Annotated in this window: 681 protein-coding genes, 11 tRNA genes, 1 other RNA gene, 1 pseudogene and 1 riboswitch; of the genes and pseudogenes, 320 read left to right on the top strand and 374 right to left on the bottom strand. The window is 58.8% G+C overall.

Annotated features, from left to right (window positions below):
• Positions 1 to 171: 171 nt before the first annotated feature.
• Entirely contained in the window at positions 172 to 1173 is a 1002-nt protein-coding gene (locus tag GOV80_RS11050; RefSeq protein ID WP_170784662.1) for a molybdopterin-binding protein, read from the bottom strand.
• Entirely contained in the window at positions 1170 to 2138 is a 969-nt protein-coding gene (locus tag GOV80_RS11045; protein ID WP_170353104.1) for an XdhC family protein, read from the bottom strand. Before GOV80_RS11045 ends, GOV80_RS11050 begins: the two co-directional genes overlap by 4 nt.
• A 224-nt stretch (positions 2139 to 2362) precedes the next feature.
• Between GOV80_RS11045 and GOV80_RS11040 the strand changes: the two genes are divergently transcribed.
• Entirely contained in the window at positions 2363 to 2863 is a 501-nt protein-coding gene (locus GOV80_RS11040) for a hypothetical protein (protein WP_170353103.1), read from the top strand.
• A gap of 2 nt (positions 2864 to 2865) precedes the next feature.
• Here GOV80_RS11040 and GOV80_RS11035 read toward each other — a convergent pair whose 3' ends face one another.
• The 3 genes from GOV80_RS11035 to GOV80_RS11025 are packed head-to-tail and all read right to left on the bottom strand — an operon-like array spanning position 2866 to position 5478.
• On the bottom strand, positions 2866 to 4122 hold the full coding sequence (locus GOV80_RS11035; RefSeq protein WP_170784660.1) for a vWA domain-containing protein: 1257 nt from the start codon (positions 4120 to 4122) through the stop codon (positions 2866 to 2868).
• Positions 4123 to 4180: 58 nt separating this feature from the next.
• Positions 4181 to 4573, bottom strand: coding sequence for an ADP-ribosylation/crystallin J1 (locus GOV80_RS11030; protein ID WP_170784658.1), 393 nt, complete (start codon positions 4571 to 4573; stop codon positions 4181 to 4183).
• Positions 4570 to 5478: an AAA family ATPase gene (locus GOV80_RS11025; protein WP_170784656.1), complete on the bottom strand. Its 909-nt coding sequence runs from the start codon at positions 5476 to 5478 to the stop codon at positions 4570 to 4572. Before GOV80_RS11025 ends, GOV80_RS11030 begins: the two co-directional genes overlap by 4 nt.
• A gap of 152 nt (positions 5479 to 5630) precedes the next feature.
• Between GOV80_RS11025 and pyrC the strand changes: the two genes are divergently transcribed.
• On the top strand, positions 5631 to 6668 hold the full coding sequence (gene pyrC / locus GOV80_RS11020) for a dihydroorotase (RefSeq protein WP_170784654.1): 1038 nt from the start codon (positions 5631 to 5633) through the stop codon (positions 6666 to 6668).
• Here the strand turns inward: pyrC and GOV80_RS11015 are convergent.
• A complete protein-coding gene (locus GOV80_RS11015; RefSeq protein WP_170784652.1) occupies positions 6665 to 7960 on the bottom strand; it encodes an MmgE/PrpD family protein in 1296 nt (431 codons plus the stop codon). The two genes, pyrC and GOV80_RS11015, sit on opposite strands and share 4 nt — an antisense overlap.
• 38 nt (positions 7961 to 7998) lie before the next feature.
• A complete protein-coding gene (locus GOV80_RS11010) occupies positions 7999 to 8445 on the bottom strand; it encodes a type II toxin-antitoxin system RatA family toxin (protein WP_170784650.1) in 447 nt (148 codons plus the stop codon).
• A gap of 73 nt (positions 8446 to 8518) precedes the next feature.
• Here GOV80_RS11010 and hpt point away from each other — a divergent pair, with 73 nt between their 5' ends.
• Positions 8519 to 9061, top strand: coding sequence for a hypoxanthine phosphoribosyltransferase (gene hpt, locus GOV80_RS11005; RefSeq protein ID WP_170784648.1), 543 nt, complete (start codon positions 8519 to 8521; stop codon positions 9059 to 9061).
• Positions 9062 to 9194: 133 nt separating this feature from the next.
• Positions 9195 to 9554 carry a hypothetical protein gene (locus GOV80_RS11000; protein WP_170769592.1) on the top strand — a complete coding sequence of 120 codons (360 nt, stop codon included), beginning with the start codon at positions 9195 to 9197 and terminating at the stop codon, positions 9552 to 9554.
• Here GOV80_RS11000 and GOV80_RS10995 read toward each other — a convergent pair.
• The gene (locus GOV80_RS10995; RefSeq protein WP_170784646.1) at positions 9535 to 10701 is read right to left on the bottom strand and encodes an amidohydrolase; all 1167 of its coding nucleotides are present in this window, start codon (positions 10699 to 10701) and stop codon (positions 9535 to 9537) included. The genes GOV80_RS11000 and GOV80_RS10995 overlap by 20 nt on opposite strands.
• Positions 10698 to 11648 carry a lipoyl synthase gene (lipA, locus tag GOV80_RS10990; RefSeq protein ID WP_170784644.1) on the bottom strand — a complete coding sequence of 317 codons (951 nt, stop codon included), beginning with the start codon at positions 11646 to 11648 and terminating at the stop codon, positions 10698 to 10700. Before lipA ends, GOV80_RS10995 begins: the two co-directional genes overlap by 4 nt.
• Before the next feature lie 261 nt (positions 11649 to 11909).
• Here lipA and GOV80_RS10985 point away from each other — a divergent pair, with 261 nt between their 5' ends.
• Positions 11910 to 12458 carry a peroxiredoxin gene (locus GOV80_RS10985; protein WP_170784642.1) on the top strand — a complete coding sequence of 183 codons (549 nt, stop codon included), beginning with the start codon at positions 11910 to 11912 and terminating at the stop codon, positions 12456 to 12458.
• Positions 12459 to 12531: 73 nt separating this feature from the next.
• On the opposite strand, the gene GOV80_RS10980 is transcribed toward GOV80_RS10985, so the two are convergent.
• Entirely contained in the window at positions 12532 to 13455 is a 924-nt protein-coding gene (locus GOV80_RS10980) for a hydrogen peroxide-inducible genes activator (protein ID WP_170784640.1), read from the bottom strand.
• A gap of 49 nt (positions 13456 to 13504) precedes the next feature.
• Complete coding sequence (locus tag GOV80_RS10975) at positions 13505 to 14602, bottom strand: DUF6456 domain-containing protein (protein ID WP_170784638.1); 1098 nt, start codon at positions 14600 to 14602, stop codon at positions 13505 to 13507.
• A 242-nt stretch (positions 14603 to 14844) separates the two neighbouring features.
• Here GOV80_RS10975 and GOV80_RS10970 point away from each other — a divergent pair, with 242 nt between their 5' ends.
• A complete protein-coding gene (locus GOV80_RS10970; RefSeq protein WP_170769586.1) occupies positions 14845 to 15144 on the top strand; it encodes a DUF6477 family protein in 300 nt (99 codons plus the stop codon).
• Here the strand turns inward: GOV80_RS10970 and GOV80_RS10965 are convergent, their stop codons facing one another.
• Positions 15145 to 16689 carry a trimethylamine methyltransferase family protein gene (locus tag GOV80_RS10965; RefSeq protein WP_170769585.1) on the bottom strand — a complete coding sequence of 515 codons (1545 nt, stop codon included), beginning with the start codon at positions 16687 to 16689 and terminating at the stop codon, positions 15145 to 15147.
• A 129-nt stretch (positions 16690 to 16818) separates the two neighbouring features.
• A complete protein-coding gene (locus GOV80_RS10960) occupies positions 16819 to 17262 on the bottom strand; it encodes a GNAT family N-acetyltransferase (protein ID WP_170769584.1) in 444 nt (147 codons plus the stop codon).
• Between the two features lie 82 nt (positions 17263 to 17344).
• On the opposite strand from GOV80_RS10960, the gene guaA reads away from it, so the two are divergent.
• From guaA to GOV80_RS10915, 9 genes are all read left to right on the top strand, one after another.
• Entirely contained in the window at positions 17345 to 18904 is a 1560-nt protein-coding gene (gene guaA / locus GOV80_RS10955; protein ID WP_170784636.1) for a glutamine-hydrolyzing GMP synthase, read from the top strand.
• A gap of 96 nt (positions 18905 to 19000) precedes the next feature.
• Entirely contained in the window at positions 19001 to 19906 is a 906-nt protein-coding gene (locus GOV80_RS10950; RefSeq protein ID WP_170784634.1) for a DMT family transporter, read from the top strand.
• Positions 19907 to 20030: 124 nt separating this feature from the next.
• Positions 20031 to 21179, top strand: a complete 1149-nt coding sequence (locus tag GOV80_RS10945) for an OmpP1/FadL family transporter (RefSeq protein ID WP_170784632.1) — start codon at positions 20031 to 20033, stop codon at positions 21177 to 21179.
• A gap of 98 nt (positions 21180 to 21277) precedes the next feature.
• Positions 21278 to 22174 carry a DMT family transporter gene (locus tag GOV80_RS10940; RefSeq protein WP_170784630.1) on the top strand — a complete coding sequence of 299 codons (897 nt, stop codon included), beginning with the start codon at positions 21278 to 21280 and terminating at the stop codon, positions 22172 to 22174.
• A 49-nt stretch (positions 22175 to 22223) separates the two neighbouring features.
• Positions 22224 to 23096 (top strand): ATPase, encoded by an 873-nt coding sequence (locus GOV80_RS10935; RefSeq protein ID WP_170769579.1) that lies wholly within the window; start codon positions 22224 to 22226, stop codon positions 23094 to 23096.
• Positions 23097 to 23135: 39 nt separating this feature from the next.
• Positions 23136 to 24053 carry a homoserine O-acetyltransferase MetA gene (metA, locus tag GOV80_RS10930; protein WP_170769578.1) on the top strand — a complete coding sequence of 306 codons (918 nt, stop codon included), beginning with the start codon at positions 23136 to 23138 and terminating at the stop codon, positions 24051 to 24053.
• The gene (locus GOV80_RS10925; protein WP_237215757.1) at positions 24043 to 24996 is read left to right on the top strand and encodes an alpha/beta fold hydrolase; all 954 of its coding nucleotides are present in this window, start codon (positions 24043 to 24045) and stop codon (positions 24994 to 24996) included. Before metA ends, GOV80_RS10925 begins: the two co-directional genes overlap by 11 nt.
• A 49-nt stretch (positions 24997 to 25045) precedes the next feature.
• Complete coding sequence (ppk2, locus tag GOV80_RS10920) at positions 25046 to 25915, top strand: polyphosphate kinase 2 (RefSeq protein WP_170769576.1); 870 nt, start codon at positions 25046 to 25048, stop codon at positions 25913 to 25915.
• A 95-nt stretch (positions 25916 to 26010) separates the two neighbouring features.
• Positions 26011 to 26625 carry a TetR/AcrR family transcriptional regulator gene (locus GOV80_RS10915; RefSeq protein ID WP_170769575.1) on the top strand — a complete coding sequence of 205 codons (615 nt, stop codon included), beginning with the start codon at positions 26011 to 26013 and terminating at the stop codon, positions 26623 to 26625.
• Here the strand turns inward: GOV80_RS10915 and GOV80_RS10910 are convergent, their stop codons facing one another.
• From GOV80_RS10910 to GOV80_RS10900, 3 genes are all read right to left on the bottom strand, one after another.
• Positions 26626 to 27684 (bottom strand): adenylate/guanylate cyclase domain-containing protein, encoded by a 1059-nt coding sequence (locus GOV80_RS10910; RefSeq protein ID WP_170784626.1) that lies wholly within the window; start codon positions 27682 to 27684, stop codon positions 26626 to 26628.
• The gene (locus GOV80_RS10905) at positions 27681 to 28049 is read right to left on the bottom strand and encodes a group I truncated hemoglobin (protein WP_170769573.1); all 369 of its coding nucleotides are present in this window, start codon (positions 28047 to 28049) and stop codon (positions 27681 to 27683) included. The genes GOV80_RS10910 and GOV80_RS10905 overlap by 4 nt, the downstream gene beginning before the upstream one ends.
• Before the next feature lie 123 nt (positions 28050 to 28172).
• A complete protein-coding gene (locus GOV80_RS10900) occupies positions 28173 to 29015 on the bottom strand; it encodes a glycosyltransferase family 25 protein (protein ID WP_170784624.1) in 843 nt (280 codons plus the stop codon).
• Between the two features lie 140 nt (positions 29016 to 29155).
• Here GOV80_RS10900 and speB point away from each other — a divergent pair, with 140 nt between their 5' ends.
• A complete protein-coding gene (gene speB / locus GOV80_RS10895; RefSeq protein WP_170784622.1) occupies positions 29156 to 30130 on the top strand; it encodes an agmatinase in 975 nt (324 codons plus the stop codon).
• Positions 30131 to 30151: 21 nt separating this feature from the next.
• Here the strand turns inward: speB and GOV80_RS10890 are convergent, their stop codons facing one another.
• The 8 genes from GOV80_RS10890 to GOV80_RS10855 all read right to left on the bottom strand — a co-directional run bounded on the left by GOV80_RS10890 (position 30152) and on the right by GOV80_RS10855 (position 39405).
• A complete protein-coding gene (locus GOV80_RS10890) occupies positions 30152 to 31369 on the bottom strand; it encodes an aminopeptidase P family protein (RefSeq protein ID WP_170784620.1) in 1218 nt (405 codons plus the stop codon).
• Between the two features lie 162 nt (positions 31370 to 31531).
• The gene (locus GOV80_RS10885) at positions 31532 to 32743 is read right to left on the bottom strand and encodes an ABC transporter permease (protein WP_170784618.1); all 1212 of its coding nucleotides are present in this window, start codon (positions 32741 to 32743) and stop codon (positions 31532 to 31534) included.
• A gap of 5 nt (positions 32744 to 32748) precedes the next feature.
• Positions 32749 to 34020 carry an ABC transporter permease gene (locus GOV80_RS10880; protein WP_170769568.1) on the bottom strand — a complete coding sequence of 424 codons (1272 nt, stop codon included), beginning with the start codon at positions 34018 to 34020 and terminating at the stop codon, positions 32749 to 32751.
• Positions 34021 to 34088: 68 nt separating this feature from the next.
• On the bottom strand, positions 34089 to 35177 hold the full coding sequence (locus GOV80_RS10875) for an extracellular solute-binding protein (RefSeq protein ID WP_170769567.1): 1089 nt from the start codon (positions 35175 to 35177) through the stop codon (positions 34089 to 34091).
• Positions 35178 to 35275: 98 nt separating this feature from the next.
• Positions 35276 to 36367, bottom strand: a complete 1092-nt coding sequence (locus GOV80_RS10870) for an ABC transporter ATP-binding protein (RefSeq protein ID WP_170784616.1) — start codon at positions 36365 to 36367, stop codon at positions 35276 to 35278.
• A 148-nt stretch (positions 36368 to 36515) separates the two neighbouring features.
• Positions 36516 to 37223 (bottom strand): maleate cis-trans isomerase family protein, encoded by a 708-nt coding sequence (locus tag GOV80_RS10865; protein ID WP_170784614.1) that lies wholly within the window; start codon positions 37221 to 37223, stop codon positions 36516 to 36518.
• Positions 37220 to 38365, bottom strand: a complete 1146-nt coding sequence (locus GOV80_RS10860) for a M24 family metallopeptidase (RefSeq protein WP_170784611.1) — start codon at positions 38363 to 38365, stop codon at positions 37220 to 37222. The genes GOV80_RS10865 and GOV80_RS10860 overlap by 4 nt, the downstream gene beginning before the upstream one ends.
• Positions 38362 to 39405 carry a pyridoxal-phosphate dependent enzyme gene (locus GOV80_RS10855; RefSeq protein WP_336510151.1) on the bottom strand — a complete coding sequence of 348 codons (1044 nt, stop codon included), beginning with the start codon at positions 39403 to 39405 and terminating at the stop codon, positions 38362 to 38364. The genes GOV80_RS10860 and GOV80_RS10855 overlap by 4 nt, the downstream gene beginning before the upstream one ends.
• A gap of 86 nt (positions 39406 to 39491) precedes the next feature.
• Here GOV80_RS10855 and GOV80_RS10850 point away from each other — a divergent pair, with 86 nt between their 5' ends.
• Positions 39492 to 40676 (top strand): M24 family metallopeptidase, encoded by a 1185-nt coding sequence (locus GOV80_RS10850; protein ID WP_170784607.1) that lies wholly within the window; start codon positions 39492 to 39494, stop codon positions 40674 to 40676.
• Positions 40634 to 41830 (top strand): acetylornithine deacetylase, encoded by a 1197-nt coding sequence (gene argE / locus GOV80_RS10845; protein ID WP_419555629.1) that lies wholly within the window; start codon positions 40634 to 40636, stop codon positions 41828 to 41830. The genes GOV80_RS10850 and argE overlap by 43 nt, the downstream gene beginning before the upstream one ends.
• Here the strand turns inward: argE and GOV80_RS10840 are convergent.
• Positions 41827 to 42693 carry an urea carboxylase-associated family protein gene (locus GOV80_RS10840; protein ID WP_170784605.1) on the bottom strand — a complete coding sequence of 289 codons (867 nt, stop codon included), beginning with the start codon at positions 42691 to 42693 and terminating at the stop codon, positions 41827 to 41829. The genes argE and GOV80_RS10840 overlap by 4 nt on opposite strands.
• Positions 42694 to 42946: 253 nt before the next feature.
• Here GOV80_RS10840 and GOV80_RS10835 point away from each other — a divergent pair, with 253 nt between their 5' ends.
• Genes GOV80_RS10835 through GOV80_RS10820 form a run of 4 tightly spaced genes read left to right on the top strand, consistent with a single transcriptional unit; the run spans position 42947 to position 47991 of the window.
• On the top strand, positions 42947 to 44197 hold the full coding sequence (locus tag GOV80_RS10835) for a sarcosine oxidase subunit beta family protein (RefSeq protein ID WP_170784603.1): 1251 nt from the start codon (positions 42947 to 42949) through the stop codon (positions 44195 to 44197).
• Between the two features lie 14 nt (positions 44198 to 44211).
• A complete protein-coding gene (locus GOV80_RS10830; RefSeq protein ID WP_170784601.1) occupies positions 44212 to 44499 on the top strand; it encodes a sarcosine oxidase subunit delta in 288 nt (95 codons plus the stop codon).
• On the top strand, positions 44496 to 47438 hold the full coding sequence (locus GOV80_RS10825; RefSeq protein ID WP_170784599.1) for a sarcosine oxidase subunit alpha family protein: 2943 nt from the start codon (positions 44496 to 44498) through the stop codon (positions 47436 to 47438). Before GOV80_RS10830 ends, GOV80_RS10825 begins: the two co-directional genes overlap by 4 nt.
• Entirely contained in the window at positions 47431 to 47991 is a 561-nt protein-coding gene (locus tag GOV80_RS10820; protein ID WP_170784597.1) for a sarcosine oxidase subunit gamma, read from the top strand. The genes GOV80_RS10825 and GOV80_RS10820 overlap by 8 nt, the downstream gene beginning before the upstream one ends.
• Positions 47992 to 47996: 5 nt before the next feature.
• Here the strand turns inward: GOV80_RS10820 and GOV80_RS10815 are convergent, their stop codons facing one another.
• From GOV80_RS10815 to pyrH, 15 genes are all read right to left on the bottom strand, one after another.
• Entirely contained in the window at positions 47997 to 49001 is a 1005-nt protein-coding gene (locus GOV80_RS10815) for a GlxA family transcriptional regulator (RefSeq protein ID WP_170769556.1), read from the bottom strand.
• 26 nt (positions 49002 to 49027) lie between these two features.
• Complete coding sequence (locus GOV80_RS10810; protein ID WP_170784595.1) at positions 49028 to 49636, bottom strand: YrbL family protein; 609 nt, start codon at positions 49634 to 49636, stop codon at positions 49028 to 49030.
• A 175-nt stretch (positions 49637 to 49811) separates the two neighbouring features.
• Positions 49812 to 51221, bottom strand: a complete 1410-nt coding sequence (locus GOV80_RS10805) for a hypothetical protein (protein WP_170784593.1) — start codon at positions 51219 to 51221, stop codon at positions 49812 to 49814.
• Complete coding sequence (locus GOV80_RS10800; RefSeq protein ID WP_170784592.1) at positions 51221 to 51967, bottom strand: methyltransferase domain-containing protein; 747 nt, start codon at positions 51965 to 51967, stop codon at positions 51221 to 51223. Before GOV80_RS10800 ends, GOV80_RS10805 begins: the two co-directional genes overlap by 1 nt.
• A gap of 10 nt (positions 51968 to 51977) precedes the next feature.
• Positions 51978 to 52364 carry a GtrA family protein gene (locus GOV80_RS10795; protein ID WP_170769552.1) on the bottom strand — a complete coding sequence of 129 codons (387 nt, stop codon included), beginning with the start codon at positions 52362 to 52364 and terminating at the stop codon, positions 51978 to 51980.
• Positions 52361 to 53320 carry a glycosyltransferase family 2 protein gene (locus tag GOV80_RS10790; protein ID WP_170769551.1) on the bottom strand — a complete coding sequence of 320 codons (960 nt, stop codon included), beginning with the start codon at positions 53318 to 53320 and terminating at the stop codon, positions 52361 to 52363. Before GOV80_RS10790 ends, GOV80_RS10795 begins: the two co-directional genes overlap by 4 nt.
• 383 nt (positions 53321 to 53703) lie before the next feature.
• Positions 53704 to 53793: transfer RNA gene (locus tag GOV80_RS10785), tRNA-Ser, on the bottom strand.
• An 89-nt stretch (positions 53794 to 53882) separates the two neighbouring features.
• Entirely contained in the window at positions 53883 to 56300 is a 2418-nt protein-coding gene (locus GOV80_RS10780; protein WP_170784591.1) for a DUF3772 domain-containing protein, read from the bottom strand.
• Complete coding sequence (locus tag GOV80_RS10775; protein WP_170769549.1) at positions 56300 to 57334, bottom strand: cysteine synthase A; 1035 nt, start codon at positions 57332 to 57334, stop codon at positions 56300 to 56302. The genes GOV80_RS10780 and GOV80_RS10775 overlap by 1 nt, the downstream gene beginning before the upstream one ends.
• Before the next feature lie 69 nt (positions 57335 to 57403).
• Entirely contained in the window at positions 57404 to 58519 is a 1116-nt protein-coding gene (locus GOV80_RS10770; protein ID WP_170784589.1) for an NUDIX domain-containing protein, read from the bottom strand.
• 27 nt (positions 58520 to 58546) lie between these two features.
• Positions 58547 to 58987 carry a TrgA family protein gene (locus tag GOV80_RS10765; RefSeq protein ID WP_170769547.1) on the bottom strand — a complete coding sequence of 147 codons (441 nt, stop codon included), beginning with the start codon at positions 58985 to 58987 and terminating at the stop codon, positions 58547 to 58549.
• A 16-nt stretch (positions 58988 to 59003) separates the two neighbouring features.
• Complete coding sequence (locus tag GOV80_RS10760) at positions 59004 to 60212, bottom strand: SAM-dependent methyltransferase (RefSeq protein ID WP_170769546.1); 1209 nt, start codon at positions 60210 to 60212, stop codon at positions 59004 to 59006.
• A gap of 69 nt (positions 60213 to 60281) precedes the next feature.
• A complete protein-coding gene (locus GOV80_RS10755; protein WP_170784587.1) occupies positions 60282 to 61703 on the bottom strand; it encodes a cryptochrome/photolyase family protein in 1422 nt (473 codons plus the stop codon).
• A gap of 48 nt (positions 61704 to 61751) precedes the next feature.
• The gene (locus GOV80_RS10750; protein WP_170784585.1) at positions 61752 to 62978 is read right to left on the bottom strand and encodes an aminotransferase class V-fold PLP-dependent enzyme; all 1227 of its coding nucleotides are present in this window, start codon (positions 62976 to 62978) and stop codon (positions 61752 to 61754) included.
• A gap of 228 nt (positions 62979 to 63206) precedes the next feature.
• Positions 63207 to 63950, bottom strand: a complete 744-nt coding sequence (pyrH, locus tag GOV80_RS10745; protein ID WP_170769543.1) for a UMP kinase — start codon at positions 63948 to 63950, stop codon at positions 63207 to 63209.
• Between the two features lie 95 nt (positions 63951 to 64045).
• Here pyrH and miaA point away from each other — a divergent pair, with 95 nt between their 5' ends.
• From miaA to GOV80_RS10720, 5 genes are all read left to right on the top strand, one after another.
• On the top strand, positions 64046 to 64939 hold the full coding sequence (gene miaA / locus GOV80_RS10740; RefSeq protein ID WP_170769542.1) for a tRNA (adenosine(37)-N6)-dimethylallyltransferase MiaA: 894 nt from the start codon (positions 64046 to 64048) through the stop codon (positions 64937 to 64939).
• Positions 64940 to 65264: 325 nt separating this feature from the next.
• Positions 65265 to 66935, top strand: a complete 1671-nt coding sequence (locus tag GOV80_RS10735; RefSeq protein WP_170769541.1) for an ABC transporter substrate-binding protein — start codon at positions 65265 to 65267, stop codon at positions 66933 to 66935.
• A gap of 119 nt (positions 66936 to 67054) precedes the next feature.
• Positions 67055 to 68101: an ABC transporter permease gene (locus tag GOV80_RS10730; protein WP_170769540.1), complete on the top strand. Its 1047-nt coding sequence runs from the start codon at positions 67055 to 67057 to the stop codon at positions 68099 to 68101.
• Between the two features lie 14 nt (positions 68102 to 68115).
• Positions 68116 to 69579 (top strand): ABC transporter permease, encoded by a 1464-nt coding sequence (locus GOV80_RS10725; protein WP_170784583.1) that lies wholly within the window; start codon positions 68116 to 68118, stop codon positions 69577 to 69579.
• Positions 69580 to 69673: 94 nt separating this feature from the next.
• Positions 69674 to 71761, top strand: a complete 2088-nt coding sequence (locus tag GOV80_RS10720) for a dipeptide ABC transporter ATP-binding protein (protein WP_170784581.1) — start codon at positions 69674 to 69676, stop codon at positions 71759 to 71761.
• 56 nt (positions 71762 to 71817) lie between these two features.
• Here the strand turns inward: GOV80_RS10720 and GOV80_RS10715 are convergent, their stop codons facing one another.
• The gene (locus GOV80_RS10715; RefSeq protein WP_170784579.1) at positions 71818 to 72396 is read right to left on the bottom strand and encodes a lytic transglycosylase domain-containing protein; all 579 of its coding nucleotides are present in this window, start codon (positions 72394 to 72396) and stop codon (positions 71818 to 71820) included.
• A 206-nt stretch (positions 72397 to 72602) separates the two neighbouring features.
• Between GOV80_RS10715 and ssb the strand changes: the two genes are divergently transcribed.
• Both ssb and GOV80_RS10705 read left to right on the top strand, forming a co-directional pair.
• Positions 72603 to 73109, top strand: coding sequence for a single-stranded DNA-binding protein (gene ssb, locus GOV80_RS10710; RefSeq protein ID WP_170769536.1), 507 nt, complete (start codon positions 72603 to 72605; stop codon positions 73107 to 73109).
• Between the two features lie 18 nt (positions 73110 to 73127).
• Entirely contained in the window at positions 73128 to 74198 is a 1071-nt protein-coding gene (locus tag GOV80_RS10705) for a site-2 protease family protein (protein WP_170784577.1), read from the top strand.
• Here the strand turns inward: GOV80_RS10705 and aroB are convergent, their stop codons facing one another.
• Entirely contained in the window at positions 74199 to 75311 is a 1113-nt protein-coding gene (gene aroB, locus GOV80_RS10700; RefSeq protein ID WP_170784575.1) for a 3-dehydroquinate synthase, read from the bottom strand. It lies immediately after the preceding gene.
• On the bottom strand, positions 75312 to 75899 hold the full coding sequence (locus tag GOV80_RS10695; protein ID WP_170769533.1) for a shikimate kinase: 588 nt from the start codon (positions 75897 to 75899) through the stop codon (positions 75312 to 75314).
• Positions 75900 to 75978: 79 nt separating this feature from the next.
• Here GOV80_RS10695 and GOV80_RS10690 point away from each other — a divergent pair, with 79 nt between their 5' ends.
• The 9 genes from GOV80_RS10690 (at position 75979) to GOV80_RS10650 (ending at position 87536) form a co-directional block, all read left to right on the top strand.
• Positions 75979 to 76128 carry a hypothetical protein gene (locus GOV80_RS10690; protein ID WP_170769532.1) on the top strand — a complete coding sequence of 50 codons (150 nt, stop codon included), beginning with the start codon at positions 75979 to 75981 and terminating at the stop codon, positions 76126 to 76128.
• Complete coding sequence (locus GOV80_RS10685) at positions 76118 to 77641, top strand: hypothetical protein (protein WP_170784573.1); 1524 nt, start codon at positions 76118 to 76120, stop codon at positions 77639 to 77641. The genes GOV80_RS10690 and GOV80_RS10685 overlap by 11 nt, the downstream gene beginning before the upstream one ends.
• A gap of 2 nt (positions 77642 to 77643) precedes the next feature.
• Positions 77644 to 78597, top strand: a complete 954-nt coding sequence (locus GOV80_RS10680; RefSeq protein ID WP_170784571.1) for a site-specific tyrosine recombinase XerD — start codon at positions 77644 to 77646, stop codon at positions 78595 to 78597.
• A 63-nt stretch (positions 78598 to 78660) separates the two neighbouring features.
• Positions 78661 to 79968: an HlyC/CorC family transporter gene (locus GOV80_RS10675; protein ID WP_170784569.1), complete on the top strand. Its 1308-nt coding sequence runs from the start codon at positions 78661 to 78663 to the stop codon at positions 79966 to 79968.
• Between the two features lie 93 nt (positions 79969 to 80061).
• Positions 80062 to 82479: a GcvT family protein gene (locus GOV80_RS10670; protein ID WP_170784567.1), complete on the top strand. Its 2418-nt coding sequence runs from the start codon at positions 80062 to 80064 to the stop codon at positions 82477 to 82479.
• Positions 82480 to 82510: 31 nt separating this feature from the next.
• The gene (locus GOV80_RS10665; protein ID WP_170784564.1) at positions 82511 to 83110 is read left to right on the top strand and encodes a nucleotidyltransferase family protein; all 600 of its coding nucleotides are present in this window, start codon (positions 82511 to 82513) and stop codon (positions 83108 to 83110) included.
• A 766-nt stretch (positions 83111 to 83876) separates the two neighbouring features.
• A complete protein-coding gene (locus GOV80_RS10660; protein WP_170784562.1) occupies positions 83877 to 85313 on the top strand; it encodes a DegQ family serine endoprotease in 1437 nt (478 codons plus the stop codon).
• 182 nt (positions 85314 to 85495) lie between these two features.
• Positions 85496 to 86176 carry a response regulator transcription factor gene (locus GOV80_RS10655; protein WP_170769525.1) on the top strand — a complete coding sequence of 227 codons (681 nt, stop codon included), beginning with the start codon at positions 85496 to 85498 and terminating at the stop codon, positions 86174 to 86176.
• Complete coding sequence (locus GOV80_RS10650) at positions 86169 to 87536, top strand: sensor histidine kinase (protein WP_170784560.1); 1368 nt, start codon at positions 86169 to 86171, stop codon at positions 87534 to 87536. The genes GOV80_RS10655 and GOV80_RS10650 overlap by 8 nt, the downstream gene beginning before the upstream one ends.
• On the opposite strand, the gene GOV80_RS10645 is transcribed toward GOV80_RS10650, so the two are convergent.
• Together GOV80_RS10645 and GOV80_RS10640 are read right to left on the bottom strand one after the other, a co-directional pair.
• On the bottom strand, positions 87517 to 87984 hold the full coding sequence (locus GOV80_RS10645) for a CYTH domain-containing protein (protein WP_170784558.1): 468 nt from the start codon (positions 87982 to 87984) through the stop codon (positions 87517 to 87519). The two genes, GOV80_RS10650 and GOV80_RS10645, sit on opposite strands and share 20 nt — an antisense overlap.
• Before the next feature lie 103 nt (positions 87985 to 88087).
• Positions 88088 to 89587: a CHAD domain-containing protein gene (locus GOV80_RS10640; RefSeq protein ID WP_170784556.1), complete on the bottom strand. Its 1500-nt coding sequence runs from the start codon at positions 89585 to 89587 to the stop codon at positions 88088 to 88090.
• A gap of 213 nt (positions 89588 to 89800) precedes the next feature.
• On the opposite strand from GOV80_RS10640, the gene GOV80_RS10635 reads away from it, so the two are divergent.
• Positions 89801 to 90148, top strand: a complete 348-nt coding sequence (locus GOV80_RS10635; protein ID WP_170784554.1) for a TfoX/Sxy family protein — start codon at positions 89801 to 89803, stop codon at positions 90146 to 90148.
• Between the two features lie 53 nt (positions 90149 to 90201).
• Here GOV80_RS10635 and ndk read toward each other — a convergent pair whose 3' ends face one another.
• Together ndk and GOV80_RS10625 are read right to left on the bottom strand one after the other, a co-directional pair.
• The gene (ndk, locus tag GOV80_RS10630) at positions 90202 to 90624 is read right to left on the bottom strand and encodes a nucleoside-diphosphate kinase (RefSeq protein WP_170352964.1); all 423 of its coding nucleotides are present in this window, start codon (positions 90622 to 90624) and stop codon (positions 90202 to 90204) included.
• Positions 90625 to 90722: 98 nt separating this feature from the next.
• Positions 90723 to 91925: a Bcr/CflA family efflux MFS transporter gene (locus GOV80_RS10625; RefSeq protein WP_170784552.1), complete on the bottom strand. Its 1203-nt coding sequence runs from the start codon at positions 91923 to 91925 to the stop codon at positions 90723 to 90725.
• A 104-nt stretch (positions 91926 to 92029) separates the two neighbouring features.
• On the opposite strand from GOV80_RS10625, the gene GOV80_RS10620 reads away from it, so the two are divergent.
• The 8 genes from GOV80_RS10620 to GOV80_RS10585 all read left to right on the top strand — a co-directional run bounded on the left by GOV80_RS10620 (position 92030) and on the right by GOV80_RS10585 (position 99342).
• Positions 92030 to 93880 carry an ABC-F family ATP-binding cassette domain-containing protein gene (locus GOV80_RS10620; protein WP_170784550.1) on the top strand — a complete coding sequence of 617 codons (1851 nt, stop codon included), beginning with the start codon at positions 92030 to 92032 and terminating at the stop codon, positions 93878 to 93880.
• Positions 93877 to 94269: an ACT domain-containing protein gene (locus GOV80_RS10615; RefSeq protein ID WP_170784548.1), complete on the top strand. Its 393-nt coding sequence runs from the start codon at positions 93877 to 93879 to the stop codon at positions 94267 to 94269. Before GOV80_RS10620 ends, GOV80_RS10615 begins: the two co-directional genes overlap by 4 nt.
• On the top strand, positions 94266 to 94886 hold the full coding sequence (locus tag GOV80_RS10610) for a MarC family protein (protein WP_170769517.1): 621 nt from the start codon (positions 94266 to 94268) through the stop codon (positions 94884 to 94886). The genes GOV80_RS10615 and GOV80_RS10610 overlap by 4 nt, the downstream gene beginning before the upstream one ends.
• Positions 94887 to 94927: 41 nt before the next feature.
• Positions 94928 to 95509, top strand: coding sequence for a retropepsin-like aspartic protease family protein (locus GOV80_RS10605; protein WP_170784546.1), 582 nt, complete (start codon positions 94928 to 94930; stop codon positions 95507 to 95509).
• A gap of 48 nt (positions 95510 to 95557) precedes the next feature.
• Positions 95558 to 96178 (top strand): ImuA family protein, encoded by a 621-nt coding sequence (locus GOV80_RS10600; protein WP_170784544.1) that lies wholly within the window; start codon positions 95558 to 95560, stop codon positions 96176 to 96178.
• 65 nt (positions 96179 to 96243) lie between these two features.
• Positions 96244 to 97458 carry an MFS transporter gene (locus GOV80_RS10595; RefSeq protein ID WP_170769514.1) on the top strand — a complete coding sequence of 405 codons (1215 nt, stop codon included), beginning with the start codon at positions 96244 to 96246 and terminating at the stop codon, positions 97456 to 97458.
• Positions 97455 to 98051, top strand: coding sequence for a YceI family protein (locus GOV80_RS10590; protein WP_170769513.1), 597 nt, complete (start codon positions 97455 to 97457; stop codon positions 98049 to 98051). Before GOV80_RS10595 ends, GOV80_RS10590 begins: the two co-directional genes overlap by 4 nt.
• 70 nt (positions 98052 to 98121) lie before the next feature.
• Entirely contained in the window at positions 98122 to 99342 is a 1221-nt protein-coding gene (locus tag GOV80_RS10585) for an MFS transporter (protein ID WP_170784542.1), read from the top strand.
• Between the two features lie 30 nt (positions 99343 to 99372).
• Here GOV80_RS10585 and GOV80_RS10580 read toward each other — a convergent pair whose 3' ends face one another.
• Together GOV80_RS10580 and GOV80_RS10575 are read right to left on the bottom strand one after the other, a co-directional pair.
• On the bottom strand, positions 99373 to 101034 hold the full coding sequence (locus tag GOV80_RS10580) for a flotillin family protein (RefSeq protein ID WP_170769511.1): 1662 nt from the start codon (positions 101032 to 101034) through the stop codon (positions 99373 to 99375).
• Between the two features lie 33 nt (positions 101035 to 101067).
• A complete protein-coding gene (locus GOV80_RS10575; RefSeq protein ID WP_170784693.1) occupies positions 101068 to 101784 on the bottom strand; it encodes an OB-fold-containig protein in 717 nt (238 codons plus the stop codon).
• A 257-nt stretch (positions 101785 to 102041) separates the two neighbouring features.
• On the opposite strand from GOV80_RS10575, the gene metG reads away from it, so the two are divergent.
• The 3 genes from metG (at position 102042) to GOV80_RS10560 (ending at position 108354) form a co-directional block, all read left to right on the top strand.
• Positions 102042 to 103760 (top strand): methionine--tRNA ligase, encoded by a 1719-nt coding sequence (metG, locus tag GOV80_RS10570; protein ID WP_170784540.1) that lies wholly within the window; start codon positions 102042 to 102044, stop codon positions 103758 to 103760.
• 274 nt (positions 103761 to 104034) lie between these two features.
• Positions 104035 to 105213, top strand: a complete 1179-nt coding sequence (locus GOV80_RS10565) for an efflux RND transporter periplasmic adaptor subunit (RefSeq protein ID WP_170784537.1) — start codon at positions 104035 to 104037, stop codon at positions 105211 to 105213.
• Positions 105214 to 105216: 3 nt separating this feature from the next.
• A complete protein-coding gene (locus GOV80_RS10560) occupies positions 105217 to 108354 on the top strand; it encodes an efflux RND transporter permease subunit (RefSeq protein WP_170769508.1) in 3138 nt (1045 codons plus the stop codon).
• A 50-nt stretch (positions 108355 to 108404) separates the two neighbouring features.
• Here GOV80_RS10560 and glpD read toward each other — a convergent pair whose 3' ends face one another.
• Positions 108405 to 109979: a glycerol-3-phosphate dehydrogenase gene (glpD, locus tag GOV80_RS10555; protein WP_170784535.1), complete on the bottom strand. Its 1575-nt coding sequence runs from the start codon at positions 109977 to 109979 to the stop codon at positions 108405 to 108407.
• 198 nt (positions 109980 to 110177) lie between these two features.
• Between glpD and GOV80_RS10550 the strand changes: the two genes are divergently transcribed.
• From GOV80_RS10550 to GOV80_RS10535, 4 genes are all read left to right on the top strand, one after another.
• Positions 110178 to 110957: a DeoR/GlpR family DNA-binding transcription regulator gene (locus tag GOV80_RS10550; protein ID WP_170784533.1), complete on the top strand. Its 780-nt coding sequence runs from the start codon at positions 110178 to 110180 to the stop codon at positions 110955 to 110957.
• A 65-nt stretch (positions 110958 to 111022) separates the two neighbouring features.
• On the top strand, positions 111023 to 111385 hold the full coding sequence (locus GOV80_RS10545) for a DUF3302 domain-containing protein (protein ID WP_170784531.1): 363 nt from the start codon (positions 111023 to 111025) through the stop codon (positions 111383 to 111385).
• Positions 111386 to 111406: 21 nt separating this feature from the next.
• Positions 111407 to 112552 (top strand): HlyD family secretion protein, encoded by a 1146-nt coding sequence (locus tag GOV80_RS10540; protein WP_170784529.1) that lies wholly within the window; start codon positions 111407 to 111409, stop codon positions 112550 to 112552.
• 11 nt (positions 112553 to 112563) lie between these two features.
• A complete protein-coding gene (locus tag GOV80_RS10535) occupies positions 112564 to 114126 on the top strand; it encodes an efflux transporter outer membrane subunit (RefSeq protein WP_170784527.1) in 1563 nt (520 codons plus the stop codon).
• 3 nt (positions 114127 to 114129) lie between these two features.
• On the opposite strand, the gene mprF is transcribed toward GOV80_RS10535, so the two are convergent.
• Both mprF and GOV80_RS10525 read right to left on the bottom strand, forming a co-directional pair.
• Positions 114130 to 116739: a bifunctional lysylphosphatidylglycerol flippase/synthetase MprF gene (gene mprF, locus GOV80_RS10530; protein ID WP_170784525.1), complete on the bottom strand. Its 2610-nt coding sequence runs from the start codon at positions 116737 to 116739 to the stop codon at positions 114130 to 114132.
• Between the two features lie 102 nt (positions 116740 to 116841).
• Positions 116842 to 117270: an Lrp/AsnC family transcriptional regulator gene (locus GOV80_RS10525; RefSeq protein WP_170769501.1), complete on the bottom strand. Its 429-nt coding sequence runs from the start codon at positions 117268 to 117270 to the stop codon at positions 116842 to 116844.
• Positions 117271 to 117356: 86 nt separating this feature from the next.
• Here GOV80_RS10525 and rocF point away from each other — a divergent pair, with 86 nt between their 5' ends.
• Entirely contained in the window at positions 117357 to 118277 is a 921-nt protein-coding gene (gene rocF / locus GOV80_RS10520) for an arginase (protein ID WP_170784524.1), read from the top strand.
• The gene (locus tag GOV80_RS10515; RefSeq protein ID WP_170784522.1) at positions 118277 to 119320 is read left to right on the top strand and encodes an ornithine cyclodeaminase; all 1044 of its coding nucleotides are present in this window, start codon (positions 118277 to 118279) and stop codon (positions 119318 to 119320) included. The genes rocF and GOV80_RS10515 overlap by 1 nt, the downstream gene beginning before the upstream one ends.
• 131 nt (positions 119321 to 119451) lie before the next feature.
• Here GOV80_RS10515 and GOV80_RS10510 read toward each other — a convergent pair whose 3' ends face one another.
• From GOV80_RS10510 to GOV80_RS10500, 3 genes are all read right to left on the bottom strand, one after another.
• Positions 119452 to 120855, bottom strand: a complete 1404-nt coding sequence (locus GOV80_RS10510; protein WP_170784520.1) for a TRAP transporter large permease — start codon at positions 120853 to 120855, stop codon at positions 119452 to 119454.
• Positions 120856 to 121485, bottom strand: coding sequence for a TRAP transporter small permease subunit (locus GOV80_RS10505; RefSeq protein ID WP_170784517.1), 630 nt, complete (start codon positions 121483 to 121485; stop codon positions 120856 to 120858).
• Positions 121486 to 121548: 63 nt separating this feature from the next.
• Positions 121549 to 122565 (bottom strand): C4-dicarboxylate TRAP transporter substrate-binding protein, encoded by a 1017-nt coding sequence (locus tag GOV80_RS10500; protein ID WP_170784515.1) that lies wholly within the window; start codon positions 122563 to 122565, stop codon positions 121549 to 121551.
• A 429-nt stretch (positions 122566 to 122994) separates the two neighbouring features.
• Here GOV80_RS10500 and acs point away from each other — a divergent pair, with 429 nt between their 5' ends.
• The 9 genes from acs (at position 122995) to GOV80_RS10455 (ending at position 133168) form a co-directional block, all read left to right on the top strand.
• The gene (gene acs, locus GOV80_RS10495) at positions 122995 to 124959 is read left to right on the top strand and encodes an acetate--CoA ligase (protein WP_170784513.1); all 1965 of its coding nucleotides are present in this window, start codon (positions 122995 to 122997) and stop codon (positions 124957 to 124959) included.
• A gap of 7 nt (positions 124960 to 124966) precedes the next feature.
• Positions 124967 to 125650, top strand: coding sequence for an adenylate kinase (locus GOV80_RS10490; RefSeq protein ID WP_170784511.1), 684 nt, complete (start codon positions 124967 to 124969; stop codon positions 125648 to 125650).
• Positions 125651 to 125835: 185 nt separating this feature from the next.
• Positions 125836 to 126120 (top strand): DUF4212 domain-containing protein, encoded by a 285-nt coding sequence (locus GOV80_RS10485; protein WP_170769493.1) that lies wholly within the window; start codon positions 125836 to 125838, stop codon positions 126118 to 126120.
• Between the two features lie 15 nt (positions 126121 to 126135).
• Positions 126136 to 127920, top strand: coding sequence for a sodium:solute symporter family protein (locus GOV80_RS10480; protein ID WP_170769492.1), 1785 nt, complete (start codon positions 126136 to 126138; stop codon positions 127918 to 127920).
• A gap of 111 nt (positions 127921 to 128031) precedes the next feature.
• Positions 128032 to 129855: a DUF294 nucleotidyltransferase-like domain-containing protein gene (locus GOV80_RS10475; RefSeq protein WP_170784509.1), complete on the top strand. Its 1824-nt coding sequence runs from the start codon at positions 128032 to 128034 to the stop codon at positions 129853 to 129855.
• Between the two features lie 25 nt (positions 129856 to 129880).
• Positions 129881 to 130399, top strand: a complete 519-nt coding sequence (locus GOV80_RS10470; RefSeq protein WP_170784507.1) for a hypothetical protein — start codon at positions 129881 to 129883, stop codon at positions 130397 to 130399.
• Between the two features lies 1 nt (position 130400).
• Positions 130401 to 131813 (top strand): 3'-5' exonuclease, encoded by a 1413-nt coding sequence (locus tag GOV80_RS10465; protein WP_170784505.1) that lies wholly within the window; start codon positions 130401 to 130403, stop codon positions 131811 to 131813.
• Between the two features lie 89 nt (positions 131814 to 131902).
• On the top strand, positions 131903 to 132403 hold the full coding sequence (locus tag GOV80_RS10460; RefSeq protein WP_170784503.1) for a flavin reductase family protein: 501 nt from the start codon (positions 131903 to 131905) through the stop codon (positions 132401 to 132403).
• 51 nt (positions 132404 to 132454) lie between these two features.
• Complete coding sequence (locus GOV80_RS10455; protein ID WP_170784501.1) at positions 132455 to 133168, top strand: sulfotransferase family 2 domain-containing protein; 714 nt, start codon at positions 132455 to 132457, stop codon at positions 133166 to 133168.
• Here the strand turns inward: GOV80_RS10455 and GOV80_RS10450 are convergent.
• From GOV80_RS10450 to GOV80_RS10440, 3 genes are read right to left on the bottom strand one after another with little or no spacing between them, the layout of a single operon-like run.
• Complete coding sequence (locus GOV80_RS10450) at positions 133157 to 133636, bottom strand: DUF6505 family protein (protein ID WP_170769486.1); 480 nt, start codon at positions 133634 to 133636, stop codon at positions 133157 to 133159. The two genes, GOV80_RS10455 and GOV80_RS10450, sit on opposite strands and share 12 nt — an antisense overlap.
• Before the next feature lie 2 nt (positions 133637 to 133638).
• Positions 133639 to 134328: a biotin/lipoate--protein ligase family protein gene (locus GOV80_RS10445; RefSeq protein WP_170784498.1), complete on the bottom strand. Its 690-nt coding sequence runs from the start codon at positions 134326 to 134328 to the stop codon at positions 133639 to 133641.
• Entirely contained in the window at positions 134325 to 135386 is a 1062-nt protein-coding gene (locus GOV80_RS10440) for an Mrp/NBP35 family ATP-binding protein (RefSeq protein WP_170784497.1), read from the bottom strand. Before GOV80_RS10440 ends, GOV80_RS10445 begins: the two co-directional genes overlap by 4 nt.
• Before the next feature lie 109 nt (positions 135387 to 135495).
• On the opposite strand from GOV80_RS10440, the gene GOV80_RS10435 reads away from it, so the two are divergent.
• Positions 135496 to 136224 (top strand): c-type cytochrome, encoded by a 729-nt coding sequence (locus tag GOV80_RS10435; protein ID WP_170784495.1) that lies wholly within the window; start codon positions 135496 to 135498, stop codon positions 136222 to 136224.
• On the opposite strand, the gene GOV80_RS10430 is transcribed toward GOV80_RS10435, so the two are convergent.
• On the bottom strand, positions 136218 to 138170 hold the full coding sequence (locus tag GOV80_RS10430; RefSeq protein ID WP_170784493.1) for a 4Fe-4S binding protein: 1953 nt from the start codon (positions 138168 to 138170) through the stop codon (positions 136218 to 136220). The genes GOV80_RS10435 and GOV80_RS10430 overlap by 7 nt on opposite strands.
• A 263-nt stretch (positions 138171 to 138433) precedes the next feature.
• On the opposite strand from GOV80_RS10430, the gene GOV80_RS10425 reads away from it, so the two are divergent.
• From GOV80_RS10425 to GOV80_RS10380, 11 genes and pseudogenes are all read left to right on the top strand, one after another.
• Positions 138434 to 138988 (top strand): DUF3305 domain-containing protein, encoded by a 555-nt coding sequence (locus GOV80_RS10425; RefSeq protein WP_170784491.1) that lies wholly within the window; start codon positions 138434 to 138436, stop codon positions 138986 to 138988.
• A pseudogene (locus GOV80_RS10420) lies at positions 138976 to 139569 on the top strand (DUF3306 domain-containing protein); the annotation flags it as partial. The gene GOV80_RS10425 and the pseudogene GOV80_RS10420, both read left to right, overlap by 13 nt.
• Before the next feature lie 4 nt (positions 139570 to 139573).
• The gene (locus GOV80_RS10415; protein ID WP_170784487.1) at positions 139574 to 140185 is read left to right on the top strand and encodes a TorD/DmsD family molecular chaperone; all 612 of its coding nucleotides are present in this window, start codon (positions 139574 to 139576) and stop codon (positions 140183 to 140185) included.
• 63 nt (positions 140186 to 140248) lie between these two features.
• On the top strand, positions 140249 to 140437 hold the full coding sequence (locus tag GOV80_RS10410) for a ubiquinol-cytochrome c reductase iron-sulfur subunit N-terminal domain-containing protein (protein WP_170352882.1): 189 nt from the start codon (positions 140249 to 140251) through the stop codon (positions 140435 to 140437).
• A gap of 106 nt (positions 140438 to 140543) precedes the next feature.
• Positions 140544 to 143438: a formate dehydrogenase subunit alpha gene (locus GOV80_RS10405; RefSeq protein WP_170769478.1), complete on the top strand. Its 2895-nt coding sequence runs from the start codon at positions 140544 to 140546 to the stop codon at positions 143436 to 143438.
• A 12-nt stretch (positions 143439 to 143450) separates the two neighbouring features.
• Positions 143451 to 144044 carry a formate dehydrogenase FDH3 subunit beta gene (fdh3B, locus tag GOV80_RS10400; RefSeq protein ID WP_037307340.1) on the top strand — a complete coding sequence of 198 codons (594 nt, stop codon included), beginning with the start codon at positions 143451 to 143453 and terminating at the stop codon, positions 144042 to 144044.
• Between the two features lie 106 nt (positions 144045 to 144150).
• Positions 144151 to 144501, top strand: coding sequence for a putative quinol monooxygenase (locus tag GOV80_RS10395; protein WP_170784485.1), 351 nt, complete (start codon positions 144151 to 144153; stop codon positions 144499 to 144501).
• Between the two features lie 26 nt (positions 144502 to 144527).
• On the top strand, positions 144528 to 145724 hold the full coding sequence (locus tag GOV80_RS10390) for a formate dehydrogenase subunit gamma (protein WP_170784483.1): 1197 nt from the start codon (positions 144528 to 144530) through the stop codon (positions 145722 to 145724).
• Positions 145725 to 146984, top strand: a complete 1260-nt coding sequence (locus GOV80_RS10385) for a c-type cytochrome (RefSeq protein WP_170784481.1) — start codon at positions 145725 to 145727, stop codon at positions 146982 to 146984.
• A gap of 14 nt (positions 146985 to 146998) precedes the next feature.
• Entirely contained in the window at positions 146999 to 147124 is a 126-nt protein-coding gene (locus tag GOV80_RS22545) for a hypothetical protein (RefSeq protein WP_269149758.1), read from the top strand.
• On the top strand, positions 147125 to 147997 hold the full coding sequence (locus GOV80_RS10380; RefSeq protein ID WP_170769474.1) for a helix-turn-helix transcriptional regulator: 873 nt from the start codon (positions 147125 to 147127) through the stop codon (positions 147995 to 147997).
• On the opposite strand, the gene GOV80_RS10375 is transcribed toward GOV80_RS10380, so the two are convergent.
• From GOV80_RS10375 to GOV80_RS10335, 9 genes are all read right to left on the bottom strand, one after another.
• Entirely contained in the window at positions 147994 to 148812 is an 819-nt protein-coding gene (locus GOV80_RS10375; RefSeq protein WP_170784479.1) for an ABC transporter substrate-binding protein, read from the bottom strand. The two genes, GOV80_RS10380 and GOV80_RS10375, sit on opposite strands and share 4 nt — an antisense overlap.
• A gap of 20 nt (positions 148813 to 148832) precedes the next feature.
• Entirely contained in the window at positions 148833 to 149567 is a 735-nt protein-coding gene (locus tag GOV80_RS10370) for an ATP-binding cassette domain-containing protein (RefSeq protein WP_170784477.1), read from the bottom strand.
• Positions 149560 to 150273, bottom strand: a complete 714-nt coding sequence (locus tag GOV80_RS10365; protein ID WP_170784475.1) for an ABC transporter permease — start codon at positions 150271 to 150273, stop codon at positions 149560 to 149562. The genes GOV80_RS10370 and GOV80_RS10365 overlap by 8 nt, the downstream gene beginning before the upstream one ends.
• A 152-nt stretch (positions 150274 to 150425) precedes the next feature.
• Positions 150426 to 151415: an ABC transporter substrate-binding protein gene (locus GOV80_RS10360; protein ID WP_170784473.1), complete on the bottom strand. Its 990-nt coding sequence runs from the start codon at positions 151413 to 151415 to the stop codon at positions 150426 to 150428.
• Between the two features lie 53 nt (positions 151416 to 151468).
• Positions 151469 to 152314, bottom strand: a complete 846-nt coding sequence (locus GOV80_RS10355; RefSeq protein WP_170769469.1) for an ABC transporter permease — start codon at positions 152312 to 152314, stop codon at positions 151469 to 151471.
• A complete protein-coding gene (locus tag GOV80_RS10350; protein ID WP_170784471.1) occupies positions 152311 to 153243 on the bottom strand; it encodes an ABC transporter permease in 933 nt (310 codons plus the stop codon). Before GOV80_RS10350 ends, GOV80_RS10355 begins: the two co-directional genes overlap by 4 nt.
• A gap of 24 nt (positions 153244 to 153267) precedes the next feature.
• Positions 153268 to 154065, bottom strand: coding sequence for an ABC transporter ATP-binding protein (locus GOV80_RS10345; RefSeq protein WP_170784469.1), 798 nt, complete (start codon positions 154063 to 154065; stop codon positions 153268 to 153270).
• A gap of 54 nt (positions 154066 to 154119) precedes the next feature.
• Positions 154120 to 155574, bottom strand: a complete 1455-nt coding sequence (gene hydA, locus GOV80_RS10340; RefSeq protein WP_170784466.1) for a dihydropyrimidinase — start codon at positions 155572 to 155574, stop codon at positions 154120 to 154122.
• Between the two features lie 92 nt (positions 155575 to 155666).
• Positions 155667 to 156917, bottom strand: a complete 1251-nt coding sequence (locus tag GOV80_RS10335; RefSeq protein ID WP_170784464.1) for a Zn-dependent hydrolase — start codon at positions 156915 to 156917, stop codon at positions 155667 to 155669.
• Between the two features lie 171 nt (positions 156918 to 157088).
• Here GOV80_RS10335 and GOV80_RS10330 point away from each other — a divergent pair, with 171 nt between their 5' ends.
• Both GOV80_RS10330 and GOV80_RS10325 read left to right on the top strand, forming a co-directional pair.
• A complete protein-coding gene (locus GOV80_RS10330) occupies positions 157089 to 157697 on the top strand; it encodes a TetR family transcriptional regulator C-terminal domain-containing protein (protein ID WP_170784462.1) in 609 nt (202 codons plus the stop codon).
• 34 nt (positions 157698 to 157731) lie between these two features.
• Positions 157732 to 157956, top strand: a complete 225-nt coding sequence (locus GOV80_RS10325) for an N-(5'-phosphoribosyl)anthranilate isomerase (protein WP_237215754.1) — start codon at positions 157732 to 157734, stop codon at positions 157954 to 157956.
• Positions 157957 to 158004: 48 nt separating this feature from the next.
• On the opposite strand, the gene preA is transcribed toward GOV80_RS10325, so the two are convergent.
• The 3 genes from preA to GOV80_RS10310 form a co-directional block, all read right to left on the bottom strand.
• Entirely contained in the window at positions 158005 to 159309 is a 1305-nt protein-coding gene (gene preA, locus GOV80_RS10320; protein ID WP_170784458.1) for an NAD-dependent dihydropyrimidine dehydrogenase subunit PreA, read from the bottom strand.
• Between the two features lie 44 nt (positions 159310 to 159353).
• Positions 159354 to 160688 (bottom strand): NAD(P)-dependent oxidoreductase, encoded by a 1335-nt coding sequence (locus GOV80_RS10315; RefSeq protein ID WP_170784456.1) that lies wholly within the window; start codon positions 160686 to 160688, stop codon positions 159354 to 159356.
• Positions 160689 to 160848: 160 nt separating this feature from the next.
• Positions 160849 to 161481 (bottom strand): cupin domain-containing protein, encoded by a 633-nt coding sequence (locus tag GOV80_RS10310; RefSeq protein WP_170784454.1) that lies wholly within the window; start codon positions 161479 to 161481, stop codon positions 160849 to 160851.
• A gap of 157 nt (positions 161482 to 161638) precedes the next feature.
• Between GOV80_RS10310 and GOV80_RS10305 the strand changes: the two genes are divergently transcribed.
• The 3 genes from GOV80_RS10305 (at position 161639) to GOV80_RS10295 (ending at position 164713) form a co-directional block, all read left to right on the top strand.
• Positions 161639 to 162634 (top strand): hypothetical protein, encoded by a 996-nt coding sequence (locus GOV80_RS10305; RefSeq protein ID WP_170784691.1) that lies wholly within the window; start codon positions 161639 to 161641, stop codon positions 162632 to 162634.
• Between the two features lie 72 nt (positions 162635 to 162706).
• On the top strand, positions 162707 to 163999 hold the full coding sequence (locus GOV80_RS10300; RefSeq protein ID WP_170784452.1) for an O-acetylhomoserine aminocarboxypropyltransferase/cysteine synthase family protein: 1293 nt from the start codon (positions 162707 to 162709) through the stop codon (positions 163997 to 163999).
• Between the two features lie 3 nt (positions 164000 to 164002).
• Positions 164003 to 164713, top strand: coding sequence for a GNAT family N-acetyltransferase (locus tag GOV80_RS10295; protein ID WP_170784689.1), 711 nt, complete (start codon positions 164003 to 164005; stop codon positions 164711 to 164713).
• A gap of 2 nt (positions 164714 to 164715) precedes the next feature.
• Here GOV80_RS10295 and GOV80_RS10290 read toward each other — a convergent pair whose 3' ends face one another.
• Positions 164716 to 165411, bottom strand: coding sequence for an SIMPL domain-containing protein (locus GOV80_RS10290; RefSeq protein ID WP_170784450.1), 696 nt, complete (start codon positions 165409 to 165411; stop codon positions 164716 to 164718).
• Between the two features lie 258 nt (positions 165412 to 165669).
• Here GOV80_RS10290 and GOV80_RS10285 point away from each other — a divergent pair, with 258 nt between their 5' ends.
• Entirely contained in the window at positions 165670 to 167475 is a 1806-nt protein-coding gene (locus tag GOV80_RS10285; RefSeq protein ID WP_336510149.1) for a hypothetical protein, read from the top strand.
• Positions 167476 to 167521: 46 nt separating this feature from the next.
• On the opposite strand, the gene hppD is transcribed toward GOV80_RS10285, so the two are convergent.
• Positions 167522 to 168619, bottom strand: a complete 1098-nt coding sequence (gene hppD, locus GOV80_RS10280) for a 4-hydroxyphenylpyruvate dioxygenase (protein ID WP_170769455.1) — start codon at positions 168617 to 168619, stop codon at positions 167522 to 167524.
• Between the two features lie 146 nt (positions 168620 to 168765).
• On the opposite strand from hppD, the gene GOV80_RS10275 reads away from it, so the two are divergent.
• Positions 168766 to 169221, top strand: coding sequence for an Lrp/AsnC family transcriptional regulator (locus GOV80_RS10275; protein WP_170769454.1), 456 nt, complete (start codon positions 168766 to 168768; stop codon positions 169219 to 169221).
• A gap of 14 nt (positions 169222 to 169235) precedes the next feature.
• Positions 169236 to 171116: a monovalent cation:proton antiporter-2 (CPA2) family protein gene (locus tag GOV80_RS10270; RefSeq protein ID WP_170784446.1), complete on the top strand. Its 1881-nt coding sequence runs from the start codon at positions 169236 to 169238 to the stop codon at positions 171114 to 171116.
• A gap of 25 nt (positions 171117 to 171141) precedes the next feature.
• On the opposite strand, the gene cobT (GOV80_RS10265) is transcribed toward GOV80_RS10270, so the two are convergent.
• On the bottom strand, positions 171142 to 172155 hold the full coding sequence (gene cobT, locus GOV80_RS10265) for a nicotinate-nucleotide--dimethylbenzimidazole phosphoribosyltransferase (protein WP_170784444.1): 1014 nt from the start codon (positions 172153 to 172155) through the stop codon (positions 171142 to 171144).
• A gap of 79 nt (positions 172156 to 172234) precedes the next feature.
• Here cobT (GOV80_RS10265) and cobS (GOV80_RS10260) point away from each other — a divergent pair, with 79 nt between their 5' ends.
• Complete coding sequence (gene cobS / locus GOV80_RS10260) at positions 172235 to 172999, top strand: adenosylcobinamide-GDP ribazoletransferase (protein WP_170784442.1); 765 nt, start codon at positions 172235 to 172237, stop codon at positions 172997 to 172999.
• On the opposite strand, the gene GOV80_RS10255 is transcribed toward cobS (GOV80_RS10260), so the two are convergent.
• The 6 genes from GOV80_RS10255 to GOV80_RS10230 all read right to left on the bottom strand — a co-directional run bounded on the left by GOV80_RS10255 (position 172996) and on the right by GOV80_RS10230 (position 178881).
• Positions 172996 to 173766, bottom strand: coding sequence for a potassium channel family protein (locus tag GOV80_RS10255; protein WP_170769450.1), 771 nt, complete (start codon positions 173764 to 173766; stop codon positions 172996 to 172998). The two genes, cobS (GOV80_RS10260) and GOV80_RS10255, sit on opposite strands and share 4 nt — an antisense overlap.
• Before the next feature lie 103 nt (positions 173767 to 173869).
• Entirely contained in the window at positions 173870 to 174379 is a 510-nt protein-coding gene (locus tag GOV80_RS10250; protein ID WP_170381457.1) for a CarD family transcriptional regulator, read from the bottom strand.
• A gap of 286 nt (positions 174380 to 174665) precedes the next feature.
• Positions 174666 to 175004 (bottom strand): ferredoxin FdxA, encoded by a 339-nt coding sequence (fdxA, locus tag GOV80_RS10245; protein ID WP_170769449.1) that lies wholly within the window; start codon positions 175002 to 175004, stop codon positions 174666 to 174668.
• A 66-nt stretch (positions 175005 to 175070) separates the two neighbouring features.
• Positions 175071 to 175436, bottom strand: a complete 366-nt coding sequence (locus GOV80_RS10240; protein WP_170769448.1) for an RNA-binding S4 domain-containing protein — start codon at positions 175434 to 175436, stop codon at positions 175071 to 175073.
• 6 nt (positions 175437 to 175442) lie between these two features.
• Positions 175443 to 178256, bottom strand: a complete 2814-nt coding sequence (locus GOV80_RS10235) for a helicase-related protein (protein WP_170784440.1) — start codon at positions 178254 to 178256, stop codon at positions 175443 to 175445.
• Between the two features lie 16 nt (positions 178257 to 178272).
• The gene (locus tag GOV80_RS10230; RefSeq protein WP_170784438.1) at positions 178273 to 178881 is read right to left on the bottom strand and encodes a tetratricopeptide repeat protein; all 609 of its coding nucleotides are present in this window, start codon (positions 178879 to 178881) and stop codon (positions 178273 to 178275) included.
• 31 nt (positions 178882 to 178912) lie between these two features.
• On the opposite strand from GOV80_RS10230, the gene GOV80_RS10225 reads away from it, so the two are divergent.
• The 3 genes from GOV80_RS10225 (at position 178913) to GOV80_RS10215 (ending at position 182056) form a co-directional block, all read left to right on the top strand.
• Positions 178913 to 179203 (top strand): SCP2 sterol-binding domain-containing protein, encoded by a 291-nt coding sequence (locus GOV80_RS10225; protein ID WP_170784436.1) that lies wholly within the window; start codon positions 178913 to 178915, stop codon positions 179201 to 179203.
• Positions 179203 to 180168: an alpha/beta fold hydrolase gene (locus GOV80_RS10220; RefSeq protein WP_170784434.1), complete on the top strand. Its 966-nt coding sequence runs from the start codon at positions 179203 to 179205 to the stop codon at positions 180166 to 180168. Before GOV80_RS10225 ends, GOV80_RS10220 begins: the two co-directional genes overlap by 1 nt.
• Positions 180169 to 180235: 67 nt before the next feature.
• Positions 180236 to 182056 (top strand): M3 family oligoendopeptidase, encoded by a 1821-nt coding sequence (locus GOV80_RS10215; RefSeq protein WP_170784432.1) that lies wholly within the window; start codon positions 180236 to 180238, stop codon positions 182054 to 182056.
• Here the strand turns inward: GOV80_RS10215 and GOV80_RS10210 are convergent, their stop codons facing one another.
• The 5 genes from GOV80_RS10210 to GOV80_RS10190 all read right to left on the bottom strand — a co-directional run bounded on the left by GOV80_RS10210 (position 182057) and on the right by GOV80_RS10190 (position 186525).
• The gene (locus GOV80_RS10210; protein ID WP_214647992.1) at positions 182057 to 182932 is read right to left on the bottom strand and encodes a DMT family transporter; all 876 of its coding nucleotides are present in this window, start codon (positions 182930 to 182932) and stop codon (positions 182057 to 182059) included.
• Between the two features lie 15 nt (positions 182933 to 182947).
• Positions 182948 to 183217, bottom strand: a complete 270-nt coding sequence (locus GOV80_RS10205) for a DksA/TraR family C4-type zinc finger protein (protein ID WP_170784428.1) — start codon at positions 183215 to 183217, stop codon at positions 182948 to 182950.
• Positions 183218 to 183274: 57 nt separating this feature from the next.
• Positions 183275 to 184249, bottom strand: a complete 975-nt coding sequence (locus GOV80_RS10200) for a Gfo/Idh/MocA family protein (protein WP_170784426.1) — start codon at positions 184247 to 184249, stop codon at positions 183275 to 183277.
• A gap of 198 nt (positions 184250 to 184447) precedes the next feature.
• Positions 184448 to 185344, bottom strand: a complete 897-nt coding sequence (gene rpoH / locus GOV80_RS10195) for an RNA polymerase sigma factor RpoH (protein WP_170750687.1) — start codon at positions 185342 to 185344, stop codon at positions 184448 to 184450.
• A gap of 146 nt (positions 185345 to 185490) precedes the next feature.
• On the bottom strand, positions 185491 to 186525 hold the full coding sequence (locus tag GOV80_RS10190; protein WP_170784424.1) for an RluA family pseudouridine synthase: 1035 nt from the start codon (positions 186523 to 186525) through the stop codon (positions 185491 to 185493).
• Between GOV80_RS10190 and GOV80_RS10185 the strand changes: the two genes are divergently transcribed.
• Positions 186524 to 186826 carry a DUF6476 family protein gene (locus GOV80_RS10185; RefSeq protein ID WP_170784422.1) on the top strand — a complete coding sequence of 101 codons (303 nt, stop codon included), beginning with the start codon at positions 186524 to 186526 and terminating at the stop codon, positions 186824 to 186826. The genes GOV80_RS10190 and GOV80_RS10185 overlap by 2 nt on opposite strands.
• Before the next feature lie 2 nt (positions 186827 to 186828).
• On the opposite strand, the gene GOV80_RS10180 is transcribed toward GOV80_RS10185, so the two are convergent.
• Complete coding sequence (locus tag GOV80_RS10180) at positions 186829 to 188301, bottom strand: hypothetical protein (protein ID WP_170784420.1); 1473 nt, start codon at positions 188299 to 188301, stop codon at positions 186829 to 186831.
• 180 nt (positions 188302 to 188481) lie between these two features.
• On the opposite strand from GOV80_RS10180, the gene GOV80_RS10175 reads away from it, so the two are divergent.
• Positions 188482 to 189369 (top strand): haloalkane dehalogenase, encoded by an 888-nt coding sequence (locus tag GOV80_RS10175; protein ID WP_170784418.1) that lies wholly within the window; start codon positions 188482 to 188484, stop codon positions 189367 to 189369.
• On the opposite strand, the gene GOV80_RS10170 is transcribed toward GOV80_RS10175, so the two are convergent.
• The 6 genes from GOV80_RS10170 to GOV80_RS10145 all read right to left on the bottom strand — a co-directional run bounded on the left by GOV80_RS10170 (position 189366) and on the right by GOV80_RS10145 (position 195673).
• Positions 189366 to 190355, bottom strand: a complete 990-nt coding sequence (locus tag GOV80_RS10170) for a hypothetical protein (protein WP_170784416.1) — start codon at positions 190353 to 190355, stop codon at positions 189366 to 189368. The genes GOV80_RS10175 and GOV80_RS10170 overlap by 4 nt on opposite strands.
• 34 nt (positions 190356 to 190389) lie before the next feature.
• Positions 190390 to 191385: a glycosyltransferase family 2 protein gene (locus tag GOV80_RS10165; protein ID WP_170784414.1), complete on the bottom strand. Its 996-nt coding sequence runs from the start codon at positions 191383 to 191385 to the stop codon at positions 190390 to 190392.
• Between the two features lie 105 nt (positions 191386 to 191490).
• Entirely contained in the window at positions 191491 to 193512 is a 2022-nt protein-coding gene (locus GOV80_RS10160; RefSeq protein ID WP_170784412.1) for a tetratricopeptide repeat protein, read from the bottom strand.
• A complete protein-coding gene (locus tag GOV80_RS10155) occupies positions 193509 to 194450 on the bottom strand; it encodes a hypothetical protein (protein ID WP_170784410.1) in 942 nt (313 codons plus the stop codon). Before GOV80_RS10155 ends, GOV80_RS10160 begins: the two co-directional genes overlap by 4 nt.
• Positions 194451 to 194455: 5 nt before the next feature.
• On the bottom strand, positions 194456 to 195439 hold the full coding sequence (locus GOV80_RS10150; protein WP_170784408.1) for a glycosyltransferase family 2 protein: 984 nt from the start codon (positions 195437 to 195439) through the stop codon (positions 194456 to 194458).
• Between the two features lie 147 nt (positions 195440 to 195586).
• Positions 195587 to 195673: transfer RNA gene (locus GOV80_RS10145), tRNA-Leu, on the bottom strand.
• A gap of 141 nt (positions 195674 to 195814) precedes the next feature.
• On the opposite strand from GOV80_RS10145, the gene GOV80_RS10140 reads away from it, so the two are divergent.
• Entirely contained in the window at positions 195815 to 196474 is a 660-nt protein-coding gene (locus tag GOV80_RS10140; RefSeq protein ID WP_170784406.1) for a DsbA family oxidoreductase, read from the top strand.
• A 38-nt stretch (positions 196475 to 196512) separates the two neighbouring features.
• Positions 196513 to 197169, top strand: coding sequence for a lipoyl(octanoyl) transferase LipB (lipB, locus tag GOV80_RS10135; protein ID WP_170784404.1), 657 nt, complete (start codon positions 196513 to 196515; stop codon positions 197167 to 197169).
• 309 nt (positions 197170 to 197478) lie between these two features.
• Here lipB and GOV80_RS10130 read toward each other — a convergent pair whose 3' ends face one another.
• A complete protein-coding gene (locus tag GOV80_RS10130; protein ID WP_170784402.1) occupies positions 197479 to 197898 on the bottom strand; it encodes an HIT family protein in 420 nt (139 codons plus the stop codon).
• A 288-nt stretch (positions 197899 to 198186) separates the two neighbouring features.
• On the opposite strand from GOV80_RS10130, the gene ctaD reads away from it, so the two are divergent.
• Positions 198187 to 199845 (top strand): cytochrome c oxidase subunit I, encoded by a 1659-nt coding sequence (gene ctaD, locus GOV80_RS10125; RefSeq protein WP_170784400.1) that lies wholly within the window; start codon positions 198187 to 198189, stop codon positions 199843 to 199845.
• 117 nt (positions 199846 to 199962) lie between these two features.
• Positions 199963 to 200454 carry a DUF2244 domain-containing protein gene (locus tag GOV80_RS10120; RefSeq protein ID WP_170784398.1) on the top strand — a complete coding sequence of 164 codons (492 nt, stop codon included), beginning with the start codon at positions 199963 to 199965 and terminating at the stop codon, positions 200452 to 200454.
• Between the two features lie 25 nt (positions 200455 to 200479).
• Here GOV80_RS10120 and GOV80_RS10115 read toward each other — a convergent pair whose 3' ends face one another.
• Positions 200480 to 200965 (bottom strand): GatB/YqeY domain-containing protein, encoded by a 486-nt coding sequence (locus GOV80_RS10115; protein ID WP_170784396.1) that lies wholly within the window; start codon positions 200963 to 200965, stop codon positions 200480 to 200482.
• A gap of 184 nt (positions 200966 to 201149) precedes the next feature.
• Here GOV80_RS10115 and carA point away from each other — a divergent pair, with 184 nt between their 5' ends.
• Both carA and GOV80_RS10105 read left to right on the top strand, forming a co-directional pair.
• A complete protein-coding gene (carA, locus tag GOV80_RS10110) occupies positions 201150 to 202316 on the top strand; it encodes a glutamine-hydrolyzing carbamoyl-phosphate synthase small subunit (protein WP_170784394.1) in 1167 nt (388 codons plus the stop codon).
• A gap of 79 nt (positions 202317 to 202395) precedes the next feature.
• Positions 202396 to 204261, top strand: coding sequence for a glycosyltransferase (locus GOV80_RS10105; protein ID WP_336510148.1), 1866 nt, complete (start codon positions 202396 to 202398; stop codon positions 204259 to 204261).
• Here the strand turns inward: GOV80_RS10105 and GOV80_RS10100 are convergent, their stop codons facing one another.
• Positions 204262 to 204909: a GntR family transcriptional regulator gene (locus GOV80_RS10100; RefSeq protein ID WP_170769421.1), complete on the bottom strand. Its 648-nt coding sequence runs from the start codon at positions 204907 to 204909 to the stop codon at positions 204262 to 204264.
• 100 nt (positions 204910 to 205009) lie between these two features.
• On the opposite strand from GOV80_RS10100, the gene GOV80_RS10095 reads away from it, so the two are divergent.
• From GOV80_RS10095 to GOV80_RS10085, 3 genes are all read left to right on the top strand, one after another.
• Positions 205010 to 205654: a pyrimidine 5'-nucleotidase gene (locus tag GOV80_RS10095; protein WP_170769420.1), complete on the top strand. Its 645-nt coding sequence runs from the start codon at positions 205010 to 205012 to the stop codon at positions 205652 to 205654.
• 87 nt (positions 205655 to 205741) lie between these two features.
• Complete coding sequence (locus GOV80_RS10090; protein ID WP_170769419.1) at positions 205742 to 205990, top strand: hypothetical protein; 249 nt, start codon at positions 205742 to 205744, stop codon at positions 205988 to 205990.
• A gap of 73 nt (positions 205991 to 206063) precedes the next feature.
• Positions 206064 to 207260: a UbiH/UbiF family hydroxylase gene (locus tag GOV80_RS10085; protein WP_170784389.1), complete on the top strand. Its 1197-nt coding sequence runs from the start codon at positions 206064 to 206066 to the stop codon at positions 207258 to 207260.
• Positions 207261 to 207267: 7 nt separating this feature from the next.
• On the opposite strand, the gene GOV80_RS10080 is transcribed toward GOV80_RS10085, so the two are convergent.
• On the bottom strand, positions 207268 to 208395 hold the full coding sequence (locus tag GOV80_RS10080; protein WP_170784387.1) for an aminotransferase class V-fold PLP-dependent enzyme: 1128 nt from the start codon (positions 208393 to 208395) through the stop codon (positions 207268 to 207270).
• Positions 208396 to 208600: 205 nt separating this feature from the next.
• On the opposite strand from GOV80_RS10080, the gene GOV80_RS10075 reads away from it, so the two are divergent.
• Complete coding sequence (locus GOV80_RS10075) at positions 208601 to 209302, top strand: GntR family transcriptional regulator (RefSeq protein ID WP_170769416.1); 702 nt, start codon at positions 208601 to 208603, stop codon at positions 209300 to 209302.
• On the opposite strand, the gene GOV80_RS10070 is transcribed toward GOV80_RS10075, so the two are convergent.
• Together GOV80_RS10070 and GOV80_RS10065 are read right to left on the bottom strand one after the other, a co-directional pair.
• Entirely contained in the window at positions 209299 to 209757 is a 459-nt protein-coding gene (locus GOV80_RS10070) for an Lrp/AsnC family transcriptional regulator (RefSeq protein WP_170784385.1), read from the bottom strand. The genes GOV80_RS10075 and GOV80_RS10070 overlap by 4 nt on opposite strands.
• The gene (locus tag GOV80_RS10065; RefSeq protein WP_170769414.1) at positions 209754 to 210209 is read right to left on the bottom strand and encodes an Lrp/AsnC family transcriptional regulator; all 456 of its coding nucleotides are present in this window, start codon (positions 210207 to 210209) and stop codon (positions 209754 to 209756) included. The genes GOV80_RS10070 and GOV80_RS10065 overlap by 4 nt, the downstream gene beginning before the upstream one ends.
• 133 nt (positions 210210 to 210342) lie before the next feature.
• Between GOV80_RS10065 and ilvC the strand changes: the two genes are divergently transcribed.
• Positions 210343 to 211365: a ketol-acid reductoisomerase gene (gene ilvC, locus GOV80_RS10060; protein ID WP_170784383.1), complete on the top strand. Its 1023-nt coding sequence runs from the start codon at positions 210343 to 210345 to the stop codon at positions 211363 to 211365.
• 66 nt (positions 211366 to 211431) lie between these two features.
• Positions 211432 to 212334 carry a DMT family transporter gene (locus GOV80_RS10055; protein ID WP_170769412.1) on the top strand — a complete coding sequence of 301 codons (903 nt, stop codon included), beginning with the start codon at positions 211432 to 211434 and terminating at the stop codon, positions 212332 to 212334.
• Here GOV80_RS10055 and glmM read toward each other — a convergent pair.
• The 9 genes from glmM to GOV80_RS10010 all read right to left on the bottom strand — a co-directional run bounded on the left by glmM (position 212331) and on the right by GOV80_RS10010 (position 224552).
• Positions 212331 to 213674 carry a phosphoglucosamine mutase gene (gene glmM / locus GOV80_RS10050; protein ID WP_170784381.1) on the bottom strand — a complete coding sequence of 448 codons (1344 nt, stop codon included), beginning with the start codon at positions 213672 to 213674 and terminating at the stop codon, positions 212331 to 212333. The genes GOV80_RS10055 and glmM overlap by 4 nt on opposite strands.
• 35 nt (positions 213675 to 213709) lie before the next feature.
• Positions 213710 to 214708, bottom strand: coding sequence for a dihydropteroate synthase (gene folP / locus GOV80_RS10045; RefSeq protein ID WP_170784380.1), 999 nt, complete (start codon positions 214706 to 214708; stop codon positions 213710 to 213712).
• Complete coding sequence (locus GOV80_RS10040; RefSeq protein ID WP_170769409.1) at positions 214705 to 215625, bottom strand: dihydroneopterin aldolase; 921 nt, start codon at positions 215623 to 215625, stop codon at positions 214705 to 214707. Before GOV80_RS10040 ends, folP begins: the two co-directional genes overlap by 4 nt.
• 101 nt (positions 215626 to 215726) lie before the next feature.
• A complete protein-coding gene (locus GOV80_RS10035) occupies positions 215727 to 217097 on the bottom strand; it encodes a multicopper oxidase family protein (protein ID WP_170784378.1) in 1371 nt (456 codons plus the stop codon).
• 73 nt (positions 217098 to 217170) lie between these two features.
• Complete coding sequence (locus tag GOV80_RS10030) at positions 217171 to 217812, bottom strand: cell wall hydrolase (RefSeq protein ID WP_170769407.1); 642 nt, start codon at positions 217810 to 217812, stop codon at positions 217171 to 217173.
• A 187-nt stretch (positions 217813 to 217999) separates the two neighbouring features.
• A complete protein-coding gene (locus tag GOV80_RS10025; protein ID WP_331252071.1) occupies positions 218000 to 220495 on the bottom strand; it encodes a putative PEP-binding protein in 2496 nt (831 codons plus the stop codon).
• Between the two features lie 108 nt (positions 220496 to 220603).
• The gene (gene glyS, locus GOV80_RS10020) at positions 220604 to 222802 is read right to left on the bottom strand and encodes a glycine--tRNA ligase subunit beta (protein ID WP_170784376.1); all 2199 of its coding nucleotides are present in this window, start codon (positions 222800 to 222802) and stop codon (positions 220604 to 220606) included.
• Between the two features lie 9 nt (positions 222803 to 222811).
• Positions 222812 to 224026: a sodium/glutamate symporter gene (gltS, locus tag GOV80_RS10015; protein WP_174819315.1), complete on the bottom strand. Its 1215-nt coding sequence runs from the start codon at positions 224024 to 224026 to the stop codon at positions 222812 to 222814.
• A 4-nt stretch (positions 224027 to 224030) separates the two neighbouring features.
• Positions 224031 to 224552, bottom strand: coding sequence for a DUF6446 family protein (locus tag GOV80_RS10010; RefSeq protein ID WP_170769404.1), 522 nt, complete (start codon positions 224550 to 224552; stop codon positions 224031 to 224033).
• A gap of 78 nt (positions 224553 to 224630) precedes the next feature.
• Between GOV80_RS10010 and GOV80_RS10005 the strand changes: the two genes are divergently transcribed.
• Positions 224631 to 225263: a MarC family protein gene (locus GOV80_RS10005; protein ID WP_170769403.1), complete on the top strand. Its 633-nt coding sequence runs from the start codon at positions 224631 to 224633 to the stop codon at positions 225261 to 225263.
• Positions 225264 to 225271: 8 nt separating this feature from the next.
• Here the strand turns inward: GOV80_RS10005 and GOV80_RS10000 are convergent, their stop codons facing one another.
• Positions 225272 to 226201 (bottom strand): glycine--tRNA ligase subunit alpha, encoded by a 930-nt coding sequence (locus GOV80_RS10000; RefSeq protein WP_170769402.1) that lies wholly within the window; start codon positions 226199 to 226201, stop codon positions 225272 to 225274.
• A 203-nt stretch (positions 226202 to 226404) separates the two neighbouring features.
• On the opposite strand from GOV80_RS10000, the gene GOV80_RS09995 reads away from it, so the two are divergent.
• On the top strand, positions 226405 to 228138 hold the full coding sequence (locus GOV80_RS09995; RefSeq protein ID WP_170784374.1) for a serine protease: 1734 nt from the start codon (positions 226405 to 226407) through the stop codon (positions 228136 to 228138).
• 51 nt (positions 228139 to 228189) lie between these two features.
• On the opposite strand, the gene GOV80_RS09990 is transcribed toward GOV80_RS09995, so the two are convergent.
• Entirely contained in the window at positions 228190 to 229767 is a 1578-nt protein-coding gene (locus GOV80_RS09990) for a thiamine pyrophosphate-binding protein (RefSeq protein ID WP_170784372.1), read from the bottom strand.
• A complete protein-coding gene (locus GOV80_RS09985; RefSeq protein WP_170784370.1) occupies positions 229767 to 231215 on the bottom strand; it encodes a TrkH family potassium uptake protein in 1449 nt (482 codons plus the stop codon). The genes GOV80_RS09990 and GOV80_RS09985 overlap by 1 nt, the downstream gene beginning before the upstream one ends.
• Here GOV80_RS09985 and GOV80_RS09980 point away from each other — a divergent pair.
• On the top strand, positions 231214 to 231999 hold the full coding sequence (locus GOV80_RS09980; protein ID WP_170784368.1) for a hypothetical protein: 786 nt from the start codon (positions 231214 to 231216) through the stop codon (positions 231997 to 231999). The two genes, GOV80_RS09985 and GOV80_RS09980, sit on opposite strands and share 2 nt — an antisense overlap.
• Positions 232000 to 232386: 387 nt before the next feature.
• On the opposite strand, the gene folE2 is transcribed toward GOV80_RS09980, so the two are convergent.
• Both folE2 and metZ read right to left on the bottom strand, forming a co-directional pair.
• Positions 232387 to 233490: a GTP cyclohydrolase FolE2 gene (gene folE2, locus GOV80_RS09975; RefSeq protein ID WP_170784365.1), complete on the bottom strand. Its 1104-nt coding sequence runs from the start codon at positions 233488 to 233490 to the stop codon at positions 232387 to 232389.
• 173 nt (positions 233491 to 233663) lie between these two features.
• On the bottom strand, positions 233664 to 234854 hold the full coding sequence (gene metZ, locus GOV80_RS09970) for an O-succinylhomoserine sulfhydrylase (RefSeq protein ID WP_170784364.1): 1191 nt from the start codon (positions 234852 to 234854) through the stop codon (positions 233664 to 233666).
• A 62-nt stretch (positions 234855 to 234916) separates the two neighbouring features.
• A riboswitch (SAM riboswitch) is annotated at positions 234917 to 234994 on the bottom strand.
• Positions 234995 to 235124: 130 nt separating this feature from the next.
• Between metZ and GOV80_RS09965 the strand changes: the two genes are divergently transcribed.
• Entirely contained in the window at positions 235125 to 235814 is a 690-nt protein-coding gene (locus GOV80_RS09965) for a glutathione S-transferase N-terminal domain-containing protein (RefSeq protein ID WP_170784363.1), read from the top strand.
• A 44-nt stretch (positions 235815 to 235858) separates the two neighbouring features.
• On the opposite strand, the gene GOV80_RS09960 is transcribed toward GOV80_RS09965, so the two are convergent.
• The 3 genes from GOV80_RS09960 to GOV80_RS09950 all read right to left on the bottom strand — a co-directional run bounded on the left by GOV80_RS09960 (position 235859) and on the right by GOV80_RS09950 (position 238268).
• Positions 235859 to 236677, bottom strand: coding sequence for a DUF2189 domain-containing protein (locus GOV80_RS09960; RefSeq protein ID WP_170769394.1), 819 nt, complete (start codon positions 236675 to 236677; stop codon positions 235859 to 235861).
• Positions 236678 to 236852: 175 nt separating this feature from the next.
• The gene (locus GOV80_RS09955; RefSeq protein ID WP_170784362.1) at positions 236853 to 237803 is read right to left on the bottom strand and encodes a hypothetical protein; all 951 of its coding nucleotides are present in this window, start codon (positions 237801 to 237803) and stop codon (positions 236853 to 236855) included.
• A 75-nt stretch (positions 237804 to 237878) separates the two neighbouring features.
• Complete coding sequence (locus GOV80_RS09950) at positions 237879 to 238268, bottom strand: OB-fold nucleic acid binding domain-containing protein (RefSeq protein WP_237215751.1); 390 nt, start codon at positions 238266 to 238268, stop codon at positions 237879 to 237881.
• Positions 238269 to 238395: 127 nt separating this feature from the next.
• On the opposite strand from GOV80_RS09950, the gene GOV80_RS09945 reads away from it, so the two are divergent.
• Together GOV80_RS09945 and GOV80_RS09940 are read left to right on the top strand one after the other, a co-directional pair.
• Complete coding sequence (locus GOV80_RS09945) at positions 238396 to 238719, top strand: 2Fe-2S iron-sulfur cluster-binding protein (protein ID WP_170769391.1); 324 nt, start codon at positions 238396 to 238398, stop codon at positions 238717 to 238719.
• 62 nt (positions 238720 to 238781) lie between these two features.
• On the top strand, positions 238782 to 239501 hold the full coding sequence (locus tag GOV80_RS09940; RefSeq protein ID WP_237215749.1) for an FG-GAP repeat domain-containing protein: 720 nt from the start codon (positions 238782 to 238784) through the stop codon (positions 239499 to 239501).
• A 93-nt stretch (positions 239502 to 239594) separates the two neighbouring features.
• Here the strand turns inward: GOV80_RS09940 and purD are convergent, their stop codons facing one another.
• Entirely contained in the window at positions 239595 to 240857 is a 1263-nt protein-coding gene (purD, locus tag GOV80_RS09935) for a phosphoribosylamine--glycine ligase (RefSeq protein WP_170784361.1), read from the bottom strand.
• Positions 240858 to 240932: 75 nt separating this feature from the next.
• Here purD and xseA point away from each other — a divergent pair, with 75 nt between their 5' ends.
• A complete protein-coding gene (gene xseA / locus GOV80_RS09930; RefSeq protein ID WP_170784360.1) occupies positions 240933 to 242426 on the top strand; it encodes an exodeoxyribonuclease VII large subunit in 1494 nt (497 codons plus the stop codon).
• A gap of 7 nt (positions 242427 to 242433) precedes the next feature.
• On the opposite strand, the gene GOV80_RS09925 is transcribed toward xseA, so the two are convergent.
• Positions 242434 to 242829, bottom strand: a complete 396-nt coding sequence (locus tag GOV80_RS09925; RefSeq protein ID WP_237215748.1) for a hypothetical protein — start codon at positions 242827 to 242829, stop codon at positions 242434 to 242436.
• 127 nt (positions 242830 to 242956) lie between these two features.
• Here GOV80_RS09925 and GOV80_RS09920 point away from each other — a divergent pair, with 127 nt between their 5' ends.
• The 5 genes from GOV80_RS09920 to GOV80_RS09900 all read left to right on the top strand — a co-directional run bounded on the left by GOV80_RS09920 (position 242957) and on the right by GOV80_RS09900 (position 247163).
• Positions 242957 to 243595, top strand: coding sequence for a lysoplasmalogenase family protein (locus tag GOV80_RS09920; RefSeq protein WP_170769387.1), 639 nt, complete (start codon positions 242957 to 242959; stop codon positions 243593 to 243595).
• 58 nt (positions 243596 to 243653) lie between these two features.
• Positions 243654 to 244781 (top strand): signal recognition particle-docking protein FtsY, encoded by a 1128-nt coding sequence (gene ftsY / locus GOV80_RS09915; RefSeq protein ID WP_170784359.1) that lies wholly within the window; start codon positions 243654 to 243656, stop codon positions 244779 to 244781.
• A gap of 87 nt (positions 244782 to 244868) precedes the next feature.
• The gene (locus GOV80_RS09910; RefSeq protein WP_170769385.1) at positions 244869 to 245771 is read left to right on the top strand and encodes an EamA family transporter; all 903 of its coding nucleotides are present in this window, start codon (positions 244869 to 244871) and stop codon (positions 245769 to 245771) included.
• A 16-nt stretch (positions 245772 to 245787) separates the two neighbouring features.
• A complete protein-coding gene (locus GOV80_RS09905) occupies positions 245788 to 246393 on the top strand; it encodes an inner membrane-spanning protein YciB (protein WP_170769384.1) in 606 nt (201 codons plus the stop codon).
• Between the two features lie 101 nt (positions 246394 to 246494).
• Complete coding sequence (locus tag GOV80_RS09900; RefSeq protein WP_170784358.1) at positions 246495 to 247163, top strand: Crp/Fnr family transcriptional regulator; 669 nt, start codon at positions 246495 to 246497, stop codon at positions 247161 to 247163.
• 219 nt (positions 247164 to 247382) lie between these two features.
• On the opposite strand, the gene GOV80_RS09895 is transcribed toward GOV80_RS09900, so the two are convergent.
• The 6 genes from GOV80_RS09895 to rpiA all read right to left on the bottom strand — a co-directional run bounded on the left by GOV80_RS09895 (position 247383) and on the right by rpiA (position 253541).
• Positions 247383 to 248822: a Do family serine endopeptidase gene (locus GOV80_RS09895; protein WP_214648000.1), complete on the bottom strand. Its 1440-nt coding sequence runs from the start codon at positions 248820 to 248822 to the stop codon at positions 247383 to 247385.
• 185 nt (positions 248823 to 249007) lie between these two features.
• Complete coding sequence (locus GOV80_RS09890; protein ID WP_170784355.1) at positions 249008 to 249202, bottom strand: DUF2065 domain-containing protein; 195 nt, start codon at positions 249200 to 249202, stop codon at positions 249008 to 249010.
• Positions 249202 to 250080, bottom strand: coding sequence for a protease modulator HflC (gene hflC / locus GOV80_RS09885; RefSeq protein WP_170784354.1), 879 nt, complete (start codon positions 250078 to 250080; stop codon positions 249202 to 249204). Before hflC ends, GOV80_RS09890 begins: the two co-directional genes overlap by 1 nt.
• Entirely contained in the window at positions 250080 to 251222 is a 1143-nt protein-coding gene (gene hflK, locus GOV80_RS09880; protein ID WP_170769380.1) for an FtsH protease activity modulator HflK, read from the bottom strand. The genes hflC and hflK overlap by 1 nt, the downstream gene beginning before the upstream one ends.
• Before the next feature lie 72 nt (positions 251223 to 251294).
• Entirely contained in the window at positions 251295 to 252653 is a 1359-nt protein-coding gene (gene gor / locus GOV80_RS09875; protein WP_170784353.1) for a glutathione-disulfide reductase, read from the bottom strand.
• A 102-nt stretch (positions 252654 to 252755) separates the two neighbouring features.
• The gene (gene rpiA, locus GOV80_RS09870) at positions 252756 to 253541 is read right to left on the bottom strand and encodes a ribose-5-phosphate isomerase RpiA (protein WP_170784352.1); all 786 of its coding nucleotides are present in this window, start codon (positions 253539 to 253541) and stop codon (positions 252756 to 252758) included.
• Positions 253542 to 253709: 168 nt separating this feature from the next.
• On the opposite strand from rpiA, the gene GOV80_RS09865 reads away from it, so the two are divergent.
• The 3 genes from GOV80_RS09865 to GOV80_RS09855 are packed head-to-tail and all read left to right on the top strand — an operon-like array spanning position 253710 to position 256746.
• Positions 253710 to 254411: a glutathione S-transferase family protein gene (locus tag GOV80_RS09865; RefSeq protein ID WP_170784351.1), complete on the top strand. Its 702-nt coding sequence runs from the start codon at positions 253710 to 253712 to the stop codon at positions 254409 to 254411.
• A gap of 1 nt (position 254412) precedes the next feature.
• Entirely contained in the window at positions 254413 to 255786 is a 1374-nt protein-coding gene (locus GOV80_RS09860; RefSeq protein ID WP_170784350.1) for an L-serine ammonia-lyase, read from the top strand.
• A 45-nt stretch (positions 255787 to 255831) separates the two neighbouring features.
• Positions 255832 to 256746 (top strand): DMT family transporter, encoded by a 915-nt coding sequence (locus GOV80_RS09855; RefSeq protein ID WP_170769375.1) that lies wholly within the window; start codon positions 255832 to 255834, stop codon positions 256744 to 256746.
• Here GOV80_RS09855 and GOV80_RS09850 read toward each other — a convergent pair.
• Positions 256691 to 257398 (bottom strand): thiamine diphosphokinase, encoded by a 708-nt coding sequence (locus tag GOV80_RS09850; RefSeq protein ID WP_170784349.1) that lies wholly within the window; start codon positions 257396 to 257398, stop codon positions 256691 to 256693. The two genes, GOV80_RS09855 and GOV80_RS09850, sit on opposite strands and share 56 nt — an antisense overlap.
• Before the next feature lie 123 nt (positions 257399 to 257521).
• Here GOV80_RS09850 and GOV80_RS09845 point away from each other — a divergent pair, with 123 nt between their 5' ends.
• Together GOV80_RS09845 and GOV80_RS09840 are read left to right on the top strand one after the other, a co-directional pair.
• Positions 257522 to 259195, top strand: coding sequence for a hypothetical protein (locus tag GOV80_RS09845; protein ID WP_170784348.1), 1674 nt, complete (start codon positions 257522 to 257524; stop codon positions 259193 to 259195).
• 167 nt (positions 259196 to 259362) lie between these two features.
• Positions 259363 to 259908, top strand: a complete 546-nt coding sequence (locus tag GOV80_RS09840) for a GNAT family N-acetyltransferase (RefSeq protein WP_170784347.1) — start codon at positions 259363 to 259365, stop codon at positions 259906 to 259908.
• Between the two features lie 15 nt (positions 259909 to 259923).
• Here GOV80_RS09840 and GOV80_RS09835 read toward each other — a convergent pair whose 3' ends face one another.
• From GOV80_RS09835 to nthA, 5 genes are all read right to left on the bottom strand, one after another.
• Positions 259924 to 260166 carry a DUF2842 domain-containing protein gene (locus tag GOV80_RS09835; protein WP_170784346.1) on the bottom strand — a complete coding sequence of 81 codons (243 nt, stop codon included), beginning with the start codon at positions 260164 to 260166 and terminating at the stop codon, positions 259924 to 259926.
• A complete protein-coding gene (locus GOV80_RS09830; RefSeq protein ID WP_170784345.1) occupies positions 260166 to 261461 on the bottom strand; it encodes an adenylosuccinate synthase in 1296 nt (431 codons plus the stop codon). The genes GOV80_RS09835 and GOV80_RS09830 overlap by 1 nt, the downstream gene beginning before the upstream one ends.
• 213 nt (positions 261462 to 261674) lie before the next feature.
• On the bottom strand, positions 261675 to 262010 hold the full coding sequence (locus GOV80_RS09825; protein WP_237215747.1) for a nitrile hydratase accessory protein: 336 nt from the start codon (positions 262008 to 262010) through the stop codon (positions 261675 to 261677).
• Positions 262007 to 262684: a nitrile hydratase subunit beta gene (gene nthB, locus GOV80_RS09820; RefSeq protein WP_170784344.1), complete on the bottom strand. Its 678-nt coding sequence runs from the start codon at positions 262682 to 262684 to the stop codon at positions 262007 to 262009. The genes GOV80_RS09825 and nthB overlap by 4 nt, the downstream gene beginning before the upstream one ends.
• A complete protein-coding gene (gene nthA, locus GOV80_RS09815; RefSeq protein WP_170784685.1) occupies positions 262681 to 263295 on the bottom strand; it encodes a nitrile hydratase subunit alpha in 615 nt (204 codons plus the stop codon). The genes nthB and nthA overlap by 4 nt, the downstream gene beginning before the upstream one ends.
• Positions 263296 to 263445: 150 nt before the next feature.
• Between nthA and secG the strand changes: the two genes are divergently transcribed.
• The 11 genes from secG to GOV80_RS09760 all read left to right on the top strand — a co-directional run bounded on the left by secG (position 263446) and on the right by GOV80_RS09760 (position 272159).
• Complete coding sequence (secG, locus tag GOV80_RS09810) at positions 263446 to 263814, top strand: preprotein translocase subunit SecG (protein WP_170784343.1); 369 nt, start codon at positions 263446 to 263448, stop codon at positions 263812 to 263814.
• A gap of 161 nt (positions 263815 to 263975) precedes the next feature.
• Positions 263976 to 265619 carry a CTP synthase gene (locus GOV80_RS09805; RefSeq protein ID WP_170769366.1) on the top strand — a complete coding sequence of 548 codons (1644 nt, stop codon included), beginning with the start codon at positions 263976 to 263978 and terminating at the stop codon, positions 265617 to 265619.
• Between the two features lie 94 nt (positions 265620 to 265713).
• Positions 265714 to 266481 (top strand): isocitrate lyase/PEP mutase family protein, encoded by a 768-nt coding sequence (locus GOV80_RS09800; RefSeq protein ID WP_170784342.1) that lies wholly within the window; start codon positions 265714 to 265716, stop codon positions 266479 to 266481.
• Between the two features lie 103 nt (positions 266482 to 266584).
• Positions 266585 to 267034 (top strand): tellurite resistance TerB family protein, encoded by a 450-nt coding sequence (locus tag GOV80_RS09795; protein WP_170769836.1) that lies wholly within the window; start codon positions 266585 to 266587, stop codon positions 267032 to 267034.
• Between the two features lie 20 nt (positions 267035 to 267054).
• Positions 267055 to 267492 carry a tellurite resistance TerB family protein gene (locus tag GOV80_RS09790; RefSeq protein ID WP_170784341.1) on the top strand — a complete coding sequence of 146 codons (438 nt, stop codon included), beginning with the start codon at positions 267055 to 267057 and terminating at the stop codon, positions 267490 to 267492.
• A gap of 5 nt (positions 267493 to 267497) precedes the next feature.
• A complete protein-coding gene (locus GOV80_RS09785; protein ID WP_170784683.1) occupies positions 267498 to 268241 on the top strand; it encodes a phosphate/phosphite/phosphonate ABC transporter substrate-binding protein in 744 nt (247 codons plus the stop codon).
• A gap of 125 nt (positions 268242 to 268366) precedes the next feature.
• Positions 268367 to 269143: an ABC transporter ATP-binding protein gene (locus tag GOV80_RS09780; protein WP_170769362.1), complete on the top strand. Its 777-nt coding sequence runs from the start codon at positions 268367 to 268369 to the stop codon at positions 269141 to 269143.
• Between the two features lie 32 nt (positions 269144 to 269175).
• Entirely contained in the window at positions 269176 to 269889 is a 714-nt protein-coding gene (locus tag GOV80_RS09775) for a transporter substrate-binding domain-containing protein (protein ID WP_170769361.1), read from the top strand.
• Between the two features lie 68 nt (positions 269890 to 269957).
• The gene (locus GOV80_RS09770) at positions 269958 to 270845 is read left to right on the top strand and encodes an ABC transporter permease (RefSeq protein WP_170769835.1); all 888 of its coding nucleotides are present in this window, start codon (positions 269958 to 269960) and stop codon (positions 270843 to 270845) included.
• Complete coding sequence (locus tag GOV80_RS09765; RefSeq protein WP_170784340.1) at positions 270842 to 271648, top strand: ABC transporter permease; 807 nt, start codon at positions 270842 to 270844, stop codon at positions 271646 to 271648. The genes GOV80_RS09770 and GOV80_RS09765 overlap by 4 nt, the downstream gene beginning before the upstream one ends.
• A 112-nt stretch (positions 271649 to 271760) precedes the next feature.
• On the top strand, positions 271761 to 272159 hold the full coding sequence (locus GOV80_RS09760) for a hypothetical protein (RefSeq protein ID WP_170784339.1): 399 nt from the start codon (positions 271761 to 271763) through the stop codon (positions 272157 to 272159).
• A gap of 85 nt (positions 272160 to 272244) precedes the next feature.
• On the opposite strand, the gene GOV80_RS09755 is transcribed toward GOV80_RS09760, so the two are convergent.
• Positions 272245 to 272321: transfer RNA gene (locus GOV80_RS09755), tRNA-His, on the bottom strand.
• Positions 272322 to 272368: 47 nt separating this feature from the next.
• Positions 272369 to 272851 (bottom strand): GNAT family N-acetyltransferase, encoded by a 483-nt coding sequence (locus tag GOV80_RS09750; protein ID WP_170784337.1) that lies wholly within the window; start codon positions 272849 to 272851, stop codon positions 272369 to 272371.
• 77 nt (positions 272852 to 272928) lie between these two features.
• Between GOV80_RS09750 and GOV80_RS09745 the strand changes: the two genes are divergently transcribed.
• Positions 272929 to 273117, top strand: coding sequence for a DUF6324 family protein (locus GOV80_RS09745; RefSeq protein ID WP_170769357.1), 189 nt, complete (start codon positions 272929 to 272931; stop codon positions 273115 to 273117).
• Between the two features lie 4 nt (positions 273118 to 273121).
• On the opposite strand, the gene GOV80_RS09740 is transcribed toward GOV80_RS09745, so the two are convergent.
• Positions 273122 to 273553 (bottom strand): MmcB family DNA repair protein, encoded by a 432-nt coding sequence (locus GOV80_RS09740; RefSeq protein WP_170784335.1) that lies wholly within the window; start codon positions 273551 to 273553, stop codon positions 273122 to 273124.
• 114 nt (positions 273554 to 273667) lie between these two features.
• On the opposite strand from GOV80_RS09740, the gene GOV80_RS09735 reads away from it, so the two are divergent.
• Complete coding sequence (locus GOV80_RS09735) at positions 273668 to 273988, top strand: ArsR/SmtB family transcription factor (protein WP_170784333.1); 321 nt, start codon at positions 273668 to 273670, stop codon at positions 273986 to 273988.
• Positions 273985 to 274410 carry an SRPBCC family protein gene (locus GOV80_RS09730; protein ID WP_170784331.1) on the top strand — a complete coding sequence of 142 codons (426 nt, stop codon included), beginning with the start codon at positions 273985 to 273987 and terminating at the stop codon, positions 274408 to 274410. Before GOV80_RS09735 ends, GOV80_RS09730 begins: the two co-directional genes overlap by 4 nt.
• Before the next feature lie 214 nt (positions 274411 to 274624).
• Here the strand turns inward: GOV80_RS09730 and GOV80_RS09725 are convergent, their stop codons facing one another.
• From GOV80_RS09725 to GOV80_RS09705, 5 genes are all read right to left on the bottom strand, one after another.
• Positions 274625 to 274930, bottom strand: coding sequence for a hypothetical protein (locus GOV80_RS09725; RefSeq protein WP_170352750.1), 306 nt, complete (start codon positions 274928 to 274930; stop codon positions 274625 to 274627).
• A 56-nt stretch (positions 274931 to 274986) separates the two neighbouring features.
• On the bottom strand, positions 274987 to 275469 hold the full coding sequence (gene nusB, locus GOV80_RS09720) for a transcription antitermination factor NusB (RefSeq protein WP_170784329.1): 483 nt from the start codon (positions 275467 to 275469) through the stop codon (positions 274987 to 274989).
• The gene (locus GOV80_RS09715) at positions 275466 to 276017 is read right to left on the bottom strand and encodes a 6,7-dimethyl-8-ribityllumazine synthase (RefSeq protein ID WP_170769351.1); all 552 of its coding nucleotides are present in this window, start codon (positions 276015 to 276017) and stop codon (positions 275466 to 275468) included. Before GOV80_RS09715 ends, nusB begins: the two co-directional genes overlap by 4 nt.
• A 2-nt stretch (positions 276018 to 276019) precedes the next feature.
• Entirely contained in the window at positions 276020 to 277141 is a 1122-nt protein-coding gene (ribB, locus tag GOV80_RS09710) for a 3,4-dihydroxy-2-butanone-4-phosphate synthase (protein ID WP_170769350.1), read from the bottom strand.
• 103 nt (positions 277142 to 277244) lie between these two features.
• Positions 277245 to 277832 (bottom strand): riboflavin synthase, encoded by a 588-nt coding sequence (locus tag GOV80_RS09705; protein ID WP_170769349.1) that lies wholly within the window; start codon positions 277830 to 277832, stop codon positions 277245 to 277247.
• Between the two features lie 141 nt (positions 277833 to 277973).
• On the opposite strand from GOV80_RS09705, the gene GOV80_RS09700 reads away from it, so the two are divergent.
• Genes GOV80_RS09700 through GOV80_RS09690 form a run of 3 tightly spaced genes read left to right on the top strand, consistent with a single transcriptional unit; the run spans position 277974 to position 282473 of the window.
• A complete protein-coding gene (locus GOV80_RS09700) occupies positions 277974 to 279314 on the top strand; it encodes a capsule biosynthesis protein (RefSeq protein ID WP_170784325.1) in 1341 nt (446 codons plus the stop codon).
• Between the two features lie 31 nt (positions 279315 to 279345).
• Positions 279346 to 280479, top strand: coding sequence for a polysaccharide biosynthesis/export family protein (locus GOV80_RS09695; protein WP_170784323.1), 1134 nt, complete (start codon positions 279346 to 279348; stop codon positions 280477 to 280479).
• Positions 280479 to 282473, top strand: a complete 1995-nt coding sequence (locus tag GOV80_RS09690) for a capsular polysaccharide biosynthesis protein (RefSeq protein ID WP_170784321.1) — start codon at positions 280479 to 280481, stop codon at positions 282471 to 282473. Before GOV80_RS09695 ends, GOV80_RS09690 begins: the two co-directional genes overlap by 1 nt.
• Here the strand turns inward: GOV80_RS09690 and ribD are convergent.
• The 6 genes from ribD to GOV80_RS09660 form a co-directional block, all read right to left on the bottom strand.
• Positions 282470 to 283570: a bifunctional diaminohydroxyphosphoribosylaminopyrimidine deaminase/5-amino-6-(5-phosphoribosylamino)uracil reductase RibD gene (ribD, locus tag GOV80_RS09685; protein ID WP_336510145.1), complete on the bottom strand. Its 1101-nt coding sequence runs from the start codon at positions 283568 to 283570 to the stop codon at positions 282470 to 282472. The genes GOV80_RS09690 and ribD overlap by 4 nt on opposite strands.
• On the bottom strand, positions 283567 to 284037 hold the full coding sequence (gene nrdR / locus GOV80_RS09680; RefSeq protein WP_008756450.1) for a transcriptional regulator NrdR: 471 nt from the start codon (positions 284035 to 284037) through the stop codon (positions 283567 to 283569). The genes ribD and nrdR overlap by 4 nt, the downstream gene beginning before the upstream one ends.
• A gap of 120 nt (positions 284038 to 284157) precedes the next feature.
• A complete protein-coding gene (locus GOV80_RS09675) occupies positions 284158 to 284571 on the bottom strand; it encodes a secondary thiamine-phosphate synthase enzyme YjbQ (RefSeq protein WP_170784319.1) in 414 nt (137 codons plus the stop codon).
• A gap of 17 nt (positions 284572 to 284588) precedes the next feature.
• Positions 284589 to 284993: a hypothetical protein gene (locus GOV80_RS09670; RefSeq protein WP_170784317.1), complete on the bottom strand. Its 405-nt coding sequence runs from the start codon at positions 284991 to 284993 to the stop codon at positions 284589 to 284591.
• An 84-nt stretch (positions 284994 to 285077) separates the two neighbouring features.
• The gene (locus GOV80_RS09665; RefSeq protein ID WP_237215785.1) at positions 285078 to 285575 is read right to left on the bottom strand and encodes a DUF4166 domain-containing protein; all 498 of its coding nucleotides are present in this window, start codon (positions 285573 to 285575) and stop codon (positions 285078 to 285080) included.
• Between the two features lie 39 nt (positions 285576 to 285614).
• Positions 285615 to 286052: a thiol-disulfide oxidoreductase DCC family protein gene (locus GOV80_RS09660; protein WP_170784313.1), complete on the bottom strand. Its 438-nt coding sequence runs from the start codon at positions 286050 to 286052 to the stop codon at positions 285615 to 285617.
• Positions 286053 to 286324: 272 nt separating this feature from the next.
• On the opposite strand from GOV80_RS09660, the gene GOV80_RS09655 reads away from it, so the two are divergent.
• Positions 286325 to 287344: a helix-turn-helix domain-containing protein gene (locus tag GOV80_RS09655; protein WP_170784311.1), complete on the top strand. Its 1020-nt coding sequence runs from the start codon at positions 286325 to 286327 to the stop codon at positions 287342 to 287344.
• Between the two features lie 164 nt (positions 287345 to 287508).
• Here GOV80_RS09655 and rpoD read toward each other — a convergent pair whose 3' ends face one another.
• From rpoD to GOV80_RS09635, 4 genes are all read right to left on the bottom strand, one after another.
• Positions 287509 to 289500 carry an RNA polymerase sigma factor RpoD gene (gene rpoD, locus GOV80_RS09650; RefSeq protein ID WP_170769341.1) on the bottom strand — a complete coding sequence of 664 codons (1992 nt, stop codon included), beginning with the start codon at positions 289498 to 289500 and terminating at the stop codon, positions 287509 to 287511.
• A 114-nt stretch (positions 289501 to 289614) separates the two neighbouring features.
• Entirely contained in the window at positions 289615 to 291561 is a 1947-nt protein-coding gene (gene dnaG, locus GOV80_RS09645) for a DNA primase (RefSeq protein ID WP_170769340.1), read from the bottom strand.
• 80 nt (positions 291562 to 291641) lie between these two features.
• Complete coding sequence (locus tag GOV80_RS09640) at positions 291642 to 291938, bottom strand: hypothetical protein (protein WP_170769339.1); 297 nt, start codon at positions 291936 to 291938, stop codon at positions 291642 to 291644.
• Positions 291939 to 292064: 126 nt separating this feature from the next.
• A complete protein-coding gene (locus GOV80_RS09635) occupies positions 292065 to 293495 on the bottom strand; it encodes a Glu/Leu/Phe/Val family dehydrogenase (protein WP_170769338.1) in 1431 nt (476 codons plus the stop codon).
• Between the two features lie 328 nt (positions 293496 to 293823).
• On the opposite strand from GOV80_RS09635, the gene GOV80_RS09630 reads away from it, so the two are divergent.
• The 3 genes from GOV80_RS09630 to GOV80_RS09620 are packed head-to-tail and all read left to right on the top strand — an operon-like array spanning position 293824 to position 296586.
• Entirely contained in the window at positions 293824 to 295455 is a 1632-nt protein-coding gene (locus GOV80_RS09630) for a TadE/TadG family type IV pilus assembly protein (RefSeq protein WP_170769337.1), read from the top strand.
• Positions 295452 to 295982, top strand: a complete 531-nt coding sequence (locus GOV80_RS09625; protein ID WP_170769336.1) for a TadE/TadG family type IV pilus assembly protein — start codon at positions 295452 to 295454, stop codon at positions 295980 to 295982. Before GOV80_RS09630 ends, GOV80_RS09625 begins: the two co-directional genes overlap by 4 nt.
• Positions 295983 to 295989: 7 nt before the next feature.
• On the top strand, positions 295990 to 296586 hold the full coding sequence (locus GOV80_RS09620) for a TadE/TadG family type IV pilus assembly protein (RefSeq protein ID WP_170784309.1): 597 nt from the start codon (positions 295990 to 295992) through the stop codon (positions 296584 to 296586).
• Here the strand turns inward: GOV80_RS09620 and GOV80_RS09615 are convergent.
• On the bottom strand, positions 296546 to 297109 hold the full coding sequence (locus tag GOV80_RS09615) for a hypothetical protein (protein WP_336510144.1): 564 nt from the start codon (positions 297107 to 297109) through the stop codon (positions 296546 to 296548). The two genes, GOV80_RS09620 and GOV80_RS09615, sit on opposite strands and share 41 nt — an antisense overlap.
• A gap of 91 nt (positions 297110 to 297200) precedes the next feature.
• On the opposite strand from GOV80_RS09615, the gene GOV80_RS09610 reads away from it, so the two are divergent.
• Positions 297201 to 298112, top strand: coding sequence for a pirin family protein (locus GOV80_RS09610; RefSeq protein ID WP_170784306.1), 912 nt, complete (start codon positions 297201 to 297203; stop codon positions 298110 to 298112).
• Here GOV80_RS09610 and GOV80_RS09605 read toward each other — a convergent pair.
• Positions 298093 to 298689: a TetR/AcrR family transcriptional regulator gene (locus GOV80_RS09605; RefSeq protein ID WP_170784304.1), complete on the bottom strand. Its 597-nt coding sequence runs from the start codon at positions 298687 to 298689 to the stop codon at positions 298093 to 298095. The genes GOV80_RS09610 and GOV80_RS09605 overlap by 20 nt on opposite strands.
• A 99-nt stretch (positions 298690 to 298788) precedes the next feature.
• On the opposite strand from GOV80_RS09605, the gene GOV80_RS09600 reads away from it, so the two are divergent.
• The 14 genes from GOV80_RS09600 (at position 298789) to GOV80_RS09535 (ending at position 311436) form a co-directional block, all read left to right on the top strand.
• The gene (locus GOV80_RS09600; protein ID WP_170784302.1) at positions 298789 to 299037 is read left to right on the top strand and encodes a hypothetical protein; all 249 of its coding nucleotides are present in this window, start codon (positions 298789 to 298791) and stop codon (positions 299035 to 299037) included.
• 125 nt (positions 299038 to 299162) lie between these two features.
• The gene (locus GOV80_RS09595; protein WP_170784300.1) at positions 299163 to 300449 is read left to right on the top strand and encodes a homoserine dehydrogenase; all 1287 of its coding nucleotides are present in this window, start codon (positions 299163 to 299165) and stop codon (positions 300447 to 300449) included.
• A 69-nt stretch (positions 300450 to 300518) separates the two neighbouring features.
• Positions 300519 to 301499 (top strand): class II fructose-bisphosphatase, encoded by a 981-nt coding sequence (glpX, locus tag GOV80_RS09590; protein WP_170352726.1) that lies wholly within the window; start codon positions 300519 to 300521, stop codon positions 301497 to 301499.
• 93 nt (positions 301500 to 301592) lie between these two features.
• On the top strand, positions 301593 to 303335 hold the full coding sequence (gene recJ / locus GOV80_RS09585; protein WP_170784298.1) for a single-stranded-DNA-specific exonuclease RecJ: 1743 nt from the start codon (positions 301593 to 301595) through the stop codon (positions 303333 to 303335).
• A gap of 98 nt (positions 303336 to 303433) precedes the next feature.
• Positions 303434 to 303508 (top strand) — tRNA-Glu (locus GOV80_RS09580).
• 22 nt (positions 303509 to 303530) lie between these two features.
• Positions 303531 to 303605: transfer RNA gene (locus tag GOV80_RS09575), tRNA-Glu, on the top strand.
• Between the two features lie 282 nt (positions 303606 to 303887).
• A complete protein-coding gene (locus GOV80_RS09570; protein WP_170769328.1) occupies positions 303888 to 305627 on the top strand; it encodes an ABC transporter substrate-binding protein in 1740 nt (579 codons plus the stop codon).
• Between the two features lie 81 nt (positions 305628 to 305708).
• The gene (locus tag GOV80_RS09565; RefSeq protein WP_170784295.1) at positions 305709 to 306758 is read left to right on the top strand and encodes an ABC transporter ATP-binding protein; all 1050 of its coding nucleotides are present in this window, start codon (positions 305709 to 305711) and stop codon (positions 306756 to 306758) included.
• 1 nt (position 306759) lies between these two features.
• On the top strand, positions 306760 to 307833 hold the full coding sequence (locus tag GOV80_RS09560) for an ABC transporter ATP-binding protein (RefSeq protein ID WP_170784294.1): 1074 nt from the start codon (positions 306760 to 306762) through the stop codon (positions 307831 to 307833).
• Positions 307833 to 308696, top strand: coding sequence for a carbohydrate ABC transporter permease (locus tag GOV80_RS09555; protein WP_085807799.1), 864 nt, complete (start codon positions 307833 to 307835; stop codon positions 308694 to 308696). The genes GOV80_RS09560 and GOV80_RS09555 overlap by 1 nt, the downstream gene beginning before the upstream one ends.
• A complete protein-coding gene (locus tag GOV80_RS09550) occupies positions 308693 to 309490 on the top strand; it encodes a carbohydrate ABC transporter permease (protein WP_085807800.1) in 798 nt (265 codons plus the stop codon). The genes GOV80_RS09555 and GOV80_RS09550 overlap by 4 nt, the downstream gene beginning before the upstream one ends.
• 8 nt (positions 309491 to 309498) lie before the next feature.
• Positions 309499 to 309900 carry a DUF2160 domain-containing protein gene (locus GOV80_RS09545; protein ID WP_170769323.1) on the top strand — a complete coding sequence of 134 codons (402 nt, stop codon included), beginning with the start codon at positions 309499 to 309501 and terminating at the stop codon, positions 309898 to 309900.
• A 65-nt stretch (positions 309901 to 309965) separates the two neighbouring features.
• Complete coding sequence (locus GOV80_RS09540; RefSeq protein ID WP_170769322.1) at positions 309966 to 310361, top strand: BlaI/MecI/CopY family transcriptional regulator; 396 nt, start codon at positions 309966 to 309968, stop codon at positions 310359 to 310361.
• On the top strand, positions 310348 to 311436 hold the full coding sequence (locus GOV80_RS09535) for a M56 family metallopeptidase (protein WP_170784292.1): 1089 nt from the start codon (positions 310348 to 310350) through the stop codon (positions 311434 to 311436). Before GOV80_RS09540 ends, GOV80_RS09535 begins: the two co-directional genes overlap by 14 nt.
• A gap of 6 nt (positions 311437 to 311442) precedes the next feature.
• On the opposite strand, the gene GOV80_RS09530 is transcribed toward GOV80_RS09535, so the two are convergent.
• From GOV80_RS09530 to GOV80_RS09520, 3 genes are all read right to left on the bottom strand, one after another.
• Positions 311443 to 312846: an MATE family efflux transporter gene (locus tag GOV80_RS09530; protein ID WP_237215746.1), complete on the bottom strand. Its 1404-nt coding sequence runs from the start codon at positions 312844 to 312846 to the stop codon at positions 311443 to 311445.
• A gap of 66 nt (positions 312847 to 312912) precedes the next feature.
• Complete coding sequence (locus GOV80_RS09525) at positions 312913 to 314409, bottom strand: GMC oxidoreductase (RefSeq protein ID WP_170784290.1); 1497 nt, start codon at positions 314407 to 314409, stop codon at positions 312913 to 312915.
• On the bottom strand, positions 314406 to 314597 hold the full coding sequence (locus tag GOV80_RS09520; protein ID WP_170784288.1) for a hypothetical protein: 192 nt from the start codon (positions 314595 to 314597) through the stop codon (positions 314406 to 314408). The genes GOV80_RS09525 and GOV80_RS09520 overlap by 4 nt, the downstream gene beginning before the upstream one ends.
• A 200-nt stretch (positions 314598 to 314797) precedes the next feature.
• On the opposite strand from GOV80_RS09520, the gene GOV80_RS09515 reads away from it, so the two are divergent.
• From GOV80_RS09515 to GOV80_RS09505, 3 genes are all read left to right on the top strand, one after another.
• Positions 314798 to 316210 (top strand): GMC oxidoreductase, encoded by a 1413-nt coding sequence (locus GOV80_RS09515; RefSeq protein WP_170784286.1) that lies wholly within the window; start codon positions 314798 to 314800, stop codon positions 316208 to 316210.
• A complete protein-coding gene (locus GOV80_RS09510) occupies positions 316207 to 316632 on the top strand; it encodes a hypothetical protein (RefSeq protein ID WP_170784284.1) in 426 nt (141 codons plus the stop codon). Before GOV80_RS09515 ends, GOV80_RS09510 begins: the two co-directional genes overlap by 4 nt.
• Positions 316633 to 316702: 70 nt before the next feature.
• The gene (locus GOV80_RS09505; protein WP_170784282.1) at positions 316703 to 317458 is read left to right on the top strand and encodes a DUF3299 domain-containing protein; all 756 of its coding nucleotides are present in this window, start codon (positions 316703 to 316705) and stop codon (positions 317456 to 317458) included.
• A 55-nt stretch (positions 317459 to 317513) separates the two neighbouring features.
• On the opposite strand, the gene GOV80_RS09500 is transcribed toward GOV80_RS09505, so the two are convergent.
• From GOV80_RS09500 to GOV80_RS09490, 3 genes are all read right to left on the bottom strand, one after another.
• On the bottom strand, positions 317514 to 318761 hold the full coding sequence (locus GOV80_RS09500) for an HlyD family type I secretion periplasmic adaptor subunit (protein WP_170784281.1): 1248 nt from the start codon (positions 318759 to 318761) through the stop codon (positions 317514 to 317516).
• 82 nt (positions 318762 to 318843) lie between these two features.
• Positions 318844 to 320919: an ABC transporter transmembrane domain-containing protein gene (locus tag GOV80_RS09495; RefSeq protein WP_214647991.1), complete on the bottom strand. Its 2076-nt coding sequence runs from the start codon at positions 320917 to 320919 to the stop codon at positions 318844 to 318846.
• Complete coding sequence (locus tag GOV80_RS09490; RefSeq protein ID WP_170784277.1) at positions 320916 to 322589, bottom strand: ABC transporter transmembrane domain-containing protein; 1674 nt, start codon at positions 322587 to 322589, stop codon at positions 320916 to 320918. The genes GOV80_RS09495 and GOV80_RS09490 overlap by 4 nt, the downstream gene beginning before the upstream one ends.
• Before the next feature lie 213 nt (positions 322590 to 322802).
• Between GOV80_RS09490 and GOV80_RS09485 the strand changes: the two genes are divergently transcribed.
• Positions 322803 to 325304 (top strand): cadherin repeat domain-containing protein, encoded by a 2502-nt coding sequence (locus tag GOV80_RS09485; RefSeq protein WP_170784275.1) that lies wholly within the window; start codon positions 322803 to 322805, stop codon positions 325302 to 325304.
• Between the two features lie 36 nt (positions 325305 to 325340).
• Here the strand turns inward: GOV80_RS09485 and GOV80_RS09480 are convergent, their stop codons facing one another.
• Complete coding sequence (locus tag GOV80_RS09480) at positions 325341 to 326768, bottom strand: sensor histidine kinase (protein ID WP_170769311.1); 1428 nt, start codon at positions 326766 to 326768, stop codon at positions 325341 to 325343.
• Between the two features lie 271 nt (positions 326769 to 327039).
• On the opposite strand from GOV80_RS09480, the gene GOV80_RS09475 reads away from it, so the two are divergent.
• Positions 327040 to 328398 carry a cytochrome P450 gene (locus tag GOV80_RS09475; RefSeq protein WP_170784273.1) on the top strand — a complete coding sequence of 453 codons (1359 nt, stop codon included), beginning with the start codon at positions 327040 to 327042 and terminating at the stop codon, positions 328396 to 328398.
• 10 nt (positions 328399 to 328408) lie between these two features.
• Here GOV80_RS09475 and GOV80_RS09470 read toward each other — a convergent pair whose 3' ends face one another.
• The gene (locus GOV80_RS09470) at positions 328409 to 329542 is read right to left on the bottom strand and encodes a response regulator (protein WP_170784271.1); all 1134 of its coding nucleotides are present in this window, start codon (positions 329540 to 329542) and stop codon (positions 328409 to 328411) included.
• Between the two features lie 209 nt (positions 329543 to 329751).
• Complete coding sequence (locus GOV80_RS09465; protein ID WP_170769308.1) at positions 329752 to 330501, bottom strand: acyl-homoserine-lactone synthase; 750 nt, start codon at positions 330499 to 330501, stop codon at positions 329752 to 329754.
• Between the two features lie 559 nt (positions 330502 to 331060).
• Between GOV80_RS09465 and GOV80_RS09460 the strand changes: the two genes are divergently transcribed.
• A complete protein-coding gene (locus GOV80_RS09460) occupies positions 331061 to 332002 on the top strand; it encodes a response regulator (RefSeq protein ID WP_170784269.1) in 942 nt (313 codons plus the stop codon).
• Positions 332003 to 332098: 96 nt separating this feature from the next.
• On the opposite strand, the gene GOV80_RS09455 is transcribed toward GOV80_RS09460, so the two are convergent.
• Positions 332099 to 332188: transfer RNA gene (locus tag GOV80_RS09455), tRNA-Ser, on the bottom strand.
• 204 nt (positions 332189 to 332392) lie between these two features.
• On the opposite strand from GOV80_RS09455, the gene GOV80_RS09450 reads away from it, so the two are divergent.
• From GOV80_RS09450 to GOV80_RS09415, 8 genes are all read left to right on the top strand, one after another.
• A complete protein-coding gene (locus GOV80_RS09450; RefSeq protein WP_170784267.1) occupies positions 332393 to 333565 on the top strand; it encodes an SPOR domain-containing protein in 1173 nt (390 codons plus the stop codon).
• Between the two features lie 20 nt (positions 333566 to 333585).
• On the top strand, positions 333586 to 334752 hold the full coding sequence (locus GOV80_RS09445; protein WP_170769305.1) for a D-alanyl-D-alanine carboxypeptidase family protein: 1167 nt from the start codon (positions 333586 to 333588) through the stop codon (positions 334750 to 334752).
• A 12-nt stretch (positions 334753 to 334764) separates the two neighbouring features.
• Positions 334765 to 335373 (top strand): dTMP kinase, encoded by a 609-nt coding sequence (gene tmk, locus GOV80_RS09440; RefSeq protein WP_170784265.1) that lies wholly within the window; start codon positions 334765 to 334767, stop codon positions 335371 to 335373.
• 10 nt (positions 335374 to 335383) lie between these two features.
• Positions 335384 to 336505: a DNA polymerase III subunit delta' gene (locus GOV80_RS09435; RefSeq protein ID WP_170784263.1), complete on the top strand. Its 1122-nt coding sequence runs from the start codon at positions 335384 to 335386 to the stop codon at positions 336503 to 336505.
• Positions 336502 to 337308: a TatD family hydrolase gene (locus tag GOV80_RS09430; protein WP_170784261.1), complete on the top strand. Its 807-nt coding sequence runs from the start codon at positions 336502 to 336504 to the stop codon at positions 337306 to 337308. Before GOV80_RS09435 ends, GOV80_RS09430 begins: the two co-directional genes overlap by 4 nt.
• Positions 337305 to 338102, top strand: coding sequence for an MBL fold metallo-hydrolase (locus tag GOV80_RS09425; RefSeq protein WP_170784259.1), 798 nt, complete (start codon positions 337305 to 337307; stop codon positions 338100 to 338102). The genes GOV80_RS09430 and GOV80_RS09425 overlap by 4 nt, the downstream gene beginning before the upstream one ends.
• A 42-nt stretch (positions 338103 to 338144) precedes the next feature.
• Entirely contained in the window at positions 338145 to 339077 is a 933-nt protein-coding gene (locus GOV80_RS09420) for an AEC family transporter (RefSeq protein WP_170784257.1), read from the top strand.
• 71 nt (positions 339078 to 339148) lie between these two features.
• Positions 339149 to 339847, top strand: a complete 699-nt coding sequence (locus GOV80_RS09415; RefSeq protein ID WP_170784255.1) for a CbiX/SirB N-terminal domain-containing protein — start codon at positions 339149 to 339151, stop codon at positions 339845 to 339847.
• Positions 339848 to 339853: 6 nt separating this feature from the next.
• Here GOV80_RS09415 and GOV80_RS09410 read toward each other — a convergent pair whose 3' ends face one another.
• The 5 genes from GOV80_RS09410 to GOV80_RS09390 form a co-directional block, all read right to left on the bottom strand.
• A complete protein-coding gene (locus tag GOV80_RS09410) occupies positions 339854 to 340855 on the bottom strand; it encodes a GGDEF domain-containing protein (protein WP_170784253.1) in 1002 nt (333 codons plus the stop codon).
• On the bottom strand, positions 340852 to 341439 hold the full coding sequence (locus tag GOV80_RS09405; protein WP_170784251.1) for a heme NO-binding domain-containing protein: 588 nt from the start codon (positions 341437 to 341439) through the stop codon (positions 340852 to 340854). The genes GOV80_RS09410 and GOV80_RS09405 overlap by 4 nt, the downstream gene beginning before the upstream one ends.
• A 122-nt stretch (positions 341440 to 341561) precedes the next feature.
• Positions 341562 to 343121 carry a trimethylamine methyltransferase family protein gene (locus GOV80_RS09400; protein WP_170769296.1) on the bottom strand — a complete coding sequence of 520 codons (1560 nt, stop codon included), beginning with the start codon at positions 343119 to 343121 and terminating at the stop codon, positions 341562 to 341564.
• 123 nt (positions 343122 to 343244) lie between these two features.
• Positions 343245 to 343937 (bottom strand): HAD family hydrolase, encoded by a 693-nt coding sequence (locus tag GOV80_RS09395; RefSeq protein ID WP_170784249.1) that lies wholly within the window; start codon positions 343935 to 343937, stop codon positions 343245 to 343247.
• 18 nt (positions 343938 to 343955) lie between these two features.
• The gene (locus tag GOV80_RS09390; protein WP_170784247.1) at positions 343956 to 344240 is read right to left on the bottom strand and encodes a DUF3572 domain-containing protein; all 285 of its coding nucleotides are present in this window, start codon (positions 344238 to 344240) and stop codon (positions 343956 to 343958) included.
• Positions 344241 to 344327: 87 nt separating this feature from the next.
• Here GOV80_RS09390 and GOV80_RS09385 point away from each other — a divergent pair, with 87 nt between their 5' ends.
• Positions 344328 to 345713 carry a diguanylate cyclase gene (locus tag GOV80_RS09385; RefSeq protein ID WP_170784245.1) on the top strand — a complete coding sequence of 462 codons (1386 nt, stop codon included), beginning with the start codon at positions 344328 to 344330 and terminating at the stop codon, positions 345711 to 345713.
• A 4-nt stretch (positions 345714 to 345717) separates the two neighbouring features.
• Here the strand turns inward: GOV80_RS09385 and GOV80_RS09380 are convergent, their stop codons facing one another.
• From GOV80_RS09380 to GOV80_RS09365, 4 genes are read right to left on the bottom strand one after another with little or no spacing between them, the layout of a single operon-like run.
• Complete coding sequence (locus tag GOV80_RS09380) at positions 345718 to 346191, bottom strand: periplasmic heavy metal sensor (protein ID WP_170784243.1); 474 nt, start codon at positions 346189 to 346191, stop codon at positions 345718 to 345720.
• Positions 346188 to 346535 (bottom strand): hypothetical protein, encoded by a 348-nt coding sequence (locus GOV80_RS09375; RefSeq protein WP_170784241.1) that lies wholly within the window; start codon positions 346533 to 346535, stop codon positions 346188 to 346190. Before GOV80_RS09375 ends, GOV80_RS09380 begins: the two co-directional genes overlap by 4 nt.
• A complete protein-coding gene (locus GOV80_RS09370; protein ID WP_170784239.1) occupies positions 346528 to 347142 on the bottom strand; it encodes an RNA polymerase sigma factor in 615 nt (204 codons plus the stop codon). Before GOV80_RS09370 ends, GOV80_RS09375 begins: the two co-directional genes overlap by 8 nt.
• A 6-nt stretch (positions 347143 to 347148) precedes the next feature.
• On the bottom strand, positions 347149 to 347616 hold the full coding sequence (locus GOV80_RS09365) for an EF-hand domain-containing protein (protein ID WP_170784237.1): 468 nt from the start codon (positions 347614 to 347616) through the stop codon (positions 347149 to 347151).
• A 190-nt stretch (positions 347617 to 347806) separates the two neighbouring features.
• Between GOV80_RS09365 and GOV80_RS09360 the strand changes: the two genes are divergently transcribed.
• Complete coding sequence (locus GOV80_RS09360; RefSeq protein ID WP_170769288.1) at positions 347807 to 348202, top strand: DUF983 domain-containing protein; 396 nt, start codon at positions 347807 to 347809, stop codon at positions 348200 to 348202.
• 28 nt (positions 348203 to 348230) lie between these two features.
• Positions 348231 to 348932 (top strand): NUDIX hydrolase, encoded by a 702-nt coding sequence (locus GOV80_RS09355; protein WP_170784235.1) that lies wholly within the window; start codon positions 348231 to 348233, stop codon positions 348930 to 348932.
• Positions 348933 to 348940: 8 nt separating this feature from the next.
• On the opposite strand, the gene GOV80_RS09350 is transcribed toward GOV80_RS09355, so the two are convergent.
• From GOV80_RS09350 to GOV80_RS09195, 33 genes are all read right to left on the bottom strand, one after another.
• Positions 348941 to 350608 carry a ribonuclease J gene (locus GOV80_RS09350; protein WP_170784233.1) on the bottom strand — a complete coding sequence of 556 codons (1668 nt, stop codon included), beginning with the start codon at positions 350606 to 350608 and terminating at the stop codon, positions 348941 to 348943.
• The gene (locus GOV80_RS09345) at positions 350605 to 351384 is read right to left on the bottom strand and encodes a type III pantothenate kinase (RefSeq protein ID WP_170784231.1); all 780 of its coding nucleotides are present in this window, start codon (positions 351382 to 351384) and stop codon (positions 350605 to 350607) included. The genes GOV80_RS09350 and GOV80_RS09345 overlap by 4 nt, the downstream gene beginning before the upstream one ends.
• Before the next feature lie 11 nt (positions 351385 to 351395).
• Complete coding sequence (locus GOV80_RS09340; protein ID WP_170784229.1) at positions 351396 to 352145, bottom strand: biotin--[acetyl-CoA-carboxylase] ligase; 750 nt, start codon at positions 352143 to 352145, stop codon at positions 351396 to 351398.
• A 54-nt stretch (positions 352146 to 352199) separates the two neighbouring features.
• Positions 352200 to 353642 carry an NADH-quinone oxidoreductase subunit NuoN gene (nuoN, locus tag GOV80_RS09335; protein WP_170784226.1) on the bottom strand — a complete coding sequence of 481 codons (1443 nt, stop codon included), beginning with the start codon at positions 353640 to 353642 and terminating at the stop codon, positions 352200 to 352202.
• A 13-nt stretch (positions 353643 to 353655) separates the two neighbouring features.
• Entirely contained in the window at positions 353656 to 355200 is a 1545-nt protein-coding gene (locus GOV80_RS09330) for an NADH-quinone oxidoreductase subunit M (RefSeq protein WP_170784224.1), read from the bottom strand.
• On the bottom strand, positions 355200 to 357341 hold the full coding sequence (nuoL, locus tag GOV80_RS09325; RefSeq protein ID WP_170784222.1) for an NADH-quinone oxidoreductase subunit L: 2142 nt from the start codon (positions 357339 to 357341) through the stop codon (positions 355200 to 355202). Before nuoL ends, GOV80_RS09330 begins: the two co-directional genes overlap by 1 nt.
• Before the next feature lie 7 nt (positions 357342 to 357348).
• Positions 357349 to 357654 (bottom strand): NADH-quinone oxidoreductase subunit NuoK, encoded by a 306-nt coding sequence (nuoK, locus tag GOV80_RS09320; RefSeq protein WP_170467875.1) that lies wholly within the window; start codon positions 357652 to 357654, stop codon positions 357349 to 357351.
• A gap of 123 nt (positions 357655 to 357777) precedes the next feature.
• Positions 357778 to 358380, bottom strand: coding sequence for an NADH-quinone oxidoreductase subunit J (locus GOV80_RS09315; RefSeq protein WP_170784220.1), 603 nt, complete (start codon positions 358378 to 358380; stop codon positions 357778 to 357780).
• The gene (locus GOV80_RS09310) at positions 358377 to 358787 is read right to left on the bottom strand and encodes a carboxymuconolactone decarboxylase family protein (RefSeq protein ID WP_170769279.1); all 411 of its coding nucleotides are present in this window, start codon (positions 358785 to 358787) and stop codon (positions 358377 to 358379) included. Before GOV80_RS09310 ends, GOV80_RS09315 begins: the two co-directional genes overlap by 4 nt.
• Entirely contained in the window at positions 358784 to 359278 is a 495-nt protein-coding gene (nuoI, locus tag GOV80_RS09305) for an NADH-quinone oxidoreductase subunit NuoI (protein ID WP_170769278.1), read from the bottom strand. The genes GOV80_RS09310 and nuoI overlap by 4 nt, the downstream gene beginning before the upstream one ends.
• Before the next feature lies 1 nt (position 359279).
• On the bottom strand, positions 359280 to 360317 hold the full coding sequence (nuoH, locus tag GOV80_RS09300) for an NADH-quinone oxidoreductase subunit NuoH (RefSeq protein ID WP_170769277.1): 1038 nt from the start codon (positions 360315 to 360317) through the stop codon (positions 359280 to 359282).
• Positions 360310 to 360525: a hypothetical protein gene (locus GOV80_RS09295; protein WP_170769276.1), complete on the bottom strand. Its 216-nt coding sequence runs from the start codon at positions 360523 to 360525 to the stop codon at positions 360310 to 360312. Before GOV80_RS09295 ends, nuoH begins: the two co-directional genes overlap by 8 nt.
• Positions 360522 to 362543 carry an NADH-quinone oxidoreductase subunit NuoG gene (gene nuoG, locus GOV80_RS09290; protein WP_170784218.1) on the bottom strand — a complete coding sequence of 674 codons (2022 nt, stop codon included), beginning with the start codon at positions 362541 to 362543 and terminating at the stop codon, positions 360522 to 360524. The genes GOV80_RS09295 and nuoG overlap by 4 nt, the downstream gene beginning before the upstream one ends.
• 3 nt (positions 362544 to 362546) lie before the next feature.
• The gene (locus GOV80_RS09285; RefSeq protein ID WP_170769274.1) at positions 362547 to 362951 is read right to left on the bottom strand and encodes a DUF5333 domain-containing protein; all 405 of its coding nucleotides are present in this window, start codon (positions 362949 to 362951) and stop codon (positions 362547 to 362549) included.
• A 98-nt stretch (positions 362952 to 363049) separates the two neighbouring features.
• Entirely contained in the window at positions 363050 to 363433 is a 384-nt protein-coding gene (locus GOV80_RS09280; protein ID WP_170784216.1) for a hypothetical protein, read from the bottom strand.
• Positions 363433 to 363849 (bottom strand): MAPEG family protein, encoded by a 417-nt coding sequence (locus tag GOV80_RS09275; protein ID WP_170769272.1) that lies wholly within the window; start codon positions 363847 to 363849, stop codon positions 363433 to 363435. Before GOV80_RS09275 ends, GOV80_RS09280 begins: the two co-directional genes overlap by 1 nt.
• 2 nt (positions 363850 to 363851) lie before the next feature.
• Entirely contained in the window at positions 363852 to 365150 is a 1299-nt protein-coding gene (gene nuoF, locus GOV80_RS09270) for an NADH-quinone oxidoreductase subunit NuoF (RefSeq protein WP_170784214.1), read from the bottom strand.
• Between the two features lie 12 nt (positions 365151 to 365162).
• Entirely contained in the window at positions 365163 to 365381 is a 219-nt protein-coding gene (locus tag GOV80_RS09265; RefSeq protein WP_170784212.1) for a DUF5337 domain-containing protein, read from the bottom strand.
• 30 nt (positions 365382 to 365411) lie between these two features.
• The gene (gene nuoE, locus GOV80_RS09260; protein WP_170784210.1) at positions 365412 to 366518 is read right to left on the bottom strand and encodes an NADH-quinone oxidoreductase subunit NuoE; all 1107 of its coding nucleotides are present in this window, start codon (positions 366516 to 366518) and stop codon (positions 365412 to 365414) included.
• Positions 366518 to 367741, bottom strand: a complete 1224-nt coding sequence (locus GOV80_RS09255) for an NADH-quinone oxidoreductase subunit D (RefSeq protein ID WP_170784208.1) — start codon at positions 367739 to 367741, stop codon at positions 366518 to 366520. The genes nuoE and GOV80_RS09255 overlap by 1 nt, the downstream gene beginning before the upstream one ends.
• The gene (locus GOV80_RS22540) at positions 367741 to 367863 is read right to left on the bottom strand and encodes a hypothetical protein (RefSeq protein ID WP_257599041.1); all 123 of its coding nucleotides are present in this window, start codon (positions 367861 to 367863) and stop codon (positions 367741 to 367743) included. Before GOV80_RS22540 ends, GOV80_RS09255 begins: the two co-directional genes overlap by 1 nt.
• 1 nt (position 367864) lies before the next feature.
• Positions 367865 to 368041, bottom strand: coding sequence for a hypothetical protein (locus GOV80_RS09250; RefSeq protein ID WP_170784206.1), 177 nt, complete (start codon positions 368039 to 368041; stop codon positions 367865 to 367867).
• A gap of 5 nt (positions 368042 to 368046) precedes the next feature.
• Positions 368047 to 368646 (bottom strand): NADH-quinone oxidoreductase subunit C, encoded by a 600-nt coding sequence (locus tag GOV80_RS09245; RefSeq protein WP_170769267.1) that lies wholly within the window; start codon positions 368644 to 368646, stop codon positions 368047 to 368049.
• Positions 368639 to 368965 (bottom strand): antibiotic biosynthesis monooxygenase, encoded by a 327-nt coding sequence (locus GOV80_RS09240; protein ID WP_170769266.1) that lies wholly within the window; start codon positions 368963 to 368965, stop codon positions 368639 to 368641. Before GOV80_RS09240 ends, GOV80_RS09245 begins: the two co-directional genes overlap by 8 nt.
• Complete coding sequence (locus tag GOV80_RS09235) at positions 368962 to 369495, bottom strand: NuoB/complex I 20 kDa subunit family protein (RefSeq protein ID WP_037307875.1); 534 nt, start codon at positions 369493 to 369495, stop codon at positions 368962 to 368964. Before GOV80_RS09235 ends, GOV80_RS09240 begins: the two co-directional genes overlap by 4 nt.
• Positions 369486 to 369851: an NADH-quinone oxidoreductase subunit A gene (locus tag GOV80_RS09230; RefSeq protein ID WP_050602775.1), complete on the bottom strand. Its 366-nt coding sequence runs from the start codon at positions 369849 to 369851 to the stop codon at positions 369486 to 369488. The genes GOV80_RS09235 and GOV80_RS09230 overlap by 10 nt, the downstream gene beginning before the upstream one ends.
• Positions 369852 to 370039: 188 nt before the next feature.
• Positions 370040 to 370828 carry a crotonase/enoyl-CoA hydratase family protein gene (locus tag GOV80_RS09225; RefSeq protein WP_170784204.1) on the bottom strand — a complete coding sequence of 263 codons (789 nt, stop codon included), beginning with the start codon at positions 370826 to 370828 and terminating at the stop codon, positions 370040 to 370042.
• A gap of 3 nt (positions 370829 to 370831) precedes the next feature.
• Positions 370832 to 371686: a hydroxymethylglutaryl-CoA lyase gene (locus GOV80_RS09220; protein WP_170784202.1), complete on the bottom strand. Its 855-nt coding sequence runs from the start codon at positions 371684 to 371686 to the stop codon at positions 370832 to 370834.
• A 59-nt stretch (positions 371687 to 371745) separates the two neighbouring features.
• Entirely contained in the window at positions 371746 to 373674 is a 1929-nt protein-coding gene (locus GOV80_RS09215; protein WP_170784200.1) for an acetyl/propionyl/methylcrotonyl-CoA carboxylase subunit alpha, read from the bottom strand.
• Between the two features lie 3 nt (positions 373675 to 373677).
• Complete coding sequence (locus GOV80_RS09210) at positions 373678 to 374100, bottom strand: ASCH domain-containing protein (RefSeq protein ID WP_170784198.1); 423 nt, start codon at positions 374098 to 374100, stop codon at positions 373678 to 373680.
• Between the two features lies 1 nt (position 374101).
• The gene (locus GOV80_RS09205) at positions 374102 to 375706 is read right to left on the bottom strand and encodes a carboxyl transferase domain-containing protein (RefSeq protein ID WP_170784196.1); all 1605 of its coding nucleotides are present in this window, start codon (positions 375704 to 375706) and stop codon (positions 374102 to 374104) included.
• A 14-nt stretch (positions 375707 to 375720) separates the two neighbouring features.
• The gene (locus tag GOV80_RS09200) at positions 375721 to 376227 is read right to left on the bottom strand and encodes a hypothetical protein (protein ID WP_170769260.1); all 507 of its coding nucleotides are present in this window, start codon (positions 376225 to 376227) and stop codon (positions 375721 to 375723) included.
• Positions 376224 to 377750: an AMP-binding protein gene (locus GOV80_RS09195; RefSeq protein ID WP_170769259.1), complete on the bottom strand. Its 1527-nt coding sequence runs from the start codon at positions 377748 to 377750 to the stop codon at positions 376224 to 376226. Before GOV80_RS09195 ends, GOV80_RS09200 begins: the two co-directional genes overlap by 4 nt.
• A gap of 136 nt (positions 377751 to 377886) precedes the next feature.
• Between GOV80_RS09195 and GOV80_RS09190 the strand changes: the two genes are divergently transcribed.
• A complete protein-coding gene (locus tag GOV80_RS09190) occupies positions 377887 to 378492 on the top strand; it encodes an OmpW/AlkL family protein (protein ID WP_170769258.1) in 606 nt (201 codons plus the stop codon).
• Positions 378493 to 378536: 44 nt separating this feature from the next.
• On the opposite strand, the gene GOV80_RS09185 is transcribed toward GOV80_RS09190, so the two are convergent.
• The gene (locus GOV80_RS09185) at positions 378537 to 379700 is read right to left on the bottom strand and encodes an isovaleryl-CoA dehydrogenase (protein WP_170784194.1); all 1164 of its coding nucleotides are present in this window, start codon (positions 379698 to 379700) and stop codon (positions 378537 to 378539) included.
• A 207-nt stretch (positions 379701 to 379907) separates the two neighbouring features.
• Here GOV80_RS09185 and GOV80_RS09180 point away from each other — a divergent pair, with 207 nt between their 5' ends.
• On the top strand, positions 379908 to 380975 hold the full coding sequence (locus GOV80_RS09180; RefSeq protein ID WP_170784192.1) for a Hint domain-containing protein: 1068 nt from the start codon (positions 379908 to 379910) through the stop codon (positions 380973 to 380975).
• 6 nt (positions 380976 to 380981) lie between these two features.
• Here the strand turns inward: GOV80_RS09180 and GOV80_RS09175 are convergent, their stop codons facing one another.
• Both GOV80_RS09175 and GOV80_RS09170 read right to left on the bottom strand, forming a co-directional pair.
• Entirely contained in the window at positions 380982 to 382172 is a 1191-nt protein-coding gene (locus GOV80_RS09175) for a DegT/DnrJ/EryC1/StrS family aminotransferase (protein ID WP_170784190.1), read from the bottom strand.
• Between the two features lie 39 nt (positions 382173 to 382211).
• Complete coding sequence (locus GOV80_RS09170) at positions 382212 to 382883, bottom strand: HAD-IA family hydrolase (RefSeq protein WP_170784188.1); 672 nt, start codon at positions 382881 to 382883, stop codon at positions 382212 to 382214.
• Positions 382884 to 383017: 134 nt separating this feature from the next.
• Here GOV80_RS09170 and glmU point away from each other — a divergent pair, with 134 nt between their 5' ends.
• The 3 genes from glmU to GOV80_RS09155 are packed head-to-tail and all read left to right on the top strand — an operon-like array spanning position 383018 to position 386883.
• Positions 383018 to 384370 carry a bifunctional UDP-N-acetylglucosamine diphosphorylase/glucosamine-1-phosphate N-acetyltransferase GlmU gene (gene glmU, locus GOV80_RS09165; protein ID WP_170784186.1) on the top strand — a complete coding sequence of 451 codons (1353 nt, stop codon included), beginning with the start codon at positions 383018 to 383020 and terminating at the stop codon, positions 384368 to 384370.
• A 3-nt stretch (positions 384371 to 384373) separates the two neighbouring features.
• The gene (gene glmS / locus GOV80_RS09160) at positions 384374 to 386194 is read left to right on the top strand and encodes a glutamine--fructose-6-phosphate transaminase (isomerizing) (protein WP_170784184.1); all 1821 of its coding nucleotides are present in this window, start codon (positions 384374 to 384376) and stop codon (positions 386192 to 386194) included.
• Positions 386194 to 386883, top strand: coding sequence for a DNA alkylation repair protein (locus GOV80_RS09155; protein ID WP_170784676.1), 690 nt, complete (start codon positions 386194 to 386196; stop codon positions 386881 to 386883). The genes glmS and GOV80_RS09155 overlap by 1 nt, the downstream gene beginning before the upstream one ends.
• On the opposite strand, the gene GOV80_RS09150 is transcribed toward GOV80_RS09155, so the two are convergent.
• Positions 386871 to 387287: a hypothetical protein gene (locus GOV80_RS09150; protein ID WP_170784182.1), complete on the bottom strand. Its 417-nt coding sequence runs from the start codon at positions 387285 to 387287 to the stop codon at positions 386871 to 386873. The two genes, GOV80_RS09155 and GOV80_RS09150, sit on opposite strands and share 13 nt — an antisense overlap.
• Before the next feature lie 90 nt (positions 387288 to 387377).
• On the opposite strand from GOV80_RS09150, the gene moaA reads away from it, so the two are divergent.
• Positions 387378 to 388385, top strand: coding sequence for a GTP 3',8-cyclase MoaA (gene moaA, locus GOV80_RS09145; protein ID WP_170784180.1), 1008 nt, complete (start codon positions 387378 to 387380; stop codon positions 388383 to 388385).
• Between the two features lies 1 nt (position 388386).
• Complete coding sequence (locus GOV80_RS09140) at positions 388387 to 389709, top strand: 3-deoxy-D-manno-octulosonic acid transferase (RefSeq protein ID WP_170784178.1); 1323 nt, start codon at positions 388387 to 388389, stop codon at positions 389707 to 389709.
• Between the two features lie 46 nt (positions 389710 to 389755).
• On the opposite strand, the gene GOV80_RS09135 is transcribed toward GOV80_RS09140, so the two are convergent.
• The 6 genes from GOV80_RS09135 to GOV80_RS09110 all read right to left on the bottom strand — a co-directional run bounded on the left by GOV80_RS09135 (position 389756) and on the right by GOV80_RS09110 (position 397319).
• Complete coding sequence (locus GOV80_RS09135) at positions 389756 to 390919, bottom strand: M20 aminoacylase family protein (protein WP_170784176.1); 1164 nt, start codon at positions 390917 to 390919, stop codon at positions 389756 to 389758.
• A gap of 15 nt (positions 390920 to 390934) precedes the next feature.
• Entirely contained in the window at positions 390935 to 392071 is a 1137-nt protein-coding gene (locus GOV80_RS09130; protein WP_331252254.1) for an MFS transporter, read from the bottom strand.
• 68 nt (positions 392072 to 392139) lie between these two features.
• Positions 392140 to 393417 carry a DUF3422 family protein gene (locus tag GOV80_RS09125; RefSeq protein ID WP_170784174.1) on the bottom strand — a complete coding sequence of 426 codons (1278 nt, stop codon included), beginning with the start codon at positions 393415 to 393417 and terminating at the stop codon, positions 392140 to 392142.
• Positions 393418 to 393700: 283 nt separating this feature from the next.
• Positions 393701 to 395152: an NAD(P)(+) transhydrogenase (Re/Si-specific) subunit beta gene (locus GOV80_RS09120; protein ID WP_170352592.1), complete on the bottom strand. Its 1452-nt coding sequence runs from the start codon at positions 395150 to 395152 to the stop codon at positions 393701 to 393703.
• A gap of 13 nt (positions 395153 to 395165) precedes the next feature.
• A complete protein-coding gene (locus tag GOV80_RS09115; RefSeq protein WP_170769245.1) occupies positions 395166 to 396737 on the bottom strand; it encodes a Re/Si-specific NAD(P)(+) transhydrogenase subunit alpha in 1572 nt (523 codons plus the stop codon).
• 132 nt (positions 396738 to 396869) lie between these two features.
• On the bottom strand, positions 396870 to 397319 hold the full coding sequence (locus tag GOV80_RS09110; RefSeq protein ID WP_170784172.1) for a methyltransferase family protein: 450 nt from the start codon (positions 397317 to 397319) through the stop codon (positions 396870 to 396872).
• Between the two features lie 204 nt (positions 397320 to 397523).
• Between GOV80_RS09110 and kynU the strand changes: the two genes are divergently transcribed.
• Positions 397524 to 398717, top strand: coding sequence for a kynureninase (gene kynU, locus GOV80_RS09105; RefSeq protein WP_170784170.1), 1194 nt, complete (start codon positions 397524 to 397526; stop codon positions 398715 to 398717).
• Here kynU and GOV80_RS09100 read toward each other — a convergent pair.
• Positions 398710 to 399303, bottom strand: a complete 594-nt coding sequence (locus GOV80_RS09100; protein ID WP_170784168.1) for a TetR/AcrR family transcriptional regulator — start codon at positions 399301 to 399303, stop codon at positions 398710 to 398712. The two genes, kynU and GOV80_RS09100, sit on opposite strands and share 8 nt — an antisense overlap.
• 88 nt (positions 399304 to 399391) lie before the next feature.
• On the opposite strand from GOV80_RS09100, the gene GOV80_RS09095 reads away from it, so the two are divergent.
• Together GOV80_RS09095 and GOV80_RS09090 are read left to right on the top strand one after the other, a co-directional pair.
• Positions 399392 to 399856, top strand: a complete 465-nt coding sequence (locus tag GOV80_RS09095; RefSeq protein ID WP_170784166.1) for a (2Fe-2S)-binding protein — start codon at positions 399392 to 399394, stop codon at positions 399854 to 399856.
• Positions 399857 to 399859: 3 nt separating this feature from the next.
• Positions 399860 to 402100 carry a xanthine dehydrogenase family protein molybdopterin-binding subunit gene (locus GOV80_RS09090; protein ID WP_170784164.1) on the top strand — a complete coding sequence of 747 codons (2241 nt, stop codon included), beginning with the start codon at positions 399860 to 399862 and terminating at the stop codon, positions 402098 to 402100.
• A gap of 46 nt (positions 402101 to 402146) precedes the next feature.
• Here GOV80_RS09090 and GOV80_RS09085 read toward each other — a convergent pair whose 3' ends face one another.
• The 3 genes from GOV80_RS09085 to GOV80_RS09075 form a co-directional block, all read right to left on the bottom strand.
• A complete protein-coding gene (locus tag GOV80_RS09085; protein WP_170769239.1) occupies positions 402147 to 402926 on the bottom strand; it encodes a gamma-glutamyl-gamma-aminobutyrate hydrolase family protein in 780 nt (259 codons plus the stop codon).
• A gap of 199 nt (positions 402927 to 403125) precedes the next feature.
• Entirely contained in the window at positions 403126 to 403551 is a 426-nt protein-coding gene (locus GOV80_RS09080) for a GlcG/HbpS family heme-binding protein (RefSeq protein ID WP_170410912.1), read from the bottom strand.
• A gap of 82 nt (positions 403552 to 403633) precedes the next feature.
• On the bottom strand, positions 403634 to 405769 hold the full coding sequence (locus GOV80_RS09075) for a malate synthase G (protein WP_170784162.1): 2136 nt from the start codon (positions 405767 to 405769) through the stop codon (positions 403634 to 403636).
• A 205-nt stretch (positions 405770 to 405974) separates the two neighbouring features.
• Here GOV80_RS09075 and pepN point away from each other — a divergent pair, with 205 nt between their 5' ends.
• The 5 genes from pepN to GOV80_RS09050 all read left to right on the top strand — a co-directional run bounded on the left by pepN (position 405975) and on the right by GOV80_RS09050 (position 412483).
• On the top strand, positions 405975 to 408527 hold the full coding sequence (gene pepN, locus GOV80_RS09070) for an aminopeptidase N (RefSeq protein ID WP_170784160.1): 2553 nt from the start codon (positions 405975 to 405977) through the stop codon (positions 408525 to 408527).
• Positions 408524 to 408952 carry a hypothetical protein gene (locus GOV80_RS09065; RefSeq protein ID WP_170784158.1) on the top strand — a complete coding sequence of 143 codons (429 nt, stop codon included), beginning with the start codon at positions 408524 to 408526 and terminating at the stop codon, positions 408950 to 408952. Before pepN ends, GOV80_RS09065 begins: the two co-directional genes overlap by 4 nt.
• A gap of 128 nt (positions 408953 to 409080) precedes the next feature.
• Complete coding sequence (locus tag GOV80_RS09060) at positions 409081 to 410331, top strand: hypothetical protein (RefSeq protein ID WP_237215745.1); 1251 nt, start codon at positions 409081 to 409083, stop codon at positions 410329 to 410331.
• A 71-nt stretch (positions 410332 to 410402) separates the two neighbouring features.
• Positions 410403 to 411914, top strand: coding sequence for an Asp-tRNA(Asn)/Glu-tRNA(Gln) amidotransferase subunit GatB (gatB, locus tag GOV80_RS09055; RefSeq protein ID WP_170784156.1), 1512 nt, complete (start codon positions 410403 to 410405; stop codon positions 411912 to 411914).
• Positions 411915 to 412072: 158 nt separating this feature from the next.
• Positions 412073 to 412483 (top strand): DUF4177 domain-containing protein, encoded by a 411-nt coding sequence (locus tag GOV80_RS09050; protein ID WP_170784154.1) that lies wholly within the window; start codon positions 412073 to 412075, stop codon positions 412481 to 412483.
• Positions 412484 to 412490: 7 nt separating this feature from the next.
• Here GOV80_RS09050 and GOV80_RS22370 read toward each other — a convergent pair whose 3' ends face one another.
• A complete protein-coding gene (locus tag GOV80_RS22370; RefSeq protein WP_214646773.1) occupies positions 412491 to 412715 on the bottom strand; it encodes a GDCCVxC domain-containing (seleno)protein in 225 nt (74 codons plus the stop codon).
• Positions 412716 to 412746: 31 nt separating this feature from the next.
• Positions 412747 to 413001 (bottom strand): BolA family protein, encoded by a 255-nt coding sequence (locus tag GOV80_RS09045; protein WP_170753030.1) that lies wholly within the window; start codon positions 412999 to 413001, stop codon positions 412747 to 412749.
• 108 nt (positions 413002 to 413109) lie between these two features.
• Between GOV80_RS09045 and GOV80_RS09040 the strand changes: the two genes are divergently transcribed.
• Positions 413110 to 413736 (top strand): J domain-containing protein, encoded by a 627-nt coding sequence (locus GOV80_RS09040; protein ID WP_170769233.1) that lies wholly within the window; start codon positions 413110 to 413112, stop codon positions 413734 to 413736.
• 5 nt (positions 413737 to 413741) lie between these two features.
• Here the strand turns inward: GOV80_RS09040 and GOV80_RS09035 are convergent, their stop codons facing one another.
• The gene (locus tag GOV80_RS09035) at positions 413742 to 414512 is read right to left on the bottom strand and encodes a Hint domain-containing protein (protein ID WP_170784152.1); all 771 of its coding nucleotides are present in this window, start codon (positions 414510 to 414512) and stop codon (positions 413742 to 413744) included.
• 478 nt (positions 414513 to 414990) lie between these two features.
• On the opposite strand from GOV80_RS09035, the gene cobS (GOV80_RS09030) reads away from it, so the two are divergent.
• The 4 genes from cobS (GOV80_RS09030) (at position 414991) to GOV80_RS09015 (ending at position 420226) form a co-directional block, all read left to right on the top strand.
• Entirely contained in the window at positions 414991 to 415974 is a 984-nt protein-coding gene (gene cobS, locus GOV80_RS09030) for a cobaltochelatase subunit CobS (protein ID WP_170769231.1), read from the top strand.
• Between the two features lie 121 nt (positions 415975 to 416095).
• A complete protein-coding gene (cobT, locus tag GOV80_RS09025) occupies positions 416096 to 417973 on the top strand; it encodes a cobaltochelatase subunit CobT (RefSeq protein ID WP_170784149.1) in 1878 nt (625 codons plus the stop codon).
• Positions 417974 to 418037: 64 nt separating this feature from the next.
• The gene (locus GOV80_RS09020; RefSeq protein ID WP_170784147.1) at positions 418038 to 419819 is read left to right on the top strand and encodes an aminopeptidase P family protein; all 1782 of its coding nucleotides are present in this window, start codon (positions 418038 to 418040) and stop codon (positions 419817 to 419819) included.
• Between the two features lie 65 nt (positions 419820 to 419884).
• Positions 419885 to 420226, top strand: coding sequence for a DUF427 domain-containing protein (locus GOV80_RS09015; RefSeq protein ID WP_170784145.1), 342 nt, complete (start codon positions 419885 to 419887; stop codon positions 420224 to 420226).
• Positions 420227 to 420236: 10 nt separating this feature from the next.
• Here the strand turns inward: GOV80_RS09015 and GOV80_RS09010 are convergent, their stop codons facing one another.
• Positions 420237 to 421562: a hypothetical protein gene (locus GOV80_RS09010; RefSeq protein WP_170784143.1), complete on the bottom strand. Its 1326-nt coding sequence runs from the start codon at positions 421560 to 421562 to the stop codon at positions 420237 to 420239.
• Between the two features lie 501 nt (positions 421563 to 422063).
• Between GOV80_RS09010 and GOV80_RS09005 the strand changes: the two genes are divergently transcribed.
• Entirely contained in the window at positions 422064 to 423431 is a 1368-nt protein-coding gene (locus tag GOV80_RS09005) for a DUF3179 domain-containing protein (protein WP_170784142.1), read from the top strand.
• Here the strand turns inward: GOV80_RS09005 and GOV80_RS09000 are convergent.
• The 16 genes from GOV80_RS09000 to GOV80_RS22535 all read right to left on the bottom strand — a co-directional run bounded on the left by GOV80_RS09000 (position 423428) and on the right by GOV80_RS22535 (position 440533).
• The gene (locus GOV80_RS09000) at positions 423428 to 425113 is read right to left on the bottom strand and encodes a chloride channel protein (RefSeq protein WP_170784140.1); all 1686 of its coding nucleotides are present in this window, start codon (positions 425111 to 425113) and stop codon (positions 423428 to 423430) included. The genes GOV80_RS09005 and GOV80_RS09000 overlap by 4 nt on opposite strands.
• Positions 425114 to 425194: 81 nt before the next feature.
• Positions 425195 to 426844 carry a DNA repair protein RecN gene (gene recN, locus GOV80_RS08995; protein ID WP_170784138.1) on the bottom strand — a complete coding sequence of 550 codons (1650 nt, stop codon included), beginning with the start codon at positions 426842 to 426844 and terminating at the stop codon, positions 425195 to 425197.
• Between the two features lie 35 nt (positions 426845 to 426879).
• On the bottom strand, positions 426880 to 427722 hold the full coding sequence (locus tag GOV80_RS08990; RefSeq protein WP_170769223.1) for an outer membrane protein assembly factor BamD: 843 nt from the start codon (positions 427720 to 427722) through the stop codon (positions 426880 to 426882).
• 127 nt (positions 427723 to 427849) lie between these two features.
• A complete protein-coding gene (gene lpxC, locus GOV80_RS08985; protein WP_170784136.1) occupies positions 427850 to 428770 on the bottom strand; it encodes a UDP-3-O-acyl-N-acetylglucosamine deacetylase in 921 nt (306 codons plus the stop codon).
• 213 nt (positions 428771 to 428983) lie between these two features.
• Positions 428984 to 430582: a cell division protein FtsZ gene (ftsZ, locus tag GOV80_RS08980; protein WP_170784134.1), complete on the bottom strand. Its 1599-nt coding sequence runs from the start codon at positions 430580 to 430582 to the stop codon at positions 428984 to 428986.
• A gap of 748 nt (positions 430583 to 431330) precedes the next feature.
• Positions 431331 to 432665, bottom strand: coding sequence for a cell division protein FtsA (ftsA, locus tag GOV80_RS08975; RefSeq protein WP_170784672.1), 1335 nt, complete (start codon positions 432663 to 432665; stop codon positions 431331 to 431333).
• 8 nt (positions 432666 to 432673) lie between these two features.
• Positions 432674 to 433675 carry a cell division protein FtsQ/DivIB gene (locus GOV80_RS08970; protein ID WP_170784132.1) on the bottom strand — a complete coding sequence of 334 codons (1002 nt, stop codon included), beginning with the start codon at positions 433673 to 433675 and terminating at the stop codon, positions 432674 to 432676.
• Positions 433663 to 434586: a D-alanine--D-alanine ligase gene (locus tag GOV80_RS08965; protein WP_170784130.1), complete on the bottom strand. Its 924-nt coding sequence runs from the start codon at positions 434584 to 434586 to the stop codon at positions 433663 to 433665. The genes GOV80_RS08970 and GOV80_RS08965 overlap by 13 nt, the downstream gene beginning before the upstream one ends.
• Before the next feature lie 102 nt (positions 434587 to 434688).
• Entirely contained in the window at positions 434689 to 435615 is a 927-nt protein-coding gene (murB, locus tag GOV80_RS08960; protein WP_170784128.1) for a UDP-N-acetylmuramate dehydrogenase, read from the bottom strand.
• 45 nt (positions 435616 to 435660) lie between these two features.
• Positions 435661 to 435915 carry a DUF2484 family protein gene (locus GOV80_RS08955; RefSeq protein ID WP_170784125.1) on the bottom strand — a complete coding sequence of 85 codons (255 nt, stop codon included), beginning with the start codon at positions 435913 to 435915 and terminating at the stop codon, positions 435661 to 435663.
• Positions 435912 to 436160 (bottom strand): DUF2484 family protein, encoded by a 249-nt coding sequence (locus GOV80_RS08950; protein ID WP_170769215.1) that lies wholly within the window; start codon positions 436158 to 436160, stop codon positions 435912 to 435914. The genes GOV80_RS08955 and GOV80_RS08950 overlap by 4 nt, the downstream gene beginning before the upstream one ends.
• Before the next feature lie 72 nt (positions 436161 to 436232).
• Positions 436233 to 437642, bottom strand: coding sequence for a UDP-N-acetylmuramate--L-alanine ligase (gene murC / locus GOV80_RS08945; protein ID WP_170784123.1), 1410 nt, complete (start codon positions 437640 to 437642; stop codon positions 436233 to 436235).
• Positions 437639 to 438730: a UDP-N-acetylglucosamine--N-acetylmuramyl-(pentapeptide) pyrophosphoryl-undecaprenol N-acetylglucosamine transferase gene (locus GOV80_RS08940; RefSeq protein ID WP_170784121.1), complete on the bottom strand. Its 1092-nt coding sequence runs from the start codon at positions 438728 to 438730 to the stop codon at positions 437639 to 437641. The genes murC and GOV80_RS08940 overlap by 4 nt, the downstream gene beginning before the upstream one ends.
• Positions 438730 to 439893 carry a putative lipid II flippase FtsW gene (ftsW, locus tag GOV80_RS08935; protein WP_170769212.1) on the bottom strand — a complete coding sequence of 388 codons (1164 nt, stop codon included), beginning with the start codon at positions 439891 to 439893 and terminating at the stop codon, positions 438730 to 438732. Before ftsW ends, GOV80_RS08940 begins: the two co-directional genes overlap by 1 nt.
• A 155-nt stretch (positions 439894 to 440048) precedes the next feature.
• Positions 440049 to 440405 carry a cupin domain-containing protein gene (locus GOV80_RS08930; RefSeq protein WP_170784119.1) on the bottom strand — a complete coding sequence of 119 codons (357 nt, stop codon included), beginning with the start codon at positions 440403 to 440405 and terminating at the stop codon, positions 440049 to 440051.
• Positions 440402 to 440533 (bottom strand): hypothetical protein, encoded by a 132-nt coding sequence (locus GOV80_RS22535; protein WP_272871033.1) that lies wholly within the window; start codon positions 440531 to 440533, stop codon positions 440402 to 440404. Before GOV80_RS22535 ends, GOV80_RS08930 begins: the two co-directional genes overlap by 4 nt.
• 9 nt (positions 440534 to 440542) lie before the next feature.
• Between GOV80_RS22535 and GOV80_RS08925 the strand changes: the two genes are divergently transcribed.
• Positions 440543 to 441721, top strand: a complete 1179-nt coding sequence (locus GOV80_RS08925; protein ID WP_170784116.1) for a BaiN/RdsA family NAD(P)/FAD-dependent oxidoreductase — start codon at positions 440543 to 440545, stop codon at positions 441719 to 441721.
• Positions 441722 to 441744: 23 nt separating this feature from the next.
• Here the strand turns inward: GOV80_RS08925 and GOV80_RS08920 are convergent, their stop codons facing one another.
• The 9 genes from GOV80_RS08920 to mraZ form a co-directional block, all read right to left on the bottom strand.
• Positions 441745 to 442119 (bottom strand): glycine zipper family protein, encoded by a 375-nt coding sequence (locus GOV80_RS08920; protein ID WP_170769209.1) that lies wholly within the window; start codon positions 442117 to 442119, stop codon positions 441745 to 441747.
• A 105-nt stretch (positions 442120 to 442224) separates the two neighbouring features.
• Complete coding sequence (murD, locus tag GOV80_RS08915; protein ID WP_170784114.1) at positions 442225 to 443625, bottom strand: UDP-N-acetylmuramoyl-L-alanine--D-glutamate ligase; 1401 nt, start codon at positions 443623 to 443625, stop codon at positions 442225 to 442227.
• 150 nt (positions 443626 to 443775) lie between these two features.
• Positions 443776 to 444858, bottom strand: a complete 1083-nt coding sequence (mraY, locus tag GOV80_RS08910) for a phospho-N-acetylmuramoyl-pentapeptide-transferase (RefSeq protein WP_170784112.1) — start codon at positions 444856 to 444858, stop codon at positions 443776 to 443778.
• A 24-nt stretch (positions 444859 to 444882) separates the two neighbouring features.
• Positions 444883 to 446277, bottom strand: coding sequence for a UDP-N-acetylmuramoyl-tripeptide--D-alanyl-D-alanine ligase (locus GOV80_RS08905; RefSeq protein ID WP_170784110.1), 1395 nt, complete (start codon positions 446275 to 446277; stop codon positions 444883 to 444885).
• Complete coding sequence (locus GOV80_RS08900; RefSeq protein WP_170784108.1) at positions 446274 to 447755, bottom strand: UDP-N-acetylmuramoyl-L-alanyl-D-glutamate--2,6-diaminopimelate ligase; 1482 nt, start codon at positions 447753 to 447755, stop codon at positions 446274 to 446276. The genes GOV80_RS08905 and GOV80_RS08900 overlap by 4 nt, the downstream gene beginning before the upstream one ends.
• 22 nt (positions 447756 to 447777) lie before the next feature.
• Positions 447778 to 449565 (bottom strand): peptidoglycan D,D-transpeptidase FtsI family protein, encoded by a 1788-nt coding sequence (locus tag GOV80_RS08895; protein WP_170784106.1) that lies wholly within the window; start codon positions 449563 to 449565, stop codon positions 447778 to 447780.
• Positions 449562 to 449930, bottom strand: coding sequence for a cell division protein FtsL (ftsL, locus tag GOV80_RS08890; RefSeq protein ID WP_170769203.1), 369 nt, complete (start codon positions 449928 to 449930; stop codon positions 449562 to 449564). The genes GOV80_RS08895 and ftsL overlap by 4 nt, the downstream gene beginning before the upstream one ends.
• On the bottom strand, positions 449927 to 450919 hold the full coding sequence (gene rsmH, locus GOV80_RS08885) for a 16S rRNA (cytosine(1402)-N(4))-methyltransferase RsmH (protein WP_170784104.1): 993 nt from the start codon (positions 450917 to 450919) through the stop codon (positions 449927 to 449929). Before rsmH ends, ftsL begins: the two co-directional genes overlap by 4 nt.
• 4 nt (positions 450920 to 450923) lie before the next feature.
• A complete protein-coding gene (gene mraZ, locus GOV80_RS08880; protein ID WP_170769201.1) occupies positions 450924 to 451427 on the bottom strand; it encodes a division/cell wall cluster transcriptional repressor MraZ in 504 nt (167 codons plus the stop codon).
• A gap of 270 nt (positions 451428 to 451697) precedes the next feature.
• Between mraZ and GOV80_RS08875 the strand changes: the two genes are divergently transcribed.
• The 3 genes from GOV80_RS08875 (at position 451698) to GOV80_RS08865 (ending at position 453343) form a co-directional block, all read left to right on the top strand.
• Positions 451698 to 452033: a hypothetical protein gene (locus GOV80_RS08875; protein ID WP_170784102.1), complete on the top strand. Its 336-nt coding sequence runs from the start codon at positions 451698 to 451700 to the stop codon at positions 452031 to 452033.
• A gap of 304 nt (positions 452034 to 452337) precedes the next feature.
• A complete protein-coding gene (locus GOV80_RS08870; RefSeq protein WP_170769200.1) occupies positions 452338 to 452565 on the top strand; it encodes a DUF1127 domain-containing protein in 228 nt (75 codons plus the stop codon).
• A 487-nt stretch (positions 452566 to 453052) separates the two neighbouring features.
• Positions 453053 to 453343 carry a DUF1330 domain-containing protein gene (locus GOV80_RS08865; RefSeq protein ID WP_170784100.1) on the top strand — a complete coding sequence of 97 codons (291 nt, stop codon included), beginning with the start codon at positions 453053 to 453055 and terminating at the stop codon, positions 453341 to 453343.
• A gap of 3 nt (positions 453344 to 453346) precedes the next feature.
• Here GOV80_RS08865 and GOV80_RS08860 read toward each other — a convergent pair whose 3' ends face one another.
• Entirely contained in the window at positions 453347 to 455872 is a 2526-nt protein-coding gene (locus GOV80_RS08860; protein WP_170784098.1) for an ATP-dependent helicase, read from the bottom strand.
• Positions 455873 to 456052: 180 nt separating this feature from the next.
• On the opposite strand from GOV80_RS08860, the gene GOV80_RS08855 reads away from it, so the two are divergent.
• The 4 genes from GOV80_RS08855 to GOV80_RS08840 all read left to right on the top strand — a co-directional run bounded on the left by GOV80_RS08855 (position 456053) and on the right by GOV80_RS08840 (position 463048).
• The gene (locus GOV80_RS08855) at positions 456053 to 457828 is read left to right on the top strand and encodes a sensor domain-containing diguanylate cyclase (RefSeq protein WP_170784096.1); all 1776 of its coding nucleotides are present in this window, start codon (positions 456053 to 456055) and stop codon (positions 457826 to 457828) included.
• 39 nt (positions 457829 to 457867) lie between these two features.
• Positions 457868 to 459004, top strand: coding sequence for an alpha-hydroxy acid oxidase (locus GOV80_RS08850; protein ID WP_170784094.1), 1137 nt, complete (start codon positions 457868 to 457870; stop codon positions 459002 to 459004).
• A 146-nt stretch (positions 459005 to 459150) separates the two neighbouring features.
• Positions 459151 to 462588 carry a pyruvate carboxylase gene (locus tag GOV80_RS08845; protein ID WP_170784092.1) on the top strand — a complete coding sequence of 1146 codons (3438 nt, stop codon included), beginning with the start codon at positions 459151 to 459153 and terminating at the stop codon, positions 462586 to 462588.
• A 76-nt stretch (positions 462589 to 462664) separates the two neighbouring features.
• The gene (locus tag GOV80_RS08840; RefSeq protein ID WP_170784090.1) at positions 462665 to 463048 is read left to right on the top strand and encodes an MAPEG family protein; all 384 of its coding nucleotides are present in this window, start codon (positions 462665 to 462667) and stop codon (positions 463046 to 463048) included.
• Between the two features lie 15 nt (positions 463049 to 463063).
• Here the strand turns inward: GOV80_RS08840 and GOV80_RS08835 are convergent, their stop codons facing one another.
• Entirely contained in the window at positions 463064 to 463345 is a 282-nt protein-coding gene (locus tag GOV80_RS08835; RefSeq protein ID WP_170784088.1) for a hypothetical protein, read from the bottom strand.
• A gap of 18 nt (positions 463346 to 463363) precedes the next feature.
• Between GOV80_RS08835 and GOV80_RS08830 the strand changes: the two genes are divergently transcribed.
• The 3 genes from GOV80_RS08830 to GOV80_RS08820 all read left to right on the top strand — a co-directional run bounded on the left by GOV80_RS08830 (position 463364) and on the right by GOV80_RS08820 (position 464499).
• Positions 463364 to 463438: transfer RNA gene (locus GOV80_RS08830), tRNA-Gly, on the top strand.
• Positions 463439 to 463474: 36 nt separating this feature from the next.
• Positions 463475 to 463549, top strand: a tRNA-Gly gene (locus tag GOV80_RS08825).
• Between the two features lie 83 nt (positions 463550 to 463632).
• Entirely contained in the window at positions 463633 to 464499 is an 867-nt protein-coding gene (locus GOV80_RS08820; RefSeq protein ID WP_170784086.1) for a GNAT family N-acetyltransferase, read from the top strand.
• On the opposite strand, the gene GOV80_RS08815 is transcribed toward GOV80_RS08820, so the two are convergent.
• Positions 464496 to 464735 carry an Lrp/AsnC family transcriptional regulator gene (locus tag GOV80_RS08815; RefSeq protein WP_170769191.1) on the bottom strand — a complete coding sequence of 80 codons (240 nt, stop codon included), beginning with the start codon at positions 464733 to 464735 and terminating at the stop codon, positions 464496 to 464498. The two genes, GOV80_RS08820 and GOV80_RS08815, sit on opposite strands and share 4 nt — an antisense overlap.
• A 155-nt stretch (positions 464736 to 464890) precedes the next feature.
• Here GOV80_RS08815 and hisB point away from each other — a divergent pair, with 155 nt between their 5' ends.
• Both hisB and hisH read left to right on the top strand, forming a co-directional pair.
• Positions 464891 to 465478, top strand: a complete 588-nt coding sequence (gene hisB, locus GOV80_RS08810) for an imidazoleglycerol-phosphate dehydratase HisB (protein WP_170769190.1) — start codon at positions 464891 to 464893, stop codon at positions 465476 to 465478.
• On the top strand, positions 465479 to 466117 hold the full coding sequence (gene hisH / locus GOV80_RS08805) for an imidazole glycerol phosphate synthase subunit HisH (RefSeq protein ID WP_170784084.1): 639 nt from the start codon (positions 465479 to 465481) through the stop codon (positions 466115 to 466117).
• Between the two features lie 4 nt (positions 466118 to 466121).
• Here the strand turns inward: hisH and GOV80_RS08800 are convergent, their stop codons facing one another.
• Positions 466122 to 466520, bottom strand: coding sequence for a DUF2147 domain-containing protein (locus GOV80_RS08800; protein ID WP_170784082.1), 399 nt, complete (start codon positions 466518 to 466520; stop codon positions 466122 to 466124).
• Positions 466521 to 466652: 132 nt separating this feature from the next.
• Between GOV80_RS08800 and hisA the strand changes: the two genes are divergently transcribed.
• Positions 466653 to 467372: a 1-(5-phosphoribosyl)-5-[(5-phosphoribosylamino)methylideneamino]imidazole-4-carboxamide isomerase gene (hisA, locus tag GOV80_RS08795; protein ID WP_170784080.1), complete on the top strand. Its 720-nt coding sequence runs from the start codon at positions 466653 to 466655 to the stop codon at positions 467370 to 467372.
• 1 nt (position 467373) lies between these two features.
• On the opposite strand, the gene GOV80_RS08790 is transcribed toward hisA, so the two are convergent.
• Complete coding sequence (locus tag GOV80_RS08790) at positions 467374 to 467766, bottom strand: DUF302 domain-containing protein (protein ID WP_170769827.1); 393 nt, start codon at positions 467764 to 467766, stop codon at positions 467374 to 467376.
• A 174-nt stretch (positions 467767 to 467940) separates the two neighbouring features.
• Here GOV80_RS08790 and hisF point away from each other — a divergent pair, with 174 nt between their 5' ends.
• Genes hisF through GOV80_RS08775 form a run of 3 tightly spaced genes read left to right on the top strand, consistent with a single transcriptional unit; the run spans position 467941 to position 469643 of the window.
• Positions 467941 to 468702: an imidazole glycerol phosphate synthase subunit HisF gene (hisF, locus tag GOV80_RS08785; RefSeq protein ID WP_170784078.1), complete on the top strand. Its 762-nt coding sequence runs from the start codon at positions 467941 to 467943 to the stop codon at positions 468700 to 468702.
• Entirely contained in the window at positions 468699 to 469016 is a 318-nt protein-coding gene (locus GOV80_RS08780) for a phosphoribosyl-ATP diphosphatase (RefSeq protein ID WP_170784076.1), read from the top strand. Before hisF ends, GOV80_RS08780 begins: the two co-directional genes overlap by 4 nt.
• A 33-nt stretch (positions 469017 to 469049) precedes the next feature.
• Positions 469050 to 469643, top strand: a complete 594-nt coding sequence (locus GOV80_RS08775) for a hypothetical protein (protein ID WP_419555625.1) — start codon at positions 469050 to 469052, stop codon at positions 469641 to 469643.
• 1 nt (position 469644) lies between these two features.
• Here the strand turns inward: GOV80_RS08775 and GOV80_RS08770 are convergent, their stop codons facing one another.
• The 4 genes from GOV80_RS08770 to rlmB form a co-directional block, all read right to left on the bottom strand.
• Positions 469645 to 470115 carry a CoA-binding protein gene (locus GOV80_RS08770; RefSeq protein ID WP_170784074.1) on the bottom strand — a complete coding sequence of 157 codons (471 nt, stop codon included), beginning with the start codon at positions 470113 to 470115 and terminating at the stop codon, positions 469645 to 469647.
• A gap of 199 nt (positions 470116 to 470314) precedes the next feature.
• Positions 470315 to 470689, bottom strand: a complete 375-nt coding sequence (locus GOV80_RS08765; RefSeq protein ID WP_336510143.1) for a YHS domain-containing (seleno)protein — start codon at positions 470687 to 470689, stop codon at positions 470315 to 470317.
• Between the two features lie 182 nt (positions 470690 to 470871).
• Positions 470872 to 471027, bottom strand: a complete 156-nt coding sequence (locus GOV80_RS22660) for a hypothetical protein (protein ID WP_336510142.1) — start codon at positions 471025 to 471027, stop codon at positions 470872 to 470874.
• 124 nt (positions 471028 to 471151) lie between these two features.
• The gene (gene rlmB, locus GOV80_RS08755) at positions 471152 to 471925 is read right to left on the bottom strand and encodes a 23S rRNA (guanosine(2251)-2'-O)-methyltransferase RlmB (RefSeq protein ID WP_170784069.1); all 774 of its coding nucleotides are present in this window, start codon (positions 471923 to 471925) and stop codon (positions 471152 to 471154) included.
• A 116-nt stretch (positions 471926 to 472041) separates the two neighbouring features.
• On the opposite strand from rlmB, the gene GOV80_RS08750 reads away from it, so the two are divergent.
• Positions 472042 to 472125, top strand: a tRNA-Tyr gene (locus tag GOV80_RS08750).
• Positions 472126 to 472262: 137 nt separating this feature from the next.
• Here the strand turns inward: GOV80_RS08750 and GOV80_RS08745 are convergent.
• The 5 genes from GOV80_RS08745 to GOV80_RS08725 form a co-directional block, all read right to left on the bottom strand.
• A complete protein-coding gene (locus tag GOV80_RS08745; RefSeq protein WP_170784067.1) occupies positions 472263 to 472784 on the bottom strand; it encodes a DUF2478 domain-containing protein in 522 nt (173 codons plus the stop codon).
• Between the two features lie 71 nt (positions 472785 to 472855).
• Positions 472856 to 473521, bottom strand: coding sequence for an NnrU family protein (locus GOV80_RS08740; RefSeq protein ID WP_170784065.1), 666 nt, complete (start codon positions 473519 to 473521; stop codon positions 472856 to 472858).
• 105 nt (positions 473522 to 473626) lie between these two features.
• Positions 473627 to 475687, bottom strand: coding sequence for an ABC transporter permease (locus GOV80_RS08735; protein WP_170784063.1), 2061 nt, complete (start codon positions 475685 to 475687; stop codon positions 473627 to 473629).
• A complete protein-coding gene (locus tag GOV80_RS08730) occupies positions 475684 to 476733 on the bottom strand; it encodes a betaine/proline/choline family ABC transporter ATP-binding protein (RefSeq protein WP_170784061.1) in 1050 nt (349 codons plus the stop codon). The genes GOV80_RS08735 and GOV80_RS08730 overlap by 4 nt, the downstream gene beginning before the upstream one ends.
• Before the next feature lie 10 nt (positions 476734 to 476743).
• A complete protein-coding gene (locus GOV80_RS08725; protein ID WP_170784059.1) occupies positions 476744 to 477694 on the bottom strand; it encodes an ABC transporter substrate-binding protein in 951 nt (316 codons plus the stop codon).
• Positions 477695 to 478082: 388 nt separating this feature from the next.
• On the opposite strand from GOV80_RS08725, the gene GOV80_RS08720 reads away from it, so the two are divergent.
• Positions 478083 to 478745 (top strand): DNA-3-methyladenine glycosylase I, encoded by a 663-nt coding sequence (locus tag GOV80_RS08720; RefSeq protein ID WP_170784057.1) that lies wholly within the window; start codon positions 478083 to 478085, stop codon positions 478743 to 478745.
• Positions 478746 to 478786: 41 nt separating this feature from the next.
• Complete coding sequence (locus GOV80_RS08715) at positions 478787 to 479473, top strand: hypothetical protein (protein ID WP_170784055.1); 687 nt, start codon at positions 478787 to 478789, stop codon at positions 479471 to 479473.
• A gap of 2 nt (positions 479474 to 479475) precedes the next feature.
• On the opposite strand, the gene GOV80_RS08710 is transcribed toward GOV80_RS08715, so the two are convergent.
• Complete coding sequence (locus tag GOV80_RS08710; RefSeq protein WP_170784053.1) at positions 479476 to 479880, bottom strand: c-type cytochrome; 405 nt, start codon at positions 479878 to 479880, stop codon at positions 479476 to 479478.
• A 92-nt stretch (positions 479881 to 479972) separates the two neighbouring features.
• Here GOV80_RS08710 and GOV80_RS08705 point away from each other — a divergent pair, with 92 nt between their 5' ends.
• Entirely contained in the window at positions 479973 to 480410 is a 438-nt protein-coding gene (locus tag GOV80_RS08705; protein WP_170784051.1) for a DMT family transporter, read from the top strand.
• Here GOV80_RS08705 and GOV80_RS08700 read toward each other — a convergent pair.
• The 3 genes from GOV80_RS08700 to GOV80_RS08690 all read right to left on the bottom strand — a co-directional run bounded on the left by GOV80_RS08700 (position 480394) and on the right by GOV80_RS08690 (position 483420).
• Entirely contained in the window at positions 480394 to 481080 is a 687-nt protein-coding gene (locus GOV80_RS08700; protein ID WP_170784049.1) for an ABC transporter ATP-binding protein, read from the bottom strand. The two genes, GOV80_RS08705 and GOV80_RS08700, sit on opposite strands and share 17 nt — an antisense overlap.
• A complete protein-coding gene (locus tag GOV80_RS08695; protein ID WP_170784047.1) occupies positions 481073 to 482368 on the bottom strand; it encodes a lipoprotein-releasing ABC transporter permease subunit in 1296 nt (431 codons plus the stop codon). The genes GOV80_RS08700 and GOV80_RS08695 overlap by 8 nt, the downstream gene beginning before the upstream one ends.
• A gap of 65 nt (positions 482369 to 482433) precedes the next feature.
• Positions 482434 to 483420 (bottom strand): DUF6492 family protein, encoded by a 987-nt coding sequence (locus tag GOV80_RS08690; protein WP_170784045.1) that lies wholly within the window; start codon positions 483418 to 483420, stop codon positions 482434 to 482436.
• 324 nt (positions 483421 to 483744) lie between these two features.
• On the opposite strand from GOV80_RS08690, the gene GOV80_RS08685 reads away from it, so the two are divergent.
• On the top strand, positions 483745 to 484101 hold the full coding sequence (locus tag GOV80_RS08685) for a hypothetical protein (protein WP_170769168.1): 357 nt from the start codon (positions 483745 to 483747) through the stop codon (positions 484099 to 484101).
• Here GOV80_RS08685 and GOV80_RS08680 read toward each other — a convergent pair.
• Both GOV80_RS08680 and proS read right to left on the bottom strand, forming a co-directional pair.
• Entirely contained in the window at positions 484098 to 484988 is an 891-nt protein-coding gene (locus GOV80_RS08680; RefSeq protein WP_170784043.1) for a glycosyltransferase family 2 protein, read from the bottom strand. The two genes, GOV80_RS08685 and GOV80_RS08680, sit on opposite strands and share 4 nt — an antisense overlap.
• On the bottom strand, positions 484972 to 486312 hold the full coding sequence (gene proS, locus GOV80_RS08675) for a proline--tRNA ligase (protein ID WP_170769166.1): 1341 nt from the start codon (positions 486310 to 486312) through the stop codon (positions 484972 to 484974). Before proS ends, GOV80_RS08680 begins: the two co-directional genes overlap by 17 nt.
• 167 nt (positions 486313 to 486479) lie before the next feature.
• On the opposite strand from proS, the gene GOV80_RS08670 reads away from it, so the two are divergent.
• The 5 genes from GOV80_RS08670 to GOV80_RS08650 all read left to right on the top strand — a co-directional run bounded on the left by GOV80_RS08670 (position 486480) and on the right by GOV80_RS08650 (position 492266).
• Positions 486480 to 487844, top strand: coding sequence for an FAD-dependent oxidoreductase (locus GOV80_RS08670; RefSeq protein WP_170784041.1), 1365 nt, complete (start codon positions 486480 to 486482; stop codon positions 487842 to 487844).
• Positions 487844 to 488818, top strand: a complete 975-nt coding sequence (locus GOV80_RS08665) for an isopenicillin N synthase family dioxygenase (protein WP_170784039.1) — start codon at positions 487844 to 487846, stop codon at positions 488816 to 488818. The genes GOV80_RS08670 and GOV80_RS08665 overlap by 1 nt, the downstream gene beginning before the upstream one ends.
• Before the next feature lie 90 nt (positions 488819 to 488908).
• A complete protein-coding gene (locus tag GOV80_RS08660) occupies positions 488909 to 489982 on the top strand; it encodes an AI-2E family transporter (protein ID WP_170769163.1) in 1074 nt (357 codons plus the stop codon).
• Positions 489983 to 490672 (top strand): P-loop NTPase family protein, encoded by a 690-nt coding sequence (locus GOV80_RS08655; RefSeq protein WP_170784037.1) that lies wholly within the window; start codon positions 489983 to 489985, stop codon positions 490670 to 490672. It begins immediately after the preceding gene.
• A gap of 49 nt (positions 490673 to 490721) precedes the next feature.
• Positions 490722 to 492266 carry a Ppx/GppA family phosphatase gene (locus GOV80_RS08650; RefSeq protein WP_170784035.1) on the top strand — a complete coding sequence of 515 codons (1545 nt, stop codon included), beginning with the start codon at positions 490722 to 490724 and terminating at the stop codon, positions 492264 to 492266.
• 3 nt (positions 492267 to 492269) lie between these two features.
• Here GOV80_RS08650 and GOV80_RS08645 read toward each other — a convergent pair whose 3' ends face one another.
• From GOV80_RS08645 to scpA, 6 genes are all read right to left on the bottom strand, one after another.
• Complete coding sequence (locus GOV80_RS08645) at positions 492270 to 492641, bottom strand: hypothetical protein (protein WP_170784032.1); 372 nt, start codon at positions 492639 to 492641, stop codon at positions 492270 to 492272.
• A 37-nt stretch (positions 492642 to 492678) separates the two neighbouring features.
• Positions 492679 to 493668, bottom strand: a complete 990-nt coding sequence (locus GOV80_RS08640; protein WP_170784030.1) for an endonuclease/exonuclease/phosphatase family protein — start codon at positions 493666 to 493668, stop codon at positions 492679 to 492681.
• A 5-nt stretch (positions 493669 to 493673) separates the two neighbouring features.
• Complete coding sequence (locus GOV80_RS08635; RefSeq protein WP_170769158.1) at positions 493674 to 494354, bottom strand: molecular chaperone DjiA; 681 nt, start codon at positions 494352 to 494354, stop codon at positions 493674 to 493676.
• Positions 494355 to 494399: 45 nt separating this feature from the next.
• On the bottom strand, positions 494400 to 494888 hold the full coding sequence (locus tag GOV80_RS08630) for a GNAT family N-acetyltransferase (RefSeq protein ID WP_170769157.1): 489 nt from the start codon (positions 494886 to 494888) through the stop codon (positions 494400 to 494402).
• Positions 494885 to 495487: a VOC family protein gene (locus GOV80_RS08625; protein WP_170784028.1), complete on the bottom strand. Its 603-nt coding sequence runs from the start codon at positions 495485 to 495487 to the stop codon at positions 494885 to 494887. The genes GOV80_RS08630 and GOV80_RS08625 overlap by 4 nt, the downstream gene beginning before the upstream one ends.
• A 70-nt stretch (positions 495488 to 495557) precedes the next feature.
• Positions 495558 to 497684 carry a methylmalonyl-CoA mutase gene (gene scpA, locus GOV80_RS08620; RefSeq protein ID WP_170784026.1) on the bottom strand — a complete coding sequence of 709 codons (2127 nt, stop codon included), beginning with the start codon at positions 497682 to 497684 and terminating at the stop codon, positions 495558 to 495560.
• Positions 497685 to 497852: 168 nt separating this feature from the next.
• Between scpA and GOV80_RS08615 the strand changes: the two genes are divergently transcribed.
• On the top strand, positions 497853 to 498299 hold the full coding sequence (locus GOV80_RS08615; RefSeq protein WP_170784024.1) for a DUF4174 domain-containing protein: 447 nt from the start codon (positions 497853 to 497855) through the stop codon (positions 498297 to 498299).
• 76 nt (positions 498300 to 498375) lie between these two features.
• On the opposite strand, the gene GOV80_RS08610 is transcribed toward GOV80_RS08615, so the two are convergent.
• Positions 498376 to 500421, bottom strand: coding sequence for an acetyl-CoA carboxylase biotin carboxylase subunit (locus GOV80_RS08610; RefSeq protein ID WP_170784022.1), 2046 nt, complete (start codon positions 500419 to 500421; stop codon positions 498376 to 498378).
• A gap of 114 nt (positions 500422 to 500535) precedes the next feature.
• Positions 500536 to 500739 (bottom strand): hypothetical protein, encoded by a 204-nt coding sequence (locus tag GOV80_RS08605; RefSeq protein ID WP_170769152.1) that lies wholly within the window; start codon positions 500737 to 500739, stop codon positions 500536 to 500538.
• A gap of 650 nt (positions 500740 to 501389) precedes the next feature.
• Here GOV80_RS08605 and GOV80_RS08600 point away from each other — a divergent pair.
• Positions 501390 to 502547, top strand: coding sequence for a DcaP family trimeric outer membrane transporter (locus tag GOV80_RS08600; RefSeq protein ID WP_170769151.1), 1158 nt, complete (start codon positions 501390 to 501392; stop codon positions 502545 to 502547).
• An 89-nt stretch (positions 502548 to 502636) separates the two neighbouring features.
• Here GOV80_RS08600 and GOV80_RS08595 read toward each other — a convergent pair whose 3' ends face one another.
• From GOV80_RS08595 to GOV80_RS08585, 3 genes are all read right to left on the bottom strand, one after another.
• Positions 502637 to 502990: a hypothetical protein gene (locus tag GOV80_RS08595; RefSeq protein WP_170769150.1), complete on the bottom strand. Its 354-nt coding sequence runs from the start codon at positions 502988 to 502990 to the stop codon at positions 502637 to 502639.
• A 136-nt stretch (positions 502991 to 503126) separates the two neighbouring features.
• Positions 503127 to 503486: a DUF6497 family protein gene (locus tag GOV80_RS08590; RefSeq protein WP_174819314.1), complete on the bottom strand. Its 360-nt coding sequence runs from the start codon at positions 503484 to 503486 to the stop codon at positions 503127 to 503129.
• Between the two features lie 238 nt (positions 503487 to 503724).
• A complete protein-coding gene (locus tag GOV80_RS08585) occupies positions 503725 to 505257 on the bottom strand; it encodes an acyl-CoA carboxylase subunit beta (RefSeq protein ID WP_170784020.1) in 1533 nt (510 codons plus the stop codon).
• A 183-nt stretch (positions 505258 to 505440) separates the two neighbouring features.
• Here GOV80_RS08585 and GOV80_RS08580 point away from each other — a divergent pair, with 183 nt between their 5' ends.
• A complete protein-coding gene (locus tag GOV80_RS08580) occupies positions 505441 to 506646 on the top strand; it encodes a multidrug effflux MFS transporter (protein WP_170784018.1) in 1206 nt (401 codons plus the stop codon).
• 65 nt (positions 506647 to 506711) lie between these two features.
• Positions 506712 to 508112 carry a helix-turn-helix domain-containing protein gene (locus GOV80_RS08575; RefSeq protein WP_170769147.1) on the top strand — a complete coding sequence of 467 codons (1401 nt, stop codon included), beginning with the start codon at positions 506712 to 506714 and terminating at the stop codon, positions 508110 to 508112.
• A 70-nt stretch (positions 508113 to 508182) separates the two neighbouring features.
• Here GOV80_RS08575 and GOV80_RS08570 read toward each other — a convergent pair whose 3' ends face one another.
• From GOV80_RS08570 to GOV80_RS08545, 6 genes are all read right to left on the bottom strand, one after another.
• Positions 508183 to 508422 (bottom strand): HP1242/YdcH family protein, encoded by a 240-nt coding sequence (locus GOV80_RS08570; RefSeq protein ID WP_170769146.1) that lies wholly within the window; start codon positions 508420 to 508422, stop codon positions 508183 to 508185.
• Positions 508423 to 508500: 78 nt separating this feature from the next.
• Positions 508501 to 510159, bottom strand: a complete 1659-nt coding sequence (gene betA / locus GOV80_RS08565; protein ID WP_170784015.1) for a choline dehydrogenase — start codon at positions 510157 to 510159, stop codon at positions 508501 to 508503.
• An 88-nt stretch (positions 510160 to 510247) separates the two neighbouring features.
• Positions 510248 to 511756 (bottom strand): choline-sulfatase, encoded by a 1509-nt coding sequence (betC, locus tag GOV80_RS08560; protein ID WP_170784013.1) that lies wholly within the window; start codon positions 511754 to 511756, stop codon positions 510248 to 510250.
• On the bottom strand, positions 511753 to 512325 hold the full coding sequence (gene betI, locus GOV80_RS08555; protein ID WP_170784011.1) for a choline-binding transcriptional repressor BetI: 573 nt from the start codon (positions 512323 to 512325) through the stop codon (positions 511753 to 511755). Before betI ends, betC begins: the two co-directional genes overlap by 4 nt.
• A gap of 90 nt (positions 512326 to 512415) precedes the next feature.
• On the bottom strand, positions 512416 to 513324 hold the full coding sequence (locus GOV80_RS08550; protein WP_170784009.1) for a DMT family transporter: 909 nt from the start codon (positions 513322 to 513324) through the stop codon (positions 512416 to 512418).
• A 41-nt stretch (positions 513325 to 513365) separates the two neighbouring features.
• A complete protein-coding gene (locus GOV80_RS08545; protein WP_170784007.1) occupies positions 513366 to 513965 on the bottom strand; it encodes a LysE/ArgO family amino acid transporter in 600 nt (199 codons plus the stop codon).
• An 87-nt stretch (positions 513966 to 514052) separates the two neighbouring features.
• Here GOV80_RS08545 and GOV80_RS08540 point away from each other — a divergent pair, with 87 nt between their 5' ends.
• Positions 514053 to 514937, top strand: coding sequence for a LysR family transcriptional regulator ArgP (locus GOV80_RS08540; protein ID WP_170784005.1), 885 nt, complete (start codon positions 514053 to 514055; stop codon positions 514935 to 514937).
• Position 514938: 1 nt separating this feature from the next.
• Here GOV80_RS08540 and GOV80_RS08535 read toward each other — a convergent pair whose 3' ends face one another.
• Both GOV80_RS08535 and GOV80_RS08530 read right to left on the bottom strand, forming a co-directional pair.
• Positions 514939 to 516213: an MFS transporter gene (locus GOV80_RS08535; protein ID WP_170784003.1), complete on the bottom strand. Its 1275-nt coding sequence runs from the start codon at positions 516211 to 516213 to the stop codon at positions 514939 to 514941.
• A gap of 120 nt (positions 516214 to 516333) precedes the next feature.
• On the bottom strand, positions 516334 to 517074 hold the full coding sequence (locus tag GOV80_RS08530) for a YebC/PmpR family DNA-binding transcriptional regulator (RefSeq protein ID WP_170352472.1): 741 nt from the start codon (positions 517072 to 517074) through the stop codon (positions 516334 to 516336).
• Between the two features lie 110 nt (positions 517075 to 517184).
• Here GOV80_RS08530 and GOV80_RS08525 point away from each other — a divergent pair, with 110 nt between their 5' ends.
• The 4 genes from GOV80_RS08525 (at position 517185) to GOV80_RS08510 (ending at position 522311) form a co-directional block, all read left to right on the top strand.
• Positions 517185 to 518957, top strand: a complete 1773-nt coding sequence (locus tag GOV80_RS08525; protein WP_170769137.1) for an SLC13 family permease — start codon at positions 517185 to 517187, stop codon at positions 518955 to 518957.
• A 16-nt stretch (positions 518958 to 518973) separates the two neighbouring features.
• Complete coding sequence (locus GOV80_RS08520) at positions 518974 to 519708, top strand: glutamine amidotransferase (protein WP_170784001.1); 735 nt, start codon at positions 518974 to 518976, stop codon at positions 519706 to 519708.
• Positions 519709 to 519780: 72 nt separating this feature from the next.
• Complete coding sequence (locus GOV80_RS08515) at positions 519781 to 520638, top strand: bile acid:sodium symporter family protein (protein WP_170783999.1); 858 nt, start codon at positions 519781 to 519783, stop codon at positions 520636 to 520638.
• Between the two features lie 11 nt (positions 520639 to 520649).
• On the top strand, positions 520650 to 522311 hold the full coding sequence (locus tag GOV80_RS08510; RefSeq protein ID WP_170783997.1) for an FAD-binding dehydrogenase: 1662 nt from the start codon (positions 520650 to 520652) through the stop codon (positions 522309 to 522311).
• Here the strand turns inward: GOV80_RS08510 and GOV80_RS08505 are convergent, their stop codons facing one another.
• The 3 genes from GOV80_RS08505 to GOV80_RS08495 form a co-directional block, all read right to left on the bottom strand.
• On the bottom strand, positions 522312 to 523058 hold the full coding sequence (locus GOV80_RS08505; RefSeq protein WP_170783995.1) for a YbaY family lipoprotein: 747 nt from the start codon (positions 523056 to 523058) through the stop codon (positions 522312 to 522314). It abuts the gene before it with no gap.
• A 96-nt stretch (positions 523059 to 523154) separates the two neighbouring features.
• Positions 523155 to 524933, bottom strand: coding sequence for an SLC13 family permease (locus GOV80_RS08500; protein WP_170783993.1), 1779 nt, complete (start codon positions 524931 to 524933; stop codon positions 523155 to 523157).
• Positions 524934 to 525012: 79 nt separating this feature from the next.
• The gene (locus GOV80_RS08495) at positions 525013 to 525828 is read right to left on the bottom strand and encodes a TIGR00282 family metallophosphoesterase (RefSeq protein WP_170783991.1); all 816 of its coding nucleotides are present in this window, start codon (positions 525826 to 525828) and stop codon (positions 525013 to 525015) included.
• Positions 525829 to 525914: 86 nt separating this feature from the next.
• On the opposite strand from GOV80_RS08495, the gene GOV80_RS08490 reads away from it, so the two are divergent.
• Positions 525915 to 526142: a putative hemolysin gene (locus GOV80_RS08490; RefSeq protein WP_170783989.1), complete on the top strand. Its 228-nt coding sequence runs from the start codon at positions 525915 to 525917 to the stop codon at positions 526140 to 526142.
• A gap of 6 nt (positions 526143 to 526148) precedes the next feature.
• Here the strand turns inward: GOV80_RS08490 and GOV80_RS08485 are convergent, their stop codons facing one another.
• Together GOV80_RS08485 and mgtE are read right to left on the bottom strand one after the other, a co-directional pair.
• Positions 526149 to 526706 carry a 5-formyltetrahydrofolate cyclo-ligase gene (locus GOV80_RS08485; protein ID WP_170783987.1) on the bottom strand — a complete coding sequence of 186 codons (558 nt, stop codon included), beginning with the start codon at positions 526704 to 526706 and terminating at the stop codon, positions 526149 to 526151.
• Entirely contained in the window at positions 526703 to 528097 is a 1395-nt protein-coding gene (mgtE, locus tag GOV80_RS08480; RefSeq protein WP_170783985.1) for a magnesium transporter, read from the bottom strand. The genes GOV80_RS08485 and mgtE overlap by 4 nt, the downstream gene beginning before the upstream one ends.
• Before the next feature lie 141 nt (positions 528098 to 528238).
• Here mgtE and guaD point away from each other — a divergent pair, with 141 nt between their 5' ends.
• Positions 528239 to 529525: a guanine deaminase gene (gene guaD / locus GOV80_RS08475; protein WP_170783983.1), complete on the top strand. Its 1287-nt coding sequence runs from the start codon at positions 528239 to 528241 to the stop codon at positions 529523 to 529525.
• 59 nt (positions 529526 to 529584) lie between these two features.
• Here guaD and GOV80_RS08470 read toward each other — a convergent pair whose 3' ends face one another.
• The 3 genes from GOV80_RS08470 to GOV80_RS08460 form a co-directional block, all read right to left on the bottom strand.
• Positions 529585 to 530919, bottom strand: a complete 1335-nt coding sequence (locus GOV80_RS08470; RefSeq protein ID WP_170783981.1) for an 8-oxoguanine deaminase — start codon at positions 530917 to 530919, stop codon at positions 529585 to 529587.
• Positions 530920 to 531036: 117 nt separating this feature from the next.
• On the bottom strand, positions 531037 to 531828 hold the full coding sequence (hisN, locus tag GOV80_RS08465; RefSeq protein WP_170783979.1) for a histidinol-phosphatase: 792 nt from the start codon (positions 531826 to 531828) through the stop codon (positions 531037 to 531039).
• A gap of 44 nt (positions 531829 to 531872) precedes the next feature.
• Positions 531873 to 532244 carry a helix-turn-helix domain-containing protein gene (locus GOV80_RS08460; RefSeq protein ID WP_170769125.1) on the bottom strand — a complete coding sequence of 124 codons (372 nt, stop codon included), beginning with the start codon at positions 532242 to 532244 and terminating at the stop codon, positions 531873 to 531875.
• 334 nt (positions 532245 to 532578) lie between these two features.
• Between GOV80_RS08460 and GOV80_RS08455 the strand changes: the two genes are divergently transcribed.
• A complete protein-coding gene (locus tag GOV80_RS08455; RefSeq protein WP_170783976.1) occupies positions 532579 to 533535 on the top strand; it encodes an NADPH:quinone oxidoreductase family protein in 957 nt (318 codons plus the stop codon).
• Here GOV80_RS08455 and GOV80_RS08450 read toward each other — a convergent pair.
• Entirely contained in the window at positions 533532 to 534413 is an 882-nt protein-coding gene (locus tag GOV80_RS08450) for a LysR family transcriptional regulator (protein ID WP_170769123.1), read from the bottom strand. The two genes, GOV80_RS08455 and GOV80_RS08450, sit on opposite strands and share 4 nt — an antisense overlap.
• Before the next feature lie 127 nt (positions 534414 to 534540).
• On the opposite strand from GOV80_RS08450, the gene GOV80_RS08445 reads away from it, so the two are divergent.
• Together GOV80_RS08445 and GOV80_RS08440 are read left to right on the top strand one after the other, a co-directional pair.
• The gene (locus tag GOV80_RS08445; protein ID WP_170783974.1) at positions 534541 to 534750 is read left to right on the top strand and encodes a DUF1127 domain-containing protein; all 210 of its coding nucleotides are present in this window, start codon (positions 534541 to 534543) and stop codon (positions 534748 to 534750) included.
• 181 nt (positions 534751 to 534931) lie between these two features.
• On the top strand, positions 534932 to 535702 hold the full coding sequence (locus GOV80_RS08440; RefSeq protein WP_170769121.1) for a Bax inhibitor-1/YccA family protein: 771 nt from the start codon (positions 534932 to 534934) through the stop codon (positions 535700 to 535702).
• Positions 535703 to 535841: 139 nt separating this feature from the next.
• Here GOV80_RS08440 and GOV80_RS08435 read toward each other — a convergent pair whose 3' ends face one another.
• Both GOV80_RS08435 and rpmG read right to left on the bottom strand, forming a co-directional pair.
• Positions 535842 to 536348 carry a hypothetical protein gene (locus GOV80_RS08435; protein WP_170769120.1) on the bottom strand — a complete coding sequence of 169 codons (507 nt, stop codon included), beginning with the start codon at positions 536346 to 536348 and terminating at the stop codon, positions 535842 to 535844.
• Positions 536349 to 536554: 206 nt separating this feature from the next.
• Positions 536555 to 536722 carry a 50S ribosomal protein L33 gene (gene rpmG, locus GOV80_RS08430; RefSeq protein WP_010441901.1) on the bottom strand — a complete coding sequence of 56 codons (168 nt, stop codon included), beginning with the start codon at positions 536720 to 536722 and terminating at the stop codon, positions 536555 to 536557.
• A 293-nt stretch (positions 536723 to 537015) separates the two neighbouring features.
• On the opposite strand from rpmG, the gene GOV80_RS08425 reads away from it, so the two are divergent.
• Positions 537016 to 537651: a DUF1326 domain-containing protein gene (locus GOV80_RS08425; protein ID WP_170783973.1), complete on the top strand. Its 636-nt coding sequence runs from the start codon at positions 537016 to 537018 to the stop codon at positions 537649 to 537651.
• Complete coding sequence (locus GOV80_RS08420; RefSeq protein ID WP_170783971.1) at positions 537652 to 538494, top strand: DUF2182 domain-containing protein; 843 nt, start codon at positions 537652 to 537654, stop codon at positions 538492 to 538494.
• 8 nt (positions 538495 to 538502) lie between these two features.
• On the opposite strand, the gene rnpB is transcribed toward GOV80_RS08420, so the two are convergent.
• The 5 genes from rnpB to gatC form a co-directional block, all read right to left on the bottom strand.
• Positions 538503 to 538896: RNase P RNA component class A (gene rnpB / locus GOV80_RS08415), an RNA gene on the bottom strand.
• A 126-nt stretch (positions 538897 to 539022) separates the two neighbouring features.
• Positions 539023 to 539739, bottom strand: coding sequence for an N-acetylmuramoyl-L-alanine amidase (locus tag GOV80_RS08410; RefSeq protein ID WP_170783969.1), 717 nt, complete (start codon positions 539737 to 539739; stop codon positions 539023 to 539025).
• Positions 539690 to 540418: a hypothetical protein gene (locus GOV80_RS08405; protein ID WP_170783967.1), complete on the bottom strand. Its 729-nt coding sequence runs from the start codon at positions 540416 to 540418 to the stop codon at positions 539690 to 539692. Before GOV80_RS08405 ends, GOV80_RS08410 begins: the two co-directional genes overlap by 50 nt.
• 40 nt (positions 540419 to 540458) lie before the next feature.
• Entirely contained in the window at positions 540459 to 541946 is a 1488-nt protein-coding gene (gatA, locus tag GOV80_RS08400; RefSeq protein ID WP_170783965.1) for an Asp-tRNA(Asn)/Glu-tRNA(Gln) amidotransferase subunit GatA, read from the bottom strand.
• Positions 541947 to 541949: 3 nt separating this feature from the next.
• A complete protein-coding gene (gene gatC / locus GOV80_RS08395; protein ID WP_170325838.1) occupies positions 541950 to 542237 on the bottom strand; it encodes an Asp-tRNA(Asn)/Glu-tRNA(Gln) amidotransferase subunit GatC in 288 nt (95 codons plus the stop codon).
• A 226-nt stretch (positions 542238 to 542463) separates the two neighbouring features.
• Between gatC and GOV80_RS08390 the strand changes: the two genes are divergently transcribed.
• Positions 542464 to 542622 (top strand): hypothetical protein, encoded by a 159-nt coding sequence (locus GOV80_RS08390; protein WP_170769114.1) that lies wholly within the window; start codon positions 542464 to 542466, stop codon positions 542620 to 542622.
• 123 nt (positions 542623 to 542745) lie between these two features.
• Positions 542746 to 543309: a DUF4202 domain-containing protein gene (locus GOV80_RS08385; protein WP_170783963.1), complete on the top strand. Its 564-nt coding sequence runs from the start codon at positions 542746 to 542748 to the stop codon at positions 543307 to 543309.
• On the opposite strand, the gene GOV80_RS08380 is transcribed toward GOV80_RS08385, so the two are convergent.
• Positions 543306 to 543956: a ceramidase domain-containing protein gene (locus tag GOV80_RS08380; protein WP_170783961.1), complete on the bottom strand. Its 651-nt coding sequence runs from the start codon at positions 543954 to 543956 to the stop codon at positions 543306 to 543308. The two genes, GOV80_RS08385 and GOV80_RS08380, sit on opposite strands and share 4 nt — an antisense overlap.
• A 59-nt stretch (positions 543957 to 544015) precedes the next feature.
• Here GOV80_RS08380 and GOV80_RS08375 point away from each other — a divergent pair, with 59 nt between their 5' ends.
• The gene (locus GOV80_RS08375; protein WP_170783959.1) at positions 544016 to 544708 is read left to right on the top strand and encodes a metal-dependent hydrolase; all 693 of its coding nucleotides are present in this window, start codon (positions 544016 to 544018) and stop codon (positions 544706 to 544708) included.
• Here GOV80_RS08375 and GOV80_RS08370 read toward each other — a convergent pair.
• Positions 544698 to 545156, bottom strand: coding sequence for a nucleoside deaminase (locus GOV80_RS08370; RefSeq protein WP_170783957.1), 459 nt, complete (start codon positions 545154 to 545156; stop codon positions 544698 to 544700). The two genes, GOV80_RS08375 and GOV80_RS08370, sit on opposite strands and share 11 nt — an antisense overlap.
• On the opposite strand from GOV80_RS08370, the gene GOV80_RS08365 reads away from it, so the two are divergent.
• The 15 genes from GOV80_RS08365 (at position 545155) to GOV80_RS08295 (ending at position 562044) form a co-directional block, all read left to right on the top strand.
• Positions 545155 to 546027 carry a pseudouridine synthase gene (locus GOV80_RS08365; protein WP_170783955.1) on the top strand — a complete coding sequence of 291 codons (873 nt, stop codon included), beginning with the start codon at positions 545155 to 545157 and terminating at the stop codon, positions 546025 to 546027. The genes GOV80_RS08370 and GOV80_RS08365 overlap by 2 nt on opposite strands.
• 174 nt (positions 546028 to 546201) lie before the next feature.
• Positions 546202 to 547110, top strand: coding sequence for a 5-bromo-4-chloroindolyl phosphate hydrolysis family protein (locus GOV80_RS08360; RefSeq protein WP_170783953.1), 909 nt, complete (start codon positions 546202 to 546204; stop codon positions 547108 to 547110).
• Positions 547111 to 547140: 30 nt separating this feature from the next.
• Complete coding sequence (locus GOV80_RS08355; protein ID WP_170783951.1) at positions 547141 to 548331, top strand: toxic anion resistance protein; 1191 nt, start codon at positions 547141 to 547143, stop codon at positions 548329 to 548331.
• Positions 548331 to 549293 carry a DUF2927 domain-containing protein gene (locus tag GOV80_RS08350; RefSeq protein ID WP_408015510.1) on the top strand — a complete coding sequence of 321 codons (963 nt, stop codon included), beginning with the start codon at positions 548331 to 548333 and terminating at the stop codon, positions 549291 to 549293. The genes GOV80_RS08355 and GOV80_RS08350 overlap by 1 nt, the downstream gene beginning before the upstream one ends.
• Before the next feature lie 21 nt (positions 549294 to 549314).
• Positions 549315 to 550463, top strand: a complete 1149-nt coding sequence (locus GOV80_RS08345; RefSeq protein WP_170783949.1) for an SPFH domain-containing protein — start codon at positions 549315 to 549317, stop codon at positions 550461 to 550463.
• Between the two features lie 20 nt (positions 550464 to 550483).
• A complete protein-coding gene (locus GOV80_RS08340) occupies positions 550484 to 551572 on the top strand; it encodes a TFIIB-type zinc finger domain-containing protein (RefSeq protein WP_170783947.1) in 1089 nt (362 codons plus the stop codon).
• Between the two features lie 88 nt (positions 551573 to 551660).
• Positions 551661 to 552329 carry a nitroreductase family protein gene (locus GOV80_RS08335; protein ID WP_170783945.1) on the top strand — a complete coding sequence of 223 codons (669 nt, stop codon included), beginning with the start codon at positions 551661 to 551663 and terminating at the stop codon, positions 552327 to 552329.
• Between the two features lie 30 nt (positions 552330 to 552359).
• On the top strand, positions 552360 to 552797 hold the full coding sequence (dtd, locus tag GOV80_RS08330) for a D-aminoacyl-tRNA deacylase (protein WP_170783943.1): 438 nt from the start codon (positions 552360 to 552362) through the stop codon (positions 552795 to 552797).
• Entirely contained in the window at positions 552797 to 553900 is a 1104-nt protein-coding gene (locus GOV80_RS08325; RefSeq protein WP_170783941.1) for a glycerate kinase type-2 family protein, read from the top strand. Before dtd ends, GOV80_RS08325 begins: the two co-directional genes overlap by 1 nt.
• 51 nt (positions 553901 to 553951) lie before the next feature.
• On the top strand, positions 553952 to 555943 hold the full coding sequence (locus GOV80_RS08320) for a CocE/NonD family hydrolase (RefSeq protein ID WP_170783938.1): 1992 nt from the start codon (positions 553952 to 553954) through the stop codon (positions 555941 to 555943).
• A 118-nt stretch (positions 555944 to 556061) separates the two neighbouring features.
• Positions 556062 to 557648: an ABC transporter substrate-binding protein gene (locus tag GOV80_RS08315; RefSeq protein ID WP_170769100.1), complete on the top strand. Its 1587-nt coding sequence runs from the start codon at positions 556062 to 556064 to the stop codon at positions 557646 to 557648.
• A 15-nt stretch (positions 557649 to 557663) separates the two neighbouring features.
• Positions 557664 to 558620: an ABC transporter permease gene (locus tag GOV80_RS08310; protein ID WP_170769099.1), complete on the top strand. Its 957-nt coding sequence runs from the start codon at positions 557664 to 557666 to the stop codon at positions 558618 to 558620.
• Positions 558620 to 559435, top strand: coding sequence for an ABC transporter permease (locus GOV80_RS08305; protein ID WP_170784664.1), 816 nt, complete (start codon positions 558620 to 558622; stop codon positions 559433 to 559435). Before GOV80_RS08310 ends, GOV80_RS08305 begins: the two co-directional genes overlap by 1 nt.
• On the top strand, positions 559432 to 561069 hold the full coding sequence (locus tag GOV80_RS08300; protein WP_170783936.1) for an ABC transporter ATP-binding protein: 1638 nt from the start codon (positions 559432 to 559434) through the stop codon (positions 561067 to 561069). The genes GOV80_RS08305 and GOV80_RS08300 overlap by 4 nt, the downstream gene beginning before the upstream one ends.
• A 138-nt stretch (positions 561070 to 561207) precedes the next feature.
• Complete coding sequence (locus GOV80_RS08295) at positions 561208 to 562044, top strand: alkaline phosphatase family protein (RefSeq protein ID WP_170783934.1); 837 nt, start codon at positions 561208 to 561210, stop codon at positions 562042 to 562044.
• On the opposite strand, the gene GOV80_RS08290 is transcribed toward GOV80_RS08295, so the two are convergent.
• The 8 genes from GOV80_RS08290 to GOV80_RS08255 all read right to left on the bottom strand — a co-directional run bounded on the left by GOV80_RS08290 (position 562045) and on the right by GOV80_RS08255 (position 570944).
• A complete protein-coding gene (locus tag GOV80_RS08290; protein ID WP_170783932.1) occupies positions 562045 to 562968 on the bottom strand; it encodes an alpha/beta hydrolase in 924 nt (307 codons plus the stop codon).
• Positions 562969 to 562981: 13 nt separating this feature from the next.
• Positions 562982 to 564871: an acyl-CoA synthetase gene (locus tag GOV80_RS08285; RefSeq protein WP_170783930.1), complete on the bottom strand. Its 1890-nt coding sequence runs from the start codon at positions 564869 to 564871 to the stop codon at positions 562982 to 562984.
• 151 nt (positions 564872 to 565022) lie between these two features.
• Positions 565023 to 566843: an ABC transporter transmembrane domain-containing protein gene (locus GOV80_RS08280; RefSeq protein WP_170783928.1), complete on the bottom strand. Its 1821-nt coding sequence runs from the start codon at positions 566841 to 566843 to the stop codon at positions 565023 to 565025.
• Positions 566844 to 566970: 127 nt separating this feature from the next.
• Positions 566971 to 567045: transfer RNA gene (locus GOV80_RS08275), tRNA-Gly, on the bottom strand.
• Between the two features lie 121 nt (positions 567046 to 567166).
• The gene (gene nagA / locus GOV80_RS08270; protein ID WP_170783926.1) at positions 567167 to 568288 is read right to left on the bottom strand and encodes an N-acetylglucosamine-6-phosphate deacetylase; all 1122 of its coding nucleotides are present in this window, start codon (positions 568286 to 568288) and stop codon (positions 567167 to 567169) included.
• Positions 568285 to 569313, bottom strand: coding sequence for an SIS domain-containing protein (locus GOV80_RS08265; protein WP_170783924.1), 1029 nt, complete (start codon positions 569311 to 569313; stop codon positions 568285 to 568287). Before GOV80_RS08265 ends, nagA begins: the two co-directional genes overlap by 4 nt.
• Before the next feature lie 19 nt (positions 569314 to 569332).
• Positions 569333 to 570082, bottom strand: a complete 750-nt coding sequence (locus GOV80_RS08260; RefSeq protein ID WP_170769091.1) for a GntR family transcriptional regulator — start codon at positions 570080 to 570082, stop codon at positions 569333 to 569335.
• Entirely contained in the window at positions 570069 to 570944 is an 876-nt protein-coding gene (locus GOV80_RS08255; protein ID WP_170769090.1) for a glucosamine kinase nucleotide-binding domain-containing protein, read from the bottom strand. The genes GOV80_RS08260 and GOV80_RS08255 overlap by 14 nt, the downstream gene beginning before the upstream one ends.
• 167 nt (positions 570945 to 571111) lie before the next feature.
• On the opposite strand from GOV80_RS08255, the gene GOV80_RS08250 reads away from it, so the two are divergent.
• The 7 genes from GOV80_RS08250 (at position 571112) to GOV80_RS08220 (ending at position 579223) form a co-directional block, all read left to right on the top strand.
• Positions 571112 to 572005 carry an N-acetylmuramic acid 6-phosphate etherase gene (locus GOV80_RS08250; RefSeq protein ID WP_170783922.1) on the top strand — a complete coding sequence of 298 codons (894 nt, stop codon included), beginning with the start codon at positions 571112 to 571114 and terminating at the stop codon, positions 572003 to 572005.
• 17 nt (positions 572006 to 572022) lie between these two features.
• Complete coding sequence (locus GOV80_RS08245; protein WP_170783921.1) at positions 572023 to 573276, top strand: ABC transporter substrate-binding protein; 1254 nt, start codon at positions 572023 to 572025, stop codon at positions 573274 to 573276.
• 66 nt (positions 573277 to 573342) lie between these two features.
• Complete coding sequence (locus GOV80_RS08240) at positions 573343 to 574257, top strand: carbohydrate ABC transporter permease (RefSeq protein ID WP_170352415.1); 915 nt, start codon at positions 573343 to 573345, stop codon at positions 574255 to 574257.
• 10 nt (positions 574258 to 574267) lie between these two features.
• Complete coding sequence (locus GOV80_RS08235) at positions 574268 to 575107, top strand: carbohydrate ABC transporter permease (protein WP_170753275.1); 840 nt, start codon at positions 574268 to 574270, stop codon at positions 575105 to 575107.
• The gene (locus GOV80_RS08230; protein ID WP_170783919.1) at positions 575104 to 576138 is read left to right on the top strand and encodes a Gfo/Idh/MocA family protein; all 1035 of its coding nucleotides are present in this window, start codon (positions 575104 to 575106) and stop codon (positions 576136 to 576138) included. The genes GOV80_RS08235 and GOV80_RS08230 overlap by 4 nt, the downstream gene beginning before the upstream one ends.
• Positions 576135 to 577127, top strand: a complete 993-nt coding sequence (locus GOV80_RS08225; protein ID WP_170783917.1) for an ABC transporter ATP-binding protein — start codon at positions 576135 to 576137, stop codon at positions 577125 to 577127. Before GOV80_RS08230 ends, GOV80_RS08225 begins: the two co-directional genes overlap by 4 nt.
• Positions 577128 to 577333: 206 nt before the next feature.
• Entirely contained in the window at positions 577334 to 579223 is a 1890-nt protein-coding gene (locus GOV80_RS08220) for a PhoX family protein (RefSeq protein ID WP_170783915.1), read from the top strand.
• 48 nt (positions 579224 to 579271) lie between these two features.
• Here GOV80_RS08220 and GOV80_RS08215 read toward each other — a convergent pair whose 3' ends face one another.
• Positions 579272 to 579838: a tetratricopeptide repeat protein gene (locus tag GOV80_RS08215; protein WP_170783913.1), complete on the bottom strand. Its 567-nt coding sequence runs from the start codon at positions 579836 to 579838 to the stop codon at positions 579272 to 579274.
• Positions 579839 to 579973: 135 nt separating this feature from the next.
• Between GOV80_RS08215 and GOV80_RS08210 the strand changes: the two genes are divergently transcribed.
• Positions 579974 to 580717: a rhomboid family intramembrane serine protease gene (locus GOV80_RS08210; protein ID WP_170783911.1), complete on the top strand. Its 744-nt coding sequence runs from the start codon at positions 579974 to 579976 to the stop codon at positions 580715 to 580717.
• Positions 580718 to 580822: 105 nt separating this feature from the next.
• Here GOV80_RS08210 and GOV80_RS08205 read toward each other — a convergent pair whose 3' ends face one another.
• Together GOV80_RS08205 and GOV80_RS08200 are read right to left on the bottom strand one after the other, a co-directional pair.
• Entirely contained in the window at positions 580823 to 581608 is a 786-nt protein-coding gene (locus tag GOV80_RS08205) for an inositol monophosphatase family protein (protein ID WP_170769082.1), read from the bottom strand.
• A gap of 96 nt (positions 581609 to 581704) precedes the next feature.
• Positions 581705 to 582610: a LysR family transcriptional regulator gene (locus GOV80_RS08200; protein WP_170783909.1), complete on the bottom strand. Its 906-nt coding sequence runs from the start codon at positions 582608 to 582610 to the stop codon at positions 581705 to 581707.
• 93 nt (positions 582611 to 582703) lie between these two features.
• Here GOV80_RS08200 and metF point away from each other — a divergent pair, with 93 nt between their 5' ends.
• Together metF and GOV80_RS08190 are read left to right on the top strand one after the other, a co-directional pair.
• The gene (metF, locus tag GOV80_RS08195; RefSeq protein WP_170769821.1) at positions 582704 to 583570 is read left to right on the top strand and encodes a methylenetetrahydrofolate reductase [NAD(P)H]; all 867 of its coding nucleotides are present in this window, start codon (positions 582704 to 582706) and stop codon (positions 583568 to 583570) included.
• 156 nt (positions 583571 to 583726) lie between these two features.
• Complete coding sequence (locus GOV80_RS08190) at positions 583727 to 584380, top strand: J domain-containing protein (protein WP_170783906.1); 654 nt, start codon at positions 583727 to 583729, stop codon at positions 584378 to 584380.
• Between the two features lie 55 nt (positions 584381 to 584435).
• Here GOV80_RS08190 and GOV80_RS08185 read toward each other — a convergent pair whose 3' ends face one another.
• Positions 584436 to 584954, bottom strand: coding sequence for a YHS domain-containing (seleno)protein (locus GOV80_RS08185; protein WP_170783904.1), 519 nt, complete (start codon positions 584952 to 584954; stop codon positions 584436 to 584438).
• A 247-nt stretch (positions 584955 to 585201) separates the two neighbouring features.
• Between GOV80_RS08185 and yghU the strand changes: the two genes are divergently transcribed.
• Positions 585202 to 586080: a glutathione-dependent disulfide-bond oxidoreductase gene (yghU, locus tag GOV80_RS08180; protein ID WP_170769078.1), complete on the top strand. Its 879-nt coding sequence runs from the start codon at positions 585202 to 585204 to the stop codon at positions 586078 to 586080.
• Between the two features lie 37 nt (positions 586081 to 586117).
• Here yghU and GOV80_RS08175 read toward each other — a convergent pair whose 3' ends face one another.
• Both GOV80_RS08175 and GOV80_RS08170 read right to left on the bottom strand, forming a co-directional pair.
• Entirely contained in the window at positions 586118 to 586906 is a 789-nt protein-coding gene (locus GOV80_RS08175) for an SseB family protein (protein WP_170783902.1), read from the bottom strand.
• Positions 586899 to 587486, bottom strand: a complete 588-nt coding sequence (locus tag GOV80_RS08170) for a uracil-DNA glycosylase family protein (protein WP_170783900.1) — start codon at positions 587484 to 587486, stop codon at positions 586899 to 586901. Before GOV80_RS08170 ends, GOV80_RS08175 begins: the two co-directional genes overlap by 8 nt.
• Before the next feature lie 225 nt (positions 587487 to 587711).
• Here GOV80_RS08170 and GOV80_RS08165 point away from each other — a divergent pair, with 225 nt between their 5' ends.
• Genes GOV80_RS08165 through GOV80_RS08150 form a run of 4 tightly spaced genes read left to right on the top strand, consistent with a single transcriptional unit; the run spans position 587712 to position 592271 of the window.
• Entirely contained in the window at positions 587712 to 588371 is a 660-nt protein-coding gene (locus GOV80_RS08165; RefSeq protein ID WP_170783898.1) for an ABC transporter ATP-binding protein, read from the top strand.
• Positions 588349 to 589920, top strand: coding sequence for a KpsE/RkpR family capsule polysaccharide export protein (locus GOV80_RS08160; protein ID WP_170783895.1), 1572 nt, complete (start codon positions 588349 to 588351; stop codon positions 589918 to 589920). The genes GOV80_RS08165 and GOV80_RS08160 overlap by 23 nt, the downstream gene beginning before the upstream one ends.
• A 5-nt stretch (positions 589921 to 589925) precedes the next feature.
• Positions 589926 to 590759 carry a 3-deoxy-8-phosphooctulonate synthase gene (gene kdsA, locus GOV80_RS08155; protein WP_170783893.1) on the top strand — a complete coding sequence of 278 codons (834 nt, stop codon included), beginning with the start codon at positions 589926 to 589928 and terminating at the stop codon, positions 590757 to 590759.
• A gap of 15 nt (positions 590760 to 590774) precedes the next feature.
• Complete coding sequence (locus tag GOV80_RS08150) at positions 590775 to 592271, top strand: phosphomannomutase/phosphoglucomutase (RefSeq protein ID WP_170783891.1); 1497 nt, start codon at positions 590775 to 590777, stop codon at positions 592269 to 592271.
• Between the two features lie 42 nt (positions 592272 to 592313).
• On the opposite strand, the gene GOV80_RS08145 is transcribed toward GOV80_RS08150, so the two are convergent.
• Positions 592314 to 594272 (bottom strand): AsmA family protein, encoded by a 1959-nt coding sequence (locus GOV80_RS08145; RefSeq protein WP_170783889.1) that lies wholly within the window; start codon positions 594270 to 594272, stop codon positions 592314 to 592316.
• 95 nt (positions 594273 to 594367) lie between these two features.
• Between GOV80_RS08145 and rimO the strand changes: the two genes are divergently transcribed.
• Both rimO and GOV80_RS08135 read left to right on the top strand, forming a co-directional pair.
• Entirely contained in the window at positions 594368 to 595756 is a 1389-nt protein-coding gene (rimO, locus tag GOV80_RS08140) for a 30S ribosomal protein S12 methylthiotransferase RimO (RefSeq protein ID WP_170783887.1), read from the top strand.
• A gap of 109 nt (positions 595757 to 595865) precedes the next feature.
• The gene (locus GOV80_RS08135; RefSeq protein WP_170783885.1) at positions 595866 to 596270 is read left to right on the top strand and encodes a hypothetical protein; all 405 of its coding nucleotides are present in this window, start codon (positions 595866 to 595868) and stop codon (positions 596268 to 596270) included.
• Positions 596271 to 596279: 9 nt separating this feature from the next.
• On the opposite strand, the gene GOV80_RS08130 is transcribed toward GOV80_RS08135, so the two are convergent.
• Positions 596280 to 596636: a diacylglycerol kinase gene (locus tag GOV80_RS08130; protein WP_170769068.1), complete on the bottom strand. Its 357-nt coding sequence runs from the start codon at positions 596634 to 596636 to the stop codon at positions 596280 to 596282.
• A 126-nt stretch (positions 596637 to 596762) separates the two neighbouring features.
• Positions 596763 to 596951, bottom strand: a complete 189-nt coding sequence (locus GOV80_RS08125; protein ID WP_170769067.1) for a hypothetical protein — start codon at positions 596949 to 596951, stop codon at positions 596763 to 596765.
• 198 nt (positions 596952 to 597149) lie between these two features.
• Between GOV80_RS08125 and GOV80_RS08120 the strand changes: the two genes are divergently transcribed.
• Positions 597150 to 597392 (top strand): CDGSH iron-sulfur domain-containing protein, encoded by a 243-nt coding sequence (locus GOV80_RS08120; RefSeq protein WP_170783883.1) that lies wholly within the window; start codon positions 597150 to 597152, stop codon positions 597390 to 597392.
• Here the strand turns inward: GOV80_RS08120 and GOV80_RS08115 are convergent.
• The 5 genes from GOV80_RS08115 to GOV80_RS08100 form a co-directional block, all read right to left on the bottom strand.
• Complete coding sequence (locus tag GOV80_RS08115; RefSeq protein ID WP_170783881.1) at positions 597389 to 597646, bottom strand: DUF6455 family protein; 258 nt, start codon at positions 597644 to 597646, stop codon at positions 597389 to 597391. The two genes, GOV80_RS08120 and GOV80_RS08115, sit on opposite strands and share 4 nt — an antisense overlap.
• A gap of 2 nt (positions 597647 to 597648) precedes the next feature.
• Positions 597649 to 597918, bottom strand: a complete 270-nt coding sequence (locus GOV80_RS22365) for a DUF6455 family protein (protein WP_269149751.1) — start codon at positions 597916 to 597918, stop codon at positions 597649 to 597651.
• The gene (locus GOV80_RS08110; protein ID WP_170769064.1) at positions 597918 to 598181 is read right to left on the bottom strand and encodes a DUF6455 family protein; all 264 of its coding nucleotides are present in this window, start codon (positions 598179 to 598181) and stop codon (positions 597918 to 597920) included. Before GOV80_RS08110 ends, GOV80_RS22365 begins: the two co-directional genes overlap by 1 nt.
• Positions 598182 to 598249: 68 nt before the next feature.
• Positions 598250 to 598618: a YigZ family protein gene (locus GOV80_RS08105; protein WP_170783879.1), complete on the bottom strand. Its 369-nt coding sequence runs from the start codon at positions 598616 to 598618 to the stop codon at positions 598250 to 598252.
• Positions 598615 to 599322: a M48 family metallopeptidase gene (locus GOV80_RS08100; RefSeq protein WP_170783877.1), complete on the bottom strand. Its 708-nt coding sequence runs from the start codon at positions 599320 to 599322 to the stop codon at positions 598615 to 598617. The genes GOV80_RS08105 and GOV80_RS08100 overlap by 4 nt, the downstream gene beginning before the upstream one ends.
• A gap of 122 nt (positions 599323 to 599444) precedes the next feature.
• Here GOV80_RS08100 and GOV80_RS08095 point away from each other — a divergent pair, with 122 nt between their 5' ends.
• A complete protein-coding gene (locus GOV80_RS08095; protein WP_170769820.1) occupies positions 599445 to 599684 on the top strand; it encodes a hypothetical protein in 240 nt (79 codons plus the stop codon).
• Here the strand turns inward: GOV80_RS08095 and GOV80_RS08090 are convergent.
• On the bottom strand, positions 599681 to 599956 hold the full coding sequence (locus tag GOV80_RS08090; protein WP_170783875.1) for a DUF167 domain-containing protein: 276 nt from the start codon (positions 599954 to 599956) through the stop codon (positions 599681 to 599683). The genes GOV80_RS08095 and GOV80_RS08090 overlap by 4 nt on opposite strands.
• Before the next feature lie 136 nt (positions 599957 to 600092).
• Between GOV80_RS08090 and GOV80_RS08085 the strand changes: the two genes are divergently transcribed.
• Positions 600093 to 600671, top strand: a complete 579-nt coding sequence (locus GOV80_RS08085; protein ID WP_170783873.1) for a nitroreductase family protein — start codon at positions 600093 to 600095, stop codon at positions 600669 to 600671.
• A complete protein-coding gene (locus GOV80_RS08080; protein ID WP_170783871.1) occupies positions 600668 to 601357 on the top strand; it encodes an EI24 domain-containing protein in 690 nt (229 codons plus the stop codon). The genes GOV80_RS08085 and GOV80_RS08080 overlap by 4 nt, the downstream gene beginning before the upstream one ends.
• Positions 601358 to 601360: 3 nt before the next feature.
• On the opposite strand, the gene GOV80_RS08075 is transcribed toward GOV80_RS08080, so the two are convergent.
• Positions 601361 to 601636, bottom strand: a complete 276-nt coding sequence (locus tag GOV80_RS08075; protein ID WP_170783869.1) for a DUF1467 family protein — start codon at positions 601634 to 601636, stop codon at positions 601361 to 601363.
• Between the two features lie 16 nt (positions 601637 to 601652).
• Positions 601653 to 602057: a methylmalonyl-CoA epimerase gene (gene mce, locus GOV80_RS08070; RefSeq protein ID WP_170352375.1), complete on the bottom strand. Its 405-nt coding sequence runs from the start codon at positions 602055 to 602057 to the stop codon at positions 601653 to 601655.
• 134 nt (positions 602058 to 602191) lie between these two features.
• On the opposite strand from mce, the gene GOV80_RS08065 reads away from it, so the two are divergent.
• A complete protein-coding gene (locus GOV80_RS08065) occupies positions 602192 to 602908 on the top strand; it encodes a response regulator (protein WP_170783867.1) in 717 nt (238 codons plus the stop codon).
• 1 nt (position 602909) lies between these two features.
• On the top strand, positions 602910 to 603044 hold the full coding sequence (locus GOV80_RS22530; protein WP_269149750.1) for a hypothetical protein: 135 nt from the start codon (positions 602910 to 602912) through the stop codon (positions 603042 to 603044).
• A 63-nt stretch (positions 603045 to 603107) separates the two neighbouring features.
• Here GOV80_RS22530 and aspS read toward each other — a convergent pair whose 3' ends face one another.
• The 4 genes from aspS to GOV80_RS08045 all read right to left on the bottom strand — a co-directional run bounded on the left by aspS (position 603108) and on the right by GOV80_RS08045 (position 607360).
• Positions 603108 to 604883, bottom strand: a complete 1776-nt coding sequence (aspS, locus tag GOV80_RS08060) for an aspartate--tRNA ligase (RefSeq protein WP_170783865.1) — start codon at positions 604881 to 604883, stop codon at positions 603108 to 603110.
• Positions 604884 to 604962: 79 nt separating this feature from the next.
• Positions 604963 to 605634 carry a CPBP family glutamic-type intramembrane protease gene (locus tag GOV80_RS08055; protein WP_170783863.1) on the bottom strand — a complete coding sequence of 224 codons (672 nt, stop codon included), beginning with the start codon at positions 605632 to 605634 and terminating at the stop codon, positions 604963 to 604965.
• Entirely contained in the window at positions 605631 to 606278 is a 648-nt protein-coding gene (locus GOV80_RS08050) for an aminotransferase class IV family protein (RefSeq protein WP_170783861.1), read from the bottom strand. Before GOV80_RS08050 ends, GOV80_RS08055 begins: the two co-directional genes overlap by 4 nt.
• On the bottom strand, positions 606233 to 607360 hold the full coding sequence (locus tag GOV80_RS08045; RefSeq protein WP_170783859.1) for an aminodeoxychorismate synthase component I: 1128 nt from the start codon (positions 607358 to 607360) through the stop codon (positions 606233 to 606235). Before GOV80_RS08045 ends, GOV80_RS08050 begins: the two co-directional genes overlap by 46 nt.
• A gap of 176 nt (positions 607361 to 607536) precedes the next feature.
• On the opposite strand from GOV80_RS08045, the gene carB reads away from it, so the two are divergent.
• On the top strand, positions 607537 to 610881 hold the full coding sequence (gene carB / locus GOV80_RS08040) for a carbamoyl-phosphate synthase large subunit (RefSeq protein ID WP_170783856.1): 3345 nt from the start codon (positions 607537 to 607539) through the stop codon (positions 610879 to 610881).
• A 60-nt stretch (positions 610882 to 610941) separates the two neighbouring features.
• Here the strand turns inward: carB and GOV80_RS08035 are convergent, their stop codons facing one another.
• From GOV80_RS08035 to GOV80_RS08025, 3 genes are read right to left on the bottom strand one after another with little or no spacing between them, the layout of a single operon-like run.
• Positions 610942 to 613992, bottom strand: coding sequence for an efflux RND transporter permease subunit (locus GOV80_RS08035; protein ID WP_170783854.1), 3051 nt, complete (start codon positions 613990 to 613992; stop codon positions 610942 to 610944).
• Positions 613993 to 614005: 13 nt separating this feature from the next.
• On the bottom strand, positions 614006 to 615043 hold the full coding sequence (locus tag GOV80_RS08030; protein ID WP_170783852.1) for an efflux RND transporter periplasmic adaptor subunit: 1038 nt from the start codon (positions 615041 to 615043) through the stop codon (positions 614006 to 614008).
• Positions 615040 to 615507 (bottom strand): MarR family winged helix-turn-helix transcriptional regulator, encoded by a 468-nt coding sequence (locus tag GOV80_RS08025; RefSeq protein WP_170783850.1) that lies wholly within the window; start codon positions 615505 to 615507, stop codon positions 615040 to 615042. The genes GOV80_RS08030 and GOV80_RS08025 overlap by 4 nt, the downstream gene beginning before the upstream one ends.
• Positions 615508 to 615676: 169 nt before the next feature.
• Between GOV80_RS08025 and GOV80_RS08020 the strand changes: the two genes are divergently transcribed.
• Positions 615677 to 616801, top strand: a complete 1125-nt coding sequence (locus GOV80_RS08020) for a beta-ketoacyl-ACP synthase III (RefSeq protein ID WP_170783848.1) — start codon at positions 615677 to 615679, stop codon at positions 616799 to 616801.
• A 121-nt stretch (positions 616802 to 616922) separates the two neighbouring features.
• Positions 616923 to 617573, top strand: a complete 651-nt coding sequence (locus GOV80_RS08015; protein WP_170783846.1) for an immunity protein Imm33 domain-containing protein — start codon at positions 616923 to 616925, stop codon at positions 617571 to 617573.
• A gap of 71 nt (positions 617574 to 617644) precedes the next feature.
• Here the strand turns inward: GOV80_RS08015 and GOV80_RS08010 are convergent, their stop codons facing one another.
• Positions 617645 to 618106: a hypothetical protein gene (locus GOV80_RS08010; protein ID WP_170769047.1), complete on the bottom strand. Its 462-nt coding sequence runs from the start codon at positions 618104 to 618106 to the stop codon at positions 617645 to 617647.
• Positions 618107 to 618463: 357 nt separating this feature from the next.
• On the opposite strand from GOV80_RS08010, the gene GOV80_RS08005 reads away from it, so the two are divergent.
• Positions 618464 to 619042, top strand: coding sequence for a thymidine kinase (locus GOV80_RS08005; protein WP_170783844.1), 579 nt, complete (start codon positions 618464 to 618466; stop codon positions 619040 to 619042).
• Here the strand turns inward: GOV80_RS08005 and GOV80_RS08000 are convergent.
• The 5 genes from GOV80_RS08000 to GOV80_RS07980 form a co-directional block, all read right to left on the bottom strand.
• Positions 619039 to 619989 carry a 2-hydroxyacid dehydrogenase gene (locus tag GOV80_RS08000; protein ID WP_170783842.1) on the bottom strand — a complete coding sequence of 317 codons (951 nt, stop codon included), beginning with the start codon at positions 619987 to 619989 and terminating at the stop codon, positions 619039 to 619041. The two genes, GOV80_RS08005 and GOV80_RS08000, sit on opposite strands and share 4 nt — an antisense overlap.
• The gene (locus tag GOV80_RS07995; protein ID WP_170769045.1) at positions 619989 to 620327 is read right to left on the bottom strand and encodes a tRNA-binding protein; all 339 of its coding nucleotides are present in this window, start codon (positions 620325 to 620327) and stop codon (positions 619989 to 619991) included. The genes GOV80_RS08000 and GOV80_RS07995 overlap by 1 nt, the downstream gene beginning before the upstream one ends.
• Positions 620320 to 621135 (bottom strand): pyrroline-5-carboxylate reductase, encoded by an 816-nt coding sequence (gene proC / locus GOV80_RS07990; protein ID WP_170783840.1) that lies wholly within the window; start codon positions 621133 to 621135, stop codon positions 620320 to 620322. Before proC ends, GOV80_RS07995 begins: the two co-directional genes overlap by 8 nt.
• A 37-nt stretch (positions 621136 to 621172) precedes the next feature.
• Entirely contained in the window at positions 621173 to 621673 is a 501-nt protein-coding gene (locus tag GOV80_RS07985) for a type III secretion system chaperone family protein (RefSeq protein WP_170783838.1), read from the bottom strand.
• A gap of 310 nt (positions 621674 to 621983) precedes the next feature.
• Positions 621984 to 622232 carry an accessory factor UbiK family protein gene (locus tag GOV80_RS07980; protein WP_170352360.1) on the bottom strand — a complete coding sequence of 83 codons (249 nt, stop codon included), beginning with the start codon at positions 622230 to 622232 and terminating at the stop codon, positions 621984 to 621986.
• Positions 622233 to 622329: 97 nt separating this feature from the next.
• Here GOV80_RS07980 and lgt point away from each other — a divergent pair, with 97 nt between their 5' ends.
• The 5 genes from lgt (at position 622330) to GOV80_RS07960 (ending at position 626550) form a co-directional block, all read left to right on the top strand.
• Complete coding sequence (gene lgt / locus GOV80_RS07975) at positions 622330 to 623217, top strand: prolipoprotein diacylglyceryl transferase (RefSeq protein ID WP_170783836.1); 888 nt, start codon at positions 622330 to 622332, stop codon at positions 623215 to 623217.
• A complete protein-coding gene (locus GOV80_RS07970) occupies positions 623214 to 624281 on the top strand; it encodes a class I SAM-dependent methyltransferase (RefSeq protein WP_170783834.1) in 1068 nt (355 codons plus the stop codon). The genes lgt and GOV80_RS07970 overlap by 4 nt, the downstream gene beginning before the upstream one ends.
• Entirely contained in the window at positions 624278 to 625042 is a 765-nt protein-coding gene (pgeF, locus tag GOV80_RS07965) for a peptidoglycan editing factor PgeF (protein WP_170783831.1), read from the top strand. The genes GOV80_RS07970 and pgeF overlap by 4 nt, the downstream gene beginning before the upstream one ends.
• 263 nt (positions 625043 to 625305) lie before the next feature.
• Entirely contained in the window at positions 625306 to 625434 is a 129-nt protein-coding gene (locus GOV80_RS22525) for a hypothetical protein (protein ID WP_269149749.1), read from the top strand.
• 333 nt (positions 625435 to 625767) lie between these two features.
• Entirely contained in the window at positions 625768 to 626550 is a 783-nt protein-coding gene (locus GOV80_RS07960; RefSeq protein ID WP_170783829.1) for a Hint domain-containing protein, read from the top strand.
• A gap of 116 nt (positions 626551 to 626666) precedes the next feature.
• Here GOV80_RS07960 and GOV80_RS07955 read toward each other — a convergent pair whose 3' ends face one another.
• A complete protein-coding gene (locus GOV80_RS07955) occupies positions 626667 to 627167 on the bottom strand; it encodes an Lrp/AsnC family transcriptional regulator (RefSeq protein WP_170783827.1) in 501 nt (166 codons plus the stop codon).
• A 213-nt stretch (positions 627168 to 627380) separates the two neighbouring features.
• On the opposite strand from GOV80_RS07955, the gene trxB reads away from it, so the two are divergent.
• From trxB to GOV80_RS07935, 4 genes are all read left to right on the top strand, one after another.
• Positions 627381 to 628322 (top strand): thioredoxin-disulfide reductase, encoded by a 942-nt coding sequence (gene trxB / locus GOV80_RS07950; protein ID WP_170769038.1) that lies wholly within the window; start codon positions 627381 to 627383, stop codon positions 628320 to 628322.
• A gap of 4 nt (positions 628323 to 628326) precedes the next feature.
• A complete protein-coding gene (locus GOV80_RS07945; protein ID WP_170783825.1) occupies positions 628327 to 628776 on the top strand; it encodes an RES family NAD+ phosphorylase in 450 nt (149 codons plus the stop codon).
• 58 nt (positions 628777 to 628834) lie between these two features.
• The gene (locus GOV80_RS07940; RefSeq protein ID WP_170783823.1) at positions 628835 to 630505 is read left to right on the top strand and encodes an adenylate/guanylate cyclase domain-containing protein; all 1671 of its coding nucleotides are present in this window, start codon (positions 628835 to 628837) and stop codon (positions 630503 to 630505) included.
• A 217-nt stretch (positions 630506 to 630722) separates the two neighbouring features.
• On the top strand, positions 630723 to 632441 hold the full coding sequence (locus GOV80_RS07935) for a bifunctional sulfate adenylyltransferase/adenylylsulfate kinase (RefSeq protein WP_170783821.1): 1719 nt from the start codon (positions 630723 to 630725) through the stop codon (positions 632439 to 632441).
• A 46-nt stretch (positions 632442 to 632487) separates the two neighbouring features.
• On the opposite strand, the gene GOV80_RS07930 is transcribed toward GOV80_RS07935, so the two are convergent.
• From GOV80_RS07930 to GOV80_RS07915, 4 genes are all read right to left on the bottom strand, one after another.
• Positions 632488 to 633354 (bottom strand): glycosyltransferase family 10 fucosyltransferase, encoded by an 867-nt coding sequence (locus tag GOV80_RS07930; protein ID WP_170783819.1) that lies wholly within the window; start codon positions 633352 to 633354, stop codon positions 632488 to 632490.
• Positions 633354 to 634238 carry a PhzF family phenazine biosynthesis protein gene (locus GOV80_RS07925; protein WP_170783817.1) on the bottom strand — a complete coding sequence of 295 codons (885 nt, stop codon included), beginning with the start codon at positions 634236 to 634238 and terminating at the stop codon, positions 633354 to 633356. Before GOV80_RS07925 ends, GOV80_RS07930 begins: the two co-directional genes overlap by 1 nt.
• Positions 634239 to 634320: 82 nt before the next feature.
• Positions 634321 to 634545, bottom strand: a complete 225-nt coding sequence (locus GOV80_RS07920; RefSeq protein WP_170769032.1) for a DUF1150 family protein — start codon at positions 634543 to 634545, stop codon at positions 634321 to 634323.
• Positions 634546 to 634550: 5 nt separating this feature from the next.
• Entirely contained in the window at positions 634551 to 634964 is a 414-nt protein-coding gene (locus tag GOV80_RS07915; RefSeq protein ID WP_170769031.1) for an Hsp20 family protein, read from the bottom strand.
• Positions 634965 to 635128: 164 nt separating this feature from the next.
• Between GOV80_RS07915 and GOV80_RS07910 the strand changes: the two genes are divergently transcribed.
• From GOV80_RS07910 to GOV80_RS07895, 4 genes are all read left to right on the top strand, one after another.
• Positions 635129 to 635353: a YdcH family protein gene (locus GOV80_RS07910; RefSeq protein WP_170352346.1), complete on the top strand. Its 225-nt coding sequence runs from the start codon at positions 635129 to 635131 to the stop codon at positions 635351 to 635353.
• A 65-nt stretch (positions 635354 to 635418) separates the two neighbouring features.
• The gene (purE, locus tag GOV80_RS07905; protein ID WP_170783814.1) at positions 635419 to 635904 is read left to right on the top strand and encodes a 5-(carboxyamino)imidazole ribonucleotide mutase; all 486 of its coding nucleotides are present in this window, start codon (positions 635419 to 635421) and stop codon (positions 635902 to 635904) included.
• Complete coding sequence (locus tag GOV80_RS07900) at positions 635901 to 636656, top strand: NAD(P)-binding domain-containing protein (RefSeq protein WP_170783812.1); 756 nt, start codon at positions 635901 to 635903, stop codon at positions 636654 to 636656. The genes purE and GOV80_RS07900 overlap by 4 nt, the downstream gene beginning before the upstream one ends.
• Positions 636657 to 636659: 3 nt before the next feature.
• Positions 636660 to 637727, top strand: coding sequence for a 5-(carboxyamino)imidazole ribonucleotide synthase (locus tag GOV80_RS07895; RefSeq protein ID WP_170783810.1), 1068 nt, complete (start codon positions 636660 to 636662; stop codon positions 637725 to 637727).
• Between the two features lie 62 nt (positions 637728 to 637789).
• Here the strand turns inward: GOV80_RS07895 and GOV80_RS07890 are convergent, their stop codons facing one another.
• From GOV80_RS07890 to GOV80_RS07865, 6 genes are all read right to left on the bottom strand, one after another.
• Positions 637790 to 638941 carry an alpha-D-ribose 1-methylphosphonate 5-triphosphate diphosphatase gene (locus tag GOV80_RS07890; protein ID WP_170783808.1) on the bottom strand — a complete coding sequence of 384 codons (1152 nt, stop codon included), beginning with the start codon at positions 638939 to 638941 and terminating at the stop codon, positions 637790 to 637792.
• Positions 638938 to 639711 carry an alpha/beta fold hydrolase gene (locus tag GOV80_RS07885; protein ID WP_170769026.1) on the bottom strand — a complete coding sequence of 258 codons (774 nt, stop codon included), beginning with the start codon at positions 639709 to 639711 and terminating at the stop codon, positions 638938 to 638940. Before GOV80_RS07885 ends, GOV80_RS07890 begins: the two co-directional genes overlap by 4 nt.
• Positions 639712 to 639749: 38 nt before the next feature.
• Positions 639750 to 640592 carry a DMT family transporter gene (locus tag GOV80_RS07880; protein WP_170783806.1) on the bottom strand — a complete coding sequence of 281 codons (843 nt, stop codon included), beginning with the start codon at positions 640590 to 640592 and terminating at the stop codon, positions 639750 to 639752.
• Positions 640593 to 640842: 250 nt separating this feature from the next.
• The gene (gene groL / locus GOV80_RS07875; protein ID WP_170440794.1) at positions 640843 to 642483 is read right to left on the bottom strand and encodes a chaperonin GroEL; all 1641 of its coding nucleotides are present in this window, start codon (positions 642481 to 642483) and stop codon (positions 640843 to 640845) included.
• A 55-nt stretch (positions 642484 to 642538) separates the two neighbouring features.
• Positions 642539 to 642826 (bottom strand): co-chaperone GroES, encoded by a 288-nt coding sequence (groES, locus tag GOV80_RS07870; protein WP_170352338.1) that lies wholly within the window; start codon positions 642824 to 642826, stop codon positions 642539 to 642541.
• Between the two features lie 152 nt (positions 642827 to 642978).
• Positions 642979 to 643653, bottom strand: a complete 675-nt coding sequence (locus GOV80_RS07865; RefSeq protein WP_170783804.1) for a DUF2161 domain-containing phosphodiesterase — start codon at positions 643651 to 643653, stop codon at positions 642979 to 642981.
• Positions 643654 to 643792: 139 nt separating this feature from the next.
• Here GOV80_RS07865 and GOV80_RS07860 point away from each other — a divergent pair, with 139 nt between their 5' ends.
• The 8 genes from GOV80_RS07860 (at position 643793) to GOV80_RS07825 (ending at position 651010) form a co-directional block, all read left to right on the top strand.
• A complete protein-coding gene (locus GOV80_RS07860; protein WP_170783802.1) occupies positions 643793 to 644773 on the top strand; it encodes a TraB/GumN family protein in 981 nt (326 codons plus the stop codon).
• A gap of 99 nt (positions 644774 to 644872) precedes the next feature.
• A complete protein-coding gene (locus GOV80_RS07855) occupies positions 644873 to 645793 on the top strand; it encodes a manganese-dependent inorganic pyrophosphatase (RefSeq protein WP_170783800.1) in 921 nt (306 codons plus the stop codon).
• A gap of 130 nt (positions 645794 to 645923) precedes the next feature.
• Positions 645924 to 647000: a DUF389 domain-containing protein gene (locus GOV80_RS07850; RefSeq protein ID WP_170783798.1), complete on the top strand. Its 1077-nt coding sequence runs from the start codon at positions 645924 to 645926 to the stop codon at positions 646998 to 647000.
• 106 nt (positions 647001 to 647106) lie between these two features.
• Positions 647107 to 647982, top strand: a complete 876-nt coding sequence (locus GOV80_RS07845) for a TIGR01459 family HAD-type hydrolase (protein ID WP_170783796.1) — start codon at positions 647107 to 647109, stop codon at positions 647980 to 647982.
• 100 nt (positions 647983 to 648082) lie between these two features.
• Positions 648083 to 648526 (top strand): MaoC family dehydratase, encoded by a 444-nt coding sequence (locus GOV80_RS07840; RefSeq protein ID WP_170352332.1) that lies wholly within the window; start codon positions 648083 to 648085, stop codon positions 648524 to 648526.
• Positions 648527 to 648573: 47 nt separating this feature from the next.
• Positions 648574 to 649506 (top strand): bifunctional riboflavin kinase/FAD synthetase, encoded by a 933-nt coding sequence (locus tag GOV80_RS07835; protein ID WP_170783793.1) that lies wholly within the window; start codon positions 648574 to 648576, stop codon positions 649504 to 649506.
• Positions 649503 to 649976 carry a YcgN family cysteine cluster protein gene (locus tag GOV80_RS07830; RefSeq protein WP_170783791.1) on the top strand — a complete coding sequence of 158 codons (474 nt, stop codon included), beginning with the start codon at positions 649503 to 649505 and terminating at the stop codon, positions 649974 to 649976. The genes GOV80_RS07835 and GOV80_RS07830 overlap by 4 nt, the downstream gene beginning before the upstream one ends.
• Entirely contained in the window at positions 649976 to 651010 is a 1035-nt protein-coding gene (locus tag GOV80_RS07825; RefSeq protein WP_170783789.1) for a threonine aldolase family protein, read from the top strand. The genes GOV80_RS07830 and GOV80_RS07825 overlap by 1 nt, the downstream gene beginning before the upstream one ends.
• Positions 651011 to 651050: 40 nt before the next feature.
• Here GOV80_RS07825 and GOV80_RS07820 read toward each other — a convergent pair whose 3' ends face one another.
• Entirely contained in the window at positions 651051 to 651863 is an 813-nt protein-coding gene (locus GOV80_RS07820; protein ID WP_336510141.1) for an alpha/beta fold hydrolase, read from the bottom strand.
• A gap of 8 nt (positions 651864 to 651871) precedes the next feature.
• Positions 651872 to 652474 carry a 2-hydroxychromene-2-carboxylate isomerase gene (locus GOV80_RS07815; protein WP_170783783.1) on the bottom strand — a complete coding sequence of 201 codons (603 nt, stop codon included), beginning with the start codon at positions 652472 to 652474 and terminating at the stop codon, positions 651872 to 651874.
• A 108-nt stretch (positions 652475 to 652582) separates the two neighbouring features.
• On the opposite strand from GOV80_RS07815, the gene GOV80_RS07810 reads away from it, so the two are divergent.
• Both GOV80_RS07810 and rpiB read left to right on the top strand, forming a co-directional pair.
• A complete protein-coding gene (locus GOV80_RS07810; RefSeq protein WP_170753405.1) occupies positions 652583 to 653602 on the top strand; it encodes a ribose-phosphate pyrophosphokinase in 1020 nt (339 codons plus the stop codon).
• A 60-nt stretch (positions 653603 to 653662) separates the two neighbouring features.
• The gene (gene rpiB, locus GOV80_RS07805) at positions 653663 to 654103 is read left to right on the top strand and encodes a ribose 5-phosphate isomerase B (protein ID WP_170769000.1); all 441 of its coding nucleotides are present in this window, start codon (positions 653663 to 653665) and stop codon (positions 654101 to 654103) included.
• A gap of 12 nt (positions 654104 to 654115) precedes the next feature.
• On the opposite strand, the gene GOV80_RS07800 is transcribed toward rpiB, so the two are convergent.
• The 7 genes from GOV80_RS07800 to GOV80_RS07770 all read right to left on the bottom strand — a co-directional run bounded on the left by GOV80_RS07800 (position 654116) and on the right by GOV80_RS07770 (position 660488).
• A complete protein-coding gene (locus GOV80_RS07800) occupies positions 654116 to 654466 on the bottom strand; it encodes an H-type lectin domain-containing protein (protein ID WP_170768999.1) in 351 nt (116 codons plus the stop codon).
• A gap of 117 nt (positions 654467 to 654583) precedes the next feature.
• Complete coding sequence (locus GOV80_RS07795; protein WP_170783781.1) at positions 654584 to 654994, bottom strand: F0F1 ATP synthase subunit epsilon; 411 nt, start codon at positions 654992 to 654994, stop codon at positions 654584 to 654586.
• Positions 654995 to 655006: 12 nt separating this feature from the next.
• Positions 655007 to 656431: a F0F1 ATP synthase subunit beta gene (atpD, locus tag GOV80_RS07790; protein ID WP_170783779.1), complete on the bottom strand. Its 1425-nt coding sequence runs from the start codon at positions 656429 to 656431 to the stop codon at positions 655007 to 655009.
• Between the two features lie 20 nt (positions 656432 to 656451).
• Positions 656452 to 657330, bottom strand: coding sequence for a F0F1 ATP synthase subunit gamma (locus GOV80_RS07785; protein ID WP_170768996.1), 879 nt, complete (start codon positions 657328 to 657330; stop codon positions 656452 to 656454).
• Positions 657331 to 657342: 12 nt separating this feature from the next.
• Positions 657343 to 658881, bottom strand: a complete 1539-nt coding sequence (gene atpA, locus GOV80_RS07780) for a F0F1 ATP synthase subunit alpha (RefSeq protein ID WP_170352321.1) — start codon at positions 658879 to 658881, stop codon at positions 657343 to 657345.
• Positions 658882 to 659442 (bottom strand): F0F1 ATP synthase subunit delta, encoded by a 561-nt coding sequence (locus tag GOV80_RS07775; protein WP_170352320.1) that lies wholly within the window; start codon positions 659440 to 659442, stop codon positions 658882 to 658884.
• A 311-nt stretch (positions 659443 to 659753) separates the two neighbouring features.
• Positions 659754 to 660488, bottom strand: a complete 735-nt coding sequence (locus GOV80_RS07770; RefSeq protein WP_170768995.1) for a class I SAM-dependent methyltransferase — start codon at positions 660486 to 660488, stop codon at positions 659754 to 659756.
• A 62-nt stretch (positions 660489 to 660550) separates the two neighbouring features.
• On the opposite strand from GOV80_RS07770, the gene gloB reads away from it, so the two are divergent.
• The 3 genes from gloB to GOV80_RS07755 all read left to right on the top strand — a co-directional run bounded on the left by gloB (position 660551) and on the right by GOV80_RS07755 (position 664864).
• Positions 660551 to 661318, top strand: a complete 768-nt coding sequence (gene gloB, locus GOV80_RS07765) for a hydroxyacylglutathione hydrolase (RefSeq protein ID WP_170783777.1) — start codon at positions 660551 to 660553, stop codon at positions 661316 to 661318.
• A gap of 175 nt (positions 661319 to 661493) precedes the next feature.
• Positions 661494 to 663818 carry an ATP-dependent Clp protease ATP-binding subunit ClpA gene (clpA, locus tag GOV80_RS07760; RefSeq protein WP_170783775.1) on the top strand — a complete coding sequence of 775 codons (2325 nt, stop codon included), beginning with the start codon at positions 661494 to 661496 and terminating at the stop codon, positions 663816 to 663818.
• A 158-nt stretch (positions 663819 to 663976) separates the two neighbouring features.
• On the top strand, positions 663977 to 664864 hold the full coding sequence (locus tag GOV80_RS07755) for a YHYH protein (protein ID WP_170783773.1): 888 nt from the start codon (positions 663977 to 663979) through the stop codon (positions 664862 to 664864).
• Between the two features lie 19 nt (positions 664865 to 664883).
• Here the strand turns inward: GOV80_RS07755 and GOV80_RS07750 are convergent, their stop codons facing one another.
• From GOV80_RS07750 to GOV80_RS07740, 3 genes are all read right to left on the bottom strand, one after another.
• Positions 664884 to 666605 (bottom strand): peptidoglycan -binding protein, encoded by a 1722-nt coding sequence (locus GOV80_RS07750; RefSeq protein WP_170783771.1) that lies wholly within the window; start codon positions 666603 to 666605, stop codon positions 664884 to 664886.
• Between the two features lie 3 nt (positions 666606 to 666608).
• On the bottom strand, positions 666609 to 667790 hold the full coding sequence (locus GOV80_RS07745) for a biopolymer transporter ExbB (RefSeq protein ID WP_170768990.1): 1182 nt from the start codon (positions 667788 to 667790) through the stop codon (positions 666609 to 666611).
• 70 nt (positions 667791 to 667860) lie between these two features.
• Positions 667861 to 668391: a gamma-glutamylcyclotransferase gene (locus GOV80_RS07740; protein ID WP_170783769.1), complete on the bottom strand. Its 531-nt coding sequence runs from the start codon at positions 668389 to 668391 to the stop codon at positions 667861 to 667863.
• A 67-nt stretch (positions 668392 to 668458) separates the two neighbouring features.
• Here GOV80_RS07740 and GOV80_RS07735 point away from each other — a divergent pair, with 67 nt between their 5' ends.
• The gene (locus GOV80_RS07735) at positions 668459 to 669460 is read left to right on the top strand and encodes a DUF2125 domain-containing protein (protein ID WP_170783767.1); all 1002 of its coding nucleotides are present in this window, start codon (positions 668459 to 668461) and stop codon (positions 669458 to 669460) included.
• Here the strand turns inward: GOV80_RS07735 and GOV80_RS07730 are convergent.
• From GOV80_RS07730 to GOV80_RS07715, 4 genes are all read right to left on the bottom strand, one after another.
• Positions 669457 to 670266, bottom strand: a complete 810-nt coding sequence (locus GOV80_RS07730) for an extensin-like domain-containing protein (protein ID WP_170783765.1) — start codon at positions 670264 to 670266, stop codon at positions 669457 to 669459. The genes GOV80_RS07735 and GOV80_RS07730 overlap by 4 nt on opposite strands.
• A gap of 2 nt (positions 670267 to 670268) precedes the next feature.
• The gene (locus GOV80_RS07725) at positions 670269 to 671183 is read right to left on the bottom strand and encodes a prephenate/arogenate dehydrogenase family protein (protein WP_170783763.1); all 915 of its coding nucleotides are present in this window, start codon (positions 671181 to 671183) and stop codon (positions 670269 to 670271) included.
• A complete protein-coding gene (gene hisC, locus GOV80_RS07720) occupies positions 671180 to 672265 on the bottom strand; it encodes a histidinol-phosphate transaminase (RefSeq protein WP_170783760.1) in 1086 nt (361 codons plus the stop codon). The genes GOV80_RS07725 and hisC overlap by 4 nt, the downstream gene beginning before the upstream one ends.
• A 65-nt stretch (positions 672266 to 672330) precedes the next feature.
• Positions 672331 to 673746, bottom strand: a complete 1416-nt coding sequence (locus tag GOV80_RS07715) for an aminotransferase class V-fold PLP-dependent enzyme (RefSeq protein WP_170783758.1) — start codon at positions 673744 to 673746, stop codon at positions 672331 to 672333.
• Between the two features lie 102 nt (positions 673747 to 673848).
• Between GOV80_RS07715 and GOV80_RS07710 the strand changes: the two genes are divergently transcribed.
• On the top strand, positions 673849 to 674310 hold the full coding sequence (locus GOV80_RS07710) for an Lrp/AsnC family transcriptional regulator (RefSeq protein WP_170783756.1): 462 nt from the start codon (positions 673849 to 673851) through the stop codon (positions 674308 to 674310).
• 5 nt (positions 674311 to 674315) lie between these two features.
• Here GOV80_RS07710 and GOV80_RS07705 read toward each other — a convergent pair whose 3' ends face one another.
• The 7 genes from GOV80_RS07705 to GOV80_RS07675 form a co-directional block, all read right to left on the bottom strand.
• The gene (locus GOV80_RS07705; protein ID WP_170783754.1) at positions 674316 to 674804 is read right to left on the bottom strand and encodes a hypothetical protein; all 489 of its coding nucleotides are present in this window, start codon (positions 674802 to 674804) and stop codon (positions 674316 to 674318) included.
• Between the two features lie 146 nt (positions 674805 to 674950).
• On the bottom strand, positions 674951 to 675571 hold the full coding sequence (gene rpsD / locus GOV80_RS07700; protein WP_170325974.1) for a 30S ribosomal protein S4: 621 nt from the start codon (positions 675569 to 675571) through the stop codon (positions 674951 to 674953).
• Positions 675572 to 675771: 200 nt separating this feature from the next.
• Positions 675772 to 676266: a hypothetical protein gene (locus tag GOV80_RS07695; protein WP_170768981.1), complete on the bottom strand. Its 495-nt coding sequence runs from the start codon at positions 676264 to 676266 to the stop codon at positions 675772 to 675774.
• A 353-nt stretch (positions 676267 to 676619) separates the two neighbouring features.
• A complete protein-coding gene (locus tag GOV80_RS07690; RefSeq protein WP_170783752.1) occupies positions 676620 to 678455 on the bottom strand; it encodes a TniQ family protein in 1836 nt (611 codons plus the stop codon).
• Between the two features lie 4 nt (positions 678456 to 678459).
• Entirely contained in the window at positions 678460 to 679461 is a 1002-nt protein-coding gene (locus GOV80_RS07685; RefSeq protein ID WP_170783750.1) for a TniB family NTP-binding protein, read from the bottom strand.
• Positions 679458 to 681665 (bottom strand): Mu transposase C-terminal domain-containing protein, encoded by a 2208-nt coding sequence (locus GOV80_RS07680; RefSeq protein ID WP_170783748.1) that lies wholly within the window; start codon positions 681663 to 681665, stop codon positions 679458 to 679460. Before GOV80_RS07680 ends, GOV80_RS07685 begins: the two co-directional genes overlap by 4 nt.
• A complete protein-coding gene (locus GOV80_RS07675; protein WP_170783746.1) occupies positions 681662 to 682342 on the bottom strand; it encodes a hypothetical protein in 681 nt (226 codons plus the stop codon). Before GOV80_RS07675 ends, GOV80_RS07680 begins: the two co-directional genes overlap by 4 nt.
• Here GOV80_RS07675 and GOV80_RS07670 point away from each other — a divergent pair.
• From GOV80_RS07670 to GOV80_RS07625, 10 genes are all read left to right on the top strand, one after another.
• Complete coding sequence (locus GOV80_RS07670) at positions 682334 to 682789, top strand: hypothetical protein (protein ID WP_170783744.1); 456 nt, start codon at positions 682334 to 682336, stop codon at positions 682787 to 682789. The genes GOV80_RS07675 and GOV80_RS07670 overlap by 9 nt on opposite strands.
• Positions 682790 to 684260: 1471 nt before the next feature.
• Positions 684261 to 684491 (top strand): DUF1192 family protein, encoded by a 231-nt coding sequence (locus GOV80_RS07665; RefSeq protein ID WP_170783742.1) that lies wholly within the window; start codon positions 684261 to 684263, stop codon positions 684489 to 684491.
• 211 nt (positions 684492 to 684702) lie between these two features.
• A complete protein-coding gene (locus GOV80_RS07660; protein WP_170783740.1) occupies positions 684703 to 685218 on the top strand; it encodes a hypothetical protein in 516 nt (171 codons plus the stop codon).
• 391 nt (positions 685219 to 685609) lie between these two features.
• Positions 685610 to 685703: transfer RNA gene (locus GOV80_RS07655), tRNA-Ile, on the top strand.
• Between the two features lie 17 nt (positions 685704 to 685720).
• On the top strand, positions 685721 to 686143 hold the full coding sequence (locus GOV80_RS07650) for a hypothetical protein (protein ID WP_170783738.1): 423 nt from the start codon (positions 685721 to 685723) through the stop codon (positions 686141 to 686143).
• Positions 686109 to 686633 (top strand): hypothetical protein, encoded by a 525-nt coding sequence (locus GOV80_RS07645; RefSeq protein ID WP_170783736.1) that lies wholly within the window; start codon positions 686109 to 686111, stop codon positions 686631 to 686633. The genes GOV80_RS07650 and GOV80_RS07645 overlap by 35 nt, the downstream gene beginning before the upstream one ends.
• A gap of 4 nt (positions 686634 to 686637) precedes the next feature.
• On the top strand, positions 686638 to 687927 hold the full coding sequence (locus GOV80_RS07640) for an AAA family ATPase (protein WP_170783734.1): 1290 nt from the start codon (positions 686638 to 686640) through the stop codon (positions 687925 to 687927).
• Between the two features lie 53 nt (positions 687928 to 687980).
• Positions 687981 to 688274 (top strand): hypothetical protein, encoded by a 294-nt coding sequence (locus GOV80_RS07635; protein WP_170783732.1) that lies wholly within the window; start codon positions 687981 to 687983, stop codon positions 688272 to 688274.
• 194 nt (positions 688275 to 688468) lie between these two features.
• Entirely contained in the window at positions 688469 to 688645 is a 177-nt protein-coding gene (locus GOV80_RS07630) for a hypothetical protein (protein ID WP_170783730.1), read from the top strand.
• A 240-nt stretch (positions 688646 to 688885) separates the two neighbouring features.
• Entirely contained in the window at positions 688886 to 689296 is a 411-nt protein-coding gene (locus GOV80_RS07625; RefSeq protein WP_170783728.1) for a PaaI family thioesterase, read from the top strand.
• Positions 689297 to 689346: 50 nt separating this feature from the next.
• On the opposite strand, the gene GOV80_RS07620 is transcribed toward GOV80_RS07625, so the two are convergent.
• Positions 689347 to 690741 (bottom strand): pyridoxal phosphate-dependent decarboxylase family protein, encoded by a 1395-nt coding sequence (locus GOV80_RS07620; protein ID WP_170783726.1) that lies wholly within the window; start codon positions 690739 to 690741, stop codon positions 689347 to 689349.
• Between the last annotated feature and the right edge of the window lie 231 nt (positions 690742 to 690972).

Genomic DNA, 690972 nt, shown 5'->3' with positions numbered 1-690972 from the left:
GTCCGACCCTCAACATCACCGCTCACAGCTACGCCGTTCACAGTCATCGAAATCTGTGCCATGAAATCCTCCCGTTTCGTGTTGTTCCTCGGGGCGAGTTAAACACGCGGGTTTTCATTTGAGAACAAAAATCTGAGACGGTTCAGAGGATTGTCGGGCAAGCCCACCACATCAGGGCTTTCGCGAAGACCTGGGCTGCGGGCGCGTCGGGATCTCTTTCAGCAACCCACCAACACCCATTCCGGCGATGTCGAGTCCCGTGGTTTCGATCCCGCAGGCCACACGGGACAAAACCCAATCGGCCCCGTTCAGTGCAGGTGAACGCGCGCAGCCCGGCAGACCAATCACCGGTCGGTCGCCAAGCGCTCCGAGAAATAGAAGGTTGCCCGGATCGACCGGCATTCCGAACCGGTCCACTTGCCCTCCGGCGGCGCGTACCGCCTCGGGTGCCACGTCGTACACGTCAGACGTGGCAGAGCCGGTCAAGATCATGACGATATCCCCCTCAGCGTCGGACACAGCCAATGACAAAGGTTCCGCCTGATGCGGGACGATCCGAACGTCTGACAGTTCCATCCCCAGGGCTTCGACACGGCCGCGGATCGCTGCGATCCCCTTTTCGTTCGACGGGCCACCGGGAATATCAGTCACCACCAGACCCGCCGTTTTGTGAACCGGCGAGACCATACGGATGGATGCCTGTGCCAGACGTGCTGCGTGCATCACATCGCCTCCGGGCACGGCATAAGAGATAACCTTGATCGTAGCCACCATGCCGCCTTCGCCCATCTGCTGGTATTGCGGAACAGTCGCGACGGTGATCATCGGGTTGACGCGATTGAACGCTTCCAACGCCTCGACATCCAGCACGGCGACGCCCGGTCCATCCGCCAGCAGATTCACGCGACCGGTAAAAGGTTGGGTCACGCGTAAACCCGCCTCGGTTGGGTTCGGAGCTAGAGCGGCGGCCAGCATCCGGGCGGCCTCATCCTCGTGACAGTCACCGGGTTCCAGTTGCGCGACAGTGACGGAGCCAAGGCCAGCCTCGGTCAGGTCTTCGATGTGGTCTGCCGTCAGCGCGATGCCTTTACGCAGCTTACGGTCACCGACCTTGATCGAATGGGCAAGGATCGTGCCTACGGCCTCGGCAACGGGGACAGGACCGAACTTCACGCTTTGCCCCGTAGCACGGCGGTCATCTGTGCCAGTATGGCGACTGCGATTTCTGATGGGTCAGCGGCGCCTATATCAAGGCCGACAGGCCCATGTATGCGCGCGATCTGATCTTCGGTAAACCCGGCCTCGGTCATACGAGCCACGCGTTTGGCATGGGTCCGGGTCGAGCCCAGAGCACCGATGTAAAACACCCCGGCGGCCAACGCTGATTCCAGCGCCGGGTCGTCCAGCTTGGGGTCGTGGGTCAACAGCACCACAGCGGTGCGCGAATCCAGACCCAGCTTGGCAACAGCCTCATCCGGCCAATCGGTCAGTATGTTTTCACCCGGAAAACGGGCGCTGGATGCAAAAGCATCCCGTGGGTCGATAATCGCGGGGTCATACCCTGCAATCCGTGCCATCGGCACCAGCGCCTGCGCAATATGAACCGCACCCACGACAATCAGGCGCAAAGGTGGGTTGTGAACAGCCACAAAGGTCTTGCCGTCCTCTTCGAACCCCGAGCGATCCATACGCAGCCGGTCGGCATAAGCATTGCGACGCAGCGCGCGGTGGCCGGTCTCGACATTGACCTCATAGGCGAGTGGTACTCGCGCGGCCCGCGCCTCGACCAGATCACGAAGCATGGGTTCGGGCAGAACGCTTCCGATGGGCTCGACCAACACCCGGATCGTCCCTCCACAGGCCAGACCAACAGCGAACGCATCTTCGTCGCTGACACCAAATTCCAACAGACGTGCTTCGCCTTCATCTATGGCCTCAAGCGCTTCGACGATCACAGCGCCTTCGACACAGCCGCCCGAAACTGAGCCTTCGATCCGACCATCGCCGCCAATGACCAACTGCGCGCCCACACGGCGCGGGGCGCTTCCCCAAGTCTCAACCACGGTGGCGAGCGCGGCCTTTTTGCCATTGCTGAACCAGCGCAGCGCAGTTTCTGGGCTGTTGTCGAATCTGTCCATTGCGCCCTCCCATAGTGCTTTGACCCAACATAGGCAGGTTTGGCCAGATGAAAAGGAACCCCGACTTTAAGGTCAGACGCCGCAGTCAGGCTTCGGCGCGAATTGGCTGAGTTTTTACCATTTTCTGCAAAGCATTGATTGTCTACAGAGCAGATTCTAGCCTACACATACATCTGCTGCATTCCAATATGCGCATATTTAATTTTCACAAGGGAGACAAAGAGTTGAAACGCATTTTTGCACTCGGAACAGCAATCGGACTTTTGGCATCCACGGCAGTCAGTGCAGATACATTCCTGCGCTATGGCGAGGTCGAGGGCTGGAAGGTATTCATTGATCAGGACAAGAAATCCTGCCTGATTGAGGCTATCGATGACTCCGAGAACGTGGTTCAGATGGGGCTAACCGAAGATCGCGGCGTTGGCTATGTGGGCGTCTTCACCAAAGAAAAAACCGACATCAAGCGCGGCGATACCGAGGCTGTGGCAATTCTGCTGGGCGACAACCTCTATATCGGTGAAGCCACCGGCATGAAGGGTAACATCACCAAGGGGTATTCGGGCGGTTACGTTCTGTCCAATGATCCCCAATTCGCTGAAGACATTGCCAAGCAAAAGGTGATGCTTGTCTTCCCCGAGAAGGAATTTGCCTTCACCGTGGATCTGACTGGCACCTACAAGGCCATGGAAATGGCCCGCAAGTGCAATGAAGAACAGCTGAGTTAACCCTAACTCGAAAGCGCGGTCATCAGCCGCGCTTTCTCACCCATGTCATCGGGTTTCGAGATGACTTCGGCCAGCTCCTCGAGCGAGGCAATCGAATGCCCGGCCCGAAAGCTGTCCACATGCGGCAACATCGCGGCCACGCCCTGCGCCTTAGGTGCAAACCCGTCCCAGCGCAGCAGTGGGTTCAGCCAGATCAGACGGCGGGCGGAAAGGTGCAGACGCTCCATCTCTTTTCCCAGCGCTTGCGGTTCGCCCCGGTCCAATCCGTCCGAGATTAGCAGAACCACCGCACCCTGCCCCATGACGCGCCGCGACCAGTCGCGGTTGAACGCGTGCAGGCATTCGCCGATGCGGGTGCCGCCCTCCCAATCCTGCGCTTCCGCCCCAGCGGCGGCCAAAGCGGCGTCCACGTCGCGCTGATGCAGGTGGCGGGTGATATTGGTCAGCCGCGTCCCGAAAGTGAACGCGTGAACCTTGGCCCATCCAGCGCCTTTCGCGTTCGAGACCGAGTGCAGAAAATGCAGGATAATGCGGCTGTATTGGCTCATCGACCCCGAGATATCACACAGCACCACCAGATTTGGCCAGCGGGTTCGGGGTTTCTGACGGGCGATTTCGTGCAACTCTCCGCCCTGGCGCATGGCGGCGCGCAAGGTGCGGGCGCGGTCGATCCTTTGCCCTACATGGCTGGCTTGACCGCGCCGGGATTCGATTGGTTTTACGGGTAGCGTCATACGGGCCAATATGCGCTTGGCTTGAGCGATCTCGGCGGTGCTCATCTGTTCAAAGTCAAGACTGCGCAAGCGTTCCTCGGTCGAGGCGGTTTGAGAAGCGTCGATCTCAAGCTCAGTTTCTTCGCCCGTGTCTTGCGTCTCTGGCTGATCGCGTTCTACACCGTCCAACAGCGCCTCGGCCGCGCGCTTTTCGCCCGCGTCGGCCTTGCGGTCTTCCTGAACACCACGGATCGCAGGCAGCATCATGGCCATCATATGCTCCATATACCGCGGGTCGCGCCAATACATGCGAAAGACCTGCGCGAACACTGTGCGATGTTCGGGACGGTTCACGAAACAGGCGTGCAGGGTCCAGTAAAAGTCCCGTTTTTCAGAAAATCCCGCCGCCTGTACGGCACGGATCGCATCGACCACACGACCTGTACCGATGGGCAGCCCGGCTTTACGCAACGCCCTCGCGAAATGGGTGATGTTCTGCGCCAGTTTCGGGTTGTCGGGGATGTCCAGCGGAAGCTCTTCGGCCATTACTCTACATGGGGGCTCTGCCCCCATACCCCCGAGGTATTTTTGAACAGAAGAAGCATCAGGCGAATCCCAAAGTGAGTGGGTGATCAGACAAGGTCACTGCGTGTCCGTTCCGATATCCAGCCACAACGCAGATCTTGCCAAGTATTTGGCCATTAAACCAAGTCAGATCATCAGCTGGAATCCACAGTTCTGTATGTGCTTTGCCTCCAGCATCTTGCACTGTGTATTTCTTCTCTGCTTCGTGTGTGATTTCGAACTTGGTAACGAAACCGCAATTGTCAGGCGCGGGCAAAACCGAATTCCAATCTCGCGCTATCTTTTCTGCATATTCGAAGGTTGTAACCGGATAGAAAATTGGCTGGTCAGCTAGTCTAGGCGGCCAAACTTTCCATCCGCTTTCCTTGACCAATTCAAGCTCCTTCGCTCCTGTCGGTCTAAATAGGATCATGCGGCATCCAATCCGGCTTTGGCTTCGTCCAGAATACGTTTTGCCTCAGAACCCTGCAGTTTCTGGATGTCGTCCTGGTATTTCAGGATCGCGCCCAGCGTGTCGCCGATCACTTCGGGGCTGAGGTTGATGACATCCAGTGCCAGCAAGCATTTGGCCCAATCGATCGTCTCGGCCACGCCAGGTTTCTTGAACAGGTCTTCGGTGCGCAGGTGCTGGACGAAGGCCACCACCTCGCGACTGAGCTCCTGTGCCGCTTCGGGTGCGCGGGCGTGAAGGATTTCGATCTCGCGCTCGAAATCGGGGTAGTCGACCCAATGATAGAGGCAGCGGCGCTTCAGGGCGTCATGCACCTCGCGCGTGCGGTTCGAGGTAACGATGACGATGGGCGGTTCCGGTGCTTTGACGGTGCCCAGTTCGGGGATCGTCACCTGAAAATCGCTGAGCGCCTCCAGCAGGAACGCCTCGAACGGTTCATCCGTGCGGTCAAGTTCGTCGATCAGCAGGACCGGCGCGCCGTGTTCATCTGGGCGCATAGCCTGCAACAGCGGGCGTTCGATCAGGTAGTCGTCCGAAAACAGCTCGGATTGCAGGGCACCCCGGTCGGCACCGCCCGAGGCTTCGGCGGTGCGGATTGCCACCATTTGCGCCGGGAAGTTCCATTCGTAGACAGCCGAAGAGGCATCCAGCCCCTCGTAACATTGCAGTCGGATCAGACGGCGGTTCAGCCCGGCGGCCAGCGCCTTGGCGATCTCAGTCTTGCCGACCCCGGCCTCACCCTCCAGAAACAACGGGCGGCCCAGTTTCAGCGATAGGAAGACGACCGTGGCCAAGGCCCGCCCGCAGACATAGCCCTGATCGCCCAGCATAGTCTGAACGGCATCGATGGAATTTGGCTGCGTCATGGCGATCTCCCTCGGGGCACAAGAGGTCACGACGGCGGGCGCGCGTCAAGACCAGGGCTTTGCAAGGAGTTACGACGTTCGGGCATATTGACAAGGGGCAGCCGTGCATTCGGGGCCTTTCACGGCTGCGCGCACTGTGCTAGCCGGGGGCCATGACCGATACCCTGACGATCCGCCGCCCCGACGACTGGCATCTGCATCTGCGCGATGGCGCGATGCTGGAAGCTGTCCTGCCCGAAACCGCGCGTCATTTCGCCCGCGCGATCATCATGCCGAACCTCGTGCCGCCCGTGGTGCGCGGCGATCAGGCCGCCGCCTATCGCGACCGCATTCTGGCCGCCTTGCCCGACGGGATGAGCTTCGAACCGTTGATGACCCTCTACCTCACCGAGGACACGGATGCCGAGGATGTCGCCGCGGCCCATGCCAGCGGGCTGATCAAGGCGTGCAAGCTTTACCCGGCGGGGGCCACGACCAATTCGGCCTCGGGCGTGCGGGATTTCGACAAGATACGTCCGGTGCTGGAAAAAATGGCCGAGATTGGCCTACCCATGTGTGTGCATGGCGAGGTTACGGATGCGGAGATCGACATTTTCGACCGCGAGGCCGTGTTCATCGACCGTGTTCTGGACCCGATCCGTAAGTCGACCCCCGGCTTGCGCGTGGTGATGGAGCATATCACCACCGCGACCGGCGTGGACTATGTCAAAGCCAATGACACTGATCTGGGCGCGACGATCACGGCGCATCACCTGATCATCAACCGCAACCATATTCTGGTTGGCGGGATCAAGCCACATTACTACTGCCTGCCCGTCGCCAAGCGCGAGGAACACCGGCTGGCGCTGTTGGCCGCCGCGACCTCGGGCGATGCGCGGTTCTTCCTTGGTACTGACAGTGCACCGCATACGGATGCGAACAAGGAAATGGCCTGCGGCTGTGCCGGGTGCTTCACCGCGACGAACACGATGTCACTAGTGGCCGAGATGTTCGACCGTGAAGGGGCGTTGGACAAGCTGGAAGGGTTTACCTCGCTCAATGGCCCCGGTTTCTATGGCCTGCCGGTGAATGAGGACACGATCACACTGACCAAGGGCGAACCGGTCGTTTATCCCGAAAAGATCGACTCTGGTGACGGGCCTGTCACGGTGTTCGACCCAGGATTCCCGCTGCATTGGCGCGTGGTCTAATCCGCAAGCAATGCCGCCAGATCGCGGGCGCGGCCTCCGGTGCGCAGCATCGACCAGATCGAGTCCGCCTCGTCACCTCCGATCAGTTTGGCAGCCTTGCCGCGCACCCGATCTTCTCGCTCAGATAAGGGCATCGGGGTCAGAAGATCATGGCTGGCCTCTTTGCGCGCACCATCACGGCGCAGCAGGATCAGGTGGGCTTGCGTCTCGGACAGCGTTTCATCCGCTTCGACCGTAACGCGATCGCGCAGCGAGATCAGGCGCGGATCGGCGCAGGTTTTCTCGGAATAGCTGTCGGGCAAGGCGGTGTCATATCCCAGAGCCTGCATCGCAATCACCGTCTGATATGAGAACTTTGCGCCCAGCCCAGTTGTCGGAGAAATCTGGTTGCACACGCTCATCCATCGCGGATGGGTCTTGACCGTGATCTCGGCCACTTCGGGTTCGGCGATATCCAACGTGCGTGCGGCCTCCAGCGCTGCGTGCAGCCCGTGGCAACAAGCGTGGAACTTGTGGCTGACGGATTCGAACAACCAATCCTCGCCCAACCGGTCCAGCGCGGTTTGCGTATCGTTTTGCCCCTGATGGGTTGCGCCGAACCCATAAGGGCCTTCCATAGCCTCGACATTTGGATCAAAACCTTTGGCGATCAGCAAAGCCGCCTCGACGCCAGCCGAGGCCGCAAGCCCCGCGTTATAGGGCTTACCCATAGTTCCAAACTGCGCTTTGAGCCCCGCCGCGCGGGTCGCCGACAGACCCAGAACTTTGCGCATCTGATCCACATCGAACCGCAGAACACGGCCCGCAGCCACGGCCGCCCCAAACGCGCCGGCTGTAGCCGTCTGATGAAACCCGGCCTGATAATGGTCGCGCCCCAACCACAGCCCCACGCGGATCGAGACCTCCATCCCCACCAAAGCGGCCTCAAGAACATCCACAAGAATGCGGTCGTCCCATTCACCAAGCGCAAGCGCCACAGGTAGAATGGCCACCGACGGATGGCCGATATGGGCGAAATGCGTGTCGTCATAATCGAGCGCATGCGACACCGTCCCGTTAACCAGAGCCGCCCCGCGTAAGGGCGCGGCCCCACCGCCGAATAGATGGGCCTGCATGGTGCCGCCCTCATCAAGAACCAAGGCGCGCACGGTCTGCGAAACGGGTTCGTCTACCCCAGCCCGCCCCACCGCCAGCCAATCCAAAACGGACAAAGACGTCACGATGCGGGCTTGTCGCGACGTGGAAACGGGGCCAGCAGCAAACCCGGCCAAGGTATTGGTAAAATCACTCATGCGGCGCAGTCTAGCGTGCGCCGGGGTCGGGTAAAGCCTTAGCCGTACAAATCTGCGGCGCGGGCCTCGAAGGCTTTGACCACACGTTGCATGGCTTCGTTAAAGACGACGCCGATGATGCCCTGCAGGATGGCGTTCTTGAACTCGAAATCCACATGAAACGAGATGTTGCAGCCCCCTTCAGGCGCGTCCGCGAACTGCCAATCGGATTTCATGTACTTGAACGGCCCGTCCAGATACTCGGTGTCGATCCGGCGATCCTCGGCGTGTAGCGTCACACGGCTGCCGAACCGTTCGCGGAACACTTTGAAGGAAATCACAAGATCGGCCTCTAGCACCTGGGCCTCGCCCGCCGCATAAGTGCGCCTGATCCGGGCCGCCGCGCACCACGGCAAAAACTGCGGATACTTCGCCACATCCGCGACAAGGTCATACATCTGCTGGGCGGTATACGGCAGGTGACGTGTCTCGGAATGGGTCGGCATGGCGGTCCGCTATTTGCAGGTGACAATGGCGCGTCATGTCGTATGTTGCGCGCCAAAGATCAAGGGGGCAGTGATGACAGACCGCGCATATGTGATAGATGAGATGATCTCGGCCAAGGCCATCGCCGCCCGGATCGAGGAGTTGTGCCGCGAGATCACAGCCGAGTTTGGCGCAACCGACAAGCTGGTTGTCGTTGGTCTTTTGCGCGGCAGTTTTGTTTTTATCGCTGATCTGGTGCGCGAGTTGGACCTGCCTATCGAAGTGGATTTTCTCGAGGCGTCCTCTTATGGAGATTCCATGGAGAGCAGCCGTGAAGTACGTATTCTCAAGGACTTGCGCGGCGCAATTGAAGGACGCGATGTGTTGGTGGTTGAAGATATTGTCGATACCGGCCACACGCTGAACCACGTTACCAAACTGCTGCAAAGCCGCAAGCCTGCGCGGCTGAAATCCATTGCGTTGCTGGACAAACCCAGCCGCCGCGAGGTCGACTTCCGCTCGGACTGGATCGGGTTTGAAATCCCTGATGAGTTTGTCGTGGGCTACGGCATCGATTACGCGCAACGCAATCGCAACCTGCCCTTTATTGGCAAGGTGCGATTTGTCAAAGACTGAGCGGCCCTCTGACCTATCCAGTTTGTGCAAGTAGCAGTGGTTAAGTTTCCTAAAAATTCTCCTATTTGAATATTATTGGACATTCCTCCCAGCAAGAGACTACCATTTGAGTACTTTGGGAGGTTTTTTACGTATGAAAACACTGTCTATTGGACTTATGGCGGCTTGCGCGGTAGCCGCAACAGTTGGAATTGCGGATGCAAAGGACAACAAGGGCAAAGGTAAAGGCCCCGACAAGTCGAAAATTGAAAAGTCGGTAAAAACAAATAAAGGCGTCGGTGTACCGCCCGGACAGATCAAGCGTTACACGCGAGGTCAGAAAATCCCTAATGACTTGGATTTTGACTATCTTGACGACCTCGATGGCTGGAAGTTGAAACCCCTGCCCGCCGGTCAGCGGTATATCCGCGTAGATGACGAAATCCTGTCGATATCCGATGACACAAAAACAGTTATTGATGCCGTTGGAATTGTCAGTGATCTCGTAAACTGAGGGCTCGGCCTACAAGAGATCGAATTACTGCACTGAAAACATCTACCCCTACAGGGATCAGCGCGTCCGGAAAATCATAGTCCGGGTTGTGCAGTTGCGGGTGCGCTTGTCCGGCACCCAGCCAAAACATCGCCGCCGCGGCGCTTTTGCCAAACTGGCCGAAATCCTCGGAAAACTTTTGAGGCTCATTCGTGAAAGTGCAAGGCACGCCCTCCGTGACACAAGCCTCGGCAACCGCAGCCACTGCTTGCGCATTGTTTGTGCAGGCCTCAAACACATCCTCATAAGTGATCTTGACCGCCAATCCCTGGGCTTCTGCTGTTTGGGTGACAAGATCTTCGGCTTCGGCGATCAAGCATTTCATACGGGTGTCAGACACGGTGCGCAGCGTCACCCACAGTTCGGCCGCTCCGGGGGCGACGCCGAATGTGGGTTCGCCCAGCCGCGCATGGGTCACGGTCGTCAGGGCGAAATCGGCATTCAATGCACCGCCCGTTCCTAGATCCGCAAGCTCCGGCATCAAAGACGCGAGCGCTCCAGCCGGCGAAATTCCATCCTGCGGTTCCGCCGCGTGAGAGGTCTTGCCACCAAGCATCACCCGCATCCCGCGTGACGCGCAGTTGGCGGGGCCCTCACACAGCAGCACCTCACCTAGCGCAAGGCCCGGCAGGTTGTGCAGCGAAAATACGAAGTCCGGCGCGATTGGCGCAAACTGAGGATCAGCTATATATGATACTGCCCCCTGCCCGGTCTCCTCGGCGGGTTGAAAGATCAACACCACACGGCCCTTTTGCGGAGGGGCCTGGGCCAGATGATCAGCTACGCCCAGCACCATGACCATATGGCCATCATGCCCGCACAGATGCCCTTTGCCGGGGATCTGCGAACTGTAAGGCAAATCCCCCAGTTCTTGAATCGGCAGACCATCCAACTCACACCGAATGGCGACGGTGGGTCCAGGTGCCGCGCCATCGAATACTGCGGCCACTCCATGACCGCCGATACCGGTCAGGACTTCGTCAGCGCCCAAATCGGTCAGCAGACCGGCCACACGCGCAGCTGTGTTATTCTCTTGCCCTGACAGTTCGGGAAACCGGTGCAGGTCATGGCGCAGAGCGGTTAGTCGCGCCAGCGTCTCGGGACTCACCCCTGATCCAACATTTTCTGCCGTGCGGCGCGCAGGCGGGCAAAGTCATCGCCCGCATGATAAGACGACCGGGTCAGCGGCGTGGCCGAAACCATCAGGAAACCTTTGCCATAGGCCGCTTTTTCGTACGACGCGAATTCCTCCGGCGTCACGAACCGATCCACCGCATGGTGTTTCGGCGTCGGTTGCAAGTACTGACCAATAGTCAGAAAATCGATATCGGCAGCGCGCATATCATCCATCACCTGCCGCACTTCTTGTTCCTGCTCACCAAGCCCAACCATGATGCCGGATTTGGTAAAGATCGACGGATCGAGTTCCTTGACCCGCTGCAACAATCGCAAAGAATGGAAATACCGGGCACCGGGGCGCACCTCAGGGTAGAGACCCGGCACAGTTTCAAGATTGTGGTTGAACACATCCGGCTTCGCCTCGACCACAGCTTCCAGAACCGATGGCTCGCATTTCAGAAAGTCCGGGGTCAGAATCTCGATCGTCGTCTTGGGCGAGCGGTGCCGCACCGCACGAATGGTCTGGGCAAAGTGGTCTGCCCCACCGTCGGCCAGATCGTCGCGATCCACCGAGGTGATCACCACGTGGTTCAGCCCCAGCTTTTCAACCGCATGGGCCACACGGCCCGGTTCGAACACATCTAGCGCATCCGGTCGGCCAGTAGCGATGTTGCAGAAGGTACAACCTCGAGTACAAATTTCGCCCATGATCATCATGGTGGCGTGGCCTTGGCTCCAGCATTCACCAACATTGGGGCAACCTGCCTCTTCGCAGACGGTGACTAGGTTGTTGTCCCGCATGATCCGCCGCGTATCCGCATAACCTTTGCCGCCCGGCGCTTTGACCCGAATCCAGCTTGGTTTCTTGGGCTGAGCATTATCGGGCTTATGGGCCTTTTCAGGGTGACGTTGTTCGGGGATCTTCAGATCACGCACGGCTGGCTTTCCTGACTTTGGGTCAATTTGCTGTCGTCTAACATAGTCTGACGATCCGCACCATGCCACTGGGACATATCCGCCATGCGTTGGTGTTTTTGCGACGCAGCATTCAACAGTTGCGACACGCGATTGGGTACGAACCACCGCACGATTTCAGCAGATTAGGCAAATTCGCACTTGCAGCAAAAGGCCGATTGAAGCGGGGTTGGAACTCTTTTAAAGAGCCGAAAAATCATCAATGAATCACAGGAGATGAATATGAAATCCGGTGCCAAACTGCCTGAGGTCACGTTCCACACCCGCGTCCGCGATGACGCCGTCGAAGGCCCCAACCCCTTCCGTTGGGAAGACAAGACCACCGCAGATTACTTTGCAGGCAAACGGGTCATCCTGTTCTCGCTGCCCGGTGCGTTCACGCCCACATGCTCGACCTACCAACTGCCCGGGTTCGAAAACGGCTACGCCGATTTCATCGCCAAAGGGATCGACGAGATCTACTGCATGTCGGTCAATGACAGCTTTGTCATGAACAAATGGGCCCAGGATCAGGGGTTGAAGAACGTCAAAGTCATCCCAGACGGCTCGGGCGAGTTTACCCGCAAGATGGGGATGCTGGTCGACAAGGACAATCTGGGGTTCGGAATGCGCTCGTGGCGCTATGCGGCCATCGTCAATGATGGCGTGGTCGACGCATGGTTCGAAGAGCCCGGCCTGATGGATAACTGCCCTGAGGACCCATATGGCGTATCCTCGCCGGAAGCGCTGATGCAGCATCTGGAAGACGCAAAAGAACCTGCGCTGGCCTGAGCGTCCATCTTTTGAAGTCGGAACGACCCGCCCTTTTGGCGGGTCTTTTTTGTGTACGCGTGACCGACAGGATTTATATACGCGTAATCGACACGATGTCTTCGCCGACCACACGGATCACATCGGCTAGACTGTCAAACCAATCCTCGGCACGGGTAGACCTGCGCCGGACCAATCCCACGGTTCTAAAGGGCTGCGGTTTGCCGAACCGTTGTAGCTTTAACCCCGGCACCGCCCCGGTTTCGGCCTTCGCTGCCAGTTCCGGCATCAACGTCAAACCGAATCCCTCGGCTACAAGCCTTGACAGAGTCGCCAACGAAGACGCGCCCATATTGATCAACCCACTGCTGCGATCCTGCCCGCAGACCTCAAGCGCCTGATCCGTCAGGCAATGGCCATCATCCAGAAGCATTAACTGCGTGGTTTGCAAATCGACGGGGCGCAGCGCCTCGGGGTCCTGCCTCATGGTCTGCAAACGACCCGCGCTGCCTGCCAGCAAGAAGCGGTCTTCAAACAAGGGCAGTTCGAACAGCTCATTGCCGCCAGACGGCAGCGCCATGACGCCTGCGTCGATCTCTCCAGCGCGCAGCATGGCCAACAGACGGTCCGTGCGCGCCTCGCGAATCTGCACCCGTAGCGAGACATCTGAGGCGCGAAGCCCTGCCAGAACTCCCGGCAGGATATAGGGCGCGATGGTGGGAATAATCCCGATAGACAAAGACCTGTGCCCGCCTGAATGGTCGCGCGCGAACTGGTCAAGCCGGTCCGCTGCGCCCAGCACCTGCTGCGCATAGTCCAGAACGTCCCGCCCTAGCGGCGTCAGCAGAATATCGCGAGCCTGCCGTTCGAACAGCGGGCCGCCCAGCGTTTCCTCCAGCGCCTTGATCTGCACCGACAGGGCGGGTTGCGAGACGTTGCACATCTGCGCCGCCCGGCCAAAATTGCGCTGATCGGCCACGGCATTGAAATATTGAAGTTGTCTGAGCGTGAAATTCATAACCTTTGATTATCTCAACACCGCCCAACCGCAAGGGCAAATTATTACCCTAGCCGATCATTCGGTTCTTTTCCGCCTGATCCTCGTAGTGGCGCTTTAGGCGCTGAAGCGCGATCCGCAGGACGATTTTTCCTGACCTCGCCGACCAGCCCATACGCTTTTCGGCAAGTTCGAGTCCCTCAAGATAACAGCAACACCGCAGCGCTACGTCGCTTAGACCTGGCCCCAAATCGGACAAGGCGCATTCGACCCGATCCCGCGCATCGGAAGAACCGCGTCCATCTTTCATACCTGCACCAAAGCTGCCACGCCCACCCGCGGTCAGGAAATGATCCCAGTTCTGCGTCACTTGTGGGCCGATCTGGGCCAGTTCGAAATCTTCGCGTAACCGCTCTCCTGCTCGGACAAGGGTTTCATCCAGAAAGGGTTTCCCATCCCGGTCCCGGCGGCGCGCCAGGGCGATCAGTGGGCTCTCGGCCGCGCTATAGCGCATCCGACGGCGTCCTTCCGTTTTGGCCGCTCCGACCTGCGCCAGCGACGACGCCGTTTGAAACGGAGCCTGCGCCTCGGCCATTCCAAAGTCGTTGCGGCTGCGCGCCTTGTTCTCGGCCTCGGCGACCAACTGACTGAGCGCGGTGCGCCCAGACGATGAAATCCGGTAGCGGGAAATGCGACCGGGATTGTCGCAGGCGATCCAATCCTTCAACGCCAGCGCCTGCGCCAACTTGCAGTCCACAACCGCCGTTCGGGTCGCGCTATTGTCGCCACTGTCGCGCACCACAACCGCTTTATCCATTTCCTCGGCTACGGCCAGCAGCGCCCCGGATTCGCATAACCGCCTAAGAACCCGCAGCGCCTCGCGCGAGAATTCTTCTTCGGCCGCAGCAACCCGATCTTCATGCACGGCTGGGAACTTCTCGGAGGTGTCCGAGAAATGCGTCTCGGCCAAGGATTGCAGGGCAGCATCCACCAGCGGGTCATCGCGCCGCATTTCAACGCGGCGTATTTGCCGAAGTATGGTCGACGCATGGCACCCCGCGGACCGCGCAATGTCGCGGATCGACTGACCGGTCTCGGTATGCGCCAGATATCTCTGCGCCCCCTCAGGTACCCAGGCCGGAATGGTGAAAGCCACGTTATTTTCCATAGTTACTTGCCCTCGTCGACAATCCAATTCTGATTCCAATCGCCCCCGATGAATGTGTTAACCAATTCTAACTAGAGCCGCTTTCGTTACTCGTTCGTTAACCAACGGGGGTAAAAACCAGATTTGATTCAAAATCATAAACAGTCATGAAACCATCGTTCGGAGGGAAAGCAATTAAAGCAACACCCGCTTAAGTTGTGTGACAAAGACGGAGACTTTTACTCAGACAAAGGACCCCTTCCATGCAAGATCTGATGACCATGATTACCGCTTTACGCCGCCCTCGCCTGTTAGCACGGGCGGCAAAACACGGCGCGCAGGACTATGACCGGGATCGGCACTTGCAGCGCATTCTGGGCTACGGATCCCTGCCCGGAACAGGCGCGGCGCTGATCCGGCTGATGGATATGGAGAGAGAGGTCAACGCGCAGCGAGTTGCCGAAGATGCGGCCTATTCCTTGGTCCGTCATCTGGACCTGCTGATCGCGCTACTGGGCGAGGCGCAGCTGTACAAGGCCAGCCGCGCCGCGCAATATCAGTAATCAAGCAAAGGCGTCCGGCATGGAGGCCTTTTTCTTCTCGATATATTCATTCAGGGCCGCGTGGATCCCGGGGTCCAGCTGCGGCTGCTGGTAGTTGGCCAGCAGATGCTCAACCCGCGACGACGCCAACTGGCGCGTGTCGCGGCCACCTTCGTCTTCCCAAGTTTCGAACGGTTTGTAGTCCAGCAGATCAGACTTCCAGAACGCCTCCTTGAAGTTCGCCTGTGTGTGGGCACAGCCAAGGTAGTGACCGCCGGGGCCAACTTCGCGGATCGCATCCATTGCCTGTGCGTTATCGTCATAGGCAACGCCCTTGGCCAACCCGTGCAGAACACCCAACTGATCGGCATCCATGACGAACTTTTCAAAGTCGGCAACCAAACCGCCTTCTAGCCAGCCACAGGAATGCAGCATGAAGTTCACACCGGCCATCAGGCCCATGTTCAACGAGTTCGCGGTCTCATACGCGGCCTGTGCGTCAGGCAGTTTCGAGCCGCAGAATGACCCGGCCGAGCGGAACGGCAGTCCCAGACGACGAGCCAGCTGACCTGCGCCATAGGTGACCATCGACGCCTCAGGCGTACCAAAGGTCGGCGCGCCCGAGTTCATGTCGATCGACGACACGAAGGCACCAAAAATAGCCGGAGCACCGGGACGGATGATCTGGCTATAGGCAACACCAGCCATCACTTCGGCCAGAACCTGCGTCAGCGTACCAGCCACCGAGACCGGCGCCATCGCACCGCCTACGATAAACGGCGAGATGATGCAGGCTTGGTTATTGGCCGCGTAAACTTCCAACGAACCCATCATCACATCGTCGAAGGTCATCGGCGAGTTGATGTTGGTCAGCGAGGTCATGACCGTGTTTTCCTGAACGAATTCTTTGCCGAACAGGATCTCGCACATCTCGATCGAATCCTGCGCGCGGCTGGGATCGGTGACCGAGCCCATGAACGGCTTGTCCGAAAGGGTCATATGCGCCATCAACATGTCCAGATGACGCTTGTTCACCGGGATGTCCGTGGGTTCACAGACCGTACCGCCCGAGTGGTGCAGCCATTTGGACATGTAGGCCAATTTCACGAACTTGTTGAAATCATCCATGGTCGCATAGCGACGGCCACCCTGCGCGTCGCGCACAAACGGAGGGCCATAGACCGGGGCCAGAACCAGATTGCGACCGCCGATAACCACCGATTTCTCGGGGTTGCGGGCGTGCTGGGTGAATTCGCTGGGAGCGGTTTTGATCAGCTCACGCGCCAGACCACGCGGGATGCGGACCCGCTCACCGTCAACATCGGCACCGGCGTTCTTCCAACGCTCAAGCGCGGCGGGGTTGTCGACAAAGTTGACACCGACCTCGGCCAGAATGGTTTCGGCGTTGGTTTCGATGATCTGCAACGCTTCTTCGTTCAGAACTTCGAAGTTCGGAATGTTGCGTTCGATATACTTTGCTGTTTCGATACGTACCGCGGTGCGCTCGGCCCGGCGAGCGGCGCCACCGCCACCTCGTGCCCGACGCCGGGTGTTTGCCTCAGCCATGTGAAGATCCCGTCTGTTGGTTGGTTTGATTATTTTGGTACAGCAGCTAAAGCGGGAAAAGCATATGGATTACGGCGCTATCGGGGGAAAAGCGACATCTGCTTTGCGCCAACGCGGTGGACCCGGTTGCTATTCTGTCAGCGTTTTTTCCATCAGAACACTGTTTCCACTCACCTTTTGCTGCACCCAACCCAGATGAAGATACAGAGATACAGTCTGCTTCATCAAACGATGAGTTCGCAGCCTGAGTTTCTTCAACCCACTGACACGAGCGGAGGTTTCGGCGACACCTAGCAAGCGCTTTGCCAGCCCTTTACCCTGGGCGCTTGGTGAAACCGCAAGGTTATAGATCATCACCGCGCAATCAACCTGACCAAATACGATGAAGCCCATGACATCCCCGCCCTGCACGGCCACCCATGCCGTTTGGTTTGCGATATCCTCGGCCACACCATCGGTCACATCCGGCAAGTCCGGAAAGTCGCGCAAGGCCGTGGCATATGCAGCCGCGATGCAGTCTGTGACCGCTTGAGTGTCATCCACAGTCGCTGGGCGCAGTTCGATTTCAGACATTTGCGACCTTTTCCGTTGCCATGCCTGCATTATTGGCGTCATTGCGCTTGCACATGCAAGGCTTGCGACCTAATAGCCAACCATGACCCAGGACACCCATGACCGCCTTCTGATCATCGACTTCGGCAGCCAGGTAACGCAGCTTATCGCGCGCCGCCTGCGCGAACTGAACGTCTATTGCGAAATCCACCCTTATCAGAACGTCACAATGGACTTCGTGCGTCAGATGGCGCCCAAGGCCGTGATTTTCTCAGGCGGGCCGGACAGCGTGACGCGCGAGGGTTCTCCGCGCGCGCCGCAAGAGATTTTCGACTATGGCGTACCAATTCTGGGCATCTGCTATGGTCAGCAGGTGATGATGCATCAACTTGGTGGCAAGGTCGAAAGCGGCCACGGCACTGCCGAGTTCGGACGTGCGTTCGTGACGCCTCAGAACCGTCTCGATATTCTCGAAGACTGGTTCGCCGAGGGTGACGAGCAGGTCTGGATGAGCCACGGCGACCACGTCAGCGAAATCGCACCAGGGTTCGAAGTTTTCGGCACCTCGCCTAACGCGCCTTTCGCGATCACTGCTGATGCAAGCCGTCACTTCTATGCGGTTCAGTTTCATCCCGAGGTGCATCATACGCCGAAAGGCGCGAAGCTGTACGAGAATTTCGTGAAGCTCGCCGGGTTCAAGGGCGACTGGACCATGGGCGCCTACCGCGAACAAATGATAGATAAAATCCGCGAACAGGTGGGCGACAAGAAGGTCATCTGCGGTCTGTCCGGCGGCGTCGACAGCTCGGTCGCGGCGATCCTGATTCATGAGGCGATCGGCGACCAGCTGACCTGTGTGTTCGTCGACCACGGGCTGCTGCGCAAGAACGAGGCCGAGGAAGTCGTCGGCATGTTCCGCGACAACTACAACATCCAACTCATCCACGCGGACGAAAGCGACCTGTTTCTCGGCGAACTCGAAGGCCAGTCCGACCCTGAGACCAAGCGCAAGATCATCGGCAAGCTGTTCATCGACGTGTTCCAGAAACACGCCGACACTATCGACGGGGCCGAGTTCCTGGCTCAGGGCACTTTGTACCCCGACGTCATTGAATCGGTGTCCTTTTCGGGCGGCCCCTCGGTCACGATCAAGTCGCACCACAATGTCGGCGGCCTGCCCGAGAAAATGGGCCTGAAACTAGTTGAACCCCTGCGCGAACTGTTCAAGGACGAGGTCCGTGCCTTGGGCCGTGAACTTGGCCTGCCCGCCAGCTTCATCGGCCGTCACCCCTTCCCCGGCCCCGGTCTGGCAATCCGTTGCCCCGGTGAAATCACCCGCGAAAAGTTGGAGATTCTGCGCGAGGCGGATGCCGTCTATATCGACCAGATTCGCAAACATGGTCTCTATGATGAGATCTGGCAGGCCTTCGTGGCCATCCTGCCCGTACGCACCGTGGGCGTGATGGGCGATGGGCGCACTTATGACTATGCCTGCGCCCTGCGCGCGGTGACTTCGGTCGATGGTATGACTGCCGACTATTACCCCTTCACCCATGAATTCCTAGGCGAGACCGCCACGCGGATTATCAACGAGGTCAAGGGCATCAACCGCTGTACTTATGACATCACCTCAAAGCCTCCGGGCACGATCGAATGGGAGTGATAAATTGCCGGGCTTCTGCCCGGCTTTTTTGTTTCTGGTCGGTCGATTTGCCGTTACTTATCAAGACAACAAATTCCAGAACAGACAGGGCTTTTCATGGACAGTTCCAGACCGCAAATCGGCAAGGCCGCGCTCTGGATGCTGGGGGCGATTGCGTCGTTTTCCTCGATGGCCGTGGCCGGGCGCGAACTCAGCGTCACGCATGATACATTCGAGATCATGTTCTACCGCAGCATTGTGGGCATCTGCGTGGTAAGCCTTGTTCTCACAGTGACAGGCAAATGGCATCAGATTTCGGTGCATCGTCTGGGGCTGCACAGTCTGCGTAACGTGATGCACTTTACCGGACAGAACCTTTGGTTCTACGCGGTGTCGGTCGTGCCTCTGGCGCAGGTTTTTGCACTTGAGTTTACTCAGCCCATCTGGGTGATCCTGCTGTCACCGCTTCTATTGGGCGAGCGTTTGACCACTATACGCATCCTGTCGGCGCTGATCGGGTTTGCTGGTATCCTGATCGTGGCACGCCCTGGCGCGGTGCCGTTAAGTGCAGGAGTGATCGCCGCAGCTCTCTCTGCCATCTTTTTCGCACTGACGACGATTTCAACGAAGAAACTCACTAAATTCGCCAGTATCGGCTGCATCATGTTCTGGCTGACGGTCATTCAAACCGGGCTGGGTTTTGCCGCCTCAGTCGTTGACGGTCAGATGGATCTGCCGACCTTATCGACCGCCCCGTTCTTATTGTTGGTGGGGTTCGCAGGGCTTTTGGCGCATTTCTGCATTACCAACGCGCTGGCGATCGCGCCCGCTACAGTTGTTGTTCCTTTTGACTTCGCCAGGCTCCCCACAATTGCCATTGTGGGGGTGATTCTTTACCACGAACCGCTGGATCACTGGACGCTGCTAGGTGCCGTTGTGATCTTTTCAGGTATCTTTCTGAACGTTCGGGCAGAGAATCGTAACAGTTTGGCAACAGATTTCCCTAACACTCGTCACAAGTAACGCACGGTCACTAGTTGACGCTAAAATGACCCCTGAGTGAATATCGAGCATCCAAGCAACCACACTGCGCGCACTCACACACGATCCCCGCGCAGATGTCAGGAGAGTATTAGGGAGGAATTCTATGAAAAAGGCGCTTCTGCAGGCGTGCGCTTTGTGCGTTGGTGCGACCGGCGTTCACGCTGCGGGTCTGGACCGCAGCGGTCAGGGCATCAACTTGATCTTCGAAGAAGGCTCGGTAGTTCAGGCACGTCTTGGCTACGCTGACCCCGATATCAGTGGCTCACAGTTTGCACCCGGGCTGGGGGACGTCGACTCCGGAGACATCGCCGAGGACTTTTTCTCACCGGGATTGGGTTACAAACGGGCAATCAACGAAACATTGGATTTTGCCCTGATCTATGATCAACCTTTCGGTGCGGACGTTAGCTACCCTGCAAATTATCCCCTATCACTGAATCCAACAGTTCTTGCGGGTTTGGGCGGGCGAACCGACGTATTAAGAGCCGACGCAGATTTTGACGCTATCACTGCACTGCTGCGTTACAAGTTCAGCGGAGGCTTTAGTGCCATCGGCGGCGTCCGCGCTCAGCGCGTCGAAGCCAATGTCGCAGTTCCGGCTGTCCTAGGCTATGAAGTCGACTTCAGCGACGAAATTGACTTTGGCTACGTGGTCGGCGTGGCGTGGGAACGCCCTGAAATCGCGGCACGTGTGTCGCTGGTTTACAGTTCGAAAATCACCCACGATGTATCGTCTACTGAATCGTTCAACGCACTGGCTCCCGGCGCACCTTTGATAACCCAGGACACCGAAACCGAGATCGTCTCGCCTCAGTCTGTCAACTTGGACTTCCAGACCGGAGTTGCGCCCAAGACTCTGGTGTTCGGTTCGATTCGTTGGGTCGACTGGCCGCAGTCTGACGTTTCACCGCCGGTCTTTACCGGCCTACCGCCCAACAGCGATCCACTTGTAAGCTTCGCGGATGACACCTTCACCTACGCTCTGGGTGTCGGCTACCAGTTCTCCGAAGACTTCTCGGGCGCCCTGTCCTTCGGTTATGAGAAGGACACAGGCTCCGAAGTGTCGAACCTCGGCCCAACCAATGGCTTCTGGAGCGTTGGCGTAGGTGGCACCTACTCGATTGAGAAAGCTCAGATCTCGGGCGGCATTCGCTATACAGACATCGGCGACGCCACCACCACCACTGGTGGTGAATTCAGCGGCAACTCGGCTTGGAGTGCCGGTCTGCAGCTGACTTACGCGCTGGACTGATCCATTCAGTGATTACTTGAAAGGCTCTGCCTGATCGGCGGGGCCTTTTTCGCATCTTTCGGGTCGCCTTGGATCATCGCAGCGTGCGAAATACCGGCATGATGGATCAAAAACACCTTTCAGGCCGTGCATGGGCTGAACTTTTACTGTTGGGCGTAATCTGGGGCGCGTCCTTCGTGTCGATTCGTATTGCATTGGATACGGTACCGGTCATGACCTCGGTGTTGCACCGGGTTTTCTGGGCGATGTTAGCTTTATGGCTGGTCGTTTGGATCAAGGGGTCGAAAATCCCGACAAACCGCCGCGTTTGGGGAGCCTTTCTGGTTATGGGCCTTTTGAACAATGCGATCCCGTTCTCTCTCATGGCGTGGGCTCAGTTGCATATCGAAACGGGGCTGACCTCGATTCTGAACGCAGCGACTGCAATTTTCGGCGTACTGGTCGCTGCGGTGTTCTTTCGGGACGAACGCTTGACGCTGACCCGCGCGGTTGGGGTTGGGTTGGGCTTTACCGGGGTGACGATCGCCATCGGTTGGCAGAATTTAATCACCTTCGACCTGCGCAATCTGGCGCAGTTGGCCATCGTCGCAGGCACCCTGTCCTATGCCCTCGCCGGAGCATGGGCTCGCGCGACCCTCGCCGATCTTTCGCCAATCGTTGCCGCTGCGGGGATGCTGACGGGATCAACGATGATGATATTGCCGCTCTCCCTAATGACAGACGGGATGCCGTCATTTGCCCTGCCCGCCGAAACGTGGCTGGCAATCGCCTACTACGCGCTCATCGCCACCGCCGGTGCATACCTGCTGTACTACCGCGTTCTCGCCATGGCGGGTGCCGGAAATCTGATGCTGGTCACGCTTGTCATTCCACCTGTAGCGATCCTTTTAGGCAGCCTGTTGCGGGATGAAGCCCTGCCGCCACAAGCCTATTTGGGCTTTGCGGTTCTGGCGGCCGGGCTCTTGACCCTTAACCGCTCGGCCAGACGTGATTGACGCCGCCGCTGCCCCGAATTAGCAAGGTTGGAAAAAGGGATAGCGGTCGATGATCTACAACTCGGCAAAAGACTGGCAGGGCGCGGCACGGAAGAAAGTGCTTTTCTTCGGCATGTCGGGGCTGGGCAAAACCTATGTGTCGAATGTGTTGCGGGATTCGGGCGACTGGTTCCACTACTCGATCGATTACCGCATTGGTACCCGCTATATGGGCGAATACATCACCGACAACGCCAAGGCCGAAGCGATGAAGGTCCCGTTCCTGCGTGATCTTCTTCTAACGGATTCGATCTATATCGGCTCGAATATCTCGTTCGAAAACCTGACCCCCGTCGCCGCCTATCTCGGCAAACCCGGCAACCCGGCATTGGGCGGATTGGAGCTGTCGGAATACCGCCGCAGGCAGGAACAGTTCCGCCTGGCCGAGATCCACGCCCTGCTGGACACCGAATACTTTATCGACCGCGCGCAGCGCCTTTACCAATATCCGCATTTTATCTGCGATACTGGCGGCTCTATCTGTGAATGGGTCGACCCAAATGATCCGCGCGATCAGGTTCTGTCGGAACTGTCGCGCCAGACCCTGATGATCTGGCTCAAGGGGGACGAAGACCACACTGCCGAGCTGATCCGCCGTTTCGACAAGGCCCCCAAACCGATGTCCTACCAGCCCGAATTCCTGACGCGGGTCTGGGAGGAGTATCTGATCGAACAAGGCTGCACCGCCGCCGAGGTCGACCCAGACGCCTTTGTCCGCTGGACCTATGCCCGCGCGTTGGCCCATCGCCAACCGCGTTATCAGGCCATGGCCGAAAACTGGGGCGTGGCAGTAACCGCAAACGACATGCACAATGTGCGTGACGCCGCGGATTTCGATGAGTTGATCGAACGCACCCTTGAGACCCGCGCCAACCGCGCTTAATTACCGCCTCTGTACTGAAACACCAAAGGCTTGCACCTGATGCCTATCAAGATCCCCGCTGACCTGCCCGCATTTGACGTACTCTCGCAAGAGGGCGTCATGGTCATGGCCGAGGATCAGGCTATGCGTCAGGACATCCGTCCATTGCGGATCGGGTTGCTGAATCTGATGCCCAAGAAGATTCAGACCGAAAACCAGTTCGCCCGCCTGATCGGCGCGACGCCGCTACAAATCGACCTTTCGCTGATCCGCATGACGGAACATCGCACAAAGAACACCGCAGCCGCCCACATGGCCGAGTTCTATCGCCCGTTCCAGGAGGTCAAGGACCAGAAGTTTGACGGGCTCATCATCACCGGCGCGCCGATCGAACATCTGGAATTCGATGACGTCACCTATTGGGAGGAGATCAGCGAGGTCTTCGACTGGACCCAGACCAACGTGCACTCGACCTTCGGCGTGTGCTGGGGTGGGATGGCGATGATCAATCACTTCCACGGCGTTCGCAAACATATGCTGGACGCGAAGGCATTCGGCTGTTTCCGACAACGCAATCTCGTGCCCTCTTCGCCGTTTTTGCGTGGGTTTTCGGACGAATGCGTGATCCCTGTCAGCCGCTGGACCGAGATGAAACAACCCGAGATCGACGGCGCCGCAGGCTTGACGACTCTTTTGGGCAGCGACGAGGTCGGCCCCTGTCTGGTTGAGGACCCCGAACATCGGGCGATCTATATCTTCAATCATTTCGAATATGACAGCGACACGCTGAAACAAGAATATGATCGCGATATCGCCAATGGCACGCCAATCAATGTGCCGATGAATTATTACCCTGATGACGACCCGAGCCAGCCGCCGCAGAACAGATGGCGCAGCCATGCGCACCTGCTCTATGGCAACTGGATTAATCAGATTTACCAAACCACACCGTTCGAGATGGATCAAATTGGCCGTTAAAACGCTTGTCACTCTGGGTCTGCTTGTTGCCGGGCTGACCATAACCACCACCTGGCGTGCAGCGCAGAATGAGGCGCGATCCGAAGCTGCCTTTCCACCCGAAGGTCAGATTGTTGACGTAGACGGCGTTTCTGTCCACGCGGTTGTCATGGGTGAAGGGCCGGACGTGGTGTTGATCCATGGCTCCAGCGGGAACACGCGCGACATGACCTTTGCGTTGGCCCCAATCCTGGCCGAGCATTTTCGTGTCATCGTCTTTGATCGCCCTGGCCTGGGGTACAGCTCCAGCTTTAACCCCGGTGGCGAAACTATTGTCGAGCAAGCGGAAATCTTGCAAGAAGCCGCCGCGCGCCTTGGGGCGGACAAGCCTATCGTCGCCGGACAAAGCTATGGCGGATCGGTGTCATTGGCCTGGGCTGTGACACGCCCCGAAAACATTTCGGCGCTAGTGTTGATCGCTCCGGCTGCCATTCCTTGGGAGACCCCATTAGACGGGTTCAACAGGATGGCAGCGACCCCAGCCGGAAACGCGCTGGCCCTTCCCCTGATCAGCGCCTTTATCCCCGAATGGTATGTCGAAAAGGCACTGGACCGTGTTTTCTCCCCACAAACCGCGCCCGAAGGTTATTCAGACCACTTCGGTCCCGGCCTGACCATCCGAAGCGCCTCGATGCATGCCAATGCAAAACAGCGCGCCAACCTGTTAGAAGAGGTTCGCGCACTGCAACCGCGCTATAAGGATATCGATGTCCCCACCGAGATCGTGCATGGCACCGCCGACACCACGGTCGGGTTGGGCTGGCATTCCCACCGGTTGATAGAACAGATCCCCGGCGCGGAACTGATCGAACTGCCGGGGATCGGCCATATGCCGCAGGTCGTCGCTGCACCCGAGGTGGCCGCTGCCATCGACCGCGCGGCCCAAAGGGCGGGTTTGCGTTAAGCCTTGCGCTAATCCATAGTAGGATATGGATTTTATCGAGAGGTAGCTAATGGCCCGATCCTCAAAAGGCTCCATTGAAAAATATTTTCGAAATGATGCGCCCAAAGACGTTCGCTCTGCGATCGAAAAGGCGGACAAGGACGATATTCTGAACTCCAGCTATCCTTACGAAGAACGGATGAAGCGTAAGGACTACGAAAAGCAGATGGAGGCATTGCAGATCGAACTGGTCAAGATGCAGTCTTGGGTCAAGGAAACCGAAAGCCGTATCGCAATCATCTTCGAAGGCCGAGATGCCGCAGGAAAAGGCGGCACAATCAAGCGCTTTCGCGAAAACCTTAATCCACGTGGGGCGCGCAATGTCGCGCTGAGCAAGCCTTCGGATCAAGAGCGCAGCCAATGGTATTTCCAGCGTTACATCCCGCACCTGCCCTCGGCCGGTGAGATCGTGTTCTTCGACCGCAGCTGGTACAATCGCGGTGTGGTCGAGAACGTGTTCGGTTTTTGCGAACCGGAAGAGCGCGAGCGGTTCTTTCGCCAAGTCCTGCCGCTTGAAACCGGTTTGGTCAATGACGGAATCCAGCTTTTCAAATTTTGGCTGAATGTTGGACGGGCCGAACAGCTTAATCGCTTTCTAGCGCGTGAAACCGACCCTCTGAAACAGTGGAAACTCAGCCCAATTGACGTTGCTGGGTTGAGTAAATGGGAGGAATATTCACAGTCCATAGCCGAGACGCTGACCCGCAGCCACTCGGATACCTGCCCGTGGACGATTGTCCGGTCCGACGACAAGAAACGCGCTCGACTTGCCGCAATCAGGACCGTGCTGCACGCAGTGGATTATGACGAAAAAGACGCGGATGCCATTGGCGCAAACGATCCGAAAATTTGCGGGGGCCCGGATATCTGGGATGCGTAGGCCGCCCCCGACGGATGATCGGTTGGACGTACCGACATCTCAGCATTATGTCATAAGATCAACGAGCCAAAACAAAAAAGGCGCTTAACACAGGCATGAGCAAACGCGGCTATCATCACGGAAATCTGAAACAGGCGCTGATCGAGGCGGCGCTATCGTTGATCGAGGCAAAAGGCCCAACCGGGTTTACCCTGTCCGAAGCTGCCAAGACCGCAGGCGTGACGCCTGCCGCCGTCTATCGCCACTATCAGGGCCGCGAGGACCTGATCGCCGAAGCCGCCCGTCAGGGGTTTGAGATGTTCGCGGATCTGATGCAGTTCGCCTATGACAAAGGCCAACCCTCGGCCCTTGCCGCGTTCGAAGCGACCGGACGCGCGTACTTGGCTTTCGCCCGCAAACATCCTGGCCACTATATCGCGATGTTCGAAAGCGGTATCTCGATCAACCGCACACCAGAATTGGCCCTTGCCGCCAACCGAGCAAAAGCGGTTTTGGAAAAGGCTGCATCCGATCTGTCACAGCATATTCCGCCCGAAAAGCGGCCTCCGGCATCCATGTTCAGCGCGCATATATGGGCCATGAGCCACGGTGTGGTGGAGCTGTTCGCCCGCAACACCGGAGCCAGTTCGCCTTTCCCGCCCGAGGATCTTCTGGAGTCCGGGATCGGTATCTATTTGCGGGGGCTGGGGCTTGTGCCGCAGGATGACTGATCAAAAAACGGTTTTGGGCTTCGGCATGCTCAAGCCAGACGTGACATTGATCAAGTCCATCTCACCCATGCCTTTGACGTCGACGCGACCGATATCGGAAACCTGAAACGCGTCGATCAGCGCATATTTCATCTCATCCGGCGCCACGATATGCATCGGGTTAGCAAAAACCTGAAGGCGCGAGGCCAGGTTCACCGCCGGGCCAAATACGTCATAGACGTATTTCTGTATACCAACTACCGACCCGACTGCGGGCCCCATACCCAACCCGACACGGGCCTGCCATTTGTGGGGGTGGCTTTCATTGCGCCGCTCCAGATACCGCAGGAACCGGACCGCACAATGCGCAACGGCGGTTGCGTGATCCGGGGTTGGATCGGGCATTCCTGATACCGCAAGATAAGCATCTCCGATGGTCTTGATCCGCTCACAGCCAAACTGTTCGACGATGCGATCAAAGGCGGTGAAAATGTCATTCAACTCGCTCAGGGTCACGGTCGGGTCCGTCTTGGCGGCAAAGTCCGTGAAGCCGACAAAGTCCAGCATCACGACCGAGACCTCATCATAAAGCTGCGGCGTCACCACGCCAAATGTCTTGAACTCTTCATACACCGCGCGCGGCATCAGGTTCAGCAGCAGACGTTCGACACGCTCTTTCTCGCGCTCTAACTCACGCGTGTTCCGCTCAACCATTGAGGAATAGCTGTCGATCATGCTTTCCAATTCGCGGATGCGGGTGATGTTCTGGCATTCGACCACGAGAAGCTGCTCGTCCAGCCCACTTGCCAAAGACACGGCGACCGCAAAAACCAACGTCCGGCGCTTGGGCTTGATCTGCAATTCCACGGAATAGCGCAGGCCCGATTGCTTGACGTCCTCCAATTCGTGCGCGTCCAGATCGGGGAACAGATCCAGCAGCGTTTGTCCTTTTTCAGGCGTCCCAAACCATTCTATGAACGGACCGTTCTGAAAAACGAAGCTCAGATCCGCGGCACGCACGACCGCAACACCAACGCCAATTGCCCGCAGCAACTGTTCGTTGATGGCCTGAATACTCATGCCGCCGAGCGCGCAACGATGATTGCGCGTTTGGATTCAATGGCTCCCAAGGCGATCTTGATATGCGCGTCTTCCATGCCGTGCTGGGCAAGAGCTTCGCCGAACAAATCGGCCATCTCGTCGAAATCTTCATGCGTGATGTTCAGATGCCGATGCACTGCCTCGATCCGGTCATCACTGAACGAGGCAGGTCCACCAACCAGAGAAGACACAAACTTGGTTTGGTGATCAATCAGACGCGGCATGTCGATATCTTCGAAATGACCGCCGATCTGATCAGAATCCAGCGCCATTTCATAGAAGGTCATCACGATCCGACTGATCGTTTTGAAGCCCCCATAGCGGTCGTAAATTGACTGACTCATCCCCCAGACCCTTGTCTAACCGTAAACAACACTGGAAGATTATATCAAACTGACAGTTTTGTTAACGCTTATACCTTTGGATTGCTAAACGCAGGGCTTCGAAAGGTTAAAATCCCGGCGCACCTAAACGCTCAGATCATCGGCACATGGGATGAAACCGACATATCCCCCTTGCTTCAAAAGCCGCGTTTGGCCCCCCATGCGCCAGCGCAACTTACGCCCGGCCGCCAGCAATTCACGTCGCAACCGGAACCATGTCGGCCCCTTGTCCAACCCGCTATTGGTTTTCTGATCCTGCGAGCGTTCGCTGACCTTCACCTCGTCAACAGTTTCTGCCTGCTGCTTAGACCAGATCACCTGCACACCGACAGCCGGAAAGCACTGAAACATCCGCCAATCCGTACGCGGGATCGAGACAAAATCGTCCAGATGGTCGGAATAGGCCGCGGACCATGCCAGCAACTTGCGACAGGCCGCATGCGACACCACATACGCCGCCGCGCTTGGTGCCATTTCCAGCATGGGGCGAACTTTCACCTGCCCCAAATCCCGCTCTGCCCCAAATCGCAAGGACCTGGGCGAATAGTCCAGCTTAACGAAATCATACTCGGTCGAATGGTTCAGTACATCCACAATGACGCGGCCCGCATCTGTGGACATCTCGACATCGTCCTCAAAGATCGCCACGGCGGTCAGGTTTTGGTCGACGGCGGCCTGCCAGACGGCCCGGTGGCTTTCGAAACAGGCGATCTCGCTTTGTTTTAAGCCCCAGCGGCTGCCTGAACCGGGAAGATAGCCGTTCTGGTTCAACGCTCCGGGTTGCTGCCCGTCAACCGCACTGAACCGGGTGGCACCTGATAGTCCAGCGTGATCGAACTGCGATTCCATAAAATCTCGACGGGCGGGGACGCGGTCCAGATTGATATAGAACACACCTGTTTCGGGTGGCAGTTCGTGCTGTCCCACGGCAATTCCTTTCAGACCTTTCGCTCAGATAGACACCCTTGGCGGGCGACATTCAACCCATCCACCCCTCAAAGAAACCTATCCTGCTTAAGACAAGGCTTCTAAGCTACAACGGACAAACAAGAAACGGGAATCGCGCTATGTCGTCTCATCGGTATGCAAGTGGCCGTCTGAACCTGCCATTCGTCGGTATTTCGACCTTTGGCAAATCGCCATATGTCGAGGATTGGGACCAGATCGACGCGGATGTGGCGATCATGGGCGCACCCTTCGATTTCGGCACACAATGGAGATCCGGCGCTCGGTTCGGGCCACGTGCGGTGCGTGAGGCGTCGACACTGTTCAGCTTTGGCCATGCCGGGGCGTATGATCACGAGGATGACGCAACCTATCTGGATAGCTCGGTCCGCATGGTCGATATCGGGGACGCCGATATCATCCACACCAAGACCGACGAAAGCCACGCCAATATCCAGTTCGGGGTCGAGAAAATCCTGAACGCCGGTGCCCTGCCCGTGACGATCGGCGGGGATCACTCAATCAACATCCCCTGCATAAACGCCTTTGCCGAGGATTGCGCCGAGAATGGTCCGATCCATGTGGTGCAAATCGACGCCCATCTTGATTTCGTTGACGAACGCCACGGCGTCACCGCTGGTCACGGCAACCCGATGCGGCGCGCGATTGAGAAAAACTATGTCTCGGGCATGACCCAGCTGGGCATCCGCAATGTGTCATCGACCGCGAAGGAAGGGTATGAGGACGCCCGCGCGCGGGGGTCGGATATCCTGTCGGTGCGACAGGTCCGCAAACTGGGAACCGAGGGCATCCTGGCCCGCATCCCCGAAGGCGCGCGGTATTATGTGACGATTGATATTGACGCTTTTTGCCCATCGATTGCGTCAGGCACCGGCACGCCCAGCCACGGGGGGTTTCTGTACTATGACGTGCTGGAGATCCTGCAGGGGTTGGCGCAGCGCGGAGATGTGGTCGGCATTGATCTGGTCGAGGTCGCGCCGAACTATGATCCCACCGAAAGCACGCAAATTCTAGCCGCGCAGGTGCTGCTGAATTTCATCGGCTTCATTTTCCACGAACGTGGAAAGAGGGGCTAAGCGCCCCTCTCGCCTATCCGGTCAGACAATCGTGTTATGCTCAGGCCCATAGGGGAACCCGGTGATATTCTCGGCCCCATCATCGCCGACAACCAGAATGTCATGCTCGCGATAGCCACCCGCACCGGGCTGGCCTTCGGGAATCCACAGCATCGGCTCAATTGACACGACCATGCCGGGTTCCAACACCGTATCGATATCTTCACGCAGTTCCAGCCCTGCTTCGCGGCCATAGTAATGGCTGAGGACTCCGAACGAATGGCCGTACCCAAACGAGCGATATTGCAGCAGCCCCTCATCTGCGAAGAACCGATTGATCTCGGCGGTGATGCCCGAGCAAGTCGCGCCGGGTTTGATCAGGCTCAGCCCCAGTTCATGCGCGGCCACGTTGGCCTTCCAGATTCGCAGGCTGTCCGCGTCGGGTTCGCCCAGAAACAGGGTGCGCTCCAACGCCGTGTAATAGCCCGAGATCATCGGGAAGGTGTTCAGCGACAGAATATCCCCCTTTTGCAACGCCCGTTTGGTCACCGGGTTATGCGCGCCGTCTGTGTTCAGGCCGGACTGAAACCAGACCCAGGTATCGCGGTATTCGGCATCCGGGTATGCGCGCGCAATCTCAGCCTCCATAGCGTCGCGCCCGGCCATGGCAATCTCGATCTCGGTCGCGCCTTCACGGATCGCGGCGTGAATGGCCGCACCACCCACATCTGCGGTGCGGGCACCGCCTTTGATCAGTTCGATCTCTTCCGTCGATTTCACCATGCGGGCGGCCATCGTATCAGCGGCCACATCCACCAGGTCCGGCTGACCCAGCATCGCCAGCGCTGTATCACGCGCGGCCAGCGTCATGTGATCGCCTTCGATCCCGATCCGTTTCGCGCCTCCGATCAGGCTGGCCACCGCGCGCCAGTAATTGTCGCGTTTCCAGTCGGTGTAGATCACGTTTTCCTCGACCGAGCGTCGCCACGGCTGGCCTGCGTCGATATTCGCCGACACCGTCGTACACGCGCCCTGCGTCACCACGCAGCCATAAGGACGGCCAAAGGCGCAATACAGAAAGCCCGAGTAATAGGCGATATTGTGCATCGAAGTCAGCAGCACCGCCGGAATATCCCGCGCAGCCATCATGGCACGCAGGCCCGACAGGCGGCGGTCATATTCGGCCTTGCTGAACGGCAACGGGGCCTTGTCGCCATTGTGGCTGGTGAAGAACTCGGGGCGGTTTGTCAGGTCTGTCATCATGCTCTCTCCTGCAATGCCGGACGAAAAGTGCCCGGCCACAAGTCCCGGCGTTCAGGACAAGCGGCCTCGGGAACCGAGAGCCATGCGCCCGCAGAGATGTCACGACGCCATCGTGACCGGGCTGCATATCGCAATGGCTAAATCACGCCGCGGGGCGCGTCAAGCGGGGGAAAGACCCCGCAGACGCTCGGACCGGCGGCGCAGTAATTCAACCGTGGTCAGCAAAGCGATTGAGATCACGACCAAGATCGTAGCCACCGCCAGAATGGTCGGGCTGATCTGTTCGCGTAGACCTGTGAACATCTGCCACGGCAGCGTTTTCTGGCTGGCCGAACCGACGAACAGCACCACGACCACCTCGTCAAACGAAGTGATAAAGGCGAACAAACCACCCGAGATTACACCCGGCAGGATCAACGGCATCTGGATCTTGAAGAAGGTCCGCACCGGCCCTGCCCCCATATTCGCAGAGGCCCGCGTCAGCGACTGGTCGAAACCCACCAGCGTCGCGGTCACGGTGATGATTACGAACGGGATACCCAGAACCGCATGTGCAAGGATCACTTTCACATAGCCAACAAAGTTCTTGTCCATGCCCAGCGTGCCCTCAAGGAAGCGCCCGATATCGCTGTAGAAAAAGAACATCCCGGTGGCCGAGATGATCAGCGGCACAATCATCGGCGAGATCAGGATCCCCATGATCGCCCGTTTCCCCGGAACGTGGCTCTGGCTCAGGCCGATGGCCGCCAGAGTCCCCAGCGAGACCGAGATGATCGTAGCAATCGGTGCAATGATCAGCGAGTTCTTGAAGCTGCGCTGCCATTCATTGTTGGTGAAGAAGTCGCGGTAGTGTTTCAGCGAATAGCCTTCGGGGTCCAACCGCAGCATCTCGGGCGTAAAGGTAAAGAAATCCTGCGCGTTGAACGACAGCGGCAGAACCACAAGGATCGGAGTGATCAGGAATACGAAGATCGCGCCGCAGATCACTCGGAACGCATAGTGCCAGAAAACCTGCTGGCCTGTCATATAGGGCAGCAGCTTTTGGCGGTAGCGCCCCTCGTAAAGCCAGAAGATGAAGAAGGCAAAGAACCAACCAGCCAGCAAACCAACGATCAGGCCGGTCACGCCAGCAAACAGCAAACCAAGCGCGCCCAGTCCGAGGATTGTGATCCAGCGGGCCATACGTTCATTGTCCAGAACGTTAACATAGACCCAGGCCAGCCCCGCCATAAGAGCCGCGCCGATCACAATGCCCAGCAAGACACTGCCCTGCCCGGCCCCGACGAACATGCCCAGGAACCCTCCGGCAATAGCCACTGCGGGCAGGACAACCGACATGGGTTTGCGGGATATAGGTGTAAGTGCTGCCATCGTCTTTATCCCAGCTTCACGTTGTCGATGCCCACAATCTTGTCATAGCACCAGTAGAGTAACAGAACGACCGCCAGCAGGATCGTGCCAAGCGCTGCCGCCAATCCCCAGTTCAGCGAGGATGAAATATGGTACGCAATCCGGTTCGAGATGAAGACACCCTTGGTCCCGCCAACGATTTCCGGCGTGATGTAGTAGCCGATGGCAAGGATGAACACGAGGATCGACCCCGCTCCGATGCCGGGAATGGATTGCGGGAAATAGATACGCCAGAAGGTCGTCCAGTTCGTCGCGCCCATGGATTTCGCGGCGCGGGTGTAGGATGGCGGAATGGTCTGCATGACCGAATACATCGGAAGGATCATGAACGGCAGCAGGATATGCGTCATCGCAATGATCGTGCCGAATTGGTTATTGATGATCACCAACCGAGCGTCATCGGCCACTAACCCAAGCCACACTAAAGTTTCGTTGATAACACCTTGCTGCTGCAACATAACCTTCCAAGCCGAAGTTCGCACCAGCAGTGACGTCCAGAATGGTAGTAATACTAGGATCATAAGCAGGTTCGACACGCGCATCGGCAGCGTCGCCAGCAAATACGACACAGGATAGGCCAGCAGGATACAGGATGCCGTGATTATCAGCGACATCATCAAAGTGCGCCCAAACAGCTTGATCAGAATTTGTTTGTCTTCAGGCTGCGCCTGCGCGCCTTCGGGCGTGCGGCGCATGTCGATGGCGTTCAGGAAATATCCGTTGGTGATCGGAACAGCGTGGGTCTTGATGGTACGCCAGGTTTCGATATCCCCCCAACCGTCGTGAATGTCGATCAGCTTGTCTTTGAACGGGCCATCGGTTTCCGGGTCCAGTTTTTTAATCTGACGACCCGAGCGACGGAACATCGAGGACATACCCGTCTGCTCATAGTTCAGGCGCGAACCAAGCCGGGTGTGTGTCTTCTCGTCAATGGCAACGACCATATCTTTGGTGAACGCGGCGTAAAGTGCTTCATCCGGTAGTTCGCCGCTTTCCGCATCCCAGTTTTTCAACTCGACCACGGTCAATGGCAGGGTCTCGGCCACAATGCCGTTTTCAACCGATCGGAACAGCATCGAAACGATCGGGATCACGAAAGAGAGCAGAACGAACAATAGCAGCGGTGCAATCAGGGCCAGCGCCCGCAACTTGCGGCGGCGCAATGATCGCGCCAGAGATTTCTTCAGCGGCGTACCATCTGCAGCCAGCATCGGACCGGATTGAGTTGCGTCAGTCATCTGCGTCCCTTGGTCTTTTTTGGTGGGTCGGGGCCAATTGCGGCCCCGACCGATGACTTAAAACAGGCTTATTGAGCCAACCATGCCTGGAATTTAGCGTCGATGTCGTCGCGGTAGTCTGCCCAGAACTCGTAGTTATACAGGAACGTGTTCTTGGCGTTTTCCGGGTCAGTCGGCATATGCGGCGCCATGTCGATACCCAGGTCGGCGTGCTGACCAACCAGCGGAGCCGACGAGGCACGGGCCGGACCATACGAGATGTACTTGGCCTGATCCGCCAGACGCTGCGTGTCGGTCGCAAACATGATGTAGTCCAGCGCACGCTGCGTGCGTTCTTCACTCAGACCTGCCGGAATGATCCAGCCGTCCAGATCGAACACCTGCGCGTCCCAAAGCATGGCGACGGGCTGTTTCTGCTCTTCGATCACGCTGAACAGACGACCGTTATAGGTCGAACCCATGATGACCTCACCATCGGCCAGAAGCTGCGGTGTGTCAGCACCGGCAGACCACCAGACGACGCTGTCTTTGATCGTGTCCAGCTTGGCCAGCGCCTGATCTTGGCCTTCAGCCGTCGCCAGAACATCATAGACATCGTCTTTGGCAACGCCGTCACAGATCAATGCCCATTCCATGTTGTTGATCGGACGCTTTTCCAACGAACGCTTGCCTGGATAAGCTTCCAGATCGAACACGGCGCATACATCGGTCGGCGGTGTGTCGCCCACCAGATCGGTGCGATAGCCAAATGTGGTCGAATACACGATCTGCGGGATAAAGCAGTCACTGACCAGCAGATCACCGAAGTCATCCGCCGCCGAAGTCCCGTCGGGCGCCGCGGCCAGATGCACGTCGGGGTCGATCTCCATCGCCAGACCTTCGTCGCACAGACGGATCGCGTCCGCAGCCACAACGTCGACCACATCCCAGGTAATGTTGCCCGCTTCATTCATGGCGCGCAGCTTGGCAACTGCTTCGGCGGAGCTGTCATCGTTCAGGATGGTGACGCCCGTTTTTTCCGAATAGGGCTCGTGATACGCCTTGAGCTGCGATTTGGAATAGGCGCCGCCCCAGGACACGATGGTCATCTCTTCGGCCATCGCGCCACCAGCAACGGCAGCAATAGCACTTGCCATCAGAGTGGTTTTAACTTTCATGATTAACTCCCTGTTATTCCCGTTGATTTTGCATTTCAGAACCGGATCACGGGGCAATCCGGCTGTTCTTTTCCCCGATGGTGCGGGGTCTTCATGCCTTAGGCGTCCAACGCCCGGCAGTCATGAGCCAGCCAGCCAATCTCGACTTCCTGGCCGGGTGACAGGCGAACCGCATCCGGTGCGTTCCGGGTTTTGATGATAAAGTCATCATTCCCCGCAACTGACAGGCGGAATCGGAACACGTCACCCATATAGATGAATTCCTTCACAGTGGCCTTCAACGTATGCGCATCCGCGTGCAAACGGTCCTTATTGAATTCCACCCGCTCGGGTCGGATCGAGACTTTGGTCCGCTCGCCCGCAGCGCTGACATTCACCGGCTTGGCGTCAATCTCTGATCCGTCATCCAGCGTCACGACGCAAGAGTCGCCGTCAATCGATTTAACAACGCCCTCCAATGTGTTGTTTTCACCAATGAATTGCGCCACAAAACTGTTTTCGGGTTCTTCATACAGAAGATCAGGTGGGGCAAGCTGCTGAATGCGCCCGTCATCAAACACGGCGACACGATCTGACATCGTCAACGCTTCGGTCTGGTCGTGGGTCACGTAAACCGTGGTAATACCCAGCTCATGCGCCAGACGCGTTATTTCGAATTGCATATGCTCGCGCAGCTGCTTGTCCAGCGCGCCCAGCGGTTCATCCATCAAAACCAACTCGGGCTCGAACACCAGCGCGCGCGCCAAGGCGATCCGCTGCTGCTGACCACCGGACAATTGCGCAGGGCGGCGGCTGCCAAAGGCCCCCATCTGCACCATATCCAGCGCCCGTTTGACTTTCTCTTCGCGCTCAGACTTGCCGATCTTGCGAACTTCCAGCGGGAAGGACAAATTCTCGGCCACAGTCATGTGCGGAAACAGTGCGTAGTTCTGGAACACCATCCCAATGCCCCGCTTATGCGGCGGGATATTGTTGATAGGACGCCCGTCCAACATGATTTCGCCATGTGTGGCCGTCTCGAACCCGGCGAGCATCATCAGACACGTGGTCTTGCCCGAGCCCGACGGGCCAAGCATCGTCAGAAACTCACCTTTTGGAAGTGAAAGGTTCAGATCCTTTACGACAAGGATCTCGCCGTCATAAGATTTCTGGACACGTTGAAACTCGACGAACGCTGCGTCATTTGACATTACCAACTTGGCTCCCCTGTCTGTCCTTGCTTGCCCGGTTTATCCGGATCTCAAAGACCTTTCGCGAACCATTTAAGGACAAGCAGGACAGGTCGCGCAACCAAAATATGTCAGCAGTATGTCAATGACGCCGCCAGCCGCCTGAAATTCAGGCTGAATTCAGGTGCCGCATATGCCACGCAAGGCTTTGATTGCTGGACAGAACAGGTTTTCCCAGCCGATTTTCGATCTCAGGTATCGCATCGAAAGTTCTTAGATTCGTACAGCTTAGGAACACAGCCTCAACTGCCGAATCAGCTCCCAACCGCACGGCGGCCTCGACCACGGACTCGCGTGAGATTCGGACGACCTTGCTTTCCTCGGCTTCTCCGAACGAGCCGAAAACACCCATCTCAATCCCGTTTTCAGCAAAGGCTTTGCGTAACGGTTCGTTCACTTCTTCGATATACGGGGACAACAGCGCAAACTTGGACACACCTCTGTCCGCAGCGCAAGCAGACGCCGCGCGCAGCGGATTCGTAACCCTCGCTGCAGCACAGGTTTTCTGCACCATTCTCTCAACGGCAGCCGAGCCAATCACGGAACTAGCCGAGGTGCACCCATAGCCAACCACTTTGTAGGGCCTCGCCTTCGGCAACAGATCCGCCGCTGCGGGCAATGCGGCCTCCATTTGCGACAGGGTGTCGGTTGTCACCTCGTGACCGCTGGGAATTCTGGACACGTAAATCGGCGCGCGACGGTCCGAGAAATAGGCGTTGAACTCGGGTTCGATCGTTTCATCCGTTTGCAGAACGATCAGACCCATCGGTGTGACCTGTGGATCGTCTGGTTCCAGTTCGTAAGGTAAGTAACTCATATCACAGGCAACTCCGGCCCAACGCGTGGACTGAGGAAGCGCGGCGCACCGTCATTGATGACGATGTTTTCCTCATGCACTAGGATTTTGCCGCCAACCGCAATGCCCGGTTCAAGCGTCAGTACCATGCCGGGTTCAAGCACCGTGTGATCAGACGGGATCAATGACGGCCATTCGGTCAGCGACATCCCCAGCCCGTGCCCCAGCCTTCCGGCCCCGGTATCGGCGTTGTGGCGGGACAGAACGTCATTCATAGCATGAAACAGGTCCGACGCAGTGGCCCCCGGGCGCGCGATTTGAAATGCGTTGTCCGAGGCGTCGATTAGCGCCGCATAGGCCCTGCGCACCGCGTCCGTGGGCGCGCCGACCGCCCAGTTGCGGTCGTAGTCGCAGAAATACCCATCCCACACCAAACCGGTATCCAGCATGAGAACATCGCCATCACTCATCTCGCTTTCCGGAGCGGGTGAAATGACGTCGATATAGCCACCCTGCTCGGCCCCGCCCGCAAGGTAAGGTACCCAGTCCGCGCCTTCCTCAAGGCACAGCATCTGAAACTGGCGAAAGACCTGATCAATCGAGACCCCGCGCCCGGCAATCTTGGGCACGCGCTGAAATGCGCGCCCGGCTATGGCACAGGCGGTTTCGATCTTGGATATCTCGGCTTCGGATTTAATCATGCGCAGGGTTCGCAGAATCCCAGCATCGCCCGAGACTTTCCGCGACCCCAATTGCGTCTGAAGCCGCAGCAAGTCCGCCATAGGCATCCGGACATGAGTTTCATGTCCATCCGGCACGCCGATTGTCGCGTCAGCCGGAGTGACCTCACTCAAAGTCTCGGCCAACAGGCTGACCCCGTCATCCGACAGGTCCGGCGCGCTCCAGCTACGGATATCTTCGACCCAGGTTTGGCCCATCAAAGCAGCCCCGATCGAGGGGATGACCGCGATAGGTTTCCCGCTGGCCGGGACGATCAGAAACCAAGGCCGCGTCGGGCTTTCCCAGAACCGGGTCAGGTAGCCGGTGAAATAACGAATCTCGGGCTCAGTGGTCAGCAGCAAGGCAGACAGGCCCGCTTCGGCCATCCTGTCTTGCGCGCGCGTCAGCCGCGCTTGAAACTCGGCGGAGTCAAACCCCCTCATTCCGCGACCTCGGACAAAAAACACAAGACCCGTGCGTCGGGACCGATACCCAGTTCGGCGCGAACGTGCGGGTTCATGACGGCGGCCACGCCTGCGCCGCCAGATGCCGTTGTGGCCACACCGGCCTCCGACATCGCGGGCAGGTGTTGCGCGACCTCATCATCCGTCAAAGTCAGGAACACATCGGCGTCCCGCGCCAATCCGTTCAAAGCAATCAGCGAAGGCTCTTTGCAATCCAATCGCCCCATGATGCTGTCCGGGCCGTCGGCAAAGACGCAAGCTCCGGCCTCGATACTGGCTTGCAGGGCGGGCGCGGCGTCGGGTTCGACGACGATGATCCGGGGCGCATCGCCCCAGACATGCCGGGCATAGGCCGCGACCGCCCCGGCCAAACCGCCAACACCGGCTTGCAGCATGATATGCGTCGGCACCTCGGGGCATTGACGCACGGCCTCGGCCGCCATTTGAAGATAGCCTTCCATCAGAGTGTGGGGCAGTTCAAAATACCCCTCCCAAGAGCTGTCGGACAGCAAAGTCCAGCCGTTATCCTGCGCGGCCTGACTAGCAGCTTGCATGCTGGCGGCATAGTCCACGCCGTGTCGCACGACCGTTGCGTTTTGCGCCCTCAGGCGGTCAGCAAAGCCTTCGGGCACGGTCTCGGCGATATAGACGACCGCATCCGCGCCGAATATCCGCGCCCCGGCGGCGACGCTCATCCCGTGGTTTCCGGCGCTGGCGGTGACATAGGTCCGGCCGCTAAGCGTTGTTTCGGCAGGCAAATCCGACACATCCGCAGCATGTCGTGCAATCACATAGGCCGCGCCAAGGGCCTTGAACGACCCAAGATTCATGCGTCCGCGCTCGTCCTTGATCCACAGATTCGCCACATCGGCCAGCCCCTTGGCATCGACCAAAGCGGTTTCCCCCGCCGCCGGACATTGCGCCAGAAGATCCGCTACACGAGCAGCATTTATAGAAGGGTACGGAGCAGAGCCGGCGAGTTTCTGCCCGCCGCGATGGGGATTGAGGGTGATCTTCACTGGGGTATCTTTCCTGAGTTGCCCATTGACGTGACTGCATTCGTCCCGTTCTGTCAACGGAAACTCCATCGCGATAGGAGCGCCTCATGCCCCATGCCAATCCGGCCTTCACCCGCGCCGAATACGATCGCAGGCTTGCCAAGACACGTACGGCCATGGCTGACGCCGGATTGGACGCGCTGTTCATACAGGACCCGTCAAACATTACGTGGCTGACCGGGTATGAGGGCTGGTCCTTTTACGTGCATCAGGGCGTCGTCGTCCTACACGATACTGATCCAATCTGGTGGGGCCGCAATCAGGACGCCAACGGCGCGCGGCGCACGGTCTGGATGAGCGATGACCGCATTCACAACTATGCGGATGGCTATGTTCAATCAACAGAGCGGCACCCGATGCAAGACCTCGCTCAGTTGCTGGTTGAGAGTGGCCTTGGGCAGGCGCGTATCGGGGTTGAGTTGGACAATTACTATTACTCGGCCAAGGCGCATCTGACATTGGCAGCCGAATTGCCTCAGGCCACGTTGGTCGATGGCAACGCTTTGGTGAACTGGCAGCGTGCCGTGAAATCCGGTGAAGAGATCGCCCTGATGCGCAAAGCTGCGCGGATTTCGGAACATGTGATTGATGGCGTGATTGAACGGATCGAACCCGGCTTGCGCAAGAACGAACTGGTGGCGCAGATTTACCATGATGCGATCTCGGGCGTGGGTGAGGATTGGGGGGACTTTGCCGCGATCGTGCCCCTGCTGCCTTCAGGGTCCGATGCCGCCGCGCCGCATCTGACATGGGACGGCGCGCCCTTTAAATCCGGCGAATGCACGTTTTTCGAACTGTCCGGCTGCTATCGCCGTTATCACGCGCCCTTCTGCCGGTCGGTCTTTCTGGGCCAGCCCCCAGACCACCTGCAACGGGCCGAAGCCGCGCTGGTGGAGGGACTTGAGGCAGGTTTGAATGCCGCCCGTGCGGGCAATAAGGCCCGCGACATCGCCCTTGCGCTGGCCGCTCCGCTGGAACGCGCCGGAATCGAGCGCGGTGCGCGCTGCGGCTATCCGGTGGGCCTCAGCTATCCGCCCGATTGGGGGGAACGCACCATATCGTTGCGCGCGGAAGACGAAACCGTGCTGGAACCCGGCATGACGTTCCACTTTATGCCGGGTCTTTGGATGGACGACTGGGGACTTGAGATCACTGAGACCATCCTGATCACCGAAACCGGACCCGCCGAATGTCTCTGCAACCGTCCAAGAAAGCTGTTCGTGAAACCATGACCCTTAAACGAACCAAAGACATTCTAGCCGATCTGATCGCGTTTGAGACGGTCTCGGCCGACAGCAATCTTGAGATTATCCGCTATCTGACCGACCGGCTTGAGGCTCTGGGTGCGCGCTGTATCGAAACGCGCGATGCGACGGGCAAGAAGGCCAACGTCTTTGCAACACTCGGGCCTGACATACCCGGAGGTATCCTGCTGTCTGGTCATACGGATGTGGTGCCGGTGGCCGATCAGGACTGGACCTCGGACCCGTTCGAAATGGTCGAGCGTGATGGCCGCCTGTATGGGCGCGGCTCCTGCGATATGAAAGGGTTCATCGCCGCGACTCTGGCCTTTGCCGAAGGGTTGGACGCCGGCAAACTGACCCAACCGCTGCATTTCGCCTTTACCTATGACGAGGAAACCGGGTGTCTGGGCGCGCAGAATCTGGTCAATGACCTGTCCCATCGTGGCATCGTGCCCGACATTGCCATCATCGGCGAACCGACCGAAATGCGGGTGATCGAAGGCCATAAGGGTTGCTTTGAATACACCACGCGCTTTACCGGGCTGGAAGGTCACAGCTCGGCCCCGGATGACGGCGTGAATGCCGCTGAATACGCCGCGCGTTATGTGGGCAAGTTGCTTGAACTGCGCCATATTTTGAAATCGCGCGCACCGGCGGGCAGCGCGTTTGAACCCCCATGGACCACGATCAATGTCGGGTTCTTCAATAGCGGCGTCGCGCATAATGTGATCGCCAGCAAGGCCGAGATCGGCTGGGAAATGCGCCCGGTTCAGGCCAGCGACGCCGATCTCGTTAACCAGACGCTCAGCGACTACATTAACTACACGCTACTACCCGAAATGCAGGCCGTTCACCCCGAAGCCAGCATCACGCAGGACGTCGTCGCCGAAGTTCAGGGGTTGGAGCCGATGGAGGACAACGCTGCCCGCAAATTGGTGGCCGAACTGACCGGCGCCAACGGCACAGGCACTGTAGCCTTCGCCACCGAGGCCGGTCTGTTCCAGCAGCTTGGCGTTCACGCCATCGTCTGTGGGCCGGGCTCAATCACCCAAGCGCACAAGGCCGACGAATATGTCGAGATCGAGCAGCTGGACCTGTGTTGCCGGATGCTGGACCGTCTGGGCCGCCGCCTGACCGCCTAGCCCGTGCCGTGCGTCCGATCATAGGCGGACCGCGCGGGCTGAACATGGGCCGCGCGGACATCCTCGCCGGGATCATAGACCTCCATCACCAGCGGATAGCAGGCGGCCACGTCTGACGAATGCTCGGATGAACAATCGCCGCCGGGACAGGCCGATAGACCCACGATCAGGTCAATCTCGGCGTAGAATTCCAGATAGTCGCCGGGGCGCACCGGGCTGGCCTTCATGAAATACTGCCCTGTGTCGCGGGTAAAGCCGGTACACATGAAGACATTCAGCACATCATGCACATGCATCTCGGCCTCGTGCAGCGGCAGGTCGCAATGATCGGCCAAGGCGCGGGTCAGGTTCGAATGGCAGCAATAGTGATAGTCGTCCCCCGACAGCAACCGTCCCGTATAAGGATCACAGCGCGTCCCGATCACGTCATGGACCGATCCTCCGTAGGCATCGAACCCATACCAGTCCAGCGTGTCTCCGACGATGGTCGCCATCGGGCGCATGTTGGGAAAGCTAGACCACATACGGTCGCCGGTGGACAAATGCGTACCGTGCAAAGCGCGGGTTTTACCCGAATAAAACCGCTCGGTCAGGTCATGTTTGTTCCACATGTTCAGATCGCCCACCTGTGGGCCATCCACCGAAAGCACGCGCAGAAAGGCCCCTGCGGGCACCTCGACACAAACTGCATCGCGCGGGGCCGCCGTCGCCTCGGCCGTTTTCTTCGCCCCCTGTCGAAGAGCATTCAGCCCGGCGATGTCGGGTTGCGGCAAACTATCCGGCGGGTAGCAGATGACCGGAGGCAGGCTCTGACGGACGACCGCATCTACCGGTGCTGTGAAATTCGGCGCCTTCAGTTTCATGCCTGCTCTCCCTGTGTTTCCACAGGTTTAGCGCATCATCAACAGCTGCGCTATCTGCACTTATGTTATGATTGCTGTCGAAGTAGGTCGGAGAGTTTGGCGAGGCCGCAAACAACCTTAGGCAACCTGAGTGTTACCCCCCACCATCGGTTCATCATTCAGATACTTGGGTCTGATTCAGACAGACCGATGTCGCATCTGAGGATACCCAACCGCACCAAAATAATGAATTCTGTAAAAAAAGGTCCGATTCATGCGATATTCCGGCTTTCGAGTCATCAAAGAGGCACTGACCGGCCATAAGGGCTGGAAACCGGTCTGGCGCGAGCCTGACCCAAAACCTCATTACGACGTCATCATCATTGGCGGCGGCGGTCACGGTCTGGCAACGGCACATTACCTGTCCAAGGTCTACGGCCAGCGCAATGTGGCAGTGGTCGAGAAAGGCTGGATCGGGGGCGGCAATGTTGGGCGCAACACGACGATTGTGCGCTCGAACTACATGCTGGACGGGAATGAGCCCTTCTACGAATTCTCGCTGAAACTGTGGGAGGGGCTGGAGCAGGACGTCAACTATAACGCTATGATGAGCCAGCGCGGGATCATCAACCTGTTCCACACGGACGGCCAGCGCGACGCCTATACGCGGCGCGGCAATGCGATGATCCTGAACGGTGCGGATGCGGAACTGCTGGACGCCGATCAGGTACGGGCCGAACATCCCTATCTGAATTTTGACGACGCCCGCTTTCCCATCAAAGGCGGTTTGGTCCAGCGCCGCGCGGGCACGGCCCGCCATGACGCGGTGGCTTGGGGTTATGCGCGGTCGGCGGATTTGCACGGGGTCGACATAATCCAGAATTGCGAGGTCACGGGCCTGCGGATTGAAAATGGCACCTGCCTGGGCGTCGAAACCTCAAAAGGCTTTATCGGAGCCAGCAAAGTGGGCTGTGCGGTCGCTGGAAACTCGGGCCGCGTGATGGGCATGGCCGGGATGCGTTTGCCCATTGAAAGCCATGTGTTGCAGGCGTTTGTGTCCGAGGGGTTGAAGCCCGTTCTGCCCAGCGTCATCACCTTTGGTGCGGGGCATTTCTACGTCAGCCAATCCGACAAGGGCGGTCTGGTCTTTGGCGGCGATATCGACGGCTATAACACCTATGCCCAACGCGGCAACCTACCCGTGGTCGAGGATGTGTGCGAGGGCGGCATGGCGCTGATGCCCATGATCGGCCGCGCGCGCTTGCTGCGGATGTGGGGCGGTGTGATGGACATGTCGATGGATGGCTCACCTATCATCGACCGCACCCCGGTTCAGGGGCTCTATTTCAATGGCGGCTGGTGCTACGGCGGGTTCAAGGCCACGCCTGCCTCGGGCTATTGCTTTGCGCATTTGCTGGCGAAAGATGAACCGCACCCCGTTGCCACCGCCTATCGTCTGGACCGGTTCCGCACCGGTCGGATGATCGACGAAAAAGGCGCGGGCAACCAGCCCAACCTGCACTAGAGGGGACCACGGATATGATCATCAATCACCCTCTGCTTGGGCCTCGCGATGCCTCAGAGTTCACCTATCTGGGCGATGCATCCCTGATCGACCGGCCCGACGGGACGGCCGAGAATGCCGCCGACGCGTTTTATGACTATGCCTATCTGCGCGACAATCCCGCCGGTGAGCATCGCGAGCTTTGGTATCACGAGGCCGGGGATCGCTCGTGGCTGGTCGTGACCCGCAATACTCTGACCCATGAGATTTCCAAGGTGGAACTGGCCCGCGATGTGGCCCGCACGCGGGGGCGTTCGAAATGACACAAGTGAACCGACTTACCGGCGGGCAAATCGACCGCGATACAACCCTGAAATTCTACTTCGACGGGCGCAGCTTTACCGCGCATCCCGGCGACACTTTGGCCTCGGCGCTGCTGGCTAATAATGTACGACTGATAGGGCGGTCCTTCAAATACCACCGGCCTCGCGGATTGCTGACGGCGGGGTCCGAGGAACCCAACGGCATGGTGGAACTGCGCGCAGGCGCCCGCAAGGAACCCAACACCCGCGCCACGACGATCGAGATGTACGACGGGTTGATCGCAAACTCGCAAAACCGTTGGCCCAGTCTGCGGTTCGACGCGCTGGCGGTGAATGACTTGTTTTCCAACTTCTTGTCGGCGGGGTTCTACTACAAAACCTTCATGTGGCCCGCTGCGTTTTGGGAGAAGCTGTACGAGCCTATCATACGCCGCGCCGCTGGCCTTGGCTCACTGTCGATGCAGGCGGACCCGGATGAATACGACAAGGGGTTTCGTCACTGCGATCTGCTGATCATCGGTGCCGGACCTGCGGGCCTGATGGCAGCGTTGACCGCCGGGCGTGCGGGCGCAGATGTCATACTGGCAGACGAGGATTTCACGCTGGGCGGACGCCTGAACAGCGAGACCTTCTCGGTCGGCGACCACAGCGCCCCCGACTGGACGGCACAAACCGTGGCCGAACTGTTGGCAATGCCGAACGTCCGGCTGATGCCGCGCACCACGGTGATCGGAGCGTTTGACCATGGAATCTATGGGGCGGTCGAGCGGACGGGTGATCATCTGCCCTCGCTGCCTGCTGGCAAACCGCGCCAGATCCTGTGGCGCATCTATACCCAAAAGGCCCTGCTGTGTGCCGGAGCAACCGAGCGTCCCATTGCATTTGAAAACAATGACCGCCCCGGCATCATGACCGCCAGCGCGCTGCGGACTTATGCCAATCGCTTTGCGGTGACAGCTTCGCCGCGGGTTGCGATCTTTACCAGCAATGATGACGGCCACCGCACGGCCGATGACCTACACGCCAAGGGCGTTAAAATCGCCGCCGTGGTCGATGTGCGCGAAGATGCCCCCCTCAGCTATGACTATGAGGTGCTAAAAGGCGCGCAGGTCATAAACACCAGGGGCCGTCTGGGCTTGAGCTTTGTCGAGGTCGCCTTGCCCGATGGTTCGACCCGGACACTGGATTGTGGCGCGCTGGGCGTGTCGGGCGGCTGGAACCCGAATGTCCACCTGACCTGCCACCAACGCGGACGCCCTGTTTGGAACGAAGCCCTTGCTGCTTTCGTTCCGGGAGAAAACCTACCGGTTGGCATGTCCGTCGCGGGTTCTGCCAATGGCGTCATGTCAACCCATGGCGCACTGCGCTCGGGAGCCGAAGCGGCCGCTGCCGCGCTGGACCTGACCACCCAGCCCGACCTGCCAGAAGCCGAGGACGCGCCCATGGCGCTAAAGCCGTTCTGGTATGTGCAAGGCTGCAAACGCGCATGGGTCGATCAGCAGAACGACGTGACGGTCAAAGATGTGAAGCTCAGCTATCAGGAAGGCTTCCGCTCGGTCGAGCATCTGAAACGCTATACCACGCTGGGCATGGCCACCGATCAGGGCAAGACCTCGAACATCACGGGCCTTGCGATCATGGCCGAGGTTGCGGGCAAGTCGATCCCCGAAACCGGCACAACCATTTTCCGCCCGCCCTATACACCGGTGCCCATCGGTGCCTTCGCGGGCCGAATGACGGGCAAGGACTTCCACCCGACCCGCCTGACCCCATCGCACCATTGGGCCAAGGAGCGCGGGGCGGTGTTTGTCGAGGCTGGGAACTGGCTGCGTGCGCAGTGGTTTCCCCTGCCCGGTGAGACGCATTGGCGCGACTCCGTCGACCGTGAGGTGCGCCAAACCCGCGCCTCGGTCGGGGTGTGCGATTGCACCACGCTGGGCAAGATCGACGTGCAGGGCACGGATGCTGCCGAGTTCCTCAACCGCGTCTACGCCAACGGCTTTGCCAAGCTTGCAGTGGGCAAAACGCGCTATGGGCTGATGCTGCGCGAGGATGGGATGGTCATGGATGACGGCACCGCCGCACGGCTGGCCGAGGATCATTTCGTTGTCACCACCACCACGGCGAATGCTGTAAGTGTTTATCGTCACATGGAATTCGTGCGCCAGTGCCTGTTCCCGGACATGGATGTTCAGCTGATTTCGACCACCGATGGTTGGGCGCAATACGCGGTTGCGGGACCAAATTCGCGCAAGCTGCTGCAAAAGATCGTGGACCCCGAATTCGATATCTCGAACGAGGCGTTCCCCTTCATGGCCTGCGGCAAGATCACCGTCTGCGGCGGGCTGAGGGCGCGGCTGTTCCGTATCTCATTCTCGGGCGAATTGGCGTTCGAGATCGCCGTCCCGTCGCGCTATGGCGACGCACTAATGCGGCGGTTGATGACCGAAGGCAAAGAGTTCGACGTCACCCCTTATGGTACCGAAGCGCTGAGCGTGATGCGTATCGAAAAGGGCCACCCGGTCGGCAATGAGTTGAACGGCACCACTACAGCGCTGAACCTTGGTCTGGGCAAGATGGTGTCAAAGAAGAAAGACAGCGTTGGCTCTGTTCTGTCCGAGCGTGAAGCGTTGACCGCACCGGATGTACTGAAACTGGTCGGGCTGAAACCGGTCAACCCCGAGGAAAAGATCACCGCCGGGGGCCATTTGATGAATATAGATGGCCCGGTCGATGCGACACATGATCAGGGCTATGTTACCTCGGCGGCCTATTCGCCCAATCTGAACAGTCATATCGGGCTGGGCCTGCTGAAACGCGGCGACGCGCGGATGGGCGAGAAGATGCGCCTTGTGTCACCCCTGACCGAATTGAATGTCGAAGTCGAAATTGTCTCGGCTCATTTCGTTGACCCCGAAGGAGAACGCCTGCGTGCATGATCTTGTTGCATTAACCGCCCTCGGCGGCACCACGCCACGCGTGGATACGGTCGGTCCGGTCACATGTTCTGAAGTCCCAGATGTGGCGTTGGCCTCAGTCACTGCCCGGTTGGGGCACGAGGCTGCAACGCAGGATGAATTGGCGCGGCTTATCGGAACCGCAACGCCGACCGCGCAGCGTTTCGCCGGAGACCCTGTGACCGCCTTCTGGTCCGGCCCGGACCAATGGATGATCGAAGCCCCCATTGCCACCCACGAAGACCTTGCCGCCCACGTCAAGACCGCCGTTGGAACCGTCGCTTCTGTCACTGAGCAGACGGATGCTTGGGCGCGGTTCGACTTGCGGGGCGACGGGGTCAACGCGGTTCTGGAATTGCTATGCCAACTGGACCTACGTCAGTTTCAGTCCGGTCACGTCGCGCGGGGCGCAGTTCATCACATCGGGTGTTTCATCCTGTGCCGCAGCGCCGACCATGTCAGCCTTTATGGTCCCAGATCATCGGCCGGATCGCTGCACCATGCGGTTCTGGCGGCCATGCGTTCGGCCCATTAAGACAATCAGATCGAAGGCAGCGGCGCGTTGTCCTCGACCCGGAACCGGTTGATCCGGCGACGGTCCTCTGCCGGGCTGAGCCCAAAGGCCGCTTTGTAGTGCGATACCAACGGCGTGACTGAGCTGTACCCGACTGCAGCGGCAATCTGTGCAATCGGGTCTTTCGTATACATAACCATCTGGCGCGCGGCTTTCATGCGCATAGACCGATAGTAGTGGCTTGGGCTTTGACCCGTCGCCTGTTTGAAAGCTCGCTCGATCTGGCGGGGCGTGACCCTCATCTGCCCGGCAACTTCTGCAATCGAGATCGGTTCGCTCAGATGGCCGGCAAATAGCTCAACGCTACGCGCAACCAACGGGGGCAGTTGATCACCTGAACCAGGTGCAGTTGTGTCGGGAACTTTTTGACGCACCCCTGCGCCTCGCATCATCGGGTGCTGAAACCAGCAGGCGACCTCATGCGCGATCTCGCTGCCAAGACGATCTGAAATCAAGTGCAACGCCAGATCAAATCCAGCGGCCGCGCCCGCGGCGGTCCAGCGCGTATCGGTGCGCACAATCACTTCACTGCGCGCGTCTATGTCGGGAAACTCAGCCTCGAACGCCGCTTCATAACACCAATGAACCGAGACCGGCTGATCCACCATCGCGCCCGAGCGAACAAGGGGGAATACGCCTCCGCTAATGCCGCCGAGGACAGTGCCGTGCCGACCAAATCCACGTAACGCGCCGTTTCCAGTGCGCGGATCGGCAAACCCGGATGTCGGACTGCTGAGCAGAAACAGGATGTCGATATCCTTGCACCCTGTCAGGGCTAGCGCGGCTTCAAACCCCACACCCGCACTGGATTGAACCTTTTGCCCACGCTCGGACACAAGCACCCATCCAAAGGCTTGCTTCCCGGCGATTTCATTGGCCGCCCGAAGCGGTTCGATGACGGAGGTAAGGCAGGCCATCGGAAAGCCGTCAAACAGCAGAAATCCGATCGTGATCCTGTTTTCCTCATGCATCCGGGGATCCTAGCAGAAATGCAGCCCTAAGAGCGAATTCCAAACATGCTGCCCATCCGTTCCCGACGACGCTGCATGGACTTGCGAAATGCCCAGTCGCTGAACAAGGCCAGCGGAAACAAGACACGTTCGCCCAAACCATCAATCACCACCAATTTGCCGCCGCGTTCTTCGGCCCGCACAATGTTTTCGTGGCTCATGTCGCCGACGATGATCCGCCCCCGTTCCAGGTCGTCCAGCAACTCCATGAACTCTTCCCCAAGGCGTTTGCGTCCAGCGGGATCCTCTTTGAGCGACATCCATTCCTTGTAGACTGTCGGCGCCAGATCTCCATCTGGTCCCGTCATTTTCTCGACAACAAGCGCTGGCCCCAATGAGGTCGGTGCATACCCCATGAAATGGGCCAGACGTTCAATCTCGGGGCAGCCGCGATGCAGCGCGGCCAGGTATTCGTTGGCTTCGCGGTTCCATTGGCGCAGGTTACCATAGCGCCATTCCGCATAGCGCGGAATCCGGTGATCGCGCACCGGGACATCCGCGCGCACTTTCAGCAAGGCATCCTGCCGATCGGGGTGCTGAAAGATCAGGTAATTTCGGCTTTTGCGCAATGGGGTGTGGTCAGTCAGGTCAATCATTTGGATCCGATACCTAAAGGGGGCGCGCCATGGCCGACGGCCGCATAAACTGGCACCTTGCGTCAGGGTCATAAATCCTTCGCCCTGTGGTTACAAATGTGTTTTTTACCGTCGACAGGACAGAGACAGAGATTCAGCGCAACGTAATCTCGAACCTGCCTAAACCACGCTCAGACTATGGCCCGACCGGCGGGCTCGGCAGCAGGACAAATGCCACGGTGCCATCCGTTTCGACTAAAGATGTATGCGTCCAGCCCAGCGGATCAAATGGCGGGGTCGCATCCGTACATTCGTCTGGTGTCGTGTCGCACGATACAACCTCTGCCCCAGTCAGATATTCCAACCGCAGACGCAATCCGCGATCAAACTGAATGAACGTCTCGCGCGCGCCTTCCAATCCGTAGTAGCTACCATAAAGCTGCACACGGTTCATCCCGTCTGGGATCTCATCCGCCAAAGCCCGCGTTGTTTTTTGCCAAAGAGGAAAGGTGCCGTAGGTGATGCGTCCGAATTGGATTGTTGCGATCAACAGAACACACATGATCACAATGCGCGCGACGCTGGCCAACCGGGTGGATGTGCTCGTAAGAATAAACACCGACATTGTCAGGGTGTAACCGAACAAAATCCAGTTCCAACCAAGTGCCCGAAACGGAACCTTAAGACCTGATGTCAGCGTTTTGGCGAACAAAGGGCCACAACCGGCGAGAACCGCGACCAGTACAATCGTTGCCACATAACGCTGACGCCGAAACAGGTAAAGCCACGAGACCGCGAAGAGCGATACCAAAAACACCCCGTTGGACAAAGACCCGCTGCCGACGCGATGCAAGTTTTCGTACAGGTGCAGTTTAAGCTTTTGATAGTTCAATGCCAGATCGCTTATCGACTTGACCTCGGTCGGGTCGCGCCATTCGGCCACCGGAATGTCGAACACTCCGTGATGCAGGAAATTCAACGAGTAGACCACACCGAAGGCCAATGCGAGGCTCGCAAAAAAAACCACCAGTGTTACGCCCGCACTGACATAGGTTTGCGGCGCCTTTCGGGACAGCAAAACAAGGCTCAACATCATGAACGGGTACGTGGTGTAAGCCATAAACGACAATGGCACCGCCACGATCAGCAACAGAACTGACGCCCGATGGGACAGAAAAACTACGGCCAGTGAAAACAGCGCTAGTACCCAGATACCGGGCAGCAAAGTGTTGAACCAGAACGATATCAGAAAAGCCGGCCGCGACAACGCGACGAACAATGCCATGACGCACAGGAACCACGCAGGCATGGAGCGCCCCAGGACTATGATCGCGGTGCATGCAGAAAAGATCGACCAACCCAGAAGGTACAATGCAAAATTGACCGGTGCAGGCCAGAGGAACGGTCGAAACTGCCACCAGAAATTTAGCCAGCGCCCCTCATCTAGCGCCTTGCTATAAGCCATGTCGAAATGGCCCAGCAAGGCGGGAAAGTCGTCATGACGGACGAATGGATCGCTCAGAAATGGCCCATAGGTCGCCATCAGAGTTCCGAGGCAAAGCAGCGTCAGCCAGAAAACCAGCGTTATATCCGAACGCGCGGTCATCAGTTGCTCCGATGAGACCGTGCGACAATTGAAGCGCGGGCTTGCGCGATTGCGGTGACCGTACGCAATGGCAGTCGCCGGACAATCATCTTTCGCAAGTTCCAACCGAAGGTTCCAACCTCACGCAGCGCTCCGGGTGCAACCTTTGTTGCCAAAACCTCAGGCGGTAAGGACGCTGCTGCAGCCGCATTGGCGTAAAGCACACTGTTGTAGCGGTACCAGGGCTCGATTGCCCCGTCGGAAAACAGTTTTGGGCGCAGGCAATCGTAGGCCGTGTACCCCTGCGCTTCGAACAGCCCTTGCCAGAACGATAAAGGTTGCTCGTTGATATGGAACTCTCCGCCCTGCCCCGGGACCGCCGCCGAGAACAACACAAGGTCGCTATGGGCTGTCAGGCTTTGCACAAGACTGGACGAGGCCTCATGCGGCAGATGCTCACCGACTTCTAAAGATTGGGCCAGACCAAAACGCCGCCCAAGATCGACGGGCTGAGTTAGGTCTTTTCCAAAAAAAGCATCCGGTGAAATGGCCAGACGCTCACGATCAACATAGTCTCCGTCTACACCGGCGATATCCGGGCATCCCGCCGCAGACCATTCCGACAGCCAGACACCTCGGCCACAGCCGAAATCGACAACACTGTCTGGCTTGACCCATGTCTGAAGACAACGGATCAGCCGGACAGCGGATTCGCGGGCTCCGCGGTCGATATAATCAAAGAATTCGTTCGAATAGATGTGAGACATAGCTACTCTTTCAAAGTGACTTTTCTTCGCGGTAGACCCAAAGCCGCAGGATCACAAAATTTATGACAGGCAGGACGATGACTACTAGTCCGGCGGTGACGGGCTGAGACAGTCCAAACCGAGGCCCCAAAACACCTGTAATGGTTGATGAAACGACAAGTCCGATGCCGATCATGCACAAGAACCGACCAAACTGAGCCGGCGCCATGACGGGCTTGCCGAAGGTCCAGACAGACTGACCTATATACTGGATCAAGATCGCGGTTCCAAAAGCCAGCGCATTGGCAATCCAAGGTGAGCCGACAAGCCGCAACAACCCCAGATATGTCAGGAAATAGTAGACAGCCACGCCTGTACCAACGACCGCAAAGCGGAATATGCGACGTGTATCGGTCATGCCTGCTTTGATACGTCCTTAACCGAGACATCCGTGGATTGCCCGACATGTTCATCGACAAAATACAACGGGCGGCCCTTGGCCTCGACATAAAGGCGACCAAGATACTCGCCGATGATGCCGAGCGTCAGCAGTTGAATGCCCGAGAAGAAGCTGATCACCAGAACGGTCGAGGCCCAACCAGCCACAGTGCTATAAAGGATTAGGGACCAGAACACATAAACGGCCATCAAGGCCGCAATGATCAGGGTCAGAAACGCAAGGCGCGTGGCGATTTGCAGGGGCTTAATCGAAAAGCTGGACAGAGCGTCAAAGGCCAGCCTAATCATTTTGGACATCGGATATTTAGTCTCACCGGCCACGCGGGGGTCGCGGATGTATTCAATGCCAATCTGGCGAAACCCGACCCAGGCAAACATGCCGCGAATGAACCGAGATCGCTCGGGCATGTTCAAAACCGCATCCAGCGCGCGGCGACTGACCAGCCGGAAATCGCCCGTATCATTCGGGATCGGAACATCGGACAGGCGATTCAGTAAGCGGTAAAACCCGTGCGCGGTCATCTTCTTGAACCAGCTTTCGCCCTTGCGCTCACTACGCCGACCATAGACCACATCATACCCACGATCCATCATCGCCATCATATCCGACAGCAATTCCGGCGGATCCTGCAAGTCCGCGTCCAGCATGAAAATCCGCTCGCCTTTGGCTGCCATCAGACCTGCGGTCAGTGCTACCTGATGTCCGCGATTGGTCGACAACTTCAAGCCGCGCACACATGAATGTCGATCCGCCTGTGCGCAAATGCCGTCCCAGGTCTTGTCCGTTGAGCCGTCATCAACCAGCACGATCTCAACCTCCGAGGCCCAGGCCCTGGTCGCAGCGATCAGACGGTCCACCAACATGGGAAGAGAGTCCTCTTCGTTCATGCAAGGGACAACAACAGACAATAACATCTAACCTCCGCAGGCAAATTGCCCTACTCGTTTTAGGCACATCCCAACCCCGCCATGCGAGGCCGGTCAACTCCTAGTTTTCGGGTCCTTACCCTTGATATCTCAAGCCGAAACGGCCGCTAATGCAAACACGCCAGATTTCAGCCTGTAGTTACCGATCTGTCACATTGCCGTTTCGGACTACACAACGATGTCCCGATGCCCGACTGATATGGCAGCATTGCGCCCAACTTGCCACAAAAGCGGTTATTTATCTGAAGCGGTCAAACTATGCGACGTTCAGACAACAAACCAGCAGGCAAGCGACCTAAGGTCCAAGGAGAAATTCGCCTCGGGCCAAAACAGTCTGGGGGTATATCTGAGGTTCGAGAATTGAGGGATTGTGGCGGAGAGACAGGGATTCGAACCCTGGAGACGGTTTCCCGCCTACACACTTTCCAGGCGTGCGCCTTCGACCACTCGGCCACCTCTCCGTGCGGGCGATATTTGGACTATCGCTTGGGGATTTGCAAGGCCCGATTAGAGCGTTTTTTTCGCTTTGCGGAAAGGGTCGCGAAACCCGTCAAGGCTCGTCCCCGTCCCCGCCTGACAGGTCAACCTCGGTCATCTCGATCGGCGTGGATGCGGGCGCAGACGCCTGTGCCGCGCTGTCCTGGGCGGGATCCGCCACACGCAAGGTTTCGGGATTGCGCAGCCAGACGTCGCGTTGGGCAAACGGGATTTCGATACCTTCTTCGACAAACCGGCGGTTGATTTCGTGGTTCATGTCCGACTTCACGGACAGCATCCAGTTGACGTCTCGAAGGATAGCCCGGATTTCAAAATCCAGCGAGTCTGCGCCAAACCCCTGAAACACCACATTGGGGGCCGGATTAGCCAAAACCATGGGATGCGCATTGGCAATCTCGCCCAGGATCGCCTCGACCCGGCGGGTATCGGTGCCATAAGCGACCCCGACCGGCACGATCACTCGCCCGACCGTGTTGCCGCGCGTATAGTTCGTCACCACACCGCTGATCAGGTCCGAGTTCGGCACAATCACATCGGATCGGTCGAACGTCTCGATCCGTGTCGAACGGACCGAGATATCGCGCACATAGCCCATCATCCCGTTAACATCGATCCAGTCGCCTTTCGAGATCGGACGCTCGACAAGCAGGATGATACCCGAGACAAAGTTAGACACGATGGTCTGCAAGCCAAAGCCGATACCGACCGACAGCGCACCAGCAACAATCGCCAGCGAGGACAAGTCGAACCCAGCCACCATAATGGCGCAGAGCGCCGCCAGGAAAATTCCGACATAGCCTGTCCCGGCGACGATCGCGTTCTGGCCACCGGGGTCAATCTTGGTCTTGGGCAGCAGGGAACTGCGTAGCCCCCCTTGCAGCATTCGGGTCAGGCCAAAGCCCATCAGGAAGACGATCAGGAAGGTAAAGAAATTCTTCGGTGAAATCGTCACGCCACCGATGTCAAAACCCAGCAGGATGCGGGACCAGACCTCGAGTAAGTCGGTTTCGCGCGCGCCCCAGTAGATCGCCAGAACTGGCAACGCAAAGATCGCCATCGCGAACCCGATCAAGACCGCAAAAAGCGAATCTTTCGCCGCCTCGCCCTGCCCCGAAATCCAGCCATAAACGGCCGTCAGGAAACGTTGGAAGATGACCAGTGCCCCAATCAGGACCAGTGATTTGACCGCAGGATAGACAATCGCTTCGGCGGCATTCGTATAGCCGATGACAGCCAGAATTGGGCTGGCTATACCCAACAGGAACAATGCCCGGCGGAGAAACTCGATCAACTGGGTCAAACCCGTACCCCGAGCCAGCGACCCATCATCAGCATCCAGCGGGGCTTCGGTGCTTCGGATCTGTCGCACGCGTAACAGGACCAGTGCGGTCACAATGGTGACGGGGAACCCGACAACAGCGCGCGTCGCATCCGAGATATTCTCGATCTGCTCGAATAGGTCGACCAGCTCATGCAGGATCAAAAGCACGGCCAGAACGTCCAGATAGACCCGCAACTCAGCCACGCGCTTGGCGGTCAAACGTTTAAACCCCTGTGCTTCTTGCAGCACATAGACTTGCCGCCCGATCCAGTCGAAATAGAAAATGATCGCAGCCCAATATGGCACGTTTTGCAGCAGCAATGTGCCGCGAAAGCCGGGAAGTCCGGACATGACAATGGCCTTGACGACCAGCCAGACCCCCAGCCAGGGTAAAAGAATGCGCAGCAGCGATGTCAGAAAGGTCCACACCCCACTGCCCTGCCCGCCGAATTGCCGCATGTAGTTTCCGGCCACCTCGGACCAGTGCTTGCCGAAGAACAGCAAAACCCCGGCAACTGCCACCAGAAGGGCGATACCCAGCCCCTGATCGCGCAGATTTTCATGCACGACATCCGTGCCAAAGTTTCGACGCGCCTCGTTAAAGAGGCTTTGACCTGCTTCGCGAAGATCGGTCCATGCCGGCCCCCAATACACGGGATTGACCGGCGACGGTCCCCGCTCCAACAGCTCTTTGGTCTGCCGGGTCCGCAAGAGCTGGTCGATTTCGGTGATCAGGCCATTGGCGCGGCTGAACGCCTCTTCCGAAATGATCTGCGGGACCTGAAGCGTATTCAGCTGTTCTTCCAAATGGGCCCGCAGAGCGGCAATGTCTTCGGGCTCGGTCGCGTCACCTTCGGGTTTGGGACCCAGCGCCTTGATTTGCGCATCAAGCGTCTGGATACGCTCGGTATTCGCGCCGCGTGCTCGGTTGAAGTCATCGCGGTACGTATGAATTTCCGCACGCAGATTCTCGAGCGCTGCGTTCGAGGCGCGATCCGCTTCGATCACGGTCTCGGCTCGGTCCGCTGTTTTGACCCAGCCCTGATAATACTCGCTCTGTCTGTCCGAAAGCTGCGCGACCGCTGGGCCACACAGAACCGCTATACAAACCGAGACAAGCGCCAGGAACAGGCGGACCTGTCGCAACATCACACGTCCTCGAACACGCCGGGAATGCTGCGTGGGGCTTCGGTCATCCAATCGGGTACCGGCAGTTCTTTTTCGCGCAGGAATTCCGGGTTGAACAGTTTGGACTGATAGCGTGTGCCGTAGTCGCACAAGATCGTCACGATCGTATGGCCCGGCCCAAGGTCCTTGGCCAGACGCACTGCACCTGCCATGTTAATCGCGGTCGAACCGCCCATAACCAGTCCTTCTTCGCGCAGCAGATCGAAGATGAGTGGCAACGCCTCATTATCGGTCATCTGATAGGCGTAATCGGGCTTGAACCCTTCGAGGTTCTTGGTGATGCGCACCTGACCGATGCCTTCGGCGATCGAGCTGCCCTCCATCGCGATCTCACCGGTGGTGTAGTAGGAATAAAGCCCCGCACCCATCGGATCGACGAGGCCAATTTTAACGCCCTTTGGCTGCAATGCATCGGCGACACCGGCCAGCGTTCCTCCGGAGCCCACGGCGCAGACAAAGCCATCGACTTTACCGCCGGTCTGTTCCCAGATCTCAGGCCCGGTGGTTTCCACATGCGCCTGACGGTTGGCCACGTTGTCAAACTGATTGGCCCAGATGGCGCCATTGGGTTCGGTCTGCGACAGCTCTTCGGCCAGACGGCGCGAGTAATGCACGAAGTTATTGGGGTTCCGATAGGGCGCGGCAGGCACCTGCACCAGTTGCGCACCGGCCAGACGCAGCATGTCCTTTTTCTCTTCGGACTGGGTTTCCGGGATCACGATTACAGTCTTGAACCCCATCGAGGCCCCGACCAGCGCCAGACCGATCCCGGTGTTCCCGGCGGTGCCTTCGACGATCGTGCCGCCGGGCTTCAACTCACCCCGTGCGATGGCGTCCCGAATGATATAGAGCGCGGCGCGGTCTTTGACCGACTGGCCGGGGTTCATGAACTCGGCCTTCCCCAGAATTTCGCACCCGGTTTCCTCGCTGATGCGCTTCAATCGGATAAGTGGTGTTTTTCCGACTGCGTCGGCAAGGTCTTTCGCAATGCGCATGGCGCCCTCATTTCATTACGGATCAAGGCAGATTTACAGTTGCCGCGCGCCAACCACAAGCGGCGATCCTCAGGCGCGCAAACGGTTTCGGTGCCGCGCAAGCCAATGGGCCAGCGCCAGCAAAGGCAAATCCTTAAACCCATGCGCATCGACACGATCCATGAAATCGACAAATGGCAGGATTTGGCTTCGGATATCTTCTCCTTCCGAGGCCAGCCCACCGCCTTGAACTGTCAGCTCCAGATCCGCCAGACCCACGTAAAGGTGAATGTATTCGGTCGATGACCCGCTCGAGGAATAGGCCCCGCCCGCATATTCCAGCGACTGCAGGACCACGCCCGCTTCCTCTTGCGCTTCGCGGCGGGCGGCGTGTTCGGACGTTTCACCGGGGTCGATCATCCCTGCGACGGGTTCCCACATCCAGGGCTCGGGATCGTCGATCATGAAAACCGGCGGGCGAAATTGTTCAACCAACAAGACCACATCTCGCGCCGAGTCATAGGGCAGAACCACAACGGCGCTGCCTTGCATCAGGCTGCTGCGCTGTAGAACCGGCCCCAACGTGCCGTCATGTTGCCTGTGTTGCAGCGCGACCTCTTCCATTCCGAAGTAGTTCACATGAGCATACCGGTGGTTATGCAAGACCACATCCTTGGTAACATCACGCAGGTCCCCTGTCCCGCGCTGACGCGCTGCGATTTTTGCCCATGCCCGTGTTCGAAGTGCCGGAAAGTTTCTGGCCAGCGTGGCCCCGTCGATCTTGCCGAAATAGCCCATCACCTCATGTGCGGCGGTTACGGATATATCGCCCCAACGATCGACCCAATCTCGCAATTCCCAACGCTCCGTCGGGGTCCAGATACCCGGATCGGGGAAGTACACATCCGCCTGCACGCTGGCACCCTCCATCGTCTCAACCCAAAGGGGGCGCAGTTCGTAGTCAAACCCACCCTCATAAAAATTGAGCCGCTCAAGGTCGTTCTGAGACAGATTCTGAACCAACAATCCTTCCGCATACGAGCCCTTTTCTGACAGGACCATCGGAAACGCCTGATCTTTGACCCCATAAACCGCGTGGTCCCGCAGTCTGGCCTCGGACAGTTTCATTTCAGATGCGGGGCGATCCAGCACAAGCTCGAGCAAAGGCAGGTGTTGCAGCGTGCCGTAGAAAAACAGGTCAGTCACGGATCAAATCTCGTATTCGGTCGAGAATTACCGCCAGCGACGGCTGGCTTCTTCTGTGGCAAGACCCGCGACCAACGCACCGATCGCCAACGTCCACAGTATTTCTGGGGCCAGCAACTGCTGCCCAAATTCGACACTGATCTGAAAAATGGCCAGCAAAGCCTCGAACGGGCCATCATAGCGGTGACGCATGGCCAGCCGGATCATTTCATTGCAGCCCTGAACAAACAGGCCCCAGAACACCAGAGCCGCCATCCCGGTCAGGCCGTTGTTCACACCGGCTGTCCACCCGCGGCCCGCACGTTTGCCCATGACTTTCCAGCCACAGATGACCCCAAGCAACATGTTGACATAGGTGAACCAGCCGTAGTCCTTCCCCTCTTCGCCGTTCTCGATCACCATGCTGGAGACGAGAAAAGCCACAACCAATAAGCAGGTTGCAGCGACAAGACGAGACGCGGTGGGCATTGTAAGGGTCCGTTGTTTAACTCGGTTTTGCTATTGTGATCTGTGTCACATCGCAATTACCCGTGTCAAAGGCCGCGCCACATGCGGTCAAATAATAATTCCACATGCGGCGAAAACGCTCATCAAAACCCATCTGAGCGATATCGTCCCATTTATCGTTGAACGTGTCATACCAACGTCGCAGTGTCAGATCGTAACTTTTGCCAAATTCCCTTGATTTGACCACGGTCAAACCCGCTTGAGTCACCTGATCCTTTAGCACGGACGGCGCGGGCAGCATCCCACCCGGGAAGATATATTTTTGAATGAAATCAACACCATTGCGGTAGACGTCCCAGCGATGGTCGGCGACAGTGATGATCTGCAATGTGGCCTGCGCGCCTGGTTTGAGCCTTTCGCGGACGGTTTCAAAATAAATCGGCCAGTATTTCTCACCCACCGCTTCGAACATCTCGATCGAGGCGATGCCATCATACTGCCCACGCTCGTCTCGGTAGTCCTGCAACTTGAATTCAACAAGATCAGAAAGACCTGCTTTCTCAATACGCTCTTGCGCAAACTTCAACTGCTCTTGGCTGATGGTCAGCCCTGTGACCCGCAAGCCACGCTCTTTCGCGGCATATTCAGCAAAGCCACCCCAGCCACATCCGATTTCAAGGATATGATCGCCGGGTTTTGCGCCCATCTCGTCGACAAGGCTGGCATATTTTGCCGTCTGCGCCTTCTCCAGACTTTCCTGCCCGGTTTCGAACAAAGCGCTGGAATAAGTCATCGTGTCGTCCAGCCATGCGGAGTAAAAATCATTACCCAAATCATAGTGATACGAGATGTTCTTCTTGGCCTGCTTGCGGCTGTTTCCGTTTAGCCAGAACCGCAAACGCTCATAAGCCTGCACCAGAAACTTGCCGGTGAAATCGTCGTAAACCGTTTCGGTGCCCAGATGCACCAGGTCCATAAAAGAGCGCAGGTCTGGCGTGCTCCAGTCACCTTCCAGATAGGCGTCCGAGAACCCAAGCTCACCTTCACGCACTAGTCGGGCAAAAACGTCGGGGTTATGGATATCTACCTGCGCGATTGGTCCGGGCTTGGCCCCTTCGGTGCGAAACACGCGGCCATCAGGCAGCACAATGTCCAGGCGACCGGACTCCATCTTTCGCAACATCTTCGTCACTTGCGTGAAGTATCGTGGCAGGTTTTCTTGCCCATCTGTCGTTGTAAGGATCATCCGCTCTCCCCTATGCGGTTGTTGGCGTAGGCTAGGCCGAGTTTGTGTTTCTGGCAAGTTTTCAGTTCCTTACTGGTTCTTGTAGTGTTCATAGGCCGCCAGCGCGCGCCTGCGCCCGTCGGCCAATTCGACAACGGATTGAGGGTAGCCGTCATCTGGGGCCAGCCCCCAAGCGCGCGGGATGGCCTCAAAATAGGCAAGCGCGGTGTCGGGCGGATTGGCTTGTCCTTCAGCGATCCACCGCCGGACATATTCGCCGTCTGGGTCAAACTTTTCTTGCTGCGTGACCGGGTTGAACACTCTAAAGAACGGAGACGCATCCGGCCCCGATCCGGCCACCCACTGCCAGCCCATCGCATTGGCGGCGATGTCCCAGTCAATCAGGCAATCCTCGAACCACCGCATCCCGATTTTCCAATGTGTCATCAGATGCTTGGTCAGGTAGCTTGCCACGATCATACGCGCGCGGTTGTGCATCCGTCCCGTCACATACATCTCACGCAGACCGGCATCCACCACTGGTATACCTGTTCGGGCCCGCGTCCAGGCCAGAACCTCGGGTTGATCAGTGCGCGTTTGCCATGGAAACTGATCCCATTCGGGCTTCCAGTTCTGATATGTGATATGCGGCCAGTGAAACATCAGGTGATAGGCGAACTCGCGCCAGACTAGCTGACGCAGATAGGCATCCGAGCCCGACACCCCGTTCAGGGCAGCATTCTGTACCGCGTGCCAAATACGCCGAGGGCTGATCTCTCCCAGCGACAGGTATTCGGACAGGGTTGAGGTCCCCTCGGACGCCAGCAGGTCGCGGTTTCGGGAATAGTCAGGCAGACGATTCAAGAACCCTTGCAATACGACCAGTGCCGCAGTTTCGCCCGGCTGTACGAAGGGTTTTACGACCTGCGCGCCCCGGTTCATCACAGCACCCAAACGCCATGAGGACAGATCTTCGGACTCGGGCCAGTGCACCGGAGGCGTCAATCGAGTCGGCGCGGCCAACGGTTGTGGAACCGCCCGACCCTGAACAGCCCGCCACATTGGAGTAAACACGCGAAACGGCTGACCCGTTTTGGTGGCCACGTTCCAAGGCTCGAACAACAAAGGGCCAGGGAAGGATTTGGCTTCAACCCCTTGGTCTTTAAGGGCAGATTTTAGCTGGGTATCGCGCGAAATGGCATCCAGGTCATAGGCGCGCGACCAATAGACGGCCGAAGCCCCAGTTTCGGCGACAACGTCTTGCAATACTTGCAACGCGATGCCCTTGCGCAGGATCAGACGGCTTCCGGCCTTGCCGAGGGCGCTCTGAAAAGCCTCAATCCCCAGACCCAGCCGCCATTTCGGCGCAGCGCCCAATTTGTCCGTCAGATCATCACAGATGAACAGCGGGATGACGGGCCGACCGGTGGCGGCGGCCGCGCTTAGCGCTGGGTGATCTGACAGGCGCAAGTCCCGCCGGAACCACATGATGATCGCAGATTGCTGTTCCATAACCGCCCAGATGTTTTTCCCATTTTACGGGAGTGGACGGGAACTGGATCACAAAACGGCGTCAAGTGCATTCAATAATTGATCAATTTCCTGTTGCGATGTGTAGTGCGTAAAGCTGACTCGCAACACGCCCTGCGCCGGATCGACCCCCATCGCCTGCAACGGACGCCCGGCGTAGAAATCGCCTCCACCCGCCATAATCCCGTGTGTGGCCAATTCACCCGCCACCTCTTCCGCATTTCGGTTCAACGCCAAAGCAACCGTGGGTGCGCGCTTTTCTGCATCAGCGGTGCCAATCAAGCGCACAGCATTGCGGTTTGACACCGCATCCAGCAACGGCTGCAGCAATGACACCTCGTGCTCACGCATCAGATCATGCACGAACGCTCCACGCTGAGTGTCGGACCCGTCGGGACCACCGTGATGAACGCTGAGTGCGGCGATATAATCCGCCATGCCAGCACTGGCCGCGATCTGCGCATGATCTGGTCCGGCAGGCGTGAACCGCTTATACAGCACATCGCCGTTGAAAAAATGCGCCTGGTTGGGCAGCGTCTGCCCCAATTTTCGCCGGACCACCATACATCCTTGATGCGGACCATAAGTTTTATAGGCTGAAAACAGATAGATATCCGCCCCCAGCTCATCCACATTCGGAAGGCCGTGCGGCGCGTAGGACACCCCATCAACACAGACAAACGCACCCGCTGCATGCGCAATAGCGGTGATCTCGGCCACCGGATTGATCTCACCAACTACGTTCGAGCAATGGGGGAAACAGACCAGACGCACCTTGTCGTCCAGCAGGTTTGCCAGATCCTGCGGGTCAAGCGAGCCGGTCTCGGGGTCGATTTGCCACTCCCTGACCTCAATCCCATCCTCGGCCAAGCGCCGCCACGGGCCGGAATTGGCCTCATGGTCCTGATTGGTGACGATGATCGCTTCACCCGGCTGCATCCACTGCCGAAATGCCTGCGCCATGACATAAGTGTTCTGCGTGGTCGAAGGGCCAAAGCTTAACTCATCGGTGTCGACGCCCAGAATAGCCGCCAAGCGCCGACGCGCCTCGTCCATCTCGGCGCCCGCTAGACGACTGGCCTCATAGGGCGCATAGGGTTGTACTTTGCGTTCGGTATAGTAGCGAAACAGCCGGTCCAGCACGGGCTTGCATGTGTAAGACCCACCGGCGTTTTCGAAAAAGGCCTGGCCTTGCAGAGATGGTTCGGAAAAGGCGGGAAACTGCGCGCGGACAAAGTCTATATCCAAAGTGCTCATGGCACGGAACTCCTTGATCATGCAGGTCAATCTTTTAAGGGACCGGGCATGATTCCGGCCTCTTCGGACATCATGGCAGGTCTTCCAGCCGAGCCGCCGCAGCCGCGACGACAGCCCCAGCACAGGCAAGGACGCGGCCAAACTGCCCAGACCGACCAATCCCGTCAAGCGCCCGAACAAAAAAAGCCGGGCGCGATGGCCCGGCTTTTGTCACATATGGGTGAAGGCTTAGCCCTGAACCTTGGTATAAGTCCCTTCACCGGCAAGGATTCCCCGGAAGCCGCCTGGTTCGTCCAGACCAAACACGATGAGCGGCAGGTTGTTGTCTCGCGCCAACGCAATGGCCGAGGCGTCCATAACCCGCAACCGTTTTGCCAGCACGTCATCGTAGGTGACTGTGTCATAGCGCACCGCGTCCGCATGTTCTTTGGGGTCTTTGTCATAGACACCGTCCACGCCGTTCTTTCCCATGAAGATCGCCTCGCAAGCCATTTCATTTGCACGCAAAGTGGCCGCAGTGTCGGTGGTGAAATAAGGGTTCCCGGTCCCGGCGGCAAAGATGCAGACCCGCTTTTTCTCAAGGTGCCGTACAGCACGGCGACGGATATAAGGCTCGCACACCTCGTCCATGCGAATGGCCGAGATCACACGGGTGAACACCCCGATTTCTTCCAACGCGGATTGCATCCCCAGCGCGTTCATCACCGTGGCCAGCATCCCCATATAGTCCGCCGTCGTCCGCTCCATCCCCTGCGCCGAGCCGCTGAGACCCCGGAAAATATTGCCACCGCCGATCACCATGCAGATCTCGACACCCAGATCATGCACCGATTTGACCTCTTGCGCGATACGCTGGACGGTCGGCGGATGCAGGCCAAACCCCTGGTCGCCCATCAGCGCCTCGCCAGAGATCTTCAGCATCACGCGACTGTATTTGGTTTTCGGGGTGTCGATGTCTGGGGAAAGGGTCATGTTGCGCTCCGGGCTGGCACGGGTTTAATTCCGGCGCAAAATGAAGCAAAACCGCGACAGGTTCAATGCGGATCATGAGGAACAAGGCAGCCCCGATGGCCAAAACAGATACATCGCCAATTTGGGACCGCCTGCCCCCTATCCCAGACGACAAACCCGTACTGATTGCGGGGCCGACAGCGTCAGGTAAATCCGAACTTGCACTTCGGATCGCCGAAGAATTCGGCGGCATCATCGTCAATGCAGATGCCAGTCAGGTGTATGACTGCTGGCAGGTGATCTCGGCCCGCCCCTCGACTGGGGATGAGGCCCGCGCACCGCATCTGCTCTATGGTCATGTCGCGTATGATCAGGATTATTCGACCGGCCATTGGCTGCGCGAGGTCACACCCTTGCTGACCGGCCCACAACGCCCGATTATTGTTGGGGGCACGGGGCTGTATTTCTCGGCCTTGACCGAGGGCATGGCCGAAATACCCGCTACTCCGCCAGAAATACGTGCCGAGGGCGACCAGCTTGACCTGCAAACGCTGAGCAAGGGTGTGGATGCCGAAACTCTGGCCCGGTTGGACCGGCAAAACCGCGCCCGCGTCCAGCGCGCTTGGGAAGTGCAGCGCGCCACCGGACGCAGCCTGCGGGACTGGCAAGCTGATACTCCGCCGCCTATTCTGAGCCCGGACGACACGGTGCCGATCGTATTTGACGTGGACAAACAATGGCTTCTGGATAGGATCAATCGCCGTTTCGATCTGATGCTAGATACAGGCGCTTTGAATGAAGTCGAGGCGATGCGATCCCTCTACGACCCCTCTCTTCCCGCCTTCAAGGCCATCGGTGTCCCCGAGCTTATGTCATATCTTGACGGCCAGCTTTCCCTGGATGCCGCCCGAGATCGCGCCACGATCTCGACCCGCCAGTTCGCCAAACGACAACGCACCTGGTTTCGAGCACGGATGAAAAACTGGATTCACGTTGATTTCTCAAAGTGATACTAGCGCAACTTGCCACTGCGATAGACAGCAAGAATTACGCGCCATCGATGATCCGAATCCCTTGTGTTAATGGGAACCCGCCAGGCTTCTTGAGCCAGGACACGATCCCGTATTTCCAGGCTGCGATCCTCCACAATGTCGCTTTTGTCTCCTGAATGACGATTTCGAACGTTGACCTAACAGAATTTCTGGTGCCGAATGAAGGCATGGGGATGTTCAGTATCACAGCAACGAATACCCGCGGACTCGCTGCACGCTTCTTTCGGCGTTGAGCGGTTCCACTCACAAATCACAAAAATTGATGTCACAGGGAGAGACATAAATGACAAAGCAAACCTTGACCGGAGCACCGATGCACTGGGCGGCGGAGATGCACGCACAGGAATATCGTGACGGCAAGCTCAGCCGGCGCGAGTTCATGGCCCGCGCCACCGCGTTGGGCGTTGCCGTGCCCGCCGCTTATGGCATGATCGGACTGAATTCACCCGCAGCCGCGCAAGAACCGCAGCGTGGCGGCACCATCCGTTATCAGATGGAAGTGCGCGCGCTGAAGGATCCGCGCACCTATGACTGGACCCAAATCGCCACTTACACCGCTGGCTGGCTGGAATATCTGGTCGAATACAACAATGACGGCTCGTTCAAACCCATGCTGCTGGAAAGCTGGGAGGCCAATGACGACGCGACAGAATACACTCTGAACGTCCGCAAAGGCGTCAAGTGGAACAACGGCGACGACTTCACCGCCGAAGACGTGGCACGCAACATCACCGGCTGGTGTGATGCGGGGCTAGAGGGCAACTCGATGGCATCCCGCATGGCATCACTGATTGACGAGGCCACGCAAAAGGCCGCGGACGGTGCAATTACGGTTGTGGATTCCCATACCGTCAAACTGACGTGTAACGCGCCCGACATCACCATCATTCCCGGCATGGCGGACTATCCGGCCGCCATCGTACACAGTAGCTTTGATGCCAATAACATGCTGGCCAACCCGGTCGGCACCGGCTTTATGATCCCCGAAAGCCACGAGGTCGGCGTCAAAGGTGTGCTCGTGCGCAACGAAGGCTTTGACTGGTGGGGCTATGAGGCCGGCAAAGGCGGCTATATCGACCGGATCGAGTTTATCGACTACGGCACCGACCCGGCAGCCTTCCTGGCCGCCTACGAGGCCGAAGAGATCGACATGAACTGGGAATCGGTCGGCGAATTTGTTGACATCTTCGACGGCATCGGCCTGACCCGTTCGGAAATCCCCTCGGGCTTTACCATCGTCATTCGTCCGAACCAGTTGGCCGAAGACGCCAATGGCAATAAGATCTATGGCGACAAACGTGTGCGTCAGGCGCTGGCCATGGCCGTGGACAACAATGTCTGCCTCGAGCTTGGCATGTCCGGCTACGGCATCCCTGCCGAGAACTGCCATGTAGGTCCGATGCACCCCGAATATGACTCGGCGGTGACCCGTATTCCCTATGATCCGGCAGGTGCCAAGGCCCTGATGGAAGAAGCGGGCATGGCAGACTTCGAGCACGAAGTTCAGTCGATCGACGATGACTGGCGTCGCAATACCACCGCTGCTGTGGTTGCGCAGTTGAACGACGCGGGCATCAAGGCCAAACACACGGTTCTGCCCGGCTCGACCTTCTGGAACGACTGGACGAAATACGCCTTTTCCTCGACCAACTGGAACCACCGCCCGCTGGGCACGCAGGTTCTGGCCTTGGCGTATAAGTCAGGCGTGGCGTGGAACGAGTCCGGCTTTGCCAATGCCGAGTTCGATGCGCTTCTGGCCGAAGCGAACTCGATCGCCGATGTGGACAAGCGCCGCGAGGTGATGGCCAAGCTGCAAACGATCATGATCGAAGAGGGTGTGACCATCCAGCCTTATTGGCGGACAGCAATGCGTCACCACCGTGACAACATGGTTGGTGTTGAAAAGCACATCGCGGACCTGCCGCAGCTATATAAGTTCGGCATCGTCTCTTAAGCCGACACCTACAGGGCCGCGCCGTAAGGGCGCGGCCTTTTCGTCGGCGCTGACCCGGCGAAAAATACTATCGACGCGCACGGCCTGAAACCAGCGCCAGCCGACCAACAGGGGCTATCATGGGACTATTCATTCTAAGGCGGGTCGGGATCATGCTGTTGACAGCATTGTGCCTGACATTCCTGGTCTTTTTCCTCACCAACCTGTATCCGAACCTCGAAAAGCTTGCCAAAACGCAGGGCAACTTTCGGATGTCGGATGAACAGGTCGAGAGTTTCCTGGAAAAAGGCGGCTATCTTCAGTCAACGCCCATAAAATATGGCGAATGGCTGGGTGTTCTGCCATCGTACCGGCACACCAACGAAGACGGAACCGTTCAGGGTAGATGCATTCTGCCTGGTAAAACCGCCGAGGAATCGCCCAATTTCTGCGGTATTTTGCAGGGGTATTGGGGCTATTCCACAGTCTTCAAAGAAGAGGTCGGAACAGTTGTCGGCACACGTCTCGCTCTAACCGGTCGGCTGATGTTCTGGGTGATGCTGCTGATGGTCCCTTCGGCACTGATCCTTGGCGTTCTGGCGGGCATGAAAGAAGGCTCGGCCACCGATCGCACCCTGTCCACCTTTGCCATCACCACAACAGCGACACCGGAATATGTGTCAGGCGTGATCTTCATCGCCATTTTCACCTCATCCGCCGTTGGATTGAAGTGGTTCAAGGGCACGGCCACGCAGGCTATGGAGAACCCGACATTCGAGAATTTCTTCCTGCCCGTGCTGACGATTGCGCTTTACGGGATGGGTTATATCGCCCGGATGACCCGCGCCTCAATGACCGAGGTGATGACGGCGCAATATATCCGTACCGCGCGGCTGAAAGGCGTGTCCTTTTCGAACATCGTCATGAAACACGCGCTGCGCAACGCGCTGATCGCCCCCTTTACCGTCATCATGTTGCAGTTCCCATGGCTGCTGAATGGTGTGGTAATCGTCGAGACCCTTTTCAACTACAAGGGCTTTGGTTGGGCGCTGGTGCAGGCGGCGGGGAATAACGACATCCAGCTCTTGTTGGCGATTTCGGTCGTGTCGGTCTTTGTGGTGCTGGTGACGCAGCTGATCTCGGATATCGGCTATGTCTACCTCAACCCGCGTATTCGCATTTCTTAAGGGAGGGTCAGATCATGGAACCACTTACCTGGACCGGCTCTATCGCCTTCCTCAACCCGCTGATCGCCTTGGCGCTGGCGCTGATGGCGCTGTCCATTGTTGCCTGGATGCTGGCGAGCATCATCCTGCCCGAGGATCAGATGACCGTGAACCCGGACGGCACGCTCACGTCCAGTTCGGGGCTGCGAAATATGATCCAAGCCGCGATGCGATACAGTTTTCTGGCCAGTGTCGGCCTTGCGGTTGCCTATATCGTCCTTGGCATCCTGATGGGCACAAACGCCGGGATCATCGGCGCCATGTCCCAGCAGTTTCTGCCGGTTTGGATGTCGCTGATCCTGCTTTACGCCATGTCGATCGCGTTCAAGCGCAAGCTGGGTCTGTATGGCAAGCTGTTCGACAGCCCCATCGGCATGATCGGGTTCGGCCTTGTGATGTTCTGGGTGTTTACCGGAATTTTTGGGGCGATGGATCTGATCGTCACCCATGACCCGCTGGACCAGATTTCGGGCATGAAGAACAAAGTACCAGGAACGCCTTTGTCCAGTTTGGAAGAGGGTCAATACGCCTGGTATCTGCTGGGCGGAGACAACTTGGCCCGCGACGTGTTCAGCCGCATGGTCAAAGGGGCCTGGATCGTGGTGCAGATCGCCCCGCTGGCAACGATGTTCGCCTTCATGGTCGGGATCACGCTAGGCTTGCCTGCCGGATACTATGGCGGTCGTTTGGACACACTGCTGTCCTTCCTGGCCAACCTGATCCTGGCTTTCCCGGTGATCCTGTTGTTCTATCTGCTGGTCACGCCCGAGATCGTGGCGACAGGGGTGCCGAACTATATGGCCGCTGTCCTGTTTGTCTTTCCGATCATCTTTTTGGGGGTGTTGCTGAACTCTCGCTACTACACGCGCCCGAATTTCCGCACGCCGCTGCTGATTGGTGTGCTTGGGGTGGCTTTGTGGCTGTATCTGTCGCTGATCTCGACCGGCGGGTACATTGTCAGCACCGACAGCTATAGCATCTGGGGTCTTCCAACCTATCTGGACCTGTTCGACATCCCTGGCGGCATCCTGGTGGTGTTTGTTTCGGTGGTCTTTGTGAACTCGCCCACTGTGTTCCGTATCGTTCGCGGGCTGGCGCTGGATATCAAAACCCGCGACTATGTAGCGGCGGCGCAAACGCGAGGCGAAGGCCCCTGGTACATCATGCTGTGGGAGATTCTGCCCAATGCGCGTGGTCCGCTGATCGTCGATTTCTGTTTGCGGATTGGCTACACGACCATTCTTTTGGGGACCTTGGGTTTCTTTGGATTGGGTCTGCCACCGGAAAGCCCGGACTGGGGTTCAACGATTAACGAGGGGCGTAAGCTGCTGTCGATCTATCTACACCCTGCCCTTCCGCCTGCTTTGGCCCTCTTGTCACTGGTTCTGGGTTTGAACCTGCTGGCCGACGGTCTGCGCGAAGAAAGTCTGAAGGACTGATTGTGATCGAGGCCGGGGGGCCAGCCCCCCGGACCCCCCGGGATATTTTTAGCCAGATGAAGGGATCCCCCTGACTCTCGCGAGGAGTAACAAGATGAACAAACTGGCGGATTATGACGGGCCAATCCTTGAGATCGACAAGCTTTCGATCTCGTTTTTTACCCGGTTGAGGGAAATTCCCGCCGTTATGGATTTCTCGGTCAGCGTGCAACCTGGTGAGGCTGTGGGGCTGGTTGGTGAGTCTGGCTGTGGCAAGTCCACGGTTGCGTTGGGTGTCATGCAGGATTTGGGCAAGAACGGGCGCATCGTTGGCGGCTCGATCAAGTTCAAAGGGCGTGATCTGGGTGAGATGACCACCGAGGAGTTGCGCGACATTCGCGGCAACGAGATCGCGATGATCTATCAGGAACCGATGGCATCGCTGAACCCAGCGATGAAGATCGGTAAGCAGTTGATGGAAGTGCCGATGATCCACGAAGGCGTCGGCGCGGAAGAGGCTTATGCCCGCGCGTTGGAGGTTGTCACCGATGTGCGCCTGCCCGACCCCGAGCGAATGCTGAATTCTTTCCCGCATCAGCTCTCTGGCGGACAACAGCAGCGCATCGTGATCGCCATGGCATTGATGTCGAAACCGGCGCTTTTGATTCTGGATGAGCCAACGACCGCGCTGGACGTGACGGTTGAAGCGGCTGTGGTCGAACTGGTCAAGGATTTGGGCAAGAAATACGGCACCTCAATGCTGTTTATCTCGCACAATCTGGGGCTGGTGTTGGAAACCTGCGACCGGCTTTGCGTGATGTATTCGGGTGAGGCGGTCGAGCGCGGCTCGATCAAGGATGTGTTTGACGAAATGCAGCACCCCTATACACAGGCGCTATTCCGCTCGATCCCTTTGCCTGGGGCCGACAAGAACACGCGCCCGCTGGTGGCCATTCCGGGGAACTTCCCCCTGCCCCATGAGCGCCCGCCGGGCTGTAACTTTGGGCCGCGCTGTGACTATTTCGAAGAAGGGCGTTGTGATGCTCAGGATATCCTGATGCAGGCTGTGCCCGGAAATGACCGACACCATACGCGCTGTCTGAAATTCCAGGAGATTGACTGGAACGCACCGATCACCGTTGGGGAACAAAAGGAAAAGGCTGCGATTGGCCGCACAGTTCTGAAGATGGACAATCTGAAGAAATACTATGAGGTCGCGGCGAATGCGCTGTTTGGCGGCGGCGAGACTAAGGTGGTGAAGGCCAACGAAACGCTCAGCTTTGAGGCGCATGAATCCGAGACATTGGCCATTGTGGGCGAATCCGGCTGTGGCAAGTCTACGTTTGCCAAGGTGTTGATGGGGCTGGAAACGGCGACGGATGGGCAAATCCTTCTGGACAATCGCAACATCGAGGCCGTGCCGATTGAAGAGCGGGACGCCAAGACGGTGGGCGAAGTTCAGATGGTATTCCAGAACCCGTTTGACACGTTGAACCCGTCGATGACCGTTGGCCGCCAGATCATCCGCGCGCTTGAGATTTTCGGTGTCGGCAACTCGGAAGCCGAGCGGAAGAAGCGGATGCTGGAGCTGCTTGATCTGGTGAAGCTGCCGCGCGCCTTTGCCGATCGGATGCCTCGCCAGCTGTCTGGCGGTCAGAAACAGCGTGTGGGCATTGCCCGTGCGTTTGCCGGGGACGCGCGGATCGTGGTGGCGGATGAGCCGGTCTCGGCACTGGATGTGTCCGTGCAGGCGGCCGTGACGGACTTGTTGATGGAGATCCAGCGTGAACACAAAACGACTCTGTTGTTCATCAGCCATGACCTGTCGATTGTACGCTATCTCAGCGACCGGGTGATGGTCATGTATCTGGGCCATGTGGTCGAGTTGGGCACCACCGATCAGGTCTTTGCCCCGCCTTATCATCCCTATACCGAAGCGTTGCTGAGCGCGGTGCCCATCGCTGATACGTCAATCGAGAAACAGCATATCGTGCTAGAAGGCGATATTCCTTCTGCGATGAACCCGCCTCCGGGCTGTCCGTTCCAGACGCGGTGCCGCTGGAAGTCCGAGGTGCCGGGTGGCTTGTGCGAACAGCGCGTTCCGCCGGTGAAAACTCTGGCCGAGGGACATCAGGTCAAATGTCATTTGGCCGAGGATGTCCTGGAACGTATGGAGCCGGTCATCAAGATTGCAGCCGAATAAAACACAAAGGCCAGCCGCAGGGTTGGCCTTTTACCTATTGGGACGGGAAGCGGAGTTTAACCGCCCCAGATCACCCTGACGTAATTCTGCGTTTCCTTATACGGTGGAACGCCACCATGTTTTTCCACCGCGCCCGGACCAGCATTATATGCCGCCAGCGCCAGACGCCAGGATTTGAACTTGCGGTATTGAGCGGACAGATAGCGCGCGCCACCTTCCAGATTTTCCCGTGGGTCCAGCGGGTTGACGCCAAGCGTTCTTGCTGTCGCAGGCATAAGCTGTGCCAAACCTAGTGCTCCCTTATGCGAGACAGCATTGGGGTTCCAGCCGCTTTCCTGCTGCACCAACCGCAAGAACAAGTCTTCGGGGACGTTATGCTTACGCGCCGCTTGCCGCGCGATGGTCAGATACTGGCCTTTGTATTTCCCATTATAACGCTGGCTGAACTGACGCCTCGGCGTCTTTGGCTTATAGCGCTCGGAATTGCGGTATTGTGTGGCCGCGCGCGAATCCAACACCTTGGATTGCTTGAGGAAAATGTCCTTGCGGCTTTTCGTCGACAAGGTATCCGCCACAGTCGGGGCTGAGACCAGTGCACAGCATAGCACCGAAAAACTCGCTAACAACAACCGCATAAATGCCGATCCCGATCTCTACGAACCTGAACGAGTATAGATATTTCAGCAAAGAATGAAAGCTTGGTGAATCATGCCTAAAGAATTAGCGCGCTCATTTTCGCGTCATCAACCATGTTTCAACCAAAGCGCAGGCCGTATAGGGTCGCAGAAATAACAGGTGCCAGATTCGGGCACTGCTCAGTCAGAAAAGAACGAGGGAATATATGGCGGGTTCAGTCAACAAAGTCATTCTGATCGGAAATCTCGGTGCCGACCCTGAGGTTCGGTCGTTCCAGAATGGTGGAAAGGTTTGCAACCTGCGCATCGCCACGTCTGAGACATGGAAAGACCGCAATACCGGCGAACGCCGGGACCGGACGCAATGGCATACGGTCGCCATCTTCTCGGAGCCCTTGGTGCGTGTGGCCGAGCAGTATCTGCGCAAAGGCAGCAAGGTTTACATCGAAGGCCAGCTTGAGACCCGCAAATGGCAGGATCAGTCCGGACAGGATCGATATTCGACCGAAGTGGTTCTGCGCCCTTACCGCAGTGAACTGACCATGCTGGACGCGCGCGGTGAAGGTGGCGGCGGTGGTGGGTATGGCGGCGGCCAATCCGGTGGCGGCTATGGCGGTCAGGCCGGTGGCGGCTATGGGGATCCTTATGGTGGGCCGTCCGGCTCTCCGGCCCCTGCATCCGGCGGTATCGACGACGACGAGATTCCGTTCTAACCAAGACGGAGAAATATCATGACATGGTCCTTCTCACTCGGCCGGATATTGGGGTCGGAACTGAGGGTCCATGTCACCTTTTTCCTGTTGCTGGCCTGGGTCGGGTTTGCCGCCTATTCCAGCGGAGGTCTGGCGGCCGCGGTTGAAAACCTGATCTTCGTGCTGGCGCTATTTGCCTGTGTGGTCGCCCATGAATTTGGCCATGCGCTGATGGCCCGGCGCTATGGGATCAAAACGCCTGACATTACCCTATTGCCAATCGGCGGGCTGGCTCGGCTCGAGCGGATGCCGGAAAACCCCATGCAAGAGGTTTGGGTGGCGCTGGCAGGCCCTGCGGTCAATGTTGCAATCTGGGTCTTGCTGGTTCTTCTGGGCGCGGGAATGCCTCTTGAAACCATGGCTCAGATCGACAGCACCGCCCCCGGCCTGCTGAACCGTCTGGCTTATGTGAACCTGCTGTTGGCCGCGTTCAACATGATCCCCGCCTTTCCGATGGATGGCGGGCGTGTGTTCCGTGCCCTGCTTTGTCTGAAAATGGATCGCGTCAAAGCCACACGGGTCGCCGCGCTGGCGGGACAGGCGGTGGCGGTCGGGTTCGGGTTCCTTGGGCTCAGCACCGGGAATGCGCTGTTGGTGCTGATCGCGGTATTCGTCTTCGTAGCAGCAAATGCCGAAAGTCAGGACGTGACCATGCGCTCGGTCGCGCGGCGCGTGCTGGCGCGCGATGCGATGATCACCGAATTTCACGCTCTTTCCCCCGACGACACGCTGGCAACCGCCGCGCAGGCCGTCATCCATACCACGCAGCATGAGTTTCCGGTGCTGTCCCCCGATGGCAAGCTGCAAGGCTTTGTCACGCGCAATCGTCTGTTCGCGGCCCTTGCCGATGAAACACCCCGGTCCAATCCGGCCACTTCGATCATGGAACCGGACATTCCAAAAGTTCGCTTGACCGACGGGTTGGAGGCCGTGCTGGACGGGCTGCATAAAGGCGCCCCGGCCATTGCGGTTTGCACTGCTTCGGGGGCGATGGTGGGCTATATCACACGCGAGAATATCGGCGAGTTGATGGTGCTCAACGGGCGTTGATCAGGTAGTGGCCAGCGCGTCCTGAAGCACCGACAGTACTGCATCACGCGGTACGTCAGAGGTGACGAATGCCTGGCCGATTCCGCGCGCCAGAATGAACCGCAACTGACCGTCGATCACCTTCTTGTCCTGCGCCATCAGATCAACCAGAGCCTCAGCGCCTGGAAGTTCTCCGGGAATGTCCGCCAAATCGGTCTTCATGCCCATCGTACGCAAATGCGCACGCACGCGGCTGGGGTCTTCCTGAGGACACAGACCAAGACGCGAGGACAGCTCGAACGCCAGCGCGCAGCCGATGGCCACGCCTTCACCATGCAGCAGCCGGTCGGAATAACCCGTTGCAGCCTCAAACGCGTGACAGAAGGTGTGGCCGAGGTTCAGCAACGCACGGTCGCCCTGCTCGGTCTCATCCCGTGCCACGATATCGGCCTTCATCTGCACCGAGCGGGTCACGGCCCGTACCCGCGCCGCCATATTGCCCCCCGCCACATCGGTTCCGTTGTCTTCGAGCCATTCAAAGAAGTCGGCGTCCCCCAGCAGGCCATATTTGACGACTTCGCCATAGCCGGACAGGAAATCCCGATCCGTCATCGTACCCAGCACCGAAGTATCGGCCAGCACCAACGAGGGCTGATGGAAGGCTCCGATCAAGTTCTTGCCCTGTGGTGCATTGATGCCGGTCTTGCCCCCGACGGAACTGTCCACCTGTGCCAACAGCGAGGTCGGGATTTGCACGAACCGAACACCGCGCCGCAAAACGGCTGCAGCAAAGCCTGCAAGGTCGCCGATTACGCCACCGCCCAACGCGATAACAACATCCCGGCGCTCGACCTTCTCGGCCAGCAACCATTCGACCGCACGTTCGAAATGAGGCCAGCTCTTGGTCGCCTCACCCGCAGGCAAAGCCAGTGACGACATCTCGATCCCGGCTGTGAACAACCCGTCGCGCAGCCCATCCAGATGCAGCGCGGCCACGTTCTCATCCGTCAGGACGGCGACCTTGGGTCGGTGCAACAAAGGCGCGATCCGTGCCCCGGACTGCCCCAGCAGGTCTGGCCCGATCTCGACATCATACGCGCGTTCGCCCAGCTCAACATGTACGGTTTGGTGCATTTATTTTTGTTCCAGAACATCAGGCCGCTTGAGCAAAGCTTCGACAACGCGGCCAACCATATTGTCGATCGAAATCTCACCGTCCGAGGTCACAGTCAAATCGGCCTGCTGGTAAACCGGCACGCGCGCCTCATATATCCCGCGCAATGTCGCATAAGGGTCGTCGGTGCGCAGTAAGGGTCGGGTATCCTTGTGCTTGACCCTGTTCCACAACACGTTCAGATCAGCATTCAACCAGACGGATACACCGCGTTCGGTGATCATCCTGCGGTTTTGCTCGGACAGAAACGCGCCGCCGCCGGTAGACAGAATGCCCTTTTCCTCATCCAGCAGCCGCCCGATGACCTGACTTTCCTTGGCGCGAAAGAACGGCTCGCCGTCGCGTTCGAAAATCTCGGGGATGGTCATGTTTGCTGCCGATTCGATCTCGGCATCACTGTCAAGGAACGGGACACCCAGACGTAGGGCCAATGCACGGCCCACTGCGGTCTTTCCAGCCCCCATCATCCCCACCAGAACTACGGTTTTGTGCAACACAAGGTGCTGGACTGGGGCAACCGTGTCAGTGTTTTGCTTTATTTCGCTCATTTCACCGTGAATGACGTGATCTTAAGAAAAATGCCAGCTATAACTGGGACAAAAGAAAAAATTGAGGCGACGTTGAGCAATGGGCCGTCTGATCAAACTGCTGATATATCTGGTTTGCCTGTGTTTTATCGGGCTGGTGGGCTATGCCTATCTTGGCCCGTTCTTCGGGGTGGATTTCTCGGCCCCGCAGGATGAAGTCCGCGAACCGGTCATCCTGAATGTGGAGTAGGAGCGCAGTTGCCGCGCTTTTCCTGGCCGGAGCCGCACAGGCGCAGCAGGAACCCCTGTCTGCGATCGAATGGCTGACCCAACCTCCGGAAAACTTGCCCGGCACCGTTTTGCTGGAACCGCCCGTGTCACAGACCGGCCTGCAGCCGGGGGTCGAGGTCACAGCGCTTGAGGCTTTGTTGCCGCCCTTGGGGTTGGTGTCGTCCTCGGTGACAGGCCTGCCGGTCGATATGTGGAAAAACAGCGACCCAGGCAGGCTGGCCGAGCTGATCGCCGATGTACCCGTAAGGTATAATCCGGCAATGCAGCGCCTGCTGTTCACCTTGCTGCTGTCCGAGGCGCGTGCGCCATCCGGCCCCAATGCCCAAGAGATATTGCTGCTGGCGCGACTGGATCGGTTGATGCAACTGGGCGCGGCCGATCCTGCGCAATCGCTGGTGCAACTGGCTGGTCCGACCGACAGCCGCGACCGGTTTCAACGTTGGTTTGACGCGACGCTTCTGACGGGCGACGAAGATCGCAGTTGCACCGCACTGATCGCGCAACCGCACCTGTCACAGGATTACGCGGCGCAGATTTTCTGCAAAGCGCGACGCGGCGACTGGGCCTCAGCAGCGCTGACGCTTGAGGCGGCCCATGCGCTGCAAGTGCTGCCCGATGAGGATTTGGCCGTTCTGGACCGCTTCCTCAGCCCCGAACTATTCGAAGACGCCGAATACCTGCCGCAACCTGATGACCCTGATCCGCTGACCTTCCGCCTTTATGAGGCGATTGGCGAGCGTTTGCCCTCGGCCCCATTGCCGCGGGCCTTTGCCAATGCCGACCTACGGGATGTGGCGGGCTGGAAAGCCCAGATCGAGGCGGCCGAGCGGTTGACCCGTGTGGGTGCGCTGACGCCGAACCAGTTGTTGGGGCTTTATACTGAACGTTCGCCTGCCGCTTCAGGTGCGGTTTGGGATCGCGTCGCGGCGGTACAGCGGTTCGAAACCGCGCTGGATTCCGGCAAGCCCGAGGCCATATCACCCGCCCTTCTCGATGTCTGGACCCAAATGCGCAGCGTCGGGCTTGAGGTCCCGTTTGCCGAACTTTTCGCAGACCGGCTGTCGCAGGTTTCACTGACGGATGCCGAAGCCGAGACCTTGCGGTGGCGTATCCTGCTGCTCTCGGACCTTTATGAAAGCGCCGCCCTATCCGTCCCGGACAAAGGCGAGGAGAACCAGTTTTTGGCCGCACTAGCCCAAGGGGATCCGGGGCGCGCGCGCTCGCCATCGCCATTAGCCGATGCGGTTGCACAAGGCTTTGCCTGGGCCGCACCTGTGCCGTCAGATATCGAAACGCTACTAAACAACAGCCAGCTGGGTGAGGCGATTTTGGAAGCGATGAACCTGTTTGCTCATGGCTCTCGCGGGAACCTCGTGGACCTGACTGCTGCCATCGCCACCCTGCGCCGCGTCGGGCTTGAGGATACCGCCCGCCGCGCTGCACTGAACCTGCTGATCCTGCAAGGCACCTGATCATGGCCGCCCCTGCCTCCGCCGAGATTTGGATTTCGACCTTTCTGGAAGCTCAGGCTGCCGAGCTAGGTGCGGCCAATAACACCCTTTTGGCCTACGGCAACGACCTGAAGGATTTTGCCGCCTGGCTGAAACGCCGCAAGATGGGATTTACCGAAGCAGACCGCGACCTGATCGAGCGCTATCTGATCGATTGCGTCGCGCAGGGCCTGTCCCAGTCGACCCGCGCCCGCCGCTTGTCTGCGATCAAGCAGATATACCGGTTCGCGTTTGAAGAAGGGTGGCGCGACACCAATCCGGCAATCCAGATCAAGGGGCCAGGCCGTCAGAAACGCCTACCCAAGACGCTGGATGTACCCGAGGTCGATCGCTTGCTGCAAGCCGCGCGCGAAACCGGCCGCTCAAAGGCCGACCGCATCCGCAACACCTGCCTGATGGAGCTGCTTTATGCCACTGGCATGCGTGTGACCGAACTGGTGTCACTGCCGGTCTCGTCGGCGCGGGGCGATCCCCGAATGCTGCTGGTTTTGGGTAAAGGCGGCAAGGAACGCATGGTCCCCCTCTCCCCTCCGGCCCGCGACGCGTTGGCGCTGTGGTTAGAAACCCGAGACGCGGCTGAAGACGAGGCTGTGGCCAATGGCGGCCAACGCTCGCGCTACCTGTTTCCTTCGCGCGGCAAGTCCGGGCATCTGACCCGGCACATGTTCTTCCACCTGATTAAAGACCTCGCTGTGCATGGTGGCGTATCGCCTGAAAAGGTGACGCCCCACACACTACGCCATGCTTTTGCGACTCACCTATTGGCAAACGGGGCCGACCTACGCTCGATCCAGACACTGCTGGGTCACGCCGATGTCGCCACGACGGAAATCTACACCCATGTGCTAGACGAACGCCTTGCTGAGTTGGTGCTCGAGCATCACCCGCTGGCGAAAGACCCCGGTGTTAAGGGCTAACCCCTTGATCCGCAGGGGTCGCACCCCCATAACGAAGACAACAACCCAAACAACCAAGGACCTATGGAACCCTCAGCTTCTATGATCGACGGCGCATTCTGGTTTACGACCGGCGCCATTTTGCTTTTGCTTGTCCTGTCAGGATTTTTCTCGGGTTCCGAAACAGCATTGACCGCCTCGTCGCGCGGCAAGTTGCGGGCGCAGGCCGACAAAGGCTCGCGCGGGGCGCAGAAGGCGCTCGATATCACCGATGACAATGAACGTCTGATCGGCTCGGTCCTGCTGGGCAATAACCTCGTGAACATCCTCGCGGCCTCGCTGGCAACGGCGCTGTTCACCAAGCTGTTTGGTGAAAGCGGCGTGGCGCTGGCGACACTGGTGATGACCTTGCTGGTGCTTATCTTCGCCGAGGTACTGCCAAAAACCTATGCCATCACCAATGCCGAGAAAGCCGCCGCGCTGGTCGCCCCGATCATCAGCGTAGTGGTGACCGTCTTTTCCCCGGTCGTGGCCGCCGTCCGACTTTTGGTGCGGGGTGTTCTGCGGCTATTTGGGGTACAGATCGACCCAGACAGCAACATCCTTGCCGTGCGGGAAGAGATCGCCGGTGCGCTGCAACTGGGTCATTCGGAAGGCGTGGTAGAAAAGGAAGACCGCGATCGTATTCTGGGCGCGCTGGATCTGGCGGACCGTGCAGTCGAGGAAATCATGCTGCACCGTTCGAATATCGAGATGATCGACGCCGACGACGCGCCCGAGGCAATCTTGCAGCAGTGTCTGAAAAGCCCTCATACCCGCCTGCCCGTCTTTCGGGACGAGCCCGAGAACATCGTGGGTGTCGTTCATGCCAAAGACCTGTTCCGCGCCATGTACGCACATGCCGGCGACAGTGAAAGCGAAGCCAACCGGCTGGAAAGCTTCGATATCTCGAAGGTGGCCAATGATCCGTATTTCGTGCCAGAAACCACCACTCTGGACGATCAAATGCGGGAATTCCTGCGGATGCACAGTCATTTTGCGTTGGTGGTGGACGAATATGGCTCGCTGCGGGGGTTGATCACTCTGGAAGATATTCTTGAGGAGATCGTGGGCGAGATCGCCGATGAGTTCGACATTGATGAGGACGTCCCCGTCACCCGAACCGAAGATGGTCAGTACCTTGTTGAAGGAGCGATGACGATCCGGGATGTGAACCGCGCGATGGAATGGACCCTGCCTGACGACGAGGCCAATACCGTGGCTGGTCTGGTCATCCACGAGGCGCAGATGATCCCCATAGTGGGTCAAGTATTCTCGTTCCACGGTTTCCGGTTCGAAGTTACCGCCCGTGAAGGTAACCGCATCACTGAGTTGAAAATCCGTCCGCTGTAAAACGTCTCGTGCGACATGTCGCGTCGGAAACGGAACAGTCAGCCCCGGTCTGCCCTTGCACGCTTTGGCCAGATACAAAGCGGAGGCACGGGCATGAAATCGACAACGCGGGTGGCAGTGATTGGTGGCGGTGTTGTCGGATGTTCGGTTCTATACCACCTGACCAAGCTGGGTTGGTCAGACGTGGTGCTGCTGGAACGTTCTGAGCTGACCAGCGGGTCCACCTGGCACGCGGCGGGCGGGTTTCACACGCTGAACGGCGACACCAACATGGCCGCTTTGCAGGGCTATACGATCCGCCTTTACAAGGAACTGGAAGAGATCACCGGCATGTCCTGCGGGTTGCACCATGTGGGCGGGGTAACGCTGGCCGACAATCAGGACCGGTTCGACATGCTGTTGGCCGAGCGCGCCAAGCACCGGTTCATGGGGCTAGAGACAGAGATCATTGGCCCTAACGAGATCAAGAAAATCGCACCCATCACCAATACCGATGGCATCCTTGGCGCGCTCTATGATCCGCTGGATGGACACTTGGACCCATCGGGCACCACCCATGCCTATGCCAAGGCGGCCCGGATGGGCGGGGCCGCGATCGAAACACATTGCATGGTGCGCGAGACCAACCAGCGCCCCGACGGCACTTGGGATGTGGTGACGGACAAGGGCACCATCCACGCCGAACACGTGGTCAACGCAGGTGGCCTATGGGCGCGTGAGGTCGGCGCGATGGCGGGGGTCTATTTCCCGCTGCACCCGATGGAGCATCAGTATCTGGTGACCGACTCGATCCCTCAGATCGAAGCTATCATTGATGCGGGTGGAGAACATCCGCATGTGATGGACCCCGCAGGCGAAAGCTATCTGCGGCAGGAAGGCCGGGGCTTGTGCATCGGCTTTTACGAACAGCCCTGCAAGCCCTGGGCCGTGGACGGAACCCCGTGGGAGTTCGGGCACGAGTTGCTGCCCGACGACTATGACAAGATCACCGACAGTATTGAATTCGCCTATCGCCGCTTTCCGGTTCTGGCCGAAGCCGGAGTGAAATCGGTGATCCATGGTCCGTTCACTTTTGCGCCGGATGGGAACCCTCTGGTCGGGCCAGTGCCGGGGCTGCGCAACTATTGGTCGGCCTGCGGAGTGATGGCCGGGTTCAGCCAAGGTGGTGGCGTTGGCCTGACGCTGGCTCAATGGATGATTGAAGGCGAGCCTGAGCGAGACGTCTTTGCTATGGATGTGGCCCGCTTTGGCGACTGGATCAGTCCCGGTTACACCCGCCCCAAGGTGATCGAGAATTACCAAAAACGCTTCAGCGTCGCCTATCCGAACGAAGAACTGCCCGCCGCCCGCCCCAACCGAACCACCCCGATGTATGACATCTTCACCGATCTGGGCGCTGTCTGGGGCCAGCAATACGGGCTGGAGGTCCCCAATTACTTCGCTCAGGGCGATGAACCAGACTATGAGACGCCCTCATTCCGCCGGTCCGATGCCTTCAAGGCCACCGGGCGCGAGGTTCGTGCTGTGCGCACTGCCGTGGGCATCAACGAAGTCCACAATTTCGGTAAGTACCGCATCACAGGTCCCAATGCGCGGGCTTGGCTGGATCGGATCTTGGCCGGGCGCATCCCTCAACCGGGTCGCCTGTCGCTGACGCCGATGCTGTCGCCCAAGGGTAAGTTGATCGGGGATTTCACGGTCTCATGCTTGGACGAGACCGAGTTCCGCCTGACTGCTTCATACGGGGCGCAGGCGTTCCATATGCGGTGGTTCCTGCAACATAGCGAAGACGGCTTGCAGATCGAAAATATCAGCGACCGGCTGAATGGATTCCAGATCGCAGGCCCGAAGGCAGCAGAGGTACTGGCCGCCTGCACCCGCGATGATGTCTCGGCGCTGCGCTTCATGGATGTGCGCCGCATGACCGTGGGCATGACCGACTGCATCGTCCAACGCGTCAGCTATACCGGTGACCTGGGGTACGAGATCTATTGTGATCCGATGGCGCAGCGGCAGCTGTGGTGGACGCTGTGGCAAGCCGGAGAGCCGATGGGCCTGACCCCCTTCGGCATGCGCGCCATGATGAGCCTACGTCTGGACAAGTTCTTTGGATCATGGATGCGGGAGTATTCTCCCGACTACACACCGGCTGAAACCGGGTTGGATCGGTTCATATCCTTCGCAAAACCCGTCGATTTCATAGGGCGTGCGGCGGTCGAACGTGAAGCGCAAAACGGCCCCTCCCGAAGGCTTGTCGCATTCCAGGTCGATGCCGAGGACGCCGACGTCAACGCCTATGAGCCGATCTGGTTGAACGGCAAGGTGGTCGGGTTCTGCACATCGGGCGGCTATTCCCATTTTGCGGAAAAATCGATTGCCATGGGGTTCCTGCCCTTCGAACACGCGATAGACGGTCAGGACGTCGAGATCGAGATACTGGGGCAACGCCGCCGCGCGCGGATGATTTCGACCCCACTTTTTGATGCGGATGGCGCGCGAATGCGGGGATGACAGCGGGGCGGAACGCGGCCATCTTAAATCAATGAGTCTCATCCCGATCATCCTTTTGGCCGCCGGGCAATCCAGCCGTATGCGCGGCACGGATAAGCTGATGCAAAACGTCGGAGATACTCCTCTTCTGCGCCGCTCAGCCATGACGGCCCGGCAGGTTGGGCCGGTGATCGTCGCCCTGCCCCCGCTCCCTCATCCGCGCTATCAAGCGCTGGACGGGCTAGACCTGACACTGGTCGAGATCCCGGACGCCGCCGAAGGTATGAATGCCAGCCTACGGGGTGCCATGACCCATCTGCCGGCCGAAGCAACAGCCGCAATGGTCCTGCTTTCGGACCTTCCCGACATCACGGCCGAGGATTTAAACAGTGTGGTCAGCTCGGTTACAGAACACCCGAAAAAGTTGATATGGCGCGGCGCAACTAAGGATGGAAAACCCGGTCACCCGGTTATTTTTGACAAATCTCTGTTCGCGGAGCTGCGCCGCCTGACCGGCGATGAAGGTGCGCAAACTGTTGTGCGCGCGCATTCCGACAAGGTGCATCTTCACCCCTTGCCCAATCGGAACGCTCTGCTGGACTTGGATACGCCCGAAGATTGGGCGACATGGCGGGCGCGGCACAGCTTGTAAGGCAGGTCCGTAAAACAAACACGGCCCGGTCTTTGCAGACCGGGCCGGTGCCCAAAACAGGACTACCACTTTTCATCAACCCTGAAAGCGCGGCCAAAGCTGCCTATAAGGCACCTCGGCTATCCGCTGCCGAACCTAAACAAGACCCCCTCGTTAACATGCCGCTCAGCGCTTCCAGTGATCGTGACGAACCTTCGGCACCCCCTAGTGCCGTCGGCTTCCCCTCGCTTGGGCCTGATCATCGTCACCGATTGGTTGAGGGCAAACAACGTAAATTTGGAAAGATCGGGTCATTTAGGATGTATCGGAATGGTTTTTCAGCAACATCTCTGAATATTGACTTCTCTCTTAGGTTGCATTCTGCTATTGAAATTTAAGGAAAATAGCAGGTTAAACATGCACATTTGACATGTATACCCACCGAAAATCTACGATTATACCTGCGCGACCAATATGTTTTGACACATCTCCACAACCAATGGTCGAACCCTAAGCCAACACCACCTTGGCTTGATCATTTGTTCATCAAATTGAATCAATTCGCGTCTTTTGGAGGATTGGACCGGCAATAGAGGACAATCTCTCGATTCGAGCCACGCGATTCGCTCCGTTGACCCGAGTCGTATGACCGACCGGTCGTCATACCACCGTGTCTTTATGGCAAAATTAAGATTTCTTAACCTTTGGCACAGGAAAAGATCAGACTGGTGCGCCACCTCCTGACTTAACGCGCGAACGGAACCGCGCGATAAAACAGGAGACCAAAATGAGCATCCGTAAATCCTCTCTTCTCGTGCCGCGCACGTCCGGCTGGATCGGCGTCAGCGCCCTGAGCGCCGCGCTGCTGGCCACCACCGCCCTGCCCTCGAAAGCGGACGAAGCCCTGGCTGACCTGGTTGAGAGCGTGTCACCCTCGGTTGTGACCATTATCGCGGAACAAGAGGCAAAGCCGACACCGGCACAGGGTCAGAACTTTGATTTTGAGGCCCACCCGTTTGGCGAATTCTTCAAACGTTTCGGCACGCCCGAGGGCTTCAACACACCACAGCGCGGACCGGCACAAGGTCTGGGATCCGGTTTCGTGCTGGACAAGGCAGGCTACATCATCACCAATCACCACGTCGTCGATAACGCTACGACCGTCACCGTTCGCCTGTATGACGACCGCACATTCGATGCTGAAATCATCGGCACCGACCCGTTGACAGACATCGCCGTGTTGAAGATTGACGCCGACGCCGGATTGCAGGCCGTTGAACTGGGTGACAGCGACGTGATCCGCGTTGGCGAGGACGTGGTGGCCATCGGCAACCCGTTCGGGCTTAGCTCGACCGTGACCACAGGGATTGTCTCGGCCAAGGGGCGCAACATCTCGCAAGGGCCCTATGCCGAGTTTATCCAGACGGATGCGGCGATTAACAAGGGCAACTCTGGCGGGCCGCTGTTCAACATGGACGGCGAAGTGGTTGGCGTGAACTCGGCCATCTATTCGCCAAGCGGAGGGTCTGTGGGTCTGGGCTTTGCGGTAACCTCGAACATCGTCGAGCATATTGCCGCCGACCTGCGCGACGACGGTCAGGTCAGCCGTGGATGGCTGGGTGTCTCGATCCAGAATGTCAGCCCCGAGATTGCCGCCGCCATGGGCATTGACACCTCAACCGGCGCGTTGGTGTCGGATGTGGTCGATGGCAGCCCCGCCGAAGGCGTCTTGCAACAGGGCGATATCATCCTGACCTTCAATGACGAGGCCGTGGACTCCAGCAGTGACCTGCCGCTTCTGGTGGGCACTACCAAGGTTGGCACCGAAAGCACCCTGACGGTGCTGCGGGACGGGACCGAACAGCAGCTGGAACTGACCATCGGCCAGCACCAAAGCGCGGCACTGGACGTTGAAGACCCGGTGGCCGAGGCGACCTCGGGCACCGCACTGGGTGTGACCGTCGCCCCGCTGACCGAAACCACCCGCTCCGAGATCGGTGTGTCCGACTCTGTCAACGGTGTGATCGTGACCGACCTCAAGCCCGACAGCCCTGCGGCAAAAGCGGGCCTGCAACGCGGTGATGTCATCGTCAAACTGGGCAGCCAGGAGACCGACACGCCCGACGCGCTGAAAGCCGCGCTGGACAGCGAAAAGACCGATCCCGCGCTGGTGCTGATCAACCGGGCCGGAAACCAGATCTTCGTGGCGGTGGAAATCGCCTGATCTGAGACCCGCGCGCGCCACGTGATGGGGAATATCTGGCGTGCGCCTCCCCGGCGGTTTGTTTTGTCCGCTCTCTGCCGGGACTGCCGGGTGCGCCGCAACGCACCCGGCACGTATCCCATCAAACCCGGTGCCTTACCCGGAAATTTGTGTTTAAATCCCGCTGGAAAGGAGGTCCGATCATGAGCCGCCGTCTGCTGATCGTCGAAGATGACCAAGATACGCGCGACTTCATCGCCAAAGGTTTTGGCGAAGAAGGCTACGTGGTCGAACAAGCTGCTGATGGCCGCGAGGGGCTATACCATGCCACCGATGGCGGGTTTGATGCCATTGTGCTGGACCGAATGCTGCCGGGGCTGGACGGGTTGTCCCTGATCAGGTCCTTGCGGGCCGCGGGGCTGAAGACACCGGTCCTGATGCTGACCGCCATGAGCGCGGTGGACGAACGCGTCAAAGGTTTGCGTTCGGGGGCGGATGATTACCTGGTAAAACCGTTTTCCTTTCAGGAGTTACATGCCCGTATTGAAGCACTTCTGCGGCGTCCGCAGGAATCCGAGGAAAGCGCCATCCTGACCTGCCGCGATCTTGAAATGGATTTGCTGACTCGCAAGGTCACACGCGATGGGCACGAAGTTACTCTGACCCCGCGCGAATTCCAGATTTTGGAATATTTCCTGCGCCGCAAGAACCGCGTGGTCTCTCGCACCATGTTGCTTGAAGGGGTGTGGGACTATCATTTCGACCCAAATACGAATGTCGTCGATGTCCATATCTCGAAGCTGCGGCGTCAGCTGGACGAAGGCGGTGGGCCGCCGCTGATTGAAACCGTTCGCGGTGCGGGTTACATGATATCTGATGGATAACATACGGCTGTCGTTCAATAATTCACGCACGCGCCTGATATTGGCCAGCATGGTGCTCAGCACATTGTTGACCGCGACGGTTCTGGCATTGGTCTACGTCACCGCCAATCGAAGCATCGAGGGCGAGACGCGTTCGGTCGTATCGGCCGAACTCACCGGATTGGCGGATGAATATGAACGACGCGGGCTGATCGGGCTGCTAACAGCGATTGAACGCCGCCTGCCATCCGCCGCCGAGCGGGATGCGATGTACCTGCTGACAGATCGCTTTGGGGCGACACTAGCCGGAAACCTCAAGCAATGGCCAGCAGACATCGCGGCTGGCAGCGGTTGGGTCGATCTGGAACTGCGCCGTGCGGACAATGACCAACTTGTACCCATCTCAGCGGCCTCAATCCGTCTACCCGGCGGTGAGCGCCTGTTGGTCGGGCGAGACGCGCTGGCGCGACAGCAGTTTGACCGGGTCCTTTTGCGCACCGTTGGGATCGTCTTGGTCATTGCCTTGGCACTCAGCATCTTGACCGGGTGGCTGTTCACGCGTCTGGTCTTTTCCCGCCTGTCCGACATCGCAAACACCGCCGAGGATATCGTTTCCGGGGATCTGTCTCGCCGAATGCCAATGCGTGGAACCGGGGATGAGTTCGATCAGGTCGCCGGCACGCTGAACTCGATGCTGGACCGGATCGAAGAGTTGATCAGCAACCTGCGCACCACCTCCAACTCAATCGCCCATGACCTCCGATCCCCACTGTCCCGTCTAAAGCAACGCGTCGAAGCGCTATCGGATCCCACCAAAACCGACCAAGACCGCGATATCGACGTAGCCCGCGCAACAACCGAGATCGACCATGTACTGCGCGTTCTGGGCCAATTGACCGAGATTTCCCGCGCCGAAGCCGGCGTGGGGCGGGAACAGTTCGAAACAGTTGAACTTGAACAACTGGTACGAGATGTGGTCGATCTTTACGATCCCGTCGCCGCAGAAGAGAACATTCGTCTGGTAATTGAAGGAACCGCCGCACCGCTGAGCGGGCATAAACCCCTGCTGTCCCAGGCCCTGTCGAACCTGCTTGAAAACGCCTTGCGCTACGCACCGGAACATACTGAAATCACAATCACTTTGACCGATGATGGTAAGGAGACATACCTAAGCGTCCGCGATCGCGGGCCGGGCGTTGCGCCCGAGGATCTTTCACGCCTTCAAGTGCCCTTTGTGACCCTCGATCCAGCCCGGACCGAACGCAATGCAGGACTTGGTCTGGCGCTGGTATCGGCCATCGCGCATATGCACGGTGGAGAATTCCTGCCGCAGGACGCGGCTCCCGGTCTGAAAGCGACGATCAAACTGGCACACCTTTGATCGCCAAGGTCTTGTTCTTATAGCGTTTATCCTCTGTGACTTCCGCGCCGAACCATTCGGGCGGAACAAAGGAATTGGCGTCTGCCTCGGTCTCAAACTCAACCTCGACCATGTGCAACGGCGTCAGGCCACCCTGAAAAACATCCAACTCAAAAACGCGCCCATCGGACAGCGTTCCAGTGTAACGTTCCTTCTCGACCCGCCGTTCCGTGGTCTCGGGCCAGAAGGTTTCGAACTGCTCGCCCGAGATTTCGGTTTCGCGTTCTACGCGCACTAGTTCCCCGCAACCCTTCAGCGTCAGGAAATAGCGTTCATTCTTTTGCCGCAACCGCAGTTCAGTGGAATCCTCAGGCGCAGTCAAATAGCCCTGGCGGATCACGACCCGGTCCAGATGCTGCAAGTCTGGAATCGCAGAAACCAGGAATTTCCGTTCGATTTCAGTGCCCATGCCTATGAACCTACATTGCTATCAACAATGGCCAACCCCATCACTAGTAACTATCTCATATGAGGAAAGGCTTTGCCACCGAACCAACGGGGCTGGCAGGCTGTCAGTGGAACAGCCTCCGGTACTGATGTTTGATCTCGGGGCTGTCCAAACCACGAAGATGCGCGATCACACGCTGGCGTTCTGCCTCTTGGCGTTGTTTTAGTACAGTGATTAGCCCGCCTGCGGACAGAGCGAGCTGGGCGATTTCGGGCTTTTCGGTTTCAACCTGCCGATCCACCAATTCCAGCAACGATTGTTGCTGAACCGAGAAGTCGTTGAATCGACCTAGGTTATCCTGCAGTTTTTTCAGCGGCTTATGAATGGTTGTTAACGATTTTTGGTTAAACAAAGGACCAAAGAACTCCATCAAATAACGGAGTTTCTTCCCTTCGATCCTCAGGTCGTGGACCAAGGCATCGGGCGAATTCGACGTAATCCTACGCGCCAATCTGCACAGTTTGCAATAGCGTTTCCAGATCATAGTGCGGGCGAAGTCATAAGCGGCAATATCTGCGTTCGGGCCGGTCTGTGCACTCTTCGGATCGGTGATTTGTCTGCTCAGTTCCAACATACACCGGTTATAGGACGCACTTCTGAATTTCTGAGATAGAACTTTCCATGACCTTTTACGCTCTGCCTCAAACTGTGCAAACATGATCTCGGCACCAACATGAAGGTTTTCCGGTATCATGCTGTAATAATTATTTTTCTCAAGTAGATAGACATCAAGGTCGCGCAACCGGTTGGTCGGGGCCATAAGATCGGAAAACGTTCTCTTCAAACCCATCGTCTGATGAGGTGAAAACACTCCTTTGAACAGGCTGAGTACCGAACGGATGCGCCGGAGTGAGACACGGTAGTCATGCAGGAACTCGGTATCGTAATCTGCGATCACACCATTTTCGTTTTGGCGCGCCACCGCCAGATAGGTCCCAATAATCTTGGTCGCCACATCTACAGTGGGTTGTGCTCGAGCAAGGGGGATATCGGGTTTGGCCTGATAACGCGGCGTGTCCGGAGACAGCGCAGTGAAAACCCCAGTCGCGTTTCGTATATTTTTGTTTTTTTCAATTGACTTACGGATATTTTTCAAACTTGAAGATGGCCCGCTCACTTGGCACAAAACCACAATCGTCGCACGTCCATGATCCGAAACAAGATCAACCACCTGGCCTTGAACACGTGTCTTTCGCAAGTCGTCGAGAACCGAGAACTTGCGCACCTTCACAGTTCCAGACGCAACCGGAATGAGCGCCCGAAGCGTGGGAAACTTTGCCAATCCTGACCGGACCGCGCCGTTTGGTAGATTTTGAACGAACTGTCCGGCGCCACTGCCCTGCTGCGTCACATGTCGCTTAAAGGAAAACAGATGCAACTTTCCATCAGTTTCAATCAAAAGTTTGCCTTTGGACACAAGAGATTGGTCATGGCAATCTAGGATGTGAAAAAGCCGTTTTGATGACTCGCCGATCGTCAAGTTCCAATGATTCTTGAGCACCCCTTCGATAGCTTTTTCGTCAAACCGACCTGACAAGAAGAACACCGAACTTTCTTTGCCCATCAAAAACCCTCCAGCCGCCCGGATCGCATGTACATCTTGCAGGTAAGCATTTGTTTTTCAGCGATTTCCATAGTCTTGGGCACGAAAGGACCTCATGACGGTATTTGCCCGTGAAATCTTAACTTGGTCCTGCAGGCAAAGGTACTACGACCGGGAAGCATTCACGGTGAAATTCGGATGACAGAGGATACACCGTATCATAAGACTTTTCACATGTCCGATCCCGTCTCATCCATACGCAACCTCGGCCCCGCTTTCGAACAGGCCTGTGCTCGTGCCGGGATACACTCGGCGCAAGGATTGCGGGAATTGGGACCAGATGCGGCCTACACGAAACTATTGCAGTCGGGTTCTCGCCCGCATTTCATCGGGTACTACGTGCTGGTCATGGGCCTTCAGGGGCGTCCATGGAACGATTGCAAAGGCGAGGAGAAGAAGGCGCTGCGCAAACGGTTCGATGCGATCAAGGCCAGTGTCAGCACCGCGCCTGAGATGCAGATCATCGCTGATCTGGATGCGATCGGCGTGCGGATCTCGGCTGCGGACCTCAAACCCGAATGAAAAAGGCCGCCCCCGGTAACGGGAACGGCCCTGAATTCTGCTAAGGCTAAAGCTTAGCCGACCAATTCGATACCCGAGAAGAAATAGGCGATCTCAACCGCTGCGGTCTCAGGTGCGTCTGAGCCGTGGACCGAGTTTTCGCCAACCGATTCAGCAAACTCGGCGCGGATGGTGCCAGCAGCTGCGTCTGCGGGGTTGGTTGCGCCCATGACTTCGCGGTTCTTGGCAATGGCGCCTTCGCCTTCCAGAACCTGAACAACGACCGGAGCCGACGACATGAATTCGCACAGTTCGTCATAGAACGGGCGCTCGGCATGCACTTCGTAGAACTTACCGGCTTGTTCCTTGGTCATGTGGATGCGCTTTTGCGCAACGATGCGCAGGCCCGCGTCTTCGAACTTGGCGTTGATCTTGCCAGTCAAGTTGCGGCGGGTTGCATCAGGTTTGATGATCGAGAATGTGCGTTCCAGTGCCATATCGGCCTCTCCTTCGTGTTTGGCGCGCTGCGCCGAAATCCATCGCGCGCCGCCTAGCACGGTATTTAGTCCAAGAAAAGTGTTATGTGGCGCAGCGCTCAGATCGTGTCCGGCAATGGGTCCAACTGGTCAACCCGACGAACATAGAGGATGGACAGAAGCCCTGCGAAACTGCTGAGGCACATCATGCCAAGAACGATAAATGGGGCATTCGCGGCAGTAACCAAGGCCCCGGTGGCCATGGTCAGCACGGCCCCCAACGCCACAGTCATCGCGCCAGACAGCCCCGCAGCGCTACCCGCCAATTGCGGACGTACAGACATCAGACCAGCGGTGGCATTGGCAACGGTCAGCCCGTTGCCGAACCCCACCAGAATGGCTGATCCAAAAAAGGTCCAGACGCTGCCGCCCTCGGCTGCGAACACCACAAGACCCACAAGTGGCCCAACCGAGGCAATCACACGCCCAATCAGAATCATAATATTCAGCCGGGCCCGCGCCGCTAGACGCCCGGTCAGATAACTGCCCGCCATGAACCCCAGCGTGATGATCCCAATCCCCAACCCTAGTAGCGCGGGGTTCAGATCGAACCACGTTGCTGCAACCAAAGGCGCACCGGTGATAAACGCATAGAACCCTCCAATCGAAAACGCCGCACAGAAGGAATAGCCCCAAAACCGACGTGAATTGAAAAGCTGCGGATAGAGCCTCATCTGCGCGGCGAAGGTAGCTGTTGTGTTAGTGTTGGTCTCACCCAGATCGACCCATATCAACGCTAAGAGGCCCGCGCCCAGAAGAACATACAAAATAAACCCGGCGCGCCAGCCGAACAGCATCTCGAGCAGACCGCCCAGCATCGGCCCCAGCATCGGTGCTAGCGCCATAGCCATCGAGACATAACCCAGCTTTGCCGCGGCCTCATTCGGTGGATGCATATCTCGTATCGCGGCGCGGGCCAGCACCTGCCCGGCCACTACGGCACCTTGCAGCATCCGAAACCCTAGAAACACCCAGATCGACTGCGCCAGCGCACAACCGACCGAGGCAATGACGAAGATGACCATACAGATCAGCAATACCGGCCTGCGTCCGAACCGGTCGGACAACGGCCCCATGATCAGTTGCAGGACTGCCGACAGCGCCAGATAACCCGCGATCGACAGGTTCACCAGGCCGTATTCCGCCTCCAGTGCCGCGCCGATACTGGGCAGCGATGGCAGGAACATGTTCAGCGACAGAACCGAAAGCGCCGTCAGCAAAACCAACGTGATCAAGGACGGAGGGGACTGCGCAGGCCGCATCAAACATTCCACTTCATTCAAACATGGCAGCGCTATCACATTGATCCCGTGTTGAACATGCCAAGCCGCTGGCGGCGGCATCATACCTCTGTTAAGAGCGGCCCATGCTACGGATCGAAGACATCAATTACGCCGTTGAAGGCCGCCCCTTGTTCGACGGGGCCAGTGCAACCATCCCCGATGGGCACAAGGTGGGTCTTGTGGGCCGCAACGGCACCGGAAAGACCACTCTGTTCCGCCTGATCCGGGGCGAACTGGCGTTGGAATCGGGCAATATCGTGCTGCCCAAACGCGCACGGATCGGCGGTGTGGCGCAAGAGGTGCCCTCCTCCGATGTCTCGCTGATCAATACCGTTCTGGCGGCTGATACCGAGCGCAGTTCCCTGATGGCCGAGGCCGACAGCGCCACCGATCCCTCGCGCATTGCCGAGATTCAGACTCGCCTTGCCGATATCGACGCCTGGTCCGCCGAAGCCCGCGCAGCCTCGATCCTGAAGGGCCTGGGGTTTGATGATGAGGATCAGCTGAAACCCTGCTCGGATTTCTCGGGCGGCTGGCGGATGCGGGTTGCGCTGGCAGCGGTGCTTTTTTCGCAGCCCGACCTGCTGCTGCTGGACGAACCGACCAACTATCTGGATCTCGAAGGCGCTCTGTGGCTGGAGAGCTATCTGGCCAAATACCCGCACACGGTCATCATCATCAGCCACGACCGCGGGCTGTTGAACCGCGCGGTGGGGTCGATCCTGCATCTGGAAGATCGCAAGCTAACCTACTACGCGGTGCCTTACGACAAATTCGCCGAACGCCGCGCCGAACGCATTGCTCAGGCGGAAGCGGAGAACGCCAAGGCCAAGGCCCGCATTGCCCATCTGCAAAGCTTCGTGGACCGTTTCCGCGCAAAGGCCACTAAGGCCGTGCAGGCCCAGTCGCGTCTGAAGATGATCGAGCGCATACAGCTTGTCTCAACCCCGCAAGAGGCCGCCCTGCGCGCGTTCTCTTTCCCTGAGCCCGAGGAGCTGTCGCCCCCGATCATTCACCTTGAGGGCGGTATCACAGGCTATGGCGGCACCGAAGTGCTGCGCCGTCTGAACCTGCGCATTGATCAGGATGACCGCATCGCCCTGCTGGGCAAGAACGGTCAGGGCAAATCGACTCTGTCGAAACTGCTGTCCGACCGCCTTCCCCTGATGGCAGGCAAGATGACCCGCAGCTCTAAGCTGCGCATCGGCTATTTCGCCCAGCATCAGGTGGATGAGCTGTATGTGGACGAGACTCCTCTGGACCACCTGCGCCGCCTGCGCCCGGATGAGGCACCGGGCAAGTGGCGATCCCGTCTGGCCGGGTTTGGCCTCAATGCCGACCAGGCGGATACAGAGGTCGGGCGTCTGTCGGGCGGCCAGAAAGCACGCCTGTCGCTGCTGCTGGCCACGATCGACGCGCCGCATATGCTGATCCTGGATGAACCGACCAACCATTTGGACATCGAAAGCCGCGAGGCGCTGGTCGAGGCGCTGACCGCCTATTCCGGCGCGGTGGTGCTGGTCAGCCACGACATGCACCTGCTGTCGCTGGTTGCGGATCGGCTGTGGCTGGTCTCGGACGGGACGGTAAAACCGTTCGAGGGCGATCTGGAAGCCTATCGCGCCCTGTTGCTGGCCCGCGACAAGCCGGTCAAGGAAAAACCTGCAGTTGCGAAACCCAAACGCCCCTCACGCGATGCAATGCTGGCGCTACGCGCCGATCTGCGCAAATGCGAGGACCGGATTGAGAAGTTGACGGATATGCATGAAAAGCTGTCTGCTAAACTGGCTGATCCAGCCTTGTATGAAGATGATCGGATCAACGATCTGGAAACCTGGAACCGCAAATTCGCCGAGGTGGTTGAAGCGATGCAAAAAGCCGAAGCTCTGTGGGTCGCCGCCGCAGAACGTCTGGAGGAAGCCGAAGCGTCATGACATCCCCCGTGACCGAAACCAAAGCCATGATTGCCGGTATGCGCCCCGCGCTTCAGCCCGGTGAATATGCCTTTGTTGTCTGGCCTTCCGACGCAGAATGGCCAAAGGGCACACGGGCCAGCTGTATCGAGGCCGAGGGCCTTTCGCTGATCGTTCCCTTCGAGGCAGCACAGACCGGCGCAGTCCCTATGCGCTGCATTACCCTGCAGGTGCATTCCTCGCTGGAAGGTGTGGGCCTCACCGCTGCCGTCTCAAGCGCACTTGCACAAGCCGGCATTCCGGCAAACATGGTCGCGGGGTATCACCATGACCACGTTTACGTTCCCAGCGATCAGGCCGATAAGGCCGTGCCAATCCTGACAGAACTTCAGCGCGGTGCCGCAGAATGATCGACCTGGCCTTCTTCATCACCGCTTTCACCACCTTGTTCGTTGTGATCGACCCGTTCGGCACCACGCCGATCTTCGTGGCTCTGACACAGGATATGGACGCCGCGACACGCCGCAAAACGGCGATCCGCAGTTGCCTGACTGCCGTTTGCATCCTGATCGCCTTTGCCGCGTTTGGTGAGGCGGTTCTGGGCTTTGTCGGAATCTCGATGGAGGCCTTCCGCGTCGCAGGCGGCGCGCTTCTATTCCTGACGGCGCTGGACATGCTGTTCGACCGCCGCACCAAACGGCGCGAGGATAGAGCCGAGGAAGAAGAGCACCCTGACCCGTCCGTGTTCCCGCTGGCCATTCCGCTGATCGCGGGGCCGGGCTCGATTGCCACGATCATCCTGCTGGCGGGGCAGCATCCCGGCGTTCTGGGCATTGTCGAAGCGTGTATCGTCATGCTGGCCGTCATGGCGGTAGTTCTGATCTTTTTCCTGTCAGGCGGCGTGATCGCGCGCATCCTCGGCAAGACCGGGTTGAATGTGCTGACCCGTTTGTTGGGGATGCTGCTTGCGGCGCTGTCGGTTCAATTCATTCTGGATGGCCTCAAGGCCTTTGGATTTGCCTCCTGACCCCCCATATACGTGTCAGGTCAACCCGTTAGGATATCGGTATGGATGGGGATAGCATTGCACGTTTGGCGTATCTCAGCCTGTTGGGCGTGGCGGTTGTCGCGTGGTTCATCTCGCAAAACCGGCAGACGCTGAACAAGACGTTGCAACAGGCCATGGCCTGGGTATTCATCTTCATCGGCGTAATCGCCGTCGTTGGCCTGTGGGAAGATATCCGCTCGACCGTCAGCCCGGTGCCGCAGTTGACCGTGACCGGCGAAACGATCGAAGTGCCCCGCTCGGCAGATGGCCATTATTACCTGCCGGTCGAGGTCGATGGTCAGACGATCACTTTCCTAGTGGATACCGGTGCCAGCCAGATAGTCCTCAGCTCCCGCGACGCTGAACGGATCGGCGTTGACCTGAACCAATTGAATTATTTCGGACGCGCTCTGACTGCGAATGGCGAGGTACGCACCGCGCCTGTACGGCTGGAAACGGTCACTTTGGGCCCGATCACCGATCAGAATATCTCAGCCTGGGTGAATGAGGGCGAGCTGCACCAGTCGCTGTTGGGGATGGATTACCTGCATCTGTTTTCGAACATCCAATTCGCGGACGGGCGTATGATCCTGTCTCGCTAGAGGCATTTCAGGATTGAGAACAAAATAAGAACATGTTAGATTGTCGGCATGTCCACAACGCTTCTTGGCCGCAAACCCGCACGTGATATATCGGGGCTGGCGCTGCACCCTCAGATCACCTTGCAACTGGGCCGCGTGCACGAAGCCTGCGGCCCTGCCCGGCGCAGTTTCGCCGTCTGGCTGGCTGGTCAAGCGCAAGGCCCCGTGCTGTGGATTTCCCCCGCGTGGGAGCCGGGCCAGCTGAACCCCGACGGCATGATGCCCTTTGTCGACCCCGCCCGGTTCATCTTTGTCCACCCCACCCGCGCCGAGGATATCTTGTGGTGTCTGGAAGAGGCACTGCGCAGCGGGGCCGTTCCGCTGGTGATCGGTGATCTGCCCTGCGCGCCGGGGCTGACGCCCGTGCGGCGGATGCATCTGGCGGCCGAACAGGGCGGCGCGATGGGACGGGCCCCACTGGGGCTGTTGCTGACACCCGGCGACGGCGGCGCGCAAGGGGTTGAGACGCGCTGGCACATGGCCGCGAACCATACTCAAGAGGCGCGCCGCTGGACCCTAACCCGCCGCCGTGCCCGCGCCCTACCCCCAGTCACATGGCAGGCCACCCAGACCAAACCGCGCGCCGGATTGAACCTGCAAAGAACGGCAACCGACGAGGTATCGGCGTGACACCACCACGTGATCACGAAAGAAGTGACTAGCCAACCCCCACCCTGCGCCCTAGCGTTCCGGGAATGAGCCACGCAATCCACGACAGCCGCTATTCTTGGCTACGCCTCACGATCACACTTGCCATCGCTACGGTGGCGAATGTCGGCATGTGGGCGGTGATCGTGGTGATGCCCGCGATTGAGACACAGTTCGACGCCGGACGGGCCGAAGCCTCGCTGCCGTACGTTCTGACCATGGTAGGCTTTGCGTTGGGAAACATGTGGCTGGGGCAACTGGTCGATCGGCTGGGTGTGACCAAAGCGTTGATCGGGGCCGCCATACTCAGCACCGTCAGCTATGTGCTGGCAACGCTGGCGCCGAACATGATCACCCTGTCACTGGCACATTTGCTGGTGGGGCTGGGCACCTCCATCGGGTTTGGGCCGCTGATCGCCGATATCTCGCACTGGTTCATGAAGCGGCGCGGTATTGCCGTGGCACTGGTGGCCAGCGGCAATTACCTGTCAGGCGCCATCTGGCCGACCCTTCTGTCGGACATTTTGGCGCGGGACGGCTGGCAGCAGGTCTATCTGACGCTTGCCATGATCACGCCTGCCATCGTCATCCCACTGTCCCTGTTGCTGCGCCGTCAGGTTCCGGCCGAAGCGCATCAGACCGCAGCCGCCAGCGCCAGAATCAAGGCCAGCAGCGTCGGGATCTCACCACGCGCGTTGCAATACATACTGGGTCTGGCCGGGATCGGGTGCTGCGTCGCGATGTCGATGCCGCAGGTCCATATTGTCTCATACTGCGTCGGGCTGGGCTATGGCCCCGCTGTCGGAGCCGAGATGCTGTCGCTGATGTTGCTGGGCGGCGTGGTCAGCCGCGTGATTTCCGGGATGGTGGCCGACAAGCTGGGCGGGCTGATGACCCTGCTGATCGGGTCGATCCTGCAATGTATCGCGCTGTTCCTGTTCCTGCCCTATGACGGCATGGTCTCGCTGTACATCATCAGCCTCATGTTCGGGCTGGCACAGGGCGGCATCGTGCCCAGCTATGCGCTGGTCGTGCGTGAATACATGCCCCCGCAAGAGGCCGGAGCCCGTGTAGGTTTTGTCATGATGATGACCATCATGGGCATGGCCTTGGGCGGCTGGATGTCGGGTTGGATTTACGACGTAACCGGAAATTATCAACTGGCCTTTATCAACGGCATTCTCTGGAACGGGCTGAACATCGCAATCCTGCTGATGTTGCTGAAACGATCGCGCCCCCGCAGGCAGGAGGTCATGGCATGACCCAACTAACTCGACGCACAGTCCTGGCCAGCCTGATTGCACTGACTCTTGCGAGTTCGGCGCTGGCTGCGCCACGCACGTATCAACTGGTCCCCGAAGAGACATCCGTCGATTTCACCTTTGACCTGTCCGGCATCTCCCAATCCGGCACCATGCCAATCGAGTCTGCCGACATACAGATCGACCTGAATGATCTTCTCAACAGTCGGGTGGACGTGATCCTGAACGTCGCCAAGGCGCGCACCAAACTGCCCTTCGCCCGCAAACCCATGCTCAGCGAGAGCGTGCTAGCGGCAAAGGAATATCCAACCATCCATTTCGTCTCAACCAGTGTTCAGCTTGGTGAGGGCGGTCGTATCTCGAACGGGGCCATCATCAACGGAGACCTTACAGTGCGCGGAGTCACCATGCCGATCGAACTGAAGGCCGACCTGTTTCGCGCGCCCGGCAGCGCTGCGGACAGTCTGGATGACCTGTCCATCCGCCTGACAGGCGAGCTGAACCGGCACGACTTCGGCGCCTCAGGTTTTGCAGATCTGGTTCAGGATACGGTCGGGCTGGATATCAGAGCAGAGATTCAACGGACCCAATAGCAAAAAAACGACGCGACAAAGTCGATAAGCTGCGCGATTCCTATGCCGGATGCCGCAAGGTGGGGGCGTTATGCGCACGATGATTTCCTTTGCCGCCCTGTTTCTTTCGGTCATTTTGCTACAGCTCTCGACCGGAGGCGTCGGCCCGCTTGACGCCATCTCGGGCCTGACACTGGATTTCTCGACCGAGCAGATCGGCTTATTGGGGTCCGCGCATTTCATAGGATTCTTTGTTGGCTGCTGGTGGGCACCTCGCCTCATGGGCAGCGTCGGACATTCGCGCGCATTTGCTGTGTGTACGGCCCTGGGTGCGATGGGTTTGCTGGGCCATACTCTGACTGAAAACCCGAACATATGGGCCGTACTGCGGATCGCGTCAGGCACCTGCGTTGCTGGTTGCTATACAGTGATTGAGGCTTGGTTGAACGCCAAGGTCACAAACGAGTCGCGTGGCCGCGTCATGGGCAGCTATCGCATCGCCGATCTGGGCGCGTCGCTTTGCGCGCAATTGATTATCGCCGTGCTGCCACCCGCGTCTTATGTGTCTTACAACCTGCTGGCCATCTTGTGCTGTGCTTCGCTGTTGCCTCTGGCCCTGACCCGGGCCAGCCAGCCTAAGACGCCCGACGCGCCCCGCCTGCGCCCCAGACTGGCCTGGACAAACTCACCTCTGGCGGTGGCCGGAGTGATTGTGTCAGCGCTCAGCTCTGCCTCGTTTCGCATGGTCGGCCCGGTTTATGGGCAAGAGGTCGGGCTAGGTGTGGATCAGATCGCCTTCTTCCTCGCTTCCTTCGTTCTTGGCGGCGCGCTAGCGCAATACCCGCTGGGATGGCTGGCCGACAAATATGATCGGCGATGGGTGTTGATCTGGCTGTCCGCCGCTGCAGTGCTCAGCTGCGGCATCACTATGGCGGTCAGCGGGTTCGGTACCCTCGGTGTCATGCTGGCAGCTGGGTTCTTTGGCTTGACCACCTTCCCGATCTTCTCGGTATCTTCTGCCCACGCCAACGACTTTGCCACGACCGAACAACGGGTTGAGCTTTCTGCCGCGCTGATGTTTTGGTACGCGCTGGGGGCTATTGCCTCACCCTATATCTCATCCACGCTGATCCAGCAGTATGGGCCGGGTGCTTTGTTTGCCTTTGTGGCAGTAGGTCATATGGGACTGATCGTGTTCGGTCTAGCGCGGATGCGGTCGCGCCCAACCCCGGACGAACGCACGAACTATGTCTATGCTCCACGCACATCCTTCACCATCGGGCGACTGCTGAAGCGGTCGCGCGAAGAATAAAGGGCCGGGAAATCCCGGCCCTTCCTTTTGTTACTGGGTCGGAGGCGTCTCGTCCTCCAGCCCCTCGACGGGGTCCTGCGTCTGCTCTAGCGCTCCGTTCACTACGCCGCCGACACCGTTTTCCATCGACAGGCCAAGCTCTTCGCCCAGCTTCTTGAGCGCGGGCATCTGCACCGCCATGCCCATGATCGAATCCAGTGCCTGATTGACCACCGGCTTGTCGCTGTTGGCCGCGCCGCCCGAGGCCCCGGCCCCGATGCCGCCCACCTGATGGATCTTGATCGAGTCGATTTTTTCCGCAGGCTTGACCATCTCCGAGATGATCGATGGCATCGTCTCAATCCGCGCCATATCGACCTTCATGCGGATCTGGGCCGCGGACAGAGCATTGTCGGCCTCGACAATGGCGCGCTTGCCTTCGGCTTCGGCCAGCATGTCGTTTTTCTTGGCCTCGGCCCGGATGTTCAGCGCGTCCGCCTCGGCCTGCGCCTCTTCGCGGCGGGCTTCGGCGCGGTCAGCGGCGGCCTCTTTCTCGGCCTGCGCGGCCAGCCGGATCGCGGTCGCCTGACGTTCGGCCTCACGCGTGGCTTCGATCAGAGCGATCTGCTTGATCCGCTCGGCTTCGGCCACCTCGCGGGCGGTCGCGACGGCTTCGGTTGCCTTGGTCGCCTCGGCACGGGCCAAGTCGGCAGATGCACGCGCGCGGCTTTCCTCTTCGGATTTCTGCGCGATGATGATTTGACGTTCCTGTTCGGCCACTTCAATCTCACGCTCTTTAGCAATCTCTGCGTCGCGGATTTTACGCTCACGCTCAATATCGGCCGAACGGATGGCTTCTTCACGGGCGATCCGGGCGCGTTCAGTCTCGCGCACCGAGTCCTCGGTCCGGGCTGCGATTTCGGCCTCTTGCGCCACGCGCATGGTTTCGACCTTTTGGGCCTGCTCAATCCGTGCCTGCGCCTCATCCTGTTCGATCAGCAGCTTTTGGCGTTCCGCCTCCATCGCGGCGCGGCGCACTTCAACCTCGGCCTCAGCATCGATCTGCGCGCGTTCCTTTTTGGACACGGCAATTACCTCGGCCAGCCTACGCATACCCACGGCGTTAAAGGCGTTGTTTTCGTCCAGCGCCTCGAACGGTGTCTGATCCAACGCAGTCAGCGAGACAGATTCCAGCGACAGACCATTCTTCAACAGGTCTTCGGACACCGCATTCTGCACCTCTTGCACAAAGTCGGCGCGGTTCTCATGCAGACCATCCATGGTCATCTGAGCCGCCACGGCGCGCAAGCCGTCAATCAGCTTGCCTTCGATCATCTCACGCAGTTGCTCAACGTCGAAAGTGCGGTCGCCCAGCGTTTGCGCGGCACGTGCGATACCCTCTTCGGTCGCCATGACCGAGACGTAGAACTCGACACCTACGTCCACGCGCATCCGGTCTTTAGTAATCAGCGCGGCCTCACCGCTGCGCTGCACCTCCAGGCGCAGGGTCTTCATGTTAACGGGGCTGACCTCGTGCAGCAGCGGCACAATGATGACGCCGCCATCCATGATGACCTTTTTGCCGCCTGCCCCGGTTTTCACCAGACTGACTTCACGCGTAGCGCGACGATAGAGACGGCCCAGCACAAGGCCAATGAACAAGAGTACGGCCAGAATAGTCACAACCGTGACGGCCAGGAATTGAACTTCCATGCAAAATCCTCCGAGTTGGGGTTTGAAATTTGGTTAGTCTGACAAGCCGACCAGAACGAACCGGTCGCGCCGTCTGTCGCGTAGAACAAGGACATCCGTGCCCTGCTCCAGCATCTCTTTGTCCTGCAGTGGCTCGGCGCGCAGGTAATGGTTGTTGCCAAAGCGATCCATGACGCGCACCTCGGCCGGTCGGCCGCGCGCAGCGGTGCCTTGGCTGATCACACCACGACGGCGAGCAAGCATCCGTTCCGACATCGCTTCGGTCTCGGTCTTGGGCAGAAGGCGGGCAAAGACACCGCCAAAGCCGCGTGCGAACCACAGTCCGAATGCGCCAGCCGGGATGGCGGCAATCCAAGATGGCAGGTCAAAACCCAGCAGGTCGCGCAGCGCCAGTTGCAGGCCCATGCCCGACAGGCCAAAGCCCGCCAGCAGCACCGCCAGCCAGATCATGAAGGGCACCTTACCCAGACCCAACCAAGCCATCGGCCCGGACGGTTCGGCCCCCGGCGCATCAGCCTCGATCTCGGCCAGCTCAAAGTCACCCAGATCAACATCCGCGTCGATGTCCAGATCAAGGTCGGCCACATCCAGATCAGGCGCATCAACCGCATCCAGGTCAATCTCGCCCTCACCCGCCAGTAAGCTGCCGCCGATCGCCAGAGCCACAAGCTCTAGCGCCAGCAGACCGAACAGCAGCGCAAGCGAAAGGGTAAAGGGCACAAAAGCACCCTCGAGCAAAAAGTCGAACATCAGCGGATCGCCCTCGTCATTGTATACTTTGGTATACACTTCATATGGGAAGTCATTTCTCGAAATTCAATAGGTTGTGATTCCAATTTACAACCTATGGTTATTGTGCGCTGTCATCCGGGTACAATCGGCGGCCGCATCAGTGGCGCGTTTTCTGATAGATGCGTGTCTAAAATGACATGTGGGTGAAAGCCGGGGTTTTGCTGGGCGGTCACATAAGGTAGACGGTCGCGCAGTTAGATACGTGGAAACGCAAAATGGCTCGGATTCTCATCACCTCGGCGATCCCTTACATCAACGGGATCAAGCACCTCGGCAACCTGATCGGCTCGCAATTGCCAGCTGATCTGTATGCACGCTACCAGCGCGGACGAGGAAATGAGGTCATGTTCCTGTGTGCCACCGACGAGCACGGCACGCCAGCCGAGTTGGCCGCAGCAAAGGCGGGCAAACCGGTGGCAGACTATTGCGCCGATATGTACGCCGTTCAGGCCGATATCGCGAACCGCTTTGGGTTGAGCTTCGATCACTTCGGGCGGTCTTCCAGCGATCAGAACAAACGACTGACCCAGCATTTTGCGGGCAAGCTGGACGAGGCCGGGCTGATCCGGGAGGTCAGCGAGAAACAGGTCTATTCCAACGCCGATGGCCGGTTCCTGCCTGACCGCTATATCGAGGGCACCTGCCCCAACTGCGGCTATGACCGCGCGCGCGGCGATCAGTGCGAAAACTGCACCAAGCAGTTAGACCCAACCGACCTGATCGAGCCGCGCAGCGCCATCAGCGGCTCGACGGATCTAGAGATCCGCGAGACCAAACACCTGTATCTGCGCCAATCCGCGATGAAAGATCAGCTGGATGCATGGATCGACAGCAAAGCCGACTGGCCGATCTTGACGACTTCGATTGCCAAGAAGTGGCTGCATGACGGCGACGGCCTGCAGGATCGCGGCATCACCCGTGATCTGGACTGGGGTGTGCCGGTGAAGAAAGGCGATCAGGACTGGCCGGGGATGGAAGGCAAGGTCTTCTATGTCTGGTTCGACGCGCCGATCGAATATATCGCCTGCGCCAAGGAATGGGCCGATGCCAGCGGCAAACCGGATGCAGAGTGGGAACGCTGGTGGCGCACCGACAAAGGTGCGGATGACGTCCGTTACGTACAATTCATGGGCAAGGACAACGTGCCCTTCCATACGCTCAGCTTCCCCGCCACAATTCTGGGTTCGGGCGAGCCGTGGAAGATGGTCGATCACCTGAAATCCTTCAACTATCTGAACTATGATGGCGGCCAGTTCTCGACCAGCCAAGGCCGCGGCGTTTTCATGGATCAGGCGCTTGAGATCCTGCCCGCCGATTACTGGCGCTGGTGGCTGCTGAGCCATGCGCCGGAAAGCAGCGATAGCGAGTTCACGTGGGAGAATTTCCAGCAATCGGTGAACAAGGACCTCGCTGACGTGCTGGGCAATTTCGTCAGCCGGATCACCAAGTTCTGCCGTTCAAAATTCAGTGAGGCGGTGCCAGAGGGCGGCACATTTGGTGATCGTGAACAAGAGCTTATCGCGGAACTCACCCGCCGCGTCCGTGCCTATGAAGGGTTCATGGAGGCGATGGAGGTTCGCAAATCAGCGCAAGAATTGCGCGCGATTTGGGTGGCAGGCAATGAATATCTGCAATCTGCGGCGCCGTGGTCGACCTTCAAGGAAGACCCCGAACAAGCCGCCGCGCAGGTCCGCCTGGGCCTGAACCTGATTCGCCTTTACGCGGTGCTCAGCGCGCCGTTCATCCCCGAAACCTCGGCCCGGATGCTCAGCGCGATGAATACGCTGGACACAAGCTGGCCCGATCAAGTGGCCGAGGCTTTGGAAGCGCTACCTGCGGGTCACGCGTTCACGGTGCCGGATGTGCTGTTCGCCAAGATCACCGACGAGCAGCGCGAAGATTGGGAGACCCGCTTCGCGGGCACACGCATCTAGGCAACAACAAGGATCAAGACAAAGGGGCCTTTCGGCCCCTTTTTTCTTGCCCGCCTGTTCGCACACGACCCCAAACCCAAAAGAGAAAAAGCGAAAGACACCACGTAAACAACCGCACTTCCAGCATTTTTTCTGGATCTTATCCCCAGCGAAAAACCTCAATACGCTTGAGAAAAAATCTCAAACCCGTCATCCTCGTCTCAAAGTGCAATCGACTCGGCCTGTAAGTGGGTGGTCGGGTCGATTTTTGTTAGACCATCACGAGGCATTCGCCATGTTCTTTGATCCAAACTTTTTGAAACCTTTGCAGAGTGGCCGGTCGTTCAAAGCGCTCAGTTGCGCTGCCGCGTTGGGCTTGATTACACTTGCCGATCCCAGCACAGCGCAAGACACTGGCGATGCGCAACCGCCCAAGGTTTCAATCGCGGCCGCCTACACTCAGGACATTACCGAGGAAGCAACCTTTATCGGTCGGGCCGAGGCGCTGAATAAGGCGGATATCATCGCTCGGGTCAGCGGGTTTCTGGACAGTCAGAACGTGGAAGATGGTGCGTTGGTTAAGGAAGGCGATCTGCTGTTTACCATCGAGCCTGACCTCTATCAGGCCACGCTGGATGCCAGAAATGCCGATCTGGACCGGGCGCAGGCCAATCTGGAACTGGCCAAGGTGGAGCTCGCACGTAAGCAGGAATTGTACGAGCGTGACGCGACCCCGGAATCTGAACGCGACATTGCCCGCGCCAACGAACTGGTGGCCGAAGCCGAGGTCAAGTCCGCGCAGGCTGCGATTAAACAAGCCAAACTTGATCTCAGCTATACGGAAATCCACGCTCCCTTTGACGGACGTATCGGTCGCGCTGCGACGAGTGTCGGGGATGTAGTTGGGCCGAATAACCCGCCGCTAGTGAATATCGTCAGCGAAGCCCCGATCTATGTGAATTTTTCGCTGAACGAAAAGGAGTTCACGTCGGTTCTGCAAGCGGTGGGTGAAAACGCCGCCTCGCTTGCGGAAAGCAATAAAAGCCCAGTGGTAAAAGTTGTCCTGCCCAACGGGACCGAACTGGATGAGGAAGGTACAATCGTCTTTGTCGACAACCGAATAGACCCGCTGACCGGGGCGATCAGGATGCGGGCTCAATTCGACAACGCCAAGCGTCTGATCGTCGATGGTGCATTCTTAAGCGTGCAGATCGAGGCATTGAAACCAACGACTGAGGTGTTGATCCCGCAAGCCGCTTTGCAGCGCGATCAGAGGGGCGAGTTTGTGCTGGTCGTGAATGATCAGCAGATGGTCGAACAGCGCTATATCACCACTGGCAACACGGTTGAGACCGCTATCATCGTCAAGGATGGGCTGCGCGCAGGGGAAAGCGTGATTGTCGAGGGTTTGCAACGGGTGCGTCCGGGTGTTGCCGTTGATGCGGTTGTCGCCTCTGAGCAGCCGGGAGAATAACGGATGTTCTCTGCCCTGTTCATCAGCCGGCCCAAGCTGGCGCTTGTCATTTCGCTGGTGCTGACCATCATGGGCGGCATCGGTTACATGGTGCTGCCGGTGGCGCAATTCCCCGACATCACCCCGCCCGTGGTCAGTGTTACGACCACCTATACCGGTGCAAATGCCGAGACAGTCGAAAACACCGTCGCCGCCCCGATCGAGGCGCAGGTCAACGGTGTGGACGACATGATCTATATGACGTCGACCTCGTCCGACAACGGTTCCTATTCGCTGAATATTACGTTTGAAGTCGGAACTGACCCCGACATCGCATCAGTCAACGTGCAAAACCGCGTGGCACAGGCGATGTCTTCGCTGCCTACCGAAGTGACCTCTTCGGGTGTCGTCACGCAAAAAGCTTCGACCAACATGCTGCTCTTGGTCACGCTAACATCGCCCAATGGTACATATGACAGTGTCTTCCTGTCGAACTATGCGTCGATCAACCTGAAAGACGCGCTGGCGCGGGTTCAGGGCGTTGGTAAGGCTGATGTTCTGACCAACCTGGAATACGCAATGCGAATCTGGATGGACCCTGATCAGATGGCCGCCTTGTCGATCACGCCGGGCGATGTGATCAGTGCCATCCGGGAACAGAATATCGAGGTCTCTGCAGGGTCTATCGGGTCTCCGCCTGTGCCAGAGGGCCAAACATTTCAGTACACCATCAAGACCAAGGGCCGACTGACCTCGGCCGATGAATTCGGTGATATCGTGATCCGTACTGGTGAGGCAGGATCGATTGTACGGGTCAAGGATATCGCACGGGTCGAGCTGGGCGCTCAGTTCTATTCGGCCTCGGGCTATTTCCAGGCTGTGCCTGCTACCGTCATCGGCATTTACCAGGCTCCTGGCGCGAACGCGTTGGCCGTGTCTGAACGCGTTCAGGCCGAGTTGGATCGCCTGTCGCGATCCTTCCCGACGGATGTTGAATATCAAGTGCCCTTCAACACCACCGATTTCGTTGAGCAATCGCTGAATGACGTGGTCTCGACCCTGATCCTGACCTTCATTCTGGTGATCTCAGTGGTGTTTGTCTTTCTGGGCAGTTGGCGGGCAACGATCATTCCAGCGGTGGCCATCCCTGTCTCACTGATCGGGACATTCGCATTCCTTCTGGCCTTTGGGATGTCGCTGAACACGATCTCGTTGTTCGCGCTGGTGCTGGCCATCGGGATCGTGGTGGATGACGCCATCGTGGTTGTCGAGAATGTAGAACGGATCATCGCCGAAGAAGGCCTGCCCCCCGCCGAGGCGACCCGCAAGGCGATGGGCCAGATCACCGGGCCGGTGATCGCGACCACCCTGGTTCTACTGGCTGTTTTCGTGCCTGTAACCTTTATGCCGGGCATCTCAGGAAGGCTTTATTCGCAATTCGCGGTGACGATTTCGACCGCTGTTGTGATTTCGTCCATCAACGCGCTGACACTGTCCCCTGCCCTGTGCGGTCTGGTGCTGCGGGCGCGGTCCGGTCCTCCAAAAGGGCTGCTGGCAATGTTCGAAAACTTCATCGGAACCGTGCGCAGCGGCTACGTCGCCATCGTGCGCAAGATGCTGATCCTGCCGGTGGTGGCTTTAGGTGTCATCGTCGTTCTGGCCATGGGCACCGGTACGATCATGGGCACCACATCCAAGGGCTTTATCCCGCTTGAGGACAACGGATATCTATTCGTGGACATCCAACTGCCCGACGCAGCTACACTAGAGCGGACCGAAACCGTCTCCAGCCGCGTCGACGACAAGATCCGCGAAATTCCGGGTGTGGCCAGTACCGTTCTAGTCAACGGGTTCTCGTTGCTGAACGGCACGACGACCAACGGGGCCGCAATCTTTGTGAACCTTGAGAACTGGGAAGAGCGGCAAGAGCCGGACCTCACCGCCGACGCGATCCTGAGCAAAGTTCTGGCAATTGCAAACGGCGAATCTGCAGCCTCGATCGTGGCGTTCAACCCACCCCCCATTCAGGGTCTGGGCATGTCGGCGGGTGTCGAGATGGAGGTACAACAGACCGGAGGGGGCTCGCCTCAGGATCTGGCCTCGGCCGTGGGTTCGTTTGTCTATGCGGCAAACCAACGACCTGAGATCGGACAGGCCTACACAACCTTCCGCGCCAATGTTCCACAGTTGTTTGTCGATCTGGATCGGGAAAAGGCCAAAACACTGCAAGTCTCGGTGGCCGAGATTTTCCAGACCATGCAGGCGCAGTTGGGTTCGTATTACGTGAATGACTTCAACCTGTTCGGCCGGGTCTACCGCGTGATGATTCAGGCCGAAGGGTCATACCGGACCAAGGTCGACGACATCGCAAACCTCTATGTTCGTTCGACCAAGGGCGAGATGGTTCCTTTGGGAACGTTGATCGACGTGGAAAATGTGCTGGGTCCGGTTTTGCTGAAACGGCACAACCTGTTCCGGTCTGCCACGGTGACGGCGGTTCCTGCCCCCGGCTTGTCCAGCGGCGATGCAATCACTGTCATGACCGAGGAATCCGCCAACGCCCTGCCCCCCGGTTATGCGTTTGAGTGGACCGGCACAGCGCAGCAGCAGCTGGCTTCGGGCGGTCTGGTGATCGTGATCCTGGGGCTGGCAATCTTGTTCGGGTATCTGTTCCTTGTGGGTCAGTACGAGAGTTGGTCGTTGCCAGTCTCGATCCTGCTATCAGTGATCGTCGCCTTGTTCGGGGCGGTGGCGGCGGTAGCTATCGTCGGTAGTGACATCAACCTCTATACACAGATCGGGATGATCATGCTTGTGGGGCTCGCCTCGAAGAATGGCATTCTGATCGTCGAATTTGCGATGGAGCAACGCGCCAACGGCCTGTCGATTAAGGAAGCAGCTGCCGAAGCTGCGCATCAGCGTTTCCGCGCGGTGATGATGACGGCGCTGTCCTTCCTGCTTGGTGTTGTGCCGCTGCTAGCCGCCAATGGCGCCGGTGCGGCCAGCCAGAAGGCCATCGGTGTTGCCGTGTTCGGAGGAATGCTGGCGGCGACGCTGATCGGTGTCATTCTGGTTCCGGTTCTCTATGCCCTGATGCAGGGACTGCGAGAATGGATCAAGGGCACCAAGAACGACCCCGGCCCATCCGAGGAAACAGCCTGAACCAAAAAGCCCCGCTCAACCAGCGGGGCTTTTTTCTGTGTACAGGTCGTTCAAGCCAGTTTTTGATCCATCCACGCCTGAATGCGCGCAATCTGCTCGGGCGTAAGCCTCAGCCCCAGCTTGTTGCGTCGCCAGACCACATCCTCGGCAGTGCGGGCATATTCGCGGGTCATCAGCCAGTCCAATTCGCGCGCGAACAGTGTCGCGCCGAAGTCTTCGCCCAGATCACTGGTTGTTTTCGCATCACCCAATATGTTGCGTACTTCGGTGCCATAGGCGCGCACAAGCCGCTCGGCCCAGCCGCGATCAAGGAACGTAAACTCTGCCTGAATTTGGCCAATCAGTTTTTCCACGCCATCCACCGGAAAATCTCCGCCCGGCAAGGCCACGCCTGCCGTCCATGGCCCCGGAAGATCGGGGAAATGTTCCGCCACTTTCTCAAGCGCGCTTTCGGCCAGACGCCGATAGGTGGTAATCTTGCCGCCAAACACATTCAACACAGGTGCCCCGCCCACGGCGTTCACCTTCAGCGTATAGTCTCGCGTGGCCGCTGTGGCGCTGCTAGCCCCATCATCATAAAGCGGGCGCACACCCGAATAGGTCCAGACAATCTGATCCCGCGTCACCGGCGATTTGAAATAGCGCGAGGCGAAAGCACACAGATAATCCTGCTCAGCCTCAGTGCAGACAGGCGGTTCAGACGGGTCAGCATGGTCCTGATCGGTGGTGCCGATCAACGTGAAATCCCGTTCGTAAGGAATGGCAAAGATTATGCGGCCATCCTCACCCTGAAAGAAGTAGCATTTTTCGTGGTCGAACAGCCGGGGCGTTACGATATGGCTACCGCGCACAAGACGAACCCCTTCGCGTGAGTTCATGTGGATTTTAGTCTGGATGATATCGCCGACCCAGGGACCACCCGCATTGATCAGCATCTTTGCCCGCACTGTGCGGGTCTCGTCTGACCGCTTGTCGCTGAGCGTGATCTCCCAGAGATCATCCACGCGTTTTGCCGACAGAACTTCGGTCCGGGTCATGATCTGCGCACCCCGCGCCTCGGCATCTCGCGCGTTCAAGACAACCAACCGCGAATCCTCGATCCAGCAATCGGAATATTCATAAGCCGTCTGGAACCGATCCTGTAACGGAGCGCCCTCTGTTGCTGTGCTTAGGTCCAACGCGCTTGTCCCCGGCAGGATTTTGCGCCCGCCCAGATGGTCATAAAGAAACAGTCCCAGACGGATCAGCCATGCCGGACGGCGCCCCTTCATCCACGGCATCACAGTGCCAAGCAGCCGTGAGGTCGGCGTCTCAGAGTCAAACCGCATGTCTTTGTGATAAGGCAGCACAAACCGCATCGGCCAGCTGATATGCGGCATCGCCCGCAGCAGAGTTTCGCGTTCGATCAGAGCCTCGCGCACCAGTCGAAACTCAAAATACTCCAGATAACGCAGCCCGCCGTGAAACAGCTTTGTCGAGGCTGAGGATGTAGCCGAAGCCAGATCGTTCATTTCGGCCAGCATGACCGACAATCCGCGCCCAGCGGCATCCCGCGCGATACCGCAGCCATTGATCCCTCCACCGATAATGAAAAGGTCGGTCACTTGCTGGTTTTGCTGAGTCATATCTCAAGATGCCCATGACGTGAAAATTCAACGTCATTAACCAGATGCACGCTCGAGTCGTCAATGTTTACTTTCGCTATTGTTCGCTTTATGCATCAGAATGGAACTTTTAGCAAAATGGTCTTGCAGTTTTACCGAAACATCCCGCAAACAGGTTGAAAAGGAATAAAATCGAACATTCCCTTATCGGAGTCTCAAATGTCCCTGTCCTTCCGCCAATCCGACATTCTGGAGATTGCCCGACACGATGGCCGCGTCATGGTCGAAGAACTGGCGCAAAGATTTGATGTCACTGTACAAACCATCCGACGCGACCTTTCTGAACTGGCGGACATGGGAAAGCTGGACCGCGTTCACGGAGGTGCGGTCTTGCGCTCGGGCGTGTCGAATATCGGCTACGAAGACCGCCGGGCGCTCAACGCCGACACCAAGGTTCAGATCGCACAAGCCTGCGCGCAGGACATACCCGACGGTGCGTCCCTCTTCATGAATATCGGCACTTCGACCGAGGCCGTCGCGCGTCAACTGCTGAACCACAAAGACCTGATGGTGGTGACCAACAACATGAATGTCGCCAATATCCTTGTCGAAAACCCAAACTGCCAGATCGTTGTCGCCGGGGGTGTGCTGCGCCGCTCGGACGGTGGGCTGGTGGGGGATCTGACGATCTCGACGATCGAGCAATTCAAGTTTGACTACGCAGTGATTGGATGCTCGGCCCTGGATGCGGCAGGCGATTTGCTGGATTTCGACTTTCAGGAGGTTAAGGTCAGCCAGACGATCATTGCCCAAGCCCGACAAAGCCTGCTGGTCGCCGACCACTCAAAATTCCAGCGAACTGCGCCCGCGCGGATCGCCTCGCTGACCAATGTCGATGTGTTTTACACCGATCAACCTCTGGCAGAAGACCTGGCCAAGAAATGCGCGGAATGGAATACGAAGGTCAAACTGTGCGCCTGGCGGAGCGGCAGCCGATAATTTAATTGACGAACCCCGTGCCAACGTCTGAGGATGGGGCAACCTTCCAACAAGGAGGCACGAGCATGGGACTGTTGGGCCAACCCCTTGGCTATTACGATTATCTGACTTTTGTCGCGTTGATCCTGCTGCTGGGCGCAGTCATGGCGCTGTTTTTGTTCATCATGGGGCTGCCTGGTCGCATCGCGATCAAGCGCAACCATCCGCATGCCGAGGCCGTCAAAATCATGGGCTGGATGGGCTTTCTGGCCATCGTGCCGTGGGTACATGCCTTCATCTGGGCCTTCCATGATGGAACCACCGTCGATATCCGCCGGATGCCGGACGACGAACGCGACGCGATCCGCAAGGAGATCAAACGGTTGGGTGGTACCTTGAATGAAGAATACCGCGATCCGCTTGATCCAGATGAGCCGCAGAAAAGCTAAGGCCAAAGGACCCTCCACACGATGTTTGTCGCCCTCGGCATTACGCTTTTTTATCTTATTTTCGTTTGGCTCATTTTCTTCAAACTGCAATGGCTGAAGTTCAACATTGCATGGGGGATCGTGTCCTTCTGGGTCGGCGCGCATCTGTTGTTGATCTTTCTGGTCGCCCTGCGCTTCTTCCAGCCGTTTTCCATCGACAGCCATGTGGTGCGTTCGACCATCCAGATTGTACCGCGTCTGACCGGCCCCACCCTGCTGACCGAAGTTCTGGTCGAGCCGAACACGCAAGTGAAAAAGGGCGATCCCCTCTACCGCTTTGACGACACTGTCTTTTCGCTTGAGGTGGATGAAGCCAAGGCCCAGCTTGTAGCCGCGCAGCAGAATGCGAAGATCCTTGAACAAGATGTCATCGCGGCAGGCGAAGCGGTCGAACGCGCCAATGCGCAGCTTGCATACGCTTTGACCCAGCAGACGCGATATCAGAACCTTGTCCCCGCAGGCGGTGCGCGTCAGGATGAGCTGGATCGCTGGAACGAGCAAGTCACGGAAGATGAGGCCAAGATCAAAGAGGCACAAGCCAATCTGGAAAAGGCCGAATTGGCACAGGCATCGCAGATCGACGGGGTGAATACCGGTATCCTTCAGGCGCAGGCACAGTTGGACAAGGCGCAGTATTATCTGGACAACACCACGATCTACGCGCCCGAAGATGGCATGATCGTTTCACAGCAGGCCCGACCCGGGCTTGTCGTCGGTGACCTGCGTCTGGGGGCAATTGCCAGCTTTGTCACCACCGACAACCCTTATATTCTGGCGACTTACCGCCAGCAGAACTTAAAATTCGTCGAGCCGGGGCAAGAGGTTGAGGTCGCGTTGGACCTTTATCCCGGGGAAATCCTCACCGGCAAGGTCGAAGCGATCTGGTGGGCCACCCGTCAGGGGCAATACCTGCCCTCGGGCCGCCTACCCGGCTTTGAGCTGCCTAAACTGCCGGGCCGCATTGCGGTGCAAATCTCAGTCGATATTCCGGATGGTCACACCTTCCCCGCAGGCGGTCACGCGGCGGTCGCAATCTATACCGGTCAGGGCAAAAGCTTTGAGTTCCTGCGGCGCATCAACATTCGCCTCTACTCATTCGCGAACTTCATCCGCCCGCTGGATATCTGAGGACATAGCGCATGAAACGAACCCGCCTGACCCGCCAACTGATGGGCACCGTGCTATGCGCCGCCCTGTTGGCCGGATGCGCACCGGTAGGGCCGGATTTCGTGCGCCCGAACTCACCGGTCGTGAAGGAATGGATCGAGGTCAACAGCCCCAGTGCCGGACCCAGCGGTTTGACCTCGCGCAGCGCGCCCGTGGTCAAATGGTGGGAGACATTCAATGACCCAACTCTCAACAGATTGATCAACGAGGCTTATGCCCAGAACCTCGACCTGCAGGTGGCCGGGGCTCGCGTATTGCAGGCCCGTGCGCAGTTGGGCATCGCGTTTGGCGAGTTGTACCCGCAATCACAGGCCATCGGCGCCTCGATCGAGCGGCGTCAGGTCAGCGAAAACCTCGGCCCGATTGCCGATATTCGCGAGATCATCCCGCTGGACACCGAGTTTTCGACATCGCAAGCCGGGTTTGACGCGCAGTGGGAACTGGACGTCTGGGGCCAGCAACGGCGCGGCGTGCAGGCGGCGCGGTCCAATCTTGCGTTGCAGGTGGCCAATTACGACGATGCGCTGGTGACGCTGACGGGCGATGTTGCCGCGCTCTATGTCAATATCCGCGCCTTGCAGGAATCGCTGGCGGTCGCGCGGGAAAACATCCGGCTGCAACAGGAATCGGCGGACCTGACCCAGTTGCGGTTCAACAATGGCGTCACGACCGAACTGGATGTGCAGGAATCCACCGCCCTTCTGAACAACACTAAAGCACTGGTGCCCGCGCTGGAAAGCGATCTGCAACAAACCAAGAATGCGATGGCGGTTCTGCTGGGCGCGACACCCTCGCGCATGACCAGTCTGTTGGGCAATTCAGGGCGTATCCCCTCGGCCCGGTCAAACGTCGCCGTGGGTGTTCCGGCTGAACTGCTACGTCGCCGTCCTGATGTGCGCGCAGCGGAACTGGCGGCAGCCACGCAATCTGCGCAGGTCGGGATCGCCATGGCGGATCTGTATCCGCAGTTCATCCTGTCCGGCTCGATCGGGGTGCAGGCGTCCGGTGGGCGTGACCTGTTCACCTCGGCCAGCTCCACAGGACTGGCCAATGCGGGCGTGGTGTGGAACGTGCTGAACTACGGGCGGATCAAGAACAATGTCCGGGCGCAGGACGCCGCCTATCAGGCGCTGATCGCAAATTATCAGAACACTGTGCTGACCGCCTATTCCGAGGTCGAAAGCGCCATGGTCGCTTATACCCAATCGCGCAAACAGGTGGGGTTCTATGAAAACAGCGTCGCCGCCTCGCGCCGGGCAGCCGAGATCGCGGTGGATCAATACCGAGACGGGATCGCGGACTATTCCCGCATCCTGAACACGCAGACCGCGCTGCTGAATTCGCAGGCAAACCTGATCGAAGCGCGTCAGCAGGTGTCCAGCAATCTGGTAGCGGTCTACAAAGGGCTGGGTGGCGGCTGGCAGATTCGGCAAAATCAGGAATTCCTGCCCGAAACGGTTCTGGCCGAGATGGCCTATCGAACCGATTGGGGTGATTTGCTGCGGGAGACACCGCAGCAAGCCAGCCTGAATTAGCGCTTATTTGGAGAGGCCCCGCAACCCGCCCGAGATCAGGATATTCACCTCGTACAAAATACGAGGTGCAGCCAGACCACCGGGGCTGGCCAGATAGTTCGGGCTCCATTCCGGATCAAACTTTTGCTTGAAACTGCGCAGCCCTTCGAAGTGATAGAACTGCTCGCCATGCTCATAAACGAACCCTCCGATCCGGTTCCAGATCGAGGCCAGTTGCCGGTTCTCGATCCCCGAAAACGGTGCCGCGCCCAGTGAAAACCATTGGAAGCCCTGCTCAGACCCCCATGACATCATCTCGGCGAACAGCGCGTCCATGACAAAGCTGGGGCTATCGGGTTCATAGCGCATCAGGTCCAGCGATAGCTCGGATTTTTGACCGCCCTGGAACAAGTTGGCAAAGGCCACGATCCGCCCCCCTTCCTTGTCGCGCAGCACAGCGTGGTCGAAATAGGACAGGTAGGCATCGTCAAACCCACCAAGGGCAAAGCCCTTTTCCTCGCCCGCTTTCTGCGCCAGCCAGTCGTCTGAAACCTGACGCAGTTCTGGCAGGTATGGGGCCAAGTCCTCTTTCGGGATGATCTCGAACACATAGCCTTCGCGCTCAGCCCGGTTCTTGGCCTGCCGGAACCGCTTGCGCGACTTGCCGTCCAGCGAGAAGTCTTTCAGCGGCACCCGCGCGACCTCGCCTATTTTCAGGATCGACAGGCCGAGGTCCAGAAAGGTCGGCAGGTATTTGGTCGAGACACTGTAGAATGCGCACAGCTTGCCTTCGCGATCCGCCATCTCGCGCAATTGCCAGATCAGTTGCTGTCCGGCTTTTTCATCGCCTACAGGCTCCCCCTTGGTGATCAGCGCGTTTCCAGTATCGGCATAGGCCAGAAAGGCGCTGTCATCGGGGGCGATCAGGAACTGCTTGTCCCCGGTCAGGGAAATCTGGGATTCGGTATCCTCGCTCTGCATCACCAACCGTTCGACCACCGGGGGGATCTCGGTGCGCTCCGGCACAGGAATTTCACGCCCGAACAAAGACGTCACCGCCACCACCCCAAGGATCACCGCCACCACAAGGCTGGAGCGTAGGAACCGTGAGGCGTCACCGTTCCACGCAAACTCCCACCATAGGGCGTTTTGGTATTCCACATGAGAATAAGCGAACAGGCCGATCCAGAAGATTACGGCCAGCAAGGCAAAAACGCTGATCAGCCAGGGGATGTTCAGGCGAAAGATCGACGCGCCGCTGACCCGATAAAACGCGTCCTTGAACGTCGCCAGCAACGCGATGGCCGCGACCATGCCAATCGCCTCATGCGTGTCCAGCCCCTTGGTCAGCGAGGCAACAAACCCCGCCACCATCAACAGCATGGCGACGATCCACGCGCGGTAGAGCTTGCGAAACAACCCGCGCGAAACCAACAGCAACAGAACTCCGATGGCGCTGCCAGCCAGATGGGACGCCTCAACAAAGGATAAGGGCAGCACATCCCGTAGAACGCCCAGTTTCTGACTGCTTGCAGGCAGCGCACCGGACAGCAGCAATATGGCCCCGGCCACGGCGGCCACGCCTGCGGCAACCATAGGCACAATGGGACGCATCAGGCGGTACACCCATGTGGCCGCACCCGTGATGTGACGTCGATGACTGATCCCCGAGACCACAGCGATCGAGACAGCGGCGATGGCAAAAGGCAGGAACGTATAGACCAGACGATAAAGCAACAATGCCGCAATCACATCCGAGCGCCCGGAAGCGCCCAAACCAGCGATCAGCGTCGCCTCAAACGCGCCAATACCCCCCGGCGCATGGCTCAGTATTCCAACCGCAATCGCGCCGATATAGATCGCGAAGAAGAACGGGAAACCAACGCCCAGATCATCCGGCATCAGTACGTAGAGAGTCATCGACGCCCCGAACAGATCGCAGATGGCCGCTACGGTCAGAAGCCCGGCCAGCCGACCTCCGGGCAGGTTGAAGCCCAGCCCTCCATAAGCCAGCCTGCGCCCACCTTTAGCCAGCCAGAACAGCAGAACCGCCAGCGCGATCAGAAGCGTCACGCCGATCACAGTCTCCAGCGTTGGGCTGATCGGCAGGATTTTCGAAATCCCGTCCGGGTGCATGGTCAGCAGTGTGCCCAGCAGCAGCACCATGCCCGACCAGAACGCAATCCAAGACGTCGCAATGACACCCGCCACCCGGCTGAGGTCCAGCCCCAGCGATGCATAGATGCGATACCGGATCGCCGTCCCGGTAATGTATGAAAAACCAAGACAATTCGAGACGGCATAGCCGCAGGCCCCCGCCATCCCAGCCACCGGCAACGGCACCTCACCATCCGCCACGCTTTGCACCGCCAGAACATCATACATCGACAACGCGAGAAAGCTGAACGCCGTCCAACACAAAGCGAAGAACATCAGCTTCCACGATGTGTTCGCCACATCGGTCTGAACATCCCCCCATTTCACGTGGGCAGATAGTTCATGCAGAACAACCAGCGCGATCAATGTCACCAGAATCGGAACCGCGATCCGCACCAGCGGCTTTTCCAGAAAGCCGGTGATCTTCTCGGCCCAGCGTACAGCCCAGAGCTCTTGCTCAGTGTCCTGCGTGGTCATTCCATCCCTCTGCTCAAAGGCGTGACAATCGTCATTGGCGCGCAACAGTCGCGCAGGGGGACCTTCGCATAGTTTCGCAAAAGCGCAAAGCGTCAGAAGGGGTTACACCCGGCCTTTCCGCGTGGACAGCAACAGATTGGTCTCGGACCGGGTGATCCCCTCCATCCGGCGGATCTGGAACAGGATTGCGTCCAACTCGGCCAGCGTATCGGTTCCGATCTCTGCAATCAGATCCCAGCTTCCATTGGTGGAATGCACCGCGCGCACTTGTGGCATCGCGGCAATTCGCGACATGGTGCGTTCGGTTCCGCGCCCTTCGATTTCCAGCATCATTAACCCGCGCACCGGACTTTGCGCCACGTCACGCCGGGTGAGAACAGTAAACCCTACGATCTCGCCCGATTGCTTGAGGCGCTGCAACCGGCTGCGCACCGTTGTGCGGGTCACGCCCAACGTCTCGGCCAGCTCAGACAGAGAGGCACGCGCGTCACGGTGCAAAGCGCTCAGCAGGCGATTGTCCAGATCGTCCATTGCTCATTCCCATTTCGGATGACCAGCTTTCATTTTGAACAATTTGATGGCTTTTCGCAAGTCAAAGAGAATGGCTAGATAGAAACATGACCACGGAAAACATCATACTCGTCGGTGCCCCCATGGATGCCGGTAAACGCCGCCAAGGTTGCCGGATGGGCCCAGACGCCTATCGCGTCGCCGGGCTGAAGACGGCGCTGACAGACCTCGGCCACTCGGTTCTCGATGCCGGAGATGTCCGACCCGACCAAACCGATCTGGCGGAACACGCGCACCTTTTCGCTTTGCCGGAATGCGTCGGCTGGACCAAAGCACTGCAGCGCGCCGCGCTTGAAACAGCACCCAAAGGCGTGCCGATCTTCATGGGCGGCGATCACGCGCTGTCGATGGGCACCGTTTCGGGCATGGCCCTGCACGCTCAACAGCTGAACCGTCCCCTCTTTGTACTGTGGCTGGACGCCCACAGCGATTTCCATACCCCCGACAGCACCGATAGCGGCAACCTGCACGGCACCCCGGTCGCCTATTTCACCGGCCAATCGGGTTTTGACGCCTTTCCCGAGGTCACAACCCCCGTGCCGACCGATCGCGTTGGCATGATCGGCTTGCGATCTGTAGACCCGGCCGAGCGCGCGCGCCTGGAACAGGACCGTGCTATGCTGGCCGATATGCGCAGCATCGACGAACACGGGATCAAGGCCCCGCTAATGGCCTTTCTGGATCGAGTCCGCGCCGCAAATGGCCTGCTTCATGTGTCGCTCGACGTTGATTTCCTCGACCCCTCCATCGCCCCGGCGGTCGGCACTACCGTTCCCGGCGGCGCGACCGAGCGCGAGGCGCATCTGGTGATGGAATTGCTGCACGAAAGCGGGCTGGTCTGCTCGCTCGATCTAGTCGAGCTCAACCCGTTTCTGGATGAGCGCGGCCGTACTGCAAAACTGATGGTCGATTTGGCTGCGTCGCTGATGGGGCGGCGCATCTTCGACCGCCCGACCCGGAGTTTCTGATGACCCAACCCTCAGACAAAGCCCTCGTGCCCTTTGTGTCAGTCGACAATATGATGCGCCTTGTGCACCATATCGGCCTTGAGCGCATGATCACCCAGATCGCCGCCCGCATCGAAGCAGATTTCAAGCGGTGGGAAAGTTTCGATAAAACGCCCCGTATTCCCGCTCATTCCCCCCATGGCGTGATCGAGCTGATGCCGACGTCTGATGGCGAGGCCTATGGGTTCAAATACGTGAACGGACACCCCAAGAACACATCCGAAGGGCTCCAGACGGTCACCGCCTTCGGCCTGCTTGCGGATGTCTATACCGGCTATCCCACCCTGCTGACCGAGATGACCTTGCTGACCGCCCTGCGCACTGCTGCCACATCTGCCCTGGTCGGCAGTTACCTTGCACCAAAGGGCGCCACAACCATGGCGATGATCGGCAATGGTGCACAATCCGAGTTTCAGTGCCTGGCATTCAAGGCCATGTGTGGAATTACCTCGGTACGTCTGTACGACACCGATTCCGCTGCAACCGAAAAATGTGCGGCGAACCTAAAAAACTCTGGCCTGACGGTTGTGCTATGCAAAACGCCCGAAGACGCCATCGAGGGTGCTCAGATCATCACCACATGTACGGCCGACAAGAAATACGCGACAATCCTGACCGACAACATGGTCGGCCCTGGCGTGCATATCAACGCCATCGGCGGCGATTGCCCTGGTAAAACCGAACTGCATCGAGACATCCTGCTGCGCTCGGACATTTTTGTCGAGTACCCCGAACAAACGCGCATCGAAGGCGAAATTCAGGCGCTGAACCCCGATCATCCCGTTACTGAACTTTGGCAGGTCATGACCGGTCAAGCTGCGGGTCGCAAGGACAACCAGCAAATCACACTGTTTGACAGTGTGGGCTTCGCAATCGAGGACTTCTCGGCCCTTTGCTATATCAAATCAGTAATCGAAGGCACCGACTATTTCGAAGCACTGGATATGCTCGCTGACCCGGACGATCCCCGAGATCTCTATGGTATGCTGATGCGGGCAAGCTAAACAGGGGGCTCTGCCCCCGCCGCCCTGCGGGCGACTCCCCCGGGATATTTGGGGCCAGATGAAGTACGGATCCGCTTTTCATCTGGCTAAAAATATCCCGGAGCGCGAGGCAGAGCCTCGCAAATTACCTGCTACCCAGCCAAGGACGGCAGATAGAGCACGATACCAGGGAACGCCACCAACAACGCGATGGTGACGGCGTCTGCGATGAAAAACGGTGTCACGCCTTTGAAAACATCCTGAACGCTCAGGTCCGGGCGGACCCCTGCAACCACAAAGCAGTTGAGCCCAATGGGTGGGGTTATCAGGCAGAACTCGGCCATTTTCACCACAAGAATACCGAACCAGATGGCGCACATCGGGCCAGACATCCCAAAGGCGCTTTCAGCCGCGCTGACGGTTTCACCGCCGTTAAGCGCCATGACCGCGGGGTACACCACCGGTAACGTTAGCAGCAGCATCCCGATGGCGTCCATGAACATGCCCAGGACCGCGTAAGCCAGCAGGATGCAGATCAGGATCAGCATTGGCGACATCTCAAGCGATGTGATCCAGTCCGAGAATGCACCGGGCAGATCCGCGAACCCGAGGAACCGAACATAGATCAGAACGCCCCAGATGATAGAGAAGATCATCGCCGTCAGCTTGGCTGTTTCCAGCAGGGCCGACTTCAATTCCGTCCAACGCATTCCGTGAAACAGCGCAAAACAAAAGACGATAAAGGCTCCGATCGCGCCACCTTCGGTGGGGGTGCCCCAGGCCTTGTCGCCAAAAGGGTTGTAGACGAAGCAGATGATGATGAGGATCACGGCGACGATTGGGAACGCACCGGGCAGTGCCGCAAAGCGCTGCTTCCAAGTGAACCCAGTAACGGGTGGACCAACTGATTTGAAGATCACGGCGATGCCAACGATCAGCAGACCGTAAATGACCGCTGAAAATGCGCCGGGGATGAAACCGGCCAACAGCAGTTTGCCGACATCCTGTTCAACGATGATCGCATAGATCACCAGAATCGCAGATGGCGGGATCAGCGAGGCCAGTGTTCCGCCAGCAGCGACGACGCCGGCCGCGAATTGTTTATTGTATCCGACCTTCAGCATCTCGGGGATGGCGATGCGCGCAAACACGGCAGAAGTGGCGACCGAAGCGCCCGACACTGCCGCAAAGCCAGCCGTGGCGAAGACGGTGGACACCGCCAACCCGCCGGGCACCCAGGCGACCCAGCGTTTGGCAGCTTCAAATAGCGCTCGGGTCAGACCTGCATAGTAGGCAAGATAGCCAATCAGGATAAAGGTCGGGATCAGGCTGAGCGTATGGGCCGCAACCTTGGAATGAGGCACCTGCCCCGCCGTTTTGACAGCCACGGTCAGTGCTTTGCCAAAGCGGTCGGGATCATAGCCGAACTTGGCCCAGAAAATCCAGACCAGCCCAACCAGACCTGCCAAACCTGCCGCAAAGGCCACGCGCATCCCAGTGACGACCAGAACCAGAAGGCCGCCTGTGACCCACAGGCCGATATCAATCGTGTCCATCTAGTCCTGCCCTTCGAATTGCTCGGCCTCGGCAGCCGCCTGGGCGGCGACATCCTGTATCAGCGGCACGGCCACTGGTTTCTCCAGCCCTAAGACAAAGGCGCGGCCATAACCCCAGATTTGCAGGATCAGCCGCAAGCCAAGCACCGAGAAAGCAACCGGAGCCAACAGTTTGGCAGGCCAGAGCGGAATACCGATGTCGATTGAGCTGTCACGGCTCCACAACGGTGCGCCGAAATCGAACGAGCGGTCGAAATGGGACCAGCTGCCCCAGACAAGGGCTAGCATCAGAACAAGGATCAATACGACCGAGATCAGTTCGAACAGCCACAGCGCCCGCCCGTGCAGGCGCGAGATGACGATATCCATTCGGATGTGCCCGCCATCCCGCTGGACAAAGGAAATGCCAAGGAACGCGATCAGTGGCATGGCCTGTTCGATCCAGTCCACATAGCCAGGCAAAGGTGCGTTGAACGCGTTACGCCCGCTAACCGATACCACGGCCAAAACCATCAGCCCAAATACAGCTATCCCACTGATCAGGGCAAGGAACCGTTCCAATCGCAATAATTGATGATCCAGACGGCTGAGACGACTGCCATCCTCAAGCACCGTGGCCTGTCCTGCCATGCCGGTGATCCCCTATTGTCTTTATGGGTGTCCGGGCGCCGATGAGGCACCCGGACGATGCGATCAGTTGCCGCCGCGCTGTTGTTTCAGCGTGGCCTGAACCAGATCATAGAGGTCCTGCGCAGGCAGACCTTGGGCCGACATGTCCGCTATCCACTGCTCGCGGATCGGATCTGCCGCCTTGGTGCGGAACTCCTCGATCACTGCATCGTCAATTTCGACCTTTGCGACGCCTTTCTCGGACAGGACGCTGTCCCACTGTTCCAGCAGGCCACCATAGTTGGCGAGGTAATGATCAATCGCCTCATCAATCGAACTGTCCAGTGCCTCTCGATGTTCGGCCGGTAGGGCTTCATAGGCGTCGATATTCACTACCACCGGGCAGTTGACCGTGCCGGGGTTGAGGTTTGCGGTCCACCAATCAGCCTCGTTTATGGTGCCGAAAGACAGGTGAGCATGTTGGGCAAAGGCCACCGTGTCGACAACGCCCGATTCCATCGCATTGAACGCCTCGGTCGCGGGAACCGAGGTCGGGACACCTCCGACCGCTTCGAATGCCTGACCCAGACCACCGGTCGCACGCACACGCATGCCGTCGAAATCAGCCAGCTTGTCACGCGGATCGCCGGTGCCGACCAGATTATACTGCGGCATGGGCGAGGTCATGATGATACGCGCGTTCCACTGAGCCATCTCATCTTTCACCGCCGGGTGATCGTAAACAGCGTGGCTGACGGCCACCTCTTCTTCCAGGTTGTTCACCCCGAGGAACGGTAGCTCCAGCACCGTGATGGCCCGGTTCTTGTCACGATGATAGCCCGCGCAGAATTGCGCCATCTCGAACGCGCCGATCTCGATCCCATCGAGGTTCTCGCGCGGTTTGGACAGGCCGCCATAGCTGACGTTGATGGTGAACTCGCCATTGGTCTTTTCACTGACCAACTCGGCCAGTTTTTCAACGTGCTCAGTAAAGGCGCGGCGTTTACCCCAGACCGAAGCGCTCCATTCGGTTGCTGCGGCCTCAGACACGAAGGCGACGGTCAAAGCGGCAACAGCCGCACCGCTCAGCATCTTTTTCATTGTGATCTCTCCCTTTTTTGCGCCCCTTCCCCAGGGCGCTTGCAAGCAAAGCTAGCGCCAACATCTTAAAGTGCCAACCCCCAGAGCGGGACGCGTGCCCGTGTTCCTCGGTTCCGTTTGGCGCTAACAACTAAAAGATGAGTTTCAAATACCTATTGCCTATGGATCAGAAGCCAGCTGTCACGCTTTTCAATTGTTACAATCAACTATATGTTTCTATATTATTTTTCATCCATTTTACAAATTTGTTTTCTAATTTAACAGGAATCAAGAAATTTATTTACAAACTAATCCTTAGTTTTCTGTAATTTATTCCCTTGTTTTCAGTTCTCCGTATTATTCGGTACGGGGAGGATGCGGGTCGACATTGCCAAATCAGCAGGCAAAATCGAGCCCGTCAATTTCAGTCCTAGAGGGAGGAGCCTCAGAATGACAACCGCTGCCCAGGCAGATGCCAAAGCTTATCCGCCAACTGCAGAAACCGTTGCGCGTGCACATGTCGATGCTGACAAATATTCCGAGATGTACGCAGCCTCCGTCAACGACCCTGTCGCCTTTTGGGGCGAGCAGGGAAAGCGTGTCGACTGGATCAAACCGTTCACGCAGGTCAAGGATGTCAGCTATGATTTCGGTTCGGTTGGCATCAACTGGTATGCCGATGGTACGCTGAACGTTTCGGCCAACTGCCTGGATCGCCATCTTGAAACACGCGGCGATCAGACCGCCATCATCTGGGAACCGGATGATCCAAACGACGCGGCTCAGCACATCACCTATGCCGAGTTGCACCGCCGCACCTGCCGGATGGCCAACATTCTGGAATCCTTGGGCGTGCGCAAAGGCGACCGCGTTGTCATCTACCTGCCGATGATCCCAGAAGCAGCCTATGCCATGTTGGCCTGCGCCCGTATTGGCGCCATCCACTCCATTGTTTTTGCTGGATTTTCTCCGGACGCATTGGCAGCGCGGATCAATGGGTGCGACGCCAAGGTTGTCATCACCGCGGATGAAGCCCCGCGCGGTGGCCGCAAAACCCCTCTGAAATCCAATGCGGATGCGGCATTGCTGCATTGCAAGGACACCGTCAAATGTCTGGTCGTCAAGCGCACCAATGGTCAAACCACTTGGATTGCCGATCGCGACTATGACTACAACGAAATGGCGCTTGAGGCGGACGATTATTGCGCCCCGGCTGAGATGAATGCCGAGGATCCTCTGTTCATCCTCTACACCTCCGGGTCGACCGGTCAGCCCAAGGGCGTCGTGCATACAACCGGCGGCTATCTTGTCTATGCCGCGCTGACTCATGAGGTCACGTTCGACTACCACGAGGGCGACATCTATTGGTGTACGGCGGATGTGGGCTGGGTCACGGGCCACAGCTATATCGTATATGGCCCGCTGGCCAACGGTGCGACGACGCTGATGTTCGAAGGCGTGCCCACCTATCCCGACGCCGGTCGTTTCTGGGAGGTGTGCGCCAAGCACAAGGTCAATCAGTTCTACACCGCCCCCACCGCGATCCGTGCCCTGATGGGTCAGGGCAATGAGTTCGTTGAAAAGCACGACCTCAGCGATCTGCGTCTGCTGGGCACTGTGGGTGAACCAATCAACCCAGAGGCGTGGAACTGGTACAATGATGTTGTCGGCAAGGGCAGATGCCCCATCGTAGACACTTGGTGGCAGACCGAAACCGGCGGCCACATGATGACCCCCCTGCCCGGCGCACATGCGACCAAGCCCGGCTCGGCGATGAAACCCTTCTTTGGCGTGCAGCCCGTGGTGCTGGATCCGCAATCCGGTGTCGAAATCAACGGCAACGGCGTTGAGGGTGTTTTGTGCATCAAGGACAGCTGGCCCGGTCAGATGCGCACCGTCTGGGGCGACCATGAACGGTTCGAGAAGACCTATTTCTCGGATTACAAAGGCTACTACTTCACCGGCGACGGTTGCCGTCGGGACGAAGATGGCGATTACTGGATCACAGGCCGCGTTGATGACGTGATCAACGTCTCGGGCCACCGTATGGGCACGGCCGAGGTCGAAAGTGCACTGGTGGCACATGCGGCCGTGGCCGAGGCCGCCGTGGTCGGCTACCCGCATGAAATCAAAGGGCAAGGCATCTATTGCTACGTCACCTTGATGAATGATCGTGAACCTTCAGATGAGCTGCTGAAAGAGCTGCGCACCTGGGTACGGACCGAGATCGGGCCGATTGCCTCACCGGACGTGATCCAATGGGCGCCGGGCCTTCCGAAGACGCGCTCGGGCAAGATCATGCGTCGCATCCTGCGCAAGATCGCCGAGAATGACTTTGGCTCTCTGGGCGACACCTCGACACTCGCCGATCCGTCGGTCGTCGAAGACCTGATCGAAAACCGGGCGAATAAGTGAGGGAATGATGGACGCTGCCGTTACCACCTCCCCCGCTGTTCTGATCCTTCTCGGCCCTCCGGGCGCCGGGAAGGGCACGCAGGCTCGGATGCTGGAAGATAAATTCGGTCTGGTTCAGCTCAGCACCGGCGACTTGCTGCGTGAGGCCGTTGCCGCAGGCACCGACGCAGGTAAAGCCGCCAAAGCCGTGATGGAAGCGGGCGATCTGGTCAGCGACGAGATCGTCATCGCCATCCTGCGCGACCGAATGGCCAAGCCGGATTGCCAGAAAGGGGTAATCCTTGATGGTTTCCCCCGCACCACCGTTCAGGCCAAGGCGCTGGACGGGCTGCTGGCCACATCGGATCAAAAGATCAGCGCCGCGATTAGTCTTGAGGTTCAGGACGCCGAAATGGTCGCGCGCATTTCGGGCCGTTACACCTGCGCCATGTGTGGTGAAGGCTATCACGACACGTTCAAAGTGCCTGCTGTTGAAGGCAAATGCGACAATTGCGGCGGCACCGAGTTCAAGCGTCGCGCGGATGACAACGCCGAAACCGTTGCGTCGCGCCTGACTGCGTATCACGCGCAGACAGCACCGCTGATTGACTACTACCAAGCCCAAGGCGTGCTGCAAGGCATTGATGCCATGGGCCAAATCGACGCCATCGCCAACGACCTGCAAGGGCTTGTGCGCGGGGTCATGAGTTAAGGGGAGGAGATAAGCCTAAACCGGGCTTTGATCCTTAAAACAGAATACTTCAATGGACCCGCCTTGGCGGACCAGGGAAGTTTTGCCGGACGTCACGGGGCGTTTGGCACATTCGAGAAGCGGTCCAACGCACTGGAGGAGTTGGGCAACGGGCCGCCAACGAGGTAGCGAAGGAGGAACCCGCAATGGCGGATAACACCACAAACTCCGCGCAGACTGCCGAGGCCGATAAGGGCTATTGGCAGGCCAACCTGCGTCTCATCTACATCAGCCTCGCGATCTGGGCGCTGGTGTCTTTTGGATTCGGCATTCTGCTGCGTCCGCTGCTGTCCGGCATCTCGGTTGGCGGCACCGATCTGGGCTTTTGGTTTGCCCAGCAGGGATCGATCCTGGTCTTTTTGGTGCTGATCTTCAACTACGCCTGGCGCATGAACAAGCTGGACGCCGAACACGGCGTGGAAGAAGACTAAGGGAGAGCGGGGATTATGGATCAGTTTACCATCAACCTGCTGTTTGTTGGCGCGTCCTTTGCGCTATACATCGGCATCGCGATCTGGGCCCGAGCGGGGTCCACATCTGAATTCTACGCCGCTAATCGCGGCGTTCACCCGGTCACCAACGGTATGGCGACTGCGGCGGACTGGATGTCCGCAGCCTCGTTCATCTCGATGGCAGGCCTGATTGCCTTCACCGGCTATGACAACTCGACCTTCCTGATGGGTTGGACCGGTGGCTACGTGCTGCTGGCTCTGCTGCTTGCCCCTTACCTGCGTAAGTTCGGCAAGTTCACCGTTTCGGAATTCATCGGCGACCGCTTCTACAGCCAGACTGCCCGTATCGTTGCGGTGATCTGTCTGATCGTTGCGTCGGTTACCTACGTTATCGGCCAGATGACCGGCGTTGGCGTGGCCTTTGGCCGCTTCCTTGAGGTTTCCAACACCTCGGGTCTGCTGATCGGTGCAGCTGTCGTGTTCGCATATGCGGTGTTTGGTGGGATGAAAGGCGTGACCTACACTCAGGTCGCTCAGTACTGCGTTCTGATCACTGCCTATACCATCCCGGCAATCTTCATCTCGCTGCAACTGACCGGCACGCCTGTTCCGGCGCTGGGTCTGTTTGGTGACACTGCAAGCGGTGAGCCCCTGCTGACCAAGCTGGATGCCATCGTGACCGAGCTGGGTTTCAACGAATACACCACCCACCACTCGAACACGCTGAACATGGTGCTGTTCACCCTGTCGCTGATGATCGGTACTGCGGGTCTGCCCCACGTCATCATGCGCTTCTTCACCGTGCCGAAAGTGTCTGACGCGCGTTGGTCCGCTGGCTGGGCGTTGGTCTTCATCGCGCTGCTGTACCTGACTGCTCCTGCTGTTGGTGCAATGGCCCGTTTGAACATCAGTGAGATGATGTGGCCGAACGGTGGCATCGAAGGTGGCGCTGTTTCGGTTGAACAGATCGACAACGACGCGCGCTATGACTGGATGGCCACGTGGCAGAAAACCGGTCTGCTGGACTGGGAAGACAAGAACGGCGACGGCAAAATTCAGTACTACAATGACAAGTCGGACGCTCTGAACGCGATTGCAGAAGAAAAAGGCTGGGCGGGCAACGAACTGACCAAGTTCAACCGTGACATCCTGGTTCTGGCCAACCCCGAGATCGCCAACCTGCCAGGTTGGGTGATCGGTCTGGTCGCTGCCGGCGGTCTTGCCGCTGCTCTATCGACCGCTGCGGGCCTGCTGCTGGCAATCTCGTCGGCTGTGTCTCACGACCTGATCAAGGGCGCGATCAACCCGCAGATCTCGGAAAAAGGCGAGCTTCTGTCGGCGCGGATCGCAATGGCAGTCGCCATCGCCGTGGCAACCTGGCTGGGTCTGAATCCTCCGGGCTTCGCGGCGCAGACGGTGGCCCTGGCCTTTGGTCTGGCGGCAGCCTCGATCTTCCCGGCGCTGATGATGGGAATCTTCTCGACCCGCATCAACAACACCGGCGCGGTTGCAGGTATGCTGGCTGGTCTGGTCGTCACCTTGGTCTACATCTTCCTGCACAAGGGCTGGCTGTTCATTCCGGGCACCAACTCGTTCACCGATGCTGACCCGCTGCTGGGTCCGATCAAGTCGACCTCGTTCGGCGCGATCGGTGCCATGGTCAACTTTGCCGTCGCCTACTTTGTAGCCGGCGCGACCAAGGAGACCCCGCAGGAGATCAAAGATATGGTCGAAAGCATCCGCATTCCCCGTGGCGCGGGTGCAGCTCAGGATCACTGAGCCCTGATGCGGCCCATTGGCCCATTGCCAAAGGCCGCGTCTTTCGACTGACTACTCCCGCCCGGCACACCACCGGGCGGGATTTTTCAACCCGAAACCGAGGAGTAGCCCATGCCCCTGTCCCATGACGAGATCACCCGGTTTCTGAAATCCGTCCATCCCTATGACGCCCTGCCCCACGACCTGCTGGATTCTGTCGCGCAACAGATCGAGGTCTGGGAGGTCGAAGAGGATTCTCCGATCTATGAGCTGGGCCATACCCTGCCTGGCGTCTTTGTGATTTACGAAGGACAGGTTGAGATCAAGGATGAGAACGACGCCGTGGTCTCTCATCTGGGTTTGCGCAATTCCTTTGGCGAACGGGGCCTGTTGAAGGACGGCAAGGCGCTCACCAAGGCCAAATCGCACGTGCCTTCAGTGCTGTTGGTTCTGCCGTCCGATCTGGTGCGCGAATTGATTGACGGGCATACAGTTGTCGCAAAGTTCTTTAACCGTACCCGTGATGCGCGCCAGGGCCCGCAAAGTCTGGCGACAAGCGCCATCGACGTGCTGATGGCACACAACCCTGCCACCTGCCCGCCGGACACTCTGGTCCGTGAAGCTGCACAGGTGATGCGGGACAAACATATCTCATCACTTTGTGTAACCGAGGGGGGCGCGCTTCGCGGGATCGCCACGTTGCGCGATATCTCGGGTAAGTTCGTGGCCGATGGGATGCCCGGCGACACCCCCATTTCAGCCATCATGACCGCCGATCCCATCACACTGTCCCCATCCGATATCGGGTCAGACGTTCTGCACATCATGATGGAGCGCGGCATTGGCCATATCCCGATCTCCGAAGGTGGTCGTCTGGTTGGTATCGTGACGCAGACCGACCTGACCCATTATCAGGCCGTCAACTCTGCCGAACTGGTCCGGCGGATCGCGTCGGCGCAGACGGCCCAGCAGATGGCTGACGTGACCGATGAAATCCCGCAGCTTCTGGTACAGCTCGTCGCCGCCGGAAACCGACATGAGATCGTCACGCGCCTGATCACCGATATCGCGGATACGGCCACAAGGCGGTTGCTGGCGCTGGCTGAGGCCAAGCTTGGCCCCCCGCCAGTGCCCTATCTTTGGCTGGCTTGCGGATCGCAAGGTCGGCAAGAGCAGACTGGCGTGTCGGATCAGGACAATTGCCTGATGCTGGATGACAGCGTGTCCGAAGGGGACATGTCCTATTTCCACGCGCTGGCCAAATTCGTCTCGGATGGGCTGGACACCTGCGGATATTTCTATTGCCCCGGCGACATGATGGCGACGAACCCGCGCTGGTGTCAGCCGGTGCGGGTCTGGCGCGACTATTTCAAGGGCTGGATCGCCAAACCAGACCCTGAGGCGCAGATGCTGGCCTCGGTCATGTTCGACCTGCGCCCTATCGGCGGCGCTTTCCACCTGTTCGACGACCTGCAAGCCGATACGCTGGCTGCGGCGCGATCGAACTCGATCTTCGTGGCGCATATGATCTCGAACTCACTGAAACACACACCACCTCTGGGCCTGCTACGCGGCTTTGCCACCATCCGGTCGGGCGAGCACCGCAACACGCTGGATTTAAAACATAACGGCGTTGTGCCAGTGGTTGATCTGGCGCGGATTTACAGCCTGCAAGGCAAATTGCCGGAGGCCAACACCCGCGCGCGGCTGAAAGCGGCAGGATCGGCAGGTATCCTCAGTGCGTCCGGCGCGCGGGATCTGCTGGACGCCTATGACCTGATCGCTGAAACAAGGCTGGAACATCAGGTGCGTCTTGTGAAAGGCGACAAGAAACCGGATAACTTCCTGCCGCCATCGGACCTGTCTGACTTTGAGCGAAGTCATCTACGCGACGCGTTTGTCGTGATAAAGACGATGCAATCAGCGGTTGGCCACGGAAAAGGAATGCTGGGGTAAACCGGCTGGAAATGGGAGAGACAGAATGTTCCTCGAACTGATCGCCACCATCTTTGCAGGCATTGCATTCGCCGGCGTGGTGATGGTGATAAACAAATTTACCGGCGGTCGTCTGCCCAAATGGGTCGCGCCGGTCGCTGCAGGGCTTGGGATGATCGGAATGACGATCTCGAGCGAGTATTCGTGGTACGACCGCACCAAAGACACACTGCCCGACGGGATGACCGTGGTGCAAGAGGTCGAAAGCCGCGCGCTATACCGTCCCTGGACCTATGCGGTACCCTTCGTGAACCGGTTTGCGGCGATTGACACCGTCTCGGTCCGCACAAACGAACAAGTGCCGGAACAGCGGCTGGTTGACCTCTATTTCTTTGGCCGCTGGGCACCCGTGTCCAAGTTGCCTGTTGCGGTCGATTGCGCGCAAAACCTGCGCGCCAATCTAGCCGACGGGGCAGAGTTCGGGGCTGATGGGCAGCTTGTGAATGCCGACTGGATCACCGGCACAACCGACGACCCCATCATCGAGGCCACCTGCGGAGTGTAACATGCTGACCCGGCTAAGCCTGCGCCTGCGTATCTTCCTGTTCTTCTGCCTGCTGGCCGTTGGCGGAGTAGTCGTCAGCGCACTGGCACTGTGGATCAGTTACCGCCGCGTGGCCGACCCGGACCTGATCAACGCGTTCATTTTTGCTGAAATCATCATGGGTTTCGGCTTCGTTGCACTGATCGTTGCCGTCTGGCTTTTGTTCGATGACAACGTCGCCAAACCGATCGAGCGTCTGTCAGCGGAACTGCGGGCGCGTGCTCATGCGGGTGTCAGCTCGGACATGGACATGCAGGCCGCGCGCTATCTGGGCGATCTGGCCCCTGCGGCTGCAGGTCTAGCTGATCAGCTTTCAGAAAAGACCCTGAGTGTGGCCGAAGCCGTCGCCGCCGAAACCGCACATTTGGCCGCTGAAAAGCAACGATTGACCGCTTTGCTGACTGATATCCCGGTGGCCATGCTGCTGGCCAGTCCGACCCATAAGATCGTTCTTTATGATGGACAGGCGGCCGAGGTTCTGGCTCAGATTTCACATCCCCGCCTGAACGCGGCACTGTCGGAATATTTTCAACCTGAACCGCTGGAACATGCCTATGCCAAACTGGTCAAAACCGGGCTCGAGGTCAGCTGCACGCTGACAAGCACCGACGGCACCCAGTCATTTGCGACCCGCATGAAGCCCTTGGGCGATGCGCCCGGATACATGCTGATATTCGATGACAGCGTCGCCAATATCGCGCCCGAAGCCTCACGCCCGCTGGTCTATGATTTCGCACTGATGAACTCGGAAGCCAACCGCGCGCTTGAGACGCTGGAACTGCGAGACCTGTGTTTTGTCGTCTTCGACACCGAGACCACAGGTCTATTGCCGCACAAGGATGAGATCGTGCAAATCGGCGCTGTTCGGGTGGTGAATGGTCGGATCATTGAAGGCGAACAGTTGGATATGCTGGTTGATCCGGAGATGCCAATCCCGCCGGCCTCGACCAAGGTGCATAAAGTGACGAATGCCATGGTCCAGGATGCGCCCAAGATTGCCGAGGCAGGCCGCGTGTTCCATCAATTCGCGCGGGACGCCGTGATCGTGGCCCACAATGCGCCCTTCGACATGGCCTTTTTGCGCCGCCATGCCAACCAGATGAGCGTCGCGTGGGATCACCCCATTCTGGACACAGTCTTGCTGTCCGCCGTGCTGTTCGGGGCCAGCGACAAACACACGCTGGACGCGCTGTGTGAGAGGCTGGATATCACCATTCCGGACGCTTTGCGTCACACCGCCCTGGGCGACGCCGTAGCTACGGCTGAGGCTCTGGTGCGTATGCTGCCCATGTTACAAGCGCGCGGCATGAACACGTTCGGTGCGGTTATTGAAGCAACGCGTCAACATGGTCGCCTGCTGGAAGACCTGAACTAAGCTGGAAAATATATCGGTCAGACACAGCTTTTCGTGGACAATCCCACCGGGTCGTGGCACCTGAGGCCCGGCCACTGAACGAGCGCGCAATGACGGAAACGACCTTTACCCCTACCCCGGATCAAAGCACCGCCTTCCGCGAGGCGTTGGGCTGTTTCGGAACTGGCGTTACCGTAGTCACCACCCACACCGCATTGGGGCCACGTGCGATCACGGTGAACTCGTTCTCCTCGGTCTCGCTGGACCCGCCTTTGGTGTTGTGGTGTCTGGCAAAGGATTCCAACCGGTTCGGTGCGTTTCATGACTGCCAGCACTATTCAATCCACGTTATGGCGCAAGATCAGCAGGATCAGGCGCTGAAATTCGCCCGTGACGGCGCGGATTTTTCCCACGCGGATTGGGCGCCGGACCACGCCAACCGCCCGCAACTGTCGAATTGCCTTGCCCGCTTTGACTGCCAACTTCACGCCCGGTACGAGGCCGGAGACCACCTGGTCCTGATCGGAGAGGTCGAAAAAGTCATGTATCGCACCGGAAAAGGATTGATTTTCAAACGCGGTCAATTTGGCGGTTTTGCTGACCTGATTTAGTTTATTTTATGTATTCACTTATTGCGATCTAATATCGTACAACCCCGAACAATGATTGGAAGCAAGAAGAAAATCGTCTTTGTCCACATCCCCAAAACCGGCGGAAGTTCGGTTGCATGGGCGTTGCGAAAAGAATTTGACCGACCAAATCCCCTTCAGCGGTCGCTCAAAAGCCTCGACAAGAGGACTTTAAATACTGGGCTTTACCCAAAGTCGAAATTCCAACCTCTTCCAGTCCATGCGAAGGCGACAGACTACGTCCAGCATTTGGGTGACAGATATTGGGCAATGCATTCGCTCGCCTTTGTTCGGAACCCGTTCGACCTCCAGATTTCGTTGTTCAGCTATATACAGCAGACCGATATTCACCCCTTGCATAACGCGATTAAGGACATCAGTTTTCGAGAGTTTATTATGGAGTATTGTGGGACCGAATGTTCGCCAAACTGTCAATCGTCGTATGTGTTGGACCCGCAGGACCGCTGCATCGTCGGTACTGTTGGGCGTTTGGAAAACCTAAACGCTGATTTCCGGTCTTTTTGCTCCGAGATCGGCGTAAACGCGACATTGGACCATGAAAACAAGTCCAAGCGATCACGTAGAATCGCCGAGTACTACGACCCGGAACTAACAGAAATGGTCATCAATGCGTTTCGCCCGGATTTCGATTTGTTAGGTTACAGCACCGATCCGCATGACTTGTCCTATGCGCAGATGAAACTGGCCCAGCACCCTAGACTGCAACCGCATTTGTCAGTCGTCTAGCGAGCCATGCACGGCCAACGCCTCAAGCTGGGTTTCCTGCGGGGTGATGATGCGGAAAGCCTCATGCACACCGGTCTCGGATAGTTCACGGGCAACGGTCAGCAGGGTGTTGGGCGCATGTTCTTCGCACAACTCGGACATATGGGTGATCTCTGATTGTGCCACGCCCAAGGCGGCTTCGACCGAAGGTGCGCCATAGAACTGCACGAAATGCTCGGCCAGGTTCTGCGCAATCTGGTCGATCTCGGAGGCTTCCACCTGCGTCACGGCCACGAATGTCACCCGGCCAAAGGTCTCAACGCCCAACCAACCGTTCGAGAACGCCTGCCGGGCCTTGCCCTCAAGATCGCCCTCGCCCCAGTTCGAAAACTCGAACCCGCCCGAGATACACCACTCGCCCGTGCGGGCCGGGGAATGAAATACGTTCATGTCGCTTTCGTCGAAATGGATCGCGCGGGCCAGTTTCATCTTTAGTTCTCCAGTAGATCCGTCAAGGGGCGCAGGGTTGTTTCGGCACCGTCGCGGATCAGCATTCCGAACCGCTCGTCGGCGCCCAGAAAGACACCTGTGTCATAGGGTTCGCCCACCCCGCGTAGCAGCCCCATCCATTCGGCATGTAGCGGCGCATTTCCGTCTTCTTGCCAGCGGTTGAGCCATGTCAGCATGTGCCGCGACCAGCTTTCGACCAGTTGAGTCGGCGATACCTCGGCGCAGCCTTCGTCATAAAGCGCTGTGATATCTGGATTTTCGCCCGGCGCTTCGCTGGTTTGTATCAGCGCCAGTTCCCAGCTTACGATCAGCCAGTCGGGTTCGGCCTCGGGCACGGCAGCCGAGGCCGCGACCTGAAACACCCCGCACTTGGCCCCGTTCACACAGATCGGACCATCCCAGTCCAGATGCACCGCAACCTCAGGCGGTGCCAGCGCGCCAAGGGCGTTCTGAAAGCCCACGGCGCAGAGCGGCAACATCGCCATCGCGTCCTGAAGCGGAACCTCGGGTGCAAAGACGATAGCCACACGCAGGCGGTCCGCCTGAATGTTGTAGACCACCGTTCCCGCGTCGCAGCCCAACGCGGCCATGGCCTGCGCACGCTGAAAGGGGTCTTCGCCGCCCTGCACCGGGTGGCCTGCAAGCAGCGGAGGGAACACGGGTTCCGTCATGCGTTGCCCTTGGCAATCAGGTCGCGGGCGATTTTGCGGAACGCGTCGGCCTGTGGGCTGTCGGGTTTGCTGACCACGATGGGCGCACCGCCATCAGCGGCCACGCGAATGTCCAGATGCAACGGGATTTCCCCCAGCAGCGGAACACCCAGCGATTCAGCCTCGGACGCCACACCGCCATGGCCGAACACATGTTCCTCATGCCCGCAATTCGAGCAGATATGCGTGGACATGTTCTCGATCATGCCAACAATCGGCGTTTTCAATTGGTTGAACATGTCGATTCCCTTACGGGCATCGATCAGGGCCACGTCCTGCGGGGTCGAGACAACGATTGCGCCGTCTACCTGGAACTTTTGGCTCAGCGTTAGTTGCACGTCGCCGGTGCCGGGCGGAAGGTCAACGATCAGCACATCCAGCGCGCCCCATTGCACCTGGTTCATCATCTGCTGCAACGCGCCCATCAACATCGGGCCGCGCCAGACAACCGCTTGCCCTTCGTTGGTCATCAGCCCCATGGACATCATGGTGACGCCGTGATTGCGCAGCGGCAGGATCGTCTTGCCATCGGGGCTGGCCGGACGCCCCGAAACGCCCAGCATCCGGGGTTGCGACGGGCCATAAACGTCGGCATCCAAAAGACCCACGCGCCGTCCCTCAGCGGCCAGTGCGCAGGCAAGGTTCGCAGACACGGTCGATTTACCGACCCCGCCCTTGCCCGAAGCAACAGCGATGATCCGATCCACACCGGCCACCGGCTGAGGGCCGGTCTGCGCCGGTTTCGGCTTGGGTTTCAGATCTGGCGGTGCCTTGTCGGAATGCGCGGTCAGCATGGCCGAAACCTTGGCCACGCCATCCACCATTTGCGCCGCCTGCTCAGCCGTCGCGCGCACCGGCTCCATCTTGTCGGCGTGCTTGGGATCGATCTCCATCACAAAGCGAACGGCGTCGCCTTCGACGTTCAGCGCGCGCACGATACCAGCGCTGACAATGTCCTGACCCGACACCGGATCAGTGATCTTCTTGAGGTTCGCCAGAACCGCGTCACGAACACTCATGCCTGTAACCCTTTGATTTTCCCAACCATGTGGCTGCTGTTCATTGCATGTGTCTCCGTCTCATTCTGTTTATTTGACGCAATTGGGGCGCTGCCGCTAGGCTGACCCCATGCGCGTACTCCTTTTGTGCCTGAGCCTGACGCTCACCGCCACCCCCTCTTGGTCGCAAGAGGCGCTCGGGCTGACTGCCCCGCCCGAAGTTGCCGACTCTGGCCTGTTGCAACATATTCTTCCCCGCTTTTCTCTCAAGACCGGGATACGGGTTATTGCCGATGACGCGGGCGTTTTGGTGTTGGAAAGCGGCCCTCCGGGTGATCCTGTCTTTGCCCGCGATGGGGTGATATACCACCTGCGCATCGGGGACGACACCAAACACGAACGGTTCCGCGACTGGCTGCTGTCGGATATCGGCAAACGCACGGTCGAAGGGTTCGCCCCCGACAATGGCACGCCGTTTTCGGCCGAGTTCGAGATCGCCGCCGTGCAGGAAGAAACCGTGATCGACGGCGATGCCCTGTTGGGCGAGGAACTGTCGATGACCCATTGCGGGCGATGCCACGTGATCGGCCCACAAAACCGCATGAACGGGCTGGGCTCGACGCCATCCTTTGCCGTACTGCGTGCGATGCCGGACTGGTCGGAACGGTTCGAGGCGTTTTTTGCCCTGAACCCGCATCCGGCCTTTACCCAGATCGACGGGCTGACACCGCCCTTCGACCCGGAACGCCCCTCGCCCATTCATCCGGTCGAGATAACGCTGGACGAGTTGGATGCGATATTGGCCTTTGTCTCGGTCATTCGCGCCGCTGATCTGGGCGCTCCGCTGCAACTTCAGTGATCCTTCCTTTTTGAGAAGTAGTCCTCGGTCGTGACCACCTTCGGGCGCGGCACGGATTGGAACGGATTGTCCTGATGTTGAAACTGCGCGTTCACTCGGCAATTGTCGCACATCTGGATCATCCGCGCCTGCTCCGAGGTGGCGAACATTGGATGCGTGCCCGACAGCTTCTCCATGATCCGTTCGACCGTGGATTTAACGCCGAACAGCGCGCCGCATTCGACACAGGCAAAGGGCTCTTCCTCGTTCAACACCTGCTGTGACAGGGCGGCATCGCTCAGGTCCAGTTGCGGGACCAGCGTGATCGCGTCCTCGGGGCAGATTGTTCGGCACATGCCGCATTGCAAACAAGCATCCTGCTGGAAGTTCAGCTGCGGCATATCCGGGTTGTCGATCAGCGCCCCCGACGGGCAGAGCGACACGCAACTCAGACACAGCGTGCAACTGTCTGTATTCACGGCCACCGCGCCGTAAGGCGCATCTTCGGGCAATGGCAACGGGGCTTCTGCCTGAGGATTAAGCGCCCGCGCGGCCAAGCGTGCGATTTGACGACGATTTCCCAAGGGTAGCACCGGGTCGGCCAAAGGCGCGGTGATGTCCTGCGCGTATAGCTCGTCCGACATGGCATCCGGATCGGCCTGATCAATCAAGCCGAGCTTTCCCGCCCCCGCAATGGCCTCGGCCAGTGCTAGTTCACGGTCCAACGCATCCCGCTCGGTCGTGGGCGCCAGCAACACATCCACACGGGCAAACCCATGGGCCAGCGCGGCCAGCATTTCGGAATGACCAAAGCCCGAGATCACGCTCAGTTCCAATGGGATCACGTCGGCAGGCAATCCGCGACCAAAGCGGGCGGAAAGTCGGATCATTTCAGCCCCATGGGCATCATGAAGCAACAGCCGGGGTGCCTGACCCTCGGCCCGTCGATAGGTTCGCGCCAGAATATGCATCCGGGAGAGCAGTGCCGCAACCGGCGGGTCTTCGTAGGTGATCGCCGTTGAAGGGCAAACCGCCGCGCATTCTCCGCATCCGGCGCAGATCATAGGATCGATCGCCACATGTTCACCAGCAGAGGTGATCGCACCGGTTGGGCAGATGTCCAGACAGTTCGAACACCCTACCTGTTCGGCGCGGGAATGGGCGCAGAGGGTTTCCTCCAACCGCACATAGAGCGGCTTTTCAAATGTGCCGACCAGTTGCGACGCTTCAAAGGCCAGACGTTCAACAGCGACCGTATCCTTGGGATCGACCCTCAGATACCCCTCGCGCTTGGCAGGCGCCTGCACGAAAGGCGTGTCCCCGGTCAGGTCCAGAACGATATCGCAGGATGAGCCCGCCCCGTCGCGCGGTTCCGACCATGCAAAGGCTCCGCGTCCGCCGGGTTCTAACTGTTGCAGCGCATCCAGCCGCAGGGAAAATCCACCCAAAGCACCGGTCAGCGACCGAACACGCCCGCGCACCACATCGTAGGCCCGCGACATCGGCTCGCTATCGTCGGTGCTGAGGACCGTGACGGCCAAGGTCGACGACAGGCGCTCGGCCAGATCAAACGCAACTGCACCGGGGCCGATGATAAAACACGTGCCTTCGCTGACGACATCCACGCTGGGCGTGATCGGCTGCGGCAACAGCGCCTCGGCAGCCAGCGCTGCCATCTTGGGGGCGGCATCAGCGCCCTCATCCGACCATCCCGCGCGGTCTCGTAGATCGACGAAACCCGGAGCCTCGACCCCAAGCTCTTCGGCCAGGTTGCGAAAGACTTCCTGCTCTTGTCCACAGGCGACAATCACGTCACCGTCCTGCATAAACTTCGCAGCTGTCTCCAATTCGCGCGTACAAAGCGCCGTGTGGACCTTGGAACGTGTCGCATCGCAAGCGGACGCAATCTTGTCTGCGTCCACGCGCTGAGTGCCCGCGCAGTCGCATAATAGTAGTTTGGTGCTCATATCCCCTCCCCGGATGTCGCGCCATCTCACAGCACATTAGGCTGTATTCAGGGGACGGCAATGTAAACCCCATCGCAAACACTCCAAATCCAACCCCCGGACGCGCTAAACAACCCTGTTTTTCTACCGGGGAACAAGGCCCCTCACGAACTCGCTATCACCGTATGCGACTAAAGTCGTAGTGCTTGGGCTTGGCAGAAGATCATTTTGTGTACCATAGTGGACATGGGGAAGGCAGGGGAGAGCCTTCCGGGGAGGAATACGTGGCGAAGGCCGCTCATCAAATTGAAATGCCAATTGGCGTCGTCGTGCGCAAAACGCCCGGAGTCACTCGCTGGGCGAAATGGAACTGGCGCGCCGTCGCGGTTTTGCCCGGTGCCGGTCCTGCGGACTGGCACGAGATGCGCCGTGAAGGGGAGGCTGTAGAATACCACGCAGCAACCCTGCCTCTGACGTTGTGGGCGGATGAGACCGAGGCGTATATGGTCAACCTGTCCGACGGCACGCCCTCGATATACCTTGTGCTGCGCGATGCGCTGGACGGGCAGCGCCCGATGGACGCTGTGCTGGTCACTGCCTCACCCTATGAAGGGCAGGATTACGCGGATACCGGCGAAGAGATTGTCGAAAAGATCCCAATGACGGACGGGCTGATCGCTTGGGTGCGGAATTTCGCTTTGGAACATCACCACGATGAGGTTTTTGTCAAACGCAAGCGCGACAAGAAACGCACTGATCTGGTAGAAGATGGCAAAGGCGATGCGCGCATACGGCAAGAGTCCGATGTTTACCGCGCCCCGCGGAGGATCATCCAATGACTGAAGCCCGCGATTTCTGGTCCCGCCGCAAAGCCGCCGTTCAGGCCGAGGCTCAGGCCGAAGTAATCGCAGCCGAAGAACAGGTGATCGCAGACCAGCGCGCCGAGCTTGAGGAAAAGACCGACGCCGAGATTCTGGCCGAGCTCAACCTCCCCGATCCCGATCAGTTGCAAGCGGGCGATGACGTCTCGGGCTTTATGGTGAAAGCCGTTCCCGATCGTCTTCGCCGCCGCGCCCTGCGCCGGTTGTGGCGTCTGAACCCGGTATTGGCCAATGTCGATGGGCTGGTCGATTATGGCGAAGACTATACCGACGCGGCCTGTGTGATCGAAAACCTGCAGACCGCCTATCAGGTCGGCAAGGGTATGCTTGCTCATGTCGAAGCGCTGGCCGCCAAGGCCGAAGCCGAGGCGGAAGATTCCGATATCGAGGTCGAGGCCGAGGAACCTCAGCCAGAACCCGAAGAAATCGACCTGCCCGACCCAGAGCCCGTTCTCGTGGCGGAAATAGAACCTAACGCGCCAGAGGAGGCGGAAGTCGCCCCTGCCCCGCGCCGCATGAAATTTGAATTCGAAGGATAACCGAATGACCGCAAGTGAAGCGCAACAGATGGATGTCTCGGCCGAGGATCGCCTGCGCGCGGATTTCTACAACTTTCTGGGCCTGTTGCTGGCCGGTCCGCCAGATCAGATGCTGCTGGACCAGATGGTGGGTCTCAGCGGCGATGACGGCGATCTCGGTCAGGCTATCCAAGCGATGGCGCGGGTGGCCAAAGTCACCAAACCCGCCGCTGCTGAACGTGAGTTCAATGCCTTGTTCATTGGGTTAGGACGCGGAGAGCTTCTGCCCTATGCCAGCTTTTACCTGACCGGATTCCTGAACGAGAAACCATTGGCTCAGCTGCGCAACGACATGGCCGTGCGCGGTATCACGAGGGCGCAAAACGTCTATGAACCCGAAGACAACATCGCCTCGTTGATGGAGATGATGGCGGGTATGATCGTCGGTCGGTTCGGGTCTCCCGCGTCATTGGATGACCAGAAAGCGTTCTGGAACAAACATATCGGCCCTTGGGCCACGCATTTCTATTCGGATTTGGAAAGCGCCGAGAACTCGGTCCTCTATGCCTCGGTCGGCACTGCCGGACGGGTTTTCATGGAGATTGAGCGCGAAGCTTTCCGAATGTCGGCAGCGTGAGACGTTGTCATTCGCCAGCGTCCCTTGCGGGGCGTTAAACTGCAAATGGGAAAGGAGACACCCATGAGCAAGACCAAGGAAGAAGGCGCAACACGCCGCGACTTCCTCAAACTGGCCGGAACTGCAGCACCCGCTGCTGTCGCCGCAGCCAGCCTGACCGGACAGGCCGAAGCAGCCGAGCTGCCCACGGACGAAACCCGGATGCAGGACACTGCGCATACGCGCGCATATCTGGAAAGCACCCGGTTCTAGGATCGGACGCCTTCACCACCCGACAGACGGTTGCGATTGGCCCTGACGTCGGTTTTGCGAAGTACCAAGCAGCCGTGGCTTACACGGCACGCAAGGGAGGAAAATAATGCTTAGGAAAAAGACCAACGGGGTTGCGAGACGCCCCCAGCGGACAAGTATCCTGTCCCAGGTCGGCGAGAAAACCGTCGATCGCCGCGCATTTCTGCGTGGCTCGGGCCTGACGATCGGCGGCCTTGCCGCGATCAGCGCCACGGGTGGAACCGTGACGCCAGCCAGTGCCCAGACAGCGGCCAATCAGGCCGTCGAAAACATCAAATCCGTATGCACCCACTGCTCGGTCGGCTGTACAGTCGTTGCCGAAGTGCAGAACGGTGTCTGGGTCGGGCAAGAACCCGGCTGGGACAGCCCGTTCAACCTGGGTGCGCACTGCGCCAAGGGGGCCTCGGTCCGCGAGCACGCCCATGGCGAGCGCCGCCTGAAATACCCGATGAAAAAGGAAGGCGGAGAGTGGAAGCGCATCAGCTGGGAACAGGCGATCGACGAGATCGGCGACGGCATGATGAACATCCGCCAAGAATCCGGACCGGACAGCGTGTACTGGCTGGGTTCTGCGAAACATAATAACGAACAGGCCTATCTGTTCCGCAAGTTCGCCGCCTACTGGGGCACGAACAACGTGGACCATCAGGCCCGTATCTGCCACTCGACCACTGTTGCTGGCGTTGCGAACACATGGGGCTATGGCGCCATGACCAACTCGTACAACGACATGCACAACAGCCGGGCCATCTTTATCATCGGTGGTAACCCGGCCGAGGCACACCCCGTCTCGCTGCTGCATATCCTGCGTGCGAAAGAGCAGAACAACGCCCCTCTGATCGTTTGCGACCCGCGCTTTACGCGCACCGCGGCCCATGCGGATGAATATGTCCGTTTCCGCCCCGGCACCGACGTTGCACTGGTCTGGGGTATTCTGTGGCATATCTTTGACAACGGTTGGGAGGACAAAGAGTTCATCCGCACCCGTGTCTGGGGTATGGACCAGATCCGCGAAGAGGTTGCCAAGTGGACCCCGGATGAGGTTGAGCGCGTCACCGGTACGCCCGGCTCGCAGCTGCGCCGCGTCGCCCGGACCATGGTGAACAACCGTCCCGGCACCGTTGTATGGTGCATGGGTGGTACACAGCACACGAACGGCAACAACAACACCCGCGCCTACTGCGTGCTTCAGCTTGCGCTTGGCAACATGGGCACATCGGGCGGTGGCACCAACATCTTCCGCGGCCACGACAACGTGCAGGGCGCAACAGACCTTGGTGTTCTGTCCCACACCCTGCCCGGCTACTATGGCCTGTCCAAGGGTGCTTGGGGCCACTGGGCGCGTGTCTGGGGTGAAGACCCTGAATGGCTCGCGGGTCAGTTCGCCACGATCAAAGACAAGGAAGGCAAGGACAAGCCGCTTCAGAACGAGCGCGGCATCCCGGTCTCCCGTTGGATCGATGGTGTTCTGGAAGACCCAGCCAACATGGATCAGGACAATAATGTCCGTGCCATGGTTCTGTGGGGCCACGCGCCCAACTCGCAGACCCGGATGACGGAAATGAAGACGGCGATGGAGAAGCTGGACATGCTGGTCGTGATCGACCCGTATCCCACCGTCTCGGCTGTTCTGCATGACCGCACCGATGGTGTCTACCTGTTGCCCGCCTGCACGCAGTTCGAAACACGTGGTTCGGCCACGGCATCGAACCGGTCGTTGCAGTGGCGTGACAAGGTAGTTGATCCGCTGTTCGAAAGCTTGCCGGACGAGGTCATCATGGCCAAGTTCGCCAACAAGTTCGGCTGGGCGGACCGCTTCTTCCGTAATATCGAGATGGAAGACGCCGAGACCCCAAATGTTGAAAGCATCACGCGTGAATTCAACTCGGGCCTCTGGACCATCGGTTATACCGGTCAGTCGCCGGAACGTCTGAAAAGCCATATGGCCAACCAGCACACGTTCGACAGAACCACGCTGCAAGCCATCGGTGGACCAAACGACGGCGAGTATTACGGCCTGCCGTGGCCCTGCTGGGGAACACCGGAAATGGGTCATACGGGGACACCAAACCTCTATGACATGTCCAAGCCGGTGGCCGAAGGCGGCCTGACTTTCCGCGCCCGTTTCGGTGTGGAACGCGATGGTGACAACTTGCTGGCCGAAGGGGTCTATAGCGTTGGATCGGAAATTCAGGATGGTTATCCGGAATTCACGATGCAGATGCTGATGGATCTTGGCTGGGATGGCGATCTGACCGCCGAGGAACGCGCGGCGATTGACGCTGTTGCGGGTCCTGAAACCAACTGGAAGACCGACCTCTCCGGCGGTATCCAGCGGGTTGCGATCAAGCATGGCTGTGCGCCCTTCGGGAACGCCAAAGCCCGCGCGGTCGTCTGGACCTTCCCGGATCCGATCCCGCTGCATCGCGAGCCGCTCTATACCAACCGGCGCGATCTGGTGGAGGACTATCCGACCTACGAGGACCGTCAAGCCTATCGTCTGCCCACTCTTTATGCTTCGATCCAAAAGAACGACTTTTCAAAGGATTACCCGATAATCCTGACGTCTGGTCGTCTGGTCGAATATGAAGGTGGCGGTGATGAGACACGGTCCAACCCGTGGCTGGCCGAACTTCAGCAGGACATGTTCGTCGAGATCAATCCGCGCGATGCCAATAACCTTGGCATTCGGGACGGATCACAGGTCTGGGTCGAAGGTCCTGAGGGCGGAAAGGTCAAGGTGATGGCGATGCTGACCAACAGAGTTGGCGCCGGCGTGGCCTTTATGCCGTTCCACTTTGGCGGCCATTTTCAGGGCGAGGATCAGCGGCACAAATACCCCGCAGGTGCAGACCCCTATGTCTTGGGTGAAAGTTCCAACACCGCCCAGACCTATGGCTACGATTCAGTAACCCAGATGCAGGAGACCAAATGTACTCTCTGCAAGATCTCGGCAGCGTAAAGGAGGACGAAAATGGCTAGAGCAAAGTTTCTCTGCGACGCTGAACGCTGCATCGAGTGCAACGCCTGTGTCACCGCGTGTAAGAACGAGCACGAGGTGCCATGGGGCATCAACCGCCGCAGGGTGGTGACGATCAATGACGGCAACCCGGGCGAACGCTCGATCTCGGTGGCCTGTATGCATTGTTCGGATGCGCCTTGCATGGCGGTGTGCCCGGTCGACTGCTTCTATCAGAACGAAGAAGGTGTCGTCCTGCACTCCAAGGACCTGTGCATTGGCTGCGGCTATTGCTTCTACGCGTGCCCCTTCGGCGCGCCGCAATATCCGCAGGCGGGCAACTTCGGATCGCGCGGCAAGATGGACAAATGTACCTTCTGCGCCGGTGGTCCCGAAGAAACGCACTCGACCGCAGAGTTCGCCAAATACGGTCGCAATCGGATCGCCGAGGGCAAACTGCCCATCTGCGCCGAGATGTGTTCCACCAAGGCCCTGCTTGCCGGTGACGGCGACGTTGTCTCGGCCATCTACCGCGAGCGCGTTGTGGCGCGCGGGTTTGGCTCGGGCGCATGGGGTTGGGGCACCGCCTACGACCAGAAAGACGGCTAAGGTCTAACCGAAGCTCGACAGCCCCCTGCGCTAGGCCGGGGGCTGTCTTACTCTTGCCGGTGGCCGCCTGTCGGTCCCCGCATTTCCTGACGAAGGTGGGACGCTTATGACCAACGATATCTACTGGCTGTTGAAGCTGGATCTGAACGCGGAAAAACAGTCCGAGTTCGAAGCTCTGATGGCAGAAATGGTCGCCGCGACCCGTAACGAAACAGGTGCCAAAACCTATGAGTGGCACCAAAGCGACAACGCAATTCACATCTATGAACGGTACGCCAGTTCAGAAGATGCTATGATTCATATGCAGAATTTCGGGGCAAACTTCGCGGATCGGTTTATGTCTTTACTTACGCCGGTTCAGTTTGATGTCTACGGCCCCGCGAAAGACGACCTTCAGGCGGCCCTGTCCCCTGTCGGAGCCGTTTTTCACAAGCAGATCGGCGGCTTTGACCGCTGACACAACCAAGAATAGGGAGAGAACCCATGCGCCTGATCCAATTTCTGCTCGTCTCACTCTTCCTGACCGGAGCCGCATGGGCGCAGGACGCCCCGGAATCCTCGGCACCCGATCGCTCGGCCACCGGAGGGGCCACGACGCTTGAGGATATTCTGGCCCGTCAACGGGGCGAGAAAGTGGACAACACTTATCGCTCGGAAAACACTGGCCAAGGCAATGTCGAAGGTTTGCTGGGGCAGTTTGGTACTGCCGGTGTGGCCTCGGACAGTGATGTCTATCGCGCGCTACGCTATGGGTCGGCGGATGTCACCGTGTCGTCTCAGGGGCCCGCAGCCAGTGTTCTTATCCAGGATGGTGGCATGTGGTGGTGGGCTTTCCGCACCGGACCGTTGCGAGAATACGGAACCTACATCATTGCAGGCATGGCCGCCGTGATCCTGCTGTTCTTCCTGATCCGAGGCAAAATCCGCATTGATGGTGAGAAAACCGGGCGCACAGTCACGCGTTTCAATGGGTTTGAGCGGTTCGGCCACTGGCTTTTCGCCGGGTCCTTTTTAGTGCTTGGGTTTACAGGGCTGTTGACACTGTATGGGCGGGATTTCCTGATCCCGATCTTTGGAAAAGAAGGCTTCGCGACTATTGCGCAAGGGTGCAAGTGGCTACACAACAACCTCGCCTGGGCCTTTATGTTGGGGTTGATCATCGTGACAGTGAACTGGATCGCTCACAACATTCCCAACCGGACCGACCTGAAATGGCTGGCCGCCGGTGGCGGTTTGTTCACCAAAGGCAGCCACCCGCCGGCCAAAAAGTTCAATGCCGGTCAAAAGGTCATATTCTGGTCCTGCATTCTGCTGGGCGTGTCGATCAGCCTTTCGGGCCTGTCTCTGCTGTTCCCGTTCGAGATGCCTCTGTTTGCCAAAACCTTCCAGATCGCCAATGCAACCGGCCTGCCTCAGGCAATGGGTTTGAGCCTGCCGGTGCAGATGTCGCCGCAAGAGGAAATGCAATACGCGCAGGTCTGGCATGTGATGATCGCCTATGTTTTCATCGCCATCATCATCGCCCATATCTACCTCGGCTCGGTCGGGATGGAAGGTGCATTTGACGCCATGGGAACCGGCGAAGTCGAAGAGCAATGGGCACGCGAGCACCACTCGTTGTGGCTGGAGGAGGTCCAGGAAAAAGAGGCCAGCAAAGCGACGGCCTCGCCCGCCGAATAGATGCGCGGGTTGGTTCTGGCGCTGGCTTTACTGCCCCTGCCTGCTTTAGCTGAGTTTTATACGCTCAAAGGTCATGGCGGTCCGATCATGGGGATCGCCACGGCCCCCGATGGGCGGATCGCTACGGCAAGTTTCGACAACTCGGTCGGCATCTGGTCGGATCAAATGCCGGAATGGCTGGAAGGTCATGAGGCAGCAGTTAACGCAGTTGCTTTCAACGGCACTGCGATCTATTCCGCCGGCGACGACTTCACTCTGCGCCGCTGGCCCGGCGGTGAGGTTGTAGGACAGCACAAAGGCAAAATCGTACATATCGCTGCCTCGAAAACCCATGTGGCAACAGCCAGTTGGGATGGTACAATCGGGTTGTGGCCCGTGGATGGATCGGAACCAAAGACCCTGACGACCGGCAGCGGAGTGAATGCCGTGGCGTTTACGCCTGACGGCAACCAACTGTATTCAGCCGGTGTCGACGGGGCTTTGCGCTTGTGGGATGTGACCAGTGGGCAGGAAACCTTGCGGCTAGTTGAACATGGCTTTGGCATCAATGAGCTGGTGCTGAACACGCAGGACAACTGGATCGCCTATGGCGCTGTTGATGGTGTCACCCGCATCCGCGACCTGACCACGGGCGAGGAACGTGATTTTACACTCGACCGTCGCCCTATTCTGGCGCTGGCGCTCAGCCCGGATCGCAGCATGCTGGCTGTCGGCGACGGGGAAGGTTTCATCATGGTGATCGACACGGTCGAGTGGCGCATCGCGCAGGATTTCCGCGCCACCTTGCGCGGCCCGGTCTGGGCCTTGGCTTTTTCACCCGATGGCCAAAACATCCACGCCGGTGGCATTGATGAGGCGATGTACAGTTGGCCGATCGCCAATCTGCGCGAGCAAGAACGGATGGCTGCGTCCGAGCCCAGCTTCCTCAAAAACCCCGATCAGATGAGCAATGGTGAGCGGCAGTTTGCCCGCAAATGCTCAATCTGTCACAGCCTGACCCCAGACGGGCAACGCCGCGCCGGTCCGACGCTGCATGGCGTCTTTGGCCGCCGGGCTGGAACGCTGCCGGGATATTTCTATTCGGACACGCTGCAAGACTCTGATATCATTTGGAATGACGAGACCATAAATGCCCTTTTCGATGAGGGGCCCGACCACTACATTCCGGGGTCGAAGATGCCGATGCAGCGGATCACGCAGCCCAGCGACCGGGACGATCTGGTCGCCTTTCTGCGCCGCGCCACGGCACCGGAAAACTAACGCCGGAGGAGACAATGAAAGCCTTTCTAGCCGCCGTCGCCGCGATGGTCGTCATCGCGATCGCCGCCCCTGCTGTCCTGAACCAGATTGGATTCAGCGCAGCGGACGCCGGAACAGGATCAGCGGTGCGCTTGGACTGAATGCCCGAGTATCTGACCACCAAAGAACTGGCCGATCTGCTGCGCATCGGCGAGCGTAAGGCCTATGATCTGGCGTCTTCGGGCGAGGTACCCTGCGTGCGCGCGATGGGCAAACTTCTATTTCCCCGTTCCGAGGTTGTCGCCTGGTTGAATGCTTCACGCTCGGGTCCTCAGGTTGAAGATCCGCCCTTGCCTCCGATTGTGGCGGGCAGCCATGACCCGCTGTTGGACTGGGCCTTGCGGGAAAGCGGCTCGGGGTTGGCGACCTATTATGACGGCTCGTTTGACGGGCTGAACCGCCTAAAGGACCGTACTGCGCAGGCGGCGGCGTTGCATATTCATGAGGCAGACGGGTTCAACACCCAAGCCCTGCGCGACCATCTGGGCGAAGCACCGGTTGTTCTGTTTGAAATCGCTCAACGCCAGCGCGGTTTGTTGCTGGCCCCCGGCGTGTCTGACATCCAAAGCTTCGCGGACCTCAATGGTAGGCGCGTGATCCTGCGGCAAAGCTCTGCCGCCAGCCAAAGACTGTTCGACGCGCAGTTGGAGCATCACGGTATGACCCGCGCGGATCTGGACGCCCTGCCCACTTGCGCCCGCACAGAGGAAGAGCTGGCCATCGCCCTGCACGACAGCAAGGCCGAGGCCGGTTTTGGTCTGGGTGCGCTGGCGGGTCTCTATGATCTGGGCTTTAGCGCCACCCATACTGAACGGCTGGACCTTGCGATCTGGCGGCGCGCCTATTTCGATGACCCGATGCTGAAGCTGTTGGCCTTTGTTCAATCCGATCGCTTCGCGGCCCGCGCCGCCGAGTTCGGAGGGTACGACCTAGGCGGGCTGGGCACAATTCACCACAACGGCGCTAGCGGTTAAGACCCGTCGGCGTTGGGGAAAAACAACTGTTCTCCATCCAGTTTGTAGGACGCAATGGCCGCTTGCCCGTCCGGCCCGGTCAGCCAGTCGATAAACCGCTGACCCGCCGCTGCCCTTACGCTTGGGTGTTTTTCCGGGTTCACCAGAATGACGCCATACTGGTTGAACAGGCGCGGGTCGCCCTCGACCATGATCTCAAGCTCGCCCCGGTTGCCAAAGGATTGCCAGGTGGCGCGGTCGGTCAGGACATAGGCGTTCATCCCGCTGGCGACGTTCAATGTGGCCCCCATGCCGGACCCGGTCTCACGATACCACGCACCGGATGCGCCCGTCGGATCTAAATTGGTCGCCGCCCAATGGCGCATCTCGGCCTTGTGCGTCCCGCTGTCATCCCCGCGCGAGGCAAAGGGGGCTTCGGCCTCGGCCACGGCGGTCAGGGCCGCAACAATATCGTCGCCGTCCTTTACTTTGGCCGGGTCCGATTTGGGGCCGACCAGCACGAAGTCATTATACATCACGTCAAACCGCTCAACACCCCAGCCATCGGCGACGAACTGTTCCTCGGCGGGTTTGGAGTGAACCAGCAGAACGTCTCCGTCCCCGTTCACAGCGTTTCGGATTGCCTGTCCAGTACCGACGGCCACAACGCGCACATCGATTCCGGTTTCAGCCTCAAACCCCGGCAGAATGTAGTCCAGCAGGCCCGAGTTCTGCGTCGACGTAGTGGATTGCACGACGATAAACGGGGCCTCGGCCCACGCGGGGGCCATCAAGCCAAGCGATACCAATGCAGCCCGAAGAAAATCTCGGATCATCCCGATCTCCATAGTTTGAGTTAGGTCACGAGCCCACCAGCAAGATAACGACGCGCGGCGTCACTTTGCGGGGCGTCCAATACTTGTCTGGCAACCCCGAGTTCAACCACATGGCCGCCTTGCATCATTACGACATCCGCTGCAAGGCGACGCGCCTGACCGATATCATGTGTCACCATGACAATCCGCACCCCTCGGCGAGAGGCGCGCTGGATCATGCGTTCGATCATCTGCGTGGCACTCGGGTCCAGCGCACTGGTGGGTTCATCCAAAAACAGCGTCTCAGGCTCCAACGCCAGAGCACGCAGAATGGCTAGCCGCTGTGCCTCCCCCCCCGACAAAGAGCGCGCGGATTGCCGTCCTTTTCCGTCCAGACCGCCCTCGGTCAGCAAGTCTTCGATCCGGGCTTTGCGCTGGCCCCAAGAAAGGCCCTGACGCTTCAGCACGAAATCCAGATTGGCCGCGACCGAGCGGCGCAACAGCACCGGCTGTTGAAACACCATCGCCTGCCGGGATTTGTGCGCGCCAGACAAAGGCACGCCGTCCTGTTCGATCCGCCCCCGGTCAGGCGCGATCAAACCATGCAGGCAACGCAACAACAGGCTTTTCCCAGCCCCGTTCGGTCCAAGGATCAGCGTCGGCCCCGGCCCGTCCAAAGACAAATGCGCAACGTCCAGCAGGACCTTTCCCTTGCGTGTTATCTTCACATCCCGAACCGTCAGGCTGCTGGCCATGTCACACACCAAATCACGCATGGCGCAACCCTTCCCGCTCGGCGCGCAGGCTGACGGTGCTGACCATGGCATTCACCGCCACCGCAATCCCGATCAGGATCGCGCCCAAGGCCAGCGCCAGCGCCAGATTGCCCTTCGAGGTTTCCAGCGCGATGGTCGTCGTCATCACCCGCGTCACATGATTGATGTTGCCGCCAACGATGATCACCGCGCCCACCTCGGCAATGGCACGTCCGAACCCGGCCAACAGCGCAGTCACCAGCGCCAGGCGCGCATCCCACAGCAGCACCGGCACCGAGGCTAAACGCGACACCCCGAGCGAGCGTAGCTGTTCCGAATATTCCTCGGCCAGCATCTCGATCACTTGCCGGGTCAGCGCGGCCACAATAGGTGTCACCAGAACAACCTGCGCGATGATCATTGCGGTCGGGGTATAGAGCAACTCCAGAACACCCAGCGGCCCGGATCGGGATAACATCAGGTAGACCAACAAGCCCACAACAACCGGCGGGAAGCCCATCAGAGCATTCATCAGCACGATTAACATCCGCCGTCCCGGAAAGCGCGCAACGGCTAATGCCGCGCCCACGGGCATCCCGATCAGGGCAGAAATCAATACAGCGAAGACGGAAACTTTGAGCGACAACAGCACAATCGCCCACAGCTCTGAATCCCCTGTCAGGATCAGACCCAAGGCTGAATTGAATTCTGATGCAAATCCTTGCATAATTTTCCATCCAGTCGCAATTTCGTATGAAATGCGATAATTTACAAAGGAATACTAAGTCATTTCCCGGCTAAGTACAGACACTTTTCCGACATCAGAAACGCAAAACGCGGCCCCAACCGGGGCCGCGCTCAATTCGGTTTAAACCGGGCTTAGTTCAGCGCTGCGTCGGTGATCTTGTGGGTCCACGCCCCCTCAGGCTGTTGGGTGATGACCGGATCAGAACCACCGGCCAGCAGAGTACCCACGGTCCGCTCAAAGTCCGCCGGGTCCAAAGCGCCATTCGACCCTGCGGTCAGCTTGGCGATCTCACCCATCATGCGCTTTTGGTGTTTTTCGGTCTGCGCTCCGGTCGCGTCATTGTCCAACACGATCTCGGCGGCCTCATCCGGGTTCTCCTCGGCGTATTTCCAGCCTTTCATCGAGGCACGGACGAACCGTTCCATCTTGTCGACAAAGGCTTCGTCGCTCAGGTTTTCTTCCAGTACGTAGAGGCCGTCTTCAAGCGTGGCGACACCCTGATCTTCGTACTTGAAGGTCACAAGCTCATCGGGATTTACGCCCGCGTCGATCACCTGCCAGTACTCGTTATACGTCATGGTGCTGATGCAATCGGCCTGGCGCTGCAGCAGAGGATCAACGTTGAAACCTTGCTTGAGGACCTCAACCCCACTCTCGCCCTTGCCGCCAGTGTCGATGCCTAGCTGGCTCATCCAGCTCATGAAGGGGAATTCGTTGCCAAAGAACCAGACACCCAGCGTGCGGTTCTTAAGGTCATCCGGTGATGCAATACCGGCATCCTTCCAGCAGGTCAGCATCATGCCCGAGCTTTTAAATGGCTGCGCGATGTTTACCAGCGGCAGACCCTTTTCACGTGCGGCCAGCGCAGCAGGCATCCATTCGACAGTCACATCCGCGCCGCCCCCCGCGATCACCTGAGTTGGTGCGATGTCGGGGCCGCCGGGCAAAATGGTAACGTCCAGCCCTTCTTCCTCGTAGAACCCCTTATCGGCTGCCACATAGTAGCCCGCAAATTGCGCCTGCGTGACCCATTTCAGCTGCAATGTCACCTCATCGGCGGACCATGCGGTACCGGCGGTCAGGCCAAAGGCGGCAACCGCCCCGCTGAGTAGCTTTTTCATCTTCATGTCTCCTAGTTGCTGTTTATGCCCCGTTGTCGGGGTCTGTTGAATTCCTATCCTCGTTGCGACGGATGCCAGAAGGTCACCGCCTTTTCCGCCGCCGCGACAAGGCCATAAAACACGGTCCCGGCCAGCGCGGCTACTGCGATCTCGGCCCAAACAAGGTCGATCGACAGGCTGCCGACGCCGGTCGAAATCCGAAACCCCATGCCGCGTGTGGGTGAACCGAAATACTCGGCCACAATCGCCCCGATCAAAGCAAGCGTGGTTGCAATCTTCAACCCATTGAACACAAAGGGCATCGCTGCTGGCAAGCGCAGTTTCCACAAGGTCTGCCAATACCCGGCCGCGTAGGTCCGCATCAGGTCACGCTGCATCGCATCCGCCTCGCGCAGGCCCTGCACGGTATTCACCAGGATTGGAAAGAACACCATGACCACGACAACCGCCGCTTTCGAGTGCCAATCGAACCCGAACCAACTGACCAGAATTGGCGCGATCCCGACAATGGGCAGCGCCGCCGCGAAATTCCCGATGGGCAGCAGACCACGCGTTAGAAAAGCCGAGCGGTCAATGGCAACCGAACAAGCAAAAGCCGCAGCACACCCGATCACAAATCCGGTCAGCGCGCCCTTGAAGACGGTTTGCTTGAAGTCTTCCCACAAAATGCCGGATGACTGCACAAAGGCTGTCCCCACATCTGAAGGTGGCGGCAGGATAACCGGCGAAACACCCAGCCCGCGCACCAGCCCCTCCCAAAGCACCAACAGCGTGATGCCAAACAGCACCGGTACAAAAATGCGCGCCGCGCGGGTTTTGCGATAAGACGAGATGGCCAGCCGGTAGTTCACGAACCAGGCCAAGCCCCAGAACAGCAATGCAAAGGATAGCCAGGTCATGCGTTCAACCCCATCCGGCGCAGGGCCAGTCGCTGCAGCATATCCAACAGTGTCACCAGCAAGCCCGCCAGAATGGCGGCAGCCAGCAGGGCCGCCCAGATGGCCAACGGTGTTCCGAACTGGTCTCCGATCAGGATTCTGGCACCCAAACCTGACACAGCCCCGGTCGGCAGTTCACCCACGATCGTGCCGACCAATGCAGCAGCGATCCCAACCTTAAGCGACGTGAACAGATACGGCACCGAAGATGGCAGCCGAAGTTTAAAGAACCCCTGCGCGCCCGAGGCGTTATAGGTCTTCAACAAATCCAGTTGCGGCAGCGAAGGCGACCTCAGCCCTTTGACCATTCCCACCAGCACCGGGAAATAACACAGATAGGCCGAGATTACCGCCTTGGGCACCCCGCGCCCCTCAATCCCTAGCTGAGAGCTGACGACAATAATCATCGGCGCCAGCGCCACAATCGGGATGGTCTGGCTTATAATCGCCCATGGCATCAGGCTCATATCCGCGACACGCGAATAGACGATGGCTACGGCCGCCAAAATGCCCAGCGTTGTGCCAAGCAGAAAACCCCACAGCGTGGATTTCAGCGTGATTCCAGCATGGTAGATCAGCGACCGTTTCGAGAATGCACGACCCTTGGCCACCATCTCACCGGTCGTTTTCCACAGCTCCTGCCCAACCTGTCCGGGGGTCGGCAGCCGTGGACGTTCCAGCGCATAGCCGCCGGAAATCGCTCCGGGGTTTGACGCCATCAGAACCCAGACCGAAGTCTCTCGCCGTTCGCGCGACGTTTCAGGTGTCACTACCTGCCCCGCGCGCTCGGCCTGATCCAGCGAGATGCGAATGTTCATCGGGGCCACTGCTGCGTACCACAGCGCGACAATTGCCGCGAGCACCACCAAGATAGGCACCAAGTTTTTCATCGCGCGCCCCGCAGTCTGGTTGCCTTAATCATCATAGGAATGCCCCGCCCGCAGCCCTTCGCGCACGCGATGTGCAACCTCGATAAATTCCGGCGTGTCACGAATATCCAAAGGCCGCTCTTTTGGCAGAGGGCTGTCAATCACATCGGTAATCCGACCGGGCCGAGGGCTCATAACCACGATCTTAGTGCTGAGATAGACTGCTTCGGGGATCGAGTGCGTCACGAAACCGATGGTCTTTTCAGTCCGCGCCCATAGCGCCAGAAGCTGCTCGTTCAGGTGATCACGGACAATCTCATCCAGAGCACCAAAGGGTTCGTCCATCAACAGGATATCGGCATCAAACGCCAAGGCCCGCGCGATACTGGCCCGCTGCTGCATCCCGCCCGAAAGCTGCCACGGAAATTTTCCACCAAACCCTTCCAGATCAACAAGTTCCAGAACCTTCTTTACCCGTTCTTCCTGTTCGGCGGCGGAATAGCCCATGATCTCGAGCGGCAGTTTTATGTTCTTGGAGATGGTCCGCCACGGATACAGCCCCGCGGCCTGAAACACATAGCCATAGGCGCGCTTCCGCCGCGCCTCGTCAGGGGTCATGCCATTGACGGTCAGCGTTCCCCCGGTCGGCGTCTCGAGCGCTGCGATACAACGCAAGAAAGTAGTTTTGCCACAGCCGGAGGGGCCGATAAAACTGACGAAATCCCCCTTGTCAATTGTCAGGTTCACGTCTTTCAACGCGTGGATCGGGCCGTCATTGGTTTGGAAGGTGAGATCGAGTTGCCTTGCCTCGATCACAGGCTGGGTCGTACTTTCAATAGTCATTCCATTACCTTGAAAAGGTTTCGCTTTGGGGCGCCCAGAGGACACCCCCGCAAATCACACACCCGTCGCTGGAATACCCGTCCGCTCGACCGGGCGCGGGGCGGTCAGCTCTTTCCAGGTGCTCAGCGCTTTGTTCACATGGGTATTGGCCTCGCGTGCCACGAATTTCCCATGTCCTTCCTGTGTCTGGATCTCACCATCATGAACAGCGATCGAACCACGGGTTAGCGTGAACCGGGGCAACCCGCGCACTTCCTTGCCTTCGAACACGTTGTAGTCGATCGAAGACTGCTGCGTTTCGGCTGAAATCACCTTGGCTTTGTCCGGGTCCCACACAACGATATCCGCATCCGCACCAATCAAAATGGCACCCTTTTTAGGATAGCAATTCAATATCTTAGCGATGTTTGTTGAAGTAACTGCCACAAATTCGTTCGGCGTCAGACGCCCGGTATTTACTCCATGGGTCCACAGCATCGGCATCCGATCTTCCAGCCCGCCCGTCCCGTTGGGGATCTTAGTAAAATCGCCCACGCCATATCGCTTCTGTTCGGTGGTAAAGGCGCAATGGTCGGTGGCCACCACGCTCAGCGTTCCCGATTGCAAACCGTTCCAAAGACTGTCCTGATGCTGCTTGTTCCGGAACGGAGGGCTCATGACCCGCCGCGCCGCATGCTCCCAATCATGGTGGAAATACTCGCTTTCATCCAAGGTCAGGTGCTGGATCAAAGGCTCGCCCCACACCCGTTTACCCTGCATCTTTGCCCGGCGAATGGCTTCATGGGCTTCTTCGCACGAGGTGTGCACCACATACAAAGGCACGCCCGCCATATCGGCGATCATAATGGCGCGGTTTGTCGCCTCACCTTCGACCTGCGGCGGGCGGGAATAGGCGTGTGCCTCGGGCCCTGTATTGCCTTCGGCCAGCAGCTTAGCACTCAACTCGGCCACCACATCTCCGTTCTCGGCATGCACCATCGCGGTGCCGCCCAACTCGGCAAGACGCTTGAACGAGGCGAACAACTCATCATCATTCACCATCAACGCACCCTTATAGGCCATGAAGTGCTTGAACGTGTTGATCCCGCGCGTCTCGATGACAGTCTTAATGTCGTCAAACACCTGCTCGCCCCACCATGTGACGGCCATGTGGAACGAATAATCGCAATTCGCCCGCGTCGATTTATTGTCCCAGCGCTTCAGTGCATCCAGCAGGCTTTCCCCCGGATTAGGCAGCGCAAAATCCACCACCATCGTGGTGCCGCCAGCCAAAGCCGCCCGTGTTCCGCTTTCGAAATCATCGCTGGAATAGGTGCCCATGAACGGCATCTCAAGATGCGTATGCGGATCAATCCCGCCCGGCATCACATAGCAACCGGTCGCGTCCAGTTCCTTATCACCTTTCAGATCCTGACCGATCTCGGTGATCACGCCACCTTCAACCATCACATCCGCCTTGTAAGTCAAATCGGCGGTCACAACGGTTCCGTTCTTGATCACAGTGCTCATTTCAATCTCCCTGTGGCGGTCTGCGCCGCCTGCTTCATCTGGCCAAAAATATCCCGGGGGAGTCGCCCACCGGGCGACGGGGGCAGCGCCCCCTACTCCACGATCTCAGCCGTCTCGACGACCGCATGCAACAGAACATCAGCCCCTGCCGCAGCCCAATCTTTGCTGATTTCCTCAGCTTCGTTATGGCTTAATCCATCCACACAAGGACACATCACCATCGCCGTCGGCGCCACCCGGTTGATCCAGCACGCATCATGCCCGGCGCCTGAGATGATATCAGTATGCGAATACCCCAACCGTTCCGCAGCATCGCGCACAGCCGCCACACAGCCCTCATCGAACTGCACAGGATCAAACCCACCGACCTTCTCGAACTCGATCTGCAAGCCCATTTCTTCGACAATATCTTCAGCCGCAACGCGCAGTCGTGCCTCCATATCTTGAATCACGTCCAGATCGGGCGAGCGAAAATCGACCGTAAACACCGCCTTGCCAGGGATCACATTCCGCGAATTCGGGAACACATCGATATGCCCCGCCGCCCCAACGGCATGGGGCGCATGGGACCACGCAATCTCGTCCACTTTCTCAAGAATCCGCGCCATCGCCAGACCCGCATTCTTGCGCATCGGCATCGGGGTCGAGCCGGTATGGGCATCCTTGCCGTTCACCGTGATCTGGGTCCAACTCAGCCCCTGACCGTGGGTGACAACACCAATGTCCTTACCTTCCGCCTCAAGAATGGGTCCCTGTTCAATATGTAGTTCAAAGAAGGCATGCATCTTGCGCGCGCCCACCTCCTCTTCACCACGCCAACCGATCCGCTGCAATTCATCGCCAAAGGCCTTACCCTCAGCATCTTCACGCGCGTAGGCCCAATCCTGCGTGTGCATCCCGGCAAACACCCCCGAGGACAACATCGCAGGCGCATAGCGTGTCCCTTCCTCATTGGTCCAGTTCGTAGCCACAATGGGATGCTTTGTCTTTATCCCCAAATCGTTCAACGTTCGGATGATCTCCAAACCGCCAAGAACCCCCAAGACGCCGTCGTATTTCCCACCTGTCGGCTGAGTGTCCAAGTGCGAACCAACATAAACCGGCAAAGCGTCGGGATCTGTTCCCGCTCGGTGAGCAAACATATTGCCCATCTGATCCAAGCCTATGGAGCAACCCGCATCCTCACACCATTTCTGAAACAAGGCGCGGCCTTCAGCGTCCTCATCGGTTAGGGTCTGGCGGTTATTGCCGCCCGCAACACCGGGGCCGATCTTGGCCATCTCCATCAGACTGTCCCACAATCTGTCGCCATTGATCCTGAGGTTCTGCGCCGGAGCTGCCATCTTGTTCTTCCCTGTTGCTTGCGATTTGGCTCGCTTTTGGTGTCTTGATTTGACCATCTGGTCAAACTCACGCTATCACGGGTTCGAGATCAGTCAAGAAATTGCAGGACGCCATTAGATTTTTTGGCCTATCCAGCGCCCACTTGCCGTAAAATGAGACAGTCTGGAACAATGTCCAAAGACCGCGCCCCCACCAGAATTCAGAAAAAGAATCGCGCAGCGATTCTCGAGGCTGCCTTGAACGTGTTTTCATCCCATGGCTTCCGCGGCGCGACCGTAGACCAGATTGCCACCGAGGCAGGCCTGAGCAAGCCAAACCTCCTGTACTATTTCCCGACAAAAGAGGCCATTCACACCGCGCTCCTGTCCGGATTGCTGGAAACATGGCTGGCCCCTCTGCACGAACTGGATGCCAATGGCGACCCTATGGAGGAAATCCTCGCCTATATCCGACGCAAACTGGAAATGAGCCGCGATCTGCCGCGCGAAAGCCGCCTATTCGCCAACGAGCTCGTGCAAGGCGCGCCGCGCATTCAAGACTCGCTTTCAAGTGACCTCAAGATCTTGGTGGATGAGAAAACGGCGATTCTTGTCGGCTGGATGGATCAGGGGAAAATAGCGCAACTTCATCCGTATCACCTTATCTTTTCGATCTGGGCGCTGACCCAGCACTACGCCGATTTCGACGTACAGGTTCGTGCAATTTTGGGGGACGAAGATCCTTTTGAAGGCGCGGAACCTTTTGTAGACACGCTCTACCGGAAACTCCTTATGCCTTAAGGTCCAGTTAACCAAATTGCGGCAGCATATGCCCATGATTACCGTTCGCCCCTATCCCGATCCCTGGCTCGACCAGTTGTTTTCCACCAAATCCGCGCAACGCGGTGCGGTCGTGCGCAGGTCCACGAGCTGGGTGGAAAGAGAAGTAGGGCATGAGACGTTTCAGCAAGAAATAAGGCGGCGTGGATACCACCTGATCCGCACCGCCAACCAATATATCGTGATCTGCCACAGCGGCCCCATCGACATTTTGTTCTGAGAAAATTCGTCGAATTTTCTGATCCAAGATTTTTCGACGAAAAATCTCCTATTCCGCAGCTTTCGCCATCGGATTGTTCGGATGTGACGTCCAATTGGCGTAGTCAGGCTGCACTTCCCGTCCGGTACGCGGATCAATTTCGCCCGCATTCATCGGGACCATCGAAATGCACCCATCCACCGGGCACACATCCACGCATAGATTGCAGGCGACACATTCGTCATCCATCACCTCGAACACACGATCATCAGACATGGAAATCGCCTGATGGCTGGTATCCTCGCAAGCGGCATAGCAGCGGCCACATTTGATGCATTGGTCCTGATCGATCTTGGCCTTCGCCACATAGTTCAGGTTCAGATATTGCCAATCCGTCACGTTCGGCACGGCCAGACCAACAATCTCCGAGACGTCCTTATACCCCTTCTCGTCCATCCATTTGGACAGGCCCGCCGTCAGTTCATCAATAATCTTGAACCCATAGGTCATCGCAGCCGTACAGACCTGAACTGTGCCACAGCCCAAGGCCATGAACTCGGCCGCGTCCCGCCATGTGGTCACGCCTCCGATGCCGGAAATCGGCAGACCATGCGTTGCTTGCGCCCGCGCAATCTCTGACACCATCGACAGAGCGATCGGCTTCACCGCCGGACCACAATAGCCACCATGGCTGCCCTTGCCATCAATCGAAGGCTCGGGGCTGAACGTGTCCAGATTGACGCTAGTGATCGAGTTGATCGTGTTGATCAGGGATACCGCATCCGCGCCGCCATTCTTTGCAGCCTCGGCGGGTTTGCGGATATCTGTGATGTTGGGCGTCAACTTCACGATCACCGGACGGTCATAGTGTTTCTTGCACCACCGCGTGACCATCTCGATATATTCCGGTACCTGCCCGACAGCCGATCCCATCCCGCGCTCGCTCATCCCATGGGGACAGCCGAAGTTCAACTCGATCCCGTCAGCACCAGTTTCGGCAACACGTGGCAGGATGGCTCTCCAAGCCTCTTCCTCGCACGGCACCATGATCGAGGCGATCAGCGCGCGGTCCGGGTAGTCGGCCTTGACCCGGGCCATCTCTTCCAGGTTCACCTCAAGCGGGCGATCAGTGATCAGTTCGATGTTATTCAGCCCTAGCAGCCGCCGATCCGCGCCATAAATCGCACCGTACCGAGGCCCGTTTACGTTCACGACCGGAGGGCCCTCGGCCCCCAGCGTTTTCCAGACCACGCCGCCCCAACCGGCCTCGAAGGCGCGGCGGACATTGTATTCTTTGTCGGTCGGCGGCGCCGAGGCCAGCCAGTACGGGTTCGGGCTTTCGATACCCAGAAAGTTTGTCTGTAAATCAGCCATTTATCAGGCCCTCCTGATGCGGTTCAGCATCCAAAATAACAGTTTCACGCCGTCAGTGTGGCGTGGATGTCCATTGCCGCATCGCGGCCCTCGGCCACAGCGGTCACGGTCAGGTCTTCGCCACCAGCCGCGCAGTCACCCCCGGCCCAGACACCCGCCATCGAGGTCCGACCCGCGCCAGTGACAGCGATCTTGTTGCCGTCCAGCGTCAGCCCTTCGGGCGCGCCTTCCAGCGTCTGGCCAATCGCTTTCAAAACCTGATCCGCAGGCAAGCGGATCACTTCGCCCGTCCCGGTCAATTGACCGCCCTCGCTCGAGGTATACTCCAACTCAATCTCAGCCGCCGCGCCGTTTCCGTGCACGGCCACAGGCTGCACATTGGTCATGATCTTGACCCCATGTGAGGCCGCAAGGTCCTGCTCGTACCGGCTGGCGCCCATGGCGTCACGTCCCCGGCGATAAGCGATAGTGACATGTTCCGCCCCTAGCAGCTTGGACTTCACCGCCGCGTCCACGGCGGTCATGCCACCGCCAATGACGACCACATTGCGCCCCACCGGCAAGTCAGTCAAATCACCAGTCTGCCGTACATCCGAGATGAACTCGACCGCAGCCCGCACGCCATCCTTACCAACGCCACCCGCGCGCAGAGCGTTCACTCCGGCCAAGCCAATGGATAGGAAAACTGCGTCGTAATTTTCTGACAAGCCCTCCAGAGAGATCGTGTCGCCCAGAACCGAACCTGTCTCGATCGTGATCCCACCGATCTGCATTAGCCAATCCACCTCGGCCTGCGCGAAGTTGTTGGTCGATTTATAGGCCGCGATCCCATATTCGTTCAGGCCGCCCGGCTTGGGCTTGCTTTCGTGAATAACAACCTCATGCCCCAGCATCGCCAGCCGGTGTGCGCAGGCCAGACCTGCAGGCCCTGCCCCGATCACCGCAACGGTTTTGCCGGTCGACTCGGCACGCACAAACGGATGCGCCCCGTCTGCCATAACACTATCGGTTGCATAACGCTGCAAACGCCCAATCTCGACCGGAGCGCCCTCAGCTGCCTCGCGCACACAGGCTTCTTCGCACAATGTCTCGGTAGGACACACACGGGCGCACATGCCGCCCAGAATATTCTGCGCCAATATGGTCTCACCCGCCGCTTCAGGCTGACCGGCCTGAATCTGCCGCATGAACAACGGAATATCGATGTCCGTCGGACAGGCTGTCACACATGGCGCGTCATAGCAAAAGTAGCACCGATCTGCTGCCACGGCGGCCTCATGCGCGGCCAATGGCGGATGCAGATCCGTGAAATTCGAGGTCAGCTCATCGCTGGAAAGCCGCCCGGAGACAATGCCGGGGACCATCTGGCCCTGTGCCATCGCTCTACTCCCTGTAGATATGGTTTTTGTACTCTCAGCTTGCCACAGTCTGAAATTTTATCAATTGGTAAAATTTGCCAAATGGTCAAAAAATTAAAAAACCGGGCTCGACGGCCCGGTTTTCAGAAAATACTGCCTAAAATTACAGCGTCGCTGTCGGTCAGACCATGCCAGAGAGGTGCCCAGATTTGATCCAAACGCGGGCACCAACTGTCCCAGCGGTCGCAACAGACTGGGTTTCCGGCGGCAATCGAAGCCAATCCCAGGCAGAAAACTCTTCATCTGCTTCAGAAACAGACCCTTCGATGACGAACAGCTCCAGCCCTTGCTCTGCATCCAGTTTCAGCGATTCACCGGCGGCGAGGCTCAGGACTCTGACATCCTCTTGGGCATCCTTGAACAGTTGCAGTTTCTCTGCCCCGTTGATCGATCGCCGCACCTCAGTCCGATCCGCTGGATCGAACTGATGCAGCTTGACCAGAATCGTCGCGCCTTCCTTGGCCGAAGGCGTATGCGACGAGGTCGGCGGGTTGCGCACGTAGCTGCCCACCGGGAAATCCCCGGTTTCATCCTGAAAGACACCTTCAAGAACCAGATATTCCTCACCCCCATCATGGGTGTGCGCGGCAAAGGCGCTGCCCGGAGCAAAACGCACAATCGTGGTGGCGCGGGCGACCTCCTCACCGATACGGTCCAGCATCTTCCGCTCGACCCCGGCGGCGGGGGATTGGACCCATTCGTTCTGATCAAAGTGAACGGCGACGCGTTTGGTGAAATCTGCGTTGACCCTCATTTGAGATATCTCCTGTTTCGGCATCTTGGCATAAGATGGGGGCACGGTCCCGGTTTTCAAATTTTGCGCCCCAATACGGTGTTCACATCTGGTTTTGCCCGCCGCCCCTGCGTACTGTGCCGCCAACCGAAATACCCCAGTGATTGACCGGACACCGATGCAGGCCACCCCCAAGACATTCAACATCGTCCTGATCGGACAAAACAACCGCCTGCAATACGAGTCGCTACTGTTTGCCGCCTCACTCCGTCACAGCAGCCCCGACTTTGCCGGTCGTGTGTTCGTCGCCGTGCCCCAACCCGGCCCGCTTTGGTCACAAGACCCCAGCATTCAGAACGAAGATATCCTGAACGCGCTGCGCCAGTTGGATGTCGAGATTTTGCCCTTCGACTCGCAGGTATTTGGCGAAAGCTACCCCTACGGCAACAAAATCGAGGCTTTGCTGGCCCTGCCCGAGGGTGAGCCCTTTGTGTTCTTCGACAGTGACACGCTTATCACCGGTGATCTGAACACTGTCCCCTTTGATTTTTCCCACCCAAGCGCTTCGCTGAAGGTCGAGGGGACATGGCCCCGCCCGACCCTCTACGGCCCCGGTTTCGACGGAATTTGGCGGGCGCTCTATCAGCGGTTCAGCCTGGATTTCGACAGTTCGCTGGATACCGGCCAACCGCATGACTACTGGCGTCGTTACCTGTATTTCAACGCAGGCTACTTCTTCTATTCCTGCCCGCGCGCGTTTGGGGAGCGATTCCGTGACTACGCGCGGGCCATACGCGACGAAAATATCCCGGAACTGGCCGGTCAGGTGCTGGACCCCTGGCTTGATCAGGTAGCGCTGCCGCTGGTCATTCATTCACTGGGCGGAGGGCGCGACGCCCTGCCCGCTGGCCTGTTGGACGGCTCTGTCACTTGCCACTACCGGCTGTTTCCGCTGCTCTATGCCCGTGAAAGCGATCATGTGGTCGAGGTGCTGGAAACAGTGGCGGCCCCAAACCGGATCAAGAAAGTGCTCAAGGGCTATGACCCGATCCGCAAACTGGTGATTCAGCGCAAAGGTCACAAAATTCGCGCGATGTTCGACCGCGAGAACCTGCCGCAACGCGAGCGGGTTATCCGCAACAAGATCAAGGCGAAGGGATTGTGGATGCGCTGACTGCGTTGTTGTGCGCACGCCCCTGATCGCCTAGAGATTCTGCAACATAAATTCCAAAGGGAGATTTTGACCATGTCTGACGGCCCCACCTACGGCTTTGACACGCTTCAGATTCACGCAGGCGCCCGGCCCGATCCGGCCACAGGCGCGCGCCAGACGCCGATCTATCAGACCACGGCCTATGTCTTCCGTGATGCCGACCACGCGGCCGCGCTGTTCAACCTGCAAGAGGTGGGCTTCATCTATTCCCGTCTGACCAACCCCACCGTCGCCGTGCTGCAAGAGCGCGTGGCAACGCTTGAGGGTGGCGTGGGCGCTGTCTGCTGCTCATCCGGTCACGCGGCGCAGATCATGGCGCTGTTCCCGCTGATGGGACCGGGCTGCAACGTTGTGGCCTCGACCCGCCTGTATGGTGGCACGGTCACGCAGTTCAGCCAGACCATCAAACGATTTGGCTGGTCGGCCAAGTTCGTCGATATGGACGACCCCGAGGCGGTAAAGGCCGCGATTGACGAAAACACCCGCGCTGTGTTCTGCGAATCCATTTCGAACCCCGGTGGCTACGTCACCGATATCCGAGCAATGGCAGATGTTGCGGACGCGGCGGGCATTCCGCTGATCGTCGACAACACCTCGGCCACGCCTTACCTGTGCCGCCCCATCGAACAGGGTGCGACGTTGGTGGTGCATTCGACCACCAAATACCTGACCGGCAACGGCACCGTCACAGGCGGTTGCATCGTGGATTCGGGTAAGTTCGACTGGTCGGCGAATGAAAAGTTCCCCTCGCTCAGTGAACCCGAGCCCGCCTATCACGGCCTGAAATTCCATGAGACCTTCGGGCCGCTGGCTTTCACCTTCCACGGAATCGCCATCGGTCTGCGCGATCTGGGCATGACCATGAACCCGCAGGCGGCGCACTATACGCTGATGGGGATCGAAACCCTGTCGCTGCGGATGGAGCGTCACGTTGAGAACGCGCAGAAGATTGCGGCCTGGCTCGAAGCCGATGACCGGGTGGATTACGTGACCTATGCGGGCCTGCCCTCGTCCCCCTACCACGACCGGGTCAAGGCGCAGTACAAGAAAGGCGCCGGTGCGCTGTTCACCTTTGCAGTCAAAGGCGGCTATGATGCCTGCGTCAAGCTGGTGAACGCGCTGGAAATCTTCAGCCATGTTGCGAACCTCGGCGATGCGCGCTCGCTGATTATCCATTCGGCCTCGACCACGCACCGGCAGTTGACCCCTGAACAGCAAGAAGCTGCAGGGGCAGGTCCCGGCGTTGTACGTGTCTCGATCGGGATTGAAGATGCAGATGACCTGATCGCTGATCTGGATCAGGCTCTGTCCAAAGCCACCGCCTGAATGATGACGGACCACCGAACCAACGCCTTTGGCCAACCCATCGGAGCACTGGTGTCGGGTGAGTTCCCGCGCCCGATGCCACCGCGCACCGATATGCAGGGGCGGTTTTGTTCAGTGGTTCCTTTGGACGCGAAACAGCATACGTCCGGCCTCTACCGGGCGTTTGCGCAGGACGAAGACGGTCGAAACTGGACCTACTTGCCAGAAGAGCCGATCACATCCGAGCCCGCGTTCTCAGATTGGATGGAACAGGCCGAACGCAGCGCGGACCCGATGTTTCACACTATTCTGGACGCAACCGGCACCCCAGTTGGCCACGCGACCTATTTGCGTATCAATCCCGACGCCGGCGTCATCGAGGTCGGCTATATCCATTTCTCACCCTTGATGCAGCGCACGCCCGTGGCGACCGAAGCGATGTATCTGATGATGCGGCGGGTTTTCGACGAACTGGGCTATCGCCGGTATGAGTGGAAGTGCGATGCGTTGAACGCGCCGTCGCGCAGCGCGGCCGAGCGGCTGGGTTTCACCTTCGAAGGCATCTTCCGGCAAGCAACCCATTATAAAGGACGCAACCGGGACACCGCGTGGTATTCGATTCTGGACAGCGAATGGCCCCGTATTCGATCGGCTTTCGAGGCATGGTTGACCCCTGAAAACTTCGACCAGACGGGCCAGCAGCGCCAGTCACTGCAAGCCCGCGCATCACGCTGAGCTTACTGGGAAATCCCAAACTCCATCGTGACATTGACCGAGACCGAGACCTCGCCTCCTGCCACCGGAATTCCACCTGCATCCGCCGCCGCGAATTCGCGCATCTGGGCCGCAGGCCGGATGCCGCCGACCTGCTCGCTGATCTGCTGAACAGGGCCCAGTGTGACCGTGGCTGCCTGCGCCAGTTGCTCGGCCTTGGCTGTCGCCTCGGCCACGGCTTTGGCACGCGCCTCAGCCTCCAGCGGTTTGGGGTCTTGAATACCAAAGCTGAGACCGCCGAAATCATTGGCCCCGTCTTGGATGACCGCATCCATCACTGCGCCCAACTGCGTCAGATCACGCACCCGCACAAACACGCGGTTTGAGGCTGAAAAGCCCGAGATTTCAGGCCGTTCTCCAGCTTGGTTGCCACGGCCCGCCCAGACCGGTGACAGTGACAGATCGCGGGTCTGCACATCGCGCGCGTCGATCCCCATCTGGTCCAGCCGTGCCAGGATTTGCGACACAGCATCTGACGTGGCCTTCATCGCGGCAGCGGCCTGCGCATTCTCATTGGTAACGCCCAAAGTAATGGTGGCCATGTCCGGTTCAGCCAGCACAGTGCCTGCTGCGCTAACGGTGATGCGACGTTCTTCCGCATGGGCTGCGCCAACCGCGGTTGCGGCCATCAAGGCCGCCAGAAAAGCGAATTTCTTCAAGGTCTTCCCTCCGATTTCGTTACTGTCAAGATGGGGTGGCAAGGGTCTGCCGAACAAGGGGGAAACCCGGCTTTTTCTTTCCCTCGGCAAGATCCTGCTTTAATGTCGGTCTGCGGACGGGATGCCTGTCTGTTTTGACCCTGATAACTATGGTTCGTCCGGCTTATGAAACCTGCCTTTGAGCTGATTTTTTCGTCTACCGGAATCTCTTTGCACCATTTGGCCAACAATGACTCATTTTGGCTTGGTGATGTGTTCGTGGATGAGCCGGATCTGGGCGCGCAGCTTGCCACGCTACGCGACAAGGCCTTTGCGCTTGAGACGCAGCTGAGCTGTACGCTGGTGCTGCCGAAAGATCAGGTACGCTATCTGGCTGTCGACGCCGATGGCGCGGACGGATCTGTTGAGACGGCTCTGACCAGCGCGACGCCTTACACGTTGGACGAGCTGGTTTATGATACCGCAACAAGGGACCAGATCATTCACGTCGCCGCTGTGGCGAAACAAACGCTAACCGAAGCCCGCGAGTTTGCCACTGAACATGGATTCGTACCGGTTCAGATCACGGCACCAACCGATGGTGAAGACTATCCCGAAGCGCCTCAGTTCCTGTCACCCGAGCCTATCGCGGCACCCGTTCCCGACACTCCGCAACCAGCTGTACATGTCGTAGCGCCCTCTCCCGCTGCTGCGGATTTCCGGTCGGTCCCTGAAGCCGAGACTCGGTCCTTTCCGTATGCAGCGAACCTGACGCAATATACGGTTCCCGCAGCAGTCGCAGGTGTTGCAGCGGTGGCCATTTTAGTCTGGGCGCTTGGCGGCAATCCCGACGACGAAGTCCAAGAGACGGAAACCGCCCAAATCGAGGTTGATCCCGAGATTGCGGTCGCCCCGCCTGAACCATTGGAATCTGTGGAGGCCGATCCGGATGTGACGGACTTCGCGGAACCCGAACCAGATGAACCGCGCGCGACAGAAACGGTCGTAAGTGACCCCGTTGAAATAGAAACCGCCGCGTCCGAACCGATTCCGGCCCCTGCCGAACCTGAAGAACCTGCGCTTTCCGCTACGGATGTCGCCATCCTCGAGGCGCTGAAAGTCGCGCCCACCGTTGTTGAACCGATCGCGCCCGAACCTGAGCCGCAACCGCTGCTGCCTGCTGTGCGGTTTGAAATACCTCAGCCCCTGAACAACCCTGTCGCTGTTGAGGCCGAAGATATCTATCTGGCCTCCATCGACCCGTCGGACCTGTCGCGCGACGCGGTTGCCCTGCCGCAAGTCGCAAGGTTTGACACCGATCTGGAATTCGACCCGGTCGCGCAACCATCGGCTGCAGGCACCCGTTTTGAGTTGGACGAGCGCGGCTTGGTGACACCCACTGCCGAGGGCACGTTGAACCCGGACGGCATTGTCGTCTATCTCGGCCGCCCGTCGAAAGTACCCCCGGATGTCCCCGTGCGGTTCGAGGAAGAGCCTGTCCCTGATGAGGCGACATCGCGTCTGGCCGAGCTGCCGCCAAAGCCGCGCCCCGAGAACCTGATCGACCAGTTCGAGCGCCAGCAGCTTGGCGGGCGCACATTGCAGGAATTGGCAGTCTTGCGCCCCAAACTGCGACCTGCATCCCTGAAGCCGCCAGAGATTGACTACACACCCACCGCACTGGCCGTAGTTCGCGTCCCGCGCCCTAAACCGCGCCCTGCCGGGGCAGCTCGTAGCGCGCGTGTTAACACTGTGAATTTGGGATCGACCGCCGCCGTTGCGCAATCCGTTGACGAGGCGGAGTCCTTCCAGCCCAAAGCGGTCGCGCCAAAAATCCCGTCCTCTGCTTCGGTCGCGCGGCAGGCGACAATCGATAACGCGATCAACCTGCGCAAGCTGAACCTGATCGGCGTCTATGGGACGCCTGCCAACCGACGCGCCTTGGTGCGTCTGCCCAGTGGGCGCTACAAGAAGTTGAAAGTCGGAGACAGGCTGGACGGCGGCAATGTGGTGGCGATTGGCGATTCCGAACTGCGCTATCAAAAACGCGGCCAGAACGTAACATTGCGGCTGCCCAGAAGTTGATCACCGGGGGCGCAGGCCGCCCCCGAGATCAAGTTAAGACACAGGATCAAGCGGCTGAAATTTCACCGGATTCGATTTGTTCGCGCTCGATGGATTCGAACAGAGCCTGGAAATTTCCTTCACCAAACCCGTCATCTCCTTTGCGTTGGATAAACTCGAAGAAAATCGGGCCGATCACGGTTTTCGAGAAGATTTGCAGCAAGATCCGGGTTTCGCCCCCGTCCAGCACGCCCTCGCCGTCGATCAGAATGCCGTGTTTCATCATCCGGTCCAGCGGCTCTTCATGGTCGGCCACGCGGTCCTTGGACATGTGGTAATAGGCTTCGTTCGGGCCCGGCATAAACTTCAGACCCTTTTCGGCAATCGCATCGGTCGAGGCATAGATGTCCTCGCTGCCGACCGCGATATGCTGAATACCCTCGCCTTTGTATTTCTTGAGGTAGGACACGATCTGGCCCGTCTCGCCCCGGTCTTCGTTGATAGGAATGCGGATACGGCCGCAGGGGGATGTCAGCGCGCGGCTATAAAGCCCGGTGAACTTACCCTGAATGTCAAAAAAACGAATCTCACGGAAGTTGAACAAATCGCCGTAAAATTTGAACCACTTGTCCATATTTCCCTTGTAGACGTTGTGGGTCAGGTGATCGAGGTAATAGAACCCGTCGCCGCGCGGCTTGGACTGTTCGATCCATGTGAATTCCTGATTATAGGGTGAGGTGTCATAATATTGATCGATGAAATAGATCAGCGATCCGCCAATCCCTTTGATCGCGGGAACGTCCATCGTTTTGTCCGCAGCATCATAGGGCTCGGCGCCCTTGCTGACGGCATGCTCGAAGGCTTTTTTCGCATCCACAACTCGCCAGCCCATCGACGGGGCGCAAGGGCCATGTTCTGCGACAAACTTGGCGGCAAAGCTCTCGGGATCCGCGTTGAGGATATAGGTCACGTCGCCCTGCTGCCACAGCTCGACCGAGGGCTTGTCCTTGTGGTGGCCGACCAACTCAAACCCCATCTTGGCGAACAGGTCGCGCAGTTCCTGCGGCTCGGGATGGGCGAATTCGACAAACTCGAACCCGTCGGTTCCGGCCGGATTTTCGGGGCTGATGACAGATTTCGGGGCGTTATGCGGGAAGGGTCCCATGGCGCGTCTCCGTGAAAACAGGAATTTCTTTGCTGATTCCAAAATATGTCTTATTCGGCGCTGTTTCTGCGCATTGTTTTCGAGTAAACTAAGTTCAAGTGCGAGATATCCGCACGTTTTGATGATTTAATGAGGAATTTGCGCAGGTGTTGGATTCAATAGACACACGGCTTTTGTCGGCGCTTCAGACAAATGCGCACCTGACGGCCCATCAATTGGGTGAGATGCTGAACCTGTCGCCCAGTCAGGCCGGACGCCGCCGTCAACGGCTCGAGGCCGAGGGGTATATCACCGGCTATGCCGCGCGGCTGGACCCACTGAAGCTTGGCTTGCAGGTGCAAGGTTTTATCCAGGTACATCTGGGCACCCATGGCCCCGAGCAATCCGACAGTTTCGCCCGTTTGGTGGACACGCGACCCGAGATCACCAGCGCCTGGACGATGACCGGCGAGGCTGACTATCTGCTGCATGTATATTGCGACGATCTTTCCGCGCTCAATCGCTTGCTTCATCAAGTGATACTGCCGCATCCTGCGGTAGCACGGGTGCAAAGCCAGATCGTGATGGACCAACTCAAGCGCGATGCGCCCCTGCCCACCTGACCCGAGAGGATAATATGGACGATTTCCTATACCAGGCTTCGATCTATCTGGCGGCCGCCGTGATCGCTGTGCCCTTGTCAGCACGCCTGGGTCTTGGGTCGGTATTGGGATACCTGGCCGCTGGCATTGTCATCGGTCCGATGTTCGGACTGGTGGGGGCCGAGACTGAAAGCCTGCAACATGTTGCCGAATTCGGTGTCGTCATGATGCTGTTCCTGATCGGGCTGGAACTGGAGCCTCGCGCCTTGTGGGATATGCGCGAACGGCTACTGGGTCTTGGTGGGCTGCAGGTTCTGTTGTCCACTGCGGTGATTGCCTGCGTGGCCATGTATGCCAACCACCCGTGGTCGGTGGCGCTAGCTGTCGGGTTGACCCTGTCATTGTCCTCAACCGCGATTGTGCTGCAAACCCTGTCGGAAAAGGGGTTGATGCAGACAAATGGCGGCCGGGCTACGTTCTCAGTTCTGTTAACGCAGGATATTGCGGTGATCCCGATGCTGGCCTTGCTGCCTCTGCTAGCGCTGCCTGCGGTGCCTCACATCCAGAATGACGGATCTATCGAGCGGGGCGCGGCTGATCTGCATGACAAGGCCCATCACAGCCTATCCCTGGTCGAAGGCCTGCCCGGGTGGGCTGTGACGCTAGTGACACTGGCCGCCATCGCTTTCGTCATTCTTGCCGGCATCTACCTGACCCGCCCCTTGTTTCGCTTCATCCATGCCACCCGCCTGCGCGAGATGTACACGGCGCTGGCGCTGATGATCGTCGTGGGGATTTCCTTCCTGATGACGTTGGTCGGCCTTTCGCCTGCCCTTGGCGCATTCCTGGCAGGCGTGGTTCTGGCAAGTTCGGAGTTCCGCCATGAAATGGAAAGCGACCTGGAACCGTTCAAAGGTCTGTTTTTGGGGTTGTTCTTTATCACCGTGGGGGCCGGGATTGATGTCGCCTATTTCTTCAACGACCCGTTTGATCTGATAGGCCTCGCCCTTTTGGTCATTCTGGCCAAAGGCATCATCCTGTTTCTGGTTGGCCGTGCCTTCAAACTGCGCGGGCGCGATCATTGGCTATTCACCTTGGGTTTAGCGCAAGCGGGTGAATTTGGCTTTGTTCTGCTGGCCTTCTCAACACAGCAAAACGTCATCCCGCCCGATCTGTCACAAAAGCTGCTGATGATCATCGCCCTTACAATGTTGATTACGCCACTTTTGTTCATCATCTACGACCTGCTCTCGCGCCGGATCAGCGATGGCGGACCCGCCCCCGAACCCGATGAGATCGACGAGAAAGGCCCGGTGATCATCGCAGGCATCGGTCGGTTTGGTCAGATCGTGAACCGGCTGGTGCGTGCCAGCGGGTTCAAGACAATCGTTCTGGATCACGATATCGAAACCATCCAGCTGATGCGTCGGTTTGGCGTCAAAGGGTTCCTGGGCGATCCCACCCGCCCAGAACTGCTGCGTGCCGCCGGGTTAGAGAAAGCCTCGGTTCTGGTTGCTGCGATGGATGACCCCAAGACAGTCACGCGGCTGGTCAGCTTCGCCCGCCGCCAGCGTCCCGACCTTCATATCGTCGCCCGCGCTCATGACCGAACCCATGTGTACGAGCTGTATCAGGCCGGGGCCAATGACATCGTGCGCGAGATGTTTGACGGATCGCTCCGGGCTGGACGCTATGTGCTCGAGAATATCGGCCTCAGCGACTACGAGGCGGCGCAGGCCGAGCAGACCTTTTACCACCACGACCGGACCGCTGTTCGGGAATTGGCCGAACTGTGGATCCCCGGGATGCCCACCGGCGAGAACAAGAAATATATCGATCGGGCCCGGCAGCTTGAAAAGGACCTAGAGACTGAGCTGTTGGAACTGGCCGAAAAACACGCCCAGAAATCGGCCTGACCGTTCCCCGGTCAGGCCCTTCAACTTAACCGTCCGACACGCCTGCTTCGGCAAAGGTTGCCATACCGGAATGACAGGCGACAGCGCTTTTAACGATATTGATCGCCAAAGCACCACCAGACCCTTCACCCAGACGTAGGCCGAGGCTGAGCAGCGGCTCTTTGCCAAGCTGGGCGAGCACCGCGCCATGCGCGCCTTCAGCGCTTTGATGGCCTGCCACGGTGTGATCCAGCGCCCCGTCGACCGTGCGGGCCAGACAGGCCGCAGCAGCTGAACAGATGAACCCGTCCAAAACAACCGGAATGCGCAGGATGCGGGCGGCAGCAATCGCCCCAGCCATGGCCGCAATCTCGCGCCCGCCCAGACAGCGCAGCACCTCCAACCCGTCGCCCGAGCCGCCATGCAGGGCTACGCCCTCTGCCACCACACGGGTTTTGTTGGCCAGCCCAGCATCGTCCACGCCGGTTCCACGCCCAGTCCAATCGGCGGCTTCGCCTCCGAACAGGGCGCAGGCAATCGCGGCGGCGGGGGTGGTATTGCCAATCCCCATCTCGCCCACGACCAGCAGGTCAGCTTCCGGGTTCACTGCGTTCCAGCCGGTTTGCAGCGCACGCAACAGTTCGTCCTCGGACATGGCCGGACCGGTGGTGAAATCCACGGTCGGACGGTCAAGCTCCAGCGCGTGCACGTCCATCGTTGCTCCCGCCGCTTTGGCCAACTGGTTGATCGCCGCGCCGCCATGTTCGAAATTCATCACCATCTGCACGGTCACTTCGGGCGGAAAGGCCGAAACTCCCTGCGCCGTAACACCATGGTTTCCGGCAAAGACAATGACCTGCGGCGCATTGATCTGCGGCCGCGCGTCCCCACGCCAGGCCGCATACCAGATCGCCAGATCTTCCAGCCGCCCCAGCGCACCTGGAGGTTTGGTCAATTGTCCGTTCCGGTCCGCGGCACCCTGACGGGCGTCGCCATCGGATCCGGGCGCACTAGAAAGGGCGTCACGAAAAGAATTCAGGTCGGTCAGGTCTGGCAGCATCCAAAGCCTCGTTGCATCAGAGTGGTCCTGTGTGTTTAACCGAAGCGACCAAAGCAACAAGACCCTGAAAGGCGCGGGAGTGCTAAAAAACGACACCAAACTCATTTCCCACTGGGATATACTGCTGGCACTGGTCCTGTTGACGCGTTTACCGATCCCGCGCCTGCCCGAGGATGCTTTTGATCGTCAGGTCTTGGCCGCCTGGGCGTTTCCGTTCGCCGGTTTCGTTGTCGGCGCTCTGGCCTGTGCGGCGGGATGGGTCGGATCGGCTTGGGGCCTGCCCCCGTTGGCCTGCGCCGTCATACTGGTTGCGGTGCTGATCCTGTGTACCGGGGCCATGCACGAGGACGGGCTGGCTGACACCACAGACGGGTTCTGGGGCGGGTTTGACCCGGCCCGACGTCTTGAGATCATGAAAGACAGCCACATCGGCACTTATGGCGTTCTTGCCCTGATCTTGTCGCAAGCCCTGCGCGTTGCGCTGATCGCCCCCTTGCTGGCAACTGGCGCTTTCGGAGGCATACTGACTGCCTGCATCCTGTCGCGCGCAATGATGCCGATATTGATGACTGCCCTGCCCAACGCCAGAAACGCCGGCCTGAGCCATTCGGTCGGCGCTCCCCTGTCGTCCACTACTGGGATTGGGGCTGCCTTTGCCCTCGCAATGGCCCTGATCTTGATTGGTGCCACCGCATTTAAGGCTTTGATTGTCGCCGCTATTGTTACGTTCGCCATCGGTTTGGTCGCCAGATCCAAAATTCGTGGACAGACCGGCGACGTGTTGGGCGCAACGCAGGTGATGACCGAGCTTGCCATTCTGATAGCGCTGGCGGCGGCGCTTTAGGACGCGCCTCCAGTTTCGATCCGCAACACTTCGCCGCAATGTTTGCAGTGCACAGCGTCTGGGTCGTGTCGATACAAGCCGCAGCTTCGGCATTTGTGCCGTACTTTTTGTGGCATGAAAATCGCCTGCGCCAGCCGCACGAACAGCGCCACCCCAACCACCATGATAAAGACCGAAATCAGCTTACCGCCCGGTGTGTCCAGCGTGATGTCGCCGAACCCCGTTGTCGTCAGCGTCGCCATGGTGAAATACAAAGCGTCAATATAGGGGGTCTGGCTATCCTCGGGGATGAAAAAGACCAGAACGGCAGTCGAGGTCACGAATACAAAGACCAGCAGATTGATGGCGGCAATAACCGCGTCTTCATGGGTGCGGAAATATTGGACGTCGCGGCGCAGATCGCGCAGTAAGTGAAAGGAATGGATCAGGCGCAGAGCGCGCAGAATCCGCAGAAAGGCCAGATTGCCCGAAAGGAATGGGTCGAGCATTAGCGACACGATCACAACCAGATCGGCCAGGGTGTAAATCTTGAAGAACAGTTTGCGCCGGTCCCGCGCGATCCATAGGCGCGCCGAAAAGTCCAGCAGGATCAGGAACCCGACGAACATGCTGGCGATCGTGATCCCAGGACCGTGTGAAATATGCGCAGTGGCGACAAAAAACACGATTGTCACCGCGTCGAACAGGATCAGCCCATAGCGGAACCAGACCGAAACCGGATCATGTCCGATATACAGATATTTGAGCGTTTTCTTTATCTGGGCCATCTAGACGCCTCTACCTATTGGGAAAATACCCCCAAACGAAGAGGTAGAAAATAAAAAAGGCCGCCCCCAACAGGAGCGGCCCAAACTATTCAAAGCAATGCGATCAGGCAGCGCGCGAGGTCAGCACCTCATCTACCTGCTTGGCGGCCGACACTTCACCGGCGCCGGATACGGCTGCAACTTCACGAGTCAGACGTTCCAAGGCAGCTTCATAGAGCTGACGCTCGGAATAGCTTTGTTCGCGCTGATCGTCAGTGCGGTGCAGGTCGCGGACCACCTCTGCGATCGAGATCAGGTCGCCCGAGTTGATTTTCTGTTCATATTCCTGCGCCCGGCGCGACCACATTGCGCGCTTCACCTTGGCCTTGCCCTTCAACGTCTTCATCGCCTGAGAGATCACGTCGGGCGAACTCAGCGACCGCAGACCGGATTCGGTCACCTTGTTGGTCGGCACCCGCAGGGTCATCTTGTCTTTCTCGAACGAGATCACAAACAGCTCAAGCGAATACCCGGCAACTTCCTGTTCCTCGATCGAGATAATCTGACCCACACCATGCGCGGGGTAGACCACATAATCGTTCGGGCGGAACTCAAGCTTTTTCGACTTAGACATTCAGGTTCATCCTTGGTTAGCAGAGCCAGACAAAAAAACGACAAAACACCCCAAAACCGTGCCTTGAAGGCCCGGTCAGGCAGTTTGTTTGTCAAAAAATTAGAACTCCAAAGCGTCCATACTTACGGAGTCATCCCCAGCTCAGTCATCATTCAGCTACGAAGTATATCACAAAAATGCGACACACAAAAGCGCTACCGACCAATGAGCCGATAAAATCATTATTAAACATAAGGTTGTGGCGTTTTTTCGGCATCTAAACCACTGAGTTCAGAGAGCGAATCGCTTAGCCACCTTCGCCGGGCGCTTCAGAGAAGTACTTCTCCATCTTGCCTTCTTCGCCGTCGCGTTCCTCGGCTTCTGGCAAGGGGTCTTTCTTGGTCACGATGACCGGCCACATTTCCGAGTATTTTCGGTTGAACTCGACCCATTCATCCATACCCGGCTCGGTATCGGGGCGGATTGCGTCGGCGGGGCATTCGGGTTCGCACACGCCGCAGTCGATGCATTCATCGGGGTGGATGACCAACGTGTTCTCACCTTCGTAGAAACAATCCACCGGGCATACTTCGACACAGTCGGTATATTTGCAGCCAATGCAGTTTTCAGTGACAACGTAGGTCATGGTCGGATTCCCGTTTGCGCTTTGGGCGTCTAGCTAAATCAGTATGGCGTCAGCTTCAAGATAGGATCAGCTATCTTGATTGCGAGAAAGATCAAGCGCGCGCCGATCTTTCTTGGTTGGACGACCTTTTCCTTCAAAGCTTGGATTTTGCAGCGGCTTGTCCTGCTTTTCGGTCAAATCCGTATATAGCGTTTGTGCCTCGGGGGCCGGACCGCGCCGTTCACCCAGTTTTTCCACCCGCACAACACGCACAATGCGGCCCTGAGGAAAGGTCAGAACATCGCCGGGGTTGATAGCTGTCGCCGGTTTCAGAACCCGGTTACCGTTGACACGCACATGGCCGCCGCTGACCTGTTTGGCGGACAGGCTGCGGGTCTTGAAGAACCGCGCCTGCCACAGCCATTTGTCGATCCGCAGCTTGGCCTCGGACATCCGTGCTTAGTTGCCGTCCTTCAGCCCCATCAACGCAGCGGCGAAGGGGTTGTCGGGATCAATGGCTTTCTCTTTCTTGGGCGGTCGGGACGAGAAGGATTTCGCGCCCTGCGGTTTACCACCCTTCTTGCCGTGCGGCTTGCCGCGACCGTCCTGAGGTTTGCCACGCGGCTTGCCCTTGCCCTGCCCCTGTTCGCGGCGCGGGCCACGATTCTGCTGGCGCTGACGGCCCCATGTGAAGGTGTAGAACACTTCAACTTCAGGCTCATCGCTTGCGAGTTCTGCGGCAGGAGCCTCGGCTGCTGCCTCGGTGCTTTCGGTGGCCTCGGCTAGCGCCTCGGCGGGTGCGGGCGCATCGTCTGTCGCAACTGCTTCTGCCGGGGTTTCCTCAGCAGCAGGTTGCTCGGGCGCTTCCGCCGCAGGTTGTTCCGCAAGCGCGGCTTTGACCTTTTCACGCTCACCCCGTTCGGCCTTATAGCCCAAGCCCTGCATCAGGTCGGCAAATTGTTCCAGCGTCATACCGGTGATCGAGAGCATGTCGGGCTTGGCTTCGAACCCGCCCCGGCTGTCCTCAGACCGCAGCATGTCTGCCAGACGTTCCAGCATATCAATACGGATCGAGCGCTCACCGGCGTCGCGGTAACCGCACATGGTGTCATACCCTTGCGGCGCGTCCTTAGCGACGGGGACCGTAACCAGACCCGGAGGCGGCGCTTCAGGGAATTCCTGCAAGCCGCTAGACAGCGCCCACAGAACCAGACGCAAGCGCGTCGGCGCGGGTTTCAGCAGCAGCGGCATGAAGATCGTGAATTGACCGAAGCGGATGCCGTGCTTGCGCAGCGCACCGCGAGCGTCCTGATCCAGATCCTTGACCTCTTGCGCGACCTGCGCACGCGGCAAGATGCCCAATGCCTCGACCATGCGGAATGCAAAGCCCTTGGCCAGACCGCTGAGTTCCTCGTCCCGCGACAGGTTCAGCAGCGGTTCAAACAGCGCGGCCACCTTACGGTCAATGAAATGCTGCAGCCGGCGCTGCACCTTCTGTTCGACATCGGGGCCTGCGGCTTCGTCTACGAAAACCTCGACCATAGGCTTGAGCGGCTCGGCCCCGGCAACCAGCTTGCCGACGGCATATTCGCCCCACATCAGGCCACCTTGTTCGGTGAAATCAATTTCGGTATCGGGCGCGTTGTAGAAGCGATCGGCGCGCAGATGGAATTGCGGCGCGAGGGCCTGCAAGGACGCCGATTTCAAGGCTTTCGCCTCGGTCCCCTGCGCAGCCTTGTCCGGGCTAAACCGGAACCCTTCCAAACGACCGACAAATTCGCCTTCGACGGTCACTTCACCCTTGTCATTTACTTCGGCCAAAAGGGCCTCCTTCTGTTTGAGCCGCCGCAGCAAAACGGATGTGCGCCGGTCCACAAATCGTTGGGTCAGACGGTCATGTAATGCATCTGACAGCCTGTCTTCTACAGTGCGCGTTTCCTCACGCCAATGGGATTCGTCACGCACCCATCCGTTTCGTTGCGCAACATATGTCCAGGTGCGAATATATGCCAGCCGTTTGGACAGCGCATCAATATCTCCGTCTGTCCGGTCAATCCGGCGGATTTGCCGCGCCATGAAGTCATCAGGGATCAACTGGCGTTCGTGCAGATGGCCGTAGATCACCTCGAGCAGGCTGGCATGTTCCGAATGGCTGATGCCGCGAAAATCGGGGATTCGGCATACATCCCACAACAAGCGGATGGATTGCGGATCGCTTGCGCGGGCCATCACTTCGGTCACTTGCGACAGGGATTTCAGCACGTTCAGATCGTCGGCGGGCCGCGCTTTGAGTAGGTTTTCATTGTCCGGGCTGACTTCAAGCGAGTTGATCAGCGCCTCGATGGATCCGAACCGCAAAGCGGCATTCCGCCAGTTCAGCTTTTTCATCGGCGTAAAGCGGCTGTCCATGATGGCCTGCGCCACACCGTCATCCAGCGGCGGGGCCTCGCCCGTAACACCGAACGTGCCATCCGACATGCCGCGCCCGGCCCGGCCGGCGATCTGGGCCAGTTCGTTGGGGGCAAGTGGCCTCATCCTCCGACCGTCGAACTTGGTCAGCGAAGAAAACGCGACGTGATTCACATCCAGGTTCAGGCCCATCCCAATTGCGTCGGTGGCGACCAGATAATCCACCTCACCATTCTGATAGAGATCGACCTGCGCGTTCCGCGTACGCGGGCTGAGCGCCCCCATCACCACGGCCGCCCCGCCCTTTTGACGACGCAGCAGTTCCGCGATGGCATAGACGTTATCAACCGAGAACCCGACGATGGCACTGCGCGGGGGCATCCGGCTGATCTTTTTCGACCCGGCATAGACCAGTTGAGACATCCGTTCGCGCCGCACAAACTGTGCCTCAGGCACCAGCGCTGATATGGGACCACGCATGGTGTCCGAGCCTAGGAACAGCGTCTCGCTTGTGCCGCGCGACCGCAACAGACGGTCTGTGAAGACATGGCCGCGCTCGGGGTCGGTACACAGCTGGATTTCGTCGATGGCCACGAAATCGGCGCCCATACCCTCGGGCATCGCCTCGACCGTACAGACCCAATACTGGGTGCGTGGCGGCACGATGCGCTCTTCGCCCGTGACAAGCGCCACGACCGACGGCCCGCGAATGGCGACGATCTTGTCATAAACCTCGCGCGCGAGCAGACGCAGCGGCAGGCCAATGATACCGGTCCGGTGGCCCAGCATACGTTCAATCGCGTAATGCGTTTTGCCTGTGTTCGTCGGGCCCAGTACGGCCACGATTCGGGATGACCCGCTCACTCTTGCCCCCTGCCCCTTAGAGGGCCGAGCCCTCGACCTGAGGCTTCAGTCGATTCACCGCATTGGTTACTTCTTCATGATGTGGATGTATAGCCAATGCGCGCTCATAGGCTTGCAGCGCCTTATCGGGCTGACCCACGATTTCAAAGATCAATCCCAATCCGTAGATCGCCTCGTAATTGTTGGGGTTCAGCGACAGGGCATATTCCAGATCCGCCGCCGCCATGCCAAAGCGTTCGATCCCGAAAAAGGCCGACGCCCGCACATGCCATCCTTCGGCGAAGTCCGGGGCGTGATCAGTCAACGCTGTTAGATGTTCGATGGCGGCCTTGGTATCACCATCCTCCAGCGCCTCGCGTCCTCGTTCCAACAACAGGTCTGCCGAAGCCGACCCTGACAGGGACCAAAGCGACTTGAGTTGACGATCGATGCCAATCGCTTGATCAGGTGTTGATTGCGCCAATTGCTGCAATAGCTCGGCTTCATCTCGCGAGTCGGCCTGCTGTGCAAGACAAGGGATGGAAAACGTGACTAGGAGCGCGGTTGCCGCGACGATACCTTTGAGATTGATGCTTGCAATGCTCATAACAACGTTCAGTGTAGCGTAGCGCAGTGGGATGTCCATTCCCTGCGCTCAAATCAAAGTGAGGAGAACCATGAGCGACACTCTGGAAAAAGCCGCAGCGGCGCTGAACGAAAAACTGGTCGACAGCGGCTTTGGCGCATCCGCCAAGTTCGCCATCGAAGGCCTGGGTGCAATCGTATTGGACGGCAGCGGCGCGCGCGTCAGCGACGAAGAGGCCGACGTCACCATGAGCGCGGATGTCGACACGTTCGAACAAATCCTCAGTGGTGAGTTGAACCCGACTGGTGCTTTCATGTCCGGCAAGCTGACCGTCGATGGTGACATGGGTGTCGCCATGCAACTGGCATCGGCGCTAGCCTGATGAACGCGTCACCGGCCCCCTTGTTCGAAGACGTGGCCGGTGCCCCAGCCGGCGGACAGGCCCACTGGTTGAACACCACGGATAATGTCCGCATTCGGGTGGCCCATTGGCAACCTGAAACCAACAGCGGCGGCACGGTGTTCATGTTCCCTGGCCGCACGGAATATATCGAAAAATACGGCGATACCGCGAGCGAATTTGTCGGTCGTGGCTTTGCATTCCTGACAATCGACTGGCGAGGTCAGGGGCTTGCGGATCGGTTGCTGGATGACCCACGAGTCGGTCATGTCGATACGATACCGGATTATCAGAAAGACGTTCAGGCCGCGCTGAACCTTGCTATTGAGCTGGACCTGCCAAAGCCATGGCACCTCATCGGGCATTCGATGGGCGGCGCCATAGGGCTGCGGGCCGTGATCGAAAGCGATCACTTCGCTACATGTGCCTTTACCGGGCCGATGTGGGGGATTTTCTTTACTCCGCTGATGAAACCGCTCAGCCGGTTGACCGCCTATTGGGGGCCTCGGTTGGGGTTGGGGGAAAAGACCCCACCGACCACATCGCTAGAAAGCTATGTGCTGTCGCAACCGTTCGAAGGCAACGTGCTGACCCGCGATCCGGCGATGTACAAGATGATGCAAGATCAACTGAACGCGCACCCCGAGCTAACGCTGGGCGCGCCCTCCACCATCTGGCTGCGCGAGGCGCTGGACGAATGCGCGTGGCTGATGGACCAACCCGCGCCCAAGACCCCCTGCCTGACTTTCCTGGGAACCCATGAACAAATCGTGGACCGCAAGGCCATCCGCGCCCGCATGGCCAACTGGCCCAGCGGCACGCTGGTGGAAATCCCCGACGGCGAACACGAGGTTTTGATGGAAGCGCCTGAGGTTCGAGGCCCCGTTTTCGACCAGTTGGCGGCGCATTTCATGGCTGCTGAACGCGAACCCGCCCTGGCTGACTAACACCCCGCTTGTGATCCCTGCCCGGCGCGCCTAGATGTTGGCGAAAGCTATTATTTCGAGGTGATCCATGCGCGACCTTCCCTTCCCCGTCCGTGACGCAAACGCAGTCGGCGGGTCCGACAATCTTGGCAACCTGCCGGAATGGGACCTGACGGATCTGTACAGCTCGGAAGAGGCGCCTGAACTGTCGCGCGATCTGGACTGGCTGGAAGGCGAATGTGCGTCCTTTGCCGCAGACTACGAGGGCAAGCTGGCCGATCTGGATGCCGATGGACTGCTGCAATGCGTCCTACGAAACGAAAAGATCAACGCCATTGCCGGGCGGATCATGTCCTTCGCCGGTCTGCGGTACTACCAGCTGACCACCGATGCGGACCGCGCCAAGTTCCTGTCGGATATGCAGGAAAAGATCACCATCTTCACCACGCCGCTGGTCTTCTTCACGCTCGAGCTCAACCGTATCGACGATGACGCGCTGAAAGCCCGGTTCGACGCCAACGCGGATCTGGGCCGGTACGAACCCGTCTTCCGCCGCATCCGCGCGATGAAGCCCTATCAACTGTCGGATGAGCTGGAGAAATTCCTGCACGATCTGGGTGTTGTCGGCGATGCATGGGAACGTCTGTTTGACGAAACCATCGCCGGTCTGACCTTTGATATCGAAGGTGAAGAGCTGAACATCGAAGGCACCCTGAACCTGCTGACCGAGCAGGACCGGACCAAACGCGAGACCGCCGCCCGCGAATTGGCGCGGGTGTTTCAAGAGAACGTCAAAACCTTTGCCCGCGTTCACAACACACAAGCCAAAGAGAAAGAAATCGTAGACCGCTGGCGCAATATGCCAACCGCTCAGACCGGTCGCCACCTGTCGAACGACGTGGAACCGGAAGTGGTTGAGGCCTTGCGCGAAGCCGTTGTCGCCGCCTATCCCAAGCTGAGCCACCGCTACTATGAGCTCAAGCGCAAATGGCTGGGGCTGGACGTGATGCAGGTCTGGGACCGCAACGCGCCCTTGCCGATGGAAGACACGCGCATCGTCGGCTGGGACGAGGCCGAAAAGACCGTGATGGATGCCTATAACGCGTTTGACCCGCGCATGGGCGAAATTGCTGCCCCCTTCTTCAGCAAGGGCTGGATTGATGCGGCCGTGAAGCCGGGCAAAGCGCCGGGTGCATTTGCCCACCCGACCGTGACCGACGTGCACCCCTACGTGATGCTCAACTATCTGGGCAAACCGCGCGACGTGATGACCCTGGCGCACGAGCTAGGTCATGGTGTCCACCAAGTACTGGCCGCCGGTCAGGGCGAGATGCTGTCCTCTACCCCACTGACACTGGCCGAAACGGCCTCGGTCTTTGGTGAGATGTTGACCTTCCGCAAGATGCTGGATCAGGCCGAAACCCCCGAACAGCGCAAAGTGCTGCTGGCCGGTAAGGTCGAGGACATGATCAACACGGTCGTCCGCCAGATCGCGTTCTATGATTTCGAATGCAAACTCCACGCCGCCCGCCGCGAAGGCGAGCTAACGCCCGACGACATCAACGCCCTGTGGATGAGCGTTCAGGCCGAAAGCCTTGGCCCGGCATTCGAATTCATGGACGGGTACGAGACTTTCTGGGCCTATATCCCACACTTCGTCCACTCGCCCTTCTACGTCTACGCCTACGCGTTTGGCGACGGATTGGTGAACGCCCTCTATTCCGTCTACGCAAGCGGGTCCGATGGGTTCGAGGACAAGTATTTCGACATGCTGCGCGCCGGTGGTTCGATGCACCACAAGGAATTGTTGGCCCCGTTCGGGCTTGACGCCAGCGATCCCAAGTTCTGGGACAAGGGCCTGTCGATGATCTCGGGCTTTATCGACGAACTCGAGGCGATGGAGGGCTGATCATTTCTGGTTTTTGGTGGTCAGAAACACGGCCGCCACGATCAGCACACCCCCAAGGGCTGCAATCGGCGTGATTGCGGCCCCCAGAAACAACGCCGAATTGACAAAGGTGAACACAACCGAGGCCGCAAACATCAAGGTTGCGGTCAATGTCGAAACCCGCGCAGCAGCCTCGTACCACAGGTAATAGGCGCAGGCGGTCGGCAGCACGCCCAGCAGGATCAGGAACACCACGTCATTGGCGGACGGAACCTGCATCGAAAACGCGGCCAGCGGCAGCAGAAGTGCCCCGGAACACAAGAAGATGCCGAACAGGAAGTTCAGCCGCTCTCCGGTCGATTTCGAATTGCGCATAGCCCGACTGCTTGAAATCAGGAAGACCGCCCAGCTTAGCCCGGCCCCGATTTCAAGAAGATCGCCGAATAAGGGCTCTCCACCTCCTTGAAAATCCCGGAAGACGGTCAGGAAAACGCCCAGAATGGCCAAAACTGTGGCCAGAACATCGGTTCGCGTGACAGGGGTATCGGCAAAGAAATAAAGGAAAACCAGCACGAAAAAGGGCGCTGTGTTCTCCAAAACCATCGCGTTGGCCGCGCCAGTATATTCAAGCCCGATGTGGAATAGGATATAGTTCACAACGGTCGACAATACGGCCAGGCGGAAATTCCAGTCACTCAACCGGATCGAGACGGAAACCCGCATCAGACGCAACATGCAATAGATCGCCAATGCCGCGATGAACAGGCGCGAGACCGCGATTTGCAACCCGCCCAGATCGCTGGTCAGATAGCGCACGATGACGCTATGCGTACCCCACAAGAACGCAGCCAGGAACCCAAGAACCAATCCATTCTGCAACAGGGGCTGTTTTGGCATGGGTACAGGCATGGGTTATTTCAACTGACTGTCCTTGGAGCCGCGTCGATTGATCCCGGACCGCGCTTTGAACGCGCCATCCCTATCCTGCTGGCAATCCAGACAGAGTTTCACCCCCGGCAGGGCAAGTCTGCGTTTCTCGGGGATCGGCTCTTCGCATTCTGCGCAATGGGTTAGGCTTTCGCAGTGAGGGCGCTTTTGCGCCTGCATCCGGGCCAGTTCGTCGGATATCGACGCCTCGATCTGTTCACTCACCGCGCCGTCGCGCGCCCAGCCGCCTGCCATTGTTGTCTCCTGTTCAGGTGACGACCAGATTAGGCTGCCGGGCCCGCGCGTGGCAAGTCAGAGAGAGTCAGCCACCGCAAACGCCTGGTCAATCATCGCCTGTGTCCCGCGCGAGAACTCCAACGGGCACGGATAGGTCGCCCCTTCCCGCACGGATCGACCAAAGGCTTCGACCTGCAATATGTATTGATCGTCACCGGGAAAGCGCGTGATCTGAACTTCCAGCCCCGGACGATGCAACTCGACCTGCGCCACGTCAAAAACCCGCGCATTGAACGGAGCGGTCAAACGGATCACGCCGCCCTCGCCGTGAAACTCCATCGCCTGATGCGGGTGCATCCGGGTCGACACATAGGTCGAATAGGTGAATCCGGGGAAGCGCGCATTGATCTCGGTGAACACGTCCACCTCGTTTTCCCATCGGATCGTCGAGCGGACCTCGACCGGCTCTTCCCCAGTGACAAACCGCGCGCTGCCGATCGTGTAAACGCCGATATCGCGCAACCCGCCGCCGCCAGTTTCGGGGCGGTTTCGGATGTTGCCTGTGTCGGCGCGATTGTCATAGGTGAACACACCGGTCACATGGATAAGTTTGCCAATGGCCCCATCCGCGATCAGCTTTTTAGCGAACTGCCACTGCGGGTGATGCACGATCATATAGGCCTCGGCAGCCAACAGTCCTGTCTCATCCCGCTTGGCGATCAGCGCATCGAACTCGGACGCCTGCATGGTCATGGGTTTCTCGCACAACACGTGCTTACCGGCATCCAAGGCCTTTAGCGACCACTCTACATGGAGGTGATTGGGCAGCGGGACATAAACCGCATCGATCTGCGGATCGGCCAGCAGCGCATCATAGCTGTCATAAACGGTCAGATCGGGGCAAAAAGCCTGAAACGGTTCGGCCTTGGCCGGGCTTGACGTTGCCAATCCGGCCAGCCGCGCGCCTTCCGCCGCGTGAATAGCCGGAGCCATAAACCGACGCGCAAAATTCGCGGCGCCCAGAACGCCCCATTGAACCGGGTTTTGCATAAGTCCCTCCCAAATTTCAGTATGGCCGTTATCGCTAACGGTCCAATCTCGGTTCTTTTAGCAACGTCTAGGCGCGAAGTCAGGCATTTTTGGCCATTTCTGACGTCAACAAATTACTTATCAGAGAGCGAGACCCTAAACGGTATTAGACGAAAAAAGCCCGCCGTCTCAGGCGGGCTTTGGTTCGCAGCGGCCGGATTACATCTGGCCCAGCATCCCTTTCTCGCGAGCAAGGTCGCGCATTTTCTTTTGCAGCTTTTCGAAGGCCCGCACCTCGATCTGACGGATGCGCTCGCGGCTGACGTTATACTGCGTGCTCAACTCTTCCAGCGTCACAGGCTGATCCATCAGGCGGCGCTGGGTCAGAATGTCCTTTTCGCGGTCGTTCAGCACCTCTAACGCGGCGGCCAGCAATTCACGGCGTGCGTCCAGCTCGTCGCGTGCCTCATAGTCGCCCGCCTGATCGGCATCTTCATCCTCAAGCCAGTCCTGCCACTGCATGGTACCTTCGCCTTCGGACCCGACGGTCGCGTTCAACGAGGCATCACCACCAGACATCCGGCGGTTCATGCTGATGACTTCCTCTTCGGTCACGCCAAGATCGTTGGCGATCTGCGCCACGTTTTCAGGGCGCAAATCACCCTCTTCCAACGCGCCGATACGCGCCTTGGCCTTGCGCAGGTTGAAAAACAGCTTTTTCTGCGCCGAGGTCGTGCCCAGCTTCACCAGCGACCAGGACCGCAGGATATATTCCTGGATCGAGGCGCGAATCCACCACATCGCATAGGTCGCCAGACGGAACCCTTTTTCCGGGTCGAACCGTTTGACCGCCTGCATCAGGCCTACATTGGCCTCGGAAATCACCTCGGCCTGCGGCAGACCGTAGCCGCGATAACCCATCGCGATCTTAGCCGCCAGACGCAAATGCGACGTAACCATTTTATGAGCCGATTCAGTGTCTTGCTCTTCGACCCAGCGCTTGGCCAGCATGTATTCCTCTTCCGGCTCCAGCAGCGGAAACTTGCGGATTTCCTGCATATAGCGGTTCAGGCCACCCTCGGGCGTCGGCGCGGGGAGATTTGCGTAATTTGCCATAATTCATGTCCCTCCGACAAATGTTTAAGTCGTTAACATAGGATATGGGAGGTCGTCCCGATTCATTCAAGAGGCAGCGCTAACAGAGTGGTATTAACCAACGATAAAGAAAAGATAAGAACGCGTTACTCACGAGTGTGCGCGTATTATGACAACGGCGCGCGCAGCTTATCAATCAGTTTCTCCATGTCTTCCGGCAAATTAGCCTCAAACCGCAAAATATCGCCAGTGACGGGGTGCTCGAACCCCAGAACCGCGGCGTGCAAAGCCTGTCGCGGGAAGGCGCGCACCGCCTCGGCCGTGTCTGCACTGAACGCTTTGGCCGCGAGCTTGCGTTTGCCGCCATAGACGGGATCGCCAACCAGTCCGTGCCCCGCATGGGCCATATGCACGCGAATCTGGTGCGTTCTGCCCGTTTCCAGCCAGCATTCGATCAAGGACAATCCCGCCGGGGCGCCAAATGTCTCAATCACCCGCGCCCGCGTCACGGCATGACGTCCGCCATGGAAAAGAACCGCCTGTTTCTGTCGGTCGGTCTTGTGACGGGCCAGTTGCGTGGTCAAGCGCATGATGTTGCCGGACTCAAAACTGACGCCCTTCACACCGCGCAAACGCGGATCATTGGCGTCGGGAACACCGTAGCACACCGCGCGATAATAGCGCTCGACCGTATGCGCCTCGAATTGGGCGGCCAGGCCGTGATGCGCGGCATCTGATTTAGCGACGACCAGCAAGCCGCTGGTTTCCTTGTCAATTCGATGTACGATACCCGGACGCTTTACGCCCCCCACGCCCGACAGGTCGTCTCCGCAATGATGCAGCAGAGCATTCACCAGCGTCCCATTGGGCGAGCCTGGTGCGGGATGCACCACCATACCCGCTGGTTTGTTGATGACGATCAAGTCGGTGTCCTCGAACACCACCTCCAGCGGGATATCCTCGGGGCCGATATGGCTATTTTCGGCCTCGGCTACCGCAATCGTGACAGATGTGCCCTCGGCCACTTTTGCCTTGGGATCGCTGGCCACGGTTCCGTTGATCCACACGGCACCTTCTTCGATCAATCGGGCAAGACGCGTGCGAGACAGATTTTCCTCGGGTGGCACATCCCGCGAAAGCGCCTTATCAAGGCGTGGCGGCGGATCTGCCGCGATCTGAAATTCAATCTGGCGAGTGCCCATGACTGTCCCTTCCGAACCGCAAGAACCGCAGGAAACGCCTCAGCTTCGATTGCTGCGGCGGATGGTCATGCTGCTGACCGCGGTGATGATTGGCGGCGTTCTAGTGACATTCGCGCTGATTGTCATCCGGCTATCGGACCGAACCCCCACCCTGCCCGATCAGATCGAGCTGCCAGACGGCGCCAAGGCGCAGGCCGTCACCATCGGGAACAACTGGTACGCCGTGGTCACGGACGACAACCGCATCCTGATCTTCGACAAGACAACCGGACGACAACGGCAAGAGATCGTGGTGGAGTAGCCCTAGATCGCGGTCAGTTCATCAACGCTCAACCGCAGTAAGGTCGGGCCAACCGCTGCATCAGTTTGCGTCAACGTTGCGACATCCAGAATGGTATCGCCCAAGTTCAAAAACGTCCCTTCTTCCGTAGCGATAAGTTGCATGGCTCGCTTCGCTTCTGCGTCGATGCCGGGCGAGGCCAGAAGCAACGATAGCAGCAACAGCCCCCGGTCCACATCATCGCCCGTATCAAACAACAGCGCTTCATCGGCCATCGCAATCCTCTCGCGGCGGCCATAGATACTGACATCTCCCGCGATCCGCCTGATCCGGTCCAGCGCGGCCTCTACCCCATCAACTTCCTGCGCCGCCTGCCGCAGTTTCGGTCCGCGCAAACAGTTCGCCAGATATGCCCCCGGCGCCAGAACCGACACATCCCGATAGCAATACCGCGCCTTTCCAAAGACCGAGAGTTCATCCGAAGCCGCAAGCTCGGTCAACAGGCTGCGCACCTCTTTCGCGCTGGTCAGAGTATCAAAACGCTTCAATTGTTCGGTTGTCGCCCGGCTAGGGATGAAGGTCACATCTTGGTGGCGAAGTGTTCGGAACGGCGGCAGCTCAATCCCGAAAAATGCCCTGCAATCCGCATTGAAGCGGTCCAACTGCTCTGAAGGGATCGTACTTGGCCTGCCGTCCAGCACCAAGGTTCCGTACATGGTGATAAACCTGTCGGCATAGGGCACGCGTCGGTCAAACTCGGCCAGAGGGTCGGCGGCATCCGGGCCGTTCGTGAGCCTCTGCCACCCGGCCTGATCAAAATACTCCGGCTTTCCGTTGCACCAGAACCGCTGGCCGTCCTTTTGCAACAACGTCGTGTAGTGGCCCGGAGAGCCGACCATAAAGGCATCCACCAGCGAAATACCATGCAGGATTGTGGCCAGCGACGTTGTCAGCGTAGCCTCATCCGCGCAAACGGTGACACCCATAGGCCGGTGCTTTTTATGGCCCATCAGACGCGACATAGCATGCAAACCGTCGATTGTATTGTAGATGTAAAGCGGCAATTGATCTCGTTCGAGCACCGGAAAGATGTCCAGCGCGGGGGTCAACAACCCGTCCGAGCGGCGGCGGGTCACGTGCCGCCAAAGCTGTGCCTTGATGCGATCAACAGGTTCTGCCCCCAGCCGGTCCCTTTCATCCTGAAGGTTCAGCAGCCCCACACGATCTGCCGTGCCCATGGGAAAGTCATGGGTGAAATGGCGGTCGATGTACTCCAGCATCTCATGGGTGACCTGGCTGTTTGGCGCGAGGTCCCGCCCCGTCGGGTCCACTCGGGACAGGATCTGATCGCGGATATGCCACAGCCGGTCGCTCATCAGATTGGCCAGGATCAGTACGATCAGCAAATCGGGATCGGTCGCAGCATCCATCAAACCGGGATGTGCCGCACGCGAAAGCAGTTCAATCCGGGCTGAGGGCTTAGGGATATCGACCACGGACTGCTCCTTCCTGTTTGCGGCCCCGACCAGAAGGGCAAATGAATGCTACAATCGGAAGACCATGCCGCCCAGCGCCTTTAGCGACTAACGCGATTGTTTATCCTACTGCCGAAATGGACTGCTATGGTCACGCATCCGCAGCGCCTTACATGCGCGCACCTCAGAAAGGCCCCTTCAATGCATTCCGAAAAGCCGATCTCAGCCGAATTTCCGTTCGACTCCAGATATGTCGAGGTCAACGGCCAGAAAATTCACTATGTGGATGAGGGCGAAGGCGCACCAGTTCTGTTTCTGCACGGCAACCCGACCTCATCTTATCTGTGGCGCAATATCATCCCCTATGCTGCCAAGGGCCATCGCGCCATTGCGATGGATTTGATCGGTATGGGCAAATCGGACAAACCCGACATCCCATATCGGTTTGTCGATCACGTCCCCTTTGTCGACGGGTTCATCAAGGCGCTGGGTCTGACGAATGTAATACTGGTCATCCACGACTGGGGTTCGGCCCTTGGGTTTCACTATGCAAGCCGACATCCCGAAAACATCCGCGGCATCGCGTTTATGGAAGGGATCATTCGCCCGATGACATGGGCCGCATTCCCCTCTGATTTCCGCGCCGGATTCAAGATGATGCGCACACCGGGACTGGGATGGGCGCTGATCTCGGGTCTGAACATGTTTGTCGAAAAAATCCTGCCCAGCGCCATTGTCCGCGACCTGACCCAGCAAGAGATGGACGCCTGCCGCGCGCCCTACCCAACCGCGCGCAGCCGCCAACCAGTGCGGGTCTGGCCCCGCGAGATACCGATTGATGGCGCTCCCTCGGACATGCACCAGATCGTCAGCGCCTATAGTCAATGGATGGGTGAGACCGAAATACCGATGTTGCTGTTTTATGCCAGCCCTGGTGGTACGATCCGGGAAGACGGCGTCGCGTGGTGCCGCGAGACCATCCAGAACTTGCAGACCGTCGATATCGGGTCGGGCATTCATTTCATACAGGAAGACAACCCGCACCTAATCGGTGACAAGCTGGCTGACTGGCTGGTAACTTTACCCTAAGGCTGCGCCTCTAGCGCCAACCGGAACACGATTTCGGATGCCTTCCTTAGCGCCTCATATTCCTGCGGCGTGTCTCGGCGAAAGGCCTGTTCCTGCGCGCTCAACTCGACCTGCGAAAACAGGCTGTGCCGATCAGGGAAGAATTCCCGCTGAAAGGACAAGTCTTGGCCAGCCATGTAGTCATCCAACCACGCGCGCTCGTCCGGTTCCAGCACATCGTTGCGGCGCACCATGACTGGAAAATCCAGTGTGGTCCGCCGCAACTGACGGCTTTTCCTGCGCCCCATTGCGCGGGTCACGATACCAAAGGCTTCGCTCGCGGCACGTGACTGGGACGGATTGGCAGGTTGTTGGCCCATCAGGTCATCCGCGACCGGAGTCCCGACCCGCGTCAAAAAATCGGCCACCACATGGCCATTCGTCATCTCAGCCCGGTCATATAGCATCGGCACCACGGTGACACCGGGAAAAGCGGTGCGAATGTCGGCAACTTTGGCGGCGAAACTATACTGCGCCGGATTGGCCTCGATCTGCGCAAGCTGCGCCTTGATATAGCCCGAACCCGCATTCACCAAACGACCGTTCTTGGCGCGCTGCTTGTAGTCGGCCTCGAAGAAATCGGAATAGCGGCGGCAATAGAAGGTGATCCGCAGCGCCCGTGCCGGGATTTCCGCGAATACCTGCGCCAAACGCTCCAGATCCACCGAATAAAACATCTCGGAGGACACGAGGCAGGTCCGATCCGCATGATCGTCGAATTCACTGGTCATGGCTGCGCGGAACGGGTCCATGGGCTCATTGGTCTGGTTGATGTGAAAGGCGATGATGTTGTGGCTCATCACCAGTCGGGTTTTACCCTCCAACCGCCTGCGCCCGGCCTCCATATAGTGCAGACCCGCATCCGCCAGAGCTGAAGAATTGTCGCGCAAAAACCCCTGCAAAGCGGTCGTGCCGGTTTTGGGCATGCCCAGATGTAGCCACAGCATCAGAGCGCCCTCGCCTTACTGCCCAAACCCTGCCTCACGGCTGGCTGACCTCGAACCCCGATGTCATCTGCTGCATCAATTCCCGCATTTCAGGCTGTTCGCGCAGCTGGGCAATGTGCTGGCGATGCAGGTCACAGGATTTATGATGCAAACGCGCCGTTTCGGGGTCGGATAGCATCTCGTAGTAAATCGTCCGTTTGCGATCCAGAATGACATCGATGGATGTGTTCGTCTCGGCGTTCTGGTTCATCATGTTCCAGTATTCCATGCCAAGGCTTTCACCCAAATGATGCGCCCGCCCGCGCATCTTTTTTACCAGATAGCTCTCGCAGGATTTCAGGGCGTAGTGGTTCAGTTGCACGAGGTCATACCCCACCGAATCCCGCGCCGAACGCCAGCTTTTGTCATAGTACCGGTCAGGCATCCGTTTACCTGAGCCGTTGTACCAATGACATTCCTCCATCGTCTCGACCGTCGGGCGCTTGGGCCGGTGCACGCCCAGCGCGTCCCAAAGCTCTCGCTGGAACATCGTCTTAAAGCCCCACGCTTGCGGAGGTCGAAAAATCCGCTCGGGCGCGGCCTGCCGGAACTGGTCCGACAGAAACCGATCCTCATACCGCTCGACCCCCGCATTGCCGAAAAGCCGCCATGTCATCGAGATGGTCCTGGCCTCGGGGATCGCCTGCGTCAGCGCGCGCAGCGTGTTGTCGCCGGTCTTGACGTTGATATGCTCATCCGCGTCAATCACAATGACCCAGTCTTGCGGGCGCGCGATGTCCATCCGCATGAAAGCATTATAGGCGCGTTTCTGCGGGCTGGTCCGGCGGCGCGAGTTGTTGTCTACATGGGTGACGATACCACGCTCATCCAACCGTCCTAGCAGAGCATCTGTGCCGTCAGTACAATCGTTGGTCATCACCACGATCTGGTCCACGCCTATCGCCCGGTTATGCGCCACCCATTCCAGCACGAAGGGGCCTTCGTTTTTCATAGGGGTAATGCTGATAAAGCGTGGATCCTGATCGGTCATGAAAGACTGCCCTGCTGCTTTCTTGTTGCCCGGAGCTTCGTCGCGGGATCGTTTAGATTTTGCGAACAAACTACGAATTTTTGGCAGGGGCACCAAGCGGAAAACTCACCCATCGCCGCCTGCCCGCTTTAGCTGGTTCGAGAATTTTTTGAAGGTCGGACACAGGTCGCGCGCGCGTTTCAGGTATCTGCGGGCCTGCTGCCGATCTCCGCGCCGCAATAGGATTTGCCCTGCCTCGCCCTGAATTGCGGCGGTATTGTCATCCAGATCCGCCGCTTGAATGATCTGGCTTTGCCCCTGTTCCACTGCGTTGTTGCGTGTCAGAAACTGTCCCATAGCGAAGATCAGGAACGGATTGTCCGGGTCACAGGCCAAAGCCTCCGCCATGGTCAGGCGGGCCTGCGCAATTTCTCCGTCAGCTTCGTACAAATCGCACAGCCTCTTATAAAACAGAGGATTATCCGGACAATCTTTGCAAACTCTTCGGGCTTGATCGATTTTTGTGGTCAGGTTGGTTTCACCCAACCGCAATTGCAGTGCGCCAGATAAACTTCGGTAGCTTGGGCTATTTTCAGGGATTTGTATCAAAGGGGACAGATTTGTCATGTTCAACAGACCATCTTGTAATATCTGCAAACGGTCCCTGTCATTTGGTAACCGACGCGCTTTTTCGTCCACGGACAAAAAAGCCCAATCAAGCAACAACAAATCAAAGTTGCAGGGCCTGCGCGAAATGACTTTCCTTTGCGCGATATGCGCATTGTAGTTGAACCAAGACCGCCTGATAGCTCTTTGCATGGCCCAATCTGCCGGGGGCAATGCGCGATACGCCAATTGATCCCGAAACAACAGGCGCGAGCCAAAAATCGTTATGTCGGGCCGCAGCGGTTTGGCCCAGAAAGCCTGAGAGAATTCTCGGGCAGCGTTCCATCTTTTCTTCTGCCCACCCAAGGTCGCTGCGCGCAAGGCTCTTGCCACCGCGTAGTCTTCTGGCCAGGTGTTTGGATTTTCAAGTACGAGGTCCGCCATTCGCAGGGCATCGCCCCACCGTTGGAGATAGAAAAAATTTATGGCCTGCAACAAGGGCAGGAACGCATTGTCCGCTTCTGTGTCCAATAAGGCGTGGGTTATGTCTGCCGCTTCCTGCGCACGGTCAGCCGAATGCAATGAATACAAATGAAACGTGGCCTTGGCATAAATATGCGCCGCTTCCGAGCCGTTGATAAATCCGCTTGGTCCATTTCGAAGACGCTCGACCACTTTTTCATGAGCCTCAGTTAATTCGCTCTCGGACAGAACCTCACGGAACATTTTGCTTTGTGACCCAGCGATCCGCGATGCTGCCATCGAGAATGCTGAAACTGCTGGCGCAATCACCTGATCGGCCCGCGACATCGTATAAAGCTCAAGAAAGTCCCGCTTGGCGCGGGACAGGCTGGACAGGTCGGCGATGTCGGACATCTGTAAAAGCTGCGGGAACTTGCTCTGGAACCGGGCGATCAGTTCCGGTTGGTCCGAGAACATGATTGCCGTTTGGCCCTTGGTCTTTTCCAGATGCGCCTCGTACAACTCTTCGGGCTCAATCTTGGCGGGCCATGTGGTGTGCTTCCACGGCTCGCCATTCAGAATGTCGCCACGGCGTATGTGATAGGCTGACACCCCCTGCCCCGAAAGCCGTGCATCAGCCTGTTCCATGACCGCTCGGATATCCTCGGCAAATCCAATCCGATGGATGAAGTTCCGATACCGGGGGCGGATGGTTTCGATATCCTCCCATGGAAAGGCCAGGACCTCGAACCCTTCCTCGACCAGGACCGAGCGACCCACGGCCAGATGCGCCTGCAACCGATCCGGCGATTTGTCCCCCAGAAACGACCAGACCGGCAATGCGTCCTGTGTCAACGCATCGAATGCATGCGCATCCAGAAAATGCATGTCCATCCAACTTTGGGTGAACAACTCCGAAGGCGTGTCCAACTCGGGGGCGTCGGCACCTTTGGGAAACCAGTTGACCTTATAGTCGGCGCCAAAATCCTCGGCCAAACGAATGCAGGTCAGCATCATCAGCAGACGCGCGCCCATGCGATCCTTACGCTGACCGATAAAAACGCCCCGCGCGGCGGTCATGACGCGTCGCTTGCGGCGGCCATCGCGGCGCGGCGCAGCCTTCGAAACCGTTGGCGCGCCTGCCGGACCAATGCGTCATGGCGGTCGCCTGCCATGCTCTCGATGCCGCGCATAAACAAGGGCAAACGGCGGCGCGCGCGCATCATCTTGTAAAACCCTTCCGGTTCCAACGTGCCGTCCATCGCGCCCAGCATGACCGGTTTCAGGATATCCAGTTTGCGCAGCATCGGGGCAGCAAAATGGTTGGAAAACCAGGTCTTGAGCAACAACACATTGTCGCCTTGCAAACGCTCGACCTGTTTGCGGTCCAGATCGAAGAAAGGGTCATAAAATACATAGGCACGCCCAGCCGCACCCACCGTCTGCGCCGCATCGCTCAAGGGCAGATCCCAATCCTGTACCCGGCCGAACCGATAGCGGGTTTCCCATGGCACCAGACGCTCATCCAGCGTGGTTTGCGGATTAAACGCGATCACATGCGCGCCCGGAACAAGCTGTGAGAAGGTCAGCGCGCCAAACCCGCCCATCGAAGCCCCTGCAAACACCACCCTATCGAACCGACCAAAAAAACCCTGGGCGGCCTTGTTTTCAAAATAAGACAGGATCTCGGGGTCGCGATACCAGGCTTTGGTGCGGGCAAAGACCCCCATATGCGACCACCCCTCATCGCGAAAGAACTTCCACCCCCAGGGTTCGCGCGCAAAGGACAGGTCGCTTGCGTTGGCAATATTGTCAAAGCTAACAACCAGCTGCGATGCAGACCGCTGATGAAACAGGATCGAGTGGCGGTCGAGTTTTTCCAGAAATCCGGTGCCATCACCGCCGGGGTAAAGCTCCACGAACCACGGCGGAGCGGGATCGGTCAAGATGCGCTCGTACCCGGTCTTGCGATCAGGATGTTCAGGTTGAAGCTGCTCTTTCGAAAGATCGTCTGCCATGGGCGTCACGTCAGATTGTCTGCCAGCCAAGACCGGAATTCCACCCAATCCGGCCGCATCTTGATCTCGGCGATCTTGGCGCGGTGCCAGTCGCAAGCCGTCGCGTGAAGCGCACCAAGTTCCGTATCTGCTTTCAATTCGTCCAGCAGAGGCGTGGCCCGCCGTGCGGCAGGCAGAATGGATTGGTCCTGCTCTTTGTTGACATTCATGTCCTGCCAGTAGGACTGACCCTGATCCATGCGGATATGGTTGGTCCGACCCCGGTCGCGTTTGATCAGGAATCCGTCCAGCGACCGCACTGAGTAATGGTGTAGCCGCCCGAATGAATGATCGAACCGACGCCACGCGCGCCAGCCCACCTTTTCAGCCGGAAACAGATTACCACTGGCATCCGACCAGGCGATATCGGCGGCCTCGTCGGGTTCGAACCCTTTGGGGCGATGCGGTCCGAACCGGCGAAACTTACCGTTATTCCTGAACAGTGTCTTCAACCCGTAAGCCCGGCCCGAGTGATAGGGGTATTCCTGATCCCCCATCGAAAACGCCTCGGTCACGGGTTTGTCTTCAAAGCTGAGATTGCCCGAACTTCCAAACAGCTTCCAGGCAAACGAGATCGCATCCACCGGCTGCCCTGCCCGATCTTCTACCTCGGCAATCAACGAGGGAAAGCTGTTGTCGCCGCAGCGTATGTTCCAGAATTCGTCCACATCGAGACACATCAGCCAATCGGCCTCTTTCACCTTGGGTTGACGGCGCGCGCGTCGCAGCATCTGGTGTTGAGGATTGCCGCCTTCTTTCACTTCGTTGTTAACCTGGGTGGCAAGGCCCAGGGCTTGCAAACGCTGCGCAATCTCGTCGGTGCCATCTTCGCAATCATTGGTGAAGATCACAAAGTGATCCACGCCCAACGACTTATGGAACGCGACCCATTCCAGCATATAGGGGCCTTCGTTCTTCATCGTTGTGAATACGGTAATGGTCTGAGACATTTGCACCTTCCGACTGCTCTTACTCACCGTCATACACGTCCGAACCCGGACGGGCGAGACGTGAATTGCGCGTATCGGAAATCCAAAGCCAAACGAGGCAAAACGACACGCACTCAGTGCGCATCTAGTATCAAAAATATGAAGATTTGGTGCGGTCGAGAAGACTCGAACTTCCACGGGTGTTACCCCACAGCGACCTCAACGCTGCGCGTCTACCAATTCCGCCACGACCGCACTGCCAGTGACTTGGTAGAGGCGCGTATAGACGCTGTGCGCGGGGATGTGAAGAGGCAAAAACAAGGGTGGTTTGAATTCCGTTCGGGGCTTCATATCTAAAGCGTCAAATCCAGCCCATCGCCCATGCAGGAGCCCCAAATGACCGAAACCGATACCCGCCCCGTCGTCCAGATCGACATCGTGTCGGACGTTGTGTGTCCATGGTGCATCGTGGGCTTTCGACAACTGGATCAGGCGCTGCAGTCTCAGAACGTTCTGGCCCGCCTGCGCTGGCACCCTTTCGAGTTGAACCCCAACATGCCGCCCGAAGGACAGAACCTGCGCGAGCATATCATCGAGAAATACGGGTCAACCCCCGAGCAAAGCCAGCAATCGCGGGATCGTCTGGTACAGATCGGGGCGGAACTTGGGTTTCAGTTCAATTTCGAGGATGACAGCCGAATCGTAAACACATTCGCCGCGCATCAGTTGCTGGATTGGGCTGAAACGCAGGGGCGCCAGCATCCGCTGAAAATGGCCCTGTTCCACGCTTATTTCACCGAGCAACAGGATGTCTCGGACGTTAACGTTTTGCTGAACGCGGTCGAGGCCGCTGGTTTGGACGCTCAAGTCGCACGCGCAGCGCTGGCCTCCGGGGATCACATCGCGTCTGTGCGTGAGAAGCAGCAGTTCTGGACCAGTCGCGGAATCTCGGGCGTGCCGTCCATGGTGTTTGGTGGCAAGTACCTGCTGACCGGCGCACAAGGGGCCGAAACCTATGCACAGGTCCTGCAGCGCTGCCTGACCGAAGCCGCCTAGCCCCTTTTCCCCAGCCAACCACCATTGTAAGAGGCCCCATGGAATGGAAAATCACTGACGGGCTGACTGACTATCAGGACGCCGTGGTCTTTATGGAAGATCGCGTCGCCGCTATTGCTGCGGGCGAGGCCGAGGAATGCGTGTGGCTGCTGGAGCATCCGCCGCTTTACACCGCAGGCACTTCTGCTCGTATCGAGGATCTGGTCGACCCGGATCGATTTCCTGTCCACCAGACCAAACGCGGCGGCGAATACACCTATCACGGCCCCGGTCAGCGCGTGGCTTATGTGATGCTGGATCTGAACAAGCGCGGCAAGGATGTTCGGCGTTTTGTCAAGCAGCTGGAAAACTGGGTGATTGCGGCACTGGCAGAGTTCAACGTGCGCGGTGAAATCCGCGACGGGCGCGTCGGTGTCTGGGTGCAGCGCGACGACAAACCCCTGACACCCACAGGTCATCCAGCCGAAGACAAGGTTGCCGCGATCGGGTTACGCCTGCGCAAGTGGGTCAGCTTTCACGGTATCTCAATCAATGTTGAACCTGATCTGGAGCATTTTTCAGGCATCGTGCCCTGCGGTATCTTAGACCATGGCGTGACATCCCTGGTCGATCTTGGCCTGCCTGTGACAATGGCCGATGTGGACACTGCGCTGCAAAAGACCTTTACGGAAATCTTCGCGACCGAACGGGTTTGAGGCGTCAGTATCGAATCGACAGAATTCGCCGCAGGCCTCAACAATCCAAGCATCTCAACCCGTTCTGTTTCCGGGCAAAGCGTTTTTCGAGGGCAAATTCCAGGCCAGTTAAGGAAAATTAACGGCAAATCCGCTCAATTCGATACACCGCATCCGCAACCGGGTAAGATGGTTTCACCGTTCTAGAGTGAGTGGTGTGTTCATCCGATCATCGAGGGTCCGCCCTCGGATACGGACAAGTTCTTGGTAACGAGTCTGCCGTTCCGACCCCAAATCGGAACGGCAATTCTTTTTCTCGCTCTGGCCCGATCAGGCCAAAGACGCTTTGATCTTTTCGGCATGTTGGGCGATCAGTTCGAAATCACCCATTGTCCCCGGTGCCCGCACCGAAACGCCTTCATGGCGCGGCAGGACGTGGAAATGCAAATGGAATACCTCCTGCCCGCCAGCGGCCTCGTTGAACTGCTGAACGGTTACTCCGTCTGCATCAAACGCCGCCATCACGGCATGCGACATCCTCTGAACCGTCGCGATCACAGCGGCCAGTTGCTCGGGCGTGGCGTCCAGCAAGTTGCGGCACGGAGTTTTCGGGATCACCAGAAGATGCCCGTCCGAGCGGGGCATGATATCCATGAACGCCAAAGTGTCATCGTCCTCGTAGACGCGGGTCGAGGGGATTTCGCCGCGCAGGATCTTGGCGAAGATGTTGTCGGTGTCATAGGCGGTCATGTCTGGTCTCCGAATGCGGGGTTGCGTTTAGTTCTGAGGCGCGCCCCGGCGCGGGTCAAGCCGCGATTTGCTCCCGATTGCGCGACACTTGAATATTCGCCACCGATGCCCAAATAGCGGCTGTTCATGGTCGAAAAATCGCAGGCGCCTCGGGGACCCGCGACAATTATTCTTGATCCAGATCAAACTCGGCCATTGAAGGTGCCTCTTTCGCATTCTAAAACCAGCAGGAATCCCGCGCGTCGGAGAGGTCCGGCTGCGCGGTCGAATTGCAACAGGAGGCACCTAATGGCAGACGCAGCCATTCATGGTCACGATCATGAAGACGAGCGCAGCTTTTTTCAGCGCTGGTTCATGTCGACCAACCACAAGGACATCGGGATTCTCTACCTGATCTTCTCGGCGCTGGCCGGGTTCATCTCGGTGGCGATGACCGTCTACATGCGGCTCGAACTGATGCACCCCGGTGTGCAGTACATGTGCCTCGAAGGGTTCATGGCCGACCCGTGTACCCCCAACGGACACCTTTGGAACGTGATGATCACCTATCATGGTGTTCTGATGATGTTCTTCGTGGTCATCCCGGCCCTGTTCGGCGGATTTGGCAACTATTTCATGCCATTGCAGATCGGTGCGCCGGATATGGCTTTCCCGCGGATGAACAACCTGTCATTCTGGCTGTACGTCGCTGGTACGTCGCTGGGTGTGGCTTCGCTGCTCAGCCCCGGTGGCAATGACCAGCTTGGTTCAGGTGTTGGCTGGGTTCTGTATCCGCCGCTGTCCACGACCGAGGGCGGCATGTCCATGGACCTTGCGATCTTTGCCGTGCACGTATCGGGCGCCTCCTCGATCCTCGGCGCGATCAACATGATCACCACCTTCCTGAACATGCGTGCCCCGGGCATGACCCTGTTCAAGGTGCCGTTGTTCAGCTGGTCGATCTTCGTCACCTCGTGGCTGATTCTGCTGTCGCTGCCGGTTCTGGCAGGCGCGATCACCATGCTGCTGATGGACCGCAACTTTGGCTTCACCTTCTTTGACCCGGCCGGTGGCGGCGATCCGATCCTGTATCAGCACATCCTGTGGTTCTTCGGCCACCCGGAAGTGTACATCGTAATCCTGCCCGGTTTCGGCATCATCAGCCACGTGATCGCGACCTTCTCGCGCAAACCGATCTTCGGCTACCTGCCGATGGTTTGGGCGATCATCGCAATCGGTGTGCTGGGCTTTGTTGTGTGGGCGCACCACATGTACACCGTCGGCATGTCGCTGCGTCAGCAAGCCTACTTCATGCTGGCAACGATGGTCATCGCGGTTCCAACCGGCGTTAAGGTTTTCTCGTGGATTGCGACCATGTGGGGCGGTTCCATCGAGTTCAAAACTCCAATGCTCTTCGCGTTCGGCTTCCTGTTCCTGTTCACCGTTGGTGGTGTGACCGGTGTGGTTCTGTCGCAGGCTGGCGTCGACCGCGCCTATCACGACACCTACTACGTGGTTGCGCACTTCCACTATGTGATGAGCTTGGGTGCAGTCTTTGCGATCTTCGCCGGCGTTTACTTCTACTTCTCGAAGATGACGGGCCGTCAGTATTCCGAATTCTGGGGCAAGGTCCACTTCTGGATGTTCTTCATCGGTGCCAACCTGACCTTCTTCCCGCAGCACTTCCTGGGCCGTCAGGGCATGCCGCGCCGCTATATCGACTACCCCGAGGCATTCGCACAGTGGAACTTTGTCTCGTCGATTGGCGCGTTTGTGTCCTTCGCCTCGTTCCTGCTGTTCTTCGGCATCGTGATCTACGCCCTGATGCGCGGCGCGAAAGAGACCCGTCCGAACCCGTGGAACGAATACGCGGATACGTTGGAATGGACCCTACCCTCGCCGCCGCCCGAGCACACGTTCGAGCAGCTGCCCAAGCAGGAAGACTGGGACAAGGGCCACGCCCACTAATCCCGACCTGAACACAAAAAACCCCGCCCAACTGGCGGGGTTTTTCTTTGCCTCGCTGGTATACAAATTTGCCGTCGATCCAATCGACACCGGCCAGAAAAACGCTAGAATTTCCTCATGCCCTATAGCTGGACCCATAGATCGGATACGGAACAAGAACTAAGGTTGTGGCCCCATAACTCGCTGCCGCCCCACTGGGCTGTGCGAGTGGTGCTGGCGGTGTTTCTGTTTGGCCTGATCCCGCTTATGGCGGTGCTCGGGTCCCCCTTATTGTGGGGGCTGCTACCGTTCCTGTTGATCTCGGTCCTTGGACTATGGCTTGCGATACAGGCCAACTACCGCGCCCGCAGCGTGTTCGAGGTTCTGACCCTTACCAAACTGCAAGCTCGGTTGGTGCACCACAACCCTAGGCACGGCAAACAGGAGTGGAGCTGCAACCGCTATTGGGCCCGCCCCGAAATGCACAAGCATGGCGGACCCGTACCCAACTATGTCACCCTCATCGGTGACGGGCGCGAAGTTGAGATTGGCGCGTTTCTTACCGAAGAAGAACGGATCGCCCTATACGACGATCTGAATCAAAAACTGCGCGACCCGGTCGCGCAGTAGATGCGGAGTTAGGATGCTATTGTGGTCAGCACCCGCCGCTGGCCGCAGCGCAGAGCTGATCCTTGACCATTGGACCGACCTTGCCGAAATCCATCTGACCGGTATAGCGCGTCTTCAACTCGCCCATGACTTTGCCCATATCGCGGATCGAGCCTGCCCCTGTAGCAGTAATCGCGGTCTGGATCGCTTGCGAAACCTCGTCCTCGTCCAACTGCTTGGGTAGGAATTCCTCGATTACTTCGACTTCGCGCAGTTCACGCTCGGCCAGGTCCAGCCGTCCGCCCTCTTCATAGGCGCGGGCGCTTTCCTTGCGCTGCTTGGTCATTTTGCCAAGGATTTCAAGCACCTCGGCATCGCCGCATCCCTTGGCCTCTTCATTGTCCGAAGCGCGCGAGGCGATGTCGCGATCCTTGATCGCAGCGTTGATCAACCGCAGCGTCGACAGACGCTCGGCCTCCTTGTCTTTCATTGCTTGCTTCAGGGCAGAGTTCACCCGTGATCGCATATCCATATGATCTGTCCATCCCCATGGAAAAAGGAACCCCGACCATATCGAAACAAAAAGCGTGACACAACAGGGGTCAACAACAGCTAAGTATTTGATTTCTTTAAATAGCCCAAAAATTGAACAGGCTTGACCCAAACGCGTAACCCCCTTAGGTATGCGCCGGTTTACCTTGCAGGAGAGTCGCGCCATGGCCCAGAACACCCCGTCCAAGCCCACCGCATGTCTGGCATTGGCCGACGGAACCCTGTTCTACGGGATCGGCTTTGGCGCCACCGGCCAAACTGTTGCCGAGCTGTGTTTCAACACCGCCATGACCGGCTATCAAGAGATCATGACCGACCCCTCTTATGCCGGTCAGATCGTAACCTTCACCTTCCCGCATATTGGCAATGTCGGCGTAAACCCCGAGGATGACGAAACCGGCGACCCCGTCGCGGCGGGCATGGTGGTCAAGTGGGACCCGACCGAGCCCTCCAACTGGCGCTCGGCCGAAGAACTGAAGACATGGCTTGAACGCCGTGGCCGTATTGCCATCGGTGGCGTCGACACCCGCCGCCTAACCCGCGCCATCCGCCAACAAGGCGCACCCCATGTAGCGCTGGCCCATGACCCCGAAGGGAATTTCGACATCGAAGCGTTGGTCGCTGCCGCGCGCGGCTTTGCCGGGTTGGAGGGAATGGATCTGGCCAAGGACGTCACTTGCGCGCAAAGCTATCGCTGGGATGAAATGCGTTGGGCCTGGCCGGACGGGTACACACGCCAGGAAGCACCGGTGCATAAGGTTGTCGCCATCGACTACGGCGCAAAGCGCAACATTCTGCGGTGCCTGGCCTCGTCGGGCTGTGACGTAACCGTCCTCCCTGCCACTGCAACAGCTGCCGAAGTGCTGGCCCATAACCCTGACGGCGTGTTTCTGTCCAACGGCCCCGGCGACCCGGCGGCAACGGGCGAATATGCCGTTCCGATGATCAAAGAAGTTCTGGACACCACCGACCTGCCCGTTTTCGGCATTTGTCTGGGCCACCAGATGCTGGCGCTGGCTCTGGGCGGTCAGACGGTCAAGATGAACCACGGCCACCACGGCGCGAACCACCCCGTCAAGGATCTTGAGACCGGCAAGGTCGAGATCACCTCGATGAACCATGGGTTTGCCGTGGACGCGCAGTCCTTGCCCGAAGGCGTGGTCGAAACCCACCGCTCGCTGTTTGACGGATCGAACTGCGGTATTCGCATGTCCGACCGGCCTGTCTATTCTGTGCAATACCACCCCGAAGCGTCACCCGGCCCGCAGGACAGTTTCTACCTGTTTGAACGGTTCGCGCAGGCGATGGCCGCGCAAAAAGCACAGGCATAACACAAGCGAATCAAGATTAACTGCTTGTTAACCTTAATGGATGAACCCTGACACCGGCCAAACGTGTCAGGGTTTTTTCGTGGTTGAACTGAACTTACAACATTTCGCACGCGCCGCGCCCATTCCGACGCGGGTCAGGCGGCCTCTGGGCACGTGTCTGCGCGACCGGGGCCTGATCACGCCGGATCAGTTAGAAAACGCACTGCACCTTCAAGCGCGACAACAGGCACCGCTGGGTGAGATTCTGGTGACCGAGGGCTGGGTCAGCCGCGACGACGTTTTGCGCGCCTTAGCGGATCAAACCGGATTGCAGGTGGCGAACCTGTCCGAGACACCGGCGCAGGATGGGCTCTGCCAGATCAAACCCATCGAATTCTGGTTGCAACACAATGTCATCCCCTGGAAACAGAGTGGTCCAATCCTGCTGATTGCCACTGCACGCCCTGACCGTTTCGACGCGATCCGCGATGCGATGCAGGATCAGGATTGCGCCATTGTGCCGGTGCTGTGTTCCTCCGGCGCGATTGACCGGGAAATCGCCCGCATTTACGCGCAGGACCTGGCTGAAAAAGCGGAAACCCGCGTGTCCGAGGATCAAAGCTGCCGGTCCTGGAGCTTGCGGGCCCGCATCGGCCCAACGGTGATGCTGTTGACCCTGATGACTGGCTTTCTGGTCTACCCGACACTGGGGCTATCAGTCCTTGTCGGCGCGGCTGTCGGGTCACTGGTTTTGTTTCTATGCCTTCGGCTGGCCGGGTTGTTGGCCTATTTCAAGCCCGTCCCGCAGCCACCGCGCTTACCGAAGGGCAAGCTGGATCGCCTGCCCTGCGTGTCGATCATGGTGCCCCTCTACAAGGAACGCGAAATCGCGGATGCTCTGATCCGCCGTCTGCACCGCCTGACCTATCCCAAAGCCTTGCTGGACATCATTCTGGTGCTTGAGCAGTCTGACGACGTCACACGCGAAACGCTGTCTCGAGTCGATCTGCCAAGCTGGATCAGAACGATCGAGGTGCCCGCCCTGAACGGCCTGACCACGAAACCCCGCGCGATGAACTATGCGCTGGACTTCTGCCGGGGCGACATCCTGGGCGTCTGGGACGCCGAGGACGCACCACAACCCGACCAGATCGAACGGGTCGTGCGCCAGTTTGCACAGGCTGATGACAATGTGGTGTGCCTGCAAGGTGTCTTGGACTACTACAACCCGCGCACCAACTGGCGTTCGCGCTGCTTTACCATCGAATATAACAGCTGGTTCCGGGTCATCCTGCAAGGCATCGCGCGCATGGGCCTTGTGGTGCCATTAGGCGGTACGACCTTCTTCTTCCGCCGCGACAAGCTGTTGGAACTGGGCGGCTGGGACGCCCACAACGTCACAGAGGATGCCGACCTTGGAGTCCGCCTCAGTCGTGCCGGCTACCGGACCGAGATGGTCGATACCACCACCTATGAAGAGGCCAATTTCCGCGCCTGGCCCTGGGTGAAGCAACGCTCACGCTGGCTCAAGGGGTTCATGGTCACATATCTTGTCCATATGCGGTCGCCCCTGCGCCTTCTGGCCGAACTGGGCCCGCTGCGATTTCTGGGCGTGCAAGCGTTTTTCCTCGGCACGGTCGGGCAGTTCTTGCTGGCCCCTGCCTTGTGGCTGTTCTGGCTGACAACCCTGGGGCTGACCAACCCGCTGGATCAGGTCATTCCCTACGATATCCGGATAGGTCTGATTTACCTGTTCATCGCAGCCGAGATCGTAAACCTGATCACCGGAATGCTCGCCGTCGCCGCGCGTGAGAGGCGGTTTCTGATGCCCTGGGTCCCGACCATGCCACTATATTTCCCTTTGGGCGTTCTGGCGGCATATAAGGCGCTGTGGGAACTGGTGATCAATCCATTCTTCTGGGACAAGACCCAGCATGGTCAGGCCTATGAAGAAACCGCGCCCTGATCAGGATTCGCGCCGAACAGCATCCTGTTTCAGCCGTGTCATGAAGGCGACCGAGATATGCTCCTTCAACGCGCGAGCCGCGGCCTCTTCATCGCGCGTAGCGATGGCGTCGACGATGCTCTTGTGTTCGTTCTGAGCGATCTCTCCCCGTCCCTGCACAGCCAGCGAGGTGGTCGCCATCAGCGCCATGGTGCGGTGCACAAGGTCCAGTTGCTGCACCAGATAGCGATTGTGCGAGGCCAGATGGATCTGTTCGTGAAAACGTCGATTGGCACGCGACAGAGCGGTCGGGTCATCGACCAGCGCATCGTCAGCGGCAACCATATCCTGCAGCACCTTGATCTCTTCCTCGGTGGCGTGTTTTGCCGCCAGACTGGCTGCCAGCCCCTCCAACTCGCGCCGTACCACGTACAGCTCGGCCATCTGGTTGTGGTCCAGCGAGGCCACAATCAGAGACCGCCCGTCCCGCTCAAGCAGCGATTGCGTCTCAAGTCGTTGCAACGCCTCGCGGATGGGCGTGCGAGATACGCCGAAACGCTCGGCCAGCTCGCTTTCGACCAAACGGTCGCCGGGTTTGTACACACCCACGTCTATCGCTTCGAGTATCAGACTGTAGGCGTCCCTGTTGGACTGTTTGGACTGTGGCATGGGGTGGTTCGTCTCCTCGTTCGAACCTGTCTATCCGTCACCGCCCCTTCGGATCAAGTGTGGCATTGAAAACCGCTGGCGCGCAGCCTAAACCAAGCCCATGGTCAAACCCGCCTTTTCTCACGTCACCCAATGGGTGTTCGATCTGGATAACACCCTCTACCCGCCCCATATGCGCCTGTTCGATCAGATTGAGGTGCTGATGACCGACTACGTGGTGCAGGCCATCGGCGTCGACCGGGCCGAGGCGGATCGGCTGCGCGGCCATTACTGGCGCGAATACGGCACCACGCTGGCCGGTCTGATGGCCGAGCATGATCTGGACCCCGATCCCTATCTGCACGCGGTTCACCAGGTCGACATGAGCCATATGGACCCCGACGCGGAACTGGCCGACCACATCCGTTCTCTGCCCGGCCGCCGTATCGTCTATACCAATGGTAGCGCGCCCTATGCCGAGCGGGTTCTGGCGGCACGCGGTCTGAGCGGGCTGTTTGATGCGATCTATGGGATCGAACATGCGGGCTATCGACCAAAGCCCCAGAAAGCTGCGTTCGAGGCAATCTTTGCCAAGGACGGGATCGACGCCAAACAAGCCGCCATGTTCGAAGATGACCCGCGCAATCTGGCCGCTCCGCATGCGATGGGAATGCGCACCGTCCACGTCGCGCCCGAGCCGCAAGAGGCCGATCACATCCATCATCACACCGACGACCTGACCGCGTTTCTGGCCCGCCTGCGATAGGCTGTCACACTGCGACCATCTGTATATTTCGCGGGTGCAGCATCGCCCCTATATGCGCCTCAGCGACGAACAGAATCGGAGAAACCCATGAGCGCGATCGAGGTCCCTCGGCGCCTGCCCATCTGGCAGCGCCTGTTGTTTGCAATCCCCCTGTTTGGCTGGATGGCCAAGGACGTGGCCCAGAGCGACGGTGAGGATTGGGGTTATACGGCCCTGGCGATCTTCAGCATGTGGGGGTGTTCAATCTTGTTGTTCGGCCTGCCGGGCCTGTACATCCCCGCCGTGATGATGGTGCCGGTGATGTTCCTGATCCTCATCCTGATTTCACGCGGGTAAGGCGCGGGACAGGATGTCACTTGGCACCCCGCACGGAACCGCACTAGGTTCTGCCCAAACGGAGGCCAAGCCCATGACAGATAGCTGTGACATCCTGATTTCCGGCGGTGGAATCGCCGGGTTGACCGCTGCGGCGGCTTTCGGAACAGCCGGGTTCGACGTGATCTGCGTTGACCCCACCCCTCCGGTGACGGAACGCGACGTGGACGGGTCCGACATGCGGACCACGGCCTTCCTGCAACCGGCGCACGGGCTTTTGGATCAATGCGGGCTGTGGGCGCGACTGGATGCCCATGCCGCCCCGCTGCAGATCATGCGCATCGTGGACGCGGGCGGAGATGTGCCCGAACCCCGCGTCGTGCGTGATTTCAACGCCGCCGATATCTCGGACCAGCCCTTCGGGTGGAACCTGCCCAACTGGCTGTTGCGGCGCGAGATGGTGGCGCGTTTGGCCGAACTGCCCAACGTGGATTTCCGCCCCGGCACCGGCACGGTCAGCCTGTTCACTCGCACCAATGAAGCGCGCGTGAGCCTGAGCGACAGCAGCCGCGTCCGCTGCAAGCTGGTCGTGGCCGCGGACGGGCGCAATTCGCCCATGCGCGAGGCGGCGGGCATCCAGACCCACACCACGCGCTACGGCCAAAAGGCTCTGGCCTTTGCCGTCACGCATCCGATCCCGCACGAAAACGTCTCGACCGAAATCCACCGTTCAGGCGGGCCGTTCACACTGGTTCCCCTGCCCGACTGGCAGGGTCAGCCTTCGTCGGCGATTGTGTGGATGGAGCGTGGGCCGCGTGCAGTTGAATTGCTGAACACTGAACCCGACGCGTTCGAGGCGCTGATGACCGAACGGTCCTGCGAGTTGTTCGGCCCGTTAAAACTGGCCTCGCGCCGGACGATCTGGCCGATCATCAGCCAATCAGCCGAGCGCCTGTCAGGCGAGCGTATCGCCCTGATGGCCGAGGCCGCCCATGTGGTTCCGCCCATCGGCGCACAGGGGCTGAACATGTCCTTGGGCGATCTGCGCAGCCTTCTAGACCTTGCGCAAGCCCGCCCCGAGGGGCTGGGCGACGCGCAGATGTTGGACACCTATCACAAGTCCCGCCACACCGAGATCGAGATGCGCGTGAAGGGAATCGACCTGCTGAACCGCGCCTCGATGATCGAGGCACGGCCGCTTCGCGACGCACGGGCGATGGGGCTGAATGCGCTCTATTCCTTGCCGCCGGTACGTAAAACGCTGATGCAGATGGGGCTGGGCGTGCGCTGACCCGCGCCTAGATCACCTGATCCAACACGCGCTTCAGACGTGCGATTGTGCCATCCACATCATAGAGCTTGTCCAACCCGAACAGACCCAAACGGAAAGTACTGAACCCCTCGGGCTCATCACATTGCAGAGGCACGCCCGCCGCAATCTGAATCCCCAAAGCCGCAAATTTCTTGCCGTTCTGCACTTCGGGGTCGCCCGTGTAGCTGACAACAACGCCCGGCGCGCCGAACCCATCAGCCGCGACCGAGACAACGCCCTTGTCCTTCAGCATCGCACGGACGCCATTGCCCAACGCCCACTGCGCCTCGCGTAGCTTTTCAAACCCATAATCACGGGTTTCAAGCATCGTGTCCCGGAAATCTTTCAGCGAATCTGTCGGCATCGTCGCGTGATAGGCGTGACCACCGCCCTCATAGGCCTGCATGATCTGCCGCCACTTTTTCAGATCCACGGCGAAACTGTCCGAATTGGTCTGTTCCAACCGCGTCTCGGCCCGTTCGGATAGCATCACCAGACCCGCGCAAGGCGTTGCGCTCCACCCTTTCTGCGGGGCCGAGATCAGGACGTCCACGCCTGTCGCCTTCATGTCGACCCAAGCACAGCCCGACGCAATACAATCCAGCACCATCAGCGCGCCGACCTCATGAGCGGCCTCAGCCATGGCGGTCACGTAATCGTCCGGTAGAATAACCCCGGCCGACGTTTCCACATGCGGAGCAAAAACCACATCTGGGCGCTGATCGCGAATGGTCGCCACGACCTCGTCAATCGGTGCCGGCGCGAAAGGAGACGGGCTGGAATTGCCGGTTTGCCGCGCCTTGAGCACAGTGGCCGAGGCCGTCAACCCGCCGGTCTCGATGATCTGGCTCCAGCGATACGAGAACCAACCGTTGCGCACGACCACCACGTTTGCGTTGCGGGCAAACTGCCGCGCCACAGCTTCCATGCCATAGGTGCCGCCACCAGGGATGACCGCCACGCCATAGGCATTGTAAACACCGCGCAACATGTCCGAGATGTCGCGCATGACCTGCTGAAACTGTGCGGACATGTGGTTCAGAGATCGGTCAGTGAACACCACCGAAAACTCCTCAAGCCCATTGGGATCAACAGTATCCAAGAGCGCTGGCATATTTTGTCCTTTCGATTTTCACGCGACCACCTGAGGGTCAGTCCCGGCTATTGACCCCACGGAAGATGGTAACTTCAACAAAAAAATTACTTTTTTCTCTTTCAATCGGGCACTAAATGACGCCAAACAGTGTCAGCCGCCCTTTACACCCTGACGTGTTTCTGACCAGATACGCACACTTTGAAGCAGAAAGGTATTTCTAATCGTGACGGCGCAAAAGCGGATCAGTTTTCAGGTTGTACGTGACGAAGTAAAGCGGCGTATCGAAACCCGTATCTGGCCACAGGGGTCGCTTCTACCAACGGAAACGCAATTGGCCGAGGAGTTCAATTGCGCGCGGGCGACGGTGAACCGGGCGCTGCGTGAATTGGCAGATCAGGGTTTTGTCGAACGCAAACGCAAAAGCGGCACGCGCGTAAAAAAAGAGCCGAGCAAACATGCTAAGCTGGAGTTTTCGCTGGCGCGTCAGTCGGTTGAAAGCCAAAATTCGACCTATCGTTACGCTCTTGTCGAACGGAATGTGGTCCCCAGCCCGGGTTGGTTGGCATCGCAGCTTAGCGTATCGCCTGATGTAAAGGTTCTGCACGTCATCTGTATGCACTACGCTGACAACCGGCCTTTTCAGCTTGAAGAACGCTGGATCAATATCGACGCCGTCCCCGAGGTTGAGCACGCCAATCTCAACGATCACGGCCCGCATGAATGGCTGCTGAACGCCGCCCCCTTTACCGAGGCCGAGGTGGCGTTCTGCGCGATTTCTGCGGATGGACGGCTGGCAGAGTTCATGGGCACGACGGCTGGGACCTCGATGATTCAGCTGGAGCGGACGACATGGAAAGACGGTCAACCCATGACATTTGCCCGGATGACGCACCATCCCGGCTATTGCATTAGAACTAAATACTAACCGATCGGTCCCGGTAAGCGTTCTTCGCTGAGCAAAACATTGGCCTCGACATCGCCTGCGCCGGGGAGGGTCATGATCCGACGGCGCAGCACCCGTTCGAAATCGGCCAGATCCCGCGCCACGACGCGCAGACGATAATCATAAAGCCCCAGTACATGCTCGACCGTCTGAACCTCGGGGATGGCGCTGACGGCACGTTCGAAATCCTCCAGGCTGATCTGACCCTTGCGGGCCAGTTTGACGCCCAGAAACACCGTAACTCCAAACCCAAGCGCCTCGGCGTTCAGGCGCAGGCGCCGGCCTTTGATAACCCCTGCGTCTTCCAGACGACGGATGCGCCTCCATGTGGCGGGTTGGGACAGGCCCAGTTTGCGTCCCAGCGCCCTGGCGCTTTGGGATGCGTCCTGCACCAGAGCACGCAGAATTTTGCGGTCGATTTCATCCAACTCGTTCATACCGGCAGCACCACGTCGCTTTTGACCCGCGCGATATGCATCAACGCTTCGATATCCGCGATATGGGGCAAGGTGAGGATCTGATCACGGTAAAGCTGCTGATAGTGCGACATATCCCGCGCCAACACGGACAGGCGTACATCGACACGACCCAAAAAGGTCTGAATCTCGATCACTTCGGCCACGCTACGCGCGGCTGCGGTGAATTCGTCAAACGCCCGGGGCTGGGTCTTGTCCAAAGTCACGCGCAAGGAGACCTCGACAGCATAGCCCAAAGCCGACCAGTCTATGACGGCCTCCTGCCCCTCAATAATGCCAGCCTCCTGCATTTTTTCGATCCTGCGCCAGCACAGGCTTGTGCTGATGCGCGCGCGTTCCGCCAATTCGGCGGTCGAGAGGCTGGGATCGGCCTGAAAATGCCGCAGCAATCTGCGATCGACGTCATCTAGCATGATTTTTTCACCAAAAAGCTGAATTGAGAATAAATTCTCACGCTTGACGGAAAAATTCAAGGAAAACACCATCGCCTTCCCCGACATGGCCCAGTAGAACCATCCGCAATCGAAAACAGAAAGGACCGGCGACATGCGCGTCTACTACGATCGCGATTGCGACATCAACCTGATCAAAGACAAGAAAGTGGCAATCCTGGGCTATGGCTCGCAAGGTCACGCCCACGCGCTGAACCTGCGCGACTCGGGTGCGAAGAACCTTGTTGTGGCGCTGCGCGAAGGCTCGGCCTCGGCCAAGAAAGCCGAAGCCGAAGGTCTGACCGTGATGGGTATCGCCGAAGCCGCCGCCTGGTGTGACCTGATCATGTTCACCATGCCCGATGAATTGCAGGCCGAAACCTACAAGAAATACGTGCATGACAACATCAAGCCCGGCGCGGCCATCGCGTTTGCCCACGGCCTGAACGTCCACTTTGGCCTGATTGAGCCGAAAGAAGGCGTCGACGTCATCATGATGGCCCCCAAAGGCCCCGGCCACACTGTGCGCGGCGAATACGTCAAAGGCGGCGGCGTGCCCTGTCTGGTGGCTGTCGACAAGGACGCAACCGGCAAGGCGCTGGAAATCGGCCTGTCCTATTGCTCGGCCATCGGCGGCGGTCGCTCGGGCATCATCGAGACCAACTTCCGCGAAGAATGCGAAACCGACCTGTTCGGCGAACAGGCCGTTCTGTGCGGCGGTCTGGTTGAGCTGATCCGCTGCGGCTTTGAAACACTGGTCGAAGCCGGTTATGCGCCCGAAATGGCCTATTTCGAGTGTCTGCACGAAGTGAAGCTGATCGTGGACCTGATCTATGAAGGCGGCATCGCGAACATGGACTACTCAATCTCGAACACGGCTGAGTACGGCCAGTACGTCACCGGCCCGCGCATTCTGAAATACGACGAGACCAAAGCGCGTATGAAAGAGGTTCTGAGCGACATTCAGCAGGGCAAGTTCGTCCGTGACTTCATGCTGGAGAACGCCGTTGGCCAGCCGACCATCAAAGCGTCGCGCCGCGCCAATGACGAGCATATGATCGAGGAAACCGGTGCAAAACTGCGCGCCATGATGCCTTGGATATCGGCCGGAAAAATGGTCGACAAAGAAAAGAACTGATCCCGTCTGGATCACGCGAAAGGGCGGCCTTCGGGTCGCCTTTTTTGTCCCCATCGGAGACCGGCCATGGTCGATCAACCCACATCTCGCGACTGGAGCGGCGTCATCGCCCTGGGCCTTATCTGGGGCGGCACATTCATGGTCGTAGCTATGGCGTTGGAAGGGTATGGCCCGGTCACGGTTGCAACCGCGCGGACCACCTTGGGGGCGCTGACCTTGCTGGGAATGATGGCCGTAACCGGTCGCAAATTGCCTGCGGGCGATGCCAAGCTGTGGTCCTTCATTGCCATCATCGGCCTGCTATCGACCGCGTTGCCCTTTCTGTTGCTGAGCTGGGGGCAGCAATATGTGCCTTCGGCCTTTGCGGGGCTGTCGATGGCAGCGATTCCACTAATGGTACTACCGCTGGCACATTTCTTCTCGGACGAGCCGTTGAATCTACGCAGATTTCTGGGCGTATCGCTGGGTTTTTCCGGGGCATTGGTGCTGATCGGCCCAGGTCTAACGCAGATCGGACAAGGCACGGAACCACTGGCGCAACTGGCCTGTATCGGAGCGGCTCTCTGTTATTCCTGCGCATCGATCTTCACCCGACGTTGCCCACCGATTGATCCGGTCGCGTTGGCGGCATTGTCGCTGATGGTGGGGGCGGTTCTGTTGCTGCCCGTCATGCTGCTGACCGAGGGCATCCCGCAGTGGCAGGGCACGCGCCCCGGTCTGGCAATCATTGCGCTTGGCCTTCTACCCACTGCCTTCGCCACCCTATTGCGCGTGTCCATTATCCGCAGCGCGGGGTCGGTATTCCTGACGCTGGTTAACTATCAGGTGCCCATCTGGTCGATGGTCTTTGGCGCATGGATTCTGTCTGAGGCGTTGCCGCTAAGATTCTTCATCGCGCTGGCAATGATCCTGACCGGGCTGGCGATCAGCCAATGGTTCAGTTTGCGCCGAATGCTGATCGGGCGTTAACCGGCAACGGCTTCGACCTCGGCAACGATGCCATCAACGACTTGGGTCAGCAGCGTATCGTCCTCGCATTCCGCCATAACACGGATTAGAGGCTCAGTCCCCGATTTGCGGATCAGCAAGCGCCCCTGCCCGTTCAGACGCGCCTCGGCATCGGCAATTGCCGCTTTGACGTTCGCAGTATCGAGCGGCGTTTGCCCTTCGCCGTAGCGCACATTCTTAAGTAATTGCGGGACCGTTTCGAATTGCACCGCAAGTTCCGAAGCTTTGCGGCCCGAATGCACCATCTCGGCCAGAAAATGCAGCCCCGCCATCAACCCGTCACCAGTGGTGGCATAGTCGCTCATGACGATATGGCCAGATTGTTCGCCACCCAGATTAAACCCGCCTTCGCGCATCCGTTCGACCACATAGCGGTCCCCGACCGCCGTCCGTTCCAACCGCAACCCAAGCGCGTTCAAATGCCGTTCCAACCCCAGATTGGACATAACTGTCGCCACCAAAGCACCGCCTTTAAGGCGGTCAGCCTCGGCCCAGCTCCCGGCCAGCAGAGCCATCAACTGGTCGCCATCCGCAACCTGCCCGTGTTCATCGACCATAACGACCCGGTCCGCATCGCCATCCAGACAGATGCCTACATCGGCACCATGGGCCACAACCGTCTCAGCCGCGAGTTGAGGTTTGGTCGAGCCGCAATTCAAGTTGATGTTTTTACCGTTTGGCGTGACGCCAACCGGGATGACCTCGGCCCCCAACTCCCAAAGAACCTCGGGCGCGGTGCGGTGGGCGGCCCCGTTGGCGCAATCAACCACCACCTTCAACCCATCCAGCCGAAGATCGCGCGACAGCGAGGATTTGACCCGCTCACCATAACGGAACCGCGCATCGTCCACCCGGCGCGCGCGGCCAATATTTTGCGCTTGCGCGGGCTTGACACCCTCTTCGATCAGACGCTCGATCTCAATCTCAGCCTGATCCGACAGTTTGAACCCGTCCGGGCCAAAGAACTTGATGCCGTTATCCTCAGCCGGGTTATGGCTGGCCGAGATCATCACGCCCAGATCCGCCCGCATGGACCGCGTCATCAATCCAACCGCGGGCGTGGGCACCGGCCCCAGCAACAGCACGTTCATCCCGGTCGAGGTCAGCCCCGCCGTCAGCGCGTTTTCCAACATGTAACCGGACAGGCGCGTATCTTTACCAATGACCACGCGGTGCGCGCCGGATTGGTCGCGGCGGAAATACCGGCCCACGGCCGCTCCCATGCGCAGGGCCATCTCGGCCGTGATCGGATGGGTATTGGCAGTGCCCCGCACCCCGTCAGTTCCGAACAGCTTGCGCATTGATCTCTCTCCGTCGTTTCTTGCCTGCGTCCGGATTACCGGACGGCGGCCCACAGACGCAAGGCCTGAGCAGTCTCGGCCACGTCGTGAACCCGCAGGATCTGCACCCCTTGTGCCAGACCAGCCAGCCCAACCGCAATCGAACCGGGCGCGCGGGCGTCCTTGCGCGTCTCTTTGCCGATCTGCCCGATGAACCCCTTGCGCGACACACCCAACAGGATTGGACATCCCAACCCGTGAAACAGGCTGAGATTGCGCAACAGAGTTGCGTTGTGGTCCACGGACTTGCCAAAACCGATACCCGGATCGACAATGATCTGGTTGCGGTTCAGACCAAGGGCCTCCAGATACTGCACCTGATCGTTCAAGAAGTCATACACGTCTAGCAGCACGTCATTATATCTGGGATCGTCCTGCATGTTGGTCGGGTCGCCCTGCATATGCATGACGCAGACCGGTGCCCCAACTTCTGCGCAGAACGGGGCCAAGTCTGGATCGAAAGTAAAGCCCGAGACATCGTTGATCAGGCCAGCCCCCGCCTGCCACGCCGCCTTTGCGACGCTGGCTTTGCGCGTGTCGATCGAAATCAGCGCTTTGGTCCGCTCGCAGATCGCTTGGATCAGGGGCTTGGTGCGGGCGATCTCTTCGTCCTCTGGGACAAACGCGGCTCCGGGTCGGGTGGATTCGCCGCCGATATCCAGGATCGTCGCATCTTGCCCAACCATTTGCTCCGCCGCGTCCCGGGCAGTTTGCACCGAATTGTGTACCCCACCGTCCGAGAAACTGTCCGGCGTTGCATTCAAGATGCCCATGATGTGCGGGCAGTTCATATCCAGCCCTGCAATGGGCGCGCGGGGACGCGAAAGGATGGCCAGAATCTCATCAGGCACGTCCTGCACTGCGACAACAGAGGCGTTTTCCGTCCGTCTCAAGCGTTCCACATGGGTAAACCACAGCGCTTGTCCGGCCAAAGTCACGGCCCCTTCAGGACGCCGAGCGCCGTTCTGAACCAAAGGTCTGTAGTAGTTGGTCACAGTTGCGCCTGATCCACAGAGACAGCGCGCAATGGTGTTTTAGGGTCGTCTGGCAGTGCGCCTCCAATGACCATCATCTCGCTGGCTTCAAATGTGGCCGCAAACCAGGCCGCCAGCGCCACCGCGTCCGACGGCGCGGCCGAGGGACCATCAACCGCATCCAGCACGATCTTGGACGGGGCCCAAACGCAAATCTGCCCGTTCTTCATCGCCCAATCCAGCTCGGTCCGGGTCGAGACAACAACGCAGCGGTGATCCCGCGCGGCCAGAACCCAGGCATTTTGTTCGATCGCCAAAAGATCGATCCGACGCTGGGTCATTGCATGACCCGTCTGGGGAACAGCCAAGTCTGCACTTCCAACGCACAGGATAAGCGGGCGTTGCCGGTTCTCAAGCTGGTCGATCCAACCGGTTAGATTGCCCGAGGCAATCGCCTCGTTCGACAGGAAGACAAGACGTGGATGGGGACGTTCTTCCTCGACCACGTCGTGGTGCACAGCATCCTTGCCACGCACAATCTCGACCCCCAGTGCGCCAGGCCCGCGATCCAGTTTTTCAATTCGAACAAAAGCTTTTACAGCCTGCGGTTCAAGCAAAATACGCTCGGCAACACGCTCTGCCAATGTTTCCAGCAGGTTCAACCGCTCGGCAGCCAGTTCAAAGGCTATCGCCTCGGTCACGCGGTCATAGGACAGGATGCGGTCAACATCGTCATCAATCGCATCGGTCAAAGGCCGCACCTCGACCACAATGTTGAAGCAGATGCGCTGTGTGGTCCCACGTTCGGCCTGAAAGGCACCAATCTCGACCTCAACAATGTGATCCCTCAGCGAGATTCGATCCAAAGGCTCTCCGGCGGCCATCGCTTCGGACCGTTCCGAAGGGTGCGCAAAGGCGAGGCGGATTTCAGAACTCATAAGACGGACCTTCTCGGGCATTGGGACTGATCTGCCCAAATTAGACATTGCGGGCGCGTATAGCACCGCAACAAACGCCTTTCCAGTCGTCGAATGCGTCGTCAGGTGACGCGAAACCAGCTCATCATCCCCGATGCGGCATGGCCCAACATGTGACAATGCAACAGCCAACTGCCCGGATTATCCGCAACCAGAGCGACCTGTCGGGTTTGCCCCCGCCCCAGCAGGACGGTGTCGCGCCACGGACCAAGGCTGCCATCCGACAAGATGATACGGAAATGATGGCCATGCATGTGCATCGCATGGGGAAACGCCGTCTGGTTGGCAAACTCGATCTGGTGGGTTTCCCCCAGTCGGGTGTCCAGAAACGGGTCCTTGGGGCGTTCAGCATATCCGTTCAACGCCCAAAACCGCCCAAGTTGGGCCAGTTCCTGCCCCGTCAGCTCGGTTTCGCCCAGCTTGGCCGAGCTGAGCCAACGCATCGCGCCGCCCTGCATCTCCATCCGATGCAGTGGTGCACTATCCGTGGATATCACCGGCAGAGGATTGGGCGGCAGCGCCGCGATGCCGGATCGCACCGCTCTGCCCGCACCCGACACGTCAAAGCGGACCAGGCCGAAACCACCGTCACGCTCAAAGCTGACAAGGCTGGCGGTTTCTGAGGCCAAGGCGCGCACGTCAACGATCATGTCTGCCCGTTGCGCCGGCCCCAGCGGGAAGGTGTCGGTAATCTCCAGCGGGGTCTCCAACGGCATCCCGTCCAGCGCCACGATCCAGCCGGTCAGCCCATCTATACCCAGATCGAATATCCGAGCATTCGAGGCGTTGATCAGACGCAGGCGCAGCCGCTCGGCCGCACCCACCTGATACGAGGGATCCAACTGACCATTTACGGTAATGATATTACCCAGCCGCCCGGCATGGCTGAGGTCATGTCCATTGTCGAAATCATCCGATATCTGCGCGGTTTCCGGGTCCAGCCGCCAGTCATCCAGCATCAACGTCAGATCCCGGTCGACATCTGGCGCGTCAGGTTCTTCGACGATCAGCGGGCCATAAAGGCCACGGGCCACCTGTTCAACCGTGCGATTGTGTGAGTGATACCAATAGGTTCCGGCATCAGGGACAGAGAAGTCATAGTCGAACGCGGTACCGGACTCGATGACATCCTGCGTCAGCCCCGGCACACCGTCCATCGCATTGTCAATTCGAATGCCGTGCCAATGCACCGACGTGGCCTGAGGCAGAGCATTCGATACCCTGCGCTGCACGCGCCCGCCTTGCGGTACGCGGATTTCTGTACCCGGTACGGTTCCGCCAAAACCCCAAACCGGTGTTTTCGGGAATTCCACCGGCGCAATCTGTTGCGCCGCTTCGCGCGCCACTAGTTCTGGAAACGCAGCCAAGCCCACTTTTGGAAAGGCAGATAGGGCAGCAGACGCGCCCAGGAATTGTCGACGGTTAAACAGCATTATGGGCCTCCTGGCCCATAACATAGATCATCCAACGCCCCGCGCCATCAGGGTTCCAGCGCGGGTGCGTCAGTTAGTTGCTAGCCGTCCGATAATTGTGGCGATAGAAAATATGCACACCAATCCGAGCCGTTTCCTTGTAGACCCGCGCCCAGGACGGTTTCACCGCCTTGGTATGATAATGGGTCGCCCCTTCGGTCAGCGCATCGCTGAGGCCGTCAATCGCGGCACGGGCTACTTTGGACACCCGCTCATAGGCTTTTTTCTCTCGGATCACTTCCTTGCGGCCATCACAAGTATAAGTGAACTGGCACTGGTATTTCTTGCCGGTCCCTTGCTTGATCACCCCACACAGCGTGTCCGGAAAGCGGCTGCTGTCCACACGGTTCATGATGACCTCAGCCACGGCAAATTGACCGCGCACGCTTTCCCCACGCGCTTCGAAGTAAAGCGCCTCGGCCAGGCATTTGAAGTGCTCATCCCCGGTTGCGGCGGGCTGATCATCCAGCCAGTCCTTGGAGTAGGATATTTTCTGCTGTTCAAGTACCTTTCGGGGCTTGAACAAATTCAAGTATTCGCGGAAGTTTTGACCGGGCAGTTCAGTCCGAGTCACAAGTTCACGCTTGGCAGTATCAGTGGTTTCCCTCTCAGCGACGGAAACACTTGGCAGCACGGTTGCCGCCAATGTGGCAGCAGCCAGTATGTATCGTAGCATTCAGATAACCTCGCACAGGCACATTCGGCGCCATACCCTCCCCCGGCGGGCGCGACGAGGCTCATACCGAATTGAATCGGAAACGTCCAGTTTTCTAAAAAAAGCAAGTGGAAAATCGCCGTAACGTCAAAAATATATGACGACGGTGTGATTTGTTTCCTACTAATCCTAGCGGATTGTGCCGCTGTCAACCCCCAAGTCTGGACGAAATCGCCAGTTGAGCGGCAGCCAGCCGAGCGACCGGGACCCGGAAGGGTGAACAGGAGACATAGTCGAATCCAAGCGCACGGCAGATGGCAATTGATTCGGGGTTTCCGCCATGTTCACCACAGACCGATAGGGTCACGTCCGGTTTAACTTGCCGCCCCCTCTCAGCGCCCAGTTTCAGCAGTTCTCCCACGCCATCCGAATCCAACACGTGGAATGGGTCTTCGGCGAATACACCCTGCTGGACATAGGCCGACATAAAGCGTCCGGCATCGTCGCGCGACAGGCCGTAAGTCATCTGGGTCAGGTCGTTGGTACCGAAGCTCAGAAACGCAGTCTGCGGCGCAATCTCATCGGCGCGCAGACAGGCACGCGGGGTTTCGACCATGACACCCAGCCGATATTCAAACTCTTGCCCGCGCTCAGCCGCGACCGAGGCGGCAACCGTGTCGATGCGCGATTTGACGAGCTCGACCTCGCGCTTGGCCGAAACCAGAGGGATCATCACCTCGGGCACAACTGGTGCGCCGTTCTTGCTGGCCTCAAGCGTCGCCTCAAAGATGGCGCGGGCCTGCATGTCGTAAATCTCAGGCACGGTCACGCCCAGACGGACGCCGCGCAAACCCAACATAGGGTTATATTCGGTCATTGCGTCCACCCGGCGTTCAACGTCCGAGACCGGCAGATCCAGCGCTTCGGCCAGCTCACGCTGACCGCTGCGAGTGGTGGGCAGGAACTCATGCAATGGTGGGTCGAACAGGCGGATACAGACGGGTTGGCCTTCCATAATGCGGAACAGTTCGACAAAGTCTTCGCGCTGCATCGGCAAAAGGCGTTCCAGCACCGCCGCGCGACCCGAAGAGGTTTGCGCGAAGATCATCTCGCGCATCACGATCAGACGACCGGGATCAAAGAACATGTGTTCAGTCCGGCACAGTCCTATACCCTGCGCCATAAAGTTGCGTGCAGTCTGTGCGTCGGCAGGTGTGTCGGCATTAGCGCGGATGGCAATGTCACGCTCCGCGTCAGCCCAGCCCATAAGCGTTTGAAAACAATCGTCCAGGGCGGCTTCAAGCATTGCGGGCTGCCCTGCCAGAACCTGGCCCGAACTACCGTCGATTGTCAGAACATCCCCGGTTTTGAACATCCGACCATCCGGTGCGGTCAGCAGCTTCTTCTTGGTCTGGAATCGCATCTCGGACGCGCCGACTATGCAGGGCAGACCCAGACCACGGCCAATCACCGCCGCGTGGCTGGTCATCCCGCCCTTCTCGGTTAGCACGGCAACAGCTGCGTGCATCCCGCGCACATCCTCCGGCGCGGTTTCGCGGCGGACCAGAATACAGGGTTCACCCCGTGCGGCGCTGGCCTGTGCCTCGGCGGCTGTGAACACGATCTTGCCGGTAGCAGCACCCGGACTGGCGGCAATCCCGGTAGTCAGGACGTCGCGCTGCGCGTCTGGGTGAACCTGACGGTGCAACAACTCGTTCAGCGAATGCGGATCGACTCGCATCACGGCCTCTTGCGGCGGTATGATGCCGTCTTCGGCCAGACGCACGGCAATCCGGACCGCCGCCCGAGCGCTGCGTTGCACCCGCACACCGTCCAGAATATGGACATGACCGTTTTCGATCACAAACTCGACCTGCATCTCCTCGCGTAGCTTGGCTCGCATCTGCGCGGCATGTGCCTTCAGGTCAGCAAACGCGTCAGGCGCAACCTCTTCGAGAGATTTCCCGCGCGGGTCCTTTTCAAGATAGAGCGCGGCCACCCCTTCCCCCAGCGCATCGCGGCCCTGGCTCTGGCTCAGATAGCGACCGGTGATCTGCGGCATTCCTGTTGTCGGATCAATAAGTTGCAACACGCCCGACCCGCATTCTCCCTGACCGACGCCGGGTATCATCTCTTGAATCACAAGGCCCAGCCCGGCATCCGCGGGCGCACCTTTGGCCTGCCGCAGCAACCGCGCCGAAGTTCCATCCCACGCCCGCGCCATCGAGCGCAAAACCGCAACCAATTGCTCGCCCCGGTCCTGCGGAAAGCTTTCATCCGTCTCGTCTTCGTAGGCGCGCAAGGATTGTTGCAGACCTTCGCGCCCGTCCGCGTCGATCTCGTCAAACACATCCGCGTCCAGACGTGCCACGTGGATCGCGTAGCTTTGGACAAAACGCAGGTACAAAGCTGCCGCTGCCTCGACGCCCATCGAATCCGACAGGTCCACATAGCGCGCGTCGTTCATCCCGATATTCAGAATTGCGCCGGGACCACCCCAATCGGGGTCTTCAGAGCTGGGACGGACACACAACAGATCCGTCTGCGCGAACTGCTCCAGAATAGCGTCGATATCAGGAACTTGGCCCTGCGCAATGTTCTGCACCGCATCAAAAGACAGAGCCACGGTGCGCGGAACCGGCATATCCAGACGCACAAGCCGTTGCAGGCACTTCGCACGCCCCCCGTGCGACGAAGCGGTCACGGGCGCTGTGGGCGTAATTAATGTAGTATGCGGGTTATTCTGCACTGCGGCACCTTTTGTTTGCCCGCAGCATAAGCCCCTGCACCAATGGCGCAAGGGCGATCTGGATCAGCCCTCGATCTTGCTGAGGTCCGCGACGCGCGCGCAGACCTGCCGGATTTGGCTAAGCAGGTTCAGGCGGTTGCGCCGCAGGATGTCATTGTCGGTATTGACCTGAACATCCTCGAAGAAGGCATCCACCGGACCGCGCAGTGCGGCCATAGCGGTCATGGCTGCGGGGAAATCCTCGGCCTTCTGCGCGGCTTCGATCTTACCTTGCGCGTTATCAAGCGCCGCAAACAGCGCCTTTTCGCTGTCGGTCTCGGCGAACTTCACATCCGCACCGTAGGAATACTCGACCCCGTCCTTTTCCTCGGCCTGTGTGAGGATGTTGTTGGCGCGTTTGAAGCCCTGAACAAGGTTCTCGCCATCTTCGGTCGCGATCACCGCGTTCAGAGCACGAGCGCGTTTGACCAACAGGTTGAGGTCATCATTGCCGTCCATCGCGATACAGGCGTCGATGATGTCGTGGCGGATGCCCTCGTCTCGCAGGAACACCTTGAGGCGGTCGTGGAAGAAGGACAGCAGGTCCGCCGGAGCATTGCTGACGATCGCTGTCGCGGCTTCGACCTGATGAGCCAGCCCATGAACCTCTTGCGCGGCGGCCTCAGCATCCTCGGCCTTGGCTTGTTTCGCCTTGGCCTCTAGCAGGGCTGCCTGCCATTCGGGCAGTTTCAGCAAGCTTCCCAATGCCGATGCGAAGGTGTCATTCAGCGACAGTCGCAAATTGTTGTTCAAGATCAACCGGATCACCCCAAGCGCTGCGCGGCGCAGCGCAAACGGGTCTTTCGAGCCCGTCGGCTTTTCGTCAATCGCCCAGAACCCCGTCAGCGTGTCCAGCTTGTCGGCCAGCGCCACCGCCACCGAGACCGATGCGGTCGGCACATCATCCGACGGGCCAAGCGGCGAGTAATGCTCCTGACTGGCCTGCCCCACCTCGGCTGGCAATTCGGCAGCCTGAGCGTAGTAGCGGCCCATCAAGCCCTGCAATTCGGGAAATTCGAACACCATCTCGGATGACAGATCGGCCTTACACGACTGTGCGGCCATCATCGCCAGTGCGGGCGTCGCACCCGTTGCCCCGGCCAGTTCATGCGCCAGCGCGGCGATGCGCAGAACCCGCTCGCCCTGCGAGCCCAGTTCGGCATGGAACGTCACCGCATTCAGTTTCTCGACCCAAGGTTCGAACCCGTCGGACTTGACGATGCGCAGGTCGTTCTCCCAGAAGAACTTCGCATCCGCCAGCCGGGCGGACAGCACCTTTTGGTTCCCTGCCAGAATAGTCGCGCCATTGTCAGCGGTCTCGCGGTTGGCGACGGTTATGAACTGTTCAATCCGACCGGTCTTGGGGTTCTTCACCGAAAAGAACTTCTGATGTTCTTTCATCGAGGTCTGCAGAACCTCAGGGGGCAGGTCCAGAAATTCGTCATCGATCTTACCCATCAGAACCACCGGCCATTCGACCAGACCGGCAACCTCAGCCAGCAGGCCCTTGTCATCGACCACTTCCAAACCGGCGGCAAAGGCCATGTTCTGCGCGTCGTTCCAGATATGCTCGGCCCGGTCCGCAGGGTTCAGGTCCACAAAGGCGCGTTTAAGTTTGGCGGCATAGTCTTCGAAAGACGTGACCGAGAACCGATCCGGAGCCATGAAACGGTGCCCCCCCGTGGTATCCCCGGATTTGATCCCCTCGACCTCAAGCGGCACGACCTGCGCGCCCGCCTCATCCGACAGGATGCACAGGATCGAGTGTAAAGGGCGTACCCAGCGCAGCGGGCCGCTGCCCCAGCGCATCGACTTGGGCCATGGGAAATTGCGGATGGTGGCCTCAAGCACTTCGGCCACGATCTCGGCTGCCGGGCGACCGGCTTTTTCGATGGTGGCGAAATAAACCGCGCCCTTGGGGGTGTCGCGTTCTTCCAGCTGATCACGGGTCAGACCCGCACCACGCAGGAAGCCTTCGATGGCTTTGTCCGGGGCGGCGACCTTTGGGCCCTTGCGTTCTTCGCGGATGGTTGGGCTTTCCGCCAGCAGCCCCTCAACCGCCAGAGTCAGGCGGCGCGGCGTGGTCAGCGCTGCGGCCCCGGCATAGGTCAGACCGGCCTCGACCAGACCATCGGTAATCCGCTTTTTCAGATCCTCACCGGCACGGGCTTGCATCCGTGCGGGGATTTCCTCGGAAAACAGTTCGATCAGCAGGTCGGGCATGGTCGGTCCTTAGAAGTTCACGATCGTCTGGATGACGATGGCATTGGCAATATCCACAAAGAACGCGGATACAAGGGGCAGCACGATAAAGGCAATAGGCGACGGGCCATATCGCTTGGTAACAGCGGTCATATTCGCGATAGCGGTCGGAGTGGCCCCAAGGGCGAACCCGCCGAACCCCGCTGACAAGACAGCAGCGCGGTAGCTGCCGCCCATCACCGGGAACAATACCCAGATAACAAAAGCCACGGCCATAAGTGTCTGCGCTGCCAAAATCACAATGATAGCCAGCCCCAACTCGGCAATGGTCCACAGCTGCAAACTCATGAGTGACATGGCCAGAAACGCGCCTAGCGAGAACTCGGAAATAAGCGCCAGCGAGGGCGTTCGAGCAACTGGCGGAGCCTTGGGGAAAAGCGCAGAACGCAGATTGGCAATCACGATCCCCATGATTAGGCAAGGCACGAAAAGCGGCAGCTTCAACCCCGCCGCGCTGATGGCCTGATGAAGCAAATACCCGGCAACAATTGCGATGTTCAGATACAGCATCACCCGCATGATGGTCAGGTGATCCACCTTTGAGGCAGCCTCGGAGGGGTTTTCGGGTAGGCCGACGGTGTGCTCTTCGTCCGGTCGTTCAGGTGTCAGGTTCCGGCCCTCGATCAGATAACGCGCGATGGGGCCGCCGACTAGAGCCGCCAATACAAGGCCCAAGGTTGCAACGGCCACCCCCAGTTCGGTCGCGCCCTCTAATCCAGTTACCGCACCCACTTCGGGGGCCCAGGCGATTGCCGTGCCGTGCCCGCCGATCAGCGCGGCCGAGCCGAACAGCACCCCGGCCTGCGCCGGATAGCCAAAAAGCACTGCCCCAACAGCGCCCACGCCATTTTGCAAAACAATCGTCACAAGTGTCAGAATCAGAAGCAAAAGCAACGGCTTCCCGCCCGCGATCAAATCCGACAGCCGGGCATTCAAACCGATCCCTGCAAAGAACACCACCAGCAGGAAATCCCGCGCGGCCAGACCAAAAGTCATCTCAATCCCGAAAAGCAGATAAAGCCCCAGCAGAAAGACCGAGGCCAGCAACCCTCCGGTTACGGGTTCAGGGATGTTGAATTGCCGTAGCGCTGCTACACGGGCGTTGATCTCGGCCCCGATCAGATAGACAGCAAACCCCATTGTGGCCGTCAGGAAATCCGGGATTTGCAGCATCTCTTCGATCATTTCGCTACTCCTGCGGGCGCGGCGGGCACTCTTCGCCCACCACGGTTCCGTCATAAGCTTTTTCGCCGCAATTGTTCAGCGCATGCCAGACATAGCCTTTGCCGTCCTGCGTCACGGCAACGATCCGGTCCACGCCATAGTGGATGTTCTTTTGCCCCATGAAAGCCTGCGCCTGTCCCGATTTCAGTGCATCCGCAATCGTCACGGCATCATAACAGTCAAACCACCCGGGCGCGGTCAGTGGCTCAGCATTGTCCACCAGCTTGAAAGCGGCCAGATCTTCCTGGGTCAGCTCGGTTTCAAAGCAGGCCCGATACCGGATCGGAGAGCTGTCGGCATCAATCGCCTGAAACCCCGAGTAAGCAATTGGCTCCGCTTTTTCAGACGTCACAGCCACCAGCTGGACATCGCGTCCCGGCTGCGGATCGACCGAATAGTAAAACCCGTAAACCTGAAGGTAGTACATCCCTGCCCCGGCCAAAACGGCCGAGCCAAGCAACAGAAGAGCAAGCAGTTTTCCGGTCATTGGTCACGCAGCCTCTTTCAAATGCGCATGAAATCGGACAGGGTCCGGCACGTAACAGGTTGATACGAGGCTTATCGAATGGACTCCACCCTTACCGTCGGATTCTTCGGCGCTTTGTTTGCGATCATGAACCCGATCACCAACCTGCCCGTTTTCCTCAGCGTGACCGAAGGGTTGTCCTCGACCGATCAGCGTAAGGTGGCGGCGAAAGTGACGATCTATTGCCTGATCCTGGGGGGGGCTTTTGCGGCCATCGGCAATCAGGCGTTGGGGTTGTTTGGCATTTCGGTCGATGACCTGCGCGTTGCGGGAGGACTGGTCGTCCTGATGATCGGCCTCAACATGCTGAGCGGCAATCAAAGCACCACCCATCACGGTACCGAGGATGAAAAGCAATCCTATCCCGAACCCGACACCGTTGCATTCTATCCGCTGGCCTTTCCCATTCTGGTCGGTCCGGGCACGATCACGACTTTGATCCTCTATGCTCATCACATCACCAAACCAGTGGATGCGATGCTTTATGCAGGCGTATTTCTGGTCGTCCTGCTGTTGCTGTTCGTCACCTTCTGGAACGCATCGGAGCTGGCCAAACGCTTGTCCGCAAACGCGCGCGTTATTATGAGCCGCTTCATGGGCATGATCCTTTCGGCCATCGCCATAAGCATGATCGCCGACGGCCTGAAGGTGTTGCTGCCCGGATTGGCGTGATCTGGCCATCAAGCCTCGTACCCGGCAGCCTCGGTCATGACAAACGCATCTGCGCATTGCTTGGCCAGGGCACGCACCCGCCCGATATAGGCCTGCCGTTCGGTGACTGAAATCACCCCACGCGCATCCAGCAGGTTGAAGATATGGCTGGCCTTGATGCACTGATCATAAGCCGGATGCGCCATCACGATGCGCTTGCCCGTCTTTGGATCATCATGCTCTTGCGCCAGAATAGTGGCGCATTCCGCCTCGGCCTCTTCAAAGTGGCGCAGCAGGACCTCGGTATTGGCCACGTCAAAATTCCAGCGGGCGTATTCTTCCTCGGTCTGTTTGAAGATATCGCCATATTTCAACGGGCTGGGCGATTGAGGGTCGTTGAAGGGCATGTCCATCACATGGTCGATACCCAGCACATACATGGCCAGACGTTCCAGCCCATAGGTCAGTTCGCCCGAAACGGGTGTACAGTCGTGGCCGCCGACCTGCTGGAAATAGGTGAACTGGCTGACTTCCATGCCGTCGCACCAAACCTCCCAGCCCAGACCCCATGCGCCCAGAGTGGGACTTTCCCAGTCATCCTCGACGAACCTGATATCGTGCAGCTCCATGTCGATACCGATCGCTTCAAGCGAACCCAGATACAGCTCTTGCAGGTCCGGTGGGCTGGGTTTGATCAACACCTGATATTGGTAGTAGTGCTGCAATCGGTTGGGGTTCTCACCATATCGCCCGTCGGTCGGGCGGCGCGAGGGTTGCACATAGGCAGCAGCCCATGCCTTGGACCCCAGGGCGCGCAAAGTCGTCGCCGGGTGGAATGTGCCTGCACCGACCTCCATGTCATAGGGCTGCAGGATCGCGCAGCCTTTCGAGGCCCAATAGGACTGAAGCCGCAGGATAATCTCCTGAAAAGAACGAGGTGCGCTGGACTGTTCGGTCATGACATTCCCTTTGGGCGCCGCTGCGCCGGTAACGATGGGTTTTGCCCTTCCTATGCAAGGGGCCAAGGGGCGTCAACGGGCCAGTGCGTCCGGCCTGTCACTGCATCGCCACACTGCAAATTCCCCGCAATCTGGGCATGGTGTTCAACCCTGCACTTGGCGTACTCTGCCACCCAGATAAAAATTGCGGACACGGGCAGACAATGACACGCATATTTACAGCAATTCTATTTCTTTTCCTCTTCGGCACCCGCGCCGTTTTCGCCCAGCAAGAGGCAGGCGTCTGGGTTCAGGTCGAGGCACGGCCATCCCTGAGCCAAGCCCAAGAGCGCGCGCAGGCCTATGCGTCCCTTCTACCAGACGTGAATGGGTTTCGCTTGAACTCTGGCTGGTACGCTATTGTTATAGGACCGTATTTACGCGCTGATGCCGAGCAAGTTCTGAGGGTTTATCGCGCTGAAGGCCAAATCCCCTCCGACAGTTACATCGCGTTTTCCAACAGTTTTGGGCCGCAGTTCTGGCCTGTTTCGAGCACCAGCCAAGACCGCGCTGCAGTGGAACCTCCGACAACCGCTGCGCCGGAACAACCTGCAACCGGGCTGACGCCGCAGACATCAGATGAAACCCGCGCGCAGGCGCTACAATCCGAACGGCTGCTCAGCGCGCAGGATCGACGCGCGTTGCAAACCGCCCTTCAGGCCGCCGGGTTCTACAATTCGACCATTGATGGAGCTTTCGGGCAAGGCACCCGTCGTTCGATGGCGGATTGGCAGCGCTTCAACGGGTTCGAGGCCACCGGAGTTCTAACCACCGCGCAACGCACCACCTTGATGGACGACTACAACGCCCCTCTGATCAGCGTCGGGATGGCCCGCCATTCCGACCCGCAGGCGGGGATTGATCTGGACCTGCCGCTTAGCGCCGTTGCCTTTGACCGGTATGAGGCCCCGTTTGCCCATTTCAACAGCGCCTCTGACTTGAATGCCAAGGCACTGCTGATCAGTCAGGAAGGCGACAAGAACACCCTGCGCGCGCTTTACGAGGTCATGCAATCGCTCGAGATAGTGCCGCTGGACGGCCCTCGTCAGTTGCGCGGTGACCGTTTTACGCTCGAAGGGCGCGGCAACGGTATCGTGTCTTATACCGAAGCCAAGTTGCAAGACGGCCAGATCAAGGGCTTCACCCTTGTGTGGCCCGACGGGGATGAGGCCCGCCGCGCCCGTGTTCTGGCGGCGATGAAGGCCAGTTTTTCCACCAATGACGCCGTTCTGGATGCCAGCGCCGGGGCCGAGTCTGAGCAGCGCATTGACCTGATCTCGGGCTTGCAGCTGCGCAAACCCCGCCTGTCGCGTTCGGGCTTTTTCGCAGATGCCAACGGTACGATCCTGACCGTGGCCGAGGCTACCGACATGTGCACTCGCCTGACGCTGGACGGTGATCAGGAACTTCAGGTCGCCTGGACCGATGTGGATCTTGGCATTGCCGTCCTGCGGCCCAAAAGCACCCTCGCCCCGCTGAATGTTGCCGAGTTCAACGCCGTTACACCGCGCATTCAGACCGAGGTCGCCGTGTCCGGGTTTTCCTATGAAGGCGCGTTGGGCGCACCGACGCTGACCTATGGCCAGATCGCCGATGTGCGCGGGCTGAACGGGGAAAAGGGCGTGAAACGTCTGGCGCTGGCCGCACAACCCGGCGACGCGGGTGGTCCGATCTTTGACACCAGTGGTCAGGTTGTGGGGATGCTGCTGCCGACGCCCTCGGACGGCCGCACCCTGCCCGCCTCGGTCAGTTTGGCGGCAACAGCGGCGCGTCTGGGTGAAATACTTGATAAGGCCGGCGTTGCCGGTCAGACCGGTCAAGCCACTGGTCAGGTGTCCCCCAACGAATTGAACCGTCGCGCAACTGGTATGACTGTGCTGGTTCACTGCTGGGACTAAGCGTTTAACCCAAAACAGAAAAAGCGCCGCAAAACCCATGCAGCGCTTTTTTTATGCCAGGATGTCGGGCGTCACCCGTATCAGCGTCGGACCCGGCGCCGAGAATGCCCCACGAACCGTCTGCTGCATCTCCTCCAGGCTAGAGGGGTTTGCGGACAGAGCGCCAAACGCTTCGGCGAGTTTGCAGAAATCGGGGTTGCGCGCGACCACGGCGTTGGGTGCGATCTGCCCCCGGACCATGCTGTCCTCGATCTCTTTCAGCTTGGCGTTGTCCCAGAGAATGATGGGCAGAGACAAGCCCAGTTCGACCGCGACGCCAAGCTCGGCCATTGTGTAGTGAAACCCGTAATCCCCGGCCATCACCGCCGTCGGTTTTCCGCGCCGTGCAACCGCACCACCGATCCCGGCGGGTAGAGCGTAACCCAGCGTGCCGAACCCGGTCGGGTGATGCCAGTGGTAGGGGAAGGTCATGTCCCAGACCTCTTTGCCGACATAGGCTAGCTGGGTCATGTCCGAATAGATCATGGTCTCGGCCGGCATCGCTTCGCGCAGCGCGTCCAGCACGGGGACGATGCCGGGGCGTTCGGCGTCCACCTCGACCCGCCATTTCGCGCGGGCTTGCGCCACTTCGTCCTCGGTCCAGCCAGTTGCCGGTTTCACATGGTCGATCGCCGCCCAAAGCGCATGGGCGAAGCTTTCTCCATCCACCTGCAATTTGACCGCTGCCCGGTGGCGGTCGGACAGTACAGCCGGGTCCAGATCGACCCGCACCAGATTTCCGGAATGCCCCAGATCGTCGCGCCACAGGTCAACCTCACCCAGTTCCGACCCGACGACCACTACCAGATCAGCCGAGGCAATAACTTCTGCGCTGCCAGGCCGCGGCAGATAGGCCCCAAAATCCAACGCATAGTTCAACCCGGCCATGCCACGCCCCGCATAGGTGGTAAAACAGGCCGCCCCCAATTGGGTCAGGATCTGCCGCCACAGGTTGGACCGCGCCCCGCCCCCCAGGATGAACAAGGGCCTGCGGGCGATGTTCAGCATCGACAGAACAGGCGCGACATCCGGCGGCGCGGCCTTGGTGCGCATCCCCGGCTGGTTGGGAAACGGGGCCGGATCAGCCTCGGCCTGGAGCTGTTTGATCGGCACCTGAATATGCTTGGGACGCGGGCGCGACAGCTCAAATTCCTCAAAGGCGCGCTCGACCAGCCCGTAGGCGGCTTCGGCCGAGTTTGCCTGCACCGACCAATCCGCAACCGTATCGGCGGCCCCGCGCTGGTCCTTCATCTGGTGCAACTGGCCCTTTGACGCCTCGGTCTCGTCCAGACATGACGATAAAACCAACATCGGCACCGAATCAGAATATCCCTGCCCCATCGGTGTCATGATATTGCACAGGCCCGGCCCGGTGATCACATAGGCCACCCCCGGCTTGCCAGTTGCCCGCGCATACCCGTCAGCCATGAACCCGGCCCCTTGTTCGTGCCGAGCCAGAACATGGGTGATGCCCGCCTCTTCGATCCCCCGGTACATTTCCTGATTATGCACGCCGGGGATGCCGAAAATCACATCCACACCGCGATCCCGAAGCATATGCGAGATTTGCGCGCCGAGGGGTCTTTTCATCAGTTTCTCCAGAATTGAACGGTGAACAGGGCGTAAACGGCCAGAAGCTCAAGCCGCCCGACCAGCATCCCGATGGACAGCAACCACTTGGCGGTATCGCTCAGGCCCGCGAAATTGCCCGCCGGGCCGATCTGATCGCCAAGCCCCGGCCCTACATTGGCCAACGCCGTCGCCGCGCCTGAAACCGAGGTGATAAAGTCCAGACCCGTTAGTGCCAGAGCCCAAGCCAGAACGCCCATTGACAGCACAAAGAACATGAAAAAGCTCATCACAGAGGTCAGAACATCCGTACTTATCGGCCGTCCATCATACAAAGGCATGAACACCCCATGGGGCGAGCGGATGCGGCGTATCTGGGTCTTGATCGAGGCAAACAGTAACTGATAGCGGAACACTTTGATCGAACAGGCGGTCGAGCCCGCGCAGCCACCGATCAGGCCGATCAGGAAGAACACCATGACCGGAAAACTGCCCCAGGTCATGTAGTTCACGCTGGCATAACCTGTGCCCGAGATGATCGAGGTGATGTTGAAGAGAGATTCCCGGAACGCTTGTTCCCAGTGATGCGGAAAGACGGTTAGCAGAAAGACGGTCATTATCGCGACCAGCAGAAGGATCGTGGCCAGGAAGGCACGGATCTGGCTGTCTTTCCACAGCGAACTGGTGTTGCCATTTGCCAGTTGCACATAGCGCACGAAAGGAAGCGCCGCCAAAATCATGAACACCGAGGCGGCATATTCCGTCGGCCCCGAGAACGTCCCGAACGAGGCGTCGTAGTTCGAGAACCCTCCCGTCGCGATTGTGGTCATGGCGTGGACGACGGCGTCGAAAAAGCTCATGCCGAAGCCGGCATATACCAGCACACAGACGAAGGTCAGAAAGACGTAGATCAGGGAAATCTGACCCGCAATCTCTTGCGCGCGGGGTAGAATTTTCCCCATAGTTTCAAACCCTTCCGAGCGGAAGATCTGCATCCCGCCCACCCGAAGTTCGGGTAGAAATACCATAGCGACGACGATGATCCCGATCCCGCCCAACCATTGCAGCACTCCGCGCCACAGCAACAGGCCCTGCGGCAGCTTATCCAACCCGGAAATCACGGTCGAACCGGTGGTCGTCAGGCCGGACATCGCTTCGAAGTAAGCGTCGACAAAGCGCAGTTCTGTTGCGCCGATCAAAAAAGGGATCGCGCCGAAAAACGGCAGAGCGACCCAAACCCCGGTGGTCAGCAAAAAGGTCTGACGGATTGTCAGACCTTCGCCCACCCCGTTCGAGCAGCTCATTGCCAGAATGACGCCTGTCAGGACGGTGATGATCCCGCTTTCAAGGAACACATGCCATTCGTCGCGCCCTTCGATCAGGTCCGCAAGCAAAGGCAGAATCATGGTCGCCCCAAGAATGGCAACCAGCAGGCCAATCACATATCCAACCGGGCGTATATCCGTCATGAGGCGCAGCGTTGGCGCGCCTGCACGACTGTGTCAAGCGGATGCCCCGATTTACTTTTGCGTTTTGTTGGTCGCGCTGGGCATTGCGGGCGGCTTCGATGGCGCACGGGTCCGGCGGGTTGGTGCCACGACCTCTGCCTTGAGGGCTGCAGGTTTGACGGATTCGGCCTTGGGTGCAGCAGGTTTCGCGGCTTCGGCCTTGGGTGCAGCAGGTTTCGCGGCTTCGGCCTTGGGTGCTGCGGGTTTGGCAGGTTGCGCCTTGGGTGCGGCTGGTTTGGGTGCCTCTGCCTTGACCTTTGCCGTTTTTGCAACTGCGGGTTTTACCGCCGAAGGCTTAGGAGCGGCCGGTTTCGGCGCAGCTTTTGCGGTCACTGGCTTGGATGCAGCAGGGACCGCTGCCGGTTTCGGCGCAGCCTTAACCGCAGGCTTCGCCGCAACGGCGGCAGCTACCGGTTTTGCAGCCGCAGGCTTGGCTACGATGGGCGATTTAACTGCCGCTGGCTTGGCCGCAGCTGGTTTTTTCGCCACTGGTTTGGCTATGTGCGGTTTGTTGGCCGGTTTGGCAGCCACTGCTTTGGCCGGTGTGGATTTCACGGCTGCCGGTTTAGGTGATTCGGCGGCTGGCTTCGCTGCCGGTTTCGCTTTGACCGCAGGCTTGGCTTTAGCCGCCGGCGGCGTTTTCACCTTGGCAGCACGGGCTACCGGTTTCGGCTTGGCCGGCGCTGGAGGTTTCGGTGCAACAGGCGCGGGCGCAGCGGATGAGGCGTGCAGTGCCTGCACTTGAAAAAATGGCAGCTCCATCGCCGAGCAAGCCAGAATTTGCATGATTTTCATCTGGTTGCTCACCGCGTAGCCTGCCATGCGGATTGCGGCAGCCTGAAATTCCAAGGGCTGGGTAATCGGATTCATACGTAGTCTCTCCTCTGAAAGTAACGCAGCACGCTTGAGAAAAAGAGGCCCTGCCCGCCCTGGGATAACGGGCGGGAAACGATGTCACGCAGGATCAAGCGTTGCACGTTTCAGCTTCCTTCAGAGTGGCTTTCCCATTGACCAACGGTCTAACCACGGCTGCATTCCACATCAGTCTACTTCAAAGACCGTGCGAGCGCAGCATTTTTTGCTGCGATGCGGCAAAAACGTGCCGTAAGGTTAATCCTGAGACTTTGCGCGTTCAGCCGACATGGAACAGAGTCGAGAACAGCCTTGGGTCAAGGCTGGATGATACAAAGGTCGGCCCTTCGGTCAGAACCGATACAGCGTCGTGGCTGTGCAGGCTTTCCTGATGACTGGCGACTATGCGAAAATCACCCACGTGGTGGTCGGCCAGAAGTTCGGCGCAGAATAGGCGCGCAGCATCTTCGACAAAGATCGGGTTTGCGGCGTTCAGCTCGGCAAAGGCTTGCTCGTCCTCGCGTTTAACCATCACTTGTGTTTCCGTGGGCACGGCACGACGGCACAACGCGATCAGGTCCTCGAACCAAAGGCAATCGGCGTCGCAATCTACCACTACCGAAATCCGCGCCACCGACCGCTGTGAATGCGGCGTCGCCAACTGGCCACGTGTTGAACGAGCATGTTCGCTCAGCTCAAGCGAACAGGGACAAGTCGAAGAGTAGACATAGTCCAGATGCATGATCTTCTGGCGCACGCCGTTCTGTTCCACCAGCTCCAGCGCGATGTCGTAATACTGATAGCCTTCCAGCCCCGAGCGCAGGCTTTTCACCTTGTCGGGATAGGAAAACCGCATCTGTATACGCGCGTCAAAGCTGTCCAGATCGGTCATATAATCATCCAGCGCGGCTTCCATGACTTCGAAGCTGAACGTGCGCTCGGCGTGTTTGTAAAAGGACCGCATGATACGGGACATGTTGATGCCCTTCTTCTCGGCCTCAAGGCTGACCGAGCCCGTGACCGAGGTCTCAAGCGTCAGGTCTTCGCCATCCTTGCGGTGAAACCGGATCGGCAGGCGGAAATTCGAGATACCCACATGCTGAATTTGCTGCTTCGCTCCCCGGATCAAGCTGGACGGACCGTTTTGCAGATCGGGCAGCGTGGCGCGATAGGCCTCATCGGCCTTGAAGTCCTCGGGGTAGTCGCGCGACAAAGACGGATAGTTGGACGTCTCCTGCCCCGGCACAAGACGCGCGATTGCCGGATCAAGCTGACTGATCTCGGCGTCGGTCGCGGATACCGCCCATTTGCGCAGAACTTTCAGCGCCGCAGCGGCCTCGTCATGGTCGGGGGCGTCGTCAATGTCACGGGGATGCACGTTCATCGCTTGGGGTTCCTCGGGGTTCGCCGCCGGACTATATACAGCTTGGGCGTGTTTTCCAGTTTAACCGTATACGCCGGAAAACACAGTCCGGATCGATTTTTGGTGCGGGATGAGCGATTTACCACCCCGCACACATCTCTTTGAGCCTGTTTGTAGCACCGTTGACGCGACGTTTACTGCTGAGAAACGTCCAATGCGCGCTTAATATCGGCAAGCAGGTCGCTAGCATCTTCCAACCCGACCGAGAACCGGATCAAGCCGGGTGTAATGCCCAACTCGTCTTTCTGCGCATCGCTCAGGCGTTGATGGGTCGTTGTTGCCGGATGCGTCGCGATCGACTTGGCGTCGCCCAGATTGTTCGAGATCACCGGGATCGTCATCGCGTTGAGGAAAGCAAAAGCCGCTGCTTTCCCGCCCTTGATGTCCAGGGACAGAACCGTACCGCCCTTGCCGCCCAGCTGCGATTGCACCAACGCATTTTGGGCATGGGTTTTCAGCCCCGGATACAGCGTGCGTTCCAGCGCGGGATGGCCCTCCAACGCCTCGGCAATGATCTGCGCCGTCTCGGCCTGAGCATTCACCCGCAGAGCCATCGTCTCAAGCCCTTTGAGCATGACCCACGCGTTGAACGGGCTAAGCGCGCCGCCGGTATGTTTCAGATAGGGTTCAACGGTGCCACGGATGAACTCTTTGGTACTGATGATCACACCACCCAGAGCCCGGCCCTGCCCGTCAATATGCTTGGTTGCGGAATAGACCACCACGTCCGCGCCCTGCTGGATCGCGCGCGAAAAGACCGGGGTCGAGAACACATTGTCCACGATCACGGTTGCACCGACGGCATGGGCCAGCGTGGCCACCGCTTCGATGTCGATCACCTCAAGGGTGGGGTTCGACATGGATTCGAAGAAAACCGCTTTGGTGTCGGGGCGGATCGCCGCTTTCCACGCGTCCAGATCGGTGCCGTCGACAAAGGTCACTTCAACGCCGTAACGGGTCAGAATGTTTTCAAGGATATAGAGGCAAGAGCCGAACAAAGCCTTGGCCGAAACCACATGGTCGCCCGCCTTCAGCATCGATACCAGCGCCGCGTTCACCGCCGCCATGCCGGATGCGGTGGCAAAGGCGTCCTCGCCCCCTTCCAGCGCTGCGATGCGCTGTTCGAACATGGACACGGTCGGGTTGCCATAACGGGCATAGATAAACTCATCCGGGCCGGTCTCGATAAACCGCGCCTCGGCCTGTTCGGCGTTTTCGTAAACGAAGCCCTGCGTCAGAAAGATCGCCTCGGACACTTCGTTATATTGGCTGCGACGGATGCCGCCATGGACGGCCTGTGTGCGTTTGTTCCAGTTCTCGCTCATGTCATTCCTTTCGGCCCCTCTGTGGAGGCAAACAAAAAACCCCAGACGCGGCCAAGCGAAAGGGGTCTTTCATCCTGACCTTTTAGCGGTGTTGTTTAGCGTGGCCCGCAATCCGGTAACAAATCGCCACGTGGTGCCTTGCCCTTACGCCGCGCATGCAAAGGCGTCAAGCCTTAGGCGCAATCAGTCACGGTTTCGTAACAGTTTGCCCCTGCCCCCTTGCCCAATGGCCCGAAACCTTCATGATCGCCGTCAACCGAAGGAGAGACCATGATTGATCTGTATTTCTGGCCTACGCCAAACGGGTGGAAGGCGTCTATCGCTCTGGAAGAGATGGAGCTGCCCTACACCACCCATCTGATCAATATCGGCAAGGGCGATCAGTTCGATCCCGAATTCCTGAAAATCGCGCCCAACAACCGGATGCCTGCCATCGTGGACCCCGACGGCCCGGATGGAGAACCGATCTCGGTCTTCGAAAGCGGTGCTATCCTAATGTATCTGGCCCGCAAGACCGGGCGGTTCTATGGCGAAACCGAGCGCGACCGGATCGCCGTTGAGGAATGGCTGATGTGGCAAATGGGCGGGGTCGGACCCATGGCCGGTCAAGCGCACCACTTTTTGAAATACGCCCCGCAACTGGATCCGCCACAAGACCTGCCCTATGCCAAGGATCGCTATCGCACCGAAGTTGGGCGGCTTTACGGCGTGCTCGACCGGCGGCTGGCCGAGAATGAATATGTCGCGGGCGATTTCTACTCGATTGCAGACATGTCGATCTGGGGCTGGGCCAGCCTGTGGGAAGGTCAGCAACAGGTGCTGGAGGACAAACCTCATTTCACCCGCTGGCTGGAAACCGTCAGCGCCCGCCCCGGCGTTCAGGCCGGTCGCGCGCTGCACGCCGAGTTGCGCGGAGATCACCGGGACAAGCAATCGCAGAGCAATTTGTTCAAGCGATGAACACGGTCGGCGGCTGACCCTTTTCCGAAGGGTTCACATTCAAATCACCCCTCTACCGGTGGCACCGCCCGCTGGTAGAGATGCCATGTCGTATGCCCCAGAATCGGCAAGGTGAAGATCAGGCCCAGAAATGCCGGAACTAGTGACAACAGCATCGTGACCGAAATAATCGCCGCCCAACTCAGCATGACCACAGGGTTTTCGGTGACGACGCGGATAGATGTAAGCATGGCCGAGACAAAGTTGGTCTCGCGATCCAGCAACATGGGCATGGCGACGACAGTGACCGAGAACAGGACCGCGGAAAGGAATGCGCCTATGGCCGTGCCAACGGCCAGAAACGTCCAGCCCTGCGGGGTAAAGAAGACGATGTTCAAAAACCCGTCCAAATCCGAGAACGAGGCGTTTTGCAGGATAATCGCCAGCCACAGCCGAACCTGATAAACCCATACCCAGAAAATGAACAGGGTGACAAAGGCCATCCAGCCCATCTCGCGTTTGCGCTGATGGGCCATGACGGTCAGGATGTCGGACCACCCGAACGCCTGTCCCTTTTGCAACCGGCGTGACATTTCATACAGCCCGGCGGCTGCAAATGGTGCAATCAACGGAAAGCCGACAATGGCCGGAATGATCATCCAGATCTTGCCCAGCCAGACCATGACCCAAACCAGTAGAATGCCGAAGACCGCATAGAACAGACCAAAAAAGCCGCTCATGACCGGGCGCGCCAGAAAGTCGGAAAACCCGGCCTTCAAAGAGGCCGTGATATCGTCAGCAGTGATCGTATTGACGTTGGCCCTGTCCTGTGGCTGGGGCGTCAGGTCGTCTGGCGGTGTGGAATCTGCGGTTTTGGATGGCATGTCACGGTCCTCCCAAAGCGTGGCACGGCAGCCTGTCGGCGCCGCCAAAGTTCCGATGATGAAACTGTGCATCAACGCTGACGTTTGGGCAAGGCAGGAGTAAGTTTCAGGCGGGCCGTGTACCGTATATCGGCATGTCCAAGAACCACCGGGACAAGCGATAGTCGGCAGAGTGCTAAATCGATCCGCCGCTTTTACCAGGCGGATCTTCATTAAACTGCTCGAAAAACCGCGCAAGCCCGACCAATGGCGACACATACGGCAAGTCGACCAGCGCAATCGAGGACAGACCTTCGGCGGCATCCAATCTAGCATGCAAATGGTCCGCTCCGAAATCCTGCACCCAAAAACCCAAATCTTCGTACAGGTTTCGTCGACTTCTGATTGTCACTGTCTCACATATCGCGGTCTGCCCTTCGCCGCGGACAGTCAAGCGTTCGACATCCACGTTGGCCTCTCCTTCAACCATATAATACGTCGAAATAACCTGACTCGTACCGCTCTCTTGCTCGATCTTGCATTTATAGAGCATTTCCATGTTCTCCGGGTCCCAGGTGTCGGGATTTACCGTGTTCATGTTCATCGAGACCGTGAATAACCCATCGTCACCCACCGGACCGGTTTTGTATTTTCTACTATAGCTGTCAGGTGCTGTCTTCAGAATGTCAAAGGCACGCTGTGCAGGGATGAGGTATCTGGCGCGCGACTTCCATTCCCGCAAACCAAGGGGAACATGCAGAAAAACGCTGGGCAGCCAGTTCAGGCCGAGCCATAAGAAAAAACAGACCAGAACCGTTCCGATAATCGTCCAGGCTGTTACCTTCCCTTGATTTTGCGTTGGCGCAAGGTCGGGCAGCATCTCAATCACCGGCAAGAGCATTAGGGTCATACCAAGCACTAAGGCCGTTGTGACCGTCTCCCACCAGACCCGCGGATAAATGAGCACCAGTAACATGATTGCAAATACACCAAACAAGGCCGTCACGAGTTGCATTTTCGGACCCGCCAAAAGTGCGGAATGACCAAATACCTGCGTCCCCACAGCCCATGGCACGAACAAAAGAATCAAACTAAGAAATATCAGCCGACGTAGTCGAAATACGCGGTACAAATACTTGTTTTTCATAATGTAATACCCGTCAAACTGGTGACTGAATTACATTCAACCTTGGCAAAACCATGACGTCTGGGTGTTTTCTTCTCACTTGCTTTGGGGCGATTGCCCCTCCCCCCGTACCAACACGTCCAACATGGCCGAGATATCTTCGATCTCTTCCGCGATCACATGGGTTACGGAATGCGCCCGCTGCATCCGCCCCGTGATCCGCAGCAACCGGCCCGAGATCACCGCCCGGCGAAATTGTTCATACATCGCGCGCCAGACAACCACGTTCACGATGCCGGTTTCGTCCTCCAGCGTCAGAAAGATCACGCCCTTGGCTGTACCCGGCCTCTGCCGCAAGATCACCAGCCCGGCCACGGTCACACGCGCATGATCGGGCGGATCGTCCAGCCGATTGGCTGGCAGGCAAGCGGGTGGGCGCGGCCAGTCTCGGTTTGAAACTGCACTGCGAACAGGGGCAACAAGCATGAGAACAAAAATAGAACATATCACAGGAATGTCCAGTCGCGGCATCCCGAGTCGCAAATGAGGGTGGAAAGACCTAAATGGCTTGACTAAGGAAGGTTTCGAACATCGTAAAAGGAAGACGCACGCAATGGCAAAGATCACCTATGTCGAGCATGGCGGTACCGAGCACACTGTCGAGGTCGCCAACGGACTGACCGTCATGGAAGGGGCCCGTGACAACAACATCCCCGGCATCGAGGCCGATTGCGGCGGCGCCTGCGCCTGCTCGACCTGTCATGTTTATATCCACCCTGATTGGGTCGAGAAGGTGCCTGCCAAAGACGACATGGAAGAGGACATGCTGGACTTTGCGTTTGAGCCCGACCCAGAGCGGTCCCGCCTGACCTGCCAGATCAAAGTCACCGACGCGCTGGACGGTCTGGTCGTTCAGATGCCCGAGAAACAGATCTGATGATCTCCAAAGCGCCGCGCCGACTCTCTCGCCTCTGGCAAGGCAGGTCTCGCGGCGCGCTTATGGCAATGTGCTTGTGGTTGGTCACAACAGCCCCTGCCATTGCAGATACGATTGTCGCGGCTCGTTATACCGAACCCACGACCCGATATCCTCATGGCGTCCTGGGGGATCAGATCGAATATGGAGCGCTTGAGCTTACCATAGAAAACACGCCTGCCACACAAGGCTCGACGGGCGCCAAGGAACGATCTGCCCTGACCATCCGCCTGCCCGAAGACCGTGTTTTCGAAGATCTAGCGCCTCGGCTGTCGGACGTTGATCAAAACGGCACGCTCGAAGTTCTGGTTGTCGAAGCCCAGAAGGATACAGGCGCTCAACTCGCCATCTATAACGCGCACGGGGAAAAGATCGCCGCCACCCCGCATATCGGCACCCGTTTCCGCTGGCTCGCACCGATCGGCGCGGCCGATCTGGACGGCGACGGCTACGTCGAGATCGCCTATATCGACCGCCCTCACCTGGCCAAAACCCTGCGCATCTGGCGCTTCAAAGATGGCGCACTGACCGAAATCGCGGTACTGCCTGGTCTGACAAACCACAAAATTGGAGAAGCTTATATTTCGAGCGCCATCCGCGATTGCGGCACCGGCCCCGAGATGGTCGTCGCCAGCGCCGACTGGAGCACCATCGTCAGCGTTTCTTACCGAGGCGATTGGCAAACCCGCGACCTTGGCCCCCTCAAGAAGCGCAGTGACCTAACAAACGCACTCATTTGCTGATCCGCCCTTCATCTGGCCCAAAATATCCCGGGGAGCGCGAGGGGCTGGCCCCTCGCCCCAAAAAATCGAGACGGGCGCAGCCCGGCAATCAGATCACAAAGCGCGCCAGCCGATATCGCGGCGAAAGAACCCATCGGGCCAGTCAATCCCATCCACCATCGCATAAGCCCGATCACGCGCCTCCTGCAATGTCTCGCCCCGAGCGGTGACGTTCAGAACCCGACCACCCGTGGCCAATACCTGCCCATCCGCAGCCTTGGTCCCGGCATGAAAGACCATGTTCTTGCTGTCCTCGGGCAGCCCGTCCAGACCGCCAATAACACTGCCCTTCTCGTAAGACCCCGGATATCCCTGAGCCGCCATCACAACGGTCAGCGCATGATCATCGGCCCAGTTCACCTGCGCCTCACGCAAACGGCCCTCGGCTGCGGCATGCATCAGATCCATCGCCTGCGCGCCCAGGCGCATCATCAGCACCTGACATTCGGGATCGCCAAAGCGCACATTGTATTCCACCAGTCGCGGCTGCCCGTCCTTGATCATCAAACCCGCATAGAGAACCCCCTGAAACGGCATCCCGCGCTTTTTCATCTCGGCCACGGTTGGCTTGATGATCTCTTCCATCGCGCGGGCTTCGACCTCGGCGCTCAGGACCGGAGCCGGAGAATACGCTCCCATCCCGCCTGTATTCAGCCCGGTATCCCCCTCGCCTACGCGCTTATGGTCCTGCGCGGTGCCGACCGACAGGATATCCTCACCGTCACACAGCACGAAAAGCGAGGCCTCCTCGCCCTCCATGAATTCTTCTATCACCACCTCGGCCCCGGCCCCGCCAAAAGCCCCGCCAAACATGTCGTCGATGGCCTCCAGCGCGGTCGCCTCGTCCATCGCCACGATCACGCCCTTGCCGGCGGCCAGACCATCGGCCTTGACCACAATCGGCGCGCCTTGTTCGCGGATATAGGCCTTGGCGGGCTCGGCCTCGGTAAAGCGCCCATAGGCTGCCGTCGGCGCGCCCGAGGCGTCGCAGATTTCCTTGGTAAAACTCTTTGATGCCTCCAACTGCGCCGCCGCAGCCGAGGGGCCAAAGACAAGAACACCCGCTTCGCGTAGGCGGCCGGCAACCCCAGCCGCCAAGGGGGCCTCAGGGCCGACAATCACAAAATCAATCGCGTTGTCTTCGGCAAAGCTGACCACAGCGCCGCCATTTTCGATGTCCAGAGCCGCGCAATCGGCAATCTGAGCAATTCCGGCATTGCCCGGCGCGACGATCAGACGGTCACACTTGGGGTTCTGCATCACCGCCCAGGCTAGGCTGTGTTCGCGTCCACCGCTCCCGAGAATGAGGATATTCATGACTGCTCTCCGATCTGCTTGGCCTCGCCTTCCGCGCGTTCTAAGCTGGGTGGGCATTTGACACAAGGCGCTGAAATGTCCGACCTGCTTGACGATCCCATTCCCGGCCAAAACACACCTGAATACAGTGTTTCCGACATTTCCGGCGAGGTAAAACGCACACTGGAAGGCACCTTTGGCCGAATCCGTGTGCGTGGTGAGGTCGGGCGCGTGTTCAAGGCGCGCTCAGGCCATCTTTACTATGATATCAAGGATGACCGGAACGTGCTGGCTTGCACCACGTGGAAGGGTCAGATCTCGGGACTGTCCGTGGTGCCCGAAGAAGGGCTTGAGGTCGTCGTAACCGGGCGTCTCACCGCGTTTGGCGCGCAATCGAAATACAACCTGAATGTCGATGAGGTCGCCGTCGCAGGCCAAGGCGCACTGATGGCGTTGCTGGAAAAGCGTAAGAAACAGCTAGAGGCCGAAGGGCTGTTCGCGCCTGAACGCAAGAAACCCCTGCCCTATCTACCGCAGATCATCGGCGTAGTGACATCACCATCTGGCGCGGTGATCCGCGATATCCTTCACCGCCTGCGCGACCGGTTCCCGCGCAAGGTGCTGATCTGGCCTGTCGCCGTGCAAGGATCGAACTGCGCGCCCGAGGTTGCCAACGCGATCAACGGTTTCAACCAACTCACCCCCGGAGGCGCCCTGCCGCGCCCAGACCTGATCATCGTCGCCCGCGGCGGCGGGTCGATCGAGGACCTGTGGGGTTTCAACGAAGAGGCCGTCGCACGGGCGGCTGCGACTTCAGACATCCCACTAATCTCAGCCGTGGGGCACGAAACGGATACGACACTGATCGACTATGTCTCGGACCGTCGCGCGCCGACGCCCACCGCCGCCGCCGAACTGGCCGTGCCCGTGCGGATGGAACTGTTGGCCTGGACCGGCGAACAGGGCGCGCGCCTGTCCCGCGCTGCGACCGACGCCGTGCAGCGCCGCAGCCAACGCCTGCGCGACCTGTCCCGGGCGTTACCGCGCCCCGACAGCCTGTTGAACACACCGCGTCAACGTCTTGATCTGATTGCCGATCGCCTGACCCCGGCTTTGGAACGTGGTGTTCAAGCGCGACGCATCAAAGTTGTGGAACTGTCGGCCCATCTGCGCGCCTCGACCCTGCGAAATCTGGTGTCCTCACGGCAGGAGGCGGTGCGCAACCTGTCATCCCGCCTATCCTTGCGCCCTATTCAGCGCGACATTGACGCTCAACGGCAATCCCTGACCCGCTTGACCGAGCGTCTGAACACCGCCCAGGCCACGCGTTTGGACCGGATGCGACAGACGTTAGAAGCCACGGACAGGCTTCGAGAAACACTCAGCTACAAGGCCACGTTGCAGCGGGGCTATGCCGTGGTGCGCGCCGAGGGCGAGGTGGTGACAACCCGGAAACAGGCGGCAAAACAAACCGCGCTTGAGATCGAATTCGCCGACGGCATATTAGCGACGGGCATGTCGTCCACAGCAAAGTCACCAGCTAAGAAAACGCAGAAAAAAGCGCCACCCGATCAGGGTTCACTGTTCTAGGTCTCGCTCAAACGCCAACCTCGGGGCCGAGGCAGACCATCTCCTCATCGATATCTTCGGCCTCGTACAACTCCGTCTGCTCGGGGTTGCCTTCAAACTGAGCAATCAAGCCGCTGCCGGATTCGACAAACACCCAGCATTGCGGGTCCAGCCGGTCTTCGTACAGAAAACAAATCTGGTCATTCTGCTCGTACCAGACGCCTTCCTTGCAATCTCCGTCCAGAAAGGACCAGATCACGCGTCGGTTGGGCAAATAACGTTCGACCCCGTAAACCTGCCCCTCAAAGCCGTAGAACAAGGTTTTACCCTGCGTATACGAGTCAAATTCAGCCCCCGAAAGCGCGGATTGCGCCCCCGCCATCTGCGCGGACATAGCCAGAAGAATCGCAACATGCCTGATCATGTCCGCATGATGTCAGATGCCAACCGGCAATGCCAATTACCAATCTGTCAGGTCAGGCTGCCTTAACGTCATGGGTTGAGTTGCGGACGCATTCCCGATGAAGCTGGACGAAAAAAGGGACACTTGAATGACAACTGCGCTGTTTCTGGTCGCTGCTGCCTGCGCGTTGGCCTATCTGCCCTTGGCGCCTCGCCCGGCCAGCAAACTTAGGTCGGTGCTGAAAACCGCCTCGGTCGCCTGCCTTGCCGTCATCGCCCTGCTGTCTGAGGCGCCACTCCTTTTGATCGCCGCACTGAGCCTCTGCGCCATCGGAGACGCGCTGTTGTCGCGCGAAACCGACGCAACGTTCATGGCAGGGATCGGTGCCTTTGCAGCCGGACACCTGGCCTATATCGCACTGTTTCTGTCGCATCCCAGCAGCGATACCAGCCTGATTTTAACTCACCCCGGCCTATTCTGGTCCCTGATCCTGCTGGGTATCGTCGCGGCAACTCTTCTGGCCCCACGTGCCGGGGATCTCAAACTACCAGTTCTGGGCTATATCCCGATCATTCTGGGCATGGGCGTCACCGTTTTGGCCCTGCCCGACACCGGCGCTTTGCGTTGGGCCCTGCCCGCAGCGATGGCCTTCATCGCCTCGGACCTGATCCTTGCGACCGAGAAATTCCTGCTGCCCGCCCATCACCCGGCCCTGCGGATGACGCCTTATCTGGTCTGGCCGCTATACTGGGGCGCACAGGCCGGTCTGTTGATCGCCTTTCTCTGACCCTTTGCAACTGCCGCAAATCCGCATTAGGTGAAAGGAACACCTGCGGAGACCAAAAATGGCGTTTTTCTCAAAGCTCAAGGACAAGCTGTTCAAATCCTCGTCCCGCCTCGAACAGGGGCTGGATGCAATCGTCGAAGATGGCGGAGAGGAAACGACTGCACCCGAGCCCAGCCCACTTGAGCCTGCACCGCAACCTGAACCCGCCTCCGCACCGCCCGAGCCTGAACCTACGCCACAACCGGTCGAAACCGCGCCACCTGAACCTGCCACACAACCCGCGCCCGAACCAACCCAGCCCAAAGGCGTCCTGAGCCGCCTGTTCAGCCGGTCCGAGTCCCAAACCGTTGTCCGTCGCACCCTGGACGACGACATGCTGGAACAGCTCGAAGAGCTGCTGATCGCCTCGGATATGGGCGTCGATACCGCCCTGCGCGTCACCTCGAACATGGCCGAGGGGCGCTTTGGTCGCAAACTATCAACGCTAGAAATCAAACAGCTTCTGGCGCAAGAAGTCGCCCGCGTGATGGAACCCGTAGCCAAACCCATGCCACTTTACCCCAAACGCCCGCAAGTGGTGCTGGTGGTGGGCGTCAACGGCTCGGGCAAAACCACCACCATCGGCAAGCTGGCTAGCCAGTTCAAAGCCGCGGGCAAAAAAGTCGTCATCGCGGCGGGTGACACCTTCCGCGCCGCTGCAGTGGAACAATTGCAAGTCTGGGGCGACCGCGCAGGCGTCCCCGTCCTGACCGCGCCCGAAGGCTCTGACCCGGCCAGCCTCGCCTTCGACGCGCTGACCAAAGCGCAGAACGAAGGTGCCGACCTTCTGATGATCGACACCGCTGGCCGATTGCAAAACCGCGCCGACCTGATGGAGGAACTGGCAAAAATTGTCCGCGTCATTCGCAAGGTCGACGACAGCGCCCCTCACAACACCCTGCTGGTACTGGACGCCACCACCGGCCAGAACGCCCTCAGCCAGGTCGAAACCTTCAGGAAATTGGCTGATGTATCCGGTCTGGTGATGACCAAGCTCGACGGCACCGCCAAAGGCGGGGTTCTGGTGGCGCTGGCGGATAAATTCGGTCTGCCCATCCACGCCATTGGCGTCGGAGAGCAAATCGACGACCTCGCCCCGTTCGACCCCGAAGAATTCGCCGCCGCCCTCACCGGCCTGCAAAGCTGATCCGCCGCTTCATCTGGCCAAAAATATCCTCGGGGGGCGTGGGGGGCAGACAGCCCCCCACTTCTCCGCCAAAACAAAGACCGAAATTTGAGCGACTGGCTGATCTCCCTTGAAGGCACCGAAGCGGGCCACAGGCTCGCCCTGGCGCTTGCGCTGTCAGCCGCTTTCCTGCACGCAGCCTTTGGCGCGCTGCAAAAAGGACGCCACGATCCCTGGATGTCGCGCGGGGTAATTGACGCCTGCTATTGCCTTATGGCGGCCCCGTTTGCCCTCTTCGTCGTGCCTTGGCCCGAACCCTTTATGTGGCCCATATTCGCAGTCGTCTGGCTGATCCACATCCTCTACAAAATCCTTCAGGCCCTGGCCTACACCAAAGGCTCATACACAGTGGTTTACCCGGTCGTGCGCGGTACCGGTCCGCTGTTCACCGTGATTGGCGCTTACCTGTTGTTTGACGAAACCTTCACCGGCACCCAATGGCTCGGTGTGGCTGTCCTGCTTTGCGGGATTTTCGGACTGGCCGCCTATAACTTCCGGTTTCTCGAAACCAACCGCGAAACGCTGGGCATCGCCTTGGCGCTGGCCATCGCGACCGGTTTGTTCGTCGCGCTATACACGACCTATGACGCCTATGGCATCCGCGCCACCGCCGACCCGTTCACCTTCCTCGCCTGGTTCTTCATGATCGACGGCGCCACGCTACCCTTCTATGCCTTCCTCAGATGGCGCGCGATGATCCACCGCCCCGCGCTTGGCCCTTTGATGCTGCGCGGGCTGGCTGGCGGTATCATTGCACCTCTGTCTTTCGGTTCGATCATGCTCGCCACCCGTCTGGATAAAGTCGGCGAAGCAGCTGTCCTTCGTGAAACCTCAACCGTCTTCGCAGCGCTTATTGGCTGGCTGGTTTTGAAAGAAACCGTTGGCCCCAGACGCATCGCACTGATGGCATTGATTGCACTCGGCGCCGTAATAGTTGAAATGGGCGGGTAAACAGCAGGAAACCGACATGACAGGCAAGAATGAGATCAACCCGTTTCTGAAACAGGTGCTGGAGCTTGGCCCGCCGCTGGCTTTCTTCTTCATCTATTTGCGCCTGCGCGACGACAGTTTCCAATTCGCAGGAACGGAATATTCCGGCTTTATCGTCGCAACGATCATCTTCGTCCCACTTATGCTGGGCGCAATGGGGATATTGTGGTTCCTGACCGGCAAACTCAGCCGGATGCAGATTTTCACCGCTTTCATGGTAATCTTCTTCGGCGGCCTGACCGCATGGTTCAATGACGAGCGGTTCTTCAAAATGAAAACCACCCTGGTCTATGGCTTTTTCGCCCTGATCCTCGGCATTGGTCTGCTGCAAAAGAAATCCTACCTCGCCTATGTTTTGGACGAGATGCTGCCCATGCGCCACGAAGGTTGGATGATTCTGACACGCCGGCTGTGTGCCTGTTTCGCAGTGCTGGCCGTCGCCAATGAATTTGTCTGGCGCACAATGTCGACCGATCTGTGGGTCAAAATCGAAACCTTTGGTTTTCCGATCGCATTAATGGTCTTTCTCATGCTTCAGTTCAGCATGTTGCAGACCTATATGGACGATCCTGACCAGCAATAGGCCGTGGATTCCGTAAAACTACATAAAATCCTTGGCTAATCGCCCGTGCTGTGGAAAGTTGTGGGACCACTCACACCTGCCAGCCGGAGCACCACATCCACATGACGGCCTTTCCCAATACCGGTTTTCTGGCCGAAGCATCCGACCGTCTGCGCGCGATGCTGTCGGCACAGGCGACCGAAATCTCGCTTGATGAAGGCGAGACATTGTTTGAACAGGGCGATGAGGGCGATGCGCTCTACGCCATTCTCGCCGGTACGCTCGAAGTGTCCTTTCTGGCGATGAGCGGTCGCAAACTGTCGCTGACCCTGATGAAACCCGGCGAAGTTTTTGGTGAGATAGCGCTGTTCGACAGCGGTCCGCGTACAGCGACCATTGCCGCCGCCGAGCCTTCTCGCGTATTGCGGGTGCGGCGCGCAGATGTGATGAACCAAATCCGACAACACCCGGATTTGGCAGTTGATATGATCCGTCTGGCCGGTCTCAGGATGCGTTGGATGGGATCTCAGCTGAACGAACAGGTGTTCCTGCCCATGCCGATCCGTCTGGCCCGCAAGCTGCTGCACCTGACCGACCTGCAAGAGGACCCCTCAAGCCGTCTGTCCCTCTCGCAAAGCGAGTTGGCCGAGTTTGTCGGCGCCACGCGCGAGGCCGTGTCGAAAACCATCTCGACCTGGAAGCGCGACAAGGTGGTCGAGGCATCGCGCGGCGGGTTGATGATCCACGACTTTGACGCGCTTCGGGAACTGGCGGATTCCGATCTTATCTGATCCGCTGTGACCTGCTTCACATACCTGTGTGATCGTTAAGACTATCTTCATAACTGTTACCGTAGGAGGTCAGAGAATCATCCCCGATATCTGTCCACTGACCTCTCCCTGTATCAGAGCCGCACGCCTTCCCCGGTGTGCGGCTCTTCTGTTTTCCAGCGTATGAAAGAAAAAAGGCCGGGGTGCAGACCCCGGCCTTTTTGCATTCTCAAGGGCAGGCTATTCGCCCAGGCTGAGTGCCACGAAACGCGGATCGCCACCACGCCGCACCAACAGCAGCAGCGACTTGCGGCCAGCCTCACGTGCTTCGTCCATGCGCGTCTCAAGATCCTGGATCGACGTGACCTTCTGCTGACCGGCTTCGGTAATCAGATCACCCGCCCGCAGGCCCTTGGCAAAAGCTTCCGAGGCTTCATCCACATTCGTTACAACAAGCCCCTCAGCGTCAGCGTCCAGTCCCAGATCGGTGCGCTGCGTCTCGGTCAACGGTGAGATCGTCAGACCCAGAATATCCGCGTCTTCCTCGACCGGAGCTTCTTCCGCCGATTCTTCTTCGCCTCCACCGGAACGCTCTGCATCTTCACGACGGCCCAATGTCACCAGAACAGTCTGCGTGCCGCCATCGCGGTGCACAACAACGCGAACGGATTTACCAACGGTCGTTTCACCGACCTGACGCACCAGACCGCGCGTGTCTTCGACTTCAACGCCATCAAAGCTGAGGATCACATCGCCCGCCAGCAGGCCAGCCTCTTTGGCTGGGCCGTCCGGCACATCGCTGATCAACGCACCGCCGGGTTTTTCCAGCCCCATGGCTTCGGCCATATCCTCGGTCACGTCCTGAATGCGTACCCCCAGCCAACCGCGGCGGGTCTCACCAAACTCGCGCAGTTGATCCACGACCTTGATCACCACATTCGACGCCATCGAAAAACCAATCCCGATTGAGCCACCATTGGGAGACAGAATCGCGGTGTTCACGCCAATGACCTCTCCATCCATATTGAACAGCGGCCCACCCGAGTTGCCCCGGTTGATCGCTGCGTCGGTCTGGATGTAATCGTCATAGGACCCGCTCAGCGCGCGATTGCGGGCCGAGACGATCCCGGCTGAAACCGAAAAGCCCTGACCCAGCGGGTTGCCCATCGCAATCACCCAATCGCCCACACGGGCCACATCGCTGTCGCCGAACTGCACATATTGCAGCGGCCCCGAGGCCTCGACCTTAAGCAATGCGATATCGGTTTTTTCGTCAGTACCGATGACCTTGGCGGGCAGCTCTTTCTTGGGCTGACCGTCACCGGGGAAGAATTCGACAAGGATTTCATCGGCTTCGGCAATCACGTGATTGTTCGTGACGATGAAACCATCCTCGGAAATCACAAAACCCGAACCCAGCGCGTTGCTGCGGCGCGGGCGGTTGTCGTCATCACCCTCTCGATCCTGAAACTCCCGAAAGAAATCTTCAAACGGAGAGCCCTCGGGCACAATGCCTTGCGGCCCGGATTGCCCTTCGATCAAGGTTGAAGTGGTGATGTTCACCACCGCCGGGCTGATCTTTTCGGCCAGAGGCGCAAGGCTTTCCCCGCGCGCCTGCGCGGCGACGGTTTGGGCTAGAACCAGAACCATCCCGGCAATGGCCAACCACATCAGCCGCATGAAACCAACAACCTCGTCCCGCCGGACGGAAATACTGCGCGCTTGTGCCTGCACCTGGGAACTCCTTGTCGTCACTACATATTGGATCGCCCGCAGGCGGCCCTTCTTGACAACCAATGTAGTCGGTTTGGCCAAGCCCGCAACTGAGGATCGCGGGGAAATCACCGGCAAGTGAAAAGGCTGTATTAAAACCCGACCTGATACGCGGCCCAAAGCAGCACCAGACCCGAGACCACGCACAGCAATCCGGCCAGCCGCCGCGCCTTTTCGGGCAGGCTGCGCAACGCTTCCAACATGCGTTCAATAAGCGAAGGGGCCAGCGCATAGGCCAGCCCCTCGACAATCAGTACCAGCCCGAAGGCCAGAAGGATCATACCCATTACTGGGCTGCCTGCCCTGTAGGCGACTTCAGGTAGTTGAAGAACTCGGAATCCGGGCTCAGCACCATCGAGCTGTTGCCACCACCCAGCGCTTTTTCATAGGCCGTCAGCGAGCGGTAGAATTCAAAGAACTCGGGGTCCGCGCCATAGGCTTCGGCGAAGATCGCGTTGCGTTCGGCGTCAGCCTCACCGCGGATGATCTCGGCCTCACGGTTGGCGTCGGATACCAGTTCAACCACGGTCCGGTCGGCCTGCGCACGCACACGCTGGGCGGCCTCGTTACCACGGGCACGTTCGTCGGTCGCCTCGCGTTCACGTTCGGCTTTCATCCGGTCGAAGGTCGCCTCAAGGTTGGCCTGCGGCAGATCGGTTGCCTTAAGGCGCACGTCGATCACGTTGACGCCCAGTGCCCGCGCTTCGGCAATCGCGCTGTTGCGGATGCGCAGCATCAACGCTGCACGGTCGGAGCTCAGGATGTCACGGGACGAGACCGACCCCAGCACTTCCCGCGTTTCAGCGCGGAGGATACGGTCCAGACGATCCTCTGCCACCGGAATGCCGCCGACACCGACCGCCTGACGGAACTGCTCCAGATCCGAAATCCGGTAGCGCGCGAACGCATCGACCACCAAACGGCGATCGTCCAGAGGCGTCACTTCAAGCGGTTGCACGTCGATCGACAAGATACGGTCGTCATAGCGCACAACTTCCTGAATCAGCGGAATTTTAAAGGCCAAACCGGGTTCTTCCTTGACGGAAACCACGCGTCCGAATTGCAGGACCAACGCCCGTTCACGTTCATCCACGATGAAAATAGAGGACAGGATGCCCACTACCAACAAGACAACTGCACCTAGAATAATTGGTGATTTACGCATCAGTTGCTCTCCTGCCCAGAATTGCGGCGCAGTTCATTTAGCGGCAGGTACGGCACAACGCCCTGCCCCGAACCGGTCGAGTTTTCGTCCAGAATGATCTTGTCCACGTCACCCAAAACCTGCTCCATCCGTTCCAGATAGAGGCGCTTCCGGGTTACGTCGGGTGCTTTGGAATACTCTTCCAGAACCGCACTAAAGCGGCTGGCCTCACCCATGGCGCTGTTGATCTGCTGGGCGCGATAGGCTTCAGCCTCCTCCAGCACCTGCGCGGCTTCACCGCGCGCTTCCGCCAACACGCGGTTGGCATAAGCGTCCGCCACATTTTGCAGACGGTCACGTTCCTGCGCCGCGGCCTGAACGTCGCGGAAGGCGGCGATCACGTCCTGCGGCGGGTCGGCCTTGTCGAAGTTCACACGGATGATGTTTACGCCGGAATCATAGCTGTCCATTGTCGATTGGATCAGCTCTTGCAGGCGTTCTGCGATCACACCACGATCCCTGTTTAGGATCGGTGCCAGCTCACTTTGTGCGATAATCTCACGCATGGCCGATTCAGACACCGCACGGATCGTTTGACGCGCATCGCGCAAATTGAACAGGAACTTGGCAGGGTCGCTGATGTTCCAGACGACCTGATAGTCGATATCGACCACGTTTTCGTCCCCGGTCAGCATCAATCCATCGTCGCTGCCGCGTGCTCCACCCATGTCTTCCGTCTGTTCCCGAGTGACCGGGATAACCTCGGCGGTGACAAACGGCCAAGGGGCAAAGTTCAGGCCGGGATTTCCAACCGATGAAAACTCGCCCAGAAACAGTTCAACCGACTGTTCTTCGGGTTTAACAGTGTAAAAGCTGGCCGCGCCCCACAGCACAGCACCAACGACGAGACCGATAAGCACGGTCCCCTTCGTGAACAGCGGACCACCGCCGCCGCCCTTGCCGTTGCCTCCACGACCCGAACCTCCGCGTCCACCCATCAGCACACGCAGCTGTTCCTGACCCTTTTTCACCAGATCGTCGATCTCGGGGATCTGCGGACCATCGCCTTCGGGCGGGCGTTGCCCGTTCCCGTTGTTACCCCGATTTCCTCCGCCGCCCGAGGAGCCTCCGCCCCCCCAGGGGCCACCGCTGTTGCCCGCCATATGTATCTTTTCCCTTGTGTTGGACCGTGTGATCACGGGTTCCCTTGTAACTTGTGTGCGCGTGGTTGCAAATCAAGCAGTGCGCACAGGTTGACGCATTGTCACCAGTTCTTCGGCCATGACCGGGTGAACGGCGACCGTGCGGTCAAAATCTTCCTTGGTTGCGCCCATCTTTACGGCAATACCCGCCAGCTGGATCATCTCACCCGCGCCCGGAGCGACGATGTGACAGCCCAGCACCTTGCGCGTCGCCTGAGACACGATCAGCTTCATCATCACCTTGTCGGTCCCACCCGCAAACGCCTTTTGCATCGGTTTGAACGAGGTTGCATAAATCTCGACCGGTTCCTGTGCTGCCGCTTCTTCTTCGCTCAGGCCAACGGTGCCCATTTCGGGCTGGGTGAAGATCGCGGTCGGGATCAGTTCGTGATCCACCGGGGTTGGGTTGCCCTTGAACACGGTTTCCACAAAGGCCATGCCCTCGCGGATCGCAACCGGGGTCAGGTTTACACGATCAGTCACATCCCCGATGGCATAGATCGAGGGCACGCCGGTCTGGCTGTATTCATCCACGATGATCTCACCTTTGCGGCCGCGTTCAACACCCACGGCCTCAAGCCCCAGATTGTCGGCATTGGGCGCGCGACCGGTGGCGTACATGACCACGTCGAACTGATCCTCGGTCCCGTCGGTGGCTTTGACGCGGATCTTGTCGCCATCCTTGGCCATTTCAACCACACTGGTACCCAGGCGCACGTCGATCCCGTTTGCGCGCATTTCGTTGCAGATCAAATCGCGGGCCTCTTGGTCAAAGCCGCGAAGGATTTGTTCACCGCGATAGAATTGCGTGGTCTTGACGCCCAGCCCATTCATGATCCCTGCAAATTCGCTGGCGATATAGCCGCCGCCCACGATCAGGATGTTTTCGGGCAGTTTCGGCAGGTGGAAAATCTCGTTTGAAGTGATGGCGAGGTCTGATCCCGGAAACTCAGGCACAACCGGGCGACCGCCGGTGGCGATCAGGATATGCTTGGCGGTCTTGCGGGTGCCATCGGCCAGTTCAACCGTATGCGCATCCACCACGGTGGCCCGCTGGTCAAAGCTTTCCACGCCGTTGTTCTTCAGGATGTTGCGATAGATGCCTTCCAGCCGATCCAGTTCTGTTACCAGCTTGCCGTGGAACGTATTCCAGTCGAACGCGCCGGGCTGGATATCCCAACCGTAAGCCTGCGCGTCACCCACCATGCCCGAGAACTCACTGGCGAACACCATCAGTTTTTTGGGCACACAGCCCCGGATAACGCAGGTTCCGCCATAGCGATCTTCCTCGGCCAGCGCCACCTTGGCCCCGTTTTCACCCGCCGCGACACGCGCGGCGCGAACCCCGCCCGAGCCACCGCCGATGACGAAAAGATCATAGTCAAAGCTCATCCCGAGTTCCTTTTTGTCAGGCCAAATTTCGTTGCTTATCTGGGGTCGATTGCAAAACTGCCAACCCTTGATGGGTCGGATTTTGTGAAGAAATCATTCGGATCAGTCCGCAATGTCCAAAAACAGGTTCTCATCGCTGTCGGAGGGTTGCTCTGTTTCGGTCGTGCCCTCATTGATATCCCTGATCTCGACCCGGCCATCGCCATGGCCAATCACCACCTTGTCGCAGATGTCGATGAACAACCCGTTTTCGACCACGCCGGGCACCTGATTCAGCACCAGAGCCAGCTGCCGGGCGTTTCCGATACGGTGCAGATGTAGGTCAAGCACATGGTTGCCTTCATCCGTGACAAAGGGCACGTCCCCATCCATCCGCAAAGCGGTCGAAGTACCCAGAACATCCATCGTATCCAGAACCTCTTCGACCAGAGTGCGCGTGGTCTGCCAGCCAAAAGGAATGACCTCAAGCGGCAGGGGGAAAGCGCCAAGGGTCTCAACCTCTTTCCCGGCATCGGCGATGACCACCATCTGATCGCTGGCCGTCGCGACGATCTTTTCCTGCAAATGCGCGCCGCCGCCGCCCTTGATCAGGTTCATCTCCTGATCGAACTCATCCGCGCCGTCGATGGTCATATCCAACCATCCGGCCTGATCCAAAGACACGACCTCGATCCCGACCTCACGCGCCAGTTGCGCAGTCCGGGTCGAGGTGGGAACGCCCTTGATCTTCAGGCCTTCCTCCTGCACCCGTTCGCCCAGACGGCGCACCATCCAGGCGGCGGTGGACCCGGTCCCCAGCCCCACGCGCATACCGTCCTGCACCAGATCGGCGGCCCGGCGCGCGGCCACGTATTTTGCCCGGTCGATCGGTGACATTTCTGCGGTCATGGCGGCATCCCCCTGTCTTACTGAGGCAACGTATACGGAATGCCCGCGCCAACTGCGAGAGCGAATTGCAGAACCGCGCAGGCCAACACGTCGCGAAACTACGCGTTTCCGATTGGAAACGTCGCAATCAGGGCTTTGGGAAAATGATGTAAGGTATAGATAGGTTTCATGACTGCGCCCTATCGCCTGCACTATGCCCCCGACAACGCCTCGCTGGTGATCCGACTGGCACTGTCCGAGATGGGCCTGCCGTTCGAGACCGTGCTGGTGGATCGCACCCGCAACGCGCAGGACAGCGCAGATTATCGCGCGCTGAACCCCAACGGGCTGATTCCTGTTCTGGAAACGCCCCAGGGCCCGATTTTCGAAACAGCCGCTATTCTGCTGTGGCTGTCGGACACCCATGGGCAACTGGCCCCCGCCGCCACCGATCCCGAGCGGGCCGCGTTTCTGAAATGGCTGTTCTTTGCTTCGAACACGTTGCACGCCGATCTGCGCATTTTGTTCTATGCCGAGAAATATATCGACGCGGCACAGGCCGACACCCTGCGCACTGGCATCCGCCCGCGCCTGCGGCATCACCTGAAATTGCTGGATGCGCAGGCCCAAAGCACTCCGAACTGGCTGCAACCTGACAGCCCGTCGGTTTTGACCTACTATCTGGCTTGTCAGATGCGCTGGATGGCGCTCTATCCTGCCAAGGCGGATCGCAGTTGGTATCAACTGGCTGATACTCCTCACTTGCAACGCATCGTGATGCAGTTGGAAGCCCGTCCCGCAACCCGCGCCGCCATCGCGGCCGAGGGGTTGGGCGCCACGCCATTCACCGCCCCGACTTACGCTAACCCTCCAGAAGGCTCTGCTACCTGATATGTTCCTGTCTGTCTTCGATATGTTCAAAGTGGGCATCGGCCCGTCCTCGTCGCACACTATGGGGCCGATGGTGGCCGCCGCGCGGTTTTTGGACCAGATGCGCGCCTCTCCGTTCGAATTTTCGGGGCTGCGCGGGTCTTTGCACGGATCGCTGGCGTTCACCGGTGTCGGCCATGCCACCGACCGCGCCACCATTTTGGGCCTCGCCGGTTTTGTGCCCGACACCTATGACAATGAAAAGGCCGAGGCCGCGCTGGCCGCGATCAACGAAACGCATAGCGTCACGCCCGAGGGGCTGCCGACGCTGGAGTTCAATCCGAAGACTGATCTGGTCTTTGACTATGAACACAATCTTCCCGGCCACGCCAACGGCATGATCCTGATGGCCACAGATGCACAGGGCGATGTGATTCTGCGGCAGGTCTATTACTCGATCGGCGGTGGCTTTGTTCTGACCGAAGAGGAACTGGCCGAGGGCAAGGCGACCGACGAAGGCGACCCGGTGCCCTTCCCCTTCAAATCCGCAGTCGAGATGCTTGACATGGCCAAAGCCAGTGGCAAAAGCATCGCCGAAATGAAGCGCGCCAACGAGATCGCGCGCGGGTGCGCGGACAGTTTCGCCAAGGGCACCGCGCGCCTTTGGCAAGTGATGAACGAATGTATCGAGCGTGGTCTGAACACCGATGGCATCCTGCCTGGTGGCCTGCACGTGCGCCGTCGCGCAAAGGGCATCCATGACGCGCTGCAAGCCGAGCGGGGCATGAACCTGAACGCCCCGCACACGATCAACGACTGGATGAGCGTTTACGCCATGGCCGTGAACGAAGAAAACGCCGCTGGGGGTCAGGTCGTCACCGCCCCAACCAATGGCGCGGCGGGCGTGCTGCCTGCGGTGCTGCGTTATTACCTGGACCACGTGCCGGGTGCCTCTGAAAGCCGCATTGAGGATTTCCTGCTGACTGCCGCCGCTATTGGCGGGTTGGTCAAGTTCAACGCCTCAATCTCGGGGGCCGAGGCCGGATGTCAGGCCGAGGTCGGCAGCGCTTCAGCCATGGCCGCCGCAGGTTTGTGCGCGGTGATGGGCGGTACGCCGGAACAGGTAGAAAACGCCGCTGAAATCGCGTTGGAGCATCACCTTGGCATGACCTGCGACCCGGTCGCCGGGCTGGTTCAGGTCCCCTGCATCGAACGCAATGGATTGGGGGCGATCAAGGCGGTTTCAGCCGCGTCTCTGGCGCTTCGCGGGGACGGGCATCATTTTGTCCCGCTTGACGCGGTGATCGAGACCATGCGCCAGACCGGGCACGACATGCACGAGAAGTACAAGGAAACCTCGCTGGGCGGTTTGGCCGTGAACGTCCCAAACTGCTGAGACTGTCGCTTTCATCGGCGGCGCAAACCCCGTAGCGTGCCGCCCATGACTCAGGATCGTCCTGTTCTTGGCATCATGTTGATGCTTGGCTTTTGCGTCCTCGCCCCGGCGGGCGATGCGATGGCCAAGCTGTTGGGCGAGACGACCCCAGTAGCCATGCTGGTCTTTGTGCGCTTCGCCGTGCAGGCGCTGGTGCTTGTGCCGCTGGTCGCCATGACAGGGCGGCTCTGGCGGATGTCCCGTCGCGTGTTTCGGCTGACCTTGCTACGTACAGTTCTGCACATCATCGGGATCAGCGCGATGTTCACCTCGCTGCAATATCTGCCGCTGGCAGACGCGGTGGCCATCGCGTTTGTCATGCCCTTCATCATGCTGCTACTCGGCAAATACGTTCTGGGGGAAGAGGTCGGCCTGCGCCGCCTGATCGCCTGTATCGTCGGGTTTATCGGTACGCTGTTGGTGATTCAGCCCAGCTTTGTGCAAGTCGGCGCCGCGGCTTTGTTGCCGCTGGTGGTTGCCGTGGTCTTTTCGCTGTTCATGCTGGTCACACGGCACATTGCGAAGGAGACGGACCCAATCGCCCTGCAAGCGGTCTCGGGCACCATGGCCGCAGGCCTTATGTTGCCGTTTCTTCTGATCGGAACCGCCGCAGGTGTATGGGAACTGTCGCTGATCGCACCCGCCTATGGCACCTATGTGCTTCTCTGGGCCATCGGTCTGTTGGGCACCGTGGCGCATCTGTTCATGACGTGGTCCCTGCGCTATGCGCCTTCGGCCACACTGGCCCCGATGCAATATCTGGAAATCCCCGTCGCCACATTGATTGGCTGGCTGATCTTCCACGACCTGCCCGACGGAATCGCAGCCATCGGGATCGCCATCACCATCGCCGCCGGACTTTTCGTCATTCTGCGAGAGCGGGCCAGCGCCCGGTCTGCCCCGACAGAAACGCCTGCATGACCTGATCCAACGCATCCCGAGGCACCATCACAAGCAGCCCCGGCCCTTCCATTTCCAGCGTCACCTCTGATACTACGCGGTTCGAGGTCCCGACCTGCCCATCCGGGGCCAGTTCCAACCCGTCAATCGGCCATTCCAGCCCCTGACTGCGCCCGGTTATGCGCCGCAAAGGAAACAATGACACGGTCTCCCCCACCGCCAAAGGCAATGTGATCCGGGGTGGTGCGTGAAACACCACTTCCTGCGCGCCCAATAAGATACAGGGGCGATCCTGATGCCGAACCAGAGCGTTAAGCACCGCCAGCTGATGATCCAGACGCGCACCCAGAAACCCGACACCCAGCGCCAGCGGCGTCGCCACATTGCGCAGAACCTTGTCGAAATCCGTGCTGTCCTGTTCACGAAAAGGAAACAACCGATCCGTAGGAATCTGGGCCTTGTGGTCTGTTGAAAGCGAATCAAAATCGCCAATCACCGCGTCAGGAATGACCCCCGCATCCAGCAATGGCGCAGCCCCTCCATCAGCTGCAACGCAGGTTTCGGCGCGAATCAGCGCCAGTTCGATGTCCTTTGGGTTGATTTCTCCGCCGCCGACTAGCGTTATTGGCCCATCACAGCGTACAATTCCCGTATTTTTTCTAAGATTGATCATTTTTCCCGGATTTGGACACATTGAAACCACAAAATGATAGGCTGATTGGCATAGTTCAGGGCCAATGGGTATGCCCATCGCCGGGCGGGTTGGCTCTCGTAGTTTGTAAAGGACGTGCGTCTGATGGTACAGAATAACAAGGTTTTGACCGTTTCATACGGAACCTTCTCATGCACTTTGGAAGGCTTTGACGATTCCTTCGAGACAATGAAGGCAATCGCAGAATATTTCCGCGACCTTGCCGCCGAGGATCGTTACTTCGGGTCAGAACCCCCGCAACCGGATGCCGAGATGCTGGCCCGCATCGCTCAGCGCGATGTCGCGCGCCGGGTGGAAGCCAGCCAGAATGACTCGGGCCTGCTGCTGCGTGCCACTGAACAACCCGCACCCGCCCCGATTGCCACCGCACCCACGCCCACCGCCGACCCTGAGCCTGTACCGTCTCAACCCGATCCGGTGGCTACCGAAGCGGACGAGGTCGAAGACGCGCCCACTCCCGCCGCCGACAGCATCGCCGCCAAACTGCAACGCATCCGCGCGGTCGTTTCCCATTCGGAAGAAAACACCGTCATCTATTCCGAGGATGAAGAAACGACCTTGATGAAGGCGGCGGCCGGACCGTCGGACGCTGTGGCCGCAGCATTCGAAGCTGGTTCGCTAAGCGCCGAGGATTTGGGCGAAGCGTCCGATACCGAACCGCAGGAATCCCCGGAAGAGGCCGTGGCCGCGATCGAAGAAGCCTTGGCCGAAGATGAGATTGTCGAAGATGCGCCTGAAGAAACTGAGCAGGTCTTCGACGATACCCTGAGCACCGAATTCGGTGAACCTGCAGAAGAAGTCCAAGCAGCCCCAACCGAAGTCTCTGATGGTGAGCCGGAAGAAGAAATTCAGCTTGCCGCGATGGTTGAAGAGGCCGAGGAAGCAGCGCAAGAAGACCTGACACCCGAAGCCGATGCCATGGAAGAAAACGATCCCGTCAACCCGCTGCAGGAGGACGAGGAAGCCATGGATATGCCGGAGGACGACACCACCCAAGAGGAAGGGGTGTTGACTGCCGACGATGAAGAAGACCTGCTGAGCGAGATTTCGAATGTCGAGGCTTTTCTTGCCCGACGCGCGGCGGACTCTGCCTCGGATACCGGAAGCCTGGACCAGGACGTTTCGCGTCTTATGGACAAAGCCGATGTCCAGATGGAGGACCCGGCAACCACAGATCAGCGCGAGACATACTCGCACCTGCGCGCTGCAGTGGCCGCGACCGAAGCCGAGCGCAAGGACAAGCCAAAAGCCGAAGAAACATCTGATGACAGCATCTATCGTGATCTGACCGCATCGGTCAGCCCACGCCGGCCGGACATTCAGGTCACCGGCACGCGCCCGCAATCAGATAAGATGGCCCCGCTGAAACTGGTCGCCGAGCAGCGTATCGACGCGGATGCCCCTGAGGCAGCCCCCGTCACGCCGCGCCGCGTGTCTTCATCTGAGGATGCTCAGGCGGGCGAAGAAGGCGGCTTTGCCCTTTTCGCACAAGAACAGGGCGCCCAGTCCTTGCCCGACCTTCTGGAAGCCGCCGCATCCTATCTGTCCTTTATCGAAGGTCAGGAGCAGTTCTCGCGTCCGCAATTGATGAACAAAATCCGGTCGCTCCAACAGGCGGATTTCAACCGCGAGGAAAGCCTGCGCTCATTCGGTCAGTTGCTGCGCGACGGCAAAATCGAAAAAGCCGGTGGTGGCCGGTTTGCAGCCTCAACTGATATCGGCTTCCGCCCCGACGACGACGAACGCGCCGCGGGCTGATCGCCAAAAAAACTAAAACCAGAAGGGCCAGAGAAATTCCTCTGGCCCTTTTTTTTGAGCACTAAACTGAAAGTACCTAGCGTCCTGCTATGCTGCACCGCAGAATTATGCTAGGTTTGAACCACTACGCCAGGCACTTTTCCCTCGGTTCAAACAGAGGTCGCGCCATGTATGAACTTCCGATTCGCCGTCTGAGGCCCTATGACAGGCCCAAAATCGAAAGCCACTTCAAATCATTGGATAATGACGCACTGACATCGCGTTTCGGCGCGCCCGTCAGCACAGAATTCGTTGAAGCTTATCTTTCCGGTATCTTTGATGATGCGGCGTTGATTTTTGGGGCTTTCCCGGATTCACGACTGCGCGGCGTAGGGGAACTTCGGGCTGTTCCGGACAGCCTGAACTACGTAGCAGAGGTCGCGCTAACTGTTGAAACTGGCTGGCAAGACAGGGGCATTGGAGACGGGTTGCTATCCCGTCTCCTTACCGCTGCACGCAATCGCGGGATCAACGAAGTCCACATGCTGTGCCTTGCCACCAACCAAAAGATGCGTCGTCTGGCAGCCAAGCACAAAGCAGAATTGAAACTAATCACAGGCCAGATCGAAGCAACACTGGCGACGCCATGGCCTTCACCCCTTAGCCTGGCTGAAGAAATCTCCGGAGAATACCATGCATTCGCCCGTGCAATTCTCAGTTGGCCTCGAAGGTGAGGTCGGTATTGACGGTCAATCTTGTGTGTTACCCGGGTCTTCCTTGCCAACACCCTTAAACACAAATTTGAACGGCAAAGCCCAGAGCACGCCCAGAACCACATAGACCAGAAGTTCTAACCAAATCGGCGGTCGATCAAGCCAGTTCACGACCGTCACAACCGCCACGATATAGGCTGGCAGTCCCACCAGCAGCAGAACCAGAGACCATCTACGCCGCGCCTTATAGCTAAGGCCCGGCTTTTCCTCGCTGCTCATCAGTCAGCAAACGGGTCGGTCACCAGAATGGTGTCGTCCCGCTCCGGGCTGGTGGACAAAAGGGCCACAGGGCATTCGATCAGTTCCTCGACCCGGCGCACATACTTGATTGCATTGGCAGGCAAGTCCGCCCAGCTACGCGCGCCTTCAGTGGATTCGCTCCAACCCGGCATGTCTTCGTAAATGGGCTTGCAACGCGCCTGCTGATCCGCAGCGGTGGGCAGGTAGTCCAGACGTTCACCGTCCAGATCGTACCCAACACAGATCTTCAAGGTCTCGAACCCGTCCAGAACGTCCAGTTTCGTCAGCGAGATGCCGTTCACACCACTGGTTGCACAGGTCTGACGCACCAGACAGGCATCAAACCAGCCACAGCGGCGCTTGCGCCCCGTGGTGGTACCGAATTCATGGCCCCGCTCGCCCAAGCGCTGACCGTCGGCATCATCCAGTTCGGTCGGGAACGGACCTTCGCCAACACGGGTCGTGTATGCTTTGACAATGCCCAGCACAAAATCGATCGATCCCGGCCCGATACCCACACCCGTTGCCGCCTGACCGGCAATCACGTTGGACGAGGTCACAAACGGATAGGTGCCGAAATCGATATCCAGCAAAGCCCCCTGTGCCCCTTCGAACAAAATGCGCTTACCGGCCTTGCGCTTTTCGTTCAGCACTTTCCAGACCGGTGCGGCGAAGGGCAGGATCTCCGCCGCGACGTTTTTCAACTGCGCAATCAGCGCGTCGCGGTCAACCGGCTCGATCCCCAAGCCCTTACGCAGCGGATCATGATGCTGCAACGCCCGGTCGACGCGCGCCTCGAGCGTTGCCTCATCGGCCAAGTCAGCAACACGAACGGATCGGCGCCCCACCTTGTCCTCATAAGCCGGGCCGATCCCACGACCAGTGGTCCCAATCTTGGTGCCCTTGCTTGCGGCTTCCTCGCGTGCCCGATCCAACTCGCCGTGAATTGGCAGGATCAAAGGTGTATTCTCGGCGATCATCAGTGTTTCAGGAGAGATATCGACACCCTGCGCGCGAATGGTCCCAATCTCCTTGAGCAGATGCCAAGGGTCCAACACAACACCATTGCCGATCACGCTCAGCTTGCCTCCTCGGACTACGCCGGACGGCAAAGCGTGCAGTTTGTAGACCTCGCCATCGATAACCAGTGTATGACCGGCATTGTGCCCACCCTGAAAGCGCGCGATCACGTCCGCCCGCTCACTGAGCCAGTCGACGATCTTGCCTTTTCCTTCGTCACCCCACTGGGCGCCGACAACAACCACATTGGCCATAACAGGTCCTTTTGCGCTGAGTAATCAAACTCGGCTCGTATAGCGATGTGTCAGCAACAGGGAAACCGATAATTCGCCGCAGCTTCGAACCGCGCTGCGCGCGGTGCCTCCAGCGGGGATATTTATAGCCAGATGAAGAGCGGATCCCCTGCTTCATCTGGCCCAAAATATCCCGGGGGAGTCGCCCGGAACGGGCGGCGGGGGCAGAGCCCCCTACCCGGTTGCCAATTTGACTGGCTGTCCGTGCGGCGTAGTCAGATAGGCATTTTCCCAAGCTGCCAACACTTCGCTGATATCTTGCGCATCGGCCTCTCCGGCGTCTTCCAACAGGGTTTCAAGCGCGTCCAGCCACGCTCGAAAATAGTCGTCTCCGCCATCCAACTCTTTCGAAAGCCCCCGCCGCTTGAGTGTCGCGGAAAATCGGGTGGCCCAATCTGGCCATTCGAATCGGCCTGCTTCATTCAATGCGACAGTCACCGCGAAGACCTGTGCGTGCCAGGGCTCGGCGAAAACGGGTTCGGGCGCTGTGTGTGCGACGCAGTCGGTCATGCGGGCTCCAGATAGCTTTGCCAGAGATCCAGTACGACCTCGTCCTTTGGGTTTTCCGGGTTTGCCCAAAGTTCTGATGCCGCGAAGGCCACCGCGTAGAGGGGTTCGGGCGCTTCCCCTAATCCATGCGCGTTGGAATCAGGTAGAACATGTGTCCCATGGAGGCGCAATATCCGGCCTTGCGCACCGGCCGCGTAAATTGGCAGCCGAGTATGCCCACCGTCGATCAGGCGGTTGGCGGATGGGTGCGCCGTGCGAACGGCCTGTCCCGGCTGGAAACGCATAGCAACCTTGGACGGGCGGTCCGCAGGGCCGCCCTTGGCCAGAGCAGCGCTGACGTTCTCTGCTTTCAGGGCTCGCGACGCCAACGGATGGGGGGTGTCACCGTTCCCGCCTTTTAGGTCCTCCAACGTCAGGACACCCCGTTCAATCAAGAGGTCGGCCAAGCCCGAAATCCATTTCTCGTAGTAGGAAAACCGTGTGTAGTCCTTTGGTGACAGACGTTCGCGCGCATGGCGCGAGATGTCGATATTCCATTGCCCCAGGAAGCCAGCAGCCAAAGTTACGGCCAGAGCACGCCCATGCCATTCCTGCGGGAAAACTGGAGCATCTTCCGCCTCGGGGATAACTGAGCCATCCCCGAACCGCCCGCCCATATCGTGAACGCGGGTCATGAGGGCACCTTGGGAAGACCGGTGCCGATCATGCTGTCGCGGGTAACAAGGGCGGTCAGTTCGTCCTCGGGCAGACTTTCTGTGCCTTCGGGACGCATCGGCAGAACCAGATACCGAATCTCAGCCGTTGAGTCCCAGACGCGAATGGCGGTGTCTTTGGGCAGAGACACGCCGAAATCAGCCAGAACCTTGCGCGGTTCACGCACGGCGCGGGCGCGGTAAGCATCGGATTTGTACCAGCCCGGCGGAATACCCAGCAGCGGCCACGGATAGCAACTGCACAGGGTACATACGACCATATTGTGCAGCTCGGGCGTGTTTTCCACGACCACGATGTGTTCGCCCTGCCGCCCGTAAAACCCCAGATCGGCGACGACGGGCGTTGCATCCTCCAGCAAGGCGCGCTTGAACTCGGGGTCCGCCCAAGCCTTGGCGACAACGCGCGCCCCGTTCTGAGGGCCGATCTTGTTCTGATAGGTGTCGATGATTTCGTCCAAAGCCGCCGGGTCGATCAGACCCTTACGGGTCAGAATCGTCTCCAGCGCCTTGACTCGAAGCGCAGGTTCCGGCGGCAACAGCGCGTGCGGGTGGTCGTGATCGTCATGTGGCATGGCCGCAGGTTGCGTCACGATCCGCCAGTCTGTCCAGTCCCTTTGACGTGATATCACACATCACCAGAGGTGATGGAAACTCGTGTCTTGCCCCCGGACCCAAACTTGCATAAGTACCACGCGATACACGCCACGCTGTACAGGACCACCATGGAAAACGTCGTTCTCATCATCCATCTTCTTTTGGCCTTGGGCCTGATCGCCGTCGTCCTGATGCAGCGGTCCGAAGGCGGTGGCCTTGGCATGGGTGGCGGCGGCGGTGGCGGTGCCATGACCGGACGCGCCGCTGCAACAGCGCTGAGCAAGGTGACATGGATTCTGGCGGCGTGCTTTATCGTCACCTCGATCACGCTGACGATCATTGCGGCGCAGAAATCCTCGGGCAGCTCGGTCATTGACCGTTTGGGCGTCCCTGCTCCGGCTTCGACCGAAGAAAGCGTACCGGCGGTTCCGTCGGCGGACGATCTGCTGCCGCCAGCGCAGGGCGACAACGCGCCGCTGATCCCGCAAGCGGATTAAGCCACAAAACTTAGAAATCTGACAGAGAACTGCAACAGCATCTTGCGGTTCTCTTGCGCTATGGGCGCGAATCCTTTATGTGTGAAGTCCCGTGATGCAACGGTTTTTCGTAAACCGTCGGGCAGCTGATTTTGACGTCTCACGGGAGCTAGCCGAACAACATGGCGCGTTTTATTTTCATCACCGGTGGTGTGGTTTCGTCCTTGGGCAAAGGGCTGGCTTCGGCGGCTTTGGGCGCTTTGTTGCAGGCGCGGGGCTACTCGGTTCGCCTGCGCAAGCTGGATCCCTATCTGAACGTTGACCCCGGCACGATGTCGCCATTTGAACATGGCGAAGTGTTCGTCACCGACGACGGGGCCGAGACCGATCTGGACCTTGGCCACTATGAACGTTTTACAGGTGTTGCTGCGCGCAAGACCGACTCGGTGAGCTCGGGTCGGATTTACTCTAACGTGCTCGAGAAAGAACGTCGCGGAGACTACCTGGGCAAGACCATTCAGGTGATCCCCCACGTCACCAACGAGATCAAAGATTTCATCGCCATTGGCGAGGACGAGGTTGATTTCATGCTGTGTGAAATCGGCGGCACCGTGGGCGATATTGAGGGCCTGCCCTTTTTCGAGGCCATCCGTCAGTTCAGTCAGGACAAGCCGCGTGGTCAGTGCATGTTTATGCACCTGACGCTGCTGCCCTACATCAAGGCGTCCGGCGAGCTGAAAACCAAGCCGACCCAGCACTCGGTCAAGGAACTGCGCTCCATCGGTCTGGCACCGGATATTCTTGTGTGCCGCTCGGAAGGCCCGATTCCGAAGAAAGAACGTGAGAAACTGGCCCTGTTCTGCAACGTTCGCCCAGACAGCGTGATCGCGGCGCAGGACCTCAGCACCATCTATGACGCCCCGCTGGCTTATCACCGCGAAGGTCTGGATCAGGCGGTTCTGGACGCGTTCCAGATCAGCCCGGCCCCCAAGCCAGATCTGGCGAAATGGGAAGACGTCAGCGACCGCATCCACAACGCCGAGGGCGAAGTGAAGGTGGCTATCGTCGGCAAATACACCCAATTGGAAGACGCCTATAAATCAATCGCCGAGGCGCTGACCCATGGCGGCATGGCGAACCGTGTCCGCGTAAAGGTCGAGTGGGTCGATGCCGAGGTCTTCGACACCGAAGACGCCGCCCCGCATCTAGAGGGCTTCCACGCAATCCTCGTCCCAGGCGGCTTTGGTGAGCGCGGCACCGAGGGCAAGATCAAGGCGGCCCAATATGCCCGCGAACATAAGGTGCCTTACCTGGGCATTTGTCTGGGCATGCAGATGGCTGTGATCGAGGCCGCCCGCAACGCAGCAGGCATCACCGAGGCCGGGTCCGAAGAATTCGACCACGAGGCCGGGAAAAAGCGTTTTGAACCCGTGGTGTACCATCTGAAAGAATGGGTACAGGGCAACCACAAGGTCGAACGCAAAGTTGGCGACGACAAGGGCGGCACCATGCGTCTGGGCGCTTATGATGCGGTTCTGGCGGATGGATCCAAGGTGGCCGAGGTTTATGGCGGCTCAAATATCGAAGAACGTCACCGTCACCGCTATGAGGTCGACATCAAATATCGGGATAAGTTAGAAAAAGCGGGCCTGAAATTCTCGGGCATGTCACCCGATGGCCGTCTGCCCGAGATTGTCGAATGGTCCGATCATCCATGGTTCATCGGGGTTCAATACCACCCCGAGCTCAAATCCAAACCGTTTGAGCCCCACCCTCTGTTTCGCGACTTCGTACGCGCTGCGAAAGAGACGTCGCGTCTGGTCTAAGTCACCTCAAAGTGAGGGGCGCTTTCGATTTTTCTGTTCGAAACGTCCCTTTGCAGGGTTAACTGTCTTCAAATTTCAAGACAGGAGCCCTGCCATGACCGATCAAACCACCCGCGCCAAGACCTTTGCCGCCCTGCATCAAAAGGGCAATCCGGTGATCCTCTACAATATCTGGGACGCGGGCAGCGCCAAGGCCGTGCAGGATGCCGGGGCCAAAGCCTTGGCCACGGGCAGCGCACCAGTTGCGATGGCGCAGGGTTTCGGGGACGGTCAGAACATTCCTATGGATTATGTGTTGGACAACGCCCGGCGCATCATCGGTGCGGTGGACCTTCCAGTGACGCTGGATTTCGAAGGGGCTTATGCCACGGATGCGGCGGGCATTTCGGATAACGTACAGCGCGCGCTGGAGACCGGGGTCATCGGTTTCAATTTCGAAGATCAGATCATCGGCACCAAGGACCTGTTTGACATCGAAACGCAGGCGACCCGCGTGGCCGCGATGCGCGCGGGTTGTGATGCCGCCGGTATCCCAGCCTTTGTCAACGCGCGGACCGATATCTTCCTTAAGGCGCAGCCGGACACCCATGACGACGCCATGCTGAACGATGCCATCGCCCGAGCCAAAGCCTATGCTGATGCAGGTGCCAGCGGGTTCTTTGCCCCCGGTTTAAAGGATGAAGCAATGATCGGTCGCCTGTGTGAGGCCACGGATCTGCCGGTGAACATCATTGCCCTGCCCGGCACTCCCGACACCGCAACTTTGGCCAAGCTGGGGGTTGCGCGGATCAGCTATGGCCCTGTGCCCTATCGCAAAATGGTGGCATGGCTACAGGAACAGGCCGCAGCGGCCTTGGGCTGACGCCCCGCCACGCAAGGCGACGCCCGGCAAAGAAATGTCAATTTGAGGCTATGGCCTGTAGTCCGTGCTTGGCGGACTACAAAATATGGAATATCCTCACGCTATGTTGAAAAAGTTCTTTCAGGCCTTTCGCCCGCCCCAACACGATGCCCTACCCGACCCCGATGCCGAATTGGCCCTTGGGGCTCTCATGGTGCGGGTCGCGCAAGCGGACCGGGACTATAAACTGGAAGAGATCAGCCTGATCGACCGCATTCTTGCGCGGCTCTATCAGCATAACGCGATCGAGGCCGCCAAGGTTCGCGCCACCTGCGAAAAGCTACACGCTGCCGCGCCAGAAACCGACACGTTCGGCAAGCTGATCCGCGAAACCACAGATCTGCACGAACGCCTCGCCGCGCTTGACGCCTTGTGGGAAGTCGTGTTGGCCGACGGAAAGTCAGATGAGGGAGAGATGAAAATCGTGGAAGAGGCCCGTATTTCGATGGGGCTCAGCTATAATGACAGCCAGACAGCCCGCGAACGGGTGCAAAGGCGCTTGGAAGAGGCTTAGGCCCAATCTATATCTGACCCATGTTCAGTGATTTCTTGTCCCGGCTCACGCAGCCCCAGCCCGACCCACTTGTCGATGATGATGCCCGCCTTGCCCTAACGGCGCTGCTGGTGCGCATCGCGCGGTCTGACAATGACTATGCCGACAGCGAAATGGCGCGAATCGACCGAATTTCCGCCGAACGCTATGGCCTGTCCCCGTTCGAGGCGGCCGGTCTGCGCGCCCGCGCCGAAAACCTTGAGTCCGAGGCCCCCGATACCGTGCGCTTTACCCGCGCCATCAAAGAAGCCGTGGCTTATGACGACCGTCTAGCCGTCGTACAGGCGCTCTGGTCTGTAGCGCTGGCTGATGGGCACCGCACCGGCGAGGAGGACTCGCTGCTACGACTTGTGGTTAGCTTGCTTGGCGTCAGCGATGTGGATTCCGCGCTGGCCAGACAAAAGGCCGCCAAGTCGTGATTGCGATGCTGGGCATGTACGACATGCCCGGCCTGCGGCCTGCCCACGACCGCTTTTGGACCCTGATCCGAGACAATCTGGGCTATGGACCTGTCGAACTGACCCGCGATGTCGACGCCTGGGAGGTTTGGCAAAGCCCTGACCTGTTGTTCGCGCAGACCTGCGGAATGCCCTATCGTACCCATTTGCAAGATCGTGTGCAACTGGTAGGCACACCGGATCATGGGCTTTCGGGATGCCCACCGGGCCACTATCGATCGGTTTTTGTGGCACGAACTCAGGACCCGCGCGACTTGGCCGAACTATCACGTGGTGTTTTTGCCTATAATGAGCCGCTTTCTCAGTCTGGATGGACCGGGCCCTTGGTACACTTAGAGGATTTAGGCCTACGCCCGATGTCTGCTTTGGAAACGGGCGCACATGCCAACTCAGCGCGCGCTGTTGCCGAAGGTCTGGCCGATTTCGCAGCGCTGGATGCGCTAACCTGGTTGATGCTGAAGGAACACACTAAGCTGGGAACCGCATTGCGGGATGTCGAGGCAACAGCCCCCACTCCGGCGCTGCCCTATATCACATCGCGCTCTCAAGATGCGGCCGCCGTAACTCAAGCTGTTCGGCGTGCGATCAACGCCTTATCCCCGCGCGACCGCAATGCATTGCACCTTTTGGATCTGATCGAGATACCGGCCCGGGACTATCTAGCCATCCCCAACCCTTCGCAGGATGCTGCCAAGCTGCTCAATCCCTGATCGATTCGACCAGAACGTCTGGTCAATTTGACGGTTTCAGACCTCATATATGTCATTTGCGCATTGCATTAGGCTGATTTTTAAGCCCTAGTACCGCACCAACACTAATAACACTCAGGTCGCCCGTGACAGATTCCACTCCGGTCATCGAGATCAAGAACCTACACAAAAGCTTCGGCAATCTTGAGGTGCTGAAAGGGGTGGATATTACGGCCAGACGTGGCGATGTCGTATCGCTGATCGGATCGTCCGGGTCCGGAAAATCTACACTACTGCGCTGCTGCAACCTGTTGGAAGACAGCCAACAGGGCGAAATCCTGTTCAAGGGAGAACCGGTTCAGTGGAGCGGTTCGGGCCACAACCGCCGCCCCGCCGACCCCAAACAGGTCCTGCGCATCCGCACCAATCTGTCGATGGTGTTCCAGCAATTCAACCTGTGGTCCCATATGACCATCTTGCAAAACGTGATGGAGGCCCCCGTCACCGTTTTGGGCCGCGACAAGGCCGAAGTTGAGGACAGCGCCCGAAAATACCTGGAAAAAGTGGGCATTGGCGACAAATGTGATGTCTACCCGGCGCAGCTTTCGGGCGGGCAGCAGCAACGCGCCGCCATTGCACGCGGGCTGTGCATGGAGCCCGAGGCCCTGCTGTTTGACGAGCCCACCTCGGCGCTGGACCCCGAACTGGAACAGGAAGTGATTAAGGTGATTAAGGATCTGGCTGCCGAAGGCCGCACCATGATCATCGTGACCCACGACATGAAGATGGCTGCTGATATCTCTAGCCATGTCGTCTTTCTGCATCAGGGCCTCATCGAAGAAGAAGGCCTGCCGGAAGATATCTTCACCACCCCTGAATCCGAACGGCTTCAGGGCTTTCTATCCGCCACTATGGCGGCATAAATTCAGGACAGAACTAAACTGGGGAGTAACCAATGAAAAAACTGATTCTGACCACTGCGGCCTTGGCGCTGAGCGCCGGCATGGCCATGGCGGACACCGTTCGTCTGGGCACCGAAGGCGCCTATGCGCCGTGGAACTTCGTCAACGACGCTGGCGAAATCGACGGGTTCGAGCGTGAACTGGGCGATGAGCTGTGCAAACGCGCAGGTCTGGAATGCGAGTGGGTCAAGAATGACTGGGATTCGATCATTCCGAACCTCGTCTCGGGCAACTACGACGCAATCATCGCCGGCATGTCGATCACCGATGAGCGTGACGAAGTCATCGACTTTACCCAGAACTACACGCCGCCGGATCCGTCGGCCTATATCGCCATGTCTGATGGCGTGGACCTGGCTGGTGGTGTGATCGCCGCCCAGACCGGCACGATTCAGGCGGGTTATGTGGCCGATTCCGGTGCAACTCTGGTTGAGTTCGCCAGCCCCGAGGAAACCATTGCTGCTGTGCGCAACGGCGAAGCGGATGCAGTCCTTGCTGACCGGTCGTTCCTGGCACCCTTTACCGAAGATGGCTCGGGCCTGCTTTTTGTGGGTGACGACGTTCCGCTGGGCGGCGGTGTCGGAATGGGTATCCGCGAATCCGATGGTGAGCTGAAAGAGAAGTTCAACGCGGCCATCCAGTCCATGAAGGACGATGGCAGCCTGAACGCGCTGATCACTAAGTGGGAAGTGTCCTCGACCTTCTGATAAACTCTGCGGCGCGCCTTACTTAGGGCGCGCCGCCTCAGAGCCCTTGCAAGTCAAAGAGGCCCGCCATTTTCTCGTTCTGCACCGATCCCGAAACACTCGGCACGTTCCGTTGGTTTGCCTGTTACCTGACCAACGGTGTGCATTGGCTGTTTTATCTATCCTTCTTCAAGGTCCTGCTGCTGCTGGCGATCACCGCCCCGGTTGCATTGGGGTTCGGCTTTCTGGGGGCCATGGCCGCGCGGTCACATTTTCCACCGCTTGCCATGTTGGGCAAAGGCTATATCGCCATCGTTCGCGGTGTGCCGGATATCGCGTTCTTCATGTTCTTCGTGATAGCGCTGGATCAGGCATTCGAATGGACGCGCCACAAGATTCTTTGCCCCGAATGGACTGACCCCGTTCGACAGGGCAATGATTTCATCGTTTGTCAGGCCGCCAAACTGCCGCTTGGAACTGCACCCGAATGGGTTCACGAGACCTATGGCTTTTTCCTGGCCGTTATTACTTTTTCAATCGTGTTTGGCGCATTTGCCGCCAATGTTCTGTTTGGCGGCATGCGCGCCGTCCCGCATGCGCAACTGGAAACCGCCGAAGCTTACGGTATGACCCGCCGCCAGACATTCTGGCGCATTCTGGTACCACAGATGTGGGTCTACGCCCTGCCCGGCCTGTCGAACCTTTGGATGGTGCTGATCAAAGCCACACCGTTGCTGTTCCTGCTGGGCATCGAAGACATCGTTTATTGGGCCCGCGAACTGGGGTCGTTCAAAAACCCGAAATTCACCCAATACCCGCACGGCGACTGGCGTATGTGGTACTTCCTTGCTCTGCTCGTGTTTTACCTGGGCATGACCCGCGTCTCGGAAATCGGCCTTGAACGGTTGATGCGTCGCCTGTCGCACGGACAAGCCACCGCAGGCGGAGAGCTTCTGCGCAAGGAGACCACCGCATGAGCTGCGTCCAGACCATCCAGGACTATGCGCTTCGCTCGGTCGGCATCGGTGAACGCCTTCTGCCGCGCAATGATTTTACACTATGCGAGCAATTCACCCTGATCGGTTCGGGCATGATCTGGAATATTTATTTCGGGACCATGGCGCTGGCGACCGGGTTCTTTCTGGCTACAGCGCTGGCCGTTGGCAAAGCGTCAAGCAAGAAATGGCTGCGCAAACCGTCCGAGTGGTTCATTTTCCTGTTCCGGGGATCTCCTCTGTTCATCCAGTTTTTCTTTGCCTACTTCTTCTTCCTGTCCCTCAAGCAGAGTTTTCCCTTCTTCGACGCACTGACCTCTGCCTGGCTGGGAGCGTTGATCGTGTTGTTCTGCAACACCGCCGCATATTCAGGCGAGATCTTCTATGGTGCCCTACGCTCGATCCCCAAGGGCGATATTGAGGCTGCAGACGCCTATGGAATGACCGGCTGGTCGCGGTTTCGCCGTATCATTTGGCCGACCATGCTGCGGCTTGCCTGGCCTGCCTACACAAATGAGGCAATCTTTTTGTTCCACGCCACCACGCTGGTCTTCTTCTCGGCCTTCCCAGTCTGGCAACAACGAGGCGATGCGCTTTATTACGCGGGCTATTTCGCGGACAAGACATTCAATCCGTTCATCCCCTACCCTATTCTGGCCTTCTATTTCATTCTGCTGACTCTAGTGGTGATCTGGGGCTTTGGGCTGGTGAACAAACACCTAAACCGGCACCTGCCCGTGGCCAAACGCAGCAAGATGAAGTTGAGACTAAATCTGGCCCGCTGAGACACAGCATTCCTGTCGCGGGCTTTGATGCGGTTCTGGCAGTGGTCCCGAAAGCACGCCACCGCAGAGCGGCCCCGCAGCTTCGCCGGCCAACACCCCGAGGCGTTTCTTCGTGAAGCTCAGAACTTGGAATTTTGATACCACCAAGCCCTTCTGCAGCCTTTGCACCTGTGCTGCCCTGGCGCTTGTCATCTCGGCTCCGTTAACAGCGGCGCTGATGCTGGTATCGTCCATTCCGTTCCTCGTCGGCGAGTCTCAGGCCGGCCCGGTTGTCACACTGGCCTATGTCGGGCTGTCGTTTCTAATGGCAGCTTTTACCCTGCCTTTCATGTTGCCGCTGATATTTTCACTGGTGCCATTCACGGCTCTGTTCCCTCTGGCGGGCGCGGCCCTGTCTTTTCCTTTGATCCGACACGGCCGGATCAAGAAACAGCCGCTCCTGTGGATCTGGGTTGCGCTTTGGCTGATCACCTTCTTTGCAGGAATTCTGTCTGGTAAGATCTCGGTCTAAGGAAAAATCGCCGCCGCGAACAGCAATGCACATGCATTCAGCCGGACAAGCAGCCTTGTAATTATTCAACCGATGATGAGGGAGATGGTACCGCCTCCCTGGCTTGAACAGGGGACCTCTGGATCCACAATCCAGCGCTCTAACCAACTGAGCTAAGGCGGCACTCGTGAGGGGCGATGTACCGAACGCGCCGAGGGAATGCAAGAGGATTAAAGCTGAATTTCCCAGCTTTGTTCGACAAGATCGACCCCGAAAGAATGCACCGGTTTGCTACCCGTCAATTGCCATCCTGTCGCCTGATACAGCGCGCAAGCGGCACGGTGGCTTTCGTGGGTCCATAGCGACATTTTCTCAAACCCAGTGTCGCGGGCGTGGTCCATACAGGTATGCAGCAAGCGCTTACCCAAACCTTTTCCACGCGCCTCGGGCACTAGAAAGAACAGGCGCAGTTTTGCAGTGACCTCATCCAGTCGCACGCAGAAGACACTGCCCAGAGGAACGCCGACCTGTTCCGCGATCCAACCGCGATCACAGGAGGGATCATGGGTTGCCACAAACTCATCCAGTATCTGCTGCACAAGGCGCGCAAAGCTTTTGTCGAACCCTTCATCGCGCTCGTAAAGAAGGCCGTGCTGCGCGACCAGCCACGGAACGTCTGATGGGTGAAAAAGTCTGATCACCGTGTCGTTCATTCCTCATCTGACCCGATCAGCGGCTTGATTCTCAAGTCTTTGCGCGCTAGCACAAACGCTCATCCCCGGAGGCGCAAATGGGTATCAACACCGAACGTGACATTCAGGCCAACCTGCAAATCGGCCCGACCGACCAAGGCATGGTGCGCCTGTTCATCGAGGCTGATGGCGTCGAGATCCCGATGGATTTCGAACCCGACGAGGCTGAAGAAATCGCCGAAGAGATTCGCGCTGCCGCGCAAGCCGCGCTGGCGGTGAAAGGCTAACGCGCTAAAGCCTTGGGTCTCGCAATGCGTGCAGCCTTCGGGCGGCATCGGTTGCAAATTTCTGGATCATCTTCTTCCGGCGCGCCGGAGCCAGCTTATCCTCTGGGGCCATGCGCACGATCTCGGCGTCATAGGCGTCGGCGATGATCAGACCAGTCTCGGCAGGCAACAGCTCGGTCGGGAACTCGGTATCCACGGCCCAGAAGAATCGGTCGCACCACTCCAAATAGCCCTGCCACTTGGAATCCGATTGGTAATCCGCCCGGCTGGATTTGCATTCCACTACCCACAATTCACCCTTGGGGCCCAACCCCATAACGTCCACACGCAACCCGCGCGCCGGCACGAATTCCTCAACAGAAACAAAACCATGCGCGCTGAGATGACGCGCCACGCCGCGTGCTAGCTTCTGGCCGGGTTGTAGATCCAATGTCATTGGGAAAATGTGAACAATTCGTGAACAAATTGCAAGGGTGAGATTGCTGTTGACATGATACCATATGGTATCAAATAATTATGAAACCTAATGGTATCAGATATGAGGAAACGGATGCCTGACCAAATCCAAAACGCGTTTCGCGCGCTTGCGGACCCCACGCGCCGGGACATCGTTCAGATGCTTGCATCGCAGGATATGACAATCGCGCAACTGACAGATTGCTTCGACATGACCCGAGCGGCCGTCAAGAAACACCTGACCGTGTTGTCGGACGGGGGCCTCATCTTGGTCGAAGCTCGGGGGAGAGAACGCATCAACCGTCTTGAACCCAAGGGAATGGCCCCTGTTCTGGATTGGTTGAGCTTCTTTGATCAGTTCTGGGACGAGCGCCTGCGTAACTTGAAAGAAGCCATTGAGAGGAAAGAGACATGACCAACGCAGTTTTGCAAAAGACCATCTTCCTGCGCGCTGAGCCGGACACTGTCTGGGCCTATCTGACCGAACCGGAACGCCTTGCCAAATGGTTTCACAAGCCCGAACGCCCACTGGCAGCAGGACAAAAGCTTGAGATGTTCGGAACCACAAGCGGCGATCTGTTGATCTGGGGAGAGGTGCGCGAGGCGCGCAAGCCGCAGTATCTTGAATATACCTTCACGGTGAAACCGATGGGAGACTCCGTCAGTGTGGTCAAATGGACGTTGGAGCCCGTAGACGGCGGCACACGATTGTCCTTGGTGCACGAAGGCCTGCCGCAGGGCGCCCAGGCTTTCGGCCTGATCCTGGCCCTGGACAACGGTTGGGACGAACATTTCGGCAAGATGCGCAAAGCTCTGCACGAAACTGTTGACGCTTAACCCCTTGTGCCAGCCCGTCAGACGGCCTAACTAAGCGCTTGGCGGGTTCTGCCCTTCTTGTGACTGGTAGCATTCTGGTGGCCTTAAGCAATTCCGAGGGGGCTGGCTCTGTTCAGGTCCTGGCCTGATTACCTGGCGCCCACCTGTACATACAGGTCCTCGGGAATCACACCGCACGGTTGACTGGTGGTCCCGCCACATTTTTCTAAAATTATCAGCGCTCTGCGCGTGAGCCTTGCTTGGCCAGCACAGGTTTGAACACATTAACGACGGGTGATCCACGGCGCGGACCACCCGGCCTTTCCGCCATGCTCATGATCTTGTAGGCGAACTGGACACCTGCAAAAACGATGCCGTTCATGAACCAGATCATGACGAGTGCCACCAACCCAACATCCGAACCCCAAATCAACCCGCGCAGATTGGCCACGTTCACAGCCAACAGCACGCCGACAAATACGGCCGAGATCACAAATCCCCAGATAACCTGTGTGATATAAAGACGGATGAGCTTGGGCATAGCGGCACTCCTTGTTTGGTCACAAGAGTAGCCTTCGGATGCTCTGAGTAAAGGCGTCAGAACGCCTCGGGCTGGGCCTCGCGCGCCATGTGGTCCAGCACAGCGTTCACGAATTTCGGCTCTTTGCCTTCGGGGAAGAAGGCGCGGGCCACGTCGACGAACTCGGTGATGACCACTTTGGGCGGCGTGTCACTCTGGGTCAGTTCGGCCCCGGCAGCGCGGAAAGCGGCGCGCAAGGTCGGGTCGATACGTGCGATGGGCCATTTGGCCACCAGCGCGCGGTCGGTCATCTGGTCGATGGGGGCCTGATAGTTCACGGCGTCCTCGACCAGTTTGCGGAACAGGCGGATATCGCCGTCCAGCATCTCTTCCCCCTCATAAACGGCACCAAACCGGTGATCCAGAAACTCGGTCACGACTGCTTCGGTCGTCTGGCCTGACTGCTCCATCTGGAACAGCGCCTGCACGGCGTAAAGCCGGGCGGCGGACTTCATCAGGCGTTTCTGGTTGGCCGGTTTCGGCGCGTCTGTCTGGGTCATGCTGTCGTGGATCCGTTGCTGTCGCCCGCCACAAGGATGGACTCGGACGGCGGCTTGAAGCCCACGCCCTTTTTGGAAGAGCCCCACTTACGGCTGAGCGCGATCAGATGCAAGGCCGCAGCGGCTGCCCCGCCCCCTTTATTCATCTTTTCTGGATTGGCGCGGACCTCAGCCTGTTCGTCATTCTCAACCGTCAGGATACCGTTACCAATAAGCAAGCCCTGAAGACCCATCAGTTGGATGGCACGACTTGAGTCGTTACAGACAGTTTCATAGTGCGTAGTCTCGCCGCGAATTACGCAGCCCAGCGCAACATAGCCGTCGAAATCGCACTGACGGTCGGCCATTGCGATGGCGGTCGGGATTTCCAGCGCGCCGGGCACTTCGACCACTTCACAGGTGCCGCCTGCGGCCTCGATCTCTGCTTTCGCACCGGCGACCATATTGTCCGCGATAGCGCGGTAGAACGGGGCCACCACCAGCAGCAGCTTCACCGGCTTGTCGAAGGTCGGGGTCGGCAGGACGCCGTGTTTGTCTTGTTCAGCCACGATCAGTCTTCCTTGAGGATTGAGCGGGTGCCGACGATGGACAGGCCAAACGCGTCGAGCCCCAGATATACGGTTTCGGGCGAGTCAGTCAGCAGCACCAGCTCGTGAATGCCCAATTTGGACAGGATCTGAGACCCCAGTCCTGTTTGTTTGATGGTCCGAGGGCCTTCATCCTCGACCGCGTAAAGCGAGTTGCGCGGTTGGCGGAACAGACAGACGACGCCGCGCCCCTCTTCGGCGATCTTCTCCATCGCACGCGGCAGTTCGCGCGAAGATTTAGGCCCGAGGCCCAAGATATCCGGCGCTTCGTGCAAAGCATGGGTGCGGGTCAGAACGGGCTCGGGCGTGGTGATGTCGCCTTTGATCATGACCACATGTTCGATGCCATGAAGCTGGTCAGTGAACAGCCGCATCTCCCATTCGCCACCATATTCCGAATTGACGGTTTCACGCGACGTCTCGACCACCAGATTGTCATTGCGGGATCGGTAGGTGATCAGGTCGCTGATCGTACCGATTTTCATGTCATGGGTTTGTGCGAATTCCACCAGATCGGGCAGACGCGCCATTGTGCCGTCGGGCTTCATGATCTCGCAGATCACGCCCGAAGGATTCAGCCCAGCCAAGCGCGAGATATCCACGGCGGCCTCGGTATGGCCCGCACGCACCAGCACCCCGCCCCGCTTGGCGCGTAGGGGAAACACATGGCCGGGGGTCGCGATGGCCGCCATGGTGTTCTGCTCGTTGATCGCCGTCGCCACGGTCAGCGCCCGGTCAGCGGCGGAAATTCCGGTCGACACACCTTCGCGTGCCTCGATGGACACGGTGAACGCGGTTTCATGACGCGAGGAATTGTTCACCGCCATCATCGGTAGGCCCAGCGCCTCCACACGTTCTGCGGTCATCGGCAGGCAGATCAGGCCGCGCCCATGGGTGGCCATGAAGTTGATCGCCTCGGCATCCGCGAACTCGGCCGCGATGACCAGATCGCCTTCATTCTCACGGTCTTCGTGGTCGACCAGAATATACATCCGGCCTTTGCGCGCCTCTTCGATGATCTCTTCGATCGGGCTGATCGCGTCGCGCAGTTGCGCCTCGACGGGTCCGGGGGTTTCAAAGCTCATTGGGCAGCCTTTCGCAGAGCATGTTTGCACGGGTGGATAGACCACCCCGCGCGCAAAGACCAGTCTGCAAACGTCCCGAACCGGTCAGAACGCGGCGTTTAACTCAGGACATTTCTGCCAAGCGGGCGACGTAGCGAGCCAGCGTGTCGATCTCAAGGTTCACCTTGTCTCCGACCGCAACATCGCCCCAGGTTGTCACCTCTTTGGTATGAGGGATGAAGTTGATGCCAAAGTCACATCCGTCCACGTCATTGACGGTCAAGGACGTCCCGTTCAGCGCAACAGATCCTTTCGGCGCGATGAACCGCGCCAAGTCCTTGGGAGCGCGCAGGGTGACACGCGTACTGTCACCTTCGTCCTGCATGGCCACAATTTCGGCCACGCCATCCACATGGCCGGATACGATATGCCCGCCGAGTTCATCGCCAACTTTCAAGGCGCGTTCAAGGTTGACGCGTTTCCCGAGTTTCCAGCCATCCAGATTGGTCTTCGACACGGTCTCGGCGCTGATCTGGACATCGTACCAGTCATCGCCCAGCGCGATCACAGTCAGGCACACGCCGTCACTGGCAATGGATGCGCCGATATCAATCCCAGCGGTGTCATAGCCCGTCTGAATGCGCGCCCGCAAATCGCCCTGCTGATCTAACTCGGTAATGGTTCCTATATCTGTGACGATCCCAGTGAACATTTTCTTTACCCTTGGTTTGCTAACCTATGACCCGTAGTCCCAGTCGAGGTAAGCGTAACCGCCATGGCGGGCAAGCCCTGCCTTGCCGGGAATGATGGAAACGGGCATAAATTTAGCCATAACACCACACGAGCAGTCCTCATGCCACCAATCACCACAGACGCGGATCAACGCGTCTTTCTGTTCCTGCAAGGACCGCACGGCCCGTTCTTCAACGCGCTAGGGCGGATTTTGCGCAAAACAGGGGCGACGGTGTGGCGCGTGGGGTTCAACGCTGGCGACCGAGCCTTTTGGTTCGAGCGGGCCAGCTATATCCCATTTCGCGGCAGGCCTGAAGATTGGCCGGGCACATTCACCCGACTGATAACGGATCTCGGCGTCACAGATCTGGTGCTTTATGGCGACACGCGACCGATCCACGCGCAGGCTGCCGCAATCGCGCAAGAAAACGGGCTGACAGTGCATGTGTTCGAAGAAGGGTATCTGCGCCCCTGGTGGGTGACGTACGAAAGGGCGGGCTCGAACGGGAACTCGCGGCTTATGTCCATGGATATCACGCAGATGCAGGATGCGTTGGAACAGACTGACACTCAGACATCGCCTCCGCCTGCCCATTGGGGCGACATGCGTGAGCATATTTTCTATGGTGCGCTCTATCATTGGTTCGTCCTGTTTCTGAACCAACGCTACCGTAATTTCCGCCGTCACCGGGAATTACCCGTCTCACGGGAGTTTCTGCTTTATTTCAAACGCTTCATGCTGATGCCCTTCCACAGGCTACAACGCTTTTGGGCCACCCAGCGCGTGCGCCGGACAGGGCAGCCCTACCATCTGGCGTTGCTGCAACTTGGGCATGACAGCTCGGTACAGGCGCATTCGGATTTCAACGGAATGAGCGAGTTTCTGGAACATGTCATTCGCGGTTTTGCCGGAGGTGCACCCTGGCATCACCAACTGGTGGTCAAGGAACATCCTCTGGAAAATCATCGAGAGCCTTTGCGACAACGCACACGCGATCTGGCCCGCTCTTTTGGGGTTGCCGACAGGGTGCACTATGTCCCCGGCGGCAAATTGGCCCGTCTGTTGGATGAGGCCAGCTCGGCCGTGACGATCAACTCGACAGCAGGACAGCAGGTGCTTTGGCGCGGCATACCGCTGCGCATTTTTGGACGGTCGGTCTATGACAAGGCGGAATTCGTCTCGCAACAACCGCTTGAGGCGTTTTTTGCCAATCCCACCCGGCCCGATCTGGACGCCTACCGGAGCTATCGCCGGTTTTTGCTGAAGACCAGCCAAATTCCGGGTGGTTTCTACTCGGTGCGAGGGCGTCGGCAGCTGCTACGCCGAGCGGCGGATTTGATGCTGAACCAATATGATCCCTACCAAACCCTGCTGAACGAGACCGAGAGGCCACAGTTGAAAATCGTGCAAGGACTCAAACGGGTTGAGACTGGAAGTCGTGCGGCGAACCGGTTAGCCTGACACAAACAAAAAAGACTGAGGATATTCGGCAGTGCAGTGCTTTCCCATCCGCTGGGTACGGGGGGTCTCCCTTGTGGCCGCTTTCGGTCTGTTGGCGGCGTGCCAGCTTCCCAAATCTGGTCCTAATAAATCCGAAATATTAGCAGGCTCCACCGCGAATGGAGGCAACGCTTTTGTCGTCGAGGTAGATGACCGCGTCACCAAGGAAACATCGGCCATCCCACAATTCGGGTTCTCAGCAGCCTTTCGCAGCGCGCCAAATCTGACGGCAGACACGGTGCGCCCCGGCGATGTTCTCGGTCTGTCGATTTGGGAAAACGTCGACAACGGCCTTTTGTCGGTTCAGGCGGGCGCGGCCACATCCCTGAACGAAGTGCAGGTCGATAGCGAGGGCTTCATCTTTGTCCCATATGCTGGGCGGGTCCGCGCAGCGGGCAACACTCCGGAACAATTGCGCATCGTCATCACCGACAAGCTGCGCGAGCAAACCCCTGATCCGCAAGTCGAAGTACGCCGCGCTGCGGGGGATGGGTCAACCGTATCTTTGGTTGGCGGTGTGGCGTCTCCCGGCATTTACCCGATCGAACGCCCGACCCGAACGCTCAGTGGGATGCTGTCACGGGCTGGTGGTGTTTCGGTCGGTTCCGATATCGCTCTGGTCACACTAATACGCGGCGATCAGCGGGGGACGGTCTGGTACAACGACTTGTTCAGTGATCCCAATCTGGACGTCGCGCTACGCGCCGGAGATCGCATCTTGATTGAGGCGGACACCCGCTCTTTCGTGGCGCTTGGCGCCACCGGCGGGCAATCGCGGGTAGCCTTTGACAGTCAGGACCTTTCCGCCCTAGAGGCTTTGGCCCAGGTTGGCGGCCTACAATCTCTGTCCTCAGACCCAACCGGTATTTTCGTGCTGCGCAAGGAACGCGAAGAAATCGCACGTGCGGTCATGGGGCAGCCTGATCTGCAAGGGGATCAGCGCATGATCTACCTATTGAACCTCACCGCACCCAACGGGCTGTTCATCGCGCGCGATTTCGTCATCCGCGATGATGACACGATCTATGTCACCGAAGCCCCCTACTCACAGTGGAGCAAGTCCATCTCGCTGATCGCGGGCGGCCTGACACCGCTGGCAAATGTCACAACGCTGACAGGCGGCTGATGTATTCCGGCACAACAGCCGGGGACAGTCGGACCCGACTGCTTGTCTACAACGGCGGGTTTCTGACCCAACGCCGCATCCGCCGAATCCTGACGCTTGCAGGTTACGACATCCGCCTCGGCCTGCCGAAAGACGGCGACTTGGTGGGTGTCTGGGGCGACAGCCCCACCGCGCATCGTGGCCGATGGGTGGCAGAAAGGTATGACGCACCCATCCTGCATGTCGAAGATGCCTTTCTGCGCTCTCTTCATCCCGGTCGAAGCGGAGAAGCCCCTATGGGTCTGTTGCTGGACCGGTCGGGCCTGCATTTCGACCCGTCGCTACCCTCTGAGCTTGAGACACTTCTGGCCACTCACCCGCTGGACGACACCGCCCTTCTGAACCGAGCCCGTAGCGGGATCGAGCGTTTGCGTGACGGACATCTTGGCAAATACTCGGCCTATCACCCGGACATCAAACCACCTGAACCCGGCTATGTTTTGGTCGTTGATCAGGCACGCGATGACGCCTCGGTCAAGGCCAGTGGCGGGGATCTGGCGCGCTTTCGCGAAATGCTGGTGATGGCGCAAGAGGAGAACCCCGGCGCCCGCGTCCTGATCAAAACGCATCCCGAAACCATCCAAGGCCACCGCCCCGGCTATTACTCGGACCAGGATGAGACAGGCCGGGTCACACTGTTCAGCGATCCGATCAGTCCTTGGACCCTGCTGGAAGGTGCCGTTGGCGTTTACACGCTGTCGTCGCAATTCGGGTTCGAGGCCATTTTGGCCGGGCACAAACCGCGTGTCTTTGGCCTGCCATTCTATGCCGGTTGGGGATTGACGCAGGACGAGCCCTACCTGCCCCGTCGCCAGCGCAACTTGACACGACCGCAGCTATTCGCGGCGGCGATGATCTTGTACCCGACATGGTACGACCCATTCCGAGATCAGCTCTGTCAGTTGGAAACCGTTCTGGACACGCTCGAAGCGCAGACCCGCGCATGGCGGCAGGATCACAGAGGGTGGACCGCCTCGGGGATGCGTTTGTGGAAACGTAAACACATCCAACAGATGTTCGGGCGCGAGAAAAAAGTCAGTTTCACCCCGGATATTCCGACGGCGGGCGAACAACCACATATGGTCTGGGCCAATCAAGCCGAGGCGACGGATCACGTTGTGCGTGTCGAGGACGGATTTCTGCGGTCTCGGGGGCTGGGGGCCCGGCTGGTGCCCCCTCTGTCGCTGGCGACGGATGATCTGGGAATCTACTATGATCCAACCCGTCCCAGCCAATTGGAAAACCTGATCGCCCGGCGCGAAACCCTGCGCCCGGATCAGGAGCTGCGCGCCGAGGGGCTGGTGGCGCAGATCATCTCGGGCCAGATCAGCAAATACAACACAGGCGACACCGCCCCCGCCCTGCCCGATGGGCACCGCATTTTGGTTCCAGGTCAGGTCGAGGATGACGCATCGATCCAGCTGGGGGCAAGCGATGTCCGCACCAATGCAGATTTGCTACGCGCTGTGCGCGCCGCCAACCCGGACGCAGTGCTGATCTACAAACCCCATCCTGATGTCGAGGCTGGCCTGCGCAGTGGCAATATCGACGCCCGCGATCTGGCGGACGTCGTCGTCTCGGATACCGATCCGGCCTCATTGTTGGCGCAGGTGCACGAGGTCTGGACCATGACCTCGTTGCTTGGGTTCGAAGCGCTGATGCGTGGGATACCCGTGACCACTCTGGGCGCGCCATTCTATGCAGGTTGGGGATTAACGACCGACCTGGGTTCAGTTCCCGCGCGGCGCGGCGCGCGCCCATCAATGCTGGGGCTGGTCCATGCCGCATTGATAGACTACCCGCGCTATCTTGATCCTGTGACCGGCCTACCCTGCCCCGTCGAAGTTGCGGTTCAACGTCTGTCCGAGGGATATCAAAACGACCGGCCTGGATTACGGGCACTGTCGAAACTACAAGGGCTCTTTGCGACCTACGCGCATCTCTGGCGGCGCTAGCGCAGGGATCTTTCCCAGCGGTGCAGGATATCCGGCCCGATGGCACGGGTTTCCATCAAAGAAAACCGCGGCGCGGCCTCCAGCGTTTCAAGTCCCAGCGCCCCAATCGCGGGCAGCCCCTCGGCCCCGATGGTCAACCCGGCGCTGAAACCGATCAGCTCATCCACGAGATCCTGCGCGAGCAAAGACGCAGCCAAAGCCGAGCCGCCCTCACAAAAGACACGGGTCAAACCGGCCTGCCCAAGTTGCTGCACCAAATCCAAGGGATCAATCTGGTGATCATGTAAGGCGCAGGGGATCAAACGCGCGCCCAACCCCTCCCACGCTTTTGCCCGCTCGGGGTCAGGGGACGGTCCGTGACAGAGCCAGACCGGGATATCCTTGGCCGTTCTGGCCAGTTGCCCCAACAAGGGAAGGTCCAGATGGCGCGAGACCACCACGCGAACTGGTTGCGCCTGGACCCCCAAATCACGCACCGTCAGTGAGGGATCATCCGCCCGTGCGGTCCCAGCGCCCACCATCACCGCATCGTGGCGGGCGCGCATTGCGTGGACGGCCCGGCGCGCGTTGGGGCCGGTAATCCACTGGCTGTGCCCGGACGCCGTGGCAATACGGCCGTCAAAACTGCAGGCCAGCTTGAGCGTTACAAACGGGCGACCCTGCTCGTTCTTCAGGAAAAAGCCCGCGTGATCCCGCTCGGCCTGATCCAAGAGGACACCGGTCGTGACCTCAATTCCAGCGTCGCGCAACATCGCAAAGCCCTGCCCCGCCACGCGCGGATCACTGTCTTCGATGGGTGAGACCACGCGCGAAACGCCCGCAGCAATCAGCGCCTGCGCGCAGGGCGGTGTCTTGCCATGATGCGCACATGGTTCCAGCGAGACATAGGCCGTCGCACCGCGCGCCGCGTCGCCAGCCTGTTTCAGCGCCTCGGTTTCAGCATGCGGGCGACCGCCGGGTTGCGTCCAGCCGCGCCCGACAATCCGACCGTCCCGCACAAGCACACAGCCCACAGACGGGTTAGGCCAGCACATCCCCTGTCCGCGCTGCCCCAAAGACAGGGCCAGCGCCATATATCGCTTATCTGAGTCGCTCACTCGTCCGTCGAAGGCTGCGGCGGGCGCAGTTCGTGGACAAATTCCTCGAAATCATCGGCCGCCTGGAAATTCTTGTATACGCTTGCAAAACGTACATAGGCGACGGTGTCGATCCGTGCCAGAGCTTCCATGACAATCTCGCCGATTTTGTTCGAGGGGATATCCGTCTCGCCCATGCTTTCCAGCCGCCGAACGATGCCCGAGATCATCTGGTCGATACGCTCGGGGTCAATGGGCCGTTTCTGCATCGAAATACGGATCGACCGTTCCAGCTTGTCGCGGTCGAAATCTTCGCGCTTGCCGTTTGTCTTGATCACGACCAGATCGCGCAACTGGACCCGTTCATAGGTGGTAAACCGCCCGCCACATGCCGGGCAAAAGCGACGTCTGCGGATCGCAACGTGATCCTCAGCCGGGCGTGAATCTTTCACCTGTGTGTCAATATTTCCGCAAAACGGGCAGCGCATCCGCCGTCTCCTCGTCCCTATATCCGCCTCTTTTGTAAGCGCTGTGGCTTACTTATCCACAACTATAGGGCAGCCGCTAGGGTTTGGGTAGTCGGAAAATTTTACCGCAATATCCTGATTCTAAGCAAAATGCGCCGCGACCTTGCGGGTATGCGGCTGGGAGCGATGTTCAAAAACGTAGATTCCTTGCCACGTTCCCAGAACCGGGCGACCGTTCGCCACCGGGACAGTCAGCGACACAGGCAATAAGGCTGCCTTGATATGCGCAGGCATATCGTCTGGGCCCTCATAAGTGTGCCGCAAGTAAGACATCGATGGATGGTTCGAGGGCGGCACCAGCCGTTGAAAAAAAGCATTCATGTCCGTCTGCACCTCGGGGTCTGCGTTCTCCTGTATCACCAGAGAACACGACGTATGGCGCACGAACAGGGTCAAAAGCCCGTCTGCTTGGACCGAGTTGAGCCAGTTACACACGTCGTGGGTGAATTCATACAAACCCGGTCCGCGCGTCGAAATAATAAACTCGGTCTGCAAGACGGCGCTAGACTCCGTTAGTCGTCAAAGATTTGGCGACGGTAGCACAGCGAATTGGCACTTTGAACCGATCTGCTTTGACCGGCGACAAACCCGACAGACACAGTCTTGGTCGGGGTGCTGACACCCGCTGGCGGATTGATCGAGAATTGGACCGCCGTACGACGACCGGTCGCTTCGCTGGGACCATAGCCGCGCACAACATAGATCGGCTGTTTCCAACCCGCACCCAATGTTCTGCGCGCGTAATCCGCAGCGGCGCACCAATATCCGTCCACATCAGTTCGACCGCGCGGGATCACTTCGTAAACGTTGCTGTTGACGGACGCGATTTGGTACCCAAGTCGTGCAAATCCCGTCGCTGAGACCGGCGTACTCAGCACCACTGCCGCCACAGCGGCATATGTCATAACCTGTTTCATAATCATACTCTTTCCTGTTACGAGGTAAGACTGGAAATAGTATACGCTGCTTGCAGTCAAAGGCGGTTCACGATCAATTCAGCCTCAGTCGGGGCTTGCGTGATCCGGCGTTAGCCATCCGTGATATCGGATGAGCAGTCCCAATACGGGCAATCTGGCCGAAACGTCAAAACGGAACCGACCCGCCGCGTCCTGCCATTCGACAGTCGAGGATTTGGGCACCAAAACACCCGGACATGGCACCCCGAAAACAGACAAGCCCTGAATTTTCAACTTCAGTTCTGCGCCGTTCCATATCGGTTTTAGCCAAAATGTCAGTACGCCCGCCTTTTCACAGACCAACATGGTCTTTGGATCAAACCGAATTGACGATTGCATCAGATGCCCGGCAAAATCTCGCGTCCAAAACCACGTCTCATTGTCCTGTCGGGTCACGATGCGGATCGCAATGTCGCTAGCCACGGGTGGGAACCTACCCAGCCATAGCGCTGATCTTACGACCCAACTTGTTCCGGCCTCGACCGAACAACGCCCTGAAAACTTGCCAGGATGCCCGTGCAGAGCACGAAGCGCGCCAGGCAAATCGGAATGCGTTGGCAGGGCTTGCCAGAACGGGTCCAATCAGAACCCTCCGGGCAGAAAACGCGTGCGGACTGCCGCGTCTGGTATCAGGCAGCTAGGCCTTTGCCCGAATAGCCTGTAGCGGTTACGCGCGACTGCAAAATAGACCGGGTCTTTCATAATTCTTGGCAAAAAGCGGCACAGCCCAAGAACCGGCCACAAACCTGGCAAAGCCCGCATAGCTGCAGCAAAAGCATCCAGACGTTGGAACACCTGGCCATCAACAATGACCAGATTGGTCTCAAAATCCTCGGTTGGCAGGCCAAGGCTGATATACATCTGCTGCCCCAGCGGCGACTGCGCCGTGACGAATTTGAACCGAGCCAGCCTATCGTGTCTTAGCATGAACTGAAAAAAACCAGCACACAGGACACATTCGCCGTCGAAAACGATTACGTCCTGGTCTTTCGTCACGCTGGTCAGATCAAAATGCTGCATGTCGCCCTTTTCACGCCAGTTTTGCGCTGGTTGCGTGAATGGAGCAATGCGACACAATTGGACACGGGTGTGCCGGGGAGCCACTGACAATCCGTTTTGTGTCCGGACTGGGCTCGACCTCATCCCCGAGAAGGTTCTAACCCGGCAACGAGGCTCAGATAATGCCTTAGTAGAAAAAGCGCTTGTGACTTTGCGCCAAGCTTTTTCGACAACCGGACAATGGTCGTTGCAGCATAGATGCAAAATCTGGGCAAACAGGCTATGATGAACCTATGGACGTCGACATCGCCCGCATTCAGACATTGACCCGAACGCTTGATCAGAAAGCGGCGGACAATTCTGTCGCCAACAAATTGCTTGAGAAATGTGGGCTCAGCCGGCCCGAGGTCGAAGCGCTAAACAGCGGGATCAGCGCAAAAACCGAAGCTCTGTTCACCAGATATGCCTGTGATGCCCTAGGCGATCCGACGTTTGCCGTGCAAGCGGGGCTGGCCTTCAAATCATCCTCGAGCCTGACGGCCTATGTCAGCAAATACTCTCGCGATCTGAAGCAGGTACTGGAAAACGCGGCCCGCTATCATGGCCTTATTGATCCCGCCCTGCGCTTCAGTCTGCGCGTGGCCGGGAACTTTGCCACGATCGAGGCCGAGTGGAAGGACGCCAGCTATGCCCGTTTTCATCGCCGGACCGAGTTTCTGATGTTCGCCGGTCTTTCACGTATGCGCGACCTTACCCAGATTGATTTTTACCCGATAGAAATGTGTTTTCAGCACGAAGTTGGGGAAAACAAGGCGCAATATCAGAAGCTTGCAGGATTTCCCGTCTCTTTCGGAACCGAGAGGCTCGAGATCATTCTGGCCCTATCAACGCTAGATTTACCTGTCCCGACATATGACCCCAAATTGCGTCAGCATCTGTTGGAGTATGGGGATCGCGTCATGGCCGACAGACGCCAACCCAAACAGAAATTGCGCGCGCAGGTCGAAGGGCTGATCACCAGATCCCTTCCTGGTGCAATCCTGCAAGCCGAGGAAGCCGCCGCCAATTTGGGTCTTAGCACCCGTACCTTTGCGCGTCGATTAAAGGATGAAGGAACCAGCTATCGCGAGATCGTCGATGACCTCAGATGCGATCTGGCGCAGACCTTCATTACCAACGGAATGAACTTGACCGAGATTGCCTATTCGCTTGGCTATGCCGATCAACCCGCCTTCTCCACCGCTTTCAAGCGCTGGACCGGGCAAGCCCCAAGCACGTTCCGCAGCAGATTGGATCCTCCACCCCAAGGGTGAGACCGGGGGTCATCGGCGCAGATGCCTCGCCCCGGTCCGTCCCATGAGTGGACAACAGTGAGGTAAGTACCGCTGCTGCTCAGAACTTGTGAAATCCTGCCAAAGCGTTTTCTGGAACGGTCATCTGAATGAAAAAAGGCGCCTTGGTTGGGGCGCCTTTTTGTTTATTGGTCTAGGAAGGATCGCAGTTTTCGTGACCTGCTGGGGTGTTTCAACTTCCGCAACGCCTTCGCCTCGATCTGGCGGATACGTTCGCGGGTCACGCTGAACTGCTGGCCAACCTCTTCCAGCGTATGGTCGGTGTTCATACCGATGCCAAAGCGCATCCGCAGCACCCGCTCCTCACGCGGAGTGAGAGAGGCCAGAACCCGTGTGGTGGTCTCTTTGAGGTTTTCCTGAATGGCGCTGTCCAGAGGCAACACTGCATTCTTGTCCTCGATGAAATCGCCCAGTTGGCTGTCTTCCTCGTCGCCGATTGGTGTTTCCAGAGAGATCGGCTCTTTGGCGATTTTCATCACCTTGCGAACCTTCTCTAGCGGCATTTGAAGCTTTTCGGCCAGTTCTTCCGGCGTCGGCTCGCGACCGATTTCATGCAGCATCTGGCGACCGGTCCGAACCAGCTTGTTGATCGTCTCGATCATATGAACCGGAATACGAATGGTGCGCGCCTGATCCGCGATAGACCGCGTGATCGCCTGACGAATCCACCAGGTCGCATAGGTCGAGAATTTGTAGCCGCGGCGGTATTCGAACTTGTCCACCGCCTTCATCAGGCCGATGTTCCCTTCCTGGATCAGATCAAGGAACTGCAGGCCACGGTTGGTGTATTTCTTGGCGATCGAGATCACCAGACGCAGGTTGGCCTCGACCATTTCCTTCTTGGCCTGCCGCGCCTCTTTCTCACCCTTCTGAACCTGCTGCACGATGCGGCGGAATTCGGGGATGTCCAAACCGACATACTGACCGACCTGAGCCATATCGTTGCGAAGTTCTTCGACCTTCGCGGTCGAGCGTTCAATGAACATCTGCCAGCCCCGACCCGGCTTTTCCGCCATATCCGACAGCCAGTTGGGGTCCAGCTCGCGCCCGCGATAGGCGTCGATAAACTCACGGCGGTTGATCCGTGCCTGATCCGCCAGCTTCACCATCGAACTGTCCAGCGACATCACGCGGCGGTTGATACCGTAAAGCTGGTCGATCAGCGCTTCGATCCGGTTGTTGTGCAGGTGCAGCCCATTCACCAGCTCAACAATCTCGGCGCGCAACTTTTGGTATGTTGCTTCGTCCTGTTCGCTGAAGGTGCCGTCTTCATTCAGTGTGGCTGAAATTCGGCTGTCCTGCATTTCCGACAGCATCGAGAAGTCGGTCGAGATGCGTTCTAGCGTGGTCAGAACCTGATCCTTCAGCGCGGCTTCCATCGCGGCCAGTGACATGTTGGCCTGATCATCGTCGTCATCATCGTCGTCGTTGTTCAGCGGGTTGCCGTCGGCGTCCAGCTCGGGGCCGGTATCCTCTTTCGCGGGCTTGGCGGCCTGCACGTTCGAGGTGTCAACCACTGGTTCCTCGACGTCGCCGTCTTCGTCCATCTGGTTGCCAAAAGTGGCCTCCAAATCGATGACGTCGCGCAGCAGAATGTCTTCGGACAGCAATTCGTCGTGCCAGATGGTGATCGCCTGGAACGTCAGCGGGCTTTCGCACAGGCCTGCGATCATCGTGTTCCGCCCGGCCTCAATCCGTTTGGCGATGGCAATCTCGCCCTCGCGGCTCAGCAGTTCGACGCTGCCCATCTCGCGCAGATACATGCGCACAGGGTCGTCGGTGCGGTCCAGCTTTTCGGTCGCCGCCCCGGCCAAAGCAACCTCGCGGTTGCTTTCGGTCGTGGTTAGTTCGGTCGAGCCTTTGTTTTCTTCTTCCTCGGCCTCTTCATCTTCGATGATGTTGATGCCCATCTCGGACAGCATCGACATCACGTCTTCGATCTGCTCCGAGCTGACCTGATCCGGCGGCAAAACCTGATTGAGCTGGTCGTAGGTGATGTAACCTTTCTCGCGGGCCTCGGCGATCATCTTCTTGACCTGGGCCTGGCTCATATCCAGCGAGATTTCCTGTTCCTGCTCGTCGGATTTGCGGTCTTCGTTGGTATCCTTGGCGGCCATTCAATGCTCCTGCAGGGATGGGTGATTCGTTTGAACCGAATCATTAGCGCGTAGAAGTGATTCGGCCACCCGTTTACCCGTTTTTCTTTTCCAGTGCCTTACGAAAACACCACTTTACCGGCGTTTCCGCTCGAAATTGATCCCGGACATGATTGCCTCAAACTTGTCTTTCTCGTCGCGGTTGATTCGCGCGCCATTGTCGGCCACGTCGAATATCGCCCTGTCCTCATTCTGGCTGCGGCTTGTGCGGTTACGCTCTTCGGCGGCCTGGGCCAGCCGGTATGTCAGCGCCTCATCGGCCAGATCAGACAGTTCCTCCTCGGCTTCGGCAATCTCTGCGTCCAACCCCCTGAGAGCTTTGATCTTTGCGAGCTCCTCGGCCAGCGTCATTTCGGCCTTTTCGACATCGCCCGGTTTATACACACAAGGGATCACTGCGACATGGCGAAGGGCCAGCAGGTTTTCAAGGGCTTCGGGCCCCAAAGTTTCAGCAATGTGGTCTTTCAGATTCTCGGGGTCATCAATCGCATGGCGCAGGATGGCGTGGCGCAGAGCGGCGTGGTCGGGGTCACGGCACTCCATCTCTTCCAACTGGATTTCGAACTGCACAACCACCTGCGGGTTCAGCGCTGCAATGGCCAGAATCGCCGCTTCGCGCAGTTGGATTTCCGAACCTTCGGACGAGGCCAGGAAGGACGCGCGTGCTCCTGGTGTCGCCGTCGGCTGAGGCTGCCACTTGCCGCGCGGTTGCCATTGACGGTTCTGCGGTTGGCGCTGCGGGCGGAACAACTGCCAACGCAGGTCCTTGATTTCCTGCCCGTAATGCGACCGGATCGAGGGGTCGCGGATAAGCTTGATCTTCTCGCGCAGCGCCTTGTCCAGCGCCGCTTTGCGCTCGGGACTGTCGAACACCTTGCCCTCGGTCTCGCGCTGCCACAGCAGCTTGACCATGGGAATTGCGCCTTCCAGCACGGCTTGCACGGCCCCCGGCCCTTCGGCGCGCAGCAGGTCGTCGGGGTCCTTGCCCTCGGGCATCAGGGCAAACCGCAGAGATTTCCCTGCCTCAAGCAGCGGCAGGGCCAGATCAACCGCGCGCATCGCGGCGCGCAAGCCCGCCGTGTCACCATCCAATGCAATGACCGGCTCATCGGATATGCGCCAGAGCAGTTGCAGTTGATGTTCGGTAATCGCGGTGCCCAGCGGAGCAACCGACGCGCCAAACCCGGCCTCGGCCAGCGCGATCACATCCATATAGCCTTCGGCCACGATCAGAGGTCGCCCCTTCCCCGCCGCTTGCCGCGCGGGCCCGTGGTTGTAGAGGCTGCGCCCCTTATCGAACAATTCGGTCTCGGGCGAGTTCAGGTATTTCGCATTATCATTGGGGTCCATCGCCCGCCCGCCGAAGGCAATACACCGCCCACGCGGGTCACGGATCGGGTACATGATCCGGTTTCGGAAGGTATCATAAGGCTTTTTGCCTTTGTTCGACGGTTTCGCCAGACCCGCCCCCAAGATCAGATCCTCGGCCACATTCTTGCCGCTCAGATGATCCCACAGAGCCTGCCATCCATCGGGGGCGAAGCCAATCTCCCATCGATCCAGCGCCTGCGCGTCCAACCCCCGGCGGGTCAGGTAATCGCGCGCCGCACTCCCGGCCCCGGTCTTGAGCTGCAGACGGAAAAACTGCACCGCCTGCTCCATCACCTCGGCCAGTTGCGCCCGGCGGTCCTGCTTTTCCTGCGCCTTGGGATCGCGCTGCGGCATCGGCATCCCGGCCTCGCGGGCCAGAATCTCGACCGCTTCGATGAACGAGACATTCTCGGTCTCTTTCACAAAACTGATCGCATCCCCTTTGGCGTGGCACCCAAAGCAGTAGTAAAACCCCTTTTGATCATCCACATGGAACGACGCCGTCTTTTCATGGTGAAACGGGCACGGCGCCCACATATCACCCTTGCCTTGATTGGATTTGCGCTGGTCCCACATGACCTTTCGCCCCACGACCTGAGACAGGCTGAGGCGCGTACGCAGTTCATCCAGAAATCCGGGGGGCAATGACATGTGCTAAACCTGCCAGAAATGAAAACGCGCGCCAAGGGGATGGCGCGCGGTTGTCCACAGGGAAATGGCGGACCTGTGGATTATTGCTGCAAGCACAGCTCCAGCCAGGCGGCACCAAGGTCTTTCTTGCGCACGTCGCGCATCTTTTGCTCATAGACCCAAGGCGTGATCAGCGGGATAGCCGCATTGTAATTTTCTGGCCAAGTGGGCCCTGCATCGGCGACAGCCTGCGGCACGTCGCGTTCCTTCACCCGGTCCAGCCGCGCCTGCTGAATGGCGGCCACGACGTCGGCTTGAAACTTGCAGCTTTGTTCCTTGGTTTCCTGAGCGGCCAGAGGGGTAGCCAGTACAAGGGCCGCAACGGCGATACGCAACATGTAGGTCTCCGGGATTCGTTTCTGTTCCGGCAGTCTATCCCCGGCAAACCCGTCCCGCCATCGCCGTTTTGCACCTCGCGCCTTCGTGTTGCACAGGGGCGACCCAAGGCCGCCCCTGCGCTGACATCACAGCCCTTTAGCGCGATAGCTTTTCGAGACCCGGTCGATCGCCACGATATACGCAGCTGTGCGCAGGTCTTCGACATCATCGCGGCTATGCCAAACCTCACGCATGGATTGATACGCAATCCGCATCGTGTCATCGAGGCCCGAGCGCACTAGCTCAAGCTCATCCGCACCTTTCAGGTACTTGGCCTTGAAGTCCGGTGACATCGACCAGGCATCGCCCAGATACCGGTCCAGACGCTCCAGTTCGCTGACGATCAGTTCGTGCCGCGCCTCTTCCTGCCGGCGCTGCATCCGGCCAAAGCGGATATGGCTGAGGTTCTTGACCCACTCGAAATACGAGACCGTCACACCACCTGCGTTGGCATACATATCCGGGATGATCACGGTGCCCTTCTTGCGCAGAATCTCGTCCGCGCCCGCCGTCACAGGGCCGTTGGCCGCCTCGATGATCAGCGGGGCCTTGATGCGATCAGCGTTTTCCAGGTTGATCACGCCTTCCAGCGCCGCCGGGATGAGGATATCGCATTCTTGTTCCAGCACTGCCGAGCCTTCGGCGGAATGGGTCGCGTCCGGGTAACCCTTGACGCCGCCATGTTTGACGATCCACTGCCGAACGGATTCAACGTCGATCCCATCAGGGTTATATAGCGCGCCATCCCACTCAATGATGCCGGTGACAATCGCTCCGTCCTCTTCGCTCAGGAATTTAGCCGCGTGATAGCCCACGTTACCCAACCCCTGAATGATCACCCGCTTGCCTTCCAACTTCCCTGACAGGCCCGCCTTCTGGATATCTTCCGGGTGGCGGAAGAACTCGCGCAGCGCGTATTGCACACCGCGCCCCGTTGCCTCGACCCGCCCGGCGATACCACCTGCGTTCAGCGGCTTGCCAGTTACACAAGCGCGCGCGTTGATATCGGTGGTGTTCATCCGCGCATATTGGTCGGCCATCCAGGCCATCTCCCGCTCACCTGTACCCATGTCGGGGGCCGGAACGTTCTGAGACGGGTTGATTAGGTCCCGCTTGGCCAATTCATAGGCGAAGCGCCGAGTGATCTGCTCAAGCTCATGCTCTTCATACTTGCGCGGGTCGATGCATAGCCCGCCTTTCGAGCCGCCAAACGGCGTTTCTACCAAAGCACATTTATAAGTCATCAGCGCAGCCAGCGCCTCGACCTCGTCCTGATTTACGGCCAGCGCATAGCGGATACCGCCTTTCACGGGTTCCATATGCTCGGAATGAACCGATCTGTATCCGGTGAAGGTGTGTATGTCGCCACGTAGGCGCACACCGAAACGAACTGTGTAGGTGGCATTGCAGACACGTATCTTTTCTTCAAGTCCGGGGGGCAAATCCATCAGGGACGCCGCCCTGTTGAACATCAAATCAACACTCTCACGAAAACTTGGTTCATTAATGGCCGTCATCTATACCTCCGTGCCAACGAACGACTGGCGTTCTGACGTTTTGTCGCACCCCTGACTTAAACGATCAATATTTAAGCAGAAATAAAAGTCGAAATTTTCTGCACATCTTGTTGAACCCCCGCTGAGTCGCGAGGGATCGTCAGCGCCAACGCGATTGTCGCCAGCGGGAAAACAGAGCAACACGTGTTCGATAAATTATCCTCCATTTGCCCCCAAAAGGGCCTAAAGGGGGGCCGTTTCGCCCAATTCCCGCCACGTTTCACCAGTAATTTCCATGCGTTAACTTTTTCCTAGCAGCTTGGGATGTCTGCTCAACGAGGTCTGCATAATGATTGAACACGCACGTCACGGCGGCAAAACGTTTTTTGGTCGACAAATTCCTTTAGCTCGTCATTTCGCGCAGCGAGAAGACGGTGCATTCACCATTTTTGTGCTGCTGGGTTTCCTTGTCATTTTGGCAACGACCGGTATGGGCGTTGACCTGATGAACTTTGAGCGAGATCGCGCGAACCTTCAGTCCACGTTGGACCGCGCCGTTCTGGCAGCCGCGGATCTTGATCAGCAACTGCCTCCGAAAGCGGTCGTGGTTTCTTATCTGGAAAAGGCCGGGCTTGGAGATAAACTGGTCGGAGAACCCGTTGTCGAGGAAGGCTTAGGGTCTCGTCGAGTTTCTGCCAGAGCGCAGACCGTCGTTCCCACACATTTCATGCGGTTCTCGGGTGTCAAACAACTCACGGCCGTTGCGGCAAGTACCGCCGAGGAATCCATCGGCGCTGTCGAAATCTCGTTGGTTCTGGATATGTCCGGGTCCATGAACGAAGATTCAGCCGAACCAAACAAGACCAAGATTGAGGTTCTCAGGGATGCGGCAAAGGAATTTGTCACGCTGATGCTGCAAAAGCAGGAAGGCAGCGAGATTTCGATGTCAATCATCCCCTATGCCACTCAGGTGAACGCGGGTGCTGACATTTTGGACAAGTTCACCAATGTCTCAAGCGAGCACAGCTTTTCGCATTGCGTTAACTTCACTTCGACTCAGTTCCAGCAAGCAGCCCTTGACCCGGCAACGGCGTTGGAACGCACCGGACATTTCGACGTTTTCACGAACTCGGAAAACCCGATCAGTGCCCCTGTTTGCCCGGTCCGCGCTGGGAGCGAGATTACGCCTGTCACGGACGACATTACCGTATTGCACAACCGAATTGATGCCCTGACGGCGACCGGGAACACCTCGATTGACGTCGGCATGAAATGGGGTACGGCATTGCTGGACCCTGCCTTCCAGGATGTCGTCAGCGATCTGTCGACCGACGGCAACGTCCCGGCAAAATTCAGCAACCGCCCGCTGGGATACGAAGAAGATGTTCTGAAAATCGTGATTGTTATGACCGACGGCCAGAACACCTCGCAATTCCGTTTACGCTCGGACCTGCGCAGCGGTAACTCGAACGTCTGGTACAACCCCAACTACGTTCATTTCAACGGCCAACGAGGTGAATACAGCACCCGCGTTTCCAGCAACCCGCCCACTTATTTCTGGACACGCCAAGGCGTTTTCCGCGATCACCCTTTTGGTGACAACGAACCAGGTCGGGCCACTCGCCTGACATACCCCCAACTGTTTAATCAGGCATCCCTGTACTGGAACGCGGTAAACAACTACCGCTGGCAGAACAACCACCGCACCAACTGGTACAACAACGCCTTCCGCTCGACAGGGGCGTCCAGCAAGAATACGCGCACAACCAATATCTGCGCCGCGGCCAAGAACAAGGGCACGATTATCTACGGGATCGCCTTTGAAGCCCCCGCGGCGGGTCTGACTACGATCAAGAATTGCGCAAGTTCCGACAGCCATGTCTATGAAGTCGACGAGTTTGATGATCCCGAAGGTATCTCTTTGGAAGAGGCATTCGCCTCGATCGCATCGTCGATCAAAAAGTTGAGGTTGACTCAATGACACATCGAGCATTCAAAAAACTACGGCTTTTTAGAAAGTCTGAAAACGGATCGATCACACTCGAATTCGCACTCCTGTTTCCTGCATTCATCTTCTTCATCCTGAGCGCGACGGAGTATTCGCTGGTCACGCTCCAGCAGGCGATGTTGGAACGCGCTGTGGATCAATCCGTAAGGGACGTGCGCTTGGGAACCGGCACGGCCCCTACACATGATTCCATCAAGGATTCGATCTGCGAACGGACCCTGGTTATCAAGAACTGCCAAGACAACATGCGTCTTGAGATGATCGTGCAGAGCGCATTCACCGGAGTTGTCTTGCCGCAAACGCCTGACTGCACCGACAACTCGGAAGAAGCCAGACCTGTGCGCGAGTTTACACCGGGCCTGTCAAACGAGCTGATGATTTTGCGGGCCTGCGCAAAAGTGGACCCCGTATTCCCCACTTCGTTGATGGGCCGCGCTTTGTCTGACGACAGGGGCCAGATCGCTCTGACCGCCACCACAGCATTTGTTCAGGAGCCTTGATAGTCCCATGACCCTGCTTGCAAAAGTTCGAAACCTATTAAACCGCAAAGCCCGTGACGAACGTGGTGCCCTGTCGGTCGAGGCTGTTCTGGTCTTTCCGATGCTGTTCTGGACGGTCACCGGCACCTACACGTTTTTCGACGGTTTCCGGCAAAGCGCCGCCAACCTTCGGGCCGCCTATACCGTTGGAGATCTGATCTCAAGGGAAACGTCAGAGGTTACGGATACATACGTAGACTCCATGCAGGAATTGATGGAGCGTATGGTCGACAATGGTACGCCACTACGTGTTCGCATTTCGCTGGTCAGGTATGATGAAGGCGATGCACGACATTATGTAGACTGGTCCGCCATTCGCGGCTTCTGCGATCAATTGGACAATGACAACATCACCAGCATTAGCGGCTCTTTGCCGCCGATGCCGGATCAGGACACACTTATCATCGTTGAAACCTCAAATGACTTCGATCCGGCCTTTGGTGGCGCCGCAGTCATCGGGGATTGGGTAAGCGACGATTCAACCTTCGAAAATTTTGTATTCACTCGTCCGCGTTTTACGAACGCTATTGCGCAGAACCTTGGCCCTCAGCCGGTCTGTTCATAAGCAAGATAGAAAGCGCCTCAGACATGAATTTGGTTTCGGCGGCGGATGTCATGCCGCCGATGCCAACCCGACGGCCTAGACGCCACCAAAGTCCCGGTGCCCAGGCGTTCGCCTGACCCTCTTTCGTGCGAACCAAAAAGCCGTTTGAGGGCTTGAACGCAAAGACCCCGCGATCCACGGCCTCGATACTGTCGACATAAGCGATAACGCGCCCTGACCCTGTACGCATCTCGGTTTTGGTCAACTCGATCCAGTCGGCAGTTGCAGTCCACATACGGTGCGCCAGCCAGAATGCCGCGATTCCAACCAAGACCAGAAACACCTGCCAGGCCGGCTCTGGCGGGGTTGCCGCTGCCACATAGAGAACCAGCGCTCCAACCACAGCCAACATGCCAACGCCAAGCCAACGTCTTGGTGTTGAAGCCCTTACAGTGGCCAGTACCTCTTGCTGCATCGTCATATCCCCGCGGTCGTTTGACCGGATGTAGCCGCTTTCGCTGACGAAGGACAGAGGGCGGTGCATTGCATTTTTGCGCACAGGTCCCGTGCCCGACTGCAAATTGACGAACCTTACCCGCGCGATACATGGTTCGCATGAGATACAGGAGGCCCATATGTCGCTTAGACCCACGCTGGAGACCAGAAAAGCCATGCCAACGATGGAAGGCGCGGGCGTCAAATTGCACCGCGCATTCGGGTTTCAGGACCCGTCCGAATTGGACCCCTTCCTGCTCTTCGATGATTTCCGAAATGAACGTCCTCAGGACTACATGGCCGGTTTTCCATGGCACCCCCACCGCGGGATAGAGACGATCACCTATGTGCTGTCCGGCACAGTCGAGCATTCGGATTCTCTGGGCAACACCGGCACCTTGGGCGCGGGCGACGTACAGTGGATGACCGCCGGGTCCGGCATTCTGCATCAGGAAATGCCCAAAGGAAACAGCTCTGGGCAGATGCACGGGTTTCAATTGTGGGGGAACCTGCCCTCGGCCCAGAAAATGACGGCACCGCGGTATCAGGATGTGGAAAGCAAAGAGATCCCCGAAATCACGGATGATGACGGCACCACGGTTCGCGTCATTGTTGGTGAGTTTTGGGGCAAAACCGGCCCAGTAGACGGTATCGCCGCTGATCCGCAATATCTCGATATCCAGATCCCGGCGGGTGTGAAAAAGACCTTTCGCGTCGACACCTATCGCCGCGCCTTTGCCTATGTGTTTCAGGGACAGGCGGCCTTCGCCGATGCCTCGCAACCCACTGGCGTCTTGCTGGAAAAAGAGGTCGCAGGGCAAGAGGTCAATATCCGCGACATGTCCGGCGATCGCACATTGGTGCGGTTTGGAACCGGGGATGAGGTCACGGTTCAGGCCGGGCCGGATGGGGTCCGTTTCCTGCTGATCTCAGGTGCTCCGATCGACGAGCCGGTGGCGTGGCACGGACCCATCGTCATGAACACGCGCGCCGAACTGGAGCAGGCCTTTCGAGAGCTGCAAAACGGCACCTTCATTCGCCCCGCGCACTGACCGAGCGTCGCACCATATCCCAATAAATCCGCTCGACCTCGTCCAGCGACAAACGCCCGCCCGCGCGATACCAGGTCATCACGCCATTCAGCATTGCAATCACGGCCAACGTGGCGATCTTGGTATCCGCGATGTCAAACTGCCCTACCCGCTGACCGTCTTGCAGAATTGTCTCCAGCGAATCCTCATAGCTGCGGCGCAGAGCCTCAATCTCGGCAAAATTCTCGGGGGTCAGATTGCGCAGTTCCATATAGGCGATGAAGACCTCATCGGGGCGTTGCAGGTGAAACCGGATATGGAAGCCGACAAAGCGGCGCAGGGCCTCAATGGCATCACCTGCGGGATCCAGCGCGTCATAGGCTGTCAGAAGGTCCTGCATGTGGTCGGACATCAGCCTGTATAGAAGGCTCTGCTTGTCGGGTGTGTAGTTATACAGCGCACCGGCCTGCACACCAACTTCGGCCGCGATCTGGCGCATCGACACCGCTGCATAGCCGTGGCGAGCAAACAAAGCCAGCGCCGCCTTGCGAATGCGGGGGCCAGTGATATCGGAATGTGAACCTTGCGTGCGTGCCATAACTCAACAATATCTGAACAGATGTTCAGATAGAACCCCGCTTGAACCGCCGTCGCAAAAGAGGCATCACTGGAGCAGTACTGTTCGAAAGGGTTCTGAATGAAACCCCTGCCATTTCTGATCGCTGTGCTGGCTTGCGCAGCCTGTGCAAACTTCCCGGAATTGGAGGGAGAGGAACCTACCAACGTGAAAAAGGCACGCTATCCCAAGCTGATCGCGTTGCAGCAGAATCTGGGCCCGCCAGTCGACCCCGTCAGCGAAGCCGCCGAGGTCGAAGAAGAGCTGAACGCCCGCCGCGAAGTGCTGGAAAACAAGGCGGATCAACTGCAGAACGCAGAAATCAACTGAACGTCGTCAAAATCCCTTGTTGGCCCGGTTCGGGACGCATTGCACCCTTGCGCCGAACCCGCTAAGGCAGCGGAGAACGGGCAAGGCCCGAAAGGCGATGAATTCGAGCGAAAGGAACCCACGGGATGACACAGGCGCTGCGGCTTGGAATTGCGGGCTTGGGAACGGTCGGCGTGGGTGTCGTCAAGATCGTGCGCCAACATGCGGATTTGCTGCAAGCGCGTACTGGCCGCCCCATTGAAATCACCGCCGTATCGGCGCGCGACGCGTCCAAGGATCGCGGCGTGAACCTGTCGGGCTATGCGTGGGAAACCGACCCGGTTGCCCTGGCGCAGCGGGACGATATCGACGTCTATGTTGAACTGATGGGCGGTGAAAACGGCCCCGCCAAAGCCTCGGTCGAGGCGGCGCTGGCCAGTGGCAAAGACGTCGTAACCGCAAACAAAGCGCTGCTGGCGATCCACGGGCAAGAGCTGGCCGAAAAGGCCGAAGCCGCCGGGCGCGTGATCCGGTTCGAGGCCGCCGTTGCAGGCGGTATTCCCGTGATCAAATCCCTGACCGAAGGTCTTGCCGGCAATGAAATCACCCGCGTCATGGGCGTGATGAACGGCACCTGCAACTATATTCTGACCCGGATGCAATCGCAGGAGCTAGGCTATAACGCCCTGTTCGAAGAATGCGCCCAGCTGGGGTACCTCGAAGCTGATCCAAATCTGGATGTCGGCGGCATCGACGCGGCACATAAACTGGCGCTGCTGTCGTCGATTGCCTTCGGCACCAAACCCAACTTCGACGGGATCGAGATTGAGGGCATTCAGCAGATCAGCCTCGATGACATCCACCAGGCCGACGATATGGGCTATCGCATCAAGCTGCTAGGTGTGGCGCAGAAAACCGCGCGTGGGCTGGTCCAACGGATGCAGCCCTGCCTTGTACCCAGCGGCTCGGCGCTGGGACAACTGGAAGGCGGCACCAACATGGTAGTGATCGAGGGCGATGCGGTCGAACAAGTCGTTCTGCGCGGCCCCGGCGCGGGCGAAGGCCCCACGGCAAGCGCCGTGATGGGCGATGTCTGTGATCTGGCGCGCGGGTTGCAAATCCCGACCTTTGGCCGGCCCGCGACCTCGTTGCAGGATGCGGCACCGGCGATCACCGGCCTGCCCGCCCCCTATTACCTGCGTCTTGCGCTGTTCGACAAACCCGGCGCGCTGGCGAAAGTGGCTGCCATTCTGGGCGATGCCGGTGTGTCGATCGACCGGATGCGCCAATATGGCCACTCGGACAGCACCGCGCCGGTCCTGATCGTAACGCATAAAACAACACGGGCCACGCTGGATGTGGCGCTGGACGGGTTCCGCGACACCGATGTGGTATCGGGCGAACCGGTCGCGCTGCGCATTGAAGAGGTTTGACCCTTGCGGCCTACCTAGGCCGCAGGCTATGCCCAAGAAAACGCCTATACTGACCTGAGGATAGTGAAAATGAGTGCTGCCAAGATTGATTTCAACGACCGACTGCTGTCGCTGGGCCTGGCGCGGGTTGCGGAACAGGCTGCTCTGGCCTCTGCCTCGCTGGTGGGACGTGGTGACGAGAAGGCAGCCGATCAGGCAGCGGTCAACGCGATGCGCGAACAGTTGAACCTGCTAGATATCGCAGGCGTCGTGGTCATCGGCGAAGGCGAGCGGGACGAAGCGCCGATGCTTTATATCGGTGAAGAGGTCGGTACCGGTAATGGCCCCGGCGTGGACATCGCGCTGGACCCGCTGGAAGGCACCACCCTGACCGCCAAGGACATGCCCAATGCCCTGACCGTGATCGCCATGGGCCCGCGCGGCTCGATGCTGCATGCGCCCGACGTTTACATGGACAAGCTGGCCGTGGGTCCGGGCTATCCCGAAGGCGTCGTGAATCTGGACATGAGCCCGCGTGAACGGGTCGAGGCTCTGGCCAAAGCCAAGGGCTGCGCGCCCGCTGACATTACAGTTTGCATTCTGGAACGCCCCCGGCACGAGGCGATGATCGCCGAAGTACGCGAGACCGGAGCCTCGATCCGTCTGATCACCGATGGGGACGTGGCCGGTGTGATGCATTGCGCCGAAAGTGAAGAGACCGGCATCGACATGTATATGGGCCAAGGCGGCGCGCCCGAGGGTGTGCTGGCTGCAGCGGCCTTGAAATGCATGGGTGGGCAGATCTTTGGCCGCCTGCTGTTCCGCAACGATGACGAACGTGGCCGTGCCGCCAAGGCGGGCATCACCGATCTGGACCGTATCTACGAACGCGATGAGATGGTGACAGCCGACGTGATCTTCGCCGCAACCGGCGTGACCGGCGGGTCGCTGTTGCCGCGCATCAAGCGCGAGCCGGGTTGGCTGGAAACCACCACCCTGCTGATGCGGTCTAAGACCGGATCGGTTCGGCGCATGTCCTATCGCACCCCTCTGTGGTCGCACGACAACTAGCGGCTTGCGCCGCGGCCTCCGGCGGTCGTATTTTGAACGAAAAGAAGGGCCGGGTCCGGAAGGTATCCGGCCTTGGCATATCAGGGGCGGGTCATGAGCTTTCTTGGGGTTGAACAGTCTTTGTCCGGGCGGCGGTGGGTCGGCCCCTCGGCGGATGTGGAACGCGCAACCGAGATGCTGGTGCAACAGGCTGGGCTGCCGCGTGCTGTTTGCCAAGTGCTGGCGCGCCGTGGAGTTCCCGCGATGGAGGCCCCCGGTTTCCTGGAGCCCAAGCTGAAAGAACTGCTGCCCGATCCGCGTGACATGAAGGATATGGAGGTCGCAGCCACCCGGTTTCTGACGGCGGTGCGAGCCAAGCAGCGGATTGCTGTTTTTGCGGACTATGATGTGGACGGCGGCAGTTCGGCGGCGTTGCTGTTGGTCTGGTTGCGTCAGATGGGGTTGCAGGCGACGCTGTACGTGCCCGACCGGATTGATGAGGGCTACGGTCCCAATGTGCCCGCCATGCAGGAGCTGGCCGCCCGTCACGACCTGATCATCTGCGTCGATTGCGGCACGCTGAGCCATGAACCGATCGCGGCAGCCAAGGGCGCGGATGTAATCGTGCTGGATCACCATTTGGGCGGCGAGACCCTGCCCGAATGCGTGGCCGTGGTGAACCCGAACCGGCAGGATGAAAGCGGCGATCTGGGCTATCTGTGTGCGGCTGGCGTGGTGTTCTTAATGCTGGTCGAGGCCGGGCGGCAACTGCGTGAGGCCGGAGTTAAGGGACCGGACTTGATCTCGCTGCTGGATTTGGTGGCGCTGGCGACCGTGGCAGATGTCGCTCCTCTGATCGGGGCGAACCGCGCGCTGGTGCGTCAGGGGCTGAAGGTGATGGCACAGCGGCAGCGGCCCGGTCTGGTGGCCCTGTCGGACGTGGCGCGGATGGATTCGGCCCCCAACAGCTATCACCTTGGGTTCATGCTGGGACCGCGCGTGAACGCGGGCGGACGCATTGGCCAGGCCGATCTGGGAGCGCGGTTGCTCAGCACCGATTCGATGCACGAGGCCGAGGCCCTGTCGCAGCGCTTGGACGAACTGAATACCGAGCGCCGCGATATCGAAAACACCGTACGCGCAGCCGCCATGGAACAGGCCGAGGAACGTGGAGTGGACGCCCCCCTTGTCTGGGCCGCTGGTGAGGGCTGGCATCCCGGCGTCGTTGGCATCGTTGCGTCGCGTCTGAAAGAGGCCGCGAACCGCCCAGCCATCGTGATCGGCTTTGACGGGGATGAAGGCAAGGGCTCGGGTCGCTCGGTTTCGGGCGTCGATCTGGGGGCTTCGATCCAGCGTCTGGCTGCCGAAGGGCTGCTGCTCAAAGGTGGCGGGCACAAGATGGCTGCAGGGCTAACCGTGATGCGCGATCAGCTAGAACCGGCGATGGCGCGGTTGTCGGAACTATTGGCCAAACAGGGCGCGGGCGAAGGCGGCCCGGCGGACCTGAAACTGGACGGCACATTGATGCCGGGTGCCGCCACAGTGGACCTGATCGAACAGATCGAAAAAGCTGGCCCATTTGGCGCCAGCGCCCCTGCCCCACGCTATGCTCTGCCCGATCTGCAAGTGCGCTTTGCCAAACGCGTAGGCGAGTCACATCTGAAACTGTCCCTGTCCGATGGTGTGGGCAGCGGTCTGGACGCCATCGCGTTCGGTGCGTTCGACGGACCAATCGGGGAAAAACTGTCCAACCACGGTGGCGCTCGGTTCCATTTTGCTGGGCGGCTCGAGGTCAATACGTGGGGCGGACGGCAATCCGTGCAGCTTCGGTTGGAGGACGCAGCCGAGGCAAATTAGGCCCGCGCCCGACCCCGCCAAAAAACTTGTCCCTCCCTGCATTTTTCGGCTTGCGGGGGGTGTAGGTAAACCGTAAAAGGCCCTCCACAAGCAAGCGTGGCCCGTTCGTCTATCGGTTAGGACGCCAGGTTTTCAACCTGGAAAGAGGGGTTCGATTCCCCTACGGGCTGCCACTTGTGCTTGTTCGGCTTAAATGGCCCGTTCGTCTATCGGTTAGGACGCCAGGTTTTCAACCTGGAAAGAGGGGTTCGATTCCCCTACGGGCTGCCATTTTCCCCCTCTTTTTCGCCGTGCAGTCCGCCGGTTTCGCTTTGGATGTCTGGGAATCGATTTCAACAACAAACCCGAACTCACAGTTGCGGCAAACCACCTCTCAGCCTTTTGTCTGTCTTGTGACTGCGCTCGCAATAAATTGAAAAGTGTTTTTTTTCAGCGCATTATACGACGTCAATTTCATTTACTAAAAATTTAGTTTGACACATATGCAAAAAATCGCCGATGCTCCTCGCCATCCGGTTCGCGCCGGAAACCATAATCTTTGGGAGGAGACAGATGCGGAGACATCTACTTTCCGCCGTGGCGGCAGCAGCCGTCATTGCGGGGCACGGTACCGCTTGGGCCGACGAAGCCGCAGCAACACGTTGGATCGACGACGAATTCCAGCCATCGACCCTGTCGAAAGACGAACAGATGGGTGAGATGAAATGGTTCATCGAAGCTGCACAACCCTATGCGGGCATGGAGATCAACGTCCTGTCCGAGGGCATCCCGACCCATTCCTATGAATCCGAGGTGCTGACCAAGGCATTCGAGGAGATCACCGGCATAAAGGTCAACCACCAGATCCTCGGTGAGGGCGAAGTGGTTCAGGCCGTGCAGACCCAGATGCAGACGGGCCGGAACCTGTATGACGGTTACGTCAATGACAGCGACCTGATCGGCACGCATTCGCGCCTGCAACTGGCCTATAACCTGACCGAACAGATGGCAGGTGACTGGGCGGCGACCACATCGCCGACGTTGGATCTGGATGACTTCATGGGAATTCAGTTCACCACTGGCCCGGACGGTAACCTGTACCAGCTGCCCGACCAGCAGTTCGCGAACCTCTACTGGTTCCGCAAGGACTGGTTCGATGATGAGGCCAACAAGGCCGCGTTCAAAGAGAAGTATGGCTACGACCTTGGCGTTCCAGTCAACTGGTCAGCCTATGAGGACATCGCCGAGTTCTTCACCAACGACGTGAAAGAAGTCGATGGTGTGGCGATCTATGGCCACATGGATTACGGCAAACGTGCGCCTGACCTTGGGTGGCGTATGACTGATGCGTGGCTCTCGATGGCCGGCGCAGGCGACGTAGGTGAGCCGAACGGCGTTCCCGTCGACGAATGGGGCATCCGCATGGAAGCGGGCACCTGTAACCCAGTTGGTGCGTCCGTCTCGCGCGGTGGTGCTGCAAACGGCCCGGCTGCGGTTTATGCGATCCGTAAATGGGATGAGTGGCTGCGGAACTACGCGCCTCCGGGTGCGGCGTCCTATGACTTCTACCAGTCGCTGCCGGCGCTCAGCCAAGGCAACGTGGCCCAGCAGATCTTCTGGTACACCGCCTTTACCGCCGACATGGTGAAGCCGAAGTCCGAAGGCAACAACACCGTGGATGACGAAGGCACGCCGCTGTGGCGGATGGCGCCCAGCCCGCACGGCCCCTACTGGGAAGATGGCCAGAAGGTCGGCTATCAGGACGTGGGCTCCTGGACGTTCCTCAAATCGACCCCCTCGGATCGTGCCCAGGCCGCGTGGCTGTACGCTCAGTTCGTGACGTCCAAGACTGTCGATGTGAAGAAGTCCCACGTGGGCCTGACCTTCATCCGCGACAGCTCGGTCAACCACGAGTCCTTCACCGAACGCGCTCCCAAGCTAGGTGGTCTGGTCGAGTTCTACCGCTCGCCTGACCGTGTGGCATGGTCGCCGACCGGCATCAACGTGCCTGACTATCCGAAGCTGGCTCAGATCTGGTGGCAGCAGATCGGTGACGTGAACTCGGGCGCCTTCACCCCGCAAGAGGCGATGGACCGTCTGGCCGAGGAAATGGACATCACCATGTCCCGGATGCAGGCCGCCGATGAGGCTGCCAACGTCTATGGCGGCTGTGGCCCGCGCCTGAACGAGCCGCAGGACCCTGCCTTCTGGCTGGAGAAAGCCGGTTCGCCCAAGGCCAAGTTGGAAAACGAAAAGCCGCAAGGCCAGACCGTCAACTATGACGAGCTGGTTGCGCGCTGGCAGGCCAACTAAGCCAATGCAACCGGGGGTGCCGTGCGCGGCATCCCCACCCCACGACCAGTGCGTCGCACTGAAGGACCGGAACCCACGGACATGATCGAACTTCAAGACGCCACCAAGCGGGTTGGCAACGTTATTCATATCAAGCCTACCAACCTGAAGCTGCAGACCGGCCATTTCAATGTGCTGCTGGGTGCGACAGGATCGGGCAAGACCTCTCTGATCAAGATGATGGCCGGGCTGGATCCGATGGCCTCGGGCAAAGTGCTGATGGACGGGCAGGATGTGACCCGGCTGAACACGCAAAAGCGGCAGATTAGCCTGGTGCACCAGTTCTTCGTGAACTACCCGCATATGACAGTTTTCGACAATATTGCCTCGCCCCTGCGCGTGGCAGGCATGGCGCAATCCGAGATCGAAGGCCGCGTGGAAGAGGCCGCTGACTTGCTGCAATTGCGCCCCATGCTGCATCGCCGCCCACATGAGCTGTCGGGGGGTCAGCAACAGCGTACAGCTCTCGCCCGCGCGATTGCCAAGGAAAGCCGCGCGGTGTTTCTGGACGAGCCGCTGGCAAACCTCGACTACAAGCTGCGCGAAGAATTGCGCGAACAACTGCCCGACTTGTTTGCAGGGCGCGGGGCCGTCGTGGTCTATGCGACCTCGGAACCCGAAGAGGCGCTGCTTCTGGGTGGCTACACCGCCCTGATGGAGGATGGTCGCGTCACGCAATTCGGCCCCACCGCCGATATCTATCGCAATCCTGAAAACATCGCCGCCGCGCGTGTGTTCTCGGACCCGCCGATCAACGTGGCCCAAATCACCGTGTCCGGCGCTCAAGCGCAACTGGCAGGTGGCGGAGGCTGGGCCGTCTCGGACATGGCCGATGGAGACTACATGGTCGCCGTGCGCCCACACCGGGTGACGCCGTTCCGCACATCTGATGCGGATGTGGAACTGACAGGCCGGGTCATTGTGACTGAGCTGTCGGGTTCGGATTCCAGCGCGCATTTTCGACATGGATCGGATGATTGGGTCTCGCTGGCGGCTGGTGTGCATCCCTATCAAGTCGGCGAGGATCACAGTTTCTACATGAACCCGGCGCATTGCCGGTATTTCGGCCAAGACGGCAAAAGGGTGGCCTGACATGGCACAGATCAAACTTTCCAATCTGCGACACAGCTATATGCCCGCGCCGAAAGGCCCCGAAGATTATGCGCTGAAGGAAATCGACGTCACATGGCGCGATGGCGGAGCCTATGCGCTGCTGGGGCCGTCGGGCTGCGGCAAGTCCACCTTGCTGAACATCATCTCGGGCCTTCTGACCCCATCCGAAGGGCAAATCTTGTTCGATGATCGGGATGTGACCGCCCTGCCCCCCGACCAGCGCAACATTGCGCAGGTGTTCCAGTTTCCAGTGATCTACGACACGATGACCGTGGGCGAAAACCTGGCCTTTCCGCTGAAAAACCGAGGCGTTGACCCGGCAACGATCAAGCGCCGTGTCGATGAGATCGCCGAGATGTTGGACGTCACGGATATGCTGAGCACCCGCGCCAGCGGCCTGAGCCCGGACAACAAGCAGAAAATCTCGATGGGGCGCGGGCTGGTGCGCGATGACGTGAACGCAGTGATGTTTGACGAACCGCTGACCGTGATCGACCCGCACCTGAAATGGAAACTGCGGTCCAAGCTGAAAGAGCTGCACCAGCGCGTCAAAGCCACGATGATCTATGTGACCCATGACCAGACCGAGGCCCTTACTTTCGCCGACGAAGTCGTTGTCATGCAAGAAGGCGAAGTGGTGCAGATCGGCACACCGGTTGAACTCTTCGACCGGCCTCAGCATACGTTTGTGGGTCACTTCATCGGCTCACCCGGCATGAATGTCCTGCCCTGCGAAGCCAAAGGCGACCGCGCAGTGTTCGAAGGTCATGAGGTCATGCTGGAAGGTCCCACCCACGGTGACGGAGGCCGCACCGATCTGGGTATCCGGCCCGAATATGTGGGCTTTGGAGATACGGGCATCCCGGCGCATGTGACCAAGGTCTCGGACATTGGTCGCCACTACGTGGTCAGCGCCATGGTTGGCAATACCGCGCTCAAGGCCGTGACGGAACACAGCGTGCCGGAACCCGGTTCGCAGGTCTACCTGCAATTCAAACCCGAACAATCCCGCGTCTACCGTGACGGCTGGATCGCAACCGAGGAGCGCAGCTGATGAGAACGGAAAACCAAAAAGCGTGGTTCTTTGTGTTGCCCGTGCTGGCGCTGGTCGCATTCAACGCGCTGGTGCCGATGATGACGGTGGTCAACTACTCGGTGCAGGAAACCTTTGGCAACAACCAGTTCTTCTGGGAAGGCCTTGGCTGGTTCGAGCAAATCCTGCGCTCGGACCGTTTTCAGGCTGCTTTGGGACGGCAATTCCTGTTTACCTTCCTGATCCTGCTAATCGAGGTGCCCCTCGGCATCATCGTCGCCCTGTCGATGCCGCGCAAAGGCTTCTGGGTGCCGGTCTGTCTGGTCCTGATGGCCCTGCCGATGCTGATCCCGTGGAACGTAGTCGGCTCGATGTGGAACATCTTTACCCTGCCCAAGATCGGCCTGCTGGGGTACTTCCTGAATGATGTTCTGGGCATCAACTATGACATGACGCAACAGCCTCTGTCGGCTTGGATCACGGTCGTCGTCATGGATGTCTGGCACTGGACGTCGCTGGTTGTTCTGCTGTGCTATGCGGGCCTCGTGTCGATCCCCGATGCCTATTATCAGGCCGCCAAAATCGACGGTGCCAGCCCTTGGTCGGTGTTCCGCTATATCCAACTGCCCAAGATGAAAACCGTCCTGACCATCGCCGTCCTGCTGAGGTTCATGGACAGTTTCAACATCTATACCGAGCCCTTCGTTCTGACGGGCGGTGGCCCCGGCAACTCAACCACCTTGCTGTCGATCGACCTTGTGAAGATCGCGCTGGGACAGTTCGACCTCGGCCCTGCAGCCGCGATGAGCCTGATATATTTCGCCATCACGCTGCTGGTCAGCTGGGTCTTCTACACTCTGATGACAAAGGATGACGCGCAATGAAGAAGCGGTCTCTTATCCCGATCCTCTATATCGCGTTCCTGATGCTGCCGATCTATTGGCTGGTGGCGATGTCCTTCAAGACAACGAACGAAATCCTGTCGGGCTTTTCCCTATTCCCCCAGACCTTTACGCTGGAAAATTACATCACCATCTTCACCGATCCGACATGGTATTGGGGTTATATCAACTCGATCATCTACGTAACACTGAACACGGTGCTGTCGGTCTGTGTGGCCCTGCCTGCGGCCTATGCGTTCTCGCGCTATCGGTTTCTGGGTGACAAGCAGCTGTTCTTTTGGCTGCTGACCAACCGGATGGCCCCGGCGGCCGTGTTCGCGCTGCCGTTCTTCCAGCTTTATTCGTCGATCGGGCTGTTTGACACCCATCTGGCCGTGGCGCTGGCGCATACACTGTTCAACGTGCCGCTGGCGGTGTGGATTCTGGAAGGCTTCATGCGCGGCATCCCAAAGGAACTGGATGAAACCGCCTATGTCGACGGCTATTCCTTCCCGCGCTTCTTCGTGACGATTTTCCTACCCAACATCAAGGCGGGCGTCGGCGTGGCGGCGTTCTTCTGCTTCATGTTCTCGTGGGTCGAGATGCTTCTGGCCAAAACCCTTACGGCGGTTGAGGCCAAGCCCATCGCCGCCGTGATGACCCGTACCGCTTCCAGCGCGGGGTATGAGCTGGGCCTGCTGGCGGCTGCCGGGACGCTGACCATCATCCCCGGTGCCATCGTCATCTGGTTTGTCCGCAACTACATCGCGCGCGGGTTCGCGATGGGCCGTGTGTGAGGTTCGATATGCGTAAACTTCTTCTCACCCTCCCCTTTCTACCCTCGATGGCGGCTGCCCAGCAGGCCGGTTGGGGCAGCGTCGGCCAGCAGGAGGAAAAAGGGTTTTCCTGGACCGATCCCTTGTGGCCCGATTTCTGGATGGCTTGGACCCCCGCAACGCTGGCGCTGTTCGTCGGTATCTTTTCGGCCATCGCCCTGATCGGCGTGCTGGAAGGGTTCAAGTTCCGCGACGGGATCGAACGGCGCGGCGTGCTTGGCCTGACCACCACGCTGGGCGACCGGCTGTTCATCACCCTATTGGGATCGGCCTATATCTTCCTTGCTTGGTTGGGATTGGTTGGCCAGCCCGTCTGGGCACCGCTTTTCCTGTCGATCGGCTGGGGATTCTTCGTCTTCTGGAAAGTTTGAGCTTTGCGAAACAGCGAAAGGATGCTTGTCTGTCAGGCATACTAAATATGCGACACGAAAGACCGATGCGAAAGAAAAAGACAACAAACCTTCTGACCGAGGTAGAGCTGGAGTTCATGAATGAGCTCTGGGCACTTGGTCAGGGCTCGGTCCGTGACGTGCTTGATCGTCTGCCTCCAGAACGCAATCTGGCCTATACCTCCGGCGCAACCATCCTTCGGATTCTCGACGAGAAAGGCTTTGTCGAAAGCCGCAAGGACGGCAAGACGCTGATCTATACGCCGCTGCTGGAGAAAGACAAATATCAGGCACGGTCGTTGCAGAACCTCTCGCGTACATTGTTCGATGACACGCCTGCCTCGCTGGTGGCGCGCCTGGTAGACGATGCGGGCCTGAGCGAAGCCGATCTGGAGGAAATTCGAGCACTGGTAGAAAGGAGACTGCACAATGACGGCGGTTAAACCGGTTCTCGACGCGTATCTGGAATGGAATATCGTACTGGCCCTCGCGGCACTGGTGTGGCTGGTCGTGCGGGCCATTATGGGTCGGACGCGGCTGCAATATGGCTTTGTGGCGCAGCTTCAGGCGCTCAAGGCCCTGTGCCTTTGCGTCGTTCTTAGCCCTGTTCTGGCCATTGGGGCATTTGCACTCACCTCAGCCCATGGCACCGTTGCTTTGGGGGACATCGCTGTTGCCGCCTATCTGCGCGGCGACATCGCTATGCCCGCGACCCAATTCGAGGCGCTTTTGAACACACGCGAACGCTGGGTCGAAGTATTTGTTTCCGGTGCATATCCGGTTCTGTCCGCGATCTTCGGTCTGGTGATCGTGATGGCCGCGGCCTATGCCGTGCGCGTCCTGCGCGATGGGCTGGCGATCCGTGAAACGATCCAGACCAGCTTTTTGTGGCGGCATTCGGCCAAGGTCGATATACGCCTCTCCGACCGGATCGCCGTGCCCTTTGCCGTGCGCGGCCTTCGTCGCCGCCATGTTGTCCTGCCCAGCCATCTGCTGGACACGCCGCGCGAATTGCGCTTTGCGCTGGCGCATGAGCTTCAGCACGTGCGTGCGGGCGATGTGGAGTGGGAGCTGGGGTTCGAAATTTTACGCCCATTGCTGTTCTGGAACCCCGCCTATCTGGTGCTGAAATATCAGTTCGACCGTCTGCGCGAGCTGGCCTGCGACCAATCCGTGGTTGCCCGCCGCGGGATCAACGCGCGCGACTATACCGCTTGCCTGCTGGACTATTGCGCCCGCACGGTGCGCAAGGGCAGCCCTCGGGTTCTGAATGTCGCGCTGGTCACGGGAGGCAAAGCAAAGCGCGTGTTGCGCCAACGCGTGATGGCGCTGGCCGAGGCTCCCTCGGTCCGCTCTGGCACTCCGGTGCTGTTTCTGGGCCTGACGCTGGTCTTTGCAACCGTGCTGGGTTTTGGTGCCGCCTCCGTGCAACAGACCGAGGATTGGAGCCACGACCGATTGATGCTGTCGACAGTAGTTAACCTTGAACGGCTCGAGGCTCGAAACAGCGGCAACTGATCCCGCTTACCAACCACGCCGCCCAAACAGCGCATGAAGTCGGTTCTGCCCCGCAAACGGATCCGGCTTTTTCGGCGTGCTGAGCTTTGACACAACGCGGCGCACCATCACCCAGCAGACAACCGCAAAGACAACGCCCCCCAGCGCCTGCCCCATCAGGACACCGGGCGCGCCTGCAAGGATGCCTCCGACCACGGCAAACGGCCAAGTACCCAACGTATGCCGCCCCCAATTGACCCATGTGGAATAGATGGGATGGCCCAGATTGTTAAAGCTGGCATTGGCAACAAAGATTACCCCGTTGAAGAAAGACGCCAGCGCCAGAGGACCGCAGAACAGATAGATCAGCGCCCGCGTTTCCCCCTGCGCCAGAAACAGATCCGCAATTGGGCCTCGAAGGGCAAACAAGACAGCGGCCATCAGCAGAACGTAGATGGCGGTGAATTTGACCCCGGCCAGAAACGTCTCTTTCACCCGATCATACTGCCCCGCACCATAGTTCTGGCCAACGATGGGACCGATCGCGCCTGATAGGGCAAACACAACCGAAAACGCCACCGGCATCAGCCGTGCGATAACCGCCATGCCGGCTACAGCATCGGTTCCGAACTGCGCCACCTCACGGATGACGAGGGCGTTACCGACGGGCGTGGCTATGTTGGTTAATACGGCAGGTACCGCAATGGCACGCACCGGGCGCACATCCTGAACCACTTGTTTAAGCGAAGGGCGCGCGAACCCTCGATGCACCTTTGTCGCAGGTCGCATCACCGCTATCAGCATACAGACCCGCGCGATGACCGAGGCTATCGCCGCCCCGTCCAGCCCAAGCCCAACCGCAAAGATCAGGATCGGATCCAGCACCGCGTTGACCAGCCCACCAAATATCGTCGCCTGCATGGAACGGCGCGCATCCCCATGGGCCCGTAAGACCGCCATCCCGGCCATGGCCAACGCCATCACCCACATGGTCGGAAGAATGATCGAGCTATAGCGCACTGCAAGGTCCAGCACTTCACCTTCGGCCCCCAACAGCGATAACAAGGCCCTAAGATTCCACAGCACTAGCGCGGACAGGATCATGCCGGTGATCGCGCCCAGCACTGCTACGCTGGTGCCAAACCGCCTGGCTTGATCCGGTCGCCCTGCCCCCAGCTCACGCGAGACCAGAGCTCCTGCGGCAATAGAAAGGCCGACATTGACCGAGTTGGTAAAGAACAGCAACGTCCCGGCATATCCCACTGCAGCGGCCAGCGCGTCGTTCCCCAGCATCGAGATGAACACCATATCGACGAAGTCGACAGCGAAGATCGCCATCAGGCCGATACTGGTGGTCAATGACATGCGCGTGACATGGCGCATCAGGCTGCCCGACAGAAAGACTGCCTGACCCGAGCTTTGAGATGTCATGGACGCCCCCCTTGTGCGGGGCTAACCTGCCAGTGGAATACAGAGGGCTTCAACCCCAAAACCCCGTCAGGCAGAAGGCCCAAGCAAATGATCCGCCAGCCGCAGGGACAGTTGTACAATAGTAAACGTGGGGTTGGCGTGGCCGCAGGTCGCAAACACACCTGACCCTGCAACATAGAGGTTCGCGGCCCCATGCACCTTACAGTTGGCATCGACCACACCAGTCTCGGGCGTCTCGGACATGCGCGCGCCGCCCATATGGTGGCTGCCATAGTCCAACGGCAGGTTTTCGAATGCATCGCGGTTCCACAAGGCGGGGTCCATCCGCATCCGGCCCAGCCCGTTTCGGATCAGGAACTTGGCCACTTCAATGGTTGATCCGCGCAGGGTCTCGATATCTTCGGGCATCAGCCGCAGGTCCAGCCCGACAGTATTCAGATCAAACCGATCCCGCTGATCGGTCAGAACAACCCGGCTGGCAGGGTTAGGGCGCTGTTCAGCCGTGACCTGAGAGTTGCTGGTGAAAAAGTAATCCTCATCGAATTTCAAGCCGTTAATAAAGCCCGTGTCCCCCAGCTCTTCGGGCGGCAGTTTTCTGCGTCTTAGTCGCCGCATCCGCACGGCTGAGTTGGTCCAGCCGTTTTTTAGCATCTGGTCCTGGCTGGGACTCAGCACAAGCTCGGGGCGGGAGCGCCTCGTCAGACGTTCGAATTCCCATGTCGGGGAATGAGAATAAAGACGCCGTGTGATGAAGTATGTTTCATGGTCGATTACCGGATGCTCCATGAAACAGCGACCAACCATGTCGTTCTGATTGCCGAACCTGTTGTTTTGCCGGGCGTTCAGATGCAGCAGCATACGGCTGTTTTCCAAACCGCCCATGGCCAGCACAAAGCGTCCGGCAGCCACCGCCCCCTCGCCATCACCATAGTTACGGATCTGCGCCTGCGTGATTTGGCCGGTCTCACCATCGACGTCGAACCCTACCACATTGGCATTCAAGACAAGGTCGATGTTCGGCTCATCCTCCAATTGCCCCTGATAGAATGGACCGAAGCGTACCGGGTCCGTGTTGCCGATATCATAAAACGCCCGGTCAGAGCTGAACCTCTGCTCAACAACATCCAGCGTGCCGCTGTCGTCAACCGGTTTGCGGAAGCCGCCCGAGAACTGTCCTGTTTGCAAAAGTTTAGCTGTTTCCGCCTGATACGGGGCCAGATCCTCGTACCGAATGGGCCATCCGCTGAGGGGTACGTCCGGGCGCGGCAGAAAGTCGGACCGGTCCAGCAAAAGACATTGCCCGCCCCAATGACCGGTCGTCCCCCCAAGCGCGCGCAGCCGGGGCGCAGACAGAGGGTAATATTCCAGGCCCAGATTTTCGCCCTCATAGAGGTCCTGCGAGTCGGGCGTGACCTCACGGTCTCCGGCCTCTAGAAGAACCACTCGACGGCCCGCCTGTGCCAGTTTCAGCGCAAGCGCGATACCAGCCGGCCCCGCGCCTACGATGCAGCAGTCATAGGGCCCCTCTAACGCCGGGATTTCAGCGCGCGCATCCAGGATCATGACAACCCGTCCACATCCAGGTCGCTCGCATCCAACAGCCAGCCATCAGCAAAAACCACTTTCGGATCGGAAATGGGAGGCAGCGGATTATCCCGCGACTTCAAAATTGCAATCCTGGCAACCGGTGGGACAATGACCACCGCGGCAACAGCCCCAAGAAGATGACGTCTTTTCAAAGCAAATTTCAAAGAACACACCAAACAAACAACAACAATTCCGGCAAGGCGACTGCATTGCCGTCTCTTTAACTTTATTGACAAGGGCCTGATTATTGCAAACCATAAAGTGATTGTCTTGCCCCGCCGCAATTCTCGCGTGATCTGGTCGGGTCGGACGGAAGCCTGTAATTTGGTCAACAGGTGAAGATTAATAAGGTTAATGAGTTCTGATGCGCCTATTGTCTCTTGAACAAGCCAGCGCCCGCGATTGGGATGTGGTGATCGCAGGCAGCAGCTTTTCCGCGATGTTTTTCGCCCACGGCTTGCCCGATCATCTTAACATCCTGTTTGTCGAAAAAGGGCAGGACTATTCTCATGCAGACCAAATCGCGCATGGGTGGGCCGTCCGTGAAAAGATCGAGCAACGCAACAGCTCGGGCGCACACAAGGAATGGGTTGCATTCACCTTGTTTGGCGGGAATTCGAACTATTGGTGGGGCAACACTCCGCGTCTGCATCCCGATGATTTCATCCTGAAAAGCAAGTTCGGTATCGGCGAAGATTGGCCCATAACCTACGATGATCTTGAACCTTTCTGGATTCAGGCCGAAGAGATGATTGAAGTCTGCGGTGGGCAATCCGATCACATCCTGCCGCGCAGTGCGCCGTTTCCGTATCCGCCCCACGCGCCATCTCGCTCTGACATAGCTTTGCGTGAAGACAGCCCGCTATGGGTGCCCTTGCCAAGCGCGACCTCGAACGGAGGCTCGCGAGCGCGGTGTTGTGCAAACGGAGTCTGCCGCATCTGCCCAGTGGACGCGAAATTTACAATTCTGAACGGGTTCGAGCGGCTGGAACATCCCGGCGCGCACTACCTGTTGGGCACCGAAGTACGCACGGTGGATATCGAAGGCGGTCAGGCCCGCGCAGTACAGGTCAAGACTGCTGACGGGGCTGAGGCTCGTTTGCGCGGCAACACAATTGCGCTGGGAACGAACGGGATATTCAACGCTGCCATCTTGCTGAGATCAGGAATAAAAAACAAAGCTCTGGGTGCGTACCTTCATGAACAAGGTGAGGTTGACATCATTTTGGACACCGCAAATATCAAAGCCTTCTACGGCGGTGCGTCCGAAACCGGGCATGGTTATCATTTCTACCATGACATTGACCGATCAGAGGCTGGCGCTGTTCTGATCGAAACCGTGAACGCCCCGGTCTCGATCCGGCGAGAACAGGGCAAATGGGCCAACCGACTGCATCTCCGGTTAACCGTCGATGATATTCCAATGGCAGAGAACAGGGTCCTGCTGGAGGACGACGAACCCGTCATCGAATGGGTCGGGTACACCGACTATGCGATGCGCGGCCTGCGACGGGCGATTGACGGCTTGCCGGACATCATCCCCGACACGATCGAGGACCTGATAGTGGACGAAAAAATTCGCACACAGGCGCATATTCAAGGCACGCACCGCATGGGTCCCTCGGCCGAGTCATCGGTGGTTGACGATCGGTTGCGCCTGCATGGGGTTCCAAACCTGTTCGTACTGGGCTCGGGCGCTTTCCCGACCTGCTCGCCTGCCAACCCATCCTTGACCATTTCCGCCCTATCCCTCAGAGCATCGGAGGTTGTCACATGAGCTGGTCGCGCCGTCGCGTTCTTGCCTTGGGGGTTGGTGCCCTTGGCGCAGGTGTTGCCTACCGGCTGATCAAGGGGCACGGCATTGCTGGTCACGCGCTTGACGTCATCAACCGGATCTATGGCCCCCAGATCGCGCGACAGGATGCGGCCACTGAGTTCGCCTATGCTTACGAAGAATTCGTTCTAGAGAAAGGGATTGAAGGGAAGGCTCTGGATTTGGGATATTGGAGCGGGCTGCACCGATTGCCCTATGCAAAAGACGTCCTCGGCAAGATCGACGACAGCGTCATCGACAAATTTGCAACTTCGACTAATGTCATCCGTGCAGCAGAGGACGGACTACCGCTGGAATTTGTCGCCTTGTTCGAACCCTATCACACCCCCTGCCTGAACCAATTGGGGGCGTTTGCAGTGTCGTGATTTGCGGTTTACCCGGATATCTCTCACATTTGAATGACCGCTATTTTCTAAGTCATGAAAGGCCGTTGGGATGCGCCTGCGAGCAGTTTTGATCTGTGCGTTTTCAGTATTGTGTGCGCCCCTCGGGACATGGGCCGCGACGCCATTGCTTTGGTCTGAATTGCCCGACCCATCCGTACAGGATTTTCACGACCCGTTTCGCGCACTCAGCCCGGAACAGTTCGATGATCTTGTTTACGTCCTGCGTTTGCGCAGCCGCTTGCAACAGGATGTAGGCACCGCCGAGGAACGGCAGATGTGGCAACAAAATCTGTTTGAAACCGAAGATGCTCTTGCCGCTGAAAAGATCGACATCGACCGATTGTTGAGTCAGCGCGACAATGTGATCGCGCAGCGCGCGAAAGCCGGTTCCCAAGGCAATCCCGATCTTGAGGGTAAAGCCGCCACAATTCAAGGCTATGCTATCCCGGCTCCTCAAGCTCCTAACGGTGCTTCAATCATATACCTTGTACCGAGGCCAGGCATGTGCAGCCATATACCGCCGCCGCCTCCGAACCAGATGATCCGCGTCGAACTGGAGACGGATTGGATGCCCGAATACATTCACCAAAGTGTAGAGGTCACTGGCCGGCTGACGATTTCCCCGAGCAACACTCAATTTATTGTCGTGGATGGACCTGTCGCAATGCGTGCCACGTTTCTTCTATCTGATGCCATTGTCACGCAGGCTGACGTTGCAGACAGCGCGACCCAGACTTTCAAGGACCGTCTGCGTGCCGCATCCCGCAACAAAACGGGTGGCGCGGTTTTGTCGAACGAAAACTAAATTCATCGCCTGCTCGACCTACGTGACGAGATGAGGCGGCACGCAGGTCGGGCTACTATCTTTCGTTGAAAGCACGGCCCAAAGTCGTCTGGACAGGTTTCAACATATAGGACAACAGCGTTTGCTCCCCTGTCGTCATCTCGGCCACAACCGTCATCCCGGCCTGAAGTGGCCTTTCATAAGGTCCACGTCCCACATTGCCTTCAGCCAAAACAAAGGATGCGCGAAAATAGGTCTCGCCGGTCCTCTCATCGGTAAGCGGCATGGGGTAGACAGTTTGCAATCGCCCTTGGATCTTTCCGAACCTGCGCACATCGAATGTGTCAACGCTGACGGACACTGGCTGACTGGTATCCACATGACCGATATCCGCGTTTGGAATGCGTGCCTCAACCAATAGCGCGTCATGTGTTGGCGACAATTCGAACAGCACCTCACCCGGCGCAATGACCTCTCCCGGATTGGGATAGGCAGCAGCTTGAACGACTCCGCGGGCCGGAGCCACGATGGCCAGGCTCGCGATCTGCGCTCCCACTATCCTGAGAGCGGCAATAAGCTCTGCCCTTTCCTGATCCAGATCAGAAAGTTTCGTCAATACCTCTTCGCGCAGAGCCAGAGTTTCCTCTGCCATAGACGCGCGGGCCAAATTCAACGCATTTTCCGCCTGGGCCAACCGAACCCGCGCGTCCGATGCCGCAATTCGAACCGCTTCAACCTCATCTTCCTCTTCAAGATAGTCGCTCAGGGTTTTCAATCCGCGTGCCCTAAGCTGTGCATATCTTGCCAGAAGATCTTGTTTTCTTTCGACCCGTGCTGCTGACAGTTCGGCTGCATCTTGCAAAATTCGCAGCGTCCCCTCTTGCTGCTGGATCGATACCTGCTGGATCGTCTGGCTTTCGGAATACAGATCCAGCCTAGCCGCGGCATTGGTCAGGCCTCTACTCCTTATCTCATCAAGCGCGCGGTCACTTGGCAAAGTCTCGCTGTCTAGCATGGACAAAACGGTTTTGGCATTTTCGGTCTGACGAATAATTGCTGAAAGCTGACCCGTCATAATGTCCTGCTCACGCGAAAGGTCTGGATGGTCCAATTCCACCAAAAGTTGGCCCGCCTCGACCGTTTGGCCATTGCGCACGTGAACGGCCCGGACCACGCCTCCGTGCAGAGTTTCGATCTGAGCATAGTCCCCGAATGGCAAGATTGTCCCCGGGGCCCGCGTGATTTGAGGAACGTTGGTTTGCCCCGCCAGAACTAGTATCACGCCCAAAAAGCCCGAGATCGTCAGCGCCAAAAACGCGGCCACCCTTGGAGGTCGCATCCGACGACGATTTATTAAACCTGCCGTGGGACCGGAGGTCGAATTTTGTTGTGTCTGCTCTCTCATTTTATTTTTCCATTGCCTGTAAAATGGCCTTCAACTTTCTGCGCCCGACCTCTCCGGTGTCATTCAAAACCACGCGCTCTCCGTTTAGAAACACAAAGCGATCTGCGATCGAAAGGAAGGACCGGTCCGCAGTTGCGATCACAACGGTACTCCGCCTCTTTTGCTGTCGCACCCACTCCTTGAAGGCAGCACGGCGCTGATCTGACAAACCATTGGTCGGTTCCGAAAACAGATAAACCGATGAAGGGCGCGCCATGCTACGCGAAAGGGTCAGAGCCTTGAGGGTTTCATCTGGCAACTGCGCCAGGTGAGCATCGGTCAGACGAGTTTCAAGACCATCTGGCAACAACTCCTGGTCCTGCGACAATCCCATCTGCGACAAGGCCGTTTCGATTTGGCAATCACTCAGTGACACAGACGCCAATCGAAAATTCTGTGCGATCGTGCCGTAGAACAGCTTTTTTTCAAAGGTCGCGTAAGTAACCGAAGTGCGCAGTTCGTCCCTGGCGATTTGCCGCAAGTCAACGTCATCATAAGATACAGTGCCCGCCAAAGGCGTAGCCAACCCGTCCATCAGGTCTAAGACCGCCGTTCGCACGGCTGCATCACTGCTCATGATTAAGGTGACTTCACCGGGATCACAGCTCAAACTCGCCTGCGACAGAAGCGGTGCATTCAGCGGATCTGGGCGAAAAGTGACGGCAGAAAACTGGATCGCGCCCTGAATGTCTTTGCAATGAGAATGCTCCAACCCCAGTTCAAGCTCTTCTGGCAATGAAAGCACCCGATCAGCCTGATTGCGGCTGTGACTGAAAATCAGGATTTGAGCCCAGCAACAATACAATGTCTGTACCGGGGCAAGAATTTTTGACACCAGAGCAATCACGGCGATTAAAGCGCCAAAACTGAGATCGCCATTCACCGCTGCATAAGCGCTGAGAATAATGGCCCCCACCGTGGCCAACGCTGTCACCGATTGGGACAAGGACTGCGTGAATGCCTGAAACACACGTGCACGCCGCGTTGCATCCTCTGCCGCTTCGGACAAAGACAAGCTGCGATCCAGCCATCTCTGTTGCAGTCCCAAGTCGCTCATCATGCGCTGGTGCAATATCGCCTGCTGCATTGCAGATTGACTTTTTGCAGCCGCATCTGAGGCTGCACTGTCCAGTCGCCGCTGTTCGGGGATGGTGACGAAACCGAGTATCACCAAAATAACAACAAGCCCAAGCGTCAACAATCCGACCTGAGGGGCAAGAAAAGTCAGGACGGCAAAGAAAATTAAAACGAAAGGCAAATCGAGCAAGCTGGTCATGATCTGGCCTGTGAACACGTCTCGCAGGGCTTCGAATTGCCTGAAACGAGAGAGCTGTTGGCTGATATCCGACTTCTGCAACTGCTGCAGGGGCAGCGACATCAGTTTGTGAAACAACGCAATCATGAGTTGGTGTTCGCCGCGCGCGCCGATATACGCCAATGCCCGTGTTCGCGCGTGTCGGAAACACATATCCGAGAGGCCGATAACCAAGACCGCAACAACCAATGACGTAAGCATTGCCACCGAACCCGATGGGATAACCTTGTCATAAATCGCCATGATCAAAAGTGGCGCAGCCAAGCCCAATAGATTGATGAGGAATGACGCAAGAAAAAGCCAAGGCAACATCGGCCTAAAGACTCGGAATGCCATACGAACAGTTTGCGGCGTACCATCCTCTTCGCGCCAAGCCTTCGATTCAATTCGGATGACCAAACACTTACGACGTTTTGGTGAGTGGTCTTTCGCGCCAGCCACCCGCAAAGACAAGCCGTTACGCCCCAAGGCGACGTACCACGGCCCGGTTTCGGGAATAACCAAAGCCGGGCAATCCGCGCCCACAATGGTGTCTTCCCGGCATCGAGTTTTGGTATAAGAAATTTTCAGCGTGTCGAGCACATCCAGAATGTCATCCTGATCTAGCCTTTCTGATTGATGTGGGAGTGCTTCCAGCAACGTGTTTAGGCTGCTTCGGCGCCCTTGGTTGTAAAGCAGAGCGTCCAGCAGGCCGGTTGCTTTTTCTACTTCAAGCGTCGTCATGCGGCCCCCTTTTGCATGGCCTCTGATGTCAGCCTTTCAAGATCCGTATCCGCGACCCACGCTGCCATGTCGCGTGACTTGGTTGCATTTAGCCTGACGACCTGTGGCGCAAATTGCTTAAAACGCGGGTCGGGCGATGCCACGATAAGCGTCGGTCGCACTTCTAACTTAGCCAGATAATCTGCCAGCGCCTGTCGCTCAGCCGTATCAAGCACAGCGGTCGGCTCGTTCATTAGCAGGATGTGAGGCTGTAGAGCCAGTGCGCGCACCAATGCGATCAATTGCCGGTTCACCGGGTCGCGTTCGAACGCCGACCCAATTGTCATTGGGGTGTTGTACCCAAGCGGTAGGCGAAAAATCCGGCGTTCCAACCCCAATGCAGCGGCAACCGTCTTGGCGCTTTCGATCCGCTCGTGATCACCAAACGCACTTAGGTTTTCCAGCAAGGTACCTGAAAGGATAACCGGTTCTCTCTCCAGCGCGACCAACGCGTTTTCGCCGCGAAAGGCAACTCTTTTCTTGGCATCCACTCTGTCGAAAAGAATGCTTCCCTGATCCAGGTCGCACTGTCCCGTTAGCGCATCAAAAAGGGCGTCGACCATCCAGCTTTCCTCGGCTTCGATCAAAACGCCTCTATCGGCGCTGGCTGTAAAACTGACCGTTGAAAATGACGCGCCGTTTCCATGCAAACGCCTGACCGAGACGTCCGAGGCCGTAACAACACCCGATAGCTTCCCGTCGCCAGACGTCGCGACCAGATGCGCTTCAAGCTCATTCATCTCTTTCAATCTGGACCAGGCGACAGTGATATTTTCAGCCTGGACCCACATTGCCATCAATTTGGTCAGCGGCTGCACGATCCGCCCATTCAGAAGCATACAGGCCGCCATTTCCGCGATACCAATCTGATTTCGGATCGCCAGATAAGCGCCCAACAAGCCCATTGCGGCCACCGATACCTGAGCAAAAACGGTGCCAAAACTCTGTGCGAAGCCGGCGAAACGTATCATTCGGCCGCTGATGTCGACTGTCTGATCCTCAAGCATCTCAAATCGCCGCGACATTTGCGACTCCATCCGGTTAGCCTTGATTGTCTTCATGTTCGACAAAAGCTCGGACAAAAAGGCGTATCTGCGGGTGTCCAGTGTCTTACGCTGTCGGAACAAGTTCCATTGAGCACGTTTCATTACGGCCGCAAAAATCAGGACGATGCCAAAAGCACCCAATGGAACCAGAACGAGCCAGCCGCCAATCAATCCGATCAAGATTGCAAACATGAGCGTAAACGGCAGATCAATCGAAAGCGTTTGCCCTTGCCCCGCATAATGATCCCGAAGTTGCGCAATCGCAGCGTAGCGCTCGGCATAACTGCTGGGTGGCTCTTTGGCGAAGGTCAGGGTATTTGCCGTCAGAACCTGTCTCATAAAAAGGCTGTAGTTGGCGCGCGCTGCATCCTCTGCGGCGGTCGACAATAGAATGGATCGGCAATGTCGCAAAACAAGTTCAAACCCCGCACTGAACAGTAGAACGCAGGTCAGAACGTGCAGAGTTTCCATGGATTGGAATGGAATGATCCGGTCGAAAATCAACAGGATTGAGATCGGCATCAAAAGTGACAATACGTTCAAAGACAGGGAAGCCACCCAAACCGGAACACCCAACCGTGGCATCAGTTTTCGTCCGATAAATTCGCTCGATCCCATCCTATTGCTCACCCAGTTGCCTCGTCCAATCGGTTTGGCCTGAACCTATTGAAGAAGCGTAAACTCCGATCGAGAACTGTGGATTATTTCGTTTAATTTTTAGATACTTAAGTCGCAATCGCAGCAACAACCTATGTTACTGATGGGCCGGAATCAGAGGAACAAACGGGGATCAGATCAATGCAAAAAGCCGGGCAATATCTTGAGCATCAGATCAATTCCGCACAAACCGAACTGAACGACAAAGCCGAGATCGACTCTCACGTTGCGCGCGGCGTTTCGATCCAAGAGGATCCGACCCGCAGCACTTTGCACACGGGGGAACGGGTCGAAGGAACGATAGACGACAGGCTGCATCAAAACGGTGCACCTGAGAAAGCAGACATGCCTTCTGCGCGCGACGACTTCATCAGCGCCGAACGCTCGCTTCCTCAAGCACAGGCCGTCATTGATGGCCAGAAAACTGTGCAAACGCGGGCTGCTCCAGATGCACCTGAAGCACCCTCTTCTTTTTCAGGATCCGCCAATGAGCCTTTTTCGAAGCTCAACATCTCAAACACGGAGGGCTCTCCGACGGTTACAGAAATTCCGGATGTTCCGCCAAGAATCGCTGCCCCGGTTTCCATTGGTCCCAGCGCAATGCCTCCTCCAGAACAGGAGGTTGACCTTGCGCCTGACGCGCTAAATCTGGACAACGCGACCGTCGCAGAGAATGCGTCTGGTGCAGCGATTGGCACCCTCACCGTCATTGATCCAAATAGCAGCGACGCGCATGAATTTACCGTCTCGGATGATCGGTTTGAAATCATTGATGGAGAGCTGCGAATAAAACCCGAAGTATCGCTGGACCATGAAGATGCAGCCCAGATCGAAGTGGACGTGACGGCCACAAACGCGCACGGGTTCAGCTTGACGCAAACTTTCACCATCGAGGTGCTGGATGTGAACGAAGGGCCCGAGAGCGTTTCGCTCAGCAATTCAACTGTGGCAGAAAATGCAGCCGGTGCCGTGGTTGGAGAGATTTCGGTGATTGATCCAGACAAGAGCGACAGCCACAGCTTCGAAGTCTCGGACGACCGTTTCGAAGTTGTTGATGGAAAGTTACGCCTCAAGCCTGAGGCGGACATTGACTATGAGACCACCCAACAGATCGAGCTTGAGGTGACAGCTATCGACGCCGGCGGGCTGAGTGTTTCTGAAACCTTCGTAGTGGATATCCAAGACATCAACGAAGCCCCGGTCGACTTGTCCATTGGCAATGCAACAGACAATCTGGTCGCAAACGGAAGCTTTGAAGAATTCGACCTCGACCGTGGCAGATGGCGCGGCTTCGACAACGACGATTCTGGCGGATGGACCGATGCTCATGGCCTTGAAATCTGGGATAATCTATGGGGGACCAAGGCTTCACATGGGGACCAATTGTTGGAGTTGGACCACGCAAGGGGCGTCGACAGTATTTCCCAGACGATTGAGACTGAAGACGGGCAGCTTTACGATTTGGGCATTGACCTGCGAGAGCGCCTATCCGGTGGCACCGACACGGTCGAAGTATATTGGAACGGACAGTTGGTCGGCGAACTGGATCCACAATCGTCCGATTGGGAAACGTTCCAGCTTCAGGTGGTCGGCTCTGGCCAGGACACGCTGGAACTCCGTGAACCAGAAAGTCAAAATGACAGCTACGGCGCCCTGGTCGACAACATCGCCTTGACAGAGGCTCAGCTTTCGGTCGCAGAAAATACCGAAGGCGCCATCGTTGGGTATCTGAGTTTCGCTGATCCCGATGCAAATGACATACACCGGTTCGAAGTTTCGGATGATCGGTTCGAAGTGGTCGGCAACCAGTTGCGACTGAAGCCCGGTGTCGCCTTGGACTATGAAGTAGCAGCCTCGATTGACATCGATGTATCAGTGATCGACGCAGGTGGTTTAAGCCGAACCGAGACAATCTCGATCACTGTTGCCGACATGCCCGAGACTGCAATCGCCAGCGGTCTGGCGTCAAAAAACAATTCCGCAAGTCAAAGCTACTCAAAAGCCAAAAACCGTGATCAGGAAGTCCAACGCTCTTTCGATGAAAGCGCGCCGACCACCGCTTTGGAAACAGGTCCAGACAACCGGCCGGAAGGAGAAAGTTCAAACGCGCCCGAAATTCAGGTCAGCGGAATTCTCTCAGCCGAAGAAGGTGGAACTATAGCTCTAAAAATCGACATAGCGGAAGCCAGTGAGCGCGCGACGATTTTGTTGGACGGCGCACCCGAAAACACTCTCTTCGTTAGTGGCGAAGCCTCATTGTTATCGGATGGAGAAGTGGTCAATTTGGATGGCTGGGACCTTTCGAGTTTGGAAATTTCCCCGCCCGCTGGATTCGAAGGTAGTATCAACCTCGAACTCGCAATCTCTGATCGCAACGATCCCGACTTAGTGGACAGAATAGAAATCCCGGTTCAACTCACTGTCGGAGGATCAGAACCAGCGGGCGCGGAGTCCGAAAGAATGGATGCATCTGTACTCGCCGACGCGACGGAAACTGATATGGCCTCTCAACCTTGGGACATGGCACCGGAGGCTCAGGATATAGCCCAAGAAGCAGATGTCCTGTCCGAGACAGTGACACTACCTGACAGCCCGCAAGTTTCGGCACTAGATACACAAGTCTATGAGCGTTTCGACTGGTGAAGTAATTTTGGGCCAAGGCTGATCCAAATGGACGGCCTAGTTGGATCGTATGATTTTCGGCAGATCAGTAAGTCCATGTCCTTTTGCAGGCCTGTTACGCGGTTCCAGGATGGGAAACTCTACGAAAAATTCGGTTCCGACGCCTAGTGTGCTGTAGTAGTCGATCGTGCCACCAAACTGTTCCACGATTTCCTTGGAAATGTTCATTCCAAGACCTGTACCTCCGGCATGGCGTTCATCAGATGAATCAATCTGCGAAAAGCGGTCGAAAACTTTGTCTCGGCTTCCCGCGGGGATACCGATCCCCTGATCCTTTACAAAAATCCGCACGCGGCCGCCGACCTGCTTGTAGCCGACGGTGATCGAGCCACCATCGAAAGAGAACTTGGCAGCATTCGAAATCATATTGGTCAGCACCTGAATCAGGCGCGATGTATCCCCGCGTATTTGCAGATCGGCTTGGCCGTCGACATTCTCTTCAATCACTACGTTATGGGCACTGGCATAACCCAGATTGGCCGCAATGGCTTCTTGCACAAGAGGACGAACATCAATCGCAGTTTGCCGAAAGACCATCTCACCCGCTTCCATCTTCTGAATATCGAGTACGTCATTGATCAGCGACGCCAGCCGCTCACTGTTGCGCGCAGCCAGATCAACAAGTTTTTGCATCTTTTCAGGCACCTCGCCCATCGCGCCTGTGTTGATCAGGTCCAGCGATCCCTTGATAGAGGTCAGCGGCGTGCGCAATTCGTGACTAACCGTAGAAATGAACTGTGTCTTGGCGATATAGGCCGCCTTGGTACGTTCGTGCTCTTCCCTTAGTTTTTCAAGCTGCTCTAGATTTTTTCGATAAAGCTTAAGAAAGACCAACGAACAGTCGATCAAAAAGTACATCACGAAGACGACCGTGAAGAAATGCAGCCAAAGTTCCGACGACAGGTCAGGTTGTTCAATCCAGATATCGGTAACGACGATCACCATGAACGACACGCCATACATGGCCAGCCGCACGATCATGGCCCAGACGAACTGATGGTTGTTCATCGCCGCAAAAAGCGCGGCCGCAAACAGGAAGAACAAGGGGGTGAAGTGCCCCCCCGACGGCTGTTTGAACGCAACTGACACCGCATAGAGGCAGATGGCAGCGGCGCTTAGGATCGTGTTCAGCAATATCCACGCGACCATCATCGCAATCGCGCGCCGTTCATCGCGCCGCAGGCGCGCCACACGTTTAGCAAGATACAGGTCTTGCGCTTCGCATATCAGGATCGTGCCATAGAACAGGATCGCGTTGAGCGAGTCGAAGAAGAAGCCCGTCAGAATGGTCGTCGCCAGAAAAATCGCTTGCCGCTGCCAAAGCAGCGCAAAGCTCATGGCGGTGTAGTCCTTGATGTTCTGTAGCAGCTGATCGACAGGCTCTTCCGAGAGCTCGATCGGCGGTGTCGTTTCTGTGATCGTCATCACGTCGTCTTCAATTGTGGCACTGTTCTCCTTGAACTACAGGCACAATGAGGACGCAGTTGGTCCGAAATTGGTTCACAGTTTGGCAATAATCTCAAAACGCGATGTGTATTGTTAATAGTCACTGTTCTCATATCAGCATCAGTGACGGAGTCTAATATGACACAGTCCGGAAACACATGGCGGTAAGTTAACGATTTCATTGATTCTTTGCGTGTTTTGACACTAAATGTTTCTGCCCAGGGGCCAATGAACCTGAAGGATGAGCAGCATGACCGCAATTGGTATGCAGGAAATGAGGCAGGCCGACGTGACACCGGTTTCGGCCCGACTGGCAGAAAAGCCCGTATCGTTGTTGCAATTCGCCCGATCAGCCGGGCGCAACATGCTTGAGGTTATCCCGATTGAGACGATTCAGCAGACCTATGTGCGTGGTCCGTTGAACATCCATTATATATGCGACCCCGAAATGGTGACCGAATTGCTTGTTGGCAAAGGCCGCCGTTTTCCAAAGGCCAAGTTCACAAAAGACATCATCGGCTCCGCCGTTGGCAATGGTCTGATCCTGTCCGAAGGTGAGAAATGGCGCAAACAACGACAGCGCTACTCGCCGCTTTTCGCGGCCCGGAACTTGCCTGTCTTGTCGCGCCACTTTGCCGAAACTGGCTCCGAGATCGCCGCGTCGTTAGCTGAGAACGAAGGTCCTGTGGACATAGCGCAGGTCGCACCGGCTTCGACGCTGACGAATATCTCTCGTGTGATCTTTTCCGGCAATGAAGAGGTCAGCTCCGAACAAATCCGCGTGGGTTTGATCGCCTATTTTAACTATATTTCCGACATCTCTCTGTTCGACCTGATGGGCCTGCCCAAATGGCTGCCCCGCCGCAAATGGCTGCGCAGCACCGCCCCCGTCACTACGATGCGCGATTTGGCACGCACTGTGATCGAGCAGCGCCGCGCCGAAGGCCGAGAGGAGCCGCAAGATTTCCTAGACCTGATGATCGACGCGCTTAAGGAAGACTTCGAAGATCTGGAAACCACGGTCGACAACCTGCTGACCTTTGTTGTCGCGGGGCATGAGACTTCGGCCAATGCGATGGCTTGGGGATACTACCTGCTGGCGCTCTACCCCGAGATGCAGCACAGAATCCGGGATGAGATTCGAACAGCCTGCCCTGAAGACAAAATCGAATTCTCGCATCTCGAACACATGCCGCTGTTGCGCGCGCATATCAAAGAGACGTTGCGCCTGTATCCTTCGGCTGCGTTTTTTGCGCGGGATGCTGAGGAAACAGTGGAGATCAAAGGGATCAAGATCGAACCAGGTGACGCGTTGTTTTTTCCGGTCTATTCACTTCACCGCAATGAAAAGCTGTGGGAAGAGCCTGATCAGTACAGACCCCAACGCTTTTTGGGTGCTCCGCCTCCGCGTGGGCAATATATCCCCTTCGGTGATGGCCCTCGCATCTGTATTGGCGCGCAATATGCCGAGACCGAGATTATGGTTCTGATGGCGTCGGTTCTGCGAGACATTCATTTCTCGATGTCATCGGCTCCGATGCCCGAGCCGGTCCTGACGTTCACCATGCGCACCAGCGGTCCCATGATGTTGAACGCGGCCCGCGCCTGAGGCCCAAGCCTTACTTGCGGGCCAGATAGGTCTGGCTGCCGTACATCTCCTGCAAAACGGTCTCGAACAGGCTGGTACGTGGCTTGTCCATCTTCACCACGTTAGATTTGCTGGGCAGTTCTGCCTCGGGCGCTTCGACCTTGCGAAGGGCCACTTCCCGTTCCTGCACCTTTCCGATCGCGTTATTCATTGCTGAGAATGCCCCTGACTTGGAAATAGACCGCATGGCAATAGCGGCTCCTTTGACAGCCCGAACCGACCCCGAGACACCTCGGTCCGCCAGCATCGCGCCAAAAAGCTGGTTCAATTCTTCTTCGGCAGGCAGGTCGGATGCGGCCTCGCGGCCATGCACGACGACGAGAAACACGCCGCTGCCCCGGTACGAGAACACTGCTTGCGATAGCTTGGTCGTCTTTTCGATGGAGCGTCCCAAATCGGAAATCGCCCGGCGGAACGCACTGAAATCGTTAAGATCGAACCGGAAGTCAGCGTCCTGAAGTTTGACGGCAACGACCCATGAATCGTACAGACATCCCCGCGAAAGTTGTTCGATGTAATTGTCGAACTCAACATATCGCAGGCACCGTTCGAGCCCGTCGATTGACAATGGATCATCAAAGCTGAACTGCTGTGTACTGTCAAGTTCAGCCCGAAGGCTCTGCACCGAGGCCGAGCTGCGGCGCGCCTTGATACGTTCTTGCATCAAGAGATGCGCCGCGTTCATCCGGCTGCGCAGCTCGAAGAAATCAAACGGTTTGGTAACATAGTCGAACGCGCCTTCCAGAAACGCTTCTTCCACATGTTTTCTATCGCTCATCGCGGTCAGCATGATCGCCGGCGCCTCGGCATGTTCGGGCATTTGTCGAATACGCCGCAGCAATTCGATTCCGTTAATACCGGGCATTTGAATATCCAGCAGGAAACAGTCAAACGGCGTTCCGGTGGCTTCGATCAGCGCCAGGGCTTCAGTGGCCGAGGATGCAGCTGAAATATCACAATTCTCAAACTCGGCCAGCGCGGCCTGCAACAGCTCCAGAATGCTGGGTTCATCATCAACCACCAAGACGCGCAGCTTGGTCTTTTGCAACGCGCGGATTTCCAGTTTCCGCTGGAACTGTTCACTGTCCGGGTTGGAGTGTTTCATGACTGGTAAACCGTTTTCAACTTGTTTAACGGTCCCAACCTATTGAACGACTAGGACAAAACCGCGGCGAAAACGGTAAAAAACGCCGCGAAACGTGTTCATTTCTGGGCCTTATTTTGTCAAAACCGGCCACGGGCCTCGCATCAAGAGACAAGGAACACGCAGGCCAACCCCGTGTTTAACATGCTTTCCAGCACCTTAACCGCGCTCTATGGCGATTGCCGATTGATATTGAACAAGACCGACTGGCTATAGGTCCCTTCGATCGAGAACTTCGCCCCAACCGGCGCGGCCCCTACCCCAAGCCGCCGCGACCAGCGCGCCCAGACTGACGGTACAATTCCAAGAATGCGCGTCGCTCCACCCTCGGCGGCTGTCACAGTCATTTGATAGAACAACTCTTGTTGCACGGCCATACGACGTGAGGACGGCACGCTGTCGGTGATGAAAAACCGCGATGCCTCCCAGACATTGGGGGCAACTGGAGCCTCGAAAAAAAGGACATCCGTTGGCATACCCGGCAAATTCCCCTGCTGCGCATCCCGCAACATATAGGAGTAAATCCCGCAGCGCGCGGTTGTCGGCAAAAGGCGCACGCCGCCCAGAACCTCGCCGAATTCATGCAGAACGACCCAGCGACAGGCGGGTGTGTCGTATTGATCGAACTCCATGCCATCTACCTGCCCGATCTGCCAATTCAGGCGGTCGATGAAAATCGACTTGCGGGTTTCCAGATACTTGGACAGCAGCGTGCCATATTCATGCATGTTGCGAAAACTCATCGTCGTCGCACGAATCTCACCCAGCTTTTCCTGACGGGACGGCTGGCTTCGCTTGAGCGAAAACAACCGTCGCCGCGGCGCAGGCTTGGGCGCAGCCGCAGCGTCATTGGCAGGCTCAAGGTCCGGAAAAACTTTGGACGCCGGGTAGGCCTGCTCGTACTGGAGTGGTCGATCCATATTTTGCTCTTATTTTTGACACACTTATGCCAAGATGCCGAACACCAAGTCTACAACTTAGTGCTGTTCGCCTTATGATTGAAGCCCATGTGTGGCCAAATCACCTCCACCCTTCATTTTTGGCTGCTAAATTTTAGTTTATTCGCCATTTTGTTTGATTTTTTTGTGGATTTCCTGCGCCAGATGCAGACAGTTAGCCGCTCACAACTCTTTGAACAGAAGAGAATTTTCTGGGTTTTCCGACTAACTGGGTGGAACTTGGAGCAGCAAACATGAATTTTTCGCGATCACGACACGTCAACTCCCTTGCAACAGGGTGAAAAAGCTCCTACCCGAGCGGTCGAAATGATTGGCAAATTCCATGTTGATCCTAATGTTCATTAAATCCGCGCTTAATGAAAAAATGATTAATCGGACACATAGGTGCCTCTGACCCGTCAATCTTTTGCCGTTTTTCTCGGACAGCCTGAACGCACCTGAAAATCCACTCGCCTGCCGTCCTTTGCCGGAAGTCTGCAAAGCAAAAGGATGGTTCGGTGGCAAAACCTGGTGATTTGTTATGCGTATACTTGCCGTAGACGACGACCCAAGCATTCTTGAGCTGTTGATCTGTGTATTGGGCGCCTTCGGTTATGAAGACGTGGTAACCGCGCGCAGCGGTCAAGAGGCGATTAAAGTCCTGTCCGAAACGGATCAGGTATTCGACTGTCTGCTGCTTGATGTGCAAATGCCCGAGATGAACGGTATTACTTTGTGCGAAGAAGCGCGCAAACTGCCGGATTATCGCTTTACCCCAATTATCATGGTCACCGCCATGGTGCAGAAACAGTATATCGACGAAGCGTTCGAGGTTGGCGCCACGGACTATGTCACCAAACCTTTCGAGTTTGCCGACCTAAAACAGCGTCTTTCGGATGCGTATCGACTGGCTGCCGAACGGCGCGCCGCGATCGAAGTGCTCGAGGCGGATGTCTACGCGCAAAACGATTCCGAGGTGAATCCGAATTTCCGCCTGAGCGATCCGCTCTATTTCGGCGATCTGCCTGGCTGCATCGGTCTGGCCGAGTTCGAAAATTACGTGGTTCAACTGGCAACCATGCACGCCAGAACGTCCAAAATGCTGGCCATCAAGGTCAACGAAGTCGAAGAGATCTTCAGCCTCAGCACATCAACCGAATTCCGCGAGATCATGGCGGTTGCAGGCGAGGCGCTACTGACATCCTCCAAGGATGGCCGCAACTTCGCGACCTATTGGGGCAATGGTGTGTTCCTTCTGATTCACGACCGCAAAAAGGGCCTGAACGCGCAAGAACTGAGCTTGCGCCTGTCACGTCTGCCTGGCACCGACGCCGGAGAGCTTCTGGCTAATGCGGGTATATCATACCACGTCGGTGAGGACGTCTCGCTGAATGCTTCGTCGAAGATGGAGGCTCTGTTCCTGATCGACAAGGCTGTTGAACTTTCAGAAGTTCAGGATGGCCCTTTGGTCAGGTTCGGCTGAACCCCTTCTTCTGAAACTGAAAAATCTCGCAAGGCCGGGCTGACCACAGGTTTGCCCGGCTTTTCGTCGTTCAATTCGTCCAAGATGTATCATGAGTGGCGGGGAGACAGGGATTCGAACCCTGGGGACGCTCTCACGCCCAACGGTTTTCAAGACCGCCGCATTCGACCACTCTGCCACCTCCCCGCGTGGGGCTGGGTCTAAGGCCAAGCGAAACCGGTGGCAAGTGCAAATAGGGAAAACTTGCTCAAGCCTGTCCAGCAGACTTTCCATGCTCCTTTGCTCGGGTTATGATCAACGGTGAAAAGACCGAAACACGCTGGCCTTTGAGAACCGGCAAACGGCAGTGGGGCATTGTGAACCAAGCCCTTTCAGGCAAGGGATGAGATAATGGATCGAGCGATTGTGACACGCGCAAAACCGCGGGCGTTGGTGGTTTTTGCTGTGGCGCTTACAGTTCTTGTAGGTTGCGACGAAACGCTGTCTTCGGATGAGGCTTCATCGGACGCGGACAGCAGTCCGCGCGGCAGTGACTCGGTAGAGCTGTTTCCCGATGCGACCGGAAACACACGCGAGGATGTCGAAGCCCCCGAGGTTTTCAACGTCACCGAAGCCGGGTTGTGGGATGGACGCCCGTCATTGGGCGGTATCTGGGTCGCGCACCCGGATGTTACCCAGCCCGAACGTGTACGCATAACAAACACCGCAAATAACAAGTCCACTACAGGCGCCCTGTTCCGCCGCGAACGCAACCTTCCTGGTCCCGCGTTGCAGCTTTCTTCCGCTGCCGCCGAGAAGCTGGGTATTTTGGCCGGCGCGCCCACGCGAGTGGACGTTGTCGCCCTGCGTCGCAAACCGGTAGAGCCTGTCGCAGCCGAACCTGAACCCGAAGCTGCGGAAGAACCCGCCGCCGAGCCCGAGCAGGAAGTGGTTGAAAGCGCGGCGGTTGACGTCGCAGCCGATGGCGAGGCGGCGGTTGAAGACAAACCCAAGCGCAAATGGTGGCAAAAGAAGGAAACCGCAGCCGTCGCAGGGGCTGCCGCTGCTGCTGGCGCGGCAACCGCCGATGCCGCAGATACGGCGGTTGATACAACGACCGAAACGGCCGCCGACACAGCCGAGGTCACTGCAGCCGCTGCGGCTGCGCCGTCTCTGACTGACCCCGAAGTGACACCTCCCGCCGATGCCGCGCCAAAACGGAAGTGGTGGCAGAAGAAAGAGGTCGATGAAATCACCGAAACGCCCTTGGATCCGATTGAGGGCGCCGCAGCGGCGATTGAAGCCTCGGACCCGACCCCTGTGGCGGCCGAAGCCCCAGCTTCCGGCCCGCTGTCAAAACCATATGTGCAGGTGGGTACGTTCGGGGTCGAAGCCAATGCCAAAAGCGCCGCCGACAAGATCCGCAGGAACGGTCTGAGCGCCGAGGTGCGCGAATTAAAGACCGATGACAAAACCGTCTGGCGCGTGGTGGTTGGCCCCGCATCCACGCGGGCCGAGCGCAATGCCATTCATCGCGATGTCAAGGATCTAGGCTTTTCAGACGCCTTCACCGTCAAAAACTGAACCCGAAAGGAGGTGCCGCTGTGCTGTCCTCACTACGCTCAACTGTTCTGACCCTTGGACTGGCAGTGTTTGCCCTGCCCGCCCAGGCTTTCGATACGACGGCCAGGGCGGCCTATGTGATGGATCAGACGACCGGCACGGTCCTTTTGTCCAAAGACGCCGATCAGCCCCTGCCCCCGGCGTCGATGTCCAAACTCATGACGCTGTATGTGGCCTTCGAGGCCCTGCGCGACGGACGTCTGACGTTGGATGAGACCCTACCCGTTTCCGAACACGCCATGAGCTATGGTGGCTCGACCATGTTCCTGAACACATTGGATCGCGTCACAGTCGAGGATTTGCTGCGCGGTATCATCGTGCTGTCGGGCAACGATGCCTGCGTGGTGATCGCCGAGGCGCTCAGCCCCGACGGGACCGAGGCCGGGTTTGCCCGCTACATGACGCAGCGCGCGAAACAACTGGGCATGGACAATTCTACCTTTGCCAATTCCAACGGCTGGCCCGCTGCCGGTCACATGATGTCAGTCCACGATCTGGCCGTTCTGGCAGATCGCCTGATCAGTGATTTTCCTGAATACTATCCTCTGTTCGCCGAGGAAGAGTTTGAATTCGATGGCCGCGCGCCCTCAAACAAACGCAACCGCAATCCGCTACTGAAACTGGGGATAGGCGCGGACGGCCTGAAGACGGGCCACACGCAAGAGGCAGGCTATGGCCTTGTCGGCTCGGCCAAACAGGGCGATCGCCGGGTGATCTTCGTGCTCACCGGTCTGGACAGCACCGCCACGCGCGCAGAGGAGGCTGAGTCCGTGGTTAACTGGTCGTTTCGAAATTTTGTCGAGAGGACAATTGCCAACAAAGACGCGCCGATAGCCGAGGCCGAGGTTTGGATGGGGGCGCAAAGGACGGTTGGCCTTGTACCCGAAGACGATCTGAACATCCTACTGCCGGTTCTGGGCGACGAAAACGTGGCTGCCGAGGTCGTCTATGACGGCCCGATCAACGCTCCGATTGCCAAGGGTCAGAAACTGGCCGAACTGGTCATCAAGCCTGAAGGTCTGCCCGAAATTCGGCGTCCTCTGGTCGCGGTACAGGATGTGGCCGCGGGTGGTTTTCTGGTTCGGATGATGACCGTCGGAGGGATCGTTCTGACCGATGTGATCGGCAACCCTCTGGACGCATTTTGACAAGGGCACCGCGTGTTTCTGACATTTGAAGGCATTGATGGGTCGGGCAAGTCCTCGCAGGCGCGTATGCTGGCCGATCACTTGCGCGGATTGGGCCGCGACGTTGTTCTGACCCGCGAACCCGGCGGTTCAGCCGGGGCCGAGGAAATCCGCAGGCTGGTATTGGAAGGTGATCCCGACCGCTGGTCAGCCGAGACAGAGCTGCTGCTGTTCACTGCCGCCCGCCGCGACCATCTGGAACGCACCATTGAACCCGCGCTGGCGGCTGGAAAAGTCGTGATCTGCGACCGGTTCGCCGACAGCACGCGCATGTACCAGGGCATGTCACGTGGCAATCTGCGCCCTGTGGTGGATCAGTTGCACAAGCTGATGATCGGGCGCGAACCCGACCTGACCCTGCTGATCGACATGGACCCCGAAATCGGCCTGTCTCGCGCCAAGGGGCGGCAAGGCACCGAGGAACGGTTCGAGGATTTCGGCCTGGAGTTGCAGCAAAAGATGCGCGCAGGGTTTCTGGCGCTGGCCGATGAGTTCCCGGACCGTTTTCGCGTGATCGATGGCAACCGGGACATGGACAGTGTGGCCCGCGATGTGACAGATATCGTCCTGCAATCCTTGTGACGGACGACCCATGAGTGACGACACCCCGACCCCGGATCAGGCCCCCGGTGCCCCGCATCCGCGCGAAACCGCGACCTTGTTCGGGCAGGCCGAGGCCGAACAGGCCTTTCTGAACGCCTACACCTCGGACCGTCTGCACCACGGCTGGCTGCTGACCGGCCCGCGCGGGGTGGGCAAAGCTACGCTTGCGTGGCAGATCGCGCGGTTCCTGCTGGCGACCCCTCCGGCTGAGGATAACGGGCTGTTCGGCGCGCCCCCGCCCCCTGAGACGCTCGCGATCGACCCCGACCACCCCGTCGCCCACCGCATTCAGGCCGGGGCCGAACCCGGCCTGGCCGCCATTACCCGAACGCTGAACGATCAAGGGCGGCTGCGGAGTGAGATCGTGGTGGATGACATCCGCAAGCTGGGCAAGTTCTTCGGCCTGTCCTCGGCCGATGGCGGGCGGCGCGTGGTCATCGTAGACGCGGCTGATGAGATGAATGTCAGCGCCGCCAACGCCCTGTTGAAAATGCTGGAAGAACCGCCCGCGCGTACGACGCTGCTGTTGATCTCGCACCAGCCCTCGCGCCTGTTGCCAACAATCCGGTCGCGCTGTCGAACCCTGCGCCTATCCCCATTAGGGGCTGACGATATGCAGTCCGCACTGGCCCAAACCGGAGCCGAAATGCCTACGCAACCAGATAATCTGGCCGCCCTCGCCGCTGGCTCTGTCGGGGACGCGGTGCGCCTGATTAACCTGGGCGGGTTAGAGATTTACGCCGAGTTCATCGACATCCTCGGCACCCTGCCCCGCATGGACCGTCAACGCGCCCTGAAACTGGCCGAGGCCGCCGCCCAGCGCGGCGCGGCTGAGAGGTTCGAGCTGCTTTTAACCCTGATCGACGTGGCCCTGTCGCGCCTTGCCCTGACCGGAGCGACCGGCGCAGCCCCCCTGCCCGAAGCCGCCCCGCATGAGGCCGAAATCCTGTCGCGCCTATCCCAATCCCCCCATCAGGCCCGCAAATGGGCTGAGGTGGCTGCGACAATCACAGCCCGCGCACGCCATGGTCAGGCGGTGAACCTTGACCCTGCGGCTCTGGTCCTAGATACGGTGTTCAAGATACAGGAAACCGCCGGTCAGAGCAGATGAGCGACACCCCCCAGATCACCGACAGCCATTGCCATCTGGACTTCCCCGATTTCGAAGGCCAGTTGGACCAGATCGTCGCCAATGCGATTGACGCGGGCGTAACCCGTATGGTCACAATCTGCACCAAGCTGCGCAATGAACCCAGCGTCCGCGCGATAGCCGAGGCCCACGCCCCTGTCTTCTACGCCGCCGGCACCCACCCCATGAGCGCTGCGGATGAGCAGATGGCAACCGTAGACGAACTGGTCGCACTGTCCCAGCACCCGAAATTCGTCGGTATTGGTGAGACCGGGCTGGATTACCATTACACCGCCGACAGCGCCGAAGTGCAAAAACAATCTCTACGTGTCCATATCGAGGCGGCCCAGCGCACCGGCCTACCCCTGATTATTCACGCCCGTGCGGCGGACGAGGACATGGCCCGCATTCTGGCCGAGGAACATCGCAACGCGCCCTATTCCTGCGTGATGCACTGCTTTTCCTCATCGGCGGAACTGGCCAAAGCCGCGCTGGATCTGGGTTTTTACCTGTCCATGTCCGGCATCGCCGCCTTCCCCAAAAGCCAGGAGCTGCGCGATATCTTTGCCACCGCCCCAGTCGATCGCGTTCTGGTCGAAACCGACGCGCCCTATCTGGCCCCGCCCCCGTTCCGCGGCAAACGCAACGAGCCCGCCTATACCGCCCATACCGCCCGCAAAGGGGCCGAGGTGTTCGGTATGGACTATGCCGAGTTCGCCGCTCAGACCCAGCTGAATTTCGAGCGGCTGTTCACCAAAGCCGCAACCTACAAGGCGGCTGCATGACCCAGATACGCTGCACCATTCTGGGCTGCGGGTCATCCGGCGGCGTACCCCGGTTGGGCGGGCATTGGGGCGATTGCGACCCCGAAAACCCCAAGAACATCCGCCGTCGCTGTTCCATGCTGGTAGAGCGCGATGGGCCCGAAGGCACAACCTCGGTCCTGATCGACACCACGCCGGATATGCGCAGCCAGTTGCTGGATACCGGCACCGGGCGTCTGGATGGGGTGGTCTACACCCACAGCCATGCCGACCACGTCCACGGCATAGATGACCTGCGCATGATCGTGTTCAACATGCGCACCCGCATACCTGTCTGGGCGGACGGTGACACGCAAAACGACCTGCTGGGACGGTTCGGATATGCGTTCATCCAGCCTGACAGCTCGCCCTACCCGCCGATCCTTGATCTGAAAACCATCGACGGCCCGTTCGAGATCGACGGCCCCGGTGGCCCGATCCCGTTACAGCCGTTCAAGGTCAATCACGGTTCGATCGACGCGCTGGGTTTTCGGATTGGCGGACTGGTCTATCTGCCTGACGTGGCCGAGATCTATGACGACGCATGGCCTGCACTGCAAGGGCTGGACTGTTTAGTCATCGACGCGCTGCGCCGCACGCCGCATCCCACTCATGCGCATCTGGAAAAGACGCTTGGTTGGATCGAACAGCTCGAACCGAAGCGCGCGGTGCTGACCAATATGCATATCGACATGGACTATGCCACGGTCAAGGCCGAAACCGCCGACCACATCACCCCGGCCTATGATGGCATGGTGATTCATCAGGCGCTGTAAAATGTCGGTGGTGCCTGCCGCAATATCTCACCGGATGGCACCATGCTGCAAAGCCTGATCGACGTTATCCTGCCAGTATTTCTGGTGATCGGCGCGGGATATGCCTCGACCCGGTTGGGGTATTTCAAAGAGGTTCATATCGACGGGCTGATGAAGTTCACCCAGGGCTTCGCCATTCCCTGCTTGCTGTTTCTGGCCATCGCCAATCTGGACCTCAGCGCCAGTTTCGACCCGCGCCTGCTGTTCAGTTTCTACACCGCTGCGGGCCTATGTTTCTGCGCCGGCCTGTTCGGCGCGCGCCTGATCTTCCGGCGCGAGTGGGAGGATTGCGTCGCGATCGGCTTCTGCTGCCTGTTCTCGAACTCGGTCCTGCTGGGCCTGCCGATTACCGAGCGCGCTTATGGCCCTGAAAACCTAGCCGGGAACTATGCTATCATCGCCTTCCATGCGCCGTTTTGCTATGGCATCGGCATCACAGTGATGGAGGTCATTCGCAGTCGCGGCAACGGTAGCACGCGTATGATACGCTCGGTATTGTCCGCGATGTTCCGAAATGCGTTGATCCTGGGGATTGCATCGGGATTCATAATCAACCTGTCCGGGGTTGGCGTGCCCGGAGTGGTCGATGACGCCCTTGGCCTGATCACCCGCGCCGCCCTGCCCGGAGCCTTGTTTGCCCTAGGCGGCGTTCTTGTCAAATACCGGCCCGAAGGCGACTTGCGCACCATCGCCTATGTTTGCGGTGTGTCGCTGCTGCTGCATCCAAGTCTGGTCTGGCTATTCGGATCAAGCGTCGGGCTGCCGAAGGATCTGTTCCGCTCGGGCGTGCTGAACGCGGCCATGGCACCGGGGTTCAACGCCTATATCTTTGCCAATATGTATGGGCGCGCGCGACGGGTCGCGGCCTCATCGGTGCTGATCGGTACTGCCTCGTCGATCCTGACGGTTTGGCTGTGGCTTGCTCTGCTGGGATAGAGCATTTGGTTTCCGGTTGACTTTGGGTTGTACAAACACACCTATCCGGTCACGCAACAAGGATCGTACTTATGCCGCATGCCGTCATCGTCGCCCATGGCCAACCCTCTGACCCGGAACCGGCCGAGGCCGCATTAGCAGACTATGCCCGTAGCGTCGATGCGCTGTGCCCGGATATCACGGTGGTTTCCGCCACGCTGGCCGCACCGGGACAGCTCGAATCCTGCCTGCAAAAGCTACCGGACGATACCGTTCTCTTTCCGCTTTTCATGGCCAAGGGGTGGTTCGTGACCAACGCGTTGCCCAAGCGGTTGGGCGACCGCCCCCTTCATATTCTGGACCCGCTTGGAGTAGACCCCGAATTGCCCAACCTTGTGGCACAGGCTCTGACCGAGGCTCTTGCGCAGCGTCATTGGCAGGCCACTGAGACCGATCTTGTTCTCGCCGCCCACGGGTCCGGCCGCAGCCGCAACCCCTCTGCCGTGGCTTTGCACTTCGCCGAGGCGTTGGGTCAGACTTTACCGTTCAAGTCTCTTCGCGTCGGCTTTGTCGAGGAACCCCCGTTCATCTCTGACGCCGCATCAAAAGCGGGTGCGCAAGCAATTTGTTTGCCGTTTTTTGCCTGCACTGGCGGACACGTTCTAGAGGACATCCCGCAAGAATTGGAAAAGGCTGCCTTTCAGGGCGACACCCTACCCGTCGTCGGAGAGCTTCCCGGCATTCAACGCCATATCGCCGCGACCCTCAGCAAGGCGTTTCTTTCTACCTGACGCCTGCTATTGCGGAGGCATCGCCTTGTGCGCCAGTGATGAGAACAGGCAGTTACGAGACCTGCCTTTTCGCTTGGCCTCGTACAAGGCCTGATCGGCGGCGTTCAAAATCTCGGCAGGTTTGGGGGAGTGAAATTGCGTGGAAAGCGCGGTTCCGATACTGGCCGATATGCAGCAGGTTGACCCTTCAAAACTTATGGGATGTTGCAACCGCTCAATCAGTCGGGTCGCGATCGCGGACAGTACAGCCTCATTGACCAAGCCTTTGAAAATGATTACGAATTCATCCCCTCCGACGCGCGCGACGGTGTCATCTGCACGCGTCTCTTCCACCATGATGCGCGCGGCCTGTTTCAGAACATAATCCCCAGCGGCATGGCCAAACCGGTCATTGACTGATTTGAAATAGTCCAGATCCAGATGCATTAGCGCAAATGGTCCATTGCCTGAGACCAAATGCCCCAACACCACATCCATCGCACGGCGGTTCTTGAGGCCGGTTAACATATCGGTATAGGCCTGCTCCTCGGCCGCAAGCATCGCGCCCTGCAGGCGCAGGTTTAGTGAACGGGACGCCTCCATCGCGGCGGATTTGGCTTCGACCAGATAGAGCAGTTCAATCGCAAGATCTGTGCCGGAAAAATCGGCACTGGTCAGCGCATAGTCCCGTACCGCATCCAGGATCGAAATTCCGAAGGACAGGTTCACGACCGCCCCCATATCGTTCGGCAAGGGCGCGACCAAGCCTTTAAGGGCCGTACGCGGCCTGTCATGCAGCTTGAGGTGCAGTTTTGCCCCGGCCAGAGAAAGCAAGGCCGACAAGGTTGTCACCTTTCGGGGTCGAACCAGTTCGAAAACGTCCAGGAAAGCCTGCCCACGCATCGGTGTATCCGGCCGAAGTTTTTGAACGGTCGGCCCCACACGCTGAATGCGTCCGTCTCGATCGACGAGAACGAACATCGGGCAAAGCGTGTCCAGCAACCCGGCCAATTCGACATTGCTCATCATGCTTTTCGCGCCCCCAACTCAAACTGACGGCCTTGAGCAAAGGCGCTTTCAACTAGGATGATCGAAATAACTTCGGCGTCCCCCCTTTGCCCCTCATGGGTAAGAATGGCCAATGCACCATAGTCATCCGCAACCGCGCGGAGCACGCCCACCATCACGCTGGAATATCCGGGCAAACCCGGATGACACAGAAGCTGGAACTCGGTTGGCGACATCTCGCGTAGTTCCAGTTCGGGCAAACGCAGGTCCGAGACCGCAAGGCGAACCCGATCAGAAAGGTCATCAAGTGAATGCAGAAATTCGACATACGTCACTCCGCCAAACCGCAGCAGGCGTCGTAGATCTTCCATGTTGGGGTGAGAGACTAGGTAGGTCCCCAAATCCTCTAGCAGTTCGGCGCGCGGGCGATCGAGTTTAGCGCACAATATCTCCAGCATGCGCGCGCTGACGTCGTCGTCATAGACCAACATCGCCTCAAACTCGGAAAAGCCAAGTTCTGCGACTTCGGTCACGTGCAGCCAGCAGGATTGCCCGTATGTCGCGCAAACGAAGGATTGGACCGCTCGATTGATCAGACCATGCATGTCAAAGCCCCAGCTTGGTTTCACACGTAGTCTGACCGACGAATCCTTAACAAATCGCCAAAACGCAGCTTCGGATATGGACAATCCAATCGAGTATCAACCTGGAATCTCTTTCTAAACTGTTAGAAATCGGTCGGTGCTCCGCCCTCGGCCTTTCGGCGTTCAACGAATTCCGCCAGTTCCTGTCGGATACCTTCGTCCATCGGTGGGGGTTCAAAGCTGGTGATGATCTCTTTGAACATGTGATGGGCGCGTTCTGCAGTCCAGATACCACCCGCTACGTTCCACCCTTCGAAATTCTTCCAGTCGCTGAGGAAAGGTTGGTAGAATGCCGTAGTATAACGGTCCTGCGTGTGCTGGATGCCAAAGAAATGCCCGTCATTGCCGACCGCACGGATCGCATCCAACGCAATCTCATCCGGCCCGGTCGCCGTGATCTCGGGCTGCATATACCTTTGGATTTGCTGCAAAACTTCGCAATCCATAATGAACTTTTCCGGGCTGGCGATCAGCCCTCCCTCAAGCCAACCTGCGGCGTGGTAGACTATATTGGTCCCTGACTGCACCGCCGCCCACAGTGAGTTCGACGTTTCCCAAACCGATTGCCCATCTGGCACGTTTGCCGCACACACGCCCGAGGACCGCAAGGGCAGGCCGTAAAACCGTGCCATCTGGCCGGTCATCTGGGTCGAGCGCATATATTCCGGTGTTCCGAACGCCGGCGCGCCAGATTTCATATCCACGTTCGAGGTAAAGGTTCCGATCACGCAGGGAATGCCGGGCCGGACATATTGGAACAGCGCAATCGCGCAGAGCGCCTCGGCCAGAGATTGCGCGACCGCGCCCGCCATTGTAACCGGGGCCATCGCGCCAGCCAGCGTAAAGGGCGTCACCACAATCGCCTGCCCCCGCCGTGCCAGACGTAGGCAGCCGTCAATCATCGGGTGGTCATGTTTCAACGGCGAGGTCGAGTTGATGTTGGTATACATCCGGGGCGTCGCCTCGAATTCCTCATGGCTTAGACCGCCTGCGATCCTCACCATCTCCATCACGTCCTCGACCCGTTCCTTGCCCAGTGAATAGGCGTGCATCGCCTTGTCGGTCAGGGTCAGTTTGTCATAGAGCACATCCAGATGGCGCACGCTGGCGTGGATGTCGACCGGTTCCACCGGATAACCGCCTGCAAAGTGAATGCAGTTGAAATATTGCGTCAGTTTCAAAAGGTTCCGGCACATTTCGCGATTGCCGGGCACTTTCGTGCCGATCTCCATATCCCAATAGTTGGGCGGGGACGAGACATTGCCGAACAGCAGATTGCGCCCACCGATTTCAATCTGGCGTGCCGGATTACGCGGCGTGATGGTAAAGGATGAGGGAGCCTTGCCCACCATCTCCATGACGAAATCGCGCCCCATGCGGACATTGTCGCCGTCGATGGTACAGCCTGCCTGACGCAGTATGCCGATGGCTTCCTCGTTGTAGAATTCAATACCGATCTCTTCGAGAATGCGCATCGCCCCTTCGTGGATCGCTTCAATCCCCTCAGGACCAAGCGGCTCGGTCGGTGCATCCGTATTGACCGGAGGGTTCCACGGCATCTGGTCGATTACGGCCGAGCCTCGGCGTTCAGCGGCCCCTGCGCGCCCTCCACTGCGGCGTCTGCGCTTTGTCGTGTCTGCCATCGGACCGTCCCCTTGTGTTCGCGTTGCCTCAAGCAAGCCCCGAACAGGAAAGACTGGCCGCTCTGTCTGCGACAGGCTATGTCGGATTTAGAACCTGATACGCCGAAATCGAGCCGGATTCGGTCAGCGATCCGCCAGCCAGCCGGGGATGTGCCCGATATCCGGCAAGACCACATCCGCCATAGGCGTAAGCGCTTCGGCCTCGGCCATACCGGTCAGAACACCGATCGTTGTCATCCCTGCCGCGCGTCCGGCCTGAAGGTCATGCAGGCTGTCCCCCACCATCGCAACGCGATCCGGGGTGACGCCCACATGTTTAGCAAAGGCCAAAAGCTGACCCGGACCCGGTTTGAACCCGTGCCCACTGTCATAGCCAGCCACAAAATCAAAGTGATCCCGTATCCCGGCCGAGCTCAGATGCTCGAGCGCGGGCATCTCGCTATCATTCGTCGCCACGCCCAGCCTCAGACCAGACCGCCGCAGCCCATCTAGGAACGGCGCAAGTGGCACTGCGGGGGCTTGTGGTGCATTTGCGGATTCAGTGTTCAGAACGTCGATCAGCCCTGCCTTAGGCAGATCAGGAAAATGCGGCGCCAGAACCTCGGCCACTTCTTCCACCGTTCCCGCAATTACGATGCTGTCCGGCGAATAAGTCAGCGTCTGAAGATCGAAACCAATCACCTTGCCCAGCGTGGCAGCGCGGGCGTGATCCCCCTCCGTCAGATGCAACAGCATATTGCGTCCGAAGGCACCCCAGGTATCGGCAAAATCGAACAGAGTGCCGTCCTTGTCGAACAGAATAGCGTCGATTGGCATGGTGTTCTCCTGTGAGGGTCAGGTCCAGTGAATGTCAGCGCCGCCGGAAAGCGCGGCCTTGGCTTGCGCAGGCAGATCGTAAGGCACGGAATTGGCATCGCAAAACGCCACAACCCACGAATCGTCCAACATCAGAAATTCCAGCACCGAGCCCAGAAACTCGGGTTCGGACGCCCGTTCGCGCAGATCACCTTCGGATGCGCCTGTGGAGCCCAGAAACACCGGCAGGAGCTCGTCATTTCCGACCAGCCAGCCAAGCACATTCAACGCCAGCGTTTCAGCGGATTGCGCGGTTATCGACATAAAGAGTCCCTGAATCTGCTCTTGGAAAGGGTTTGTTAACCAGACTCATAAACACTTTGGTCATACATGCAATCAACGGTGGCAGATATGTCCGTTCACGGTACCATCCTTGTCCTTGACGGGACCTCGACCAATCGGATCATGCTGAAAGTTCAGCTTACGGCAGCATGGTATCACGTTGTTCAGGGCGAAAAGGTTCAGGGGCTGGCCGGGCTGTTGCGACGGGCTCGGCCCGACCTTGTGCTGACCGCACAAACCTTGCCAGATGGCACCGCAGCCGATGTGAAAAAGCTGGTGATGGCCGACCCCGAACTGGCGGATGTGCCGGTTGTCGCAATCGCACCGCAAAACGACAAGGCCGCGCGTCTTCAGGCTTTGTCGGACGGGCTGGATGATGTTCTGGCGCATCCTTTCAAAGACACGCTGCTTTTGGCGCGGGTCCGCAGCCTGATGCGCGTCCGAGCCGAATCGCAGGACCTGCGTCTGGGTGGCTCGCAGCCCATCGGATTTGCCGAACCCGCACCCGCGCTGATCACTCCGCCGAAATCCGGCCATGTTGCCCTGCTGACCCAAACATCAAGCATTGGTGCGAAGTGGCGAAACGCTTTGGCTAACCGGTTGAAGCACAGGTTGACGGCCCATACGTCCTCCAACTTGCAGTGTCTGTTATCCGGCCCCACCCCCGACGCCATCCTGATCGAGATCGGAGCCGACCGGTCTGGTCTGTCCGTTTTGAACGATCTTAAATCGCGCGGCGCCACCCGCCACACGGCGGTTATAGGCATTCTGACGCAAAATGACCCCGGTATTGCAGCAGAAATTCTGGACCGGGGGGGAGATGCAGTCTGCATGAACAGGTTCTGTGCCGACGAAACCGTGCTGCGTTTGGAGAACCTGATCGCGCGCAAGACCCGCTTGGACCAGATGCGTGCATCGCTGCGCCGCGGGATTGCGGAATCCTGGGTTGATCCGCTGACTGGGCTGCACAACAGGCGTTATGCAATGCACGCAATCGACCGCATCGTCGCTCAGTCCAACCAAACCCAGCGCGGCTTTGCGGTAATGTTGGCGGATCTGGATCATTTCAAATCCATCAATGACCGCTTTGGCCATGTGTGTGGTGACCGTGTCTTGACCGAAACCGCAGCCCGGATGCAGCGCGCCATCGGCGCAGCTGGGTTCGTGGCCCGGATCGGAGGAGAGGAATTCATGATTGGCGTACCCGATACCACTCAGGACAATGCGCTGAAACTGGCGCGCACGTTGTGCGATTGTATCTGCAAAACACCCTTCAAGCTGCCGGGCACCTTCGCGCCAGTACCGGTAACGATCAGCATCGGCGTGATTTCGGCGCAACCGGCCCGCTCAAGTGGTGCTCCGGTCGAGACGTTGATTCAATCAGCCGACACCGCGCTCTATGCCGCGAAGCGCGCGGGCCGCAATCAGGTCAGTTTTCGGCAATGCGCTGCCTGACAGATCAGTCCTTTTTGCCCCGTTTATGAGGGCCGCGGCGTACGACCTCATCCAAACGCGCGGCATAGTCCATACGTTCCTCTTCGCTCATTGCAGAGACGCGCGTCAGCCATTCATTCTGCAAGGACATCTGCAACGACACCAGCGACGCGCTCTGATTAGCCAGTATCGCCCGAACGGATTCGGGGTCGAACGGATCGGCGCGCAGGGCTGCGCTGAGCATGGCGAAATCCTCTGACCGCAGCTTTGAGCCTTTGCGGTGCTGTTTCGACAAATCCCCGCGCAGCGCCTTGCGGTCCTCTTTCGGCAACGCGCGATAAAGAGCCGAGCCAAAACCGGGTGGCGCCTTTGCATGGTCACTGCCTTTGACCCGAAGAACCGTTCCGACTGCTACGCCTACAATCAGCAAGTTCACGGCAAGGGAAACCACCAACAAAATGGGCATCCAACGGCGTTTGGGCTTGGGATTGTCGCTCATTCGGCGTCCTCCAGGAATGATGTGTCCAGATCGGCAAGTGCAAATGTGGCCTCCGATCCGTAGAGGTAAGTGGCCGCGTCAGGCAGGAAATCCGGCGCAGCGAACCCGATCCACAGGCCGGCGACACTGGCGGCGGCCAGACCGCTCAGGCCCTGCCAGCCACCGATCCCTTCGACCATGCGGCGAAAAACGGATCGGGGCGCAGACCGCTTGGGTTTGGTAAGGTTCAGCCGCACCGCTTCAGCATCGGTCAGGATGCGAACGGCCAAATCGTCAGGCAGCGCCGGCCGATCCTGACGGGCCTGTGCAAAAAGCTGATCCAGTTGCGTGTCATCATCAGTCATCATCATACCCCAATTCGTCCCGTCGCCCCACCAATATCGCTGTCAGAGCCCGCTTGCCCCGCGCCGTCAAACTTTCCACCGCTTCGACCGAAAGCTCCATGATCCCGGCAATCTCGGGGTTGGGCAATTCCTCGATATGGCGCAGTATCACGGCCTGTCGCTGCCGGTCCGGAAGTTTCGACAAGGCCGCCTGCAACGCGTCCCGGCGGGCTTCGTCCTGCATCTTCTGCGCTGCACTGGCACACCCGTCCTCGGGCTCTGGCACATCCGACAATCGGTCAGGCGTCTGTTTGCGCAGCCGATCCAGACACAGGTTCATCGTCACACGGTACAGCCAGGTCGAGACCTTGGCCTGCCCCGCCACCCAATCCGGCGCGACCTTCCACAGCCGCATCATCGCCTCCTGGGTCATATCCTCGGCCTCGGCCCGGTTACCCAGCATCCGCAGCGCCACCGAATAGCTTCGCGGGCCCAGCCTGTCAGTCAGCACACGCGCAGCCGCCGCATCACCTGCGGCGAACATGGCCAGCAGGACATCATCCGCTGGCGCATCCGCGGCACTGTCAGCGCCGCGGACGATCTGACCTGAGGGCCTCAAGTCCCGCATTCCAAATCAGCTATCGTCGGTATCCGATTTGGCGCGTTTCTTGTGACGCTTGCCCATCCTGTCCTTTGCATCGGCAAATTCCTGTTCCGAAATCGAACCGTTGCTATCAGCGTCGATACGATCAAACATCTTGTCAGCCCGGCGCGGTTTGGGCAACTCATCCTCGCTCAGAAATCCGTCCTGATTGGCATCGTGCTTTTCGAACATTTTGGCGACACGGTCGTTCACCTTCTGCTGCCCCGCCGCCTGCATCTCTTCGACGGTCAGTTGCCCGTCGCCATTGGCATCTGCATCCGTAAAGCGCTTGGCGCGGTGGGCCTGCATTTCATCCTTCGTCACCTGCCCGTCGCCATTGGCATCCAGTTCCTGAAACGTCACAGGTTCGTGATTGCGTGGCCCTGCGGCCAGAGCGGAGGTCGCCGTGATCGCAACGGCCCCAAGGATAATCGCAGGTATGATTTTTGCGCTTTTCATGTCGGTTTCCCTTTGTTTGCACAGCGCTTTTGTCGCTGCCTACATAGGTTCAAACGCAGATTCACCGGGGTTCCGTCGCAAAAATTGAAATTTTTTTCCGTCACCTTTCAGGGCGCAAAGCGACGCACCCCCCTTTTAAGTTGCACAAAAGATGCGCAATATCCGCCCATTGAAACCCGTGAGTCTCGCAATGACAGATCAAACAATAGACACCCAGCCCGATGCGGATCGCGCCACCAAGCCAGCACTGCTGAAAGGCTTTCGCGGCCGCTGCCCGAAATGTGGTGAGGGCAAGCTGCTGAGCGGCTATCTCAAGGTCAATGATAGCTGCTCGAATTGCGGGCAAGAGCTGTTTCATCACCGCGCCGACGATGGCCCTGCCTATCTGACGATCCTGCTGGTCGGCCACCTGCTGGCCCCTGCGCTGCACGTGACTTATGTCGAGTTCCGGCCTGAACCGCTGACCATGTTCCTGATTTTTGCAATCGGTTGTACGGCGTTGTCGCTGTTCTTGCTGCCGCGCCTGAAAGGGGCTGTTGTGGCCTATCAATGGGCACGTCGCATGCACGGATTCGAGAACGCGTAATGCGATTTCCGACCGGATTGATCCGCACATGACACAGGACAAGACCGCCATCCGCAACGCGGCAACGGTCATTGTTCTACGTGACCGTTTGTCAGACCCGTCGATCCTGATGGGGCAACGGGGCGCGAAAGCCGCTTTCATGCCCAACAAGTTTGTCTTTCCGGGCGGCGCGGTTGACGCCGAAGACGCCAACGTTGAATTGGCCACGGCCCTGTCCGACTTGTGCCATGACCGCCTGTCCGAGCGGGCAGAGGCGGGTCTGCAAAATGCGCTTGCCGCCGCAGCCATCCGCGAGTTGTGGGAGGAAACCGGCCTGGTTCTGGGTCAACCCGGAACATGGCCCGGACAGCCACCGGAAGATTGGGCCGAGTTCGCCCAGCTAGGTTATCGCCCAACGGCCCAAGCGCTGCAATTCGTATTTCGCGCGGTGACGCCTCCGGGTCGCCCCCGGCGGTTCGATGCGCGGTTTTTCCTTGTCGATGCTTCGGCGGTTCAGGGCGACCTGGACGACTTCTCGCGCGCCTCGGATGAGCTGTCTCACCTGCAATGGGTGCCGCTGGATCGCGCGCGCGAGTTTGACCTGCCCTTTATCACCGAGGTCGTGCTGGCCGAGATTGCAGCGCGCGTATCAGACCCCGCGCCGCCAACATCGGTCCCCTTCCTGCTGAATCAGGAAGAGGAGAGCTTGTTTCTGAAACTCAAAGGCTATCCGATGCCTCTGACAGACTGAGGTTGCGCCTATTTCATTCGGCTGATCACCGTCGTGACCTCGGGCTTTTTGCCGATCTCGGCCTTGGCGGTCTGGCGCACGATCCGGCGCATGGCCTCTTCCAGCTTGTCGTCGTCGCGCAGCGTTTTGGCGTCGGCGCGCATCAGGAATTGGTTCAGATCCTCTTCCAAAACCTCGGCCAATGCCGCGCGAGAGGACCCAATCTCGGGCAGGCCCATCGTATCGCACCACGGCTCACCCAGCGGTTCATCCTCTTCGTCCAGAATGACCGTGACGGTCACATGACCGTTCAGAGCCATGCGGATACGATCCCGTACAACGCCGTCCAGCGCCCCGACCTTGACAGTGCCGTCCAGATAAGTCCGACCCGTCTCGACATAGTCCACCACTTTCGGTGCGTTGCCGGTCAGATCCAGCATCGTGCCGTTCACGGCCAGAATTCCTGTGCGTCCCCCAGCTTCGGCCAGCTTGGCGTGCTCGCGCAGATGGCGATGTTCACCATGCATCGGGATCACGACCTGAGGGTCGATCAGCGCATGTACCCTCTCAAGATCAGGGCGGTTGGCATGGCCCGACACGTGATATAGCCCCGAGCTGTCATCGACCACGTCCACCCCTTTTTCACTAAGCTGGTTGATGATGAAGATCACGCCCCGCTCATTGCCCGGAATGGTTTTCGACGAAAACAGAAACAGATCGCCCTCTTTCAACTCCAGACCGCGATACTTGCCACGGGCCAGTTGCGCGCTGGCGGCACGGCGTTCGCCTTGGCTGCCAGTCACGATCAACATCAGGTTCTGGCGTGGAACGTCCACCGCCTCTTCTGCGCTGATGACTTTGGGGAAATCCGACAGGATGCCGGTTTCGGTGGCGGCTTCGATCATGCGGCGCATCGCGCGGCCCAGCAACACGACCGAGCGTCCGGCCCGCTGCCCCGCCTCGGCCAGGGTTTTCACCCGTGCGACGTTGGACGCGAAAGTGGTCGCGACAACCATCCCTTCGGCGCTTTCGACCAGTTTGGTGATCTCGGGGCCGACCTCGGATTCCGATCGCCCGTCATGGGGCGAGAATACATTGGTGCTGTCACAAACCAGAGCCTTGACGCCCGGTTTGGCAATCTCGGCCCACAAATCGGCGTCAAAAGGCTCACCTACCACAGGGTTGGTGTCCAGCTTGAAGTCACCCGAATGCACGACCCGGCCCGCAGGCGAGTCGATGATCAAGGCTGCACTTTCCGGGATCGAATGCGAGACCGGCAGGAAACCGACCGAGAACGGCCCCACCTGAACCTGCTCGGGCCATGGCGACACGGTTTGAACGGCGTCCTCGGGATGGCCATGTTCATCCATCTTGCGGCGCGCGATATTGGCGGTGAAGGCACGGGCATAGACCGGCGCGCCCAATGCCTCAAAGCAATGCGCTACGGCCCCCACGTGGTCTTCGTGGGCGTGTGTGACGAAGATGGCGTCAAGACGATCAGCGCGTTCCTGCAGCCACGAGATATCCGCGTGGATCAGATCGACGCCCGGCGTGGTGTCCATATCCGGAAACGTCACCCCAAGATCGACGAGGATCAGACGTTCCTGCCCCGGCTTGCCATAGCCATAGGCATAGGCGTTCATGCCGATTTCGCCTGCACCGCCCAGCGGCAGATAGATCAGTCGTTCACTGCTCATGTTGAGCCATTTTCCTTGTTATAGCGATGGATCACGGTCAGACCGTGCATCGTCAGATCATCCTCGATCACGTCAAAGCCCACATCCGCCTGATCGAACAGAGGTGCAAGCCCTCCGGTTCCAACGACTTTCATCGGCATTCCATATTCCGCCCTGATCCGGGCAATCAGCCCCTCGATCAAACCGGAATAGCCCCAATACACGCCCGATTGGATACAGCCAACCGTATTTGTCCCAATCACTTTTTCCGGGCGCGTGATGTCGATATGAGGCAACGCTGCCGCGCCTTGGTGCAGCGCTTCAAGGCTGAGGTTCACACCCGGTGCAATAATGCCGCCCACGTAAGCCCCGTCCGAGGCAACAACATCGAAATTCGTGGCGGTTCCGAAATCAACCACAACCACATCGCCGCCATGACGATCAAACGCACCAACCGCGTTGGCCAACCTGTCCGGTCCCGGAATAGTGCCTTCGTCGATGCGCGGCGCGACCGGTAAAAGGCATTCCGGCTTGCCCACAACCAGCGGACGGCAGCCAAAGAAACGGTCTGCAAAGATGCGCAGATTGAACACCACACGCGGCACGGTCGACGCGATCACGACATCGGTGATATCCGCCTCTATCCCGTAGTGTTTCACCAGAGTCGAATACCATGTGAAATAGGCATCCGCCGTGCGGGAGTGATGGGTCGAGGTGCGCAAGGTGCACAGAAATTGCGCGCCGTCCCAGATCGAGAACACTGTGTTTGTGTTGCCGCAGTCGATTGCAAGAAGCATCTCAGACCCCTTTAGAAATATACGTCCGCGGCAGGTATGGCCGCGCGGCCTTTGGCGGTGTTTAAGACAAGGTTGCCATTCCCGTCCACCGTTTCAAACGTGCCAACCGTTTCCGACGTTGCGGTCCGCGCCGTGATCACCTCGCCCAGGCGCGCGGCCCGGTCCAACCATGCCGTGCGGATCGGTTCGAACCCGTAGGTCACGAACTGGGTTTCGTAGCGCGCATAGTTGGCGGCCAGCTCGGTCAGAAAATCCTCAGGCATAACGTCGGCCCCGGTCTCGGACAAAAGCGAAACCGGGCGAACCGCTCCTTCCTCAAGCGCGTCAGGCTGCGGGGCTTGTGATAGGTTGACCCCTATGCCAATCGCCAAATGGCTCAGCTCGCGCCCCATGCCCGTGCTTTCAAGCAGGATGCCAGCCAGCTTGCCGCCGTTCAGCAGCACGTCATTGGGCCATTTCAGCGACAATCCGTCAGACCGCCCCGCCACAGCGACACAGGCATCGTACAGCGCAAGCGCTGCGACGAAGCTGCGCAATGCCGCCTGCTCCGGCGCGCCTTGCGGGCGCATCAATAACGTAGCAGCGAGGTTTCCAACCGGGTTTGCCCAGGCCCTGCCCCGCCGCCCGCGCGCCGAGGTTTGATTATAGGCCATGATCCAGACCGGCCCTGCCGCAGTGGGGGCGATACGCGCCGCCTCATTCAGTGTGCTGTCGACCGTTTGCAGCACGTGCAACCCATATCCCTGTGGCCACTGCGTCATCGCAAAAAGGCCCGGTCCAGTGACCGAGCCCTCCTGAATTGAGTGAGCTGGAGATCAGTTAACAAGCGTCGCTGCCGCAGTTGCCGCTGCGCCCTCAACCCCGAACTGATAGAAGATACCTACCAACATCAGAGCAGCCGACCCCATCAACGCAACCCATAGAACGGGCGTGGAATGCGTCTCGATCGGGTCCTCGTTCTCCTCGCCAAAATACATGTAGAACACGATCCGCAGGTAGTAGAACGCACCAATGACCGAGGCGATGGCCGACACGATCACCAGACCGGTCAGGCCCGCGCTGACACCGGCCTGCCAAACGCCGAACTTGGCGAAGAAGCCCAGCATCGGCGGGACGCCCGCAAGGCTGAACATCAGGATCAGAACCGCCAGCGCCTTACCCGGATCACGTTTAGAATATTGCCGCAGCGCATCAATATCGGTGACGGGTTTGCCGTCGCGCTCCATCATCAGGATGAAGGCAAAGGTGCCGATATTCATGGTCACGTAGATCGCCAGATACATCAGCATCGCCTTGACGCCCATTTCAGTACCCGCCGCCAGACCGATCAACGCATAGCCCATATGGGCAATCGACGAAAACGCCATCAGTCGTTTGATGTCGCGCTGGCCAATCGCGGCCACCGCACCCAACAGCATCGACAGGACCGAGAGCAAAACGATCACTTGCTGCCAATCCTTGATCACACCGCCGAACGCGTCATGCAGAAGTCGCGCAAACAATGCCATCGCCGCTACTTTTGGAGCGGTCGCAAAGAACGCGGTGATCGGCGTGGGTGAGCCTTCGTAAACATCCGGTGTCCACATATGGAACGGCACCGCCGAGACCTTGAACGCCAGTCCCGAGATCAGGAAGATCAAACCGAACAGCAGGCCAACCGAGACGTCGCCGTGATGAACCGTCTGGATGATGCCCGAGAACAGCGTGGTGCCCGTGAAGCCGTAAACCAATGATGCACCATACAGCAGCAAGCCCGAGCTGAGCGCGCCCAGAACGAAGTACTTCAAACCGGCCTCAGTCGATTTCGCACTGTCGCGGCGCAGAGCGGCCACGACGTACAGGGCCAGCGATTGCAGTTCCAACCCCATATACAGGGACATCAGGTCGCCCGCGCTGACCATCATCATCATACCCACGGCGGCAAGTGCCACCAGCAAGGGGTATTCGAACCGCAACAACCCACGGCGCGACATGTAATCCTGACTCATCAATAGAACGGCTGCCGCTGACAGCAGGATTGCAACCTTGGCAAAGCGCGAGAAACCGTCATCCACGAACATCCCGTTAAAGGCCACATTCACACCGTCGCCATTGGTGGCAATCCAAATCGCCAGCAGCGCCATCAGGCCCGAGGTCGCCCAGACCAGAACCGGCGCCAGCCCGTCTTTTGTGGTGTAGACAGCCCCGATCAGCGCCGCCATCGCATATACGGCCAGAACGATCTCTGGCAGGATGATTGTCAGATCAGCTTGGATCATCTCCGAAGCTCCCTTAATGCGAAGCGGCTGTCTGGATCACGGCCTCAGCCGCGGCCAGAGCCGTGTCATAGTTCGAAATCAGCGCGGCGGTCGAGTCGCCGATCACATCGGTCACCAGCGATGGGTAGACGCCCAGCAGGATCGTCATGATGATCAGCGGTGCAAAGATCAGCCGCTCGCGCGAGCTCATGTCAGTCATGGCCTTGAGGCTTTCCTTGATCAGATCGCCAAAGACCACGCGACGGTACAGCCACAGCGCATACCCGGCAGAGAAGATCACGCCGGTTGCAGCCACCGCCGTTACCCATGTGTTAACCTGGAAGGCCCCCATCAGGGTCAGGAATTCGCCGATAAACCCGGACGTGCCCGGCAGGCCGACATTCGCCATGGTGAACAGCATGAAGACCAGCGCGTAAGCCGGCATCCGGATGACCAGACCGCCATAAGCGTCGATATCCCGGGTGTGCATCCGGTCATAAATCACGCCCACACACAGAAACAGTGCCGCCGAGATAAACCCGTGGCTCAGCATCTGGAAAATCGCGCCATCAATCCCTTGCTGGTTCGCCGCAAAGATGCCCATGGTCACAAAGCCCATATGCGCGACCGAGGAATAAGCGATCAGCTTTTTCATATCCTCCTGCACCAGCGCCACCAGCGAGGTGTAGACAACCGCAATCGCCGACATCCACAGCACCAGATCGGTCATCACCGCCGAGCCCACTGGGAACATCGGCAAGCTGAACCGCAGGAAACCATAGCCGCCCATCTTCAGCAGGATCGCCGCCAGCACGACCGAACCCGCCGTCGGCGCCTGAACGTGCGCGTCCGGCAGCCAGGTATGAACCGGCCACATCGGCATTTTCACGGCAAATGAGGCAAAGAACGCCAGGAACATCAGCGTCTGCATCCCGCCGACCACATAAATGCCCATCACGCTGAAGCTCTCGGATGAGAAGTGATGGCTCATCAGCGCCTCAATATCCGTCGTGCCCGCATCCGCATACATCGCCACCATCGCCACCAGCATCAGCACCGAGCCGAGGAAGGTATAGAGGAAGAACTTGAAGCTGGCATAGATGCGGTTCGCCCCGCCCCAGATACCGATGATCAGGAACATCGGGATCAGACCAGCCTCAAAGAACAAGTAGAACAGCACCAGGTCCAGTGCCATGAACACGCCCAGCATCAGCGTTTCCAGCAGCAGGAAGGCGATCATGTATTCCTTGACTCGGTCAGTAACCTGCCAACTGGCCAGAATCGTCAGCGGCATGATGAAGGTCGTCAGCAGCACGAACAGCACGCTGATGCCGTCCACGCCCATCTTGTATTTCAGGCCCAGCAGCCACTCACCCTCTTCCACCATCTGAAAGCCGGTGTTGGATGGATCAAAGCCCGTATAGATGCCAATCGAGACAAGGAACGTCACCGTGGTCGCCACCAGCGCGACCCATTTCGCGTTGCGCTGCGCGGCGTCGTCATCTCCGTGCAGGAACAGGGCCAGAATGGCCGCTGCCACAGCGGGGATGAAAGTAACGATCGAGAGGATATTATCCATTAGTGTGCGCCTCCGCCGATCGACATCCAGGTGACAAGGGCTGCTATCCCCAAGACCATCCAGAAGGCATAAGTAAAGATGTAGCCCGTCTGCGCCTTGCCTGCGAGGCGGGTGAAGAAGGGAACAACGCCCATGGCAATCCCGTTTAGGAAGCCGTCAATGGTGTTGCCATCACCGCGTTTCCACAGGAACCGGCCAAGCGCCACGGTGGGTTTGACGAAGATCACGTTGTAGATCTCGTCAAAGTACCATTTGTTCAGCAGGAACAGGTACAGCGGACGCTGGTTCTGTGCCAGACGTCCCGGCAGCGATGGGTTCACGATGTAGAACCAATAGGCCATCGCAAAGCCCAGCAGCATCGCAACAAAGGGCGAAACCTTGACCCACTTAGGCGCCGCATGCGCATCGTCCAGCACATGGTTGTCCGGCGCCATGTACAGCGCGCCCTCGCCCGGCTCACCTGCGAAAACATAGTGATGTTCGCCATGAGCATCCTTTTCACCATGACCGTCATCCGCGTGGTCATCGCCGTGGCTTTCATCAGCGTGGCTATCATCGCCATGCGCGTCCGCCTTGCTGTGATCACCGGCCTCGGCATGTTCCGATGCCTCAGCCACCGGGATGCCATAGAACTTGCCGACCTTGTCCGCGTGGCCGAAGAAATTGCCGTACCAAATCATGCCCGCAAAGACCGCACCAAGAGACAGAACGCCCAGCGGCACCAGCATGACCATCGGGCTTTCATGCGCATGATCATGCGTATGCTTGTCGCCGCGCGGTGTGCCGTAGAAGGTCAGGAAGATCAGACGCCAGCTGTAGAAGGACGTAAACGCCGCCGCTACGACCAGCAGCCAGAAGCCATAGGAAGACCCACCGGCATAGGCGCTCTCGATGATCGCATCCTTCGACAGGAAGCCAGCGAAACCGAAGGTCGTCAGCGGAATGCCAACGCCCGTGATGGCCAGCGTGCCGATCATCATCGCCCAGAACGTATAGGGGATCTTTTTCCGCAATCCACCATACTCAGTCATCTCTTGTTCGTGATGCATGGCGTGGATCACGGACCCCGCGCCAAGGAACAACAGCGCCTTGAAGAACGCGTGCGTGAACAGGTGGAACATCGCCGCCGAATACATGCCGACACCTGCGGCCACAAACATGTAGCCCAGTTGCGAACAGGTCGAATAGGCGATGACGCGCTTGATGTCGGTCTGAACCAGACCCACGGTCGCCGCAAAAAACGCGGTCGTTGCGCCCAGCACGGTGATGAAACCGGTCGCACCCGGCGCGAACTCCATCAACGGCGACATGCGGCATACAAGAAACACACCTGCGGTCACCATGGTTGCGGCGTGGATCAGGGCCGACACAGGCGTCGGGCCTTCCATCGCGTCGGGCAACCATGTGTGCAGGATCAGCTGCGCCGATTTCCCCATCGCGCCGATGAAGAGCAGCACGCAGATGACTTCAACAGCGGTCCATTCGCCCCACAGGAAGTGCAGCTTTTCCTCAGCCAAAGCCGGGGCCGAGGCGAAAATGTCCGAGAAGTTGATGCTATCGGTCAGCAAGAACAGCGCAAAGATACCCAGAGCAAAGCCAAAGTCGCCCACGCGATTCACGATGAAGGCTTTCATCGCCGCCGCATTGGCGCTCGGCTTACGGTAATAGAATCCGATCAGCAGGTAGGATGCGACACCCACGCCCTCCCAACCAAAGAACATCTGCACCAGATTGTCCGCCGTCACCAGCATCAGCATCGCAAAGGTGAAGAAGGACAGATAGGCGAAGAACCTCGGCTTATAGCTTTCGCCCTCACGCCATTGCGGGTCATGGTCCATGTAACCGAAGGAATAGAGGTGAACCAGCGCCGAGACGGTTGTCACCACGATCAGCATGATCGCCGTCAGACGGTCCAGACGAATGGCCCAGCTTGTCGACAATGATCCGCTTTCGATCCAGCGCATGATCTCGATCTGTTGCGTCACCCCGTCGAAGGCAAAGAACACGATCCACGACAGCAGACAGGCCAGAAACAGCAGGCCCGTAGCCGTCCACATGGCAGCTTTCTCACCAATGAACCGCCAGCCGAAACCGCAGATCAACGCGCCCACCAGCGGAGCAAAGAGGATGGTGGTTTCCATAGTTCTCTTAGCCCTTCATAATATTGACGTCTTCAACCGCGATGGTGCCACGGTTGCGGAAGAAGCAGACCAGAATGGCCAGACCAATGGCCGCCTCTGCTGCCGCAACTGTCAGGACAAACAGCGTAAACACCTGCCCGACCAGATCGCCAAGGAAGCTGGAAAACGCCACGAGGTTGATATTCACCGCCAAAAGCATCAACTCGATGCTCATCAGCAGGATGATGACGTTCTTGCGGTTCAGGAAGAGACCGAAGATGCCGATGACGAACAGCGTCGCCGCCACAGTCAGGTAATGTTCAAGTCCGATCATTTTCTTTCGGTCCCATTCGTTTCCTGTTTTTCGCGGCCCTATACCCGATCCAACCAAGTACAACAGGCACCGCAATTAGTATTTTTAGCAGCCAGTACTCCATTGGAAGTACCAGCGGCAATGTCACAACCCCTGCCCCGGTTTCACGTCCTTCAGCTCCATCGCCTTGGCCGGGTCGCGCATCATCTGGCCGATGATGTCCTGACGCTTGATGTCCTGACGGTGGCGTAGGGTCAGCACGATGGCACCGATCATTGCCACCAGCAGGATCAAGCCCGCCAGTTGGAACAGAAGGAAGTATTGATCGTACAGGATGACGCCCAGCGCCTCGGTATTGTGACGGTCCGCCGGGATCGGCTGGGCCAGATTGGCCGCAGCACCCTGCGCGCTGTCCCAGGCCCCAAAGGCCATGACGAACTGCATCAGAATGACCAGACCGATCAGTAGCGCGAGCGGCATATAGCGCGCCATCTCGGCCTTAAGCTCGGCAAAGTCCACGTCGAGCATCATCACCACGAACAGGAACAGAACCGCGACCGCACCGACATAGACGATGATCAACAGCATCGCCACGAACTCGGCACCCAGCAGCACGAACAGCCCCGCCGAGGACAGGAAGGACAGGATCAGCCACAACACTGAGTGCACAGGCTGCCGGCTGATCACCGTGAACAGGCCGCCGGTGATGGCGCTGATCGCAAACAGATAGAAGGCAAAGACGGTCATTGATCCTTATCCTCGTTGTCGCCCAGAACCTCTTGCGCCAGTTCCAGCGCACGGGTCATGGCCGGGATGCCGGCAAAAACCGACATCTGCCCGATCGTTTCGACGATCTCTTGTTTCTTGGCACCAGCCTCCAACGCGTGGCGCACGGTCTGACGTACCGCTGAATCCGCTTGCGCGCCCTGCATGGTCAGCCCGGCCAACGTCAGCAAAAGGCGAGTCTTGGCGTCCAGCCCGTCCTTGTTGACGGTGTTGCCGAACATCATTTCCATGACCTCTTTCGGCATCGTCGGCCAAAGCGCTTCGAACCCTTTGGGCGAAAAGTTCTCCATCGCCGGATTCATCGCCTTCGCCATGTCCTGCGCCTGTTTCATCATCAGTTCAAACGGGTTCGAGCTTTTGTCGTTCATCGGTACGGCGCGTCCATTTCCAGATTACGGGCGATTTCAGCCTCCCAGCGCTCGCCATTCGACAGGAGTTTTTCCTTGTCATAGAAAAGCTCTTCGCGGGTTTCCGTGGCGAATTCGAAATTCGGACCTTCGACGATGGCATCGACCGGGCAGGCCTCTTGGCAGAAGCCGCAATAGATGCATTTGGTCATGTCGATATCGTAGCGGGTGGTGCGGCGACTGCCGTCCTCGCGCGGTTCAGCGTCGATGGTTATGGCCTGGGCCGGGCAGATCGCCTCGCACAGTTTACAGGCGATGCAGCGTTCTTCACCATTCGGATAGCGACGCAGGGCGTGTTCACCGCGAAAGCGCGGGGACAGCGGTCCCTTTTCATGCGGGTAGTTCACGGTGGCCTTAGGGGCGAAGAAATACTTCAGCCCCAGCTTCATGCCGACCCAGAAGTCCTGCAGCAGGAAGTATTTGGCGGCGCGGGTATAGTCGATTTGGGTCATATCAGCCTCCTACGCTCCAACGGGCGAACGCGCCCCAGAACCAGTCGAATTTCGCCGCGAAGGCCACGAAGACCACCCAGACCAGCGAGAACGGCAGGAATACCTTCCAGCCCAACCGCATCAGCTGGTCATAGCGGTAGCGCGGTGTGATTGCCTTGACCATCGCGAAGAGGAAGAAGAAGAACGCCATCTTGGCGACCATCCATAGAACGCCATCGGGCAAGCCCGGGATCGGCGACAGCCAGCCGCCAAAGAACAGCAGCGAGATCAGCGCACACATCAGGAAGATGGCGATGTATTCACCTGCCATGAACAGCAGGAAGGGCGTGGCCGAGTATTCGACCTGATAGCCTGCCACCAGTTCCGATTCTGCCTCGGGCAGGTCAAACGGTGGGCGATTGGTTTCGGCCAGCGCCGAGATAAAGAACAGGAACACCATCGGGAAATGCGGCAGCCAGTACCAGCTGAAGAAGCCAAACCGACCGTCCTGCGCCTCGACGATGTGTCCAAAATTCATCGACCCGGTCGAGATGATCACTCCGATAATGATCAGGCCCAGCGAGACCTCGTACGAAATCATCTGCGCCGCAGACCGCAGCGACCCAAGGAACGGATACTTTGAGTTCGACGCCCAACCGCCCATAATCACGCCATAAACTTCCAACGACGATACGGCAAAGACATACAGGATCGCCACGTTCAGGTCAGACAACACCCAGCCATCGTTGAAGGGGATCACCGCCCAGGCGATCATCGCCAGCACGAAGGAGGTCAGCGGTGCCAGCATGAATACTGTGCGGTCGGCACCTGCCGGAATGACAACCTCTTTCACCACGTATTTCAGCGCATCCGCTACCGATTGCAGCAGGCCATAGACGCCCACCACGTTGGGGCCCCGACGCATCTGGACCGCGGCCCAGATCTTGCGGTCGCCATAAACGAGGAACAAGAGCGAGATCATCACAAAGGCAACGACTGCAAGCACTTGCGCCAGAATGATAATGGCAATTCCGCCTGGGGTGTTAAAGAATTCAGCCATTGGTCCTCACACCGTGGGTATTCCGTTTTCCGCGTGCGATACGAAGGCCATATGCCTGCGCATTTTGCGGTTGGGTCGGCGCGTTGGTGTAAACAGCATCTGCCGCCATTGCGCCACCCTTATTGTTGAATTTCACACGCAATTCGGGCGCGGCGATCTGCCACCCGGCACTCGCCCCTGCCTGCGATATGAAAACTGTCTGGTTCATTCCGCCGCAATCTTTTCGGATTTGCGGGCCTGTGCCTGCGCCGAAAGCTCGGCCATTAGCTGCGAGGCACGTGCGATAGGGTTGGTCAGATAGAAATCCTTGATCGCATATCGGAAGCTGGCATCACCTAGTTTTCCCGATTCCAGCGCTTGAACTTCGTTCTCGACGACTTCGTCGATCTGCGCCAGATGCGGGACCGCCTCGATCAATGCAGTGCGCAGTTGCGCCAGCGAGTCGTAGGGCAGTGTCGCGCCCAACTCGGCCGACAAGGCCCGCAGGATTGCCCAGTTTTCCTTGGCGTCACCCGGTGCAAACCCGGCGCGCATGGCCAGTTGCGGACGGCCTTCGGTGTTCACGAACAGGCCATTTTCCTCGGTATAGGCCGCGCCGGGCAAGATCACGTCGGCACGGTGCGCGCCCCGGTCGCCATGGCTACCCTGATAGATCACAAAGGCACCCTCGCCAATCTCGACCTCATCCGCGCCGAGGTTGTAGATCACGTCAGCGGCACTGATCGCTTCCATGCCGCCTTCGTTGGTAGCATCCACATCCATCGCACCTACACGAGACGCAGCAGTGTGCAGAACAATCAGGCCGCTTTCGGTATTTGCAGCGATGGTTTGCGCTGCGGCCAGAACAGCGGCCCCGTCAGCCTCTTGCAAGGCACCCTGACCCACGATGACCAGCGACGGCTTGGCCTTGATCTCATCATCCCCGCCCATATCCAGCGCAGCTTGCAGCGCCGCGCGGTCGTCGCCCATATGGTGATATTCATAGGTCAGATCAACGGCGGACCCGACCAGAGCAACCTCAGCGCCATGCGCCCACGCCTTGCGGATGCGGGCGTTCAGAACCGGAGCTTCGTCGCGCGGGTTGGTGCCGATCAACAGGATACGTTCAGCGCTGTCGATATCCTCGATCGCAGCGGTGCCAGCATAGGCCGCACGGTTGCCCGCCGGCAGCTTAGCCCCGTCCGTGCGGCATTCGACAACACCGCCCTGCCCCTCGATCATCTGTTTCAATGCAAAGGCGCCCTCAACCGGAACAAGATCACCCACGATCCCGGCCAGCTTCTCGGCGCCTTTAAGCGTCTCGGCGGCCTTGGTCAGCGCCTCGGGCCACGAGGCCGGGCGCAGTTTGCCGTTTTCGCGCACGTAAGGCTTGTCCAGACGCTGACGGCGCAGGCCATCCCAAACAAACCGCGTCTTGTCGCTGATCCATTCCTCGTTCACGCCGTCATGGTTGCGCGGAAGGAACCGCATCACTTCGCGTCCCTTGGTGTCTACGCGAATGTTCGAGCCCAGAGCATCCATGACATCGACGCTTTCGGTCTTGGTCAGCTCCCACGGACGCGCGGTAAAGGCATAAGGCTTCGAGGTCAGCGCCCCAACCGGACATAGGTCGATAATGTTGCCCTGCAGGTTCGAATCCAACGTCTGGTTCAAGTACGAGGTGATCTCGGCATCCTCGCCACGCCCCGTCTGGCCCATCTGAGTAATCCCGGCGACCTCGGTCGTGAAGCGCACGCAACGCGTACAGCTGATGCAACGGGTCATCGCCGTTCCAACCAACGGCCCCAGATCCAGATCATCGACTGCGCGCTTAGCTTCCTTGAAGCGCGTGCCGGACAAACCATAGGCCATCGCCTGATCCTGCAGATCACACTCGCCGCCCTGATCGCAGATCGGGCAGTCCAGAGGGTGGTTGATCAGCAGGAACTCCATCACGCCTTCGCGGGCCTTCTTGACCATGGGAGAGTTCGTCTTGACCACCGGCGGCTGGCCTTCCGGCCCCGGCCGCAAGTCGCGCACCTGCATCGCGCAGGACGCGGCGGGTTTCGGCGGGCCGCCCACAACCTCAACCAGACACATCCGGCAGTTCCCGGCAATCGACAGACGTTCGTGGTAGCAGAAACGCGGCACCTCGACCCCGGCCTCTTCACACGCCTGAATCAGGGTCATCGCACCATCGACTTCGATTTCCTGCCCGTCGATATTGATCTTGCGGAGGTCAGACATGGTCTAGTTCGCCCTCAAATAAACGCCAATGGCGCTGTTTCTTTCGATTTCCTTCTGCCCCAACGAGCAGAATGTTTCAGGAGAGTCATACGTCACCCCCTGCTGCGCCAGATACGCCTCGCCCTTGGCGCGCATCCGGTCTTTTTCAGCATCGGATTCGATATACGCCCGGATTTCCTTGTCCGAGTACCCCAGTTTGTTCGCTTTCGACCGAAGATCCCACAACACGCCAATCGCCTTGAGCCGTCGCCCACTGACGGTGGGGCAAATCTCGGAAATCTCATTTGCGATGGCGATATAGTAAAGCTGATCGTCAATCTCTTTGACCTCGCGCAAAGGCGGTTTGGCATCCGCTGAGACCGGCAGGGTCAGCACGGCGGCCAAGGTCAGCATCTTCATTCCAGACATCACAAATCCTTTCGTCTTGGGAAACCCAAGACGACCGGTGTGCGCTGCGCTATGCAATAACACGTCGCGCAACCCTGCGTGATATGCGGAAAATCGCGTCATGGACGACGGCACCGCCCGATAAAGGTGATCTTGTCATCGCTGACGCGCAGTTTTTCCGTCTCTGTAAACGGCCCCACGGCCCAGTCGATACGGGACGAGCCAAAATTGGCAATGCAGAACTTGATAGCCTCATGCTGTGCTGCCGCGCGCGCGCCGTCCAGCGAGGTCGAGACGTCGTTTACCAGGACGGTAAAATCCGTAGGCGAGGCCTTTTTGTCCACCTGCTTGACCTTGGTTTTGAAGAAGTGACCGTCAAAGGCCACACGCTGTGAGGACGGTGTTATGACGCCGCAGGCCGACACCAGCATCAAAGCGATGATCGCAAAACCCAAGGGGTGGCGCGCGCGTTTTCTTACAGATGAAAAATCTACCTGCTGCATCAGAACGCCGCCACCAGTGCCATCAGGCCTATCACGAACATGCAGACCCACCCCAACACATAAAGAACCGAACGCAACCCACTGTTTGGCTTTCCGATTCCACGAATATGCACTACCAGCATCACAAGTCGCGCAACCAGTGCGATCGACGCCAGTAGGTTCACCCAGAACGGGCTGACCCCCATCAGAACCGCCGCCACGACCACTGCTGCAAAAGCAGGCAGGGTTTCCGTCCCGTTCAAATAGGCTCGGTTCAGTCGATAGGCCTTATCTGCATAGTCTTGCGACGGTGTAGCCCCCGGTGCCAGCCCCTTGGCCGTCTTTGCCAGTGCCGTGAACGGAGCCATGAAAAGCACCACCAGGGTGAAAACCATCACCGAGGCAATTGCGTGGCCGTATTCTGCGAAGACGTCCATGTTTACTCCGCCGCCATCGCGCCGCTGCGACCGGATTTTTGTGCCTTGATGCGATCCTCGATCTCTTCGCGGAAATTGCGGATCAGACCCTGGATCGGCCAAGCAGCCGCGTCGCCCAAGGCGCAGATTGTGTGACCTTCGACCTGTTTGGTCACATCGAACAGCATGTCGATCTCTTCCAGCTCAGCCTCACCGCGCACCAGACGATCCATCACGCGCATCATCCAGCCGGTGCCTTCGCGGCACGGCGTACACTGGCCACAGCTTTCGTGCTTGTAGAACTTCGACAGCCGCCAGATTGCCTTGATGATATCGGTGGATTTGTCCATCACGATCACCGCCGCCGTTCCCAGGCCCGAGCCCAGGTCGTTGCGCAGGTAGTCAAAATCCATGATCGCGTCGCGCATGTTTTCACCGCGCACGCAAGGAACAGACGAGCCACCCGGAATCACCGCCAGCAGATTATCCCAGCCGCCGCGAATACCGCCGCAATGGGTCTCAATCAGTTCCTCAAACGAGATCGACATCGCTTCTTCGACCACACAAGGGTTATTTACATGGCCCGAGATCGCAAATAGCTTGGTGCCCGCGTTGTTCTGACGGCCAAAGCCCGCAAACCAATCCGCCCCTCGGCGCAGGATCGTCGGCACAACGGCGATCGATTCCACATTGTTCACTGTCGTCGGGCAACCATATAGGCCAGCGCCCGCCGGGAACGGAGGCTTCATCCGGGGCATGCCCTTCTTGCCTTCAAGGCTTTCGATCAAGGCGGTTTCTTCACCACAGATATATGCCCCGGCCCCGTGATGCAGGAACAGGTCGAAATCCCAACCCGAACCGGCGGCGTTCTTGCCCAGCAGACCGGCATCGTAGGCTTCATCAATCGCCGCCTGCAGCGCCTCACGCTCGCGGATATATTCGCCGCGCAGGTAGATGTAGCAAGTATGCGCATTCATCGCGAAAGAAGCGATCAGGCAGCCCTCGATCAGCGTGTGCGGGTCATGGCGCATGATCTCTCGGTCTTTGCAGGTGCCGGGCTCGGATTCATCCGCATTCACAACCAGATATGCCGGACGACCGTCGCTTTCCTTGGGCATGAACGACCATTTCAAACCGGTCGGAAAGCCCGCACCGCCACGACCGCGCAGGCCCGAGTCCTTCATCGTCTGGATAATCCAGTCGCGGCCCTTTTCGATCAGGCCAGCCGTGCCGTCCCAATGCCCGCGCGCCTGCGCGCCCCGCAATGTGCGCTCATGCATCCCGTAGATGTTGGTAAAGATCCGGTCCTGATCCTTCAGCATCGCGTGTTACCTTCAGCTGTCCTGACGCATACGCCAGAGTTGAAAAATGTTGACGCCCGCATAGATGAATCCCGCTAGTGCGGCAAAATCAAACAGCAGCGCATATCGGCCCGGCAGCCCCAACTGCGGACCAACAAAAGACATGACAAGCCACAGCACCATCGTCGCAGCGATGACGATGCCGATGTGACGGCCCTTTCGGGCTATGGCCTGTTCCTTGTCTTTGTCCATCTCATCCCGATGCCCCGGATGGGCACCCGCTTAATCCTCGTAAGTGCCGTCTTCCTTGGCACGTTTGGCAAAATCGGTCTCTTCCCCCGCAGCCAGACTGGTTGCCTGCGCAACCCAGCCATCGCGTTCAATCCGGCCCTTGAACTTCAACCGAGCGTCCACCCAGGCAATGTTCGCGGCCGTCCACTTTGCGATCTGGTCATAGTGGTAGACGCCCAGATCGTTCAGCTTTTCTTCCAGCTTCGGCCCGACACCTTTCAGCATCTTCAGATCATCGGCCTTGCCACCGCGCGCTGCGGTTAGCGTTTCGGGCTGGTCCTCATCCGCCGCTTTGGCCTTCGCCTCTTCAGCCTGCTTCACAGCAGGTTTCGGCGTCGCGCCTTCCTTCGGAGGTTTCGGGGCCGATTTGCTTGCCGCCGTCTTGCCATCCTTGCCCAACCACGGGGTCAGGATCGGAACCTCGGTCCCGTCGATGCGCTTGACGGTGTCACCCAAATCGGTCGCCAGCTCAACACTGGCATTGTATTCAGGCTTGCCCGCCTCGTACTCCGCCAGACTGCTGAGTCCGCTGAGCGGTTCCGCTGCATAGCGCCCATTCTGCGGACCCGGAGTCGGAACCTTGCCCGCCACCAGATCATCGATGATCTTGCCAAAGCTCTCTGCGGTCAGGTCTTCGTAGTAATCCTTGCCGATCTGCGCCATCGGCGCGTTAGTGCAAGAGCCGAGGCATTCAACCTCTTCCCAGCTCAGCTTGCCATCGGCGGACAGCGCGTGCGGCTTGGCCGCGATCTTTTCCTTGCAGACCGTGATCAAGTCCTCGGCCCCGCAGATCATGCAGGACGTCGTGCCGCACACCTGAATATGCGCCACCGATCCAACCGGTTGCAGTTGGAACATGAAATAGAACGAGGCGACCTCAAGCACGCGGATATAGGCCATGCCCAGCATGTCGGCGACGGATTCAATCGCCGGACGGGACAGCCACCCCTCCTGCTCTTGCGCGCGCCACAGCAGCGGGATCACCGCGCTGGCCTGGCGACCCTCGGGGTATTTGGTGATCTGTGCTTCGGCCCATTGCTGGTTGGCAGCAGTGAAGGCGAAAGCATCGGGTTGTTCGGGGTGAAGACGGCGGAGCATTAGCGGTCAATCTCTCCAAATACGACATCCATGGTGCCGATGATGGCGGCGACGTCGGCCAGTTGGTGCCCTCCGGCGACGTGGTCCATGGCTTGCAGGTGCAGGAAGCCCGGCGCGCGCAGTTTGGCGCGGTAGGGTTTGTTGGTGCCGTCGGCCACCAGATAGACGCCGAACTCACCTTTAGGGGCTTCGACGGCGGCATAGACCTCGCCTGCAGGGACGTGGAAGCCCTCGGTATAAAGCTTGAAGTGATGGATCAGGCTCTCCATCGAGGTCTTCATGTCCGAGCGTTTCGGCGGGGTGATCTTTCCGCGTGCCAGAACGTCTCCGGGGCATTCGCGGATTGTGGCGATGGCCTGGCGGATGATCAGCAGTGACTGACGCATCTCTTCCATTCGCACCAGATAGCGGTCATAGCAGTCGCCATTCTTGCCGACAGGGATCTGGAACTCGAACTCGTCATAGCATTCATAGGGCTGCGCACGACGCAAATCCCATGCCAGACCCGAGCCGCGCACCATCACGCCCGAGAAACCGTATTTCTGAATGTCATCCTCGGTCACGACGCCAATATCGGCGTTGCGCTGTTTGAAGATGCGGTTTTCGGTCAGCAGCCCGTCAATGTCGTCCAGAACGGCGGGGAATTCGTGGCTCCACGCTTCGATATCATCCAGCAGTTCTGGCGGCAGGTCCTGATGCACACCACCGGGGCGGAAATAAGCGGCATGCAGGCGGGCACCACAGGCACGCTCATAGAACACCATCAGCTTTTCGCGTTCTTCAAATCCCCAGAGCGGCGGCGTCAGCGCGCCCACGTCCATAGCCTGCGTCGTCACGTTCAGCAGGTGGTTCAGGATGCGCCCGATCTCGGAATACAGAACCCGGATCAGCGAGCCACGGCGCGGCACCTCAACCCCGGTTAGTTTTTCAATGGCCAAACACCAGGCATGTTCCTGATTCATCGGCGCCACGTAGTCCAGACGGTCGAAATACGGCAGGTTCTGCAGATACGTCCGGCTTTCCATCAGCTTTTCGGTGCCACGGTGCAGCAGACCGATATGCGGGTCGCAGCGTTCGACAATCTCGCCGTCCAGCTCAAGCACAAGGCGCAAAACTCCGTGCGCCGCTGGGTGTTGCGGACCGAAGTTAATGTTGAAGTTGCGGATCTTCTGTTCTCCGCTCAGCGCGTCCGTGCTGCCGTCATCGTATCTTGAGCCGTCCATCAACGCCCTCGTTTCTTCTTTGCCTCGGCCCGAACCCGGACCTTTTCGGCCTCAGCCGCCTTGGCTGCGGCCCCTGCAAGCAAGACGCCCAAAGCGCCCAAAATGATCAGTTCGCCCATCATGTCAGCGTCGCTCCATCTCTTGCAGCTTCATGGCCATCATCCACAACAGGACAATCACAGCCGGAGAGATGACGCAGGCAAACGCCCAGTTCTTGTTGATCCCGAAATGCGGCAGCAGCTTGATCATCGGTACGATCGTTACGACCACCAGAACTATCCAGATCAGGAACTCAAACATGATGGCTACTCCTGTTTTTCATCCCCTGGCAGAATGTAATTCGCACCTTCCCAAGGGGACATGAAATCGAACTGCCGGTATTCCTGCACCAGACTGACCGGTTCGTATACGACGCGCTTTTCAGCCTCGTCATAGCGAACCTCGGTATAGCCCGTCGTCGGGAAATCCTTGCGCAGCGGATAGCCGCGGAAGCCATAGTCAGTCAGGATCCGCCGCAGGTCGGGGTGACCCGAGAACAGGATGCCGAACATGTCGAACACCTCACGTTCGAACCAGTTGGCCGAGGGGTGAACATCCACGATCGAAGGCACCATATCCTCTTCGCGCACCGAAACCCGCAGGCGAATGCGCTGGTTCTGGTACATCGACAAGAAGTGATAAACCACATCGAACCGCTTGGCCCGTTCGGGGTAATCGACGCCGGTGATATCAACCAGAGACGAGAACTTGCAGTTCTGGTCCGTCCGCAGGAATTCCACGAATTCCACAAGGTTCGATGGGGCCACATCCACGTTCAGTTCGCCATGGGTCACATCCCAGGACAGAACACAATCGGCCCGCTTCAGCTCAAGCTGCGCGCCGAGTTCTTTGAGCGCTTCACTCATCGCGTCCCTCCTGAAGAACTTCGTCATAAAACGTTGCTTCGGCATCGTATGACTTGAAAAACTTCGCCATAAAATCAGGCATGACCGTCTTTTCGGCGTTTTGGCCAGCGTAGGCCACAATAGCCGCCATATCGCGCCATTTTGTCAGCACGACGATGTGGCAAGGGTCCTGCTCGCGTCTGACCAAGAAGGAAACTGACAGGAACCCGTTCAGGGTGCGCATTCCGGGCAAAGCACGAGTACGAAATGTCTCAACCCAGCCCGGAACATCCTCCCGAGCGACAACGGCTTCCCAGCGCCTGACGACAGCAGCACTCATCGGACAATCGTCCCCGTGCGGCGAATTTTGCGTTGCAGCTGCATCAGGCCGTACAGCAGCGCCTCGGCGGTCGGGGGGCAACCGGGCACGTAGATATCCACGGGCACGATCCGGTCACAGCCGCGCACGACAGAATAGGAATAGTGGTAGTACCCGCCCCCATTGGCGCAGGACCCCATCGAGATGACATAACGCGGCTCGGGCATCTGGTCATAGACCTTGCGCAGCGCAGGGGCCATCTTGTTGGTCAGCGTCCCGGCCACGATCATCACGTCGGACTGACGCGGGGAGGCACGCGGTGCGATGCCAAACCGTTCCGCATCATAGCGTGGCATCGAGGTGTGCATCATCTCAACCGCGCAGCAGGCCAGACCGAATGTCATCCAGTGCAAAGACCCGGTACGCGCCCAGTTGATGATGTCCTCGGTTGAGGTCAGCAGGAAACCCTTGTCCTGTAACTCGGCATTCAGGGCCTGGGTGGCGACTTCTTTATCGACGCCGGCGGTGTTTGCGCCCGTCATCACTCCCATTCCAAGGCCCCTTTCTTCCATTCATAGGCAAAGCCTATGGTCAGAACGCCCAAAAACACCATCATGGACCAGAATCCCACATCGCTGATGTCTTTGAAGCCAACGGCCCAGGGGAACAGGAAGGCGATTTCTAGATCGAAGATGATGAATAGGATCGAGACTAGGTAGAACCGGACATCGAACTTCATCCGCGCATCGTCAAAGGCGTTGAAGCCACATTCATATGCGCTGACCTTTTCAGGGTCGGGATTACGGACAGCCAAAACCACAGCGGCCAGAATCAGGACGATCCCAAGGCCTACGGCAACGGCCAGAAACACCAGAATCGGGAGGTACTCCCGCAGCAGGTCTTCCACGAATAGCTCCTTTCCTGCGCATACCCCCAAAGGGTGCGCCGTCAATTGGCGTGTTGACTGGTCATTCTCTATCCCTGCGGGGTCAGAGGGTCAACCGAACACAAACGCGCAGGGCGGGAAATATCCACTTGCCAATACGGGTTGGTTCACCGCGGCGATTCCCGACCCCGCTGGCTTGGGACTATCGGCTAAACCTTATCAATCCATGCAGCTTTTCGTTTCTCGAAAAAGGCGGCGATTCCCTCCTGCGCTTCATCGGTTTCCCACCGATCCACCAAGGCGCGGATGGTCTGGTCGATCACGGTGTCGTCAATCCGCGGCCCCAGATCACGCACCAGCGCTTTGGCCGAGGCGACCGCGCCGGGCGCACAGGACAGATAGGGTGTGACTTCGGCCTCAACCGCATCGGCCAGATCATTTACCGGGACAATCTTGGCCAACAGACCAAGCTGAACGGCTTCGGCGGCATCGAAGAGGCGCGCCGACATGAAGACGCGCCGTGCGCGCGCCGCACCCATACGGGAGATTACATAAGGGCCAATGGTGGCCGGGATCAGACCCAACCGGGTTTCGGTCAGCCCCATCTTCAGCGTATCAACTCCAATGGCGACATCGCAGACCGAGGCCAGCCCCACCCCGCCTCCGAATGCGTTTCCCTGCACCAAGCCGATCAACGGTTTGGGCATCGTGTTCAAGGCCTGCAACATCTCGGCCAGTTTGCGTGCTTCAACGAAACGGGTTGCGGGGTCAGCCGCCATCTGCGCCTGCATCCAGCCCAGATCACCTCCGGCGCAGAAGCTTTTGCCCGCGCCGGTCAGAACAACCGCCCGAACTGCGTCGTCGGCCCCCAACTGCGCAGCCGCCTGCGTGAGTTCGGATATCATTTGCGCCGACATGGCATTGTGTTTTTCCGGGCGGTTCAGCGTCAGGGTGGCAACACCACGCGCATCCGACGCAACCGAGATCGTTTCGAACATCCCTTACTCCGCCCGCATGGCGCGCGCCATCTGCGCGGCTTCTTCTACTGTGGCCATGTCTATGCCCGTCTCATACCCCAATCGTTCCAGATGAGCGACAACCGCTTCGGTCGCGACATTGCCAGCCGCGCCAGGCGCATATGGGCATCCGCCCAAGCCGCCAACAGCCGCATCGAAAGTCCGCATACCCAACGCAAGTGCAGCGTCGATATTATCGATGGCGCGCCCATTGGTGTCATGGAAATGCCCCGCCAGCCGCGTGACCGGCACTCTCTCACGCACCGCCAGCAGCATATGAGCAATGGTATCCGGCGTCCCCTGCCCGATGGTATCGCCCAACGAGATCTCATAACAGCCCAACGCAAACAGCTTGTCCGCCACTTCGGCCACTTTCTCGGGCGCGGTCGGACCGTCATAGGGGCAGTCGGTCACGCAAGACACATAGCCCCGCACTGGCAGGTCGATATGGCGTGCGGCTTCAAGGATCGGGGTAAAGCGTTCGATAGATTCTGCAATCGTCGCGTTGATATTGGCCTTCGAGAACCCCTCGGACGCCGAGGCAAACACTGCAATCTCATCCGCTTTAGCGGCCAACGCGTCCTCATATCCACGCATATTCGGTGTCAGCGCAGCATAGCGGATTCCATCGGCCCGGCTGATCCCGGCCAGCACCTCGGCACTACCTGCCATCTGCGGCACCCATTTGGGCGAGACAAAGCTGGCCACCTCGATCCGGTTGAACCCGGCGCGGCTGAGGCAATCCACCAGAGCGATCTTTTCCGCTACCGGGATTTCCCGCTGTTCATTCTGCAGCCCGTCGCGCGGCCCCACTTCGAATATCTCGACCCGATCGCCCATCTTACTCCTCCGCTAAGCTGTTGATCCAACTGTGCCACGGCTAAGGCGGCAGGAACAGGTCATTCCTCCTCCAGCCGGACCAGTGCGGCCCCGGCCTCGACCTGAGCGCCCGCCTCGACCAGCACTTCGGCCACGACGCCATCGCGGGCTGCCAGCAACGAATGCTCCATCTTCATAGCCTCAAGGATGGCCAACCGGTCGCCCTCGGCCACAGCCTGCCCAGACTGCGCAAAGACCGCCTTGACCAGACCGGGCATCGGAGCCTCGATCACATTTGTATTGCCAATGGCGCTGGTATCGCGGTCCAGCGGGTCGATCATCTCGAACACCTGGCCATAACCCTCGAAAACCGTGATCTTGGAAACAGCGACCGAAACGCGCGGCATAGCTGCACCGCCGATAGTCCAGTCGCCCGCGCTACGTTCGGCCAGAATCGTCTCGTTGCCGATGTGCCAGACCTGCCGGTTCGGACCTTCGACCTGCACATCCAGATCAATCACGTCATCCGCCACAAGCTGAACAGCACGATGCAGAGGCGCCCACAGCGAGAACCCAGTCTCCTCGCATGTGTCCACCAAACCCGCAGCGGTCATGGCCGCCGCAACTGCAGCACGCGTTGAGGTTGCCGAGGTCTGAACCAACCCATCCAGATCACGCCCGATCAGCCCGGTATCCACATCACCCGACGCGAACCCCTGATGGCGCGTCAGCGCGCCAAGAAAGGCAAGGTTGGTTACAGTGCCCGCGACCTCAGTCTGACGCAACGCACGGTGTAACCGTTCCAGCGCAATGTCGCGCGTAGGGCCGTGGACGATGACTTTTGCGATCATTGGGTCATACCAAGGACTGATCGTATCCCCTGCCCGCACACCGCTGTCCGCCCGGCAGAGCGCCGGGAAGTGCAGATGCGTCAACGTCCCCGTGGCAGGCAGGAAGCCTTTGGGCACGTCCTCGGCATACAGCCGCGCCTCGAATGCGTGACCCGAGATAGAAAGGTCACTCTGCTGTTTCGGCAGCGTCTCGCCCGCGGCCACCCGCAACTGCCATTCCACCAGATCAACCCCGGTAATCGCCTCGGTCACGGGATGCTCCACTTGCAGGCGGGTATTCATCTCCATGAACCAGAACCGATCCTGCCGCAGCCCGTCCGAGGCATCAACGATGAATTCAACCGTACCCGCGCCCTTATAGCCAATCGCCTCGGCGGCGCGTACACCGGCCTGCCCCATCGCTTCGCGCATTTCAGCCGTCATACCGGGTGCCGGAGCCTCTTCGATCACCTTCTGGTGCCGCCGCTGCAACGAGCAATCGCGTTCGAACAGATGAACCGCCTGGGTGCCGTCGCCGAAAACCTGCACCTCGATATGGCGCGGTTTGGAGACAAATTTCTCGACCAGAACGGCGTCGTTGCCAAAGGCCGTGCGCGCCTCGCCTCGCGCACTGTGCAGCGCGTCTGCGAAATCTTCGGCACGTTCAACCAGCCGCATACCCTTTCCGCCGCCACCTGCAACAGCTTTGATGAGAACAGGGTAGCCGATTGTGTCCGCGGCACCGGCCAAATGCTCCGGGTCCTGATTGTCGCCATGATAGCCCGGCACCACAGGCACGCCCGCCTGTTCCATCAAGACTTTGGCAGCATCCTTGAGGCCCATCTTGCGGATCGCATCCGCCGAAGGCCCGATGAAGGTAAGGCCTGCCGCCTCGACCGCATCGACGAAATCGGGGTTCTCGGACAGAAACCCGTATCCCGGATGGATCGCCTGCGCTCCGGTGTCGAGCGCCGCCTGAATGATCGTGTCGCCCTTCAGATAACTCTCCGCCGGGGCCGCACCACCGATATGTACTGCCTCGTCCGCCATCTGCACATGCTTGGCCGAGGCGTCCACATCAGAATAGACCGCAACGCAGGCCACACCCATCTTCTGGGCGGTCTCGATCACCCGACAAGCAATCTCACCCCGGTTGGCAATCAGGATTTTGGTGAACATGACTTACCCCTCAACCGTCAGATCTTCGACCAAACGGAACCGCTCGCAGAGCAGCTCCATCTCGGGCTCGAACCCGCCATTTCGTTTAAAGTACCGGCGGTGATCTTCGCGCCACCCCTCAAGCGTCTCATTCTCGCCTTCGGCCAACGCAAACTCCTCGGTCACATCGCAATAGCGGCAGATCGAAACTTCGACCGTTTCGATCACCAGCGCCGGTCGGTCGTCCCATTCCAAAGCGATGTCCCTGCGCCCTACAACCGGCGTGTCCGCACTGCCCTCGGGGTAATCCCGCAACGCGCCGCAGGTCGCGGTTTTCTTTCCTGCGCGCACCAACGCCAACAACTCGGCGCTTAGCGTTGCATTGTCTCCGAACTTGAAGGTCTGCGCGCCGGGGTAGCGTGATTTCAGTTTTTCCAGATCGACCATTTTACATCCTGAACACGCCAAAGCGTGTCTCCTCGATCGGAGCATTCAACGCCGCACTCAGCGACAAGGCCAACACATCGCGCGATTTGCGCGGGTCGATGATGCCGTCATCCCAGAGCCGCGCCGAGGCATAGAGCGGGTGCGATTGCTCTTCGAACATGTCTAAGGTCGGGCGTTTGAATTCAGCCTCTTCCTCGGCCGACCAGGTACCGCCCTGCCGCTCGATCCCGTCGCGTTTCACGGTGGCCAGAACGCCTGCGGCCTGCTCGCCGCCCATCACCGAAATCCGGGAATTCGGCCAGATCCACAGAAAACGCGGCTGATACGCCCGCCCTGCCATGCCGTAGTTCCCCGCGCCGAACGAGCCTCCCACCAACATTGTGACCTTCGGCACCGAGGTCGTCGCCACCGCCGTCACCATCTTGGCCCCGTGCCGCGCGATGCCCTCGTTTTCGTATTTGCGACCAACCATGAACCCGGTGATGTTCTGCAGGAACACCAGCGGGATGCGACGCTGAGAACACAGCTCGACAAAATGCGCGCCCTTTTGCGCCGCCTCGGAAAACAGCACGCCGTTATTGGCGATGATCCCAACCGGGCAGCCTTTAACATGAGCAAAGCCGGTTACCAGCGTCTCTCCGAAGCGCGGCTTGAACTCATCGAACCGAGAGCCATCGACCAGCCGCGCAATCACCTCGCGGATGTCATAGGGCGTGCGCAGATCGGCGGGGACAACACCAAGGATTTCCTCGGGGTCATAGGCCGGGTCCTCGGGGCTGGCCCAATCCACCGTCTGCGGTTTGCGCAGGTTCAGCGAGCCTACGGCGCGGCGCGCCAAAGCCAGTGCATGCGCATCATCCTCGGCCAGATAGTCCGCCACGCCGGACAGACGCGTATGTACGTCACCACCGCCCAGATCCTCGGCGCTGACCACCTCGCCCGTTGCGGCCTTGACCAGAGGCGGACCGGCCAGAAAGATCGTGCCCTGTTCCTTGACGATGATCGTCACATCCGACATCGCGGGCACATAAGCCCCGCCTGCCGTGCACGACCCCATCACCACCGCGATCTGAGTAATCCCCTTGGCGCTCATCCGCGCCTGATTGTAGAAGATGCGGCCAAAGTGGTCGCGGTCCGGGAAAACCTCATCCTGATTGGGCAGGTTCGCACCGCCACTATCGACCAGATAGATGCAGGGCAGATGGTTTTCCTCGGCAATCTCCTGTGCCCGCAGGTGTTTCTTGACGCTCATTGGATAGTAGGTGCCGCCCTTCACGGTGGCGTCGTTGCACACCACCATGACCTCGCGCCCCTGCACCCGGCCAATACCCGCGATCACCCCGGCACAGGGCGCGGCATCGCCATACATCCCATGCGCAGCCGTCGCGCCGATTTCCAGAAACGGAGACCCCGCGTCCAGCAGGTTCGCCACCCGGCGTCTGGGGAGCATCTTGCCACGGGCTTCATGCCGCGCGCGGGATTTCTCACCGCCGCCCATTCGGGCGGCCTCTGCAGCGGTTGAGATTTGCGCCAGCGCGTCGAGATGAGCGGTTCGGTTGGCCTTGAAGGCTTCGGACATGGGCATCGCTTTGGATGTGAGTTTCATCTCTGTGCACTCCACTATTGATTGGTTTCGCTCGCCGAGCGTTGAAGAACTCGTAGTGCGTGCCATCCGGCCAAGGCATTCGTGTATTCACACAAAGCTCCTTTAGAAACTCCATCGATCTGGACCGTTTCACAACTTGGCATCATGCTGCTGAGAGAAGCCAGCATTCCGTCATTCACCATTTCTTCTGCAGTAGGAGGCTCAGCGTGGTCGAGACGTATGTCATCGGGGATGAGCGACCATTTCAACGCCACTTCGTTTTGCATCCAACGTGTCACCTCTAACAAACATGTTTCAGGAGGTGCGTCGAAGGCAGCTAACTCACACATTTTGCGGCCCTGAGATATGCATTGAGCATCCATCGGAATGGCCAGAGGAACATCGGGAACAAGTTCCGTGCAAGCTGTCAAAAAGGCGCCGGCCTCAAATTTCGAAGGTCCGACTGTATCTGCCCACGACTGCATTCCGAATACGGTCGTCAAAGCATTAACCCAAAGTGACACCTTAATGCTAAACTTCATTTGGCACACTCATTCGCCGCCCGCGCCTTTAATTCCTTACGAATAACCTTCCCCGTCACCGTCATCGGCAGTTCATCCAGAAACGCCACCTCGCGCGGATAGGAGTATTGCGCCAGACGATCCTTGACCCAATCCTGCAACTCTGCGCCAGACGCTTCGCCCCCCGGCTTCAAAACCACGTAGGCCTTGACGATCTCGGTCCGCAGCTTGTCGGGCTTGCCGACCACGCCCACGGTCGCCACTGCCGGGTGGGTCAGCAGGCAATCCTCGATTTCGGCGGGGCCGATCCGGTATCCGGCCGACGTAATCACGTCATCATCGCGCCCCACGAAGCGCAGATAGTCACCCACCCACACGCCACGGTCGCCGGTGATCAGCCAGTCGCCACGATACTTCTCAGCTGTTGCCTCAGGCCGGTTCCAGTATTCCAAGAGCATCGAGGCCGAGCCGCGCCGGATGGCCACGTCGCCCTCGTCGCTGGTCGGATTGCCAGCCTCGTCGATCACCGCAACCTCATGCCCCGGAACAGGTTTGCCGATACAGCCGGGACGCACCGGGAAATCCTCGGCGCAGGAGGACACGACCATGTTGCATTCGGTCTGCCCATAGAATTCGTTGATCGTCAAACCGAACGCCTGCTGCCCCCAAGACAACATCTCGGCCCCCAGCGGCTCGCCGCCCGAGGCGACCGAACGCAGACCGGGAATGGCCTGATCCGCCGCTTTCAACATCCGCAGCGCGGTGGGCGGAAAGAAAACGTTGCGCACCCCGCCGCGCGCGACCACATCGGCGCAGGCCTCGGGCGTGAACTTCTCAAGCCGCGCAGCGACCACCGGAATGCCCAGCGCCAGACCCGGCATCAGCACGTCAAACAGCCCACCGATCCACGCCCAGTCGGCGGGGGTCCACAGGCAATCGCCGTCGCGCAGATGGTTATGGCTGATCGACACGCCGGGCAGATGGCCGGTCAGCACCCGATGCCCGTGCAGCGCGCCCTTGGGGCTGCCAGTGGTGCCCGAAGTATAGATCAGCACCGCCGGATCCTCGGGGCCGGTATCGGCAAAGGGTAGCGTCTGATCCGACGGCGCGATTTGGTCGACACGCAGCGGATCCGCCAACCCACTCAGCAGCGTCTGCCCCTCGGCATCCGTCAGCACAACCTGCACCCCGGCGTCGCCCGCGCGTGACGCCAGCGCATCGCGTTGGAACAGCTTGAATAAAGGCACCGAGATCGCGCCCAGTTTCCAGATCGCCAGATGCGCCGCCGCACACCAAGGCGACTGACTAAGCAATACACCGACCCGATCACCGGGCCTGATCCGTTGTTGCAACACCTGCCCAATGCCATCCGTCATCCGCGCAAGATCCCGGAACGTTATGTCCTTTCGCGCATCGCGTGTCAGATCAACGACTGCAACCTGATCATGCGGCTGCGCCAGACATTGCGCCGCCATATTGAGTCGGTCTGGCACATCCCAGCCACCCACACCCAGCATACCTGGTATGTTTCTAGCGGGACACATGGCTTGAACCTCCTGATTCAAAGAGATTTTTCCTTTTCGCGCGCACCCCAACTGTCACAGAAACTTGACACAGATCAGAGTTGGCAGGGGTCGGTTGATGCAAAACCGAAGCATCAAAACATTCAGAGGCCATGAAATGACCAAAAAACTCGCCGCTTTGACACTTTCCACTGCGCTTGTGGCGCTTGCTTCTCCTGTTCTTGCTCAGAACCAGGGTGACTGGACCGTTGGTATCGGTGCGGGGTATCTGGAGCCCAAATCCGATAACGGTACGCTGGCCGGGCTGGACGCCGAAGTCGATTCCGACGTCAGCGCAATCTTCACCGTTGAATACTTTGTCCGCGACAATCTGGGCATCGAGCTGCTGGCTGCAACCCCGTTCAGCCATGAAGTCACGCTGGGGGGCAGCGTCGACGCAGGCAGCCTCAAGCATCTGCCGCCCACCCTGTCGTTGAACTACCACTTCGACACAGGCACCGCCTGGAAACCCTATGTCGGTGCCGGCATCAACTACACGATCTTCTTTGATGAAAGCTCTGCCTTGGGCGATCTTGAGCTGGACAACTCGGTCGGCCTCGCGTTGCAAGCCGGTCTGGACTACGCCATCACCGAACAAGGTGCCGTACGTCTGAACGTGCGCTGGTTCGACATCGACTCGGACGTGTCGCTTGATGGTGCCGATATCGGCGAAGCCGAGATCGACCCCTGGCTGATTGGCGTTTCCTACGTCCATCGTTTCTGATCCAACACTTCTGCGCCCCGCATCCTGTTGCGGGGCGTTTTTCGTCACGACATCTCACTCATCAACTCACGGCCAATCAGCATCCTGCGGATTTCGCTGGTGCCTGCACCGATCTCCATCAGCTTCGCATCGCGGAAAATCCGGCTGACGGCAGAATCCGACAGGAACCCTGCCCCGCCCATCGCCTGCACCGCCTGATGCGCCTGCGTCATCGCCGCCTCGGACGCATAGAGGCAACATGCCGCCGCGTCCTGCCGTGTCACATCCCCCCGATCACAGGCTTTGGCGACCTCATAGACATAGGCCCGCGCCGAGTTCATCGCTGTATACATATCGGCGATCTTGCCCTGCATCAGCTGGAACGACCCGATAGGTTTGCCGAATTGCTTGCGCTCGGCCAGATAGGGCATGATCTCATCAAGACAAGCAGCCATGATACCGGTGCCGATCCCGGCCAGCACCACGCGTTCATAATCCAGACCGGACATCAAAACCGCGACGCCCTTGCCCTCCTCGCCCAACACGTTTTCGAACGGAACCTCGACATCTTCAAAGATCAGCTCGGCCGTGTTTGACCCACGCATCCCTAGCTTGTCGAAATGCGGGGATGTCGAAAACCCGGTCATCTCTTTCTCGATCAAAAAAGCGGTGATTCCGCGCGATCCCGCCTCCGGGTCGGTTTTGGCATAGACGACCAGAGTATCCGCGTCCGGCCCATTGGTGATCCAGTATTTGCTGCCATTCAGCCGGTAATGGTCGTTGCGTTTTTCGGCGCGCAGCTTCATTGACACCACATCCGATCCGGCTCCGGCCTCGGACATGGCCAGCGCGCCAACATGTTCACCCGAGACAAGTCGCGGCAGGTATTTTGCTTTCTGGTCGTCCGTCCCATTCAGCTTGATCTGGTTGACGCATAGATTTGAATGCGCCCCATATGACAACGAAACCGAGGCCGAAGCCCGCGCCACCTCTTCAACTGCGACGGTATGGGCCAGATAGGACATCCCCGCTCCGCCATATTCCTCGGGTACGGTAATACCCAACATCCCCAGATCACCCATCTCGCGCCATAAGTCATTGGGAAAGGCGTTGGATTTGTCGACCTCGGCAGCCATCGGTTTGACCCGCTCCTGCGCCCAGCGATGAACCATCTCCCGCAGGGCATTCACATCTTCACCAAGATCGAACTGCATTGTGGCCGTGAACATCCCCGACTTCCTCCAACTGGATTAATGAACACTTGTTCAAATAATTTGACACGGACAAGCGCGGACGTCAAGAACCTGGCGCAATCACTCAAAAAAACCTCGGATTCAGAGTATCTTCACGATTTCAACACATTGTCGTTCCGACGCTGAGCCAATAGGGTCTCGCCGACATGCGTTGAGTCGAAAATCATTTAGAAAGCAGATCCCATGGCCCCGACGAATGTGATTATTAACGGAGATTTCAGCAGCGGCCGCTCGAACTGGTCGGGCACCGACGTGGAAATCAACCCCGAGTTTGCCTTCCTTGGAAATGGTTCAAGGAACCTGGTTTCAGAATTGGATGGCCGCTCGGGTTTCACCACCGTTTTGGAACAGACGTTTACACTGGACGATGCGCATTCGGGTATTTTGGAATTCGATACAGCATTGCGCACAGCCTCGTTGGGTAACGCGGGCACCGATGGGTTCACGGTCGAAATCGTGGACAGCGACGGCGTCGTGATTTCAACCATGACCGTTCTGCCAACTGAGGCCAGCTTCACAACAATCACCATAGACGTCGATTTCCCCGAGGCGGGTGACTACACGCTGCGATTCACCGAAATCGGCGTAGATGACAGCCTTGGCGCGATTGTCGACAACATCTCGCTTCTGATCTGTTTCTGTCAGGGAACGCTGATCGACACAGAACATGGTGAAATCCCCGTCGAACAGTTGAAGGCCGGCGATCTGGTGATGACGCAATCGGGGGCCAAAGCTTTGAAATGGGTCGGGAGGCGACATGTTTCCAAGGCCGAGATGACGGCTGAACCCAAGCTGCTTCCGATCCGCATTGCCAAAGGTGCGCTTGGACAAGGGATGCCGCATACGGATTTGTTGGTGTCACGACAGCACCGGATGCAGGCCTCGTCGCCCGTGGCAAAACGTATGTTTGGCGCGCGCGAGGTTCTGATCTCAGCCATTCGGCTGACCGCCCTGCCAGAGGTAGAAGTCGAGGCGCAGGCGTGTGCGACGACTTATTTCCATCTGCTTTTCGATGACCATGAAATTGTATTTGCGAACGGTGCCCCCAGTGAAAGCATGTTGCTGTCGCCGATGTCTCTGTCAGCCCTATCTGCCGAGGCGTTGGAGGAGCTCCACCTGCTGTTCCCGGGCCTGACAGCCGTCACCCCGTTAACCTCGCAGCAGACCATCCCGCAGATCAAAAAGCAAAAACGGTTTGTCGAGCGTCTGGGCAAAAACAACAAACACCCGCTGGACCAGCGCGCGCATTAGCGTTGGTCAGGACTGATAGACCGCGCCAACCTCGGCCCGGATGATCCGCGCAATAAGGCGGCAATCTTCCAGCGAGAATGTCAGCGGCACCCGCATATCCATGATCCCCGCCAGCACCCGGTCACTGGCAGGCAAAGGCGTGCTGTCCGCATAGCGCCAACTGTCGTATCGCGAGGTAAAACCAGTGGGCTCGGCCCCACCGAACCACTTCAACTCGACCCCACGCGCAGCACAGCGGTGGATCACCTCGGCGATACGCTCGGGCGACCAATCCAGCAACAGGAATTGAATGGATGAGCCCACATAGGTCTCACCTTCGGGCCGTTCGACAATAGTTAGGCCAGGCGTGTCGCGCAGACCATCTTCGATCTCAGCATAGCGTTCGTTCCAGCGCGAAACCTGCTGATCCAGATCCCGCAGTTGAGGTCGCAGGATCGCCGCCCGCAGGTTATCCATCCTGCCCGAGACATTGGGGGTGGTATATTTAATCCGCTCAAACACCTCTGGCCCCGGTGCGGCCAGATGACGTTCGTACAGCATATACGAGCCCGACAACATCGTCGCCTTCGCTGCAAGTTCCTCATCATCGGTGACCAGCAAGCCGCCCTCACCCGAGTTCACATGCTTGTAGGTCTGGCAGGAATAACACCCAATGGCCCCCTGCCGCCCCGACAATTGCCCGCGCCACGCTGCCCCCATCGTATGGGCGCAATCCTCGATCACGGTCACGCCTGCGGCGTCGCACATCTGCATCAGCCGGTCCATGTCGCACAGATGCCCGCGCATATGGCTGAGCATCAGAACGCGCGCCTGATCCAGCTTGGCTTCAAGATCGTCCAGATCAATCACCAACCCTTCGGTCACGCCAACGAACACCGGACGCGCCCCGACCGAGGCGATCGACCCCGGCACAGGGGCCAGCGTAAAGGCATTGGTCAGCACCGGATCGCCCGGCTGCACCCCGACGGCGCGCAGGGCCGTGGCCAGCGCATACCCGCCCGAGGACACGGCCAGACAGTATTTCGCCCCCATCTGCGCCGCGAATTCTTGCTCCAGCAGCGCGGTTTCGCCCAGTTCTCCGGGCACCACGTTATACCGGTGCAGCCGCCCGTGGCGCAGCACGGCCAGAGCGGCCTCGACCGCCTCTTCGGGGATGGGTTCCTGCTGGGTGAAGCTGCCAGTGAATATCTCGGTCATAGCTCTGTTCTGGTCCTCGCGCCCGCTTGGGTCAAGAGACTAAGCCGCCGCACCGATCAACCCCTCGACCACGCGGGGCAGATCATCGAAATGATGCAGCAGCGCCTCGGGCTCCAAAGCGGCCATATCGTCGCCCGACGGGCCGAATGTGACCAGAACCGAGGGCACGCCCGCCGCCTTTGCCGTATTCCGGTCGGTATCAGAATCGCCGATCAGAACACACAGGTCTGGATGGCCACCTGCCCGCCGCGCTGCCTCACGCAACGGTTCGGGGTCGGGTTTACGCACCGGCAGAGTATCGGCCCCGACCAATGAGGCGAACTGATCCCGCACCCCCATCTGTGACAGCAACTGATGCGCCAGCGCCTCGGGCTTGTTGGTGCAGATGCCCACGCCGTAACCGGCCACTTTCAGCGCCTCGACCGCGTCCAACGCGCCGGGATAGAAAGTGGTGTGGGTGTCGATGGCCCGCGCATAGGCCTCCAACAACATCGGGTAATAGTCCGAAATGGTCTCTTCTTCGAAAGCGCCAACACGCTTCAACCCGTGGCTCAGCATCATCCGACCACCCCGAAGTGCCACGCCCGCGTCCTGACCGTGGATCAGCACATCACCATGGCCCATATGACGGAAACAATGGTTCGCGGCCTCTAGTAGATCGCCGGATGTATCCGCCAAAGTTCCGTCCAGATCGAAGATTACGGTACGCATAGAGCCTCCTGCCTCGGCGGGTTTTCGCCACGTCGTGTTGCAAACGGCAATTTAGTTTGATGCCCGAACCGCTTGCGCCTTTGCCCCCAGCGGATAAAACGGTCGCCAACAAAACACAAAGAGAAAACGAATTCATGAGCACCGCCCTTGTCATCCTTGCCGCCGGAAAAGGCACCCGGATGAATTCGGATATCCCCAAAGTTCTGCATCCCATCGCGCAAACCCCGATGCTGGTCCACGCCATGCGTGCCGGGGCCGTGCTGTCGCCCGAACGCACCGTGATCGTCACCGGCCATAGGTCCGAGGCCGTTGCAAAGGTCGCCACAGCCGAGGATGAGACCGCGCAGATCGCCGTGCAGGACGAGCAGTTGGGCACCGCCCATGCTGTCGCCCAAGCCCGCGCCGCGCTGGAAGGGTTCGAGGGCGACGTGGTCGTTTTGTACGGTGACACTCCGTTTCTACAACCCGAAACGCTGGAACGGATGATCGAGGCGCGCACCCAGAATGATCTGGTTATTTTGGGGTTCGAGGCCGCCGATCCCGCCCGCTATGGCCGTCTGGTCATGCAGGGCGATACGCTGGAGCGGATTGTTGAATACAAGGATGCCTCGGATGAGGAACGCGCGTTAAGCTTCTGCAATTCTGGACTTTTAGCTTGTGATGCGCAAACCTTGTTCTCGTTGATCGATGCGGTGGGCAATGACAACGCGTCCGAGGAATACTACCTGACCGACGTGGTCGAGATCGCCCGCAGCCGTGATCTGAAAGTCACCGCCGTTGCCTGTGACGAGGCGCAGACGCTAGGCGTGAATTCACGTGCGGATCTGGCGACCGCCGATGCGGTCTTTCAAGCTCGTGCCCGCGCTGAGCTTCTAGATCTGGGCGTCACGCTGATGGCTCCTGACACCGTCTATCTGGCCGCCGATACGATCATTGGGCGGGACACGACGATCGAGCCCAACGTGGTCTTCGGCCCCGGCGTAACCGTCGAAAGTGGCGCAACGATCCGGGCGTTTTCGCATCTGGAAGGCTGCCATGTCAGCCGCGGAGCTATCGTCGGCCCCTATGCCCGCCTGCGCCCCGGCACTGAACTGGCCGAGAACACGCGCATCGGGAATTTCGTCGAAATCAAGAATGCCGAGGTCGCCGAAGGGGCCAAGGTCAACCACCTCAGCTATATCGGAGACGCCTCGGTTGGCGCCGCAACAAATATCGGAGCAGGCACGATCACCTGTAACTATGATGGCGTGATGAAGCACAGGACGACGATTGGTGAGAATGTCTTCATCGGATCGAATACCATGTTGGTGGCCCCCGTGACCGTGGGCGACGGCGCCATGACGGCGACGGGCACAGTGGTCACGCGCGACGTCGAGCCCGACGCTCTGGCCGTGGCACGGGCCAAGCAGGACAACAAACCCGGCTATGCGCGCAAACTTTTTGAAATGCTCAAGGCGAAAAAGGCTCGCCGCGATAAAGGAGCCTGACCCATGTGTGGTATCGTAGGCGTTTTGGGCGAACACGAGGTTGCCCCCATTCTGGTCGAGGCGCTGAAGCGTCTTGAATATCGCGGCTATGACAGCGCCGGGATTGCGACCGTGAACAACGGAGCGCTAGGACGCAGACGGGCCGTAGGCAAGCTGGTGAACCTCAGCGATTTGCTGGTACATGACCCCCTGCCCGGTAAATCGGGTATCGGCCATACCCGCTGGGCCACACACGGCGTGCCCTCGGTGACCAATGCGCACCCGCATCAGGCGGGCCCCGTGGCTGTGGTGCATAACGGGATCGTCGAAAATTACCGCGAGCTGCGCGCTGAGCTGGCCGAACATGGTGTGGATTTCGTAACCGAAACCGACACTGAAACCGTGGCTCTGATGGCCGAACACCACTTGAAATCCGGCCTGTCCCCTGTTGATGCGGCGAACAAGACCATCGACCGACTTGAGGGTGCTTTTGCGCTGGCGTTCCTTTTTGACGGTCAGGACGATTTGATCGTGGCGGCGCGCAAGGGCTCTCCGCTGGCCGTCGGCCACGGGGATGGCGAGATGTACGTGGGTTCGGACGCCATCGCATTGGCCCCGCTAACCGACCGCATCACCTATCTAGAAGAGGGTGACCGCGCGGTGCTGACCCGCACCTCGCTGGAGATCCGCAACGAAGCCGGTGAGTTGGTCAATCGGGAACTCCGCCAGATCAAGATTGACCAATCCCGCGCCGACAAGGGCGGGCACAAGCATTTCATGGCCAAAGAAATCGCCGAACAGCCCGTTGTGGTGGCCGAGGCGATCCGGTCCTATCTGCGCACCGGCGGGGACGAGATCACCCTGCCCGGCGATCTGGATTTCACCAAGCTGGACCGTCTGACCATGGTCGCATGCGGCACCGCTTTCTACGCCTGTCTGACCGCGAAATACTGGTTTGAACAACTGGCGCAAATCCCCGTCGAGGTCGATATCGCCAGCGAGTTCCGGTATCGCGAACCGCCCATTCCCGGTCGCACAGCGGCGCTGTTCGTCAGCCAGTCGGGTGAGACCGCCGACACGTTGGCCGCGCTGCGCTATTGCGAGGGCAAGGCTGACAAGATCGTATCGGTCGTCAACGTCCCTGAAAGCTCAATCGCGCGGGAAAGCGATATTGCTCTACCGATCCATGCGGGGGTTGAGATCGGCGTCGCCTCGACCAAAGCATTCACCTGCCAGCTGAGCGTGTTGCTGATGCTGGCGCTGAAGGCCTCTGCCGACCGAGGCACCCTGACGCCCGAGGAACTGGCGGATCACGCCGCCGCCTTGCGCGGCCTGCCATCAGTGCTGAACAGCGCGCTGGAGCAAAACGATGCCATCCGCGCCGCTGCCCAACGCCTGTCCGAGGCGCGCGACGTTCTGTTTCTGGGGCGTGGCTTGATGTATCCTCTGGCGATGGAGGGTGCGTTAAAACTTAAAGAAATCAGCTATATACACGCCGAAGGTTATGCATCAGGTGAACTGAAGCACGGCCCCATCGCCTTGATCGACAAACATATGCCCGTGGTGGTGATGGCCCCACGCGATGCGGTTTTCGATAAGACGGTGTCGAACATGCAAGAGGTGATGGCGCGTAAAGGCAAGGTGATCCTCGTTTCCGACGATGACGGCATCGCCGAGGCCAAGGACGGGGTTCAAAGCACCATTCGAATGCCGCACATCCACCCGAGCCTTGCGCCCATCCTCTATTCGGTTCCGGCGCAGTTGCTGGCCTATCACACAGCCGTGGCAAAGGGGACGGATGTGGACCAGCCGCGCAATCTGGCGAAGTCCGTCACCGTCGAATGATGCAAGCCGCCGCATATCTGGACCAGATCAAAACATTTGCGGACACTGAGCGCGCGCAGCAGGCCGCCGCCTATCACAAGGTGGACCGTCCATATCTGGGCGTGCCCAATCCGGTTCTGAATGATCTGACCAAAAGCTGGCGGCAAGAGCTGGATGTGCCGGACCGCGTCGCTCTGGCAGATGCGCTTTGGCAGACGAATATCCACGAGGCCCGCATCGCCGCTGCCAAGCTGCTGACACAGGCACGCATCCGGCCAGATGATGCCGCATGGGATCTGTTGCACAGCTGGCTGCCCGATTTCGACGCTTGGGCCGTTGCCGACCACGCCTGTATGGCAATGCAGAAACGCGTGTCCGCCGATCCTGTGCGGTTGGATCAGGTCGAACGCTGGACGACATCCGACCACATGTGGACCCGTCGCGCGGCTTTGGTCGCTACCCTGCCTTGGACCAAACAGAACCATCCCAAACCAGACGACCTGAAACACCGGGATCGGATTCTGGGCTGGGCTGCGGGCTATGTGCCTGACCGTAATTGGTTCATCCAGAAATCTATCGCGTGGTGGCTGCGCGAATTGTCCAAGCACGACGCACCGCGCGTCATCGCCTTTTTGCAAACGCATGGCTCGGCGATGAAACCCTTTGCCCGCCGCGAGGCAGGCAAGTACCTGAAAGATCAGTTGGAGTAGACTTCTAGCTCGACCAGTTCATCAAAGGGTAACAACAGCTCTCGCATCGCGTCCAGCGACAGGCGGCTCCCCCCGCCTTCGGGCCCCGGTGCGGGAACCAGCGTGATATAAGCCTGCGCGCCAGTACGGGGTACAAGCACCCGCCCGGTAAATTCCGTCTCGACCAGAGGTGTCTGCATCCAGCGCCCCGGCGTCGTCGGATCGCCCAAGCTGGCAATCGTGGTCTTGGCCCCGATCCAACCGGCAGCGGTTGCTGGGGCCGGTTCGGGTTCGCCAACCTCTTCAACCACAGCCTCTTCGGGCTTGGGCGCGGGTTCACCCCGATTAAAGACCCGGTCCGTGGTCGACCGGACCGCATCACAGCCCACGACCAGAACACAACACAGCAAAAGCAAATACCTCATGCCCGAACCCTACTGCCGTGCGCGCATCTGTACCAGCGCAAAGCACAGTTCGCCCTTGTCGCAGCGCGGGTGGCGCTTTACCTATGTCGCATGACTGCTCCACTTATCGACCCGTTTGCCCGCGCCATCACCTATCTCCGCGTCTCCGTCACGGACCGCTGCGACTTCCGCTGTGTCTACTGCATGTCCGAGGACATGAAGTTCCTGCCCAAAAAGGACCTGCTGACGCTGGAAGAGCTGGACCGCATGTGTTCGACCTTTGTGAACATGGGCGTCGAAAAGCTGCGCATCACCGGGGGTGAGCCACTGGTACGCCGAAATATTATGACGTTTTTCAACGCCATGACCCGACATCTGGACAGCGGCGCGCTGAAAGAGCTGACGCTGACCACCAATGGATCGCAGCTGCATCGCTTTGCCGATGACCTCTACGCCGCTGGCGTACGGCGGGTGAATATCTCGCTGGATACGCTGGACGAGGACAAATTCGCTCAGATCACCCGCTGGGGACGTCTCAAGCAAGTTCTGAACGGAATTGATGCGGCGCAAAGGGCCGGGTTGCGGATCAAAATCAATGCGGTTGCGTTGAAAGGCTTCAACGAAGAAGAGCTCCCCACGATCACAAAATGGTGTGCCGAACGCGACATGGACCTGACCTGGATCGAGGTGATGCCCATGGGGGATATCGGCAACGAAGACCGGTTGGACCAATACTGGTCACTGAAAGATGTGCGCAAGGAATACGAAAACCACTACACAGTGTCCGACCTGGCCGAACGCACCGGTGGACCCGCGCGCTATGTCCGTCTGGAAGAGACAGGCCAAAAGATCGGCTTCATCACGCCACTGTCGCACAATTTCTGCGAAAGCTGCAATCGCGTGCGCCTGACCTGCACCGGTGAGCTGTATATGTGCCTCGGGCAAGAGGATATGGCAGACCTGCGCGGTGCGCTGCGCGACCATCCCGACACCGAGCAACCGCTGGAAGAGGCGATCCGAGCCGCAATCGACCTCAAGCCCAGGGGGCATGATTTCGACTATTCCCGCCAGTCGGTGGATGGCAAAATGAGCCGCCACATGAGCCACACAGGCGGCTGACATGGCCGCCCCTTCTGGCCGACCGACGCTGCTTTACCATTTGTATTGCGGCCTGACTGCTGTGGCGGCCCCTTTCGTATGGCGCGCGGTGCGCAAGAAACTTCTGGCGGCAGAAGTCCCAACCCTGCGCCAACATGAGCGACTGGGTCACGCCAGCCAACTGCGCCCCAAAGGCCAACTCATCTGGTTTCACGCCGCCAGTGTGGGCGAGACTCTGTCGGTCATCACTCTGATCAAACGTCTGGGCGAAAGGCTGCCGGATGCCAGCTTCCTGATCACCTCAGGAACGCCCACATCGGCGGCGCTCATCGAAAAGCGGATGCCGCCCCGGACGCGCCATCAATACCCGCCCTTGGACGCAGCTGGTCCTGTCCGGCGCTTTCTGGACCACTGGCGACCCGATGCTGCCATCTTTGTCGAAAGCGAAATCTGGCCGCGGCTTATCACCGAAACCCACAATCGCGACACACCTCTGGCGCTGCTGAATGCACGACTTTCAGATCGATCGGTTGAGGGGTGGAAAAAACGGCCCCAAACAGCGCGTTTCCTTCTGGACCAATTCACCCTTTTCCTGACCCAAAACGACAAAACCGCCCGCAACCTGATTGCTATGGGTGCCCCAGAAACCCGCGTGAAACCGGGCACGAACCTCAAAGCGATGTCCGACCCGCTACCGGTGGACCGCACCACACTTGAGGAAATTCGAACCCAAATCAGTGACCGCCCCATCTGGATCGCCAGTTCGACCCACGCCGGAGAAGAGGAAACCGTACTGTCGGCCCATGCCGAACTGCTGAACCGCTGGCCCGACCTGCTGCTCCTCTTGATCCCTCGCCACCCCGAGCGTCGAGGCGACGTCGCCGCGCTGATCCAACAGTCTCACCTAACGGCAGCCTTCCGCTCTGCGTCGCAACCCATTGCGCAGGATGCACAAATCTATGTCGCCGACACGCTGGGTGAAACCGGCACCTGGTATGCGCTCTGCCCTATTGTGTTCCTCGGCGGGTCCCTCAGGGAAATCGGTGGCCATAATCCGTTCGAACCTGCCCAAGCTGGCGCAGCCGTGATCACCGGTCCCGGCTATTTCAACTTCGCCGAGACCTTCGCCCCTCTGATCGAAACAGGTGGCGCAACCGAGGTACGAACAGCACCAGAGTTAACGAAGGCTGTGACCCAATGGCTGTCTGATCCAACCAAACTGAACGCAGCCCGCGAAGCTGCGAAAACCTGCGTAAACTCTCAAAAAAACGCACTGGACGACATCGTCGAAACACTTTGCGCCCAGCTTAACCTGAAACGTCAGGATCCCACTTCATCTGGCTAAAAATATCCCGGGGGCGTGGGGGCAGAGCCCCCACCGGCCCGCACGTTCAAGCCGCCGGCATCCTCTGTTCAACAATTTCAGCCCACCAGCTACACCCGGCCGGTATCGCTTCATCGTTGAAATTATACTCTGGGTGATGCACCGCTGCCGTGTCCCCGTTGCCCACCAAAATATACGCGCCCGGTCGCTCCTCCAGCATAAACGCAAAATCTTCACCCCCCATGACCAAAGGTGCCTCTTCGCATGCACCGGACACCGACCGCGCCACATCAGCTGCAAACTCGGTTTGCGCCTCGCTGTTCACCATCACAGGATAGCCCCGGTAATAGGTGACATCGACGCGCCCGCCAAAGGTCGCAGCAACACCGTTGCAGATTTCGCCAATCCGCTTCTCGGCCAAGTCGCGCATGGCGGTGCTCATAGTCCGCACAGTGCCGCGCATCTTGACCGTCTGAGGGATCACGTTGAACGCAGTGGAAGAGGTCTCGAACGAAGTGACTGACACCACCACCTGATCCACCGGGTCGGCATTCCGCGCGGCGATGGTCTGCAAGGCCAACACAGCCTGTGCGGCCATCACTGTCGTATCCACCGTTTCATGTGGCTTGGCCGCGTGACCGCCCTTGCCTTCAAACACGATATCAAACTGATCGGTGGCCGCGAAAAACGCACCGGGCCGGATGGCGAAACTGCCAACGGGATGACCCGGCCAGTTGTGCATTCCATAGACCTCTTGAATACCCCATCGGTCCATCATCCCGTCTTCACACATCTCGCGGCCGCCGCCACCGCCTTCTTCGGCCGGTTGAAAGATCACCACAACAGTGCCATCGAAGTTCCGCGTCTCGGACAGGTATTTGGCCGCCCCCAGCAACATTGCCGTATGCCCGTCATGGCCGCACGCATGCATCGCCCCTTCAGTTTTCGAGGCATAGTCCAGCCCTGTCGCCTCAAGGATCGGCAGCGCATCCATATCCGCCCGCAACCCGATGACCTTGCCGCTGGTGTCAGCCTTGCCTTTGATCACCCCAACAACTCCGGTTCGGCCAATGCCCGTCACCACCTCATCACACCCAAACGCCTTCAACTTTTCCGCGACCAGAGCGCTGGTCCGGTGCGTTTCGAACAGGATTTCGGGATGTTCGTGAATGTCACGCCGCCATTCCGTAATTTCCGTCTGCAACTCCGCAAAGCGGTTTTTGATCGGCATATCTCTCTCCCAAATCTATCTGTCTGTCTTCAATGCACCAGATAGCAGCACAATGAACACAGCCAGCGGCAACAGCGCCATGAACGCCAAACGCAATGTAAGCATTTCGGCCAAAAACCCAATAAGCGGAGGTCCGATCAACAACCCGCCATAGCCCAACGTCGCCACGCTGGCGATGGCCTGCCCCGGCGGGATCGTCGCATCATTGGCAGCCCGGCTGAACGCAAGCGGCATAATCACCGCATAGCCGACACCCATCAACGCAAACCCAGCCAGCGCTGGTCCCGGCGCGTTGGCCGCAACAACCCCGATCACGCCCAAAGCCGCACAAACCCCACCGAACCGTGCCGTAGGCACCGCGCCAAACCGAGCGATGACAAACCCGCCTGCCAGCCGGAACGCCACCATCGTAACGGAGAACACCGCATATCCCAACGCAGCGACGCTTTCTGCTGCTCCGGTGACATCACGCAGGAAAATCGCGCTCCAATCTGCGACCGCGCCCTCGCCCAAAGCGCCGCACAGTGCGATGAACCCCACCAGTACCAAGGCCCCCGATGGCAACGCGAAAACCGCCCCACCTGACGTCTCAACCCGCCGCGACGACCATCGCACCCAGGAAAAAGCCAACGCCAGCGCGACCACAACACCGCCCGCCAGCAAGAAGTGCTGTAAGACAGACAAACCCAACTGCACAGCGCCATACCCGCTGAGCGCGCCCAGCCCTGCCCCAAGGCTCCACATCGCGTGAAACGAGGACATGACTGGTTTATCATAGGCCTGCTCGACCTCGGCCGCCCAGGCGTTCATCGCCACATCCATCGAGCCATGAAAGGCCCCGAATACAAACAGAAACGCCGCCAGCGCCCAGAACCCGCCCGCAAAGGCCAGCAGGATCAGGGAAAACGTATAGAGGACGGCAATGACCCGCGTAATCGCAACAGCACCAAACCTGTCGGTCAAACGCCCCGTGACCGGAAAAGAACACACCGCACCTGCCGCCATAAACAGCAGACCATATCCCAAGGCCTCATGCGTCAGATCCAGCCGATCGCGGACCGCCGGAATGCGCGAGGCCCAGATACCGAAAAGCGCACCATTCAAGATGAACATGGCCGCCACGGCCCGCCATGCGGCCAATATTCCGATCACGCTCTAATCCTTCGCACGTCCCTGCCTGTTTCCGTTCTATAGACGCTCCCGGGATTAGCAAATGCGGATTATTCCAACCGCTTGCGTATCTGACGAATCCCGTACCAGACCAAAAACACGACCGGCAGCGTAACAATAGCGGTCAGCATACCTTTGCTGATCCCAGCCTTGGTCAAGGGGTACAGCAAATAACTGGCTAGCGAGACTGCATAATAACTGATCGCAACCACCGACAGCCCTTCGACCGTATGCTGCAACCGCAGCGCCAGATCGGACCGGCGATCCATACTCTCCAGCAACGCCTGGTTTTGTGCGCTGCGCTCCACATCCACCCGCGTTCGCAGCAACTCTCCGGCGCGGATCGCCCGGTCGGACAAGGCTTGCAACCGACGTTCGGTGGATTTCACAGTCCGAATGGCCGGATCATAGCGGCGCATCATGAAGTCCGCGAAACTCTGCCGCCCCGCGAACCGTTCTTCGCGCAACACTTCGATCCGCTGATTGACAATCGCTTCATATGCCCCCGTGGCCCCGAAGCGGAACGAACAGCGGGCAGACAGTGTCTCCAGTTCGATCGAAGTCGACAACAAATCTGGCAATAGCTCATCGGGGTGCGCCGAATTGTCAGTCATCTGCCCCATCAACCGGGTCAGCTGTGCGTCCAACTCACTGATCCGTGGCGTCAGCTGCTTCACCCTTGCAAAGCCTAACATGGACATGGCCTTGTAGGTTTCGATCTCGCACAGGCGTTGAATAATCCGCCCGGTCCTGCGCCGCCCTGTCTGTTCGTCGACAAACAGCGCAAAGCGCATGTGTCCAGCCGGGTCGATGCGAAAGTCACTGGCGCATATGGCCGAATCGTCCAGCACCCGCGCCACAGCCAAGCTTTCAGGTTCAAACCAATCCACCAGCGCAGACTGCACCACATCATCTCCTTCCCGAGGCACCACACGGATCATGGCCGAGGTCACACGCTGACCGGGGCTGGCCATCAACCAATCGGGGGGGAACACCTCGAAATCGGCTGGATTGAAGGCACGATCACTGACATTTTGCGTAATCGCTGTGTAAGTGACAAATTCCGTATGTTGCTCCCATTTCAACCAATGGCGCCCGATCTGTCCGGCATAATGCGTGGCGTCAGGCTGCGGATGCTGTGCGCCATGGCGGTCCAGCAGATTGATCAGATGCGCGATATCTTCATCCCGATCCCGCGCCACCGCTGCTTCGGACTTTTTGATCGCCAGAAACACTACCGTGCAAGGAGAGGACGCCACCGGAAAAGGGCGCGCATGCAATTCATTGGCCAGAGCATAGCGCAAAGGATGATCATCTATGGGGGTCATAACGGGCTCCGAAGTCACCGTCGCACTATACGATGTTCAGGCCTCTCATCAATTCTCTTTTTATTTCTTATAGTTACAAGAATACCTTCGCATACATTCCTGCTATCTTGTTGAAATAACTGCCAACCTGAAACCTAGCAGCCTCAAACACCAAAAAAGCAAACCCCGCATGCTTCATCTGGCCAAAAAATATCCTGGGGGGCTTTGGGGGCAAAGCCCCCCAACATCAAAAAAAGAAGAGGGCGCCGGCAGGCGCCCTCTGCAATTTCTCTGAACCGGATGCTCAGTCGATCATCGGCAGCAGCTTGTCCAGCGACTGCTTGGCGTCGCCATAGAACATGCGGGTGTTCTCTTTGAAGAAAAGCGGGTTTTCGATACCCGAATAGCCGGTGCCCTGACCACGCTTGGACACAAACACCTGCTTGGCCTTCCAGCATTCCAGAACCGGCATCCCGGCGATTGGGCTGTTGGGATCTTCCTGCGCCGCAGGGTTCACGATGTCGTTCGACCCGATCACGATGGCCACATCCGTTTCCGGGAAGTCATCGTTGATCTCGTCCATCTCCAGCACGATGTCATACGGCACTTTGGCTTCAGCCAGCAGCACGTTCATATGACCCGGCAGACGGCCGGCAACGGGGTGGATCGCGAAGCGCACCTCTTTGCCCTTGGCGCGCAGCTTGCGGACCAGTTCGGAAACAGACTGCTGTGCCTGCGCAACCGCCATACCGTAGCCAGGAATGATGATCACGCTGTCAGCGTCGTTCAGAGCTGCGGCAACGCCATCGGCGTCGATGGCCACCTGCTCGCCCTCAACTTCCATCTGCGGGCCCGAGGTGCCGCCGAAGCCGCCCAGGATCACGCTGACAAAGTGACGGTTCATCGCCTTACACATGATGTAGGAGAGGATCGCACCGGACGAGCCAACCAGCGCACCAACCACGATCAGCAGGTCGTTGCCGAGGCTGAAGCCAATGGCCGCTGCGGCCCAACCCGAATACGAGTTCAGCATCGATACAACCACCGGCATGTCCGCGCCACCGATACCCATGATCAGGTGATAGCCGATGAACAGCGCCGCCAGTGTCATCAGGATCAGCGGGAACAGACCACCCGAGGCGGTGTACCAGATCAGGCAGATCAGCGAGAGACCTGCCGCAGCCGCGTTCAGCGCATGACCGCCGGGCAGCTTGGTAGCGGCCGAAGTCACTTTGCCCGCCAGCTTGCCATATGCCACGACAGAACCGGTAAAGGTGATCGCACCGATGAAGATGCCCAGGAACAGTTCCACATGCAGGATGGTCAGTTCCGCAGCTGTCTTCTTGGCGATCAGCTTGGCAAAGGCGCCCAGATCCGACAGGTCCGCTTGGTTCGCCGCATCCGCAATCGCCATGACCTGCGCGACGTTGCCGATCTCAAAATGCGCGTTGAAGCCCACAAACACAGCCGCCAGACCCACGAGGCTGTGCATCGCGGCCACAAGCTGCGGCATCTCGGTCATCTGCACGCGCTTGGCGACGTAAGAGCCAATCAGACCGCCGCCTGCAATCAGCAGCAGCGACAGCAGCCACAGGCCCGAACCGGGACCCACAAGCGTGGCGAACACCGCCAGCGCCATACCAACAATGCCATACCAGACGGCGCGCTTGGCGCTTTCCTGGTTCGACAACCCGCCCAGAGACAGGATGAACAGAACAGCCGCAACAACATAAGCGGCAGTAGTGAAGCCAATCATTTACCCGGCCTCCTTAAGATTTCTGGAACATGGCGAGCATGCGCCGGGTGACGAGAAAGCCGCCGAAGATGTTGATCCCGGCCATAAAGACCGACAGCGCCGCCAGCAGGATCACCAGGAACGAGCCCGATCCGATCTGCATAAGCGCCCCAACAATGATGATCGAAGAGATCGCGTTGGTGATCGCCATCAGCGGGGTGTGTAGGCTATGCGCCACGCCCCAGATCACCTGGAAGCCCACGAACACGGCCAGCACGAACACGATGAAGTGCTGCATGAAGCTGGCCGGAGCGACCAGACCCACCAACAGCATTAGCGCGCCGCCCACACCCAGCAGGGTGAACTGCTGCTTGGTCTGCGCCTTGAATGCCGCAATCTCCTGCGCCTTTTTCTCTTCCGGGGTCAGTTCCTTGACCTCGGGCTTCTTCTGCGCTGCGATGGCCTGCACTTTCGGCGGCGGCGGCGGGAAGGTGATCTCACCCTCAAAGGTCACGGTCGAGCCGCGGATCACGTCATCTTCCATGTCGTGGTTGATTTGACCGTCCTTTTCAGGCGTCAGGTCAGCCATCATGTGACGGATGTTGGTGGCGTACAGAGACGAGGACTGCGCCGCCATCCGGCTGGGGAAGTCGGTATAGCCGATGATGGTCACGCCATTGTCGGTCACGATCTTCTCATCCGCGACAGTCAGCTTGCAGTTACCACCCTTTTCCGCCGCGAGATCGACGATGACCGAGCCCGGTTTCATGCTTTCGACCATATCCTTGGTCCAAAGCTCAGGAGCCTCGCGGTTCGGGATCAGCGCGGTGGTGATCACGATGTCCATCTCGGGGGCAAGTTCACGGAACTTGGCCAACTGCGCGTTGCGGAACTCTTCGGACTGAACCGACGCATACCCGCCAGTGGCCGCGCCATCCTGCTGCTGCTCTTCAAAGTCCAGATAGACGAATTCTGCACCCATCGACTCGACCTGCTCGGCCACTTCGGGGCGCACGTCGAAGGCATAGGTGATCGCGCCCAGCGACGTGGACGTCCCGATCGCGGCCAGACCGGCCACACCGGCCCCCACGATCAGAACTTTCGCAGGAGGTACTTTACCCGCAGCCGTCACCTGACCGGTGAAGAAACGACCGAAGTTGTTACCCGCCTCAATCACGGCACGGTAGCCAGCGATGTTCGCCATCGAGGACAGCGCGTCCATCTTTTGCGCGCGGGAAATACGCGGCACCATTTCCATGGCGATCACGTTCGCGCCTTTGGATTTGGCCAGCTCCATCCCGTCTTCGTTGCCCGCAGGGTTGAAGAACGAGATCAGCGTTTTGCCTTTGGTAAGGCGCTTCAGCTCGGTCTCAGTGGGCTGGCGGACCTTAGCGACGATATCGACCCCTTTCCACAACGCAGCTGCGGTCTTGACGATCTCAACGCCTGCGGCCTCATAGACCGCGTCCGAGAACCCGGCAGCGGCACCCGCCCCGGTCTCAATCGCGCAGTCATAGCCCAGTTTCTGCAACTGCACGGCAGAATCCGGAGTCATGGCGACCCGGTTTTCACCGTCCAGTATTTCCTTTGGTGTACCTATCTTCACCGGCTGTATCCCCCTAATTTTCACTCAGACCCGAGCGGGTGGTCGGTATGGTTCATCAAACATTGATCTATCCTGCGCAATATTATTTCGCAAGCGCAGCATAATTTACGCTGTGTCACAACGCGTCGATCCTCAGACCCAGCGGCGGGTCTGCTGTTCGTAACGGGCGAATTCCGCACGAAATTTTCGGCGTAACCGGTCTTCTTCCGGTACGATAAAGCGGCGCTCCAACAGCCACGTGAAAATCGGGATCAGCACCAGGGACAGCACCGCATCGAACCGCAGGACCAATCCTGTCAGGATCAAAACATCCCCCAGATAGATTGGGTTCCGACTGCGCTTGAAAATGCCAGTCTGCACCATTTGGGTCGGCACCTGATGCGGAAGAACCGTTGTTTTATGCCGTCGAAACTCGACAACAGCCAGCACTGCCAGAATAACACCCCCGCCAATCAGAAGGCCACTGAGAAGATCGGTAAACCAACCGCTGAAGGACAATCCCATGGGCAAGAACTGCGCTTGCAGCCACGCTAGACCGGCAGCTGCTAGCAACCAGATCGGAGGGATATCAATTTTCTGCATTCGCGGCGTCTTTCCAGCTGTCACTCAGGTCCAGAGTGTCGTTTTCGACCGACGGTCTATCGCTTTCTGACCTGAATATCAAAATACCAGATAGTCGCAGCAGTGTAATACGCCGCCCGACTCACAACCTCTTCCGATGGACAGCACTGTGCGCATCCGCTAGCCATCTTCAGGAAACGGAATTTTCATCAGCCCGGAGCATCCATGACCGATTTCAAAGCGACCAAAGCCATGTTCGATCTGCCCAAGGGCGTTGTCTATCTGGACGGCAACTCTCTGGGACCGCTGCCGCGCGCCGCTGGTGACCGGGTGAACGACATGCTGGTCAAGGAATGGGGTCAGATGCTGATCACAGGCTGGAACAAGGCTGGATGGATGGGGCTGCCCGTGGCGCTTGGGGATCGTATCGGACGGTTGATCGGCGCAGAACCCGGCGCGGTGGTAACAGGCGACACGCTGTCCATCAAAGTGTACCAAGCCGTGGCTTCAGCGTTGGAACTGCGCCCGGACCGCAAGGTGGTTCTGTCCGATAGCGGCAATTTCCCATCGGATCTATATATGGTGGATGGTCTTCTACGCTCGTTAGGACCGGACTATGAATTGCGCGCCGTGGCACCCGAGGACGTGGCCGACAACATCACCGAAGACGTCGCCGTCTTGATGCTGACCGAGGTCGACTACCGCTCGGGGCGGATGCATGACATGAAGGCGCTGACCGAACTGGCTCATGCCAACGGCACGATCACGGTTTGGGATCTGGCGCATTCCGCCGGGGCAATTCCCGTAGACCTGTCGGGCTGCAACGCCGATTTCGCGGTAGGCTGCACCTATAAATATCTCAATGGCGGCCCCGGAGCGCCCGCCTTTATCTATGTCGCCCCGCAGCTGGCCGACCGAGTGCGCCCAGCCCTGTCGGGCTGGCTCGGTCATGAAGCACCCTTTGCCTTTGATCTGGATTACCGCCCCGGCGGTGGGATCGAGCGGATGCGGGTCGGCACCCCTCCGATCATCCAGATGACGGCGCTGTCGGCAGCGATGGACATCTGGGACATGGCGGACATGGCCGATGTACGCGCAAAATCGGTGGAGCTGACGGAATTGTTCATTGCGCGGGTCGAGGCCACCTGCCCCGAACTGGTGCTGGCCAGCCCAGGTGACCCGAACCAACGCGGTAGCCAGGTCTCGTTCCGGTTCACCGAAGGCTATGCGGCTATGCAGGCCCTGATTGCCCGTGGCGTGATCGGTGATTTCCGCGCGCCTGACATCATGCGATTTGGCTTCACGCCGCTTTACATCGACGAACAGGATGTCGCGCGTGCCGTGGAAATTCTGGCCGACATCATGACCAACCGTCTGTGGGATACCCCGGAATACAAGCAACGCCAGCGCGTTACGTGATCGCAAGCGCGGCGCCAAGAAGGGTTGCCAGATTGGCGTTGGAACGGGTGAATTCCTGCGAATCTGCGGCCGAGACCTTGATCCCACGCAAGGCCGACGTGATCATTTTGGCCGTTTCCGACGGCTCATCGAACAAATGCACACGCCCGTTTTCCGCCTCTAGCCCGAGCCAATTCGCGTAAAGCGCGACAAGCTGCGCCTCGCCCTCGGTCACCAGATCGGCAGCGGTCGAGACGCTGACATCCAGCAACTCCAGTCCGTGCGGTGTCGCCAATATTTCGGCCATCCCATCGGTCTGCGCCTCGATCGCGCCGCTGATGATCTGTTGCACTGCCCCCCCGGCTGTCAAAGCCTCGGCGACGGCGGCAATCTTGCGGTCATAATACCGCTGGGTCAGCTTGCGCAGAATCGTCTCTTTGTTCGGGAAATACTGGTACACGGCAGGGCGTGACATTCCCGCACCCTTGGCAATGTCATCCATCGAGGTTTTTCGGAACCCATAGGCCGAAAACGCCTGAAGGGCCGATTCCAGAATGGACTGGCTCTTTTCTCCGGCAACAATATCTTTCAATTCAGCTTCTGACATTTTTAACTCATTTTGTCAGTTGACGATCTGACAGTTTCACCTATTTATGTCAGAAGAACCACGCAGCGACAAGCCGAGAGGAAGCGCAATGGCGACCAATCTGACGATCAACGGAACTTCCCATCAGGTGGACCTTCCCGATGATGTGCCCCTTTTGTGGGTTTTGCGCGACGAATTGGGCATGACCGGCACCAAATACGGATGTGGCGTGGCAGCCTGTGGCGCATGCACCGTCCATATCGACGGCGAGGCGGTTCGCTCCTGCCAGGTTGCCCTGTCCGATGTATGGGGCGACGTCACAACAATCGAAGGCCTGGGAACGCCCGAAGCGATGGCCACCATACAGCAATCCTGGGTGGATCATCAGGTCGCTCAATGCGGTTTTTGCCAGTCGGGCCAGATCATGCAAGCCGCGGCGCTGCTGGCCGAGAACCCCTCGCCCACCGATGCGGATATCGACGACGCGATGCAGGGCAATTTGTGCCGGTGCGGCACCTATCCTCGCATTCGGGCCGCGATCCACGACGCTGCATCCAAACTGAAGGAGGCGTAAGCCATGGCATCTGTTGGTAAAATCCTGCGCCGCACCTTCCTGATCGGATCAGCCGCTATTGTTGGCGGCGTGGCCTTTGGTGCCTATTACGTGAGTCGCCCCGCCGCCAACCCGCTGAAACCCGGCGATGGTGAAACGGCGCTCAGCCCGTTTGTCCTGATCGACCGGCAAGGGGTGACACTGTTCGCGCCGCGCGCCGAGATGGGACAGGGCGTGATGACCACTTGGGCCGCCTTGATCGCAGAAGAGCTGGATGTGGAGCTGGACGATATCCGCGTTCTGCACGGCCCGGCCGCAGCGGCCTATTACAACAACGCTCTGCTGGGCGAAGGGCTGCCGAACAAGGGCTATGACATCTCGGATTTCCAGCACAATCTGGGCGAGGCCTTGGGCGTGATTGGCCGCAGCCTCAGTCTGCAGGTCACGGGCGGATCGACCTCGATGAAGGACGGATTCGACCGGATGCGCGAAGCCGGGGCCACCGCGCGCGAAACGCTGAAACAGGCGGCGGCGGATCGGTTGGGCGTTGATCGCACTCAGCTGAAGACCGAAGATGGTGCGGTGATCGCGCCTGACGGTACGCGCCTGCCGTATACGGAACTGGCCGAAGCTGCCGGGCAGATTGAGCCACGCCATGTCGGTCTGCGCGACCCGTCGGATTGGCGTCTGTTAGGACGAAACCTGCCGCGCGTTGATGTGCTGGGCAAGTCCACCGGCAACGCCGAGTTCGGCATCGACGTGCGCCCTGAGGGTTTGAAATTCGCCTCGGTCCGGATGAACCCGAAACTGGGCGGCGTGATGAACGGCTTTGATGACAGCGCCGCCAAAACCATGCCCGGTGTAGAACAGGTGGTCGATCTGGGCAATGGTGTCGCCGTCATCGCCAACAACACCTGGTTGGCCATTCAAGCGGTCGAGGCCATTGATGTGGATTGGGGCGACGCGCCCTATCCGCCTGAAACTGACGGTTTGTTCGCCAAGATCGCCGAGGCGTTCGACGACGCTCCGAACTCGACAATGCGCGATGATGGCGATGTGGATGTCCTGCCCGAAGGTGCGACGGAAATCAGCGCCGAATACACGGTGCCCTACCTGGCGCATTCCACGATGGAACCGATGAACGCCACAGCGCTGTTCACCGGCACCAAGCTGGATCTGTGGTGTGGCAATCAAGCTCCCACCCTACTGCTGGCGCGTGCAGCAAACACCGCCAACCTGGACAAGGACGCGGTCGAGATCCACACCTCCTATTTGGGCGGCGGCTTTGGCCGGCGCGGAGAGCTGGACTTTGCTGAAATCGCGACCAAGGTTGCGATGGCCATGCCCGGCGTCCCGGTCCAGACCACTTGGAGCCGCGAAGAAGACATGCGCCATGACTACTACCGTCCCGGCGCGATTGCCCGAATGCGCGGCGCGGTCAAGGACGGTCAGGCCGTTCTGATCGACGGCAAGGTCGCCGCGCAGTCCTGCACCCAGCAGGCGGTTGAGCGTTATACCGGCCTGCCCGGTGCCGGACCCGACAAGGTGCTGGTCGAAGGCCTGTTCAACCAGCCCTACGCCGTCCCCAATTACCGCATCAGTGGCCATATTGCGGATCTCAGCGTGCCAGTAGGGTTCTGGCGCTCGGTCGGCAACAGCCATAACGGGTTTTTCCACGAGACATTCATGGACGAAATGGCCCACGCCGCCGGTCGCGACCCACTGGATTTCAGGCTGGAACTGGCGAATGACGAGCACGCCCCCTCGGCCGGTGTACTACAAGCGGTCAAAGAGATGTCGGGTTGGACCGGCAAAACTCCCGACGGTGTCGGGCGTGGTGTCGCGATGACTTACAGCTTTGGCACGCCAGTCGCGCAGGTGATCGAAGTGGTTGACGAAGACGGCACCATCCGCATCGCCAAAGCCTGGATCGCCTGTGACGTCGGCCTTGCGCTGGACCCCGGCACGGTCGAGGCCCAGATGTTCGGCGGCATGATCTATGGTCTGTCGGCCGCCGTGATGGGTGAGATCACCTTTGCCGAGGGCGAGGTCGAGCAATACAACTTCCCCGACTACGACGCCCTGCGGATGCACAACGCGCCCGCGACCGAGGTGCGCATTCTGGAAACCAACCGTCACCTTGGCGGCGTGGGTGAGCCCGGAACGCCCCCTTCAATGCCTGCGCTCGGCAACGCCCTATTCGACCTGACGGGCGAGCGTGCGCGCGCACTACCGCTGATCAATCAGTTCAATCTGCTGGTTTGATCACGATGCGCCGGTCTGGTCCTTCTCTCCCGGACCGGCGTACATTTTATGCGCTTTGTTGAACCAACCGCGCACCTGATCCTTCCGACCATGCATGCACGGCTGCCCCGAACGCCTCGAACAGCGGGCGCGAGACCGGGTCGTTTTCCGCGTCCCACTCCGGATGCCACTGCACCGACAGCGTGAACCCCGGCGCGTCCTGCACATAGATCGCTTCGGGCGTACCATCGGGCGCATACCCATCAACAACGATGCGATGGCCTACGGTTTTGATCCCCTGCCCGTGAAGCGAGTTCGTCATCACTTCATGTGCACCCATCAGGCGGTGAAATACGCCACCTTCAGACAGGGTCACGATATGGCGCAGGGCAAACTTCTCTTCCAACGTGCCATCGGGCGGCATCCGGTGATTCATACGCCCCGGAAGATCGCGGATTTCTGGATAGAGCGTCCCGCCCATCGCCACATTGACCTCCTGAAAGCCGCGGCAAATGCCAAAGAACGGTTGGCCCCGCTCTACGCAGGCCCGCACCAATGGCAGCGCAATTGCATCCCGTGCCCGGTCAAATTCTCCGTGCGCATCCGTCGCGGCTTCGCCGTATTCCTCGGGGTGAACATTGGGACGCGCGCCGGTCAACAGAAACCCGTCACACACCTCCAGCAATTCCTCGACCGACACATAGCGCGGGTCCGCCGGGATTAGCATCGGCAGACAGTCCGAGACATTGGCTACTGCGTCCGAATTCATCGTCCCACCCGTATGGGTCGGGTATTGGTCGTTCATCAAATATGAGTTGCCGATGATACCGACGATGGGTCGAGACATTCTGCTTTCCTGATTTGTTCCGTGTTCAGGGAAAGCTAGCCGCCACGCCCGCCGCGCGCAATGGCACAACCCCTGTGTATCAGCGCAGGCACTTGTTCAGCTATGCACATGGGTGTTGTGATGGGGACAAATGCCCATTTGTCAGGCGCTTCACACACGCCAAAGGGTCAGAGAGCCCGCAGACTCTCTGACCAATGCATCAGATCTCGCCGGTCAGACCAGCAGCCTCGATCCCGGCCATCGCCGCGATCGCATCATTGTCCGAGGTGTCACCGGTCACGCCAACAGCACCGATCACGGCGCCTTTCTTGTCGCGCAGCAACACGCCGCCCGGAACCGGCACAACCTGACCCCCATAGACACCGTTAACAGCAGCCATGAAATAAGCCTGCGCCTCGGCCCGCGCCATCTGCGCGGTGCCTGCCATGCCCAGCATGACCGAGCCATAGGCCTTGCCCTGTGCAATTGCAAAACGACCGGGCGCGGCACCATCTTCGCGTTCAAACGCGATCACATGACCACCGGCGTCCAGAACAACAACCGACAGAGGTTTCAGCTCCAACTCGCGGCCCTTTTCCAAAGCCTTGCGCACAATCGTACGCGCCTTGCGCAATGTAACAGCCATGCCTGATCCCTTTCATCTGGCTAACAATATCCTCGGGGGAGCGGGAGGGGGCAGACAGCCCCCTTGTTCCGACCCTATCCGTTCAACCCAAGCTCGCTTTCAACTCCAAACGGCGGGCGTGCAGAACCGGCTCGGTGTAACCCGAAGGCTGAACCCGACCTTTGAAAACCAGATCGCAAGCTGCTTGGAACGCCACACCATCGAAGCCGGGTGCCATCGGGCGGTAGCTGGGGTCGCCTTCATTTTGACGATCCACCACGGCCGCCATTTTCTGCATCGCAGCCATCACCTGTTCTTCACTGACGACATCATGATGCAGCCAGTTGGCCAGCGCCTGAGATGAAATCCGGCAAGTCGCCCGATCCTCCATCAACCCGATATCGTTGATATCCGGCACTTTCGAACAGCCTACGCCCTGATCGACCCAACGCACGACGTAGCCCAGAATACCCTGCGCGTTGTTCTCGATTTCGCGGGTGATCTCGTCCTCGCTCAGGTTGCGGCCACCCAGCAGCGGCACGGTCAGCAGATCATCCAGTGTACCGCGTGCACCGCCTGCGGCCAGTTCGTCCTGACGGGCCAGAACATCGACCTTGTGGTAATGCGTTGCATGAAGCGTCGCCGCGGTTGGGGACGGCACCCAGGCGCAGGTCGCGCCCGATTTCGGGTGTCCGATCTTCTGATCCAGCATATCCCCCATCCGGTCAGGCATCGCCCACATGCCCTTACCGATCTGCGCCTTGCCTTTCAGACCGCAGGCCAGACCGATATCGACATTGCGGTCCTCATAAGACGCAATCCACGGTGTCACCTTCATGTCACCCTTGGGCAGCATCGGTCCCGCCTCGATCGAGGTATGGATCTCATCGCCCGTACGGTCCAGGAAACCAGTGTTGATAAAGGCCACACGCGATCTCGCAGCACGGATGCATTCCTTGAGGTTGACCGAGGTACGGCGTTCCTCATCCATGATACCCAGCTTGACGGTGTTGCGCGGCAGGCCGAGGATGTCTTCGACCATGTCGAAAATCTCAACCGCGAACGCGACTTCGGCTGGCCCGTGCATCTTGGGCTTGACCACATAGACCGAGCCCTTGACCGAATTCCCGCCCTCGCGCTGCAGGTCATGCATCGCAATCAGCGTGGTAGAGAGCGCATCCATCAGGCCCTCACCGATCTCATTGCCATCACCATCCAGAACGGCCGGGTTGGTCATCAGGTGGCCCACATTGCGGATTAGCATCAGCGAGCGGCCTTTCAGCACATCCTGTTCGCCGCCTGCGGTGGTATAGGTCAGATCATCGGCCAGTTTCCGGGTAAAGGTAGTGCCTCCTTTGGTCACCTCCTCAGCCAGATCGCCTTTCATCAGGCCCAGCCAGTTGCTATAGGCCACGACCTTGTCTTCTCCATCCACACAGGCGACCGAGTCCTCGCAGTCCATAATCGTGGACAGCGCCGATTCCATATGTACATCCGCAATCCCCGCCGGGTCGGTCGCGCCAATATTACTAGAGGCATCGACGACGATTTTCACATGCAGCCCGTTGTTCTTCAGCAGAACGAAATCGGGCTTCCCGGCCTCACCGCCAAAGCCAACAAATGCCGAAGCGTCGGCCAGCGCGGGTACCAGCGCACCATCTTCGACGTGCAGATTGGACACATCGGCCCACGAGCCTGCAGCCAGCGGCACCGCGTCATCCAAAAAGCTTTTGGCCCATGCAATCACACGCGCACCGCGTGCTTCGTCATACCCTCCCGCGGCGGGCAGATCGCCCATTGCGTCCGTGCCGTACAGAGCATCATACAGACTACCCCAACGCGCGTTGGCGGCGTTCAGCGCAAACCGGGCATTGGTTATCGGCACGACCAGTTGCGGGCCGGGGATCGAAGCAATCTCAGGATCGACATTGGCGGTTTCGATTTGAAAGTCATCACCTTCTTCGACCAAATAGCCGATCTCGCGCAGAAACCCCTGATAGGCTTCGGCGTCGTGGTCCTGACCTTTACGGTCAACATGCCATGCGTCCAGTTGGCCCTGAATCTGTTCGCGCTTGGCAAGAAACGCGCGGTTCTTGGGCCCAAGTTCGGACACCATCCGCGACAGACCATCCCAGAATGTCTGAGCGGTGACACCGGTTCCCGGCAGAGCCCTACCTTCGATGAAGTCGGCCAGAACTGGGTCGACTTGAAGCCCGCTGCGTGTCTGTCTGCTGGTCATTTTGTTCCTCCTGCCAATGTACGCCACTGCATACCGCCAGCATTTAGAGCGTAAGTTTCCGATAGGCAACGTCTGCCGTTGCGTTCTGGTAAAAAAATCTTACCAAAATCGCGTTACCTGGGATCCGCCCCATCCGCGACACGGCTTGCAGCCCATTGCCACAGACCATAACGTCGCCTCAAACTCCAACCGATGCGAGGCCCCGATGCGCGACGCTGCCCCTACGACGATCTATCTGAAAGACTACACGCCCTTTGGTTATCTTGTGGACAGCGTGCATCTAACCTTCGATCTGGCAGCGCACGCCACCCGCGTAACATCGCGCATTGCTTTCCGCCCCGACCCCGATGCCACGGATCGCACCTTCTTTTTGCACGGCGAAGAACTGACCCTGATCCGCGCCTGCATTAACGGGGTGCAGATCGCGCCCGAGGTGACCGATAAGGGCCTGACCGCGCCCGCCCCTGACGCGCCCTTCATCTGGGAGGCCGAGGTTGAGATTGACCCCGGCAACAACACCGCGCTTGAGGGGCTCTATATGTCAAACGGGATGTATTGCACCCAGTGCGAGGCGGAAGGGTTCCGCAAGATCACCTATTATCCCGACCGCCCCGATGTGATGTCCACCTTCACCGTGCGCATCAACGGCGATTTGCCCGTGCTGCTGTCCAACGGCAACCCAAGCGGCAAAGGCGAAGGCTGGGCCGAATGGACCGACCCTTGGCCCAAGCCTGCCTATCTGTTCGCTCTGGTCGCGGGCGAGTTGATCTCGCATCCGGGCCAGTTCACCACCATGTCCGGGCGCGATGTCGAGCTAAACCTCTGGGTCCGCCCCGGTGACGAGGGCAAATGCGCCTTTGGCATGGAGGCGCTGAAAAAGTCGATGAAATGGGACGAGGACGTTTATGGCCGCGAATACGATTTGGACGTGTTCAACATTGTGGCCGTGGATGATTTCAACATGGGCGCGATGGAGAATAAGGGGCTGAACATCTTCAACTCCTCCGCGGTGCTGGCCAGCCCCGAGACCTCGACCGATATGAATTTCGAGCGGATAGAAGCGATCATCGCGCATGAGTATTTCCACAACTGGACCGGCAATCGCATCACCTGCCGCGACTGGTTCCAGCTTTGTCTGAAAGAAGGTCTTACGGTCTTCCGCGATGCGCAATTCACATCCGACATGCGCTCGGCCCCGGTGAAACGCATCCACGACGCTATCGACCTGCGCGCGCGGCAATTCCCCGAAGATAACGGTCCGCTCTCGCATCCCGTACGGCCCGAGAGCTTTCAAGAGATCAACAATTTCTATACCGCCACCGTTTATGAAAAAGGTGCCGAAATCATCGGTATGCTGAAGCGGCTGGTGGGTGATGAAGCCTATGCCAAGGCGCTGGACTTGTATTTCGATCGGCATGACGGGCAAGCCTGCACGATCGAAGACTGGATCAAGGTATTCGAGGATACGACCAGCCGCGATCTGAGCCAATTCAAGCGCTGGTACAGTCAATCCGGCACTCCGCGCGTGTCGGTGGCCGAAGAATGGGCAGACGGCACCTACACCCTGACCTTGTCACAGCGCACCGAGCCAACGCCAGGTCAGGACGAAAAACTGCCGCAGGTGATCCCGGTGGCGGTGGGTCTGCTGGGCCCCAACGGCGATGAGGTTCGCGCGACTGAGGTGCTGGAACTGACCGAGGCCAGCCAGAGCTTTACCTTCACCGGGCTGGCAGCCAAACCGACGGCCTCGGTGCTGAGGGATTTCTCCGCCCCGGTTATTCTGGAACAGGATCAAGACAACGCTGAACGCGCCTTTTTGCTGGCCCATGACACAGACGCGTTCAACCGCTGGCAAGCCGGGCGCTCGCTGGCCGAAGACACGCTGTTGAACATGATTCAGTCCGATGCAGCTCCCGATGCGGACTATCTGGATGGCCTTCTGGCTGTGCTGCGCGATGGTGATCTGGACCCGGCCTACCGCGCTTTGGTGTTGGGCCTTCCGACACAATCTGAACTGGCTGCCGCGTTGCACGAGAAAGGCTTAACACCCGATCCAATGGCAATCTGGACCGCCGTCGAGACGCTGCGGCAGGTCACTGCACAGCACGTACAGGACCTGCTGCCGCGTTTGCACAGCGAGACCGTGATTGATGCTCCGTACAGCCCTGATGCCGATCAATCGGGCAAACGCGCCTTGGGCGGGGCCGCTTTGGCGTTGACCTCACGACTGGACGGCGGTGCCAAGGCCGCCGAGGAATACAAAGCCGCTGACAACATGACCCTGCAACTGACCGCCCTGTCCTGCCTTCTGCGGGCAGGTAAGGGACAGGCTGAACTGGCCGCATTCTATGACCAGTGGCAACATGACCGGTTGGTGATGGACAAGTGGTTTGGGCTGCAGGTCTCGATGGCGGCACCAGAGGCGACGGCGGATGTGGCGCGCAACCTGACCGAGCATCCGGATTTCAACTGGAAAAACCCCAACCGCTTCCGCGCGGTCATGGGAGCGTTGGCGATGAACCATGCCGGGTTCCACCGGGCCGATGGTGCGGGCTATGCCCTGCTGGCGGACTGGTTGATCAAACTGGACCCGGTGAACCCGCAGACCACGGCACGGATGTGCTCGGCCTTCCAGACGTGGAAACGCTATGACACCGACCGTCAGGCCCTGATCCGCACGCAGTTAACCCGCATCGCAGAAACACCCGATCTGTCGCGGGACACGACCGAGATGGTCTCGCGCATACTAGGCGCATGACGCCTTACACGTTCACACGTCAGAACAGGACGCCGAGCGTTTTGGCGATCCTGCTCTGCGTGTATGGGGCACTGATTGCCCTGGTGATCCTGTTTGATGCGGCGTGGTGGCTGATGGCGCTGTTGGCGCTGACCACCCTGCCCGCGCTGTGGGATTTTGCCCGCGGCACCAGCGCCGGTCTGACCTTGGGTCCGGACCGGATCAGCTGGTTCACCGGCGCGCGTCAGGCCGAGGTCAATCTGGCCGATATCGACCACGTGCGCATGGACACCCGCTGGGACTTTAGCGTGCGCGTTTCACTTGTGCTTAGGTCCGAGAAAAAGATTCGCCTGCCCGATGAATCGACCCCTCCGCACCGGGAATTCGAGCGGCTTTTGCAGCAAGCGGGGCTTCGGGTAAAGCGTCATCACTTTACGGTTTTCTAGGCATAATCCCCATCTCAAGACCTCATTGTTCCCAAATTATGGGCAAAACAGGCCCAAAATCTTGAATTTGAATCAATTCGCGGCGACAGTTCAGCAGTTGCCAGTTTTTACAGTTACCGAGTTTCACCATGTTGCGGTTTTTCCGATCCACTGCGCCCAGCGCCCTTGTCCCCGAAATGCCAGCAGATTTGCATCTGTCAGCAGATGTCGCATCCGTGTTCCCGAATCGGGGGCAAGTGAACATCCCGCTGGCCGATGCCCGCGAGGACGACATCGCTGGTCGCGATGCGATCGAGCGGGGCCGCCATCTGGCGCGTCAGGGCCTGTGGACGGTTTTGTCGCAGGAAATGAAAGCAGCGGATGAGGCGCGCACCTCTGCCCCTGACGGGATGCCGATTGCGGATCTGCTGGCCTTCGGGGCCCGCGCCGATGTGGTTCTGGCCGTCGAACACGCCCTGTCCGACCTGAAAGAAGTGCGGGACTATGACCTGCTGGGCGGCATCTCAGAGCTGGAAGACGAAATGCGCGAAAACGCCGGTGATCCGATGATCGCGCTGGTGGTTGCGCTGGCGCATATCGACATCGCATGGGCGTGGCGTGGCACGGCCACCGAGGCCAATCTGCCGCCGCTGCATCAATCGCGCTGTGCCGCGCATTTCGACCGGGCTGCGGCTATCTTGCCTGCTTGTCGCGAAGCGGCGCCGGACAGCCCTCTGGTCGCAGCTGCCGATTGCGCTCTGCTGGCGGGACAGCGCAAGACGCGCGTCCGCGTGGCCGACAAATACGAACGTCTGATCACGCTGGACCCGCATAACCAGCGCCACATGCGCGCTATGGGTACGCATCTGCTGCCGCGCTGGTTCGGCAGCTACGAAGAGCTTGAGGTGCAAGCCCTGCGCAATGCCGCCCGCACCCATGATATCTGGGGCGCAGGCGGGTATACCTGGGCCCAATTCGACGCCATCGTCTTGGATGACGAAGCCTGTGCACGGTTGGATGTCGAATATTTCCTGCAAGGTCTTCGCGACATTCTGCGCCACCGCCCCGATCAGGAAATGGTCAACATGCTGGCCGCCTATTGCGCCATCACGATCAAAAAAGGTCAGGGCCAGAACGCCCAAGCCGACGCCGTACGCGCGCAAATCCACGAGGCTGCGAACTGGCTGATCCGTGACCACCTGACTGAGCTGCACCCGCTGGTCTGGGCCCATGCCGCAAACGGGTTCAACAACGCTGTACGCATCAACTCGACCGAGCGGTTTGCCGCACGCGGCCACCGTGACGCGCTGCGTGCGATTGGCAACCTGTTCAGCGAAGAACTGCGCAAGGGCATGGATGTGACCTTCACCCCATCGGGCCCGCGCCTGTCCAGCCACTGATTCCCCCTTGCCCCTTTGGCGTGGCACGCCTAATACGCAGGCTTAGACTTCTGCGGAAATAGAGGCGCGCCATGCTCGACCTGACATATGAAATGCCCGAAATCAAAACCATTGCCGGGGCCAAGCACGATTGGGAACTGGTCATCGGGATGGAGGTGCACGCTCAGGTCTCATCCAACGCCAAGCTTTTCTCGGGCGCATCGACACAATTCGGAGCTGAACCCAATTCAAACGTGGCCTTCGTGGACGCGGCGATGCCTGGAATGCTGCCGGTCATCAACGAATATTGCGTTGAACAAGCGGTGCGCACCGGGCTGGGTCTGAAGGCGGATATCAACCTGAAATCAGCCTTTGACCGCAAGAACTACTTCTACCCTGACCTGCCGCAGGGCTACCAGATTTCCCAGCTGTACCACCCTATCGTGGGCGAAGGCGAAGTGCTGGTGGAAATGGGCGATGGCACCGCGCGCATGGTCCGTATCGAACGCATCCACATGGAGCAAGACGCCGGCAAATCCATCCATGACATGGACCCGCATATGTCCTTTGTCGATCTGAACCGGACGGGCGTCTGCCTGATGGAGATCGTGTCGCGCCCCGACATCCGTGGCCCCGAAGAGGCCGCCGCCTATATCGCAAAGCTGCGCCAGATCATGCGTTACTTGGGCACTTGTGATGGCAACATGCAGAACGGCAACCTGCGGGCGGACGTGAACGTCTCGATCTGTTTGCCAGGAGCGTACGAGAAGTATCAGGAAACGCAGGATTTCTCGCATCTGGGAACACGCTGCGAGATCAAGAACATGAACTCGATGCGGTTCATCCAGCAAGCGATTGAGGTCGAAGCACGGCGTCAGATCGCTATCGTCGAAGGCGGCGGCAAGGTCGAGCAGGAAACGCGCCTGTACGATCCTGACAAGGGTGAGACGCGGTCCATGCGCTCCAAGGAAGAGGCGCATGATTACCGCTATTTCCCCGATCCCGACCTGCTGCCGTTGGAAATTGAACAAGCCTGGGTCGACGACATTGCCGCCAAATTACCCGAACTGCCCGACGCCAAAAAGGCACGGTTCATTGAGGCATTTGGCCTGACCGACTATGATGCCTCGGTCCTGACCGCCGAAGTGGAAAGCGCCGCCTATTTCGAAGAGGTCGCGAAAGGTCGAAACGGCAAGCTGGCCGCGAACTGGGTTATCAACGAATTGTTCGGCCGGTTGAAGAAAGAAGACCACGACATCACCGACAGCCCGGTTTCTCCGGCGCAGTTGGGTGGGATCATCGACCTGATTTCCTCCGATGCTATCTCGGGCAAGATCGCCAAGGATCTTTTCGAGATCGTTTATACCGAAGGCGGCGACCCCGCGCAGATCGTGGAAGAACGCGGTATGAAGCAAGTCACCGACACTGGTGCGATCGAAGCCGCCTTGGACGAGATCATCGCAGCCAACCCCGCGCAGGTGGAAAAAGCCAAGGTGAACCCGAAACTGGCGGGCTGGTTCGTTGGTCAGGTGATGAAAGCCACCGGCGGCAAAGCCAACCCCAAGGCCGTGAACGAGCTGGTTGCCAAGAAGCTGGGCGGTTAAATCTACAGAAATTGATGAAAGGGCGGCAGAGGGCATACCCACTGCCGCCTTTCTTTTGCGCTGTGTCCGGGCAACACAAGCCGGGCACCACGCGAAGGAGACTTTCCCAATGGCCTCAACATGCTAGATTGCCGGGAACGAACAGGTAGGAAGATCCGATGCCGCGCTACGAATACAAAGTCGTCCCCGCCCCGCAGAAAAGCGGCAAGGCCAAAGGGGCCAAAACCGCCGAGGACCGGTTTGCGGCCTCGGTCGAACAGGTGCTCAACCAGATGGGGCAGGACGGCTGGGAATATCAGCGTGCGGAGTTACTGCCCAGCGAGGAACGAACGGGTCTGACTGGCTCAACCGTGAACTGGCGCAATGTTCTGGTGTTCCGGCGCGAAATCGAACCAAGTTTCGTCTCTACCCGCGGCCCGACGGAAACACCCGAAGGCGTACCTTTGGCCCAGCCTGTTCCGGGCCCCGAAATGGTCGTGGCCCCGGCCCCGATTGCGGAAGAGGTGAAAGAGCCCCCGCTGTCGTTGAAAGGCTCGGAAGCCGCCCCAGAACCACAGGAAAAACCCTGAGACACACTTACGCGCAGCAGGAATTGCCCTCTTGGATCGGTGGGCAGGGCACTGTCGCGTAAGAACAAAAGACGCAGCAGTCGCCGTCTAACGGTTTCAGCACGGCCTGACAGGACTTGCATTCATAGAACCACTGGCACGCATCTGTGGGCATGGTTTCCGTTTCGACATGCCCGCAAGACGGGCAGGTCAGAGTGGATTCGAGTGTCACTTTTGTTTGCGATCCGTCCATGTTCACCTCGGTTTCCGCCATCTTGGCGCTTTCACACCCCGATATCCAGCGCCAGCGCATGGATACGCGGCACGATGTCCCCCAGCGCCTTGTGAACGGCGCGGTGGCGGGCGACGCGGGATTGGCCTTCGAACGCGGCGGCGCGGATGCGGACGTTGAAATGGCTCTCGCCGCCTTCCTGAAAGCCCGCATGGCCCCGGTGGCTTTCGCTGTCATCCACCACCTCCAGCTCATGCGGGTCAAAGGCGGATTGCAAGGCGGTGCGGATTTCGTCGGTCACGGTCATTTTTATGCTCAGCGGCAAAAATTTTACCGCCTCCCCTCTTCTACTTTCGGCTGCTTAGACTAAACTGCTGCCTCCGAGTCGAGAAGATGCGTTCTTAAGGATCACAGCATGACGAAATCAGACCCTTTCGGATTCGATATGTCCGTCTCCAGCGCCAAGAAAAAGAACCCGCGCGGGCGTCGGGGGATGTCGGGCGCGTCTGAGACATCGGTGCGAATCTGCGATCATGAAGGCTGTGAAGAGGCGGGCAAGTTCCGCGCACCCAAAGCGCCGGATGTGCTGGACGATTTCTTCTGGTTCTGCCAGCAGCACGTGCGCGAATATAACCAGAAATGGAATTTCTTCGACGGCACGACTGAAGCCGAGATGAATGCGCAACGCTCGAAGGACAAGGTTTGGGAGCGTGAAACCAAACCCATGGGCGACCCCGAGGCGCGTGCCTGGGCCCGTCTGGGTATCGAAGACCCGCATCAGGTTCTGGGCGCCAATGGCACGCAGAACAAGGGCCGCACGGCGGGCACAGGTGGCCGCCGCCTACCCCCGACCGAGCGCCGCGCGATTGAAATCCTTGAAGCCAATGACAGCTGGTCCAAGGCCGAAGTGCGTAAAGCCTACAAGAAACTGATCAAGGTGCTGCACCCCGACATGAATGGTGGTGACCGCAGCCAGGAAGAACAGTTGCAAGAGGTCGTCTGGGCCTGGGATCAGATCAAAGACAGCCGGAACTTCAAGTAACGCCTCTATGCACTTAGAGACGCCTTTAACGCTTGTACTTCCTGACGTTTCAAGCAGCGTATGCGCGTTTGCTTCCATCCGGAAGTATCACTACGGAGTTCGGGGAACAGCGACAGCAGTTCCAGCACGTCTTCACGATCGAATGACATCAAAGCAATTTCGCCCAGAAACAGGCTTTCTGTTGGCAAACCGTTCGATGTCAGGATCGTGTGGCGACTACATGCGACGTGAAAATACGTAACAGGCTCATCCAATTGCACCTGACGTATGGTCTTGTCGTTGACCAGATGAATGGCCGCTGCGAATACCTGAGGTTCTCCGTAAAGCAGTTCAGCACGCCATCCCTCCAAAACAATGCGATGCTGCGGTGAGACGTACAAGTCGCGGTTCGGTAAGCCGTCTCCGAATGATCCTTCTTGAATGCAAACCGGGCGCATATGGGGGGTTCGTTTCAATACTTCTGCGCCAAGGGTTTTTTGGCCAATCCATACTATGGGCAATAGTTCACCGCTTGATGTTCGGACTTTGTCCCCAACAACAAGGTCTTCGACGAGACAAGGACCATGTTCGGTCTCAATCAAAGTGCCTTTTACGAAACAGGGAACTGTACCTGCCGGCAGCGCAACTGTGACAATGAGCGAGTCGTTGTTTCCATTTCCGGGTCCTGTCGAAGCGAATATTTCAAGAGTGAGTGACGTGTTCGGTGGGATAACGGCCCCTTCGGTTAGCTCGACAGTCAAAACTCCGCTTGATGAAATCGAAACGGTGTAATCCATCGGGTCTAATCCACCGGTCCCAGAAACGACCACACTCCAGGATGCTCCAGATTTCGTCGCAAAATATTGCTGCATCACAGTGGACGATCCACTGGGAATCGAAAGCGAAGAAGGGCCGATTATCGAAAGCGCCATCTAGACCTTTACCGCTAAACACAACACCGGACACAAGTTTTGCCCAAACATAAGGTTAGTATGCCAATCATATCACAACATAGCAATGTGATCCTGTATCGAATTGAGGCAAACAAAAACTAGAGAGTAAGGCCCCGATCTTCGGCATTCCAACAGCCGTTCAGCCTGGTGCATGAGCTTGAATCGAAATCTGTGCATTTGGGTATCACGACGTTTTTTGGGGAAAATCCAGCAGGACACACGAACCGAGCGGCTTTTCCTTGCCCTTCCCCGGAATATGTTGCACCACACACAGGTTCGAAAGCCCGCGCGAGGCTGAGGTATCAAGATAAGGACGACAGGCATGGATTGGCCGATTGACGCAAATGCACATCCTTCAGAAGAGATTTCGGTCCGCGAAGTGTTCGGCATCGACACCGATATGCAGGTCAAACGCTTTTACGAAACAACCGAACGGGTTCCCGAGATTGACTCGACTTACAAGTTTGATCCCGACACGACCCTCGCGATTTTGGCAGGTTTTACCCATAACCGCCGGGTGATGATCCAAGGCTATCACGGTACAGGTAAGTCGACCCATATTGAACAGGTCGCTGCACGCCTGAACTGGCCTGCAGTGCGGGTCAACCTCGACAGTCACATCAGCCGGATCGACCTGATCGGCAAGGACGCAATCAAACTGCGGGATGGCGTTCAGATCACCGAATTCAGCGAGGGCATCCTGCCCTGGGCTTTGCGCAACCCGGTTGCGATCGTCTTCGACGAATACGATGCCGGGCGAGCCGACGTCATGTTCGTACTTCAGCGTGTGCTTGAGGCAAACGGAAGCCTCACCCTGTTGGACCAGAACGAGATTCTGACACCGCACCGCTATTTCCGCATGTTCGCCACCGCCAACACCGTTGGCCTGGGCGACACCACCGGTCTTTACCACGGCACCCAACAGATCAACCAAGCGCAGATGGACCGCTGGTCTTTGGTCGCAACGCTGAACTACTTGAGCCACGACGCCGAGACGATGATCGTCTTGTCCAAGGCTCCGCATTACAACACCGCCGAAGGCCGCAAGATCGTCAGCCAGATGGTGACTGTGGCTGACCTGACCCGGACCGCTTTCATGAATGGCGATCTGTCCACGGTCATGAGCCCGCGGACAGTGATTAACTGGGCCCAAAACGCCGAGATTTTCCGCAATGTTGGCTACGCGTTCCGCCTTTCGTTCCTGAACAAGTGTGACGAATTGGAACGTCAGACCGTTGCTGAGTTCTACCAGCGTTGTTTTGACGAGGAATTGCCTGAAAGCGCAGCGTCTGCCAGTGTCGGATAAGCTGAGATTTGCGCCCATATCGGGCGCAATGCCTCCGGCGAGGAAATTTTTTGGCCAGATGTAGGTGGATCCCGCTGCGCGTTGAGCCAATGGACCTGCATAGAATAAAGGGCGTCTGAACATGGTGCAGAAGAACGACAATCCTGCTGATCCGTTCAAGAAGGCCTTGGCCGAGGCCACCAAGGTCATGGCCGACGACCCAGAGTTGAGCGTTTCCTACACTGTCGACCCGTCGGGATTGTCGGGCGAATCCATGCGTCTGCCGCAGGTCAGCCGCCGCATGACACGTGAAGAGGTGTTGCTGGCGCGCGGGACGGCGGATGCCTTGGCTTTGCAGCGTCGATATCATGATGACGCGACCCATGCGCGCTATGCGCCTCCGGGGGATATGGCGCGGGATTTGTATGAGGCGATGGAAACCGCCCGGTGCGAGGCGATGGGCGCGCGCGATATGCCAGGCACCGCCAGCAATATCGACGTCAAGATCGGGCATGAGGCGATCCGGCGTGGTTATGACCAATGCAAGCAACCTGCGGACGCGCCCTTGTCGGTTGCGGCAGGGTATCTGATCCGGCATCTGGCCACGGGGCGCGATCTGCCTCCGGCGGCGGAAAACATCATGAACCTGTGGCGCGGGTTCATCGAGGAACAGGCTGGTGGCGTTCTCGAGAACATTGGTGAGGTTCTTTCGGATCAAGCCGAGTTTGCCAAATTCGCGCGTCAAGTGATCAAAGACCTGGGCTATGGTGACCAGCTGGGCGATGACCCGGATGAGTTGGATGACGAGCAGGAAGATCAGGCCGAAGAGGACGCTGAAGAGCAGCCTGACCCCGACAGCACCGGTCAGGATGAACAAGACGAGCAGGACGCTGACGCCACGCCGGAACAGAGCCAGGAAGAGCAGCAGGATCAGTCGCAGGCCCAGGTCTCGATGGATGAGATGGCTGATGAAGAGATGGGCGACGAGGCTGAGATGCCCGAAGGGGAGGCTCCGCTGGAGCCCCCGGCGCCACCGCCAGCTTCGGATGCGGACCCGGATTATAAGGTTTATCTGAACACCCATGACGAGGAGATCGCGGCCGAAGATCTGGCCGAACCGGCCGAATTGGAACGGTTGCGCGCTTATCTGGATCAACAGCTAGAGCCGCTAAAGGGCGCAGTGAGCCGGCTGGCCAACAAGTTGCAGCGCCGCCTTCAGGCGCAACAGAACCGCAGTTGGGAATTCGATCTGGAAGAAGGCATTCTGGACGCCAGTCGTTTGGCTCGGGTGGTGGCGAATCCGACCACGCCGCTGAGCTTCAAGATGGAAAAGGACACCGAGTTCCGCGACACCGTGGTGACGTTGCTGCTGGATAACTCCGGCTCGATGCGCGGGCGTCCGATCTCAATCGCTGCGATCTGTGCCGATGTTCTGGCGCGGACGCTGGAACGCTGCAACGTCAAGGTCGAGATTCTGGGCTTTACCACCCGTGCATGGAAGGGTGGGCAGGCACGTGAGGCGTGGTTGAACGACGGTCGCCCGCAGCAGCCGGGGCGTTTGAACGATCTGCGCCACATCATCTACAAGGGGGCTGATGCGCCCTGGCGGCGAGCGCGCCCAAATCTGGGCCTAATGATGAAAGAAGGCCTGCTGAAGGAAAACATCGACGGCGAAGCGCTGGAATGGGCCCATCGCCGGATGATGATGCGGCGCGAACAGCGCAAGATCCTGATGGTGATCTCGGACGGGGCGCCGGTTGATGATTCAACGCTCAGCGTGAACCCGGCTAACTATCTGGAAAAGCATCTGCGCGACGTCATCGCCATGGTGGAAAAGCGCAATATGGTCGAACTGCTGGCCATCGGGATCGGCCATGACGTGACACGGTATTATGACCGTGCTGTCACGATTACCGATGTCGAACAGCTTGCCGGTGCAATGACCGAACAGCTTGCCGCCCTCTTCGACAATGACCCAAGGGCGCGCGCCCGTGTGATGGGTATGCGCAAGGTCGGTTGAACGCGGCTTTGGCCTGTCGTTGTCATAAATCGAAGGGCGCGGCCCTGAAGTGATGAGGTAATAAATGTTCCAATCCTTTGCCGTAACCGCGCGCCCCGAACAAGGGCCACCCCGGTTGGCCGCTTTGCGCACAGAGATGGCTCAGGCTGGATTGGACGGGTTTTTGGTCCCTCGCTCGGATGCGCATCAGGGCGAATATGTGGCCCCTCGGGATGAGCGTTTGGCGTGGTTGACAGGCTTCACAGGATCGGCCGGGTTTTGTGTTGCGTTGACCGATGTCGCCGGGGTGTTCGTCGATGGGCGCTATCGCACGCAGGTCAAGGCACAGGTCGCGCCGGAATATACTCCGGTCAACTGGCCCGAAACCACCCTGAGCGCGTGGTTGAAGGATCAGTTGCCCCAAGGTGGCAAGGTGGGGTTCGATCCCTGGCTGCACGCGGCGGCTCAGATCGCCGGCGCGCAAAAGGATCTGGCAGGTACCGGGATTGAGCTGGTGCGTTCTGCCAATCTGGTTGACAGCATTTGGGACGATCAGCCTGCCCCGCCGATGAACCCAGTCAAGGAGCACCCGCTTGAATTTGCGGGCGAGACCTCGGACAGCAAGATCGCTCGGTTGGCCGCCGCACTGCGTGACGCGGGATGTGGGGCAGCCGTGATCACTTTACCGGATTCGATCATGTGGCTGCTGAACGTACGTGGCTCGGATATCGGATATAACCCCGTGGCCCATGGGTTTGCCATTTTGCATGCAGATGGAGGTGTCGATCTGTTCATGGCGGCAGAGAAACTGTCTGCGCCCTTGGAGCCTCAGGTTCGGCTACGCGCGCCCGAGGCGTTTCTTGACGCTGTTGCCGCGCTGGAGGGGCCGGTACAGGTCGATTTGGGAACGCTGCCGCAGATCGTGGCAGATACATTGCAGGACAAAGCCATAGATGCTGGCGATCCCTGTGCCTTGCCCAAAGCCTGCAAGAACCCAGCCGAGATCGCGGGCAGCGCCGAGGCGCATTTGCGCGATGCCGTTGCCGTGGTCGAGACATTGTGCTGGCTGGACACGCAGCACCCCGGCAGTGTAACCGAAACGCAGGTGGTGACGCGGCTGGAGGACAACCGCCGCAAGGACAACGCGCTTCAGGATATCTCGTTCGACACCATCGCGGGCACCGGTCCCAATGGGGCGATCATGCATTACCGCGTGACCGAAGAAACCGATACCCTGCTGGAAAACGGCAATATTCTGGTTCTGGACAGCGGCGGTCAGTATCTTGATGGCACCACCGATATCACCCGGACCATCGCCATTGGCGAGGTTGGGAACGAAGAGAAAGCCTGCTTTACCCGCGTTCTGAAAGGCATGATCGACATGTCGATGCTGCGCTGGCCCGTGGGCTTGGCCGGACGAGATATCGAATGCGTGGCGCGAACGCCCTTGTGGGCGGCGGGGCAGGATTTCAACCATGGCGTCGGCCACGGCGTGGGCGCGTATCTAAGCGTGCACGAGGGCCCTCAGCGCCTATCGCGCGTCAGCCATGTGCCGTTGAAGCCGGGCATGATCCTGTCAAACGAGCCGGGCTATTACCGCGAAGGGGCTTTTGGCATCCGCATCGAAAACCTCGTGGTGGTGCAAGAGGCCCCTGCCCTACCCGGTGGCGACGACGAGCGGGCGATGTTGAACTGGCGAACACTCACATTTGTGCCCATCGACCGTCGGTTGATTGTGGTCGAAATGCTCAGCACGGCTGAGCGCGACTGGCTGAACGCCTATCACCGCGACGTTACGGAAAAAATCCGACCCAGGCTGGGCCCAGCCGCGCAACTGTGGTTGGATGCCGCAACCGCGCCGATCTGACACAAGACTGTCACACTCACAGGGCAGAGGAGAGGCCCGAAACAACTTAAGGGGAAGGAATATTTATGACCGAGATCACCATCAGCAAAGCGTCTGGCAAGTGGAGCGTACGTTCGGGCGGTGCCATTTTGGGCGAAACCACCAATGCGCTTGAACTGCTGGAAGGTGATTTGGAACCGGTCATCTATTTCCCCCGCAGCGATATCGCCATGGCCTTTCTGGACCGCACGGACAAAAGCACCCATTGCCCGCATAAGGGCGACGCCACGCATTTCTCGATCGTCAATAAGTCCTCAACTACAGAAAACGCGGCTTGGAGCTATGAGGACCCAATCCAAGCCGTGGCCGAGATCAAGGATCACATCGCGTTCTATCGCCTCGAGTCGGTCAAGGTCGAACAAATCTAGGACGACCGGGCTAAATCGCCCTCCGCATTGCTTGGTTTGCCTGAAGGTCGTGCCGTACCCGTGCAAAAGCTTGTGCCATCGACGTCAATGTATGCGGAGGGCATCCGATCCTTTGCAAACATGAGGCGTCGACAACCCGAACTAAACCGCTAAATGCCGATCGCACCACATCATCGACTGGGTCTTCTTTCGGGCCGAAAGTCAGGTCGTGGTAGTGGAACCCTTGACCCGGTGCAGTTGTCCCAAGCGTGTGGCGCACCCTATGCGCTGACAGCCACTCCAACAGGCGCTGCAGCTGCGTGTCACCGTCAGGGTCAGGTAGTTGAACAGCTTCGACCGTTGTATGGTGCAGATCATAGCGCAATTGAACCTGTGTTCTGGGGGTCCATATCCGAACGGGTTGGACGAAGTCGATCAGGCGACCGATGCGCTTGCCCCTCAGATGCGGCCCCAGTCCGAAAGTGGCCGTCAACAAACTGATCGGCGCCTGTGACACCGCGTAGACTGAGGCGAACATATCACAGCGCCCATCCACCTTGTGTTTCAACGTCAGCGCATTGAAATTCCCCCGATCCGCGTAGCTGCGGGCCGAGCCCAAAGCGCGATCCAGTCGAAAGCAGTTGATCGTATAGGGCGCGTGGTCGCGAAACATTAGTCGGTTGAGTTGCGATACGCTGCGCATCAGCAAGCTGGCTGTGCCCCACACACCTGCCGCCAGAAAGACACAGCGTGCCTGAAGCACATTGCCTCCGTCCAGTTCTATTGAGACCAGCCCCTCGCGGGCCTCAATCCGATGCACCCGCCCATCAATAGGTTCGGCTTGCTCAAGCTCATTCAGACGCGCCTTGAATGCCAGGGCCATGGCATCAAGCCCGGACCCCGGTGCCTGCGCGGTTCCGGTCAACAACCGTGGAGCGCTTTTTTCAAATCCGTTGTCCAAACGCTCTCGCCGGACACCGCCAGTTATTTCGAGGTCGGCCTGCACCGTATCGCAGGCGGCGCAGTAATCCTTCCAGCTTTCAAGAAAAGGGCCGTCGCCCCAGGGATCACCGCTGTCATAGAGCTGCAACTGCTTGCCCCAATAATTGGCCAATCCCCCAATCTCGGCTGAAGAAAACAGTGGTGGTGCTCCCTCGGACACAACGGTGCGTTCCGTCAGGTGCGCAGGTTGTTGGCGCTCATAGGCGACCGAAACAATTTTGGGCGGACCTTCGACATTGGAGCGTTTGGTTGCGCCGGTTATGACCGCTATAGATAAAGCCTGCCCGCGCATTGCGGTCAGCGCGGCGTAGGCGGCGGGTCCCGCCCCTATGACGGCAACATCAAACACGCGCATCTGCTTGCCCCCAGCGGTGCAAACCACAATCACAGCCCGGAACAGAAACCGGGCAACCGCCCAAGATCACAAGCAAATTTCTGCCGATGGGGCTGATCACTGTGGACTTACTCATCGCGCACCAGCAAAGGGACCGGACAACAAGCAGGGGTTGCACACACTATCGCGGAACCAACGCACGTGTGCGTTAGGGGCCACGGGGACCCGCAAAGAGAGGTTCTTCAAATTCATTCGCATATTGCCTCCAACTATATGAGTTTAGGCACAAAATCAGATCAGTCGTATCAGGTGGCGCAAACTTCTGCGTCGTCAATTCACCAAAAACCCGGAAATAATCAGGTTGTATTTCTCAAATCGAAACCGGGTCGCTTTCCGTAATCTTACCGACAAAACCGGTTTTCGATCAAGGAAGCGGCCGCTCACGCCCGGTTCACGCGCCTGTTGAATGCATTTTAGGTCGCGGCAAGGCAGAATACGCTCGATCATCAGCCGGAGGATGCAATGTCAATAACGCGCCGCAATTTTGTAGGATTACTTGGGGCCGCAACGGCCATGCCCGGTGCCCTGTCTGCGCAAACGGACCCTGTGCTGGACGCGGTTCGGTCCACGCTGTACAGCAGTCGCACGGATTTCGAGAAAAGCATGAAATTTCTGGTCGAGCGCGGCAGCCCTGACGTCGTGCCCGCCCTGCTGACCGCCATGCGCTATGGCCGTCGCCGCAGCGATGACATCACCCAGGTCATGCGCACCCTCACCGGCGAAGATATTGGTACCGACTGGTTCGACTGGATGATCTGGCAGGAAAAGAACCCGCAAGTCGTGCCTCACCCCTCGCTAATCCCGTTCAAGCGCGAAGTGTTGCTGGGCATCGACCAGAATTTCGACGAATTCCTGCGGCCCGAATATCTGCAACGCGACAAGATGAAGATCCGGTTGGAAGAAATCACATGGGGCGGTGTTCAAAAGGACGGCATCCCTTCGTTGGACAATCCTACACTGATCTCTGCCTCGGATGCGGATTATCTGAAGGACGGCGATCTGGTCTTTGGTGTTTCGATCAACGGGGATGAGCGCGCCTATCCGCTGCGCATCATGGGCTGGCACGAAATGTTCAACGAAGTGATCGGAGGCGTCCCGGTCGCACTGGCCTATTGTACGCTCTGCGGGTCGGGTATCTTGTTTGAGACCCAGGTTGAAGGACGGCGGAAGCCCTTTGTCTTTGGTTCATCGGGCTTCCTGTACCGTTCGAACAAGCTGATGTTTGACCGCGAGACCCATTCGTTGTGGAACCAATACTCCGGCAAACCGGTCGTCGGCCCTCTGGTCGACAGCGGGATCGAGTTGAAACAGCGCCCTGTGGTCATCACCACATGGCAAAGCTGGAAGGCGTCGCATCCCAAGACCCAGGTTCTGTCGCTCAGCACCGGCCACCGGCGCAACTATGGGTCGGGTGTGGTATATCGCGACTATTTCGCCTCGTCCGAGTTGATGTTTCCGGCGCTGGTCGATCAGTCGCAGCACCGGCAGAAGGACTATGTCTTCGCCATCCGCCAGTTCGGTGCGGCGCGCGCATGGCCGCTGGATGCGTTCAGCAACACGCGGGTGATCAATGACGCGATTGCCAACCGGCCCTTGGTGCTGATCGGCAACCCCGACAAACGCGCCGTTCGCGCCTATGAGCGCAAGTCCAACCGCTTTACCGCGTCAGATGGTGGGCTGGTCGACCAGAAGGGCGGAAAGTGGCGCCTGACCGAAGAGGCGCTGTTCGGGCCAGACGGCACAGAATTGCCGCGCGTGGCCGGACATATCTCGTACTGGTTTGCGTGGGACAATTATCTGGGTGACACAGCGACGGTCTATCGCGGCTAGGAATGTTCCTCGGCCGCCGTGGCAGCCAGCGCGCGGTTATAGGCTTTCAGCGCATCAATGTGGAACAGCGCGCCGACCGGGTTTTCGCAGCCGTCTTCGTCAATGATCACGACCGGGATACAGGGAACGTCGTCCCGGTCGAAATAGGGCATCGCCGCCTCAAGCGTGGCGCTGGCCTTGACACAAAGGCCTTGTTGGATCAGCGCCTGCGCCTCTTCCCTGGTGATCGAGCGCGGATCGCCAATCGGGCGCATCACCGCCCCCGCCCGCAGCATCGCCAGCAGGTAGGCCTGTGGCCCCGCGGCCAGATGCACGTCACGGCGTTCCAACTGTGTCAGGAAGAATGACCGGTCCACAAGGCGCGAGGCCAGTGCGGTGGACATCGAGACCGAGACCATCACCGCCAGTCCGATCTGCCATTCACCGGTCAATTCAAACACAATCAACGTGGTCGAGATCGGCGCGCCCAACACAGCAGCGGCCACTGCGCCCATCCCGGCAAAAGCATAAAGCGACGGTGTCCCCGACACATCCGGCAACACCCCCGTAGCAATCCAGCCAAAGGCCAACCCGGTTAATGCTCCTACCATCAATGAGGGCGAAAAGACCCCTCCACCCATACGTCCGCCCATTGTGATCGCCAAGGCGACAGTTTTGATAACGGCAAACAGGATCGCGGCAGACAGAGTCAGATCCCCGGCCAAAGCGCGGATCGTGGTCTCATATCCAACGCCAATGATATGGGGAAACCAGATCGCAATCAGACCCAGCATCGCCCCGGACACCGCAGGGCGCAGCCATCCCGGAAGGGATAGGCGGTTTTGGATATGGTTGCCGATATCCTCAGCGAAAAAGATCGATCGCATCAGCAGCAACGCCACCAGCCCGCACACAAGGCCCAGGATCAAAAAGGCGGGCAGTTCCACATAGAATTGCAGCGTTCCGGGCGTGTCCAAAGTAAACTCGGTCACGTCGCCATATTCCAACCGGTTGATCACCGTCCCAGCAACCGAAGCAATCACGATGGGTGCAAACGCATGCACAGCAAAGTGCCGCAGCACGACCTCGAGCGCAAACAATGCGCCGGCGATGGGTGAGTTGAAGCTGGCTGAAACCGCCGCCGCCACTGCGCAGCCCAGCAGGTCACGACCGGTGATCCCGTCGGCATGGATACGATTACTGACCCAGGTCGAGATCACCCCGGCCATGTGCACAACTGGGCCTTCTCGCCCCGAGGAACCGCCAGTGCTAAGCGTGATCAGCGAGGCAAAGAACGAAGCGACCCCGGCCTTCCGTTCGACCCGTCCATCGGTCAGCGCCGCCCCTTCGATCACGTCCGCGACCGAGCGCACCCTCCCGTCATCGGTGAACCTGTGCAGGATGATCCCCACGATTAGACCCCCGACAATGGGGGTGATCAGGATCATGAACCAAGGCAACATCTCGGCGTGGCTGTGGAGTAGTAGGATGTTTTCCGTATCATAGACCCAGGCTTGCAAGGCGCGGATCGCCTTGCGAAATCCAAGCGCCATGAACCCGGCTGCGATCCCGATCACAAGCGCGATAAGCCAGAACTGAAACTGGCTGGGTCCGCGCCGCCGCATCACCCGCCATGCATCCTTTATGGCGGCCAAAGCCTGATGCAGCTGGTTGCGCAAAACGGTGCGGGTTGATTGGCTCATGTGCCCTCGGGGGATCAGTACCTACCCCTTACTAAGCTACGGGCGGCACGGATAAAAGCGGGATCGCGCAGGTGAGAAGGTCTATGCGTCCAACAGGGCACGCGCGGCGGCGCGCGCCTCGTCCGTGATGGTGTCGCCTGCAACCATGCGGGCGATCTCATCCACCCGGTCCGGGTCGGCCAACGGGATGACGGTCGACAGAGTTTGCCCCTCGGTGACTTGTTTTTGAACCCGCCAGTGATGTGCCGCACGCGCAGCTACTTGAGGCGAGTGCGTCACGACCAGAACCTGCCCGCCCTGCGCAAGCGAGGCCAGACGGCGGCCCACCGCATCGGCAGTTGCCCCGCCGACACCGCGGTCGATTTCATCGAAGATCATCGTGCGGGCGCTATCTTCGCCGGTCAGACAGACCTTGAGCGCCAGCAGGAAGCGGCTGAGCTCTCCACCCGAGGCGATCTTGTTCAGCGGACCCGAAGGTGCGCCGGGGTTGGTGGCAACGGTAAAGGCCACTGCGTCGGCGCCCTCGGGGCCGGGATCAGTGGGAGATATTTCGGTCTGAAACACCGCTCGTTCCATCTTGAGCGGCGCAAGCTCGGCCATCACAGCCGCATCCAACTGCCCCGCTGCCTGCCGGCGCGCATTACTAAGCGCTGTCGCAGCCCTGTCATAGGCAGCCTGCGCAGCCTCAACCGCAGCACGCTGATCAGCCAGATCGGCATCACCTGCGTCCAGTTTGTGCAGACGCTCACGTAGCGTATCGGCAAACGCGCCCAGATTATCGGGGGCCACGTCATGTTTGCGGCCAAGTGCGCGGATGGCGAACAGACGCTCCTCGGCCTGCTCCAATTCTGCGGGGTTGAAGTCCAAAGCTTGTAGGCAGACATTGACGCCATCCTGCGCCTCGCCCAGTTCGATCAGGGCGCGGCCAAGCGCGGCGATGGGTTCCTCTAACTGACCGCCCGCGTTGTCGGATACGCCTTCCAGCCAACGGACTGCGTCGGACATGGCGCCTTCAGCCCCGTCTCCGCCCAGCAGGTCAAAGGCCCGCGCCACGTCGTCTCGTATGCGCTCGGCTCCCTGCATCATGCGGCGGCGGGCGTCCAGTTCGGCGTCTTCGCCCGGTTGTGGGTCCAGCTTGTCTAACTCTGCCACGGCGTGACGCAAGAATTCCTCTTCCGCGCGCATAGCGGCCAAGGCAGCCTCGGTCTCGGCCAACGCTTTCCGCGCGCGCGACATCCCGTTCCAGGCCGCACGAACCGAGGCCAGATCATCCGCGACCCCGGCATAGTCATCCAGCATCGCCCGATGCCCGCGCGGGTTCAACAGGCCTCGGTCATCATGCTGACCGTGCAACTCAACCAATGTCTCAGACAACGCCCGTAACACCTCGCCCGAGCAGCGGCGGTCATTGACCCACGCGGTCTTGCGCCCCTCGGCGGTGTTCACGCGGCGCAGGATCAATTCCTCGCCGCTGGGCAATCCGGCCTCGGCCAGAATGGCGTGGGCGGGATGATCGTCCGATAGCTCGAACTCGGCCACAACCTCGCCCTGCGCAGCACCCTGACGGACCAATTCGGCGCGACCGCGCCAGCCCAGCACAAAGCCCAGCGAATCCAGAAGAATTGACTTGCCCGCACCGGTTTCACCGGTCAACGCGTTCAGGCCCGGTTGGAAGGTCAGTTCCAACCGGTCGATGATTAGCATGTCGCGGATATCAAGGGCGCGCAGCATCGGGTCTTAGCGTCCCACGCCGTTCGTCATGACGATTACAACCACTCACCTTTGACGGTCTGGCGGTAGATCTGGCTCAGCCAGTTGTTGCCCAGGCTTCTGGGTTTCAGCCCACGCGATGTCAGCAGCTTGTAGCCCGCATCATACCATTCCGACGAGCGGTAGTTGAACCCAAGGATCGCACCGGCCGACTGCGCCTCATCCACCAGCCCCAAGGACAGGTAGGACTCGATCAGACGATAAAGCGCCTCGGCGGTATGAGAGGTGGTCTGGAAATCCTCGACCACAACGCGGAACCTGTTGATTGCCGCCGTATAGTGATCCTGACGCAGATAATAACGCCCGATCTCCATCTCCTTGCCCGCCAGGTGATCAAAGGCCAGATCGAATTTCAGAACGGCAGAGGTTGCGTATTCGCTGTCCGGATAGACTTCGATCACCGTGCGCAGGGATTGCAACGCCTGAAAGGTCAGACCCTGATCGCGCCCAACCTCGTCAATCTGATCATAATAACTAAGCGCCAGAAGGTACTGCGCATAGGCCGCATCTTCATCCGCCGGATAGAAGTCGATGAAGCGCTGCGCAGCTGCGCGGCTTTCTTCGTAGTTCTTGTCAGAGTGATACGAGAACGCCTGCATGATCAGCGCGCGCTTGGCCCAATCCGAATAGGGATAAAGACGCTCGACTTCCGAGAAATACCACGCCGCATCATCCGAGCGATTCTGCGACAGCTCAAACTCACCGCGTGTAAAAATTTGCTCGGGGGTAAACCCCTCAAGGTTCTGGCTGCGGTCGGCCCCTTGGCCGCCACATGCTGACAAAACTGCTGTCAGAAGAATCGCGCCCGCGAATCTGACCGCCGCCCTGGTGCCACCCATTCCGCCTATCCTTGTTGTATTACTTGTCGGAGCGAACCCCGGATTTAGGCTTGGTTTAGCACATATAATTCCGGGGCAAAACGCCTTAGTAAAGCCAGCACCGGAATTGTACGCAGAGTTGATCCAATCAGGCGACAGCCGGGATTTCGTCCCAGATCAGGCCCTGACCGGGCAAACGCGCGGCTTGTTCGGCCGTGCACAGGATCGGTCGCACTGCGCCTGGCGTCTCGAAGAGGGTGCGCAGCAATGTGTTGGTCAACGAGTGGCCGGACTTGTCGCCGGTGAAACGACCCAGAATCGGACCGCCCGCGAGGTAGAGATCCCCCAGCGCGTCCAGCATCTTGTGGCGCACAGCCTCATCTGCGCGACGGAACCCGCCCGGCGTCAGAACCTCGTTCCCCTGAACCACCACGGCGTTTTCTAGCGTGCCACCCAGGGCCAGACCGTTTTCGCGCATCGCTTCAACATCTATGCGACGGCAGAAGGTGCGGCAATCGCTGAGTTCCCGCGCAAACGATCCGTTGCGCATGTCCAGCGTTTTGGTCTGACGGCCAATGGCGCCATCTTCAAAGTCGATGTGGAAGTCAATGATCAGACCGTCCGCAGGCGCAATCGACGCACTGGCCCCCTCACGCGAGGCAGAAACGGGCTTGAGCACCTCATAGGCCAACACCGGGCTGGCCTGACGGCGCACACCTTTGGTCATGATCCCGCGTACAAATTCGATCGAAGACCCATCCATGATCGGCACTTCGGGACCGTCAATCTCGATCAGTGCGTTGTGAACACCACAACCCGCCAGCGCTGCCATGATATGTTCGACCGTCGATACCGACACACCCGCCTCGTTCACCAGACGCGTACACAGCGGGGTCCGCTCCACCACGTCGTAAATCGCAGGGATCAGCGCATTGCCCAGATCAATATCCGTCCGTTTGAACCAGATGCCATGACCGGCGGCTGCCGGTTTGAGAACCATGTTTGCAGGCTTGCCGCTGTGCAGCCCGACACCGGTAAACGTGATCGGAGATTTGAGCGTATGTTGCAATGTGGGCCTCGGTGAGTGGTGTCCGGCCTGCTTTGGCCGTGTTGGGCATTCAGTTAAGGAACGCAGGCGAAAGGCTCAACTCACTCTTTGTAACCGAATGAAACATGAATGTAACAGATCGGCAAAACCCTGCTTACATCGGGGTATATTGTTGTTTTGAAACGAAAAAGGGCCGCCACTAGGCGACCCCTTCTACGTATTTTGTTACCGCGATCAGTTCGCCTGACGGCGCAAGAAGGCCGGAATTTCGATCCGTTCCTGCTCGGGATCGGCCTGATCATGGGCGGGAGCCGTGGCGTCAGACTGGCGCATCACGGGCTGCTGACGCTGCGGTTGGGCCGGGGTATCCGCCGCGTGACCGGTCATCCGGTCAATCAGACGGTTGAAGCCAAACCGCGGGCGATCCGCCTCGGATTGCGGCGCCGGAGCGGGCTGCGGACGCGATGCCATATGGCTGCGATCCCCCGTAGGGACGTTCTGTACAGCGGCTTGCAGACGCTGCAATGCTTCGGGCGACGGAGTGCCTGCTGCAGGCTGAGGCTGCGGCGCATAGCTTTCCGGAGCAGGCTCAACCGGCTCGGGCGTCGGCTCGAATTCGGCGACACGTGGCTGATAAGCCGGAGGCGGCAGGCCATCATCGTCCTGTTCAGCCTGAGGTTGGAAACGGGGCTCGGATGGCTCCTCTGTCGCCTCGAACAGCGACGGTTCACGCACGGGCTCGGCTTCGACCGGTTCGGCAACCGCTGCCGGCGCTTCTTCTTCAGCCGCTTCTTCTTCTGCTGAAACCGTGCGGGTCAGCGGAGCCGACATCGAACGGCGCGCAACCGGCACGTCCTCGGATTTCTCAGTGGCGTCGATGCCAGTGGCCACGACCGACACGCGCATGCCACCTTCCATCGCGGTATCCAGTGTCGAGCCGACGATGATGTTGGCCTCGGGGTCCACTTCCTCGCGGATGCGGTTGGCGGCTTCGTCCAGTTCGAACAGGGTCAGGTCGTGCGAGCCGGTGATGTTGATCAGCACGCCTTTGGCACCCCTGAGGCTGATCTCGTCCAGCAGCGGGTTGGCAATCGCCTTCTCGGCGGCTTGAACCGCGCGATCTTCGCCGGTGGCCTCGCCAGTGCCCATCATCGCCTTGCCCATCTCGTCCATCACGGCGCGCACATCGGCAAAATCGAGGTTGATCAAGCCCGGACGCACCATCAGGTCGGTTACGCCTTTAACGCCCTGATACAGAACGTCATCGGCCATCGAGAATGCCTCGGTGAATGTTGTCTTTTCATTCGCCAGACGGAACAGGTTCTGGTTCGGGATAATGATCAGCGTGTCGACAACCTTTTGCAGCGCCTCAACACCGTCTTCGGCCTGACGCATCCGCTTGGCACCTTCGAACTGGAAGGGCTTGGTCACAACACCCACCGTCAGAACGCCCAGCTCACGCGCGGCCTGCGCAATGATCGGAGCCGCACCCGTACCGGTGCCGCCGCCCATACCGGCGGTGATGAAGCACATATGGGCGCCTGCCAGATGATCGACGATCTGCTCGATGCTCTCTTCGGCGGCGGCTGCGCCAACGGTCGGGCGTGCCCCTGCCCCCAGACCTTCGGTGACTTTCACGCCAAGCTGCACGCGCGCCGAGGATTGGCTTTGCTGCAATGCTTGCGCATCAGTGTTGGCGACGACGAAATCCACGCCATCCAACTCTTTTTCAATCATATTATTGACGGCGTTACCACCTGCGCCGCCTACGCCAAATACCGTAATCCGAGGCTTCAGTTCATCGTGCCCGGGCATCGAAAGATTCAATGTCATGCTTCTGTCCGCCTGTTTATATGCTCCGCCAACGCGGTGTTTTTCTTACCTATCCTTAAACAATCCTACCGACCGAAACCGCAAAGGTCACGCCAAAAATCGCCAGACTCCACAAAATATGGAGGAATTAAGGCATAATCCGCCGGTATTTCGTATTGTTTGCCAGATGTTGCGAAATGAACTCAATCCAACACAAAACATACCACTGCCCGAGGGCCGCAGCCGGTTGCGCAGATTGCGATTCAATCGTTTTTTGGGTGCGGAAACCTGCTCGGGTCCTCGCATAGGGCCTCTGACGTGCCTTGTGGATATCTTGCTGGATTCGACGCCTCTCCGCAAGGGAATTCTTCAACCAATAGGAGTACTTGGACAATTCAGACTGTCGTCCGAGATGCTACGCACCTCTTGAATTTCACCGTTCGTAATTTCCGCCAAACGCACCAACAGACGATCATTGTAGACAAACGGCCACCAACACACCGGGAGACCATCTGGATCGTCGTCATATAGGAAACAAACCTTACCATCAGGGGTAGTAATCTGACCGTAGACACAACCTCTACCTTCCATCCGCCAGACTGATAGAGTCGGACTCAGGAACTCTTCGGTGCCGACCAGGCCACCGCCGGGCAGAAGATGGAATCGGACCGTCTTGCCTTGCACTGTATCCAGAAACGCCTCGGGCGTTATCAGGGTCTGCGCGCGGACAGACGCCGGAATCGCGGCAACCAGCGCCGCGATCAGGAGTTTACCAATTGTCACGGAACCAGCGCACGGCGCGTTTGAACGGGCGTGCGGCATAGGTATCGACGGGAATATCGAAATCCCACCATTCATCCTGCGGATGCGCCGCAAACAGGCTGAGCCCCACCACGGATGAGAATCCTGGCCCCGTCGCCGATTGCGGCAAGCCGTGTACGCGCAATGGACGGCCCAGACGCACGCGCTGGCCCAGAATTCGAGTCGCCAGCCCATCCAGCCCCATGATCTGACTACCTCCACCGGTCAGAACGATCTGTTGGCTGGGCAGATGGTCGAACCCAGCGGCGTCCAGACGAATGCGGACTTCCTCGAGGATTTCTTCGACTCGGGGACGCATGATGCCGATTAACTCGGCGCGGCTGACGGTGCGCCGGTCATGTTCCCAATCGCCGGTATCGCCACCGATGTCGATCAGGTCGCGGTCATCCGCCCCGGTGGCGTGAACGCCGCCGTTGAAGGTCTTGATCCGTTCGGCCACATTCGCAGGCACGCCAAGACCCATCGAGATATCACTGGTCACGTGATCCCCACCCATGCGCACGCAATCGGCGAAAATCATGTGCTTTTTCATAAAGATAGACACGCTGGTGGTACCGCCACCCATGTCAATACAGGCCGCGCCGAGCTCTTGCTCATCCTCGACCAGTGCAGAAATCCCCGACACATAGGCCGAGTTCGCGATCCCTGCCAGTTCCAAGTCACACCGCTTTATGCAGCGCACGATGTTCTGGATCGCAACCGCATCCACGGTCAGCATATGCATATCGACGGCCAGCGACTGCCCCATCTGGCCACGCGGATCAATCAAACCCGAGCGGTTGTCCAAGGCAAAATTCACAGGCTGCGCGTGCAACACTTCACGGCCGGCACCATAGTCGGGGACATCGCAGGCGTTCAGCACCCGACCGACCTCGGCCTCGCTGACCACCTGCCCTTCCAGATCGACCTGCGCATCCAGACCGTAGGACCGAGGATTCGCGCCCGAAAAACAGGCAATGACGTGATCAACACGGATCTCGGCCATTTTCTGCGCCGCTTGCAGGGCGGTTCGAATGGCTCGTTCGGTTTCCTGCATCGCGGTGACTTCACCGAATTGCACCCCACGCGACCGAGTCGTCGCCGCGCCGATCACCCGGAACCCGGTCTGGCCGGCCAGTGACCCGATCCCGCTATCTTCATGCAGACGACCAGCACCGTCGAACCGCAGCACAAGGCAGGAAATCTTCGAGCTGCCAACATCCAGAATGGCCACGACACCGCGCTGCATTGCCTGCCTGCGCATCTGCCGCATGGCCCGTTGGGACTGATAAAGATCGGTCATCATGGTCGTTACTGCCTGCTACTCACATCGGTTTTAGTACCCCACCAGTCGTCGCTGGCGGCTTTGGTCATTCGTATCGTCGGACGCTGGCCGAGGCGCATGTCCACAACGGCCACGTCACGTTCCAACAGGTCCTGCACTTCGTTCACCGCCAACACATGCTCCAGCGCACGCACGGGACGTTCGGTGGGCAACATGATGCGCTGGCCGCGATCCAGAACCAAATCCCAGCGGCGCTCGCCTATGCGTACCAACCCGCGCACACGCGCACCAAGGCTGCGGGCGGTTGTCAGAAGTTGCAGTGCCTCGTCGACATGCCCATCCGCGCCTTTACCTGCAATTAGTGGCAGATGCGCATGATCCTTGCGCGAGGCGATTCGTTCCACATGTGCGCCGGTTTCGTCCAGCAACTCGGTCCCGCTGCGGGTGCGCCAAACCACGACGGGCTGACGCTCGACCACATCCACCTGCAAGATACCGCCGGGGCGGATCCGAACGGTGGCGGATTTAACCGGATCAAGCCCGGTAATCGTGTCGCGGATCTGTTCGGCATCCAGGTCCCAGGAACTGATCGGAAAATCCAGCGGCACGACCTCACGGATATCTTCGGACAGGTTGGTGCCTGCCCCGTCGATCGCCATAAGATTGACCATGAATTCTGGTCGCTGCTGGATCGAGGTCTTGATGTCGTTGACATAGGCCACAACGGCCTCACGCCGATCTTCAGCACTGAAATAGAGCGTAGTGGCCGCGCAGATTGCAAACACAGGCAGGCCGTACTTCAACCCGCGCCGAATACTCGGTGTCAGCATCCAACGTTGTATACGGTAGCTCAGCCGCGATGGCGCCGGATCGAACCTCTGCGATTTACGGCCAAACAGCTTAACCCCGCCCAGCCGCAGCTTGGGCTGCGTATCGTGCCGTTCGCCCGATGCAAAATCAGCATCAGGGCCGGACGGCTGCGTGGTCCGACGAATGACGGGGGCACGGGTGGCTCTTAGCGGTCGCATGAGGCGTCCTCCACCATCCAGGCGCAAAGCTGTCCGAAACTCATGCCGCAATGCTCAGCCTGTTCGGGCACCAGCGAGGTCGGTGTCATGCCCGGCTGGGTGTTGGTTTCCAGCAGGAACAGACCGTCCGCACCCATACTGTCATCCCAGCGGTAGTCGGTGCGGCTGACACCCCGACACCCCAAGGCACTATGGGCCTTCAGTGCATAGTCCATGCAGCGGTCAAAGATATCCTGAGGGATGTCGGCAGGCAGCACATGCCACGAGCCGCCGGGCTTGTACTTGGCGTCATAGTCATACCAGCCGCCATCGGTCATGATCTCGGTCACGGTCAAGGCGCGGTCGCCCATCACGGTAACAGTCAACTCGCGCCCTGCGATGTATTTCTCGACCATCACATGATCTGGCATGTCGTCGGACAGACGAGGCGGGCAATTCGCACCTTCCGAGACAATATAGATCCCAACGCTGGAACCTTCGTTGTTCGGTTTGGCCACATAGGGCGGCTCCATCGCGTGGGATGCCGCGACCTGTTGCTTGGGTAGGATCACGCTGGGAACGATCGGCAAGCCTTCGGTCTGGTAGATCTCTTTGCTGCGTTGTTTGTCCATCGCCAAGGCCGAGGCCAGCACTCCGGAATGCGTGTACGGAAGGCGCATCCATTCCAACAAGCCCTGCACACAGCCGTCTTCGCCCCAGCGCCCATGCAGCGCGTTGAAAACCACATCTGGTTTGATTTCCGACAGGCGCACAGAAAGGTCGGGACCCGCGTCCAGTTCGACCACTTCAAAGCCTTCTCCCCTAAGGGCGGCTGCGCATTCGCGCCCGCTGCTGAGAGACACCTCGCGTTCCGCCGAGGGGCCGCCCATCAATACCGCCACTTTGGGGTGTGTCCTGCTCGACTTACCCACTTAGCGCCTCAATGTCTCCGGACCTTATGTGGTGGTCCGTACTGCGTTTATGCCTTTGATCCGTCGCCTGAATTTGCCTGTTTTGGTCTGACGGTTGGGGCTTTATTCTTTCAACGGATCTCCGACCCGCATGATTTCCCACTCTAGCGTGATGCCGCTTGTTTCGTAAACCTTTTTTCGCACCTCTTCGCCCAGACCTTCAAGGTCAGCGGCAGTGGCACCGCCAGCGTTGATCAGGAAATTGGAGTGCTTCTCGCTCATCTGTGCGCCACCTTTGGTGGCCCCGCGCATTCCGGCATCGTCGATCACTTTCCACGCCTTCAGATCATGCACGTCATCCGCCCGTCCGGTCGAGGAAAACCCAGCTGGGTTGCGAAAGGTCGAACCTGCGCTGCGGTCTTTTGTGGGTTGGGTCTCATCGCGTTTTTGCAATTGCGCCGCCATCCGGTCATGCAGCGCTTGTGGATCACCCGCGGGTCCCTCGAACGTGGCCGAAATCAGCACCGCCCCATCGGGCAAATCCGACTGGCGATAGCGGAAGCTCAGGTCCTGCGGCGTCAGGTCCACGACCTCGCCCTGGCGCGTGACAATGGTGGCTCTGCGCAGCACATCCGCCGTGTAGCTGCCATAGCAGCCCGCGTTCATCCGCACCGCCCCACCGACCGAGCCCGGAATGGTCCGCAAAAACGTGAGGTCCACCCCCGCATCTGCCGCTTTGCGCGCCACATGCGCATCCAGCGCCGCGGCACCTGCTGTAACGGTGTTACCTGCGATCTCGATCCCGTTGAACCCGCGCCCTAGCCGGATCACCACGGCGCGCAAGCCGCCATCCCGGACGATCAAGTTTGACCCAACACCCATGGGGAACACGTCGAAATCTGCGGGCAGGTCGCGCAGAAACCCTTTCAGATCGTCGATATCCGCAGGTTGGAACAAGTAATCTGCTGGACCGCCGACACGAAGCCATGTCAGGTCGTTCAACGCTCGGTTCTGGGTCAGCTTGCCACGGGGTTCTGGAAGAGATGTCATTCGGGTTCCTTCGCGGATTTACTTCCTCCGCGCAAGCCGTATCTGTCACTGAGCCGAACCGAGCATCCGACGTATCCAGCGCCCCAGATAAATCACCGGCCAACGCAGCACGGACATACCCATCGCCAGCACCAACAGTCCGATCCACGGGCCGTTCTGCAAGGTGACATAGCCCAATATCGGAATCCCCACCGCAATCAGGACATAGGCGCGGGTCCAGTGGTTGTCTTTGCTGGGGATCATCGCCAGCACATTCGCGGCGATTCCCCACAACGCAGCCAGAGCGATTGACCAATTCATTCCTGAACCTCCTGCCCGGTCCAACGGTGCCAGTAGTGGCGGATCGGTCTACGGAACATGGATGCAAACCCCGCGAAGGCCAGCACTGAAACGAACCAGCCGAAATCATGGCCCAACCAGACGATCAGCGCAGGGGCACTGACGAACAGCACAACACCCGGCGGAAACTGCAGGCGCAACGGCAACATCGCCACGATGGTCGAGGCAATCACCCAAAGTCCCGCAAACACCACTGAATTTACCATGCGCCCCTCCGAGGACGTTGTTTCGCGGCTGCAAACGCTCAAATCAGTCGAGCGTCAAGTTGGTTCCCTGCGTCACACAGCTTGTTTACGTTGCAAGCGGTCCGGCAAACCGTTGGCCCAGGCGCTGATTGTCCCGGCGCCGAGGCAAACAACCATGTCGCCGGGGCGAGCTTGTTCGCGGACCAGACGCTCCAGATCGTTTTCATCCAGCAGCGCGCGGGCGTGGCGATGGCCGTGGCGGATCAGGCCCTGCACCAGATCATCGCGGGATGCACCCTCGATCGGGTCTTCTCCGGCGGCAAAAATGTCGGCAATGGCGACCACGTCGGCGTCGTTGAAACAGGTGCAGAAATCCTCGAACAGGTTCGACAGGCGCGAATAGCGGTGCGGTTGGTGAACGGCGATCACACGCCCATCGCTGGCTTGGCGCGCGGCTTTCAGCACGGCGGCAATCTCAACCGGGTGGTGGCCATAGTCGTCGACGATGGTAACACCATCGACCTCGCCGACCTTGGTAAAGCGGCGATTGACGCCACCGAAATTGGCCAGCGCATCGCGGATTTCAGCGGTTTTCATGCCCAGATGGCGGGCAACGGCCACGGCGGACAAAGCGTTCGAAACATTGTGGTCGCCGGGCATGGGCAAGGTGCAGCCTTGGATCACCGTGTCCTCGTATTGCAGGTGGATATCGAAATGAGCGACACCGCCCTTATAAGTCAGGTTCACGGCCCGCACATCGGCCTGCGCGTTGAACCCATAGGTGCGCACCCGGCGGTCGCTGATGCGGCCCACCAGCGTCTGCACCTCGGCATGGTCGGTGCAGCACACAGCCAGACCGTAGAAGGGCAGGTTCGAGACGAACTCGTAAAACCCATCCCGCAGCCGGTCGAAATCACCCCAATGCTCCATATGCTCGGGGTCGATATTGGTGACGATGGCAATGGTTGCAGGCAGGCGGTTGAACGAGCCGTCGGATTCGTCGGCCTCGACCACCATCCATTCACCCTGTCCCATCCGCGCGTTGGACCCGTAGGCATGGATGATGCCGCCATTGATCACGGTGGGATCGAAATCACCGGCCACCATCAACTCGGCCATCATGGTGGTCGTGGTGGTCTTGCCATGAGTTCCGGCGATGGCGATGTTGGATTTCAGGCGCATCAACTCGGCCAGCATATCGGCGCGGCGCACCACCGGCAGGCCCTGCGCGCGGGCACCGTCCAATTCAGGGTTACCCGGCTTGATCGCGGTGGAGACCACAACGACGGCTGCGTTTTCAAGGTTTTCGGCGCGCTGGCCCACGAAAATCTCGGCCCCCAGACCGGCCAGACGGTCGGTGATCTTGGAAGCTTTCAGGTCCGAGCCTTGCACCCGGTAGCCCAGATTCAGCAGCACCTCGGCAATGCCCGACATCCCAATTCCGCCGATGCCAACGAAATGGATCGGACCTACGTCTTGCGGCAGTTTGGTGGCTGGATTCATGGGGTCTCCTTCTGCGCCAGCTCTTCGACAAGGTGGACCAGACGCTCGGTCGCGTCCGGGGCTCCGGTCGATAGGGCGGCACGGGCCATCTTTTGTGCGGCCTCGGGGTTTGTCAGAACGGCGGTGATTTGCTCGGTCAGCGCGGCAACGTCAAGCAGGTTTTCGGGGATCATGATCGCGCCACCCGCCTGCACCAGCCCGCGCGCATTGGCGGTTTGATGGTCGCCCGCAGCGGCGGCAAAGGGGACAAGGATCGAGGGTCTCCCGATGACCGAGATATCGGCCACACTGGACGCGCCCGAGCGGCTGATCACCAACTGCGCATCCGACATCCGCCGGGGGACGTCATCGAAAAAGGGCAGAACCTCGGCCCGGATGCCATGGTCAGCGTAAAAGGCGGTGACACGTTCACCATCTTCATCGCGGGCCTGATGGGCCACGCGGATATGGTCGCGCAGGTCTTCCGGCAGCGCCGCAAGCGCGCCGGGCACCACATCACTGAGGATACGCGCACCCTGGCTGCCACCCATCACCAGAACTGACATCGGGTAGTCTCCGGGCGGGATATAGCCTGCCGCGGCACGTTCCAGCACCGCGCCGCGCACCGGGTTGCCGGTATGGACGCCCTTTGCGCCGTCGGGCAAATCCGTGGGCCAGACCCCGCAGGCCACCTGCGCCACGCGCTTGGCAAACAGCTGGTTGACCCGCCCCAACACGCCGTTCTGCTCATGGATCATGCGCGGAACGGTCAACAGCGTCGCTGCCCCCAGCGCCGGGATCGAAGGATAGCCACCGAAGCCAACCACCACATCCGGGCGGTCGCGCATCATTTGCATCGCCATGCTGGTCACGCCGCCCGCAATCTTTGGCCCGACCAGCGCCTTGGCCGCCAGCCCGCCACGCGCGAAGGTGGCCGAAGTCGCCTCGACAATCTCGGTCGAATGGGGAAATCCGCCGGTATAGCGCGCACCGCGCGCATCAGTGGACAGGCGCACGCGCCAGCCTTTCTGCAGCATCGCCTCGGCCAGCGCCTGCGCGGGGAACATGTGCCCCCCGGTGCCGCCTGCCGCGATCAAAAGATAAGGCATCAGCCGCGACCGCGTAGAATGTCACCCAGCTCACCCTGCGGGCGGGTTCGGGTGAAGGCCAGCAACATGCCCACGGCGATGCCGCCCGCAATCAGGGACGAGCCGCCATAGCTGACGAACGGCAGCGTCATGCCCTTGGCGGGCAACAAACGCACCGCCACGCCCATGTTGATCATCGCCTGAACGCCGAACATGCAGGCCAGACCGGTGCCTGCCAGACGGATGAACATGTCACGCTCGCGCATCAACCGCAGCAGCGAGCGCACGACGATCAGCGAATAAAGCGCGATGATGATCAGCACCAGGATCAGCCCATATTCCTCGGCCGCGACAGCGATGATGAAATCGGTATGCGCATCGGGCAAGGACCACTTCACCTGCCCCTCCCCCACGCCAACGCCGAACAGACCGCCTTCGCGGATCGCGTTGGTGGCATAGCCAAGCTGCGTGGTCGGATCGACCTCTTGGTTGAGGAAACCGTCAATGCGGCGGGCAAAGTGCTCCGAGTTGGAATAGGCCAGCATTCCGCCCAGCACTACGGCCCCCGCCATGCCCACCAGAAGCAGCATCGGCGCACCGGCCACGAAATACATCACGCCCCAGCCAAACAGGATAAGGCAGGCCTGCCCGAAATCCGGTTGAAGCACCAGCATCGCCACAATCGCCATACAAAGCGCGAACGACCACAATCGCCCCGGCGGGCCGTTGATCTCTTGCGAAGCCGCCAGCAGCCACGCGGCGACAACGATGAAGCCGGGTTTCAGGAACTCAGAAGGTTGCAGCGAGGCAAATCCCAGCGAATACCAGCGCACCGCGCCCTTGCCGAAATCGGTCCCGAAGACCGGAAGAAAGGCCAGCGCCACAAACGCGCCCAGAAAACCCAGTACCGCCAAACGTCGCACCAGTGTGGGCGACATCATCGAGGTCAACAGCATCGCCACCAGCGCCAACCCGCCAAAGAGCGCCTGCCGTTCGACATAGTGGAACGGATCGAACCCGTTGCGCCCAGCCAGCGGCGGCGATGAAGCCAGCCCCAGCAACAAGCCAATGACAAACAGGATCAAAACGCAGGACATGGTCCAGCGATCAATCGTGCGCCACCACTTTGGTAGAATCGGTTCGCCGCGCGTGTCCTGGACCGCGCCATACACCATCTCAGTCATGAGATACCGCCACTCTCTGCCTCGTTCACGCCCCGTTTTCGGAGTCTGATTGAGACTCTACAGCGGTTTTGCCGTTTGGGCTAGGGAAATAAGGGAAAGATAGGAAAATCTCCGCCTAGCGCGGAGACGCCAGCAGATCGGCAAAACGACCAGTGTCACAGCCTTGGCTTGGGTGCCGCGGGCTGGTCGGAATCGCCCGAATTCGGCTCTCCCTTCGGTTCGATCAGCAGCACCTTGACCTCGCGCTCTGCACGCGGACGGTGCACGACACCTGTGGGAACCACAAAGATCTCTCCGGCCCGCACGGTTTGCGAGGGCTGGCCTTCGATATCCATGATCATCTCACCCTCGAGCACCAGAAAGAAATCATCGGTGGTGTCATGTTTGTGGAACGGAAACTCGCCCTGAAATTTCACCACCATGACGTCATTCTGGTTGTAGTCGGCGACGACATGCGGGTCCCAATGTGTTGAGAATTGCGCCAGCTTTTCTTGCAGGTTGATCGGGTTCATTTCGGTTCCATCGGGTGTGCGGTGACAGGGAAATACCCCATATCATTCGAGAACTCGCAGGCGATTTGCAAGCCTGCACGGATCAACACAGCGTATGGGGCCTTGTCTTTCGCCCTGATCCAAGCCATCCCCCGCGCATGAGCTATCACACGATCATCCTGGGTGCCGGTGCTGCTGGCATGATGTGCGCGGCCAATTGTGGCGGGCGGGTTCTGGTGATCGACCACGCCAAAGCGCCGGGTGAGAAGATCCGCATCTCGGGCGGTGGGCGATGCAATTTCACCAATATGCATGCGGGGCCGGGCAATTTCCTGTCGCAGAACCCGCATTTCTGCAAATCCGCGCTGGCACGGTACACGCAGTGGGATTTCGTTGATCTGGTTGGTCGCCATGGCATCGCATGGCACGAGAAAACGCTGGGGCAGTTGTTTTGCGACGGCTCGTCGAAGCAGATCATCCAGATGTTGCTGGATGAGATGGCGCGCGCCGGGGCCGAGCTGTGGGTGCAAACTAGTCTTCGCGATCTGCGCAAGACCGAAGCTGGGTTCGCGTTGGAGGTCGAGCGGGAAGGCCAGCGTCACGACCTGACCTGCCGCAATCTGGTGCTGGCTACCGGTGGCAAGTCCATCCCCAAGATGGGCGCGACCGGGCTGGCCTATGACATCGCGCGACAATTCGGCCTGCGGGTCACGGATACCAGCGCGGCGCTGGTGCCCTTCACCTTCTCGGATGGCCGGTTCAAAGAGCTGTCAGGCGTGTCCGTACCTGCGCGCCTGTCGAACGTGCGCACCAGCTTTGATGAGGCGTTGTTGTTCACCCATCGTGGCCTCAGCGGACCGTCAGTGCTGCAACTGTCGTCCTATTGGCGTGAAGGCGAGGCGATCTGCGTCAACCTGATCCCGGGCTTGCCCCTGTTCGACCTGCTACGCGATCAGCGTCAGGTCGGAGGGCGCAAGGCCCTGACCACCGAACTGGCACGCCACCTGCCCGCGCGATTGGTGGAGTACCTGAAACACCATCTTCCGATGAATGGAAATCTGGCCGATCAATCCGACGTCGCCCTGACCGATCTAACAGCAGCTCTTTCCGACTGGCAATTGACCCCCTCAGGCACCGAAGGCTATCGCACCGCCGAGGTCACTTTGGGCGGGATCGACACAGATGATCTGTCGTCTAAAACGATGGAGGCCAGGGATGTCCCCGGCCTCTATGCGATTGGTGAAGCAGTGGATGTCACTGGGTGGCTGGGCGGCTATAACTTCCAGTGGGCGTGGTCCTCGGGCCATGCTGCCGGAACCGCCATTGCGGCGCATTAGCCAACACATCCAATGGCGCGGCCCTAGCCGACGACGTTGTACCCGCGTCCACGCATGCAGTTGCGCACGATGACTTCCTGGTTCTGAGTATTGCTGATCGCACTGGCCCCTGCACCGACAATGGCACCAGCAACTGCCGCGCGGCCAAGATCACTGGCGCTGTCGTCGATGATAGCCTTGGTGCCAGCGACACCCGCCGCACCGATCGCCGCAGCCCCTGCCGTGTTACCATCCACTACCGGCTGAGACCGGGCCAACGCCTGACATTGGGCCAGATCCGCGTTGTAGTTCGGACCCACGGGCCCATCGACCACGGGCTGGTAATTGGCACCCACATTGGTGCAGGCCCCCGCAACAAGCAGAGCGGGCAGGATCAAAGAGACTTTACGGTAGGACATAATCTTAACCTCACATTGAATTTGGTGGCACGCAAAACCAAAAATGCTGGTGCGTCAACCAGATGGCACCGCAGCTTGGCGCAACCGGCGGTCTATTGCAAATCCTTAGTCCGCCAGCCGCTTCTGCACCTCTGCCGTGAAGTCGTCGCCTCGTTGTTCAAAATTGTCATATTGGTCGAAGCTGGCCGCCGCCGGGGCCAGCAAGACCGTCTCACCCGGTTGGGCATCGGCGAAGGCCTGCGCCACGGCTGCGCCCATGGTGGTGCAAACCTGCGCCTCGGCCTCAAGCTGCATGGCAAAACCAGCAGCCTCACGCCCGATGACGTAGGCTTTGACAACATGGTCTTTCGCGCCGTTCAGGGCATCGAGCCCGCCCTCTTTCTCAAGCCCGCCGCAAATCCAGCGAATCTTCTTGAACGCGCGCAACGCCTTGAGCGCACTGTCCACATTGGTGGCCTTCGAGTCGTTCACATAGGTCACACCATTCGCTTCGGCGATGATCTGACTACGATGCGGCAAGCCCGGATAGCTGTGTAGCGCATCTTCGATCACGCGCGGGGCCAGCCCCAACGCGCGGCACGCTGCATAGGCGGCACAGGCGTTTTGATGGTTATGGGTACCCGGCAGACCCTTGATCTCACGCAGGTCAATCGCGCCGGTTTGGCGGCCTTTGCGGTATTCCGAAAGAAACCCTTTGCGCGCAAAAACCTGCCACCCCGGCCCCGTCAGCTTGCGCGTGACCGAAATCCGCATGACCCGGTCATCCGCGGGCCCCTCGGCCAGTTGGCCTGCCAGAAACGCACCTTCTTTCTCATCCACTCCGATCACCGCGCGGTCGGGCCCGCCTTCGGCGAACAGGCGGCGCTTGGCGGCGAAATAGCCGCCCATCCCGCCATGCCGATCAAGATGATCGGGCGACAGGTTGGTAAAAACCGCCACATCCGGCGTCAGCGCACGCGCCAGTTCGGTCTGATAGCTCGACAGTTCCAGCACGACGACCGAGCCATCGCCCCCGGGCTCGATATCCAGCACACCGCGTCCGATATTGCCCGCCAGTTGCGTTTCTCGCCCGGCCGCAGTCAGAATATGATGGATCAGCGCGGCGGTCGTTGATTTACCGTTCGACCCGGTGACCGCTATGACCCGCGGAGGGGTGTCGAAATTGTTCCACTCCGGCCCGGCGAAAGACCGAAAAAACAGGCCGATATCATTGTCCACCGGCACCCCGGCCTCCAATGCCGCCGCAACAACCGGGTTCGGCTCGGGGTAGAGATGCGGAATGCCGGGGGAAACGATCAGGCTCGCAATATCGTCAAACGCACCTTGCCGCCGCAGATCAGCGCAAGTGAACCCCTCGGCTTCGGCCTTTTCTCGGGCTGCTGGGTTGTCATCCCAACAGGTCGGTTCAGCCTTCCCGGCCCGCAGGGACCGCGCGGTCGCCAACCCGGATCGCCCCAGCCCCAGAACTGCAATTTTCTGTCCTGAACACCCTTTGACCGGGATCATGCCGCCCACCTTCTTCTGCCGCCAAATGCGCCGCCACACTGCGCAGAAGAAACCAGCATTGGCAAGAGACGCAAAAGGCTCGCGCGTCAGCGCGAGCCGGGCCCAACTGGTGGCAGGCGGGCCGCAGGCCCTCCGAACCAGGCGGGAGCGTTACCGGACCTTCAGCGTCGCCAACCCGATCATCGCCAGGATCAGCGAGATGATCCAGAACCGGATCACAATCGTCGGCTCGGCCCAGCCTTTTTTCTCATAGTGATGATGGATCGGCGCCATCAGGAACACCCGTCGCCCGGTCCGTTTGAAATACAGCACCTGAATGATAACACTCAGCGCCTCGACCACAAACAGGCCGCCAACAACAGCCAGCACCAGTTCGTGCTTCGTGGCCACCGCTATCGCCCCCAAAGCACCGCCCAAGGCCAACGACCCCGTGTCGCCCATGAACACCGCCGCCGGGGGTGCATTGTACCACAGGAACCCAAGTCCCGCGCCGAAGAGCGCCGAGGTAAAGATAAAAATCTCGCCAGTCCCCGGCACATAATGCACGTCCAGATATTCGGTAAAGTCGACCCGCCCAACCGCATAGGCAATCACACCCAAAGTCGAGGCTGCAATCATCGCAGGCATAATCGCCAACCCGTCCAGCCCGTCGGTTAGGTTCACCGCATTCGCAGCCCCCACGATCACAACAATCGCAAACGGGATATAGAAAATACCCAGATTAACCAGCGTATCCTTGAACACCGGCACCGCCAATTGGTTCTGCAACGCCTCTGGGTGGTGCAGCGTTGCCCAGACCGAGGCCAGCACTGCAATCAACACCCCCAAAGCCAAGCGCATCTTCCCTGATACGCCCTTGGTGTTCTGTTTGGAGACCTTGGCGTAATCATCCGCAAAGCCAATCGCCGCATATGCCAAAGTCACGAACAAAACCATCCAAACATAGGGGTTGTCCCACCGCGCCCAGACCAGCGTCGACGTGACCAGAGCACCCACGATCAGCAAGCCCCCCATCGTTGGCGTTCCCGCCTTGGAAAAATGCCCCTCGGGACCATCGTCACGGATCGGCTGACCCTTGCCCTGCTTGCGACGCAGCACATTGATCAGCGGTTTGCCGAAGATAAACCCAAAGATCAGCGCTGTCATAAAGGCACCACCCGCACGGAAGGTGATATAGCGAAAGAGGTTAAAGAAATCCCCGCCATCCGATAGGCCGGTCAACCAATAGAGCATCCTAGTACCTTTCTGATGCGGCGATCATGGCTCAAGCGCGCTCCCTTGCCCCATTTCACGCAGCCCGTCAACAATCCGTGCCAATGCCATACTCAGCGAGCCCTTGGCCAGAACTACATCCCCCGACCGGATCAGGTCAGGCAGCTTGTTGGCCATCTCGGCGCTTGTTTCCGTCCAAAGCCCGCGCTTGTCGTCGGGCAGCGCGTCGTGCAACGATTTCATCAGCGGACCAATGCAATGCACTTGATCGACCTTGGCCATCGCCGCAACATCTGCCATAGCCGCGTGCATTGGCAATTCCTGCGCACCCAGCTCTTTCATGTCACCCAGAAACGCGATGCGGCGGGAACCTTCGGCGGCTGCCAAAACGTCCAACGCCGCTGCCATCGAGGTCGGGTTGGCGTTGTAGCTGTCGTCCAGCAGCTCAATCTGACCACCACCAGCCAACGCGATTTGCTCGCGCACGCCACGGCCTTTGACTGGGGACCAGCGGCGCAGACCGGCAATCGCCTTGTCCAGATCGACCCCCATCTCGACGCAGGCCGCCAGAGCACCCAGGGCATTCATCGCAAAATGCGTGCCCGCCGATTGCACGTCGAAACGGACGGCGTCACCGCCCACCTGAGCTGTCGCGTGAACGGAGTCTGCGCTCTGCTCAACATCCGTGAGAATGTAGTCTGCCGCCGCGCGCCCAAATTCCACAATGCCGGCACCACAGCTTTGCGCTGTCTCACGCAAGATACCTGCATGTTCAATATCAGCATTCACGATGGCCGCCCCACCGGGTTCCAGCCCTTCGAAGATCGCAGCTTTTTCATGAGCGATACCGGCCACCGAGTCGAACGCTTCAAGATGCACGGCCGCTACGGTCGTCACCAGCGCCACATGCGGGCGGGCCTGTTGGGCCAGAGGCGCAATCTCTCCGGGATGGTTCATGCCGATCTCAATCACTGCAAATTCGGTGTCGCGCGGCATCCGCGCCAAGGTCAGCGGCACGCCCCAATGGTTGTTGTAGCTGGCGACGCTGGCGTGGGTTTTGCCCTGCGTTTTTAGAACATTGGCCAGCATTTCCTTGGTCGAAGTCTTGCCCACACTGCCCGTCACACCCACCACGCGCGCATCGGTGCGTGCGCGGCCTGCCCGGCCCAACGCCTCCAACCCGGCCTGTACATCGTCGACGATCAGCAACGGCGCATCCTCGGCCACGCCATCGGGGATGCGGGACACCAAAGCCGCCCTTGCCCCCTTTTCCAACGCCTGAGCCACGAAGTCATGCCCGTCCCGTGCCGCCTTTAGCGCCACGAACAGGTCGCCGGGTTGCAAGGTTCGGGTGTCAATCGACACGCCGTTCACGGACCAGTCACAGGTGACGCGCCCGTCTGTAGCATCAGCGGCCTCAGCCGCAGTCCAGAGCGTCATGCCACCCTCCCGTCCAGCGCGGCCACGCTGATGCTGGCCTGTTCCACATCGTCAAAGGGCAGAACCTGATCGCCGACAATCTGGCCGGTTTCATGCCCTTTGCCCGCAATCAACAAAGCATCCCCCGGTTGCAGCGCGTCTATGCCGCGCAGAATGGCCTCGGCCCGGTCGCCCACCTCAGTCGCCTCAGGCGCGCCCAACAAAACGGCGGCGCGTATGGCGGCCGGATCCTCGCTGCGCGGGTTGTCGTCGGTGACAAAGACCACGTCGGCATGGTTTGCGGCGGCCTGCCCCATCAAAGGCCGCTTGGTCGCATCGCGATCGCCGCCGGCGCCAACAATGGCAATCAGCCGCCCCATCACATGTGGGCGCAACGCCTTGAGCGCAGTGGCCACAGCGTCAGGCGTATGGGCATAGTCGACGAACACCGCCGCTCCATTGTGGCGCGTCGCTGCAAGTTGCATCCGGCCCCGCACGGTTGTCAGATGCGGCAGAGTTTCAAATACGCGCTCAGGCTCTTCCCCGCCCGCGATCACCAGACCACAAGCCAGAAGGATGTTTTCAGCCTGGAACCCGCCGATCAGGTTCAAGCGGGTCTGGAACACTTTGCCTTGCCACGAGAACCGCAAATCCTGCCCGGTCGCGTCAAAACGCTGGTTCATCAGGCACAGATCCGCATCGCCCAGCCCAACGGTCAGAACCTCCTGCCCGCGCGCCTTGGCGATCTTGCGGACTTCGGCCCCTTTGGGGTCGCTCATATTGATCACGACGGTGCCGTCTTGCGGCAGAACCCGGTCGAATAGACCAGCCTTGGCAGCGAAATACGCCTCGAACGTTTCGTGGTAGTCCAGATGGTCCTGCGTGAAGTTCGAGAACCCCGCGGCCGTCAGATGCACCCCGTCCAGACGGCGCTGTTCTAACCCGTGCGAGGACGCCTCCATCGCGGCGTGGGTCACGCCATTTGCGGCCGCCTCAGCCAGACAGCGATGCAGGGTGATCGGCTCGGGCGTGGTGTGGGCCAGAGGGGCAGTCCATGCGCCTTCGACCCCAGTGGTGCCAAGGTTAACGGCGGCGTGGCCCAGCTCCATCCAGATTTGGCGCACGAATGTGGCGACCGAGGTTTTTCCATTGGTTCCAGTTACGGCCACAATGGTCTGGGGCTGCGCGCCAAACCACAGCGCGGCGCATCCAGCAAGCGCCTGACGCGGGTCTTCGGCCACGATCAAAGCTGCATCCGATGCAGCCAGTTCTGCTGCTGCGATCTGCGCCCCTTCGGCATCGGTCAGGATGGCTGCCGCGCCCATGCGCAGGGCGTATTGGATAAACTCACCGCCGTGCACGCGGGTGCCAGGCAAAGCGGCAAACAGGAACCCCTCCTGCACCTCGCGGCTATCCACGGCCAGTCCGTTGATGTCAGGGTTTGCCCCTCCGCGCGCGGTCAGGGCCAGTTGGCTGAGTTTTTTTGTTCTTGTGCCCATGCCCTACCCTTTGCCGGACGGTCTAATTTGAGGTGAGCGTTATAGCAGCGCGTGCCTCAGGCTCAAGCCGGGGACGCAGGCCCAGCAAGGGGGCGACACGTCCGATCAGTTCCGCAGCAACTGGAACGGCTGTCCACCCTGCCGTGCGGCGCTTTTCGCCGTAAGCCACGATTGAAGGTTCATCCAGCGTGACAATCAGCACGTATTTCGGATCATACGCCGGAAAGATCGTCGCAAAGGTCGAGATCACCTTGTCATCATAATAGCCGCCGCGCGGTTTCGGCTTATCTGCAGTGCCGGTCTTGCCCGCCACGTCATAGCCCGCCACATCGCCAAAGCTGGCGGTGCCATCCGTGACCACCTTGCGCAACATCTGCTGCGCCTGACGCGCAGCGCTGTCGGACATGACACGCGGCCCGTACTGAGGCCCGTTTTTGCGCAGGATTGTCGGGCTGACATAGTGCCCACCATTCGCGATCGCCGCATAGCCCGCCGCCAGATGCATCGGGCTGGTCGACAAACCATGACCATAGGAAATGGTCACAGTGCTGAGTTCGCCCCACTTCTTGGGTTTCAGGGGTTCGCCACCTGCGGCCTCGACAATCTCGAACGGGGTGGGCTCGAACATGCCCAACGCCTTGAGGAACTGCTGCTGCCGTTGTGCACCGATCTGCAAAGCCAGCCGTCCGGTGCCCCGGTTCGAGCTGTGGACGATCACATCCGCCACGCTGATCTCGCCATAGTTCTTGCCGTTGAACTCGCCTATCGGGAACCGCCCGATCCGCATCGGACCCGAGGTGTCGATGATCGTGTTGGAATTCACCAAGCCAAGCTGCACCGCCTGAGCCGCCGTGAAAATCTTGAAGACAGAGCCCAGCTCGTACACGCCCTGCACATATCGGTTGAACAGCGGACTGTCCGAAGGATCGAACCCTGAGGTCGGCGGGCGCGGTCGGTCATTGGGATCAAAAGACGGTAGCGATGCAGCTGAGACGACCTCACCCGTATGAGCGTTCATCAGAACAGCGGACGCGCCCTTGGCGTTCATGATCTTCATGCCGCCATACAGAACCTGTTCGACCGCCGCCTGTACCGTCAGGTCCAGCGACAGTTGCAGCGGCTTGTTGCCATTGGCAGGGTTGCGCAGATAGTCGTCGAATTGTTTCTCGACACCAGCCACACCGATCACCTCGGCGGCGCTTACGCCTTCGCGCCCAAAGCCCGAGCCACCCAGAATATGCGCGGCCAGCTTACCGTTTGGATAAAGCCGCATCTCACGCGGGCCGAACAGGATACCAGGATCGCCGATGTCATGCACAGCCTGTTTCTGCTCGGGCGAGATCCGTTTCTTAATCCACAGGAATTTACGGTCGCCTGTGAAGTCCTTGATCAGGCGCTCTTTTTCCAGATCAGGAAAAATCGCCACTAACTGGTCCGCAGCCGCCACCGGGTCAATCATCAAAGGCGGCTGGGCATAGACAGAATAGGTGTCCAGATTGGTCGCCAGAATGCGTCCTTCGCGGTCAACGATATTGGCGCGCTGCATTGCAATGGCGGCACCCGGCGCGCTGGCCAGCGGTTCCTGCGCCTCGGACGTGGCCAACATACCCATGCGGGCGCCAACCACGGCAAACGCACAGAAAAAGAACAGACCCAGCACCAAAAGGCGCCCTTCGGCCCGCGCACGGGCGCGGTCTTTCATGTCTTCGTGACGCTGGCGGATATTCTCGCGCTCGATGGCTTTGGGGTTCTCACCCTTGGCGCGGGCGTCGAGAATACGGGCCAGAGGACGGAGGGGCGTACGTGTCATGGAATCTGCACCTCGCCCAGTGCCTGAATATTGGTGATCGCTTCCAACTCAAAAGGATCAACACCCGGCAAGTCCGGGTCTTCGGCGTAGGAGACCTGGTCGGCGCGCCCAAACTGCTCGGCACGCAAGGGCAACAGGCCCAAGCGCTCAAAGTTCAAGTCAGCCAGTTCGCGAAGGCGGTCCGGACGGTTTAGATAGGCCCATTCGGCGTTCAACACCGCCAGACGTACCTGCGCCATACCGATTTCACGCTGCAATTTCTGCGTTTCCTTTACCACCTGCTGGGTGCGGTAATTTTCTTGATACGCCCAAAGGGCCAGCCCGAACACCGAAAGCGCAGTTAAGACGTACAATATACTTTTCATCTTGCTCTTCCCCCAAGTTGCGGCATCCCAATAGCGCGGGCTTCAATTTCCCCCGCCGGAGCCTCAGTCCGTACCGCCACGCGCAGCTTGGCCGAGCGCGCGCGCGGATTTTCTTGCAATTCCTGCTCGTCCGGCCCCACCGCCTTGCGCGTTTTCAGCGTGAATTGCGGCAGCTCCTGTTCCATCTCGGGCGCATAGCGGTTGGCGCGCCCGGTTTTACCCGCCCGCGACTGAAAGAACCGTTTGACCATGCGATCTTCGATGGAATGAAACGTCACCACGGCCAGTTGCCCGCCGGGCTTTAACGCCCGCTCGGCAGCCATGAGGCCTTGAAACAGTTCCTCATATTCTGCATTCACCGCGATCCGCAGCCCCTGAAAGCTGCGGGTCGCCGGGTGCGACTGCCCCGGTTTGGGGCGCGGCAGGCAGGATTCGATGATCTCGGCCAAACGAAGGGTCGTCGTGATCGCCTCCTCCGTACGCGCCTTGACGATGGCCTTGGAAATGCGGCGGCTTGCGCGTTCTTCGCCATAATGGAACAGGATATCGGCCAGTTGCGCTTCGGTTGCGGTATTGACCAGATCTGCAGCGCTTTCGCCCTCCTGGCTCATCCGCATGTCCAGAGGGCCGTCCTTCATGAAGGAAAAGCCCCGCTCGGCCATATCCAACTGCATGGAAGACACGCCCAAATCCAGCACGACGCCATCCAGATCCTGCGCATATTCATCCATGCGCGAGAATACACCGGCCTGCATCACCAGCCGGTCACCATAGTCGCCCGCCCATTCGGCTGCCATCTCAAAGGCCAGCGGATCACGATCAACGCCGATGACCTTGTCAGCCCCGGCGTCCAGCAGACCGCGCGTATAGCCACCCGCACCGAACGTCCCATCCAGCCAGACGCCCGAAACAGGAGCCACAGCCGCCAGCAATGGGCGCAACAGAACAGGGATATGAGGCTTCTCGGACGAGGGAGTAGCGCCGGCCATGCCGTTACGCGTCCCCGGCGCCGTCTAGGAATTCCAGCGGATCGAAATCGTCCGGCTGATCATCCAACCACTCTTCGGCGGCGGCGAGTTCCTCGGATTCGTATGTTTCCGGCTTCCAGATTTGGAATGTATCGCCCGCGGCGATAAAGAAGGCCTCGCCCTCGAGACCGATTTTGCTGCGCAGCTTGGCCGGCAGCACCAGACGTCCGGTTTCATCCACGGTTGTTGGAAAGGACTGCCCGTGAAACATGCGCTGCAACATCTTCCGCTGCATCGACCCGCGCGGCAAAGCGTCGATCTTGGCATCGACCTCGTCGATCGCCTGCATTGTATAGCATTCCAGAAATTTGCGGCGATGGTCGCCGTAGACGATCACCAGTTCAGGTGTGTCACCGGGCTGCCAGTTCGGATCAGAGGATTCAAGCACGCGGCGAAACGAGGCCGGGATCGAGACCCTGCCTTTCGTATCCACCTTGTGGTGGCTTTCACCTCTAAACCTGCGCGCCAAGACGACTGTCCCTTTCGCTTGCGCCCCACTTGAACTTCACGTTCCCCCCGGATGAAAAACGGCGGGTTGATCTGCTGCCACTGATCAACCCGCCGCATTGGCCCGCTGAGCGGGAAGTCCAGCTGCGCGCGCCACCTGGGGGGATGTCTGCTCGCCCGCGCGCCGGATCTCTTAAATGATGAAAGCGAGATGCCTGTATGAAACCTGTATTTTATTGGTTCGGGGTCGTTTGGTGCCCCATGTGCCTCGTCCTCATCGGATGAATAAGGGATGCCATGGGAATTTATGGAAAGCAATGAAAAATTTCTCTGCAATATTGGCGATTCTAAAGTCAAACCTCAAAATTCGAGATTAAATATAAGATATCACCACAATATGTTGTTACAACAACCCACAACACGCCGATATATACACATTCCGGAGCATTTCCCTGAATTCCCATCAATTCCCAAAAAACTTTCCAATCAAGCAGGAATTCAAGGAAATCGGCATTTAGGCAACAGATTTTCGGGACGAATCGATGGCGATGAATCGCAGGCTTTCCATAAGATCCGTTGGGCAAACAACGCTTCGCCCATGAATTCCCATGCCCTTCTGGGGCAATAGTTCAGCAGCGCGACTACAAAAGCATCGCTAAACGGATGCACAAATTTCGGAAACTCCGCACAAAGATTTCGCAGAAAACCCGCATCAAGGATCAAGCTGACATTTCTTCCGAAAAGTGTAAAAGCTGAAAACCTTTATTTTTAAGGCACTTTCTTCCCTAAAACGCCAACCGGTTGATATCCATGCATTTGCTGCATAGCGGCATTGACGACGCGAACCATTGTGCAATCGCAGCATTTGCCTATTTTCAATCTCAAGCAAACGCCGGAACGCCCGGCAACACGGAAACACACAGGTTTTACTCATGGCCGCAGCAACACATCAAACCGCGCTCAAAAGCTCACCGGCAACCGGCATGGCTTCATTGATCGACGCGGCAAAGATCCGGTTCGCGCGCTATCGCGTCTACCGTCGGACAGTGAATGAACTGTCCGAATTGTCGAACCGAGAGCTGGCTGATTTGGGCCTGCACCGCTCGATGATCCGGCGCCTTGCGCTGCAAGCGGCCGAAGAGCAATTCGCGCGCACTTAAGCGCAACCATATACCGAGATCAGGTCCTTCCTCCTCCCTTTAGGACCTGTATTTCAGCGGCGGCATCTCTCCTCCTCCCTGATGTCGCCGCAGATTATACCGGCCCTGAACGCCGGAACGCGATACACCGGGTTCTCCTCCTCCCTTTCCCGGTGTTGAAAGCGCGCGGCGACGTCTCTCCTCCTCCCTGACGTCGCCGCGACTTAAACATACCGGGATCAGACCCGGACGAAGATACATCAGGGCTCTCCTCCTCCCTGCCCTGATGTTGAAAGCGCGCGGCGACACCTCTCCTCCTCCCTGGTGTCGCCGCGACTTAGACATACCGGGATCAGACCCGGGTTCAGATACATCAGGGCTCTCCTCCTCCCTGCCCTGATGTTGCAAAGAACGGCGGTTCCCCTCCTCCTCCCTGGGGACCGCCGTTTTTCTTTTTTCGGCCCATTTTGTATGGTGATGGAGTGTTGACTTAGTTCAGGAGCATTCCATGGCCGCGTATTTCATCGCTCAGATTTCAATCCACGACCCGGACGGGTACCAGAAATATCTGGAGAGCTTCATGCCCATCTTTGACCGCCACGGAGGGCGCCTGCTGACCGTCTCGTCAAAACCGGTCGAAGTGATTGAGGGGGCATGGGAAAAAGATGGGATCGTTCTGATGGAGTTTCCCAGCCTCGAAGCCGCAAAGGCATGGAAAGACGACCCCGACTATATCGAGCTGGCCAAAATCAGGCAGAATACAGCCTCAGCCAATTTAGTTCTGGTTGACGGATTGTGACCGCTAAAACGGCACGTCGTCCTTGGCGGTCAGGAAACGCGCAACCACCTTTTTGACGCCTGACTTGTCGAAATCGACCTCGACCTTGTCGCCCTCGATACCGATCACCGCGCCGTAGCCGAATTTCTGGTGAAAAACCCGCTCACCCAGCGTGAAACTGGCCACTGCGGTCGCATCAATCACCGTATTGCGGCTTTCGCGAGGCTGCGACATCCCATATTGCCCCTGACGCGCCTGCATCCGCTTCCACCCCGGTGAGTTGTAGACATCCGCCTTTACCGCGCGGGTTTCAATGGTCGCCGCCGGTTGAGCGCCGCCATAAAGCCCCGGAGGCGTCAAAACCTCCACATGATCCTCGGGCAATTCGTCGATGAACCGCGATGGCATCGCATTCTGCCACTGCCCGAACACCCGCCGGTTGGCCGCGAAGGAAATCGTGCAGACCTCTTCGGCGCGCGTGATGCCCACATAGGCCAGTCGCCGCTCTTCCTCCAAACCCTTGAGGCCGGATTCGTCCATCGACCGCTGCGAGGGGAACAGACCATCCTCCCACCCCGGAAGGAATACGGTGGGAAACTCCAATCCCTTGGCCGCGTGCAGCGTCATGATCGAGACTTTGGCCCCGTCGCCGTCCTGCTCATTGTCCATGACCAGACTGACATGCTCCAAGAACCCCTGCAGGTTCTCGAAATTGTCCAACTGGTTGACCAGTTCCTTGAGATTCTCCAACCGTCCTGGTGCCTCAGGCGTCTTTTCATTCTGCCAATGAGCCGTATAGCCGGATTCGTCCAACACGATCTGCGCCAGTTCGATATGCGAGACCTCGGGCTCACCAAACCGCAGCGGCGCGCCGTCGTCGATGACCGAGTCATCCTCGACCTCGATCCGCGGCCCGCGCGTCATCGCATTCCAGCGCGCCAGCCCCTCGATCAATTCGCGCAGCGCCTTGCCGCCTTTACCCTTGATCAGCCCATTGTCGACCGCAATCCGTGCCCCGTCGACCAGCGACACGCCATTTTCGCGCGCGGTCATCTGGATCGTCTGCTGCGCCTTGTCGCCCAAACCACGCTTGGGCGTGTTCACGATCCGCTCGAACGCCAGATCGTCGCCGGGGCTGACCACAAGCCGGAAATAGGCCATGGCATCGCGGATCTCCATCCGCTCATAGAACCGAGGGCCACCGATTACCTGGTAAGGCAACCCGATGGTCAGAAACCGATCCTCGAACGCGCGCATCTGGTGCGAGGCGCGAACAAGAATCGCGATCTCGTCCAGATTCATCGGACGAATCCCACGCGTGCCACCCTGCAGCGCGTCGATTTCCTCGCCAATCCAGCGGGCCTCTTCCTCGCCATCCCAATGACCGATCAGGTTGACCTTGTGGCCGTCTTCTGCATCCGTCCAAAGCTCTTTACCCAAACGGTTTTCATTGCCGCGAATGACGTTCGAGGCGGCGGCCAGAATATGCGGGGTCGAGCGGTAATTCTGCTCTAGCCGCACCACAAACGCGCCGGGAAAGTCCTTTTCGAACCGCAGGATATTGCCCACCTCGGCCCCGCGCCAGCCATAGATCGACTGGTCATCATCGCCCACGCAACAGATATTCTTATGCCCTCCGGCCAGCAGTCGCAGCCATAGATATTGAGCGACGTTGGTGTCCTGATATTCGTCCACGAGGATGTATCGGAACCAGCGTTGGTACTGTTTCAACACATCCTCGTGCTGCTGAAAGATCGTGACCATGTGCAGCAACAGGTCGCCGAAGTCGACGGCGTTCAGCTCCAGCAGTCGGCGCTGATACGCGGCGTAGAGCTCAATGCCTTTGTTGTTATACGCTCCGGCATCTGCAGCGGGCACTTTGTCGGGCGTCAATGCGCGGTTCTTCCAATCGTCGATAATTCCGGCCAACATACGCGCCGGCCAGCGCTTGTCGTCAATATTGGCTGCCTGAATCAATTGCTTGAGAAGACGCAACTGGTCGTCGGTGTCCAGAATGGTGAAGTTCGATTTCAAGTGAAGCGCTCGATCGGCAACTTGCTCTTGTGGACGAGGAACTGGTCCAACATCATAGTTTGAGGCTTCTTGCATCCCCAATGGATCGACAAGCCCATCAGATTTGTCTGCGGCCGGAAGCACCTGACCATCTCCAACCAATTCCGCATGTCGGCGCAGCAGCTTGACGCAAATTGAGTGGAAGGTACCCAGCCAAGGCATTCCCTCGGCCGGCTGGCCCAACAATCGACCCACGCGGTTTTTCATTTCGCGCGCGGCCTTGTTCGTGAATGTCACCGACAGAATCTCATTCGGGCGGACTCGCCCGGTGCTGAGCAGATGCGCGATCCGCGCCGTCAGCGCTTTGGTTTTTCCCGTTCCCGCCCCGGCCAACATCAGAACCGGACCGTCCAAACGCTCCACCGCCTCGCGCTGCGCGGGGTTCAGATCGTCAAGATAGGGGGAAGGTCGCGCAGCCATCGCGCGCGCGGACAGGGATGCGCCCTCGAAGGCGTCCATTTCGTCGGAACTGCTCATACCCGCAAACTACGCCGGATCAGTCCCGAGGGAAAGAGTTTGTTCACCCCTTGTTCGCAAAGAATTTTGTAGAAGGTTCCAATCAATTCTAATCAACTCCTCTGATTTGCGCAGACAAAAGTTAACCTTCCGTCAAAGCTTGCACCTGATGCTTCCAGCCAAAGAAGTGGGAGCGCGAAAATGGAAACTAATACAGAAACAACCGGGGCATCCCGCTTGAAAATGGCCGCCATCATATTGACTCTGATGGCTCTGACTGCGGTGTCCGGCTGGGGAATCTATGCAGTACCAACGCCGGTCGTAGATCGGATGCTGGAAGCAGACCTGCGCAAAGAAGCAACGCAACTGGGCAAACAGGTCACCTCGCATCTTGAGGACGTAGAAGCCACGTTCCAGACGGGATCTATCGGAATTCATGACCAGGAGTTTCTCGAGCTGTTGCCGGCGACTTCGGACATCTACCGATTTAAACTGTTCAATGCGGATGGCGGCGTGTTTTGGTCGACCCGGTCTGCGGATGTGGGGACCTTGAATTCCAAACCCTATTTCCAATCCGTTATCCGGCAGGGAAATATTTACTACAAACACGAAGAAAAACCTCTGACCGAAGTCGACGACTATGAAGGAACGGCCATTCACGCCTCTGGTCCTGAAACCCGTCATGTGGCCGAAATCTATACGCCAATCATCCGCGACGGTGAGTTTCTTGGCGCGATCGAATTCTATTCCGACATCACCGATGTTCGAAATCTGTTCATTGATCGCGTTCGCTTGTCGCTTTTCATTCTAAGTGCTGTTGCGCTTCTGGCCTTCAGTATCGTGACGCTGGTTGTCTATCGCAGCAACCGCCGACAGATGCGTAGCTTGCGCGGGCGTGCGGTGAAAGAGCGCCAATTGATGGATGAACAACTCCGCCTGGCCCGCGAAGTTCGGTTACTGGGCGAATTGAACGAGTGGCTACAATCCAGCCAGTCTCTGGATGAGCTTTTCGACATGGTTTCACGGTTTATGACGCATATCCTGCCCGAAGCCGAGGGGAGCGTATATGTTTATTCGAACTCCCGCGATGTGCTGGATGGCTGCGCCAGTTGGAACGGGGCCGAGCATAAGGCGCATATTCATCCCGAGGGCTGTTGGGGTCTGCGGCGCGGCCGCACCTATGAGTTCGGCGCGTCCGAAATTGATTTCGTCTGCGAGCACGCCGAACCGCATGATGGTCGCCCGTATTTCTGCTTTCCAATCCTCGCACATGGCGAAACCGTCGGATTGCTGCACTTGCGAGCGTTGGAGGGGCGTAAAGATTGCTTCCATTCCAGCAAGAAATTGGCTCAACTTTGCGCCGAACAGATCAGTATGGCGATTGCCAACGTGCGGATGCGTGATCAACTGCATGACCAATCTGTCCGCGACCCGCTGACCGGGCTTTTCAATCGCAGACACATGACAGAGACTTTGCGCAAATCCATCAACCGCAGCCAACAGACCGGTGCCCCGCTGAGCTTGATTGCAGTGGATGTGGACCATTTCAAGAAGTTTAACGACATCCATGGGCATGATGCGGGTGACATGGTTTTGCGGGCGGTTGGCTCGGCGCTGGAGCAAGGATGCGACCGGGACGAGGTCGCCTGCCGGATCGGAGGAGAGGAATTCATGTTGATCCTGCCGGACAATCGCCCAGAGGATGCGGCAACCCGCGCAGAACACTTGCGTCAGGCGGTCGAGGCGGTCACGGTACGCTACGGTGAAAAGGCGTTGCCGCGCATCACGATTTCGGTTGGCGTGGCCCACTATCCGGCCCATGGGGCAATGCCGCAGGATCTGATGCGCGCGGCGGACGACGCCCTATACGCGGCCAAGGATAAAGGGCGCAATCAGGTGCAGGTGGCCGGCGATGCGCAGAACGCACCAGAAGCTCTTCGTCCCGTGAAAACCGCTTTGGGCAAAGCAAAACCTTAAAATCCTTGCCGAATCGCCCGTTTGGTCAGATCAAACGGCATGGATTTACACAGCCTCTACCCCGGCATAGCCGACCTGAAACGCCGTGCGCAGCGTCGTATCCCTCATTTCGTATGGGAATATCTGGACAGTGGCACGGGAGTCGAAGCGACCCTGCGCAGGAATCGTGTCGGATTAGATCGCCTGGGGTTCGCACCTTCGATCCTGCACGGCCCAATCGAATGCGACACACAGGTGGAATTTCTGGGTCGCACCTATCCTATGCCTGTTGGCGTCGCGCCTATCGGGATGGCGGGATTGATCTGGCCGGACGCCGAGGGGCTGCTGGCCCGTGCAGCCGCAGCAGCCAGACTGCCCTTCACGCTGTCGAATGTCGCCGCCCAAAGCCCCGAGGATGTCGCCCCGCATCTGGGCAATGACGCGTGGTTTCAACTGTATCCGCCAAAAGACCCGGATATCCGGCGCGACCTGTTGGACCGAGTTCGGCAAGCCGGGTTCTCAACCCTGGTACTGACCGCAGATGTTCCGGTTGCGTCCAGACGCGAACGGCAGACACGCTCCGGGCTGACCAATCCGCCGAAGCTTACGCCAAAGCTACTGGCTCAGATCGCGCAACGTCCGGCTTGGGCCATGGCCATGGCACGCAGCGGGCCTCCGCGTATGCGGACTTTGGACAAATATACCGACAACTCAAGCAACCTGCCTCCGACGGCGCATGTGGGTTACCTGCTCAGAACTTCGCCGGACATGGAATATGTGCACTGGCTGCGTGATGCGTGGGACGGGCCGCTGATCGTCAAGGGCGTGATGCGCCCCGAAGATGCCGAGCCGTTGAAGCAAGCGGGGGTGGACGCGTTGTGGGTCTCGAATCACGGGGGGCGGCAATTTGATGGCGCGCCAGCCGGAATAGTCGTGCTGCCCACCATCCGCGCGGCAACCGACCTGCCGCTAATCTTCGACAGCGGCGTTGAAGGCGGCCTCGATATCTTGCGTGCGCGCGCCTCCGGAGCGGATTTTGTCATGTTGGGACGGGGCTTTATGTATGCCCTGGCCGCGCTGGGTGCTGCGGGACCAGCGCATGTCATCGACATATTGCGACAGGATCTGAAGGCCAATATGGGACAACTAGGAGCCCGAACGCTGGAAGATATCCCACCAATTTTAACGCTGGATTGATGCTGCGTCGCAGCATGTGTATGAAGAAAGCGCCATAAAAGGGCGTTTGCGAGCGTTAACATGCCGGTTCTACCCAGAACGACTGATATACGCGCACGTATTGTCCGCCTATCAACACGGCCAAACCACAAAGACCGGGACCGACAATGACCGACTTCAAAAAGATCCTGATTGCCAACAGGGGCGAGATTGCCATTCGCGTGATGCGCGCAGCCAACGAGATGGGTAAACGCACCGTTGCCGTCTTTGCAGAAGAAGACAAGCTGGGCTTGCATCGTTTCAAAGCGGATGAGGCATATCGCATCGGCGAAGGGATGGGCCCGGTTGCTGCTTACCTCAGCATTGACGAGATCATCCGCGTTGCCAAGGAATGCGGTGCAGACGCGATCCACCCCGGCTATGGGCTGCTGTCCGAAAATCCGGACTTCGTGGATGCCTGCGTGCAGAACGGCATCACTTTCATCGGCCCCAAGGCCGAAACCATGCGCGCCCTTGGTGACAAAGCGAGTGCCCGCAAGGTTGCCATCGCTGCTGACGTGCCGGTTATCCCCGCCACGGAAGTTCTGGGCGACGATATGGCCGCGATCAAAGCCGAAGCCGCCGAGATCGGGTACCCGTTGATGCTGAAAGCCAGCTGGGGCGGCGGCGGACGCGGGATGCGCCCCATCAACTCGGAAGACGAGTTGGAAGAAAAGGTTCTGGAAGGCCGCCGCGAAGCCGAAGCTGCCTTTGGCAATGGCGAGGGGTATCTGGAAAAGATGATCACCCGCGCCCGCCACGTCGAAGTTCAGATACTGGGCGACAAGCATGGCGAGATTTATCACCTATACGAACGTGACTGTTCAGTTCAGCGCCGCAACCAGAAGGTCGTGGAACGCGCCCCTGCCCCGTATCTGAGTGAAGAACAACGTGCGGAAATCTGCGAGCTGGGTCGCCGCATCTGCGCTCATGTAAACTATGAATGCGCGGGCACGGTTGAATTCCTGATGGATATGAATACCGGCAAGTTCTACTTCATCGAGGTGAACCCGCGCGTACAGGTCGAACACACTGTCACCGAAGAAGTCACCGGCATCGACATCGTCCAGGCTCAGATCCTGATCGCAGAGGGCAAGACACTGGCCGAAGCCACCGGCAAAGCCAACCAAGATGAGGTACAACTGAACGGTCACGCCCTGCAAACGCGCGTAACGACCGAAGATCCGCTGAACAACTTTATCCCGGATTATGGCCGCATCACTGCCTATCGCTCGGCCACTGGTATGGGCATCCGGTTGGATGGCGGCACGGCCTATGCGGGCGGGGTGATCACGCGGTATTATGACTCGCTGCTGACCAAGGTTACTGCCTGGGCGCCAACGCCCGAGAAAGCAATTGCGCGGATGGACCGCGCGCTGCGCGAATTCCGGGTGCGCGGTGTTTCGACCAATATTGCGTTTGTCGAGAATCTGCTGAAACACCCGACCTTCCTGTCGAATGAATACACCACCAAATTCATCGACGAAACACCAGACCTGTTCACCTTCAAGAAACGCCGTGACCGGGGCACCAAGGTTCTGACCTATATCGCGGATATCACCGTGAACGGGCATCCCGAAACCAAAGACCGCCCAATGCCGCGCGCCGATCTGAAAGACGCGCGCCCACCTGCGTTGAAGGGTGAGCCCAAGATGGGCACCCGCAACCTGCTGGAACAGAAAGGTCCGCAGGCTGTTGCCGACTGGATGAAAGCGCAGCGCCAGCTGCTGATCACCGACACCACCATGCGTGACGGGCATCAGTCGCTGTTGGCCACCCGGATGCGCTCGATCGATATGATCAAAGTGGCCCCGACCTATGCCGCGAACCTGCCGCAGTTGTTCTCGGTCGAATGCTGGGGCGGTGCGACCTTTGATGTAGCCTACCGCTTCTTGCAGGAATGCCCGTGGCAGCGCCTGCGCGACCTGCGCGAAGCGATGCCGAACCTGATGACCCAGATGCTGCTGCGCGGCGCGAACGGTGTTGGCTACACCAACTACCCCGACAACGTGGTGCAGGAATTCGTCCGTCAGGCGTCGCAGAATATCGACGTGTTCCGCGTGTTCGACTCGCTGAATTGGGTCGAGAACATGCGCGTGGCGATGGATGCAGTCGTTGAGAACGGCAAGATCTGTGAGGGCACCGTTTGTTATACCGGTGATATTCTAGACCCGGATCGCTCGAAGTATGACCTGAAATACTATGTCGGCATGGCGAAAGAGCTGCGCGATGCAGGTGCTCATATCCTTGGCCTGAAAGATATGGCGGGTCTGCTGAAACCGGCCTCGGCCAAAATCCTGATCCGCGCGCTGAAAGAAGAGGTCGGTCTGCCGATCCACTTCCACACGCACGACACTGCTGGCATCGCAAGCGCCACCATTCTGGCCGCGTCCGAGGCGGGCGTGGACGCGGTGGATTGCGCGATGGACAGTTTCTCGGGCAACACCTCGCAAGCGACGCTGGGTACCGTGGTCGAGGCGCTGCGCCATACCGAGCGTGATACCGGTCTGGACATCAAAGCCATCCGCGAAATCAGCGATTACTTTGAGGCGGTGCGCGGCCAATACGCCGCCTTCGAATCCAGCCTGCAGGCCCCAGCCTCCGAGGTCTACCTGCACGAAATGCCCGGCGGTCAGTTCACCAACCTCAAAGCGCAGGCGCGCAGCTTGGGGCTGGAGGAACGCTGGCACGAGGTCGCCCAAATGTATGCCGACGTGAACCAGATGTTCGGCGATATCGTCAAGGTGACGCCCTCGTCCAAGGTGGTTGGCGACATGGCGCTGATGATGGTCAGCCAGGGCCTGACCCGCGATGATGTGGAAAGCCCGTCAACGGATGTGGCCTTCCCCGACTCGGTCGTGGACATGATGCGCGGCAACCTGGGCCAGCCTCCGGGCGGGTTCCCGGACACGATCATCAAGAAGGTGCTAAAGGACGAATCGCCCAACACCCAGCGCCCCGGTAAGGACGTGCCTGCGGTCGATCTGGAAGCCACCCGTGCAGATCTGTCCAAGCAGTTGGATGGCAAAGAGGTCGATGACGAGGACCTGAACGGCTACCTGATGTATCCCAAGGTCTTCCTGGATTACATGGGCCGCCACCGCACATATGGTCCAGTCCGTACTCTGCCTACCCGCACCTTCTTCTATGGCATGAATCCGGGTGAAGAAATCACAGCCGAGATCGACCCCGGAAAGACGCTGGAAATCCGGTGTCAGGCCATTGGCGAGACAGATGAGAACGGCGAGGTCAAAGTCTTCTTCGAACTCAACGGGCAACCCCGCGTCATCCGCGTGCCAAACCGATTGGTAACCGCGTCCACACAGGCTCGTCCCAAGGCCGAAGCGGGCAACCCAAACCACGTGGGCGCTCCGATGCCCGGTGTTGTGGCCACTGTCAGCGTCACTTCAGGTCAGGAGGTAAAAGAAGGCGATCTACTGCTCACCATCGAAGCGATGAAGATGGAAACCGGCATCCATGCCGAACGCGACGCTGTGGTGAAGGCCGTCCATGTCCAGCCAGGCGGTCAGATTGACGCTAAGGACCTACTGGTCGAACTGGAATGAACGACCTAGTTTAGCTTCAAACTGGAGGGCCGCCCGGAAATCCGGACGGCCCTTTTCATGTGTCAGGGAGAAAAACATGCTGTCCATCACACCTATCTACGCCGCCGTCCTGGCGCTCATCTACATCGCTCTCAGCGGTTGGGTCATCACTAAACGCCGTGGCCACAAGATCTCTTACGGTGATTCCGGCAATAGCGAGATGCTCAAGGCGATCCGAACCCATTCCAACTTCGTCGAATACACTCCGTTCGCGCTGCTGCTGATCGCCATGGTCGAGCTTCAGGGCGCAAGCGGCCTGCTCGTCAATCTGCTGGGGCTGAGTTTGCTGGCCGGGCGCGTCCTGCATGCCTATGGGTTCGGCAAATCCCCGCAAATCGTTATCTTTCGACAGCTTGGTATGGTGCTGACATTCACGGTTCTTCTGGTCGCCGCTCTCGCGAACCTTGTTCTGGCGCTTTAGCCGCTGTCGCTGGGATCATCCCATCAGAACGCGTGTTTCAATCTTCGGAGCTTTCATAAGCTCCGGTTCCGCCTCGCCCAACCGGTCACCGTCCTGCACGCAAAATGCAGATGTCAAAACAATCAATGCGGCTAACAACGCCATTTTCATGTCTGCTATACGCGTCATATCCTCTGCTCCATCCTGTTGGTTTTGCAACGCTCTATGACTTGAACACGTCAGACCGGCATTTCCGTCGAAACATTTTTCCTTTTTTTTTATTTTTCCGCTTGCAGCCCCGCGTGGGAATTTATACATCCCTCCTCACTCAACGGCGCGGGCGTAGCTCAGGGGTAGAGCATAACCTTGCCAAGGTTAGGGTCGGGCGTTCGAATCGCCTCGCCCGCTCCATTGAGAGGTCTCCGGACCAAAACATATGTATCTGATGCGGGCGTAGCTCAGGGGTAGAGCATAACCTTGCCAAGGTTAGGGTCGGGCGTTCGAATCGCCTCGCCCGCTCCAGATACAGCATTTTTTCAAACTTTACTGGTGTCTTGCGGGATGTTGCGTCATTCTGAGGTCGTTAACGATTGCAGGATGTTATTATGTCCAACTACACCATCCGCCCTCTGACCGAGGCGGAAGTCAAACAAGCCGTGGACTGGGCTGGCCGCGAAGGCTGGAACCCCGGGGTCCACGATGCCGAGTGTTTCAGGCCCACAGACCCCGACGGATTTATGGGCGGGTTTCTGGATGGGGAGATGGTCGCTTCGGTCTCAGCCGTGAATTACGACGATGCGTTTTCCTTTCTGGGGTTCTACATTGTCCGACCGGAATATCGCAGCCATGGTCACGGGCTTGAAATCGCAGGCCACGCGCTGGCCCATTGCGAAGGCCGCAATATGGGGCTGGATGGAGTGGTCGAACAGCAGGACAACTATCGCAAATCCGGCTTCACATTTGCCTACAACAACTACCGCTTCGGCGCGCGGGTTCGGGATGTGCTGCCCAAGCTGGGGCAAGTTCTGGGCAATGGTGTAGCCTCGCTGTCAACCGCCAGCGACGCTCTCAAAGCCTATGACCGCCAACTGTTTCCAGCGGCGCGCGACAACTTCCTGCAAAGCTGGCTGGGGGCCACCAGCCATATCTCTCGGGTTTATACCGAGAGTGGCCAGATCAGGGGCTATGCCACCCTGCGCCCCTGCAAGACGGGCTACAAGGTTGGCCCGCTATTTGCCGACGACGCCGCAATAGCGCAGGCGCTGCTGGCAAGCCTCTTGGCGGCCATTCCCGTGGATCATCGCGATCACGATGTCTTTGTCGACATGCCGCAACCCAATGTGGCAGCATTCGCCATGGCCGATCAACTGGGATTGGACAAAGTGTTCGAAACCGCGCGGATGTATTCCGATCACGAACCGGATATCGACCTGAGCCGGATCTTCGGCGTGACAACGTTTGAACTGGGTTAGAACGCCTTGAACGTCATTGTGGTCAGTGATCGTTCGATGCCGGGAATCACCAGCAGATTTTCGTTGATGAAATGGCCCACATCCTCTGCCTCGGGGATGTAAAGCTTCAGCAACAGATCGTATTCGCCGCTGGTCGAGTACAGCTCGGAGTGGATTTCGCGCAGAGCGATCTCTTCGGCCACTTTGTAAGTGGTGCCGGGTTTGCAGCGGATCTGGATGAAAACGCAGGTGGACATGGGCCGGACCTTGTTGGTTTGAGTTGCTCGCAAGCTTGCACGGGGCGGGCCGGGGTGCAATCCCCTGCAACAGATTGCGGCGAATGCTGCATGCGCTCTGGATATGGCCGCCCTACCCCGTCTATAAGCGCGCCTGTAGCAAAAGGAATTCGCCCATGCGCAGCGCAAAGATCAGCCGTCAGACCGCCGAGACCGAGATCACCGTCGAGGTCAATCTGGATGGCACCGGCACCTATGACAATCAGACCGGTGTGGGGTTCTTCGATCACATGCTGGATCAGCTGGCGCGTCACTCGCTGATCGACATGACCATCCGTGCCAAGGGTGACTATCACATCGACGACCACCACACGGTCGAGGATACCGGCATCGCGCTGGGTCAGGCGCTGACGCAAGCACTGGGCGACAAGAAGGGCATCCGTCGGTACGGCGAATGCCATCTGCCTATGGATGACGCACAGGTGCGTTGCGCGCTGGATCTATCGGGCCGTCCGTTCCTGATCTGGAACGTGGACCTGCCGACAGCCAAGATCGGCACGTTCGACACCGAGTTGGTGCGCGAATTCTTTCAGGCGCTCAGCACCCATGGCGGCGTCACGCTGCATATTGACCAGCTGCACGGTTTCAACAGCCACCACATCGCCGAGGCCGCCTTCAAGGCCGTCGCCCGCGCCCTCCGCCTGGCGGTCGAGACCGACCCGCGTAAGGCGGATGCGATTCCGTCCACGAAAGGCGCGCTGTAAATGCTGACAGCGATCATCGACTACGAAAGCGGCAACCTGCACTCGGCCGAAAAGGCGTTTCAGCGCATGGCGCGGGAATTGGATGCGGGTGAGGTTGTTGTGACCTCGGATGCAGATGTCGTAGCGCGCGCCGACAGGTTAGTCTTGCCCGGTGACGGAGCCTTTCCTGCCTGTGCGGCCGAACTGCGTGGGCACAAGGGTATCCACGACGCTATGGTTGAAGCGGTGGAGCAAAAAGGTCGCCCGTTTCTGGGCATTTGCGTCGGGATGCAGCTGATGGCGTCAACGGGCCACGAATACACTGACACCGACGGACTGGGCTGGGTTGCGGGCGATGTTGTGCGGATTGAACCGTCAGACAGCGCGCTGAAAGTGCCGCACATGGGCTGGAACGATCTGGTGCTGGAAAGCGATCACCCGGTGTTTGACGGAGTGGAATCCGGCGATCACACCTATTTCGTCCATTCCTACCACTTCCGGGTCACCGACCCGGCGCAGCGTCTGGCTTATGTGGACTATGGGCAGGAGGTCACGGCCGTGATTGGCCGTGACACAATGGTTGGAATGCAGTTCCACCCTGAAAAAAGTCAGGATGTGGGGCTGCGCATGATCGGAAACTTCCTAGCCTGGGCCCCATAAGGGCTTACTGAACGCGCGACCAGGTCTGGCCGCGGCAGATCAGACCACCCGCGACACAGCCTTTGACGGTCAACGAGTTGCCGCTCAGCGCCATTTTCGAGTTATACGTCTTGTCGCGGTCCGGTGCCCAGATCTTACCGTTGTCATAGGCTCCGCCACCTTCGGGAATCATGTCCCAGATCATCTGTTTGCCGTCATGCTCGTAGTTCAATACCTGGTTGCCTGACGCATCAAAAGCGCTATCGATGGTGCCGCAGATTGCGCTGCCGCACTCGGCAATCGACACGTGCAGATATTCGCCGTCATCACCGGGCTCAGTTTTCCAGATGCCATCTACAGGATCGGCGGACGCGACGGTTGCCAGTGCCGTCAGGGCTGCTGCCGCAAGGATCGTGTGTTTCATAGAAATCTCCCTTTTACCCCCATAGTCTGTCCCGAATATCGGTCTGTGAGCAACTATGACCCCGCGTCGCGTTGCATCCCCTACCTGCCTTGTGCGATATCCCGCCACAACGACAGTGAAAGAAGGCCCGATATGATCCTTTACCCCGCCATCGACCTCAAAGACGGCCAGGCCGTGCGCCTGTTGCGCGGTGAAATGGACAAGGCAACAGTGTTCAATGACGACCCCGCGGCGCAGGCTAAAGCCTTTGTCGATGCCGGGTGCGAATGGCTGCATCTGGTTGATCTGAACGGTGCTTTTGCCGGTGAGCCGGTCAATGCTGCTCCGGTCGAGGCGATTCTGGCCGCCTGTAAAGTTCCTGCGCAGCTGGGCGGTGGGATTCGTGACCTGAAAACGATCGAAACCTGGATCAGCAAGGGGCTCGCTCGCGTGATTCTGGGCACCGTGGCGGTCGAAAACCCCGATCTGGTCCGCGAAGCGGCGCGCGAATTCCCCGGCAAGGTCGCCGTGGGAATCGACGCACGCAACGGCATGGTCGCCACCAAAGGCTGGGCCGAGGAAACAGACGTGCAGGTCACAGACCTTGCCCGCAGTTTTGAAGACGCAGGCGTCGCGGCCATCATCTATACCGATATCAACCGCGACGGCGCGATGCAGGGCCCGAATATTGAGGCCACCGCCGCCCTCGCCCGCGCCGTATCGATCCCGGTGATCGCTTCGGGTGGTGTCAGTTCGTTGGACGATCTGATCGCCCTGCGCGATTGCGGCGTAGAGCTGAATGGCGCCATCTCGGGCCGTGCACTCTATGATGGCGCGATTGACCTGAACGAGGCCATTCGCGCTCTAAAGTGACTTACTGTGCGGCAGCGGCGGTCAGCTTGGCCAGCGCGCCGCGCATCTTTTCGACGACGGGCGCGTTAGAGACGCCATTCAAATCGTCCAAGGTCTCTTTCGGGTCCTCATAGGCCAGCCAGACCTGCCCCTCGGCGTCCTCATAAGCCTGAACCTTCAGCGGCAGGAACAGCCCGGCGCGCGGATCGATCTGCATGGCGGGCGTGCCCAGCGCAGGGTTGCCGAAGATCAGCACCTGATTGGCTGGAATTGGCGTGCCCACCTTCTCGGCCCCTGCGGCGTGGTCAACGCGGGCAAAGACCGTTGCGCCTGCATTGCCAACGGCAGCCTCGAGCGCGTCCAGCGCCTCGGTCACGGATTTGTCTGTTTCAACTTTGATGATGTCGTCTGCCATGGCGGACAGTGCCCCTCCGAATGTGAGTATTGAAGCCAGAATAAGATGTCGCATCTCGATAATCCTTTTCATGAATTTCATCCTTAATTTCCACGGCTTCGCGGCAGATCACAATCACAAGTCTGGCATCGGCGGGGCTTTGCCGTTACAGGTGCGCCAACAAAGGACATCGCCATGCTGAAAACCCGCATCATTCCCTGTCTGGACGTCGCTGATGGCCGCGTAGTCAAAGGCGTAAACTTCGTGGGTCTGCGCGATGCCGGCGATCCGGTGGAATCGGCCAAGGCCTATGATGAGGCTGGCGCGGATGAGATCTGTTTTCTGGACATCCACGCCACCCATGAAAACCGAGGCACCATGTTCGATGTAGTGCAGCGCACCGCAGAACAGTGTTTTGTCCCCCTGACCGTGGGCGGCGGCGTGCGCACCAAGGATGACGTTCGAGCCTTGCTGCTGGCGGGGGCGGACAAGGTCAGCTTCAACTCGGCCGCCGTGGCCAACCCCGCTGTCATCGCCGAAGCAGCGGACCAGTTCGGCAGCCAGTGCATTGTCTGCGCCATCGACGCAAAAACCGTCAGCCCCGGCAAGTGGGAGATTTTCACGCATGGCGGTCGCAAGCCCACTGGTATTGACGCTGTCGAGTTTGCCAAAACCGTTGTCGCCAAGGGCGCGGGTGAGATTCTGCTAACTTCGATGGACCGCGACGGCACCAAGGCGGGGTTCAACCTGCCCCTGACCCGCGCGATTTCCGATGCGGTGGACGTGCCGGTGATCGCCTCGGGCGGGGTCGGCAATCTGGACCATCTTGTCGAAGGCGTGACCGAAGGCGGGGCCAGCGCCGTCCTGGCAGCCTCGATCTTCCATTTCGGCGAATACACCATCCGCGAGGCCAAGGAACACATGGCCGCCGCAGGCATCCCGATGAGGCTGACATGAGCATCCTGCACGATCTGGCCGCCACGATTGAGGCCCGCAAAGACGCTGACCCTGACAGCAGCTGGACCGCCAAGCTGTTGACGAAGGGCCCCGAGAAATGCGCCGAGAAGTTCGGAGAAGAGGCCATCGAGGCGATCATCGAAGCCACCAAAGGCGACGTGGAAAAGTTGACGTCAGAGGCAGCGGACGTGCTGTATCACTTGCTTGTCATGCTGGCGGCCCGCGACGTGGCGCTGGACGATGTGCTGGCTGAACTGGCTCGCCGTCAGGGCATCAGTGGCATCGCAGAAAAAGCTGCGCGCCCGAAGGGGTGACGCCTGCCCCGTTGCGGCTTTAAGATGGCCGGTATGACCCGTAGATTGACGCGCCCACCGATGATCAGATCCTTGCTGTGCGTTCTGACCCTTGCGGTACTGGGCGCTTGCGCGTCGGCTCCGCCTCCATCGGCCGATGATGTCCAACGCCTGGCCGCGGAAATACGCGGGCTCGGCCCCGGTGTGGACCCTGACGAGGCCAACCGTGCGGCGCAGATCGCCTATGCCTACACCGCGCAGTTGGCGCAGGAATATGAAATCACCGATCCTCCGTTGATCCACAATGCCAAGGTCAACAAGGGCCTGAAGCCACGCGGGCTGTGCTGGCACTGGGCCGAAGACATTGAACGCCGTCTGGATCAGGAACAGTTCCAAACACTTGAGATACACCGCGCCATTGCGAATGCCGACAACCCGTTCCGGATCGACCACAGCACGTCGATTATCAGCCGCAAGGGCGAGACGATGTATGACGGCGTGATTCTGGACCCCTGGCGGTATGGTGGCGTCCTGTTCTGGTCCCCCCTGCCCGAGGACACCCGATATGACTGGGTCCCGCGCGAGACCGTTCTGGAAAAACGACGTGCCGAAGAATACGGCGCGCTGCTGCCCTACGCAGGAGAATAGTTCAAAGCTTGGATGAGATCACTCCGGTGGCAAACCCACCCATACGCAGCTCTCCGAACAGGCGTTGGTATTCGATCTTGGGGCAACGGTTCATCACAACATCAACCCCGCGCGCCTGCGCCTTGGCGGCCGCTTCGGGATGTTCTACGCCGATCTGCATCCAGATCGTGCGCAGGTTCGGGAAGGCGTCCAACGCCGCGTCGACGATCGGGGGAACCGCCTCGGACCGGCGAAAGATATCGACCATATCGACCGGTTCGTCGATTTCAGACAGGGACGCCCGCACCGTATTGCCGAACAAGACTTTGCCCGCATGTCCGGGATTGACCGGAATGACCATGTAGCCTTTCAACGACAGGTAGCGCGCCACGTAGTAGCTGGGGCGCACAGGATTCATCGACACACCAACAACGGCCACTGTCTTGGTACGTTTCAGGATGTCAGTCAGGAAAGCATCGGTATAGTCGGTCATGCGGCCACCTTATGCGCCAAGGACCAAAGAAAAAAGCGCCCAGGTAAAGACCTGGGCGCAAGGTGTTGGAACGAGGGACAGTGAAATGACCCGCGGCAGTTCCGTTCCGCGGTCACTGTGACATTTAAGCATGTCTTGGCTAAAAAAAAGAGGGGGTGCGCATTTTTGTGATGACAGATCACGAAAAGCGGAACTTCGCCTAGTTTTCGTAAAGGACAACGGGCCAATGCGCCTCGGCCATTTCGATGTAACCGGCAGTATCCTGTATCCACATACGCTCAATCTCGCGCGAGTGAGTCAAATAGAGCCGCCCGTCAATCACACGCCACAGCGCTGGGTCTGTACTGACCAGCTCACCCTGTGCCATCGCATAGGCGCAATAGCCGCCGAATTGCGGGGCGTAGGCCCGTGGGTTCATCTCAAAAGCGGCTTGGTTTTCGGCTGTTGCAAAATGCCATTCAGCCCCTTTCCACACGACCGAATACTCTGGCAGACCGCGAACAGGTGCACCATCCCCGAAATAGGACACCACATCATAACCGGCCATAGCTGCACCGTCTGTTTTGTAGAACACGGGCAATTCCTGCGCAAACGCGGCAGGAGCAATCATAGCGGCACAAATTGCACCAAAGAGAAAACGTCGGTTCATCATCATAGCGCGTTCATTAGAAAGTCAGGGTATCAAGATGCAATTCTTTAACGCATCTGAAACCCCAATTAACGCGGATGTGAACGGTCGTGCCCGAATAAACTGAGTTAGTCGAAAATATCCTCTATCACATCCCACGCCTCATCGAACACGCGCGAGAATACGCCCTTTTTCTTCTTTTTGGCTTTCCGTGGCTTTTCGTATCTGCGATCCGGTTTGGGCTCGGACAGTTTACGCTTGGGCACCATTTTCAGGTCGTGCAAGGGGGCGCCGCAGCTTGAGCAACTAAGCTCATGGCGCTGCTTGCCTTTCAGCACCAATGCGGCTCGGGTGCCGCAATAGCAGCAAGTGGCAATTTTCGAAGGGATGGAAATGGCGCGCTCCTGTCTATCTGTGTCTCGATGCATATAGGGCAATCGCCGCCGCATTTGAGACGTTCAGAGACCCAAAACCGCCCGCCGCGTCGATTTTCACCAGATGATCCACGGTTTCCTTGGTCTTTTGCCGCAATCCCGGCCCCTCGGCGCCCAGCACCAATGCGACCGGCTGGTCGAACCGGCCATCCAGTGTCGCCTCAATCGTCTGCTCGGCCTCTCCATCCAGGCCCAGAACCAGAAAACCCATATTCTGCAGCTCGACAATGGTATCGGCCAAGTTGCGCATGCGCAGATAAGGTTGCCGCTCCAGCGCGCCACTGGCCGTTTTGGCCAAAGCGCCGGTTTCCGGGGCCGAATGATGGCGGGTGCCAATCACCGCGCTTGCCCCCAAAACCTCAGCCGAGCGCAGAATCGCCCCCACGTTATGCGGGTCGGTCACACGGTCCAGCAGGATGACACGCGGGTGCTCACGCCCGATACAGTTCTCGGCCAATCCGCCCCAGTCCAGCGGCTTGACCTCAAGCGCCGCGCCCTGATGCACCGAGCCGGGATCGATTGGAGCCGTAAATTTTCGCGGATCGACCATTTCGGCCTCGACCCCTGCAAATTCAATGGCTTCGCTCAACTTGTCACGGGCATTACGGGTTACGATCAGGCGCAGCTTCTGTCGTTTCGGGTTCATCAGGGCATCGCGCACAGCGTGCAGGCCGAACAGCCACACGGTTTCAGAAGCCGCCGCCTTGCGCGCCTGTTCCTTTTCAACGACCCACTTGGGTTTCTTCATTTCTTGGGCCTCCGGGCCGGGAATTCGGTTTCCTGCGCCAAAGCGGTATTTTCCTGTTGACGCTCGTTTAAGGCGCTAGTAATCACGCCTCCACGTCAGGTGCAACGCCTGACAGTGGGCGACAGGCCGCAAGGTGTGGCAGGGGACTGTAACTCCCTCGCGGAGACGCACGCCTGGTTCGATTCCAGGGTCGCCCACCATCTTCCTCAGATGGTGACAAAGCGCAACATGCTGCATTCGGTGCGTCGCGTTTTCTGGCTTTCTCGATCGCCTTTTTGCAAAAAACGCCCTTGGCGGACCAAAGGCGTTTTGTCGACTTACCTGCAAAGGACTTGGCTTAGGCAGCATCAGCCCGCTGAGCGGAAACACGGTTGAACCAGTCGATGATCGCATCCAGATCTGGTGCAATTTCTTCCGCGGCGCCGCCGGTAAAGTCCTGAAATTTCTCTTTGTTCAGGCCATTCACGCCGACCAGAACCGGGATGTCCTGTGCCAGTGCCTCGGCGATGACGGGACGAAAGCCGCGCCCGTCGGCTTCGTGCTTCCCGAATTTGTTGACGATCAGCAACTGCGGCGCATCCTCCAGCGAGGCCGTGACATAGCCCACGGCTTGCTCCAGCGCGGCAGGGTCCAGACGGCAGCCGCGCGACTGCGTTCCCAGCGATTGCGAGATGCGGATAGTCTCACCTTCGGGCAGGACACGCACGTCCATATCGCACTTGGTATTGTCGGCGCATTCGGTGTTGGTTTGCACCACACCCGACAGTCGTGCACCGGATTTCAAGAGCTGTTCTGCGGCCGCGCTTAACAGGCGGTCGGTCGCGCCGCGATCGGTGGTAGTTACATAGGCCAGGTACATTCAGGGACCCTCGTCGTAAAACTGTGACATTCCAGATAGCACGCAAGATGCGGTCCGGCCACTCTTCTGCGCTACGGCAGCGGAGAAAGCCCGATCACAGCTGCGTGCAGGTGAAGCAGAACCGCAAAAGCAGCAAGTGAGGCCAGCCAGACCCAAAGGGGCGGCCAGGGATGCGGGGCGCGCAGGGAAAAGCGCGCGGTGTTACGGGACAGACGGACCCATTCGATGCCCATCTCCCGGGATTTGCGCCGGTCGATCAGAGCCATACCCATCGAGGCAAAACCCCCAAACAGTCCGAACAGGATCACATGCGACAGGCTGCCATTGGCCAGCAGATGCGCCAGCGCCCAAAGCATCAGCGCCGCCAGCACCGGATGGCGCGTGCTGCTCAGGATGCCCGGGTTTTCCGGATCAAACGCGCGCTGACCCAGCCCGCCGAACGAGAACGGGTTCTGGATCGCCATCCCGGAGACGGCCAGCCAGCAAACCACCGGCATGACCAGCAAAGGCACCCAGCGGAAAAGCGCCCAAGGCGGGATTACCTCGACATACGGCGCCCGGGCGGCAGCGATAATCAACCAGCCCAAAACCAGAAGTGACAGCACGGAATAAGCCGCGAAGTACCCCTTGCGCCCCAGCGCCGTGATCAAATGCCCGCGTACGGCGGGACGCGCCGGGATGGCATGTGTCAGCAGAAAGGTGATCAGCGCTGCAAGGAAAAGAACCCAACCGGTCATAAGATGCTCCGAACCTGTTGCGTCCGGTTTAGCCCCGTTGGATGGGGCCGTCTTTGTCCGAAATCAAGTGGCAGGCGGGGCGGTCGCGCCGCCGCCTGCCCTTTGTTACAGGCCCAGCGCCTTGCGGCGTTCCTCGGCAAAGCCCTGCACCATACGGTCTGCAATTAGCGCAAGTATGGCCATGGCCGCGCCTGCCGAGATGCCAAGCCCCACATCTGCTTGACCCAGTGCCAGATAGATAGATTGGCCAAGACCGGTGGTGCCGATCAGCGCCGCGATCACCAGCATCGCAAAAGCATACAGGATGGTCTGGTTAAGCCCCAGCAGGATGGTCGGCGCGGCATAGGGCGCGCGGACGTCGCGCATGATCTGCCACTCGGTCGCGCCGCTGGAAATGGCGGCCTCCATCATCTCAGCTGGGGTGTTGACCAAGCCGTGCCGCGTGTAGCGGATCATCGGCACGATCGCATAAGCGCAGATCGCCAGAAAGGCAGAGAACTCACCGATCTGAAACACCATCAGCACCGGGATCAGGAACACGAACAGAGGGATCGTCTGCAGCATGTCACAGATCGGACGTACGATTTTCCAAACGGGTTCCCAAACCGCGCTGGCCAGACCAATCAGCCCGCCGACCACGGCACAGGAAAACACCGCCGCACCGCTGAGGTAGAGCGACAACAAGGCACGCTCCCACAGGCCCGAGACAAGGATGGTGCAAAGCAGCCCCACTGACAGCGCAGCCAGTCGCCAGCCGCCTGCAACATAGCTGAGGGCAGCGGCACCGGTTAGGACAAACGGCCATGGCAGGTTCGCAATGCCGGTTTCCAACATGCCGATCAGGATCAGCACAACCAGCCCTCCGGTCAGGTGCCCACGCCACGCCATCAGCGCAGCGATGACAGCAGCCGCAGCGAACAGGCCGTAGCTCATGCCCGGTGTCCACTGAAAGCCCCATGTGAACGGCAGCACCGCTTGGTCGAGACCAATCCGCAGTGGCAGCAGCACATAGAACAGCGAGTTGTTCTTGAGCGCATCCAGCCAAGGGCCGTTGGCCTGAGTGAAGGCGGTCAAGCCACTGTCGATGGCCCCGGCTAGCGGGTCCAGCAGGGTGAGTTCAGAGGGGTTCGGCAGCCACAGCCAGAAGGCCGCAGTGAACAGCACAGTAAAGCCCAGCACCGCCCAGACGACTCGCTGGTCATAGCGTTTGCGTTCGGTGGCGAGCATTCCGCTCATCCGGTCAATGACGACAGCAAACACCACGATCACAAGACCGGCCATCAGGGATTCGCCGAACTGCGCCTTGCGCATGGTCAGCAGGACCTCCCACCCGATGTCGTTGAAGCCACCAATCACGGCCGCGATGATCACCATCGACAAGGCCGCCATCAGGCATTGGTTCACACCGACCATGATCTGCGTTGCCGCTGCCGGGATTTCCACCTGAAACAGCTGCTGGAACCGTGTGCCACCGGACATGATGGCGGCCTCTTTGATCTCGGGCTCGACCCGTTCCAAGCCCAGCATCACGTTGCGCGCCATGGGCGGTGCCGCGTAGATGGCCGACGCGATCAAACCCACCACCGGGCCAAAACCAAAGAGCAGCAGCAAAGGCGTCAGATAAGCGAAGGTCGGCACGGTCTGCATGACGTCCAGCACGGCTTGAACAAAGTTTTTCACGCGGGGGATCTCATTGGCCAGAATGCCGATCCCTCCACCCACAACCAGCGCCACTGGGACCGAAACGGCCACCAGCGCCAGAGTGTTCATGCTTTCAGTCCAATAGCCCGAGGCCAGCACGAAGCTGAGGCCGAAGAACCCCAGCGCCGCCATGGGCAGCCCGCCCAGATACCAGCCCAGCGCGGTGACAAGCCCAATCAGGATCGGCCATGGCGTATTTGCCAGAACAAAATTCGCCGCATCCATCGGATAGGTCATCAGGTCGGAAAACAACCGCATCGCCGGTTTGATGCCGTTCAGGAACCAGTCGAGGAAGGCTCCGACCCACTGCGTCGCCGGCAACTCCCATGCGGTGGGCCATTTAACCAGCCACGGGGCAATACCCTCAAGCGCCAGACACAGCGCGCCGACGACAACAGTAATCAGTGCCGCCTTGGCTCCGATCGTCAGGCGCGCCTGTGCAGGGATGTCCGTGATCGCCGTCATGTCTCATCCACCTGCAGCGCCGCAGCCAGATCGGACGGGTGAACCGTGCCGACGATATTGCCCGCCTCATCCCGCACTGGCACCGGTTCGTACAGCTCCATGCAATGCGCCAGCGCAGCGTCCAATGTCATACTGGTTGTCAGACCGGGATCGTCCGGGCCACGCTCGGACTCGTCGCGCATGACCGAGGCGACCTTGGCGTGTTGGCCCTTGGCGACGTCTTTCGAGAATTCGCGTACATAGTCATCAACCGGGCGCAGCACGATATCGGTGGGCGTGCCGATCTGCACGATCTTGCCATCGCGCATGATCGCGATGCGGTCGGCCAGTTTCAGCGCCTCTTGGATATCGTGAGTGATAAAGACGATGGATTTCTTCAACGTCGCCTGTATGCGCAGGAATTCGTCCTGCAACTGACGACGGATCAGGGGATCGAGGGCCGAGAACGGCTCATCCAAAAACCAAATGTCGGGGTTCACGGCAAGACTGCGGGCGATGCCCACACGTTGCCTCTGACCGCCCGATAGCTGCCGTGGGAAGCTGTCTTCGCGCCCCTCAAGGCCGACCAATGAGATCACCTCTTGCGCGCGGGCCAGACGTTCCTTTTTACCAACGCCTTGAACACGCAGCGGATAGGCCACGTTTTCGGCGACGGTCATATGGGGGAACAGGCCGAAATGCTGGAACACCATGCCCAGCTTTTTGCGGCGCAGGTCCGTCAGTACCTTTTTCGAGGCTCCAATAACGTTCTCGCCATCCACGCGGATTTCTCCACCCGTGCCGGGCAGCAATTGCGAGATACAGCGGATCAGCGTCGATTTACCCGAACCCGACAGGCCCATGATAACGAAAAGCTCGCCCTCTTTGACCTCGAAATTGGCATCCTGCACGGCGGGGATGAACCCGCGTTCGCGCAAGTCTGTGGCGGCTTTGTCGGCGTCATTCCCTGACCGAGACAGCGCGTCGGTCAGGGCCTTTTCTGCACCGGGGCCAAAGACCTGCCAGAGATTCTGGCAGGCAATGGCTGGTGTTTGTGCGTCAGTCACTTAGGCAGGCTCACTGAGTTGCCGCGTCAACAACCGGACGCCACTTGCCTTCGTTTTCTGCCATCCATGCGCCGACGACTTCCTCGACCTTACCGCCGTCGACGTCAATCGCGCCCATCATCGGCTGCTGATCTTCGACTGCCAACTGATAGTTGGTCAGAATTTCATAAGCTGCGGGCCACTTGTCTTCCATGCCGCTCCAACTGGCCTTGAAGATGCGCGAGGGCGAGAAGTCACAATCATTCACCGCGTTGGGGTTCGGACCCCATGCGGGATCGTTGAAACAGGCTTCTTCACCGGCAGGCAGCTCAACGAATTGCACGTCATAGGCGGACATCGCCCAATGCGGTTGCCAGAAGGTGATCAGCAATGGTGATTTCCGCTCGGTCGAGGCACGCAGTTCGGCAATCAAAGCGCCTTCCGACCCGGCAGGAACAGCTTTGAACGGCAGTTCCAAACCGGTCATGCGGTCAGCACCCGGCGTACCCCAATCAGCCGGATAGTCTACCAGACGGCCACCAGGCAGTGTTTCTGCCGTCGCAAAGACCTGCGCGCAGTCTTTTAGAGCTTCCCATGCAGGCAAACCGGGGCACAAATCTGCCACGTGAGCAGGGTATGCGATGCCTTCCTTGGCATCCAGACCCAGATCACCGATCTCAACCACGGTGCCTTCGGAGACTTTCTTGGCGTATTCATCCGATACGTTCGAAGACCAGATCTCTAGCGTTGCGTCGATATCGCCATCGGCCAGCGCCTGGAACTGGTTCATCATGCCCGCGGTAACGTATTCAACGTTATAGCCTGCAGCTTTCAGCATCTCGCCGGCCACATGCGTCGTCACGTGCTGACCGGTCCATTCGTTGATGGCCAGTTTGATCGGCTCATCCACGGCGCCCATATCGGCGGCATAGGCCGATCCGGCGACGGTCATGGCCAAAAGGCTTACACTCAGTTTCTTCATCGACATTCTCCCTGTCTTCTTTGTGTTCGTCCGGCCGCACATGAAAACGGGCCAGAGCGTTTGATTCACGACATTGCCATGCCGCAACATGCACAAAATCAGCCGGAAAAGGGAAGCGAACAGTTGGGCCCGGCGCGGAAATCACGCGTAAGGTCCATCTGCCTGTCCCCCCTGCTGATACGTGCAGGATACCCTCGCCCTTTCTGTCTATCACATTTTTTCGAGCGGGATATTGATTGATCAGTCAATCACAAACCCAAACCACCTGCTTTGTCGAGTATTTCTTTTGCCCAAACGCAACTTTTTTGTCTTTGCCCGTTTTCACACTGCGTTTGTGAGGGCTTGAAACCCATCCATCAAAGCGCGACCTTTGAGTCGGAGGACCCTGATGCGCCATTTCGACGAACTCTTTCAAATCGCCGCAGACCGTCATGGCGGCGCGCGTGCCCTGGGCGAAAAACTCACCAAGCCCAAGCCGTTGGAGGAACTGGCCGCGATGCCCGAAGACCGCTGGCTTGCGGTGATCACCAAGTGCGTCTTTCAGGCCGGGTTTAACTGGAAAGTCATTGAAAACAAATGGGACGGGTTCGAGACCGCCTTTGACGGGTTCGACGTGGGCAGATGCGCCTTCATGGATGATGAGAAATTCGACGCCCTGCTGACCGACACCCGAATCGTCCGAAACGGCACCAAAATCGCAACCGTCCGGGACAACGCGGCGTTTCTTCTGGAACTTCGGCAGGAAGGCGGAGCGGGGCATGTGCTTGGGGGGTGGCCCTCGACGGATTATGTTGGGTTGCTTGCGATGTTGGCCAAACGGGGATCGCGGTTGGGCGGGGCCTCGGCACAATATGCGATGCGATTTGCCGGGCGGGACAGTTTCATCCTGTCGCAGGACGTCACTGCGCGCCTGATTGCCGAAGGGGTGATCGACAAATCACCCACCTCGAAGAAAGCGATGGCAGCAGTGCAAGAGGCGTTTAACACATGGATGGATCAATCAGGCCGGTCCCTGACCGAAATCAGCCGCGTATTGGCAATGAGCGTTTGAAAACAGATTACAGAGCAGAAGCTAAGGATTAAGCTGCGAACATGTTGCGCCTTATTTTGATGACGTCTGCATTATTATTGACCTCATGCGGTCGTCCGTTGACCGATCAGGAGGTCGCATTCGCCAGCGCCATTCAGGGCGATACGCTGGATGTGGGCACAGTCCGTCTGGTCAAAGGGGCACCGGTTGCCCCGATCACATTTTACCGCAAGGAACGTCCGCGACTGGCATGTCGCGAGCGTATCCTGCCCCCGCAGGAAGAAGGCGTGGTGACGGCAAAACCGGCCGCCGTAGCCCTGTTCAACAAGGTTTATTTCACACAGGATTGGTATCTTGAGGACTACATGTCCGATTTCCCCGAAGAGATGAACCTGATCGCTGCCATGCTTCTGGCGCATGAATTGACCCATGTCTGGCAGTGGCAGAACCGCAAGACCACGGGCTATCATCCCCTGCGTGCAGCGGCAGAACATGGCGGTAACAAAGACCCCTACCTTTTCGATCTGGCGACCTCGTCCGATTTCCTGTCCTACGGGTTCGAACAGCAAGGTGCCATTGTCGAGGAATATGTCTGCTGCCGCGCCCTGGACCCAACTGCGCCCCGCACCGAGCGACTGCATGAAATGCTGGGCGCGCATTTCGATCTGGCCCCTCTGCCCAGTGAGCGGGCCGAGCGGGCGGTTGTCATCCCGTGGTCCGAGGCCAAAATCGGAGGAATATGCCGCTAGGCTCAGTTGCCCTGCAATGTCTCAAGATAGGCCACAAGATCCACGATCGGTTGGCTTGTCAGGATCGGCTGCCCCTGTGGCGTTTTCATCGAGGTGTCCTGCCCGTCGAAATACGGCCCATAGACCGGCATCGGGCTGCCATGGCTGACCAGCGGGTCGCGCCCGTCGATCCGTGAAACGACACGAGCGACCGGGAACGTGCCATCATCGCTGGCAAGTGTTGTCAGGTCTGCGGGTTGAATAACTAAAACTCCGGCCATCGGACCATGCCCGGTGGCATCGATCCCGTGACATGTTGCGCAATAATGCTGGTAGAGCTGCGCACCCTCTTCGACATCCTGCGCACCGGCCTGCGACGCCATCATCCCGGCCGCAACGAAAACACCCCCAACAATCGCTCTGATCATCGCATCCTCCTGTCCCGATTGACATTTGCAGGCTTGCCCGAGGCGAGGCTTGGCGCAATGATCCAGATCAACGCAACCAAAGGATACGGGCCATGACACAATATGCAGCCATCATGTTGGCCGCCGGGGTCGGAGTGCCCATTCTAGCCGCGCTAAACGCGGCTTTGGGCAAGATGATCGGCTCACCCACCACGGCGGCGGTGGTTCTGTTTGCCATCGCCTTTGCGGCCTCAGCAGCGGTCATGGTGGTTTTTCCCGGCTTTGGGGCCCTGTCCAAAATCGCCGAAGCCCCCAAACACCTGCTACTGGCCGGTGTGCTGATTGCCTTCTATGTCCTGTCGATCACCCACGTCGCCCCGCATTTTGGCGTGGGCAACGCAGTGTTCTTCGTGCTGATCGGGCAGTTGATCAGCGCCGCTGCCATTGACCATTTCGGCTTGTTCGGAGCGCAGGTCACGCCGCTGACATGGATCCGCGCAGGCGGTATCGCAGTGATGGCCGCCGGGGTGGCGATCACACAACTGGCTTGAGAATACCCCCATCCAGCCGCAGCTTGCGATCCATCCGGGCAGCCAGATCCATGTTGTGCGTGGCGATCAGGGCCGACAGCCCCTCGTCCCGCACCAATGCCATCAGCGCATCGAACACCTGATCCGAGGTCTCGGGGTCCAGATTGCCCGTTGGTTCATCCGCCAACAATACGCGCGGCGCGTTGGCCAGCGCGCGGCAAAAGGCGACCCGCTGTTGCTCGCCCCCAGACAGGGCCGCCGGGCGGTGATCCGCGCGCGCCGCAACGCCCACACGGTCCAGCAGTGCCATCGCCCTGTCCTGTGCGGCCTTCTCGGAGACACCATTGGCCAGTTGCGGCAGGGTGATGTTCTCCAACGCTGTGAACTCGGGCAGCAGATGGTGGAACTGATAGACAAAACCTACATCCTGCCGCCGCAGCGCGGTGCGGGTGCGGTCGCCTTTGCCTGCGATGCTCTGCCCCGCGATCTCAACGGTGCCGCTATCGGGCGTGTCCAGCAACCCGGCAATATGCAGCAACGTCGACTTGCCCGCCCCAGAGGGCGCCACTAGTGCAACTGCTTCGCCCGCGCATAGGTCCAGATCGACGCCGCGCAGCACCTGCACCTCGCCCGGTGTGCCTTGCAGATAGGTTTTGGTCAGGCCGTTCAGCCGCAATGTCACATCACTCATAGCGCAGCGCCTCAACCGGGTTCAGCCGCGCTGCGCGACGGGCCGGGAAATAGGTGACAAAAAAGGACAGGCCCAGCGACAGCCCGACCGCCTTGAGCACATCGGACAGGTGCAATTCAGCAGGCAACGCATAGATGCCCCGGATCGACGGATCCCAGACCCCGCCGCCCATGACAAAATTCACAAAGCTGAAGATCGGGTCGATATAGATCGCAAACAGGCAACCCAGCACCACACCCATCGTGGTGCCGATAATGCCAGTAAATGACCCGCAGATGAAGAACACGCGCAGGACAGACCCCTCGCTGAGGCCAATGGTGCGCAGGATGCCGATATCTCGCCCCTTGTTCTTGACCAGCATGATCAGACCCGAAACGATGTTCATCGCCGCAATCAGTACGAGGATCGACAGGATGATGAACATCACATTGTCCTCGACCTCAAGCGCGCGCAGGAACCCGCCCGAGGCGTCCTGCCAGGTCCAGATCTGACTGCGGTCGCCTGCGGCCTCAAGGATCGGGATCAGTATGGGTGTCAGATTCTCGGGCTCATCCACCATAACCTCGATCTCATCGGCGACACCTTCGCGGTTGAAGAAGGTCTGCGCTTGCTCGAACGGCATATACACGCGGGTGCGGTCGATGTCATAGCGCCCGGCCGAGAACACATAGACCACCCGATAGGCGCTTACGCGGGGCGAGGTTCCAAAAGCCGTCTTTACCCCGTTAGGCGAGGTCAGCTTGACTGTATCCCCTACTGTAGCGCCGATACTGCGCGCCACGCCCGAACCGATCGCAATGACGAATTCCTCGTTCTGGAATTCCGACAGATCGCCCACCGCCTGATCGCTTTCGGCGATGCCCGGCAGGTCCAACAAGTCGTCCGGCTGTATCCCAAAAACTTCGACACCGCTGCTGCGGTCGCGGTTGGTGATCAGCACTTGCCCCTTGACCAAAGGTGCCGCCCGTTGAACGCCCGGCACCTGCCCGATCCTGTCAGCCACCTGATCGTAGTTTTCAATGGTCCGATCTACGCGCCCCTGCGCATCAAAATTCCCAGCCGAAAAAACCGTCACATGCGCGTTGGCCCCCAGAATGGTGCCCACAAACTCGGCACGGAAACCCGATCGAACAGCCAACGTGGCGATCAGAGCGAACACGGCCAAGGTGATCCCGATCAGCGAGATCCAGGTCATTACGCTGACGCCCCCCTCGGCGCGGCGCGCGCGTAGGTATCGCCAGGCGATTTTCCATTCAAAAGGTGCAAAAGGCGGGGGTGTCTTGGCCATACCTGCTCCGGTGTTTTTGTTGGACGTGACCCTTTCGGCATTTGGCCGAATGGTCAAGCCGTGCGTTATCCCGACAGGGCGGCGGTTTGCTGCAATACGGCCTCGGCCCGGTTGCGGTCGCAAATGCTGCGCGCCTCAAGCTCGTGAAAAACACGGTCGCGCAAATCCTGGGGCAGGTTTGCGATGGCACGGTTGTGCAACCCAAGCGTCAATGTGCGCGGGTCATCCAGCCGTCCCAGCAACTGCGTCAGCACTTCGGTCGAATAGGTAGGCCAGAGCCCGATGGCTGTGGACTCGGTTTCTTCGAACCAGGGCGGGTATCCGTCGGGGGATTTCAGGCAAAACGCGTTCATCAGCATGAACTCTGAGGGCCGCCTGCGCGACGCGAACAAGGCCTGAACCGAGCCGTAGCGCGCGTTGATTTCATCCAGCAGAGACAGGACAAGCGACCGGCGCACAGGGTACGGCGTGGCAAAGGTTGTAGTCTTGATCTGCCCTGGATCAGACCGTGGCGCACCTAGGGCATCCAAACTTTGCAGCAGCCAGTTGCGGTGAAAATCACTTTCAATGTCAATGAACGGGATGCGCGCCGCGCCACCGGGCGTAAAGAACTCTGCCTCATCAAACTGGCGCAGAAACAGGTTCTTGGTGTCCAGAATGACCATATTCTCGGAGGCCGCGACCCGCGCCGCGCCCAGTTTCAGAATCTGTTGATTGCGGTAGCCATTGTTGCCACGCCACCCGCCCTTGCGGATCAGCGGAATGCGAAAGCGGTTCTCGATCAGCACACGATCCAGAACCGGACGTCGCGCACAATGACCGGCCCCCAATAAAACATCGTCTCCACTGAGGACGCGCACCTTGTCTTGCAGCGCTCCGTAGGCAGGTAGGATCGGCTCGATCTGATGCCGCAACGTACCTTCATCAACGTCGTTCATGATCACATGGACCGACCCGACCTGCGCCGGGTCAACAAACCGGGCGAAGGATAACGCCTGAAGTTCCAGCAGAGGGAAGTCCTTGGAATATACGACCGTTGCGAAACTCAGCACCAGGTGGACCCTTTCAAGGTTTTCGCCCCTCTATCAGCAATCCCGTTTGGTTCCAACCAACCCAACGCCCGAATCAGCTCTGCCTGCTGAAGGGCTCGATCAATCAGAGCGTAAGTGGACATCCGTCAGACACACCAAGGGTTGTGACACCGTTCACAGACATCGCGCAACTGTTTCAGCTATGTAGTCAATGCTAGGTTTGCGTGATCGACTGAACTCAAAATGCAACATATCGCGCGGAACAAAATTTCGATTTTTGATTATTTTGCGAAACTTTGTCACCCTGACTGTGGGGGAATACATTTGTAGGAGCGGGGGTCGCTCATGAGTATTCGACTAAACAAAGAAGAAGCGGGCGTCATTTCAGCCCGGCAGGCATCAACAGAACTGGATTGTGAAACGGCCGCATTGCTGAGGGCCGCGATCCGACCTTTATTTGCAAGTGCTGCAAGTTGGAACAGCCTCACCGATATTCTGAAAGACAAGGGGTATCAACTGGCCTTCCGACAGGGTCGGCTGTGTGTCACCGAGATCGCCACGGCAAAACGGATTTGCGGGCTGCGGTTTCTGGGGTTGGAGTTTCGCGATCTGGTGCAACGGATGGGACGCCCCATCGTTGTTGCCCGCGACAGTGAAACCGGAGACCTGCTAGCCGCCCGACCTTCGGTGAACGGCGCTTAGAAGCTGCGCCAGAACTGGACTGAACGCCGCGTGGTCTTCCACAGGCTGTGGCGCGCCGCCGCTTTGATACCGGCGCATGTTCCCGGTTCGATCAAGCGCCCAAGGACCAGTTTCGCGGGCATGTGACCGCGATGGTAGAACCGGCAGAAATCATCCTCGGTCAAGTCACGCGCGGCTTTACGCCTGTCGTAATACTTCATCCAGACCCGCGCATAGTCACGGGCCGTCACATCCGTATCACTGCTGGCCCCGCGCCCCCAGAACATCGAGATCGGCTCATCCATCCGTTCGCCCTGATACCCGGCCGTGATCATACGCAGCATCAGGTCATAATCGGCCGCCACGCGGAATTGCGGATCATGGCCGCCCAGCGCCGCAAACACGTCGCGCCGGATCAGGACTGAGTTATGGCAGAACGGCATCCGTTGCAGGATCGCAGTCAGCGACATGCGCTTTTCGCGGCTTTCTGTCCCATCCTCGAACCTGCGCAAGGTCGAACCATACAAAAAATCGGGTTGGCTCGCTATCAGCCGGTCGGCCACAATGTTCAGGACGTTATCCGAGGCCAGCGAGTCATCGGAGTTCAGAAACAGCAGATACTGGCCGCTCGCGGCCCCTGCCCCCTTGTTCATCGCGTCATAGAGGTTGAGGTCCGGTTCGCTGATCACGCGAGTCCGCTGCGCGTCTGCAGTGACCTCTTGCAGAAAGGCAACTGTGCCGTCGGTCGAGGCCCCGTCCTGAATGACATGTTCGGCCCGCCCACATTTCTGGCGAGCCATACAGGTGATCACTTCGCGAAAGCTATCCTGCCGCCCTTGGGACAGCAAGTTATGCGTCGCCGTGATGACCGAGATCAGCGGCGCGTCGGTGTCAGCCGATTTGCTCATAGATCTCGGCGATCTTGGTGACGGCGGCCTCGGGGCTGAGTTCCTCGCTCTCGCCCGAGCGGCGGCAGGTCAGTTCAACCACACCGTTTTTCAACCCGCGCGGGCCAACGGTGATGCGCCATGGCAGACCGATCAGGTCCATGGTGGCAAACTTGCCGCCTGCCCGCTCGTTGCGGTCGTCATAGAGCGGCTCAAGCCCCAACGCAGTCAGCGCACCGTAGAGCTTGTCACAGGCCGCGTCTGCTTCTTCGTCGCCCTGTTTCAGGTTCACGATCCCGCAATGGAACGGGGTTACGCCTTCGGGCCAGATGATGCCTTTGTCGTCATGGCTGGCCTCGATGATGGCGCCGATCAGGCGGCTCACGCCGATGCCGTGGCTGCCCATGTGAACCGGGGTCGGCTTGCCATCCGGGCCTTGAACGGTCGCGCCCATCGCCTCGGAATATTTGGTCCCGAAATAGAAGATCTGCCCCACTTCGATCCCTCGCGCCACGCGGCGGCGCTCTTCCGGCACTTGGTTGAACAGCCCCTCGTCATGGGTTTCGTCGGTGCGTGCGTATTTTGAGGTAAACTCCTCGAGGATTGCCTGACATTGCGCGCGGTCATCATAGTCGATCAAGCGGTCGCCAAAACTCAGGTCGGTGACAGCGCTGTCATAGAAGACCTCGGATTCACCCGTATCGGCCAGCACAAGGAATTCATGCGTGTCATCGCCACCGATGGGGCCGGAATCGGCGCGCATCGGGATGGCTTGCAGGCCCATACGCTCATAGGTGCGCAGGTAGCTGACCAGATGGCGGTTATAAGCGTGCAGCGCCTCCTCTTTGGTCAGGTCGAAATTGTATCCGTCCTTCATGTAGAACTCACGCCCCCGCATAACGCCGAAACGCGGGCGGATTTCGTCGCGGAACTTCCACTGGATCTGGTACAGGGTCAGCGGCAGGTCTTTGTAGCTGTTGACGTGGCCGCGGAAGATATCGGTTACCAGTTCCTCAGCCGTGGGCGTGAACAGCATATCCCGGTCATGCCGGTCCTTCATCCGCAGCATTTCCTGACCGTAGTCATCATAGCGCCCGGATTCGCGCCACAGGTCCGCCGATTGGATGATCGGCATCTGGATCGCAATGTGGCCCGCGCGCGCCTGCTCTTCATGGATGATGTTTTCCAGCTTGCGCAGCACTTTGAAGCCCATCGGCAGCCACGAGTAAATCCCGGCGGATGCCTGTTTGATCATGCCCGCGCGCAGCATCAGCCGGTGGCTGACGATCTGGGCCTCAGACGGGTTTTCCTTGAGAACGGGCAGAAAGTAACGGCTCAGGCGCATGGGAGGACCTTCGAAGGTGAAAATTTCGCTGCAAGGTGATTATGCCAAAGCCTCGCCGGGGGCAATCACGCAATGGCGTTTTTGCGACCCCGGGCCCGTCGCATTTTTTATTGACCCGCCAGTCAGGAATCTCAAATGTGACAGGAATGTAAAAACATGAGGCCCCGATGCAGACAATCTCGGAACCCGCCCGTCAAATTCCTGTTGTTCACCAGACAGATGTTCTGGTCGTGGGCTCTGGCCCCGCCGGGCTGGCCGCCGCTTTGGCCGCCGCGCGCGCCGGGGCCGAGGTGTCACTGGTCGATCGCTTCGGCTGTATGGGTGGCAACATCACCGCCGTGGGGGTCGAAGGGTTCGCCTGGTATCGCCATGAACAAACAGTCGAGGCAGGCGGCATCGGGATGGAGTTCGAGACCCGCGCCAAAGAGATGGGCGCGGCGGTGCCAGAAAGCCAATCGCTCAGCTATGAGTTGGACAGCGAAGGGTTCAAGCTGGTGGCCGACAAGCTGGTCGAAGAGGCCGGCGTGCATCCCATGCTGCACCGTCAGTTCGTGGCCCCGATCATGGACGGCAACCGGATCACCGGCATCATCACCGAATCCAAAGCGGGTCGCGAGGCGATTCTGGCCCGCGTCGTGATCGACGCCACCGGCGACGCCGATGTCGCCCACCGCGCCGGTGCGCCCACCCACAAAACCGCGCGCGAGGATATGATGGCGGCCTCGGTCATGTTCCATCTGGCCGGTGTCGACAAGCGCGCCTTTATGGAAGGCGTCAAGGCCGATCCGCAGACCTACAAGGACTGGGGCGGCGGCGGTGAATGGAACATCGAGACCTCAGGCAAAGAGGACGACATGTTCTCGCCCTTCGTTCACAAACCCTTCCAACAGGCGATAGATGCAGGGATGATCCCGCCGCACCTGAACACCATCGCTGGCACGTGGGGCGCGATGCATGACACTGGTGAGCTGACTTATATGAACCTCATCCATCTGGCCGAAATCGACGGAACAGATCCCGACAGCCTGACACGGGGCGAGATCGAGGGCCGCCGTCAGTCGATGCTGGCCATCGAGGCACTGCGGCGCTTCATGCCGGGCTGCGAAAACGCGCGGCTGCGGAATTTCGGAATGACCATCGGCATCCGCGACACCCGCAAGATCGACGCGATTTACAACATGACCGAGGATGACGCCCGCCATCAGGGCCGGTTCGAAGATACGATCGGCATCTACCCCGAATTCATTGACGGCTATGGCATCCTAATCCTGCCCACCACGGGGCGGTACATGCAGGTGCCCTATCGTTCGATGCTCCCCAAGGGAATCAAAGGGCTACTGGTAGCGGGCCGTTCCCACGGAGCCGACAAAGTGGCCCATGCCGCCACACGCAACATGGCCTGCTGCGCTGTCATGGGCCAAGGCGCAGGCATCGCCGCTGCGCTGTCGCTGAAAAGCAATCAGGAGGTCGACACGATGAACCTCGCCCCCGTCCATAAAGAACTCGACCGTCAGGGCGTGCGGATTCACTGATGCAGCATATCCCGACCATCGACATTTCGCCTCTGCGTGACCCTGCGCACCCGGACTATGCCCGAACCGTTCAGCAAATCATGGACGCCTGCACTGGGATCGGCTTTCTGTCGATCACCGGCACGGGCATTTCCCCCGATACTGTAGACGCCGTGCGCGCTTGCGTGCGCGATATCTTTGCGGTCGAGGAAAGCGCCAAATGGGATCAGGCGATCACGCGCGAGAACTATCGTGGATATATCCCAATGGGGTTCTTCACCCCCAATGACGGATCAGGCAAGGCCGACAAATACGAAGGCTACAAGCTACACTATGACGTGGCCCCCGATGCACCGATCCGGCAGGACTGCGCACTTTATGGCCCTAACCTCTGGCCAAAGGGCGTGGATAGCGCGCGCGACACGATACTTGGCTATTGGTCGAAACTGGATGCGGTGGCCGATCATCTGCTGGGCGCGCTAGAGGTCGGCCTGCCCCTGCCCGCGCGCGCCCTTCGCGATGCCTTTGTCGATCCAATGACCAACATGACTCTGCTGCATTACCCGCCGCAGGCTCCGGATGAAGGCGGCTATGGCATCCACCCGCACAAGGACACCGACGCGCTGACCATCATCGCGCCAGACCCAGTTGGAGGGCTGGAGGTTCAGAACCGCGAAGGTGGCTGGATCACGCCGGACTGCCCGCCGGGCGGGTTTGTCGTGAATATCGGTGACATGCTGGAACTATGGTCCGGTGGGCGCTTGAAATCCACGCCACACCGGGTCGTGAACCGATCTGGACAAGAACGGTACTCGTTTCCCTATTTCGCGGTGCCACGCCATAACGTTGTTGTCTCGCCCTTGTTGGAGCCGCAACCCGGTTTTGACCGCCCGGCTGTTCACTGCGGTCACTGGTCGGCCGAAATATGGCGAACCAACTGGCCCGATGAAATTGCGGATGAGGCGACGCCGGAACTGGGAACGTTGCAAGACTGACAGGCTGAAAATATCCCGTGCATGAAGCACTTGCATCACCGTGCTGCATACGCCAAGAACGATGGCAAGCGCCGCAAAAAGGGGACAGCCATGGCTTTGCCGGTGAAGGATCAGCTTAGGTATTGGGGCATCGTCGCTGCCGTATTTGTGCTGATGTTATGGGCCCTTGGCGATGTCTTGCTTCCATTTGTGATCGGCGGGGCCATTGCCTATTTCCTTGATCCGGTCGCCGACCGTCTTGAAAATTTTGGCCTGTCCCGGATGGCCGCCACCGGGCTTATCACCGTGGTTGGGGTTTTGGGTTTTGTCCTGCTGATCCTGATGGTGGTTCCTGCGCTGGTGACGCAGTTGATTGATCTGATCGAGTTCATGCCAAGCCTCGTCAAACAACTGCGCGGCTTTGTCGAACAAAAATTCCCTTCCCTCCTTGATACCCAATCCAGTTCGCATCAGTTCCTGGTGTCGCTGGGTGAAACGTTGCAATCCAAAACCGGGGATGTTCTTCAGTCCGTCGCCGCCTCGCTCGGGTCGGCGATCAACGTCGTTGTCCTGCTGGTGATCGTGCCCGTTGTGGCCGTCTACCTTCTGCTGGACTGGGATCGCATGATCGCCCGGATCGGAGAGCTGCTGCCCCGTGACCACGCCCCGACCATCAAACGGCTGGCGGGTGAAATCGACGATGTTCTGGCCTCATTTGTGCGCGGCATGGGCACGGTCTGCCTGATATTGGGCACCTACTACGCGGTCGCGCTGATGGCTGTCGGTCTGCAGTTCGGACTAATCGTTGGGTTCATCGCCGGGCTGGTTACGTTCATCCCCTATCTGGGCGCCCTGATCGGAGGATCGCTGGCCATCGGTCTGGCGCTGTTCCAGTTCTGGGGCGATTGGGCGCATATCGCGCTTGTCGCGGGTATTTTTGCGGTCGGTCAGGTGACCGAGGGCAATTTCCTGACTCCAAAGCTGGTCGGCAGCTCGGTCGGGCTGCATCCGGTCTGGCTGTTGTTGGCCCTGTCAGTGTTTGGAGCGCTGTTTGGCTTTGTCGGAATGCTGGTGGCAGTTCCGGTCGCAGCGGCGCTGGGGGTTCTTGCACGGTTCTGCACCTCGGTCTATCTGGACAGCCGACTGTATACCGGCCTGGAAGGCTTGAACCAGAAAGACGACTGAATGGCTCGCCAACTGAACTTCGATCTTCCAGCCAAAACTGCGCTGGGGCGCGAGGATTTTTTCGTCTCGCCCGCAAACGCGCTAGCGGTCGCCATGATCTCGGCAACGTCCTGGCCGGGTAACAAGCTGGTCCTGAGCGGCCCCGCCGGTTCAGGCAAGACGCATCTGGCCCATGTTTGGGCGGCGGAAACCGGCGGGCGTATTCTGCATGCCACCGATCTGCGCCACGAAGATGTTCCCGCACTGGCCCAAACTCCGATTGCCATCGAAGATGTGCCCATGATCGCCGACGATGCCGAACGGCAAAAAACGCTGTTTCACCTGCACAACCTGACTTTGGCCGAAGGTAATGCCCTGCTTATGACCGGGCGTCTGGCTCCGAAATTCTGGGAACTGCCCCTGCCCGATCTGCAAAGCAGGATCGAAGGCGCGCATCACGTTTCGCTGGATCCGCCCGATGATGCCTTACTGGGCGCGGTACTGGCCAAACTATTCGTGGACCGGCAGTTGAACCCCGGCCCCGAGGTGATCTCGTACCTCGTCAAACATATGGACCGTCGGTTTGAAACAGCTGCCGACGTGGTCGCCCAGCTTGATATGCTGGCCCTGACCGAGAAACGCGACATTACCCGCGCGCTGGCTGTACGGGTTCTCAATTCGGACCCCGCCGAAGTCGCATCCGGCGATTGACCCGCAACGAACGATTTCGCATTCTAAGCACGGAATATCTGGAAGAGACATGGATCAGACCGTCGAGACCGACATCCCCGACTGGGGACCTTTCGGAAAGCCGCTATTCGACAACCCCGAGGCCCGCGCTCTGTCGCGCGTCGGCGTTGTCGATGTCGGGTCAAACTCGGTCCGGATGGTGATCTTTGACGGCGCGGCGCGCTCGCCCGCCTATTTCTACAACGAAAAAGTCATGTGTGAGCTGGGCGCAGGTCTGTCCGAGACCGGGCGGCTCAATCCGCGCGGACGAGAGCGCGCCCTGGCCGCCCTGCGCCGCTTTGCCCAACTGGCAGATGATCTGGGTCTGCCCGGCCTGCACGTGGTTGCCACCGCCGCCGTGCGCGAAGCCAAGGATGGCCCAGCCTTCTGCAAGGACGTCCATGCCGAGACCGGCCTGACCGTCTCGGTCATCGATGGCGGGGAAGAGGCGCGCCTGTCTGCCCAAGGCGTCCTGCTAGGCTGGCCCGGTGCCTATGGGTTGATCTGCGACATCGGCGGGTCCTCGATGGAACTGGCCGAAATCGGGGAGGGAGACGTAGGCCGCCGCCTGACATCAGCCCTTGGTCCGCTGAAACTGCGCGACATTAAAGGTGGTCGCCGGGCACGCAAGGCGCATATCAAGGAAACGATGGAGGACCTGCGCGACCGGCTTGGCCCACAGAGGGATCGTTTGTTTCTGGTCGGCGGCAGTTGGCGGGCCTTTGCGCGTCTGGACATGTTGCGTCGGGGCTATCCCCTGAACGTTCTGCATGAATACCGCATGACAACCAAGCAGGTACATGAAACGATCAAGTTCATCGAAAAAGGCGACTCCGAGAAACTGCGCAATCGCGCCGGTGTCTCAAGCTCGCGCATGGCGTTGATCCCTTACGCGATGGACGTGCTCGCGCGGCTGCTGCGCACCTTCAAGCCCAAGGATATTGCGATCTCAAGCTATGGTATCCGCGAGGGGCTGCTGTACGAACAGATGCCCCAAATTCTGCGCGACCGTGATCCGCTGATCGAAGCCAGCCGGTTTTCCGAGGCCAAGGATGCGCGCCTACCCGGTTTCGGCAAACACCTGTTCGACTTCGTGATGCCCCTGTTCAAATCTGCCCCGCCAGCGCGGGTGCGGCTAATCAAGGCGGCCTGTCTGCTGCATGACGTTAGCTGGCGCGCCCATCCCGACTACCGGGCAGAGACTTGCTTCGACTATGTCACCCGCGCCAATCTGGGCGGGCTGAAACACTCGGAACGGGTATTTATCGGGCTGGCTTTGCAGCACCGCTATCGCAACAAGCGCGAGGACACCCGCTTTGCGCCGCTATACGAGTTGCTGGACGAAAACGGCCAGAAACAGGCCGAGATTCTGGGCAAGGCCATGCGCTTTGGTGCAATGTTGTGGATGCAGAACGACGCTACCATGGGCAAGCTGCGCTTTTACCCCAAGAAACGCCAGCTTGAGTTGTTCTTGCCCGAAACCGCTGCCGCCTTGTTCAGCGAAGTGGCCGAGGCACGGCTGAATTCTCTGGCAACTGCGTTGAAATCCGAAACCCGGATCGTGCTTAAAGGCTGAACCTCAGATATCAATCTCACCTTCGGGTGCCTCGGGTGGCGTCTGCGGCGCAACTTCCGGGGGTTCCGGTTTTTTGCGGATGATGATGTCCCCATTGGGCAAGATTTCAGGCACCTCATAGGCGCTCCAATCCTCGATCTCGGCAGCCAGATCGCCCAAAGCCGGACCCATTTCGGCCATAAAGGACTGCATTGCCGGCCCAAACTGGTCGGCCAGCCCTAGCAATTCATCCAACGCCGGTTCCATTTCCTTCCGCAATCCTTCAAAGAACAATTCAGCGCCCTGCTCCATCAGTGATGGGCCGGGCTCGTCCTCGGCAAGAACAGGCGTGCTGAGCGCCGTGGAAATTGCGCAGATCGTGATGAAATGTCTCATGGTGAGAATATAAGGCGAAAATACCGCGCATGTAAGGTCACAGGTCGATATCCAACGTGACCGGAAAGTGGTCAGAGGCCGTAAGAAGCGCGTCGTGTAACTCCTTTGCGGCCAAACATGCCGGGTCATGGAACGGATGCCAAATCCGCCAGCGCGGGTTGAGCGCCCGCAAACCATCGCTGATCATGATGTAGTCCAGCAGGGCCTCAAGAAAACCGCCATCGGCCGGCCGCGCGAAACGGGCCGTTGACGGTGGCGTTTCTGTGTGGGCCGAAACCGCATGGGGATCAAACAATCCCGTTTGCACCAGAATCTCGACCGAGGATCGCCCGAACAGGTTTTCGAATTCGTCCAGTCCCGGCCCGTCGTTGAGATCGCCCAACAGAATGACCGGCTCATTCGCCTCAAGATGCGCCCGAACGCGCCGCGACAGCCACACTGCCTGCGCCAGCTGTTTGCGCCGGTTGGCAATCGATATGCGGATCGCTTCGTCCCGGCTACTTGCTCCGTGGGGGGCTTTGGATTTGAGATGCGCGCCAATAAGGCGAAAACTGGCTCCATCGGACGTCGTCACCGCAAGCTCCATCGGCGGTTTTGAGAACTCGACAAGGTCTTCGGTGGCGTCAATGTCGAGATCAATTCGGAACGCCCCATCAAAACGAGGGGCATCATTTGACCCGGTCCCTTTTGGGTCATGACGAACCGTCAGCACCGCAGGATCATAGAGCAGCGCCAGTTCCTGATGCGTATCGTTGGCAAATCCCATCACCGCATGGCTGGTGCGTAGATTAAACGCCTCTGCAAACCCTTGCAGGGCGCGCACGCTGTTCTGAGTTTTGCCGGTATTTGGCGCCTCGACAATCAACATCGCATCCGCGTCGACCGCAGTCAGGACCTTAGCGATGGCTTCGACCTGTTGAGCTTTGGTAATATTTTGCCTGCCAGACCAACTGTCATCAACAATCAGCCTGTCCTTGCGGTCAAACAGATTGGCGAACCATTCGATATTGTAGGTCGCCAGCCGCATCTCGGTCAGGCTCGCGCGCCGTTGATCTCATCCCAGGCGCGGTTGATGTCGATCATCTTTTTCTCCGCCAACCGGATCGCCTCTTCCGGGACACCACGCGCCATCATCGCATCGGGATGGGTTTCGCGCACCAATTGACGCCAAATCTTGCGGATATCTGGCAAAGGCATATCCCGAGGCACCCCCAGCACCGTGTAAGGGTCATTCGGCGCATCCGGTACAAACCGCGCGCGCAGGGCCAGAAACTGAGCTTCGGTCTGACCGAAAATCCGGCTGACCTCCTCCAGGAACTCGTTTTCGTTGGGGTGATAGAACCCGTCGGCCATGGCGATGTGAAACAGCCCCTCCATCAGGTCGCAGAAGGTGGTGCTGTCATCGGCGAACATCCCGGCGATCTTGCGGGCGTATTCCTGATAGCCGGCAACATCGGTCCGGGCCATGTCGAAAACGCGGGCCGCGTCGGCTTCGTCCTCGCGTGCGATTTGAAAGACGTCGCGAAAGGCCGTGACCTCATCCCGCGTTACCTGACCATCGGCCTTGGCCATCTTGGCCCCGAGCGCGATAACAGCGATCGTAAACGCGACCGAACGCTCTGGCGGCGTGCGCAGCTTTTCGAAAACAGCCGTAAGGCTTTCGCCTTGGGCAAGCGCGCTGAGCGCGTCGGATATGCGGGTCCAGATCGACATGAGGGCACCCTACCCTCTGAATTCGCCCGTGTCAGGTGCGACCAATCACTGCGGTGTCAGAATTTTCTGCATCAGCACAAGATCCAGCCGTTTTCCCCATTTGAAGCCCACCTCGGGCATCCGACCGGTCTCGGCGAACCCCATCGCCGTATGGAACGCCATCGCACCAGGATTGGCCGAGGAAATCCCCGCGACCAGAACATGCACCTGTTGGGTTCTTGCTACTTTTTCCAAAGCATTCATCAGCGCGCGCCCGACACCCTGCCCGCGCGCGGCAGAGGTCAGTTGAATGGAATGCTCGCGGCACTGCGCGTATCCGGGACCAGACCGAAACGGAGCGTAAGTGGCAAAACCCAGCACCTTGTCGTGTTGCTCGGCCACCAAGAAAGCGGGGCCACGCCCGGAGATATCTTCTGTGATGCTCTCGACGTTCCTTTGATCCGTTGTGAAGGTGATCAAAGTGTCTCGGATGATCGCATTAGTGATGTCAGCTATGGCCGCGGCGTCCAAAACCTGCGCAGGGCGAATGATCATTCCAGCACGCGCAGGCCATGCGGCGTCTCAAACTCGGCCTTCAGCGCGGCGGGGCCGGTATCAAACACCACGCGATCCATTTGGCCCACCAGTTTTGCAAGTTCCAACCCTTCGGGATGCATGACCACCAACCGCCTCAGCTGACAACCACTATGTTGCAACATCCGGGCTGGGTGCAGGTCTCCCTGCCACTGGATAAGCGCAGGAAACAGGTTGTCGAACGGCAAACGCCCGCTGGGCGGAACTGCCATCTGCCACCGCAGGGCGCCTCGGGCCAGATCAATGGGTTGCCCGACACCATCGGGGAACATATCCAGTGCCGCTCCGATACTGGGGACGCGGCAAATCCAATTGGACAGGCGCGGGGTTCCCTGAAACCGGTCCAGATCGAACCAACGTGTACGTTCAAGGTTGGGAGCATCGGGATCGACAGCGATTGCTTCCAGATACAGCCCTTCGGCCAAGCCTAGTAGCCGGTTATGCGTTCCAAACGCCTCGTGTTTGCCACCTTCCTGCAGGGCGACGCCAAGCGCTCGTTCAATATAGGCCGTGGCCTCTTCCAAACTCTCGCCCGCCACGGCCAGATGATCCAGTTGCATAGGTGCCCCCTGCTAGAAAGTCTTCATCGAAGACTTTCTAGCATAAGATTTTTCGACGAAAAATCTCAGTCTACGCACGGGTCTCGCCGATCAGACTCAAGATGTCTTGCGCCGCCTCGGGGATATTCGTGCCCGGACCAAAGATCGCCTTAACACCGTTGTCATAGAGGAATTGATAGTCCTGCTGCGGGATCACGCCGCCACAAATAACGATGATGTCCTCGGCCCCGGCTTTCTTCAGTTCCTCGACCAGTTGCGGGGCCAGCGTCTTGTGCCCGGCGGCCTGCGACGAGATACCGACCACATGAACGTCATTGTCCACCGCGTCCTGCGCAGCTTCGGCCGGCGTCTGGAACAGAGGGCCCACGTCCACGTCAAACCCGATATCGGCAAAGGCGGTTGCGATCACTTTGGCACCCCGGTCGTGCCCGTCCTGCCCCATCTTGACCACCAGCAAACGCGGGCGGCGGCCTTCAGCCTCGGCAAAATCTTCGATGGATTTTTGAATGGCGGCGAAGCCTTCATCACCTTCATAGGCCGCGCCATAGACACCGGCCAGCGTCTTTACTTCGGCGCGGTGGCGGCCGAATTCTTTCTCCATAGCCATACTGATCTCTCCTACGGATGCACGGGCGCGGGCGGCCTCAACGGCGGCGGCCAGCAGGTTTCCGCCCTCTTGGGCAGCTTTGGTCAGGGCGTCCAGCGCCTGTTGGCACGCGGCCTCATCGCGCGTGGCGCGGATATTTTCCAAACGCGCCACCTGCGCTTCGCGCACAGCGACGTTGTCAACGTCCAGAATGTCGATCGGGTCTTCCTGCTCCTTGCGGTACTTGTTGACGCCGACGATGACCTCTTCGCCCCGGTCGATCATCGCCTGACGGCGTGCCGCGCTTTCCTCGATCCGCAGCTTGGGCATGCCCGAAGCGACGGCCTTGGTCATACCGCCCATTTCTTCGACCTCTTCCATCAGGGCCCAGGCTTTTTCGACCAGCTCATTGGTCAGGCTCTCGATGTAATATGAGCCCGCAAGTGGATCGACCACATCGGTTACACCGGTCTCTTCCTGCAGCACCAACTGTGTGTTGCGCGCGATGCGAGCCGAGAAATCAGTGGGCAATGCGATTGCCTCGTCCAGCGCGTTAGTGTGCAAGCTTTGCGTGCCACCCAGAACCGCGCTCATAGCCTCATACGCCGTGCGGATCACGTTGTTATAGGGGTCCTGTTCTTGCAACGACACTCCCGAGGTCTGACAATGGGTGCGAAGCATCTTGGACCGCTCGGATTTCGCACCGAAACCGGTCATCACGCGGTGCCAAATGGTGCGTGCCGCGCGCAGTTTGGCGATCTCCATGAAAAAGTTCATGCCAATGGCGAAGAAGAAGGACAAACGGCCTGCGAACTTGTCGACATCCATCCCGGCCTGTGTCGCCGCACGCACATACTCGCGCCCGTCGGCCAGCGTATAGGCCAGCTCTTGCACGAGGTTCGCGCCAGCCTCTTGCATGTGATAGCCCGAGATCGAGATCGAGTTGAACTTGGGCATCTCGTTCGAGGTATAATCGATAATGTCCGAGATGATCTTCATCGACGGTTCAGGCGGATAGATATAGGTGTTGCGCACCATGAACTCTTTCAGAATGTCGTTCTGAATGGTGCCGGACAGGACCGATTTGTCATGCCCCTGCTCTTCGCCCGCCACAATGAAACTGGCCAGAATCGGGATGACCGCGCCGTTCATGGTCATCGAGACTGAAACCTTGTCCAAAGGGATGCCGTCGAACAGGATTTTCATGTCCTCGACACTGTCGATGGCCACACCGGCCTTGCCCACATCGCCGACAACGCGCGGGTGGTCGCTGTCATAGCCGCGGTGTGTGGCCAGATCGAAGGCCACGGACACGCCCTGTTGGCCGGCGGCCAGATTGCGGCGGTAGAAGGCGTTCGATTCCTCAGCTGTTGAAAAACCGGCATATTGGCGGATCGTCCAAGGGCGCCCCGCATACATGGTGGCTTTCACCCCGCGCGTGAACGGGCCGAACCCCGGCAAATTGCCCATATGCGGCAGATCTGCGGTATCTTCAGCCGTGTAAAGCGGTTTGACGTCGATGCCTTCCAGCGTCTCTTTGGTCAGATCATCCAACGGCCGTCCGCGCAACTCTTTTTCCGCCAGCGCCTGCCAGTCCTTGGTGTTGGTCATGTCGATTTCCTCTCGTCAATTCGGATCACGGCGGGCTGAGGCCACCGCGGTGTTGTGCTGCACCCTGCCCCGCCAAGCCGGTCAAAGCGCGAAATTTTGAGCGATCCGGGCAAATCGCCGGTCGCATTCGTCAAAGCAGCAGCTATATTCAATGGAACAGGAGGCCCCATGACACGCACGCTTGCCCTTGTTTTCTCGGCACTAATCCCGCTGGCTGCGATGGCGGCCGATGGGTCCACACCTGCGGAAGATGAGTTTGTTCGACCCGCAGGCGACAGCGAACTGTCCGAGTTTCTGTGGGTCAACCGGCCCATCATCGTCTTTGCCGATACCCCCGCCGATCCGCGATTCCAGCAACAGATCGACATGCTGGTCGAAGGCGAAGCCGCGATGCGTGATCGCGATGTGATTGTCATCACCGACACGGACCCGTCTGACCGGTCCCCGATCCGCTCGCAATTGCGCCCGCGCGGGTTCCAGATGGTGTTTGTCGACAAGGACGGCGTGGTGAAACTGCGCAAACCGTCCCCTTGGAGCGTGCGTGAGATTGGCCGATCCATCGACAAAACCCCCCTGCGCGAACGCGAGATTCGCGAACGGCGCGAGGGCGGTTGAGCGCCTTCGCCACGCCCCAAGTTCCCGGCGCAGAACGCCGGGACGTCATAGGGATATGACAATAGCGCGCTCATGATCATTCGAACTCGATGATCACATCGTCCACGGCAAGGCTGTCACCAGGGCCCGCGTTGATCTTGGCGACCACGCCTTTTTTCTCGGCGCGCAGAATGTTTTCCATCTTCATCGCCTCGACGGTGCACAGCGCCTGACCTTCCTGTACTTCTTGCCCCACTTCGACGTCGATCTTCACGATCAGGCCGGGCATCGGGCAGAGCAGCATTTTCGAAGTATCTGGCGGCAGTTTCTCGGGCATCAACTTGGCCAGTTCCGCCTGACGCGGACGGCGGACATGCACCTTCAGGTCTGCACCCCGGTTGCGGATACGGAACCCACCCGAAATTTTGCCGACCTTCATGACCAGCGACTCTCCGTCGACATCCAAAACAGCCAGTTGGTCGCCCGGTGTCCAATCCGAGGCAATCCGCAGGCTCGTGCCGTCCGAGAAGGCAACCGTCGCGCCCTCTTTATCCGCTTCGATCCTGACGTCGAACTCCTGACCCTGCAGCGCAACATTCCAATGCGCGCCGACCTTGCGCTCGTGGTTGTCCATACGGCCCGAGACGCGGGTGCGACGAATTTCAGCGACACGGTACATGGCCGCGCAAGACGCTGCGATACGGCGCAGGTCTTCTTCTGGCAGGGTGACGCCTTCAAAACCGTCGGGATATTCTTCGGCGATGAAAGCGGTGGTCATGTCGCCACTGATGAATTTGGGATGATCCATCACCGCTGACAGGAATGGCAGGTTGTGACCAATGCCCTCGACCTCGAAACTGTCGAGCGCCACACGCATCGCCTCGATCGCTTGATCACGAGTCGGGGCCCAGGTGCACAGTTTGGCGATCATCGGGTCGTAGTACATGCTGATCTCGCCACCTTCATAGACGCCGGTATCATTACGCACTGCCCACGCCCCTTGGGGTGCATCCCCCTGCCATTTACCGTTCACCAGCATAGGGCCAGCCGCCGTTTCAGCCGGAGGACGATAACGGGTCAACCGCCCAATCGAGGGTAGGAAACCGCGATACGGGTCCTCGGCATACAGGCGGTTTTCAATGGCCCAGCCGGTCAGAGCTACGTCGTCTTGGGTGATCGACAGCTTTTCGCCTGCGGCCACGCGGATCATCTGTTCGACCAGATCGACGCCGGTGATCAACTCGGTCACAGGGTGTTCCACCTGAAGGCGGGTGTTCATCTCAAGGAAGTAGAAATTCTTTTCCCCATCCACGATGAACTCGACGGTCCCGGCGCTGGCATAGTTCACGGCCTTGGCCAATGCGACCGCCTGTTCGCCCATCGCCTTACGCGTTTCCGGGTCAAGGAACGGCGACGGGGCTTCTTCCACAACCTTCTGGTTCCGGCGTTGGATCGAGCATTCACGTTCGCCCAGATAGATACCGTTGCCGTGGCTGTCGCACAGAACCTGAATCTCGATATGGCGCGGCTGGGTCACAAATTTTTCGATGAAAATCCGGTCATCGCCAAAGGAATTCGCAGCCTCGTTCTTGGACGATTGAAAGCCCTCGCGCGCTTCTTCATCATTCCACGCGATGCGCATGCCTTTGCCACCGCCACCAGCGCTGGCCTTGATCATTACTGGATAGCCTATGTCGTTGGAAATCTTCACGGCCTCATCGGCATCCTCGATCAGGCCCATATAACCCGGCACCGTCGACACGCCCGCGTCCTGCGCGATCTTCTTCGAGGTGATCTTGTCACCCATACTTTCAATCGCACCGACCGGAGGGCCGACAAAAGCCACGCCTTCGGCCTCAAGCGCCTCGGCGAACTTGGCGTTTTCAGACAGGAAGCCGTAACCGGGATGCACGGCCTGTGCGCCGCTTTGGCGGATCGCGTCCATCACCTTGTCAATCACGATATAGGACTGGTTCGCGGGGGGCGGGCCGATATGCACGGCCTCATCCGCCATCGACACATGAAGCGCGTTGCGGTCCGCGTCCGAGTAGATGGCGACGGTGCCAATCCCCATTTTGCGCGCGGTCTTAATGACCCGACATGCGATCTCGCCCCGGTTGGCGATCAGGATCTTGTTGAACATGGAACGTCCTTTGTCTTGATGTTTGAGAAACGCAAAACGCCGCCGCGGGGCATAGACCCCACGACGGCGTTTCGCGCGATGACGGTCGAGGCGGCACGCGCCCCGTTGATTTCTTTACCTACAGTTGTTTTGCGTTTTGCAATACAAGACGTTGCCAGCGGCCCCGACGGCTGCGCCCACGATGGGGTCCGCGTTGAGAACGGCGGCACCCAGCGCCCCCGCGCCGCCGCCGAACAGCGCCTGTTCGCCAAAGTTGTCGCCGCAGGCCGACAGGCCCCCGCAGACGGCCAGCGCCAGTGCCAGTTTCGAGAATTGCATGATGTCTGCCCCTTCAGAATTTTTACTGCATTCGAACGCTGATGTCGGATTTGCGGAGTGATATTCAATAACACCAGGGAAAATTGCAGAATATGCGCAGCTTTTTGCCGTCCTAGAACCGATTCATGGACAAAGAAAAACGCGGGCAGGGTTTTGTGTAACTCACAAGCCTGCCCGCGGTAGGAAGGGGTACGGAATAGTAGGTGCATGTGCGACGCAGGCAAAGTAGAGCCGCACGGCCCGCTCAACATGCACGGTGAAGTTGCACGTGAAAACTGCGATCCACGAGGCACACGGTTTCCGGCTGGAATCTGCCCATTCCCGAAAACGCCGCGCAAATAAGCGCCTATACCGATTCTCACGCCTTCATGAAGAACTGGGCCCAAAAGCGTCACAAATTCGTTACGATTTACTATCGAAATGAGATACTTTGCAAGTGCAGCATCACTTTTCGCCACCGCAATGTGAACGTCAAAATCCCTTGTATTCCACGTTTTAAATACAGGCTTCACACGCGTGTGAAATCGAGCGTTTTTCGGAGCACTTTTTCTTGAGAAATTTACGCTCTGCAGTCCCGATCTCGTGATTTCCAAGAATTTCGCAGCCGTGGAAGGTTGCGCGTGCACACTCGCACACAAGGAAACATCCAAATGATTACAAAGAGAAAAACGGCATCTCTGCTCGCTGCCACTGCGCTCAGTGTGACTGGCACGCTTGCTTATGCCCAGGATGCGAATACGCAGGCCGAACTGGAGGAACTGCGCCTTCGGATCGAAGCCTTGGAATCTCAGGGACCGAACGCGACCCCCGGTGAATTCAGGATCGGGAATACGACGCTGGACGTCTACGGCTATGTCAAAGCCGACTTCTTTTATGACTTCGACTTTGATCAAGGCGACACCGCTTTCGTGAACGTCATCGGTGAACCTTCGACGGCAACCAGCGGCACTTTTGGTGCGACTGTTCGCCAGTCGCGGATTGGACTGCTGACCAGCACGCCCAGCGCCATTGGAGACATTGGCGGGCAGTTGGAACTTGACCTGTTTGCAGGCGGCGGTGCTGCTGAACTGCGCCTGCGTCACGCCAACATCCGCATTGGTGACGCATGGTTGATTGGCCAGTTCTGGACCAACTTCCAGCCGCTGGACACCTATCCGACCTCGGTCGAATTTAACGGTCCCGTCGGTATCGCCTTTGCCCGTGTTCCGCAGATCCGTTATACTGTCACCTCGGTCGAAAACACCGATATCGCTTTCGCAATCGAAGAAAACGTCGGCGGATCGAACTCTGATGATCCGGTCTTCACCGCGTCGGCTGAATACAATGACGGCAAATACATCGGACGCATTGCCGGCCTTTACGGTCGCGCGCAAGACGGCGGCGGCCTCAACGAAGTCGACCAGTGGGGCGTGACCCTGTCTGGTTCTGCTCGTTTGTGGGAAGGCGGTCTGTTCCAGGTCAACTACGTGACTGGTCAGGCGCTGGGTCCGTGGCTGATCGGCTTGGGTGATCCGGTCGTTGGCGGTGAAGCCAACGATGTCGACGGTTTCACCGTTGAACTGCGTCAGCAAGTCAACGACAAGTGGAACGTTGGTATCGCCTACGGTTACGAAGACTATGACCTTGCCACCTCGACTGGCGATCTGGCCTTCACCGAACTGGAGACGATCCACGTCAATGCTTTCTATCAGGCAACCGAGACTCTGACTCTGAGCGCTGAATACATCTACGGCGAGCGGAACGACGTAATCTCGGGTGAGGACTTTGACGGTAGCCGCGTTCAGGTTGCGGCGCAGTTGAACTTCTGATCGCATATCACGACCCTGCCCCCCACTGCGGGGCAGGGTTTTCCCATTGGGAAACACCCGTGAAGGATATGCGACCTCAGCAAGCACGCTTAGCGCAGTCCGTCAAAGATGTCGGGAAAGGACATCTTGGCCACATCCAGATCAATCACCAAAAGCGCATCATAGCTGGCAGGATCAAACGGGTCCTCGGCCGGAACGACCTCGCGTTCGAACAACCAGCTCAGGCGGCCGGCATCCAGATTGCCACGCTCAAATGGTTGATCCCCGAAGTGCTGCCATAGCGCCTCCATAAAACCCGCATCGGCGCGCCGGTCGGCTGGTTTACGATCCCGAAAGCGCTCGCGCCGGGTCAGGGGCGTTACCCCCTTGGGGTTGGCGCGGCGAATGGTGAATTGAAAATCTGTTCCGGCAAGGCGCCCCGGAAATCCGCGATGCTTCAGCATATCGCCACCCCGCTGGCATTAGTGCCTTCCGGGAAAAGAAAATCACATCCGTTGATGGACGAGGTCATATCGCACGCCTCCAAAGCTGCATGGCTGGTCAGAAACGCTCTGTCCGTCTGAAAATCAGCATTCATGGTCAGAGCCCCTCCCAGATACACTGCGATTGCTCCAACCGGTAGGCTTCGAAAAACTGCGTGGCATCAGGCTCGGTCTGCCCAAACTCGGTCGGCCGGTCCGACAGCGAAATCACCACGCGCGCAGGATTCAAATCGTATTCGGCGACATAGGCGACAGCCAGCGTTTGGCACAGATGTTGCATGTCCACCGAGGCGACGTCATACCCAATACGACCAACATCTGATCCGATCTTGGGCGCCACAAAGCGAAAGCGCAGCCACAGTTCGCCCGGATTTTCATCCAACAGAACTTGGGTCAGATGAACGGGTTGACCGGACGGCACGGGCAACTGAGGGGGCGTTTCAGCAACCGCAGGCAAAGTAATATTCAGGAAAAACAGAGTTAAGGCGCAATCCCGGACCCACCAAAGGTGAGCTCCTCTCTCCGGGATTGCGCGCGCATGGCTTTTGGCCCGCGCTTTTCTATTTCTGATAAGGGTATCCATGTATCAGCTTTGCACTCAGAGTCAAACTTGGCCCATTGTAAAAGTTATGTGACATTGGCCGGCAGCGCGTGAATTTCGGCGATTCATCGCGCATACCGAAACCAGCCCTCTGTTACAGAGGGATATTGTCGTGCTTTTTCCACGGGTTCTTAAGCTTCTTGTTCCGCAGGCTTGCGAAGGCGCGCGAAACACGACGTCGCGTCGATTGCGGCATGATCACCTCGTCGATGAAGCCCCGCTCGGCTGCGACAAAGGGATTGGCGAAACGATCTTCGTAATCCTGCGTGTGTTGCGCGATTTTCTCGGCATCACCCAGATCGGCGCGGTGAATGATCTCGGTCGCGCCCTTGGCACCCATCACCGCGATCTCGGCTGTGGGCCAAGCATAGTTGAAGTCGCCGCGCAGGTGTTTGGATGCCATAACGTCATAGGCCCCGCCATAGGCTTTGCGGGTAATCACCGTGACTTTTGGAACGGTGGCCTCGCCATAGGCAAACAACAGCTTTGCACCGTGCTTAATCACGCCACCATATTCCTGGCTGGTACCCGGCAAGAAGCCCGGAACATCGACCAGTGTCAGGATCGGAATTTCAAAGCAATCGCAGAACCGCACGAACCGCGCCGCCTTGCGCGAGCTGTCGATGTCCAGACACCCGGCCAGAACCATCGGCTGGTTGGCGACTACACCTACGGTCTGCCCTTCGAGGCGAATGAAACCGGTGATGATGTTTTTGGCGTAGTCTTCCTGAATTTCGTAGAAGTCGCCCTCATCCGCCACCTTGGTGATCAGTTCCTTCATGTCGTAAGGCGTGTTCGGATTGTCCGGGATCAAGGTATCCAGCGAGGTCTCGATCCGGTCGGGTTCATCAAAGAACGGGCGGACCGGAGGTTTCTCCTGGTTGTTGAGCGGCAGGAAATCGACCAGACGGCGCACTTCAGCCAGCGCCTCAACGTCGTTTTCAAATGCTCCATCAGCGACCGAGGATTTCTTGGTGTGGGTCGATGCGCCGCCCAGTTCTTCGGCGGTAACGACCTCATTGGTGACAGTCTTCACCACGTCAGGGCCAGTTACGAACATGTAGGACGTGTCTTTGACCATAAAGATGAAGTCGGTCATCGCCGGGCTGTACACTGCGCCGCCCGCGCACGGACCCATGATGACACTGATCTGCGGCACCACACCCGAAGCCATAACATTGCGCTGGAACACCTCGGCATAACCCGCCAACGAGGCGACACCTTCCTGAATACGCGCCCCACCCGAGTCGTTGATCCCGATCACCGGTGCACCGTTTTGAATCGCCATATCCATGATCTTGCAGATCTTCTGCGCATGGGTTTCAGACAAAGACCCGCCAAACACGGTAAAATCCTGGCTGAACACATAGACCATACGACCATTGATCGTGCCCCAACCGGTGACCACCCCATCGCCCGCAGGCTTTTGGTTTTCCATCCCGAAATCGGTGCAGCGATGACTGACAAACATGTCGAACTCTTCAAAGCTGTCTTCGTCGAGCAGCAGCTCTATGCGCTCGCGCGCCGTCAGCTTGCCGCGCCCATGCTGCGCGTCGATCCGCTTTTGACCACCCCCCAAGCGGGCATTGTTGCGGCGGTCTTCAAGCTCGGTCAGGATGTCTTTCATGACGATAATCCCCTATGTAATTTGGCGGGACACTATACGGACAAAGCGCCATTCCAAAGCAACTTTCGGCAAATTTGCAAAGTTTTGACTACACAGCTAAAGAATAATGCAAAATTGAAAAGTTACATACTCATGTCAAATGGTAGGTGGCATTCCCGAAATCCCAGATTATACCATTGAACCATGCAGTTCGGACCACCTCCCGCACGGCGTTCGCCTCCGTCTATCGCCACGCTGGTACTTTTATCGGGCCTGTCGGCGCTCAGCCTGAATCTTTATTTGCCCAGCCTGCCCAACATGGCCGTGCATTTCCAAACCGACTACAGGGTTATGCAGTTGTCCATCGCGCTGTACCTGATGGTCAGTGCGATCTTGCAGATTCTCATTGGCCCGATTGCGGACAAGGCCGGTCGCAGACCCGTTTTGCTGTGGGGCATGGCCCTGTTCCTGATCGTAACACTTGGCTGCATCTACGCGCCTAATGCCGAGGTCTTTCTGGCTTTTCGCATGTCGCAGGCGATTATTGTCGTAGGTATGGTCCTCAGCCGGGCAGCTGTGAGAGACCTGTATGATCAGGATCAGGCGGCGTCGATGATCGGCTATGTAACCATGGGCATGGCCGTCGTTCCGATGATCGCCCCGGCAATCGGAGGGCTGTTGGAGGAATCCTTCGGCTGGAAGGCAAATTTCTGGCTGCCTTTCGTATTGGGCACTCTGACACTGATCCTGTGTTTTAAGGATTTCGGTGAAACCTCGGCCAAAAGCGGCAAGACGCTGCTGCAACAGTTCCGCGAATACCCCGAACTCCTCACCTCGCCCCGCTTCTGGGGCTATTCGATGTCGTCCGCCCTGTCATCCGGCGCGTTTTTTGCCTATCTCGGCGGCGCACCTTTCATCGGAACCGAGATCTTCGGCATGTCCGCAGCCGAGGTCGGCGTTTATTTCGGGGCACCCGCTCTGGGCTATTTTGCCGGGAACTTCATCAGCGGGCGGTTTTCCGTCAAATTCGGTGTGAACCGGATGGTCCTGCGCGGCTGCATTCTGAACGCGTGCGGCGTGCTGATTTCCGCGCTGTTGTTCCTGATTGGACTTGGGACACCGCTCAGCTTTTTCGGCTTGATGACGATTGTGGGTATCGGAAATGGCATGACAATTCCCAATGCAACATCCGGTGCCCTGTCGGTGCGCCCGCATCTGGCGGCAACGGCGGCGGGTCTAAGCGGTGCCATCATGCTGGCAGGCGGTGCTGGTCTGAGTGCACTGGCCGGGTTCCTCCTAACCCATGAAACAGGAGCGATGCCGTTGCTTTGGCTGATGCTGATTACCGCTCTGCTTGCCGTAGGCGCGATAGTCTCTGTTATTCGGCGGGAAAGACGGATGGGTCTATAGCGGTACTTGCACAGTTATTTTTGCAAAGTTAGCTTGCCGCAACAGAAAAGTTGCAAAGGCCCGCCATGGCGACCCAGAAACTCTATGCCGGTGCGAAACTACGCGAAATGCGCACGCGCCTGACCCTGACGCAAAAAGAATTCGCTGCCAAACTTGGGGTTTCCCTGCCCTATTTGAACCAGATGGAGAACAACAACCGTCCGATTTCCACCACCGTGGTTCTGGCCTTGGCGCAGGAATTCGGCATGGACGTAACCGAGCTTAGCACTGGTGACAGCGAACGGTTGGTGTCGGATATGCGCGAGGCCCTGGCCGACCCCGTCTTTGATGATGCCACGCCACCTCTTGCCGATCTGCGGCTGGCGGCCTCAAACGCACCGGCATTGGCCCGCGCCTTCATCGCACTGCATCAAACCTACCGCCAAACCCATGAACGGCTAGCCTCACTGGACGAAGCGCTGGGGCGCGAAGACGCGCAGATTCAAGCCAGTCCCTGGGAGGAGGTTCGGGATTTCTTCCATTATTGCGACAACTATATCGACGCCGTCGACCGCGCGGCCGAGCGATTCGCTACCCGCGCACAAGACACTGGCGGCGTGCGTGCCGCCGCGATCAACAGCTTGGCCGAGCGTGACATACGCGTTCAGTTTTCCGATATCGAAGAAACGCGCAAGTATGACGCTGACAGCAAAACTCTTCTGCTGTCCTCCCGCATTGCGCCGCAAACGCAGGTTTTCCAACTCTTGCTGCAAGTAGCGCTGATTCAGCAAAACAAGCTGCTCGAGGCCACATTGGACTTCGCCAAGTTCCAGACGGAAGAGGCCCGCGCGATCGCGAAAATCGGTCTGGCGAACTATTTCGCGGGTGCGTCGCTAATGCCCTATGGCACATTTTTGGAGGCGGCGCAGGACTGTCGTCACGATCTCGAGCTGCTCAGCAACCGGTTTGGGGCGTCGATTGAACAGGTAGCGCACCGATTGTCTACCATGCAGCGGCCCGGTGCCAAAGGTATCCCTTTCTTCTTTGTCCGCGTCGATCAAGCGGGCACCATCACCAAGCGCCATTCTGCAACGCGGCTGCAATTTGCCCGGTTCGGAGGCGCCTGCCCCCTGTGGAACGTCCACCGCGCGTTCGAAACACCGGGCCATTTCCTGCGCCAACTGGCGGAGACACCAGACGGGGTTCAATATATCTCGCTGGCGCGGGATGTCTCGAAATCCGGCGGCTCATTCGGGGCCCCCGTACGTCGTTATGCCATCGCTCTGGGTTGCGAAATCCGTCACGCTGAAGCGTTGGTCTACGCAGACAATCTCGATATCAACAATGCCAGCGCTTACGAGCCTATCGGCATCTCGTGCCGAATCTGCGAGCGGCAAAACTGCCACCAACGCTCAGTCCCGCCTCTGGAAAGACGCCTCACGATTGACGCGCACACACGCGGCACCCTCCCCTACGAAGTGACCTGACCTTCTTCTGTTCAGAATACCTCGGGGGAGTCGCCGAAGGCGACGGGGGCAGAGCCCCCGCCCCTGATGTTCAACCCTTGGATAAGATCGACCAGATCTCGTCCTTCAGCGCCGCACGCTTCTTGCGCAGCTCGCCCTCAGCCAGATCTTCCATCGGCTCGACATTGGTTTCAGCGCGATGAACAACACGGTTGATTTCATGATACTCATCCGCCAACCGCGCAAAATGCGCGTCTGATTGCTTGAGCTGGCTCATCAATTCAACTTTGTCCGGAAATTCTTCGGCCAGTTCATGCGGGGTGTGGGACATTCCTGTTCGCTCCTAGAATATATCGTTGCGAGTCAAGTCTATAGATGTCTTCCACAACCCGCTTTGACGCGGATCAAATCACCGTTGCGCGGTAGCCCATTGCGGATGTATCCACGGGCGATCATTGGCCTTGGGCAAGGCGTCTTTCCCCAGCAGATGGTCCGACATCTTCTCGCCCACCATGATCGAAGGTGCATTGAGGTTGCCATTGGTAATCTGCGGAAAGATCGAGCTGTCGGCGACGCGCAACCCGCCCACACCAATCACGCGCCCTTCAGGGTCCACGACAGCGTGTTTGTCCTCCGCCCGCCCCATCCGACAGGTACCACACGGGTGATAGGCGCTTTCGGCATGTTCGGCGATGAAGCCATTCAATTCCTCGTCGCTCTGCACATCGACCCCCGGCTGGATTTCCTTACCTGCATAAGGTTTGAACGCCTCCTGCCCGAAAATCTCGCGGGTCAGGCGGATACAGGTGCGGAAGTCTTCCCAATCCGTCTCATGACTCATGTAGTTGAACTGGATCACAGGGGCATCCTCGGCCCTTTTGGATCGCAATGTCACAGCACCCCGCGACGGCGACCGCATCGGCCCAACATGCGCCTGGAACCCATGCCCCTCGGCCGCCGCCTGCCCGTCATAACGGACAGCAATCGGCAGGAAATGGTACTGAATATCCGGATATTCGACACCTGGCTTTGATCGGATGAAAGCCGCGCTTTCAAACTGGTTCGACGCCCCCAGCCCGGTTTTCGTGAACAGCCACTGCGCCCCGATCAATCCCTTACTGATCAGGTTCCAGTGTTTATACAGCGTGATCGGTTGCAAGGACGCCTGCTGGATATACAGTTCCAGATGATCCTGCAGGTTCGCGCCAACGCCGGGCCGGTCCGCAACCACTTCGATCCCATGTTCTGCTAAATGCGCCGCCGGGCCAATCCCAGACAGCATCAACAACTTGGGTGAGTTGATTGACGACGCGGCTAAAACCACTTCACGCCGCGCACGGATGATCTCGGTCTTGCCGCCACGGATCAACTCAACACCAATCGCACGCCCGTCTTCGATGACAACGCGCGCGGCAAGCCCCCGCACGATATCGCAATTCTCACGCTTGAGCGCGGGCCTCAGATACGCATTGGCCGCCGACCAGCGCCGTCCTTTCCAGACAGTCTGTTCCATCGGGCCAAAGCCTTCCTGCTTTTCGCCGTTGTAGTCACCTGTGATCTCGTAGCCCGCCTGTTGCCCAGCATCGACAAAAGCTTTGAACAGCGGATTTTCCCGAGGCCCACGCGACACATGCAGCGGACCATCAGTGCCGCGCCACGCCGTGTCGCCCCCGTGCCCACCGTCGTGCCAGGTCTCCATGCGTTTGTAATAAGGCAGCACATCAGAATAGGACCACCCATCCGCCCCCATCTCGGCCCAGGTATCAAAGTCCCGCGCATGGCCGCGCACATAGACCATGCCGTTGATCGAGGAAGACCCTCCGATCACCTTGCCGCGTGGACAGGCCAAACGACGGTTGTTCAGATGCGGCTCGGGCTCGGACTGATAGCCCCAGTCGTAGCGCGACATATTCATCGGATAGCTCAGTGCAGCCGGCATCTGGATGAACGGTCCAGCATCCGTTCCGCCATGCTCGATCACCAGAACCGAGGCCCCTGCCTCGCTCAACCGATATGCCATCGCGCAGCCTGCGGAACCTGCGCCGACGATGACGAAATCTGCTTCCATTTTCGGGTCTCCGTTTCCCACCGGTGCACCAAGATTTTCCATCGAAAAACCTTGGCCGAACCGAAGGGGGTATTACTAAATCAGTCTGTTATTCTCCGCGGGGAAAGCGTTGGCTTTCCTCGACGACATTCAGGTCCATGTGGTTGCGCATGTAACGCTCGGATGCCTTTTGCAGGGGCTGATAATCCCAAGGGTAGTACCCCCCCTGCCGCAGCGCCTCATACACCACCCATCTGCGGGCTTGACTGGCACGTACATCTTCGTCGAACCGGTTTAGATCCCAACGCGCCTCGGACTTGGCACGCAGGGTTTGCAAGGTGCCTGCATGTTCAGGTTTTTCGGCGAGATTTTCCAACTCATGCGGATCGGCCTCAAGGTCGAACAACTGGTCGGGGTCCAACGCGCAACGGTTGTATTTCCACTTGCCATACCGCAGCGAAACCAGCGGCGCGTATGACGCCTCGGCCGCATATTCCATCGCCACGGGCGCAGTCCGCTCGGCGCCTTTAGCCAGCGGCACGAGGTCTTCGCCATCGGTCCATGGTGCGATTTCGGCCATGTCGACACCCGCCAGCGCGCCAAGCGTCGGCGTGACGTCGATGGTCGAGACCGGCGCCTCAATTCGACCCGCTGGTAAATCGGGCGAAGAGATCATCAGCGGCACCCGCGACGAGCCCTCGAAGAAGGTCATCTTGAACCACAGGCCCCGCTCACCCAGCATGTCGCCGTGGTCCGAGACAAACAGGATCGTTGCCTCTTGCCGCGTGGTTTCCAACACTTCGAGGATTTCGCCGATCTTATCGTCCAGATACGAGATATTGGCGAAATAGGCCCGGCGGGACTTGCGGATATCGTCCTCAGAGATGTCAAAGCTACGCCAGTCATTCGCGTCGAAAATCCGTTTCGAATGCGCATCCTGATTGTCATAGCCAAGGTCCGAAACCTCAGGCAGCAGATGCTCGCAATCCTCGTACAGATCCCAGTATTTCCGGCGCGCCACATAGGGATCATGAGGATGTGTAAAGCTGACGGTCACGCACCATGGTCGATCGTCCTTGCCGCGCGCCAGATCATAGAGCTTGACCTTAGCGTTATAGGCAACCTCGTCATCATACTCCATTTGGTTGGAAATCTCGGCCACGCCCGCGCCCGTTACCGACCCCATATTGTGATACCACCAGTCGATCCGCTCGCCCGGTTTGCGATAATCGGGCGTCCAGCCGAAATCGGCGGGATAGATGTCGGTGGTCAGGCGGTCCTCGAACCCGTGCAACTGATCTGGGCCGACGAAATGCATCTTGCCTGACAAGCAGGTATAGTACCCGGCCCGGCGCAAGTGGTGCGCGTAGGTAGGGATATCGCTGCGAAACTCGGCCGCATTGTCATAGACGCCGGTGCGCGAAGGCAACTGCCCGGACATGAAGCTGGCCCGGCCCGGCGCGCAAAGCGGCGAGGCCGTGTAGGCATTGGCAAACCGCGTGGACCGGGCGGCCAGTTTCTTCAGGTTCGGTGCATGCAGCCAATCTGCGGGACCGTCCGGAAAAAGGGTCCCGTTCAGCTGATCCACCATCAGGATCAGAATGTTGGGTTGTGTCATTTTTCAGCCTCAAGAAACGTGTCGAGCACGCGCATTGCGTGGTTAACTGCCAGTTCCGGTTCCTCCGGGGCGTTCAGGGCGGCGTGGATATACAGGCCGTCAATCAGGGCGACCATGTCATTGGCAGCCTCGACCGGGTTGGATAGCATCGGGCGCAGCGCGTGTATCAGATTAGAGCGAATGCGCGCCTGGTATATTTTCCAAAGGCGCAGGGCCTCCTCGTTGGTTTGTGCCAGCACATAAAAGGTCATCCATGCAGCGATCACATCTGGCGTAAAGCACGAGGGCGCAAAGCAGGACCGGATAATCGCCTGCGGGCGTTCATCAGGTGCGGCGGAGCTCAGCTCTTGTCGGGCCTCAGCCCCGAAGTCGGACAGGATACGGCGCATGGCCGCCAGGAAAATCTGATCCTTGCCCCCGAAATAATGGTGCGCCAGTGCGCTGGACATACCGGCTCGCTTGGCAATCTGACTCACAGTGACGTCGAGGGATTTCTTTGCGCCAAGCTCGGCAATCGTCGCCTTGACGATCGCATCCCGACGGATCGGCTCCATTCCGAGTTTTGGCATCTCTCCCCCTTTCACTGCGCAGGATGGAAAAACGCTAGGGTGTTTTTATTGACTCGTCAATCAATAACACCTCTGCCACCTGGAAATCGACTAGAGCTTGGGGGCAATGCTGGGCGTGGTCAGGCTGCTGCGGTTCAAAACCGCCTCGCGCCAGGCGATGAAACTGACAGCGGCCAGAATCAGTGTGCCACCGGCGACAACCCAAAAGTCGACGCTTTCATGAAAGACCAACGCCCCCATAAGCGTCGCCCAGATCAGCTGCAGGAAGGTCACCGGTTGTGTGACGGCCACAGGGGCTGCCTGCAAGGCCAGCGTCATCAAATAGTGCCCCAGCGTGGCGAAGCTGGCGATCAGGAACAGGATGCCCAGATCGTACCAACTGGGCGGCGTCCAGACCGCAATCACAAACGGGATCAGCGCGATGGTTACCCAGATCGACATATGCGCCACCACGACCGAGGGCGGCAAGTCCTGCACCAGCCGCTTGGCCAGTAGATAAGACGCCCCTAATGTCAGCGAGGTCATCAGCATGGCGATATGACCGGGCGAAACCTCTCGAAACCCCGGTCTGAGGATAATGGCAACCCCGATCAGGGCCACGCCAATGGCCGCGATACGCCGAAACGCCAGCGGCTCGCCCAGAAACAGCGCCGCACCAAGCGTGACATAGACCGGGGTCATGTAGTTCATCGCCGTAACCTCGGCCAAGGGGATCTGGGTCATTGCATAGAACCAGAACATCACCGACACCGCATGCACTATCCCGCGTATCCCGAACAGGGTCAGATGCTTGCGCGTCAGCGGCGTGGACACGATTAGTCGCAAAGCAGGCAGCAGAAAGACCAACCCGAACACAAACCGGAAAAACGCGGCCTGTATCGGGTCCAAACTGGATCCCAGCGACTTTACCAGCGCCGTCATGGCCACGAAGGATATCCCGGCCGAGAACATCCAGAACATGCCGGCGACAGGCCGGGAGGGCGCGGTGAGGGTTGTCATGTTAACGGTTCAACACCGAATACCGCCCAAGAGCAAGACCCTCAGAGTGAGACAAGCTTGACCGCAATCGACAGCATCACCACACCGATAATCGCGTCCAGCACCTGCCATGCCCTGGGGCGCGCGAAGATCGGGGACAAGACCCCTGCCCCGTAGCCCAGCGAAAAAAAGAAGACAAAGCTGGAAATCATTGCGCCGGCGGCAAATGCCAGACGATCCTCATATTGCGCCGAGATTGATCCGATCAGAACCACGGTATCCAGATAGACATGCGGATTCAGCCAGGTGAAAGCCAGCACCGTCAGCAGGACAGAGCGCAGGCTGGCACGCTGGCCGCCCGTGACATGCATCACCGCGCCGCCGCGCCACGCGGATCGCAGGCTGCGTAACCCGTACCATGTCAGGAAAATCGCACCACCATAGCGCATCGCGGTCTCAAACCACGGGACCGCCTGCGCCAGCGTTCCGAACCCGGCCACGCCCGCCGCAATCAGAATCGCGTCAGAGACGGCGCAGGTCAGACACAGGGGAAACACATGCTCGCGCCGCAGCCCCTGTCGCAGGACAAAGGCATTCTGGGCCCCGATGGCAAGGATCAGGCTGAAGCCAAGCGCAAAACCGGCGATCAGGGATGTGGACATGGGACCTCCTTACGCGATGCCCCGTTGACTACGACGATCCTGCCGCCCTATCAAATTAAAGATGTTGATCTTGATTAAGTCAGGCTAATGCTGCTCGATCCCAACCACCTGTCGGCTTTGTCAGCCATTCTGCGCCACGGCAGTTTCGAGGCCGCCGCGTCCGAGTTGTCCGTCACGCCTTCGGCCATTTCCCAGCGGATCAAAGCGCTGGAGGATCGGGTCGGCGCAGCCTTGATCCTGCGCGGCACCCCGTGCACGGCCACCCCCGCCGGGCTGCGCATTGCGCAACATGCCGAGGATATTGGACTGCTTGAAGCCCAACTGGCGCGTGAACTGACGCTGGACCGAGAGGCCCCCTTGACCCGCGTGCGCATCGCTGTACCCGCCGATGTTCTGGCGACATGGTTCATTCAAGCCATGGCGCAGGTGGATGGGTTGTTGTTCGACCTTGTACTGGACGATCAAGACCATTCCGCCGACTGGTTGCGCCGGGGCGAGGTCAGCGCCGCTGTCACCATTGGCGGGCAACCTGTAGCGGGATGCGATGCCTTTGCTTTGGGGTCGTTTCGCTATCTCGCGACGGCCAGCCCTGCCTTTATGCAAAAGTGGTTCTCAAACAGCGTCGATACCGCCAGTCTTGGCCGTGCGCCTTGCCTGACCTTTAACCGCAAGGACGGCTTGCAAAAGGCTTGGATCGCTCAGGAATTCGGGCGACGCATCTCACCGCCGTCGCACTTTCTCGCGTCGTCGCATGGCTTTGTCGATGCGGCCATTGCCGGATTGGGATGGGGTATGAACCCGGAAAATCTGGCGAAATCAGCGCTGGAGGATGGCCGACTGACTGTACTAAAACCCGATGCCCCGTTTGACGTGCCACTGACATGGCAGGTCGGGCGCATTCTGGCCCCGGCCCTGCAACCGTTGACCCAAGCCGTGAAACGCAGTGCAAGCCGCACGTTGCGGCCGCTATAGGTCAGGCTGAAGCCGAGCTTTCCGGCATCGGCAAAACAAGACGATAGCAGGCAAAGGCCGCAAAAACGGCCACCACAACGATAAAGGCAATGGCCCAGGCGACCTCGTGCATATGCGCCACCGCGGCCAGCGCGGCGGAAAGGATGACTGCGACTAGGCGGCTGACGCTTTTGATCGCTGCCGCGCCCTTGACGCGCTGATCCTTGGGGGCCACGTCCAGATAATACAGTTTTCGTGCGCTGCTGATGCCTGTCACGGCCACCGTCACGATGAACAGCGCGATGGCGTGTAGATGAACATCATGATCCAAGCGCAAGAAATGAAAGACCAAAAGCACCGACCCGGTGATGGCGACCATCAGGTTCCCCGTCACCATGACTGCCCGGTGGGATTTCATGTTCACCACCTGCCACAACGGCGCGGAAACCAGATAGCCAGACGCCGAGGAAACGATCATGGCCGTCAGACCCTTGGCCGAGGCATGGTGCGCCTCAGCCGCGATCAGGGCGAAAAAGGGCACTGAAAGCGTGGCCGCGACCAGAGGCAAGCGCATGATCATGTAACGCCGGAACCACGCCTCGTTGAACATCGCGATGATGTCGGTGAAATAGGTGATGAACTTGCGTTTCGCCTCAGGCGCGGTATCGCGGGTGCTTTCACCACTGCGCGCGCCTTCGAACATCGCCAGAATGGCCAGGCCCGACAGGATAAAAAAGCCCACGGACACGAAGATGATTGCTGAATGGCGCGAGAAAGGCGGGTTTTCTTTGACGATCTCATGCACCAAAAGCGCCAGACCGATGGCGCCAAGCCCTCCGACCCCTAGTTGCAGGTAGCGCATGATCATGCGGGATTTGGATTGAACGTGATCGCCCAATAAATCCGTATACATCAGCATCTGCGTCTCATCGACCAACCCGATGATGAAGAAAACAAGGACAAACGCCGCCGCGATCAGTGGCACATAACCCGTCGTCGCAACCCCCAATGCGATCAGAAGGCAGAGGCCAACCGCGACCTCGGTCAGCGCAATGCCACGTTTCTTGCGGTCGTGGGCCGAAATCGAACGAGCCAGGAACACATCCGCGATCACGCTGCCCACCATGCGAACCGAGACCAGCGCGCCTGCTATGAACATCGGCAATTCCAGCGAAACAGCAAGAAACGGCAGCACGATGGAGGGGCTGCCTAGCGTCCAGGCGATTTGCGACAGGATGCTTTGCCCGGTCAACACAGGCAGGTTTCGTTTTGCAGGGATCGGGGGACTGTCCGTCATGCTCTCATTGCTGTTTTGCGAACAGCTTACCGAGTTTAACGTGTTCCGCCAAGCACACTGAAAAGGCGCATAAAAAAACCCGGCCAGAGGCCGGGTTTTCCTGATCGATTAACGACAGGATCACAGCTGAGCCATGACCTCATCCGTCGCTTCGAAATTGGTCGTTACGCGCTGCACATCGTCATCATCTTCCAGCGCATCGACCAGCTTCATCAGCTTTTGCATATCTTCCAGACCCAGCTCGGTCGTGGTCGTGGGTTTCCACACCAGCTTGGTGGATTCGGACTCGCCCAAGGCCTCTTCCAGCGCGTTGGATACGTCGTTCAGATCGGTATCGGCGCACCAGATGATGTGACCGTCTTCCGAGCTTTCGACATCTTCGGCACCCGCCTCGATTGCGGCTTCAAAGATCGTGTCCGCGTCGCCCGCGTCCGCCTGATAGACAACCTCTCCCTTTCGGTCGAACATGAACCCGACCGAGCCGGTCTCGCCCAGATTGCCGCCATTCTTCGAGAACGTGGACCGCACGGTCGAGGCAGTCCGGTTGCGGTTGTCGGTCATCGTCTCGACGATCACCGCCACGCCGTTGGGGCCATAGCCCTCGTACCGGATTTCTTCGTATTCGTCGCCTTCGCCAGCCACCGATTTCTTGATCGCGCGGTCGATCACGTCCTTGGGGACCGAGTTCGACTTGGCCTCTTTCACCGCCAGACGCAGGCGCGGGTTCTTGTCTGGATCGGGGTCGCCCATCTTGGCGGCCACAGTGATCTCTTTCGACAGTTTGGAAAACAGTTTGGACCGCGCGGCGTCCTGACGTCCCTTGCGGTGCTGGATGTTGGCCCATTTGGAGTGGCCTGCCATAGTGCGTCCTCGTCATCATGTTTGCGTGTTCGGCGCTCATATAGACGTTTGCGGGGGGCAGGATCAAGAGAGCGGCTTGCCCGATATCCCGTCGCAGGTATGGTGGCGACATGACAAGTGATCAAATTATTCTTTTTGCCCTTTTCGCCACGGTTTTCGGAATGCTTCTATGGGGGCGGTTCCGATATGATCTGGTTGCCTTTTCGGCGCTGATGATTGGTGTTGTGCTGGGCGTCGTGCCCGTGGACAACGCATTCGCCGGGTTCGGCCATCCCGCAACCATTATCGTTGCGTTGGTTCTGGTCGTGTCTGCCGGGCTGGTGCGCTCGGGCGCGGTGTTTCTGATCACTCGCTCGCTCGTCGATGCCTCGCGCGGGCTTGGCGCCCACATCGCGCTGATGGGCGGGATCGGCGCGGTCCTGTCGGCCTTCATGAACAACGTCGCGGCACTTGCGCTTTTGATGCCGGTCGATATCCAGACGGCGCGCAAGGCCGGACGGTCTGTTGGCCTGTCACTGATGCCGCTGAGTTTCGCTACCATTCTGGGTGGCATGGTTACACTGATCGGCACACCGCCCAACATCATCATCGCCTCGATCCGAGCAGAGACGCTGGGTGAGCCGTTCCAAATGTTCGATTTCGCCCCCGTAGGCGGGATTGCGGCCATTGCCGGTCTGGCCTTTGTCGCTCTGATAGGTTGGCGGTTGATCCCAAATCGAGGCCCGCAGACCGAAAGTTCTGAGGCACTGGCCGAATATATCGCTGAACTGACCATCCCGCCCGCGTCGCCCCAAATCGGCAAGCGCGTCAGCGAGTTGTACGAGGTGGCCGAGAAATCCGACGTCGCCATCATCGGCCTGATCCGCGACGGCAAGCGTCGCTATGGGCGTTCAGCCCATGCCACCCTGCACGCGGGCGATGCGCTGGTGCTGGAGGCCAGACCCGAGGCGCTGGACGAATTCCGCTCGGCGCTGAACCTTGATTTCTCGGACACGCGACGGCAGGAATTGCTGACTGCCGAGGGTGACGGGTTAGAGGTGATCGAGGTCGTCGCCACCGAAAACGCCCGTATCACCGGGCGCACCGCCCAAGGGTTGGGGCTGGCATGGCGACAAAGCACAGTGCTTATGGGCATCTCGCGCCAAGGCCGCCAGATCACACAGCAAGTCCGCAAGACCGAGGTTGAGGCGGGCGATATCCTGTTGCTGCTCTGTCCGCGTGACCGCAGCGTGGACGTGACCGAGTGGCTGGGCTGTCTGCCGCTGGCCGAGCGCGGCCTGAACGTGACCGCCAATGACAAGTCTTGGCTGGCGATTGGTCTGTTCGGGGCGGCCGTGCTGGCGGCCAGTATCGGGCTGATCTACCTGCCGATTGCGCTGGGTCTGGTCGTGGTGGCCTATGTGCTGACCAAGATCATGCCTATTAGCGAGATCTACAACCATATCGAATGGCCCGTCGTGGTACTGCTGGGGTCGATGATCCCGCTCGGCAGTGCATTGGAGACTTCTGGCGGGACTGAATTGATCGCAAATGCGCTGATCCAACTGACCGATGGCCTGCCCGCCTGGGCGATCCTGACTGTGTTGATGGTCGTCACCATGACCCTGTCGGATGTGCTGAACAACACCGCCACAGCCATTGTCGCCGCCCCAGTTGGCATCCAGATGGCCCGCACGCTGGAGGTCTCGCCCGATCCGTTCCTGATGACGGTCGCGGTTGCGGCCTCGGCTGCGTTTCTGACGCCGATTGGCCACAAGAACAACACGCTGGTTCTGGGCCCCGGCGGCTATCATTTCGGCGACTACTGGCGCATGGGGCTGCCGCTTGAAATTTTGATCATCGCGGTCTCGATCCCCTCGATCCTTGTGTTCTGGCCGTTGTGACGGGTAAAGGCTGCGTATGAAACGATTTCTGATCCTGCAACTGCGTCCCGAAACCGATGCCTCGGATGCCGAATATGCCTCGATCCTGGACAAAACCGGATTGACGCCCGAGCGAACGCACCGCATCCGGCTGGATTGCGAGAACCTGCCCGAGGGGTTGGACGTGACCGACTATGCCGGTGTGATCGTCGGCGGTGGTCCCGGATGTGTCAGCGATGATCCTGCAACAAAATCGGCGGTCGATGCGCGGGTCGAAGCAGCGATCATGGGACTGATGCCGCAGATTACCGCACAGGACCATCCGTTCATGGGCTGCTGTTATGGTCTTGGAATACTGGCCGCGCATCTGGGCGGTTCGGTCAGCAAGGCGCAGTATGGCGAACCCGTTGGCCCCTCGACCTGTCACATGACTGAGGATGGCGCCCAGGACCCGCTCACCAACGGGTTGGCCGATACGTTCGACGCCTTTGTCGGCCATAAAGAGGCTGTGCAGGCCTTGCCCGATGGCTGCGTGCATCTGCTAGCCTCGGACCCCTGCCCGTTTCAGATGATCCGCTTTGGCCACAACGTTTATGCCACGCAGTTCCACCCCGAGGCCGAGGCAAAGGACTTCGAGGAACGTATAAACATCTACAAGCATCACGGCTATTTCCCGCCCGAAGACGCCCAGCGCCTGATCGACATCTGCCACGCGGCCGACGTCACCCAGCCGGCACTGATCCTGCGCCGTTTTGCGGAACGCTATGGCTGACCCAACGGCGCGGTTGCGCAATTGCGGACCGCTCGCATAGGCTGACCAGAACGGCTTTGGGAGGAGTTGTTCTTGGATCTACTCATATCTGTCGGCTTGCCCCTGTCGCTGGCCATCATCATGCTGTCGTTGGGCATCGGGCTTGAGTTCGCCGATTTCCGCCGCGTCCTGACGCGCGGCTACCCCTTTGCCATCGGCGCGCTGTGTCAGGTCGTGTTACTGCCGGTCGCGGCTTTTGCGACCGTTGCGCTGTTCGCGCTGCCGCCCGAGATTGCCGTGGGGTTCATGATCCTCAGCTTCTGCCCCGGCGGAGTGACCAGCAACATTCTCTCCAAACTGGCCAAGGGCGACGTGGCGCTGTCGGTCAGCCTGACGGCGGTGATCAGCCTATTGTCGATGCTGACCGTACCCTTTCTAGCGGCATGGTCGATCAACTACTTCATGGGCGACGACGCGCCCGAGGTCTCGATCACCGGGCTGGCCATCGCCATGTTCCTGATCACCACCCTTCCCGTCGCCATCGGCGTCAGCATCCGCCATTTTGCAATCGAATTTGCCAATCGGATCGAACCCGGATTGTCCAAGCTGGCGACCACGCTGTTTGTTCTGGTCGTGCTCGCGGCGCTGGCAGGGAATTGGCAACTCTTTGTCGATAACCTTGGGATCATGGGGGCGGGGCTGATCACTCTGAACCTTGGCCTGCTGCTCATCGGGCTGGGGTTGGCGCGGGTCGCGAACCTGTCTTGGAATGAGGCTAAGACTGTCTCAATCGAAACTGGTATTCAGAACTCGACCCTGGGCATCACGCTGGCTGCGCTGATCACCGGGACGGAAAGCGGGTTCAGCCCATTGGCCCTGCCTTCCGCCGTCTACGGGATCACCATGTATGCGGTGGCCCTGCCCTTCATCCTCTGGTTCCGCCGCCGCTGAAAGGACGCTACATGACCAAGAACACAGCAGATGCCATCGTCGTTGGGGCCGGTCTGGCGGGGCTGGCTGCCGCTGCAGAGTTGGGCGACCGGGGCAAAAAGGTGATTATCGTCGATCAGGAACCCGCGCATTTTTTGGGCGGGCAAGCATTCTGGAGCCTAGGTGGCTTGTTCATGATCGACACCCCAGAACAGCGCCGCATGGGCATTCGCGACAGTCATGATCTGGCCTTGCGGGACTGGATGGGCAGTGCGCAGTTCCACCGGGATGAGGACGCATGGCCGCGCAAATGGGCCGAGGCCTATGTGGAATTCGCCGCTGGCGAGATGCGTCCTTGGCTGCATGACATGGGCCTGCGCTGGTTTCCGGTGGTCGGCTGGGCTGAACGCGGCGGGTCCTATGCGGATGGTCACGGCAACTCGGTCCCTCGGTTCCACATCACATGGGGCACCGGGCCGGGCGTGCTGGAACATTTCATCCGCCGCGTACGCGAACATGTAGATAGTGGACTGGTCGAGCTAAAATTCCGCCATCAGGTCAGCCATATCATCATGCAGAACGGCTGCGCCAAGGGGGTCTCGGGCGAGGTTCTGGCCGACGACACCGCCCAGCACGGGGCCAAGACCAACCGCGACGAAGTGGGTGAGTTTGAGGTCTACGCGCCTTCGGTCATTGTCAGCTCTGGCGGCATTGGTGGCAATTTCGAGATGGTGCGCAAGAACTGGCCACGTGATCGGCTGGGGGAGCCGCCCAAGGATATGGTCGCAGGTGTCCCCTTTCACGTCGATGGCCGTATGATTGCCATCAGCGAGAAGGCGGGCGGTCATGTGATCAATGGCGACCGGATGTGGCATTACACCGAAGGCGTGCGGAACTGGAATCCGATCTGGCCTTCGCACGGCATTCGCATCCTGCCCGGCCCTAGTTCGATGTGGTTTGACGCGACCGGCAACCGGATGAAGCCGCCCTGTTTACCGGGGTTTGACACGCTGGGTACGCTAAAGGAAATCCTGAAAACCGGCTATGAATACAGCTGGTTCGTGCTGACCCAGAAGGTGATTAAAAAGGAATTCGCACTATCTGGGTCCGAACAGAACCCCGACATGACCGAAGGCGGTTGGCGCGAAGTGCTGTTTCAGCGCGTGCTGACCGGTTCAAAGGCCACCGCGCCGGTCGAGGCGTTCAAACAGCATGGTGAAGACTTCATCGTCGCCAACACCCTGACCGAACTGGTCAGCGGTATGAACCAGATGGGCGACGCCCCGATTGACGAGGCTCATCTGCGCGCCCAGATAGAGGCGCGGGATTCACAGGTTGATAACCCCTTTACCAAAGATGCCCAGATGGCCGCCGTTCTGGCTGCGCGTAACTATCGTGGCGACCGGCTGATCCGCACAGCCAAGCCGCATAAATTCCTTGACCCGAACAACGGTCCTCTGATCGCGGTCAAGCTGCACGTTCTGACGCGCAAGACGTTGGGCGGGCTGCAGACCAACCTCGACAGCCAGATGATCGGGGCGGATGGTCAGGTCGTCCCCGGCCTGTTCGCGGCCGGAGAAGTCGCAGGTTTTGGCGGTGGCGGCTATCATGGCTACAACGCGCTTGAGGGCACATTTCTAGGCGGCTGCATCTTCTCGGGCCGCAATGCCGGACGGTCGCGCGCTGTGGCCTGATTACTCGGCCCGGACGAATTTCAAAACGGGCTCACCGCCTGCATCCAGCATCACCAGGCTGTCCCCTGCGACCGCATAGCGGGTGACGGTCTGAAGCGCGGCCAGGAATTGATCTTCGACTTCTTCAAGCTCGGGCGGGCATGCCATCAGGGTGGCGGCCATGTTGTCCGGAAAGCTCAGGCTGTCCCCGCTGATTTCAGCCTGACCCGAAAATCTGTTGCACCCGCCTGTACCGCCGAATGCACCGTCTTGTTCGAAGGTGATTTGCGGCGGGCGTTGCGCTTCAATCACATCACCGTTGATGCCGATTGCCGTCCAGTTGGTGTTGTCCAGACTGACGGTTGCCTGCGGAGGAACTTTCACCAGCACAAGATCAGCGGTATCTCCACCACCCCGTGTCAGGACAGGGTTCACCGTATCCGTCGTGAACAGCAATTTGTTGCCGTGATAGATAGAACCTCGGACCGCATAAGTCCTGCCGTCCTGGATCAGCGCATCATCATAGTTCAGCGCGTATTCAGCCGGTACACCTGTCAAGGCATAGCGCTGCGATGCCAGCGTGACAGCGGGGGCATCCGCGAGGGAAATATCTTGCAACTCAACATATAGCGTCGCATCCGGTGCCACCGCGATCCGCTCGCGGTAGGTTGCAGTTCCTGTGACGGTACCTGCATGGCTCTGACTACCTAAAATGGTTAGCGCCACTGCGCCTACGACGATGGCTTGGCCGAGTTTTGGAAAAGGCATGATCCAATCCTTTCACATTCGCATTTGATGAAAAGATTGTTACGGTAACTGTATTTACAAGTGGCGCAAACCCTTGTCGGCAAAATCGCGCCGTTTTTAAAGCGGCCAGATCAACGGAATCAGCAGCGATGCCAGCAAGCCCACTGTCAGGTTCAATGGCACCCCGACCTTAAGGAAATCGGTGAAACGGTACCCTCCGGGGCCATAAACCATCATGTTGGTCTGGTATCCGATGGGCGTCGCAAATGAGGCCGAGGCCGCCACCATCACTGCCACCACCAACGGACGCGGGTCGATGCCCACCGCTTGCGCCAGCCCGATGGCAATCGGGGTCACCACCACGGCCACCGCGTTGTTCGAGACCAGTTCGGTCAGCACCGAGGTCAACAGATACACGGCCCAGATGATCAGGAAAGGCGGCAGGGCGCTGAGGCCCGGTGCGACCGCTTCGACAATCAGCGACACTGCGCCGGATTTGTCTAACGCTGCGCCAATCGCCAGCATCGAGAAGATCAGCGCCAGCAGGCGACCTTCGACAAAGGAAAACGCCTCATCCGCGTCGATACAGCGGGTCAGCAGCACCACCGCGACCGCCAGAATGGAAAGCAGAAGGATCGGTGCAACGCCCAGCGCGGCCAGAGCCACGATCCCGACCAGCGCACCGATGGCAATCGGCGCATGACTACGTCGGAACGCGCGGGCCGAGGGCTGTGAGACGTCGACCATATCCATATCAGCGGCCAGCCTTTGGATGTCTTCGGGTGCGCCCTCCAGCAGCAGCGTATCGCCTACGCGCACCACCAGATCATCCAGTTGGCGCCCGATATTCTGGTTCCGGCGATGCACCGCCAGCACATAGACACCATAACGTCGCCGCAGACGCATTGCGCCCAGTGTCCGGCCAACCATGCGGCAGCCGGGGGTGATCAGAACCTCGACGGTCTTGGTCTCGACCGCCGAAACTTGGTCGACGCGCTTGAGTTCCTTGTTGCTTTGCAGACTCAGCAGTTCCGTCATTTCGGTACGCAGAACCACGCGGTCGCCCAGCTTCAGCTCGACACCTTTAAGGTTGCGGCGCAATGACTCGTCGCCTCGGATCACGTCGATCAGTCGGACGCCGGGGCGTTTGAAGAGCTGTACGCCCGTTACTTCGCGCCCGATCAGGTTGCTTTCGGGAGGGATTACGGCCTCGGTAAAGAATTTCATCTTTGAACGGTCGGACAGAAGCGTCGCCATGCTGTCACGATCCGGCAACAGGCGCGGCGCGATGAAGCGCAGATAAACCATCCCGTAGATCACCACCGCAATACCCAGCGGAGTGACCTCGAAAATCGTGAAGGGGGTCATGCCTTGTGATCGGGCCACACCATCCACCAACAAGTTGGTCGAGGTCCCGATCAGCGTCAGCGTACCCCCAAGAATCGCCGCATAGCTGAGCGGGATCAGCAATTTCGACGCAGGCACGTCCAGCGTGCGGGCGATCTGGACAAAGACCGGGATCATCACAACCACAACCGGCGTGTTCGACACCACGGCCGAGGCCAGCACCACAAACCCCATCAACAGACCAATGGCAATCCTTGGGTTGACCTGCGCCTGTTTCTGCGCGGTTGAGGTGAACGCATCCAGCGCACCCGTGCGCACCAAAGCCCCCATGATGATGAACATCGCAGCAATGGTCCAAGGTGCGGGGTTGGACAGCACGGCCAGCGCGCTTTGATAGGGCAGAATGCCCGTTACCAGCATCACGGCCACGCCGCCGATGGCGACTACCTCGGTCGGATAAACCTCACGCAGGAACATGATGAACATGCCCGCGACAACCAAGAGCGCCAGTATCGCGCTGCCTGTTTCTGAAAGCTGGAGGAGTTGCATTCTTGGTTTATGTCCGAACCCTGACCCGAGCTGCGCGCTCGTCAGGCAGTTTCACGCATTGGAAGGGGCAGAGCAAGCCTTACTGCGGCCCCGCTTGCTGCAAACGCCCGCCAACGCGCACCATTTGCACAGATTTTGCCTCTCCGGTGCGGTCGTCAGTCTCGACAAACACGCCGCTCAGCGTGGCCTCGCCATTGGCGGGCGTAAATCGGGCTTTGGGCATCCCGGTGATAAAGCGGCGCATCGGTTCAACCTTGTCCATGCCGATGACCGAGTCGTAGTCGCCACACATCCCCGCGTCGGTCAGATAGGCGGTTCCATTTGGCAGAATCTGCGCATCTGCCGTCGGCACATGGGTATGCGTGCCGACCACAAGGCTGGCCCGTTTGTCGCAATAGTGACCCATGGCCATCTTCTCGGACGTGGCCTCACAATGCATGTCGACAATGATTGCTTGCGCCTGACCACCGCGCGGGTGGGATTTCAGGATCGGCTCAATGGCCGAAAACGGATCATCAAAGGGCCGTTTCATGAAGACCTGCCCCAGCACCTGCACCACCAGAACCTTGCGCCCGCCCGGCGCGGTATACAGGCGATGCCCCCGCCCCGGCGCGCCTTTGGCGAAATTTACCGGCCGCACGATGCGGGACTCTTTCTCGATGAATTGAAGCATATCTTTCTGGTCGAACGCGTGATCGCCCAGCGTCAGGCAATCGGCGCCGGCATCCAGCAGCAGCTTGGCGTGATCGCCGGTCAGCCCCATCCCGTTCGAGGCATTCTCGCCATTCACCACAACAAAATCCAGCCGCCATTCGTCGCGCAGACGTGGCAGATGCTGTTGGATCGCCGCACGCCCGGCGCGGCCCATGACGTCACCCAGAAAAAGTATCCTCATACGAACCGTCCTAAGTGTGGCAATAGACGAGCACAAGTGGTTAAACTCAGGTCATAAACTGCCAATACCATTCATCGGAGCGTTTCATGACCCGCCTGTACCTGCTTGCCCTTCTTCTGATCCCCCTAGCCGCATGCGAACCTGAGTCCGACAACTCGGTACAACTGGCCAACCCTGCGGCGACGTTCTGTGTTGAAAGCGGCGGCGACTATCGCATTGTCGACGGGGCCGACGGCCAAACAGGGCGGTGTACCCTGCCCGATGGGCGCGATTTGGATGCGTGGGAGTATTTCCGCGAAAACCATGCGGGGTGAGCGGCGTTAAAACGTCAGAACCCGGCTTTCCGTGATCACCATGTCCAAGGGCTGATCGGTCGGCTCCAGCGGCAGGCCCTCGGCCTCTTGTGCGTCAAAGGCGAAACCAATGGCCAGTGTCGGGCGTTTGGCGCGCAGTCCCTCCAGCGTGCGGTCATAGAAACCACCGCCATAGCCCAGCCGTCCACCCTGCGCATCAAAGGCCACCAGCGGCACGATCAGGATTTCCGGGTCAAAATAATCGTCGACCTCCGGCACCTTGGCCCCGAAAGGGCCGTCTTTTAGAGCGCCTTCGGGGGTCCAGTGCGAAAACTTCAGCGGCTGCGCGGCAGCTTGGATCACGGGCACGCCGACCGGACCATAGGCCGAAGCCTCGGCCATGGCGGGCAGCGGATCAATCTCGGTGCGGATGGGCATGTAGCCCGAGATCGGCACGCCCCGGTGCCCGGCCAACACTTCGGACAAACGCCCTGCCGCACCGGGAAGTCGCGCGTCAAAGGCAGCCTTTCGACGCGCAAAGGCCGCCTTGCGCGCGGCGGCTTTGATTTCGGTCAGATCGGTCACAGTAGCACCACGCTGGCAAGTCCCAGAAAGATGAAAAACCCCATGACATCCGTTGTCGTCGTCACAAAGGTCCCCGACGCCAGCGCCGGGTCAACGCCCAGACGATCCAGCACCACCGGTACTACCGTACCCGCAAACCCCGCGATGACCATGTTCACGACCAAGGCCGACCCGATCACGACACCCAGCATCGGAGAATCAAACCACATCATCCCAACTGTGCCCAGCACGATGGCAAAACACAGCCCGTTCAGAAGTCCCACCAGCAATTCCCGCCGGATCACCCTCATCACGTTGGCGTTGGTCAGGTCGCGCGTCGCCAGCGCTCGCACCGCGACTGTAAGCGACTGCGTACCTGCATTGCCCCCCATCGAGGCCACGATCGGCATCAGGATCGCCAGCGCCACCAGCTGATCAATTGCTGCCTCGAATTGCGAAATCACCAGCGAGGCACAGATCGCCGTGCACAGATTCACCGCCAACCACGGCAGCCGTCGCTTGCTGGTATCCGCCACACTGTCCGAGATTGAGCTTTCGTCGCTAACCCCAGCCAAACGCAGGATATCTTCCTCGTGCTCTTCATCCAGAACCACCATGGCGTCGTCGATGGTAATGACACCAACCAACCGCCCATCAGCATCCACCACCGGGGCCGAGATCAGGTGGTACTGGTTGAACGCATAGGCCACGTCCTCTTCATCCTGATCGACCGGAATAATGTGCAGCTCTTCATCGGCCAGATCGGCCAGCCGCACTTCGCGGCGCGCCGCCATAAGCTTGCCCAGTGTCACCTGCGCCACAGGTTTCAGGCGCGGATCGACCATGACGACATAGTAGAATTGCTCGGGCAAATCGTCATTGGCGCGCATGAAATCGATGGCCTGACCCACCGTCCAATGTTCGGGCGACATGACCACTTCGCGCTGCATGAGGCGACCGGCCGAGTTCTCGGGGTAAGACAGCGCTTGCTCTGCCGCGATCCGCTCGGAATCCTCCAGCGCGTCCAGAATGGCCTCTTGCTGCGGCTCTTCGAGGTCCTCCAGCAGGTCGACGACATCGTCGCTTTCCATCTCGCGCACGGCGTCGGCGAGAACGTCGGGCTTGAGAATGCCGATGATCTCTTCCCGCACGGCCTCGTCAAGTTCGGACAAGATGTCGCCGTCAAACTCTTTGTCATACAGCCGGATCAGCTGGGCGCGGTCGTACGGGTTGATCTGTTCCAGAAGGTCGGCGATGTCAGCGGCGTGCAGCGGCTCCATAAGCTCAACCAGCTTGTCGCGGTCATCCACATCGACAGCATAAAGAATTGCCGTGATAGCCTTCGGGTCCAGCGCATAAACGTCGTCGTCACCGGTCGACTCGACTTGGGGTTCGTCAATGCCTGTGGTCATGTCTGCCCCCGCTATCCTTCGGTCATTGCCCTTTAAATAGAAGAAGCAGCTACCGGAAAACAATGACAATGCGCCGATTTACCCAGAAGTTTCCCGCGCCTATGCTATTTGACGGTCCCATACAGGCGGAGATGAATGAAAATGGCGCAGAAAACGCTGCTGAAAGGGCGTGTGCTCAGCTTTACCGGTTCCCCGTTCGAGGGCGAGCCAACCGACGCCGTTGAGTTCAGCGAAGCAGTGGTGGTCGAGGGTGGCCATATCGCCGCGGTGGGTGATGCCGATACGCTGCGCTCTGCGCATCCCGACGCGCAGGTGGTCGATCACGGCCAGCACGTGATCATGGCCGGATTTGTGGACGCGCATGTGCACTATCCACAGACCGCGATGATTGCCAGCTGGGGTAAGCGTCTGATCGACTGGTTGAACACCTATACCTTCCCCGAAGAGATGAAGTTCGGCGACCCGACCTATGCCGCCGAAATTGCAAACCGCTATCTGGACCTAACAGCGGCCCATGGCACCACGACGATGTGCAGCTTTTGCACCATTCACCCCGAAAGCGTCGATGCGTTCTTTGCGGCTGCACAAGCACGCAACCAGCGTGTGGTGGCAGGCAAGACCTGCATGGACCGCAACGCGCCCGAGGGGCTGCGGGACACTGCGAAAACGGCCTATGACCAATCGGAGGCATTGCTAGAGAAATGGCATCGTGTTGACCGTTTAACCTATGCTATCACACCGCGGTTTTCACCGACATCCACACCTGAACAGCTTGAGGCGATGGGCGCGCTGTGGGCCGAGCACCCTCATTGTCTAATGCAGACCCATCTGAGTGAACAAACGGATGAAATCGCCTGGGTCCGCGAGTTGTTTCCCGAGGCGCGCGACTATCTGGATACTTACGAGAAATTCGGTCTTCTGGGTTCGCATGGGGTCTATGGCCACGTCATCCATCTGGAGGCGCGCGAGCGCGACCGCCTGCGCGAGGTGGACGCGGCGCTGATCCATTGCCCGACCTCGAACACCTTCATTGGCTCGGGCCTGTTCGATATGACCGGATTGATGCATGACGGGCATCGGGTCGGGTTGGCCACGGATACGGGCGGCGGGTCGAGTTTCTCGATGCTGCACACAATGGCCTCGGCCTATGAGATCGGGCAACTGCGCGGCGCGCCTCTGCATGCGGCGCAACTGTTGTGGTTGGGCACGGTCGGATCGGCGCGGTCGCTGCGGTTGGACGATCGGATTGGCAATATCGCACTGGGGATGGAGGCGGATCTGGTCGTGCTTGATCTGGCCTCGACCCCGGCCATCGCGCAGCGCGAGGCTTGTGCGGATGATATATGGGAGGCGATCTTCCCGACCATCATGATGGGGGATGATCGCGCCATTGCCGAGGTTTGGATCGGTGGGGCCGCTGTCGCGTGAGGGAATGCGCCTTGCGGCGCATGCCTCCGGCGGAGGTATTTTTGAACAGAAGAAGAGTTTCAGCTTTGCAGGGCTCGCGCCAGCGCGTTCTGCCGTTCGATCACACGTGGCAGGTCCAGAGTGGTGATAGCCCCGCCGCGCACGATTTGGCGGCCTTCGACGAACAAATGTTTCACCTTCATCGGCCCGGACAGCAACAGCGCCGCCGGGTCCCAACTGCCTGCGCTTTCGATACCGCCTATGTCCCAGATGGCGATATCTGCGCGTTTGCCCGGCGCTAACCGGCCGCAATCGGGGCGGTTGAGGACATCAGCACCGCCTCGGGTTGCGATTTCAAGCGCCACGCGGGAGGACATCGCATCCGCGCCATTGGCGACCCGTTGGAGGAGCATGGCCTGTCGCGCCTCGAGCACCAAGCTGCCATTGTCATTGCTGGCCGAGCCATCCGCGCCCAGCCCAACTGGCACGCCACAATCGCGCATTTTCCGAACCGGCGCGATCCCTGAGCCCAGCCGACAGTTTGAACAGGGGCAATGGGCAACGCCGGTCTGTGTGCGGGCGAATAGGTCGATCTCGGCCTTATCCAGCTTGACGCAATGGGCGTGCCACACATCGGGGCCGGTCCAGCCCAGATCTTCGGCGTATTGACCGGGGCGGCAGCCGAATTGCGCTTGGGAATAGGCGATATCCTCATCGTTTTCGGCAAGATGAGTGTGCAGCATCACGCCCTTGTCTCGCGCCAGTACGGCTGTGTCGCGCATCAGGTCACGGCTAACCGAAAACGGAGAGCATGGAGCCAGGCCGACCCGGCACATTGCGCCCTCGGACGCGTCATGAAAGGCGTCGACGACGCGGATCATATCGTTGAGGATTGCATCCTCGGTTTCAACCAGCGCATCCGGGGGCAGGCCACCATCGCTTTCACCGATGCTCATCGCGCCGCGGGTCGGGTGGAAACGCAGGCCGACCTCGACGGCGGCGGCGATGGTGTCGTCCAGCCGTGCACCGTTGGGGTAGAGGTACAAGTGGTCCGAGCTAAGTGTACAGCCTGACAGTGCCAATTCGGCCAACCCAATCTGGGCTGAGGTAAACATTTCATCCGGTCCGAACCGTGCCCAGATGGGGTAGAGCGTTTTCAGCCAACCAAAGAGCAGCGCATCCTGCCCGCCAGGTACGGCGCGGGTTAGGGTTTGGTAAAGATGGTGATGTGTATTCACCAAACCAGGTGTCACCACGCATCCTGACGCGTCATGGATTTCTCCGGTCGTGGTCAGGCGCCGCCCGATCTGCGCAATCTGACCGTTTTGGATCAGAATATCGGCCCCGCGCAATTCGCGGCGCGTGTCATCCATCGTGAGGATGGTATCTGCGTGTTTGATAAGGATTTCGGTCATCTCGCCCCTCCGTCGCATCAACCCGTCTCATGCTTGGAGAATGCGGGCTGGCGGAAAACGGGCGTAAGAACCAACCGGTCAGAAAATAACCGACCGGGCAGGTCCGGGCAACCGGATTCAGTATTGGCGCAAGATATCCAGCGCAGCGGCGTGCAGATCGGCATTGGCCGCTGCCAGTGCGCGACCGCCGTTGTGGGCGGGACCACCCTGCCAGTCGGTGACGATGCCGCCAGCCGCCTCGATCACGGCTATGGGTGCCTGGATGTCATAGGCGTGCAAACCGGCCTCGATCACCAGATCCACCTGCCCGGCGGCCAGCAAGGCATAGGCGTAGCAATCCATGCCATATCGCGTGAGGCGCGCGTGCCGCGCCACGGCCTCGAACCCGGCGCGTTCTTCCGGGGTGCCGACCTCGGGGAAAGTGGTAAACACGATGGCCTGAGCCAGCGAGGTTGTCGCCCGCGTGTCCAAAGGCCGGGTTCCCGTGGGTCCGCTGACCTGCGCGATATCGATCGAGCCCACGAACCTCTCACCAATATATGGCTGATCAATGACCCCCATGATCGGCCCGTCAGCGCTGCTGAGCGCAATCAGAACACCCCATGTGGGTGTCCCGCTGATGAACCCGCGCGTGCCGTCGATCGGGTCCAAGACCCAGGTTCTGCCGCTGCTGCCCTGCACCTGACCGAATTCTTCTCCCAAAATTCCGTCATCAGGGCGATGTTTGGCCAGAATGTCGCGCATTACACGCTCGGCCTCACGATCGGCGATCGTCACCGGATCGAACCCCTGTGACAGCTTGTTCGAGGTTTCCAGATTTGCTTGGCGGAAAAACGGAAGAATGGCCGCGCGCGCTGCGTCGGCCATTTCTTCTGCTACGTCCAGATCGGTCAGAATAGGCAGTGTCATGCGCTACCCGTGCGGGGCACACGCATCAAAGTCAACCCGCTTAATCAGGCAACGTCGCTAAGAACACGCGCCAGTTCGAACAGTCGACGGCGCTGGTTTTCCGGGATCGCATAGTAGGACCGAACCAGATCCAACGCCTCTTTGTCTCCCATCAGATCAGCAGGCACCGATTTCTTGCTTGAGGTTTCCTTCTCAGCCTCTTCCAAACCTTCGAAGAAAAAGCTGACCGGAACATCCAGCGCTTCGGCGATGTCCCACAAACGCGACGCACTGATGCGGTTCGCACCCGTTTCGTATTTCTGAATCTGCTGGAACTTGATACCAACTTGCTGCGCCAGTTGCTGCTGGGTCATTCCAATCAGCCAGCGGCGATGCCGGACGCGCTTGCCCACATGGACATCGACGTGATGGGTCATTGGTATTCTCCTCTACTACACAACTACCGGGGACGTGCGATATATTTCATCATCGCATAACTAACGAGCAGTTCTTAACCGCTCACTAAGTTGGAACATGCCCCCAAATCAGCACCATAGCGCACTATTGCCCTATTTGCGTTTTTTTTCAAGAAGGTTGAGTAAGATTTCAAGGGTAAGGATTTGTGGTTGTGCGATGCGCACACATAATACCTCTATGTTTATTGCATTATGTATATATTAGCGTTCGTGCCAGTTTTTTGCGCGCAAGGTCACTGATTGACAATTCAACCAGAAAACGAATCTACTCCGCCCAAAATCACGGAGCACCTCTATGCTGGCCTACAGAATCTCATCGAAAGGCGCGGACGCTCAGCTGTGCGATATCGCGCTCCCTGACCCCGGTCCGGGGCAGATTCGCGTCGCCATCAAGGCCTGCGGTCTGAACTTCGCGGATCTGCTGATGCAGAAGGGCACCTATCAGGACACCCCCTCAGCCCCCTTCACGCAAGGGATGGAAATTTCTGGTGTTGTCGATCAGCTTGGCCCGGATGTGACAACCTTGTCCGTAGGGGATCGTGTGGCTGTCTATTCAGGTCAGGGCGGTTTGGCGGAATTTGGGGTGTTCGACGCAGATCGTGCGATCCCCCTACCCGCTTCGACGAGCTTTGAGGACGCCGCCGCCATCCAAATTGCATATGGAACCAGTCACATTGCGCTGGATCACCGCGCCCGATTGCAGCCGGGTGAAACCTTGCTGGTCACAGGGGCTGCTGGTGGCGTCGGATTGACGGCTGTCGAAATCGGCAAGTTGATGGGGGCCACGGTGATTGCGCAGGCGCGCGGGGCGGAAAAGCTGGAGGTCGCGCGCACCGCAGGAGCCGATCACCTGATTGACGCCTCCGAAGATCTTCGGTCGCGCGTGAAGGAATTGGGTGGCGCCGATGTGGTCTATGACGCCATCGGCGGCGACGTGTTCCAGGCCGCCTTTCGTGCCACTAATCCCGAGGGCCGTCTGCTGCCCATCGGGTTCGCGGGCGGCGACGTGCCACAAATCCCCGCCAATCACCTTCTGGTCAAGAACTTGACTGTCATCGGCTTTTACATCGGCGGCTATCTGAGATTCCGCCCTCAGATCGTGCAGGACAGCTTCGCCACCCTATTTCGCTGGCATTCGGAGGGGAAAATCAAACCCCATATCAGCCATACCCTGCCCCTGACCGAGGCCGCGCAAGGCCTGCAACTGCTGAGGGACCGTGCGGCCACAGGCAAGGTCGTCATCACACCCTAGCCCGCGACAGCCTTCAACGGTGTCCCCGCCATGATGCGGAAATTCTGTCGTACCAGCGCCGCCAGGGCTTCGATGATTTCCCCGCGACCCGAGTCGCCGCCGTAAAGGTTGATCATTTGAACCGGTAGATCGGGAAGTGCGCCGCCCGATTCGATCAGCTCAAGATGGGCGGCCTCAGTGCCTTCCAGCATGGCCGAGACTGCCAGATCGGCGCTGACCGTGGCCTCGATGGTGCGGTCATCTTCGGAATCAACGGCCAGTTCCCAAGGAATATCGGCTCCGTCCAGTGCACTGATGACCTTGGGCCGAAACAGACAGCGTCGCCCCTCAGCCAAGGGGATCGGTCGCTTGCGCCATGCCGACCCACCCGGCGCGCCAACCCAGCGCAGAGGCAATTCGGCAATCGTTTCCGCCCCTTCCGCGGCGTTTGATTCCGTCGTCAGGATCAGATCGCATTCGCCTTTCCTATACATCTCTTTCAGCTGCATCGAAAACGACGAGAACAACTGCACCTTCACGCGTGGGAAATCGGCGTTGAATCGCTTCAGAACCCTTGGAATCGCGGGGTAAACGATGTCATGCGGCACACCCAGAACGACCTCGCCCTCGAACGCCTGATCGGTGAGCTTCGAGATCACCTCGTCATTCAACGCAATCATGCGGCGTGCATAAGCCAGCAGTTGCTCCCCCGATGCCGTCAGCGCAATCGTGCGTCCGCTGCGGTCCAGCAACTCAAGCCCCAGCAGTTCCTCCAGCCGTTTCAACTGCATCGAAACCGCAGATTGCGTCAGGTGCAAAAAACCGGCTGCCCGCGTTACGCCGCCTTGATCGGCAACGGCCACGAATGAGCGCAGAGTGGTGATGTCCAGATTTCGCATCTTCACGATCCCTTATGTGTTCCGTCAAAAATATTCATTTTTAAAATGTGTCACATCGGGACATATAGATCAAGGAAGTTGATGGGAATTCTAAAAACCATCGGAAACAAAAGAAAGGACAATACCTATGACCCAGATTGCACTGACATCCCGCTGCAAACCGCATCGCAGGTTTTCCATTTTGACTCTGTTGGACGCCTTATCCCTGCTTCGCCAGCGCCACAAGCTGGCCCGATTGGACGACCGCGCATTGAAAGACATCGGTATCACCCGCGAACAAGCCGAAGCCGAGGCTGATCGCCCCATTTGGGATGCGCCGGATTTCTGGCAAAAGTGATTTCTGAATGTATCTTTTTCTCATCAATGGCGACCCGCGTCAGCAGGTCGCCATTTTTGTTGCGTGTTTTAGCCAGTTTCCAGCGTTAAACTCTTGAAACACAGCCCCCACTTGCCGATATTTGCGGGGAAGGCGTCTCGCTTGCAGACGCACCAAAGAATTAACGAAGGGAGACCCTTTTATGGCACAATTTGACACGATCCGGACGGCGGCCGGCGCGCGCGCTGCCCAGATTGACGAGGGCCTGCGCGCCCATATGAACAAAGTCTACGGCACCATGTCCGTGGGCATGCTGATTACATTTGCTGCTGCATGGGCGATTGCCGGCATGGCTGTATCCAGCGTTCCGACCGAATATCAGATCAGCGCGAACACGTATCTGACCCAATTCGGCGCGACCTTGTTCACATCGCCCCTGAAATGGGTGATCATGTTTGCCCCGCTGGCTTTTGTGTTCGGCTTTGGCGCAGCAATCAACCGTCTGTCGGCGGCAGCGGCTCAGCTGGTGTTCTACACCTTCGCCGCAGTGATGGGTATTTCGATCAGCTGGATTTTCCTGGTCTTCACAGGTCAGTCGATCATTCAGGTCTTCCTGATCACCTCGATCGCCTTTGCCGGCCTGTCGCTGTATGGCTATACGACCAAAAAAGACCTGTCGGCCATGGGCACATTCCTGATCATGGGCGTGATCGGCCTGATCGTTGCGTCCGTCGTAAACATCTTCATCGCCTCGTCGGCTATCGCCTTCGCAGTTTCCGTTCTGGGTGTCCTGATCTTCGCAGGCCTGACCGCGTATGACACGCAGAACATCAAGACAACCTACCTGCAAATGGCCCATTCGGGCGATCAGGAATGGTTGGGCAAGGCTGCAATCATGGGCGCGCTGAGCCTGTATCTGGACTTCATCAATATGTTCATGTTCCTGCTGCAACTGTTCGGCAACCGCGAATAGGCAACCGATACACATCAAACAAAGGGCGGGTTATTGACCCGCCCTTTTTCATTTTCGCCTGAAGATCCAAGGCCTATCGGGCAAAAGAAAAAGCCCCCACCCAGATGGGCGAGGGCTTTGGAGTTCTCTCAGACCGGGGTCAGCTACAGTTCAACGCAACCGCGAAGCCCGAGCTGCGCGAGGACGAACCTTTGCGGAATACGTCTCCGGCGGGAAGGCATCCGGTGAACTGTTCGGCGTTCCGGCCAAAGGCGGCACCGATTTCGTTGTCCACGCGAGTGCTGTTGTTAGCTGTACGCAGCACGCCATAGGGCGTGCCATTCACATTGACCGTGCTTAGGAACAAGTTGGTACCCGAGCCATTCAGAACAACCGCGTTGCTATCTCCGCGCCCGCCATTGTCGATTGCGACGCGCGCGACTTTCTGGGCTTCAGTCTCGCCTGTCGACACCGAGACCGGCGTCAATTCCGCCAGATCAGCTGGGATGTTCCGCGACTCGGGAACAAATGCGACAGTGCCCGGCACGTCCGAGGATGTCCGGGGCTCTCCGCTAAGGCCAGCAAAGCCGACGCCCTGACGGTTATAGAGATCTTCGCAGCCCGCAAGGGCCAGAACGGTGATTGTGGATAACAAGATTTTTTTCATGACGGCCAACATTTTGGAACGGTTAGCTGAAGCGTATGGGCAAGGTGTCCCAAAAAGCAACCCGCACCTCACTCGAATGCGTAGGTGGCTGATGCGCCGCTGCAACGGACAGGTGCTGACCTCAGCGCAACTGGATGCCGATCGAACATGAAAAAAGGGCTGCGCCGTAGCGCAACCCTTTTAAACTGTCCAAGCGGATCGGCAGATTACTTGATCTTGCCTTCCTTGTACTCGACATGCTTCCGAGCGACCGGATCGTATTTACGAATGGTCATTTTTTCGGTCATGGTGCGCGCGTTCTTTTTGGTCACGTAGAAGTGGCCCGTGCCCGCGGTCGAGTTCAGACGGATCTTGATTGTCGTCGGCTTCGCCATGGTTATCTCCTGCGTCCGGAAAGGCAGGGGCCTTTCGGTTGAATTCCTATGAGCGTGCGCTTTTACCCGGTCGCGCAGCCGAGTCAACCGGAATCGGGCCGAATTGCGCAGTTTTCCAATCGAGTTTCCGACAACAAGCCTGCCCTCGTTTGGCGAGATCACGGTTCCGTGATAGTGTGCATCCAGTTTGTCAAACCAAGACGTCGGAAATCGACGCGACAGTTGAGGCACAGATCTGACGGCAACCCCTGACCGAGTAGTTCTTTTTTGTGCAAATTTACTTGGGGGCAATCATGACAGAATGGACAATTCAGGCTGAAGAGCTGGCCAATTGCAACTGCAATTTCGGCTGCCCGTGCCAGTTCAGCGTTCTTCCCACCCATGGCAACTGTGAAGCTGTTGTCGTCTATGACATTGAGTCCGGCCATTACGGCGACACTGACCTTGCCGGGGTCCGCGCCGCTGGCGTGTACTACTGGCCCGGCCCGATTCACGAAGGCAACGGTCAGATGCAGTTGATCATCGACGAAAGCGCCAGCGACGCGCAACGTGCGGCTCTACAAGCCATCATGACCGGTCAAGACACGGACGAAATGGCGACCTTCTGGTATGTTTACAGCGCCATGGCACCGACCAAACATGAGACGCTGTATCTGCCCATCGAACTGGACTGGTCGCGTGAGGACCGCACAGGCTATGCTAAGGTCAAAGGTATTTTCGACCTAAATGTCAACCCGATCCCCCATATCGTTTCAGGTCAACCGCACCGTGCGGCGATCCAGCTGCCCAACGGGTTCGAATACCGACACGCAGAATCAGCCTCGGGCACGACCACCACCCATGGGGGTGAGATCAGCCTGAGCTTTGATGCGACCCATGCCCATCTGGCGCATCTGAATATCTCGGGCCATGGCGTTCTGGGCGCTTAGATGAAACCCAATCCATCTGCACCCACGCCTGGGGTGGTCGAGCAAGTGCTGCGTCGTGACGGCAGTATCGTGCTGTTCTGCGTTCTGATGATCGTGCTGTTTGCCTGTTGGTATACGGTTGCGGGCATCGGCATGAACATGACGGCGGTTGATATGACCGCGATGGCCGGACCGATCGGCACTCCGATGCAAATGGGCGGTGAGGTTCATTGGTCCCTAAGCTATGGCATTCTGATCTTCCTGATGTGGTGGGTCATGATGGTTGCCATGATGACACCCAGCGCGGCACCAACGGTGCTGCTGTATACGGCGATCAAACGAATGGGATCTGAGCGGGCGCGCTCAACCCGGCTGAGCCTTTTGTTTCTAAGTGGGTATCTCGTCGCATGGGCCGCCTTCAGTATGCTCGCAACCGGCAGCCAATGGGGGTTGGAGCAGATCGGCCTGTCGGACGGGCCGATGATGACGATCCGGTCCGAGGTCTTTGCAGGTACTGTTTTGCTGGCCGCTGGTCTCTATCAGCTTTCCAGCCTCAAGACGGCCTGTCTGCGCCATTGCCGCAGTCCGGCGCGGTTTCTGGCCGACCACAACCGCCCAGGCCCCTATGGCGCGTTTCGGGTCGGCGTGTTGCATGGGCTTTACTGTCTGGGGTGTTGCTGGGCGTTGATGCTGCTGCTGTTCGTTGGCGGCGTGATGAACCTCTATTGGATCGCCGGTATCGCGCTTTATGTCGGGTTGGAGAAACTACTTCCCCAGGCGCGGTGGTTGGTCCCGGCAACCGGGGTTGCGCTGATCATCGCCGGTATCTGGCTGATCGGGCGTGGGGTCTTGCCGCTTGCTTAGAGCGGAATATGCGCGGAGGGCCTGTAAGCCGGATCTTGTTCCGGGGTTGCCCCCTTCGATGACCATTCCTCTAGGCCGTGCATTGCTGCGCGGCTCAAGCTGCCAACCCGGTCCCTCTGGGCCAAGACAGGCTTAGCGGCGGTATCGGCGGACGCCGACCGGCCCGCGCGGGGACCCTATTTGGCATTGCTCCCGGTGGGGCTTGCCGTGCCGCCCCTGTTGCCAGCGGCGCGGTGGGCTCTTACCCCACCGTTTCACCCTTACCACACGCGTGTGGCGGTCTGATTTCTGTGGCGCTTTCCGTCGGGTTGCCCCGCCCGGGCGTTACCCGGCACCGTTGTCTTGTGGAGTCCGGACTTTCCTCTCGGGCCCTTGGGCCCCAGCGGCCATCCGGCCCTCCGCGCGTGGGATGGGTTAGGCGTTGGGCCCAGCGGCGTCAAGAGTTGATCGGTGGGTAGAAGGGGCCAACCCCTTCTTGGCCTGCGGCCAATTCAACCCCGGGATATTTTTGGCCAGATGAAGGGCGGATCATGCGCTAGCGGCAGGCGGCATCAAGGGAATGAAGTCTTCGGAGGTCAGGGGTCCGGTCGCCCAGGGGCGGTATCTGAGGCGGATTGTTGACAGGAGAGTTTTGTCATCCGCGTCTGCGGTGTATCCGGCCGCTTGGGCAAAGGCGCGGAAGGACGCAGGCGAGCTGTCTTGCGGGGGGGCGCTGTTGCCGCGGCGGGTGGCGAGCGCCCGGCGTTCCAACCTCTGCCAGTCGAAGCGGGAGCCGGGGTCGATTTTGCGGCCCGGAGCCATGTCGGAATGACCAATAATGCCGGTTTCGGGGATATTCCAGCGGGTCATGATGGCAGGTAACAGGGCCTCAAGCGAGGTCATCAGCGGATCGGAAAAGGGGTGATCGCCGCGATTATCCAATTCGATCCCAATGGAGCGCGAGTTTATGTCGCTTTGCCCTATCCACTCCCCCGCGCCCGCATGCCACGCACGGTCTGTTTCCTGCACCATGTGCCAGAGCGTTCCGTCTGCGCCGATCAGGTAGTGGGCCGAGACCTCGTATTGCGGATCGCACAGGCGGGTCAGCGCGGCTTGCGCGCTGCTCATCGCTGTATAGTGCAGGACGATCAGGCTGGGTTTCAGGCTATCCCGTCGCGCGCCAAAGTTGGGCGACGGGTGCCAGATCGGGCTCAGCTCAGTTTGCGACGGCACTGCGGAACGGGCTTGGGTCCCAGCTGCATGCATAGCCATCCCCATCCGGGTCCAGACCCTTGCGGTCGCGTTGCGGGCCGCCATTGGACAGGAACTCGATCTGCGCTTGATCCGCCGAGGGGAACTTGGCGCAGTTACGCTGCGCTTTGGCCTGCAGGTTGAACCCCGCCCGGCTGTAGAGCTGTGTTCCGACCGGGTTGGATGTATTCAGCGCATATTGGACGATATTAGGCTGTCCGTCGGTGCCACGCTGCGGGACCGCGGTAGGGGCGACCACTTCGTAGGTCTGGCGGTTTTGCTCGATCCGGGCCGCGTCCGATTCGATCGTGCGTCGGTCGGATACAGCGGCGAAATCCTGTTCGTCAGAGATGGTGTTGTTGCTTGGGATCGCGGTTTGAACCGGGGCCGTCGTGGCCGGATCAAAGCCGCCCACTGGCTGCGCATTGGACGTGCTGGCCAAAGCTGCCGCCGTGGCCGAGGCCAAGTCGGCATTTTCACCTGTCGGGGGCAGCGCGGAGCCCGGCGCACCCAGAGCCTGTTCAGACACATCTACGGGACCGGTCAGCGGGTTGCCCGTATATCCCTGCCCCGTCAGCGCGGCCTCGCGCTGTGCTTGATAGGAGGGTGTGTTGAACCCGGCGCCCTGAATGGGGGCCACCGTATTGCAGGCGGTTACAAGCCCGAGTGCGGGGATCAGAAGCGTGATGCGCATCCTGCTGCTCCGTGTTGCGATGTCTTGCCTTCGTCCAGACCTACCACCATTTGCCCGGCTTGGCCACAAAGCCTGCCGCGTTTTCCAGCGCGTAGGCCGTATTAAGCAGATCACCCTCTTCCCAAGGGCGACCGATCAGTTGCAGACCCAGCGGCAACCCTTGCGCATCCAGTCCGGCGGGGACTGAAACACCCGGAAGACCGGCGAGATTCACGGTGACGGTGAAGACGTCGTTCAGATACATCTGGACCGGATCGGCCTCGGTCATCTCGCCAAGACCAAACGAGGCCGAAGGGGTGGCTGGGGTCAAGATCGCATCGACACCTGCGGCGAAGACGTCTTCAAAGTCTTTCTTGATCAGGGTGCGAACACGACGTGCGCGGTTGTAATAGGCGTCGTAGAAACCAGCCGACAGCACATAAGTGCCGATCATCACGCGGCGCTGTACCTCGTGGCCAAAACCCTCGGCGCGGGTTTTCTCGTACATCTCGGTGATGCCATCGCCTTGCGCCAGATGCGCGCGGCGGCCATAGCGGACACCGTCATAACGGGCGAGGTTCGAGGACGCCTCGGCCGGAGCAATCACGTAATAGGCTGGCAGCGCGTATTTCGTGTGCGGCAGCGAGATGTCAACGATCTCGGCCCCCGCAGCCTTGAGCATCTCGGCGCCATCGGCCCAAAGCTTTTCGATCTCGGCGGGCATTCCGTCCATGCGGTATTCTTTCGGAATACCGATCTTTTTACCTTTGATATCGCCGGTCAGCAGCGCTTCGAAGTTGGGTACGGCCAGCTCGGCGCTGGTTGAATCCTTGGGGTCATGGCCACACATGGTTTCCAGCATGATCGCAGCATCGCGCACGTTCTTGGTCATCGGACCGGCCTGATCCAGCGAGGAGGCAAAGGCCACGATGCCCCAGCGCGAGCAGCGGCCATATGTGGGTTTGATGCCGGTGATGCCAACAAAAGCGGCAGGCTGACGGATCGAGCCGCCGGTATCGGTGCCGGTTGCCGCCAGACAAAGGTCGGCAGCCACAGCAGACGCCGAACCTCCCGACGAGCCGCCAGGTGTCAGTTGCGCGTCGTCATTGCCGCGCCGCCACGGGCTGACCGCATTGCCGTAAACCGAGGTTTCGTTGGACGAGCCCATGGCGAATTCGTCCATGTTCAGCTTGCCCAGCATCACGGCACCGGCATCGGCCAGTTGCTGAGACACAGTGGATTCGTATTCCGGCTTGAAGCCTTCCAGAATCTTCGAGGCCGCCTGCGAGGGCACGCCCTTGGTGCAGAACAGATCCTTGATGCCGATCGGCAGACCACACATGGAAGGCGCGTCGCCTTCCTTGATGCGTGCGTCCGCGGCCTTGGCGCGCTCCAGCGCGATCTCGGGCGTTTTGTGGACAAAAGCGTTCAGCGCGTCGGCGTCATCAATCGCTTTCAGGCAGGATTCGGTCAGCTCGACCGAGGTCACATCACCCTTGCGCAGCGCATCGCGGGCCTCGGCCAGGCCCAGTTTGTTCAGATCGCTCATGTCTTACTCCACCACTTTGGGGACTGCGAAAAAGCCTTCGCGGGCGTCGGGGGCGTTGGCCAGAACCTTGTCCTGCTGGTTTCCGTCGGTGACCACATCCTCGCGCCGTTTCAGGCGCATCGGCTCGACCGAGACCATGGGCTCGACGCCTTCGACATCCACTTCGTTCAGTTGCTCGATGAACCCAAGGATGGTGTTGAACTCGGACGCCAGCGCGGGCAGCGCGTCATCCTCGACCTTGATCCGGGCCAGTTTGGCCACCTTGGCGGCGGTGCTTTGGTCAATCGACATCGGAAAACCTCTTGTGCGTTAGGGGGCATTTACCCGTCTGATGCCCCGGTCGCAAGAGCGGCAGAGGCCTGTTTTCCCCTGTCCCGGCCCAGACGGCGCCCTTGCGCCATCAATTCCGCATAGCTGTCATGCATAAAAGTAAACCAATTAGTTCATTTTTGCCCTTGAAAAACTAAACTGTACTGTTCATTTCATTTACACGGAAACGCTATATCGGAGAAAGACGATGAAAACGTTCATGACCGCCCTTGTACTGGCCTCGACCGTTCTGGCCGCCCAAGCACAGGCATTCGGGCCGACCATGGACAGCCTGACTCGCGACCTGAACTTCCCCGAAACGGTCGCAGAGCCTGTCTCGCAAGACAAAACGAAGGTTGGTAAGTGATGTGACCCCTTCGTCCGGGTCGGGAACTCCTCCTCCCGACCCGGGTTTTTACAATCATGTGCTGCGCTTAGCGTGATGACGCGTTACGATGCTCGAAAGATGTCTCATCCGACGGAGCCCCCGATGACCACCCGCAAGCAAGCCGTTCTGGACGCAATCGACGCGGCCAATACCCAAGACCCTACCCTTGAAGACGGTCAGCCGGCCGCATTGCTTTATGGCCAGCGGATGAGCGCCGAGCTGGACCGGCTGTTCCCTGACGCATCAGACCCGTTGCAGATCGCCGCGCGTGGACAGCATGTCGAACGGTGGAAACTGGCGCGCAGCGAATACCCCGAAGGGCGCGCGGGCTATCTGACCTGGCGCAAGGCGCAAGCCGAACATCATGCCGAGGTGGTGGCCGGTCTCATGGAGCTTGGCGAATATGGTGCAGACGACATCGACGCGGCCCGGCGGATGCTGCGCAAACAAGGCATCAAGCGCGATGCCGAGGTTCAAGCGCTGGAAGATGTGATCTGTTTCGTCTTCCTAAAGTGGTACTTCGCGCCTTTTGCCGAAAAACACTCTGCCGAGAAAATCCTGAGCATCGTCGAAAAGACTGCCCGCAAGATGTCGGCTGAGGGTCGCGCGCGGGTATTGGGCGAATTCGACCTGCCCGCTGACCTTGCCGACGCCTTTCGGGGTTAAGCCGTGCGGGTCATGTGCCTGCTGTAGACCTCGATCATCCAGCCCAGCATGGTGGCGTTCAGGATATGCCACATGAAATGCGTACCCAACGGCAGGTGGCCGCAGATTGGTTCATCCAGCGCGCGGAACGTGATCGAGGCGATCAGGATGGCTGCGCCGATGGCTAGCCCCTTGGCCGTGCCGGGGGCGCGATGGCGCAGCAGATAGGCATAGATCAGAATCAGTAAGGGGACCGGTGCGTAGGCCGATGACGCGCCCAGTCCCGGCACCAGTTGAAACAGTGGCACCGTCGCGGCAGCGTAGGGAATAAAGAGCGCGGTTACGGCTCCGGCAAAAGCAGGTCGCATCTGCCAGACATCACGGTTGATGGCAAAGATATAGACCAGGATATACAGCACGATCGGCAGCACGTCAGCCATGGCGGCCCAGACCTGCGCATGAGTGTGAAACAGATAGCTACCCACGCCGATCGCCGCCAAAATCGCCACCAGCACCATTGCCAGCGCCATCCCCTGCCCACGCACCCGACGCCACATGATGAAAGCGGCAATCAGAAAGGCTGCGTTGGTCACGGCGTTTATGGGCTCGGCCCAATAGGCGGGCGACAAGCGCTCGCAATAGCTGTCAATTTCCTGAAACCAGTCCATAGAATTTTACATAGCCGATGCTAGGGTAAAGCCAACAGTCTGATTGGGAGGAATTATTCATGAATATCATTTGGCTGGGCCACGGCAGTTTCCGCATCGAAACCGGAGGACAAGTGCTGTTGATCGACCCGTGGCTGACCGGTAATCCGGTTCTGCCCGAAGACCAGCACGACGCGGCGCTGGATGGTGCGACACATATCCTTCTGACGCATACGCATTTCGACCATGTGGTTGATGTTGTCTCGCTGGCAAAGCGCCTCAAGATTCCGGTAGTCGGCCAATACGATCTGATGGGGTATTGGAGCGAAGCTGAAGAGATCGAGACCGTTGGCTTCAACAAAGGTGGCACGGTCAACCTGAACGGCGTGATGGTTTCGATGGTTCCGGCCTCGCACAGCTCGACCTTTTCCACGCCCGACGGCCTGCGTACCGGCGGCAGTGAGGTCGGGTTCATGATCGCGGGCGATGGTCACATGCTCTATGTGTCGGGGGATACGGACATCATGGCCGATATGGACTGGATGGGCGATTACTACAAACCCGATATCGGCATCCTGTCAGCGGGCGGACATTTCACCATGGACATGAAAGGCGCGGCGTACGCGGCCAAACGGTATTTCAACTTCAAAACCGTGATTCCCTGCCACTACAAGACCTTCCCTATCCTGGAACAAACTGCCCAGACGCTGATCGAAGGACTGCCGGGCGTTGATGTGATCGAACCCGAGGTGATGAAACCGATCACGCTTTAGGATCACGTCGCGCGGCAAAGAAGGCCTTCAGCAAGTCGGCGGCCTCTTGCCCCGCAATATCATCGTAAACCTCCGGCGCGTGATGCGCCTGAGGATGCGTGAACACACGCGCCCCATGCGCCACCCCGCCCGATTTCGGATCGGCCGCGCCATAGTAAATGCGCCGGATACGCGCCGCAGACAAAGCGGCGGCGCACATCGCGCAAGGCTCCAGCGTGACATAGAGGTCATGATCGGGCAGCCTCTCGGACCCCAACTCAGCACAAGCCGCGCGCAGCGCCAGAATCTCGGCATGCGCCGTTGGGTCGTTCAGCTCACGCGTGCGGTTGCCCGCTGCGGCCACCACGCGGTCGCCCTGCACGATGACAGCGCCCACCGGAACCTCTCCGCGATCGGCAGCTGCGCGGGCCTGTTCCAGCGCGATGTTCATAAAGGACTTGAACGCCATGCCTCTGACTGCATCAGAAACCTGTCTTTCGCAAGCCGGCGGGATGCGCTATGGGCTGCGGATGACCAAAACCCCTCCTCCCGGCGACCGGATCGCCAAAGTGCTTGCCCGCGCGGGCGTCGCCTCGCGCCGCGAAGCCGAACGCATGATCGAAGCCGGTCGTGTGACCGTGAATGGCAAGGCCATCACCAGCCCCGCCTTGAATGTCACCAGCAAGGACCGGATCACTGTGGATGGCAAGCCGGTGTCCGAACCGGAACCCTCGCGCCTGTGGCTGTATCACAAGCCCTCCGGATTGGTGACGACAACGCGCGATGAAAAGGGTCGCGCGACGATCTTCGACAACCTGCCTGAGGACATGCCCCGCGTCATGAGTGTCGGGCGACTGGACTTGAATTCCGAAGGCTTGCTGCTGCTGACCAATGATGGCGGCATCAAGCGCAAGCTGGAACTGCCCTCAACTGGCTGGCTGCGCAAATACCGCGTGCGGGTGAACGGTCGCCCCAAGGACGAAGATTTTGCCCCTTTGCGCAAGGGCTTGGTGATCGACGGTGAGCGCTTCCTGCCCATGGATGTCTCGCTGGACCGCCAGCAGGGCGCCAATGCCTGGCTCACCATCGGGCTGCGCGAAGGCAAGAACCGCGAAATCCGCCGCGCGATGGAAGATATCGGCTATGCCGTGAACCGCTTGCTGCGTGTGTCTTACGGCCCGTTTCAGCTGGGTAATCTAAAGCCGGGCGAGGTCGAGGAAATTCGCCGCCGGGTCATGCGTGACCAGCTTGGACTGGACCCCGCACCCGAAGCCCCAGTCAAACGCCCGACCAGACCTCAGCGAAACAGGCCTCCGGTCGGCAAGAAATCACGCAAGTGACGCGGGTTAGGCAACCTTCCCCCTAGCGCCAAGGCCCCTCATGCCCTAAATTTTCCGTGAGCATTGTCATTGGGGGCTCTCATGTCCGGCACCGGAGTACAGAAACTGGCCTATGCCGCCCTTTTGGCGCTGTTATTTGGTGTTTGCACCGGCCTTCTAGGGGGGCTGTAGACCATGGCCAAAAGATTTGGCGGAAAATACAGCCCGTCAGGTGACGCATCCACGTCCGAGAGCGGGTCGCGCGGGCAGTTCGACGGCGCACGGGTCGAACCTGCCGGTGCGCGCGCCAATCTGTTGTTTCTACCCGCCATCCCATTGGTGTTTTTGTCCCTGAACGATGGTGCCATCGGCATGACCGTCGGGTTGATCGCCGCCGCAACCCTGACCGGAGCTGCCTTCTTACTGCGCGAAGGGCTGCGGGCCGAGGCCGCCTATAACGCGCGCCGCACAGCGCGGCGTCCGGCGATTCCGCGAAAGATCTTTGCCAGCGTCCTGACTGGGCTTGGCACAGCGCTGGCCGCCTACCGCTCGGAACTGGTGGATGCAGCGGCTCAGGCGAGCTTGCTCGCCCCCGTTCTTTTCGGAGCAGCCGCGACAGCACTGCACGCGGTGTCCTTTGGACTTGACCCGCTGAAAGACAAGGGGATGGAGGGGGTCGATACCTTCCAGCAAGATCGCGTGGCGCGGGTTGTGGAAGATGCTGAAAAGCACCTGACCGAGATGACCGACGCCATTAAGCGCGCAGGCGACCGCCGGATCGAGGCGCGGGTCGAGCAATTTCAGGACACCGCCCGCGATCTGTTTCGTACGGTCGAGGATGACCCGCGTGACCTGTCGGGCGCGCGCAAATATCTGACCGTCTATTTGCAAGGCGCACGGGATGCGACCGTCAAATTTGCCGATGTCTATGCCCGCACGCGGGATGCGCAGGCGATGGCCGATTTCACGGCCCTGCTGGACGATCTGGAGCAGAATTTCGCGGCCCGAACCCGCAAGATGCTTTTGGATGACCGCAGCGATCTGACGGTTGAAATTGCCGTGCTGCGCGAACGGTTGCAGCGCGAAGGCGTCCGGTTGAAATGATCAGCCGGATTTTTTGAGAAAGGATTTCCCATGTCCGACGACATTAAGAACAAGGCGGTTGAAGCCGAAACACTGGTACAAGAGGTCACCGCTGTGACCCTACCCGAACCCCAGTCCGAAGTTGTCCCGCTGGAAGAAGCGGACGATCCGGTCAAGGCCGAAATCCGCACCCGAATGGATGAGATCGACATGGACAACACGAACTCGATCGTGTCCTTCGGATCGTCGGCGCAGGCGGAATTGCAAGAGATCAGCCAGGCGATGCTGGCCGACGTGCGCAACAAGGATGTGGGCCCCGCTGGTGACAGTTTGCGCAACATCGTTACCACGATCCGAGGTTTTTCCGTCAGCGAGTTGGACGTGCGCCGCGAACGCAGCTGGTGGGAAAAGCTGATGGGCAAAGCTGCTCCGTTCGCCAAGTTCACCGCCCAGTATGAAGAGGTTCAGGGTCAGATCGACCGCATCACCGACGACCTTTTGGCGCACGAACATACGCTGCTGAAAGACATCAAATCCCTCGATCTACTCTATGAAAAGACACTGGGCTTTTACGACGAGCTGGCGCTTTACATTGCGGCAGGCGAGGAAAAGCTGACCGAGCTGGACAGCCATGACATCCCCGAAAAAGAGGCCGCCGTCCGGGACGCGCCGGAAGACGAACAGGTCATGCGCGCGCAAGAACTGCGCGACCTGCGCGCCGCACGGGATGATCTGGAACGCCGCGTGCATGACCTGAAACTGACCCGGCAGGTAACGATGCAGTCCCTGCCTTCGATCCGGTTGGTGCAAGAAAACGACAAGTCCTTGGTGACTAAGATCAATTCGACCTTGGTGAACACCGTACCGCTGTGGGAAACGCAGTTGGCGCAGGCTGTCACGATCCAACGCAGCGCCGAGGCGGCCTCGGCCGTGCGTGAGGCCAACGACCTGACCAATGAATTGCTTACTTCGAACGCCGCCAATCTGCGCCAGTCGAACAAGATGATCCGCGAAGAGATGGAACGCGGCGTGTTCGACATCGAAGCTGTGAAACAGGCCAATGCCGATCTCATCGGCACCATCAACGAAAGCCTCGCCATCGCGGATGAGGGCAAGGCGAAACGCGCTGCCGCCGAGCAGGAATTGCAGAAGATGGAGACCGAACTGCGCGACACGCTGGCCGCCGCTAAGGCCCGCAAGGATGGGATCGGCGACAATGCCGGTACCGCCGTACCGGGCTGATTCGCGTGACCCTACGCGCCCTGGTCAAACCTGCTCTTGGGCTGGCTGCGTTGCTGGCCCTGGCCAATTGTGACGAGGCCCTAACCACGTCTGTGGCACCGCAAGCCCCTGCGGCACCGGCGCTCCCTGCGGCCAATGCCTATGTGCCGCCCTCAGCGGCCAGTCAGGATCTGGCCCGGTTCTATCAGCGGGTCGAGGGCGATCTGCTGACCCGAGGGATGCTGCGCATTGACGGCGGCGGGCCCGATACGCCCTATGACGCGGACGATCTGGCGCGCAATTTCGAGGCTATTGCCTTTTACAGCGAATATCCCGACCACACGGTGACGATCCGCAGCCCGCAAACGGACGGGCGTCTCAGCCGTTGGGCAGGCCCGGTGCGCATACAGTCTGAATTTGCCCCTTCGGTGGCCCCAGACACACGCGTGGCCGATGCGGCACTGGTCGATGCCTTTGCCACACGGCTGGCGCGGGTGACGGGTCATCCAATTTCGGTCGTGACGCGCAAACCTAACTTTCATGTCTTCTTTGCGGGCAAGGATGACAGTGCCTATGTGGTCAAACGCCTGAAAGAGCTGGTGCCGGGGATCAGCGCGCCGCTGCTGGATCTGGTGGCCAATCCGCGTTCGAATATCGACTGTCTGGTTTTTGCCTCACAAACCCCGAGTGCGCCTTTCAAATTCGTGCGCGCGGTCACGCTGATCCGGGCCGAGCTGCCGGATCTGACCCGGCTTAGCTGCATTCATGAAGAGATCGCGCAAGGTTTGGGTCTGTCTAATGACAGCCCGGCGGCGCGACCGTCGATTTTCAACGACGACGACGAATTCGCGCTGTTGACCAGCCATGACGAGAAACTTTTGACCATGCTTTACGATCCGCGCCTGAAACCCGGCGTGTCCGCCGAAGACGCGCGCCCCGTGGTGCGGATCATTGCGCGTGAATTGATGGGCCAGCCGCTTTAGGCCCAAGAAAAGGAGACCCCAATGGGCATTTTCGATTTTCTGACCGGAGAATTCATTGACGTCATTCACTGGGTCGACGACACCCGCGACACCATGGTCTGGCGGTTCGAGCGTGAAGGCCACGAGATCAAATACGGCGCCAAGCTGACAGTGCGCGAAGGTCAGGCCGCCGTTTTCGTGCATGAGGGGCAGTTGGCAGATGTGTTCACCCCGGGTCTTTATATGCTTGAGACCAACAACATGCCGATCCTGACGACCTTGCAGCATTGGGATCACGGCTTTCAATCTCCGTTCAAGTCCGAGGTCTATTTCGTCAACACGACCCGGTTCAACGACCTGAAATGGGGCACCAAGAACCCGATCATGCTGCGCGATCCCGAGTTCGGACCCACGCGCATTCGGGCTTTCGGTACCTATACGGTTCGGATCAAGGACCCAGCAAAGTTCATGGTCGAGATTGTGGGCACTGATGGCGAATTCACCATGGATGAGATCAGCTTTCAGATCCGCAACATCATCGTGCAGGAATTCAGCCGCGTGATTGCGGGCTCGGGCATTCCGGTTCTGGACATGGCCGCCAACACCGCCGATCTGGGCAAACTGATCGCCGCCGAAGTCTCACCCGTGCTGGATGGCTATGGGCTGGAGATGCCCGAGTTCTATATCGAGAACATCTCACTACCGCCCGCGGTTGAAGCAGCGTTGGATAAGCGCACCTCGATGGGTTTGGCGGGCGATTTGGGCAAGTTCACTCAGTATTCCGCAGCCGAAGCCATGACGGCAGCTGCCAACAACCCTGGTCAGGGCGGCGGCATGGGCGCGGGTCTTGGCATGGGTATGGGAATGGCCATGGCGCAGCAGATGTCAAACATGGCAGCGGGTCAGCCGGGCGGCCCGTGGGGCAGTTCCGCCCCCGCTGCCCCGCAACCCTCGGCGCATGTGACACCCCCGCCTCCGCCGCCGGTCGAGCATGTCTGGCATATCGCCGTGGATGGTCAAACCAGCGGACCGTTTTCCAAAGCCAAGATGGGTCGCATGGCCGCTGACGGAGAGCTAACGCGCGACACGCATGTCTGGACCGCCGGTCAGGATGGCTGGAAAAAGGCCGGTGACGTGCAGGAGCTGGCGCAGCTGTTCACGATCCTGCCGCCTCCACCGCCGGGGGCGTGAATTTTTCGTAGGGCTGTTAAATGACAGAAGAACACCGCTTTCCCTGTGACCAATGCGGCGCGGACTACCGGTTCAATCCCGGCGACGGATCCCTGACCTGCGACCATTGCGGCCATTCCGAGGCCATCGGCGCAGGACCGTGGGGCGGGGCCAGTCTGAAAGAACTGGATTTCGACGCCGCCATCGCCGACCGCTTGCCTGACAGCGAGATCGAGGAAACCCGCGTTCTGTCCTGCCCGAACTGCGCCGCTCAGGTCGAGTTTGATCCAGACACCCACGCGGCGGAATGCCCGTTCTGTGCGACGCCGGTGGTGACGGATACCGGCGTGAACCGACATATCAAGCCGCGCGGCGTTCTGCCCTTTGCACTGGAGGAACGCGCCGCCCACGCTGCCATGACCGAATGGTTGGGCCGGCTGTGGTTTGCGCCCAACGGGTTGAAAGACTATGCCCGCAAGGGGCGTAAGATGCAGGGAATTTATGTACCCTACTGGACCTTTGACGCGGACACCAAATCCTCTTATCGGGGTGAGCGGGGCACGGTTTATTATGAAACCCGAACGGTCATGCGCGACGGCAAGCGCGTGCAGCAGCGGGTGGCCAAGGTGCGGTGGTCGCCGAAATCCGGCCGTGTCGCGCGGTTCTTTGACGATGTGCTGGTTTTGGCGTCTCAATCCTTGCCCAAATCATATACCGACGCCCTGGAACCATGGGATCTGCCCGCGCTTGAACCTTACCAGCCTGAGTATCTGGCTGGATTTCGGGCAGAGGCCTACACGGTCGAGCTGCGTGAAGGCTATGGGCAGGCCCGCGCGCATATGGCCCGCGTGATCGAACGCGACGTGCGGTTTGATATCGGCGGCGACCGTCAGCGCATCCATGCGGTCGACACCGATGTGCACGATGTCACCTTCAAACATATCCTGCTGCCGGTCTGGATGGCCGCGTATAAGTTCCGGGGCAAGACCTATCGGTTTGTCGTGAACGGCCGCACTGGGCGCGTTCAAGGCGAACGCCCCTGGTCTGCGATCAAGGTCACGATTGCTGTTACACTGGGCCTGCTGGTTGCGGCCGGGGTCGGTTACTTGGTGGCAACGGGCCAGCAATAGCAATCAACCGGGTCGGTGTTTTAATCGCTTGAACATCCCAAGCGCAGGCGTCATCTTGCGCGTCGTCAACACCGAAGGGGAGGTCAGTGTGACGCTATCCGATCTGAACAGATTGCTGGACCAGCGCCATTCCTGCCGTGCGTTTCGCTCCGATCCCGTTCCGAAAGAGCAGATCGAACAGATCCTGACCAGCGCAGCCCGCGTGCCCAGCTGGTGCAATGCGCAACCCTGGCAGGTCACTGTCACCAGCGGGGCTGAAACCGACGCCTTCCGCAAGGCGTTGCAAGACGAGGTTCAAACTGCCTCACACGAACCCGACCTGCCGTTCCCGACCTCTTATTCCGGCGTCTATCGGGACCGCCGACGCGAATGTGGCTGGGCGCTGTACGAGGCAGTCGGGGTACAGCGCGGCGACCGCGCCGCATCTGCCGAACAGATGATGCAGAATTTCGCGCTGTTTGGTGCGCCGCATTGCGCGATCATTTCAAGCCCGCTCGAGCTTGGATCTTACGGCGCGCTGGATTGTGGCGGGTTCGTTACCGCATTCGCCCTTGCGGCGCAGGCCTTGGGGGTGGCGACCATTCCACAGGCGGCACTGGCCAGCTATAGCCCGTTCCTGCACCGTTATTTCGATATTGCCGACGACCGCTTGATCCTGTGTGCGATCTCGTTTGGCTATGCCGACACCGATCACCCCGCAAATTGCTTCCGAACCACCCGCGCCGCCCCCGAGGCATTTGTGAACTGGGTCGGGTAATCGCGATACTAATACCTACGGAGAAAAATTTTGCGCGCAGTTCTACAACGGGTCAGTCATGCCAGCGTTTCAGTCGATGGCACTGTCATCGGGCAGTGCGGTCAAGGGATGATGATACTGGTTTGCGCCATGCAGGGCGATGACGAGGCGCGGGCCGGCCAGCTTGCCGCCAAAATCTCGAAACTGCGGATATTCAAGGATGACGCGGGTAAAATGAACCGGTCGTTGTTGGATATCGGTGGCTCGGCCCTTGTGATCAGCCAGTTCACGCTGGCCGCTGATACGTCGCGCGGGAACCGGCCCGGCTTTTCCGAGGCTGCCCCGCCCGAGCTTGGAAAGCACCTGTATGAAACCTTCGCGCAACAACTGAGCGATCACGGCATCCCCGTTGAATCCGGTCAGTTCGGCGCGGATATGGCTGTTGAGCTGGTCAATGACGGGCCGGTCACGATTTGGATGGAAAGCTGATGGAGCGAACAGAAAAAGCCCTGCGGATCTGGAACGCCGGGGTGGAGGCCGTGGGTGGCTATGCCGCGACGCAGGCGGTTCTGGGCGATATCGAAAAGCCTGATCAGATACTAGCCGTGGGCAAACCTGCCGCGTCGATGGCGCTTGCTGCGCTAGAGCATTTTGGCACAGTCCCGACGCTGGTCGTAACCAAGGATGACCATGCAGGCGACCTGCCCGATCACGTGCGGGTCATCGAAGCCTCACACCCCGTGCCCGACGCGCGCAGTCTGGAAGGCGGGCGTGCGCTACGCGAAACGGTCGAGGGTCTGTCGACTGATGCGCATCTGCTGCTGCTGGTCTCGGGCGGTGCGTCCTCATTGGCTGAGGATCTGGTGCCGGGCAAAACGCTGGACGATCTGGCTCAGCTCAACAAACAACTGCTGTCGCAGGGGCTAGACATCACCGCGATGAACGCCCAGCGCCGCAAGCTTTCGCGGATCAAGGGCGGCGGGTTGTTGTCCCATTTCACGGGTCGCAAGGCGACTGTATTGGCGATCTCGGACGTGCCCGGCGACGATCTGAATGTGATCGGCTCGGGGATCGGCGTCTTGCCCGTGACCCGCGATTTTGAAGCAACGGCGCAGATCGTGGCCTCCAACGCCCATGCCCGCGCGGCGGCGGCCAGGCAGGCCGAGGCCGAGGGCGCGCGTGTCATCGCCAATGAAGAATCGCTGCATGACGACTATCAGGCGGTTGCGACAGCTCTTGGCCCTCGCCTGCGCGATATGCCGACAGGCGTGATGGTGTTAGGGGGCGAACCGACCGTCGTCCTGCCCGAAACCCCCGGGCGCGGTGGGCGCAATCAGGCGCTTGCGCTGGCTTTGGCCAAGGAGATCGCGGGGGCCAAGGGGCTGACGGTAATCGTCGGCGGTACCGATGGCACCGATGGCCCGACACAGGCCGCTGGGGGCATCGTCGACGGAACCACATGGGGCGATGACGCGGAACAGGCGCTGCGCGATGCCGACAGCGGCAGCTTTCTGGAAAAGGCCAGAGCGCTGTTGGTGACAGGTCCGACTGGGACGAATGTTATGGACCTGCTTGTCGCAATCCGCGATTGAATTGACGATTTTCATGACACACCCAAAACCCAAGACCCTGACACTCAGACCATGACCAGCCCTTCAAACACGCTGCGCGAGATCGAAGACCTTCCCGATGTTGGCATTCAAATGCCTGATGGCTGCCGCCTCTCGGCGCGGGTCTGGTGTCCGGTGGATGCCCATGATGCACCGGTCCCGGCCATTCTGGAATTCCTTCCCTACCGCAAACGCGACAGCACCGCGACGCGCGATGCGCTGACCCATCCGTGGTTTGCCAAGCGCGGCTATGCCTGCATCCGCGTGGACATGCGCGGCAATGGCGACAGTGAAGGGCTGATAGAGGACGAATACACCCAGCAAGAGCTGGACGACGCGGTTTCGACCATCCAATGGCTGGCCGAACAACCTTGGTGCACCGGCCATGTGGGAATGATGGGGATCAGCTGGGGCGGTTTCAATTCGTTGCAAGTGGCCGCCATGCAGCCCGAGGCGCTGAAGGCGATAATTACCCTCTGCTCGACTGCCGACCGATATGCGGATGACATTCACTATAAGGGCGGTTGCCTGCTGAACGAAAACTTGGGCTGGGGGGCCACCATGTGGTCCTATTCCTCGCGCGCGCCCGACCCGGCGCTGCGCTCAAACTGGCGCGAGCTATGGCTTGAACGGCTTGAGAATGAACCCTTCTTGCCCTCGGTTTGGCTGCGCCATCAGACGCGGGATAGCTATTGGCAGCACGGATCGGTTTGCGAAGATTTCAGCGCCATCCGTGCGGCAACCTTAGCCGTTGGTGGCTGGGGGGATGCCTACAAAAATACGGTACCTCTGCTGGTCGAACAGCTTGCCGCCCCGGTCAAAGGCATCGTCGGCCCCTGGGTGCATAAATACCCTCATTTCGCGGTGCCCGAACCCCGGATCGGGTTCCTGCAAGAGGCGCTGCGGTGGTGGGACCACTGGCTGAGAGGTGCGGATACCGGCGTGGATCAGGACCCTGACTATCGCGCCTATCTGATGGATGGGGTGCGACCGCAACGTTGGTACACCGAGCGCCCCGGCCGCTGGATAACCGAAGACAAAGGCGCAACCACGCATCTGCCGATTCAGACGCTGGACTTGGCGGATAACGGGCTTGGCACCGCAGGCACATTGGACGCACGCATCCGGTCTCCACAAACTTGCGGGATGGAAAGCGGCGAATACTGCGCGATCTGGCTGGGCCCCGACATGCCCGGCGATCAACGCGCGGACGACGCGCTGTCCGCCTGTTTCGACAGTGCCCCGCTGGCCGACGATATGGATGTCGTGGGTGCCCCCCGCCTGCGGCTACGGATAAGCGCAGACCGGCCACACGCCCAGTTGGCGGTGCGACTGAACCATATCCACCCCGACGGTGCCTCGACGCGCATTACCTATGGGGTGCTGAACCTGTCCCATCGAGATAGCCACGCAACGCCGTCGCCGTTGACCCCCGGTGAAACCTATGAGGTCAAGCTGGATTTGGATCACATTGCGTACCGCGTGCCCAAGGGGCACCGGTTGCGGGTTGCGATCTCCAGCGCCTATTGGCCCTTGATTTGGCCCACGCCCGAAGCCGCCGAGTTGCATTTGACTCAAGGTACGATTGACATCCCCATCCGCCCCTCGACCGTTGATGAATGGGTGTTTCAACCGCCCGAATCCGAAACACCGCGCGATGTCACCACTTTACGTCCCGACAACAATGCGCGACGGGTCGAGGTGGACATGAACACCGGCGAAACCCATCTGATCATCGAAGATGATTTCGGCCTGATCACCGACAACCATCACGGCCTGACCCATGGCAGCACGGCCACGGAACGGTGGTCGATCTATCCCGACGACCCACTGTCAGCACGCGGCCATTGCCTTTGGACGCAAGAAATGCAGCGTGATGACATCCTCCTGCGGACAGAGACATCCTGTACGATGTGGTCAGACTCAGAAAACTTCTACCTCCGTGCCGAGCTGAAGGCCTATGAAGGGCAAGACCTGATCTTTTCGAAAGAGCTGGAGGATGAAATTCCGCGCAATCACATGTGACGCGGCACCTGCCGGGGCCAAGATTAACCCTTGCCCGTCAGGACGAATTCCGCCTATTTTGACTCATGCGTCAATAAAAAGCCCTCAAGGGTAAAATCCAATCAACTGGGAGACCATAATGAACGAACAACTCACTCACATGACCAAACAGGTCACTTCGGGCAAACTGACCCGCCGCGAATTCATGGGGAAAGCGGCGGCTCTGGGTGTTTCGGCAGCGATGGCCAGCACCATTTTTGCCGACGCGGCGCGCGCGGCGGGCCCGAAAAAGGGCGGCGATCTGAAGTTTGGCCTGCAAGGCGGCGAATCCACTAACTCGCTAGACCCGGCCACCTATGCCAGCTCGGTTCCGTTCCAAAACGGCAAGCAATTTGGCGACCAACTGGTCGAAGTTGCACCAGATGGCTCGATCGAACCTCGCCTGGCCGAAAGCGTCGAAGGTAGCGCAGACGCCAAGGTCTGGACCTTCAAGCTGCGTCAAGGTGTTGAGTTCCACAATGGCAAGACCATGACCAGCGAAGACGTGCTGAAAACCATGCAACGTCACTCCAATGAAGATTCGAAATCTGGTGCCCTTGGCATCATGAAGGGCATCGAATCGATGAAGGCCGATGGCGACAATTTCCAGGTCACCCTGAGTGAGGGCAACGCCGACCTGCCGTATCTGATGGCTGATTATCACCTGATCATTCAGCCGGACGGAGGCATGGACAACCCTGGCGCAGGCATCGGTACCGGGCCCTACAAAGTCGAAGTCGACGAGCCGGGCGTACGTCACCTCTACACGAAGTTTGAAAACCACTGGAACCCGGATTTCGGTAATTTCGACAGCGTCGAGGTGATCGTAATCAACGACGCAACTGCCCGTACTGCTGCGCTGCAATCAGGTCAGGTCCACGCGATCAACCGTGTCGAACCGAAGGTTGCCGATCTGTTGGGCCGCGCGCCCAACCTGACCGTGCATTCGACTGCCGGTCGCGGACACTACGTGTTCATCATGCATTGCGACACCGCACCATTCGACCAGAACGAACTGCGTCTGGCACTTAAGCATGCGATCAACCGTCAAGAGCTGGTCGACAAGGTTCTTCGCGGCTATGGCACCATTGGCAACGACATGCCCATCAACGCAGCTTATCCGTTGTTCGATGGCTCTATCCCTCAGAGGGAGTTCAGCCTTGAAAAGGCAGCTGAACACTACAAGAAATCCGGCCACGATGGTTCGCCCATCATCCTTCGTGTGGCTGACGGTGCCTTCCCGGGGGCTGTGGATGCTGCTGCGCTGTTCCAGCAAACTGCTGCGCAAGCTGGTATCCCGCTGGAAATCAAGCGTGAACCCAATGATGGCTACTGGTCCGAAGTCTGGAATGTGCAGCCCTTCTGCGCGTCCTACTGGGGCGGCCGCCCGGTACAGGATCAGATGTACTCGACCGCGTATCTGTCAACTGCAGACTGGAACGACACGCGCTTCAAGGTTCCGGCCTTTGATGAGATGCTATTCCAGGCACGTGCCGAACTGGACAACGACAAGCGTAAGAACATCTACAGCCAGATGGGCCAAATGATCCGCGACGAAGGCGGCCTGATCTGCCCGATGTTCAATGACTTCATCGAAGGTGTCAGCAATCAGCTGGCCGGCTGGGAAAGCGATCCCACCCAAGAGATGATGAATGGCAACATGTCCCGCAAGATGTGGTTCGCCTGATAGGGACCACGGATCATGCATCCTATTGTCAAATTGGTTTCCCAGCGCATTGCGCTGGGAATACTCTTGCTGCTCGGCGCTTCGGCCCTGATTTTTGGCCTGACCGAAGCCCTTCCCGGAGACGCCGCGCAAGCCGTCCTGGGGCAGTCCGCAACCCCTGAATCTCTGGCAAACCTGCGCGAGGAAATGGGCCTCAACCGCCCTGCCCTGACCCGTTATTTCGAGTGGCTGGGGGGTATTTTACAGGGCGATCTGGGACAATCACTGACCAACAAGCTGGATATCGCTGAAAGCATCGGCAAACGTTTGGGCAATACCCTGTTTTTGGCCTGTGCCGCCGCAGTCGTGTCGGTTCCGCTTGCGATCTTTTTGGGTCTTCTGGCCGTCCGGTTCCGCAATCGCTGGCCGGATAAACTGATTTCTGCGATCACCCTGACCACGGTTTCGATACCGGAATTCCTGATCGGCTACGTGGTGATCTACTTCGTCTCGGTGAAACTGGGATGGTTCTCATCGCTGGCGATGATTAACGAGTCGATGTCATTCGGTCAAAAACTGAACGCCATCGCCCTGCCGGCCTTCGTGCTGACACTGGTGGTTCTGGCGCAGATGATGCGCATGACCCGCGCCGCGATCCTGAACCTGATGCAATCGGCCTATATCGAAACGGCCGAGTTGAAGGGCCTGTCGAACTTTCAGGTCATTGCGAGGCATGCGTTTCCCAATGCAATTTCACCCATCGTCAACGTCGTGATGCTGAACCTGGCCTATCTGGTCGTGGGCGTCGTCGTGGTTGAGGTGGTGTTCGTTTATCCCGGCATGGGCCAGTATCTGGTCGACTCGGTGACAAAACGTGACGTGCCTGTTGTTCTGGCCTGCGGCGTTGTCTTTGCCGCCGTCTATATCGGGCTGAATATGGTGGCTGACATCGTCTCGATCCTTGCCAACCCAAGACTGAGGCACCCGAAATGATGAAGAATATCCCTATTTCGGCGATGATCGGTCTGTTTTTTACGGGCCTGTATTTCTTCGTCGCCTTCGCCGCCCCGCTGATCGCCCCCTATGGCATGGCCGAGGTCGTCGGCGATGTTTGGGAGCCTTCAAGCTCCGCGCATCTGCTGGGTACCGACAATATCGGGCGCGACCTGCTGACCCGCATGATCTATGGTGGGCGCACGACGATCTTTATCGCCGCGGCCGCAACGATCCTCAGCTTTCTCACCGGCACCTCCCTGGGCCTGCTGGCTGCGGTTCTGGGTGGCTGGGCGGATCAGGTTCTCAGCCGGACGGTTGACCTGATCATGTCGATCCCGACGCTGATCCTGGCGCTGGTCATTCTGGCCATCGTGCCCGTAACCGTTCCGATCCTGATCCTGGTGATGGGCCTGCTGGATGCAACGCGCCCTTACCGCCTGTCACGCTCGGTCGCGGTGGACATCAACGTCATGGATTATGTCGAGGCCGCCAAGCTGCGCGGAGAAGGACGCGCTTGGGTCATCTTCCGCGAGATCCTGCCCAACGCGCTGTCGCCACTGGTGGCCGAGTTCGGGCTGCGGTTCATCTTCATGGTTCTGTTCATCTCGACCCTGTCCTTCCTTGGCCTTGGCGTTCAGCCGCCGCTGGCCGACTGGGGCGGGATCGTGAAGGAAAACAAAGACGGCATCGTCTATGGCATCGGCGCGGCGCTTTATCCCGCTGTGGCCATCGCAACGCTGGCAATCTCGGTCAACCTTGTGGCTGACTGGGTCCTGAACCGTACCACATCGCTGAAAGGAGGCCGGGGATGAGTGAACCGCTTCTCAAAGTCCGTGGCCTCAAGATTGGCGCGACAGTCTATCCGCCGGGCGAAAAGCCCCATGACATCGAAATCGTGCACGGGGTCGATTTCGACCTCGAACGCGGCAAGGTGCTGGGGTTGATCGGTGAATCCGGGGCCGGCAAGTCAACCATTGGTCTGGCTTCGATGGCCTATGGCCGGGGTGGCGTGAAGATCACCGGGGGTGAGGTCTGGGTTAACGGGCGTGATATCCTCAAGTCGTCGCACGGCGATATCCGCAAGTTGCGCGGGGGTGAGGTCACATATGTGTCCCAATCCGCCGCGGCGTCCTTCAACCCAGCCAAGAAGATCATGGATCAGGTGGTTGAAGCCGCAGTTGAGCAGAAAAAGTTCAGCCGGAAAGAGGCCGAAGCCCGCGCGCGAGAGCTGTTCGCCAAGTTGGGTCTGCCGGACCCGGACAATATTGGTAACCGCTACCCGCACCAGGTCTCGGGCGGGCAGTTGCAGCGTTGCATGACGGCACTGGCCCTGTGCCCCGAGCCTGATCTGGTGGTGTTCGACGAACCCACCACGGCGCTGGATGTGACCACGCAGATCGACGTTCTGATGGCCATCAAGGAAGCCATCGCGGATACCGGCGTTGCCGCGCTCTATATCACCCATGACCTTGCCGTCGTTGCGCAGGTGAGCGATGACATCATGGTTTTGCGCATGGGCAACACGGTCGAATACGGCAATACCGACCAGATCATCAACAACCCGCAGGAAGACTATACCAAGGCGCTTGTCTCGGTCCGGTCCATCGAGCATGAGGAGAAACAGCCCACAGCGGAACCGGTGCTGAGCATTGCCGGCATCACTGCGCGCTACAAGGGGCTGAATTTCGACGTGCTGCACAACGTCAATGTTGACCTCCATCCTGGGCAGACACTGGCAGTTGTGGGCGAATCCGGCTCGGGCAAGTCCACGTTGGCGCGGGTGATTACTGGCTTGCTGCCTCCTCGTGAAGGTGAGATCACGTTCAACGGGCGTAAGTTGTCGCCCGACCTCAAGGGACGCACCCGCGAGGACCTGCGCGAGTTGCAGATGATCTACCAGATGGCCGACGTTGCGATGAACCCGCGTCAAACCGTGGGCACCATCATCGGCCGGCCGCTGGAGTTCTACTTCAATATGCGCGGTGCGGAAAAACGCAAGCGGATCGTGGAACTGCTGGATGAAATTGAGCTGGGCGAGAAGTTCATCGACCGCTATCCAGCAGAACTGTCTGGTGGGCAGAAACAGCGTGTCTGCATCGCGCGGTCACTGGCGGCCAAGCCCAAGATGATCATCTGCGACGAGGTCACCTCGGCACTGGACCCGCTGGTGGCGGACGGCATCTTGAAACTGCTTCTGGACCTGCAAAAGATCGAGGACGTGGCCTATCTGTTCATTACCCACGATCTGGCGACAGTCCGTGCGATCAGCGACAGTATCGCGGTGATGTATCAGGGTCGCGTGGTCCGCTACGGCCCGAAATCACAAGTGCTGAGCCCACCGTTCGACGACTACACCGACCTTCTGCTCAGCTCGGTGCCCGAAATGCATCTGGGCTGGCTGGAAGAGGTGGTCGCCCACCGCAAGATGGAAAGCGCCGGGAACTGATCCCGCGCAAAACAATCAAAAAATCCCGGCGCTTGTCATAAACAGGTGTCGGGATTTTGCTATTTGGGGCGTGAACAAGCTGCCCCTGCCCTGCGAATCTCGTAGGGTCGCCGAAAGATCCCATGAAAAGGCCGAACCATGGACCGCAAACTTCTTCTCATCATCCTCGACGGTGTTCCCTGGCGCAATTTCCGCCGTCTGTTCGGCAACCTTGAAGGCTGGGTCGACAGCGGCGAGGCGCGCGTATGGAAGCTGCGCTCGGTGCTGCCATCGACCTCGGCCAGTTGCTATGCCTCGATCCACACCGGGGTGACACCACAGGAACATGGCTGCACCGGTAACGGCAATGTCTTTCGCTTGAGCCACAAAGACGTGTTCAGCCAGGTTCGCGAGGCCGGAGGCGTAACCGGAGCTGTCACCCACAGCTATTGGTCGCAGTTCTTCAACCGCCATCCCTTCGACTATGTGCGGGACGTGGAATATGACGAGCCGGACAGCACCACAATCAATCACGGTCGGTTCCACACAATGACCGGCTACGGCAAGGCGAACCAGATGACGCCGTCCGATGTCGATCTATATGCCACCCTGACCAACCTGTGCCTGCGCTTCGGACTGGATTACGGCATTCTACACGCCTGTACCCTGGACAGCATGGGGCACCGGTTCTTCCATGATTGCGAGGAAATGGACCACGCTTGTTTCGTCGCAGACGAGATGCTGGCTCCATTCATCCCCCGCTGGCGGCAGTTGGGCTATGAAGTGATCGTCACCGCCGACCACGGGCAGGATGAACGAGGTCATCACGGCGGGCGCGGACCACTGCAACAGGAAACAGCACTGTATTATTTCGGCGATGCCAAAGGCCCCGAGGTTGATACGGTGATCGACCAGTTGCAACTGGCACCCACGATCCTGAACCGGATGGGCGCACCAATCGCCGAGACGATGAAAGCCAAGCCGTTCTTGAAGTAATCAGTCGTAGGGCCAGATCTGTTGGCCCAATGCCTCAATAGCGACGGATATCCGCTCAAAACTGTCTGCGGCGCGTTTAACCGAGGTGCGCGCCCGCAGATAGCCATGCACAAGGCCTGGTTCGTTGATGCAATGGGCAAGCCCTCCGGCCTGCGTGATCTGGGCGCAATAGTCGGGCCCGTCATCGCGCAGCGGGTCGCAATCAGCAGTCACAACCACGGTCGGAGGCAGGTTCGAGAAATCGCTGTCCTGCAACGGCGCGTAAGTCGGATCGCTCTGAGGAGGTTCTCCGCTGCACCGCACCTTTTCGTAGAAAACGATATCATCCAGCGTCAAAAGCGGCGCGTGGGCATGTTCCAGGTACGATCCCTTGGTCCGATCACCACCCAAACCGGGATAGATCAGAACCTGCCCCAAAATCGTATCCAACCGACGCCGTGCATGATGGGTGACGGCAGCAGCCAGATTGCCTCCTGCACTGTCCCCCGCCAATACCAGCGCGTTGCCATATTCCTTCGCGGCCCAGTTCACTGCCGTCCATGCGTCCTGAAACTGCGCGGGGTGCACATGTTCAGGGCAAAGGCGATAGTCTACCGCCACCACCCGATATCCCGTCTGCGCACAAATCTCGGCGCAAACGTCGTCATGGCTGTCCAGCCCACCGACAACAAAACCACCGCCATGCAGATAAACCACCGTCCGCGTCGGATCACCGGCAGTATAGACGCGAACAAGCACGCCGTCGGCGTGCTTGTCCTCAGCCTCGACCCCCATCGGGCGCGGCTGCCGAAAGTCACGACACATCGCGTCATAGACCCCGCGCTGATCCTGGATCGAAAGATCGACCGCATCATCGGGATAGCTTTCGGCGGTCCTGCTTATGAACGCCCAAGTTTCTTCATCAATCAGGCGTTCATAATCCATGTCCCCTCCGCGATCAGGCAGCCCATTCCCATGGCCGGGTGAATGCGCCCAGCACTTTGCTGACATCGTCCTCTGAGGAGCCGTTCGCGTCAAGCTGTGCAACAAGCCCACGCTTTTTATCATCGAGCACCGAGACGACCCGCGCATCCACGCCCGCCTTTTCCAGCGCGCCATTGTAGATGCGGGTGATCGCCTGTTTCCGCAGTTCTGGCTTGAACACTTTGCCCACCGCGGTTTTCGGCAATTCATCGAGAATGGTCATATGCTTGGGCTGCGCGGCACGTTCGTGGACGTGAACGTCGCAGTATTCCATCAACTCCTGCTCGGTGACCGAGGCACCGTCAACCAGCTCGACAAAGGCGCAAGGCACCTCGCCTGCGTAGGCATCGGGCTGACCGATGGCCCCAGCGAAGGCGACCGCGTCGTGGCCCAGAAGGGCCTCTTCAATTTCAGCGGGATCGATGTTGTGTCCACCCCGGATGATCAGATCCTTGGCACGTCCGGTGATCCACAGATAGCCATCCTCATCGAACCGCCCCAGATCGCCCGTGCGCAGATATGAGTCAAAGTGGTAGAGGTCGACGTTCTTTTCCGCCTCGGTATAGGTATTGCCCGCATAAACGCCGGGATTGGAAACGCAGATTTCACCGATTTCGTTGGCCGCAGATTCCACTGGTCCATCCGGTCCGTCGGTCAATATTTTGACGTCCGTATAGGGGAACGGAATCCCGATCGAGCCGATCTTTTTCTCACCATCCACCGGGTTGCAAGACACAAGGCATGTCGCTTCGGTCAGGCCGTACCCTTCGACAATGGTGACACCTGTGGCCTCTTCAAATCGACGGAACAGCTCCACAGGCAAGGGGGCTGAGCCCGAGAACGCGGTTTTGACGGTTGAGATATCGGCATCCACCGGGCGCTGCATCTTGGCGGCAATCGCGGTAGGCACGGTGATGATGAACGTCACTTTCCAGCGTTCGATCAGCTTCCAGAAATTGTCAAAGACACCATCACCACGATAGCCCTGCGGCGTTGGGAAGATCACATGCGCGCCCGAAGATACGGCTGCCATCATGATCACATGCACTGCAAATACATGGAACATCGGCAGCGGGCACATGACCACGTCCTCTTCCGAGAACAGCAGCGTGTCGCCCAGCCAACCGTTATAGATCAGGCCCGAGTACTTGTGCTGCGCCACTTTGGGCATGCCCGTTGTGCCGCCGGTATGGAAATAGCAGGCAACGCGGTCTTCCTTGCTGTCTTCGAATGTCAGCGTGGTTGGTTGCTTGGCCAGTTCGGCGTTGAAGCTTTTGTAATCCGCGTGAGCCAGATGTTCCTTGTCGCCCATTTTGGGACGCAGGAAAGGAACGATCCATGACTTGGGCGGCGTCAGATAGCGATTCAGGTCAATCTCAAGGATGGTGTTGACCTTGGGTGCATGGCGCACGGCCTCTTCCACTTTTTGCGCCACATCGGTCTTGGGGAAGGACTTGAGCGTCACAACCACCTTGGCACCGGTTTCCCGTAAAATGGCCGCAATCTGTTCAGGCTCCAGCAGCGGATTGATCGGGTTGACGATCCCCGCAACTGCGCCACCCATCATGGTGATCAGCGTTTCGTTGCAGTTGGGCAGGATATAAGCGACCACATCCTTTTCCCCGACGCCCAGCGACCGAAACAGGTTGGCGGCCTGATTGACCTTGCCCAGCAAACCCGACCATGTCAGCGTCTCGGCCTTGTCCGTAGGGCCGGAAAACAGTTGGAAACTAACCGCGCTGCTATTCGGATACCGGGCCGCTGTACGAGACAGCATCTGGTGGAACGTGACCGGGATATCCCGATCCTCCCACGGCATTTCTTGTTCAAGTTTTACCTTGTCGTCGATCCCCTCAAAGGCCATGCGTCTCCTCCCTATTGTGCCGCACGCTTCGCGCGGATTATTCCACAGTAGGATGGGTGCAAAACCGCGCTGGTTCAAGCAAGGGCTTAGCGGCACAGAGTCAGAAAAACAAAATGACGCTGCGGCGGTTAGGCCTTTCCCTCGCGTCAGCCTATTCAGCCGCGACCCCGTCTGTGAACTGAAGTCGCGCCAGACGTGCATATAGCCCATCTTGTGCTACCAGGTCGTCGTGGGTGCCCTGTGCCACAATTTGGCCTGCCTCCATCACCACGATACGGTCGGCCTTTTTGACGGTGGCCAGACGGTGCGCCACGATCAGAGTGGTTCGTCCGGCGCGCATCTGATCCACGGCCCCCTGCACCGCGCGCTCACTTTCTGCATCCAGCGCCGAGGTCGCCTCGTCCAGCAGCAGAACCGGTGCATCGCGCAGGATGGCGCGCGCGATGGCGATGCGCTGTTTCTGACCGCCCGACAGCATCACCCCGCGCTCGCCGACAAAACTGTCATAGCCTTCTGGCAACGCCGAGATGAAATCATGCGCAGCAGCGGCCCGGGCAGCGGCCTCGACCTCGGCATCTGTTGCGTCCAGACGACCAAAGCGAATGTTCTCGCGGGCCGATGCGGCAAAGATCGTCGGGTCCTGCGGCACCAGCGCCATGTGGCGGCGGAATTCAGCCCGGTGCAGGTTGCGCAGGTCGACACCGTCCAGACTAACGCCACCAGCGTCTGGGTCATAAAACCGCTGGATCATCTGAATGACAGTCGTTTTGCCTGCTCCAGAAGGACCGACAAAGGCAACTGTTTCGCCAGGACTTACGGTCAACGACATCTGGTCCAGCGCAACAACATCGGGGCGCGCAGGATAACGGAAGGTTACGTTTTCAAACCTGATTTCGCCACGCACGGGTGTAGGCAGCGCTTTGGCCGCCGTTGGATCGTTCACCGTGTCTTGTGCATTCAGCAATTCAACCAGGCGTTCGGTCGCCCCCGCGGCGCGCTGAAGTTCGCTCCAGATCTCGGACAGGGCCGCGACCGAGCCTGCCATGATGATTGAATAGATCACGAACTGGATTAAAACGCCCTCGGTCATCACGCCATTACGGACGTCATTCGCCCCCATCCACAAAACGCCCACGATGCCGGAGAAGACCAGAAAAATCACGATCACCGTCAGCACCGCACGAGTCTGGATTCGGCGCAGAGAAACTTCGTACGAAGTTTCTGTCATCTCACCGAACTGAGCGCGGCTTGCCTGTTCGTGGGTAAACGCCTGAACGGTCTGAACCGCACTCAGTGCCTCGCCTGCATTGCCGGATGAGGCGGCGATCCAGTCCTGATTTTCGCGACTGATGACCCGCAGACGGCGACCCAGAACCAGAATCGGTACTACGACCAGCGGGATCAGCAGAAGGACCATCGCTGTCAGCTTGGCCGAGGTCAGCAACATCAGCACCAATCCGCCGACAAACATCAACATGTTGCGCAGCGCAATCGACACGGACGAACCCAGCACCGACTGGATCAACGTGGTGTCTGTGGTGATCCGGCTTAGAACTTCTCCGGTCATAATCCGTTCGTAGAATTCGGGGCTCATCCCGATGACGCGATCGAAGACGGCCTTGCGAATATCGGCCACCACGCGCTCACCCAGCCGCGTCACCAGCGCATAGCGGATGCCTGTACCGATGGCCAAAATTCCAGCAATGCCCAGCGCGGCCAGAAAATACCAATCCAGCAGCTCGCCATCTTCGATGCGGAAATTGTCGACCACTCGGCGCACGGCCAGTGGCAGGGTCAGCGTCATACTGGCCGTGAGGATCAATGCCAGCGTCGCCCCGATCATCAACAGGCGGTACGGCTTCATGAAGGGCCAAAGAGAGGCCAGAACGCCTATTTTCCGGGATCGCGCGCGCTCTCCGCTAGCGCCGGGCGCAGCTTTTGCGGATGGACTGGCTGAGGCGTTTCTTGCCATGACTGGGCCCTACGTCGTGTTCAAACTTACTAATGCGCTTCTTGGCGGTCAGTGCAGGTGGGGTCAAGCTGCACGACAGAAATGCAGCCTCAAACGGGCCTTTTGACGCAGAATGTAAGGGCTGATTTGGAGCGGGCGGCGGGAATCGAACCCGCTTCATCAGCTTGGAAGGCTGAGGTAATAGCCAGTATACGACGCCCGCTCAGCGGAGGTCGGTTTAAGCGATGCGTCAGATGGCGTCAAGCGCCGTTCGGTGCCGGATTTCAAAATCATTCCTGGAAAATAATCTCCCGCCCGGTGCGGCAGAAAAAGGGCGCGACTGCCTACAGCCACGCGCACTTGTCGAGCGTTCCGCTGATGCGGATCATGCTGTCGCGGGTGATGGCAGCGCCCGGCATTCGCCCGATCAACTGTGCAGGATAGGTGGTGGCAGCGGCCAGCGCCGCAGGCAAAGGCACGCCCACTTGCGTGACCAGCACCCGGATGGCAGTCGTCAAATCCAAATCCGCGCCAGCCAGCGTCCCGTCTTCCAGCGTCAGCCGCCCGTCAGTGCGGGTGATCCTGCGACCTTCCAGACGAAACTCGGATTTATCCGTTCCTGCAACCGCCATCGCGTCGCTGACCAGATAGATTTGCCCCGGTCCGGTTTTAGCCGCCCACGCCGCCCGCATGACCTGCGGGTGGACATGGATGCCATCAGCAATCAGCCCGGCCGAAAACCCACCATTCGACAGCGCCGCGCCGACCAATCCGGGTTCGCGGTTGCCCAACTGGCTCATGGCGTTGAACAGATGGGTCACACATCGCGCACCTGCGGCGGCATAGCGCTGGCAGGTGGCGAAATCCGCATCAGTGTGCCCCAACGATACCAGTACACCCGCATCGGTTAGCGCGCGAACCTGCTGCTCTGACACCGATTCGGGCGCCACAGTCACTTTGAGACAGGGCAGATGACCCGCCGCCTCTATCAAGGCAGCGAGGTCTGCATCAGACATCGGACAGATCAGATCGCCATCATGCGCCCCTTTGCGTGCAACCGACAGGTGGGGCCCCTCCAGATGTAACCCGGCGACGCCCGGCACACCCTCATTGACGGCGTGAATGGCAGCATCAATCGCGGCACGGGTCTTATCGGCCGTATCCGTGATCAAAGTCGGCAGCAGCGCGGCGACCCCCATCCGGCGATGGGCCTGCGCGATGCGCCGGATCGTCTCCACCGAAGGGGCGTCATTCAGCATGACCCCATCGCCACCATTCACCTGCAAGTCCACATAACCGGGGCTGACGATGTCTCCGTTCAGATCGACATAGTCACCGGTCGCTATATCCGCATCGGACACAATCCTCCCGGTCGCATCGCCGTCAAAGACCAACGCATGATCATACAGCAACCGCTTACCATCAAAGATTTCCCCGTTTCGAAAGATCACCCTGTTCGTTGTCATACCGTCTCGGTCACTTTCTTGAGGTGGCGTGGCGCGTCAGGGTCGATTCCTCGCATACTGGCAACCGATTCGACCATGCTGTAGAAGGCGGTGATCGCCGTGATCGGATCGGTGATCCAGTGATCCGTGCGCTCGACCGGCAAAGACTGCGCTCGCGTGACCCGATCCGTCGTCGCAAAAACCACCGCGCCTTTTTCAGCCAAAGCATCAGCAGCCTGTGCGGTTGTCTCCTCCGCCGCATCCTGAGCAGCGAAAATGATTGCAGGGAACCCCTCTTCAACGATCGAGACGGGGCCGTGCAGCACTTCGGCAGCCGAATAGCTTTCAGCGTGAATCTGGCAGGTCTCCTTGATCTTTAACGCCGCCTCGCCCGACACCGCAAAGGACGGCCCCCGGCCCAGCGTGAACAGCGACCGCCCCGTGATCGCAGACGCCGCTGCGGACCAGTCGCATCGGGCTGCCCGGTCCAATTGGGCGGGCAGAGCCCGGATAGCCGCCAGCAAGTCGGCATCCCCTTTGACCTCGGCCAGCATCCACAGACCCGCGACAAGCGAGGTTACGAAGGTCTTGGTCGCCGCAACGCTCAGTTCAGGACCGGCGTGCAGCGGCAGCACCGCATTAGCGGTTTCCGCCAGACGCGAGGTTGAATTGTTTGTGATCGCCAGTGCCACAGCGCCCGAAGACCGCAAGGACCGCGTCAACCCCACGATGTCAGGGCTTTGGCCGGACTGCGACACGGACACACAGACCGCCCCCCGCGCCATCAGTTCGGCCCCGTAGATTGAACTGACCGACGGTCCGACCGAGGCCACAGGCAGACCAAGCAGCAACTCACTGGCGTATTTCAGATAGCTGCACGCATGGTCCGACGACCCGCGCGCCACGGTGATCAGGAACCGCGGATCGGCGTCGCGGACCAGCCCAGCGGCGTTTTGAATATTGGCCGCGCCACTGCCCAGCAGCCGGTCGACCGCATCGGGAATTTCCAGAATTTCCTGACGCATCTTGGATGTATGTTCGGACATCGGCCTTTGATCCTTCCGGTTATAGCCGTAGCTCGGCGACGAAATCATAGGCGTCACCGCGATAGAGCGAACGGGTCAGCTCTGCGACCCGACCGTTTTTGAGAAATGAGAGACGTTCGATATTCAGCCCCGCCGCCCCTTCAGGTACGTCCAGCAACTCGGCCTCGCGCGCTGCCAGATTAAGCGCCGAGATCTTCTGAACCGCCCGCACCGGACGATGACCCAACCCATCCAGCACCTCGTAGAGCGAGGTCGTCACCTCGATCGGGTTCGGCAGGATGTCCAAGGGCAAGGCCGCTTTTTCCAACGCCAGCGGGCGGCCATCTGCCTCGCGCAGACGATAGATACGGGCGATTTGCGCGCCGTCCGACAGGTTCAGCGCGGCCACCTCGTGTGGTGTTGCGGCGAACACGCCACGTTCCAGCCATTTAGAGGTGGTCTGCATCCCCCGGCTCGACATATCTTCGGTGAATGATGTCAGATGGGTCAGCGATTGCTCGACCCGAGGCACGCGCTCGCGGATGAATGAGCCCGACCCCTGACGCTGTTCGATCACGCCTTCTTGCACCAGCTCCTGGATAGCTTTGCGTACGGTGACGCGGGACAGGTCAGTGATTTCCACCAATTCCCGTTCTGACGGCAGCGACGCATTGGGGGCCAGCACACCGGTGTCGATCCCCTCTTGCAACCGGCGGCGCAGCTGTACGTATCGAGGGCCGTTTTCAGGGCTTAGCCATGCATCGGCGCGCAGGAATTCAGCGATGCTCATCTGCCACCTCCTTTGCCAAAGCCAACGCACCTGCCAGCGGTTCCCCCTGCGGCGGACGGATTGCCTCTTGCATTTCGCCGGGCAGGTAGTCGGCGTAGTGCGGCGCAATTCCCCCGGTCAGACATAGCGTCAGACCGGGTTTCCAACCCAAACGGGCGGCCATATCCGTAAGGTAATCCGCACCTGTTTGCAGGACTTTCCGGGCAACGATATCTCCATCGACCGCCGCCGACGTAACCTGCGGTGCCAACGTGCCAAACTCTCCCGGCGACGCTTGGCCTGCAAATGCAACAATGCCTGCGGTACCACCCAACCGATCAGACAGGGCCCGGGTCAGGCCCGAGCTTTCCTGAACCCCATCTGCAACATTCAACGCTTCGGCCAAGGCGCGACGTCCGACCCATTGGGCCGAGGCCTCATCTCCAAGGACTGACCCCCATCCCCCAGCAAACCGCATGCGACCACGAGTCTGGAGCGCAAGGAATGAGCCCGTGCCGCAATGCGCGACAAGGCCGTCTGTCGCGCCCAAGGCCCCTCGGACGGCGGCCGGTCGATCATCTTCCACCCGGGCATTCGTCAAGTTCAGAACAGCCTGCAAGCGCCCAGCTACCGCATCCCCAGTCACTCCGGCCAAGCCTACGAAAGCGGGCCAATCGAACAGGTCGGCGGCGGGCCGTCCGAGACGTTCGGCCAAACGCGCGACGCCCGTCCTGATCTGGTCGGCACCACCCTCAAAATCGGTTGAGACATTGGCCGCACCTGTTTCGACCGCATGGACTTCACCATCCACATCACAGGCAACCCGGCATCGGGTTCCACCGCCATCAACGGCCAAAACTGCGTGGTTTTCAGACTCACTCATGACAATACCATTATAATACCTTTTGCCATCAGAAAAGATTAAACCTGCTATGATCAGCAATTTTAGAAAGATTTATGCGAAAAAATCGTTCATCTCGGTCGCAATAAGAAAGTTATGGACAGGTGGTATTAGATAGGTATTGTAAAGGAACTGTAAGGGGGATTCTCTTGACGCTGCCGTCGACTGAACAACTGCACACTGATGCCGCACGACTTGACCCGAGCGATCTGGCAGGCTCCGCCCGCGCCTTGGCCGCCGGTCAAATCGCTGCGGCGCAGGCGATTGAGGGAGCCGTCGACAGCATCGCGCAGGCTGCGCTGGCAATGGCAGAGACTTTGCGTACGGACGGGGTGCTGCACTATGTGGCGGCCGGCTCGTCAGGATTGATGGCCGCCGCAGATGCCCAAGAGCTGGGCGGCACGTTTTCGATCTCACCCGCGCGGTTGCGCATTCACATGGCAGGAGGCCTGCCCACCGGGGTTGAAATGCCCGGCGCAGCAGAAGACGCGGATGCGGGCCTTGCCGACGCGTTGCAAGACTTGCGCCCGCATGACACTGTCATCGCTGTGTCGGCCAGTGGATCGACACCCTACACCCTAATCGCCAGCACCATCGCACAGTCCAAAGGTGCCAAGGTGATCGGCATCGCCAACAATGCAGGCAGCCCCCTGCTGCTGAATGCGGACATCCCGATCCTGCTGGCCACGCCGCCGGAGTTGATCTCGGGCTCGACCCGCATGGGGGCTGGTACGGCGCAGAAGATAGCCCTGAACATGCTGTCATCCCTTATGGCGCTAGAGTTGGGGCATGTGCATGGCGGCATGATGGTCAACCTGCGCGCCGACAATGACAAGTTGCGCGCCCGCGCCGCAGGGATCGTAGCGCGTATCGCAAATGTAGACACCGCTGCCGCGCAATCCGCGCTGGACACAGCCAAGGGTGAGGTCAAACCAGCGATCCTGATCGCGGCGCTCGGCCTGTCATTGCCCGAGGCCATGACCCACCTGGGCAACTCGGGCGGAAACCTCAGCACCGTTCTTACAACAGATAACAACCGCTAACCAACTTGGAGACTGAAATGAAACACAAAAGCCTGAAACTGGCCCTGCTGGGCACAACCTTGGTGGCAACATCGGCCTTGGCCGAAGACGTGACGATCACCATCGAAAGCTGGCGCAATGATGACCTGACCCTGTGGCAAGACCAGATCATCCCCGCATTCGAGGCCGCCAACCCCGGCATCAAGGTCCAGTTCACCCCATCGGCGCCCGCCGAATACAACGCTGTTCTGAACTCGAAACTGGATGCGGGCTCGGCCGGTGATCTGATCACTTGTCGCCCCTTCGATGCTTCGCTGGCGTTGTATGAGGCAGGACACCTGACGGACCTTTCGGGCGTTGAGGCCATGAGCAACTTTTCGGACGTCGCCAAATCCGCGTGGCAGACCGATGACGGCGCGGTCAGCTTCTGCGTTCCGATGGCCTCGGTGATCCACGGCTTCATCTACAACAAGGACGCCTTCAACGAGCTAGGCATCGACGTGCCCACCACCGAGGATGAGTTCTTTGCCGCGCTGGACAAGATCAAGGAAGACGGCACCTATATCCCGATCGCGATGGGCACCAATGACCAGTGGGAAGCCGCCACAATGGGTTACAACAACATCGGCCCGAACTACTGGAAAGGTGAAGAAGGCCGTCAAGCGCTTATCAAAGGTGAGCAGAAGCTGACGGATGAGGCCTGGACCGCACCTTACGCAACACTGGCCCGTTGGGGCGAGTATATGGGCGACGGGTATGAGGCACAGACCTATCCCGACAGCCAGAACATTTTCACGCTAGGCCGCGCCGCGATTTATCCCGCCGGTTCGTGGGAGATTTCGGGTTTTAACACGCAGGCCGATTTCCAGATGGGCGCATTCAAGCCGCCGGTCCGCAACGCGGGCGACACTTGCTATATCTCGGATCACACCGATATCGGCATCGGCATGAACGCCGCCACCGAGAACCCCGAAGCGGCTGAGACGTTCCTGGCCTGGGTCGCAAGCCCCGAGTTCGCGGAAATCTTCGGCAACGCCCTGCCCGGCTTTTTCCCGCTGTCCAGCACCCCGGTCGAGCTGCAAGACCCGCTAGCCAAGGAAATCGTCGGCTGGCGTGATGAGTGTGAATCGACCATCCGCTCGACCTACCAAATCCTGTCGCGCGGCACGCCGAACCTCGAGAATGAGACCTGGGGCGCATCGGTCGCCGCCATCAAGGGCGCCAAATCGCCCGAAGAACTGGGCGCCGAGTTGCAGGAAGGCCTCGCCTCCTGGTACGCGCCGCACCAGTAAACTGACCCATACTCGGGCGGCTCATCCCGCCCGAGTACCCCCTGACACCCCTTTGAAAGCTGACCCATGAACCGCCCCCGCTTCCGCTGGCATATCGTCGTGTTTCTGGCCCCTGCTGTGCTGGTCTATACGGCGGTGATGATCTTCCCGCTGTTCAACACGCTGCGGCTGGCGCTCTATTCCGAAGTGGATCAGAGCCGCGTGTTCGTGGGCTTGCAGAACTTTCAAACGCTGTTTTTCGATCCCATCTGGTCCGAGCAGTTCTGGAACGCTTTGGGCAACAACTTCTGGTTCTTCCTGATCCATATGCTTGTTCAAAACCCCATCGGGATCGCACTGGCAGCCCTGCTCAGCCACCCGCGCCTGCGGTTCTCGGCGCTCTATCGGTCTGCAATCTTCATCCCGACGATCCTGAGTTTCGTGATCGTGGGCTTTGCGTGGAAACTGATCCTGTCGCCGATCTGGGGCATCGCGCCCTCGATGCTGGACGCTGTGGGCCTGAAATCCCTGTTCGCGCCGTGGTTGGGGAAAGAGGAATATGCACTCACCACGCTAGCGCTGATCTCGGTCTGGCAATTCGTGGGCATTCCGATGATGCTGATCTATGCCGCCCTGCTGACCATCCCCGAGGAAATCCTTGAGGCCGGAGAGATTGACGGCATCACCGGGGCCTCGGCCTTCTGGAAGATCAAGCTGCCGCTGATCCTGCCCTCGATCGGGATCATCTCGATCCTGACCTTTGTGGGCAACTTCAACGCGTTCGACCTGATCTATGCCGCCCAAGGCGCGCTGGCGGGGCCGGATTTCTCAACCGATATTCTGGGCACCTTCATGTACCGCACCTTCTTTGGCTTCCAGCTGCAGCTGGGCGACCCGCATATGGGATCGGCCATTGCCGGGGCCATGTTCGCGATCATCCTTGTGGGCGTTTGCATCTACCTTTTTGGCATCCAGACCCGGATGCGTCGGTATCAACTGTGAGGGTCCCGCGATGAACAAAGCACGCCATAACCCGCTGAATACCGCCGCGATGCACGGGGCGCTGATCCTTTACACGCTGATCGCCCTGTTCCCGGTCTTTGTGATCCTGATCAACAGCTTCAAATCCCGCCGCGCGATCTTTCGGGAACCGCTGGCGCTACCGAATGCCGACAGTTTCTCGATGATCGGATATGAGACGGTGATGAAGCAGGGGGATTTCTTCCTTTATTTCCAGAACTCTATGATCGTCACCGTCGCATCGCTGTTTTTCATCTTGCTGTTCGGGGCCATGGCGGCCTATGCGCTGTCGGAATATCAGTTCAAGGGCAACCTGCTGATGGGGCTGTATCTGGCGCTGGGGATCATGATCCCGATACGCATCGGCACTGTGGCGATCCTTGAGATGATGGTGGCCACCGGGCTGGTGAACACGCTTTGGGCGCTGATCCTGGTTTACACCGCGCAAGGGCTGCCGTTGGCCGTGTTCATCCTGTCGGAGTTCATGCGACAGGTCAGTGATGATCTGAAAAACGCGGGCCGTATCGACGGGCTGTCGGAATATACGATCTTTTTCCGGCTGGTTCTGCCTCTGGTCAGGCCCGCGATGGCGACCGTGGCCGTGTTCAACATGATCCCGATCTGGAATGACCTGTGGTTCCCGCTGATCCTCGCCCCGGCTGAAGAAACCAAGACGCTCACGCTGGGCAGTCAGGTCTTTATCGGACAGTTCGTCACCGACTGGAACGCGGTTCTGTCGGCCCTGTCGATGGCGATCCTGCCAGTGCTGGTTCTGTATGTCATCTTCTCGCGCCAACTGATCCGCGGCATCACTTCGGGAGCTGTCAAATGACCAAAGTTCTGATCGCTGGCCTTGGCAATATGGGTCTCAGCCACGCGCTGGCTCATCACAACCACGCGGACGCGCAGATCGTGGGGCTGGTGAACCGCTCGGGTCACGTGGATCACCCCGAGCTGGGCCAATACCCCGCCTATTCGGATTTCCACACCGCGCTGGCCGAGACCAAACCCGATTTGGTGGTCGTCGCCACCTATTCCGACAGCCACGCCGATTTCGCCTGCGCCGCAATGGAGGCTGGCGCGCATGTGTTTGTCGAAAAGCCGCTGGCCACCAACGTGGCCGATGCACGGCGCGTGGTCGAAACCGCCACTCGCCTGAACCGCAAACTGGTCGTGGGCTATATCCTGCGCCACCACCCCTCTTGGATGCGCCTGATTGCCGAGGCGCGGGACCTGGGCGGGCCGTATGTGTTCCGCCTGAACCTGAACCAGCAATCCTCAGGCGCTGAGTGGGAGACACATAAGGCGCTGATGCAGACGACCTCGCCCATCGTGGATTGTGGTGTGCATTATGTGGATGTGATGTGCCAGATCACCGATGCGCAGCCCGTCCGCGTGCATGGCATGGGCCTGCGCCTGTCCGACGAAATCGCCGAGGACATGTACAATTACGGCCAATTTCAGGTGATTTTCGAGGACGGCTCGGTCGGCTGGTATGAGGCCGGGTGGGGCCCGATGATGTCCGAAACCGCGTTCTTCGTGAAAGACATTGTCTCGCCCAATGGCTCGGTCTCGATCACCGATGGCAACAAGGGCGCGTCGGCGGATATCGACGGCCATACCAAGGTTGGTGGTCTGCTGATCCACACTTCGGGCGGTGACCGTACGGTTGAGATGCCCAATGAGCCCGGCCATCAGGAGCTTTGTGACGCCGAGCAGGCGTATATGCTGCGCGCCATTGCTGACGATATCGACCTGACGCGCCATATGAATGACGCCGTCCAATCCCTCGCCATTTGTCTGGCCGCAGATGAAAGCATCCGCACCGGCCAGCCCGTTTCGCTTAAGGAGTCCGCAACATGACTGCTCTGACCTTGACCAATGTGAACAAATCCTTTGGCGAGGTGCATGTCCTCAAAGACATCTCGCTTGAGGTCGAAGAAGGCGAGTTTGTCGTTTTCGTCGGCCCCTCGGGCTGTGGCAAATCCACCCTGCTGCGGGTGATCGCAGGGTTGGAGGATGCGTCCTCGGGTGAGATCAATATCGACGGCCAGACCGTCAATCTGGTGCCGCCGTCGAAACGTGGCATCGCGATGGTATTCCAAAGCTATGCGCTCTATCCCCATCTGAACGTGCGCGGGAACATGACACTGGCGCTGAAACAAGAGAAGCAGCCCAAAGCGGTGATCGAGGAGCGCGTCGCCAGCGCCAGCCGGATGCTGAACCTTGAGGAATATCTGGACCGCTATCCATCTGAGCTGTCCGGCGGTCAGCGCCAACGCGTCGCCATCGGGCGGGCTATCGTGCGTGAGCCGAAACTGTTTCTGTTTGACGAACCGCTTTCGAACCTCGACGCGGCGCTGCGGATGAACACACGTATTGAGATTGCAAACCTTCACCGGGCACTGGATGCCTCGATGATCTATGTCACCCACGACCAGACCGAGGCGATGACACTGGCCGACAAGATCGTAGTTCTGCGCGATGGCCGGGTGGAACAGATCGGCTCACCGATGGAGCTGTATAACAACCCCGCCAACCAGTTTGTTGCGGGATTCCTTGGATCTCCTTCGATGAACTTCCTGCCCGAAAGCCTGCTGGATCAGGGGTCAGACACCCTTGGTATTCGCCCCGAAGACCTATTCCTATCTGACGACGGCCCACTGTCAGCGCAGGTCAGCCATGTCGAAAAGCTGGGCGGTGATACCAACGTCATTGCGACCGTTCAGAACCATTCGGTGACGGCGCGCTTGTTCGGGCAACACGCAATATCCGAAGGCCAAGACCTGCGTCTTGGGTTCGCGCCCGAAAAAGCGTATCGGTTCAATGCTGATGGGCAGCGGCTGCGCTAACCCAATCACGACGATGTGATCAATCCGCTTTGATGACTGAAAACCCTGCTTGCGTCTCGCAGACAGGGCTTTGGCGCGTTTCAGCGCATCAAAAATGAGTCTATTTTCAGGTCGAAATACAGCGGCTTTAATGGCGCTGTTAAGAACCTGTCACAAAGACCTCTTAAATGCCGTTCATCAACTTTCATTTTAGCCAGGAGCCATCCATGAAAGACGTCGACAACACCACACTTTCCGCAGACGACTGGGACGAGCTACACTTCCCCCGCCCCGAGGAAAACGACTTTGACCGCGTGGTCGAAAGCGCCATTTCCCGCCGTGGTTTTCTGGCCGGTGTGGTGGCCTTTGGATCGGGCGCTGCCGCAATGGGCACAGGTCTGTTCAGCTCGACCTCGGCGCAGGCCGCTGACGCGTCGCGCTTTGCCTTTACCCCGATCGCAGCCCAGACCGACGGCACCGTTCACGTCCCCGAAGGGTACGAATGGAAAGTCATGATGCGCTGGGGCGATCCGTTGTTCTCGGATGCCGACGGCTATGACATCGCCGATGGTGGTTCGGTCGAAAAATCCGACCGTATCTTTGGTGAGAACACTGACGGGATGGAAACCTTCTCGTTTCAGGGTCACGAACTGATCGCGATCAACCACGAATACCCCAACCGCAAGATCAACCTGCCGGCCGCTGCGGAAGGTGTTCCGGCAAACGCAGGTGATGTTCTGAAGCTGCAGAACATCCAAGGCGTGACAGTCATGGAAATCACCGAGGGCCCTGAGGGCTGGTCGGTTGTCAAAGACAGCCCCTTCAACCGCCGTATTCATCATAACACTCCGATGAAAATCGTTGGCCCCGCAGCCGGTCATGACCTGCTGAAAACCGAGGCTGATCCGACCGGCACCACCTCGTTGGGCACCATGAACAACTGTGGTGCGGGCAAGACGCCCTGGGGCACCTATCTGACCTGCGAAGAGAATTTCAATGGCTACTTCGGCTCGTCGGATGAAAATGCCGCCTATGACCAGAAGGTCTCGGACGGTATGGCGCGCTACGGTATCAAGGCCGAAAGCTGGAACGGTTACGAGTTCTTTGACCCGCGCTTTGACACCTCGAAGAACCCCAACGAGCCGCATCGCGCAGGCTGGATCGTCGAGATTGACCCAACCAAGCCTGACAGCACCCCTGTCAAACACACTGGTCTGGGTCGTTTCAAGCACGAAAACGCCGAAGTCACCCTGGCTGCCGACGGTCGCGTGGTTGTCTACATGGGCGACGATGAACGTGGTGAATACCTGTACAAGTTCGTCTCGAACGGCACCTATCAGCCCGGTGGTGAAACCGAGAGCCTGCTGAACGACGGCACGCTTTATGTCGCCAAGTTCAACGACGACATGAAGGGTGAATGGCTGGCTCTGACCGCGGAAACCACCGGAATGGACGATGCCGAGATTCGCATCTTTACCCGCATGGCCGCCTCCAAAGCGGGCGGCACCACCATGGACCGCCCCGAATGGGTCGCCTCCAGCCCGGTCGCGGTCGAGGCCTATTGCTGCCTGACCAACAACAAGAACCGCGGCGTCAAGCCAAACGCCGGTGGTGATGATACCTCGGTCAACGCGGCCAACCCGCGTGAAGCCAACAAGTATGGTCAGATCGTTCGCTGGCGTCCGGCCAATGACGACCACGCCGCCCAAGCGTTCGATTGGGACCTGTACGTCATGGCAGGCAACCCCACCGTGCATTCCGATGACCGCGCCGGTTCGCCCAACGTGAACGAGGGCAACCTGTTCAACTCGCCCGACGGTATGGTGATCGATTCGACCGGTCTGATCTGGATCCAGACAGACGGGAATGACGACAACGAGGAAGATTTCGCAGGCAACGGCAACAACCAGATGCTGGTTGGTGATCCCGTGACCGGTGAGATTGCACGCTTCATGACTGGCCCGAACGGCTGTGAGGTGACCGGTCTGGCGTGGTCCACAGACCTGCGGACCATGTTTGTCGGCATCCAGCACCCCGGCAGCAACTGGCCCGACGGCGGCACGCCGCGCTCGTCGGTCATTGCGATCAAACGCGCCGATAACGGTCTTGTCGGCTAAGTCCCAAGATCGAAAACCCCCGGCCTGTTTGGTCGGGGGTTTTGTATTTCAGATGTCTTGGCCTTGTGGTGCCAACGGCCCTCCGGGGTCCATCAAGTGGCGTTCAGAGAGCCACGGGTTCAGCTCCAGCGCCTGTTCCAAAGCCTCGCGAGCTTCGTCGATCCGCCCAAGCCCTAACAAAGTCAGTGCACGCCCACTGATTGCTGCCACATGATTGGGCGACAGTTCGATTGCCCGATCCAGATCCGGCAGAGCGGCCTGATAATCCCGGCCCAGAAAATAGGCGAAGGCGCGCTGGTTATATCCTTCGGCATAAGATGGGCAGTAATCTATCAGCGAGTTGAAGTCTTCGATTGCGCCCAGCAGATCGCTTTGACTACGACGTGTCATCCCCCTGTCCAGCGCGACTTGTGCCTTGCTATCCGGTGCATCTGTCCAAAACTCCCAAAGCTTGCCCGACAAAACCTGCGCGGCGCGCTCGGTCTCGGCCTGTTGAATTTGAGAGATAATCCCGGCCACCCCGTCCGAGTGATCCGGAGCGGCGGGACAGTCCTGTGAATGGGCAGCGATGGTGCCTGCGACCAGCACGACAAAGGCTGAGGCGATGTGTTTCATGTGTCTATGGTGACGCGCAGACAGGCTGCGTCAACCCTTGGGCTCGTTCAAGTCTTCGTCACACACCTCGCCACCATGCCGTATGCTGCGTAAACGTACCTTGACCTTGCCCGCCCGAAAGCCCAGCGTCGCGCCATGTTTCCGATCCGTGACCATAACCCCTCGGGGCGCACCCCATACGTCGTCTATCTGCTGATGGCCGCGAACATTCTGATTTTCCTCAGCTATGTGGGCATCATGGATGATGCGCGGTTGCTCAACCGGCTTTATTTCGACTACGCGGTCATCCCGGCCCGGATCGAAGACGGGGTCGCGTATGAGACGCTGTTCACCTCAATGTTCCTTCACGGCGGCTGGATGCATCTGGCAGGGAACATGCTGTTCCTTTGGATATTCGGCGACAATCTGGAAGACGAGATGGGCCACCTGCCCTTTTTGCTTTTCTATACGATGGCCGGTATCGGAGCAGGCCTGATCCACGTCCTGACGGCCCCGGGATCAGTGGTGCCGACCATCGGGGCCTCTGGTGCAATCGCCGGGGTCATGGGGGGATACCTGTTGATGTTCCCTAAGGCCCGCGTGGATATTCTGCTGATCCTGATCGTCTATGTGCGGGTTTTCACCATCCCGGCCTTCGTCATGCTGGGGGTCTGGCTGGGGATGCAATTCCTGGGCAGCCTTGCCAGCAACCCGGACGAAGGCGGCGTTGCCTATTGGGCTCATACCGGCGGGTTCTTTGTCGGTCTGCTTTTGTGCATCCCGCTTTGGGCGCGGCGGGGCGGTACGCGGTATTGGAACCGAACACATGGCCACCCGCCGCACCCCGAGCATACATACAAACTGTCACAATCCCGCATCCCCCGAATCCCGCGCCGGTAGATGCATATCCTTGCACGACATTGGCGGCCTTGATCGCCTGTGCTGCCGACAACAAAAAAGCGCGCCTCGGACAGGGCGCGCTTGTTCGTCTCAGGGTTCTGCAAGTCAGCCCCGGATCACCTTCGAGAACTGGTCGAAGATCGGTTCATTCGAACAGATAACCTCGCCATCTTCCAAGACGCTACCTTCGGGGTTCAGAGCCTGCACAAAGCCACCGGCTTCTTTCACGATGATGACACCGGCCGCCACGTCCCACGCGTTCAGGCGGCGCTCCCAGAAACCCTCGTAGCGGCCTGCAGCCACATAGGCCATATCCAGCGCTGCCGCGCCCCAGCGGCGCACGCCTGCGCAGGTGGGCATGATCCGCGCCAGATCCTGAAGGGTCGCAGGCAAATCAGAACGTCCGCCAAAGGGCAAACCGGTCGAGAAAATGGACTCGATCATGCGGTGGCGGCCCGAAACGCGGATGCGGGTGTCGTTCATCCACGCGCCCTCACCTTTTTCGGCAAAGAACATCTCATCCTTGGCGGGGTCATAGATCACGCCGGCAACGATCTTGCCCTTGTGTTCCAAAGCGATAGAAATCGCCCAATGCGGCAGCCCGTGCAGGAAGTTGGTGGTGCCGTCCAGCGGGTCAACGATCCAGCGGCGTGTCGGGTCTTCACCGGCCTGCCCGCCGCCTTCTTCACCCAGCCAGCCATAGGTCGGGCGGGCACCCAGCAGTTCCTCTTTCAGGATGTTTTCAGCAGCAATATCGGCCTTGGAGACAAAATCGCCCGCGCCTTTCATCGAGACTTGCAGGTTCTCGACTTCACGAAAGTCCTTGACCAGAGACCGCCCCGCCTTGCGCGCGGCTTTGATCATGATGTTGAGGTTTGCACTGCCTACCATTGTCCCACGGCTCCTGTTCGGTCAAACCGCGCGTATACTGATGCAATGCGCCCTTGCCAAGAGGCTTGATGCGCATAGCAGACCCGCGTTTCACGCCTATTGCGATTGCAGCTTGTGCGCCTCGGTTCCGGCAAGGTCGATCAATTCCTGCACATAGGGTTTTTCAAGGTCGTCAGCCCGCACTGCCGCATACAAGCTACGGGTGATCCCATCCTTGGTCAGCGGGCGGGTCACATAGTCTGAATTGTACTTCACTTCCCGCACCACCCAGTCTGGCAAGACCGAGATCCCCCGGTTAGAAGCGACCAGCAAAAGGATCACCGCCGTCAGTTCCACCTGCCGAATAGCGGCTGGTTCTACCCGCGCCGGGATCAGCAATTGGCTGAATACATCCAACCGGGTGCGCTCGACCGGGTACGTGATTAGGGTCTGGCCGCGAAAATCCTCGGCCTCGATGAAATTCTTCTGCGCCAATGGGTGTGCCGAGGCCGCAACAAACACCGCGTCATAGTCGAACAGTTTTATGAACTCGACCCCCGGCAGGTCCTCAGGGTCGGACGAGACGACCAGATCGACCTCTTCCTTTTGCAGCGCGGGCAAAGCGTCAAAGGCCAGACCGGGGCGGATATCTACATCCACATCGCCCCAGGATTTGCGAAAGGATTCCAGCACCGGAAAAAGCCATTCGAAGCAGGCATGGCACTCGATGGCGATATGCATTCGACCAGTGCGCCCATCGCGCAGCGAGGTGAACTCCTGCTGCGTCGCTTCGACCTGCGGCAGAATCTGTTCGGCCAGCCGCAACAGGCGCAGCCCCGCCGCAGACAGTTTCATCGGTTTGGAGCGGCGCAGGAACAATTCCACGCCGGCCTGATCCTCAAGACCTTTGATCTGATGGCTCAGCGCCGACTGAGTGATATGCAGCTGATCCGCCGCGCGGGCCAACCCGCCGCACTCATGAATCGCCTTGATTGTGCGCAGGTGCCGAAATTCGATATGCATTCAATGGAACTCATGTTGTTCTTGAGGAATATGAGTTTGTCTCACAATGCGTCACATGGCACAAGACCCACAACTGGAATATGCGAGGCCATGATGACCCAACCTGAGATTTCATTCGAGTTCTTCCCGCCCCAAACGCTCGAAGCTTCGTTCCGCCTTTGGGATACGGTTCAAACGCTCGCCCCGCTTGAGCCCCGATTCGTCTCGGTCACCTACGGCGCAGGCGGCACAACACGTGAGCTGACTCGCGACGCGGTCGCCACCTTGCACAAATCATCCGGCCTGCCGGTTGCCGCGCACCTGACCTGTGTGGATGCCACGCGCGAAGAAACCCTGAAAATCGCCGATTCCTTTGCAAAAGCAGGCGTGCGGGACATCGTTGCCTTGCGCGGCGATCCCCCAAAAGGACAGGAAAAGTTCGTGCCTCACCCGGAAGGTTTTGCCAATTCGGTTGAGCTGATCAAGGCACTGGCTGACACTGGAAACTTCAATATCCGCGTGGGTGCCTATCCCGACATCCACCCCGAGGCCCAATGCGCCCGTACGGACATTGACTGGCTGAAAGCCAAGCTGGACGCGGGAGCCGACGAGGCGCTGACACAGTTCTTTTTCGAGGCCGAGACGTTCTTTCGCTTCCGCGATGCGTGCGCCAAGGCGGGCATCGACAAGCCCATCGTGCCGGGCATCCTGCCCATCGAGAACTGGAAGGGCGCGCGCAGTTTTGCCAAACGCTGCGGCACACGTATCCCCGCGTGGGTTGAACAGGCTTTTGACAAGGCTATCCGCGACGACCGCGAAGACTTGCTGGCAACCGCACTGTGCACCGAGCTCTGCTCGGATTTGATCGAGGGCGGTGTGGACAAGCTGCATTTCTACACGCTGAATCGCCCCGAATTGACCCGCGACGTTTGTTTCGCCTTGGGCATTACGCCTAAAGCCGATCTGCAAAACGTGGCCTGAGCGAAAAGTCGGCTCTCACAAGCACATACACCAGAACAATCCCGCAGTGCATGGCGGGATTGTTCTACGTTTAGCCTCAAAAAACCATCAAATTTGACAAAAATGCGGCCATCCCAACACTAAGAGCACGTTGTTGTTTTAACGAGTGTTTTGGGTATGGAAGCTGTTGAAAAGATGAAGGCCCGCGCTGCGGCGCTGGCCGCCCTTGGCCTAGATCAGACCGCCGGTTCTGAGGATATCAGACAAGCGTGGCGCAACATTGCGTTCAATGTGCATTCTGATCGAACCAGGGGCGACAGCTCGGAATTTACCCGTGCGAAAGAAGCCTATGACCTGTTGCGGCTGGAAGGTTTGGTCAGCAAGGGCGCGCAGCCCGGCAAACCACGACGTCCGAAATTGCGCAAGCGGGTCATCTCGCTGGATATTACCGATATCGATGCCTGCCGGACGCTTTTGAACAAAGCGCTTCCGCAAAGTGCCGGCGGCGCAGACGAGACTTGCACCGCTGACCAGATTGGCGATTCCGATCACATCCCCGAGGCGGTCGGCTTTCATGGCCGTAACCTGACCTATTTCGTGTCCTCGCCCGTTCGGCAGGGGCAAAACCGGGTGGCTTTGCCTACTTCGGTTCTGGCTGGTGCACGCCGTACCGAAACCGAAGTGCTGAGCTTTCAGGCCAAGGAAACCGGCGGTGGTGAGGTTGTGGTGCCTGACACGATCCGCGATCGCAAATTCCCCGGCGCCAAAAGCGTGCGTATCCGTTTTGACGCAAGTAAGCAGATACGAGACGAATTCTGCCTGGCAAGCTGATCAAAACGTAAAAAAGCCCGGCAAATGACAGCCGGGCTTTTCTGTGAGTGGACCCTTAGTTCGAGATCGGGCCTTTCGAAGTGAATTTCGGAATGACTGCAGTCGATGCTTTCGCAGGCTCGATCCCCGGCCAGTTGCCTTCGGCCAGGTTGATGTTGCCCGGAATGTCTTCTTCAAAGAACCCAACAACTACATCGGTGATGTTCAGGTACAGCTTGTCATCAACGATGCGCCACAGGTTCGGGTTTGCCGGAACCTTACCGCCGCGCGAAACACCATAGGCACAGTGCCCGTCATATTCCGGTGCGTAATAGGCGGGGTTTTCCAGAAACTTGTCGCGGTTCTCTTCAGTCGAGAACGCCCATGTCGCACCGTTATATTCTGCGGTGATGTCGGAACGGCCACGCACACCTTCTGGCTGGGACTGACCAACCGGGGCCTGATCCAGGCTGCGGTAGGCCACAACATCGTAACCCGATACAGCGAATCCGGTACCGTCTACATACTGATCACCGGCAAAAGCGGGAACAGCGAAAGCCAGGGTCGCTGCAACGGTTAGGGCAAAACGTTTCATATAGGTCGTCCTTTTGTCCTCAGGTTTAAGGGGCACCCGTGTTCCGGGTCTGCTCAGACAATAGGTGATTCCAGCCGACAGAGCAGTCCTGCTCGCGGGGCTGTGACGTCGAATGAAGAAACGTGAGACTATTCCTGCCGAATGTTACAGAAAGAAGCCAACAACCGGGGTTGGACTCGGCGCTTTGCAATATTAGCTGTTGTGACGGACGGACAATTCACCCCAGATTTGCTGAGAAAGGCAAGAGATGAGCGAGCAATCGACCTATACCCCCCCGAAGGTCTGGACATGGGACAGTCAGAATGGCGGGCAGTTTGCCAATATCAACCGCCCCATCGCCGGTGCGACCCACGATAAGGATTTGCCTGTCGGACGCCATCCCCTGCAGCTGTATTCACTGGCCACGCCAAACGGCGTGAAGGTCACGGTACTGCTGGAAGAATTGCTGGCCCTGGGTCATGAAGAAGCCGAGTATAATGCGTGGCTGATCAATATCGGCGAAGGCGATCAGTTCGGGTCGGGCTTTGTCGAAGCCAACCCAAACTCGAAAATCCCTGCGCTGTGGGACCGATCCGGCGACAAGCCAGTGCGCGTCTTCGAAAGCGCCTCGATCCTGTTCCATCTGGCCGAAAAGTTTGACGCCTTCCTGCCCAAGTCAGGACCCGAGCGGACCGAGGTGATGAACTGGGTGTTCTGGCAGATGGGCAGCGCGCCCTATCTGGGCGGCGGATTTGGCCATTTCTACGCCTATGCGCCCGAGAAATTCGAATACCCGATCGACCGCTTTACAATGGAAACCAAGCGTCAGCTTGATGTTCTGGACAAGCAATTGGCCGAGAACACCTATATTGCTGGTGAAGACTATACCATTGCCGACATGGCCATCTGGCCCTGGTATGGGCAACTGGTTCTGGGTCGCCTTTATGATGCGGCCGAATTCCTGGACGTCGAATCCTACAAGAATGTCATGCGTTGGGCCAAAGCGATCGACGCACGCCCAGCCGTTCTGCGCGGACGCATGGTGAACCGCCCGTTTGGCGAAAAGCACTTGCAGCTTCATGAGCGCCACGAAGCCAGCGACTTTGAAACCCGCACGCAGGACAAGCTAGAAGCTGCTGCGGAATAAACCTGTCGGGCCTCGCCGGGATCTGGTGAGGCCCTATTTATCTGAGGATTGGTGGCTTTTCCGGGTCACTGCCCGGCGCGGTCCGCTGGAACTTAGAGGTTTCCGGCTGCGGTAAATCGAACCGTAGCCCCACCCGCGCCAGAGCGGACGCGGCAGCGTCGTGGGCTGCAAAAAAACCCACATCCATTGCGCCCGCCTCGATCCCTGAAAAAGTCAGCGCTTCGGACGCGGCCTTGGCCAAGGCCGCTTCCGCCCCTTCAACCGCGCCGACAAAACCCAGAAGGTGGCCGGTCCCCCCCTCAGATGTCTTGGTGCCGACCAGATAGGCGGATTGCGCCAGACCAACGGCCGTTGCCAGTTTGGCATCCAAAGCCGTCAGTAGATCGTGGGGCAAACCGACTGGGGGCAGGAATTCCGACAAGTGCTGCTGCACCTCTTCCGGCGCGTGCTGCAAGGTGGTCGCCAACCAGCCCAGCGCCTCGGACGGGATCAGCATCGAGGACGGTGCGACCTCAAGGTTCAGGCCCAATCCGATCCCCTGCCCGGCCAGCATGTTCGACAACACCCGCCCTGACAGGGCGACGTAGGGAACAGGGCGTTCAGCAAAGCGCGCCAAACGATCCTCGCGGTCGAACGCCAGAACAAAGCGGCCATCGGCCACGTCAAACAACTCGGGCGAGATGTTTTCGCCCTTTGCCTCTTCGGTCAGAAGCAGGAACAGTTCGCTATCGGCCAGCCGCTCAAAGAACCGCAACCGGGCGGCATCGTCCTGCGGCGCGGCCTCCATCCCGGAATGGGCCGAGTCCAGAGCGGTCATGTCAGTCATTCAGAACCTCTTGCACCCGTGCGCGCAGGACCGGCAGAAGGTCGGCCTCGAACCACGGGTTTTTCTTCATCCATGCCGTATTCCGCCAGGACGGATGAGGCAAGGCAAAGACGCGCGGCGCATGGTCCTGCCAGTTGCGTACCGTCTCGGTCACGGATCTGCGTGCCTTGAGGTGGTATTTATGCGCGTGCCCCCCAACCAGCACGGTCAGCGGTACATAACCCAGCGTCTGCATCACCTTGTCATGCCACGTCTTCCCGCAGATCGGTGGCGGCGGCAGATCGGCCTTGCGCGCATCATAGCCCGGAAAGCAAAAGGCCATCGGCACGATCGAGACACGGGCGCGGTCATAAAACACGTCTTCCCCGATCCCCAACCAGTCGCGCAGACGATCCCCCGAGGGGTCCGTAAACGGACGGCCCGAGGCATGAACCCGCGCGCCCGGCGCCTGCCCTGCGATCAGGATCGGGGCACCCTGCCGGAACCACACGACTGGGCGCGGCTCATGCGCGGTTTCAGTTGCGGCAAACCTGTCGGCACAAATCCGGCAAGCGGTGATGTCTTTTTCAAGTGAATTCATCAGATCGCAAGATTTCCTGAGGCAGATTGGTTGACGCTTGAAGCCAAAGATAGTCAACGCAGGCGCGAGGACCAACAGATGGAAAAGTCACAATAGCAACAGCCCATCGCGGGGTGGATTGATCCTGCCCTGCAAAATTGGACATAATATGGCCAACATGGCCAGTCACGAGTTATGGATCACGGCACGCAAACGCCGCGCCGGAAATGAGCACACAGGCCCGAAATGCTTGAGTTCGAGAATGTCAGTAAGTCCTTTTGGACCGGGACGCGCCGCAAGGTGATCCTGGATCGTGTCTCGTTCCGGGTCGAGCTTGGCACCTCGATCGGCATCCTCGCCCCGAACGGCACCGGCAAGACGACGTTAATCAACATGATGGCGGGGTTGGAGAAACCGGATGAAGGCGTCATCCGCAAATCGTGCCGGGTGTCCTTTCCAATGGGTTTCACAGGTGGTGTCGCCAACAAACTGTCGGCGCTGGAAAACGCGCGCTATATCGCCAAGATCTATGGTATGGACCCCGACTATGTCGAAGCCTATTGCAAGTGGCTATGTGGTCTGGGCGAGTATTTCGATCAACCGATGGCCACCTATTCCTCGGGGATGCGGGGGCGGTTTACTTTTGCGCTGATGCTGGCGCTGGACTTCGACATGTACCTGATTGACGAGGGCATGCCCGCCACGACGGATGTCGAATTTAACAGAAAAGCAGGGGATATCCTGCAAGAAAGGCTTCGGACGACGACATTGGTGATCGTGTCGCACAACCCGACCGTGTTAGAAAAATTTGCACAGAAGGCCGCTGTCCTTGTCGATGGGCAACTGCATGTGTTCGACTCCTTGGAAGAGGCAAAGCAACTGTATGACTACCAAACCCAAGGCTAGAATCTACAACTGGCGGCGCAAACGTCAGGGCCCGGCAGATGCCGAGGCCCGCGCCGACGCGATCTCACGCATTCGCAAAGCGACGCGACCACCCGAGGCGGCCAATGATGCACAGACCTCTGAGTTGGAAAAGATCAAGGCTGAGGGGCTAACCGGTCGGCAGCTTCGCATTGCGCGAAAGCTGGCGCAGAAAAACGGGATCGAGGCGGACTCGGATTATGACGCTGTGCGCTTGTTGCGCAAAAAGGGTATCGACCCATTCGAACGCAGCAGCCTGCTGGACCTTGCCGCCGAGAAAAAGCGTGTCGAAGATGAAACCAAAGACAAGGTGACGATCCAACTGCCTCAGCCCATTCTGCAAGCGCCCGAAACTCTGCCCGGCCCCGAGATGAGCCCCGCGGAAAGGCGCAACTATGAGATCGGGCAAATTCAGAAGGACATCGCGCGCCGCCGCAGACGCAAACTGTTTGCTCTGTTTGCGCGTTTGGCAGTGTTTGTATTGCTGCCGACGCTTGTGGTCGGGACTTATTTCTATCGCTTTGCAACGCCGATGTATGCCAGCGATTCGGCCTTCTCTATACTTCAAGCGGATGGCGGCGGAGCCTCATTCGGAGGTTTCTTGGCGGGCACCCAATACGCAACCGCGCAGGATTCGGTTGCCACGCAGGAATTTCTGGAATCCAAGGACGCTCTGCTACGGCTTGAGCGCGACATGGGGTTTTCCGAGATATTCAAACAGGACTGGATTGATCCGATCCAGCGTCTGTCGCCCGACGCAAGTCTGGAAGAGACCCACAAGCTGTACATGCGGATGATCACCATCGGCTATGACCCCAGCGACGGCATCATCCGCATGGAGGTCGCCGCGCCCACACCTGATATCGCAGTCGCGATCTCGGACAAGTTGCTGTCCTATGCCGAAGACACCATCAACGGACTGTCCGAACTGAAACGCGAAGACCAGATGCGCGACGCCGTGGCCAGTTTCGAACTGGCGCAGGAGGCACGCAACAAAGCGCAGGAAGCCCTGATCGAAGCGCAACTGCAAGGCGCTCTGCTGGACCCGGAAAACGTGCTTGCCGGCCTACGCGGCCGAATAAACACACTTGAGGCGCAATTGCAGGATAAAGAACTGCAACTGGCTTCGCTTTTAGACAATCTGCGGCCCAATCAGGCCAAAGTGGACGGTGTACGCGCCGAAATTGCGCGCTTCGAAGAAGTGCTGGAGGAGCTGAACGCCGAGATGTTGGATGTCTCGGCTGGCGAAAACTCGCTGGTGCGTCTGACCTTGCGAATCCAGACTGCGCAGGCTGATCTGGCCGCACGTGACATGATGCTGCAAGCAGCCATGCAGCAAATGGAAACCACCCGGACCGAGGCCAACCGCAAGGTGCGGTATCTGACCGTCTCAGTGAACCCGGTTCCCAGCCAGGATCCGACCTATCCGAGGAAATTCGAAAATACGATTTTGGCATTCCTGTTGTTTGCTGGTATCTACCTGTTGATCTCGCTTACCGCGTCGGTCCTTCGTGAACAGGTATCCTCGTAAGACACATGAAACATGTAAAAATCTCCGATCTCACGGTCGGCAATGATCTGCCTCTGACAATCATTGCCGGTCCCTGTCAGCTTGAAAGCGCCGATCATGCCCAGATGATCGCCGGCAAAATGAAAGAGGCCTGCGATGCGGCCGGAGCACAGTACGTTTTCAAGGCGTCATATGACAAAGCCAACCGTACTTCCTTGTCTGGTGTCCGTGGCCTGGGTATTGACGCTGGATTGAAAGTTCTGGGCGATATTCGCAACTCGATGGGTATTCCTGTTCTGACTGATGTTCATACCGAATCCCAATGTGCCTTAGCGGCCGAGGCCGTAGACGTCTTACAGATTCCCGCCTTTCTCTGCCGCCAGACGGATATGTTGCTGGCTGCTGGTGAAACCGGGAAAGCCGTTAACGTCAAGAAAGGTCAGTTTCTTGCGCCTTGGGAAATGGGCAACATCGTTGACAAGATCGAAAGCACGGGAAACACGAATATCCTCTTGACGGAACGCGGCACATCTTTTGGATACAACACACTGGTTGCTGATATGCGCGGCCTGCCGCAAATGGCGAAAACGGGCTACCCGGTCGTGATGGACGCAACGCATTCGGTACAGCAACCAGGTGGCAAAGGTGGGTCCTCTGGCGGTCAGCGGGAGTTTGCGCCGGTCATGGCGCGTGCGGCAGTGTCATTGGGTGTCGGAGCTGTGTTCATTGAAACCCATCAGGACCCTGACAATGCGCCATCTGACGGCCCCAATATGATCTATCTTGACCAGATGCCGCAACTTATTGACACTTTGATGCGCTTTGATGCGCTGGCCAAGGCAAACCCCATTCAGATTTAACGATTGAGATTTTCTATGACCAAACCAATCCCCGAGGTGACCCCGAACACCTGGAGCTTTCTGCGCGATGCCATGATCAAACCCACGGGTTTCCGTGAATATGACGCCAGATGGAAATACCCCGAGGAAATCAACCTGCCCGGCATGACCGCGCTGGGTTTGGGGCTTGGGACGCAGATGCGCAGGCGCGGGATTGCACCGGTGATCGCGGTGGGCAACGACTACCGCGACTATTCGCTGGCCATCAAGAACGCGCTGATCCTGGGGCTTATGCAGGCCGGCATTCAGGTCAAGGATATCGGCCCCGCGCTCAGCCCCATGGCCTATTTCGCGCAATTTCATCTGGACGTGCCTGCAGTGGCGATGGTCACAGCCAGCCACAACCCCAATGGCTGGACCGGGGTCAAGATGGGGTTCGAGCGTCCTCTGACCCACGGCCCTGATGAGATGTCCGAGTTGCGCGACATCGTCCTGAATGGCGAGGGTCAGCCGCATGAGGGTGGTTCGTATGAGTTCGTGGATGGTGTAAAAGAGGCTTATATCGACGATCTGGTCGGCGATTTCAAAATGTCCCGCCCGCTGAAAGTGGTCTGCGCCACCGGGAACGGCACCGCCTCGGCCTTTGCGCCCGAGATTTTTGAACGAATGGGGGTCGAGGTTGTGCCCAGCCACAACCGGCTGGACTACACGTTCCCCAACTACAACCCGAACCCCGAAGCGATGGAGATGCTGCACGACATGTCCGACAGCGTGAAATCCAGCGGTGCCGATCTGGCGCTGGGGTTTGACGGCGACGGCGACCGGTGTGGTGTTGTCGATGATGAAGGTGAAGAGATTTTCGCCGACAAGGTCGGTGTGATCATGGCCCGCGATCTGGCCAAGCTGTACCCGAACGCGACCTTTGTGGCTGATGTGAAATCAACCGGTCTGTTCGCAAGTGATCCGCAGTTGCAGGCCCGTGGGGTCAAGGCAGATTACTGGAAAACCGGACACAGCCACATGAAGCGCCGGGTCAAGGAAATCAATGCGCTGGCCGGGTTCGAGAAGTCGGGCCACTACTTTCTGGCTGAACCGATCGGGCGTGGCTATGACTGCGGCATGCGCGTGGCGGTTGAGATCTGCAAACTGATGGACCGCAACCCCGATCAGAGCATGTCTGATCTGCGCAAGGCCCTGCCCAAGACTTGGTCGACTCCCACCATGTCGCCCTATGCGGCAGATACCGAGAAATATGACATCCTCGCCCGTCTGGTCGACAAGCTGGTGGCCAAATCCGAGGCGGGTGATTCCTTCGCCGGGCGCGCGATCAAAGAGGTCGTCACCGTCAATGGCGCTCGGGTCATTCTGGACAATGGCAGCTGGGGTCTGGTGCGGGCATCCTCGAACACGCCCAATCTGGTTGTGGTCTGCGAAAGTAGCGAAAGCGAGGATGAGATGAGAGCGATATTTGCCGATATCGACGCTGTCATCCGTACAGAACCCGGCGTGGGCGACTACGACCAGACAATCTAGGGCCTTTGGGGCGCGTGTTGCGCCCCGCCTGCGCCCCGCCGCTCAATCCGCACCCAGCAGTTTCAGCAGCCCTTTCGTGGCCTCTTCCTGCAACTTGTTCTTCACCGCATCCTCGATGCTTTCGGTGTCTGTCACTGCAGTCCCAAGCTCGTTGCTCACCTTGTCCAGCACCTGTTGTTTGGCGTCTTCCTCAAGCTCTTTGATTTTCCCTTCAGCAGCCGCTTCGATCACTTTGCTGAGGTCGGGTTTGATCGACGGGTTGCTCCACGGTCCGACAATGCGAACCGGCACCGACAGGCCCTGACCAGAATTTGCCCGCAACGCTGTGGGGGTGAACAGATAGTCGATATTGCGCTCGCCCAAGCCGACGCGACCGGCGCCATCGGCACGGAAATTATCCAGTGACATCAGCAGGTCATCATTCCTGAGAACACCCTGATCAATGGTGAAACTAGCGGCAAGACTGTTGAACACAGTAGTGCCGCCTGACCTTTCGCCCCGCCCCATCAGGCGGTCCAGGTCGAACCCGTTGATCACCCCCTGCCCCACATCCACGCGACCCTTGCCGCTGAGTGAACGCATGATCTGATCCTCGCTTTGCCCAACGCCCAGAAACTCGAACGAACCGGTGCCCGTGCCGGACAATCGGTCAATATCGGCCAGCGTCATCAGGGCCTGTTGGATGTCGATCCCGTCTGCCTTCATGTTGCCACCGACAGACAGCCCGTTGCGGTTATTCGCGACGACCTGACCGGTCAACTGACCCGAGAACAAGGTGGCCGGGTTCATCTGCAACACCGCGCGTGACCGGTCCAGATTCAAGGTCAGATCGCTGGGACCGACGGTCAGGTCGGGCACTGCTATCGAATTCGCCTTCAGCCGGATTTGCCCATTCGCCAAAGCCAGCGCCGAGGCGTCAATCGGTGTGGTCGACCAGCCATCGGATTGGCTTGGCGCAGCGCCGCCACCACCGCCCGAGCCTCCATTAGACTCGTTGAATCGGGACAGATCCAAATCGCCCGCGTCAAACCGCGCGGTGATCTGTGGTGGGTCCGAGATCACGATATCCGCCTCGCCGGTCAGGCGGTTGTCGTCCAGTTGCGCCACCAATTCACGCACCGACAGACGCCCGTCTTGCGTATAGGTCATACGACCGGCCAGTTCCGCGCGGCGACCCAGCCCCAAAGGCACGGCTGTACCAGGCTGTCCGAAAGCGGCCAGCAATGTCTCGGTATTTTGGGTTTTAAGGTGCAGGTCGCCGTCCATCTCTCCGGCAAGATTCACGCGACCGTCAAAGTCGACCTCACCCCCGGGCGCGCGCAGCAACAGATCCAACTGGGTGGCCGCGCCAGTTGCATAAGCGGGCAGATCGGGGATTTTCATATCCACCTCAACCGCGCCCCCCGGCACCGCCATTTTCGCCTCTAGCAACAGCGGTGCAGTGACCTCGGGCCAGCTTGCCGACAGGTCGACTTGCGAGAAATCGAACGTCACCGCCCCGTTTTCCAGATAGAGCAGACGCGCATTTGTTAATTCCAACCTATCCAGCGTTACGACACCCGGTTGCCCCTGCGGGGCGGCAGAGGTGCCAGATCCCGAGGACGCCGCCGCAGGAGCTGACGCGCCAAACTCCCAATTGCCGCGCCCGTCAGACAGTTCCAACCGCAGCGTCGGGTTTTCCGCAATCACCCGCCGGATACGCAAATCCCCTGACATCAACGCCGCCGCATCCACACCAACGGCCAGATGATCCGCGCTGAGCATCGGCTCGGACCCGGCCCAAGGGGCATTGCTAAACGTCACAGGCCCGGTCTCCATCCCTAGCACTGGCCAGAATGACAGTTTCACATCTCCTGTCAGGGTCAGATCCCGGCCCGTTTCGGCCTTGACCTGCTCGGCCAGGATACGCGCCAGCTTGTCGCCGGGCATCATCAGCAAGGCCCCGATAACCAGCCCGATCACGGCCACGATGAGAAAGAGAATGCGCACCAGCCACTTCATTTTACCGCTCTTTGCTTTTTGTTATGCGTTGAAATTATCATTCAAAGCCCAGCGGCCATTTGCAAGGGGAAGCGTTCCCCACTATATGCCGCGCCATGACCACGAACCCGCCGAACCTCCGCCCCGACCTGGCGCCTGCCGCCCGGATCACCGACACGCCCCGTCCGAACCAGCCCACCATTGGTATGGTGTCTTTGGGCTGCCCCAAGGCTTTGGTGGATAGTGAGCGTATTCTGACGCGCCTGCGGGCCGAAGGATACGGGATTTCGCCCGATTATTCAGGCGCAGATGCCGTGATCGTGAACACCTGCGGGTTTCTGGATAGCGCCAAGGCCGAGTCGCTGGACGCGATTGGTGAGGCACTAGTGGAAAACGGCAAGGTCATTGTCACCGGCTGTCTGGGTGCCGAACCGGATTACATCCGCGAGCATCACCCCCGCATCATGGCCGTCACCGGGCCGCATCAATACGAACAAGTGCTGGACGCCGTACATCAAGCCGTTCCACCCGATCCCGACCCGTTTGTAGACCTGCTGCCGGCCGCCAGCGTGCAACTGACCCCGCGCCACTACAGCTATCTGAAAATATCCGAGGGCTGTAACCACAAGTGCAAGTTCTGCATCATCCCTGACATGCGCGGCAAACTGGCCAGCCGCCCCGCCCACGCCGTGCTGCGTGAGGCCGAAAAGCTGGTCGACAATGGCGTGCGTGAGCTGCTGGTGATTTCTCAGGACACCTCTGCCTATGGGCTGGATCGCAAATATGACGTGAACCCGTGGAAAGATCGCGAGGTCCGCAGCCACATCACCGATCTGGCGCGCGAGTTGGGTCAGTTCGATGCGTGGGTGCGCCTGCACTACGTCTACCCCTACCCGCATGTGCGCGAGTTGATTCCGCTGATGGCCGATGCGGGCTGCAACGTGCTGCCCTATCTGGATATTCCGTTCCAGCACGCCCACCCAGACGTTTTGAAACGCATGGCTCGCCCGGCGGCGGCTGCCAAAACGCTGGACGAGATCGCCGCATGGCGCGCGACCTGCCCCGATATCACCCTGCGCTCGACCTTTATTGTCGGCTATCCCGGCGAGACCGAGTCCGAGTTCCAGACCCTGCTGGATTGGATGGACGAGGCTCAATTGGATCGCGTTGGCTGTTTTCAGTACGAAAACGTGGACGGGGCGCGCTCGAACGACCTGCCCGATCATGTCCCGTCCGAAGTCAAACAGGACCGCTGGGAACGGTTCATGGAAAAAGCGCAGGCGATATCCGAGGCGAAGCTGGCCGCAAAGGTCGGACAAAGGCTAGACGTGATCGTGGATGAGGTCGATGACGAGGCTGCCATCTGCCGCACCAAGGCCGACGCCCCCGAAATTGACGGCAACCTGTTCGTCGACGAAGGGTTCGAAGACCTCAAACCCGGCGACATCGTCTCGGTCGAGGTGGACGAGGCTGGGGAATATGACCTGTGGGGCACGCTGCGCTGAGGCAATGTAACCACCGATAGGGCAAGCGTGAGCCAAGTTTATTGGCGATCCCCCGCATCAGGCCCCAGATTTAGACAGAACCCAAACACGTCCAAAAAGGAGGGTTACCATGTCTAAATTGCGTCCTTTCGCAACGAAATGCGCCGTCGCGCTCCTGGCGGTACAACTATTTGCAGCGCCTGCTTTTGCAGAAGTGCGCTCAAGCAGCACGGCTCAGTTCACGCTGGTCGGAGGGAAATCCTTTGGCATCCACTATCGCGGCAAACATCGTGTCCACAAACACTTCGTTGCGCCCAAAGTGTATAAGAAAAAGGTCCACAAGCCGGTCGCGAAAGCCAAGGTGCATCATGCCAAGCCGGTCAAAAAGCACCACCGGTCGAAGTTCAAACACAGCAAGAAACGTTACCATCGGTACTATGTGCCGAAGAAACACGCGTTCCGGCATCAAAGATCTTATCGAGGAGTCCGGTATCACAGATCTCACCGCGGGTACGGGCGGTATCGAATCAAGTAATGACGACCGTCAGAGCATAGCCACAAGACCCGCCATCCATGCCACCGCAGCGGCAATGGCCGTCAGCGCTACCGCTGCGCTGGCGGCGTCTTTGGCTTGGCCGGCCAAAGTGTTGTGGTCTGTAGATGTGTGATCCACGGCCCGTTCTATCGCCGTGTTGAATAGTTCGGCGACCAGAACCAAAATTCCCATGATGACAATCAACGCGCGCATACCGCCGCTGAGGGGTAGTCCAATTGCCAGCCCCACCGAGATCAGGTTGGCCCATCCCCATACGCGAAACGAGTACTCATCGCGCCACGTCGCGGCCAGCCCTTGCCAGCTCCAGACTGTGCGATGTTTTAGACGGATTAGAAAGTTTTTCATGTGTTCCCTGCACAGCGCTCTCGCAGACAAAAACCCAAACCGGCAATTACAGGCAAGAAAAAACCGCCCAGTGGGCGGCATCTATCTGAAAGCAGGCGGCCCGCGCGCGAGCCGCCTGAAGGTTTGTTATTGCGCGACCGGGTTACAGACAGTCTGGCCTGCCTCAGTCGTGGCCAATGCGGTTCCGGCCGGACAGCTCGGCGTACCAAACTTGTCATATTCGGGTGTAATATAAACCGGAGCTGGTTCTTCCTGCTGAGAACAGGCTGCAACGACCAAAGCAAACGCACCAACGGCGGCAAATCTAAGTTTCATGTCCGTCATTCCTTCTAATAATTTTCTGATTTTGCCCAGAAATTCGGGGCCAGTCTCAAAATACGACTTCGCTGGCATTTTTGCAACAAATCTGATCACGTGAATGTGAAAACGGCAAATCCATGCTGCCATGGCAGAACGGAAATCGGACGCTAAACTGTCTGACCAGCAGACATCAGCAAACTCCGGAGAAGCCACGTGTCAGACGCACCGATCATTTCTCAGAAAGCCCCCTATCCCGTCGAAGTGACCGAAGGGAAAAACTATTTCTGGTGCGCCTGTGGTAAATCCTCGCGTCAGCCTTTTTGTGACGGTTCACATAAGGGAACGGGGATTGAACCGGTCAAATACACCGCAGAGGCAGACAAGAAAGTGTTCTTTTGCGGATGCAAACACAGCGCCAACCCGCCGCTATGTGACGGCTCGCACTCCAGAATTTAGGGTTTCAGCGCGTTCAAAGCCTGCGCGTTCACGCAAAACTCAGGCGCTTTGTCCGCCTTGGCCTGCTGTTCGGCCAACCAAATCGCACATGTCTGGCTGCAATCGGCAGCGCGACATTTCGTGACCATTTCCGCGTAGCGTTCGGCGCTAAGACGCCCTTCGGTCATCGCCTCGGTCAGGGACAGATTCATGCAGCGCGCGACGGACCGCGTCAGCCAGAAGTGTTTTTCGACGTCCCCAAGAATATCTTTCATTCTCAACCCTCTCGAGTTTTCCCGGACCTAAGCGTGGCAAATCTGGCCCGATTCGGGCAGGTTCGAGGTGCCTGGGTCGCGCCCTTGTTTTGATCCAACCAATCGGGGCAGCATCTGGCCCAAGCGCATCCCTGACAGGCCCGTACCATGCTGGCCCAGTCCTCCTGGCTCAAGCGGCCCTGCCGATGCGCTGAAACCACGTCCGCGCCTGTTGCCTGCCCCATACGCAGGACAAGCCGTAGGTGCGTCATGACAGCCCCAAGCGTTTGCATCACCGCCCCTTACGTGGCTTGATCTGGGCGAACAGGCCTTTGTTGCGGCAATATTCCGGCGTGTCCTGCGATACCGCCACTTGCGCCAGCAGCGCTTCGCAATGTCCGGGATTGGCGCATCCTGTGCAGCGCAGAACCGCTTCGGATATCTCATCGATCGAGACATCACCCCGAAGCGCTGCGTCTTCCAGGTCGATGCCTACTCGCGTTGCCATCTGATCGACGAGGCCCGCGTGATGTTTCAGGGTCTCTCTGTTGGACATATGGCACCCTTTCCCTGATGCGTTTCGATCAGGTTAGCGGATGCGGCGGCGCAGGCCCTTGATACAGGTCAAGCCCCGGTGTCGATCTGATCCAGATAGGTTCGCGTTGCGTCCTGCACCCGCCGAAAGCGGTCCCCGCCCAGCTTTTTGCCCCCATACCAGCGGGTGACTATCACGACGTGGTTCTGCACGTCGGCCCGTTCCATCATCCGCAGGATCACCATCCCCGCGCCACTTTCCCCATCATCCGCCTTGAGCGCCCCAGTGGGCAGTACCGCCGCCCATGTATTATGTGTGGCCTTGGCATATGATTTATCCGCCTTAAGCGCATGCAGCACAGCGTCGACCTCGGTCCGCGATGACACGGGCGCACCGGATACTGCGTATTTCGAGCCCCGATCCGTCAGGATCACCCCCAGCTTTTTCACTGCGGTCATTGCGTCAACCCAAGCCCGCGGGCGGTCTGCTTCACCACCTCGACCCGTTTGGCGTTGGGGGGATGGGTGCTGAGGAAACTGTCTTCGGGATCTGGCAGGCGGTCGAAATATTTCGCACCGATCAAAGGGTTATACCCGGCGCGAAAGGTTATGATCGTTCCAAGCTCATCAGCTTCAAGTTCAAAGTCACGCACATAGACCTGCGTCCCCACCCGCGCGCCCAGTTTCTGCGCCTCTTCCACGGCGGCCCCTTCGGCACCGGCCAATCGCGCCAGATCGCCGAAAATCTCGGCACTTTCGCGTGCATTCACCGATTGGCGCGGAATATGACGCAGGATGTGATGGGAGGCTTCGTGCCCCATCACAAAGGCCAACTCATCCGCGTTCTGAGCGGATTCGATCATCGCGCGGGTAAAAATGATCACCGGCTGGTCGTTTTTATCCAGTGTTTGAAATGCGTTGGCAGGGGCTTTCGGGTCCAGATCGACCAATGTGGTAAAGTCGCAATTCTTGACACTGGCACGTCGCAAACATTCGACCCTGGCCTGTTCGCCGACCCTTTGGCTGATCTGCTGAAAAGTGGCGGCTTCGACCCTGAAATCCCCCTCGCCCTGTATCCAGTCCTCGGCAGGTTGAACCCGCAGCGCATCGGCGTCGCAGGCGGCCAGAAACACGGGAAACAACAGGTACATCAAACGGTGCATGGATCATCCTTTAAAACGGTCACGCCGTTTGGCTGACCATAGCGCAGACCCCTTGGGACTGCCACCGGTTGAATGCGATAGTACGGGTTGCCAAGCGGAACATCGCCCTGCACTCTGCCATCATGTTTTCGATTGAGCATGAATTCGACTCGACGGTCATTACGCTGGTGGACGAAGGCGAAAAGCCTTTGCAAGAGGATGTGGTGATCAACAATTTCGCAGAATGCGTGACGCTAGAGCAGTTTGATCCTCGAACCGATCAGGTCCAGAAAATCACGCTGTCGCCGGAACAGGTCCGCGATCTGGCTGCTGCGCTGGATTTGCCCGAGGGGGTGTACCAAATCCACGAAACACCGGATTAAGGATCGTAGACAAAGACCTTGTCCCGCGCCGTATGTCCGCGCTTCAGGCTCAGCGATGACGTGGCCACCCCCATGGCCGCAGCGAGGATGCGGCGCACAGCCTCGTTCGCCTTGCCGTCTTCGGGCGCAGTGGTCACATGGATGCGCATTACACCGCCATCCCGCGTGATCCGGTCCGAGGCTGCCTTTGGCGTCACCTTCACCGCAATCTCGGCCCTCGCATGGGTCAGATCGCTCAGATCCGGCAGATTGCATAGTTTAAGTTTGGCCATCTCATCCTCCGATCCCAAAACACTGTTGCACGGCTGGCCCTGGGATGGAATTGATCCACCAAGCCCAGCCCTTTGCACTTGAAACCCGCCAGAGGCTCAACCAGATACAGAAAGCCCATGTAAAGGAAGTTAACATATGTCCTTGAAGAACCCGGCCGCACTTGAGTTTCTGCTGTCCCGCCGGTCCCGCCCTGCAAAAACCCTGGTCGCTCCCGCGCCGACGCGGGATGAACTAGCCCCCCTACTGACCGCTGCCGCCCGCAGCCCCGATCACGGCAAGCTCGAGCCCTGGCGATTCATCGTTCTGGAAAGCGGCGCGATGCCCCGTTTGTCAGCGCTGACGCAGGAATGCGGTGAACGGCTGGGTAAATCGCCTGAAGAGATCGCCAAAGCATGCAACCAGTTCGACATGGGTCATCTGGCCGTAGCTGTGGTCGAGGTTCAAAAACCGTCCGAAAAAGTCCCCGCGATTGAACAGACCTACTCCGCCGGTGCCGTGTGTCTGGCGTTGCTGAACGCGGCATTGGCGGCGGGTTGGGGTGCGAACTGGCTGTCGGGTTGGCAGTCACATGACGCCGAGTTTTGCCGCACCGCCTTTGGACTGCAAGACAATGAACGGATCGCTGGTCTGATCCACATTGCCACCGAGTCCGCGGCCCCGCCAGAACGTCCCCGCCCGGACGTGGCCGCACTGACCGAATGGGTTCCTGAATGATCATCCTCAACGCATTTTTCGCGGCAATCGGACAGATCGGAGATCCCAAATTCCGTTCGGTTCTGTTCCGGGGCGTGGGCCTGACAATCGTGTTGCTGATCGCAGCCTGCGCAGGCGCGATCTGGTTGATCAACTGGCTGTCCAGCGGCGAAATCACACTGCCCTTCGTCGGAGCCGTTCCGTGGCTGAACGACGTGTTGAATTATTCCGGTATTTTTGCGGTGGTGATTCTGCCGGTCTTCCTGATGATGCCGGTCGCCTCGGCCATCATCTCTCTGTTTCTGGAAGAGGTCGCTCAGGCGGTCGAGGACAAACACTATCCCACCCTGCCAAAGGTGCCCGGAATTGCCATCAGTGACGGGTTGCGCGATGCGCTCAGCTTTATGGGGGTGTTGATCGTCGCCAACTTGCTGGCACTGATCCTCTATGTAATCTTCACGCCGCTGGCCCCGTTCATCTTTTGGGGCATGAACGGGTTTCTACTGGGTCGGGAATATTTCACTTTGGTCGCGATGCGGCGGATCGGGCGCGAAGGCGCGCGCAAGCTACGGGGCAAACATATGGTCACGATCTGGCTGGCGGGCACTTTGATGGCCATTCCTCTGACCGTGCCGCTGGTGAATCTTGTCATCCCGATTGTCGGAGTGGCCACGTTCACCCATATCTACCACAGGCTGTCCGTCTGAGGCTCAACCGCGCGGCTCAAGCTGGTTCAACCAGTCGAAATCCCGCACTGAGATGACGCCCGAAATGATGATCCCCGCGATGATCGCCCAAAGCACCACCGTCAACCCGGTGGTGATCCACAGCTTTTTCTTCATATGATGCACTTCCGGCGCACCCGCATGGGTGCCCGGAACGATCTCGCCCAGATCGCCCTGCGTCTTGATGCAGATCGGCAATACGACCAGCAATGTCAGAAACCAGATAACGGCAAACAGAACCAATGCAGCGGTGATCGTCATGGCAGCCTCGCTTGGGTTAGACCTGTTCTAGCTCGACCAGACAGCCGTTAAAGTCTTTGGGGTGCAAAAACAGCACTGGCTTGCCATGAGCCCCAATCTTGGGTTCACCCGAGCCCAGCACGCGCGCACCGGTTTCCTTCAGATGGTCGCGGGCCGCGATGATATCTTCGACCTCATAGCAGACATGGTGAATGCCACCAGCCGGGTTCTTTTCCAGAAACCCGTTGATCGGGCTATCATCGCCCAATGGGTACAGTAGTTCGATCTTGGTGTTTGGCAGTTCGATGAACACCACGGTTACGCCGTGATCGGGTTCGTCCTGAGGCGCGCCGACCTTGGCTCCCAATGCATTGCGATATTGCGCGGACGCGGCCTCAAGGTCAGGCACGGCGATGGCAACATGGTTCAGGCGACCGATCATAGAACTCTCCTCTATTCTGCGTTGCAGCGGTTATGGGGGCAGTTCAATCAAAGAACAAGTGCGCCAAATTGCCGTTAACGTCGTGTTAGCCAGAAGTTCCTAGCGTGAGGCATCTGCTGATTAGGAGTTCTGCCATGGACGATTCGAGCCCCTTCACCTCAGCCGCACAGCCAACGGCGATGCGGCCTTTGCTGGGACAAACCATTCTGGTTGTCGAAGACAGCCGCTATGCTTGCGACGCGATCCGACTGATGTGCCTGCATTCCGGTGCCCGGATCCGACGCGCGGATTGCCTGAAATCGGCAAGGCGGCATTTGCAGATCTACCGTCCCTCGGTCATCTTGGTCGATATGGGGCTGCCGGATGGCTCAGGGGCCGAGCTGATTGCCGAATTGACCGAAGCATCGCCGCGTATCGGGGCCATTCTGGCGATGTCCAGCGACAGCGACACCGAAAACGCAGCTATGCAGGTCGGGGCTGACGGTTTTCTGGCCAAGCCGCTGAAATCGCTTTCTTACTTTCAATCCATGGTGCTGCAGCACCTGCCCGAGGATCGCCGCCCCAGCAGCTTGAACGCTGTCCGGGATCAGGTCATTAACCCCGATCCGCTGGCCTATCAGGATGACATGGCCCATATCGCCGATGTGCTGGCTGGCCCGAATGATCACCGCACGCTGGACTATGCCGCCCAGTTCCTGCGGGGGGTTGCCCGCGATGCCGATGACAAAGTGCTGGCAGACGCGGCCAAACGCTTGGCCGCGTCCCGTGCCGAAGGGACGCCCGTCACCGCATTGGCCGCTCAGGTCGCCGGGATCGTTCAGGCTCGCCTGGAACAGCGTGAGGCGATCTGAGATGGCAACAGCCTATTTCGCGACGGCTACGCTGCTGAGCCTTTGGATCTATTGCCAGACCCGCGCGGCGGCCCGCAACATTCGCGCCGCCCGTGCCTTAGTCAACGATCCACTGGAGCAAACCGGACAGCTTTGACCTCTTCGCGAAACATTCGACCAAAGAAAAAACCCGCCGCAAGCGTTGCGACGGGTTTTCTTGTCAGTCCTGCGGGATGATCCGCAATCCCAACTCCATCAACTGATCCGAGCTTGGATCGGATGGCGCGTCCATCATCAGATCTTCGGCGCGCTGGTTCATCGGGAACATCATGACCTCGCGGATGTTGGCCTCATCCGCCAGCAGCATCACGATCCGGTCGATGCCGGCAGCACAGCCGCCGTGCGGCGGCGCGCCATAGTGGAACGCATTGAACAAAGCACCAAAGCGAGATTTTACCTCATCCGCGCCATAGCCTGCCAGCTCAAAAGCTTTCAGCATGATCTCGGGCTTATGATTCCGGATCGCGCCCGAGACCAACTCATACCCGTTACAGGCCAGATCGTACTGATAGCCGCGCACGTCCAGAGGGTTGCCGTTTAGCGCCTCCATGCCGCCCTGCGGCATCGAGAACGGGTTATGTTCAAAGTCGATCGCGCCGGTTTCTTCGTCCTGCTCATAGATCGGGAAATCGACGATCCAGGCAAAGGCAAAGCGGTCTTTTTCGGTAAGACCCAGCTCATCACCGATCACGTCACGAGCTTTACCAGCCACCTTTTCAAAGGCCTTCGGCTTGCCACCCAGGAAGAACGCCGCGTCCCCGACACCCAGGCCCAGTTGCTGACGGATCGCCTCGGTGCGCTCGGGGCCTATGTTTTTGGCCAGTGGACCTGCGGCTTCCATCCCATCGCCCTGATCGCGCCAGAAAATGTAGCCCATCCCCGGCAGACCCTCTTTCTGGGCAAAGGCGTTCATACGGTCACAGAACTTGCGGCTGCCGCCGGTCGGCGCCGGGATAGCGCGGATTTCGGTGCCGTCCTGCTCCAACAGCTTTGCGAAAATCGCAAAGCCAGACCCGCGGAAGTGGTCGGAGACCACTTGCATTTTAATAGGGTTCCGCAGGTCTGGCTTGTCGCTGCCGTACCAAAGGGCTGCGTCCTTATAGGAAATCTGCGGCCATTCCTGATCGACCTTGCGGCCACCGCCGAACTCTTCGAACACACCGGTCAGAACCGGTTGGATCGTGTCGAACACGTCCTGCTGCTCAACAAACGACATCTCAAGGTCAAGCTGGTAGAAATCGGTGGGCGAACGGTCGGCGCGCGGGTCTTCATCGCGGAAGCACGGCGCGATCTGGAAATACTTGTCGAAGCCCGACACCATGATCAGCTGTTTGAACTGCTGTGGGGCCTGCGGCAGCGCATAGAACTTGCCCGGATGCAGGCGCGAGGGCACCAAAAAGTCGCGCGCGCCTTCGGGAGAGGACGCCGTGATGATCGGCGTCTGGTATTCGCGGAAGCCCTGATCCCACATGCGGCGGCGCATCGAGGCGACAACGTCCGAGCGCAGGGTCATGTTCTGCTGCATCGCCTCGCGGCGCAGGTCCAGATAGCGATAGCGCAGGCGGGTTTCCTCGGGGTATTCCTGATCGCCGAAAACCATCAACGGCAGTTCGTCGGCTGCGCCCAGCACTTCTAGCTCGCGCACGTAAACCTCGACCTCACCGGTGGGCAGTTTCGGATTCACCAGTTCCGGGTCGCGCGCTTTGACGGTACCGTCGATGCGGATACACCATTCGGAGCGTACTTTTTCCAGCTCGGCAAAGGCGGCGCTGTCGCCGTCGCACAGAACTTGCGTCACACCAAAGTGATCGCGCAGGTCGATGAACAGCACGCCACCGTGGTCGCGGACCCGATGCACCCAGCCAGACAGGCGGACGGTTTCACCGACATTGGCGGCGGTCAGAGCGGCGCAGGTGTGGCTGCGATAGGCGTGCATGGATCATATCCCTTCGGGCGCAGAATTCGTCGCGCCGATACACCCCGTCGGGCCGCGAAAGTCAAGGCAGGTATCCCGCTCAAAACGGCCTTTGCACGTTGCCCGAGTAGAAATAGATGCCCAGACCGACCGCAAAGATGATATTGCCCGCAATCGCATGCAACAGCACCGCATAGAAAAATGAGCCGCGTTTGCGATAGGCCCAAGTGAACAGTAGCCCACCCGCAAATGTCATGACAGCGACGATCCAGCTCCAGTACATCAGATGCGCCAGCGAAAACAGCGCAGCGTTCAGCAGATAGGCCGCGCGCTCGCCCGGCAGGATTGCATGATAGCGGCGGAAGAACAGCGACCGAAACAGAAGCTCTTGCGGTAGGGCCGAGATGAAGGGGTAGAAGACCCAGATCATCAGCAGGATCTCGGGCCGTTCGCGCAGCAGAAAAAAGGCGGCCTCGGGGCGGGCGATCATCACAACCGCCACGCAAAACAGAGTCATCGCAACGGCAAACAGGGCAACTTCGGTCCAGGACCAGTTGCCATGGTTGTATCGCAGTTCGGCCCATTCAAAGCCCGGTGTATAGTGCAGCAGTAAGATGCCAAGCGCCGTGAAGCTGAACAGCGACGGGAACATCCAACTGGGCGGAAAGAACACTGCGATCAGCACCGGGACAGCGATGAAGAACAGCCCAAACTCGACACGCAGCCGCAGCGTTTGAGGCGCGCTCTCGGCCCACTCGGTTTGTTTGCTCACTGTTCTACCAACTCCGCCCGGATCAGGCCGCGTAAGGAATTTCCGACATATACTTCTGTCGCATCGCTCAGGTCGGTCAAGGATAACACCGCGTCAGTCACCTGTTTATTATCCAGCGCCTCTTCGCGCAGTATGCCGGGCAGCACGCCGCAGGACAGCGCGGGCGTCAGGCCGCGTCCATCAGGCATGTGCAGAAACAGATTGCTGATCGTGCCCTCGCACAGTTCGTCGCGTTCATTCAGGAACAGCAGTTCGTCAATTCCCGGTGGCAGCGATGCGCGGGCGTCATCATACAGCGCGCGTTGTGTGGTCTTGTGCTGCAACCACACATCCGAGGCCCGCAAACGCTGATCCGCGATTGCCACACGCCAGAACGGCGGGTTCTCGAGCAGCACACCGGTCGTCACCTCCACAGCGCCTGCCATATCTAGCGTCAGCCGGCAACGCAGAGGGGATGGACCCGCGACATCTTCCAAAGCGGCCACGGCGCGGGCCCGATCAAACGGCACTCCCAACGCCTCAGCCGATCGCGCCATGCGCGCCAGATGGCGATCACGGCGCACAAACCCCTGCCCCGGCCGGAAGGCCAGCGTTTCGATCAGGCGAAAGTTAGGGTCATCTGGCGGGCGAAGCGGGCTTTCCATAGCGCCTCCTCATATTCGGATGGGGCGGTGCTGTCCCAGACCACGCCGCCGCCCACATTCAGGGTGGCTTTGCCGCCCTCGACCATCAGCGTGCGGATGGCCACGTTAAACTCCGACCGCCCATCCGGCGCGGCCCAGCCAATCGCGCCGCAATAGATGTCGCGCGGCCAAGGTTCGAGGTCGGATAGAATCTCCATCGCGCGGATTTTGGGCGCACCCGTGATCGAGCCGCAGGGGAAAAGCGCCATCAGAATGTCCGAAAGCTCGGCCCCCAGATGCAGCTGCGCCTGCACCAGCGAGATCATCTGATGCACGGTCGCATAAGTTTCGACCTTGAACAGTTCGGGCACGTTGACCGAACCGGGCAGCGCCACACGGCTGATATCGTTGCGCAGCAGGTCGACGATCATCAGGTTCTCGGCCCGGTTCTTTGCGTCACTCGACAGGAAATCGCGGCGGCGGGCGTCTTCGGCCAAATCCTCGCTGCGCGGTTGGGTGCCTTTCATCGGGCGCGTTTCGATCAAACGGTCGGCATCGGTACGGAAAAACAGCTCGGGCGAGCGGCTGAGCAAGTCAGGCAAACCGTCCTGCTGCACAAGCGCGCCGTGGCCCACGGGCTGACCCGCCGCCAGCGCGGCATAAAGCGCAGCGCTGGTACCTTCGACCGTCAGATCAATCGGAAAGGTCAGGTTGGCCTGATAGATATCGCCCGCGCCGATCGCCTCATGCACGCGCGCGAAGGCTTGGGTATAGCGCGCCTCGTCCCAGCGAGGCGCGAAACCGGTCACTCCACCCGCAGGCGCAGGCAGGTCGCTTTGGGCTGGCGTGTCAAAGACGCCAAAGCACAGCAATGGCAGGCGGCGGCCCTCGGGCATCCGCGCGGACAACCTCGGCTCCAGCGCATAACCAAGCTCATAGCTGGCATAACCGGCCAACCACGCACCATCCGCGCGCGCGGAATCCAGCGCCTCCAACGCGTGGGGCACGTCCTCCGCGCGGTCGGCGCAGATCACCTGCGTGGGCCGGTCAAAAGTGGTCCCTTGCCCGGCCGGGCCCTGATCGAAACGAATACGCACCTGCATCCTCATTTGCCGTGCTGCGCGGTATAGAGAATACGGTGCCGAGGGAAAGAGGGGAAAGCGGCAATTTCACCCCTGTTTCCGATACCCCTTGAACCTTTTCGCGCTGTCCCTATAACGCAGGACAATTTGGGCGCTTGGGGGTGCCCTGACTCGCGAACAATTGAAGGAACGTGGCCATGCCGAGAAGAACCGACATCAAGTCGATCATGATCATCGGGGCGGGGCCCATTGTCATCGGTCAGGCATGCGAGTTCGACTATTCCGGCGCACAGGCATGTAAAGCGCTGCGCGAAGAAGGCTACCGGGTCATTCTGGTGAACTCGAACCCCGCCACGATCATGACCGACCCAGGTCTGGCCGACGCTACCTATATCGAGCCGATCACCCCCGAAGTTGTTGCCAAGATCATCGAGAAAGAGCGCCCCGACGCCCTGCTTCCTACCATGGGCGGACAGACCGGGCTGAACACTTCGCTGGCGCTGGAAGAGATGGGCGTGCTGGACAAGTTCGGCGTCGAGATGATCGGTGCCAAGCGTGACGCCATCGAGATGGCCGAAGACCGCGCACTGTTCCGCGAGGCGATGGACAGGCTGGGCATCGAAAACCCCAAAGCCGAGATTGTAACCGCGCCCAAGGTCGCGGACGGCAAAAAAGATCTGGACGCGGGCGTAGCGCTGGCGCTTGAGACACTGGAGACCGTCGGTCTGCCCGCCATCATCCGCCCCGCCTTTACATTGGGCGGCACCGGCGGCGGCGTGGCCTATAACCGCGAGGATTACATTCATATCTGCCGCACAGGCATGGATGCGTCCCCCGTGGGTCAGATCCTGATCGACGAAAGCCTGCTGGGCTGGAAAGAATATGAGATGGAGGTGGTGCGCGACACCGCCGACAATGCCATCATCGTCTGTTCCATCGAAAACGTCGATCCGATGGGTGTGCATACGGGTGACTCGATCACCGTGGCCCCTGCCCTGACGCTGACCGACAAAGAATACCAGATCATGCGCAACCACTCGATTGCCGTGCTGCGCGAGATCGGGGTCGAGACCGGCGGATCGAACGTGCAATGGGCGATCAACCCCGTCGATGGCCGCATGGTCGTGATCGAGATGAACCCGCGCGTGTCGCGCTCGTCTGCGCTGGCGTCCAAGGCGACCGGCTTCCCGATTGCGAAAATCGCCGCGAAACTGGCCGTGGGCTACACGCTGGACGAGCTGGACAATGACATCACCAAGGTCACGCCTGCGTCTTTCGAGCCGACCATCGACTATGTCGTCACCAAAATCCCGAAATTCGCGTTCGAGAAATTCCCTGGTTCCGAGCCATACCTGACCACCGCGATGAAGTCGGTGGGTGAGGCCATGTCCATCGGTCGCACCATCCACGAATCGATGCAAAAGGCTCTAGCATCGATGGAATCGGGCCTGACCGGCTTTGATGAGATTGAAATCCCCGGCCTCAACGTGGGTTTGTGGGATGCGGCTGACGACAAGGCTGCCGTGATCAAGGCGATCAGCCAGCAGACACCGGATCGCCTGCGCACAATCGCGCAGGCCATGCGCCATGGTCTGACCGACGACGAGATTTTCGGCGTCACCAAGTTCGACCCGTGGTTCCTGGCCCGCATCCGCGAGATCATCGAAGCCGAGCGTCAGGTGCGCAAAGATGGCCTGCCCGTCACCGAGGACGGTATTCGCAAGCTGAAAATGCTGGGCTTCACCGATGCCCGTCTGGGCAGCCTGACCGGCCGAGATGAGAGCAATGTCCGCCGTGCCCGTCTCAACTTAGGCGTCACCGCCGTGTTTAAGCGTATCGACACCTGCGCCGCCGAGTTCGAAGCGCAGACACCCTACATGTACTCGACCTACGAAGCCCCGATGATGGGTGAGGTCGAGTGTGAGGCGCGCCCGAGCGACCGTAAAAAGGTTGTCATCCTCGGCGGTGGCCCCAACCGGATCGGTCAGGGGATCGAGTTCGACTATTGCTGCTGCCACGCTTGTTTCGCGCTAACCGAACAGGGCTATGAGACCATTATGGTCAACTGCAACCCCGAGACCGTCAGCACCGACTATGACACCTCGGACCGCCTGTACTTTGAGCCGCTGACCTTCGAACACGTCATGGAGATCCTGACGAAAGAGCAGGAAAACGGCACGCTGCACGGTGTGATCGTTCAGTTCGGCGGTCAGACCCCGCTGAAACTAGCCAACGCGCTTGAGGCCGAAGGCATTCCGATCCTCGGCACCACGCCCGACGCCATCGACCTTGCCGAAGACCGCGAACGCTTCCAGGCGCTGGTCAACGAACTAGGCCTGAAACAGCCCAAGAACGGCATCGCCTCGACCGACGAACAGGCGCTTGAGATTGCAGACGAGATCGGCTTCCCGCTGGTCATCCGCCCCTCATACGTTCTGGGCGGGCGCGCCATGGAAATCGTGCGCGATATGGATCAGCTGCGGCGCTATATCAACGAGGCCGTCGTCGTCTCGGGCGACAGCCCCGTTCTTTTGGACAGCTATCTGGCGGGCGCGGTTGAGTTGGACGTGGACGCGCTGTGCGACGGCACCGATGTGCACGTGGCAGGTATCATGCAGCATATCGAAGAGGCCGGCGTGCATTCGGGCGACTCGGCCTGTTCTCTGCCGCCCTACTCGCTGTCCAAGGAGATCCTCGATCAGATCAAGGATCAGGCGTTCAAATTGGCTAAGGCTCTGAACGTGGTCGGTCTGATGAATGTTCAGTTCGCGATCAAAGACGATGAGATCTACCTGATCGAAGTGAACCCGCGCGCCTCACGCACCGTGCCCTTCGTCGCCAAGGCGACCGACAGCGCGATTGCGTCCATCGCAGCGCGTATCATGGCTGGTGAGAAGCTCTCAACCTTCCCGATGCGCCCCGCGTACAAGGAAGGTCAGGACACAAAGATTGCCGACCAGATGACGTTGGCCGACCCGGACATGCCGTGGTTCTCGGTGAAAGAGGCCGTGCTGCCCTTCGCCCGCTTCCCCGGCGTTGATACCATTCTGGGCCCCGAAATGCGCTCGACCGGCGAGGTCATGGGCTGGGACCGCGACTTCCCGCGCGCCTTCCTCAAGGCGCAGATGGGCGCTGGTATGGTGCTGCCGTCCGAGGGCCGCGCATTTATCTCGATCAAGGATGCCGACAAGACACCCGCAATGCTTGAGGCGGCGCAGGTGCTGACCGAACAGGGTTTCTCACTGGTTGCAACGCGCGGCACGCAAGCCTGGCTGGCAGAGCAAGGCGTCGACTGCGACGTGGTAAACAAGGTCTATGAAGGCCGACCCGACGTGGCCGATATGCTCAAGGACGGTCAGGTGCAGCTGCTAATGAACACCACCGAAGGCGCGCAGGCGGTCGAAGACAGCAAGTCCATCCGCTCCATCGCGCTGTATGACAAGATCCCCTATTTCACCACTGCGGCCGCCAGCCATGCCGCAGCTTTGGCAATCAAGGCGCAGGCCGAGGGCGATGTCGAGGTCAAATCCCTGCAGGGTTAACCCCACCGCCCGGTTACAGAAAAAAGCAAAACCCCCGGTCTCTGACCGGGGGTTTTTCATTTAAACAACAGGTTGCGGCGCTGATTTGCGCCGGTATTCCGGCAGGAAGAACACCATGTAGAACACGGGCGCGGCCACCATGGTCAGGATCGTGGCAAAGGCCAACCCCCCCATGATCGTCACCGCCATCGATTTGAAGAACGCATCCGTCAACAGCGGTGCCATCCCCAGAATGGTCGTAATCGCCGCCAGCATCACCGGGCGCAAACGCGAGACCGAGGCTTCGACGATCGACTCGTGCAGTCCCTTACCGGTTGCGCGAACCAGGTCGATCTCTTCCACCAGAACGATGCCGTTTTTGATCAGCATCCCCGACAAGCTCAGCAGCCCAAGCAGCGCCGTAAAGGTAAATGGTAACCCGGTGCCCAGCAACCCGATGACTACCCCATTTACCGACATCGGCACCAGCAGCCAGATGATGATCGGCTGCCGGATCGCGTTGAAGATCAGCACCGAGATCAAGACCATGATCAGCAGGCTCAAGGGCAGTTGCCGTCCAAGGCTTTCATTGGCCTCACCGGCATTTTCAAATTCACCACCCCATTCCATCCGGTATCCGGCGGGCAAATCCATGTCTTCGATGGCCGCCCGGACTTCGGAATGGACCTGAGCCGCCGTGAAACCTGCCGGGATATCTGCACCAACAGTGATGGTCAGGACCCGATCCCGCCGATGTACCAGCGTGTTCAGGGCCTTGTATTCGAACCCGTCCACCATCTGCTCGATCGGAACAAAGCGTTCGGACTGATCGGAATACACCACCTGATCCACGATCGAGTAATCGCCATTCGCAGCGCGGCGCAGGATGATTGGGATCAGGCGATCGCGTTCACGAAACACCCCGCCGGTGATGCCATCGGTTGAAAACTGCAACGTGGCTGCGATGTCTTCGCGGCTGACACCTGCAGTTTGGGCGCGCTCGGTCGCGTAGATCGGTTGAACCGCCAGCTCTTTTTCACGCCAGTTGTGATGCACGTGCAGGGCATTATCGGACGCGGCGCGCATCCGCAGGACCGCCTCCTCTGCCAGTTGCCGTAAAACTACCGGATCGCTGCCCGAGAACCGCGCCTGGATCGGATCGCCGCCACCCGGACCAAAGATCAAACGGCGGGTGCGAAACTCACCCTCAGGGAACTGGGCCGAGCCGAATTCTTCCAGATCCGCGCGCAGTTGCGGGATGTCTTCTAGGGTTTCGGTTCGGATGATCAGGTGACCATAGCTGGGGTTCGGCTTTTCGGCCGAATAGGTCAGCAAAAACCGGGTCGCGCCCTGTCCGACAAAAGTTGCGACCGACACGACTTCATCCCTGTTGGTCAGCCATTCTTCAAACACGGCCATATCATCAGCGGTGCGGGAAATCGGAGTACCTTGCGGCAATTTATAATGCACAAGGAAAAGAGGTGTGTTCGAATCCGGGAAGAATTGCTGCTTGACCAGACCGAACCCGGCGAAACAGGCCACCGTCACCCCCACCAAGGCGGCGATCACCAGCCAGCGGAACCGCAAAGCCCAGCGCAGGACGGTCCCGTAGATACGGAACATCAGTCCGCCATAAGCATCCACCGCGCCTTCTTTACCCTGTTTGAAGAAATAGTGCCCCAGCATGGGCGTCACCGTCAGTGCCAGAATCCAACTCAGCAGCAATGAGATCGCGATGACCGCAAACAGCGAGAACAGGAACTCACCCGATGCGTCCGGGCTGAGACCGATACCAGCAAACGCCATGATACCGATGATCGTCGCGCCCAGCAGCGGGATTTGTGTTTTGGACGCAGCCTCATCCGCCGCATCGCGCGCGTTTTTGCCGCGCAGCATGGCGATCTGCATCCCCTCGGCCACGACGATGGCATTGTCGACCAGCATCCCCATGGCGATGATCAACGCGCCCAGCGAAATCCGCTCCATCTCGATCGAGAAGATGGCCATGAACAGCAGCGTTCCCACCACGGTCAGCAGCAGGGTCGAGCCCACCACAATCGCGGCGCGCCAGCCCATGAAGATGGCCAGAACCGTCACTACAATCGCCACCGACAAAGCCAGGTTCACCAGAAAATCGTTCGAGGCCTGCTCGACCACAACATGTTGCTGATAGATCGGCAGGATTTCCACACCATAGGGAATCTGCCCGTCCAGTTCGGCAAATTTCGCATCGGCGCGCTTGCCGACCTCGACAATGTTCTCGGTCGACAGGCCCGCGATGCCCAGCGTGAACGCCTCGGCGCCGTTAAAGCGGATGATGACCTCGGGGTCGGTTTGGCGCCCGCGATAGACATTGGACATATCAAACAGGTTGATCACCTGCCCTTGCGAGCCAACCGACAACCCCGCGATGGCCGAAACCGTATCGGACCCTTCGGCAGTCAGGACCGTGGTACGGTCATTGTCTGACCGCAGCGAACCCGATGCATTCACCGAATCCGCATTGACGATGGCATCGTTGATCGCCTGCAACGGCACATTCTGATTGACCGAGATGGCTAGGTCGGGCTCCACGAAAATAGCTTCTTCCGGCAGGCCCATCACCTCGACATCCGCTACGCCCTCGACGGTCAGCAATTCGCGCCTCAGAAAGGTCGACAACTCGTGCTTTTCAGCATCCGAGAATCCATCCGCGGTGACCGCATAGAACAGCCCGAAAACATCGCCAAATCCATCATTTACAAGCGGCTGGCTGACACCTGACGGCAACGCGCGAGCCGCATCGCGGACCTTGGCGCGCAGCTTGGTCCAGATTTCGGGCAATTCGGTTCCGTCATAGGTAGACTTCACCTCAACTTCGATCAGCGAGAACCCCGGTTGGTTGACCGAAGTAATGGTTTTGACCTCTCCCATCTGCTGGATCGCCGATTCCAGAGGTTCCGAGACCTCAAGCGCCACTTGTTCGGCAGTGGCACCGGGATATTGCGTGGCGATGACCGCGTTCTTGATCGTAAAGGCCGGGTCTTCCAGCCGACCCAGCGACAGGAACCCCCAGATGCCGCCAAACAGAGCGATCAGAATGATCAGCCACGTATAGATCGGCCGGTCAATGGATGCGCGCGCGATGTTCATGACCCTGCCCTCTTTAATTCGCAAAACCGGCAAAACGGCGCACCGTCTGCCCGTCGGTCAATGCTCCACCGCCTGCGACCACGACCTCATCGCCATTGTTCAGCCCGCTCAGAACGCGCACGTCCCCACTTTCCGTGGGTTCGATCGTCACCGGCACCCGCGTGATCGTGCCTTCATCGGCCCCTGTCGGCGTGAATACGAAAATGCCAAGCGTTCCTTCGGCATCCGCCACAATCGCGGTCGCCGGGACCACGATGCCTGTACGTTGATCCTGTACCTGAACGTTCACCGTCACTGAAGACCCCGGCAGAATCTGCAGCCCTTCCGGCGGGGTCAGGCCGAACTGAATGCGGAAGGTTTGACCAACGCTCGAAGATTCAGCATCAAACTCGCGGATTTGCAGCGGGAACACCTCATCGCTGACAGGGAATTTGGCGGTGATGGTGATGTCATCTTGCTGGCCCGAGCGTTGAAACAGAATTTCGGGCACATCCACTTCGATCCGCAGCTCGGACATGTCGTGGATACGAACGATGGGGGTTCCGGCCGATACGGTTGTAAAGGATTCCACCGCGCGGCTTGAGACCAGCGCGTCAAAGGGCGCGGTTAGCGTCGCCTGTTCCAGATCATAAAGCGCATCGCGCACAGCGATATCGGCTAGTTGTGCCGCTGTTTCGGCGTCATCCACAGCAACCTGACTGGCCGCCGTACCGCGCAAACGGGACAAGCGTGCCAGCGTTCGATCGGCTTGTTCTTTTTGCAACACAGCCCGGTCATAGCGGCGCTGGAACGGCTCACGGTCTAGCTCGGCAATCAACTCGTCCTTGGGGATCACGAACCCCTCGGTCACGGGCATGTCCATGATCTGCCCAGCCACCTGAAACGCTAGATCGACCGTTTGGCGCGCAGCCACACGACCAAAGAACTGACGCGAAAACCCCGGTGTAGTTTCCTGCACAACCATCAGCTTGACTGGTTTGGCCGTCTCTTGCGCCGTGGCAGAGGTGGCCAGCAGGGCAAGGGCAATGCCCAAAACAGAGATCAATTTCATTTCTTCAACCCCTCGGGTATTCCCGTTTTCAATATGTTTTCCCGGATTTTCCGGGCCAGACGCGCAAATTCTGCCGTCTCATCAGCATCCAACCCCGACGCGCGGTGAAACAAAGCCCCCGCTTCGGCCACCAGGGCCTGACGCATTTCAAGCCCCTTGTCGGTCAGCACCAACAACCAGGCGCGGCGATCTTCAGGGTCGCGTTGTCGGGATAGATACCCCGATGCTTCCAACGCGTCCGCCGTAGAGGTGATCGTGGAGGGCACTGTCAACATATCCGACGCCAGAACCCCCATGCGCTTGGGCTGGTCTAGCTTGATCAACATGTGGCATTCCTGATGGGTCAGCTCGATTTCCAACGAGTCAAAGCTTTCTTCAAGCTTCCAGTACAAGGCATACACGCCCATCATGGCCTGCATTTCAGGACTGAGCCGTTTTACCAGCGCACTGTCATCGAATGTCATGGACCGAATCCCTTAGAGACCTCGCGACCGCATATACTTCAAAAAATGAACTATTCAAGAATTGAAGCGCATTTGGACGCCAACTTTGGCATTCCCTTGGGTCAATCTCTCTTGAACTGACCGGGTATTGGCGGCATTTTGAGCAAATCCGAAAAACGCAGGTTCACCTATGCACACGCCAGCAATCACCGGCACCGGTGTATTCACGCCAGAGAACATCATCACCAACGCAGAACTCGTCACCGCCTTCAACGCCTATGCCGACAGGGTCAATGCCGAGCATGCCGACGCGATTGCCGCAGGTGACATGGAACCGCTGCAACATTCCTCGGAAGAATTCATCGTCAAGGCCTCGGGCATCCACAACCGCTATGTGATGGACAAGACCGGCGTACTTGACCCCGACGTGATGCACCCGTTGCTGCGTCAGCGTAGTGATGATGAACCCGGCATCATGACCGAGATGGCCGTAGATGCGTGCAAAAAGGCGCTGGCGCAAGCCGGGCGCGCACCCGAGGACGTGGATCTGGTGATCTGCGCCGCCTCGAACCACGAACGTGCCTATCCAGCGATTGCGATCGAAATCCAGCAGGCGCTGGGGATCAAAGGCTTTGGCTTTGATATGAATGTAGCCTGTTCCTCGGCCACGTTTGGCATTCAGGCGGCGGCGGATATGATCCGATCGGGATCGGTGAAATCCGCGCTGGTGGTGAACCCTGAGATCTGCTCTGGCCATCTAGAGTGGCGCGACCGCGATTGCCATTTCATTTTCGGAGACGTCGCCACCGCCACCCTGATCGAACGCGTCGAGGACGCAAACGGCCCCTATTTCGAGATTCTCTCAACCCGCTGCGCCACCGAATTTTCCAACAATATCCGCAACAATAACGGTTACTTGCGCCGCTCGCGCCCTGATGGCGTGGTCGACCGGCGTGATATGCAGTTCATGCAGAACGGACGCAAAGTCTTCAAGGAAGTGCTGCCGATGGTCAGTAAGCACATCGCCGACCATATGGATTCCGAAGGGCTGAACAGTTCGGACCTGAAACGTCTTTGGTTGCATCAGGCCAACAAGACGATGAACGATTTCATCGGCAAAAAGGTATTGGGCCGCGAACCCGAACCGGGCGAACAGCCCAACATCCTGCAAGATTATGCCAACACATCTTCGGCCGGATCGATCATCGCGTTCTCGAAATACTCGGACGATTTCGCAGATGGCGATGTCGGTCTGATCTGCTCCTTCGGGGCGGGGTATTCCGTGGGTTCAGTGATCGTGAAGCGGTGCGGATAAACATCATCTGCAAGTGGCGACTTTCACAGCAGGGTATTCTTACCTTTAACCCGCAGCTTGACCACATTAGCGCTGAAAACAAACAAGAAGATGAAATGTAAAGCAGATCAAGGTTGCATTTGTGACAAGCCCCAGTTTTCGCCTTCACGACCCGCGCCCAACGCAAAAAGAAAACCCATACACGTTCCATTTACCAAGCGAAGAAGAGCTTGCTGAAGTCGGTATTGGAACAATCGTAAAGCTGATTTTCAGCGCTGTTCCTGAATCCGGACAATACGATGCGGAGAGAATGTGGGTTATCGTAGAACGCCGCGACGGCTCAAATTTGCTAGGTAGGCTCGACAACACCCCAGAAGACATACCCGCATTGACACTCGGCGATCCGGTCGAGTTCAAAATCCACCACATAGTTGGAATAGATTGGGATGACCCGGAATTGCAAATGCGTTTTTCAAACGACTTCAACAAGTGGTTTGGCCGCTGTTTCGTTGATGACGCAGTTTTGGAACGGCGCGCCCGCGTGGGATATGTTTATCGTGAAGATTCCGAACATGAAGAAGAAGACAAGTATCCCGATACCGGCTGGCGCATCCGCGCGGATGTAGAACAACTGTCGCAAGAAGAATACGATGACACGCCATGCAGCTATGTCGCTATTGGTGCGGTGTTAAACCGTGATGACAGTTTTGTTCATCTCCTGTCAGAACCCGTTGGAAGCCGTTTTTTGAGAACGCAGAGCGATAGCTACGAACGCTGTCAGGAAGAGGAATAGCTCAAGTGCAGGCATAGCCGTTCGTAGAACGCGCCGCTCAAGTTTTTTTTGCTCGAAGATATGAGAAGCGCTCAGCTCACGCTTTCCTCTTCCAGATGCAGCTTCATCTCGATCAAAACCTGCTGCAACTGGCTGGTCTCTTTCAACAAACGCTTGGCTTCGTTCACTGTGATGATGCCGTCTTCGATGGCGGCCTGGTATTCGGTCATCAGCATGGCAAAGCGCTGGCTTAGCGCGATAACGTCTGCATTCACCCCTCCGGTTCGGGGCGCGTCCGAGTTGCGACCATCATAGGACAGCGTGATGTTCTTTAGGTCCGCCAAAGCCGAGGTCACATGCGGAAAGTTGGACACGGCCTCAAGCCGGGCAACCGCGTCCACCGGCATGAACCGGTCGGCGTGCTCGGCATTGTCGGAATAATACCGGCCCAGGGTCGCCTTGGATTTCCCGGTAATCTCGCAGGCGGATTCGATGCCCACGTCTTTGACCAATGCCTCGGTATGCTTTTTCAGGTAGGCCCCGATATCTGCCATGTTTCAACCTTTGCTGCCTGGCTTCACCACCACATCTGCCAGTGTGGGGGAAACGGTGCGGAAATTTCCCATACTCGAGTCATAATTGAAATGGCATAAATTGACTATCCCTCAGAATTGAAGGGATTTTGTGAGTGAGTGGCGGCGTTTCCAGCCGGTTATGAGTATCCGCGGGGCGTTTTTCTGGTCCTGCAATGGTTAGGCCGTATGACGGCCGACGGCGTCGCTGTTGTTGAAGCGGGGGTATCCATCCCCAATGAGCTTGCGCTCGACCCTTGCAACGACAACGGCGACGACGCTTTCTTGGTTTATATTGGTCCCTTGCCCGCGCCGTTCAGGCGTTTTAGACCCGGGCGTATGGCAAAGCTATACTTCAATTATTCGACCATGAACGCGGGCAAATCGACCGTGTTACTGCAAGCCTCGCACAACTACCGTGAGCGCGGCATGGATACCTATCTGATGACGGCCCGGCTGGATGGACGTGCAGGGGTGGGCAAGATCGCCTCGCGCATCGGGATTGCGGCGGATGCCGAAACATTCGGGGCGCAGGACGATGTTTTTGCCATGATCAACGCGCGCCTGAAACAGGGCAAGGTGGCCTGCGTGTTCATTGATGAGGCGCAGTTTCTGACCGAGGATCAGGTCTGGCAACTGGCGCGTGCCGTGGATGATCTGAAAATACCGGTTCTGGCCTACGGGTTGCGCGTGGACTTTCAGGGGCGTCTGTTTCCGGGCTCTGCCGCGCTGCTGGCGCTGGCCGATGAAATGCGCGAGGTGCGCACGATCTGCGAATGCGGTCGCAAGGCTACGATGGTCATTCGGCAGGACGAGAACGGCAACACCATCACCGAAGGCGCACAGGTTCAGATTGGCGGGAACGAGACCTATGTCTCGCTTTGCCGCAAGCATTGGCGCGAGGCGATGGGCGACTAAACCGGGTTCGGCAGCGCGCGCCCCGTGACAAAGGCGGCGACATTATCCAGCGCCATGTTGCCCATATCCGTGCGCACTTCCTCCGTCGCGGTACCCAGATGCGGGAACAGGGTCACGTTGTCCATGTCGATCAGAGCTTGTGGGACCTTGGGCTCGAATTCATAGACATCCAGCCCAGCCCCGGCGATCTGCCCCGCCTGAAGGGCTGCGATCAGGGCAGCTTCATCCACGACCTCTCCGCGCGCGATGTTGACCAGCAGGGCGTTGGGGTTCATCGTCTCTAGCACCTGCGCATTGATCAGATGCCGGGTTGCGGCGCCACCGGGAACCGCCAGCACAAGGAAATCGACCGAAGCCGCCAAAGCAGACAGATCGGGAATGAACTCTGCCGCAAAATCCAGATCCTTCGCGCTTCGCGATTGATAGGCCACCTGCATCGAGAACCCATAGTGGCAACGCCGCGCGATGGCCTGACCGATGCGACCCATGCCCACGATACCAACCCGTTTGCCGGTGACGTGGTGGCCCAACATCTGGGTCGGATGCCAGCCTTCCCAAGCACCGGCGCGAACCAGGCGCTCACCCTCGCTCGCGCGACGGGCCGTGGACAACAACAGCGCCATGGCGATATCGGCGGTCGCATCAGTGACTGCGCCGGGGGTGTTGGTGACGGCGATTCCGGCAGCTTGCGCGGCGCTTACGTCGATATGGTTATACCCAACGCCGAAATTGGCCAGCAGCTTGCAACGCGGGTCAGGCACTTGCGCAAAGATATCCGCCGAGAACTGATCCCCCAGCGTCGGAACGACAATGTCGAACGTGTTCAGCGCGTTGATCATTTCTTCCTCAGACATCGGCGCAGTCTCGGGCCGGAATTCAACGTCGAATTCAGCCCTTGCGCGCGCTTCGACCGCTGGCGTCATCGGCCGGGCAATAAATACCTTCATCAGTGCATCCTTCCGCCGATGGGAACGTTGCCATCCGGTCCGATCAGAACGATCTCACCGTTTTCGTCGGGCAGGCCCAGCACCAGGACTTCGGACATGAACTTGCCGATCTGGCGCGGCGGGAAATTCACCACAGCCATCACCTGCTTGCCGACCAGAGTGGCCGGGTCGTAATGCGCGGTGATCTGGGCCGAGGTCTTGCGCTCGCCGATCTCATCGCCGAAGTCGATCCACATCTTGATCGCGGGTTTGCGGGCCTCGGGATACGGCTCAGCGCGGATCACTTCACCTACGCGGATATCGACCTTGAGAAAATCGTCGAAGGTAATCTCACTCACGGGACAGCTCCTTGGATCGGTCGGTGGCGGCTTTGACGGCACGGTGCAGCAGATCGGGGAAACCCTGTTCTTCGTGCATAAGCACCTCTAGCGCGGCCTGCGTGGTGCCATTGGGCGAGGTCACGTTGACCCGCAGCTGCGCGGGGTCTTCGTCGGCGGCCATCGCTAGCGCGCCTGCCCCTGCAACAGTAGATTTGGCCAGCTTCATTGCCAGTTCATGCGGCAAGCCCTGCGCCTGCCCCGCGGCGGCCAGCGTTTCGATCAGGTGGAACACATAGGCCGGGCCCGATCCGCTGAGACCAGTCACTGCGTCCATCTGCGCCTCGTCCACCAGCCGGACAGTTTCACCAATCGCGGACAGCAGGTTTTCGGCCAGGGTCACATCGGCCTCGGAGGCCTGTGCGTTGCCGATCAGCGCCGTGATCCCTTGCCGGATCGCCGCAGGCGTATTTGGCATCGCCCGAACGATCGACGTGCCCGCGCCCAACACGGATTCGAATGTGGAAATCGACGTCCCCGCAGCGACCGAGACGAACAGGCTTCCTCCCCCGCCCAGCGCTTTGATCGCGGGCAATGCTTCGCCCATCATCTGCGGTTTGACGGCCACAAGCACCACGGCGGGCGCTTCGGGCATTGCTGTGTTTATATTGACGCCTTGTGCTTTCAGCCAGTCCGAGGGGTACGGATCAACGACCCAGACCGAAGAGGCAGGAAGGCCGTGTTCCAGCCAGCCCGCCAGCATGGCCGATCCCATCTTGCCGCATCCCAGAAGCACCAGCCCCTGATCCGCGACACGCGACATATCCATGATTGCCCCTCCCCATTATCTGGCTTAGGGCAAAGCTTTACGCGCGGCCGTAAGCCTCTGCAATGGCGACTTGCATCGCATCTTCGGGATCACGATTGCCCCATGTGACCAGTTGGATCGCCGGGTAATAGCGTTCAGCGCTCAGGACAGCCGCAGAGATCATCGTATCAATCTGTTCGGGGCTGGCCATTTGACCCCCCGCCAGAACCAGACCATAGCGATAGACCATCAGCTTTTGGGTGGCCCAATAGGTAAATGCCCCGGCCCAGCACTGATCGTTCATCTTGTTCAGCAGCTCATACAGCTCGCTTTCCCGCTCGGATGGCGGGTCCATTTCGAACGAGCACACCATGCGCAGGGTTTCGTCATAGTTCGACCAGGCCAAAGTGATGGAATAGGTGCGCCACTGTCCTTCGACAGCCATGGCGATCTGATCGTCGCCGATACGATCAAAATCCCAGTCGTGATGTTCGGCCAGGTGTTCAACAATATCAATCGGATGAAGGTCTTCTTCGAGAAACTGCTCGGATAGGGCCATAATGCCACCTCACTTATCTCTAGCAATTTGGGGCTGGCAGCGCCCCAGCGCTAGTTGCCTGCTCTACAAGCCGGGCTTCCCCCATGTGCCTGTACTAAATATGGTGCGCCGCGCGCACCCGTCTGGCAACCCTATTTCTTGGGGATAACAGCAATAAGTTGTGGACGAATGGCCACGGCGATCAAAATATTGGCGCCGGGGACAGCTTTGTCTTGATTAAATTCCGCAAGGCGGCAAGATGCACAACACCGCACAACCCGACTAAGGATTGCGCGGTTCTTTTCTTGTTGTCGATGAATCTCAGCGGACGTTACTTGTCCAGCTTTGCCTCTAGCGCGGCGATACGCTGTTCCAAGGCTGCGTTTTCCTCGCGCGCCTTTTGCGCCATGGCGCGGACGGCATCGAATTCTTCGCGGGTGACGAAATCGCGGTCGGCCAGCCAGCGATCGATCATCGACTTCATCGCGTTCTCGGCCTCTTCCCGTGCACCTTGTGCCACGCCCATGGCGTTGGTCATCAGTTGGGATACATCGTCGAGGATCTTGTTGCGGGTCTGCATAGTTTTTCTCCGAAATCGCGGTTGTTCTCTATATGGGTAAACTTTGCGTCAGGCTCAAGGTTGACTTGCCCTGCAAAGCACGGGCAATGAGACGCACATGCAGGCTGTTCTGAATTTCCCCGATCTGTCGCCCGAGCTGTTCTCGATCTCACTCTTCGGGATGGAGTTCGCGCTGCGTTGGTACGCGCTGGCTTATATCGCGGGCATCCTGATCGCGTGGAGGCTGGGGGCAGCGGCGCTGAAACGCCCCGCGCTTTGGGCAGATAACACGCCGCCGATGAAACCCCAGCAGCTTGAGGATCTGATCACCTGGATCATTCTTGGGGTGATTCTGGGCGGTCGACTAGGGTTCGTGCTGTTTTACCAGCCCGCCTATTACCTTGCGAACCCAGCGGACATTTTGAAAGTCTGGCAGGGCGGCATGGCATTTCACGGCGGTCTGCTGGGGGTGATTGTCGCCTCTTACATCTATGCGCGCCGTCACCAGATATCGGTTCTGCCGCTGGCCGACCTGATCGCCCACACTGTTCCGCCGGGGTTACTGCTGGGACGGTTGGCCAACTTCATCAACGCCGAGCTTTGGGGCCGCCCCAGCGAGGTGCCTTGGGCGGTAATCTTCCCCGGCTCTGCCGCGCAGGACTGTCCCGGCGTACTAGTGGGCATGTGTGCACGCCATCCTTCGCAGCTTTACGAGGCCGCGCTGGAGGGGTTGCTGCTGGGGGTCGCGCTGCTTTGGCTGGTCTACCGCAAGGGCGCGCTGCGCAAACCCGGACTGGTCATGGGCGTGTTTCTGGCCGGGTATGGCGCGTCCCGATTCATTGTTGAGTTCTTTCGGCAACCGGACGCACAGTTCATCTCGGTCGGGAATCCTCTGGGTCTGGCGTGGCATATTGGCGGATATGGCCTGACCATGGGGCAGCTCTTGTCGCTGCCAATGATCGCGCTTGGCCTATGGTTCGCCCTGCGCGCGCGAAACGCGCGATGAGCCTGACCGACCATCTGCTGGAGCGCATCGCGCAAGACGGCCCGATGACCGTGGCCGACTACATGACCGAATGCCTGCTGCACCCGACCTATGGCTATTACACCACCCGCGACCCTTTGGGTGTGCAGGGCGATTTCGTCACCGCGCCTGAGATCAGTCAGATGTTTGGTGAGTTGATCGGCCTAAGTCTGGCGCAAAGCTGGATGGATCAAGGCCACCCCGATCACTTCGTTCTGGCCGAACTTGGGCCGGGGCGCGGAACACTGATGGTGGACATCCTCCGGGCCACACGCGGGGTCCGTGGCTTCCATGACGCGGCTGAGATCGTGTTGTTCGAAGCCTCACCGACCCTGCGCGCCATTCAGGCAGAAACGTTAAAGGAATTTGCGCCGCGCTGGATCACAACGCTCACAGACCTGCCCGACGCGCCCTTGTTTCTGGTCGCCAACGAGTTCTTTGACGCCCTACCCATCCGCCAGTTCCTGCGCGATGGCCCTGCGTGGCGCGAGCGCCTTATCGGGGCCGAGGGCGAATCGCTGACCTTCGGACTGGGTGCTCAGGCGGATCAGGTCGCTCTGACGGACCGATTGCAAGACACGAAAGATGGCAATCTGGTTGAGCTTTGCGCGGCGGCAATCCCCATCCTGACCGTCATCGCGGGTCGAATCGCCAGCCACGGCGGTGCCGGTCTGATCGTGGATTATGGCGACTGGCATTCACTGGGCGACACGTTTCAGGCCCTGCGCGGGCATGAGAGCGTGGATCCGCTAGATACACCCGGTCAGGCCGATCTGACCGCCCATGTAGATTTCGAACCACTCGCATTGGCAGCGCGTGCCGCGGGTTGCGCCCATTCCCGTCTGACCCCTCAGGGCGTGTTTCTGGAACGGCTGGGCATTACCGCCCGTGCACAAGCTTTGGCCAAACCGCTCGGCGGGGCGAAGCTTGAAATGCTGGTGGCTGCACATCGCAGGTTGACGCATCCCGATGAAATGGGAAACCTGTTCAAATTACTGGGTCTCTACCCCTCCTACGCGGCACCTCCACCGGGATTGGAACCATGACACTGGAAATACTGACCTCGGACATGTTGTCAGGCGTGCGCCACGGTTTCTTCAGCCGCCGGGGTGGTGCCTCCTCGGGGATTTTTACCGGACTTAATTGCGGCTACGGGTCCTCGGATCAAACCGAGGTCGTGTCGATCAACCGGGGCCGCGTGGCCGACGCGATGGAGGTCGACCCCGACGCGCTGGTCGGCGTGCATCAGGTGCATTCGCCAACCGTGGTGACCGTTGATGGCCCGCAAACCGGCGACCGGCCAAAAGCGGATGCGATTGTGACGGCGACACCGGGTCTGGCGCTTTCGATTCTGACCGCAGACTGTCAGCCGGTTCTGTTTGCGGATGCTCAAGCCAATGTGATCGGTGCTGCCCATGCCGGGTGGCGCGGGGCCTTGGACGGTGTGCTTGAGGCAACACTGGACGCGATGGAGGCGCTTGGCGCGAACCGCGCGAATACAGTCGCTGTCATCGGCCCGACGATCTCGCAGCGGGCCTACGAGGTCGGTCCGGATTTTCTGGACAGTTTTGTCGCCGAATCACCCGATAACCTGCGTTTCTTTGCCAATGGAGAAGGCGACCGACTGCAATTCGACCTGCCCGCTTTTGGCCTGCACCGTCTGCGACAGGCGGGAATCGGCCAAGCGGAATGGACGCGCCATTGCACCTATTCGGACCCGGACCGGTTTTATTCCTACCGCCGGGCCACCCACGCCAAAGAAGCAGATTATGGCCGCCTGATTTCTGCAATCAAATTATTAACCTAGACCGAATTGTGGCGATATCGCCACCTTTTCGCCACATTCTTTGTGTCTACCTGAGTCGGAAGAAACCAAGTTTTATTGTCCGGTCTCAGGTGCTTATCTGCCGATGCTCCAGCAGTGCAGGACAGCATAAAGAAAGAGGAGCTGCCATCCTTCATTTTGTCCTGAATTGATCCCGGATCAGCCTTATCGCTGCCGCAATATGGCGTCAGATTAGGTCCAAAGGGAATTGAGGCCACGACCTCGACAAGAGCAGGACTACAGGAATGAAGGGAAAATCTCGCTTTCTAAGCGCCGTTATCGCGGCGAGCAGAGAGAAAGGTCTGGACATGCCGTGGAAGGGCGTTTCCAGCCACTCGATCAGGGTTGCCCGCCGCTTGGCGGCACGGCGTTGATCGCGATGTTCAGGGTACCAAGCTGCCGGTTTCCTGGGCCAAGACCGGCGTCAGAGGGGTGCTCCGGCCTGACGCGTACCCTGCCGCAGGTATTTTATGCGGCGCGGGTGAGGGGCATGTGTGCGCAGGCAATTTCCGCCCGCGTTGTTGTGAGTTTGTCTGGGGGGTCAAGATGTTGACCAAAGGGATACGCGATACTGCTGCGATGCGACGTCAGTGCGACGATCGCCCCAAGGTCGCCCTTTCATTCAAAACAAAGAAGAAAACTGGTCAGACGGGCATGGACGGAGGGGTCAACCTGTCTGAGCGGACTTTAGAAGGGACGGAATAACAATGCCTATTCCACATTCGCTCTCGCGGGCGGCCAGAAATGCGGTTGATACGTCAGCGATGCTGCGCGACGCGTCACGTGCACCGAACAAACCCAAGGCGCAGCTGCGGCGCTATGAGGTCAGTGCGCTTCTGCCCAATGGTGACATTGCGCAAACCCGCCATATCGCGCCAGCCCTGCCGATGTTCGAGGATGCCTTTTGCGCCTTTACCCGCGGATCGCTGGTCGACACTGAAACCGGGCCGGTCGCCATCGAAGACCTACTGCCCGGAGACACAGTTCTGACGCAGGATGGCACCTCGCAGATCGTGTTGTGGAAAGGCTCGGTCACGCTGGTACCGGGGCGCGAAGATTCGCGTGGGCGCACCCGTCCGCTGACCCGCATCATGGCCGACACATTCGGCATGCAAAAACCTCTTTCAGGCGTGATCGCGGGGCCATCAGCCCGGATCGTGGGCACTCCGGCGCATCTTCGGCATCTACACGGGAATGAGACGATCCTGACCCCGGTTCACGAATTCCAGGACGGAATGAACGTGATCGAGACATTGCCGCCGACGCCAGTTGAACTGTTTCACATCTGCCTGAAACGTCACGCGGTTATCAAGGTCGACGGACTGCAGTTTGAAACCTATCATCCCGGCGTGAACGCGGTTCGCATGATCAGCCACTCCTTGAGGTCGATCTTTCTGAACCTGTTCGCGCATGCCGATTCGCTGAACGATTTCGGACCGCTGCTGATGCCGCGCGCTGGCGATGGTGAGGTCGACGCGATCACAGCTTAAAAATTACCAGATACTGCAAAGTGGGGGCTTTATGCAGATACTATTGGGTTGGGTACTGTTTTTGTACGTGACGGCCATCTTGCCAAGGTGTTGCGCCGCACATAAACGGACGCGCTTTACGCCGTCCGGTTCATTCGTTCTTCCAGCACGTCAAAAGGCACGCCGGGCTCGTCCTTAGCACCACGAATGACCAGTGATGTTTTAACACTGGCCACGTTCGGCGTCGTCAGCAGCTCTCCGGTTAGGAACTGCTGAAAGCTGCTGAGGTCGGGGGCGACGCATTTCAGGATGAAATCCACCTCACCGTTCAGCATGTGACACTCCCGGACCAAGGGCCATTCGCGGCAGCGTTCCTCAAAGGCGGTCAGTTCCGTTTCGGCCTGACTTTCCAGACCGACGCTGGCAAAGACCTGAACCTCGAACCCCAATTCGCGCGCGTTCACCTCGGCGTGGTACCCGCGAATAAAACCCGATTCCTCAAGCGTGCGAACCCGACGCAGGCAAGGAGGGGCTGAAATCCCGACACGTTTCGCCAATTCGACATTGGTCATGCGACCGTCTGCCTGCAATTCCGCCAAAATCTTGCGGTCAATCTCATCCAGCCGGGTCGTGACCATAAAATGCTCCTGATTTTTTTCAGTTGTTATATCAGCACCCACTTGATGCGCAATAATATTTCGCCCCTGCGCAACATTCTTTGTTTCATTGCCATTCCATAGCCGCAAGGCCGATACCCGTCAGGAAGGGGCTTTAAGCGCCGCCACTGGGTCGCTATATCCAATCGCCAAGGGGCCAAGCGCCCAAGTCAGGCATATCGAGTTGGGGGTACCATGGCCGAAACGAAACACACCAAGGTTCTAATCATCGGATCGGGACCTGCCGGATACACCGCGGGCGTCTACGCCAGCCGCGCGATGCTGAACCCGATTCTGGTTCAGGGCATCGAGCCCGGCGGTCAGCTGACCACCACGACCGAAGTCGAAAACTACCCCGGCTTTACCGAGGTGCAGGGCCCCGATCTGATGATCAAGATGCAGGAACATGCCGCAGCTATGGGGTGTGAGATCATCGGCGACATCATCAGCGATCTGGATGTCAGCAAACGCCCCTTCACCGCCACGGGCGACAGCGGCACGACCTATACGGCCGACGCCGTCATTCTGGCGACAGGCGCGCGCGCCAAATGGCTGGGCCTGCCGTCCGAGGACAAATTTAAGGGCTTTGGCGTCTCGGCCTGCGCCACCTGCGACGGGTTCTTCTATCGCGGGCAAGAGATCGTGGTCATCGGCGGTGGCAACACCGCCGTGGAAGAGGCGCTGTTTCTGACCAACTTCGCCAGCAAGGTCACTCTGATCCACCGCCGCGACGAGTTGCGGGCCGAGAAAATCCTGCAGGACCGGCTGTTCAAAAACGAAAAGATCGAACCCCTTTGGTTTCATGAGTTGGACGAGGTCGTCGGTACTGATGCCCCGCTGGGCGTCGAAGGTGTACGCGTCAAGAACGTCAAAACCGGCGAGATCACCGAGATCCCGTGTAAGGGTGTCTTTGTCGCCATCGGTCATGCCCCCGCCAATGAGCTGGTCAAGGACACGCTGGAAACCCATATGGGCGGCTATGTCGTAACCAAGCCGGGCTCGACCGAAACCTCTATCCCCGGTGTTTTCGCCGCAGGGGACCTGACCGACCACATCTATCGTCAGGCCGTGACCAGCGCCGGTATGGGCTGTATGGCTGCGCTAGACGCCGAACGCTTCCTGGCAGAGCAGGAATAACACTTTGTTGGAATTCTCCGGCCCGGTCTGGAGAATTCTGTTTTTGTCCCAATGCGACGCCCCTCTGGCCCCTGCAAAGGCGCCCGAGGGGCGTTTTCATTTTGCAGGGCAGACAGCGCTTTACGCGTCGCTCAGCGCCGAGGGGGCTGCGGTCGCGATCCGGCGCTATGTCGGCAAGGATGATCCCCCGCGTGTTTTGCAACAAGCCCGGATCACCAAAGCACGCCTTGTCGACCTGCGCGGACAACGCACAGCCTCGGTCGTGTGGCAGGAGATGGACCGCCCCTCGCCCACCTGGCAGTTCTCGGAAGCGGCCCGTGCGCAAGGGGCGGACGGGCTGATTTACAGCTCTCGGTCCCGGCCAGACCTCAGCCATCTCGTGCTGTTCAAAATTTCGGCTGACGTGATCCATGTCGATGCGCCTGCGACCGCTTGGGTTCCGCCTTATTCTTGACCCGTCGCCTCCCCCGTACCAGACTCGGCTTCAGACAAAGCGCGTGCAGGTGATTTGATTGAGTAGCGTTCTATGGCAAGGCGGGTGGGCAACCCGGCTGAGGATCGGCAGCGGCCTGGTCCTGTTTGCCTTCGCCTTTTTTCACTTCATCAACATCGGGTTGGGGTTGTTTCATACCGATTACCTGCACGGGATGCAGGATGGCCGCCACGCAGTGACGCGCCATGACATCGGCAGTGCGTTTCTGTATTTGGCGTTGTTTGTGCACACAGGCTTGGCGCTGTATTCGATCAGCCAGCGCAGGACGCTCAGAATGCCGGTCAGCACGGCGCTGCAGGTGGTTCTGGGCCTGCTGATCCCTCTGCAGCTGATCACTCATATCGTCTATACGCGCTACGCGCACGAGGTCTATGACGTCAATGACGAGATGGGCTATATCATCATCCTGATGTGGAACAGCAGCGCGATCTGGCTGCAAAGCGCATTGCTGCTGATTGTCTGGATTCACAGCTGCATTGGCCTTCACATGTGGCTGCGCCTGACCGATTGGTGGTCAAAAACTGCGCCCTACCTGATCGGGTTGGCGGTGTTTGTCCCGTCGTTCGCGCTGGCCGGATTGCTGACCGAGGGACGGCGCCTCTGGATGGATTTCGCCGATCCGTTTCTGCGTGACCAGTATATCGACCACTATAACTGGCCGTCTCAACAGGACTTTCAGGCACTGTTCAGCATCAAGAGCAATGCTGTCACGGCTTTCTGGATCGCGCTGGGGACCTCATTAACTGTTTTTGCAGTGCGCAAATTGCTGCGGCGCAGGCACTCGGTCCGGGTGAAATACGTGGAAGGCCCCGAAGTCGTCGCCGAAAAAGGCATGACATTGCTGGAGATTTCGCAAGCCAATGGCATCCCGCACACTGCATTGTGCGGGGGTAAAGGACGCTGCACAACTTGTCGGGTGATTGTCGAGGATGGGGCAGACGCCCTCCCCTCGCCTAGCGTGGTAGAGGCGCGCAGCCTTGCAGCCGTGGGTGCTCCAAGAAAAGCGCGCCTGGCCTGTCAGATTCGACCAACAGAACCGTTGACCGCGTTTCGCATGTTCCGCCCCGACGGCGGTCGGCAACGCGCACATTCCAGCCAGGGACAAGAGCGCAAACTGGCCGTTCTGTTTCTGGACATGCGTGGTTTTACCTCTCGGACGACGGGTCAGTTGCCCTATGACATCGTATTCCTGCTGAACCGGTTCTTTGACGCCATCGTGCCCGCCATCACCGCCGAGCGCGGGGTGGTCGATAAATACATGGGGGATGGTCTGCTGGCGGTGTTTGAAACACCCGATACAGAAAGTTCGGCCCGCGCAGGGTTGCAGGCAGCCATAAATGTCAGTCGCGCCCTCGTTCAATTCAATCAGCGGCTAGAAGCGGAAGGCAGCCCACGTATCCGCATCGGAATGGGTCTGCATCTGGGAGATCTGGTTTTGGGTGAAATTGGCGCAGCAGGCACCGCAACGCGCACGATCATCGGCGATGCTGTTAACGTTGCCAGCAGGCTAGAAGGGCAAACCAAGGACCTTGGGGTCGAGCTGCTGGTGTCGTCCGAATTGCTTCAGGCCGCCGGATTCGGCGGAGATCAAAGCGGCTTGAAGTCGTTTGATTTGCGCGGGGTCACGCGACCGATTCCCGCCTTGCCTGTGACCAGCGCTACCGATCTTGCAGCCACCGCCGCAGAATAGAACATACGTACTGAATTCACCTGCGAACCGTAAATCGTCGGGAATTTCGTCCTCAAAACTTCTACCGGTCAAAAAATCCTTCCAAACGCAGTAAAAACTGCGCATATCGTCCTTAATTACCTGAATGTATATGGACTTCGCCCCACAGTCGGGGCAAACGCCCCGCAAAGACACTGAACCACCGGTAAAAAAACCGAACTTCGACAAGAGTATTCCCATGACGATGTTGAGCAATCTGGCTCCGATCCCTGAACTGTATGTTTCCTACGAGTCGGCGCAGAAACTGAAAGTAGAAGCTGCCGACCTGACCAGCTGGGACCTGAGCCCGCGCCAGATCTGCGACCTGGAACTGCTGATGAACGGCGGATTCAACCCGCTCAAAGGTTTCCTGTCCGAGGCCGATTACGACAATGTGGTCGAGAATATGCGTCTGGCTGATGGCACGCTGTGGCCGATGCCGATCACTCTGGATGTCAGCGAAGACTTTGCCGAAAGCATCGAACTGGGTCAGGACATCGCCCTGCGCGACCAGGAAGGTGTCATTCTGGGCACCATGACTGTGACCGACCGCTGGACCCCGGACAAAGCGCGCGAGGCCGGAAAGGTGTTCGGCGCGGATGACGATGCGCACCCTGCGGTGAACTATCTGCACAATGTGGCGGGCAAGGTCTATCTGGGCGGCCCTGTCACCGGCATCCAGCAGCCTGTCCACTATGATTTCCGCGCCCGGCGTGACACTCCGAACGAGTTGCGCTCGTTCTTCCGCAAGCTGGGCTGGCGTCGCATCGTTGCATTCCAAACCCGCAACCCGCTGCACCGCGCCCACCAGGAACTGACCTTCCGCGCCGCCAAGGAAGCGCAGGCCAACCTGCTGATCCACCCGGTTGTCGGCATGACCAAACCGGGCGATGTCGACCACTTTACCCGCGTGCGCTGCTATGAGGCGGTTCTGGACAAGTATCCAGCCTCGACCACCTCAATGTCGCTGCTGAACCTCGCAATGCGTATGGCTGGCCCGCGCGAAGCCGTCTGGCATGGCCTGATCCGTGCCAACCACGGCTGTACCCACTTCATCGTAGGTCGCGACCATGCGGGCCCCGGCAAGAACTCGGCCGGAGAAGATTTCTATGGCCCCTATGACGCGCAAGACCTGTTCCGCCAGCATCAGGATGAAATCGGTGTTGAGATGGTTGATTTCAAACACATGGTCTATGTGCAGGAACGCGCCCAATACGAACCGAATGACGAGATTCTGGACAAGGATGACGTCACCATCCTGAACATCTCGGGTACCGAACTGCGCCGCCGTCTGGCGGAAGGTCTGGAAATCCCCGAATGGTTCAGCTTCCCCGAGGTTGTGGCCGAGTTGCGCAAAACCAAACCGCCGCGCAGCCAGCAAGGTTTTACCGTGTTTTTCACCGGCTTCTCGGGCTCGGGCAAATCCACCATCGCCAACGCGCTTATGGTCAAGCTGATGGAGATGGGCGGCCGCCCTGTAACCCTGCTGGACGGTGACATCGTGCGTAAGAACCTGTCGTCAGAGCTGGGATTCTCGAAGGAACACCGCGACCTGAACATCCGTCGTATCGGGTACGTTGCTTCCGAGATCACCAAGAACGGTGGCATCGCCATCTGTGCGCCCATTGCGCCCTATGCCACCACTCGCCGCGCCGTGCGCGAAGAGGTCGAGCAATTCGGTGCCTTCTGCGAGGTCCACGTTGCCACCAGTATCGAGGAATGCGAGCGCCGCGACCGCAAGGGCCTGTATAAGCTCGCGCGCGAAGGCAAGATCAAGGAATTCACCGGTATCTCGGACCCTTATGATGTGCCGCAGAACCCTGAACTGAGCGTCGAGACCGAGAATGTCGATGTCGACAACTGCGCCCATCAGGTGCTGCTTAAACTGGAGAGTATGGGCCTGATCGCCGCGTCCTAAGCTGCATCCAAACAGTCACAGGCCCTCGCACCGCGGGGGCCTTTTTTCATGTTCGAAGCGCGGCACGGATGGCCGCAACGGCGCGGGATTCGAAATCTCCGAACTCGGTCGCTTTGGGCTGGATCGCCTGAAGATGTGGCAGGCGCGCAGCGTAGTCCTCGGGCGAGGCGTCTTGAATGGCACGGTGAATATCGGCCTCGGATTCGCACAGGATCATGCCCGATGTGTCGAAGAAATCCTCTATATTCGGGCAGCCCCAATAGATCGGAACGGTGGCGCAGAGGATTGCATCGGTCAGTTTTTCCGAGAAATAATTCCGCTCCCGCACATTCTCGATCACCACGGAATAGCGATAAGGCGCCAACCCGTCGGATTTTTGGTCAAACGGCATATAACCACGGCCCATGATATCGACATCCGCGCCCGTTTCGCGCACCCAGTCGATCACCGCATGGCGCAACTGGTGACCTTCCAGATCGCGCTTGGCCGAGGCGATCAGCGAACAGGATTTGGTCTTTGCGACGGGCAACTTCTGCCAGTCCGGCACCATGGTGACGCCATAGGGCAGAAAGACCGCATTCGGGATGCCTTGCAACAGGACGTCATGGAAGGTCAGCACACGAAAGAACCGACGCCATGTCCAGCGCAGCATCCGGTCGTGTTTTGCGTGGATGGCCGAGGGTTCCCCCATCATCAGCGAAATCTGCGCGCGGGTACCCCGGCGCAACCGCAGATGCACGGTGGAATTGGGATACATGATCAGGTGATCGGTAGATTCAAGATCTCTGACGGTTTTACCGATCAGGCGATCCGGGCAACCCTCGGGCCAGATCAGATCGCTGAGGGGAACCGCGGCCAGTTTCGGCCCCAACCGGTGCCCATAGGGCAGAATGGCAATCGCGGGCTCGGACATCAGACCCCCTCGGGCAGGTCGACCTGCCCACGCATCAGCACATGGCCGCGTCCGGCGACCTTGATACCGGTCATTGCCTCTGGTGGGCCAACGCGCGTGACGGTGGCCTGACCCGGACGGCCCATGTCATGGCCCTGTTCGGCGATGAAGCTGTCCTTGTCCATCAGCCGGTATTTCCACAGATAAGCCGCCATCGCACCGGTGGCAGAACCTGTGAACGGATCCTCGGGTGGGCTGGGTGGGGCCAGCAGCAGGCGCGAGAACGTGTCACCCGCCCCGGTCGCGCCTTGCAGCGTCACAAGAAATGGCTCGGCCATGTCCGATCCGGAAAAGCCTGCTTTGGCCGCAACCTCTCGCAATGGACCTTCCACCAGTTTTGCGGCGCGCAACGCCGCGTGATCGCGCAGAACCGTGATGCAGAACGGCAGACCGGTAGACACGAATTGCGGCGGGGAAATGATGGCATCGGTCGGCAGGCCGATCGTTTCGGCCACCAGTTCAACTGGGACCTGCGCGCCGAATTGGGGCGCGATCTGCGTCATCTCGATCTCATCACCATTCAGGCGGATATCGACGATCCCGGCACCGGTCTCAAGCGTCAGGGCATCGCCCTGAAACAGACCACGCGACCGCATGGCCGCGACAGTGGCAATGGTGGGATGTCCGGCAAAGGGAATTTCACGGCTGGCCAGGAAATACCGAACCCGGATGTCGGCCACGTCAGAGGGGCCGGTAAAGGTGCATTCGACCAAAGACGTCTCTTGCACATATGCCATGCAGGTTGCGTCCGACAGATGGGCTGCATCATGCACCACAGCGCATCCATTGCCGCCAAACGCCCGGTCGGTAAAGGCGTCCACCCAGTCAAAATCGAACCAGCTCATTCCCGCGCATCCCTTGCCATTGCAAGGCATATCTGGCCCGGCAGGCAGCGGATGTCACGGGGAAAACGCCTAAGGGGCCGTGTCAGTGCACGGCCACCGGCGAAAAGTCATGCTCGCGCGCGAGGTTGAACGCCAGCTTGCGGTCGGCGACCAGAGCCAGGCGTTGTCCATCGGAATCATGTACCGCATAGAGCGTATCCAGATCACCCGCCTGTTCGCGCACCTCGCGCGGCAGGTCCGTAATCTCGACCTTCTTCACATAGACGATACGGTCGCCATTGGCGTCGATTTGTACCGGTGTATTCATTGCTCTTACCCCTTTCTTATGTTGATCGTTTGCACCACGGTTTCCGGCACGGCGCGGGTCAGATCCACATGCAGCAGACCGTTTTCCATGATCGCCTCGCCCACCTCGACCCCATCGGCCAGCACGAACATGCGCTGGAACTGACGTGCCGCGATGCCGCGATGCAGGAAGATGCGCCCCTCGCTGTCGTCGCGTTGACGGCCCCGGATCACCAGTTGGCGATCCTCGATGGTGATCGACAGATCCTGCTCTGCAAACCCGGCTACCGCCAGTGTGATGCGATAGGAATAGTCCGAGGTCTGTTCGATATTGTAGGGCGGATATCCTTCATTTCCGGCCTTTGCAGACCGTTCCAGAAGGCGTTCCAGTTGCTCGAACCCCAAAAGATGCGGGTATGAGCCTAAGGTAAGTTTAGACACGTATGTTCGTCCTTTATTGCCAAAGCGACGTAAGTTGCGGCCCCGTTCTGGCAACCGCGTAGAATAGAATATGGGAATGTCGCGGGATGTCCACAAGGTCTGGCGATATAAAGCCTGACACACTATCTTGTGTGATACGCACCACATTCTAGCCCGAGTCGCCAATGAACGCCCCCACCGACCTTTCGATGAAAACTGATGACGTTTTGCGGGTTGAACTTGAGGTTTTCCGCCGTCAGCACCGAGACCTGGACGAAGCGATCGAGGCGCTTCAAGGCACCGGAACGGCGGACCAGCTGACCATCAAGCGCTTGAAAAAGCAGAAATTGCGGCTGAAAGACATCATCCGTCTGATCGAAGACCGTCTGACCCCTGACATCATCGCCTGACGCATTGCCACGAAGGCGGATTTGGCTATAGTGCGCGCTCTTTCGGCACGCAGGGAAGTAAACGGATGAGCGACGTGAAAGTGGGGATCATCATGGGCAGCCAGTCGGACTGGCCCACGATGAAAGAGGCCGCCGATATTCTGGACGAGTTGGGCATTGCCTATGAAAAGCGTATCGTGTCCGCCCACCGTACCCCTGACCGTCTGTGGGACTATGGCAAGACCGCCGTGCCGCGTGGCCTGCATGTGATCATCGCAGGGGCCGGAGGGGCAGCGCACCTACCCGGTATGATGGCCTCGAAGACGCGAGTGCCCGTTATTGGGGTGCCAGTACAGACGCGCGCCTTGTCGGGCGTCGATTCCCTTTATTCCATCGTTCAGATGCCCAAGGGGTTTCCTGTGGCGACCATGGCCATCGGGTCGGCAGGCGGGGCCAATGCGGGTCTGATGGCGGCTGGTATTCTGGCCTTGCAGGATGACGCTCTGGCGCAGCGGCTGGATACGTGGCGCGATGCGCTGTCGGCCTCGATCCCCGAAGAGCCACAGGGATGAGCCGTGTCGGGTTCATCGGCACCGGCCACATCGCAGCGCCAATAGCCCGGCTGCTGGCACGTAAAGGGCATGAGATTTTTGTGACGGAGCGTAACGCCACCGTTTCGGCTACACTGAAGGCCGACATCAACGCAACGGTCGGCCGTCCGCAATCGGTGATCGACCAGTCCGAGATTTTGTTTCTGTGCCTGCGTCCGCACATTGCGTCGGATGTGCTGGCCCCCCTGTCCTTTCGGGCCGACCATCGGATCGTGTCGGTGATGGCGGCGGTGTCCGAGACGGATCTCAGATCGCTCTGCGCCCCCGCGGGGGATTTCGTGCAGACGATCCCTCTGGGCTTTTTGGAACAGGGCGGCTGCCCCTTGGCGGCTTATGGGAACGATGATCTGCTGGCGGGTCTGATGGCCCCCGAAAATCCGGTTGTGAAAGTAGCCAATGAGACCTCGCTTAATGCTCATTTTGCTATCTGCGCGATGGTTCCGGGTGTTCTGGATCTGCTGACCACCGGCGTGGATTGGCTAACCGAACAGACCGGCGATGCGGATGGTGCGGAATTCTACACGACCCAATTGATGGCTGGCTTCCTGGCCAGCATGGAAAAGGGTCAGGCTGGTCGGCTTGCCGCCGAACGCGATGCGCTGGCAACCGACGGAACACTGAGCTTGCAAATGACGCGAACCCTGCAAGCGGGCAAGGCCCATGCGGCCCTGCGCGACGCCCTGACTGCAATCGGCAAACGGCTGGAGACCTGAAGAATGACGGACATGCTTGCACCCGGAGCCACGATTGGCATCCTTGGCGGTGGACAACTGGGCCGGATGCTGTCCGTTGCCGCAGCGCGACTGGGCTTTGTGACGCATATATTCGAGCCTGGCGCGAACCCGCCCGCTGGTCAGGTCGCAGACCGCGTGACCACAGCCGCCTATGACGATGCCGACGCCCTGCGCGCCTTTGCCGAGTCGGTCGATGTTATCACCTATGAGTTCGAGAACATCCCGACCGAGGCTCTGGACCTGCTGGAGGCACACCGCCCCATTCGCCCGGGCCGCGAGGCGTTGCGAGTCAGTCAGGATCGGCTGACCGAGAAGAAATTTCTGCAAGGGCTGGGCCTACAAACCGCGCCTTTTGCCGATATCACCGATCTGGGCAGCCTGAAATCCGCGATTGAGGAAATCGGCACGCCCGCGATCCTGAAAACCCGCCGCTTTGGTTACGATGGCAAGGGGCAAGCCCGGTTGCGCGCGCCCGAAGATGCCGAGGCTGCTCTGACCGATATGGCGGGTGCACCAGCGATCCTTGAAGGGTTTGTAGAGTTTAGCCACGAAGTCTCGATCATCGCCGCACGCGGGCTGGATGGTCAGGTCGCCTGTTTCGATCCCGGCGAGAATGTCCACCGCGATGGTATCTTGCATACCACGACTGTCCCGGCCCGACTGCCTCCGGCGCAGCGCACCGATGCGGTGCTGTTGGCAGCCAATATCCTGAACGCGCTGGACTATGTGGGCGTCATGGGGGTCGAGCTGTTCGTGACCGCGCGCGGATTGATCGTGAATGAGATTGCGCCGCGGGTGCATAACTCGGGCCACTGGACGCAGAACGGTTGTGCTGTGGATCAGTTCGAACAGCATATCCGCGCGGTCGCCGGGTGGCCCTTGGGCGACGGTCAGCGCCATAGTGATGTGGTGATGGAGAACCTGATCGGCGATGACATGGATCGGGTGCCTGATTTGGCGAGAGAGCGCGATGTAGCCTTGCATCTTTACGGTAAGGCCGAAGTCAAGGCAGGCCGCAAGATGGGGCATTTCAACCGCATTTCGCGCTAGGAAATCGCGCTGGTGCGCGATGCCTCCGGCGGGGATATTTTTAGCCAGATGAAGTTTGCGGATCAGACAAGGAACCGGGCCGCGATATCCCCGGCCATATAGCTGAAGCGCCCCTCTGCCATGGTCGCGGCAACGCGGTGGGTTTGTTTGTCCAAAATGGTCAGATCCGCGCGTTTTCCGGTGGCCAGCGTGCCCCGGTCATTCAAACCCAGAACGCGCGCAGGGCCCGAAGAGACCAGCGCCCAAGCCTCGGCAAAATCCACCAAACCTGACTTGGCCAGCATCAGTGCCGCGCGGCGGGGGCTTGGGTAATGATAGTCCGAGGCCAACGCATCACAGAACCCCATCGTGATCAGGTCCAACGCGCTGACATTGCCTTTATGCGAGCCCCCGCGCACCACATTGGGCGAGCCGAGAATGATATGGTCGCCTGCGGCGCGGGCGGCTTCGGCAGCTTCGAGCGTTTCGGGGAATTCCGATATCTTCACCCCACGCGCGCGCCAATCTGCGCGGGTTTGGGCTGTGGCATCGTCATGGCTGCCCATGCGCACGTTTTGCTTTTCCAACACCGTGCACAAGCTATCCAATGCCATTGGAACCTCTGATCCCCGCGCGTGCATGGACAGCAGCATTTCGAAATGCATTTCAGGGTTACGCCCAGCCTTCAACGCCTGCCCGGTCAGACGCGGTGGTTTGCGCCCTTCGGCAAGGCGATCATGCGGCAGATGGTCATTGAACACCACATAGGGCACCTGCCACGCCGCAATTCGTTCCGGCAAACCCACATAGTCGTCCAACATATGCGTCTCGAACCGAAGCTGGGGCAACAGATCGGTCACAACGCTGTCTCTGACGGACGCAATTGCATCAAAGACCTGCCCTGCAAATTCGGGACCGCGCACGCCGCCCTCCCAACTGTAAAACTGCGCCAGCACGGCGGTGGTAATGCCATTGGCCGCCAGTTCGGCCTCGGCAGCCAGAATGCCCTCATCCATCTGTTTCATCGCCCCACGGCGCGGCGCGATGTGACGTTCGAACCCGTCCCCGTGCAGGTCGATAATGCCAGGTAAAACGAGAAATCCGTTTAGGTCGACGGCGCGGCCAGCGCGATCGGGCTGAATGACTCCTTTTGCAAGCGACAAATCAGCTAAGGCCAGACCGTCCCCTGGCAACAGAACCTCGGCGCCGGTGAACGTCAGGGCCAGATCGCTCATTCTGAGGGTTCCGATTCTGGTTCTGAGCAATCCCAACCGAGGCAGATCTCATCAATGATGGCTTGCACGCCATCCAGCCATGTAATCTGAGGGTCAAACTGGCCGAATTCGATGAAATGCAGTGCTTGCGCCATCACGCGAGGATTGTTCATCATAAAAGTATGGGTCACGGGCAGAACGATATGGTCCTTCATGCCCTCGACCTTGGTCGTCTCGACCGAGACCTTACCGTCATCTTTGCCCTCGATCAGCGATGAAAAAAGCGGGTTCAGCGAATTTTCACCGGCGATCACCCCAAGTTCGAAGTCCACCGGCGGCAACTTGCGCGGGATACCTTCGGGACCTGTGCCCAACGCCAGCCCGGCAGGGCCGTTCAGGATACCAAAGACCTCGTAGGCGCTTAACTCATCCACCAGTTGGCTACCCTGATTGGGCGGGCCAAGCATGACCACGCGGCCCAGGTTTTCGGGCATGTTGTCCTGCAACCAGAAACGCAACAGGATACCCCCCATGGAATGCGCCACCACGTTGACGGTATCGTCACCACAAGCCGCAAAGGCATCTGGCAGGGTCTGAGCCGCCAATTCGGCAATCGGCAGATCGGTCGAGGGATATCCGGGCCGCACAACAGTGTAGCCATGCGCCTGAAAGAGTTGCTCCATCACCGTAAAGGACGCCTCGGTCCGGGCAAGCCCGTGCAGCAGCACCACACATTTCGCATGGGCCGCGGCGGGCAACAAAAACAGAATAATGGCCAACACATATCTCATAGCGGCCAGATAAGGGCAAAGCGGGCGCGATGAAACCCCTAGCGCCGCGACAGGCGCAGAACAGCCAACGCAATGCCACCCAGAACCAGCGCGGCACCAAGGATCAGACGTAGGCTGGCGGTTTCACCCAACAAGGCAACGCCCCCCACAATGGCAATGATCGGCACGCTCAACTGCACAACGGCGGCGGTCGTCGGGGCCAGCTGCGGCAGAACCCTATACCACAGGGCATAGCCCATCCCAGATGTCACACCGCCAGACAAAGCGGCCAGTACATACCCGGTGGCTGTCATGTTCCACTCTCCTCCAACCAGCAACAACGCTAGCCCTGTGATAGGCAGAGCAACGACGAAATTGGCAGCTGTTCCGGCCAGCGCATCTGGTTCGGACCGGCCAACCAGCGAATAGATTGCCCATCCGACCCCTGCCGCAATCATCAATGCCGCTCCCACCGGGTTCACCTGAATCTCTCCGCTCGGCCACAGAACCCATGCCAGACCAGCCAAAGCGATACCAGCTCCTGCGATCTGCCGTGCGCTAGGTGCCGACCCCGTGACGGATGTCACGGCAAACATGGTGATCTGAACCACTGCGAACAGAATCAAAGCCCCTAACCCCGCATCCAAGGTCAGATAGGCAATAGAAAACCCGATCATATACAGGGATAAGGATCCGGCCCCCGCAATGCGGCGCCTGTTCCGCAAAGGCAACTGCCCCCCTCGGAATGAAACCAGCGCTGCCAACACCACTGCCCCGGCCAACACACGCACGATGGCAAACCCGGCAGGGTCGCTCGCGCCGCTATCAATGGCCAAACGGTTGAGGATCGAATTCGCCGCAAAGGCGCACATAGTCAGGGCAGTCAGCAAAAACAGTCGCATTCCCACCGCATAGCGTGTTCGGACGCATTTGCACACTCACATTCCCGGCGACAAACCGTGCCCGCTCTTCTTCTGTTCAAAAATACCTCCGCCGGAGGCATGTCCGCGCAGCGGGCATTCCTAACGAAACGGGGCCGCCCGAAGGCGACCCCATCTTGATATTGCGGCTTCCCTTTCGACAGCTTGGTCAATAGTGGCCAAGCACCTATCGGGGGGATCGTCAGAATTCGCCTGAGCGAATTCGATGTGCTTACATCATGCCGCCCATGCCGCCCATGTCGGGCATGCCGCCAGCAGCGGGTGCGTCTTTCTGGGGCTTGTCGGCAACCATTGCTTCGGTAGTGACCAGCAGGCCAGCAACCGATGCTGCATCTTCCAGTGCAGTACGGACAACTTTGGCCGGGTCAATCACGCCGAACGAGAACATGTCGCCATATTCTTCGGTCTGCGCGTTGAAGCCGAACGCTGCGTCGCCGCTTTCGCGGACTTTGCCAGCAACAACTGCACCGTCAACGCCTGCGTTTTCAGCGATCTGGCGCAGCGGCGCTTCGATTGCCTTACGAACGATGTTGATGCCTGCGTTCTGGTCAGCGTTTGCACCTTCCAGAGCTTCCAGTGCTTTACCGGCCTGAACCAGAGCAACACCGCCGCCCACAACAACGCCTTCCTGCACAGCAGCGCGGGTCGCGTTCAGAGCGTCGTCCACACGGTCCTTACGCTCTTTCACTTCAACTTCGGTCATGCCGCCGACGCGGATAACAGCAACACCGCCTGCCAGTTTGGCAACGCGCTCTTGCAGCTTCTCACGGTCGTAGTCCGACGAGGTTTCTTCGATCTGAGTGCGGATCTGAGCAACACGTGCTTCGATCTCGGCTTTTTCGCCTGCACCGTCGACGATGGTGGTTTCGTCTTTGGTGATTTCGATCTTCTTGGCGGTGCCCAGCATGTCCATGGTGACGGACTCGAGCTTCATGCCCAGATCTTCGCTGATGACCTGACCGCCGGTCAGGATCGCGATGTCTTGCAGCATGGCTTTGCGGCGATCGCCGAAGCCCGGTGCTTTGACAGCAGCAATTTTCAGGCCGCCGCGCAGTTTGTTGACAACCAGAGTTGCCAGCGCTTCGCCTTCAACATCTTCTGCGATGATCAGCAGCGGCTTCTGCGACTGGATCACCTGCTCCAGCAGCGGAACCATCGGCTGCAGCGAGGACAGTTTCTTTTCGTGCAGCAGGATCATGCAGTCATCGAGCTCTGCAATCATCTTGTCTGCGTTGGTGACGAAGTAAGGCGACAGGTAGCCGCGGTCGAACTGCATACCTTCGACAACATCGGTCTCGGTTTCCAGACCTTTGTTTTCTTCGACGGTGATAACGCCTTCGTTGCCAACTTTCTGCATCGCGTCTGCGATCTGCTGGCCGATTTCGGCTTCGCCGTTGGCCGAGATGGTGCCAACCTGAGCAACTTCTGCCGAGTCTTTGACTTCACGCGAGGCCGACTTAATGCCTTCGACAACCTTGGCAGTTGCCAGGTCGATGCCGCGCTTCAAGTCCATCGGGTTCAGGCCAGCAGCAACCTGCTTCAGACCTTCGCGAACGATTGCTTGAGCCAGAACAGTTGCAGTGGTGGTGCCGTCACCGGCTTCGTCATTGGTGCGGCTGGCGACTTCTTTCACCATCTGCGCGCCCATGTTTTCGAACTTGTCTTCCAGTTCGATTTCCTTGGCAACCGAAACACCGTCTTTGGTGATGCGCGGTGCACCGAAGGATTTGTCCAGAACCACGTTGCGGCCTTTGGGGCCCAGGGTCACTTTAACAGCATCGGCCAGGATGTTTACGCCTGCCAGCATGCGGTTACGGGCATCGGTGTCGAACTTGACGTCCTTTGCAGCCATGTCGTTTCTCCTTGAGAAATAAGTTGTAAATGAAGATCAGAGTGAAGCGCGCGGCTTACTCGATGATCCCCATGATGTCGCTTTCTTTCATCATCAGCAGCTCTTCGCCGTCGACCTGAACCTCGGTGCCCGACCATTTGCCGAACAGGATCTTGTCGCCAGCTTTCACAGCCATTGCGATCAGCTCGCCGCTGTCCTTGCGTGCGCCTTCGCCGGTTGCGACGACTTCGCCTTCGCTGGGCTTTTCTTTTGCGCTGTCAGGAATGATCAGGCCGCCTGCGGTTTTCTCTTCGCTTTCTGTACGGCGAACCAGCACGCGGTCATGAAGCGGTTTCAATGCCATCTTTGCAGCTCCTTGGGCTCAAAGTTGTTAATCCTCCCCTCGCCGGATGGCGGGGCGTTAGCACTCATGCTTGTCGAGTGATAACGACGCATAGCTAGGGGGTGCAATTCCCCGAGTCAACAAGCTGTGAAGGATTTTTTGGACCTCTGCCCCTATTCGGGGTGATCCCAGCTGTAGGCCCAGTGTTTCAGTCCGTCCTGCCCTGCATCCGTCAGGGCATAAACGCCCTTTTCGACCTTGTCGAACCACCCGTAGTGGTTCTCTCGCATAAGTCGGGTGGCTGCGGCCACACCGGTTGCCTTTGCAACCTCGGCCCCTTTGGTGGCGCCGCACTCTGCCAGATGCGCCGCACATTTCAGCGCATCCTGACGATAGGCGGTGACAATCCCATGACGCGTGGCCCCGCCCGCATTAGGGTCGCCCTCCAACCGGTCAAACTCGCGTAACAGACGCGTCTTTCGCGCCTTGTCCTTTCGCGGCGCATATGGACCCGGATCACACTGAACCTCAACCACACCATCCGAACGCACGGTAATCAGACCAAGCCCCAAACGGCGGCACAAAGCCAGATTGTCCTTCAGAGCCCGCCGAGCGCTGCGACCTTTGGGTTTGAGCACACCGATATAAACCTGATCCGTCACCTTCAGTCGCGCAATCGCCTGATGAAACAGGGCCAGCGAGAACCGCAACTTCAGCTCGACAATCACCGGATCTTCCCCAGCGCGCACGGCGACTATATCGGCAGCACCCACCTCACCCTTGACGGTGTAACCTTGACGCTCCAACAACGCTTTGATGGGGGGGTAAAGATCCTGCTCACGCTCCATACGGCCATGCTAGGGGATTTGCTGTGGAATGCCAGACACAGATCGGACCGGCGGCGCTTTGCACCGCTTGATCCCATGCCTTGCGCAATGCATGGTCGCGGCACAAATAAAAAAGTCCGAGGTTTAAAGGGTGGCTCCAATGCGTTTTCTGTTCATCTTCATTTGTCTATTTGTACCGCTGAGCGCTTATGCGGCCTGCGAGGGGCGCGACCTGCGCCCAGATTTATCGGCTGAAATGCAGGATCAGATTCAACAGGCGCTTGTTAATTTCCCCTACCCCGAAGGCAATCACTGGATCGCCACCAAGGACGGTGCAACCCTGCATCTGATCGGCACCGTTCACACCAATGACGCCCGCATGGACGCGGTGGTCGAACGGCTAGAGCCAACGCTCAGCCAGGCGGATGCGTTTTATTTCGAAGTCACCAAGGCCGAGATGGACGCCTTTCAAAAAGGTCTGGCCGAGGATCTGAGCCCGGTTCTGATCACCTCGGGTCCGACGCTGATTGACATGATCCCCGCCGAGCAGTGGGAGACCCTGTCACAAGGTCTAGCCGATCGCGGCATCCCAAGCTGGATGGGGGCCAAAATGCGCCCCTGGTTTCTCAGCATGACTTTGGGCGTGCCGCCCTGCATGGTGCACGAACCGAACGCCAGTTACGGGATGGATGCCCGTCTGACCGATTTGGCGGCCGAATACGACATCCCTCAGTTCTCGCTTGAGACAACGGCGGAATTGATGGCGATGTTCAACGAATTCCCGATGGAACAGCAGGTGCAATCCCTCGTCCGAATGGCCGACGCCTTCGAAAGCAGCGAAGACCAGCTGGCCACGATGCTGAACGCCTATCTCGAAGAGAAACACGGCGAAATCCTACAATTCGCGCGGTTGCAGGGGCTTGAGACCTCGGGCCTGACGGAAGAGATTTTCGACGAGGAATGGGACGGGTTCGAAGAACAGCTTCTGATCGGTCGCAACAATAACTGGATGGCGCATATTCTGGACATTCAGGACCAGACTGCCGTGATCGCGGTCGGCGCTGGACACCTTGGAGGAGAACATGGGCTTCTGAACCTGTTGGAACAGGCTGGCTACACTCTGGAGCGCGGGCCGTTCTAAGCCGGTTTTACCTATCGTCGCAGTGTAACCGAGACCGGGTGACAAGTGCGCCTGACCACCCTATAAGGCGCGCAAATTTACCATCCTCAGGACGCTGACATGACAACCCTCGTATTTGGACATAAATCCCCCGACACCGATTCCACCGGCTCCCCGATCCTGTGGTCGTGGTATCTGAACGAAGTCAAAGGTGAACAGGCTGAACCCGTACTGCTGGGTGAACCCAACACCGAGGCCGCCTTTATGCTGCAGCGCTGGGACCTGCCCAAGCCGCGTATTATCGCCGACGTGGACGCGGACGTGCCGGTCGTAATCGTTGACACCAACAACCCCGCCGAACTGCCCGCCAGCGTCAACAGCGCAGACATCCGCGCCATCATCGACCACCACAAGCTGGTCGGCGGGCTGGAAACCAAAGGCCCAATCGACATCACCGTGCGCCCACTGGCCTGCACCGCGACGATCATGGTTGACCTGATGGGCGACGACGCTGCCAAAATGCCTGACGCCGTCAAAGGCGCGGCGTTGACCTGCATCCTGTCGGACACGCTGGAATTCCGCTCGCCCACCACCACCGCCCATGACCGCGCAGTGGCTGAAAAACTGGCGGCTGAACTGGGTCTGGACGTTTCGGCCTATGCGGCTGACATGTTTGCCGCGAAGTCGGACGTATCCTCGTTCTCGGACGCAGAACTGATCCGCATGGATAGCAAGGAATACGAAGTCGACGGCACCAAGTTCCGCGTTTCAGTTCTGGAAACCACCGCTCCGGGCGTCGTTCTGGACCGCAAAGACAGCCTGGCCGCGTCGATGGTGGATGTTGCCAAGGAAGACGGCGTTGATCAGGTATTGCTGTTTGTCGTCGACATCCTCAACGAAGAAGCCACCCTGCTTGTGCCCAATGACCTTGTGAAAGGCGTGGCCGAGAAGAGCTTTGGTGCGTCAGTAAACGGCGACGCTGTGGTTCTGCCCGGAATCATGAGCCGGAAAAAGCAGATCATCCCCAACCTCAAAGTGTGATCTTCGTAGCACCACAAACAAAAGGCGCCTGTATCGGGGCGCCTTTTTTCGTTAAGGCACAAGATTTTGCATAGAGCGTATCCGTTGATAGTCTGGTGCGGATAGTCTTGCTTGGGTCTTGGTCGCAGGAATGAGTAAACGAAAATTCAGCACCACCAGGGACATCCTTCGGTTCGAAGGGCATGACCGAGCGGCCTACTGGCGCAGATTTGCGATGCTTTTGACACTGTCGGTTGTGATCGCGACCATGGGGATGCTTCGCGATTCAGGCGCAGTGGTGATTGCCGCCATGTTGGTCGCACCGTTGATGACACCGATACTGGGCATAGCTGCCTCGATGGTCATGGGGTGGCTGGGACGTGCGTTCAAGCTTGCCCTGATTGTAAGCGGGGCGGCCGTTATCTGCGTCTTTCTGGCCTGGTTTCTTGTCTATATCGCCGATGTTCCCCGCGGAATTCTGATCCCTGATCAGGTTCTGGCGCGTACCGATCCCGGGACTGAAGATCTGATCGTTGCCTTGGCGGCTGGCGTCGCCGGAGCGTATGTGCAGATAAATCGATCAGAAGTTAGCCTGCTGCCAGGTGCTGCGATCGGCGTGTCTTTGGTGCCCCCGTTATCCGCCTCAGGGGTATTGATGTATTTTGAAGAAGCGGCTGAAGCTTATGAGGCCGGCTTGCTGTTCGCAACAAACCTTGGGGCGATCATCCTATCGGCTTGCGCGGTCTACATCGTGTACGCTGCTCGTTCGGTGGTTTTCAGCAAGGGACGTCGCAAGCTGAACTTTACTGCCAGCGTCGTTGTGACCTTGGCGTTCTTGACCTTCGTAGTCATTCAATTGGGCAAGTCGACATATAACCGCTATCTGGAAACCCGGACCGAAGCGCAATTGGCACAGACAATACGCGATTGGGCTGACCCAGTTTCGGTGGAGATTGTTCGCGTCGACGTAAACGCTCAACGCAAGCAAGCCGATATCTGGCTGATCGTTGACCTGCCAATTGAAGCCGCGTTCAAGGTGTCTTCAATTGCAGGCCTCCTGCCGGAAAGCCTGCGCGAGAAACCCCTGGTCGACGTACTGCGCGACGAGTTGGGGCCGGGTTATCTGGTTGTCGTTCGCTTTCAGAACAGGATCGGCGCCCAGGTCATTCTAGGCACCGAAAACGTTCAACAGGCACCGGACGTCGAGGAAATCAGTGAAGACAACTGAACGTATGCGGCTATTCATTCAGAAAAGTTGCAGCTGGGATGGTCAAAAGACCGAAGCTTTGACATAGCTGGCACAACTTCGACTCCAGAGCCCCGGGGGCAGCTCAATGACTCAGATTATTCACAAACTTGATGAAATCTCCGACCGCTACAAAGCGCTGTTTGTCGACCTCTGGGGCTGTGTGCATAACGGCATAACCGCCTATCCCGAAGCCGTGGCAGCGCTTCAAGGTTATCGCGCCAAAGGGGGCATTGTTGTTCTGGTCACCAACTCGCCCAAGCCCCGTGCAGGGGTGGCTGAGCAACTGGAACAATTCAACGTTCCCAACGACGCCTATGATACGATCGCCACAAGCGGAGACTCGGCGCGCTCAGCTATGTTTCGAGGCGCTGTGGGCGAAAAAGTTTACTTCATGGGAGAATGGGCGCGCGATGCTGGCTTTTTCGAGCCGCTGAAGATTTTGCACCACCCAATTCAGATCGAGCGTGTGCCACTGGATCAGGCCGAAGGGATTGTCTGCTGTGGACCATTCGATCCGATGGCCGACCCTGACGTCAACCGCGCGGATTTCCTTTATGCCAAGCAGAAGGGCATGAAACTTCTCTGCGCCAATCCAGATATCGTGGTCGACCGGGGCGAGGTTCGGGAATGGTGCGCGGGCGCTCTGGCCAAGCTTTACACCGAGATGGGGGGCGAGAGCCTTTACTTCGGCAAGCCGCATCCGCCGATCTATGATCTGGCACGTCGGCGACTGCAGGAGTTGGGTCATGATATCCCTGACGGCGATATTCTGGTGATCGGCGACGGCCCGCATACAGACATTCTGGGCGGCATGGGTGAAGGCATTGATTCTCTGTTCATCTCGGGCGGTCTGGCAGCAGCCGAAACCAAAACGTCGCACCATCCGCATCCGGAATCCCTAACCGATTATATCGCAAGGGAAAACATCAACCCCACCTATACAATCGGCCGCCTGCGCTAGTCAGAAAAGACTTGATTTTCTGCAACTGCGAAGTAATAAAGTTACCCAACTTGGGTGACTTTGGTTTTTTTGTTGCCCATTGAAATCGAGTGAGGGTGACATGTTGGACAATCTTCCGCGCGGCACGATCTGTATTGAAGACATCGAAATGGGCATGACCCGCCACCTGCGCAAAGTGGTGACGGACGAAGATATCGAAATGTTCGCGCAGGTCTCGACCGACCGCAACCCGGTGCATCTGGATGACGACTATGCCCGCGACACAATTTTTGAGGGGCGCATCGCCCACGGGATGCTGACGGCCGGGCTGATCTCGGCCGTGATCGGGGAACAACTGCCGGGCCACGGCACAGTTTATATGGGGCAGTCGCTGAAATTCCTGGCCCCCGTTCGCCCCGGTGACATGGTCTACGCCGAGGTCAAGGTGATCGACATCGACTTTGCCAAGCGCCGGGTCAAGCTGGATTGCCACTGTGCGGTAGACGGTAAAAAGGTGTTGATGGGCGAGGCTATGGTGCTGGCACCATCGCGCAAGTTCGACTGACCTCTCAGACCCTTGAACCTGCCTCGCAGTCCCGCTAGGCAGGCGCTATGCGCATTATTCGGGATTTCCAGTTTGTCGAGCCTCAAGACCGTGGTGCCAGTGTCGCCATCGGTAATTTTGACGGCGTGCATATCGGCCACCGCTCGGTGATCGAATTGGCCCGCAACGCCGCGCCAGACGCGCCACTGGGTGTGATGACGTTCGAGCCACACCCGCGAGAGTATTTTGCACCCGACAGCCCCCCATTTCGCCTGATGCGCGGCAATGCCCGCGCGCACCGTTTGCAGAAGCTGGGAGTTCAGAAGCTCTATGAATTACCCTTTAACGCGGCGCTGGCCGGGCTGACGCCCGAAGAATTCGCACGCAATGTAATTTGCGACGGGCTGGGCCTGTCGCATGTGGTGGTCGGGGCGGATTTCTGTTTCGGCAAGGGCCGCAGCGGCACTGCGGATGATCTGGTTCAGTTCGGGGCTCAGATGGGTTTTGGTGTCACCATTGCCCCCTTGATGGAGCGTTCGGAAAACGTCGTGTCCTCGACCGCGATCCGCACTGCGCTGTCCGAAGGCCGCCCTCGGGATGCCGCCGCGATGCTGGGTCACTGGCACCGGATCGAGGGCGAAGTGATCGGCGGCGAACAGCGCGGACGCGAGCTGGGCTATCCCACCGCGAATATGTCGATCGAGGGACTGCACCCGCCGAAATTCGGCGTCTATGCGGTTCTGGTCGATGTGCTGGATGGCCCGCATCAGGGCAGCTATCACGGTGCGGCCTCGGTTGGCACTAGGCCCATGTTCAACGGCGAAGTGCCCAATATCGAGACGTTCCTGTTCGATTTCTCGGGTGATCTTTATGGCGCGACGCTCTCGGTCGGTCTGGTCGAATACCTGCGCCCCGAGATGACCTTTGACGGTCTGGTCGGGCTGATCGCCCAGATGGATACCGATTGCGACAAAGCCCGTGCGCTACTGGCGGCGCTATGACCACCGACCCGATTGACCGCAACGGCCTGTCCGCCCGGTTCTGGGAACGCAAACCGCTGACCAAGATGAACCAGCGTGAGTGGGAGGCGCTGTGCGACGGCTGCGGCAAGTGCTGTCTGAACAAGCTGGAAGACGAAGATACGGGCGAAGTCGCCCTGACTTGCGTTGCCTGCCGTCTGCTGGACGATGAGACCTGCCGTTGCACCCAATACGACATCCGCCACCAATTCGTGCCGGAATGCATCGTGATGACGCCCGACAATATCGATGAACACGCCTATTGGCTGCCCCAGACCTGCGCCTATCGGCTGCTGTGGGAGGGCAAACCCCTTTACGACTGGCACCCTTTGATATCTGGTACGCCTGACAGCGTACACGCCGCCGGGGTCTCGGTTCAGGGGCGCACGGTGTCCGAGTTCGAAACCCCCATGGAAGAGTGGGAAGACTATATCATCGAGGAGCCCAACTGATGTATTTCGCCTCTGACAATTCCGGGCCGGTTCACCCGCAAGTGATGGCCGCGTTGAGCGCCGCGAATGAGGGCTATCAGATGGCCTACGGGGCCGACACGCTGATGAACGAGGTGCGCGACCGTATCCGTGGTATCTTTGAAGCGCCGGGGGCAGCTGTCTATCTGGTGGCGACCGGGACGGCGGCAAATTCGCTGGCTCTGTCGACTCTGGCGAACCCGTGGGACACCGTGTTTTGTTCCCCCGTTGCGCATATCCACGAGGATGAGTGCAACGCGCCGGAATTCTACAGCGGCGCCAAGCTGACGCTGGTGCCCGGCGGCGACAAGATGACCCCGGATGCGCTGCGTGCAACGATTTTGGCCGAAGAGACGCGCGGTGTGCATGGGCCGCAACGCGGACCGGTCTCGATCACGCAGGTGACCGAGAGAGGTTCGGTTTATTCGTTGGAAGAGTTGCAGGCGCTGTGCCGTGTGGCCAAGGATTACGGCCTGCCGGTGCATCTGGACGGCGCGCGGTTCACCAATGCGCTGGTCGCGCTGAACTGTTCCCCCGCCGGGATGACGTGGAAGTCGGGGGTTGATGCGGTCAGCTTTGGCGGCACAAAGAACGGGCTGATGGGGGTCGAGGCGGTGGTCTTTTTCGACGAGGCCAAAGCCTGGGAATTCGAGCTGCGCCGCAAGCGCGGCGCGCATCTGTTTTCGAAACACCGTTATTTGTCGGCGCAGATGGCCGCGTATCTGCAGGATGATCTTTGGTTGAGGATGGCGCGGCAGGCCAATGACAACTGCGCACGTCTGGCGGATGGGTTGCGGGCCAAGGGGGCCTCATTCTTGCATGAACCGCAGGCGAACATGATCTTCGCGGAATTCTCGCGCGCCAGGCACAAACAGCTTCACGAGGCCGGAGCGGTCTATCATCTGTGGGGCGCCGAATTGGAAGGGGTGGATGAGGACGAACGCCTTGCCTGTCGGCTGGTGTGTGACTGGTCACTGCCGCCCGAAGAGGTCGACCGGTTTTTGGGTTTGATCTGAAGCTGGTTGGGGGCTCTGCCCCCAAACCCCCGAGGTATTTTCAAACAGAAGAAGGAGGCAGCCTGTGCCAGAAATTGGTTATCTGGGCGGCGGTTTCCTTAGGGTGCGAGATTGGCAGCATGTGCCCTGCGTCTTCGATAGTGATGATGGACGCGTTGGGCAGGCGTTTTTGCAATCCATGTGAAATTGCAGGCATGACCGGATGAGAGTGTCCGCCGGTCATCAGCAAGGTTGGTCGTTTGACTTCGTTCAGAACACCTGGCGTCAGGAGCCCTTTTGTATCCTGGAACAGAGCTTGTTCCACATCTGGAACGACCCGGATCCCCCGGATCATCGCCGCGCGCGTTTTCTCGGGCATATCCGGCCAGCGGGGGCTTTCCTCGGTGCTCCACATCCGGTTGAACAGGCGGGCCGCCAGCGGCATATCCCCGGTTTCCAGCGCCTCTACATAAGGCTGTGCCGCCGCATCGTGCTGCGCGAGAAGATCGGGCGCATCCAACTTGGCGACGGCGAAGAATACGGGTTCGATCAGGACCACGCTGCGGATCAGTTTCGGGTGATTGACCGCAAGGCGCAGGGCAATCATCGCGCCAAAGGAATGCCCGATCACATCCATCGGCTGGGTCAATTGTGCCGCAGACAAAGTGGTGGTCAGGTCAAAAAAGTCGCTCTGCCCATCCCAATCAGGGCTTTTGCCGTGCGATAGCATGTCGGGCGCAACAAGCGTGGCTTGTGCGCCCAAAGAGGCCGCCAAACCGGCCCAAGCCCCCGAATGTGCAATCGTGCAGTGCAGGGCGAGCACCTGTCGCGCGCCCTGCCCCAGTGATCGAACAAATATGGAAGGTAGAGTCACCCCGTCCTTCACCCTTTCATCTCGGACAGGTGACGGTCGAGGTCTTCGATCCGGTCCTGACCCCAGAACCGCTGTCCGTCCTCGGTGACATAGAAGGGCGCGCCAAAGGCACCGCTGTCCACGGCCTGTTCCAGATAGGCGGCATAGGTTTCGGCACCGTCCAGCAACCCGCTATCCGCGAGGTTCGGGTCGAACCCGGCTGCCGACAGGCAATCGCGGATCACGTCATCCTGCGCGATGTCCTTTTCCTCAGCCCAGCAGGCGCGCAGGAAGGAATGGACCAGCTTGCCCACATCGCCTGAGCCATCTTTGGCCGCCGCGATCACGGCATAGGACGAAGGCGCCATGTTCGTCGGCCAATGTGCGGGTTGAATGTTGAATTCCATCCCCAGATTTTTGGCCTGACGCTGCAATTCCTGTGCTCGGTATTCGGTGCGCGAAATATGCCGGTCCTTGGGTGGGGTGCCTCCGGTCCGGCCAAACAGGGCCATGATATCCAGTGGTTTGTAGTTAATTGTCGCGCCATGTTTCGCGGCCACCTCTTCCAACCGGGTTCCGGCCAAGTAGGTGAAGGGCGAAATTGTCGCAAAATAGTAGTCAATGGTGGCCATGTTCACTTTCTCCGCTGCGTTATCTTTGCGAGACGGTAAGGCCATGCTAAGCGGTGTCAACATCACGAATCTGTCACATTAGCCTTTGCTGCCCGGGGACCTCAGCCGATGCCGACACTCAACGAACCCAAGCTGATCGCTGGGAACGCCAATCTTCCGCTTGCCCAGACCATTGCACGCCGCATGAGCCTGTATCGCGGCGTTGACCAAGGGTTGGTTGACGCGCGGGTCGAACGTTTTAACGACGGCGAGATTTTCGTCGAAGTGTTCGAGAATGTACGCGGCGAGGATATGTTCATCGTCCAGCCGACTTCGAACCCGGCAAACGATAACCTGATGGAACTGCTGATCATCGCCGACGCGCTGCGCCGCTCATCCGCGCAGCGGATCACTGCCGTGATCCCTTATTTCGGCTATGCCCGTCAGGACCGTCGCACCAAGGCGCGCACGCCGATTTCCGCCAAGCTGGTTGCCAACATGCTGACCGGCGCCGGGATCGAGCGGGTTCTGACCATGGACCTGCACGCCGCGCAGATTCAGGGGTTCTTTGATATCCCGGTGGACAACCTTTATGCCTCGCCGATCTTTGCGCTGGATGTGAAAAACCAGTTCAAGGACCAGATGGATGAGATCATGGTGGTCTCACCCGATGTCGGCGGTGTAGCCCGTGCGCGTGAATTGGCCAAGCGGATCGAAGCGCCACTGTCGATCGTGGATAAGCGCCGCGAAAAGGCCGGCGAAGTGGCCGAGATGACTGTCATCGGCGACGTCAAAGACAAGATCTGCCTGATCGTGGACGACATGTGCGACACAGCGGGTACACTCTGCAAGGCCGCGCAAGTGCTGCTGGATAACGGCGCGAAAGAGGTGCATTCCTATATCACCCACGGTGTCATGAGCGGCCCGGCGGTTGAGCGTGTGACAAACTCGGTGATGAAATCTCTGGTTCTGACCGACACAATCCAACCCACCAAAGAAGTCGCCAAAGCCAAAAATATCCGCATTGTTCCGACAGCGCCCATCTTTACGCAGGCGATCCTGAACATTTGGAACGGCACCTCGGTCTCGTCGCTGTTCGAGGACAAGACCCTGACCCCGATCTACGAATCCATGTACCACATGGACTGATCTGAACGGGCGGCCTTGCAGCCGCCCTTTTTCGTGACCCCTCTAAGGCAGGAGCTTTCCGTGACAGCCCCCAAACGCATCGTTCTTTCCAGCGACCACGCCGCCATCGAGCTGCGCCAGGCGGTTGCCAAACATATCGCGGACCAAGGATGGGAGGTCATGGATATCGGCCCTCAAACACCTGAGAGCACGCATTATCCGATCCACGGCAAAGCCGCCGCTGACGCCGTTGCCTCGGGTGATTGCGCACTGGGTATCATCCTTTGCGGCACGGGACAGGGCATCATGATGGCGGCGAACAAGGTCCCCGGCATTCGCTGCGGCGTGTGTTCCGACGCGTTCTCAGCCCGGATGATCCGCCAGCATAACGACGCCAACATGCTGTCCATCGGTGCACGCGTCGTAGGTGAAGGTCAGGCGCTGGATATCGTGGATGCTTTCCTTGGAGCCGATTTCGAAGGCGGCCGTCACGCAACACGGGTGGACATGATCGAATCCTGAAACGTCGGATGGCTAGGAGATGTCCCAGTCATCCTCATGCGCCACCTCTCCGATCGCTGTCCAGGACATCCTGATCCGCGCGATGCGGGTGTCTGACCAAGTGCGGAAAACGGCGCTGAAGCCTTCGGCTGAGATATCCTCTGCCTTGACCTCGGCGCGCAGGGCGGTGGTTGTGTCCACATCCCATAGGGATATGCCAACCTGAACCACTGGCGTGGTCCTGAACGGCTGGCTGAACGTAACAGCCGCGCGCCGTTCTCGGGTTCCGTTGCCTGTCCACATGTCCCCGCCATTGGAAAATTCGGAAAACAGTACAGTCTCGCCTTGGTCGATACCAATCGGGTGGGTGCGAAATGTCTTCATCTTTATCGTCTATAACCATTTACACTGAAAACTTAATCTGAGACTTCAAGCAAATCACGACAAAAAAACGGCCCCGCATTGCGAGGCCGTTTCGAATGATCCATTTGCAACAAGCCGTTACAGGCTCATATGCGTCCCAAGCGCTTCCATGTCGGCCAGCAGTTTGGCTGCATCGTCAACGATGGACTGATCGTCCCCGGCCTTTGCGACCTCGTGCGAGGCGCGGGCTTCAGCGATCAGGTCATCCAGATGCGACCGGGTCACTTCGGCAACCGGTATGGCTTTTTCAGCCAGAACCGACAGGCCGTCGCCGTTGATCTGGGCAAACCCGCCAGTGACCAGGTATTCGCTGGCTCCGGCAGGTGCCTCAACCTTCAGCAGACCGGGGCGTAGCGTGGTGATGGTGGGGGCATGATCGGGCATTGCCGTCATGTCCCCGTCCGCGCCGGGTAGCTGGACCGCGGTGGCCTCAAGCGAAGCAAGGCTCCGCTCTGGGCTGACGAGGTCGAATTGCATCGTGTTTGCCATCAGGGATACTCCTTAGGCGGCTTCTGCGGCCATCTTTTCCGCTTTGGCGATCACTTCGTCGATGCCACCAACCATCAGGAAGGCCGCTTCGGGCAGGTGATCATATTCGCCAGCCACAACGGCTTTGAACGACGAGATGGTGACATCCAGAGGAACCTGAACGCCCGGCGAACCGGTGAAAACCTCGGCCACGTCGAACGGCTGCGACAGGAAGCGCTCGATCTTACGGGCACGGGCAACGGTCAGTTTGTCTTCTTCCGACAGTTCGTCCATACCGAGGATGGCGATGATGTCCTGAAGCGACTTATAGCGCTGGAGGATCTGCTGAACGTCGGTTGCAACCGCGTAGTGCTCTTCACCAACGATGGCCGGGTCCAGCAGACGCGACGACGAGTCGAGCGGGTCAACAGCCGGATAGATACCCTTTTCCGAGATCGCGCGGTTAAGAACGGTAGTCGCATCCAAGTGAGCAAACGAGGTTGCCGGCGCAGGGTCGGTAAGGTCGTCCGCAGGCACGTAGATCGCCTGCACCGAGGTGATCGAGCCCGACTTGGTCGAGGTGATGCGTTCCTGCAGGGCGCCCATGTCGGTGGCCAGCGTCGGCTGGTAGCCCACCGCCGAAGGAATACGACCCAGCAGAGCCGAAACCTCGGAGCCCGCTTGCGTGAAGCGGAAGATGTTGTCGACGAAGAAAAGAACGTCGGTACCGGACTGGTCGCGGAACTGCTCGGCCAGGGTCAGACCGGTCAGAGCAACACGTGCACGCGCTCCCGGAGGTTCGTTCATCTGACCGTAAACCAGCGCAACCTGCGATTCCGACAGGTTGTCGGGTTTAATAACGTTCGATTCGATCATCTCGTGGTACAGGTCGTTCCCTTCACGGGTCCGTTCACCAACACCCGCGAACACCGAGAAGCCCGAGTGCACTTTGGCGATGTTGTTGATCAGTTCCATGATCAGAACGGTTTTACCAACGCCCGCGCCACCGAAGAGGCCAATTTTACCGCCTTTGGCGTAAGGAGCCAGCAGGTCAACAACCTTGATGCCGGTCACAAGGATTTCCGACTCGGTCGACTGTTCCGCGAACTCAGGTGCGGGCTGGTGGATTGCGCGGGTTTCCGACGCAACAACGTCGCCTTTTTCGTCGATCGGCTCGCCGACCACGTTCAGGATGCGGCCCAGGGTGGCGTTGCCAACCGGAACCGAGATCGGTGCGCCGGTGTCGGTCACAACTTCGCCACGGACCAGACCTTCGGTCGCGTCCATCGCGATGGTACGGACGGTGTTTTCACCCAGGTGCTGAGCAACTTCCAACACCAGGCGTTTGCCGTTGTTGGTGGTTTCCAGCGCGTTCAGAATTTCAGGCAGTGCGTCATCGAACTGCACGTCGACGACGGCCCCGATGATCTGTGTGACTTTGCCTTTTGCATTCGCCATGTTTCGTCTCCGGTATGTCTCTACAGCGCTTCGGCGCCGGAAATAATTTCAATCAGCTCGTTGGTGATCACGGCCTGACGCGAGCGGTTGAACTGGATCGTCAGCTTGTCGATCATTTCGCCCGCGTTGCGTGTCGCGTTGTCCATTGCGGACATCCGTGCACCCTGTTCAGACGCTCCGTTTTCGAGCAGAGCCGAGAAGATCGCGGTGGCAACCCCCTTGGGCAGCAGGTCGGCCAGAATGGCCTCTTCGCTGGGCTCGTAGTCGAAGATGGCACCGCTGTCGTCACCTGCCGCGTCGTCCTCGAACGAGGCGGGGATGATTTGCTGTGCCGTCGGGATCTGGGTCACGACGTTGACGAACTTCGAGTAGAAGATCGTGGCAACATCGAACTCAGCCCCGTCAAAGCGGGACAGGATGTCCTTCGCGATGTCCTGCGCGTTGGCATAGCCAATGCGCTTGACCTCGCTCAGGTCGACATGTCCAACGAACAGATCGCCCAAATCGCGCTTGAGCGCGTCGCGGCCTTTCTTGCCAACGGTCAGAACCTTGACCGTCTTGCCTTTGCCGCGCAGCTCTTCCGCCTTTTGGCGGGCCAGCTTGGCGATGTTCGAGTTGAAGCCGCCACACAGGCCGCGTTCAGCTGTCATCACAACCAGCAGATGGACATCATCGCTGCCCGTACCACGGAGCAGCTTGGGGGCGCTGTCGCTGCCCCCGACCGAAGCCGCCAGCCCCGCCATAACGGCATTGAACCGCTCGGCATAGGGGCGTGAGGCTTCAGCAGATTCCTGGGCGCGGCGCAGTTTTGCAGCCGCGACCATCTGCATGGCCTTGGTGATCTTGCGGGTCGATTTGACCGACTCGATCCTGTTTTTAAGGTCCTTCAGACTAGGCATCGGAACCCCCCGTTACGCGAAGGTCGCGGCGTATTCGTCGATCGCTGCCTTGATCTTGTCGGACGCGTCACCTTTGATCTTGGGATCTTCGTCTGTCAGCCATTTCAGCAGGTCGGCGTGCTTGCCGCGCAGGTGCGCCAGCAGACCGGCCTCATAGCGGCCAACGTCCGAGACGTCGATCTTATCGAGGTAACCGTTGGTGCCCGCGAAGATGACGCAGACGATTTCCGCGTTGGTCAGCGGCGAGTACTGCGGCTGTTTCATCAGCTCGGTCAGGCGCGCACCACGGTTCAGCAGCTGCTGGGTCGCGGCGTCGAGGTCCGAACCGAACTGCGCAAACGCAGCCATTTCGCGGTACTGAGCCAGCTCCAGTTTTACCGGTCCAGCGACCGATTTCATCGCGTTGGTTTGGGCCGACGAGCCCACACGCGAAACCGACAGACCGGTGTTCACAGCAGGACGGATGCCCTGGTAGAACAGTTCGGTTTCCAGGAAGATCTGACCGTCGGTGATCGAGATCACGTTGGTCGGAATAAACGCCGAAACGTCGCCACCTTGGGTTTCAATAACCGGCAGAGCGGTCAGCGAGCCTGCGCCGAAATCTTCGTTCAGCTTCGCCGAACGCTCCAGCAGACGGGAGTGGAGGTAGAAAACGTCACCAGGGTAGGCTTCACGTCCGGGCGGACGACGCAGCAGCAGGGACATCTGACGATAGGACACAGCCTGTTTCGACAGGTCATCATAGATAATCAGCGCGTGGCGACCGTTGTCGCGGAAGTATTCGGCCATCGCAGTCGCCGAGTAAGGCGCCAGGAACTGCATCGGCGCCGGGTCGGACGCGGTTGCGGCCACAACGATCGAGTATTCAATCGCGCCGGATTCTTCCAGTTTCTTCACCAGCTGTGCAACGGTCGAACGCTTCTGACCAACCGCCACGTAGATGCAGTACAGTTTCTTCGACTCGTCGTCGCCTGCTGCGTCGTTGTAGACTTTCTGGTTCAGGATGGTGTCCAGAGCAACGGCGGTTTTACCGGTCTGACGGTCGCCAATGATCAGCTCACGCTGGCCACGGCCGATCGGGATCATCGCGTCAACCGATTTCAGGCCAGTTGCCATCGGCTCGTGCACCGATTTACGCGGGATGATGCCGGGGGCCTTAACGTCCGCAACGCCACGCTTGGAAGCGTTGATCGGGCCTTTGCCGTCCAGCGGGTTGCCCAGACCGTCAACAACGCGGCCCAGCAGTTCGTCACCGATCGGAACGTCCACGATCGAGTTGGTGCGCTTGACTGTGTCACCTTCTTTGATGTCACGGTCGGACCCGAAGATAACAACACCCACGTTGTCGCTTTCTAGGTTCAGGGCCATACCCATGATGCCACCGGGGAATTCGACCATCTCACCGGCTTGCACGTTGTCCAGGCCGTATACACGGGCAATCCCGTCACCGACGCTCAGCACGCGGCCGATCTCGGCCACTTCGGCTTCCTGACCAAAATTCTTGATCTGGTCCTTCAGGATTGCAGAAATCTCTGCAGCTTGGATTCCCATTTATCCGACCTCTTTCATTGCATTCTGTAGGGAGTTCAGCTTCGAACGGATCGAACTATCGATCATCTTCGAGCCCACTTTAACGACAAGACCGCCGATGAGGCTTTCATCCACGGTCGCATTGATTGTCACGGTCTTGCCCACACGCTCGGACAGCGTCTTGGACAGTTTTTCCATCTGTGTCTTGGTCAGCGCTTTGGCCGAGGCAACATCGGCAGTCACTTCGCCACGCTCTTCGGCCAGCATGTCGCGCAGAACCTGCACCAGCTGCGGTACGACAAACAGGCGGCGTTTTTGTGCCATCAGGCCCAGCGTGTTGCGCAGGATGGCGTTCAGGCCCATTTTGTCGGCGATTGCGGTAATGGCGCCTTCCTGTTCGGCGCGCGAAACCAGAGGCGAAGCGATCAGGTTACGCAGTTCGGCGCTGTCGCCCAATGCTGCTGCCAGATCGTTAATTCCGGTCTCCAGACCTGCGAGGTCTTTATTCTCTTTCGCGATCTCGAAGATCGCGGTGGCATAGCGCTCGGCGATGCCTGTGGAAATCGAAGCTGGTTCGGACACGTCCACCCTTCCGATATTTGAGGCCCCGATTTCGGGTAGCGGCCGCTACCTTGGGGCGTGAGGAAACCCCGTCCTTTTAGGGCGGGGATCAAAATCACCGGGGATGTAGCAGAGCCGAACCCAGCTAGCAACATATTATCACGGGGGTGACTTTATCCACAAAGTGTTTGATTTCAAATAGTTACACAGGGTGCGACCCTTTTGTCCGGCTGCAAGGTGCGAAAAATGTTACGAAAGTGTAGGTTTTTGCGATTCCTGAGGCGTTTTTGCCGCGTTTTCCCGCTTTGACGTGGCGTAAAAGCAAGCAAGAGCTAGGCGGGCTTCAACAGACCGTCTAGTGCCTTGATCGGACGACGGACAGGATCCTTGGTGACGCTGCCGCTTGGGGGTCGAATATGCTTTGTTGCTTCGACCATCAGAACACCTCCAGCCATGACGGTGGGTATCCGCTGGCCCGTCTTTTCAATCAGATTGCCCGACTTGAGCCAGAACCGCCGGAACGAGGGAGGCAAATACAATGCTGAGCAATGGCTTTCCGGTTCAAAATGATGCGCCCGGAGCTGGTTTTCTAGCTGCGATGCTGAATACGGACGTCCAAAGCCAAACGGCGTCCGATCCGTCCGTGACCACAATCCCGCGCGGTTGGGCACAATAAAGAACGCGCGCCCACCAGGGCCCAGAACCCGCCAGCATTCATTTAACAGTTCGCTTGGCCGCTGCGAGGTCTCAAGCCCGTGCATCACCACCAGCTTGTCCACGTGCCCGGTCTCTATCGGCCACATCGTCTCTTCCGTCAGGACCGAGACATTGGGCATCCCCGCGGGCCACGGCATAACGCCTTGCGGCCCAGGCATCAGCCCAATCACCCGCCGGGCATCTGCCAGGTAAGGGCGCAGCAAGGGTACGGCAAAGCCAAACCCGGCGACTGTCTGGCCTTTGGCTTCGGGCCATTGTTCGATCAACCGGCCCCGGATCGCCGCCTGCGCCGCACGCCCCAATGTGCTGCGGTAGTAGAAATTCCTCAGATCCTGCACATCAAGATGCATTGCGGACACCCGGTCAATCGGCTTAGCTTCGGCGCAGTCTAGCAACGAAAGGGCAAAAGGCCATGCCTCTTGAAATCGTCACCATTCCATGTCTCAGCGATAACTACGCTTTTCTGGCGCATGACGCCGCAAGCGGCAACACCGCTTTGATCGACGCGCCCGAAGCAGGACCCATTCTGGCCGAGCTGGACCGGCGCGGCTGGACGCTCAGCCACGTGTTGTTGACTCATCACCACTATGACCATGTGGACGGCTTGCCGGCCATTCTGGAAAAGCACACCGCCAAAGTGATCGGGGCCGCTGCCGACGCGCACCGCTTGCCACCATTGGATCAACAAGTCAGCGATGGCGATACGTTTGAACTGGGCGGAGAGCAAGTTCAGGTGTTGGATGTCCCAGGCCATACGGTCGGACATATCGCGTTTTACATGCCCCAAAGTGCTGCCGTTTTTACCGCAGACAGCCTGATGGCCCTCGGCTGCGGGCGTCTGTTCGAAGGCACAGCGCCTCAAATGTGGGCCTCCCTGTCGAAATTGGCCGCCCTGCCCGACGATACTGTGGTGTGTTCAGGTCACGAATATACACAATCGAACGCCAAGTTTGCCCTGACGGTGGATCCGGACAATGCGGCGTTGCAGGATCGCGCTGCTGATATCGACCGCGCCCGGGCGGCGAATGAACCAACGGTGCCCTCGACATTGGCTTTGGAAAAGGCGACAAATCCTTTCCTGCGCGCAACAGATCCGGCGATTCAGGCGCATCTGGGCATGGCGGGCGCGGATCCGGCGGCTGTATTTGCGGAAATCCGGGCTAGAAAAGACCGCTTTTGATGCCTATTTCCCCAACTTCACAGCCACGGTCACAATAAATGTGACTGTCAAGTGAAAGAAAACCCTTGAAGCCGGGCCATGATCAACCAAACTCTAATAGTATGAGGACATGGTTGGGATGGGGATCCGGCCGAAAGCCCGCGCCCCTTCCGACCCAAGACAGAGGAGCACCCGCGTGCCTTCATTCTCGAGCACTTTAGAACAAGCCATTCACGCGGCCCTTGCGGCAGCGAACGAACGGCGACACGAATTCGCCACGCTGGAGCATCTGCTTCTGGCGCTGCTGGAAGAACCGGATGCGATCCGCGTCATGAAAGCCTGCAGCGTTGATCTTGAGGACTTGCGTAGCACTCTGGTCGAATTCATTGACGAAGATTTATCCAACCTCGTCACCGACATTGACGGGTCAGAAGCCGTGCCAACAGCCGCTTTCCAGCGCGTGATCCAGCGCGCCGCGATCCACGTGCAAAGCTCGGGCCGGACTGAGGTGACGGGCGCCAATGTTCTGGTCGCCATCTTCGCGGAACGTGAAAGCAACGCAGCCTATTTCCTGCAGGAACAGGACATGACACGCTATGACGCGGTGAATTTCATCGCTCACGGCGTCGCTAAAGACCCTGCTTACGGCGAAAACCGCTCAGTTTCGGGCGCGGATCAGGTTGAAGAGGAACCGCAGTCTGGCACGGGCGAAGGCGAGCAAAAAGAAAGCGCTCTTGGAAAGTACTGTGTCGATCTGAACACCAAATCCCGCGCGGGTGACGTTGATCCGCTGATTGGGCGCTCGGACGAGGTTGAACGCTGTATCCAGGTGCTTTGCCGCCGCCGCAAGAACAATCCGTTGCTGGTTGGCGATCCGGGCGTGGGCAAAACGGCTATTGCCGAAGGTCTTGCGCACAAAATCGTCGCGGGCGAAGCCCCCGATGTGCTGTCCGAGACAACGATTTATTCGCTGGATATGGGCGCGCTGCTGGCCGGTACGCGCTATCGCGGTGATTTCGAGGAACGGCTGAAGGCGGTCGTGACCGAGTTGGAAGAGCATCCCGACGCGGTGCTGTTCATTGACGAAATTCACACGGTCATCGGCGCAGGCGCCACATCGGGAGGCGCGATGGATGCGTCGAACTTGCTGAAACCTGCACTGCAGGGTGGCAAGCTGCGCACCATGGGTTCGACCACGTACAAGGAGTTCCGTCAACATTTTGAAAAGGACCGCGCGCTCAGCCGCAGGTTCCAGAAGATTGATGTGAATGAGCCTTCTGTGGAAGACAGCGTGAAAATCCTGCGCGGCCTCAAACCGTATTTTGAAGAGCATCACGCGATCAAATATACTGCGGACGCGATCAAGACCGCGGTGGAACTGTCTGCGCGCTACATCAATGACCGCAAGCTGCCTGACAAGGCCATCGACGTGATTGATGAGGCCGGGGCCGCACAGCATCTGGTCGCGGAAAGCAAGCGCCGTAAAACCATCGGCGTGAAAGAGATCGAGGCCGTGGTCGCCAAGATCGCGCGTATCCCGCCCAAGAACGTCACCAAGGACGATGCCGAGGTTCTGAAAGACCTTGAGACCTCGTTGAAACGAGTGGTTTTCGGACAGGATGACGCCATTGTGGCACTGTCGAGCGCGATCAAACTGGCGCGCGCGGGCCTTCGTGAACCTGAAAAGCCCATCGGCAATTACCTGTTCGCAGGTCCGACCGGTGTGGGCAAAACCGAAGTGGCGAAACAGTTGGCCGACACGCTGGGTGTTGAACTGCTGCGCTTTGACATGTCGGAATACATGGAGAAGCACGCGGTTTCGCGCTTGATCGGTGCACCTCCGGGCTATGTTGGGTTCGATCAGGGTGGCCTGTTGACCGACGGCGTTGACCAGCATCCGCATTGCGTGCTGCTGCTGGACGAGATCGAGAAGGCGCACCCGGATGTGTTCAACATCCTGTTGCAGGTGATGGACCATGGTGAGCTGACCGATCACAACGGCCGCACTGTGAATTTCCGTAACGTGGTGCTGATCATGACTTCGAACGCGGGGGCGCAGGAACAGGCGAAGGCTGCAATCGGCTTTGGTCGTGATCGCCGCGAAGGCGAAGATACGGCTGCAATTGAACGCACCTTCACGCCGGAATTCCGCAACCGTCTGGACGCGGTGATTTCCTTCGCACCGCTGCCGAAAGAGGTCATCCTGCAAGTGGTCGAGAAATTCGTCCTGCAACTGGAAGCACAGTTGATGGACCGCAATGTGACCTTTGACCTGACACCCAAGGCCGCCGAATGGCTGGCGGACAAGGGGTATGACGACAAGATGGGTGCACGCCCTCTGGGCCGTGTGATCCAGGAACACATCAAGAAGCCTCTGGCTGAAGAGCTATTGTTCGGTAAGTTGGCCAAGGGTGGTGTGGTTCGCGTTTCGGTTAAGAAAGGCGATCTGAACCTGGAAATTCTGGGCCCCGATCAGCCCCGCATTCCGGGCGACAAGCCGCCGCTGCTAACAGCAGACTGATTGCACAAGCGTTTAGAAACATTGATCGCCCGGTTGCACCTGCATCCGGGCGATTTTGCATCAACGCCAGACGATTGCGCGCCCGTTGGCGCGTTTTTCGACGGAACGACTTCTCGCGCACGTTTCACAATCACCGTTGAAGCGAATTGGAGAGTCGAATGCTTAAACCCGCCGTCCTTTGGGGCTCTTCCTTAACCTTTGCCGTGATCGCCACAATAACGACCGCACAACACAGGTTTCGCTATCATGATGAAACGACAACGCGGCCACTAATTCTGCAACCGGCCACGATTGATCCGGGGGTCAGTTACGTTGATCTCACCGAAGCCAAAAATCGCGTAAGCGTTTCCGCAAATGGGATACCGGACCATCTGGTCGGTCGCTTTCCAAACCGAGGCAACCCGCACGGCCTTTCCGAGCAACGAGTCAATCTCAGCGTACCCGCGCATCCAAAACCAAGTCGCACGCCTAAGCCTCTGGAGCTGGGTTGGAATTTCGGCGTGTCGATAGACGGTGTGGTGTTTGATCCGCTGGCGGTAGAATACTGGAATGGAGATCCAAGATCGGGTTGGTCATACAACGCGCTTGGCGGCGCAATTTCGCTGGGACTTGACGAAAACCACGCCCATGTTCAGCCCGGCGGAAAGTACCACTATCACGGTATCCCGACCGGCTTGATCGAACTATTGGAATACACGCCGACCCGACATTCGCCTCTGGTCGGATATGCCGCAGATGGTTTCCCGATCTATGCGATGACTGGTATTGAGGATGGGAACGTGACGCAAATGACCTCATCCTACCAACTGAAGAACGGCAATCGACCCGGCGGCAGCGCGCCAGACGGAAAGTTTGATGGCACCTTCAATGAGGACTATGTTTACCGCGCTGGAACCGGAAATCTGGACGAATGCAACGGAGGCTTCACGGTCTCACCCGAATATCCGTCTGGAACATACGCCTATTTCCTAACTGAAAACTACCCGGTCATCCCACGGTGTTTCACTGGTACGCCAGACGACAGCTTTCGCTTTGGGCGTCGCTGAGCACAAGGCAAAGCGCTGGTTATCGTTCCGTCAGCTTCAGCTCGATGCGCCGGTTCTGGGCCCGTGCTTCGGGTGTGTCGGCCGGATTGACGGGCTGGAACTCTCCAAAGCCGTTTGCCGCAAGCCGGCTGGGCGGAATACCCAGCGCCTCGACCATATACAGAACCACCGACAGGGCGCGGCCCTGGCTCAGCTCCCAGTTGTCGCGATAGCGCCCCGACCCGGCGAGGGGGACATTGTCCGTGTGGCCGTCGACACGAATGACCCAGTTCAGCCCTTCGGGGATTTCAGCGGCCACGGTGCGTAGGATGTTGGCCACTTTGGCGACCTCGAGTTGGCCTTCGGGCGACAGCACGGCCGAGCCGGTGTCAAACAGAACCTCGGACGAAAAGACGAACCGATCCCCTTCGATCCGCACCCCGTCTTGATCCCCTAGAACATCGCGCAATCTGCCGAAGAATTCAGAACGATAGCGCTGCAAATCCTCTGCCTGCGCGGCCAGTTCCTCATTCTGCCCAGACAGAGCCTCGGCTTCAGCTTCCAGACGGGCGCGTTCGGCCTCTTCCAGCAGGCGGCGGCGACGTTCTTCCGAGGCCGCGCGGGCCAAGGCGGCATTCAGATCCTGCCCCAGCGTTTGGATGCGGATATCGGCGGCGGCGTTGCGTTCCTCATAATCGTCCAACAGCGCCTGCAACCCGCCTAGTTGTTGACGCAGCGCAGCGAGTTGCTGGTTCAACAAGGCGGTTTGACGCTGCGCCTGCTCAGATACTTCTTTTTCAGTCGAAATCGCTTCGCGGGCCACGGCCAGCAGGGCAGCGCGCTCCTCGGCCAATATGCGTTGTTCCTGTGCATCCGTCTGCGCCTGAGTTTGCGCGGCAAGGGCAGCCTGCAACTGCGCCTCAAGCTCTTCGGTATTCAGCTCTCCAAATTGACGCTCAAGCTCGGCACGAGCGGCTTGGGCGGCAGCCAAAAGGGTCAGCGTTTCCTCGGCCTCTTTGCGCTGCGCTTCCAACGCCAGTGTCATCGCAGTCAGTTCGGCATCGGCGTTCTGCAATCGGTCGCGCAGGTTTTCAGCCGCCGCCGCCTCAGCCAGTCGCGCGGCCTCTTCAGCGCTAAGTTGATCTTCAAGTTCCGTGATCAGCGCCGCCTGGGCAGTTTCGCTCTGTTCCAGATCGGCAACCAGAGCCTCCAGAGCTTCGCGGCGGGCCGCAGCCAACCGGGCGGCCTCGGCCTGTGCATCAATCTCGGCGCGACTTTGGGCCAGCGCAAGATTCAACGCATCCTGATCCGATAGCAACTGTTCCTGTTGGTCCTGTAACCCCTGCCGTTCCGCTTCAAGCGAGGCTATGACATCTTGCGCGCGATCCTGATCGGCCAGCAATGCCGCAACCTGCGCCTCAAACCCTGTTATCCGCGATTGCGCTTGCGAAAGGCTATCTTCGGCCTGAGCCAACTCGTCTTCGGTTTCAGACAAGGTCGCGTTCAGCGCCCCAAGCCGCGCTTCAAGTCGGCTGTTTTCGCGTTCCTCCAGCCCCAGCGCACCAGCCAGCGCGGCAACTTCGTCAGACAGCGCCGTCAGCTCGTCTTCCTGCCCCGAAATCGTTTCCCGCAGGACGAACTGAACCACCATGAAGATCGTCAGAACGAAGGTCAAAACCATCAAAAGTCCGGTAATCGCATCCACGAAACCGGGCCAGACCGAGCCCTGAAACCGTTGACCTGTGCGACGGGACAGGGCCATCTTTTATTCTCCGCCCGGTGTCGTGCGCACAGCACCGCGCGGCAATGTCAGGGCCTTGACCAGCAGCTCGATATCCTTGCGCATCTCGCTCATGCTTTCCTGACGACCGGCCGAAATTTCTTCGAGGATCCGCAGCAACTGCACATCCATCGACCGCAGGCGCATCCGGCTTTCAGCGTCGATCCCGTCGCCGGTGCCCTGTTCGCGCATGTGATCCAGCAAGGCATCCTGCCCCAGCGCCACACGTTCCAGCGCGGCGGTGACACCTTCGTTGTCGGATTGGCGCAGGTTCATATCGGTGATCACGTCCACCAACTGACCCAGCTTGGCGGATAGCTCGGCCCGATCGCCCTCCTGTGCCGAGAACAGGTCCTGCAAGGCGTCCATCTGTTCTGACATCGTATCCAACACCGGGGACAGTACGGCCAGTTCGGCACTGCTGCCTTCATCACCCAGCGCAAAGCCGACCCGCGTGATCGAGGATAGCCATTCCTCCATCTCGCGGTAGAACCGGTTCTGACCATGGCCCGCAAACAGCTCAAGCAAGCCGACGATCAACGACCCGGCCAGACCCAGCAACGAGGACCCGAAGGCCACGCCCATCCCCTGCAACTGTGCCTCAAGCCCGACCATCAAGCGGTTGAACACGGCCAGACCTTCTTCCCCCTCTTGCGGGTTGAGGCTACGGATCGTGTCGACAATGGCCGGGACCGTGGTGGCGAGCCCGAAGAATGTGCCCAAAAGCCCCAAGTAAATCAAGACGTTGGTGATATATCGCGTGATCTCACGCTCTTCCTCGATCCTCTCGGCCACCGAGTCCAGAATGGACCTGGTTGAACTGGAACTGATCTGAGAACGCGCGCCACGTTCGCGCAGCAACGAGGCCAGCGGCGCCAGCAATTGCGGGGTGCGCGCATCTTCGCGGACGACGCCACCGACAAAAGCTTCGATCCAGCGGACCGAGCCGATTAACTGTGTCACCTGAAGAAAACAGGCCAGAACACCGATCGCAAAGACCAGCAGGATAAACCCATTGAGATACGGGTTGGCATAGAAGACCGGCAAGACATAGGGCAGCGCCATAAACACGCCCGCCCCCGCCAGACCTATAGCGATCAGCATCGTTACGATCTGACGAATGGGTTGCGAGAAATGCGGTCTCGCGCCCTGATGTGCCTGCGCCATGCGCGTGGTTCCCGGTTCTTACCTGCTCTGACAGTGAATCTAGCGAAAATCCGCCGGTGACGCCAAGGGTTTATGCGGCAATGCTACGCACCCGTTGCGCCAACCACTCAAGATCAGGGTCGCGCAGGCCAATCTCGGCCAGATGTTCGGCGGTGTTATAGAGGTATTCGGTGTTCGGCCCGCGCCCGCCCACGGCGTGGGCGATGATCTGAGCCTGTTCCTCAAGCGGCATTCCACCGCAATATTGCACGTGGTCTTTTTCGATCACATAGGTGACAGCCTCGACCGTTTCGCCGCTTTCCAGATGCACGTCCAGCATCTTCTCAACATAGGCTGACGAAATGAGCTCACGCTCGCGCAACTCGTGCAGGGTGCGGTCTTCGTGACCGGGCTCGACCGACAGAGCCAGACCCTTGCATTGGGCGCTGTCCTGTTCGTCCAAAGCCAGCACAAGGCCGGGATGATCCTCGGTCCCGCGATGGTGGATCGAGCTCATGCAGAAGGATCGGGCATAACCGTGCAATGTTGCACGCGTGCTGCGGGCCACGGGAAACCCCGGATTCCACAACAGCGATCCATATCCGAATACCCACATCGTCATAGCACTGGTCCTTGCCCGTTTGCGCCTATAAACATCAATTCAGGTGCGGGAAAAAGGGCGAACTGCCATGCGCGGGCTGATACGGCTAGTCATTGTCATAACTGTGATCTGGAGCGCATATTGGTTTGTCGCCGGTTTTGGCTTGCGCAATGCCATCACTGCGTGGTTCGACGGACAACAGGACCGGGGTTGGCAGGCTGAGTATTCGCAGGTCGCCACCGCAGGGTATCCGTTCAACCATGTCACCCGTCTGGACAATCCCGCGCTGGCCGATCCGGTCAACGGCACCGCCTGGAGCGCGGATTGGATCGAATTCCAAAGCCCCGCCATCTGGCCCGGCCAGCAAATGCTGCGATTTGCCGACACGCCGCAGCGGTTATCGTATTTCGACCAAACCTCGACCATCACGGCGGCGGATTTGGTGGCAGAGTTGCAACTGCAACCCGGTATTGCGCTGGTGCTTGAGAAGATGGCGCTAACTTCCGGGCGGTGGTCAATCGCTGACGACGGAGAAGCGCAAGCGGCGGGCGAAACGCTGCAGCTGATCATGGCGCAGACGGCAAGCCCTGAGACCTATGCCATCAGCGCCCGGATTGACGGTTTCACCCCCGGTGACGACTTGCGCGAGCTCATGCGCTCGGCCACCACTCTGCCGCAATCCTTTGAGACGCTCGAACTGGACATGACGACCGTGTTCGACAAGCCATGGGACCGGTCCGCGCTGGAACAGGGTCGCCCGCAACCCACCAGAATTGATCTGCGGCTGGCCGAGATGAAATGGGGGGCCCTTCGTCTTTTTGCGGCCGGAGAGCTGGACGTGGACGCGCAAGGCATCCCCACCGGAGAGATCGCCATCAAAGCCGAGAACTGGCGCGATATGATCGCCATGGCCAACGCGGCAGGCGCATTGCCTGATCAGGCCGTCGACCCGGTGACGCGCGCGCTGAACTTCATGGCCGGACTTGGAGGCAACCCCAATGCGTTGGACTTGCAGTTGAATTTCCGAGACGGCTTCGTTGCGGTCGGCCCCCTGCCCCTTGGCCCGGCCCCGCGGCTTATTCTACGTTAACGACAATACGGCCCTTTTCTGTGGCGTGCCGTATCCAGATGGAAATGGTCCCGGTGGTAGCGGTCCGAGTTTGGCCCCAACACCGTACCAAACGGCCCGCACGCGCCGCGCCAGATTTTGGTCAGTTGTTTCTTTGACGGATTCTTGCGCCAGCCGTTCAGAACCGTCACCAGCTCTCCGTCCGCCATTCGAAAACCCGAGATATCAATCGCGCGCCCCTTGCCATGCTCGGATATCCGCGCGCCTTTCTGATTGTTTCGTGTTCTGCAGGCATAGTGCGCGGCGACTTGCAGTTCGACCACCGGACCACGGCGTTTGAAGGTTGGCTTGACCGTTTTGTCGACCCATTTGTTCAGCGCAATGGCAGTTCCGCAATCCATCGTAGACGGGCGGCTGAGTTTGACACCGGCGACCGAAGTAATCTGCACCGCGTCCTTGATCCCGCAGGCCTTGATCTTGCCCGGCACCTGCCCCACCGGTTTGCCTTGAATGTCGATATCCCCGCAAACCGAACCCTTGCGCAGCTTGCGTTTCTTGAACAGCGCCTCCTGTTCCAGCGCTTTCGGGCGCAGATAGGGCATCAGGGATGTGTCCGGCCCCAGCAACGGCAGCGCTGTCGGGCGCGCAGCGACGGCCAGAACCTGTGCCGAAACAGGACGCAACACGGGGCGAAGCTTTGTAGGGCCAACAACCTGTTCGACCGATGGACGCGCCACGGGAATCAATGACTGTTCCGGCGCTGCCTGTGCTGTTGAAGCCAAGGCCCCAACAAGCGCAAAAGCAATGGTCCGCCGGATCGCCCTCATGGCTAGGATTTCCCCCGGCCGAAATCCGGCGCATCCGTATCCTGACCTGCGTCGATGATCCCACGCCGGATCGCACGGGTGCGGGTGAAATAGTCGAATAGCTGTTCACCATCGCCGGTTCGGATGGCCCGCTGTAAGGCGAACAATTCCTCGGTGAATCGGCCAAGAATTTCCAACGTCGCGTCCTTGTTGGTCAGAAACACGTCGCGCCACATGGTCGGGTCCGAGGCCGCGATCCGCGTGAAATCCCGGAAACCGGCAGCCGAATATTTGATAACCTCGCTATCCGTCACCCGGCGCAGGTCATCGGCCACACCGACCATCGTGTAAGCGATCAGATGCGGTGCGTGGGACGTAACGGCTAGCACCAGATCGTGGTGGTCGGCGTCCATCTCATCAACGTTCGATCCCATCCCCTCCCAAAGCGTACGCAAGCGCGCGACGGCGGCTGGGTCGGTGCCTTCGACCGGCACCAACAGGCTCCAACGATTGTCGAACAATTCGGCAAACCCGGATTCTGGGCCCGAGTGTTCCGTCCCGGCCAGCGGGTGCGCGGGGATGAAATGCACGCCCTCGGGGATATGTGGCGACACCGCCTCGATCACATGTCGTTTGACCGAGCCCACGTCAGACACTGTTGCGCCCGGTTTCAGCATTGGTGCGATATCTGCAGCCACCGCACCCATCGCGCCGACCGGGACACAGAGAACGATAAGATCGGCGCTCTCGACCGCCTCTTGCGCGGTGTCGCACACCCGGTCGCAAAGACCGATCTTGCGCGCGGTGTCGCGCGTCGCCTTGGACCGCGCGTATCCCGTCACTTCCCCCGCTAGCCCGGCGCGTTTGATGGCCCAGAACATGGACGAGGCGATCAGCCCCAGCCCGATCAGTGCAACACGGTCGTAGATCTGGCTCATGCTGCGCCCTCTTTGAATGCGGTGATGGCCGCAACGACGCGGCGGCAAGCGTCTTCATCGCCAACGGTAATGCGCAGAGCGTTCGGCAGGTTGTACCCCGCCACGCGCCGCACGATCAGGCCTTGGGTTTTCAGGTAGTCATCGCAAGCTTCGGCCTCGGCCTTATCCGAGAAGCGCGCGAGGATGAAGTTGGTGCTGGATGGGTCCGACGGCACACCGATCTTGGCCAGCTCATCGGACAGCCAGACCCGAAGGCGCGCGTTTTCCGTATGGCAGAAGGTCAGATACGCTTCGTCCTTGATTGCGGCTTCCGCTGCTGCCAATGCGCTCAGCGACAGGTTGAAGGGCTGGCGCACGCGGTTCAGCACGTCGATGATCGACTGTGCGGCATAGCCCCAGCCAACCCGCATCCCGCCCAGACCGTAGATCTTGGAGAACGTGCGGGTCATGATCACATTCTCGAACCGGTCCACGATGGATGCGCCCCCATCGAAATCGGCGACGAATTCGGCATAAGCCCCGTCAATCACCATCAGGCAGGTCTGCGGCAAAGCCTCGGCCAGACGGACAAGATCAGCCTCGGGGATCATGGTCGAGGTCGGATTGCCCGGATTGGTCACGAACACGATCCGCGTCTGATCCGTCACAGCGGCAAGGATGTTGTCCACATCCACGTGACGATCCTTTTCAGGCACCATCACAGGTGTCGCGCCAGCCATCCGCGCGATGATCGGGTACATGGAAAAGCCGTGCTCGGTATAGATGACCTCGTCCCCCGGCCCGGCATAGGCCTGCGCCACGAATTGCAGCACCTCATCGCTGCCGACACCACAGATGATCCGCGCTGGGTCCAGTCCGTGCCGTAGACCGATTGCGTCGCGCAGGGGCGCGTGGTCGGTGCTGGGATAGCGATGCAGGTTGGCGGCACTGTCGCGCACAGCCTCGATCGCCTTGGGGCTGGGGCCAAAGGGATTTTCGTTCGAACTGAGCTTGATCACATGCGAAACCCCGGCCACATGCGACTGGCCGCCCTGATACAGCGCGATGTCCATAATGCCGGGTTGCGGGGTGATCTTGGTCATAAGAGGCTCCGTTGATTGGAGCCTCTCATACCTGTCTCAAGGCGTTGAGAAAAGCGGCAATTCCGTCACGCCGCTTTGAAGCGGGCGGTCGCCGGGTCGGCCGTGTAGAATGGTGCGAATTCAGCGGTGCGGCGCGACAAGTCATTGACGCTGTCGATCACGAACTGCACCGTCTGTTCGCTCATCAAATATGAGAAGTTCAACCGCACCCAGCCGGGCTTTTTCATCTCTTCTCCGGCAGACAGCGCCGCGTGCAACGCCTCGGACGTGTCCCGGTCTATGTCCAACAGGCGATGCGCATAAGGCCCAGCACAGGCACAGCCGCCCCGCGCCTGAATACCGTAGATATCGCTGAGCATACGAGTGAACAGTTGCTGATGCACCGGGTGCCCCGCGTTGTCGCGAACGAGGAAGGAGAAGATCGGCAGGCGGTGTGGATTATCCACGCCCAGCAGCGTGAGGTTCGGGTTGTCACGCCACCCTTTCAACGCCATTTGGTTATACTGTACCTCGCGTTTGGCAATGTCTTTTACGCCAACTACATCCTTGACGATAAAAGCCAGCGCCGCGCGGATATCGCCGATAACGTTGGGTGTTCCGGCTTCTTCGCGCGCGGAAAGGTTAGCGCTGTAGTCATGCCGCCATGGCGAAACAAAGCTGACCGTCCCGCCACCGGGCCAACTGGGACAGGTCCGACGCACGGCCTCCGTGTTAACAACCAATACACCCGAAGCCCCCGGACCGCCTGGAAATTTATGCGGAGAGACAACTATCGCGTCCTTACGTGTATCGCCTTCCCCTATATCCATCGGCAGGTAAGGCCCACCCCCGGCATAATCCCAAACTGCCAGCGCACCATGCGCTTTCAGCAAGCGTGTCACCGGATCGGGGTCGGTGATGATGCCGGTCACGTTCGAGGCCGCTGAAAACGACCCGATGATAAGATCGGACGCAGAATGATCGACCAATATACGTTCGAGCACTTGCAGATCGACACCCCCGTCCGATGCTTCGGGGATTTCGATCACCCGCGCCTTGCTTTCGCGCCACGGCAAAATGTTCGAGTGATGCTCATACGGCCCCAACAAAACAACCGGCCGGTCCGCCTCGTTAACACCCATCAGGCTGACCAACCGGTTGAGACCCGCAGTGGCGCCAGAGCCGGTGAAGATCACCGCATCCTCTTCCTGGGCGCCAACGATGCGGGCAATCTCTGCGCGGGCCTCTCCGCGCAAGCGCGTCATATACGCGCCGCAATACGAAGCCTCGGTGTGGCTGTTGGCATAAAACGGCAACACATGCGCAGTCACAAAATCCTCGACCTGCCGCAACGCGCGGCCCGAGGCAACGTAATCCGCATATACAAGCGGCACGTCCCCGCGCAGACCCGGAATCATGACACCTTCTCCGATCAGCCCATCACGAAGGGGGGTTATGCAATCGGCGGATTGGATGGACGCGCGAAATTGGTTCAGGGTCATGGCTAAGGCTCCGTATTACCCTGACAATATGATTGGTATTCTTTGGATAAACTTTACCTTTCTTTGGGTAGTTTTTCTATTTTTTGTGTCGTATATTCAGATATGGCCGCAAAAATAGATCAAATTGACCAAGGCATACTGCGCGAACTGCAAAAAGACGCGACCCTGTCACAGCGAGAACTGGCGGATCGGGTCGGCCTGTCTCAGAACGCGTGCTGGCGCAGGCTGAAGGCGCTGAACGAAAGCGGCGTCGTCACCGGGTCGACCGCCAAGATCGCGCGCGAGAAACTGGGCCTCAGCCTTGTGGTTTTTGTGATGCTACGAACCCGGCATCACTCGGCCGAATGGTTGCAGGCGTTTCGCCGCCATGTGCTGACCATCCCCGAGGTTGTGGATTTTCACCGGATCGGGGGCGATTATGACTATCAGCTCAAGGTCGTGACGCAGGATATGGCATCCTATGACAAGGTCTACCAACGCCTGATCGAAAAGGTCGAACTGGACAGCGTCACGTCCTATTTCGCTATGGAAGCGATCGCCGAGGGGCGACCGCTGCCGATCTGACTGGATCACTCACCAACAATCAGCTGCAAATCCCCGTCTCCGGTCACAAAACCGGTCACGAAGAAATTGCGATTTCCGGACGAAACCCAAGCCCGCGTCGATTCACCCGGGATCGCGGGGGTATAGGCCAACCGCGTGTTCGACGCGAAGGCACGCGCCAACCGGTTGATATCGCCAACCGTCGGCACCGGCCGGGTCGTGCCATATCCACGCACGATAACCTCACAGGACCGATCTCTGGTACTGCCCCCAAGGAATTCCATCCCCCGCTCAAGTTTCGGCTCATTGGCATTGAACCCGGCACGAACCCGCGATTCTTCGAATGTTGGGGCGGTCTCGATACATCCATGTTGAAAACTTTGCAGGATGCCGGTCAAAAGCGGGTCCTCGGACCGCAGCCCACTTGATGTCAGCGGTCTGGTGGCGTCGGAGCAACCGACAAGTAGAACGGCCAGCCCTGCTGCGGTCAGGATTTTCTGAATACGTGCTGTCATAGCGGTCTCAAATTTACTGTGTTATCTCATATGCGCTTGGTCACGGTCCAAAATGTTGAAATTTCAGCGCAATGGCAACAGAACTGTGTAAACGAAAAAACCGCGCCGGATGGCGCGGTTTTCGAAACTTTCCAGATCGGCGAAGATTAGTTCTTCGCGTAGAATTCAACGACCAGGTTCGGCTCCATCATGACCGGGTAAGGCACATCGCTCAGGCCCGGTGCGCGCACGAAGGTTGCGGTCATTTTCGAGTGGTCGGCGTCGATATAGTCAGGCACATCACGCTCGGCCAGCGCAACTGCTTCCAGAACAACGGCCAGTTGCTTGGACTTGTCGCGTACTTCGATCACGTCGCCTTCTTTGACGCGGTAGCTGGGGATGTTCACCCGCTTGCCGTTCACTTTGACGTGGCCGTGGTTCACGAACTGACGTGCGGCAAACACGGTTGGCACGAACTTGGCGCGGTAAACAACAGCGTCCAGACGACGCTCCAGCAGACCGATCAGGTTTTCACCGGTGTCGCCTTTAACACGCTCGGCTTCAGCGTAGATGCGGCGGAACTGCTTCTCGGTCAGGTCGCCATAGTAGCCTTTCAGCTTCTGCTTGGCGCGCAGCTGCAGACCAAAGTCCGACAGTTTGCCCTTGCGGCGTTGACCGTGCTGGCCGGGGCCGTATTCACGACGGTTGATCGGGGATTTCGGACGACCCCAGATGTTTTCGCCCATCCGGCGGTCGATTTTGTACTTGGCAGACGTGCGTTTCGTCACGGCTGATCTCCTTCTTTATGTTCGAAGGCGCTGCTCTGCTACAAGAGTAGGCGCCTACTATGAAGGGCGTTGTCCTCTTGGGGTTTCCCCCATGACAGGCATCCCCTTGCGGGGGCCACCAACACCAATGAAGCCGCGCTTATATCTGCAGTTCCGTCAGAGTCAACAGGTCCTGAAAAAATCCGGTCCGTTGAAACGGATCAATCCACCAACGGTCCCGCATTCGCCGCAGGCAGGCGCGGCACTGCGTGAAGATTGGGGTCCATGCGTGGACGAGTCGGGAACGAGACCACCGTATTCGCGTGGCTGGCCGATTCGCCGCCAGCCTGACGGATTTCGACAAACTCATCGACCCAAAAGTCCTGTTCGCGTGCAGGACATCCTTCTTCGAATACCAAAAGAGGTTCAGCCTGCGTCGCCGAAACATATAACAGGGCCGAGAATTGCTGTGCCCCGTTGGTCAGGATAACAACACCCTGCGCACCGTTGCCCAATTCGTCTTCCGAGATGAAATGATGCAGAACATTCAGCGGTACCTCTCGGCCGTGCGGCAAAGAACCGTCCACAAAGGCGGCATGCCCGCGCCAGGACCACGCAGCCCCAACATTCAAAAAGGACAGAGGCGCCGCCTCAAGCCCATCCAGTTCCGTCTGTTTCCATAAAATGGCTATACGACCGTTTTGCCCGGCTCTCATTATACCCGCCCGCACCTTTCAACGTATCACTGCTTACGCTGGCGTTCTTATCAGGGCAAATTCTGGCAGAAAAGAGACGTTAACATAACGTTCATAAAAATGTTGCTAAAGAGATTCAGCTTCTGGCCTCTGGCGGGAAACGATCCCACCAGCGCCACATGAAGCACCAACCTATTAGAACCCACTCGTAGACAGATCACCGCTCAAAAATAGTGAAAAAACAATGGATGCATAGTATCCGGCTACCGAATGGCCCATACGACAAGGTCATTCCCGCCCACGTGAAAGATCACTTGCAACAAAAAAGACCGCTCAATAGAGCGGTCTAGGTCAAAGATCTGTAGCTTTTGTCGTCAGAGGTCGGAGACCCTGTAGAACTCAGCACCGGCAACCTTTGGATCCCACACTGGCCTGAGACCTTTGGCGACCAATTTTTTGCGTAGACGTTCAGGCTCGCGGTTCCAATAGCCGTCAATGGCTGAGAGTTTTCGAAATCGGCTTTCAAACTTGCGCAGGCTTTCGTAATCCACCAGTTCGCGCATGACCCCCATGTGAAGAACCTGTCCGCTAGCTTCCAAAACGGGATGGCCATCAGTTTCCTTTGCCTGCAAGAGAAATCTCACAGTGTTCGGGAGGACGCTTAGCTCTCGTGAAGCCTCCGAGATTGTAAAGCCAGGTTGACCTGCTTTTACGCCGAGCTTGTTCGCGACTTCTTCGAGATTCACCAACACTGACTGGAACTTGAGGTCAATCGGTAGAAGTTCGACTTTGTTCAGGTGACCGTCGAGCAATAAAGTCAGAATCTCCATGGAGGGCGAATGCAGGGTGATTGCTGTATCACAGATGTTCGACATTCCCTCGCTTGGCTGAGCAACCGAACAACCGGTTTGCCGCATTCTTTCGACCAGACTGCTCAGGTCGTTTGAATCTACGCCCTTGTGTCTCCCGCTAGTGTCACCGTCATCCTGAATGACTGACTTTAAGATACCGCTCTTTAGCAAAAGTTCGGCCTGCGCTCTGCTGCATCCGATAGTTCTTGGGATCTTGGCTACTGGAATAGCTCTACTCAGTTTTTCAAAGAGAGCTTCGGCCTGATCCGCAGGCACGGTTCGCCGTTCATCGTCAATTCGGTCAAACAACGGTAGAAGATCTGATTTGCGAAGCGCGTGAGTGGTCGTCTTAAGATGAAGGCCGTATTGAGCCGACAACGACGCGACCGTGTGCCGTCTCGGTCGGTCCACAGTCTTCCCAAACAATTTCGATCCCGCAGGTACGTAAAACCTGTCGAGAATGTACTCACGAAAGACATCCTGGATGGGTCCTACAGGTTTATCGTTCTTTCTGAACTGAGCCCACTCGTAGAGCTTCCCAAAGATTCCCTTGGGTCCGACCATAGAGGCATTTGTTACCGGACGACTACAGATGATTTCGAACCCCTCAACGATGCCCTTTTCTCCACGGGATGTGAACTCAAAACCCGTTTGACCGGCAACATCCCAATCATCTTCTGAGAGCTTTGACAGTGTAACTTGTGCGCCAAACTCGATACAGGCGCCCAGCATCTCGGTGGCATGACAAGCCAAATCAATCTGCTGCGAGTCCATCCAATGATAGCTACTACACCTTTCAAATCGTGCCTCAGCATAGAGTTGCAGGGCGGACGGGTCTCTTGGTTGAGAAACCTGCAAGCATTCCTCCAATGCGATCCGATTGCCGGCGAATTCAGCATATTTTCCAACGACTCCCCAAGTTTTAGCCACACGTTTCCTTACCAATGGCAACCTGTGGATGGCGCAGGTTCGGATTGGAGCAAACGACCAGTTGATCCGAAAGGTCCCGGCGCGAACACCGTCCGTTTCATCTTCAATGCCCAACAACAGGCAAGTTGGACAAAACTGAATGCAATTCATATCCAGAAACTCACGATGGAACTGTTCATCTTTGAAGCGATAAAGGCGGTGGGAAACGTTTTCGTACGCACCCAAGGCAAGCAACTCAAACGAGACCCCTGTAACCTCGGTTAGGCGTTCCAGCGCACTCCGCTTTCCAGAGATCAACTCCCTCTGACACACACCGATGAGTTTCAAAAACTCCGTTGCGCCGAGACCGCAATGAAGCAATCCAAAACGGTTGACCCACGACACAACACTTTCGCCTGCCGCCAACGGCAGATTGGGACGCATCGCCATTGAGTTACTTCCGCCCGGCCTGAAGATTCTGTCGAGCTGTGCGCGCGGCCTCGAATGCCGCAGCCCCAGCATCAAGTTCAATGGAAGCCCAATTGGGAGACACAAAGACATTTCGCTCCCAATCGCAGCCCTCCTGCATACCCCATGCTTCGGCAAAGTGCATTGTGGTCAAGTTGGGTGCACATTCTTCAACAGCGCACTCAATTGCGTTCAGGATAGTTTCAACCGCTCTTCCAAATCGGCATCGACTCGCGTGAATCAATCGCCCTGCGAGAAGTTTGTCTCTTTCAAATCGAAGACCGATCTCATCGGTGAATGCCTCAATCAGATGCAGCAAATTGGCGTCATCCAAGCCCGGCGCCAGTGGAGCCGGTACGACTTTCGTGAACCTGCGATTCACCTGCGGGTCGTAGCTTGTGATTTCTGCGAGACGCTCCGTCCCGCTAAGGATCGGGATGACAGCGGAATCATTTTGCATCAGAGTTTTTAACATTTTGAGCATGTCGTCGATCTCTCGGGCTGAACCAGAAAGAAACATATCCTGCGCCTCATCGAACCAAAGGACCACGATGTCGAGAAGAGCCAGCCGATGACGTGCAATGCGCCAAATCTCCCACGCGGTGGTACTTGCTGCGACCCGATCCAACCCGGTCGCGGACAAAACGGCACGACCCAGGCTTTTAAGTGTTGCAGGGCTGGGCACTTGAATTCTCAGATAGCGCGGCCAGTCTTCGCCTTGTTTGACTTGAAGCGCGGGGTGTCGTGATAACACACGATTGACAGCAGTAGTTTTCCCGCTGCCCGCAGCTTCGATGATCGTGATGCCACGAGTTTCAAGGTCTCCAGTGAAGCGCCTCGCCCGCGGCAAATAGTTTCCATGTTCATCGCGCATCAAAAGGCGATTGAGGTGTCGTAGAATCTGCTTATCGCGGTCTGTTTCTACGTGGTGCTTCCTCAGCTCCATCAGGGTCGTGTATTTCTCATTTTGGCTGAAATCCGACATCATTCTTCGCCTTTCTTGATTGTCCAGGCTGGGTTCGGTTCCGGTTCTTCCGTACGCGGCGGCACAGTAGTCTTAGGATGCTGAAGATCATCTGGTTCAGCGGGAGAAATGATTTCTCCGTAGCCAGAAGAAGCCTCATTTAGTGAAGTTGATGAAGATGAGACGTTGAACCCGACAAAGAGGGAGTCTTCGAGTTTCTTGACCCGTTCAGGGGACCAGTTTTGCGAAATCAGACCGAATTCCAGCGAGCGCTGTTGGTTCATCATATTGATCGCATCGATTGCTTCGAAGACAACACGATCTCGCCATTTGAGCGCCTTTTGGTCTTTCGTGCGGAGGCTGCGTCGCGCCTCCATCCAAACTTGCGCGTGTACGCCAGAAAACCCAGAATGGCTTGCTTGTACCGTCTCCCAGATGTCACCAAGTCGCACTTCGATGGAACCAATATCGTCTGGTAGCCACCGCACTTCGACTTCAGTGTTACCATACCGAAGGAACCAAGCGGCAAGTCCCTCAAAATGGTAGCGAACACCAAGTACGGTGACACCATTCTTACTGACTTTGCGAGAGAGGCGAGTTCCAAAAGCAAGCCTCTGGTGCTTCTCATGCGGTGCTGCTCGCAAAGGATAATTCCCTGCCTCGTGGTTGGTTCTCCATTGCTCCAGAGGGGTGCGCCCCCCAAGTCCGGAATGGGGCGTATTGTGATAGATATCGACGATCCAACGCACTAGCGCGTAACACAGGTCTTCAGATGTAAGGCAAGCGCGATCTTCAGAGGGATGATCTCCCCGCTCAAGAACTGATGAGAAAGTTCGACCATTCAATCGATGCAGCAGCGTCAGCCCGGCCGTCCGAAACAGACGTTCGACTGTTCCGCGCATACCCGGGATGCCCGCGATTGTTCGTTCCAGAACAATCCAGAGTTCCGCGCAGACATCGGTAAATACGCCGGATTTGAAGGCTGAACCATTGTCGGTAACTACCATTTCTGGTGTCGCGGCCATGTGCCACCCTGACACGGCACCTACACGGTCTGCCCATTCACCTTTGTCGCACATGCTCATTCGAAGGCAATCAATAGCACCAGAGGCCTTTGGGTTGCGTGCCAGCTTCATCCCAACGAAGCAGCGCGTTCGACAATCGATTGCTGCGGTAATCCACCATCGCGCCTTTTCGTTGTTTAGACCAAGCTCCAGGAGTTCATCCGTAGAAAAAAGACCGAGGAGGCCACTGTCGGCCATGAGCGTGATAAGATCGATTTTCCACTCGTCGATTTGAATTTTTTCATATGGGCGCGCAATTTCCAGACCACGGCCAACCGGCTTGAACATCTTCTCTGCTGCCTGTCGGCCTTCCCGGTTCAAGACCACTTCAAATTTGTCGAGGTCATTGATTGTGTTGCGAACAGTTTCCCGGGAAGGAATCCGGAACTCCGACAAGCCCTGCTCGACGCGCTGCTGGTTCTCAAAAAAGAACTTTGCTTTGACGTCTACGTAGGTGTTGGCTTTGGAAGGGCGGTTGGGAGAAAGATAGCTTTCCCTAACGGTTGCGACGAGTAGCGCCCGCTCCTCTGGGGTGAAATAACTGTTACGGTTTCCGCGATTCGACATGTTGTCCGCAAGACCAGCGAGTCCAAATTCGCGATATGCGGCCACCCATTTTCGAAGAGTTCTGGCATGGACCTTATCAAGCACCTCGGTGGCCTTTCCACCGGGACGCCGACGACGCTTGCCCGCACGGATCTCGTTCTCTCTTTGAATCTCGTCCGGGCTTGGCGCCACTTCGCGCAGGTACTCAGATCCTCGCGAACAGATTTCAGTCATGTTCAGCTCGATTGAAGGATCATTCGCAGCAACCAGACCTTCAGCATGCATATCCAGGTAGGCTGAAACATACGCCTGTTTGAAGCGGAGACGAGCCCTCTGCTTTGGCGTAAGGTCCGAGATACGGGACACAGGAGCCACGAGCCGTTGGCGCGCATGCTCTGGCAAAAAATAGTCCGGTTCATGGAAAATCTTTCCGCTTCCATTCAAGCGTGCCAGTTCACCGGACGAAAATGTTTCAGCAAGTCCGACATCGTCTGTTGACCGGAGAATATAGCTATCCCCCGATTGATAGACTAAGCGCATCGCCTTGCCTCCAATGACAACACGGTCATGCTGGTTAATCTGAAATCGGCCGTAGTGAGATGAGTTTGCTTGGGTCATTTTTCACCTCCCACCGCATGCACGAAGGCCTTGGGTGAAAGAACTTCATGACGTGATTGCCGAAGAACGTCCCGCCGAACCAAACACAACAATGCGCGATAGCCACATGCCGCCATGCCGACCTTCGCACTCAAATCACGCAGTGTGACGGAACCGACCAAATTTTCGGAAACTTTCTTAGCTTTATCTGCGGCTTCAGCACTAAACTCGGATGGTCTAACAGCCGCAAGAATAGCTGCGTTCCGAAGATCGACCTGGCAAAAGCTTCTTTCAGTCACCAGGCGAACCTCACAACAGAAGCCCGAGTGGACTGCATAAAATGCAATGACCCTCATTTCGGAAAGAAAGCGTTCGGACGATGCTCGTTTTTCTGGTTTGACGGTATAGGCGACACGTGCGCCTGATTTCAGAAGTGCAAGGACATCGAAATAGTGACGTTTAGTACGTCCACCCTCTTCCCATTCGAACAGTGCCTGTTCCTTGAGGCGCTCGACCTCGCCACTCGCATTCAAAAGTAAAAGATTGCAGAGTTCGAGGTGGGATTCAGCTTGAACCCGATATCCTTCGTTTTCACCAAGGACGGCAAATGCCGTACAATGCCCCTTGGAGGCGTTCGCAATTCTTCTGTCTGCCCTAGAGGCAGCTGGCAACTTAATGCCACCCTTTACATGGTACATGTTTCTTTCTCGCACGCTTTCGACCGCACCCTCAGCAACCCTGAGATGATGCTTGGTCAATTTCGGATAGACGACGAAACCAGCGGGAATGCCGCTGGTTTATCCGGCTATTCGTGCGAAACTGAAGATGTGAAAAATGCCCTTGATCGCAAAGCTATGGCTCACGCCAAAAAATCGGAGCAATCGAACATTTCTTGGAAGGATGACGACCACGACTCTTGCCTCATACCAAACTCTAAACCTTTGAAGGTCGCAGCAATCGTAGTGAATGCAATGACAGACGACCTGAACTTCCCTTACGGAGATTCAGCAGGCTCTTATACGAGCGAAAGTGATATCGTAGCACTTCTTCGTCATTGGACCCTTCAATTCTCACATCTTGCCTTCCGAATCAAGACAAAACTAACGCCTTCCAGAAATTTCTTTCTACTTATTGGTGTAAGATGAGAACAAATTGCGACCCTGCCCTAACCGGGAGATCTTTTACGGCCCCAGCCAGTCAATCTGGCCATTGAGGAATTGAAAACGCTCTGAGTAGCAAAAACCAGCTTGGGTTCTTTAGTGAAAGTAGCTGCCTGACGGCTCTTGCTGTTCCACCCGAATCAGTTTCGCAAGGCAGCGGGTTTATTACATTCTAAGCGCTCCAAGAGGAGAACTTAAAGCGAACAAATTTTGGAGTAAGGTGCCTTCAAAATTTGCTGAGAGAACAACTCTATTCTTTTATGGAAGCAGGTTTATTCTTGGTTTTTCGCTGCGTGAATTAGGCAAAGCCTAATTCAAAGCAGTTTTGCCTATTTCCAGAAGCCATCAAGGATAAATGTTTTAAAACAGCATCTTATTGAGATTTTCCCAAACATCTCGTACGATTTCATCCAGTTTGAAGTCGATCCAATCCCGGAGCGGCACTATTGGGTGAGTGAGAATATTGAGATGACGGATCTGTCATACTTCCAAAACTCCGCAGGCAGCGATGCTTCGGTAAATTGGGATTGGTCGGAGCGAGGCTCTCCGGGCAATACTCACGACCAAAGTCGGTGGTGGCAATGGAAGCTAGTCAATGTCAAAGCGCTACTGCGGGAGGATTCAACCAAGATCGCAACAACAGAAAATGGCAGAATCTGTTGTCGGCAGCTGCGTTTCTTTATGTTGATTAAATTTCTCCAGATGATAACCAAACCGAAGTGGGGGGGGGCTTTTAGTGACTTAAACGCAGGAGGTCGGAAGAGCCCCTGGTTGAGGAGAAATACGCCTTAAAAGTGTGTCCATATTTAAACGGAGTCACACCACAGAAACCTTTGCCAATTGGATCATATGGTCGTTTTCAGCGCTCTACAGCGGCACTGATTTTCACAGCATAATGCTCTCTAGAATGTCAGATCACGCTGACGCGAACAGTTACCTGCCGGCACCTTGCGGGGTGCTTCCAGCGTATCAGGACCACGGCGCTGGGAAAGAGATCTTAGAGGCCAGTTTTGAACATCTCAGTTCCGTCGGCACGGATGCGGTGTTCGTGTTGGGCGTCCCTACGTTTTACCCTCGATATGGGTTTGTCCCAACGGACAAGCAGACGCGATACCCGGACCTGATGTCGACACCAGAGGCTTGGATGGCGCTTGAGTTGACAGAAGGATCTTTACAGAGACTGAGTGGCGAGACCGTGGCCGTCCCACAGTTCATGCAACCTCATTGGTGGGATACTTCGCAACATGGGTGAAATCCATCCGGAATCGTCGCTGAAAAACCGGAGCCGCACTTCAATACTGCTAGTTGAAGGGCGGGTTCATTTCGCGTGGTGTGAGTTAGCGAAGCTCGAGATGGAAAACACGCCCTAGAGCCTTCCGAGTGCCGACGTCCTAGCTGAAGCTTTGGCAACACCACTAGCTTTGGTCTGCTATCCTCACACAAAAAGGTGGATTCGATGACAAAAACAGAGACTGAACGGTTTGAGCACATCCAGTTTCGGATCCCAAAAGCCAAACTGGATGAGTTTAATTCAATGGTCTACGAGCGCTACGGCATGAAACATGGCGGCAAGACCAAGATGTTTCTCGATCTGATTGCGGAACATCAGACATCGCAGCGGATCGCGCTGTTGAAAGCCGAGATAGAACGGTTGGAACAGCAAAGGCAGGAGAAGCACGCGCTTTAGGAAAAACTCACCGCCGGGCAGATAGTTCCTGTGGTCATGGGTGACGAGAAGCATTTGCAAATCCAGCACAAAGAAGCGCGGCTTTCCTGTAGTAATAGATACTACAACTTGCAGTTGATGCCCCAAGCAAAGATCATTTTGTCTACCGAAGTGCTGCCGGAACCCAATCGGAGCTAACCCTCCTACCGGCGGAATTCCAGGAGGGCGCGGCATGTCCGAAACCGAAGCCACCATCAATTTGATCGACTACGACAATATCCAGGCAAGCGTTGAGCATGAGTTGGGAGTTACAGCAAACGGTTGGTCAGGGATCGTGACTGAACTTTTTGAGCAGGTCAAAGCACGCTGTGACGAGATTGGAATCGAGTATCCAAAGGTCCTCCAGATAAAGGAAAAGTTTGGCGAACTCCGGATCTACTTCAGCAAGGCATCCGAGGATGAACGTATCCGCGGCTGGGTCGCAGCTACTATTTTTAGGGCAAACCAAAGTTGCGAGCGATGCGGGAACGCGGCACGCCCGCAGAATTTAGGAAGCTGGATCATAACGTTATGCTGTTGGTGCGCGCATGCGGAAGCGGCCAGGCGGTTCAATGAGCACAAACGCCGCTATTTCCGCCGAACGGACGCGCCCGGGCACCTCGTCTGTACAGTCTGTGGCTACGTTGGACATATCGACCGTTCCGATGACAGGCGGAGGTGCCCCAGTTGCGTGAAAAAAGGCTGGTGAGATCCAGGCAGTTTCCACTTAGACCACGACACTGATCGCCTTGTGTGGAGTGACATAAGAGCTGATAATATGCGCCTTCGGAAAAGACACGGAAACTGCAAACCTGTTCGCGCCGACTAAGAAACCGGACTTCCGGGCGCTTTTTGTGAAATCAGAATCATCCCCCGATTCTCGCCTTGATTGGGGAAATGAGTGTGCCTGATACAGTCGGGAGGCGGCAACTTACACAACCTATGATAGAAAGATCCCGGAACTACGCGGTAAATCACGACGTTTCGCATTCTTCATGTTGACACGATGCCTCGCGCTGGTTCAGCTTCGCCCCATGTCCAACACACGCATCCACTGCCAACGAATATCGACCTGAGTCGATACCCCACGCGAAACACGTGGGAGGCAGCATTGGCATGCGGGCGGGGCTTATACCCCTGTAATAGCTCCAGATCAGAGTGCACGAGCCGGTTCGATTCCGGCGCCTCCTACCACCCTTTGGAGGCATTCCATGTCAAAAGAACCCAATACAAAAGAAGAAAACAAACGCCCGCTCAAGGCTTTCACAAGTGACGATCTTGTGTCGGAAATCAAAGCACGAATTACGACTGGCGAGTTGAGGGCGTTGCTACTGTTCGACGGGAACACAGGGCGCGTATACTCAGACTTGGGAGCCGAAAACCGGCGCTGTTTTTGTCCACGAGACATGCTGCGTATGGTTTTTCCTTTTCAGGACTTCAACACAGACAGTGCCATCCACAAACGAATTGCGGAGTTTCTGTTCGACCTATCGGACGAAGACTTCTTCGCTCTCAAATCGACCGTGGCAGCAGAAAAGGAAGAGGGCATCCGGCGCCTCTTCGCGCGATTGAAGGAGCCTGATGTTGAGGAGGACCTAGGTGAACCAGATACTGGGGATCCGGCAGATGACTAACACCTTCGACTACGATGACATCCGCGGCTCCGTTGAGAAGCACCTCGGGAAAGACAATCTGGGCTGGGTTCGGATTGTCACCGAGTGCTTTGAAGCGATCAAGAAGCACTGCGACCGGCGTGAGGAGAGCTATCCTTCGGTCGACCATATCAAGCAGAAATTCGGCTCGCTTCGGATCTACCTAGATCGTGCGCAGGAAGACACGTTCATTCAACTGCGGTTGCAGCAAGCTATGCAGGAAGCTGAGATGTCCTGTGAGCGGTGCGGTAACGCCTCCACAGCTCAGGTCATCGCTGCCTGGCATGTCAACCTGTGCTGTTGGCACGCGCATGAGGCGGCCACTGAGCGGATGGAGACCTTTCCCACGGTGCGTTTGAATACACGTGCCAAGAACGATGCGCTTCAATGTCGTAGCTGTGGCTATATCGGCCAAATTGCCTGGGACGCATCTGGTCACCGATGCCCCGCCTGTGTGGCGAAAGGTTGGTAATCCGATGAGTGCAACAACCTGGGAAGAAGATGAAATCTTTGCGCTGGCTGGATTCAGCCATGACGAGGCAGAAATCCTCCGCCTTGTTTTGAATGCACTCAACTCCCGTGCGTCCTGGGAAATCGTGAAGCAAAGGATTTTGGAAAGAGCCAGTTCTGGAGACCTCCTCAAGGTGATCAATAAACGATCAGAAGAAACCGCAAGATTTAGCGATGAGCCTGACAACTGGCGGCAGACTGAAATTAACCGTTTGAGGGAAATCGATCCTGCTCTCACCGTCTTCGCCCAGGACATGGTGGAACAGATGACGAGTCTGAAGCGCTGGAAAGAGGTCATGGGCCTCATCTCCGAACGTCATGCTGCCGACATGAATATGGAAGCCTCTCGCGCAGAGAGTGAGAAAGCCACTGCTGCCCGATATCTTCTGGACAAGGTGGACTTTGAGTACCTGCCGCGCACACTCAGAAAAGAGATGCCGGAACATATCAAGCAACTCACAACCTGGAGCAATCAATTCGCCCGACTGGCCTCACTTGATGCGCTGAACGAGCTTCGTGCAGTTTCCCAGAGGTTCCCTCATTGCAACTTCGTCATCGAGGGGATGGCACATGATATCGAATGCCGATGGAGCATCGGATCTGACATCCTTCATATCCAACCCACCCTATTGGTTGGCGAGCCCGGGGTTGGCAAAACGGCTTTTGCAAAGGCAGCCTGTAAAGTTCTCGGCCTATATGTGCAAAGCGCAAACGTCGGCGGCAAATCGGAGAACCATTTGTTTGGTCTTTCGGTAGGTTGGAGTAGCGCGCATGCAGGGATCGTGACGGAGGCCGTGGCAACGGCACGCGTCCTTAACCCAATGATCATCCTCGACGAAATCGACAAGACGCACGCGAGCCGCAACGGAGATATCACCGGCGAACTTCTTGCGTTGCTCGAGCCCTCTGAGGCCAGACGATATCGAGAGAAGTACTTAGCTGCTGATGTGGATGCCTCACATGTGAGCTGGATTCTGACGGCAAATGATCTGAGTGGCGTTCCTGCGCCTCTTCTTAGCCGCTGCACAATTTATGAGATCCCGCCGCCAACGCCGGAGCAACTGCCTGCGATCATTCAGAGCTTGTTGAGCGAATTTGCTGCTGAGTTTGGGTTGAGACCTGAGTTCTTTCGGCTGGATCCCAGCGACATCGAAGCTTTGGTAGGCACCTATGAGCAGCACAGATCAGTGCGAGTTCTGAGGCGGCTGGTACGGGGCCTTCTGCATCAAAAAACCAAAAACCACTCGTGGAACTAAGGCGGGCCCATGAGAGCCAAGTGTGCAGACACACCAAAATAGGAAGAACGAAAATGCTAAGAGTTGTTGTCTATGTAAACCGCGCCCCAATCGCGGAAGCCCGTGCAGGAAACATGTCCGGGCTTGCGGATATTTCTGACTACAAGGTCCGAGTATTCGAAGATGAAGCCCCACATCTCGACATCCCGGCTCAGGATGTCACCGGGTGGATTAAGAGTCACACACGCCGCAGCAGCGTTTGGTATCTGGTTCGAAAAATCGCCGAGTTGGCTGTACGGGAGATTGAAGCAACGTCTGACAATGAACAGGATGTGTCGCCAGATGACACCCAGCAAAACGAGCAATGAAGAGTACCGGAGCCGGTCTCCCGTCCTTCTGCACCATCGCAAACTACTCGCGCTGGAAGACGAGCTTGTTTGCAGAATTACAGCCTCTCCTAAAGAAGCGCTCGCACGCCCGAGAACTGGCTTTCTGAGGGCGATGAAGTATTATGCAAAGTTAGCCAATTGCCCGAAAGCGTCAGATACAGAGGGGAATGGGAATGTCGGAAGAAGGTCCCAATGAGACTGCCGAGGAATTCGAGAAACGCTGCGAGGTAGACGCCATCACGGTGGCCTTTCTCCTACTCAAAGCAGCTCAATTCGCCTCAGAGGATGGGCTAACGCGAAAAAACATGAGCGCGGATGAGTGGGGAGAATTCGGCCCAAAGCAGGTTTAACAAGGGTAAGTGTCGCCGGTTTTTGAAATTGTGCGATAGGCCGCTTACAGCCCAAACCGGACATTCAATCCAGGACTTTGCAATTCCGGCTTAGCGGACCTTCCGGACCTTCACCGCAGTTGCTCGAATGTCCGGTTGCAGCGCTCTCATAACCGCTTCGGTAAGACCAAATGCGCAAGTTCTGGGTCGATTTCAGGTATCTCAGATGCAAGCCTGCAATCGCCACTGAAAGTTGAGGGTATGGAATTGAATATCAGACAAAGCCTGGCTGAGAATGAATGGAAGGGCGAAATCGGCTTCACCATTGAAAGCCGCGAGCCTGAACGCGTGGTTGCCAGAATGCCGGTAACTGAAGCTGCAAAGAACCCGTTTGGAACGATGCACGCGGGCGCTTTGATCTGGTTTGCCGATATCGCAGCAACCTTGTGTGCCATCGGCGATCTGGACAGTATTGGTGAAGACGGGTCAGGCTTTCCGCTCGCCGTTGATCTTCATACCGTGCTGTCGGGCAATGAAAGGGCAGGCGATCTGATTGCAACCTCCACAACGGTCAAACGCGGTGGCAAGCTCATTGTCATTCGCACCGAGGTTCGCGGAGAAACAGGGCGTCTGTTGATCGACATGACAACCACGCATCTGCGCGCCGGTTGACCAACTGGAAAGCACCCGCCCTTCTTGCGGCGGATGCATGTTTCCTTGCCTCAAACCGTCGTCAGAAATTCCGTCAACTGATCAATGGTCGCTTCATCCGTGCGTCCATTGGTAACGCAGGCCCGCAAAACCGGTTTTCCCTCGAACACCGCCTTGGAAATCCAGAACCGGCCATCTTCATGAACTGCATCGACATAACGTTGTACAGCGTCGTTCCCTTCCGGCGGAACCATGCAACTCACCCCCATGAGAGACCGGTTTGCCTCCGTCCAACCTGCCTTTCTAAGGTTTTCCGTGAACCGGTTGGTCAGGCGAATTGAGCGTTCAACATGGTCTCCGTAGCCGTCCCATCCGGCAGCACCAAGGGCGAGGAACAGGCGCAACCCCACGAAGCGGCGTGACCACTGGTTGGAATTCACATAGAAATCCTTGGCCGCCTCGCTTTCCGGCATGTAGCTGGCCGAAATCCGGAAAACTTGGGCGGGTATGTCGGGGCGTGAGGTCAGGAACATGCCAGCCCCCATCGTGGTGGCGAACCATTTATGGGCGTCAATCGTGATTGAATCCGCCTGTTCAATGCCATTCAACACCGACCGTCCTGCCGTACTGGCAATCATCGCGCCACCCCAGGCCGCATCGACGTGAAACCACATGTCATGCTCTTGCGCCAGAGTGCTGCAATCCTTGAGTGGGTCGATCATCCCGGCATTCGTAGTGCCAGCCGTGGCCACGATCAGGACCGGGACGCATCCGCTTTTCAGATCCTCATCAATGGCGGCCGCCAGACAACCCGCGTCCATCTGCCCTTGACCGTCGGTGGCGATCAATCGAACGGCGTTGCGTCCAATGCCCGCTGAATGCGCCATCTTCAACCATGCAAGGTGGCTTTCCTTCGAGACGTAAATCGTCGGCTGACCACCGAACGCATAGATGCCCTTGTCGCTGTACTCCGGGCATTTGCCCTGCAAGGCACATAAAACAGCCGTCGAATTGGCCTCGGCCCCACCACTGGTGAAATGCCCCCCGGCCCCCTTGGGAAGCCCGGCGCGCCGGGCCAGTTCATTGATGACATGTTGTTCAATTTCGACAGCGGCTGGCGCATGAGAATACACACAGATTTGCGGATTAAAGGCTGACGCGATCCGGTCGGCACATTCCGAGGCAAAGGTTGGCGCGGGATTGAACAGACCAAGATATCCCGGATGAGTCATCTGAACGCTGCCGACATCTAGTGCATTAATCACCCAATCCATCAGGGGTTCGAGTTCTTCTGCCTGATCAAACTGTTTGGATTTCAACTCTCCCAACCAGTCAGGCGTTAACTCAGCCGAGGTCGCCTTGCGATTGGCATAGTCGCGGCGTGCCTGGCTCAAGCGCTCGGTCAACGCGTTTTCCGCGTCTGTTATTTGGTCAAAATCCGGGAAGAGTGCGTCGCGTCCGTGCATTGGGAATTCCTGTGGTTGTTTGGTGTGAAACTATCCGTGCTGAATAAGTTCATCGACCCGAAACATGCGGTATTCACGCGGCAATACTGCCAAATTACTATCCCGAACTGGACCAATGACGGCTTTCCTCACATCGCTTCAAAATGAGCGAGGCGCAGCATTGGTCACTAAGGGCTGATGTCGTTGAAAAAGTCGTTCGTTTTTGCGTCTTGGTGTTCTGCGTTGTCTATA

The organism is Ruegeria lacuscaerulensis, assembly GCF_013034685.1.
Lineage (GTDB): Bacteria > Pseudomonadota > Alphaproteobacteria > Rhodobacterales > Rhodobacteraceae > Ruegeria > Ruegeria lacuscaerulensis_B.
This window is presented reverse-complemented; position numbering and strand designations above follow the sequence as displayed.

Bases quoted from the DNA above. Each gene is read 5' to 3' on its own strand.
- GOV80_RS08355 (WP_170783951.1), top strand. From the start codon at position 547,141: ATGTCCGACGACATTAAGAACAAGGCGGTTGAAGCCGAAACACTGGTA.
- GOV80_RS22530 (WP_269149750.1), top strand. From the start codon at position 602,910: ATGGCAACAGCCTATTTCGCGACGGCTACGCTGCTGAGCCTTTGGATC.
- GOV80_RS10815 (WP_170769556.1), bottom strand. From the start codon at position 49,001: ATGCATGAGGAAAACAGGATCACGATCGGATTTCTGCTGTTTGACGGC.
- GOV80_RS08925 (WP_170784116.1), top strand. From the start codon at position 440,543: ATGAGCTATCACACGATCATCCTGGGTGCCGGTGCTGCTGGCATGATG.
- metG (WP_170784540.1), top strand. From the start codon at position 102,042: ATGGCTCGGATTCTCATCACCTCGGCGATCCCTTACATCAACGGGATC.
- pepN (WP_170784160.1), top strand. From the start codon at position 405,975: ATGCGCGACGCTGCCCCTACGACGATCTATCTGAAAGACTACACGCCC.
- GOV80_RS09090 (WP_170784164.1), top strand. From the start codon at position 399,860: ATGGCATCTGTTGGTAAAATCCTGCGCCGCACCTTCCTGATCGGATCA.
- GOV80_RS07865 (WP_170783804.1), bottom strand. From the start codon at position 643,653: ATGGAGCGTGAGCAGGATCTTTACCCCCCCATCAAAGCGTTGTTGGAG.
- GOV80_RS10755 (WP_170784587.1), bottom strand. From the start codon at position 61,703: ATGGAACAGCAATCTGCGATCATCATGTGGTTCCGGCGGGACTTGCGC.
- nuoG (WP_170784218.1), bottom strand. From the start codon at position 362,543: ATGTCTGACCTCCGCAAGATCAATATCGACGGGCAGGAAATCGAAGTC.
- GOV80_RS07850 (WP_170783798.1), top strand. From the start codon at position 645,924: ATGAGTAAACGAAAATTCAGCACCACCAGGGACATCCTTCGGTTCGAA.
- GOV80_RS09535 (WP_170784292.1), top strand. From the start codon at position 310,348: ATGACGGCGGTTAAACCGGTTCTCGACGCGTATCTGGAATGGAATATC.
- GOV80_RS08420 (WP_170783971.1), top strand. From the start codon at position 537,652: ATGAAACCCAATCCATCTGCACCCACGCCTGGGGTGGTCGAGCAAGTG.
- GOV80_RS09690 (WP_170784321.1), top strand. From the start codon at position 280,479: ATGTATTCCGGCACAACAGCCGGGGACAGTCGGACCCGACTGCTTGTC.
- rpiA (WP_170784352.1), bottom strand. From the start codon at position 253,541: ATGACCGCAGAAATGTCACCGATCGACCGGGCAAAATACGTGGCCGCG.
- GOV80_RS07785 (WP_170768996.1), bottom strand. From the start codon at position 657,330: ATGCCTAGTCTGAAGGACCTTAAAAACAGGATCGAGTCGGTCAAATCG.
- GOV80_RS08295 (WP_170783934.1), top strand. From the start codon at position 561,208: ATGGACCGCAAACTTCTTCTCATCATCCTCGACGGTGTTCCCTGGCGC.
- cobT (WP_170784149.1), top strand. From the start codon at position 416,096: ATGGTGCAGAAGAACGACAATCCTGCTGATCCGTTCAAGAAGGCCTTG.
- ctaD (WP_170784400.1), top strand. From the start codon at position 198,187: ATGGCAGACGCAGCCATTCATGGTCACGATCATGAAGACGAGCGCAGC.
- GOV80_RS10250 (WP_170381457.1), bottom strand. From the start codon at position 174,379: ATGTCTAAGTCGAAAAAGCTTGAGTTCCGCCCGAACGATTATGTGGTC.
- GOV80_RS10590 (WP_170769513.1), top strand. From the start codon at position 97,455: ATGACCCAACTAACTCGACGCACAGTCCTGGCCAGCCTGATTGCACTG.
- yghU (WP_170769078.1), top strand. From the start codon at position 585,202: ATGAGCGAGCAATCGACCTATACCCCCCCGAAGGTCTGGACATGGGAC.
- GOV80_RS10545 (WP_170784531.1), top strand. From the start codon at position 111,023: ATGGGACTGTTGGGCCAACCCCTTGGCTATTACGATTATCTGACTTTT.
- GOV80_RS07675 (WP_170783746.1), bottom strand. From the start codon at position 682,342: ATGTACCATGTAAAGGGTGGCATTAAGTTGCCAGCTGCCTCTAGGGCA.
- GOV80_RS10610 (WP_170769517.1), top strand. From the start codon at position 94,266: ATGATCGACCTGGCCTTCTTCATCACCGCTTTCACCACCTTGTTCGTT.
- GOV80_RS09480 (WP_170769311.1), bottom strand. From the start codon at position 326,768: ATGACGATCACAGAAACGACACCGCCGATCGAGCTCTCGGAAGAGCCT.
- GOV80_RS07960 (WP_170783829.1), top strand. From the start codon at position 625,768: ATGCCTATTCCACATTCGCTCTCGCGGGCGGCCAGAAATGCGGTTGAT.
- GOV80_RS08695 (WP_170784047.1), bottom strand. From the start codon at position 482,368: ATGGCCAAGACACCCCCGCCTTTTGCACCTTTTGAATGGAAAATCGCC.
- pgeF (WP_170783831.1), top strand. From the start codon at position 624,278: ATGACACTGGAAATACTGACCTCGGACATGTTGTCAGGCGTGCGCCAC.
- GOV80_RS09765 (WP_170784340.1), top strand. From the start codon at position 270,842: ATGAGCTGCGTCCAGACCATCCAGGACTATGCGCTTCGCTCGGTCGGC.
- GOV80_RS09610 (WP_170784306.1), top strand. From the start codon at position 297,201: ATGTCGCTTAGACCCACGCTGGAGACCAGAAAAGCCATGCCAACGATG.
- GOV80_RS08715 (WP_170784055.1), top strand. From the start codon at position 478,787: ATGTTGCGCCTTATTTTGATGACGTCTGCATTATTATTGACCTCATGC.
- GOV80_RS09625 (WP_170769336.1), top strand. From the start codon at position 295,452: ATGACACATCGAGCATTCAAAAAACTACGGCTTTTTAGAAAGTCTGAA.
- hisF (WP_170784078.1), top strand. From the start codon at position 467,941: ATGCTGAAAACCCGCATCATTCCCTGTCTGGACGTCGCTGATGGCCGC.
- GOV80_RS08260 (WP_170769091.1), bottom strand. From the start codon at position 570,082: ATGAGCATCGCTGAATTCCTGCGCGCCGATGCATGGCTAAGCCCTGAA.
- GOV80_RS10605 (WP_170784546.1), top strand. From the start codon at position 94,928: ATGGATGGGGATAGCATTGCACGTTTGGCGTATCTCAGCCTGTTGGGC.
- GOV80_RS10970 (WP_170769586.1), top strand. From the start codon at position 14,845: ATGCAAGATCTGATGACCATGATTACCGCTTTACGCCGCCCTCGCCTG.
- GOV80_RS09965 (WP_170784363.1), top strand. From the start codon at position 235,125: ATGATTGATCTGTATTTCTGGCCTACGCCAAACGGGTGGAAGGCGTCT.
- mprF (WP_170784525.1), bottom strand. From the start codon at position 116,739: ATGACCACGCAGGACACTGAGCAAGAGCTCTGGGCTGTACGCTGGGCC.
- GOV80_RS09950 (WP_237215751.1), bottom strand. From the start codon at position 238,268: ATGCTTGTTGCCCCTGTTCGCAGTGCAGTTTCAAACCGAGACTGGCCG.
- GOV80_RS10035 (WP_170784378.1), bottom strand. From the start codon at position 217,097: ATGCTGTTTAACCGTCGACAATTCCTGGGCGCGTCTGCTGCCCTATCT.
- GOV80_RS09185 (WP_170784194.1), bottom strand. From the start codon at position 379,700: ATGTTCACGGCCACAATGCAGTTCGATCTTGGTGAAGATGTGAATGCC.
- GOV80_RS08145 (WP_170783889.1), bottom strand. From the start codon at position 594,272: ATGAAGTGGCTGGTGCGCATTCTCTTTCTCATCGTGGCCGTGATCGGG.
- GOV80_RS09830 (WP_170784345.1), bottom strand. From the start codon at position 261,461: ATGGCCAATGTGGTTGTTGTCGGCGCCCAGTGGGGTGACGAAGGAAAA.
- GOV80_RS08095 (WP_170769820.1), top strand. From the start codon at position 599,445: ATGTTTTCGATTGAGCATGAATTCGACTCGACGGTCATTACGCTGGTG.
- GOV80_RS08605 (WP_170769152.1), bottom strand. From the start codon at position 500,739: ATGCAATTCTCGAAACTGGCACTGGCGCTGGCCGTCTGCGGGGGCCTG.
- GOV80_RS10230 (WP_170784438.1), bottom strand. From the start codon at position 178,881: ATGGACATCCCACTGCGCTACGCTACACTGAACGTTGTTATGAGCATT.
- kynU (WP_170784170.1), top strand. From the start codon at position 397,524: ATGACCGATTTCAAAGCGACCAAAGCCATGTTCGATCTGCCCAAGGGC.
- GOV80_RS07735 (WP_170783767.1), top strand. From the start codon at position 668,459: ATGCGCGGGCTGATACGGCTAGTCATTGTCATAACTGTGATCTGGAGC.
- GOV80_RS10865 (WP_170784614.1), bottom strand. From the start codon at position 37,223: ATGAGTTACTTACCTTACGAACTGGAACCAGACGATCCACAGGTCACA.
- GOV80_RS08425 (WP_170783973.1), top strand. From the start codon at position 537,016: ATGACAGAATGGACAATTCAGGCTGAAGAGCTGGCCAATTGCAACTGC.
- GOV80_RS09600 (WP_170784302.1), top strand. From the start codon at position 298,789: ATGAAACCCCTGCCATTTCTGATCGCTGTGCTGGCTTGCGCAGCCTGT.
- GOV80_RS07815 (WP_170783783.1), bottom strand. From the start codon at position 652,474: ATGGCCACCATTGACTACTATTTTGCGACAATTTCGCCCTTCACCTAC.
- GOV80_RS08010 (WP_170769047.1), bottom strand. From the start codon at position 618,106: ATGGCAGATATCGGGGCCTACCTGAAAAAGCATACCGAGGCATTGGTC.
- GOV80_RS08025 (WP_170783850.1), bottom strand. From the start codon at position 615,507: ATGACATTCGATGACAGTGCGCTGGTAAAACGGCTCAGTCCTGAAATG.
- GOV80_RS08770 (WP_170784074.1), bottom strand. From the start codon at position 470,115: ATGACCGACTATACCGATGCTTTCCTGACTGACATCCTGAAACGTACC.
- betI (WP_170784011.1), bottom strand. From the start codon at position 512,325: ATGCCAAAACTCGGAATGGAGCCGATCCGTCGGGATGCGATCGTCAAG.
- GOV80_RS10310 (WP_170784454.1), bottom strand. From the start codon at position 161,481: ATGAGGGTCAACGCAGATTTCACCAAACGCGTCGCCGTTCACTTTGAT.
- GOV80_RS09560 (WP_170784294.1), top strand. From the start codon at position 306,760: ATGGCACAGATCAAACTTTCCAATCTGCGACACAGCTATATGCCCGCG.
- xseA (WP_170784360.1), top strand. From the start codon at position 240,933: ATGTCCGACCTGCTTGACGATCCCATTCCCGGCCAAAACACACCTGAA.
- ftsW (WP_170769212.1), bottom strand. From the start codon at position 439,893: ATGACTGAGATGGTGTATGGCGCGGTCCAGGACACGCGCGGCGAACCG.
- GOV80_RS10880 (WP_170769568.1), bottom strand. From the start codon at position 34,020: ATGACTGACGCAACTCAATCCGGTCCGATGCTGGCTGCAGATGGTACG.
- GOV80_RS10375 (WP_170784479.1), bottom strand. From the start codon at position 148,812: ATGATCCGAGATTTTCTTCGGGCTGCATTGGTATCGCTTGGCTTGATG.
- GOV80_RS08135 (WP_170783885.1), top strand. From the start codon at position 595,866: ATGTCTAAATTGCGTCCTTTCGCAACGAAATGCGCCGTCGCGCTCCTG.
- GOV80_RS10695 (WP_170769533.1), bottom strand. From the start codon at position 75,899: ATGAGCGAAATAAAGCAAAACACTGACACGGTTGCCCCAGTCCAGCAC.
- GOV80_RS07845 (WP_170783796.1), top strand. From the start codon at position 647,107: ATGACTCAGATTATTCACAAACTTGATGAAATCTCCGACCGCTACAAA.
- GOV80_RS08990 (WP_170769223.1), bottom strand. From the start codon at position 427,722: ATGGGTGGCACCAGGGCGGCGGTCAGATTCGCGGGCGCGATTCTTCTG.
- metZ (WP_170784364.1), bottom strand. From the start codon at position 234,854: ATGAGCGAGAACTGGAACAAACGCACACAGGCCGTCCATGGCGGCATC.
- GOV80_RS09470 (WP_170784271.1), bottom strand. From the start codon at position 329,542: ATGAAACACTCCAACCCGGACAGTGAACAGTTCCAGCGGAAACTGGAA.
- GOV80_RS09250 (WP_170784206.1), bottom strand. From the start codon at position 368,041: ATGTTTGAGTTCCTGATCTGGATAGTTCTGGTGGTCGTAACGATCGTA.
- GOV80_RS10270 (WP_170784446.1), top strand. From the start codon at position 169,236: ATGGACGATTTCCTATACCAGGCTTCGATCTATCTGGCGGCCGCCGTG.
- GOV80_RS10355 (WP_170769469.1), bottom strand. From the start codon at position 152,314: ATGACCTGGCTATCCTTTGCATTGCTGTTCTGGGGCTTGGCCTGGTTC.
- GOV80_RS08125 (WP_170769067.1), bottom strand. From the start codon at position 596,951: ATGAAACTTAGATTTGCCGCCGTTGGTGCGTTTGCTTTGGTCGTTGCA.
- GOV80_RS08520 (WP_170784001.1), top strand. From the start codon at position 518,974: ATGAAACGATTTCTGATCCTGCAACTGCGTCCCGAAACCGATGCCTCG.
- GOV80_RS09990 (WP_170784372.1), bottom strand. From the start codon at position 229,767: ATGAAAAGACCCCTCGGCGCGCAAATCTCGCATATGCTTCGGGATCGC.
- GOV80_RS10405 (WP_170769478.1), top strand. From the start codon at position 140,544: ATGCTTAGGAAAAAGACCAACGGGGTTGCGAGACGCCCCCAGCGGACA.
- GOV80_RS09110 (WP_170784172.1), bottom strand. From the start codon at position 397,319: ATGCAGAAAATTGATATCCCTCCGATCTGGTTGCTAGCAGCTGCCGGT.
- acs (WP_170784513.1), top strand. From the start codon at position 122,995: ATGACAACCGCTGCCCAGGCAGATGCCAAAGCTTATCCGCCAACTGCA.
- GOV80_RS08190 (WP_170783906.1), top strand. From the start codon at position 583,727: ATGGAAGCTGTTGAAAAGATGAAGGCCCGCGCTGCGGCGCTGGCCGCC.
- GOV80_RS07750 (WP_170783771.1), bottom strand. From the start codon at position 666,605: ATGGCCCTGTCCCGTCGCACAGGTCAACGGTTTCAGGGCTCGGTCTGG.
- GOV80_RS10140 (WP_170784406.1), top strand. From the start codon at position 195,815: ATGACCGAAACCGATACCCGCCCCGTCGTCCAGATCGACATCGTGTCG.
- GOV80_RS09980 (WP_170784368.1), top strand. From the start codon at position 231,214: ATGAGGCGCAGCGTTGGCGCGCCTGCACGACTGTGTCAAGCGGATGCC.
- GOV80_RS08870 (WP_170769200.1), top strand. From the start codon at position 452,338: ATGGCCGCAGCAACACATCAAACCGCGCTCAAAAGCTCACCGGCAACC.
- GOV80_RS09365 (WP_170784237.1), bottom strand. From the start codon at position 347,616: ATGAAAAGCGCAAAAATCATACCTGCGATTATCCTTGGGGCCGTTGCG.
- GOV80_RS08085 (WP_170783873.1), top strand. From the start codon at position 600,093: ATGTCCTTGAAGAACCCGGCCGCACTTGAGTTTCTGCTGTCCCGCCGG.
- GOV80_RS09140 (WP_170784178.1), top strand. From the start codon at position 388,387: ATGGCCGCCCCTTCTGGCCGACCGACGCTGCTTTACCATTTGTATTGC.
- ftsY (WP_170784359.1), top strand. From the start codon at position 243,654: ATGGCGTTTTTCTCAAAGCTCAAGGACAAGCTGTTCAAATCCTCGTCC.
- GOV80_RS08875 (WP_170784102.1), top strand. From the start codon at position 451,698: ATGCCATGGGAATTTATGGAAAGCAATGAAAAATTTCTCTGCAATATT.
- GOV80_RS10165 (WP_170784414.1), bottom strand. From the start codon at position 191,385: ATGACCGATCAGGATCCACGCTTTATCAGCATTACCCCTATGAAAAAC.
- GOV80_RS08530 (WP_170352472.1), bottom strand. From the start codon at position 517,074: ATGGCAGGCCACTCCAAATGGGCCAACATCCAGCACCGCAAGGGACGT.
- GOV80_RS09015 (WP_170784145.1), top strand. From the start codon at position 419,885: ATGACCGAGATCACCATCAGCAAAGCGTCTGGCAAGTGGAGCGTACGT.
- GOV80_RS09565 (WP_170784295.1), top strand. From the start codon at position 305,709: ATGATCGAACTTCAAGACGCCACCAAGCGGGTTGGCAACGTTATTCAT.
- GOV80_RS07795 (WP_170783781.1), bottom strand. From the start codon at position 654,994: ATGGCAAACACGATGCAATTCGACCTCGTCAGCCCAGAGCGGAGCCTT.
- GOV80_RS08090 (WP_170783875.1), bottom strand. From the start codon at position 599,956: ATGGCCAAACTTAAACTATGCAATCTGCCGGATCTGAGCGATCTGACC.
- nuoL (WP_170784222.1), bottom strand. From the start codon at position 357,341: ATGGAAACCACCATCCTCTTTGCTCCGCTGGTGGGCGCGTTGATCTGC.
- GOV80_RS08050 (WP_170783861.1), bottom strand. From the start codon at position 606,278: ATGGAAAGCCCGCTTCGCCCGCCAGATGACCCTAACTTTCGCCTGATC.
- preA (WP_170784458.1), bottom strand. From the start codon at position 159,309: ATGGCTGATTTACAGACAAACTTTCTGGGTATCGAAAGCCCGAACCCG.
- GOV80_RS09840 (WP_170784347.1), top strand. From the start codon at position 259,363: ATGTATGAACTTCCGATTCGCCGTCTGAGGCCCTATGACAGGCCCAAA.
- rpoH (WP_170750687.1), bottom strand. From the start codon at position 185,344: ATGGCAAATTACGCAAATCTCCCCGCGCCGACGCCCGAGGGTGGCCTG.
- GOV80_RS08775 (WP_419555625.1), top strand. From the start codon at position 469,050: ATGACCCGTAGATTGACGCGCCCACCGATGATCAGATCCTTGCTGTGC.
- GOV80_RS09075 (WP_170784162.1), bottom strand. From the start codon at position 405,769: ATGACCAGCAGACAGACACGCAGCGGGCTTCAAGTCGACCCAGTTCTG.
- GOV80_RS09400 (WP_170769296.1), bottom strand. From the start codon at position 343,121: ATGGCAGACACGACAAAGCGCAGACGCCGCAGTGGAGGGCGCGCAGGG.
- moaA (WP_170784180.1), top strand. From the start codon at position 387,378: ATGACTGCTCCACTTATCGACCCGTTTGCCCGCGCCATCACCTATCTC.
- gatA (WP_170783965.1), bottom strand. From the start codon at position 541,946: ATGAGCGATCTGAACAAACTGGGCCTGGCCGAGGCCCGCGATGCGCTG.
- GOV80_RS08505 (WP_170783995.1), bottom strand. From the start codon at position 523,058: ATGCCTTTTCCAAAACTCGGCCAAGCCATCGTCGTAGGCGCAGTGGCG.
- GOV80_RS08290 (WP_170783932.1), bottom strand. From the start codon at position 562,968: ATGGATTATGAACGCCTGATTGATGAAGAAACTTGGGCGTTCATAAGC.
- GOV80_RS08955 (WP_170784125.1), bottom strand. From the start codon at position 435,915: ATGAATTGGTCAATCGCTCTGGCTGCGTTGTGGGGAATCGCCGCGAAT.
- ftsZ (WP_170784134.1), bottom strand. From the start codon at position 430,582: ATGACATTGAATCTTTCGATGCCCGGGCACGATGAACTGAAGCCTCGG.
- GOV80_RS09285 (WP_170769274.1), bottom strand. From the start codon at position 362,951: ATGTCTGGAATGAAGATGCTGACCTTGGCCGCCGTGCTGACCCTGCCG.
- pyrH (WP_170769543.1), bottom strand. From the start codon at position 63,950: ATGACCCTTTCCCCAGACATCGACACCCCGAAAACCAAATACAGTCGC.
- GOV80_RS09750 (WP_170784337.1), bottom strand. From the start codon at position 272,851: ATGAACGACACGGTGATCAGACTTTTTCACCCATCAGACGTTCCGTGG.
- GOV80_RS08900 (WP_170784108.1), bottom strand. From the start codon at position 447,755: ATGGGCACAAGAACAAAAAAACTCAGCCAACTGGCCCTGACCGCGCGC.
- GOV80_RS09380 (WP_170784243.1), bottom strand. From the start codon at position 346,191: ATGAGCGACAATCCCAAGCCCAAACGCCGTTGGATGCCCATTTTGTTG.
- dnaG (WP_170769340.1), bottom strand. From the start codon at position 291,561: ATGTCATTGCCCCCCGGATTTCTGGATGAACTGCGTACGCGCCTCAGC.
- atpA (WP_170352321.1), bottom strand. From the start codon at position 658,881: ATGGGAATCCAAGCTGCAGAGATTTCTGCAATCCTGAAGGACCAGATC.
- GOV80_RS09215 (WP_170784200.1), bottom strand. From the start codon at position 373,674: ATGTTCACCAAAATCCTGATTGCCAACCGGGGTGAGATTGCTTGTCGG.
- GOV80_RS07980 (WP_170352360.1), bottom strand. From the start codon at position 622,232: ATGCAGACCCGCAACAAGATCCTCGACGATGTATCCCAACTGATGACC.
- hpt (WP_170784648.1), top strand. From the start codon at position 8,519: ATGACAGACCGCGCATATGTGATAGATGAGATGATCTCGGCCAAGGCC.
- GOV80_RS07630 (WP_170783730.1), top strand. From the start codon at position 688,469: ATGTCGGAAGAAGGTCCCAATGAGACTGCCGAGGAATTCGAGAAACGC.
- GOV80_RS09100 (WP_170784168.1), bottom strand. From the start codon at position 399,303: ATGTCAGAAGCTGAATTGAAAGATATTGTTGCCGGAGAAAAGAGCCAG.
- GOV80_RS09040 (WP_170769233.1), top strand. From the start codon at position 413,110: ATGACGAAATCAGACCCTTTCGGATTCGATATGTCCGTCTCCAGCGCC.
- GOV80_RS07705 (WP_170783754.1), bottom strand. From the start codon at position 674,804: ATGACAGCACGTATTCAGAAAATCCTGACCGCAGCAGGGCTGGCCGTT.
- GOV80_RS08500 (WP_170783993.1), bottom strand. From the start codon at position 524,933: ATGCAACTCCTCCAGCTTTCAGAAACAGGCAGCGCGATACTGGCGCTC.
- GOV80_RS09890 (WP_170784355.1), bottom strand. From the start codon at position 249,202: ATGGGTATGATCCTTCTGGCCTTCGGGCTGGTACTGATTGTCGAGGGG.
- murB (WP_170784128.1), bottom strand. From the start codon at position 435,615: ATGACATCTCTTCCAGAACCCCGTGGCAAGCTGACCCAGAACCGAGCG.
- GOV80_RS22540 (WP_257599041.1), bottom strand. From the start codon at position 367,863: ATGATGGGCGAACTGATCATTTTGGGCGCTTTGGGCGTCTTGCTTGCA.
- mraY (WP_170784112.1), bottom strand. From the start codon at position 444,858: ATGCTCTATTGGTTGACCGGCCTATCGGATGGCGGGGATTTCTTTAAC.
- GOV80_RS08150 (WP_170783891.1), top strand. From the start codon at position 590,775: ATGACCAAACCAATCCCCGAGGTGACCCCGAACACCTGGAGCTTTCTG.
- GOV80_RS10055 (WP_170769412.1), top strand. From the start codon at position 211,432: ATGGTCGATCAACCCACATCTCGCGACTGGAGCGGCGTCATCGCCCTG.
- GOV80_RS10830 (WP_170784601.1), top strand. From the start codon at position 44,212: ATGATCATCAATCACCCTCTGCTTGGGCCTCGCGATGCCTCAGAGTTC.
- GOV80_RS08160 (WP_170783895.1), top strand. From the start codon at position 588,349: ATGACTACCAAACCCAAGGCTAGAATCTACAACTGGCGGCGCAAACGT.
- GOV80_RS09735 (WP_170784333.1), top strand. From the start codon at position 273,668: ATGCCTGACCAAATCCAAAACGCGTTTCGCGCGCTTGCGGACCCCACG.
- GOV80_RS10950 (WP_170784634.1), top strand. From the start codon at position 19,001: ATGGACAGTTCCAGACCGCAAATCGGCAAGGCCGCGCTCTGGATGCTG.
- GOV80_RS08445 (WP_170783974.1), top strand. From the start codon at position 534,541: ATGACCCAGATTGCACTGACATCCCGCTGCAAACCGCATCGCAGGTTT.
- purD (WP_170784361.1), bottom strand. From the start codon at position 240,857: ATGAATATCCTCATTCTCGGGAGCGGTGGACGCGAACACAGCCTAGCC.
- GOV80_RS10505 (WP_170784517.1), bottom strand. From the start codon at position 121,485: ATGGCAGGACAGGCCACGGTGCTTGAGGATGGCAGTCGTCTCAGCCGT.
- GOV80_RS08820 (WP_170784086.1), top strand. From the start codon at position 463,633: ATGTCCAACTACACCATCCGCCCTCTGACCGAGGCGGAAGTCAAACAA.
- GOV80_RS10085 (WP_170784389.1), top strand. From the start codon at position 206,064: ATGACAGATAGCTGTGACATCCTGATTTCCGGCGGTGGAATCGCCGGG.
- GOV80_RS09630 (WP_170769337.1), top strand. From the start codon at position 293,824: ATGATTGAACACGCACGTCACGGCGGCAAAACGTTTTTTGGTCGACAA.
- GOV80_RS10575 (WP_170784693.1), bottom strand. From the start codon at position 101,784: ATGTTCGACTTTTTGCTCGAGGGTGCTTTTGTGCCCTTTACCCTTTCG.
- GOV80_RS07730 (WP_170783765.1), bottom strand. From the start codon at position 670,266: ATGAGGGCGATCCGGCGGACCATTGCTTTTGCGCTTGTTGGGGCCTTG.
- GOV80_RS10810 (WP_170784595.1), bottom strand. From the start codon at position 49,636: ATGATTGACCTGACTGACCACACCCCATTGCGCAAAAGCCGAAATTAC.
- GOV80_RS07635 (WP_170783732.1), top strand. From the start codon at position 687,981: ATGCTAAGAGTTGTTGTCTATGTAAACCGCGCCCCAATCGCGGAAGCC.
- GOV80_RS08470 (WP_170783981.1), bottom strand. From the start codon at position 530,919: ATGACCGAAATCCTTATCAAACACGCAGATACCATCCTCACGATGGAT.
- GOV80_RS08650 (WP_170784035.1), top strand. From the start codon at position 490,722: ATGGATCAGACCGTCGAGACCGACATCCCCGACTGGGGACCTTTCGGA.
- GOV80_RS10650 (WP_170784560.1), top strand. From the start codon at position 86,169: ATGGATAACATACGGCTGTCGTTCAATAATTCACGCACGCGCCTGATA.
- GOV80_RS08240 (WP_170352415.1), top strand. From the start codon at position 573,343: ATGAACCGCCCCCGCTTCCGCTGGCATATCGTCGTGTTTCTGGCCCCT.
- GOV80_RS07925 (WP_170783817.1), bottom strand. From the start codon at position 634,238: ATGAGCTGGTTCGATTTTGACTGGGTGGACGCCTTTACCGACCGGGCG.
- GOV80_RS07685 (WP_170783750.1), bottom strand. From the start codon at position 679,461: ATGATGTCGGATTTCAGCCAAAATGAGAAATACACGACCCTGATGGAG.
- GOV80_RS10635 (WP_170784554.1), top strand. From the start codon at position 89,801: ATGTCCGATCCCGTCTCATCCATACGCAACCTCGGCCCCGCTTTCGAA.
- GOV80_RS10315 (WP_170784456.1), bottom strand. From the start codon at position 160,688: ATGGCACAGGGCCAGATGGTCCCCGGCATTGTCTCCGGGCGGCTTTCC.
- GOV80_RS09460 (WP_170784269.1), top strand. From the start codon at position 331,061: ATGCGTATACTTGCCGTAGACGACGACCCAAGCATTCTTGAGCTGTTG.
- GOV80_RS09540 (WP_170769322.1), top strand. From the start codon at position 309,966: ATGCGAAAGAAAAAGACAACAAACCTTCTGACCGAGGTAGAGCTGGAG.
- carB (WP_170783856.1), top strand. From the start codon at position 607,537: ATGCCGAGAAGAACCGACATCAAGTCGATCATGATCATCGGGGCGGGG.
- GOV80_RS10775 (WP_170769549.1), bottom strand. From the start codon at position 57,334: ATGCGCATTGCGAAAGACCTTGCCGACGCAGTCGGAAAAACACCACTT.
- GOV80_RS07740 (WP_170783769.1), bottom strand. From the start codon at position 668,391: ATGACGATGTGGGTATTCGGATATGGATCGCTGTTGTGGAATCCGGGG.
- GOV80_RS08700 (WP_170784049.1), bottom strand. From the start codon at position 481,080: ATGAGTGATGTGACATTGCGGCTGAACGGCCTGACCAAAACCTATCTG.
- GOV80_RS08725 (WP_170784059.1), bottom strand. From the start codon at position 477,694: ATGAAGAAACTGAGTGTAAGCCTTTTGGCCATGACCGTCGCCGGATCG.
- GOV80_RS10490 (WP_170784511.1), top strand. From the start codon at position 124,967: ATGGACGCTGCCGTTACCACCTCCCCCGCTGTTCTGATCCTTCTCGGC.
- GOV80_RS10915 (WP_170769575.1), top strand. From the start codon at position 26,011: ATGAGCAAACGCGGCTATCATCACGGAAATCTGAAACAGGCGCTGATC.
- GOV80_RS07890 (WP_170783808.1), bottom strand. From the start codon at position 638,941: ATGAGCGATCTGGCCCTGACGTTCACCGGCGCCGAGGTTCTGTTGCCA.
- pyrC (WP_170784654.1), top strand. From the start codon at position 5,631: ATGACCGATACCCTGACGATCCGCCGCCCCGACGACTGGCATCTGCAT.
- GOV80_RS08375 (WP_170783959.1), top strand. From the start codon at position 544,016: ATGAATATCATTTGGCTGGGCCACGGCAGTTTCCGCATCGAAACCGGA.
- GOV80_RS08345 (WP_170783949.1), top strand. From the start codon at position 549,315: ATGGGCATTTTCGATTTTCTGACCGGAGAATTCATTGACGTCATTCAC.
- GOV80_RS07770 (WP_170768995.1), bottom strand. From the start codon at position 660,488: ATGCATCTTGATGTGCAGGATCTGAGGAATTTCTACTACCGCAGCACA.
- GOV80_RS22535 (WP_272871033.1), bottom strand. From the start codon at position 440,533: ATGGCTTGGATCAGGGCGAAAGACAAGGCCCCATACGCTGTGTTGATC.
- GOV80_RS08005 (WP_170783844.1), top strand. From the start codon at position 618,464: ATGGCAAAGCTATACTTCAATTATTCGACCATGAACGCGGGCAAATCG.
- GOV80_RS09670 (WP_170784317.1), bottom strand. From the start codon at position 284,993: ATGAAACAGGTTATGACATATGCCGCTGTGGCGGCAGTGGTGCTGAGT.
- GOV80_RS10455 (WP_170784501.1), top strand. From the start codon at position 132,455: ATGATTGGAAGCAAGAAGAAAATCGTCTTTGTCCACATCCCCAAAACC.
- proS (WP_170769166.1), bottom strand. From the start codon at position 486,312: ATGCGCCTGAGCCGTTACTTTCTGCCCGTTCTCAAGGAAAACCCGTCT.
- GOV80_RS10325 (WP_237215754.1), top strand. From the start codon at position 157,732: ATGATTACCGTTCGCCCCTATCCCGATCCCTGGCTCGACCAGTTGTTT.
- GOV80_RS10095 (WP_170769420.1), top strand. From the start codon at position 205,010: ATGGTCAAACCCGCCTTTTCTCACGTCACCCAATGGGTGTTCGATCTG.
- secG (WP_170784343.1), top strand. From the start codon at position 263,446: ATGGAAAACGTCGTTCTCATCATCCATCTTCTTTTGGCCTTGGGCCTG.
- GOV80_RS07755 (WP_170783773.1), top strand. From the start codon at position 663,977: ATGCTTAAACCCGCCGTCCTTTGGGGCTCTTCCTTAACCTTTGCCGTG.
- GOV80_RS09615 (WP_336510144.1), bottom strand. From the start codon at position 297,109: ATGCACCGCCCTCTGTCCTTCGTCAGCGAAAGCGGCTACATCCGGTCA.
- GOV80_RS08110 (WP_170769064.1), bottom strand. From the start codon at position 598,181: ATGTCCAACAGAGAGACCCTGAAACATCACGCGGGCCTCGTCGATCAG.
- GOV80_RS08670 (WP_170784041.1), top strand. From the start codon at position 486,480: ATGCAGACAATCTCGGAACCCGCCCGTCAAATTCCTGTTGTTCACCAG.
- GOV80_RS10890 (WP_170784620.1), bottom strand. From the start codon at position 31,369: ATGACAGACCTGACAAACCGCCCCGAGTTCTTCACCAGCCACAATGGC.
- GOV80_RS07910 (WP_170352346.1), top strand. From the start codon at position 635,129: ATGAACGCCCCCACCGACCTTTCGATGAAAACTGATGACGTTTTGCGG.
- GOV80_RS10805 (WP_170784593.1), bottom strand. From the start codon at position 51,221: ATGACCGCGCGTTCGGATATAACGCTGGTTTTCTGGCTGACGCTGCTT.
- GOV80_RS10390 (WP_170784483.1), top strand. From the start codon at position 144,528: ATGCGCCTGATCCAATTTCTGCTCGTCTCACTCTTCCTGACCGGAGCC.
- GOV80_RS08280 (WP_170783928.1), bottom strand. From the start codon at position 566,843: ATGGCAAGAAACGCCTCAGCCAGTCCATCCGCAAAAGCTGCGCCCGGC.
- GOV80_RS09505 (WP_170784282.1), top strand. From the start codon at position 316,703: ATGCGCCTGCGAGCAGTTTTGATCTGTGCGTTTTCAGTATTGTGTGCG.
- GOV80_RS09995 (WP_170784374.1), top strand. From the start codon at position 226,405: ATGACACGCATATTTACAGCAATTCTATTTCTTTTCCTCTTCGGCACC.
- GOV80_RS09825 (WP_237215747.1), bottom strand. From the start codon at position 262,010: ATGACCGACTGCGTCGCACACACAGCGCCCGAACCCGTTTTCGCCGAG.
- GOV80_RS08490 (WP_170783989.1), top strand. From the start codon at position 525,915: ATGACCCGCCTGTACCTGCTTGCCCTTCTTCTGATCCCCCTAGCCGCA.
- GOV80_RS08600 (WP_170769151.1), top strand. From the start codon at position 501,390: ATGATTACAAAGAGAAAAACGGCATCTCTGCTCGCTGCCACTGCGCTC.
- GOV80_RS07935 (WP_170783821.1), top strand. From the start codon at position 630,723: ATGACGATGTTGAGCAATCTGGCTCCGATCCCTGAACTGTATGTTTCC.
- groES (WP_170352338.1), bottom strand. From the start codon at position 642,826: ATGGCATTGAAACCGCTTCATGACCGCGTGCTGGTTCGCCGTACAGAA.
- GOV80_RS07640 (WP_170783734.1), top strand. From the start codon at position 686,638: ATGAGTGCAACAACCTGGGAAGAAGATGAAATCTTTGCGCTGGCTGGA.
- aroB (WP_170784575.1), bottom strand. From the start codon at position 75,311: ATGCACCAAACCGTACATGTTGAGCTGGGCGAACGCGCGTATGATGTC.
- GOV80_RS10240 (WP_170769448.1), bottom strand. From the start codon at position 175,436: ATGTCCGAGGCCAAGCTGCGGATCGACAAATGGCTGTGGCAGGCGCGG.
- aspS (WP_170783865.1), bottom strand. From the start codon at position 604,883: ATGCACGCCTATCGCAGCCACACCTGCGCCGCTCTGACCGCCGCCAAT.
- GOV80_RS10720 (WP_170784581.1), top strand. From the start codon at position 69,674: ATGAACAAACTGGCGGATTATGACGGGCCAATCCTTGAGATCGACAAG.
- GOV80_RS08860 (WP_170784098.1), bottom strand. From the start codon at position 455,872: ATGAGCAGTTCCGACGAAATGGACGCCTTCGAGGGCGCATCCCTGTCC.
- GOV80_RS09080 (WP_170410912.1), bottom strand. From the start codon at position 403,551: ATGGCTGTTACATTGCGCAAGGCGCGTACGATTGTGCGCAAGGCTTTG.
- GOV80_RS08705 (WP_170784051.1), top strand. From the start codon at position 479,973: ATGACACAATATGCAGCCATCATGTTGGCCGCCGGGGTCGGAGTGCCC.
- GOV80_RS09730 (WP_170784331.1), top strand. From the start codon at position 273,985: ATGACCAACGCAGTTTTGCAAAAGACCATCTTCCTGCGCGCTGAGCCG.
- GOV80_RS08575 (WP_170769147.1), top strand. From the start codon at position 506,712: ATGGCGACCCAGAAACTCTATGCCGGTGCGAAACTACGCGAAATGCGC.
- guaD (WP_170783983.1), top strand. From the start codon at position 528,239: ATGGCGCAGAAAACGCTGCTGAAAGGGCGTGTGCTCAGCTTTACCGGT.
- GOV80_RS10010 (WP_170769404.1), bottom strand. From the start codon at position 224,552: ATGACCGGAAAACTGCTTGCTCTTCTGTTGCTTGGCTCGGCCGTTTTG.
- GOV80_RS10585 (WP_170784542.1), top strand. From the start codon at position 98,122: ATGCGCACGATGATTTCCTTTGCCGCCCTGTTTCTTTCGGTCATTTTG.
- GOV80_RS10550 (WP_170784533.1), top strand. From the start codon at position 110,178: ATGTCCCTGTCCTTCCGCCAATCCGACATTCTGGAGATTGCCCGACAC.
- GOV80_RS10615 (WP_170784548.1), top strand. From the start codon at position 93,877: ATGACATCCCCCGTGACCGAAACCAAAGCCATGATTGCCGGTATGCGC.
- GOV80_RS10430 (WP_170784493.1), bottom strand. From the start codon at position 138,170: ATGAGCACCAAACTACTATTATGCGACTGCGCGGGCACTCAGCGCGTG.
- cobT (WP_170784444.1), bottom strand. From the start codon at position 172,155: ATGCTGCCAGACCTGACCGACCTGAATTCTTTTCGTGACGCCCTTTCT.
- GOV80_RS10515 (WP_170784522.1), top strand. From the start codon at position 118,277: ATGACCCAACCCTCAGACAAAGCCCTCGTGCCCTTTGTGTCAGTCGAC.
- GOV80_RS07860 (WP_170783802.1), top strand. From the start codon at position 643,793: ATGCGTTTTCTGTTCATCTTCATTTGTCTATTTGTACCGCTGAGCGCT.
- GOV80_RS10200 (WP_170784426.1), bottom strand. From the start codon at position 184,249: ATGCAAAACCCGGTTCAATGGGGCGTTCTGGGCGCCGCGAATTTTGCG.
- GOV80_RS08850 (WP_170784094.1), top strand. From the start codon at position 457,868: ATGGATTTACACAGCCTCTACCCCGGCATAGCCGACCTGAAACGCCGT.
- GOV80_RS10065 (WP_170769414.1), bottom strand. From the start codon at position 210,209: ATGCTAGATGACGTCGATCGCAGATTGCTGCGGCATTTTCAGGCCGAT.
- GOV80_RS11010 (WP_170784650.1), bottom strand. From the start codon at position 8,445: ATGCCGACCCATTCCGAGACACGTCACCTGCCGTATACCGCCCAGCAG.
- GOV80_RS10360 (WP_170784473.1), bottom strand. From the start codon at position 151,415: ATGAAAAAGCTACTCAGCGGGGCGGTTGCCGCCTTTGGCCTGACCGCC.
- GOV80_RS08570 (WP_170769146.1), bottom strand. From the start codon at position 508,422: ATGTCCCACACCCCGCATGAACTGGCCGAAGAATTTCCGGACAAAGTT.
- GOV80_RS09295 (WP_170769276.1), bottom strand. From the start codon at position 360,525: ATGAACCAGACAGTTTTCATATCGCAGGCAGGGGCGAGTGCCGGGTGG.
- GOV80_RS08385 (WP_170783963.1), top strand. From the start codon at position 542,746: ATGACCACCCGCAAGCAAGCCGTTCTGGACGCAATCGACGCGGCCAAT.
- GOV80_RS09060 (WP_237215745.1), top strand. From the start codon at position 409,081: ATGTTGCGGTTTTTCCGATCCACTGCGCCCAGCGCCCTTGTCCCCGAA.
- GOV80_RS09495 (WP_214647991.1), bottom strand. From the start codon at position 320,919: ATGACGACGCTTGAAGTAGAAAAAGCAACCGGCCTGCTGGACGCTCTG.
- GOV80_RS09395 (WP_170784249.1), bottom strand. From the start codon at position 343,937: ATGCCAATCGACGCTATTCTGTTCGACAAGGACGGCACTCTGTTCGAT.
- GOV80_RS08170 (WP_170783900.1), bottom strand. From the start codon at position 587,486: ATGAATTCACTTGAAAAAGACATCACCGCTTGCCGGATTTGTGCCGAC.
- GOV80_RS08540 (WP_170784005.1), top strand. From the start codon at position 514,053: ATGCTGCTCGATCCCAACCACCTGTCGGCTTTGTCAGCCATTCTGCGC.
- GOV80_RS09745 (WP_170769357.1), top strand. From the start codon at position 272,929: ATGGGTATCAACACCGAACGTGACATTCAGGCCAACCTGCAAATCGGC.
- GOV80_RS10040 (WP_170769409.1), bottom strand. From the start codon at position 215,625: ATGAGTTCTGAAATCCGCCTCGCCTTTGCGCACCCTTCGGAACGGTCC.
- GOV80_RS10735 (WP_170769541.1), top strand. From the start codon at position 65,265: ATGACAAAGCAAACCTTGACCGGAGCACCGATGCACTGGGCGGCGGAG.
- hisC (WP_170783760.1), bottom strand. From the start codon at position 672,265: ATGACCAAGATCACCCCGCAACCCGGCATTATGGACATCGCGCTGTAT.
- GOV80_RS10790 (WP_170769551.1), bottom strand. From the start codon at position 53,320: ATGTTATTGTCTGTTGTTGTCCCTTGCATGAACGAAGAGGACTCTCTT.
- GOV80_RS11045 (WP_170353104.1), bottom strand. From the start codon at position 2,138: ATGGACAGATTCGACAACAGCCCAGAAACTGCGCTGCGCTGGTTCAGC.
- GOV80_RS08895 (WP_170784106.1), bottom strand. From the start codon at position 449,565: ATGACACGTACGCCCCTCCGTCCTCTGGCCCGTATTCTCGACGCCCGC.
- GOV80_RS08405 (WP_170783967.1), bottom strand. From the start codon at position 540,418: ATGCGCATCACGCTTCTGATCCCCGCACTCGGGCTTGTAACCGCCTGC.
- GOV80_RS08970 (WP_170784132.1), bottom strand. From the start codon at position 433,675: ATGCGACCGCTAAGAGCCACCCGTGCCCCCGTCATTCGTCGGACCACG.
- GOV80_RS09000 (WP_170784140.1), bottom strand. From the start codon at position 425,113: ATGAGCCAATCAACCCGCACCGTTTTGCGCAACCAGCTGCATCAGGCT.
- GOV80_RS09530 (WP_237215746.1), bottom strand. From the start codon at position 312,846: ATGACATCTCAAAGCTCGGGTCAGGCAGTCTTTCTGTCGGGCAGCCTG.
- GOV80_RS10160 (WP_170784412.1), bottom strand. From the start codon at position 193,512: ATGACCGCCGCGCGGGGCGTTTTTATCGGTCAGCGTAAGGATCGCATG.
- GOV80_RS10825 (WP_170784599.1), top strand. From the start codon at position 44,496: ATGACACAAGTGAACCGACTTACCGGCGGGCAAATCGACCGCGATACA.
- GOV80_RS10510 (WP_170784520.1), bottom strand. From the start codon at position 120,855: ATGGACACGATTGATATCGGCCTGTGGGTCACAGGCGGCCTTCTGGTT.
- GOV80_RS08315 (WP_170769100.1), top strand. From the start codon at position 556,062: ATGAACGAACAACTCACTCACATGACCAAACAGGTCACTTCGGGCAAA.
- miaA (WP_170769542.1), top strand. From the start codon at position 64,046: ATGGCCAAAACAGATACATCGCCAATTTGGGACCGCCTGCCCCCTATC.
- GOV80_RS07855 (WP_170783800.1), top strand. From the start codon at position 644,873: ATGACAACCCTCGTATTTGGACATAAATCCCCCGACACCGATTCCACC.
- GOV80_RS07695 (WP_170768981.1), bottom strand. From the start codon at position 676,266: ATGAGAGCCGGGCAAAACGGTCGTATAGCCATTTTATGGAAACAGACG.
- GOV80_RS08215 (WP_170783913.1), bottom strand. From the start codon at position 579,838: ATGAAACACATCGCCTCAGCCTTTGTCGTGCTGGTCGCAGGCACCATC.
- GOV80_RS08720 (WP_170784057.1), top strand. From the start codon at position 478,083: ATGCGCCATTTCGACGAACTCTTTCAAATCGCCGCAGACCGTCATGGC.
- GOV80_RS08080 (WP_170783871.1), top strand. From the start codon at position 600,668: ATGATCATCCTCAACGCATTTTTCGCGGCAATCGGACAGATCGGAGAT.
- GOV80_RS10465 (WP_170784505.1), top strand. From the start codon at position 130,401: ATGCTGACCCGGCTAAGCCTGCGCCTGCGTATCTTCCTGTTCTTCTGC.
- lipB (WP_170784404.1), top strand. From the start codon at position 196,513: ATGGAATGGAAAATCACTGACGGGCTGACTGACTATCAGGACGCCGTG.
- GOV80_RS08030 (WP_170783852.1), bottom strand. From the start codon at position 615,043: ATGAAATTGATCTCTGTTTTGGGCATTGCCCTTGCCCTGCTGGCCACC.
- kdsA (WP_170783893.1), top strand. From the start codon at position 589,926: ATGAAACATGTAAAAATCTCCGATCTCACGGTCGGCAATGATCTGCCT.
- GOV80_RS10525 (WP_170769501.1), bottom strand. From the start codon at position 117,270: ATGGACGATCTGGACAATCGCCTGCTGAGCGCTTTGCACCGTGACGCG.
- GOV80_RS22525 (WP_269149749.1), top strand. From the start codon at position 625,306: ATGAAGGGAAAATCTCGCTTTCTAAGCGCCGTTATCGCGGCGAGCAGA.
- GOV80_RS09200 (WP_170769260.1), bottom strand. From the start codon at position 376,227: ATGAAGTTTAGCATTAAGGTGTCACTTTGGGTTAATGCTTTGACGACC.
- GOV80_RS09340 (WP_170784229.1), bottom strand. From the start codon at position 352,145: ATGACGCAGTGGCCACAGGGATATGGGTTGCACGTGCTGCAAACGGTC.
- hisA (WP_170784080.1), top strand. From the start codon at position 466,653: ATGATCCTTTACCCCGCCATCGACCTCAAAGACGGCCAGGCCGTGCGC.
- GOV80_RS09510 (WP_170784284.1), top strand. From the start codon at position 316,207: ATGAGCTGGTCGCGCCGTCGCGTTCTTGCCTTGGGGGTTGGTGCCCTT.
- rsmH (WP_170784104.1), bottom strand. From the start codon at position 450,919: ATGGCCGGCGCTACTCCCTCGTCCGAGAAGCCTCATATCCCTGTTCTG.
- gltS (WP_174819315.1), bottom strand. From the start codon at position 224,026: ATGATCGAAGAGATGCTGCAAATCCCGGATTTCCTGACGGCCACAATG.
- GOV80_RS10485 (WP_170769493.1), top strand. From the start codon at position 125,836: ATGGCGGATAACACCACAAACTCCGCGCAGACTGCCGAGGCCGATAAG.
- GOV80_RS08865 (WP_170784100.1), top strand. From the start codon at position 453,053: ATGGCCGCGTATTTCATCGCTCAGATTTCAATCCACGACCCGGACGGG.
- ftsL (WP_170769203.1), bottom strand. From the start codon at position 449,930: ATGAAAAGTATATTGTACGTCTTAACTGCGCTTTCGGTGTTCGGGCTG.
- rpoD (WP_170769341.1), bottom strand. From the start codon at position 289,500: ATGGCCGCCAAGGATACCAACGAAGACCGCAAATCCGACGAGCAGGAA.
- GOV80_RS08680 (WP_170784043.1), bottom strand. From the start codon at position 484,988: ATGAGCAAATCGGCTGACACCGACGCGCCGCTGATCTCGGTCATCACG.
- GOV80_RS09955 (WP_170784362.1), bottom strand. From the start codon at position 237,803: ATGAAAAACAAGTATTTGTACCGCGTATTTCGACTACGTCGGCTGATA.
- GOV80_RS10945 (WP_170784632.1), top strand. From the start codon at position 20,031: ATGAAAAAGGCGCTTCTGCAGGCGTGCGCTTTGTGCGTTGGTGCGACC.
- GOV80_RS10120 (WP_170784398.1), top strand. From the start codon at position 199,963: ATGCCCTATAGCTGGACCCATAGATCGGATACGGAACAAGAACTAAGG.
- GOV80_RS10965 (WP_170769585.1), bottom strand. From the start codon at position 16,689: ATGGCTGAGGCAAACACCCGGCGTCGGGCACGAGGTGGCGGTGGCGCC.
- ftsA (WP_170784672.1), bottom strand. From the start codon at position 432,665: ATGACCGATCTTTATCAGTCCCAACGGGCCATGCGGCAGATGCGCAGG.
- GOV80_RS07800 (WP_170768999.1), bottom strand. From the start codon at position 654,466: ATGAAGACATTTCGCACCCACCCGATTGGTATCGACCAAGGCGAGACT.
- GOV80_RS09375 (WP_170784241.1), bottom strand. From the start codon at position 346,535: ATGACTGATGATGACACGCAACTGGATCAGCTTTTTGCACAGGCCCGT.
- GOV80_RS10975 (WP_170784638.1), bottom strand. From the start codon at position 14,602: ATGGAAAATAACGTGGCTTTCACCATTCCGGCCTGGGTACCTGAGGGG.
- GOV80_RS10070 (WP_170784385.1), bottom strand. From the start codon at position 209,757: ATGAACGAGTTGGATGAAATCGACCGCAAAATTCTGCGTGCTCTGGTG.
- GOV80_RS08105 (WP_170783879.1), bottom strand. From the start codon at position 598,618: ATGACCGCAGTGAAAAAGCTGGGGGTGATCCTGACGGATCGGGGCTCG.
- GOV80_RS08545 (WP_170784007.1), bottom strand. From the start codon at position 513,965: ATGTCCACATCCCTGATCGCCGGTTTTGCGCTTGGCTTCAGCCTGATC.
- GOV80_RS10765 (WP_170769547.1), bottom strand. From the start codon at position 58,987: ATGCCCACCGCGTCTCGTCTTGTCGCTGCAACCTGCTTATTGGTTGTG.
- GOV80_RS08305 (WP_170784664.1), top strand. From the start codon at position 558,620: ATGAAGAATATCCCTATTTCGGCGATGATCGGTCTGTTTTTTACGGGC.
- GOV80_RS07650 (WP_170783738.1), top strand. From the start codon at position 685,721: ATGTCAAAAGAACCCAATACAAAAGAAGAAAACAAACGCCCGCTCAAG.
- GOV80_RS08360 (WP_170783953.1), top strand. From the start codon at position 546,202: ATGGCCAAAAGATTTGGCGGAAAATACAGCCCGTCAGGTGACGCATCC.
- GOV80_RS10645 (WP_170784558.1), bottom strand. From the start codon at position 87,984: ATGGGCACTGAAATCGAACGGAAATTCCTGGTTTCTGCGATTCCAGAC.
- GOV80_RS08185 (WP_170783904.1), bottom strand. From the start codon at position 584,954: ATGAAACGTTTTGCCCTAACCGTTGCAGCGACCCTGGCTTTCGCTGTT.
- GOV80_RS07930 (WP_170783819.1), bottom strand. From the start codon at position 633,354: ATGTCCGAGCCCGCGATTGCCATTCTGCCCTATGGGCACCGGTTGGGG.
- GOV80_RS10620 (WP_170784550.1), top strand. From the start codon at position 92,030: ATGCTACGGATCGAAGACATCAATTACGCCGTTGAAGGCCGCCCCTTG.
- GOV80_RS11035 (WP_170784660.1), bottom strand. From the start codon at position 4,122: ATGGCCGAAGAGCTTCCGCTGGACATCCCCGACAACCCGAAACTGGCG.
- GOV80_RS08845 (WP_170784092.1), top strand. From the start codon at position 459,151: ATGACCGACTTCAAAAAGATCCTGATTGCCAACAGGGGCGAGATTGCC.
- metA (WP_170769578.1), top strand. From the start codon at position 23,136: ATGCCTATCAAGATCCCCGCTGACCTGCCCGCATTTGACGTACTCTCG.
- GOV80_RS08595 (WP_170769150.1), bottom strand. From the start codon at position 502,990: ATGCTGAAGCATCGCGGATTTCCGGGGCGCCTTGCCGGAACAGATTTT.
- GOV80_RS10500 (WP_170784515.1), bottom strand. From the start codon at position 122,565: ATGAAAAAGATGCTGAGCGGTGCGGCTGTTGCCGCTTTGACCGTCGCC.
- GOV80_RS08045 (WP_170783859.1), bottom strand. From the start codon at position 607,360: ATGCAGGTGCGTATTCGTTTCGATCAGGGCCCGGCCGGGCAAGGGACC.
- GOV80_RS08460 (WP_170769125.1), bottom strand. From the start codon at position 532,244: ATGACCCATCACGTCGATGTCCATGTGGGCAAGCGCGTCCGGCATCGC.
- GOV80_RS10410 (WP_170352882.1), top strand. From the start codon at position 140,249: ATGAGCAAGACCAAGGAAGAAGGCGCAACACGCCGCGACTTCCTCAAA.
- hflK (WP_170769380.1), bottom strand. From the start codon at position 251,222: ATGGCGGGCAACAGCGGTGGCCCCTGGGGGGGCGGAGGCTCCTCGGGC.
- GOV80_RS09790 (WP_170784341.1), top strand. From the start codon at position 267,055: ATGTTCAGTGATTTCTTGTCCCGGCTCACGCAGCCCCAGCCCGACCCA.
- glpX (WP_170352726.1), top strand. From the start codon at position 300,519: ATGAGTGCTGCCAAGATTGATTTCAACGACCGACTGCTGTCGCTGGGC.
- groL (WP_170440794.1), bottom strand. From the start codon at position 642,483: ATGGCTGCAAAGGACGTCAAGTTCGACACCGATGCCCGTAACCGCATG.
- GOV80_RS09420 (WP_170784257.1), top strand. From the start codon at position 338,145: ATGCTGCAAAGCCTGATCGACGTTATCCTGCCAGTATTTCTGGTGATC.
- GOV80_RS08780 (WP_170784076.1), top strand. From the start codon at position 468,699: ATGAGCATCCTGCACGATCTGGCCGCCACGATTGAGGCCCGCAAAGAC.
- GOV80_RS10205 (WP_170784428.1), bottom strand. From the start codon at position 183,217: ATGGCAGGCGGCTGGGCGCGCGACGGCGCGGTGAGTGAACAGATCGAG.
- GOV80_RS08390 (WP_170769114.1), top strand. From the start codon at position 542,464: ATGAAAACGTTCATGACCGCCCTTGTACTGGCCTCGACCGTTCTGGCC.
- GOV80_RS09210 (WP_170784198.1), bottom strand. From the start codon at position 374,100: ATGGTCGATCTGGAAAAACTGAAATCACGCTACCCCGGCGCGCAGACC.
- GOV80_RS10595 (WP_170769514.1), top strand. From the start codon at position 96,244: ATGAGCCACGCAATCCACGACAGCCGCTATTCTTGGCTACGCCTCACG.
- GOV80_RS09135 (WP_170784176.1), bottom strand. From the start codon at position 390,919: ATGCCGATCAAAAACCGCTTTGCGGAGTTGCAGACGGAAATTACGGAA.
- GOV80_RS08510 (WP_170783997.1), top strand. From the start codon at position 520,650: ATGACCAAGAACACAGCAGATGCCATCGTCGTTGGGGCCGGTCTGGCG.
- GOV80_RS08710 (WP_170784053.1), bottom strand. From the start codon at position 479,880: ATGATCAGAGCGATTGTTGGGGGTGTTTTCGTTGCGGCCGGGATGATG.
- GOV80_RS09775 (WP_170769361.1), top strand. From the start codon at position 269,176: ATGAAAAAACTGATTCTGACCACTGCGGCCTTGGCGCTGAGCGCCGGC.
- GOV80_RS09240 (WP_170769266.1), bottom strand. From the start codon at position 368,965: ATGAGTGCTGCTGTCGTCAGGCGCTGGGAAGCCGTTGTCGCTCGGGAG.
- GOV80_RS08665 (WP_170784039.1), top strand. From the start codon at position 487,844: ATGCAGCATATCCCGACCATCGACATTTCGCCTCTGCGTGACCCTGCG.
- GOV80_RS09125 (WP_170784174.1), bottom strand. From the start codon at position 393,417: ATGACCCCCATAGATGATCATCCTTTGCGCTATGCTCTGGCCAATGAA.
- GOV80_RS10760 (WP_170769546.1), bottom strand. From the start codon at position 60,212: ATGATCCTTACAACGACAGATGGGCAAGAAAACCTGCCACGATACTTC.
- GOV80_RS10090 (WP_170769419.1), top strand. From the start codon at position 205,742: ATGAGCGCGATCGAGGTCCCTCGGCGCCTGCCCATCTGGCAGCGCCTG.
- GOV80_RS07920 (WP_170769032.1), bottom strand. From the start codon at position 634,545: ATGAATACACCGGTACAAATCGACGCCAATGGCGACCGTATCGTCTAT.
- GOV80_RS08950 (WP_170769215.1), bottom strand. From the start codon at position 436,160: ATGGTAAATTCAGTGGTGTTTGCGGGACTTTGGGTGATTGCCTCGACC.
- GOV80_RS09620 (WP_170784309.1), top strand. From the start codon at position 295,990: ATGACCCTGCTTGCAAAAGTTCGAAACCTATTAAACCGCAAAGCCCGT.
- nuoK (WP_170467875.1), bottom strand. From the start codon at position 357,654: ATGATCGGACTTGAACATTACCTGACTGTGGCGGCGACGCTGTTCGTC.
- GOV80_RS09705 (WP_170769349.1), bottom strand. From the start codon at position 277,832: ATGTTCACTGGGATCGTCACAGATATAGGAACCATTACCGAGTTAGAT.
- GOV80_RS09280 (WP_170784216.1), bottom strand. From the start codon at position 363,433: ATGCAGCAGGTAGATTTTTCATCTGTAAGAAAACGCGCGCGCCACCCC.
- GOV80_RS09150 (WP_170784182.1), bottom strand. From the start codon at position 387,287: ATGAGGTATTTGCTTTTGCTGTGTTGTGTTCTGGTCGTGGGCTGTGAT.
- GOV80_RS08265 (WP_170783924.1), bottom strand. From the start codon at position 569,313: ATGTCCGAACATACATCCAAGATGCGTCAGGAAATTCTGGAAATTCCC.
- GOV80_RS09190 (WP_170769258.1), top strand. From the start codon at position 377,887: ATGACCAAAAAACTCGCCGCTTTGACACTTTCCACTGCGCTTGTGGCG.
- murD (WP_170784114.1), bottom strand. From the start codon at position 443,625: ATGATCCCGGTCAAAGGGTGTTCAGGACAGAAAATTGCAGTTCTGGGG.
- GOV80_RS09255 (WP_170784208.1), bottom strand. From the start codon at position 367,741: ATGGACGGCTCAAGATACGATGACGGCAGCACGGACGCGCTGAGCGGA.
- GOV80_RS10660 (WP_170784562.1), top strand. From the start codon at position 83,877: ATGAGCATCCGTAAATCCTCTCTTCTCGTGCCGCGCACGTCCGGCTGG.
- GOV80_RS09085 (WP_170769239.1), bottom strand. From the start codon at position 402,926: ATGTCTCGACCCATCGTCGGTATCATCGGCAACTCATATTTGATGAAC.
- nuoH (WP_170769277.1), bottom strand. From the start codon at position 360,317: ATGGCTGAATTCTTTAACACCCCAGGCGGAATTGCCATTATCATTCTG.
- GOV80_RS08745 (WP_170784067.1), bottom strand. From the start codon at position 472,784: ATGTACCTGGCCTATGTAACTACCACCGATCGCGGCGCGACCGACCGC.
- GOV80_RS10330 (WP_170784462.1), top strand. From the start codon at position 157,089: ATGTCCAAAGACCGCGCCCCCACCAGAATTCAGAAAAAGAATCGCGCA.
- GOV80_RS09860 (WP_170784350.1), top strand. From the start codon at position 254,413: ATGTTCCTGTCTGTCTTCGATATGTTCAAAGTGGGCATCGGCCCGTCC.
- GOV80_RS10705 (WP_170784577.1), top strand. From the start codon at position 73,128: ATGACATGGTCCTTCTCACTCGGCCGGATATTGGGGTCGGAACTGAGG.
- GOV80_RS08800 (WP_170784082.1), bottom strand. From the start codon at position 466,520: ATGAAACACACGATCCTTGCGGCAGCAGCCCTGACGGCACTGGCAACC.
- glpD (WP_170784535.1), bottom strand. From the start codon at position 109,979: ATGACTCAGCAAAACCAGCAAGTGACCGACCTTTTCATTATCGGTGGA.
- GOV80_RS22365 (WP_269149751.1), bottom strand. From the start codon at position 597,918: ATGCAAACGCTTGGGGCTGTCATGACGCACCTACGGCTTGTCCTGCGT.
- GOV80_RS09485 (WP_170784275.1), top strand. From the start codon at position 322,803: ATGCAAAAAGCCGGGCAATATCTTGAGCATCAGATCAATTCCGCACAA.
- cobS (WP_170769231.1), top strand. From the start codon at position 414,991: ATGGATTGGCCGATTGACGCAAATGCACATCCTTCAGAAGAGATTTCG.
- GOV80_RS07670 (WP_170783744.1), top strand. From the start codon at position 682,334: ATGGTACATGTTTCTTTCTCGCACGCTTTCGACCGCACCCTCAGCAAC.
- GOV80_RS09570 (WP_170769328.1), top strand. From the start codon at position 303,888: ATGCGGAGACATCTACTTTCCGCCGTGGCGGCAGCAGCCGTCATTGCG.
- GOV80_RS10535 (WP_170784527.1), top strand. From the start codon at position 112,564: ATGAAACGAACCCGCCTGACCCGCCAACTGATGGGCACCGTGCTATGC.
- GOV80_RS09345 (WP_170784231.1), bottom strand. From the start codon at position 351,384: ATGCTTCTTGCAATCGACTGCGGCAACACAAACACAGTGTTCTCGATC.
- GOV80_RS08380 (WP_170783961.1), bottom strand. From the start codon at position 543,956: ATGGACTGGTTTCAGGAAATTGACAGCTATTGCGAGCGCTTGTCGCCC.
- GOV80_RS09410 (WP_170784253.1), bottom strand. From the start codon at position 340,855: ATGATGAGCAATGTCGAATTGGCCGGGTTGCTGGACACGCTTTGCCCG.
- GOV80_RS10640 (WP_170784556.1), bottom strand. From the start codon at position 89,587: ATGGGCAAAGAAAGTTCGGTGTTCTTCTTGTCAGGTCGGTTTGACGAA.
- GOV80_RS09425 (WP_170784259.1), top strand. From the start codon at position 337,305: ATGACCCAGATACGCTGCACCATTCTGGGCTGCGGGTCATCCGGCGGC.
- GOV80_RS10935 (WP_170769579.1), top strand. From the start codon at position 22,224: ATGATCTACAACTCGGCAAAAGACTGGCAGGGCGCGGCACGGAAGAAA.
- GOV80_RS08645 (WP_170784032.1), bottom strand. From the start codon at position 492,641: ATGAGACATTTCATCACGATCTGCGCAATTTCCACGGCGCTCAGCACG.
- GOV80_RS22545 (WP_269149758.1), top strand. From the start codon at position 146,999: ATGAAAGCCTTTCTAGCCGCCGTCGCCGCGATGGTCGTCATCGCGATC.
- GOV80_RS10875 (WP_170769567.1), bottom strand. From the start codon at position 35,177: ATGAAAGTTAAAACCACTCTGATGGCAAGTGCTATTGCTGCCGTTGCT.
- GOV80_RS10210 (WP_214647992.1), bottom strand. From the start codon at position 182,932: ATGCCAAAACAGCCCCTGTTGCAGAATGGATTGGTTCTTGGGTTCCTG.
- GOV80_RS08225 (WP_170783917.1), top strand. From the start codon at position 576,135: ATGACTGCTCTGACCTTGACCAATGTGAACAAATCCTTTGGCGAGGTG.
- nagA (WP_170783926.1), bottom strand. From the start codon at position 568,288: ATGACAACGAACAGGGTGATCTTTCGAAACGGGGAAATCTTTGATGGT.
- GOV80_RS10780 (WP_170784591.1), bottom strand. From the start codon at position 56,300: ATGTTGCGACAGGTCCGCCTGTTCCTGGCGCTTGTCTCGGTTTGTATA.
- gatB (WP_170784156.1), top strand. From the start codon at position 410,403: ATGCTCGACCTGACATATGAAATGCCCGAAATCAAAACCATTGCCGGG.
- GOV80_RS09550 (WP_085807800.1), top strand. From the start codon at position 308,693: ATGAAGAAGCGGTCTCTTATCCCGATCCTCTATATCGCGTTCCTGATG.
- atpD (WP_170783779.1), bottom strand. From the start codon at position 656,431: ATGGCGAATGCAAAAGGCAAAGTCACACAGATCATCGGGGCCGTCGTC.
- GOV80_RS10795 (WP_170769552.1), bottom strand. From the start codon at position 52,364: ATGACCGATACACGTCGCATATTCCGCTTTGCGGTCGTTGGTACAGGC.
- hflC (WP_170784354.1), bottom strand. From the start codon at position 250,080: ATGCGTAAATCACCAATTATTCTAGGTGCAGTTGTCTTGTTGGTAGTG.
- hisH (WP_170784084.1), top strand. From the start codon at position 465,479: ATGCTGACAGCGATCATCGACTACGAAAGCGGCAACCTGCACTCGGCC.
- GOV80_RS11025 (WP_170784656.1), bottom strand. From the start codon at position 5,478: ATGACGCAGCCAAATTCCATCGATGCCGTTCAGACTATGCTGGGCGAT.
- GOV80_RS09555 (WP_085807799.1), top strand. From the start codon at position 307,833: ATGAGAACGGAAAACCAAAAAGCGTGGTTCTTTGTGTTGCCCGTGCTG.
- carA (WP_170784394.1), top strand. From the start codon at position 201,150: ATGGCCCAGAACACCCCGTCCAAGCCCACCGCATGTCTGGCATTGGCC.
- GOV80_RS09900 (WP_170784358.1), top strand. From the start codon at position 246,495: ATGACGGCCTTTCCCAATACCGGTTTTCTGGCCGAAGCATCCGACCGT.
- nuoE (WP_170784210.1), bottom strand. From the start codon at position 366,518: ATGCTCCGCCGTCTTCACCCCGAACAACCCGATGCTTTCGCCTTCACT.
- GOV80_RS09370 (WP_170784239.1), bottom strand. From the start codon at position 347,142: ATGCGGGACTTGAGGCCCTCAGGTCAGATCGTCCGCGGCGCTGACAGT.
- GOV80_RS09265 (WP_170784212.1), bottom strand. From the start codon at position 365,381: ATGGACAAAGACAAGGAACAGGCCATAGCCCGAAAGGGCCGTCACATC.
- ppk2 (WP_170769576.1), top strand. From the start codon at position 25,046: ATGGCCCGATCCTCAAAAGGCTCCATTGAAAAATATTTTCGAAATGAT.
- GOV80_RS09795 (WP_170769836.1), top strand. From the start codon at position 266,585: ATGTTGAAAAAGTTCTTTCAGGCCTTTCGCCCGCCCCAACACGATGCC.
- GOV80_RS09050 (WP_170784154.1), top strand. From the start codon at position 412,073: ATGCCGCGCTACGAATACAAAGTCGTCCCCGCCCCGCAGAAAAGCGGC.
- GOV80_RS09700 (WP_170784325.1), top strand. From the start codon at position 277,974: ATGCCACCAATCACCACAGACGCGGATCAACGCGTCTTTCTGTTCCTG.
- ilvC (WP_170784383.1), top strand. From the start codon at position 210,343: ATGCGCGTCTACTACGATCGCGATTGCGACATCAACCTGATCAAAGAC.
- GOV80_RS08815 (WP_170769191.1), bottom strand. From the start codon at position 464,735: ATGTCCACCTGCGTTTTCATCCAGATCCGCTGCAAACCCGGCACCACT.
- GOV80_RS09315 (WP_170784220.1), bottom strand. From the start codon at position 358,380: ATGACCGTCTTTGCCTTCTATCTGTTTGCGATCAGCGCCATCACCGGC.
- GOV80_RS08365 (WP_170783955.1), top strand. From the start codon at position 545,155: ATGCCTCTGACTGCATCAGAAACCTGTCTTTCGCAAGCCGGCGGGATG.
- GOV80_RS08550 (WP_170784009.1), bottom strand. From the start codon at position 513,324: ATGACAACCCTCACCGCGCCCTCCCGGCCTGTCGCCGGCATGTTCTGG.
- hisN (WP_170783979.1), bottom strand. From the start codon at position 531,828: ATGACACTGCCTATTCTGACCGATCTGGACGTAGCAGAAGAAATGGCC.
- GOV80_RS08905 (WP_170784110.1), bottom strand. From the start codon at position 446,277: ATGACGCTCTGGACTGCGGCTGAGGCCGCTGATGCTACAGACGGGCGC.
- gor (WP_170784353.1), bottom strand. From the start codon at position 252,653: ATGAGCTTTGACTATGATCTTTTCGTCATCGGCGGTGGCTCGGGCGGG.
- GOV80_RS10225 (WP_170784436.1), top strand. From the start codon at position 178,913: ATGAGCGACACTCTGGAAAAAGCCGCAGCGGCGCTGAACGAAAAACTG.
- fdxA (WP_170769449.1), bottom strand. From the start codon at position 175,004: ATGACCTACGTTGTCACTGAAAACTGCATTGGCTGCAAATATACCGAC.
- GOV80_RS10475 (WP_170784509.1), top strand. From the start codon at position 128,032: ATGCCCCTGTCCCATGACGAGATCACCCGGTTTCTGAAATCCGTCCAT.
- GOV80_RS09430 (WP_170784261.1), top strand. From the start codon at position 336,502: ATGAGCGACACCCCCCAGATCACCGACAGCCATTGCCATCTGGACTTC.
- GOV80_RS09940 (WP_237215749.1), top strand. From the start codon at position 238,782: ATGGCAATGTGCTTGTGGTTGGTCACAACAGCCCCTGCCATTGCAGAT.
- GOV80_RS08200 (WP_170783909.1), bottom strand. From the start codon at position 582,610: ATGCATATCGAATTTCGGCACCTGCGCACAATCAAGGCGATTCATGAG.
- GOV80_RS08455 (WP_170783976.1), top strand. From the start codon at position 532,579: ATGCTGGCCTACAGAATCTCATCGAAAGGCGCGGACGCTCAGCTGTGC.
- GOV80_RS09865 (WP_170784351.1), top strand. From the start codon at position 253,710: ATGACTGCGCCCTATCGCCTGCACTATGCCCCCGACAACGCCTCGCTG.
- GOV80_RS10905 (WP_170769573.1), bottom strand. From the start codon at position 28,049: ATGAGTCAGTCAATTTACGACCGCTATGGGGGCTTCAAAACGATCAGT.
- GOV80_RS07725 (WP_170783763.1), bottom strand. From the start codon at position 671,183: ATGAGCCAGATCTACGACCGTGTTGCACTGATCGGGCTGGGGCTGATC.
- GOV80_RS10960 (WP_170769584.1), bottom strand. From the start codon at position 17,262: ATGTCTGAAATCGAACTGCGCCCAGCGACTGTGGATGACACTCAAGCG.
- GOV80_RS08130 (WP_170769068.1), bottom strand. From the start codon at position 596,636: ATGAAAAACTTTCTAATCCGTCTAAAACATCGCACAGTCTGGAGCTGG.
- GOV80_RS09800 (WP_170784342.1), top strand. From the start codon at position 265,714: ATGACCGATCAAACCACCCGCGCCAAGACCTTTGCCGCCCTGCATCAA.
- GOV80_RS09155 (WP_170784676.1), top strand. From the start codon at position 386,194: ATGCAAGCCGCCGCATATCTGGACCAGATCAAAACATTTGCGGACACT.
- GOV80_RS10885 (WP_170784618.1), bottom strand. From the start codon at position 32,743: ATGGCAGCACTTACACCTATATCCCGCAAACCCATGTCGGTTGTCCTG.
- GOV80_RS07880 (WP_170783806.1), bottom strand. From the start codon at position 640,592: ATGCGACTGTTTTTGCTGACTGCCCTGACTATGTGCGCCTTTGCGGCG.
- gloB (WP_170783777.1), top strand. From the start codon at position 660,551: ATGCCTCTTGAAATCGTCACCATTCCATGTCTCAGCGATAACTACGCT.
- metF (WP_170769821.1), top strand. From the start codon at position 582,704: ATGACCCAACCTGAGATTTCATTCGAGTTCTTCCCGCCCCAAACGCTC.
- GOV80_RS10750 (WP_170784585.1), bottom strand. From the start codon at position 62,978: ATGAGCACTTTGGATATAGACTTTGTCCGCGCGCAGTTTCCCGCCTTT.
- nuoN (WP_170784226.1), bottom strand. From the start codon at position 353,642: ATGATCCAAGCTGATCTGACAATCATCCTGCCAGAGATCGTTCTGGCC.
- hppD (WP_170769455.1), bottom strand. From the start codon at position 168,619: ATGGGACCCTTCCCGCATAACGCCCCGAAATCTGTCATCAGCCCCGAA.
- GOV80_RS08165 (WP_170783898.1), top strand. From the start codon at position 587,712: ATGCTTGAGTTCGAGAATGTCAGTAAGTCCTTTTGGACCGGGACGCGC.
- GOV80_RS09605 (WP_170784304.1), bottom strand. From the start codon at position 298,689: ATGGCACGCACGCAAGGTTCACATTCCGATATCACTGGCCCCCGCATT.
- GOV80_RS08230 (WP_170783919.1), top strand. From the start codon at position 575,104: ATGACCAAAGTTCTGATCGCTGGCCTTGGCAATATGGGTCTCAGCCAC.
- GOV80_RS08930 (WP_170784119.1), bottom strand. From the start codon at position 440,405: ATGAACCCGATCAACCTGCAAGAAAAGCTGGCGCAATTCTCAACACAT.
- GOV80_RS07970 (WP_170783834.1), top strand. From the start codon at position 623,214: ATGAGCCTGACCGACCATCTGCTGGAGCGCATCGCGCAAGACGGCCCG.
- hydA (WP_170784466.1), bottom strand. From the start codon at position 155,574: ATGAGCACTGTGATCAAGAACGGAACCGTTGTGACCGCCGATTTGACT.
- GOV80_RS10655 (WP_170769525.1), top strand. From the start codon at position 85,496: ATGAGCCGCCGTCTGCTGATCGTCGAAGATGACCAAGATACGCGCGAC.
- GOV80_RS08635 (WP_170769158.1), bottom strand. From the start codon at position 494,354: ATGTCGATCTGGACCCGCATATCCGACGCGCTCAGCGCGCTTGCCCAA.
- GOV80_RS10540 (WP_170784529.1), top strand. From the start codon at position 111,407: ATGTTTGTCGCCCTCGGCATTACGCTTTTTTATCTTATTTTCGTTTGG.
- GOV80_RS10860 (WP_170784611.1), bottom strand. From the start codon at position 38,365: ATGAGGGGGTTTGACTCCGCCGAGTTTCAAGCGCGGCTGACGCGCGCG.
- GOV80_RS09785 (WP_170784683.1), top strand. From the start codon at position 267,498: ATGCTGGGCATGTACGACATGCCCGGCCTGCGGCCTGCCCACGACCGC.
- GOV80_RS08660 (WP_170769163.1), top strand. From the start codon at position 488,909: ATGGCTTTGCCGGTGAAGGATCAGCTTAGGTATTGGGGCATCGTCGCT.
- GOV80_RS09435 (WP_170784263.1), top strand. From the start codon at position 335,384: ATGAGTGACGACACCCCGACCCCGGATCAGGCCCCCGGTGCCCCGCAT.
- GOV80_RS10560 (WP_170769508.1), top strand. From the start codon at position 105,217: ATGTTCTCTGCCCTGTTCATCAGCCGGCCCAAGCTGGCGCTTGTCATT.
- GOV80_RS08245 (WP_170783921.1), top strand. From the start codon at position 572,023: ATGAAACACAAAAGCCTGAAACTGGCCCTGCTGGGCACAACCTTGGTG.
- GOV80_RS09595 (WP_170784300.1), top strand. From the start codon at position 299,163: ATGACACAGGCGCTGCGGCTTGGAATTGCGGGCTTGGGAACGGTCGGC.
- GOV80_RS10130 (WP_170784402.1), bottom strand. From the start codon at position 197,898: ATGACCGCCTATGACACCGACAACATCTTCGCCAAGATCCTGCGCGGC.
- GOV80_RS09920 (WP_170769387.1), top strand. From the start codon at position 242,957: ATGACAACTGCGCTGTTTCTGGTCGCTGCTGCCTGCGCGTTGGCCTAT.
- scpA (WP_170784026.1), bottom strand. From the start codon at position 497,684: ATGACCAACACCAAGGACTGGCAGGCGCTGGCGGAAAAAGAGTTGCGC.
- GOV80_RS10725 (WP_170784583.1), top strand. From the start codon at position 68,116: ATGGAACCACTTACCTGGACCGGCTCTATCGCCTTCCTCAACCCGCTG.
- GOV80_RS08685 (WP_170769168.1), top strand. From the start codon at position 483,745: ATGAGTATTCGACTAAACAAAGAAGAAGCGGGCGTCATTTCAGCCCGG.
- GOV80_RS10100 (WP_170769421.1), bottom strand. From the start codon at position 204,909: ATGCCACAGTCCAAACAGTCCAACAGGGACGCCTACAGTCTGATACTC.
- gatC (WP_170325838.1), bottom strand. From the start codon at position 542,237: ATGTCGATTGACCAAAGCACCGCCGCCAAGGTGGCCAAACTGGCCCGG.
- GOV80_RS08325 (WP_170783941.1), top strand. From the start codon at position 552,797: ATGGAGCGAACAGAAAAAGCCCTGCGGATCTGGAACGCCGGGGTGGAG.
- GOV80_RS09120 (WP_170352592.1), bottom strand. From the start codon at position 395,152: ATGATTGGCTTCACTACTGCCGCTTATGTTGTTGCGGCTGTTCTGTTC.
- GOV80_RS09065 (WP_170784158.1), top strand. From the start codon at position 408,524: ATGACGCCTTACACGTTCACACGTCAGAACAGGACGCCGAGCGTTTTG.
- GOV80_RS07985 (WP_170783838.1), bottom strand. From the start codon at position 621,673: ATGGCCCTATCCGAGCAGTTTCTCGAAGAAGACCTTCATCCGATTGAT.
- GOV80_RS09390 (WP_170784247.1), bottom strand. From the start codon at position 344,240: ATGTCGATAACCGCGCAATCCGCTGAAACGCTGGCGTTGAATGTGCTT.
- glmM (WP_170784381.1), bottom strand. From the start codon at position 213,674: ATGCGCAAGCTGTTCGGAACTGACGGGGTGCGGGGCACTGCCAATACC.
- GOV80_RS10625 (WP_170784552.1), bottom strand. From the start codon at position 91,925: ATGCGGCCTGCGCAGTCCCCTCCGTCCTTGATCACGTTGGTTTTGCTG.
- nusB (WP_170784329.1), bottom strand. From the start codon at position 275,469: ATGACCCAGACAGACGCGCCGAAACCGGCCAACCAGAAACGCCTGATG.
- GOV80_RS10870 (WP_170784616.1), bottom strand. From the start codon at position 36,367: ATGTCAAATGACGCAGCGTTCGTCGAGTTTCAACGTGTCCAGAAATCT.
- GOV80_RS08740 (WP_170784065.1), bottom strand. From the start codon at position 473,521: ATGACCGGTTGGGTTCTTTTCCTTGCAGCGCTGATCACCTTTCTGCTG.
- GOV80_RS10350 (WP_170784471.1), bottom strand. From the start codon at position 153,243: ATGAAAAACTTGGTGCCTATCTTGGTGGTGCTCGCGGCAATTGTCGCG.
- GOV80_RS10835 (WP_170784603.1), top strand. From the start codon at position 42,947: ATGCGATATTCCGGCTTTCGAGTCATCAAAGAGGCACTGACCGGCCAT.
- glmU (WP_170784186.1), top strand. From the start codon at position 383,018: ATGAGCACCGCCCTTGTCATCCTTGCCGCCGGAAAAGGCACCCGGATG.
- GOV80_RS10415 (WP_170784487.1), top strand. From the start codon at position 139,574: ATGACCGCAAGTGAAGCGCAACAGATGGATGTCTCGGCCGAGGATCGC.
- GOV80_RS10440 (WP_170784497.1), bottom strand. From the start codon at position 135,386: ATGAGTGTTCGTGACGCGGTTCTGGCGAACCTCAAGAAGATCACTGAT.
- GOV80_RS09275 (WP_170769272.1), bottom strand. From the start codon at position 363,849: ATGGACGTCTTCGCAGAATACGGCCACGCAATTGCCTCGGTGATGGTT.
- GOV80_RS07810 (WP_170753405.1), top strand. From the start codon at position 652,583: ATGCCGACACTCAACGAACCCAAGCTGATCGCTGGGAACGCCAATCTT.
- GOV80_RS10435 (WP_170784495.1), top strand. From the start codon at position 135,496: ATGCGCGTACTCCTTTTGTGCCTGAGCCTGACGCTCACCGCCACCCCC.
- GOV80_RS09405 (WP_170784251.1), bottom strand. From the start codon at position 341,439: ATGCATGGTCTGATCAATCGAGCGGTCCAATCCTTCGTTTGCGCGACA.
- GOV80_RS10685 (WP_170784573.1), top strand. From the start codon at position 76,118: ATGTGGAGTAGGAGCGCAGTTGCCGCGCTTTTCCTGGCCGGAGCCGCA.
- GOV80_RS10690 (WP_170769532.1), top strand. From the start codon at position 75,979: ATGGGCCGTCTGATCAAACTGCTGATATATCTGGTTTGCCTGTGTTTT.
- GOV80_RS09020 (WP_170784147.1), top strand. From the start codon at position 418,038: ATGTTCCAATCCTTTGCCGTAACCGCGCGCCCCGAACAAGGGCCACCC.
- GOV80_RS10185 (WP_170784422.1), top strand. From the start codon at position 186,524: ATGACTGTCCCTTCCGAACCGCAAGAACCGCAGGAAACGCCTCAGCTT.
- GOV80_RS09660 (WP_170784313.1), bottom strand. From the start codon at position 286,052: ATGCAGCATTTTGATCTGACCAGCGTGACGAAAGACCAGGACGTAATC.
- GOV80_RS09170 (WP_170784188.1), bottom strand. From the start codon at position 382,883: ATGCGTACCGTAATCTTCGATCTGGACGGAACTTTGGCGGATACATCC.
- GOV80_RS07835 (WP_170783793.1), top strand. From the start codon at position 648,574: ATGCGCATTATTCGGGATTTCCAGTTTGTCGAGCCTCAAGACCGTGGT.
- ndk (WP_170352964.1), bottom strand. From the start codon at position 90,624: ATGGCACTGGAACGCACATTCTCGATCATCAAACCTGATGCAACCCGC.
- GOV80_RS09740 (WP_170784335.1), bottom strand. From the start codon at position 273,553: ATGACATTGGATCTACAACCCGGCCAGAAGCTAGCACGCGGCGTGGCG.
- GOV80_RS08370 (WP_170783957.1), bottom strand. From the start codon at position 545,156: ATGGCGTTCAAGTCCTTTATGAACATCGCGCTGGAACAGGCCCGCGCA.
- GOV80_RS10170 (WP_170784416.1), bottom strand. From the start codon at position 190,355: ATGCTGTGGCTACATCTGGGCATGCCCAAAACCGGCACGACCGCTTTG.
- GOV80_RS08075 (WP_170783869.1), bottom strand. From the start codon at position 601,636: ATGACGATCACCGCTGCATTGGTTCTGTTTGCCGTTATCTGGTTTCTG.
- GOV80_RS08065 (WP_170783867.1), top strand. From the start codon at position 602,192: ATGGACGATTCGAGCCCCTTCACCTCAGCCGCACAGCCAACGGCGATG.
- GOV80_RS09415 (WP_170784255.1), top strand. From the start codon at position 339,149: ATGCCGCATGCCGTCATCGTCGCCCATGGCCAACCCTCTGACCCGGAA.
- GOV80_RS09945 (WP_170769391.1), top strand. From the start codon at position 238,396: ATGGCAAAGATCACCTATGTCGAGCATGGCGGTACCGAGCACACTGTC.
- GOV80_RS09225 (WP_170784204.1), bottom strand. From the start codon at position 370,828: ATGTTCGAAACGATCTCGGTTGCGTCGGATGCGCGTGGTGTTGCCACC.
- GOV80_RS10600 (WP_170784544.1), top strand. From the start codon at position 95,558: ATGTCCACAACGCTTCTTGGCCGCAAACCCGCACGTGATATATCGGGG.
- GOV80_RS08300 (WP_170783936.1), top strand. From the start codon at position 559,432: ATGAGTGAACCGCTTCTCAAAGTCCGTGGCCTCAAGATTGGCGCGACA.
- GOV80_RS10800 (WP_170784592.1), bottom strand. From the start codon at position 51,967: ATGTCTCACATCTATTCGAACGAATTCTTTGATTATATCGACCGCGGA.
- GOV80_RS10395 (WP_170784485.1), top strand. From the start codon at position 144,151: ATGACCAACGATATCTACTGGCTGTTGAAGCTGGATCTGAACGCGGAA.
- rlmB (WP_170784069.1), bottom strand. From the start codon at position 471,925: ATGAAGAAACCCAAGTGGGTCGTTGAAAAGGAACAGGCGCGCAAGGCG.
- GOV80_RS09180 (WP_170784192.1), top strand. From the start codon at position 379,908: ATGGCCCCGACGAATGTGATTATTAACGGAGATTTCAGCAGCGGCCGC.
- GOV80_RS08610 (WP_170784022.1), bottom strand. From the start codon at position 500,421: ATGTTCAACAAGATCCTGATCGCCAACCGGGGCGAGATCGCATGTCGG.
- hisB (WP_170769190.1), top strand. From the start codon at position 464,891: ATGCGCAGCGCAAAGATCAGCCGTCAGACCGCCGAGACCGAGATCACC.
- GOV80_RS10000 (WP_170769402.1), bottom strand. From the start codon at position 226,201: ATGACCGAACAGTCCAGCGCACCTCGTTCTTTTCAGGAGATTATCCTG.
- GOV80_RS07885 (WP_170769026.1), bottom strand. From the start codon at position 639,711: ATGAGATATGTGTTGGCCATTATTCTGTTTTTGTTGCCCGCCGCGGCC.
- GOV80_RS08340 (WP_170783947.1), top strand. From the start codon at position 550,484: ATGACAGAAGAACACCGCTTTCCCTGTGACCAATGCGGCGCGGACTAC.
- GOV80_RS10190 (WP_170784424.1), bottom strand. From the start codon at position 186,525: ATGGGCACTCGCCAGATTGAATTTCAGATCGCGGCAGATCCGCCGCCA.
- GOV80_RS08000 (WP_170783842.1), bottom strand. From the start codon at position 619,989: ATGAAGGTATTTATTGCCCGGCCGATGACGCCAGCGGTCGAAGCGCGC.
- GOV80_RS09805 (WP_170769366.1), top strand. From the start codon at position 263,976: ATGGCGCGTTTTATTTTCATCACCGGTGGTGTGGTTTCGTCCTTGGGC.
- GOV80_RS07715 (WP_170783758.1), bottom strand. From the start codon at position 673,746: ATGACCCTGAACCAATTTCGCGCGTCCATCCAATCCGCCGATTGCATA.
- GOV80_RS11015 (WP_170784652.1), bottom strand. From the start codon at position 7,960: ATGAGTGATTTTACCAATACCTTGGCCGGGTTTGCTGCTGGCCCCGTT.
- GOV80_RS10910 (WP_170784626.1), bottom strand. From the start codon at position 27,684: ATGAGTATTCAGGCCATCAACGAACAGTTGCTGCGGGCAATTGGCGTT.
- GOV80_RS09045 (WP_170753030.1), bottom strand. From the start codon at position 413,001: ATGACCGTGACCGACGAAATCCGCACCGCCTTGCAATCCGCCTTTGAC.
- GOV80_RS08310 (WP_170769099.1), top strand. From the start codon at position 557,664: ATGCATCCTATTGTCAAATTGGTTTCCCAGCGCATTGCGCTGGGAATA.
- GOV80_RS09010 (WP_170784143.1), bottom strand. From the start codon at position 421,562: ATGCGCGTGTTTGATGTTGCCGTCATAGGGGCGGGACCCGCCGCCTAC.
- GOV80_RS09635 (WP_170769338.1), bottom strand. From the start codon at position 293,495: ATGACGGCCATTAATGAACCAAGTTTTCGTGAGAGTGTTGATTTGATG.
- GOV80_RS09490 (WP_170784277.1), bottom strand. From the start codon at position 322,589: ATGCCACGGTTGGGTGTTCCGGTTTGGGTGGCTTCCCTGTCTTTGAAC.
- GOV80_RS09515 (WP_170784286.1), top strand. From the start codon at position 314,798: ATGCGCCTATTGTCTCTTGAACAAGCCAGCGCCCGCGATTGGGATGTG.
- GOV80_RS08585 (WP_170784020.1), bottom strand. From the start codon at position 505,257: ATGAAAGACATCCTGACCGAGCTTGAAGACCGCCGCAACAATGCCCGC.
- GOV80_RS10080 (WP_170784387.1), bottom strand. From the start codon at position 208,395: ATGCCAGCGCTCTTGGATACTGTTGATCCCAATGGGCTTGAGGAGTTT.
- GOV80_RS10850 (WP_170784607.1), top strand. From the start codon at position 39,492: ATGCCCCATGCCAATCCGGCCTTCACCCGCGCCGAATACGATCGCAGG.
- GOV80_RS10305 (WP_170784691.1), top strand. From the start codon at position 161,639: ATGCAGGCCACCCCCAAGACATTCAACATCGTCCTGATCGGACAAAAC.
- GOV80_RS10365 (WP_170784475.1), bottom strand. From the start codon at position 150,273: ATGCAAGGATTTGCATCAGAATTCAATTCAGCCTTGGGTCTGATCCTG.
- GOV80_RS07620 (WP_170783726.1), bottom strand. From the start codon at position 690,741: ATGCACGGACGCGACGCACTCTTCCCGGATTTTGACCAAATAACAGAC.
- GOV80_RS10215 (WP_170784432.1), top strand. From the start codon at position 180,236: ATGCGCGACCTTCCCTTCCCCGTCCGTGACGCAAACGCAGTCGGCGGG.
- GOV80_RS09465 (WP_170769308.1), bottom strand. From the start codon at position 330,501: ATGGATCGACCACTCCAGTACGAGCAGGCCTACCCGGCGTCCAAAGTT.
- nrdR (WP_008756450.1), bottom strand. From the start codon at position 284,037: ATGCGCTGCCCGTTTTGCGGAAATATTGACACACAGGTGAAAGATTCA.
- GOV80_RS08615 (WP_170784024.1), top strand. From the start codon at position 497,853: ATGACACGCACGCTTGCCCTTGTTTTCTCGGCACTAATCCCGCTGGCT.
- GOV80_RS10665 (WP_170784564.1), top strand. From the start codon at position 82,511: ATGAGTCTCATCCCGATCATCCTTTTGGCCGCCGGGCAATCCAGCCGT.
- GOV80_RS09905 (WP_170769384.1), top strand. From the start codon at position 245,788: ATGACAGGCAAGAATGAGATCAACCCGTTTCTGAAACAGGTGCTGGAG.
- GOV80_RS09835 (WP_170784346.1), bottom strand. From the start codon at position 260,166: ATGAGCAGCGAGGAAAAGCCGGGCCTTAGCTATAAGGCGCGGCGTAGA.
- GOV80_RS08285 (WP_170783930.1), bottom strand. From the start codon at position 564,871: ATGGCCTTTGAGGGGATCGACGACAAGGTAAAACTTGAACAAGAAATG.
- GOV80_RS08920 (WP_170769209.1), bottom strand. From the start codon at position 442,119: ATGTCCTACCGTAAAGTCTCTTTGATCCTGCCCGCTCTGCTTGTTGCG.
- GOV80_RS09855 (WP_170769375.1), top strand. From the start codon at position 255,832: ATGACTCAGGATCGTCCTGTTCTTGGCATCATGTTGATGCTTGGCTTT.
- GOV80_RS09475 (WP_170784273.1), top strand. From the start codon at position 327,040: ATGACCGCAATTGGTATGCAGGAAATGAGGCAGGCCGACGTGACACCG.
- GOV80_RS10940 (WP_170784630.1), top strand. From the start codon at position 21,278: ATGATGGATCAAAAACACCTTTCAGGCCGTGCATGGGCTGAACTTTTA.
- GOV80_RS08320 (WP_170783938.1), top strand. From the start codon at position 553,952: ATGACCAGCCCTTCAAACACGCTGCGCGAGATCGAAGACCTTCCCGAT.
- speB (WP_170784622.1), top strand. From the start codon at position 29,156: ATGTCGTCTCATCGGTATGCAAGTGGCCGTCTGAACCTGCCATTCGTC.
- GOV80_RS08630 (WP_170769157.1), bottom strand. From the start codon at position 494,888: ATGATCATTCGCCCTGCGCAGGTTTTGGACGCCGCGGCCATAGCTGAC.
- GOV80_RS08835 (WP_170784088.1), bottom strand. From the start codon at position 463,345: ATGTATAAATTCCCACGCGGGGCTGCAAGCGGAAAAATAAAAAAAAAG.
- GOV80_RS08790 (WP_170769827.1), bottom strand. From the start codon at position 467,766: ATGGCAGACGACATCATCAAAGTTGAAACAGACAAATCCGTGACCGAG.
- GOV80_RS08410 (WP_170783969.1), bottom strand. From the start codon at position 539,739: ATGCATGCAGCTGGGACCCAAGCCCGTTCCGCAGTGCCGTCGCAAACT.
- rocF (WP_170784524.1), top strand. From the start codon at position 117,357: ATGACCACGGAAAACATCATACTCGTCGGTGCCCCCATGGATGCCGGT.
- GOV80_RS08840 (WP_170784090.1), top strand. From the start codon at position 462,665: ATGCTGTCCATCACACCTATCTACGCCGCCGTCCTGGCGCTCATCTAC.
- fdh3B (WP_037307340.1), top strand. From the start codon at position 143,451: ATGGCTAGAGCAAAGTTTCTCTGCGACGCTGAACGCTGCATCGAGTGC.
- GOV80_RS10380 (WP_170769474.1), top strand. From the start codon at position 147,125: ATGCCCGAGTATCTGACCACCAAAGAACTGGCCGATCTGCTGCGCATC.
- GOV80_RS08855 (WP_170784096.1), top strand. From the start codon at position 456,053: ATGGAAACTAATACAGAAACAACCGGGGCATCCCGCTTGAAAATGGCC.
- GOV80_RS10175 (WP_170784418.1), top strand. From the start codon at position 188,482: ATGCATTCCGAAAAGCCGATCTCAGCCGAATTTCCGTTCGACTCCAGA.
- GOV80_RS10370 (WP_170784477.1), bottom strand. From the start codon at position 149,567: ATGCGTGATTTGGTGTGTGACATGGCCAGCAGCCTGACGGTTCGGGAT.
- GOV80_RS08525 (WP_170769137.1), top strand. From the start codon at position 517,185: ATGACAAGTGATCAAATTATTCTTTTTGCCCTTTTCGCCACGGTTTTC.
- proC (WP_170783840.1), bottom strand. From the start codon at position 621,135: ATGGATATGTCGCGTGTCGCGGATCAGGGGCTGGTGCTTCTGGGATGC.
- GOV80_RS10470 (WP_170784507.1), top strand. From the start codon at position 129,881: ATGTTCCTCGAACTGATCGCCACCATCTTTGCAGGCATTGCATTCGCC.
- GOV80_RS10675 (WP_170784569.1), top strand. From the start codon at position 78,661: ATGGAACCCTCAGCTTCTATGATCGACGGCGCATTCTGGTTTACGACC.
- GOV80_RS10840 (WP_170784605.1), bottom strand. From the start codon at position 42,693: ATGAAACTGAAGGCGCCGAATTTCACAGCACCGGTAGATGCGGTCGTC.
- glyS (WP_170784376.1), bottom strand. From the start codon at position 222,802: ATGCCCGACCTGCTGATCGAACTGTTTTCCGAGGAAATCCCCGCACGG.
- glmS (WP_170784184.1), top strand. From the start codon at position 384,374: ATGTGTGGTATCGTAGGCGTTTTGGGCGAACACGAGGTTGCCCCCATT.
- GOV80_RS10580 (WP_170769511.1), bottom strand. From the start codon at position 101,034: ATGGAAGTTCAATTCCTGGCCGTCACGGTTGTGACTATTCTGGCCGTA.
- GOV80_RS09235 (WP_037307875.1), bottom strand. From the start codon at position 369,495: ATGGGAGTGATGACGGGCGCAAACACCGCCGGCGTCGATAAAGAAGTC.
- GOV80_RS10985 (WP_170784642.1), top strand. From the start codon at position 11,910: ATGAAATCCGGTGCCAAACTGCCTGAGGTCACGTTCCACACCCGCGTC.
- GOV80_RS08640 (WP_170784030.1), bottom strand. From the start codon at position 493,668: ATGCGGCTGGCGACCTACAATATCGAATGGTTCGCCAATCTGTTTGAC.
- GOV80_RS08435 (WP_170769120.1), bottom strand. From the start codon at position 536,348: ATGAAAAAAATCTTGTTATCCACAATCACCGTTCTGGCCCTTGCGGGC.
- GOV80_RS07660 (WP_170783740.1), top strand. From the start codon at position 684,703: ATGTCCGAAACCGAAGCCACCATCAATTTGATCGACTACGACAATATC.
- GOV80_RS10445 (WP_170784498.1), bottom strand. From the start codon at position 134,328: ATGACGGAACCCGTGTTCCCTCCGCTGCTTGCAGGCCACCCGGTGCAG.
- GOV80_RS09175 (WP_170784190.1), bottom strand. From the start codon at position 382,172: ATGACCGAGATATTCACTGGCAGCTTCACCCAGCAGGAACCCATCCCC.
- GOV80_RS10730 (WP_170769540.1), top strand. From the start codon at position 67,055: ATGGGACTATTCATTCTAAGGCGGGTCGGGATCATGCTGTTGACAGCA.
- GOV80_RS10030 (WP_170769407.1), bottom strand. From the start codon at position 217,812: ATGCTACGATACATACTGGCTGCTGCCACATTGGCGGCAACCGTGCTG.
- GOV80_RS10460 (WP_170784503.1), top strand. From the start codon at position 131,903: ATGACGGAAACGACCTTTACCCCTACCCCGGATCAAAGCACCGCCTTC.
- GOV80_RS08220 (WP_170783915.1), top strand. From the start codon at position 577,334: ATGAAAGACGTCGACAACACCACACTTTCCGCAGACGACTGGGACGAG.
- GOV80_RS09005 (WP_170784142.1), top strand. From the start codon at position 422,064: ATGTCAATAACGCGCCGCAATTTTGTAGGATTACTTGGGGCCGCAACG.
- GOV80_RS08175 (WP_170783902.1), bottom strand. From the start codon at position 586,906: ATGACTGACATGACCGCTCTGGACTCGGCCCATTCCGGGATGGAGGCC.
- GOV80_RS08940 (WP_170784121.1), bottom strand. From the start codon at position 438,730: ATGCCTTATCTTTTGATCGCGGCAGGCGGCACCGGGGGGCACATGTTC.
- GOV80_RS09845 (WP_170784348.1), top strand. From the start codon at position 257,522: ATGGTACAGAATAACAAGGTTTTGACCGTTTCATACGGAACCTTCTCA.
- GOV80_RS08625 (WP_170784028.1), bottom strand. From the start codon at position 495,487: ATGCAACTGGATCATCTGGCCGTGGCGGGCGAGAGTTTGGAAGAGGCC.
- GOV80_RS07840 (WP_170352332.1), top strand. From the start codon at position 648,083: ATGTTGGACAATCTTCCGCGCGGCACGATCTGTATTGAAGACATCGAA.
- GOV80_RS09960 (WP_170769394.1), bottom strand. From the start codon at position 236,677: ATGCCATCCAAAACCGCAGATTCCACACCGCCAGACGACCTGACGCCC.
- GOV80_RS10115 (WP_170784396.1), bottom strand. From the start codon at position 200,965: ATGGATATGCGATCACGGGTGAACTCTGCCCTGAAGCAAGCAATGAAA.
- GOV80_RS07900 (WP_170783812.1), top strand. From the start codon at position 635,901: ATGAGCCGTGTCGGGTTCATCGGCACCGGCCACATCGCAGCGCCAATA.
- GOV80_RS09330 (WP_170784224.1), bottom strand. From the start codon at position 355,200: ATGGATAATATCCTCTCGATCGTTACTTTCATCCCCGCTGTGGCAGCG.
- GOV80_RS10005 (WP_170769403.1), top strand. From the start codon at position 224,631: ATGGACTCCACCCTTACCGTCGGATTCTTCGGCGCTTTGTTTGCGATC.
- GOV80_RS08115 (WP_170783881.1), bottom strand. From the start codon at position 597,646: ATGAAAGATATTCTTGGGGACGTCGAAAAACACTTCTGGCTGACGCGG.
- GOV80_RS09310 (WP_170769279.1), bottom strand. From the start codon at position 358,787: ATGAACGACAAAAGCTCGAACCCGTTTGAACTGATGATGAAACAGGCG.
- GOV80_RS10220 (WP_170784434.1), top strand. From the start codon at position 179,203: ATGAACGCGTCACCGGCCCCCTTGTTCGAAGACGTGGCCGGTGCCCCA.
- GOV80_RS07665 (WP_170783742.1), top strand. From the start codon at position 684,261: ATGACAAAAACAGAGACTGAACGGTTTGAGCACATCCAGTTTCGGATC.
- GOV80_RS10385 (WP_170784481.1), top strand. From the start codon at position 145,725: ATGCGCGGGTTGGTTCTGGCGCTGGCTTTACTGCCCCTGCCTGCTTTA.
- GOV80_RS07680 (WP_170783748.1), bottom strand. From the start codon at position 681,665: ATGACCCAAGCAAACTCATCTCACTACGGCCGATTTCAGATTAACCAG.
- rimO (WP_170783887.1), top strand. From the start codon at position 594,368: ATGACCACGAACCCGCCGAACCTCCGCCCCGACCTGGCGCCTGCCGCC.
- GOV80_RS10300 (WP_170784452.1), top strand. From the start codon at position 162,707: ATGTCTGACGGCCCCACCTACGGCTTTGACACGCTTCAGATTCACGCA.
- GOV80_RS08255 (WP_170769090.1), bottom strand. From the start codon at position 570,944: ATGAGTGAGTCTGAAAACCACGCAGTTTTGGCCGTTGATGGCGGTGGA.
- GOV80_RS08205 (WP_170769082.1), bottom strand. From the start codon at position 581,608: ATGGTAGGCAGTGCAAACCTCAACATCATGATCAAAGCCGCGCGCAAG.
- GOV80_RS10255 (WP_170769450.1), bottom strand. From the start codon at position 173,766: ATGGCCCAGATAAAGAAAACGCTCAAATATCTGTATATCGGACATGAT.
- GOV80_RS22370 (WP_214646773.1), bottom strand. From the start codon at position 412,715: ATGGACGGATCGCAAACAAAAGTGACACTCGAATCCACTCTGACCTGC.
- GOV80_RS10335 (WP_170784464.1), bottom strand. From the start codon at position 156,917: ATGGCAGCTCCGGCGCAGAACCTCAGGATCAATGGCGACAGATTGTGG.
- GOV80_RS07690 (WP_170783752.1), bottom strand. From the start codon at position 678,455: ATGGCGATGCGTCCCAATCTGCCGTTGGCGGCAGGCGAAAGTGTTGTG.
- nuoI (WP_170769278.1), bottom strand. From the start codon at position 359,278: ATGACCCAAATCGACTATACCCGCGCCGCCAAATACTTCCTGCTGCAG.
- GOV80_RS09545 (WP_170769323.1), top strand. From the start codon at position 309,499: ATGCGTAAACTTCTTCTCACCCTCCCCTTTCTACCCTCGATGGCGGCT.
- recN (WP_170784138.1), bottom strand. From the start codon at position 426,844: ATGCTGCGCGCCCTTGATATCCGCGACATGCTAATCATCGACCGGTTG.
- lgt (WP_170783836.1), top strand. From the start codon at position 622,330: ATGCAGGCTGTTCTGAATTTCCCCGATCTGTCGCCCGAGCTGTTCTCG.
- GOV80_RS09350 (WP_170784233.1), bottom strand. From the start codon at position 350,608: ATGAGCAGTGAACGACTGATCTATCTGCCGCTGGGCGGTGCAGGCGAA.
- GOV80_RS10980 (WP_170784640.1), bottom strand. From the start codon at position 13,455: ATGAATTTCACGCTCAGACAACTTCAATATTTCAATGCCGTGGCCGAT.
- GOV80_RS09195 (WP_170769259.1), bottom strand. From the start codon at position 377,750: ATGTGTCCCGCTAGAAACATACCAGGTATGCTGGGTGTGGGTGGCTGG.
- GOV80_RS09850 (WP_170784349.1), bottom strand. From the start codon at position 257,398: ATGATCAATCTTAGAAAAAATACGGGAATTGTACGCTGTGATGGGCCA.
- GOV80_RS07625 (WP_170783728.1), top strand. From the start codon at position 688,886: ATGGAATTGAATATCAGACAAAGCCTGGCTGAGAATGAATGGAAGGGC.
- GOV80_RS09985 (WP_170784370.1), bottom strand. From the start codon at position 231,215: ATGACGGATATACGCCCGGTTGGATATGTGATTGGCCTGCTGGTTGCC.
- GOV80_RS08035 (WP_170783854.1), bottom strand. From the start codon at position 613,992: ATGAACATCGCGCGCGCATCCATTGACCGGCCGATCTATACGTGGCTG.
- GOV80_RS10680 (WP_170784571.1), top strand. From the start codon at position 77,644: ATGGCCGCCCCTGCCTCCGCCGAGATTTGGATTTCGACCTTTCTGGAA.
- GOV80_RS10670 (WP_170784567.1), top strand. From the start codon at position 80,062: ATGAAATCGACAACGCGGGTGGCAGTGATTGGTGGCGGTGTTGTCGGA.
- mgtE (WP_170783985.1), bottom strand. From the start codon at position 528,097: ATGACCACAGGCATTGACGAACCCCAAGTCGAGTCGACCGGTGACGAC.
- recJ (WP_170784298.1), top strand. From the start codon at position 301,593: ATGAGCTTTCTTGGGGTTGAACAGTCTTTGTCCGGGCGGCGGTGGGTC.
- GOV80_RS08235 (WP_170753275.1), top strand. From the start codon at position 574,268: ATGAACAAAGCACGCCATAACCCGCTGAATACCGCCGCGATGCACGGG.
- ssb (WP_170769536.1), top strand. From the start codon at position 72,603: ATGGCGGGTTCAGTCAACAAAGTCATTCTGATCGGAAATCTCGGTGCC.
- argE (WP_419555629.1), top strand. From the start codon at position 40,634: ATGTCTCTGCAACCGTCCAAGAAAGCTGTTCGTGAAACCATGACCCTT.
- GOV80_RS09925 (WP_237215748.1), bottom strand. From the start codon at position 242,829: ATGATCAGGCATGTTGCGATTCTTCTGGCTATGTCCGCGCAGATGGCG.
- GOV80_RS10715 (WP_170784579.1), bottom strand. From the start codon at position 72,396: ATGCGGTTGTTGTTAGCGAGTTTTTCGGTGCTATGCTGTGCACTGGTC.
- GOV80_RS09220 (WP_170784202.1), bottom strand. From the start codon at position 371,686: ATGGGCGATCGGGTCGAGATATTCGAAGTGGGGCCGCGCGACGGGCTG.
- GOV80_RS10565 (WP_170784537.1), top strand. From the start codon at position 104,035: ATGTTCTTTGATCCAAACTTTTTGAAACCTTTGCAGAGTGGCCGGTCG.
- GOV80_RS08655 (WP_170784037.1), top strand. From the start codon at position 489,983: ATGGCTCGCCAACTGAACTTCGATCTTCCAGCCAAAACTGCGCTGGGG.
- trxB (WP_170769038.1), top strand. From the start codon at position 627,381: ATGGCCGAAACGAAACACACCAAGGTTCTAATCATCGGATCGGGACCT.
- GOV80_RS09895 (WP_214648000.1), bottom strand. From the start codon at position 248,822: ATGCGGCTGATGTGGTTGGCCATTGCCGGGATGGTTCTGGTTCTAGCC.
- murC (WP_170784123.1), bottom strand. From the start codon at position 437,642: ATGAATCCAGCCACCAAACTGCCGCAAGACGTAGGTCCGATCCATTTC.
- rpmG (WP_010441901.1), bottom strand. From the start codon at position 536,722: ATGGCGAAGCCGACGACAATCAAGATCCGTCTGAACTCGACCGCGGGC.
- GOV80_RS07955 (WP_170783827.1), bottom strand. From the start codon at position 627,167: ATGGTCACGACCCGGCTGGATGAGATTGACCGCAAGATTTTGGCGGAA.
- GOV80_RS08440 (WP_170769121.1), top strand. From the start codon at position 534,932: ATGGCACAATTTGACACGATCCGGACGGCGGCCGGCGCGCGCGCTGCC.
- GOV80_RS11030 (WP_170784658.1), bottom strand. From the start codon at position 4,573: ATGATCCTATTTAGACCGACAGGAGCGAAGGAGCTTGAATTGGTCAAG.
- mce (WP_170352375.1), bottom strand. From the start codon at position 602,057: ATGATCGGTCGCCTGAACCATGTTGCCATCGCCGTGCCTGACCTTGAG.
- nuoF (WP_170784214.1), bottom strand. From the start codon at position 365,150: ATGCTGAAGGATCAGGACCGGATCTTTACCAACATCTACGGGATGCAT.
- GOV80_RS08495 (WP_170783991.1), bottom strand. From the start codon at position 525,828: ATGAGGATACTTTTTCTGGGTGACGTCATGGGCCGCGCCGGGCGTGCG.
- GOV80_RS09385 (WP_170784245.1), top strand. From the start codon at position 344,328: ATGTCCGTTCACGGTACCATCCTTGTCCTTGACGGGACCTCGACCAAT.
- GOV80_RS09725 (WP_170352750.1), bottom strand. From the start codon at position 274,930: ATGCCCAAGCTCATCCGTCTTTATATCACACAGGTTATCTGGGGATTT.
- nthB (WP_170784344.1), bottom strand. From the start codon at position 262,684: ATGACCCGCGTTCACGATATGGGCGGGCGGTTCGGGGATGGCTCAGTT.
- GOV80_RS08535 (WP_170784003.1), bottom strand. From the start codon at position 516,213: ATGACGGACAGTCCCCCGATCCCTGCAAAACGAAACCTGCCTGTGTTG.
- GOV80_RS09640 (WP_170769339.1), bottom strand. From the start codon at position 291,938: ATGTTGCGTATCGCCGTTGCGGCCCTTGTACTGGCTACCCCTCTGGCC.
- GOV80_RS10480 (WP_170769492.1), top strand. From the start codon at position 126,136: ATGGATCAGTTTACCATCAACCTGCTGTTTGTTGGCGCGTCCTTTGCG.
- GOV80_RS07710 (WP_170783756.1), top strand. From the start codon at position 673,849: ATGGCCGCAAAAATAGATCAAATTGACCAAGGCATACTGCGCGAACTG.
- GOV80_RS07825 (WP_170783789.1), top strand. From the start codon at position 649,976: ATGTATTTCGCCTCTGACAATTCCGGGCCGGTTCACCCGCAAGTGATG.
- betA (WP_170784015.1), bottom strand. From the start codon at position 510,159: ATGGAAGCAGATTTCGTCATCGTCGGCGCAGGTTCCGCAGGCTGCGCG.
- GOV80_RS07895 (WP_170783810.1), top strand. From the start codon at position 636,660: ATGACGGACATGCTTGCACCCGGAGCCACGATTGGCATCCTTGGCGGT.
- GOV80_RS10345 (WP_170784469.1), bottom strand. From the start codon at position 154,065: ATGACTATTGAAAGTACGACCCAGCCTGTGATCGAGGCAAGGCAACTC.
- GOV80_RS08210 (WP_170783911.1), top strand. From the start codon at position 579,974: ATGTTTCCGATCCGTGACCATAACCCCTCGGGGCGCACCCCATACGTC.
- GOV80_RS09245 (WP_170769267.1), bottom strand. From the start codon at position 368,646: ATGAGTGAAGCGCTCAAAGAACTCGGCGCGCAGCTTGAGCTGAAGCGG.
- GOV80_RS11000 (WP_170769592.1), top strand. From the start codon at position 9,195: ATGAAAACACTGTCTATTGGACTTATGGCGGCTTGCGCGGTAGCCGCA.
- GOV80_RS09450 (WP_170784267.1), top strand. From the start codon at position 332,393: ATGGATCGAGCGATTGTGACACGCGCAAAACCGCGGGCGTTGGTGGTT.
- GOV80_RS09360 (WP_170769288.1), top strand. From the start codon at position 347,807: ATGACAGATCAAACAATAGACACCCAGCCCGATGCGGATCGCGCCACC.
- GOV80_RS10450 (WP_170769486.1), bottom strand. From the start codon at position 133,636: ATGAAACTGGCCCGCGCGATCCATTTCGACGAAAGCGACATGAACGTA.
- GOV80_RS09205 (WP_170784196.1), bottom strand. From the start codon at position 375,706: ATGAAACTCACATCCAAAGCGATGCCCATGTCCGAAGCCTTCAAGGCC.
- GOV80_RS08450 (WP_170769123.1), bottom strand. From the start codon at position 534,413: ATGCGAAATCTGGACATCACCACTCTGCGCTCATTCGTGGCCGTTGCC.
- GOV80_RS08100 (WP_170783877.1), bottom strand. From the start codon at position 599,322: ATGCACCGTTTGATGTACCTGTTGTTTCCCGTGTTTCTGGCCGCCTGC.
- GOV80_RS09355 (WP_170784235.1), top strand. From the start codon at position 348,231: ATGACACAGGACAAGACCGCCATCCGCAACGCGGCAACGGTCATTGTT.
- GOV80_RS09655 (WP_170784311.1), top strand. From the start codon at position 286,325: ATGGACGTCGACATCGCCCGCATTCAGACATTGACCCGAACGCTTGAT.
- GOV80_RS07745 (WP_170768990.1), bottom strand. From the start codon at position 667,790: ATGGCGCAGGCACATCAGGGCGCGAGACCGCATTTCTCGCAACCCATT.
- betC (WP_170784013.1), bottom strand. From the start codon at position 511,756: ATGACACAACCCAACATTCTGATCCTGATGGTGGATCAGCTGAACGGG.
- guaA (WP_170784636.1), top strand. From the start codon at position 17,345: ATGACCCAGGACACCCATGACCGCCTTCTGATCATCGACTTCGGCAGC.
- GOV80_RS08580 (WP_170784018.1), top strand. From the start codon at position 505,441: ATGCAGTTCGGACCACCTCCCGCACGGCGTTCGCCTCCGTCTATCGCC.
- GOV80_RS09095 (WP_170784166.1), top strand. From the start codon at position 399,392: ATGGCGACCAATCTGACGATCAACGGAACTTCCCATCAGGTGGACCTT.
- GOV80_RS08735 (WP_170784063.1), bottom strand. From the start codon at position 475,687: ATGACGGCGATCACGGACATCCCTGCACAGGCGCGCCTGACGATCGGA.
- GOV80_RS10155 (WP_170784410.1), bottom strand. From the start codon at position 194,450: ATGGCAGACGATCTTTCGAAAGAGCAGCTTCAACCTGAACATCCTGAT.
- GOV80_RS07830 (WP_170783791.1), top strand. From the start codon at position 649,503: ATGACCACCGACCCGATTGACCGCAACGGCCTGTCCGCCCGGTTCTGG.
- ribB (WP_170769350.1), bottom strand. From the start codon at position 277,141: ATGAGCTTTGAAACCCCCGGACCCGTCGAGGCGCAACTGCGCGACGCG.
- GOV80_RS09035 (WP_170784152.1), bottom strand. From the start codon at position 414,512: ATGGATTACACCGTTTCGATTTCATCAAGCGGAGTTTTGACTGTCGAG.
- GOV80_RS08020 (WP_170783848.1), top strand. From the start codon at position 615,677: ATGCACACGCCAGCAATCACCGGCACCGGTGTATTCACGCCAGAGAAC.
- folE2 (WP_170784365.1), bottom strand. From the start codon at position 233,490: ATGAACGTGCATCCCCGTGACATTGACGACGCCCCCGACCATGACGAG.
- GOV80_RS10150 (WP_170784408.1), bottom strand. From the start codon at position 195,439: ATGTCTCAGACCATTACCGTATTCACAACGATGAAGAACGAAGGCCCC.
- GOV80_RS09525 (WP_170784290.1), bottom strand. From the start codon at position 314,409: ATGATCCTGGATGCGCGCGCTGAAATCCCGGCGTTAGAGGGGCCCTAT.
- GOV80_RS10295 (WP_170784689.1), top strand. From the start codon at position 164,003: ATGACGGACCACCGAACCAACGCCTTTGGCCAACCCATCGGAGCACTG.
- purE (WP_170783814.1), top strand. From the start codon at position 635,419: ATGAGCGACGTGAAAGTGGGGATCATCATGGGCAGCCAGTCGGACTGG.
- nthA (WP_170784685.1), bottom strand. From the start codon at position 263,295: ATGCCACATGACGATCACGACCACCCGCACGCGCTGTTGCCGCCGGAA.